We start from the raw sequence: 922,746 nt of genomic DNA, 5'->3' as shown, positions 1-922,746 counted from the left end.
CGCGAGTTGACCACGTTGGCCAACATCAGCGCGCCCACATTGGCTGCAAACACCATGGCAAAATGGTGGCTATCCAGAGCGAACACTTCCATAAACACGAAGGCCGATGCTGTGAGATAACAGAAAAATGCAAACGAGGTGAGCACACCGCTGGCAATAAAGCCCTTTACCCCGGGTCGCGACAGCACGGTTTTGTATGCCTGGATAAACCCGGGCTTTTGCTCACTCGTTTTGCCGGGCTCTGGGATTTTCAGGCCAAAAAAGACCAACACCAGCGCAGCAAAGGCGTACACAGCGAGAACATAAAACACCATCTGCCAATGGCTTATCTTCAAAATAAAACTGCCGATACTGGGCGCAATCAGCGGTGCCAGCATCATGATCAGGCTGACATAGGACATGCCCTTGGCGGTGTTGTCGCCATATAGAATTTTGACATAGCCAGGCACCACCACAGTGGCGGCAGAGCCAATCATCGCCTGGATAAACCGCAGCACGAAAAAGCTTTCAGGTGTCGTGGCATGGGCCAGCAATAGACTGCAAATACCAAAGCCACTTAGTCCCAGCAATACCAATGGGCGGCGGCCATATTTGTCCGCCAGCGGCCCAAACAGCAGCAGGCCGCAGGCGTAACCGGCAAGATAAACGCTGAGGCTTTGCTGCAGCCGGGTGATGTCGGAGTTGAGGCTGTCGGCAATGGCCGACATGGCAGGCAGGTACATATCAATCGCCAGCGGCGTGATGGCGACTATGGATGCAAGCAGCGGGATAAGCCAGGTTCTGCCGGGCTGCGGGCTTGCACTTGATTGGGTGGTTTCGGGCTGTGACTGAGCTCCCACTGTTACCTCTCGTGGATGAATGTCGAAAAATCAGGCGTATCTTGGGTGATTTGGCCGGGGTCCCCACCCACGGCCGAACTTGTCATCTTAGGGCAGGGCGACAATGCCTGCCAGTCGCCTTTCGGCGTCAATTGCAAACAATTGTTGCTGCTGCTCACACCACCGCATTGGCGTGGGAAAAAAGCTCCGCCAGGGTGGCATGGATCCGGGCAAATACCTCATCTTCCTGACCCCTTGGGATGCGCCCAAGGCTTAAGCGCACCCCATTGGCCGGGCCGCCAAAATCCGACAGACTGCGGCCAAGGATCCCCTGGCTTGCCAGGGCGCCGATAAGGTGACTGGCACGGTAGCCCTCGGGCAACATCAGCAACCCATTGAGTCCACGGCTTTTTGCCTCCAGCCCCAGGTCATTTGCCATGGCGAGAAAGCGTTGCTGCAGGCCGGTTATCCAGCTGTCGCGGTGCTGGTGCACGCCGCCGGCGCGGATAAGATCGCAGCCAAGCTCAATCAGTAGCGGTGACACCATCCAGCACTGGGCGTGAATAACTTGATTGATGCGGCCAAGCAGTCTTGGCGGTGTGAGCATAAAACCAAAACGAATGCCGCCGGCAAAGCGTTTCGACAAGCTGCTGATGTACACCACTGAGTAAGCATCTCCCGCCAATTGCCACAATGGCAGTTGCCACTCATCCGCGGTGCAGTAATTCACATCGTCTTCGATGATAGTGATCCCATGACGGCGGGCAAGGGCCAGTACCTGGTGCCTTTGGCTCTCGCTGTAGCCGATGCAGCCAGGGTTTTGGCTGTTGGGGGTGAGATACATGGCCTTGGGGCTGTGGCGCAGTATTGCTTCCTCAAGGGCTGCTAAATCGAGGCCATTATCGGTTAACGCCACCCCGGCCAGATTGAGTTTAAGCTCGGCGGCGGCCTTATTCAGACCTGGATAACACCAGGCTTCGTGCAGCACCCAGTCGCCCGGTTCACAGCAACTGGCCAGTGCGGCATAGAGCGCCTGCTGCGCCCCCTGGGTGAATACCAGTTTGCCACCAAAGTCGTCTATCCCCATGTTTTTGAGGTAATCGAAAACTGTGCTGTGCTGCGCATCCAAAGGGGCGGCGTGATAATCAAGCAGGCTGGCCAGCCGATGCGGGTCGCGGCCAAGGCGATACAGCACTTCGCCAAGCACAGTGGCCTGATCGGTAATGGCTTGTTGGCAGGTGGCCAGATCAAGTGGGCCTTGCTGCACGTGGCTGAGCTGACGCACATAGGTGCCGTCACCAACACGGGCCTCTACCCAGCCACGGTGGATAGCCAGGGTATAGGCGCGGGTGACAGTACCTAAGGTGATGCCCAGTGCATCGGCCAGTCGCCGCTGGGGAGGCAGCTTACTGCCGGGGGCCAGAATACCTTCATCGATTGCTTCGCCGATGGCACTGGCGAGCTTTTCGTATTTGCTGCCGCTGAACTTTTCCAGCGAAGGCACCCAAATTGTACGCATGACAATATTCCCATTGATCTCATTTTGTCTCGATATAGTATGGAAATAATTCAGTGATTTCCAGTGTATAATGTATCAATACAATTTTGAGGTTGTTTATGGATCCTACCCTGACCACTCTACTAGTTTCAGCGGCATTGTTCTGCGCCACCATGACCATGACTCCCGGCCCCAACAATGTGCTGTTGGCCCAGTCCGGGGCCAATTTTGGGGTGCGGCGCACCTTGCGCCATGTGGTGGGTATTCGGCTCGGCACTACCTCATTGCACGTGGCGGTATTGTTGGGGCTTGGCACTTTGTTTGAAGAGTTTCCGATGCTGCATCAAAGCCTTAAGTTGGTTGCGCTGGCGTACCTGCTGTGGCTTGCCTACAAAATTGCCACTGCGCCGACCGGGGACAAAAACGGCGGGCGCACCGAACCTATGGGAGTGATAGAAGCCGCGGTTTTTCAGTGGATTAACCCCAAAAGCTGGCTTGCGGTAATGACGCTTTGCAGTGCTTTTACCCTCGCGGGCGATGGTTACTGGTATAGCGCCCTGATGATGGTGCTGGTATTCAATCTGGTGGGATTGCCCGCTTCATTCACCTGGGTGTTCCTCGGGCAGGCGATTGGCCGTTTTCTCAATACCGCCGGACGCAGACGCGGCTTTAACCTGGCCATGGCGATATGCCTTTTGGCGACACTGCCGATGGTCGTTTTGTGATAGTGGCTCGCTAATGGTGCTAAGGTAAGCTAAGAGTTACCTCACTCATGCTCATGAGCCTGGTCCCGGAGATGGCCGCTTTTGTGGCCTCTCCAAGTGTGGCCTCCCAAGAGACAGCAACTTTGCATCCGCTTCAGCCCATTGCACCCGAAAAGCTGACACAAATCTGTCATTCATTGGACTATTTTTGCTGGCGGGGATAGACAAATTACGCTAATTCAAGGATAAGGCAGGGAATTGACAGCGTTTGCAAGGAGTGGGCATGTCGCGTGTGTTGTCCCTGATGCCGGGACTGGCATCAATCAAAGATTATCAAAAAGACTGGTTAAAGGATGACGTCAGGGCTGCCTTGTCGGTCAGTGCCGTGGCTTTGCCGGTGGCGATTGCCTATGCCCAGCTCACGGGCGTGAATGCCCTGGTGGGTCTGTATTCCTGTATCTTGCCTATGCTGGTGTACGCGCTTTTTGGCACCTCCAGGCAGCTGATTGTTGGCCCGGATGCGGCTACCTGTGCCGTGATTGCCGCCGTGGTGACCCCACTTGCTGCTGGAGACAGCATCAAGCACTGGCAGCTGGTGATGACCATGACCGCCATGACCGGTTTTTGGTGCCTACTGGCCAGCCGCTTCAAGCTTGGGATCCTGGCTGACTTTTTGTCCAAACCCATTCTGATGGGGCTGCTCAACGGGGTGGCCATTACCATTATCGTCGGTCAGGCATCCAAAATTTTGGGCTTCAGTTTTGACGAGCGTTATCTGCTTGACCGCCTTGCTGCTGCACCTGGCTATTTCAGTCAAATTCACTGGGCAACGCTTGCCATGAGTCTCAGTGCCGTGTTGGTGTTTTTGCTGGTAAAACGGATTAAACCCAACTGGCCAGCGGCCATGGTGGTGATTGTTGCCTGTACTTTGGTGGCCTGGGCCGGAGGGCTTGAGCGCTTCGATGTGGCGCTGGTGGGGGATTTAAGTAGCAATATGCCGACATTTCAGTTGCCTGCATTCGATATCGGGCTTGCCCGTGAACTGGTGATGCCAGCGCTGAACTTAGCCATGGTGAGCTTTGTGAGCATGATGCTGACGGCCCGAAGCTTTGCGGCCAAAAATGGCTATGATATTGACCCCGATAAAGAATTCCGTGCCTTGGGGCTTGCCAATATTGCGTCTGCTTTCTCTCAGGGCTTTGCGGTAAGTGGCGCCGATTCGCGCACGGCTGTGAATGATGCCAGTGGCGGCAAGAGTCAGTTGGTGTCGGTAATCGCCGCGCTGGTGATTGGAATTGTTGCCTGGTTTTTTACTGCGCCGCTGTCGTTTATCCCTCAGGCCGCCCTTGGCGTGGTGCTGGTGGTGGCGTCCTGGTCGCTGATTGATCTTAAAACCCTCTGGAAGCTTAGAAAACGGGACAACCGGGCGTTTTTGCTGGCGGCCACCACCTTTGTGGCTGTGCTCTTGATTGGAGTCATTCCCGGGATCACCCTGGCGGTGCTGCTGGGATTGTTTCAGTTTTTGCAGGTGGTAATGCGCCCAAGCGATCAGTGTTTGGGGCTGGATTCCAAAGGGACACTGCGAAGCCTGGACGGCTCAGATAAAGCAACCCCGGTACCCGGCGTGTTTATTTACCGTTTCAACTCGCCGCTGACCTACTTTAACGCCAGCTATTTCAAGCGCCGGCTGATAGAGAAAATCGCTGCCGAGCCGGAAACGCCGGATGTGGTGATTATCGATGCTGTGCCTTGTTTTACTCACCCTGACATCAGTGTGATGGCAATGCTGTCGGATCTGTTTAATTTCTTTAAACGGCGCCATATACGGCTGATATTGGCAGGGCGAAAACGTCAGCTGATAAGCTGGTGTGATGCCCAGGGGATCCCTACAGGGGATGGTGGCCTGCTTATTCGCTCGGATCTCTATCTGGCACTGAAGATGAGTCAGTCTTATAAGCAGGCGGTGGCAGACGGTCAGGCGCCGGTGCTGAAGCGGCCGCCGGACTTGGATTTGGTGCTGGAGCACAGCCAGATCTGATGGCAGAGTGAATTGGATATCAAAAAGCCCCGCATTGGCGGGGCTTCTTTTTGTGCATGTGTGCGCATCTGAATCGCGAATTTTGCGTCCCAGGTTTATTCACGTCCCAGCATATCGCAGGGGATAAGGCCTTGATAAAAATAGTATCCGGCCGGGCCCAGACTCAAACTCAACACACACCACAGCAGTTTTTGCGCGGGTGTTATTTTTGCATCGTTGCTGATGGCCTTATAGCCAAACAGGCAATGCAACACCACAAGCAAGATAAGCAGCGATAAAATCGTGATTTCCATATACAAACCTTAAGGTTTTCCCAGAAAGGCTGCGCGTCGTGCGCTCTCCCCAATGCCTCGGATAACGGTCCAAAAAGACCCTTATCATCCTTGTTGTACCCTGAACGGTAATGCGCTTGTTATGGTTAAAAGTCCGAACAGAAACTGGTACTAACGTGCAGAAGTTTAACGGTATGACGCTTTCGTTGCCACCGTAAATTGAAAAAGGACCCAAAAATAATCCACATTTGTGAGCCACTCTTTTTGTTTGACCCAAGCCGATGCGATTTGTTCACTTGGGTCTTGCTGTTTTACCCAAGTTACGGCAGGGAAAAGAATATATCCATTAAAAACAGCGCCTTGTAAAGACGTTAGAAGTCGTCCAGTGCCGAGGGAATAATTTCGCTATCGAGCCGCAGCAGCAGTCCAAGCTGAGCCATGTGTTTCTTTTCCCGCTTTAGGTCTTTGAGCAACATGTCCACCCGCGCGCTTTGCTCGGGGATTAGCGCAAGCTCGTTATTTCCAAGGGGCGAGCAGCTTAACCGCAGCGAGCGGGCAACCCGGCCAAGGTTCACCAAAATCGCCAGTCGCAGTAAACACAGCAATTTGACCAATATTTCGCGGCGGCCATCGGGCAGGGCGTTGATATTGTCGAACTGGGGCTTTTTGTGCTGATTGCCAATCAGCATCGCAAGGTCTTGCTGCAGATCTTCGGAAAAACCAGGCAAGTCACTGTTGGCAATAATGTAGTTGCCATGCTTGTGATGGGCGCGGGAGCTGATATGAATGCCGATTTCGTGCAGTGAGGCGGCGTAGGCCAATAGACGCGCATGGGGGCGGATATTCCAGGCATCGGCCACGGCATCAAACAGCGTCATGGCGGTGGTGCGTACCCGGGCGCCATGTTTGGTATCCACATGATAAAGCTGAGCAATGCTCTCTACCGTGCGGTGGCGAATGTCCTGAGACTGGTCGATTTGCGCAAGCTCATACAGCACGCCTTCACGCAGGGCGGCGGGCGTGGGTTCGAGCTTTTCAATTTCGAGGCGTTTGAAAAAGCTGATAAGGATTGCCAGGCCAGCAGGCACCAAAATAATCCGCTTGCGGTCGATATTGGCAAATTCCAGCGCATCCACATGCCCGGCCTGCACCAGCTTTAACTTAAGCTCCTTGAGCCGTGCCAGGGTCACCGTCTCTTCGCCGACGGTTTCGGCCAGCGCCTCACAGATGGCTTTCACAGAGCCGGAGCTGCCGAGTACCAGGTCCCAGCGGCCATCGAAATACTCTTTCGACAGTGAGGAAAACTGCTTGTCGGCCGCGGCCTGCGCAGCGCGAAAGGCACTTAAGCTGAGTTTGCCGTCGGCAAAGAAGCGCTCGTTGTAGCTCACACAGCCACAGCGCAAACTGGATAATTTAACTGGTTGATTTTTCTCGCCGATGACGACCTCGGTGGAGCCGCCGCCGATGTCGATGACCAGATTGTGTTTTTCCAGCACCTGACTTTGGGCAATGCCAGAATAGATAAGACGCGCCTCTTCATGGCCGGAAATCACTTCAATCGGGTAGGGCAGTACAGTCAGCGCCGCTTTGAGGAATTTATCACGGTTTCGTGCCACCCTCAGCGTGTGGGTTGCCACCAGGCGTACCCGGGTTTCACACAGATCCGAAAAGCGCAGACTGAAGTTGCGCAGACACTCGAGTCCGCGGGCGATGGCCTCATCGGACAGATAGCCCTCGGGGCTCAGGCCCTGGGCCAGTCGTACCTGTTCTTTTTCTTTGTGCAGGATCTGCAAACTGCCATCCTGCTCCCTGGCAATCATTAAATGAAAGCTGTTGGAGCCCATGTCGATGGCCACAAAATGACGCTGAAGGCTTGCTGACAAATATTTTCTCCCGATTAACTCAACCTGCGGCCGCGAGTGAAGCCGCGTCCGGGGTTTTAGACTCGGCACACGCGGCGTCAGTGTCCATTAGGTCACTGCCACCATCGCCAGCCGAAAGGCCTGTCTGCTCCTCGGCTTTGGCAGCTTCTTCCGCTCTGGCCTGTGCTTCGGCCATTTCCCTGGCAACTTCCTCGGCGATGCGCGCCCGCTCAAGTTTTTCGTACTGGCAAAGATACTGATATACCGCAATTTGGGAGCGTACTTTACGTTTATTTCCGCGATTGCGATAGGGATTGCTTTGCTCTTTGTTGATGATACGCGCCTTGGTGTTGTCGGACAGCTGCAACGCCAGTAAGTCCATCACCATCTGCTTGAGGCGCGGATCATAAATAGGAGTGGTCACTTCTATTCGGCTGTCGATATTGCGGCTCATCCAGTCGGCGGAGCACAAAAACAGCTTATTTTCGCCACCGGCATAGAACTGCATCACCCGCGAGTGTTCGAGGAAGCGGTCGACAATACTGATGACTTCGATGTTGTCGCTGATCCCATCGATGTGGGGGATAAGCGAGCACATGCCGCGAATGATCAGACGTATTTTCACTCCGGCCATGGAGGCATCATAGAGTTTGCCGATCAGCTGCTCGTCCACCAGGTTATTGAGCTTGAGGGTAATGGCGGCCTTGCCGCCCATGCGGGCGTTGAGGATTTCATCATCAATCAGCGAAATCAGTTTTTGTCTGGCGTCAAAGGGCGACACTATCAAATGGCAGAAGTTGTCTCGCCTGTATGGATGCTCAATTAAATCAAATACCTGCTCGACTTCTCGGGCAATTTCCTGATTGGCGGTAAACAGCGAAAGGTCGGTGTATACCTTGGCGGTGCCTTCGTTGAAGTTACCCGAGCCCACATGACAATAGAGGCGGGTTTCTCCCTGTTCTTCACGGCCAATCAAACAGAGTTTGGAGTGTACCTTGAGGGTGGGAATACCGTGGTGCACCTTGACGCCGGCTTCGGCGAGAATGCGGGTCCATTCGATATTGTGCTCTTCATCGAACCGGGCGCGAAGCTCAATCACCGCCGTTACCTGCTTGCCGTTTTTCACCGCATCGATAAGGGATTGCATCACCCGCGACTTTTTGGCCACCCGGTACAGGTTGATTTTGATGAATTTTACCGCCGGATCGAAGGCGGCCTGGCGTACAAGCTCGGTAAAATGTGAAAACTTGTGGTACGGGTAATTGAGCATGATATCGCCCTTGGCAATGGCATCGAAGCTGTTGCCACAGCGCTCAAATCCGGCGCTGTCGAGGGCGGGAAGTTTGTCATTTTCCAGATACTTGCGCCCCGGATTGGGGAAGGCGATAAAGTCTTTGAAACTGTGATAACGGCCGCCGGGCACCAGACACTCGGTGGAGCTTATTCCCAATTGCTCCTTAAGCATCATCAGCATATGTTCCGGCATATCCCGGTCGTACACCAGACGCACCGGCTCGGCGGTCAGGCGTTTTTTCAGGCCACGGGTCATCTTCTCCAGCTGACTTTGATCCAACTCATCGGTGATATCGAAATCGGCATCGCGGGTGAGTTTCATCGAGAAGGCATCAATGCTTTCGTACTCAAAGAAGGGCGAGAACAGGTCATCAAGGCAGTGGCGAATGATATTATCAAGCAAAATCAAATGCTTTTTAGCTTTCGATTTTTCTGCAGGCAACTCAACAAAGCGTGGCACATTTTTGGTGGGCACCTCCACCAGCGCATACTGACGCCGGTCTTTGGCGTGCAGGCATACCGCCAGATAGGTGGCGTTATCGGCAATGTGTTTTACCACAGAGCGGTGACTTGAGATGATCAGTGGCGCGATATGGCGCTTAAGGTGATCGCGAAAATGTACCTTCAGCCACTGGCTGTGAAATTCACTCAGCTGGGATTCGTTGATAAGCAGAATGTTGCGGCGAATAAGCTCGCGCATCAGCTCGCCATAAATGGTGTCGAAGCGCTCCTGCAGCGTCAGCACCCGGGTCTGAATTTTGGCCATCAAATGGCGACTGTTATTGCGGCCTTCCTGCAAGCTGGACAGTAAGATCCCACGCCTGACTGAGGCTACCCGCACCCGGAAAAATTCATCCATGTTGGAGGAGAAGATCCCCAGAAACCGAATGCGCTCTACCAGGGGGACGTCGGGATCACAGGCTTCCTGCAGCACCCGTTCATTGAAAGACAGCCAGGAAAGTTCCTTGTCGATAAACATCTTGTCTGTATTGGGAGACACTCGAAAACTCCTTTGAGCGCACGCAGCCGGCAGGCTGATATAGGCACACAATATCAGGCGCTTATGACTTTGAAAACCGGTGGTTCACCGTAAATGCAAAGCATCGCCAAGTTATTGTGAATATTGAAAAAGTATACTCTATTGACTGAGATTACTTCAAAAATGTGTCAGATTTATGAAGTGCGGCGGCTGTGGCCGCTATCAAGGCTTTTACGCCAAAGGCTTTCAAGGCGGGCGCCAATTTGATAACGTGGCCGGCTTTTTAACGCCGGCGGGGAAATTACCGTGTTTGCAGGATTTGACTATGGCAGTGCCAACTGTGCTCTGGCGCTGTGGGAGGAAGGCAGTGTAAAGATGCTGCCCATCGGCGATCAGGGCTCAGACTACCTGATGTCCGTGGTCTATGCGCTGGATGTCAGCTTCATCACCGAGGCTTTAGTGGCCAGGTTGCCAAAAGAGAAAGCCACCGAGCTTGCGGCCAATCGCAGCGCCGAACTTGCCCGCGCCCGGCGGATGCGCAGTGAGCTTGATTTACTCGCTGGCGATGACACTGTGTTCATCGGTGAGGCGGCGCTCAGCGCTTATCTAGAAACCCCGGAAGAAGGCTTTTTCGTGCGCTCACCCAAATCCTTTTTGGGTGCAACGGGCCTCAGGGCCGAGCAGGAAGCGCTGTTTGAAGACATAGTCACCCTGATGATGCTCGAGGTGAAAACCCGTGCCGATAAACTGCTGGGTGCAGCCGGGCCCTTAAGCCGCGCCGTGATTGGCAGACCGGTTAACTTTCAGGGCATTGGCGGCGATGCGGCCAATCAGCAGGCTGAGCGGATTTTACGCACAGCAGCGGGGCGCGCAGGCTTCAAAGACGTGCACTTTTTGTTTGAGCCTCTGGCGGCCGCTTTTGACTATGAAGCCAAACTCGACGGCGACAGCCGGGTGCTGGTGGTGGACGTGGGCGGCGGTACTACCGACTGCTCCTTGGTGCAAATGGGCCCAAGCCGCCGAGATATCAGCGATCGCAGTGACGATTGCCTGGGCCACAGCGGCCAGCGGATCGGTGGTAACGATTTGGATATTGCCCTGGCAATGGAATGTTTGATGCCCCACTATGGCCTCGGCAGTGAGCTGTTAACCGGTAAACCTATGCCGCGGCAAACCTTTTGGCAGGCGGTGGCCATCAATGATGTGGGCGCCCAGCGGGAGTTCTTTTCCCTGGGTTACGCCACCTTGCTCAAAGAGCTGAAAAAGGATGCCAAAGACTCAGCGCCACTGACCCGGCTTGAAAAACTTAGGCGCGATCAGCAGCATTATCAGTTGGTTAAGGCTGCAGAGCTTGGCAAAATTGCCTTAAGTGACGCGATTCAAACCCAGGTCATTCACCCAGATGGTGACCCAAGCGATATCGGCCGTGATGACTTTGATGCGGCAATTTCTCCCCTGATGGGGCGGATTGAGGCCCTGATGCTGGCGGCTGTGGGGGACCAGGGCGCGCCGGAAGTGATATATGTTACCGGTGGCAGCAGCCGTTGCCCTTCGGTGGCAAGCCGCATTGCGGCTGTGTATCCTGAGGTGCCTGTGGTATATGGTGACCACTTTGGCTCAGTAACCTCGGGCCTTGCCCGCCGCGCAGCAGTTATTTTTGCGGACTGACGTTTGCTGACTGAAATGGGGCTAACGCCGCAGCGTAAATCTGAACAAAAAAGGAGCGAGTCCATGGGAAATCCACTGAAACAACTGAGCGCGGTCGCCTTGCTGCTCACCACTGGCTTTATCGGCGGCTGCGGTGATGATGTGGGTAAGGTCAGCCTTGGGCTTTTTACCACCAAGGATGTGGTGATAGATGCGCGAAAAGATCCCAAGGTGCCCGGCGTAACCTGCCATATCAGCCGGGTTGAAGCGGATTTATCCCTTGCCGACCCGTCCGATATGTCGATAAGTTGCCGCCAGACGGGGCCAATTCTGCCATCTCAAATTGCGGCGATTGATAAAAGTAAAAGTGGTGAGGTGGTGTTTTCAAGCTCCTTAAGTGTGCTGTTCAAGACCTTGAAAGTGAGGCGGATTTACGATGCAGACTCCCAAAGCCTGCTGTATTTGTCTTACTCGACCAAGGAAACCTCCGGCAGCCATAAGCATTCGCTCTCCACGGTGCCACTGTATGGCACTGACGCCTGGCAGGCGCCCGGCGTGATTCAGGGCAAGGCGTCAGAAAAATCGTCAGGCTCGCCAGCAAAAGCGCCCGCAACTGCGGCCAACTGAAATTGGCGCGCCAGTTTCCCTTCATATAAAAAAGCCCGGCATTGCCAGGCTTTTCGCTATTGAGCCGTAAAACTGTCACTCAGCAGCGGACGATTAGCTGCTGCGCAGCCATTCACAGGCATTATTCCACTACGATACGGGCGTTAACCGGCTGTACCGGACGGGCATTGTTGGAATACACCGAGGTGAAGGCCTTCACCTCGTCAGCAGACAGGGTTTGTACCTGCTTAAGCACGACCCAGCGCACGCCTTCAGAGCAAGGTGGCGTGGTCAGCGAGCCGTTGAAACGGAAGTAATCCAGGCTCTGTGGGAAGAAGGCCTTGGGCGACAGCTCGGCGCCAAATGGCACGGCGTCAGAAGCTTTGGCGGGGTAGGCAGGCGCGAGGGCGGCAAAGCCTGGGTTTGAGGCGCCTTCTTCGAACATGATACCAATCACCGCCAGACGGCCATCGGCATCGGCGTGCACGAAGTGAGCTTCAAGCGGGTATTGCTTGCCATTGATGGTGTTTTCACTGGGGGCGTGCATGTGCACCTGCTTGAGCTCGAAGCTGTGGCCTTCGAGGGTGAGCTGGTTGCCAGTGCCAAAGTTGGCCTGCAGGGTGTGGCCATTGTTTATCACAGATGCCACCTTGCCCTGATAATCCAGTTGCAGCGGTGACAAATCGGCATCGGCCTGGGCACGAATGTCGATTGGGCTTTGGTTCACGCCTTGTTTACACAGGGCAAATTCTTTTTTCAGTGAACCCCAATGCTCAGGGGCTCCTTTGCCTTCGTATGACCAGTGGCCTTCACCGGCAACCGCAGTGCCGGCAAGCGCCAGCAGGGCGCCGGCAATCACAGATTTGTTGAATGAAATGCTCATGTCAGTTCCTTTTTATTAATGTGGTCTTTGCTGATCGCGGCTAAGCTAGTGTCCAATCATTAACTGAAACTTAACAATTCCCTTGGGTGAGTGTTTCACTTAGAAAAAAACCTCACAAAAGTGAGGTTTTTGTTATAAACGTACGCCAGCTGGATTATTTGCCCGCCATCGCCTCGTGGTAGCGCGCGAAACCGGCTTCGAGATCGGCTATCAAATCCTCGGGATCTTCAAGGCCGATATGCACCCGGATAAGCGGTTTGCTGGCATCCCAGCGGGTGGCCGAGCGAATGTTCTGGATCCCCGATACCCACAATATCAGGCTTTCATAACCACCCCAGGAAAAGCCCATTTTGAAGTGGTGCATGCCTTCCACAAAGGCGGTCATGGCCTCGGCAGTGCCTTCTTTGAGCACAAAGGAAAACAGACCATTGCTGGCGGAAAAATCGCGCTTGAAGAACTCGTGCCCCGGACAGCTGGGGAAGGCCGGATGGCGCAGGTGGTCAACTTCAGGACGGCTTTGCAGCCAGTTGGCAACCGCAAGGGCATTCTTTTCGTGCTGCGCCATACGTACGCCCAGGGTACGCAGGCCCCGGGCGGCAAGATAAGCATCGTCCGCCGAGGTGGTTTGCCCCAGCAGATAGCTGTGTTCACGGAGCTGATCCCAGTACTGTTCAGAGGCCGTCGCCGTGCCCATCATCACGTCCGAGTGGCCAACGATGTACTTGGTGGCAGCCTGAATCGAAATATCCACGCCCATCTCGAACGGACGTGAATTGATAGGTGAGGCCCAGGTATTATCCAACATCACAATCAAGCCATGCTCGTGGGCAATACGCGCCAGGGTTGGCACATCCTGCACTTCCATGGTGATGGAGCCGGGTGATTCGAGGAACAGCACCTTGGTGTTGGGGCGGATAAGTGCGGCGATATCCTTACCGATGAGCGGATCGTAATAAGTGGTTTCGATGCCGTAGCCTTTAAGCACCTTATCGCACAGATCCCGGGTAGGCTCGTAGGCGCTGTCAACCATCAGCAGGTGATCGCCACTCTTGAGAAACGCCATCAGGCTGCCGGCAATGGCGGCGGCGCCGCTTGGGTAGAGCGCCGTGCCCGCACCGCCTTCCAGCTCAGCAATGGCGGCCTGAAAACCAAAGTGGGTAGGGGTGCCGCGACGGCCGTAAAACATCTCACCATTGTGCTTGTTCCTGGCGGCAAAGCGCATCTCCTCGAGGGAGTCGAACACTATGGTGGAGGCGCGAAACACAGGCGGGTTAATTACCCCTTTGCTGTACTTTTTATCACGGCCCAAGCTGACAATCTTGGTGGCGGTTTTCAGGCTTTTCTCTCTCATAGGTATATCCTGTACCTCAAGGCGTATAATTTGGCCATCTTACCATGTAGATGGCTAAATGCGAGTGATTGAAGGCATCAAGGTAAAGCAAAGCCTGATTGCAAAGGCACGGCAGCCCCGGCTTACGCTCTGCGTTTTTGCTTGTTCTTTCCCGATGTTTTCCCTTCTTTTCTGACTGTTTCTGTCTATTTTCTATCTGTCTTCAGCATATATCCCAATGCAGCAAGTCGTCAGGCTGCACAAAAACTTACCACAGATGCAGGAATGCTGTTTCGGTAGTCCTGTTTAGCCCGCAGTTAGTGTTGCCGCAATCGCGGACAATCATCAGCAATGTCATCAGTGCTGGGGCAGCAACAAGGTGAAAATTACTCCATCACCAGCGGGCTGGTTACTGCCGCTGAGGCTGCCGCCGTGGAAATCGGCAATCAGTCTTGCGATATAAAGCCCAAGGCCCAGGTGTGGTTTGCTGTCCTGAGTCGCGGGGCGAACGGTGATCATTGAGTCGAATATCCGCTCGGCCATGTCCGCGGGTAGCAAGGGGCCTTTGTTGGCGACACTCAGGCTAATTTGCCGCTGACTATGACCAAGCGATATCTCGATGGTCGAGTCTTTTTCCATAAATTCCAGTGCATTACTAAAGAGCTTGTCGAGCAGCTGCGCCAGATATTCGGGCACGCCTTTCATCTGATAATTGCCGTCAGCTTCACTGAGCTGAATACGGATTTGAGGATAGGTGAGCTGATAGCCCTGCACACAGCCTCGGATAACCCTCGAGGCATCGAAACTGATGGCTTCGGCCTGGGACAGCGACTGCTCAAGCCGCGTGGCTTCACTCATATTGGCCAGAATAAGACTCAGGCGACTGACTCCTTCCTGGGCCCGCTCAACGTATTTTTGCTTATCTTCCCCGAGCGGCTGCATCGACAGGTGCTCGAGACTTGAGCGCACCACGGCGACCGGCGTTCTCAGTTCATGGCCGAGGCGAGAGGACATGTTTTCCAGATACTGGGTGTACTGGGATAACCGCTGCACCATGCCGGAAAGTGAGCGTGACAGATCGCCAATTTCATCCAGCGATTTGGATGGCACTATGCTGGCTTTTACCCGGCCCTGGGCATCAATGGCACTGTCGGCCTGATCGCGCAAATTCCTGATCCGGCTTGAAATATTGGATGCGAAGAAAAACAGCGCCAGGGTGCCCATGCTCATGATGGTCAAAATCACGTTGAAGAGTTTTTCCAGCGCTCTGTTACGCAGAGTGCGAATACCATGGGTTGTTTCTTCGGCCACCACGGCGCCCATTACTTTATCGTCAATCCAAATGGGGCTGGCCGCCGCGAGGACCACGGCCTTATTGTCCGGGGTAAGGCGCCAGGTGCTGGCGGGGTTACCGTTCAGCGCACGCTGAATATGGCTGCCTTCAAGCTCGGTGGAATCCTGCAGGCCATCGATAAAGTCCTTTGGCGGCTTGGTCAGCACCCGGTAGTAAAGCGGGTAAAGATACTGCTGCACAAAGTGCTCCAGCATGCCTTCGGGTTTGTCGTTTTCGATGGCGCGGGTCCAGACACTGTCGCCATTGCGGATATCACCCGAGCGTGCCAGCACCCGGCCATGGCGATCCACCACCCATATACGGGCGCTGTTATGGCTCATCCCCTTGATAATTGCTTCGATCTCCGGAGAAGGCACCAGCACTGTGCCCAAATTATCCGGGGTATCTGTGGCCGAGGTGCCGGTAATACCTTCGATATCGCGAGTTCGGGGATTGTTGACATCATGCAGCGCAAAACTGATTTTGCCGCCAAGCATTTCCAGCGGGATCCTAAGCTCGATGTTGTAGCCGGTGGCGGAAGTGTGCCATTGGCCCTGAATACGCACTTCGGGTAACGCCGGCAGGCTCAATGCCGCATCGGCAGGCAGCTCAAAGGCATTCACCCAGCCATCTTTTTGGGTTGAGACCACGTAACGGTGGAAAAATCCGGCGCCATCCAGGGTGGCAATGGCGAGATGATCGTTTCTGTCGACCCTCAGGCTATTGCGGCCGCGGTACACAGGATGCGGATCGGTGACTTCAAAAAAGGCATACAGATAATTGCCGTAGCGGCCAATCATATGGTTGAAACTGAGCTTGCTGGTAGCCTGGGGCAGCAGCTGCATATCGGCGCCATAATGCATGGTCTTGTGCCGATAGGGCTCCCAGTCATCCAGTTTGCCGTCCAGCTGAATTGGCCCCGACAGCGGGTGAGCGTAAAGGTCTTTGCGTTTTTCAACCTGGGCAAGGAAGCTGCTTTGGCTGTCAAACAGCCGTGGCCGCTCGTGCAGCGCAGTGGCAAGCGCGGCGGTGGTGCCCTCCAGGGTGCGTTCCTGACCGTGGCGCAGGTACTTTTCCATTTCCCACACATATTGGTAGCCAAGCCAGGGCAGGCACAGCAAAAACGCAGAAAGAATAATGACCTTGGAGCGCAGGCCAAGCGGCAGTCTTATCATCAGCCCTGACTATCCCAGCGGTAACCCATGCCGTACACGGTATCTATGCAATCAAAGGCGGCATCGGCGGCAATAAACTTTTTACGAATGCGCTTTACGTGGCTGGTGATGGTGCTGTCATCCACATAGATTTTGGCCTCTTGCATCAGCTCGGTGCGGCTGCGTACATGGCCGGGGTGACGCGCCAGCGCGTGAACCATCCAGAATTCGGTGACCGTCAGTTCGATCGGGCGCTCCTGCCAGTACACCTGAATACGGTTGGCATCTATGGTCAGTGGTCCGCGCACCATCAGGTTTTCCGGCTCAGAAGGGGCACTCAGCTGCTCGCAGCGGCGAAACAGCGCCGCAAGCCTTGCCAGCAAATGTGGGAAGCTCACTTCCTTGGACAGATAATCGTCGGCGCCAAGCCGCAGGCCGGTCACTGTATCAAAGTCGCTGTCTCTGGCGGTAAGAAAGATAATCGGCAAGGTGGCAGACATGGCACGTAAACTCTGGCACAGGGTAAAACCACCGTCGATTTCATCCTCAAGGCCAATGTCGATAATGGCCAGATCCGGCAAGCGGGTTTGAAAGGCAACCATGGCGTCGGGGCGGTTGGCGAAGGTCTGTACCTGATAGCCGTGTGACTGCAGCACATCCTTGTAATTTTCGCGAATGGCGGCTTCATCTTCGACAATGGCGATACGTTTCATTTTCAAGCTCATTACTGCGGCCCACCGCTGAATGCCGGGGGCCTGTTATCCAATCTATGGCCGACTATACAGCAATTTAGCGCTATTGAAAGCGAGCCCGCGCGATTGCCATTTTGTTGCCACAATTGATAGTTGAACTGCCATTTTTGCTCCCTTCGGTTGCCATTTGACCGGGTTTTAATAAGTCCATCAACAACAGGCCGCTACGGCGGTAAAGACAAGGAATGATGACTTATGAAAACCAAACTGATTGCCAGCCTCGTAGCCCTGACGCTGATGACCCCGGCTGCTTATGCCGAAGAACGTGAGCACAAGGAAGAACTGGTGGGCCTGGGTTCGGGGGCGCTGATTGGCGCAGCAGTCGGCGGCCCGGTAGGCGCCATTATTGGTGCGTTTGCCGGCGGCATTATCGGTAAGTCCGTGGGCGATGAAGAAGAGATTAAGTCGCAGCAGGCGGCAATTGCTGAGCAGGACAAGCAAATCCAGACCCTGGCGGAGCGCAGCGCCAACTATGATGCGCTGGCAAGTGATTACGCCATGACCCGGGCTCAGCTTAACTCACTCCATGCAGCCCGCGAAGCCAAGCTCACTGAGCTTACCCTCGGCCTTAACGTGCAGTTCAAAACCGGCTCATCGGAAATTGAGCCCCACTTCCAATCCCAGCTGACGGCTGTGGCCAAGGTGATGGATGCCGACCCAGGTCTGTCCATCGACCTTAAAGGCTTTGCCGACCGCCGCGGCGACAGCGACTACAACCAGGCCCTGTCTGAGCAGCGTCTTGCCAATGTGATTGCCTTCCTTGAACAGCAGGGCGTTGACTCAAGCCGCTTGCAGGGCCAGGCCTTCGGCGCAACCAATCCATTAAACAGTGATGGCAGCTTCGAAACGGACTTCTTCGACAGACGCGTCACCCTGGAGCTGGTCCCCGGCGCTGCGTCCATGGCGGCCAATCAAAGCAACTGATGAGGCAGTAAGCCAACAACCCCGCCCGTTAAACCAAGGTGTTAACGGGCGAGCCCCACAGGCAGTGCCAGCCAGCTGGCAGCCAAGCACAGGAAAGCAGGATGAATATGGTAAAACGCGGAGCGGCCGCAGGGATCCGGGCGAGCATTTGTACTCTCGCACTGGGGTTTACAACTTTTGGCAGCGCAAGTCAGTCCACCACAGCCGCACAAGCGGCTGGCGGCGAGATTATCGGCATAGGTCAGGGTTATGTTTCCCCGGCTGTGGCAACACGGCCTGTACCGGGCCAGGGCGGCGAGCTGGTGTTCGAGCAAGGGGGAAAGGAAGCGGCGCAGCTGGCGCTCTCCACCAATGTTGACCTTAAAGTCAGCGCCTTTGTCAGCCGGGTAACCCTGTCACAAACCTTTGTGAATCAAAGCGGTGAGCCCATTAATGGCAGCTACCGTTTTGCATTGCCACCCAATGCGGCGGTGAGCGGTATGCGTCTGGCGATTGGCGAGCGTATTCTGGAGGGGGATATTCAGGAGAAGCGTGCTGCCGAGCGCACCTTTAACCAGGCAAGGCAGCAGGGAAAGCGGGCGAGTCTGGTCAGTCACAGCGAAAGTAACCTGTTCACGACCCGCATCGCCAATTTTCTGCCCGGTGAAACCCTCACTGTGAGCATAGATTATCAAGAGGTGCTCAAGCCCAGGGAAGGGCGACTCGAACTGCGGATCCCCACCGCACAAACGCCCCGTTATGGCGCCTCTGTTGCCACGAACTCGCAGGATGTCACACCTAGGCGCTTACATCCTGACAGCGCCCCGGCGCGCGATACGCCAAATGGCTTTTGGCCGCAGGAGTCTGCCCAGCCCGAGCTTGCCCGGGTTGCCATGCCCAAGGTTGCGCTTAACGCCAGTATCCTCGGTTTTAATCTGGGGCAGATCGATAGTCCGAGCCATAGCCTGTGTGAACAAAGCTTTCGTGAAGGCGGCTGGCAGCTGTCGCTGTGCCCGGACGCTGACGCCGACCGGGATATGGTGCTCAGTTGGAGCGTTAATGAAGGCAGCTCGGCAGTGGCGGATTTTCTGGTGCAGCGGGGCTACAGCTACCCGGCAGAGGCTCAGGAAGATATAAGCCATGGATTGGTTGCTTTTATGCCGCCGCAGCCCGCCATGGCGGCGCGGCTGCCAAGAGAGCTGATTTTGGTGATAGACACCTCAGGCTCGATGACGGGGGACTCCATGACTCAGGCACGCAGTGCGCTGCTGCATGCGCTGGGTGGTCTGAGGCCCGAAGACAGCTTCAATATTATCGCCTTTTCTAACTCAGCCCGGCCGCTTTGGTCGGTGGCGCGCCCGGCCAGTGCGGTAAACCTTGGCATGGCACAGCAGTTTGTCCGCGGGCTTGAGGCAAATGGCGGCACTGAAATGGCCCAGGCGCTGGAGCTTGCGCTGGATGGCCGTGAGGCAGATGAAAGCGGGCGTCTACGCCAGGTGCTGTTTATCACCGACGGTGCCGTGAATGGCGAAGATGCGCTGTTTGCGCTGATTGAGCGCCGCCTGGGGCACTCGCGTCTGTTCCCTGTGGCCATTGGCTCGGCGCCAAATGGGTATTTCATGACCCGCGCTGCCATGGCGGGCCGGGGCACCTTCACCTTTATCGGCCACGGCGGTGAGGTGAGCGACAAGATGAGCGGGTTGCTTGGCCGAATCGAACACCCGGTCATCAGCAATCTGACCGTGACCTGGCAGGATGGCCGGGAAGTGAAGGGATTTCCGCAAAAGCTCAGCGACCTCTATGCCGGTGAAGCCCTGATGTTGAGCCTCAAAGCGGCCCCGGGCGAGCTGATGCCGCTGATTGTTCGTGGGAATACCGACGGTCAGCCCTGGGAGCGAACCCTGAGCCCCAAACAGGTGCCCGCCGCCAGTGGTCTGGATTTAACTTACGCCAAGGCCCGCGTCGATGCCCTTGCTGCAGATGCGATGACAAATGACGCTCGCCGCGATGCCACTGTGGCCCTGGGGCTTGAATACCATCTGGTGACCGCCCACACCAGTTTGGTGGCGGTGGATAAAACTCCTGTGACCGACGGCAATGCCCGAAACGTGCGTTTGGCAGAAGCCACGCCCCATGGCTGGCAGGGTGGCCGCTTGCCGCAAACGGCTACTTCAAGCCTTGGCTACCTGTTGGCGGGCGTCTTGTGCCTGTTGTTGGCATTGCTGGGGACCCTCGGCGGCCCCAATAAACCCGGTCGCCTGAGCATTTGGGGGAGACGCCGTGACGCAATTTAAATTCAGTGCACGCAAAAAGCGCCGCTGGCCTTACTGGCTCGCCGCGATGGGACTGTTACTGCTGGGATCCGGAGGATATATGCAAGCCAAAGCCTTTTTAGCCCAATACCTGATTGCCGATGCCTGGGAGCAAAGCCGCCGTGATGGCTTGCCCCACAAACCCTGGAGCTGGGCAGATACCCATCCCATTGCCCGGCTTGAGCTGCGGCGCCAAAGCGGTGAGCGTGAAAGCTTCTACATTCTGGCGGGCGCCAGTGGTCGTAACCTCGCGTTTGCGCCCACCTGGCTTGAAAACACTGCTGTGCCGGGTGATGGAGGCAATACGGTGATTGCCGGCCACAGGGACACCCACTTCGCGATTTTGCGAAAGGTGTCGCCGGGGGATGAGTTGTGGCTCGAAGACATGCAGGGCGAGCGGCATCAATACCGGGTGAAATACACCTCGGTGGTACATGAAAACGAGTTGTCGGTATTGGAGCAAATATCTGACCGGCTTACGCTTATCACCTGTTTTCCCTTCTTCGGGATGAGTGACAGAACCGATAAGCGCTTTGTGGTGGTGGCCGAGCCGGATGAGCTTTGGAGCCGTCCTGAAATCGCCGCCAAAGCCATGGTGCTCAGTATGGGACATGGCCGCTAGGCTGTTGCCGGGCGCTACCTCTGTCAGCCGGAAATGGGCATGACCCGGTTGCGCCCCAGCCTTTTGGCTTCGTACATCAGCTTGTCGGCAGCTTCAATCAGGGCGCGGCTGTCCATCTTTGGCTGCCACTGGGCAACACCAAAAGAGGCGCTGATATTATCGATGCGGGCGTCCCGGCGCCGGTCTTTCAGGGTGAGCTTTTCAACGCCGCGGCGAATGGCTTCAGCCAGCTGACGGGCGATCCGCAAATTGCTCCCTGGTACCAGCAGGGCGAACTCTTCGCCACCGTAACGATAACATTTCACTCCATCGCGGCAGGCATCGCACAGGCGTTTGCCGACAAGCTTCAGCACCTGATCCCCAAGCTGGTGGCCGTAGTTGTCGTTAAACGCCTTGAAGTGGTCAACGTCGCAGATGATAAGGCAGGTGCCGTCGGGGGCCTGTGATAGCAGCCCCGCCAGATCGGTATCGAAGGCGCGGCGGTTAAGGCAACCTGTGAGGGCATCGTAGAGCATGTCATGCTCGCTGGCGGCAAGCCGACTTTTAAGCGCATCGATTTCCTGCTGCGCCTTGGATAGCTGGCCAGTGAAATAGCTGGTGGAAGCGCGGATGGCGTCGGATTCCTTCACCAGGCTGCGCACCAACACCAGTACCTGCTCGAGGGTGAAACCTTCGTTTTCGATGCGGTTCAGTTTGGTGAAGTTGGCGTCGATTTTTTGCTGGAATTCAGTGGCATCGAGGTTGGTATCCTGCAACTGACTGGCCAAGTCGCTCGCCATCGCCTCAAGGTTCTGGCGCATATCGCGCACATCCAGCTCAATAGGATCGGCAATGTGCTCTCGGTATAGCAATTCTGAGGTTACCGGCGGGCAGGTTTGGTACTGACTGATGGCCTGGTTCATCGCCTGATTCAGGGCGGGCTGCTGCTCACCCACATAGGCATACCAGAGCGCATAATTGGTCGGTGTTGTGGGAATTTGATGCTTTAGCATCAAGGGCACAGCTTTCTTCAGACGGGTTGCGGCAGTTTGCATCAATACCCGGGCGCCGTCATCGGGTGTCTGTGGTTTGTCAGACATGGAGAGTTCTGCCGGAAATATAAAACAATATTTCAATCATAGCGTTATTGGATGCTGATTCAACTGCCAGCACCGTTTCTGGCAATAAAAAAGCACTCCCGGGAGTGCTTTAGATGACATATTCAGCAATTAAAACTTATAACTGACTGAAATCATTGGACCGACAAAACTGTAGTAGATGTTGTAGTCGGCGACCTTGATATTCTGGGCTGACTGGGTGATGTCCACATCAACTTTGTAGTAGTTGTAGGCCAGCGACAACTGCCAGCTGTCACCCAGATCGGCGCTGACACCGGCACGGATGTCGGTGAGTGAGCCTTTTAAATCGTCCAGTTTTATCTGGAAGTACTGGGCATGGCCGGTAAATTCCCAGCCGGGGAAAAATTCATAGCGGCCGATAATGCCGATATCCGGCAGCGGCGCAGTTACGTCATTTTCAACAATTTGCGGAATAGGGCGCTGACCACAGAGGTTTTCGTTCAGCTCAGTGGCCAGGCAGGCACCAATAGCACCTTCGAACATGGTTTTGATGAACATGGTGTGCAGGCCAATAGTGACACCCAGGGTGTAATCATTGCCTTCAAACACGTCGTAACCATAACCCAGACGCAGAATGTCGATATTCAGGGTGGTGTCGAGTTTGCCGCCGGCACGCACTTCGTAAACGGTATCGTCGATTTGGATCTGGAACGGACGGGCTACCGCGGTGGTTTCGGCGCTGCGGTGCAGGCGTTTCCAATCCAGGTACAGGTTGTGGCGGTTACCGAGGGTATATTCGAATTCAATGAAGGGCAGGAACTGATTTTCGGCCAGCTGCAGGTCGCTTTCAAAATCCAGACGAAAGTCTTCACCGACAATAGGATCGGTAACGTCGATGCTGGAGTCCGACTGAGAGTAGAAGCCACCGACCTTAATGGTCATGTCCTTGGCGAGCGAACACTGGCTGAATCCTGCCAGTGCGATACACAGTAGCGTTGCCGAAGCCCGCATGGTCGCTCCTGAAAATACAATGTTTATCGTTATAGTTTTGCTGTTACCCGGGTAGCGGATTGTTGGTTAATCATGGTGTTGGTTAACCCCGTTACCGTACCGGAGTTTAACCATAAATGTGCGATTTTGTGAAATATTTGTTTGCAATTTTTTGAATAAATTTGACCGGGAACAAAAAAGCACCCGAAAGGGTGCTTTTAGGCTTATTTTGCGTTGGGGTCTTCTTTGTTGAACATCCCCAAACGAATGCGGATAAAGTGCAGTATTTGCGAGGCAATATCCACCTGCAGGCAGGACTCCAGCCCTTCAAATCCGGGGGAGGAGTTGGCTTCACAAATTTTGTAGTGACCGTTGTCGAACAGCAGGTCAATCCCGGCCACATCCAAGTCGAGGATATTGGCGGTTTGGGTGGCAAGCCATTCGATTTCCGGCGTCACTTCAAAAGGCAGTGCAGCGCCACCGGCACTGACGTTGGCTTTGAAGCTGTCTTCGGCGGCGCGGCGCTCAAAGCAGCCCACCACCCGGCCACCAATGGTAAATACCCGCAGATCCCGGCCATGACTGTTGGCGATAAATTCCTGCAAAATGATGTTGGCGTTCTTGTTGGTTGCCTCAATCAGTTGCATCAAATCGTCAAATTCACGGGGTTTGTGGGATAAAAACACGCCGCTGCCCTGGGAGCCTGACAAGGTTTTAATCACCACGGGGAAACCCAGGTGGCTGTGCACCAGCTCAATGTCCACCGGGAATTTTACCAACATGGTTTTTGGGGTCGGCAGGTTCTTTTCTGCCAGCAGCTGCTGGGAAAACAGCTTATCTTTTACCGTTTCAATCGCCCGAGAGGAGTTAAGGCAGTACACCCCCAAACGCTCGAGGTGGCGGATAATCGCCAGCGCGAAGTAGGTGGTGCCGGAGCCCATACGGGGGATAATAAAATCGGGCAACTCCACAGGTTGCCCGTTGAGCAGGATACTCTTGTTGTCTTCCCGGGTGACGGTTAGATCAAACTCATCCGGGGCATAAACTTCCAGGTCTATGTTGTCGGCCTTGGCAGCCTGTAATAGACGTTCAATTTCATACAGTTCGGGTTTGAGCTGAGTCGCGGTTTCCTTATATAAAATCCAGCCGCGCATTCAGGTATTTGCCTCAAGCTTCATGGTGTTTCCTCGGGTTCCTCATCATCAGAAACCTCGTCATCGTCGATATCGTCGAGTTCAATTTCAGCCTCAGGCGCGTTGGCAGCGGCGTGAACCGTACCAACCACAGCATAAAAGGGTTTGCCCTGAGCCAGTTTGCAATACTTTAACCAGATCTGTTCCAGTAAGCTACTGGGAGCCTTATTAGTGCGCACAACATCAACAAACTGGGCCTCCTCCGCGGTGACCGGCGGGCGGCTGCCTTCCGCCAGCGCTTTCATGGCTTCGCCGTGGGTTTCCAATAGTTCTGCTTCTTTGTTGGTGAAATCACCGCAGCGACGAAACCCCTTGGGAAAATTGGCATCGTCAAAGAAGCGCTTTTTACTTTGAAAGCTGCTCTGGGCGCCTTGAGGGTGTCCCTGGTAGCTTTGGCTGGCAACTAACTGTTCTGACATTGTCTTTTCCTTGCAAAACACAAACGCTGATGGCGGTTATTACCCGAGCTGTGGGATAATTTGCAACTGGAGTATTGGCGAGTATCCTTGATTTAGGAATCAAAAAATTTTGGTCTTGATGGTCAAAGAAATTTTATGGACACAGATCTGCTGAAAACCTTTTTGGAAGTTTCACGTACCCGGCATTTTGGCAAGGCCGCCGAGAATCTCTATCTGACCCGCAGCGCGGTGAGTTTTCGGGTAAAACAGCTCGAAACCATCCTTGGGGTTGAGCTGTTTGAGCGTCAGCGCAATAACATCCAGCCCACTCCCGCAGGGGAGCGGATGCTGAATCATGCCGAAGCCGTGCTCACCGCCTGGGAGCGCGCCAAGCAGGATGTGTCGCTGAGCCGGTTGCAATCAACTCAGCTGACCATAGGCGCTGGCCCCAATATCTGGGATGCCTTCTTGCAGGGGAATTTACAGTCGCTGCACAAAGGCTTGCCCGGGGTGGCGCTCAGAACAGAAGTACTGCCGCAGAACGTGATGACCCGTCAGTTGATGGAACGCACCTTGGATATGGCTATCTCGTTCGACCCGCCGAAAATGGAGGATTACGAGCAGATCCGTGTTGGTGTGGTGCAGCTGCATCTGGTGACCAGCGAAGGCCCGATGACGTTAAAAGCGTGCCAGGAGCGGCATTACATCAAGGTGGATTGGGGCACGGCCTTTAATATTCTCCACGCTCAGGAGTTTGGCGAGCTGCCGCTGCCGGTGCTGCATACCAGTTCATCGCGAATAGCGCTGGATTTTGTACTCAATAACGGCGGCAGTGCCTTTTTACCGGATCATATGGTGCGGGCACTGCTGGAGAAGGGTGAACTGCACCGGGTAAGCGGCGCACGCTCGATTCAGCGTAACGTGTATGTGGTTTACTGGGCCCAAAATGACAGGCTCGCCCAAATTGAGCGAGCCGTGGGCTTTTTGGCGCAGAATGTCGACACCGAGTTCAGCGACGAGGATATGGCGCTGACTTCCTGAGGTGTTAGAATACCAAAGGCAGCAGCACCAGTGCCCAAACGATGGCGCACAGGGCAAGACTCATAAACACCGCAGCCGAGGCGATGTCCTTGGCCTGGCCGGAGAGGGGGTGGATTTCATCCCCAATTCGGTCAACCACGGCTTCCACGGCTGAATTCAACAGCTCAGTGATAAGCACAATAAAGACCGTCAGGATCATCAACAGCTTTTCTATCAGGCTAACATCAACCCACAGCGCAAATGGCACCATGATCAACGCCAGGATAAGCTCCTGACGAAAGGCGGCTTCGTGCACCCATGCCGACTTCAATCCCTTAAATGAAAAGCCTGTCGCGCGAATGATGCGCTTTACGCCATGATTATTGGCAGGTTTCATATCTCCCCCGAGTCTGGCCAGCGCCGCCCATCAAAGGCGGAAAAAACACCGGACCACAAAAAGTCGCCAGTATAAAGCAGCAGGGTTAAGAAAAACAGCGCCGCAGCAGGGCGAATTTGCGCAGCTATACTTGGCGTGGGACACAGTCACAGGGAGGTGCCATGAAACCCAGCAAACATCCTTGCCTTAGCCGTAGCCAAGGAGGCATTCAAACAAGGTTTACGCCAGCAAACGCTTTCTTCACGTTGTTACATTTTAACGGTGAATGCTTTAGGGCTGCGGCATATGCGTCCGTTATGCTCTGGGCAATGCTCACCTTCGCCGTGCTCTATTCAAACACGGCGATGGCCACAGCGGCTGAAAGTCCGCTTACTGCTGCCAGTCAGGCTCCGCTGCAACTGGCGTCGTCTTTACCCTTGCCCGCCGAGGAGGAGCTTGGGCGTTATTGGGTAAGTGAGAAACTTGATGGTATTCGTGGCCGATGGACCGGCAAGGCGCTGCTGACCCGAAATGGCAATCTGATTGCGGCGCCGGCCTGGTTTGTGGCCGACTTTCCCAGCGATCTGGTGCTCGATGGTGAGCTTTGGGGCGGCAGGGGCCGGTTTGAATGGACCAGCGGCGTAGTGCGCTCGTCGGGCCGAGAACAGGACTGGCGCGAACTGCGGTTTATGGTGTTTGATTCACCCATGGAAGGTATAAGTTTTTCCGAGCGGTTGAGCAGATTACAGCGAGTTTTGCCGAATAACAGCCCTTACATCGCGTTAATTGCGCAGCAGCGGTTTCAACGTCGGGCTGAGCTGCTCGCATTCTTCGAGACAGAAGTCGCGGCCGGAGCGGAGGGACTTATGCTTCATCGGGAAGATGCCCATTACCGTGATGGCAGAAATTCTTTGCTTATCAAACTTAAACCCCTTAACGATGCCGAGGGCGAAGTGATAGGCTATAAGCCCGGCCAGGGGGAGCTCAGTGGCCTGATGGGCTCGCTGAAACTGCGGCTCATAGACGGCAGTGAATTCTATTTGGGCAGCGGCTTTGATTTGGCTACCCGCCGTGACCCACCTGCGATAGGGAGCTGGGTCACCTTTCAATATCAGGGCCTCAGTGCCCGGGGGATCCCCAAAGGTGCACGCTTTGTGCGTGTACGGCCGCCGGAATAACAATAATCGTAAATTTCAACGAGGTATAAAGAAAACATGCAAAACAGCATAGCGTCAGTGTTGTTTGTCTGTATGGGAAATATTTGCCGTTCGCCATCGGCTGAAGCCGTGTTCAGGCAGCGGGCAGAGCGCGCAGGATTGGCGCTGGATATAGATTCGGCCGGCACCATTGCCTACCATCAGGGCGAAGCGCCGGACCCTCGTTCAGTCGCAGCGGGCGAACTGCGAGGCTATGACTTTTCAGGGATGCGGGCGCGCCAGGTGACAGATGAGGATTTCTCTCGTTTTGACCTCATCCTGGCGGCGGACAGGCAAAATCTGAAAGATTTGAAAAGCCGCTGCCCGGCAGAACACCAAGCTAAACTAAGACTGATTTTATCCTTTGGCAAAACCAGTACCCAGGAAGTGCCAGACCCTTACTACGGCGGCAAATCCGGCTTTGAGACTGTGTTGGATTTACTTGAGCAAAGCAGCGATGGGCTGATTGAAGCCATTCGCAGCGGCAAGCTCTAGCCCCAAATACGCCAAAGATGTAAGCCAGACAAGCAAGCCAAACAAGCAAAAAGGGCCATTCGGCCCTTTTTGCTCAACCAGCGGCGTAAGCGAGATTAATTATTGTGACGCTTGCCTGAACGGCGCAGTTTCTCGGCTTCTTGCTTGGCCTTTTTCTCGGCTTCCTTTTCGGCAAGAATGCGGGCAACTTCCAGCTTCTCGGCTTCTGCCATCTCCGGAGTTTCCAGCGTCAGCAGCCCCAGCTTGCCACTTCGAAACTCGTGCAGCAGCAGCTCAGATGCCTTGTGCAAATCCACGTAACCACCGCTTCTGAGCGCCCCCCGCTTGCGGCCAATGTCTTCCAGCAGCTCAACGTCGTCCTGCGACAGTTCATCGAGCTTGTAACGCTCTTTCAGCTCTTCTGGATAGGCATCACGGAAAAACGCGGCGGCAAAGAGCGCCACGTCCTCGTATTCCATGGCGGTATCTTTGATGGCGCCCGTGACCGCCAGACGGTAACTGCTGGCCTCGTTGTCTACCTTGGGCCACAGAATGCCGGGGGTGTCCGACAGCACTATGCCGTTTTTAAGGTTGATGCGCTGCTGCGCTTTGGTCACTGCAGGCTCGTTTCCGGTTTTGGCAATCACACGGCCGGCCAGGGTATTGATAATGGTGGACTTGCCCACGTTGGGGATCCCCATGATCATGGTGCGGATGTCTTTGTCGGCGCGGTCACGCTCCGGTACCAGTTTGCGAACCAGTTCTGGAATAACGGTTTTGAGGTGCCCTGGCTGCAAGGTGGTCACCGCCATGGCTTTCACCCCTTGCTCTTTTTCAAGGTGGGCTATCCAGGCTTCTGTGGTGGCCGGATCGGCAAGATCGCATTTATTCAGCAGCTTGATACAGGGCTTGTCACCGCGAAGTTTGGCAACCATGGGGTTTTCGCTGGAATAGGGAATGCGGGCGTCCAGCACCTCTATCACCAAATCGACCTGGGGCATGGCCTCGGCAATTTCTTTTTGTGCCTTGTGCATGTGTCCCGGATACCATTGAATCGCCATCGTTTAAATCCTGTTTGCCGCAACTTTGGGGCGCATATTCTAGCGCTTATGGCGCCAAGGCACAAAAAAAGCGTCCAAGGGACGCTTTTTACTTATTGGGAGACTCAGATCACGCCAAGCTCGCGCAGACGCTCCATCAGGTAGCTGTCGGCGGTATAGCGCTCAGACAGCACCACATCCGGACGCGGGTGCAGGAACAGTGGCAGCGAAATCCGCGACTTGGTTTTATCCATGCCTTCAGGGTTAATTACCCGGTGAGAGGTTGACGGGAAGTAACCGCCGGAAGCTTCCTGCAACATATCACCGATGTTGATGATAAGGTTGCCAAAATCAGAAGGTACATCAAGCCAGGTACCGTCTTTTGCCTTCACCTGCAAGCCTGGCTCGTTGGCGGCAGGCAGCACAGTGATAAGGTTGATATCTTCGTGGGCAGCGGCGCGGATAGCGCCTGGCTCTTCACTGCCGGTCATCGGCGGGTAGTGCAGCACACGAAGCAGCGTTTTATGACTGTTTTCAATCATCTTTGGCAAAGGCTCGTTAAACAGCGCTTTGACATCGTCCGGGCTGTGCTCTTCAATCCAGCCCAGCAGCTCGGCCGCCAGGGCATTGGCGTTATCGTAGTAGGCCAGGATCTTGTCGCGCAGGCTGTCAGGAATACGACCCCAGGGATAGACGTGGTAGTACTCCTTGATGTCTTTAACGCTGTGACCCTTAGCGGTTTCAGAGACTTCAGCCGGGAAGAAGCCATCCTGAGTTTCCGGTTTGAACAGGAAGGCGTCCTTGTCGCCTTCTTTGAAGAAGGCATACCACTGGGCGTAGATGTCTTCCACCAGAGACTGCTGGATAGGATGGTTAGAGAGCACACCAAAGCCGGTTTCCCGCAATGAGGCCACAAATTTTGCCGCGGCGTCGGGCGCGCGGTAATCGATAGTTTCCAATTTCATGATATGTTTTCTTTTTTGTTGTTGGTTTAACCCCGGGCGAGAGTCTAGTGAAGGAATGGTCCGGGTGCAAATTTTGTGATCTTGCTCGCACGGCGTTCTGCCGACTCAAAGGGGCAATAAACCAGCAACAGCGCATCAATGAAATAAATTGGCGGCCCGGCAGGTCTTTTGCCCGGGTTAACCACAACTGAGGAGTTGTCATGAGAACACTGACCGACTTTGAAAAATATGTCATCGAAGAGAAGGGCACAGAACGGCCTTTCAGCGGCGAGTATTATCGCCACGATGCGCCGGGAGTGTATTGCTGTAAGAAGTGTGACGCTCCGCTGTACCTGTCTGAGCATAAGTTCCCGGCACACTGCGGCTGGCCTGCGTTTGATGATGAAATCCCGGGCGCGGTAACCCGTCATATGGATGCTGACGGCAGGCGTACTGAAATTGTCTGCTCCGGCTGTGGCGGCCATTTGGGGCACGTATTTGAAGGCGAATACCTGACCGAGAAAAACCTGCGCCACTGCGTCAACTCGGTATCCATGGTGTTTAAAAGCCGCGAAGAGTCAGAGAAAGGAGACGATGCCATGAATAACACAAACTCTGCTTTTACCACCTTTGGAGCTGGCTGCTTTTGGTGTGTGGAAGCTATCTTCTCGGCCCTGAATGGCGTTATCAGTGTTAAGCCGGGCTATGCCGGTGGCAATGCCGCCGATGCCGATTATAAGAAAGTGTGCGGGGGTGGTACTGGCCATGCGGAAGTGGTGCATATTGAGTATCAGCCCGAGCTTGTGAGCTTTGAGACGCTGCTGGAAGTCTTCTTCCAAAGCCATGACCCAACCACGCTGAATCGTCAGGGCAATGATGTGGGTACCCAATACCGGTCTGTGGTATTTGCCCACAATGAAGCTCAGGCAGAGGCGGCAGCCAAGGCTATTAAGGCGCTGACGGACGCAGGCGCGTTCAGCGATCCGATTGTCACCGAAGTGGTTGCCTTCGATGAGTTTTATCCCGCTGAGGATTATCACCACGACTACTTTGCCCGTAACGGCGAGCAAAGGTACTGCGCTTTGGTGGTCAAGCCCAAGGTGGAGAAGTTTAAGAAGGCGTTCGCGTCACTGCTTAAATAGCCGCCTCGCTGCGCTGTCAGCCTTGAACAAAAACAAAAGCAAAAACAAAAAAGCGGCCTTCGGGCCGCTTTTTCATTGGGAGTAAAACCCCACTAATCGAGCTTGTCGTCGGCAACCCGGTAGTGCGGGTCTTCCATTAAATTCACTTCCACCAGATCGCCGGCCTTCGCCAGCAGCGCTTTACAGTCTTCACTGAGGTGCACCAGATGCAGGGTCTTGCCCTGGGCGTTGTAACGCTCAGCCAGGGTATCGATGGCATCCAGCGCCGAGTGGTCAGCAACCCGTGACTGGCCGAAGTCCACTATCACGTCTTTGGGGTCGTTGTTGGCATCGAAAAGCTCAAGGAAGTGCGACACAGAGCCAAAGAACAGCGGCCCGGTGAGATGGTAAACCTTACTGCCATTGGCATTGATTTCGGTGCGGGCACTGATGTGTTTGGCATGCTCCCAGGCAAATACCAGCGCTGAGACAATTACGCCCACAAACACGGCGACAGCCAGATCGGTAAACACGGTCACAGTGGTCACCAGCACAATCACAAAGGCATCGTGCTTTGGCACCTTGCGCATCACTTTAAAGCTTGCCCATTCAAAGGTGCCGAGGACCACCATAAACATCACCCCGACCAGTGCGGCCAGTGGGATGATTTCGATAAAGGCAGCGCCAAACAGAATAAAGGCCAGCAGTGCCAGCGCGGCGGTGATCCCCGACAGACGACCACGGCCGCCGGAATTGATGTTAATCATCGACTGACCAATCATGGCGCAGCCACCCATGGCGCCGAAGAAGCCGCTGGTGATGTTGCCCACGCCCTGACCGACACATTCCTTGTTGCCGCGGCCACGGGTGCCGGTCATTTCATCGAGTACAGTCAGCGTCAGCAGCGATTCAATCAAGCCAACGGCTGCCAGAATAACCGAGTAGGGCAGGATGATTTGTAAGGTTTCCCAGGTAAAGGGCACTTCTGGTATGGCAAAGGTTGGCAGCGAACCTGCGATAGTGGCGTTGTCATCGCCACTCATGGTTTTGAGGAAGTCGACCACGGTGCGGGTATTGAGCTCAAAAAACACCACCAGGCCGGTCACCGTCAGAATGGCAGCCAGAGAGGATGGAATGGCGGTGGTAATTTTGGGCAGGAAATGAATAATCGCCATGGTCAGCGCTACCAGACCCAGCATCAGATACAGGCCGTCGCCGGTTAGCCAAGTGAGCTCGCCATTGTCGCCGGGCACCTTGAATTGCCCCAGCTGCGCCAGGAAAATCACAATCGCCAGACCATTCACAAAGCCAATCATGACCGGATAAGGCACGATGCGGATAAATTTACCCAGCTTAAATATCCCGGCGGCCACCTGCAGCAAACCCGCCAGCACCACGGCGGCAAACAGATACTGCACCCCATGGGTGGCAACCAGCGCCACCATCACCACGGCCATGGCGCCTGTTGCGCCGGAAATCATGCCTGGGCGACCACCAATCACGGCAGTAACCAGGCCCATGATAAAGGCGGCATAAAGACCAACCATAGGCTCCACTCCGGCAACAAAGGCGAAGGCAACAGCCTCTGGAACCAGTGCCAGGGCTACAGTGAGTCCTGACAGGAGATCCGCCTTGTGGCTGGCGGTTTTGTGACGAATAAGCTCGAACATGGATCCTCTGTAACGAGTGTGATTTGGTTAACAAATAAAGCCGCGCAGTCTAACAAAATTCACCGGGTGATTGAACCCGAAAGCCAGGTTTTTCTCGTAGGAAATAGCGGGGCTTTATGGGCAAGTTAAGCAGAAAATGGCGGCGCCTGTGGTTTTAAAGGCAAACAAAAAGCCGCGCTATTGCGCGGCTTTTTTCTTACAGCTCAGAGCTTATGGGCGAGCCATATCTGAGCCAGCACTGTTGCTGCTTTGGACCTTGGCGCTGCTGGCTTCGGCGGCATCGTACTCACGACCCTTAGGAGTCGCTACCTGTTCGCGGGCCTCAACGGTTGGCTTGGTCATCTCAGAGTTGACCATGCTGCCGAAGCGGCTGCCGGCAGGGCGGGCCGGTGCGGCGGGCGCTTTGCTCACGGCGATGTCAGCCGCGGGCTTTTCAACCGGCTTGGCACGGGCTGGCATCACTGCAGCGGGTTTAGCCATTGGGGCTGCGGAAGTTACTTTGTCTGCAGCTTTTGGTTCAGTGGCTTTTGGCTCAGTGGTTTTGGGTTCAGTGGATGTAGCTTCAACAGCGGCTTCGACAACCTGAGCTTCCACAACTTGTGTGTCAATCGCCTTTGCTTCAACCGCTTTTTCAACCACAGTCTCTACCGGAGCAGCAACTGGCGCTTCGGCAACAGGAGCACTTTCACTAACCTCAGCCGCGGCCTCTACCGGCGCGGCGGCAACTTCGGCTTCGGCTACAGGGGCTTTGGTAACTTCAGCCTCGGCAACTGGGGCTTCTGCTTTAGGGGTATCGTTAACGATTACCACATCGGCAGTTTCTTCAGCCTTTTCGAGCACGCTTTCCTGAGTAACGGCTTCAGCTACCGCTTCTTGAGCTACTGCTTCCTGAGTAACTGACTCTTCAGTTACTGGGGCGGCCGGTGCATCGGCCTGTGGCAGATCCAGTTCGGCCTGAGTCAACTCAGTACCTTCGGCACCGGTTTGCTGCTCCTGCTCGTCACGGCGACGGCGCTGACCAGCAGCACGCAGATGGCGTGGGCTGCGGCGGCTGCGACGCTGACCGTCACGACCATCGCGGCGTGGCTTGTCTTCGCCTTCAACGTCATCAGCAGAATCGTCCTGAACTTCATCGGCAACGATTGCTTCTGCGTCAGCTGCCTTTACGTCTGCTTTGGCTGCCAGGTCGCTGGCGGCTTCTGCCGGGGCGGCATCCTGAGCTTCTACTGCGTCAGCGGCTTCGCTGGCGTCTGCGTTTTCAACCTTGTCTTCAGCCTTTGGCTTACGGCTTTGACGACGGCCACGGCTTGGTTTGTCATCGGCTTTGGCTTCGGTCTTGTCGGCAGCGGTGGATTCAACAGCCACTTCGGTCTGGGCTGCAGTCGCGGCCAGAGCTTCGTCGGCTTCAACGGTGTTAGCAGCGACTTCAGTGGCGCTACCGTCATCGAGACGAACCTTGCGGCGCATGTTGCGGCGCTGACGACGCTCACGAACCACTTCCTGTTTTGGCTCCAGCGCTTCATCGGCGGCTACAGCTTCAACGGCTTCTGGTTTTTCACGCTTGGGCGCGCGTTCACGTCTTGGCTTTTCTTCACGGGCCTTGTCACGGGCTGGCTTGTCGGCAGCTGCTTGTTCAGGCTTGTTGCGATCACGGCGATTTTTGTTGTCGCTGCGGCGCTTGTCGCCATCTTCACGGCGGCTGTCGTCACGGCGATCACCACGGCGGTTACGGCTGCGGGTATTTTGCGGACGGCCTGACTTGGCCGCTGGCTTTTTCTCGCTTTCCTGCTCTTCGCTGCCACCAAACAGAGAACCAATGGCGGCAAACAGGCGGGCAAAGAAACCTGGCTTGGCTTCTTCTTTGGCCTTTTCTTCTTTAACAGCAGGCTTGGCAACCGGTGCACTTTCAGTTGGGGCAGAGAAGCCCTTCAGCACTGGCTCAGGCGCCTGTGCGCGCTCAAGCTTACGTGGCTCGTACAGCTTGGCTTCAGGCTTTTCCACACGCTTGTAGCTGGCTTCTTCGATTTCATCGTCCTTGCGATGACGAATAACCTTGTACTCTGGGGTCATCATGTGCGGATCCGGGATCACGTACACTTCAACCTCGTGGCGCTGCTCGATGATACGAATGGCTTTACGCTTTTCGTTCAGCAGGAAGGCGGCCACATCCACAGGCACAATGGCTTCAACCTGAGAGGTGTTGTCCTTGATGGCTTCTTCTTCCATCAGACGCAGGATAGACAGTGCCAGCGACTCGGTACCACGGATGGTGCCCTGACCATGACAGCGTGGGCAGATGTGGGCGGCAGACTCTTCCAGTGAAGGGCGCAGACGCTGACGGGACATTTCCATCAGACCAAAGCGGCTGATGCGGCCCAGCTGTACGCGGGCACGGTCCTGATGCACCGCATCACGCAGACGGTTTTCCACTTCGCGCTGATGGCGAACCGGTGTCATGTCGATAAAGTCGATAACAATCAGACCACCGAGGTCACGAAGACGCAGCTGGCGGGCGATTTCATCGGCGGCTTCCAGGTTGGTGTTCAGTGCGGTTTCTTCGATATCGCCGCCCTTGGTGGCACGGGCAGAGTTGATATCGATTGAGGTCATGGCTTCAGTTGGGTCGATAACAATCGAGCCGCCGGAAGGCAGACGCACTTCACGCTGGAAGGCAGATTCAATTTGCGATTCAATCTGATAGTGGGTGAACAGTGGCACTTCGGCCTTGTACTGTTTCACGCGCTCAACAAAGTCAGGACGAACGGTAGCAATGTGCTGCTTGGCCTGTTCGTAAATTTTTGGATGGTCAATCAGGATTTCGCCAACATCGCGGCGCAGATAGTCGCGAATGGCACGTACTATGACGTTGCTTTCCTGATGGATAAGCAGCGGAGCAGGGTGCGCTTCAGAGGCTTCTTTGATGGCGTCCCAGTGACGCAGCAGCACTTTAAGGTCCCACTGCAGCTCGGCGGCATCTTTGCCCACACCGGCGGTACGCACAATCAGGCCCATGCCGTTTGGTACTTCCAGATCGGCCATGGCTTCTTTGAGTTCGGTGCGCTCATCGCCCTCGATACGGCGGGAAATACCACCGGCACGTGGGTTGTTTGGCATCAGCACCAGGTAAGAGCCCGCCAGGCTGATAAAGGTGGTCAGGGCTGCGCCCTTGTTGCCACGTTCTTCTTTATCAATCTGAACAATCACTTCCTGACCTTCGCTCACCACCTCTTTGATGTTGGGGCGGCCCTGGAAGGAATAACCTTTGGGGAAGTATTCGCGGGCGATTTCTTTAAGGGGCAGGAAGCCATGACGCTCGGCACCGTAATCTACGAAAGCGGCTTCGAGAGAGGGTTCTACGCGGGTGATTTTACCCTTGTAGATGTTGGCTTTTTTCTGTTCGTGACCTGGGCTTTCAATATCCAAATCATAGAGTTGTTGCCCATCAACTAGGGCAACGCGCAACTCTTCAGATTGAGTTGCGTTAATCAGCATACGTTTCATGGTGACGTCATTCTTCTTTAAATGGGTCACCGGGGTCTGAGTGGTGCATTCCGGGCCTGATCTTCACTACACCGTCTCACGACGGGTTATCAGGCAGGTGGGAGCGCATTGCTGTAAGACGCAATCACTGCGTGTCGCTTCCGATTTATGGCTTATTTTTCAATGATTACAAAAACAAGGAATTCGTTGTTAAACGTCAACCAACCCCATAAATTCTTTAAATTACTTCCGTGAATGCCTAAACCGACTCAATTCATCCGGTGACTGGTTTCAGTCAAAAATTCGATTCAGGGGTGTTTTCCACAGGAAACCATATGAAAATGGCGGTGTATTGGATTTAACCTGTCATGCTTGCCAAAAACGTGGCGCTTACTCAGACGATGGTTTGCAACTCAATGAATTGCGATCCTTCAACCGTTAATTTTACTCTTGTGGGAACACCGAGCGGACGCTGGTTTTGTGAACACTTTATCCACGGTTAATCCCCGTCCGCGATTGGAATATAGCAACAATCAAAATTTTCGGCAATGCAAAGCCACATTTAGCGTGACTTTGATGTACAATGCGCTGCGTTCCAGCCAGACGGTTTACCATGAATAAAGACACTTCCCCAACCCAGGTTCAGTTTATCAGCATCGACGAAGACGGTGCCGGTCAGCGTATTGATAATTTCCTGCTTGCCAGGCTCAAGGGCGTGCCCAAGAGCATGATTTACCGCATCGTCCGTAAAGGCGAGGTGCGGGTAAACAAAAAGCGGGTCAAGCCCGAGTACAAATTGGAAGCGGGTGATGAGGTGCGGGTGCCGCCGGTACGTGTGGCCGAAAAAGATTACCGCACTGCACCATCGGCCAACCTTAACCGGGTGGCGCAGCTGGAAGAACGCATTCTGTTTGAAGACAAGCACATCATAGTGCTGAACAAACCTGCCGGTATTGCCGTGCATGGTGGCAGCGGTGTGGATTACGGGGTGATTGAATCCCTGCGAGCCTTGCGACCCACCTGCAAATTTATGGAACTGGTGCACCGGCTTGACCGTGATACCAGCGGCGTGCTGCTGATTGCGAAAAAGCGCAAGGCGCTGCGTCATCTGCACGAGCAGCTCAGACAAAAGACTATGCACAAGCAATATCAGGCGCTGGTGCGTGGTCAGTGGCAGGAGCATGACCGTGTGGTCAAGGCGCCGCTGCTCAAGATCACTCTCAAATCCGGTGAGCGCATAGTCAGGGTCAACAGCGAAGGCAAGCCCAGTGAGACCCGCTTTAAGGTACTCGGCCGCTTTGAGGGTGCCACCCTGGTGGAGGCAAGCCCGGTGACCGGGCGTACCCACCAGATCCGGGTTCATTGTCAGTATCAGGGCCATCCTATTGCCTGTGATGAAAAATACAGTGAGCAGAAGTTTGATGACAGCATGCGTGCCAAGGGCCTTAGCCGCCTGTTTTTGCACGCGGCTCAGCTGACCTTCACCCATCCGGATACTGAAGTGGAAATGTCAGTGCAGGCACCGCTCGATGACGAGCTGGTTAATCTGCTCAGCAATTTGGAGACACTCAAATAATGCAGAAATTCGACCTGATTATTTTCGACTGGGATGGCACCCTGATGAATTCCATCGGAAAAATCGTCGACTGCATGCAGGCGCTGGCGAGGGAACTCGAGATTGCAGTTCCCTCAGAAAAAGCAGTGCGGGATGTGATTGGCCTGTCGATGCCGGAGGCCATGCGCGCTTTGTTCCCCAATGAGTCGGATGCTACCCGGCACAGCTGGATTGATAAGTACCGTGCCCACTATCTGATTTTCAACGCCACGCCGAGCCCACTATACGAGGGTGTGCCTGAGCTGCTTACCGAGCTTCAAGGCCGGGGCAAGCAGCTTGCTATTGCCACCGGCAAGGCCAGGGCCGGGTTAAACCGCATCCTCGAGGAAACCGGTCTTGGGCCGCGATTCCATGCCAGCCGCTGCGCCGATGAAACCCAAAGTAAGCCCCACCCACAAATGTTGCATGAACTGCTGGCTGAGCTGGATGTGGCTCCGGAGCGAGCGGTGATGATTGGCGATTCGGCGTTCGATTTGCAGATGGCGAATAACGCCGGTATGTCGTCCATTGGGGTGGATTACGGCACCCATGACAGACAAACTCTGCTGGCGGCATCTCCTCTTGCTATCGTTTCAAACCCCTTGGCACTGCTGGACCATCTTTGATGCCGGATAGCCTATTGCGCCATGGCAGCTTTTGCGGCGCAGAGCTGAATTGAGTGAAATCGAGTAAAACGAAATTGAGTTGAGCGAAATTAAGCTGAGTGAAGTTGAGGTGAGCTGAATTCAGCGGCAAAACCGGTTCAATTAAACAAGCCGACACTAAGTTGTCGGCTTTTTCTTATCTGAAATACGACAGGTTTGTAGGTTGTTACTGAGGGTGCGTGCCCCAAAAGGCGTCGCGCTCAAAGGCCGCCACTGATTTGCAGCAAGCCGTTATCCGCGAGCTTTTATTCGCTAACTGTTTTTTATTGGGTAGAACAGAGTTATTGGGTAGAACAGAGTTATTGGGTAGAACAGAGTGATTGGGTAGAACAGAATGCTATCGAGGCGCTTGGGTGTTGTTTTACCGATTAACGGGCCTGGCGATCCAGACTCGTTTTGGCGAGGTCGATTTCTTTTTCTACCCGGGCGAGTTCATCGTCAATGCTGTCCAGTGGATTCAGGCACAGACAGGCGCCGCTATAGGCTTTGAGCTGATAACTTTTGCCATCGACCCTGATGGGCTGCCCAAGGCGGCTTAAAAGCCGGTCTTCCAGATGCGACAGCTGGCTTATCAGCGCTTCCTGCTGCAGAACCTGGGCATCGTCTTCACTGCCAAAGCACACCAGCACCACAAACTCATCGCCGGCGATACGGGTCACCAGATCGTCACCGCTGACATCCCCTGCCAGCCGCTTGGCCACTATGGTTAACACTTCATCGGCTCTGGTGCGTCCAAGTTCGTGATTGATAGACGAGAAGTCGCTGATATCCAGATAAATCAGCCCAAATGGCACCTTGGCCTGTTTCATCGCTTCCATATGCTGGATGAGGGTATCGCGGTTGGCGACACCGGTCAGCGGATCGTGGGCGTCCAGATAGGCGCGCTGGGCTTCGGCTTCCCGAATGGCCGTTATATCGTGGGCCGAGATAATCACCCCGGTGATGTCACCGTTTTCATTGATGTAAGGGTTATGGTGCACGCTCACGAATACCGGCGGCTGAGGAGAGGGTGGATATATCCAGTGCTGGGTGTGCAGCACTTCTCCGGCAAGCGCCCTGTCAATCAAAGGCTTGATATGTGCATCAAAGGTTTCTTCGCCGTGAAGTTCGGCCACCAGTTTTCCTTCAAGCTCGCTGGCAGCTCTACCAAAGGTGATTTCATAGCCGCTCGACACCACCTGATAACGGTAGTCGGTATCCACAAAGGACATCATATGGCGGGTGGCTCGTATCATTTCCTTATGCAGGTTAAGCTGGCGTGACACCAGCAGACGCCGATACTCAACACCAATGCGCTGTGCCAGCAGGCGGAAAAACTCCCGCGACTTGGTGTTTTCTTCCTGGGGCAGGGGATCCATTACCAGAATATGGCCAAGGGGCTCGCCGTTATCTGCCAATATCAGCTCACCCTGATAGCTTTGGGCGCCTATTTGGTGCACCAGACCAAATTCAGGGAAACTTTTTTGCAGATCTCGGGCAAACAGAATGTGGGTGGCAGATTTCTGCCGATAGAGTTTTTCACAGGGGCTGTGGTCGATGGGAAAGCTGAAGCCGGGCAACAGCTGTTTATTGTCACAAAACCAGAGAATGTCGATGTGGGACATATCGGCGGAAGGTCGGCCAAAGGCTGCCCAGCGGCATTGGGTTACCAACGCCAGCGCCTTCAGGGCTCGCTGAAAGAAACGATCATCTGTGCAGGGTGCTGCCAGTAACGCCAACGCTTCTTCGATATCCGTCATGGTGATCCATTTCCTGCTCTGGCCTCCGTGCCGTGAAGTGATTTCCCTATGTTAATTACATGTTGCCCAAAAGATCCATTTGTGACAACTGCAGGCTAGCAAATTTTAATTGGTCGCGCGTACGCAATACGGATGTAACTGCTTGTAATTGGGTTTTCTTTAGTTGGATCCTCTGTATTAAGGCTAGCACTTTTTGGCAAGTAAGACAGGGAAGCCTGCGCTGATCAGCAGTTCATTCAGGGCAATCAGTGGCAGGCCAACCAAGGTATTGGGGTCGCGGCCTTCCAGGCGCTCAAAAAGACAAATCCCCAGGCCTTCAGATTTAAAGCTGCCTGCACACCAAAGTGGCTGCTCGGCCTTAACGTAAGCAATGATTTCATCGTCAGTAAGGTCACGAAAATGCACGGTAAATGGCTCAACCAATGCCTGGGTGCGTTTGGTGAGTCCATCATACAGCGCCAGTGCCGTATAAAAGGTGATGGCTTTACCGCGCTGTGCTTTTAACTGGGCGATGGCGTTATCTTCCGTTAGCGGTTTCCCGACGATTTGGCCATCAATCAGCGCCACCTGATCGGAGCCGATAATGAGCGCATCGGCAGGGGACTGGGCAATCAGTGCTTCGGCTTTGGCGATAGCGAGTCGTTCGGTCAATTGCAGTGCCGATTCCCCCGCCAACGGTGTTTCATCGACATCAGGCGCATGGGCAGAAAAGGGCAGGCCAAATTTTTCAAGCAGTGTTTTGCGCGATGAAGAGGAGGATGCCAGTACCAGAGGCCGCATGGGCTGGGCTGTTGCCAAAGGCGCAGATTGGGTTTGGTTTGAACACTTTTTCGGTGCAACTGACGGCTGTTGCGGTTTGGCGACAGACTCTGATTGTTTGGCAGGCATGGGCGCGATTATTCTATAGTGATATCGGGAGTGGCATTGTCGCTAACCGTGCTCGGCGGGACAAGGCTGCGGCCGATTTTTATTCACCGTTTTACCCATAGCTGCAGATGGCTTTACAAGCGCTTCTATTTTAGCCGACAGGCGCTTGTGCAGTCCGGGGGGCTTGGGTAGAATTTTGCCTCCGTCAATTTCACTGCTGGCGTCAGGGCGAAAGTGAGATCCCGATAGTGGATTTTACCCTAAAATTCCTTTGACTCCGGCGTGTTGAAGCTATAATATGCGCGCCTTATGCAAACAGTAAAGATACCGGTTTCGATCGATCCGATCCGTGCTGCGGCAAATCGCCTGAGTTATCAGGGGATTGTACCCAGCAAGGTGTTAAAACGATTGAGAGAATTGACAGCCGGCGACTGTTCCGATGTGACAGTGTCGTTGGAATGTGGTGTTGATTTACAGGGGATAGTCTACCTGAAAGGGACGGCTGTGACGGAGCTCACTCTGTTATGTCAACGTTGCATGACACTTTATACCACTGAGGTTACGGTCGACTTTTGCTTCAGTCCTTGCCGGACAGAAGCAGAAATCGATGAGCTCCCGGATGCGTATGACCCTATTGAGTGCGATGAAATTGGCGAAGTACGTCTGCAGCAACTGGTCGAAGACGAGTTGATTTTGGCCATGCCTTTGATCCCGGCGCATCAGAATGATGATTGCAACCAGGGTTCCCAGGACATAGTCGTAGGCGAGATTGAAGCCGCTCAAGAGGAGCGTCCAAATCCGTTTGCAGTGTTAGAAAAACTGAAGAGCAAGTAATCCAGGAGACAGACAAATGGCTGTACAACAGAACAAAAAATCTCGTTCAAAGCGCGGTATGCGCCGTTCACATGACGCTCTGAGCACTGCTCAGCTGTCTGTAGACGCTACCAGCGGTGAACTGCACCTGCGTCACAACGTAACCGCTGACGGTTACTATCGTGGTAAGAAGGTTATCAACAAGTAATTGTTGAACCGCTTATGACGAATCTGACGCTTGCGTTGGATGCGATGGGGGGCGATTACGGCCCCCAAGTCACGGTGCCTGCGGCTGTGCAGGCACTACGACTTCACTCCAAGCTGTCACTGATCCTCGTTGGTGACGAACAACAGCTATCTCCTCTCCTCGCTCAGGCAGACTTCCTGCCAAGTGATCGTATCTCCATTGTGCATACCACCGAAGTGGTGCGTATGGACGATAAGCCTGCTACTGCCTTAAGAAAAGCCAAAAACAGCTCCATGCGTCTTGCCATTGAATTGGTGCGCGATGGCAAAGCCGATGCCTGCGTCAGCGCCGGTAACACAGGCGCGCTGATGGCCATGGCCAAAGTCATTTTAAAGACCTTGCCCGGTGTCGATAGACCGGCGCTGGTAAGCTGCCTGCCCGCGGTGAGCGGCAAGCCGGTTTACCTGCTTGACCTTGGCGCCAACGTGCAATGCGACTATGACACCCTGTTCCAGTTTGCGGTGATGGGCACAGTATTGTGCGAAGCCGTGGAAAAAATTCCCCGTCCCAAGGTGGCGCTGCTCAACGTGGGCATTGAGGAATTTAAGGGTAATGGCGATGTTCAGCAGGCTGCACAGCTATTGCAGCATACTCCTCAAATCAACTATGCCGGCTTTGTCGAAGGCGATGAAATCTACACTGGAAAAGTGGATGTCATCGTTTGTGACGGCTTTGTGGGCAACATCACGCTAAAAACCTCAGAAGGCATTGCCAGACTGCTGGTTCATCAATTAAAACAAGGCCTGACACAAGGATTCATGGTTCGGCTGCTCGCCCGCATGCTGGCGCCCCGTATACAGAAAGTGCTCAGTCAGATGAACCCCGACCACTATAACGGAGCAAGTCTGTTAGGATTGCGCGGGATAGTGGTAAAGAGCCACGGGAACGCAGACGAACACGCCTATATACAAGCAATTAGTCTTGCCTACACCGAGGCCAAACGTCGACTGCCCGAGATGATTAAAGATCGCCTCGAGTCGATTCTTTTAGATATCAATAGCTGATTTCTCCTTAAACTATGCATACAAAAATTCTTGGAACTGGCAGCTATCTGCCGGCTCAGGTGCGTAGCAATCAGGATCTGGAAAAAATGGTGGAAACCAGTGACCAGTGGATTGTTGAACGCACAGGTATTTCGGAACGCCGCATCGCTGCCATGGACGAGACTGTATCTACCATGGGTTACCAGGCCGCATTGAAAGCCCTCGAGATGGCGGGTATTCAAGCCGAAGAACTGGACATGATTGTCTGTGGTACCACCAGCGCGGCCAATGCGTTTCCGGCTGCAGCCTGTGAAATTCAGGCGCTGCTGGGCGTACACACCATTCCAGCCTTCGACGTTGCTGCAGCTTGCTCCGGTTTCGTTTACGCGCTGTCGGTTGCCGATCAGTTTGTGAAAACCGGCGCCGCCAAAAAGGTGCTGGTCATCGGTGCCGATGTGTTGTCGCGTCTGTGTGAGCCGGAAGACCGTACCACCATTATTCTGTTCGGCGATGGCGCCGGTGCCGCCGTTGTGGGTGCCAGTGAAGAGCCGGGCATCATCAATACCCATATTTACGCCGATGGTCGTCAGGGCGATTTGCTAAAATGCGCATTCCCGCCGCGTTTGGGTGAGTCCTCAGAAGCCGTGGGCTTTATGCAGATGAAGGGCAACGATGTGTTTAAGGTTGCCGTGACTCAGCTGTCCCATGTGGTGGAAGAAACCCTGCGTCTGAACAATGTGCAGAAGTCAGAGATTGACTGGCTGGTTCCCCATCAGGCGAATTTCCGCATCATCAACGCGACCGCCAAAAAGCTCGATATGAGCCTGGATAAGGTCGTACTGACACTGGCCAAACACGGTAATACTTCTGCAGCATCTGTGCCGATTGCACTGGATGAAGCGGTGCGTGATGGCCGAATCCAGCGCGGCCAGTTGCTGCTGCTCGAAGCCTTCGGTGCCGGTTTTGCCTGGGGCAGTGCGCTGGTGCGCTTCTAAATCCGTCAGGATTTCTGCTAGGCTTTTTACGCTTTTACTCAAAAAGGTTTAATAACAATGGATAAATTTGCCTTTGTATTTCCAGGGCAGGGCTCGCAGGCCGTTGGCATGTTGGCCGATCTTGCTGCCGAATTTCCTGTGGTAACTGATACATTTGCCGAGGCGAGTGCCGCCCTTGGTTACGATCTGTGGGCGCTGGTGCAGGATGGCCCCGCCGAGCAGCTCAATCAAACCCAAAAGACCCAGCCTGCGCTGCTGACAGCCAGCGTGGCTATTTGGCGCGCTTACCAGGCCAGCGGCAAGCCGCAGCCTGCCGTGCTCGCCGGTCACAGCCTGGGCGAATACTCAGCGCTGGTGTGCGCCGGTGTTATCCAGTTTGCCGACGCGGTGAAGCTGGTTGAGCTGCGTGGTCAGCTGATGCAGGCTGCCGTGCCTGAGGGCACTGGTGCCATGTACGCCATTATTGGTCTGGATAACGATGCCATCGCTGCTGCCTGCGCCGAGTCTGCTCAGGGCGAAGTGGTGAGCCCGGTTAACTTCAACAGCCCAGGTCAGGTGGTGATTGCCGGTAATAAAGATGCCGTTGAGCGCGCTGCCGCGGCCTGTAAGGCCGCAGGCGCTAAAATGGCAGTGGCACTGCCAGTGAGCGTGCCATCCCACTGCAGCCTGATGAAAGGCGCGGCCGATAAGCTCGCCGATGCCCTGGCTGCCATCGAATTCAGCGCGCCTGCCATTCCAGTTATCAATAACGTGGATGTGCAGGCGCCAACCGACGTAGCCGCTATCCGCGATGCGCTGGTGCGCCAGCTTTACTGCCCGGTTCGCTGGACCGAAACTGTTGAAGCCATGGCTGCCGACGGTATTACCCATCTGGTGGAGTGTGGCCCAGGCAAGGTGCTGACCGGTCTGGCTAAGCGCATCAACAAATCTGTTTCTGCACAAGCGGTTAATGACGTAGCAAGCTTCGCTGCGCTGACCGAATAAAGGAGTTTTCCATGTCTGTATCTTTGGATCTGACCGGCAAGATAGCCCTGGTTACCGGCGCCAGCCGCGGTATTGGTAAAGCCATCGCCGTGACCCTGGCCGAAGCCGGCGCCACTGTTGTGGGTACTGCCACCAGTGAGAAGGGCGCCGCTGCCATTTCCGATTATCTGGGTGACAAGGGTTTTGGACTGGTACTTAACGTAACCAGCAGCGAATCCGTCGCCGAAATGTTTACCGCGATCAAAGAAAAAGCAGGGGATGTTGATATTCTGGTCAACAATGCCGGGATCACCCGTGACAACCTGCTGATGCGCATGAAAGATGACGAGTGGGAAGAAATCATCGATACCAACCTCACGTCACTGTACCGCCTGTCCAAGCCGGTGATGCGCAGCATGATGAAAAAGCGTCATGGTCGTATCATCAGCATTGGCTCAGTGGTGGGTACCATGGGTAACGCCGGTCAGGTAAACTACTCAGCCGCAAAAGCCGGTTTGATTGGATTTACAAAATCTCTCGCCAGAGAGGTTGCATCTCGTCAAATTACGGTTAATGCTATTGCTCCTGGATTTATCCAGACTGACATGACCGACGAGCTGACGCCTGAGCAGCAGCAAGGCATCATGTCACAGGTGCCGATGGAAAGATTGGGGCAGGCGCAGGAAATCGCCAATGCCGTCCTGTTCTTGGCCTCGGACGCTGCCGCTTACATCACGGGTGAAACCCTGCATGTAAACGGCGGAATGTACATGGTTTAAGGGCGAATGGCAGGGAACTGTCGCGTTTGGGTAGTGAGTGGCTGATTAGCTTTGATTTTCGTGGTTAGACCACAAAATCGGGGCTTGCAATGTCAGCCAGATCGAATAAACTACTCGCAATCTTACGCAAGTGCGTAATTTGAATAGGAAAGAAAACTAATGAGCAACATCGAAGAACGTGTAAAGAAAATCATCGTTGAGCAACTGGGCGTTAAAGAAGAAGACGTTAAACCATCTGCCTCTTTCGTAGACGATCTGGGTGCCGATTCTCTGGACACTGTTGAGTTGGTAATGGCTCTGGAAGAAGAGTTTGACACCGAGATCCCTGATGAGGAAGCCGAGAAGATCACCACTGTTCAGGCAGCGATCGACTACGTTTCCAAGAATCAGTAATACTGAATTCCAGAAAACAGGCGGCTTATAAGGCCGCCTGTTTTTGTTTGGGCGCCGGAATTTTCCGCTGGTTGTACCAGCCTCCTTTTGGATTGCCATCTGGCACAATCCGGCGCAATTTGGGCTTCTAGCCTCAAATACAGTTATAAAAGGTGACTCCTGTGACAAAACGTCGCGTAGTGATAACCGGTCTGGGACTGGTAACCCCGGTCGGTAATGATGTTGATTCCACCTGGAAGGCGCTGCTCGCCGGTCAGAGTGGTGTGGCGCCCATCACCAAGTTTGACGCCAGTGAATTTGCGACCCGTTTCAGCGCGTCGGTAAAAGACTTCGACGTCGAGCAGTATCTGTCCAAAAAAGACGCCCGCAAGATGGACCTCTTTATCCAATATGGCATGGCCGCGGGTATTCAGGCCATTCGTGACGCTGGTCTCGACATGGAAAAAGAAGACCCTACCCGCGTGGGTACCGCCATCGGTGCCGGTATGGGCGGTATGTGGCTGATTGAAGCCGGTCACTCTGCGCTGATGGCCGGTGGCCCGCGCAAGATTTCCCCCTTCTTTGTTCCCAGCACCATCATCAACATGATTGCCGGTCACCTGTCCATCATGTACGGCATGCGCGGCCCCAACTTTGCCGTGACCACTGCCTGTACCACAGGTGTACACAACATAGGTTTCGCCGCCCGCTCTATCGCCTACGGCGATGCCGACGTAATGGTAGCCGGTGGCGCCGAAGACGTGACCTGCCCGCTGGGCGTGGGTGGCTTTAACGCCGCCAAGGCACTGTCGACCCGTAATGATGACCCACAAGCAGCCAGCCGCCCATGGGATCGTGACCGCGATGGTTTTGTGATTGGTGACGGCGCTGGTGTACTTGTGATGGAAGAGTACGAGCACGCCAAGGCCCGCGGTGCCAAGATTTACGCCGAACTGGTTGGTTTTGGTATGAGCGGTGACGCATTCCACATGACCTCACCACCAGAAGACGGTGCCGGCGCCGCGCTGGCTATGACCAATGCCCTCAAAGACAGCGGCCTCGCCCTGGAGTCCATTGGTTACATCAACGCCCACGGCACCTCAACCCCAGCCGGTGACAAGGCTGAAGCAGCCGCAGTGAAGTCGGTGTTTGGCGACCACGCCTACAAGTTGATGGTCAGCTCAACCAAGTCGATGACTGGTCACTTGCTCGGTGCGGCTGGTGCAGTGGAAGCCATTTTCACCATTCTGGCGCTGAAAGACGGCGCCGTACCGCCTACCATCAACCTGGATAACCCGGATGAAGGCTGCGATCTTGACTTCGTGCCCCACGAGGCGCGTCAGACCAGCTTCGAGTATGCCCTGTGTAACTCGTTCGGTTTCGGTGGTACCAACGGCTCTTTGCTGCTGAAAAAGATGTGAACAGGTAGTTTCACTGGCTGATGAAGGCGCTGGGACATATCGTTCCGGCGCCTTTTCTTTTTGTCGGTGCATTCACGCGCTCGCGCTTTTGGCGTAAGCTTAAATCACTTTAACAAGATAGGGTTACATCATGGCCGGACAAGACAGGCACCTGACCTTACGTTTTCTCGCAGAGCCCGCCGATGTGAATTTCGGTGGCAAGGTTCACGGCGGCGCCGTGATGAAGTGGATTGACCTTGCAGCCTACGCCTGCGCGGCAGGGTGGAGCGGCAAGTATTGCATTACCGCCTATGCCGGAGGCATTCGCTTCGTCAAACCCATCCATGTGGGCAATATTGTTGAGGTGAGTGCCAAGGTGATTTACACCGGCAACAGCTCGATGCATATCGGCATTGATGTGCGGGCAGGGGATCCCAAGGTCTCCGAGCGTCAACTGACCACTCACTGCATTGTGATCATGGTGGCGGTGGATGATGCCGGTAACCCAACCCCTGTGCCTGAGTGGGTGCCGCAATCCGAAGAAGACAAGGCGCTGCGGGACTCGGCTATCCGGCTGATGGAAATGCGCAAAAAAATCGGTACCGAAATGGCCGCCCACGTTGCGCCCTGAGGCTAATTCGTTTAAAGCCTGGGTGCGGATCCCCGCGCTCAGGTCATGCTCACAAAAACAACCATAAGCCCGCAAAAGGGCACAGCGCCTATGTCTGAAACCACCTATTACCTTGCCCTCGATTACGGCACCCAAAGCACCCGTGCGCTGGTGTTTGACTGCCGCGGCAATCCCATTGCCATTGCCTCCGTTGCCAACCAGAACTGTAAAGCCGGACAAGCGGCCAAAGCTGCCGTGCAGGACGGTGACTACTGCTATGGCCAACTGGTGGCGGCCTGTCGCAAGCTCTTTGCTGAACACGGCTTAAGTCCTGCGCAAATTGTCGCCGTTACTCTGACCACCCAACGCGCCTGCACCTTGCTGATGGATAACCGCGGCAAGGCCCAATCGGATGTGTTTATGTGGTCCGACAGACGCATGGTGGAAGGGATGCTTTCGCCGATGAGCTGGTTTTATCGGCTCGGCTTTTGGGTAAGCGGTATGACGGGGCGCATCGACTATTTGCGCCGGGCCGCCAAAATCAACCTGATACGCGAGCTGTTTCCCGGCAAGGTCGATGGCAGCGATAAGATTGGCCTCTTAAGTGGCTATCTGCTGAGTCGCCTTGGGGGCAAGCTGCTGGATTCAACCGTATCACAAGTGGCCTATTTGCCCTTTGACTACCCAATTCAAACCTTTGCCGCTAAGTGGAGTTGGCGCTGGCAGGCCCTTGGCTGCAAACCGTCGCAGATGCTGCCACTCATTGATGCCGCAAGACAGATAGGCACTGTTACCGATGGCTTTGCCGAGCTTACCGGTCTTAAGCCGGGCACTGCGCTGGTCAGTGCCGGTGCCGACAAGGCCTGTGAGGCCTATGCCAATGGCGCAGGTGAGCCGGGCGTGCTGTCATTGAGTCTTGGCAGCGCCGCGACCGTGACCTTAGGAACCCATCGCTATTTTGAAGTGTTTCGCTATGCGCCGGCCTTCCCGGGGCTGGAGCCGGGCAGTTTTATGCCTGAGGTGCAGCTTGAACGTGGCTTTTGGTTGCTGTCGTGGGCGCTGGATGAGTTCGGTGCCAGCGACAGGGCCGAAGCAAGCGCCCTCGGGCTGAGTCCCGAAGCCTATGTGATGAAAGCAATCGCCGAGATCCCGCCTGGCGCCGATGGCCTGATGCTGTGCCCCTACTGGGCTCAGGGCGTTATTTACCCCGGCCCGGAAGCGAGCGGTATAGTCGCCGGTTTTCGCCCTGAGCACACCCGCGCTCACCTCTACCGGGCGCTGATTGAAGGGGTGCTGATGACCCTTGCACGCGGTGCCAGACTACTGGTAGCCAAGTCCGGTGAACCCGTCAGGCTTATTCGGGTGAGTGGCGGCGGCAGTCAATCCGACCTGGTGATGCAGCTGGCGGCCGATATCTTTAACTGCACCACTGAGCGATTAACTGTGCGCGAAGGCTCTGGCTTGGGGGCTGCCATGTGCGCCGCCGTGGCCATGGGGGATTATCCAGACCTCGCCAGCGCCAGGCAAAATATGGCAAAATCGGCCAGTCGTTTTGAGCCCGAGCCCGCCAATGTCGCGTGCTACCGGCAGTTATCACAACGGCATCAACGCCTGTACCCGGCAGTAAAATCATTATTTAAAACACGCTGATCGCGAGACACGAAAGGAATAACAATGGCAAAAGTGGCATTTCTCGGACTGGGGGTGATGGGATATCCCATGGCCGGACATTTGGTTAAGGCCGGTCACCAGGTGACTGTGTATAACCGCACCACCGCCAAGGCAGAAGCCTGGGTTAAGCAGTTTGGTGGCGCCATCGCGCTGACACCAAAGCTCGCGGCGCAAGATCAGGGCATCGTTTTTACCTGTGTCGGCAACGATAAAGACCTGCACCAGGTTGTGCTTGGCGATGAGGGGGTTATTCATGGCCTTAAGCCTGGTGCAGTGCTGGTTGACCACACCACAGCGTCGGCCGACATTGCCCGCGAGATTGGCACTGCGCTGACTGCTCAAGGTTTGGGTTTTATCGATGCACCCGTGTCCGGCGGTCAGGCCGGCGCCGAAAATGGCGTACTGACAGTGATGGCTGGCGGCGATGAAGCCGTGTTTAATCAGGTAAAAGACGTCATCATGAGCTACGCCCGCTGCGCTGAGCTTTTGGGCGAAACCGGTGCCGGTCAGCTCACCAAGATGGTGAACCAAATCTGTATCGCAGGTGTGGTGCAGGGCCTTGCCGAAGCACTGCATTTTGCCCGCAGTGCAGGTCTTGATGGTGAAAAGGTGGTGGAAGTCATCAGCAAAGGTGCGGCTCAAAGCTGGCAGATGGAAAATCGCTACAAATCCATGTGGGCCGGTGAGTACAACTTCGGATTCGCCATCGACTGGATGCGCAAAGACTTAGGTATCGCCCTGGAAGAAGCTCGTCGTAACGGTTCGCACCTGCCGCTCACGGCTTTGGTGGATCAGTTCTACTCCGAAGTGCAGGGTATGGGCGGCAACCGCTGGGATACCTCAAGCCTGCTCGCCCGCCTCGAAAAAAGCCGCAAATAATCATTGGTTAACGCCATCGTCAGTCAGTTCGGTGGCAGAGTATTTCCAGATAAAAAAGCCCGCATTATGCGGGCTTTTTACAGCATTTTTATTGGATTACACAGGGTCAACCACTATGTGCTCAAGCTCGACCGCGGCTACGGCGTGCAGTGCGTCCATGGTGGCGCCGACCAGAGAGATTTTGCCCTGAGATGACTCGAGCAGCACGGCCCGCTTGATGTCGCTGAAGTCACGGTTGTGTCGCACCAGCGCTGACAGCGCCATTTGCATCGGCAACATCGACGGGTTGAAGGCAGCGTTTTCGGCGTAACGGCCACAGAAGCTGGCGCCATCTTGGGTTTGCAGCACCACTGCAGCGTGGCACTGGCTGTATGGCGCGTAAGATAACCCAGCATGATCAAGGGCTTCAATCAGTAAGGGGTCATCGCTTTCGAGCTCAAGTTCGGTTTGTTGCTTGGTAAGCAGCGGGGTGGTTATGTTGAGATCTGTCGGCCCAAAGGCATAGGGCAGGTAGTGACTCAGCGGCGCAGTATCCTGCCCAGGCAGGTGAATGCGAATGGCCTGACCATCAACCAGTTCATTCATAAACTGGCGACAATGGCCGCAGGGGCTGGCGTTCACTATGATGTCGCTGATGTGGGTCTCACCGCTAAGCCAGGCGTGACTGATGGCACTTTGCTCGGCGTGCACCGAGTGAAATAGTGCCTCGCCCTGAAGCTCAAGATTGGCCCCCATGTAAAAGTCGCCGCCGCTGCCTACGGCAATGGCGCCCACGTAAAAGTCACTCACAGGTGGCTTGGCAAGGGCTGCTGCGATGGGTAACAGCGCCAGTCCCAACCCATGGCTGTCGAGGCCGGAGACATCACAAAGATGCTTGACCTGCTGCGCATCCAAATGCCCACAAAAGTGCTCGCCCAGCATAGGCATAAGCGCGTCGGCAAGCTCCTTGGGCAGTTCGTTTATCCGGCGGACAAATCTGTCTTGCATGGCCGTTTCCTTCATTGTTAATTTCGCTGACTGACAGTTTAGTGATTCTGTTACAGCGAAAATGGGAGAAGACTCCCATTTTCAGTGGCGTTGCCGTTAGAGCGATTGAAGATACTGACACAAAGCCCCAAGAAGCTTTTGCTTTTTTTCATCCTTGGCGGTTTCTTCAAGCAGGTTTTCCAGGCGGATAACATAATCCGGATCGCTGAGGCGACCCTGGCAAAACTCACGCCAGCGCAAGTTTTCATCATAGGACAAGGTGAGCGGATAGTTGCGGGCACGATAACGAAACAGCATTTCCGGCAGGCGGGTATCATCGAATTGCAGCTCGAGGGCGGCCAGATGCTCAGGGGCGGTGGCTCGGATGATGTCCATCTTGGCGCGATCGGCCGGACTGAAAAAACCGCCACTGTAGAGCATATAATCGGTGTCGGCACTGATATTTTGCGGCTCGTCATCGAACAGTGCAGTGAGCTTTTCACGAATTTCCGGATGTTGTTTCAAGCGTTTGTACTGCTCGCGGGCAAAGGCCTTATCAATACCAAGCCGCTCGGCATTGGCGTCATCCAAGGTCTTGGCCGTGGCAATAAAGGGGCACTTATTTAAATGAATTTGCTTAACCGGCACCGGCAGCTCGTCACTGGCGAGGTCTTCCCGTTTGGTATAAAGCCTTGCACGCAGCGCCTCTACATCCAAATCGATAAGTGGTTGAATGTCCATGGCAAGATTTACGCATATCACCGCATTTTTATTGCGCATATGGTGCGCGACAGGGGAGATAAGCGTGGCACAGCCCTGAGCTGCCGGGATTTTTGAGCTGATGTGCACCAGCGGCTGCATCGCCAGCACGTCAATTTGCTCGGCCACAGCCTGTTTGCGCCTTAAGCGGAAATAGTAATCATACAGCTTGGGCTGCTTTTCCTTGATAAGGCGGGCGAGGGCGATGGTGGCATACACGTCCGACATGGCATCGTGGGCTTTGTCGTGGCCAAGGCCATTGGCCGCGGTCAAATGCTCGAGCTTAAAGCTGGGGCTGCCATCTTCTTTTTCGGGCCAGTTAATACCATCGGGGCGCAGGGCGTAGCAGGCGCGAACCAGGTCGATGATATCCCAGCGGGAATTGCCCTGTTGCCATTCGCGGCCGTAGGGGTCGATAAAGTTACGATAAAAACCGTGGCGGGTTACTTCATCATCAAACCGCAGCGAGTTGTAACCGGCAACGCAGGTGTTAGGGCGGCTGAAGATGGCTTGAATGCGACCCATAAACTCGGTTTCAGGCAAGCCCTGACGATTGGCCAGCTGGGGCGTAATCCCGGTAATAAGAATAGCTTCGGGGGCAGGCAGATAGTCGGGCGCGATACGGCAATAAAAGGTTTCCGGCTCCTCAATGATATTCAGATCCAGATCGGTTCTGACACCGGCAAATTGCGCTGGCCTGTCCTTGGCGGGACTGGCGCCGAAAGTTTCGTAATCGTGCCAGAAGATCGTGGGCTGAATGTAATGCTCCATCGGGAAGTCTCTGTCCGTGAAAAATAAAGCCGTATCTTATCATTTGTCGCCCCATAATCATCCTTTGGGCGAATTTGAGCCGTTTTATTGGCTGAATATACGTCAAAGTTTGATTTTTCGCCGAATTTGCCGGTGAAAGAGGATGAATGCAGATCTTATCGGGAGTAAAATGCGTCGCCAGCGAAAGGATTTGTGTATGTTCAATCAGTATTATCGACTGCCTGAGTTGTTAAGTGTCAGTCAGTCATCCCGAATAATTGTCAGTTTGACCAAGGATGTCAGCGATTATGTGCTGATGCAGGCGATTCGTGCGCCACTGCTCGAGCTTGTGGTGGTCAGTACCGAAGCTGATGGGGAATTGCTGCTTAGGTTGCAGGCGGGCTTTAATAGCGCGCCCTACGATGAAACAGGTGTTGCCGCTTTTGATAGTGCCAAAACCCATGCCCTGAGCCGCGGAGTAGGCCAGGGAGTTCGCCTCTATGCCTGCGGCGCAAGAGCGCCCGCGCGGCTGATTGAGCGCCTGAGAAGAGGGCTGTTACTGTCGTTCACCCGCCTCGACGATGAGCTTGCCATTTACCTTGAAAGTGATGGCGACTTTGAGCTTGTTCGGCTCGAAGCCGATTTAAGGCTGTCAGAAGATCCGGCGGTGCTACAAAACGCCAAGTCGGTGCTCGCCAGAGAACCCGAATACGGCGCGCCCAGTGCCTCGTTGGCACTGCTTATCACCGAGCTTGAGCAGGCTCGCCGTGAACTGCACGAATATCTTGCCGGAGCCGATAAACACCCAGGGCTTGCCGCCGAAGCATTGCGACTGGAGCCTATGTTGGCCCAGCGGCGCCAGTGGCTTTTGCGCCAATACGCCTCAACCCAGGAGCGCCACCACCTCGGTGCGAGTGCCAATGACCTTGGCACTGATATCGAAAAGCTCAAGCGCCTGTTAACCTGTTATGAATTACTGTCGCCGCCGGATGTGAATGCCATGGTGCTCGCGATTGCGACAGACGAATAATCATGGAGTGTTTTTTTGCCAGCACAACAACCAGACATGCAGCTTCAACCATTGGGTGAGCTTAGCAGCGGTTTTATTTGTCCACTGTGTCAGCAGCGTCTGGCCGCCGATGCCAACTCACTTGTATGCGCTAAAGGTCATCGTTTCGATTGGGCCAAAGAAGGCTATATCAATTTGCTGCCGGTGCAAAAAAAGCGCTCAAAAGATCCCGGCGACAACAAAGAAATGATGCAGGCGAGACGCCTGTTTCTCGAGTCCGGTTTTTATCAGCCATTAAGTGACAGAGTGAACGAACTGGCGGCATCCTTACCGCAGTCTATTCATCAGCTTTTGGACCTTGGCTGTGGTGAAGGCTATTACACCGCCAGGCTGGCAGATGCATTGACTGGGGGCGGCGCAGAAAATGCGGCAAAGAATGTGGCAAAGAATGCTGGTAAGGATGTGAGCAGCAGTGCCCAGAGTCATTCGCAGCAGGTGCAAACCTATGGGCTGGATATTTCACGTGCGGCCCTCAAAGTGGCGGCAAAGCGTTATAAGTCGATTCACTTTTGCGTGGCCAGCAGCTTTGATACGCCTTTTGCTGATGGCTTTTTCGATTTGGTGCTGCGCATTTACGCGCCATCCAAGCCACAGGAGCTTGCCCGGATAGTCGCCCCGGGTGGTTATCTGCTGACGGTATCGGCAGGACCCATGCACCATTTTGCGGTAAAGCAGAAGATTTACGACACCCCAAGATTGCACGAAGATAAAGATGAGTGGCTCGAAGGGTTTGTGCCGATTCACAGCGAACGATTGCAATGGCAGCTTGAGCTCACTGAGCCTGAGCATATTCTCGCCTTTCTGGAGATGACGCCCTACGCCTGGAAATTCAGCCCGGAGGCGAAAATCACGCTTGCTGCCAAGCCATTTTCCTGTGAACTGGATTTTCGGATAAATTTGCAGCAACGAGTCGTACAAAGCGAGTAAATAGAACGGCTTGCCATAACCTTGAGTGATTGCACCAGAAAAATGACATACGGTATTCAGGCAAATTTCAGAAAATTAAGTAAAAAATGCGTGCATCAGCCTCATTGGCATGTTGACTTATACCTTGAATAGGTTATAGTCGATAAAGCTTGAAGGTTGGATTTATTTTGTGTTCCGCACGACCCGCTAGTCCTGTAAACATTAAGTAATACCGGCTTTTCCCGCTCCAACGCCATTATGGCAATTGTTTAAATATTTAATGTTACAGGATACGCATATGTCTCAAGTGACTGGTGTAGTTAAGTGGTTCAACGCCGACAAGGGTTTTGGTTTCATCGCTCAGGAAGCTGGCCCAGATGTGTTTGTTCACTTCCGCGCCATCAACACTGACGGTTTCAAGACTCTGGACGAAGGTCAGAAGGTGTCTTTCACCGTGACTCAGGGTCAGAAAGGTCCTCAGGCTGAGAACGTAACCGTTATCGGTTAATTCTCCCAAGAGATGTAATAAAGCCGTGGCAATTGCCGCGGCTTTTTTGTATCTGGCATTCACCGCGCTGCGATGTTTCAGGCTCTACCTTTTTTGCGACTTTCTGTGCAGCCTTTGTTTCTGCCGACGCTTTATCGGTCTGCGTGTTCTCTATCTGAGTTTCTTTGTCCGAGCTGCTTTTTCTTAGCGGTTTTTTCTCGGCTGCTGAGTATGAATTGCTCTGTCCCAAAAGCTCAGTTTTAGCTCTTGTTTTTTCGCTCGTCTATTTTGGGACCTTTGCATAGCCCTTGCCGTTTTCTGTCAGTTTTGTCTGTCTACCGGAGGGCCATGTTAACTGTCCCTTGGGGAAGGCGACAGGCTGTTTGAGCCAGAGAGCGTACAGCCGCTGTTGTCATCTAACATCGCGCTGGTAGGCTGCAACCCCATCGCAGCAAACCCTTTGTATCAAAACCCTTTGTATCAAAACCCTTGCATCAAAAACCTTTGCATCAAACCCTTTGCATTAAACCCTTTGCATCAAAACCTTTGCGGCGGCCGTCGCCAGACATAAAAAAGGCACCCCCAGGGTGCCTTTGGAATTGGTCAGTATTTAAGAGAACAGCTTGTCCTCAAGGCTCTTGCCGTTCAGTAGCTGACGGTATTTCACCCCTTCGTTGGCCATCAGGCCAAGCAGTGCCTGCTCCAACTGGTAAGGCGTATCGCTAACCTGATAGCCGATAATAAACTCGCGGCCATTTTGCTGCGGCTTAACATTGGCTACACCGCCCAGAGCCGCCAATTTGCTTGCAAACGCCTCATCCGCGCTGTTTTGCAGGCTAAGGGTAAGGTAGCGCTCGTCAGTGTCGGATTTAATCGACAGCGACTGGCTGAGCTTGCCTTTGTCGAGGTAGAGCACGGTATCGCAAAGCCGCTCAAGCTCCTCAAGGTTATGGGAAGAGATAAGAAAGGTGGTCTTGTCTCCTGCATGGGCGATAAGCTCTCGAATACCCCGTGCATTAGCGGGATCAAGTCCGGCAGTGGGTTCGTCCAGCAATACCAACTCAGGGCTGCCAATCAGTGCCTGGGCGATGGCAACACGTTTTCCCATACCGTGGCTCAGCGCCGTGGGTTTGTGTTTGCTGGCTTCAGCAAGTTGCACTAACTCAAGCACCCGCTCGGTTTCCATTTTCGCCGCTTTCGCGCTGAATCCCTGCAACTTGGCAAAGAAGGTCAGTTGCTCGCCAACGGTGAAGTTGGGATCAAGCAGGGCATCCTGTGGCAGGGCACAAACCCTGCCAAGCAGGCCACGATGGCCCGGCGGTAAGCCAAGAATGTGGATGCTGCCGCCGTCTGGCTGAATATAGCCGCACATCAGGCTCATCAGGGTCGTTTTACCGGCACCATTCGGGCCTACCAGTGCTACCGGAGCGCCGGCGCTAACTTCAAGGGTTACCGCGTCCAGCGCGGTCTTGCTGCCATAGTGTTTGGTCAGCTTGTCGGTCACAATCAGATTCACAGTGCGCTCCTTCTCATATACACCAGTCCCAGTCCGAGCAGCACTGCGGTTTGGATAAGTGGCAGTGGCGAGTGAAGCAGGGCGCCTGCGGGGGTATTGTCTACCAGGTTGTCAATCTGACTGCCTGGCAACAGCCAATCAATGGCAGGCAGTCCCGGTACATAGTAAGCCACCAGGGCGGCAGCGATTTTAATCACACACCAAATCAACACAGCAAACAGCGTGGCCTGTCTGGCGCTGGATGCATACAGCGACAACAGCGCCATCATGGCAATGTAGGGCAGGATCACAATCAGCAGGTTGAGCAGCACCAGCACCCCATCGGTAATGGCTACGCCCACCAGGTCGGTGTCACGAACCATGGTCAGCAGTAAGGTCGCCACGCCCGCAGTGATGATATACGCGCTTTGCAGTAAGGTTTGCCCCAACACCCTGCCAAAGAACAGCGCATCGCGTCCGGTACGCTGCACCAAAAAGCGGAAGGTTTTGCGGCTTTTATCCGAGGCGAACTGATCGGCACTGCTTAAAATGGCAAACAGCGGGAACCAGTAGAGGCTTATCACCCAAAACAGCGCAAGTTCGGCTACATCCCAATTCAGGAGGTATTTGGGACTGACAACCCCAAGCAAGTCGGTCAACATACTGCGCATATGCGGGTCGGCCAGATACTTGGCGGCGCCACGAATGGGGTAATACAGAATAAGCCCCCACACCAAACAGTAGGCAATCAGGGCAATAAGGCCCCGCAAGTTAAAAAAGCCCTTAATGACTTCCTGTCTGGCAATGAGCCACACATGGGTCAGGGCGCCCGGCTGAGCGGGGGCATTGGATGACATGGTAACGTCCTGTTTTTATGTTAGGTATTAGTTTTCGAGTGCATCAAGACGCGCCTCTAGGGCTGCGATGCGCGCTTCGAGGGCGGCAATCCGTTCATCATTGTCGCTGCTGGTTGCTGAGGATGAACTGGCTACAGAAAAGGGGGCGCTGCCAGCGCTGGCGACAATAGCTTCGCTCTCTTCCTGAATGAGCAGGGCAAACCGGCTTTCGCGTTTACCTGGCTCTCGGGCCAGCTGGCTTACCAGCGGCGTTTCGCGGCCAGCGAGGGCTGCGAGAGTGCGTTCTACTTCCTGAATGTCTTTAAATTCGTGCTGACGGCCGGCGCGGGTACGCAGCTCGCCTGGTGTTTGTGGGCCACGAAGCAGCAACAGGGCCACCACGGCGGTTTCGGCTTTACTTAGCTGCAGATCAGAAAATTCGGTGTTGCAGAACCTGTGCTTGTATTTCACAACGCGGCTGCCAAAGCCTGACTGATCGCTCACCAGACGCTTTTTCGCAAGATTATCCAAACCCGCCTGCACATCGGATTCAGACAGGTCCATAACGGGACCGCGGCTGGTTTTTTGATTGCAGGCCAGGGTAAGTGCGTTCAGTGACAGGGGGTATTGATCTGGCGTGGTGACTTCTTTTTCTAAAAGACAACCGATTATTCTGGCTTCGATAGCGCTGAGTAGCATGCAAATCTCCTTGTAAATCTTTGACCTGTTATATCAAAGACACCAGAGCTTGCCCATAGCCAACGCACTTTGTTACCAGATAAAAAAACGCGGTGAACAGTCACCGCGTTTTTTCTGACCTGGCAAACATCGACGTTAACTTAAATAGATGCCGTTATTTTCGATGCGAAGCTTGCCTTGCTTAAACAGGCCGCCAATGCTCTTTTTAAAGGCTTTTTTACTCATGCCAAGCTCGGCATAAATCACATCGGCATCGGTCTTATCGCCAAGTGGCAAAAAGCCGCCGGCGGCGGACAGCTTCTTCAGGATCTGGGCTGAATGGGCATCGAGTTCGTCCTTGGTACCTTTGTTCAGCACCAAATCGATTTTACCGTCGTGGCGGACCTGCTTGATAAAGCCTTTGATTTTATTGCCTGCGCGCAGTGGCTTGAACACATCGCTTTGATGGATGAGGCCCCAGTGGCGGTTTTCGATAATCGCCTTGTAGCCCAAATCGGTGCGTCCGGCGATGGTCAGTTTCACTTCCTGCCCGGGCTTGTAGAAAGCTGGGGTTTTATCGAGGAATTTATCCAACTTGGCCGAGGCAACAATGCGATCGTCGGCGCGATTGATGTGCAGATGCACCAGCTGATATTTGCCTTCTTCCGGTGGCCGGGTTTGCTCGGCAAAGGGCAGCAGCAAATCTTTATCCAGTCCCCAATCGAGGAAGGCGCCGACACGGCTCACAGACACAATTTTCAGGTTGGCAAACTCGCCCACCTGCGCCAATGGCTTTTGGGTGGTGGCGATGGGGGTATCCTCAGAATCCAGATACAGGAACACCTCCAGTTCCTGACCTGCTTGCAGGCCTTCGGGGGCGAACTTGTTTGGCAACAGTACCTGGCCAAGCTCTCCTGCGTTGAGATAAAAGCCGAAATTGACCTGTTTAACTACCGGCAGGCGGCAGGTTTTTCCTAACTGGATCATGAAATACCTAAATCTGACAATGAATAATCTTGCCGGCTGATTATATCGCAACCGCTGCGTTTTGGCTTGCGGGAGTTTGCAGTTGGCTCGCAATCTTTTTTGGTGTTTCTGGTATTAAAAAATATTGAACACCTGTGATATCCAATGCTGCTTTGTTTAACTCTATCTTTTTGAAATTAAGTTAAATTGTTACGTCTCAATACCCGCTTTCGCAGTGCGGATGTAGTATATTCTGCAACTCAGTTAACAAATCCGAATTCTTGCTTGCAATCTTGGTTTTTGCAGGGTTTAATTGCGCCGTTTTCGGGTATTCGCCCGAGCTTTATTGCCTGTTATCTAACAGGTCTTTTCTTCAACAAAGGTGTTTGGATGGATCTACACCGCAGCGCCCACAAGAAGGCAGTTGCGGCGGTTAGGGGGTTGGCTGATGTACTATCATTTGCTGTCTGCACATTGCCTTAAATTGGCATCCTGCCTGACCCAGGATTTGGTTAACGTTGATACCGACGTGAAACACCTTACGCTCATCCGCATCAATTCCGGCCGCGAAGAGGCCAATAGTCCCCAGTAAGCCGGTCTTTGTTGACCATTCGGCTTGTCTTTCCCGGCGTTTCTCCAGAAATGGCCGGGCGAGCGCATTCTACACTTGTCATACCGACGCAATCGGAACCCGGATACATGCAAGACAACACGCTATATTTCGAGACGCTGCACAGCAGTTATGGCCAATATTTCGAGATAGATAAGCTGCTTTATGAGCAGAAAACCAGCCAGTGGCACCTGTCGATTTTTGAAAACGCCCGCTTTGGCCGGGTGATGGCCCTCAATGGTGCCATTCAAACCACCGAGGCTGACGAATTTGTCTATCACGAAATGCTGACCCACGTGCCGGTTTTGGCCCATGGCAAGGTAAAAAGCCTGCTTATCATCGGTGGTGGCGATGGCGGTATGCTGCGCGAAGTGGTGAAACACAAAGGTATTGAGCGTATCGTGATGGTTGAGATTGATGGCGCCGTGGTTGATATGTGTAAAACCTGGCTGCCAAATCATTCGGCCGGTGCCTACGACGACCCAAGGGTTGAACTGGTTATCGCCGATGGCATGGACTATGTTGCCACCACAGATGCGCGTTTTGATGTGATTATTTCAGACTGTACCGATCCGGTTGGCCCCGGTGAGGTGCTGTTCAGCTCCGATTTTTACGCGGGCTGCAAACGCTGCTTAAATGAAGGCGGCATTTTTGTGGCGCAAAACGGCGTGCCTTTTATGCAGGTAGAATCCCTGCAGGACACTGTGCGTCGTATGAGCAGTTATACCCGGGAATGCTGGTTCTATACCGCCGCCGTTCCCACGTACATTGGTGGCACCATGGCGTTTGCGTGGGCTACCGACAATCCGGAGGCGCGCAGGCATGAGCTTGCAACCCTCGAGGCGCGTTTCAACGAGTCTGGGATCAGCACCCGTTACTACACGCCGGCTTTGCATCAGGCAAGCTTTGCTTTGCCAAAATACGTCGAACAGGCGATCCGGTCAGCCATGACCGTGACCGCATAATATCTCTCTTTTTATAGGCACAATTGAGATGAACGAATGGTCTATTGACGACGCCCGCGCCGGGTACAACGTTGCCCACTGGAGCCAGGGTTTTTACGGGATTAGCGACGAGGGTGAGGTGACTGTCTCCCCGGACCCCAAAAATCCGTCTTACAAGATTGGCTTGAATGCGCTGGCCAAAGACATGGTGAAAGCCGGTGTGAGCCTGCCTGTACTGGTGCGCTTCCCACAAATTCTGCACCACAGGGTCGATCACCTGTGCCAGATGTTCAATCAGGCCATTCAGAAATACGACTATCAGGCAGACTACCTGCTGGTGTACCCCATCAAGGTGAACCAGCAGCAGACCGTGGTGGAAGAAATCCTGGCAAGCCAGGTGAGCAAAACCGTGCCTCAGCTGGGTCTGGAAGCCGGCAGTAAGCCTGAGCTGATGGCGGTACTCGCCATGGCGCAAAAGGCCAGCTCTGTGATCGTATGTAACGGTTACAAAGACAAAGAGTACATCCGTCTGGCGCTTATCGGTGAGAAGCTGGGTCACAGCGTTTACATCGTGCTCGAGAAAATGTCCGAGCTGCAGATGGTGCTGGATGAGTCCAAGAAGCTTGGCGTTACTCCTCGTCTGGGTCTGCGTGCCCGTCTGGCGTTCCAGGGCAAGGGCAAGTGGCAGGCAAGTGGTGGCGAGAAGTCCAAGTTCGGTCTGTCTGCCTCGCAAATTCTCAAAGTAGTTGAGCGTCTGCAGGAAGAAAACATGCTCGACTCGCTGCAGCTGCTGCACTTCCACCTGGGCTCGCAAATCGCCAACATCCGCGATATCCGCCACGGTGTGGGCGAAGCGGCGCGCTTCTACTGCGAACTGCGTAAACTCGGCGCCAAGGTGAACTGCTTCGACGTGGGCGGTGGTCTTGCGGTTGACTACGACGGTACCCGCAGCCAGTCAAACAACTCGATGAACTATGCGCTGGCCGAATACGCCAACAACATCGTCTCTGTACTGACCGATGTGTGTAACGAAAACGAGCAGCCAATGCCACGGATCATCTCCGAGTCTGGCCGTTACCTGACTGCCCACCACGCCGTGCTCATCACCGACGTTATCGGCACCGAAGCCTACAGCCCGGAAGTGATCCCGGCGCCTGCCGAGGATGCATCTCAGCTGCTGCACAACATGTGGCGCAGCTGGAATGAAATCAGCTCGCGTCTGGATCAGCGTGCCCTGATTGAAATCTATCACGATACCCAATCAGACATGGCTGAAGCCCAGTCTTTGTTTGCTCTGGGTCAGCTTAGCCTGGCCGACCGCGCCTGGGCCGAGCAGTGCCACCTGGCGGTGTGTCATGAGCTGCAGGGGCTGATGAATGCCCGTAACCGTTATCAGCGCCCGATCATCGATGAGCTGAACGAAAAGCTGGCCGACAAGTTCTTCGTGAACTTCTCGCTGTTCCAGTCGCTGCCGGATGCCTGGGGTATCGATCAGGTATTCCCTGTGCTGCCGCTGTCTGGTCTGGACAAGGTGCCTGAGCGCCGCGCCGTGATGCTGGATATCACCTGTGACTCCGACGGTATTGTTGATCAGTACGTGGACGGGCAGGGCATTGAAACCACATTGCCGGTACCGGCCTGGTCAGCAGAAGACCCATACCTGATTGGTTTCTTCCTGGTGGGTGCCTATCAGGAAATTCTGGGCGACTTGCATAACCTCTTTGGCGATACCAACTCAGCTGTAGTGCGTATTGACGATGAAGGCCAGACCAACATTGAGTCTGTGCTCGCCGGTGATACCGTGGCCGACGTGCTGCGTTATGTAAACCTGGATGCGGTGTCCTTTATGCGCACCTACGAGGAGCTGGTGAACACCCATATCGTTGAAGATGAGCGCGCGATGATCCTCGATGAGCTTCAGGTTGGCCTTAAGGGCTACACCTATCTGGAAGACTTTTAACGACTAACAAGGCAAGGTGAATACAGGCCGGGAGCCAAGGGCAGTTGCCCTCCCGGCCCTCAGGTAGAGTAAAGATGTTTTTTGAAGGCTCAGAAAAAAAAATAGAAGTTATCGTCACGCCACAGTTTGGCTCCCTGCGGGCGCTGGGGCGTGAATTCTGGACAGAAATGGTGGCCTGCGCCAATGCCGAAATTCTCTCCAGTATCAGCAATGAAAAATGCGATGCATACCTGCTCAGCGAATCCAGTTTATTTGTCTGGGACGACAGATTCCTGATGCTGACCTGCGGCACCACCACCCTGGCAAATGCCGTGGTGCGCTTTATCGAACGTGTTGGCGCCGACCATATCGCCTTCGCCAGTTATCAGCGTAAAAACGAGTACCTGTCGCACCTGCAATGCAGTGCCTTCAGCGACGATTTGACCGCCATTCGTGCGCTCCTTCCCGGGGATGCTTTCCGTATCGGCCATCTGGACTCGCATCACCATTATATTTTTACCAGCAACCAGCCCTACGAGGCGGCTGCGGACGATCACACCAGCGAGCTCTTGATGTACCACATCCGTGGTGAGGCTGCCGATTACCTGCGCAGCGAACAGCAGAGCGCCGCTGAAATCCGCCGCCTGCTGCAACTCGATGCCATGCTGCCGGGTTTTGTGTTCGATGATTTCCTGTTCGAGCCATTTGGCTATTCCATTAACGGCATTCGTGGCGATCGCTATATGACCATTCATATTACGCCGCAGGAAAACAGCTCCTACGTGAGCTTTGAAACCAACTTGCCGCTGGAAGGCGACTATCGGCAGATTTTCTCGCGCCTGCTGGGTATTTTGAACCCCGGCAGTTGGGATGAGATAGGTTTTAACGCCGAGCGTCACACCGAGAACTACCCGGCACACTTGTGCCTTGGCAGCTGCAGCTTGTCCATGGTACAAGGCTACAAAGTCGAATTCAGCCACTATCAGCAGCTGTGTCATGAAGTGCTGATCCCGGAAGCCATGTGATTTTTACAAAGCTGGCCAATGGCGCCGTATCTCAGTAATTGCTTAAATAATTGCCAAGTGCGCATTTGGCGCGATAAAAAACAAAAGCCGACGTCAAAGTCGGCTTTTTTGTTGCGCGTCAAGCGGCTAGAATGCCTCAAACGATACTGTGCCCATAAGGATTTACCATGACAGATCTGAGTGACATCCGCCGTGAATACACCAAAGGGGGACTGAGGCGCAGCGAGCTGCCGACCGAGCCCATGGCACTCTTTGAACGTTGGATGGAGCAGGCCAAGGAGGCGCAGCTGTCAGATCCCACCGCCATGTGCGTGGCTACAGTGGATGAGCACGGCCAGCCGTATCAGCGGATTGTGCTGCTTAAACGTTTCGACGAGCAGGGCTTTGTGTTTTTCACCAACCTTGGCAGCCGCAAAGCCACTCAGCTTAAACAAAACGCCCACATCAGCTTGCTGTTCCCCTGGCATCCACTTGAACGTCAGGTAGCGGTGACCGGCATTGCCGAGCAACTGTCGAGCGCCGACGTGCTCAAATACTTTATGACCCGTCCGAAAGACAGCCAGATCGCAGCCTGGGTATCTGCACAGTCATCCAAGCTCAGCGCCCGCCAGATACTGGAAGCCAAGTTCATGGAAATGAAGCAAAAGTTTTCCAGCGGCGAGGTGCCTCTGCCGTCATTTTGGGGCGGTTATCTGGTTCGCCCCAGCAGCATTGAGTTCTGGCAGGGGGGCGAACACCGCCTACACGACCGCTTCCTGTACAGCAAAGAAGCCGATGGCTGGCAAATTGACCGTCTGGCGCCCTGAGGGCTGAGGGCTTACAGCGGGGTGACGTTCTCGGCCAGCAGACCCTTTTGGCCCTGAACCACCATAAAGCTGACTCTTTGTCCTTCTTTCAGGGTTCGACGACCCTGGGAGTTGATGGCGCGGTAATGGACGAACACATCGGTTTCGTCCTCGCGGCGCAAAAAGCCAAAGCCCTTTTCATCGTTAAACCATTTTACCGTGCCTGTTTCCGGAATTGCTGACATCACTCGCTCCTATGCGGGTTGGTTTCGCGGGTTAGTTTCGCGGGTTGGTTTCGGGAATTGCTGGCATCAGGCTAACGGCCTTTTATTGCAACCAATTGACAGCCAACTGGTGCATTTCGGTCTAGAGTAGTATCAGACCTGCGCATCCGGGGCTTGCAAAGCCGGGGAATAACCCCGCAAGATAGTTAAGCAATTACCTAAATACACAAGGAGATAAGTGATGTTTATCCGTACTCTTTCTGCTGCAGCCCTGATGGTGACCAGTCTTGGCGCCTTTGCTGGCTGGCAGGTAAACAGCGACGCCTCCAACGTAAGCTTCGTGTCTGTGAAAAAAGGCGACGTGGGTGAAGTTCACCGATTCAAAGCATTGCAGGGCAGCCTGAACGATACCGGCGAATTTGCGCTGACCATTCCGCTGGCTTCGGTGGATACCGGCATTGAAATTCGTGACGAGCGCATGAAAACCATGTTGTTTGAAGTAGAGCAATTTCCCTCGCTCACACTTTCTGCGAAAATAGATAAAGCTGCGGTGGACGCGTTGCCGGTGGGGCAAATTCTGCAGCTGGAATTACCTGCCGAGATTTCACTGCATGGTAAAACCGACAAGGTGAATGTGGATGCCACAGTGGCGCGTCTTGCCGATAACCGCTTGCTGGTGACCAGCCGCGGTATGGTGGTGGTTAATGCCGGTAATTTCGGTCTGACCGGTGGGGTGGAAAAACTGCGTGAAGTTGCGGGTTTGTCTGCCATCAGCAAGGCAGTACCGGTTTCTTTTGTTTTGGTGCTTGAAAAATAAACGGATTGCAGCGCTTTAAGGAAGAAGACTTGATTTTGTTCCATACTGAATGAGTCGGGACATTCCCGACAAAGACATGCAATACGGGATTTGACATGGTCACAGATAAAGACGGTTATACGCATCTCATCCAATACCTCACGGAGAATCTCGGGCTGTTCGAAACCCCAGAGGGGCAGGGGCTGTCCGATGAAACCGTAATGGAGCTGTTTGAAGAGCAGTTGTCTGCGCAAATCATCATGGTCTGTGGCCAGAATCCCGAGCTGTCCTTTGCCCAGCGCAATATGATCATCCGCGAGGTCGATGCCATTGTGTATGATCTCGAAGAGATTTTGGCGCATGTGGGTAAAAAGAAAGCCACGCCGGAGCAAACGCACTTTATTTCGGATTTCTCGGGACTTATCAAAAACCTGTTCGATCAGGAAATCGTTAAGCTCACCGCCTGATGCGTCCCCGTCGTGGCCCATTTTCCAAGGGAGGGGCCATGATAAGCATTGAAACCGGATTCGAACACGACACCCTGGCCGTTCGTGCCTCGGGTGTTATTTCCCCTGAAGACTACACCGAGGTGCTGGTGCCGGCACTGGAAGCGCGCCTGCGCGACCATGCATCGGTGCGCCTTTGGTATCAAATCGACGACAAGTGCCGCGGCATGCGGTTATCTTCCCTGTGGCAGGACTTTCTGCTGGGTGTGTTTCATCTTGATGATTTTCGCTGTGTGGCCATAGTCACTGACCGGCCGCTGTTTCGGCGCATGGGTGAAATCATGGCGATTTTTTTGCCCTGTCCGGTCAAGGTGTTTGCCCAGGATCAGCAGCAACACGCCCGTGAATGGCTGGCTCAAAAAGGCTGAATCATCCCTTCCTGATTGGTAATTGCAGCGGCTTTCCGTTATGGTGTCTTTGGTCAGGCACCATGAATACCTATTTGTAATCATAACGTTTTCAGGATGTTATCTATGTTTCGATCCGGGATTGCCCTCATTCTTTTATCTTTGTCTGCATCGGCGCTGGCCGATAAAGCTGTCGTCGGTCAAACCACAGAAATCAACCTGCCTGCCGCAGGCCTCGCCATGACTGCCCGGGTTGATACCGGCGCTTCTGTCAGCTCCATTCACGCCTTTGATATTGAAGTGGTGGGCGGCGCCGGCAAGAAAATGAAGGACGATATTGGCAAGCTGGTACGCTTTTCCACCGAAAACGCCAAAGGTGAAACCCAGCGCCTCGAAGCGCGTATCGTGAAGGTGAGCACTGTCTCCAACTCTCAGGGCACCGAGAGCCGCTATGCGGTGGATCTCGAACTCGCCCACGACAAGGATGTCCGCAGTATCCGGGTCAACCTGCGTGACCGTGGCCATATGGACTACAAACTGCTGCTGGGGCGCAACTGGCTCGAGGATACCTATGTGGTGGATGTGGCTGAAAAGAATGTGATTGGCCCACGCGCCCCCATTCATATTGTCGAAGCGGATTTGACCATAGATACCCGTATCGACACAGGTGCGGTGGAAAACAGCCTGCATGCTGTTGATTTAAAAATTGAAAATGAAAACAAAACCGATATGGAAGCCAATGTCGGTAAAAAAATCAGCTTCACCACCGCCAATGAGAAGGGGGAAAGCCGCCGGGTGCACAGCCGGATTGTGGAAACATCGCTTATCCGCAACGCCCAGGGCAGTGAAATCCGTTACATGGTGGAGCTGACGCTGGGTGAGCCCGGTAAAGAGTTCAAGGTGAAGGTGAACCTGAAAGACAGAACAGATATGACCCATAAGTTGCTGATTGGCCGCAACTGGCTGCAGGGGCATTATTTGGTCGATGTAAGCCTGTAACTACTACTCCACCAGAGGCAGACGGCAATCAATCAGGGTTGCCACTGCCAGGGTGGGCAGCTGAGAGAGACTGCCGCCAAAGTGCTGCGACAGCCACATGGACAGCTCTTCGAGTTCTGTCGCAATCGCCGCCGCGCCTACACCCTGACGTTCGAAGCGAAGAATACAGTCGCTGCCATCTTTTTGAATATCAATATTGATATCACCCGCAAAGCTTGCAGCATCGCTGCCGCCAAGGCTTATCAGAAGCCGCATCAGCCCAAGGCTCAGCAGCGCCAGTTGCCAACCTTCAAGCACGGTCACCAACCTGCGCTCGCCGCTTAAGTGAATTTCGATGTGACGACTGGCAAGCTCGGCCTTAAACAGGGTTTTCAGCGCCTCCAGAACGTCAAACGGCACAGCTGCCTGGCCCCCTTTATGCTTGCCGGCCAAGACATCGAGCAGTCGCAGACGCTCAGCCTGTTCGCTGAGATTATCTCTTAAGCTGTCGAGGCTTGCCTGGCTGCTGCAGGCGCGGGACAGGAGCGCATCCTGCTCGTGGGCTATCAGGGCCACCAGATCGCGATACCAGGCCTTCACCAGCCGCCGCTCGGTCTGCCAAGCATGGTCACGAATATCACTGCGGGCGACTTCTGTGTCCTGCTGGCCGAGGGAAAACTCAGCTTGCCTCAGCATGGTATCGAGTTTGAGCCGCTCTTTGGTGGACTCCTCCAGCGCGCTTTCCAGCTGGCTGACCCGGGTTCGCAGTTCATTTTCCAGCCGTTTACGGCTTTGAATATCAAACGCGATGGCGCCGATGCCGCGCAGGTTGTCGTCTTCATCACGGATCGCAAACTTGGTCATCTGAAACCTGAGCTCGCCGAGGCGGGTCGGCAACACTTCTTCGTATTGCAGCGGCGCATCCTGGGACACCACCCGCTGATCGCTCTCGGTGTAGCTTTGCACCAGGTCTGACGAGAAAATTTGATGATCGGTAGCGCCCACCACCCGGTTACGATCCAGGCCAATGGTTTCACAGAATTTATCGTTCACCAGCACATAGCGGCCAGAGATGTCTTTGATATAAATAAGGTTGGGTGACGATTTGAGCAGCGCGAGCAGGTGCTCCCTGTGGGCAAGTAAATCCTGCTGGGCTTCGCGTTGCACCTCGAGTTGCTGCTCGAGGGCGAGGTTTGATGCATCAAGGCTCGCCATGGCAATTTCAAGCTGGCGGGTGCGGGCCACAAAGGCGCTGGCAAGTACGCCAATCTCATCCTGACGGTCACCGGCTTCCAGTTCAAGGTAGGCGGCATCATTGGATTTAAGCGCGCCGACCATGCGGGCCAGCGGCCGGATAAACAGTCGCTGCTGGATCAGGAACATCAACGCCAGCGCTATCAACTGGGCCAGCAGCAAATAAAGCCCGGCCCGCTCGGCAAGCAGCATCGCTTCGTGCTTGAACGAGGTTTTGGGGGTAACAGTAACCACTTTCCAGAAGGTGCCCGGCATCCGGTACACCGAGATCAGGCTGGCTTCGTTCAATACCGGGTCGGATTTGATTTCCAGCGTCCCTATCAGCTCGGCGCTTTTGGGCTGGCCGCGGGCGGCATTGTTGATAATGGCTTCGAACATCTTGCGCTGCTCAGGGCCGCTGCTGGGGGCGAGGGCGGAAAATTGTTCCTGGGTGATGATAAGGTGCTCGTGGGCGCTGCCGATAAAGGCTTTATCCGCGGTATCAATCATCTCAGCCAGCGGCGCAAACTGACTGAAACGCGAGTAAAGGGTACCCAGGTTGGCGCTCGTGATGTTTTGTGGTGAATCGCCCACGGTACCAGGCAAGGGGAAAGAGAGGATTTGGTTGAACTGATCCAGCAGCATCACATAGCCACCCATTTCGTGGCTGGCAGCATTCACCAGATGGGTAAGGCTGGTGAGGCTGACATCAATGGTGGCCGCGCCCTGAAACTCATGATCCTCCCAGATGGGCACTGAGGCAGTGACCATGGATTCCTGGGTATAAGGGTCAACATAGGATGGCGACCAGAACACCCGCCCGGCGGGGAACAGACGCACAGGCTTGTACCAGTTTTCTTCCTGATAGCCGCGGCCTGAGTCGTAGCCATCGTTCTTTCTGAGTTGCCCGAGCATATCGCGAACCCAGAAAAAACTTTTTGCCTGATTATCGCTGCCAAGGGGATGGGCCGATTCGGGCCAGATCCCGCCACTGGCAATTACGTCCCTGTGCTCGGGAAGTGACAGCAGTCCGGGGATGGTTTCATCAATCACCTGCACGGATTTACGTTGGGTACCGGCAACGTCAGCGATTGCGATGACCAGAGTGTCGAGCTGGGCGGTGAGATCGTGCAGTTTGGCCAACATCAATTGGCCCTGAGAGAGGTTGAGATTCAGCTCTTGTTGCAGGCGCTCCTCTTTGAGGGTGCCCAGCATGATCCACAAGGTGGCGACCAGCAAAATAGCCGCAACCAGTGTCTGCAAAAGGCCGACCCGAAAGGGCAGGCTGTTGCGCCACTTGGGATGAATTTGCCGTGACACTGAGGCCTTGGATTGATTCATGGCAGAGCCGGTTCCTTGGGCTTACTGGGTGTCAAAAGATGTCAGTCTACTGGATAATCTGTTGTTTGCCATTAGCTTAAAGTAAAAAAGGCACCCGAAGGTGCCTTTTACTGTGTGCCTAGATTTTCAGGCCGACCAGCAATTGGTCGAGTTTCTCGGCGGTGGCATGCAGTTCATCACAACCGGAAACCGACTGATTGGCCGATTGCTCCACGTCGTGAGACTGATTGCGAATTTCCATCAGGTTACCGGCAATCTCATTGGCCACGGCAGACTGCTCTTCGGCAGAGGTGGCAATCAGCACGCTCATTTCAAACACCTTGGCGCTGTGATGGGCAATGCTGTCAAGATCTTCACCGGTTTTAATCACATGCTTTTTGCCTTCCTCGGCCTGATCGACAGTGCGTGCCATCACCTGGGTGAGGTTACGCGAGCCACTTTGCAGCGCTTCAATCATTGATTTGATTTCAACAGTAGCAGCCTGGGTACGGCCAGCGAGGGTACGCACTTCATCGGCCACCACCGCAAAGCCACGGCCTTGCTCACCGGCACGGGCAGCCTCAATGGCCGCGTTGAGCGCGAGCAGGTTGGTTTGCTCAGAAATGGCATTAATGGTGGTGACCACCTCATCGATGCGGCTGGCGTTGTCGTTAAGCACGGTTACCGCATCCGAGGCATTGGCAATCTCGTTGGACAACTCGCCAATGGCGCCTACTGTGGTGGCAATGTCGGCAGAGCCTGCGGCTACCTGTTGGTTGGCGTCCTGGGTTTCCTGGGAGGACCGCTCGGCGTTGCTGGCCACTTCCCGCACTGCGGCGGTCATCTCTTCCATGGCGGTGGCCAGGGAGTCCAGATGCGCACGCTGATTGGCAGCAAGCGATTGGCCGCTGCGGGCATTTTCACGGAACGAGCCCACCACAGAGCGGATCTGCGAGGTGGCATCGCTGATGTTTTTCACCAGACTATGCTGACGCTCAACCAGAGTATCTATGCTGATGGCAAGAATACTGAACTCATCTTTCACTTCAAAAAAGTTAAGTCGGCCGGTCAGGTCGCCATCGGCCGCCCGCTTCAGGGCCATCACAGTGGTGTACAGGGCGCCGCCAACGAAGGTGGAGATGTAATAGCTGCAAACAAAGATGATGATAAGCGCCACTGCCACAGCGCCGCCGACAAACAACAGGTTATCGTCGGTGGAGAGGGTGGCGCTCTTGGCTGAGAAATCCTGCACTGTGACATATTGTGCGCTGCCAACGGCACTTACTGCCTTGTATTGACCGCGCTTTTGTAGGCTGCCGCCGCCAGTGCGGGCGAGTTGGGCGCTTTTGCCATCAAGGCTTGCCACTGGCACTACCCGGGCGTCGGCCTGGATACTTTGCAAAAAGGCCTGCTGCTTGTCCTGGGGGATAAAATTCAGCGCCTGGCTTACCAGTTGATTGGTCTGGTTTGCCTGCGCACTGGCCCGCTCGAGATGGCTCTCCAGCAAGGTGTCACTGAAGCGCAGATTCAGCACAAAGGCCAGCGCAAGCAGCATCAGTACGGGAACGATTGCCAGAATGGCAAATTTGGTTTTGAGCGTCATGTGGATGAGATACTGATCTATCCAGCGAAACTTCACTTCTTTCATCGATTACCTCAAATAGGCATGGCTGCGTGTGACCCTATGTTTATCGGTCCCCTGATTGGGAACTTTATTGTTGCAGCCGGTTTATGCTTGTGGATGAATACTTTTTATTCAATATGTTGTCGTAGAGTATTCACAGCATAGAGCACAGCCTCAATTTTACATCTCACCAACATGGCTCGCCAGTGACCTGGTAAGTAAAAAACAGGACTCAGGTGCAAAATTACGCATGTCATATTGAAAAATGCATCGGAAAATACGGGTTTTTTTCCTGATGTAAGCCGATTTATGCCTAGTCAAATACACTTGGCTGCCGTAAAATTTCCCTCTTTTGTTATTTTTGACAAATTAAGCGGCAAAGAACGTCGACATGTCGTGAATTCCCCTGGCAAAAGGCCAATGGGGGGCAAATGCAGTGGAAGAGAAAATGCAGCAATTAACAGAGATTGTGGAACAGGCTCTGGCCGCCATTGAACAGGCGCCGGATCTGAAGGTTCTGGACGATATTCGGGTTGACTATCTGGGCAAAAAAGGCCGGATCACCGATATGATGAAACTGATGGGCACCCTGAGCGCGGAAGAGAAGCCCAAGTTTGGTCAGGCGGTTAACGACGCCAAGCAGGCAGTGCAGAAAGCCCTGTCTGAGCAAATTGATCAGTTCAAGGCCCGCGAACTGGAAACCAAGCTGGCCGCAGAGCAAATCGACGTGACTCTGCCCGGACGCACCCTGGAAAACGGTGGTCTGCACCCGGTAACCCGTACCATAGAACGTATCGAGTCGTTCTTCGGTGAACTTGGCTTTACCGTAAAGCACGGCCCTGAAATTGAAGATGACTTCCACAACTTTGATGCACTGAACATTCCTGAGCATCATCCGGCCCGTGCCGATCACGACACTTTTTACTTTAATCCCAAGGTGATGCTGCGTACCCAAACGTCGGGCGTGCAAATTCGCACCATGGAAAATGAGAAGCCACCGCTTAGGATCATCTCCCCGGGCCGTGTGTATCGTAACGACTACGATATGACCCACACCCCGATGTTCCACCAGGTGGAAGGTCTGCTGGTAGACGAGCACGTCAACTTTGCCGAGCTCAAGGGCATACTGCACGACTTCCTGCGCAACTTCTTTGAAGAAGATTTGCAGGTGCGCTTCCGTCCATCTTACTTCCCCTTCACCGAACCTTCGGCCGAAGTGGATGTGATGGGCAAAAATGGCAAATGGCTCGAAGTGCTGGGCTGCGGCATGGTACACCCCAACGTACTGCGCAGTGTGGGCATCGACCCTGAGAAATATTCCGGTTTTGCTTTTGGTATGGGCGTTGAGCGTTTGACCATGTTGCGCTACGGCGTAAACGATCTGCGCGCCTTCTTCGAAAACGACCTGCGTTTCCTCAAGCAATTCAAATAACGGAGCAAATTAGTAATGAAATTCAGTGAATCCTGGCTTCGTGAATGGGTAAACCCAGCCATCAGCCGTGACGACTTGAGCCATCAAATCACCATGGCCGGCCTGGAAGTGGACGGTGTAGACGCAGTAGCAGCCGACTTCAGCGGCGTATTCGTGGGTGAAGTGGTTGAATGTGGCCAGCACCCGGATGCCGACAAACTGCGTGTGACCAAGGTCAACGTGGGTGGCGATGCGCTGCTGGACATAGTCTGTGGCGCGCCAAACTGCCGTTTGGGTCTCAAAGTAGCTGTGGCTACTGTGGGCGCCGTGCTGCCCGGTGATTTCAAAATCGAGAAGGCCAAACTGCGTGGTCAGCCTTCTGAAGGCATGCTGTGTTCCTACAGCGAGCTGGGTATCGACATCGAAAGCGATGGCATTATTGAACTGCCGCTGGATGCGCCTATTGGCACCGATATCCGCGAATACCTCGACCTGAACGACGCTGTTATTGACGTTGATCTGACCTCCAACCGTGCCGACTGCCTCGGTATGGCCGGTCTGGCCCGTGAAGTGGGCGTACTGAATCGCGCCGAAGTCAGTGAGCCCAGCTGGGAAGCGGTTGTGCCTGCTACCGAGCAGGGTATCGACATCAGCCTGAGCGCACCTGAAGGCTGCCCACGTTATCTGGGCCGCGTTGTTCGCAACGTGAATGTAAAGGCCGAGTCGCCAGAGTGGATGAAAGAGAAGCTGCGTCGCAGCGGTATTCGCTCAATCGACCCCATCGTCGACATCACCAACTACGTGCTGATTGAATTTGGCCAGCCAATGCATGCCTTTGACCTTGCCAAAATCGACGGCAAGATTGAAGTGCGCTACGGCAACGGTGAAGAAAAACTCACGCTGCTCGATGGCAGCGAGATCACTGTGCCAAACGATACTCTGGTGATTGCCGACAACAGCAAAGCGCTGGCACTGGCCGGTGTGTTTGGCGGTGAGTATTCAGGCGTTGGTGAAGAAACCCAGGACATTCTGCTGGAATGCGCCTTCTTCGCGCCGCTGGCCATTATGGGTAAGGCCCGTAAGCTAGGTCTGCACACAGATTCATCACACCGTTTTGAGCGTGGTGTTGACCCTGAGCTGCAACACAAGGTAATGGATCGCGCCACCCGTTTGGTGCTGGACATTTGTGGTGGCGAAGCCGGCCCCGTGTGTGAAGCCAAAGCCGATGAGTACCTGCCCAAGGCCAAGCAGATTGTGCTGCGCCGCGCCAAGCTGGATAAAACCCTGGGTCATGTCATTCCTGACAGCGACGTAGTGGAAATCCTCAGCCGTCTTGGTTTTGGTGTTCAGGCCGAAGCAGGGCAGTGGCAGGTCACTACCGCTACCTATCGCTTTGATATGGCTATTGAAGAAGATCTGATTGAGGAAGTTGCCCGTATCTACGGTTACAACAACATCCCCAACAAGGCGCCGATAGCCGCGCTGCGTATGTCAGATCACAAAGAAGCCGCCATCAGCCTGAAAAAGGTGCGTGGTCTGCTGGTTGCCCGTGGTTTCCAGGAAGCTGTTACCTACAGCTTCGTTGACCCCAAATTGCAACAGCTGGTACACCCAGGCGAGCAGGCGATGATCCTGCCGAACCCTATTTCCAGTGAAATGTCGGCCATGCGCCTGTCCATGTTCACCGGTTTGCTGAACGCCGTTGGCTATAACCAGGCGCGTCAGCAGGGTCGTGTACGCCTGTTTGAGACAGGTTTGCGCTTTGTGCCTGATGCCAATGCAGAATCCGGCGTAAGGCAGCAAGCCATGCTCGGCGCGGTGATCGCGGGCCCTCAGAGCGACGAACATTGGTCGATGGAGAGCAAAACCGTTGATTTCTTCGATCTTAAGGGCGATTTGGAGGCCATTATTGGCTTGACAGTTGCTGGAACAGAATTTAGCTTTAGAAGAGCGACACATTCGGCCCTTCACCCAGGCCAATGTGCTGAAATACTGAGAAATGATCGAGTCATTGGCTACATTGGTGCCGTACATCCGACCCTTGAGAAGCCATTTGGCCTGAACGGCAAAACCATCGTATTTGAGCTGGAATTGGACGCGCTGCTAACCGCCAACTTGCCTGTAGCCCAGGCTGTGTCTAGGTTCCCGGCCAACCGTCGCGACATCGCTGTAGTAGTGGATGAAACCGTTGCCGCAGCCGATGTGATAAAAGTGATAAGAAAAGTTGGCGAAAATCAGTTGGTTGGCGTAAACTTGTTCGATGTATACCAGGGTAAAGGTGTTGAGCCCGGTAAAAAGAGCCTGGCTATCGCACTGACGTTACAAGACAACACTCGCACACTTGAAGAGAAAGAAATCGCAGAAGCAGTAGAAACTGTGGTTTCAGCCCTCAAGTCCGAGTTCAACGCATCGTTGAGGGATTAAAGTATGGCACTTACCAAAGCCGAAATGGCAGAGCATCTTTTTGAAACGCTTGGCATTAACAAGCGGGTCGCGAAAGAGATGGTAGAGGCGTTTTTCGAAGAGATCCGAACCGCCCTCGAAAGTGGTGAGCAGGTCAAGCTGTCTGGTTTTGGTAACTTTGACCTCAGGGACAAAAACCAAAGACCGGGGCGCAATCCGAAAACCGGTGAGGACATCCCGATTTCTGCCCGTCGTGTGGTGACCTTCCGCCCCGGACAGAAACTGAAGAGCCGCGTTGAAACGGCAAATTCAGAGAAGTAATATCGGAACACACCGAGGGAAAGCCACTCATCCGAGTGGCTTTCCTGTTTGTGCTGTCCATAAACCGAGGTAGAACACATACAAATGCGGTATTTCGACCGACGCTTTTATTGGGGTCTGTTGCATCCACGCCTTTGGGGCACCTGGATTGCCATCGGGATCCTGCTGTTTTTTGGCGCCATGCCTGCCGCTATTCGCGATCCTATGGCGCGGGGCCTGTCCAGGCTGGTACTGCGTATCGCCAAAAAGCCCATTCGGGTGGCAAGGGCCAATATCAAGGCCTGTTTCCCTGACAAATCCGAGCAGGAAGTAGACAGCCTCATTCGCGAGAATGTGGCGCAATTCGTGATGATCCTGATTGGTCAGGCGGAGCTGCTGTTTGGCAGTGAGGCCCATTTACGCCGCCGCGTTTCGCTGCAAGGCTTTGAGCATGTCAAAGCGGCCCGTGATGCGGGGCAGCCGATTATTTTCATCATGCCGCATGTCTGGGGCATCGACTATGCAGGGCTCAGGCTTAACCTTGAGCTGCCCATGGCAACCATGGCCAAAGCCCACCGCAATGAGCTGTTCAATTGGTTTTCCAATCGTATTCGCAGTCGCCTTGGCGGCCATGTGTACATGCGCGAGGCGGGGCTTCGGGTGCTGATCAGTGAGATGCGCCAGGGCAACAGTTTCTTCTATCTGCCCGATGAAGATTTGGGTCCTGAGCAGAGCGTCTTTGCACCGCTGTTTGCCACCACCAAGGCCACCTTGCCCGTGGTAGGTCGACTGGCGGCGGCCGGCAAAGCTCAGGTGATGCCGGTTACCATAGGTTACGATGATAAGACCCACAGCTTTACTCTGACCGTGTTGCCTGCCATCGATGAAGCCAGCATGGCTGGCAAAGAGAACGAAGCATTGGCGCTCAACCGTGCAGTAGAGCAGGTTATCGCCGCTTACCCCGAGCAGTACATGTGGTTTTTAAAGCTGCTTAAAACCCGTCCCGAGGGCGAGGCGTCAATATACGATTGACCCAAATCCCTTGCGGGCAACTATACTTATCCGAAGTTAGCCTTCCGGAGTGTACATGTTGCCCGCACCAATTCCCTTCGATGAGGCCGAAAGGCTTGAGGCGCTCCGTGGCCTGAATGTGCTCGATACCGAAGCCGAGGAGCGTTTCGATCGCCTGACCCGTTTGGCGCGGCGGCTGTTTGATGTGCCTATCTGCCTGATAAGTCTGGTCGATTCCGACAGGCAATGGTTCAAATCCTGTATCGGTTTATCCCAATCTGAAACCCGCCGTGACATTTCCTTTTGTGGCCATGCGATTATGCAGGCCGATATCTTTGTCATTGAAGACGCCCATGAAGATCCGCGATTTGCCGACAATCCGCTGGTAACAGGTGAGCCCCATATCCGTTTTTACGCCGGTTATCCGCTTACCCTGAGTAACGGCCACAGAGTTGGCACCCTGTGCATCATTGACCGGATGGCACGCCATTTTGAGCCAGAGGCATATCGCGATCTGGAAGATCTCGGCAAATTGGTGGTGTCTGAACTGGAAGCGGTGCAAACCGCCACCCTGGACCCTTTGACCGGCCTGTCGAACCTGCGTGGCTTTGAACTGCTGGCCAAACAATGCCTCGCCAAGTGCCAGCGGCAGCAGCAGGACGCGACATTGTTTTTCCTCGATTTGGATTACTTCAAAGAAATCAATGACCGCTTTGGACATCAGGAAGGAAACAGTGCCCTGGCGGCGTTTGCCAGCCTGCTGAAAGAAGCGTTTCGCGAGTACGATGTGATTGCCCGCATCGGCGGCGATGAGTTTGTGGCATTGGTGAGCCATGAACGCTCGATGTCGCCGGCTGCCGGGATCTTAAGCCGCCTTCGCCAAAACCTTGCCAGACACAATATCGATACCCCAATCGGCTATCAGCTGGAATTCAGCTGCGGTACCGCCCGTTTCGATGCCCTGGTGCCAAGCTCCCTTGAGCGGCTCTTGAAGGATGCCGATATTCATATGTACCGCGAAAAGCAAGTCCACCACCAAAAACATGACGAGCAGAACTGAAGCAGGGAGAGGTGTGTGCAGTTTCTGCCCGCGTCACTTGTAAGAAAGGACGTCTGAAAACAAAAAAACGCTGCCGTGGCAGCGTTTTTTAATAGCCACAGTGTCAGCTTCTGGCCTTATGACGCTCATAGAGGTTCGCTGTGATGTCGGCAAGCGACAGCCCCTGGTCCTCCAGCAATACCATCAGGTGAAACAGCAGATCCGAAGCTTCATCGACCAACTCTTTCTTATCGTGGGTTGCGGCGGCAAGCGCCGTTTCCAGACCCTCTTCACCTACTTTTTGCGCCATACGTTTGGTGCCGCTGGCGAACAGAGATGCGGTATAACTGCTGCCGCCTTCACCTGCGTCACAGGCTTGTTTCCTGCCCTGGATCAAGCTCTCGAGCCCGGCGATAAAACTGTGGCTGCCATCTTGCCAACATGACTCTGTGCCTGTGTGGCAGGTTGGGCCCTTGGGCAGAACCTGCACTAACAGGCTGTCGTTGTCACAGTCGGCGGCAATGCTGATAAGGCTCAGCACATGGCCGGACGACTCGCCCTTGGTCCACAGCCGCTGCTTGCTGCGGCTGAAAAAGGTGACCATGCCGGTCTGCAGCGTCTTTTCCAGCGCGGCCTTGTCCATATAGCCCTGCATCAGCACCTTGCCGCTTAAGTGGTTTTGCACAATAGCGGGAATGAGCCCGTCTTGTTTGTCCCAGTCGAGATGGTTTAAAAGGGTTTCGTCAGCCATGGGCCATTACTCCGTTAACCTGATGGCAATCCCCTGAGATGCAAGGAATTGTTTAAGCTCACCTATATTGATAATGCCTTTGTGAAACACACTGGCGGCAAGTGCGGCATCGACCCGGGCATCGCTGAACACCTCGGCAAAGTGGGCCATGGCGCCGGCACCGCCGGAGGCAATCAGCGGCACATCGCAGATGGCCCGCACCTTCAGCAGCTGCTCAATATCATAGCCCTGACGCACACCATCCTGATTCATCACATTCAGCACTATCTCGCCGCAGCCCTGACGCTGCACCTCTTCAACCCAATCCAGGGTGTGCCAACGGGTGTCTTTGGTGGCGGCTTCATCGCCGGTAAACTGCTTTACGGTGTAGTTGCCGCTGTCGCTATCGTAAAAGCTGTCGATACCCACCACCACACATTGGCGACCAAATTCATCGTGCAGCCTGCGAATAAGGCTGGGATCCGACAGAGCAGGCGAGTTGATGGAAATTTTATCGGCGCCGAAGGCCAGAATTTCCCGCGCCTGAGCTGCCGTTTTAATGCCGCCAGCCACACAAAAGGGAATGTCGATACGCTCGGCAATGCGGCTAACCCAGGATTTATCCACCACATCGCCTTTGGCACTGGCACTGATATCGTAAAACACCAGCTCATCGGCACCTTCTTCGGCGTAGCGGGCGGCGAGGGGGACTATGTCGCCCACAATTTCGTGGTTACGAAATTGCACCCCTTTAACCACTTTGCCGTCTTTCACATCCAGGCAGGGCACTATGCGTTTGGCCAGCATGCAATTGCCTCCTTTGCAGTAAATACGCCGGTCAGCAGTGCCTTACCGATAATGATGCCGCTGGCACCGGACTCCCTGACGGCTTTTACGTCTTCCAGGGTGGCAACGCCGCCGCTGGCCTGCCACTGTACATCGCTAAAACGCTCGGCCAGTTCTCGGTAAAGCGCTGTGTTGGCGCCGGTCATGGTGCCATCGCGGCTGATATCGGTTACCAGGGCGTGTTTAAGGCCCGCGGGCATAAAGGTATCCACAAGGGATTCGAGCGACTTTCCGCCGCCCTGTTGCCAGCCGTGAACTGCCACTATCTTGTTGCCCTGGGCATCGATATTGACATCGAGGGCAAGGCAAATGGCATCGCCGCCATATTTTTCAAAAAGGTCTAGTACAACCTCGGGTGATTTGACCGCCAGCGAGCCAATCACGACCCGGGCAACGCCTGCATCCAGCAGGGCATCTACATCGGCGGCGCTGCGAATGCCACCTCCTACCTGCAGTGGGGTGGACAAACCGGCGGCAATCTCTTCAATTAAGCTGGTTTGCCTTTTGTCGGGGTCTTTAGCGCCGGTCAGATCAACAAGATGCAAGAGCGCTGCGCCGTCTTGCTGATAACTCAGCAATTGTGTTTTGGGATCCAGAGAAAATTCGGTCTTTTTGGCGTAATCGCCCTGAAACAGGCGCACCACCTGACCATCAATAAGGTCGATTGCAGGAATGATCATGATTGCTCCAAGGCGTCGACATTGGTGTGCGCCGGTGAATTTTCAATAAGCCCCGCTTCGGCAGCTGCAAGCCCCAGGTCGGCCAGTGTGAGGCTCAGAAAGTTTTTCAGGATTTTGGCACCGGTGGCGGCGCTTTTCTCCGGGTGGAACTGCACTCCCATAAAATTATCTTTGGCGATGGCTGCGCTGAAGACTTCGCCATACTCGCAGCTGGCGATGGTGGCTGTTGACTCGGGGGCACAGAAGGAGTGCACAAAGTAGACCCACTCGCCAGGCTCAATGCCGGCAAATAGCGGATGACCGGACACCTTAAGCTGATTCCAGCCCATGTGGGGCAAAGGTTGGCTGCCTGCATCCAACTCGCGAATTTCACCAGAGATAATATCCAGGCAATCAATATCTTCACCCTTGGCGCCGCGCTCGTGTGAGCGGGTCATCAACAGCTGCATTCCAAGGCAGACGCCGAGCACCGGCTGGCGCAGGGTTGGGATCAGTTTATCAAGCTCTCTGGCTCTCAGGGCATCCATGGCTGCCGCTGCCGTGCCAACGCCAGGCAGTACCAGACGTGGTGCAGCGCGAAGCACTTCGCTGTCGCGGCTTACCAGCACCCTGGCGCCGAGGCGCTCAAAGGCAAACTTCACCGAGCTTAGATTGGCGCAGCCGGTGTCAATGATGACCAAATCGGCGCTCGCGGCTGCTTCAGCGGCGCCGCCGGCCGATATAATGGACTCTTTCATCAAAGCATTCCTTCTCTCATCAAAGCACTCCCTCATTCATCAAAGCATTCCTTCCCATGTCAAAGCACGCCTTTTGAGGATGGTAGGGCATCACCTTCGATGGCAATGGCCTGACGCAAGGTTCGGCCCAGTACCTTGAACAGGGCTTCTACTTTGTGGTGATCGTTGTCGCCGTCACAGCCGATGTGTAAGGTGCAGCGCAGGCCATCGGCAAAAGAGCGGAAGAAGTGCGGCACCATTTCGGTGGCCATTTCGCCCACTTTATCGCGGCTGAAGCTGGCATCAAACTTGATAAACGGCCGACCCGAGATGTCCATCAAACACTGACCCGAGGCTTCATCCATGGGCAGGGCAAAGCCAAAACGGCCGATGCCGCGCTTGTCACCCAGGGCCTGGCGCAGAGCATCCCCCAGCGCCAGGGCTGTATCTTCCACGCTGTGGTGATCGTCAATTTCAAGGTCGCCATCGACGTTAAGCTTCAGGCTGAAATTGCCGTGGGTCGCGATTTGATCGAGCATGTGGTCGAAAAAGCCGATGCCGGTAGCGATTTGATTGTTGCCGGGGGTATCCAGATCAACAGTGACCCGGATGTCGGTTTCGCGGGTAGTGCGCACCACGGTGGCGCAGCGACCTTTGGCGAGCAGCGCATCGGCAATGGCATTCCAGCCGAGGGTTTCACGCTGATACTTAAAGCTCTTGATACCCATGGCGTTGCCAAGCTCGACGTCGGTATCGCGATCGCCAATTACTGCTGAGGCGGTGAAATCCACCAGACCTTGGGTCAGGAAGGATTTAACCAAGCCGAGTTTGGGTTTGCGACAGCTGCAGTTTTCATCATTGAAGTGCGGGCAAATCAGCACCTCATCAAACTTAACGCCCTGACTTTCAAAAACCTGCATCATCAGGTTGTGGGGCGCATCAAAATCTTCCTGAGGGAAAGATGGGGTGCCGAGGCCATCCTGATTACTGACCATAATCAGTCGATAACCGGCTTTTTGCAGCCGCAGCAGCGCAGGAATGGCGTTTGGTTCAAACACCAGCTTGCTGAGACTGTCGACCTGCTTATCTGTTGCCGGCTCTTCAATCAGGGTGCCATCGCGGTCGATAAAAAGCATTTTCTGGGGCATGGGTACTCTGTCCTTATGATTATTTGCTGTCGATGCGGCCGATGGCCTCGATAATGGAATCCGTCTCTTGCTCGCTGGTGTAGCTGATGCGAATGGCATCTTTAAGCCTTGGGTGGCTGTAGCGTCTGGCAACTATGCCTGCGTTGGCAAGGGCTCTGGCGAGTGCTTCCACATCATTGCTGAAAGCGAGCACATAGTTACCGCCGCTTGGCAGGACGCGAAGGCCTGCATTGGTAAGCGCTGCTGAGAGTCTTGCGCCTTGTTTATTCAGCAGCACCACATCGGCGCACATTTGGGCGACGCCCTGCACGGAAAGTGCTTTTTCGGCAATCACGGACACAGGCACAGGCACCGGATAGGGCGCAATCACCCGCATCACCAGCTCGCACACCGAGGCGCTTGCCAGCAGGAAACCGCAGCGGGCACCGGCCAGACCAAAAGCCTTGGAGAGGGTGCGCAGCACCACCAGATTCTCAAATTCTGCCATCAAGCTTGTGGCACTTTGGGCGGGTGAGCCGTCTGGGTTGCGGGCAAATTCGATGTAGGCTTCATCAACCACCACCAGCGCATTGGGGAAGGTTTTTGCCACCCGCGTAATTTCACCAAGCGGCAGCAGGGTGCCGGTTGGGTTATTGGGGTTGCAGACAAACACCAATTTGCTGCCTGTTAAGGCCGAGATGTCGTCAGGCAGGCTGAAATCTTCTGTAAGCGGCAGGGTGTTGACCGCCACATTAAAGGTGGCCGCGCTGATGGCGTACATGCCATAGGTTGGGCTGAAAATGCCGATACTGTCTTTGCCTGGCACACAAAAGGTGCGAATAAGCAGTTCAATGGCTTCATCGGCGCCGCGGCCGCATATCAGCTCATCGGCCGCAACGCCGGCATACGCCGCGTAGGCGGCAATCAGCCCTGGTGGCTGGCACTCGGGGTAGCGGTTGGCGCCATCAATGCCGGTGCGGTTAAAGGGCGACTCATTGGCGTTCACCCAAATTTCGCCGCTGCCACCAATGCGCCGAGCGCTCTGGTAGGGCTCCAGGCTTAAAAGCTCAGGGCGGGCGAGGCGGGCTGCCAGGCTATCCGCTGGAATTGCGTTTACCTGAGATGTCATTGACCATTCTCCTCACGTGCGATGGCATCAAGCCTGACTTTTACCGCATTTTTGTGGGCATCCAGTGACTCGGCCGCAGCCAGTGTCATCACAGTTTGACCAAGTCCTTTCAGTCCGTCCGCAGTTAATTCCTGCACCGTAAAGCGGCGGCAGAAATCGGCCAGCGACAGGCTGGAGACGGTTTTGCTGTAACCATAGGTGGGCAGCACGTGGTTGGTGCCTGAGGCATAGTCGCCAACCGATTCCGGCGTAAAGGCGCCTAAAAACACCGACCCTGCCGCACGAATACGTGGCAGCAGCGCCCTTGGCTCGCGGGTTTGAATGATCAGGTGCTCGGGAGCATAGCGGTTAGACACCATTGCCGCCTCATCCAGGGTGTCAGTCATGATAATGCGGCTGCATGACAGCGCGCCTTCTGCGGTTTCTCGTCGTGGCAGCAGCGCAAGCTGGCGCTCAAGTGCCGCTTCAACGGCCTTGGCCTGGGCGCTGGAGTCGGTGACAAAAATTACCTGTGAGTCACTGCCGTGTTCAGCCTGAGATAAGAGGTCGGCAGCAATAAACTCAGGATTGGCCGTATCATCGGCAATCACCAGCACTTCGGAAGGACCGGCTGGCATATCTATGGTGACCGCGGCCTGGGTATCCCGTGCTACCTGGGCCTTGGCTTCGGTCACATACCGATTGCCGGGACCAAAAATTTTATCGACTTTCGGCACGCTTTCGCTACCGTAAGCGAGCGCCGCAATGGCCTGGGCGCCACCTATCTGGAACACATCGGTAATGCCGCACACGCTGGCTGCGTAAAGAATGGCATCATCGATGGGCGGCGGGCTTACCAGCACCCGTTTGTTGCAGCCGGCAATGGTTGCAGGCACTGCCAACATCAGCACTGTGCTGATAAGGGGGGCGCTGCCGCCAGGAATATAAAGCCCCACCTTTTCAATGGCTTCACTTTTAAGCTCACAGCGAACCCCCGGTTGGGTTTCCAGGCTGATTTCAGTGAACTGCTGGGCGCTGTGAAAGCGGGCAATATTGGCGCGCGCGGCATTGATGGCGTCTTTAAGCTCGGGGCTGACGCGCTCGCAGGCTGCCGCGATGGCCTCAGCACTCAGCGCCAGCGTATCGATTTCGGCTTTATCGAAGCGCGCCGCGTATTCAATCAGGGCCTTATCGCCACCACGCTTCACATTGTCAAGAATGTCACTGACCGATGCCGCCAGACTGTCGTCACCCACCAGAGGTGAGCGGGACAGTGCCTGGCGCTTGGCATCCTCGCTTAAGCTGTTCCAGACCAAGGTTTCCATCGCTTACCCCATCATTTTTTCGATTGGCATCACCAGGATGGAGCTGGCGCCAAGAGCGGTCAGTTCTTCCATGGTGTCCCAGAACAGGTCTTCGGTGCTGACCGCGTGGATGGCAACCCGATTGGTTTCATCATTTAGTGGCAGCACAGTGGGGTTTTCGGCGCCGGGCAGCAGGGCGACGATTTGCTCCAGCGTTTCGGTTGGGGCGTGCAGCAGGATGTACTTGCTTTCACGGGCACGGATAACCCCATTCACCCGTGAGAGGATTTTATTGATAAGTGCCTGCTTGGCATCGCTTTGTGGTGTGGTGGACTGAATAATACAAGCCATGGAGCGGAAGATGACTTCAGTTTCGTACAGGCCGTTGGCTTCGAGGGTTGCACCGGTCGACACCAGATCGCAGATACCATCGGCAAGGCCGGCACGGGGCGCCACTTCCACAGAACCTTTTAATTGGCAGTCCTGATATGATATGCCTTTATTTTGCATAAAACGGCGGAGCAGGTTGGGGTAGGAGGTGGCTATCCGCAGGCCTTCCAGTGAGCTTGCATCGCCATAAACAAATTCGGTCGGCACTGCCAGAGACAGGCGACAGGCACCGAAGTCCAGTTGTCTGAGCTTAACAACTTTCGCGGCATTGCCGAGGCACTCGCGCTCAAGTTGCTCTTCTTCCAGCACGTTTTCACCGACTATGCCCAAATCGACTACGCCGTCCATCACCAGGCCCGGGATGTCATCGTCACGCACCCGCAAGATATCCACGGGCATATTGTCGGCGTGGGCGATGAGCCGCTGTTCATTCACGCTGAATTTTACCCCGCAGCTTTTCAGCAACTGTTGGGACTCGGTGGACAGGCGTCCGGATTTTTGAATGGCGATTCTCAGTCTGGCAGTCATGGCGAAATATCCTGGTATCTAAAGTAATGTTTAAAATCAAAAGCTTTGGTGCAAAGAAAAACCCCCGGAATTCCTTCCGGGGGTTGTCCTGAAACTTTAGATCATGACCGCCAGAAGGAATGCACCTTCGGCAGTGAGCTTCCGAAGGCTACCGCTTATGATGGTGATGATGGTGCTTGGCAGTCGAAAGCTGGAACATGTGTCTTTAATCCTGTGTCTGGCGCCGTGCGCTCGTTACATTTGCTGTCTGGCCGAATTTATCGGACGCTTTTTACACTAATGACTTTCCAGATGCTTTGCAAGGGTGTTTTTCGTCAATATTAAAAAAGTTCAGCTTTGCATGAATATTCACGTTAGACATGCCTGTTTTGCTGGCTTTGCTTTGCTGCCCTTGTGACAGGCAGTGAAATCGGCATAATGCACTCAACCGAGCGCTGAATTCCCCCGACACCGGAGCCTGTTTGTCTTCCCAATCCGCTGCCAATAACCTGATAACCCGCACGCAGGCCGTCTTTGATGAAGGTGGATTGCTGTCGCGTTTTATCCGTGGCTATCGGCGCCGTGAGGTGCAGCAGCAGATGGCAGCGGAAGTGGCGTCCTGCTTAAGTCATACCCACAAATTAGTGCTGGAGGCTGGTACCGGTGTGGGCAAAACCTTTGCCTACCTGGTGCCAGCGCTATTAAGTGGCAAGCAGGTGATTGTGAGCACCGGCAGTAAAAACTTGCAGGAGCAGCTGTTTTATAAAGACTTACCTGCATTGCTGGAGATGCTTAAGCTTAAGGTGCCGGTCAGCCTGTTAAAAGGCCGCAGCAATTATTTGTGCCAGCGTTTGATGACAGCGCAGATGGACGCGGCTTTCAGTCACGATGAAAAGCTGTTGGATGATTTACTCAAGCTCAATCAATTCGCGCAAGCCACAGAAGATGGTGACCTTGGTAATCTTACCGGAGTGGCCGAAGATGCCCGCGCTATCAGTCTGGTGGCCAGTACCCAGGATAGCTGCACCGGTCAGCGCTGCGCCTTTTATGATGAGTGTTTTACCCGCAAGGCCCGCACCCGGGCGATGAATGCCCGCTTGATTGTGGTGAACCATCACCTGTTTTTTGCTGACAGGGTACTCAAAGACACAGGTTTTGCCGAACTCTTACCCGATGTGGATGCGGTGATATTTGATGAGGCGCACCTGTTGCCTGATATCGCCATCCAGTATTTTGGCTCTCAGCTTTCCACCGGCAGCCTGCGACGGCTGCTTGATGGCATAGAGCGGCTCACCGAAGGTGAGCTTGGCGATACCCAGGGGCTTAAGCTATTGCCGCAGCGTGCCCGGGTTAAGTTGGATGCCTGGCAAAATTGCCTGCTTGATGCAGGTAGCAGCGATTTCAGGCAACTGCTTAAAGATAAAACCGCGGCACTGGCCGCAGGTGAGCTGATTGGCGAGCTCTCGGCACTGGAAGCCCTGCTGCTTGCCAATGTGGGGCGCAGTGAGGCGCCTGATGATTTTGCCGTTAAGCTGCCGGAGCTTAAGCAAAAGCTTGAGCGTTTTATTGCCTGTGACGATCCGGGCTCTGCTTATGGCATCGATATCGGTGAGCGCCATTTGATGCTGCGTATTTCCCCCATCGATATTGCCAAGGCGTGCCGTGAGTTGTTCAGCGAAGACACCGCCTGGGTGTTTACCTCGGCGACCTTGCAGGTGGAGCGAAGCCTGCAGTTTTTTACCCGTGAGCTTGGGCTGACGTCTGCTGTGCATTCGTCTGTTAATCGAGCGAATGCCAGTCGCAGTCAATCCAGCGGTGCTACCAAAGCTTCAATGTGCAAAGAAGTGCTGCTCGACAGCCCCTTTGATTACCCCAGGCAATCCCTGTTATGCGTGCCGCGCCGCCTTGGCAGCGTTGCCAATCAGGATGCCATGGTGCGCCAGCTCACCGAGGTGTGCCTCAAACTGATTAAGGCCGCCAAGGGGCGCACCTTTATCCTCTTTACCAGCCACCGGATGATGGAGGCCGTCGCCCGCTCCCTGGTTGGTCGCTGCCACTATCCACTGCTGGTTCAGGGGCAGGGCGGTAAGCAGCAATTATTATCCAAATTCAGACAGTTGGGTGAAGCGGTGCTGCTTGGCACCGGCAGCTTTTGGGAAGGGGTAGACGTGCGCGGCAAGCTGTTGTCCTGCGTGATAATAGATAAGCTGCCCTTTGCTTCACCGGATGACAGTCTCTACAAAGCCCGCGCCAGTCGGGTCGAGGCCCGAGGTGGCGATCCCTTTCTGGAAATTTCGCTGCCCCAGGCGGTGATTGCCCTGAAGCAGGGCGCTGGCAGGCTTATCCGAGATGAAACTGATCGCGGCGTACTGGTGATCTGCGATAACCGTCTGGTGAATCGGCCCTATGGTCAGGCATTTTTGCAATCCTTGCCGCCGATGGCACGCACCCGTGACCTGGATGCTGCCTGCGCTTTTTTAGAGGCAATTGACTGAATTTAATCCGACTGCTGACCTTAGCCGTTTTATGGCCGGTGGTTTATCGGGTAAAATCACCGCAATAACCGATAGGGCCCTCTTTCTTTGGCCAACGATTTTGGAAACTCATACCCCATGACGCAGCCTATTGCACTGCCGGACAATCCGGTGATCCTCGCGCTCGACACCTGTACCGAAGCTTGCTCTGCCGCGCTTTATGCCAAGGGTGAAACCTATGCCGATATGGCTGATGCCCCCCGTGAGCACAGCCAGCGCCTGCTGCCCATGATTGATGGGCTGTTAAACGAGGCTGGGCTCAGCATTAGCGATGTCAACATCATTGCCTATGGCCGTGGCCCTGGCAGCTTTACCGGCATTCGTATCTGCACCAGCATGACCCAGGGCCTGGCGCTTGGCCGCGAGTTGCCGGTGATTGGTATTTCTACCCTGGCCGCCATGGCGCAGGAAGCGATGGAAAAGAGCGGTGAAACCCGGGTGCTGTGCGCCATCGACGCGCGCATGTCTGAAGTCTATGTGGGCGAGTACCGGATGCAGGATGGCGTGGCAACCTTGGTGGGCGAAGAAGCTGTATTGCCACCATCTATGGTGAAGTTATCTGATGGTGTCACGCTTGCCTGTGGCACAGGTTTTGATACCTATCCGGAGCTTTTGACTCTTGGGCATGGCCTGGAGCTCAGCGCTGAGGTGAAATTTCCTGCCGCCGAAGCTATGCTGACATTGGCAAGGGACGGTATTGGTCGTGGCCTGCACACCTCGGTGGATGACTTGGAGCCTGTGTATCTTCGTGATACGGTGGCGTGGAAGAAGTTGCCGGGACGCGAATAGCCGCGACGCGAAGCTTTGGTGGCTTACTTGGTGACTTGGCTGGAAACGTCCCTGGAAACCCCATTAGCGAGTTTGGTAAGCAGGTTTCCCACACCCAGAGTAAAGGAGTGATTGGCGGTGCATATTCAATCGGCACAGCTCGAATTCTTTTCCGCCCGGGGCATTAAGTTGCCCGGGGCTGCGGGTGTGCTGTCAAATCCTGCCGCGCAAAACGGCGAGGATGCTAAGACAACCGCTACCACGGCAACTGATAGCCGTGCTCAGCTTCCCCGAGAGTGGGGCGAGTCGGCGAAATTTTTACTGCAGGAATACCAGGATGGTCAGGGAAGCGTCGATTACGACACCCCCGGCCGCTCCCGTGAAGCCATTTCCGAATATCTTTTGAATCAACATGCTCAGCGGCGCGAGGAAATACGTGCCATGGTGGGCGTGGATCTCTATGCCTGAACCGCGCGCAGAGTTTGCTGCCATCCCCGAGACGGCCCCAGCCAACAGTCCCTTGCAGTTTATCGTGCTGCTCGCTATTGCCGGCGCCGTGACTTACGTGCCTTATCTTGGCGTACCCTTCAAATGGCTTGAAAGCTTTTTCCATGAGTTATCCCACGCACTGGCAACCTTGATTACAGGCGGTGTGGTCAGCCATATCCAGCTTTTTCCCAATGGTGCGGGCCTGTGCTTCTCAGCAGGCGGCAGCCCGGTACTGATTGGCTTTGCCGGATACGCAGGGGCCGCGCTGTGGGGGTTGCTGCTGTTTATGATGGCAAGTTGGCCAAAGGGGATCCGGCCAGCATTTACACTACTCGGCGCACTTGTGTTGGTGGTACTGCTTTTTTACGCCCGGGATGTGCTGACCATTGGCATTCTGATTGTGCTTTCGGGGCTGTTTTTTCTGCCGTTAAAACTTGCAGGCGCTGCTTGGTTGGTATCCATGTTGCGTTTTATGGCGCTGATTGTGCTGCTCAATGCCATCAAAAGCCCAACCTACCTATGGGGGCTCGATGGCCGGGGGGATGCCGAGCTGCTCGCCGGGCTTATCTGGGTGCCGGCATTTGTGTGGATTGGACTGTGGCTGCTGATTGCTGCCGGGTGTCTGTGGCTGTGTTGGCGCCGGGTGCTAGGCCCGCGTAATTGCAACAAAATATGAATCCGTCTTGGCAATTCTGCTTTGCCTTGGTAGCTTCGAGGTCTCTTCCCGCCGGGATAGGCTGATGAAATTCAAGGAGAACAGGATGAAGACGTTGTTAGCGGCCTCCGTGGTTGCGCTGATTGGATTAAGCGGTGCGGCCAGTGCCACCACCCTGGACGAAGCCCTGAAAAACGATTTGCGTCAGGCTGCGAGTATGGAGCGGGACAAGTATCGCCACCCAGGTGAAACCCTGAACTTTTTCGGTGTCGATGGCCAAAAAACCGTGATTGAACTCTGGCCGGGTGGCGGCTGGTACACTGAAATTCTTGCGCCTTTGCTGGCCAAAGATGGCCAGTACATAGCCGCCAACTTTGAAACCAACCCTGCACCGGACGCCAAGAGCCCAGCTTATCGTCTTCGTTTGGGCAAGGCCCTCGAAAGCTGGATTGAAACCAACGCTGCGAAAGTGGGTAAGGCCAAAACCGTGACCTTCGACCCGCCTCACAAGACCTCCCTTGGTGACAGCGGCAGCGCCGATGTGGTGCTGACATTCCGTAATATCCACAACTGGGCCATGGCCGGTCAGGCTGAGACCATGTTCGCCTCCGCCTTTGATGTCCTCAAAGAGGGCGGGGTGCTTGGGCTTGTTGAGCACAGAGCAAACGAGGGCATGAGCCTTAAATCGGGTTATATGCCTGAATCTGAGGTGATTAAACTTGCCGAGGCTGCAGGTTTTGCGCTGGCAGCCAAAAGTGAAATCAACGCCAACCCTAAAGACACCAAGGATTATGAGCAGGGCGTCTGGACCTTGCCGCCATCGCTGCGCCTTGGTGAGCAGGATAAGGACAAGTACCTTGCCATCGGTGAGAGCGATCGCATGACCTTAAAGTTCGTAAAACCGGCAACTAAATGAGTCTTGGCGGTTTTTGCGGGATAAATAACAGGTAATCGCCCCGCAAGCGTGGGATAATGCCGGCCTCATTGCCGGCGTTTTTCTGTCTGAGGTACCTGTTTGCCATAAGACGACAATAAGAAAACGCCCCCATCCGCAGACGTTTGGAACTGCAGGAGTTGCAAGGAGTTTTGCCATGACCATTGCCGTAAATGAGCTAACTCTCGCGTTGCCCCATATCAGGCTTGCGGCAACAGCGTACGGCGATGCCGACAAGCCTTTGCTGCTGGCGCTGCACGGCTGGCTCGATAACGCCGCCAGCTTTGCGCCGCTCGCCGAGGTGTTAACTAATTACCGGCTACTCGCCGTTGATTGGCCGGGCCACGGTGACTCTGAGCACAGGCCGGGTAGTTACCCTTTGCACTGGATTGACTATCTTTATGATTTGCACGGGGTGCTTATGCACCTTGCAGGCGAGGGATTGCGGCCAACGGCCATTATCGGCCACTCTCTGGGTGGCATAGTGGCGTCGGCATATCTTGCCAGTTACCCGGATGCGACCGATGCGCTGGTGCTGATTGAAGCCCTTGGACCCTTAACAGAGCGGCCGGGTAAAACCCGCGAACGGCTTGCCCGCAGTTTCGACAGTCACTGGCAGTGGGCTACCAGCTCTGCAAACCCCAAGGTTTATGCCAGTTTCGAGACTGTGATTGAGGCAAGGCATCGCCTGACCGGGCTTGATAAAGTGGCCTGTGAGCTGCTGCTGCGACGCAACTTTGCTGCTACTGATGCCGGTGTGGTCTCGAAAACCGACCCCCGACTTAAGTTTGATTCGCCCATGCGGCTTACGCCTGCCCACGGAGAAGCCTTTATCCGGGGCTTTGCGCTGCCGAGTTTGCTGCTGACGGGTGACAGTGGCTATGAGCAGCTGAAAGCCTTGTTTGAGCTTAGTGCTCCGCTGTATCAAAACTTAACTCAGGTGCGGCTCACGGGCGACCATCATTTGCACATGACCCATCCACAAGCGTGCGCGGCGGCCATTAACGCGTTTTTGGCATCCCAGGCGCAGGGGTAAAAAAGAGGCTGGGCTTTTTTGCTCATTTGTGTGATGATTGTCAAAAATTTAAACGCTTGTATGATTTCGAGCGTGATTCAATAATAACAAGTTAAAACAACCGTATCGGTGATCTCTCCAGCCGTATTCGAGCCTCACCGTTACCTCGGGGTTTTAGGAGATTTTTGTGGACAAGCCTTGGATTAATCATTTGCCACATGATGTGCCTGCCGACATAGATGCAGGCCGTTTTGACAGTCTGGTCGCCATGTTTGAACAGGCGGTACGTGACTATGCTGATCAGCCCGCCTTTATCAATATGGGCGCCGTGCTGACCTACCGCAAACTCGAAGAGCGCAGCCGCGCCTTTGCCGCATATTTGCAAAACGAGCTAGGCCTGAAAAAGGGCGATCGCGTCGCGCTGATGATGCCAAACCTGCTGCAATATCCCATTGCGCTCTTTGGTGTGCTGCGTGCCGGGCTTGTGGTGGTTAACGTCAATCCCCTTTACACCCCTCGGGAACTCAAGCATCAACTGATTGACTCAGGTGCCAAAACCATCGTTGTTGTGTCTAACTTTGCCCGCACACTGGAAGAAGTGGTCGACGAAACACCGGTGGAAAGTGTGATAATCACCGGCCTTGGCGACTTGCTGAGTGCGCCCAAGCGTACTCTGGTGAACTTTGTGGTGAAGTACATCAAGAAGCTGGTGCCCAAATACGATTTGCCCCACGCCATTTCTTTCAGAAAGGCGCTGCAAAAAGGCCGCCGTCTGCAATATGTCAAACCCGAGCTGACCAACAGCGACCTCGCGTTTTTGCAGTACACCGGTGGAACCACCGGGGTATCCAAGGGTGCCATGCTGACCCACGGCAATGTGACAGCCAACGTGCTGCAGGCCAATGGCGCCTATGCGCCGCTGCTGGCCGATGGCAAAGAGTTTGTGGTGACGGCGCTGCCGCTGTATCACATCTTTGCCCTGACAGTGAACTGCCTGCTGTTCCTGCACAAGGGCGCCAACAACCTGCTTATCACTAACCCCCGTGATATTCCGGCGTTCGTGGCCGATTTGAAAAAATATCCTTTTACTGCGCTCACCGGGGTGAACACCCTGTTTAACGCGCTGGTGAATAACGAAGAATTCACTCAGCTCGATTTTTCGCGCCTTAAGCTTTCCATCGGTGGCGGCATGGCGGTGCAGCGCGCGGTAGCTGATAAGTGGCAGAGCATCACCAAAACCCGTCTGCTGGAAGGTTATGGTCTTACCGAAGCATCGCCGCTGGTGACTTGCTGTCCGCACAACCTTGAAGGTTACAACGGTTCTATTGGTTTCCCAGCGCCTTCGACTGAGATGCAGGTGCGTGACGATGATGGCAAGGTGTTGGCTCAGGGCGAGACCGGTGAACTCTATGCCCGTGGTCCTCAGGTGATGAAAGGCTACTGGCAGCGCCCGGAAGAAACCGCCAAGGTGATAGATGCCAATGGCTGGCTTGCCACAGGCGACATAGGTTACATGGACGAGCAGGGCTTCTTCTACATTGTCGACCGTAAGAAAGACATGATCCTGGTATCCGGTTTTAACGTGTTCCCCAATGAGGTGGAAGATGTGATTGCCATGCATCCCAAGGTGGTGGAAGTGGCTGCCATCGGCGTGCCCAATGAAGTCAGCGGTGAAGTGGTGAAGGTGTTTGTGGTCGCCAAAGACAAATCTTTGACCGAAGGCGATATTATCAAGCACTGTAAACATCATTTAACGGGCTATAAGATCCCCAAACTGGTAGAATTCAGGGACGAGTTACCTAAAACCAACGTGGGTAAAATATTGCGCCGTGAGCTTCGAAACGAAGAGCTCAACAAGGCGTGATAGAAAAACCGGCGTAAGCCGGTTTTTTATTGGTCGATTATTTTCAGAGGGGAGAGATAGTTTGCTGGAGTTTCAATACGTAAAGGACGATGAAACCCTGGGGGCACTTGTTGAGCAGTATCGTCAAAGCCCGGTGCTGGTGCTGGATACCGAGTTTGTCCGCACCCGGACTTACTATGCCAGATTAGGGCTTATTCAGGCGTACGATGGCAAGACACTGGCCTTGATTGACCCGCTGGATATTCAGGATCTGTCTCCCTTTTGGTCACTGCTGACCGAGCCTGGCATTCTTAAATTGGTGCATTCCTGCTCTGAAGATTTGGAAGTGTTTGCCCGCTACGGCAAGGTGCAACCATCGCCGCTGTTCGACAGCCAGATTGCTGCGGCGCTTTGCGGTCTTGGCCACGGTGTGGGGTACGCCAAGCTGGTGGAAGAATGCCTTGGGCAAACCCTGGATAAAGGCGAGTCACGTACCGACTGGATAAAACGGCCGCTGACCGATGCCCAGTTGCAATATGCCGCCAACGACGTGTTCTTTTTGTACCAGCTCTATCCCATGCTGGAGCAAAAGCTCAATGAGCTGGGACGCATGGATTGGTTGCTGGAAGAGGGCGCCAGACTGACCGAAGGTCGGCTTGAGCGTCCATCGGCGGAAACAGCTTTTCTTAAGGTGAAAAACGCGTTTCAGTTAACCCCTAAGCAGCTGGCGTATCTTAAGGTGCTGGCGGCCTGGCGCCTGGAGCGGGCGCTGGACAGGGATCTTGCCCTTGGCTTTGTGATTAAAGATCACGCCCTTATCGCTTTGGCAAAAAAGCAGCCTAAATCATTAAGCGATTTGCTGAAAATCAATGACTTGTCTGAGCATGAAAAACGTATTCACGGCAAAGAGCTGCTGAAGGTGTTGCAGCGCGCCGATCTGACCCATTTGCCAGAGCCAATCGATGTGCTGGCATTGAAGCCAGGTTACAAGCAGGCGTTCAAGGCCATCAAGGCGGTGCTGACCGAGGTGTGTGAGCGTGAAGGCTTACCGGCGGAACTTTTCTGCTCCAAGCGACATATTCACGAATACCTGGAGTATCGCTGGCAGGCGCAAGCGGACGCGCAGCTGCCGTTGCTGCTGCAAGGCTGGCGCGGCGCGCTGGCAAAGGACTGTCTGGCCGCGTTAACCGACGCCGAGCTTGCGATGTAACCTGCGCCCTGGCAGCGTTATAGATGCCGTAAATAATAAAAAGCCGCCTGAGGGCGGCTTTTTTGTCGTTTTTGCATCGTGGCTTTTACATCGTGCTTGCGTCTGTGTCGCGCCATTAACCGCTTGCCGGCGCTGGAGCCCGGCAAGGAGGCATGGGCTTATCAGCGCTCCGGCAGCGTTACGTTCAGCTCGAGCACCGACAGGTTATCGTCGTTTTGCTCAAGCTGCACCGACACCTGCTCTTCGGAAATGTGCACGTATTTGCGGATCACCTCGATGATTTCCTGCTTCATTTGCGGGAAATAATCCGGCGCGTCGCGCTCACCCCGTTGATGGGCCACGATGATTTGCAAGCGTTCCTTGGCCATGGAGGCCGAATTGGCTTTCTTGCTGCTTCTGAAGTAATCGAGTAAAGACATAATCAGCTACCAAAGATCCTTTTCAACAGGCCCTTCTTCTCTTCGGTTACGAAGCGAAGGGGAAGTTCTTCACCGAGCAGACGCCCGACCGTGTCGCTGTATGCCTGACCGGCATCACTTTCCTGATCGATAATCACAGGCACACCTGAGTTGGATGCGCGCAGTACTGCCTGAGATTCAGGGATAACACCCAGCAACTTGATGGCGAGGATTTCTTCCACGTCAGCCACACTCAGCATTTCGCCATTTTTCACCCGGCTTGGGGAGTAGCGGGTCAGCAGCAGGTATTCCTTGATGGGCTCAAGATTTTGCTCGGCGCGGCGAGACTTGCTCTGCAAAATACCCAAAATCCGGTCTGAATCGCGTACCGAACTCACTTCCGGGTTGGTGGTTACAATGGCCACGTCGGCAAAGTAAAGCGCCATCAGGGCACCGGTTTCGATACCGGCAGGGGAGTCACAGACGATAAATTCAAAGTCTTTTGATAAATCGTCCAGCACCTTGCCCACACCTTCGCGGGTGAGAGCGTCCTTGTCGCGGGTTTGCGAGGCGGGCAGCACATACAGCTTTTCGCTGCGTTTGTCTTTGATAAGCGCTTGATTCAAATTGGCTTCGCCGTTAATCACGTTGACGAAGTCATACACCACGCGGCGCTCGCAGCCCATGATAAGGTCGAGGTTACGCAGACCGATATCGAAGTCGATAACTACGGTTTTATGGCCGCGCAGGGCCAGGCCGGTGGCGATGGCTGCGCTGGAGGTGGTTTTGCCTACACCACCTTTTCCTGAAGTGACAACAATAATCTGTGCCATGTTTATTTCTGTCCTTTAATTCTGCCCCATCACAATGGCAGTGATTCTACTGTTAGTGAGTCGCCTTCGAGGCGCACACAGCCGCTTTTCGCAGTCACACCGTGCTTTTGTAAATTCTCTGTCAGCCAGTATTGACCCGCGATGGAAATCAGTTCGGGTTCAAGGGATTTGGCCAGGATAACGGCATCCTTGGCGCCGTTGGCTCCAGCCATGGCTTTGCCCCTGAGTGCCCCATAAATATGTATGCTGCCATCGGCAATCACTTCTGCGCCATTTCCCACGGCGCCAATCACCACCAGATCGCCGTTTTTGACGTAGATCTGCTGACCGGAACGTACGTTTTGTCTCACGATCCGGGTGGTTTTGGGCTCTGAAGGGGCGGCAGGGGAAGTCTGACCGTTGGCGGTTTTGCCAGCCTTGACGATAGCCAGCCCCAAGGATTTGGCTTGCTCGGCAAGGGCTTTTGAAGCGGAAGTCACGCCTACTATTACCAGCTGGCGCGATACAAGAAGTTGTTTCAGCGCGGCTAAATCCATTTCACCGTCGTCAATCGCACCCAGGTTAAGCACCAGGGGCGCGCCAATGAAAAATTGCGGGGCCTGGGCGAGTTTACGGTCCAGTTCACCGGCAAGGCTGTCCAAATTTGCGCTGTTAATATGCAAAACAGAAAGCGTGAAAGAAGATCCCTTTAATTCAAGGCTTGCTTTTGGCATCGCCGTATAATACTCCAGAAATTAATCAGTCTCGCGCTGATCTACATTTTTTTCTAAAGAGCCCATGTTATAGTGTGCCCCAATGACTGGCAAGTTTGATATTTTCGGAAATTGACACACTTATGATATGTGCCGTTTATAAGAGCAGCCGAAAGGAAGAAACCTTTCTGTTTGTCCCCAAACGAGAGGATTTCAGCCAGGTGCCTGAGCCGCTGATGCAGATGTTCGGGCAACCTAAATTGGTAATGTTGTTACCGCTGGATAAAAAAGACAAACTGGGGATAGCGGACATCAGCAAGGTACGCGCCGAACTCGAACAAAAGGGTTACTACTTGCAAATTCCGCCCCCAAAAGAGAACTTATTGACCGAACACCGCCGCAGTTTAGGCATAGAGGATTGATAAAGGACTGACCGATTCGTTAGGAGGCGTTCGTTACTGTGAAGTCATTACTCTGTACTTCCCTGTCTGCTTTGGCACTGTTGTCCGGCGTGGCACTTGCCGAAGATAGTCACAGTGGCAGCTTTGCTGACTACCTCGAAGGGCTTCGTAAAGAAGCCCTTGAAAGACATGACATTCGCCCGGAAACCATTTCCGCGGTATTCCCCAAAGTGAAAGAGTTCCGTTTGGCCAAAAGCCAAAACGGCGACGATGAAGCGACACCTGAAAGTGCCGGCAGTCTCGATAAGTACCTGCCAAGTGTGCTGACTGATACCCTGGTCGATGAGGCCAAGTTTCAGTACCAGGGCCACAGCGAGACCTTGACGCGGATCGGCGACGCCTACGGCGTGCAGCCGCGGTTTATCGTGGCGCTGTGGGGGCTTGAGTCGCGCTATGGTCGTGAGTCAGGCGCATATCCTGTACTGTCGGTGACGGCGTCAAAAGCCTACCGTGGGGTACGTGAAGCCTTCTATCGTGAACAGTTTTTTGCCGCCTTGAATATCCTCGACAGCAGCAGCTGGCAGCTTGAGCAGCTTTTGGCGACCCCAGATGGCCGTATGGGGCAACCCAAGTTGCTGCCAGCAGGCTTCCTGGCCTATGCCAAAGACGGTGACGATGATGGCAAAGCGGATATCTGGACCAATCCTGCCGACGTATTCGCCTCTATCGCTTCTTTTATGAAGGAGTCCGGCTGGCGCGCCGACGAAACCTGGGGCCGCCAGGTGAAAATCCCTGCCGATTTCGATGTGACGCTCGCATCCAGTGGGGTCAAGAAAGGCTTTGCCGATTGGCAGGCGCTGGGCGTTCGGCGCTTCGATGGCACTGATTTACCGGCCCGCAGCGATATGTTGGTCACCATGGTAATGCCCGATGGCCCCAAGGGGCGGGTATACCTGGTGTACGACAACTATCTTGCAATCAAGCGTTGGCGGGACAGCGACTATTTTGCGCTTGCGCTTGTGCATCTGTCGGATCGCATCAAGTTTCAACTGGGAGAATAGGGTATACTCCCGCCCTTTGCAGTGTGATTGGTATAGGTTGTGACTGAGTTCTGGAAACAAAAACGCCTCGATGAAATGACCACCGAGGAGTGGGAATCCCTGTGTGACGGCTGCGGCAAGTGCTGCTTGAATAAGCTTATCGACGATGAAACCGATGAGCTTTATTACACCAATGCGGCCTGTAAACTGCTGGACAGAGACGCCTGCCATTGCCGCCATTATACGGAAAGGTTTACCTTTGTACCGGGCTGCGCCGCCATTACAGTGGACAATATTGCCAGCCTCAGTTGGCTGCCCGATAGCTGCGCCTATATTCGCCTGTATCAGGGCCGCGATTTACCCTCCTGGCATCCGCTTCTCACCGGCAGTAAAGAGGCCATGCACGCCGCTGGTATGTCGGTGAAGGGCAAGGTCGTATGTGAAACCAAGGTCAGGGACATGGAAGATCATATAGTGCTGTGGCCGCTGAAAGATATCGACTGAGAGAGCATTGACTGAGTGCAGCTGACGCCGCTGCGCATAACGGCTATTCGCGGTCTTACTGTGATTACAGCCCTTCTTCGAAAGTCAGAGTAAGCCTTTGCCAAGCCAACAAAAAACGCCCATCAGGGCGTTTTTTCGTTTATGCGGTCAGTGCCTGGCAATCAGCCTTGATAGCAAGCATCAGGCGGACTTCTTAAAGATAGGTACCAGAAACACCAGCAGTGCCAGCAGGTAGATACTGAAGGCCACAATCATCCACTCGCCCATGGTGACACCGGCAAACTGCCAGGGGATATCGGTGCACATGCCGGTGGGCATAAACACATCCGGTAGCCATTCGTGCAGTGGCATCCAGCTTGGAAATTCTGGCAGGAACGAGCAGGTTGAGAAGGGGTTGGGGTTATTTTGCATATCCACCAGTTCCAGGGCGAGCTTAAGGCCCCAGATACTGCTGATGCCCCAGAGCAGCCCACCCAGTAGACGCATAATACGGCTTGCCGGGGCAATAAGGCCAAGCACCCCAGCGCCGAGTAAACCAAACACTGCAAGGCGCTGGTAGATACACATAACGCAGGGATCGAGCTTCATTCCGTACTGAAAATACAGTGCCGCCAACTCCAACGACAGGGCGCTCAGGGCCAATATCGCCCAGGATAAGCGATTGTGGGCGAAAGAAATCAGGCTGGACATAGGGTCTCCGTGAAAATGGCATTCCATAAAAAAGCCCGCACACTGAGGTGCGGGCTATTTCTGACTTTACTTAAGCAAAGAAGTTCAGTCAATCGAAGGAATTAATGTCCACCCAATGCTTTACCGGCAGCCTCTGCCACGCTGTGGTGGTTAATCAGGTTCACATCGTAGAAGTACTGGGTCATCTGCTCCAAAAGCCCCATTTCGATAGTCAGAATACCGACAATCGACAGCACGATAGTGTAGGGTAGTGCCATCATCACCATGCGGCCGTAGGACAGACGAATAAGCGGCGCCAACGCAGAGGTCAACAGGAACAGGAATGCAGCCTGACCGTTAGGTGTGGCAACCGAGGGCAGGTTGGTACCGGTATTGATGGCGACAGCCAGCAAATCGAACTGATCTCGGCTGATTTGGCCATTGAGCAGCGCAGCTTTCACTTCGTTGATGTACACAGTGCCCACGAACACGTTGTCGCTGACCATTGAGAGCAGTCCGTTGGCGATATAGAAAATCACCAGCTGTACATTACCTTCAAAGCCGAGCGCCCATTGGATAACAGGACCAAAGAGTTGCTGGTCGATAATCACACCCACCACGGCAAAGAACACGGCCAGCAGCGCGGTAAAGGGCAGGGCTTCTTCGAATGCTTTACCGAGCGCGTGCTCATCTGTGATGCCGTTAAAGGCGGTGTTGAGGATGATGACCGACAGACCAATCAGACCCACAGAGGCCAGGTGGAACGCCAGGCCCACAATCAACCACACACCCACGAGGGCTTGCACCAGCAGCTTGACTTTGTCTCTTGGGCTGCGGCGCGCATCTTCATAAGCGTCGTAATCTGACAAAATGCGGTGCACTGCGTCGGGCAACTTGGCGCCGTAACCGAAGATTTTAAATTTCTCTACCAGGAAGCAGGTCAGGATCCCGGCAAAGAACACAGGCACTGTTACCGGCGACATGCGAATCGCGAACTCGGCAAACTGCCAGTTGGCCTGGGCGGCAATAATCAGGTTTTGTGGCTCGCCCACCATGGTGCACACACCGCCCAGGGCAGTACCCACACCGGCGTGCATTAACAGGTTACGCAGGAAGCCGCGAAAAGATTCGAGCTCTTCTTCATTGAGCTGCTCGGGCGCTTCGGAGGTGTGGTCGTGATCGGAGCTGAAATCTTTACCCGATGCCACCTTGTGGTAAATCGAGTAGAAGCCCACTGCCACAGTGATAATAACGGCGATTACTGTCAGTGCATCGAGGAAGGCCGACAGGAAGGCGGAGGCGATACAAAACAGCAGTGATACCACCACCTTGGAGCGCACCTTGGTCAGCATCTTGGTGAAGGCAAACAGCAGCAGCTGCTTCATAAAATAGATACCGGCCACCATAAACACCAGCAGCAACAGCACTTCGAGGTTAGCCTCGATTTCATGCAGTACCTGACTGGGGGTGGTCATACCGATGATGACCGCTTCGATAGCCAGCAAACCACCGGGCTGCAGCGGGTAGCACTTGAGTGCCATCGCCAGGGTAAAAATAAACTGAATGACCAATACCCAGCCCGCAACAAAGGGGTTTAGATAAAAGAGTACCGGGTTTATCGCGAGAAACGACAGAATCGCGAGTTTATACCATCTGGGGGAGTTTCCCAGAAAGTTGGCAAATAACGACTGCCCTAGAGTAGATGGCATGTTCCCCTCTCCCATATGCTTGATAATCAATGAGGATTATTGTTGTTTTGAGTATTACTGAATAGATGTAGTTCAGTCTAGCCTAAACCTTACCCCAAAGTAATCCAGGATAGGCAGCGTGGCATTTCAAAAAGCCGATCCGACTTGCAAAAACTGCCAATTACCGCGGTTGTTCGCTGTCTTTTTAAACAACAATGTGAATTCAAGCACTTTCCGGGGTTGCTAATGCAAGCGGGGAGGTTTCCATTTTTTGCCGCTCTGGTATGATCAGTGCCTTACAAGAGGACAAACCACCGGAAATTGGGGCTGATGATTATCAATGCCAAAGGTCCTGCGAGTTTCGCAGAGAAATACATAGTGCGTTCTATCTGGGAAAATAAATTTCCCCCCGGCTCCATTCTTCCCGCCGAGCGCGAATTGTCAGAGCTTATCGGTGTTACCCGTACCACGTTGCGTGAAGTGTTGCAGCGTCTGGCCCGTGATGGCTGGTTGACTATCCAGCACGGCAAACCAACCCGGGTGAACAATTTCTGGGAAACCTCTGGTCTGAATATCCTTGAAACCATTGCCGATTTGAATCCTGAGGGTTTTCCGGTATTGGTAGACCAGCTGCTGTCGGCCCGCACCAACGTCAGCGCTATTTATTTCCGCGGTGCTGTGCGTCACAACCCGGAAACTGCCGTTGAAGTGCTGGGGAAGATCCACGGCATGCCAGATACGCCGGAAGCCTACGCCGAGTTTGATTACGAACTGCATCACACGCTGGCGTTTTCCTCTGGAAACCCACTGTATGTGTTGATCCTGAACGGCTTTAAAGGCCTTTACAGCCGTGTTGGTCGTTATTACTTCTCCAGCGGTGAAGCCCGTAAAATGGCACTGGATTTCTACATTGAGCTTGAGCAGCTGGCCAAACGCCACGCCTACGGCGAAGTGCCTTCTTTGATGCGCACCTATGGCATTAACAGTGGCAAAATGTGGCAGAAGCTGAAAGATGCCATGCCAGCCGATATTAATCAGGATCCGCACGGCTGATTATTGTTAAGGCAGTACTGTTGTAGATATAGCGCTTTTACAGCACGTCTTTCATCGAAAGCTCTTTATAGTGCACCGAATTAAAAAACGCAGCCCCAGGCTGCGTTTTTGTTTTGAAGCGAAAGGTGTCAGATACTGCCATCGTCTGAATGCACAGCTGGGCAGCGCCCCAGTTCTTTTAAGGTGCCATCACTTTCTTCCTGCTGCAAAATCACCGTAAAGCCCCATAGGCGATGCAGGTGTTTAAGCACTTCAAAGGAGTCCTGTGCCAGCGGTATGTCGTTGAAGGGGACGTACCTTAAGGTAATGGATCTGTCGCCCATCACTTCTACGCTGTGCACCTGAATATTGGGCTCAAGGTTGGACAGATTATATTGCTGCGACAACATCTGTCTGATATCACGATAGCCCTGTTCATCGTGAATGGCGGAAATGGACAGGTAATTTTTACGCTCATCATCCACAATGCCAAACAGCTTGAACTGGCGGATCAATGTCGGTGACAGATATTGGCTGATAAAACTCTCGTCCTTAAAATTCTCCATGGCGAAATGCAAGGTATCGAGCCAATTACTGCCCGCAATTTCAGGGAACCAGGCTCTGTCTTCTTCGGTGGGGTTTTCACAAATGCGGCGGATATCGGTAAACATATTGAACCCCAGGGCGTAGGGGTTAATGCCTGAGTAGTAGCGGCTGTTGTAGGGAGGCTGCGCCACCACGCCGGTGTGACTTTGCAGGAATTCCAGCATAAAGCGGTCGGTCACCAGACCTTCGTCATAGAGGTGGTTCAAAATGGTGTAGTGCCAGAAGGTGGCCCAGCCTTCGTTCATTACCTGGGTTTGCTTTTGCGGATAAAAATACTGACCCATCTTGCGCACGATACGCACTATCTCCCGCTGCCATGGCTCCAGCAGTGGCGCGTGTTTCTCAATAAAATAAAGGATGTTTTCCTGCGGCTCTGCGGGGAAACGTTTTTTCGGCTGCTTTTCTTTTTCGGTGGCGCTGGTGGGCACGGTACGCCACAAATCATTCACCTGACTTTGCAGGTATTCTTCACGCTCTTTCTGGCGGGCTTTTTCTTCGCGAAAGGAGATCTCGGAAGGGCGCTTATATCTGTCTACGCCGTAATTTTGCAGCGCATGGCAGGAGTCGAGAATATTCTCAACCGCTTCAACGCCGTGGCGCTCCTCGCACTCGGCAATGTAATTTTTGGCGAACACCAGATAATCGATAATGGAGCTGGCATCGGTCCAGGTTTTAAATAAGTAGTTGCCCTTAAAGAAACTGTTATGGCCGTAGCAGGCGTGGGCCATCACCAGTGCCTGCATGGTGATGGTATTTTCTTCCATTAAATAGGCGATACAGGGGTTGGAGTTGATCACAATCTCGTAGGCCAGCCCCATATGACCACGCTTGTAACTTTGCTCGGTTTGAATAAAACGTTTGCCGAATGACCAGTGGGTGTATCCAATGGGCATGCCTATGCCTGCATAGGCGTCCATCATCTGCTCAGCGGTGATTACCTCAATCTGATTGGGATAATAATTGAGCCGATAGTGCGTCGCGACGCGTTCAATTTCATGCTGATAGGCCTCCAGGAGCTCAAAGGTCCAATCGGGTCCATCATTTAACGGTTTGCGTTTCCCCATAAAGCCCCCTTACACCGCCTGCTTTTTAAACAGTTCTCTGAAAACAGGGTAGATATCTTCGGCCTGGCGAATGTGCTGCACGGCCATGTTGTCGAATACTTGCATGAGGGATTCATATTCACGCCACAGGGTTTGGTGGGCGCGGTTGGTGATTTCGATATAGCTGTAGTAACGCACCATGGGCAAAATTTGTTGTTGCAGAATTTGCCTGCAGGTGGGTGAGTCATCAGCCCAGTTGTCGCCATCGGAGGCTTGAGCGGCGTAAATATTCCACTCATCTGCGGGATAGCGCTCTTTTTGGATCTCAACCATCAGCTTCAGTGCCGACGAGACTATGGTGCCGCCGGTTTCCTGGGAGTAGAAGAACTCATGTTCATCCACTTCCTTGGCCTGGGTGTGGTGTCGAATGTAGACCACTTCCAGGTTTTTGTAGGTGCGGGTCAAAAACAGGTACAGCAGAATATAGAAGCGTTTGGCCATGTCCTTGGTGGCCTGATCCATGGAGCCTGATACATCCATCAGGCAGAACATCACCGCCTGACTGGAGGGTACTTCACGCTTCGCGAAGTTGTTGTAACGTAAGTCAAAAGTGTCGATAAAGGGCACCGCATCTATTTTCTTTTTGAGTACCTCAATTTGGTCCTTCAGCGCCAAAATCCGCTCGGCATTGGCCCCCGGGGTGTTTTCAAGCTCATCGAGTTCGGCCTGAAGGGCACGTAACTCACGCTTTTTGCCCGCACTCATGGCGGTGCGGCGCGCAAGGGATGAGCGCAGAGACCTAACAATGTTGATGTTGGCAGGCACACCATCATTGGTAAAACCGGCGCGGTAGGTTTGAAACTCAACCAGCTTGTTAAGCCGGTTTTTTTGCAGGTTTGGCAGCTCCAGATCTTCAAACAGCAGCTCCAGATACTCATCTTTGGAGATCTGAAACACAAAGTCGTCCTGACCTTCGCCGGAGTCGGAAGCATCACCCTGACCACTGCCCTGACCGCCACCGCCCTGAGGAGGCCGGTCAATCTTATCGCCGCGGGTGAATTGGTCATTGCCGGGATGTACCCGCTCGCGATAGCCGCCTTTACCCTGATGAAACATGGGCTCGGTGATATCCCGGGTGGGAATGCTGATTTTTTCGCCTTTGTCGACATCGGTAACACTGCGACGGGTGACCGCGTCGCTCACGGCCTTTTTGATTTGTTTTTTATATCGGTTGATAAACCGCTGCCGGTTTACCGTGCTTTTCCCCTTGGCGTTCAATCGCCTATCAATAAAATTCGCCATACGCACCTCCCCAAATCCGGCCACCCGCCTGCAATCAGGCGGGCACCAGTCAGTATCAAGACGATTTACGTACCCGCAGATACCACTCGGACAGCAGGCGAACCTGTTTCTTGGTGTAGCCTTTTTCCATCATCCGATTGACGAAATCATCGTGCTTACGCTGATCGTCGGTGGAGGTTTTGGCGTTGAAGGAAATCACCGGCAGCAGATCTTCTGTGTTGGAGAACATCTTCTTCTCGATGACGGTTCTGAGTTTTTCGTAGCTGGTCCAGTTGGGGTTTTTGCCTTCGTTATTGGCCCGGGCCCGCAGCACGAAGTTGACTATCTCGTTACGGAAATCCTTGGGATTGGAGATCCCGGCGGGTTTCTCGATTTTTTCAAGCTCGGCGTTCAGGGCGGCGCGGTCAAACAACTGGCCGGTTTCGGGATCGCGATATTCCTGATCCTGGATCCAGAAGTCAGCATAGGTGACATAACGGTCAAAGATGTTCTGGCCGTACTCTGAATAGGACTCAAGATAGGCGGTCTGGATTTCTTTACCGATAAATTCCACGTATTTGGGGATCAGGTAACCTTTTAAAAACTCCAGATAGCGCTCGGCGGTCTCGCCGGGGAACTGCTCTGCTTCAATTTGTTTTTCAAGCACATAGAAGAGATGCACCGGATTGGCAGCAATCTCTGTGTGGTCGAAGTTGAACACCCTTGAGAGGATTTTAAATGCGAAACGGGTTGAAAGGCCGTTCATGCCTTCATCGACACCGGCGTAGTCGCGATACTCCTGATAGGACTTGGCTTTAGGGTCGGTATCTTTCAGGCTTTCGCCGTCATACACCCGCATCTTGGAGTAGATGGAGGAATTTTCAGGCACTTTCAGCCGTGACAGCACACTGAACTGCGCCAGGGTCTCGAGCGTACCGGGTGCGCAGGGCGCCTGGGTCAACTCGGAGTTCTGGATAAGCTTTTGGTAAATCTGAATTTCTTCAGTTACCCGCAGGCAGTAAGGCACCTTGACGATGTAAACCCGGTCGAGGAAGGCCTCGTTGTTTTTGTTGTTCTTGAAACTGGACCATTCTGACTCGTTGGAGTGCGCCAGAATGATGCCGCCAAAGGGCAGGGCCGACAGACCTTCGGTGCCGTTATAGTTGCCTTCCTGGGTGGCGGTCAGCAGTGGGTGCAGCACCTTGATGGGCGCTTTGAACATCTCCACAAATTCCATCAACCCCTGGTTGGCACGGCAAAGGGCGCCTGAGTAGGAGTAAGCATCGGCGTCGTTCTGGGCAAAATGCTCCAGTTGCCGAATGTCCACTTTACCCACCAAAGAGGAGATGTCCTGGTTGTTTTCATCACCGGGCTCGGTTTTGGCCACCGCAATCTGATCAAGCACTGATGGGAACACTTTTACCACTTTAAAGCGGCTGATATCACCACCAAAATCGTGCAGCCTTTTCACGGCCCAGGGCGACATAATGGTTTTTAAATAGCGGGATGGAATGTCGTACTCATCCGCCAGCAGTTTGCCATCTTCATCGGCATCGAACAGGCAGAAGGGATGGTCATTGACCGGGCTTCGCACCCCATCGGCGCTCAGCACATAGATGGGCACTTTTTGCATCAGTGCCTTGAGCTTTTCGGCGAGGGATGACTTACCGCCGCCTACAGGGCCCAGCAAATACAGGATTTGCTTGGCTTCTTCGAGGCCTTGGGCCGAGTGCTTGAGATAAGCCACTATCTGCTCGATAGCGTCTTCCATGCCAAAGAAGTCTTTAAAGGCGGGATAACGAGAAATAAGCCGGTTGGAAAAGATCCTGCTGAGTACGGGATTTTTGGAGGTGTCTATCACTTCCGGCTCGCCGATGGCCAGCAGCAGACGTTCTGCCGCGGTCGCGTAAGCGCTCTTGTCCTGCTTGCAGATTTCAAGAAACTCCTGGAGTGAGTATTCTTCTTCGAGTTTCTTTTCATAGCGCTGTTGGTAATGTTCAAAGATGCCCATGCTAACCCCCTGAAACGCCATTGATGTGATGCCGGGAGCTGGATACGGTTGTGCTCCCTACCTGTAATCTTAGACATAAATTCTTGAGCTGTGTCAAAAAAAGATGTGTAAAAACAATGACAAATAGTTGCAAAAGCAACAGTTGCATCTGCTTCTATTCGGCGGGACGCGAAAAAATGCGGGCAAAGATTCGGGAAAGAGGCATAAAAAAAGGAGCCTGAATGGCTCCTTTTTAGACCTGAAAAACGCGGGATTAGCCAGCGAAGTTCTGGTTCACGAAGTCCCAGTTTACCAGTTCCCAGAAGTGGGCCAGGTAGTCAGGACGTACGTTGCGGTAATCGATGTAGTAAGCGTGTTCCCACACATCCACAGTCAGGATTGGGGTAACAGAAGCATCGGTCAGCGGGGTGGCTGCGTTGCTGGTGTTAACGATAGCAACAGAACCGTCAGCGTTCTTCACCAACCAGGTCCAGGCGCTGCCGAAGTTGTTTACAGCGGCATCGGTAAACTTGGCTTTGAACTCTTCGAAAGAGCCGAAAGCAGCGTTGATGGCATCGGCTACTGCGCCAGTGGCAGCGCCGCCGCCATTTGGAGACAGACAGTTCCAGTAGAAGGTGTGGTTCCAAACCTGAGCGGCGTTGTTGAAGATACCGCCGGTAGAGGTCTTAACGATCTCTTCCAGGCTCTTGCCTTCGAACTCGGTACCTGGGATCAGACCGTTCAGCTTAACCACGTAGGTGTTGTGGTGCTTACCGTAGTGGTACTCGATAGTTTCCTGGGAAATATGGGGTTCCAGTGCGTTCTTCGCATAAGGCAGTGGTGGTAATTCGAAAGCCATTAGTATCTCTCCATGGACGATTATACGTTTTTCACGTTCTTGCTCACTGGCCGATATTGTACTCGGAAAATCTGTGATGTGAATCATTCTTTGGGGTTTTCGGGCGATAGTGCTTATCGAAAAATCAAATAATGACATAACCTTACAAACTGTGGGATTTTGTTCCGCCGCCCACTGGCGTACAATAAGCCCACGTGTGAGACATCAATGTCCCTCAGGGGGATGCCAAGTCAGGAATCAAAATGGAAACAGTAGAAAGAATCAAGCAGCAAATCGCTGAAAACCCAATCATTGTCTACATGAAGGGTTCTCCAAAGCTGCCAAGCTGTGGTTTCTCTGCCCGCGTTGCCGAGATGATGATTAACATTGGTGAGCAGTTTGCCTATGTGGACATCCTGCAACATCCGGATATCCGTGCCGAGCTGCCAAAGTACGCCAACTGGCCAACCTTCCCACAGCTGTGGGTAGAGGGTGAGCTGATCGGCGGTTGCGACATCCTGACCGAGATGTTCCAAAAAGGCGAACTGCAGCCGCTCATCAAAGAAGTGGCCGCCAAGTACAAGACTGAAGCAGAATAAGCCTCGGTTATTGCCTGAATAAAAAAGCCCCGCGATGCGGGGCTTTTTGTTGTCGGTATTTCCAGTTGGAACATCTAAGCCGTTTCAGAATAAAGAGTCGCTTATGGGCTTTCGGGCTTAGGGGCTTAAGGGCTTTCGGGCTCAGGTGCCGAAGGTGGCAGCAGCAGATTCATCAAAATGGCAACGATACCGCACAAGCTGATGCCGGTGAGGCTGAATGAGCCAATACCAAAAGCCATACCGCCGATACCAAATACCAGCGTTACTCCCACAATCGCAAGGTTACGCGGGCAGGCCAAATCGACCTGATTGCGAATAAGGGTGCTGAGGCCCACTGCAGCAATGGAGCCAAACAGCAAACACATAATGCCGCCCATCACTGGCACCGGAATGGTTTGCATCAGCGCCCCAAGTTTACCGATAAAGGCCAGCAGAATGGCGACAATGGCGGCCCAGGTCATGATTTTGGGGTCAAAGTTGCGGGTTAAGGTCACGGCGCCGGTCACTTCGGAGTAGGTGGTATTTGGCGGTCCGCCAAAGGCGGCAGCGGCCATGGTGGCAACCCCGTCACCGGCAAGGGTGCGGTGCAGGCCCGGGTCTTTCATAAAGTCTTTGCGGGTGACATTGGAAATCGCAAGTATATCGCCAATGTGCTCCACCGCCGGGGCGATGGCCACCGGGATCATGAACAGGATTGCCTGCCAGTGAAATTCCGGCGCGGTAAAGTGTGGCACCGCAAACCAGGGCGCGGCGATAAGGGCATCAAAGCTGACTACGCCATAGAAGAGCGCGGTGACATAACCCACCAGGATCCCGGCCAGAATCGGCATCAGCTTTAGGATCCCTTTGGCAAATATCGCCACCAATATGGTCGTGGTCAGAGATAACAGAGAAATCACCAGCGCAGTATCGCCATCAACCAACACGGCGCTGCCGTCACCGGTCTTACCCAGCGCCATATTCACCGCCACCGGCGCAAGGCCAAGACCGATTATGATGATCACAGGGCCCACCACAACCGGGGGTAACAGGCGGTGAATAAAGCCAACACCTTTCAGTTTGACCAGCAGCGACAGCATCAGATACACGCCGCCGGCGGCAATCAAGCCACCCATGGTGGCGGCAACGCCCCAGGTTTGCACCGCATACATGATGGGGGCAATAAAGGCGAAGGAGGAGGCGAGAAACACAGGTACTTGTCTGCGGGTGATAAGCTGGAACAGCAAGGTACCCAGACCTGCGGTAAAGAGGGCCACACTGGTGTCGAGCCCGGTCAGCAGCGGCATCAACACCAGCGCGCCAAACGCCACAAACAGCATTTGGGCACCCTGGAGGGGCAGCAGGAGTTTGTTCATTTTTTTATGTCATGTAAGGTTAAAATCTTCCCATTCTATCAGCTGAAACGGCTTTGGTAAGCCTGAGTACAGATTTTGTGAACTCCTTGGCGCAAAAGGACAATCTGCCTGCTTGCAGGCGAAATTTGCGGCCTTTCGTTGGACTGTGTTGCCCAAGGTCAAGTGTGTTACACTCCTGCCAATTGTTTTTTCAGGGATAGACCAATTTCCATGTTGAAGACCTTTCACAAGCTGGCCCTGGCCACCGGATTGCTGCTGGGTGCCATGGGCGCCGAGGCGGTGCAGGTAAATCGCCTTAATGAAGCCGATGTGCCCGTCAGTTCACGCAGTGGCGCCGAACTTGAGCAGGCGATTAAAGATGCCATGGCCAAGGTCATGGTAAAAAACAGCGGCAGCCAGGAAGCACTCGCCAATGCCCAGGTGCAGGCACTGATTAATCAGGCCCGTTCGGCCCTCAGTCAGTTTGGCTATGTGGAAAATAACGGCAAACTATACGTGCGTGCCAGTTTCGACAGTGCGCGAATTACCGGCACCCTCAGAGATGCCCAGCTGCCGGTGTGGGGTAAACAGCGTCCTTTGACTCTGCTGTGGCTTGCCACCGACGGTGAAACCGAAAAGGTACTGCTTGGGGACCATTCCGATCTGCCTGTACGCAGTCAGTTCAACGATGCCAGTGCCCAGACCGGTGTGCCGCTGCTGTTTCCGCTGTTGGATCTTGACGACATGATGGTCGCCAATATCAACTCGGTGCGCGGTTTCTTCCCCGAGGAAGTGGCTGGCGCCTCATCGCGTTATCAGTCTGATTTTTTTGCGATTGCTACTCTGGACACCCAGGATGGCGGTTATGAGTATCGGCTGGCGCTTTACCCGCGATCGTCAGGCATTGATCCCGGGCAGGTTATTCAGGCGGTGAATGAAGTCTCTGGCCGCAGCGAAAATCTTGAAGATGCCATTTCAGCTATGCTGTCCGGCATGAGCAGTTATTATGTGTCCCGTTACGCAGTGACAGGCACCAGCGAAACCTCGGGAACCGAGCTGGTGTTCACCGGTGTCAACAAGCTGAAAGCCGTGGTGGATATCGAAACTTACCTTGGCCAGCTGTCGATGGTGAAATCTGTACGGCTGGTGAGTATTCAGGGCGATGCGGTGCGCTTTGCACTGGCGCTCTTTGGCAGCGAAGATGAACTCAGGCGCACTCTTGCTCTGGAGCCGAGGTTGACGCCACTTGGCGATTCACCGGCCGTGCTGCCTGGTAGCACTGGCTCAACCGATCCTGCCAGCCAGGGGGATAGCAGCGCGCAACCCGATCCCTTCGCCAATGCGATTAATCCGGGCGATGTACTGGAAACGCCGGGGCTGCCCGCCAAGCCAAATCACTACGAGTGGCGCGGCCAGTAAGGTCTGCGACTCGGAATTTAACGGCGTCCGTGTTACACTGACGCCGTTTTTATTTCAGTGCCACCAGATTGATTGAGAAGTAACCGAGTGACACAACAGTCTCCATTGCAATTGTCTCTGCCAGTCCATTTACCGGACGATGAAACCTTCGCCAGTTATTACCCCGCAGCGGGTAATGATGAGCTTATTGGTGCCCTGAAATCGGCGGCGGGCGGCGAGGGCAATCATGCCATTTACCTCTGGGGGCCAATTAAATCGGGGCGAACTCATCTGATGCACGCAGCCTGTGCCCACGCCAACGAGGTGGAGCGGCGCAGCTTTTATATTCCCCTTGGTATTCACGCCAGTATTTCCACCGCATTGCTGGAAGGGCTGGAGCAGTTTGACCTTATTTGTATCGACGATGTGGATGCCGTGGCCGGTCACCCGCTGTGGGAAGAAGCCATTTTCGACCTCTATAATCGGGTGCTGGAGCAAAAGCGTGGCAGCCTGATTGTCAGTGCCAGCGCCTCGCCGATGGAAGCCGGATTTGGCTTGCCGGATCTGCTCTCCAGAATGCATTGGGGGCTGACCTATCAGCTGCAACCCATGATGGATGATGAAAAACTGGCAGCATTGCAACGCCGCTCAGCCATGCGTGGCTTGCAGTTACCCGAGGACGTAGGACGCTTTTTGCTGAATCGGATGGCGCGGGATTTACGAACCCTTTTTGATGTACTGGATAGACTGGACAAGGCGTCCATGGTGCATCAACGCAAGCTGACAATCCCGTTTGTGAAAGAGATGCTAAGGCTCTGATTTATTCAATGAACTAAGGGTTAGTGAGCACAAGTTTGGCTAATTCATTGTTTGTAAAAATATTTGCCAGTCAAAAATGTTCACAAAAAAGCGCTGCATTGGCAGCGCTTTTTACTTTCTGGCGTTACGTAAGCGGGTAGCCAGTAACGCTGAAGCTGTTATTGCGAAGGCTCATCTTTGGACTTTTTCTTCAGTCCAAGCCCCAATTCACGGCCACGGTGGCGGGCGTAGAAGGGGAAGGTGACCGACAGTAAGATCAGTAAACCCAGTTCCAGCAGCGCAAACCAGAGCCAATCACCGGCAATATAGACCAGCGTCAGGCCGTGCAACAGATACAGGCACAGCACAAAGCTTGCCCAGGCGTGGGTATAAGGGTTGCCTTTCATCAGTCCCGGCAGCGGCAGCAGCAGGGGGACCAGCCACAGGGCGTTGAATAACAGCGAATATTCCTGGCTGTTGGGGCCAAGCAAGAACCAGTAGCCAAGTACCAGCAACAGCGCCAGATAACCTGCGCGGTTTATTTTCAGCAAAAGCTGGGTATCAGACAGCACGGAAAACCTCAAAGAATATCCAGAACCTTGACCGGAGGGCGACCGATGGCAGCTTTGCCGTTGGCGAGCACCACAGGGCGTTCAATCAGTTTGGGGGTGGCGACCATGGCGGCAATAAGCTCAGCGTCGCTGAGGGCCGGATTGTCCAGTCCCTGGGCCTTGTACTCGTCTTCCTTGGTGCGCATCAGTTCGCGGGCGCCGAGGCCCAGCAGCGACAGAATATGGCGGATTTCGTCGGCATCGGGGGTGTCTTTGAGGTACTCAACCACCTCGACCTCAACGCCATTTTCATTGAGCAGCGCCAGCGTTTCGCGGCTTTTGGAGCAGCGAGGGTTATGCAGGATTACGGCTTTTGTCATTGTGTTATCCGTGTCACTTACCAAAATTGCCGCGATGATAACAAAAAAAGCGGGCGCCGTCAGGCGCCCGCAGATGGCTTAAGCTGGAATTATTTGAGCTCTTCCAACGCCCGCTCAGCTTCCTTGAACTGGCGAATACGGGCCTCGATGCGTGCCAGTTGCAGCGCATCATCTTTGGTGTAGCGGTAAGCAAAGTTGAGCTGGTCAACGGCACCCTTGTAATCGGCGGCCAGAGCCAGGTTTTCGGCGTTAGAGAAGTGCTCCAGCGCCTTATTGCCTTCCTTGCGATACGCCTCTGTCATCAGCTGATAAGGCAGCGGATTCTGACGGTCGAGGAACACCATGTCTTCCAGCAGTGGAATGGCTTTGGGGCTTTCGCCCGCTTCAATGTAGATATTGGCCAGGTTGGCATTTATCACCTGAGAGGTGGGCTTGAGCTTACGCTTGGCCTCCAGCAGGGTAATGGCGCTCTTGTAGTCTTTGCGCTGGGCTAACAGGTCGGTTTTGGTATCGAGATAAAACAGATTGTTGTCATCCCGCGCCAGAAGTTTATCAATAATCGCTTCAGACTCATCAAAACGTTTTAACCGAAACAGGGCCAGCGCCTTGCCATAAAGCGCTGCGCTTTCAAAAGCATAGGTGTGGCGGGCAAGCTGTTTGTCAAACAGAGCAAGTGCCGATTCTTCACTGTAGCTTGAAAAACGCACCTGGATCCGGGCCTTGGCGAGATGGTAGTTCAGACTGTCCGGTACATAGCGGTGCGGATACTGGGTTGCACGGTTGCGTGCCTCGCTGATCCGTGACTCGGGCAGCGGGTGAGTCAGCAGCATTTGCGGCGGCTTGGTGGTAAAGCGATAACGGCTGGCGAGCTTTCCGAAAAAGTCAGCAGCGGCATTGGGGTCAAAACCGGCTTCCACCAGAATTTGCATGCCGATGCGGTCGGCTTCTTTTTCATGCAAACGGGTGTAGTTGATTTTGGACTGGGTGGCCAGCGCCTGGGTGGTGGCCAGTGCCGCCATACCGGCCTGGGGCGCGGCGATGGTTAACAGGATTGCACCAAGGAGCCCGGCGATGGTGGCAGGGCCGGATTTTTGCTGGGCTTCCAGTGAGCGCGCCAGATGGCGCTGGGTCACGTGGGTGATTTCGTGGGCCAGCACTGAGGCGATTTCACTCTCGGTGTCGGCATTCAAAAACAGTCCTGTGTGCACCCCAACGTGGCCGCCGAAAAATGCGAAGGCGTTGATTTCATCATTACGCAGCAAAAAGAAGTAAAAGGGGGTTTTCACGCCGGTGGCATTGGCGACCAGCTTGTTTCCAAGCTCGGTGAGGTATTGGCTCAGCACCGGGTCACTCAATAGCGGCGCCGATGAGCGAATGACCCGCATATAGGCATCGCCATACACCATCTCTTTTTCCAGACTGAAGGTATTGACTGCGGCTGTGCCAAGATCCGGCAGATCGTTATTGGCGAAACTGGTGGCCGGCAGGCTCAACAAGGCAGTGAGCCCCGCAGCGGCGAGGGTGTTGGTCAGTCGAGAGAGAGTCAATATACGCAAGTGGCTACTACTTCCTGTGTCTATGCCCGTTACCGGGTATGCTGCTTGAGGTTTAGCGTGCAAGCAAGGATAATAGCCCCGGTTTGGCTGTGGCAAGTTCATTATGATTTTTATCGATTTAACCGCGTTTCGATGTCCTGTTCCTCTGGTTCAGGTTAAGCTGGCGCTGAAAAAGTTGCCCGCAGGCGAAACGCTCGAAGTTGCCTTGTTGGACAGCGCATCCCGCCGTGATGTTCCCGCTTTTCTTGAAAAACAGGGATATCGGGTAGAAAAGACCCGGGATGACCAAAGTTGCCTTACACTTCGGATCAGCCGGATGGCACCGAATTAACACAAGGATCGCGACTTCTCTCATTAAGGAGCCCCAATGCTCGACTTCGTGACTCGCTGGTACAAGGACAAGTTCAGTGATCCCCAGGCAGTGACGCTGCTGTTTATTCTCTTTTCCCTGTGGGCCTTGATTTACTTTGCTGGCGGCTTGCTGGCGCCTTTGTTGGTGGCTCTGGTGTTGGCCTTCCTGCTGGAGTGGCCGGTGGCTCAGATGACCCGGATTGGCGTTAACCGCACCACAGGTGCCTCGCTGATGTTGGTGCTGTTTGCCGGGATAGTGCTGCTGATTGTGTTCGGCCTGGTGCCCAGTATCTGGAAGCAGGGAATGGCACTGCTGACCGAGCTGCCCGCCATGCTCGATAAAGGCATGGGCTACCTTGAGGAGCTGACCCAGAAGTACCCTCAATATGTGAGTGCCGATCAGGTAATTGCCATGGAGGCCGAGCTTAAGCGTATGCTCGATACTCAGCATTTGCTGGATATCGGCAAGCAAATTCTTGGATTTTCGGCGTCGCTGCTGGTGCTGATGGTGTACACCATCCTGGTGCCGCTGCTGGTGTTCTTTTTCCTTAAGGATAAAGAAGAGCTTATCCGCGGCAGCAAGCGCTTTTTCCCCTCTAACCGCGACCTTGCCCGTAAGGTGTGGGGTGAGATGAATCAGCAGATTTTCAACTATATTCGCGGCAAAGTGATTGAAATTATTATTGTTGGCGCCGTGAGTTATGTGTTCTTTGCCTTTATGGGGCTGAGATACTCGGCGCTGCTGGGGGTGCTGACCGGTCTGTCAGTACTGATCCCTTACGTGGGTGCGACCCTGGTGACACTGCCGATTGCACTGGTGGGCTTTTTCCAGTGGGGCTTCTCGGCGGAATTTGGCTACCTGATGCTGGGCTACGGTATTATTCAGGCGCTCGATGGTAACGTGCTGGTGCCGATTTTGTTCTCGGATGCGGTGGACCTGCACCCGGTTATCATTATCGCGGCAGTGCTGGTATTCGGCGGTCTGTGGGGCTTCTGGGGCGTGTTTTTTGCCATTCCGCTGGCATCGCTGGTCAAAGCCGTTATCAACGTTTGGCCGCGCAATCATCCGCCCGAGCAGCCGCAGCTACCAGGTGGTGGCGGCACAACCACAGCAGACAAGCCCGTGAGCGAATAACACAAGCTGGCGCTGCGGTAACTGACCCAAACAAAAAAGGCCCATCCGGGCCTTTTTTTAATGGCTGTGATTTATGTCCAATCACAGCTTGCTTATATGCAAAAGATGGAGCCGGAAAAGGTGAGTGCAAAAGGGGCGAGAAGAAGGTCGCCCGGCGCCATTCCGGCAGTATCTTAAAGCTATCAGCCCAGCGCTTCGAGTACAGTTTCGTGGTGGGTCTTGGTTTTGAATTTGGTCAAATCATGGCTTATGGTGCCATCGGTGCCAACAATAAAGCTCAAGCGGTGAATGCCGTCATACACCTTGCCCATGAACTTTTTCTCGCCCCAGACACCAAAGGCATCGGCCACGGCGTGCTCTTCATCTGACAGCAAATGGAAATTGAGGCCGTGCTTTTCTTCAAACTTCTTCAGCTTGGCCACGGGATCGGGGCTGATGCCAAACACAGTCACGCCCTTGGCATCCAGCTGCGGCTTAACGTCGCGCAGGCCACAGGCCTGATCGGTACAGCCAGGGGTCAGCGCCTTGGGGTAGAAGTACACCAGCACAGGACCGTTCTTGAGGCACTCAGCCAGGGAAATCATCTCGCCGTTTTGGTTGGGCAAGGTAAACTGCGGCGCTTTATCGCCTGCTTTTAAGGTATTCATTCGTCGTCCTTCCTTAGGCCGGTTCAGCTTTGCATTCTTTTGATCTGACAGGCCAGCGACATCTCGCTTGCCAGCTCATGAATACTCTTTTCGAGCTTATCCAGTTCAACTTTTTCAGGAATATTGATGGCGAGGAACACGTGCTGGATAGAATCGCCGGCGGCTGTTTCCTCTGCGTTTGAGCGTACTGCTGCCAAATCCAGCGAGCGGTCGGCCAAAAACTGGGTGATGCGCTTCATGGTGCCGCGCTGATCTTTACCGTGGAATTCCACCTCAATCCGCGACACATAGTTTTGCGGCGTGTGACGCGAAGTGCGCTTCATCACGGTCAGCAGTTCCATTTCCACCGACAATTGGGGCAGGGCGGCTTCAATCTTGGTGATGGCCGCCCAGGAGCCGGACACCATCATGATCAAGGTGAATTCATTGCCGAAAAGCGCCATGCGGCTGTCGACGATATCACAATCACAATCGCTGGCCAGACGGGCGAGCTTGCTGACGATACCGGGACGATCGGATCCCATGGCGGTGACGACCAGGTAATTGGTCATGTAGGTTCCTCTTTTTGTGTCGTTGTCATGGCGTCTTTTTAACCACATCGGCAGTGGTTTTGACGCGCGCCAATGCTACCACAAACAAATCCTTTTGAGAGCCCTGTAAATGGCTTGTCAATCGCCATAGGGGTCAGTACCATAGCGAATCCTGCAACCTTGGGGAAGTCAGATGATAAACGGAAGCATCGTAGCCTTAATCACGCCTATGAACAGTGATGGCTCAGTGGATTTTGCAAGTCTTGAGAGTTTAGTCGAGTTTCATATCGCCAATGGCACCGATGCCATTGTGGCCGTTGGGACCACAGGCGAATCGGCCACTCTGCCAATGAAAGAACACATCAATGTGGTGGCCAAAACCGTTGAGTATGCCAAAGGCCGTATTCCGGTTATCGGCGGCAACGGCGCCAATGCCACTGCCGAGGCGATTGAGCTGACCCAAGCCCTGTCTGCAACCGGTGTTGCGGCTATGCTCGGCGTTACGCCTTACTACAACAAACCCACGCCCAAAGGCCTGGTTGCCCACTATAAAGCGGTGGCTGCGGCCACTGACATCCCACAAATTCTGTATAACGTGCCTGGCCGTACCGCGCTGGACATGAAGCCTGAGACAGTGGCTGAACTTTGCGATGTGGCCAACATCATCGGCATTAAAGAAGCCACAGGTGATGTGAGCCGCGTGGCCCGTCTGCGTGAGCTGTGTGGCCCCGACTTTTTGCTGTACAGCGGCGATGATGCCACTGCCCGCGAGTTCCTGCTGGCCGGCGGTGATGGGGTCATTTCGGTTGCCAACAACATAGTACCTGCCCAATTTAAAAAGATGTGCGCGCTGGCGCTTGCCAAAGACATCGACGGCTCGTTTGCAGCCGACGAGCCTATGCGTGGCCTGTACAGCACACTCTTTTGTGAAGCTAACCCCATTCCAGTGAAATGGGCCGCGCATCGCATGGGACTTATCAAGGATGGTTTCATTCGTTTGCCACTGACTGAACTTTCTGAGTCTTGTCATGGTCTACTGCTCGATGCCATGAAAAAAGCTGGACTGGAGGTCTAAGTCTTGAAGTTGAAACAAATCACGCCGTTCATTCTCGTCGCCCTTGCCGCGGGATGCAGTACCCCCATGGAGCGCCGTCAGGCCAATGGTAACGACGAATATGTGAACGCAGACGTGGCGGCGCCACTGAAGATCCCGGCGGGTCTGAAGTCGCCCAACTACAGCCGCGAATACGATATTCCGTCTATGGGCTCCCGTGCCAACCCCGAGCTGGTTGGCAAGGCGCTGGACATTCGCCCTCCGCTGCAGGTGCTGCCAATGGCAGAAGGCACCCGGGTGGAAGAAGGCTCTGATAACATAAAAGTTATTGTTGAATCTTTCGACAACAGCCTGGATCTGAAACAGGAAATCTTCGGCCTGCTGAAGGACTACCTGGTCGGCCGTCAGGTTGAGATTGTGAAGGAAGACTACGCCACCGGTACCCTCGAGACCGGTTGGATTGAAAACCAGGAAGTGCTGGATACCAGCCTCTGGGGTTCCGACAAGGTATTTACCCTCAAGCAGCGTTATCGCTATCAGGTGGAAGTGCGCCCCCATGGCCGCACCGGTGCTATCACCATCGACTTGGTTGACCATCAGGAAAGCTACGATGGCGATGATATCCAGACCAGCCTGTCTGCCGACGACAAGCGCCGTTACACCATCGACATGCTCAACAGCTCCATTGCTTACATGGCAGTGAAGCGTGAGCAGGCTATCAAGGCCAAGCGTGTTCGCGAAAGCCTGGGCATAGGTGTTGAGCTGGTTGACGGCGAAGCGGAAGGCGATGCCTACTATCTGGCCAAGGGCGATTACAACCAGGTGTGGAACCGTCTGCGTATCGTGCTGCCGGAAATGGGCTTTGAAATTGCCGATATGGACAGCAGTAAGGGTCTGTACTTCCTCAACTACAACGATGACTCTGGTTTCTGGAGCTCGCTGTGGGGTGATGCCAAGCTGGATCTGGAAAAGGGCACTTATAAGCTGAAGCTGACTGAGGCCTCCCCGGGCAGCAGTGAGCTGCACATCCTCGACAAGGAAGATAAGCCCCTTGCCGATGAGAAAGTGGCACAAATCTACCGCGCCATGTCTGAGCTGATGAAAGAAGACCGAAAGGTACGTTAATCACGCTCTGAATAAAGCAGGATAAGCTAGCGGAATAAAAAAGAGGCCATAGGGCCTCTTTTTTTATGTGGCGATTCTTCCCTCGTCCTTAGCCTTGTTCTTATCATTAGCTCTACCCAGGCAACGACGGCCACGGCTTTTGTTGACCGGACGGGATCCGCAAGGGGGTATTAAACAACACGCCATACAGCAGTTATCTCTGCCACTTTTCCAATCTACTGAAGCAATTCACCGCTAGCCGTGATTTAACCAGCCGACCTCGCCGGATGGGGTACAAGTGATCCATTTTTGTCATAAAAACGTATTTTGTAAGGAAAAGTAAAACGTATTGAAGCACCTGCGTGCACGGGTAAACTAGCTTCACAATAAGCTGCGGCAAGGCATTTGCCGACAATAACGATAACTTTGCCTGAAGTTCGGAAGTCACATGAAAAAAGTCCTTATACTCCTTGCCCTCGTCGGGGGGGCTGGAGCCTGGTATTTGTATACGCAATCTGAGCCAGCCGCCCAGGCTCAGCGTCCGCGTCCCATTCCCAATGTTGTGGTAACTAAGGTAGAGCTGCAAACCGTACGTGATGAGGTGGAGGCCCTGGGGACCACCCGCGCCAATGAGTCAGTCACCATCACCGCCAAGGTCACAGAAACCGTGACCCGGGTGAATTTCACCGATGGCGATGTTGTTCGTCAGGGTCAGTTGCTGGTGCAACTGCAGGATGCCGAACAGCGCGCCCGGGTCCAGGTGGCCAAGGTGAAAGTAAGCGATAATCAGCGCGAATTTGACCGTATTCGCTCACTGGTAACCAGCCAAACAGTAGCTGAGCTTGAGCGCGACCGGCTGCAAACCCAGATTGATACCAGCCGCGCCGAACTCGAGCAGGCCGAGTCCAGCCTGCGCGATCGCGCTGTGACCGCGCCCTTTGCCGGCCGCCTGGGGTTGCGTCAGGTGAGCCCCGGCGCCCTGGTTACACCAGGCACTGCCATCACTACCCTGGATGATATCTCCATTATCAAACTCGACTTTGCCGTGCCAGAGCGGTTCCTGCCGCAGTTAAACCCCGGCAAGACACTGGAAGCAGAAGCCGTGGCCTACGCCGGTGAAGTGTTTCAGGGCAAGGTGATTTCCATCGACAGCCGGGTGAACCCGTCCACCCGCGCCGTGACCATTCGTGCCGAAATTCCCAACAAAGATGGCCGTTTGCTGCCCGGCATGCTGATGAAAATTCGTCTTATTAAAACCAGCCGCGAAGCCATGATGGTGCCCGAATCTGCCATCATTCCGGTGCAAAAACGCCACTATGTGTACATTGTGGGTGCCGATAACAAGGTTGAGCGCCGCGAAGTGAGCCTTGGTCTGCGTAAGCGCGGCTGGGCCGAAATCGTCGATGGCCTTGAACTCGGCGAAACCATCATGGTGCGTGGTCTGCTCAAAGCCCGCCCCGGTGATGAAGTGAAACCCGAAATGAAAGAGCACTTCAGCGCCGCCGTGGCCGGTGATGAGGAGAACGCCGCATGATCCTGACCGATCTGTCTGTAAAGCGGCCGGTGTTTGCTTCGGTGATAAGCTTGCTGCTTATCGCCTTTGGTCTGGTGGCCTTTGATAAGCTGCCGCTGCGTGAATATCCCCACATCGACCCGCCGGTGGTCTCCATTGAAACCAATTACCGCGGTGCCAGTGCCTCTGTGGTGGAAAGCCGTATTACCCAGTTGGTGGAAGACCGCGTCAGCGGGGTTGAGGGCATTCGCCACATCAGCTCATCTTCCAGTGACGGCCGCTCGTCGGTAACCCTGGAATTCAACATTAACCGCGATATTGAAGCTGCGGCCAACGATATCCGTGACCGCATCTCCAGCATGCTCAATAACCTGCCGGAAGAGGCCGATCCGCCGGAGATCCGTAAAGCCAATGGTGGCGATGAAGTCATCATGTGGCTCAATCTGGTGTCCGACAGCATGAACACCCTTGAGCTCACCGATTACGCCAACCGTTATCTGGCAGACCGCTTTTCGGCCATGGACGGGGTTGCCATGCTGCGCCTCGGGGGCGGCAAGGTGTATGCGCTGCGGATCTGGATTGACCGTCAGGCGCTGGCGGCCCGTAACCTAACCGTTGCCGATATCGAGTCCAAGCTGCGCTCTGAGAACGTGGAGCTCCCCGCAGGTTCGGTGGAATCGAAAGAGCGCCACTTTACCGTGCGTCTTGAGCGTACTTTCCGTAACGCCGAAGACTTTGCCAATCTGGTGCTGGCACAGGGCGATGACGGCTATCTGGTAAAACTGGGTGACGTGGCCAAGATTGAGCTTGGCTCCGAAGAAGAGCGGATCATGTTCCGCGGTAACCGCGAGTCCATGATTGGTCTGGGGGTCACCAAGCAGTCCACTGCCAATACGCTGGAAGTGGCCCGCGCGGTAAACGCGCTGGTTGACCGGATTAACCCGACCCTGCCGCCCGGCATGGAAATCAAGCGCAGCTACGACAGTTCGGTATTCATCGAAGCCTCTATCAAGGAAGTGTATCAAACCCTGTTTATCGCCATGATTTTGGTGATCCTGGTGATTTACCTGTTCCTAGGCAGCGTGCATGCCATGTTGGTGCCGGCCATTACTGTGCCTGTGTCGCTGCTGGGCACCTTTATTGTGCTCTACGCTTTGGGTTACACCATTAACCTGCTGACGTTGCTTGCGATGATCCTCGCCATCGGTATGGTGGTGGACGATGCCATTGTGATGCTGGAAAACATTCACCGCCGAATCGAAGAAGGGGAAACCCCACTGGTTGCTGCCTTCCTCGGTGCCCGTGAGGTGGCTTTTGCGGTGGTGGCTACCACCCTGGTTTTGGTGGCGGTATTTATGCCAATCACCTTCCTTGAGGGCGATTTGGGTAAGCTCTTTAAAGAATTTGCCGTGACCATGAGCGCCGCGGTGATTTTCTCAAGTCTGGTGGCCTTAAGCTTAAGCCCGATGATGTGCTCCAAACTGCTTAAACCCACCAGTGAGAGCTCCTGGCTGGTAAAAAAAGTGGATGGTGCCATGGAGTGGCTGGAAGGCTTCTATCGCCGTTCACTTGAGCGCACTATTCGTCATCCATTTGCTGTGAGCCTGACGGTGATTGGCGCACTGGGTCTCAGTGTGTGGATGATGCAAAAGGTGCCTCAGGAGTTTGCGCCCCGGGAAGACCGAGGCTCCATGTTCCTGATGGTCAATGGTCCACAGGGCGCCAGCTACGAGTACATCGAAAAGTACATGAATGAAGTGGAAGAGCGCCTGATGCCGCTGGTGGAAAGCGGCGAAGTGAAGCGTCTGCTTATTCGTGCTCCACGGGGCTTTGGCCGCTCTGCCGATTTCTCCAACGGTATGGCCATTATCGTATTGGAAGACTGGGGCCAGCGTCGCAGCGCCTTTGCGATTATGAACGACATCCGTGCAAGGCTTTCGGATCTCGCCGGGGTACAGGCATTCCCGATTATGCGTCAGGGCTTTGGCCGCGGCGTGGGTAAACCTGTGCAGTTTGTGCTGGGGGGCCCAAGTTATGAGGAGCTTGCCCAGTGGCGGGATATTCTGATGGCCAAGGCCGCCGAAAATCCCAAACTGCTGGCGCTTGATCACGATTACAAGGAAACCAAGCCGCAGATGCGGGTGGTGATTGATCGCGACCGCGCCGCCGATCTCGGTGTGTCTATCTCCCATATAGGTCGTACCCTGGAGTCCATGCTCGGCTCACGTCTGGTGACCACCTTTATGCGCGATGGCGAAGAGTACGATGTGATAATCGAAGGTGACCGCGCCAAGCAAAACACGGCGCAGGATCTGACCAACATTTACGTGCGTTCCGAGCGCAGTCGCGAGCTTATTCCACTGTCTAACCTGGTACATGTGGAAGAGTTTGCCGATGCCTCCAGTCTGAACCGCTACAACCGCATGCGCTCTATCACCATTGAAGCCAACCTGGCCGACGGTTATAGCCTGGGCGAAGCGCTGGACTACCTGAACGACATAGTGCGCACCTATCTGCCCGCCGAGGCGGTGGTGAGCTACAAGGGCCAGTCGCTGGACTATCAGGAATCCGGCAGCTCCATGTACTTTGTATTTGTACTGGCGCTAGGGGTGGTATTCCTGGTGCTGGCGGCTCAGTTTGAAAGCTACGTGCATCCGGCCATCATCATGCTGACAGTACCGCTGGCGACCCTGGGTGCGCTGATTGGCCTGTGGATGACCGGGCAAACCATCAACATCTACAGCCAGATTGGCATCATCATGTTGGTGGGGCTCGCAGCCAAAAACGGCATTCTCATTGTTGAGTTTGCCAACCAGCTGCGCGACCGAGGCACAGAGTTTACCGACGCACTGCTAACGGCTTCTACCCAACGTTTGCGTCCAATTCTGATGACGGGGATCACCACAGCCGCTGGCGCCGTGCCGCTGGTAATGGCGCAGGGCGCCGGCGCCGAAACCCGCTTCGTGATTGGTGTGGTGGTGCTCTCGGGCATTCTGCTGGCCACGGTATTCACCCTGATGGTGATCCCAACCGCCTACGCGCTCTTTGCCCGTCACTCAGGCTCGCCTGACTCAGTGGCCCACGAGCTTGAAGCCGAGCTTGCCAAGCGCAAGTCCTGAAAATAAGGTAGTGGCAGTGTAAATTGCCCACTTAACTAAAAAGGCCTGAACACTTGTTCAGGCCTTTTTGTTGGCTCCGTTGCAGAACCAGTGTCTCCGACTCCGCCAAGCTTATGGCGCTGCGTTAATGTCCTGGTAAAGCTCCTGATACATGAGTTCCCGCATACGGAATTTTTGCAGTTTTCCTGTCACCGTCATCGGGTAGCTTTCAACAAACTTGATGTACCTTGGCACCTTGAAATAGGCGACTTTCTCGGTGAGAAAATGGCGGATTTCCTGCTCATCCACCAGGGCACCGGGGCGAAGTTTAATCCAGGCGCACACCTCCTCGCCGTACTTGTCGCTCTGCACCCCAAATACGGCGGCATCCTGCACCTGAGGGTGGGTAAAGAGCTTCTCTTCGATTTCCCGCGGGTAGATGTTCTCGCCGCCGCGGATAATCATGTCCTTTATCCGACCGACAATCTGCACGTAGCCGTTTTGGTCCATCACCCCCAAATCACCCGAGTGCAACCAGCCGTCGCTGTCGATGGTGTCGCGGGTTTTGGCATCATCGTTCCAGTAGCCCAGCATCACACAATAGCCGCGGCTGCAGACATCGCCTGGCTCACCAATGGGTTGGGTGTTGCCGAACACATCGACAATTTTCACCTCTGTGTGGGCGAGGGCACGGCCAACGGTGCTGACCCTCAGTTCGAGCGAGGAGTCAATTTCGGTGAGGTTATTGATGGGGCTGCACTCGGTTTGGCCGTAGCCAATCACCACTTCGGTCATGTGCATCAGGGACTGAACCCGTTTCATCACTTCTTCCGGACAGGTGGCACCGGCCATGACACCGGTTCTGAGGCTTGAGAGGTCATATTCATCGAAGTTGGCAAGCTCAAGTTCGGCAATGAACATGGTCGGCACCCCATGGAGCGCGGTGCAGCGCTCTTGCTCTACCACCGCCAACGTGGTGGCCGGATCGAACGCATCGCCGGGGAAGACTGCTGCTGCGCCGGAGGCGATACACACCAGATTGCCAAGCACCATGCCAAAGCAGTGGTACAAAGGCACCGGAATGCACAATTTGTCCTTTTCAGTAAAGCGCATGCCGCGGGCCACCATCAGGCCATTGTTCAGAATATTGTGGTGGGATAGGGTTGCGCCCTTGGGGTTGCCTGTGGTGCCCGAGGTGAACTGAATATTGATGGCATCGAAGGGCGACAGCCGGGCGCCAATACCGGTCAGATCGGCATACTCAGCTTCAGATCCTAGGTTGCAGACTTCGGGGAAGTTCAGCATGCCCGCTGTGGCTTCGCTGCCGGTGCGGATGACTAATTTGAGCTCTGGCAGGCGTTTGGCATTGAGTTTGCCCGGCTCGCACTGGTCAAGCTCAGGGGCCAGCTCCTTAAGCATGGCCAGATAATCACTGCTTTTAAATTTATCGTGGGTAATAAGCGCCTTACAGCCGACGTTGGTTAACGCATATTCCAGCTCTTCCAGGCGATAGGCCGGGTTAATACAGACCATCACGGCGCCGATGCGGGCGGTGGCGAATTGGGTAAGGCACCACTCGATATTATTGGGCGACCAGATCCCGACCCGATCGCCAGGGCCAATCCCCAGCGCAAGCAGGCCGGTGGCGAGGCGATCGATTTCAGTAAGATAACGGCGATAACTCCAGCGAATATCCTGATGGTGCATGACAATCGCATCGCGATCGGGGAAACGGTCGGCGATTTTTTGCAGGTAGCTGCCAATGGTATCTTCGGTGAGCGGCTCATTGGTGTCGCCGCGATAGAGGCTTTGGTTTAACGGAAACTGATTGGGCGCAGATAGGGACATGTTTGCCTCCATGGCATTGCTTGTAAGGTCTGTCGTTATTGTTGTAACCGACGCGTCTTGTCCTGACGCTGTTGCCGGTGAGCTTTGACTCTAGCCAAAAGCCCGGTGGCAGAACAAGCCTTGATTGCCGTTCTTATACTAAAGGCTAATACAATGATTTATGGCGTAAAAATTCCCTGCTAACGGCATGTTGGCAAAAGCCGTTAGCAAAGCCGTAACCAGTTAACGGCAGTCAAAACAGACTCAAATCTGCCCAATAAAAAAGCCAGCAGACGCTGGCTTTAGTGGTGTTTGTTCTTGTGCCGTGCAGTGCAGTGCTGTGTAGCGCTGATGTGGGTATCAGTTACCCGACTTATGCACCTTCGAGCTCGGCCAGAATGGCCTTTTCAAGGAAGGTGGTAAAGTCATGGCCGTGATTGGCCAGCATCTTGGGAAACATGGAAATCTGGGTTAGGCCGGGGAAGGTATTGATTTCATTCAGCAGGATTTGGTTGTCTCTGGTGAGGAAGAAGTCAATCCGCGACAGATGGCGCAGCTTCATGCCTTTAAATGCCCTGAGTGCATAGTCGCGGATGGCCTCAACCGTGGCTTCATCCACATCGGGCGCTTCCACATGGGTTACCGCTTGGCTCTTGGCATCGTATTTTTCTTCAAAGCTGTAGAAGGTGTTGGCCGCACAAACAATCTCGCCCGGACGGGTGGCCACCAGCTCGCCATCGTATTCGTACACCGCCACTTCCAGCTCGCGGGCGACAATGGTTTTTTCCACCACCACGAAAGGCGCGTACTCGAAGGCTTTTTTGACCAGCGCCGGAATGTCTTCACGCTTGGTGGCCGGGAAGCAGCCCACAGATGAGCCTTGGCTCGCGGCCTTGATAAAGACACCATTCCATTCATCGAATGCACGTTCTACCCGGGCGATAGCGTCATCACTGGGCTCGTCCAGGTACAGGTAAGGGGTGTTGGGGATCCCAAGGGCGCTGAACCACATCTTGGCGGTGATCTTGTTGAAACAATTGCTGGACGCTTCTGAGCCGCAGCCAAAGTAGGGCAATTGGATGAGGTTAAACCAGGACTGAATATCGCCGGTTTCGCCGGGGAAACCGTGAATACAAGGGATGATGTAATCCACCGGCCAGGCCGCCTTGGTGTCATCGGCAAAGCGAATGTCGCGGCGGTTGGTCAGCTCGACAATCTCGCCTTCCTTGGTGCGGTACTCGCCGTTGGCGCTCAGTTCCAGCCACAGGGTGTTGAAGCGGGGATGGTCACTGAGGCAGGCTTCAAAGTATTTGGCCGACAACAAGGAAATGTCATGCTCGCTGCCACCGCCGCCGCAAAGCAGCACCAGATTGTATTTTTTCATCTCGTCTCCCAAAGGCGCGTCCGGCGTAAAGGCGTATCCCAAATCGCGCGAATAATGTCAGCCAGCAGTGTAATGAGCCCACAGGGCGGGCGCAAGGCAGATGACAGAGAATTAATCCGCCTGCCAAAGCCTTGCAGCAAGCCCCGAGGCCCGCTCGGTGCGCCGGTCGATAGCACTTTCAAATAAGGTTTCATTGCCAAGGCAGATAAACTTGTCCTTGGCGCGGGTAATGGCGGTGTAGATAAGCTCCCGTCCAATCAAGGCCTGCTGTGAAGGTGATGGCGAGATGGGCAGCGACAGCGCTACGCTTGAAAATTCGCTGCCCTGACTCTTGTGTACCGTCATGGCATAGCAGGTGTCGTGGCCGGGGAGCCTTGCGGGCAGCACCTTCAGCAGGCTGCCATCGCTTTGGATAAAGTGCGCCATCAGCCGAAGATCGTCGCGCCCCCTGGGCAGCAAGATGCCAATGTCGCCGTTAAAGAGCCCAAGTCCATAGTCGTTGCTTTGCACTATGATGGGCCTGCCGGCATAAAACTCCTGCCGCGGCTGAATAAGCCCGCGCTTTGCCAGCGCCACGGTAATGGCGAGGTTGATGCCGTCCACGGCATATTCACCACTGCGGGTGGCGCAAAGCACCCTGAAGCGGTTGTAACGCTCAAGGATATCCTCAGGCGAGGCAAAGGCTGCCATGGCAGATAAGTAATCACTGTAGGCATCGCAGGCGAGCGAAATCAGCGCCTCGCGACCTTCTCCCTCACCCTGTGGCAGCCATTGCAGCTCACTAAAGCCGTGGCGCCACACTTCGCCAACCCGATTTTTGTCGCCTCGGTTAACAGCCAGCGCCAACTGGCCAATGCCGGCATCGGCCCTGAATCTGTGGCTGTGGGTGAGGGTGCAGAGATTATCGCCAAGGCCGGGAGTTGCCTTGGTGTCTGTGGTGGGCATGAGCGCAGTGCCCGTAAGCGCCTGGATAAGTTCACATTGATGCTGGCTGTATTGATAGCCGCTGCGGGCCCCTTCGCAGATATCCGCCAGCACGGCGCCGGCTTCGACCGACGCCAACTGATCCTGATCCCCAAGCAAAATCAGCCTGCCGTGGGGTGGCAACGCATCGAGCAGCCTGTCCATCATCGGCAAATCGACCATAGAAGCCTCATCCACCAGCAGTAAATCGAGATCCAGCGGATTTTGCTTGTGGTGGCGGAAACGATTGCTGCCGGGAATAAAGCCAAGCAACCTATGCAGGGTCGCGGCATCTTCCGGTAACGCATCTACATCAGCGGCGGTCATCAAACCGTCTTGCAGGCTCGCTTTAAGGCGCTGCTTACTGGCCTTGATGGATTCGCTGAGGCGCGCCGCCGCTTTACCGGTTGGTGCCACCATGCGGATACGCAGAGGCGCTTGCTTCAACAGCAGCAGTAACAGCTTGGTGACAGTAGTGGTTTTACCCGTGCCCGGACCACCTGTGATGACCGATAGCTGCTTGCCTGCGGCGAGCGCCACCGCAATCTTTTGCCAATCGGGCTCGTTGTTATCTTGCAAGCCGTGCTGCTGCGAAGGCGGGAACAGCACATCCAACAGCTCGCGGGTGTTACCGGCAACCGCCACCGTACCCTGAGCGAGGAGCCTTAGCCTCAGTGCTACCCGGGTTTCAAAACCATGATAGCGGCGCAGATACAGCCGCTGTCCATCAAGGATAAGCGGTTTATTGTCGGCACTGGGCGCATCCATTTGCTCCTGCACGGCTGAAGTGCCCAGGGTGGCAGAGGCGTTTTGCCCCGAGAGCGCGCGGCCAACGGCTTCAAGCTCAGAAATCGCCGCAATTAAGGCATCCCGGCTTAGGGTGATGCGACAACGTGCACGCAGGCTGCCAAAGGGGTTAGCCAGGGTGAGGGTACTTAAATCCAAACAGGGATGCTGCTGCCCAAGCTGCCTTGATACCAGTGCGCACACCAGCAACATCAGTGGCGATTCATCCTGATGCAGCCGCGCCATTTCCAGCGCAAAGTGGCGATCGAGGGAGGTGAGTTCGCCCTGTTCTACCAGATGTTTCAGCAGGGATTTGAATTCGCCGCTGCCAAGCTCCTTGCCTGCAAATTCAATCATATCCGCACCTCATTACCTTCAAACAGCGCATCCAGTGCATCAATCAGCAGCTTGGGCGGACGGTCGAAAAACACCCCGCTGCCTGGCGCAGAGGCCGACATGCCCCGCAGGAACAGGTAATAACAGCCACCAAAGTGGCATTCGTAGTCATAGTCCGCCAGTCGGCTTCGCAGCAGCCGGTGCAGTGCCAGGGTATAGAGCAGATACTGCAAGTCGTAGTGATGCTCGGCAATGGCTGAGTGCATTGCCTCGTAATGGTAGTGGGCCAGAGAATCCCCCAGATGATTGGACTTGTAGTCGGCAATGTAATAGCGGCCGTCGTGGCAGAAGGTGAGGTCGATAAACCCTTTGAGCATGCCGTTCAGAGTTTCAAAGCCAAAATCACTGCGGTAACGGTAAAGCGCCAGCAGATCCCCAAGGGCGCGCGCTTTAAGCTGGGTCACCGGCAGGTAAAACTCCATTTCAACCAGCATGTTAGTGTGGCTTAGTTGCTGCAGGGCGAATGTAGGCGCTGACAGTGGGTTAGCCTCATTGTTTGATAGCGGCGCCGCCATTAAATCCTGATACCAGTCAAGCAGCACCGGCTGCCAAAGCTCGTCGATACCGAACTGCGTAATGGCTTGGGGTAACACCTGTGGCAAGGTGCTGGCCACATCATCGAAGCGAATGAGCTCAAGCACCTGGTGCATAAAGCTGCCCGCATTGGCGCCGCGGGGGAAGCTGAACCGGCTCGGCAGTTCATCGGCGGGGCTGCTCAGAACGCCATTTTTGCTATCAACCAAATCAATTGAAACCTGATTCGGTTGCGGAAGGTTATTCATCGAGACATTGTTAAATGATAGTTCTTCCAGTGAAAATGATTCATCTGATGCGCCGGGGTGCTGGCTGGTTGCAGCCACTCCATCTTCAAACAAGGCGCTGTGGCTGCTGCTTGATAACAGGCCAGCAGCGGCTGTTAAAGCACCGGACTCCCTAAGTGAATCAGGATCCGAAACCAACCCCGAGCCAGTGGCGGACGCCGATGGGCTATGGGCCGGCTTACTGTGGGCCGGCTTGCTGTGGTCAGCATCGCTGTGAGCCACCAAAGCCGAGTAGCTGCCCACCCGCCAGGGAATTTCGCCGCGCCGATCCGGCACTCTTGCGGCCAAATTCAGACCCTGCTGGTTGTCGACGTTCGCAAGGGCGCGGTTATCATTTTCAATCACCTCCACCACGGCAATGGAGTCTGCCGCCAGGCGCATGGCAGCGGCACGCAGGGCATCGCCATCGCAGTCTTTGCTGTCTATACCAAGCAGGTACCCCAGTGCCGTTTTATGGACCTCACTGCTTATCCCGGCCTTTAACATCCGGCTGTGGTTGGCAAGGCCGAGTCGGCAGCCATAAATCGGCCGGGTCAGCGCCACGTACAATAGCCGCAGATCTTCACCGAGGCGCTCGGCATCATAGATTTCAACCCCTTCGTCGGTCTGCTCAATATCCCACACCAGGCCGTTTGCCTCGTGGTACAGCAGCGGTGAGGGCTTGCCACGGCTATCCCGCGCCAAACTTAAAAACGGGATGTAACAGAGGCCATATTCAAGCCCCTTGGATTTGTGGATGGTGACAATCTGCACCAGATTCTGCTCACTCTCGAGCCTCAGTTGCTGGATTTCATCGCCGCTCGGGCTTGCCAGCGCCTGCTCGTACCAACCGAGCAGGGCGCTTATTCCATCGAGACCGCTGGCGGCTTGCTCCAGCAGCTCGCACAGATGACGAAAATCGGTCAGGCGCCGCTCGGCCTCTTCTTCACTTTGCAGCCGCTGCAGCAAAGAGGTGTCGTCTGCAAACGCCATCAGCGCCGGCATGACCCCTTGCTTTTGCCAGCGCTGATGCCAAAGCTCAAAACGCTCAAGCTCTTCGGCGCGGCGGTCTTCATCCTGATTCACCCTGGCAATATCGCTGAGGGTGTAGCCCATCAGTCGGGTGGCCATGGCATTGCGAAGGCGCTTTTCATCCCGGGGATGAGCCAGAGCATACAGAAGATGCATCATCTCCTTCGCTTCCGGGGTAGCAAACACATTGTCACGGGAGAGAAATACCGCGCCTATGTTGCGCTCGCCGAGCGCTTTTTTGATAAAGGCCGCCTCGTTCCTGTCGCGCACCAGTACGGCAATATCTTTTGCCATCAGTGGCCGCGACTTATCGGACAGACTGGCCCTGCCTTCGGCGGCGAGGGTGAGCAGTCTTGCAATATCGGCGGCGGCATCATTTGCCATCAGGGTACGGGCGGTTTGCTTGTTGAGTCCTTTCACGGGATCTTCCGCAAGCAAAGCGATTTCAAGGGCAGCCCCAGGGGCATTGCCATCAATCAGCAGAGCCTTATTGCCCCTGTCGGCGGCATTCACCGGCTCAAACGGAATTTCATCGGTTAAGAACACCCGCTCACGGGCCATAAACAGCCGGTTGACCGCATCCACCATCGGCCTGGAAGAGCGGTAGTTGGTGCCAAGGCTATAGTGGGCGGATGCGGCGCGTCTTGCTCCCAGATAGGTGTGGATGTCGCCGCCGCGAAAGGCGTAAATGGCCTGCTTGGGATCGCCAATCATCAACAGGCCGCGGGCTTTGCCTTCGGGCCGATAAATCGCATTGAAAATAGCAAATTGCAGCGGATCTGTGTCCTGAAATTCATCAATCAGGGCTACAGGGTAACGGGCTGCAACTTCGGTGGCGAGCCGCTTGGCAATGGTATTGTCGTCTGCATCCTGAGCTGACTCGCCGGCAGCCGACGAATGAGGCCCATGGCCTAAGGCCGCGGCAAGTGTCAGTAGCAGATCGTCCGGCGCCATCAGGTTGCGCTGGGATTTGAGTGCGGCAAATCGGGCGCGGATATCATCCCGGGCCAATAACAGAAATGCTGGAATAAGCCCTTGGTGCGCCTCGATAAACTCACCAATTTGTACCAGCAGCGGCAATGCATGGGGTTCTGGCAGCACGCCGCCCTTATTGAGTTTGATGCTGTTGTAGGCCAGAGCCTGCATGGCTTTGATGGGCGGCTCACCCTGACCGCGTGCAGCCCATGCGTCCAGCGCCAAAGCATGGGCGTTCAGTTTGGGGAAATCATCGGCGGCCTTGCCATAACTGGTGCCATTGAGTGGCAGCTTTTTAAGGGTTTCTATTGATGCCTGGCTGTCTCTTTGCCAGGCAAGCCGCAGCCGTGACAGGCGCTGATTGTACTCGGCTGCAAGCGAATTAAAGCTGCCCGGGCGGGTTTTGGGATTTGCCATCCGCGCGCCAATCAGGGCGCGAAGCTCTGCGCCGAGTGCCTTGGGGGATGGGTATTTGGCATGCACCATGGCCGCCATCTCACTCGAAAGCGGATAGCAGTGAGCACGCCAGAAATCTGCCACGGCAAGCTCCAGATATTCACTGTCATCAAGGGTAAATTCACTCTCGAACAGCAGCGCAGATTCAAACGCCATATCCGACAATATCCGCTGACAAAAGCCGTGAATGGTGTAAATGGCGGCTTCATCCAGGGTTTTGAGCGCTAAGTCGAGCTGACGCAGAGCAATGGCGGTATCGTCAATGGCTGCAACCAGTTGCAGCAAAAATGTATCGCCGGTTGGCTGACCGAGCACTGCCTTAAAGGCTTCAAGCACCCGGCGACGGATCCGATCGCGCAGCTCACTGGTGGCGGCATTGGTAAAGGTGACCACCAGAATTTCTTCCACTGTGCAGGGGCGTGGTTCGCCTATCCCCAGCAGCAGTCGTAAATAGAGGTTGGCGATGGTATAGGTCTTTCCGGTACCTGCGCTGGCCTCAATCAGGCGTGCCCCCGACATGGGCAGGGTGAACGCATCCAATGGCTGGCTGACTATGGCTGACATATTACTCTCCAGTGCTCGGCTGCTCGCCCGGGGCGCGGGTGGGTTGGTATCGGGGCGCTACTGATGCAGGGGATGCGATAAAGTCGCCAAGCTCACCGAGTTTGCCGCTGTGACACAGCGCCAGCAGTGGCAGCCACAGGTCGGCGGCACGCTGCACAAAGTCGTCACTGATAAAGTCCTCCGGGAAGCGCAGCAGGCGTTGCTGGTGGGGCTCATTGGCTTCACCAAGGCCGTTGCCGTCTTGCCACACCTCTTTAAGGCGCGCTTCCAGACTGCTGATGTCGGTATCGCCTTCGGCAAGGGCTTCGGCGGCCGCCATGGCCATGGCTGGCACCAGCGTGGATGGTTGCTGCTGGGCGGCCTCATAGATACCGTAAAGCGCGTTTAATCTGGCCAGGGCCGCACTGGCATCCAAAGGGGCCATGGCGTGGAAGTGGCCCACATCCAGAAGGAAGCTGAAGCCGCTGCGATTTGCAGCGCAAAGACACAGATGCCGCAGGTAAAGGGCAAGAAAATCCTTTGGTTTGGCGCTGCCTGGGCGGGTGACAAGCAGCCCCTTGGGGTAAACCTGCTCCAGCGTTCCGGTGAGGGTGATACCGCTATCCAGCAGCAGATTGAGGCTCAGGGTTTCGCCAGCCACATCGCCCATCAAAAATCGGCTTCGCTCGAGGAGCGGCGCCAGATCGCGACAATAACCTCTGAACATCAGGCTATCGAAAGGCGCCATGGGCATCAGCCCCTGACCACCGAGGCGCTCGCCCAGCGCATCCAGGGTGCCGGGCTCGAGGCTGGGTTCAACCGCGAGCGCGGTTTCCAGCATCTGCAGCTGCAGCTGATAACGCTCGAGGGCATTGAGCTCAAAGGGCTCGGCATCTTCAAGGGCATCGAGTCGCAGTGATAGATCGAGTCTTAAGCGCCGCTGGCAGAAAAACTTCACCGGATCGCGGAAAAAACGAATCAAGGAGGCGATATCCAGGGTTTTATCGTCGCTGTCTTCAGTGTTTTTGTCGCCGTGCTGTTCGGCTTCGCTCAGGGGGCCGTCGATAAAGGGCCTGGGGGCGAGCACATTGGCGGGGCACCACTGGGCGGCAAAGCTGGTGGTCAGTGTCGCTGCATCAGACGTATCTTCCTGTTGAAACAGCTTAACATCAAAGGGTTGCAGTGGCTGCTGCTGAATAAGCCTTGGGGCCAGACTGGCATCCGCGGCGCCGGGAATAAAGGCGCTGAGCTCACAGCAGTCCAGCAGCTCACTGACCAGCATAGACGGCGTCCGCTCGCTGTCGTCCCGCTCGCTGCGACCGACAAAGCTGATATAAAGTTGGCTGCGTGCTGACAAAAGTGCTTCCAAAAACAGGTATCTGTCATCGAGCCTGCGGGAACGATCGCCCCGTCTGGCACCGGTTCGCGCCATCAGATCGAAGCCCACCGGGTGCTGCACCCGTGGGTAGACGCCATCGTTCATTCCCAGCAGGCACACCAGCTTGAACGGGATGGAGCGCATGGGCATCAGGGTGCAGAAATTAACTGAGCCTGCCAGGAAACGCTGGCCGACCCGGGACTCGGTGAGTTTGCTGCCAAGGTGCGCCTGAAAGACATCAAGTGGCAGGCTGTCCAACTCTCCTGCTTGCAACAGCATCTCTTTGGTTTGATTGAGGGTATCGCGGATCTGGCTGATATCATCCAGGCTGGATTCATCGGCGTCGAACAGGGTACCGAGCAGGGTAAACAGCAGCTCGAACTTGGCCTCCAGGCTCGCGGCATCGCCAAAGTCGTGGCTGAAATTATCCAGCACTTCAATAAAATCGAGCAGCTTACCGACGCATTGGGCCTGCTGACCTTCAATGCCGGAAAACGGTAAGGTTCCCTGATAAAAATCGGCCTCATCACCCAGGGCGTACCCGAGTAAAATCCGCCTGATCCCAAAGGCCCATGAGTGTTTATCAAAGGCTGGCAGCCCCAGCGCCTCGCGGCTTTTGGCATCCCGCCCCCAACGCACACCGGCTTGCTCCAGCCAGTCGGTAAGCCGTGCCAGCTCCTCTTCATCAAGACCAAAGCGGGACATCACCGCCGGCACTTCCAGCAGACTTAAGATTTCCGTCAGACCAAAGCGGCTGTCGGTGATATCCAGCAGGGTTAGAAACGCATGAATAATGGGGGATTCCTGCGCGGCGCCCCGGTCGGCAATGGCATAAGGAATGTAATGCTCGCTGCGTTTGGAGGCGAATACCGCATCGATAAAGGGTGCATAAGCTGCCACATCCGGCAGCATCACCACGATATCCCGAGGCGCGAGCGAGCCATTGGCACCGCTTAACATGGCAAGCAGATGGTCGTGCAGGGTTTCTACTTCCCGAAGTGGGCTGTGGCAGCTTCGAAGGCACAGGCTGTTGTCGCCGGGCGCAAGTGGCAGTTTGCCTTCCTGCTGCTGGTACCGCTCGAGGGTGGCGCAAAGTGGGCTACCGGCAACCTGCATATCGAGGATATCGGCCTGCAATCTGCCAAGCAGAGTATGTGGTTCAGGCGCCTGATATTCGCTGTCGTCTATTTCGAGATGCGTTTCCGGCAAACTGAACACCAAATCGAGCAGTTCACGGCCCATTTTGCCGTTTGCCGCCAACAGCGGGTTGCCGACCTCCAGGGTATCTTCCCAGTGAGCGGGCAGCATCTTGTCTTCGCTGTACTTAAGCGCAAGCCTGGCACGTTGCCGTGGGTCGAGAATATCGCCCCAATATTGGCGACAGGGGCTGAGGCTTAACATGGTTACCGGAATGCGACAGCCAAGGGCATGCAGTACCTCAAGCGTTTGCGGTGGCAGTGATGAAATACCAAACACAAACAATCTGGAAGGCAGGGCATGCAGCGAGGTGGCCGGATTTCTCAGCGCACTGACAAGCTCGGCGTGCAGGTTGGCCCTGTGCCAATGACTGTGGCCAAGCTCGTCACGATTATATTGGACCAGGGCGCGCCAGAGGATGGGTTGCCAGCGGCAGTTATCGGCTACCTCGGTTTGATTGGCAAAGGGATTGATGGTCAGTGGCGCGTCTTTGTCGTAGTTTTTGTCGTAGTTTTTGTCGTAGTTGTCCAGCGAAAACAGCGGCTGCTGCGGCGCTGCATCTATGTGTTGCTCCCACGCAAGGATCCAGTCCGGACGGTACACCAGATACTGATCGAATATATCCGCAATACGCCCGGCCAGCTGGAACAGCTTTAACGCAGAATCCTGGGTGAGATAGTCTTTCAAGGGCTCAAAATGGGGCGCATCGACCAGCCGTGGCAGCAAGGCCATCAGTTTCCAGGTCATGGCCTCCTTGGTAAAAGCGTTTTCCTTGGGAACCCCGGGAATGAGGGCGTAGCACAGCGACCAGATAAAGTTGGATGGCAGCGGAAATTCAAGTGCGCCGGCAATGCCGTTGTGGGCGGCAATCTCAAGTCTGAGCCAGGTGGCCATGCCGGGGCTTTGCACCAGAATATGCTCTGGGGAAAGCACATTGGCGCAGCTGTGGGTCAACTCTTTGGCCAGCCGCGCGGCGAGGCGTTCCATCTGGTTGGATTGAACGAGTGTGAACATGCTTTCCCTTCTATCTGGTTGCACGGCGTCTTTCCCGCGCCAATGCCAAGGCTTTCCCGCTGCAATGCTAAGACTTGACGGACATGTCGATTAGGGCGGTTTTCATTGCATTCACTGCCCGAAAAAGCTGCAAAGAGTGGCCAAAATAAGCCGACTGCCACGTCAAGGCCGCAAACGCTAGGTCTTATCGTCCGTAAGTAAAAAATGATTGTATGAGACCTACTTAGCCGGTTCAACCGCCTTGGGTTCAACCGTTGATGCTTAGAGCAGGATTTTTGCGCTGGGCAGCGTTTTAAAGCCGTGAGCGTTTTAAGCCCTGAGCGTGTTAAGGCTTTAGCGCCTAAGAGCTCTGAGTCACTGTGCCTTGCTTACGGATCGCCCGGGCGAGACGGCGGCTTTGACGTACAAACTGCTTCTCGGCGCTTTTGCCGTTATCTTTGTTGTGGCCGGTATTCTGATAGCGCAGTGCCGTAAAACGGCCTATCCAGTGATTGATGGCAGTTTGCATCCCAGGCAGCGCCATGGCAGCGCGCTGGCTGTAATCGATAGGGCCTTCGCCGGGAGCCCGTGGCAGGGCGATATAAGTTAAGGCGCGCTCAACCAGCAAAAAGCCCTTGATAGGGGCGGGGCATTTTTGCGGCAGTCGTAAAATGCCAGCCTGCCAGGCGAGCAGCAGCATAATAAGCGCTGCAACTGAAATCACAAAGGCAATCAAGCGGGAGCGGTTTACGCTGCCAAGTAATTGATTCAGCATGCCTTCACGGCGCTCGTTATCAAAGCCGAGCACCCAGACACTCCAGTAATAGTCGATGCTGGCAAGGCGCATTCTAAGCTCGTTAAGCCAGGGGATGTCTTTGACCCTGTGGGGGCTGAACTGGTTGTTGGCAAGGTAGCTTTCGTCTGAGTTAAAGGCGGCATCAAAGCCATCCAAAATTCGCGACGAGGCTATCATGGAGGTGGGGTCGAGTCGCACCCAGCCTTTGCCATCGAGCCAGACCTCGCTCCAGGCGTGGGCCATGTACTGATAGACACTCACATATCCGCCATTTGGATTGAACTCGCCGCCCTGGTAGCCGGTTACCATCCGTGCCGGAATGCCTGCCGCGCGCGCCATAAAGGTCAGGGCAGATGCATAGTGCACACAAAAACCCTGTTTATTGTCGAATAAAAAGTCATCGATTTGCGCGCTGCCAACCGGCGGGGGCGAAAGGGTATAAAAATACGCCTCCTCACTGAAGCGGCGCATTAGCTGATTTAAAAACGCGTCGGCAGAGGGATGTTGTTGCCAGATTGCCCTGGCAAGTTCGCGGGTTCGTGGGTTGCTGTTTGGCGGCAGTGTCAGATTAAGCCGTCGCACTGGCTCGGACAGGTTTGCGTCCATGGGCGTACGGTATGCTTCTGCGCGGTACTGGAAACGGCCATCGAGCTTGCGCTGGGCCAGCAGACGATAATCGGGCAGGTTAAATACGCCGCTGCTGGCGGAGAAGGCCACATCGAGGCCGAACAGCCAGCGCTGACCACTGGGCTCAGCTATCACTTCATAGCTTAAGGCCTGCGCTGCGGCGGGCTTATCACGGCTGTTGCCAAGCATATAGGCTTCACGTTCCCAAAGCTTGATGCCATCGTCCTGACGCCAGTGTTTGCCATCGTAGTCTTCCAGCACCAGGGCGCGCCAGTAAAGCTCAGGGTTTGCCGGGGGCGGGCCATCGAATTTGACCCTGAATGCCAGCGCATCGGAGCGGGTGAGTTTGCTGATGTCGCCAAAGCCCACTTCATCAGACAGCCCCGTGGTAGCGGATTTGAGGCTTGGCACCATCCACAGTGGCGGCAGACGTGGCAGCACCAAAAACAGCAGCAGGGCCAGTGGCAGGCTTTGCGCCACCAGTTTGAATGACAGGTAATCGGACTTGCTGCGGCCAAGGTATAAAGACAGCAGCGCCTGGGTATTGAGCCACACCAATGCCAGCGCCAGCGCCGCGGCACCTATTCCCTGACTGTCGATAAGATTGAGTGCTATCAAAAAGTAACCCACCAAAATCACGGTGCGCACATCGCGCTTATCGATGATTTCAATGGTTTTCAGGCTATAACCCAAAATCAGCAGGTTCATCAGCGCGTTAAGCAGGCCGATTTGGCTGCCAACCAGTGCCAGGGTAATGGCGGAGGCAATGCCTAAGGCGGTGACCAGCCAGCGCGGCGGGCGGGCAACCTTGCCAAAGAAAATCCCAAGGCGCCACACCAGACAGATAGCGCTGATCCCAAGTGACCAGGGCGTGGTTTTGTCGGCAAGGGGGATGACCAGGGCTAAGTGGGTCAGCAGCAGCCAAAACAGGGTGCTGCGGGCAATGATTTCTTCGGCACGTTTGGCCCACATCATGATGCGGCCTCTTTATTTTCGACTGCTTTGTTATCAGCCGCCCTGGTATGGGGGGGGGGTTGGGCCTGGGTGTTGCCATTTGCTGGCTTTTGCTTATCAGCTTGTTGCCCCTGCGTGAGATACTCACGCCGATAAGGCGCATCGAAGGTGGCCATGGCGGTCTGGCAGGCCAGGCGGTGGGGCTCTCCGCTGCCGGGCGGAATTTCCACCCCGGGGAGGATAAGGCCATACACTTGCTGGCGCGCGGCAAGCTCATCCACCCAAAAGGACAGCAACGACAGCTTCTCTTCAAGTGTGCCTTCTTTCAGGGAGTCCAATGCCAGCCACTCGGGTGCGCCCTGTGGACGGGCAAAATCCTTGGAGAGCATCCCCCGGCCCTGGGCAAGTTGTTTCCAGGCAACCTGCTTAAGAGACTCACCCGGGATGTAGGTTCTGAGCCCCTGATATTCATCCATGCCGGTAACCAGCAACCCGGCCTCGTTTTCACTGCCAGCTTCTGCGTGGGCAAAGGGCGGCATCTTGCCTTCTTGATGGCTGGCAAATACCGGATGTTCGATGGCGAGGTCAACCCAGGTCCAGGTGCGCATCAGGCCAAGGGGAAAGCGGGATTCGACTTTGAGTCGTCCGGGGTTTAGCAGCCCCCGTTTTTCGGTTGGCACAGGCACCAGCACTGAGGCATCTTCATCAAACACCGACAGATACACGGGCGTGACCCCGGGATAGGCCAGCGCCAGCTGATGCACATCGCGCGCGGCACTGACCGACAGCGGCATCGCCAGGGTTTCACCGGCGTAGATGGGGGGCAGCGGTCGCCGCTTGAGGGTAACCCCTTCCAGATTGCGGTAGCTGTAAATCATGCAGGTAACAAACAGACTGGTCAGCAGCAGAGAAATAGCCAATATCAGGTTGTTCTGATAATTGGTGCCGAGCAAATACAGCAGTAAGGTCAGCACCAGCCACGCCAGACCAAAGCCGCTGGGCAAAATGAAAATGCCTTTGTGACTTAAGGTTTGTTCGGTTGAGGGCGGCAACCGTTTGGCTAAAAAGGGCTCCAGGCGCCGTGCGAGAGGTTTTGCCATGGGTTAACGGATAGGGTTAACACTGGCAAGAATACGCTGCGCCAGGCTTTCGCCCTGATGCAGACTGCTGCTTCTGAGGCGATGCTGCGCCACGCACACAAACACAGCCTGAATATCTTCCGGCACCAAAAATTGCCGTCCGGCGAGGAAGGCCCAGGCCTTGGCACTGGCCAGCAGTGCCTTGGTTGCCCGGGGGGACAGACCATAGCCTTCGCCCTGAGCACGGGTTTCTTCCACCAGTGCCAGCAGGTATCCAAGCACGGCATCGGATGCACTCACCTTATCGACCTCGGCCTGCAGCTGCATCAGCCCCATTGGGCTGACACACTGTGGCAGGCTGCCGGCAGGATCTTCGCCTTTGCCTTTGAGCATAGCCAGCTCGGCTTCACGGCTGGGGTAGCCCAGGGAAATCCGCATCATAAAGCGGTCGAGCTGGGACTCCGGCAGGGGGAAAGTGCCCGATTGATCGGTGGGGTTTTGAGTGGCAATCACAAAAAAGGGTTTTGGCAGCGAATGGGTGTTGCCATCCACCGTGGTTTGACCTTCGGCCATGGCTTCCAGCAGCGCACTTTGGGTTTTGGGGCTGGCGCGGTTGATTTCATCGGCCAGTACCATTTGTTTGAACAGCGGACCTGGATGAAACACAAATTGATTGAGTGACTTATCGTAAATCGACACCCCAAGAATATCGGCGGGCAGCATATCACTGGTGAACTGGATGCGCTGATAAGACAGCCCCAGGCTTTTGGCCATGGCCTGACTGAGACTGGTTTTGCCCATGCCGGGCAAGTCTTCGATAAGCAGGTGGCCCCTTGCCAACACGCAGGCCAGTGCCAGGCGGATCTGCCGGGACTTACCAAGCAGTACCCGTTCGAGTTGCGCGATGAGGTTTTCAAGCTCGGTGGCGTTCTTGGCGGCGGTATTATCCTGCATGTGATTCCTTCAATCCTTAATAACGGGATGAGTGTGCACTCTTATATCGGGATGAGTGTGCACGCTAACCCGTTTGAGCCTTGCATTAACTATAACTATGCGCAATTTTAACTATGCGCAATTTTGGCCGGTCATTCCAGCTTGGCAGCAGCCGTGGTGGCAAATGTGCCCTGGCACTTGTTTGCCTAGGGAAGGTGCGAATAAGTCCCGTGCTTGTTCTGCGTGTGCTTAAAGTGGATAGATGCAAGGCACAGTTCGCAGCGAATGGCCCTAGTCCTTCGCAAGAGCTGTAACGCAGCAGATACCGCTGTAAGCCACGCCCTGCGGGGCTTTGATAGCAACACCATTTCGGCGTTATTCAACTTCAGCAGGCCTCAGCATGCCCTCAGTTGAATGCCTTGAACTGTCGCTGCTATCAAAGCCAGAGCTGTGCGACGACTTGTTCGCACATTCCCTAGAGCTTGGCGTGCTTGTCGCTTTGAGCTTGGCGATTTGGCGCTCGCCTGGTGCTTACCGGCTGGTTTGTTCCTGGGCGAGGTCAGCCAGAAGCCTGATCACTTTATCCGAAAGTAATTCTTTTACCACGGGTTTTATGAATTGGGCCTGAAAAAGGAAGCCTTGTGCCAGGGTAAAACCAATATCAGCTACCGCTTGTCGCTGCTGCTCGGTTTCAATGCCTTCGATAACGGTGAACTTACCTGTGCTGTGGGCGTAGCCGACCAGCGACTCGAGTAGCTTACGCTCGGGGCCAATATGCAGCCGGTTTAGCCAGTGGCGGTCGAACTTTATCCAGTCCACCCGAGACAGCAGCTCCAGCGACAGCATGGCATGGGGGGCGCCAATGTCATCCAGCGCAACCGCAACTCCCGCCGCCTGTAACGAGGATTGCAGCGATAATGCCATTAGCGCATCACTGATGCAGGTGTTCTCAATCAGCTCAACCACCAACTCGCCCCGCGCCTGCAGCATGGGCAGCAGCGCCCCCTGAAGCTCTGGAGTCAGGCTATGAGGGTCGAGATTAACAAACAGCGGCGCCCCTTTTGGCGCCAGTGAAAGTTGCAGCCGCTTGGCGGCAAATTCGGTTTCGGCCAGCGCGGCCGGGCAGGCGTGCAGGCAGTCAAACACCCGATTGGGCGCTATGGATGAGCCATCCTTGGTATAAAAACGAGCCAGGGCTTCATAGCCTCTGGGCTTGCCGGTTTGCAGACAGACAAGCGGCTGAAATTCACAGCCCAACATCAGGGCAGTTGCGGGAGAGCTCATGGAAATCAACAAAAGTTGCAGAGTTTGGAATGGTAATTATTATCATTAATGACGATGGCGCAACCCAAGACAAAAGTTTTACGGTTTGAGGCGCGTTGATTGCGCTAAAACTGAACAGGGAGCCGCCTGGCTCCCTGTCTGAGATGGAAAGTGACTTCGCGATTGCCGCTTTAATAACTGAAGTTCAGCTCCGCATCGGTAAAGAGTGGTGTGGGCTCGCCTTTTCTGTGCTCATAAATCAACCGGTAGCTGAATACCGCCTGCACATATTCACGGGTTTCCCTAAAGGGGATGGACTCGATAAAGGCCATCACGTCCAGCTTTCCCTGCGTGCGGGCAAGCCAGGCATCGACCCGCGAGGGGCCTGCATTATACGCCGCCGTGGCCAACACCCGGTTGTTGTTGTAACGCTCAAGCAGGGAAGCGTAATAGGCGCTGCCAAGGCGAATGTTGTAGGCAGGTTCATAGAGTCCCGCTTCACCCTTGTACTTAAGCCCTTGCTTTTTAGCGGTTTGCTTGGCGGTGGCGGGCATCAGTTGCATCAGGCCGCGGGCGCCCACGCCAGATACCGCCGCAGGGTTAAAGGCACTTTCGCGGCGGGCAATGGCTCTAAGCTCCTCTTTATTGAGCTTATGGGCCTTGGCTGCCTTGCTGAACCCCTCGTCTTCGGCATTGGGGAAGCGCATCGACAGATCATCCCAAAACTTGCCCTGAATAGAGGCGTCTACCGCCAGCGCGTACAAACCTTTGGATTCGGCCCAGCGGCCATACTCGGCTTTGCGCTTATCGTCACCGCGGCCCAAAAGCTGCAGCCATTCACTGCGGGCCTGTTTGGGGCGATCCAATGCCAAAAACTCCTGCATGCGGGCAAAGCCCTTATCGCTTTTCAGGCTTGGCAGATCAAAGCCGGTTGCAGCAGGGGTGTGGTTCAGACTTGGGGCGCTTTTTTGCCGGTCGGCGAGCGCAAAACCGTAAAAGCTGCGGTCCGCCAGCAGGCTTGCCTTGGCGTTGGCAATGGCGTCTGCGTCCTGCCCGAACAGGGTTTGCCAGTACTGCCAACGGTCTTTGCCAGCGGTGTCAGCGCTCAGCAGCGGCAAAAAGCGGCTGAAGGCGTCTTTGTCGTTATCACGCAGGGCCCAGCGAAGCCGCATCTCGGTTAAATCGTCGGAGGCCAGGGCGGGGAGGTGTTTATCGCAATATGCCTGCAGCGACTCCTCCTGACGGATCAGTGCCCGGCGCACGAGATACGCATGCAGCTCCTTTGCCTGGGTCTTACTGAAGCGGCCGGCCTTTTCATACTTAGCCATTAAGGCTACGGCTTCTTCAAGATCTTTACGGGCCAAAGACTTAAGCGCGAGCTCCACCATTTCGGCCATCACAGGGGCCTTGGCGCGATAGCGCTCGGTATGGCGCAAGTTACGAGGGTCTTTATAGAGTGCCAGTAACTTTTGCGCTTCCTTGGGATGATTGGTGACCTTCTGGGCAAGATAGTTCAGCAATTTGCCTTCACGGGCCTCGAAGGCAAGGAACATCCGGCTCCAAATCATTTCCTGGGTGCGATAGCCCGCCTTGGTCCACAGGTTGAAAAGGGGATCGCACTCTTCCGGACGGGAGCGGCCATCAAGCCAGAGTCTGCGGGCGCCATCGTAGCCTTCGCTGGTGGCACCTGTGACGATTTTGGCCTGATAGAAGTAGCACTGCAGCACGGTATCGCGGGGAGCATCGGGGCTCAGGGTAAGAAAATCGCCCCAACGGCCCGCGGCGCCAGCGGTTTTCAAGTAGCGATAGCGGGCGCTGCCCAGCAGCGGGGTATTTTCAAATTCGCCTAAAGCTTTAAGCGCCTGTTTTCCTGGGGCTTTTACCAGTTCATCCATGTTGGTGTTGAAGTCCAGATACACTGTCAGCGGATAGTCATCCAACTGCTTGCGAAGGCGCTTGAATGTGCTGTTATCGCCCGCGCGCAGGGCCTTTTCAGCCTCTACAAACTGGCGACGTTGCTCCTGAATGTCTGCCTTGGCGGTGGCCGAAAACAGCACCAGAGAGCTGAGACAAATGCCGTAAAACTGCTTCAGCATGGGGAATAATCCTCCGTGATCCTGATGTCTCTAATTGGGTTGCAACCGGGGCGCCGAAGCGGCGCTTTCCTGCACGGGTGACTCGGTCAGCTCGTCTTCCAAATCGTCGAGGGTCTCATCCAGCGCCTTGTCCAGCAGCTGTTTATCGAGCTGCTTGCTGCTTTGCACCCCTAGTTTGTGCATCTGGTGTGCCTGACGAATAAGGTTGCCGCGCCCGGATGCAAGTTTCCCCATGGCGGACTGATAGCTTTTTTGTGCCGTCTCGAGCGAGCGGCCCAGTTTTTCCATTTCATCCACGTAGTTGCACAGCTTGTCGTAAATGCGGCCAGCGGCATTGGCAATCTGCTGGGCGTGCTGATTTTGGTACTCGTAACGCCAGATATTGTGGATGGTGCGCAGCGCCACCAACAGGTTAGTGGGGCTGGCCAGCATGATGTTGTGCTCAAGGGCAAAACCCACGAGGGACGGGTCTTGCTCCAGCGCCAGCAAAAAGGCGGGCTCCACTGGAATAAACATCAGTACGTAGTCGAGGGTTTTCAGGCCATGGAGCTTGTGATAATCCTTTTGAGACAAAAGCTTGATATGGTTTCGTACCGATTGTACATGCTCTTTGAGTGCGCCCTGGCGTTCAAGCTCGTCAGTTGTATTGAAGTAGCGCTCATAGGCGGTGAGGGACATCTTGGCGTCTATCACCACGTCTTTGTCGCCGGGCAGGTGAACCACCACGTCGGGTTTGAACTTCTGACCGTTGTCGGATTTGAGCTCCTGCTGGGTGTGGTATTCGTGGCCTTCACGCAGGCCGCTTTCTGTCAGCACCCGTTCCAGAATCACTTCGCCCCAGTTGCCCTGTTGCTTATTGTCACCCTTAAGTGCGTTGGTGAGGTTAATGGCATCCTGACTCATGCGCAGGTTAAGCGCCGCCAGTTGTTCAAGCTGATGCTTAAGGGTGCTGCGCTCGGCCTGCTCGATTGAATAGGATTCACTGACTTGCTTTCTGAATCCGTCAATCTGCTGCTTTAATGGTCCGATAACGGTATCGAGTTGCAGTAAATTCTGGCCTTTTAACTGTTCAGCTCTTTGTTCAAAAATTTTGTTGGCAAGATTTTCAAATTGCAACTTAAGCCGCTCTTCGGCTTCTTCTAGCAGCGCCAGTTTCTCTTCAAAGCTTTTACGTTCAACCTCGAATTTGGCACTGAGACTCTGCTGCATGGCCTGGGCTTTGGCGGTTTCGAGCCGGGCTTCCATGAGCTGGCGACCACTGTCGGCCAGGTTTTGCTCAAGGGTTGGTAAGCGGCTGGCCTTGGCATTGGCTTCCCCCAAACGCTGGCTGACGTCTTCTAGGCGGCTTTGGAGAAAATTAACTCTGTCTTCTTTGTCATCGAGCTGAACCTTGGCTTCTTCAAGCTGGGTTTCCAGGGTATCGATGGCGGCTTGATGCTGGCTTTGACGCATGGCATCCAGGCTGTCCCAACGTCTGCGGGTAAGAATTTGATTTCCCAGGGCGCCAATCATCAAAAAGAGGCAGGCAATGGCGGCGATGGCAATCCACTGGGGAACGGAAAAAAGCTCAAGCGGGGTCATGGCGTTCCTAAATCGGGTCCGATGGCGCTAAGCTTGGCATGGGCGATTACCCCCTTCAAGGGTCTAAAGCATGATAATTGTCCAGACGGACAAAAAATTGACGAGCCCATGAAAGAAGTCCGACCTTTTTCTTGTCTAATCCTCTGTGGTAGGTGACTTATTTTGGAGTAGCAGCAGATGAAATCCTTCTCCCGTCGGCGAAATCCGGTGAAACCTTCATGGCAATTGAGTGAGTCAGAGGTGACTCCTGAGTCCCTGTTTCATGACCGCCGGGCACTCATAAAGGCGCTTGGCCTTGGAGCCATTGGTGCGAGTTTGCCAGGCTCGGTGCATGCCGGACTGTTTGATGTGTTTTCCAGTAAAGAAACCAGCGCATTTGTGCGTGAGCCGTTAAGTTTTGTGAAAGCACCCGGATTTGATGGCGCAGGAGAAGTACTGACGCCGGAAGATAAGGTCATCAGTCACAACAATTTTTATGAGTTTGGTACCTCCAAGTCAGACCCTGTTGCCAATGCCCAGGGGCTGAAAGTGGATCCCTGGCTGTTGTCTGTTGAAGGTTTGGTGGATACGCCGTTGCAGCTCGATTACGACGACCTTATCAAGTCGTTTGGTCTTGAAGAGCGCATCTACCGGCTGCGCTGTGTTGAAGCCTGGTCGATGGTGATCCCCTGGGTTGGTTTTCCGCTGGCGGCGCTGCTTAAAAAAGCCGGAGTGAAGGCGGGGGCGACCCATGTCGCATTCGAGACACTGTTTTCCCCTGACGAAATGCCCGGCCAAAAGAGTCGTTTGATGGGCGGTGGCATTCATTACCCTTATGTTGAGGGGCTGACGCTTGCCGAGGCGATGAACGATTTGTCGCTGCTCAGTGTGGGCCTGTATGGCAAAACCCTGCCACCACAAAATGGCGCGCCTGTCCGGCTGGTGGTGCCCTGGAAGTATGGTTTTAAGAGCATCAAATCCATCGTCAAAATCCGTGTTACCGACAAGCAGCCGCCCACCAGCTGGAATCAGTTGGCGCCCCATGAGTACGGTTTTTACGCCAATGTGAACCCTGACGTGGATCATCCGCGCTGGTCCCAGGCCAGTGAGCGGCGCATCGGCCCCGGCGGGCTTTTTTCTGCCAGCCGCATCCCCACCTTGCCCTTTAATGGTTATGGCGAACAGGTGGCGGGGCTCTATAAAGGGCTGGATTTAAAGAGGTATTATTGATGAAACTGGGCAGCCGCAGCCTGCTGGTATTAAAAACCCTGTTGCACCTGGGCTTTATGCTTCCTCTGCTGTGGCTGGTGTGGGGGGTAATGACAGAGCGCCTCGGCGGCGATCCTGTGCAGTACCTTATCCATTTTACCGGTAAAGGGGCGCTGCACGGGCTGATGCTTACCTTGCTGGTTTCGCCCCTCGCCAAGTGGCTTAAACTGGGGGCGCTGATGCAATGCCGGCGCCTGCTGGGCCTGTGGGCATTCGCCTATGCGGTAATCCATTTGGCACTGTTTTTAAGTCTGGATCTGCTGTTTGCCTGGGGATTGCTGCTGGCAGAAGTGATCAAGCGGCCTTATCTGGTTGTAGGTATGATATCACTGCTTATTTTGCTGGCGCTGTCGCTGACATCCCCCAATGGTGTGCGCCGCAGGCTTGGGCGCAGCTGGCAGACGTTACACAATCTGGTGTATGTCGCGGCCATTCTGGTGCCGGTGCATTACCTGTGGTCGGTCAAGTCGGAAGTGATTGAGCCGGGCATCTATCTGGCGCTTTGCATCGGGTTGCTGTGGCTTAGGAAAGATAAGCTGATGCGAATGCTGGCCCGCTACTTACCTCAGCGGGGGGAGCTGGACACATAACCCTTGGGCGCGCCCCGTTTGCAGGCGTACATGTTCTTGTCGGCCACTTCCAGCAGGGCTTCGATATTGGAGCCATCTTCCGGGTAGAAGGCCACGCCAATGCTCACGTCTATCAGCAGATGCACGTTTTGAAAACCGATATCCTGATGCAGCTTGTCCAGTAGTTTCTCGACCACCACATCAAGCTGCTTTGGTGATTCAATAGGTTCAAGCCACACCACAAATTCATCGCCGCCGAGGCGGGAAATCATGTCCGACTGGCGCAGGGTGTAAGCGATGCGACGGGCCACAGTGATCAGCACGTGATCGCCGATGTTATGGCCGTAATTGTCATTGATGGGTTTGAATTTATTGATATCGATAAACAGCAGGGCGCCTGTGCCGCCGTTGCGCTGCAGTCGCTTGAGGCTTTGTTCGAGAATACGGGCGAAGGCATTGCGACTGTAAACCTGGGTCAGGGGATCGTGCTCGGCTTCGTACTTGAGCTTTTCTTTTTGCAGCTGCAGCAGTTCGGTGCGCTTGTTTACCTCATCCTGAAGATCGGCGCGGCTGATGGTAGAGTCTTTAAGCTCCTGCTTCATGCGATTGAAGTGCTGACTTAAGGTGGTGAACTCGGGATTCTCGACTTCTTCCGGTACCTTGCTTGCCATATCACCGCTGGCAAGCTGGCGAATGCCGCTCTCAAGGTTATCCAGGCCACGGCGGAACAGCTTGAGGGTATTGAGGTTAAACAGGATCACCACGGTTTTGGACATAAACAGCAGCAGGGCAATCACCACCAACATCAGCTTTTTGGCTTCGTGCTGGCGCGCCACCAATTGATGTCGCAGTTCGCCCACTTCGTCCTGCATCGACAGCAAAATGGTGTTGATGCGGGCCATCAACATATTCAGATTTTCGCTGTTCAGCGCGTCCTGTGTTCGTGGATAAAGCCCCATCAGGGTTCTGAGGTTGGTGTTGGCCTTTTCTATATGGCCAAGCCTGGCATTCTGATGTTGGTTGAGTTCCAGTAGCTGAGCATCCAGGGTTAACGATAAATCAATCGCCCGTTCCAGCGCCTGAAAGTCTTCGTATTGGCGCAGCTGCCACAGCTCGCCTGAAAGCTGAGACAGGGTTATTTGCAGCTCCTGATATCGGTAGCTGTTGTTGTAGCCCTGATTATCGAGGTACATGATGTAACTCAAAATCCCCATCATCACCACCAAAAACAGTGATGAGATAATCACCGCAAGCTTTAAGCGTCCTGCCAATGTCATGGTGTGCCTCCCGGGCCGCCCATTTGTCCGTGCAGCGCATTGAGCGCTGTGTCATCGATAAAGTCGCGAAAATCCGGCGCCACTGACTGTTCAACATAGCCCGATGAGATGGCCCAGTGGGCCTGGGACAACAAATCCAGCTGCAATGTTTTATCCAGCGTCAGGTGAAAGTGATAATCGGGCCAGTAGCTATCGATTTCACTTGCGGGGATCTTGAGATAGTCACTCACTACCGCCCGGGCTTCGTCCGGCTGGTTATGAATAAGCTCAATGGCATCCTCAAGGGCCTTCAGTAGCGCCGTGTGCACACTGTGTTTGGCCTGCACATCATCGCGCTTTGCCATCAGGTTAAACGACAATCGATACAGCCCCTTGGTGGGTAGCTGGAAACCTTCGTCCTTCAATGATTGCGCAACCTGATTGGCGTAGGGCTCCCACAGCGACACCATATCCACTTCATTGTTTTGCAGCGCAGGTCCCAGCTGCTCAGGCGGCAGATACACAGGGATAATGCCGCTTGGCTCAACCCCGTGCAGCATCAGCGCCGAGTGGAAAAAATACTCGCTGGCACTTGCCTTAATCATGCCAACCCTGTGTCCGGCAACATCCTCAAGCGACTCAATGCCGGTGTGGCGGCGCGCGGTGAGTTTGACGTCATTATCAGAGGTGACAAAGGTGGCAATCAGTGAAAAGTCGTTGCGTTTAAAGGCGTTGTACATGGCCACAGATTCTGAGCTGGTGGCCAGATCCACTTCACCACTTACCAGAGCTTCGAAGCAGCGGTGGCCGCCATGGTAGAGCTTTATCTGTACTTCGAGCCCTTGCTTTTTAAACAGGCCGTACTTGTCGGCTAAGATAAAAGGACTGGATAGCGGCGTGGATGAAACCGCAATGGTTAACGGGGCTGAAAACACAGGTTTGGGATTGCCCATTACTATCAGCAGGTACAATCCAACTGCCAGTAGTGAAATCAGCCCAAAACCAATCGGTCTCATATTTCCCCGCGCCCCTGAAAACCCATACTAAAGTGTAGTGTGCTTTATCGGAACACGCATTAACATGGAGAAAATGTGTCCAGTTCCGGCGGGAAGGAGTAGTGCTTATGTTGAGTCAGATCCTGAGAAATATTCGAATATCCCGAAGAATGTTGTTGATGTTGGTGTTGTCTGTGGTTGCCACCCTGGCGATGTTTTTCTATGCCTTCAGCAGCATGAACACTGTATTGGTGCAGGAAAAGGAGGCGCGGCTGCGATCCCTGACCGATTTGGCGGTCAGCATGATTGATGGCTACCACCAGCAGGCCAGCAGCGGCGTTATCAGTGAAGAAGCGGCCAAAGCGGCAGCGCTGGCGGCCCTCGATGGTCTGCGCTACGCCGGCAACGAGTATTACTTCACCATTAATCGTCAGGGGGAGATGATCCAGCATCCCTTCGCCAAAAAGTTGGTCGGCACCAATGTGCGTGAAATGGCCGATCCCAACGGCGTGAAGCTCTTCAGTGAAATGATCCGCCTTACCGAGCGCAGCGACTCTGCGCTGGTGCATTACATGTGGAACAAACCCGATGCCAAGGCGCCAAGCCCGAAAATGAGCGTGGTCAAACGCTTTGACGACTGGGGCTGGATTGTGGGAACCGGCATATATGTGGATGACATCGCCGCCCAGGAGCAGGCCTTCGCCTGGCAATACCTACTGATATTTGTATTGGTGTGGGGCCCTGTGCTGGCGCTGCTGCTGGTGATAAGTCGCAGTGTCACCGAGCCGCTCAAACAAACGCTGACCGCATTCAAAGACATTGCCGAAGGCGAGGGCAACCTGACACTGCGCCTGAAAGAAGATGGCAAGGATGAACTGACCCAGGTGGCTGCCTACTTTAACCTCTTTATTGCACGCATTCAGGAGCTGGTAAGCTCGGTGCGCGACTCGGTGGAAGACAGCCGTACCCTGGCGATGGGGCTGTCGCAAATTGCCCATCAGGCCACAGATGTCACCCAAAGTATGCAGCAGGAAACCGAAAGCGTTGCCACGGCCATCAATGAAATGGCGATGACGGCATCGGAAGTGGCCTCAAATGCCCAGTTGGCGGCGCAGTCGGCTGTGAATGCTGACCGTCAGGCCGACAGCACAAATCTGGTGGTGAATAATGCCATGGAGCATATTCGTAAGCTGTCGAGCGAGCTGGAACTGACCACTGAGGTTGCAAGGGAGCTGCAGCTAAGCTCGGGCGAAATCGGGCAGATCTTGGATGTGATTGTGGGCATTGCCGAGCAAACCAACCTGCTGGCGCTGAACGCTGCCATTGAAGCGGCCCGTGCTGGAGAGGCCGGACGCGGCTTTGCGGTGGTGGCCGACGAAGTGAGAACCCTTGCCAGTCGCACCCAGGATTCAACCCGTGAAATCAATGGCATTATCGAAGCTATCCGCGCCGCGGTGGACAGAGTCAATGCCTCGGTCAGCCGTGCCAAGGATCAATCGCAGGAAACCGTGGGCGAAACCGCCCAGGTAGTGGATGCCCTTGGCGAAATCAAACAGGCGATTGCACAAATAAACGATATGAATACCCAAATAGCGGCAGCAACGGAGCAGCAAAGTGCGGTGATTGCCGAACTTAACCTGAATATTACCCGCATGAATGATATTTCCCGGGATAATCAGGCAAAAAGTGAAGCTGTGGGTGAAACCAGCGATCGTATTGAGCAGGACTCACGACAAATGGAAGCCATCATCGCGGTATTCAAGGTATAACGGGAATATAAAAAATCAGGCCGCATTGGCGGCCTGATGAATTATTTCTTGCGGCTATCAAGACCGGCCATAATCTCCAACACTTCGTTATACGACAGGTTTAATTCTTTGGAGAGATTAATGACTTTGGTTTTATAAGTCTGGATGCTTTCTTTTTGGGCCAGATCGGCCTTTTTATCGGCAACCCACTCGTTTACTGCCTCTTGCAGCAGCTCCATACGGCGCAGGCTGTAGTCGAGTGAATCCAGATACTTACGCATTTGCTGCTTGTTTCTGGCCTGTTCCAGATCCGTGGACAGTTTCTTTTCGTAGCCGTATTCATCCAGAGCGGCAATTGCTTGTTGTAAATCGATTTCGGTTGTCATCTTAGCTTCACTTTACCTGTACAGATTACAGTACAAACCGACCGACCCGGGTGACGGGTCAAAAAAGGAACGTCGATTATAAAGAATAGACCACAAGAGATAAAGGAGAGTCGTCTTCTTGAGCCACAATATTCAGCGCGTTACAGTGGTACGATGAGATGAAAAAGTGAAATGCGCTGTGGCAGGATAATCACAGCCTTAATCGAACAAAGGGTTTTGCCAGTAGGTAAGGCTCAATAAATCGCAATATCAGGGAGATAACCCATGCACGACCTGTTACCGGACTTGTTTGATGAATTCAGTGAACACCTGCAGTTATTGGCTGCAGATTGGCGCCAGTTTGGCGGCAAGCGCATCTTCTATGGCGAAGTTGTCACCGTCAGCTGTTTTGAAGATAACTCCCGGGTGAAGGAAATTCTGGCCACGGCCGGTCATGGCAAAGTATTGGTGGTGGATGGCGGCGGCTCGCGCCGAAAGGCTCTGCTTGGCGACTTAATTGCCAAATCAGCGGTGGACAACGGCTGGGCAGGGGTCATTATCCAGGGCGCTGTGCGTGATGCGGGCACCCTTGCCACCCTGCCACTGGGGGTACAGGCACTTTTTGCGGTACCGATTAAAACAGAACGTCGTGGTTTAGGCGATGCAGGTGTTACCATTAGCATTGCCGGCGTCACCGTTAATCCCGGTGACTGGATTTATGCCGACGACAACGGGATAGCCATCTCCCACGATGCCTTGCCCATTATTGAACAGGATTAAACAGGACACGCAGGATGAAACTGATTAAATGGATCTTGGTTGCCATTGTACTTTTAGTGGCACTGCCGGTGATTTACATCACCCTGATTTTTGACCCCAACGACTTCAAACCCATGCTGGTGGATGAAGTGAAAAAGCAAACCGGCCGCGAGCTGGAGATCACTGAGCCGCTGTCATGGCAGCTGTTCCCCTCTATTGGGATCCGTCTGGCTGGCGTAAGTCTGTCAAACCCACAGGGCTTCAGTGAAAGCCGAATGATGGCGGTGAATGAAGTGGTGGCAGAAGTGAAGTTGCTGCCGCTGCTGAGCCGCGATGTGCAAATCGATCAGCTGAAAATTGATGGTGCCAAGCTGACACTGATCACCACCAAAGATGGCCGCACCAGTTTCGATGGCCTGAGCAAGGGCGGTGATAAAGCGCCCAAAGCCGAAACCACCGAAGGCAGTGGCCCGGGCCTCAGCGCCATCGCCATTGGCGGGATCAGCATTACCGACACCGGCATCACCCTGATTGATGAAGCCGCTGGCAGCCGTCAGGAATTCACGTTGGAATCCCTCACCCTGGGTGAATTTACCCCGGGCAAGGCCACACCACTTGAGATAAGTTTCCGCGCCGATACCCCGGATGTGAAGCTTGGCGGTGAAGGCAGTGCCACCCTTACCGTGAATGACGCGCTGAATGCCCTCGATTTGGCAGGCTTTAAACTGGCGCTGGATGCCAAGGGCGCCTCTCTGCCCAAGGGGGAGGTTAAGGTGCTCTTTAACGGCGGCGTGAAGGCCGACCTTGCCGCTCAAACCGCAAGCCTTGCCGTGGATTCATTGAAGGTGATGGACGTGGAAGGCAAGGGCAGCATCGATGCCAACTATGGCCGCAAGGTGCCGCAGGTGAAAGTGAAACTGGCGCTGGGTGCCATCGATGTGGATGCGCTTTTGGGTACTGATAAGGCCGATAAAGCAGCGGACGCCAAGGCGAAAGGCAATGAAAGCGCCCAGCCCGCCCAAACTGAACCCGATTTAACCGGCATGAAGGCCGTTGACGCTGCGCTTGATTTAAGCATCGCCTCTGTCAAGGTGTCGGGGTTGTCGACCCAGGACTGGAAACTCAAGGCCAATCTCAATGGCGGCGTGCTGAAGGTCGATGAACTTTCGGCAGGGCTTTACGGCGGAAAACTGAGCGCCAGTGCCAGTCTTGACGGTCGGAAAAAAGTCGCTTCTTACAGCTTTAATAAGGTTATCAGCGGCGTACAAATTCAGCCGCTGTTGAAAGATGCTGCTGAGGTGGACTTACTGGCCGGTACCGCCAACTTCAATATTCAGGGTAAGGGCGTGGGCCTGGTGCCTGAGCGCGCCAAGCAAAACCTCGTTGCCAACGGTAAGTTTGAAGTGGCAGACGGCGCGCTTTACGGCGTGAACGTGCCGCAGATGATCCGCGGCGCCCAGGCCAAGCTCAAGGGTGACTTGAGCACAGAAGGGAATGTGGAGCAAAAGACCGACTTCTCCAGCCTGACCGGCTCGATTGCCATCGCCAACGGCAAGGCCAACAACCCGGATCTGCTGATGCTGTCGCCATTGCTGCGGATTTCCGGTAACGGCGGCGCCGATTTGCTGGCTGAGACCCTCGACTACAAGCTGTCTACCAAGGTGGTGGGATCGCTCGAAGGTCAGGGCGGTAACACGGCGCTGTCGGGCGTGGATATTCCCCTTGCCATCAGCGGCAGCTTTACCGAGCCCAAGTTTGCGCTCGACACAGAAGCGCTGATGAAAGGCCAGCTCAAGCAGGAAACTGACAAGCTGAAAGACAAGCTCAAAGATTCGCTGTTCAACAAGCTGGGCGGTAAATAATGCACCCGCGTTGGCAGACAGGTGCGCTGCTTGTGTTTTTGCAGCTTGGTGCCTTTACGGCAGTTGACGCCTGGGCGCTGGAACTAAATCCAGCCCAGGATTCAACTCGGGACGCAACTCAGGACGCAACTCAGGACGCAGAGCAGGCTGCAGCGAACAAACCGGCGGCAACGGGCGAAACCCAGGGAGTGGCTAAGATGCAGGACGCACAGGCAACAGCGCCTCTGCAAGGCAGTTTAAGCCTGATAGAAGTGAGCGCCGAATATCAGCGCTGGCAGTTGGATGTGAGCCATAGCGGCAATGGTAGCATCAGCGCCCACTTTCGCTCAGGTATGAGTGCCGACCTTAAGCTTAGCGGCGCCAATGGTGAGCTTATCTGGGCATGGTCTGATGAGATGATGTTTACCCAGGCGCTTCGTGAGGAAACCATCAGTGCCGGCGGCATTCTGCAATTTCGCTTCGATGTGCCAAGGCGCCTTTTGGATGGCTGCGGCGGTGAGTGCCGTTTAACCGCCGAGTTTGCCGGGCGCAGCGCAGATGGCCAGGAGTTGATGCTCCCCACAGTTATCAGCTTATAGCAGTGCTTATATAGGATGCATTGCCGCATCCGCCAACAAAAAAGCAGCCCTATGGCTGCTTTTTCATTTTGATGAATGTTTGAACGTGAAAGCGTTCGGATAACTACTTAACTGCCGCTCAGCATCACCGTCAGGGTTTGCCCTGGGCGAATGGCGGCGCTGGAAAGCTGGTTCCAGCTCATCAGCTCGGATACCTTTACCTTGAACTTTTTGGCAATCACCGACAAAGAGTCGCCACTTTTCACCTTATAAGTGGTGGATTTAGCGGCCTTTTTGCTGGCAGGCCACACGGTCAGCAGCTGGCCTTTTTTGATAACAGCCTTGCTGCTGAGATTATTCCAGTTGGTCAAATCATCCACGGTAATGCCATGGGCGTTGGCGATTTTCCACAGGCTGTCGCCATTTTTTACCTTATAGGTCTGGGCTTTTTGCGGCGTACCGGCAATGGCCAGATTTTCGGTCACGGCGCTGGCGGGCACCACCAGCTCCTTGCCGGCAATCAGGTTATTGGACTTCATGTGGTTCACCTGCTTAAGCACCTGAGGCGTGGTGCCAAAACGGCGGGCGATAACCGATAACGAATCACCACGCTTGATTTGGTAGCGGCGCCAGTTCACCCGGCTGTCTTCCGGGGTTTGCGCCAAAGCCACAACAAAGTTTTCTACTTTGTCCACGGGGACTATCAGGGTATGTGGGCCTTTGGGGGCGGTCGCCCACTGACGGTAGCCGGGGTTTAAGCTTTTAAGCTCATTCACCGACACGCCTGAGAGTTTGGCGGCCAGACTCAGCTCAATCTGGCTGCCTATGTCCACAACGTCGATAACTGGCTCGTTTTTGATGGCAGGCAGTTTCACCTGATAACGGTCGGCATGTTTGACCACATCTGCCAGCGCCAGCAGGTTAGGCACATAATTGCGGGTTTCTTTGGGCAGTTTCAGTGCCCAGATATCCGTTGGCTTGCCCTGACGCTGGTTGTTTTTTACGGCGCTCAGAACCCGGCCTTCGCCACTGTTGTAGGCGGCAATGGCATAGTGCCAGTTGTTACCTGTCCGATCGTAAAGGTACTCGAGGAAATCAGCAGCGGCCTTGGTGGAGGCGGCGATGTCGTTACGGCCGTCGTACCACCAATTCATTTTCAGGCCAAAGTAGCGCGCCATGGGTGGGGTGAGTTGCCAAAGCCCTGAGGCACTGGCGTGTGACAGCGCATCGGCATCGAAGGCACTTTCGATGGCAGGCAGCAGCGCCAGCTCCAGCGGCAGACCACGGCGGTCGAGCTCTTCCACAATCAAATACAGAAAGGGCTCGGCGCGGCTGAAGATCTGCTCAAGATGGCGCGGATTGGCCAGCAGTCGCTTGCGATAAGGGGCCACGTAGGCTTCGTTGGGGGCTTCCCAATGCATACCATCCTGCAGCCGCTGCCACAGATTTTTCACCTCAATGACGACTTCGTCATGGTGCAGATCCTGCGGCTTTGCAGGTTCGGTGGCCAATACCAGGTTGGTGTCGGTGTCGTCATCGGCAGCCGGACTATTGTCGGGCGTCAGTTGACAGCCGGACAGCAGCAAAAGACCGCCGGCAAACAGTAAGTTGTAGTGTCGCATCAAAAACAGGCAACCCTCATTGTTATTGGTTTTAGCCCTGCCTGGCAGGCATGTTACGCATCTTGGTCAAACAAACGACCGACAAATCATCCGTGGAGTGCGCAAAAAGGCGGATATGGTAACCCAAAGATCAGAAATTGTCTTTCCAGCGCCGCAAAAGGGCGAGGCAGGTCACTGCATCTGTGACTGCTTGCTGCCAATGTGCCGACACGGCAGCGGCTAGCTGCGGCTGCTCGGTACGCAAAAACGGATTGATGGCAAGCTCAGTGGCAAGCACTGTGGGAACGGAAGGCTTACCCAGCTGGCGCCTGGCGTTGACGTCCTGGATGTAGTCAGCAAGTGCCAGATTGTCAGGCTCGACTACGGCGGCGAACTTCAGGTTACTTTGGGTGTATTCGTGGGCACAGTACACCTGGGTATCGGCGGGTAGGGCTTTGATTTTGGCAAGAGAATCAAATAGCTGCTTGGGCGTGCCCTCAAACAGACGGCCGCAGCCTGCAGAAAACAGGGTATCGCCACAAAAGAGGGCGTTATCGATTACAAAGGCCAGATGATCCAGGGTATGACCAGGCACTGCCAACACCTGCATGCTGGGCGGCGCCGCGGCAAGCTCTGGCAACATCAGAGTATCGCCATCGTAGCAGGGCACATCGGTAAACTCCGACGTTGCTGCGCCATACACTTTAAAAGATTCTCCGCGGCTCGATGCCCATTGGCGCAGGTCGCTGATCCCGCCGCTGTGATCGCCATGGTGGTGAGTCAGCAATACGGCGGCAATTCGCAGCCCCTGTTGCTCCAGGGTAGCAATCACAGGTGAGGCGTCACCCGGGTCAACCAGCAGTACGCCATCGCCACCATCAATGGGGCCAAGCATCCAGATATAGTTGTCATTGAAGGCAGCAATAGGTGTGATGGAATACATGGGGTTGCTCGGTAATTAGTTGGACCAGGGCCGAGTGTGTCACGGCATTACGATGAAAGTACAGTGAAAATCCCTTCACTTTCCCGGGGGCTTGATTAAGCCCAATTAATGGTTTTTGCGAACCGGCCCGGGGGCTTATCAGTGCCATCGGCGCAAAATTTGCGGTATGCTGTTGCTACATTACGTCTTTTTCGACACGCCCATGACCAATGCCCCGGGCCCTTGGCAAGCACTGCCAGCCCACCCACAGCTAATGACATCGGTAAACCAGACCCTGGCGCCCTGGTGGCCCAAGGTGTTTGGCTATCATTTGCTGAAACTGGGGGCCTTATCGTCGGCGCTGGATACCTCGGGTTGTAAAATCGGCCATCAAATTACCCTCGACTGCGCCGAAGGCCTGGGGGTTCAGGCCGACTTTCATCAGTTACCCTTCCAAAACGCCTGTATCGATGCGGTGCTGATGAGTCTGCTGCTGGAATTTGAAGGCGATCCTTACCGCATTCTGCGTGAAGTCGACCGGGTGCTTATCAGTGGCGGCTATTTGTTTATTGTTGGCTGTAATCCGCTGAGCAGTCTGTTTTTGGGCAAGTTGCTGCCTTCTCTGCGGGAACAGTCGCCCTGGGATGGCCAGTTCTTCTTACCCTCGCGGGTCCGCGACTGGTTGGGGCTGTTGGGATACCAGGTGGTGAGCGACGAGCGCTTTTTCTACCATCCGCTGATTGGCTCGCCTGAACGTTTTGGCTTCTGGCAGGATGTGCTGCAGGCCTGGCTGCCCGGTGCCGGCAGCTTTTATCTGATTGTGGCGCGTAAAATCGATATTCCTCTCACACCGGTGGGGGCCAAGTGGAAACTCAGGCAGCCCAAATGGTCAACTGCTACCAGCGCAGGCCGCGCCGGACGCATGAGCAAAGCGGGCAGTCAGGGGCAGGGCCGCTGACCCATGAAGATGACCTTAAGACAGCTTGAAGTCTTTGAAGCCGTGGCCCGTCAGGGGCAAGTAAGCCGCGCGGCTGATGAACTTGGCATGACAGGCCCTGCCGCCTCAATGGCACTTGGCGAGCTTGAAAAGCAATTGTCGGTGCGGCTGTTTGAGCGGGTGGGCAACCGGCTTAAACTCAACGCCCAGGGCGCGCAGCTGTTGCCCCTTGCCACCGAGCTTTTACATCAGGCGGGTAAAATCGAGGGGCTTTTTACTGCCCGATCATCAGTGCTTGCCGGCGAGCTTAAAGTGGGCGCCAGTACCACCATAGGTAACTTCCTGCTGGCCAAGTCGGCGGTGGCCTTCGGTCAGCTGCACAGCGAAGCCCTGGTGGATGTCTCGATCCACAATACCCTTAAAGTGATTGAGCAGGTGGCGAACTTTGACGTGGAACTTGGCTTTATTGAGGGCCACTGCGTCGACAGGCGCTTAACCGTTACCCCCTGGCATAAAGACAGCCTTAAGGTGTTTTGCCACCCGGCCCACCCCTTTGCCGGTAAACGGGTGTCAGTGGAAGAGGTGCGTGGTCAACCCTGGGTATTGAGAGAAGAAGGCTCGGGTACCCGTGAAGTGTTTGTGAATGCGGCCCACGATTTGGGGCTGCACCCAGAGGCGCGATTTTGTTTCTCTACCGCCGATGCCATCAAGCTTGCGGTAAAGCAGGGCGCGGGGCTTGGGGTATTGTCGCAGCTGGCGCTGGAGCGTGAGTTCGCCCGGCGGGAGCTGGGCTTGGTGGAAGTGGAGGGCTTGTCGCTCACTCGTCAGTTCTTTCTTATTCGCCACAAGAGCCGCCAGCCAACGGCATTGGCGGAGGCCTTTGTGACGTTTTGCCAGAGTTTTTTCGATATCCGGCCTTAATCCGACTTTTTAGCGTAAGCGGCTTTGTGTTAGCGGCTTAGTGATTCAGCCATCTCAAAGGGACGCCAGGTAGCCTTCGTCAGCTGTGGTGGGTTTGGCTTCGGCCGCTTCGCGGGCCAGGGTGTCGCAGCGCTCGTTTTCTTCATGGCCTGCGTGTCCCTTCACCCAGCGCCAATCTACCTTATGTTTGGCCGCCGCGGCATCGAGGCGTTTCCACAGGTCGACATTTTTCACCGGGGTTTTACTGGCTGTAACCCAACCTTTTTTCTTCCAGCCGTGGATCCACTCGGTGATCCCCTGACGCATATATTGGCTGTCGCTGGTGAGGATAACGTCGCAGGGCTCTTTTAAGGCCTCCAGCGCCAGAATGGGGGCGAGCAGCTCCATGCGATTATTGGTGGTCAGCGCGTAGCCGCCGGCCATTTCTTTGCGGTGCTGTTTGTAAATCATCACCACCCCGTAGCCACCCGGGCCCGGGTTGCCAAGGCAGGATCCGTCGGTGTAAATGCGGATCTGTTTCCGTTCGCTCATCAAGTTGTTACCATAGTCGTGATTCCCGGCGAGTATAACCGTTTTTCGCCTGTTAAAGGCCAGAATTTCCTATGAATATCATCTCAAGTGCCGAAAGGCAGATCATTCTCGATACCGAAACCACAGGTATGAATCAGGGGGCCGGTGCCGTGTACCTTGGCCACCGGATCATTGAAATTGGCTGTGTGGAGGTGATTAACCGCCGCCCGACCGGCCGCACCTTCCACCAATACATCAACCCCGGTCAGCCGATTGATGAAGAAGCCATCGCGGTTCACGGCATTACCAACGAGCGGGTTGCCAACGAGCCACGATTCCACGAAGTGGCCGCCGATTTTATCGAATTTATCCGCGGCGCTGAATTGGTGGCACACAACGCATCGTTCGATATGAGCTTTATTAATCACGAGTTTTCTATGCTGAACCCACGCGGGCCAGTGGTGGACGACATCTGTGATGTGCTCGACTCCCTGGCGGTGGCCAAGTTTTTACACCCCGGACAGAAGAACAACCTCGATGCGCTCTGTAAGCGTTACGGCATAGATAACTCGCGCCGCACCTACCACGGCGCTTTGCTCGATGCCGAGATCCTGGCCGATGTCTACCTCATCATGACCGGCGGCCAGACCAAGTTTAATTTGAGCGCAGATGAAGGCGGTCGCTCCGATGGCGGCATCATCCGCCTCGATAGCAATCGTCCTGCCCTTAAAGTTGTCAGCGCCACGGCCGATGAACTGGATAGTCATGAAAAACGGCTTGATTTGGTAGGCAAATCGGGCAAATGCCTCTGGCGGGGATAACCACCTTGTTCAAAGCCTTGCAACTTCTGCTGCTCAGCTGTGTGTGCTGCCTGTTGGCGGCGCCTGTGTACGCCGAAACCGTGCCTGTGGAGCAGGCGAGGGAGCTTAAAAACCGCTTTCGAATCGACCATATGGTCGATAGCCTCACACTGGTGATACAGCGCGATTATGGCAGTGCCCCAGTGGTGGTGGTGCTGCCCGATGGCTCCAAGTGGTATGCCAATCGTCACCCTGATACGGTGCGCTGGACCGATGGCGTCACCGGCGACATCATCACCATTGAAAACCCTGAGCCTGGCCCCTGGCAATTGGTGGGTAAGGTTACCGAAGGCTCTAAGCTGCTGATGCTGAGCAAGTTGTCGGTGCAAATCGATCCCTTACCTCAGCCGCTGTTTCAGGGCGAGCGGGTAAAAATTACCGCGAGACTGATGGGGGATAACGAGCGTCTGCGGATGCCGGGGCTCGATTACCTGGTGGAATGGACAGCGCGCTTTATCAGCGATCACCAGCCAGGCGATGAAAACTTTGCCACCGGCACAGTTACTGTCGGCAGCTACAAAGATGATGGTGAAGGGCTGGATGGCCGCCCCGATGACGGCATTTTTACCGGCAAAATCAACTTAAATCAGCCCTGGGGCCATTACAAGTTTCTGGTGCGGGCACGCAACAACGTGTTTGAGCGGGAGCAGGAAACCGACATAGTGCTGTCGCCGCACCCGATTGAGCTCAAACTTATTGAACCGGAAGACCCGTTAACCGGCCGCTATAAGCTCGGCATTCTGGTCAATACCGAGTCGCTGTCGCTGCCGGAAACCCTGCTGGAGCTGGAATTGGTGGGACCTGCCGGTTTGCAGCTGCCGATGACCATCTCGGAAATGGCAGAAGGCAGCACCGAGTTTGTGCTGCCCGAAGTGCATGAGTTTGGCAGTTACCGCATTAAGGGTGACGCCTTTGCCACCACCCTCGATGGTCGCGAGATTGTGCTCAGTCTGCCGGAGCAGTTCTTCAACCTGATTGAACCGCCGGCGCCGCCACCAAGCCCAGAGGAAATTGCGGCCCGCGAAGCCGCCATCGCCGCCGCCGAAGAAGCCAAGGCCAAAGAAAGTGCCATGTACCTGCTGATTGGGGTGAATGTGGTGCTGCTGCTTTTGGGTGTTGGTGCGCTTATCTTCTGGCGCAAGCGTCAGGCGCTTAAAAAAGCCCTGGCTGCCGCGGCAGCAGAAGCGGCCGCCAAAGATGCACCTGAAAAGGGCATGAAAGAAACCCTGGATGATATCGACCTGACCCTGCCGGACGACTGAGTCCAGCAGAGGTAAACAGAGGCTGGCGGATTTTTAACCCCTTGGTTTAAAAAGTGTAAAAAAGCCATTGACCGAAATTCGCGCTCTGGGTAATATGCGCAGCATCAATTGGGGAGCGGTAGTTCAGTTGGTTAGAATACCGGCCTGTCACGCCGGGGGTCGCGGGTTCGAGTCCCGTCCGCTCCGCCAATGTCAAATTAGCCTTGTCTGTAAAGACAGGGCTTTTTTGTTTTTGGGCTTTAGACTTGCGCCGGCTGATCAGATATTGATGCTTTGTCCCGCACTTGCTGCGGCTGGGCTATGAGGCACATCAATAAAAAGAGCGCCCGGGGGCGCTCTTGCAATCAGGGGGCGGCAGTTAATTAAAGGTCACGCTGGAGATGTCGGAACAGTTTCCTGTGCCATCTTCGCAAATGTGATAACTGTAGATGCCATAGGGGTTATTGAGGGTGTCAACGAAGTTTCCATCATTGGCAGTGGCACTGATGACCACCCCATTTCGATAAACATTGACCTTACGGGTGCTGGCGCCGGACCAATTCAGCTCGACCTGTTCACCGCGTTTGCCGGAGTAGCTGGAGCTGGTCAATTGAATGTCCACTGTGGGAGTTGCGCTGCAGCGCTTGTCCAACAAGTATTGGTGCGCATCAGCCACTTTCACGATACCGTAGCCAAAATAATCATCCCTGCCCGAAGCGCCTGCATCATAGGCGGTCATTTTCAGTGCTTGACGAATATCCGTGCCGTTACATTCCGGATGATTTGACCACAGCAGTGCTGCCAAACCACTGACTGCGGGTGTAGCCATGGAGGTTCCGCTCATCAGGCCATAATCTGAGCCGCCGATTTCGACCGTCAACATGGCTGCGCCGTGAAGTGTGTCCCTGTCTTCAAGGGCTGCGCCAACGGCGGGGATTGTGGTAGTCGTTTCGGCTCCCAGGGTGCCATACAGCATGCCAGCCACATTGTTAACTATCACAGCAGCGATACCACCCGAGGCTTCGCAGTTTATCACCTTGTCGTTAAAGGAAATTTCACCCCGGTCAATCAAGCACACCTTGCCGTTTGCCATGGGATCTACCGTTGAACCCAGCCCCATGTAATATGCATCGCCTGTGACATTGCCCTTGGCTGCATAGCTCATACCGCTGGAGCCAATGACCTCTGCGCCAGTGCTGAGCAGTGATGCCAGCGCCATGTCGGCGGGGTAGGTGGACAGGGTGTTTACCCCGCCGGCCGTGACTTCGACACAGGTCGTGTCGAGGATTTGCTGGCTATTCTTATTGCCCTTGCCTGAATAGACAATGGTACAGGCGGGAAACTGGGAAAAGCTGGCAATCTCGTCGTTAGCGTCATTGGCACCAATCATCATTACCGATTCATAGCCCGCCGGATAGCTTCTGACGCTGTTGCCATCATTACCTGCAGCAGCAATTACCAAGCCGCCATTTTTGGTGAATTCCTTAAAGGCGTTCTCCTCGGTGCTGTTAGCGCGGCCACCGCCAAGACTCATGTTGATGATATTTGCCCCGGCAGCAGCACACTTCTCGGTGGCGACAGCCAGATCTGACGAATATCCCCAACCGTTTGAGTTAAACACCTTGATGATGTGCATTTCTACACCGGGTGCCATACCAATTACACCAATGCCATTGTCCGCTGCACCAATGGTGCCGGCCACATGGGTGCCGTGGGGGCCTCCGTTTTCATCCCAGGTTCCGGTGCCGGGGTCATTATCACCGGTGATATTTTGCCAGAGGAAGTCTTCATTTGAGCGGTCAAGACCCGAGTCGATTACGCACACTTTGACGCCAGTATTGGCCTGCAATGTCAATTGATCGGCCTGGGATTGATACACAGCATAAGGGGTAAGCTGAGTAACACGGGGATCGCCAATGTCGTCGCTGTATCCCAGAGGCTCGCGCTTGGCATCCTCTTCAATCAGTTTGATGTGAGGATTGTTCAGCAGGCCCTTCACGGAAGCGAGGTCTTTTCCGGAAAATGTGGCAGAAAAGAATGCCTTGCCTTCGGTGTTGATGTTTGCACCAAGTTTTTTGGCCAGGGCTTTTACGGCGCCTTTATGCTCGCTGTCCACCTGGATAATGTATCTGTCGTCTGCGGCATTGGCGTTGAATACCAGCCCGATACCAACGGCAAGCAGGGTTTTTGTGATTGTTTTCATATCTGTTCCAAAAATAATTTGTACTGTCTCAGTGCCTGCGGTGCCTGCCTTGGGCAGTGTTCAGGCAGTGAGCCACGTCGCGAATGATGAAGGCCACCGGCTTGAGAACTGAATGCATCAGTCTCGTACTGATGTGCCTTGTTTTGAGCCAGTTAATTCATGGGGCTGATAAATGGGGCGAGGGCAGTTGGTGCACCACGCCCAAAGCCTTATCAGTCAAGGTGCTCACAGCGGCCAAAGGTTGCACCGGACTTCACTTTGTTAATCAGTCCATTCGGGAATCCGGTTTTGACAGATTGTCCATTCTCACAGACATAAACCTCACTCATGTCCACGTGATACGACACCATGGCTCCCGCAATGCCGCCGACCATTTTGCTGCCGGAGGCACTGAGAGACAGCGGGTTATTCATGGACGTATTGAGTGCTTCCATCACGCCCTGCTTGCTGAAGAACTCATCCAGCGTCATCCATCCCAATTCCTTGATGTAAATGGCGCCGACAAAACCTGCCCAGAAGTCACCGGCACGCCCGACGATGACGTCGCCGTTATCGCTCATGTCAAAAGGCACCAAACCTGCGTATTCGCCAAACAAGCTGTGAACCCAATCACTGCCCATTTCTTCGCAGGCATTTTGGCCCCAGAGCATAAAGGGCACGTCTTCACACCACTTGAGTCCGCCCATGTCGGTAAAGGCCGCGTCTCCGCTCTTACTGTGGTCCCACATCATCACGTTGCCCTGCAGTGTGCCCAAGGCTACTTGCTTACCGTCGTAAGATGCAGCATTGGCTTCAATGGCACCGACCTGCTGGTACAGGTTGATCATTGGGCCTTCGTTTACCCAGGCTACTGCTTCCCAACCGTCGAGGGAGCCCATCACCACTTCACCATTGCCGGACACAGCGTGGGCGCGGACCCATGAACTCCAGCTCCAATCCACATTGCGGGTATCGAGTTCATGCATGCCTTTTTTGGGCGTCCAGATAAAAGGCACCAATTCGCCTTTGTCGTACTCGTAACACATGCCATTGTTATCGACATCTTTGTAGGCCAGGCCGACTACAGTGTTGCCTGCATCGTCGATATCCCACGCCGAGGCTGCCTGGGTGCCACTTTGGGAGCTGCCACCGCAGCTGTTGCCGGTAAAGTCACCCAATGGCATCACGCCCTTTGAGTCAGACCAGATTGCCGGCTCGCTGACACCATTGCGGTCATGATCTGAATTGACCAGCAGCTTGGTGCCATTGCGATTCATGCGCCCGGTATCGACAGTCACGTAATCGGGCAGCATCTCGAAGCCTTTGTTCTCATCCCAGGTAAAGCCATAACCCATGATGGTGCCCATGGATGAGCGGCCGTTTTTGGCAAGATCGGTCAGGAAGGCGTTCACAATCGGACGAAAATTGACACCATCATCGTAACCGTTGAAGGTCAAATCGGCCTGTTTGGTCTTGCCCGCTTCAGCGACAATCGGGGTAAAGTCGCACTTGTTATCTGAGACAGGATTACTGCCTTCATTCTCGTTCCAGTACTCGGCGACAGAGACTATGGGCATCTGCTGGGTTGGATAGCCGCCCACATTAATTTCTTCGGTATAAAGCACATAGCTTTGACCTGGCGTCAGGCCGTTGATTTTGAAGTAGCCATCGGGGCCGACTTTTCCCTGGGTCAGGTAGCCTGACTGGGCAGATACCGCATCCATCAAGGGGTTATTTAGGTTACGGGCGATGATATTCACGCCACTGTACTCGGTTTGGCCATCTTTAAGGCGCAGTGTGCCTTCAATGGAGCCAAAGCCGGTTTTGTAGGCTTCAGTTGGATAGAGGTTGGAAATGGCGACTTTATCATCCAGCACATTCACGGTGCTTTGAGCTACACCGCCGGCGCCATTGTGGCTGATAAAGGGAAACATGGTTTCAATGATTTCTGGATCAGCCGGATTGGTAGGGCCGTACCAGTCAGGCCAGTTATAGGCGTGTATCGGCTCTACACCGCAACCGGCAACGCCTGGGTAGAGTGGGGCAAAGGTGTTGCTGATGTAGCCCAGCTGACCATTTGTCTGCGAGTGTGACAGGTTAATCGCATGGCCAAACTCGTGAGTGAAGACACCGGCAACCTGGTTGCCTTCGGTATCGTTAACGTAGACGTTCCAGCCGTTAAGCACGGCAGTGGCTTCAATAATTACATTGTTGGCATCGGCAATTTCAGGGAAGGCAATGCCCAGTACAGCAGTCTTGGGTACGCCGAAGAAGTCTTCGAGGATGCTGCCGTCGGTATCGTACAATACCCAGAAACCGTAGCCATTTTCCTTGGTATAGATCTCGGCGGCGTTGGCGCCGGTCACGTCGGCAATGCCGGTTTGTTGCTCGATGGTTCCCGCTATTTCGGCGCGGAAGGTGGAGGTTTCGACATTGTTCCACTGATCAAAGGCAAATTGGGTAATTTCCTGGGCCCGCTCAATTGAGAGGAACACACTGCCGTCGTAATCATAGGTGAAGGCATTGCCACCATCGACATAAACGGGAATCGCACCTTTGGAAGTATCCCACAGTAATGGAGTGGGAGTGCCATCGTCTGTGGTTAATAAAGGACCTGCGGCCAATGCTGTGCCTGCGCTCAGCAAACCTATGATGGCAACACTTAATTGTTTGATTTTCATTATTTCATCTTCCCATTGCTAATCCACTGCTCAGAGACGGCTTTGCCCACCAGACTCATAAAGTCGGCAGCGCTTACGGCGCCGCTTGTCTTCAACATGGTATTTTCGGACTCTGACAAAAGCCCCTGAGTAAACTCGATTCCGTCGAAAATGCCGCGGTTGTTAAACTCGTTACTGACTTTGCCCCCCTGAATGACAAACTTGCCATTGGCCATGCCGGCAGTGGTTCGAAGCCCCGTCAGTTTTGCCGCCTGATGCATGAACACAATCACGGTTTCATTGGCGTTCCAGCGCGGAAACCCTTCAGGCGCGACCGCCAGCATTTGCTTGCCATTGGCCATGGTGCGGGGTTTGGTCAATCCAAACTGGCGGAAGGTGTAGAGCGAGTTCTTTTCATGCTTCCCTTTGGCGGCGCTATTCACCTTAATGGTGACCTGGGTGTAGGGGAGCCCCTGCTCGGTGACGCCGTCAGTTACGCTTTGCACCTGTCCGGACAAAATGCTTTCAGACTCGGAGATCAGCTGTTTTAAATTTTGCGGGTTGAGTTTTGCGGCATGTGATGCCGGCACAAGCAGTATCAGCGCAGACAGCAGCGCCATCAGATGTGGCTTGAGTTTCATAGAGTATCCTTGTTGTGACATGTTCAAGTTTTCGGTAGAGCGACTACCTGCTGTCACGCTAGCAATTCGGATTTTGCTCAGATATCAGGGAATCCCTGATTTTTCGAAACGGCAAAACAGGATCTGGGTAGTAGAGTGAAATGCTGTTTTTTGTGAATGTTTTGCTCTGGGTGATTCGGTGGGATTAGTCTTGCGTAGTGGTTAGATGTGGTGGCTCAGCGTTGGATTTGTGGGTGTAGATGCTTAAGTGTGCCGTCATATTGGTGCTTGGCCTGGTTATTGTGATTTTTATGTTGCTCCAAAAAAGCTGTTTTAATTGCGGGTCTGAGTCGCGTTTATCTCATAATGCAGACGAATAAACCTTTAAGTGTTTCAGTTATTAAGAATTAAACTCACATAATTTCAATCACATATGCTGCTCTGCATTTGTTGGCATAATGTTACACAGTGTATCGGGGAACTGATTTATACGTAGGTAAACAGCCATCGGTGAAAAGCAAAAATGGACACAGCAAATGGCCTGCGGACTCAGGTTGAAGCTTATGGAATTTCGCAGCATCTAACTCAGGGGATCAGTTTTTCCTTTAAAGCAAATCGAACCAGACCGGCAATATCAAAGATTTGCAGCCTTGCCATGATATGGGCTCTGTGTGTTTCCACCGTTTTGATACTGACACAGACAGATTCAGCAATTTGTCGAGTGGAGTAGCCTTCGGCAATGAGCCGCAGGATTTGTTTTTGCCTGCTGGTTAAGAGTTCAAGCAGGGAGGGGATAAGCTGATTCGTGGCTAATAATTTATCCAGCAAACTGATGTCGATTTCTTTGCTGATGTAGTTGCCACCCTGTAACACCTTTCTGATGGCCGGCTCCAATTCATCCACGGCGGCGTCTTTAAGCAGATATCCATCAGCGCCGTCTTTCAGGCATTTAGCCACATATTCCACATTGTTGTGCATCGAGAGGATAAGGATTTTCACCGGTATGGACTGGGCTGAAATCTGCTTAACCACCTCCATGCCACTTAAGCTTTTGATAGAGATATCCAGCACCAACAGATTTGGCTGCAATCGCTTCACCATGGAGATGGCGTCCAGGCCATCACCACACTCACCTATAACTTCGATAGCATCGATGGTGTTCAGCAAGGTTCGAATGCCTGCTCGAACCAGTTCATGGTCGTCGACCAGGACCACGCTGTTATTAGTGTTCATAGGGAAACTCAACTGAAATGAAAACGCCGCTATTGGGTGCAGCCTTAATGTGTAGATGACCTTGCATTGACTTGACCCGCTCTTCAATCCCAAGCAACCCAAGATGGCCGCCCTCTGTGATTTTGGTGTTGATATCATCGGGGTTAAAGCCAATGCCATTGTCAGAAATTTCCGCCGTCACTGTGTTGTCCCTGGTGTAAAGCCGCACAGCTATCGTTGTGGCATGTGCGTGACGAATGGCATTGGTAACAGACTCCTGGATCACCCGAAACAGGGTGGTAGTCAGTTCGGGATTGAGTTTTGGGAACTGCTCATCGGCACTAAACGCAATAGGCCTTGGCAGCGACGCTGACATATTACTCAGCTGCCGGTTGAGGCCTGCCACCAAGCCGACGTCATCCAGAAGACTTGGGCGTAAATCGAACGAGATGGCACGCACCTGTTTGATCATCGATTGGATAGTGCCAATGCAGGTGTCAATCAGTCCGCTGTCGTTGGGGTGCTGACGCCTGAAGAGCTGCAGGCTTATTTGGGTGGCTGTGAGGGATTGACCAAATTGATCATGCAGCTCGCGGGATATGGATTTTCGCTCTTCTTCCTTAGCGTGTTGTAAGCGGGTGGCCAGACTGCGCATACCTTCAAGGGCCGACTTAAGGCGCTGCTCGTTTTGCTCAAGCTGCGCGATAACAGCCAGGTTCTCTTCTTTTAATGCATTGAGACGACGGCTATACCGCTCCCACTTTGCCATACGAAACCTGTGATAGCTGATGGCAATCAATGCGATACACACCAATATCAAGCCGATATAGCTTGTATTGCGCCACCAGGGCGGGACGACAGTGAGATCCAGTCTTGCAGGCTGGCTCCAAATCTGGTTTCGACCTTTACCACGCACCTCCAGCTGGTGGACTCCGGGGGCGAGTCTATAGAAGTTGAGTTGATGCATATTGCTCAACGCTATCCACTCGCTGTCTCGGGACATACGGTATTGGTAACTGTGGTTTGATGAGCCATAGTCCAGCAGCGAAAATTCCAGGTTCAGCCAGCCGCCCCAGGGTACAGAAAGCGCAAATGGCTCTTGAATCGCTGAGGAAAGGAGTGGGTGTGTCAAACTGTCTGAAAGTATGCGGGTAAAACGGATGGGAAAGCGCGTCTGAGGCTCAGGATGAAGAGAGCCCGAAAATAGGTACAGCCCATTATTGGTGCCAAACAAATTGACGCCGTCTTTGCGTGAGCGAGCACGCTGAGAAAAGCCACCGGCACTGTTGAGGTTAGTGTCCTGTACACGATGAAAAACTTGCTCGCTCAAATCAAGGTTATACAGGCCGTCGCTGCTGGCAACCCAAACCTCATTTGATGTGCCTGACGAAATGGATTTAATTGAATCGGCAGCCAAAGCGGGCTCTGGAGTCACCTTCACCTCTATGACGTCGCCGCTTTGCTGGAACTCCGCCTTATGTAGGCCGCCGCCATCGGTGCCCACCCAAACGGTACCTTGGTTATCCTTTGCAATATCAGTAATGTAATAGTGGCTCAGGCCAGTGTTGCTGACCTGCAGACGCTGGCAAGCCATGGTGACTTTCTGGCACAAATTAAGCCCATTTGAACGGGTACCTACCCAAAGGTAGTCGCCATCTGCCAATAGTGCGGTGATGTAGTTGCCACTGATGGAATGGGGGATGGCCGGGTCGTGCTTAAATGCTTTAAAACTGGCTGTTTTTGGATGGTATTGGTAGAGGCCGTCACCGCCAACGCCTACCCAGACTTGGCCATCTTCGTCTGGATGCACGACCCTCACAAAACCCTTTCCGATAGAATCTGGCCGCTCTGAGTTATAGGAGAAATGGCCTTTGACCGTGCCATCGACAGCCAGGTGCCACAGGCCTTCGGATGTACCAACTAAAAGCTCGTCTTCTGCGATTGATGCCAGACTCGTTACGCCGTTAAGGTGTCTTGCCGCTGTATCCGGCGTAAAGGGGTGCAGGGTTTGGGTAGAAAAATCCAGCCAATGCAAGCCATGGCTGAAAGAGCCTACCCAGGCTTTTTGGCCGCCGGGAGGTACATGGACCGCCGTGACATTGGATAAGCCGTGCCAGGCGCCGCTTACCGATGAGCTGGGTACGGTAGCGTCGAGTTGGTATGCCCCCCGTCCCCAGGTCGCGTAAAACAGCTGGCCGGAGCCATCCCTGATGATGCTGGTTACAGTATCTGCTGCGCTTGCGGTTTCTTTGCGGACAAGCTGGTTGCTGTCGGTGTTATAAAACTGCAATCCATGACCGAAGGTTCCCATAGCCAACTGATTGGCATCGAGATGCAGTGCGATAATCATCCATTCCTCTTGGTCGGTACCAAGGAGTTGCACCCGGCTGACGTCCAGAGTGTCCAGACTTACTTTCAGCAACCCCTGACGAGTGCCAACCCAGAGATATTGTCCGGTTTGCTCAACAATGGCGAACACATCCTTGATCCCATCCGGGAGTGCCACGCTGACAAAACCCTGCTTGTCACCGGCCCAATATGCCAGGCCGCCGCCAATGGTGCCCAGCCAAAGCCGCTGCTTGCTGTCGACAAAAAGTCTGTAGATGTAATTTGAGGGCAGGGAACCTGTGTCGGCATCGTGTTTCATATATCGACGGATTTCGCCGCTCGTCGGTTGCAGCCGGTTCAATCCAATCTGAGTCGCAACCCAAAGGCTACCATCAGGGCCATCTATCACGTCATAAACACTGTCATTGGAGAGGGAGTGGCTATCTTCTGAATTGTGTCGGTAGTTGGTAAAGGTTCGACTATCAGCATTGAAGCGGCTCAGACCACCGCTATTGGTAGAAACCCACAGGCTGTTGTCGCGGCTGAGATAAAGATTGCGGATATCCAGTGCGGCAATGGCGCCGTTTTCGTTGACATCTGGCCTGAATTTCTCAATTTGATAGCCATCGTAAAAGTAGAGTCCATCCTGGGTCCCAAGCCACATAAACCCCTGTTTATCAAACAGCAACGCAGAAATGTTGTCTGCATCGAAGTCCAGATGTTGGGCTATTTTTTGCGGGGAGGCGAACACAAGTACCGGGTGCAGACCAAACAGTATCAGGTATACGATGATTCTTGTTACCGCTGACATATTCTATTTACCGCGCGCCCCCCGCAAAAGTCCCGGCAACGCTACCATCCAGCGCCTTGAATTACAACATGCTGATAACATCGGCAGGTGCTCGACGATTTAAGGCCTGAAGCTGACTGAGGCGGCTAGCGCAATGGGTTACAAGGTCGTGCACTTTGCCGCAGCCTTCACCGGGCAGTGTGATGCCATTTGCCGAGCTGCTCGTTTACACTTCCTGCCCAATCAGTCTGTTATGACTGATGGCACTCTGCTTAAAAACAGATAAGATGTGATTGGCACGTTTAGCTGTTAACGTGGTCTTAATTCTCAGGGATATTCCGTTCAAGGACTAATACATGGTTGAACATATCACCGGCATTCTGGCGCTCATTGGGGTGCTTTCGTTGTTTTGCCAGTGGCTGGGTTGGAAGCTGAGGCTCCCGGCTATTTTACCTTTGCTGCTCTGTGGCCTGCTGCTTGGGCCGGGGCTTGGTTTTTTGAAACCGGACGCGATTTTTGGCGATCTGCTGTTTCCGATGATCTCACTCGGGGTAGCCATCATTCTGTTTGAAGGCTCACTCACACTTAACTTTAAAGAAATCAAAGACTATGGCCGAATGGTGACCCACCTGGTGACCATAGGCATGGCCGTGACCTGGGTGGCGATTTCTCTGGCGACCCATTACTTTATGGGCTTTGATTGGGCGCTGGCATGGTTATTCGGTGCCTTGGTGGTGGTAACAGGCCCCACTGTGATTGTGCCTATGCTGCGCAGTGTGCGGCCCAAGTCACAACTTGCCAGTATTCTTCGCTGGGAAGGCATTGTGATAGACCCCATAGGCGCGGTGCTGGCGGTGCTGGTATTCGAGTACATTGCCGCTTCGCAAAATGCCACCAGCCATATTCTGATGTCATTCGGCTCCATTCTGGCGCTGGGTTTTGGCTTTGGTGCTGCTATGGGCTATCTGGTTGGCTGGGTGCTCAGGCGCGATCTCTTGCCCCATTATCTGAAAAACACCGCGGTGCTCACAGTGATGCTGGGCACCTTTGTTGGCTCGAACCTGCTGCAGGAAGAGTCGGGGCTGCTGACAGTTACCGTGATGGGCATCTGGCTTGCCAATATGCGCGGTGTTGATATTGCCGATATTCTTGAATTTAAAGAAACCCTGACGGTGCTGATGATTTCGGCGCTGTTTATTTTGCTGGCGGCCAGGCTTGATTCGTCGGCGATGATGGACCTTGGTTGGGGCGGCATTGGCGTATTGGCGATTGCCATGCTGGTTGCCAGACCGCTCAGTGTGTGGCTGTCGGGGATAGGCACCAATCTGACGGCGCCGGAAAAGTGGTTTTTAAGCTGGGTGGCGCCGCGGGGGATTGTGGCGGCGGCGGTGTCGTCACTGTTTGCCATCAAGCTTGAAGAGCAGGGCGTGGCCGGGGCCGAAAAGATAGTGCCGCTGGTGTTTCTGATCATTATCGGTACCGTGGTGGTGCAGAGCCTGTCGGCAGGCACCTGGGCGCGCATTTTGAAAGTGAAAGCCGATTCTGCCCAGGGCATTTTGTTTTTCGGCGCCTCTGCATTTTCCCGCGAGCTTGCCAAGCTATTGAAAGGCAAAAACATCAAGGTGATGTTGGCCGACACCAACTGGGACAACATTCGCCTGGCGCGGATGGACAATATTCCAGTGTACTTTGGTAACCCAGCCTCAGAGCACGCCGAAACCTATCTCGATTTAACCGGCATCGGTCGGGTGCTGGTATTGTCGCCATACCGCCAGCTTAATCCTTTGGTCAGCTTCCATTTCCAGGACTATTTTGGCGCCGAGAAGGTGTATGGCCTGAACAACATGGAAGGCTCCAGCGCCCGTCATCTGGCGTCTGAGGCCTACATGAAGCGCCTTTGCCTGTTCGGTGAAGGTGTCTCTTACGCCAAAATTGCCAGTCAAATGGCAAAGGGCGGCATTTTAAAGAGCACGCCGCTGCGGGAAAACTTTACCTTGGTGGAGTTCACCCGTCGCTATGGCGAAAGTGCTTTGCCGCTGGTGTACCTGCAGGATGAAAAGCTGCGTATAGTCACCGCCGGCAGTGAAATCCCAGCCACCGGCATCGAGCTTATCAGCCTTATTCCGGTTGAGGCGCAGCAATACGCCAAAGAGCAGCAGGAAAAAGAAGCGCTTGAAAAGGCCCAGGCCGAGAAGGAAGAAGCCGAACGTGCAGCCTTTGAAAAGCTGGCCCGTGAGCAGGAAGAGGCTGCCAGGGAAGTGGCCAGTGAGGCCAATGCGGGTTTTGAAGAAGAAACCGTGGGAAGCCCGACCCTGCGTGATGAAGGCAGCGACGGTAATCAGCCGCTGAAAGCCTGATGAAATAACGACGTTACCCGCTGAGTGGCCGAGGAAGTAAACATCCTGGCCATTCAAGCGCCACCCAGTGGGTGACTTTTTGTGAAGGCCATCGACTCAATCGACAGCTATTGCTGTCTAAACCTATCCCCTCCAATCTATTCCCAGCTTGATTTATTACTACCCTAATTTATTGCTGCCCAAGTCCTGTTCTCGACATCCTGCCTCACTGAAATCAACCGTTATCAAGATGCAAGCAAGGCTGAACGCACTTCTTCGCCAACGCCCAGTTGGTTTGAGGGCTTTGGCGCTTTTCGAGTTCAGCTTAAGGCGAGTTCAGATTAAGACACATTCAATTAAATGGCGCGTGTGACTGCAAGCGTATAGCTGATAGTTGAGGTTTCGATGAAGAGAGTATGCAGTTGAATTGGCTGCAAAAGAAAAGGCGCCTGAAGGCGCCTTTTTAACTGGGAGCAGTGCTTAAGCCGCTTGCTCCTGAGACTTGCCAGTGGTGGTTTGCGCCACCAGCTCGGCTGGGTCGAAGTCGTCTACGTTGATAGACTTCATACGGCCAATCTCGGCTTTCTCCAGCAGGGCGATTTCGGCATCAGACAGAATGCCCAGAGCCTTGCCTTCGCCGGCCACCTGATCCAGCCACATGAAGGGCAGACGCTTACCAGCGGCTTTGCACACCTTGTCGTACAGTGGCTCGGCAGCGAGGATGTCCTTGAAGGTCTGCTCCTGAACACCCACAGGATTGTTGTCACAGGCTTCCCAGAACTGGCCCTGACCGAGACGCTCACGGCTGGCACACGGGGTTTGCATGATTTTGGCCACCTTGTGGTCCAGTACATCGCTTGGACGCTTCAGTGGGCGACCAAAAGGCAGCAGCAGTACGCGCAGCACGCCGCCAAGACCCGCAGGGAAGTTGTCCAGCAGCTCATCCAAAGAGGCTTGCAGCTTGAACAGGGCATCTTCAACCGCCCACTGTACCAGCGGCAGATCTTCAGTCTGACGACCTTCATCCTGATAACGCTTCAACGTGGCAGAGGCCAGGTACAGCTGACTCAGCATGTCGCCAAGACGGGCAGAGATACGCTCTTTACGCTTGAGGTTACCGCCCAGGGTGGCCATGGCGAGATCAGACAGCAACGCCAGGTTGGCACTGAAACGGTTCATGTGCTGGTAGTAGCGCTTGGTCTTGTCGCCGTAAGGGGCGTTAGAGAAGCGGCTGCCGGTCAGACCCATCCACACACTGCGAACCAGGTTGCTGATGGTGAAGCCGATATGACCAAAGAGGGCTGCATCGAAGCGGTTCAGACCCTGACGCACGTCTTTATCGAAGGCTGAGTCCATTTCGGCCAGTACATAGGGATGGCAACGAATGGCACCCTGACCATAGATGATCATAGAGCGGGTAAGGATGTTGGCGCCTTCCACGGTAATGGCGATAGGGGCAGCCTGATAACCACGGCCCAGGTAGTTGTTGGGGCCAAGGCACACGCCTTTACCGCCGTGGATGTCCATGGCATCGATGACGCATTTCTGCATGCGATCGGTAAGGTGATACTTAACGATGGCCGAGATAACCGATGGCTTTTCACCCAGATCGATACCTGTGGTGGTCAGCGAGGTTACAGCGTCCATCAGATAGGCGTTACCGCCGATACGCGCCATTGGCTCTTCAATACCTTCCAGCTTACCGATTGGCAGCTTGAACTGACGGCGGATGCGGGCATAGGCACCGGTTGCAAGGGCTGCGGTTTTCACGCCACCGGCTGAGTTGGATGGCAGGGTAATGCCGCGGCCAACCGACAGACATTCCACCAGCATGCGCCAGCCCTGACCGGCCATTTTCGGACCGCCAATGATAAAGCTTAAGGGCACAAACACGTCTTTACCGCGGGTTGGGCCGTTTTGGAACATACAGTTGAGCGGGAAGTGACGACGACCGGTTTCCACGCCTTCCACATCGGTGGGAATAAGGGCACAGGTAATGCCGAGCTCTTCTTCGCCGCCGAGCAGACGCTCAGGGTCACGCAGTTTGAACGCCAGACCCAACACAGTGGCGATAGGGGCCAGGGTGATGTAGCGCTTGTTCCAGGTGAGTTTCATGCCAAGCACTTCTTCACCTTTCCACATGCCTTTGCAGACAACGCCGTAGTCAGGAATCGAGCCTGCGTCTGAACCGGCTTCAGGGCTGGTCAGGGCAAAACAGGGCACTTCAAGACCCTTGGCCAGACGTGGCAGGTAGTGATCCTGTTGCTCGGCAGTACCGTAGTGCTGCAGCAGCTCACCAGGGCCGAGGGAGTTGGGCACGCCCACGGTGGACGCCAGCTCGCTGGAAACACCGGCCAGCTTTTGCAGTACGCGGGATTGGGCGTAGGCGGAGAACTCGAGACCACCGTATTTCTTCTTGATGATCATCGCGAAGAAGCCGTTGTCTTTCAGGTACTGCCACACGTCAGCAGGCAGGTCAGCCAGCTGATGGGATACCTGATGCTCGTTCACCATGCGGCACACTTCGTTGACCGGGCCGTCGATAAAGGCTTGTTCTTCGGCAGATAGGCGGGCGGTCGGGTAGTTGTGCAGCTTCTTCCAGTTAGGGTTACCGGCGAACAGATCGGCTTCCCACCAGGTGGTACCGGCGTCGATGGCTTCTTTTTCAGTGGAAGACATCTCGGGCATGATGCCACGGTACACTTTCAGCAGCGGGCGGGTGATCAGGCTCTGACGAATACTGCTGATATTCAGAGGCAGGGCGATAACCAAAAAGATGATGCCGCCCCAAAGGCCAACAACATCCAAGGTCCATCCTGCGGTCAACATAATGGCGGCTGCGGCAGTGGCGGTCAGCAAGGACACCCGCAAATAAGCGCAGGCACCAAGCACCACAAGCAGCGCGATACTCCAAAGTAGGGTAGTCACTCTCGTTCTCCTTTATTTATAACCCTTCTCCAGGCGGGTCATATAAGCGATCCTGATCACAAGTATAGTGTGTGGTCAGACCTGTGTCGCATTAAAAAGTAAATCCAACTGTGATCGAACACAAGCATTTTTCAAACAAATGTTTAAATTTTTTCGAGCGCCGCGGCATTCCCATCAACAAGGGGCAAAGTTACAATAAGTTAGTTGTTGTATTTGTGACCTTCAGGTGCCTTGATTATGTGTGAATTATTGGCGATGAGCGCCAACGTGCCCACCGACATTGTGTTCAGTTTTACCGGGCTTGCTGAGCGTGGTGGGGTAACCGGCCCCCATGTGGATGGCTGGGGCATTACCTTTTATGAAGGCAAGGGCAGCCGCACCTTTAAAGATGCTTGCCCATCGAGCGAATCACACATTGCCCGCTTGATTAAGTCATACCCGATTAAAAGCGAAACAGTGATAAGCCACATCCGCCAGGCCAACCGTGGCTGTGTGTCGCTGGAAAACACCCACCCCTTTGACAGGGAACTGTGGGGCCTGAACTGGACCTACGCCCACAACGGCCAGTTGAGTGACTATAAAGACAAGTTTGCGGTGCGTCGTTTCCGCCCAGTGGGGGACACCGACAGTGAACTGGCATTTTGCTGGATTTTGGAAAAACTGGTTGGCCGTTTTGGTGATGAGCGCCCCGATGACATGTTGCCTGTATTTGCTTACGTAGCAGAACTTGCCGAAGAAATTCGCACCCTTGGGGTGTTTAATATGATCCTTTCGGAAGGCAATTACCTGATGAGCTTTTGCAGTAACAACTTAAGCCACATCACCCGCCGCGCGCCTTTTGGCAAGGCCAAGTTGATTGATACCGATGTGGTGATTGATTTTGACAAGGAAACCACCCCCAATGATGTGGTTACCGTGATAGCTACCCGGCCACTAACTGATAACGAGGCCTGGAACATCATGCAGCCCGGTCAGTGGCAGCTGTTTTGTAAAGGGGAAGTGGTTGGTGGCGGCGCCTTTGTGGCAAACACGGATACAAACGAATAACCCGGGTACTGCCGACACAGCGTAAAGACTAAAAAAGCCGGGCATTGCCGGCTTTTTTGTGGCTTGTTTACCGCTTATGGGTTGGCCGCCAGCGGTGCGGGCGCGGTATCGATAAAGCGATAACCGGTCAGCTGTACATCCAGCTGTTTGTCGCCCTTTTCAAAGTGAGTCATGCGTACCGGCAGATAGGCCAGATCCGGCGCCATCCACACTACGGTTTTGCGCTTCTTGCTGTCGCGGATCACCTCAAGGCGCAGGGTACGGTACTCGGTGCCATCGATATTCAGCACTTCCTCGCCCATACGCTTGAATGAGTAGTCATCAATCTCGTTGTCTTTCACCATGTGGTATTCAAGTGCTTCTTTGCCATCAATCAGATCCTGACGGAACTGCAACTGCACCATCATGGTGTCGTAGAGCTTGTTCTCAAACGGCAGCTCAACATGCTCGCCCTTGTAGTTGCTGCGCACGATGGACTTGTCTTTCAAAAAGGCCACCTGCTCGCTGAAATCACTGCCGGTACCTGTGCGCTGATGGATAAACACCATGGGCTCAAGCCCATGGTCGGTGCGGCGGAATTTACTCTTGATACTGCGCTCATCGCTTAAAAACAGCAGGCTCAGCTCACTGGTAAAATTGTACTGGTAGTAATTTCCTTCGGGCGCCGGCAGGCTGAAATGAGCCTTGCCCAGGCCAATATCGCCGTACAGCACCTTGTAGTCGGCCTCAAAGGGCGACAGTGAGTTTTGGGCATAGGCGCTAATACTTAAAGCGCTGGCACTCAGCAGTGGCAGGGCGAGGGATAACAGAAACTTGCGCATACAGCTCCTTGGCGTCAGTAAGGCAGACTCAATATCAGGGTGGCCATATCGGGCCGCCACTCATATTCAGACAAGTTGATTTTGCCTTGGTTCACGATAACCCCCTCAAGACGCAGGCTTTCCTGTTGTAGCCGAAAGGGCTCAGTGTCTTTAGGAAAAGAAATTTTTCCCTGGCTGTTTATCACCCTGTGCCAGGGGAGTGCCAGACTGTCCGGTGCCAGTTTCAGGGCCCGTGATACATAGCGGGCGCGGCCGGGCAAACCGGCAAGGTCGGCCACTTTGCCATAACTGAGCACCTTACCCTCAGGAATGAGGGTCACTATATGCCAGATCCGGCTTGGACTCAGGCTGGACATCCGCGCACCTTCCAAAAGCAATTCATGCACCTATACTAAATGGCCTTGTCGGCAGCGGCCAGCCTTTTAAGCCGCATCGGCAGCAACAGCTTAACTTCCAACCCACCAGCTTCACTGCGCCCGGCCGAGACATCACCGCCGAGCAGACGCACACACTCCCGCACTATAGCAAGCCCCAGGCCAAATCCGCCCTGACTGGCGTGACGGGCCTCATCAAAGCGGGTAAAGGGATGGAACAGAGTTTCGAGCTTGGTGTCATCGATACCCGGGCCATCATCTGCCACTGTGATATTGAGCCAGCTATCATCGCAGTGGCTGGTTATCTGAATATGACACTCAGATCCGGCATATTTAAGGCTGTTGCGCACCAGGTTTTCCAGCGCCCGCTGCAGCAAACTTTGGTCGGTTTCAAGCTCGATATGCTTGCAGGCGGCCAAATCCTGCCATTCGATATGTTGGCGTGGCGCAGCTTCAAAACGGCAATCCCCCAGAAGTGGCTGCGCCAGCTCGTGCAGATTAAAGGGCGCGCAGCGGGCGGTCTGATAGCCACTGGCGAGGCGACTGTAACCCAAAAGGGTGTCTATCAGGCGGCTGAGTTCGCTGTTTTCCGCGTGGATCCGCTTAAGGTAAGGTGAGGACTCTGCCAGATCGCTCTCCAGCAAATCGGCTGCCAGCTTTTGCCGCGCAAGCGGGGTGCGCAGCTCATGGGACACGTCACGAATAAGGCGCTCCTGGGTGGTGAGGGTGCGTTCAATCACATCCGCCATTTCATCAAAGTCGTGGCCGAGCTGATAAAACTCAGGTTCAGCCGCCGAAAAGTGCTCGCCGATCCGGGTGCTGAGCTTTCCGCTTGCCAGGGCTCGGGTGCCCTGTTGCAACGTCGCCAGCGGTTTGATGAGGTAATGCCCCAGCAGGCGACTGAACAGCCACAGCACAAACAATCCCACGGTTAAGCGGATCGCCCACAGGCTGTAACTGAGATCCTTGGCTGGGTGCAAATTCGCATTGAGCTGCACCGCCAAAAGCAGAGGGCCGCTGTCATCGAAAGTGGCATAAATCGGCAGGCCGATAATGGGCTTTTGTACCCGATCCCCCAGCGCCTGATCCGGCCCCAGCATAAACCCCAGTTTGAATTCAAAGTGCGGATGAACAGGGCGGCCGCTAACGCCTTCAAGGCGGCTGTTAATCACATGCAAACTGAACGACTGCGCCGCCTCCCACTCGGCCAGCGCCTGAGGAGAGCCGCGTTTCACCATGGCTTCGGCCTCCCGGGCCAACACCGACAGCTGCGCCTTGGTTTCCTTTGGCAGCACCAACAGCTGATGCAGCACCATGGCTTCAATCAGACTGGCCAATAACAAAATCACCAACAGGGAGGAGCCGAAATAGCCAAACAGGCGCCATTGCAGGCGGGCAAAGGGGTGATGGCGGGACAACTTCATGACAATTGCACAGACTTATAAATAAAAATGATTCGCATTATACACCTTGCCAATTCAGATCCCAGAGGATTGGCAAGTTTGTCAGAACTGCTATACTGTATAAATATACAGTTATTGGTGATTTGAATACCGAAACCCGGTTCAGACACAGGTGCCCCGATGAAAACCAGTCCACAAGAGCTTTCCAAACAACTTGGCCGCCAGGATATCTGGCTTGGGCAACAAACCTGCCAGCAGCCCGGTTATGCCACCGGCTTTGAGACGCTGGATGCTGCCTTGCCCGACAGCGGCTGGCCGCGCCATGGGGTGTGTGAACTGAGTTGCCCGGTGCCGGGGTCGCAGTCAATGCTGCTGTTAACGCCACTGCTCAGGTGCATACAGGGCGAAAACGACACCCCGGTAATTTTGGTTGGCGCTCCCTGGCAGTTGAATCCGCAGTACTTATTGCAACATGGACTGCGGCCGGAAGGCTTTTGCCTGGTGGATGTCAACGCGCGTAAGGACAGACTCTGGGCTATGGAGCAGAGTCTGGCCAGTGGTGGCTGCCGTTTGTTGTTGGGCTGGCTTGACCGTTTAAGCCTGACCGAAGCCCGGCGTTTGCAGCTGGCGGCGGAAAAGGGCGGCTGTCTGGCCATTATTCTGGTGACTGACGCCACTGAGGGTAATCCTTTGCCGCTGCGTTTGGGGTTAACCCCGGGCGGTAACTCAGACAGGCTGGAACTCGCTTTACTGAAACGCCGCGGCGGCAAACCGCAGGACAGTTTGCAGATTGAGGGGCTTTCCCCACTGCTTGCACGCTACTTACCGCCGCAGCCATCCATGCAGGTGGTGCAGGGCCCCTGGGGCGGCGCCTGAGCAGGAGGATGATGTATGTCATTTATCCGTGATTGCCTGCGCGTCCATCAAAGACATTTGTTTCAGCAGAGCCTGTTCGTTCAGCAGCGCTGCTGTTTGGCCCGCGGGCTTAGCCGTCATCAATCTGTTTGGGTTAAGGGTTGATGCGCTGGCTTGGTGTATGGCTACCCCATTGGGAGCTGGATTATCTGCGCCATGTGCAGGGGCTGGCGCCATCCATGCCACTTATTTTGTACGATGTGGCAAAGGCGCGGGTGCTTAAAGCCTGCCCGCAGGCGGCCAATGCCGGGGTTATGGCAGGTCAGAGCATGGGCAGCGCGGCGCAGCTGTGCCCCAATGTGCAGCCATTTCCCTTCAATCTCTCGCTGCACCGGCAAGGCTGCGACTGGCTGTGTCGCCACGGCTACAGTTTCAGTGCCCGCCTGGTGCCGCCTCCTGAGCCCGATACGTTTTTTGCCCGTTGCCACGATGTACTGCTGCTTGAAACCGGCTCTATGGCAAAACTCTTTGGCGGCGAAGCGGCGCTGGCAAAAGCATTGGCCGCCGCGCTTGAAGGACTTAACTGCCACTTTGCCATGGCGTTTGCTGCCACGCCGTTGGCAGCGGGTATGCTGGCCAAAACCCGGCCCAGTCTGGCATCAAAGACGCTGCAGCCAGTGTTTGCCAGGGCTGCAACGTCGCAATCGGCTCTCAAGGTTTTCGCTTCAAAATCAGCATCAAAAGCGATTGCTGAGCCCAAAAGCGCAGCAGAGGTTTTATCACGGCAATTATCGGCGCTGCCAATCTCAACCCTGCCTGTGCCTGAGACGCTGCTTTTTCGTTTGGAGGGCATGGGGCTTGAGCATATAGGTGCGCTGCAGGCTTTACCCGCCGCCGAGCTTGGGATCCGCTTTGGTCCTGAATTTGTGCTGCTATTGGCAAGGCTTAACGGTAAGCAGCCCCATCCCCAGAGCTTTTATTGCCCGCAGGAAGAGTATCGTCAGCGGCTTGAGCTGATGTATGAGGCCGAAAGTCTCAATGCCCTGGTGTTTGTGCTTGGGCGTATGTTTGCCGAGCTTGCGCTGTTTTTACGTCAGCGACAGTTGGCGGTTTCCATGCTGGAGCTGGTGTTGCATTACCGGGCAACCTTCACAGAAACCATAGAGACCACAGAAACCTCCGAGACCACTGGTAGAGAGGCAAGTATCGGTCAGGGAAGCGTGACAGGTGCGCTATCCAGAGCTTTGGATAAAGCTGAGTCGATTCAGCCCACAGCAGAGGCTCATGAAGCGCGCCTGTCGCTGGCATACCCCTTTGCCGAATACACCGCCGATGGCCTGTTGGCCCTGTGCCGTTTGCAACTGGAGCGCTTTACGCTGGCCGCGCCCGTGGTGGCACTGACGCTGCACCGCTGTCACTTTAGCCCCAGAAGTGCGCCGCTGGCAGGAGCCATCGAAAACAGTCACAGAGCCAGCCTGAGCTTGCTGGCCCGGCTCGAAGCCCGATTGGGGCAAGACAGGGTAAAGCGCCTTGGCGCCAGAAAGGCGCTCTTGCCGGAGCACAGCTTTTGCCTGCAACCGATGTCGGCACCTGTGGCGGTTGCCCATACGGCTTTGCCTGCATCATCTTTGTCAGCCTCATCTTTAGCTGCAAAGCCTTCACGCCAGCAGTCAAAGCCAACTCCGCCCAAACTGACCCAGCCAAAACTGACCCAGCCAAAACTGACAGAGGCTAAGCCAAAAGAGCCTAAGCCAACAGAGCTTAAGCCAACAGAGCCATTCACCTCATCCATGCCAGCGCGGCAACGCGCAGCAGCTGCCGGTATCACTCCAGCAGCAGATAAAAAAGCCGCAACAGCGACGCACTTAACAGTTACAGATTTAGCAATTACGGGCTTAGCAGCGGCCAATGAGCCTGTTACGAACAAAGCTGCAACGAGCGAAGCCGCGACTGCTGTGATGGAACTGAGCGAGACAGCGACAAAAGCCGCAGCAGCCAGTAAGCCTGCGGCCACACAGGATGCTGCCACAGAAGGGCTGTCACTTGCCTGCCGCCCGCCCTGGCTTTTGGTAACGCCCGAAGCGATTGCAGAAACCGATGTCGAGCTGCTGCGCGGCCCGGAGCGGCTGCGTGAACCCTGGTGGCATGGCAGCCAAACCGTGGCGGCTCAAAGCGTAACTGAGCTTGATACAGGCCAGGTAAGCGAGAGTTTGCCAAGCGGGAAACCCATGGGCGCGGCGCGTGACTATTATCTTGCCCGCCACCATGAAGGTGGCCTGTGCTGGGTGTTTCGCCGTGAGGGCGAGCCCGGACTTTACTTGCAGGGCTGGTTTTGATGTACGCCGAACTTCATGCCATCAGTAACTACAGCTTTTTACGGGGCGCGTCGCACCCACACGAGCTGGTGGCCGAGGCGGCGCGGCTTGGCTACAGTGCCATCGCCATTACCGATGAATGTTCGGTGGCCGGTGTGGTCAAGGCGCACATGGCCGCCGTGGAGGCTGGTATAGCGCTGATTGTGGGCAGTGAATTTCGGCTGCCGGAAGGCACCTTTGTGCTGTTGGCCACCAGCCGGGCAGGTTATGGCGCCCTGTGCCGTTTGATAAGTCGTGGTCGGCGGCGGGCCCCCAAGGGGGAATATCGCATCAATCTGGACGACCTGTTATCGCCGTTGCCTGACTGCGTGCTGCTGTGGCGACCGCCTATGCCCCAAAATCCGGGGGCGGACATTGCCGCGACCGAGCGGCAGTGGTTTGCTACACAAAAGCGGCTGGCAAAACAGCTTGCAGCCTGGCAGGGGCGGCGCTACTTACTGGCGGAGCAGTGTCTTGAGGCCGCAGGCAGCCTGTGGCAGCGCTATTTGAAGCGCCTCTCTGATTTGTGCGACATCCCCTGCGTGGCAGCAGGAGATGTGCGTATGCACAGCGCGGCGCGCCAGCCGCTTCTGGATGTACTCACCTGCATTCGCTTAGGCCTCAGGCTTGATGAAGCCGAAGGGCATTTGTGCCAGAACGCTGAGCATTACTTGCGGCCCCTTGGCAGCATCCATCGCCGTTATCCGCAGGAGTGGATTGCCAATACCCAGAAGATTGCCAGCCAGTGCCGGTTTTCGATGGCTGAACTCAGGTACGAGTACCCGGCCGAGCTGGTGCCTGCTGGCTTAAACGCCAGTGAATACCTTGCCCGGGAGGTCGCCAAAGGCGCCCGGCGCCGCTACGGCTTGGCGGTGCCAGCAGCGGTAAAACGCCAGTACCTGGCCGAGCTTAAGCTTATCCATGAGCTTGAATATGAGTATTTTTTTCTCACCATTTACGACATAGTCCGCTTCGCCAGACGCAAGCGGATTTTGCATCAGGGTCGCGGCTCGGCGGCCAATTCGGTGGTGTGTTTTTGCCTTGGGATCACCGAAGTGGATCCCACCCGGGTCAATATGCTGTTTGAGCGCTTTATTTCCAAAGAACGCCACGAGCCGCCGGATATCGATGTGGACTTTGAGCATGAGCGCCGCGAAGAAGTGATCCAATACATTTATCGCAAGTACGGCCGCCACCGGGCGGCGCTGGCCGCGAGTGTGATCACCTATCGGCTGAAAAGCGCCATGGGGGAAGTAGGCAAGGTGCTGGGGCTGGACAGAGAGCTGGTGGCAAGGCTCATTCAGGGCATCGACAGGCGCGATCCGAGTCACCCCTGGCGCGAACAATTGGCCGCACAGTTGCCTGGCGCCGACATGTTTGGCTACCTTGTGCAGTCCTTGCTCGGCTTTCCGCGTCATTTATCCCAGCATGTAGGCGGCTTTGTGATTTCCGCCGGGCCGCTGGCCGAGCTGGTGCCGGTGGAAAACGCCGCCATGGAAGACAGAACCGTGATCCAGTGGGATAAGGACGATCTGGAGGCGCTGGGGCTACTGAAAGTGGACGTGCTGGCGCTGGGGATGCTGACTGCCATTCGTAAGTGTTTCGAGCTTATCAGTCGTCATCAGCAGCCCTTTGGCATGCGGTCAATCAAAGCCGAAGATCCCAATGTCTATCATATGCTCAGCTGCGGCGACAGCATGGGAGTGTTTCAGGTGGAGTCCCGGGCGCAAACGTCCATGCTGCCAAGGCTCAGGCCTGCATGCTATTACGATCTGGTTATTCAAATTGCGATTGTGCGCCCTGGGCCAATTCAGGGTGACATGGTGCATCCGTTCCTGAGGCGCCGCAAAGGGTTGGAGGCGGTGACTTACCCCAGCGAGGCAGTCAAAGCCGTGCTTGAGCGCACCATGGGGGTGCCGATTTTTCAGGAGCAGGTGATCAAGCTTGCCATGGTGGCCGCAGGTTTCAGTGGTGGTGAGGCGGATGCGCTGCGCCGGGCCATGGCCAGTTGGAAACATACCGGCAAGCTGTGGCCCTTCGAGCAAAAGCTGCTGGATGGCATGGCTGCGCGGGGCTACAGCGAAGACTTTGCCCGACAGATCTTTCGCCAAATTCAGGGCTTTGGCGAATATGGCTTTCCTGAATCCCATTCGGCAAGCTTTGCGCTGTTAGCCTATGTCTCTGCTTATCTTAAGTTTTACTACCCGGCGGCCTTTTGCTGCGCGCTGCTGAACAGCCAGCCGATGGGGTTTTACAGCCCATCGCAGCTGTTGCAGGACGTGCGCCGTCATGGAGTGGAGGTGTTTGATGTGTGTATCAATCACAGCCAGTGGGACAGCAGCCTGGTGAAAACCGCCACCGGCTTTGGGATACGGCTCGGATTCAGGCAGGTTAAGGGCTTGAAAGAGCAGGCTATGCAAAGGCTGGTTGCCGCTCGCCCAGCGGCGGGTTTTGCGCACTTGAGTGAGGTCAGCGTCTTGCTCGACAGGCACGCTTTGGAGCTGCTTGCTGCTGCCGATGCCTTCAGGTTACTCAGTGGCCACCGATTTCAAAGCCGCTGGCAATTGTCGGCCCGCCAGACAAGCCTGCCGCTGTTTGATGACTTGCCAGAGCCGCTGCTGCCAGGGGGCGCAGAGCCAAGTCTTGATGCCCCCAATGCGGTGCAGTGCCTCAAGGCGGATTATCGCAGCAAGGGGCTAAGTCTGGGGCAACATCCGATGGCATTGTTGCGAACTGCTGGTTTACTTGGAAAAACTTTGACAGCAAAAGCGCTTGAGGACACCCGTCATGGGCAGCTGGTAACTGTTGCCGGTGTGGTGACCGGCAGGCAGCGACCCGGCACTGCATCTGGCGTTACCTTTATTACCCTGGAAGATGAGACTGGCAACACTAACCTGATAGTGTGGATGGGCACAGCAAGGGCGCAGCGAAAGCCGTATTTGACATCAACAATTTTGAAAGTAAATGGCACAGTGGAACATGCCGATGGCGTGACCCATGTGGTGGCAGGTCGGCTTGAGGATATCTCGCATTTGCTCGATAGCCTCAAAGTGGCTTCGCGGGATTTTCACTAGCACTGAGCGCCCACAGAGCAGCTGGGCGCCAACAGAGTACCTTTATCAGCTAGCACACCGGTGAACAACAGGCTGGCGAGTATAGGTGTTTGGCAAACCACTGGCATGAAGAGGAACTGCATTTGCGTCTCAGTTTTTATGCCATTTGGTACTTTAACCTTTGCTTACTGGCCCTTGGGGATCACCGTGAGGTAAATGCACAGGAAGTGACTGATGGCGCCGCCAAGCACAAACAGGTGCCAAATGGCATGGTTAAAGGGAATGCGTTTAACCGCATAAAACACCACCCCCAGGCTGTAAAACAGGCCGCCGGTGAGCAGCAGAGTAAAGCCAGTGTCGGTCATGCCGGCGATCATCTTGTCGAGCACCGCCACACACAACCAGCCCATTGCAAGGTACAGCACCAGGCTGAATGCTTTAAAGCGATGTAAAAACAAAAGCTTGAATCCAATACCGCCAAGCGCAAGTAACCAGATGGCAGCCAGTACCCAATCGACACCGACGCCTTCCAGGGTAATGAGTACAAACGGTGTGTAAGTTCCGGCAATCAAAAGATAAATGGCGCAGTGGTCAAACAGTTTGAGTTTGCGCTTAAGTGCAGGTGATTTGGCCCAGTGATAGGCGGTAGAGCAGGCAAACAGCAGCACCATACTCAGGCCATAAAGGCCAACGCCGAAGGTTTGCAGCAAACTCAAATGGCCGATGCTGTCATACAACATGGCCGCTGTGCCAAGCAGCGCCGCCAGCACGCCAATGCCGTGGCTTAAGGTGTTGGCCAGTTCTTCCCGCTCGCAATAAGCGGCTTGGCTGGCGTTGCCATAAGCATCCGAGGAGGCATTTTTCGGAGCATTAACGGGAGCAGGATCTGATACGCTGCTGGCTTGCATTGACGGCATGATGAACTCTTGGGATAGGGCTTGGCATTAGAGTCGTTAATCTAACATTCACTTTCTGCAAACACCACAAAAAAGAGTACAAGTGTACGCTTAAATATTTTTATCTGTTTTAAATCAATGTATTGAATTAGGTGCTTTTGGGCAAGGCAAAATCTTCCCCCTTTAAGATAGGCAGCAGGCTGCGCGAGATGATAACCAATCAGGAACTTTTGCAGCTTGGCTCTGTTCCAATAGCGATATGGTTAATGGCGGCTTTAAGCGGGTGAATTATCAGGCGCTGCAATTTAGTTCGCTTGGTAAGTTCAGCTAATGGTTCCAGGGCAAAAGAAACGACATTGGCACCGGACTCTGGGCACAGTTCACAGTCTCAGGTGTACTGAAGGCTGAAGCTCGAAGCTCGAGAAGGAACCTAAGCCCCCAGCACAAATAAAGCAAAACCGAGCCCAGCCAAAAGGCCAGAAAATCAGGGAAAAGCTCACGCAAGAGCCCAGGGAAAAGGAAAGGCGTTTGACCAACAGCAGTAACAGCAATGACTCCAGCCGCAATCCCCAATTGAAAACACCGGGTATGCAGGATCCGTGCATTCAATCCGGTGGCCACGAAGCATGTGCTGAAGAGGATAAATCGAACGGATCGGGCTGCTCCTTGGCACCTGCGCCGCAGCCTATCCATGCCCATCGGCACGACAGGCAGGATGATGGCTACGTGGCTTCGCTGAGCTTGTTTGCCACTCGAACCCCGAAGGATGTATCTCCGCTGCACCTGGCTGCCCCCGTTTTGCCTGCCCGAGGCGGTGACAATCTTAACCTTGGCATTGAGCGCACTGACCATAACAGCGGCTCTATAGTGGTTCCTGCTTTCACGGCTTTTACGCGACAGGATGCCGGGGCGCGGCAAGAAACTGTTGAACAAGAAGAAACCGTAAAACAAGAACAAACTGCACAGCAAGATAAAACCCAGGAGCGCGACAGAATCGACGTTAGGCAGACACTGCCGCTTAAATTGCTGCTGCCCGTTACCCTGGTGCACCTTGCCGTTTTGGGGCTGCTTGCCTGGCAGTTGGCACCGCAGCTGGGTTCATTAAGCGCGGCGCTGGATGAGCGCGCCAACCAGCCCAAGGCGTTGCAATCCTATTTGGTGTTCAGCGCGCCAAAACAGCCAATTGAACAGCCGCCAGAGGCGAATCCATCGGAGCTCGCTGCAGTCAAACCTCAATCCGAACCCGAACCCGAACCCGAACAGGTTGAGCGTGAGCAAGTGAACGAGCAAAAAACGCCTGTCGAGCCAACCTTGGCTACAGCACCAAAAGAGCCTGCCCCTATCAAAGATGAACCGCCCCCAGCACAGCCTATAGCTGAACCGGCGCAGCAGGCTCGGCGGGAATCTCTGCCGCCGATAGAGACGCCCGCACCATCTGAGCAGAGTCAGCTTGATTTCTCGACTCCCGCCAGCCGTTTTATGGCGCGCCAAAACGCTCAGGCGTTGAATGCCTTATCGCAGAGTTACGCCGACGAGCAGACCGTTCACATGAATGCGGCGGGGCGTGGCATGTCAGAGCTTCTGCCCGAGATGGAAGTGCTGCTGGTACCAAGCGCCGATGATTTCTATAAACCCAACACCCTGGATTCCGACATAGATCCCAACCGTATCGTGAAATCCGGCGATACCTGCTACCGGGTGGTGAAGGTGCCAACGCCCATTAATCCCCATGCCGAAAACCTGGGTTTTCCATTTCGCTGTGGTGAGGACAGGGTAAAAAAGGCCCTCAAGGAAGGTATCAACAAGTACCTTGCATTGATGGGCAAGCAGGATTTGCGTTGAACTATTTTCATCCTAATGACTTCAAATTGACTAATCTTGTTGAAATAAAGGTAATTAATGCCTCATTGCTTTTGTGAATAAATTTCCCATTCGTGGCTATTGTCATTGGCCTTCGCTTAAGCCTATACTGCCAGCACTTGTCGGAGTGCCTTAGGGCTGAGACCGTTTATTCGGGATCCGTTGAACCTGATCAGGTTAGAACCTGCGAAGGAAACAAGCATCAAATCCACCCCAGTTAGTGTCAGCAGCCTAAGCCGGAAGATAAACCGGAAGATAAGCGGGAAAATGAGGCGAAAGCCCACCGCAAACTGATGACCAAGTGGCCAGCAACGCAAAAACTCAGCAAAAAATGCCGAGAGTGTGCCAGGCAACCGGGGTGAATGAGACGCCAGACAGCGCTGAAAACACTGCAAAAACTGTCGTCGCCGCTGATTCAACTGCTCAATTTTCTCCCCCGACAAGCAACTCCATTTTGAAACCAAAAGTGAGATTGCTGATGTCAAACCGCCGCGAAACCCGTAAAGCCGCCCAGGACTTTATCGATAACTTAAAGCCGCTGCGCCGCCCCAATTCCGAAAAGATTTTTATTGAAGGCTCCCGGCCTGATATCCAGGTGGGCATGCGTCAAATTCATCAAACCGATACCCGCATCGTGAACACCCGCGGCGAAGAAACCTTCGAGGCCAATCCGCCCATCAAGGTATACGACTGCGCCGGACCGTATTCAGATCCCGAAGCTGAAATCAATGTGCGCCACGGCCTGCCAAAACTGCGTGAGGGCTGGATTTTAGCGCGCTGCGATACAGAAGAGCTTAACAGCGCCTCATCCAACTTTACCCAGCAGCGTCTCGCCGATGAGGGGCTGGATCACCTGCGTTTTGACGTGCTGCCAAAGCCGCGCCGCGCCAAGGCTGGCAAGCGGGTCACCCAGCTGCACTATGCCCGTCAGGGTATTATCACCCCGGAGATGGAATACATCGCCATTCGTGAGAACATGGCCCGCGATGAAGTGACCGACGAGCAGCTTAACCGCAAAAAGCCCGGCGAAGCCTTTGGTGCTTTGGTTGGTAAGTCCATCACTCCTGAGTTTGTCCGTGACGAAGTGGCCCGTGGCCGGGCGATTATTCCGGCCAACATCAACCACCCTGAAGCTGAGCCTATGATCATTGGCCGCAACTTTTTGGTGAAGGTGAACGCCAATATCGGCAACTCGGCGGTGACTTCTTCCATCGAGGAAGAAGTGGAAAAACTGGTGTGGTCCACCCGCTGGGGCGCAGATACTGTGATGGACCTGTCCACCGGCCGTTATATTCACGAGACCCGCGAATGGATTGTGCGCAACTCACCGGTGCCCATTGGCACTGTGCCCATCTATCAGGCGCTGGAGAAGGTTAACGGCATCGCCGAAGATCTTAACTGGGAAGTGTTCCGCGACACCCTGATTGAGCAGGCCGAGCAGGGGGTGGATTACTTCACCATCCACGCGGGTGTGCTCTTGCGCTACGTGCCCATGACCGCCAAGCGGGTTACCGGCATAGTGTCCCGCGGCGGCTCCATCATGGCCAAGTGGTGCTTAAGTCACCATCAGGAAAACTTCCTCTACACCCATTTCCGTGAGATCTGCGAGCTTTGCGCCGCCTATGATGTATCGCTGTCGCTGGGTGATGGCATGCGCCCGGGCTCCATTGCCGATGCCAATGACGAAGCCCAGTTTGCTGAGCTCGAAACCCTTGGCGAGCTTGTGAAAATCGCCTGGGAATACGATGTGCAAACCATTATCGAAGGCCCGGGCCATATTCCGATGCAGCTCATCAAAGAGAACATGGATAAGCAGCTTGAGCACTGCGCCGAGGCGCCGTTTTATACCCTCGGCCCCCAGACCACCGACATTGCTCCGGGCTACGATCACTTCACCTCGGGCATTGGCGCGGCGATGATTGCCTGGTACGGCTGCGCCATGCTCTGCTACGTAACGCCCAAGGAGCACTTGGGTCTGCCCAACAAGGAAGATGTAAAACAAGGCCTTATCGCTTACAAGATTGCCGCCCACGCAGCCGATGTGGCCAAGGGGCATCCCGGCGCGCAAATTCGCGACAACGCGCTTTCCAAGGCACGATTCGAGTTTCGCTGGGAAGATCAGTACAACCTCGGGCTCGATCCCGATACTGCCCGAGCCTATCACGATGAGACCCTGCCGCAGGAGTCGGCCAAGGTGGCCCATTTCTGCTCCATGTGCGGCCCCAAGTTCTGCTCAATGAAAATCACCCAGGACGTACGTGACTATGCTGCCAGTTTAGAGTCTGCAGCCAGCTTGGAGAATCCTGCCAACAAGCACCCGGACGCTGTACAAACGGTGGAAGTGGGCGCGGCTGAAAGTTATTCCAAAGCCGAAAGCTATGCCAAGGCGGGTATGGACAAGATGTCGGCCACCTTCAAAGAAACCGGTAGCGCACTTTACAGCGAGGCCCACGTCGATGCGGCGCGCAAGGCCGAGCAGGAACTGGTGTAAATGGGCGAGGGCAAGGCTATGGCTGCAAATCCCTTGAATGAAAGCGAACTGGCGGCAAGGCCAGTGGTCTGGACCATCGCTGGCTCCGACAGTGGCGGCGGCGCAGGTATTCAGGCCGACTTGCTGACGTTGCATGACCTTGGCTGCCATGGCTGCAGCGTGATAACCGCCATCACAGCGCAAAACTCGGTGGCGGTGATGGCGGTCGAGCCGGTAAGCCCGGCCATGCTTGCGGCTCAGCTTGAGGCATTGAAGGCAGATTTGTACCCGGCTGCGGTGAAAATCGGCCTTATCGCCAATCAGGCGCAGCTTGAGCTTCTGGCGCACTGGCTTGGCGATAATCTGCCGGGCGTGCCGGTTATTCTTGACCCTGTGATGGTGGCCTCCTGCGGTGACGAGTTGCAGCAGGCGGCATCGTGCTCTCAAGGAGCAGCGTCTGTCAGCGGGCTCGATTTCAGTCCCTTTGCCGGAAAAATCAGCCTTATCACCCCCAACAAGGCGGAGCTGTCGCGTCTGACCGGCAAGTTGCTGGCAGATGATGATGCCCTGGCAATTGCCGCCGACAGACTGTGGCGCCGCTTTGGCGGCAGCGTGCTTGCCAAAGGCGGTGATTGCCCCTGGCAGCAGTCGAATGCCAGGGATCTGTTGCTGCTGGGTGATATCGCTACCATTTCGCCGCTCCACAGGCGTCAAGGATTTTGGCTCAGCGGTGAGCGAGTCGCGACTGTGCACAATCACGGCAGCGGCTGCACGCTTTCAAGTGCCATTGCCGCCTTTGTCGCCAAAGGGTTGGTGCTGCCCGATGCGGTGCTGCTGGCCAAAGCCTATGTATTTGAGGGGCTCAGGCAAGCAAGTGCTGTAGGTGCAGGCCCCGGGCCACTGGCCCGAACCGGCATGCCTGAGTCACTTGCCGCTATGGCATCGATTCATCGTTTGCATGAGAGCCGCAGTCACAGGTTGCCAACCAAGGCGTTTACCCGCCTTGGGCGTGATGTGGGCGTTTATCCCGTGGTGGCCGATATCGATATGCTTGAAGCATTGCTTGAGGCCGGTGCCAACACCATTCAGCTGCGCATCAAGGGCGAGATTAGCCCGGGCAGCGCAGCAGAAGCGGACATCATCCGCGCCATTGCCCTTGGCAGGCAGCATAAGGCGCGCGTGTTTATCAATGACCATTGGCGCCTTGCCATCAGCCATGGCGCTTTTGGGGTGCATCTTGGGCAGGAAGATATAGAAACTGTGCCGCTGGATGCCATCGCTGAAGCTGGCATGGCCCTTGGGCTGTCGAGTCACGGGCTGTTTGAGGCTTTGCTGGCGCTTGAGCTTAACCCGAGCTACCTCGCCCTTGGGCATATTTTTCCCACTACCACCAAGGAAATGCCTTCCAAACCACAGGGGCTGGAGACGCTGGCACTGCTCGCGAAGATTGTCAGCACCGCTGTGCCAACCGTGGCGATTGGCGGCATAGAGGCGGGTAATTTACCCAAGGTCGCTGCTACAGGCGTGGACAGCATTGCCGTGGTGCGTGCTGTGACCGAAGCAAGCGAACCGGCGGCGGCCTTTCGCGCACTCGCTGATGCCTGGGAGAAGCGGAATGCTCGCTGATAAAGACTTTATCCGCTACTCGCGGCAAATTCTGTTGCCGGAATGCGGCGAAGCCGGGCAGCTCAGATTAAGGAACTCCCACGTGGCCATAGTGGGTGTGGGTGGCCTTGGCGGTCAGGCGGCCATGCTGCTAGCTGCGGCGGGAGTGGGGCATTTGTCACTGTTCGATGGCGATAGGGTGGAGCTTTCAAACCTGCCGCGCCAGCTGCTGTTTTGCGACGCTGATTTGGGCAAAACCAAGGCTGTGGTCGCGGCCGCGCGCTTACAGTCCCGAGAACCAGGCTTAAAGGTATCTGTGTGCGGCGAGCTTAACAGTGAGACGTTAGCTCAGCTCGACAACGCCGGACTGGTGCTTGATTGCACCGATAACTTTGCGGCGCGACATCTGATTTCCGCGTACTGCGCTAAAAAAGGCAAAACGCTTATCAGTGGCGCCATTGCCGGTTTTGACGGGCTGTTGTTTGTGCAGCGGCCCGGTGAAGGCGGCTGCTATCAGTGTCTGTTCCCGCCAGGCACCACTTCGGCGCAAAACTGCGCCTCTGTCGGGGTAATGGGGCCCGCTGTGGCCATTGTCGCCACGATGCAGGCACAACTTTGTTTGAATGAACTGCTTCAATTTCCCTGCGAGGCTGGACGCCTGCAACGTTTCGATTTCAGGCATTTTCGCTGGCATGAAGCCAGGGTGCCTGCCGATCCCCTTTGCCCGGTTTGCGGTAAGGACAAGGAGCGCAAGGCATGCTGAGTATCAGTGTTAACGGACAATCCCATCCAATAGACGACGGCCAGGATCTGGCCAGCTTGGTTAAACATCACTGCGAGCGCGATAGCCATATTGCGTTGGTGCTCAACGGTGAAGTGGTACCGCGGCATCGCTGGGAACATATTCATCTTAAACACAATGATGCGGTTGAACTTTTTGCAGCAGTGGCAGGAGGCTGAAATGCTGAACATTGCAGAAACGGAATTTGGCTCCAGGCTGTTTACCGGCACAGGCAAGTTTGCTTCGGGTAAGTTGATGCAGGAAGCCATTACCGCCAGCGGCAGTGAGCTGGTGACCCTCGCCATGAAGCGGGTGGATTTTAAAGCCGGCAGCGATGATATCCTGGCGCCGCTATTGGAGCGCGGCGTTCGGCTATTGCCCAATACCTCCGGTGCCCGCAATGCCAAAGAAGCGATATTCGCAGCTACGCTTGCCAGGGAAATGCTGGGCACAGAGTGGCTGAAGCTTGAGATCCACCCGGATCCCAAGTATCTGATGCCAGATCCCATGGAAACCTTTGCCGCCGCCAAAGAGCTGGTGAGCCAGGGCTTTAAGGTGCTGCCTTATGTGCATGCTGACCCTGTGCTGTGCCGACGCCTGGAAGAGATTGGCTGCGCGGCGGTCATGCCCCTTGGCAGCCCCATTGGCTCCAATCAGGGGTTAGTCAGCCGGGAGTTTTTGAAAATCATCATTGAGCAGGCGAGCATTCCTGTGGTGGTGGATGCGGGCATTGGTGCGCCTTCCCACGCCTGTGAGGCGATGGAGCTTGGCGCCGATGCCGTGCTGGTTAATACCGCCATTGCCTCGAGTGCCGACCCTGTGCGTATGGCAAGAGCCTTTGCGCTGGCGGTGCAAATTGGCCGAGAAGCCTATTTGGCCGGGCTTGGCAGTAAAAGCCTGCATGCCCAAGAAACCAGCCCACTGACCGGCTTTTTAAATACAGACTCATCCGCCACGGATTTGGTAAGTTCAGGCATGGCGGAAAAGCTGTCATGAGCCAGGGCTATTTCTCTGAGGCATTTGCGCGCCTGAACCCCGACAGTTTGCGGCTTAAACTCTACTCGGCCACAGCGCTGGATGTGGAGGCGGCGCTGCGGGCACCGGCGGGCAACCTGAATGCGCTGCTGGCACTCTTGTCGCCTGCGGCCGAGCCTTATCTTGAGCAGATGGCACAAAAAAGCATGCAGCTCACCCGTAAGCGCTTTGGTGCCAGTGTGGGTATGTATCTGCCGCTATATTTATCCAACCTGTGTGCAAACGAGTGTGATTACTGCGGTTTTTCAATGAGTAACCGCATTAAGCGCAAGACCCTTGATGAAACCGAACTTACCCGCGAAATGGCCGCCATCAAGGCCATGGGCTATGACTCAGTGCTGCTGGTCTCCGGCGAGCATGAAACCAAGGTCGGTATGGGCTATTTCCGTAAGGTGTTGCCCGAGGTAAAGCGCGCGTTTTCCTACGTGGCGATGGAGGTTCAGCCGCTCAGTGAACCTGAATACCGCGAGCTGGTAACTCTCGGGCTTGATGCAGTGATGATTTATCAGGAAACCTATCAGCGCGTGACCTACGCTGAGCATCACACCCGCGGCAAAAAAATGGATTTTGTCTGGCGCCTGGATACGCCCGACAGACTGGCGCTGGCTGGGGTCGACAAAATTGGCCTTGGGGTACTGCTGGGGCTCGATGACTGGCGCCTGGATGCGCTTTTGATGGGTTATCATCTTGATTATCTTGAGCGAAAATATTGGCGCACCCGCTACAGTATTTCACTGCCAAGGCTCAGGCCCTGCACCGGCGGCGTGGCGCCCAAAACCGAGATAAGTGATAAAGGCTTGGTGCAGCTTATCTGCGCCTTCAGGCTGTTTAATGAAGCGCTGGATATCAGTCTTTCCACCCGCGAACGGCCTGAATTTCGTGACAATCTGTTTGCCCTTGGGATCACCCAAACCAGCGCTGGCAGTGCCACGTCGCCGGGGGGCTATTCAGAGCCGGATACCCATTTGGATCAGTTTGAAATCAGTGATGACCGAAGCGCATCCCAAATCGCCGCCGTGCTGAAATCAAGGGGTCTGAACCCTGTGTGGAAAGATTGGGAATCTCAGTGGTAAATAGGCGCTCATTCGGCCTTGACTGGGTGCATTTTTACTGGCAATTACCGCCATTTTGGCCAATAATTAACCCGATCACCAAAACCTGTTAAGGAGGGGACCATGCAAATCCCACCTGCATCTGTATCGGGTGTTAATGGCTTCAACAGCGCGCAAAGCGGTTTAACCCAGGCAACCATTGATGTCGCCCGTAGCGAACCTGCCCAGCAGAGCGCTGAGCTTAAGGCTGATGCGCCGGACAAGACCGATGCTCTGGTGAAAGCCACTCAGTCGGTTAATCAGGCAGAAGCCTCGGCCGAGGTTATTGAAACGGCCGACGAGACTATCGGTACCATCATAGATATCACAGTGTAACCGCCATGGTTTCTTCGACGCTGTCTGTTACCCAAACGGCGTCAGCTAATCAGCTCAGGAGTTTAGGCTCCGGGCGAGAAGAGGGCGCTGCACCTAACGGGGCATCTACTGCCACGCAGGGAAAGCGCGTTCTTTCATCTCCTCCCTCTGCTATTTCATCATCGTCGATTTCATCTTCAGCTATTTCTTCTCAACCCAGTGCCGTCGTTACAACCGCCGGGCCTGTTGCTGGCAGCTTTTCAAATGCTGCAAGCATGTCAGCGGCAGCAATGACGCCAGCATCGATAGGTGGTAAAGCCTTAAGCGGCGCTTCTGCTGATGCAAAAAGCGTTCTGCCGAGTCCGCGTTTAAGCTCGGGAGCAAATTCAGGTTCAGGTCCAGTTTCAAGCCTGGGCTCAAGTCAAGTCTCAAGTTCAGGCTCAAGCCCAACTGCGGCTGGCGCTGTCAGCTTTGATAGCGACTCCCTGGCCGAAGTCCCAACGGGTGTTGGTTCAGGCACTGCGACCCTGGCATCGCCATCGTCGCCAGCTGCGCCGCCTGTTTCTTTCAATCTGCTCACTGGCCCGCAATCCATCGCAGCTATGCCAGTAATGTCATCTGAGCCACGCAACAGTTCCGGTTTAGCAGATAGTGCTGGTTCAGCCGCGCAATATGCGCCCAAAACCGCTGATATAGCGCTGACAGCATTGGCTGATAGCCCATCCTTTAGTCTGGGCACTGGCCAGGCCTTAGGTACTCTCCCAGGTACAACAACAGCTGCAGTAAATGCGGGGCTCGGTGGTTCATTCAGCACTGGCCCCGGCAGTGATCGGGCCGGTGGAATGGGAGTTTCCCCGGTAACGCCCTCATCTGCAGCCGCTGTGACGTCACCTGAGTTGGTGTTTGGTGGGGCGCAAGCGGCATCAAACGGCACTACGAGTGGTTTTAGTATGGAGCCGGGCGTGCCAGATGCGACCCCCCGTCTGTCGCCGCAAACGCCATCTACATTTAATGAGCAGCGAGCAGCCCCATCTGCGGCACCAGTGGTCGTTGGCGGGGATGGCTCCACTCAAGACGCTCAAGAGACAGCTGCGGCTGATGACGTGGGCCGAGATGCCGCCAATAGAGAAGCCGCCAATAGAGAAGCCGAGGCTGCACAGCGCGAACAGCAGGCTCAGGCAGACAAACAGCAAAAAGACGCCGCCAGGCGAGAGCAGCTCAGTAAGGTGTTTGAAGATACCGCCGCGCGCAGCAGCACCGAGCCATCCCGAACTGATACTGAAGATGACGCCAGAGCCAAGGCCAATGCCCAGCGTGAGGCGCAGGCCATGGCCCGGGAAGCAATGGAAGTAAGGCAACTCGAAGCACGTCAGGAAGAAGTACACGCCCATGAACGCGCCCATGCGGCGGTAGGGGGGCAATACGCCCGTTCACCCAATTTTGAATACGAAGTGGGCCCCGATGGCAAGCGCTACGCCACCGGCGGTGAAGTCTCTATCGATATCGCGCCGGTACACGGCAATGCCCGGGCGACTATCAATAAGATGCAGCAGGTCTATGCTGCAGCGATGGCGCCGGTTAACCCTTCCCAGGCCGATTTGATGGTGGCGGCCGAAGCACTGCGTAAAATCAACACCGCAAAAGAGTCGCTTGTGGAAGAGCGTCAGGCAGCCATGCCAGACAAAGAAGCTTTGGCACCGCTGCTTGGTGCCGATAACGCCATTGATGAACTACCGGCCTTTGAGCCTGTAACCCCTACGCTTGCTGGTGGTAGCCTGGATGAAACGGGCGCGCTGGTAAAAGACACTAAGCAGGATGCCGTGGTTGAGCAAATCAGCGAGCGGGTGAGGGCGTCTTTGGCACAAACCATTTCAATCACGGATGATGACACTGAACAAACACAGGTAGGAGAGAGTTCATCGACAGCGGCAGTTTCAGCGACCGCTGACAGTACCGCTTCCAGCACAGACAACAATCAAGATGACAGCACCGATAATCCACAGAGTGCCAAAAAGGCGGTGGATATCAGCTTGCTGGGCCCACCAAGAGCGATTCTGGCTTACCTCAATGCCGTTGAAGAAGAGTCCGCTAACGAGGACGACCGACGCTCATCCGGAGTATCACTGACGGTCTGAAATACCGTGCTGTGCCAAAATCAGCTCTTCCAGCGCCCGTCCGGCGGGTCCCTGATCGTCCCTGCTGGGAATAATCAGGTTAATCGGCACGCGCCTGCATTCGCTGCCAATTAAAAACAGCCTGACTAGCTCGCCATCCCTCAGCTCCTTTTCCACCATTTCTTTGGGCAGCCAGCAAAAGCCGCTGCCTGAGGCCAAAATGGCTTTGGCTTCGTGGAAATTGCTTACAGTCCAGCGCTGCTCGGCCTTAAGCCATCCGATATCGGTGGCAGATTTATAGGCCGTATCACGTATAACGATTTGTAAATGCTGGGCAAGTGACTTGTCGTCATGGTTTTTGGGTTCGGCCGCCAGCGGGTTGGACGGATGGCAAACCAGCACCAGATCGGCGGTGCACAGTGGCTGGGCAAGAAATCCCTTAGGCGGATTGCCGCCGCACAGGGCAATATCGACCTTCTTGTCGTGTACCAGCTCGTGCGTGCCTGCCAGCACTGAATCAATCACAGTCACCCGGGTACCGCGGCAATTGGGCAAAAAACGGTTAATGGCGGCAATCAGTTTATCCATCGGGTAAATGATCTCGCGGGCGATGGTGATTTCAGGTTCCCAGCCTTTTTCGAGGTTTGATGCGAGCTGCTCAAGCTCCATCACCGATTGTGTGATGTATCGACTGCGTCTTAGCAGCACTTCACCGCGATTGGTGAGATAAGCCTTGCGCCCCCGAATTTCCAAAAGCTCCACCCCCAGCTGATGCTGCAGCTTGGCCACCGCATGGTTTAATGAGGACTGACTCTTATTGAGTGCCGCTGCGGCCTGGGCATAACCGCCATGGTCAACCACGGCCTGCAGAATGCGCCATTGCTCGAGGGTGGATTTGGCTCTGTGCATAGTCAAAGATTCGAAAGGATTTAGTTAGATACTGCACCTTTACTTCGATTTTTTGCAATAAAAAACCGCGCCTTGGCGCGGTTTTAATGAAAGCTGAGCGGGTTTGGCGTTATTTCGCGCTTTTCTCTGTCCTGGATTTGGCGTCTTTCCCCTGAGCATTTTCCTTGGCTTTCGCCGCTTTTTCGCTTACCTGCATCGGTAAATACTTCCTGGTGGCTTTGAGCTCGGCCAACATGGGGCCAGGGGTGAGCTTTTCAGGCCAGCGCAGCAACATCATAGCCAGCATATTTCTGTGCTCACCAAGGGCCAGATCTGGATTTCCTTTGGGCGAGGGAATGATATTGTGCTTTTCATCGAAGGCGTTGACGATATGGTCGCGGGTTTTGGCCACAACAGGATGGGAAGGTTTCTGCGCCAGCAGGAAGCTGACTCCGACTTCGGCAATGATGTCATCGGTGGCGTCGGTCAGGATCCGCTCGATATTGGCTTCGAAGTAATCCAGCACCCAGGCAAATTCTTTTGCATCCACCTCGGTCTGGTAATAACCACTGGCGGCAAAGATGAAGTGGGTCATGCCGTAAAGCTTGTTTCGAAACTGCGCCTTATCAAGCTCCTTGTCCCGCGAAGCCGGATACACGGCATTGAAGGCATCCCGGTACTCTTTGAGATAATCGCCCACTCCCAGCTGCTTTGCCCAATACACATAGTTGGCCAGCTGTGCAGCCCAGGCTTCAATCATGTCGGGTGAGGTCAGGCCTTTCTTTAAATCGGTACTTTTGAGCGCGGCTATCATCTGCTGGTGGCAGGGGCCTTCCAGGCCAAATTCATCGATCCTGCTGCCAAATCGCAGTAATACGTCGGTAAAAAACAAAAACTCGGGAATGTCTTCCAGCGCCTTCTTGCGGGCTTTGGCCCTTGGCCCTTTGCCCAGAACGCTAATGGCTTCCTCCGATGCTTTTTCTATAAAACCGGGTTTCTCCAGATTGCAGGCGTAAAAGCTTTGGGCCTCGGTAACGGCAAACAAGTCGACCAGGGCTGCGTTGGCGTATTTGTCATCGCCGGTCATGCGGTACATGCGAATGCCGTAATGACCCTGAACCCGTGGCGGTAATTGATACAGGTGGGTTTCAAGGTTTTGCTGTATGGCGTTGTAGACCCGGTCGATATCGGCCTGGCTGGCGGCAAATGACAGCGGGCTTAAAAGAGCGCTTCCCAGCGCTGCACCTATAAGAGCCTTAGTGAATGTCATGGGCAATGCTCCTTATCAGTTCGTCGCGGCTTATGCTGTGCCCGAGGATTTGCGCCAGTAAGGCGTCGAGGGAAAGTTGCTCGGGGTTGACCAAAAGCCGGGTGAAGATATCGTGTTCGCTAACTTGTGCGTGTTGGTTCAGGTAATGTGAAAGCCGTAAATACCACAGCCGCCGATACAGCAAAGCCCCTTCCTGCATCAATGCCGAGCTGCTTTGATATTGGCTGTCTCTGTCTTGCCACTCACCCTGAAAATGGGTTGAGAAGGGGTCAGGTGCACTGTCTGAATTGCTGAAAAAGGCCAGCGCCAGTGCGGCGCGGTAATACTCCTGGGCGAGTCCATGGGAACTTGCGAGCACTTCCCGCTCGGATTTTGGTGGTATCGCGGTGTCCAGCTTGGCAGCCAGCGTTTGAGCCAGCCACTGACTTGCCAGTTGCCGGGTTTCCTGCGAAAGGCTATCGCGGCTTAGCAGGTAATAGCGCTGGCTGCTCGCCATCTGGCTGATGGCATCGCTAAGCGTCTGAAGCAGGCGCTCGGCCTGTTCGGCGCCTTTGAGTGCTTTGGGCATACTCAGCAGCCCCTGAGCAAACTGACGAGTGAAGACTGCGCGCCGGGTCATGTCGAGGCGCGGTTTGGCGCCGTCGGCAATCATCAGTTCGCCAAGCAGACGGCCATCGAGCCACAAACGCCAATGTCTGGAATGAATGGCTTCGGCCTGGATGCCAAAATCACCGAGCGCAGCAAGTGCCTGACTCAGGAAGCTGTCGCTGTCCAGGGTGTCAGTGTGGTTTTCTGCCTGTTTGAGAGCCAGGCCAATGTTCCAGGGAGCCAGAGCTGGCGCTGGGCGAGTGCTGGCCAAAAAGTCATTTACCCGCTCCTGGGTATCAAGAAAGCTTCTGCTTAGCTGCAGATCAGCAAAACTGGCAAACCCCGCGCGCCTTGCCTGCGCCGTACGGATTTGCTGAATAAGCGCAAGGCTTGCACTGCCGCTGCTGTTATCACGCCGCTGGAACGCTTTCCAGGCAAGCTCCCGGCAGTGTGAGTCGGGCTGATGGATAAGATAGCTGGCCATCTGGCGCTCGATGGAAACCGGCGCGGTTTGTGCTTCTTCGGCAGCTGCCGTGTCGGCGCCGCTGGTGTGGTGTCCGGCAATACTGCACTCGGGAGCGGTATTGAGTGAAAAGCCCTCCCGGCGCCGGTGAGACATAAAGCTTGCTTCACCGCTATGTAGCCTTGCTTTGTCATCCTGCGGCAGTTGGCTCAGGGCCATAAAGGCCATGGCGTTGCCAAGCGCGGCAATTTCGCTGTCTTGGGTTTCACGAAAGCTTGCAGATAAGCGTGAAAACGCAGGACTGGCGACGATAGTTGCTACCTCATCGGCTAAACGGATTTGGCAGCTCAGCAGTGAGTCCCGCACCGCAGAAGGTAGGGGCTTGGCCAGGAAGTAACTCAACTGATCGGCAAGGTTATTCAGCCCAAGCGTGAGACGGTCAAAGTCTCGGGCCTGTTCGGCGCTGCCCCTTGCGTTGTTTTCAGCGAACCTTTGGCTGAAGTCGCCCGCAAAAGAGAGCTGCTGACACTGATGTGTCAGCAGCGATAAGGGTTCGGCAACAGCAGAAGAGACGTGGGCGCTAGAAATCAGCGCCAGCGCCAAAATGGATTTTCGCATAGGCGACCCTGTCATCCACTGAAGGGGTGTGGTTGCCAAGTGACTCAACGTGTTTGAGCCGTGGCAGGAGTCCCTTGCCGTTGGCGATTTGAATGGCAAGGCCAGGGCGGGCGTTGAGCTCAAGCAGTAACGGGCCTTTTTCGCTGTCGAGCACCATGTCGGTGCCAAGATAGCCAAGCTCGCACATCTCGTAGGCGCTGGAGGCGGTTCTCAGCAGCACATCCCAATCGGGCACCTGAATATCCATCAGGCGACGCCCTGTATCGGGATGAAACTCGATTGGCTCGTTAAACTGCACCGCCCTGAGGCCTTTACCTGTGGCGATGTCGATGCCAACGCCAACGGCGCCCTGGTGCAGGTTGGCCTTGCCGTCAGAGGCAGCGGTGGACAAGCGCAGCATGCCCATCACCGGGTAGCCTTTAAAGACAATCAGGCGGATATCCGGCACCCCTTCGTAGCTAAAGCCATCGAACACAGGGTCGAACTGAATAAGGCCTTCCACAATGGCCACATCGGGCTTACCGCCGAGTGAGAACAGGCCGCTGAGGATGTTGGACACGTGGCGGTCGATTTCGCTTGGGGTCACTTCATTGCCACTTGGCTTGAAATAACGGCCATTTTCGACTTTGGTGATCACCAAAATCCCTTTGCCGCCAGAGCCTTTGGCAGGCTTGATCACAAAGCCGCTGCGATCCAGCACCATCTCCGGAATATCGGCGATTTCATGCTGCTCTTTCACCACACCAATCAGATCGGGCACGGCAATGTCGTTGGCAAGCGCAAGCTGTTTGGTGGTGAGCTTATCGTCCACCCGCTTGTAATATTTGCGCGGATTATAGCGACCTATGTAGTCGATATTGCGCTTATTCATATTGAGCACGCCGGCGCGGCGCAGCTCCCATGGCCAGGCATATCGCATATTATTCTCCTGCCAGTGGCTTGAAGCGCTTAAGCTCCAGCAGGCGATAGCCGGTGTACTGACCCATCAGCATGACCAGCGCCAGGATCACCAGGTGAATACCCAGGAAATTGAATACCCAGTGCTGTACCCAGGTGGCGCTCATGGCGAGATAGGCAAGGGTAGCAACCAGCAGGCTGCCGCCGCCCTGAAGTACCACTTCCTTGGCGCCTTCTTCTTCCCACAGGATGGACATACGCTCAATGGTCCAGGCCAGAATGATCATCGGGAAGAAGGTAATGGTCAGGCCTTCGCTTAAGCCAAACTTGTACGACAGCAGGGTGAAAATGCCGATGATGCCGATAACCACAATGATCACCGCGGATATTCGTGAAATCAGCAGCAAATTGAGGTGCGACAGATAAGAGCGGATCATCAAACCACAGGAGACAATCAGCAAAAAGCCCACCAAACCGGTAACCAGGGTGGTTTGGATAAACGCCAGCGCAATCAGTACCGGCATAAAGGTGCCTGAGGTTTTAATACCGATAATCACCCTAAGGAACACCACCATCAGCACGCCGATAGGAATAAGCAGGATGCCCTTGAACAGGCTTTGCTCTTCCAACGGTAACTGATATAGGGAGAAATCCAGCCCCTGACCCAGCTCCATCATGTCGATGGAGGTCGACAGTGCAGGGCGGGTTTCCATCAGCATGGAGAAGTTCACCTGAGAGTTGTTGCCACCAATCACGTCCAGCACCGACTTGCCCTGACGCTCCCACAGCAGCAGGTTTTCAGGGCGGCCTTCTTTGCCGTTGCTGGCATCGAACAGGTGCCACTCGCCTTTGTCGTACACTTCAACAAAGCTCACCAGTTGCTGGCGGCGACGTTGATCTTCAAGGCGCAGCGCCGATACTTCACGGGCAGGAACCCCTTTGGCAGCCAGCAGATTGATAAACAGCTTGGCAGGGCGATTGGCGGTCAGCAGCAGCGCCAGATTCTGGCTCTTGTCGCCGCCAACCAGGCGTACCAGTTGCCGTGCATAGGACAGATTGGAGCCACTCTGAGCCCAGGCTTCGTCAATGATTTCTTCAGCTGCGGCTTTCTCGGTAGCGGCCCACACAGGGGCTTCGGGCGCGGCGGGCTCATCGTCATCGACCAGGCGTGTCTGACCTGTGGGTACCAGCGTGACCTTATAGTAGAGGTCCTGCTGACCGCTGACCTGGCGTTTACTCCAGATGGCGCGCCGGCCCTGCTCATCATCGATAATCGACAAACCGTAGCCCGGCGAGGTGGTGTGCTCCATCAGCACTTCATAGGCGGGATCCTGCGGCAGTGCCAGTGACACTTCACCTGCATCACCCTGGCCAACAAAGCTGACCTTGGCGTCGATGGCCCAGGTTTCTACCTGCTGCCCGGGCAGAAAGGGGACTCTGTGCTCAATGCCACGGTAAATGCTGCTTGCCAAGCCAACGACAAACAGCAAAAAAACGAGAATGTAAAAAGGCTTACGTGAGTGCATCTGCTCTCCTTGGCGTGAATTTGCCTGTTACTTGCCGTGAATGAAACGTTGGCCTACATCGACAACGGCAATGTCTTTCATAAATTTGCGGCCAAGCAGCAGCGGATAATCCAAATGGCTGCGATCGGTCAGGTTCAAATCGGTTTCGGCACTGAATTTGCCGATTTTCAGGTGGGCGTGGATCACCGGACGGCGATCGTCTGTTTCTGTGTCCTGTTTGATGCGCACAAAGCGCACCACCTTGGCTTCGAAGGTGGAGGCGGGTTTGTCTTCGCCCTGGGTGAACACATCGAAGCGTACCCATTGGGTGCCGTCGCGCTCAAACAGCAGAATGTTACGCGCATCCAGCGAAGAGCTTTCGGCGCCGGTATCAATACGGGTTTCAAAGCTGGTTTTCAGCTCTTCAACAAAGACATTTTCCACTTCACCCAGCATGAATTTATCACCAATGGCGCTGGGAGGGCATTCCACCTGAGGTTGACTCGGCGCGGCTGTGGCCTGTTTCTGCCCCAGGGTTTTAACTTCCTGATCCAGGGCTGTGATGGCTTGATCAAGCTCAGCTATCTGAGCGCGGGAGTCATCTTTTACGGCACTGATGGCGGCCAGCAGTTCAGTTTGCTGGGCAGCCATGGCCTGCTTGAACTCGTCGGCATTCACAGGTTGCGGGCCTGTGGGCTGGGGCGTTTGCGTCATGGAACAACCCGCGGTCAGGGCGATGATGGCGATGGCCAGAGTGTGTTTTAACATGTGCTTGCTTCCCTTTCGCGTTATCAATCAAAATCCTGGCTACTGCGGTTTTTAACCGCAATAAAGGTGGCCCGTTTCGGGGCGGGGTAGCCTTCTACTGTCAGGCTGACATCCTGTGGGTCGAGGTAATCGACCAGAGACTCATTTTGCATCCAACCGGTAGCACGCTGCTCTGCCAGCGAGGTGACATCCACGTTCACGCAGCGCACGTCGGTAAAATCACATTTTTCGAGCCACAGCTTAAGCGCTTCTATGGATGGCAAAAACCATACATTATTCATCTTGCCATATCTATCGCGGGGCACCAGAACTGTGTCCTTATCGCCATCGACTACCAGGGTTTCGAGCACCAGCTCACCGCCCATGCGCAGTTGATCCCTAAGCTGCAGCAGATGATCAATTGGCGAGCGTCTGTGGTACAGCACGCCCATAGAGAACACAGTGTCGAAGGCATCCAGTGGCGGCAGCTCTTCAATCCCAAGCGGCAGTAAATGCACCGGCGAGTCAACGTCAATCAGGCGTTTGATGGCTTCGAACTGGCATAAAAACAGCGCCGAGGGGTCGATACCCACTACACGTTTGGCGCCTTCACCCAGCATACGCCACATGTGGTAGCCACTGCCGCAGCCCACATCGAGTACAGTGCGGTTAGCCAGTGGGCTGATGTGGGGCGAAACCCGATCCCACTTCCAGTCACTGCGCCACTCGGTATCGATGTGAATACCGTGCACATGGAACGGGCCTTTACGCCAGGGTGAAAGGATGCGCAGCAGGTTTTCTAGCTTTTCCTGCTGGCCTTCACTGAGCTGAGCGCCGCTGCCGATAGTGACACTGTGCAGCAAATCCAGCTCATCGGGAGCCGGAAAGTTCAGTTTGGCGAGCACCTTTTCCCACTTGGGCAGGTTGCCGTGTTTGTGGCTTCGCTGCCATTCACCGAGCACGGCGGGCAGGGTTTCGAGCCAATGCTGTAAATTGGTATCGGCGATTTGGCGGTAAAAACTGGAGAAACTGATCACTTGATGGCCACCATGGAGGCAAAGTTGAAACACTGAAACCAGAGGTCGGCCTGGGTAAAGCCAGCCTGATGCAGGCGCGCCTTGTGCTCATCCAGGGTATCCGGGATCAGTACGTTTTCGATGGCGCTGCGCTTTTGGCTGATTTCAAGCTCGCTGTAACCATTGGCACGCTTGAAATCCAGATGCTGGGCATCGAGCAGCTGCTGAATGGCATCGTTGTCGAATTTGAGTTTTTCTGACAGCACCAGTACGCCGCCGGGCACCATGCCGTGCCATATCCGGGCGATAAGCGCATCGCGATCGGCAGGGGGCAAAAACTGCAGAGTAAAGTTCAGCACCACCATGGAGGCGTTTTCGATTGCCACATCACGAATGTCGGCCAGATGAAACTCTACCTTGGTGTCGCTGACATAGGCATCGAGGTTTTCCCGGCAACGGGCCAGCATGGGCTCGCTGTTATCGATGGCATGGATACAGACGCTGCGGCCTTCCACCTGACGGCGGATGGATAGGGTGGCGGCGCCAAGAGAGCAGCCAAGGTCATAAACCTGGGTATTCGGGCTAACCAGACGACCGGCAAAATCGCCAATGGTGGCAATGATTTGGCTGTAGCCGGGCACCGAGCGGCGGATCATATCGCCAAAGACACCGGCTACCCGGTTGTCGAACTGAAAATTGCCCTGATGCTCACCGGGCAGCGCAAACAAAGTATCTTGTTGATTGGTCATGTGCTGTCGTTCTCACAATATAGCCTTGTATTTTAACGAATCGCGTTTCTGAGCAGCAAGGGCACACTGGCTATTTCGGCCAAATTTATGTCTAATACGCCGTTAGATAACATTCTTTTTACGCAACTTTGACCTTTGGGTACCGGTTTGAAGCTTATTCTGCGACTGTTGTTGTGCCTGTCACTGGGTCTGTCATTTCTTGCCTACAGCGACGATAAACCCCTGACGCTGGTGATGGGCGAAGACAGCTATCCCTTTCAATTTATAGATGAAAATGGCGATCCTCAGGGCCTGATGGTTGAGCTCTGGAAAGAGTGGTCGCGGGTAAACCGCCGCCCTGTGGTGTTTGTCAGCCGGGTGTGGCGTGACTCCCTGACCCAGCTTCAGCAAGGGCGGGCCGATGTACACCTTGGCATGGCCATCAACCCCGACCGTGAGCGCCTGTTTGACTTCGCCGACACCATTTCTGAGGTTAACACCTACGTTTACCTGCACAAACAATTGCAGGGACGAACCTCCCTTGAGCAATTGCGGCCTTTCCAGATAGGTATAGTGCAGGGTTCCACCTTTGAAAACGAACTCAATGCCAGGGTGCCCGGCCTGAGCTTCAAGCGTTTCCCAACCCGGGAGAGTCTGCTTGAGGCGGCGGATAGAGGGGAGCTGGTCGCTTTTGCCGGTATGGAAGGCTACATGCGCGATCAGCGCCTGCAGCAAAAGCTGTCAGTGGACTTTCCTATCAACACCCGGGTGCTGGTGCGTCAAACCGATATGCATCCAGCGGTGCAAAAAGGCAATGAGGCGCTGCTGCGGCAAATCAATGAAGGGTTTGCCCGGCTGTCGAGCGACTTTACCCGCAAACTCGAGCGGCGCTGGCTGGGGTATCAGCGTGAGCAGAGTGGTCTTGCCATCGCCATGCAGCTGGGTGTCGAGCCTTTTGTCGACCTCGGTGTCGATGGTTTACCCCACGGGCTGTATGTGGATTTGTGGCGTTTGTGGTCAGAAAAAACCGGCGTTCCCATCAATTTTATCCCAGGCGATATGAATGGCAGCCTTGAAGATGTGCGCACTGGCCGCGCCGATGTGCACATTGGCTACCCAGAAAGCGATGATATGAATACCGGGCTGTACCGCGCCTGGCATATGTACACGGTAAAAAGCCGACTGTTTTTACATGGCAATCAAATCACTGACGTCAAGGCGCTCAAAGGAAAACGCATTGGTATTTTCCCAACGGCGCCTTATGTGGCCAAGGTGAGGGCAGCGCTGCCCGACACCCAGGTGCGCTTCTATAACGGCATGGAAGAGATGCTCAATGCCGTACATCAGGGGGACATTGTTGGCTTTGTCGCCTCTGCAGCCTGGACCCAGCACTATCTGCTGCTCAATAAAAGTTGGGCCGAATTCACCCAGGCCAACTTTTTAGAGTACGACACCGAAATCTACGCCCTGATCCGCAATGGCGATCAGGGGCTTGCCAATCGGATTGCCTCCGGCTTCAACATGATAAGCCTGAAGGAGCTTGCTGACATTGAGCAGAAATGGATGCTCAACAGCCGTGACCACGTGTTTGTGAAGTCCCGCGAGCACATCAATCTGAGCGGCCCCGAGCGCCAATACCTGACCGGTCTTGGCAGCCTGAAAATGGGCTATTTGGAAAACTGGGCGCCGATGGAGTTTACCGACGAAAAAGGCGAGTTTGCCGGAGTGAACTCCGATGTGGCTAAGATGTTTGAGTCCATGTTGGGGATTGAGATTGAGCCTGTGGCCTTCAAAGCGTGGGGCGACCTTATCAGTGCACTTCAAAGCGGGAAAATTGACCTTGCCGGCAGCGTGGCCAAAACGCCTGAGCGGGAAGGGCAAATCACCTACAGTGAGCCTTACTGGCCATCGGCATGGGCGCTGGTAAGCCCAATTGATGTGGTGTCGGTATTCAACCTCGATCAGCTTGAGGGCCAGCGGCTGGCGGTGGTGGAAGGCTATCAGATTGTGAGTCGGCTGATGGCAGAGTACCCCGGCATTAAGCTGGTGCTGGTGCCAGACAGCCAGACCGGTTTGCAGGCGGTGTCCTCCGGCAAGGCCGATTTGTTCATTGAAAAAGTGGTCACCCTTGCCAATAAGCTCAACAGTGGCCAGTTTCAGCAGCTGAAAATGTCACTGCTGGCCGATTTTGCCGATCAGAAAAGTCATATCGGTGTTACTCCGCGCCATCAGGAATTGCTGCCGTATCTGAACAAGGTGATAGCCAAGCTCGATAAAGCCAAGGTGCAGGAAATCCACTCCCACTGGATGGATTTTAATGTGGATACCGGCGTTGCCCGCTATCAGCGTTACTTGCGCAGCGTGGTGATTGCATTGTCGGTGCTGTTGCTGCTGACCCTGGTGGTCGCTGTGATTAATCGTCGGCTGAAGCAGGAAATCAAGGCCCGTCAGCGCGCCGAGGCACGAATTGCCCATCTTGCCAGCCACGACCCATTAACCGGGCTGCCAAACCGGATTTTGCTGGATGACAGACTGCGTCAGGCGGTGCTGCTCCATGGCCGCGAGCAGGCCAAGTTTGCGCTGCTGTTTGTGGATCTCGATGGCTTTAAAGAGGTCAACGACGCCAAAGGCCACGCCATGGGCGATAAGCTGTTGGTGGAAGTGGCGCGGGTATTGGATGACGCTGTGCGTAAATCCGATACAGTGGCGCGTTTTGGCGGCGATGAATTTATTGTGCTGCTCAATAAAATCGCCGATATGGACAGTGTCTGCCAGGTGGCGGAGAACCTGATTGCCAAGTTGTCCAAGCCCTTTGATATGGATGGCACCCAAATCAGTATCTCGGCCAGTATCGGCATCGCCATCTACCCAAGCGACAGTGACAATCCCATCGGTTTGATGCAAAAAGCCGACAAGATGATGTACTTCGCCAAGCAGGCGGGCGGCCACAGCTACCGCAGTGCCTGAAAGCTGTAGAAATTTTCGGCATTCGTAGCAAATTCAGCGCCGCACCCTCTGGTCTTAAACAAAAACTTGCTGGATACTTCACCGACCAAAAGTGAAGTACTTTGGCTCAGGGCATTCTTTCACTATAATGCCCAGTCACTATTTTCAATCAGCTTTCCGCCAAAGTGCAGGAAAAAGGATAACTCTCGATGCGCAGTCATTATTGTGGAGACGTTAACAAGTCTCACGTCGGACAAGAAGTCACCCTCGTCGGCTGGGTCAACCGCAGCCGCGATTTGGGGGGTGTGATCTTTTTGGATCTTCGCGACCGCGAAGGTGTGGTTCAGGTGGTTTACGACCCCGATCTGCCAGACGTGTTTGACGTAGCCAGCAGCCTGCGTGCCGAGTTCTGTGTTCAGGTTAAAGGTGTGGTTCGCCCACGTCCTGACAGCCAGGTGAACAGCCAGATGAAGACCGGTGAAATTGAAGTGCTTGGCAAAGCGCTCACCATCATCAATGCTGCCGATCCGCTGCCACTGAGCCTGGATAACCACCAGAACAACAGCGAAGAAGCCCGTCTTAAGTACCGCTATCTGGATCTGCGCCGTCCTGAAATGGCTCAGCGTCTGATTTTCCGTGCCAAGGTAACCAGCTTTGTGCGCAACTTTATGGATGGCAACGGCTTCCTCGACATCGAAACCCCCATTCTGACCAAGGCCACTCCGGAAGGTGCCCGCGACTACCTGGTACCAAGCCGTACCTATAAAGGTCAGTTCTTCGCACTGCCACAGTCGCCACAGCTGTTCAAGCAGCTGCTGATGATGTCAGGTTTCGACCGTTACTATCAAATCGTGAAGTGTTTCCGCGACGAAGACCTGCGCGCCGACCGTCAGCCTGAATTCACCCAAATCGATATCGAAACCTCGTTCATGAGCTCTGATCAGGTGATGGAAACCACCGAGCGCATGATCCGTAACCTGTTCCTCGAACTGATGAACGTGGATCTGGGCGAATTCCCGAAAATGACCTGGGACGAAGCCATGCGCCGCTTTGGCTCCGATAAGCCGGATCTGCGTAACCCGCTGGAACTGGTTGATGTTGCCGATCTGCTTAAAGCCGTTGAGTTCGCCGTATTCTCCGGCCCAGCCAACGACGAAGAAGGCCGCGTTGCTGCACTGCGTATTCCCGGCGGCGCCGAGCTGTCACGCAAGCAAATTGACGACTACACCAAGTTTGTCGGTATCTACGGTGCCCGCGGTCTGGCCTGGATGAAGGTCAACAACCTCGCCGCTGGCCTTGAAGGCATTCAGTCGCCTGTGGCCAAGTTCCTGAATGAAGACATCATCAAGGAAATCATTGCCCGCACTGGCGCCGCTGATGGCGATATCATCTTCTTCGGTGCCGACAAGGCCAACGTGGTTGCCGAGTCCATGGGCGCGCTGCGTCTGAAAGCCGGTGAAGACTTCGATCTGCTCCAGGGCGAGTGGCGTCCACTGTGGGTGGTTGACTTCCCGATGTTCGAAAAGGCCGATGGCCGTTTCTACGCCGTTCACCATCCCTTTACCGCGCCGCGCGGCGTCACTGCTGCCGAGCTTGAAGCCAACCCTGGTAAGGCAGTGTCCGATGCCTACGACATGGTACTTAACGGCGTTGAACTGGGCGGCGGCTCTGTGCGTATCCACAATGGCGACATGCAGTCTACTGTGTTCCGCATCCTTGGCATCGACGATGAAGAAGCCAAAGAGAAGTTCGGCTTCCTGCTGGACGCATTGCGTTTCGGTACGCCACCACATGCGGGTCTGGCCTTTGGTCTGGACCGTCTGGTGATGCTGATGACCGGCGCCAGCTCCATCCGTGACGTGATGGCCTTCCCCAAGACCACCACGGCGGCCTGTCCGCTCACTAACGCGCCGGGACATGCCAACCCCGACCAACTGGTGGAACTGGGCATTGCGGTTCTGCCGAAAGAGCCGAAACAAGACTGATAGAGTCACAAACAAACCGGGGCGCATGCCTCGGTCTGTTTTTACGGCCACTGCATTTTCCCCGGACGCTGTTTTTCGTTAGTCTGGACAGTGGTCATCTATCCGCATTTCAAGGAGATTTCTATGGCAGGTCACAGCAAGTGGGCCAACATCCGACACCGTAAAGCCGCCCAGGATGCCAAGCGCGGCAAACTCTTTACCAAACTCATTCGCGAGCTGGTTGTCTCCGCCCGTGAGGGTGGTTCAGATGCCGATGCCAACCCCCGTCTGCGTGCCGCCATTGACAAAGCCCTGTCTGCCAATATGACCCGTGACACTGTGGAGCGCGCGGTAAAGCGTGGTTCCGGCGAGCTTGATGGCGACAATCTGGAAACCCTCATCTACGAAGGCTACGGCCCCGGTGGCACTGCTGTGATGGTGGAGTGCATGACGGATAACCGCAACCGTGCGGTGACCGGGGTGCGCAATGCCTTCAATAAGTCCGGTGGCAACCTGGGTACCGACGGCTCGGTGGCCTATCTCTTTACCAAGCGCGGGGTGATAAGTTTCGAGCCCGGCACCGATGAAGACGCCATTCTGGAAGCTGCACTCGAGGGCGGCGCCGACGATGTGGTCATCAATGATGATGGCAGTGCCGATGTGTACACCACGCCTGAGGACTTTGGCGCCGTGAAAGACGCCCTCGATGGCGCGGGTTTTACCTCGGTGAACGCTGAAGTGACCATGGTGCCATCCACCCGGGCTGTGCTTGATGCCGAAACCGCTCCCAAATTCCTGCGGCTTATCGATCAGCTTGAAGATCATGATGATGTGCAGGAGGTTTACCATAACGCCGACATCCCCGATGAGGTGATGGAGACGCTGGAATAATCCATGGCCATTATTTTAGGGGTCGACCCGGGCTCACGCATCACAGGTTATGGGGTTATCCAGTGTCAGGGCAGGCATCAGCTCTATCTTGGCAGCGGTTGCATTCGTACCTCATCGGATGAACTGCCCGACAGGCTTAAGCAGATTTTTGATGGCCTGCAGGAAATTATCCGTCAGTACCAGCCGAGCCAGTTTGCCATCGAGCGGGTATTTATGGCCAAAAATGCCGACTCGGCATTGAAGCTCGGCCAGGCGAGGGGCGCCGCCATTGTGGCGGCGACAGTGGCAGGCTTACCGGTGGCCGAATACAGCGCCACCCAGATTAAAAATGCCGTGGTGGGCACAGGCCGGGCTCAAAAGGCCCAGGTGCAGCACATGGTGCAGCAGATGCTGAAACTCCCCGCAGCACCCCAGGCCGACGCGGCAGATGCACTGGCGGTTGCCATGTGTCATTATCACACCCATCAAAGTCTGGTGGCCCTCGGTGGGCGCGCCAGTGTCAGAACATACGGAAGATACAGATGATAGGTCGTTTAAAGGGCATTTTGGTTGAGAAACACGCCCCAGAGGTATTGATAGATGTGGGCGGTGTTGGCTATGAGCTGCAAATGCCGCTGACCTCCTTTTACGAGCTGCCACTGCCTGGCGCCGAGGTCATTGTTTATACCCATTTTGTGGTCCGCGAAGATGCCCAGCTGCTGTATGGTTTTATCCACAAGGAAGAGCGCTCACTGTTCCGTTTGCTGATCAAGGCCAATGGTGTTGGCCCCAAGCTTGCGCTCACCATTTTGTCGGGCATGACCGCCAAGGAATTTATCGGCTGCCTGGAGCGTGATGATATCGCGACCCTGATCAAGCTGCCCGGTGTGGGTAAAAAAACCGCCGAGCGCCTGCTGGTCGAGATGCGCGACAAACTCAAGAGTCTGATGGAAGCCTCCATGGGCGCCGAGCGCGAGTTTGTGCTCAAGAGCAACTTCACCCCGGCGCCCGTGGCCGCCACGGTAGAAGAAGATGCCATTGCTGCACTCTTGTCACTGGGTTACAAACCTCAGCAGGCCAGCAAGGCCGTATCCAGTGCCTTCAAGGAGGGTATGGATCCCGAGCAGCTTATCAAGGCTGCACTCAAGTCCATGCTCTAAGGTGAAAGGGGAATACCATGATTGAGGCCGACCGGCTTATTCAGCCCCAGGATCTGGGTCAGGAAGATGTGATTGACCGCGCCATGCGGCCAAAACTGCTCGATGAATACACGGGGCAGGATGACACCCGCGCCCAGCTTAAAGTCTTTATTGAAGCGGCCAAAAAGCGCGGCGAAGCCCTGGATCATATGCTGATCTACGGCCCACCGGGCCTGGGTAAAACCACCCTGGCCAATATCGTTGCCAACGAAATGGGGGTAAACATCAAGTCCACCTCCGGGCCTGTGCTGGAAAAGGCAGGTGATTTGGCGGCGCTGCTCACCAATCTTGAAGAAGGTGACGTGCTCTTTATCGATGAAATCCACCGCTTAAGCCCTGTGGTGGAGGAAATCCTCTATCCGGCGATGGAAGACTATCAGCTGGATATCATGATAGGTGAGGGGCCTGCAGCACGCTCCATCAAGCTGGATTTGCCGCCCTTTACCCTGGTGGGCGCGACTACCCGCGCAGGCTCGCTGACCTCACCGCTGCGGGCCCGTTTCGGCATTCCGCTGCGGCTTGAGTTTTACAATGTCCGCGACCTGTCGTCCATTGTCGCCCGCTCGGCCAAGGTGATGGATGTGCCCATGGATGAGGGCGGCGCCGAAGAAATTGCCCGCCGCAGCCGCGGTACGCCCCGTATCGCCAACCGCCTGCTGCGTCGGGTACGCGACTTTGCCGAAGTGAAACACGATGGCGCCATCAGCCGCGCCGTTGCCCAGTCTGCATTGGATTTGCTCGATGTCGACAGCGAAGGTTTCGATTACATGGACCGCAAGTTGCTGCTGGCGATTATCGACAAGTTTATGGGCGGTCCTGTGGGGCTGGATAACCTTGCCGCCGCTATCGGTGAAGAGCGCGAAACCATTGAAGATGTGCTGGAACCATTTCTTATTCAGCAAGGCTTTGTGCAGCGCACTCCCCGGGGTCGTATTGCCACAGCCCGTGCCTACAGCCACTTCGATTTGATAAAGCCTGAATAAAAATTGAAACAGCGCTTTGGCTTAACAAGAGACCTTCGGGTCTCTTTTTTGTATCTGCTCTGCAGGATTTGAGTGGTTCAGGTTAACAACTTCGGTGAAAACCGTTACCAAGCCCAGCTTAATCCGGTATTAACGCGACTCGGGTCACATAAAAAGTGTGATGCATATCACATTTATGCTCTTTGCATTGTTAACGGGTCGGCGGCCGGTTTGGCTGTCACTCAAGCGACTGTGACATTATGTATCTGCATATTTGAATAAATATTCAGTTTGCAACATTGGTGACACTCCGGGTTATACAAATATGAAAACAACCTTAAACAAATTGGTTTCAATGGAAATTTTTTGTTAATTTTTTGGGGGTTTGACGATTCTTCACTGCTTGGCGAGTATCGGGGCTGCACCAAATTCAAAATCTTACAGGTGCAGTCAAAATAAGCAGGGAGATAAATCATGTTAAAAACCACGAGAATTGCGTGGGCGGTCAATTGCGTCTTATTGGCTACCGGTGCTTCTGCAGTCGTGTCATCTCAGGCGTTTGCTGAAGAAGCTCAGGCCAAAGACGTAGAACGCATTGCCGTAACAGGTTCACGTATCCAACGTCAGGATATGGAAACAGCCTCACCTGTTACCGTGATCAGTGCCGATGCTATCCGTGCCGAAGGTTACACCTCCGTGGATCAGATGCTGCAGGCGCAAACCTCCATGGCAGGTGCCGCTGTAGGTTCAACCACCAACAACGGTGCAGACGGCGTGGCTCAGGTTGATCTGCGTGGTATGGGCGCCGAGCGTACTCTGGTACTGCTCAACGGTCGCCGTATGGTGAACTCAGGCTCTGGCGCTGACAGCGCGGTTGACCTGAACTCTATCCCGGTTGCCATGATTGCCCGGGTTGAGATCCTCAAAGATGGTGCCTCCGCGGTATACGGCTCAGATGCCATTGCCGGTGTGGTTAACATCATCACCAAGAAAGATTTCGAAGGCTTCCAGTTTGACTTCAACGGCAGCGGCACCGACAAGGGTGACGGTGAAACCGGCGAACTGAGCCTGCTGTATGGTTTCAACACCGATAACGGTGGCAACTACACCTTTGGCGCCGCCTATTCTGAGCGCCGTGGTGTGATCCAGGCCGACCGCGACTGGACCGAGCCAGGTTACAGCTCCTTTATCCCAACCGGCTCTCTGGGCGGTATGGTGAAAGACGCCAATGGCAATTGGGTTAAGCGTGACACAGGTTACGACTACACCCAGGACAGCTGGTACCAGACCCCAAGCAAGCGCTACAGCCTGTTTGCCAACATGGTCCAGGAACTGGGCAGCGATGTGGTTCTGAGCGGTGACATCCTGTACACCAAGCGTAAGTCTGATCAGCAAATGGCGGCTCAGCCAGCCGATATCATGCTGGGCGTGTGTGGCGAGGAAGGTATCGATCCTGCCCGTTGTATCACCCTGGATCAGGACATGCTGAATGCCGGTATCGAAGCCGATGACACTGGCCGCGTAAACTACCGTCGCCGTACCACAGATGTGGGTCCACGTATCTACAATCAGGATACCGACACCCTGCGCGCCTCTATCGGCCTGCAAGGCTCACTGGACATCAACACCGGCATGACCTGGGATGTGTCTTACACCTACGGCAAGAACAAGGCCGAGACCTGGGTTGAGAACTCCATCAACGCCGTGAAGATGGAAAACTCCGTCTACAACAACCTGGACGCATGGCTGAGCGGTCAGCCGCTGCCACAGGACATCATCAACGATATCGGTTTTACCGAGCGTAACGATGGTGGTAACGAGCAGCACGTGGTTGCCGGTGTACTGAGTGGCGAGCTGTTTGACCTGAGCGCAGGCCCTGTGGGCTTTGCTATCGGTGCCGAATACCGTTACGACAGCGGTTACTACAACCCGGATCCCGTTATCGTAGCGGGCGAGGGCACAGCGGCCCAGCAGGACCCAACCGACGGTAACTACAACGTTTTCTCTTTCTACCAGGAAGTGAGCGTGCCATTCACCGAGAAACTGACCGGTGAATTCGCCCTGCGCTTTGACGACTACTCTACCTTCGGTAAGGCGTCTACCTGGAAGATTGGTTTGACCTATGAAGCCACCGACGACCTGATGCTGCGTACCGTAGCGGCCACCGGTTTCCGTGCGCCTAACGTAGCTGAGCTGTACGGTGGTAACACCGGCTCTTACGACTACCTGGACGACCCATGGGGTAACGAGCAGGACCCACAAATTCTGGTGAACTACACCTCAGATGCGGATCTGAAGCCAGAAGAGTCTGAGTCTTACACTGCCGGTCTGGTGTACTCGCCAAGCTATATCGATGGCATGTCACTGACCCTGGACTACTGGCGTTTCCGCGTGACCAACGCCATTACCCGTCTGGATGCACAAAAAGGTCTGAACGATTGCCACGCTGGCATTCTGAGCGCCTGTGAAACCTTCAAGATCACCGCCGATGGCGATCTGTCGAACTTCACTAACCCGCTGACCAACGTGGGTAGCCAGAACACCAGTGGTATCGACTTCAACCTGGCTTACAGCTTCGAAGCCCTGAGCCTGGACTGGAAGATCAACAACGATATGACCTATCTGCTTGAGTTCGAGCAGGACGGTGTGTCCTATGAAGGCACCAGCGATGGTAACTTCGGTGGTTACGCCAAGGTACGTAACAACTTCAGCATCCAGGCCGGCCAGGCCGACTGGAGCCTGATGTACTACAACCGCTTCATCGGCGAAACCGAGTGGCTGGGCGACCCAAGCGAGACTGTGGATTCAGTGCTGTACCACAACGTGGTTGCCAACTACTTTGTGAACGATGCTGTGACTGTGTCTTTGGGCGTGAAGAACTTCACCGATGAAGAGCCATCTTACGTGCCTAACGGCAGCGATGGCGGCACCATCCCTCAGGTGTTCGACACCATTGGTCGCCAGATCTACGGCGGCGTATCGATGAAGTTCTGATAACGGTCAGACTCTGATGTAAAAAAAGCGCCCTATGGGCGCTTTTTTATTGGCTGCAGAGCATCATAGGCGGTGAATTATCTGCAGTGATTTATGCTCAGCTCAGCTCGGCCCAGGTTCGGTTAGGTTAGCCGAGGCCGTGCATGGCGGACTTCATTTGAATAAGTTCAATTTTGTAGCCGTCAGGATCTTCCACAAAGGCGATTTCAGTGCTGCCACCGGCCACAGGTCCAGGAGCGCGGGTTACTTTACCACCGGCCTTGGCGATATCTTCACAGGCCTGATAAATATCGGCTTTGCCAATTGCAATATGGCCATAACCGGTACCCAGATCGTACTTGTCAGTATCCCAGTTCCAGGTCAGTTCAATCACTGCGGCGCCGCTGGCTTCTTCGCCATAACCCACAAAGGCGAGCGAATAACGGTACTCGGGGTTTTCGGAGGTGCGCAGCAGCTTCATGCCCAGCACTTCGGTGTAGAAGGCGATGGACTTTTCAAGATTGGCAACCCGAACCATGGTATGAAGAATTTGAGACATTTGGGGTTCCTTAGACGACATGAATAAGCCGCCAGTATAACAAAAATGCCAGGCGCAAACCGACGAAAAAGATAAATCTGAGGCAACTCACAGTTTAACGGTGGAGTGTTGGCTAAAGCGTTCGCCCCGTCGGATAATGCATTGCAGGTTCACCAAGGGAGAAGAATATGAAAACTGAACTGAAAATGGCTGCTGGTACCGTGGCCGTGATTGGGCTGTTCTTTGCTGCTTTCGCAAGCTCAATGTTCTAAAACGCTTTTTTACGAAAAACGCCGCAGCTGGTAGCAGACTGCGGCGTTTTTCATTAACGGTTTCCCTGCTTACTCGTCGGGGTAAACCTTGTCCTTGAATTCGCACAAATCTTCGATGATGCAGCTGCCGCAGCGAGGCTTCCGGGCAAGGCAGGTGTAGCGTCCGTGCAGAATAAACCAGTGGTGCACATCTACTTTAAACTCGGCCGGCACCACCTTCAGCATCCGCTCCTCCACTTCCACCACGTTTTTGCCTGGGGCAAATTTGGTGCGGTTTGCCATGCGAAAAATGTGGGTGTCCACGGCGATGGTCGGCCAGCCGAAAGCGGTATTGAGCACCACATTGGCGGTCTTGCGACCAACGCCCGGCAGGGCCTCCAGCGCGTCACGAACTTCCGGCACTTCGCCGCCGTGCTTATCCAGCAGAATTTGTGACAGCTTCACCACGTTGATGGCTTTGTTGTTGAAAAGGCCGATGGTTTTGATGTACTCCTTCAGTCCCTCAACGCCCAAATCCACTATGGCCTGCGGAGTGTTAGCCACCGGAAACAGCTTGTCGGTTGCCTTGTTTACACTCACATCGGTAGCCTGAGCAGAGAGGGTGACCGCAACCAGCAGCTCAAACGGTGTGGAAAAGTTAAGCTCGGTTTCCGGCTTGGGGTTGTTGTCCCTAAGACGCGTCAGAATTTCAACACGCTTTTGATTATTCACGGCTTATCCTTACTCTTTCACACGTTTGTCAGGTTTTTATCAATGTCTTTGCGTCATCAAGGAGCTTTGTAGCTCAGCCAACCTTGGTAATGCGGGCGCGGGTAATGGCTTCGGGCTCAGTGACCTGCGGCTTTTTGGCTTCGATGCGCGCATCAATCACGTTTTTAGCGGCGATCAGCAGCCCCATGGCGATAAAGGCGCCCGGCGGCAACATCGCCAGCAGGAAGCTGTTATCAACCTGCCAAAGCTCGATTCTGAGCGACAGCGCCCAGTCGCCGAGCAGCTGATCCGCGCCATCAAACAAAGTGCCCTGACCAAGGATTTCGCGCACAGCGCCAAGCACGGCCAGAACGGCGGTAAAGCCCACGCCCATCATCAAGCCATCAAAGGCACTGGCAGCCACGCTGTTGCGGGAGGCAAAGGCTTCGGCGCGGCCGATGATGACGCAGTTGGTCACGATAAGCGGCAGGAAGATCCCAAGCGACAGATAAAGGCCATAGGCATAGGCGTTAATCACGAGCTGCACCACGGTTACCAGCGCGGCAATGATCATCACAAACACCGGAATACGGATTTCTTTGGGCACATAGTCGCGTACCAGCGACACCAGCACGTTGGAGCCGATAAGCACGGCAACAGTGGCAAGGCCGAGGCCCAGGGCGTTGGTGAGGGTCGCGGTAACGGCAAGCAGTGGGCACAGGCCCAAAAGCTGCACCAGGCCGGGGTTATTTTTCCAAAGCCCTTGCCAGGTAATCTCTTTGAAATTACTCATTGATTTCGCCTCCTGCATCGCAGCCAAGGGGTCTTTCAAACCAGGCTTGCTGCTCTTTGCTGACCAGGGTGAGGGTGCGGCTGATGGCCTTCATATAGGCCCTTGGGGTGATAGTGGCGCCGGTAAACTGATCGAACTCGCCGCCATCCTTTTTCACCTTCCAGTTGCTGTTGTTGCCACTGTCAAATACCCGGCCGTTGAAAGCCAGTACCCAGTCTGATTTACGAAGCTCAATTTTATCGCCAAGCCCTGGTGTCTCCTGATGACTGAGGGTTCGCACCCCAAGCACCTTGCCGGCAGTATCGACGCCTATGATGAGGCGGATATTACCGTTGTAGCCATCGGGAGCGTTGGTCTCAATCGCAAGGGCTACGGGGTCGCCGCTGCGGGTGGCTAGATACACAGGCATGGCATCGCTGCTGCCAAGGGCTTCTGGCGCAGTGACCAGAATGCAGCTGGCGCCAAGGTCGTTATCGTGCAGCTCGTCCGGGACGATTTGATGCAGAATGCGGGTGAGTTCAAGCCGCTGCTGCTCGGCGATTTTATCTTTGGTTGCCTCATTCACCAGCGCTACCGCGGCAGTACAGGCGAGGGCAAACCCTGCCAACAGAAGACCGTTTTTGATGATGGATTTTTGCATCCTGGTCTCCTACAGGCTGCCACGATGGCCATAGGCCCGCGGCTTGATGTAATAATCGATAAGGGGGGCGCACAGGTTAGCCAGCAGCACCGCAAAGGCCACGCCATCGGGATAGCCGCCAAAGGTTCGGATAACATACACAAGCACCCCAATCAGCGCGCCAAACAGCAAGCGTCCACGGGGACTGGTTGCCGCAGTAACAGGATCGGTTGCGATAAAGAAGGCCGCCAGCATGGTGGCACCACTGAATAATTGCATAACTGGGCTGGCGTGGGTGTCTGGCGACACACCAAAACCAAACAGGCTGCAAACAAAGAGTGCACCGAGGAAGCCGGTACTGATATGCCAGCGGATGGTTTTGGTCGCCAGCAAGAACATGCCACCGGCGAGATAGGCAAGATTGACCCAAAACCAGCCTTCACCTGTACTGCCGCCACCAAAAAGCGGCTTTTGCAGGCTCTCAGACGCAGTCAAACCCATGGAGAGATCCGTTTTCAAGGTATCCAGTGGGGTTGCCATGGTCACGCCGTCGATACCCATGGCGTAGTCAATGGCGCCTACGCCACCGAAAATAACCTGCAGTGCATCCATTACACCGGCACTCTTATCGGCAAGGGATGCAGGCGCCGCCCACACTGTCATCAGCGCCGGGAAGGAGATAAGCAACAGCACATAGGCCGCCATGGCGGGGTTAAACAGGTTCTGCCCAAGGCCGCCGTACAACTGCTTGACGATGATGATGGCAAACAGAGTGCCAATCACCACCAGATACCAGGGGGCGAGGGGAGGAATGGCCACCCCAAGCAGGATGGCGGTCAGTACTGCACTTTGATCTTTGAGGGTGTCAGCCACCGGGCGGTTTCGCAGTTTCAGCACCAGGGCTTCGCAGGCGAGCGCTGTTACGAGGGCAAGCAGTACCTGGATAAAGCTGCCCCAGCCGAAGAAATAACACTGCACGGCAAGGCCCGGCAGTACCGCCAGGATCACCCGCTGCATTACCGCCGAGGTTTGCAGCTCTTTGCGTACGTGGGGTGATGATGCAATCTTAAACGCCATAATCAGTCTTGCTCCCGGGCAGTCTTTTTCGCTTTCGCCTTGGCAACAGCGGCGGCAATACGGGCTTTTTTCAGTTCGTCGGCCGACATGGGCTCAGATGCCTGCTCTGGTGTTGTCTGAGCTGCGGCGGTTTCTGCTTCCGGCTTTGTGTCGTTACTCTCTGGCTGTGAGGCATCACTGGGCTCAGAGTCAGTCTGAACATCAGACCCGTTATCTGCACTTTGCTTTTCAGCGGCCTTTGCCTGAGCGGCCTTTTTCGCCTTGGCTTTGGCAATAGCAGCAGCCACAGCGGCTTTTTTCGGATCTACGGCAGCTGCCTCTTGTGGCTCGACAGGTGTGGCCTCATGAGGCTCGGCAGGCACGGCTTCTGCAGTTTCAACTGCGACATCAGCAGTATCGTCAGCGCTGGTAGCGACGCTGCCCTGTACCTGGGCAGCCTTCTTGGCTTTAGCACGGGCAATGGCGGCAGCTACGGCGGCCTTTTTCGGATCTGTAGGTGTTTCCTCAGGCGCTTGAGGTGTTGCCTTTGCAGCATTAACCGCGACATCGGAAGTATCGTGGCTACCGATTGCCGCGCTGCCCTGTGCCTGCGCAGCTTTTTTAGCTTTAGCACGCGCAATGGCAGCAGCCACGGCGGCCTTTTTGGGATCGGCGGCTGTTTCAGGGTTATCAGCGGCTGCCACATCAACAACATCGTCGCTGCTGGATGCTACGTTATCCTGTGCCTGTGCCTGTGCCTGGGCCGCTTTCTTCGCTTTGGCTCTGGCAATCGCCGCGGCCACACCTGCTTTGGGATCTTTATCGCCGCTGGCTGCTGTATTGGCGCTTACCGCAGACTGGGCTGCACTCATGTCAGTCTCTTGGGTTGCAGCCGCCTTTTTGGCCTGAACCCGTGCCAACGCAGCGGCAATGGCATCTTTCTCGTTGCCAGCCATGCTGGCCTTGCGCTTGTCGGCCGCTTCTTTGGCTTTGGCTTCGCGGGCGGCTTTTTCTTCTTCCAGACGGGCCAATCGCGCCTCGAAACGGACCTTGGCCCGTTCGGCTTTTTGCTTTTCATCGGCCTGCTGGCGAATTGCCGCCTTGGCTACCCGGTAGTATTCCACCAGAGGAATGTCGCTTGGGCAGACATAACTGCAGCAACCACATTCGATACAATCTTTGAGGTTATAACTCTCGGCCTTGTCGTACTCTTCGGCCTTGGCATGCCAGAAGAGTTGCTGTGGCAACAACATGGCCGGGCAGACAACCGCGCATTCGCCGCAGCGGATACAGGGCTTTTCAGGCGGCATCTCGGTGATTTCAAGACCATTGGGCGCAAGAATACAGTTGCTGCCTTTGAGCAGCGGCACCTGGGTGCTGGGCAAGGTGTATCCCATCATAGGGCCGCCCATAATCACTTTTTGTGCTTCAGCTGCGCGAAAATCACAGTGTTCAAGCACATCCTGTACCTGGGTGCCAATCAGTGCCCAGTAGTTGCCGGGTTTGCTGACGGCATTGCCGGTGACTGTGACCACCCGCTCAATCAAAGGCTTACCGTCAATCACTGCGTCGCGAATGGCAAAAAGTGTACCCACGTTGTGGACCAGAATGCCGAGCTGTGCCGGAATGGCGCCTGATGGAACTTCCTGGCCGGTAACGATTTGAATAAGCTGCTTTTCACCGCCGGACGGATATTTGGTAGGTACGACAGTTACCCGGGCTGTGCCTGCGGGCAAATGGCTGCGGCTGATTGCGGCGCGCACTGCGTCGGCGGCTTCGGGTTTGTTATCTTCAATGGCGATGATAATGCGCTTGGGGCCAAGAATGCGGTGCACAATTTCGGCGCCGCCCAAAATCGCATCGGCATGTTCGCGTATCAGACGGTCGTCGGCGGTGATATAAGGCTCGCACTCAACGCCGTTGACGATAACCAGTTCGATATCGCTGGCGGGGCTTAATTTGATATGGCTTGGGAAGGCCGCGCCGCCCATACCGGCAATGCCGGCTTCCTGCACCTTTTTCACCATCTCCGCAGGGCTGAGCGAATCCACGGCTGCGGGATTAAGCTCACACCAGCTATCTTCGCCATCGCTTTCCAGCACCAGCGACAATACCGGTAGCCCTGAGGCGTGATTGCTGGGGTGGGCCTCGATGGCCTTAACCTGGCCAGAGGTTGGCGCATGTACCGGCAGATAACCAAAGCCCTGACCTCTGGTCAGCACCTGGCCTTTCAATACCTTGTCGCCCGGGTTTACCGCAAGCGTTGCTTGTTCACCCACCTGCGGCAGTGGGATCAAATACTCGTTAAACAGTGGCAAACGCGCAATGGGCGTGCCGCTGGAGAGGGTTTTCATTTCTGGCGGATGGATACCGCCGGGAGAGCGCCAAAGCGTACCTTTATCCAGTTGTTCCAAAAGCGTCAGCACGGTTTGTCCTCTTCGAGCTGCATAACCGGAATGGCACTGAGTTTCCAATTCCAGGTTTTAATGTCCTGAGCCACGGGGATCATGTCGATGCAATCTACGGGGCAGGGCTCAACGCAGAGATCGCAGCCGGTGCAGTCCTGGGTGATCACCGTGTGCATGAGCTTACCGGCGCCAACAATGGCATCCACAGGGCAAGCCTGAATGCACTTGGTGCAGCCAATACACTCATCTTCACGGATATAGGCGACTTTCTTTACCTGCTGCTCTTCGGAGGCAGACAGTGGCTCGGGTTCAACGCCCATCAGCTCGGCGAGCTTTTCCATGGTGGCGGTGCCACCGGGAGGGCACTTATTGATTTTATCACCGCCGGCAATGGCTTCGGCGTAAGGGCGACAGCCAGGGTAACCGCACTGACCGCATTGGGTTTGTGGCAGCAGGGCTTCGACCTGATCGACCAGCGGGTTGCCTTCAACTTTAAACTTGACGGCTGCAAAGCCCAGAATGGCGCCGAACACCAACGCCAGCACCCCAAGCACAACTATGGCTAACATAACTCCCGACATTATTTCACCAGCCCAGTAAAGCCCATAAAGGCCAGCGACATCAAACCTGCGGTGATCATGGCGATGGCGCCGCCTTTGAAAGGCACAGGCACATCGGCGGCTGCCAGGCGCTCACGCATGGCAGAAAAGAGCACCAATACCAGCGAAAAGCCCACCGCAGCGCCAAAGCCGTAAATGGCTGACTCGAGGAAATCGTGCTGCTCGTTGACATTCAGCAGTGCCACCCCGAGTACCGCACAGTTGGTGGTAATCAGCGGCAGATAAATGCCCAGCGCACGGTGCAGAGTGGCGCTGGTTTTTTGCACCAGCATCTCGGTAAATTGCACCACAACGGCAATCACCAGAATAAAGCTCATGGTGCGCAGATAGGTTAAATCGAAGGGCGCCAACAGATACTGGTTCACCAGGAAACTCAGTATTGACGCCAGGGTCAGCACAAAGGTGGTCGCCATCGACATGCCGATGGCAGACTCGAGTTTGCCTGATACCCCCATAAAGGGGCAAAGCCCAAGGAATTTTACCAAAACGAAGTTGTTGACCAGCACGGTACCGATCAACAACAGAAGATATTCACTCATCGCGAAAAAGCATTAGCGGTCGGTGCCCGGTATTATCGGCTTTTTGAGTGGCATTAACAACATATCAAAAGCAGGGTTAACCGGGCCGGGTTGATTTTTATTCAGTCGGTTACTCACCGGCTTCGCCAGGACCCATTTGTTGGGGCTGAGCGATGTAATAGCCTTGCAAACCATCCACCAGCAGTTTTTCCAGGGTCAGCTTTTCTTCCTGACGCTCAACGCCACAGGCGATAACTCTGACACCAATGCGGCGGGCGATGTCGATAATCATCCGCACAAAAAACTTGTTGTTGGCGTCCTGATCGATGGCTTCGCTGTAGGTGGCGTCGAGTTTGATGTAATCCGGGCGGATTTCACGGAAGAACTTGAACGAGGTAAAGCCCATACCAAAGCGCTCGATGGACACCCGGGTACCAACGCTGTGGACTTCACGAATAAACTTAAAGCAGCCGTGCATATTGGTTTGCAGACCACTTTCATTGATTTCCACCACCAGGCGGCTGGCGACACTGCGCTGTTTTATCAGCAAATCTTTAAGCCAGCTGACAAAGTTTTCGTTGGTGGCGGACGCTGCGCTGATGTTAACACCAAAAGAGCCGCTGAGGTTTTTGTTGTCTATCAGCATTTTGATAGCCGACAAAATTACCAGCTTATCCAAATCAATCGACATACCGTGGCGCTCAGCCATGGCAATCACAGTGGCGGTGGGCAGAAATTTGCCTTCGGGGTTATAAAAGCGGGCAAAGAGCTCGCGATACACTTCCACTTCGGCGCGGCAGGGCTGAATAGGCTGCTGGAAGAAGCGCACTGCGCGGCGTTTGATAATGTCGTTAATTGCCAGCTGCCAGCGGTTATCGCCGATTTCCATGTCATCACTGAAATCTTCCAAGGTATGGAAACTGTTCGGTCCCAGGGTTTGGGCAATGCTGAGGGCTGCATCGGACAAGCTGAGCAGGTTCACCGGGTCAACACCGCTCTTGTAAGGTACCAGCCCCGTGTAGGCCACTGAATCGGTTTTGGTGGTGCTTTGGTATTCATCGAGCAAGGTTTTCAGTGGCTCAAGGAAACGCTCAGCTTCCTTTATCACCAGATTGGGCAGGAAGATGGCAAAGTCGGAGCTGCTTATTCTGAAACATTCGGCATCGGGAAACTGGCCGCAGGCACGGCGAAGACAGTTTGCTACCTTGGCGAGGTATTCATCGCCTGCTGTGCGCCCCTGTAACTGGTTGATATTGCCAAGTTCGGTGGCCTGCACCATGGCAAGGCAGCCGAGCAAATCTTTCTGGCTTTTGGCAACTTCATCGAGCTTACGGGTGAAGCGGGCACGACTGCCAAAGCCGGTGATGGGATCTTGAAAAGCCGCCCGCGACAGCTTTTCATTTTCCTGATTCAAACTGTCGATTTTGCTTTTAAGGCCTGCGCGGCTTTCTTCCAGCGCCTGAGCCAGCGGTCTTAATTCGGCTCTGAGTCTGGATTGCTCTACCGGTGCAAAGTTAAGTGAAGGAATGGCGCGGATATAGTCGGCGGCATAACGGATATTGCGTGACAAAAACGCCTGCAGCAGCCAAAACAGCAGCAAAGCGCAGCCAAGCAGACCGCCAAGGATAATTAGCTGCTCGGTAAAGGCCGCACTGGCGGCGCTGCGGGCATGGCTGACATCGAGCTTAACCATCATCCGGCCTTCGGGCAGATTGCGGGTATCACCAAGCTCAAGGGGGAAGAGTTGCATCACCGGGGAGTCGGCCGAGGCCTGCAGTTGCCCCTTGGTGAGATTGCGGGCGCCATCGGTGGCGTCGGTGTACTGGAAAAACTGCAACGAATTATTATTGCTCAGCGCCTGATACAACGCTGCGCCGTCACCTTTCCAATCGGCAAGTTGGGTAACGCTCTGCTGGTAGGCTGATAAAATCCGGGCGCCTTCATCCTGAAGTTGACCCTGACTTTCCTTATACATCCAAGCGACGGCAGCGCCGAAGAGTAAAATAAGGACGATTGGAAACGTTCTGCTCAGACTCATGATGAATTCCGTTTACGCCATTTACTGGATTTTAGTTTAAAGAAACTGCGAACAGGGCAAAAGTTTAACCAGTTTTGGCCAAAAACAAAATCCAAATCAACGGGATTTGCGCGCACAGGCCATATTGGAGCAGGGCAGAGATAGCGAAAAAAAGAAGGTGGCTCCCCTGACTGGACTTGAACCAGTGACATACGGATTAACAGTCCGCCGTTCTACCGACTGAACTACAGGGGAATCGAGAAGTATTGCTGAATGGTGCGAAGTGGCTCCCCTGACTGGACTTGAACCAGTGACATACGGATTAACAGTCCGCCGTTCTACCGACTGAACTACAGGGGAACAGATTTTCGCTTTTGAAGTTGGCTCCCCTGACTGGACTTGAACCAGTGACATACGGATTAACAGTCCGCCGTTCTACCGACTGAACTACAGGGGAACAGATTTTCGCTTTGAAGTTGGCTCCCCTGACTGGACTTGAACCAGTGACATACGGATTAACAGTCCGCCGTTCTACCGACTGAACTACAGGGGAACAAATTTTGCGAGTAACTTCATGCCTTTGCAGGCGTGTTTCAGTGAGTGGCTCCCCTGACTGGACTTGAACCAGTGACATACGGATTAACAGTCCGCCGTTCTACCGACTGAACTACAGGGGAATCGTTGTAAAACAACTGCTCGCTGAGAACGGAGCGCATAGTAAAACGGGCAGCGGTATGAGTCAACGGCGGATTTCAAAAAAAGTGTGATTATGCTGTTAAGTGCTCATCTAATGCACATCCTGATGTGAAAATCGGCATATTGTCCATGTTTCACACAGCAAGTGGCTGTTTTAATGCAGTAAAGTGAAATGTCAGCCGTAAGTTTCCTTGTGCTCAAGTGATGGATTGCAGTATGGATCCCTGGGCCGACTTTCATCTGTAGTTAAATTACAAACAGTTGCCACAGCCAGGGCAATTTTGCACACCCCGACCAAACCCACAGCCCGTCTGGCTTTGCGAGACTTTTCCACAAATTCTGTGGATAAGCCTGTGGGCTATCGCAAAAATGGCCCTGCAAACCCGCGTGGTTGTGGGATTTGTGTTAAATTGTGCGGGATTGCTCGAAAAGAAAAATCTTCAATAAAATCAATGTCAAGACTTTTCTTTCTGTTTTGTTGTTCCCCCCGGAAGTCGTTGCAAAATTGTAAGCGCGGAACATCATCTGCTTTGTGTATGATTTTGTGTTCAGCGGTGGAACAAACGTGCCAGTTAGCGCGAATCCACTGTCTTGTGGCGCTCTGACAGCCAGTTACAAATCCAAACCTGCCATCCTCAGTAGGATATCTTGTCCGGCGGCAACGACAACACATTGCTGGGACCTTGCCGCCGACATGCGGTGGTGTCCCTAAGCGGGCTGGTTTACACTATCGGCCGGTGAATTACAGGATGGCTTTCACGTGACCGAACAAGTTTTTCAGCTTTCTTCCCACTATGCCCCCGCTGGCGATCAGCCAAAGGCCATTGCCAAGCTGCTTGATGGCCTCGAGTCGGGGCTTGCCTGTCAAACCTTGCTCGGGGTAACCGGCTCGGGCAAAACCTTTACTGTGGCCAATGTGATAGCCACCATGGGGCGGCCGACCATTATTATGGCGCCCAACAAGACCCTGGCGGCGCAGCTCTATGGTGAGATGAAGGAATTCTTCCCCAATAATGCGGTGGAGTATTTCGTTTCTTACTACGACTACTATCAGCCAGAAGCCTATGTGCCGGCATCCAACACCTTTATTGAGAAAGATGCGTCGGTAAACGCCCACATTGAACAGATGCGCCTGTCGGCCACCAAGGCCTTGCTTGAGCGGCGTGATGTCATCATCGTCGCCTCGGTGTCCGCTATTTATGGTCTGGGGGATCCCGACTCCTATATGAAGATGTTGCTGCACTTGCGCCAGGGCGATTTTATGGGCCAGCGCGACATCTTAAGACGCCTCAGCGAAATGCAATACAGTCGCAACGATATTGATCTGCAGCGTGGTACCTTCCGGGTGCGCGGCGAGGTGATTGATATTTTCCCGGCGGACTCCGAGCGCGATGCCATCCGGGTTGAACTGTTCGACGATGAAATCGAGCGCATCAGTGAATTCGACCCGTTAACGGGCCAGGTCACCAAACGCCTCGCCAGGGCGACCGTGTATCCCAAGACTCACTACGTGACCCCGCGGGAGAAAATTCTTGAAGCTATCGATCAGATTAAAGTGGAGCTTCGTGAGCGCAAACAGCAGTTTCTCGATACTCACAAACTGATTGAAGCCCAGCGGATCACCGAGCGGGTGCAATACGATTTGGAAATGATGACCGAACTGGGTTATTGCTCCGGTATCGAAAACTACTCCCGCTATCTCTCTGGCCGAGGTGAAGGAGAAGGGCCACCAACGCTGCTCGACTACCTGCCGGCGGATGGCCTGATGATCATCGATGAGTCCCACAATACGGTGCCGCAAATTGGCGCCATGTATAAGGGCGACCGCTCCCGCAAAACCACCCTGGTGGAATATGGCTTCCGCTTGCCCTCAGCGCTGGACAACAGGCCGCTGAAATTCGAAGAATTTGAATCCCTGATGCCCCAGACTATCTTTGTCTCGGCAACCCCCGGTAAATACGAGCTTGAAAAGAGCGGTGATGACATTGCTGAGCAGGTGGTGCGGCCCACCGGTTTGATTGACCCCGAGCTGGAAGTGCGCCCGGTGGCGATACAGGTGGATGATCTGCTCTCAGAAGTCGCCAAACGGGTGGCGGTGAACGAGAGGGTGCTGGTAACCACACTGACCAAGCGGATGGCGGAAGATTTGACCGAATATCTGGACGAGCACGGCGTGAAGGTGCGCTATCTGCACTCGGATATCGATACCGTTGAGCGGATGGAGATTATTCGCGATCTGCGCCTTGGGGTGTTCGATGTGCTGGTTGGCATCAACCTGCTAAGAGAAGGTCTCGACATGCCGGAAGTGTCGCTGGTGTGTATTCTCGATGCCGACAAAGAAGGCTTTTTGCGCTCCGAGCGCTCGCTTATTCAGACCATAGGCCGCGCTGCCCGTAACGTGAATGGCAAAGTTATTCTTTACGGCGATCGCATCACCGACTCCATGGCACGCGCTATGGCGGAAACTGAGCGACGCCGCGCCAAGCAGATGCAGTTTAACGAAGAGCACGGCATTATCCCTCGCGGCGTGGTGAAGAAGATCACCGATGTGATGGATGTGGGTGAGAGGTCTGCTCCAAGCCGTGGCGCCAGCAAGGTGTCAGCGCGCGCCGGTGCCGCCAAACCTGTGGTGAAGCAAGATCCGCATCAGATTGCTGTGACCATAGATGCGCTTGAAAAACAAATGCATCAACATGCGCGGGATCTGGAGTTTGAACAGGCCGCTGTGCTCAGGGATGAAATCCATGGGCTGCGCCAGCAGTTGCTTCAGGCTTGAGTGGTCTGCACGCCCGCAATGAAAAACGCGCCCTAAGGCGCGTTTTTTTGTATTCGCGTTTTTTGAATTTAAGAAAAGCAGCATTCAGCTTTAGCCAGAAGCCTTGGCCTGTTTCAATTTACTGAAGGCAAGATACGCCGTGCCCAGCGCTGTACCCAGCACGGCGCCCACCAGATGCGACTCGGTGGCGACTCTGGCACCAATCAGGCTCGCCACATCGGTGCTGGCGCCAAAAAACTGCTCGTAAGCCACTTTTAAAGCCAGGCCAATCAGTAGCAGCCAGCCAGACTTAAGCCCCCGCTTGATATCCATGATTGCACCAAAGGCAAACAGGCCGTGCAGGATCCCGCTAAGGCCGACGTAGGCGTGCATGCTTGGGTAAAAGAGATACAGACCAATACCTTCGCCCAGGCAAAGCGATATCAGCAGCAGCAATAGCCCAGCGGCGCGGTAATGAAAGTGGTGCAGACTTAAGATGACCCAGAAGCCCGCCAGGTTCATCAGCAGGTGCCAGTGGTTGGTGTGCAGCAAATTGCCACTGATAAGGCGCCAATATTCGCCTGCGCCAATCAGCTGCCTTTGCCAGTTCAGCTGCCCATCAACAGGCAAAAAAAACAGCGCCGTGCAAAGCAGTGACAGCGCAGCGCCAACCGCCAGCACAGGCTTGTCTATGGAGGGCAGCAGGCTTAAGGGCAACTTGCCCGATGATTGCTCGCTCAATTGGCGGCCGACTTGTTGGCAAGTTCGGCGTTTACCGCATCCCGATTATCGAGGTAGTCCTCAAGGCCGCGGCGGCGCAGCAAGCAGGCGGGGCAGTCGCCACAGCCGTCACCTTTTATGCCGTTATAGCAGGTCAGGGTTTGATTACGTACAAGCTCAAGCTTGCCGTAACGGTCGGCCAGTGCCCAGGTTTCAGCTTTGTTGAGCCACATCAGCGGGGTGCGAATTTCAAGCTGCTTGTCCATTCCCAGGTTCAGTGCCTTCTCCATAGCTTTGACAAAGTCATTGCGGCAATCCGGGTAGCCGGAGAAGTCGGTTTCACACACACCGGTGATCACCGTATCGGCACCAAGCTGATAAGCATAGATACCTGCCAGCGTGAGAAACAGGATATTGCGCCCAGGCACAAAGGTATTGGGCAGACCGTTTTCCATCAGCTCGTGGGAAACCGGAATGGCGTCGCGGGTGAGGGCGCTGATAGCAAGCTCGCCCAGCAAAGAAACGTCCATGATTTTATGGGACGCACAGCCAAGCTCGTTTGCAAGTGCCTTGGCCACTTCAATTTCTTCACTGTGGCGCTGGCCATAATCGAAGGTGATGGCATGCACTTCATCAAACTGCGACAGGGCCTGCACCAGACAGGTAGTGGAATCCTGACCACCACTGAAAACGACAACTGCTTTGGACATGGAAAAACCGATACTGAGTTAAACTTTTGGGGATATAGTGTATCCCAGCAGCCGGGCCGCATCAAAGTTAGCGGCATCAAAGGCGGAGTCGTGGTTGAAAAGTTCCCTTGAATCCGTGGCTGAAATCTTCTATAAAAGCCGGCCGAATTGAATGTCCGTCGTTAACCAGCCATGGCAGCGACACCAACTGAGCGAGTGCTGATGAGCGAGTATCCCATCAACGAAGTATTTGAAACCATTCAGGGTGAAGGCAGCCACACAGGTTTGCCCGCCATCTTCGTGCGCCTTCAGGGCTGTCCGGTTGCCTGCCCCTGGTGTGATACGGCCCAAACCTGGGGTCTGCTTGAGCAAAACAAGGTCGCACCTGCGGATGTCATTAAGGTGGACGGCAGCATTGGCCGCTGGGCTATGCATACGTCGGCATCGCTTATCGAGGCGTTCAATCAAAAGGGCTTCAGCGCCAAACTGGTGGTGATCACCGGCGGCGAACCCTGTATGCACGACCTAACGGATTTGACCCAAGGCTTTGAAGCGGCAGGGTTTCATTGCCAAATTGAAACCAGTGGCACTTTTGAGGTGCGCTGCTCAGACAGCACCTATGTGACAGTATCACCCAAGGTGAATATGAAAGGTGGCTATCCGGTGCTGAAACAAGCGCTTGAGCGTGCCAATGAAATCAAACACCCGGTGGCCACCGATGCACATATCGATGAGCTCGATGCACTGCTCGATGGCATAGATATCAGCAGCAAGACCATTTGTTTGCAGCCAATCAGCCAAAAGCCCCGTGCCACCGAGCTTGCGATGAAAACCTGCATTGCCCGCAACTGGCGTCTGTCCATTCAAACCCACAAGTATTTGAATATCGACTGATTTGGTAATTCACTCATTTAAGTCGTGCCAATAAAAAAGCTCCCGAGGGAGCTTTTTTAGTTAGGGCATCAGGCACTCACAGCCTGCCACTTTCACTGAAGGCAGCAAGCGCCGCGCTGGCAGCGGTGATATCGCCAATGTGCAGGCTTACCCAGTCGCTGTTGTAGTAGGTGTCGAGATAACGCTCGCCCGGATCGCAGATAAGCGTCACTATGCTGCCGGTTTCGCCGCGGGCCTTCATTTGGGAAGCCAGTTTCAGCGCGCCAAACAGATTGGTGCCGGTAGAGGGCCCGGTTTTACGGCCGATTAGCGATTCGAGCCAATACATGGTGGCGATGGAGTCCACATCCGGCACTTTCAGCATCTCATCCACCACGCCCGGAATAAAGGAAGGTTCCACCCTGGGGCGGCCAATGCCTTCAATACAGCTGCCTTTTTCACAGGTAATGGCGGCATCGCCGCTTTTGAAATAGTCGTAAAATACCGAGTGCTGCGGATCGACCACCAACAATTTGGTGGCAAGACGCTGATAGCGGATATAGCGGCCAATGGTGGCCGAAGTGCCGCCGGTGCCCGGGCTCATCACAATCCAGCTGGGGATGGGGTGTGGTTCGCGCTCCATCTGGCCAAAAATCGCATTGGCGATATTGTTGTTGCCGCGCCAGTCGGTGGCCCGTTCGGCGTAGGTGAACTGATCCATATAGTGGCCGCTTAACTCTTTGGCGAGTTTCTCTGACTCGGCGTAGATCTCGCTGGAATGCTCAACAAAGTGGCAGCGGCCGCCGTAAAACTCAATCTGTTCGATTTTGCGTTTGGCGGTGCTCTTTGGCATCACCGCAATAAAGGGCAGGCCGAGCAGACGGGCAAAATAGGCCTCAGACACCGCAGTGCTGCCGGATGAGGACTCAATAACCGCCGTGCCTTCTTTAATCCAGCCATTACAAAGGGCATACAGGAACAGTGAACGGGCCAGACGATGTTTGAGGCTACCGGTCGGGTGGGTGCTTTCGTCTTTTAAATAGATGTCGATGCCGTCCAGCATCGGTAGTTCGAGTTTAATCAGATGGGTGTCGGCGCTGCGCTGAAAGTCGGCTTCAATTTTACCGATGGCGTTGGCAACCCAGCTTGTGCAAATGGGAAGGCTCATGGGGAGTCCTGTGTTTTGCGATACGAGCTTGGATAATATGCAAAATCAGCAGGTTTTCACAGCGTCAGCATCAAAGCAGATACAGGCCGATACAAATTAATGCGTTTGGTATGACGAGATATAGAAAGTGTGTTGATTTACAACAGCAGCTGCCCGCGAGGGCAGAGAAGATGGTGGAGGGAGAAGGATTCGAACCTTCGAAGGCGGAGCCGTCAGATTTACAGTCTGATCCCTTTGGCCACTCGGGAACCCCTCCATCATGGCGTAAAGTGAAAGAAACAAGTGGTGGAGGGAGAAGGATTCGAACCTTCGAAGGCGGAGCCGTCAGATTTACAGTCTGATCCCTTTGGCCACTCGGGAACCCCTCCACGAGTTTCTTGCTTTACATTTTTTGCGTTGCTGAAGTGGTGGAGGGAGAAGGATTCGAACCTTCGAAGGCGGAGCCGTCAGATTTACAGTCTGATCCCTTTGGCCACTCGGGAACCCCTCCTCATCAGCGGCGGCCATAGTAAGCAGAATCGATTGTCATGTAAAGGCCAATTTTGCAAAAAAGGCTAAAGTTAGTCGCCGATTGGTCGATTAAATGACAACGACCTGTTTTTGTGATGTTTTTTTATGCAGATTGCTGCTGATTTAGTCAATGAAAGCCAAGTAGGTGACCGCCTTGCCCGTGCCGTTGAAGACGGCCGTCGGGGCGACTTTGGCTTGATATTGGCAATGTTGTCCCAGGATGCCCGTGATTTTGCAGAGTTTTGCCTGTCTGCCGATGAGTCGGTTGAGCAAACACTGAGCAAACGATTCGAATTACCGCCCAAACAGCCTCTGGTTGCATCCCCTGGCAGTGAAGATTGCATGGACAACAGCGGCGTGTTCAGAACCTTTGGTCATACCGCGTTTCGATTGAATCAGGCATTGCTGCCTGAACCTGTGCTTATTCGTGGTCAGCAGCCTGCCGATATGGTGATTGCGCTCAATAATTGTGAAGCCAATGTCAGACACCGCTTTTATGGCGCGGCCCCGGCACCGGCCGAGGCACTGATGCACTTTAATGATGTGCTCGAGGCGCAGCGAAGCCTTGGCAAAATGATGGCAGGAGCTTGACCCCGGGCAGGTTTTGCGCCAATAAACTGCTCTATACTTGAGGTTTCTCAAAAGTAAGGAGCATGCAGATGAAAGCCATTAAAGACAATCAGAGCCATCAGGTTAACGATACCTGCACCGACTGCGGCAGCTTTGTTGATATCGGCGCGGTAATAGGTGAAGAAGATACCGAGCTGCTGCTGACATTTGGCGGCGATGATGCCTTTGAGCAGGCCAGAGCGCTGCAGGAGAAGGCGGTGGCACGCTTTAGCGAGGTGCATTATGAGATTGCAGAAACCGTCGATGGGGTTGTGCTTAAACTCAACTTTGATGTGGCGGCCGAGAAGATGATTTTTCAGTTGGAGCAGGGGATCTGAAAAAATTTACATAAACTGTATATTGCCCCCTAAAACCAAGCTGATGTACATTCGAACTTCATAAAATATAAGAATAAAAATACCCGGTGGCTTGCCACTGCAGTTATCCCATACCCTGGGATTTAGGGACATGCGTGAAACGGCGTAAACATCAACTTTTGGTCGAACAAATTGTGCTCTCTGCTGCAAAACAGCAGGGAGACTTTGGCAAAACGGCTGAGCTGGCCACAGAACTGCTGTGCCAATCGCTCAGTTTGTCCAGTGCCTGCGTCTGGGCATTCGATGCCGAACTCTCCAGCCAATATCGGGTGGCACATTTCGGCAATGCAGCCCTCGGCGCGGCCGTGCAGCGGCCGTCACAAATCTCAGATTGTCCTTTCTACCTTGAAGAGCTTGGCAGCCGCCGCCAGATTGATGCCGCTGACACCGCGTGCGATCCCCGCCTGACTGAACTTAAAGACAGCTATTATCTGCCTGCCGGAGTGTATTCCAGCCTCGAGGTGGCTATTCGTATCAACGGCCACCTGGAAGGGGTACTGTGTCTTGAGCGCAGTGAAACCGGCAACTGGACCGACAGTGAAATTCATGTTGCCAATCAGGTGGCCGATCAGTTGGCTCTGGCCCTTGCTACCCGCAACACTTACGACAGAGAAGAAAAGCTGTCGCTGTTCAAAAGCGCTGTGGAGCAGTCTGAGCAGGTGTGCATGCTGATAAACCTGCACACCGAAACCGTGGAATACGTTAACCGTGCCCATGGGCAAATCACGGGTGTGCCACGGGAGAAAGTCATTGGCCGCTCACTGAGGCAACTGGATTTCTTCAAGCAGCACCCCAGGCTGGGTGAAGAGGTGCTTGGCAAAATTTTCCGCGGCCTCAGTGCTCAGGGAGAGATCCAACTCAAGCGCTATGATGGCAGTGATTACTGGCTTAAATACCATGCAAGTCAGTTTGTTACCGAGCGCGGTAACTACTATGTACTGGTGACCTGTGAAGACAGCACCGAGCAGCATTGTTATCAGCAGGAGCTGGAGCGCCTCGCCTGGCGCTGTAATCTGACCGGGCTTTATAACCGGCTGCATTTCAATCGGGTGCTTGAGCGTACCCAGCAGGGGCAACTGCTGCTTATCGACCTTGTTGGCTTTAAACGCTTTAACGATACCTACGGACACGAGCAGGGCGATGCGCTGCTTATCGAGATGGCCCGCCGCTTGCGGCATTTCTCCGACATCAATAAAGCCACCGAAATCGCCCGGGTGGGCAGCGACGAGTTCGCGATTTTGCTGCTTGGCGAAAAGCACAGCAGTGAAGTGGATTTCATCAGCAATAGACTCTATCAGCATCTGGCCATGTCGGTGCAAATTGGCCGCGAGCAGGTCGACCCCAAACCGGCGCTGGCCATTGTCGACATTGCGTCGGTAAGCAATCTGGTAGCGCCGCTGACCTGCGCCGATATTGCACTGCAATACGCCAAAAAGAAGCAGGGCACCGCCATCCAGGTGTTTAACAGCACCTTGCTCAGCGCTTTTAAAGATGATGCCCAAATCGAGCGCGATCTGCATTCCGCCATTCGTGGTCGCCAGTTTGAGCTTTACTATCAGCCACTTCGTGACTTACAGAATGAAAAATACACCGGCGCCGAAGCGCTGATCCGCTGGCATCATCCCAAAAAAGGCGTGCTGTATCCGGGCGCCTTTATCGACATCGCCGAGCAGTCCGGACTTATTACAGCCATTGGCAGCTGGGTGCTGGAAGCGGCCTGTCGTCAGCTCAATCTGTGGCAGCACCACAATATCGATATCTCGATGCATGTGAATGTGTCGGCCAGGCAGTTTTTCTCAGGCAATCTGTACGAGCAGGTATGGCAATTGCTGACCCGCTATCGGTTAAAGCCCAAAACGCTGATTTTGGAAATCACCGAAACCGAGCTGATGGAAGATATTCGCTATGCCACCAACCTGTGTCAGGAGCTGGCCGAGCTGGGTGTGGGGCTGGCGATTGATGACTTTGGCACCGGCTACAGTTCGATGCGCTATCTTAAGCAGTTCCCGATCAGCAAAATTAAAATCGACCGTTCATTTATTTCCGATCTCACCATCAGCCGCGAGAGCCGCGAGATTGTCAGCGCCATTATCGCCATGGCCAAGGCGCTGAACCTGTCGCTGACCGCAGAAGGGGTGGAAACGCCCGAGCAGGAAGCGTTTCTGGCGGCCAATCTGTGCCATCAGGCCCAGGGCTTCCTTTACAGCCCGGCGCTGCGAGAGGCCGAGTTTGCGCGCTTTATTGGCACTTTAAAACCGCAACTGGTTCACTGATGCATGATTCACGCTTAGTAAAAAAGCCAGGCTGAATTGCCTGGCTTTTTCTTTTGTCCGATTCACTTGCCGCAACACTGCTTGAATTTCTTGCCGCTGGCGCAAATGCAGGGATCGTTGCGGCCGGGAAGCTTCGCTCGAAACTGCTCTCCCTCGGTGTAATACCAGCGGCCACCCTGCTGTACAAATGATGACCGTTCACAAATGGCGTCGAGCACCCGTCCCTCTTTATACCAGGCACTGAAATGCACCATGCCATCAGCGCCATCCATTGAAGATTCGTGTACCTGTAATGAAGCCCAATTGGTGTGGGGGCCATTTGCCAGCAACTCTGCGGTCAGGCCATTTAAATAATCCGGGTGATGGGTATCTATCAGGTATTGCCACAGCCCCAGCACAAAAGCGCTGTAACGTGAACGCATCAGGGCTTCTGGATGAGATGGCAATGCGCCTTCATGATATGGCTTGCAGCAAGTGTCATATTGCCCGGCGCCGCAGGGGCAGGCCTGAATATCCATGGGTTTATCCTGAGAACAGAAATGTTGGCCGATTTTGGCCCCGGAACAGGGTTTAATTCAAGCCTGGTTTGCAGTGATTAAATACAAAAACGGCAATCCGATGAGGGACTGCCGCTTTAAGAGGAACCCAAAAGGCAAACGGTCAGGGCATATCCTGCTTTACCGGTTCATCAAAGCGTAAACCGTAGTAGAGCTCGCCAACGGGTTTGGCCGAGTAGTAGAACCTGGGTTCTGCGCGATTACTGGAGTCCAGTGTCAGCAACCATTTGCCATTGGTTTGCTTTTTGGCCACGGTAACAAACTTACCGGCGTATTCGCTCACAGGCTCGCCGGTATCGGCCGCCGGGTGAAAACGGATCAGGTAATAACCGACGTCTGTGACCGAATCACCGCTGCGGCTGCGGTCGATAACCCGGAAATCCACTTCAATTCTGGCGTTCTTTTTACGAATTTTGCCGAAAAACTTATCGTAAAGCGCCACTATCGAATCCCGGCCACGGACAATTTCTTTATCGTGCCGCTCCGGGATATAACAGGCGTTGTCGGCATAGATTTCGGCAATGAGTGCAACGTTCAGCTTATCAAAAGCTTCGGCAGACACCTGGTAGGTGTGATTGATTGCCAGGTCGTCACTTTGCTGCGCCGTGCTGCTTGCCAAAGCAGCAAACGATAACAAAAGGCCTGCCAATATCGGAAAAATTCTCATCTGTGTTACTTGTTTAGCGCTATTATGGGGCAAATATAATGTATGAGTGGCCGTAACCCAAGCGGCATATCTTTACAAAGTGTGTTACTTCCCAAACAGGAGGCAGCAGCGTGCAGTGTGAAGACCTGAATTTGTTCTTTGCTGAAATGGCGGATGTCAGGCCGCTGAAAACCGACGATAAGTTGCATTTCGGTGTCTCAGCTACCGATGATGAAACCGCCAGGCTAAGGCGTGCCAACGCTGATACCGATGAAAGGCTGGAGTCATTATCCATAAATCCGGCTGAGCTTGAGCCGTGCCGCGCAGACGATGTGCTCGAGTTTGCCCGTGAAGGGGTGCAGGACGCAGTATTAAAGCAGCTGCGTCTTGGGCGCTATGAGGCGAAAACCCGTGAAGACTTTCGAGGCCTAAAGCTCGCTGATGCGCGGGCAAGGCTGCTCGAGCTGATAGACGCCGCCATGTATCGCGGCGAGCGGAATCTGCTGCTGATTTCCGGTAAGGGCGGCGGCAGCGGCGCGCTGGTCGCACTGATAAAGTCTGCACTCAACACTTGGCTTAAGCAGCTCCCCGAGGTGCAGGCGTTTCACAGCGCCACGCGGGAAGAAGGCGGCAGCGGCGCCTTTTATGTGATGCTGAGAAAGTCTGAGGCGAAAAAAATTCACGACAGAGAAACTCACCGAAAAGGCGCCAGACGCTAAAACCTCAATCATGGCGTCATTTAGGTGGATTGCCGTGCCGGGTTGCTGTTAAATCCCTTGAAGGGCGAATGGGATTTATATTTACCGATACAGATGTGTTTTGGCACTCGCCGCAAAAGAGCAAGTGCTGAGATGTGTTGGTGAAAAATCACGTCAGCAACACATACAAATAAGCATACAAAAAAGCATAAAAAAGCCCGGACTCGCCGGGCTTTTGCATTTCAGTGATTTACCTTACCAGCCGCAGGTACGGCCGGCGTCGGTGTTTTCATTATCGAGCCAGGTTTTCAGCGGCGCAAAGTAATCCAGCACGGCGCTGGCATCCATGTCCTTGCTGCCGGTAACCACTGCAAGGGCTTCCGGCCATGGCTTGCTGGCACCCATTTGCAGCATCTGATCCAGCTTGGCCCCGGCGTCCTGGTTGCCGTAAATGGAGCAGCGGTGAACCGGGCCCTTGTCGCCGGCGATATCACACAGCGAACGGTGGAACTGGAACTGCAGAATATGCGCCAGGAAGTAACGGGTGTAAGGCACATTGCCCGGTACGTGGTACTTGGCACCCGGATCGAAATCAGCTTCAGTGCGTTCAACCGGCGCCATCACGCCCTGATATTTAAGACGCAGATCCCACCAGGCCTGGTTGTAGTTTTGTGGCGTGATTTCACCGTTGAATACTTTCCAGCGCCACTGGTCAATCATCAGGCCAAAGGGCAGGAAGGCCACTTTATCCAGCGCTTGTCTGAGCAGCAAACCTATGTCTTTGGAAGCATCAGGCACCTGTTCAAGCAGACCAATCTGCTGCAAATACTTGGGCGTGATAGACAGGGCTATGGTGTCGCCAATGGCTTCATGGAAACCATCGTTGGCGCTGTTCTTAAAGATAAACGGCTGATTTTTATAGGCGCGCTGATAGAAGTTATGGCCAAGTTCATGGTGAATAACGGTAAAGTCTTCAGCGGTTTTCTGGATACACATCTTGATGCGGATATCATCTTCGTTATCCAGATCCCAGGCCGAGGCGTGGCAAACTACGTCGCGGTCTTTGGGCTGCACAAACAGTGAGCGGCTCCAGAAGGTGTCGGGCAATTTGTCAAACCCAAGGGAAGTAAAGAAGCTCTCAGCCTGCTCCACCATCTTGTGCTCATCGTAGCCTTTAGCCGCAAGCAGTTCAGTCACATCGTAACCTGGGTCGGCATCTTTTGGCGCCACCAACGGGTAAACTGTGCCCCATTGCTGGGCCCACATGTTACCCAGCACGTGGGCTGGAATGGGTCCGGTTTTCGGAACCACCTCATCGCCGTACTGCTCGTTCAGCTCACCGCGAACGTAACAGTGCAGCGAGTCATACAGGGGTTTAACCTGACCCCAGAGGCGGTCAAGCTCACCGGAGAAGGCATCGGGTGCCATATCGTACTGGCTGCGCCACAGCTCAGACAGGTTGGCATAACCCAAATCCCTGGCGCCTTCGTTGGCAAGCACCACTTCACGTTCAAACAAAGGCCGCATGGGTTTGGCAATGTCGCGCCAGCCTGCCCAAATTTCTTTAAGCAGCGCCGGATCGCGGGATTCAGCCATCAGCGCCGACAGCTCAGGCTGGGTCAGGCAGCGGCCGTCCGACAGACAGTATTTGCCTTTGCCGTACAGACCATTGAGCTCAGCGACAATCCCGGCAAGCTCTGCGTTTTTGGCCGGTTCCATAGGCGAGGGCAGCACTATGGCGCTTCTGAGCATATTCAGCTTACGGGCGTTGACCGCATCAAGCTCCACGTTGGCGAATTTTGCCGCCTCGGTGGCCAGCCGCACCGACGTGGCAGTGACTTTCTCGTTCACAGCGGCCGACAGTGAGGCGGTATCTTCGGTAATAAAGTTGCTGTAAATCCACTCGGCACGGTTGGCTTCGAGTGACAGCGCGGCAAGTTCAGCCTCTGCCTCGGTAATAAAGGCAATGGCGTCAGCGGCCGTTACCTGCGCAGAAGCAGCTGGAGCGGCTACGGCAGCTTTGGTTTCAGTAGCCTTGGTTTCAGCAGCCTTGGTATGGGTGGTTTTGGCGTCTTCCTGGCAGGCGCTCAAACTGAGCGCCAAGGCAATGCCGAGCGCCAATTTGGCGGGGCGCAGCTTGGTGTGCATCATTTTCGTTGCTTCCTTGTTATTATCAATCGACAAAAGTCTAACGAGAGCGCCGGCAAATTACCATTGGCGCGGTGGAATTGGACTTTGAAAATGCAAACACCTGTTCATATTTCGTTTGACAAGCCGTTTACCTGTGATTAATTTAAACGAGTGTTTTAAATAAATCATAGGTCACGGAATGGCGAATCGATCCGACACCAAAACCCGAATTCTTGATGCCGCCGAAAAGCTGTTTGCCGAACGCGGCTTTTCAGAAACCTCTTTGAGGCTTATCACCAGCAAGGCCGAAGTAAACCTGGCCTCGGTGAACTACCATTTTGGCTCTAAAAAAGAGCTTATCCGTGCCGTGCTTGCCCGCTATCTGGATGTGTTTATGCCAGCGGCATCGGCGGAGCTGGTTAAGCTGTCGCAGCAAAGCACCCAGGCATCCCTTGAAACCATTTTCTCTGCGCTGGTCAGGCCGCTTTTGGATCTGAACAAGGTGAGAGTTGAAGGGACGCGGATTTTCCTGCAGTTGCTTGGCCGTGGTTATATCGAAAGCCAGGGCCACCTGCGCTGGTTTATCACCACCCATTACGGCGAACACCTTGACCGTTTCGTGCAGGTTGTCAGCCAAAGCGCGCCCCATATACCGCCAGCAGAAATGTTCTGGCGACTACACTTCACTTTGGGGACTGTGGTCTTCACCATGGCATCGTCCGATGCCCTGATGGAAATCGCCGAAGCTGACTTTAAAGAGCAGAACGACATCGAGTCGGTGATCCGCAAAGTCATCCCTTATATGGCTGCGGGCGTCGCCGTGCCACTTAATCAGGCATAACAGGAGTCATTGCCATGATCACATTGTTGTTATTGTTGGTGGCAGCCGTCATTGTGCTGTTTGCGGTAAAAGATTTGCGGATGAAGTTTATCACTCAGCCGGTATTTGCGTTTTTTAAACGGGTACTGCCACCGCTGTCTGATACTGAACGTGAAGCCATGGAAGCGGGCGATGTCTGGTGGGAAGGGGAGCTGTTTCGCGGCAAGCCTAACTGGGATGCGCTGCATGCCTACGGCAAATCATCCTTAACCGCAGAAGAGAAAGCTTTCCTCGACAACCAGGTGATGACCGCGCTGTCGATGATTGATGACTTCGACATTGTTCATAACCGTAAAGACCTGCCTCCAGAGCTGTGGGATTACTTCAAAAAAGAAGGCTTTTTCGCACTTATCATCCCGAAAAAGTATGGCGGTAAAGGATTCTCCGCCTATGCCAACTCTACCATTGTAGCCAAACTGGCTAGCCGCAGTGTCAGCGCAGCCGTTACCGTCATGGTGCCAAACTCTCTGGGCCCGGGTGAGCTTCTGACTCACTATGGTACCAAGGAGCAAAAGGACTTTTGGCTGCCAGCCCTAGCCAAGGGCGATGAAATCCCTTGTTTTGCACTGACAGGCCCTGAAGCCGGTTCTGATGCAGGTGCCATTCCCGATGTGGGCGTGGTGAAAAAAGGCGAATTCAACGGTGACGAAGTACTCGGCCTTGAGCTTAGCTGGAACAAGCGTTACATCACCCTGGCGCCAGTGGCGACCGTACTGGGTCTGGCGTTCCAGATGCAGGATCCCGAAGGGTTGCTTGGCGACAAGAAGCACATTGGCATTACCTGTGCGCTCATTCCGACCAATCACCCGGGTGTTGAAATCGGTAACCGCCACAACCCGCTGAATATGGCGTTTATGAACGGCACTACCCGTGGCGATAAGGTGTTTATTCCGCTGGAATGGATCATCGGTGGCCCGCAGTATGCCGGTAAAGGCTGGCGTATGCTGGTTGAATGTTTGTCGGCCGGCCGCGGGATCTCCTTGCCTGCGCTGGCAACGGCTTCCGGCCATGTCGCCACCAAAACCACCACGGCTTACAGCTTTGTGCGCAAGCAGTTTGGTATGTCCATTGGTCACTTTGAAGGTGTGCAGGAAGCGCTGGCGCGCATCATTGGTAACACCTATCAGCTGGAGGCGGCGCGCCGTCTGACCACAACAGGTATCGATTTGAAGGTGAAGCCGTCAGTGGTGACTGCCATCGCCAAATACCATATGACCGAAATGGGCCGTGACGTAATGAATGACGCCATGGATATCCAGTCCGGTAAAGGCATTCAGCTTGGCCCGAAAAACTATCTGGCCCACGGCTATATGGCGAACCCCATCTCCATTACTGTGGAAGGGGCTAACATTCTGACCCGCAGCCTGATGATTTTCGGCCAGGGCGCAACCCGCTGCCACCCTTACGTATTGGCAGAAATGGAAGCGGCCGGCATGGCGGACGTGGATGAAGCGCTGGAGCGTTTTGATGATCTGCTGATGGGCCATATGGGCTATGCCACCCGCAACGCTTTCTCGAGTTTGTTCTCGGCACTCACTGGCAGCCGTTTTGCCCAGTCGCCTGTGAGCGGTGAAACCAAACGTTACTATCAGCATATGGGTCGTATGTCTTCTGCGCTCGCCATCATGACCGATATGGCCATGCTTATCCTGGGTGGTGAGCTTAAGCGCCGTGAAATGCTGTCGGCCCGTTTGGGCGATGTGCTGTCCGAGCTGTACCTGGCGTCTGCGACCCTGAAGCTTTTTGAAGACAATGGCCGTCAGCACGATGATTTGCCAACCGTTCACTATGTGATGCAAACCCGTCTGATGAAGGCCGCCAAGGCGCTGGATGATGCCCTGCGTAACTTCCCAATGCGCCCCGTGGCCTGGCTGCTGCGTGCACTGGTGTTCCCTATTGGCAATCACTTCAAAGGACCATCGGACAAGCTGGCCACTGACGTGGTGGAAGCCATGCTCAAACCCGGTCCTGCCCGCGATCGTCTGACCTTCCTGTGTCCTTCATTTGAAGGCGACAAGGGCGGCATTGCCGAAGTGGAAGAAGCCTTTATTGCCCAGTTTGAGTGCCGCGGAATTTACAAGAAAATCCGCGCCGCCCAGAAAGAAGGCAAACTGAAAGGCAAGGGTATGTCTCCTACTATGCTTGAGCAGGCGCTGGAAGCCGGTGTTATCAACGCTGATGAACTGGCAAGCCTTAAGAAAGCCGATGAGCTGCGTCTGGCTGCCATCAACGTGGATGAGTTTGCCTCGCTGTAACTGATTGAGCAGACAATAAAAAAGGCACGCATTGCGTGCCTTTTTCTTTTAAGAGATTTGCTCTTGCTGTTGTCTGTCATGATTGCCTGCGGCTGGCGAGGCAAATCAGACGAACAAATATTAAGGCAGGATCAGTACCTTACAGGTGTTGGTGCCACCGATGGTTTCCATGGCATCGCCTTTGGTCATCAGTACCAGATCGCCAGAGGTCAGATAACCTGCGCCGCGAACGGCTTCCAGCGCCTGAGCAGCTACTTCGTCAGCGCGGAACGCAGTTGAGTCGAAGTAGACTGGCTGCACACCGCGGTACAGTGCCATTTTCGCCAGTGTGGTTTCGTGGCGTGACAGGGCAATGATAGGCAGAGAAGAACTGATACGGCTCATCAACTGGGCAGTGGCGCCAGACTCGGTCAAGGCAATAATTGCCTTCACACCGTCGAGGTGGTTGGCGGCATACATGGTCGACAGGGCAATGGTTTCTTCCACTGAGCTGAAACGCTCATCCATACGGTGCTTGGACACTTTCACGCTTGGATGCGCTTCGGCGCCCAGACACACGTTGGACATGGCACGTACGGTTTCTTCAGGGAAGTCACCGGCAGCGGTCTCGGCAGACAGCATCACAGCATCGGTACCATCCAATACGGCGTTCGCCACGTCCATCACTTCGGCGCGGGTTGGCATTGGGCTGGTGATCATCGACTCCATCATCTGGGTCGCGGTGATCACAACGCGGTTCAGCTGACGAGAGCGGCTGATAAGTTTCTTCTGCACGGCAACCAGCGCTGCATCACCGATTTCCACACCCAGGTCGCCACGGGCAACCATGACGGCGTCAGAGGCCAGGATCACGTCATCCATGGCTTCGTCAGTGGCAACGGCTTCGGCGCGTTCAACCTTGGCAACAATCATGGCATTTGAGCCAGCGGCTTTGGCCAGATCGCGTGCGTAGTTCAGGTCGGCACCGGTACGTGGGAAAGATACCGCCAGGTAGTCCACGTTAATGCGGGCAGCTGTGATGATATCGGCCTTGTCTTTTTCGGTCAGCGCCGCAGCAGACAAGCCACCGCCTTTTTTGTTGATGCCTTTGTTGTTGGACAAAGGACCGGCAACGGTTACCGAGGTGAACACCTTACGGCCTTCAACGCGTTCCACTTTCAGCTGCACACGGCCATCGTCGAGCATCAGGATGTCGCCAACAACCACGTCATCGGGCAGCTCTTTATAGTCGATACCAACCTGAGTTTCGTCACCTTCACCTTTGGCAAGCTCTGCGTCGAGGGTAAATTCCTGACCCAGTGCCAGCTGAACCTTACGGTTGTCTTTAAAGGTAGATACGCGGATTTTGGGGCCTTGCAGGTCGCCGAGGATGGCAACGTGAACACCGAGCTCTTTGGCAAGGTTACGTACGCGGGTGGCACGCTCAAGATGATCTTCGGGGGAACCGTGGGAGAAGTTGAGTCTTACTACGTTAGCACCAGCCGCGATAATGCGGCGAAGGTTATCGTCACGGTCTGTGGCAGGGCCGAGGGTAGTAACGATTTTGGTTCTGCGGAACATGAGTTACTCCGTTAAGTTTCAAGTTAATCTGAAGACTATATTAACAGACATTGGCGCATATTATGTAGGAAAGTTACAAACAAAATGATCTATCTCAAGCTTTTATTTTTGTGAGAAACCGCCAACTTTTGGCGGTGGAATGGCGATCAGAGTAGATTCTGACCGCCGGGGAAGTCATGGAATCCAGTTACAGGTCCGGATCTTTATTGATCCTGGACTCCTTCAGGGCTTCCTTCACGCGCTTCAGGCTGTCTCTGAATCTTGGACCGCGGCGCAGGGTAAATCCAGTGGCAAGCACGTCAATAATCACCAGCTGGGCCAGTCTTGACGCCATGGGCAAGTACATATCTGTATCTTCCGGCACTTCCATGGTGACTGCCAGTGTACATTCGACTGATAAAGGCGAGTTACGGGCGGTAATGGCAATCACGGCAGCGCCGTTCTCGCGTGCAAGTCTTGCTATATCAATCAATGACTTGGTACGACCAGTGTGGGAAATCAGCACCACAACATCGCCTTCGTTGCTGTTAATACAGCTCATACGCTGCATCAACACATCATCGAAACAAATCACAGGTACGTTAAAACGGAAAAATTTGTTCTGGGCATCGTGGGCCACGGCGGCGGACGCGCCCAGGCCAAAGAAAGAAATGGTCTTGGCCTGGGTCAGTATATCCACTGCTTTATTGATGGCCTGCATATCGAGGCTTTGGCGGGCAGTGTCCAAAGAAGCCATTGAAGATTCGAAGATTTTCGTGGTGTAGGACTCAGGGGAGTCATCTTCTTCAACGTGGCGGCTGACGTAGGGCGTGCCATTGGCAAGACTTTGGGCCAGATGTAATTTAAAATCAGGAAAGCCTTTAGTATCGAGACGACGACAAAAACGGTTGACGGTAGGCTCGCTCACATCGGCCATCTTGGCCAGGGTTGCGATACTGGAGTGGATCGCAGTCTGTGGAGAGGCCAGGATAACTTCTGCCACTTTGCGTTCTGACTTGCTGAATTGGTTTAGACTTTTCTGGACCTTTTCTAGGGTATTCATACGCGTACGTCCGCTATTGATGAAGGTGTTATTTTTTTATTTTCTGATCACAGCGTTTCAATTTGCTGTCTGGATCACAAAGTGGTTTGCCGCTTACAGTTTTAGCGGTGATTTCACACCAACTTACTACTGCCAACAGTAATTTAAGCACAAAAATAATAACAGATTTCGTCTTTGGCTGCCTAGCATGGCGGTATCGACGATTTTTCAAATTATGGATGCATTTAACAAAATCTGTTGTTATATTACAACAAAAGGGCTTTCAACCGTCCATCATACGGTGAAGCCGATGACAAAGGAGAGCTTGCAGCAATGGGCAACACTACAACCGGGGCGAAGGCCTGTGATTTTGTCCTCTTCGGTACCAAGGGCGATCTCGCGAGACGTAAACTGCTCCCTTCTTTATATCAGCTGGACAAAGCCAAGCTGCTTCATAACGACACCAAAATCATCGGTGTCGCCAAAGACCACTTTTCCACTGAAGAATTCAAAGAGCTGGTTAAGACCGCACTGACCACCTTCGTTAAAGAAGCACTGTGCGAAACCACCCTGGCCCGATTCATTGAGCGCTGCCATTATGTCGGCACCAATTTCACTGAGTCAGAAGGGTACGGCGCCTTCCACGAGCTGCTTGAGCCGGAAAAGCGGGTGATGGTGAACTACTTCGCGACCCCACCGGCCATTTTTGGCGACATCTGCCGCTGCCTGCACGAACAGAATCTGATTTTCCCCGATACCCGCGTTGTTCTCGAAAAGCCCATCGGCTCCGACCTCGAATCTTCCAAAGTCATCAACAATCAGGTTTCTGAGTTCTTCAACGAAAACCAGGTGTACCGTATCGACCATTACCTGGGTAAAGAAACCGTTCAAAACCTGATTGCGCTGCGTTTTGCCAACTCGCTGTTTGCCTCTAAGTGGGATAACCGCACTATTGACCATGTGCAGATCACCGTGGCCGAGGAAGTGGGTATCGAAGGCCGCTGGGGTTACTTCGATAAAGCCGGTCAGATGCGCGACATGATCCAAAACCACCTGTTACAGGTGCTGACCCTGGTTGCCATGGACCCGCCGGTAAACCTGGATGCCGACTCTATCCGTGATGAAAAGGTGAAAGTGCTCAAATCACTGCGCCCTATCAATATGGATAACGTCAACGAGAACACGGTTCGCGGCCAATATTCTGCTGGCTTCCTTAAAGGCAGCCCTGTGCCTGGTTACCTCGAAGAAGAAGGCGCCAATGTGGACTCGAACACCGAGACCTTTGTGGCGCTGCGGGTTGATATCGACAACTGGCGCTGGGCCGGTGTGCCATTTTACCTGCGAAGTGGCAAGCGCATGCCGTTCAAGAGCTCAGAAATTGTGGTGTATTTTAAAAACCCACCGCACAACCTGTATCGCTCCAACTACCGTAATCTGCCGCCCAACAAGCTGACCATTCGTCTGCAACCACACGAAGGCGTGGAAATCCAGATGATGAACAAGGTGCCGGGGCTTGAGCAGAAGACCCGTCTGCAAACCACCAAACTGGACTTGAGCTTCTCCGATACCTTCAAGAACGAGCGTATCGCCGATGCCTATGAGCGTCTGCTTTTGGAGGCCATGCTCGGTAATCAGGCGCTGTTTGTGCGCCGCGATGAAGTAGAGCAGGCCTGGACCTGGGTTGATGGCATCATCCAGGCATGGGAAAACAGTAACGAAAGACCCAAGGCCTATCCGGCCGGTACCTGGGGCCCGGTAGCCTCGGTAGCGCTCATCACCAAAGATGGCCGCTCCTGGGATGAGTAAGGAGGCGAGGGTGCTTAAAGAAACTGTATTTAAATCATTCGACAACACCGAATCTTTGGAAACTCAGCTGGCCGAGCGTATTGCACGTCAGCTGCAGGAAGCGGTGGATGCCCGTGGTAAGGCGAGCCTGGTGGTCAGTGGTGGCTCTACGCCCATTAAGCTGTTCCAGACCCTGTCGAAGAAGGCCATCGATTGGAACGAAGTGTTTGTGACCCTGGCGGATGAGCGCTGGGTGGACAACGACCACAAGGATTCCAACGAGCGACTGGTGCGTGAGAATCTGCTCCAACACCGGGCAGCCTCCGCCAAATTCCGCGGCCTTAAGAATATGTTCACCAGCGCCGAAGAAGGCGCTGCCATGACCTCAGAGCAGCTTGCCAATGTGCCACGTCCATTTGATGTGGTTGTACTTGGCATGGGTAACGATGGTCACACCTGTTCCTGGTTCCCTTGCTCAAAAGAGCTTGATAGAGCGCTCGACAGCAGCAACCTGTGTGAGGCGGTGACGCCAACCACGGCGCCGCACGAGCGTATCACAATGACCAAACAGGCCATTCTGAACAGTCGCCAGATCTATTTGCATCTGGTGGGCGAACAAAAGCTCAGCGTCTATCGTCAGGCGCTGGAAAGCGATGATGTCAAAGCGATGCCAATCCGTGTGGTTCTCGGGCAGCACAAAACGCCCCTGGACGTGTATTGGAGCGCCTAAGGAGGCAATGTATGCACCCCGTAGTTAAGTCGGTGACCGACAGGATCATCGAACGCAGTAAAGAAAGCCGCAGTGCTTATCTGGCCGCCATTGGCGAAGCCCGCAGTCAGACAGTGCACAGATCCAGCCTCAGCTGTGGCAACCTTGCCCACGGTTTTGCCGCGTGCGGTGCCGATGATAAACAGTCGCTGCGCCAACTTAACAAGGCCAATATCGGCATTGTGACCGCGTTCAACGACATGCTGTCGGCGCATCAGCCTTACGAGCATTATCCAAGTCTGCTTAAAGCAGCCTGTAATGAAGTGGGCAGTGTGGCGCAGGTAGCTGGCGGCGTGCCAGCCATGTGCGACGGGGTGACCCAGGGCCAACCCGGCATGGAGCTGTCTCTGCTGTCCCGTGAGGTGATAGCCATGGCCACCGCCGTTGGTTTGTCACACAACATGTTTGATGGTGCCTTGCTGCTGGGTGTGTGCGACAAGATTGTCCCCGGTCTGCTGATTGGTGCCCTGAGCTTTGGTCATCTGCCGATGCTGTTCGTACCGGCTGGCCCAATGCGCTCAGGCATCCCCAACAAAGAAAAAGCGCGTATTCGCCAGAAGTTTGCCGAAGGCAAGGTCGACCGCGCCGCGCTGCTGGAAGCTGAAGCCAGTTCTTATCACAGCGCCGGTACCTGTACTTTCTACGGCACAGCTAACTCCAACCAGTTGGTGCTGGAAGTGATGGGTCTGCAGCTGCCAGGTTCATCCTTCGTTAACCCTGACGATCCGCTGCGTGAAGCCTTGAGCAAGATGGCTGCCAAACAGGTATGCCGCCTGACCGAGCAAGGGCTGCAGTATTCACCCATAGGTGAAATCGTCAGCGAAAAATCCATTGTGAACGGCATTGTTGCGCTGCTGGCCACCGGCGGTTCCACCAATCTGACCATGCACATTGTGGCCGCTGCCCGCGCTGCCGGCATCATCATCAACTGGGATGATTTCTCCGAGCTGTCCGATGCGGTGCCGCTGCTTGCCCGTGTGTACCCAAATGGTCATGCCGACATCAACCACTTCCACGCCGCAGGCGGCATGGCGTTCCTGATGAAGGAACTGCTGGATGCAGGTCTGGTGCACGAAGATGTGAACACAGTTGCCGGCTTTGGTCTGCGCCGCTACACCCAGGAGCCCAAGCTGCTGGATGGCGAGCTGACCTGGGTTGACGGTCCTGCCGAAACCCTGGACGGCGAAGTACTGCGCCCTGTGGGCGAGCCGTTCCAAAGCAACGGTGGCCTTAAGCTGATGAAAGGTAACCTTGGCCGCGCGGTTATCAAGGTGTCGGCGGTGCAGGAAAAACACCGCATCGTTGAAGCACCAGCGGTGGTGATTGACGATCAGAACAAGCTCGATGCGCTGTTTAAAGCGGGCGAGCTCGATAGAGACTGTGTAGTAGTGGTAAAAGGCCAGGGCCCGAAAGCCAACGGCATGCCTGAGCTGCACAAACTCACGCCAATCCTTGGCACCCTGCAGGACAGAGGCTTTAAAGTCGCACTGATGACCGACGGTCGTATGTCCGGTGCTTCAGGTAAAGTGCCTGCCGCTATTCACCTGACGCCGGAAGCGCTGGACGGTGGCTTGATTGCCAAGGTGCAAAATGGCGACCTTATCCGAATCGATGCCATCAAAGGTGAGTTGTCGCTGCTGGTGTCTGAAACCGAACTCAACGCCCGAGTGGCTGAAACCGTGGATCTTAAAAAGTCCCGCTTCGGTATGGGCCGCGAACTGTTTGGCGCCCTGAGACAGAACCTCAGCAGCCCAGAAACCGGTGCACGTTGTACTGACGCCATTGATGAATACTATTAATCCATGAAGGAAACGACAGATGTCTGAGAATAACTGGTCTTTGCAACCACAGGATATTTTTAAGCGCAGCCCGATTGTTCCCGTCATGGTGATCAACAAGCTCGAACATGCTGTGCCCTTGGCAAAGGCATTGGTAGCCGGTGGTATCAGTGTGCTGGAAGTGACGCTGCGCACCGAATGTGCTCTCGAAGCCATTGAAAAAATTGCCAAAGAAGTTCCTGAAGCCTTGGTCGGCGCCGGTACCATTTTGAATGAAGAACAGCTCGAGCAGGCGGTGAATGCCGGTGCTCAGTTCATCATCACGCCGGGTGCCTATCCAGAGCTGCTGAAAACCGCAATTCAGGGGAAAGTACCTCTTATCCCTGGTGTGGCGAGTATCTCTGAAGTAATGGCGGGTATGGCCATTGGCTATCGTCACTTTAAGTTTTTCCCAGCCGAAGCCTCTGGCGGTGTGAATGCACTGAAAGCCTTCCAGGGCCCGCTGGCGGATATCCGCTTCTGCCCAACCGGCGGCATCACGCCTTCAAGCTACAAGGACTACCTGGCACTGAAGAACGTAGATTGCATCGGTGGCAGTTGGATTGCTCCAACGGACGCCATGGACGCCGGTGATTGGGACAGGATCACCAGCCTGTGTAAAGAAGCGCTGGCTGGTCTAAACTAAGCTGACGCCTTCAATTAACAGTTGATTCGTGAAAGCCCCGCACCTGCGGGGCTTTTTTATTGGCATCTTACGATAACGTCGCAAGCAATCGCTGCTTGCTTAAGGAATAAAGCAGGCATAACGCGGTAGCGTGCGTTGGATATGGCTCTGGCTTCGGTGCTAAGACGAGTATTGCTGTGTGGCCGGAGCACAATAAAAGCAGCGGGGTCAACAGGCGCTGAACTATCTTTGCTTATTTAGCTATCTTGTTCGCTATCTTGGCTTGGCCATCCCGGTTAAAAGCTGAATAAGGAGGCGGAATAGGGCAGCTGATACCCGCTTGGGATCCTGTATTTAGCAGCATATATAGCAGCTGCCTTCCCTGACGATGGCGCTCAAACAAGCGAGGCTACAGAGGGACCTGAGGTTTGTAGCTTCCGACTCGGTTAGGCAGAAGTGAGTCGTGAGCAGTCAGGAATAGTTGGCAACTTGCAGCGAACGCCTGAAAACCACATCAGCAGTGAGCGGAACGCAGGCAACAAAAAAGGCCCCGAGGGGCCTTTTCCTGTGTGAGAACGTCTTACTTGGCGTTCATCAGGGCAACGGCGTTGTCCAGCATACGGTTGCTGAAACCCCACTCGTTGTCGTACCAAGCCATAACCTTCACCAGACGACCACTTACGCGGGTTTGAGTAGCGTCGAAGTTGGAAGAGAAGGCATTGTGGTTGAAGTCGATAGACACCAGCGGCTCTTTATTTACTGCCAGTACCTGACTCAGAACTACATCGGCAGCCAGAGCTTTTTCGATGATTTCATTCACTTCGGCCACAGTGGTGTCGCGAGAGGCGATGAAAGACAAGTCAACCAGAGACACGTTCACAGTAGGTACGCGAACCGCCAGACCATCAAACTTGCCTTGCAGCTCAGGAACCACCAAACCTACCGCAGCAGCGGCGCCGGTCTTGGTTGGGATCATGGACATGGCAGCAGCACGGGCACGGCGCAGATCGCTGTGATACACGTCAGACAGACGCTGGTCGTTGGTGTAGGCGTGGATGGTGGTCATCAGGCCAGACTCGATACCAATGGCATCGTTCAGCGGCTTGGCGAATGGCGCCAGACAGTTAGTGGTACAGGACGCGTTGGAGATAACGGTCATGTCGCTGGTCAGCACATTCTGGTTTACGCCGTAAACCACGGTCGCATCCACGTTCTTGCCTGGGGCAGAGATGATCACTTTCTTGGCGCCGGCATTCAGGTGAGGCTGTACGGCTTCTTTAGAGGTAAAGATACCGGTACATTCAAACACCACGTCAACCTTGAGATCGGCCCAAGGCAGCTTGGCTGGGTCACGCTCAGAGAAGGTGAGGATCTTGTCGCCGTTGACGTAAATCGCTTCTGCGTCGTTTTCAACTTTGGCGTTGAAACGGCCGTGTACAGAATCGTATTTGGTCAGGTGGGCGTTGATGGAGGCGTCGCCGAGATCGTTGATAGCAACGATTTCGATAGGATATTCTTTTTCGCTTTCGTACAGAGCACGCAGTACGTTGCGACCGATACGGCCATAGCCGTTAATTGCTACGCGGATAGTCATTTCATATCCCTCAGTGATTATAAACAATATCTGGTAGTAAAATTACCAAATTGTTTGAATTCGTCAAGTTAATTCCCAGTTTTAACCCGATTATCGCCCCAAAAAACGTTATTATTTTACACCGCTCTCGCTTTTTATAATTTATTGGCCATCTGGCGCTGGAATTTCATGCTCTGGCGCAGATTTTGCCGCGGCCGGTGCAGCTTTGGCTCTGAGCGTTTTTTCAATGCTACTGCCCGCAAAGTTGCCGGACTTGATGGCATCGGCAAGTGCCTGAGCCTGTTCATCCAGCATGGCAATAAGCTGTTTATCGCCTTTCACCAGCGCATGCATTTGTGCTTCGTTCACCGCCTGACCGGTTAAAAACACATTGGCGCGTGAATAGAGATAACTCGACTCCAAATCGTGCAGGTTACGCGAGGCGGTTGCCAGCCCCAACAGCCAATCGGGATCTGAGTGAGCCGCATCGGTGTGCGCCAAAACATCAAGATACAAGGTTCTCGCCCTGGCGGCGTCAGTCTTCAGGTAGTAAATCGCGAGTTTTGACAGCAATTCCGGGTCGTCGACCTGGCCATCGGCCTCGGCCTTCAACAGCACATCAAGCGCCTTGGCGTCATTGAAGCGTGACCAGTGATAGTAGGCGAGGTGAGGGTCGGTGGCGCCCTTGGTGGACTCCTGTAATTCTTCTAGGTTTTGAACGCTTATGCCAAAGGCGCGCATCCTGTCGTTGGTGCGCGACACATTCACTTTATGCTGCACACCAGCGGCAAGCTCAATGCATTTGGAATAGACCTCCAGGAAGCGCAATTGGTCGTAAATTTGTTTGCCGCTGGGCTCAGGGGTGCTTTTTAAAATGAAGCGCTGACGAATAAGGTCGCCTTTTTCATAGCGACACCAACTGTCGCGGTGCAGATCTTCGCAAAGTTCGGGATTATTTTTACAAATAGCGTCTGTGTTACGGTCATTATCGCAGCCAAAAAGCACAAATCCGCAGGAAAAGGCAATAAATGATGTAAACATTACAAAAAAAGAACGGGTGGAGTGGCTTTTCACGGCATTTTCTCTAATAAAATTACACGCTTAGCGAAAATATCTTACTGGTAAGGCGGAGCAAGTTTCATTACAATAGCGCCGACCAAAATCGGAGCCCGACCCTATACTAAACTGATTATGGTCGTTTCTGTTTGTTACTCAAACCTTTCTGTAAATAAATATAGAAAAGTGAGATAAAGGATCTGTACATGAGTGCTGATAAACACCTGCAAAGCTGGCAAGAACGATTTGAAATGGCCGAGGCTATGCAACCTCTGCTGGGTAAACTGTATCGCAACCAAGGTGTAGAAGTTGTTGTCTATGGCAAGCCTCTGCTGAACGCCTCTACCATCGAAATCATTAAGGCTCACCGTCTGGTGCGTCGCCACGTAGGTGACAAACTGCGTCTGCGCGAAAGCTTCCCTTTTATTGAGGCCCTGAGCAAGCTGGCAGTTAAGCAGTGTAAAGTGGATATCGGCAAGCTCGCCGTAAATTACTGGCGCAACCACAGCGACGCCAGTGAAATCGAGGCCTACATGGCCCACGAACTGGCCAGCGCCATCGACCATGCCGATGAAGTAGAGCCAAGAGACGTAGTACTGTACGGTTTTGGCCGTATTGGTCGTCTGCTGGCCCGCTTGCTGATTGAACGCACCGGCCGCAGTAACAAGCTGCGTCTGCGCGCCATCGTTATCCGTGGCGGCCGTGCCGGCGATCTGGAGAAACGTGCCAGCCTGCTGCGCCGCGACTCTGTTCACGGTCCATTCAATGGCTCTGTGGAAATCGATGAAGAAAACAACGCCCTCATCGCCAACGGTACCTACATCCAGATCATCTATGCCAACGGCCCGGAAGAAGTGGATTACACCAAGTATGGCATCAACAATGCGCTGGTCGTTGATAACACCGGTGTGTGGAAAGATGAAGCGGGTCTGGGTCTGCACCTCAAGAGTCCAGGCGCTGCCAAGGTGCTGCTGACGGCACCTGCCAAAGGTAACATCAAGAACATCGTATTCGGCGTAAACGATAACGACATTCTCGATGAAGACACAATCGTTTCTGCCGCATCCTGCACCACCAACGCCATTACGCCGGTGCTGAAGGCCATCAACGACAAGTACGGTATCGAAAACGGTCACGTGGAAACCATCCACTCATACACCAATGACCAGAACCTCATCGATAACTACCACAAGGCCGATCGCCGTGGTCGCAGCGCACCGCTGAACATGGTTATCACCGAGACAGGCGCAGCCAAGGCCGTTGCCAAAGCGCTGCCAGTATTGGCAGGTCGTTTGACCGGTAACGCTATCCGCGTACCTACACCAAACGTGTCCATGGCTATTTTGAGCCTGAACCTGAATGCTGAGACCAGCAAAGACGATATCAACAATTATCTGTTGGATGTCGCGCTGCACTCACCGCTGCAAAACCAAATCGATTTCACCAACTCCACTGAAATCGTATCCAGCGACCTGGTTGGTTCACGTTACGCCGGTGTAGTTGACTCCGAAGCCACTATCGCCGATGGTAAACGCGCCATCCTGTATGTGTGGTACGACAACGAGTTTGGTTACAGCTGTCAGGTAGTGGGCGTGATGCAGAAAATGCTCGGCCTGAACCACCTGTCACTGCCTGTGTCTGAGTAATCAGCATCAGGTTGACAGCTAAAAAGCCCGGCAATGCCGGGCTTTTGTTATTGTTCGCACAATTAACCGCCAGACAGCACATTTCGGGGCAAAAAGCCGTTGACTGGTCGATCGAAAAAGGTAGAATGCAACTCGCTGACAGGGAACTCTGTTGGCAGTAAGGAAATGCGATATTAGCTCAGTCAGGCAAAGGCAGCGATACCAAGCCTAGTTTGACGAGGTTATACGCGACAAATGCGACATTAGCTCAGTTGGTAGAGCGATACCTTGCCAAGGTATAGGTCATCGGTTCGAACCCGATATGTCGCTCCAATCTTTCCTTATTCACTTTGTGGCGCGATGGCAGAATGGCTATGCTGCGGATTGCAAATCCGTCGATCTCGGTTCGACTCCGGGTCGCGCCTCCACTTCAAGTTCCAACACTCTCCCATTTCAAATCCGTTTTATACTTATCAAAGTTTTATTCAAAATTTTGACGAATATTCATCTATTAGAGATTTTCACAAAGAATCTTTAGGCATGGCTTAACGGCTGCGGCGCGCAATGCTATAACTATGCGGTTTTCGTTACCCTCACTGAATAAAGGATAGATCCCATGATATTTTCCCAGGTTGTACCCGCACCCGCCGATCCGATTTTAGGTCTGACCGACGCCTTTAAGGCCGATCCACGGACCGATAAAGTCAACCTCGGGGTAGGGATCTATAAAGATGAGGCAGGGCAGACGCCGGTACTGAAATCCGTTAAGCAGGCCGAAGCCATTCTGCTGGACGAGGAAACCACCAAGAACTATCTGGGCATCGAAGGCGTAACCCTGTACAACAAGGTGGTGCAGGGGTTGCTGTTTGGTGAAGCCCACCCAGTGCTTGATGCTGGCCGCGCCGTAACAGCTCAGGCGCCGGGCGGCACAGGGGCGCTGCGTATTGCCGCTGAGTTTGTGGTTCGTAACACCCAAAGCCGGGTGATTTGGGTGAGTAACCCCACCTGGGCCAATCACCAGAACATTTTTGAAACCGCCGGTTTGACTGTAAAAGAATACGGCTACTACGATGCGGCCAGACATGGTATCGACTTCGACGCCATGCTGAGCTCGCTGGACGCTGCTGTGGAAGGCGACCTGGTGCTGCTGCACGGCTGCTGCCACAACCCAACCGGTATCGATTTGACCCTCGAGCAGTGGCAGAAGGTCGGTGAGCTGTGTGCTGCCAAAGGTCTTATTCCACTGTTTGACTTTGCCTATCAGGGCTTTGGCCGTGGTATTGAAGAAGATGCCGAAGGTCTGCGTCTGGTGGCGTCCATGGTGCCTGAGCTGCTGATTGCCAATTCGTTTTCAAAAAACTTTGGTCTGTATAACGAGCGTATCGGTGCTGTGACCCTGGTAGGCGCCACTAATGATGAAGCCAAAGTTGCTTTCAGCCAAATCAAACGCACCATTCGTGCAAACTACTCAAACCCACCGGCTCACGGCGCCATGATTGTGAGCACCATCCTCAGCCGTCCCGAGCTTAAGGCGCAGTGGGAGCAGGAGCTCGCCGAAATGCGTGAGCGTATCGCCAAGATGCGTACCTTGTTTGTGGAAAGCCTGGCCGCCGCCGGCGTGACCCAGGACTTTTCCTTTATCAGCCACCAAATGGGAATGTTCAGCTTCTCTGGCCTGAATAAAGCTCAGGTTGAAGCGCTCAAAAACGAACATGGGGTGTACATTGTTGGCTCGGGCCGCATCAGCGTGGCCGGTATGACCCAAAGCAACATGCCCGCCATTTGTAAGGCAATAGCAGCTGTGCTCGCGTAAATCGCCAAGCATAGGTTCCAAAATAGAAAAGGCTGCGATGGCAGCCTTTTTTGTTTGTTACTGTTGATTTGCCGTTGTTAATTCGTCTTTGCTGATTCAGGCAATCAACCTGCTGCGACCCATAGGCGACATAATGGCTTTTGCCAGCGCCTGGGTATCATGCAAACCGCGGTGATGTTTGCTCTTAAGTGGTAAATAATGGCAAATGCCATCAACACGTTCTTCATCGGCGTGGCACAACACCCGCTCAATCATCGGTTTGCCAATCAGTTGATGGCACCAGTCGATGCGCTCTTTGAGCGAAAGATGGTTGGCGGCGGCCGACACTTCAGCGGTCAGGTTATCAATCAGGATAACCTTGGCTTTTGAGCGGCGAATGGCAGCGGCGATTTTGGGCAGCAATAAAGCGGGCAGGGTGGATGTTAAAAAGCTGCCCGGGCCCAGTACGATGAGTTCGGCTTCTTCAATTGCCTGGCAGGCTTCCTGAGTCGGCTCGACCATGGGCTCAAGCGACAGCGCGATGGGGTGGCTTTCAAGCCTGTCCACGTCCAACTCACCAAACACCCGATTACCACAGGCTTCCAACGCCACCAGATGGGTAGGCTGTTCGGACATGGGGATTAGCTTGCACTCGATTTTCAGCATGCCGCGAATAAGATTGACCGCATCGAGTGGTCGTACACACAACTGATCCAGTGCATAGAGAATAAGATTGCCAAGGTTGTGACCACCAAGCTCGGTCTCGCCCTCGAAGCGGTACTCAAACAGCAGTGAACCTACCGATGGCCGGTCGGCCAATTGGGATAAACAGTTACGAAGGTCGCCCCAGGCGATACAGTCATGCTGCGCTCGCAGGCGACCTGTGGAACCACCGTTATCTGTGGTGGCCACTATGCCTGTGAGTCTGGGACCGAGAAATGACAGGCTGGAAAGTACCCGTCCAAGACCGTGACCGCCGCCAATGGCGACCACTTTTCGATAATCGTTAAGCTGCAAAATATCCATCTGCGACTTCCCTGACATATAACTGAAAGCGCCGACACCCCTTGTCGGGCAATCTAAACCCCAATAGTTTAGATAAAACGGCTGGATTATACAGCCATTAATTTTGCTATGGGAGCCTTATCACATATAATGCCGGATGCGAACATACTTTCGCCTGAATAACAGGATTAAACTATTGAAAACCGGTAAGATATCTACGCTTATTTTTGCTTTCGCCCTGTGTTTTACTGCGATTTTTTTGCTACGGATAAGCCTGATACCGGAAATGGACGCCCCTCGTAACACCATGAAAACCTTGCCAACCTTGTCACAAACAACCAGGTTGCCGGATTTCGAAACCTATCAGGATGTTGGCGAAAAAAAGGCCGCTTTTTTTGATTTTCTGCGCCCAATCGTACAGGAAATTAACCAGAGCACCCTGAAAAAGCGCGAAAACGTTAACCGAATGCTCGTAAAGCTGAACAGCGGTCAAGCCCTTTCGCGCAAAGAAAGTAAAGCCCTGGCAAGGTTGGCTGCTGAATACGGTATTGAGGAAGCCACTGAGCTTGCAACCGCAGAGCGGCTCTTAAAACGTATCGACATAGTGCCAGAGTCGCTGGTGCTGGTGCAGGCAGCCAATGAAAGCGGCTGGGGCAGCTCGCGCTTTGCCAAAGAAGGGTTGAACCTGTTTGGTCAGTGGTGCTACAGCAAGGGCTGCGGTATTGTGCCCTCGGCGCGCGGCCAGGATATGAGCCATGAAGTCACCGTCTTTAACACGGTGGAAGATGCCATCGCGTCCTATATCAACAATTTAAATACCCATCCGGCTTATCAACTGTTTCGCGCCATTCGCGCCGAGCAGCGCCTGAAAGGGCAAGAGCCGGATGCCTCCAGTCTGGTTTATGGGCTGCTGAATTATTCCGAGCGCCGTGAGGCCTACGTGGATGAACTGCTGCAAATGTTGCGGCATAACCAAAAATATCTGGAAACCAATGATGAAACGGACAATCAAGCTGTGTCTGCTGTCTAGCCTGTTGCTGTCTATGCCCGGATTTGCCGGCAAGGTATCGCTGGAGTACGCAGGGTTCCATGACCGCCTGAAGGTGGTAAATCGAGGCGAATACCCAAGAGTCGAGCTGACATTTTCTGTACCACAAACTGAAGGCTGCAAGATTGTCAGCGGTGAAATTACCACAGAAACCAAGCGCTTCCCGCTGACCTTTACTGAAGATCAAAGGTTGTACATCCCTTTTGATGATGAGCTGAAAACCATGCGCGCCCTGGTGGAACTCGAAACTCAGGGCGATGCCGAAGGCTGTGGTCTGGCGCTGCAAATTCGAGAGCGAGTGCCAAAAGCTGCCTATACAGCCGCAGATCTGAGTGCTTTGAAACAGGAAATGGATGACCTGCAAGCTGCACTGCAGGGCTTCCCGATGAAGTACTTTGCCAAGCCTGCCGATGGTATTCGGTTTGTGTTCGACGAAGCAGAAACCACGGTCAGCCGCAATGGTATTGAGTCTGTGGTCAATGGTGAGTTTATTCTTGGCAGTAATGAGATTGACGCCACCGAAACCCTCAAATTCAGCAAAGCGGCAGCTGTGGTCAGCCCCTGGTTTAACCGCGCTCAATAACTCGGTGTAAGGCCGTAACAAGCCTTAGTCAGCGCAGCGAATTGATTGTGTTAGTGGGTGAGTAGCGCCCTTAAATACGGCCGTAAAAACAAAAAAGCCCGCATCATGCGGGCTTTTTTATATCAGCTATTTCTGCGCTAATTAGGGCGTGAAGGTAGACACAATATCAATGCGCTCACCCACGGGCTTGGCCGCTTTGTCCAAATCGATATGGCCGCTGTTGGAGACGTCCATAAAGTCGAAGGCGGGCAAATCAGCCTCGGCAACATCACCACGGAACTCGGCATTGGGATCTTGCTTAAGCGACACAAAATCAAACTGCTCGCGGTCAACCCCTTGAGATGGCGCCGTATTTTGCATGGCGGTGAAGATAGTTTCGATACGGCCAGGGTGCTGACGGTCCCATTGCTTAAGCATGTCTTTAATGGCGGCACGCTTTAAGTTTTCCTGTGAACCACACAGGTTACACGGAATAATGGGGAAGTTTTTAAGCTGCGCGTACTCTTCGATGTCTTTCTCGCGGCAATAGGCGAGGGGACGAATAACCACGTTGGCACCGTCGTCAGACAGCAGCTTTGGCGGCATGGCTTTCATCTTTCCACCGTAGAACATGTTCAGAAACAGGGTTTCTATGATGTCATCTCTGTGGTGACCCAGGGCTATTTTTGTGGCGCCGATCCGCTGGGCAAAACCATAAAGGGTGCCGCGACGCAGGCGAGAGCACAAAGAGCAGGTGGTTTTGCCTTCAGGGATTTTATCCTTAACGATAGAGTAAGTGTCTTTCTCAAGGATGTGATAAGGGATCCCAAGGCTGTCGAGGTAGGCTGGCAGAATGTGCTCAGGAAACCCAGGTTGCTTCTGATCCAGGTTTACCGCAACGATTTCGAACGACACAGGGGCGCGCTGTTGCAGGTTTATCAGAATATCCAGCATGGCATAGCTGTCTTTGCCGCCGGACAGGCAGCACATCACCCGGTCGCCTTCTTCGATCATGTTGTAGTCGGCAATAGCGCTGCCAACTTCGCGACGCAGCCGCTTTTGCAGCTTATTGAGGCGAGTGATCTGTTTTTTGGAAAGTTCGTCTTGCTGGATTTCAGACATTACAACGTCAGACATAAAAAAGCGCCCGGTAACCTAGGTTTCAGGGCGCGTATTATTCCAGCTTAGTGGCTTAGGGTAAAGCCTTAGCCTTCCACAAGCGGAGATTTATATCCGTCGGGCTTAATGGCCAGCAAATCACAGTTGAGACTGTCGATGACGTGCTCGGCGGTGTTGCCTATCAGCGCGGCAGAAAAGCCGGTGCGGCCAACGGTACCAAGGATCACAAGCTCAGCATCCAGCGCCACGGCAAGCTCGGGGATCACATCTTCTGGCAGGCCTTCTTTCACATGGCAATGGTCTGGATTAATGCCATAGGCGCCAGCGAGATACTGCACCCGCTGCTCGTGTTGCAGACGAATAGATTCGTTATAGCTGTGGGCGTCGAAGTTGGGCAGTTCAATGGCAAGGTTTACCGGTGTGCCCGGGTAGCCGTTCACCAGATGTACATGGGCGTTAAATTGCGCGGCAAGCGCTTTGGCATGCTCGATAATTTTGCCATTGAGCTGCTGATGCTCAGGATCTTCTGTGGCGACGTTGACGGCGCAAAGGATTTTACCGTCAACCGGCCAGTCGTGCTCTTTCACCAGCAAAACCGGTACCGGCGCCTTACGCATCAGGTGCCAATCAGTTGGGGTGAAGATAACGGCCTTTAACTTATCGTGCTCGTGGGTGCCCTTGATGATGACATCGAACTCACCTTCAATGGCAAAATTGATAATGCTTTCAAAGGGGCGGTTGTGCCACACCACCTTGGTTTCGATCTCAAGGCCTTTGTTTACATAAGGGGTAAGGATGTCACCAAGCCAGGCCACACGCTGATCGATTACCCCTTTACGCATGGCTTCGCGCTCATGGGCAGAGAGGATAGAGGTCATTTCGTAGGAGAAGTCGAAAATCGACAGAAAGACGGTGATGCTGCCCTGGTTTTTGGCGGCTAGCTCCACCGCACGTTCAAGAGCCACCTGACGATCGTTTGTGGGGTCAATCACGACCAATAACTTCTGATAATCCTTCATGGCTGCCTCCTGAAATTGGCTTGGTTTCACTTCCTATGATGAACGAGCGACTGGGCGTTGCTTTGTTTTGGATCAATCACTTGCGATTATCTTGCGATACGCGCATTGCCAGCAAGTGAATTGAGCCCGGCAAAATCGAGAATGGTAATGTATTTGCCCTTAACCTCAATCAAACCTGACTTCTGGAACCGGCCCAGCAGGCGACTGATGGTTTCCACGGTCAGGCCGAGGTAATTGCCGATATCACCACGGGTCATGGTCAGGCGGAACTCGCGCTGGGAGAAACCACGATTGCCATAGCGGGTAGCCAGATTGGCGATAAAGGCAGCCAGGCGCTCTTCGGCGTTCTTCTTGCTGAGCAGCAGGATCATTTCCTGATCGGACATGATTTCATTACTCATCAAGCGCATGATTTGCTGACGAAGTTTGGGCATGGAGCCAGAAAGATCATCGAGGGTGTTGAATGGGATTTCACACACCATAGAGGTTTCCAAAGCCTGGGCAAAACTTTGATGGGTTTGTGCATGGATACCGTCAAAGCCAATCACGTCGCCGGCAAGATGGAAGCCGGTGATCTGTTCATCGCCTTGTTCGGTAATGGTGTAGCTTTTGATGGTGCCGGAGCGGATGGCATACAGTGACTTCAATGAATCGCCGGACTTAAAAATCTGTTCGCCTTTTTGAATCGGTTTTTTGCGCTCGATAATGTTGTCGAGTTGGTCAAGCTCATTTGAGTTAAGCGTAAAAGGAATGCACAGCGTTCCCATGCTGCAATCATGACAATGAATGGTGCAACCTGTAGCAGCGGGACGGCGGAGTTTATTTTGTTCTATTGGCATTGTGTGATCCCAAACCTTTTTATTAACTACATGTTAACTCAAATGCACTTGCCGGGCTAGCCGAGCTGAGCGACACCAATATATAGAGTTTGCAGCCCAAAGGCTACGAGCAGCGCCCCACTTAACCACCTGACGGTGCGATTTTGCAACCAGTTGGCGAGGGTCTTCGCGGCTATTCCGGCACTGAGCAGCGCGGGCAGGGTTCCCAGGCCAAAACACAGCATAATCAGCGCGCCGTGCAGCGCACTGCCGCTGGCCACTGACCAGGTTAAGGTTGAATACACCAGACCACAGGGCAGCCATCCCCACACAGCGCCGGCACTGAATGACTTAAGCTGGGTATCCAGGGGCAGCATTCGTCTGCCAACGGGTTCAAGGCGTTTCCAGAGCACCCGGCCAACATTTTCAAGCGCTGTAACACCTGCCCAGATTTTGGCGATATAGAGGCCAAGGACAATCATCATCACCCCGGCAACGAAGCGCATGACCAGCAGCAGTGACTGGGCATCAAACAAAAACGCCAGACCGCCGGTAAGGCCGCCTGCCAGCGCTCCCGCCAAGGTGTAACTGCCGACGCGGCCCAAGTTATAGGCAAGCAGAAAACTGAGGCGATGGGCAAGGGGATTTTGATGGCGCTGGGGCGCCGGAATTTGACTCGAAAAGGCGCCTACCAGGCCGCCACACATACCAAAACAGTGGCCAGCCCCCATCAGACCAACCACCAGAGCACCCAGCAGGTTGTATTCCATCACTGGGATTCCGCGTTACTGTCTTTGTCAGCGGGATTGTCGCTGTGAGCTTTGACAGCTTTGTTAGGTTTATCTTCTTCAAACAGAATGGATGCGCCCTGGCGGTCCAAATCATCAAACTGCTCAGAGCGTACCGCCCAAAAGAATACCCCAACGGCAATGAGCACAAATAACATGGCGATAGGGATAAGTACGTAAATTATGCTCATGGCTTTAACCTCAGCAGCCTTAAACTGTTGCCGACCACAATCAGTGAGCTGGCAGACATGCCGATAGCGGCAATATAGGGCACCACATGGCCGGTAACGGCGAGGGGCAGAATAAACACATTGTACCCCAGAGCCCAGGCCAAATTCTGTCGAATAATGCGATTGGTGCTGCGGGCAATGGTGACGGCATCGATAAAGCGGCTCAGGTGATCGCCAAGCAAAATCAGGTCGGCGCTGTTCTTCGCCACCGCGCTGCCGCTGCCCATGGCAACCGACAAATCGGCGCCAGCGAGCACAGGGGCATCGTTGATGCCATCACCAAACATGGCCACGACTTTGCCCTCGCTGCGATGCTTTTCGATAAAGGCAAGCTTATCAGCGGGTTTCAGGCCGCCATGTACATCGTTGACCCCGAGGGTGTTGGCCACATTGCTAAGGTGCAACGAGGTATCACCACTGGCAATACTGACGCCAAGACCGGATGCACGCAGAGTATCTAAGGTGTGCCTGGCATCGTCCCTGAGTTTGTCCTGAATTTCAAAGGCGGCGATAAGACCAGTGTCATTGCCAAGGTACACCCATTGGCCTGTGAGTTTGCTTGCGACTGCAACCTCCAGATATTCACCGCTGCCTATGTAATAACGGCTGCCATCAATCAAGCCGGAGACACCAAAGCCCACCTGGGTAGCAGGTTCTGCGGCGCTGAACTTAGTAGGGAACTGACTGAACAGTTTTGCGATGGGATGGAGCGAGCCTTTTTCCAGCGCCGAGGCGATGGCAAGTGCCTGGTCTTTATCCATTTCTGAGAAGAGCTTCACCTCCCCAAGACTGAAATGGCCGCAGGTCAAAGTGCCTGTCTTATCGAACACCACTTGGTTTAGCCTGGGCAGCTTTTCAAATACGCTGCCGTTTCTTGAAATAATCCCAAGGCGGGTGAAAAGCCCTGTCGCACAGGTCACCGCGGTAGGCGTTGCCAGCGCGAGGGCGCAGGGGCAGGTGGCAACCAGCACTGATAGTGTGACCCAAAAAGCATCTTCCGGTGCAAACTGACGCCACACCACATAGGTAATGGCGGCAATGGTCAGAATAGTGGCAGAGAAATAGCGGGCTAACTTATCGGCGGTAAGGGCGATTGCGGGCTTGGCATTGGAGGCCATTTCCTGCAGGCGAATGATTTCGGCGACCAGCTGATCCTGGCCGGTGGCTGTTACTTTAACCTTAAGCGGCTGCTCGAGGTTAATGGTACCGGCATAGACCTCAGCGCCAATGCCTTTGGCGATGGGTAACTGCTCGCCGGTAAGCATGGACTCGTTAACTCCGGAGAGACCATCGACCACTGCACCATCGGCGGCAATCACGTCACCGGGACTCACCAAAATCACATCACCAACTGCCAGCTTCTTGGCCGGGATTTCTTCAACGCCTGAATCTGTTACCAGGCTTGCCGTAAGCGGCACTAACTTGTGCAGGTTACTGGAGCTGACCGAAGCCTTTTGGCGGGCATTTTGTTCGAAATAGCGTCCCAACAGCAAAAAGAAGGTGAACATGGACACCGACTCGAAGTACACCTCGCCGGTACCATTGATGGTGGCAACGCAGCTTGCGATATAGGCGCCGCAAATCGCAATCGACACAGATACATCCATATTCAGCTTGCCGCTCAATATGGCGCGGATGGCACTGAAGTAAAATGGCTGCGCTGAGTAGAACACCACCGGGGCGGCAAATATCATGCTGACCCAGCGAAAATAATCACGAAACTCGGTTTCAAGGTCGGTGAAGTAGCCCGCGTACAGGGCGAGGGCAAACATCATCACCTGCATGGTGGCAAAGCCTGCCAGCCCAAGCCGCAGCAAAAAGCGGCGGGTGTTGCGTTTGGCGACTACTTCCTGATCGTCAAGTTGAAACGGCGCCGCCGAATAGCCAATGCTGCCAATGGCAGACAGCAATTCACTCAGTTTGATTTTGCCAGGTTGCCAGCGAATAAAGGCACGCTGGGTGGTGGAGTTAACCTGAATGCGCTCCACGCCTTCGACGTGCTGCAGTTTATGCTCAATCAACCAGGCGCAGGCAGCGCAGGTAATGCCATCAATACTCAGAGTCACTTCGTCCAAGCCATCGCGGCCATGCACAAAGTCCTGCTGTACTTCCGGCAGATCGTAGGCGCTGTAATGGTTCAGGCTTTCCGGCACCAGCGCCGTTTGGCGGCTGCCTGGCTCGGTGCGATAGGTGTAATAGGAGAGCAGGCCCGCATCGACAATGGCCTGGGAAACGGCCTGACAGCCGGGGCAACACATGATTTCATCTTTGCCATCGATGCGGGTAATGAATTGATTGCCGGTCAGAACCGGCTCATTGCAGTGGAAACACGGTTGCTGTGACATATCTGACTCAGTTCAGCCAGTGCTCTTTGCCCTCAGCAAGTTCCAGACGCTTTTGCAGACGCCACTTGCCGTCGAAACTCTCGATGCGCACTTCCCAGAAACCGGAAATCTCTTTCTCCGGAGTGATGCGATACAGCCCGGATGCATCCTGAGTCAGCATCTTGTCAAAGTCACGCTCGGCAATGGTGGGGTGGTAGAAACGGGTGTCGAGCGCTGCGGCATAGGCAGGGCCGCCGTGCTGTTCTATGGTGATGCTGCCGTCTTTTACCTTCAGTAAAAACTGCATGCCAAGTTGGCGTGCATATTGGATTTTCGACAGGTCCATATTGATGGCCTTGCCTTTTTTGTAATACTCCTCGGCGACCAATGAGTCTGAGTTATCCAGGGCGATTTTCAGAGTGGTGAAACTTGCGATAACCGCGCACATAGGAAGGATAATTAAAAACCAGGGCCAGAACTGCTTATACCAGGCTTGCTGCTCGCTCATTGACTAATACCATCGAAGAATTAAGTGGCAATATTCTATCGCCAAATGTATGAGTTATCACTTAAAAAAAGGCCCCGATTTGCTATCGGGGCCTGCTTTTTTGGTGACGTTTTTACTTGTTTGACAAGCTGTAAACGTAGGCGGCGATTACGTGAACTTTTTCTTCACCCAGCACGTCTTTCCATGCTGGCATCACGCCACTGCGACCATACTTGATTGACTCGCTGATCTGGCCATCGCTGGAACCGTACAGCCAAATGTTGTCAGTCAGGTTAGGGGCGCCCATGAGCTTGTTGCCCTTGGCATCCATACCGTGACAGGCGAAACAGCCCTTCATGAAGGAACCCTGACCTTGAGCGGCCAGTGCTGCGTCATGCTCGGTGCCACCCAGCTTGTGCAGGTAAGCAACCAGACCCGGGATTTCGCTGTCATCCACTGGCAGACCACCTTTTGGAGGCATCATACCGCGACGACCGTTCATGATGCTGGTCTTGATTTCGGCCAGAGAGCCGCCATACAGCCAGTCACTGTCAGTCAGGTTAGGGAAGCCGAGGCTACCGCGGGCATCAGAGCCGTGGCACTGAGAACAGTTCTGCAGGAACAGACGACCGCCCACTTTCAGTGCTTCAGGATCTTTTGCCAATTCTTCCAGTGGGGTTTCAGCAAACTTCTTGAAGATAGGGCCGAACTTGTCGTCAGCAGCCTTAACTTCCTGATCGTACTGAACCCAGCGACCTTCTTTGGATGCGTTCTCAATCGCAGCCTTGGAATCCGCCTTGATGCCTTGCTCGGTACCAATGCTCTGGTTAGAGCTGCTCCAGCCGAGGTAACCTTTGAAGTTACCCAGACCTGGGTACAGTGCCAGGTAAATCACACCGAACACGATAGTGATGTAGAACATATAGCTCCACCACTTTGGCAGTGGGTTGTTCAGCTCTTCGATACCGTCGAAGCTGTGACCCATTGACTCGCCTTCTTTGATATCAGGCGTCGTGTTCTTGGAACAGATCTTCAGCAGCACGAAGCAGCCTACGATCACCAGAATTGTGAGTATGCTGATCCACATACTCCAGAAGTTACTCATCAACATTATTTTTGCTCTCCTGAGTCCTTCATTTCCTTGTGCTCTTCATCAGAGAACACCAGGTTAGCAGCCTCGTCGAATTGCTTTTTGCGACGGGAGCTATAAGCCCAAGCAAATATACCGACGAAGGTCAGCATTACAACGATGGTAACGAGTCCGTGTAATGTGCCGTAATCCATATAGTTGCCTCCTTATTTGAGTGCGTGTCCCAGAGACTGCAGGTACGCGATGATGGCTTCCATCTCAGTCTTGCCTTCTACGGCTTTCTGAGCGTTGGCGATGTCAGCATCGGTATAGGGAACACCAAACCCACGGAAGACTTCCATTTTCTGAGCAGTCAACTTGCCATCCAGCTTGTTTTCTGCCAGCCATGGGAAGCCAGGCATGTTTGATTGAGGAACCACAGCGCGAGGATCGATGAGGTGAACTTCGTGCCATTTGTCGCTGTAACGACCACCAACACGGGCCAGATCCGGACCGGTACGCTTGGAGCCCCACTGGAATGGGTGATCCCAAACAGACTCACCGGCAACAGAGTAGTGACCGTAACGCTCAGTCTCTGCACGCAGAGGACGGATCATCTGGCTGTGACAGTTATAACAACCTTCACGGATGTAAATGTCACGGCCTTCAAGCTCCAGGGCAGTGTAAGGACGCAGGCCCTTAACTGGCTCAGTGGTATCTTTTTGGAACAGCAGCGGCGTGATCTGTACCAGACCACCGATGCTGATCACCAGCACGGTGAAGATACCGAGCAAACCGATGTTCTTCTCTATTAATTCGTGATTGAATTTCATCGTGTCTACTCCTTATGCAGCTTTGGCTTCAGTCAGCGCAGGCAGTGAATCTTTAGGCGCTTTAACGGTGCGATACACGTTGTAGGCCATGATCAGCATACCGGTTACGAAGAAGCAGCCGCCCAGGAAGCGGACGAAGTAGAACGGATAAGAAGCTTCCAGACTTTCAACGAAGCTGTAGGTCAGGGTGCCGTCAGAGTTAACTGCACGCCACATCAGACCTTGCATCACACCAGAGATCCACATGGCAACGATGTACAGTACAGTACCTATGGTTGCCAGCCAGAAGTGTACGTTTACCAGAGAGGTAGAGTACATACGGCCGTGACCGAACAGGTTCGGGATCAGGTGATACAGAGAACCGATAGACACCATGGCAACCCAACCCAGAGCACCTGAGTGTACGTGACCAACGGTCCAGTCAGTGTAGTGAGACAGCGCGTTTACAGTCTTGATAGCCATCATCGGGCCTTCGAAGGTAGACATACCGTAGAAGGACAGAGATACCACCAGGAAGCGCAGTACTGGGTCAGTACGCAGCTTATGCCATGCACCGGACAGGGTCATGATGCCGTTGATCATACCGCCCCATGAAGGTGCGAACAGGATCAGAGACATCACCATACCCAGAGACTGAGTCCAGTCGGGCAGGGCAGTGTAGTGCAGGTGGTGAGGACCGGCCCAGATGTACAGTGCAATCAGTGCCCAGAAGTGCACGATAGACAGACGGTAAGAGTACACTGGACGACCGGCTTGCTTAGGTACGAAGTAGTACATCATACCCAGGAAGCCTGCGGTCAGCAGGAAGCCTACGGCGTTGTGACCATACCACCATTGCACCATGGCATCCACGGCGCCGGCATAGATAGAGTAAGACTTCCACAGGCTAACAGGTACAGCCATGGAGTTTACAATGTGCAGCACAGCAACGGTGATGATAAAGGCGCCGAAGAACCAGTTCGCAACATAAATGTGCGAGGTCTTACGCTTGATAATGGTGCCGAAGAATACGATAGCGTAACTCACCCAAACAACGGCGATAGCGATATCGATGGGCCATTCCAGCTCGGCGTATTCTTTACCACTGGTGATACCCAGAGGCAGAGTAATGGCCGCGGCCAGAATGATGGCTTGCCAACCCCAGAATGTAAATTGTGCCAGAGCTGGCGCAAACAAACGGGTTTGACAGGTGCGTTGAACAACATAGTAAGAGGTGGCGAAGAGCGCTGAGGTACCGAACGCGAAGATTACCGCATTGGTGTGCAATGGCCGCAAGCGGCTATAGGTCAACCAAGGAGTATCGAAGTTCAGCTGTGGCCAGATCAACTGAGCCGCAATAAGTACACCGACAGACATACCAACAATGCCCCACAAAACTGTGGTAAGGGCGAATTGGCGCACGACAGTGTAATTGTAATCAGCGCCGTTAGGCTGGGAATGGTTCATCATAGTGCTTCCACTGCTTATTACTTTTACTTGTAATGTGAGTAAAGACGAGCTTTACCGGTTTGTTATCATGACAAACGACACTTTCCCTATCGGGTGCAATGCCGACTGTCAATGTCTTTGCCTGCAGTTTTGTTACCTGTAGCAAGGCATTGCAATGATACTTGAGCTGCGTCAAAAAAGATACCGGACCTGGGGCTGCTTTGTTGATCTGGATCAAGCCGAGCAATAGAATGTTAACGTCTTGCAGCATAAGGTGAATTGTTGTGCTAGGTAACCGCTTTTTCCCCGTCGTTTGCGCAGTCTTAATCGCGTTTATCGGCTCAGGATGTGATCAGGGTCAAAAAACCGCAGAAGTGAAGGTTGACGAAACCGGACTTTGCGACTTCCACTCAGGGCCATGCACCCAAACGATTGGTGAAAATATCATCACGCTGGAACTAAACCCTGCCAATGCGCCCAGTGAAAAGCCGCTGAAATTTAACCTTAAATTCAGCTCGCCTGTGGTAATCGGCGATAGCCGCATTGAAGGCCGAGACATGTTTATGGGGCTTATCCCACTTAAATGGCAGCAACAGGCTGAAAATCACTATCAGGCCAGCGCAATATACGGCAGCTGTGCCAGTGGTTATATGGTGTGGCGATTGATGGTGAGCTTCACTGACGAACAAGGCCTGACTAAGCAGGCCTGGTTTGATTTTCTTGCTGACAACCCAAACTCGTAACATTTACACGAGCGCAGGCAGTTAACTGTTCAAGGCAGTCGCTGCGTTATCATCACCACTAATGTATACGCCAATATATAAGCTAACCCTCAGTCGCACGGTTAGCATTTCCAATAGCGGCTTTGCTACTCAGCGGTATCTTTCCAGCACTCTTTAATGGCAACAAAGGTATCTATATTGTCTATAAAGAGTTGCAGAAGCACAGGATCGAAGTGAGTGCCTGAGCAGCGCTTCATCTCTTCAAGTACCTTGTCCAGTGGCCATGCTTCTTTGTAGCAGCGAGAGTGGGACAGGGCATCGAACACATCGGCAATCGCCACAATACGGGCATACACGTGGATGGCCTCACCATTCAACCCTGCTGGATAGCCACTGCCATCAAACTTTTCATGGTGTTGCAGTGAAATGGTGGCGGCGGCGGTAAGTATTGGTCGCTCTGAGTTTGCCAGGATCTGATGGCCAATCACCGGGTGCTGACGCATGATTTGCCACTCATCATCATCAAGCTTGCCAGGTTTCAGCAGCACAGCATCGGGGATCGCGATTTTACCTATGTCGTGCATGGGCGCGGCGCGCTTAAGCAGATCAGCCTCATAATCCGAAAGCCCTGCAAGCAGGGCAAGATCATAGCAATAGGCTGCCATGCGTTTTACATGATTGGCCGCTTCCTTGGAGCGGCTTTCCACCACATCCCCAAGCCGCAAAATAAGCTCAGACTGAGTATCTTCCACTTCCTGATTCAACAGCAGGTTTTCGAACGCAACCCCCACATTGATGGCAAAGATATCAATCAGCTGCTTATCCAGGTCACCAATGCGGTCAATGCCATCCATATATAGCAGGTTGATGAGACCGCCCTTGGTTGGGAAGTAGCCTACAAAGCAGTTTTGTTCATACAGGCAACGCTTTTGCGCCAGCGCTTCTTTGAGTAATGTCAGCACATTGGGCGCCAGTGCCCGGTCGTGGTGGGCAGCAAACTGGCCAGTGCCGGCAAGGATTTCCAGCTCATGAGAATCGACATTGCCGCTGATGGCATCCATGGCATTGCAGGACAACAGCAGGGTTTCAGTATCAAGATTTAACAGGCTGGCCACCTGGGTGAGCAAACCGTCGGCGAATTTATGTAACGTGCGCAGCTCAAACAGGCCGGAGGTCGCTTCAAGCACCCGCTCAAGCCCTTTGCGATGCTTTAATTGAACCTGACGCGCCTGTTCTATCTCCATAATGTCGCGGTAGGAGCGCAGGGAAGAGTAGACGCTGGTAACCAGCTTGCGTGAGTCGAGTTCGGCCTTGGCCTTGTAGTCATTGATATCGTAATTGACGATAACATCTTCTTCCGGCGCCTGGCCGGGTTGACCGGTACGCAGCACGATGCGCATCGTGCGGTTTTTCAGCTCCTCACGGATCCATTTCACCAACTCAAGTCCGGCGTGGTCGCTCTCCATCACCACATCGATAAAGGCAACAGCCACGTCTTTTTCTGTATTGAGGATTTCCTTGGCCTGTTCGCCACTGTAGGCGTTAATAAAGGAAAGGGAGCGTCCCTCCAACTTAAAACGTGACAGGGCCAGTTTGGTAACCGTGTGAACGTCGGGCTCATCATCAACGATCAGGACTTTCCACGCTGGACCAGCATCTTCTGACTCAACCTTTTTCTTACCGGAAAACAGGGGGTTTTTCTTAGCCATATCAATGAGCATTAGATGACCTCTACCTATTGAGCGTATTCGTGCCGTTCCATTTCAGTGTAGTTCAACAAATTGGCGCCAGCGCAAATTTTGGGGCAAAAATCCTGGATCTCAATCTAGATGATAATTATTATCATCTAAGCTATGCAATTATGGGTAAAGGATGTATCACCTTGAAAAATATCAATCTGGCAATGCCGGAGGCGTTACTGGCGCGGCTTATTTATGAAGGCCATCTGTGCGCGGCAGATGTAAAATGCCTGGACAGTGTGTCCAAGCAGCGTGTGTGGCAACTGTGCCTGTGGGCCTGTAGGGAGCGCGCAGGCTGCAATAAGTCGCTGCCGCAGCAAGACCTGAATAGATTATTGAGCCAGGATTTGGGAAGCCACCCACGTGAAAGCGATAGTTTTGAGCCTGGACAAGCGCTCGCACCGGGTCCGCAAGTCACAACGACAAGTAATCCATGCGGCAATTGTGAGCAGCGCTGCTGGCAATGGCTTGAGCAGGCTGATGGAAATCAGCAAACAGAGATCAGTATAGATAGCAGTGTGGATGAATAACTCAGCCTAGGTACTTGATAATGAACGTCAGCCAAGGTTAAGCACGCGGGTATTGGTGCCAGCAAGATAAAATGAACCATTAAAGGAGGCACGATAAGGAACGAGTCGTGAAAAGCGGCAGATGTTCGCCGGCTGAACAGTCCAGCTCTGGCAAGTCGCATCGCAATCAGCGTTCAGCAGCTGTTTACCCGTAATCAGGTGTTTAATAATAATCAGCCAACCAGGCCGTAACTCGATACAGTGACTTAATAGCAAACATATTGCCAGATATGCTTAAAACCTTAATGATGGGCGGCTCAAATCCAATACCGTATGAATAAGAAGGAGTTTCGTACCAACAGCGGGATAACCGAGTCCAACACCAAAGCACGCAAACAGTCTCACATCTAAATGCGCACAATGTATATTATGTTAAATGCTATATTTGTGAGAACACACCTACTAGCCTCAGCCGCTGGCCTTCCCGCAGATAACTGCCATTTTGCCAAAAGCTGAAAGCCATTCCTTTCCAAAGCGCAAACCGCAACCATGACAAACTGCAATTGGGTCAAGGGCCAATTTGTCCGCAGTCATAGATACAACAATGTCACAGCAGCTACGACGTGTTTTCCTGGCTGTGTATGTTCTTCGTAATTCATCGCCTAAATCCATCGGGTATCGTGCTCAGTGCCCGGCAATGTTGAGTCCCACGTTCCAACATCCTGAGGCTGAGGTTATTGCTCATCTACTCACACTCATCGTCTTTTTTAACGCAGTCTGCTATCGAGGTCATTCTCACAATGCGTGTCAGTGTGTGCCAAAAACAAAAAGCACAGCTAGAAGCCGTGCTTTTGAATTTTGACACCGCTGCGCAATTTGAACTATTGCCTCAACTTAAATTGTGGTGCAGTTGGCGCGGCGGCTCACTGGCGGTACTTAGTGCTCAGTGTCGCGGCCAGTGTGCTAATCCTTTCGCTACTCAGTCTTTTGCAGCTGAGTACCTTCACTTGATGGCTTCTGCTCTGTGTCCGCTTGCACAGCAATGCGAGCCGGATCCGGGAAGCACCAGTTATCACGCCATGCACTCCAATTCATGCGCAACCAGGCCAGCAATACTATCCCCGCGCAAATCAGGATCCCCACACCTATGGCCTTTTCAAACCAATGGGCTATCAGGGCTACCGCCGCCGAGGCAATAAACGCCATACCGAGCTGTAAAAAGTTCTGCCAGCCCGCAGCCTTAGTGGCGTTGCTGGAAAATGGCGCCAACGCATCTGTCACCAGTAATGGATATACGGCGCCGTTAATTGCTGCCAGGATGGCAAAGACCCACAGAACCGACTCTATCCCGGCCCCTAACTGAGTCAGCAAAAACAGAGCTAGCGACAGTACGACAAAGCCGGTGATCAGGGTGTTTTTAATCGCCTGAGGGCTATGTTTGGTAAGCAATTTTTTGCAGGTAAACCCTCCCAACATAAATGCCAGAGTCTGAGGAATAAAGCTGAGGCCGATTTCGGCGGCGGCATAACCGTGGTGCTGCATTACCGCTGGCCACAGCGTCAGGTAACAAAAGAAGGCCGCACTGCAGGCACCAAATATGGCTACATTGTTTTGAAACGCATGGTTTTTCAGGATGCTACCAACGGAGATTGGCGTTTGCGATTCATTGGCTTTGCTGTTGCCAGCCAGAGCCGGTGTCATGGCCGCCAATAACAAACCCAAAATGGCCAGAATAATAAAAATGGCGCGCCAGCCCATCTGCTCACTGACCCAGGCTCCCATCAAAGGTGCCAACGCAGGAGACAAGGCAACCAGTGGCATGATGGATGAAAACACCCTCCTCGCCTCGGTTTCGCTGAAACGCTCCATCACCAGCGCCTGCCAGATCACGGCAGCGCTGCAGGCGCCAAATGCCTGCACCACCCTGAGGGCGAAAAACACACTGATGTCCTGGGTAAAGCCAAGCAATACGCTGCTTAGCGCAAACAATCCAAGCCCGGCCATCAGGGTATTTCGTTTACCAAAACGGTCGCATAAACTGCCATAAGCGAGCTGCCCCAGGGCCAGACCACCAAGGAAACAAGTGAGTGTCATCGCCACCAAACTGGCTGACGTGTTTAAACTAGCTTCAATCTGATTGAATGCAGGCAGGTACATGTCGGTAGCCAAAAAACCGAGCATGCTAAGCAGCGCAAGATACGGAAAGAACACTAAACTTCGGCGCTTAGTCAAAGAATTGGAAATCAAATCAGCCTCCACAAATAGGAATAATCTTAGCGCGATGGAGTCTAATGGCTTGTTTTAGCGCTGTGAAACGGTTAATTTTGCACAGTGCAAACAAAAATATTCAAGGCAAGTGCGCCCTAACGAAACAGGAATTTCACCATGCTGTCGGAACAATCTCTGGAATTGGTCGATATTGTTGCCCAGGTTGGCAGCTTTACCGCCGCCGCGGCCAAGCTGCACAAGGTGCCCTCGGCGGTCAGTTACGCCATCAAGCAAATAGAAGATGAACTGGGCGTGGTGCTGTTCCATCGCCATCACCGCAGCGTGAGTCTCACGGTCGCCGGCGAGCACTTTGTGCGGGAAGCCCGGGCCATGTTGTCGCAGATGAATGAGCTTAAGCGCGGCACCCAGCGCATCGCCAACGGCTGGCAACCCACCTTGTCCATTGCGCTGGATAATATTGTTCGCGCCGACAGAATAAGTGTGCTGATTGCCGATTTTTACAGACATTTTCAAGATGTTGAGCTGATTATTCGTATCGAGGTATTCAATGGTGTGTGGGAGGCGCTTGCCACAGGGCGAAGCCATATCGCCATTGGTGCCACCACGGCAATTCCGGTCGGCGGTGTATTCCAATACCGCGATATGGGGGTGATTGACTGGGCGTTTTTGGTGGCCAAGAATCACCCGCTGGCTGCCATCGATGAGCCACTGACCGATGATATGTTGCGGCCCTTCCCGTCTATCTGCCTTGAGGATACGTCGCGGGAAATCCCCAAACGCACCACCTGGCTTTTGGATAATCAGCGCCGCCTGGTGGTGCCGGATTGGATCCGCGCGATTAACTGTTTTACCAATGGCCTCGGCATTGGTTATATGCCGCGTCATTTGGCTGCGCCCTTTATTCAGGCTGGGCTTTTGGTTGAGAAAACCCTGGAGCGGCCAAAGGTTCCCAGCCCCTGTTGTCTCGCCTGGAATGGCGACACGCCCTCGCCTGCGCTCAGTTGGGTACTTGATTACCTGGGTGACAGCGAAAAACTGCACCGGGAATGGCTGGCGTAACGCTGGTATCCCGGGTGAATTCGGTTATGATAGACGGGATTGTCAAAGATTAAGGAGACATTGAAATGTCACAGGAAATTCTGGTTTCCAAACAGTCGACACTGGAAGTCAACAAGCTTATCAAGAACACCTATATGCTACTGTCCATGACGCTGGCGTTTTCTGCGCTGTGCGCCTGGATTGCCACGGCAATGGGCATTTCGCCGCTGATGTCTATCGGCTTTTCTATCGGCGGATTTATTCTGCTCTTTGTTACCCTGCGTAAAGCCGACTCATCTGCCGGACTCTTTTGGGTGTTTGCCTTTACCGGTATGGAAGGCGCGTCGCTCGGTTATATCCTCAACCATTATGCCGGCATGGCCAATGGCCCAGCGCTTATCATGCAGGCCTTCGGTCTGACGTCCGCCATCTTTATTGGCTTGTCCATGTATGCCCTGACCACCAAAAAAGACTTTTCCTTTATGGGCGGTTTTCTTTTCGCTGGACTGATAGTTATCATCATTGGCGGCCTGATCAATATGTTCGTGGGTAACAGCACCGCCTACATGTTGCTGTCCTGGGCGACTGCTTTGGTGTTTACCGGGTTAATCCTGTTCGATACCAGCCGCATCGTTAATGGCGGCGAAACCAACTATATTCGCGCCACTGTGTCGCTGTATCTGGATTTCCTCAATCTGTTCCTGGCCATTTTGCGAATTCTGGGCATGAACAACGACGATTGATCTTTCACACAGGAATTAAGGTAAAATGGCCCACATTCAGGGCCATTTTTTTATTATGAGTACTTTCATTCTCCAGGTCTCAGGTAAAGCCTACGGCAGCGCCGCTCCGCTGCATGCGCTGCGATTCGCCAAGGCTGCTATCGATGAAGGCCATCAAATCCTTCGGGTATTTTTCTATCAGGATGGTGTGTTTAACGCATCAAGCCTGGGCTCACCTGCATCCGATGAGTTTAATGTTTATCGCGCCTGGCATGAGCTCGCCTGCGAGCACAAGGTGGAGCTGGTGAACTGCGTCTCGGCCGCACTGCGTCGCGGCATGGTGTCCAGAGAGGAAGCCGAAACCCAGGGGCTTAGCCACTGGAATGTGGATGATGGCTTCCATAATGGAGGCCTGGGTGAACTGGTCAGTGGTATTGCCAAAGCCGATCGGCTGGTGTGTTTTTAAGGAGCTGGGGTGAAAAAACTCTGCGTAGTCTTCTCCAAGGCGCCCCATGGCACGGCCACAGGCCGTGAAGCATTGGATTTTGCCATGCTGGCCGCCAGTTACGATTTGCAAACCAGTTTGCTGTTTGCCGATGAAGGCGTGTTGCACCTGGTTTCAAATCAACAGCCTGAATCCATTGGCTGTCGTGACTATATCGCGACCTTTGGGGCGCTGGAATTTTACGACATCGAAAATCTGTATGTGTGTCAGCATAGCCTTGAGCAATTTGGCATCGAGCCAGACACCCTGCCCCTGGATGTTGAAGTGCTCAGCTCCGATGCTGTCCGCGCCCATTTCGGCGCCGTTGATGAAGTGGTGGTCTACTGATGATTTTGCATCATATTCAGCAATCATCCGCCCAGAGTGCGGGCCTTGAACTGGCAATGCGCTATGCCGGTGAGCAGGATGCGCTGCTTTTCAGTGGCGATGCATCCGGCTCACTGCTCCAGGTGCATTGGCAAAATAAGCTCGCCGGCAAATCGGTGTATTTTTTGGATGAAGATGTCCATGCCCGCGGACTGACCGACATGCTTGCAGCCCGTTATCCTCACGCGCAATTGCTGGATTATCGCGGCTGGGTAACACTCTCTTTGACGTTTGATAAGGTGATCACGTGGTAGATTCAATTGCATTTAATGACCAGCAGATTGCGGTGGATAAAAACGGTTATCTGCTGTCTGTTGACGATTGGAGCCCGGAGCTTGCGCTGCTGCTTGCCCAGTCTGAATCAATAGTGATGACAGATGCGCATTGGGAAGTGGTGAACTTCGTTCGAGATTTCTATCTTGAGTACAAAACCAGTCCGGCCATTCGTGCCCTGGTAAAGGCCATGGGGCAAAAATTCGGACCGGACAAGGGTAACTCCAAGTACCTTTATACGCTGTTCCCTGTTGGACCCGCCAAGCAAGCCACCAAGATTGCCGGCCTGCCGAAACCCGCTAAGTGTATTTAATAGGTTTAAATCAGTGCCGGGCGACTCACTTGCCAGCATCGAAAACAAAAAGCCCCGCAATCGCGGGGCTTTTTAATTCGCTGCTGAAACAGCGATTACTTTACATTTTCAAAGACGACCAAGAAGGCTTTTCCCAACGTGGCAAACATGATTGCAGCAAATACCGCTATCACAGCCATGTAAGAGAGCCAACGTAAATAGCGCTGACCGTTATCCATAATCCCCTGAAAAATAAGTTAGTTATTATTATCCCAGTTTTTCAAGACCGCCCATGTATGGACGCAGTGCTTCGGGTACTGTCACAGTGCCGTCGGCGTTTTGATAGTTTTCCAAAATGGCTACCAGAGTACGACCAACCGCCAGACCTGAACCGTTCAGGGTGTGCACCAGCGCTGGCTTGTTATCAGCCTTGCTGCGATAGCGCGCCTGCATACGGCGGGCCTGGAAATCCTTCACGTTAGAGCAGGAAGAGATCTCACGGTAAGTGTCCTGTGCCGGCAGCCACACTTCAATGTCATAGGTCTTGGCTGCGCCAAAGCCCATATCACCGGTGCACAGCACCACGGTGCGGTAAGGCAGCCCGAGCTTTTGCAGCACTTTTTCAGCGTGGCCAACCATTTGCTCCAGGGCATCCATGGAATCTTCCGGTTTAACAATCTGCACCATTTCCACTTTGTCGAACTGGTGCTGACGGATAAGACCGCGGGTATCTTTACCGTAAGAGCCGGCTTCTGAGCGGAAGCAAGGGGTGTGGGCCGTCATCTTAATCGGCAAATCTGCCTCATCGATGATGGTATCACGCACCAGGTTGGTCACTGGCACTTCGGCAGTTGGAATAAGGCTAAGGCCCTGACCTTCTTCAGTGGCTGGCTTGGTATGGAACAGATCTTCACCAAACTTTGGCAACTGCCCGGTACCCAGCAAGCTTTCAGCGTTTACCAGATAGGGAACGTAGGCCTCGGTATAACCGTGCTCTGTGGTGTGCAGATCCAACATAAATTGCGCCAGAGCGCGATGCATACGGGCAACCTGGCCCTTCATCACGATAAAGCGTGAACCGGTGATCTTCACCGCAGATTTAAAATCAAGACCGTTCAGGCCTTCACCCAGATCGACATGATCTTTCACATCGAAATCAAAGCTGCGTGGCTCACCCCAGCGGCGGATCTCCACGTTTTCGGTTTCATCCTTTCCCTCTGGTACAGACTCATCAGGCAGGTTTGGCACTGACATGGCAATGGCATTGATTTCTTCCAGCAGTGCGGCCAGCTCAACCTTTTTGGCTTCAAGCTCAGCACCGAGGTTACCTACCTGAGCCATGATGGGAGCGACATCTTCACCGCGGGCTTTGGCCTGACCGATGGATTTGGAGATGGCGTTGCGACTGGCCTGCAGCTCTTCGGTGGCTACCTGCAGCGACTTACGCTTTTCTTCCAGCGCTTTGAGATGGTCGATATCGAGCGCAAAACCGCGGGCGGCCAGACGCTCTTTGGTGAATTCCAGTTCATTACGGAGATATTTGGTATCTAACATACTTGTTGTCTTTTAAGTTAAACGCGGGAATAAATCAGCTGCTGCCCAAGATACACCACGGTCAGGCAAAGTATCAGGTTCAGAAGCACATTCAGGCTCGCCTTCACAAGTTCACCTTGCTGTATTAACAGTAAGGTTTCGTTTGAGAAGGTGGAAAACGTCGTTAAGGCGCCCAGAAGGCCAACACCAATCAGGGCTTTCCACTCAGGACCAATATGGCTGAGCTCTGCCAGGGCGTATATGCATCCCATCAAAAAGGATCCCGCCACGTTAACGATGAGTGTACCAAAAGGAAATCCGGCACCAAAGAGCTGCAACGCAAGAATCGAGATGGAATAGCGCAAAACTGCGCCTATAGCACCTCCGGCGGCCACATAAAGCACATTATTCATAACGTTTTCGCCCACTTTGCTGGTTAAGCGCCTCGAGATTTTGCAGTTTATCTTTAATTCGTTTCTCAAATCCACGCTCGGTGGGCTGATAAAAGCGGCTGTGTTTGAGCGTATCTGGGAAGTAATTCTCACCGGCGGCGAATGCGCCCTCTTCATCATGGGCGTAACGGTAGCCTTCACCCATGCCAAGCTCACTCATCAGTTTGGTTGGCGCATTGCGTATATGGTTGGGCACGGGTGCATTGCCGGTTTCCCGGGCAAGTGCCCGCGCGGCCTTAAAGGCGGTGTAAACTGCATTGCTTTTGGGCGCGCTGGCAAGATAGAGCACCGCCTGAGCAATGGCGCGCTCGCCTTCAGCCGGTCCGACGCGGTGGAAACAGTCCCAGGCATTCAGGGCGACTGTCATGGCATTGGGGTCGGCATTGCCGATATCTTCCGAGGCAATGGCCAGCAGCCTGCGGGCAACGTATAAAGGATCGCCGCCGCCCTCAAGGATGCGGCAAAACCAGTAAAGTGCGGCATCAGGCGCCGAGCCACGAATGGATTTGTGCACCGCACTGATAAGGTCGTAATACTGATCGCCGTTTTTATCGTAACCCGCCGCCTGATGACCGGCGACTTCACTGAGGAGCTCAACCGTATACTCGCCGCCGTCTGGCAGCAAGTCGGCCATCAACTCAATTAAATTCAGCGCCTTGCGGGCATCTCCGTCACAGAGTCTGGCAATGGCGGCCTTCAGTTCCGGGGTCAGCCGCAAACCGCGTTTGCCAAGTCCCCTCGCCTCGTCACTGTTGGCCTGCTCAAGAATTTGGCCAATGGCGTCATCATCAAGACGCTTGATGAGATAGACACGGCAGCGGGACAGCAGTGCATTGTTGACTTCAAAAGACGGGTTTTCGGTGGTTGCGCCGATAAAAATCACAGTGCCGTCTTCAATAAAAGGCAGGAAGGCATCCTGTTGACTTTTATTAAAGCGGTGCACTTCGTCAACAAACAACAAGGTGCGTTGACCACGGGACTGGGCCACATTTTTGGCCTGCTCGATGGCGGCGCGGATTTCCTTAACCCCTGAGGTTACCGCGGATATGCGCTCCACATGGGCATTGGCATAACGGGCAACGAGTTCGGCCAGCGTGGTTTTGCCGGTACCGGGCGGCCCCCACAGCAGCATGGAGTGCACCTTGCCCGCCAGCAGCGCCTGGCGCAAAGGTTTGCCTTCGCCAAGCAGATGCGACTGACCTATGTACTCTTCCACCCTGGCTGGCCGCATTCTTGCGGCCAGGGGATTAAAGTCGGGGCTGAAATCAAAACTCAGTGACACAGTGCAACCTTACCGCGTGCGCTGATCGTCAATGCTGACGCCTTCAGGAATATCAAAGCTGAACAATTGGCTGTCAGCCTCGCCTATCTGCGCCTGAGCGGACAGCGCGAAATGGCTGGTGCTGCCCTGGCCATCGGTCAGACGGATGTCAGACAGGGTTTGGTTGGCAAAGCACACTGATACGGTATTCACAGCGCTCTCTACGCCGGGGCGCGGGCTGATATCAAAGCAATCGCCTTTTTTATTAATCTGATATTCGCTCCAGCTTTTTTCATCGCGGTGAACCAACAGCGCCATGGGCGATGCCTTAAGGATATCTTCCATATCCAGAATGCTGACTTCTTCGGCAAAGGGGTTATAGACCCAAACCGTGTTGTCCTTGGCCACTATCAGTGACTCATCGGGCGCGGTCAGATGCCAATAGAAGGCATCCGGCTGATGCATGGCAATAACGCCTGTACCTTGCTGGATAAGCTTGCCATTCTGATCAGTGACCTTTTGGCTGAAGTTGGCCTTAATCCCCTGCATCGCATCCAGCCTGGCGGCGAGCATGGCGGCATCATCGGCCTGCACTGTCAGTGGCAGCAATGCTGTCAAACAAACCAAAATCGATTTTTTCACAGACTAACCTCTTAATAATCCGATTAATTGCGTGGAGGTGGCGGCGCCAATACTTCACGGTTGCCATTATGGCCCTGGGCGCTGACCACTCCGGCCATTTCCATTTGCTCAATAATGCGGGCGGCACGGTTATAGCCAATCTTGAACTTGCGCTGCACGCTGGAAATGGAACCGCGGCGCGACTCAGTTACAAAGGCAACGGCCTCATCGTAAAGTGGGTCGTAGTCTTCATCACCGTCTTCCGACACTTCGCCTGGCAGCAGCACCTGCTCGCCTTCGCTTGAGCCCTGCAGAATTTCTTCAATATATTGCGGCTTGCCGCGGGCGTGCCAGTCAGCAACCACGCGATGCACTTCATGGTCGTCAATAAAGGCGCCATGGACCCGCATTGGCACCCCTGTGCCCGGTGGCAAATACAGCATGTCACCCATCCCAAGCAACGTTTCGGCGCCCTGCTGATCCAAAATAGTGCGGCTGTCGATACGCGAGGATACCTGGAACGCCATCCGGGTTGGGATGTTGGCCTTAATCAAACCGGTGATCACATCCACCGATGGACGCTGGGTCGCCAGAATCAAGTGGATACCGGCGGCACGGGCCTTTTGCGCGATACGGGCAATCAGCTCTTCAACTTTCTTACCAACAATCATCATCATGTCGGCAAATTCATCCACGACCACCACGATGGAGGGCAGCTTGTCGAGATCCGGCGCTTCTTCATCAAAGCTTTCGCTGGATTTCCACAGCGGATCCTTAATGGCCTCACCGGCCTGTTTGGCTTCGGCAATCTTGGCGTTGTAGCCCTTTAGATTCCGCACGCCCAGCGCCGACATGAGTTTATAGCGACGCTCCATCTCACCCACACACCAGCGCAGTGCGTTGGAGGCTTCTTTCATGTCGGTCACCACTTCACATAACAGATGTGGAATACCTTCATAAACCGACAGCTCAAGCATCTTGGGGTCAATCATAATGAAGCGCACGTCATCAGGGCCCGACTTATACAGCAGGCTGGTGATCATCACGTTCACCCCTACCGACTTACCCGAGCCCGTGGTACCGGCTACCAGCAAGTGCGGCATTTTACCCAAATCGACCACAACCGGCTCGCCGGCGATGTCCTGACCCAGCACCATCGCAAGTGTGCTGGGGTTTTGCTTGAACTTGTCAGAGTCGAGCACATCACGCATGTACACGGTCTCGCGAAACTTATTTGGCAGCTCCAGGCCCACATAAGCCTTACCCGGGATAACCTCTACTACCCTCACCCGCTCTGCCAGCAGAGAGCGGGCCAAGTCGCTGGCAAGGTTACTGATTTTTGAGGCCTTCACCCCAGGTGCAAGCTCAAGCTCAAAACGGGTAACCACAGGGCCTGGATAAACACCCACCACATTGGCGGTAATGTTAAAGTCGGCAAGCTTCACCTCAACAAGACGTGCAACCTGATCCAGCTCTTCTTCGCTGATTGGGTTTTGCTTCCGGTTCGGCACGTTCAAAAGCTCGATGCTTGGCAGTGGTGCCATCGGCTTGGCAGGTGCCTGGTCCTGTCCCGGCAGCACCACAATACCGTCAACAATCTTGGCGCCTTCAGACTTAGGCTGCGGTTTTTTAGCCGCGGTAGCCAGAGCGCCATTGGATGCCGACTCGTCAAACGGAATGTCTTCCCAGGGCGGCGTATCCTGATTGGCGGCCAGGCTTTCTTTTGCGTTGCCATCAATAGAAATTGCCGGGGCTGCGAGCGCATCGTCATCGAGGTCAGTATCGGCCAAAGAGAGTGGCTTGCTGTGCAGTGCTTCACTGCTATGGCTATTTATACCCGTGTCTGCATGACCATTCACTGAACGTACCGACGCTGGATTGCCATTATGCTCAGCGACGGGGGCACCAAAGGCGGGTTCAACCCGGGTTTGGCCCTTGGCTTTGTTATCGAAGTGTTCAGATCCTGTGTCTATATCCAAATCGTCCTGCTCGTCATCTTCATCCTCAAAGACGTCGTCCTGATCGGGCTCTTTGTCCTTGCGACCGAAGAAAAAGAATTTACGCTTGGGCCTTTCAGTTTTTGCAGTGTTTTCGTCTGTTTCCTGCACCTCAGAAACAGTGTCAAGTTGCAATTTTGCTACAGCAGTGGATTCATCTGCATCTAAGCTATTTTCCAGTGCATCACTCTGCTTGCGTTTAAAGCCAGCAGCAATCGACATAAAGCCCTTGGTGTCTTCTGTTTCACGCGATTTGGCAAGCTTGGAGGGCAGATGATAGAGCGACACGAACAGGCCTGTGGTGCCGCGCCCTGTCATCTCGACAAGCGCAATTAAACTGATGCCGGTAAGCAGAGTAAAGCCGGTTGCGATACTGCAGAGCAGCAGCAAAGTAGTGCCTAACTGATTGAAATAAGGAAGCATTGCAGCAGCGATAACATCACCTGTCACGCCGCCTGCGGAGAACTCATAGATGTCGTTGCCATTCATACTGGCCAGGGTCGATACCCCGAACACAATCAGGATAAAGCCCAGCAGTCGCATGGATACGGAGAAATAGTCAATCTCGAGCAAGCGATGGGATTGCTTGAACAGCAACCAGCCGGTGCCTGCAACCACGAAGGGTGCCAGGAAGGCACTGTATCCAAAGAAATAATAAAGAATATCGGCAATCCAGGCACCAACGGCGCCGCCGAGATTTTGAATGTGGCCCTGATAGTTGCTCTGGCTCCAGCCGGGGTCCGAGGCGCTGAAACTGGTTAACGCCAGCAGTATATAGATAGCCAGCATGGAGCAAATGATGAGTCCGCCTTCCAGCAGCCTTTGTAGTCCGCTTAGCGAATGAACGCGATTTCCCTGAGACAAACGAAAAGATCCATAGCAACATTAAAAACAGGTGAAATTAAGATACCAGAATCCTTCGGAAAGTGGAGCACAATTGGGGGTTTTATGGGCAGTTGCACCCGATTGTGAGCAAAAATTCATTCGTGGCCTGAAAAAGCTAACAAAAAAGGGAGCCAGGCTCCCTTTTTATTTGACGGACAGTAACTTAGTTACTTGTCGCCAATATTGTTTACCGCCACTTTGTTGGTCTGCTTCACTTCTTCCATTACCACGTAGGTACGGGTATCGGAAACGGAAGGCAGCTTCAACAGGGTTTCACCCAAAAGCTTACGGTAAGCAGACATGTCGGATACGCGGGTCTTGAGCAGGTAGTCAAAATCACCGGAAACCAGGTGACATTCCTGAATATCGTCCAGCAGTTGAACGGCGCGATTAAAGCGGTCGAACACTTCCGGAGTATCCCGATTCAGGGTGATTTCAACAAAAACCAACAGTGATGCGCCCAAGTAGTGCGGGTTAACCAAGGCAGTATAGCCGTTGATATAACCCTGCTTCTCGAGTCGTTTTACCCTTTCTAAACAGGGAGTTGGACTAAGTCCCACTCGCTTTGACAGCTCGACGTTTGAGATTCGACCATCAATTTGCAGCTCATTAAGGATATTACGATCAATGCGATCCAAGTCTTTTACTGGACTCTTTTTATTATATGCCATATTTTTGACCTTGTTTTATCACTAAAACAACATTTAATTTTACGTATGTCGAAAGTTCAGCAGCATAAACTGCATCAGGAATACTATACTAGATATCCCTGAAATAATCACGTTCAGGTCGCGACAAAATAACAATTATGCCCGCAAAACACGGGTAATTATGCAATTGAGGCTCGAAGATGATAATTGGTGTTCCAAAGGAAATCAAAAACCACGAATATCGCGTTGGCATGGTACCCTCCAGCGTGCGTGAACTGACCCTGCGTGGTCATCAGGTTTTTGTTGAGACCAGTGCCGGTGGTGGTATTGGCTTTTCTGATCAGGACTATATCGATGCCGGCGCCAGCATCCTGGCTACCGCCGAAGAAGTCTTTGCAAAATCCGACATGATCGTGAAGGTGAAAGAACCTCAGGCCGTTGAGCGCGCCATGCTGCGCCACGATCAAATTCTGTTTACCTATCTGCACCTGGCTCCGGATCTGCCACAAACTGAAGAGTTGGTGGCCTCTGGCGCTGTGTGTATCGCATATGAAACCGTGACTGATGACCGCGGCGGCCTGCCATTGCTGGCCCCTATGTCAGAAGTAGCCGGTCGTATGTCTATCCAGGCCGGAGCCATGGCGCTGGAAAAATCTGCCGGTGGCCGTGGTATGCTGCTCGGTGGTGTACCAGGTGTTGAGCCTGCCAAAGTGGTTATCATCGGTGGCGGTATGGTTGGTACCAACGCTGCGCAAATGGCCGTGGGCATGGGCGCTGACGTCGTAGTTCTGGACCGCTCTATCGATGCACTGCGTCGTCTGAACGTTCAGTTCGGCTCTGCCGTTAAAGCCGTTTACTCCACTGCTGATGCCATTGAGCGTCACGTACTGGAAGCCGACCTGGTTATCGGCGGCGTACTGATCCCTGGCGCTGCTGCCCCCAAGCTGGTAACCGCTGATATGATCAAGCGCATGAAGCCTGGCGCAGCCATCGTTGACGTCGCCATCGACCAGGGCGGCTGTGTTGAAACCTCACACGCCACCACTCACCAGGACCCAACCTACATTGTTGATGACGTAGTTCACTACTGCGTAGCCAACATGCCAGGTGCCGTTGCCCGCACTTCAACCTTCGCGCTGAATAACGCTACCCTGCCCTACATCCTGAAACTGGCTGACAAGGGTTACAAGGCAGCGCTGCTGGCGGACAAGCACCTGCTGAACGGTCTGAACGTGATGCACGGTAAGATCACCTGTAAAGAAGTTGCTGAAGCCCACAACCTGGCTTACGTACCTTCTACCGAACTGTTGTAACCCAGCCAGTGTTGGAATCTAAGGGGAGCTTTATGCTCCCCTTTCTTTTTGGCTGCGGATTGTGCTGGAAACTCTAATAGACATCTTAGATTAGGATCATCTAAGCAGTCGGTAGCTGAACCCTTTACCCCTGTTCGCAAATTTCCTACAATCCCAGCAATTTGCAAAGGCACGGAGAACAAAATGAGCCAAGCCAAACACAGTCAACTGCTGATCCTCGGCTCAGGTCCAGCAGGCTACACCGCCGCAGTTTATGCGGCTCGCGCAAACCTGAATCCAGTAATGATCACAGGTTTGCAGCAAGGCGGTCAGCTGACCACCACCACGGAAGTGGAAAACTGGCCCGGCGATCCTGAAGGCCTGACCGGCCCAGGTCTGATGGCCCGTATGCAAGAGCATGCTGAAAAATTCAATACCGAAATTCTTTTCGACCACATCAACGAAGTGACTCTCACTGAGCGTCCATTCCGTTTGAAGGGCGACAACGGTGAGTACACCTGTGATGCGCTGATCATCGCCACCGGCGCTTCAGCCAAGTATCTGGGCTTACCCTCTGAGGAAGCATTCAAGGGCCGCGGCGTGTCTGCCTGTGCCACCTGTGATGGATTCTTCTATCGCAATCAAAAGGTTGCTGTAATTGGTGGTGGTAACACCGCAGTGGAAGAAGCCCTGTATCTGTCAAATATCGCTTCTGAAGTGCACCTCATTCACCGCCGCGACAGCTTCCGCTCAGAAAAAATTCTGATTGACCGTCTGATGGACAAAGTGGCTAACGGCAACATCATCCTGCATCTGGACAAGACCCTGGATGAAGTTGTGGGTGACAACATGGGCGTGACCGGCGTTAAGCTCAAGTCCACCAAAGATGACTCAGTTGAAGAGTTTGACGTGGCAGGCGTGTTCGTGGCCATTGGCCACAGCCCCAACACTGGCATCTTCGAAGGCCAGCTGGAAATGAACCACGGCTACCTCAAGGTACAGAGCGGTCTTAACGGTAACGCCACCCAAACCAGCATTGAAGGCGTATTCGCCGCCGGTGATGTGATGGATCAGCACTATCGTCAGGCCATTACCTCCGCCGGTACCGGCTGTATGGCTGCACTGGACGCTGAGCGCTACCTGGATGCCAAGCACGGCTAATCCTGAGCGTTAGACACTGAAGAAAAGCCGGCTATTGCCGGCTTTTTCATGCCTTAATGTTCGCCTGTACCAGTAGCCCAATCAACCAACAGCTGATGTGATTCATCGAATGCTACAACGTACAACACAATAAAGCACTGAAACACAGGCACAAAAAAAGGGACCCTGAGGTCCCCTTTTCACTTACTCAAAAACCAATTACTTGGTCAGAGCTTCTTTAGCCTTTTCAACCAGAGTTGAGAAAACAACTTTGTCGAATACAGCGATGTCGGCCAGGATCTTACGGTCGATCTCGATAGAAGCCTTCTTCAGACCGTTGATGAAACGGCTGTAAGACAGACCATTCTGACGAGAAGCGGCGTTGATACGCGCAATCCACAGTTGACGGAATTGACGCTTCTTCTGACGACGGTCACGGTAAGCATACTGACCGGCTTTGATCACAGCCTGTACCGCTACGCGGTAAGTACGTGAACGGGCACCGTAGTAACCTTTGGCGAGTTTCAGAACCTTTTTGTGACGGGCACGTGCGGTCACACCACGCTTAACTCTTGGCATTATTCAATCTCCTCAATTAAGCGTATGGCAGTTGACGCGCGATTGCTGGAACGTCGACCTTGGCAACAAGACATTTAGCGCGCAGATGACGCTTACGCTTGGTGCTCTTTTTGGTCAGGATGTGACGCAGGTGGGCTTGCTTGCGCTTGAAACCATTGGCGGTTTTCTTAAAACGCTTCGCAACGCCGCGGTCAGTTTTCATTTTTGGCATTACTTCTACTTCCGCATTGGGGGTTTATAAAAAACGTAAGGCGAGCGGCCGCTCATTGCTGGGCGGCCGCTACTTTCGGATTGCCCTACTATTTCTTTTTGGGTGCCAGCACCATGATGGCTTGACGACCTTCCATTTTCGGGAAGGATTCGACAACCGCATACTCTTCCAAATCAGCCTTGATACGGTTCATCAGATCCATACCCAGGTTTTGGTGTGCCATTTCGCGACCCCGGAAACGCAGCGTAACTTTCGCTTTGTCACCGTCTTCAAGAAAACGAATCAGGTTGCGTAGTTTTACCTGATAGTCGTTTTCGTCAGTTCCAGGACGGAATTTGATTTCCTTAACCTGAACCTGTTTTTGCTTTTTCTTCTGCTCTTTCTGGGCCTTAGCCTTATCGAACAGGAACTTACCGTAATCCATTATACGACATACTGGAGGCTCGGCATTGGGGCTGATCTCTACGAGATCGACTCCGGCTTCATCGGCCAACTCCTGAGCTTCACGGATACTGACAATACCGATAGCTTCACCATCGAGACCGCTTAAACGTACCTGTGGAACACCGGTGATTTCATCATTAATTCTGTTCGGGGCCGATTGACGCCCTGCTTTCTTGATCTTTATGACCTATTCCTCCAAGAGTTTTAGACTACGGTGCGAAATTTGCTCTTTTACGCTCGCAACGAAGGCATCGATGGACATCTTGCCCAAATCCTTTCCGTCACGGGTACGCACCGCGATTTCCCTGTTTTCCATCTCTTGGTCACCTACAACCAATAGATAAGGGACACGCCTTAAGGTGTGCTCGCGTATTTTAAAGCCAATTTTCTCATTCCTCAAGTCTTGAGAAGCTCGAATTCCCTGTTCTTTGAACAATTTGACTACTTCTTCAACGTAATCAGCCTGTTTGTCGGTGATGTTCATCACAACAGCCTGCACTGGAGCCAGCCAGGTTGGGAAGCGGCCAGCGTATTCTTCGATAAGAATACCGATGAAACGCTCCAAAGAGCCCAAAATGGCGCGGTGGATCATCACCGGGGTCTGGCGGGCGTTATCTTCGGCCACATAGGTGGCGCCCAGACGGCCAGGCAAGGCATAGTCGAGCTGCACAGTACCGCACTGCCAGGCACGGTCAAGGCAGTCATGGAGGGTGAATTCGATTTTCGGGCCGTAGAAGGCGCCTTCGCCCGGCAGAATTTCAAAGGCAATGCCGTTGGCGTTCAGGGCTTCAATCAGTGCTGACTCGGCGCGGTCCCACATCGCATCGTCACCGATACGCTTTTCAGGACGGGTCGACAGTTTCACCACGATGTTTTCGAAACCGAAGGTGGAGTAAGTGTCATACACCATCTTGATACAGGCACTCACCTCTTCCTGCACCTGCTCTTCGGTACAGAAAATGTGGGCATCGTCCTGAGTAAAGCCGCGCACCCGCATCAGACCGTGCAGCGAACCGGATGGCTCGTTACGGTGACAGCAACCGAACTCAGCCATACGCAGTGGCAGATCGCGGTAGGACTTGAGGCCCTGGTTGAAAATCTGTACGTGACCCGGGCAGTTCATCGGCTTGATGGCGTACTCGCGGTTTTCACTGGCGGTGGTGAACATGGCTTCTGAGTACTTGTCCCAGTGACCAGAGCGTTCCCACAGCACGCGGTCCATCATGAATGGGCCTTTTACTTCCTGATAGCCATACTGCGACAGCTTGTGGCGGATAAAGGTTTCCAGCTCACGGAAAATGCTCCAGCCGTCGTTGTGCCAGAACACCATGCCAGGCGCTTCTTCCTGCATATGGTACAGGTCAAGCTGCTTACCGATTTTACGGTGATCACGCTTGGCGGCTTCTTCCAGACGTGCCAGGTGAGTATTCAGGGCTTTTTTGTCGCCCCAGGCAGTACCGTAAATACGCTGCAACATCTTGTTGTTTGAGTCGCCGCGCCAGTATGCACCGGCCACGCTCATCAAACGGAAGTGATGGCAAAAACGCATGTTGGGCACGTGAGGACCACGGCACATGTCAACGTATTCTTCATGATGGTACAGCGCTGGCGTCGCATCTTTGCTGATGTTTTCATCCAGAATGGCCATCTTGTAGCCTTCGCCTCGGCCTTCGAAAGTGTCGCGGGCTTCTTGCCAGCTCACTACGCGCTTCACCACGTCGTAGTCTTTCTTGGCAAGCTCCAGCATACGCTTCTCGAGCGCGGCTATGTCTTCGGCGGTCAGCTTGTGATCCAAATCGACGTCATAGTAGAAGCCGTTATCAATCACAGGACCAATGGCCATTTTGGTTTCTGGCCACAGTTGCTTGATGGCGTGACCCAGCAAGTGCGCGCAGGAGTGACGCAGGATTTCCAGACCTTCTTCATCACGGGCGGTGATGATAGACAGGCTGGCATCGTCATGGATGAGATCGCAGGCATCTTTCAGCTCGCCATTCACACGACCGGCGATACAGGCCTTGGCAAGGCCCGGGCCGATGTCGGCGGCAACGTCGAGAGTAGATACGGGGTTGGCAAACGCGCGTTGGCTGCCATCAGGAAGCGTAATTACAGGCATGTAAAATCCTTATCCAGTGGTGACCCACACCAAGGGCCACATGGGTATTAAAAGAAGAAACGCTCGGTGGGTAAGACAGTACAGGAGCCTTGAGCCTCATCCGGCGCGGTCAAATAGTGTATGTCATTGACGATATTCATACAAGAAAGCTGCCCCGCTCGGCGGCAATATTCGCTTTGCGGCGCCAAAAAGCCACGTTACCCTTGGGCAAAGACATCACTTAACGCGAGCAGGCAGGCGCTCTTTCAAGGATAACCACAATGGCGTTAGCTCAGGCTGCAGACAATAAGGCCACTCAAAACAATCACCAGCATCAATCCCCAAGCGACTCACAGCCGCATCAATGGGCATTGGTCACAGGCGGCGCCAAGCGCATCGGCGCCGCTATTTGTAAAAGGTTGCACTGTGATGGTTTCAATATTCTTATTCATTGCCATCACTCAAAAGCAGAGGCCGACGCCCTGGCATTGGAGCTGAACTTATTAAGGCCAAGCTCGGCTGCTGTCTTACAGGCAGAGCTTGGCTCAGAGGCTGGGCTTAAGATGTTGGTTGACGGCGTAACCCATCGGCTTGGTGACAAAGGCGGCGTTCTTACTGCGCTGGTCAATAATGCCTCTGTGTTTGCACCTGAGGATGCAGCAGGCATTGATGGCGACTGTCAGGGCCCTGCATTTGATGCGATGACCTCAGTGCTCCAAGTCAATGCCCTCACCCCTTATCTGCTGACCAAGCGCCTTTATTCGCAATTGGCTATAAAAGGCGGCGCTGTTGTGAATCTATGTGATATCCATGGCCGGCGCCCGCTTAAGCGCCATGGGGTATACTCAATGTCAAAGGCGGCGCTGGAAATGGCAACACTTTCTTTGGCGCAGGAGCTGGCGCCAAAGGTACGGGTAAATGGAGTTGCGCCGGGGGCTATCCTCTGGCCAGAGAGCCCGGACAGCAATGCCGATGCCGTGGTAAAGCAAATCCCCCTTGGCCGCGCAGGTGAGCCGGATGATATTGCCACTACGGTAAGTTTTTTATTGAAAGCAGGCTACATCAGCGGACAAATCATTGCTGTAGATGGTGGCCGCAGTGCCACTGGCTACCTGGGGGCCGTTACCTGATACGACATCGGTAGCTAAAGCATTGCGCAGAGTAAAACGTAATCACTTAGGAACGCTTTCACACAGGAGAGCTGGCCATGCGGATAAAACAGCAAACCATTGCCTGCCCACACTGCGGGCATCATCAACGGATTGAATTGGATGCCACTGCAGGCGATCAGGAGTTTTACGACGATTGCCGTATTTGCTGTAACCCCATCCACATCCGCCTGCATGTGGATGAGGCTAATCGCAAAATCGAGCTATGGGTCGATGGCGATGACGAGCAGCTTTACTGAGCGCGCGCCGCCAAGACCCGCTCTACTGTGTCCACAATGGTTTGCGTCTGACTGTCGATTTCGATATTCAGCTCAGTACCCGGCAGTGCCTGTTTAAGGTTGGTCAGCCTTAAGGTTTCGGGGATTAGGTGCAGCATAAAGCCATCGTCAAACACCTCGCCCACCGTCAGGCTGCAGCCGTTTACCGCAACAAAGCCTTTATAAAGCACGTATTTCATCAGTTCCTTGGGCAGCCTTAACCGTAAATCACGCTGCTCACCCACATCGGCGACTTCAGTCACCTTTGCCCTGGCATGCACATGGCCAGACAGCAGATGGCCGCCAATCTCTTTGCCGAAGGTTAAAGAACGCTCAATGTTGATTTGGCTCCCGACCTCCACATTCCCCAGGTTGGTCAGGCGCAGGGTTTCTTCCATTACGTCGAAAAAGACCCTATCATCGGCGATTCGGGTTGCGGTGAGGCAAACGCCATTATTGGCAACACTCGCTCCCGGCATGAGTCCTTCCCTCAATTCTTCTGGCAGGCTCACTGCGAGTGTGTGCATTCCCTCGCGCTTTTCCAGCGCCACCAGTTCACAGGTGGCTTGTACGATACCGGTAAACATTCTTTTTCGATTCCTTTAAGGCTAAGGCGTTTTTCTATGCTCAATTCGGGCTTTCAGGCCAAACGACTCATTCAACTGGCAGCTCCGGTGCTGGTTGCCCAGATAACCCAAACCATGATGGGCTTTATCGACACCCTGATGGCAGGCCGCGTCAGTGCGGTGGATATGGCCGCGGTGGCCGTTGGTACCAGCTTGTGGCTGCCGGCGCTGCTGTTTGTGCAGGGGCTGCTGATGGCGTTCACGCCGGTGTTTTCCCAGCTGCATGGCGCCAATGACGAAGCGGCAATTCGTCCGCTCGCCTGGCAGGCAGCTTATATTGCCATAATTGGCGCCCTTGGGGTGATGCTGTTTCTCAGCCTGTCGTCACATATTCTGTCTTACATGGAGCTGGAGCCAGAGCTGAGGCGCCTGTCCGAAGGCTACCTGTTCGGCTTTATGTGGGGGGTACCCGCCTTTGTGCTGTATCAGGTATTAAGAGGCATGAGTGAAGGCATTTCCTACACCCTGCCAACCATGGTGATAGGCTTTGTTGGCCTTGCGGTGAACATTCCGGCCAACTACATCTTTATTTACGGTCATTTTGGCATGCCTGCCATGGGCGGCGCCGGCTGCGGCGTGGCAACCGCACTGGTGTTCTGGGCCATGTTTGTTGCCATGCTGATTTACATGGCCTGGCATCGCAAGTTTGCCAAGCTCTCCCCCCATAAAGGAGTGAACAAACCGAGCGCATCAACCATGTGGCGCATGACCAAATTGGGGGCACCTATCGCCATGGCGCTGTTTTTCGAGGTCAGTCTGTTTGCCATTATCGCGCTGCTGCTGGCACCGCTGGGTGCCAATGTGGTGGCCGGGCATCAAATTGCGCTCAATTTTTCATCGATTGTGTTTATGTTGCCACTGTCGATAGGGATTGCCGTCTCCATTCGAATTGGATATTACCTGGGGCGCGATCAGGCCGACGTCGCAGCACTGGTGGCCAAGGTCGGCTTGGCGCTGGCGCTCTTTATGGCGTCCATTACTGCGGTGATAACCGTGGTGTTTCGGGTCGAAATCGCAAGGCTTTACAACACCGACCCTGCGGTAGTGACGCTCGCCTCCAGTTTGATGTTTATGGCGGCGTTGTACCAATTGTCAGATTCGGTGCAGGTGGTGGCCGCCGGTGCCCTTCGTGGTTACAAGGACACCCGCAGCGCCTTTTACATCACCCTGGTGTCTTACTGGGCTATCGGCATGACCCTGGGTTATACCCTCGCCTACACAGATATTCTGGTACCTGCCATGGGCGCACACGGATTTTGGTCAGGCCTTATCGCAGGACTCACCACAGCGGCAATCCTGTTCGCCATCCGATTGAGATATATCCAGAAAAAAGCGCCAGTGTTTAAATTGGCCGACTGACGCGCCAACGGGCTCGATTTGCTGCCCAGCAGCCCCTAAGTTGCGCAGCAAATCACCATTTGAGGCGCTTTGCTGATATTTTTACTTGCATGGCGCCCTTGGCGCCCCTTAATATAGCGCTCGTTCGCTGCTGCCCTTGGGCATCACAACACAATACACCCGTAGCTCAGTTGGTTAGAGCACTACCTTGACATGGTAGGGGTCGGTGGTTCGAGTCCACTCGGGTGTACCAAAATGCGCTCTTAGCTCAGTTGGTTAGAGCACCACCTTGACATGGTGGGGGTCGGTGGTTCGAGTCCACTAGAGCGCACCATTTAAACCTGCCACGGCAGGTTTTTTTGTATCCCGACTTTCTCTCCCGCCTCTGCTTCGTACCAATTTGTGTTGATTTGCCCAGCCGAAACACTCCCCATTCCGTATTAACATCATAATTTCATGATATTTCTCAAGTGATGCGCGCCTAAGCTTCATGTAGACTGTTCACAATGCATTGGTTGCCCGCAGCGCCATTAGGATGGAGTCTTCATGAGTCAGCGCACCCTCAATACCCTGTTCAAGCCCTCCTCTATCGCCATCATAGGTGCATCCAACGGCCATAAGCGTGCCGGTAACGTGGTGATGAAAAACCTGCTCGCAGGCGGATTTGCCGGACCCATTATGCCGGTTACACCAAAATATCAGGCGGTGATGGGCGTACTGGCCTACCCGAGTATTGAGGCGCTGCCAATCAAGCCGGATCTGGCCATCATTTGCACCCGCGCAAGCCGTGTCCCCGGCATTGTTGAAACCCTGGCTCAGTTTGGCTGTAAGGTGGCGATTATCATGGCCTCCGGCATGGCGCAGGAATTCGATGGCGACGGCCGCAATCTGCTGGAGCTCACCTTAAGCAATGCCAAACGCTACGGCATGCGTATCCTTGGCCCCAACAGTTTGGGCATGATGCTGCCAAACGTTGGGCTTAACGCCAGCCTGGCACACACCTCGGCCCAGGGCGGCAAAATCGCCTTTGTCAGCCAGTCGGCGGCGGTGTGCACCACTGTGCTGGATTGGGCCAACAACAAGGGCATTGGCTTTTCATCTTTTATCTCCCTTGGTGATGCCAGCGACATCGATTTTGACGAGCTGCTGGACTTCCTTGGCCGCGATGGCCGCACCAGCGCCATCATGCTGTACATGGATTCCATCAACGAAAAACGCCACTTTCTTTCTGCTGCCCGAGCCGCTGCGCGCAACAAACCTATTCTGGTGATCAAATCCGGTCGCAGCCGTGAAGGCGCAGGCGCGGCCAAATTACACACCGGCGGTATAAGCGGCAGCGATGCGGTATACGAGGCTGCTTTCAGGCGTGCTGGTATGCTGCGGGTGAATGATTTGATTGAACTTTTTGCCGCCCTTGAGAGCCTGAATCACGGCAACGATCTTAAAGGTGAGCGCCTTGGCATTATCAGTAATGGCGGCGGCCCGGCGGTATTGGCGGTGGATGAGCTGATTGGCCGGGGTGGCAAACTGGCAGAGCTTTCCGCGCCCACTATTACCGCGCTGGATAAGGTATTGCCGCCCACCTGGTCCGGGCAGAATCCCATTGATATCATTGGTGATGCCGGCGCCAAGCGCTATGTGGATGCGCTCAATATTTTAATGGACAGCGGCGATGTTGACGCCATTTTGGTGCTGCACTCGCCATCGGCCCTTGGCGAGAGTGAAGAGATTGCCGAAGCCCTGAGTGATGCCATTAAAAAGCACCCCCACCGCAGTAAACTCAATATTCTTACCAATTGGAGCGGCGAAGACTCGGCCTACCGTGCCCGCAAACGTTTCACCAAGGCCGGGGTTTCCACTTACCGAACCCCCGAAGGCGCCGTGGGGGCTTTTATGCACATGGTGGAGTATCGCCGCAACCAGAAACTGCTGCAGGAAGTGCCTCAATCCATTACCGACAAAGTGCCCCACGATGCAGTACGAGCCCGCATGGCAATAGGCGCTGCGCTCGCCAAAGGCAAATCTGTGCTGGAAACCCACGAAGCCAGCCCGATTTTATCGGCCTACGGGCTTAACACCATAGACACCTGGTTTGCCAAAGACGATGACGAAGCGGTCGCAATTGCCAGTCGCATCGGTTATCCGGTGGCATTGAAAATTCAGTCGCCGGATATTTTGCACAAATCCGATGTACATGGGGTCATGCTGAATCTGAGCTCAGAAGAAGATATTCGCCATGCCGCCACGGCCATGATGCAGCGGGTGCATCAATCCGATCCTGACGCCAAGATAGAAGGTCTGATTGTGCAGCGAATGGCGCTGACGGCCGGCGCCCAGGAGCTGCGGGTTGCGGTGATTAACGATCCTGTATTTGGCCCGGCTATCTGTTTAGGTGAAGGTGGCTCTGAGTGGCAGCCCACCAAGGATGCCGCGGTTGCCCTGCCCCCGCTGAATATGGCACTGGCGCGCTACATGGTGATCCAGGCACTCAAGACCGGCAAAATGCGTGACCGCCATCTGCCGGCAGGACTCGATATGCAGGCCCTGTGCCTGATGCTGACGCAAATCTCGCATCTGGTTATCGACTGCCCACAAATTCAAACACTGGATCTCAATCCTGTGCTTGCCGCTGGGGAAACCATTACCCTGCTGGATATTAACCTCAGACTCGATGCCAGCAGCACCGACAACAACAGTCGGCTGGCAATTTTGCCCTATCCCAAGGAGCTTGAAGAAACCGCCACCCTGAAAAACGGTATCGAAGTCATGCTCAGGCCTATTTTGCCGGAAGATGAGCCAAAGCATCTGGCATTTGATAATTCACTGTCCGATGAAGACAGATACAAGCGCTATTTTGGTGCCCGCCAGCGGATGACCCACGAAGAAATGGCGGTACTCACCCAAATCGATTACGCCCGCGAGATGGCCTTTATCGCCACAGCCAGTGACGAGAACGGCGAAGAGTACACCCTTGGCGCGGTGCGGGCATCCATTGACCCGGACAATACCGAGGCCGAATTTGCCATGGCGGTGCGAAGCGACCATCAGGGCATGGGGCTGGGTAAACTGCTTCTGGAAAAGCTTATTCGCTACTACCTGCAAAACGAAACGGCAGTGCTGACGGGCTTTACCATGATAGAAAACCGTAATATGGCGAATCTGGCACGAAGCCTTGGCTTTACCGTGACCTTCGACATGGACGAGCACCTAATAAAAATGCACATGGATTTGAACAATTTAAGAAACCAAACCAGCGAATAGCCTGCGCGTTTGCCCATAAAAAAGCCCTCGATTGAGGGCTTTTATTTTGAAAAACACAGAACGCGTTAGTCCCGCGCCAGCTTCACCAGATTGCGGCCGCTGGTTTTGGCATGATAAAGAGCCCTGTCGGCCCGGTCGAACAGGGCTTCTCCGCTTTCACCGGCGCGAAGCTCTGCTACACCGATGGATACCGTGATCTTACCCAAATCGACCTGTTCTTTGCCCAGGGTCAACTTTTTGGTGGCGATGCGCTCTCGAAGGCTTTCGGCCACCAAACAGGCATTGCTGGCCGAAGTGTCTTTCAAGAGGATCACAAACTCTTCGCCGCCATAGCGGGCCACCATATCGTCGCCTTTTACGCCCATCTTCAGATTGTGGGCCACATACACCAGTACCTTGTCGCCGGCGTTATGGCCCCAGCTGTCGTTAAAGTGTTTGAAATGGTCGATATCAATCACCAGCAGTGAGCCTTTGGGTTCATCCTGCATCAGCTGCTGGGTGATTTCCTCTTCGTAGGCCCGGCGGTTATAAAGCCCGGTGAGTTTGTCAGTAACCGAGATCACCGACAATTCGTTGATTTCAGAGCGCAGATGATCCAGCTCATCGTTCATGCTCTTGAGGCTGGTGTTGATAGAGGCGTGGTCGGTTATCACCTTGTCCACTTCAACCAGCACCTGCTCCACCAGGTTATGCAGTACCTTGGGGTCGCTCTCGTGCTGCAACTGTTGGCCAAACTCTTCGATATTGTGCTGAAAGCTTTCAGAGCCCAGGGACAGCTGACTGATTTTGGTCAGCAGGCTGTTTATCAGCATGACGGTTTCGAGCTGGACGTTTTCCAGCACTTCGGGAGCATTGTTCAGAATGAAGTTGTTGTACAGGCCAACGCACACGTCCTGGGCAAAGGCCACCCTATTGGCTATCAGGCTGTCGATGGCGCTCACAAGGCCCAGATCCTGGCCTAAATAGTACTGATACCAAACGGCATAGTTTTCGGGGGTCACCGGGATCCCGAGTGCCGACATTTGCGGCACGGCCTGGCGCAAAATGCGCGCTGACTGTTCAAGATGTTTACTGTGGCTGGCTGTTGTCATTGTGTAGGTGTCTTCAGTGTCGGCCCGGCGCTGCTGTATTACATCATCACAAAGTGTTGGCGGCCGCGGCGTAAAAATCCAGCCTGCGGCGCCAAAAAACCATCCTTATTTTGACGTGTTTTTTAGTGAGCACGGCAACGGGCAAAAATGTCCATATCCTGTTGGTAGACGTCCGTTTTCACATTCATCCAACCAAGTAAGCTGTCGAACAGATTGTCATGGGACCAAGGCCCTTTCAAGCCCCTTAAACAATCTTCATCAATTTGATTTTCCTTGATGAATCCTGGCGAGTGCCACACAAACCAGGGAATGCTGATCTGCTCTTTGGGGGCAAACGCGTAAGGCGCGCCATGCAGATACAGGCCCTTTTCGCCGAGTGACTCACCGTGATCCGAGATATACATGAGTGCGGTGTCGGCACGGCTCTGCGCTTCAACCAAACGCTTCATCACTTCGGCGATAATGTAATCACTGTAACGAATGGTGTTGTCGTAGGTATTCACCAGAGCTTCGTTGCTGCAGTTCTGAATATCACTGCGCGGACAGTCCGGTGTGTAAGCTCTGTGTGCCTCGGGATAACGCTGGTAATAGGTTGGCCCATGGCTGCCCATAATGTGCAGCACTACCAGGGTGTCTTTTTCAACGCCTTTTTCAAGCAGGGAGTCGAGGCGGCGCAGCAACACTTCATCCAGGCAGGATTCACCGTCGCAAAGCTCAGGCGTGTCGTTAAGTGCAATCAGTTCATTGCTTACCCTGTCACATACGCCCTTACAGCCGCTGTCGTTGTCAATCCAGTTAACCTGTACCCCGGCATGGCTCAGCACATCGATGGCACTGTCCTGCGCGCGGGCACGTCTGGCATCGTACTCTTCGCGGCTCATGCGGGAAAACATGCACGGCAGCGACTGAGCGGTGGCCGTGCCGCATGAGCTCACATCATCAAAGACCACTGGGTTGTAGGGTTTGGTGTGGGCATTGGTGTCTTTTTGGTAGCCATAATATTGATAATTCATCGAGCGGGCGGTTTCACCCACCACCAGCACAGTGAGCAGTGGCTTTTGATTGCTGTCAGTGGTTTCGTTTTTGGCATCTTCCCCCAGCGGCTGATACACCAGTGGGGTTTCAAAGTAGCGCTGATTGAGATACTTACCCGCCGCGCCCATAAAATAGGTCGGCACAATCAGCTGTTTCATATCATCGTTGTTGCGCCCGAACGCCACATAATCCTGGTAATAGACGCCAAGAATGGCACCGGCACAGGCCAACATGGCGGCCATAAACCCAAGCTTGTGTAACAGCTCTTTCCACCACACCCGGTACTCAATGGGCGCTTTGAATATCAGCACCGCAGGCAATATCCCGAGTAAGGCAAAGCCGATAATGGACTCGGCGTTCACGTACATCAGGGCTTCAGCGCTGTGGGTTTCGAAGATGTTTTCCATCATGGCACGGTCAAACACTATGCCGTACTTGTACATGCCATAAACAACTGAGGCCGACAGCAAAGTCAGCCCCATGAAAAACGGCTTGGCGAGGTATTTAAAGCTGAACAGCGAGAAGATAAACGCCAGCAGACAGTTCAGCAGCACAGGCAAACTGGCCACAAACAGCCAGTCGATGTGAGAAAGCGCCTTAAGCCCTTCGGCCGCCCTGATATACAAGGGAATGTTAAGAATTAGCGCGTAATACAGGGCGACAAAAAACGTAAAACGATTTAAACCGATGGACTTCAAACTGACTCTCCCCCAAATAAAGCCCGACAAAAGTGTGCCTATTGTAAACGTGGCATTAGAAAATAAAACAAAAGTCTCAGCCTATGGGACAAATGCCCAATAAAAAACCACCGGGGCCGACAGCAGCCTCGGTGGTTTTGTTAAGGTGTGAGCCGATCCCCGGCTGTTACAACTTAAGCTGCTTCAATAAGTAGGCATATGCCAGGCTATTAAGTTCCGCAGTTTGTTTATTATCTGCCGCGCCGGCATGGCCGCCTTCCATGTTTTCGAAGTACAGCACCTCGTAACCCATGTCTTCCATTTTGGCTACCATCTTACGGGCATGGCCCGGGTGCACGCGGTCATCACGGGTAGAGGTGGTAAAGAACACTTTTGGATATTGAGTGTCTTTCTTCAGGTTGTGGTATGGCGAGAAGGTTTTGATGTAATCCCACTCGGCAGCCACATCCGGGTTGCCGTACTCACCCATCCAGCTGGCGCCGGCAAGCAGTTTGTTATAACGCTTCATATCCAGCAGTGGCACCTGACACACCACGGCATTATAAAGGTCCGGTCTGCGGGTAAAGGCGGCGCCCATCAGCAGGCCGCCATTACTGCCACCCTGAATACCCAGGTGTTTTGGCGAGGTGATTTTGCGCTTAATCAGATCTTCCGCAATGGCTTCGAAGTCTTCATAGGCCTTATGACGGTTTTCCTTCAGCGCAGCCTGGTGCCAGCCTGGACCGTATTCACCGCCGCCACGAATGTTGGCAAGCACATAAACGCCGCCCTGCTCCAGCCAGTTCTTACCTGTGGTGGCAGAGTAGAATGGACGCAGCGACACTTCAAAACCGCCATAGCCGTACAGCAGAGTTGGATTGGTGCCATCGAGCTTGATGTCTTTGGCCATCACGGCAAAGTAAGGCACCTTGGTACCATCTTTACTGGTGGCAAAATACTGTTTGGCTTCAAATTTTGATGCATCGAACTGGGCTGGCATCGCCTTGAGTGACTCACGCTTGAGACTTTCGGCATTCACACTGTAAAGCGTGGATGGTTCGAGGAAGCTGGTGTAGGTAACAAACAGATCGTCTCTGTCGCGGCTGCTGTCAAACACGCTGATGCTACCGTTGCTTGGGAAGCCCACGTTTTCACCCTGCCACTGGCCCTTGGCATCTTTACGATAGCGCACCAGCTTGCTCTTAACGTCTTCAAGCCAGTTCACCAGCACCGCATTGCGGGTAAAGGTGACCTGACTGATGGATGAATTGGCGTCGGGTTTTACAAACAGCGCAAACTCAGGCTTACCGGCCAGCAGTTTGTCAGCCTTGGTGTAAACAATGGCGCCCTGCGGGAAGCTGCTGCTACCCTGCTTGAGCTCGCTCTTAAGCTCTACAAAGATATCACCTTTAAAGAAGCCCTTGAGATCGGCATCCTTTGGCAGCGGCAGATCCACCAGCTTGCCATCGACCAGCGCCTTGTAGCTGGCTTCGTAGAAGGTTTCAGCTTCAGACACCAGCTTAAGCGGCGTTTTATCGTCCCAAATCACGTAGCCAGACGACGCAACGGAAGCCTTGTTACCGGCATAGACTTCTTTGGCGTCTTTAATGTCGGTGCCACGGGTCCATACTTTCACTTTGCGTGGGTAGCCCGAATCGGTCCAGGCGTCGCCTTCGGCAAAATCGGTACCCACAAACAGGGTGTTCTCATCAATCCAGCTGGTGCTGGACTTGGCTTCCGGCAGGAAGAAGCCCTGCTTGTCGGCGGGAACGAAACTTAAGCTAGAGAGATCAAATTCACGGATTTCAACGGCATCGGCGCCACCACGGGACAAAGACACCAGGCAACGCACGTTCTTTGGATACTGACAGTCCATGCCCTTGAATACCCAGTTCACCCCTTCGGCTTTGCCAAGGGCATCGATATCCAGCACGGTTTCCCACTTTGGCGCGTCTTTGACGTATTCGGCCATGGTGGTGCGGCGGTAGATGCCGCGAGGATTGGTTTCGTCTTTCCAGAAGTTATACAGGTGATCGCCGATACGGCCGGCATAGGGAATGCGCGCCTTATCGTTAAGAATATCCAGCGCGTTGTCTACCAGCGCGTTGTAGCCAGGCACGGCTTTGAGCTCTTCCAAAGAGCGATCGTTTTGGGTCTTTACCCAGGCCAGGGCTTTTTCACCCTCGACATCCTCGAGCCAGATAAAGGGATCGTCGCCTTCGGCGGCAACGTTGAAGGCGAGCAAAGAGGCTGCGCCAAGAAGCAATATCCGTTGTTTCATTGTTAGTCCTTATGATGTTGCGGTCGCAATAGTTGTTATAAGGACACTAAATTATCGGAATTTCCGGCAGGCGCAACCGCCTGCCACGTTCAAGTGTAAAGGTTTGTTTCAATGAGGGCTGGTCAGGCCAGCGTATCGAACTGTTCGGTGAGTTGCCCAAGCAGTCGCTGCAGCGTGGCCTTATCATCGGCGCTGAGGTTGCTGGTCAGTTTGGCCGTCATATCCAGGTGAGCGCGGTCATGCTCTTTAAAGATCTCAAGCCCCAGCGAGGTCAGCGATATCAGCAGTGAGCGCCTGTCCTGTGGATTGGTGATACGTTCCACCAGGCCATCGCTTGCCAGCTTATCGACCCGCACTGTCAGGGTGCCGGTACTGATACAGAGCTTTTCGGCCAGATCCGTCATGCGCATCGGGCCGTAGAGCCCCAGCAGCTCCAGGGTGTGCATCATCGGCAGTGGCAAGCCGCTGCCTTCAACGATATGGTGCTCCCAGGCGGAAAAGCGCTCATAAAATTCAACCAGCAGCTTATTGATGTCCATCTCTTTTGTGCTCATGGGCTTATCCTTGTATAGGGTTAATGGCCGCCGCGTGCTTCACAGTCGCAGCGATGCACTTCCACAGTCACATGGTGAAAGCCGAGCTCCGATTTAATGCGATTAACGAAATAGCTGCTGTCTTTTGGTGCATGGCTTACCACCCCAAGAATACAGGCTTTATGGTCGGCGCTGATGCGCCAGATGTGCAGATCGCTTATCCCATGATCCGGTACACTGGCCACCAACGCCTTAATGCGATCGCGCTGGGACTTGCTGCCAGTGGCGTCCAGTAGCACAGGCGCAGTATCACGCACCAAACCTATGGCCCAGCGACCGATGATCACCGCGCCCAGAATGCCAATAAGCGGATCGAGCCAGGTCAAGCCGAGGAACTTGCCCGCCAACAAGGCGCCGATGGCGAGCACCGAGGTCAGCGCATCGGCCAGAACGTGCAGATAGGCGGCACGCAGATTGTGATCATGGTGATGGCCCTGATGTTCATGCTGAGCGTGGGCATGATGCTCATGCTCATGTTCGTATGTATCCAGGTGGTGTGAGTGAGCATGGCTGTCGGCATCGCTGTGGGCATGCAGATGTTGATGCTCGTGCTTGTGCTCGTGTTCATGGACGTGGTCATGGTCATCAGCGTGATGGTGATGGTGACCATGATGGTGATGGTGATGATCTTTAAGCAAAAACGCACTCAGCAGATTCACCGACAGACCTATGGTGGCAACCAGAATGGCTTCATCGAAAGCAATTTCATGGGGTGAAATCAATCGCATCCCCGATTCAATCACCATAATCAGCGCCACCAATCCCAGAGCCACGGCACTGGCAAAGCCGCCAAGCACGCCAACCTTGCCTGTACCAAAGGCAAACGATGGATTGTCTTTGTGCTTAAGCGCATAACGATAGGCAAACAGGGTGATTAAAAATGCCGCCGCATGGGTACCCATATGCCACCCGTCGGCCAGCAGTGCCATAGAGCCATACACGGTACCGGCGAGGATTTCGGCCACCATGGTCACCAAGGTCAGGATCAGCACGATACGGGTACTGCGCTCGCCGGCATCGTTATGCTTGAAAAAATCGTGGGGGTGCTGCCAATCGGCAACGGAATGGAAAGGACGCGTGCTCATAATTTCACTGCTTGTTGTAGGTTTGACGGCAAAAGGTTAGCGTGGTTTTAGTGTGGATTAAATTAGTTTGAACATCAAACTATTTGAAACGTGAAATAACTCACAGGCTGCAACAGCCAAATAAAATAAAAATTTTTTTCGTGGGCTTTAACCCTTTTTCCGATTAGCCTCGTTTACAGGAATACAGCGGGTATGAATCCCGGCTATTTTTGGGGTCTCCCCTTATCAAGGAGTTATTATGCAAAAAGCCTTTTCTGTAAAAAATCTGATGCTGACCGGCCTTTTTTCTCTGGCAACCCTGTCTGTGGCCAACGCCACTTCCCCTGCCCATCCGGATGGAGTTAATCAGAATATGATCACTGCAGAGCACTTTAATGCCGCCGATTATCAGGCCCGGGACGCCAGCAAGATGTTTCCGGCGCCCGCAGCAGGTATGGTTCAGCACATTCTGACCCTGCCAGCCCTCGAGAACGAACAAAACTACATGGTTGAGGTTCAGGTTGGACAAACCAAACTGGTCGACTGCAACAAGCACGGCCTGCGCGGTGAACTCAAAGCCGTCAACCTGCAAGGCTGGGGTTACACCTACTACGAAGTGAACGAAATCGCCGACGGCCCAAGCACCATGATGGCCTGTTTCGATAAGGCCAAAACCGAAGCCTTTGTGCGCATCCCCGGCGACCATAAGTTTGCCTACAACAGTAAGCTGCCGATGGTGTTTTACATCCCTGAAGGCGCTGAGCTTAAGTACCGTGTATGGCGCGCCGAGACAGTATTCAACACCTCAGGAAACTGAGCATTAACTGAGCATTGAATCCTGGCACTTAAAAAGGCCATTAAACAAAAAGCCGCCCTTGGGCGGCTTTTTTTATAGCTGTAGCGTTTATAAATGACGGCAACAAGTACCATTTAAACCGTCGATAACCCCTTATTGGCCGCGGCGGCGACGGCCGAAAAGCTGGCCCAAGCCAAGCAGCAGCAAACCTGCTGCGCCAAGTGCCGGTACCCAGGAGGCCGTTTTTGGTAACGCTGCAGGCTGGGTTTCAGGCTCGACCGGCGCAACCGGGGTCACCATGGTGACCTCATCCACTTCGAATCGATCGCTCGGTACGTAGAATTCCAGCTCATAGCCACGGGGCAAGGCATCCCACCCAATCATATTGCCGCCGGCATTCACGGTGGCGTTGGGTTTGAGTGAAACTGTCTGGCGCTGTTTTGAGCCGTCAGTTTCATACACATCCAGCATGGCTTTGTGCGGCTCGCGATAACGCACGAACTCAGCCTTGAGTTTCACAAACTGTTTGCCGTCTTTTTCAATCACTTCCTGACAGGCGTTGGCCACGCTGGGATACTGAGCCAGCACATCCTGATGCCATACCACGTCACTGCAATCGGCTGCCAGAGCGGGGCCCGCAACCACAGAGGCCAACAGGCCAGCGGCAAGTGTTTTTTTCATGGTTCTTTCCTTATTGTTGGTGGGGTGAAACCTTTTTGGCCCGCACTATGTATCTCTGGGGTGCGCTGCCAACAAAGTAGAATGGATAACAGGTAATGAGGGTGAGAACATCGCTGCTGACGGGCGCCATCACCCAGGTATCCTCAGGCGTGACTATCCAGCTGTCGGTCATTTGATAACGGTGCAGCTGGCCATCGACTGACATCACGTCAATGCTCGCCCCCTTTTTGAGTTGGCCAAGCTTTCTGAAAAAGGAATCCCTGTGACCGGCAATCACCAGATTGCCCTGCTCGCCAAGCCCGGCGGTATGGCTGACCCTGGCAACTCCCTTGTTGAGATTGAGTTCTGAGTCGCCATCAAACAGCGCCGCTTCCACATCGATATCATCAATACGGATTTTGCCAATAAGCGCTGGGGGCATAGCCAACGAAGTTTCAGCGGATGGGCTTTGTTCGGCGTACCCTTTTTTGCGCGCAGCCGACCAATCGGTCATATCGGGCGCCTTTACAGGCGGCGGCGCAGACTGTGCCAATACTGAGCGAGTTTGAGAAGAGAGAGCCGGTGCAGACGGTGTCATAGCAGAGCCTGCAGCCTTAGACTGAGACTCTGGTTGGCTGGTGCGCTGGGCCCCGGCCTCTAATTGGGTCGAAGTTTCCGAGACGCTTGCCTGAGCTTCAACGTCCAGCGGTGTTTGCATTGCCGCAAGCCGGGCATTGACCTGCTCCAGCGCCGACTCCCCTGCCACCGCCTGATGCAGCTTTGCCGCACCGAACACCAGCAGACAGCCGATGCCGGCAAGATTGAGCAGCAGCGGCAGCTTGTTCGTCAGAATGTCTGATCCATTTTTTCTGGCGCTCATATAAAGGCTATTGGGCTAAGGTGCTGTGTTTGTGGGGAATAACTATAAAATTTCACATTTCCGCACAATATGCGCTAACCCGTGGGTTGGAAATCTCACCGCCCACTACCCCCGAAAGGAGTAAGTCCTGATAATGAACTGTGCCCCGACACTGAGCCCGGTTTGGATGATAGCGCCCACTGAAAATGCTCGGGCTGGCAGGCCTTTGCCGCTATACTCGGCGCCAGGCTTTATTTGTATCGGAGTAAAAGCGTTTTATGTTGTCCATCGTACTGGTTGAACCTGCCCGCGCCGCCAATGTGGGCGCCGCCGCCCGAGCCATGAAAACCATGGGATTTAATGAGTTAATTCTGGTTGGCAGTCAGGTTCATTTGGAAGAAGAAGCCCGCTGGGTTGCCCATGGCGCCACTGACATATTGGATAACGTCCGCTGCTACGACAGCTTCGATGCCCTGAGACAGGATTTCGATCTGCTGATTGCCACCACCGCCAGAGAGCGCGGCAGCCCCCGGACCTTCCTAGCGCCGGATGAGCTTGCCAGCACCTTAAGCCACAGTGGCGCCGGTTCCAGAGCCCTGGTATTTGGCCGCGAGTCGAGCGGGCTGTCGAATCAGGAACTCGATGCCTGCGACCTTTTCAGTTACGTGCCCCTTGCCGGTGAGTACCCTTCTTTAAACCTAGGTCAGGCCGTCATGGTTTACAGTTATGCACTCTCAGGCCTGTCGGGCACCATAGGGCTTCAGCAAACTGTAGCCGCCGAAGGCCAAATTCAATCGCTCAAGCAAAAAGCGCTGCAACTTGCGGATCTGTTGGCGCTGTCTGAGCAGGATAAACTCAGACCCTGGCTACAAAATGGTATCGGCCTGTTATCAGATCGTGACTGCAAGATGGCGCATCAGTTGATAAGTGATATTATGAAGAAAATAACTAGCTGATTTAAATCGGCAATCGTACGAAAAAGGAGTTTTGAAATGCGGTACTTTACAAAGCATGCGCTTACCCTCGCCCTGCTTGCCGCTGTTGGCGCCTGTTCAGGCGGTGGCGGCACCTCGGATCCAGGAAATAGCGGTAACTCAGGCAACAATGGTAATTCAGGGAGCGACATTACCTGGGTGCAAGGCAGCTTTGCCAGCGAAGATATTTACAAAAACTTCTGCGCCAATCCACGCAGCGGCACAGCCGATAAGTCCGGCAGCGCCCTGCATGAAAAAATGTGGCTGCGTTCCTGGACCAATAATACCTACCTCTGGTACAGCGAAGTCCCGGATAACGACCCCAACAGTTTCGGCACAGTTATTGATTATTTTGCCCAGCTCAAAACCCCGTTGACCACACCAAGCGGCGCCAAAAAAGACAGATTCCACAGCGCCATGTCCACCGAAGAGTGGGACGCCCTGTCCAACTCGGGTGAGGCTGTGGGTTATGGTGTTGAATTCCAGCTGCTGTCTGCCACAGAGCCAAGAAAAATTGTCGCCGCCTATACCGAGCCTGGCAGCGTTGCCACCGCCGTAGGTATTGTCCGTGGCACCGAGTTTCTTGAGGCCAATGGTGTCGTGGTCGCAGACGGCGACGATGTGGATACCCTCAACGAGGCCTTCTTCCCCAGCACCAACGGCAAAACCAGCACCTTTAAAGTGCGCGATCCCGATGGTACTGAGCGCACTATCTCCATGACCGCAGGCACTGTGGTGCAGGATCCGGTGCAAAACGTGAAAGCGGTGGCCACCGCCAGTGGCAAAGTAGGCTATCTGCAGTTCAACAGCCATATCGCCACCTCAGAAAAAGAACTGGTGGATGCCATCAGCACCCTCAAAGCAGAAGGCATTAACGATTTGGTGCTGGATGTGCGCTATAACGGCGGCGGTCTGCTGGCCATCGCCAGTCAGCTCGGTTACATGATTGCCGGTCCAGCCCGCACCAGCAACAAGATATTTGAAAACACTACCTTTAACGATAAGCACGCCAGCACCAATCCGGTGACCAACCAACCCCTGGTGCCAATGCCGTTTATCAATACCGGTATCGGCTTCTCCTACACCGAGAATGCACCCTTGCCGCATCTGGATCTGGGCCGGGTGTTTATCCTAACCACCTCGGGCACTTGCTCGGCATCCGAGGCCATTATCAATGGTCTTCGCGGTATCGACCTGGATGTGGTGCAAATTGGTAATCGTACCTGCGGTAAGCCCTACGGCTTCTATCCAACCGATAACTGCGGTACCACCTATTTCAGCATCCAGTTCCGCGGTGAAAACAACAAAGGCTTTGGTGACTACGCCGACGGCTTTGAACCTGCCAACACCCCAGTTATAGGCGGTGAGCAGGTGACCGGCTGTTATCTGAACGATGACTTCAGCCATCAGCTTGGCGATCCGAACGAAGCCCTGTTTGCAGCGGCGCTGCAATACCGGGTAACCCAAAGCTGCCCCGCCCCGGCTGCCGCCAGTTTCGCTGTGCAAAAAGCGCCTGCAAAAGGTAGCGGCGAAGCCATGAGCGACACCCGTGAAGTGAACCTGTTCAAGACCAACCGCGTATTGACCAAGGTAGAGACCCTGCAGCAGTAAGGCATGTGGTTTGGTGCCGTCTAGGTGCCATCAGCAAAAGGCAGGGTTTCCCTGCCTTTTTGTTTTTGTGACACGTTATCTTTAAGTGACAAGAACAGACAGATTTGAGGAACCTTAACCTGGTTCAGGAACCTTGAGTCTGGGGACTTTAGCAACGCATTCGGACAACGCATGATGGCCTTGGCTGGGTTAGACACCACACGCTTACGCAAACTATCCGCCTGCTGGCTGGCGTGGGTTATGTACATGCCAGTGCTGATCCTTGTTGGCTGCAGCCCGGCAAATCAGGCGAAAGCGCTGTGGCAGGACTATGAAAATCGCCTCGCCAATGTGTTGCAGGCCCATTTATCAGCGCCAACGGCTAACACAGACAATGCAAACGTAGTTGCGCCTCTAGACTACGCCCAGACCATATTCAGTCAGCCAAAACGCAGTGAATGGCACGGCGGTATCTCATCTGATGGCGACTCACCAGACAATGTTGCCAAGAGTATCAGTCCCAACAGCATTGGCCTTTTGGATCTGGCGGAGCTGAACCATTGCCGTCTGGGCGGCCTTATTGCCAATCACAACAGCAGTTTGGGCAAGGTTTCGCAGCCATCTAACCTTCTTATCTATCAGCTTGAATTTATCAAAGCCGCTCCGGACTGCATTAAAACCCTGGGTGATAGCGAGCTTAAAGCCGTCTTAAGCGCCGAACTTGCACTGAAAAAGCAGACCGCCGCCAGGCTGTTTGTGTGGTTTTTGGAAAATGAACCCGTTATCCGTAAACGGCTTTTTATCGGCAGTGCGAGCCTTGGGGCAAGCAGCGGTAAGGCTGGGCTCATTGAAGCAGAGGCTGCCTTTAACAGCTTACTTAAGATCCAGACTCTGATAGCGCAGGGTGATTTTGCAGCGTTTAATGGTGAGGCGCTAGGCCATGCGCTCAACTCGCTGAATCAAAACGAGTTCAGCGTGCGTTATATGGCGGGCATGAAGATGAATATCCAGGCGTTGCAGCAACTGAATAGCGTTCTAGCACCCCATCCACTGATGCGCTGTAAACCTGGGCATAATCCGGCAAAGCAGCAAATATTGCTCAATGTGCTGAATAAATTTTTTATCGGCAAACTGCAGCCCTATCTTGGCGTTTACAGTGAAGCTCAATTCAGACTGGAGCCGACTCTCACGGCCCTATTTAAATCCAGCGCCTGGCAACCACAGATTGATTACTACTTCGGTGAAGATGGCGCACCTTTGCAGCTCAAAACGCTTATCAGGCGCCACATTGGCATTTGGCAGACATTGCAGCAAAGCTGTGCACTCGAAATAAAACCCGGCAGCGCAGGACGCCAGCCGGGTTTGAGTCAATGAAAGTAGTCGTTATAAAAACGGCGCACTATCAATAGCTTGCTTGCAGAGTCACTCCTGAATAGGCGCTGTAACCACGCAGCATCACGTAGTAGAAGCCAGACTGGCTGACACTGATGCTGCAGCTCTCGCTGTTTCCGTTTTTGTACGGACGGCAATCATAGGAGCTGGTTGTGGGCTGGCTGCCTGCTTTCACGTACAGATCCGCATCGCCACTGCCACCGGCTATCGAAACTGTCAGGCTGCTGCCGGCAGTGGCATACAGCTTGTAGTAAGCCGACGAGCCGGAGGCACCAGAGAGGTTGGATACCGGTACACCACTTTGCAGGCAGTCAGCATCTGAGCAGCTGCCACCACCGCCGCCCCCGCTTGAGTAGCTGCCGGTCAGAGTTGCGCCGCTGTAGCTTGAATAGCCACGTACCATCACGTACCAGCGTCCGGCCTGAGGGTTACTGAAGTTACAGCTTTCATTGTTGCCATTGAGGTATGGACGGCACTGATAACTGGTGGTGGTGGGTGCCGTACCGTAGCTGACGTACAGATCCCCATCACCGCTGCCACCGGCAAGGGCAATGGCCAACGCCGACTGACCGGCAGGCACATCGATGTAGTACTGATTTTCACTGCCCTGGGCGCCACTGACACTGACTCCCTGGCCGTTGCTGAGCTCGCCACCTGTGGGTGGACAGTTGCTGCCACAGCCGCCATCATCGCCCGCCAGTGAATACAGCAGCTTGTTTGGCGAGCCGGTTTTGGCGTCGCTGACCTTGCTGTCGGAGGCGCGGCTGGTCAGACGGCTGACGACCTGAGAAGGCGACAGCGAAGGGGTTTCATCCAGATACAGGGCCACAACACCGGCCACATGGGGTGATGCCATGGAAGTACCACTGATGGTGTTGGTGGCGGTATTGGAGGTATACCAGGCCGACTTGATGCTGGAGCCTGGCGCGTAGATATCCAGACAGGAGCCGTAGTTAGAGAAGCTTGAACGGGCATCCGAAGAGGTGGTTGAACCCACAGTTACTGCGTTGGCCGCCCGGGCTGGCGAATAGTTACAGGCGTTGGCGTTATCGTTACCGGCAGCGACCACAAAGGTAATGCCCGCCGCTACGGCACTGTTCACCGCATCATCGGTTGCCTGGGAGGCGCCGCCACCCAAACTCATGTTGGCAACCGATGGACCGCTGGCGTTATTTTTCACCCAGTTAATGCCGTTAATCACCCCGGAGTTACTGCCGGAGCCACTGCAACCGAGCACCCTCACCCCAACCACATTCACGTTTTTGGCCACACCGTAGGCGCTGCCGCCAATAGTACCGGCAACGTGGGTACCGTGACCGTTACAGTCGGTGGCATCCGAGTCGTTATCGACAAAGTCCCAACCGTGGCTGGCACGGCCGCCAAACTCGTTATGGCTGGTCAGTACACCGGTATCGATTACATAAGCGGTTACGCCGCTGCCATCGTAGTCATAGTGGTAGTTGCTGTTAAGGGGCAGATCGCGCTGATCGATACGATCAAGCCCCCAGGTAGCACCGCCTTGATCCGCCTGGGCTTCAACGGTCGGTTCAACCGACATCATCTGATCCTGCTCGATGTACTTAACGCCTGGGTCTTTAAGCAACTGCTTCACCTGCCCCGGAGTCGCCTTCACCAAAACCCCGTTTAAGGCGCTGCCAAAATGGCTTTTTACCGAGATGCCATAGTTGTTCTCAAGGCCAAGGGCCTGAGTCATGGCGAAGGATTCAATTGCACCTTGCTGCTGAACATTCAGCACCGAAGGCGTGTTGAAGACCACGATATAGTTGTCCTTGATGGCTCGCTCGCTTGGTACCTGGACGAGCTGGGCCTGATAGTCATTGGCATAGGCCAACTGACCGGATGCCAGGCCTGCGACCAGTATTGCGAGTGCATGTTTCTTATACATTTGACTTTCTCCTTGTTATGTTTTTGCCTCAGGGCATCAACCAACTTAGAGCAAAAATCATCCACCTCCAGCCTGGGCGCTGTGCTGGCAAGCCAAAAAGCGCAACAAAATGTAACACTTGCGTTACAGTTAATGGTATGGCGTATTTGTTGTATGGTTATGTGAATTCAATATGCATTTCATAGACTTGATGTGCGACGTTTAAAAGTGATGAAAAATATTCCAGCGGGGCAAACAGTTACACTGCGCTCGCAATTAACGTAATATTAACATTCTATTTTGGAATAAGTACGGCGTTCAGCCATAGGTTTGAGAATACTCGGCGCGCTTGCTACCAAGGAATGGAATTAGCGGAATTTCACCGTTTTGCCATTATTGGCGCCAAGGTGTCAGATTTTCGGGTTTTGGCTACCGGCCAATGAGGTTGCCTCAACGAGCCGTGTGCCCATTTTAAGGCAGAACTTTGGAAATGGATTCAAGCGTCTCACGCTTATGGCTATTATCTTCAGCGGCAATTACCGACAATGATTACCAACAAGCATCATCACAAGGGCCTGCACTAGATGGCCTGAACACAGATTGTCAGGCGCACAAACCATAAAGAAACAAGGATGAACATGAGTATCCCAAAGTCATTGATTATTCGGATTATCAATCAGTTTGAAACCGGCACCCCGGATGGGAGCTACGATAAGCTGACCATTCAGGATGACGGCATCAATGGCACCTTTCAGATAACCTATGGCCGCAGTCAAACCACCGAGCAAGGCAACCTCAGGTACCTGCTGGAAATGTATGTGGAGGCCGAGGGCGCCTACAGTAATGACATTCTGCCCTACCTTGAGCGGGTGGGTCGTGAATCTCTGGTGACCGACGGCGAATTTCATGAACTGCTGGTGGCCGCTGGTCGGGAAGATCCCGTGATGCGCGATACCCAGGACAGATTCTTCGATACCTTTTATTGGCAGCCGGCCAATGCCTGGTGTCAGGCTCATGGGATCCAAACGGCGCTGGGGCATCTGGTGGTATACGACTCTCAGGTGCACTCAGGCGGCATACCGCTGTTTTTACGCAAGCGCTTTACCGCAAGGCCACCCAGTAAAGGTGGCGACGAAAAACGTTGGCTGTGGGCCTATGTGGAAGCACGCCATCAGTGGCTTAAATACCACAAGCGGCCCCTGCTCAGGGCCTGTGTGTATCGCACTCAGTGCTTTATGGATGAGATGAGCCGCAACAATTGGGACCTATTGCAGCGGCCGATTGTCGCCAATGGCCGCGAGATAAGCTAAGGGACTCTTGCGAAGGACTAGGGCAATTCGCTGTGAACTGTGCCTTGCATCTATCCACGTTAAGCACACGCAGAGCGAGCACGGGACTTATTCACACCTTCCCTAGCCCTTGCGCGCCAGGTATTGGTTAATAAGCTGGGTAAGTTTGGCATGGAAACGCTCCTCAAATTCGTCAATTTCGAGGGAGAACATTTCAAGGTAACGGTCGGTTTGCTCTTTGGTAAGCTGTTTACTGCCAAGAAAGTAACTCATTTCCGGCAGCGATTTATCGAATCTAGGCACCAACTGCCACTGGCACACTTCCGGCGCCAGCCCCTGAATGGCTTTTTCAGCCAGTTGACAGAATTGCTCCACATGGTCAGCGCCATCCGGGCCCAGGCAGCCGGGCTCAAGCCGGTGAAGGATCAGTAACATCACGTTTGAGTCCTGACTTGCCATTGGGATCTCTCCAACTATTTCGGGTCTTTATCCAGTATAACCGCTTTATTTGCACAAGCGCGTTTCATCCAACCGTCATACTCATTACACACAACTGTCAACTGCGGCCATTAGTTTGTCCCTTCAATCGACCAGCCGTTAACCTTTCGTTGGAGTGAACATGAGCAAGGCGACCTTTGACCCTAAATGTTATAACCAGAGCAACAATACCCCATTTGCCGAAATTCTCGTTAAGCACCTGTCCCGTCGTCACTTTGTAAAGAGTGGTCTGGGCCTGGGCGCCATGACTGCCTTTGCCGGTCTCGGCCTTGCCGGTTGTGGCAGCGACAGCAACACCACAGTGCCTGATCCTGTTACACCAGTGCCGCCCACGCCGGTTCCACCCACTCAGTCCAGCGTCAAGCTTGGCTTTGAATCCGTCTCAGGCTCTCTGACTGACTCTGTTGTGGTACCAAACGGTTACCGCGCTCAGGTGCTCGCGCCCTGGGGCACGCCGCTCAACAGCAAAGCCGCCGCCTGGAAAGATGATGGCAGCAACACCGCGGACGACCAGGCCAATTCTGTTGGCCAAAACCACGACGGTATGCACTTCTTCCCGCTCAATGAGGCTGGCGATGACGGCCTGCTGTGTATTAACCACGAATACATCGAACCCGATGCCCTGCATCCCAATGGCCCAACCTTCGATGAAACCAGCGGGCTTCGCAGTGTCGTGGATGAAGTGCGTAAAGAAATCAACGCCCATGGCGTGAGTGTGGTGCGCATTAAGCGCGTAAGTGGCATCTGGGAGTTGGTAACCGATGATGAGCACAACCGCCGCTTTACCGGCGCCACTGTGTTCGATATGGCAGGCCCGGTCGCGTACAGTGATCATCTGGTAACTGCATTCTCACCCGATGGCAGCCAAAGCCGCGGTACCCTCAACAACTGCGGTAATGGTTACACCCCTTGGGGCACTTATCTCACCTGTGAAGAAAACTGGCCCGGTTACTTCGTTAATAAAGGCGAAATGAGCGCCGCCGACAGCCGTATTGGTGTGGCAACATCCGGCACCCGTTATGGCTGGGACCACCTGGCTGGCCACGATGAAGAACGGGCCGACGAATTTGCCCGCTTCGATGTGACCCCAACCGGCACCTCTGCCCAGTACGATTACCGTAACGAAGCCAATGGCCATGGCTATATCGTTGAAATTGACCCCTTCTCACCCCGCGCCCGCGGCGTTAAGCGCACTGCACTTGGCCGCTTCCGCCATGAAGGTTGTACCTTTGGCAAACTGGAAGCCGGTAAGCCACTGGTGTTCTATTCAGGCCACGACTCGCGCTTTGAATACCTGTACAAGTATGTGTCTAACACCCCCTGGGATGCCGCTGATGCAAACAGCACCAACCGTCTGGCCACCGGCGACAAATACATGAACGACGGCACCCTGTATGTGGCCCGTTTCGATGAAGACGGCAAAGGCGCCTGGCTGGCGCTGACCCCGGACGCCATGACCACCGATGGTAAGACGCTGGCCGATCACCTTGGCAGCCAGGCCGATATCATCATCAACACCGCTGGTGCTGCCGATCTTCTTGGCGCCACCCCAATGGACCGCCCTGAGTGGTGCGCGGTTGACCCCTTCACCGGCAGCGCTTATCTGACCCTGACCAACAACAGCAAGCGTACCGAGGCCAATCCAGCCAACCCACGCCTGAAGAATAACTTCGGCCACATTATCCGTTGGGACGAAGGTGAATCTGCTGCCGAATTCAGCTGGGATATCTTTGTGTTCGGCTCGCCCGCCGATGGCGATGCTGACACCAACCTGTCTGGCCTGACTGAACTGAACCAGTTTGCCAGCCCCGACGGCCTTGCCTTCGATAAGCGCGGCATCATGTGGGTTCAGACCGACAATGGCGCCAAGGAAGTGACCTCCCACACCAACGATCAGATGTTGGCCGTGGTGCCATCCACCTTGCTGGATACCGATGGCAAGCAGCAAACTCTGGGCTCTGCCAACCAGATGGAGCTGCGCCGCTTCTTCGTTGGCCCCAATGGCTGTGAAGTAACGGGTTTTGCCATCAGCCCGGATTACACCAGCGTATTTGCCAACATCCAGCACCCGGGTAACTGGCCATACAGCAATGATGCTGCGGTGGTGACTCCCGCAGGCACCAGCATTCGCCCACGTGCGGCAACTGTGGTGATCAGCAAGCTTGATGGAACTGAAGTTGGCGTGTAACAGCCCGACTTAAACTAAAAAACCGGCCAATGGCCGGTTTTTTGTTGTCTCAGTAGACTCATATAGTGTCTATCCTGTGTTTGGTCAGGTTACTGAGCCGGGTTTCAGAACTGCTTATCTGCAGCAAAGGCGGCTATCAGGCGCTCCCTTTCAGACAAGGTGGTGTTGGGCCTGCGGTTACGGCCAAGCAGCGAGGATTCAACAAACAAATCAAACCAGGTCGACAGCCGGGCAGCATTGCCCTCCTCGCCCATGGCGCCAATGGCCATGGCGGCTACCTCGGCGGTGCCAAACTGAAATTCGCGGGTGCCTTTTCGAAGCGCATATTTGGCGATGGTGCCTGCATCAAAGGATAAAATCGGCAATCCGGCCAGATACGGGCTTTTACGAAACATCTTAATGGCTTCACGCCAGCGGCCATCGAGCATGATAAACAGCGGCCGCTTCCCCTTAAGCTCATCGGTTGTCACCTGGCCAATCACCCGCTGGCCGTCGTTGGCATATTCCCCCGGGAACACCACAAACGGCTGAAATCTGTCGTCGTTAAGCAGCGCCAGCACCTCGTCACTCACCTCGGTACGGCTCCAGAGGAAAGCCCAGGTGTCCGGCACCAAATCGGCAATCAAGCGGCCGCTGTTGGTGGGCTTAAGCACTTCGTCGTCGTACATCAGCAGCATAAAGGCTGCATTCGTCTTAAGCTGTGAACGAAATTCACAGGTACAGTACTGCTGTGCCAGAAGGCACAGATTGCAACGCACTAAATTCTTGCCTCTGGCACCAAATGGTTTGGTCGAAAGCGCTTTACGGTACTCATAGAGTTTATGGACCGCATGGGGAGGTAAAGTCGCTGTCATTTATCGCCGTTCCTGAATACCAAAGTTCCTGAATAACAAAGCCGAGTTAAATTGCCAAAAGCCAGCAGCACTCATTTACTGGAGCACACAGCAGGAGTGTCTGGGATGCCGACTTTCAAAAGCGCGCTATGATACGCCAAGGGCCGCGCCAACGCCAAGATTAGTGCAAATCAGAGCGCAAAACCCGGCAGCAGTTATGAGCAAAGGAAAGCGGCGCATAAAAAAACGCCGGCACTGGCCGGCGTTTAATTCAATCAGATCAGAGGATCCGTTTCAGGAAGATATCGGCCTTAAGGCGACGAATACGATTCATGATCTTTTTCACCGGCACCGGATAGTGATGCAGGGTATCGACCTGACTGTAGTGGTACAGCCGCAGGCTATGCTCAAGAATATGGGCCTGCTCGGCGGCAAAACCTTCTACCCAGGCACCGGTTTCATCCTGCAACAACAGGCCGTTTTCCAAATCCAGCGCCCAGGCACGTGGATTGAGGTTTGAACCTGTGATGAGATGGCGGCGGCCATCGGCACTGATCCCTTTCAAGTGGAAACTGTTGTTGTCGTGCTTCCACAAATGAATATTCAACAGCCCTTCATCAATCGCCCACTGCTGACGCTTGGCAAATTTGCGCAGCGACTGCTCATACAGGTACGGCAAGGCACCTATGGTGTTAAATTCGCGCTCGGGCGGGATGTAAAAGTCGTTGGCGGTCTTATCACCCACGACTATGTCTATCTTCACCCCCTGGCGCAGCTTTTTCACCAGCGCCCGCACCAGCACCCGTGGAGGGTTGAAGTATGGAGTGCAGATAAACAGCTCTTTGTTGGCGCTTTCGACCAAAGACACCACGGCTTTATTCAGCGCATTGTGCTTGCTGCCAAGGCCAACCAGGGGCGTGACCCGGTTACCCAGCTTTACCCCTTCAAACTGGTAATGGGCTTCGCCAAGACGCTGCTTAAAGGTACGGATATCCATTTTTTCCGGCAGCACTTCATCGCTGGCGGCCTGAGTGAGTGAGCTTACCGCAGGATCCTGCACCAAATAGTGCTCAATCATCTCGCGCATGCTGCGGGCAAGTTCGGCATTTTCAATCAGATGGTAGCGATCGAAGCGGTATCTGTCGGCTTGATGCAGATAGACATTGTTCAGGCTGGCGCCGCTGTAAATCACCGCATCGTCAATCACGAAGCCTTTGAGGTGCAGTACACCCAAAAACTCTTTCGCCTTGACCGGCACACCGAGAATATCAAAAGCGGCGGGATTATTTTCCATCACCCTGCGGTACATCAGATAGTTACCGCTGTCACCCTTGTGGCCAATCAGGCCGCGACGGGCACGGTGAAAGTCCACCAGAACCTTGATTTCCAGCTCAGGATTGGCCGTTTTGGCCGCAACCAGTGCAGCCATGACTTCCCTGCCCGCCTCATCGTCTTCAAGGTAGAGGGCGGCAAGGTAAATTGACCGGGTCGCAGAGGCAATCCGCTCCAGCAGACAGGCTTTGAATTCGCTGGGTGTCAGCAGCCATTTGAGCTGCTGAGGTTGAAGGGCTATGCCTTGCAGCTTTTCAACCAAGGTGTCCTCCTTAGAAGTGCCGGCCATCGCGGTAATATCCCCGCTTATCCAGCGCAATGAAAACAATGGCTATTCCCTGTTGGGTATAGGCCATCAGCTGTTCACGAATGCAGGCTTCCATGGCGTCCTGCGTTGCTTCATTCCGTTGAAACCAAAGCACCTCCGCCATCACTGTTGGGCGGCAGGCTTTTCCCTGTTGGAAAAACTGACTGGGGATCCACTCGGTGGTATAGGCCGATTCATCGGTCTGGGTGAGCCTGGAAAGTGCCGCTGGCAGTGTTTCACTCAGACGGGCAACCTCTGCTTGCTCAAGCCCTCGAATACGAAGATGGGGCATAAAACCGGGGTTCCTTGTTCGATTAAGGGCTAGAAATTACCGACATCGTCGTACTTGGGCAAGCTCTTTTGCACCCAAGGCACGCTAATGACGTGAATTTTGTTCCTTTTTTGTACGTTTCTGCACCAAGTGCAAACTTTGGCGCCCCGGGCAGGTGTTTGCAGCTGGCATTTGTTATAGTGGCCCAAAACGTATGCCTGACACCAACCGAGACACAGCACATGGGTTCAAACAAAGGTATTTTACTGACATTGGTTGTGGCATTACTGGCCGCAGCGGCGCTGTTCCATTTTAAAGGCAGCTTGGGGATCCTGGTGCTGCCACTCTTTATTGCGCTGGTGCTGTTTGTTACCTTAAAGCTCTATCGGCTGATGGAAAAAGACAATCCCGGCGAGCCAGATGACAGATAAGCGCGCCTTTATCCCAATTTGGGATTGTCCTCGCAGATTGCTCAGATAACGCCAAACCGAGCGAAAGGCATCTTATCTCCAATTGCCGAAACACCACCAAGGCCAGGCGACACAAATAAGGATTACCCGTGAATATGGAACTGTTCACCCCAAACGCCAGCCTGATGCGGCAATTGGCAACCTCTTTTTACAAAATCAAATTCAAGCCAAAACCGAAATTCCTGGCCGCCCTTGCCATAGGTGGTTGCTGCGCCCTTATCGTGTCAGTGCCGGTAGCACAGGCGCTAACGGCAGCGGCTGTAACAGCAGCAGGGCCTGCCGCTGCGACAGCGCCTCCCGTCAACACGCCGCCACCTGCGCCATCCACAGCTCCAAATGCAAACAAAAACGCCGAGCTTACATCCACCCAAAGCAATCAGTTCCGGCCGCTGCCTAATGAGGATGTATTGCCGGACTGGTACCTGGCGATTAAGCCAGAACACTCAACACTGGGGGTGATTGCCTGGGATCTGACCCACAACCGGCTACTGGTGAGTGACAATGCCCGCCGGGCCATGTTGCCTGCCAGTGTGCAGAAATTGCTGCTGGCCACCGCTGCCAGCCATCAGCTTGGCAATGAGTTTCAATTCAAAACCCGGCTTTATGCCAAGGGGATGTCGCCCGGGCGCCAGTCGCCAGCCCCTGATGACAAGGCAAACAACAAAGGCAAGGTGGACTCCCTGTACCTTGAGTTCAGTGGCGACCCAAGCCTGACCCAGGCGCAGCTGAATGCGTTATTGGCGCCGCTGAAAGGCCTTGGCATTTCGAGCATAGGTTCGCTGACGCTGGTTGGCGCCAAAGAAGCGAGCACCAAGGCCCGGGGCTGGGTATGGGACGACCTCGGGGTTTGCTACGCCGCGCCCGTGTCTGAGTTTGTTATCGATGAAAACTGCATCCGGGCATACCTGGTACCGGCAAAGGATGGCAAGTCCAGTCAGGTGCGCTTGCCCAAATCAGGCGCGGTCACCATAGATAACGCCCTAACCCTCGATATTGGTGCATCCCCCGACTCCTGCCGTCCAGAGCTTGAAGTCACGGGCGACAATCACTACCGGCTTTATGGCTGCTGGCATTCACCAAACAGCTTGCCGCTGTCCATTGCGGTCAGCGAGCCCAATGCCTGGGCCCGCAGTAAAGTCACAGCCGCCATAGGTAAACTCGGGATCAGCATAGGGAGTGTCAGTTTTGCCAATGAGGTGGCAAGCGGCGCCCATCTTCTCAGTGAGCACAGCTCCTTACCGCTGCCAGAGCTTGTTACAAAGATGCTGAAAGAGTCAGACAATCTGATAGCAGACGCCTTTTTCAAGACGTTGGGCAAGCTTGAAAACAGCAGCGCCGACTTTATTGGCTCCAGCCAGGCGATGGAGACTAGCCTTAGCGAACTTGGGCTTGAGCTTGACCACAGCCGGCTGCTGGACGGCTCGGGGCTGTCCCGCTACAACCTGCTGAGCGCCCAGACTCTATTTAACACCCTTGAGCTTATCCACGACAGGCCGGAGCTTAACAGCCTGATTGAAGCCCTGCCCATTGCGGCTAAAGATGGCACCCTGGCCTACCGACGCGGTTTTGGCGCGCCGCCGTTGAAAGACAAGGTGTTTGCCAAAACCGGCTCAATGCAGGGCGTTGCCAATCTGGCGGGCTTTGCCACAAGCAAGGACAGTGAGATAGCCTTTGTGGTGATTGAAAACGGTCTGGTGGAAAAAGCAGAAGGTAAAACACGGGAGCCTGGCTTCAGCGCCCTGTTTCTCAAAGCGCTACTATCACGCTGAAGTAAAACGTTTTCGCGCTGAGATAAAACGGCCCTTTCATATAAACGCTTGGCAGTTAACGCCAACAACAGCAACAACAAAAAAGCCGCCCTCGGGCGGCTTTTTTATCAGATATCAGAGCCAATCGTCATTGATGTCAATCACTGCATCATCGCCGCTTCGTGCGGACGCCAGCAGCGCCTGATACCGTGGCATAACCTTGGCAAAGTAAAAGTCGCAATAAGCGGCTTTGGGCTTGGCAAGCTCGCTGCCAACCTCAGTGGCAACCTTCGTCATCCACAGATGGTAGAAGCCATACAGTAAGTAACCGAAAGCATCGAGCATTTCAACGGCCAGGCTATTAATCAGGCTTGGTTTGGCAAGCTTGTGCTCGTTAATCCACTCGGCAACCTCGATAAACTCCGCAAAACCACGGCGAAGCGCTGCAGCCTGCTCGCTGGTGTCAGCATCAATCAGTGCCAACTGCTCGGCGATAAACTCTTTTACCGTTGCCAGATTATCACCCGCCACTTTGCGGCCGAGGAAGTCAATCGCCTGAATCCCGTTGGTGCCTTCATAAATCTGCGCAATACGGGTGTCACGCACCAGTTGCTCAATCCCGGTTTCACGAATATAGCCATGACCGCCAAACACTTGCTGCGCCATGATGGTGATATCCAGGCCGCGGTCAGTCAAAAAGGCTTTGGCAACCGGCGTCAGCAGGCCTACGTAGCGCGCGGCCTTGGCTTTCACGGCCTCATCATCGGCAAACTTGGCCAAATCGAGTTGCTTGCCTGTGTGCACGGCAAGGGCTCGGCCAGCATCGGTCAGGGTACGGGTGGTCAGCAGCATCCGGCGCACATCGCCATGAACCACAATGGGATCTGAGCTGTTGCTGCTGCCGGGCGCGTTGCCCTGCATACGCTCTTTGGCGTAGTCGGACGCCATCTGCACCGCAGCCTGCGCACTGCCAAGCCCCTGAATACCAATGGCAAGACGCTCGTAGTTCATCATGGTGAACATACAGGCAAGGCCCTTGTTTTCACGGCCAATCAGCCAGCCTCGGGCACTGTCGAAGTTCATCACACAGGTGGCAGAGCCCTTAAGGCCCATCTTGTGCTCAATACTGCCTACGGTGACACCGTTGGCTTCGCCTGCCTCACCGCTGTCAGTCACGGCATACTTGGGGACCAGAAACAGTGACAGGCTGTTTGAGCCGGCAATTTTCGCCAGCACCAGATGCACAACGTTTTCGGTAAGATCCTGATCGCCACCGGTAATAAAGATTTTACTGCCACTGATAAGGAAACTGCCATCTTCCTGAGGCTCGGCGCGGGTGCGGATATGGCGAAGGTCGGAGCCAGCCTGTGGCTCAGTCATGTCCATGGCCCCTGCCCACTCGCCGCTGTAAAGCTTTGGCAAATAGGTGGCTTTGAGCTCTTCAGTGCCGTGGGCATTGATGGCGAGCGCAGCGCCTGCGGTCAGTGAGCCATAAAGGTTAAGGGCATTACAGGCGCTGTAGCCCATTTCATCCACCAGAACGCCGAGCATCTTGGGCATGCCCATGCCGCCGTACTGCGGGTCGCCACAAAGGCCAATCCAACCACCTTCAACAAAGGCATCGTAGGCTGCTTTGTAGCCCGCCGGCGTTGTTACCTTGCCGGAATCGAAGGCCACGCCTTCCTCATCACCTGGTCGGTTAATGGGATGCACCAGTTCACGGTTCAACTTGGCGGCTTCGTCGAGGATGGCAAGGGCTGTGTCCAAATCGACCATGCCTTCCAGGCTTGGCAAAGATTGCCAGGTCGCGTCGGCATCAAACAGGTGTTCCAGCAAGAAACGCATTTCACTGAGGGGCGCTTGGTAGGGATTCATGGCTATTCTCAAACAGTGGATTTAAACAGTTGTTTCAATTTAGCGAATAAACAAAGGAAACTCAATCCATTCGCTAAGCATAGCCATAAAAAAGCCCCGGTCTGTTAACCGGGGCTCGTTTTGTGGATGCGATCACCACATCAGATCGTCAGGGATCACATAGTCAGCATAGGGGTCCTCTTCCTCCAGCACCTGTGCGGTACTGTCGCTCGCCTGCCACAGGTAGCCGCACCATTCAGGTACCAGCAGATTAACCCGCTCAGCTAGCTTGTGTGGCACCAGATAGCTGGTGTCTTCGTGGCGAACAATCCCCAGATGGCCGCCAAGCAGCTGCCCCTGGATTTTGTCGTTGATATACACGCTGTGAATTTTGCTGCCAATGGTGTAGTTGAACTTCACATCGGCGCGCTCTGGCAGGTCGATGGCAAGGCGCTTAAGCTCTGTGATCAGGCTGCGCACCTGGCCCTTGGCTTCGGCTTCTTTAAAGCGCTTTTCATTGAGTGCTTTATCCTGGGCGGCCTGGGACGCCTTTTGCTCGGCAATACTTTGCTTGAGCGCCGCTGAGCCGTCATCGACGTTGCTCTTGCGGTCGCGGCGCTTTTTGGTCTTCACATCTTTAATTTTTTGTTTGCTGGTTAGCCCAGCCTTAAGCAGCTGCTCTTGTAATGCGTTTGCCATGGGTGTTTTCCAAATTTGTCACTGTAAATTCTGTTTAACGGCCGCCCTGCTTTGCCATCAGTTGCCCAAGCTCTGTCATCGCCATGCTGGCACCGCCAAGGGACCAGCCACCATCCACCGGCAGCACCACGCCATTGATATAGCTGGCAAAGTCCGACGCCAAAAACAAAGCACAGTTGGCGATATCCGAAACCTGACCATTGCGACCAAGTGGAACGCTTTGCGCCACCCGGGCTTTAAGAGCATCCGCAGGTGCCAGACGGTCAAAGCCTTCAGTGCCCTCGATTGGGCCGGGCACTATTGAGTTGATACGAATGCCTTCGGGTGACCACTCCATCGCCAGGGTGCGGGTCAGCATGTCGACACCGGCCTTGGCGGCGCACACATGGGCCTGCATCGGCATAGGCACATAGGCCTGGGGCGCCGAAATCTGCAATACCACACCGGGACGTGACAGCAGCGGATAGCAGGCTTTTAGCACCTGAAAGCTGCCAAGCAAATCGATATCCATCACCGACTTAAAGCCATTGGCACTCATCCCGGCTGCGGGCGCCGGGAAATTTCCGGCAGCGCCACTGACGAGCACATCTATGCTGCCAAGACCCTGATGCAAACCGGCAATGCCAGCCAACACAGCTTCATTGTCGCGTACATCAAAACTGGCACCAAGCGGGGTGGCATTAGGGTTGTCTTCGCCAAGCAGTTTAAGCGCAGCGTCGATTTTATCCTGGCTGCGGCTTGCTACCGCAACCCGTGCACCGGCCCTGGCAAAGGCGCGGGCAATACCTAAGTTAATGCCGCTGGTACCGCCAACCACCAAAATGTTTTTCCCGTGAAAGTCGAACATCTTATCTCCTTGTCAGCGCTGGTGCCTGTTATCTTGCGAGTGGATTAGATCCCGCAGATAGACTGATGAATGTCAGTCAGAGCCTTAAGCGGATCAGCAGCCTTGGTGATGGGGCGACCAATCACCAGGTAGTCGGAGCCTGCCTGCAGCGCGCGGGCTGGGGTCATCACTCGGTGCTGATCGCCAACCTCACTGCCTTCAGGGCGAATACCCGGGGTGATGAGTTTAAAGTCCTGACCACAGAGGTCTTTAAGCATAGTGGCTTCCTGAGCAGAGCACACCACACCATCGAGGCCGGCGTCACGGGTGAGTTTGGCAAGACGCTTCACATGCTCGGCGGCGCCAACATCAATCCCCAGAAGCTTAAGATCATCATCGCTCATGGAAGTAAGAACCGTGACTGCAATCAGCAGCGGCGCATTGTCGCCGTATGGCAGCAAGGCTTTGCGCGCCGCTTCCATCATGGCGAAACCGCCTGAGGCGTGCACGTTTACCATCCATACGCCCAGCTCAGCTGCCGCGGCAACGGCTTTGGCAACAGTGTTGGGAATGTCGTGGAACTTAAGATCCAGGAACAGATCAAAGCCGCGGTTTTGAATGTCTTTAACCAGCTCAGGGCCAAACAGGGTGAACATTTCCTTGCCAACCTTGAGGCGGCACATGGCCGGATCGAGTTTATCTACCAACTGCAACGCCGAATGTTTGTTGTCAAAATCAAGGGCAACCAGAATGGGCTTGTCTCTCATGGGATCTCCGATGCAGTGGGATTAAAGTTATTCGCCGTCCAGTCCTTTCACTCTGGCAATGCTGCCCCAGGACTTACAGGACGGGCAATGCCAGTAAAGTGCGTGTGACGGAAAGCCACAGGACTTACAACGATAGGCGGGACGGAATTTTATTTGTTGTTCTACCAATTGTTCAAGCAAAGAAAGGCTCTCTTTTGCCTGCCCTTCTTCAGCCTGGCGCAAATGCAGCTTCATCAGCTCAGAAAAGCCCTTCATGGTGGGCTGGCGATAAAGGTTATCAAGCAGCATTTTTTCGGCCATTTTGATTTGACCGCGGCTGACCATTTCTTCAGCAAGGGCCACCACCACGGAGGCGCCGCCGCCATCGGCCAGGGCCTGAGCCAGCAATTCACGATAGCCTTCGCTATTGTCGAGCCTGGCGTAGAGTTCGCGGGCAAGCTTAATACCGTCGGCAAACAGCAGCACATCGGCTTTGGCCAGTTTGGCGATGGCATCGGCGGCATCCTGCAATTTGCCGGCATCCAAAAACAGTTTTGCCTGGGTCAGCAAGGCGCGACCACAGTTAGGGTCCTGTTTAAGCGCCTGTGTCAGCAGCTTTTGCCGCTCGTCAGCTTCACTGGTTTCATCGGCGAGCTGGCAATAGAAATGGGCAATGGTGGGCTTTAACACCTGCTGACGCTTTTTATCGAGCCGCTTGGTGATGTCGATGGCCTTCTGCCACTCTTTGATGATCTGATAGATAGCGATGAGCTGGTTTTCGGCTTCTTCGCTGTGATCTTCTTCTTTGATAAGTGCGAGGAAAATCTCTTCCGCCCTGTCATAAAAACCAGCGGCCATATAATCCTTGCCCAGTTCCATCATGGCAGCATCACGCTGCTCTGTGGTCAGGCTTGGACGGGCAATCAGGTTTTGATGAATGCGGATGGAGCGGTCAACTTCGCCGCGCTTTCGAAACAGTGCGCCGAGGGACATGTGAGTGTCGATGGTTTCATCGTCAACGTCCAACATGCTGATGAAGAGATCAACCGCCTTGTCAGATTCGTTGGAAAGCAGGTAGTTCAGTCCGGTGAAATAGTCACGACTCAACTTTTTACGTTGATGGTGCTGGTTCTGGCGTAAACTGCGACGACCCATGTACCAACCGTATCCGGCGGCAATGGGCAGCAGCAGAAACAGGATTTCCAGCATATCAGGACTTCACTTCACCCGCCTCGGCCGACACTTGGTCACTGCTGTCGGCGGTGGCCTGTAGCTTTTGCAGTTTGCGGTTGGCGCGGGACAGCGCGTACTTGAGTTTACCGATGTGATAGATAGCAAAACACCAGCACAGCAGGAATCCGGCGAAGAAAACACTGGCAAGTACCACCGGCAGGCGGAAATCACCCTGTGCGACAAAATAGTTAATGGTGACCAGTTGCTCGTTGCGTGAGCCGAGCAGCAGTGCCAGGACAAACAACAAAGCGATGACCAAGGCTATAAAAAATCCCTTCACGTCTCACTCCTTTACCCATGTCAATGGGCTGATTATCCAAGAATTTCGGCGGCCTGACCAGTGCATTGATGCGGGATAAACAAAAAAGCCCCCTTGCGGAGGCTTTTTTAATCAACGTTTATCAGGCGGCGTTGACTGCGTCAACGCGCTCGCGCAGCTCTTTGCCGGGCTTAAAGTGCGGAACGTACTTGCCTTCCAATTCAACTGAAGTACCAGTCTTTGGATTGCGGCCAACACGTGGCGCACGGTAGTGAAGTGAGAAACTGCCAAAGCCGCGGATCTCGATACGCTCACCGCTTTCCAGCGTGGTGGCCATCTGTTCCAACATTTCCTTGACCGCACTCTCTACTTCTTTCGCCGACAGTTGCGACTGCCTTGTGGCGAGTTTTTCGATCAGTTCGGATTTAGTCATCCTAGCTACCCCTATTATCAAGCCAAACACAGCCGCGATGAGGGAGCGGAGTGTCCAACTCCCTCATATTTGGCAATTACTTACGAGCGGCCTTAAACGCTTCGGCCATAGCATTACTAATAACAGCGTCGTCAGACTTGTTCAAGTTTGCCATAACTTCTTTTTCGTCAGCTTCGTCTTTCGCACGGATAGACAGGCTCACGGTGCGGTTCTTACGATCCACGCCCATGAACTTGGCTTCAACGGCATCACCAACTGCGAATACGGTAGAAGCGTCTTCTACGCGGTCACGGCTGATGTCGGATACACGGATGTAACCTTCAACGCTGTCGGCCAGTTCAACGGTAACACCTTTGGCATCAACAGCAGAAACGGTACCGTTAACGATAGCACCTTTCTTCTTGTCGGCCAGGTAAGCGTTAAATGGATCGTCTTCAGTCTGCTTCACGCCCAGGCTGATGCGCTCGCGCTCTGGGTCAACAGACAGTACAACGGCTTCGATTTCGTCGCCTTTCTTGTACTCGCTAACGGCTTCTTCGCCAGCAGCGTTCCAAGAAATGTCAGACAGGTGAACCAGACCGTCGATACCGCCGTCCAGACCGATGAAGATACCGAAGTCAGTGATAGACTTGATCTTACCGGAAACCTTGTCGCCCTTGTTGTAACGGTTAGCGAAGTCTTCCCATGGGTTGGTCTTGCACTGCTTGAGACCCAGAGAAATACGACGACGCTCTTCGTCGATGTCCAGAACCAGAACTTCAACTTCGTCACCCAGGTTAACAACCTTGGATGGGTGGATGTTCTTGTTGGTCCAGTCCATTTCAGACACGTGTACCAGACCTTCAACGCCTTCTTCGATTTCAACGAAGCAGCCGTAGTCAGTCAGGTTGGTTACGCGACCGGTCAGACGAGTGTTTTCTGGGTAGCGCTTGCTGATTTCCAGCCATGGGTCTTCACCCAGTTGCTTCAGACCCAGAGAAACGCGAGTACGCTCACGATCGTACTTCAGAACTTTCACATTGATTTCATCACCAACGTTCACGATCTCGGATGGGTGCTTAACGCGCTTCCAAGCCATGTCAGTGATGTGCAGCAGGCCGTCTACGCCGCCCAGGTCAACGAATGCACCGTAGTCAGTGAGGTTCTTAACGATACCTTTAACGGCTTGACCTTCTTGCAGGTTCTCCAGCAGAGCGTCGCGCTCAGCGCTGCTCTCAGACTCGATAACTGCACGACGAGAAACAACAACGTTGTTGCGCTTCTGGTCCAGCTTGATAACTTTGAATTCCAGCTCTTTGTTTTCCAGGTGAGCAGTGTCGCGCACAGGGCGAACGTCAACCAGAGAGCCTGGCAGGAACGCGCGGATACCGTTCAGTTCAACGGTGAAACCGCCTTTAACCTTGCCATTGATGACACCGATAACGGTCTCAGCATCTTCGTAAGCTTTTTCCAGAACGATCCAGGCTTCATGGCGCTTGGCCTTTTCGCGAGACAGTTGAGTCTCACCGAAACCGTCTTCTACAGAGTCCAGAGCTACGTCTACTTCGTCGCCAACGGCGATTTCCAGAACACCTTGGGCATTCTTGAACTGCTCAGCAGGGATTGGGCTCTCAGACTTCAGACCGGCGTCAACCAGTACCAGGCCGTTTTCGATGGCAACTACAGTACCACGAACGATAGAACCTGGACGGAATTCCAGTTGTTGAAGGGATTGTTCAAACAGATCAGCAAAAGATTCAGTCATGTTAAGTTACTTTAAGTAATAAACCAGCGACCTTCCTGGCCGTTGGAGTCAGTCGTCATATCCGCATCGTCCCTGTTGCGGATTCCTATACACCCCCGGCTCAGAAGCCAGAAGCGGATAATTTCTCGTCGATATGCGCCACGCAGCGGGCGAATACCTCTTCAATGCCAATGCCAGTGGTGTCAATCACCAGGGCATCGTCAGCCGGAACCAAAGGCGCTACAGGACGGTTCATGTCCCGGTCATCGCGTTCCTGGATCTCGGCTAAAAGGCGGTCGATTTTAACATCGAAGCCCTTGTCCTGCAACTGATTATAGCGCCTTTGCGCCCTTTCCTCTGCCGAAGCTGTCAGATACAGTTTTGCCGGTGCTGATGGGAAAACCACAGTGCCCATATCGCGGCCGTCAGCAATCAAACCCGGTGCCTTGCAAAAAGCACGCTGACGACGCAGGAGTGCTTCACGCACCCGTGGGAAAGCCGCAACCTTGGAGGCGGCATTAGAGCACTCCTGGGTACGGATGGCAGTGGTAACGTCTTCGCCTTCAAGCACGACTTTAATGGCGTCTTTGTCATTACCGGTCAGAAACTGCACGTCCAGGTGGGCCGCTAACAGGGTAATGGCTTCTTCGTTATCAAGCTCAACATTATGGTGCAGCGCCGCGAGCGCCAACACGCGATAGATGGCACCGCTGTCCAGCAGTTGCCATTCGTAGTGCTTCGCCAGCAACTGGGCAATGGTGCCCTTGCCTGCGCCGCTTGGGCCATCAATTGTGACTACAGGAGCCCTTTCAGACATAAATTCCTCCGCAATAGACATTTCATCTTCCATGAATGCTTTGGGTTCACCGAAAATGAGCGGGCGGGATTATACATCAAGGACCGCTAAAGATCCGTGTAAATTTTCGGCAAAAGAATGGGCTGTCAGGTGACAGCCCAATTTTACGGCATTCAGACTTATTCAGCTAAGTTAGCGAAGCGATTGAAATAATCTGGAAATGTTTTTGAGGTACAGCCCGGGTCATTAATGGTCACACCGCATTCGGCAAATGCCAGCAGAGAAAAACACATGGCCATGCGATGATCGTTATAGGTATCGATTTCGGCATGGACAGGCTTGGCCGGTGGCGTGATATGGATGTAATCGTGCCCCTCTTCCACAACAGCGCCAACTTTTCGAAGCTCAGTCGCCATGGCGGCCAGACGGTCGGTTTCCTTGATGCGCCAGTTGTAGATGTTGCTCATCCGGGTTGGTCCCTCGGCAAACAGCGCCGCCGTGGCTATGGTCATGGCCGCATCGGGAATGTGGTTCATGTCCATATCGATGCCGTGAAGCTTGCTGCCGCGGGCGATAATGTAATCGTCACCCCACTCGATGTCGGCGCCCATGGCGGCAAGGGCATCGGCAAACTTCACATCGCCCTGCACCGCCAAACGGCCAACCCCGGTGACTTTGACTTCACCGCCGCCAATGGCACCGGCTGCAAGAAAGTAAGAAGCTGACGACGCATCCCCTTCTACCAGCACCTTGCCCGGTGACACATAGTGCTGTCCGGCAGCAATTTCAAAGCGCTGATAGTTGTCGTTGCTGACTTTAACCCCGAATTTAGCCATCAAATCCAAGGTGATATCGATATAGGGCTTGGAAACAAGTTCGCCTTTTACCGCGATGGTCACTGAGTCCTTCGCAAGCGGCGCCACCATTAAAAGCGCTGTCAAAAACTGGCTGGAGAGGCTGCCATCGATTTCCACCACACCGCCGGCAAGCCCGGTGGCATTAATAGTGAGCGGCGGAAAACCATCATTTTTAAGGTAACGGATATCGGCGCCAAGTTGACGCAGCGCATCTACCAGATCGCCAATGGGCCGCTCTTCCATGCGCGGCTCACCGGTCAGGGTAAATTCGCCGGTGCCCAGAGTCAGCGCCGCGCACAAAGGTCGCATCGCCGTGCCGGCATTACCCAAAAACAGCTCAAAGGCTTTATCGGCATGGATGGGGCCGCCAAGGCCCTTAAGGGTGCACAGGGTCTTGTCATCTGACAGGGTGAAGCTTACGCCGAGGCTTTCAAGGGCACTCAGCATATGGCGGATATCATCAGAATCCAGCAGGTTTACCAGGGTGGTTTCACCTCTTGCCAGGGTTGCCAGCAGCAAGGCGCGGTTGGAGATACTTTTGGAGCCGGGGATGTTTACCTCCCCGTTGACCCGGGATACGGGCTCAAGACGTAATTGGTCCATTTCTCGTACTTCTCATTAAAAGCGAGTTAAGGCCAGATTGGCCGAAGTTGGCAAGGCTTTGCTACAACGCTGTAAGCCTCGCGTTACGTTTGAGGAAAAAACGATCCCTTTAGAGTCTTCGTGGTAATTAAATTACTGATCCTCAGCCGCGATTCAACCGTTTTTCAGTAAAAAATGGCGGATTGATGCTGATTTTTGTTCAATCAACACAAAATCTGCAAAAAACTGCCCCAAAAATCGCTCAGGATTGCAAGATTTGTTGCCAATCGGGCAACGGCCTTTTCAATCACGGCGGGATTTGCGCTCAGGGCTCTTTTTCCCGGCAACCCTTTCAGGCTATGCTAAGGCATTCGGGTCATGCTTGGCACAGGCATCCGGCTTGGCATCAACCAGGCTACAGCGGCCCAGTGCAAGCAGCTACACCTTATCCCTGCGGCTTTACCAACAACGATTACAAGGTAGAAGGAATTATGTTTGAGCATCTTTCGGCGTTGCCTGCCGATCCTATTCTGGGTCTTTTAACCAAATACCGTGAAGACAGCCACCCACAGAAAGTCGACCTGGGCGTGGGTGTGTATAAGGATCCCGCCGGCAACACGCCGATTCTCGACTGTGTTAAAACCGCCGAGAAGCTGCGTACCGATTCTGAAACCACCAAGGTGTATATTGGCCCGACCGGCTCAGCACCTTTTAACGAGTTGATGAACGAGCTGGCCTTCGGCGCTGATCATCCCGTGGTTCAGGCGCGCCGTATTCGCACCGTGTCTACCCCGGGCGGCACTGGTGCCCTGCGAGTAGCCGCTGAATTCATCGCCAAATGCAAACCCGGCGCCACCATTTGGGTGAGCGACCCAACCTGGGCCAACCACACAGGGCTGTTCCAGGCCGCCGGTTTAACGGTAAAAACCTATCCCTACTACGATTACGACAATAAGTGCCTGAAGTTTGATGAAATGCTTGCGGCGCTGAAACAGGTTGGCGCAGAAGATGCTGTGCTGCTGCACGCCTGCTGCCATAACCCATCCGGCCAGGATTTGAGCACAGCGCAGTGGGATGCCGTGGTCGAAGTTGCCAAAGACAAAGGCTTCCTGCCCTTTATCGACATGGCCTACCAGGGCTTTGGCGATGGCGTGGATGAAGATGCTTACGGCGTGCGCGCCATGGCGGCTGCGGTCGACAACATGGTACTCGCCTCTTCCTGCTCGAAGAACTTTGGTCTGTACCGCGAGCGCATCGGTGCCTGCTCCATTATCGGTAAAGACAGTGCCCAGGCAGACGTGTCGCTGTCGGTACTGCTTTATGTGGTGCGCTGCATCTATTCCATGCCACCGGCCCACGGCGCCGCCATTGTGGAAACCATTCTGGGCTCAAACGAACTCAAAGCACAGTGGCTGGATGAGCTAAAAGTGATGCGCGATCGCATCAATGGCAACCGCGCCATGCTGGTCGATAAACTGCACGCACTGGGTGCCAGCCGCGATTTCTCCTTTATCGCCCGTCAAAAAGGCATGTTCTCCTTCCTTGGCATCAACGAGGCCCAGGTCAACACCCTGATGAAGGACTACAGCATTTACATGGTGGGCTCGAGCCGGATCAGTATCGCCGGGATCAGCGAAGATAACGTGGATTATTTGGCCAAATCCATTATTGCCGTGCTGTAACCAACAAAGAACTCGATAACAAAAAGGACTGCCGAGGCAGTCCTTTTTTAATTCAGAGTCACCGAAAGAATCATTTCAAAATTTACTTAGCTATACCCAAGTCATTACGCATAGCTGCGATCATTTTTTCTAAAGCGTCTCCCCTAGCCGGAGTGTGTGGTGCTGTCTGTTTTAGAATTTGTATGGACTTAACAACGTTGTCAGATGCTATTAGTTGAATCCTCGCTTCCCACATTGCGAAAGTCAGTTGATGATTTCGATCGTCAGCGTTTTTAATTACATCTGTGTAAGCTACTAGCAAGCTAGCAAATGCCTGTTCAAGTCGTTCAGTCCTGACATCATCTTTTTTACTTTTCCGCTGTAAAAAATGCAGTACTGCTTGTGTAAGTAATGAACCAATACCCAAGCCTCCTGCAATTGCCAGAATCATCTCCATATTTCGCCTTTCTAGTGGTGCTTGGCAGCAAAGGCCTGCATAAAGCTCACCAGTGCATCAACGCCTTCCAGCGGCATGGCGTTGTAGATGCTGGCACGCATGCCGCCCACAATGCGGTGGCCTTTGAGCGCAACCAGCCCCAAAGCTTCGGCTTCTTTAAGAAAGTCTTTATCCAGCGACTCATCAGCCAGTTGGAAGGTCACGTTCATCTGCGAGCGGTTTGCAGGCGCCACGCCGTTTTTGTAGAAATCCAGGCTGTCGATGCAGGCGTAGAGGCGGCGTGCCTTTTCGGCGTTCACCTCGGCCATACCCTTTACGCCACCAACAGACTTGAGCCACTTGAACACTTCGGCTGCCAGGTACCAGGCAAAGGTTGGCGGTGTGTTGTACATGGAGTCGTTTTCGGCGGTCAGGCGATAGTCCATGATGGAAGACTGGGTCAGCTGTGGCAGCTCCAGCATATCTTTACGCACAATCACGATAGACAAACCCGATGGTCCAATGTTCTTTTGAGCGCCGGCATAGATAAGGGCAAAGCGGCTGACATCAATCTCGCGGGACATGATATTGGACGACATATCCGCCACAATCGGCCAGGGGCTGTCGATATCATCAAAAATTTCGATGCCATCCACTGTCTCATTGGGGCAATAGTGCAGATAACGGTACTCGCTGCCGTTGCCACTCAGCGCTGGAATGACTACCTTATTCATTCCATTTACTTTTTCAACGACATTAATGACATCAATATTGTCATCGCCAGCAAGCTTTTTCGCTTCTTCAGTGGCGGCTTTTGACCATTGACCGCTGACGAGATACAGGGCCTTGCCGTTATCGCCCAAAAAATTATTCACAACAGCAGAAAACTGACCACGACCACCGCCATGCATAAAGAGCACATGGTAGTTGTCGGGGATATTCATCAGCTCGCGCAAATCGGCTTCCGAGTCTTTGGCCAGTTGAATGAAGGGCGCACCACGGTGGCTCACCTCCATCACAGACACGCCCTGCCCGTTCCAGTCCAGTAACTCAGCTTGTGCCTTCTTCATCACGGCAGCCGGCAACATCGCCGGTCCGGCACAGAAATTATAAACCGCGCTCACTCATGATCTCCTTGCTAGCCTTTGGTGATACCCGCAGGTAGTCACACGTTTGGAAAAATAAAAAATCTGTTTGGCAAAAAAAACGAGCGCCCATTGGGCGCCCGTCTTCAATTATGCCTCGTCGTTGGCATCGTCTGTCGGCTGTGTATCAGCTTCGGCGATGATGTCGCCTTCGGCGCCTTCAACACCCTCTTCCAGATATTCGCTGCCGTCATCCTGTATTTCATCGATGCGCTGCAGACCAACAACCTGCTCGTCATCCGCGGTACGGATGATGGTCACGCCCTGGGTGTTACGGCCGATGATAGACACACCGTTGGCAGGGGTACGCACCAGGGTACCCTTGTCGCTGATGAGCATGATTTCATCGTTCTCGCCCACCTGCACGGCACCTACCACAGGGCCGTTACGCTCGGTGACCTTGATGGATACCACACCCTTGGTGGCGCGGCTCTTGGCTGGGTATTCAGCAAGCTCGGTACGCTTACCAAAGCCGTTGGCAGTCACAGTCAGAATGGCACTGTCGTCTTTCGGTACAATCAGCGACACCACACGTTGACCATCTTCCAGGGCAATACCACGAACACCTGTGGCACCACGGCCCATGGGGCGCACGCCCTTGAAGTTGATTTGCGGCTTGCCTTCTTCATCCAGCACAGGGTTGCCGTTTTCATCAACTACAGCAACTTCTTCGCCTTCTTTGAAGCGCACCACTTTACCGGCGTCAGAGAACAGCATGATTTCGCTGCTGCCGTCAGTAATATCCACGCCAATCAGCTGATCGCCGTCTTTGAGGTTCACGGCAATAATACCGTTGGAGCGTGGTCGGCTGTACTCGGTCAGGGCAGTCTTCTTCACGGTACCGTGAGAGGTGGCCATCAGGATGTACTTGCCTTCTTCGTATTCACGCACCGGCAGAATCGCGGTAATGCGCTCACCTTCCTGCAATGGCAGCAGGTTCACGATGGGGCGACCACGGGCCTGACGGCTTGCCAGCGGCAGCTGGTAGACCTTGAGCCAGTAGAGCTTACCGAAGTCGGAGAAGCACAAAATGGTATCGTGGGTGTTGGCAACCAGCAGTTTTTCAACGAAATCTTCGTCTTTCACCTTGGTCGCGGCCTTACCCTTACCACCACGGCGCTGGGCCTGGTAGTCGGTCAGCGGCTGATACTTGGCGTAGCCAAGGTGCGACAGGGTCACTACCACGTCTTCTTCGTTGATCAGATCTTCAAGGCTGATGTCCACAGCAGAAGCGTTGATTTCAGTGCGGCGGTTATCGCCAAACTGCTCAAGAATAAGCTCAAGCTCTTCTTTGATGACTTCCATCAGACGCTCTGGGCTTCTGAGGATGTGGAGCAAAGCGGCGATAATTTCCAGCAGCTCTTCGTATTCCTGCAGGATCTTCTCGTGCTCAAGACCAGTCAGCTTGTGCAGACGCAGGTCCAGAATCGCCTGGGCCTGTGGCTCGGTCATAAAGTAGAGACCATCGCGGATACCGAACTCAGGCTCCAGCCACTCTGGACGGGCGGCGTCATCACCGGCCTTCTCCAGCATGGCTTTTACTGTGCCGAGCTCCCAACCCTTGGCAATCAGGCCGGCCTTGGCGTCGGATGGACTGGCAGAGGCCTTGATAAGGGCAATGATGGGGTCGATATTGGCAAGGGCAACCGCCAGCGCTTCCAGAATGTGGGCGCGGTCGCGAGCCTTACGCAGTTCATACACGGTGCGGCGGGTAACCACTTCACGGCGGTGCAGGATAAAGGCTTCCAGCATCTCCTTGAGGTTAAACAGCTTAGGCTGACCATTGGCCAGTGCCACCATGTTGATGCCGAAGGAAGACTGCATCTGGGTTTGGGCGTAGAGGTTATTCAGAACCACTTCGCCTACTTCACCGCGCTTGATTTCCACCACGATGCGCATGCCGTCCTTGTCGGACTCGTCACGCAGACCACTGATGCCTTCAATCTTTTTGTCTTTTACCAGCTCGGCGATTTTTTCAATCAAACGGGCTTTGTTCACCTGATACGGGATCTCGGTGACAATAATGCGCTCACGGCCGTTGTCTTCGGTTTCGATTTCGGCGCGGGCACGCATGATGGCCTTGCCGCGACCTGTGCGATAGGCTTCTTCGATGCCTTTTTTGCCATTGATAATGGCGGCAGTTGGGAAGTCAGGACCCGGGATGTACTCCATCAGCTGCTCAATCGACAGCTCGGGCTCTTCAATCAGCGCCAAACAACCTTTAACCACTTCGGTCAGGTTGTGAGGCGGAATATTGGTGGCCATACCCACGGCGATACCGGATGAACCGTTCACCAGCAGGTTAGGAATCTTGGTAGGCAGAACGGCAGGAATTTGTTCGGTGCCGTCGTAGTTGGGCACGAAGTCTACCGTTTCTTTTTCCAAATCCGCGAGCAGCTCGTGAGCCAGCTTTTCCATGCGGATTTCGGTATAACGCATTGCTGCTGCGGCGTCGCCGTCGATAGAACCGAAGTTACCCTGACCGTCTACCAGGGTGTAGCGCAACGAGAACGGCTGGGCCATACGAACTATGGTGTCGTATACAGCGCTGTCGCCGTGTGGGTGATATTTACCGATAACGTCACCGACCACACGTGCCGACTTTTTATAAGGCTTGTTCCAGTCGTTTTTAAGTTCGTTCATCGCGAACAGCACACGGCGATGCACAGGCTTAAGGCCGTCACGCACATCCGGCAGTGCCCGACCCACGATCACGCTCATGGCGTAATCCAGGTACGAATTCTTGAGTTCGTCTTCGATATTAATTGGCGAAATAGATGAAGCCAAATCAGTCATAAACTGCTCGATCCCCTGAAAATTAGCTGACAAGTCGTTTTCCGTGTCATTGTCGAGCCTTCAAACGTGATTTGGCATTCTAACACAGTAATTTAATGTCGAAACCCCCTGATTCGATTCTCCCGTGGCAGGGGGAAAATGACTGTCTCAGTCATGATGAAAATCAAGTTTATGCTATTGAAAAGGCGTTATTATTTTTATCATCTCGATGCAAATGCTGCCAAAAAGCCGATAAGGCTTTTTTTAGCTCGAGTGTGGATTGGGTTTTGATTGCTGAATTTTTACCCTCTAACGCTTAAAAAAGCATCTGTGACGCCTTATTTACTGTGTTTGACGGTCGCCGCACCGCTTTGCACTTCGTTTACGCAACGGAATAGATATAATGGCGCCACATTAATAGAAAATCCGCTTGGTTACCTGCCTGTGCGCCGGAGCCTTGCCCGACCGAATTTCGGGGCCGCTATGTCAGAAGTCATGAACGTTGATACCCAGGAAATTGCCAAATTCGAAAAGATGGCCGCCAGTTGGTGGGATCCCGATGGCGAATTCAAACCCTTGCATCAGTTAAACCCATTGCGGCTTAACTATATCGATCAGACCTGTGGTGGTTTGTTCGGTAAAAAGGTGCTGGATGTGGGCTGCGGCGGCGGCATCTTGTCTGAAAGCATGGCGCGTATCGGCGCTGAGGTCACCGGCATTGACATGGGCACTGAGCCACTGGAAGTCGCCCGACTGCACGCGCTGGAAACCGGTGTCTCGCTGGATTACCTGCAAACCACCGCTGAAGGCCATCGCGAGAGCCACGTTGAGCATTATGATGTAGTCACCTGCATGGAGATGCTGGAGCATGTGCCCGATCCCCTGTCGGTTATCCAGGCCTGCTGCGACATGGTAAAGCCAGGCGGCTTTGTGTTTTTCTCCACCATCAATCGCAATCTGCGCTCCTATGTCGAAACCATTCTCGGTGCCGAGTACCTGCTGAAAATGCTGCCGGTGGGTACCCACGACCACGGCAAGTTCATCAAGCCGTCTGAGCTGATTGAGATGGTCGACCACACAGAGCTTCTGTGCAAGGACGCCATTGGCGTGACCTACAATCCGCTCACCAGCACCTTCCGCTACACATCCCGGGTGGATGTGAATTACATGATTGCCACGGAAAAGCCCCTTGATTGACCCGCTTGCGGCCGAAAGCACAATGGCGTCACTAACTGACCCGGCAGCAGTCACACAAATGGGAGTGCTGTTCGATTTAGACGGCACGCTTGTCGATACAGCGCCGGATCTGGTGGCTGCGCTCAACCTTGCCCTCAATGACGCAGGTTTCGCCAGTGTTCTGCTGGATGAGGTGCGTCACGCGGCCTCACACGGCAGTATGGCGCTGGTGCGTGCTGCCAAGCCATCGATTCCCGACCAGCAGGCCAGCTTATTGCAGCAATCGCTGCTGTCACATTACGCCGAAGTCAATGGCCGCCATTGCCAGCTGTTTGAAGGGATAGCGCCGCTGCTGGATGCCCTTGGCCGCGCACATATCCCCTACGGCATAGTGACCAACAAGGCCGCCTGCTTTGCCAGGCCGCTGATTGAGCGCATTGGCCTGGCTTCAAGCTGTAGAGCCTTAATCAGTGGCGATAGTGTCACCCGCGGGAAACCAGACGCCGCGCCCATGCTGCTGGCCGCAAGCCAGCTTAATCGCGCTGCCCGCCACATTGTTTACCTTGGTGATGCCAAACGGGATATGGAAGCCGCCCGCGCAGCGCACATGACGGCCGCGCTCGCAAGTTGGGGCTATATCAGCGCCGGCGATGATATCCACAGCTGGCCTGTGGATGTGACGCTTGCGCATCCGCTGTCGCTTCTAACACAACTTGGGTTATGAGTTTGGGCTTGCGAGGGCCAGTTAACAGGCAACACAATCAGTGCGGCCTTAAGGATAAGCACGCCTTCCCTTAAGGTGCGCAGACCACAGCCAACTAAAGTCGTCCGGCTGTGCTGAGGCTGGTTATTTTGCCAGCAGATCTTCCCGGCGCGATCGCTTGCAAGATAAGCGATCGATACCGAGATCTGACACGGTCAAAAAACTGTCATACAAGTGACATGGCACACAGAAACTGACCTTCAAAGTTAGCCTCTACTAACGTTTCGGTTTTTCCTCAAGATATCCACAGTTTCTCCAAAGATTTCCTACTTGCAAATACCCTCTCACCTCACTATCTTGTATCTTAACTTTTAATAAGCACCATATCTTGTGTATTGGTAGCAATCTCACACACCAGAGACGTTCTCCTCGAAACGGTGTTTCTTTCGGCATCCAGCGGTGTTTCAGGGATTTTGAGTGACGATTGCTTACAGGGATATGTTGGGCAATACCAATCTATAAGGCCTATCTTCGATGAATAGCAACATGACAGTCACTAAACGCAGTGGTGAGCGCGAGCAGATCGATCTCGACAAAATCCACCGCGTAGTTACCTGGGCAGCCAAAGGCTTAAAGAATGTTTCGGTTTCTGAAGTAGAGCTGCGATCGCACCTGCAGTTTTTTGATGGCATCCCGACTGAAGCCATCCACGAAACCATCATCAAGGCCGCGGCCGATTTGATTTCGCCCGAGTCTCCTGACTATCAATTCCTGGCAGCCCGTCTGGCCATCTTCCACCTGCGCAAAAAAGCGTTTGGCCAGTTTGAGCCGCCAAAACTGTATGAGCACGTGGCCAGATTGGTGGACATGGGCAAGTACGACCGCCATATCCTCGAAGACTACACCAAGGAAGAGCTGGATATCCTCGACAGCTATATCGATCACTGGCGTGATATGAACTTCTCTTACGCTGCCGTTAAGCAGCTTGAGGGTAAGTATCTGGTGCAAAACCGCGTAACCCACGAAGTGTACGAGAGCGCCCAGTTCCTCTACATTCTGGTGGCCGCCTGCCTGTTTGCCGGTTATCCAAGAGAAACCCGTCTGAAGTACGTGAAAGACTTCTATGATGCGGTATCTACCTTCAAGATTTCCCTGCCTACGCCGATTATGTCCGGCGTGCGCACCCCTACCCGTCAGTTCAGCTCCTGCGTACTGATCGAGTGTGGCGACAGCCTGGATTCCATCAACGCCACTGCGTCTTCCATCGTGAAGTACGTCAGTCAGCGTGCCGGTATCGGCGTGAACGCCGGTCGCATCCGTGCCCTGGGCAGCCCAATCCGTGGCGGCGAAGCCTTCCACACCGGCTGTCTGCCGTTCTACAAGTATTTCCAAACCGCAGTGAAGTCCTGCTCTCAGGGCGGCGTTCGCGGCGGCGCAGCCACCCTGTTCTACCCAATCTGGCACCTGGAAGTGGAATCCCTGCTGGTACTGAAGAACAACCGTGGCGTGGAAGATAACCGTATCCGTCATCTGGACTACGGCGTGCAGCTCAACAAGCTGATGTACCAGCGTCTGATCAAGGGCGAGAACATCACCCTGTTCAGCCCATCCGACGTGCCAGGCATGTACGACGCCTTCTTTGAAGATCAGGACGAGTTCGAGCGCCTGTACACCAAGTACGAGCAGGACAGCAGCATCCGCAAGAAGACCATGAAGGCGGTTGAACTCTTCTCGCTGATGATGCAGGAGCGCGCCTCAACTGGCCGTATCTACATTCAGAACGTGGATCACTGCAACACCCACAGCCCGTTCGACTCAAGCGTGGCGCCAATTCGTCAGTCCAACCTGTGTCTGGAAATTGCTCTGCCAACCAAGCCACTGGAAAGCGTGGACGACACCAATGGTGAAATCGCCCTGTGTACCCTGTCAGCGCTGAACCTGGGTGCCATCGATAACCTCGAAGAGCTCGAAGGTCTGTCCGATCTGGCCGTACGTGCCCTGGATAGCCTGCTGGACTATCAGGACTACCCTATCAAGGCCGCCAAGCTTGGCTCTATGAACCGTCGTACTCTGGGTATCGGTGTGATTAACTTCGCCAACTACCTGGCTAAAAACGGCAAGCGCTATTCCGATGGCAGCGCCAACAACCTGACTCACAAGACCTTCGAAGCCATTCAGTTCAACCTGCTGAAAGCCTCGATGAATCTGGCCAAAGAGAAAGGCGCCTGCCCTGCGTTCCACGAGACCACGTATTCTCAGGGTATTTTGCCAATCGACACTTATAAGCGCGATCTGGACAAGATTGTCTCTGAGCCGCTGCATCTGGACTGGGAAGGCCTGCGTGAAGACATCAAGCGCCACGGTCTGCGTAACTCTACCCTGTCTGCGCTGATGCCATCCGAGACCTCATCGCAGATCTCCAACGCCACCAACGGTATCGAGCCACCACGTGGTCTGATTTCGGTGAAGGCCAGTAAAGATGGTCAGCTCAAGCAGGTAGTACCTGACTTTGATGCGCTGCGTCACGAGTACGAGCTGCTGTGGCAGATGCCATCCAACGATGGTTACCTGCAGCTGGTAGGCATTATGCAGAAGTTCGTGGATCAGGCCATTTCTGCCAACACCAACTATGACCCAGCCAAGTTTGAAGGTCGTAAAGTGCCGATGCAGCTGCTGCTTAAAGATCTGCTGACCGCCTACAAACTGGGCCTCAAGACCCTTTACTACCATAACACCCGTGACGGTGCTTCCGATCAACACGAAGACATTGCCGTGGTTGAGAAAGAAGACGACGGCTGTGCCGGCGGCGCCTGTAAGATTTAAGCAGGTAAGGTTAAAAGGAACTTTAGGTGTTAACAGGGGGCCATTGCCCCCTTTTACCGGAACGAAACATCATGGCTTATTCAACTTTTTGTCAGACTCCCAACGACGCCACCCGCGAACCTATGTTTTTCGGCCAGTCCGTAAACGTTGCCCGTTATGATCAGCAACGCTACGAAGTGTTCGAAAAACTGATTGAAAAGCAGCTGTCTTTCTTCTGGAGACCGGAAGAAGTGGATGTCAGCCGTGACAAAATCGACTTCGGTAAACTGCCACCGCACGAGCAGCACATTTTTATTTCCAACCTCAAGTATCAGACCCTGCTGGACTCCATTCAGGGCCGCAGCCCCAACGTGGCCTTCCTGCCGCTGGTATCACTGCCTGAGCTGGAAACCTGGATTGAAACCTGGTCGTTCTCCGAGACCATTCACTCGCGCTCTTACACCCATATCATCCGTAACATCGTCAACGACCCATCAGTGGTATTTGACGACATAGTGGTGAACCAGGAAATCCTCAAGCGCGCTGCGGATATCTCGGCCTATTACGACAAGCTCATCAAGCTGACCCAAATTTATCACCTCCATGGTGAAGGCACCCACACTGTGGATGGCCATTTGGTTGAAGTGACAGTGCGTGAGCTGAAGAAAGTGCTGTACCTGTGCATGATGTCGGTAAACGCGCTGGAAGCCATTCGCTTCTATGTCAGCTTTGCCTGCTCGTTCGCCTTCGCTGAGCGTAAGCTCATGGAAGGTAACGCCAAAATCATCCGTCTTATTGCCCGTGATGAAGCGCTGCACCTGAACTCCACTCAGCACATCCTCAACATCATGCAGGGTGGCAAGGACGATCCGGAAATGGCGGAAATTGCCGCCGAGTGTCAGCAGGAAGCGTACGAGCTGTTCCTGCGCGCCGCCGAGCAGGAAAAAGAATGGGCCAAGTATCTGTTTAAAGATGGCTCCATGATTGGTCTGAACGAGCAAATTCTGTGTCAGTACGTTGAGTACATCACCAACCAACGGATGAAGTCAGTAAACCTGCCACTGCCATACCCAGAGTCCACCAACCCACTGCCGTGGATGAAGAACTGGCTCGAAAGTGATGCCGTGCAGGTGGCGCCTCAGGAAGTGGAAGTATCCTCCTACCTGGTGGGTCAGATTGACGCCTCTGTCGATGAAAATGAGTTCTCCGATTTTGACCTTTAAAAAGGCCCCTATCGTCAGCCTTCAGGGCCAGCCGGTGCTGCTGTTCAATGGACAGCAGCAGTCACTGCTTGAAGCGCTGGAAATTAAAAAAATCCGCATCTTCTCTGAATGTCGAAGCGGATTTTGTGGTGCCTGTAAAACCAAGGTGCTCAGTGGCAATGTGCAGTATTTCTCAGAGCCACTCGCCGCCCTTGAAGCCGACGAATGCCTGCCGTGCTGCTGCATTCCCGATTCGGACTTAAATCTGGCGCTGAGCCCCAAAGGCGCAGACACCATTGCCCGGCCACAGGCATTGAATGCCAAAGCCGAGCAAGTGCTTGTCGATTGATTTCCCCAGCTTTTTAAATCTGCTTTTTGGCAAACTTGCCGTGCAGTTCACCGATTTGCGTTAATGCCGCCGAGCCATACCAGGGCACCAGTTCCATCACCAAACTGCCAGCCTTGATGGCCGGATCGCTTTCGGTAAGCAGCTTTGCCTCATCCACCGTGCTTACATCAAAAATATAAATTCCCCGTAGCTCCCCATCGTCCAAAAATGGCCCGGCTAACACCAACTTACCTGCTTCGGCCAGGCGATTAATGTTATCAAGATGCGCCCGCTGTAATTTGGCCCTTTCATCGTCACTGCCACTGCGATTGGGGCCACGCTTTAAAAACGCCATTACATAGGTTTTCATGCCGTAATCGTCGGCGCCGGCTTGCGTCGCAAGCTGCTCATCATACTCAGCCTGCACGGGTAAGGCTGACACCAGCGCCAACATCGCCGACATTCCAAGGGCATAAACAAGCGATGCCGCCCTATTGCGCCGCGGGCGTTGGGAGTTTGGCGAGCAGCGAGCCAATGTCATTGTTCCGGTAAGGTATCTAGCCATAGCTAAGCTCCTGCATCGACTGGATTTTAAGATTCTTGTTTGAACAGCGTTTGTGTGCATTTATCCTGCCTGCTAAAGCTAGCAGCCGACACTAAAACAAGCCAATTCACGGCCGTATCGAGCGCGCAATAAAAAAGCCCGCGCAGGCGGACTTTTTAAAATAGTACGATGGAGTGGGCTTAGCTCAGCTGGCTCTATAACGGTCTTTGGTTAAGCCTTACGCTATTTATGATGATCGGCGATTAAAACGTAAGCGACCAAACCATAATACTTCCAAAGAATGCCGGAAAAGCGCCACGCCCCAATGCTCACAGGCTGCGACTCCGGGCTGCAAGCCAATTCAGGCTTACATGCGCATGGCAAGCTCAGCGCCCTGGCGAATGGCGCGCTTGGCATCGAGCTCCGCCGCCACATCCACGCCGCCAATCAAGTGCACAGGTTTGCCGGTGCCTTCCATTTCAGACAGCAGAGTACGGTTGGACTCCTGACCGGCACAGAGCACCACGGTATCCACATCCAACACCTTAGCTTCATCGTTTACCTTGATGTGCAGCCCCTGCTCATCGAAAGACTCATAGCTTACCCCTGTCATCTGCACCACGCCGTGCATCTTGGCAACCGCCCTGTGGATCCAACCTGTGGTTTTACCCAGGCCCTTACCCATTGGCGTGGTTTTGCGCTGCAACAGGTAAATGGTTCGCTCGGCAGGCTCTTTCACCGCAGCTTTGAGGCCGCCACGGTGCTCATAGGCTTCATCTATGCCCCACTGATCGCGCCAGCGCTTGGGATCCAGGGTGCTTGAGCCCTTTTCGCCAAGGAAATGGGCCATATCGAACCCAATACCACCGGCGCCTATAAGAGCGACCTTCTTACCAACCTCGACATCACCATTGAGCACCTGCTGATAGGTCACAACCCTTGGCGAATCAAAGCCAGGCAGCTCAACCGCCCGGGGCACTACGCCGGAGGCAATAACCACTTCATCAAAGTCTTCATCGTTTAAAACCGATGCATCCAGACGGGTATTGAGTCTGAGCTCAACCCCGGTTTCCTGCATCTGGTTGGTGAAATAACGGATAGTTTCGTTAAATTCTTCTTTGCCCGGAATTTTACGGGCCAGATTAAACTGACCGCCCACTTCGGATTTGGCTTCAAACAGCACAACCTTATGGCCACGGCCGGCGGCATAAATCGAAAACGCCATACCCGCGGGACCTGCGCCCATGACGGCAATTTTCTTTGGCTGCTGCGCTGGGTTAAAGGTGATTTCGGTCTCGTAGCAGGCCCTTGGATTTACCAGACAGGTGGCGCGCTGCATCTTGAAGGTGTGATCAAGACAGGCCTGATTACAGCCAATACAGGTGTTAATAAGAGCGCTTTTATCCGCAGCAGCCTTATTAACGAACTCGGGATCGGCCAAAAACGGCCGCGCCATGGAAACCATGTCGGCCTGACCGCTTGCCAGTATGGTTTCTGCAATCTCAGGCGTGTTGATCCTGTTGGTCGCAACCAAAGGCACTGACACTTCCGATTTCAAACGCTCAGTTACCCAGGCAAAGGCGGCTCTGGGCACACTGGTGGCGATGGTTGGCACCCGCGCTTCATGCCAGCCAATACCTGTGTTGATGATGGTGACGCCTGCCTGCTCCAGGGCTTTGGCCAAGGCCACTACTTCGTCCCAGTTTGAGCCATCTTCCACCAGATCCAGCATAGAGAGGCGGAAAATAATAATAAAATCAGTACCTACGGTCGCACGAATGGCACGAACGATTTCCAGCGAAAAGCGAATTCGATTCTCGAAACTGCCACCCCACTCATCGGTGCGCTTGTTGGTACGGGCACAGATAAACTGGTTGATAAGATAGCCTTCCGAGCCCATCACCTCGACGCCGTCATAACCTGCCTTGCGGGCCAGTTTCGCGCTGGCAGCATAGTCTTTGATGGTACCTTTCACCTGTCTGGATGACATGGCTGAAGGTTTAAAGGGGGTAATGGGCGCCTTGATGGCGCTGGGTGCCAGGGAAAACGGATGATAGCCATAGCGGCCGGCATGGAGGATCTGCATGCAAATCTTGCCGCCCGCCTCATGCACGGCGTCAGTGACGATACGGTGGCGGCTCACCTGCCAGGGAAAACTCAATTGCGACGCGTGAGGTGCCAGGCGGCCACGAAGATTCGGCGAGATGCCGCCGGTAACAATCAAACCCACGCCACCCTCGGCGCGTTCACGGTAGAAGGCCGCCAGCTTTTCAAATCCGCCTCGTTCTTCTTCGAGCCCTGTGTGCATAGAGCCCATTAATACGCGGTTTTTCAGCTGGGTAAAGCCCAAATCCAGTGGTTTGAGAAGATGTGGAAACAACATTCAAACATCCTTTTAAAACAGGTGATTTAAGTGAGCATATCCTGAGTGGAGTATAAGCTCAACCTCAAGCCATACGGAATGTTAAAATCCTTTACAATTGGATTTCGCTCGGCCGGAAGAATTGCGGTAGCATTAGCACAGGAATTCTCAATGGAGTGCTGAATGGCCAAGAAACCCCTGACAACGAAAAACACCCTTCTCCTTATTTGGAATACGATTAACTTTGTTCGCAAGCTAATCATTAATATCGTGTTTTTTCCTATTTTTATTCTGGTGTTGATTGTCGCCGTTGTCGCCATCAGTAGCGATAATGAGTTGAAAGTTGAACCCGGCAGCGCGTTGGTGCTGAATTTGTCCGGCAGCCTGGTCGATCAGGCCCGCCGTATCGACCCCATCACCCAAATGCTGACCCAGGGCAATGCCAATGACGAAAACGCCGAGGTGTTACTCTCGGATCTGCTTTACGTGATTGACAATGCCACCCACGACGAGCGGATCGGCGCCATTGTGCTGGATCTCTCTGGTATGAACGCCGGGATCAGTAAGCTTACCGCCGTGGGCGAAGCGCTGAAAAACTTCCGCGAAGCGGGCAAGAAAGTGATTGCCATCGGTGATTGGTACGGCCGCAGCCAGTATTATCTGGCAAGCTATGCCGATGAAATCTATCTCAATCCGCGCGGTGAAGTCTTCGTTGATGGCTATGCCGCATACAACCTTTACTTCAAGTCGGCGCTGGAAAAGCTCAAAGTCAAAACCCACGTGTTTCGTGTAGGCACCTATAAGTCAGCGGTTGAGCCCTATATCCGCGACGACATGTCCCCTGCCGCCAGGGAAGCGACCCAGCTGCTTATCGACGACCTCTGGTCATCATACGCCGCCACTGTGGCCGCCAACCGTGGTATTGAAACCTCTGAGCTGGTGTTGGACGCCGATACCTACCTTACCCGCCTGAACGAGTTTGACGGCGACAGCGCCGAGCTTGCCGTTAAGCAAGGCTGGGTGGATGGTCTCAAGAGCGATGAAGAGTTCCGCCAGGCGATGATTGAGCTTGTGGGTGAAGAGAGCGAAGAGCACAGCTTCCGCCAGGTGCACTTCCATGACTACTTCAAGCTGGTGCAGCCTCAGCCACAGTTACTGCCGGTTGACAGCGTGGGCGTGATTGTCGCCAAAGGCACCATCATGAACGGTTATCAGGCTCCCGGCGATATAGGTGGCAAGAGCACCGCCGAGCTTATCCGTGAAGCCCGCTTCGATGACAGCATCAAGGCCGTGGTACTGCGGGTAGACAGCCCAGGCGGCAGCGCCTTTGCCTCGGAAGAAATCCGTCAGGAACTGCTGGCCCTCAAGGCCGCCGGTAAACCTGTGGTGGTCAGCATGGGCAGCATGGCGGCTTCCGGTGGTTACTGGATTTCTGCCAGTGCCGATTACATTTACGCCACCCCAACCACCCTCACCGGCTCAATCGGGATCTTCGGTCTTATCACCACCTTTGAAGACTCGCTGGCCGCCATTGGCGTGCATGCTGACGGCGTGGCCACCAGTGAATGGGCAGCGCACTCACCGTTCAAGAGCCTGTCACCCAAGCTTGAAGCCGCTATTCAGCGCAATATCGAGCGCGGCTACAAGGAGTTTATCTCTTTGGTGGCCGATGAGCGTGGCATGAGCCTCGAGCAGGTAGATGCCATTGCCCAGGGTCGTGTCTGGAGTGGTAAAAAAGCGCTGGAGCTAGGTTTGGTGGACGAGCTTGGCGACATGCCAGAAGCCCTGTCCAAGGCCGCTGAGCTTGCCGGTATGGAAACCTTCGATACCCAGCTGATTGAGCAGCAAATGTCACCTGAGGAGCTGTTTATTCAGGAAATGTTTGCCTCTGCATCGGCGCTGCTGCCACAAAGTGCACGTCAAAGCAGCCTGGTGGACAAACTCATGTCTGTCTGGGGCAAGGTACTGGAGGATGTCGCCCGCTTCGACGATCCGAAAGGCGCTTACCTCTACTGTGAATATTGTCAGCTGCAGTAAGCATACTGTAAGGAAGGTGCGAACAAGTCGTCGCACAGCTCTGGCTTTGATAGCAGCGACAGTTCAAGGCATTCAACTGAGGGCATGCCGAGGCCTGCTGAAGTTGAATAACGCAGAAATGGTGTTGCAATCAAAGCCCCGCAGGGCGTGGCTTACAGCGGTATCTGCTGCGTTACAGTTCTTGTGAAGGACTAGGGCCATTCGCTGCGAACTGTGCCTTGCAACTATCCACTTTAAGCCCACGCAGAGCAAGCACGGGACTTATTCGCACCTTCCAAAAGCCCGGCTCTGCCGGGCTTTTTGTTTATTGGCCCTGTTTACGACTAAGGTAGGGTTTTAAGGTTTCGTTTCATCGTCAGTGTCCTTATAATCCATTCACCCTCAAGCAGCTGTAATATGCCATGAAGAAGCCCTCCATCTACGTCGCCTACACCGGCGGTACCATAGGTATGCAAAAAACCGCCAACGGCTTTGCCCCCGTGGCCGGATTTTTAACCCAGTGTGTCAGCTCCATGCCGGAGTTCTACCACGAAGACATGCCTGATTTCGTTATTCACGAATACTCGCCGCTCATCGATTCATCCAATATGACGCCCGCCCACTGGCAGATGATTGCCGATGATATTCGCGACAATTACGACAAGTACGATGGCTTTGTGATCCTTCACGGCACCGACACCATGGCCTATACCGCTTCGGCGCTGTCGTTTATGCTGCAAGGGCTCGGCAAACCTGTGATTGTCACCGGCTCGCAAATCCCCCTGGCGCAGCTGCGCTCCGACGGCCAGACCAATCTGTTGAATGCGCTCTATATTGCCGCCCGCTATCCGGTGGCCGAAGTATGCCTGTTTTTCAACAACAAGCTGTTTCGTGGTAATCGCACCACCAAGGCCCACGCCGACGGTTTCGATGCCTTCGCTTCACCAAACTTCCCGCTGCTGCTGGAAGCGGGGATCACCATTAATCTCAAGGCCGGTAAGATTGCCAAAGATGTCACCACCCAGCTGGAAGTGGCCCGCATATCCCCGCAGCCCGTGGGTGTGGTTACCCTTTACCCCGGGATCTCCACCGATATCTTTATCAACATGCTGCAGCAGCCGGTGAAGGCGCTTATCCTGCTCACCTTTGGTGTGGGCAATGCGCCTCAGGATCCGGCATTACTTGAAACCCTTAAGCAGGCCGATGAACGTGGCATTGTGCTGGTGAACCTGACCCAATGTTTCCAGGGCAAGGTCAATATGGGCGGCTACGCCACAGGCAATGCGCTGGCACGGGCCGGGGTAATAAGTGGCGCCGATATGACGGTGGAAGCCTGCCTTGCCAAGCTGCACTATTTGCTGTCGAAAAACCTGAGCAACGCTGAAATCAAAGCTGCGATGCAAACGGCACTGGTTGGCGAACTGTCACCTGCCTGAATCCGGGTGAACTGCCCCAAGGTTGGCAGTGCAAACGGATGAACACAAAAAAGCCGGTCGATTGACCGGCTTTTTTTCTTACACCAAAGATTGCACCAAACATTGCACCAAAGATTGCACCGCTTGGATATTACAGCTCGTCATTGCTGAAGGTGGCAATGGTCTCGCCGCCAAAATCCGAGGCCATACGCTTTTTCAGCTCGCTCTTCGACAGCTCGTTGATGGCGCCGCCGCGGCCAATGGTAAAGTGCTGATCCTGATCCAGCATCCGCGCCTGATACAGCATCACCACCTGCATGGCATTCTCGCGCTGCTCTTCCGTCAGCACAGTGCCATCATCCCACTTGCCAAGCTCCACCGCAGAGCGCATCCGCTCATACACTTCAAATGGCAGCTCATCGATGATTTGATTGAGATCTTTCATACGCTTTTCCGCTTGTGTAATACAATTTGCACCCGGGTAATGAGATAACCCACAAACCCCAGTGTCAGCAAGACAGCGCCAGAGGTCAGCCGCAGCCCTTCGGGCTCTTCGCCGCCCCAGAACATCACCACCACACCGGACACAAACAGCGTCATCGCCAGAAAGCTCTGGTTCATCAGCCGTTGTGACTTCTTGATGTTGGCAATCCGCAGCGCCGAGCCATTGTCGCCCTGGGTGCCGGTTTGGCAATGGGGACAGGCAGATGCCTTACTGGAGATCCGCTTTTGACACACGGGGCATTGCACCAAAGCCATGGCTTACCTCAGCTTGTCGACAACCGCCAGCATGGCGATAAGGGAAGCTTCACCCAGCTGCTGGCTGCGCTCAGGCGACCAACCCACGAAGGGGTCCTGCAGATTGGCGTTGTCTTTAAAGGGCATTTCCAGAGTGTTGGACAGACAACCGAAGGTTTCAGCGACCCAGTTGGATGCCACTGTGAGGTTGGCTTTACCCGGCTCGTCTTTATCGTAACCAAATTCGGTTTGGAAATCGGCGCTGGCAAGTTGCAAAGCGGCACTGAATTCGGCCTGCAGATTGGCTAAACGCGCATCCCAGCTTGGTACGCCTTCACAGCCAGCGAGGAACACGTAAGGCAGACCTTCATCGCCGTGCACATCATAAAACAGATCCACACCGGTTTCTTTCATGCGGTTCACCACATAAAACACTTCTGGGCTCTTTTCCATGGACGGGGTTTGCCATTCACGGTTCAGGTTAACGCCCTTGGCATTGGTACGCAGATGACCACGCACGCTGCCATCGGGGTTCATGTTGGGCACAATGTAGAAATTGGCTTTATCGAGCAGCGCCTTGGCGGTGGCATTTTCACGGTCGAGCAAGCGGTTCAGCAGCCCTTCCACGAGCCATTCGGCCATGGTTTCGCCTGGATGCTGGCGAGCAGTGATCCAGATGTTTTTCTTGCTTTCATCGCCATCGCCTATCTTCACCAGCGTCATGTCGCGGCCATCCAGGGTCAGACCCAGGTGCTCTAAATCTACCAGCGGGTGCATTTGTACTGCGGCCAGCAAATCCAGGTGACGCTCGTAGCTGTAAGGTGCAAAGTAAGCGATTTGAATGCTGGAGCAGTCCAGTGTCACATCCAGCGTCAGTTTGCCATCTTCATATTGGGTCGGCAGACGGAACCAGTTCTGACGGTCATAGCTGGCAACGGCCTGGTAATCTACCCAGCCCTTGGTGTAGGAAGCCGTACCGGCGTTGATGATATTCAGTCGATAATGGTTACCGACCTCACCTTCCATGCGAAAGTTAAACCACTGATAAAACTCGCCGCCTTCGTCGGGGCGAATCGCCAGTTGGATGTCGTTGTGATCGTCGAGGCTGACAACCTGAATGTTGCCGCCATCAAAATTGGCGCTGATCCGCATCTGTCCTTCCTGAGTCTGTTGCTTTGGGTACAGACCCGCCATGGGGCGGGCTTGCAAGTTGGCATAGGATAAACCAAAAGCGTGGTTTCTTGAATGCGCGGCGCCGATTTTAAGACAAGCTCTCCGGACTACTGCGACCAGCAGGCGAAGCTGTAACCCTGACCGCGCACGGTATTGATAAGACTGCGGGGCAACTTGGTGGCCGCGAGTTTGCGGCGGGTGTTGCTGATATGCATATCCAGGTTTCTGTCGAAGCGGCCAAGTTCCTTGTGCAGCACGCTGCGCTGCAGTTCCTGTTTCGTCACCACCTGCCCCTGACGCTCAAACAGATAGCGGAACAGTTTAAATTCCGTTTGGGTCAGCAGCACCTGACGCTCGCCAAACCGCACCGCATAGCGGGTCTCATCGAAGGCGACTTCATCGGCCAGCATGGGGGCGCTGTGAATGTGACTGTGGCTGTGACCCTGGTTCCCAATCCGCCGTGCCAACACCTGCATACGTACCAGCAGCTCTTTCACGCTGAACGGCTTGGTCAGAAAGTCATCGGCGCCCAGCTGATAGCCTTTAATGCGCTCTTCTTCGCAGTCCAGGGCTGAAATCACAATCACCGGAATGGTGTTCTTGCGCGCAAGCAGCAGTGAAAACCCATCCATATTGGGCATCATCAAATCAAGCAGGATAAGATCCGGCGTGTCACTGTCCATCTGCGACAAGGCCTCAAAGCCATCGGCCGCCAGGCTGACCGACATGCCTTCCCTTTGCAACGCTTCGGCGAGTAACTCGCGAAAGCCGCTGTCATCTTCAACCAACAGGATCTTGTTCATGGCCTCATTTGGTAATGCGAACGGTTGTTATTTACATTAGCATGCCAAGTGAAACACTCCAAGCGCTTTTGCAGCATTTATGGTACAGACCACAAATTTGGCGTGTCACTGTAAATAAGCCATTAATAACAGCAACAAATAGACAACAAAAAAGGCCGGAAACCGGCCTTTTTTAAGTTTGATTTCAGCTTACTTCAGCATCAGCTCGCGGACGTATTTTACCGGAGCACTGCCAAAGCTTAAGAAGCTTTCATGGAAGTTGCGCAAGTCGAAGTTGTCCTTGTCTTTGGCCTTGAGCTCTTCACGGAAATCATAGATTTCACGGTAGCCGGCATAGTAGCTGGTCAGCTGTACCTGGCTTAAGGTGGCGCGGCGCCACTTACCGGCGGCTTCCGCTTCCTGCTGGAATGCCTCTTCGGTCATCAGCTTCATGGCGGCGGCTTCATCCATGCCTTTCACCTGGATGCTGTAATCCAAAATGGTGTTGGCAATCACCCGCAGGTTCCACTTGTAGTACATCAGCCACATTTCCGGCTCGAAGTTACCATAGCCCTCTTCCAGCATCATGCGCTCGGTGTAAACCGCCCAGCCCTCTACCATAGCGCCATTGCCAAACAGGCTCTTGACCAGACTTGGGGATTCATTTGAGTACACCAACTGGGTGTAGTGGCCGGGAATGGCTTCGTGGATATTCAATACCCGCAAAATCCAGTGGTTATATTCACGCAGATATGACTCGGCCGATTCATCGGACATACCGTCCAGCGGGGTGACGTTGTAGTAAGTGTTGCCGCCTTTATCGTAAGGGCCTGGGGCACTGATGGACGCACCGGCGTAGCCACGCATGTATTCTGGGGTTTCGCGCACCACCAGAGGCTTGTTCGGATCCAGGGTGATAAGTTTCTTGTCGTTGACGAACTTCACCAGCTCAGGAATTTGCGCCCTCACCTCATCAACGAAGTTGTCGCGGGCCACATGGCGGGCCGACAGCTTGTCAATCAGCATGCGGGTAGCAAGTTTTTTATCATCCGGCATTGGCGATTCAAAATACTTGGGCCACAGCTCAGTGGTTATCCACGCCATTTCACCGTGTACCCGCTCCATGTCAGCCAGTGCCTTCTCGTACAGGGCTTTGGCGGTCATACCCGATTGAATATCCAGAGCAAACTTTTGCTCATACAGCGCTTCGCCAATTCGAAAATCACGGGCGCCGCCCTGCTTGAGCGCATCGACCTTTTGCTTGAGCCAATCGATATGGGTTTGCACCGCCGCTTTGGCAGCCTCAAAACGAGTGGTAAACAGAGCTTTCTCGGCATCGGTCAGGCCCGACTGGGCCACTTTTTCGGCCAGCTCGTCATTGAACACCGAAAACGCCCCCTGATTTTGCATCAGCGCAAGCTCGGTGTGCTCCAGCGTCGGATCCTCAATATTGGCGCGGGCCGCAACATAGTAGGCAGGCACAGCATCGAGACGCATCACCACAGAGCGCAGACGTTCATCCAGCGGCGCAAAGTCTTCATTGATGATTTGGGCAAAACCGCCGGCAACGTTGTAGCCGGAGGGATCCCATTGCCAGGACTTGAAGGTGGTGATTTCCCACTCGAAGCTGTTGAGCAGGTTTTCAATCAGCCGATAGTCAATCTGTTCGCTGGTGGACAGCGCCTTGGTATCAAAGGCCGTTAACTTAGCGCGCTGGCTGCTGACAAAATCGAGCGTTTTCTGACGATTGCTGTCATCTGGCACTTCAAGAATGCCATCGTATTTGTGATACCCGCTGTAGAGTGCCCAGGTGGGCGCCACTTGCCACAGGTTTTCAATAAACTGGCCGCTGAAGGCGGCAAAATCCTGCGCTTGGGCAGCCTGGGGGCCGGAGGCTTCAACCTGAGGCTTGGCATTGGCATTGGCATTGGCGGATGATGAATTGCTGGCATCGTTGCAGCCACCCAGAACGAGCCCGGCAAGGGACAAGGCGATGGCAAGAGTAGACTTCTTCATGGTTCTTCCTGTAACGCGTTTTGACGTCGTAAGCCGACGCTTTGTTGTTTGAATTGCCCAAGTAAACCATTAATGGCGCGGTTTTTTAAGTGGCAACACCTTTTGTTACCAATTATCAATCCGCTATGGCGATATAACCGGCCTGCCACGCTGGTCCGATTAGTTTTTAAGCAAGTCAGCAACGTTCCTTTTGTATTAGTAAAGTACAAAATGCTACGACTTTTCTCGTGCCAAACCCCATCCGCATGTGGTGTTTTAAAACGCATCTGTTAACGCAATGTTGTGCCCTTTGTAGCGCGTTAACAGCCAAACGGAATAGAACTCTTACAACAACTTTGGAGGATTTGGAATGAGACATGGTCACATGCTCAGGACAATGGTGCTGTCAGCTGCCATCGCAGGCTCCCTGGCGCTTGCCCCGCAAGCCCTGGCGCAAAAACACCTTAAACAAAATCTGCAGGACATGGTCAGCGCATCAGCCAACATCATCGCCGGCCAGGTGCTGTCGGTAACCGATGGCTTCGATAACAAAAACCGCCCTTACACCGAAATCACCATCAAGGTGGGTCAGGATGTGAAAGGCAAGTATGCCGAAGGTGCCACCTACAGCTTCCGTCAGTTCGGTCTGCTCAAGCCCAAGTCTATGGGTAACGGCAAGGTCTATCTGGGCGTATCACCTGAAGGCTTTGCCAAGTGGCAGGTGGGTGAGCAGGTTATTGCCTTTATGAACCCTTCCCTTGGCGGCGGTTTGAACTCTACCGTGGGCCTGGAGCAAGGCAAGTTTGTGGTAAGCAACGGCAAGGTACAAAACCAGCTGGGTAACCTTGGTCTGTTTGAAGACATGACCGCGCAGGGTCTGAGCCCTGAAGAAGCGAATTTGCTGACCACCAATGGCGCCGTTGACTCGGCCGCCTTTATGGGCCTTGTGGGCAAACTGGCCGGAGGACAATAACAATGAAATCGACCAAAATCGCCACCGCCGTGTCTTTGGCCATGCTGGCTGGCAGCGCCTTCGCCGGCGGCCCGCTGTACATCCATGACAAGACCATGCAGCCCTACAAGTGGGATACCACCAGGGGTGCCATTCCTGTGTATACCGATGGTGGCCCGGTTGTGCCCACCAAAGACGGTGGCACTGCCCAGGCCTTCACCATCGACTATGATGGCACAGCCTTCCTGACCATTGAGCAGGCCAATAAGGTCACAGCCGATGCGGTGGCCGAGTGGACCAACGTGGCCACTTCTACCTTCGCCATGACAGTTCAGGGCACCATTGCCGAGAAAACCGGCATTGCCGACGTAAACGAAACCAACGTCGACCAAATCTACAACGCCGAAAACGGTTACGGCTTTTGGGTGAACTACGACACCGATGGTCAAATTCTCGAGCAATACTTCGGGATCCCCCGCAATCAGGTACTGGGTATCGCCTTTCCTGAGTGGGCCAATGAAGAAACGGGGGAAATCACCGAAGCGACCGCGCTGATGAACGGCTGGTTTGTGGACGTGAGCGACACCGAAGGCAAGCAGGTGGGCGGCGTATTCACCCACGAGTTTGGCCACGCCATCAATATGTCGCACTCACAGGCTAACGGCCACCTGACCTATATGTCAGCCGCCTACCGCCCACAGTACGACGGCGTGCCAGGTTGTGCCGGTGTGAACACCTATACCAGCGCCAGCCAAATTGCCCCGGATACGATTGAAACCATGTTCCCCTTCATTAACGTGCGCGGCGCCCAGGGTGCCAACCAGCACACGGTGAACATCAAAGACGATATCGTGAATATCTCGGATCTGTACCCTACCCCTGATTACAAAGCCTCCTACGGCAGCATCAGCGGTACCCTGTACACCAAGGAAGGCATTGAGTATTCAGGCGTCAACATGGTTGCCCGTAACCTGGACAACCCACTGTACGACGTGATCACTCAGCAGTCAGGCAACCTGACCCAGGGTAAAGTTGGCCCCGACGGCAAGTTCGTGATCAACGGCCTGACTCCGGGCGGACGCTACGTGCTGTACATTGAGTCCATCAACGCCGGTGGTTACCCAACCCGTCAAACCGCCATTGTGTCTGAGCCTGAGTACTGGAACGACGGCGAAAGCGCCAATCCAGCCACCGACAACGCCTGTGCGGTAACCCCGATTGTGGTAGCCGGCGGCGAAACCAAAGAAGTCAGCATGTATTTCAATGGTTACACCGATGGTATTCAGTACACGCCACTGGTGCAGGCCTTCATCACCGATTTGTCCAAAAACGGTAAGCAAGGCATGGGACAGGCAGGTACAACCCCCTTCCTCTACGACAGCACCAAGAAAGCCGTGTTTGAGCTGCACCCGGCGGGAGCTGCGGTCCAGGTAGGCTCAGCCGCCATGAACAAAAATGCCACCAAGGCCAGCGTAATGGCTGACTTTACCGGCAACGGCATTGGCGAAGCCGCCATTTGGGATCTCAACAGCAACAAACTGACCCCGATTGGCGACCTGAACGGCAACACCTGTGGCGGCAGTGGTCAGTCTGGTACCAACTCCTCCTATCCATGGGATATGGACGATACCGGCGACACAGTTGTAGGTACCGGCTATATCGATGTCGATGGCAACGGCAGCTGCCAGTCGTCCGGCAAAGGCGAAGTGGTGCCATTCAAATGGACCAAGAAAGGCGGCATGCAACAACTGCCCTATGAACTGCCAGGCTTTGTGCAGTGGGTTCGCGCCGACCGCGTATCCGGTAACGGCGAAACCGTTACCGGTACCAACTCCGGCTACAAGCAAGTGGCATGGGTCAACGGTGAATTTGTTGACACCTACAGCCGCTACGGAGCCCGCGACAGCTCTGCAATTTCCCGTGACGGCAAGCGTATTGCGTTTGGCTCAAGCGAAGGTGTGAAGGTGTGGAACACCGCCACCGACGAGATGGAAATGCTGGGTTCACTGCGTTGGTGTGAGCAGGTACCATTCAACCACTTCTTCTATGGCGACCTTTGTGCTCAGGGTTATACCCATGAGATGCTGGTACCGCTCGTAGGCGTGCCGCCGATGGTACTGCTGGATGCCACTGATGATCTGTCGATGATCTCTGTACGTGCCGGCGGCTTCTTTACCGGCTTTATGGGTGGTCTGTACATCGACGGTATGGGCTGGATTAGCCTGGAGCAGTTCTTCGGCAAACAAGGCGTGGTAGAAGCATCACAAATCACCATGGACAATCCATTTGCCCTGAGCGCCAATGGCTCAGAAATGATGGGCGGCCTGGCCGGAGCTACCATCACCTTCGCCGTGGATCAGAACAAAGCCTTCGTGTGCGATAACGGCACCGATCGCGAACTGTCGTTCCCCAAACAAGTGGTTCAGGCCGTTCAGGCCGGTGCCGAGTTTGGCCGCTGTGCTCACATCAATGACTAAACGGTTAACACTGTCATAGATAGAGGCCCACTTGAAAGACAGACATTGCAGCTTGGGTAAACAACCCAACGCCCAAGCAGCTTGTAGAAGTGAACAGTGAAGTGAGTAAAACCAAGCAAAAAGCCCGGCTAACCCCGGGCTTTTTTATTTGAGCGCTCGAATGATTTTTGATTTTGGGCTTATTAAGGTCGACTTTTGAGGACCTGCGGATAAAGTAAAATCGCCCAAAGCAAAACGGGGTTCGCATTTGCGAACCCCGTTTCAGAATGTGGCGGTGAGGGAGGGAGTCGAACCCTCGATACGTTTCCGTATACACACTTTCCAGGCGTGCTCCTTCGGCCACTCGGACACCTCACCATATTGTCTGTCGTCAGTCAGCGCGTTGCTTTCCCCTGTCGACGGAGCGGTACTTTACGCAAATGCCCTTCCAGGGTCAAGCGAAAAGCCAATTATTTTTATCGTTTGCGCACTTGCTGAGCAAAGCGATGCTTTTGCGGGCATTTCGCTCAAAAATCCGCATCTTATGTGCTGTTTTGAGCGGCTTTAATGTGGATGGATTGGTTATTTTCTTAAGCGCTTTGTTTGACGGTAAAGACTCAAAAAAGAACGGGCTGTTGCCCGTTCTTTTTACTGCACTCTTTACTGCACTCTGGCACCCTACTCGCCTTTTGAGAGGGAGAAGCGCGAGACTTCCTGGCTCATGGCGTTGACTGCATTAAGCAAATCATCGTTAATGCGACCGAGCTCGTCGGCAACCCTGTGGGTGCTTTGGTAGATTTCACTTATTCTGAGCGCGTTGCGGTTTACTTCTTCTGCCACGGCGCTTTGTTCGTGGGTGGCTGCGGCTATCTGCTCGTTCATGCTGTCTATCACACCGACGTATTGCACAATGCGGCTGAGCTCTTCACCGGCATGGACTATCTCTTCCACGCAGGCATGGGCCTGACTTTGACCACGGGCCATGGCCTCTACCGCAACCTTGGCGCCGTCTTTCAGACGCTCGGTCATGGTCCGAATATCGGTAGTGGACGACTGAGCGCGCTGGGCAAGTGAGCGCACTTCATCGGCCACCACGGCAAAGCCGCGTCCCATCTCACCTGCCCTGGCCGCTTCAATGGCGGCATTAAGCGCAAGCAGATTGGTTTGCTCGGCGATGCCACTTATCACCTCGAGCACACTGACAATGCCCTGAATATCTTCATCGAGCTGGGAGATAGCCGCCGCGGCGGCATTGATGTCACTCGCGAGGCTTCTGATGGTATCACCGGTATTGCCCACTTCGGTGTTGCCGGTCTGCGCCTCTTTGTTGGCTTTTCCGGACGCCGAGGAGGCTTCAACCGCATTGGAGGCAATCTCGCTTACGGTAGCGCTCATCTCAGTCATGGCGGAGGCGACCTGCTCTGCCTCTGAGTGACCAAGGGCAACGTCCTGGCGCATCTGGTTGGAGTGGGTCTCCATACGCTCCACGGCGTTGGTCACCGTCTGGCTGTTGCGCTTAACCTGCACGATAACCGCTTCAAAGTCGTTCATCATGCCGTTAAAAGCGGCGCCGAGCCTGCCGAGTTCATCCTGGCTTTGCAGCTCAATTCGGGTAGAAAGATCGAACTCCTCTTTTGCGCGGCGCATCTTGCCTTCGATATGGGAGATCCCCTGGTGCAGGAAGCCCATTACCGAGAAGCCCATCAATACCACCACCGCCAGCACCAACAGCAGTGATACCAGCACCACAATAAAATGGAAGTTTGCTACGCTGAGGCGGTTGTCGGTTTGGGCATCGAGCGCCTTGGCGAGGTCCTGCTCGAATTTATACAACAAGTTTATCCGCGCGGTGGATGCCTTAAACCAATCTTCTGGTGCAGTGGCCGCTATTTTGCTGTTGTCCTGCGACAGGGCGATTTCACGGAAGCGGGTAACTTCTTTGATTTCGGCCTGCTGCTGCAACTGCTGCCAACTGATGTTTTGATCGGCCGTCGCCAGGGCGCGGAAACGTTCGCCATAGCTGTCCTGCTCGGACATAAGTTTCACGGCGCGGGTAAATACGCCTGGCTTAAAGCCATCATTGCCGAAGGTGGAAGACAGCACGGCCCGTTCTATCCCTGCGCGTTCTTTCATCTGCAGATAGGCACTGAAGGCGGCCGAGGCAATGGAGATATCTTTGTTGGAGCCAATCTTAACAATGTCATCCACGGTACGAAGCAGCGACGCATTAAGGTTGGTGTAGAAGGCCACCTGATCCGGCACGCTGATCCCCAGATTATCGATGCTGGCACGAATTTGCCCAAGGCGGCCGAGCTCAACGCGGATGCGGCCAATTTCGTCGCTGACTTTTTTCGGGAAGCTCTTGCCCAGGGTGTAATTGTCCAGCGCCCTCAGCCTTTCATCGGTGAGTCCACGCTGGGAGGGCAATTGCGCCTTGAACTTGGTGCCGCCTGAGCCGAGGAAGCCCGCACTCATGCCACGTTCCTTTTGCAGCTCGTGTACCAGCGCACTGTTGGTTACTGCAAGCTCAGTCAGCAATTGTACCTGCTCGAGGGAGTTTTGCTCTTCCACCCGCTCAGCCAGCAAGATGCCACCGTAAATGAGATAGCCAAGGAGCGGCGGCATAAATACCAGCATAAGCTTGGTTTTTAAACTGAGGCTCGCAATCCATCGCATGTTCATAGGGGTTCCCTTCAAGTTGATGAAACAGAGAGTTTGTCGGGTGATATATGGAGTTTAGAGGTATAAGTGTAGTCGTCATATACCCCTTTGGTCTGGGCTACCTGGGTAAATATAGCCCACAAAAAACCCGCCGAAGCGGGTTTTATGACATAGTTCAAACTTTTTGCGATAAGACTCAGGCGTTGCCCTTAATTTGCATATTCAAGGTCTTGGCAAAATCGAGCATGCGATCAAGTGGCAGCTTGGCGCGCTCACGCAGCGACTCATCCACAAAAATCTCATGGGTGGCGGTGTCAGTGGCAGACAATGCCGCTTCAATCGCCTTAAGGCCGTTCATCGCCATCCAGGGGCAATGGGCGCAGCTTTTACAGGTTGCGCCGTTACCGCCGGTTGGGGCTTCAATCAATGTCTTACCGGGGGCAGCCTGCTGCATCTTGTAGAAGATGCCCTTGTCGGTGGCCACGATAAAGGTATCGTTCGGCAGGGTTTGCGCAGCCTTGATAAGCTGGCTGGTCGAGCCTACGGCATCGGCCATTTCCACCACGCTGGCCGGTGACTCTGGGTGCACCAGCACAGCCGCATCCGGGTACTGGATTTTAAGCTCGCGCAGCGCCTTGGATTTGAATTCATCGTGAACGATACACTCGCCCTGCCACAGCAGCATCTCGGCGCCGGTTTGCTTGGCGATGTAGCTGCCAAGGTGTCTGTCCGGGCCCCAGATGATTTTCTTGCCTTCGCTGTCCAGGTGCTCAACGATTTCAAGGGCAATGCTGGATGTGACCACCCAATCGGCACGGGCCTTTACGGCAGCAGAGGTGTTGGCATACACCACCACAGTGTGGTCTGGGTGAGCATCACAAAAGGCACTGAAGGTTTCGATGGGGCAACCCACGTCCAGGGAACAGGTGGCTTCAAGCGTAGGCATCAGCACGGTTTTTTCCGGGCTTAAGATTTTGGCGGTTTCACCCATGAACTTCACACCGGCAACGATAAGGGTTTGCGCGGGGTGGTCACGGCCAAAGCGGGCCATTTCCAGCGAATCAGATACGCAGCCGCCGGTTTCTTCTGCCAGCGCCTGGATTTCGGGATCTGTGTAGTAGTGCGCAACCAGCACGGCATCGCGTGCTTTCAAAAGCGCCTTGATTTTTTCTTTGTATTCCAGCTTCTGCGCATCCGAAAGTGGGATGGGCTTGGGTGGAAATGGATACTGAATGGGTTCCAGAATGGGGGCTTGTTGACTCATGCTAATTCCGACAACACACGACTTCGGCGCATTATACGTAAAGCCAGGCAAAAGATTAAGGTGTTTTGGCCGATAGCCGCTCGCTTATCCACAATGCCAACCTTCGGACCACGGCTACAGATAACAAAAAAGCGCCCGCAGGCGCTTTTTAAAAGACATTAAGATGAGGATCAGCGCATGGCCAGCAGCATATCTTCCGGCTGCTCCAGATACTGCTTCCACAGGTTACAGAAGCGGGCAATGGTGCCGCCATCGATAACTCTGTGATCGCCGCTCCAGCTCACCTGCATTATCTTGCGCGCCTGCACGCTGCCGTCTTCGGCAAAGCGTGGCAGTGTCTGCAACTTACCCAGCGCCACAATGGCCACTTCAGGCTTGTTGATAATAGGGGTAGCCACAGTGCCGCCCAGGGCGCCAATGTTGGAGATGGAGATGGTGCCACCTTTAAGGTCCGCAGGTGTTACCCGGCCACTGCGGGCCGCCTCGGTCAGACGGGTGATTTCACGGGCCACATCCAGAATCGACTTGCTCTGCACATCCTTCACGTTAGGCACCAGCAGGCCCACTTTGGAGTCCACCGCCATACCTATGTTGTGGCTGGCCTTGTAGGTCAGCTCGGTGCAATCGGCATTCACCTGACTGTTAACCACCGGAAACTCACTGAGAGCCAGTGACAGCGACTTCATGAAGAATGGCATCATGGTCAGCTTCAAATCGTCACTGCTGTACTTGGCCTTCATGCGCTCGCGCAGGGCAACGAGATCGGTAAGGTCAATTTCTTCACAGTAGGTAAAGTGCGGGATGCTGGAGACTGAGTCCATCATCTGACGCGCCATCGCAGCTTTTACGCCGCGAATTGGCTCCACTCTGTCACCAACTGCAGGCTGTACAGGAGCCGCCGCAGAAGCAGCTGTCGCTTGAGCTTGAGCAACAGGGGCTTGAGCGACAGGAGCTGTGCCGCCCTTCAGGTACTGCTCAATGTCTTCTTTATACACACGGCCATGCTTACCGCTGCCGGGCACCTGCGATAAATCCACATCCAGGCTGCGGGCCATGCGGCGCACCGCTGGGCTTGCCAGCGCCTTGCCATTCCCAATAACCGCAGCGGTAGCCGGAGCAGCACGCCCAGACTGGTTACCATCGTCACTTGCGACTGGCGCTATGTTAGCCGTGGCAACCGGATGATCAGCTTCCACCTCGATGGCGTAAAGCGGCGCATGCACCTTGGCAAGTTGTCCCTTACGATAATGCAGGGTAACAATTTTACCTGCTTTCAGCGCGGGGATTTGTACCAGCGCTTTATCTGTCATCACGTCGGCAATGGGCTGATCTTCTTCAACCATATCGCCTTCGTTTACCAGCCACTCGACCAGCTCACATTCCACAATGCCTTCGCCAATATCGGGCAGCAGGAAGTCTTCGACCTGCTTACCGGCACTCGCTGCAACGGCCGTGGCGCCGGGCGCAGCAGGTGTGCCGGCAGGCGCGGCTTCAGCACTGGTTTCAACCGGAGCCGCTGGCGCATCGGTGCCCTCGCCTTCGATTTCAACGGCGTACAAGGGTGCATGCACCTTGGCGATTTCACCCTTGGCGTAATAAAGCTTGCTGACCACACCGGCAAAGGGCGCCGGGATTTGCACCAGGGCTTTGTCGGTCATCACGTCGCAAATGGGCTGATCTTCGGCAATCTGGTCGCCTTCGCTCACCAGCCATTCAACCAGCTCACACTCGACCACGCCTTCACCGATGTCCGGCAAAATAAAATCTTTAATCATACCGGGCTCCTAGAAGTTGACGCTGGCCTTGATGGCTTCAAAGGTCTTGAGCGCATCCGGCATATATTCTTTTTCGTGGATAAGCGGATACGGGGTATCCAAACCACAAACCCGGGCGATGGGCGACTCAAGATACAGGAAGCACTCTTCCTGAATGGTCGCGGCGATTTCGCCGGCAAAGCCACCGGTAAGCGGCGCTTCGTGGTTAATCAGCAAACGACCGGTCTTTTTCACCGACTCGGCAACTGTGTCCACATCCCAGGGAGCCAGGGTACGAAGGTCGATGATTTCACAGGAAATACCTTCTTTTTCCGCCATTTCGGCAGCTTTTTCGACGATTTCCATCTGCGCGCCCCAGGCGAGCAGCGTGATGTCTTTACCTTCTTTCACCACTTCGGCCTTGCCCAGTGGCAGCTCATAATCGCCTTCAGGCACTTCGCCAACGCTGGCTCGGTACAGGCGCTTTGGCTCGAAGAACACCACAGGGTTTTTGTCGCGGATAGACGCCAGCAGCAGGCCCTTGGCCTGATGGGCGTTACGGGGCACAACCACCTTCAGACCCGGGGTCTGGGTGAAATAGGCCTCAGGCGACTGAGAGTGATAATGACCACCGGCAATACCGCCGCCGTAAGGGGTGCGATACACCAGTCCGCCCACATTGAACTCATTGCCTGAGCGATAACGGAACTTGGCGCTCTCGTTCACAATCTGATCGAACGCCGGGAAGATATAGTCGGCGAACTGGATTTCGGCCACGGCAGTGGTGCCATTAGAGGCCAGACCGTTGGCAAAACCGGCAATCCCCTGCTCGGTCAGCGGGGTGTTAAAGCAGCGCCCCTTGCCAAAGGTATCCTGCAGGCCGGAAGTGGCGCGAAACACGCCGCCAAAGTGGCCCACGTCTTCACCGAACACCAACATGGTTGGGTCTTTTTCCATCGCAATGCGCAGAGCACTGTTGATGGCTTGCAACATATTCATTTCAGCCACGGCTTAGAGCCTCCCTGCAGTTTTTGGATAAGCTTGCGGATACTTTTTCACGTGCGCCTTCAGCGACTCCAGCTGCTTTTTCAGCTGCGGCGTTGGCTCATCGTAGACATCCTCAATGATCTCATCGATGCGGGGGGCCGGAATTTTCTCGGCCACTTTAACGGAGGCCAGGACTTCTTCGCGGTATTTCTCGTACATGGTTTCATCGTCGGCTTCGGCGAGCCAGCCTTTATTGATAAGCCACAGCTTGAATCGCTTAACCGGATCGTGCTCACGCCATTTGGCTTCTTCTTCCTTAGAGCGGTAACCGGAAGGGTCATCAGAAGAAGAATGGGCACCGAGTCGATAGGTCATGGCTTCAATCAGCACAGGCGCATTGTGCTCAAGGGCATAGGCACGGGCCTGCTGGGTGGCGGCAAGCACCGCCAGCATATCGTTTCCGTCTACGCGAATGGTATGCATGCCGTAGCCCACACCGCGGCTGGCAATGCCGTTACCGGCAAACTGCTCTTCGGTGGGGGTGGAAATGGCGTAGCCGTTGTTGCGGCAGAAGAAAATCACCGGCGCTTTCAGCACCGCAGCCATGTTCAGACCGGCGTGGAAATCGCCTTCTGAAGCTGCGCCTTCACCAAAGTAGCAAATGGCCACATTGCGCTCGCCTTTCATTTTCAGGCTGTAACCGACGCCGGTGGCTTGTGGGATTTGGGTGCCCAGTGGCGAGGAAATGGTTTGATAATGCAGGGCTGCCGTGCCGTAATGGATAGGCATCTGGCGGCCTTTACCGAGATCTTTTTCGTTACTGAACATCTGGTTCATAAACTGCTCAGTCGTAAAACCGCGATAGCGCAGGGCGGCGTGCTCGCGGTATTGAGCCAGGATAACGTCTTTGTCATCCAGGGCAGCGGCGCTGCCGACGATGGCGGCTTCTTCACCGGTACAGGTCATGTAAAAACTGATACGACCCTGGCGCTGTGCACCCAACATGCGCTCGTCCAGCACCCGGGTGAACACACAGGCGTCATAGATGCGCTTGGCAAGGGCTTCATCGATTTGCGGGAGAACGGCTTCCTCGTAAGGCGTACCGTCGGCCTGAAGGATCTTGAGAATGGGGATGTGCAGCGACTCCCTGTCGAGGAAGGAGACCTTATGCACAGTCTCTTGGTTTGTTGTTGCGTTGCTCATATTCTGCTCTTGTTATCATTGTGGCCGGACACAACCTGGCCTGTATGTAAAACGCGGGATGAACATTACGTTAACGTAAACTACCTGACAATCATTACACTATGACGGGGGACAAGTTTCCCCCGAATGCATGTATTAATTGCTTTACAGCCTTATTCCACGTGTGGATTTACCGCGGGTACCAGCATGATCACAGTGCGCTGGCCAATAGGCACCTTGGCATTGGGGAACACCACAGCTTCGGTTTCCTGCTCAATCAGTATGTCCTTACCGGCCTGACGGGCAATCACATGGCCACGGGGGAAGGCAGTAAAGTTTTCTACATCGGTGCTGAAGGTAAATTCAAAGTCGTCGGCTTCTTTATTAATGACCCTGCAAACCTGATAGAGGTTCACCTGAGTGGCATCAAAGGCCGGCAATTCCAGCGGCTCAGCACAGATAAGCCGTTTAAACATTTCGCGGGTGCTGTCGAACTTGCTCATGTCGTTCTGCCCCATGGGATACACCTTGCCAAGCTCTATGGTAAAGGCGTCGGCGCGGAACAGTTCCGATGAGAAATAACTGAAAGTAGTGGTAGGTTCGTGGTGGAACAGCACTGTATCAACGCCACTCGCCGCCAGGAACATGATTTGCTCACCACTGAAGGCGCGGCCTGGGCGATAGGGATAGATAGCAAACTTTTCATGCTTGGAGCCACGGATGGCGGTGTGCAAGTCGTAATGAATTCGCTGTCTGCCTGCGCCGATTGCCGCGCCTTCGCTGAAGAACCGAGTGACATAGGCCTCAAGCTTTTTGGCTCTTACCCGCTCCGGGTTTGACAGCCCGGGGCCACGGCTGTGCTCACCGCTAAAAAGGCGGTTCATGTTTTCATCTACGATGCGGGTGCCATTGTTGATGGCGGCCGGGTTTCCAATCAGGAACAAAACCCGCTCTTTTACCTGCAAACGCCCTTCCAGCAGATCCCGAATAAGGCCGTTACAAAGCTCAATGGGCGCAGTTTCGTTGCCGTGCACCCCGCTCGAGAGCACCACATCTTTTTGGCTGTTGCCGGCTGCCGGTTCAAACAGCAGTACGCCGGTATCCCAAAGGCTTACTTTGGTGTGGCCATGCAGAAGTTGGGGGGCGATGGGGTTTAAGTGTTCAGGATTGGACAGGGTGAGATGCAAAAAGTCTTTGCAGCCTTGCAGTAGGTTAAGCACTTGGGGTCTCCTTTCTCTGAGGAAGGGGCGAAGACAGCTTCACGCCTTCCCTAAGGCTTTGCTTGCTGATAACCGCCTGTTGGCCGGACATTACAGCCGAGCAGCCAGACAACTGTTAAGCAGTCAAACCGGCAGCAATCCGTGAGGCCATGCAGTTTTTTGTGCCAATACTATCACAGCTATTTAAGCCTGATCTCAATCATTTAGCCATTGCCACGCCGCAGTTGATAACAAAGCCGCCTCGCCCTATTGCATTTACGACAAAGTTTCATCACAATTTAGCCGTCCAGACATCCATAGAGGTTTCCATGTCACAATCCAGTTCATCATTTGCCACCTTCGGCGCCGGCTGTTTTTGGGGTGTAGAGTATTTTTTCCGGCAGATCCCGGGCGTGATCAGCGCCACCTGCGGTTACATGGGCGGTAACGACAAATATTCCCGCTATGAAGATGTAAAGAAAGGCATCACCGGCCATGCCGAAGTGGTGCAGGTTGAATTCGACCCAAGTCAGGTGAGCTTTGACGATTTGCTACAGGTGTTTTGGAAAAACCATAACCCAACCAGCCTCAACCAACAGGGCGGTGACATAGGTACCCAGTACCGCAGCACTATCTTTTTCCACGACAAGCTGCAAAAAGAACAGGCAGAAGCGTCCAAACTCGCCCTCGCCCGCTCTGGCCGCTGGGGTAGCCGCCACATAGTGACTGAAATCGTACCGCTGCAAACCTTCCACGTGGCCGAAGAATATCATCAGAATTATCTGGATAAGAACAACCTGCCCAGTTGCCATATCGAGTATTGAGTAGATGTAGCGCCAAGTGTGCATCCAAAGATAAAAAAACGCGCCATAGGGCGCGTTTTTTTATTGTGCAGCAAAGCGTTTAGATTTTAATGGCCTTGAGCGCCGCGCCGAGAATAGCCTGTGCATCGGCAATCAGCTCACCCAGATGAGCCTCGCTGACAAAGCTTTCAGCATACAGCTTAAACAGCGGCTCTGTGCCCGATGGCCGGGCGGCAAACCAGCCTTTGTCGGTGCACACCTTAATACCGCCAATGGCAGCATCGTTGCCCGGGGCCTTGGTCAGCACCGCGGTTATCTCATCACTGGCAACAGCGGCTGCCCCCAGGGTTTCAGCATTCAGCGCAGCAAACTTGGCCTTCATCTTGGGGTTCAGCGGGCTATCGATACGCTTATAGAAGCAGCGGCCGTGCTCGGCAACCAGCTCTTCGTAACGCTGGGCAGGCGTTTTACCTGTCACGGCAAGGATTTCGGCCGCGAGCAGCGCCAGAATGAAGCCGTCTTTATCGGTACACCAGGTAGTGCCATCCATTTTAAGGAAGGCTGCACCGGCACTTTCTTCACCGCCAAAGCAGACACTGCCATCGGCCAGACCATCGACAAACCACTTAAAGCCCACCGGCACTTCCATCAAAGGCACCTGATGGGCGCCGCAAACCTTGTCGATAAGTGAGCTCGACACCAGGGTCTTACCCACAGATAAGGTTTTGGCCCACTGGGGTCTGTGGCCCAGCAGATAGTCGATGGCAACGGCCAGATAATGGTTCGGATCCATCAGGCCAGTGCCCGGGCATACGATGCCGTGGCGGTCGTAGTCAGGATCGTTACCAACGCAGATATCAAATTTGTCTTTATGTACCAGCAGGCCGGCCATCGCATGGGGCGATGAGCAATCCATACGGATTTTGCCGTCTTTATCCAGGGTCATAAACCCGAACGTTGGGTCAACGCTGTGATTAACCAGAGTGATATCAAGCCCATACTGTTTGGCGATCGGCTGCCAGTAATGAATGCCGCTGCCACCCAGTGGGTCAACCCCAATACGCACGCCAGCTTTGGCGATAGCGGCCATATCCACCACTTGCGCAAGGTCGTTCACGTAGGGCGCTATCAAATCTTTATGCTTTAAAAACGGCAACATTTGCGCAATGCCGTAGTTAACCCGCTTCACACCGTCAAGGGCGTGCAGCAGATAGTGATTGGCACGCTTTTCAATCCAGCCGGTGATCTCGCCTTCAGCCGGGCCGCCATGGGGCGGATTGTACTTGATACCCCCGTCCTGGGGCGGATTGTGGGATGGCGTGATGATAATGCCATCGCAAAGAGCAGCGGCATTGCTCTGGCCACGATTGGCGGCAACAATGGCCTGGCTGACCACAGGCGTTGGGGTAAAGCTGTCATTGAGCTGGGCAATCACGCACACATGGTTGGCAACCAGCACTTCAATGACCGACAGGTAAGCAGCCTGCGACAACGCATGGGTATCCATTCCCAAATACAGGGCGCCACCGATCCCGGCCTGAGTACGCCAATCCACCACGGCCTGTGCGATGGCCAGAATGTGCTGCTCGTTAAAACTTTTATGGAACGCGCAGCCACGGTGGCCAGAGGTGCCGAAGCTGACTTTCTGGGCCGGATCGTTTACATCCGGTACCAGGCGGTAATAGTGGCTCATCAGTTTGGGGATATTAACCAGATCCCCTTGCTGGGCGGGCTTGCCCGCGCGGTCATGGATTGCCAAGACGTGTAATCCTTTATTCAGTCATCCAAAACGTGTGGCTCATTCAGGCCAGTGCCAATTCGCCGAGGGATTTGGCGCGCACCGGATCGCAGCCAAGCTGCAACAGCGCTTCTTCCAAAATGGTGCGCTTTTTAGCGGTATTGTTATTGGTGGTTACCCAAAAACCGCTGCAACCAATCTCTTTCGGGTTGGCCGATTTACTGGCCTTAAGCAGTGCCTCTTTGGAGGTGGCAAAGTAGAGGCGATCGCGGCCCTGGATTTGCAACACCTGCTCGAAACGGCCTGGGGCGGCGGCGTGCAGGCACTCCAATGCGTACAGGAAGCGGCCTACGGCGCCTTTTTGCGCATCGAGGCTGGTTTCGCTGAGCAAGTTGGCAAAATCGATTTCGGCGCTCTTATCTGCACTCGCATCCGCGCTTGGCTCAGCGCTGCGAACAGTAGCGATATCTGCTGATACGGCCGACACCTGAGCAGCCACTGTGGCAGCTACTTGAGGCTTGGCGGTAACCGCATCGGCCACTTTTGCCGCAGCCGGGGTTTCCATGCTGGGCTCACTGATATCGACGGGGGCAGCTTCGGTGATTTCGGCGACCGACAGTCCCAGCAGACGCCTCAGAATGTCGGAGGCACTCTCGCCAATACGTTCGGTTTTGCCGGCTATGTAGCGATAGAGCTCTTCATCCACTTCTATATATTTCATCACCAATGCTTTCCTTTTGTATTCTCTGGCGGCTTTCTTTGAAGCCGACTCGCCGAAGAAAGCCCAGTGTAAGCCACTCCAACAGATTGATAAAGCGCTCCAAATTGAAAAGCGTGTCCAAGTTCGGCTAACTTGGCGGCGCCCGGGTTTAAACGGGTAAAAAATAGCCGCGCAGGCCAGCATCAGGCCGCAAACAGGGCGAAAATTCCAGCGCGCCTTGAACCTATCCGCCCCAAAAGGCAAAATTGCCCTCCTTTAATTCAGCCGCAACAGGTAACAGGCGCAGGATATGCAAGCCACAGAGCACCAGTTACAGGCATCACAGCCGCAGACAATTAATTACAGCACCCAGGGGCAAGGGGAAGATGTCATCCTCATCCATGGGCTGTTTGGCGATCTGGACAACCTTAAGGGCCTTGGTCAGGCGCTGGAAGAGCACTACCGGGTCACCCGAATCGATGTGCCCAATCACGGCCAAAGCCCCCATTGGGATCACATGGATTACCCTTCCCTGAGCCAGGCGGTGATTACACTGATGGATGAACTTGGGATTGAGAAAGCCCATCTGGTGGGTCACTCCATGGGCGGTAAAATTGTGCTCGCCACCGCCCTTGGCCACCCAGAGCGGGTCCGGTCTGTCGTGGCCGCCGATATTGCACCGGTGGCCTATCAGCCCCGTCATCAAAAGGTGTTCGATGCCCTCACCTCGCTGCCGTTGGATGGCAGTGTCGATCGCAAAGCTGCCCTTTCCCATGTGCTTGGCAAAGGGGTGGATGAAGGCACGGCGCAGTTTCTGTTAAAAAGCCTGCGCCGCGCCGATGAGGGGTTTTATTGGCGGATGAATCTGAGCGGCCTTATCAGCGCTTACGATGCGATTATTGGCTGGCCTTTTGAAGATAAACACTTTGATGGCGCAACCCTGTTTATCCGCGGCGAAGACTCAGATTACGTCAGCGCCGACCACAGGGATGCGATACTGTCGCAATTTCCTAAGGTGCAGCTTAAATCCATTGGCGGCGCCGGGCATTGGCTGCATGCGCAAAAGCCCGCCATCTTTAACCGCCTGGTGAAAAACTTTCTGGACAGCCAAAGCCCTGAGGCGCTTGGGTAAAGGCTATAGCAGGCGCTAATATGATGTGATATATTCGCGCCTCCTTTTCAAGACCGGGTTTTTCGCCCACACCAGGACACGAACGGAGTAAGCCTCGATGTTAGCTCAGCATATGCAGCAGATTGAAACCTTGGGTCTGAATCTGTTTTTTGCTGCCATATTCTTTTTCATCGGTATGGCTATCCATGATGTGCTCAAACAGGGAAACGTGCCTAAATTCGGCCGTTATATTGTTTGGTTGGTGCTGTTTTTGGGCTGCGCCGGTTTTATCGCCAAAGGTATCATCCAGATGACATGGGAAGGTGCCGGTATAGGTTAACTCGACAATGGCAAAAGAAGCAGCAGACAGAACAACAATCGATCTCTTTGCCGATGAGAAGCGCCGTGGACGTCCAAGAAGCAATCCTCTGCCCCGTGAGGCGCAGCTGAGGATTAACAAACGGAACCAGATCCAACGGGACAAGGCAAAGGGCCTGAAACGAATAGAGTTAAAGGTGTCACAAGATTTGTATGACGCCTTGAACGAAAAGGCGCTGGCCAGTAACATCAGCCGCAGCCAATTAATCGAATGCATTCTTAAGCAGGTTTTTGACGATTGAGTCAAAAGTCGCAGATGACGCGCAATCGCAACTGATATTTAAAGGAAAGACAATGGCTACTGTAGGTCTTTTTTTCGGCAGTGACACAGGCAACACCGAAGCTGTCGCCAAGATGATCCAGAAAAAATTGGGCAAGCACATGGTAGATGTCAAAGACATCGCCAAGAGCACCAAGGAGCAGATCGCTGATTTCGATCTGCTGCTGTTCGGGATCCCAACCTGGTACTACGGTGAAGCTCAGTGTGACTGGGATGACTTCTTCCCTGAACTCGAGCAAATCGATTTCACCGACAAACTGGTAGCCATTTTCGGCTGCGGCGATCAGGAAGATTACGCCGAGTACTTCCTCGATGCCATGGGCATGGTACGCGACATCGTTGAAGCCCGTGGTGGCATCATCGTTGGTCACTGGCCAACTGCCGGTTACAACTTCGAAGCCTCCAAGGCGCTGGTAGATGACGACCACTTTGTGGGTCTGGGCATCGACGAAGACCGTCAGCCAGAGCTTACCGAAGAGCGCGTCGAAAAATGGGTTAAGCAGGTATACGAAGAGATGTGCCTGGCCGAGCTGGAAGACTAATTCCAGACTCCCACAATATCAGCGGCGCTTTGGCGCCGCTTTTTTATCGGTGATTTTCACCCCTTAAGCCCGTACGCAGCGCCTTGATGAATAACGACACTCAAGCAACCCGTCCAAGCCACTGGGACATCTTTTGCGCCGTCATCGACAACTATGGCGATATAGGTGTCACCTGGCGTTTATCCAAGCAGCTTGCCCGTGAATACGGCATTGCCGTCAATCTGTGGGTGGATGATGTAAACAGTTTTGCCCATATTCTGCCGGGGCTTGACCCAAGCATCCCAAGCCAGCTGTTCGATGGCGTTACCATCAAGCAGTGGCAGCAGCCGCTTAGCCTTCCCTTTATTGCCGGTGACGTGCTGATTGAAGCCTTTGCCTGCGAGCTGCCCGATGAGGTCAAAACCGCTGTCAGCAGCGCAGCCAAAGCGCCTGTGTGGCTCAATCTTGAGTATCTAAGCGCTGAAGATTGGGTTGATGGTTGCCACGGCCTGCCATCGTTTCAGCCAGGCGGCATTAACAAATACTTCTTTATGCCGGGGTTTACCGAGAAAAGCGGCGGCCTGATTTGCGAAAAAGACCTGTTTGCAGAGCGCGATGCCTGGCAGGCTGATTCCGCTAATAAGCTGGCACTGTTTAAAAAATTGGGCCTCACCGGCATAAACGCCGACGACAGGGTTATCAGCGTTTTTAGTTATGAAACCGACGCCCTGCCCGCCCTTTGTGAACTGCTCGCTAAAAGCGATAAGCCAGTACATATGCTTATTCCAAAGGGGCGCAGCTTCAACAGCCTTAGCACACTACTGCCTTGCCCTGTGGCCGAGCTGACTGCCGGGATGCAAATCCGTGACCGAAGCCTTTGTATTCACGTGCTGCCAATGACAGATCAGCAAGGTTACGATCGGCTGCTGTGGAGCTGTGATTTCAATATCGTTCGGGGCGAAGACTCCTTCCTGCGGGCCCAATGGGCAGCCAAACCCTTTATTTGGCACATTTATCAACAGGAAGAAGATTATCACCTGGTAAAATTAGAAGCTTTTATGCGCCTTTACTGCGATAATCTCGACTCTGAGATTGCAGATTGCTGGAAAAATCTGAACCTTGCGTTCAACCAGCAACAGGCGAGCGCAGTGCAACAGCACTGGCAAACTATCGAATCTTTCGCTTTGCCGCTGTTGGCCCATGCCAAACAATGGCCAATCGATGCACTAAAGACGACTGATCTGGCTTCGCGGCTAGTGCAATTCGTCAAAAAATAGTTAAGATACCGCCTTAAAGTAAAACGCCCAAGATATAGGAAATTTAGTAATGAAAACTGCTCATGAAATCCGTCCAGGTAACGTGATCATGTTTAACGACAACCCATGGGTTGTTCAGAAGACTGAAACCACTCGTTCAGGCCGTAACGCTGCTATCGTGAAAATGAAGCTCAAGCACGTACTGATCGACTCTTCTACCGAGACCACCTTCAAGGGTGAAGACAAGATGGACGTAATCGTTCTCGAGCGTCTGGACTGCACCTACTCTTACTTCGCCGATCCTATGTACGTATTCATGGACGCCGAGTACAACCAGTACGACGTAGAAGCCGATAACATGGGCGACGCTGCCAAGTACATCGTTGACGGCATGACCGAAGAATGCCAGGTAACCTTCTACGAAGGCAAAGCCATCTCTGTTGAACTGCCAACCACCATCGTTCGCGAAGTGGGTTACACCGAGCCAGCCGCCCGTGGCGACACCTCTGGTAAAGTGATGAAACCTGCCAAAATCGTTGGTAGCGATCTGGAAATCATGGTTGCCGAATTCGTTAAAGAAGGCGACAAGATTGAAATCGACACCCGTACCGGTGAATTCAAGAAGCGCGTAAACTAATTACCCTTCTTTGAAGCAAAAGCCAGCCCAGTGCTGGCTTTTTTGTTGCCCGAAACCAAAGCAATTCAAAGCGCCGTGCGAGCCTGCAACAGCGATTAAGCTCTCTCTTTGACCTCTGGCCTATTCGTGAAGCATCAGTATCTATAACAAGCGGCTGCGTGGCCTTTTAAGCGCGCACCTAAGTGACTATCAAGCCTCTTAAGCTCGTCCCGTCTTTGCGCCCCAGACCAATCAGTACCGCCGTATAGGCCATACCGCTATCCAGCCATTGATGTTCGCCAAATATCAGACATAAAAAAACACCCGGCAAGCCGGGTGTTTAATGTGAGTTGCGCGATACGCCTTAAGCGAGCAGGATAAAGCCCACAAAAGCGAAGGCTGCGGCAATCAGCGCATAGGGCAGCTGAGTCACTGCGTGGCTCACCAGATTACAGCCAGAGCCCTGGGCGGCCAGTACGGTCGAATCTGAGTAGAAACACGCCTGGCTGCCGAAGGAAGATGCTGACAGCAGCGCACCAATCACCAGCGCAGTATCGGCGCCCACAGCATTGGCAAGTGGCATCACGATAGGGATGGTTACCGCAAAAATCCCCCAGCTGGAGCCGGTAGCAAAGGCCAGCACTGCCATCGCCAGAAACACCACCGCAGGCAGCATCTTGGCGGTCATGTAAGGACTCAGGGTATCGATGACATACTGAGGCAGCAGCAGCTGATCGCACACATCCTTAAAGATAAAGGCGGCGATTACAGTGCCAATGGCTGGCAACATGCTCTTAAAGCCGTCAATCATCTGATCCATCATCTCAGACAGTGGCATCAGCTTTTGTACCGCGTAGTAAGGCAGAGTGACCACCAAAGTCGCCAGCAGGCCTTTCCAGACGTCGATATCGAAATACACGGTGAAGGCAACCAGCAGACCCAGCGGCACCAAAAAGTTGTGCAGCTTACCTTGCTTGTCGGCATGCTCGAACTCGTCTTCAATGGCTTTTACGGCGTACTCGTCAGAGGTTTGCACTTCTTCCCAGTCAACCTGCTCTTTGGCAGGCTCGCCCTTGGCAGCAGCAAGTTCCGCTTTTTTCATCGGGCCGATGGCAGGCACGACGCCAATCACAACCAAAAGCACCATGATGACCGCAAGCCAGGCGTACAGCATGTAAGGGATAGCCGACATGTACACGCTGATGGCCTCGCCTTCGGCGGCAACACCGTTATCTACCAAGAGGCCACCGAAAAACACGGCCCAGGTTGACAGCGGCACCAACACACACACGGGCGCAGCGGTGGAGTCCACCACATAGGCCAGCATTTCGCGGGACACTTTAAATTTGTCGGTTACGCGCTTCATGGTTTCACCCACGGTCAGCGCATTGAGGTAATCGTCGATAAAGATCACCAGACCCAACACAAAGGTCATAAACAGCGATGATTTACGGCCTTTGGCCAGCAAAATGGCTTTTCGGCCGAAGGCCAGCGCGCCGCCGGTACGCACCAGCAGTGCAATCAAGGCACCGAAGCTGCCACACACCAGAATAAGCCAGCCAATGGTTTCATCCTGCATCACCTTCAAGGAGGCATCGGCAAAGTTGCCGAGCACAGAAGAAGGATCCAGCAAGAGCAAACCGGCAATGGCGCCGATGATCAGAGCAAGAATTGGACGACGCAGCCAAATGGCCAGCGCCAGCACCACCATGGGTGGGATCAGACTTATCGCTGTCGGTTCAGACATGCAAACAGGTCCTCTATCAGGGCCCAACAGGGGCAAAAGTTTTTGGGTGCCGGCGCCCAGAGGACCTTATTCACTCCCGGGCACCGAATTCGCTGCTTTATTATGGGCATACCGCCAGTCGGTCAGGTTACTGCTGCCGCTTTTGTTCGTGCCTGGGTAAAAACATCGGGCAGAAAAATAATGTGCATCGTCCGACCAGTCAACCAGAAATTCCATTCAAGTGAACATTTTTTTAAAAACTCGAATGAAACCTATAAATATTCCTTTAATTTAAATAAGTTAGATATAAGCAAAAGAAATGAATTTCACCTTGCTTATGCGAATATCCATGCGTCCAAAGCGCCGCTTTCGCCGCGGCGGTTAAATTCAGCCGCTTGGTCGCCGCACAGTCCACTGGGAAAGCACATCACGACAAAGACCTCATACCAAAAGCCGATGAAAACCTGGCTAAGAAACCTTAAACAACGCCTGGTTTTGGTAATGCACGCTTAAAAGCACCACCAAAACAGCATATATCTCTTTTTTAACAGCTTAAATACCGAATCAATCAGGATATTTTACTGAAATATTTTCATAAATTTTGAGATTATCCTCTTTTCGCACTTTGGGAATTTGGGTATTGTGATTGACCGCGCGGCACACTTATGTCGGCGGCCACATTGACAATATCAGGCACAGCACCAGACAGGATCCAGAGGTAACGGATGCATCCCATCATCAAGTCCAACAAATTAGATACCGTTTGCTATGACATTCGCGGACCGGTACATAAAGAGGCCCGTCGTCTCGAAGACGAAGGCCACAGGATCCTGAAACTCAACATTGGTAACCCGGCCCCATTCGGCTTTGAAGCGCCGGAAGAAATTGTCCGTGATGTGATTCTGAACTTACCCAGTGCCCAGGGCTATTGTGAATCCAAAGGCCTGTTTTCGGCCCGCAAAGCCATAGTGCAGCATTATCAGTCCCAGGGCATTTTCGGGGTCGATATTGAGGATATCTACATCGGCAATGGCGTGTCCGAGCTTATCGTGATGGCGCTGCAGGGGCTGCTTAACAGCGATGATGAAGTGCTTATCCCCTCACCCGACTATCCACTGTGGACTGCGGCCGCCAATCTCGCCGGTGGCAAGGCGGTACATTATCGCTGTGATGAAGATTCCGACTGGTTTCCGGATCTTAACGACATCAAAGCCAAAATCAGCCCGCGCACCCGCGCCATCGTGCTGATAAACCCCAATAATCCCACCGGCGCCGTCTACTCCAAAGAGTTGTTGCTGGATGTGGTTGAGCTTTGTCGCCAACATTCACTCATCCTGTTTGCCGATGAGATTTACGACAAAATCCTCTACGACGATGCCAAACACATTCCGATGGCAAGTCTGTCGGACGACATTCTTACAGTGACCTTCAATGGCCTGTCCAAGGCCTACCGCGCTGCGGGCTTCAGGGTCGGCTGGATGATGCTCTCCGGCAACCTTAAAGCCGCTAAAAGCTACATTGAAGGCCTGGATATGCTGGCCTCCATGCGCCTTTGTGCCAACGTACCCAATCAGCACGCGGTGCAAACCGCCCTGGGCGGCTACCAGAGCATTAACGAGCTGATCCTGCCAAACGGCCGCTTAAGTGTGCAGCGTGATACCTGCTTTGAATATCTGAACAGCATTCCCGGCGTCAGCTGTAAAAAGCCCAAAGGCGCCCTGTATGCTTTCCCCAAGCTCGATGCCAAACGCTTTAACCTGCGTGACGATGAGCGCCTGGTGCTCGACTTATTGAAGGAAAAGAAAATTCTGCTGGTTCAGGGCAGTGCCTTTAATTGGCCGGAGCCGGATCACCTGCGGGTGGTGTTCCTGCCCCACAAGGAAGATTTGGAAAAGGCCCTGATGGCTTTTGGCGAATTTTTGGAAAACTATCGACAGTGATTTATCAATAGCTGTCGCCGGTACGCTGCCAGTCAGCCACTGCAATCATATAAATCCCAAGCACCGCACCTGCGGTGCTTTTTAATGGCTGTCATTCCCGCCAGCCAACGCTCACATCGGAATCGAAAAGTCGACTGCCCTTTTTGGCTAAGTTGCTGTAAAGTTGAACTATCCGCCCCAATAAGGCCCAAGCTCACTTATCCAGTGGCAAGGCCCCACGCATTCAGGGAATCGCAGCATCATGAGTCATCTTTTCGCCCATCTCGCTCGCCTCAAATTAATTCAACGCTGGCCGCTTATGTTCAACGTTCGCTCCGAGAATGTGCAGGAGCATTCATTGCAGGTAGCCATGGTTGCCCACGGTCTTGCTGTGATTGCCAAACGTCAGTTCGGTATCGAGGTCGATGCCTACAAAGCTGCAACTCTGGCCATTTTCCACGATGCCTCCGAAGTGCTGACTGGCGATCTGCCAACCCCGGTAAAGTACTTCAATAAAGATATCGAGTTTGAATACAAAAAAATTGAAGCCATCGCCGAAGAAAGACTGCTCGAGATGGTGCCGGAGGAGTTTAAAGAGGACTATCGCCCCTTGCTTGTTGCAGACGAAGCCGATGAAGAAATAAAGCATCTGGTGAAATCCGCCGACACCCTGTGCGCCTATCTTAAGTGCCTGGAGGAGCTTAAAGCCGGCAACCGCGAGTTCAATACCGCCCGCACCCGCCTCGAAGCCATGCTGGATGCCAATCCCCATCCGGCGGTGAAGTATTTTATCGACTGTTATGTGCCCAGCTTCAAGCTGGATTTGGATCAGATAAACCGCATGCTCTGAGGAGCCAGAATGCAAAATCCATGGCATGAACGCCGCCACGGCGAAGACAAACACAGACGTAACGACCACAGAAGCCCGTTCCAGCGCGACCGCGCCCGGGTGCTGCACAGCGCCGCCTTCAGGCGCTTGCAGGCCAAAACCCAGGTGCTTGGGGTTGGTATGAACGACTTTTATCGAACCCGCCTTACCCATTCATTGGAAGTGTCACAAATCGGCACCGGCATCGCCGCGCAGCTTAAGCGCAAACATCCGGATAAAGAGTCACTTATCGACTCCATGAGCCTGATTGAATCCCTGTGTCTGGCCCACGATATCGGCCATCCGCCGTTTGGCCACGGCGGCGAAGTCGCGCTCAATTACATGATGCGCGGCCATGGCGGCTTTGAAGGAAACGGCCAGACCTTCCGTATTCTCACCAAGCTTGAGCCCTACACGCCGGGCTTTGGCATGAACCTGTGCCGGCGTACCCTGCTTGGCATATTGAAATACCCGCAACTCGCATCTGCCCTTAAAACCACGGCTCCCGATGTGGAAGTGGCCCATTATCGCCAGCTGCGCCCCGCCGACTGGCCGCCGGTAAAAGCCGTGTTTGGCGAAGACGCCGACGTATTCGATTGGGTACTGGCGCCGCTCTCGGCAAACGATAAACACACCTTCACGGCGTTTGCCGCCGCCGAGGGCCGTCGCCACGGCAAAACCCTGTATAAGTCGCTGGATGCGACCATTATGGAGCTGGCTGACGATATCGCCTACGCGGTGCATGACCTTGAAGATGCGATAGTCATGGGCATCGTCAGCCGCGAACAATGGCTTGATGGGGTCGCGCCCTTACTCAGGGAGAGCGGCGACAGCTGGATAAAGAGCGAAATAGCCACCATAGATAAGCACCTTTTTGCCGCCGAGCATCACCTACGCAAAGATGCCATAGGTACCTTGGTGAACGGTTTTGTTACCGCCATCGCCATGGTAGAGGACGACAGGTTTGATGAGCCGCTGCTGCGCCACAATGCGGTGCTCGAGGATGAGTTTGCCCTGGCACTCAATGCGCTCAAGCGGTTTGTGTGGCGCCATGTGGTGAGAAAGCCGGAAGTTCAAATGCTTGAATACAAGGGCCAGCAAATGGTGATGCAACTGTTTGAAGCCTTTGCATCCGATCCCGAGCGGCTGCTGCCCCTCAATACCCAGGGGCGCTGGCGCGATGCTGCCGACAAAGGCGACAATGCCATGCGGGTGATTGCCGACTATATCTCCGGCATGACCGACGAATTCGCCATTCGGATGCACCATCAGCTGTTCAGCCCCCGCCTCGGCGGCCTGAACGATCTGGGTCAGGATTTTTAAGAAGGCCACTGCCAGCTACCCAAAACAAAAAGCCCCGCATTGAGTGTGGGGCTTTTTTATCAGACTGGCTGGAATTGGCTTTTGGTGATCGGGCCCAAGTTTAACCAAGCAAGTTAGGGAACAGCCCCTTAAAGCCTGCAGCCATCACCTCGATACCGATAGAGAGCATCAAGAGGCCCATCAAACGGGTGATAACGTTAATGCCCGTCTTGCCCAAAACCCGGTAAATCACCGACGCCATGCGGAACAGGCCGAAGCTCAGAGCACCAAAAATCAGTACAGTGACAAACATGCCCACCAGATCAATGAGAGTGTTGTGCTCAGCGGCAAACACGATAACCGAACTGATGGCACCAGGGCCTGCCATCAAGGGCAGCGCCAGCGGTACTACGGCAACCGATTCCATGGCGGAGGACTCTCTGTCTTCTTCCTGGTTACGTTTTACTTCGCCAAGCTTACCCTGCAGCATCGACAGGGCGATGATAGCAATCAGGGTGCCACCGGCAATTCGAAACGCCGACAGCGAGATAGAAAACATATTGAGGATGTGCTGCCCGGCCACTATGGTCACCAGCAGAATAATCACCACTGCCAGGTTGGCTATCTTACCCGTGTGGTTACGCTCGGCCTCGGTCTGATGGCTTGTGAGGCTCACAAACACAGGCAACAGACCTATGGGGTTGATGATTGCCACCAATCCCAGAAAAAATTTTATATAAACCGTTACGTCCACCTAAGGATCTCCGGGGCTTGAGAGCCCATAAACTGATGGTAAAAACCGAAGCGATGCAGGTGATTACTCTACATTAACCCCGTAAGGCCGAAAAATGAGATTTTCTGCGTTTTGTCACAAGTTCGGATAAAAATCCCTTATGAATAGTCGGTAATCGCCATTCGTGCAAATTGTCATCAAAGTGTAGCTCTTTCTGTTGTTTTATTTCAGATGCGCGCAGCTTTGTGTTACAGATCACGGTCGCAATACCTATATAGGTGTAATTTTTCAGTCACAGACAAGAGTCTTTAGCTAAATTCAATTTTGCTAAACATTCTTTTTCACGGGAACTTCATTATGACAGTCACCAACACCCAGGAACTCAACGCACTGGTTGAACGCGTCGCCAGGGCTCAGGCCCAATTTGCTTCTTACAGTCAGGAGCAAGTGGACAGCATTTTCCGCGCCGCCGCCCTCGCCGCTGCCGATGCGCGCATCCGTCTTGCCAAGATGGCCGCAGAAGAAACCCGCATGGGGGTCATTGAAGACAAGGTCATCAAAAACCATTTCGCCTCCGAGTACATTTACAACAAGTACAAAGACGAAAAGACCTGCGGCATTCTCGCCGAAGATGCCACCTTCGGCACCATTACCATCGCCGAACCCGTTGGCATCATCTGCGGCATTGTGCCCACCACCAACCCAACCTCCACCGCTATCTTTAAAGCACTGATAAGCTTAAAGACCCGTAACGGCATCATCTTCTCACCTCACCCAAGGGCCAAGGTTTCCACTACTACTGCCGCCCGCATCGTTCTGGATGCCGCCATAGCCGCAGGTGCCCCGAAAGACATTATCGGCTGGATTGACCAGCCGTCGGTGGCGCTTTCCAATCAGTTGATGACCCACGAGAAGATAAATCTAATTCTCGCCACCGGTGGCCCCGGCATGGTGAAAGCCGCCTACTCCTCCGGTAAACCAGCCATTGGCGTTGGCGCAGGCAATACCCCAATCGTGATTGACGAGACCGCCGATATCAAACGCGCCGTCAGTTCGATTTTAATGTCCAAGACCTTCGATAACGGTGTGGTGTGCGCCTCCGAGCAGGCAGTTGTGGTGGTAGATGCGGTTTACGATGCCGTGAAAGAGCGCTTTGCCAGCCACGGCGGCTATCTGCTGAGTAAAAAAGAAAACGCTGCGCTGCAAAAAGTTATCCTCAAAGACGGTGGTCTTAATGCCGACATCGTGGGTCAAAGCGCCGCCACCATTGCCGCCATGGCCAATATCAAGGTGCCTGCCCACACCAAGGTACTGATTGGTGAAGTCAGCAACATAGACGAGAAAGAGGCCTTCGCCCACGAGAAACTCTCACCGCTGCTTGGCATGTACCGCGCCGCCAACTTCGAAGAAGCCCTTGATAAAGCCGAAGCCCTGGTTGCCCTTGGCGGCATTGGCCACACCTCCGGTCTTTATACCGATCAGGATACCCAGGATGAGCGGGTGAAAACCTTCGGCTACCGAATGAAGACCGCCCGTATTCTGATTAACACTCCAGCCTCTCAGGGCGGCATCGGTGATTTGTATAACTTCAAGCTCGCGCCTTCACTAACCCTGGGCTGCGGCTCCTGGGGCGGCAACTCCATTTCCGAAAACGTAGGCCCAAGCCACCTTATCAACAAGAAAACCGTCGCCAAGAGGGCCGAGAACATGCTGTGGCATAAGCTTCCATCGTCCATCTACTTCCGCCGTGGCAGCCTGCCGATTGCCCTCGAAGAGCTGAGCGGCAAGAAGCGCGCCCTGATAGTGACCGACAAGTTCCTGTTCAATAACGGCTACTGCGACGAAACCATCCGTATTCTCAAGTCTCAGGGGCTGGAAACCGAAGTCTTTTATGAAGTGGAAGCCGACCCAACCCTGGCGGTGGTGCGTGCCGGTGCCAAAGTGGCGACCAGCTTCCAACCCGATGTGATAGTCGCTCTGGGCGGCGGCTCCCCCATGGATGCGGCCAAAATCATTTGGGTAATGTACGAGCATCCAGATGTGGACTTTGCCGACCTGGCGCTGCGCTTTATGGATATCCGTAAGCGTATCTACAAGTTCCCCAAACTCGGCGCCAAGGCGATGATGGTGGCCATTCCCACCACCTCAGGCACCGGCTCCGAAGTCACGCCCTTTGCGGTGGTGACCGACGAGCAAACCGGCGCCAAATACCCGATTGCCGACTATGAGCTGACCCCCAACATGGCCATCGTCGACCCCAATCTGGTGATGGATATGCCCAAGTCGCTCACCGCTTTTGGCGGTATCGATGCCATTACCCACGCACTGGAAGCCTATGTCAGCGTGATGGCCAACGAATACAGCGACGGCCAGGCACTGCAGGCGCTGGATTTGCTTTTCAAGTACCTGCCAGACAGCTACGCCAAGGGCGCTCAGGCTCCGCTGGCGCGGGAGAAAGTGCACAATGGCGCCACCATTGCCGGTATCGCCTTTGCCAACGCCTTCCTGGGGATTTGCCACTCCATGGCCCACAAGCTGGGCGCCGAGTTCCACCTGCCCCATGGTCTGGCCAACGCGCTGCTTATCAGCAACGTCATCCGCTTCAATGCCACTGACCTGCCTACCAAGCAGGCGGCGTTCAGCCAGTACGACAGACCCAAGGCCCTGTGCCGTTATGCCGCCATCGCAAGCCACTTAGGCCTTGCCGGCAAGAATGACGAAGCCAAGGTCGAGGCGCTTATCGCCAAGCTGGAGGAGCTTAAAGCCGCCATTGGTATTCCTGCATCTATCAAGGATGCCGGGGTAAATGAGGCCGACTTTATGGCCAAACTCGATGAACTGGCAGAAGATGCCTTTGACGATCAGTGCACAGGTGCTAACCCACGCTACCCACTGATTAGCGAGCTGAAACAGCTGCTTATCGACAGCTTCCATGGCCGTGCTTATAAAGACGAGGCCTGACAGGCCCGTGTTTGGCCGATAACAGCCTAAGCTGCAACTATAAAAAAGCCCGGCAATCGCCGGGCTTTTTGTATCAGTCAAAGCTCGTCACCCTCGCAGGCTAACGAGCAGTGCGCTGACGCCTTAGCAGATAGTCACCAAATCATCGTCGGCATAGGCCTCAGGTAAGCTTTGCATGTGTTTTAGCAGCAAAGGGTTACCCAGCACATAACTGAGCTCCTGACGGCTCAGCAGCGCAAGCAAACTGGTCTGGCACTGGCCTTCCTGTACCTTCACCCGCGCAATGGCTTCCAGCGGCTCAATTGCACTGCCAGGTACATGGGTCGGCAGTTTATCCATAATGCTCATATGCAGCGCCATCAGCTCGGGCCTTGCCAGCAGCAGCGGCATATTCCAGCTGCTTTCCAGCGCCCTTGCGTACAGTTCGCGCCGGTTTGCGGCTTCAGTAACGATTTGCGGCTCTTGCACCTCTTCCGGGGTGGCCAGGATCTTACGGGCCTTGAACCACTCGCCAATGGGGCCAGACGCCGTGGCCGCCGACAGCGGCACCGCCAGCCAAAGGCCAATCAGCGCCGGTGACATCCAGGCCAGCAGCGTCAGCGAGTCCAGCATAGCGGCATAGCCAAGCAGCAAGCCTGCCACCATATGCCAGCGATGACGGTAGATAAGGTCTTTCCAAGGCAGACTGCCATCATCACGGCGCTGGGGCGACCAGCCGCTGTCGCGGCCAAACAGAATCGACAGCACGGCGCCGCAGTGGATGAACATCATGATGGGGGCAATCAGCGCCGAGAGAATGACTTCGGTGATGGTGCTCAGTATCACCTTGAAGCGACCGCCCAGCGCCTTACAGGTTTTACTGTCGAAAAACAGCACCAAGAGGCCAAACACCTTGGGCCCAAACAAGATACCCATGGTGATATAGAAAAGTCGCAATGCCCTGTCAGAGTCCATCACAGGCCAGGTTGGGAACAGCGAAAACTGATCGGTAAAGTATTCAGGACGGATGTAGTGCGCCTGCAGCGCCAGCAACAAGCCCGATAAAATCAGCAGCAGCCAGAAAGGCGATGACAGGTACGACATAATCCCTGTCACCAGATGCATACGGCTAACCCAATGCAGCCCCTTGGCGCCGACCACGCGGCTGTGCTGCAGGTTGCCCTGACACCAGCGCCGATCGCGCACCGCCATATCGATAATTGACGGCGGACACTCTTCATAGGATCCGGCCAGATCGGCGGCAATCTTCACGCTCCAGCCAGCACGGCGAATAAGCGCCGCCTCGACAAAGTCGTGGCTCATGATATGGCCGCCAAAGGGTGGTTTCCCGGACAAATGGGGCAAACCCGCCGCCTTCATAAAGGCCTCGGTGCGAATAATCGCATTGTGGCCCCAGAAGTTACCTTCTTTTTGCACCCACCACGCAAGCCCGGTACCAATCACAGGGCCATAGAAACGCGCTGCAAACTGCTGCACCCGCGCCATCAGGGTAGTGCCGCGGATAAGCGCCGGAATGGTCTGGATAAGACCCGAGTCCGGATCGGCTTCCATGCGCCGCGCCAACGAAACCATGGTGGACGTTTCCATCACGCTGTCGGCATCCAGCACCAAAAGATGCTGATAACTGCTGCCCCAGCGGCGACAAAAATCGGCCACGTTACCGGCCTTGCGGGCGATATTTTTACGACGGCGACGATAATAAACCCGCGCCTTACCGGCGGTGGCTTCGCGCAGCAGCCAAAAGGCGTGCTCTTCGGCCAGGGCAATGTCGGGATCCGTGGTATCGCTCAGAATGAACCAGTCAAAGGCATCCCCTTCCGGACGCGCTGCGAGCGAAAGTGACATAGCCTCCACCGCGGCAAACACCCGGTCCGGCGACTCATTGTAGGTCGGCATCAAAATGGCGGTTTTTGCCTGAAGCGGCACGAATGGCGCCTCAGTGTCGCAGCCCTGCGCCTTTCGGGCATTGAAGGCCTGCTTAATCAGCGAGATAAGCCCCGCAACCCCGGCGCAAAACGCCAGCGCAATCCAGCAGAAGTTAACCGCAAACAGCACCAGCACCGCATATTCCAGCGGAGTTAAGCCGCCCACCAGGAACACGCCGCGCATCTCATAAATGGCAAAAGCCGACAATAGCAGCGCCGAGCCCACCACGCTCCAGCGTTTAACCGGATTGGATTTCAGCGCCTTGGGCTGCACCGGCGTGCGCGGAAAGCCTTCGGAAAATGCCTTCAGCGACTGGGCAGGCATGTCCCCGGGGCGCTCAGGCGGCATGGCACTGTCACCCGCGAGGGTGACAGCTTCGGTATCAAGCAAATTGCTCATGGCTGGCCTCAGAGCGTCCAGCGATAGAGCCAGGTTTCGACGCTTTTAGGCTCGTCAAACTTAAGCTCGGCGCGAAACTCGGCCATGCGGAACTCGCCCGGATCGAACTCAAACGACAAACGGTAGCCGTTTGATTTGGGGTTTTCACGGATAACCACATTGCTCACTTCGCCCTGGCTCACTTCAATCTTGGCCTTGGGCAACTTGGCGGGCTTCTCGCCTTTTACCTCATAGTCCACCACAAACAGGCGCTTGGGCGTAGGCTTGGCAATGTCGGCGCGGCCGCTGGCGGTGCGGGACACTATGACCGAGTTTTCCACCGGCGCCGGATTTGCGCCCCATGACAGGTGATAAGCAAAGCGGTATTCGCTGCCAGCGGCCAATGGCTGGCGCGGCTTCCAGAACGCCACTATGTTGTCGTGAATTTCTGACTGGGTTGGGATTTCGGTCAGTACCACTGCACCGGCGCCCCAGTTACCTACAGGTTCAACCCACAGACTTGGACGACGCTCGTAGTTGGCTTCAAGGTCCTGATAGTTAACGTAATCACGCTCACGCTGCATCAGACCGAAACCCTGGGGCGAGTTATCCATAAAGGCGCTGATCTGCAGATCCTTTGGATTCGCCAGCGGGCGCCACAGACGCTCGCCACGGCCGTTTATCATTAAAAGCCCGTCAGAGTCATGCACGGCAGGACGGAAATCATCGGTCAGATGACGGCCATTGGGCGAGTGCATATACATACTGGTGCTGGGGGCAAGACCCACCTTGGCCAGTTCAACCCGAGGGAACAGCACGGCTTCCACGTCCATACGGGTGTTTTCACCGGGGCGGATAGAGAAACGGTAGGCACCGGCCACGCTTGGGCTATCCAGCAGTGCATGCACCACAATCAGATTGGTTTCAAGATTCGGCTTTTCAATCCAGAAGGCACGAAACACCGGGAACTCTTCCCCGGCGGTATCGGCGGTCTTGATGGCAAGACCACGGGCAGACAGACCATAGGCATTGCCTTTACCGAGGGCGCGAAAATAGCTGGCCCCCTGAAAAACAAACAGCTCGTCAAAATATTCAGGATTATTAATTGGATAGTGGATACGCAGACCACTGTAACCTATGTCTTCGGTAGGCAGTTTTTCACGCAGCACATCACCGGCACTGAACAGGCTTGAATCATAGGACAGGTGGGTGGCCTTTTTGCCTTCAACCACCGCAATCTCAATCAGATCCTGGAAATAAAAGCCGCGGTGAAACAGCTGCATCTGGTAAGGCAGCCCCTCTTGTTTCCAGATGGCGGCATCGCTTTTAAAACGAATGTCACGGTACTCATCGTAGCTGATGTTGGCGAGGCTGCCGGGCAGCGGATCGCTCAAGGCAACATAGGGTTTTGCCGACAGTTGACGGGCCAGTCTCACGACAGTATCGGCATCAAAACTGCCGGTTTTGGCAAAGCGCACCTGCCCGGGTTTAACCGGTTTGGGCGGCATTTCTGCCTTCACCCGCACGGGAACCGGTTCCGGCTCGGCGGCAAAAGCAGAAATTGAAGACAGCACAGAGGCGCCAAGCAGCAAGGCACCCAGAGCCTTTGGTGATGAACTGGTGGCACGATGAGAACGAACCATAGGAGCAATGACCCGAAAAATGTTGAAAAATAGAGTGTTTTTGGCTAGTTGACCGCAAGCTTGTCTGCCGGACGGCGTGACAGGAAATTGCGATGCTCGCTTAGCGCGAAAGATATCAGAACGGTAAAAAAAAGCACAAACTATGTTGTGCTCTTTCTGGCCCGTTAGAGACTTTGTAATCATATGTTTATTTCATTTTGTTATAAGCAATCCGTAGCCGAGTATCATCCCTGCTCAGGGAAAGGGCATCATAGCCCCATAGGCGGCACAATCGCAATGAAAATGAAACAGATAACTAACAATCCCAGTCGGAAGGACAATGGCTGTTAAAGCGGGAAATTTCGGGCTCGCCCTCCCCCTTAAGCAGATAATAGTGCTTGTCGTAAATGCGCCAGCGGCATAAATCGATAGGAGTCACTTCACTGGCATTGACGGTACCGGACAGACCGGCCTCTTCAAACGCCGCGGCCACCAATTCCGAGCAGAAAAAGCGGCTGTAGTCGCGCTCGTTGTAACCCGGGCCCTTTAAGCTGTCGAAGATATCGAAGGCCGACATCAGCGCCTGGGGAATATCAAACTCCTTTCGCGCCTTGGCCTGATTGAACAGAAAGTCATAAAAACGGCTCTGATCGAAGCGGCTTTCCCGCAGCTCTGGGCACAGCGGCAGCCACCAGATGTCCCCTTCATAACTCATACGGTCGCTGAAGCGGTTGATTTGCACGCCGGTAAAGCCATTCAGCTCAGTGGACTCGATGATTTGATTGAAAAAACGGCCGCTTTGATCTTCCACCACCTTGGTTTGCAGAATAACCCCAACATGGGACACGGCGGACTGGGTCATAAATTTGGTGAGTATCGAAAAAGGCGCGCGGCCACCAAAGGCCACCACATCGCCTGGTTGCATCCGTTCGCGGGCTTCCTGATAAGTTAAGGTTTTCATTCCCATGGCAATTCTCCTGACTAAAGTCCATTTTAGGCCACCTGCTTTATAGGTTGTTTATGCAGGTGCTTTGGCTTAGGCGTATTGGCTCAGCTGTTTGCCCGAGCCAGCCAAGTGGGTCACTATACTTAAGTTTTGTTAAAAAAAAAGCCGGACAGGTGTCCGGCTTCGTGAAGCAGTTAATAGACTCGCTTATTTAGCGGTCCAGCGGTCCATCCAACCCAGTACCTTGGCATACCATTGCTGCAGGTTTTCAGGGTTGAGGATCCAGTGGTTTTCGTCTGGGAAAATCAGCAGCTCAGACGGAATGTCGTTGCGCTGCATAAAGCTGAATGCCGCCAGACCCTGATCATAAGGTACGCGGAAGTCCTTCTCACCGTGGATCACCAGCATTGGGGTTTTCCAGTTTTCAACATAGTTGACCGGGTTGAACTTCTCGTACAGATCGCGGCTCTTTTGATAAGTACCGCCGAACTCGTACTCAGGGAACCACAGCTCTTCAGTCACATGGTACATAGAGCGCATGTCGAACAGACCCGCGTGGTTTACCAGACACTTGAAGCCATCGTTCCAGTTACCCTGGATCCAGTTCATCATGTAGCCGCCATAGGAGCCGCCGAGGGCACAGGCGTTGTTCACGTCCAGCCACTTCTGCTGGCTGCCAACCGCCGCAAGACCTTTTTGCAGATCTTCCAGTGGCTTACCGCCCCAATCCTGGGAAATGGAATCGGTAAAGGCCTGGCCATAACCGGTAGAGCCGTGGAAATCCACCATCACCACACCGTAACCGGCACCGGCCCACAGCTGGGCATTCCAGCGGTGGCTGAAGCTGTTACCAAAGGAGCCCTGCGGACCACCGTGTACCAGATAGGCGACAGGATATTTTTTGCCTTCTTTATAATTGGCAGGCTTGATCCAGTAGCCGTGTACGGTTTCGTTGTTCCAGCCCTTGAAGGAGAACTGCTGGAACTCACCGAATTTGATTTTGGCGAGTTTGTCTTTGTTTACTTCGGTCAAACGGGTCAGGCGATCGCCATCTTTGCCGATGGTAAACACATCACCAGGCTCAACCAGGCTGCGGTGGGTAAACACCAGCTTGTCACCGGCAAGGCCAATCAGGCTGTTGCTGCCATCGTTGTAGATGGGACGCACATCGCCAAACTGGGTGTTCACTTCAAAAATCGATACCTGACCCACGTCCTGCGCCGTCACATACAGGGTGCGGTTATCATCGGCAAACTGGATTGACGATGGGCTTCTGTCCCACAGAGGCGCCACTTCCTTTTCCTGACCGGTTTTCAGATCCCGAAGCATTATGGCATAGCGATCGGCTTCAAAACCGGGGCGCTTCATCGCCAGATAAGCCATATAAGCGCCGTCGCTGCTAAAGGCAGGCTGGGCATCCCAGGCGGTGTTCTTGGCGGTCAGGTTCTCGGTCTTACCGCCCTTCACGCTCACTTTCCACAGATCGTAGTTGGTGGTCCAGGCCTGATCTTTGGAGGGTGCCTTGGCGCTGTACACCAGATACTGGCTGTCGCTGGTAAAGGCCACTTCTTCCATGCCGGAAAATGGCTTGGGCGGCACTTCGGTATCCAGGCCCTTGGTCACGTTAACCGGGGCGCCCATGCTGTTGCCGCTGATATCGGCCACAAACAGGTGATTGCGGGCGTGGTCATGCCAGGTATCCCAGTGGCGCACCATCAGTTGGCTGTATTCGCGGCCAGTGCTCTTGCGCTTGGCTTCGGCATCGAACTTGTCTTTTGAACATTCCAGCGTGTCACACTCAGGGAACACTCTTAAGGTCATGGCCAGCTTGCTACCGTCTGGGGACAGCTTGATACCATTGATATCAAGCGGCAAATCAGACACCTTCACCGCTTCGCCACCGTTTAATGGCAGGCGGTACAGCTGGCTGGTGCCATCGCGACCGGCCAAAAACAGAATGGATTTACCATCGGCGGTAAATACCACATCGTGCTCGGTGCCCTTGGCACTGGTCAGCTGCAGCGGCGCGGCTTTGGGATTGGTCAAATCCAGCAGGAACAGGTTGGACTCGCTGCTGCCATCATCATTGATTTCTTTGAGGCCATACACCAGTTTGCTGCCGTCGGGAGACAGTGCCTGCGAGTGCATTTTGTTGAGCTTTACCAGATGTTGAACCGTGAATGGCTCGGCGCCGGAGGCGAGAGCCGCACTTGAAACACCGGCGAATGCCAGCGACAGGGCGATAGCGCTTAATTTCTTCATGGATGTTGTCCGCAATACTGTTTGTTATTGTTAGTGGCCATGGGCCAGATATGCCATCCCGGCAAAAAAGACACCTTAATCCAAAGACAAGGGCCCGGACAAGTGTGTCTGGGCCCTTTTAATTATGGATTTTTAGTCAAGGCTATCAGGCCTTGGCGTTCTGGATATTGACTTTCCAGATGGCCGGGCCGGTCTCGTGGGCGTTCACGCCCTGAGCGTCCACCGCCACAGTCACAGGCATATCCTGCACATCAAATTCGTAGATGGCTTCCATACCCAGATCTTCAAAGGCAACCACGCGGGCATGCTTAATGGCTTTGGACACCAGGTACGCAGCGCCGCCAACGGCCATCAGGTACACGGCTTTGTGCTGCTTGATAGACTCAACGGTGGCAGGACCACGTTCGGCCTTACCAATCATGCCCATCAGGCCGGTCTTATCCAGCATCAGATCGGTAAACTTATCCATGCGGGTGGCTGTGGTTGGGCCGGCAGGACCCACTACTTCGTCGCCAACCGGATCGACCGGGCCGACGTAGTAGATAAACTTGCCGGTGAAGTCCACGCCTTCCGGCAGACCTTCGCCCGACTCAATCAGGGTTTGAATGCGCTTGTGGGCAGCGTCACGGCCGGTGAGCATCTTACCAGACAGCAGCAGGGTGTCACCGCTCTTCCAGGTTTCGATGTCGGCCTGAGTCACTGTATCCAGATTTACGCGGCGCACGCTCTCGCCCACTTCCCAGGTAATTTGTGGCCAGTCACTGAGGCTTGGCGGTGACAGATCGGCAGGACCTGTGCCATCCAGGTGGAAGTGTACGTGACGGGTCGCGGCGCAGTTGGGGATCATCACCACCGGCTTGGAGGCGGCGTGGGTTGGCGCTGATTTGATTTTCACATCCAGCACTGTGGTCAAGCCGCCCAGGCCCTGGGCACCAATACCCAAACCGTTGGCGCGCTCAAAAATATCCAGACGCAGCTTTTCTTCTGCGGTTTCAGCGCCTTTGGCCATCAGCTCGTGGATATCGATGCTCTCCATCAGGGCTTCTTTGGCCATTACAGCGGCTTTCTCGGCGGTGCCGCCGATACCAATACCCAGCATACCAGGAGGACACCAGCCGGCGCCCATGGTTGGCAGGGTCTTTTCAACCCAGGCGGCGATATCATCGGATGGGTTCAGCATCACCATCTTGGACTTGTTTTCACTGCCGCCGCCCTTGGCGGCAATGGCCATTTCCACATGGTTGCCTGGTACCATGTCGATATGCACCACAGATGGGGTATTGTCTTTGGTGTTTTTACGGGCACCGGCGGGGTCGGCAACAATGGATGCGCGCAGCGGGTTATCCGGGTTCGTGTAAGCGCGGCGAACGCCTTCATCCACCATCTGCTGCACTGTCATGTCGGTTTTGTCCCACTGCACACCCATACCCACTTTCACAAAGCAGGTGACGATGCCGGTGTCCTGACACAAAGGACGCTTGCCTTCGGCCGACATGCGGGAGTTAATGAGGATTTGAGCGATGGCGTCTTTGGCAGCCGCGCTCTGCTCGCGCTCATAGGCTTCGGCCATGGCGTCGATGAAATCTTTAGGGTGGTAGTAGGAGATGTATTGCAGTGCATCCGCAACACTTTCAATAAAATCGGCCTGCTTGATCACGACCGGCGAGTGATTCTCTGACACGTTATGCTCCGACTCTTTCAGCTTTGTTGACAGCTCTATTTATAGGGAAGACCCAGACCGACCAGGTCAGGCCTCTTGTTTTGGTTAATCCTTTTTCGGCCAATATGATACTCTGTTGCAAATATTTGGGCTACATCACAAGTTGAATAAGGTTAATCGATGTTACCTACCCTGCCCGTTCGGGCATCTTTTGCCCCACTGGCCGTAAAAACCCTGGACTGGACCGATACCACAGAGGCACTTTTTGCGCATTTTGCCGCCTCGCCCTGGGCCATGTTGCTGGACTCCGCCAACGCAAATCATCCTGACGCCCGCTTCGACATCATAGTGGCTAACCCCATTGCCAGCCTGAAAGTATATGAACACCACTGTGATTTAGCCGTAGCGCAAGCGTTGCAAGCTGCAACTACGCAGACAGCGCAGACGACGCAGACAGCGCAGCACACTCAGCAAACTGAGCGCATCGATGGCGGACAGTGCCCGTTTGCGCTGATGCAAACCCTTACCCAAGCACTGTATTCACAGCATAAATCAAGCGAGCTGCCCTTTGCCGGTGGCGCCCTTGGGGCCTTCAGTTATGACCTGGGCCGTAAGGTTGAACGTCTGCCGAACATAGCTACCGACGATATTCCACTGCCACTGGCTGCCATCGGCTTTTATGACTGGGCATTGATAAAAGACAGTCACACCAATCAGTGGCAGTTGCTGCACTATCTTGGCGATGCGGCCCTGGAAACTGTATTGGCTCAAATCGAAACTCTGCGCCAAGGTCCAGCCCCAAAAACGCCGGACTTTGCGCTCACATCGCCCTTTGGCTGTCAAATCAGCCGCGAAGACTATGATGCCAGGTTTGCCGCCGTGCAGGCCTATCTTCACAGCGGCGATTGCTATCAGATAAACCTGACCCAGAGGTTTGAGGCTCGCTATCAGGGCGAAGAATGGCAGGCGTATCTGGCGCTGCGCTCGGCCAACAAGGGGCCATTTTCTGCCTTTATCCGGCTGGAGGAAGGCGCCATTTTGTCCATCTCCCCCGAGCGCTTTTTAAAGCTTGCTGACGGTCAGGTAGAAACCAAACCCATCAAGGGCACCTTGCCGCGCTCAAGCGATGCGAAAGAAGATGCAAACAACGCTGACTGCCTGCGCCAATCGCCCAAAGACAGGGCCGAAAATCTGATGATTGTTGATTTGCTGAGGAACGATATCGGCCGGGTGGCAAGCCCGGGGTCGGTGGCGGTGCCCAAACTGTTTGAGATTGAGAGCTTTCCTGCGGTGCATCACCTGGTCAGCACTGTTACCGGCAAGCTAGCCGACGGCCTTGGCGCCTTTGATTTACTCAAAGCGGCCTTTCCCGGCGGCTCCATTACCGGTGCCCCCAAAATCCGCGCCATGGAAATCATTGAAGAACTTGAACCCTCACGGCGCAGCATCTACTGTGGCTCTATCGGCTACATCAGTCAGGACGGCAAGATGGACACCAGCATTACCATTCGCACCCTGGTGGCGGTGGATGGCAAGCTGTATTGCTGGGCCGGGGGTGGCGTGGTTGCCGATTCAGTGGCCGATGCCGAATATCAGGAAACCTTCGATAAAGTCAGCCGTATTCTGCCGCTGCTCGAGCAGAGATTCAGCGATAAAAACCGAGGATAAACATGCCCTTTCGAGGTCGCCGTTCACTGTCTGCCAATGAGCTTAAACTGCACTTTTCGCTGCAGGCATTACGCCATGACATTGTATCGGCGCCACTGAAAACCAAGGCGCGTAAGGCCGCTGTGTTAATGGCCTTTGAAGAAAGAGACGGTGAACTCTGCCTGATATTCACCACCCGCCCCACCCATCTTCGCGCCCACCCAGGGCAAATCAGCTTTCCCGGCGGCAAGATTGAAGAAACCGATATAAGTCCGCTGCATACCGCTTTTCGGGAGGCGGAAGAAGAAATTGGCCTTGGGGCTGATAATCTTGAGCTGCTCGGGCAATTTCCCTCCCACCGCACCTTTACCGGCTTTGAGATAACGCCAGTGCTGGCACTGGTAAAAGCGCCGTTTGAGATGCGAATTGATCCGGGGGAAGTGGCCGAGTGCTTTTATGTACCATTACGCTTTTTTATGAACGCCCGGCATCGCCAGGTAAAACGCTTTGTGCGCCAGGGCCACAGCTATCAGGTGGTGTTTATTCCCTGGCAAGGAAGGCTTATCTGGGGCGCCACCGCCGCCATGATTGATTTGCTGTGCCGCCACATCACCGATGACAGCAGCCTGCAAAATGACCGATGACAACAGCCAACAAAATGGCAGCTAAAGGCGAGTTAAGATAAACGGCCAATAAAGGAAGCAAGGAAAGTAAGGAAATAAGGAAGGAAGTAAGAAAGCAAGGAAGTGTTCCGGCCCACGTGTCTAACTTAGCTTTTGCAGTGCGCTAAGCGTCAATCCTCAACGAACAGTGCTCAACGAACAGCGCTCTAAGGACAGTGCTTCAAAGCAATAGTGGCAGCACTGCCCCAAGCCTGACGCTAGATAAGGAAACTCACATAAAGCCCCGCCGCCAGCGATGCCAACAGCAAAAGTGGGATATTGAACCAGTAACCCATGCGGCTGTGCTGCGCCACGTACACATTAAACAGCAAGCTCACCAAACTGATGCCGCAAACTATCCAAATCACCTGCTCAAGCCGAAGTGTCAGCTCTGGGTCCCAAAACAGCCTCACCTGGGCACCCTTGGACAGAAAGTAACCCACGGCGGTATCGGGCCTTGCACCATCAAAAATAATCAGCGCCCACACAGCCAGAGCCCAGCCCAAAATCGACAATCCGGCCAGCAAAAGCTGGAATATTCGCAGTTTACTCATGGCTCACCTCCGAAAATTGTTAGCGGTTGCCACAGGAATGTGAATATATTCCACAGCATACCTTTTTCAGCTTGAGAAAAGCCACCGGAAAGGTAATATAAACCTCCTTTTCAATTTTATATCACATGTTTCGTTGGAGATAAGCGCAGCAATGAGCATTGCATCTATCGCATCCGTTTTTAAGGGTGAATTCGCCCCCGGCACTGAAATCACAGTGCGCGGTTGGGTTCGTACCCGTCGGGATTCCAAGGCAGGGATCTCCTTCCTCGCCGTCTATGACGGCTCCTGTTTCGATGCCATTCAGGGCGTAGTGCCCAATGCTCTGTCTAATTACAATGACGAAGTGCTGAAGCTTACTGCGGGTTGCTCCGTGGAAATGACCGGTAATCTGGTGGAATCTCCAGGCTCAGGCCAGGCGTTCGAACTGCAGGCCACTGCCGTGAAAGTTACCGGCTGGGTAGACGATCCTGACACTTACCCTATGGCTGCCAAGCGCCACTCAATTGAGCACCTGCGCGAAGTGGCTCACCTGCGTCCACGTACCAACATCATTGGTGCCGTGGCCCGTGTGCGTAACTGTCTGTCTCAGGCCATTCACCGCTTCTACCACGAGAACGGTTTTATTTGGGTTTCTACCCCCATCATCACCGCCTCTGACTGTGAAGGTGCCGGTGAGATGTTCCGCGTCTCTACCCTGGATATGGAAAACCTGCCACGTACTGACGCCGGCAAGGTAGATTACGATCAGGACTTTTTTGGCAAAGAAGCCTTCCTGACCGTATCTGGTCAGCTGAACGGCGAAACCTACGCCTGTGCACTGTCTAAAATCTACACCTTCGGCCCAACCTTCCGCGCCGAAAACTCCAACACCAGCCGTCACCTGGCGGAATTCTGGATGGTTGAGCCGGAAGTGGCCTTTGCCGATCTGAACGATATTGCCGGTCTGGCCGAGTCTATGCTGAAGTACTGCTTCAACGCCGTACTTCAAGAGCGTATGGATGACATGAAGTTCTTCGCCGAGCGCGTAGATGGCAGTGTTATCGATCGCCTGCAAAACTTCGTCAGCAGCGACTTTGCCCAGGTGGATTACACCGACGCCGTTGAAATTCTGCAAAACTGCGGCAAAACCTTCGAATACCCGGTTGAATGGGGTATCGATCTGCAGTCTGAGCACGAGCGTTATCTGGCCGAAGAGCACTTCAAAGCCCCTGTGGTCGTGAAGAACTATCCGAAAGATATCAAAGCCTTCTACATGCGCCTCAACGAAGACGGCAAGACAGTAGCGGCCATGGACGTACTGGCGCCTGGCATCGGTGAAATCATCGGTGGCTCCCAGCGTGAAGAGCGTCTGGACGTACTGGATGCCCGCCTCGAAGAGATGGAGCTGTCGAAAGAAGATTACTGGTGGTATCGTGACCTGCGCCGTTACGGCACAGTGCCACACGCAGGTTTCGGCCTCGGTTTCGAGCGTCTGGTGTCTTACGTGACCGGTGTGGGTAACATCCGTGATGTAATCCCATTCCCGCGTGCACCCCGTAGCGCGAACTTCTAATCAGCGAACTGCTAATAACGTAGAAGCAATCATGCGATAACGAAAAAGCCGCCTTATGGGCGGCTTTTCTATTTGTGCTTCCAGCTCTGTTTGACGCAGCGCTTAGCGCTGCACCAAATGCACCAAACCTTCGCCGCGAAGAAAGACCTCTGCCCCCTCGCCCTTAAGCATCGCCATGGTCGACAGCATCCCAGCCGCCGAGGCGCTTGGCGCCAGCACAGTAACCGAGCGCGGCGCATTGGCAACCGGATAGCCGGTTTTGGGCGATAAAATATGACCGATGCGTTTAGCGTCCACCAGCAAAAAGCGCTTGGTATCGCCACTGGTGGCAAGGCCGCCACCGGGAAATGCAATAAGCCCGGACGCGTTTTCGCTGCTATCCAAATCCTTATTTGCAGGATTAATACCTTCAACCCCAATCTGCCAGGGGTAACGACTTGCGGCGATATCACCGCCAAGGTTTACCAGCACAGCAACATTAAGGCCGAGTGATTTAGCGCGGCGCTCCATCAACAGCAATGCCCTGTCAGCGGCGTACTCCTTGGCGATACCGCCAAAGTCGAGGCTCATGCCCGCAGGCAGTTGCAACGTATTTGCATCAAACACCAGCCGCTCAAAGCCTATGCACTCAAGGGCTGCCTGAACTTGCCTGTCGTTCGGCAAATGATGATTAGGGCCATGAGGTTTAGAGCCAAAGCCCCACAGCCGCTGCAGTGGTGCCGTGGTGATATCAAAAAGCCCATCGGAAAGGCTGAAGCAGTTGGCTGCGAATTGAAGCAGCCCATGGGTTTCAGCATCAATACGAATCTCGCTGCCAGCAAGGCCGTTGATGCGGCTAAGCTCACTCTGGGGCAAATAGCGGCTGTATTTGGCCTCGATGCGTTTCACCTCGACTATCGCAAGGTCTGCAAGAGCCTCTGCAAAAGCCCTGGCCTGCAGGTCACTGGCACCGATAAACAGCAGCTCACAGTCGCTTGCCATAGCGCCAAAGCATATCCGCCTCGTACTCCTCTTGCCGCCAGCCACGAGGCTTAATTCCACGAGATTCAATTCCACGAGACTCAATTCCACGAATAGTTAAGCTGCAGCATGGCGGCATTGAGCTCTGGGTACAAATCGAGCCCCTGAAGACCTTCAAGGCCTGATGCCTCACCACTGGGGAGCTGGCGGTAATACTCAAGCCTTAGCGCAATTTCATCGCCATCTTTAAGGCGCCAGCCGGTTTTAAGGCCTATCGTCCAGGTGTCCATATCGCCGATGCGATAATCGGCGCTGATGTGCTTCGCGATAGGCTCGCCTTGCAGCAGATACGGGGTAAAGAAGTCCACGCCCTGTTGGCGATACGCCCGCAGATGTAACTGCACGTAAGGGCCCATTTTGCCGGTAAAATAATGGCGATATCGGCCTTCCAGGGTGTGGGAATCAAGCCCCCAGTCATCAATGGTAAAGCGGTAGGAGTACTCGGCCACGCCGCGCCTAAATGCCGTTTTTCCGAGCACGAATGCGCTTTGCTTAAGGCGGCTGTCTGGCCGCGACTCATAAAGGTAGTGACTGGCGTTGCCGCCGCTATCCAAAACCGACACCAACTTATAAGGGTCATTAAGATAACCACTTGAATAACCAAGGCCGTAATTGAATTGCACCAGGGTGGATTTGGTGAGTATTTGGGTGACGCCGAGCATCAACTCGCCAATGCGTTTATCACCGACACCGCGCTCACGGCTCATATCAAACGCCTGCCAGAAGGCTTCTTCATCGGCAAAGTCTTTTCGAATGGCCATGGTGCTTAAGGGCACGGGTCTGCCCCCCACGGCATCAAACAGATCGTAGCCCAGGGCGCCTGAGAGGCTTAAGGTGGTGTTGTCTTTATAAAAGCCCCACTCGATGCCGCCATTCACGCCAAGTGACAGATAATCAAACTCTTTTGAACCATAGATACCAACGTTGACTTTGGTCGCGGTATCCAGCGTCTTTTGCCAGCCGCCAAAGAGCGACAGCCGCGTATCCTGAAAGGTGTCATCGAGCGGCGTATCAGCGGCCGCCACCTGATATTCGCCCTTGCCCGATGGCCGGGTGAAGGTTTGAGCGCTTTGCTGCGCTAGCGCACCTGAAGCCGATGCGCCGGACAGGCTGTCGAGCACAATTTTCGCATTAATAGACTCGCTGTCGGATAAGGCCTTGGTGCCCGATACCACGCCTTCGATGGCCTGCACCCGCGCATCTTCACGATACCAAAGCAGCGCAGCATCGATTTCCCAGCCGTCAATCAGACGGGTGAGCAGACCGTCATCATCGCTATCCGGCACTTGATTTAAAGCATCAGCGACGCCAACTGCCGGAGCTTCGGTTGCTGACGCATCAAAGCCTATCATGGCAAGGCTTGAGAGGCAGATGGCGGCTGCAATGCCGTGTTTGGGCGGCTTTGAAGAAATTGAAGCAGTTGATGAAGAGACATAGTCACCCGGCTTTGCTTGTGTAAAACGCGAGTTCACTTCATCGGCAATCAGATTTGTAGGATTGCCAGGCTGTGAGACAGGACACTGTGAGGCTGGCATCAGTTGCATCCGCAGCCGCCTCCGCCAAAGCTTCTGCCGCCGCTGGCACCTTCTTTACTGAAATACACATGGTCGTCCAGTGATAAATCCAGCGCTTCGGCTCCCAGCTGCATATCCTCACGGGCAAATTCGCCCTTCTCCCAGGGCTGCAAGGTGGTGCAGCCGCCAAGCAGGAACAGTGCCGCCGCGAAAAAGATTATTGCTTTGAACTTCATTGCGGCTGCTCCAGTAAGGCCACAAGCTCAGCTTCATATTCGCTTGTCTGCTCGGTAAAAAAGCCCACATGGCTTTTAACCAGCTTTCCCGACTTATCAAACACAAAGCTTGAAGGCATCCCCAGCAAATCAAAACTTCGTGCCACCTCGCCTTCGCTGTCATAGCCAATGTTAAATTGAGGCTTCAAAGCATTGAGGAAAGGTGTGGCATCGTCTTTGTCGGTATCGAGGTTAATGGCGAGCACCACCAGCCCCTTGTCCTGATAACGACTGTGCATCTCGTTCATCCAGGGGAAGGATTTACGGCACGGGCCGCACCATGAGGCCCAAAAATCCACGTACACCACCTTGCCGCGATAATCGCTGAGGTTTAACACCTTACCCTCAGCATCCACTACCTGATGCTCAAGGCTCGGCGCGGCAACAGCCTGACCGGCAATCCCCACCATAAGCAAAGCCGCCACAGCCAGGGAGGCCAGTTGCATTCGGGACTGGGGCGCAAAGAATGTAGCAAAATTCATGGTTGGCTCTCTGGCATCTGCTTTAGCGATCTCGCTAATAGGCACGGGATTGTCTTTTCATAAGCTTAAGGATTTATTAACCATCAGGGAAGTTTTTACGCCATCCCATTACCTTTCCCCAACCACAGCGTAAACACCAACAAAAGGGCGTAGAAAACACTCAAAATCTGCGACATTTTGACCCACTGCACCAACAAAAATTTGAACCACCTCATGTTACAAAGATGTCACAAGCCTGGGCCCGGCGACGTTGGGTAAAAGCTTGACGTGTATCAATATCGGGCCATGCCCCCCTTCCTACACTTTTCCTGAAATGTCGTGCATGCGAAAGGCATGTTTACAACTTAAAAACAAAAAAAGGTCGTCACCATGGATACACATGCAGCCCTCTACGAGCAAGGAAAGCAGCGGCTTGAAACCCTGCGCTCCCTGCCAAGGCGCCACGAGGAGACCCTCTTTGACAAGATGGCTCAACATGGCATTACCCGTCGTGATTTTATGAAGTGGAGCGCCTCGGTTACCGCCATGCTGGCGCTGCCTCTGCCCTTCTCTACTCTGGTGGCCGAGGCCGCCGAACTGGCCGATCGCGTGCCGCTTATCTGGCTGCACATGGCCGAATGTACCGGCTGCTCTGAATCCCTGGTGCGTGCCGATACCCCAAACCTGGATACGCTGATTTTCGACCACATCAGCCTTGAATACCACGAGACCCTGATGGCCGCCGCCGGTTGGCAGGCCGAGGAAAACCTCGAGCACGCACTGGAAACCTACAAAGGCAACTACCTGCTTGCTGTAGAAGGTGCCGTCCCCACCGCCAATAACGGCGCCTTCTTAACTGTGGGCTGTAAAGGCCACACCGGGCTTGAAATCATCAAGCATGCCGCCGAAGGCGCGGCCGCTATAGTGTCTGTGGGTACCTGCGCTTCCTTCGGTGGTGTGCAGGCAGCCTACCCCAACCCCACAGGTGCCAAGGGCATACACGAGGTAGTGAGTAAGCCAGTGATAAACCTCGGTGGCTGCCCGCCCAGCGAGAAAAACATCGTCGGTACCCTGATGTACTTCATCATGTTTGGCAAACTGCCGGCGCTGGATATGTTCAACCGGCCCAAATGGGCTTACGGTGCCCGGGTACACGACAACTGTGAACGCCGCGGCCGCTTCGATGCCGGTGAATTCGTTGAAGAATTTGGCGATCACGGCGCTAAAGAGGGCTACTGCCTCTACAAGGTGGGCTGTAAAGGGCCTTACACCTACAATAACTGCCCTACCGAGCGTTTTAACCACCATACCAGTTGGCCGGTACTCGCCGGTCACGGCTGTATGGGCTGCTCCGAGCCCAACTTCTGGGACGACATGGCCGACTTTGAGAAGCCACTTGGCCGGCAACTGCTGCATGGGCTTGATGCCACCGCCGACACCATAGGCGCCGTCATTCTCGGTGCCACCGTGGTCGGCATCGGCGCCCACGCCGTTGCCAGTGTATTTGCAGCCAAAGAGGACTAAATCATGAGCCAACGTGTTGTTATCGACCCCATCACCCGCATCGAGGGCCACTTGCGCATCGAAGTCGAGGTAGATGAGAACAATGTCATTCAGAACGCCTGGTCCTCTTCCACCCTGTGGCGCGGCATTGAGGTTATTCTCAAGGGCCGTACCCCCATGGACGTGGGGCTGATTGTGCAGCGTATTTGCGGCGTCTGTACCTATTCCCACTATCGCTGCGGTACCGAAGCGGTGGAAAACGCCCTCGGGGTGAAAATTCCACTGAACGCAAAGTACCTGCGCTCATTAATGCAAACCTCGCTCTATATGCACGACCATATAGTGCACTTCTATCACCTCCACGGCCTCGACTGGGTAGATGTGGTCTCGGCCCTAAGCGCCGACCCTGCCAAGGCGGCTCAGGTGGCGCTCAAGTATACCGATAAGCCGATTGCCGCCGGAGAAGGCGAACTGCGCGCTGTACAGGAGCGGGTAAAAGGCTTTGTGGAAAAAGGCCAGCTCGGCCCCTTCGCCAACGCCTACTGGGGTAATGGCACCTATAAGTTCACCCCAGAGCAGAACCTGATTGCCCTGTCTCACTACTTAAAAGCGCTGGAAGTGCAGCGGGTTGCAGCCGAGATGCTGGCCATCTTCGGTGGTAAGCAGCCTCACCCACAGTCTTTGGTGGTGGGCGGTGTGACCTCGGTACGTGACATGTTAAGCCCCGCCCGCTTGCAGGAGTGGAAGCAAAAACATGCTTATGTGACCGACTTTATCAAGCGTGCCTATCAGGCCGATATCGTCATGGCGGCTGAAGCCTTTGGCACCGAACCTTCGGTACTTGGCGGCGTGAATGTGAAAAACTTCCTCGCCACCGACGACTTTGTACTCTCCGGCGGCGAGTACATGTTCAATGGCGGCGTCATAATGAATGGCGATCTGGCCGGTGTCAGCGACATTAATCCAGACCTCATTGCCGAAGACGTGACCCACGCCTGGTACAGTGCCGACAAGGCGCAGCACCCCTACGATGGCACCACAGTTCCCAATTACACTGGCTTTGTGGAGCGCGACACCGTTTATGGCAAGCTGCCGACCCTGGATGGTGATGGCAAGTACTCCTGGGTGAAATCCCCTCGTTACAACGGTGAACCGGTGGAAGTCGGCCCACTTTCAAGCCTCTTGGTAAGTTACGCCCGTGGCAACAAGGTGGTTGTGGACGCAGTCAATGCTCTGCTCGCTCGCACCGGTCTGCCGGTAGCGGCGCTCTTTACCACCCTGGGGCGCACCGCTGCGCGCATGCTGCAAACCGTGATTGTGGCCGATGAAGGCCTGCGTACCTTCGATGCGCTTTTAACCAACATTCAGTCCGATGAAGCCACTTACGTGAAGCCTGAAATCGACCCAGCCAAAGAGTATGTAGGGCATGCGATGATTGAGGCGCCTCGCGGTATGCTCAGTCACTGGATCCGCATCAAGGGCGGCAAGGTTGAGAACTATCAGGCGGTGGTGCCTACCACCTGGAATGCCGGTCCCAAGGATGCCAACGGCAAGATTGGCCCCTATGAGGCCTCGCTGATTGGCCTCAAGCTTGAAGATCCTGCCAAGCCGCTGGAAGTGATCCGCATCATCCACTCCTTCGACCCCTGTATGGCCTGCTCGGTGCACGTGATGGACTTCAAGGGCGCGAGCCTGTCTGAGTTCAAGGTGTCACCCAATGGCTCTTCAGGGTATTAAAGAAACGGAGGCTGTATGAACACGCAAGTCAAGACGCCTCCCGGGGGCGGCAGCACAGCGGCACATCACACTGGCCAGCAACATGGTGATGGATATGAGCGGACCTTTATCTTCACCGCCGCTATCCGCATCTTCCACTGGCTAAGAGCGCTCGCGATCCTGGTGCTGGTGGTGACCGGCTTCTACCTCGCCTGGCCGTTTTTGGTCGCGCCCGATTCCACCGATGTACTGGTGCAGGGCTGGGTACGCTTCGGCCATCTGGTGTTCGGCTTTGTGCTGTGCGCCGTTACCCTCGCCCGCGCTTATCTGTTTTTCTTCAGTAAGCACGACATTGAGCGGCGCTCCATGCGCGATGTGCTAAGCATCAACAGCTGGATAACCCAACTTAAGTCCTACCTCTGGATGGGTAAACTCAATAAGGCGGGTGTGTACGGGCCACTGCAATTTGTGACCTACTTTGCGATTTCGGTAATTGCCGGCGCAATCTGCATCACAGGGCTGATACTTTATGCCAATGTTTACCATGAAGGCATGGGCGGCATGCTGTGGGGCACGGCAAGCACCCTCACTGCCTGGATGGGTGGCCTCGCCGAAGTGCGGCTGTGGCATCACTACTTTACCTGGGTATTCATTGTGTTTGTGGTTATCCACGTTTATATGGCTGTGTGGACAGGTATTCGCTTCAAACACAACTCGGTAGACTCCATCGTCTCCGGCTACGACTACCATAAGCATTGATGCCGCTTGCGCCATGCCTAATCCAGGGAGGATAAGCATGGCGCTGTTTCTGTACCCTACTTGTACACACCGCATTTGGTGACGCCCACTGACGGGCTACTGGAGGAGAAAGGATGAAAGTCCTGCTACTCGGCATTGGCAACATACTCTTCGCCGACGAAGGCGTGGGCGTGCATTTCGCCAATTATCTCGCTGAAAATTATCGTTTTGCTCACCCACAGCATTCCCTTGACATTCTTGATGGCGGCACCCTGGCTCAGGGCCTTACTCCCATCATCGCCAAATACGACCATCTTATTGTTTGCGACACAGTCAACGCCCCGGGTGTGATGCCGGGGGAAGTCTATTTCTTTGATTTTGATGCCGCCCCTGCCGAAATCGACTGGCAAGGCAGCGCCCATGAAGTGGAAATGCTGCAAACCCTCACCATGATGGAAATGCTTGGCGACAGGCCCAAAACCTTTGTGCTCGGCGTAACCCCCACAGTGCTCGAGCCCATGCACCTTGGGCTGACCCAGGACTTGCTCGCCGCCATTCCGGTGATGGAAAAGGCGCTGCTTGCCCACCTGAGCGACCTTGGTTTTAACAGCAAAAAGGTGGCTGACAACACCATAGAAAGCCTGTACCAGGACGCCATTTACCGGGAGGCCAGTAATCCATGTCTGCAATAGCCCCGACTCCCGCTGATACCCCCTCAGCGCCAACGCCTCTGGATGCACCCATGGGTGAAAAATCCATTAGATTTGAGTTTGATACCTCCCGGCCTGTGCCCTTTTACAGTACTACCCTCAACCGGCTCGCCTGTGAGAGTGAATATCAGGCATTGGCATCCGAGGCCGGGGTAAGCAAGCTTGAGCGCGGCTACCGCTATTGGCTGCGCGCCCGCGGCAATCAAACCGAGCTTGGCGCCCTCGCCGATATCCTGGCTCAGGCGTTTCCGCTGTCCTGTTTTCTGCTGGGCGCCCGGGTAGCGGCCATACCGGATGAGGACGTGCCAGAGGCGGTGCTATCAAACACGCAAGCGGCGCAGGAAGCAGAGGATCCGCAGCTCGCCTTTTGCGGTCACTGTTATCCACGCTTTGGCGACAACCAAAGCGCCGAGTTTGGCGACCTCGACCTTGCCTGCCCCCATTGCCACGGTGAAAAGTTCAATTTCCCCCAGGGGCATGTTGAGGCAACTCCCGTAAAAGCGATAACGCTCGGTGAGCTTAGCGCTATGGCCAGCGCGCTTATCACAGGCGATGCCAGAGAGCTGGATGGCAAGCGCTACAGCCTGAAGGGCAGCGCCCAGCGTGATACGCTGCTGGTGTGTAACCCAAACAGCCTGCCGGGCCATTTGATGGCCTCCGAAGCCGAAGTACTGGCGCTCTCCAGTATTGAAAAACCGAGACTCAGGCTTATGCCAGTCCCCGGCCACGACAGACTCACGGCGCCCAGCTATCGGGTACGTTTTGCCGCGAGCCGCGCCGAGTTGGTGCTCTGTGAGCTGCTGCGCATGAAAGGCATCGACTACCTCTTTACCCAATCCAGCTTTGATACTGACAGCACCCTGGATCTGTGCGCCATCGATGGCCGCTGGCACTGCATCAGCGAGGCGATATCGGCTGCAGGCACTGCCGCCTATGCCACACTCGAGTCCGGCACCAGGCCTGAGCACAAAATTGCCAGCAGCAATGGCGTGATGGCGCAGCTGGACGGGCAGTCAGTGTCCTTAAGAAAGTGTAACGACACTTCGCTGGCGCGGGTCAAAGGCCCTGCCGCACTGGCGCTAAAGGGCCTCACCGGCAAGAGCGGTAAGGCCCTTGCCCACCACGCCAGCCTCTACCTTGGCGGCGCCGGGCCACTGGAGATAGCCACTGTGGATGGTCAGGGCAAGGAAGAGGTGTTTTTCAGCCAGACGCCGCTGCCGGACAACGGTTATGACATTTATCGACTGCTGATGGAGAGCCCCCAGCGCACCGTGCTTGAAAAATTCAAGGCGAGCTTCCCTCAGGAGTGCCTTGCCATGCTGGATATCAGCTTTTCCCCCACTATGGAGCGCGGCAACCTGCAGGGGCTGTGGGCCATGGGCGCCTGTATTCTGGGGCTGAGTCTTGGGCGGGAAAAACCCTCAGTGGCCTTTTTGAGTGACGCCCTTATCAGTGAGGCACAGAAATTCCGTGGTCAAACCGCTCCCCGCATCGACTATCCACTGGTCAGGGGTGAGGCGCTGCGGGCCATTAACTGGTGCAAAACCCTGGGCACCCTGATGAGTTTTCGCCTCGCCGGTGATGAAGACAAGCCCAAGCTCGCCTTTGCCATGATGGACTCGCTGGCGGACTATCTTGCCAACTGGATTGAACATCTGGATCTGAATGTCGGCATTCGGAGCGTGTATGTCAGTGGCCGTGAGCTTGCCAACCCCGTTTTGGCAAAACGGCTGTGGCTGCGTCTGGGTAAGAACTTCCCCATTGAGACCAATCCCGAGCGGGATCTTGATGGCGCCCTTTTTGCCATCGGCGCCCTGTTTACCGAAACGCCGCGCCGCTTTGGCGCACTTGGACGAGAACTTGGACGTGAGCTTGGCCGTGAGCCTGCCCGAGAGATAGGCCGTGAGGCAGCGCTCAAAACAGATAACACACGATAAACAGCACAGGGAAAACGGATACGCATGGGTGTCGGCATAGCACTGCAAATCACAGGCATAGTGCAGGGGGTGGGGTTTCGTCCCCATGTGTTTCGCCTGGCCCATGAGCTCGGGCTTGGCGGCAGTATCCGCAACGACGCCGAAGGCGTGTTTATCCGCTTGAAGGGGTCTCAATACAAACTCGATGCCTTTATCGCAAGCTTAAGAGCCTCTCCGCCGCCACTGGCGCGCATCGATGCCTTCGAGATCCTCGCAGATGATGGGCTGGATCTCGATGAAAACCACTTTGTTATCGAGCAAAGTAAAGCAGGCGGTGATGCCCAGGTGCTGGTATCCCCCGATAAGAGCATGTGCGCCGAGTGCCTGAAGGACATTCAAACCCCCGCTGACAGGCACTACCTTTACCCTTTCACCAATTGCACCAACTGCGGCCCGCGCTACACCCTGATTAACGCCTTGCCCTACGATAGAAAGCACACCTCCATGGCGCACTTTGCCATGTGCCCGGAGTGCGAGGCCGAGTATAAAAGCCCGCTGGACAGGCGCTACCACGCCCAGCCAGTAAGTTGTCCTCGCTGCGGCCCGGGTTTAAGGCTCACCCGGCCCGATGGGAGCCTTATCAGCAGCGATAATCTTGAGTGTTTGACTGAGTGCGCCCGCCTTATCAAAGATGGGGCCATTTTCGCCATCAAGGGGCTTGGTGGCTTTCATCTGGTGTGTGATGCCACCAATGAGGCCGCAGTAAACCGCTTAAGGGTTCGAAAGCAGCGCCCCGCCAAGCCACTCGCGGTGATGGTCAAAGACGTAGACATGGCCAAAAGCCTCGCACTGGGCTCAGAGGAAGAATGGCAACTGCTCGAATCCCGCGAGCGGCCGATTGTGGTGCTTAAAAAATCCAAGGCGCTGATTGAGGCGAGCAGTCATAATGACAGCTCTCATAACAGCCCTCAACACTACCCTGGTAGCAAGAGGACACTGGCAGCGGACGCAGTCGCACCGGGTATTGATCGCATTGGGCTGTTTTTGCCTTACACGCCGCTGCACGCCTTGCTGCTGGATAAGATAGACAGGCCCATAGTGGCCACCAGTGCCAATCGCAGCGGCGAGCCGATAATTATCGATATCACTGATATCACAGCAAAACTTTCAACCGTGGTGGATTATATTCTCGACCATAACCGCCCTATCGTCTCGGGCTGTGATGATAGCGTGGTGCAATACTGCGCCGGGCAGCTGCAGGTGCTTCGCATGGCCCGGGGCTACGCGCCCATGGCGCTTCACGTTCAACATGCGCTGCCAAAGCAGCTGATGGCCGTGGGGCCGCAGCAAAAAAACACCTTAGGCTTCGGCTTAGGCCATAACCTGTTTTTAAGCCCGCACATTGGCGATCTCTTCAGTATCGAGGCCGAAGACTACTTCGTTCGCACCCTGCAAAGCTTTAAGCGGCTCTATGACGTCAGTCCCACCCGGGTCATTGCCGATAGTCACCCTGATTATGCCCCGAGCCGCTTTGCCAGAGACTATGTTGCCAGAGACTATGTCGACAGCGCAGACACCCTTGAGGCGCATGAGACTGCGACCGGCGTGCAGGCGCGGGAACTTATCACGGTGCAGCACCACTTCGCCCATGTGCTCTCGGTCATGGCGGTGAATAACACCACAGGCCCGGTACTTGGGTTCAGTTTTGATGGCACCGGCCTTGGGGATGATGGCAGCCTGTGGGGCGGCGAAGTCATGCTCTGCACCGCCACCGACTATAAGCGCCTCGGCGGCCTGATGCCCTTTGCGCTGCCTGGGGGCGATAAAGCAAGCCACGAGCCCTGGCGCCTGGTGATATCACTTTTGCACGATAGGGTGAGCGCCGAGACACTCTCAAGCCTTGGGTGCTTATCGCATCTATCTCCTGCGGCCCTTGGCAATCACATCAAGGTTGCAGCCCGTAGCCATGTGCTGAAAAGCTCCTCCATGGGGCGGCTTTTTGATGCGGTCGCGGCCCTGCTGGGGCTGTGTAATCACATTCAGTTTGAAGGTCAGGCCGGTATGTTGCTGGAAGCTGCCGCCGCCCGGGCCAATGCCAATTCAGTTAACCCAAACGAAGCGCATACAAACACTTTTTCAACAAGCACGGTTTCAACAAGCACGGTTTCAACAAACACGGCTTCAACAATCGCGGATTCAACAGCAAGGGCTCATGCAAACAAGGACCAAGTGACACAGCGGCTGTTTGCAGCCCTTTTGTCGTCGGAAGCAGATGCTTGCTTAGAGAATGGCTTAGAGAATGGCTTAGAGAATGGCTTAGAGAATGGCTTAGAGAGTGGCGTAGAGATTGACTTAGACACTGACTTAGAGACTGGCGTCAGCAAAAACCTAATGCACTGGAATGGCGCGGCGCTCATGAATGCCATTTTGCACGAGCTGATGGAATTGCCCCCAGGCAACACAGATGCCGCAGAATTCGCCTCGGCCCGAGACATCCTCGCCGCCGCCTTTATCGACACCATTGCCCTGGCTATCGCCGATACCGCCAAACGTTTCCCTGAGCTGCCAATCGTGCTCACCGGCGGCGTGTTTCAAAGCCGCACCCTTGCCAATGTGTCTTATGAAAAGCTTATCAACGCAGGCCATACAGTGCTGCCCTGGGGAGAGGTGCCGGTGAACGATGGCGGCATTGCCCTTGGGCAACTTTGGTACGGCGCTCACATTTTTGTCTGAAAGCTGCGCCAGTTTGACCCAGGCAACCCAAACTCTGATGCAGGTCAAACCGGCGGTTAACAGTTAGTAGCAAAATTGTCAGAAATACCAACAGGAGATCCCTACCATGTGCCAGGACTGCGGCTGCTCTTTGCCACGCTTCGGTATGCAAGCCTCCCAACATACACACGCCGCCAAGGCGCCCCATGGGGAGCTTAGCACGAGTCCCCATGAAGAACTCAGCACAAACCCGCAGCTGAGCGATGCCAAAACCTTGTCAGTTATCCATAAAATTCTTGATAAAAACGATGTGGAAGCAGGCCATAATCGGCGCCATTTTGAGCAACGCGGAGTAAGCGCCTTTAATCTGATGAGTAGTCCGGGCAGCGGCAAAACTACCTTGCTCGAGCACCTTTATGAATACACCTCCATCCCCTATGGAGTGATTGAAGGGGATCTGGAAACCTCCAAAGACGCCGACCGCCTGATTGCCAAAGGTATAGACGCGATTCAAATCCAAACCGGCAGCGCCTGCCACCTCGATGCCTTTATGGTGCACGGCGCCCTGCATCGCTTAAACCAGAAAGAAGGCAGCATCGCCTTTGTTGAAAACGTCGGTAATTTGGTTTGCCCGGCCAGTTACGATGTGGGCACCCACCGCAGCGTAGTGCTGCTGTCCATCCCCGAAGGCGATGACAAAATTGCCAAGTATCCGGTCATGTTCCGCCGCGCCGATCTGGTACTTATTACCAAGTGCGATCTGGCGCCCTATTTCGACTTCTCCATTGAGGATGCCAAAGCGGCACTGATGGCGCTTAACCCCCACTGCCCAGTGATTGAAATCTCGGTAAAAGATGGCCGCGGCATGCAGGAGTTTGCCAACTGGCTTCAGGCCGATCACCAGGCGCGGTTTGATGCCGTGGAGGCGACGCCGTTATCAGCATCTTCCACATATGCAGCAGCTTCCACTCAGACCGCGGAGGAATGCTGATGTGCCTCTCAGTACCTTCTGAAGTGGTTGCCCTTCACCCGGATGAGCAGGCCATCACGGTCGATACCTTGGGCGTTCGCCGTAAAGTGAGCCGTCATCTGCTCAGTGACGATATCCAGATTGGCGATTATGTGCTTATTCACATCGGCTTTGCGATGAATAAAATTGATAAAGAAGATGCACTGGAGAGTCTCAAGCTTTACCGGGAGATTGCCGCCAAACTGGAGGCTGAAAATCATGTCTGAGTCAGGCAGCAATTCAACCATCAATGAAACTGACTCACTGCCATTAAAAACCCTTTACGCGGGTTTCAGGGACGCTGCCACCATAAGGGCGCTGGCGACCAGCATCAATCAAGCGGCCCAAAAGCTCAGTGAGCCTTTGTACATCATGGAAGTGTGCGGCGGCCATACCCACACCATCATGAAATATGGCCTGCTGGGGCTGATGCCTGAAAATGTGCGCTTTATCCATGGCCCGGGTTGCCCGGTCTGCGTGATGCCAAAAGAGCGTATCGATCAGGCCATTGCCCTTGCCAGTTTCGATGGCGTTATTCTGCTTACCCTGGGCGACATGATACGGGTGCCGGGCTCCAAAGGCAGCCTTGCCCATGCCCGCGCCAATGGCGCCGATGTGCGCCCCCTGTACGACCCACTCGATGCCCTTGCCATCGCCCGGGATAACCCGGATAAACAGGTGGTGTTTTTTGCCATAGGTTTTGAAACCTCCACCCCGATGACTGCTGTGCTTATCAAAGAGGCCGAAGCGAGCGGCCTGGATAATTTACTCTTTCATATCAACCATGTGCTGGTGCCGCCCGCCATCGATGCGGTGATGGCCGAGCCTGCTACCAAGGTCAATGCCTTTATTGGCCCGGCCCATGTGAGCGTGATAAGCGGCGCCAAAATATATCGGCGCGCCGCCAGGGTGCATGGCACCCCTGTGGTGGTCAGTGGCTTTGAGCCGGTGGACGTGATGGATTCCATCCTGAGGCTTATTCAACTTAAACTTCGCACCGAGGCTTTTGCAGAGGCGCAAGTTGATATCCAGTACAGCCGCGCAGTCACCGAAGAAGGCAACCTCGCCGCTCAGGCGCTGGTGGATGAGTATCTTGAGGTGCGGGACAGTTTTCGCTGGCGCGGCCTTGGACCCATCCCCCGCTCGGCACTGAAACTCAAAGACCGCTTTTCCCACCGCGACGCCGAAAAAGCCTTTGCCGGACGTTTGCCGGTGCAGCAAATCGATGACCACAAAGCCTGCCAGTGCGGCGATATACTCCGTGGCCTTGCCAACCCCATGGATTGCAAAGTGTTTGGCCGGGGCTGCACTCCACAAACGCCCCTTGGCAGCTGTATGGTGAGCTCGGAAGGCGCCTGCAACGCCTATTACCGCTATCAGGGCTTAACGGAAACGGCCTGAGCAGCAGGCAAAAGAAGGAATTACCGATGTCAGTCAAGCATATACAACTCGCTCACGGTGGCGGCGGCCTTGAAATGAACAAGCTTATTCGCGAGCTGTTTTTTAATGCCTTCGATAATGCCATCCTTCGAAACGAAGAAGACGCCGCGCTGCTGAATCTGTGCGGCCCCACCGCATTTACCACCGACTCCTTTACCGTATCACCACTGTTTTTTGCCGGCGGTAACATCGGCAAGCTCGCCATCGCCGGCACTGTGAATGATTTGGCCATGATGGGCGCCGAGCCACAGTATTTAAGCCTTGGGGTCATTATCGAGGAAGGCTTTGCTTTGGATGACTTACAAACCATAGTGCACAGCATGGCCGAAGAGCTGAAAAAGAGCGGCGCCAAAATCGTCTGCGGCGATACCAAGGTGGTGCCCAAGGGCTGCGCCGATGGGCTCTTTTTAAACACCAGCGGCGTTGGCCGCATCATCCGCCCGGGCATTTCGGCAAAGGCACTTAAAAGCGGCGATGCCATTATTGTCTCCGGCGACATAGGTCGCCACGGCGCCGCAATCCTGATGGCCCGTGAAGGCCTTGAGCTTGAATCCCGCCTTGAGAGCGACTGCGCGACCTTGTGGGGCGCTGTCGAGCAATTACTGGTACACCCTTTTGATATTCATGCCATGCGCGACGCCACCCGCGGCGGCCTCAGCGCTGTGCTGAACGAGTGGGCAGCGGCCTCCGGCGTTAACTTTCAACTCGATGAAGCGGCAGTACCTGTATCCGATGAAGTGCGCGGCCTTTGTGAGCTTTATGGCTTTGAGCCGCTGGATTTGGCCAACGAAGGCACCTTTGTGCTGGCATTGCCAAAGGCCCAGGCTGAAGGCGCCCTCGAAGTGCTTAAGCGCTTTGGCCACTGCGAGCAGGCGGCCATTGTTGGTGAGGTAGTCGGTGAAGTTGTAGAAGGAGTCACAGGCCCCGCCGGCAAGGTGATCCTGAATACCCCCTGGGGCAGCAGCCGCTACCTGGACTTACCCGCCGGTGAGCTTTTACCAAGGATTTGTTGATGCACGAATTCTCCATCGTTCAGGCACTGATTGAAAGCTGTGAGAGCCACGCCCAAAGCCAGCAGGCAAGCGCCATCAGCCAGGTGAAAATCCGCATTGGCGCGCTTTCTGGCGTTGAGCCAAGCCTGCTTGCCACCGCGTTCGACACCTTTAAACTCGAAGGTATGTGCCGCGAGGCCGTGCTTGAGATGGAGATAGAGCCCTTGATGCTAAGCTGCAACGAGTGCGGCTTTGAGGGTGAGGCCAACGGCCTTAGTGTGCTCTGCCCCCACTGCCACAGCCCCTTTACCCAAGTCACCGGCGGCGAAGAGATGCTGCTGTTGCAGCTCGAGCTTGAGGGCAATACTTGAGAGTAATGCCTGTCTGACGGCCTTACTGTCTTACTGCCTTACTGTCTTAGTGTCTTAGTGTCTTACTGCCTTGAAAAAAAGGAGCAGCCTGAGTGGTTCATGCCCCAACGTCAGTTTCGCAGGCCAGGTTCTCAGTGACGACATACAGCAGCCCTGTAAGCGCTCAGCTTGTACCTTTGCATCTTTGCATCTTTGCGCCTTTGCATCTTTGGGCCTTTTCACAGGCCGTCAGCTCTTTGCAGCGTCAGTCTGACTGCGCTGCCATCCAACAGTTTATGCCATCCCCTTGCTGCAAAGTGGTTTTTATTTAGTCATTCATTCTGAAAAAGTGAAGATCTTCGGGTCAGACTTTTGTATATTGCCTGTGAGAGTTCTGTTAAGGATGTACCAAACTTGCATCGAGTCAGGCATATTCCCAAACCCGCGGCGCTGCTGTTCCACATAGTCGCCATGCTGACCCTGCTGCTTTATGGCAGCTACCGGCTCTATCTTGGCGACTGGATGCTGGTGGTCATTTACGGCCTGTCACTGCTGCCTCTGGGATTATCCTTCTCCAAAGAGCTTAAGGGCGTATCCAGCCCATTCAACCGGCGGGTCACCCTGCTGATGGTGTCTATCGGTATTGCTGCCACCAGTCTGGAAATCGGCTACGCCGGGCTGATTTTTATCTTCCCAACTGTGTTTATTTACTTCTTTTTGTTTCCCATCACCGAAGCTTTTGTGCTGTCGATGCTGTTTGGCGCGCTGGCGCTGGCCTGCGGCGCTCAAATTGAGCCGGTCGATGTGATTGTCCGCTTTGCGGTGGCCGGCGTGAATTGCGTGATTTTCGGCGCCGTGTTTGCCTATATTGTTTCCAACCAGCGTAATGCGCTGGTGACCATGGCGGTAACCGATGCCCTCACAGGACTGTTTAATCGCAAAAAGCTGACCGGCGATCTTGAAGAAATGACGCTTGGGCCCGGTGCAGCCTTAATGCTGATTGATGTTGACCACTTTAAACGTATCAACGATGAAGCAGGCCATCAGGAAGGCGATCGGGTGCTGGCCGAGATGGGGCGACTTATTCGCGCCAGTCTGCCAACCAATGCCCTTGCCTACCGCTTTGGCGGCGAAGAGTTTTTGCTGCTGTTCCCCGACCCTCTGCTTGCCCAGGCCACCTGTCAAAAGCTGCAAATTGGCCTTAAGCGGCTGGCGCTCCCAGATTGCCTTCAGTGCAAGGCGCCCCTTGTTCAACACCCGCCGAGGCAGGCTGCTAACGATGAAGTCGAAAGCGACCTTATCGTCCAAAAACAGAGTGTTACCTGCTCTATGGGGCTGGCATTCAAGGAGCCTGCCGAAGATATTGAATCCTGGCTTAAGCGGGCCGATGCGGCGCTATATCGCGCCAAAGATGAAGGCCGCAACCGATTGTGTCTGGCCGAAAGCAGTGTGACCTATAAAACCTTTGCGCCTGAGCCTTCAGAGCCTGAGCTTTCATCGCCTGCGAGTGCCTCTGGGCTGGAGCCCGCGCTTGGCGCCGACAGAGTCCAGTCCCGCTAAGGGGCTTCACTCTCTTCACTCTCCCCGCTCTCGTTATGGAAAGGGATTGGCCAGCTATGAATTGGTCACCAAAACCGCTTTCATTCAAGATAGTTAACGTACAGCACCCTGGCAGGCATACCGTTTTCATTCAGCCACTTAAGCCAATCCGTTTGATGGGGCGCCAGTCTGTCACCGGGCCCTTTAACCTCGACAAACTGAAGCTCGCCATGGTCGATAATTAACAAATCCGGCCAGCCACTGCGACGCTCTTTGGGCGAAACCAGCATATGCTCGATTAAGCTCGCGAGCCAGGCACCCTTTAACAGCGGCATCAATTGCTGCCAGAATGCCTCGGTCCACAGCGCCCAATTGACCCAGTCGTTGGCAATCCCCTGCTTTTCCATTAAATGGCGCTCAAGGATACTGAAATCACCGCCGCGAATAGCATCGAGCCGGGCTTTCAGCGCGGCTTGCCGCGGCGCACTGAAGTCACCGCGATACATATCCGCAGGTGCCGTCTGAAATGGATGATCGAACGCCGCTTTTACCGGCATGAATATGATGTCCCACAGCCCAAGTCCGAAAAGCCCACAGCTGAAGCCATTCTCAACATGCCATGCCGCAGTGCCCTGCCCTTGATAGTAGCGCACACAGCGCGCTTCCACGGTTTGCAGCGCGCCTTCAATATCATCTAAATCGCCATCTTGGCTTGGATCTGCTTTGGAACAGAAAGCATCGGCCATCCGCAAACCAAGTTGCTCTCTCGGCGGCACATAGTTTGGTGGCGCCTGCCAGGGCCTGCCCGCTTTTTTGGCAAGCCTTGGCAGCATTTTCAGGCTGACCCGGTATTCATCATCATTCAGCGGAGCATGAAAAAGCACACTCGCCGCGCTGAAGGCCGCCTCATAGTTTGCCAGCGCCTCAAGACAACGGACGGCGCGCTCCCTGGCTGGCGCCAGCATCAAACCTTGATAGAGACTCAGTGCCTTATCGGTTTGGCCTCGGCGCTCAAATTCACGCCCCAACTGGCAGCGAATGCGCACAAGCCGCCTTGCACTGTGGGACATCTCCAGCAAATTGTCGCCCCCAAGGGCTGCCAGTTGCTTGAGCGTTTTATAAAGCTGCTCCAGCGACTCGTCATCCAGCGCTTTGGCCGCATCCAGTTCACGGCCAATGTCGGCGCAGCCAAGCGCAATCTCGATTTCTACTCTGCTATCGAAACGGCGATGCTCGGCATCGAGCAAGTAGGCCTCGTAGCGCCTGTGGCCAAGCTCTGCAACCACAAATTCACTGAAGTCCTGCCAACTGTTCCCGAAATAGAGCAGCTTCAAGGTGCGAAAGTGCCGCGCTGCATCGACTTCAATCACATCCCCGGCAATCAGCTCCCAAATCACAGGCCAGAGCTCAAGCTCAGTCGCAATGGCGCAAAGCGCTGACTTTGTGAGGGATTTTGACAAGGGCTTTGACAGGGACTGTGAAAGGGGTTTGGGGATGGTTTTTAGCTTTGCTCCTGGCGCTGGCTCCCTTATATAAGTTGCTACACCGTCGAAAGCGGACGTCGCGGCAGCGCATGCATCAGCGCTAAGAAGGTCTGTCAGCACTGCATGCAGCTCCGCTTTGGTTACTAGCGAGATCACATGCGAGGTGTTCAGGGCTGACAAAGTGCCTGTATCATATTCGGTATTCAGCCCAGCGCTTGCGTCACGGGCAGCACAGGCTGAACGGGTGTCCGCGCCATAAGACTCAGTGTCAGCGGCATTCAATGAGTGCGAAGGCTCATCAGCTGTGGCTTGCCGCTCTTTTGCTGAGTCGAGTGGCTGGCTCACCAACCCCATGGCTTTCAGTTGATGGATGGCACCATCAATATCGCCGATATCCCCATAACTTAGCTTACTCACCCGAAAGCAGCTGCCGCGGCGGCTGATGAGCCGTACCAGCAGCCGTTTGGCATCGGCTGTGATGGGCGCAGCAGAGTTGATATGAGCTAAGTTTGGATTGCCATTCAGGGGAGCTGGCGACTTATCATCAGGGCCGCAGCGGGAGGCTGAAGGATTGCCACAAGCGAGCAGCACAAGCTCGCCCGGGCTTAACAGATCCCGATAACGCGCCACCGACTGACACAGAAGGTCAAAGTGGCGCAGGAAGTAATCGGGATCGTCCAGAGTCGCGGCCAAGGCGTTATTCGCGCCTCAGTTGCGATAGATGGTTTGGATAAGATGGAAGCCAAACCGGGTTTTCACCGGACCATGAACTTCGAGTACCGGCTTTTTAAAGACCACATCATCGAAGGCTTTGACCATCTGGCCTGGGCCAAACTCACCCAAATCGCCGCTGCGACGCTTGGATGGGCACAGTGAATACTGCTTGGCAAGCTTGCCAAAATCTTCACCTTTATCGATACGGGCCTTGAGTTTTTCCGCTTCTTCGCGGGTTTTCACCAAAATATGGCGGGCACAGGCACGGGCCATGGGAGTCTCCTGAATTCACTGATGGCGCTATTTTACCTCAAAGCCGCCACCCAGTTCACCTTGGCATTTGCAAAGGCTTGCAAGCCCTCTATCCCTTCCCTACACTGCCGCAACACCGACAGACAAGCGCATGAGCAGAGTCACCCAAACGCTCATGGCAGCTTTGAGGAGAGCTTATGTGGTATCAAAAAACACTGGTACTCGCGGCAAGGCCGCGGGGATTTCATCTGATAACCGATGATATTGAGCGGGCATTGCCTGAGCTTGCGACGCTTAAAACCGGCCTGCTGCATTTGCTGCTTCAGCACACCTCAGCATCGCTCACCTTGAATGAAAACGCCGATCCTACCGTGCGTCAGGACTTTGAGAGTTTCTTTAATCGCACAGTGAAAGAAAACGAGCCATGGTACCGCCATGACTATGAAGGCCCTGATGATATGCCGGCGCATCTCAAATCGAGCTTGCTTGGCACCAGCCTGATGCTGCCCATCAGCGACGGCCGCCTGGCGTTGGGTACCTGGCAAGGGATTTATTTGGGTGAACACAGAGACCATGGTGGCAAACGTAAAATCATCGCCACTATTCACGGCACTGAATCAAGGCCCTGAATCAAGGCACTGAACCAGGGCACTGGATCAAGACACTGAATACCTTCAGCCTCGTTGGGGATAGCGTTGACAGGTATGCGGTGGAAACGCAGCTTAACTCCCCCGGAAACGCAGCTTCTTGCGAAAGCTACTTTGTTCGCAACTAGCGTGAGTCCGGGATATAAGCGGCCTAGCCGCAGGCCTTGATGCCTTTTGTTTGAGCGTCGACTCCGCCATCACCCGGCCCCTGCTTTTTCAGCAGTTCCACCAGTGCCGATGGTGGCATGGGCTTATGGAAATAAAACCCCTGCACCTTCTCAACCTGCTGCGATTTAAGGAAGCTCAGCTGCGGCTCGGTTTCCACCCCTTCGGCCACCAAACACAAATCCAGTGCCTGGCTCATTTGAATAATGGCCTGCACCAGCGCCCGGCCTTTGCCGCCGTTTGTGGTGCCGGAATGCGATTCTGAATCACTGCCAAGGCTGCACAGGGTGCTTAAAAAGGATTTATCGAGCTTGATACAGTCGACCGGGAAGTTGGCCAGATACGACAGCGACGAATAACCGGTACCAAAATCATCAATGGCAATCCAGGCGCCCTGCTGACGCAGACCGGTTAAGGTTTCCACCAACTGAGCGTTTTTATCGAGCAGCAAAGACTCGGTGATTTCAAGGATTAAGCCATCGAGCGGCTTGGCGTGTGCGGGGTTTGTGTGAGTTGCATGGCCTTGGCTGGCTTCAGCATTCAGAGGTTCAGATACAGCCTCAGACAAGCCTTCCACAAAGCGCTGCTGCAATGGCGTCGACCAGAGCTCAAAACTGGAGACATTGACCGAAATTTTTATTGGTAAACCCATCTCACGCAGGCGGCGAATAAGCGCCAGCGCCTGGCTTCGAACCCAGCTGTCCAGCTCCACAATCAGCCCTGAGCTTTCTGCCAGTGGGATAAACTCCATCGGCGAAATCATTTCGCCTTCGTGCTCCCAGCGCAGTAAGGCTTCAACGGCAACGATTCTGTGCTGCTCCATCTCCACAATGGGCTGATACACCAGGGTGAGCGCCTCTTTGGCCACCGCTTCTTTGAGCGCGCCGGCAAGCCGTGCCTCACGGTTGGCATCCTGCTGCATCCGGGGAGTAAAGTCGCGCCAGGTGTTACGCCCGGCGGCCTTGGCACTGTACATCGCCTGATCGGCGCCGGACAGCAGCTGCTCAAGTTGCAGCCCGTCTTCCGGGTAGCGGGTCAGCCCAAGGCTGATGCCGCTGTAGAGCCGACACCCCTTGATATCAAAGGGCATGGCCATGGAGTCCACCAGACGCTGCGCCACGCTGTGGCCAACATCGAGCGGCGCTTGGGGCAGATACAGTGCAAATTCATCCCCGCCGAGGCGGGATAAAATCGCGCTTTCGGGCAATAAGGCCTCAAGCCTGCGTGCCACGGCTTTGAGCAGTTCATCGCCGGTGTCGTGGCCAAGGCTATCGTTCACCTGCTTGAATCTGTCCACATCCATCAGCATCAGGGTAAAGCCTTCGCTTCGCTCACAGGCCTTATTCAGGCAAGAAAACAACTGAAAGCGATTGGCAAGGCCGGTGAGCGCGTCAAAATTGGCCTGATATTCAATTACATTGGCGGCAGCTTTCCGCTCCGACACATCCGTGAGCAGCCAGCCATAGATGGCGCCTTCCCCCTGGGGATCGTCGATGGGAGTCACCTGCAGCTCAAGCTGACGGCGATCGCCCCCCAGGACCTCGGCCTCAAACTCGCCGCTGAAGCTGCAGCCCGATGCCAGCGCCTCACGCAGGGCAATCAGGCCGCCAGGCTGCGCGGCGCACAGCAGCGCTTCTGGGTCGAAATGGGAAAGATTGGCAAACCAGGCGCTAAAGCCCGGGTTTTTATACAGGATCTGGGCGCGATCGTCGGTGATAACAAAGGCCATCGGCATGCTGTTGAATACCATTTCAACCAGCTTGAGATAGCGCTGATCGCGACTGCGCTCAATCGCCAGCGCGGCGAGTTTGCCGGCCTGGGAGATAAATTGCAGCTCGTTCTCGGTAGGGCTTTTAATGCTGTCGTGATAAAGCGCGAAGGTGCCTATCACCTTGCCGGAGACAGACTTTATCGGTTCAGACCAACAGGATTTAAGCCCGGCAGCCAAGGGTAAGGCATTGTAGGGCAGCCAGTATTCGTGGGTGGAGATATCGCTCACCACCACCCGCTCACCAAGGTAAGCAGCGGTGCCGCAGGAGCCAACGCCCATGCCGATTTCAACACCGTGGACGATACGATTGAACTCGGCGGGCAAATGAGGAGCGGCGCCATTGAGCAGCCGCTTACCGTCTTCGCTTAGCAGCAAAACAGACGCGACTGTGCCCTGGGTCTGGGATTCAATCAGGGCAGTCAGTGCACGAAGTACCTCGGATAAAGGCCGGTGCTCGAGAACCATGGCCAAAATGCTGCCATACCCCAAGACTTCAAATCCGCGATCTTCCATTTCCCGGCCCATGCCCAACTCCGACGCCCGTTACTACATTCTGTATACAAACTGATTAAACGAATTTCAACCCGAATGCCGGTCTAAGTGTGCTTACTCGGCGATCCGCTCGAGTCTGGCAAGGTAAAAGCCGTCAAACCCGGAGTTGGCCGGGGTGATGTTTTCATCATCCAGCAAGCGGAAGTTGGGATTGGCGGCCAAAAACGCATCCACCTGACCGCGGTTTTCACAGGGCATGATGGAGCACGTGGCGTATACCAGCATGCCGCCCACCTTTACCATACGGCTGTAGCTGCCAAGAATGTGGGCCTGAAGCTCCATCAATACGGGCAGTCGCTCTTCGGTGTCGCGCCACTTGGCGTCGGGATTGCGCTTAAGCACCCCAAGGCCAGAGCAAGGCACGTCCAGCAGTACCCTGTCGGCAGACAGCTTAAGACGTTTGATGGTCTTGGAACCTGCGATCAGACGGGTTTCCACGTTGTGGGCAGCGGCGCGGCGGGCACGCTCTTTGAGGTTATCGAGTTTCCACTGCTCCACATCCATGGCAAGCAGCCTGCCCTTGCCAGCCATCATGGCGGCAAGGTGCAAAGTTTTACCACCGGCACCGGCGCAGGCGTCAATCACCCGCATTCCAGGTTTAACATCCAGCGCTGCGGCCACCTTTTGCGATCCGGCGTCCTGCTGCTCAAACCAGCCATCGGCAAAGGATTGAGTGCGAAACAGCGCCGAGTCCGAGGTCACTTCAAGTGCACTGTCAACTCCCGCAACAGGCTCGGTGCTCACGCCTTCGCCTGCCAGACGGCTGGCCAGGGCATCGCGATCGCACTTGAGTAAGTTGGTTCTAAGGTAGCGTTTTGGCGCCGCTTTCAATGCTGCCCGCTCGGCGGCCCAGGCATCGCCAAGCTCACGTTCGCCAAGTTTATCCAGCCAGTCGGGGCAGCCGTCCCAAAGCGCGCTTTGGGTCTTGGCATGGCTAAGGCGCTCATTAAAGCCGCTCTCATCCACCGCCAGTGAATACTGAAGCTTGGGCGTTGGCAAACCATGAAACAGGTGCCAGGCATTGATAAGCCGCGAACCTTCACGCTCAATACGTCCGGGTTCGACGTCGGCCAAATAGCAATACAGGTTCAGGCGGCGCAGCAAGTCACCGGTTACAGTGGCGATGCGCGCCTGCTCTTCGCTGGCAAGTTTTAAACCGGAGAAATGGCGTGAATAGGCCCTGTCCAGGGGCGATCCCCCATTGAGCACCAAATCGAGGATCCCGAGAACAAGCTCGGTGGAAGACGGAGATAAAGGCGATTTGAGCATAGGGGCAATTCCAGAGAAGAAAAAACCGCGAGATCATAGGAGTTATTGGCAGCGCAGGCAAGGAAGCTTAAGCATTAAACGCCGATTGCCCATGAAAAAGTTGGCCGCTTTCAGCCAGCACAGAGTTTAAGCCGCCTCTCCTTCACGAAAAAGCGCACCCGGGGTGCGCTTTTGGTTAGGCTTGATGCCAGCTTTAAAGCAAGGCTTACCCGGCTTTTACCTCTGAGCCCTTAAGGCCATAAAACAGGATATAGGCATAGCACAGCACCGGCAGCAGGAAGGACACCGACAGCCCTGCCGCATCGGCAATCAGCCCCTGCGCCAGTGGCACTATGGCGCCGCCGACAATGGCCAGACACAGGATACCGCTGCCCTGCGCCGTTGCCGGGCCAAGGTTTTTCAGCGCCAGACTGAAAATAGTCGGGAACATAATGGAGTTAAACAGCCCCACCGCCAGAATCGCCCACATGGCCACGGCGCCTTCACTCATCACGGCGACCACCACCAGCAGCGCGGCCATAAAGGCATTGAATCTCAGCACTTTACCCGCTGGCACCTTTTGCATTACCGCCGCGCCGATAAAGCGGCCTACCATGGCGCCGCCCCAGTAAAAGGCAATGTAGTGCGCCGCCTGTGCTTCTTCCATCGCCGCCACATGGGGCTGACCGAGGAAGTTCACCAGCAGACTGCCAATGGCTACTTCGCCGCCCACGTAGACAAAAATCCCGATGGCGCCCAGCAGCAGATGACGATGGCTTAACGCCGAGACAGGTTTTGTTGCGTCCCCCTCCAGGGTTTCATCTTCCTGGCCCTGAATATGGGGCAGCTTCAGCAGTGCAAACACCAGTGCCAGCACCACCAGCATGCCGCAAAGCAGCAGATATGGCAGCTTGACCGCTTCGGCTTCTGCCTGCGCAGAGGCGCCTGCGGCTACCGACAAAATCAGCACCGAGCCAAAGGCGGGTGCGATAGTGGTGCCAAGCGAGTTAAAAGCCTGGGTAAGGGTTAAGCGGCTTGATGCGGTTTCCACCGGCCCAAGGGCCGTTACATAGGGGTTTGCCGCCACCTGCAGCACGGTAATGCCGCTGGCAAGCACAAACAGCGCCCCCAGAAACACCCCATAGGTGGCCGACACCGCCGCCGGGTAGAAAAGACCGCAGCCGAGGGCGGCGGTCAGCAGCCCCACAACAATACCTTTTTGGTAACCCACCCGCTTGACCAGCGCCCCGGCAGGCACCGACACCAAAAAGTAGGCGCCAAAGAAGCAAAACTGGATAAGCATTGCCTGGGCGTAATTTAAGTTAAATACCGCCTTTAAATGCGGAATAAGAATGTCGTTCAGGCAGGTAATAAAGCCCCACATAAAGAACAGTGTGGTAAGCGAGGCCAGAGCAAAACCGAATTTGCCATGGGTCTCTTGCCCCTGGGCCCCTGAAGGCCCTGGAGGAATTGAAACGGGAGCGCCGGACGCCATAGTGTTCTCCTTAATCTTATTATCATTATGCGGTTATCAATAACGGCTTTTAGATGCCAATCATTGGGGGGCTTTAGGTCGCATCAGCCGTTACAAGCGGCTGTTTCACAAGGCCGCTGTCGCAACATAGCTATCAGCTAAACGTCAGGCCTGCTCATCGGCCTTCACCGATAAGAAGATTGCGCCATAGCCGTCAAACGCCACCTGAAGGCCTCCGGAATTGCCATCAGTCATGAGTGCAGCGCCGCCAAGGCCATGGCCCCTGAGCTCGGTGGCCGTGCTGTAAGCGCGCAATTGCTGCGTCTGCTTATCATCAGATAAATTGAAGGCACAAAGCACAATTTCGTCACCAAGGCGCCTTTCAAACGCCAATATCGGCTCTTTGGTGTCAATAAATTTAATGTCACCACCCACCAAGGCGGGCTGGGTGCTGCGCCATGCCATAAAGCGGCGGAACTGATTCAGGATGGAATCAGCCAGCTTTTCCTGGCTTGCCACACTTAAACTGCGATGATTTTCCGGCAAAGGCAACCAGGGAGAGCTTTCGCCAAACCCCATAAACTCCCCTTCACTTTGCCATGGCATGGGAGTACGGCAACCATCACGACCTTTGAAGTTTGGCCAGAAGGCGATGCCGAATGGGTCTTGCAGCGCATCGAAGGGGATCTCGGCTTCGGTCAAACCAAGCTCCTCGCCCTGATACACACACAGGCTGCCGCGAAGACTGCCGAGCAGCGCCGACACCATTTTTGCCATTTGCGGTGTACCCTTGCCCTGACCCCAGCGGCTCAATACCCGCTCCACATCGTGGTTACCAATGGCCCAGCACGGCCAGCCGTCGCCAATGGCATTTTCCAGAGCTTCCACTGTGCTGCGGATATAAGCGGCGCTGTAATCTTTGGTGAGCAGCTCAAAGCTGTAGGCCATGTGCAGGCGGTTATCGCCCTTGGTGTACTCGGCCATGGTGGCGAGGGAGTCTTCGCTTGAGACTTCGCCTAAGGTCACTGTGCCCGGATAGCGGTCAATCAGGGCGCGCAAATCTTCAATAAAGCCAAGGGTTTCGGGGCGTTCATTGTTGTACCAGTGGTACTGATAGGCGTAAGGATTGTCTTCCGAGAAGCCCCGGCCCTGACGCTTGTCAGCGGGTTTGGCGGGATTGTCGCGAAGCTCGGCGTCATGGAAGCAGAAAGTGATGGCATCGAGACGGAAACCATCCACGCCCTTTTTGAGCCAGAACTCGACGTTATCGAGCACGGCGCGGCGCACGGCTTCACAATGGAAATTAAGATCGGGCTGGCTTTTAAGGAAGTTATGCAGATAGTACTGCTGGCGTCTTGGTTCCCACTCCCAGGCGCAGCCACCGAAAATGGCCAGCCAGTTGTTGGGCGCCGTGCCGTCTTCGCGGGGATCGGCCCACACATACCAGTCGGCCTTGGGATTATCTCGGCTCTGGCGGCTCTCGGCAAACCAGGCGTGTTCATCAGAGGTATGGCTTAATACCTGGTCGATAACCACTTTCAGGCCAAGTGAGTGCGCCTTGGCAATCAGTTCATCGAAGTCGGCCATGGTGCCGAACATGGGGTCGACATCCAGGTAGTCACTGATGTCGTAGCCAAAGTCCTTCATCGGCGAGCGGAAGAAAGGCGAGATCCAGATGGCATCCACATTCAGGCTGGCGATGTAATCCAGGCGCTGGATGATCCCTTTCAGATCGCCAATGCCGTCGCCGTTGGTATCCTGCAGGCTGCGCGGATAAATCTGATAAATGGCAGCGCCGCGCCACCAGGGAGTATTGCTCATTCTCGCCCCTTTTCTTTCTTCTTATTGAAGCCCTTACGGCTTTTACCCCACTTGCCTGTTGGCCGATTGTTGCCTTTTGGTAAGCGTGGCTGACTCGGTTTCATGTTGCATGGAGGATACGTGACAAGCAAAACCCCCAGCAATACACCTGCATACGTATGCACAGTATCGATGCGTACGGCCACAGCAAACCTGACATTATTAATCTATAATTATCATCATGTTAGACATCAGGCGATTTGTTAATCGCTTGTTGAGACCAGCCCCTTGATGCAGTGGCTAACCCCGGGGGCAGTCTTTGAATACGTATGCACTCGGTTGTGAAGCCAAATAAGGCGGGAGTAGTATCTTCACCGTTGCGCAACATGTTGGTCATAAAAACAGCTCTTATGCAGTCAATTAAGTGCTTGGATGCCCAATAACACCAATAAACAAAGACTGTTGTCCCAACACTTCAGGTTCGCAGGCACCCTAGGCCCGGCGACACAAAGGGGAAAGATGAATGATGCAATTTAAACCAAGTGTGCTCACCCTGGCGCTTATTGCCGCCGGCGCAAGCATGTCAAGCTATGGCGCCGAAGAAGCTGCCAAGACACAAACTGCCAATGAAGAGCCGATTGAGGTCATCCAGGTAACAGGTATCCGCCGCTCACTGCAAGAGTCCCAGGCCACCAAAATGGCCAACTCCTCTGTGGTGGAAGCCATTTCCAGCGAAGATATCGGTAAGCTGCCGGATGTGAGTATCGCTGAATCTCTGGCCCGCCTGCCCGGCGTTGCCGCTCAGCGTCTCGATGGCCGCGCCAACGTGATTTCTATCCGCGGTCTGGGCCCGGATTTCACCACAGCGACTCTTAATGGCCGTGAACAAGCGTCGGTAAACGACAACCGTGGCGTTGAATTTGACCAATATCCTTCAGAACTGCTCGATCAGGTGGTGGTCTACAAGACCCCGGATGCAACCCTGATGGCGCAGTCCATTGGTGGTACCGTCGATATGCGTACCATCAGTCCCCTCGCCCATGGCGAACAGACATTCGTCGTCGGTGCCCGTGGTGAATATAACGATTTGGGCGCCCTTAACAGCGACAGCACCGACAAGGGCTACCGCTTCAACTTCTCTTATGTGGATCAGTTCCTGGACGACACCTTGGGTGTAGCCGTGGGTTATGCCCGCATGAGTTCACCCAACCAGGAAGAGCGCTGGCAGGCCTGGGGTTACCCAGAGCTGGACTATGATGCCAACAACCCCAAAGTACTGGGCGGCGCCAAGCCATTCGTACGCTCAAGCGAACTCGAGCGTGACGGTGTACTGGCCGTGGTTGAGTATCAACCAAACGATAAGTTCCACAGCCTGTTCGACCTCTACTATTCCAAATTTAAAGATCAGCAGCTGCTGCGCGGTATCGAAATTCCCGGTCAGTGGGGTGCAGGCTGGGGTAACACCGGCATCACCGCCACCACCTCTGCCGATGGTCTGGTAACCGAAGGCGTTATCAACGATGCCGGTGTGGTTGTACGTAACGACGTTAACACCCGCGACGCCGATGCCCTGTCTATCGGTTGGAATAACCAGTATCAAATCAACAACAACTGGGCAGTTGAAGCCGATATCGCCCTCTCCCGTGCCAGCCGTACCGACATAGGTATGGAAAGCTACAGCGGCACTGGCCGTGGTAATGGCAATGGCGCCACCGATACCCTGGGCTTCATGTACGATGGCGATGGCCGTTATCAGTTCAGCCACAATCTGGATTACGCCGATCCGGCGCTGATCAAGCTGGGCGGCGCCTTCAGCTGGGGTAACCCCATCGGCACCGACAGTCAGGACGGCTTTATCAACAAGCCAGAAATCGATGATGAACTGAAATCGATACGTCTTGCCGCCGAATACACCTTCGATGACGGCGCCGTGCGCAGCATCGAGTTTGGCGTAAACTACACCGAACGTGAAAAGAGCAAGCTGGATCAGGGCTTCTACCTCACCCTGAAACAGTACCCAGACATGCTCACTGTGCCTGAAAAGTACCTGCTGGACCCAACCTCGCTGGAATTCTTCGGCATGGGTGACATGCTGAGCTACGACTCACTGGCGTTCTACAACGATGGCAACTACATCGAAACCAACGCCGATACCGTGGACTTGAGCCGCGCCACCAACTCCTGGAAGGTGTACGAAGAAGTCACCACCGCCTTCGTGATGGCCAACATGGAAACCGAAATCGGCGGTCTGCCGCTGACCGGTAACTTCGGGGTGCAGGCAGTGCACACCGATCAGAGCTCCGACGGCACAGTGGCAACTGTTGATTCAGGCTCAGTGGTGAAAACCCCAATCAATGCCGGCGACAGCTACCTTGAGTGGCTGCCAAGCATGAACCTGACTCTGGAAGTGGCCGAAGATCAGGTGGTGCGCCTTGCGGCCGCCCGTACCCTGACCCGTGCCCGCATGGACAAGATGAATGCCAACGTCAACTTCAGCTACAACGCCAATCCAACCGATGGCGTGAACTGGAGCGGCGGCGCCGGTAACCCTATGCTGCGTCCTTGGCTGGCCCGCCAGTACGACATCAGCTACGAGAACTACTTTGCCGATCAGGGTTACTTCTCGGTGGCCATGTTCTACAAGGATCTGGAAAACTACATTTTCGATCAGCAAAGCAACTTCAACTTCGGTGAAGTCTTCCCTGACGTACCAGGCAACCCAATCGGTAACGTTACCCAGCCTCAAAACGGTAACGGCGGCTATATCCGCGGTATCGAAGCCACTGTGCAGCTGGACTTCGGCTACTTTGCCCCGGCAATGGAAGGCTTCGGTGTGTACCTGAGCGGTACCTACAACGAAAGCGAGGTGAAAGAAACCGCCGATTCAGAGCCAACCACACTGCCCGGCCTGTCTGAGAAGACCTTCAACGCCACCATGTACTATGAAAACAGTGGCTTCCAGGCACGAGTCAGCTCACGCTACCGCTCAGACTTCCTCGGTGAAGTGACCAAGATCAGTCTGCAGCGCGAAAACGTGAACATCATGGCCGAAACCGTAGTGGACGCGCAGATTGGTTACGACTTCTCTGAGAGTGGTATCGATGCACTGTACGGCCTGTCTGTGCTGCTGCAGGTAAACAACCTCACCAACGAGCCGTTCATCTCCTACTTCGGCGATGACAAGCGCTTCGTGCGTGATTACCAGAACTATGGCCGCAACTTTATGCTGGGCGTGAACTACAAGTTCTAAGCCACGCGGCTCCCTGATTGCCCTCGCCTTCGGTGAGGGCATTTTTTTATCCGCCATTGCCTGATAACGTTCAGTTAACATTGCGATGGCTGCAAGGGGGAAAGCAGATGACAGAAAAGCACAGCGCCATTACCTCGGTACTGATTGTTGGTGGAGGCAGCGCCGGCTGGATGAGCGCCGCCCTGCTGGCCAGAGTTTTTAAAGGCAGGCTTGCAATCACCCTGGTGGAGTCCAGCGAAGTCGGCACCATTGGGGTTGGCGAGGCGAGCATTCCGCCGCTGACGCTGTTTAATCAGGCCCTTGGCATCGACGAAGCCGAGTTTTTGCGCCACACCCAGGGCAGCATCAAGCTGGGGATCGAATTTCAGGGCTGGGGCGACAAACACAGCTGCTACATGCATGCCTTTGGCGCCATGGGCAAAGATCTGGGGCTTATCCCCTTTCATCAGCTGTGGCTGAAACGCTTTCTTGGCAGTGGCGATACCGGCAATAGTGCCAACCCGGCGAGCGACTTCTGGCGCTACTCACTCAACAGCCAGGCCGCCAAGGCCAATCGCTTCGCGCCAATGGCGCAGATTCATGGCACGCCGCTTTCCGGCCTCACCCACGCCTACCACTTTGATGCCGGGCTCTATGGCGCCTTCCTTAAGGACTACAGCACGGCGCGCGGCGTGACCCACATCGAGGGTCATATCGCCTCGGTGGATCTTGAGCACAGCCATCACGAGCGGCGCATCGCCTCGGTCAGCTTAACAAACGGTGAGGTGCTCAGCGCCGATTTTTACATCGATTGCTCCGGCATGAAGGCGCTGCTGATTGAAGAGGCGCTGGGTGCAGGTTTTGATGACTATAGCGCGCTGCTGCCCTGCAACCGCGCCATAGCCGTGCCTTCTGAGCGCACCGAGCCACTGACCCCTTACACCCAATCAATTGCCTTTGAAGCTGGCTGGCGCTGGCGGATCCCGCTCAATCATCGCACCGGCAATGGCGTAGTCTACTCCAGCGAGTTCATCTCAGACGATGAGGCCGAAGCCAGGCTGCTTGCAAGCCTGGATGGCAAGCCACTTGGCGAGCCAAGGCGCATCCGTTTTACCACCGGCAGGCGTAAACAGCAGTGGGCCGGTAACTGTGTCGCCATTGGCCTGTCCAGCGGCTTTCTGGAGCCGCTGGAGAGCACCAGCATCCATCTGGTGCAATCGGCGCTGCTGCAGTTGGTGCGCTTCTTCCCCGCCAGCAGTGATTTCAAGGCCAGCCGCGACGGCTTTAATCGCGCATCACAGCAAGAATTTGAAGAAATTCGGGACTTTATCCTGCTTCACTATGTGCTGAACCGGCGGGATGAGCCCTTCTGGCGCGCCCGGGCGGCGCTGACATTGCCCGAAAGCCTGGCCCGCCGGATGGCGCTTTTTGCCGAAAACGGCAGCCTGGAGCGCCACTCGGATGAACTCTTCTCTGCCCTTGCCTGGCAACAGGTGCTGTTGGGGCAAGGATTGGTACCGATAAGCCACGCCCCGATAGCTGATACAGTGCCGGGGCCTGAGCTTGCCGAATATCTTGAAAATATACATAAAATTCAGCAGCGCGCGCTCTCATCGCTACCACTTCACAGTGAGTTTTTAGCTAAACTGTCTCGCTGAAAGGATATGAATTATGGTCAACGTTAGTTTTTCCCCGGGCAGCACCTTAGCCCCCAGGTCCGCAGTCACCTTTCCAAGGCGCCTTGTTGTCAGCAGCCTGATGCTGTTGCTGTTATCCGCCTGCGAAGACGCCCCAATGCTCGACGTCTCCCCCAAGGCACTCCAGAGCAACAGCCAAATCCAGGTGTCACCGCCAAACTGGTGGGCTGGGATGCAAACGCCCACTCTTGAGCTGATGCTCCAGGGTAAAAATCTGCAAGGCGCGCAGGTCAGTATTGAAAACAGCGGCCAAGCCCTGGGCGTAAGCATAGTAAGCACACAAGCTGCCGACAGCCCCAACTACCTGTTTGTGACCCTGGATGTCTCCAAAGCGCAGCCCGGCACTTTCACCCTGAACATCGCCAAACAGGGCGATACCATCAGCCTTCCCTACCGCCTCGATGAACGTAACTTAAGCCCGGCGCATCAGGGGTATTCCAATAAGGACGTGATTTATCTCATCACGCCGGACAGGTTCGCCAACGGCGATACCGGTAACGACAATGTGGCGGGCTATGCCGATCGCGCCAGGCCCGATTTTGATGGCGGCCGCCACGGGGGCGATCTGGCCGGAATAGCGAGCAGACTCGATTATCTTAACGACCTTGGGGTCACCCAGCTTTGGATAAACCCACTGCTGGAAAATGCCCAGAACGAATACTCTTACCATGGCTATTCCATCACCAATCACTACCAAATCGATCCGCGCTTTGGCAGCAATGATGATTATGCAGCGCTTGGCCTCAATGCCAGCAAGGCTGGCATGGGACTTATCATGGATGTGGTGCTCAATCACATCGGCTCAGGCCACCCCTGGATGCAGGACTTGCCCTTTGCCGATTGGGTTAATCCCCAGTCACAGCACACCAGCCACAGGCGCACCGCAGTTCAGGACCCTTATGCTGCCCCCGCAGATGCCGCAGCCTTTGCCGATGGCTGGTTTGTGGAGTCGATGCCCGATCTGAATCAGCGCAATCCGCATCTGGCGCGATATCTTATCCAAAACACCCTCTGGTGGATTGAAACTGCCCGTCTCAGTGGCCTTCGTATCGACACCTGGTCTTACTCAGACAAAACGTTCTTGAAGGCCTTTTCCCATGCGGTACTCGCCGAATACCCCAAGTTGAACATGGTGGGTGAAGAATGGAGCAGTAACCCTGTGGTGGTCAGCTACTGGCAGGCCGGAAAGCAAAACCCGGATGGCTATGACAGCGAACTGCCGGGGCTGATGGATTTCCCCCTTTACGAAACCCTGCTGCAGGCGGTAAATGAGGACGAAAGCTGGGGCAGCGGCCTTATTCGGCTCTACGAGGCTCTGGCCAACGACAAGCTCTACCCCAGTGCCCAAAATCTGGTGCTGTTTGAAGGCAACCACGATACCAATCGTCTTTACAGCCTGCTTGGATGCGACATGCACAAGTTCAAGCTGGCGCTTGCCTATGTGCTGCTGTCCAATCGGATACCTCAGATTTTCTATGGCACCGAGTTTGCCATGCAAAGTCCGGTTGAGGGCCGCAACGATGGCGCCGTGCGCGCCGATATGCCGGGTTTCACACAGCAAGCCTTTGGGCAAAAAGAGATTAACGCCATGGCTGCGGAGGCCAAAGAAGCCTTTGCCTTCACCCGCGCCCTATTGCATTACCGCAAAACGAGCGAGGCTATCCACAAGGGCAGACTGGTACACTTTGTGCCGGAAAATGGCATTTATGTGCAGCTGCGCCTCGCTCCCCACCATCAAGGGTCTGACAGCACAACGGCTGCAAACGCTGCTGGCAAAAATCCGGCGTCCGACGCGCCCGAAATCATCAGTAAAAACCTGATGGTCATTTTCAATAAAAACAAAGAGACCACAGCGCTGGATATGCACCGCTTCGCCGATTTCCTGCCCATTGCCGGCGAGGTGACTGATGTATTGCAAGATAAGCGCTTTAGCCTGCCGGCCACACTGGATGTGTCGGCCCCTGTGACCTTACTGGAGTTTTAATGGCCATGGATTTCGTCATCTCAGCCCATGCAGCACGCCCTTTTCGGTTTAAGCGACGCATCAGGGCTATCGCAGCGCCGCTGCTTTCGCTTGCTGGCCTGCTGCCACTTCACAGCCTTGCCGCCGAGAAGCTGGAGCTGAACTCAGATATCAGCGCGGCAACCGCGCCCGACAGCCTGCAAACCCCGGCGCCGCTGATATACCAGCTGCTGCCACGGGTGTTTGGCAATCAAAATCTGACCAACAAGCCCTGGGGCAGCATCGAAGAAAACGGCAGCGGCAAGTTTGCCGATATCAACGATTCCGTGCTGGCCGATATCGCCGATTTGGGTGTGACCCACGTGTGGTACACAGGGGTGCTGCACCATGCGTCGCTCACCGACTACAGCGCCTATGGCATAGATAAAGACGATGCCGATGTGGTCAAGGGCATCGCTGGCTCACCTTACGCCATTCGCGACTACTACAACGTCAATCCGGATCTGGCGCTCGACCCTGCAAAACGCCTGGATGAATTCAAAGCCCTGATTGAGCGCACCCACGCTGCAGGCCTTAAGGTGATTATCGATATAGTGCCCAACCATGTGGCGCGCCGTTACCGCTCCATCAGCGCCCCCGAAGGCGTTGAAGACTTTGGCGCACGGGACATCACCTCGGTCGTGTTCGATAAACACAATAATTTTTACTATGTGCCCGGCAGCGACTTTCTGGTCCCCCAGGACACAAACAGGCCACCTGCCTCAAACCTTGACGCTGTAGGCGCTGCTCAGGATGGCCGCTTTGCGGAAAAACCAGCCAAATGGACCGGCAATGGCTCAAGCGCCAAGCAGCAACAGGCCAACCAGCCAGGGTTGAACGCCCCCAAGCCAGATGACTGGTATGAAACAGTGAAGCTTAACTATGGTGTGGCACAAGATGGCACCCCCCACTTCCCGGCGCTGGCTGACGCACTTGCCTTCGCCCCAATTGCGCAGCATCAGGCCTTTTGGGCGCGCCAGACCGATTTGCCCGATACCTGGCTTAAGATGCGCGATATCAGCCGTTTCTGGCTCGATTTAGGGGTCGATGGTTTTCGGTTCGATATGGCAGAAATGGTACCTGTGGCCTTTTGGAGCTTCCTTGCCAGCGACATCAAGGCCAAACGCAGCGATGCACTGCTGATTGCCGAAGTGTACAACCCCAAGCTGTATCCCTATTTCATCGGCTTTGGCAAGTTAGATCTGCTGTACGACAAGGTCGGCCTGTACGACACCTTAAAGGCCGTCAGTCAGGGTAAGGCGCCCATAGGTCTCATCCAGCAGAGGCTCAGAGAAATAAGCCGTTATGCGCCCCATATGCTGCATTTCCTGGAAAATCACGACGAGCAGCGTATTGCCAGCCCCGAGTTCCTCGGTGATGCGCAAAAAGCCTTGCCCGCACTGGCGGTTTCAACGCTTGCGACCGACGGCCCCTTTATGCTGTATTTCGGCCAAACCCTCGGGGAAGACGGCAGTGAAACCGGCGGATTTGGTAAGCCAAGCCGCACCAGTATTTTCGATTATGTGGCTGCACCGGCCATGGCAAGGTACTTAAAAACCGATCCCCGGGGCGGGTTTGGCAGCCACAGCCAGCCACAGGAACTGGCACTGCGGGCTGACTATCGCGCCCTGCTCGCGCTGGCGCCCAACATAAAGGCCACGCCGGGTGCCCAACTGACGACACATCAAGGCGCAAACATGGTTAATGGCAAGGTTAGCATCCACAATTATCTGAGCATACGCCGCGGTGACTATCTGATTTTGGCCAACTTTTCTGATTCAGAAGTCACCAACATCGCTAATCCTGCCAATCCGTTCGCCAAGATTGAACTCCTGGCCAAGGCGCATGCAAATGGCAATGATAAAAGCCCCGAGGCCGATGTTAATGGCGCCAAGGCCGAGCCGCAGCTGCTGCTAAGTCTGCCGCAGCGAAGCGAGGCCAATGGCAAAGAACTCGCGCCCTGGGGCGTGAATGTCTACAAGCTGCCTTCAAAATAATTATCACCAACATGAAAAAAGCGGATCTGATCCACCCCAGATCCGCTCTTTTTTTATCCACTTTTGTGGTATGAAGTGCCAGCGACCGCCTGGCTCTCACTCTGAATCAGGCTCTTTTTCAGGATCAGGTTCTCACTCAGAAGCTTTCTCGTCTTGCCCAAGCCCCAGATTGAGCCGATACATTTCTGCCAGCAAGGCGCTGGCCTCCCGATGTGTTGAGGCTTCAAGCCCGGCCGTCACCCCTTGTTGATCGTCGGGCTTACGTTGCTGCCCTAACTTGGCTTTGCCTTCAATTTTTTCGATTTGGATTTCAAAAACAACGATGGCGGCGCTCAACCTGGCCACGTAATCCGTTGGCATCAGCGCGCCCGATAACAGTCCAGGCTCAAAGCGGTTTACTGTTTGCATCAGGGTGTCCATGGCCTGCTCCCCCTCAAGCAGCGTCACCCGGCCTGTTACCTGCACTGCGGTGTAGTTCCAGGTAGGCACCGCCGGACCTTTGGCGTACCAGCTGGGGCTTATGTAGGCATGGGGCCCGGAAAATACCGCCAACACCGACTTGCCATCCAATTCCTGCCACTGGGGATTGGCTCTGGCCATATGGCCATAAAGTCTGGTGCCACAATCACTTAAAATCAGCGGCAAGTGGCTTGCTTCAATGCCGCCTTCGGCAGAAATCAGCAGCGCAAACGGCTCACGCTTGATGAGTTCGCAGGCTTGCGCCTGGTCGAGTTGTAACTTTGGCGGAATGTACACGAATAACTCCCTGCTGAACGCTTTGGCTAAAGGCCGCGGATAAAGGTTTTGGAGACCGGCGTTGACGAAGTACCGGGCGAACGGGCTCTGGGCAATAAAGAGTCCCTGGCATGGACTGCGCCCCAATGGCTGCGCCCTGCAATGCCAACACCAGCTTAACAGGCCTGACTGCAAGCCTGAAGCAGAAACGGCAAAATCAAATAAAATTCAGTCAGTAAGCGAGAAAGCCCGCTACCTGCCGCCTGCAAAGGCGTGTTACACCAAGGTTATTACGCCGGTATGAATACGTATGTAGAGAGTTGTCAGTCACATTGGTGCAACTTAGGATGAACACGCTGATTATGAGCCCCCTTGGGGGCTGGGTCGTTACGGAAGAATGGACCTTCCGGCTTTGGAGTACCTTCCCGGTTTCGCTTCCACGAAACAGGGACAAGGTCTTGGGCGGCGAGCGTCTGAGGGAGGCTCTCGCCGCTGATTTTTTCATCAAGCATTCATAACATAGCCCGGGCGACTAACGCCCTGTATCCCAAAGCATAACTGTACCCATCAGCATCAATGCCCAATAATAACAGACAAGGCCGTTCCCAAAGAGCGCAGCCATTGCCGGTCAACAAGCAGGACACCTATGAATTCATCCCGGACCACCGCCTTTGACAGCGCCGAGGCGAGCCTTACCCAGCCGCCCAGCGCGCATCTGAAACCCATGCTGTCATTCTGGCAAATCTTCAATATGTGTTTTGGCTTCCTTGGCATTCAATTTGGCTTCGCCCTGCAAAACGCCAACGTGAGTCGAATTTTCCAAACCCTGGGCGCCAGCATCGATGACATTCCCATTCTGTGGATTGCAGGCCCCCTCACCGGCCTTTTGGTGCAGCCCATCGTGGGGCACCTTTCCGATAACACCTGGAACCGTCTGGGCCGTCGCAGACCTTACTTTTTAATTGGCGCCGTGCTGACCACACTGGCGCTTTTTGTCATGCCCCATTCACCCTACCTGTGGGTTGCCGCCGGCATGTTGTGGGTGATGGACGCCTCTATCAATATCGCCATGGAGCCTTTTCGCGCCTTTGTCGGCGATAAACTGCCGGAAAACCAGCGTGCCAAAGGCTTTGCCATGCAAAGCTTTTTTATCGGCATAGGCGCTGTGGTGGCCTCCATGCTGCCCTATCTGTTGTCCAACTACGCCGGTGTGGCCAATACCGCGCCCGAAGGCCAGATTGCCGATACCGTGCGCTACTCCTTCTATCTTGGTGGCGTAGTGCTGTTTTTGGCGGTAGGTTGGACCATAATTACCAGCCGTGAATACAGCCCTGAGCAAATGGCCGCGTTCGAGAAAGGCGATGCCGAGGGTAACCAAGTCGATAAGGCGCACAGCCGCAGTGCTGCCCAGTATCGCAGTGGCGCCCTTATCTGGTCAGTTAGCGGTCTTATGATTACCGCTGTGACCGCCGCGCTCTCGCTTGATAAACAGCTGTATATTCTTGGCTTTGGGGTATTTGCCTTTGGCCCGCTGCAATATTACTGCGCTGGCGTGGTCAGTCGCTGCGCGACTGAAGCCAATTGTCAGGCACGCTGCAAGCAAGGCATGGTGTTCACCGTGGTGGATGACCTTTTCCATATGCCCGATGCCATGAAGCGCCTGGCCTGGGTACAGTTTTTTTCCTGGTTCGCGCTCTTTGCCATGTGGATCTACACCACTGCGGCGGTGACCTCTTTCCATTACGGCACCTCAGATGTGCTTTCCAAGGCCTACAACGATGGCGCCGATTGGGTTGGGGTGCTGTTTGCGGCCTACAACGGCTTTGCGGCGCTCGCCGCCATGGTGATCCCGCTGATGTGCATGGTGTTTGGCCTGCGCGCGGCACACATGATTAACCTTTGCTTCGGCGGTCTGTCGCTGATGAGCTTTTTCATCATCAAAGACGGCAGCTTGCTGTGGCTGCCCATGATTGGTGTTGGATTTGCCTGGGCGTCGATTTTATCGGTGCCCTATGCCCTGCTGTCCACCAGCCTGCCTGCGGGCAAGATGGGAACCTACATGGGGATTTTTAACTTCTTCATTGTGATCCCACAGCTGCTGGCTGCAACCGTGCTGGGATTCATCCTTAAAATGGTGTTCGCCAATGAGCCCATTTATGCCCTGATTGTTGGCGGACTCTCCATGGTGATTGCTGCCCTGTGTATGTTGCGCCTGCCAAGCACCGCGCCGTCCAACAACGCCTGATACCAATAAAAAACGGGAGACATTCACGTGCCATCCATGACCTCATTTTTACGCCCCAATGCCCGCCTGGGCGTGCGCAAAGCTACACCGCTGAGCGCCCTGTCCTTCGCCGTTGTGGCCGCCCTCGCTGCAGGCTGTAACGACAATGCCCCTAAGCAGCCTGAAGGCAGCAGCGCCGCCCCAGTGACTGTGAGCATTGCCCCGGGCGCGCCCGGCGCCACGCCAACCTGGGCCTTTGCCGGCAAAACCGGTATCGGCACCAGTTATGAGCCCTATATCGACGGTAAGTATCAGGGCAGCGATGCCAATCCGCTGAGCCGGGTGTGGTTCTCTGTCGCCAATGGCGTGCTGACCGAAACCATGTACGGCCTTATTCATAATGCCCAGCTGCGGGAACTGTCTTTTATTATCAAAGGGAAAGACTTCGTCGACTTTGAAGCCAAAGACACCAGCCACAGCCAGCGCTACCTGCATACCGATGCCCAGGGACGCCCTGAGTCGCTGGCCCTGGTGCTGGAAAACACCGACAAAGATGGTCAGTACCGGATTGAAAAGCAGCTGATTACCGACCCCCACCGCGACGCGCTGGTGATGAAAGTCACTATCATGGCCATGGCCGATGGCATCACCCCGTATCTGTACGCCGATCCACAAATGGATAACGGCGGCGCCGACGACATCGTCTACCTGTCGGACACAGGCTTTATTGCCGCCCAGGGCAGAATGGCCGCAAAAGCCGATACCAGTGCCATGAGCATTCGTACCAGCGTGCCCTTCGTGGCCCGTCAGGTTGGGTTTGAAGGCGCCTCAGCCGGGGTAGAAAGCATCCAAAAAGGCGCAGCCCTTAACGGCTTCAGCCAAACCTTTGAAGGCTCGGCCAACGAGGCAAACGCTGTTGGTAACATTGCCCTGACCGGTGAGCTTGCTTCGCTGAACAAGGGCGACACCCTGAGCTTTGAGGTGGTACTCGGCTTTGGCAAGGCCAGCAGTATCGATGCGGCCGCGAGCCTTGCAGATGAGACCGCTAAGAAAAGCCTTGCCGCCGGTTTCGATGCCCTTGCCGATGATTTTGCCGGGAACGACAAAACCCCGGGCTGGCGCCAATACCTTAAATCGCTGCCTGCACTCAATGCCATGGCGCAGCAAACTGCCGATGGTGGCAGCCTGCTGAATCTCTCGGCCATGGTGCTTAAAGCGCAGGAAGACAAGACCCACGCCGGCGCCCTGATAGCATCCCTGTCCAATCCCTGGGGCGACACCATTGCGGCAGTCACCCCAAGCACAGGTTACAAAGCCGTCTGGCCACGGGACTTTTACCAGTGCGCCATGGCATTTTTAGCCATGGGCGATACCCAAACTCCCAAGGTTGCGTTTGAGTACCTCCAGCAAATCCAGGCAGGGCCAAACCTCGCTGGCTATGAAGGCGTTCCTGGCTGGTTTTTGCAAAAGACCCACGTCGATGGCGAGATTGAATGGGTCGCGGTGCAGCTGGATCAAACCGCCATGCCGGTGATGCTCGGCTGGAAACTCTGGCAAGCGGGCGTGCTCAGCGATGATGAGGCCCGTCGCTGGTATCAGGATATGCTTAAACCAGCAGCGGATTTTCTGGTAAGCGGCGGCGCCGTGAGCCTGGATTGGAACAAGCGCAGCATCACGCCGCCCAAAACCCAGCAGGAGCGCTGGGAAGAGCAGGAAGGCTATTCCCCTTCCACCATGGCGGCGGTGATTACAGGCCTGAATGCTGCCGCCGCGCTGGCACGTCACGCAGGTGATGAGCCCTCTGCCACGGGTTATGCAAACGCCGCCCGCGACTACGCAGCGCAGCTATCATCACTCACGGTGACCAGCAACGGCCTGCTGGCAGAGCATCCCTACATAGTGCGTCTATCACCCAATGGCGACCCCAACAGCAGCGCCAAACTGGCCGACAACAACGGCAGGCCAGGACTGGATCAGCGTGAAGTGCTGGATGCCGGCTTCCTTGAGCTGGTGCGCTACGGCGTTGTCAGCGCCGATAACCCGCTAATCCGCGACAGCCTGGCATTGGTGGACAGTGAATCCCTCAGTGACAACCTGAGGGTGAAATACAACTTTGTGACCCGCAGCGGCAACTCCTTCCCCGGCTTCAGACGCTACGGCAACGATGGCTACGGTGAAGACACCCAAACCGGTGCCAACTACGCTGAAAAAGGTGAAAACAGCCCCAACCAGCGCGGCCGTGTCTGGCCTTTTTTCACCGGCGAGCGTGGCCACTATGAATTGGCGGCGGTAACCCAAAATGGCAAGGCCCTCAGCGATGAAGCGCGCCAGGCCCTGGTCAGTACCTATGTTGCCGGGATGGAGTCCTTTGCCAACGCCGGTGGCATGTTGCCCGAGCAGGTGTGGGACGGCATTGGCGATGCGACCCGTTTCCAATACAAACTCGGCGATGGCACCAACTCGGCCACTCCGCTGGCCTGGACCCATGCCGAGTATGTCAAACTGGTTCGCTCGGTCACCGATGGCGCTGTGTGGGATGGCTACCCGTTCAAAACAGATGCCAGCTTTGGTGTTGCCAAAGAGCCTGCCAACTAACGGTCTACTCGAGTAGACCCATTGCAATAAAAAAGGAGCCTTCAGGCTCCTTTTTTTATTGTTAACGCTGCAGTTTTTCATTACAGCGCTGTGGCTTTCAATACAGCTCTGCAGTTTTCAATACAGACCAATGGTTTACCTCATCGTTCTAGCGGATAAGCGTCAAAGGTCGATGCCGCAGGACTTTCGCACCACCAAACTGGTAGGAATGAGTTTTGGCGGTACTTTTTCGCCGCGGATCAGTTTAAGCAGTGACTCCACCAGCATTTCACCGGCAAGCTGGGTATTTTGCTTGATGGTGGTCAGCGGCGGATTGGCAAAACTCGCCACCGGAATATCATCGTACCCTACCACGGCCACATCTTCCGGCACCCTGAGCCCCGCTTCTTTAAGGGCGCGAATGGCACCGACGGCAATCAGATCGCTGGCGGCGAAAATCGCATCAAAGTGTGCACCCTTGCGGATCAGCATATTGGCGGCTTCAAAGCCGGCATTCTCGGTGCTGATGGCATCCACCTGACGGCGTTTATCCACCGCAAGACCGGCATTTTTCAGCGCCCGTACGTGCCCAAGGTAACGGTCACGGAATTCGGGGCTGTGGCTTGAGGCATCACCCAAAAAGGCAAATTCGCGCCTGCCGAGGGAAATAAGGTGCTCGGTGGCAATCAAACCGCCCTGCTGATTATCACAGGCCACCGACGCCACCGAGGATTTATTATGCTCAGCGCCCCAAATGACAAAGTGGGTGTTTTGCGATAACAGCCGCTCCAGCTTGTGCTCGTAGTCCACAAAGTCACCATAGCCCAGCAGTATGATACCGTCGGCCTTGTTGCTGTCTTCGTAGTCGGCGTGCCAGTCGCTTGAGAGCTGCTGAAACGAGATCAGCAGGTCGTAGCCCTGCTTGGCCGTGGCACGGGTAATGGAGCCCAGCATCGACAGGAAAAACGGATTGATGAGCGAGTCATCATTGGTGGGATCTTCACACAACAGCAGCGCCAGCGTGTGGCTGTTCTGGGTGCGCAGGTTACTGGCGTTTTTATCTACCTTGTAGTTGAGCTCGCGGGCGATGGCTTTGATCCGCTCTTTGGTCTCTTCACTCACAAGGGGGCTGTCGCGCAGCGCGCGGGACACCGTGGACTGGGAAACCCCGGCCCGGTAGGCGATATCGATGGAGGTCGCTTTGTTTGCCATATCCGGATTCTTGTTATTATCACAAAGGTCCAGTCACCGAGGCGTCTGGCCGCCGCGCCACGTTGGTGCGGCGACTCCATGGTAATTCAACAAAAATCCCTTGTATAGCAACAGCCTTCAGATCCCAAGCTCATCGAGCAGATCGTCAGCATCATCGGCCACTATGCCCTTGCTGGCCATTTGCGACCAGGGCGACTTGCCGTTGCCGTGCTCTTCAAGCAGTGAGTCGGGGTCAAACTCTTCGTCGAGTTCAAATTCCTGGGTTTTGACAAACTCTGTCTTATCCATGGCGAACTCAAGATAAAAGATGTGGTTGCTCTCGGTGCGAAACGATACCCGTCTGGCAATGGGCTCATCGAGGTTGGCATCAATGGAGATGGTCAGCTCTTTATTGATGGTCAGCATCTTGGGCTGGCTTTGGCTGATGGAGGTTTGCAGCTCCTTGGAAACCTTACTGATAAAGTCGCCGAGGATTTGATTCATCAGCTCACCCATCACGTTACCCACTTCATCGGAAGTGTGGGAGAACGCCAGTTCACTCTCCGGCATCCCCATGTTGAGCATGTAACGGCGGTAAATTTCCACGGCCGCTTCGGCGGAGAAGTTAATCACCACCAGCCCGGAGAAGCCGCCATCGAAAATAGAGAAACAGCCCAAATCGGGGCGAAGCCGAGTCCGGCTGATGTTTTGTACCATGGCTGCGTGGGTCACCCGGCTGCCACTGGTGTGGGACAGCACATGGGACACCGAGTGGCACAGCTTCAGCAGAATGTCATCGGAAGTTACTGTTTGGGTTGCACTCATCTTGGTTCGCCTTTTCTTGTGATTACTTAATCTTGAGCACAAATGGCCGATAAATCAAAGTCTAAACAAATGATTAGCCTGCCAATTGCTCAATTTGGCGACAATTAGCCCGTAACAGGCTGATTTCCCACGCAGGAACCAGGCTCAGCTCACATTTTTATACCGTACGAAAGCCGCCGCCCTGGATCACGGAATTCAACTTTTCGCCGATTTTTTACAAACCCATAACCGGGAAAATGCAAGCTTATACGGTAAAATCACCGCGGTCTTACCCCTGTTACGGAGATGGCAATGATTTCCTTGCTCAGAAAGTTCACCATTTTGCAGCGGCTGATCCTGATGTTGGCGCTCGCGGCGCTGGGCACTGTGTGTTTTGCCGCCTTCAATATCAAAGAGCAGTACAACAACCTTGAAACCCAGAAATGGTTGCAAAACGACGGCCAGCTGGACACAGCGCTGTCGCTGATTGATGCCCATAATGCCCAGGTGCAGCGGGGTGATATCAAGCTGGACGATGCCAAGCGTGAAGTGGCTGAGCTGTTAAGCCTCGCCCACTACGGTAATGGTGGCTACTTTCTGGTGGTCGATGCCGACGGTACTGTGCTGGCAGCCGGCGGTCAGTCGCACCTTCAGGGCCATAAGCTTGCCGACAAGGCACTGCAACAACTCATTGCCAAGGCCCGCAGCGCCGGTAAAGCCACGGCGGCGCTGGATGCCATCAATCCGGACACCCGCAAGCAGGGTGAGCAGCTTGCCGAAGCGCGGTTTTACAGCCCCTGGCAGTGGTCGGTTATCACCGGCGCCTTTGTTGCTGATATCAATGAGGCCATGGAAACCGCCATCTGGCACACCCTTATCATTATGATGCTCATTTCAACGCCGCTGTTTGCCCTATTCATGGCGCTGAATCATTCAATTACCTCGCCGTTGGAACGTGCCATCGCCGCCATGGAAGACATCGCCGATGGCGATGGCGATCTGGGCGCCCGCCTCGATACCCGCGGCAAGGACGAAGTGGCGCGTCTTGCGGCCGCTTTTAACCGCTTTGCCGAAAAAATCGGTTTCCTTATCAAGGATATCAAGCCGATGGGCGCGGAGCTGTCAGAAGATGCCAGCGCCCTCACCCATGCGGTGGCCACCGCCAATCAAAGTGGCGAGCGCATTCACCGCGAAACCGAAAGCGTGGCCGCCGCCATTCATGAAATGCTGGCCACCAGCCATGAAATGGCCCAAAACACCCAGCAGGCCGCCGACTCAGCCTCCAAGGTGCAGTTGCAGGCCGAAGACAGCCAAAGCCTGATGAGCCAAACCGTGCATCAAACCGAGGTGCTGGTTGACAAGTTAAAGGCCGCCGAGCAAACCACAGCGCGCCTCAGCGCCGCATCCGGGCAGATTGGCAGCATTCTGGATGTCATTCGCTCAATTGCCGAGCAAACCAACCTGCTGGCGCTGAACGCAGCCATTGAAGCCGCCCGCGCCGGTGCCCATGGCCGCGGCTTTGCGGTGGTAGCCGATGAAGTGCGGGCGCTGGCCAACCGCACCCAGGACTCCACCAACGAGATCCAGAAAATCATCTCAGAAATCCAAACCGGCATCGGTGAAGTCACCCAATCCAACAGCGCCAATCAGGAACTGTCGGTTACCCTGCAACGCCGTGCCCGTCAGGCTGGCGATGCCATGGATGCCATTTTGTCGCTGATAGCCCATATCAACGACATGAACACCCAGCTTGCCAGTGCCACCGAAGAGCAGTCGCTGGTGACCGAAGAGATAAACCGCAACATCAGCAATATCTCCGAGCAAATGCAGATGTCGGTACAAAGCAGTGACAGCAACAGCCGCGCCGCCTCCTCGCTGCAATCCATTAGTGGCGCGCTGGCCAAGGCGCTGAGTCAGTTTAAAGTCTGACACCCAACGCAAGCCGATGAGGGATCTTTCAGGTCCCTCTTTTTATGCGCAAATTTTGTGTTAGGCTAAGATTTCCGGCCACTCAACGGGACACAGCAGGAGATACTCAGTGCGCTTGACTCTGGCAGTTCATCCCGAGCTTTACACCATTCACAGCTTCAGCCCCGAGGCTTCGCCCCCGGCTGAGGTTTTCTCCCAGGACATGTTTTTTATCGGTAAAACCCGGGAAGAGTTGTCGGTGGTGGTGCCATCCCACATGGATCTTGACAGCCTCGAGTGCGAGCCCAACTGGATTTGTCTGGAAGTGCTGGGGCCACTTGGCTTCTCCATGACCGGCATTTTGTCGCGCATTTCGGCCACACTGGCGGATGTGCAGATCAGCATTTTCGCCATTTCTACCTTTGATACCGATTACATCCTGGTGAAAAAGGAAAAATTACCCCAGGCGCTGGCCGCCCTCAGGAAAAACGGATACCAAATCATCGAGTATCCCGAGCGCCAACCCTGAGCCAACCCCCGAGTGCCTTGCCTGCATCGCCGCCTTGGTGGACAATAGCCGCATTCTTTGCCGGACAATCAACGCCATGTACGAAAAAATCGTCACCATCACAGCCCCCCATGGGATCCATACCCGCCCTGCCGCCTTACTGGTTAAGGAAGCCAAGTCGTTTGGATGTGACGTGATAGTCGAGTGCAATGGCAAACAGGCCAGTGCCAAAAGCCTGTTCAAGCTGCAAACCCTCGGCTTATATCAGGGGGTTAGCGTGCGGGTATTCGCCCAGGGCCCCGAAGCCGAAGAAGCGGTGGAAAAGGTCTCGGCGCTGCTGGTTACCTTAAGCTAAGGGTCGGGAGGAGTTATGCAGGTTAACGGAATAGCCATCAAACCCGGTGTTACCTTTGGGGAAGCGCTGCATCTCAATCACGGCCACAAGCCGCTGGATTATCGGATGCTGCCCATCAAGCGGGTGCCGCAGCAGGTAAAGCGGCTCGATGACGGCCTGGCGCGCCTGAAAGAGCAGCTGCAAACCAGCCTCGATGCCCTCGCCCCCGACAGTGAAGCCCACGCCCTGGTCGAAGCCGACCTCTTGTATCTTGATGACCCGGATCTTCGCGATCATATTGTCGACACCATTACCCAGCTGCAATTTTCCGCCTGTGTCTCTATTGAGCGTGTATTTGCCCACCAGGCAAGCGAGCTAGAGGCCATGGACGACCCTTACCTTGCCCAGCGCGCCGACGATGTGCGCTGTTTGGGCAAGCGCCTTATTCAATCGGTATTTGGCAAAATTGGCGCCGAGCCCGGCAAACTCACTGCGCCCACCATTCTGCTCGCCGAAGATATCACCCCTGCCGAATTTGCCACCCTGCCGCTTGAGAACGTGGCCGGCATAGTGCTCAAGTCCGGCGGCCTTACCAGCCATACCGCTATTTTGGCCCGGGCCGCTGGCGTGCCGGCACTGCTGAGCACCCCCTACAGCGAGCTTGGCATTGTTAATGGCGACGCCTTGGTAATCGATGGTGACAGTGGCACCTTATTTAAAAATCCCGCCAGCGAAGTACGCTCTGAACTTGAGCGGCGCGCCGCCGAGAGCGCTGCCGCCCGGGAGAAACTAAACGCCTTTCGCGACCGTCCGGCCATGACATCTGATGGCCATGAGGTAAGCCTGCTCGCCAACGTAGGTAATCTCAATGACATAGTGCAGGTGGCAGGCCTTGGCGCCGATGGTATTGGCTTGCTGCGAACCGAATTTATGCTGATGCACAGCGATACCCTGCCAGACGAGCGCACCCAGTATCAGCTTTATTGCGATGCCCTGCATGCCCTCGAAGGCCGGGTGCTGACCATCCGCACTTTGGACGTGGGCGCCGACAAAGAGCTGCCCTGCCTGTGCCAGGCAAAAGAAGACAACCCGGCGCTGGGAATGCGCGGCATCCGCTATACCCTCGCCAATCCGGCACTGCTGAAAACTCAGCTCCGGGCAGTGCTCAGAGCCGCCAATCACGGCCATATCCGGCTGATGTTCCCCATGGTGACCCAGGTGGAGGAGCTCGATGCAGTCATGGCGCTGATAGAAGACTGCAAACGCGAGTTGGATGATGAAGAAAAGGGCTTTGGCGATATCAGCCTCGGGATCGTAGTGGAAACCCCGGCCGCGGTGCTCAACCTGCCGGCCATGTTGCCGCTGCTGGATTTTGTCAGCATTGGCACCAACGATTTAACCCAGTACGCCATGGCCGCCGACCGCGGCAATCCTTGCCTTGCCAAGGACTATCCGGCGCTGTCTCCGGCGGTACTCAGGCTTATCAGCATGACGCTGCAAAGCGCCCGCAGTCAGGATGTCAAGGTGTCGCTGTGCGGTGAAATGGGCAGCGATCCCACGCTGGTACCACTGCTGCTGGGGCTCGGATTTGATGAAATCAGCGTCAACGTCGGCGCTCTGCTTGAAATCAAAGCGGCTATTTGCGCCCAGGATTTCAAGCGTTGCACTCAGCTTGCCGGTCAGGCACTGATGGCCGACCGATTATCTGAGTTGGTGTCCTGTATAAGTGGCTATAAATAAGCTAAATGTTTCAGTATGATGTCATATCCGCTGCCGCAAAGAGCAGCCAATGAATTAAGGGGCAAGCAGTCATGGGATTTTTCAGCCGAATTCGGCGACTGATTTCCGGGGCGCCAACCATCGAAGGTGGCATTGCCATCCATGCGCCTGTGTCCGGCGAGATCTACCCCATTGAAAAGGTGCCCGATGTGGTGTTTGCCGAGAAGATTGTCGGCGATGGCATCGCTATCGATCCCGAAGGCGATACCATTCTCGCCCCCATCGACGGCACTATCGGTAAAATTTTTGAGACCAACCACGCCTTCAGCATCGAGTCGCCCCAGGGCCTTGAGCTGTTTGTGCACTTTGGCGTGGGCACGGTGGAACTGCGCGGCAATGGCTTTCGGCGCCTTGCCGAAGAAGGCCAGCAGGTCAAAGCCGGCGATCCTGTACTGGCGTTCGATCTTGAGTACCTCAAAGGCCAGGTCGACAGTCTGCTCACTCCGGTGGTGCTGGCCAACATGGAAGATATTAAGTTTCTGGAAAAATCCCAGGGCCGGGTCGAAGCCGGTAAAGACATCATTTTCACCGTCGAAATTTGAAATTCCTTCAAGGGGCCGCCGGACACTTGAGGCCTTATGGCCCAAATGCCACAATGCGGCCCTTTCCTGTTATTAAGCGGAGTTCCCACTGTGACACTCTTTGGCATTAAAAACTGCGATACCGTAAAGAAGGCCCGCAAATGGCTCGAAGCCAATGGCCATGCCGTTCCTTTCCATGATTTTCGTGTCGATGGTCTGGCTGCAGAGCAGCTGAATGACTGGGTTGCCCGCATCGGTTTCGAGCCGCTGCTCAATAAAAAATCCACCAGTTTCCGTGCCCTGACCGACGAGCAAAAGCAGGACATAGACACCGCCAAGGCCGTTGCGCTGATGCTGGAATACCCGACTCTTATTAAGCGCCCTGTGCTGGTCAAAGGCGATGCGGTGTACACCGGCTTTAACGACAAGCTGTACAGCGAGGTATTCGGCCAATGAGCCATGAGAACCACAGTGACGTGATTGAACTGACCCGCGAGCTGATTTCACGCCCGTCGGTGACACCCCTCGATGAAGGCTGTCAGGAGCTGATGGCAAAACGCCTTGCCGCCATCGGCTTTCGCATTGAGCCTATGGTGTTTGAAGACACCACCAACCTCTGGGCCCGCCGCGGCACCGAAGGCCCGCTGTTCTGCTTTGCCGGGCACACCGATGTGGTGCCGGTTGGCGATATGAACCGCTGGCACACGCCGCCTTTCGACCCTGTGGTGATTGACGGTTATATCCATGGCCGCGGCGCCGCCGATATGAAAGGCTCCCTCGCCGCCATGGTGGTGGCCGCCGAGCGCTTTGTGGCCGAGCATCCTGATCACCCGGGCTCCATCGCATTTCTTATCACCTCCGATGAAGAAGGCCCCTTTATCAATGGCACTGTGCGGGTGGTAGACACCCTCGAAGCGCGCAATGAGAAAATCACCTGGGCCTTGGTGGGCGAGCCATCAAGCACCCATCAGCTTGGCGATGTGGTGAAAAATGGCCGTCGCGGCAGTCTTACCGGCAACCTCACCGTCAAGGGCATCCAGGGGCACGTGGCCTATCCGCATCTGGCCGATAACCCGGTGCACAAGGCCGCGCCAGCGCTGGCCGAACTTGCCCGCATCGAGTGGGACAAGGGCAATGAGTTCTTCCCGCCCACCAGTTTTCAGATTGCCAATATCAATGCAGGCACCGGCGCGTCCAACGTGATCCCGGGCGAGCTTAAGGTGATGTTCAACTTCCGTTACTCCACTGAAGTGACCGCTGAAATCCTAATCTCCCGGGTGCTTGGTATTCTTGATGCCCATGGCCTTGATTACGATATCGACTGGGTTTTCAATGGTCTGCCGTTTTTGACCGGTGATGGGCCGCTGCTGGAAGCCACCCGCGAAGCCATCTTCGAAGTAACAGGCATCCACACAGATCCGCAAACCACCGGCGGCACCTCCGATGGCCGATTTATCGCCCCCACCGGCGCCCAGGTGATTGAACTTGGTCCGGTGAACGCCACCATTCACAAGGTGAACGAGTGCGTGAAAGCCAGCGATCTTGAGCTGCTGACCAGCTGTTATCAGCGCATTCTGGAAAAGCTGCTGTGCCGGTAACCGGTCTCGGCGCCAGCGCCTCGCTTTACGGCATCAGCCAGCCTGAGCTGGTCAATGCCGATGGCTTTTTGATGCGTCCGGGCACTGCCCGGGCTTATCTTGCCATGAAGGATGCCGCTGCCGCCGACGGTTTGCAGCTGGCCATCACCTCTGCTTATCGTGATTTTTCCCGCCAGCTTGACATTTGGAATGGCAAGGCTGAAGGTAAGCGGCCGCTGTTTGATGCCAATGGTCAGGCGGTCGATATCAAGGGCCTTGGCGACGATGAGATAGTCAGCACCATTTTGCTGTGGTCGGCGCTGCCGGGCTGCTCCCGTCACCATTTGGGTACCGATTTGGATCTGTACGACGCAGCCCATATCAGCCGTGATGACCTTAAGCTCGATACCGCCGAATATGCCGCAGGTGGCCCCTGCCATGCCCTAGCCTGTTGGCTTGACAGCAACGCTGCCCGCTTTGGTTTTTTCCTGCCTTATCAGCAAGGCAAAAGTGGCGTATCACCTGAGCCATGGCACCTCAGCTTTGCCCCCGAGGCCGAGCCTCTGATAGCAGGATTTGATACGGCTGAACTTGGCCGTCATCTTAACTCCCAGTCGCTGGCGCTCAAGGCCGCAGTGCTTGCGCGTCTCGATGAGCTGGTAGACCGTTATGTCCGTTTTTATGCCACACCCTCTTTTACTCTGGATGATGTTTTATGACTTCCTTTGATGCCTTCAGGCACAGTTTTCAACTTCCCGACACCCACTTAAGTTACCTGGACATGGGCCAGGGCCCGGTGCTGCTGCTTGGCCACAGCTACCTGTGGGACAGCCTGATGTGGCGCGAGCAGCTTGAGGTGCTTGCCAGGCACTATCGGGTGATTGCGGTTGACCTGCACGGCCATGGCGAGTCCGGCTCAGTGCCGCCTCGGGTGAACAGCCTGCGTGTGGTCGCCGATGACATGCTGGCGCTGATGGACAGCCTTGAAATTAGCGAGTTTTCGGTTGTTGGTCTTAGTGTCGGCGGCATGTGGGGCGCAGAGCTGGTACTCAAGGCTCCTGCCCGGGTGCAGACACTGGTAATGATGGATAGCTTTATCGGCTTCGAGCCGGAAGTTACCCGCGCCAAATATTACGGCATGCTCGATGTGATTAAAGCCGCCGGCAGCATTCCTGCGCCCATGATTGATGCGATTGTGCCGCTGTTTTTCTCAAACAGCCCCGAAGAACGTCTAACCAGTGCCTTTGCCGCCAAGCTTGCAACCCTTGCAGGCGAGCGCATCGCCGATATCGAGCGCATGGGCCGGCTGGTGTTTGGCCGCCGCGATACCATGGACGATGTAGAGCAACTTACCCTGCCGGTACTGGTGATGGTGGGTGTGGAAGATAAGGCCCGCAGCGTGCTGGAAAGCTATTTAATGCACGACGCCATCGACGGCAGCAAGCTGGTGCATATCCCGGCTGCAGGGCATATCTCCTGCCTCGAGCAAAGCGCCTTTGTTAACGACGCGTTGCTCGCCTTTTTAAGTGAGCACCTGCGCTGATTTCGCCTTAGTTCGGTTATCAGGGGCCTTAGGGCCCTTTTTTGTTGCCAAAAGGTGAATTTTGCGACTTATCAACTAGCTTTAAACTGTCTTTCCCCTCAAAAGGACTAAGAGCCATGAGAAAAAGTACAGTCGCAGCGACCATTGCCGCCTTGCTTGCCTCTCCCGGGGTGTGGGCGGAAATCCAAATCAATGGCTTCGCTTCCATAGTGGCTGGCAGCAGCCTTGATGATGATAAATCCCTTTACGGTTACGACAGCGAAATCGACTTCAATCAAAACACCAAGTTTGCCATTCAGGTAGCGGCAGATCTTGGCGGTGGGCTCAGGGCAACAGCGCAGCTGCTCTCCCGTGGCCGTAACGACTATGACGTTGATTTTGAATGGGCCTATCTGTCTTACGACATCACTGACAACCTGATGCTGATGGCCGGCAGGCAACGCTTTAACCTCTACAAATACTCTGACTACATCGATGTCGGCTATGCCTATCACTGGATAATGCCGCCTCAGGGGGTATATTCACTGCCCTTCAGCAGCGGTGAAGGTGTGGGTCTGGTGTATTCCACCCTGTGGGGCGATACCGATGTTGGCATCACCTACAAGTACATCACCTCCTCCATCGACGACTACGTACCATCCGGTACCAATGTCGCCCCGGCGCCCTACTCAGCCAAGGGCCATATTGTGAACCTTAACTTCACCACCGGTGACTTCGAATACGGCCTGAATCTTGGGTATGTGGCGGAGCTGAGCTATGAATACCCGGATCTAATTGCGCTGGCGGCGGCTGTTGACGGCACAGGGCTGTTTCCGGCCGGTACCGGCGATGAGATTTTGCCGATAGATGACTCCGCATCCATTATCGGCGTGCACGCCAAGTACGATCCGGGCAGCTGGTTTATTCTCGCCGAATACACCAGCATCGACCTTGACCCCAGTGCCTTTGCGCTGCAGGACTCGGCGTTTGTCTCGGGCGGTGTTCGCTTTGATTCCATCACCCTGCACGCCACCTATGGCTGGGATGAAAATAAACCTCAGTACGATGCCTACGACGCCATGCTGCCTGTCTACAACGCTATGCCGGCACCGGTTCAGGCACAGCTGGCACCACTGATGGCCGGCACCAGGATGGCACTCGAAACCCAGCAGCAGGACAGCTACTACTACACCCTCGGCATGCGTTGGGATTTCCACCCCTCCGCCGCCTTCAAGCTGGAATACACCGACTTCACCAATGACAAGGGCCCTGCCTCCGATGGGCAATTGCTGTTGATGGGCGTGGATCTGGTCTTTTAAGGAGCAGCCTGATGAAAAAGCTTACCTCTTTGCTGAAACAAGGCCTTATCACTCTGGGCCTGTTGGCACTGGCACCTGTGGCCATGGCAGAAGTGGCTGTGGTGGTGCATCCCAGCAATGCCGTGTCCATGGATAACGGCGATATTTCCCGCATTTACCTTGGCAAGCTCAAAACCTTTCCCGGCGGCGGCCCCGTGGTGCCGCTGGATTTGAAAGAAGGCAGCGCCACCCGCAGCGCCTTTGTCGACAAGGTACTTGGCAAGTCCGAAAGTCAGCTCAAGGCCTATTGGTCCAAGCTGGTATTTTCCGGCCAGGGCCAACCACCCAAAACGGTAGAGGATGCAGAAATGCTCAGTCTGGTGGCCGCCAACCCCAATATGATTGGCTTTGTGGATGCCGCCAACGTCAATGACTCGGTGAAAGTCATCGCCCGGTTCTAAGGCGTGCACGGTGGATGAAAAACAGGCGCCGCGATGGGCCTGTTTTTTATTGGATTATCAGTATTTTCGTCCAGATCACAGCTTTTTAAGATGGATTGACCAGCCAGAGGAATATTTCCTGATACACTAGCGCCGTATTTCGCCAAATTACGACAACAAGATGAAACTACTCAAACCCTTGTTCGACAATAACCGTCGATGGGCACAGCGCATCCTGCAGGAAAATCCAGGCTTTTTCGAAACCCTGGCCAAGCAGCAAAACCCTGAATACCTGTGGATTGGCTGCTCCGACAGCCGGGTTCCTTCCAATCAAATCATCGACTTGCTGCCGGGCGAAGTCTTTGTGCACCGCAATATTGCCAACATGGTGATCCACACCGATCTTAACTGTCTGTCGGTGCTGCAGTACGCCGTGGATGTGCTGCAGGTGAAGCACATCATGGTAGTGGGCCACTACGGCTGTGGCGGCGTACGTGCGGCCATGGGCAGCGCCCGCCTTGGGCTTATCGACAACTGGCTGGGCCACCTTCGCGACATTCATCGCCTGCATCATGAAGAGCTTGCCAATCTCGATGACCAGGCGCGCTTCGACCGCCTGTGTGAGCTCAATGTGATTGAGCAGGTGGCCAATGTCAGCGCCACCAACATAGTCCAGGAAGCCTGGTCGCGGGGTCAGGAACTGGCGATACATGGCTGGATCTATGGCATCGACAACGGCCTGCTCACCGACCTTGATGTTACCGCCGATCGTAACGCATTTGTCGCCCAGCAAAGCTGAAGCGCCTCCGCCGCTCCACACCATGTTGTAATCAGGCAGTCAAGTGACTGCCTTTTTAATTTTTTTCGCGCCCCCTTATCGCTATCAAGTTGCCAACCCAGTTATAATCTTTGGGTTTTTCATCGCGCCCTTGGCGCCATGCACAGAATTTTAGGAGAATCACTTCCATGCCCGGTTTTGAAATTTTTGGTCCTGAGGAAAAGCAGGAAGTCGCAGATGTCATGGAGAACGGCTTTACCTTCCGTTATAACTTTGACGGCATGCGCAATGGCCGCTGGAAGAGCCGCGAATTTGAAGCGCTGCTGTGTGAAAAGATTGGCGTAAAACACGCCCACCTGCTGTCCAGCGGTACCTCTGCCCTGACCACCGCCCTGATGGCTGCCGGCATTGGCGCCGGTGACGAAGTGATTGTGCCTCCCTTTACCTTTGTGGCCTCAGTTGAAGCCATCATGATGGCAGGCGCCGTACCTGTATTTGCCGAAATCGACGAGACCCTGTGTCTGTCACCCGAAGGCATCCGCGCGGCCATCACCCCCCGCACCAAGGCGGTGAACTTTGTGCACATGTGTGGCTCCATGGGTCACATGGACGAAATCAAAGCCATTTGTGACGAGCACGGAATTGTGCTGATGGAAGATGCCTGTCAGGCCATCGGCGGCAGCTACAAAGGCAAAGGCCTGGGCACTATCGGTCAGGTAGGCTGTTTCTCTTTCGACTCAGTGAAAACCATTTCCTGTGGCGAAGGCGGAGCCGTTATCACCAACGACGAAACCATCTATAACCACAGCCACATGTTCTCTGACCACGGTCACGACCACATTGGCAACGATCGCGGCGCCGAAAAGCACCCTATCATGGGTCTGAACTTCCGTATCAGCGAAATGAATGCCGCCCTGGGTCTGGCGCAGCTGCGTAAGCTCGACACCATCCTCGACATTCAGCGTAAAAACAAAAAGCTGATTAAAGATGCCATGGCAGAAATCCCGGAAGTGAGCTTCCGCGTGATCCCCGATGCTGAAGGCGACAACGCCGGCTTCCTGTCCTTTATGCTGCCTACCGAAGCGCGCACCCAGGAAATCAACAAGGCCCTGGCCGCCAACGGCGTGGATGGCTGCTTCTACTGGTACGTGAACAACTGGCACTACCTGAAGAACTGGGATCACATCCAGAAACTGACCGCACCAGCCGCGCTGCCGATCACACTGGTGGCCGACAAGCCTGACTACACTCAGGTTTCTGTGCCAAAATCCGATGCAATCATGAGCCGCACCATTTCCATGCTCATCAAGCTCAGCTGGACTGAAGAGCAGATCCAGGAGCGTATTGCCAACATCAAGAAGGCATTTGCCCAATAATAGACGGGAGTCTTTTGCATGAAATTCAGAAATTTCAAAGCTGTACCTAAGATGATCTTCGGTCGCGGCGCCTTTAACCAGCTGGACGAAGTGCTGGCTGCCGAGCGCAAGAGCGACGATGATTTCGTGGTATTTCTGGTTGACGACGTACACCAGGGCAAGCCACTGGAAGGCCGTATTCCTGCCAAGGCCCACGACAAAATCATTTGGGTTAACGTAGACGAAGAGCCTTCTACCGAACAGGTTGATGCCCTGACCGAAGAAGTTCAGGCCTTCAACAGCAAGCTGCCGGTAAGCGTGGTGGGTCTGGGTGGTGGTTCCACCATGGATCTGGCCAAGGCCGTGTCTTTGATGCTGACCAACCCAGGTGGCTCTGCCATGTACCAGGGCTGGGATCTTATCAAGGTAGCTGCAGTGCATCACATTGGTATTCCTACCATTTCCGGTACCGGCGCCGAAGCCTCACGTACTGCGGTACTCTGCGGTCCTGAGCGTAAGCTGGGTCTGAACTCTGACTTCACCGTGTTCGACCAGATCATCATGGATCCTGAGCTGATTGCCGGCGTGCCTGTTGATCAGTGGTTCTACACGGGTATGGACTGCTACATTCACTGTATCGAGTCACTGGAAGGTACCTTCCTGAACGAATACTCCAAGGCCTTTGGTGAGAAATCACTGGAACTGTGCCGCGAAGTGTATCTGGATGACCACCCAGAGAAAGACGACAAGCTGATGATGGCCTCTTACATGGGCGGCATGTCCATCGCTTACAGCCAGGTGGGTGCCTGTCACGCCCTGTCTTATGGTCTGGGCTATGTACTGGGCTACCACCACGGTATCGGTAACTGTATCGCCTTCAACGTGCTGGAAGAATTCTACCCAGCCGGTGTGGCCGAGTTCCGTACCATGATGGAAAAGCACAACATCACCCTGCCAAAGGACATCTGTAAAGATCTGCCTGACGAAACTATCGCCCGCATGGTGAAAGTGGCCAAGAGCCTCGGCCCACTGTGGCACAACGTGTATGGCGACGGCTGGGAAGAGAAAGTCACCGACGAGATGCTGACCAAGCTGTATCGCCGCATCTAGTTTTGTGTAGCCGGGCTCCTGCGGGAGCCCTGTTTCTTTGTGCTAAGGATTTATCCATGAACGTGACCCTGCTTATTCCGGCCCGTTACGGCTCCAGCCGTTTTCCCGGAAAGCCTCTGGCCCCCATCAATGGCAAACCCATGATCCAACACGTGTACGAGCGTGCCGGACTTGCCAAGGGCCTCAGCGCCATTTACGTGGCCACGGACGATGAACGCATCAAGGATGCCGTTGAAGCCTTCGGCGGCAAGGTAGTGATGACCGGCGCCGACGCCGCATCCGGTACCGACCGCATCGAAGACGCCATCACCCAACTGGGTCTGGCCGATGACGATTTGGTGATTAACCTGCAAGGGGATCAGCCCCTTATCGACCCTATCTCCATCGAGCAGATCATCGAGCTGTTTGCCCGTCACCCCGGCGAGTTCGAGATGGCGACCCTGGGTTATCAGATCAGCGATAAGGCTGAGCTTGACGATCCCAAGCATGTGAAGATGGTGTTCGACAACGATATGAACGCCCTCTACTTCTCCCGTGCCCGTATTCCCTTTGGCCGTGATGTGAGCGAGTATCCGGTGTACAAGCACCTGGGCGTATACGCTTATACCCGCCGTTTTGTGCACACTTTCAATAGCCTGCCGCTGGGGCGTCTTGAAGATCTCGAGAAGCTTGAGCAGCTGCGCGCACTGGAATATGGCCATAAAATCAAGGTTGCCATCAGTGCCTTCGACTCACCGGAAGTGGATACCCCAGAGGATATCCGCCGCTGTGAAAATCGTCTCAAGGTAGACTGATGAACGCCTCCTCTATGTCTACCCTGGAAGTGGTGCTGATTATCGCTCTGGTGATTGGGGTGATTTTCTCGAACCTGGCCGTGCTCAAGTACAGCGCCAAGTTCAAGATGCCTCAGTTTGGCGATCCCAACAAAAAGGCCGATAGTACAGCTGACCAGCAGCAAGACGCTGATAAGGCTAACGTGGCTTCGGATCCCGAACCTCGTGAAGCACAATCCGAAGCTGGCGAAAAAGATGAGTCCAAAAAATAGGCTCAAAAAATAAGCTAAAAAGCCCACTCAGGTGACAAACAGGAATAAAAAAACGCCCCTTGTGGGGCGTTTTTTTCATGAAAACTGCCAACAAACCTATCACTAATCAGAAGAGCTCTTCGAGTCCACAATCCATACATAAAAAGCATATAGGTTGGAAATAGATAGAAAACAAAATAGCGCCCAATACCAGTAGGGATCTTCATTCGCATAGAGCCCACCACTACGGCCGGGAAAATGCCCCGTATACAAGGCATAAATCAACATCACTGATAAACCCACAGCAGAGGCTCTTGCGGTCTTTGCGTTAAGCCTTTGCTCAGGTGGTGACTTTTGACGAAACTTATCATCGAATCCCTGAACATTAGCCTTTATCAGACTCTGGATCTCTTGATACTCTTCAGGATATTGATCTTCATCGATTTCCTGTCTGGCGCGCATCAAGTCTGTTAGGCTATAAGCGGAATAGTCTGTCTTCTTGTTATCCATTAGCGCGATCCTCAGTGTAAGGCCGTTAAAAAAACAAGCCCTTTCTGAGCCCAGTAATATGCACTAGTCCAATACCCAAGCAAATGCTGGAGCTCAAAAGCCAAAAACCGATCCCCAGGCTGCTAAGATAGGGATGTTCTATCATCTCAGCCCCCATCAGAGCCGCTATCCCCAATCCGTAAACCCCGCGTAATGTGTAAACCGCAGTAATAATATAAAGCGCCAGGCGGGTAAACGGCAGCTTGCGAATAACGCCCGCACCAGCAAGGGCGAACAGTCCCCACAGACTCAGCACTGCCGCAATAAACAACGTCAGATAAGTGGGATAAGGATCCCCTGCCCTTGCCATTCGCGCCATCTGCTCACCCGCGCCCATGGCCCGGTACCAGTCTTCACCGCCAGCAATGGTGGCCAGATGCAACAGCGCCGCGCCAAAACTCAAAATAGCTGCCCACACCAGGGCTGGGTTTTTATATCGTTTCCCGGCCAACGGCCGGGCGATTTCATTTGCAGCAACCACAGTCATACCTCTGCAATTTTGATAATGCTTCAAGGGCTAAATCGATTCGGCAAACGTTAGCCAGTGAACATCAGTCAGCGAGTAAAAAACCAAGCTCAGCACAGGCCCTGCTGGGTATGATTTCTGTGATCTCATAGCGGGCAAGTTTTTCCCGAAAGAATGGGTCTTCGACCAGAATACCATCCAGAAGTTCGCGGCTATCCACATTGGCCAGGATCACCCCGCCGGTGCGAGGCTCCTTGCGTCCGGACAACAGAAAATGCCCTTTTGCATAGTGCTTATCCAAAAAAGCGATGTGCTCAGGAATAAAGGTATCCACCTTGGCAAGGGGTACCAGATAGTGAAGCGATACAATAAACATCCCAATCCCTTTCAAATGACATTCAAAGCATTAAACGATACTCATAAACAGGCGACTCAAGCGACTTTGGGCAACTCAATTTGAGCCCATCAATCACTGGCCCTGCACGGCAATCACCACGCTGCCTTTTTTACGGTGGCTGTCCACCCGCCGATGGGCCGATGCGATATCAGCCAACGAATACACACTGTCGATAACGGGCACCAGCTTTCCGGATCCCAACAAGGTTTTTAGTAGTTGCAGATCGGCCTCCGATTCTGCCGCAACCCCGGCAATCAGCCTTGGGTTTATTGCCGCCCACAGGTTGCCCATAAGCCCGGTATTCAGCTGAATAAGCTTGCCTGTTGAACCAAGAAGATGTGCGCAGCTTTTTGGCGTAAGATTGCCGACGGCATCCAGAATGAAATCAACCGGATAAAGCTTTGCTGTGTGTAACAAAGGGGCGTTTCCAGAGGACGCAGTATCGTAGTTCAGCACTTCATCAGCCCCCAGCGCGCGCACCAGTTCAGTATTGGCACTGCTGCACACACCGCATACCCAGGCACCTGCGGCCTTGGCCAGCTGGATAGCAGACGTGCCTACAGCGCCCGAAGCTCCGTTAATCAGCAGCCGCTGCCCTGGGTGCAGGCTGACTTTGTGCTGCAGGAACTGGATTGCGGTAAGACCACCGAAGATGGCGGCCACCGCCTGCTGATGACTGAGGTTGGCCGGTGTCCGGCAGATAACGGCAGTTTCATCAACACACAGATACTCGGCATGGGCACCAAGCGCCATGCCCGCAGTACCAAACACCTGCTCACCAACCCGAAAGCGGCTGACACCACGGCCAATTTCAGCCACCTCGCCGGCGAACTCCATGCCGGGCGTGCGCCGCCTGGGTTTGGTTAACCCAAAGGCAAGCCGGGTTGGCAGCCCAAAACCCGGGGCCACATCCATGGCCCTGAGTCTGGCATCCCCCGCAGTAACCGTAGCGGCATGCACCTTTATCAACACTTGCCGTGCGCCCGGGCGCGGCGGCGCGATATCGCCAAGGGTAAGCACCTCGGGGCCGCCATAGCCCTGCCAACAAACCGCTTTCATATGCCCACACTCCTTGTCGTGAGACTCTTGTCAGTGTTTGGACAGCTACTCCCTGCCCGGCTCGTACCTTTCATAACGTGGCAGCCCGGCATCAAGGTCTTCCCAGCTGGCCTTGGAGGTCACAAAGTTGTGGGACATTGGCCGTTCATTGATATCGCTGTCAAGCGCCCCTAATCTCAGCCGGTAACGACCCGGTTTAGCCGTATTTTCACTGTAAATAGGCGCGCCGCAGCATTTGCAGAAATACTTGCGTTTACCCGCTGCACTCTCATAAAAGGTTAAGCTAGCCTCTGTGTCGGTTACCTCAAAATCCGCAGCGTCGATAAAGCCGTTGGTTGCATAGGCTGAACCACTTGCTTTGCGGCACAAAGAGCAGTGGCAATGAATAATGTCACTGATCCTGCCTTTCAATAAAAAGCTTACCGAGCCGCAAAGACAACTCCCTTTGTACATAACTACATCCTTTATCTTTTTGTTTTTAAGCTAGTTTGCATCCAGAAAGGCACTGGCAAGCTCAAGTGTCAGCGCCCCGGCCGCTATTTGCTTGCAGCCAGCTGCATTCTGGCCACACCACAGGGGGGAAAAATCATCTCGCCCACGGGGCTCAGCAGCAGCCCTGAGCTGCCCCATCTCAATAGAGGCAAAGGGAAATTCGGGCGCATCGTCACTCATGTACCCAAGCTCACTCATGGCGCGATTGACAATGCCACGGGCCGGTTTTCCTGAAAACAGATTGGTCAGCGCCGTGTGGGCCGCCCGCCCCGATTGAATTGCCTGACGATGCAAGGCTGAGGTCTTTGCCTCATCGCACAGCATATAGGCGGTTCCCACCTGCACCGCAGCAGCGCCAAGTTCCATCGCGGCGTTAACTGAGCGGCTATCACAAATGCCGCCTGCTGCGATCACGGGTACGCTCACCTTAGTCACTATTTGTGGCAGCAAAGCAAACAGACCCATTTGGGTACTTATATCCTTTGATAAGAACATGCCCCTGTGGCCCCCCGCCTCCAGCCCCTGAGCGATAATGGCATCGGCGCCATGTTCTTCGAGCCAAAGGGCTTCATCCACTGTGGTGGCAGACGACACGATTCTGGTGCCCCAACCCTTCACCCGCGCCAGCAAGGATTTTTCCGGCAGGCCAAAATGAAAACTGATAAAGGGCGGTGCGAAGGGCTCTATGGCATCGGCAATCTCGTGGCTGAACGGCACCCTGCTGGCCCCGCCAGCACTTGGGGTAATCTCAAGCTCACTGAAGTACGGCTTAAGTCTGCTGCGCCACTGCTGCTGGCGAGCCTCATCAAACGCCAGGCTTTGATGACAAAAGAAGTTAAGATTGTAGGGCTTGGAGGTTTGCCGTGTTATTTGCTGAATTTCTTCAACTATCTTGTCTGTGCTCAGCATGCCGCAAGGCAGCGAACCAAGGCCGCCAACCTCGCTGACTGCAATCGCAAGGGCACTGTCCTGCACGCCGGCCATCGGCGCCTGAACGATAGGCAACTGTGTGCCCAGTAAGGCTTTAAAATCCATTTGTTTGAGTATCCCTGTAAAACCCTTAGGTTTAACAACCGAAGTTTAAGACGTTACGTATTGAGATTAGTCCTGGTAATAAGTCGTGGCAATAAGCCCTGCCAATCGGCCTTGCAGCGAAGTTTGCAAGCCCACGGAGCCACAAACCCGCTAAGAAACCCTTATCTGCAAAATGGTCAATCAGCACACAGCTATCAATATCAACACCGTTATCCAGAAATCGATACAGCAACTCTAATTAGTCACTCTGAACATCAATCTGAGCGCTGTTCTGACCGGTCTGATAAGCGAACTGACCGAGCACTGAACATCAATTATTGGCTTGGCTGGCTGCTGCGAATGCAAGGAAGGCATCAGCAGTCACGTCAGGGGATTCGACCATCGGCAAATGCCCCACATTGGCGAGGATATTCACTCTTGCCTGCGGCACAACACCCTTTAGCACAGCAGCGCCCGACACATGCAGCACTCTGTCTTTATCGCCCCAGGTGATCAGCACAGGGCCAGTGTAATGCGTTAACACTGTGTCGAGTGGTGCATCGGGATGAGGTTTGCCGTCTCTCATCCTATGAATTTGTTCAAAAATTTTGCTGTTCAGTTCGACGCTCTCAACCGCCTTGGCAGACAGGTAACTGACAATAGGTGAAGGGATGAAAGGCGCTGCGACAAACAAGGCATCGAGCAAGGCTGAAAACTCGGCCTCGGTTCGGGGTAAAACAACGGGGGCTGCGCCATGTTGAGTGGCGATAAACATTTCGCTGGCTTGGGCACCCTCTACACCCAAAGGGCTGATAAGCCATAGGTTTTTAACGGCTTCAGGATACTTCGCAGCGAAGTTCCCGGCAATGTATCCGCCCATGGAACTGCCGGCGAGACTAAACGTATCTAAACCTAAGACATCGGTTATCCGCTTAAGCCGTGCCACCTGCGAGCCGACATCATAGTTAAGGCTTATGTCCTTGGTACTGTTGCCAAAACCCGGCAAGTCAATCGCAATCACATCAAAATCATCTACCAGGTAGCGCGCAATGCGGCTCCAATTGTCCTTATCGGCGCCGAAACCGTGCAGCAGCACAAGTGTGGGGCCACTGCCGCCGCGAAGATATTCAATTTCCAGTTCATCAACATTGAGCCGTTTCACCTCAAGGTGGGCGATGCTTCGCTCGGTCGCAATCAGGTATTGATACAAGGTTGAAACCGGCGTAACGGCATACAGAATCGCCATTGTTGCAATTAGCCCAAGTATTCCCAAAGCCAGATGTTTTTTCACGCACTAAATCCCGTTAATTCTTGTCAGTAACTTGGTATTGAACAGCCGAAAAGCTGTTATCAGACATCTGCTATAGCCACTTTATTGTGCAAGCGTGCCTGCTCGGCCGCATGGATGGTGCTGTAAATCGGCTCTTCAAATACAGACATCACCTTGGTGATAAAAATCCGCCCAGAGTTCTTCGTTGGCACTATTTCAGTCAGTATCCAGCCGCCGCAAAACTGGATAGGGATCGTATGGGAAGCCGAAATATCCAATAAACACCATTTAGATTGTTCGTTAAACGCAAATGCGCCGACAAATACAGATGAAAAAGCTAGTATCTCGTCAATTGATGACAAAGGGTATGCCCCTCCTTTCGAATTTTCTGTCTTTATACTTCTTTGGAAGAGCCTCGCTGGAAATTAATGAAACAGCTAAAAACAGAAAAACCAGGATGACTAACACTGTATCCATTGAAATACCTAAAGCTTCGCTTAGGGGTTGGTGCAGCGCGCCAGCCTCACAGGGATAGATTTAGTTGAGGAGTAAACTTTAGCTAGTGATTGCTTTTTAAATTCATTGAATCATCCGCTCTGATAATAATCGGATTACCTTCAAAATATACAAGAGGGCCAGCGTGATAACATCCATTTTTTAGCAAAAAGAATCCCGTTAGAATTGGAGCATTCCCCTGCATTGAAAACCCTACAGAAGACTCATCAGAGCAAATGATCGCTACTTGTTTATATATACCATTTCCTGCTTTTATGGATTTAGCTTCTTCGATGGCTTTAATAAGAATTTCTGCTTTAGTATCTTTCAATATTTGAAGTTTTAGGCCATAAAAGGAAAACAACTCTTTTTGATGGTCACCAAACTCAACCATATCAGGAATGGGTATTTCCCCCAAAATGTCTAAGCAAGAAGGATATGCATAAACATTTGAAGAAATAAATACGATCCAGAAAACTGAAATGTTAAATTTCATAGCATCGCCTAAAACATAATACCTGCATTTGCGTCTGGTTTGGAACGCAGCGAAAAAAGTCCGACAACATGCGTTTGTTAAGAGGCATTGCCACGCTCTGTCTCGTCTAAGGCCCTTATGGCAAACACCCCCCTTTCAGATACAGCCTGTGATTTATCTGAAGCAAAGCGTTCGGCAAAACATCTTGCTTTTATACCTAGATTATCCAATTCTCGTATTAGAATTTCTGCCGAAACACGTCTAACGATGGATGAACGATCTTCAGATGACTTTTTGAGTAATTCTATTAGTGGGGTATCAACTTCTAATTTACGCTCGCAAACGATAGGCTCTAGCCTGCCTTCGCAGTACCTTATATCAGTCCACACCCATCTGCGGCCTTCAATCCATGCAACCCGCCCTTCAAATAAGCTGCGGTATGCCTTAGCTCGAACCGAAGGCTGAATGGCGGACTTAGCTATTTCTTCAATTTTCCCATCTAGTATCGCAGTGCGACCAACCTGAGAAAAGAGTGATGACATTGGCCCTGAAGCAGACGTAATTAACTTAGACCGAAGGGACTTTGCTATCTCCTCTTCACAGATAATTTCCAGAAGTACCTCTTTGCCTGCTTCTTCTATCCTACCCCACGAATTCCAATTGAAAATCGTGACGCATAATGCCTCAACTACATATTCAGGATCAGTAGACCTTGCTATCTCAAAGAGTTTTTCCCTCGCGGCTTTACGAACCTGAGGCACCCAATCATTGAGTCGACGAACTGCTAGAGAAAAAATGAAAGTATTGGGAGCAGGCCCAGATAAGGTCCGAAGTGCTTTTTCACGTTTGTAGCCATCCCAGCTAATAAGATCAAGCCAAGTTACCAACTCCTTAGGCCTCGACCACACCCTACACTTAGGAGGTATAGATTCCCTTATAGCTGAAGAAAACTCCGAGCGAATAATTCGCTCCCAGTAGTCGAAACTAGAAAGAGGCAACTGAGACGTAACTTCAATTAGTTCAGACATATCAGCAACTACTTTACTACCTGAATTTATCGAAGTAGCAAAAGCTCTCACTTCTGAAATAATCTTATCTTCCATAATCTGTGATTGTTGCACCAACTATTCCTGCCTCTTAACGCCCTGTTAAGGGGTGAAGTACGCTACCACAACACTCCAATTGGACGCCATAATCACTAAACTGGACCCAAACCAAAAATGCCAAGCGTGCTGAATCACTCTTAAATTGTTTGTTATGCCAAAACTTACAGATTGGCTAGGTATTTTTCGGTGTACTCGACGTAGTCACCGATAGATTCGATGTAAACAGTAGGTTCGATTTTATGTTTATAATCATACTCTACACACAATACCTTGTGATAATAACCGTCGATTGCAATCACATCTCCAACTCTTGGTAAGAAATCCCAAGTAAATGTAGTTTCATAGTGATCTTTAAAGCCAATTTCAATTTTTGTCTGAAATTCAATTTGATAAATAGTCTCTGACATTGTTTTCTCCTTTTTACAATGAATTGTTAATTATTTCGGGGTTGGCATAACGTTTTGCTAAGGGGCTGGCGCAACGCGCCAGTCCCACGGAGCCAGCCTTGGCTGGCGGAGTAAACTTAAGCAACTGGTTATAGCTCAACTTGTGCATGTATATGAAAAAACCAATTTAGTATCTAATAGAGCCGCTGCTTGGTTTACAAATTTTGGGATATCAACAATCTGAGAGTCATAGCTGGATGTAACTGAAATAAATATGTCTCTATTAGAGTGGGAAACTTTAGTTGTCTCAATAAAATCTTGAATGACTGGGATGGTTTCAAGTAATAATTCAATGACTGCTGTAATTTCTCCAGTTTTAAAGTGCCTACCAAAATTTACGCATTTGAAAAAAGACTTCAAAGAATCTGCTTCACGCTTAGATAGCGAGAGAAAACGAAAGCTGCATTCTAATTTTGTGTGTTCTTCCATGTTTCTCCGACTTCACAAGAGCTATAACGCCGCATTAAGGTGTGAGCTGCGCTCGGCTATATTTGAGCGAAGCGAAAATGCCGAGCGTTGCGAATCACTCTTAAATGCTTTGTTAGCACCCTGAACCTAAATATCCCATATATCTCCTTTATACAATCTATCGCTAATTTCAGGAGGGTTAACTCTTACAGCAGGGTGGTTTGATAACATCAGCCTTAAAGTTCTAACTGCATCATACGCCTTGATTATAATCTTACGTTGCTCTTTGAATAACTTCTGGTCAAACGAGTCAATGTTCACTTTATGCGCGGGTTTCTGCCTCAGTTTTCTAACCTTTCGGAAGGCTGCAAGCATGTTATCGACATGCTTGGGATCTGGTGTTTGGTAAAACTTATCGATCCAAGCAGCCAGTATTTGTATAGTTCCTTTTGGCCTGATAACCACTTTACCGTCACTTCTCTCTTCTTCAGACTCAACTTCAACGTCATTTTCAAAGAATTTTTTGTTTATGTTGTCGGACATCATTTTATCTAATAGGAGCATAAACGAATTAAATTCAGAAACTGTAGGCCTCAACAAGAAGCCAAACTCTTTTGGACGATCATAAACAAAGCTATTGTGAAATAGATGCGGTTTACCCATTAGTTGGCTCATTTTATTTATTAACTCAAGCTCTTGAACAAACGCCTCAAAAATTGACATTTTGGTACCCCAAGAACCAAGTATACTGCTCGCATAGTAATCAGGGTGTAGTTTGATGTTTCCACTAATCTCCTTTGCTTTCCAAATTTGCTGGTGCTCAGGAGATAAATTAGCCAAATACCTCGCAAAAACAGCAACATATCTATTTAGTTCATCGTCATATGCAAAGCCAAATGTTTTCAGAATAATTTGGTCTTTTTCAGGTACAGATGATGACTCGAAATATTCATCTGTTATGCAGATTGAACCATGAATAAAATCGGTTTGATAAGTATACCTAGGGTCATTTCGATAAAATTCAAGAACGGAAAGATCGAAAGTCATATAATCTAATTGACCCTTACCTTTCGCTAATTCTAGTTGATATGGTGATTCAGCAAACTTAGTAATATGCTCACTTTCTGACAATTTATTGGGGTGATTATATAGACACATATTTGCAGGAAATTCTTCGGAGTCAAAACACTCGAGCATTTTTTCTTTTGGTACATCCGAAAATGCTTTTATATGAGTGTTTGCATAAATCTCTACAGTCAGAATTTCTTTTACAATACCATCTCGAATAATCGACTTCATATCATCTGCATTCACATTTAGCTCAGATATCAACTTATACACCGGGTAGCCGTTAAAATCTCCAGATGAGAAATACTGCTCTTCTACTAAAGAGCATATTTTTTCCAACATTTATGTACTCCTATATATCCAACTCTCTGGGTGCTAACATTTGGTTAAGGGGCGGGCTTTAGCCCGTCCCAGAGAGCGAAGCGAACGGTTTGAACCAGTTGTTATATGAGCATGCGCATGAGTTCATGGAGGTAAAGTAAACCTTGCTCTTTGACTTGTTTGATGATTTTAGTTATAGGTTCAATTTTATCAATTACAGAAATAAAGGTTCCTATTACGAGAAGCAAGGTGAGCCAGGACATTTTCTTCTGTATTTTTACCTGCTGTTCTTGTATTGCACGATTAGAATCATTGTTTTTTATACTTTCTTTAGTGATTGTAAAGTAATGGACTCCTTTGCCTTTGATTTTGTACAAAGGGTCTTGGTCGTTTGCGTGAGAGATTTTTTGTATTTCTTTGTCTTCTGCGCATGACTCAAGAATCCAGTCTAATGACTGTGATACTTTTTGATAAATCTGGTAATCGATTATGTAGTGCTTGCCAAATAGCGATTTAGATAATTCACTTTTTCTGAACGTGCCTGTGCGTAGGAATTTATCATCGTTCATTAAGGTTTCGTAAATTTCAAATTTACTTCTAAGTGGGGTTTGTAGTTTCCTGAAAATTATTTTCTGTCTAATTGCCTTCTGAATTTTATGTTTTAGTATTGAAATGTATGCGGCGCGGATTTTCCTTAGCAAGAATAATTTTACTAGTGTACTTATTGAGCAATCCTGATCGCGAAAATTCCAGTGGCCAAAATAATAATTGACGTCAATTCTGGAGTATCTCAGGTACTCCTTAGATAATAGGCACTCCGAAAATTCTGCGTCTTCTCTAGATTTCTTTCTACCAGCAAGAATTCCGCCCCAACGCGCTGCATTTTTATTTGGCAGAAACTCAAATTTTACTCTTAACGCCCCTCTGTTTTTCTTGGGGATTTTCTTTATTTCTTCATTTGTTGCATCAGGAATGTAGATTCTGACTTCATAGAAGTCATTCTTTTTGGCCTCGTCGGAGGTGAGCGAGAAACGATCTGGGCAGATATGTTTTGAGAAGTAACTTATTAGAAAGTACCTCAGGTGATCCCTAAATCTGTTCAGAGTCCGGCCTCCATGTATGAACTGCTCATATAACGCTTTGTTAAGAGGCTGGCGCGACGCGCCAGTCCCACGGAGCCAGCCTCGGCTGGCGGAGTAAACTTGAGCAACTTGTTATATGCCAATAGCTGTAATGCAACGACTAACAGTTTTACACACCTCATTGTCATCTTTATTCTCAGCTAATGCTTGATTAAGTTCTGATAAAACTAAACTTTTTAACTCTTCTGGAATTTGACCTTCATCTTCGTATAGTAGCTCATCATGATCATCAAATCCTTCGTGATCCCTCAAAGATAAAGTAAACCCTTTTGATTCATCTTCTGGGTCAACAAATATAAATATGGTACTCCCATCATCATAACCACCACAAAAATCGTAACCTGCAAATTTGTAACCTGACATCGAATCGTTACTCCTCGGCATATAACATTTTAATAATGAGAATGCTCATTTATTACCTCTGACCAGTGTAAAGCGAGCATGTGAATTTTCTTAATAATTATTAAGTTACGTCATTTTGTCCAGATAAATTTACGATGAAAATGAGCATTCTCGTTATCTCCCTGGATGCTGGCACATTATCTCGCGACAATTGAGATATAACCCAATGATTTACATAGCAATATTATTTTTAATGGTTGGATAACCCAACTGCTTATCGGATCAATTCTGACTTGAAATCGCCAAAATCTCGATAATACTGTATTTATATACAGCACTTGGAGATCGCCATGAGTAAGAGTCCCTTTCTTCGCGCTGTCAGTGATGATATGCGTCTACGCGGATATAGCTTACGTACTGAACATGCTTATCTGCATTGGATCAAGCGCTACATTCTCTTTAACCATAAACGCCATCCGGAAACCCTTGGCAAAGAAGAGATCGCGGCATTTTTAACTTATCTTGCGGTTGAACGCCATGTTGCAATTAATACGCAAAAAGTGGCGCTGAACGCTTTGGCGTTCTTATACCAAAAGTTTTTGCGTATCGAGCTGGGTGACCTCGGCTTTTCGCTGGCGACTAAGCAACGGCATTTGCCTGTGGTGCTGTCGGCAGTGCAAGTCGCGAAAATTATTGCACAACTTGATGGTGCAGCATCTCAGATTGTTCAAATGCTTTACAGCAGTGGCTTACGTGTTTCCGAGTGTCTGCGCTTGCGGATCCAGGATGTGGATCTGGACAGACTATGTGTCACTGTGCGCGACGGCAAAGGCAATAAAGACCGGCAAACCTTGCTCGCGGCATCCTGTATTCCATGGCTGCAGTTGCGGATATCCAGCAGTTTTGCCATTCAGCAAAAAGATAATGCGCTTGGGGTGGGTCCCTCTTTGCCACATGCACTTGGGCGCAAATATCCTGGTGCTTTTCGCAGCCCTGCTTGGATGTTTATATTTCCGAGCACGACGCGGTGTGCACATCCCGTAACAGGTGAACTGTGTCGTCACCATTTACATGAAAGCTTGGTGCGAAAGGCGCTCTCTATCGCGGGACAAAAAATTGGACTCTGTAAGAAAATCAGCTGCCATACCTTTCGCCATTCATTTATAAAATACTTCCCTGTATTTCCCCTTCGGGCCAGCGGAGCTGTTCAAATTCAGTCCCGCTGAATTTGTGCCACTCACTTACTTCAGGCCGGTTACGATATCCGTACCGTGCAGGAGTTATTGGGTCATAACGATGACGCTTTTCAATAAGAAAGTACCACGCAGATTTATACCCACGTTCTGGGTCAGCACTATGCCAGCACCGTCAGTCCGCTCGATAGACTGCCGTAAGTGCATAGATTAAAACAGTAGCTGGGTAATTGGCATGGCTACCGCAGGGGCGAGACTGTGTTTGCGTCGTCCTTTGCTTAGAAATTCCATTTTAATTACAACATCTTTGCAAATGTTTGACGCCTTAGGCAAGCGTTAATATAGGGGATGATACACGATTAAATGCAGATGCTACGTCGACAAGGGGTTTTGGTGCTGGTGCATAGGGTCCGAACACCAAGGGGCACTGGCGGCATCAGCCCGTTAATTCCTTTGTTATCCAGTCGCGTGCACTTTCGCCTGGCTCCCACCATCAGGCCGCTAATGGCAATCAAACTCAAATCAAATGCAAATAAAACAGATAAGTGAACAACAAAAAACGCCCACAGGGGGCGTTTTTTTGTTTGAGAGACTTAGCTTGCACAATGTTCAGCCAGTCTTTAATGCCTGACTCGCGCAGCAGCTCCAAAGGGCCTTAAAACTCAAGGCCGTTGATGATGTCGTCGTCTACCAGATTGGCCAGGGTCACCTTGAGCTTGGGCGTACGAGCCATTTCGCGTTTGATGGCGAAATTGGCTTCTTCGTTGCGGGCCCAGCTGCGACGGGCAATGCCGTTATTCACATCGAACAGCAGCATCGATTTTAAGCGGCGCTCCGCAGCTTCAGTGCCATCGAGCAGCATGCCGAAGCCACCGTTGATCACTTCGCCCCAACCTACCCCGCCACCGTTGTGGATGGACACCCAGGTAGCGCCGCGGAAGCTGTCGCCAATCACGTTATGAATGGCCATATCGGCGGTAAAGCGACTGCCATCGTAGATGTTGGAGGTTTCGCGGAACGGTGAGTCGGTGCCGCTCACGTCATGATGGTCACGGCCGAGCACCACAGGGCCGATTTCGCCGCGATTGATGGCATCGTTAAAGGCCTTGGCGATTTCCATCCGGCCTTCGGCGTCGGCATAGAGAATACGCGCCTGTGAACCCACCACCAGCTTGTTTTCTTTGGCGTCTTTAATCCAGGTGATGTTGTCCTGCATCTGCTGCTGAATTTCTTCCGGCGACTGGGCCATCAGCCGCTCCAGCACCTCGGCGGCAATGGCGTCGGTACGGTCGAGATCGGCACTGTTGCCCGAAGTGCACACCCAGCGGAACGGGCCAAAGCCATAGTCAAAACACATGGGGCCCAGAATATCCTGCACGTAAGATGGATACTTAAAGTCGATGCCATTGGCTGCCATCACATCGCCGCCAGCGCGGGAAGCTTCAAGCAGGAAGGCGTTGCCATAATCGAAGAAGTAAGTGCCCTTGGCGGTATGGCGGTTAATGGCCTCGGCGTGGCGCTTGAGGGTTGCCTGCACCTTGGCTTTAAATAGCTCAGGCTGTTCACGAATAAGGCGGTTGGACTCATCGAAGCTTACATCCACCGGATAGTAGCCGCCGGACCAGGGATTGTGCAGCGAGGTTTGATCTGAGCCAAGGTGAACAAAAATATCATGCTCGTCAAAGGCTTCCCATACGTTTACCACGTTGCCGATAAAGGCGATGGATACCACTTCTTCGTTGGCCTGGGCCTGTTTAACCCGCTCAACCAGTGCTGGCATATTGTCGATAAGCTCATCCACCCAGCCCTGCTCGTGGCGCTTGGTGGCGGCCTTGGGGTTCACCTCGGCGCACACTGTGATACAGCCAGCGATGTTGCCCGCCTTGGGCTGGGCACCGCTCATGCCACCAAGACCGGCGGTCAGGAAAATCTTGCCCTTGGGGCTATCGCACTTTTCCAGCACCTTACGGAAACCGTTCATTACCGTGATGGTGGTGCCGTGCACAATGCCCTGGGGGCCAATGTACATAAAGGAACCTGCGGTCATCTGGCCGTATTGGGTTACACCCAGCGCATTGAAGCGCTCCCAGTCGTCGGGCTTGGAATAGTTGGGGATCATCATGCCGTTGGTTACCACTACCCGCGGCGCATCCACCGAGGATGGGAACAGCCCCATGGGGTGACCCGAGTACAGGTGCAGGGTCTGATCCGCTTCCATCTCGCTTAAGTACTTCATGGTCAGGCGATATTGGGCCCAGTTCTGGAACACAGCGCCATTACCACCGTAGGTGATCAGCTCTTCAGGATGCTGGGCTACGGCTGGGTCGAGGTTGTTGTCAACCATCAGCATGATGGCGGCAGCCTGCTCACATTTGGCCGGATAGTCGGAAATGGCGCGGGCCTTCATGGCGTATGAAGGCTTGAAGCGGTACATGTAGATACGGCCAAAGTCATTGAGTTCTTTGGCAAACTCTACCGCCAGTTCCTGATGCCACTCGGCGGGGAAATAGCGCAGCGCGTTACGCACGGCCAGCTGTTTTTCGGCTGGGGTGAGGATGTCTTTGCGCTTGGGCGCACGGTTGGCCCCCGCCGGATAAGGCTTTGGCGCAGGCAGCTCACTTGGGATCCCCTGCTGGATTTGTGCGTGAAAAGTCATCTGAGTATCCATTCTGTGGTGCCTCCCTCAGTTCACAATAAAGGCCTGGGCTTTCACCAGGGCAATGATGGCGTCGATATCGGGCTTGAGCAATCTGTCTTCTTCAAGCTTGGCCACTTTCTCGCGAATAAGGGCATGGTTTTGCTCAATAATGTCCGAGCAGCGGTTGGGGCGGCGGAAATCAATGGCCTGGGCGGCATACATAAGCTCAATGGCGAAGATTTTCTCAAGGTTGCCCAAAATCTGATTGAGTTTACGACCTGAGATACTGCCCATGGACACATGGTCTTCCTGGCCCATGGAGGTTGGCACACTGTCGGCCGATGGCGGGAAGCACAGGGATTTGTTTTCGGTAACCAGCGCTGCGGTTACGTACTGGGGGATCATCATGCCGGAGTTAAGGCCGCCGGAGGTGGTTAAAAGGCGAGGCAGACCGTGCAAACCTTCGAGCAGCAAATAGCAGCGGCGATCGGCGATGTTACCCAGCTCAGCCGCAGCAATGGAGGTGTAATCCAGAACCATGGCCAGAGGTTGGCCGTGGAAACCGCCACCGGAAATGGCTTCTTCGCTGCTGATAACGATCGGGTTGTCGGTGACCGAGTTCATCTCGATTTCGGCCAGTTCCTTCAAATGATTGAAGGCATTGCGTGAGGCGCCGTGTACCTGGGGGATACAGCGCAGCGAGTATGGATCCTGCACCCGGTCGCAATCTTCGTGGGAAGCCATGTTCTCAGAGCCAGCAAAGAACTTGCGCATGCGGGCGGCTACTTCAATATTGCCGGCAAAGGGGCGGATTTCATGCAGTTCGGCGCGAAATGGCGACTGACTGCCCTGCATGCCTTCAATGCTCATGGCGCCGGCCATATCCGCCAAATCAAGCAGATACGCCATCTTGGTCAGCGCGGTAATGGCATGGGACAAAATAAACTGGGTGCCGTTAATCAGTGCCAGGCCTTCTTTGGCGTGCAGCTCAAGCGGTGCAAGGCCATTGGCCTTCAGGGCTTGGGCGGCAGAAACTATGCTATCGCCCTGCCAGAACTCACCTTCGCCAATCAGCGGTAAAAAGAGGTGCGACAGCGGCGCCAGATCGCCCGAGGCGCCCACAGAGCCCTGCTCCGGTACCACAGGAATAAGATCAAGGGCAATAAAGGCCAGCATGCGCTCAACCACTTCCAGGCGAATGCCGGAGAAGCCCTGGCTCAGGGCGTGTACCTTGGTGATCAGCATCAGCTTGGAGATGGACTTGGCAATGGGTTCGCCCACGCCCACCGCATGGGTGATCAGCAGGTTTTTCTGCAAAAGATGGGTTTCGGCCGGAGAGATCTGAGTGTCGCACAGAGGGCCAAAACCGGTGTTGATGCCATAAATGGCCTTGTCGGATGCGGCCATCACATCCACGTTATGGCGGCTGGCGTTGATCTTGTCGATGGCTTGCTGGCACAGCTCGGCCTGAATACTGCCGTTGGCAATGCCGTTTACGGTTTCGAGAGTGAGATGGTCAACACCATATCTAAAACGCATCTTTGGCTCCTAACAATTTGTTTTATCGTTTTTATTTGTGGGTAAAGCCCTTGGTTTACCCCTATTGCCATCATGCTAGCTTGCCGATGAAGTTTTATAAATGCACAATAACCGTAATTCATTCCGGATTTATCGAACTATTGTCTGGCAGGTTTGTTTTCAACTGAGCAGCATTCGATAGACAGCCACCACAGGAAGGCATAAGTGCAGGTTCATGACGTCGATTTAAAGCTGCTGAGGATATTCGTGGCCATTGTTGAGTGCGGCGGCCTGTCGGCGGCAGAATCCCGGCTCAATATTGGCCGCTCCACCATCAGTGCACACCTGTCGGATTTGGAAGTGCGCCTCGGCATAAAACTGTGTAAGCGCGGCCGCAGCGGCTTTGAACTGACAGAGTCTGGCCGGGTAACCTATCAGGCATCGTTGGAGCTGCTGCAGCACTGCGACGCCTTCGCATCCACTGTGGCCAGCGCCAAGCAGGAGCTGGCAGGCCGGGTCAGCATTGCGGTAATTGATACTTTGGTGAGCGACCCACGTTGTGACATTGCCGGAGTGATTGCGGCGCTCAAAGCCAAAAGCAACCATATCCAGTTTGATATCAACGTGTGTGAAGCGCGGGAGGTGGAAACCTCTGTGGTTAACGGCCGCTCTTTGGTGGGAATTGGCGTAAGCCGTCATCATTTGCGCGGGCTGGATTACCACCCACTGCACAACGAAACCAACTACTTGTATTGCGGTGTCGGTCATCCACTGTTTGACTGCAACCCAGACAAGGTGCCTGCGCTGCTCCAAAACGCCGAGGTTATTACCAGTAACTATATGCGCGACAAAGAGATGCGTAACGACGACCTCAACTATCAAAACACCGCCACCGCCTACCACGATGAAGGCATTGCCCATCTTATTCTATCGGGCAAGTTTATCGGTTACCTGCCGGAGCACTACGCCAGCCACTGGGTCAATAAGGGGCTGTTTAAAGCGATTTTGCCGGAAAAATACTGCTACCAGATTCCAGTGGTACTCATTACCTCAAAAAGCAATGCCGCTACACCACTGGCAACGGCGCTGATTGATGAGATAAAGCGCCGCCATTAATCAATGGCCTAAATAGCAAGCCGAATCAGCGCACTCAGTAGCTAAACAGCTCTGTCGCCTGGGTACAGAGTCGCCATCAGCGCTTGAACTTGGTTTCCAGAATAACCGACGAGGTGGTGCGCTCTACCCCATCAAGATTACCAATATCATCCAGCAGGTGACTGAGCTGCTCTGTGGTCTGCGCCTGCACCACGGCAATCAGGTCGTACTCGCCGCTGATAGCGTACAACTCGCTGATCCTGTGCATCTTCTTTAATTCTACATTGGTCTTGGTGGTGAATTTCTGCTTTACCTTAATTGCCACATGAGCCGATACCAGGTGGCTGGTATAAGCCTCACCCAGCTCAACGCCGTAGCCTTTTATCACACCGGTTTGCTCAAGCCGGGCAATGCGGGTCTGCACGGTCGAGCGGGATAAATCCAGCGCACGGGCCAGATCCGATACGCTGATGCGGGCATTATTTTTCAGCAGCGCCAGCAGCCGCTCGTCCTCTTTGCTTATCATTTTGATAAATCATTCCGTTATTTTGCAAATATCACCGAACATATTGTTAATAACGCTGCTGCAAATTGCAACTTCTGCTCAATATAATACAGGGATAACTAAAGAATGGGCCTTGAGCCCGACGATAAAACAATACAAAAACAGAGGCTTTGCATGCATATCAACAGAAGTTTATTCGATGAAGTGATGGTTCCCAACTACGCGCCATCCCCTATCATTCCGGTAAAGGGCCTGGGGTCACGCCTGTGGGATCAGCAAGGCCGCGAGTTTATCGATTTTGCCGGTGGCATTGCCGTTAACTGCCTGGGCCATTGCCATCCTGCACTGGTGTCTGCCCTCACTGAACAGGCACAAAAACTGTGGCACCTGTCCAACACCATGACCAACGAGCCTGCGCTGATGCTGGCCAAGCAGTTGGTGGATAACACCTTCGCCGAGAAGGTGTACTTTGCCAACTCGGGCGCCGAAGCCAACGAAGCGGCCCTCAAACTGGTGCGCCGCGTGGCACTGAACAAGTTTGGCGCTGATAAATCGCAGATTATCGCCTTCAAACAAGGCTTCCATGGCCGCACCCTGTTTACCGTATCCGTGGGTGGTCAGCCAGCCTACTCCGATGGCTTTGGCCCCAAGCCCGCCGATATCGACCATGCCGAATACAATAATCTCGACAGCGTGAAGGCACTGATTTCCGATCGCACCTGCGCCGTGGTACTGGAGCCGCTGCAGGGCGAAGGCGGCATCATCAATCCAACCCCAGAATTTATCAAGGGCGTGCGCGAGCTGTGTGACCAGCACAATGCGCTGCTGGTATTTGATGAAGTACAAACCGGCGTTGGCCGCACCGGCGAGCTCTATGCCTATATGGGCCTGGGCGTGACACCGGATGTGCTGACCACCGCCAAAGCCCTTGGCGGCGGCTTCCCCATCGGCGCCATGCTGACCACCACTGAACTTGCCAAGCATCTGGTGGTGGGCACCCATGGCAGTACCTACGGCGGCAACCCACTGGCCTGTGCCGTGGGTCTGGCGGCCTTCAACACAGTGAATACTCCGGAAGTGCTGGATGGCGTAAAAGCCCGTGAGCAGCTGTTCCGCGATGGTCTCAATGCCATCAACGACAAGTACCAGGTTTTCACCGAAGTGCGTGGCAAGGGTCTGCTCTTGGGCGCGGCGCTCAATGCCGACTACGCCGGCAAAGCCCGCGACTTTATGCTGGCCGCCGCCGAAGAAGGTGTGCTCTTGCTGATGGCCGGTCAAAACGTGGTACGTTTCGCCCCTTCTCTTATCATTCCTGAGGCAGACGTTCGGGAAGGCCTGGCGCGTTTCGACGCCGCCATCGCCAAATTGGTTGCCAGGCTTAACGCCGGTTAAGCCCCTAGGCACTTGTGCGAACAGGCGATTGGGCACTTAGCCCTTTCGCCTTCCACACAAACCAAGAGAACCGAATTATGTTACTTATCCGTCCTATACAGGGTTCGGACTTCCAGGCGCTGATGACCATGGCGCGGGAATCCGGAGCAGGTTTTACGTCCCTGCCCCTTTGCGAGCGAAAACTGACCCAGAAAATCGCCCATTCTGAAGCAAGCTTTGGCGCCGATATCGATGCGCCCGGCGAGCAGGGCTATCTGTTTGTGCTCGAAGACACAGACACCGGCGAAATCCTTGGTGCTTCAGGTATCGAGGCCTCGGTTGGCCTTGGCAGCCCGCTGTATCATTTCCACAAAAGCACCGTGGTGCATCAGTGCAAAGAGCTGGATATTTTCAATCCGGTGGAAGTGCTGACGCTGGGCAACGATTACACAGGCGTGACCGAAATCTGCACCCTGTTTTTGCGCGAGCCTTACCGGGTGGGCCTTAATGGCCGCTTCCTGTCCAAGGTGCGCTTTATGTTTATGGCCGAGCACCCCAAGCGCTTCGCCAAGCTGGTGATTGCCGAGATGCGCGGCGCCGCCGATGCCGACGGCCAGCCTCCCTTCTGGGGCTGGCTGCGGGAAACTTTCTTCAATATGGAATTTTCCAAGGCCGATTACCTGATTGGCGTGGGCAACAAGGGCTTTATTGCTGACCTGATGCCGCGCTACCCCATCTATGTGGATCTGTTGCCAAAAGCCGCCCGGGATACCATAGGCCAGGTGCACGAAAATACAGTTCCTGCTCTTAAGCTTTTGGAAAACGAAGGCTTTATGCATCGCGGCTATGTAGACCTGTTCGATGCAGGCCCCACGGTGGAAGCCCAGCTTAAGCAAATCAAGTCGGTGCGCCAGAGTCACAGGGTCAAGGTGGTGATAAGCCACAATCCGGCCGAGTTAAAAGGTGAATTCCACCTCGCGGTGTGCAACTGCGACAGTAAGGAATTTCGCGCCACCGTCAGCGATGAATGTCGCCTCGATACCGAAACCCACAGCATTGTAATGAGCCCGGCCATGGCCGATGTGCTCAATGTCACCGAGGGTGATTTGGTGCGCTACTTAAATCTCGACAAGGGGGCCAAATGAGCTCAGTAATCGACAATGCTATTCAGGCCAAGGGCCAGTTTATTGATGGTGCCTGGCAAGCAGGCCGTGGCAAAACCTTCCATTCTGTTAATCCGGCAAATGGCGAGGTTATCTGGTCAGCCAATGGCGCCAACGCCGAGCAGGTTGATGCCGCCGTTAAGGCTGCCCGCGCCGCCTTTTACAGCTGGTCTGCCCTGCCTCTGGCCGAGCGCTTGGCCATCGTTGAAGCCTTTGGCGCGCAGCTTAGCGAAAACAGCGAAGCCATGGCGCGCCTCATTGCCGAAGAAACCGGTAAGGCGCTGTGGGAAAGCCGCACCGAAGTGGCCGCCATGACAGGTAAAATCGCCATTTCCATTAAGGCACACAGCGAACGCACCGGCACAGTGGAAAACCCGATGCCGGGTGCCCGCGCCTTTATCCGCCATAAGCCCCACGGCGTGGTGGCCGTATTTGGCCCCTATAACTTCCCGGGTCATCTGCCAAACGGCCATATAGTACCGGCGCTGATTGCCGGGAACACTGTGCTGTTCAAACCCTCGGAACTGACGCCCAAAGTGGCCGAATTTACCGTAACGCTTTGGCAAAAAGCAGGATTGCCTGCGGGTGTAATCAACCTGCTGCAGGGCGAAGTGGAAACCGGCAAGGCGCTGGCGGGCCATCCGGGTATCGATGGTCTGTTCTTTACCGGCAGCTCAAACACCGGCCATTTGCTGCATCAACAATACGCAGGTCAGCCAGGTAAAATTCTGGCACTGGAAATGGGCGGCAATAACCCGCTTATCGTTAACAATGTGGCCAATATCGATGCTGCAGTGCACGACATCATCCAGTCGGCCTTTATCTCCAGCGGCCAGCGCTGCACCTGTGCAAGGCGCCTGTTTATCAAAAATGACGCCAACGGCGATGCGATTGTGGCCAAACTGCTCGAAGCCACTGCCAACATCAAGGTGGGTCAGCCCTTCGCCGACGCGCAGCCCTTCTACGGCGCCATGATAAGTGCCAGGGCCGCGGCCGCCATGGTTAAGGCTCAGGCTGATATTCAGGCACTTGGCGGAGTATCCCTGATTGAACTGACCCAGCCCGACCCGGCGCTTGGCTTTGTTACCCCAGGGATTATCGATGTCACCCAGGCTGCCGCCCTGCCGGACGAAGAACACTTTGGCCCGCTGCTTAAAATCTACCGCTACAACGACTTCGATGCTGCCATAGATGAAGCCAATAACACCGCCTTTGGCCTGTCAGCCGGGTTGCTGGCCGATGCTGAAGCCGATTATGAGCACTTCTATCGCCGCATTCGCGCCGGCATTATCAACTGGAACAAGCCCATCACAGGTGCTTCCAGTGCCGCGCCCTTTGGTGGCATAGGCGCCAGCGGTAACCACAGGGCCAGCGCCTACTATGCAGCCGATTACTGTGCTTACCCGGTGTCGTCAGTGGAAGCCAGCAGCGTCAGCCTGCCGGCAACCCTGAGCCCAGGGCTTAGCATTTGATTTAATTTAACTAAACCAGACCTACACGTACCACACGTTAGCATTAGCAGGATAAAAAACGATGCACACCCAGATTAATGAACTCTTCTCCAACCTTTGGCAGGACTATGTGTCTGTGACTCCTTCTGCACAGAAGATCCACGCTCTGCTTGGCTCTTCACAGCAGGATGACGTGCAAAACGACCATATCGCGCTGCGTACCTTCAATATCGAGAAGATTAACCTGGAAAAACTCGCTGCTCACTTTCTGGCCCTGGGCTATGTGGAGTGCGGCGAGTATCACTTCGAAACCAAAAAGCTTTATGCCAAACACTTCGAGCATCCCGACGCCACTCAGCCCAAGGTGTTTATCTCTGAGCTGCTGTTGGAAAAGTGCTCTCCTGAGCTGCAGGCCACAGTGCACAAGCTGGTTGAGCAAATCGATGTCGCCGCCGTGACTGCCGATAACTTCCTCTACTCCGGCCGTCACTGGAATATCGACCAGGCCACCTACGAAACCCTGCTCAAAGAAAGCGAGTACGCCGCCTGGGTTTCGGTGTGGGGTTTTCGCGCCAACCACTTCACCGTATCGGTAAACGCCCTGAAAAACTACGAAACTCTGGCGTCTGTGAACGATGCGCTCAAGGCCGCGGGTTTTGCGCTCAACACCTCTGGTGGTGAGATCAAAGGTAGCGAAGAGGTAAAACTCAAGCAGTCTTCAACGCTGGCCGACGAAGCCGTAGTGGAGTTCACCGACGGCAAACGTATGGTACCAAGCTGTTTCTACGAGTTTGCCCGCCGCTTCCCACAGGAAGATGGCCGCCTGTATCCAGGCTTTGTAGCGGCTTCCGCTGACAAGATTTTTGAGAGCACCAACGCCCGTTAAGTAAGACGCTTAATGACAAAAGCCCGGCCAATTGGCCGGGCTTTTTGTTGGCAACGCTGGAGTTGGCTCAGATCTCCAGTGAAGGCGCAGGTGACTGAGCGACTGGCTATTGATTTATTACTGAGCCTTTGACTTAGCCACTGACAAATGAATGTTCAACGGTATAGAACGCTTTGGAAAGACATAAAAAAACCGTGGCGAGCCACGGTTTTTTACTTACACGGAGAGATACGGTTTACCAGCCTTTGACGCCGGACATGTCAGGCAGGTGGTGAGCAATCCCCTTGTGACAGTCGATACAGGTCTTTTCGCCGTTCGCCAGTGAGGTGGAGTGCATTTGCGCTGCCCTCGGTGACTGGCGGGTAAAGTCCATATAATCAAAGTTGTGGCAGTTACGGCACTCCAGCGAATCGTTCGCCTTCAAACGGGCCCACTCGTGCTCTGCCAGCTCGCGGCGCTTGGCCTCAAACTTCTCACGGGTGTTGATGGTGCCGAACACCTTGCCCCACACTTCTTTGGATGCCTGCATCTTACGGGCAATCTTATCGGTCCAGTTATGTGGCACGTGGCAGTCAGGACAGGTAGCCCGCACACCGCTTCGGTTGGTGAAGTGGATAGTCGTCTTCAGCTCTTCATAGACGTTGTTTTCCATTTCGTGACAACCGATACAGAAAGCTTCCTGGTTGGTGGCTTCCAGAGCGGTGTTAAAGCCCCCCCAGAAGATCACGCCGGCCACAAAGCCACCGAGGGTCAGAAAACCAAGGCTGTAATGCACACTGGGTTTTCTGAGGGTTTGCCATACTTTTTTCAGCTTATCCCACATAGCGACTCCTAGTGTTTGGCCTGGGTCTGCTCAGACTTCAGCAGGTGGTCAAGGTCAATAAACTCATTGTCAACCAATGGCTTGGCATCAAGCTGCGGCACGTGACACTGAACACAGAAGTAACGGCGTGGTGACAGCTCGGCCAGGAAGTTGTTATCCCTGTCCATGTAGTGAGTCACGCTCACCATGGGCGCCTGAGACTCGCCGGTACGGGTACGGGCGTGGCACGACATACACTTGTTCACCTTCAGATCCAGCTGGTAACCATCAATCTTGTGAGGAATGACCGGTGGCTGCATCGGATAGTTACGGGCCTCTTTGATGTCTTTGTTCATCACCTTCTGCATCGCAGGCGGCGTGACTTCCACATTCAGCGGTGCCTGACGCAGGGTCGCGATTTTCTCATCAGACACTGTGCTGGCGTTGGTCATACAGGCGAAGGCAACCAAGGCAAGCGCAGAGAGTGTTTTCATTGTTTTCATGGTTTGTCTCCTCAAGCCTTCAACACTTTGACAGCACACTTCTTGAAGTCGGTCTGTTTGGACAGGGGATCTGTCGCATCCAGAGTGACTTTGTTGATGAGCTGACTGGCGTCGAACCAGGGAACAAACACCAGGCCCTTGGGCGGCTTGTTACGGCCACGGGTCTCAACGCGGGTGAGGATTTCACCGCGGCGGGACACAACCTTGACCTCATCGCCACGCCGCAGACCACGGGCCTTGGCATCGTCCGGGTGCATAAAGCACACGGCGTCAGGGAAGGCGCGGTACAGCTCGGGCACACGCTGAGTCATGGAGCCTGAGTGCCAGTGTTCCAGCACACGGCCGGTAGACAGCCACATATCGTATTCTTCATCCGGCGCTTCGGCGGCGGGTTCGAATGGCAGTGCGAAAATCACCGCCTTGCCATCTGGTTTACCGTAGAACTCAAAGCCCTTGCCGGGTTTGACATAAGGATCTGAGCCTTCACGGTAGCGCCACAGGGTTTCTTTACCGTCCACCACAGGCCAGCGCAGGCCGTGGGCTTCGTGGTACATGTCGAATGGTGCCAGGTCGTGGGCGTGGCCACGGCCAAAGGTGGCATACTCTTCAAACAGGCCCTTTTGCACGTAGAAACCAAAGTGTTCGGCTTCATCGTTGGCGTATTTGGCATCGCGGTCCGCCAGCGGGAACTTGTCGACGTTGCCGTTTTTGTAGAGCACTTCATACAGGGTCTTGCCTTTGTAGGCTGGGTTGGCATCCAGCACCTCTTTTGGCCAGACTTCATCGGTGGTAAAGCGCTTGGAGAACTCCATCAGCTGCCACAGATCTGAACGTGATTCGCCCGGTGCTCTTACCAGCTGATGCCAGAACTGGGTACGACGCTCAGCGTTACCGTAGGCGCCCTCTTTCTCAACCCACATGGCGGTAGGCAGAATAAGGTCAGCCGCCTGTGTGGTCACCGTTGGGTAAGCATCCGACACCACTATGAAGTTGGCTGGGTTACGGTAACCGGGCAGCGTTTCTTCCATCATGTTGGGCGCAGCCTGCATGTTGTTGTTTACCTGCACCCAGTAGGCGTTGATATCGCCATCTTTAAGGCGGCGGTTTTGCTCAACCGCGTGGTAACCAGGCTTGGGCGGAATAATGCCGGCGGGAATTTTCCAGATCCCTTCCGCAACCGCACGGTGCTTGGGATTGGTCACCACCATGTCTGCAGGCAGACGGTGGGAGAAGGTACCCACTTCACGGGCGGTACCACAGGCCGAAGGCTGGCCGGTCAGCGAGAATGGGCTGTTACCGGGAGTAGAGATCTTGCCTGTCAGCAGGTGGATGTTGTAAATCAGGTTGTTACACCATACGCCGCGGGTATGCTGGTTGACACCCATGGTCCAGAAAGACGTGACCTTGGTGTTGGGATCGGCATACAACTTGGCAAGTTCCTCCAGTTTGTCTTCGGCAACGCCGGACATCTGGGCCGTTTTCTCCAGTGTGTACTCAGACACAAAGGCCTTGAAGGCATCGAAATCGATGGGGGTCGAATCCCCTGCCGTGGCAACGTTTTTCGCCTTTTGCTGCAATGGGTGGGTCGGACGCAGACCGTAACCAATGTCAGTTACACCCTGACGGAAGTTCACATGCTTCTTAACGAAGTCATGGTTCACCATGTCGTTTTGGATGATGTAGTTGGCGATAAAGTTGAGAATGGCCAGATCGGTTTGTGGTGTGAAGACCACAGGCAAGTCGGCAAGTTCAAAGGAGCGGTGCTCGAAGGTAGACAGCACGGCAACTTTAACGTGGGGCGCGCTCAGGCGACGGTCGGTCACGCGGCTCCACAGGATAGGGTGCATTTCGGCCATGTTGGAGCCCCACAGCACAAAGGCGTCGGCGGCTTCCATATCGTTGTAACAGCCCATGGGCTCGTCCATGCCGAAGGTGCGCATAAAGCCCACTACCGCAGAGGCCATACAGTGACGGGCGTTGGGGTCGATGTTATTGGAGCCGAAACCGGCTTTCATCAGCTTGGAGGCTGCGTAACCTTCCCACACGGTCCACTGGCCTGAGCCGAACATACCGATGGCGGTTGGGCCCTTGGCCTTGATGGTGGCTTTCCACTTTTCAGCCATCACATCGAAGGCTTTGTCCCAGCTGACGGGGGTAAATTCGCCATTTTTGTCGTACTGACCGTTGGTCATACGCAGCATAGGGGTTTGCAGGCGGTCTTTGCCGTACATGATCTTGGAGAGGAAGTAGCCCTTGATACAGTTGAGGCCGCGGTTTACTTCACTGTTGGCATCGCCGTGGGTGGCTACAACGCGGCCATCGCGGGTGGCAACCATAACCGAGCAGCCAGTACCGCAGAAACGGCAAGGTGCCTTGTTCCAGTCAAGCTTGGTTTGCTCAGAGCTGGTAATAAGATTGCTGGCGGTCGCCGGCAAGGCCAGCCCGGCAACACCGGCCGCGGCGATTGCCGCATTGGCCTTCATAAATTCACGTCTGTTCATTTTCATTGCTCGTCCTCTTCCAGCACTTCACTCTGGTGATAAACCATGGTGGCCGACATCACACCTGGCAGACCATTGATGGCCTCAATACCAGCCAAAATGTCTTTCTGGGAGTTGCCCTCCAGCACCACCACCAACTTGACCTCGTTGTTCACGGAAAGCTCGGCTCCGGCCATGGCCATGATTTGGCCGCGCACCTCGGACATCTTTTCCGGTAACACCTGGACAATCAGGCTGGTGACATGAAGTTCATTGCTCATTGGCGTTTCCACTAAAGGTTAGAAATTTGTTCTGATTATTTTGTTTAGCCCGCGCCCGGTGGGCCGGTAAAAATCTGGCCAAGCCAAATGGCGAAGCCATAGGCCGACACCAGCCCAACGGCCAGCAGCGGCGCCAGGAAAACGGTCAGGAAGATAAAAATCTTCAGCTCCAGGCTCTTTTGATTGTCTTGGGGATCGGAACTCATGTGTCCTCCATTAGCCTCGGGCAATGCCCGCTGTGTGCCGTGTCTCTTTACTGTAGGTTCAGTGAGTTACAGCAGCATTTCTTTCGAGTCTGATCATACGCGCCCACTGTTAACAAACTGTATACCCCGAAATCGGTAAACAGAATGCCACTTGATCCAGATCATCTATTTCCCGCAATTTCAAACGAGATCATGAATTTCAAGCGCTCTTTTCGATTATTTACTGCTTCTTAAGCATATTTCAGCTATTCAGCAACTACTAAAGCTAGGCCAAAAAAGCACCGTTTGACCACAGCAAAAGGAAGGATTTTTGAAAAATATTTACAAAGAGGTAGGAAGCATAAAAAACGGGCCGTGATCCAGATCACGGCCCGCTAATCCCAAGGGGTAAGAAGAGTTACTGCGCTATATGCAGCAGTACCCGCTTTTCCGAAATCGGCACCGAGGTACCCAGCACCTGGGCAAACAGCGACACCCTGAGCTCTTCAATCAGCCAGCGAGCCTCCTGCAAATGGGCTGGTACCGGCTGACTTTTTGGCACCTTGGCAAGCTGCGCCTCCAGCGCCTGCTCCACCTTGTGAATTGACAGCAATTGCAGCTTGTCGCGTACCGGATCCACCGGCAGTTTTTCAAGCCGGTACTCAATGGCCTTCAGATAGCGAATAACATCCGCCAGGCGAGCGTGGCCACAATCGGCCACAAAGCCCTTGTATACCAGGCGGTCAAGCTGGGTCTGGATATCACTCATCGCAAACGCAATATCCAGGCTGATTTTGCCCTTGAGGCGCTTTTTGATGGCGTTATGCAAGGTCAGGATTTGCTCGACCTTGAGCGCCAAGCCTTCGGCCACTTCGTTGAGGCTGGCACGCACCTTGTCCCTGGCCTGCTCAAACCCGGTCTGATCACGCACCTTGAGATTATCGCTGTCGATAATTTGCGCCACCGCCGCATCGATGATGTCGTCAATCAGCAGCTGCACCTGACCAAAGGGATTAAAGTACATTGCCAGCTTGGCCTTGTTGGGCAATGCCTGCTGTAAGTGTTTGACTGGCGATGGAATATTAATAAGCAGTAAACGGCGCACGCCCTGAGCATGGGCCTTTTCGGCCTGGTGCTCATCATCAAAGAGCTTCACCGCCACACTGTCTTTTTCATCCACCAGCGCAGGATAGGCTTTCACCTCATAGTTGCCCCTGCGACGCTGGAATTGCTCCGGCAGCGCCTCTATGGTCCAGCCGGTCAATCCCGACTGCTCGATTCCTGACTTGGCTAACTGACGAATGGCCGTGGCAACAACGCCCTGCAAACTGGCCTTCAAGGCGTCCAAATCACGCCCCTGACCCACAAGCTTGCCTTTGTCGTCCTCAATCTTGAAATTCATCTTAAGGTGCGCTGGCAGCTCATCGGTATTGAAGTCATCGGCCGACACCCGGGTGCCGGTCATGCGAAGCAATCTGTGGCTTAACGAATCCAGCAGCGGCATCTCCTGGGACATGGCTTCCACGGCGGCGCGGGCATAATCCGGCGCCGGCACGAAGTTGCGTCTGAGCGCCTTTGGCAAGGATTTAATCAGCGCCACGCACTTCTCTTCCCGAAGTCCGGGCACCAGGAAATCAAAACCGCTGTCTTCCACCTGGTTAAGCAGCGCCACCGGAATGTGCACGCTGACACCGTCATCCTCTGCGCCCGGTTCAAAGTGATAACTCAGCGCAAAGCTTAAGTTGCCCTGATGCCACTTGTCAGGGAAGTCCAGCCTGGAGACATGGCCTGTACTGCGGGCGTAGAGCATCTCTTCATTGAAATTCAGCAGCTCAGGCTGTTTGCGTCTGGCTTCTTTCCACCAACTGAAGAGCTTGGGCGCGTTGTAAATGCCTTCCGGCAAGCGCTCGTTGTAGAAATCGAACAGCACCTGCTCGTCCACCAGAATGTCGCGGCGGCGGGACTTGTGCTCAAGTTCCTCCACCTCTTCAAGCAGCTTTTGGTTATGCAGGAAAAAGGCTTCACGGGTTTTAAGTTGCCCTTCTGCCAAGGCACTGCGGATAAAGATTTCCCGCGCCTCGATGGCATTGATGGGGCCGTACTGCACCTTGCGGCGATTCACCACAGTCAGCCCGTAAAGCACCTGATTTTCAAACGCCACCACCGCGCCCTGATTGGCTTCAAAGTGCGGCTCGTTATGCTGCTTTTTAATCAGATGCGCGGCCAGTTCCTCAAGCCATTCCGGCTCGATTTTGGCGCAGCCACGGGCGAACAAACGGCTGGTTTCGGTCAGCTCCGCCGCCACTATCCACTTGGGGCCTTTTTTCGCCAGTGGCGAGCCCGGGAACACGTAAAAACGGCGATTGCGGGCGCCCAGATACTCGTTGTTATTGTCTTTAAAGCCGATGTGGCTCAAAAGACCGGACAAGAGGGAGCGGTGCAGGCTGTCGTAATCGGCGGGCACGCTGTTTAATTTGAGTTTCAGCTCATGCACACTCTGGCGCACCTGGGTGTAAAGATCCTGCCATTCCCGCACCCGCAGATACGCAAGGTACTCCTGCTTGCACAATTTACGGAACTGACTGGCGGAGAGCGCCTTTTGCTGCTCCTTGATGTAATTCCACAGATTCAGCAAAGAAACAAAGTCAGAGTCTTTGTCGGCAAAGCGGCTGTGGGCCTCATCGGCGGCCTGCTTTTTCTCAAGCGGCCGCTCGCGGGGATCCTGAATCGACAGCGCCGAGGTAACCACCAGGGCTTCATGCAGGGCGCCTCGGCCCGCGGCCTCAATCACCATGCGGGCAAGGCGCGGGTCCAGCGGCACATGGGCGAGCTTGCGGCCAAGGGGCGTCATCTGCGGCAAGCCTTTTTTCAGCTTGATGGCCTGCAGTTCTTCCAGCAGCAAAAAGCCGTCTTTGATATGGCGCTCATCGGGGGGCTGAATAAAGGGGAAGCCCTTGATGTCACCCAGGCCGATGGAGAGCATCTGCAAAATCACCGACGCCAGGTTGGTGCGCAGAATTTCGGGGTCGGTAAACTCAGGCCGCGATAAAAAGTCCTGCTCGGCGTAAAGGCGAATACAAATGCCCGGCCCTACCCGGCCACAACGGCCCTGACGCTGGTTGGCACTGGCCTGACTGATAGGCTCGATAGGAAGGCGCTGCACCTTGGTACGGTAGCTGTAACGGCTGATGCGGGCCGTGCCCGGGTCAATCACATAGCGAATGCCGGGCACGGTAAGGGAAGTTTCGGCCACGTTGGTAGCCAGTACAATCCGCCGCCCGGTATGGGACTTAAACACCTTGGACTGCTCGCCGTAGGAGAGCCGTGCGTATAGCGGCAGCACCTCGGTATCGCGGTAGTTGCGCCTAGCGAGCTGCTCGGCGGTGTCGCGGATTTCCCGCTCGCCGTTCATAAAAATCAGAATATCGCCGGGGCCTTCTGTCACCAGCTCGTCAACGGCTTCAAAGATGCCGTCCATCAAATCCAGATCCGGCTCATCGTCTTTCACCAGCGGCCGATAACGGGTCTCCACCGGGTAAGTCCGGCCCGACACCTCAATCACAGGGGCGTTATTGAAATGTTTGGAGAAACGGTCCACATCTATGGTGGCCGAGGTGATGATAATCTTGAGGTCCGGCCGCCTTGGCAGCAGCTCTTTAAGATAACCAAGGATAAAGTCGATATTGAGGCTGCGCTCGTGGGCCTCATCGATAATTAGAGTATCGTATTGATTCAAAAAGCGATCGGACGACAGTTCCGCCAGCAAAATACCGTCGGTCATCAGCTTCACATAGCTGTTTTCATTGATGGCATCGGCAAAACGCACCTTAAAGCCCACCGCCTCACCCAGCGGGCTATGCAGCTCTTCTGCTACCCGGGTGGCTACACTGCGGGCCGCCAGACGGCGCGGCTGGGTATGACCAATCAGACCGCGGCTGCCACGGCCAAGCTCAAGGCAGATTTTCGGCAACTGAGTGGTTTTACCAGAACCGGTTTCACCGGCAACAATTACCACCTGATGGGCGGCAATGGCCGCAGCGATGTCGTCTTTTTTCTGTGACACCGGCAGATTGTCGGGATAGCGGATAGTGGGGCGGTTATTGAGCCGCTCAGTGACCTTGGCCCGTGCGGCCTCGGCACGGGCCGTCAAAGCCTCGCGCTTTTCTGTGCGGGCAGCATCATCGTCAAGCCGCTCAAGCTCTTTGAGCTCACGGCGAATGCGTACCACATCCGTTTGAAAACATTCCTGTAAATAGGCACGGGAGAGAGGGTGTCCTGCAGCGCTCAAATCCGGTTTCCCCAGCGAGAATCAAAACACAGGATCCTAACAAGAAGCGTTGGCTTTGGGTATAAAAAAGCCCCGGCGGCCGGGGCTTTTTTGCGCAATCATGCGCCTCAGGCGGGGGCGAGATAGCATTGCTGCATGTAGGTGTTCATGGCAGCCAGCACATTGGTGCGGTTAATAGTGCCTATCACCTGGCCATTTTCGACCACGGGGTAGATTTTCGGCTTGGGGCCGGTCATCTGCTCGGCGAGGCGCAGCATACTGTCTTCCGGGCTGACCCAAAGCACATCGGCACGCATACAGTCAGCCACGGTGGCGGTTAAATCACAGTGATAACTGCTCTTGAGCATCACAGCCAAACAATCCTGCTGGGACAGAAATCCCACCAGATGGCGCGCGTTATCGACTACCGGTGCACCGTTCTTTTTATGTTGAAGCAACATCTCGACCGCAGTGGCAAGCGTCATATCAGGTTTGAGCAATACGGCTTGCCTGTCCATATGCTCCCTGACTTTAATCGAATCCATGGCATTCCCCTGTCAGTAGTTTCACTTCCAAGTGTAGAAAAAAACAACAAAGGTTGCCTGTCAAGCTTATCGATTGCCTCAATCGAGTGAAAAGTGCGGGATTGGCACCGCCAAAAACTGCATCTGCCACGCTAAAAACTGCATCAGGCAGGCGCTCGCGGCCTACCTGACACACAGCTATCTCGTCGCTGCTTATTTATCGCGCCAAATCATGATAACGGGATCGTCCTTGCCAACCCGACTGGCGCGGTACATGCCTTCGGTGTTGAACGGCGTAGCCACATTGCCCTGAGCGTCAATGGCAATCACCCCACCGCTGCCACCGGCCTGTTGCAGGCGCTGGTTGATCACTTCGTCGGCGGCCTGAATTACGTTCTTTTGCTGGTACTTGATACGGGCACAGATATCGCCGGCCACATGGTAGCGGATGAAGTATTCGCCGTGGCCGGTGGCCGATACAGCGCAAACGCCGTTTTCGGCGTAGGTGCCCGCGCCAATCACTGGCGAGTCGCCAATCCGGCCGAAACGTTTGGCAGTCATACCGCCGGTTGATGTACCTGCGGCCAGGTTGCCATTTTTATCGAGTGCCACGGCGCCGACAGTGCCGAACTTGTAATCCAGATCCAGACTGGTGGCCGAGGCATGAAAATCTTTGGCAGCACTTTCGGCCGCCTTGATTTTGGCCTTGGCATCCAAAAGCTGCTGATAACGGCTATCGGTATCAAAGGTATTGGCCGGCACCAGCGCCATCCCCTGGGTCAGGGCAAACTCTTCCGCACCGCTGCCTGAAAGCATCACGTGGTCTGACTTATTCATTACCAGCAGCGCCAGGTCGATGGGGTTTTTAATATGCTTTACCCCGGCCACAGCACCGGCATTCAAGGTCTTACCGTCCATCACGGACGCATCCAGTTCGTGGGCGCCGTCAAAGGTGTAAACCGCGCCGTAGCCTGCATTAAACAGCGGACTGTCTTCAAGAATATTGATAGCGGCTTTCACGGCATCGAGGCTGTCGCCTCCCTTGGCAAGGATCTTATGACCGGCGTTGACGGCTTCTTCGAGTTTGTCCCGGTAGGCCTGCTCCTGCTCTTCGGTCAATTTGGCCTTGGAAATGGTTCCGGCGCCACCGTGAATGGCAATACCGAAAGGCGTCGGGGTGTCGGCTGATGAAGGCATAGTGGCTCCGAGGCTGAGCATCAGGGTTAAGAGGGCGAGCTGTTTGTTCATTTTTATCCTGCTTTTGTGTGACAAGCCTGTGTTCTTTTTAACGATTTTACGTTTTAAACTCAATCCCGACCTTGCTGTTAACCGCACTTGAGGCGACAATTGGAGCCAATGGAATATTGACCGCGATCCAGGACTTTTGCGCCCTTGAACTCTCGTTTTTTGACCGCTTCGACGGCGGTATTTGCCTCCCTGCTGCTCCCGGCAGCCCACGCAGCCGACCCACTGCTGCGCGTCACCGTATCCGGCGTTGATGAAGCACTGCAAAAAAACATTCTAGCTCACCTGGGCACCCTGCCCGAGACGGATGTGCAGCGCCGCGCCTTTTTATTTAACGTGGATGATGCCGTGGATGCCGCCATGCAATCTGTGGGTTACTACCACAGTGAGGTGAGCCAAGCGCTGACCCGCAGCGAAAAAGGCCCCTGGGAACTCACCCTGGCCGTCACATCCGGCGAACCAACCCGCATCGATTGGGTGGATATCCGCTTTGACGGCGATATGCTGAGCGACGAGAGTTTCTCCCGCTGGCTGGATAACGTGAGTCTGCGTCCGGGCGATGTGCTCAATCACGGCCAATATGAAAGCCTGAAGGCGGAGCTTGGCGCCATCGCCCTGTCCCGCGGTTACTTCGATGGCGAATATACCAAGGCGGAGATCCGGGTCAACCGCGACGAAAACCGCGCCACTATCAGTTTGCATTTTAACTCGGGCGATCGCTATCGCTTTGGCGATGTGAGCTTTGAAGGCCATACCCTCGAAGAAGGCTTTCTCGATAAGCTTATCCCCTTCGATAACGACACTCCCTACGCCACCCGCAGGCTGTCGACCTTTAACAGTAAGCTGCAGGAAACCGGCTATTTCCGCTCGGTAAAGGTGTTGCCGCTACTCGATAAGGCGCAGGACGGCGAAGTACCAGTGCGGGTTGAGCTTGAAAACCGCCCCGACCATTCCATAGAGCTGGGTCTTGGTGCCGACATCGGCAGCAGCACCGACAGCTCCTTTGAGCCACGGGTGCGGGTCACCTGGCGTACCCCGCAAATCAACCGTTATGGCCACTCCCAGGAAACCAGTATCGAATGGTCACCTGACCGGCCAAAATTTTTAACCACCTACACCATACCGCTCACCCATCCACTGGACGATCAGCTGAAAATCCGTTTTGGACTGCTGCGTGACAAGTATGGTGTGACCCAGGTGTACGATCCGGAAAAGCTCGACTTTACCAACACAGGGCAACTTGAATCGAGCAAGGGGCTGCTGGGGGTTGTCAGAACCCAGCGGCTTAAGAGCAGCTGGCTTTGGGGCTACTCACTTGATTACATTAAAGAAGCCTATACCCAGTCGGATACCGATTACGACCCGAGCTTTGTGCTTGGCGGCGTCAGCCTCTCCAGTACGGTGCGCGGCGATGCCTCACTCGATCCCAAATGGGGTTACCGCCATTCCTACAGTGTGGATTATGCCGATCCCAGTCTGGGCTCAGAAACCCGCCTCACCCGCATTCAGGCCAAGTTCAAGTGGATTGATACCTTCTTTGACAAACACCGCCTGGTTGCCCGCGCCGACTTTGGCCTGAACCTGGTGGCCGATTCCGATCTGGCGCTGGTGCCGCCGTCACTGCGATTCTTTGCCGGTGGCGATCAGAGCATTCGCGGCTATGCCTATCAGGAACTTGGGCCTTTTTATGAATACACCGGCTCAGATGGCACCGTTGGCCGCGAAGTGGTCGGCGGCAGATACCTGGCGGTCGGCAGCCTTGAATATCAGTACTATCTGACGCCATCCTGGCGCCTGGGCAGCTTTGTCGATGCCGGTAATGCCTTCGATAAGGACCAGTTTGAACCCGTAGTCGCCGTTGGCGGCGGGGTGCACTGGATATCGCCCATTGGCCCCATCAAGCTGGATATAGGCGTGGGCCTTAAAGAAACCGAAACCCTTGACCGCTCCTGGCGTATTCACCTGACCATGGGGAGCGAGCTATGACACAGGATGTAACAGTGCCAAGCCCGGCTGCACCCGAGACACCCATCAAAAAGCCCTGGTATCACCCCTGGCGGTTATTTAAGTTAATTGTCCGTATCGCGATTTATCTGCCACTGACGCTGCTGGTACTGCTGGCACTGGTGCTTGGCACCCCCTTTGGCGCCCATATGGCGGTAGGTCTGGCTTCCAAACTGGTGCCGGGCTTTTCGGCCCAATACCAAAGCGGCACCTTAAACCGCGACCTGTCCCTGAGCGAAGTTTCTTACGCTATGCCCGGTATCGAGGTAAAGGCTGATGCGGTGTCACTGCTTTGGCAACCCTCCTGCCTGCTGACCAAAGGCGTGTGTGTCAACGCGCTGAACCTTGACGGTGTGGATGTGGCGGTTGATACCGCCGCGCTGCCAAAGTTCGAAAGTAATGAAGCAGAAGAGGCATCCGGCCCGCTGAAGTTACCAATCACCCTGACGCTGGACAGCGCCGAGATTAACAGGGTCAATATTCGCCTGGATGCCATGACCTTTGCTGCCGCGCAGCTTGCGACCGGCGCCCGCTGGCAGGACGACGGTTTGTGGGTCGACTTTCTCAGAAGCGATGGCCTGCTGATAGCCATTCCCGCAACCTCCGCCTCTGATGAGGCCGCCAAGGCCGATGTGTCTGCTGAAACCGCCAAGGCGGAAGAGACAACCAAGTCTGACGCCACGCAGGCATCCACATGGCCGCTGGCAGCGCTGCCTGAAATCCAGCTGCCGATGGACCTTCACCTCAAGGCGGCCGAGATAAAAAACTCGACCCTGAACCTTGGTGAACGCAAGGACCATTTCAGCCTTATCACAGCTGCAGCCGACTTTGAAGGCAGCCAGCTGACCTTAACCGAACTGCTGGTGCGCCACGATGAAGCAAACCTTGAGCTTAAGGGGACGGTTGAGCTCAGCAAAAACTACCCCCTTGCCATCAAGCTTAAGCTTGATACCGACTCGCCTTCTTTGATGCCCGAGCTTGGCAAGCAGCAGCTGACTCTGGTGGCAAACGGTAATATGGACGCGCTTAAGGCCGAGATCGATGCCAAAGGCTCTGCCGAGCTGCGCCTTGCGCTGGATGCCGCCCTGTCAGATCCGAAATTGCCATTTTCCCTGACGCTCGATGCACCACGGGCTGGCTGGCCTCTGAGTCAACCCGAGTATCTGGCAACCGACCTTAAACTGAATGCCAGCGGGGATTTGGATGCGCAGCAAGCCAAGCTAAGTACAAAGGTCACTACGCCGTTCCACACGCCGCTGAGTCTGGATGCGGCGCTGTCCAACGCGGCACAAAAGCTGAATATCACGTCACTTAATATCAGCGGTGAGCCGGGCGACATACAGTTAAATGGCAGCCTTGACTATGCCAAGGCGCTGAGCTGGGATGCCAATGTCGCCTTCCAGCAGCTCACCCCCTCCGCCATCATATTGCCTGAGAAGCCCGCTGCTACAGCAAAAGCCGATACGGCAAATACTGCCAAGGCCGAAGCGCCTGAGGCTTCAGAAGCAGCTGACGCAGCAAACCCGGCCTTAGCTGTGCAGCAAGGGGCCAATGACGAGGCAACTGACCTAGCAATTGCCGCCAAAGAAAGTGGAAAAGACAAGCAAGCCGCACCACAGAGTCAGGCGGCCGCCGCCGGCACTCTGCCAAGTGGCAGTCTGGACGGCAGTTTGCGGGTTCGGGGAAGTCTGGATAACGGCTGGCAAATCGCACTCAGTGATACCGACATCCGCGGTGAGCTCGATGGCTACCCAGTCACCATGGGCGGCGATGTGAGCGTGGATCATGAGCTGCATCTTAGCGCCAAAGACTTCTCCCTCGCCGCTATGGGCGCCACAATCGAAGTCAATGGCGATGTGAAAAAGGATTGGGCACTCGATGGCATCATCCGCGCACCGGATCTGTCGCTGCTCTCCCCCGAACTTGCCGGCCAGTTCAACGCCACCTTAACCGTGAGTGGCGCCCAGCAAGACCCCTTTGTTAACCTCGAAGCCCTGGGCGTTGCCATCAAGGCCGGCGGCGCAACCCTTGAGAGCCTGAATATCAAGGGCATGTATCAGCCCAAGGCCAATCATGAGTTTGCGCTTTCCGTCAAAGGAGAGCAGCTGAATGTGGGCGAACGTAAGCTTGAGACCATAACCCTGGGCGGCAAAGGCGATATGAACAGCCAACGCCTGCGCGCCCAGACCTTTGGCGATCTCCGTCTGGACACAGTGCTGCACTCTAAGTTTGATGATAAGCGCAAGCAAGTCAGTGCCGTGTTGAGCCGATTGAATATTGGCAGCGAATTCGGTGACTGGCAGCTCTCCAAGGACATGGAATTGGGTTGGGATCTGAATAAGAACAGTGGCAGCCTCAACGATGCCTGCCTTGTACAACAAAACAGCGCCCTGTGTCTGGCCCGTCCGGCCAAACTCGGGGCAACCGGTGATGTGGCCCTGAGCTTTAGGGGAGCACCCGGTGCCATCATCGACCGGGTACTGCCACAAAACATAGACTGGCAGGGCGATGCGAGTCTGGATGCCAACGTCACCTGGTCGCCCAAACGCAAGCCCACCGGCGAGCTGCTGCTGGCCTTTACCCCGGGCAAGGTGCTGCTCAGCAGGCCCAAAGGCCAGGTTGTGGAAGTCGCCTACGAAGAGCTTCGCCTCAATGCCAGCCTCACGCCTGAGGCGCTAAGCACTAGGCTGCGCTTTTTGTCAGGCACCCTGGCAAGCCTTGAGAGCGAAGTCAGTGTGAAGGTGACGCCGGATCGCACCCTCGATGGTTTTGTGCGCCTCGACAGTATCAGGCTTGAAGCCCTTAAAGAATTTTTACCTCAGCTCGATACCCTCGAAGGCCAGCTCACCAGCAATCTGATGCTGGGTGGCAACCTGATGGAGCCTCAGGTCAGTGGTGATTTAAAGCTTATCAAAGGCGCCTTCTCCGCCAGCGCCAACCCTACCCTGATCAGCGATGTAGACATGGAAGTAAACTTTGCCGGACAGCGCGCCATGCTGCGCGGCGACTGGCAGATGGGCGACGGCCCGGGTGAGCTTAGCGGTAATATCGCCTGGCCCGGCGGCGAGTTCAGTGGTGAGTTACTGGTCAAAGGCGACAAGCTTGCGGTTATCGTACCGCCAATGGCGCTGCTGGACGTATCGCCGGATCTCAAGCTGGTGTTCGATGCCAAAACCATGGATGTCAAAGGCGCGGTAAATATCCCCACAGGTCATATCAAGATAGTGCAACTCGCCGAAGGCGGCGTAGCAGTGTCAAACGATGTGGTATTCGATGACTCCATCGCCGCCGCCGAGCAGAAGACCAGCCCTTACGGCATCATTGCCGATTTGAACATTCGCGTGGGCGATGAGGTGAAAATTGAAGGCATGGGCCTCAAGGGCAAGCTCGACGGCACCATACGCTTGCAGCAGCAGGCCTTTAAGCCGCCACTGCTGTTTGGCGATGTGAAGGTGGTAAGCGGCAGCTACAAGTTTATGGGTCAGACCCTGAAGATCCCCAAAGGTGAAGTACAGTTTGTTGGACCGCCGCAGCTGCCTAACCTCAATATTGAAGCCATTCGCGAAATTAAAGAGGAAGATCTGGTTGCCGGGGTACGCATTACCGGCACAGGCATGGCACCGGAAGTGACCCTGTTTTCCAATCCATCCAAGGAGCAGGCCGAGATCCTGTCGTACATCATCAAGGGCAAGGGTTTCGACAGCAATGGCAGCGGCGATAACAATGCGCTGATGATGAGCGCGGCGCTGTCGCTGAGCTCGTCCCTGTCAGGGGGCGCCATCAACAATATCGGCAGTACTGCCACCTCACTGGTTGAAAAGTTCGGCTTCTCCAATGTGCAGCTCGATGCCAACGATGAAGGCCGGGTGGCCATCAGCGGCTACATAGGTGAAGACCTGATGGTGAAGTACGGGGTGGGCGTATTTAACCCGGGCTACGAAATGACTGTGCGTTATTACCTGCTGTCGCAGCTGTATCTGGAAACCGTATCTGGCACCCTGGGCCAATCACTGGATATCTATTACAACTTCGACCTGTAAACTTGCCCAGGTTCATACTCAAAGGCCGATGCGAAACCATCGGCCTTTGTTTTATCCCCATACACGGCAGCCATGGGCGGTGGCTGACAAATCTATGTCTTCTTTCGATACGGCGCTGAACCATATTTCCCAGGCACATGCTTATCAGGCGCTTTGGTTATCAGGCGCCAGGACGTAGGTGAAGTGAGAAGACCCGATTAGCAGGCACACTCACCCTACCGATTGTTTCATTTCAAATGACGAACGCCAGTCGACGGTGACATTCAGCGCTTTCTGGATGAAAACGGCGTAAAGCGGGCACAAAAAAAGCGCCACTGGGGCGCTTTTTCTCGGCAAAGCCGTCGATTAGGCGTAAACGAAGTCTACGTGCTCGATCATTGGCTTGAACACGTGGCGCTGCATGGCCTGAGCGCGTACTTTCACTTCTTTGCCGTCCAGAACGATGGTCAGATCGCTGGTGTAGAAATCATCGTTGGTCTGGATGTTGATGATGTCCTTGTGCTCGAAAACGATGGAAACCGGCTCTTTACCGATACCATAGATAACAGCAGGAACTTTACCCTCACGACGCAGGCGGCGGCTCGAACCTTTCCCGATCTCAGTGCGGGTTTGTGCAGTAATAGTGTAAGACATGTTTTTATCACTCATATCAAAAAGTTAAAATGCAAATCGGTCTTCGACCAACCAATAAGCACCTGCCCGGGAAATCCCAAAGCGCGCGAAGTCTAACACAGCCCCCATAAGGCAGCAAGGAATGCGTTACTTCCCGAGCAATTTCGGCCACTTGATAACCAAAGTTTGCATTTGTAACAGCAAGGAAAATCTTGTGGTTACCAAGGGTTGATGCGTGATCTGCGTCACATTTCATGGGATAAGCCACTGCTAGTCTTCTGGCATCAGATTGACGGAGTGTTGTCATGGCCTCATCCACGGCGTGCTTGATTGAGGTAACCCGCCAATGGCAGGGAAGCTGCCTTTTGCTGGATACCCTGATGAATCGACTTGAGTACAAGTTCGATTCGCTGGCCATTTCCGTTAATGCCATCGATTTACTGCTCGCCGAAGCCATGGCCTGCGTGGCCGAACTGGATATGCTGGCCAATCGTGTCGGCGGCAAGCAGCGCCCTCGATCCCTCAGACAGTTTTATTGCACCCTTTCCACCACCCTGTCGGACTGGCAATTAAAAAGGGAGCAATCCAGCTTGCGTGCCGGATGTTGCTCCCTGTTAACTGACTATGGCCGTTTAATGCCACAGCTGTCGGGCTGGTTTCACAGCATTACCAGCTGCGCACCCGTCCCACATCCACGTGAACAAAGCCTGATTGTGGATAGTAGCCAACACCACCCAGCTTAAGCTCTTTCGCCGCGTCTCTTACCTTGTCCAGGCGGATCCCTGGAATGGCTATATCTATAGCTTTACCTTCCATATGCAGGCTCTTTTTGGCCACTCCGCCGCTTTTCTTGGCCAACATGGCGTTAGTCTTCGGCGAGCGATAACCTGAAATAATATGGATGGTATCGCGACTTTTTAGATTTTCCTGCAGGTAAAACAGCAAATCGTACAGTCGCTTATCCATGGGAGCCGCCTCATTCGCGCGGTGATCCCGTAAAAGATGATCAAACCCGGTCAATATCGGCCTTTGATATTCACCATCAATCCAGTAGGCGCCCTTGCCTTCTTCCCGGGTGTGGAGGTTTAACATACTCAGCATCCTGCTGCCTTGGGTTGAACGACTGGCAAATGCCGGCGAAGAAATCAATGAAACCATCGCCGCACTGCCCAGCCCAAGCATTAACTGCCTGCGCGCAGGAGAGAAATCTGTCACTCAGTCACCTTTGTATTATTTTTGGACAACTCAGGCAAAAAGTATAACGAAAGCCCCATATGATCAAGCTTTACGCGAGATAAAATCCTGACTGAAACAAAGTGTAAAACCCGTTAATTAGCTCACACTTTTAAGGCTGATGACTGGCAACAACTTGATTATCTTGTATTAAACCATAGATATCATCGCGAAATTGCGCCTTTCCTTCGCTATCTATCCAGCTGGTCCAATAGACAAAACGCACCGGCAGGCGCTGTTTGAGGGTAAACCACTTGGTTCGTTCGGGGGTGTTGAGGGTTGCTTGCCACTGACGCGGATCCGCCACCCGCTGCCTGGCGAGCCAATCGGCAAGCTCGCCGATTTTCTCAACCCGCACACAACCGGATGACAAGGCCCGCATGGATTTGTCGAACAGATGCTTATCCGGGGTATCGTGCAAATACACGTTATCGTCGTTGGCAAAATGCAGCTTAAAGCGGCCGAGGGCGTTGTCGGGCCCTGGGCGCTGCTCGAGCCGGTAAGGAAAACTACCGTGGGCGGCTTTTTGATAAAACGCGTCAGTTTCGTTGAGCGCTTCACCGTCAGGGGTCCAGACGATAAAGCCTTTCTTAGCCAGATAGTGGCCATCTTTTCTGACCTTGGGCAAGACATCGAATCGCATCAGCCGCTTGGGCACCCGCCAGGAAGGGTTCACCACCACCGCACTGATTTCGCTATCCATCAGCGGTGTTTTGCGACTGGGTTTGCCCACAATCACCCTTGAGTGCAGCACAGGTGTGCCCTCGTCCATCAGCGTCAGCTCAAATGCAGGGATATTCACCAGCACCATACTGGCGGGTAGCTGACGCCGCTCCGCGCTTTGCTGTAGGTAATCCCGTGCCAGCATCCGTGCCCTCGCCCGCGGCCCCTGATTGAGCCAATACAGGGTTTTCTCCCCGACGATGCCATCGTCTTTTAACCCGTGGCGGCGCTGAAACGACTTTACCGCTTCCACCACCTCGCCTTCATAGCGGCGCAGCGAACTTTCCGGCAGCGCAGCCAAGTCACCAAAGCCATATAGCTTTTCCGCCAGTGCCGGCAGTTGACTATGTTCATCCCCCGGCCGCAGCCAGCCGCCAAGAGTCAATGCTGGCCAGGGTGATTGGGCAAGCCACAACAGGTGGCGAATTTGATTGGTGACCGCCAAATACTGTGGATTGGGTTCCAGGGCTATCAGGCGCTGTGAAAGGCTGAGCTTAGATATTGAGGTGGGATCCGGGTTGTTTTCAGCGGTTAAACCGAGACTTGCCCAGGCCGCGCGAAGGGTGTTGAAGTCGCGCTCCAGTGCAGCTTCATCGGTATCGAAAGATTGCATTAACGGCATCAATGCAGGTACATCGCCCTGATTGGCGAGAATGAACAAGCTTGCCTGATCGCGCATCAGCTGGCGGCTGTACTCGGCCTCAGCTCCCTGTGCCTGGGGCACCAGCAAGAGCAGCAGCCAAAAAATCACCCGTCTTGTCATCTATGCTCCCTGGACTTTCCAACACGCCCTCTTTACATCATGGCAGCTGGTAACGCCGCTGTCATACGTCACTGGACTGACTTGTGGCGCCAGGGTCGCATAGAAAGCCAGCATTCAACTTAAATTCAGGGATTTACCCTTGAATGCCTCGCCCAAGCTGTTATAACTGGCCCCTTTTCCATTGTGTTGTTGGAGAAATCGGATGAACAAGACAGATCTTTGCCGCCGGATGGCGAAGGAAAATGGCCTAACTCAACCCCAGGCCAAACGACTACTGGATGAAATTCTGGCGCAAATATCCCGCGCGCTCGAAGAAGGCGAAACCCTCTACCTACCCCAATTTGGCACCTTTGAGCTGCGCTATTATTTGCCGCGCCGTTTCAGAAATCCACAAACCGGCGAAATGATGGAAGCTGATGGCTTTAACCAGCCAAGCTTTAAAGCGGCACCCGCATTAAAACAGCTGGTGAATAGCTGAATCGGGTCGCGGGATCTGCGCGGTTTTTTAACCCTGTTATCTGCTTTGGTGACATTCAGCCGTCATCAGCGTTTGTAAAAGCCGCGCCTGAGTACAGTACTGACAAGCAGCGGTAGCCAGATAAGCGCTATCAGGGTGGTTAGCATATCTGCCACCGTGTGGTATTGCTGATAGTGCATCAGTGCAAGGTAGCCAATAAAAGAGCCGAGCCAGAGCGGCCACAGGCTCCGTTTCAACATACAAAGCGCCAGCACCAGGCTGAACGACACCGCCGTGTGGGTGCTGTAATCAAGCCCAAAGCCAGGCCAAAGCTTCAGCCAATTGTCGAGAAACATAAGCCCATAAGATGCAACAAGCATCAGAGCCAATATCAGCGCCGATGCCCCTACCGCTCGTCTTTGCCCCGGCAGCTGACTCAGCGTCCAAACCAGAGCAAACAGATAAAGCCCCGCCAACAACGGAATGTAGGCGTCGGCTATGGTATCCAGCGTTTCATAATCCATTTATTCATTCCAAGCTGTGGCAGCAAGATGTGTTATCTGCACTTTTATACAAGTCTTTGCTGTATGCGTGAAGCTAACAAAATAACCAAAAAGATAAGTGCTCTGCCAGCGAGTGAAAACCAGCCTAGAGAAAAAACCAAGCTAATAACAAAGCGGTCAGCTTAGGGCGCAGGAAATAATAGTGAGGAGAAATAGAAGATTAACGCTTGCTTTGAATGGTACCCGAGGACGGACTTGAACCGTCACGACGTTACCGTCGAGGGATTTTAAATCCCTTGTGTCTACCGATTCCACCACTCGGGCTAAGTGTCGATGCTTCGCAGGAGAAGTTATCGAAAAGTGGAGGCGCGACCCGGAGTCGAACCGAGATCGACGGATTTGCAATCCGCAGCATAGCCATTCTGCCATCGCGCCATCTTGTACCAAGCTTCCGGGGAGGAAGTTTGGAGCGACATATCGGGTTCGAACCGATGACCTATACCTTGGCAAGGTATCGCTCTACCAACTGAGCTAATGTCGCGTTTTTTACTTTAAAAGTATTTTTTCAAACAACGTGCTTTTAAAGCGTTTGCATTCAAAGTTTCCCCTGACTGCGGATTGGCATTCTACCGATTTAACCCCGTCTGTCAAACGCTTATTTTCACTTAAAATCCTGTATGCACACTAAATAAACGACCTGTATCAGAAACATGCAGTTAGCGTGCAGTTCTTATTCAGCGGTGAGATCTTTCCAGGCTGCCATGATGTAACTCATCATCGACCAGAAGGTCAGAATGGCGGCGAAATAGAAAAGACCATAGGCCAAATCAATCAAAAACGCGTTGGGTTTCCAGATAAGACCAATAATCGCCACCATCTGGGCAGCGGTTTTGTACTTTCCAATCCAGGACACGGCAACGGCGCCGCGCTTGCCAATTTCCGCCATCCATTCACGCAGCGCTGAAATCACGATTTCGCGGCCAATCATAAACAGTGCCGGCAGGGTCATCCAGGGCGAATTGTAGTCGGCCACCAGCAGCACCAAGGCAGTTACCACCATGACCTTATCGGCAACAGGATCCAAAAAGGCACCAAAACGGGTTAATTGCCCCAATTTACGGGCGGCGTAGCCGTCGAGTGCATCGGTAATGGCCGCCAGCCAAAACACAAATGCCGCCGCAAAGGGCGCCCAGCTGTAGGGTAAATAGAAGAACACCACGAAAACCGGCAACAGGAACAGCCGGAAGAAGGTCAAGGCGATGGGTAAGTTAAACGGCATGGGAGACCCTGGAATTCAAAAGCAGCGCCAATCTTGCCTGATTTTTATCACCCCCGCAATGCGTCATGGATAGTTTGCGCCATTTCTGCGCTGATCCCGGGAACCTTGGCCAGCTCAGCCACACTGGCATTTTTAACCTGCTGTAATCCACCAAGATATTGCAGCAATGCCTTGCGTCTTTTTGGCCCTATGCCGGGGATGGATTCCAGGCTGGAGGTATTGCGGGTTTGTTGGCGCTTGGCTCTGTGTCCGGTAATGGCAAAGCGATGGGACTCATCGCGGATATGCTGGATCAAATGCAGCGCCGGATTGTCGGACTCAAGCGAGAACTCGGCCTCGCTGCCACCGAAAATCAGGGTTTCAAGCCCGGGTTTACGGCTCTCCCCTTTAGCCACGCCAACCAGCAGCGGCTTACGATCCATATCGGCAAACTTGTCATTCACTATTGCCATCGCGGCGCGCAGCTGCCCCAGGCCGCCATCGATAAACAGCACATCAGGCACCTTGCCGGTACGTTCAATCTTATCAAAACGGCGCGATAGAGCCTGTGCCATGGCGGCATAGTCGTCGCCGCCGGTGATCCCGGTAATGTTGTAGCGCCGATACTCACTCTTGTGCGGCCCTTCGCGGTTAAACACCACACAGGAGGCCACGGTACTTTCACCCATGGTATGGCTGATGTCGAAGCACTCCATCCGCTGGATAGGCGCACCAAGCCCCAGCACTTCTTCAAGAAGCTCCATCCGCTGCTCAACGGTACTCTTGTGGGCAAGCTTGGTGGCAACCGCATTGGCGGCATTGGTGCTGGCGAGGCGTAAAAACGCCGCTCGCTCCGCCCTCACCCGGGTTTTAATTTCCAGCTTATGACCAAGGGAGTCCTGCATCGCCGCTTCAAGCTCGTGCAAGTCTTCAAAGTCATCCCCCAGCACCACTTCTTTGGGAATACTGCGGTGGGCTTCGTTACCCAAATAAAACTGCAGCATAAAGGCGCGCAGCACTTCGGCAAGCTCTGTGGCATCGGGCACGGCCGGAAAATAGCTGCGGCTGCCGAAGATTTTGCCTTCGCGGATAAACAGAATATGAAAACAGGCGATACCAGAGGCGTAATGCACCCCGATAACGTCCATATCCCCTTGCTGCCCGGACACATTTTGCTGCTCGGCGACCTTACGAAGCGCCTGGATTTGGTCGCGGTAACGGGCTGCGGCCTCATATTCCATTGCCATGGCCGCCGCTTCCATTTTGGCCACCAGGGCTGCTATCACCTGCTGATCTTTACCGCGCAGGAATAAGGTGGCGAGCCGCACCTGCTCGCTGTAATCCTCATCGCTGATTTTTCCGACACAGGGCGCTGAGCAGCGGCCAATCTGATACTGCAAACAGGGCCGCGAACGGGCGCGATAGTAGGCATCTTCACATTGGCGGATGGGAAACAGCTTTTGCATCAAATTCAGGCTTTCGCGCACGGCGCCGCCATTGGGATAAGGACCGAAATATTCGCCCTTCTCGCGCTGGGCGCCTCGATGGTATGCAAGCCTGGGATGGGTGTGACGGCTTAGTAATATGTAGGGGTACGACTTGTCGTCTCTGAGCAGCACATTGTATTTGGGCATGTACTGCTTGATGTAGTCGTTTTCAAGAATCAGGGCTTCGGTTTCGCTGTGGGTCAGGGTGACATCCACATTGGCGATATTACTCACCAGCGCCTGGGTTTTTACATTGGGCAGATTGGTCCGAAAGTAAGAGGACAGGCGTTTTTTTAAATCTTTGGCTTTACCGACGTAAATCACTTCGCCGGCGGCATCGTACATACGATAGACACCGCTGGCACTGGAGACGGTTTTAAGGAAGGTTTTACTGTCGAACACGCTCAGAACTTGCCGGGGTCGATGATTTTATGACGGATAGCCAGACGGGTCAGCTCTACATCACTGCCAATGCCCAGCTTGGCAAACAGGCGGTAACGGTAGCTGTTCACGGTTTTCGGGCTCAGATTCAGCTGCTCGGCGATGTCGTTCACCTTCATGCTGTTGATGATCATCATGGCGATTTGCAGCTCACGCTCAGACAGCTGCTTAAAGGGGTTCTCATCGGTTTGGGTCAGCTGGCTTAAGGCCATTTGCTGCGCAATCTCAGGCGCCAGATAACGTTGGCCGCAGGCAACCTGGCGAATCGCCTGGATCACTTCCGGTGGTCTGGCACTTTTACTTAAAAAGCCGAAGGCGCCGGCTTGCATCACCTTGGTTGGAAACGGATCTTCGGTGTGCATCGACAACATGATGATCCGCGAATGGGGTTGGTAGCGCAGGATTTTACGGGTCGCTTCAATACCGCCAATGCCGGGCATGTTCATGTCCATCAGCACGACGTCGGCCTCATTCTGCTTGGCCCAGCTGACGGCAGTTTCTCCGTCTGGCGCCTCACCTACTACCTTGATGCCCCGTTCGTCTTCCAAAATCCTGCGGATCCCGGTGCGAACCAGTTCGTGATCGTCGACCAAATATACAGAAATCAAGTTAACACCACCCTGTTGGTTTTTGTTATTGCATTACCGGCCACGGTCCTTGGGCCCAGCTGCGTTAATTTATCCCAACTGCCGCCCGCTGGCAAAGCATTCCGCTCGCAAAATCGGTGTTAAACCACAGTAAATGACTGACGCTATAGCACTGTTATTAGGATGATTTAACAGGTCTGATGTCTGTAACATGAGTAAGCGATAGATGGCGGCCGATGGCCTGAGGAAATGATGGGCAGAAGATGCGCAACCAACATACGCAATCAACAACCCATAAAAGCGAAAAGGCGCTGCTTTGCAAGCAGCGCCTTTTCTTAATATGGCGGAGGAGCAGGGATTTGAACCCTGGGTGGGCTATAAACCCACGCCGGTTTTCAAGACCGGTGCATTAAACCACTCTGCCACCCCTCCGAACGAGACGCATAATATCCGTGAGCCGTGGCGCTGTAAACCCCAATTTTGCATTTTTGTGTCGATTGGTCATTTGCGCGCCAGACGGGCGAAAAATCGGCCTGAAATCGCTGAAAATAACGAGCTTCGGCTCTGCTTAGCCTGCTTATGCCTTTGGATCAAGCCTCAGAGCGTTCAGATGCCAATAAGAGTAGATGCCATCGAAGCATAAGCATCGCAATTGGAATTGGAATTGGAATTGGAATTGGAATTGGAGGATAAGCTTACCCGTGAGCAAGCGGACAGTCGCAGCAGCTGGTTGGAAAACGATGACCGGGCACGGTTTAAAAGACTGCGGAGAAGAAAGAGATGCAAACGAAAAAGGCGCTGCCTTGTGAGCAGCGCCTTTCCCTTGAATATGGCGGAGGAGCAGGGATTTGAACCCTGGGTGGGCTATAAACCCACGCCGGTTTTCAAGACCGGTGCATTAAACCACTCTGCCACCCCTCCGAACGAGACGCATAATAGCTTTGGCTATTCGCGCTGTAAACCTCTTTTATTAAAAAAACAATCGATTGCTTAGGCTTTGTGCAAACTGTTTTCCTTTTCGCCACCGCCATGCATATAGACGCTGATTACAAAGGCGCAGGATATGCTAAAATCCGCCCAACGATGATTTTTCAATGACTTTTATGCACCCTTCTTTTATTCCCGTCCAGCGGCTCTCCCCTTCTTTTACCTTGCCAAGTGGGTTAAATGATAATCCCGGCATTGGCCATTTGCTGCTGTGTCAGGACCGAGTGACCGACGCCTTTGCCCTCACCGGTAAAATCGCCAACCAGCAAATGTTTCTGGCAGACTTTGCCGGTGTTCACCGCCCTTCTTTGTTTAAAGCACTGGCACAGGCATTCCCAAGGCCGCTCAAAGAGCTGGTGGCACGCCGTGACGGCGACAGCACTGAGCTGCAGTGGCAGGAAATCCAAGCCGGTAGCCATGGCTGTATCGCCAAAGAACGTGGCCAGCACACCTTGCTTGGCAGTCGCCTGACCCGCGCCGATTTGATTGGGCGAATTGAAGACGATGGCAAAGGCAAGAGCCAATATCAGCCAGGTGCCCTGGCAAGTTATGCCTATGTGTTTATTGATGTGGAAGCCGTGTATCGCCGCGAAGGTTTGTGGCAACTGCTGGTAGAGATCCTTGAGCGTGGCAGCTACAAGGTGGGTAAAGATACGCTGGTGCCACTGCAATCCAGCATTATCCTGGTGGGCAGCGCCCTGCAATATGTGGAGCTTAGAAGCCACGATAGCAGCTTTGCCGAACACTTCCCGCTGCTGGGCGAAGTGGCCCATGAACTGGATCTGACCCAAAAGTCCGAGCAGGAATATGGTCTCTGGCTCAAGGCATTGGCTTTTGATGCAGGCTTTACCCTGCAAAACTGCGCCATGGCGCCACTCTTTAGCTTCTCTGCCCGAGAATGTGAGCATCAGCAGCGCTTGTCTCTGGCAAGCCAGGACATGGTACAGCTGTTCGCTCAAGCCGCGGCTTATAGCCAAAGCAATGACATCAGCGGCGCCGCCATCGACAAAGCACTGCGCCAGTTGCAGCGCCGCCACAACAGCTCCGAGCGCTTCTCGGCGCAAAGCTTCGACGACAGTTTTATCAACCTGCCCACCAGTGGCGAAATGGTTGGTCAGATTAATGGCCTGACCGTTATCGACAGTGTCGACTATGCCTACGGCGAACCGGCACGCATCACCACCACTGTGCACTATGGCGACGGTGAAGTGGCCGATATCGAACGCAAGTCCGAGCTTGGCGGTAACATTCACGCCAAGGGCATGATGATCCTCTCGGCCTGTCTGTACCGGATCTTTGGCCGTGATGCGCCGCTGCACCTCAATGCCAATATCGTTTTTGAGCAGTCCTATCAGGAAATCGATGGCGACAGCGCCTCACTGGCCGAATACTGCTGTTTGATGTCGGCCATTGCAGAGCAGCCAATAAAACAATCACTTGCAATAACAGGTGCACTGGATCAGTTCGGCAACGTGCAGGCAATTGGCGGCGTGAACGAAAAAATTGAAGGCTTCTTCAATCTGTGTGAGCGCCGGGGCCTCACTGGCGAGCAAGGGGTTATCATTCCCAAGGCCAATATGCTGCAGCTTAATCTGGCCCCCAAGGTGATAGATGCCGTCTCCAAGGGCTTATTCCATGTGTATCAGGTTGCCCATATGGATGAAGCCGTTGAGCTGTTGATGTCGCTGCCCGCGGGCGTTGCTGATGAAGAACATAACTTCCCCGAGAACACCCTTTATGGCCTGGTTCAGGCCAGGCTGGATAAGCTTGCCGGTGACGAACCCGACGAATTGCCCCAGGGCTTTTTTGCCGGACTGCTCGCAAAATGGCCATTTTCACGGGACTGAAAAGGTGGTTGGACTTGTTTGGCGTACAGCTGTTCGCTAATCTTGGCCACTCTTAATGATGGAGTGGTAACTATTACAATGACTAAAGCAAACAGCTACACCAAAGAAGAACTGATCGCCTGTGGCCACGGCGAGCTTCTTGGCAAGAATTCTCCCCGTCTGCCCGTCGACAACATGCTGATGATCGATCGCATCACCACCATCAATGACGATGGCGGTGCCTTCGGCAAAGGGGAAATCGTAGCCGAGCTGGATATCAATCCGGATCTTTGGTTCTTTGGTTGCCACTTCGTTGACGATCCTGTGATGCCAGGCTGTCTGGGCCTCGATGCCATGTGGCAGCTGGTTGGTTTCTTCCTGGCATGGGAAGGCGCTCAGGGCAAAGGCCGCGCTCTGGGTGTAGGCGAAGTGAAGTTTACCGGTCAGGTACTGCCTGGCGCCAAGAAGGTAACTTACCGCCTCAACATCAAGCGTACTATTCACCGCAAACTGGTGATGGGCATTGCCGATGCAAGCCTGGAAGTGGATGGTCGTGAAATCTACACGGCTACCGATCTGAAAGTGGGCGTGTTTACCGACACCTCAACCTTCTAAGCCACCTTGGCTTAAAATACAAAACACCGGCCAAGGCCGGTGTTTTTGTTGCTGGTGCAGTCTTAATCACTGCCTGAAGAATACTGCTATAAAAATGCCCTCTTCTCAGGGAGGGCAAGATTTGCTGTGCATTACTTGGTAAAGAGCCCGGACATTCGGCCATCTACCCCCTCACGCCAGCCTCCTAGCCATTGTGAGCGTGAATCAAGATTAGTGTAAGGGCACATCTCTTTTGAGCGTCCCCCGGCTCCGGCTTGGAACCCCTTGGAAAAAGCTCTGTCCATGCGATCTCGTTTTTGTCTTTTCATGCAAGCGTCCTCTGTTCTACATAAAACAAGAAGCAACAGCTTCATATGTAGAAATAAGGCTTTTCCGTGCCAAGATCAATCGAAAAATCTGTCGATTTTAGCGCGTAAATATTAAGCTATTGAGACAATGCGGAAAAAAATTTGGGGCCCAAATGGGCCCCAAATTTGCTTGGTCAGATCTGACCGGGATCAGTTTGCACTCTTTGCTCAGCGAACCCGGCGGCGCAGCCACACCAGTGGCAGCAGCAACAGGCCAAGCAGGGTTGCAGCACCCTGACGTTCGTATTTCTCACCGCCGGTATCACCGTCAATCACGGTACAGGCTTCAGCGCCGCTGGCTGGCTCCAGCACCACGGCACGTGGCAGGTAAGAGGTTACCGGATTGCCGTTGCCATCCAGTTCAAATACAAACTTGCCGTTTTCCACCACAGGCAGACCATTTTCATCGGTCTTGTAAACCGGCTTACGGATAAAGGCAGTACCAACAATAACACCTTCTTCGTTGATGCCGTTGGCTTCAACAATCTGGATGTCAGAGTCGTAGCTCAGGGTCTTACCGCTGCCATCTTCCACCTGCACCTTGTGGCGCTGCCAGTTGCCGTCAGCGCCCTTCTCAAAGCCTTTTGACTCACAGGTGAGCAGATTGTTGAGGTTGGAGAACTCACCGCCCTCTTTGGCGTTCATGTCGAACAGGAAGCCGGCTTTCGGACGTGGCTTTTCCTTGTCGTGGGTGGTTTCAATAAAACCAACGACCTGGCCTTTATTGTTGATGGCCTTGCCACGGCTCGACAGATCCGACTGGGTTGAGTAGAAATCGTTCGGTACAACAGGCTTGGCATCGGTCGCCTTGGTATCGAAATAGAAGAACTTATCGCGGGTATAACCCTGAATGTAGCTGTTGTAAGAGCCAACCAGAATGCCGTTGTCATTGATGTCGTAGGCAATGGAGCTGCGCACATCATCCAGGTTCACCACGGGTACCCAGTGGTACTCGTAGCTGCCATCGTCCTTACGGGTCCAGTAAGCGGCATCCATACGGAAGTAGTCATCGTTGCCGTTGCGGTTCACGTGGGAGCGACCGGCAACAGTGCCATCAAGGTTGATACCCAGGCCCTGAGCGGTATAGGTCAGGGTGGAATCAGATGCCGGAGTCAGCCCCAGAGGCAGCGCAGTGCCGGTGGCAGCGTCACCTTCCAGCTGCCAGACATAGGCACGGGTCTGGTATTGGATGTTACGGTTGCCCGAGGTATTGGGGTACTGCTCGTTCTGGATACAGATATCCAGCGGCGTGGCATTTGTGGTGCCAACGTTGTCCAAACACAGCTGGGCACGCTCACCGCCGTAGCGGGAAATATCAGTGCTCGCATAACCCGTGATGAAGTTACCGGCAATCGCGGTGGCCGCAGAAGTACCGCCCAGATACGCCTTCTTGTCGGTCTCGCCGGACTTGGTGCTGGTGTACTCCACATAAGGCGGGGTCAGCTCAATCTCAGCGGTCGGGGTTTTCACCACGCCGCGGATTTCATAGTCGCGGTAGTACCAATAATCCTGCTCGGTATCTGTGCCTGTGTACTCAAGCTTCTTCTCTGGCGCGGTCATGGCGCCAACTTTCAGGCCGTCATCATTGATCCCGTAGTAGAAGGTATCCACCGAGTTCACGGTTTCAGGCACATTGACATCAGTATCTTTGGGATCTGTGGTGCCGTTGATGCTTTCAAAGGTGGGAACCCAGGCACCGGCCGCGCCGTTGGCGCCCGCCGAGAAGGTAAAGTTATTCGCCACAATCGGCTTGAGCACAGAGTAGGTGATCTTCTCTTCGTCGGAGATCCCGTCGTCCACGTCGATGATGCCGCCTTCCACGTCATCACTGGACAATTTCTTACGGCCCTTGGCGATACCCACCAATTCATTGTTGGCGTTTACGCCCATGGCGTAGCCGGTACGGGTGCCTTCGAGGGTGCCTTTAAGGTCAAAATCTTCGAGGTTTTTAATTTCGTAAACCGGTGCGGCCTGAGCACTTCCAAGTGCACCCAGCACACCCAAAGCCACCAGGGACAATGCCTTTTCCAACTGTAACTTCATTAATAACTTCCTAATTTTAATAGGTTTACTTCATTGATTCGAGCTCTTCCCAACGCTCAAAGCAAAGCTCCAACTCTTGTTCTTTCTCGCCGAGCAAACTCAGACGGGCGTTGACCATATCCTGAGGCTGCCCATAAAACTCGGGGGTATTCACTTCCTGTTGCAACGCCTCAATCTCGGCTTCGAGCTGCTCCATCCGCTCCGGCAGCGCATCCAGCTCCCGCTGCAATTTGTAAGACAGCTTCTTCTGCGATTTCACTTCAGGCTGCTGTTTTACCACAGGTGCCTGAGCTTGGACACTCTTTTGCCCTTCGGGTTCCGCAGAGGCGGCGTAGAATTTCGCCCCCTGCGCCACCGCATCCTGATAGCCGCCCACGTATTCGGCCCAGCGACCATTGCCGGTGAACCACCAACTGCTGGTCACGGTATTATCGATAAAGGCCCGGTCGTGACTGACGATAAGCAAGGTGCCGTCGTAATCGGCCAGCATAGATTCCAGCAGCTCCAGGGTTTCGATGTCCAAATCGTTGGTGGGCTCATCGAGAATGATAAGGTTGGCTGGACGCAGCAGCAGCCGGGCAAGCAACAGACGGTTCTTTTCACCGCCCGAAAGCGCTTTTACCGGCGTACGGGCACGGGCTGGCGAAAACAAAAAGTCCTGCAGGTAGCTGAGGATATGGCGGTCATTCCCATTGACGGTCACCGTCTGTTTGCCCTCGCCCACGTTTTCCTCAACGGTTTTCTCTTCGTCGAGGTTTTCGCGATACTGGTCAAAGTAGGCAATTTCCAGCTTGGTGCCGGTTTTGAGGTTGCCGGACTGAGGTTCAAGCTGACCAATCAGCAACTTGATCAGGGTCGATTTACCGCAGCCGTTGGGGCCTATCAGCGCAATACGGTCACCGCGCATCACACTCACGGAAAAATCCCGCACCAAATCTTTGTCGGCCAGATTGAAATTCAGGCTGTCGACATCGAACACCAGCTTGCCGCTGCGCTCGCCTTCAGACACCGCCATACGGACGTTACCCTGGCGGTTGATGCGCTCTTTCCGCTCCATTCTGAGCGCCTTGAGTGCCCTCACCCGACCTTCGTTACGGGTACGACGCGCCTTAATGCCCTGACGGATCCACACTTCTTCGTCGGCAAGCTTTTTATCGAACTGAGCATTGGCCTCGGCTTCGAGACGCAGCCATTCGGCTTTGCCTTCAAGGTAAGCCTGATAGGAGCCCGGCCAGGACGTTACCACGCCGCGGTCGAGATCCAGAATGCGGGTAGCCATGCGGCTGATAAAGCCACGGTCGTGACTGATAAACACGATGGCGCCTTTAAAGCCAAGCAGAAACTGCTCCAGCCACTCGATGGTATCTATATCCAGGTGGTTGGTCGGCTCATCGAGCAGCAGCAGATCCGGCTCACTCACCAACGCCCGGGCCAGAGCCACTTTACGCTGCCAGCCGCCGGAAAGTTCGCTCAGCGGTTTATCCGGATCCAGCCCCAGACGTTTGCAATGCGCCTGAATGCGGCTATCAAGCTGCCAGCCGTTCAAATGGTCAAGCTTGCCCTGCAAACCTTCCATTTCTTTGAGCATTCGCTCCTGGGCAACGGCATCGGCAGATCCCAGGTCGTGAGACAGCTGATGGTACCTGTCGAGCACATCGCCCACTTCTTTCAGGCCCTGGGCAATATAGCGGTATATGGTGCCCGACTCCGCCTTGGGCGGGTCTTGCTGTAATCGGCTGATACGCACATCGGTGGCGATATTCAGCTCGCCATCATCCAGGTGGGATTCACCGTCGATAAGCTTGAGCAAGGTGGATTTACCGGCGCCATTGCGACCCACAATACACACGCGCTCACCGGCCTCGATACTGAGGTCGGCGTTTTTAAGCAGGGGAATGTAGCCATAGGCCAAAGAGCCATTGGTGATACGAACAAGACTCACATCAACATCCTTTACACTGGTGTTCCCGGGAACACTGTTTCTTTAAGAAACTCAAATTCTGTTAAGACACTGTTTATCGGACCGCTTCGCTTCCGTCACGCGCCGTTAAGCTGCAACTTATTTAAGATGCAACTGAATTAGGTGCAGCGTCTTTAAAAGAGGCCAGCGCTTCGCTGTTGAAGGGCCAGCCAAGCTCCGCCGAATCCAGGGTGCGCAGCACAACCGGAATGCGCACGCCGTAACGCTCAGCCAAGGCGTCATCGTCACAGATATCCACCAGGGCATAATTCAGCCCTGCGTCCAGCAGCAACGCCTCGGCCTGATGGCACAGATGGCAGCCATCGGTGTGATACAAAATAAACTCAGCCATGGGTCACTACCCAGCAGTTATGGATTTGCGGGTTACGGGCGTAATCCATCGGCAGCACTTTATCGTCGATATTGATCGCCTTGAGCCCTTCGGCGTTCAGCGCCTCCATATCCATCTTGAACTTGCGTTTGTTGTTGGAGAACAGGATTTCGCCGCCGGGATTCAGCAAGCGCTTCAGTGATACCAACAAGGCCACATGGTCGCGCTGCACATCGAAAGAATCTTCCATGCGCTTGGAGTTCGAAAAAGTCGGCGGGTCGATAAAAATCAAATCAAACGTCTGCTGACAGTCACGGATCCACTGCAGGCAGTCGGCCTGCTCGAACCTGTACTGCCGCCCAACCAAACCATTGAGCATAAAGTTATCTTTTGCCCAGTTAAGGTAGGTGTTGGACATATCCACTGTGGTCACCGACTTGGCGCCGCCCTTACCGGCATGCACCGAGGCAGAGCCTGTGTAGGCAAACAGGTTAAGCACATCCCGCCCCCTGGACTTTTCACCCACCAGTTTGCGGGTCAGTCTGTGGTCGAGGAAAAGCCCGGTATCCAGGTAATCACTTAAGTTCAGCTTGAAAAGACAACCGTATTCGGTGGTGGTCAGTTCCAGCTTTTCGGCGTCCAGCTTTTGATACTGGTTGGTGCCCTTCTGGCGCTCGCGGGTCTTAAGCACAATCTTGTCGGGATCGATACCCAGCGCCCGTGGCAAGGCCAGCAGTACGTCGGTCAGACGGCGCTTGGTCACGGCTTCAGGGATAGACGATGGCGCGGCGTATTCCTGCACCACCACGTAATCAAGGTATCTGTCCACCGCCACGTTATATTCGGGGATATCGGCATCGTACAGGCGATAGCTGTCGATTCCTTCACGCTTGGCCCACTTCTCCAGCTGTTTGACGTTTTTCTTGAGGCGATTGGCAAAGGGCGCAGCAATTTCACCACCCTGGCTTGCCTGCTCAGGGGCCACTTCACGGCGGGTACTGTTGGCATGCAGGGTGTAGAGGTTAAAGGCACATTCCAGTGCGCCGTTAAACATCTTCATCTGCTTGTCTGCTTTCAGTTTAAGCGATGACACCAACTCCATATCGCTGCACAGCAGACCGAGTTTCCAGCCACCAAAGCTTTGCTTGAATTTTTCGCCAAGCTGGAAGTAAAGCTGCAGCAAGCTGGTCACGTTGCCCAAACGCTCGCCATAGGGCGGGTTGGTCAGCAGCATACCGCCTTCAACCGGCGGTTCGATGTTCAGCACATTGGCCACTTTGAGTTCAATAAATTCGAACACACCGGCGGCATTGGCGTTGCGCTTGGCAAGGGCGACCACCCGCGAGTCGATATCCGAGCCGTAGAATTTAAGCTCACAGCGGCTTTTGCCCAAAGAGGCGCGGGCCTTGGCTTCTTCTTTTACCTGAGTCCAGACCGCGGAGTTATGGCGGTTCCAATGCTCAAAACCAAAACGCTCGCGCAGCAAACCAGGCGCCATATCGCAGGCCATCATGGCCGCTTCAATCAGCACAGTGCCGCTGCCACAGAAAGGGTCAAGCAAAGCGGTTGGGTTCTCTGACCAGCCACTGCGATACAACATGTTGGCCGCCAGGTTTTCTTTCAGCGGCGCTTCACCCGTGTTTCCGCGGTAGCCACGCTGGTGCAGTGCAGGGCCTGAGAAATTAAGGCCAATGGTGATCTTGCCTCGGCCATAGTGGGCATCGATGCGAATGTCCGGGGTACCTTTCACCACGTCCGGGCGGGCCTGGTCATCATCACGGAAGCGGTCGACCACGGCGTCTTTAATCTTGAGCGCACCAAACTGGCTGTTTTTGATAAAGCCACCGGTGCCGTGAAAATCGATGCTGAATGTGCAGCGATTCGAGAAATGGGAAGGCCAATCGATGCTGTACGCCGCGTTATAAAGCTGCTCAGGGGTTTCGCATTCGCCATTGAACAGGATAATGACAATACGGCTTGCCAGTCTGCTCCACAGGGTAATACGGTAGCCCTGCTCCAGGTTGGCACTGAAATAAACACCGGCTACGCTCTCACGCACCTCAGAGGCGCCCAGGGCTTCAAGCTCCTTGGCGAGTGCATATTCAAAGCCCTTGGGGGCAGCGGCAAAAAAGTTAAACATCGAAATTACGCCTGCAGAAAATCAAAGGGCACATTATACCCGTTTAGCCCCTTAAAAGATAAGCAATCTTGGGGCGGCGACACCTAAAACGGCGCATTATCAGGCAGGTTCCACCCCGCTGCGGCAATTTCCTACAGCTTCTGTTCAAATCCCCCTCAGCTTGCAGGATATTTGGGCAGTTACACACAAATCCGGGAATTTCCCTTGTAATTGGATTTCAGGATAGTTATAGTTCGCCCCGCTTCGACGCTGAGGGCTGAAACACAGGGCCTGAATGCGCTCTTTAACGAGAGATGAAGCGGCAAAAAATCGGACGCGGGATGGAGCAGCATGGTAGCTCGTCGGGCTCATAACCCGAAGGTCGTCGGTTCAAATCCGGCTCCCGCAACCAACTTTCTGGCTGACAGAAAGACTCAAAACAAACAGCAAATAATCGGACGCGGGATGGAGCAGCATGGTAGCTCGTCGGGCTCACTCTTAATAATAGAGTCGAAGGTCGTCGGTTCAAATCCAGCCTCGCAACCAACTTTCTGGCTGACAGAAAGACTCAAAACAAACAGCAAATAATCGGACGCGGGATGGAGCAGCATGGTAGCTCGTCGGGCTCATAACCCGAAGGTCGTCGGTTCAAATCCGGCTCCCGCAACCAATTCCTCAATTAAGAATTAAAACTGATTGCATCAACATCCGGACGCGGGATGGAGCAGCATGGTAGCTCGTCGGGCTCATAACCCGAAGGTCGTCGGTTCAAATCCGGCTCCCGCAACCACTTTTCTGAAGTAAAACCCTCTCATCACTTTTACTTATCCCTTTGCTAAAGCTCAAAGTTCGGTAGACTTGTTGTATCCAATAAGCTCGAAGGTCGTCGGCGTGTGACGCCCAGTTCAAATCCGGCTCCCGCAACCACTTTTCTAAAGTAACACCTTCTAATTTTTTCAACTTATCCCCTGACTGAAGTTATTTGCTAACGACTCGAAGATCGCCCTCTTGTGACATCCAGTTCAGCTCCGGATCTCAAAGCCAAGCCTTGTTACTCCCTCCTTCTGTATTCTTCTTTATCCGTGGTATTGGCTTATTATTTCTCTTTTTTGCACGTTCTGAGGTTCACTCATTGTGGAAGATTGCAATCCATCGAGGACTAGCCAACAAAAAAGCACTGGCCGGGGCCAGTGCTTCTGGGAGTAACAGCTAGGCTTCCGTAGTTAAAACGGATTCAGGCTATAGCCCTGCTGCTGCAACTGCGCATGGGCAGTCATTGCCGAAAGGGACATCTCAACCCCGGGGAACAGCAAATTATTATCTATGCCGTAGTAGGCGGCGGTTTGTCCGCACACCATAATGCGTACGCCATTATCCATCAGTGCCTTGAGCAGCGAGGAATGGCTGTTGCCACGGGCAAGCTTTTTGAAATGGGCATCGTCATTCAGCACATCAAATACTGCCTTGCCATGAACCACCAGTGCCAGCTTGATGTTGTCGGGATTAACGCCCACAGCAGCATGCATATTCAGAAACCGCGCCAGGCTTTCAATGCCGCGGTTGAGCTGACCGGCTTCACTTTGATTGCCAATATCAAATGCCACTTTAAAGTGTTGATCCTTTGGCACCGGATACGTTTGTTTGACCCGGCTTGCGACCTCGCCGTAGCCTTCAATCACAGGTCCGGACTTAAAATCGCCCGGTCCTGCAAGCGTCTGCCCGCTCAAACCCAGTCCCAGCGCCAGTAAAGCTGACACACCCAATCTGCCGCCTTTCCCGGCGCGCATTGACCAAGGTCCCATGGTTGCCTCCCATTTTGTTAATCTTATGTAAACTCAGTCTTGAGTTTGACATAGCTTGCCGCGAGACTCAATAAAGGAATCTGATTAACATCAATAAGATGGCAAGATTACCAAGGGATTGTATTTCCCTGATAGTCGAAAAAGCCACCGCTTTGGGCGGTGCTCAAACCTTCGATAACCCGATATAAGCCTTGCGCCGAGGTGTCTGTGTCAATCAGGGCGCCGGGGCCACCCATGTCGGTTTGTACCCAGCCGGGATGCAGTGCCACCGCTTTAACGTTAAAGGGAGCCAAATCAATTGCCAGAGATTTGGTCACCGCGTTTTGCGCCGCTTTGGCGGAGCGGTACAGGTAGGCACCGCCGCTGCCGTTGTCGGCCATACTGCCCATTTTAGAGGTCAAATTGGCAATAATGCCCTGCCCCTGACACAGGCCTTCGGTCAGGGCTTCCACCAGCTTAAGCGGACCTATGCAGTTGATAGCGAACAGCTGTTGCCACTCATCTTCCGGGGTATTGCCGAGCATCACGCCGCGGGGACCGTAATAACCGGCGTTATTGATTAATCGATGAATTGGTCGCCCATGAAGCGCCTCTCCCAGAGAGGCAATCGCATCACTCGAACTTACGTCCAGCTCAAAGAGTTCCAGCCCTTCGTGGCTGTCCATCAAGGCATGCAACGCATTTGCATCATCGGGGTTTCGGCAGCAGGCCGCAACGTCGCAGCCGGCCGCTGAATAGAGTTTGGTCAGCGCAAGACCTATGCCGCGATTGGCACCGGTGATCACCACTTGCATCATGTTTCTCCTTGTTGGTATTTCTCAAGGGCTTTGCCAAGCAGCCCAAAATATTGCTGAATGTGCCCCATAATGGCGTCGCGGTGTGAAGGTTTCGGAAACGCCCCGGTTGGCATTACGCCCCATTGGCGACTGGTAGCGCCATTGACGGCGGTTAAGTCCTGGGTGCCTGTTACCAAATAGGGATTGATAAGCCACTTCAGGCTGATTTCACCACTTTGTAAATCGACATCTTCGAACAGGGCATGGGTCTCAATGGCGGCCTCAAACGCACGCGCCATCAGCTCAGACGGATGGGAAAAATAAAGCCTGCCAAAGGATTTATCCAACTGAATAGCACGGCGCACATAGTCACTTGGCTGCTCGCCATCCGGGCTTAACAGCACGCACTGAAACAGCGCATCCAGTCTGTCATTAAGCGGATGGCACAGCAGCGGCACATCCTGAAGCCAAAGTTCACTGGCAAATCTGCTGCTGTTGCGGCGGCCGATTTCCCTGCCGACATCCATGGCAACATCGCCAATGTAGTGATCGAACGCATGCCAGAATTCATGGGCCAGCGCGCCAGCACCAGCATGTTTGGCGAGCGCCAGGGTACGCTCGGAAGGCGAATAATGAGCCATAACCCCTTGCTGACCGCCGTGGCCAAAGGCAAGGTTCAGCTTCTCCCTGAGCCCCAGTGCTTTTGGCGGCAGCCCCAAAACCAGGGCCAAATCAGCCAGCGCGTCAAACACCATGTTGGCCGCTATCAGCGACTCACTGCTGCTGACCCAGCGGCCTACCCGCACATGCCCGAGCCCAAAATACTGTTTTACGTCAAGAAAGGTCACCTGTTCACCATCACGATGATCCAGCCCCTGACGGACTCTTGCCTGCGCCCGCCCCATACGTTCAAGTTGCATTCAGCCGCTTAACCCCTCTGCGTAGCAGACAATCATGTTATTGCTGGCCCTTCATTCGATTGATTTGCCGCCCTACATCGAAACCTTCATCGGTGACTATGGTTTCCAATACCTGGATCCGCTCTTTGAGTTCACGGATTTCACCCTGCAACGCCTCAAACTCGGCCCTTTGCTCACTGCCGAGACGTTGGTGCCGCTCCCGCAGCCGCATAAATTGCAGGATAAACCCACCGGTTACCGCGATAATCGGGATAAGTAACGCCAACATGCCCACATTCATAACAGCCCCCTTCTCTTGGTCTTGGCCTATTATGGCGAGCGCGATAACACCATGCCAGTGACAAAGGTCATTTGTTTAGCTGGCATGTGCTTGAGAGTGACTGACAAAAACAGCAGAAAAGTAAAAGGACGCCAATGGCGTCCTTTAGTATATATATACTACCAAGCGTTTTTTATCCCATCGGATAAAGCTTAATCAGGCCGCAACAGTTTGGCGATTAATGCGAGGCTCGTGCAGTCGGTTATGCATTACCTTGATGGTTTCAAATTGGCCGAGACGCTTACCGTCACCCAAATCACATTCTTTACCCAGCAACATGACCAGTGCGGCCTGCAAACCATTTTCAACGACCATCACCAAATGACGTTCGCCATGACATTTAAGTTCAAATACCTTACCCATATCGGCGAAAACACAAATATCACTGGCTTCGAAAAACCAGGATTTGGGCATTTGAGGCTTGAGCATAAAATGGGCGGCCGTTGCATTGAGTGTAATTTGTACAGCGGCGGCATCGGTAATTTTCAGGCGTTTTTGCACACGGTCGAGCAGGTCTATATAGAACTTGGCGTGCTCGACGCTAAATTCCATATCACCCAATGCATCCGGAATAAGGAGCTTGGCTTTGTAAGGAGTCAGAAATTCCATTTCCGAACCTAACGAAACGCTTAAGACACCGTAAGCATCGTTATATCTCCATTGCCAATCCGTTTGTGGCATTAATAACATAACGTATACCTGCAAATTAGTTTATCAAGCGCATCATAGATGATTATTTACGCAATATCAAAAACTTTTTCCTGCGATATGACTTAGTTAACAACACGTTAGAGAGATCAATCAGATCATAAAACGATCGTTTCGGATCGGCCTGAAGAAAAAAGGATCGCTTTCGCGATCCTTTTGTTGTTATTTTGCGCTGTAACTCGCGACTATATCTTTTATTAATTTTGGCCCTTGATAAATAAAGCCCGAATATATTTGCACCAGGGTTGCACCTGCATCAAATTTAGCCAGTGCATCCTGGGCTGAATTGATCCCACCTACACCGATGATCGGGATCGCACCTTTTAATTCAGTGGCGAGTTGTTTGATCACCTTGGTTGATAATTCAGTCAAAGGTTTACCGGAAAGACCACCGGTTTCATTGGCATTGGCAAGACCACTTACCCCATCGCGACTTAAGGTTGTGTTGGTGGCAATGGCCGCATCAAATTTATTTTTGATAAGTGATGCCGCAATACTGGCGATTTCTTCTTCGGTCAGATCCGGGGCAATTTTCAGGGCGATTGGCACATATTTGCCGTGCTTTTCTGCCAGCTCTGTTTGCTTTGCTTTAAGGGATGAGAGCAGATCGTCCAGCAGATCGCCATACTGCAAGGTACGCAGACCGGGGGTATTTGGCGATGAAATATTTACCGCAATATATGCTGCATAGGCATACACCTTTTCCATGCAGATCAGGTAATCGTTTTTACCCTCCTCTACCGGGGTATCTTTATTTTTCCCAATGTTCACCCCAACCAGGATATCGGTTTTCTTGGCCTTGAGATTGGCCACCAGGTTGTCGACACCTTTGTTATTGAAACCCATGCGGTTGATGATGCCTTTGGCTGGCTTCAGGCGAAACAGGCGCGGCAGGTCATTACCAGGCTGTGGACGTGGAGTCACGGTACCCACTTCAACATGACCAAAACCCATGGCGTGGAAGGCATCAATGGCCTCGCCGTCTTTGTCCAAACCGGCGGCCAGACCGACAGGGTTTGGAAAGGTGATCCCCATGCAAGTCACAGGCTTGCTGGCGATAGACTGGGCGTAAAACGCGGTCAGGGGCGTATTGGCGGTACGTTTGAGGCTGCCTATGGCCAGATTGTGGGCTCGCTCAGGATCCATTTGGAACATGACTGACTGCGCGATTTTGTAAAACATTGGATCTCCTTGGATTTTAATGTTTGTTGGTCATGAGGCCAGGCTGCCTGCAGGGTAAGGCGCACAGTTTACAGCAGCACTGTGTTTTTAGCCAAAAAAAGCCCCGGCAACTGCCAGGGCTTGATTGGGTGCTATGAGCTTACTGGTGACCTTCGCAGTGGAGGATCAGTAGGTTGAGCTCACGCAGAGCCACCGAGAACTTGGCAAATTCATGGCTTTGCGTTGTCTTGAAGTCAGCCAGCATGTGGAACCAGCGCTCCAGCAGTACCCGGTTAACATCGATCCAGCCTTCGATGATGGCATCGGCGCTGCAGGTTTCACTGCAGGTACGCAATACCACAGAACTCAGGGCGCGCTGCTGCCAATCCAGCTCTTCGCGGAAGGCGGCACGGGCCAGAGCCTGCCAGTGGTTGGCCACAGGTTGGGCACTGATCTGCTCGAGGAACCAGTGCAGTTCAACCTTGGCACCCAGCTTGAAGTAAGTCTCGGCAACCAGGGCTACCGGCTTGTTTTCGTTCTGAGCTATCTGGGCAATGTCCAGCGCCGAGAACAGGGTGCTCATGTTGGCCACAACCTTGGCTACATCGCTGTCTACCAGCTCTTTCTCCAACGCCCTTACTTCGGCGCTGATGGCTTCCACTTCTTCAGCCACCATGTACTGGTGAACGTTGGCCTTGAGTTCGTCGAACACAGGCTTGAAGAAGGCAACTGTCTGCTCGATGCTGTTGTTGCGGTTTCTGTGACGCAGGAACCAGCGACAGGCACGGCGCACGTTACGACGCAACTGATGCAGCATTTCCAGTTGAACCACGGCAGGCACCACGCCATTCTGCGCGCTGATAGCCATGGTAAGCTGAGCCAAACCAAAGACTTCGCGAGCCATAGTGTAGCAAATGGCAACTTCGGCCACTGTGGCACCAGTCTCATCCTGCATACGCTGTACGAAGTTCAGACCCATGTCGTTCACCAGCTCGTTGGCCAGTGATGTCGCGATAATTTCACCGCGCAGTGGGTGGCTGGTCATCTTGTCGGCATAGAGTTCCTGCAGTTTCTGCGGGAAGTAGCTCACCAGCAGTTTGGACAGGAAGCTGTCTTCGGTGATTTCAGCGGTAACCAGTTGCTCTTTCAGCACCATCTTGGCGTAGGCAACCAGTACTGACAGCTCTGGGCGAGTCAGCGGTTTACCGGCAGCCAGACGCTCGGCCAGTTCATCGTCGGTCGGCAGGAATTCCAGCGCGCGATCGAGTTTGCCTTCTTTTTCCAGGTAATGGATAAAGCGAATTTGCTCTTTGAGCTGCTCGGCGCCACGAACCTGAGTCACAGAGATGGTGCGGGTCTGATCTTTACAGTCCTGCAGAACAATTTCGCTCACTTCATCGGTCATCTCCTCGAGCAGACGGTTACGCTGCTTGAGGGTCATTTCGCCTTCGGCCACCATGGCGTTCAGCAAAATCTTGATGTTCACTTCGTTGTCAGAGCAGTCCACACCACCTACGTTATCCACGAAGTCGGTGTTCATACGGCCGCCGTTCATGGCGTACTCGATACGACCCAGCTGGGTACAACCCAGGTTACCACCTTCACCGATGATCTTGGCGCGCACATCGCCGCCATTCACACGCAGACCGTCGTTGGCACGATCGCCTACTTCGGCGTTGGTTTCGCGGGAAGACTTGATGTAAGTACCGATACCGCCGTTCCAAATCAGGTCCACTTCCATCTTCAGCAGCTCTTTGATGAGCTCTGTTGGGTTCATGGCCGTCTTGTCAGTACCCAGCATCGCCTGCATTTCAGGGCTCAGGGTGATGGACTTGGCACTGCGCAAGAAGATACCACCGCCCTTGGAGATGAGTTCACGGTTGTAATCATCCCAGCTGGAGCGTGGCAAATCGAACAGACGCTGGCGCTCTTTGAAGGTCGCAGCGGCATCCGGCGTTGGGTCGATAAAGATGTGCATGTGGTTGAATGCAGCCACCAGACAGGTGTGCTCAGACAGCAGCATGCCGTTACCGAATACGTCACCGGCCATGTCACCGATACCCAGACAGGTAAAGTCGGTGGTCTGGCAGTCGATACCGATTTCACGGAAGTGACGCTTAACTGATTCCCAACCACCTTTGGCGGTGATACCCATCTTCTTGTGGTCGTAACCGTTTGAACCGCCTGATGCGAACGCATCACCCAGCCAGTGGTTGTACTCAATAGAGATGGCGTTGGCGATGTCTGAGAAGGTGGCGGTGCCTTTGTCGGCGGCCACTACCAGGTAAGCATCGTCTTCATCGTGACGCACTACATCCACCGGCGGTACGATTTCGCCGTTGATGATGTTGTCGGTCACATCCAACAGACCGCGGATAAAGATGCGGTAGCATTCCTGACCTTCGTTGAAGAAGGCTTCACGGCTGCCATCCATTGGAGGCTGCTTGCACACGAAGCCACCCTTGGCGCCCACAGGCACAATCACGGTGTTCTTCACGTTCTGGGCTTTTACCAGACCCAGAACTTCGGTACGGAAGTCTTCACGGCGGTCGGACCAACGCAGACCACCACGGGCAACCTTGCCACCACGCAGGTGCACGCCTTCAACCCGTGGGCTGTAGACGAAGATTTCAAAGGCCGGCAGCGGCTTTGGCATCTCAGGGATCATCCGTGGGATGTACTTGAAGGAGATGTAATCCTTGCCCTCGCCTGCGGCGTTGGTCTGATAGAAGTTGGTCCGCACAGTGGCGTTAATCAGATCCAGATAGCGGCGGATAATGCGGTCATCATCCAGGCTGGCTACATCTTCCAGACGCAGGTTCAGTTGCTCCTGGAATTTGGTCAGGGTACGGGTCTTCAGTTTTGGATTGAACTTGCGGATGAACATTTTCACCAGCAAATCGGCAATTTCAGGATAACGGGCAAAGGTTTGCTCGATATACGCCTGGCTGAAGGTGGCATCAATCTGACGCATGTACTTGGCGTAGGCGCGCAGGATAGACACTTCGCGGCCGGCCAGACCGGTAGACAGTACCAAACGGTTAAAGCCGTCATCTTCCAGCTTCTTGTTCCACACCTGGGCCAGTGCCGTCTGGAATCTGTCCTGACTGTCGGCTAGGTTTTCGGTGTTGCCACCGGTCACCATCATCAGGAAGTCGAGGATCCAGAAGGTGGCGCCGTCTGGCGTTTTCACTTCATATGGACGCTCGTTAATCACCCGCAGACCGAAGTTTTCCAGCATCGGCAGTACGTCCGACAGGTGGATTGGCTCGTCTTTGTGGAACAGCTTCAGGCGTACCTTGTTGCTGTTGATGGCCGCTTCCTGTGGCTGATAGAACAGCATGCCAAGCTTGTGCTCTTCATCCAGGGCCTCGAGCTGCTGAATATCCACGACAGCGGCGTTTGGCAACACGTCTTCTTTGTAAGAACGTGAGAACGCGGTCAGGTAACGCTTGGACAAGCGATTACCCTGCTCTTCGCCCATGGAATGGTTCAGCGAGGTATACAGCTTGTCTTCCCAGCTGCGGGCGGCTTCAATCAGGTTGTTTTCAATGGCGGCCACATCTACATCCATATTATTGTTATCAACTTTCACTATGTAGTGGGTTCTGGCCAGAATGGACTCAGAGAAGTAAGTGGTAAATTCCACTTCTTCCTTGCTCTGGAAGTGCTGCGCCAGAATGCGCTGCGTGTCCTGACGCAGCTTGGTGTTGTATCTGTCTTTGGAGACATATACGAGACAGGACAGGAAGCGGCCAAAACCGTCTTTGCGAACAAACAGCTTGAGCTTGTCGCGATCCTGCATTTCGAGCACGCCATGGGCCACGTGGGCCAGCTCTTGCTCGCTCGCCTGGATGATTTCGTCCCGCGGCAGGTTTTCAAGAATGTTGACCAGCGCCTTATAGTCGTGCGACTTGGGCACCAGGCCGGAGTTATCCAGCACGCGCTGCACCTTCTGCGCCAGCAGCGGGATTTCACGTGGGCTGCGGTTGTACAGGTTTGAGGCGTACAGACCGATGAATCTGTCTTCACCGACCACATTACCCTTCTTGTCGAAGCGCTTGATGCCGATGTAGTCGACATAGGCCGGACGGTGCACGCGGCTCTTGGTGCTGCTCTTGGTCAGGATCAGCAGCGAGTCGTCCAGAGCTTCTTTACGGGCGTTGTCTGACAGGGTGGAGAGCATCAGGCCTTCGACCTTGTGCTTGCCAGGGCGGTTCATCAGACCTAAGCCCGATTCGAGGTTTGGCACCAGCTCCATGTCACCTTCCACGCGCTTAAGGTCGTATTGACGATAGCCAAGCAGCGTGAAGTGGTGGTTATTCAGATAGGTCAGGAAGGCGACCGCTTCATCAAGCTCTTCCTTGGTACCCGGGAATGGACGCTTTGGCAGCTCTTCGATGGTTGAGCGCAGTTTGGCAGACATGGTTTGCCAATCGTTCACCGCAGCGCTTACATCAGACAGCACCGACTGGATTTCACCCAGCAGGGTTTTCAAATCGGCCTCAGAGCTCTGACGGTCAATTTCAATCAGGAATACGGCAACCTTGTCGGCATCATCCGGGCTGTCTTTAACAAAGCCAACGCTGTCGATGCCTTTGTCGCTGCGACCAATCGCCAGTGGCGTGTGCAGCATCATGTGAGTGGTAACACCCAGACGATTCAGCGCCATACCGAGGGAGTCGGTCAAAAATGGCATATCGGTCTGGATCACTTCAATGATGGTGTGTGACGACTGCCAACCGTGTTTGGACTGAGTCGGGTTGTACACGCGAACATGGCTTTCGCCGGTGTTGGTCTTGCCAAGGGCATTCCACAGACTCAGCACGGCACCGTAGAGGTCGCTGTCGGTGCGGGCGTGGAGGTCGTCTTTCGACATGTGGGCATAGAGACAGGAGGCAAACTGTTCGACTTGTTTTGCTTGTGAATTGGGGACTTTGGAATGGATCAAACTGACTACGTTTTCGAGCAGTACTGAAGGCATTGCATCTTTCAAGGCCATGTTGCTGTTTCCTTAAGCGTCTATGGCAGCGCTTTATTCATTTTATGGATGCTTCCGACGTATGACCCCGGGCGAAAAATTGTGACCAAGGTCATGGCGCGCAGTTTATTACTAAACCATGCGATTTTCGAGGAAAATTTTAGTGGTAGATCCTGTGGAAATCCAGTAATGGCGGGACTTTAACGGAATGTTAAGAACAAGGATTCACATCAAAAGAGTAACTATGCAGTCTGCTGTTTAAAACAATTGGGGAGCAAAGCTCCCCAAATTCACGGTTTATCGGCGCTTGGGCCAGAACAATGCCGTCAGCGCCGGCAGAATAATAATGGCCCCGAGCATATTTACCAGGAACATGAAAGTCAGCAAAATTCCCATATCCATCTGGAATTTAAGTGCCGAGAAGAACCAGGTACTCACCCCAATCGCCAGGGTCAGACCAGTGAAGATCACCGCACTGCCCCGCTCCTGCAATGCCTCCAGATAGGCCTGCTGTACTGCCATGCCATCACGCAGTTTTACCGCCATGGTAGACAGAATATAAATGCCATAGTCCACACCAATCCCCACGCCGAGGGCAATCACCGGCAAGGTACTGACCGCCAGCCCAATTTCCAGCTTGGTCATCAAGGCCTGCGCCAGGGTAGAAACCACATACAGCGGCAAAATTACCGCAATGGTGGCGCGAATGGAGCGGAAGCTGATAAGACACAGCACAAACACGGCGCCATAGACATACAGCATCATCGGCGTTTGCGCCTCGGCCACCGCTTCGTTGGTGGCCGCCATCACGCCCACCGGGCCTGAGGCCAGCTTAAACTGGATTTTATCGGTATCCAGCTCAGCCGACACCGCCTTCACCTTGGCAACAACCGCTTCGATGGTTTCGGCCTTGTGATCTTTAAGAAACAGATACACAGGCATCACAGAGCAGTCGCCGTTCAAAAGCCCCGACGTGGTTGGAATTTGCCCCACTGCCTGCACCAGGCTTGACGTGTTGCGCGGCAGCACTTCCCACTTGGGATTGCCTTCGTTAAAACCGGCGTTAACCTTGCGGGCAATGGACGCCAGGCTGGCGGTGGACTCAACCCCCGGGGTATTACCCACCTGCCATTCAAACTCACCGATGCGCTCAAGGGCATCGTGGTAAGTACAGGCTTCGGGATAGGCCTCGGTGATGATGGTCATCACGTCGGTGGTGATACTGAAATGGTCGGTGATAAAGAAGGTGTCCTGATTGTAACGGCTATCGGCATGGAGTGCCGGCGCCCCGCCCTGCAAGTCACCAATCTTCATCTCACTGGCGCCTTTAAGCCCCAGCATGTACACCCCGGCAGTGGCAAGCAGTACCACTACGGCAACACGGATATCGGCAAAGCGCGAGAATGGCTGCCAGAACGCCTTGGCTCGCTCGGCACGACCACTGTCTTCCTTGGCTTTGATATCAAAGAAGGAAATCACCACCGGCAGCAAGATCAGGTTGGTAAAGATAATCACTGCCACACCCAGCGACGCCGAAATCGCCAGCTCGCGGATGATGCCGATATCAATGGCAAGCAGAGTAATAAAACCGACAGTATCAGACAGCAGCGCCACGCCACCTGGCACCAGCAGGCTGCGAAACGCCGATGCGGCCGCGGCCTTGGTTTGCTGGCCATCGAGCACCCGTTGGCGCACCGCATTGATGATCTGCACCCCGTGGCTTACGCCGATGGCAAACACCAAAAACGGCACCAGAATCGACATGGGGTCAAGCCCGAAGCCGACAACGGTCAGCAAGCCAAGCTGCCATACCACCGCCATCAAACTGCACGCCAGCGGCAGCAAGGTGAGCACAACTGAGCGGCTGAACAGGAACACCATCACCGCGGTAATGGCGATGGCAATCAGGAAAAACAGCACCACACCTTTGGCGCCATCGGCCACATCACCGGCCATTTTGGCAAAACCTATGATATGCACCTTGATGGTATCAGTTTCAAACTTGCCCCTGAGCTCACTCTCAAGCTTGGCCGCAAGCGCTATGGTATCCAGCGGCTCGCCGGTTTGCGGGTCAAAGTCCATCAGCTGCGCCGACACCATGGCAGCACTGTAATCTTCGGCAATCAGCCGCCCGACAATACCGGCTTTTTCGATATTGTCGCGCACCACCGCAAGGCCCATCGTATCGTTCACGTAATCGGCGGGGATCACCGGGCCGCCGGCAAAGCCGTCTTCTACCACTTCGGTAAAGCGGGTTGACGGCGAAAACAGTGATTTCACCTGCGAGCGGTCGACTCCGGGGATAAAGAACAGCTGATCGTGCACATTCTTCAGGGCATCAAAAAACACCGGATTGAAGATATTGCCGCTGGTGTCTTCCACCGCCACCATGATGGAGTTGGCGCCGCCAAAATCCTTCTGGTGCTTGAGGTAGGTTTGCATGTAACTGTGGTTGAGCGGAATGTTCTTAACGAAAGCCGCATCCATTTTCAGCTGGCTTGCCTGATAGCCAAGGAAGGCCGTCAGCAGCACAAAAAGGCTTATCACCCAGCCACGGTGACGAAAAAGAAAGCTTTCAAAGCCGTTGACCAGTTTTTCCAACATCGCTTAGGTCCTGTTTTTATCGTTATAAAAGCGTAAACGGATCATTTTCCGAGGGCACTGCTGAGGGCAAACACCCCTTTGGCACCGACCAGCCAGACTTCACCCTGGTTGTCCTGGGCGGCGGCGACAATATTTTCGCCCTGGCGGCGGGCAATCAGCGTGATATCACTGCCGGATTTTTGCAGCACCACGCCGGCATTGCCAACAAAGTAGAGGGTGCCGTCGTTGCGGGCAAGTCCGCCATTGATGCTGGACTCCACCGGCAAAGATTCCTGCTGCCAGTCATCCAAAGCCAGTCCACTGCTGAACACATGCCCGCGAAGCCCCATCACATAAACGGAATCGCCGTTTTGCATCGCGGAAAACATCGAGCCTTCGTAATCGAAAGGCAAGCGGTTAAAGCTGGCGCCGCCATCGTCGGAGACTGACACCAGCCCGAGCTCGCCCACCATCAGTAACCGGCCATCTTCAAGCTTAATCAAACGGTTAAAATGCGGCAGTAATGATGCCTTTTCGATGGCATAGGCGTCAGGATCGGTTTCTTTCAGCTCATTCAAATAGGTTTTGTCTTCATCAAACAGCAGCTCTTCGTGAAACACATCCTGCCAGCTCTTGCCGCCATCGCGGGTTTGATAAAAAAGTCCGTAGGCGCCAATGGCAAAACCTTCGGACTCATTGATAAAGAGTACGTCCATAAAGGGACGCTCAAGCTCGGGAGCAGAAAATTGCAGCTCCCAGGTTTTACCGCCATCGCGGGTGTGAATAATGGTGGCATCGTGGCCCACCGCCCAACCGAGGTTATCGTTCACAAAGAACACCTTGGTCAGCTGTGCGCGGGTTGGGGTTTCCACCTGCTGCCAGCTGCCATTGCCCAGAAGCACGTGGCCGCGCTCCCCTACTGCGACCATGTGATCACCGGCGCGGCCGATGTCCAGCAGCAGGCTCTTGACGGCATTGGGCTGCAATTGATGGGAAACAGGTGACTGTGCCATAGCACCGGTCATGGCCAGAGAAAGAAGCGAAAGGGGCAACAGGGTTCGCAGCAACATAAAAACGTCCTAATGCTGAAAAATCGGGGCGCCAGAAGCGCCCCTTGTCTCGGGTAGACCGGAATTAACGCACACCCTCGCGGCGCAGCGCGTCTGGGGTAAAGTCGGAGGCAGACAACTTGGCGTCGAAGTTGTACATGCTGCCTTCGTTATCCAGACCTATGGCCAGATAGCGGCGGGATTGCAGGTCGTGGAACACTTCCAGCGTACTCCAGTGGGTTGGCACTTCGTAGTAGTTCAGACCGTGGGCAAAAGCAACGCGATACAGCTCGTCACGGTTGTCGTACATATCGGTGGCCGACACCTGCCAGGAGTCCTCATCCAGATAGAACACGCGGGTCTTGTAGATGTGACGCATGCCTTCTTTGAGGGTGGCTTTCACTTCCCACACGCGGTGCTTTTCCCAGCGAACCAGATCAGGGTTGATATGGCCAGGCGTCAAAATCTGATCGTATTTCACCTTATCTGAGTGCAACTTGTAGTCATTGTACGGAATAAGGATCTCTTTCTTGCCGACCAGTTCCCAGTTGTAGCGGCTGGGTGAGCCGTTGAACATATCGTAGTCGTCGGTGGTACGCAGACCATCGGATACGGTACCTGGAGTATCGAAGGCAACGTTAGGCGCCTTACGTACACGGCGCTGACCGGTGTTGTAGGTCCAGGCCTGACGTGGCAGAGCTTCCTGATCCACAGTTTCTTTTACCAACAGTGCAGTACCGGCCAGACGTGCAGGCTGGGTAACAACCTGTTTGAAAAGCGCAAGAGTGTTGTTTTCTTTAAGCTTTTCAGGGGTCATTTCTGGCTGCGAGTATTCGAAACGCAGCTGCTCAGACAATTCAACCAAGGTATAGCCGCCGCCCTTGGCAGGTGCAGCCTGGTTACGCTGGGTCTCGATGTCCACGCCGCGAAAACGCAGTACGTGGTTCCAGATGGCTTCCAGGCCGTTTTGCGGGATTGGGAACGGAATGCCGACGGCAGCGCCAATTACACCGTTACCGCCCTGTACCAGTTCAGCACGGCTGGCGTTGGCCTTGGTGGCATCGTAAACCCACTGCGGCGCAGAGGCGCTGCGGCGGGTCTGATACACGTTCATCTTGAAGGTGTCGGGATACAGTTCGAACATCTTGATTTGACCAGGGGTCAACAGGCTCTTGTACTGTTCCAGATTGGCCTTGGTCACTGTGTATTCGATTTTGTCACCGGCAAAGGGATCTGGATGGTGGTCGCCCTTCTTGTAACCGGCAGGCGCGGCGGTAATGCCACCATTCCAGGCAGGGATGGAACCATCGGCACTGGCAGCCATTTCACCGCCAAGTGGCGTCAGACTGGTGCCCAGTTTTGCCGCATCGGCCTCGGAGACTTTCGCCATAGCAGCGCCGCTGCCCAAGGCAAACATGACCGCTGCAGACAATATCGCAAGTTTCTTCATTGTTATTGTCCTTTAGATAGAATACTTGATATTGAACGATACATAGTCGCGATCGCTCATGGCGTTGGTGGTACCTACCCCACCGAAGAAGCTGCTGTAGGACAAATCGGCGCCCCAGCGGCTCTGGTAATCAAAGTTAATGCCAAAGGCCACCGACTTGCGTCCCTCGGTAAAGAGGAACAGTGGATCAGGAGTAATACCGTCCACGTCGTGTGACCAAATCACCCGTGGCGACACGTTGATCCCGGCAAACAGGTTGTTGTAATCGGCCTTGGCCACCAAACGGTAACCCCAGGCGAAGTCGGTTGGGAATGGGTTGGTTTCAGGGCCATTGTGCAGAATTTGAATAATGGCTTCGTAACCTTCTTTGCCACCACTGCGAGCAGTACCCGGACCGTTGAGACGCAGCTCATCGTGCTCAGGCATGTCGTGGATCCAGATGCCGCCCACTTCCGCCAGCATGGTCAGGTTATCGGTACCCAAAGTTGGGCCGAACAGGTGGGTCAGAGTGAACTGCGCCTGGGTGGTATCCACACGGATAAAGCCTTCGGCGTAATCACCTGGCTCGACGTTTTTGCCAAAGTACGAAGTGTACTGTGACAGGCCATCGAGGTAGCTGTAATCGCCACCAACAACGTCAGAGTTGGCAAGCTGCTGCGGCATGGCGGCAAACAGCAATTCCACGTCATCAATCTGCAGTGGCTCGTCCTGACGGTGGGCAATTTCACCGGCAACCGAGGTTTCGCCCACTGTGGTGTTAAAGCTAAAGCCATACAGCTGAATATCTTCCGGATACACAATCTGCGCTTTGGAGAAGCTCTCAAGGCCCAGCAGCAGGTCGCGATCGATATTACCGGTGTTCATGCCCACTGTAGCCATGTCGGTCAGCAGTGGCACCACATCAAAGTTGGCAGCAGTACCGCTGATAAGCGGACGGCGGCTGTGGTAATTCATGTAGTAAAGACCAAACTCGGTATCACCCAGCTCTGGTGAATAGTAGCTGAGCTTGACACCGTACTGACCATCGTCGCTCGCCTCGGCCTCATCTTCCACCAGAGTGACCTTGGTTGGATAAGCCAGGGCCGCGCGAACCAGGGCTGCAGTGTCGTTGGCAAACGCGCCGCCGCGGATCATCTGTGCCAGACGCTCGTACTCGGCCTGAACGAAATCGAGGTTGATATCTGGGTTGGCGTTAAAGCCAAGCTGGGCATTTTGCTGATAACCGCCGTAACCGGCAAAGTCGTTGGTGGCAAAAATGGAGCCCGGCGTCGGTACCCAAATGGGTTCCCAATCATATTGATAGAAGGCTTCGACGCTCAGGTTTTCATTAATACCGAACGATGCCCATACCATACCCTGTGGGCGGAAGGCTTCTTTCAGCTCAGCACCAGGCGCATTGAGGATGTTCAGGTCAACCGGGTTGATAACACCGATACCGTGGGCAATAAGGGTACTTTCACCCCAGGACACCACCTGATCACCCACGCGAATTGACAGTGGGTTCTGGCCATCGTTGAAATCGAAGTTGGCGTATACGAAGGCATCCAGCAGGCGGATATCCTTACATTGCACTTCTTTGGCCTGCTTGTCGGCGCAGGGATCAAACTCTTTGCCGGTGATAGGGTCGGAATAGCCAAAGCTGCCATCATTGAGTTTGCGGTCGTAGAAGTACATACCACGGGCAAACAGACCGAAGTTTTCATACTTCAGCGACAGTTCGTGCAGGCCTTTGAATATTTCGGACGTGGTATCGCCCTGAGAATAAAGCAGGTTACTTAAGTCGTTGTTGCTTGAGTACGAACCAGGCTGAGCCCAAATCTCGGCCGAGGTGTACTTGGTGTTTCCAAACGCAGAATAATTGGACCAATCGAATCTGGGGTGGTTTACCTTACCGATTTGGTCGTTCCAGTCGCGCTTATCCACACGCCAACTGGCACCCAGGGTAAAGGTAGAGTCAAACGAGCCCTTCACATCGCCCCAGTCAAATGACACCGCCTGAGCATTGGGCAGTATTCCCATACTCAGGGCTGACGCTACCCCCAAAGCAAGCGCCGTCTTGTTAAAACCCTTTTTAACAATCTTCATGTTAGCTTCTCTCCGTAACCTGCTGGATTCTTTTTTATAGGTATTGCAACCAACACTTGGTTAGCCTACAGGTAACACCATTGTTACAGCAATTACATCGCCACGGCAAGGCGAGAGCGGAGAAAATTTTCCAAAGAATTGAGCACTTAGCAGTCATTTCGACCTTGAGCGCAGGGGTGAAATTTGAATTTATTTTGCGTGTCGGCGAATTCAACGACAACTGGTAGGATTAGTCAGCTTTTTTCAATAGCTTATAAATTTGCAAAATCGGTAAATAAGCCAAATCAAATCAATCAAACGTTTAAAGTTATTACTCTAATTTATTCAGCGATACAAAATTACCGCTTTTATCCAACTCGAGCCGAAAGAGTCCGTTAACCCCTTCCCTTGTAACAAATGGCCTGAAGTGCCGACCATTGATCCAAAGCACCCTGCCCTGAAGATCCCTGACCTCGACCATGGTTGCAGCCCCTTGATAGTAGGGCAGAAAATCATCATAGCTAACGCGAAGTTTAAAGAAAAGTTCCAACGACCTGAACTCCAAAACCACAAAAAGCCGGACAGCAAAGTTACCGTCCGGCGAACGGTATTAATGTGCCAGCGCGCGGGACACTTTTTCAAACAAGTCCCGTGACAACTCAGGCATTGCCAACAATTCGTTCAAACAGGCCTTCATCTTTTGCTTACGGCCTTCATCGAACTTTCCAAACTGAATAAGCGGTGTGATGATCCGCGCGGCCACCTGAGGATTCACCCCATTGAGCTGCTTGAGGTAACGGGTCAACAGCAAATATCCCTCGCCATCTTCACGGTGAAACTGCACCGGATTGTTGGCAGCAAAACAGCCAATCAAAGAGCGCACCCGGTTGGGATTATTCAGGCTGAACGCCTTATGATTCACCAGAGCATCGATGCGGCCAAGAACGGCATCGTCCTGACGGCTGGCCTGCAGCATAAACCACTTGTCCATTACCAGTGGCGTATCTACCCAGCGCTGTTCGAAGCGTGCAAGCAAACTGTCGAGGCAATCGAGTTCCCCAGCCATAGCGGCGCCGAGGGCAGCCAGCGAGTCTGTCATGTTATTGCTGTCATTGAACTGAGACTCGACCATTTCTTCCGGACACAAACCGCCGCGGGCAAGCAGCGCAAGGCAGGCATTTTTAAGGGCGCGAGCCGGGGCTGAATCAAGCTTTTGAAGCTCGCGATAACGCACCAGCAGCTCATCTTCAAGATTGGCCGACAACTCTTCCAGCACAAAGGTACGGGCGGCAACCAGCGCATCGAAATTCACGCTGTTCACCTGCTCAATCAAGGCATTGATTGACGGGATATTGAGAATTTCTGCGGCAAGTTCGGTATCAAGCTCAGCATCGAGCAGCACAGCGCGGAAGGCATCGGCCACCCGGGTATCGAGCGCCATATCACCGCCATCAAGGAGCGCATTCACGTTGTCCCAAATAGCACGGCTGATAAGGCTTACCGAGGCTTCCCAGCGGGCAACTTCAGCGCTTGCGTAGCGCATCAGGCTGATAAGCTGCGCGGTAGTAAAGTCATACTCAAGCTTCACCGGCGCCGAGAAATTTTGCAGCAACGACGGCACAGGCCTGGCGCTTAAGCCCTCAAACACAAACTCGTTGTGGGCCGCTTTAACATCAAGCACCTTGTTGACAATCGACGTGCCGTCGTCGCCAAGCAGCTCCACATCAAAGGGAATATGCATCGGCTTGGCATCGTCTCCCGCCTGTGGCGGCAATTGCTGCAAAACCACCAGACGATATTCACCGCTCGCGGCATCAAAGCTGTCAGAGACCTTGAGTGTGGGGGTGCCGGCCTGGTTATACCACAAACGGAACTGGCTTAAATCCACACCACTGGCGTCTTCCATAGCCGCAACAAAGTCGTCGCAGGTCACCGCCTGACCATCGTGGCGCTCGAAATAGCGCTTCATCCCCGCCTGGAAACCGGCTTCACCCAGCAGGGTGTGCATCATGCGAATAACTTCGGCACCCTTGTTGTACACGGTTACCGTGTAGAAGTTATTCATCTCAATCACGCTTTGCGGACGAATTGGATGGGCCATTGGGCCTGAATCTTCTGCAAACTGCTGATTTTTGATGACCTTAATTGCCTGAATACGATTCACCGCACGGGAGCCCACGTCGGAGCTGAATTCCTGATCGCGAAACACGGTCAGCCCTTCTTTAAGGCTCAGCTGGAACCAGTCGCGACAGGTCACGCGGTTACCGGTCCAGTTGTGGAAGTATTCGTGACCCACTACAGATTCAATGCCGTGGAAATCATCGTCAGTGGCGCTTTCGGTATCGGCGAGTACGTACTTGGTGTTAAAGATGTTCAGGCCCTTGTTTTCCATGGCGCCCATATTGAAGAAGTCGACTGCAACTATCATGTAGATGTCGAGGTCGTACTCCAGCCCAAAACGGCTTTCATCCCACGCCATGGATTTTTTAAGGCTGGCCATCGCATGATGCGCCTTGTGCAGGTTACCTTTATCAACAAAGACTTCCAGCGCCACATTGCGGCCACTCTGGGTCACAAAGCTGTCCTGCAGCAAGTCAAAATCACCGGCCACCAGGGCAAACAGGTAACTTGGTTTCGGGAAGGGGTCTTCCCAGACCACATAATGGCGGTCGCCATCCAGCTCCCCGGCTTCGACCTTATTCCCGTTACTCAACAGGTAGGGAAAACCGGCCTTGGGGGCATCGATACGCACCCGATATTTGGCGAGCACGTCCGGGCGGTCGAGGAAATAGGTAATACGGCGAAAGCCTTCGGCCTCACACTGGGTACAGTAAGCGCCGTCGGACATGTACAGACCTTCAAGGCTGGTGTTGCCAACCGGATCGAGCTGGGTTTCAATTTCCAACGTAAAGCTATCGGGCACCGAATCGAGCTTAAGCTGGCCTGGCAGCACATCAAACTGTGCATCCTGGCCGTTTACTTTCACCGATACCAGCTTAAAGCCTTCGCCATCGAGCAGCAGCGGCTCCCCTTCCCGGCAACGTCTGACCTGACTGGTGGCAACGACACGGGTAGTGGAAGGCGCAAGGGAAACATTCAGCTGCAACTCGTCAATAGTGAATGCCGGAGCAAGGTAGTCTTTTAAATGCTTTGCCTGAAGTTCTGACATAAAAAATTCCTGTGTTATTTGGCCACTGCATTCCGGGCTTAGCCCAAAGCTGGGCGCTGCAAGTCGTCAATTAGCGGTTGCAATGGCCATCTCAATCCAGAGGGAAATGGCGCCAAGTCGTTGTTAAAAAAAACGCGCCGAAGCGCGTTTTTATTGGATATTTGCCGCTCAGCGCTGGTTTTTGGCCAGCTTACCGGCGTCGACCAGATCCAGCGTAATATAGGCTGTTTCGTCTAAGAAGGGATCCGGTGCATCCAGCTCTTTATCGATATCATCGAGGCTGGCGACCTTGTCCAAACCGGCACGCAGTCTGCGGTCGTTGGTGCGATCCAGTTGTTTCTTGTCGTCGGCTTCGCGCTCGGCAACCCGCTCGCTTTCAACCAAAGAAACTGACTTCTCTTTGTGATGCTGCTTGTACTCTTCGATATCCTGATAGATATACCCGAATTCCACATCTTTCTTGATGCGCTGCTGATGCCTTGCATCCAGCTCGGCCACCAGAGGCGATGAAATTTCAGCAACTGTGTTGTACTGGGCGACAGGCACCTTATCCCAAGGCAGTGCGTTATCTTCTTCCGCCTCGCCATATTCACCCGGCTCAAGCGCGCTTGGGAATGGAATATCCGGGGTCACACCTTTAAGCTGAGTACTGCCGCCATTGATGCGGTAGAACTTCTGAATGGTGTACTGCACATGGCCAACCGGCTTTTCATACAGATCGTATATGCGGGCCAGCCCCTTGTGCTGCTGCACAGTGCCTTTACCGAAAGTGGATTCACCAACAATCAGCGCTCGCTGATAATCCTGCAATGCGGCGGCGAAAATTTCAGACGCTGATGCACTGTAGCGGTCGACCATCACGGTCAGTGGACCTGAGTAGGTCACTTTGCCGTCGTTGTCTCTGTGCTGGGATACTTTGCCATTGGCATCGCGAACCTGCACCACAGGGCCCATGTCGATAAAGAGACCCGTGAGCAACACAGCTTCGGTCAGGGCGCCACCGCCATTGCCACGCAGGTCGATTATCACCCCTTCTACCTTGGCCTCTTTCAGGGTTTGCAGCTCTTTGGCCACGTCCTGGGACAGGTTCATGTAGAAACCGGGGATTTGGATCACGCCGACTTTGCGATTGGCGTACTGGCCTTCGGTTGGCTCAACAACTTTCGAGGTCGCGGCGCGGTCTTCCAGGCGGATCTTGTCACGCACCAGAGTCACTTCCATCGGCTTGGCGTTGGAGCCACCCTTCTTGGGCAGAATTTGCAGTGTGACCTTGCTGCCTTTGGGACCTTTGATAAGGTCGACTACATCATCAAGGCGCCAACCGATAACGTCCACCACGGCGCCGCCTTCCTGACCTACACCAATGATGCGATCTTCAGGAGACAGTTTTTCGCTGCTGGCAGCCGGGCCACCGGCCACCATGCTTTTGATAACGGTATAGTCATCGTCCATCTGCAGCACAGCACCAATGCCTTCGAGGCTTAGGTTCATTTCCATTTGAAAACGCTCGGCGTTGCGTGGAGACAGGTAGCTGGTGTGCGGCTCGATGCTGCGGGAAAACGCATTCATTACGCTTTGAAAGACGTCTTCACTCTGGGTTTGACCAAGGCGTTTGATGGCGTTGTTGTAGCGCTTTTGCAGTACTTCAACGATTTCGGGCCAGGTTTTGCCGGTGAGTTTCAGGTTCAGCGCATCATATTTAACCCGCTGACGCCACAGCTCATGCACTTCGGCTTCATCTTTTGCCCAGGGCGCGTCTTCGCGATCGTAGGCGTATTTATCGCCGGGTACGCTGAAGTCCATCTCTTTGTCGAGCAAAGACAAAGCGTAAGCAAAACCTTCGTAGCGACGTTTCTGCGCCAAATCGAACATGGCGTAGGCCGCCGTCAGATCGCCAGACTTCAGCATGTCATCGAACTGATGACGATATTTCTCGAAATCAGCCACATCGGCTTGGGTCAGCACATTGCGGCGATAGTCGAGTTGCTTTAAGAAGCGATCGAAAATTTGCTCAGAGAAGCCATCATCCAGACTGAATCTGTGATAGTGCGAGCGGGTAAAGAGATCCGCTACCCGCTTGGAGGCCACTTTATGTTGTGGCTCCTGCACCAAGGAAGGCAGCTCATCGATTTGAATGGCAGGGGCTAACGCCCACGCAGAGGACCCCATCAGGATCCCGGCAACGGATACCGCCAGAGAAAGTTTTCGCATCAACAAGCTACTCCTTAAACTTCAATGAATTACAGCAGTATATAATCGGCGCTGACTTTAACTGTCAAGCCGGAATCCAGCTGTACGTGAACATCTCCTTTGTTGATATCCACGATAGACCCGGCTACTGGGGATTGGCCGAGTTTTACATTTACACGTTGTGACACTTTAAGTTCTTCCAGCTTGGCTGGAACCAGGTTCACAGCAACTGGTTGCGCCTTGGGTGCACCGCGGCCTGGCTTGTCTTTCGCAGCAGGCTTGGCAGCACGACGTGGCTGAGCGTCTGGCTTGCGCTTGGGTTTGCGCGGTGCCTTGTCGGCGGTCTCACCTTCTGCCTTGCTGCGCTCGGCGCGCTTGGCTTTGGCCTTATCCTGACTTTCTTTCAGTGTAGCCTGTGCGTGGTCAATATGTTCCTGCTCAAGCTCACCACAGGGGTTGCCGTCCAAATCGACGCGAACCGCACCGGCCTTGATGCACTTCAGGTAACGCCAGCTGCTGGTGTAGCGACGCAGGGCCACTCGCAGCTGAGTCTTACTGACCTTAGAATCATCAGCCAACCTTTCAGCCAAATCTTGAAACAATCCGATCTTCAGTGGCTTGGCTTCCCCCTCGGCCACGAAGCACAAAGGAAAGGTTTCATATAAATACGCGAGAATCGCGTTGGTGTCGGTCAACTTTTCTGTTGATTCCATCTTTACTTCCACAGTTACTAGGTATGTCTGTCCTGCTTGCAAGCACTTGCAGAACATAGGTTATTCTTGATTGTCAGCCGTATCGGCCAACACACAAATTAGCATCTTCCGGGCGCATGCCAAAGCGTTAATAACCATTGTTAACAATTTTTATCATTCGCCGGGTATCTGCCGCAGGCGCACGCGCAAGCAGCCTATTATAGTGACCGCTTGGGCGATTGCGACTGGCATTTAGCGAAAACTGGCGACTTATTGACCGAACAAGGCCTTTTCGAAGGTACGAACCAGCGCTTCCAGGCCTGTTTGATCGGCTTCATCGAAGCGATTAAAGCTTGGACTGTCGATATCCAGCACGGCAATCACCTCGCCATTACGGCGCACAGGTACCACGATTTCGGAGTTGGACGCCGAGTCACAGGCAATGTGGCCGTCAAACTGATGCACATCGGCAATGCGCTGGGTGGTATCGGTGGCTGCGGCGGTGCCGCATACGCCTTTACCCCAGGGGATCCGGGTGCAGGCAACCTTGCCCTGGAACGGGCCAAGCACCAGAACCTGTTCCCGGCGCACATAAAAGCCCACCCAGTTCAGACTGTCCAGATGTTCATTTAAAAGTGCCGAGAAGTTGGCCATGGCAGCGACCATGTCGTCTTCCCCTGCCAGCAACGCCTCTGCCTGGCGGTTTAAAGTGTCGTAAAACGCGTGTTTCATGCTGTTTCCTGCAACTTGTTATTCTGCGTCTGCCTTTTTAGCAGCTTTTTTGGGTTGGACTGCTGGCTTTACCGGCGCAGCGCCCTTGAGCAGCGATGATAAATCATCTTTGTTGGTCGCAAAATAGAATGCCAGTTTTTCGGTAGTCGCTTCATCCAGACCGCAGTCCGCATTACTGATGAAAGGAATAAGGCTGTCAGCGATATCCAGCATCTTGTCGTAGGCATCAGCCTCCTTTTTCGATGTAAATGTCATCTTTTCAACCCCATCTCTGACCACCACATACTGTGTGATTACCGCCATGATAGCCCTCGCACTGTTTATTTATACAGTAATGAAGTGTCACAGTTTTTATCCGGAGATGCAAGTATTTAACGGGATCTGATACACTCGTACGCTGAACATTTCTCAATTTGATGGGAAAGCCGCGCAGAATGCGGCATCACGTCGGTAAGCCAACGGATCTGCTACACGCTTATATGCATCATGACGATATCGACAATTCGGTGATCCTCTGCCGCGCCTGCGACCTGGCGGTCCGGCGCCGTGCCCTGCCAAGCGGGGTGCGGGCCCTGTGCCCCCGTTGCCATACGGCCCTGTACGACACGCCATACTGTTCAGTGAATGGCATGCTTGCCCTGTGCCTTTCCGCCCTCGCCCTGTTTGTGCCCGCCAATTTGTTCCCTGTGCTCGAACTGCACTTTTTAGGCTCGGTCCGAACTGCCACGGTAATGGAAGGCGCGATGGCCGTGATGGATTTAGGCTATTGGGTGGTTGGTGTCGCTGTCCTGGTCGCAGCCGTGATTGGTCCCGGGTTGCTGCTGCTGTCGATTTTAGGCCAAATTTTGCTGGTGAAATCCGGCTTGCAACGCCCCTGGCAAAAACGTGCCTACGCCTGGCTTTTACGGCGCCATGGGCTTTTCAGCCAGCTGACCATGCTGGAAATCTACGTTATCAGTTTCTTAGTCTCGGCGTTTCAATTATCTGATTTTTCTGACATTTACTTTGGCGTAGGCACCTTCTGCTTTACCATGCTGTTTCTGGTCACTCTGTTTTTACAGCGGGAGTACAACATTGAGCACATGTGGAGCCATTTAAAATGAGCGTAGGCCACGAGACCACCGGCAAGCAAATCGGCCTGTGTCAGTGCCGGGTTTGCCGTGAAACCAACCCCATCCGTGCCCCCAAGTGCCGCCGCTGCGGCGCCGACAACAGCGCCAGGGACTACACCAGCGTACAAAAAAGTTGGGCGCTGCTGATCACGGCCGCCATTTTGCTTATTCCGGCCAATGTCTACCCCATCACCACCCTGGTGAACCAAGGCCGGGTAACCCACGATACGATTTTCAGTGGCATCAAGCATCTGGTGCACTCCGACATGCTGCCCATCGCCATTATCGTGTTTACCGCCAGTATTCTGGTGCCCTGGCTTAAGATTGTCGGCCTGGCAACCTATCTCACCGCCATTAGCTTTGACTTGCCGGTTTCCAAACGCAAACTGATGGCAGGGTTTCATATTATTGAGTGGATTGGACGCTGGTCCATGCTCGACCTTTTTGTGATTTCATTGACGGTGGCACTGGTGAATATGGGGCAATTGCTGGATGCCAAGCCCGCCCCCGCCGCCACCGCATTTGCCCTGGTTATCTTGCTGACCCAGCTTGCCGCCAAGGTATTGGACACTCGTTTACTCTGGGATCGACTGGAAGTTAAAAATGACAAACATTGAAGCCCCAAAGGTGGTAAAGAAGAAGCTCTTTTCGCCGGTCTGGCTCCTTCCCCTCGTGGCCATGGCCCTCGCCGCCTGGCTTGGGATTAAAAGCATTCGCGAGTCGGGGGTGGAGATCCTTATCCATTTCCCCAGCGCCTCCGGTATAGATGTGGGTAAAACCCTGGTTAAATATCAGGGCCTTACCGTGGGTAAAGTGACCGATATCGCCATGGACGAAGATCTGACCGGCGTGAATGTAACCGTGATGATGGACTACCGCTCCGGCCCATACCTGCGCGAAGATACTCAGTTTTGGCTGGTCTCCCCCAAGGCATCCATCACCGGGGTGTCGGGGCTGGATGCGCTCTTCTCCGGCAACTATATTGCGGTGCAGCCCGGCAAAGGCGACAGTGCCACCAGCTTTGAAGCCCTGCGTGAAGCGCCGCCACTGGCGCCAGGTAACGAAGGCATTCTGGTGGAGCTGAGCACAGATAAGCTGGGTTCGCTGGATGTCGGTTCAACCTTGTATTTTCGTCAAATCCCCGTAGGTAACGTGGTGAGCTACCGCCTCGAAGGCAATCAGCGCATCCTTATCGGCGCCTTTATTCAGCAGCAATATGCCCATCTGGTAAAGAAAGACAGCCGCTTCTGGAATGTCTCTGGCCTTAGCATAGATGCGTCCTTATCGGGCATTAAAGTCGAGAGCGAAAGCCTGGCCTCCCTGCTTGCCGGTGGCATCAGCTTCAGCACCTCTGACAGCGGCGAGAGCGCAGCCCACGGCGACAGTTTTGTGCTGCACAGCAGTGAAACCGATGCCCTCGGTGGCACTACCCTCACCTTGCTTGCCGATAACGCCGATGGCCTCGCAGCAGGCACAGCCGTGCTCTATCGCGGCCTGGAAATCGGTAAAGTGGTGAAAACCGAACTCACCGACGCAGGTGTGCGCATCAGCGTGTTTATCAATCATGATCAGGGCCATCTGCTTGGCAGCGACAGCCGCTTCTGGCGTGAGGGCGCTGACGTCTCCTTCAGTGGTATCAAACACGCTTCGCGACTTATTACAGGTGATGTAATTGCCATGCTGCCAGGTGAAGGTAAGCCGCAGGACAGCTATCCGCTGGAAAGCGCCGCACCCGACTTCATGTTTGCTGAAAAGGCGCGCTTTACCGTCAGAAGTGAGCGCAGCGACGCCCAGCAAGGCGCCGAAATTCGCTACCGTAACCTGCCCATTGGTCAAATCACGTCAGTGAAACTCGCCGATGACTTTGGCTCTGTGGTATACAGCGCCGAAATTCAGCCAGAGTTCAAACGCTTGCTGACCGAAGGCAGCTATCTGGTGCCCGAATCGGCCTTCAGTGTCGACGCCTCCCTGAAAGGGGTAAAACTCGCCGTTGGCGACACCTCTACCCTGCTTAAAGGCGCGCTGCGGCTGATTAAAGGCACAGGCGCAGCCCATAAAAATGGCGCCGAGCTTGCGCTGTATCCATCGACCGATGCACTGCAAGCAAGCAAAACCATCGCCGAGCGTCTTGCTGTTACCCTGAGCGCCGCCGAGGCCCATGGCCTTGAGAGTGGCAGCCCTGTTTATTACAAAAAAATGCAGATTGGTGAAGTCACCAGGGTGAACTGGCAAGCCAGCGACGATGCTTTCAACATCAGCCTCGCCATCGACAAACCCTTTGCCAGCCTGATTGGCGCCAACACCCTCTACTGGAAGCACAGCGCCGTGTCGGTGGATGCCAGCCTGAAAGGCCTTAAGCTGGACGTGGCTTCCCTGCCAGGACTCCTCAGTGGCGGCATCGGCCTGTCGCTGGTAAAAGAAGGTAAGGTCACCAGTCCCGGCCACTTGTACGCCAGTGAAGCTCTGGCCCTGGCAGAGGCTTATCCCATCGAGCTGATACTGCCAGCCAGTGCCAGAGTGAGTGCCGACGCTGCCATCCGTTATCAGGGACATCAGGTCGGTGAAGTCACCGAGGTGCGTCTTGGCGACAGTTTGGAGGTCCTCAGTGCCCATGCGTATCTGTATGGCAAGTATGCCGACAGTTTCACCCGCGCAGATTCGGTGTATGTGGTCCAGGATGCCGAAATTTCATTGCAGGGGATCAAAGCCCCTGAAGCCGTGTTAACCGGCGCATTTATTTCGGTGCATCCGGGTAAAGCCGCGAGCCGCAGCAATAAATTCACTACCAGCGAAATGCTCGACCATTACGCCGCCGTCGCTGCAGATGCGCTGAAACTGACGCTTGAGCGTCCTACGCTGGGCTCAGTAAAAGTTGGCAGCCAGATTTTCTATCGCGGCATTGCCGTTGGCGCCGTGGATGGCTACGCCTTAAGCACAGATGGCAGCAAAGTAGAACTGTACGCCCACATTGATGAGCCCTACCGTCATCTGGTGAACCGCAGCAGCGTGTTCTTTGACTTGTCCGGAGTAAACATTGAGTTTGGACTCTTCTCCGGCGCCAAGGTACAAACTGGCTCTCTGGAAACCATACTCGCCGGCGGCATTGGTCTGGCGACCGAGGTAAAGACCACGGTGCAAAACCGCCTGGCTGACGGCGCTGTATTCCCGCTTTACAGCGAAGCTGACGACAAGTGGCTGGAGTGGACTCCGCGCTGACGGCAACTAAACGGCTCTGCGTGGCCTGGGTCGGTTTTTATGCGCTATGAATTTAGTTTCAGATGCATTGGTCCAAGGGAAAATGAAACCGGCTAAGTGACTCATGCAGCAGCCGCTCCAGTGGCCAACAGCTCAGTTCGGTAGCAAAGAGTTAGATAGCAAATAGTTCATTAGCAAAGAGTTAGATAGCAAAGCGTCAACCAGCGAATCACCAGGTTAAAAAAGGTCGCCCAGGGCGACCTTTTTTAACCATAAACGGCTGCGTTTACATGTGCTTGTTATCTGTCAGGGCGCGACCGGCGCCATCGCGGGGACCACTTTGGAGCCGTGCCTGGCAACAATTTCCATAATGCCTAAGTTCAGCTCATGGGCCACCTGCTGATAGGTCGGTAAACTGGTACTGCCCACATAAGCAAATACGTTCACTTCCAAGCCATGCAGACCAAAGCCTTTGAAGGTTACCCGCAGTGGCTTTTCATTGATTTTCTCGTGGGCCTCCAGCAAGGCCTTGATATCCTCAGTGATAAGCTTTATCTGCTCGGCGCTGGTATCGTAGTCGAGGCGAATATCGGTTTTAAAACGGATTTTTTCACGCTCGGAGATATTTTCAATCTCCATTTCAGCAAGCTTGGCGTTGGGAATATGAATAACCGAGCGGTCCAGGGTTCGAATGCGGGTGCACCTTAAGCCTATTTCCTCCACGGTGCCGCGCAGTGAACCAAGCTTACACAGGTTCCCCACCTTGAGCGGCGCCGAAGAATACAGGGTCACAGTGCCGATAAAGTTCTCAATCGACTGCTTGGAAGCCAGCGCAATGGCAATGCCGCCAATCCCCATACCGGCAAGGATAGCGCCAACGTTAAAGCCAAGGTGCTGCAGCCACACCAGCAGCGCCAGCATCAACATCAGAATACGTACAAAGTTGGTCAGCGGCCGCAGCAGAGATGCCGCCTGCTTATTGCCATTAGCCACCCAGCGCGCCCGCAGCAGGCTTTGCACCAACCCAAGCAGCGCCCAAATCAGCCAAACCAGGGTGAGCATCAAAAACAGTCCTGAATCCAGCAGCTCCTTGGTCAGTACCGGCAAGGTGGTTTGCATCAGCGCCAGCTTGTTGACCAAAATTGCCAAAAAGAATCGCAGCGGTCCGGTGATGATATGGCCAACTTCTTCTTTATGCTGCCAGTTGGTGCGCAGCAGCAGCCAGCGGGCAACCCAGGTTACCGGGATCACCAGCAGCAGCGACGCGGTTAAAAAGGCAAGAACAAAAGCCCACTCCCACAGGTTAAGCATAAATAGCCGGCCTTCGGGAATGTGCGCGATAAACCACTCAATCCAGGGGCCATAACCGAGCTTTTCATACAGCACGGGGATTTGCGAAACCGTGGCGTTGGACACCTTCCACACGGCACCGATGGTAGGGTCTGGCACCCGCTGTAAATAGAGAATGGCATCGTAATCGGCCACCTTAATACGGGCGAACATGTCGCGATAAGATGGCAGATTGTCGGCGCTGTTGCCTTCGGGGGTGTCGTTGACGGTATCGAGGTCAATCCACAGGTTGCGGTCGATAATCGCCTGCAGATCCTGAGCATATCTGGGAGCCTTGGCCTCGGTCATGCCATCGGGCAGAAAGCGCATATCCAGATAACGGGCGGCCCGCTGATAGTCCTGATCCCAGGCCGATTTCAAAAAGCCCTGCAGGGCGCCGCGGGGAGTATCCCGCTCCAGCTCGTCCCGATAGGGGTAGCGCTCATCGACGTCCGCCTCGACACTGGTTTGCTCGCTGGACTTATCCAGCGCCTGCACTACGGTCAGCGTACTGTTGGCAAACACCTGGGGCGCGGCAAGCAGCAGCAAAAATAACCAAGACCACCTTGTCCTGTTCATCGGGAAATTCCAGTCTGTGAAATAAACAGACTAAATATTATCACCAACAACGGGTTTTAACATCCTTGTAAGAGCATGTTTTCAATCAGGTTAAGCTGATAAACACTCAGCAATGCCGTATAAAAGTGCCGCGATCACAGAAGTTTCTCAATGCTGTCATGGGACTGTCACTCAAGGCTGCTCAAATGCAAGGCATACCAGCGGACGTATTGTTTTATCTATTAACACAATCGTTCGCTGCTAACTTGAAATCCATAAAGCAATCCGTTAGTCTCGATGGTCCTCACAACCGTCTTTTGCAAACAATTGCTAAGGATATTTTATAGTTAGAATTGATTCGCCCCATTCAGGCGACATAAACAGATAAGGAGTGTGGCTTATGTCATACAAATTGGATGGCCATGAAATCAGCGTGGCATTCCCGGTAAACTCGATTTCACTCAACAAAACCTCTATCGCCTTCACCGATAAACACGGTAAGAACCGGCGAACCTTCTCAAAGCGCACCGAAGCGCTGAAGTTTATGAAGTGGCTGCTGAGCACCAACAAGTAAACTGCCGAAACTGGAACGTCTCAATCCTCTCATTTTTCCGTTCCATTTCACCGACAGCCTGAGCAGGAAATACAATTTCACAGGTATTTTCCGGCCCAGGCCTTATTTTTTTCAAACCACTGCGGATACTTGCGCCTGTACCTGGCCGCCATGGACACATTGCCCCTGAGCCCGCCCTGATGCAGATAAAGCCAAGGCGCACGCTGGTCAGCACACGTCGCATCGTCCTGCATCAGCGTCTTCAACACCTGCAAGCCGAATGGGTCGTACAGCAGCTCAAATTCAGTGCCCTGCGCCAACATCTGCCCCCACATTTCAAGCTCGCTGAGCTTAAGCCCGGCGTAATGATGTTTGCCGCCAGCCACCTGCGGATGCAGTGAACTATCAGCAATAAGCTCTCTGAACTGGGCACTAAGGTAAGCCTCATCGCCAACAACCGGGCAGGTATACACCCTAATTTGAGGCGCAGCTTCGATAAAATATTCACTCAAATACAGTGCGGTGGTGCCAGAGCCTGAAGGGAGAAACACCCGCAGCGCCTCTATCTGTTGCCCATGAGCCCAGACGCAAATCTCCTGGCCGAGGTGTCTCACCCCTTCCCTTGCCAAAGCGCAGCGCCCGCCCTCGGGCACATACAGGCACTGCGCACCATCCGCTGCCTTCAGGCGCACTGTTTCGATGTAGTCTCTGGCAGACATACCCTCGACAGGAACCGGTAACACCCTGGCACCAAAGCTAAGGGCACCGCCATAGTTGCTGCCGGGGCTGGCATCGATGGCCTGGGCAATGTGGCTGACATAAAACTCGAGTTGCCAGCCCCTTTCATGGGCCAGCGCCGCCAGGGAAAACAGCGAATTGGACTGGGGCGAGCCATAGCCAATCAGGGTGGTTACAGCGGGGAAATCACCAGTTCTGAGCGATGCAAACTTACGTGCTTTGTTGCCACTGAAAGGCTCAGGCAAAAGGTCATCCCGCTTAAGCCACAGCGGGCGTCCAAAAAACGAAATCCGTTCGACCGGGCTTGGGATGCTCATACACTCATTCATGACACAGGTTACTGATGGCGCAGTGTACCCTTTCTCAGGTTCTCAGGCAGCTGCAATCCATGGTGAAATTCACCACTTTAGCGTGCCATGGACGATTCTCCTAAGTCACACCCGACATATCCTATTGAATTAAATGAATATAAATTTTGGCCTTGGTTTTGCTTATAAAAAGACATAACGACGTGTAACAAGGAGACTTTATGGGCGTTTTACGACTCATCTTTAACATCGCCTGGTTTATTCTGGGTGGCTTCGTGATGGGCCTTGCCTGGTGGCTTGCCGGCATTCTGTGCTTTATCAGCATTATCGGCATTCCCTTTGGCCGCGCCTGCTTCGTGATTGGTGAACTGGCATTCTGGCCATTTGGACAGGATCATGTTTCCCGCAGAGAGCTGACCGGACTGGAAGATTTTGGTACCGGCCCTATGGGCATGGTGGGCAATATTATCTGGTTCTTACTGTTTGGCATTTGGCTGGCTATAGGTCACATCACCCATGCGCTGGCGTGCTTTGTCACCATCATAGGTATTCCATTTGGTATTCAGCACCTTAAGCTTGCGCTTTTGAGCCTGACACCCATTGGCCGTACCGTGGTTACCCGCGCATAAGCGCCCAGGCAGCGAGCGCTAATCCAGTTCTTCCGGCAGATGATCTGCCATTATCTCTGCCACATCAATCCGCTGCAGGCCTTCGTTGAAGATGGCCTGCCAGCGTCTTCCCTCCGGGGTATTCTTGAACGCGACATACAGATTCTTATTGGCCAGCAGCTGGCTGTTGAGCTGTACCTTGTCGGCAAGGGAGTCAAGCTTGGGCTGACGCAGCAAAAAACGCATCACGTACACATCAATCACAGCTGCATCTATTCTGCCCGCCGCCACCTTCTTGATGTTGTATTCATCTGAGGTCACCACCTCGGCTGGCTGCAAATCGTCGGCGATGGCCCTATCCAGCTCCTCGGTATTCACATAATCCTGCACCACCCCAAGTCGGTACGCGCGTAAATCCTTTACCGATACCCAGCTTATGGGGTATTTGCGCTGCTCTACCAGGCCAAGGGGACTCATGCCCATTGGCAGGGAAAACACAAACTCCACGGTGTCGTAGTAATACTCGGGGAAGTAACCCACGTAGGGCGTGTTGTTCTGATTGGCCAATTTGACCGCGCGGCTCCAGGGGTAAAAATCCACCTCAAGCTGATGCCCCATGGCGGCAAATGCCGCTTTGGCAACGGCGATGGACGCCCCCTCTGCAGGCAGACTCTTACCCGAATAAGGAGGCCAGTGCAGTGAAGTGAGGCGAACCGTTTCGGCATACACCCAGCCCTGGCTTGCAATGCAGCCAGCAAGGATCAGCATGGAAAAGGCTCGTCGCCGGGGGGTAAACATGGTGGATGACGCTCAGAAAGCCAGTCTTTGGGTTGAGTATAGCAAGCTTTTTTCCGCCAATTGTGACAGCCAGAGCCCCTTCCTGAACGCTTTTATCGTTTGCAAGCAAAAGGCCTAAATGACAACACCTTATTACTGCCAGCATTCGAGCCGAAATAACAGCGAGCAGATCACAGTTCAAGCATCCAAATATACGATAGAGGCAATCGTAATTTATTGTTTTTATTGAAGAGATACTTTCATTTACGCTCACCACAAATACCACAGTAAAAATATGGATATTAAGGAGTGTCACATGAAATTATCGCCCTTGTCCCTCGCGCTGCTCGCCTTACCGCTTTCCCTGTCGGTCGCGGCATCCGCCAGCAATGCCCCCGCAGAAGGCAGTTCACTTATCAGTCCGATTGACCCGCCTGTTATCAGCGCACCTGAGAAAGTCGAGCTTGGCAAAATGCTCTATTTCGAGCCCAGGTTGTCGATGTCAGGGTTTATTTCCTGCAACTCCTGCCACAACCTGTCCATGGGCGGCGTCGATGCCCTGCCCACCTCCATCGGCCACAACTGGCACCAGGGCCCCATCAATGCCCCAACTGTGCTGAATGCAGAATATGGTCTGGCGCAGTTTTGGGATGGCCGCGCCAAGGATTTGAAAGAGCAGGCAGGCGGCCCTATCGCCAACCCCGGCGAAATGGGCTTTACCCATGAGCTGGCGGTGGATACCGTCGCCTCCATGCCTGAGTACCGCGCCCGCTTCAAGCAGGCCTATGGCGATGACAAGGTTAATATTGACCGCATCACAGACGCCATTGCCGAGTTTGAAAAGACCCTGGTCACCCCCAACAGCCCATTTGATAACTACCTGCGTGGCGATAAGGACGCCATCGATGCCGATACCAAAGCAGGCTATGCGCTGTTCCAGAGCAAAGGCTGCATCAGTTGCCATCAGGGCCCGGCGGTTGGTGGCACCATGTATATGAAGATGGGGCTAATCAAGCCATTCCACACCAATAACCCGGCAGAAGGGCGCAAGGCGGTCACCGGCAAAGATACCGATAAGCACGTATTCAAGGTGCCTACGCTGCGCAACATCGAGCTCACCTACCCCTACTTCCATGACGGCAGTGTCTGGACCTTGGAGGAAGCTGTGAACACCATGGCCGATATTCAGCTTGGGCAGGCACTCAGCAAGGACGAAACCCGCCAGATGGTTGCCTTCCTGCGCGCTCTGACCGGTGAGCAGCCAAAAATCGAGATGCCCATTCTGCCGCCAAGTAACCACGCCACCCCGCGCCCGCTGCCGTTCGTTGCCGAATAAAGGTTTGCGAGTAAGCGATTGCCTGACTTGTCAGGCAATCGCCCAAAAGCGGCGAAGCCGGTCGGCTTTGCCAACATCTTTAAGCGCGATGCGTTCAGGCGTGGGCCGACTCAAGCTGCCACAGGGCATCCAAACGCGCCATCAGGGCACAGAGTACGCCCTGGCGGCGCAGATTTTCCACAACTCCGGGGCTGAATCGCTCAAGCCTCAGCATAGCGCTCAAAATCACCCGGCAGTCGTGCAAGCTCGCCGTTTCAAGGTAGGTCGGGTTGTCGACCAGATGAGTGCGCTCATACCAGTCTTTCCAGTCAAAACCCACCAGTTCAAGGGAAGAGGCCCGCAGGGCCGACAGAAAGGCGCTGGCATCGGCGCCGGACAGTTCGTGTTCTCCGGCTGCCAGCCAGGATAGAAAAGGTCGATACAGACCAAAACCATTGCTGTTGAATTCGAGTCTCATACATACCTCCGGTCAACAGTGTTATCCGCTCAATCTAAGGAAGGTGCTAACAAGTCCTCGCACAGCTCTGGCTTTGATAGCAGCGGCAGTTCAAGGCTTTCAACTGAGGGCATGGCTGGGCGCCCCGCCGTCCAGCTGAAGCTGCAAAACGCCAAAATGGTGTTGCTACCAAAGCCCCGCAGGGCGTGGCTTACAGTGGTATCTGCTGCGTTACAGTTCTTGCGAAGGACTAGGGCCATTCGCTGCGAACTGTGCCTTGCATCTATCCGCTGTAAACTCACGCAGAGCAAGCACGGGACTTATTCGCACCTTCCCTAAAGCAGGCATAATTCGTACCAGCGTCAGCATCGGCTAAAAGGACTGAACATTGGCTGAACGGAATAAAAAACCTTGCCGTTGCCCAAAGCCGCCGTAAACTGGGAGTTTAAGTAAAAAAGCGACGAGATTTTTGATGAATTATTGGCTGATGAAGTCCGAGCCCGATGAGTTCAGCATCGATGATTTGGCTGCCAGACCGAATCAAACCGAAGGCTGGAATGGCATTCGCAACTATCAGGCCCGCAACTTTCTGCGAGATGCAATGCAAATTGGCGACAGGGTATTTTTCTACCACTCCAGCTGCAAGGTGCCGGCGGTTGTCGGCATTGCCGAAGTCGCCGGTGAAACCTATCCCGATGCCAGCGCCTGGGACCCCGAGTCGCCCTATTACGACCCCAAATCCACACCCGAGTCGCCCCGCTGGCTGCAGCGGGATATTCGCTTTATCAAGCGCTTCGCCAAACCCGTTACCTTAAGCGCCATCAAGGCCCACCCTGGGCTTGCCGATATGCTGTTGGTACAAAAAGGGTCGCGGCTGAGCATACAGCCGGTGGACGAGGTTCACTGGCAGCTAATCCACCAGATGGCTGGTGAATCCCTTTAATCAGTCCCTCAATTGAGGTTCAGGAGAGTCCCGATGAAAAACAAATGGATGTTTTTGATGCTGGCGACAGCACTCAGCACAGGTGCGATGGCCAAAAATGACAAGGACCATAAAGAGCACAAGGATCATAAAGATAAGTCCTACAATGAGTACCGCTCAGATGGAAAGGACTTGCCTCCAGGGCTGCAAAAGAAGGTTGCCAAGGGCGAGCCACTGCCTCCCGGCTGGCAGAAAAAGTATAGCCGCGGCGATATTCTGGATCTGGACATCTATGACCGTGGCGTGCGGGTGGGCCCAATCGGTATCGATGGCGCTGTGACCATCCGCATCGATGATTCGCTGTTTAAGATCCACGATAAAACCCGCAAAATTATCGATATTATCAACGAGTAATATCGATAGCTTGCCTATCACGCCAACGTAAAAAGGGAGCCATCCGGCTCCCTTTTTATTTCTGCGCTCCAGCGTATCAATCACCATCCAGCATGCGGCCAAGACCGCCAAGCACCGAACCTTCACCACGGCTGGAACCACCGGCCGAGGGCGCATGGGCAATAATGCGGTCAGCCATGCGCGAAAACGGCAGGCTTTGCAGCCATACGGTGCCATGACCTTGCAGCGTGGCCAGAAACAGACCTTCACCGCCAAACACCATGGATTTAAGCGAGCCTGCGCGCTGAATGTCGTAATCGATGCCGGGGGTAAAGCCCACCAAACAACCGGTATCCACCCGCAGTGTCTCCCCCCTGAGTTCCTTCTTGATAAGGGTGCCACCGGCGTGCACAAAGGCCATGCCATCGCCTTTGAGCTTTTGCATGATAAAGCCTTCACCGCCAAAGAAACCGGTCCCCAGGCGCTTGTTAAAGGTCATGGTGATTTGGGTGCCAAGGGCGGCTGCCAGAAAGCTGTCTTTTTGCAGAATAAGCTCACCGCCAAGCTCGGCCATATCCAGCGCCAGCAAGGTACCTGGGTATGGCGCTGAAAACGCCACCCGACGCTTGCCGTGCCCCTGGTTGGTAAAGTGGGTCATAAACAGGCTCTCACCGGTGAGCATACGCTTGCCGGCGCCCATCAGGGCACCGAAAAAGCCGGACTCAGGCTGCGAGCCATCGCCCATGCGTGCCTCAAACTGAATGCCCTCTTCCATGTAGGTCATGGCGCCGGCCTCGGCAATCACGGTTTCACCGGGATCCAGCTCCACTTCCACCAGCTGCATGCTTTCGCCGCGAATTTCATAGTCCACTTCGTGACAACGTCTCATCATCCATTTCCCCATATGACGTTTGACTGATGTGGCTCACCATACGACATAATATGTCACCTGTCAGCGAGGAAATGTAAACAACTGTGTATGCAGCCGTTGCAAACTGTTAACCCAGGCCTTCGGGGATCCCCATGGGCTCTTTGGCAAATTCTTCCAAAATCAGCTCGGTAAACAGCCTGCCGGCGCGGCCCAGCGGGCGCTCGAGGGTCGACACCAACTGCGGCACGAAGGTGTAACGGCAGCCGCCAACAAAATCAATTTCAGTAAGCAGTCCCGCTTTAAGCTCATCACGCACCAAAAAGTCTGGCATCCAACCAAAACCCAGGCCTTTTAACAGCGCATTCTTTTTCATAATAAAACCAGATAGATAAAAGACTTTGTCGCCACCAAACTGCAGCTCGTCACGGTAAGTTTTCACCGGCGATGAGTCTTCGATGGTCAGCTCTACGTGTTGCTGCAGCTCGGTAAGGGTGAGCGCTTTACGGCCCGCCAGCGGGTGATGGGGCGCCGCCAGCAACACGCTGGTGATAGCTGGCAGGGGTTTGGCGTAATAATAGGGGCCGGTGCGATAGTCTTTAACCAGCATCAAGTCGGCATTGTCGCGCTCAAACCTGTGCTGCACCCCGCCAAGAAACTCCATATTAAGCTGAATTTTGGTGGGAATTTGATGCTCTGCCATGCGCTTTAATGCCGTCATAATCGGCTCCATCGGCAAGGCGCCATCAATCACCAGCTCAAGCTTGGGCTCCCAGCCTTCACTGAATCGGCTCGCAAGATGCTCGATATTGGCAAGGTGGGATAACAGCCGCTGGCCTTCGGCCAAAATCACCCGCCCCTCGGCGGTCAGCTCGGCGCGGTACTGCTCGCGGGATAACAGGCTCACGCCCAGGTGCTGCTCAAGCTTTTTAATCTGGTAACTCACCGCCGACTGGGCCTTGTGCAGCCGCTCCGCCGCCTTGGCAAAGCTGCCCTCTTCCACCAGTACTTCCAATACCTTAAAGGCATCCACATCGATGCGCATCGGCCCTCTCCCGGGTCAGACAATGAACAAAAGCGTAACGCCAGATTTACCATCTAATTTTTAGATGGTGATTACCGATTAATTATTCTTTTTTTTGCACAAGTCGGCAACTAAATTGATACCCAGATCACATATAGCGCCAATTCGGCGGGTAAATGGGCCACTGCGAGCCCAACAGAGGATAAAAACAAATGCCATTTTATGTGAAGCAAGGTCAGATCCCGCACAAGCGCCATATCGCGTTTGCCAAGGAAAATGGAGAGCTTTACCGCGAAGAGCTGTTCTCTACCCACGGGTTTTCGAACATCTATTCCAACAAGTACCACCACAATATGCCCACCAAGGCGCTGGAAGTGGCCCCAATGTCACTGACCCACGGCGACACCTGGGTCGATTCACTGGTACAGAACTATAAGCTGGACTCACGTCTGGCCGATGGCGAAGGCAATTTCTTCTCTGCCCGCAACAAGATTTTCTTTAACTCAGACGTGGCGCTCTATACCGCCAAGGTAACCGCCGATACCGACGAGTTTTACCGCAACGCCTATGCCGATGAAGTGGTGTTTGTCCATGAAGGCGACGGCGTGCTGCTGTCGGAATATGGCGAGCTTGAAGTGAAAAAGTGGGACTATCTGGTTATACCGCGCGGCACTACCTATCAGCTCAAGTTCAACGATTACAGCAATGTACGCCTGTTCGTGATTGAATCTTTCACCATGGTGGAGATCCCCAAGCATTTCCGTAACGAATACGGTCAGCTGCTGGAATCTGCCCCTTACTGCGAGCGCGATATCCGCGTGCCCGAGCTTAAGGACGCCGTGGTTGAGCGCGGAAACTTCCCGCTGGTGTGCAAGTTTGGCGATAAGTATCAGCTAACGCAGCTCGAGTGGCACCCCTTTGATTTGGTGGGCTGGGACGGTTTTGTGTATCCCTGGGCTTTCAACATCACCGAATACGCGCCCAAGGTGGGCAAAATCCACCTGCCGCCGTCGGATCACCTGCTGTTTGTGGCCAGAAACTTCGTTATCTGCAACTTTGTGCCGCGCCCCTATGATTTCCACCCGCAGGCAATTCCGGCCCCGTACTACCATAACAACATCGACAGCGACGAAGTGCTCTATTACGTCGACGGTGATTTTATGAGCCGCACCGGCATTGAGGCCGGTTACATCACCCTGCACCAGAAAGGCGTGGCCCACGGCCCGCAGCCTGGCCGCACCGAGGCGTCCATCGGTAAGAAGGACACCTACGAGTACGCTGTGATGGTAGACACCTTTGCGCCACTGCAGCTGACCGAACACGTGAAAAACTGCATGGCACCCGATTACAACCGCTCCTGGCTCGAAGACTAATCAGAACAATTCCAGGCAGCAATCCATTGAAAGAGGACAAGACAATGGCAAGCGAAACCAATCCACTGGGCCTGCTCGGCATCGAATTTACCGAGTTTGCAACGCCCGATAACGATTTCATGCACAAGGTGTTTCTGGACTTTGGTTTTTCCATGCTGAAAAAGCACAAGGAAAAGGACATCTACTATTACCAGCAAAACGACATCAACTTTTTGATGAACCGAGACCGCGCCGGTTTCTCGGCCGGTTTTGCCAAGTCTCACGGCCCGGCCATCACCTCTATGGGCTGGCGCGTGGAAGATGCCGAGTACGCCTATAAGCACGCGGTTGAGCGTGGCGCCAAGGCCGCCCCGGATGAAGTGAAAGATCTGCCCTACCCAGCCATTTACGGCATTGGTGACAGCCTGATTTACTTCATCGACCGTTTTGGCGATGACAACATTTACGCCACCGACTTTGTCGATTTGGATGAGCCTGTGATTGTTCAGGAAAAAGGCTTTATGGAAGTCGACCACCTGACCAACAACGTCTACAAGGGCACCATGGAGCAGTGGTCAAACTTCTACAAAGACGTGTTTGGTTTTACCGAAGTGCGCTACTTCGACATCAAGGGCTCGCAGACTGCACTGATTTCTTACGCACTGCGCTCACCTGACGGCAGCTTCTGTATCCCCATCAACGAAGGTAAAGGCGACGATCGTAACCAGATTGACGAATACCTGCGTGAATACAATGGTCCGGGCGTACAGCACCTGGCATTCCGCAGCCGCGATATCGTGGCGTCGCTGGATGCAATGGAAGGCTCGTCCATTGCCACGCTTGACATCATCCCTGAATACTACGACACCATCTTTGAAAAGCTGCCCCAGGTCACTGAAGACAGAGAGCGCATTAAGCACCACCAAATTCTGGTGGACGGCGATGAGTCTGGCTATTTGCTGCAGATTTTCACCAAAAACCTGTTTGGCCCTATCTTTATCGAAATCATCCAGCGTAAGAACAACTTAGGCTTCGGTGAAGGTAACTTTAAGGCCCTGTTCGAGTCTATCGAGCGCGATCAGGTCCGCCGCGGCGTGCTCTAAGCCCTGCAGGCTAATCCCTGCTGACGGCAGTCAATACTGCTGAGGTGAAAACCGTCGCATCTGCGGCGGTTTTTTATTTCTCTGCTGCCGTATTCTTTGCCACCTTTTCTGTACCGCGAATGCCTGTGCAGCCCTTGGTTGATGGCGTTTGTTCAGCCCTGCTCTGCTCAATTAAGCCCAGTGCTGTTAAGTCCTTTCAGCTCAGCCCAATTCAGTTTCGCTCTGTTCAGGGCACGGCTTTTCCTGCTTAATTCGCGGCTTTTGCAGACTAGCGGCCACGGCCTAAATTCAGATTACCCTTTTAAAATCTGAACCTTATCAAGCCTCGGGCAAATCCTTTTCGGCACAGACTATGGCGCCTGACATCACAGTGCAGCCCAATACCGACGCTGGCGCAAAGTTTTCCGCATTCCATGCGAGTGCGCATAAATAATCACCCTTTTGTGATCGCGCTCACCCTCTCATCCAGTCCGCATTGATTTAAATCAAGATGCAATTTTTTTGCAGGTTTACATTGTCAACATTGCTGCCACACAGAGTTAGCAATGTATTAGCAAGATATAAATAAAACAGTGAGTTAACAGGAATGCATTTGAGGAACTGTATATGGATTATTCGCGAAACCTGCGACGGTGCCTGTCGCTGCTCGTGCCGGCGATAGCCGCGCTAAGCCTCAGTCTGTCCCCCGCCAGTCAGGCCGAACCCAAGGCGCTGGTGCTCAAACCCTTCAAAACCCTCAGTGATGAAAGCGCCCAGTGCGCAGGATGTCACAAAGAAAAAAACCCTTCCCTTTATGCCCAGTGGGGCCGCTCCAAACACTATGGCGCCAATGTTGGCTGCTACGAGTGCCACAAGGCCGACCCTTCGGATAAAGATGCCATCAAGCACGAAGGTTTCAGCATTGCAGTTATCGTGTCGCCCAAAGACTGTAGCCAGTGCCACAATCAGGAAGTCGAAGAGTTCACCAAGAGCCACCACGCCGATGCTGGTAAAATCATGGGCTCACTGGATAACTATCTTGCCGAAGTGGTTGAAGGCGCCATGACCTTCAATGGCAAATCCCCGGCCGCCGTGAATGGTTGCTGGCAATGCCACGGCTCCGAAGTCAAGGTGCTGGAAAACGGCGATCTGGATCCCACCACCTGGCCCAACACAGGTATTGGCCGGATTAACCCCGATGGCTCCATCGGCGCCTGCAGTGCCTGCCACCAGCGTCACGAGTTCTCCATGGTGCAGGCCCGTCGCCCGGAAGCCTGCGGCAAATGCCACCTTGGCCCGGATCATCCCCAAAAAGAAGTCTATGACGAGTCCAAGCACGGCATTAACTTCTATGCCAACGTCGACCGGATGAACCTCGAATCCGCCAAGTGGATCGTGGGTGAAGACTACGACGCCGCGCCTACCTGTGCCACTTGCCATATGTCTGCCACCCGCGAGCAGCCTGTTACCCACGATGTTGGCGATAGGATCAGCTGGACCTTGCGCCCTGCAGTGTCTGAAAAGGTCGATGCCGCCGCCAAAGCCAAGGGCAAACAGGTTAAGCCATGGGAAGAGCGCCGTCAGGACATGATGGACGTGTGTCAGGCCTGCCACACCAAGTCGATGGTCGACAGCTTCTATCAGCAGTTTGACTCGCTGGTGAACCTGTATAACGACAAGTTTGCCTCTCCCGGTAAGAAGCTGATGGCGACGCTCAAGGCCGAAGGCATGCTCACAGACACAGGTTTCGATGAAGAAATCGAGTGGACCTGGTTCTACCTGTGGCACCACGAGGGTCGCCGCGCCCGTCACGGCGCCGCCATGCAGGCACCGGACTACGCCCAGTGGCACGGCATGTTTGAAGTGGCCGAACGCTTCTACGTCGAAATGGTGCCTCAGTACCTCGAAGTTGTCGAAAAGGCCGAGCACGCCGGCAACAAGGATGGCGCCGAGCGCGCCCGCAAGGTGCTGGATGAGATCCTGTCCCGCCCTGAACACGCCTGGTTTACCGGCAATGAGCCGGAAGAGCTGAAGAAAGCCCGTCTCGAGGCCCAAAAAGCCTTTAAAGCCCGTTATTTGGGCGAGAGTAAATAAGGCCTGAAGGGGCGGCAGCCCGCCCCTTCTTCACAGGGAGGATTTCCTCGTGAGTGAACAGGGAAAACCCACTCGGGTGCAGCGCCTGTGGCGCTGGCTGAGACGACCGCTGGCATTGGGGGTCCCCATCGGGGTCTTCGTGCTGGTCGCGGCGGGGGCATCATTTCAGGGAATGATGGTGCTGTCCAACCGCAACGAGTTCTGTTTCAGCTGTCACCTGAAAATGGACACCATAGTCCAGGAATACCAGGCCTCCGCCCATTACGGCGATGGCCAAACCATTCCCGCCACCTGTGCCGACTGCCATGTGCCGCACACCTTTATCGACAAAATGAAGGTGAAAATCGTCGCCACCAAGGACATCTACCACATGATGGTGGGCACAGTAACCAAGGAGAACTTTGAATCGCTGCGTCCGGCCATGGCCGAGAGTGTTTGGGAAACCTTTAAAAACAATGATTCCCAGAGCTGTCGTCATTGCCACCAGGGCGACAATTTCGATTTGGCCAAACAGCCTCAGCGTGCGCGGCTCAATCATGAGCGCATTGCCGAGCGCGGTGAAACCTGTGTCGATTGTCATCAGGGTCTGACCCACAAGCGGATTGTGTCGCAATAACAGGGCCTCTGGATGAATGCCCTTGAGATGAATGCCATTTGAGATGAATGCCCTTGAAACGAATGCCACTTGGAGGAGTGAGTATCCAACTGACGAACAAGCCAAAGCGCTCGATGCCTGTGAGAGCAACAGCTGCAGATGCATCGAAAACAGCTCATCAAGCATGGGCAAGCAGCTAAAAGGAAACCCAATAACCAATTGAAAAATTTAAACTAACCATTACTCAAACGATATAAGCTACATCTCCTGTCTCCACCCAAGGTCGCCAATTGGCGACCTTTTATTTTGGCGAGCGTCGCCCCTTGTTCTTCGCGCCGGGGATGATTTACACTGCTCAGTCCTTCGTACTTTGCTGAATATAGAATCGATAAAAAATGCCTGATTTCGCGCTGCTTGCGGTGTTTATTCCCACCTTTTTATTTGTCTCCATCACCCCGGGTATGTGTATGACCCTGGCCATGACCCTTGGTATGAGCATAGGGGTGCGTAAAAGCCTGTGGATGATGGCGGGGGAGCTGGTCGGTGTGGGGCTGGTGGCGCTGGCGGCGGTGCTCGGTGTTGCCGCCATTATGCTCAACTACCCATCGCTGTTTGCCGCGCTTAAATACGTCGGCGGCGCTTATCTGGTGTACCTTGGCATTAATCTGTGGCGCTCCCGCGGCAAGTTTGCCCTAACAAGTGAACCCGGCCCGAGCCCACATCCGATGGCGCTTATCAGTCAGGGTTTTTTAACCGCGGTTGCCAATCCAAAAGGCTGGGCCTTTATGGTGTCGCTGCTGCCACCTTTTATTAATGTTGAGCGGCCAATGGCGCCGCAGTTGCTGGCACTGCTGTCCATTATTCTTATCACCGAGTTCAGCTGTTTGTTGCTGTACGCCGGTGGCGGCAAGAGCCTCAAGGCACTGTTAAGCCGAGGCGACAACTTAACCTTGCTTAACCGGATAGCGGGCAGTTTAATGGTTTTTGTTGGCCTATGGCTCGCCTTTGGCAATTAACTGCAAAGGCATTGGCGCGGCTAAATGCATCAAAACCATTGCAAAGCCACAACGCAGCAGGCACAGTGACCACTTTATAAAATGTAAAAAATACACAACAAAAATACGTTCTGGGGGAAAGATCATGAAACCACGGCCCGGTGCCTTTACCTTAAAGGGGCTGACTCTCGCCCTTGCCATCGCCCTACCCTTTGGCGCCACTTTCACGGCCGACGCCAAGCTGCCAACCAAGCCATTGCAGGATGACAGCGCCATTTTCAGTGAAATGGCCACCGCCCAACCGATTTTCGGCAAATACGGCATGGTTTCAAGTCAGGAAGCGTTGGCCACCCGCATCGGCGTGGACATTCTCAAAAAAGGCGGCAACGCCGTGGATGCCGCCGTGGCCGTGGGCTTTGCGCTGGCGGTTACCCTGCCCCGAGCCGGTAATCTCGGCGGCGGCGGTTTTATGCTGGTGCATCTGGCCAAAGACAACAAAACCATCGCCATCGACTATCGTGAAACGGCTCCCAATGCCTCAAAGCGCGACATGTTCCTCGATGAGGCCGGTAACGCGGTAGATGAACTGAGCCGCAGCCACGGTCTTGCCGTAGGTGTACCCGGCACTGTGATGGGGATGGAGCTGGCGCTGGAAAAATACGGCACCATGACCCTGTCTGAGGTGATAGCGCCGGCGATTTTGCTTGCCGAAGATGGGGTCGAAGTCACCGCTGAGCTGGCAAGCTCACTCGCCGGGCTGCATGGCTGGATAGCCAAGTGGCCAACGTCAGCCGAGATTTTTTACCCCAACGATGGCAAAAACTTAAGCGTTGGCCAGCGTCTGGTGCAAAAAGATTTGGCCGAAAGCCTGCGCCGCGTCAGCAAAGCTGGCAGTAAGGGTTTTTATGAAGGCGAAACCGCCGAGAAGCTGGTCGCCGCGGTGCAGGAAGCCGGCGGCATCATGACCCTGGACGACCTCAAAGCCTATAAAGTGATGGAGCGTGAGCCTGTTCGCGGCAGCTATCGCGGCCTTGAAGTGGTCTCCATGCCACCGCCAAGTTCCGGCGGTATCCATATCATTCAAATGCTCAATGTGCTCGAGCACTTCCCCATGGGCGAGCTTGGCCACAACAGCGCCCAAAGCATTCACTTTATGGCCGAAACCATGAAGCGAGCCTACGCCGATCGCAGTGAGTATCTGGGCGACCCGGACTTTGTGACCGTGCCGGTTAAGGCCCTGACCAGCAAGGCCTATGGCGATGCCATTGCCAAGACCATAGCTGCCAACAAGGCCACACCATCGGACGACATCAAGCCCGGCAAGCTGACGCCCTACGAGAGCGACCAAACCACCCACTATTCGGTGGTCGATAAGTGGGGCAATGCGGTATCCAACACCTATACCCTCAACTTCAGCTACGGCTCCGGCATGGTGGCCAAGGGCACCGGCATCCTGCTCAATAACGAAATGGACGACTTTGCCGCCAAACCCGGCAGCCCCAACGGTTATGGCCTGCTTGGCGGTGATGCCAATGCGGTGGAGCCGCAAAAACGGCCGCTGTCATCCATGAGCCCCACCATAGTGATGAAAGACGGCAAGCCCTTTATCGTTACCGGCAGCCCCGGCGGCTCGCGCATCATCAATACCGTGCTGCAAATCATCATGAACGTGGTGGATTACGATTTGAACATTGCCGAGGCCAGCATTGCGCCCCGGGTTCATCACCAGTGGTATCCTGATGAAATCCGCACCGAGCGCAGCCTGAACCTGGATACCCGCCGTCTGCTGGAGTCCATGGGCCACAAGGTAAAGGTGAAACATGCCATGGGATCGACCCAGTCGATAGTGGTCACTGAGGACGGTATTTATGGCGCCTCGGATCCGCGCCAAAGCGCCAGTGAAACCCTGGGTTACTGACGGGCGTTAAAACACGCTTGCCAAAGCGCGTTAATTCGCACCTAGAGTAAAAAAAGCGCCTTAAAGGCGCTTTTTTGTTTCCTGAAACCCGGCGGGCTGTATTAGTCGCGCATCGCCAGTTCTACCAGCGCGGCTGTGTACATTTCCAGGTTCAGCTTAAGCTGCGCCCTGGTAATAAATTCATTTTCGCTGTGGCCCGTGTATTCCACGCCGGGCATGGCCGGACCAAAACTTAAGGCATTGGGGAACAACTTGGCATTGGTCGAGCCGCCAATGGCAATGGGCTTTGGGTCAGCTGTGTGGGTGTAATGGCCATACACACCAAGCAGGGTCTCAAGATGGGGCGCATCCTTAACCAACATGGGTGTGCCCCAGTAAGTCTCGATATCAGCCACCTGAGTGCCTCTGGCGTCCTGCCAGGCATGAATGGCCTCCATGGCAAGCTTATCCAGCTCTTCGGGGGTACGCCCCACGGGGCGGCGCAGATTGAGAGTCACTTCGGCGCCCGCTTTTGTTTCAGTAATAAGGGTCGGTGCCAGCGTCATAGGCCCCATAAACTCATCGCTGTAGCCAAGCTTGCCAAATTTGTCGCCATAAAGGCCGGTACCCACCAGCGAATGTAAAAAATCCACCGTGGAAGCCGCAGTCGTCATGGGCCAGTCAGGAATGCTGCCATCGGCGCTGGGCGACAAAAGCTCAGCCAGATAGGCCACTGCATTGATACCGTCCTCCGGTGTGGATGAATGCGCCGCCTTGCCTGTGGCCAGAATTGCCAGCCCCAGAGGCTCGTCGATAAAGTCCGTTTTGATAGGCAAGGTTTCGGCGCGGGCTTTGAGGGCTGCCACCAGCGCGGGATTGGAGTTTTGAATCACCGCCCTGGCCTGCTGCGGAATTTGGCTGGCAAAACTGCCACCGCTGAAATGGGTTAACACCGGTGTATCGGCGGCAACTTTCGCCATTACCCGGGGCAAGCTCAGCTTGATTTGGCTCCAGCCCTTCTCGCCCGTCACCACCGGGTATTCAGCATCCAGGGTGATGTTGATATCGGCGCTCTGGTGAGTTTTTAAAAACGCTTTCAAGGGATCCCAGTCCGACTCTTCGGCCATATAGACCAGCAGTTCGATGCGCCGCTTAAGCACTATGCCGCTGTCTTTGATGGCTTTCATGGCGTAAAGCGCGGTGACAATCGGGCCCTTGTCATCCTCGGCGCCGCGGCCAACGAGTTTGCCATCGGCGGTTTCGGTCAGTTCGTAGGGGCTTTGGGGCCACAGGCTGGGGTCGGCGGGCTGCACATCGCCATGGGTGATCACCCCCACCTTTTTGGTACTGGCAGAGGCGCCCTTTGGCGACAGGCTTATCAGCATCACATAGCCCCAGTCTTCTACATCAAGCCCCAGCATCCGGGCTTTTACCCCAAGCGCTCGCTTAAAGTCGGCAAATACAGGGTCGGTCTCCGGCGTCAGGCCCTCACGGGCGCGGGTGTCGTAGCTGACCAGGGTCTTCAGGGTATCGATTTGGGCCTGCTGGAAATGCGCCGCTGCGTACCCGGCGACTTTTTGCGCCTCGGCGGAGGGGGCTGGCGCAGCAGCCTGGGCGGCCGAGCCGGACGTGGCTATCAACAGCGGAATAAGGGCAGACAGGCAGCGCTGGCTAAAACGGGCAGATGTTATTTTTTTCATGTTCGTTATCGGCGTTTGTTGTTTTTAATTTTTGGTTTTTGATTTTTGGCTTTTTGCGTTTCTGTTTTGATTTTTTTGGATTGGCGCTTTCGAGATTTAACTCGCTTTTTTCGTAAACAGCGGCTGCCCGGGGTTAGCCCCAAACGGCGCAGTTTATCCAGTGTGCCACACCCAAGGCGCAGGAAATAACCATTTACTCATGCTTTGTTACAACAAATTCGCCAAGAGCCTTGGCGCTCTGTAGCTGACATGTTACACAAGGGGCTCATGCCGGATGGCGGCCGCCACCGGGCACTATCATTGCTGCCCGGGCGCAGAATTCAAACATACATTAAGCCGCCATCTTCCACACACTCGATACAGGAAACGAACCATGAAGGGACAAACCCTCAAACCGCTCGTCGTCGCCATGACCCTGGCGCTGGGACTGAGCGCCTGCGGCAATGAAGACAACAAGAGCGCCGATACCGCCAACGCCGCTCCCACTGCGGCGATGGAAACCTCAGCTGCTGCCACCCCGGCCCCAGAGCAAACGCCGGTTGCTGCCACAAACCCCTTCTTTGCGCCTTACAACACCTATCAGGACATTCCGGCGTTCGACAAAATCGAAGAAGCCCACTATCTGCCTGCCTATCAGGAAGGCATCAAGCGTCAGAAGGCCGAAATTCAGGCGATTATCGACAATCCTGACGCCCCTTCGTTCGCCAACACCATCGAAGCCATGGAGCAAAGCGGCAAGCTGTTAAGCCGCGTTTCATCAGTGTTCTACAACCTGACCTCAGCGGACACCACGGCGGGCCTGCAGGCGATTTCCAAGGAAGTATCGCCCATGCTCTCTTCTGCCCGTGACGATATTTTCCTGAATGACAAACTGTTTGCCAAAGTCAAAGCGGTATACGACCAGCGTGATAGCCTGGGGCTGAATACCGCCCAAAGCCGCCTTTTGGAAGACACCTACAAGGCCTTCAGCCGCGGCGGCGCCAACCTCGATGAGGCAGGCAAGGCCAAGCTGCGTGAACTGAATGAAAAAATCGGCAAGCTGAATCTGGAGTTTGGCGATAACGTGCTGGCCGAAACCAATGGTTTTGAGCTGGTTGTTGAAAACAAAGCAGATTTGTCAGGCCTGCCCCAGAGCGTTATCGATGTGGCCGCAGCCACCGCCAAGGCCCGTGGCAAGGAAGGCAAATGGGTGTTTACCACCTCGCGCCCTTCCATCACCCCATTTTTAACCTACGCCGACAACCGCGAACTGCGCCAGCAGCTGTACACCGCCTATGTTGAGCGTGGCAATCACAACGATGCCCACGACAACAAAAAGATCCTGGCCGAGATTGCCGCGCTGCGCGCCGAACGTGCCAAGCTTTTAGGCTACAAAACCCACGCCCACTATGTGCTGGAAGAAAACACCGCCAAAAATCCTGACAACGTCTATGCGCTGCTGGACAAGGTATGGCCTGCGGCCATCAATCAGGCCAAAGCTGAAGTAGCCGAGATGCAAAAGTTGATTGATGCCGAAGGCGGCAACTTCAAGCTCGCCCCCTGGGACTGGGATTACTACGCCGATAAAATCCGCGTCGCCAAGTACAGCTTTAACGAGCAGGACACCCGCCCTTACTTTTCTCTCGATGCCACCATCGAAGGCGTGTTCTACACCGCCAACCGCTTGTTTGGCCTGAGTTTTAAAGAACGCAACGATCTGCCCAAGTACCATGAAGATGTGCGTACCTGGGAAGTGTTCGATAAAGACGGCAAGCTGCTGGCCATCTTTATGGGCGACTACTACGTACGCGACTCCAAGCGTGGCGGCGCCTGGATGAACGCCTATCGCTCACAGAGCGGTCTGGGTGATGAGCGGGTAGTGCCGATTATCGTAAACGTGCTCAACTACCCGCGCCCAACCGCGACTGAGCCTTCACTGCTGACCTTCGATGAAGCCAGCACCCTGTTCCACGAATTCGGCCATGCCCTGCACGGCATGCTGTCAAACGTTGAGTACGAAGCTCAGTCCGGCACCTCAGTGCCCCGCGATTACGTGGAGTTCCCATCCCAGGTAACCGAAAACTGGATGACCCAGCCCGAAGTGCTGTCGCAGTTTGCCAAGCACTACAAAACCGGCGAAGTCATTCCCGATGAACTGGTGAAGAAAATCCAGGCCGCCAGCAAGTTCAATCAGGGCTTTGCCACGGTTGAATACCTTGCCGCCACCAAGCTTGACCTTGACTGGCACACCCTTGAGAGCAGCGAACTGCAGGACGCCGCCGCGTTTGAGGCCGCGAGCCTCAAGAAAATGGGCCTGATTGATGAGATCACGCCGCGCTACCGCTCAACCTACTTCAGCCACATCTTCTCCGGTGGCTACTCGGCCGGTTACTATGGCTACATCTGGGCCGATATCCTCGGCGCCGATGCCTTCGAGGCCTTCCGCGAAAAAGGCATTTTTAACCAGGACACCGCCAAGGCGTTTCGCGCGACTGTATTGTCTCAGGGTGGAAGTGAAGACCCCATGCTGCTGTACCGTGAATTCCGCGGTAAAGAAGCCAGCATCGAGCCACTGCTGAAAAGCCGCGGCCTGCTGTAAGCGGTTTTGCAGTAACAAACATCAAAGCGCCCAACAGGGCGCTTTTTTTATCAGGGTCTTTTTATCAAGGTCTTTCTATCAGGCGCATTTTATCTGGGGCTTGGCTACAGCTACCTGCGCCTCAACAGCGGCAAACAGGCTTGGTTACAATTTCGGCTGGCCAAATCCAGCGCAATCCCTTGCCCTGCCCTTGGCAACCTGCCTGCGGGCTTGTTAAGGTAACGCCGGGAATCAATCGCATGCCAGGCCCCATTCCGGGCGCTTTTGGCCACGATTAACGGAGTCAAAATGCATAAATCACTTATCGCCACCGCCATCGGTGCCACGCTGTTTTTGTCTGCCTGTAACGAACAAGCAAAAGAAGCCCCTGCGCAATCTCAAACAGCGGCCAAGCAGGCAAGTCAACCCCAGGCTTCTGAGCAAGCTGCTACTGACCAAGTAGCTACAGAGCAAGCAGCCTCAGCGCAGGCCACCAACGTGCTCATGAGCCCAAGCCCGCTCACCTACGGTGCGCCTGAGTTTGATAAAATCAACAACGCCGATATACTGCCCGCCTTCGAAGCAGGCCTTGCCGAGCACAATCAGCAGATTGAGGCCATTATCGCCACCCCGGATGCACCAAACTTTGATAACACCCTGGTGGCCATGGAGAAATCCGGTGCCATCCTGACCCGCACCCTGAAGGTGTTTTTTAACCTCTCTGGCCTGATGTCAAACGATGAAGTGCAGGCCATTGAAGGCGAGCTGGTACCCAAACTCACCGAGCACACCGACAACATCTATCTGAACGATAAGCTGTTTGCCCGTGTTGCCGCCGTGTATGCCGCCAAAGCGAGCCTCAGCGCTGAAGATCAGCGTCTGGTGGATTTCTATTACAACCAGTTTGTCCGCGCCGGTGCCAAGTTAAACGACGCCGACAAAGCCAAAATGCGTGAGCTTAATGGCGAGCTGGCCAAGCTCAGCACCGAGTTTAACCAGAACATTCTTAAGTCATTCAAAGACGATGTGCTGCTGGTAACTGACCGCGCCGAACTTGCCGGCTTAAGTGACAGCGAAATCGACAGCCTGGCGGCCGCCGCCAAAGAAGCGGGTAAAGAAGGCTATTTAATCAGCCTGGTGAACACCACCCGCCAACCGCTGCTTGGCAGCCTTGAAAACCGCGCCCTGCGTGAAAAGCTGTGGAACACCTCCGCCAACCGCGCCATGGGCACCAATGGTCCACTGGTCATCAAGCTTGCCAAACTGCGGGCCGACAAAGCGGCGCTGCTGGGCTTCCCGACCTGGGCTGACTATGTACTTGGCGATCAGATGGCCGCTAAGCCCGATGCCGTATTTGGCATTCTTGATGACCTCGCCCCCAAGGCCGTGGCCAAAGCCAAGGTGGAAGCGGCCGATATTCAGGCGCAAATCAAGGCCGCCGGTGCTGATTTTGAACTCAAGCCATGGGACTGGGCCTTCTACGCCGAAAAGGTACGCAAAGCCAAATACGATCTGGATGAAAGCCAAATCAAGCCTTACTTCGAGTTCAATACCGTACTGAAAGACGGGCTCTTTTATGCCATGAACAAGTTCTACGGCATCAGCCTTAAAGAGCGCAAGGACCTGCCCGTGTGGCACCCGGACGTGCTCGCCTATGAAGTATTCAACGAAGATGGCAGCTCGGTGGGGCTTTTCTATCTCGACCCTTACGCCCGTGTGGGTAAAAACGGTGGCGCCTGGATGGATGAGTTTGTCAGCCAAAGTTTCCTTAGCGGCAACAAGCCGGTGGTGTACAACGCGCTCAATATCCCCAAGCCTGCGGCCGGTCAGCCAACCCTGATGACCTTCGATGAAGTGACCACCCTGTTCCACGAATTTGGCCACGGCATTCACGGACTTTTCTCTCAGGTGAAATACCCAAGCCTTGCCGGTACCGCCACCGCCCGCGACTTTGTCGAGTTCCCGTCACAGGCCAACGAAGACTGGGCGGTAGACCCTGAGGTGTTGACCCACTACGCCAAACACTATCAAACCGGTGAAGCCATTCCGGCTGAGCTTTTGAAAAAAGTGCAGGCCGCCGCCAGCTTCAACCAGGGTTACGACACAGTGGAATATCTGGCCGCTGCGCTCCTTGACATGGAGTGGCACTCCATAGGTCAGGACGCCAAGGTTGATGACATCAAAGCCTTCGAAGCCAAGGCGCTCGCCAAGCACGGCGTGGACTTTGGCCCCGTGCTGCCACGTTACCAGTCAACTTACTTCAGCCACATCTTTGCCGGTGGTTACTCCTCAGGTTACTACGCCTACCTGTGGACCGAAGTCTTTGCCGCAGACGCCTTTGCCCACACCATGGCCCAGGGCGGCCTGACCCGCGAAAACGGCGACAAGTACCGCAAAGCGATTTTGTCTATGGGTAACAGCCAGGATCTGATGCAGGATTACATCAACTTCCGTGGTCAAAAGCCCACTGTGGATGCGCTCCTTAAACGCCGCGGCCTGCTGTAATTGCTGCAAAAATCGATGTAACGACCAAAGCGCCTTTCGGGGCGCTTTTTTATTGCGCAGCTTTTAATACGCAGCTTTTATTACACAGCTGTTATTGCACTTTTCGCTGCCACCTTTTGCCGACCGTCATTTACCAACAGGCGTTTGTCGGCAGGCGTTTACAACCAGTCATTTACAGACAGTCGTTTACAGACAAGCATGCGCATTGGTTCATAAAGCCAGCAGCCGTGAGCCGGGACACAATTTGATACGCGGTTTCTGCTCCCCGGTCACATTTTTGCAAGCTGTAGAGCTGATACTCTTGCCGCTCCCAACGCTTTAATGCGCTGGGTTGGATGATGGAGCGTGCCCACAGAGGCATGCCCGGGGTAAGGGAAAGTCCGAATAAGTCCCGTGCTCGTTCTGCGCGGCCAGTTGTCGCCGACACGCGAGGATGCATTCGTACCTTCCCACATAATTTCAAGAGATATGGATATGAACCAAAAACATTTACTGGCGGTAACTATCGCCGCTGCATTGGGCGTAAGCGCCTGTGGCTCCGACAACGACAAAGTGGAAAAAGAAGTGCTGGTGGATCTGCGAGTAATGGAAACCACAGATCTGCACACCAACATCATGGACTTCAACTACTACAGCGGTAAAGAAGATCCAACCATCGGCCTGGCACGCACCGCCAGCCTCATCAAGGCCGCCGCTAAGGAAGCCCCCAACCATGTGCTGGTGGATAACGGCGACCTGCTGCAGGGCAGCCCCATGGGCGACTATATGGCCAAAATCGGCATTGCCGATGGCGCCGTACACCCGGCCTACAAGGCCATGAACCTGCTTGGCTACAGCGTGGGTAACATAGGTAACCACGAATTCAACTATGGCCTTGAGTTCCTTGAAAAATCCCTGGCCGGAGCCGAGTTCCCTTACATCAATGCCAACGTTTACTGCGCCGACGATAACGGCTGCTGGAAAGGCATCAAAAAGGGCGAGCACCTGTTCACCCCATACGTGATTGAAGAAAAAGAAGTTATCGACCAAAACGGCGATAAGCATGTGCTGAAAATCGGCTACATCGGCTTTGTGCCGCCGCAAATCATGCTGTGGGACAAACAAAACCTCACCGGCAAGGTCGAACCCGCTGACATAGTGGAAACTGCCCAAAAATACGTGCCGGAAATGAAAGCCAAGGGCGCCGATATCATTATCGCCATTCCCCACTCCGGCATTGGCTCGGTGGAAAATCCAGGCGACCCCATGGCAGAAAACGCCACCTACGCCCTCACCCGCGTTGAAGGCATCAATGCCATCATGTTCGGCCACAGCCACTCCATCTTCCCGGATGCACGCTACAGTGACTTGCCAAATACCGACGTGGAAAAAGGCCTGCTCAATGGCGTAGCCGCCGTGATGCCCGGCCGCTGGGGTGACAACCTCGGCGTGGTCGACTTTAAGCTGGCCCGTAAGGACGGCAAGTGGAGCGTGCTGGACGTGAAGAGCGAAGCCCGCCCCATTTACGATGGCGCCAACAAAGCGCCGCTGGTGGAAGCCGACAAAGACATCCACGATGCCGTTGAACTTGAGCATCAGGGCACCCTCGCCTTTGTCGACGAGCCTATTGGCGTGGCCGCAGCCGACATGTATAGCTTCTTAACCCTGGTGCAGGACGACCCGACGGTGCAAATCGTTTCTGACGCCCAAATCGCCAACGTCAAGGCCAAGCTGCCGCCATCACTCGCACACCTGCCGGTGATATCGGCTTCCGCTCCCTTCAAGGCCGGTGGCCGCCACGGCACCACCTCGGATGCGGATCAGTACGTACAGGTAGACGCAGGCGAGCTGACCTTTAAAAACGCTGCCGACCTTTACCTCTACCCCAACACCATGGTGGCGGTAAAAGCCACGGGCGCCGAGCTTAAAGACTGGCTGGAATGCTCAGCCAATCAGTTCAACCAGATTGACCCAGCCAAGAGTGAGCCGCAGTTCCTCATCAACTGGGCTGGCCATCCAACCTATAACTTCGATGTGCTCGACGGCATGACCTACAAGATTGACGTTACGCAGCCAAGCAAGTTCGACCGTGACTGTAAGGTTGTGAATGAAAACGCCAACCGCATCGTGGATTTAGCCTTCAAAGACAGCGACGGCAAGGTGTACAGCGGCGAAGAGCTGCTGACCAAAGAGTTTATTGTCGCCTCCAACAACTACCGCGCCTTCGGTGGCAAGTTTGCCGGTACCGGCAGCGACCATGTGGTGCTGGAGCTGCCGGACACCAACCGCGAAGCGCTGGCGGCCTACATCACCGCCGAGTCGAAGTACAACGAAACCACCGGCAAGTACGATGGCATGGTTAACCCCACCGCCGACTACAACTGGGACTTTGTGACCATCAATAGCGCTGTGACACTGGATGTGCGTTTCGAAACCCAGGACAGTGCCAAGGCCGATGCCTTTATCGAGCAAAACAAACAGCGCGCCATGACCAAGGTCGGCAAAGACGAGCTGGGTTATGCTGTGTATCGCATCGATTTGAGCAAATAAGCCACCCGCTTGCTTGCCAGCCGATGACTCAAAAAGCGCCTGCGGGCGCTTTTTTATTGTGCCATTCATCAATTTGGCCGTATTTGGCGCCTTTGAGCCGTACTTAAGGCCTGTATCTGCCCCGCAGGCGGCCAAGATCCGATTTCACCTTGATATCACAAAGAGGCTGTTTTACCTTAAGCACTCCAGCAAAACACAACCAGCTTGTGTTAAGAAAAGGACGTTAAATCAGGAGCTAAGCAGTATTGCATACGCTTAATCTCTCGATGATAGTAACCAATAGCAGCAAGGAGAGCCCGGCAGTCTGGTGGCCAAAATCAGTGGCGGAAGCGTGCCTGAAGCCGCAGCGCCGCTGTCAGTCTTCCCGAGGCCGAGAGCCCCAAAACCCTTGAGACCCTGCCTCCGGAGAGCCTGAGTCCCGTCTACTTGGCAACTCAACAATCAAAAGCACGGCGTGGGATAGTGAAACGCTATCCGCCAAACGCCAACCGCTGTTATGCATTAGCCAACAATCGAATCGCACCGTTTTGCCGTAAAAAAGGCGAAACCTGACTCGACGTTTATCCTCCGTTTATTGAAGACATTTTTAACATGCACATAAAAGATAAAGTGAAAGAAGTTGCCGGAAAAATCCTGTTTGAACTCACCATAGTTTCGGCGGGTATCTTGTTGGCACTGGCGGTAAACTCCTGGTACCAGGGATACCAGCAAAGGCTGCAAGCCGACAATTTGCTTAAGAAAGTTGAATTTGAAATCAATAACAACCTTAAAAGCCTGCAGCAAGTCAGCGCCACATTTGCCAGCAGTATTGCCCAAACCAACGGATACCTCTCAACCCTGAGCGCCGGGAAAAGCACCGAATTCGACTACGAACTGCGGATTTTGGATGTGGATTTTGCCGTATGGAAATTTTCCCAGCACAGGGCAGAACTCGACCAGTTACCCGTAGAGCTATTGATTGATATTTCAGAAAGTTACCGGGCACTGGAAAAAGCGGAGTCGCTCACCAATGAACTGGCATTCTCGAAAATGGAGCAGATTGCAGCCGATATGGATGGCAAGGAAGAAGCGGTGCTGAAAAAGCTGCTGATTGAACTGAAACAAGTGCAATTTCACCTAAATGTCGCCCAGGGCAAAATGCAGAAAAGCATCCAGGTCATTAACCAGTATCACGAGGCCTAATCAGCCTGCTGCACGAAAGCAGTTAAACTGACATGACATGTATGCCGCCTTTATGAAAAACCTGATTATCGCTTTTGCACTTATCAGCTTCTCTGGCGGCGCGTTTGCAGGCGCCGCTGAGCGATTTCTTCGCGAGTATCTTGACGACTTTGCCAGTGGCAAGGACTTAAGCCACTACTTCGCAGCGCAGCCACAGTTTATTTTTGGCTCTCACTGCCATATTCCTGCATCGGCAACAGAGGCCAGTGAGTTCATTACTGAAATCCGCAGCAAACTGGTCGCTTCCGGCTATGAAAAGTCTCAAATCAGCAGCGTGAATCTGCTGGCCCACATAGACAAATATCGGCTTGTCAGTCTCACCCTAACCCGGCTTAAACAGGATGGCACTGAACTCGATAAAGTCTGCAGCAGCTACGGCCTGCGGGAGGGTGAAGACGGATTTAAAATCTTAAGCTGGCAGCCAAGTAACCCAAATGAGCAGGGACTGTGCCCATAGTCGCTACAGCGGCTGACAACAGCATGCAGACATGGACTTTGAAGGATGAACACAGGGAAGTACTGAATGATAGAACGGCTTAACAGACTGGCTATTTGGCTGTATCCCGCACGCATAATGTTGTTGCTGCTGGCGCTGTTAAGCCTTGGAGTCAGTATCTACATTCTGGTGGGCGGCGCGGGTACATTGGCGCCTTACCTAATGCCCGCCATTGCAGTTTGCGGCTGGAGTTTTTGTTTATACGGCATCGCCGAGCAGTTTAAGCAGGTACCCGAACCTGTGATAGCGGGCGATGGCTTTTGGCGACGCTGTAAAAAGCGATGTTTACGTGCCATCTGCTGGATTTGGGTGCTTTGCACCATCCTGTGCTCACTACTGCTGCTTTATTCAAGCTATAAGGTCATCGGCTTTGCTGTTTACGCTTAGCAAAATGCTACCTCGATAAATCCAGGTCTCCTCCTCTTGGAACCCCTATTGCCCTTCACTCAGGAACCACAATGCGAGACACATTGCGACAGAAAATACTAGACGTTTGCCAGAAGAAAATTGCCCAAAAAGGCGACAATGTCGGGGTGTCTTTTTACGCCTTTTTCGCTAACCGCAATGACGATCCCGAACTTCTCATGGAAGCCGCGACCTGGTGGATCCAAACCCACAAATTGGATCACTTTGAAAAGGCGCACAAAATCATCGCCATGGTCGAAAGTGGCGCCTGAAGGTTATAAGAAAGCCACCAAGTCGCAGCAAGGAGCATCAAGGTGAACGGCAGTATGAATAGCAATGAAAATAGCGATGAACATTCAAATGAAAGCTGCGTTCAAAGCGTCAATGCAGACCTCAGCATAGCGCCGGTAAGTCCGGCAGATTTGCACGCCATAACAGCGCTGGTGTTGGCCATAGCCAGGGCAGATATCTTCCCAGGCCTCAGTGAAGAAGGCCAGGCCACCTTTCTCAATCGGGTACTGCCTGATATTGAAACCTGCTTCGTCAGCAGTAACTTTTTTGCCATCAAGGCATGCCAGGCCGGCAAGCTGCTTGGCTTCGCCGCGCTCAGGGATGGCAACTACCTGACACACCTTTTTGTAGACAAAAGCGTGCAAGGCGCCGGACTTGGCAAAGCCCTGCTGCGCTCAGTACTTTGCAAAAGCGGATCAGGTGAAGTGAGTCTGCGCTCATCGGTCAACGCGGTGCCTTTTTATGAGCGGCATGGCTTTTACGCCACAGGCCCTGAAGCCCTGGTCAATGGTATCCGCTTTATGCCCATGAGCCTCAAGCGGAAATAATTGTCAGCAGCATACTTCTCCCGGAATTGCTGCCACCAACTAAGGACACACCAAGCAAAGGACGCACCAAACAAAAGATGCGCCAAACAAAAGATGCGCCAAACAAGGGCTTCTGAGTCCCAATCAGGCACCGGTTTTAGAAAAGGAGTTGATTTTATGCAACGCAGTCCCGCAGACATACTGTTAATTCAGCATTATCAGCAAAGAGGCACGGCCTTGAGGCAGGAGCTGGAATCACTCAAACCTTCTCGATTCGAATGGCTGAGCTATACATTAAGCCTGTTTGCGGTCATCTTCCTGCTGCATAGGTTCACCGGCTTCAACTTTTTCTCAGAAGACACCTACTGGTTGGTTGCATTGATTTTCATCGCTATCGGCGGCCGTAGCTATGAGTATTACCGGGTCAATAAACGCATCGACCTCCTCATCCGCTTGATTGACACTGAAAAGTCCGAAGCCCAGGCTTGCAGGGGCCAGCACTGAGCGAGAAAGTCTGGCCCAAATAAAAACGCCGCACTTAAGTTGTCACGCTCAAGTTGCGGCGTTTTTATTTTGATAAAGCGAGGTGGCTGAGCTACTGTTTGGCGGCTTTGGCAGCGTCTTTTTGGGCCAGCACATCTTTCATGGATGGCACCAGGGTAGCGGGGTCGAGGCGCATCTGATACCAGTTAAGACGCCAGTCGAGATGCGGGCCGTTGGCACGGCCGGTGGCGCCGACTTCGGCTATCTTGTCACCCTGTTTTACGCTGTCGCCAACCTTAAGGTAAAGTTTTGATAAGTGTAGAAAACTTGAACTTACACCATAGCCATGGTCGATGATTATGGTGCCGCCGGAGTAGAACATGTCCGGCACAGCCAGCGTGACCACACCATCGGCTGGAGCAATGACCACAGTGCCGGTTTTGGCGGCTACATCCACACCAAAGTGCGGATTACCGGGCACGCCGTTATACACCCGCTGGCTGCCATATACACCCGAGATACGGCCTGTTAACGGCCAGATAAAGGGCTTGGCAAAGGCGGTGATATCCGAATCTGTGGCTCGGGCGGCCTTGGTCATGGCGCTATCTTTGGCGGCGCGCTCCTGCGCCCTGGGATCAGGTTTCATGATTTTCTGAGCAATACCATTCACCTCAGAAATCCGGTACTCCCGCTTGGCAAAAGTCAGGGGCTTGATTTCCGTGAGGCCATCGGCATACACCACCTGCAGCGTTTGCTTAAGCTCGCCTTCACGCTCGACGCCAAAAGCGAATTCCCCCTCCGGGGTCACTCTCAATGGCGTGCCATTCAAACTGACATTGCTGCCTGCAGGCACCTTGCCACGGATAAGTGAGCCCTGCTCCATCTTGCCACTGAGTTCAATCTGCGCCATTACGCCGGGGCTGAGTGTCAGTAACAGGGCGGCAATCCAGGGCTTTGTCATCGGAGAATGTCCTTTCAGGTAGCGGGTTTACAACGTTTAGTCGGCGGCGATTTCGGCGGCGGCAATGGCGCCTTTGCCAATACCTTCGTAGGCAATCACTTTAAAGTGGCTGCCGGGTACCTTCTGGGCGAGGGTTTTGGCCATAAAGTCGGCCAGCAGCTCTACCGTGGTGTCGTGGGGAATGATGTCGCAAATTGCCTTGGGCATCGCGAGCTGGAAGTCCCCCTGGGGCGCCTGATAGCGAAAACCGATGTGGGACTCATCATCGATACGGCACTGCGCCGACAATTCCAGTTCCGCCACCGGCACGACATCTTCTTCAGTGCCAAGGTAAATATCTTTCCAGCGCTTGGCCCAGTAGGCGTCCCAGTCCGGAGCACTTTCACCGTTTTCAAATATCTGCACCGGGCTACGATGACCGTGGGCGATACGCTGGCAATTGCCATCGTGCTTTTTAAGCCCATGGCTGTAATGATAAAACGGCCCGTTCAGTGACTCGGTTCTGAGGGTCAGATGAATACCATCGACGTTGTCCGGCAAGGCTTCTCGCAGGGCTTTTCGCAGGAAGGCATTCACGGCCTCGAAGTCAACTCTCTCGGCAGGGATCAATGCAAAGGCCTGACTTGGGCAGGCCAGGTGGATGTTGCCCACATCGCTGTGAAAATCCATCCATACCCTGTCGCCCTGCTGCTGCCAGCGCACATTGGATGAAGCCGTGGGGATAAGCAGTCGATGGTCGGCGACTCTGTCAATGGTGTCTTTAATGGTGCGCTTTACCTTGGCAAAATCCAGCACCATATTTTGATGATCCAGGCCCCCTTCGAGGACTACATCGACTATCCAGCTCTCGCCTACCATGCCGCGCTCGGCGCAGAGGTAGGAAAAATCAAGAACCGTTAAATCTTTTACAAAAAGTTGCATAACTCTCCCGGGCAGAGAAACAGTCTGCCGTGATTAGCGGCCAAGCCGCAACACTGCCAACGGACAATCGCCGAAAAGCAGGCATTCAGAAATCAATTCTAAACAATTCACACGCCTGCGGCGAGTCTCATTGGCCGTTAGCGGGCGAAATTTACGCCGCTCGCCAACGGCTTGTTCCAAAGTGTTAGCCTGTGGGCAGCGAGCAGTACCATTGCCTGATGTGCAGCCTGTGCATTAAGCGTACAATCGCGGTTGCCCAGGCGCGCTTGCCTTGTCCGGCAGTCAAAGGAGATGACATGATTAGCTTCGCCCCCGACATCTTTGTGTTTGATGGCCCCGCCGTGTCTTTTTACGGCATGCCTTACACCACCCGCATGACCATAGTACGCCTGAAAAATGGCAAGCTGTGGGTGCACTCCCCCATTGAATTGCATGATGAGCTGATAACTCAGGTCGAAGCCCTTGGGGAAGTGGCTTACCTTATCGCCCCCAATAAGTTGCACCATTTGTTTGTAGCCTCCTGGCAGGCTCGCTGGCCTGATGCCAGTGCCTGGGCGGCGCCCGGGGTGGCAGCCAAATGCCAGCATCTGCATTTTGATGCGGATCTTACCGACAAGGTGCCCGCCGAGTGGCAGGGTGAGATTGAGCAGTGCATCTTTAAAGGCTCGCCTGTCATGGAAGAAGCCGTGTTTTTCCATAAAGGCTCACGCACCCTTATCCTCACCGATTTAATTGAAAACTTCAGCCCAGGCCACTTTAAAGCATGGCAGCGCCCCATTGCCCGCATTACAGGCATTCTTGCGCCAAACGGCAAGACGCCGCTGGACTGGCGTTTATCTTTTATGAAAGGTCGCCACAAAGCCAAAGAGGCGGTGGCCCAGTTCAGGCGCTGGCAACCTGAACATTTAATAGTCGCCCATGGTGAGTGTGTGCATCACAATGCCATGGCCTTTGTCGAGCGCTCATTCAGCTGGGTGGGATTGCCGGAAATCGAGCCCGAAGCGGTGGTATAGAATTGGAATAGAAGAGGTATAGCGGCAATAAAAAGGCTTAGAACGCGCCCGAAATGCATCTGAGCCGAATTACCAAACTTCGGCGAATAGGCTGCCAAATAGCAACTAACGTGCAGTCATCGTCAGCGAAAAGCCTGTAATCACAGTCATAGTTAGAACATGGATTTGCCATCTGCTTTGAAGAAGTTTTGTATCGGTAAAGCGGCATCAGTTAGCCGACAAAAAGGCGACCCGTAGGTCGCCTTTTTTAGTCAGTGTGCCTGCATCGGCTCACGATAAGTGGCTTACTCGCCTTTCAGACGGCGATGCAGCTGATCTTTCAGATTCGCCGGAACGCCCTTTATCAGCAGGGTGTCGGAGATAGGGTCGTAAATCACCCGCTCGCCCAGATGATGGCCATCGAAACTGATGGTGACACCGCCGCCGGTACCAGAGAATTTTTTCAGCTGGCGCAGGGTCGACTTGTCCACCGGGAACTCGTCTTCGAGCTCGTAATCGCCGGTGGTGGCAAAATCATAGAAGGAGTCCATGCCGGAGTCGGCAAGCTCATCGGCCAGATCTTTAATATCCACCTCGGCGCCGGCATCGAAACGCTCGGAGCAGTAGTCAAACACCTTGTCTCGGCAGGCCTGGCGCTCGTCTTTGGTCAGTTCACTGCCAGCAACAAAGTCTTCCACCGCAATCATCAGGCTCTTGTTTTGTGCCTTGGGGTTAATGCCCTCAACGCAGCCCATAAAATCGAGGAAGAAATCCGCCACCTTGCGCCCGGCGCGGCCACGGATAAAGGAGATGTACTTGCGGCTTTCTTTATCGGCCTGCCAGTCGGTCAAATCGATACGGGCCGCCAGCTGAATATTGCTGAGATCCAAATGATTTACCTGGGTCAGCTCCATATCGTCCAGTACAGTCATGGATGACTTGGCGCTCAGCAGCGCCACAAATAGATAGTCGCTTGCCATATGGCTATAGCAGGCCATCAGCAAAAAGCCGCCCTGGCTGAAATCGTATTTGCCAAGCTCTTCCTGCAACAGCTTACTGGCAAGACCGGTAAACTCCACAAAGCCGAGGCCGCCATCGAGGTAGTCTTTCAGACCATTGGCAAAGGCGGGATTGGCTTCGCCATCATCCCCGTGGGTGCCAAAAAAGCCAAAACCCTTACCGGATTTGCTGGTGTACGACTGATGCAGCTCTTCAAGCATCAGCTCCACTGCCTGGCTGTTCAGCAGCGGCTGTGGACGAAGACGGCAGTTTAACTGCCCCTCATGGTTTTGGGCGATTTCATGAATGATGGCCTGTTCTACTTTAATCGTCATACGCCTTGATAGTGATAGCCGTGGAAATCCGGTATTATATGCCGCTAACCCAATCCTTTGTGAATCATTTTTTGACTATGGCAATTCAATCCAAATACTCCAATACCCAAGTAGAAACCCTGCTCGCCGAAGTGCTGGCGGTGCTGGAAAAGCATCAGGCCCCCACCGATCTGAGCCTGATGGTACTGGGCAACAGTGTCAGCCACCTGCTGGAAACCAAGGTACCGGCCGCCAGCCGCGCCGCCGTGGCCGAACAATTTGCCAAAGTACTGGTGCAATCAGTCTCCAAAGCCTGATAAAACTGGCACAGGCACGGAAAAAGTGCTTAAGATACCAAGGTGTTAACCAGCCCCAAGGATAAAGAGCGAGCGGCATGGTCGAAAGGAAACAACAACTGGTGCGTGACAAGGTCTCCCGGTTGGTCAATTGGGGCCACTGGTTTGCCCTGTTTAATGGCTTTCTGGCACTGATTGTCGGCAGCCGCTATCTGGAAACCGTCGGCCTGCCCGAAACCCTGATGGGCTGGGGCTATTTGGCGCTGGCCAGCGTCGGTCAGTTCGCCTTTTTGGCGTTTCTGGTTTACCTGTTGGTGCTGTTCCCGGTCACCCTGCTGTTACCTTACTCGAAGATCCTCCGAGGTCTTGCGGCCACCGTGGCCACCCTCGGGCTGTGTGTGCTCTTGTACGACACCATTGTCTACGACGACTACGGCGTGCACCTGTCGCCCTTTGCCTTCGACGTGGCCTGGGCCGACCTGCACTCGCTGCTCAGAGGTACCTCCTATATAGTGACCCCCATTGGTATTTTGGCGCTGGAGCTCACCGCCGCCAACTTCCTGTGGAAGCGAATTGGCAAAATTGAAAAGCGCCACCTCGGCGGCAAAGTGGCAGCCGTGATTGGCGCCTGCTTTGTGGCAAGTCACCTTATCCATATTTGGGGGGATGCGGCGGATGTAAAAGACATTACCCGTTACGATGACGCCTACCCGCTGTTCTACCCCGCCACCGCCAAGAGCTTTATGGAATCCCACGGCATTGACAGCCGCGACCGCGATTTGGGGCCAGAGGATTTACAAACCTTAAGCTATCCGCTGTCAGCCCTAGAGTGCAGTGCCAGCAGCCAGCCCAACGTACTGCTGCTTGCAATCGACAGTCTGCGCGCCGACATGCTGAACCCGCAAACCATGCCGTTTTTAAGCCAATATGCGGCGGCCAATCAGCAGTTTGACAAGCATTTAAGCGGTGGCAATCAGTTCCAAAGCGGCATGTTCTCGCTGATGTACGGCCTGCAAGGCAGCTACATGGGCGCATCAGACTTCCAAAGCCGCACCCCGGAGCTTACCCAGGGCTTTTTGGCTGCCGGTTATCAGCTGGCCCGCTTTGGCCCCGCCTCAAACGAATTCAGCCCACGGCCACTGGCGACCCTCAATGACTTTGCTGCCACCCTGGTGGAAGACGGCGAGTCACGGGCTCTCGCCGACATTCAAAGCCGCGAAGCCTTTGATAATTGGCGTAAATCGCAGCACAGTCACTGGTTTGCGCTGGTGAACTTTGGCGCCGCCGAAACCTACGACACCCCCATAGGTTTTGCCGGTATCGAAACCATAAAGGCGCCCCAGGGTATGGCGCCAGCACAGCGGGTACTGTTTAACCAATACCGCCAGTCGCTGTACTTTATCGACGGTGAAATCAAAGCCCTTGTTGAGTCCCTGCCCGCAGATACCCTGGTGATTATCACCGGCGTCAGCGGCAAGGCCTTTACCAGCAATGAGTCAGAGGCGCGCCGTGATTTATCACCCCAGGCGGTGCGGGTACCTATGATTATTCACTGGCCCAAGGGTGAAACCGGCACAGTGAACTATGCCACCAGCCACCACGGCCTGGCGCCTACCCTGATGACCAGGGTGTTGGGCTGCACCAACCCCACCACCGACTACAGCGCCGGACGCCAGTTGTTGGTGCCAAGCGAACAGCCCTGGGTGTATGTGGGTGACAACCGATTCTTCGCCATTTACCAGGACGATGAAATCACGGTTATCGACCGCCACGGCAAATACGATATCTACAGCAGCGACTTCAAGACCCGCCTGCACAAGAAACTCAGCGCCCCGGATCTTATTCAGGTGATGCGCGAAGGACGGCGTCTCTATCGTCACTGAAACGCCCTGCCAGCCGGTGTTTGACGACAAAATGATTGCTTAGGACACAAACTAAGCAATCAAACCAAATAGTTGTCATCAACGCTTGCACTGCTTGGCGGCTCTTGATAAAGTTCGCCTCGTTGAGACGGCAACGGCTTTACGCCACTGCGCAGCCACTCAGCAATATCGGTATGTAGCGCAGCCTGGTAGCGCACTGTCATGGGGTGTCAGGGGTCGGAGGTTCGAATCCTCTCATACCGACCAAATTCAACGAAAAAGCTCAGCAGCAATGCTGGGCTTTTTTGTTATTAAATCGCGACTATCACTCCCCCAATCAAAGCGAACAATCGACCAGAATCCTACTGGTACAGCCGTCAAATTCAGCAGTTCCCGCTGTTGCCTGTTGTGAACGAAGCGTTAACGTTCTAAAGTAAGTATCAGAAACTTGGCTGATTTTTGGGAAATCATTCTTGCTGTCTTTTTTTACTGCATCGCCGCCGCGCACTGCAATTATTCTGGCCATTTGCGGCTTTTTACTGAACCTGTATCCGCTGCCGCTGTTTGCCAACGTGCAGCTGATTTTGGGCAATGCCGCCTATGTGATTGCCGCCATCATTCTGGGGCCACGCTATGCCGTGGCCGTGGCACTGGCCTGCGCTGCCGGGCTGTTTACCATCTGGGGTGCCAAACATGTGTTTGTGATTTTCCCGCTCGAAGCCCTGGTGCTGGCTCTGGCGAAAAGACGCGGCATTTACTCCCTTTATGCCGGGGTGGGATTCTGGCTATTGATTGGTATGCCACTGTTCTATCTTTATGGTCTGACCCTCACCCCACTGCCTGCAAGCCACCTGCCTTTTATTGCCTTTAAACAGGCGATTAATGGCCTGTTTTACATAGGGCTGGGCGCACTGTTACTGATGATGTTGCCCACCCTGATGCAAAATACCACCAGCCACAGCAAGGCGCCGGTGCGTTTCAGCGACAAACTCACCTACAGCTTTACCCTGTTTATCTCACTGGCGCTGCTGGTTGCCGCCTTGCTGTTCAATCAGTTTTTTATTGAACGCCAGCAGGAGCTGATTAAAAAGAATCTGCAGGACAATGCGGTGCATTTGTCCCAATCCACGTTTGATTACCTGCGCGAACACCAAAAGGCGATTACTCAGGGCGCCCAGTGGCTGTCGATGATGGGCGACTCCCCAGAGAAACAGCAGGACTGGCTCACCCAGTTCAACCATGGTTACCCTGCCTTTTTAACCATGCTGGTTGCCAACGAGCAAGGCAACATAGTGGCGGCAAGCCCGGCAGCGCGGATGATGGACGATGCTATCCAAAAAGGTGAATACAGCGTGGCCGACCGCCACTACTTCAAAGAAGCCTTTTATAATCAGAAACCTTTTATCTCACCTGTGTTTCTCGGCAGAGGATTTGGCAGCGATCCTATCGTGGCCATCAGCGCCCCTGTATACGGCAAGGCGAATGCCAGTCACCCGTCGGGCATTCTGGAAGGCTCGCTCGATTTGAATCGCTTTGTGCTTATTGACCGCCAAAACCGCCATCACTCCGAGCAGTTCTTGCTGCTGACCGATGACAATAACCGGGTGATCTACGCATCGGCGCCACTGGATATTCCGCCGCTGAGTGAATTCGCCTCCGCCGAGAGTGGCCTTGAGTACCGCACCAGTTTGCAGCTGATTAACCTGCACGATCTGGACAATCCAAACCCCGAGTACATTTATGCCGAAGAGGTGCTGCCAAATGGCTGGCGACTGCTGGTACTGTCACCATTCGCTCCCTTAATGCAGCTGGCTGAAACCCAGTTTTTGCGCACCTGCATACTGCTTATCATCAGCATGGTGATAAGCTTCTACCTGGCGCGACTGATAAGCCGGATGCTGACCGGCTCGCTTGAAACCATTGCCAACGAATTCAGCAGCCCCGGTGAGCAGCCAAAGCCCCTGCCTGCAGATGCTCCCGCCGAAGTGCAAACCCTGTATCAAAGCCTTAAAGCCAGCCAGCGGCAGTTAATGAGCTATCAGCTGGAGCTTGAAGAAAAGGTCGCGACCCGCACCTTCGAGCTTGAGAAGGCCAACCAGAAGCTGCAGGCCCTTGCCGAGCGAGATGCCCTCACCGGCCTCTATAACCGCCGCCATGCCGTGGCAGGTTTTGCGCCGCTACAAGCCCTGTGTGAGCGCAGCGGCGAAGCCATTGCGGTCGTTATCCTGGATCTCGATTTTTTTAAAGCCATCAACGATAACCACGGCCATTTGGCAGGCGACGAATGCCTGCGACAGGTGGCAACACTGCTGGCACAGAGCTTCAAGCGGGATTCAGATCTGGTGGCCCGCTACGGTGGCGAGGAGTTTTTGCTGATCCTGCCAATGACCAATGCACTTAAGATTGAGCACCACCTCAACCTGTTCCGCGAGCGTCTGGCGCGGCATCCGGTGAGCATCCCCGGCGCCGATGAACCCTTGCATATGTCGATTTCGGTCGGTGCTCTGGTGGCCAACGCCAGTTTTTCCGACTCGCTGGAAACCTGGCTCAAGGTAGCCGACGACAACCTGTATCAGGCAAAAGCCAGCGGCCGTAACCGGGTTATCTGCACCTTGGTAAACGATGACGAACCCGGCCCCGAGCAGGAGCCGGAGCCAAACTAAAATAAGGCAGCCGCCAAGCTAAAGTAAGGCAAACTCAACAAGCCAAACGGATAAAAAATAAGGCCACAGGGTTTACCCTGTGGCCTTTTTCATAGTGCTTTGCAGATTGCTGCTATTAAAGTGCCGCGTCTGTTACGCCCTGCTGTAACTGTGGTTGCTGTAACTGTGGCCGCTGCAACTCTGGCTGCAGCTGGGGCGCATAAAACAATTCCTTGATGGTATGTAACTGAAACGCATAAAACGGATTCCACTTCTGGCGCAGCATTTCATCGGCACTAACGGCAAAAATGCCGCGCTCACCCCGCGATGCCGCCGCCCCAATCTGGATCCTGTCTTTGTGGGGCACAAGCCCCGGCCCATAGAGGCTGTCGGACTTGGAAAACGGCAGCGCCACGTGGGACAAAGAGTACACATTCATCGGCCAGCTGCGCCCGAGCGCCGTGGCGTCACCGTCCGGCACCACAGGTTTAAACTCGACCGCAAGCGGATGGCTGCCATCCTCCAGAGTTTGGTTTTGCACCACGCCCACTGTCGCCTGCATCGCCGGAGAGCTGTAAAGCGGCTCAAGTTCAAGCTTGGGATCCCACAGCGTCAGCCGCTGATTTATCGGACTGCGATTAACGTCATACAGCACCAGCTGATGGCGAGACTCGGCCAGATTGAGATAAAGCGACTCGACCACGGCGCGGCTGGAAACGGTATCATCTGCCATCGACTGAAAGGTCAATACCGTCGGCAGTGCTGCCTTCTGACTGGGGCTCAATGACAGTAATTGCCGCTGATTCTCTTCAGCAAGCCGGTACACCACATCCCCGGCATTGACCGCAAAGGATACGTATTTGAAGGGATCGTACTCAATGCCAAGGGCATTCCAGGCAAGCTTCTCAAGCCTAAGCCACTCCCCCAGGCGCGCCTGCCAATATGCGCCGCGCGCCACAGGCGCAAGCCCAATTGCCGGGGATAAAAACACCATGGCGCGGCTGTCGGGCGCCTTGCCAGCCTCAATGCGCTTAAGCTCGTGATGCAGCGCCAACGCAGCGCCGGTGGAAAACCCCACGATATACAGCGGCTTGTCACCAAGCTCGGTCTTGAGATGGCCTATCGCCAGCGCCACGGCGGCGCTCATATCCTGCCACTCCAGACTCACAAGCCCCGAGGGCAAGGTGCCGTGACCTGGCAATCTGAGCCCAAGCACGTGGGCACTGGCTTTAAAATCGGCTGCCAGGTTCGATAAGGCGTAGGGCGAATCCGACATGCCATGGATAAAGAGCACGCCATAGTTTGCCCTGGGGTTGGGCCACTCGTAGCTCCAATTCCAGTCCTGCTGCCAGTGGCTGGGATCGGATAAGCTGCCACGCACATAACGGTTCACCGGCGAGCCCGCATCCGGCACTGCCCCGGCAAAGCCTTCGGCAATTTCGGCTTTAAGGCGTGCTTCTCGTGCCAGATAGTCGGCAAAGTTGGCATCAGGGCTGTGTTGAGTAAAGCGATTTTCCAGCACCTTGGTGTGCCAGGGCGCAAGATCAGCGCGACTGTTTAAAAACCAGATGCCAAATCCAAGAGCGGTAACCACAACCCCCAGAGTGGCATACACCATGGCTATCACCAGGTGTTTACTGGTTTTAATCAGCAGCGTTTTCATTGAGTTAACTTTCCTTGTTGGGATAAAACGGCGTTGAGGATGCGCACCCGGCTGCGCCAGCGCATCCCCATGAAAAAACGCCGGCAACTGCCGGCGCTTTGATTAATCGTAGATGGTTGGAATAGATTGACGCTTGTGCTGAGTCGCCTTGTAAATCCCCACCAGCTTGTCTTCCACAGACTTGGGCACGTCTTTGCCTTCGAGGAAGTCATCAATCTGATCGTAGCTAAGCCCCAGCGCCACTTCATCTTCAAGCCCCGGGCGGTCGCACTCAAGATCCGCCGTTGGCGCCTTGGTCACCAGCACGTCCGGCGCGCCCAAATGACGTGCCACCTGCCTTACCTGACGCTTATTGAGGCCAAAGAGTGGCGCCAAATCGCAGGCACCATCGCCCCACTTGGTATAAAAGCCGGTAATATTCTCGGCGCTGTGGTCGGTTCCCACCACCAGCCCACCGGTTAAACCGGCAATTTCGTACTGGGCAATCATGCGCATCCGCGCCTTCACATTGCCTTTAACGAAATCTACCTTGGATTGCTCCGGCAGCTCAAGGCCAGCAGCCTTGAAACCGGCCAGAGTTTCGGTGTGCACGCCATCGCTGCCTGAGCCGACATTCACAGTCACCAGCTTGGAAGGCTGAATAAACTGGCATGCCATCTGAGCTTCATGCTCGTCTTTTTGCACATGGTATGGCAGGCGCACGGCAATAAAGCGGTAGTCGCTACTGCCGGTTTCGCTGTTCAGTTCATCCACCGCCAGCTGGCACAAGCGGCCGGTAACAGACGAGTCCACCCCACCGCTTATCCCAAGTACCAGGGTCTTACTGTGGGCATCGCGCAACTTGGCTTTGATAAAGGCTACCCGTCGCTGCACTTCAAAGTCCGGTGTAATGGCTTTGAGAACCCGCATCTCACGTAAAATCTGTCCTTTCACACTTCACTCCGCTGTCGCAAATTTGCGTCCATGCCGCTGCAATATTTTTCTAGCCTGCGGCCGGAACTGCCCCGTAAACTGGGCTAAATTGTTTCACATCAGGTGGCAGATGCAACAGGAAATTCTTGAATTCAGACAAAGCCGCACCCTCAAAGGGGCGGAGCTGAGCCATGGATTTTTGCGCCAGTTCGATTTTGGCCGCCATGTCCATGAAGATGTGCACTTTGGAGTGGTGATCCACGGCGCCCAGGCGTTTCATCATCGCGGCCAAAGCTATTGTCTGAGTGCAGGCGATGTCTCAACCCTGAGCCCGGATGAATGCCACGATGGCACAGCCGCCACCGAAAACGGCTACGAAGTGCGGGTGCTGTCGCTGCCACTTGAGCATTTGCAGCAGGCGGCCGCCGAAATTGGGGTTAAAAACACGGGTTTCGTCTCTCCCCTTCGGCGCGACGAGTGCCTGTATCAGCGGTTTTTAACCCTGCATGGGCTCTTGTATCAGCAGCAAAACCCCTTAATGGAGCAAACCGCGCTGCTGGATTTTTGCGAGCAGCTGTTTTGGGTCAGCCCACCATCGACATCTGGCGTGACTCACCCTTGCCCGCATGTGCAGCTTGCCAAGGCGATGTTGGCGGATAGCCCCGAGCCGGTCACCCTGGATGAGCTTGGCGATGCCACCGGCCTTGGCCGTTTTAAGCTGCTGCGCCGCTTTCGCGCCGCCACCGGGATAAGCCCGCACCAGTGGCAGCTGCGGCTAAGGCTGGAGCGCGCCAAAAAGAGTCTGATGCTGGCCGATGAGCTGTCGCTGACCGACATCGCCCACGCCCACGGTTTTTGTGATTTAAGCCACTTTAACCGCCATTTCAGGCAAGCCTTTTTAACCTCACCCAACGCCTACCGACAGGCAACCCGGAACCAAAAATGATAGATCTTGCACTGCTTGGCAGCATCGCCCTGATACACACGCTGGCACTGGCAAGCCCGGGCCCCGACTTTGCCATCATGCTCAGAGTCTCAACCCGTCAGCCACGGTCTGTGGCGCTGATGACGGCACTTGGGATAGCTCTGGCGATTCTGGTGCATACGCTGGCAAGCCTTACCGGGCTGAGCCTGATAATCCACACCACCCCCTGGCTGTTTGTGTTGGTGCAGGCGATTGGCGCGATTTATCTTGGTTACATGGGCGTGGGCGCGCTGCTGTCGGTGAGAAAGCACTGGGCCGAGCGTCAAAGTCAGCAACTGAGCGACACCCCGGCCGTGGATGAGCCTGCCCTTGGCAATGGCCGCGGACTCAGGCTTGGCCTCTACACCAACCTGTTCAACCCCAAGGCGCTGGTGTTTTTCCTGACCCTGTTTTCCGCCATGGTTGGCCCTGAGGTCAACACTGAAACCCGGCTGAGTTTGCTGCTGCTGATGTTTGCCCTCTCCTTTGCCTGGTTTGGCTTACTGGCGCTGCTGTTGACCAAGCCCGGCGTTAAGCAGACGCTGGTACGTATCGGCCCCGTTATCGACCTTATCACCGGAGCACTGTTTATGCTGGTGAGTGTCGGCATCCTGGCCAGCCTGATAAGCGAGCTGCTGAGCTAACCCTGTGGCTGGCAAAACCAAAAGGCCGCACTCTGGTTATCAGTGTGCGGCCTTCTTGCATCTGCTAATTAATCGGCAAACGCTACACCAAACGGTGTTTTTCCAGGCGGTATAAAAACGCCTTGTAACTCATGCCAAGCCACTTGGCGGCCTTGGTGCGGTTGCCATCGAAGCGAGCCATCGCCTGGCCCAGGCAGCGGGCCTCGAAGGCTTCCCACTCGATACCTTCATCGGGCAGCTGCCATTCATCTTTGGCAATGGCGGTGCCGCTCTCCTGAGTAAGCTCGGCTTCATCACCGAGCAACACAAAGCGCTCTATCCGGTTGGAAAGCTCCCTTACGTTACCGGGCCAGTGGTAATCAAGTAAAAAACGCATCGCCTGATGGCTGATATTGGCAACATCCAGCCCATACTGCCCCGAATGCAGCCGCAAAAAATGCTCAATCAGCCGACCTATGTCTTCACGTCGCTCGCGCAGCGGCGGCATCACCACCGGCACCACATTCAGGCGATAAAACAAGTCTTCGCGAAAGCGCCCTTCGGCCACTTCGAGGCGCAGATCTCTGTGGGTGGCAGCAATGACCCGCACATCGAGTTGCTGCTCTTTTTGGGCGCCAAGACGGGTGATAACCCCTTCCTGCAAAAAGCGCAGCAACTTGGTTTGTTGTAGCAGTGGCAGCTCGCCCACTTCATCGAGAAATACAGTTCCGCCATCCGCCGCTTCCAGTTTGCCCACCTTGAGCGCAATGGCGCCGGTGAAGGCGCCCTTTTCGGCGCCAAACAGTTCGGCTTCGGCCAGATTTTCAGGAATGGCGCCGCAGTTAATGGCAATAAACGGCTTATGGGCGCGGCGGGAAAGCTGGTGCAATGCCCTGGCGGCAAGCTCTTTACCTGTGCCGCTCTCGCCGCCAATCAGCACTGTGGCATCGGTGCCACTGACCCGGCTTAAGCGGTCGAACACCTTTTGCATACAGGGCGCCTTGCCCACCAGCCCCACCAGCGACTGCTGCTGCGACAAGGCACTGCTGAGCGCCTTGTTTTCACGCTTAAGCGCCTGGGAGCGCGCCACTTTTGAGATAGCCAGCAGCAGCGCCTGGCGCTGATATGGCTTGGTCAGGTAATCGTCGGCGCCGGCCTGAATTGCATCCACCGCATTGGTGATGGTGCCGTAGGCCGTGGCCATGATAAAGCCAACTTCAGGGAACTCGCGTTTGACGAAATTGAGTAAATCCATGCCACTTAAGCTGCCAAGCTTCCAGTCGGAGAACACCAGATCAGGTGTCCGGGCCTTGATTTCGACAATGGCGGCTTCTACGCAGTCGGCTTCCCGAATGCGGTAGCCTTCACTTTTCAGCATGGAAACAATCAGTTCCCTTTGCCCCTGTTCATCTTCGACGACCAAAATTTCCAGCGTCATCTGCTCTCCCCATTGCTGAAATACACACTCACCCGGCTGCCGCCCTCGGCAAGTCGCTCGAAACTAAGCCTGCCGCCATAGTGACTGGCAAGCAGGCGGCTGGCAATGTAAAGCCCCATGCCGGTACCTTCCGGCTTGGTTGTCACGTGGGGCTGACCCAGGCGGGCGATAAGGCTATCGTCTATGCCAGGGCCCTTGTCTGTCACCGCTATCAGCAGACCGCGATTGCCATTCTCGCCCTGATAACCAATATCAATCCCAAGCCAGGGCGATTGCTGCCCCGGCTGCGCCTCAATGGCGTTTATCATCACCGCATGAAGAATGCTGCGCACCTCAGATTCCATTCCCGCAAGCCGGTACTCGGTATCAAAGCCGGTGAGCTTAAGCTCGGGTTTGATGCCCGCCACTGAAAGCTCCAGCAAAATATCCTGCACCACCGCATTTACCGGCACAGGACGACTGCGGTCCACCTCGCTGGAGGATAGCGTCAGCAGCGATTGTATGTGCTTATCCATCATGGCAATTTTCTGCTGAATAAGCCCAAGCTGACGGGCTCGCTCTTCACTGTCCTCGCTGGCGCTTTGGTTTTCAGCCAGCAGCCCCAGCGTATGCAGTGGATTGCGCAGGCTATGGGCGATACCACGGGTGATTTCGCCAAGCTCCGCCAAATGCTGCTGATTAGCCATTTGCTGCTCCCGGGCACTGAGCTCGGCAAGCTTATTGCTCATGGCATTGAAGCCTTCGAGCATCTTTTTGATTTCATCCACACCACGGGGCGCAACCTGATAACCAAGCTCACCTTCACCGAGTTTACGATGGCCAAGCGCCAACTCACTCAAGGGGCCACTGACCCGGCGGCTGAGCCAATACACAAAAATCAGCGCCAGCATCGACGACACCAAAATCAGCGCCGCCATCCATTCGCGAAAGCGGCTCAGGGCCTCTGATACATTATTCTGACGGAGTTCAAGCGGTCTGCGTTCAATCTGAGTGCCATCGCGGGTACGCACCACCATCACCCGGCCGCCATCGTCGGTCTCGCTGGTGTTAATGGTTAAGGTGTCCAGCGACTGGTGCAGCGCCTGCTGATACTCACGGGTCAGCAGCTCCTGCATCCGCGACAGTTTTTCGAGCTCCTGAGACAGAGTCTGACGGATCTGTTCATCCCGCTCGCGGTAGCTGGCTGAATTTTCACTGTGCTGCTCGCTCATCGCCTCTCGTTCAAGCTCAGCGCGAGCCTCGAGTTTGGCCTCCACTTCGGCCATGGCGCGGCCAACTTCGAGCTGCTGCAACTCGATAATCTCAGACTCGCTTGGCACCTCAACTTTAAGGGTCTCCAGCAGCACCCGGTCTTCGGGCGAAATCGCCGCTTCATCACGGTTGATGTGCACCTTTTGCACAAATTGCAGATTTTCACCCAAATCCTCAACGACTATGTCCACCAGTTGACGCGACAGGGCCAGAGAGTCTTTGCGCAAATCTTCATCCAGTTGCTGTTTGAGGGCCTCGCCAATCAGCAATTGGCTGAGCCCCAGCAGCAGGATCAAGCCGCCAAAGAGTGCAAACAGATAGTGTTTTATCGACATGAGTCATCCTGTATCGATTTGTTGTATCAAAACGTCTGTGTGCCTTGTGCCCGCACTTGCCGTGGCAGGCAAGTATCAGGGCAACAGGCACGGGTACTCAGGAGATAACAAAAAGAGTGCCAGTTAAGCCCTGCAACCAATAAATAGCAATTCTTCCTTTAAATCAGCAGCTAACACACAGACCTTGCGACAAACATCCGTAACCTTGCCGGTTCTTCTACAAAGATTTCCCCATTTCAGGAAATCCGCTTCCCGAAATCAGGCGGTCGGCTGACAACGGATTTACTTCAAATAAACGCATCCATTTGTTTTACATGAATTTTACGATTTTGGCACGCTTATCGCCTTATCTGTGACGGACCTAGGGTCAATTTTTATCGACAACAAAAGGATAATTGCTATGAAAACCAATGCGCTGCTCGCTTCCAGTCTGGTTGTTTCTGCCCTGCTTTCCCCGGCTATTCTGTCTACTGCACTGATATCCGGCGAGCTGCAGGCCGCGCCATCCAGTCTGCCCTCGGATGCAGAGGTGACCACAGGGGCGGCCAAGGCCCCCAGGGAAATAGTTGAGCGAGTCACCATGGAAGCGGATTCGCCCAAGAAGGTGTTCATCACCGTGGTCAAAGACGGCGAAAGCTCAAGCTTTACTCTGGAAGGTGACGAGCTGGCCGACGCGGCGCTGATTGATAACAAGCTGTCAGCGCTCGATAACGAAAGCCGCGCCGATATCATTAACACCCTGCAATCCATTCGCAGCGGCAAAACCCATGTGATCAGCAAGGGCGACATTGCTGAGCTTAAAGCGCTGAAACAGCAGCTGCGGGTCCGCGAAGCCGAAATGGAAAGCCGCAGCGAAGAAATTAGCGCTCGGGCCGAAGAGATGTCCCGGATTGGCGACTCTATCCGTGAAATTGTGATTTCCAGCGTACAACAGATTGATTTGGATGAAGATGGCCACAGGGTGATGGTGCTGCATCATGCCGGAGATGAGGACTTGGCCATGGAGCTGCACAGCGTCGATAGCCAGGCAATTCAGTTCAAGATGCTCAAAGAGATCCTCTCAGACAGCGACCTGACTGACGAGCAGCGCAATGAACTCAAAGCCATGCTCGGCAACTGAGCAAACAGTACGCCCCGAGGCGATAAATCATGGATATGTGATGCAGCTTAAAGACCCCCGCCACCATTACCGTTAAGCTGACATCACAATCCAGACTGTTTTGATAAGGTATTTTATGTGGTGGCGTGTGTTATTGATTGTGCTGGCCTGTTTGCTCACCGGCGCACACTTCTTAAGATACAGTAACCTCGTTGGCGCCCTGGCCTTTGCCGCGGCGCCTTTATTGTGTTTCGGCCGCGAGTATGCGCTGCGGGCGCTGCAACTGGTGCTGCTTGGCGCCCTGGTGGCTGTGTGGGGCATTGCGACCTTTGATTATGTCAGCATGCGCCTTGCCGCGGGTGCCCCCTGGGTACGCCTGGTGTGCATCATGAGCGGGGTTATGGCCTTTGTGGCCTATGCCGCCTGGTGCTGTGAAGGCATCATTCGCCTCAAACGCGCCAGAGCACAGGCCCCTGCGGCATAATATTGAAGGGATATTAACGCGTTAACAGCGTTCCCGCTGACGGCTCTCCTGCCCAAGGGCACGGCGGGCCGCAGCGTCCACCGCCACGTTCATCAGGGCCGTTACCGCCATCAGTACCAAAGCACCGGAAAAGCGAATTTCCGAGAAATTGCTGTCGATGTAAAAGCCCAGGGTCGCCACGCCGAGCATACCGAGAATGGCGGTTTCCCGCAAAATCACTTCAAACCGATAAAACAGCAGCGCCATCATGCCGGGATAGATCGCCGGCAGCACCCGATAGCCAAACCCATCCAGCCCCGCTTTATCTTCTGGCCTCGGACTTAAGCGGTTGGCACTGCGGCTGGTTAAAAACGCTATCAGGCCTGAGTTATGCAGCGCCAGCGCCAGAATGGCCGGCAGCATTGAAGGGCCAAGCAGCAACATAAACACAAACGCCAGAATGTACTCAGGTACCGAGCGAAGCAGCAGTTGCCAGCCTCGGCTGAACCAATCGCCAAGGCGGCCCACCAAAGGTCGGTAGCCAAGGGGCAACATCAGCAGCACCAGCATATGGGTCAACCCCAGCGCCGCAAAAGCCAGCAGCAGGGTCGCGCCTATGCCGGGTAATGCCTGATTTTTAAGCAGCGTCATCAACCAGTTGCTGGTGTCAGCGAGCGCCGGCAGCAGGGTGAGTTCACCGCCAAACCACTGACGAATGGCATAAGGCCAGATGTCTTCGCTGACAAAGCGCCAGATGAGCATGCCATCGATAGCAGCCACAGGCGGCAAGAACACCACCGCCGCCAGCAGATACAGCGGCAACAGAGCTTTTTTGCACCAATAGGGCAAGATGCCAATCAGGATAATAAACAGAATAAGCAGAGCCGCGCCTTCGCTGTAATGCCCCTGTTTAAAGGCACTTTCCAGATGAAAGCCCAGCGTGGGCATACCGACAAAGCCAAGCACAGCACTGCTTCGAAGCGCACATTCGAAGCGGTAGCGCACATAGGCCAGAAGCTCCGGCAGCACATGCACGACTTTGGCATACACATAGTGGCTGACCACATCCGTGCCAGCTGGCAAGGTACTGCCGGTATCTTTGGGGGCACGGCACAGAATATCGTGAAACACCCGCGCAAAGGTGGTGCCGTAAGGGAGCGCCAGCGCCAACACCCCGGTAATGGGCGACAGACCAAACAGCTGCAAAAACAGCAGTGCCCAAAAGAGTTCATGGATAGCACGGATAAAGGCGCAAAACGCTGCGACCCAGGGCCTGTGGTACACCAGTGACAGCGGGATCCCGATAACAAGCCCCAACGCAACACCGAGCAGCGCAAAGCTGACCGTTTGCCACAGGGCTTCAAACAGATGATCGGTGGCCAGAAAGTCAGGGGAAATAAAGCCCTTGGCCATGCGGCCAAGTTCATTCCAGGGTTCGAGGGCAATAACTTCAGTATCGGCAAAGAAAAAGGCGCCGAAACACACCAGCCACAGACCCAGGGTCAGCCGCTGCCAGCGGCCAAAAAAGCCTGTTTTCACCGGGGCTCTCCCGGATGTGCTGCGGGTGTAATCGCCTGGTTCAAGTCGTCGTGAACGGTATCACTGCCGTCTTCAGCGGAATAAAAACGGTCCAAATCTGCCAACTGCAAACTTGCAGCCGGTGCATCCAGCTGCAAGCCGCCATCGGCAAGCCCAAGAATACGATCGAAATGGGTCAGCGCCTGATGACGGTTGTGCAGCACCATCACCACGGTTTCGTGGCTGCGATTGATATGCTGGATGACCCTATCAGCCATGGCAGGATCCAGGGCTGAGACCGGCTCGTCCCCCAGAAAAATGGATTTTTGCTGATACAAGGCCCTGCCAATGGCCACCCGCTGCCGCTGACCGCCGGACAAGCGGCTCACCAGGGTAGAGGCTGGCATATCGAGCTCGAGGCTCTGGCAAATCTTGTGCACTTCATCCAGACGTGAGCCAAACGGCCTGACAAGATTAGCTAGGTTATACAAGGCGTTATGGCGGGCCAGCGCCCCCATATAAATATTGTGGTAAAGGCTTAAGCCCTCGACCAGCCCCTGGCTTTGGGCACACAGAGCGGCATCAGCGGCCAGACGTTTATGCAGGTGCGTCAGTAAGGTGGATTTCCCGGCCCCCGAGGCACCCAGAATAGCGACTTTTTGCCCAGCCCTAAACGAAACCGAGAGATCGCGCAGGATCTCCCGGTCAGCATAGGCAAGGGTTAACCCTTGGATATCAAGCATAATCAGTCGATAAGGCCGATGGCTTTGGCCACGTCTTCAACTGGCTGATAGTCTTCGTTATCGGCAGGCACAAACGACTGGCGTGGGAAAGAAGACAGCAGATCAGGGTCTTTCATCTCCAGCAGTACCTTGGTGACTTTAGCTTTAAAGTCGTCGCCATAGGTTTTGTTTACATCGCCGCGGATGGTCCACTGGTAGTCAGGGTAAGCCGGGCTTTCCCACACCACCTGCACCTTGCTGGCATCCACTTTACCAGCTTCCACCATGGAGTCCCATACCTTGTAGTTGACCGCGCCCACCTGATACACACCGGCCTCAACCTGGGTCACAGTGCGGCTGTGGTCACCGGAGAAACCCACGCGCTTAAACAGATCTTCAGGACGCTTACCCAGGTTGCGCTCAATAAAGAACTGCGGCATCAAACGGCCAGAGGTTGAGTCTTTGGAGCCAAAGGTGAAGGTGTAACCGCCAATGGCCGGAAAGTTAGTGCCCTGGGTCAGGCCGGTGCTGTGGTGAGCGATGATATAGCTTTTGAAGAACTGGTCTTCGTAGCCCTGGGCAATGGCTTCAGAGCCCGGCACCAGGCGACGGGCCTGCACACCGGACAAACCGCCAAACCAGGCAAGCTGTACCTGATTGTTACGAAACGCAGTGACGGCAGCGGAGTAAGACTTCACAGGTACATACTTTACTTCCACGCCAAGCTGGGTTTCCAAATAGTCTGCCACCTTCTCGAAACGGCTGCGCAGCTTGGTCTCGTCTTCATCGGGAATAGCTGTAAAGGTAAAGGTGGTGGCATAGGCCGCTGGTGCAACGCCTGCCAGCAACACCAGCATCAATTTGGCGATGTTTTTCATGGGTGTAAATTCCAGGGTCAATTTGGTGCACGGATTGTAACGCATCCAGTCAAGCTGACAAGGGCTTGGGCGCTTACCGGTCAGCGTTCATTAAGAATATTCGTCATAGAATAGTGGAAAATTTTTACTCTCAAGCCTTTAGCACGTAAACTGGCCGAAATTTGCATGGGAACCCTGTTATGAGAATTCTGGTTGTTGAAGATGATCCTTTGCTGTCACACCACCTCAAAGTTCAGCTCAGTGAGCTTGGAAATCAGGTACAGGTAGCCAACACGGCTCAGGAAGGTTTTTTTCAGGCGACCAACTATCCCATCGATGTTGCCATTGTCGATTTGGGGCTGCCGGATCAGGACGGTATTGAACTGATTACCCGTCTGCGCGACGCCGAACTCAAAGCGCCCATTCTTATTCTCACCGCCCGGGTTAACTGGCAGGACAAAGTGGAAGGCCTGAATGCCGGTGCCGACGATTACCTGGTAAAACCCTTTCAAAAAGAAGAGCTGGTTGCCCGTCTCGATGCACTGGTGCGCCGCAGTGCCGGTTTTGTGAAACCCAAAATTACCTCAGGCTCTTTGGTGCTCGACCTTGCCGCCAAGCAGGTCACCCTCGATGATGAAATCCTCGAAATCACCGCCTTTGAATATCTCATCCTCGAATATCTGATGCGTCACAGCCATGAAGTGGTCGCCAAGCAGCGACTTTTGGATGTGATTTACGGCGACAAAGAAGGCGATCCCAACACCATCGAAGTGATGGTAAGCCGCCTGCGTAAAAAGCTGACCCGGGATGGTATGGATAACCCCATAGTGACCATTCGGGGCCAGGGCTACAAATTCAACCTGCCCTGTAACTAAGCCATGCGCTTCAAGCTCAAACCCAAACGCCGCCTGCTGACAAGGATGTACCTCACATCCCTGTCGATTATTACTCTGGTGGGCTTTGGTTTGGCCTGGATGGTGAACATCCTCCATGCGCAAAACTCCTACAACGAAGAAACCGCCCAGCTGATTGCCGAAATCCCTCAGGTGGCGGCAGAGCTGCGCGAGCACGACCTTATCCCCGACACCAGCGCCTGGCTTGAAGAGAACCGCAAAACCGAGCGCTACGTAATGGCCAGCTGCGATGACAGATTCAAGCAGGTATGGACCTCTTCGATGGCGGTTGACCGGGGGCTGTTCGACACCTGTGAGCGCTTTGCCGAAATCAAAGGCGAGTCGCCGCCCTACTACCTTACCCTCTCCGATGGCCGCGGCTACTACATCTATATGCTGTCGGTGGACATCGCCAAGGTGCACTACAACCTGCTGGTAATGAAAGATGCCGAGAAACTCGAGCAGGAATACAGCAAGTTCAGTCGCCGTACCTATTTCAGGCTGGCACTGGTGTTGGTACTGGCGCTGATCCTGCTGGTCAGTGCCGCCTACTGGGGGATGCGTCCGCTGGTGCGGATGCAGGAAGAACTCAAATCCATTGCCGATGGCAAAGCCAAGTCCTTATCGGACGGCTACCCGGTGGAGCTTGAAGGCGTTACCCAGGCACTTAACCAACTGCTGCAGCAATCAGCTGCCCAGCAGGAGCGTTATCAAAACGCCATGAATGACCTCGCCCACAGCCTCAAAACCCGGCTGGCAGCGGTGCATGCCATTCTGGATGACAGGGCGCTGCATCAACAGGAAGCCGGCGAAAAGGTAATGGAACAGGTCAGCCAGATGGATCATCTGGTGAAGTATCAGCTCAAGCGCGCCATGCTCGGTCGTAAAGGCCTGAAGCAGGAGCAAACCCAGCTGCTGCCACTGGTGACTCAGCTATCGCAGATGCTGTTCAAAATCTATCGCGACAAAGACGTGCAGTTTTCTGCCCGCATTCCACCTATGTTGCTGTTCCCCGGCGATAAAGGCGACATTATGGAGCTGTGTGGCAACCTGATGGAAAATGCCTTCCGGCTGTGTATTGGCATGGTGCGGGTGAGCGCCGAAATCAACGCCCGCGGCGAATTTGAACTCAGAGTGGAAGACGATGGCCCCGGCGTGGCCGAGAGCCTGCGGCAAAAGATTATCGAGCGCGGCGTGAGGGCCGACACCCAAAGCCCGGGCCAGGGTATCGGGCTTGCGGTTTGCCACGAAATCGTGTCGAGCTACAACGGCGTGCTGACCATTGAAGAGTCCATTCTGGAAGGCGCTCTGTTCCGGATCCGCATCCCGCTGTAACTGTTCTGCCAGTGAAATTGGGTTAAAAAAAAGGCCGCATTGCGGCCTTTTTGCATAATCTCTTTTTGCATAATCTGTAGTGGGCGGCGCTAAGCGGCGCGAACTACTGCCCCAGCTTCGCGTACAGCTGCTCGGCGCGATTAAACATTACCCAGGAAGTCGCTATGTATTTATCCGAGCTTTGCGGCACATTGCCTCTGTGGGTGTGAGTAAAGCCTGCGGGCGCAATCACCATGGTGCCCTTGGTCGGCTTCAGTTTACGGCCCTGATAGAAAAACTCTGTCTCGCCGCCCTCTTCAACATCATTGAGGTAAAACATATACAGCACCACCCGGTGCAGCGCTTCGTTATGTCCATTTTGGGGAAACTGCTCTGAGTGCCAGTGTGGGTAGCCGCCCTTGCCCTTGGGATACTTTTGGATATTGATGGTCCCGCTGCGATACAGGTACTTCACCAGTGCATCGGCGCGTGGATGGCCAAGAGTGTCATAGTTTGCCGGAGTCAGGGTCACCGGCTTGCCCTGCTCGTCCGCCACCTGCACGGCGACCGCCCCCATCAGTGCCATGGAATACTTATCAAAGTAATCCACCGTGCCCTTGAGCGCATAGCCAAGCAGTTCGTTGCGGATAGGCATTAATTCGTTGAAGGCGTCCAGTGTGATGTCCCGGCTGAGCTTTTTCTCTTTGTCCACCCCATTGCCGGTTTTGCCGTCAACCACGCCAGGATGTTGTTCCAGCACACTAATTAAGCGATCACACAGCTCATCCGGTATCGCGTTCGGGTATACTTCGATAAAATCCATGTCACACTCAGGGAATTCTTATGTCTTACTATGCTGACACGTCAGTTAAGTAATTGTAAAGTATTACCATTGGGCTAAACTTAACCCTCTCGTAATTGACTGACCCCATATGAATAAATGTTGTAAGGTTAGCGTCAACCAACTGCAGGTTGGCAACTTTGTTCGCCTGCCTGTGGCCTGGAAGGACCACCCTTTTTTATTCAACAGCTTCCGCCTGAAACAAGAAGCGCAAATCCAGCTGATCAGAAGCCTGGGTATTGAGCATGTGTTTGTCGATCTCGATCGCAGCGATGTGCCGCCGCTGAAAGAAGAAGCTGCGAATAAGCCAGCGCCTGCAGAATCCCTGGAACCACTGCGGGAAACCCTCGACAAAAAGAAGCAAGAGCAAATCGACAAGCTGAAGAAGATGCGCCGCGAACTGGGCAAAACCGAGCAGGAATTTGACCGCTCGCTTGCCAAAATGCGAAGCCTTATCAGCAAGTTGCGAAGCCGCCCTCTGAATGCAATTCAGGATGCCGAAGCCCTTATCCACGACATCACCAGCCAGCTGCTCGACAGCGATAACCTGGTGCTGCATCTGATGGGCGACGCCAAAAAAGACGATGGCATCTACTATCACTCCCTTAACGTGGCCGTGCTGAGCATGCTCATCGCCAAGGAGCTGGGCTGGGAGCGAAGCGAAATTGAGGCGCTCGGCATGGGAGCACTGTTCCACGACGTGGGCAAGCTCAAGGTGCCGGCTCAAATCTTAAAAAAGCAGGCACCGCTGACCACACCGGAAGAGAACTTTATCAAGCAGCATCCGCTTTTTGGCGCTGAGCTGGTGAAGCTTGCCGAGAATTTCCCCGAAAAGGCCTTGCCGGTCATCACCAATCACCACGAATTTTTGGACGGCACCGGCTACCCCAAAGCATTAAAAGCCAAGGAGCTATGCCAGCTGTCACAGCTCGCAGCTGTGGTGAATGAGTACGACAAACTTTGCCATCCTGAAAACGTTTCCAAAGCGAAAACCCCTTATGCGGCATTGGGTTATCTCTTCAAAAATTACAAAGGTAAACTCAATGGCGACTTTATCGGTCAACTTATCCGTATGTTGGGGATTTACCCGCCAGGCTCTGTTGTCGAGCTGACCAGTGGTCAGTTCGGTATGGTCATGGCCGTTAACCTCAGTAAGCTGCTGTTCCCGAGGATCATGGTTTACGATGCGCTGGTGCCAAAAGATCAGGCTCCTATAATTGACCTTGAAGCCGAGGGACTCAGCATAGTGCGCTGTCTGCCACCCGCCGCGCTACCCGAGAAAATCTTCAATTATCTCAATCCACGAGAACGGGTAACTTACTTTTTCGGCCAGGACGGCCAGGGCTGATCCCACTAAAAAGGCGCATTATTCCAGATGCGCCTTTTTACTGTATATAACCTTCAAAGCCGCGCCGCTCTGCGCTTAGACCCAAGTTGTCTTGCCTTGGCAATCCCCTTTGTCTAGTGTGGAGGAATCACCAAAATCACCAGACGTGTTAAAGGGGGCGCTTATGACACCCTTGCCGGATTTCGATACGCTGCTGTGGATGGCCGATAACCAACCCGATGAGTTGGAGCGGCTCAGGAGCACGCTCAACCGTGAAGTGATAGAAGGATCTGAGTGCAACAAGGCACAACTGGAGTGCCTTGTGTTTAACCTTGACCGTCAACTGGAGCGCTGCAGCAACCCCTACCATCGCTGTGTGGTGGCCATGAGCATGATGCGCGGCAAACTCCACACCCTGCAAAACCTCATCAACGAGCCCAATTACCTCGAGCGCACCAGCGCCGACGTAATCCCGCTGTTTAAAGCCTGAGCTTACAACCAGCGTTTACGTTTAAAGAAGAAATAGGTCCCGGCAGCACTCGCCAGCATCATGGCGATGGCCATGGGGTAGCCATATTGCCATTCCAGTTCCGGCATAGTGGTAAAGTTCATGCCATAGCTCGACGCAATCAGGGTGGGTGGCAGAAACACAACCGCAGCAACCGAGAAGATCTTGATGATTTTGTTCTGCTGCAAACTGGTAAAACCCATGGCGGCATCGAGCAGAAAGTTCAGCTTGTCGAAGATAAACTGGCTGTGGGGCATCAAAGATTCGATATCCGACAGCATCTCCCGCAGATCCTTCATGTCCTCGTCGGTCAGCTGACCGCGGTAATAGCGTTGCATGTAGCGCAGTGAGCGCTGGGTATCGAGCAAACTGAGGCGGATTTTGCCGTTGGCGTCTTCCTGAATGGTGATGAGCTTGAAGACTTCATCCAGCTCCTGGCTCTCGAACACTTCTTCGCCCACATTCTCAAGCACCGTGTACACGTCTTCAATCAAGTCAGACAGATAGTCCACCTTCAGATTGAACAGCTCGATAAACAGCTCCTGCGGTGTGGAGGCTTCAAGTCTGCCAAGGCGCAGGTAGTTTCTGAGCAAGCGGATAAGACCCACATCCTCTTCACGGATGGTCAGCAGGAAATTGGTTCTGAGGTTAAACGAGACGTTAACGCCGCGCACATCCTGCCCCACTCGCTGCGGGAACAAGGAGTTAATGTGCAAACCGTCGCTGTTTTGATAGAAACGGGCCGAGGCTTCAATCTCGTTGATGTCTTCCTCGTCCGGCAGCTCTTCAACTGAGAACTGTGCCAGCCACTCACGCTCCTCGTCTTCCGGCTTGTACAGATCAAGCCACAAGGTTGCCGGGGGGATGGGATCCTGAATGCCAAGTTCGAGTATGGTCAATTGACGATTTTCATACACATATGCAGTGATCATGGAACCTCCCTAACCCGTTCACACGGGGAGCAATCTGAAACCGCGGCTAGTTTACCCGATAACCACAGAATGAAAAGCAGAGATCTTTGAAATAAGACGTTGATTTATTGCTGGTCAGAGCTGGAGATCATTATTCGCTCCTGGGAAGACAAGCGGATTTTAAGGCCATCGAGGGTTTCAAGCTCTGACTGTCCCAAATCGCGTTTACGCACCTTGAAGGTCTTCTGTTCGCCCTCAGCTGGGGAAACTATGGTAACAGACAACACCCGATTGCCATCGTACCAACGCCAGCCAAGCCACACGGAGCTTAGCAGCACCGCTGTAAACAGAGTGCCCATCGCCAGATAACGGGTGAGTAAGCCATTGGCACTCACTGCAGGGGTGACGGGTTTGCGCTTTTTATATGAAAAATAAGCGGCGGATATAACAACCAACGTCAGCAGTATTTTCAGCAACATAGCAATCTCCCCTGAGCAATGGCCACAGTTTAACCCATAGCGTAAATCAGTTCTGTTAAGAAACTCTTATAAAGCAGGGGCGAAATCAAAAAGCCGGTGGTAAGTACAAGGCTGAGTGCTGAAATGCAAAAAGGCCACCCGTCTGGGTGGCCTCTTCAACACTGTTTGATTTCACTTTTCAAAGTGGAAACCAGAAATAGGCGCTTGGCAATGACCTACTCTCACATGGGGAGACCCCACACTACCATCGGCGCTGCTCCGTTTCACTACTGAGTTCGGAATGGGATCAGGTGGGACCAGAGCGCTATTGTCACCAAGCATAAACTGTTCTGACTGGTTAATCTCTTGTCTGACTGCATTGTTCTTTCGCTCAAGTGCTCATGTAGCGCTGCTACACTGCGCCTTTCGCTCTGTCACGGCTTTGTCAGCCATGAGATTTCCTGCGTCAGGATTTCCAATCAGTTAATTCGGAAAGCTGATGCTCTATCGAGCTTGAGTTATCACTTCAATCAAGTCTGGTCTCTTCAAGACTATCTATTACCATCTGAAACCCATCTGGGTTGTATGGTTAAGCCGCACGAGTCATTAGTACAGGTTAGCTCAACGCCTCACAACGCTTACACACCCTGCCTATCAACGTCCTGGTCTCGGACGGCTCTTCAGTGGACTCAAGGTCCAAGGGAAGACTCATCTTGGGGCTCGCTTCCCGCTTAGATGCTTTCAGCGGTTATCGATTCCGAACGTAGCTACCGGGCAATGCCATTGGCATGACAACCCGAACACCAGCGGTTCGTTCACTCCGGTCCTCTCGTACTAGGAGCAACCCCCCTCAATCTTCCAACGCCCACGGCAGATAGGGACCGAACTGTCTCACGACGTTCTGAACCCAGCTCGCGTACCACTTTAAATGGCGAACAGCCATACCCTTGGGACCGACTTCAGCCCCAGGATGTGATGAGCCGACATCGAGGTGCCAAACACCGCCGTCGATATGAACTCTTGGGCGGTATCAGCCTGTTATCCCCGGAGTACCTTTTATCCGTTGAGCGATGGCCCTTCCATACAGAACCACCGGATCACTATGACCTACTTTCGTACCTGCTCGACGTGTCTGTCTCGCAGTTAAGCTGGCTTGTGCCATTACACTAACCACACGATGTCCGACCGTGTTTAGCCAACCTTCGTGCTCCTCCGTTACTCTTTGGGAGGAGACCGCCCCAGTCAAACTACCCACCAGGCACTGTCCCTAGTCCAGATTCATGGACCGAGGTTAGAACACCAACACTACAAGGGTGGTATTTCAAGATTGACTCCACGAGAACTGGCGTTCCCGCTTCAAAGTCTCCCACCTATCCTACACATGTAGGGTCAATGTTCAGTGCCAAGCTATAGTAAAGGTTCACGGGGTCTTTCCGTCTAGCCGCGGGTATACGGCATCTTCACCGCAATTTCAACTTCACTGAGTCTCGGCTGGAGACAGCGTGGCCATCATTACGCCATTCGTGCAGGTCGGAACTTACCCGACAAGGAATTTCGCTACCTTAGGACCGTTATAGTTACGGCCGCCGTTTACCGGGGCTTCGATCATGAGCTTCTCTTGCGATAACCCAATCAATTAACCTTCCGGCACCGGGCAGGCGTCACACCGTATACTTCCTCTTGCGAGTTTGCACAGTGCTGTGTTTTTGATAAACAGTTGCAGCCACCTGGTATCTGCGACTGCCAGCAGCTTAAGGAGCAAGTCCCATCACCGCCAGCAGCGTACCTTCTCCCGAAGTTACGGTACCATTTTGCCTAGTTCCTTCAGCCGAGTTCTCTCAAGCGCCTTGGTATTCTCTACCCGACCACCTGTGTCGGTTTGGGGTACGATTCCTGCTAACCTGAAGCTTAGAAGATTTTCCTGGAAGCATGGCATCAACCACTTCAGTGCCGTAGCACCTCGTCATCAGCTCTCGGTATATATGTGCCCGGATTTGCCTAAGCACACTACCTACCACCTTAAACACGGACAACCAACGCCGTGCTGGCCTAGCCTTCTCCGTCTCTCCATCGCAGTTAGCAGAAGTACGGGAATATTAACCCGTTTCCCATCGACTACGCCTTTCGGCCTCGCCTTAGGGGTCGACTCACCCTGCCCCGATTAACGTTGGACAGGAACCCTTGGTCTTTCGGCGAGGGGGTTTTTCACCCCCTTTATCGTTACTCATGTCAGCATTCGCACTTCTGATACCTCCAGTGTGGGTTACCCCTTCACCTTCAACGGCTTACAGAACGCTCCTCTACCGCGTACACGTTATCGTGTACACCCGTAGCTTCGGTGAATTGCTTAGCCCCGTTACATCTTCCGCGCAGGCCGACTCGACTAGTGAGCTATTACGCTTTCTTTAAATGATGGCTGCTTCTAAGCCAACATCCTAGCTGTCTAAGCCTTCCCACATCGTTTCCCACTTAGCAATTACTTTGGGACCTTAGCTGACGGTCTGGGTTGTTTCCCTTTTGACGACGGACGTTAGCACCCGCCGTCTGTCTCCCGGATAGCACTCTTTGGTATTCGGAGTTTGCAAAGGGTTGGTAAGTCGGGATGACCCCCTAGCCTTAACAGTGCTCTACCCCCAAAGGTGTTCGTCCGAGGCGCTACCTAAATAGCTTTCGAGGAGAACCAGATATCTCCCGGTTTGATTGGCCTTTCACCCCCAGCCACAAGTCATCCGCTAATTTTTCAACATTAGTCGGTTCGGTCCTCCAGTTGATGTTACTCAACCTTCAACCTGCCCATGGCTAGATCACCGGGTTTCGGGTCTACGCCTTGCAACTAAACGCGCAGTTAACACTCGGTTTCCCTACGGCTCCGCTATTCGCTTAACCTCGCTACAAAACGTAAGTCGCTGACCCATTATACAAAAGGTACGCAGTCACGGTCTCAAGAACCGCTCCCACTGCTTGTACGTATACGGTTTCAGGTTCTATTTCACTCCCCTCACAGGGGTTCTTTTCGCCTTTCCCTCACGGTACTGGTTCACTATCGGTCAGTCAGGAGTATTTAGCCTTGGAGGATGGTCCCCCCATGTTCAGACAACATATCACGTGTGCCGCCTTACTCGATTTCATCATCGGTTAGTTGTCGTGTACGGGACTGTCACCCTGTACCGTTGCGCTTTCCAACGCATTCCACTAACACCCCGAAGACTTAAGGGCTAATCCCCGTTCGCTCGCCGCTACTGAGGGAATCTCGGTTGATTTCTTTTCCTGAGGGTACTTAGATGTTTCAGTTCCCCTCGTTCGCCTCACTACACTATGTATTCATGTAGTGATGACACCTTATGGTGCCGGGTTTCCCCATTCGGACATCGCTGGCTATAACGGTTGTTACTACCTCACCAACGCTTTTCGCAAGTTACTACGTCCTTCATCGCCTCTGACTGCCAAGGCATCCACCGTATACGCTTAGTCGCTTAACCATACAACCCGGATGAGTTTCCTCACCGCGCTGTATTGCAACCAGCTGGTTTTCGATAGTTCATTTTACTGAACTCGCCTTGAAGAATTTCCAAAACACTTGATTGAAGTGTTTGAGAACTCAATTTTTGTATTCATCAATCCAACTCAGAAGAGTCGTTTTGATTTCTACTATCAGCTTTCCAAATTGTTAAAGAGCGGGCTTAAAAAAGCCAAAGATAAATTCATCACTTATCTTTGGCGTCTCTATCCTTGGGACTTATGTCCTGAGACTCACATATTGAATAGTGGTGGAGCTATGCGGGATCGAACCGCAGACCTCCTGCGTGCAAAGCAGGCGCTCTCCCAGCTGAGCTATAGCCCCGTTTCTGCAATATGCAGTCTGAAACAAATGCTGTATTAATCTTCGCTTATGCGCGGCGTAAAGTGAGGAAGTTTACTGGTGTAAACGACGAGCTTTACAACAAAGCAAAAGCGGAGATTTGGTGGGTCTGAGTAGACTCGAACTACCGACCTCTCGCTTATCAGGCGAACGCTCTAACCACCTGAGCTACAGACCCATCGCATTTGTCTCTTTATCTTCTATCAAGCAATCTGTGTGAACACTCAGCAGGATAATGTGTCGCTTAGGTAAGGAGGTGATCCAGCCCCAGGTTCCCCTAGGGCTACCTTGTTACGACTTCACCCCAGTCATGAACCACACCGTGGTAAACGCCCTCCCGAAGGTTAAGCTATCTACTTCTGGTGCAGCCCACTCCCATGGTGTGACGGGCGGTGTGTACAAGGCCCGGGAACGTATTCACCGTGGCATTCTGATCCACGATTACTAGCGATTCCGACTTCATGGAGTCGAGTTGCAGACTCCAATCCGGACTACGACCGGCTTTATGAGATTAGCTCCACCTCGCGGCTTCGCAACCCTCTGTACCGACCATTGTAGCACGTGTGTAGCCCTACTCGTAAGGGCCATGATGACTTGACGTCGTCCCCACCTTCCTCCGGTTTATCACCGGCAGTCTCCCTAAAGTTCCCGGCATTACCCGCTGGCAAGTAAGGATAAGGGTTGCGCTCGTTGCGGGACTTAACCCAACATTTCACAACACGAGCTGACGACAGCCATGCAGCACCTGTCTCAGAGTTCCCGAAGGCACCAATCCATCTCTGGAAAGTTCTCTGGATGTCAAGAGTAGGTAAGGTTCTTCGCGTTGCATCGAATTAAACCACATGCTCCACCGCTTGTGCGGGCCCCCGTCAATTCATTTGAGTTTTAACCTTGCGGCCGTACTCCCCAGGCGGTCTACTTAATGCGTTAGCTTGAGAGCCCAGTGTTCAAGACACCAAACTCCGAGTAGACATCGTTTACGGCGTGGACTACCAGGGTATCTAATCCTGTTTGCTCCCCACGCTTTCGTGCCTGAGCGTCAGTCTTTGTCCAGGGGGCCGCCTTCGCCACCGGTATTCCTCCAGATCTCTACGCATTTCACCGCTACACCTGGAATTCTACCCCCCTCTACAAGACTCTAGTCTGCCAGTTCGAAATGCAGTTCCCAGGTTGAGCCCGGGGCTTTCACATCTCGCTTAACAGACCGCCTGCGCACGCTTTACGCCCAGTAATTCCGATTAACGCTTGCACCCTCCGTATTACCGCGGCTGCTGGCACGGAGTTAGCCGGTGCTTCTTCTGTGGGTAACGTCACAGCTGTTAGGTATTAACCAACAACCTTTCCTCCCCACTGAAAGTGCTTTACAACCCGAAGGCCTTCTTCACACACGCGGCATGGCTGGATCAGGGTTTCCCCCATTGTCCAATATTCCCCACTGCTGCCTCCCGTAGGAGTCTGGACCGTGTCTCAGTTCCAGTGTGGCTGTCCATCCTCTCAGAACAGCTAGGGATCGTCGCCTAGGTGAGCCATTACCTCACCTACTAGCTAATCCCGCCTGGGTTCATCCAATCGCGGAAGGCCCGAAGGTCCCCTCCTTTCCCCCGTAGGGCGTATGCGGTATTAGCAGTCGTTTCCAACTGTTATCCCCCTCGATTGGGCAGATCCCCAGGTATTACTCACCCGTCCGCCGCTCGCCGGCAAAGATAGCAAGCTATCTTCCCGCTGCCGCTCGACTTGCATGTGTTAGGCCTGCCGCCAGCGTTCAATCTGAGCCATGATCAAACTCTTCAATTAAAGTTTTGGTCTCAATGAATTTCTGCTGTCATGCTCTGCATGAAAACTCTTTCATTGATAAAATCGTTTTGTCGACTTCATCAACCTGCGAGTATCCACACAGATTGCTTGATAAATTTTTAAAGAACCGACTGTTTCGCAGCATTGCTGTCAGTCAACGGAGGCGCATTATAGGGGCTTGGTTCGAGAGCGCAAGCCCTTTTATTGGATTAATGTGCCAAGTGGATAGATTTTAGCCGCCGACGTATTTTTTGCCAGTAAGGCGGCTTATCAATTGGAAGTGGGTTAAGACTTAAGAAACCCAGGTACATCGGCGATGCTGTCCAGCACTTTGCTGGCAAGGGCTTCACCTTCTGTGTCGACGCGCTTGCCGGTTCTCACCAAAATTTTGGTTGGGATACCCGCGGCCTCTGCAGCGCGCATATCATCGGCTTTATCACCCACCATCACGGATTTGGACAGGTCGATTTTGAGGAACTTGGCAGCAGAGACCAACATGCCAGGTTTTGGCTTACGACATTCGCAATCCTGCTTATACTCACCAATGCCTTTCTCAGGATGGTGCGGGCAGTAATAGATACCATCAAAATCCACACCCTTGTCGGCGAAGTTCCAGTCCATCCACTCAGTAAGCGTGTGGAACTCATCTTCGGAATACATGCCGCGGGCGATACCAGACTGATTGGTTACTACAACCAACTTATATCCCATGTTTTTCAAAGCAAGACAGGCCTCGAATACACCTTCAATGTATTCAAAGTCGTCCACCTTATGCACATAACCATGGTCTTTGTTGATGACGCCGTCTCTGTCGAGAAATACCGCTCGGTTCACTTCAGTCACTCCGGATTTGCAAGTGGCGCTATTATTTCACTCCTTTATCGGAAATGCACCGCCAAGATGGATGGCCGGAACAAGTTTTTCACTTGTTTTGCATATTGCATACAACTAACATGCAATCAATAAAACCTTCCCGGTTTATCCGCCCACTTTCAATGAGGATGTTATGGCCAGCCAAATGAGTTCTGCCGTTGATGCCGACCTGCACCGCGATCGTCGCCGAGCGCTGCTCGATGCCCTGCCAACAGGCAGTTTGGTGGTGATGGCAGCCTATAGCCAAAAGGTGCGCAGCAAAAATATTAAATACCACTTCCGCCAGGACAATGACTTTTTGTACCTCACCGGCTTCGCCGAGCCGGACGCCTATGCAGTGCTGTATCGTGAAGATGGTGATGACACCCTCATTCTGTTTTGCAGGCCGAGGGATAAAGACGCCGAAGTGAGCTTTGGCAAACGCTCAGGGCCACAGGGCGCTATCTGTGACTATGGCGCAGACGATGCATTTATTATCGATGAATTCGAGCCCAAACTACTTGAACTGCTCAAAGGCAAAACCCGGATTTATGTCAGTGATGAGTTAAATCGCTTGCCCAACCTCTGGCAGCTTATTAATCGCGAGCGTTTTCAAACGCCCTTTGATGTGCCCAAGGCCTACCGGCAGCTCTCGGCGCTCGCTTCCGTGCTGCACCCAATGCGGGTGATTAAGTCTCAGGCCGAAATTGGCCTTATTCGCCATGCGGTCAATGCCTCCATTGCTGGCCACAAGGCACTGATGCAGGCCGCTGCCCCGGGAGTAAACGAAGGCGTACTCGCCGCCACCTTTATGCTTGAAATTGCCAAGCACGGCTGCGTGGATGTGGGTTACCCCAATATTGTCGCAGCCGGTAACAACGCCTGCTGCCTGCATTATGAGGAAAATTGCTGCACGGTAAATGAAGGCGAACTGATACTGGTAGATGCCGGCGCCGAGTACGGCCATTACAGTGCCGATATCACCCGCACCTTTCCCGCCACAGGTCGCTTCACCCCAGCGCAGCGGCGCATTCACAATCTGGTATTGGCCGCACTCGATGCTGCTATCGCCAGGGTACGCCCGGGCACCCGCTGGAACATTCTGTATGAAACCTGCATGGAAGTGATGGCCAAGGGGCTGATTGAACTAGGCCTGCTTCAAGGCTCGCTTGATGAGGTAATGAAAAGCGAAAGCTACAAACGCTTCACTGTGCACAAAACCGGCCACTGGCTCGGGATGGATGTGCATGATGTGGGGCCTTATCAGGATGGCAGTGGCAATTGGCGCGCGCTTGAGCCCGACATGGTGTTTACCATAGAGCCCGGCATCTATATTCCGGCCGACGCGATGGATGTACCGAGCGAGTATCGTGGCATGGGCGTGCGGATTGAGGACGATATGCTGGTCACTGAAGACGGCTGTGAAAACCTCTCGGCTGCCTGCCCGCGCAGCACAGATGAGATTGAAGCCTTTATGGCTGGTCGTATCACGGCAGGATAAACTGCTGCAAACATTAAAAAGGCGACCAGTTGGTCGCCTTTAGCTTTTAACATTCCAGCTTTCTAGCTGCCTTAATCGAAGCGGCTCACACTGTAAGGGCTCATCTCGATGGCAGGGGTTTCACCTGTCATCAGTTGCCCCATCAGTTCGGCCGTCGTTGCCGCCCAGGTAAGCCCGAGATGTTGATGCCCAAACGCAAGAAACACCCCCGGGCTTTGGCTTTCACCCAGCACCGGCAGGCTGTCCGGCATTGAGGGCCTGAATCCCATCCAACGCTCACCATCCTCTAGGGTTGCTGCGGCGAACACCGCTGGCAGCAGCGCCCTGGCGTGGGGCAGCAAACAATCTGCACGCGCCGGTGACATGGGCGCCTCAAGGCCGCCAAATTCCACTGTGCCCGCCAAACGTGTGCCGCCGTCCATGGGGGTAATGATGAACTTTCTGTCGAACGATGCCACCGGCCGCTTGAGGCCACTTTGCTGCGGCATCATCAAGTGATAACCACGTTCGGTATCGAGCGGCACCTTATGACCCGCACTCAGTGCCAAAGGCCGTGACCAGGCGCCGGCACAAAGCAGCACCTTGTCTGCCGTAAGCTTTCTGCCATCGTCCAGCAATGCTGATGGCCCCTGCAACTGCTTAACACAGCCAAGCTCAATACTGCCACCCAGCCTGAGGAGTGTGTCTGCCAGCGCATCACAAATGGCCTTAGGGCTCGGGGTGTGGCCCACCTCGGTAAACCAGAGCGCTGCGGTAATGGCTTCGGTTAAGCTTGGCTCCAGTGCACGGGCCTCATCGCCAGTCAGCAGCTTTACCGCAACGCCCGCATCGCGGTAATGGCGAAACTCAGCGTCAATTACCTGCTTATCCCGGGTTTCAAATACCAGCAGCGAGCCATTTTCAACCAACAGCTCCGGCCTGCCACAAAACGCAAGCAGCTCACGTGTGGCCGCCATCGACCTCAGATTCAGCGCCTTGATGGCAACCCCGTTACGTTCGCGGTTTTTGCGACTCATATTGACCACAAAACGCATAAACCAGGGCAGCGCCTTATGGAAATACGCCGGGCGAATACGAAACGGCCCCAGAGGGTCCAGCAGCATGCCGGGTAACTTGGGCAGCAAGGCAGGATCGGCCAGGGGAAACACCTGCTCGGTGGCAAAATGGCCCGCATTGCCAAACGAGGCGCCCGCGGCCACGCCTTCCTTATCGATAACCGTGACCTTAAAAGCACGGCGGGCAAGCGCCACCGCACTGGCAAGCCCCACTACACCGGCACCAACCACAATAACCTGCAGAGCCTCATCGGAGGCTGTACCTGCCTGGAGGTGCTGAGATTTATCTTTACTCATCCCACACCTCAGCGCAGCAAGAAGCCGGTTTGAAAAATATCGTCCGGATGGAGCAAAAATCTATGCTCACCGGTAATAAACGCCCGACCCGATACTCGCGGGATAACGGCGCTTTTACCGTAAAAATCGCAGCTGTCGATTGCCTCAACCGTCATTTGTCCGCCCACAATGCTTTCAATCACCAGCGGCTGATTGAGCGATACATCGCCCTTGGCATGCAGCAGTGCTATCCGGCCCGCGACACCGGTTCCGGTGGGAGAGCGGTCAACCTCGCCATCGGCAAAGATGCACACATGGCGTGAATGAGTCTCCGGCACAGAAACCTTAGCGGATGTAAAAATAGTGCCGTAAAGAAAGCTTAAATCGGCTTCGAGCGGATGCTGGATAGCGAACTTCGTCATCACAGCCTGTTTTATTCGTCTGCCCCAATCTATCAGCTGGCTGACATTTTCCGGCGAGCAGTCCAGCCCCAAAATATCGGCATCCACATAGGCGTAGTAAGCGCCGCCAAAGCCGATATCAAAGTTGACGGCACCTATGCCAGGCACCTCCACGGTTAAATCCAGCGCCTCAGCAAAGGACGGCACATTGATAAAGCTGGCGCGGATTTTCCCCTCAGCATCACGTTCAGCGCGGGCGCGGATAAAGCCCGCCGGCGCGTCTATACCAATTTCTGCCACACCTCCCGGCATGGGAATGGCGCCGGTTTCGCAGTACACGGTGGCCAGAGCCAGCACCGCATGGCCACACATGCTGGAATAGCCTTCGTTATGTAAAAACAGCACGCCAAAGTCGGCGCCGGGCGTCACAGGCTCGGTGATCAGCGCACCATACATGTCCGCATGACCGCGGGGTTCAAACATCAACAGCTTGCGATAATCATCGAGTTGCGCCATCAAATGCTGACGTTTCTCCAGAATGCTGTTGCCCGGAAACGGCGGATAACCTGAGGTAATGATCCTCAGTGGCTCTCCTTCCGTGTGCGCATCCAGGGTGGTGATTTGTCGATAGCCCGAGCGCTGCTCGGCGCTCAGTGTTAAGGGTGCTGGGGCTTGCCGGGGTTCCATCGTATCCACATCCTCTTGTAATAATGTATGCAATATATAGTGACGCATGGCCAGGATTCAAATAATCTGTGATCAGCATTTTTCTGGATTGATTTATTGTATACAATATACTATAACTTATCGCAATGCCGAGCGCATCCTCTCCTTTCGCCACCGGGCAAGGGGAAAAATTAAGAAGACAAGACTAATTCGAGGTTTGAACATGAAAGTTAACTGGCAAGGTGTATATCCAGCAATTTCCACCCAATTCAATGAAGATGGCAGCATCAACTTTGAATCCAATACCCGCATGCTGGAGCAGCTGATTGAGGACGGCATCGACGGTATCATCGCTCTGGGTACCATTGGTGAAAACGCCTCTTTGAGTGCCGATGAAAAGCGTGCATTCCTCAAGCACACCGTGGGTGTGGTGAAAGGCCGTATCCCTGTGATAGCCGGTTGTACCGAAAATACTGCCCAGCTTGCCATGCAATACGTTCAGGATGTGGAAGCCATTGGCGTAGACGGCGTCATGCTGCTGCCAGCCGTGGTGTATCGTGGCACCAAGCGTGAAGTCATTACCCATTATCAGATGGTGGCCCGCGCAACCAGTCTGCCAATCATGATTTATAACAACCCGGTAAGCTACGGCGTGGATATCGACCTCGAAATGACCGCCATTCTGGCCGACGAGCCCAATATCGTGGCCATCAAAGAGTCCACCACGGATACCCGCCGCTTGACCGAACTGCAAACCCGTTTTGGCGACCGCTTTACCCTGTTCTGCGGTGTAGACGATATCGCGCTGGAATCACTGCTGCTCGGCGCCACAGGTTGGATTTCCGGCCTCACCAACGTGTTCCCCCGCGAGTCAGTGACCCTCTATAAGCTCGCCCGCGCCGGTCGCATCGAGGAAGCCCGTGAAATCTATCGCTGGTTTATGCCGCTGCTGCGCCTCGATACCATCCCTACCCTGGTTCAGTGCATTAAGTTCGCCGAGCAAATCGCCGGCCGTGGCAGTGAAAATGTGCGCATGCCACGTATGACGCTGATTGGTGATGAGCGCGCCTACGTCGAGAAAGTTGTAGGTGAAGCCATGGCAAAGCGCCTGGATCTGACCAAGTACAATCTGGATTGATCCCAAGATGCCGGTCCACATGGTTGATGGCAAACTCAAGCTGCCCTTCGCCATGTGGATTGGCACAAAGAGCCATAATAACTAGATAACCGGAGCTCAACGGCCATGATGAAAGGAACATTTTTCTGCGTCGATGCACACACCTGCGGTAACCCGGTGCGGCTGGTCACCAGTGGCCACCCTAACCTTGCAGGCCGCACCATGAGTGAAAAGCGTCAGGATTTCCTCGCCAATCACGACTGGATCCGCAAAGCATTGATGTTCGAGCCACGCGGCCATGACATGATGTCAGGCTCATTTCTTTACCCGCCCTGCTCTGACAATGCCGACGCCTCGATTCTGTTTATCGAGACCAGCGGCTGTTTGCCTATGTGCGGCCACGGCACCATAGGCACCATCACCGCCGCCATCGAAACCGGGCTGCTGAAACCAAGAACCCCCGGCAAACTGGTGCTGGATGTGCCCGCCGGTCAAATCGAGATTGACTATCAGCAAACCGGCGCCAAGGTCGATTGGGTACGCATTTACAACGTGCCGGCGTATCTCGCCCACAAAGACGCGATTCTCGATATTCCGGGTCTTGGTACCCTCAAGGTGGATGTGTCCTACGGCGGTAATTATTACGTGATTGTCGACCCACAGGCGAACTTCCCCGGGCTGCGTCACTGGAGTGCGGCGGATATTCTGCGCTGGAGCCCGATTGTGCGTCAGGTGGCCCACGAAACCCTGAGCTGCATTCACCCCAACGACCCAACGGTACGCGGTGTTAGCCACGTGCTGTGGACTGGCGACACCATCAGCGAAGGCTCAGACGGCGCCAATGCGGTGTTTTATGGTGATAAAGCCATTGACCGCTCACCCTGCGGCACAGGTACCAGCGCCCGATTGGCGCAGCTGTACGCCCGCGGCAAACTCAAGGTGGGCGACAGCTACACCCACGAGAGCATTATCGGCAGTCAGTTTATCGGCCGTATCGAGTCCGCCACCAAGGTGGGCGACTATGATGCGATTCGTCCCAGTATTCAGGGCTGGGCCCAGGTGTTCGGTCAAAACGCCATCACGGTGGATGACGCCGACCCCTACGCCTTTGGCTTCCAGGTGGTGTAACCCTCGGGCGCACACCTCCTGGGCTTATTTAAAAAGGATCTCCTATGACTACTGACCTTTGTGGCCTTAACTTTTTTGGCCATCAATGGCAGGGAAAGGAAGCGGGCTTTGCCCGCTTCAACCCGCAAACCAATGAGCAGCTGCCCGAACGTTTTGCCGAGGCCGATGCCAGTGACGTAAATGCCGCAGCGCTCGCAGCCGAGCAGGCATTCTGGGCCTATCAGCAAACATCAGATACACAGCGTGCAGCGCTGCTTAATGCCATCGCCAACGAACTTGAGCAGGATGCTGAACTTATCGTGCCCATGGCCATGCTCGAATCCGGCTTGCCGGAAGCACGCATTCGCGGCGAGCTTGGCCGCACCACAGGTCAGCTCAGACTGTTCGCCGCCGTGCTTACTGAGCCCTATGATACGTTTTTGATGGATGAAGCCAACCCTGGCCGCACACCGCTGCCCAAGCCGGAACTCAAGCTTGGACAATTGCCGCTCGGGGTAGTAGCAGTATTTGGTGCATCCAACTTCCCACTGGCGTTTTCCACTGCCGGCGGTGATACAGCCTCGGCCCTCGCCGCAGGTTGCGCCGTTATCGTCAAAGGCCATCCGGCCCATCCGGGCACCAGCGAGCGGGTAACCCGCGCCATCGCGCGAGCCATCGACGCCACCGGCATGCCAAAGGGGCTGTTTTCGCTGCTGCAGGGCGCAAGCCCTGCGCTTTCCACCGCACTGGTCGAGCACCCTTTGGTTAAAGCCGTCGGCTTTACCGGCTCGCTCAAGGTAGGCCGTATACTGGCGGACCGCTGCGCCCTTCGCCCTGAGCCAATTCCATTTTACGGCGAACTTGGCTCTGTGAATCCCCAGCTGCTGTTGCCGGGTAAACTGGCCGCGGATGCGACCTCACTGGCTGAGGCCCAGGTCAACTCGATGATGATGGGCCACGGCCAGTTTTGCACAAGCCCCGGGCTTATCATCACAGTTAAAGGTGCCGGGCTTGATACTTACCTTGCTGCCCTGGTGGACAACCTGACCGCCCAGAGCGCCAACGCCATGTTAAGCCAGGGAATTTGTCACGCTTACAACAGCGCGGTGGAGACCATGCTCAGCGAGGTGGATATTCTTGCCCAGGGTCAGGCGGCGCAGGCGGCGCACCAAAGTCGGCCACTGCTGGCAAAAATCAGCGCAGCCAAGCTGATGGCAAAACCCGAGCTGCTCGATGAAATCTTTGGCCCCTTCGCCCTGGTGGCGATATGTGAGTCCCACGCCGAGTTACAGGCCCTGGTTGCCGCCCTGCCGGGGCAGCTTACCGCCAGTGTTCACGGCCAGGAGGACGAAGTGGCAGCCTTTGCAGATATCATTCAGCGGCTTAGTTTTAAAGTCGGCCGGATCATCTTTAATCAGATGCCCACCGGCGTGGAAGTCGCTCGGGCAATGAACCACGGCGGCCCTTACCCGGCCAGTACCGACAGTCGCAGCACCTCAGTTGGCACCGAGGCGATGAAGCGCTTTGTACGCCCCATCTGCTATCAGAACATGCCCGATAGCCTGTTACCCGAGGCGCTGAAATCCACCTCAACGCGCCTGAAGCGATTCTGACGCGAGTAACAGTTGAGCAAAATGATAAAGGGAAACCCATGGTTTCCCTTTATTTATGCATTCTTTGGCGGTAATCTTAGGCGATCAAAATATCTCGGTATAAAGAATAAGAAATGAGTCGAAACACGCCTATCGTTCATAAAACTCGCACTCAGGTCGTGGTAGAGGTGCTTAGGGAAAAGATCCTCTCGGGGGAGATCGCCGCCGGGGAGCCGCTGCGTCAAAGCGCATTGGCCGAGGAGCTGAACGTCAGCCGTATTCCGGTTCGGGAAGCCTTGCTGCAACTCGAAGCCGAAGGGCTGGTGAAATTCGAGGCCCACAAGGGCGCTACCGCCACTGAGCTGTCTGCCGCTCAGGTGACCGAATTGTTTGAACTCAGGGCGCTTATCGAGACAGATCTGCTTGCAAAAGCCATCCCGAATCTGCAAGATGAAGACCTGATCCAAGCGGAAAAAGTGCTGGAACAGCTTGAGTCTGCGTTTAAGCAGGAAGATGCCATTGGCAGTTGGGCTGAGCTTAACACCAAGTTCCACACCACCTTGTATCAGGCTGCCGACCGTCCCCACACGCTGGAAGTGGTGCACGGCCTGAACACCAACTGTGACCGTTACATTCGTCTTCAGTTGCTGCTGACCGGCGGGATCCCGCGGGCCGAGCAAGACCACAGAGATCTGCTGAGCTATTGCAAGCAGAAAGAAACCGACAAGGCTGTTGCCCTGCTGCGCGAGCACATTCTGCACGCCGCTGGCTCTATTCGCGATCTCGTCGCGGAACAGGTGAAATAATCAGGGACGACACGCTTACGCCACAAGCTTTGTTGTCGGATATACAAGGCAGGCCACTGGCTCTGCCTTTTTTGTTTGAGAGATTTTTATGCAGTACGCCACCATTACCGGCTGGGGCAAATGTGTACCCCCTGCCGTACTGACCAACCACGATCTGGCCACCTTTATCGACACTTCCGATGAATGGATTAAGCCCAGAACCGGGATCAGTCAGCGCCATGTCAGCCATGTAAACACTTCCGAGCTTGCCAGTTTGGCCGCCAAGCGTGCCCTCGCCGCAGCCGGTATCGACGGCAGCGAGCTGGACATGATTATTCTGGCCACCGCGAGCCCGGATACTCTGATCCCCAACATTGCCTCTACCGTGCAGGCCAATGTGGGTGCCCGCTGCGCCGCCTTCGATATCAACGCCGCCTGCTCGGGCTTCCTGTATGGCCTTGGCCTTGCCAGCTCGCAAATTAAAAGCGGCCAGTGCAAGAAGGTGCTGGTTGTTGGCGCTGAGCGCCTGACCTTTTATTTGGACTGGTCTCGCCGCGAAACCGCCGTACTCTTCGGTGATGGCGCCGGCGCTGTGGTGGTTGAAGCCAGCGATGTCCCCGGCGGCGTGCTGGGCTATGAGCTCAATAACGACCCCGATGGCCGCGATATCCTCAAAGCCGGTTTCGGCACCGCCATGGACAGATTCAGCCCCGAATCACTGGATTTTTACATCCAGTTTGATGGCCAGGAAATCTTCAAGCGTGCCATTAACGGCATGGGCAAACTCAGTGCTCAGGTGCTGGAGAAATGCGGCCTGTCGAAAGACGATGTGGATTTGGTGATCCCCCATCAGGCCAACGAGCGCATTATCGACACCCTGGTGAGCAAGATGCGTATTCCAAAGGAAAAAGCCTTTGTGAATATCGCCAACTACGGCAACACCTCTGCAGCCACTATCCCTATCGCCATTTGTGACGCGCTGGAAAAAGGCCTGATTAAACCGAACGATACCATTTTGTCGTGCGCCTTTGGTGCCGGTTTGACCTCAGCCGCTCTGGCACTCAAGTGGGGCGAGCGCGTGACTCCGATAGCCGTGTCCGATGCCGAGCTGCCACCCTGCGAAGAGACCGGCGTTGAACTGGTTCGCCGCGCGGTAAACTACTTCTGCAAGTAAGCCAGGCACTGGCATAGCTGCTAATTTAAAGCCACCCCAAACGGGTGGCTTTTTTGTATCTGTTCCCCGCTACCGCCCACTGATGCAACCAACTGATGCGCCACTGACCCGCTCAAAGTCAGCACTTATTCGCTCAGATAGTCGAGTCTCGCCTCATCCCAGTAAATTGCCTTGCCGTAAAACCTCGCCACCAGAGCGTTCAGATCGCTGAAACCATGGATTTCTCTGTCCTCAGCACCGATACAGCCCCACACAAACCTATGACAGTTGTTCTCAAGCAGGTCGTACTCACGGTACTGATACAAGGCCTCGGCCGCGCGCTCGGCCGCCATTTCGTGGGCCAGACATTCATGGTTGGCATCGGCCGCAACGAAAATATGGCTGCCGGTACGGCCATGCAGAAAACGCTGGGCCGATACCGCACGAATAAGGCCGCTGCCGTGCAGTTCAGCTATCAAGCCATCACCGAGATAAATACCGGTGTGCTCTATCACCCCGTAGACATAGCAGCACATCAGCGCACCCGGGGTTGGGGTGGTTTTCCTGCCGCCACTTTGCCAGGTGCTGGGGTGCAGCACTGTGGCCTTGTCAGTGTGCTTAAGCTCGGTCAGACCACTGGCACGCCTGCGCTGCAGCGTTTTACGCGACTCTCTGGCATCCGCCACCGCCAGCGCACCAAGTGCAGCGCCGCCAATCCACAGCAGGGGTAAAGGCATGGGCTCTCTCCCATCAGGTTCAATACATTGAGATTAAAATCAATTGCGCTGAAGTGAGACTGAAAATCTGTAAAAGAGTATTAATCGCAGAGCAATAAATAGGGATCGGCGCTCTGGGTTGCAGCGCCCATACAGGCAATTTGGGCCAAAAACAGTTCGGCACAGGCCAGCGCATCGGTCAGTGCATTGTGGGCGTGATACACGGGCAAACCGTAGCGGCCGCGGCTTGCGCCAAGGCGAAGACTGCCTTCTTTTATCACTTCCTGCCCCCTAAGCAAGCGACTGCGCTCAAGTTGCAGGGTATCGATAGCAAGCAGTGGCAATTCAGCGCCATAAACGCGTCTGAGCCCCTCACGGATAAACCCCAGATCCAGCGGCGCGTGGTGAGCCAGCGCAATACGACCTTCAAGCTTATCCAAAAGCCAGGCCATGGCATCGTCAAGGGGCAAGGCGCCGGCAAGCTCGCGGTCGGTAATGCCATGAATGGCAGCGCTTTGGCCGACACTGCCATCAATCTCCACCAGAATGCTGGCGGCGCCTGTCAGATTAACCAGTCCGTTGTCGATGGGCACCACACCGATGGAGAGAATTTGGTCTTGCAAGGGACTAAGGCCGGTCATCTCCAGATCCAGTGCCAACAGTGGCAATTGCCCCAGCGGTTTTCCAAGCAGTGCTCGTTGACTGTCCAGCACCCGCTTAAGCGCCGGTACTGCTGCGCTCGACAAGCCGCGGCTTTTCCACCACAGCCTTGGCCGCACCAGGGCGCCGGATACCATTAAAAGCTCCGCATAAATTTAAGCCGAAGCCCGGACTGAGCATCGTGGACCACTTTAAAAGCGTCCCGCAGTTGATGGCGCACCAGTGAAGACAGTTGCTGCGGTTTGAGAAAGTTACTCAGCGCCTGCCCCTGCTGATGTTGTACGCCCTGATTGGCAAGACGCATATGGGCAATAAATTCATGGGCATCGGCGAGATTGAGCGCATCTTTACGGCCAATCACCCCAAGCTCCATCAGCGCACGAATGCGCTTGGCGGTGTTCACTTCTTTGATACCGGCCGACAGGGCGTACACCCGGGCGATGTCGTTGATAAGGGCGTTGCCCTTGTGCTTTAAGTCGATGCCTTTCACTTCGCTGCCGTCGCGCTCGAGCACGAATTTGCGGAAAAAGCCCAGCGGCGGCGATTCTTTCAGACTGTTGCCAGCCATGCCGGCAAGGAAGATATCATTGTCTTTGGTGCCGGCGAGCACCTTGTCCTGCAGGGCATCGAACAGGGTTTGCGGGCCAAACACCGGCCGCATATCAAAGAAAATAGACGCGTGCATCAATGCCTTGGGATCGGGAGCTTTTACCCAATTATCGAATACCTGTTGCCAACGTTGCAGCGACATTCGCCACTTGGGGTTTTGAGCCATGATATCGCCCGGGCAAAACACATAGCCACATTCATTGAGGCCCGCGCACACGGCTTTGCTCAGGGCTTCAAAGTAGCCGCTCGCCTGCTCATCGGGCTCAGCGGCCAGTAACATGCCGTTGTCCTGATCCGAGCAGGCGGCCTGATCCTGTCTGCCCTGGGAGCCAAAAGCAAGCCAGCAAAAGGCCATTGGTGCCTCACCTAAAATTTGCTGATTGAGCACAATTAGCCTGCGGGTCAGCGCATCGGTCACCGACGTCAGCACCCGGCCGATTTCTTCCGCCCTTGCATCAGCGCTGATAAGACTTTGTAAAAGTTCGGGAATTTTTTTACTGACCGCAATTAGACTGGGCAGATCCCGCTGACGCTCAATTTCGCCAATCAGCATCAGCGGCGTAGAGCCCTGACTGCGCAAAATATCAGTGCTGGAAATCACTCCGACCGGTGAATCGCCATCCAGCACCGGCAGGTGGTGGATATTGCGCTCACTCATGGCCAACATGGCCTCAAATACCAGCGCGCTGGCGCTGATGGTCACCGGGTTGCGGGTCATCGCCTGATGAACCGGCAGCGCCGCATCCAGCCCTTCGGCGAGCACCCGATTGCGCAGATCTCTGTCGGTGAGAATGCCGCACAGCTTGTGGTTGTCGGTCACCAGCAGTGACGACACCCGGGCATCACGCATCATCACCGCCGCCTGACGTATGCTGTGATTGCAATCTATGCTGAGCGGCGAGCCTGACATCAGCGAACTGATGCGACTGGTGGTGGTTAGCTCCTTGGCCTTGAAACGTGCCTGATGGCGCATGCGTTTGGCAAAGGCGCGGTTAAAAAAGCGGTCGAACTCGCGGCTTTCCTGACGCAGGCGATTAAAGCTGTCAGGGTCGAGGTGATACACCAGACCATCTTCCAGAATGGCCACCTTGTTGGAGACGGCTTCACCGGAGAGCAGTGACGGAAAGCCGAAGAAGTCGCCCTCCCCCAGCCGGTCAACCAATTCGCCTTCGGCGTCGCGCACTTCAAAGGCGCCGCTGCGAACAATATAAAGCTGCGGATGATCAGCATCCAGCGGCACATGGCCCATGGTTTTGCTGTAGTAGCCCACACTGAGCGCCCTGACACTGGCCGACAGCAACTCCTGCGGCAGCGAGTCAAAGGGCACCAATTGTTCGAGGAACTGCATCAGGGGCTGTATTTCACTGGCATCCATAAAAATCATCCGCTTAGCGCACTGTTGGCGGGGCGCGAGTCCCGTTTTCAGGTTCTTGTCCCACTATAAGGCAGAGGCCTGAAAAGTCACTATTCGACCTAAGTAAAAAGCGGCGCCCAGGGGCGCCGCTTTTGTCTTTTACTCACTGGGTTTATCAGTGATCTGAAGCTCCACCAGCGCCTTTAGGGAAACGAATGGCTTCCACCATTTCTTCCACATGGGTTGGCACCGCAGCGGTCAGCTTGGCCACTACAACAGCAGTAACGAAGTTAACAATCATACCAATCATACCGATACCTTCAGGCGAGATCCCAAACAGCCAGTTGGCAGGCACGTTGGCAGCAGGGTTTACGAACTTGAAGTAGATGATGTAGCCGGCGGTAAAGGCCAGACCCAGCACCATACCGGCAATAGCACCTTCTTTGTTCATCTTCTTGGAGAAGATCCCCATCACGATGGCCGGGAACAGTGAGGATGCCGCCAGACCGAAGGCAAATGCCACAACCGCTGCCACAAAGCCTGGTGGGTTGATACCGAAGTAACCGGCAATCACGATACCCACGGCTGCTGCGATTCGGGCATACAGCAGTTCCTGTTTATCCGAGATATTGGGTGCAAAGCCTTTCTTCATCAAATCGTGGGACACTGAGGTCGAGATAACCAGCAGCAGACCCGCAGAAGTCGACAGCGCCGCAGCCAGGCCACCGGCAGCCACCAGAGCGATTACCCAGGCAGGCAGGTTGGCGATTTCAGGAGTAGCCAGCACCATGATGTCACGGTCGATTTTCATCTCGTTGGCATCGCCCTTGGCGTAGTACATCTTGCCGTCGCCGTTCTTGTCATCCCAGGTGATAAGACCGGTCTTTTCCCAGTTCTTAATCCACTGAGGCGCAGTCTCATAGGCCACACCGGTAGACTCAGGACCGTTGATGGTCTCAATCATATTTACGCGGGAGAAAGCAGCCAGCGCAGGTACAGTGGTGTACATGATAGCGATGAACACCAGCGCCCAACCGGCACTTGAACGGGCATCTTTTACCTTGGGCACGGTGAAGAAACGCACGATTACGTGTGGCAGACCGGCAGTACCCACCATCAGCGCGGCGGTAATGGCGAACACATCAATCATGCTCTTGGAGCCTTCGGTGTACTGGGAGAAGCCAAGCTCGGCAGACAAACCATCGAGTTTATCCAGCAGATACACACCTGTACCGTTACCGGCCGCGTCAATCAGCTCAGCACCAAAGCCTACCTGTGGCAGGATGTGGCCGGTCATCATCACAGAGATAAAGATAGCTGGCACCATAAAGGCGAAGATAAGCACGCAGTACTGGGCAACCTGGGTGTAGGTAATGCCCTTCATGCCGCCAAGTACAGCGTAGAAGAACACCACGGCCATACCTATGTATACGCCGGTATCTACGTCTACCTCGAGGAAACGGGAGAACACCACGCCCACACCACGCATCTGACCTGCAATATAGGTAAAGCAGATAAAGATGGCGCAGACCACAGCCACGGTACGGGCCGCCTGGGAGTAATAACGCTCACCGATGAAGTCAGGTACGGTGAACTTACCAAACTTACGCAGATAAGGCGCCATACACAGCGCCAGCAGCACGTAACCACCGGTCCAGCCCATCAGATACACAGAGCCATCGTAGCCCACGAAGGACACGATACCGGCCAGCGAAATAAACGATGCAGCAGACATCCAGTCAGCCGCAGTCGCCATACCATTCATTACAGGGGGAACGCCGCCACCGGCAACGTAGAATTCTTTGGTCGAACCGGCTCTGGACCAGATCGCAATACCGATGTAGAGGGCGAACGAGAGCCCCACAATCAGGTATGTCAGAGTTTGAACATCCATTGCAGTGCTCCTCAGTCTTCGTGAACGTTATATTTTTTATCGAGTGCGTTCGCCTTCTTAGCGTAGATAAAGATCAGCGCCACGAACACGTACATGGAACCCTGCTGAGCAAACCAGAAACCCAGTTTGAAACCCATAAAGGTGATTTGATTGAGTACATCCACCAGCAGAATGCCGAATCCATAGGACACAACAAACCACACTGCCAGCAGGCTAACCACCAGGCGAAGATTTTCGCGCCAGTAGCCTTGAGCCTTTTCGTTGCTTTCGAATGCCATAGTAGTGACTCCCCTGTGTTTTAATAATTAAGTTAAGTCAGGGTTAATCTAGCAAGGCAGAATGTGACCTCAATCACGACCTTAGTCTAAGTGGTGATTGCGATTCGCATCGATATAGCTGTATCCAGCTGTTAAGAATAGAAAATGTTGGATATTTTTGAATTTTACAATTGCGGTTTTTCTACGCTGGCTGCGACCTAGGTCTAACAAGCTGCTAACAAATAAAAACGCCCGGACCAGCCGGGCGTTTTCATCTGCTGACAATATCAGAGTTTGGCGACGTATTTCACCAGCTCAGCCAGCTGCTCGCTGCTGAGCCCCTGCACATTCAGCATGTACTTGCCGTTTACCAGCACACTGGGCACACCGCGGATCCCGGCAAGCTCTGCCTGGGTGTTAAAGCCCATCAGGGTGAACTGTCTGTCAGATGAGCTCAGCGCCTGGTCGATGGCATCGGCCTTCAGTCCCTGGGCAATAAAAAACGCCTTCACATCGGCTTCATCACGAAATGGCGCAACCTGCTGAACCTGCTTAAAAATCGGCATATGTGTCTGCTCGGTCACTTTAAACTTCTGCGCCACATAATAGGCAAGCTGACTCATTTTCCAGTCGGGTCTGACGCCGGACACCGGGGTACGTTCGAACTGCACTTCGTTACCCAGCAGCTTGACGGTATCGGCCATCGTGTGGTCGAAACGATAGCAATGGGGGCAGTTGTACGAGAAAAACTCCCGCACCACAGGCGCGTGGGACTCAGCAAAGCCATCGACTTTGACGTAATGTTTCCCTTCTTCAAAACCGGCGGCAAAGGTAGATGCCGACAGCATAATGCCTGCCAGTAATCCAAGTGCCTTCAAATGCTTAACCATGAACCTTCTTCCTACTATTGATTATTATTAAAATGCCCCGGGCTCGGCGAGCATGGCCAGAGGATCGGGATAGCGATAGTTAACCCCAAGTTCGCGACAAATTAAACTGCCATCTATCACTTTACCGCTGCTGTCATCGGCGGCAAATTGCGGCAAGGCAAAGCCGCCACAGCGGGCAGCTTCGGTATAAAAATCTTGCTTGGAGGGATGTCCGGGCGCGCAGAGGTTATAGCAGCGCCCCAGAGTGGGCGCGGCTATCAGGGCTTCAAATGCGCTGAGACAATCCTCAAGATGCACCAGATTCACAGGTAAGGCGCCGCCACCAACACCCGTCTTGCCGGCAAAGAAACGCCCCGGATGGCGCCCCGGGCCAACGAGCCCGGCAAAACGCACCACTGTGGTATTCAGCCCGGCAAACAGCGCTTCGGCGCCAAGCAAGATGGCTGCGCCGGGCGAATGGGCGCTGGCGTCTGCTTCATCAAGCACGTCAGGTAAATCGGGATACACCCCGGTAGTGCTGACAAATATCAGCCGTTCGGGGATGGCAGTGAGGGCGTCTCTAAGCTTGGCCAGACGGTCAAGATAATCGGTTTCGCCGCGGCGGATCCCAGGCGGCAGATTGATGATAAGGCAGTCGGCCTTCAGCAGTGGCTCGGGCACAGGCGCATCTTCCTGTAAATCGAGGCGATAGCCTTCAATACCCAGGGCGCTTATGTCATCAACGCCCTCCCGGGTACGCTTACAGCCTTTCACCGACAGGCCTGCCGCAAGCAGCCTTTTGGCCAGCGGCAAACCAAACCAGCCGCAGCCAATAATAGAAACAGATTGAATATCAGACATGAACACCGAATTCCCTGACGGTACTGTGTGAGGGGTTCAGGATACGCAAGCAGCCTGAAAACTCAAGACTCGCGAGTCATGATTCAAGGGCGGCGAAGTAAAAACTGATGGGGGCTTCCGCCTGCAGGGTACGCATGGCCGCTTCGGTCAGCTCCTCAACTTTGAGCACCTTTTCGATACTCACATCTTCATTCATCAATATACGAAGACCCGCCTCGCCACCGGCTGCATTACAGGCCCAGATCTGCGGCTTTTTCACCTCGCGGGTGGTCATCATTACCTTGCCGATGCTGCCATCGGTGAGCTGCACCAGGGTGCCGGGTGGATAAATCCCCAGTACCTTCACCAAGGTGGAAATCAGCGACTCGTCGTGTTTACCACCCCGGTTTTTAAACAGGTATCCAAGCGCCACCTGGGGCGACGCCATACTCAGAGCGGTCAGCTGGAATTCAAAATCATTGGCAAGGGCAACAACCTGGGTGGTTTTGGGCAGTTTTTTAGCCTTCAGACCATCGGGGAAACCACTGCCATCGATAAACTCATGGTGATGACGCACAATATGCAGCACCTCTTCCGGGAATAGCCCACTGCGGCCAAGCATTTCATGGCCATAGTTGGGGTGCTGATTCATAAAATTGGTTTCTTGCTGAGTCAGGGCACCTCGCTTGCGGCGAATATTATCGGGCACCTTGAGCTTGCCGATATCATGCAGCAGCGCTCCGAGGGCGATGTCGCGCATCTCTTTTTTCGGCATTTCCAGGGTTTTTGCAATCATCAGCGCCAGCACCGCCACGCTGATGCCGTGCTGGGTCACCGAAGCTCCCTGCTCGCCTGCACTTACCAGCGCCAGAAAGGCATCTTCCTGTTCGAACAGGTGCTCCAGCATTTGCTCTACCAAGGTTGCGGACAAGCGGTAGGCACCTTCAGGATCGCTGCCAAGTTTACTCACCAGGCTGCGGCTTTCATTAATGCAGTCGAGGAAGCGCTTCTGGCTTTTGCGAATCGCCACCCGCGCCTCCCGTTTCAGATCGCGCTCGGGCAGTTCTTCTTCAAACTCGTCATCGTCACCGGCCACTTCTTCTTTGGGCACGGCTTCATCAAGCAGCTCAGCCCCGGCAAGCACCAGCACATGATCGACCTTAAGGCCGCGGATCATCTCGATTTGCCCGGGCTCTTTAAGTTCTATTCTGTTGATTAAAAAGGGATGTTCCGTCCACGACAAGGGCAGCTTAACCGTCAGGCCAAGCCGCAATTCAGATACAGGGATAGAAACAGGTTTGTTTTTGGCCAATCCGAGCCTCCAACGAGGACAATTGTCTCCCCTTTGGGGAAATCACACTGCTTTGTACGCCAATCTTATGAAATAAAAGCGTAATTCCTTAGCAGCGTTATGGCAAATAAATCTGTGCCAACTTCTTATACTATGGGCAAAATTTTGACATTTGCTGGCCTGTTACAGAAATTTTACCAATTTATATTGTATACATTATTCATTTGTGCGATAGTTGCACCACTGCCGCGGAGTTGCGCACCCCGAGCCCTGCGGTGGTTTGTGTTGCTGTCAATTGTCCTTGGTTTAGGGCCTTGCCCAAGACTCAGGTTACATTCCTTTTGTTGGTCAGCGGTGCCAGGGATGCCGTATTTTCCCTGACATCTACCAATTTTTGGCGCTGCTGTTGCAGCGCCTTTTTTTATGCCGAAAGCGGAGGGAAGTTATGCCCTGCCAACGACTATGCCGGGCACAGCGCCAAGCAGGCATGGACATAGGCAGAAATGGAAAAAGGCAGTAAAAGGGAAAAGGCAGAATCAGGAATAAGCTCACACAGGGATAAACTGAGATGAGGATTAACTGAGAGGGCAATACGCAGGCCTGGGCATTAGGGGCGCGATAGCCAGTGGCCACAACGCACCCAAATACAGGCGATGGCGGGCTCAAGCCTGGTATTGAAGCAGTTTACTGGGCTATTACCGGCCGCTGCCAATCCTTTAGATAGAGCCGTAAGTGCTCGGATTTCAGCAAATAAATCGCAAACCAGAAGAGCAGTAACGCATCGAAGGCCGCCGTCCAGGAAAACAGATAGCCACTGGTGGCCAGGCGCACAATAAGCACAGCGCCGTCCAGCAGCAACAGCGGCCACAGTAGCCACTTCATCCGGTCAAACAGTGGTTTGGCCCAGTTGGGTCTGGATTTACGCTCAAGCAAAATAATGCCGTACACCAGCACGGCGCCCAAGCCGGTGGCAAGTGCCAGCAAAAAGGTCTCTTTTTGTGGGTAAAACAGCCGCACCAGCCCTGCCCTGTCGCTGAATTGGGTCAGCGAAGCCACAAACACCACCCAGCCGCGGGCAAGAAAGGTCAGCAGTAAATACAGCCCCAGCGGCGGTTTGATATGGCCTTTATCATCGACCCAGCGAATATGTTCAAACTTGAGCAAAGTGTGCTCCACATCATGTCTTTCCCCTGAGTTGGGGGCTAGATAGCCAGGATTCAAGGCCTGAGACACACAAAGACCCGCATCGGCGGGCCTTTATTACAGAGAGCGTCTTGCTTGAGCACTATTGCTTGCGAGCTTTGTGTTCGGTGTGTCGCAGCAGCATCTGTTCACGCTTGCTGTCCAGCGCCGAGGCCTTTTGCGGCGCAAGCCCATTCATCCAGTCGGCAAACTCGGCCTGATAATTGGCGGCAAAGCTGCTAAGCGCCGCATCATAGCTGGCGAACTGGTTGTGTTTCAGGTGCTCAGTCATGGCCAGCACTTCGGCTTCGTGGCGCTCAAACAGGAAGCGAATGGCCAGATAGCTCCAGCGGTAAATGCGGTCGGTACTGTCGCGGTAGCTGGTTGAGAAAATAGTCGCCAGGGTCGGGCGACGATTGGCGCGGGTATTGATTGCCAGGTTAACCGCCGTGGCGTTGTCGCTGCCAAGGGAGAGATACTCTGCCAGTCCTTCCGCCCACCACACCATCTTATCCGGATAGAAATTGAAGCCGCCGTAGCTGACAAAGCGCCCTTCCAGGTAGTGGATGTACTCGTGGCGCAGGTTCCAGATTTCAAACTCAGGGCGCAGCCAATCGGCTTCATGGGCGTAGAAACTCGCCTGATTGTTCATATCCGCCGGATTGCCTTCGATATAAATGCCACCGTTGTTGGTGCCGATATTGAACAGCTCGTAGCCGTATTTGTCGTATTGGTTGTAATCGTCAAATACCACGACCCGCAGACTGTCGTTGTAATCGTCGGCCACCGGCACGCCAAAGGTTTGCATTCTCTGGTGGAAATCGCTTTCCTGCGCAGATAGCTGACTACAGGTATCAGCGATTTGTGCATCGGTCATGTCCTGTGCCCACAGATTGATGCTGGCGCTGCAATCCACACGAATAGGCAGCACCACATCGGGATCGGCAGGCTCGGTGGGGTTGGTACCAGGGCGGCCCTTGGCGTAGGAAACCGTGCTGGTGAGTGCCAGCAGCATACTGGCGGCGATAAGGGTCTTGGGTGAGTGCATGTGTCTTCTCCAGTTGTTATATTTATGTTGCAGGATATTGTATATTTTATTTCCTAATTTCAGGCAACAAAAAAACGCCAACTTTAGGTTGACGTTTTTTCAACTGGAAATGTTTTTAAATCAGATCAAAGACCTATCAGCTCTATCAGCCCTGCCTCATCCAAAACAGGAATACCCAGTTCCTGGGCCTTGGCAAGCTTTGAGCCCGCCGCTTCGCCGGCGACCACGCAGTGAGTGTTCTTGGAGACACTGCCCGCCACCTTGGCACCCAGGGCCTCAAGCTTGGCTTTGGCTTCGGTGCGGCCAAGACTGGTGAGTGTTCCTGTGAGCACCCAGGTTTGTCCCAGCAGCGGCTGGGCATCAGCCGATGGCTTTTCGATGGCAGGCCAGTTCACACCGGCATTGATCAGCGCATCTATCACTTCAAGGTTATGGGGCTGGGCAAAAAAGTGCGCCACATGCTGCGCCACCACAGTGCCCACATCCTCCACCTGCATCAGGGCATCTACATCGGCTTCCTTAATGGCATCCAGGCTCAGGAAATGTTTCGCCAGATTCGCAGCGGTGGCCTCCCCTACTTCCCGAATCCCCAGTGCATACAGGAACTTGGGCAAGGTCGTAGTTTTGGCTTCTTCAATGGCGGCAACCAGATTGGTGGCCGACTTGGTGCCCATACGCTCAAGCATGGTCAGCTTGGAGACATTGAGCTTGAAGAGATCGGCCGGGCTTGCCACCAGCTCTTTATCGATAAGCTGCTCAACCACCTTGTCACCCATGCCGTCGATATACATGGCTTTGCGGGAAGCAAAGTGCTTGATGGCTTCACGGCGCTGGGCTTCACAGAAAAGACCGCCGCTGCAGCGTGCTACCGCCTCGCCTTCGATACGCTCCACCAGGGAGCCACACACAGGGCAATTGTCGAGGAACAGAATTTCCTGCGCATTCTCAGGGCGGCGCTCCGCCACCACGGCCACGATTTGTGGAATAACATCACCTGCGCGGCGAATAATCACGGTATCGCCAATCTTCACCCCAAGACGGGCGATTTCATCACCATTGTGCAGCGTGGCATTGGATACGGTCACCCCGCCAACAAACACTGGCTTTAAGCGGGCTACCGGCGTCACGGCGCCGGTGCGGCCTACCTGAAAATCAACCCCTTCCAGCAAGGTCATTTCTTCCTGAGCCGGAAACTTAAAGGCAATGGCCCAGCGCGGTGCACGGGCTACAAACCCAAGCTGCTGCTGCGCTTCGATGTCATTGACCTTGATAACCACGCCATCGATTTCAAAGGCAAGTTCATCGCGGCGCTTGAGGATGTCGCCATAGTAGGCCATCACCTCGGCAAGGCCTTCACAGAGCTTCACTTCCTTGCTCACCGGCAGACCAAACGCTGACAAACGCTCCAACTGGCCCTTATGGGTTGGCGCCAGCGCCAGATCGGCGCCGTTATCGTCCTGCACTACGCCAAGCGCATAGGCATAAAACGCCAGTGAGCGCTCGGCGGTTATCTTGCTGTCGAGCTGACGCAGACTACCGGCGGCGGCATTACGTGGATTAACAAAGAGTTTATCCCCTTTGGCGCGCGCTCTGTCGTTGAGCGCTTCAAAGGCAGCCCTTGGCATAAAGACTTCGCCGCGCACTTCCACCAGCGCCGGAATATCATCGCCCTGCAGCCTCAAAGGCACCGACTTGATGGTGCGCACGTTGACACTGATATCTTCCCCCACAGCGCCATCACCACGGGTGGCAGCACGCTCGAGCACGCCATGACGGTAAATCAGGCTGACCGCAAGGCCATCGAGCTTGGGCTCTGCGCAGTACACCTGGGGGCCAACCTTATCGGTCAGACGCTTATCAAACGCAACAAAGTCCTCTTCATTGAAGGCGTTATCCAGGCTCAGCATGGGTTTAAGGTGGCTGACCTGCTCGAATTTATCGAGTGCGGCGCCGCCTACACGCTGGGTGGGTGAGTCAGGCTCGGCCAAATGCGGATGCTCGGCTTCCAGCGCTTTGAGCTGGTTCATCAGCCGGTCATATTCCGCATCGGGAATGCTTGGCGCATCCTGCACATAGTAGGCAATGTTGTGACGATTGATTTCAGCGGTAAGACGTTGAATTTCGGCTTTGACTTGCATGATGATACCTTGGAAATGCGCGGGGCCGCTCATGCGGCCCCACTTTATAAATCAATAACTTGTTATGCACTGGCGCGGATACGGGCGAGATACTGCGCCTTGGTGCTATCGCTCCAGAGTTGACGCTGGCCATCGAGTACCAATGCATCGAGGTCGTCCGCCAGCTGGCAGGCAGAGTTCAGCATCAGGGAAAAGTTCATTACCGCCTCACCGTGGCATGGCAGCGTCATAAACAGCACAATACCGTGGGTGGAAAACTGCTCCATGGTGTCCGGGTCGAACACACCGGGCTTGAGCATATTGGCAAGTGAAAACAGTACCTTGCCAGTTCCGGCGTTATCTTCATGGCGATGGAAAATCTCCATCTCGCCGTATTTGAAATTCAGCTCCAGCAGACAGGGCAACAGCTCGGCACCGGCCAGAACCTGACCTTCACGGGCAACCACGTGCAGCACCAGCACATCGCGTGGATCCGGCAGCGCTTCTTCCTGCTGCGGCTGTACTTGCTGGGCTGGTTGCGACTGGACTGGCTGTGACTGTTCCTGTGCTTGCTGCGCATAGACAGTTTCAGTGGCGGCAGAGCTGTGACCACGCATCAGATCGTCATCGTCTTCATCGTAGCCCTGATAATCGGCAGCCTGCTGTGGCTCCGGCAAATCATCGAGCAGGCCCAGTTGCACCTGATCGCCAGCAGCCTGCTGCTGACCAAATACCGGCTCCTGACGCTCCTTGCTGCGACGCACCTTGGGCTCATCGTTCAGGGCAAACTCAGGCGCGTTGTCCACATCGCTGCGGCTCTCTTCAGTATGAGCTGCCCCATATTGAGCGCCAGACAGTTCAGATACTGATGGTTGAGACACAGACGATTCAGCTACTGAAGGTTCAACCGCAGTCTGTTTGCGCCGCGCCTTGGTAAAGGCAGGCTGCGCAGGTTCGGCGTGTGTGTCCTGTGATGGCTTGTCATCGGCGTGCACTTTGCGCACCCGCACTTCGCCAATGCCATCGGCATCAAAGCCTTCGGCGTCCCGGCGACCGGGTGACATGGCATAAGGGTTCCTGCTGCTTTCTTTAATGGCGCGGGGTTGCTGCTTTCTGATTGACCAAAATCCGTGAACCAGAACCGCAATAATGGCGATGGCGCCAAGCACAAACAAAACCAGTTGCAAATCTTCCATTGGATACCCTGTCTTTCCTGAATTCATTCTGCGTGTGCCATGGCCACCGCTTCTTCGATATCCACCGCAACAATGCGGGATACCCCGGGCTCATGCATGGTCACACCTACCAACTGATCAGCCATCTCCATGGTGATTTTATTGTGGCTGATATAAATAAACTGCACGCTGGCCGACATTTCCTGCAATAAGCGGCAGAATCGGTCAACGTTGGCATCGTCCAGCGGCGCATCGACCTCGTCGAGCATACAAAACGGGGCTGGATTCAACCTGAAAATGGCAAACACCAATGATAAAGCGGTCAGCGCTTTTTCACCACCCGACAGCAGGTGGATTGTGGAGTTCTTTTTGCCGGGAGGCCGGGCCATGATGGTCACCCCGGTCTCCAATAAATCATCATCTGTCAGTGCCAGATAAGCACTGCCGCCGCCAAACACCTTGGGAAACAGCATGCCCAGATCGGCATTCACCTGCTCAAAGGTGGTTTTAAATCGGCTGCGGGTCTCGCGATCGATTTTACGGATAGCTTCTTCAAGGCTTTCAAGCGCCTGATTTAAATCAGCATCCTGACCATCGAGGTAATCTTTACGCTCGCGGGCTTCATCATACTCTTCTATGGCTGCAAGGTTTATCGCGCCCAGACGACTGATTTTGCCCCGCAGCTTTTCCAGTCGCTGCTGCCACTCATCAACTGAGGCATGGGCTGGCAGGGTTGGCGCCACTTCCGCCAGACGAATATCGGCCTCGGCCAATTGCCCCAGCTGCGTTTCCGCCTGTCCCTTTAAACCTTCACGCCGTAGCTTTAACGATTCGAGGGTATGAGTCAAGTGGTCTATCTTGCCAACTTCTTGTTTTTGCTTCAATAGTAAAGCATCTATCTGTTCCTGCAGCGCCGCCTGACGGCTGCGGTTTTCCGCCAGTGCCGTTTGCCGGGTTTGCTGCATGGCAAGCTGTTCCCTGAGCCTCTCCGACAGACCTGTGCGGTCGGTGTCCTGCTCCTTCACGTCCTGCTGCCCAAGCTCGGTGAGCACGGCGCCTTTTTGCTCGGTAAGCTTGCCAAGCTGAACCAGGCCCGACTGCAATCTCTGCTCCACCAGCGCAAGCTCGGTGGCAAGCTCACTTCGTTTGGCGCGAACCTGCGCCAGCTGGGATTCCAGATTGGCAAGGGACGCTTTGCGCTCCTCGGCAAGCCGCCTGGCAACAGTTTGCTTTTCAGTGAGCGCGGCTACGCGGGCACTGGCCTCATCCAGCGCTTCTTCTTGCTGCATCAGCGACTCATCCGCCACTTCAAGCTCAAGCAAGGCGTCCTGCTGCTGGGCACTGAGCCTGGCTATTTGCGCGCTGACAAACTCCCGCTGCTTTGCCGCTTGCCTGGCCCTTTCACGCCTGGCTTCCCAGCGCATGCGCTCACGCTCGGCATCTTGTTTGGCATCGCTGAGCGCAAGCTCGGCGGTCTTAAGCGCGGCAGTGCTCGCCTCCAGCGTGCGGCTGGCGTCTGCGGACTCGCTGCCAAGTGTGGCAAGCGCAGCTTCAAGGCTCGCCACCTCTTGCTCGAGTGCCTCAGCTTCACGGCGAAGCGCCACTTTGTCGGTGCCGCCGCTCTGGTTGGATAATATAAAGCCCTGCCCGACCAGAAGCCCTTCGCGGCACGCGATGAGGCCACTGCTGTCCAGCGTTTGTAATTTGGCCAAGGCCTCGCCGAGGCTCTCGGCAAAGCCGACTCCGTCAAGCCAGGGCGCGAGGTTAACATCGGCGCCAATCACGCCCCAACTTGAATGAGCTGAGCGGCGAAAACCATGGAAGGCTGAGTTGCCGGTCTCTTGCCCAGGAGTCGCGATATTGTCTGGGCGCTCTTCTACAACGGGGGCATCCAGTAAACGCCCCAGCAGCAGCTCGGCCGCAGCCTCCCAGCCGGGAGTGACGTCGAGGCATTGCCACAGTTTTTGGCCGCTGCCACTTTCGTCTGTGAGCAGGCGCGTGAGCACCGACAATCTGCCCCGCACTTCACTGAGTTCACGGGACTTGGCCGCAATGCGATTATCCACATCGGCAAGTTGGGCTTGAGCGCTTGTTAGCGCCGCAGTGGCAACATCGACCGCAGCTTGCTGCTGGTGCAAGTCGGCTTGCGGCCCATTGTCGGTTGGCAACGCTGAGCTACCCTGTTCCGCTGCAAAATCGCCCTGGAGCTTAAGCGTAGGATTGTCGGCTGCCGGCGACTCTTGCTCGCCAAGGCTTGCCAGCTGCTCACGATAGCCTGCAAGGCTATGTTCACGCTCATCAATACTGTGGCGAAGATGACCAAGCCTTTGTCCGGTAAGCTCTTTTTGCGATTTAAGATTGGCCAGCGCACGCTCGGCCTGACTCACATCACCGCGAACTGCCTCCAGCGCTTCATCGGCATCGAAGGCACTCTGGCTCCAGGCTTCCTGGGTTTCTTCCAGGGTGAGCAACTGCTCTTCCTCAGCTTCAACGGCAAGACGCAGTGACGCCTGGGTTTCGCCAAGCTCGCGGTTACTTTCATCGAGCGCAAGCATATCGCGGCTTAAACTTTCCAAACGGCTTTGCAGGCTTTTGGAGCGCTCATCGAGGTTTGACAGCTGCTGCTCGAGCCGCGCCACTTCGGTGCCGGCCTGATAATAGGCCTCCAGGCTTTGCTGCTCGTCGTCCACCAATACCGCCAGCGCCTGACGCTCGGCCTCAAGCTTGGCCTCCGTGGTGCCAAGGGCGGTTTTGGCCGCTTCCAACAAAAAATGTTGCTGCTCGATTTCACGGTCGAGCATGTCTGTCTGTTCGCAAATCTCCTGATAGCGCATCACCAACAGTTCGGCGTGGGTGGTGCGCTCAGATTGCTTATATTCGCGGTAACGTTTGGCCGCTTCCGCCTGCACCGCGAGTTTGTCGAGCTGCTTGCCCAATTCAAGACGAATGTCGCCAAGACGTTCAAGGTTTTCACGGGTGTGGCGGATACGATTTTCGGTATCGCGGCGCCGCTCTTTATAGCGGGAAATACCGGCGGCCTCTTCAATGAATACCCTAAGCTCCTGCGGGCGCGACTCAATCAGCCGGGAAATCATGCCCTGCTCGATAATGGCGTAGCTGCGCGGGCCAAGGCCGGTGCCCATAAAGAGGTCGGTAATGTCTTTGCGGCGGCACTTCTGGCCGTTCAAAAAATAGAGTGATTCCCCTTCGCGGCTCACCTGACGCTTAACCGCAATTTCTTCATAGCTGGCGTACTGGCCGCCCAAGCGACCTTCGCGGTTATCGAATACCAGCTCGACTCCGGCCACAGAAACGGGTCTGCGGGCACTGGAGCCGTTGAAGATAACGTCGGTCATGGAGTCGCCGCGCAGGTGTTTGGCGGAGCTTTCCCCCAGCACCCAGCGCACGGCATCAATCACATTGGATTTACCGCAGCCGTTGGGGCCGATAATGGCTGTGAGGGGGTTGGGAAATGGGATCTTCGTTGGGTCGACAAACGACTTGAAGCCAGCAAGTTTTATTTGTTTGAGTCTCATAATGCCAGTCAAATCGCCTCGCAAGCCCGGGGTTGGGCTCGCCTGCCAAAAGGTGATAACACTCCCCCGAAAGCCGGGGTGGATCACTCATGTTATTAGCAGCCAACTTTACCAAAGCCTTTTTGAATTTGTAACGTTTTTATCGGCCAAATTGGTGCAATCCGCTCCAATTGACGGCAGCAGGCGCTAATTTGAAGTAATTAGCGACAAATTAACCCTTGCCCCTGCCCGGCTTGCTGGCCCACAATGCCCGCAAACACAACTGCTTGGAGCCGACGTCTTATGTCACGACCCTCGCTTTCTTCTGCCCGAAACACCGCCGTACAAGCCAAGAGCGGGTTCAATTACTTTATGGACGGCTTTAGCCTTATCCGTCGTCCCGGCCTGCGAACCTTTGTGTTTGTGCCTTTGCTTATCAATATGATGCTGTTTGCCGGAGCCTTTTATTACGCCCTTGGCAAACTGGATGAACTCTTTGCCTATGTCAGCGGCCAGCTGCCCGAATACCTCTCCTGGCTGAACTTCCTGTTATGGCCCATGGCGGTACTTGCCATGTTGGTGGTGATGGCCTTTGTGTTCAGCTCGGTAATGAACTGGCTGGCGGCGCCTTTTAATGGCCTCTTGGCCGAAAAGGTAGAGCAGCTGCTCACCGGCAAGCCCATGAACACGGGCACCACCATGGATTTGATGAAGGATTTGCCGCGGATCCTCGGCCGCGAGTGGCTAAAGCTTAAATACTATCTGCCCCGCGCCATCCTGTTTTTACTGCTGTTTTGGGTGCCGCTGCTTGGCCAAACCGCCGCCCCTGTGCTGTGGTTTCTGTTCAGTAGCTGGATGATGGCGATTCAGTATTGCGACTATCCGTTCGACAACCATAAGGTGCCGTTTGATGATATGCGGTTTGCCCTCAGGCAAACCAAAGGCACCAGCATGAGCTTTGGCGCGGCGGTAACCGTGTTTTCGATGATCCCTGTGGTGAACTTTATCGTGATGCCGGTGGCCATCTGCGGCGCAACCGCCATGTGGGTCGACAAGTACCGAGAGGCCTACCGCCACCCGGCAATCGCCCCAGAATAAGGGAAGCCTTAAAACTTCAGCCCGCTGCCTGGTTAACTGCAACCAGGCTTGCCTGCCACAACGCCCGTCCTGTACGGGCGTTTTGCTTTTTGCAGAAGGTTTCAGATAAAGGCAAGGCTGGCCGCTGCGCTGACCACAATTTTCCTGGTTCCTCTTTGACAAACTTTACTTATACTTTGTAACAAATCACCCAAGCCCGCGGTTACCGGCTCGGGTACACTGGCGCCCGAAAAAGCAAAAATAAAAATAATTCAGGATCATAAGACATTGTCAACAAGGATACTCAAGGCGAGCCCGCTGCTCGCGCTCTGTACTCTGCCACTTGTTTCCATCGCCGGCACCGCGGAGCAGTTTTCACTGCGCATTCCATCTCTTACCGAGCAGGCCACCATCGACGGCGACTTGTCTGATGCGGTGTGGGCCAAGGCCGCCGAGGCAGAACTTAGCTACGAAACCCGCCCCGCAGAAAACGCCCCTGCCCCCGTTAAAACCAGGGCGAAGCTGTTCGCCACCGACACCACCCTCTATGTAGCCTTTATTGCCGATGACCCTAACCCCGGCGCCATCCGTGCCCACCTGCGGCCGCGGGATGATATCTGGGGCGAAGACATGGTGGGCATTAAGCTCGATACCTTCAATAACGCCAGGCTCGCTTACCAGTTCTTTATCAACCCACTGGGGGTACAGTTTGATTCCATCGAGAACGAGCTGAACAAGAGTGAAAGCGCCGCCTGGGATGGTATTTGGGAAAGCGCAGGCCAGGTGACGGATACCGGCTATCAGGTGGAAATTGCCATTCCGCTGTCGCAGCTCAGCTTTGAAGATACCCCAGGCCCCAAAGACTGGGGCTTCGAGCTTATCCGCTTTTATCCCCGTGATGCCGAGCACCGGCTGTCGACCCATCAGATCTCCCGCGCCAACGACTGCCAGTTGTGTCAGCTTGGGGTGATCCGCGGCTTCGATGAAGTCAATCTGGGCAATGGCCTGCAGGTTACGCCCTCTCTGGTGGCCAAGGGCAGCCGCGAGCGCAGTCAAACCCCGGGCAGCGAATGGCAACAGGACGAAGACGTTGAGGCCGGACTTGATGTGCGCTGGGCCATCACGCCATCGTCTTTGCTCAACGCCACCATCAACCCGGATTTCTCCCAGGTTGAAGCCGACGCCGGTCAGCTGAATGTGAACTCAAACTTCACCTTGTTTTTTGAGGAAAAACGCTCGTTCTTCCTTGATAACAAAGATTATTTTGATTCACAGCTGCCGCTGCTGCATACCCGCAACATTGCCGACCCTGACTATGGTTTGAAGTTCACCCACAAGTCAGAAAACCATACCTTTGCGTTTCTTGGCGCCAACGACATCGGCAGCCACTTTTTGGTGCCCGGTAACCTGAGCTCGTCAGTTGCCAGCATCGATGAAGAAAGCCATAACCTGGCTGGCCGTTACCTGTACACCAGCAGCGAATCCCTGGCGATGGGCGCCGTGGTCACCGGCAAACGCAGTGAGGATTACCATAACCTGGTGGTGTCCGGCGATTTCAAGTATCAGCCAACGCCGCAGGATACCTTTATCGGTCAGTTCGCCACTTCAGATACTGAGTACCCCACTGACTTTTACCGTGATTTTTGTGACTCCGATGACGACTGTCTGCCCGCTGCCGAGTGCAGTCTCGATAACTGTGATGTCAACGAGCGGGTACTTCGTACCCATAAGATTGGCGCATTCCAGGGCGAGATGTACCGCCTTGGCTACACCCATTCCACCCGCAACTATTATGTGCGGGCAGATTATGAGTCTGTGGGAGAAGATTTTCGGGCCGATCTTGGCTTTATCGAAAAGGTGGATCAGCGCAAGGCCGTGATTGGCGGCGGTTATATCTGGTACCCCAGCGACAGCTGGTTCAACGAAGTTGAACTCGGCGGCGACTGGGACATCACCCAAAACCAGAATGGCGAGAAAATCGAGCAGGAATGGGAAGGCTGGCTTTCCGCTGAAGGCGGCTGGCAAAGCTGGATTGGCGGTGGCTGGTTGACCCGTGAAAAGGTCGGGCGCCGCCTCGATGCCAGCTCACTGGCGATTGACGGCAACACAACCTTGTTTGATGAAAGCCGTTTTTGGCTGGAAGCCAACGCCAACCCCCTCGCCTGGGCGGGCGGCGGTGTCTCTGCCTCCTGGGGTGATGAGGTGGACCTGCTCAATAACCGTCTCGGCAGCAGTTTGCGGGCGAGCGCAGAGCTTGAGCTGAAACTAACTGACAGCCTGGTGCTGGACGTAACCCACGATTACTTCGCGCTGGATGTGGATGAAGGCAGATTGCTGACCGCCAACCTGACCGATTTGCGTCTGAACTGGCAGCTCAGTGTGGAGAGCTTTATCCGGCTGTCGAGCATTTATACTCACATCAGCCGCGACCCTGGCCTCTACCTGTACCACAGCCGCGATGCCAAATCGGAAGATCTGGGCACCGAGCTGCTGTATGGCTACAAGCTCAACCCGCTGAGCGTATTTTATCTGGGCTATGCCGATGGCATGCAGGCCGATGATGACTATCCGAGCCTGATCCGCACCGAGCAAACCCTGTTTATGAAGTTAAGCTACGCCTTTATTCTATAAAGGATTTTTATAAAACTCAGGACGCAACCCGGGTTTGGTTGCGTCCATGGGTTTTGGCTTCATAGAGCGCCATGTCTGCCCGTTTCATCAGGCTGCCAAGGCTCTCATCTACCAGTTCCGCCACACCGATACTCACGGTCAGCGCCAGACTCAAATCACCGAACTGGAATGGCGTATCTTCAAGCTTTAACCTGAAACCTTCCATCAGCGCCTGTGCCCTGCCACTGTCCAGGCCTTTCATGGCCACCACAAATTCTTCACCGCCGAAACGCGCCAGGGTAAAGTGCTGCCCAAGAGACTCACTCATCCGCTTGGCAAAGCACTTAAGCACCTCATCGCCTATGTCGTGGCCGTGGGTGTCGTTCACGTCCTTGAAGAAGTCGATATCCATCAGCGCGATGGAGAAGCTGGCTCCCTGCTGGGACAACACCGGCAGCTGCGGACTGAATTTATCGAAGAAATAGCGGCGGTTATACACACCAGTAAGGTAGTCGAGGTTCGCCTGCTCCCAAAGCTTGCGGATCATCTCCAGCGATTCCAGCGTATTGCTGACCCGGCAGTGGAACTCTTCGTGCACGAACGGCTTTTGCAAAAAGTCGTTGGCGCCGTTTTTAATAAAGCGCGCGGTGAGGGTCTCGTCGGTGTCGTTCGAAAGCCCAATAATGGCCATTTCCTCACGGGCGTATTTTTCCCGCACCCGCAAAATCAGCTCAAAGCCGTCGATGCCAGGCATGTTGTAGTCGGCAATCAGCAAACGAATGCCGGGCACCCGGTGCAGCACGTCCAGCGCCTTAGCGCCATCTTCAGCCTCCAGCACTTCAAACAGATGTAATTCCAGCAAGTTACGGACAAACTTCCGGCTAAGACCAGAGTCATCGGCAATCAGCACCTTGGTCTTGCGGTTGCGATCAAGGGTGCTTATCAGCTTGACCACGTATTCGTAGCTGAAGCGGTTTTCCTTGTAGACATAATCCACTATGCCCATCTGCAACAGCCTGCGGCGCTGTTTGGCATCCAGGCTGCCGGTCAGCACGATACAGGGGGTTTGACTGCCAAGCACCAGCTCCACACTCTCGCCATTGGGGGCGTCGGGCAGATTCAGGTCGGTGATCGCCGCAAAATACTCACGTTGCCCCAGTAAATCCCGCGCTGCGGCCAGATCCGGCGCCACATCCACGGTGCAGTCGAGCTGCTGCGCAAGCATATGCTTGAGCACCTTGGCCACCATGTTGCTGTCTTCAACCAACAAAATTCGCAAGTCTATAACTCCTTAGACCGTTTTCAGGATAAAGCTGCCAATGGAATACCCCGCGCCGAAGGAGCACAGCAGCCCCAAATCGCCCGGACTCAGCCCCTGCCGATGTTTGTGCAGGGCAATCACAGAGCCGGCCGAGGCGGTATTGGCGTAGGTATCGAGCACAATGGGCGCTGTGTCCGCGCCGGGAGTGTCGCCAAGCAGCTTTTTCACCACAAATTGATTCATATTGATATTGGCCTGATGCAGCCACAGACGCTTCATGGCAGCAGGCTCCAGTCCGGCATCAGCGAACTGGCTGTCCAAATGGCTGTAAATCATCGGCAGCAGCTCTTTGAATACCTTGCGCCCCTGCTGATGAAACAGCTTGTCGGGCGCATGGGCGGTACCCGGGCTGCACCGATTGAGAAAACCGAAGTTGCTGCGGATATTGTTGGAATAATCGGTCACGCAGCGCTGACCGAGAATTTCAAATGCCTGCTGGCTACGACTGCCAACGAGGGGCTCGACCACCATGGCAGTGGCCACGTCACCAAAAATAAAGTGGCTGTCGCGGTCACGGTAATTCACCTGGGCCGAGCAAATTTCGGGACAAATCACCAATGCCCTGCTCGCTGCGCCTGAGCCTATCAGTCCAGCAGCACTGGCAAGGCCAAAGGTGGCCGAGCTGCAGGCAACCTGCATATCAAAGCCAAAGCCTCTGCAGCCAAGGGCCTGTTGGATCTCAATCGCAACGGCGGGATAAGCGCGCTGGGTGTAAGCGCAGGCCACAATCACCAAATCGATATCCTGCGGCTGCAATGAGGCATTGGCCAGCGCTTCTTTAGCCGCAAGCAAGCCAATTTCGGCCTGCATCGACAGCGCATCCGAAGGCCGCTCGGGAATAAGCGGCATCATGATTTCAGGGTCAAGAATGCCCTCTTTGACCATCACGTATCTGTGTTTGATACCCGAGGCCTTTTCAATAAACTCGCTGGAGGAGTACTCAAGCGGCTGCACATGGCCTATGGCTATCTCACCTTCATGTTCACGGTTGTGAAGGTCGACATAGGCGTTGAAACTCTCAACCAGCGCCTCGTTGCTTATCCCCTCGGGCGGAGTAAAGAGGCCGGTTCCGGTAATGGCGATGGCGTTATTCATGGCGAGCATCTCCGCTATGCATCATGTCCTGCCCCGGCAACAGCCTGGGCTTGGTTAAATCGATGACCACTGTGGCCGAAATTTTGTCCTGAATCGCCTGACGGTTGGCGTCCCAGAATACCTGCATAAAACCCAGCAGACCTGTGGCAAAACCTGCGCCATAACCGCCGTAGCGACCAAAAGCGTCCCAAAGCCCAAGCTTGGAGCCATCGAGGGATATCACCCTGATCCCCATCAGCTTCTTGCCCAGGGTCTGGCCATCAAACCAGGCGGTAAACACGGTGAAGTAAAACGCAGCCCAGCCAAAACCCAGGCCCAGATCGTTCAAAATGCCCTTGGCCCACTCGATAAGGCTGTATTTGCTGCCGCTGTCATCCCCAGCTGCTGAAATAGGTAGGGTGACAGGCGCTGACGCAACCTTGTCCTTATCAGCAATATCATTGAGTAAATTGTTTACTGCAACGCTTTGATTATCAGAAGCCTGGCTTTCGGGCGCCCGGTTATCAGGAGCCTGGTCTTCAAGAGCTGGGTTATCCGGAGCTTGGCTAACAGGGGCTTGAATGCTGGGAGCTTGGTTGCCTGATTCTTTGGTGGCTGGCTCTTTGGTGGCTGGCGCTTGGGTTGTTGCCTGAGCCTTGGCGGGCAGCTGCTGCAATTTAGCAGTGAGCTGCGCTTTCAACGCTGCTTTATCCAAGTCAGGAATGTCCAGCTCATCCAGCGGCGCAAACAGCATCGCCTCGGCATCTTCACGGGCGATATTGGACGCCGCCAGACTGTCAGCCAGCTCACTTGCCTTGCTCTGGGCGCAGCTGGCATCGTCACACAGACTCAGGGCAATCACTTTGGGCAAAACACTGATAGCCTCGGGCACGGTAACCGGCGCCTTAGTGTCTGTGTCAGCATCTGTGGTGGTAAAGTTGTCTGAGACGGCATAAATCATCACCACCGTCATCAGGGTGTAGAGGGCAATTTTGGCCCAGCGGCCAAATCCACCGAGGCGCTTGCCAAGGTAAGAGGTGAGCAGCACCAGGGCAACAAACACCACCCCAGCATCTTCAGCCAGCACGGAAATCAGCAAACCATCGATGCAAATGGCAATACCCCGCTTCAGTGGCGATGCCAGCGGGGTATATAGCAGTCCTTCAGCCACGCTGAAGGCATGGGGAGTAATAATGGTACGTGGATCCTTGCCTGCCGCCAGGATCCCCGAATTGGCTACACTGGGTTCTGTCATGCTTGTGTCCGGCGGCTGTGAATAAAAGGAACCAGCCTTGTTATTATTGGCTTGAGGTTATCACAATCCGGAAAACAACCAATCAGGCATTATGAATAACAGGATGCGCTTTAATAGCCAAAAGGAATAACGAAGAACAAACAATCACTTCTAAATAATGCCACAGCGATTATGCTTTAATGCGATAAAGTCACAGGAGCTGCATTCCATGAGCAAAATCTTTGAAGACAATTCGTACACTATCGGCAATACCCCGCTGGTTCGCTTGAACCGTGTCAGCAACGGCAAGGTACTGGCCAAGGTTGAAGCCCGTAACCCCAGTTTCTCCGTTAAGTGCCGTATTGGTGCGAACATGATCTGGGATGCCGAAAAGCGTGGCGTGCTGACCAAGGACAAAGAACTGATTGAGCCGACTTCAGGCAACACAGGTATCGCCCTGGCTTACGTAGCTGCTGCCCGCGGTTACAAGCTGACCCTGACCATGCCAAACACCATGAGCCTGGAGCGCCGTAAGCTGCTCAAGGCCCTGGGTGCTAACCTGGTGCTCACCGAAGGCGCCAAGGGCATGAAAGGTGCCATCGAAAAGGCCGAAGAAATCAGTCAATCTGCACCGGACAAGTACATTCTGCTGCAGCAGTTTGACAACCCAGCCAACCCGGAAATCCACGAAAAGACCACAGGTCCAGAGATCTGGAATGATACCGACGGTGAAGTGGACGTACTGGTAGCCGGTGTTGGCACAGGTGGTACCATCACAGGTACCAGCCGTTACATCAAAAACGTACAGGGCAAGGCGATTGTGTCTGTAGCGGTTGAGCCATCTGACTCACCTGTGATCAGCCAGACTCTGGCCGGTCAGCCAGTGCAGCCAGGTCCGCACAAAATTCAGGGTATCGGTGCCGGTTTTATCCCGGGCAACCTGGATCTTGAGCTGATTGACCGCGTTGAAACCGTTTCCAACGACGACGCCATCGAAATGGCCCATCGCCTGATGAAAGAAGAAGGCATTCTGGTGGGTATTTCTTCCGGTGCCGCCGTGGTTGCTGCTAACCGTATCGCTGCCCTGCCTGAGTTTGAAGGCAAGAACATCGTGGTTATCCTGCCATCGGCAGCCGAGCGTTACCTGTCTTCTGTACTGTTCCAGGGCCAGTTTGGCGACCAGGAAAACGTACAGTAAGCTGATAACCTTCCTTAAAAAAGCCCGGCATTGCCGGGCTTTTTGTTGGGTGCGTTTCACATATCCTTGTGTGTTTTCTACGGGCGCTGAGTGCTTATGCGTGGATCAGTTTTTCGAGTAAATCCCGCACACTTTGTTCACACTCGGCGTCATCAAATGCCTGGCGCACGCTGTAGCGATATTCCAAAAACCGGATAAGGGCGATGATTTGCGCGGCGGGCACTTCGGGACTGGCCACATTGAGACGGGCAAAAAACTGGATCACCGGGCTTAAAATGGCTTCATCGAGCAGCACTATGGCCTCGGCCAGCGCTGGGTTACGCAGCGCCTCCTCATGGAACGCCATTTCAAGAATACGCTCATTGCGGTCAGCCACCTGCATCCGGATGTGGCCACAGATAAAACCTACCAGAGTATCCCTCAGTGCCTGCAACTTGGCGGGCTCGGCCAGACTTTCGGCGTTGTAACCACTCAAAGCGGCAAAGCTTTGCTGCTCCAGCGCCAGATTAGCCACCATGGTTTTTTCGGCATGGTAGGTCAGCGCATCGTGGATAAGCTCTTTGATATCGCCAAAGTAATAAGTGGTTGAGGCCAGCGGCACGCCGGCAAGATTGGCAACGGCCCTGTGTCTGACGCCCCTCACCCCTTGATCAACAATCAGTTTGAGTGTCGCTTCCAGGATGGCAATCCTGCGGGCCTGGCCATCGCTGCGACTGGCCTGGCGGCCGATATAGGGTAGTGGCTGTAACATCTGTCGACTTCCTTGCATTGGGTTACTGGATACTAACCCCAAGTCAGCAAAGCGGAAACCCGCGACTACCCCACCAAATCGCTGTTTGCCGATGAATTAGGCAAAGATACTGCCGTATTCATGCCGCTTGCCCCTATCTCACGCCAACAAAGGCGAGGTTTACCTCAGCTTCTGCTGAATTATGCCACCCGCTTGAGCTTGCCTTGAAAACTGCTAATATAATCCAACAGAATTACATATAACTTATAATTATATAAATCACAGCACGAGCATTGAAAACAGTATGAAACAGGCACAGCAGCTCATTTACCTGGACGCCAATGCCACTACACCGGTATTGCCCGCCGCCGCCCAGGCCGCCATGGATGCCATGGAACATCTCTACGGCAACCCTTCCAGCAGTCATATCACAGGTCTCCAGGCCAAGGCATTGATGGAGCAAACCCGCTCTGCGGCGCGCAGGCATTTGGGTACGGGTGCCGGCAAGCTGGTGTTTACCAGCGGTGCCACCGAAGGTATTCAAACCGCAATTTTGTCGGCATTGGTTGCCAGCCGCGACAAAGGCGTGGCCGACAATGCCTGCATTTTGTATGGCGCCACCGAACACAAGGCCGTGCCCGAGTCCCTCAAACACTGGAACAAGGTACTTGGCCTCAATGCCGAGGTGCTGGCAATCCCTGTCGACCAACAAGGTCGGCTCGATCTTGAATTTATCGCCCAAAAGGCCCCTTCTGCTGTGCTTATCTGCACCATGGCGGTGAACAACGAAACCGGCGTTTACCAGGATATGCCGGCGCTGGAGCAAAGCATCCGCCAGGCCAATCCACAGGTATTCTGGATGGTGGACTGTGTGCAGGCACTGGGCAAATTACAGTTAAACCTCGCCGCCACCAGCATCGACTACGCGCCTTTCAGTGGCCACAAGCTATACGCCCCCAAAGGCATTGGCATGCTTTACATCCGTGACGGCGCGCCCTTTACGCCCTTTATAGCCGGTGGTGGCCAGGAAGGTGGCCTGCGCTCAGGCACTGAAAACCTGCCCGCCATGGCCGCGCTCAAAGTGGTGCTCGATATGCTCAATGGCGAAGGTGCGCAGCAATTTGTCGATAAAGACACCCTCAAATATTACCGGGTGCGGTTATTGGATGCGCTCAGGAGCGCCTTCGGTGATGTGGTGCTCAACCACAGTTTGGACAATACGGTCCCCACCACGCTGAACTTTGCTGTTCCCGGATTTTCAAGCAAGGAAATCATGGACTTGTTTGATGCGGCAGGGATCCGTGTCAGTTCGGGATCTGCCTGTAGCTCCAAGGTAACCGGCAGTTTTGTGCTGGATGCCATGGGTCTGCCGCGCTGGCAAAGCGAGTCGGCCATCCGCATGTCCTTTGGCCCTGCCATGACTGAAGCTGAACTCAATGCCGCCTGCGAGCGCATTGTGGAGGCCGCCTCTTCGCTGCGCCATTCTTGCCTGCTGTCACTGGACTCCCGTCGCAGCGATGTGGATCGCGAGCCGCTTTCCGGCCTGGTGCAACTGAAAGACGATGGCGCCTGCTGCTGGATTTACACCGACCCACAAAGCCGTGAGACCCTGATAATTGACCCATTGCCTGCGCTGAAAGACCGGCTGCTGAACCTTATCCGCTGCCAGGAGTTGCCCGTGGTGGCGGTTATCGACACCCATGGCCATGGCGATCATCACAGCAACCGCGATGACATTGTGGCCGGGCTGTCCCTCAGCGGCGCCTGCAATCAGCTTGGCTGGCCCGAGGTCACCGCTGACTGCCAGTGGCAAGGTGAGCGCTTTGAGTGTATTTCGGTAGGCAGCAACAAACTGCTGCGCCTGCCAAGCCAAGGCCACACCGATGACAGCCAGACACTGATCCTGATTGATGACGCCGACAAGGTGCTGTTTGCCTTCGTGGGTGATACCGTGCTGCCCGGCAGTATTGGTCGCAGTAATTTCCCCTCGTCGTCATCCAGGGCCTTGTTTCATAGCCTTAAGGCGCTGTATGCGCTGCTGGGAGACGACACTCTGCTGCTGTCATCGCACGATTACCACAACGACTTTTTCACCAATTTTGCCGTGGAAATACAGCAAAGCCCGCTGTTGGCTGCAGCGCTGCAACACCGCGTGGATGAATCAAGTTTTGTGGCGCAAAAAGATGCCATGGACGCCACACTGGAAGACAAGCAGGGCGAGACCATCATGTGCGGCGCTTACGGCAGTTGCCAGGGCAGCAAGCAAATCCATGAATACAGCGCCGGTGCACTGGATGCGTTGCTGCAGGCAGATCCGAATGCCCTGGTGCTGGATATCCGTGAGCCCCATGAATATAAGCTGTCTCACCGTGAAGAGCGCTGCATCAACGTGCCTCTGACCAGGCTGGCAGGCTTTGTGGCCCGTGAACCAGACGCCCGCAGCCGCCCATTGGTGCTGATTTGCCGCAGTGGCAGCCGCTCAGCAGTGGCCGCCAAAGCACTGGAGCGCTTCGGGTTCAGTGCCATCGCCCATGTGGCTGGCGGCTATGCCCTGAGTTAGCACCGAGCTACAAGCTGAGTGCAGACTCGCAAGCCAGGTAAAAAGCGCCTTCGGGCGCTTTTTTTGTGCGCAGCTTCCAAGCTTTGGCCAAATTTTACAACTACTGCGGCGGTTATTGGCCCAGATCATAAGACGGCAATACCAAGCCTGATAAAAAGGTGCGCTTTGACTATCAGGGACGTCTCATGCACTTTTATCGCTCTCCCAAAACCATTCACGCCTTCGATGCCAAGTTCGAAGCGCAAAAAATTGCCTTCGCACCGGTCAGTTTTCAGGTCGCCCGCTGCCTGCTGGAATTCGGCATATTATCCGCCATCGACAATGCTCAAGGCGCAAGCCGCCAATCCCTGCACGCTTCCCTTACCAATACAGGCAAGCCACTCAGTGATTACGGCCTGGGGGTACTGCTGGATATGGGCATGAGCATGGGACTGATGTGGCAGGAGGGTGAGCGGTATCAGCTCGACAAGACCGGCCATTTTTTGCTGCACGATGAGATGACCCGCACCAACCTTAACTTTATGCACCACATTTGCTATCAGGGCATGTTTGCCCTCGAGCAGGCCCTGCTGTCAGGTAAACCCGAGGGGCTCACTCAATTTGGTGATTGGGATACCCTTTATCCGGCGCTCTCTTCGCTGCCAACCGACGCCAAAGACAGCTGGTTCAGTTTCGACCATTTTTATTCCGACCACGCCTTCGATGCCCTACTCCCTTTGGTGCTTGGCGACAAACCGGCTCATCTGGTGGATATCGGCGGCAATACCGGCAAATGGGCACGGGCCTGCTGCGGCTATGACAGCGACATCAGGATCACCATAATGGACTTGCCGCAGCAAATTCGTCTTGCCCATGACGCCTGCGCCGAGGCCGGATTGCTGGGGCGGATAGATTTTCTGGAAACCGACTTGCTGGCAACCGACCCTGCTTTTGTCGAGGCGGCAGACATGTACTGGATGAGCCAGTTTCTCGATTGCTTCAGCGAGGCGCAAATTCTGGCCATCCTCAAGCGCACCGCACAGGCCATGGGCGCAGGCAGCAAACTCTGTATTCTGGAAACCTTTTGGGACAAGCAGCCCAACGCGGCGTCAGCCTATTGCATCAACGCCACCAGCCTCTACTTTACCGCCATCGCCAATGGCAACAGTCGCATGTATCACTCAAAGGTGTTTATTGAACTGATAGATAAAGCGGGGCTTAGCATCGACTGGCAGCAGCACGGCATAGGGCTGGGCCACAGCCTGTTATGTTGCAGTAAACGGTAAAAAATACTTATCGAGTGAGTAAGATGATTAAGATATTATTATCAAAGGCAAGCTTTTAGAATGGGCACATCAGATTAGAGGAGTGCCCTTATGACTCATCGCCACGCCAGATTGCGCCAACCACTGCATCACCGACTGCATCAGCAAGCCGCCAAACTGCCAAGCCCCATGGGCGGACTGGCACTGGCCATTGCCAGTCTTGGCTGGACCCTGGAAAACGTGTTTCCAGCAGCGGGGGGAAAATTACAGCTTCTGGGCAGTATCATTGCCGCAGCCTTACTGCTGCCACTGACTGCCAAATTTGTGCTGCATCCAAAGCTGCTCAAAGAAGAGCTCTCGCACCCGGTACTTGGCAGCGTTATCCCCACCTATGCCATGGCATTGATGGTGGTATCCCGCTGTTTGGGCGACTATTTTGCTGCCGCAGGCGAAAGCCTGTGGTTGGTTGCTGTGAGCCTGCACCTGGGCTTTTTGGCGACATTCTGTTTCCACCGCTACCGTAATTTCTCATTGGATCACATGGTGCCCAGCTGGTTTGTGCCCCCCATTGGCATTATCGTTGCCGCGGTAGCCTTTCCTCCCCATGGCCCACGCCTGCTGGCGGAAACCCTGCTGTGGTTTGGCATGATTGCCTACCTCATTATGCTGCCACTGATGCTGTACCGGCTTATCTTTCGCACCGCAGTGCCCGAAGCCGCCCAGCCTACCCTGGCCATTTTGGCAGCGCCTGCCAGCCTGTCACTGGCCGGCTACCTGAGCCTTATCCCAACGCCCTCAGTCGTTATCGTCGCTTTGCTGCTCACGGTGGCCATTCTGATGACCAGCATCATCTACCTGGCCTTCTTCCACCTTCTGAGGCTGCCATTCAGCCCAGGGTTCGCAGCCTTTACCTTTCCCATGGTCATTGGCGCAACCGCCCTCTTTAAAACCTGCCACTGGCTGGCTCAGATGGAGGCCCCAGGCACTTTGGTAACCGCAGTGCATCATCTCGCCGTCACCGAACTTGCCGTAGCGGTTGCAGTCGTCAGCTTTGTCAGTTTCAAATACCTGGCACACTACTTCCCACAGGGCGCCAAAGCCGCACATCAATAAGGAATTATTTAACAAGTCAGCATGTTTGCGACAGCTGACTTGTTATTATTTTTAATCAAAAAGGTTACACAAGATAAAACAAAAGATTCAAATCAATGGACATCATGCCAATTTAACAGGATGACAGACCGTATAAAAGGCCGCCACGAAACATTTTGTTTCATTAATCGACAAAAAAATAAAAAAACACAACACTCAATTGTTAAATATTTGACATCCCCGCTCATATCAAGCACGCCAAAATGTTAACATCACGATGATTTTGAAACCTTAAAATAACATTAATTTTACCTTTACGGCTTCAGCAAGCAGCAAAAGGGTGAGACTAACCAACAATTACCACCAAACGTTAATTGTTACGACAAACCATGTTTCACAATCGTTAACATTGGCATTTTGCCAACCGCCTTTCCCAATGTTGCACCTGTTAATTCAATGTGATTACATCCGACGCAGGAGCGATATTTTGTCACCAAAGCGCTAACTTTGAGACAACTCTTCGCTCCATAAAATCAAATAACAGATTTTAAGTGTCAGGGAGAAAATCATGCTTGTTAATAATTCATTGGCCAAAGCTATTCGCTTTGCGCTGATTGGCGGTGCAGCATCCGCTGTAATCACCAGTGTGCCAGCACTTGCAGAGGAAGCTGTGGATGCTGCCAAAGTTGAACGTATTTCTGTTACCGGCTCTCGCATCGTTCGTGAAGGTGCGGTGGCGCCTACCCCAGTAACCATAGTTACCGGTGAAGAATTGCTTGCCACAGGTGCAACGAACATTGGTGAGGCACTGAACCAATTGCCTGCTCTGGGTAATACCTACTCACTGGCAAACTCTGGTCGTTTTATCGGTACATCAGGCCTGAACTTGCTGGACCTGCGGAAAATGGGTACTGCTCGTACTCTGGTTCTGGTTAACGGCAAACGCCATGTTTCCAGCTCAGCCGGTACATCTTCCGTTGACGTGAATACCATCCCAAGCGTTTGGGTAGATAAGGTAGAAGTTATCACCGGTGGCGCATCAGCTATCTATGGTGCCGACGCTGTAACCGGCGTAGTGAACTTTATTCTGAAAAAAGATATTCAGGGACTGGATGTATCCGCCACCCTGGGCGTTGCCAGCGACAGCGATCATCAGAAAGACCGCTTCTCTGTGTCGTACGGTACTGATTACGCCGAAGGCCGCGGTAATGTTGCTTTTGCAGTAGAATACAGTGCTCAAAGCCAATTGACTGCCTATGATCGTGATGAAACTCGCACCTCGTATTCATCCATGGCAAATAAAGATCGCCCCTTGGATGCCAATGGCAAGCCAATTGACGATAACGACCCATCCAATCCTGATAAAATCCTGACCCCTAATGCCGGTCACTACACCATCAGCAACGCGGGTACTTTCCTGCTAGACGGTTGGAAGACTTTCAATCCGGATGGTTCTTTGCGCGATGTGTATCGCGGCACCAACATCGATGGTATCCGCTGTGCAGACTGTGACATTACCAACCTGAACCAGTTTGTAGAATTGCAACCTGAATTCAAACGCTACAACGTCAACTTCAAAACAAATTATGAGTTCAACGACGATCTGAACCTGTATTTTGAAGCCAAGTATGTTAACAGCCAGTCTACCGACGAAGGTCAGCCAGCGTTTTTCTTTGGCAATCCTGTAAATACAGTATCCATTGACAACGCTTTCATGACTGACGAATTGCGCCAGTTGATGCAGGACAATGGCAAGACTTCGCTGAATATCCGTCGATTCATGACCGATCTGGGTGTACGTATCGAAGATGATACTCGCGAGACTCAGCGTTATGTTTTGGGCCTTGAAGGTTTGCTCGGCGAAGACTGGGACTACGAAGTTTTCGCGGTATATGGTCAGACCGATCTTGAGCGTATTAACAAAAACAACCTTGTATACGCCAACTATCAAAATGCACTGGACTCCATCCTGGTTGATGGCAAGGCCGTTTGCCGTGACGAAAAAGCACGTGCAGCAGGCTGTGTACCGGTAGACATATTTGGCTTCGGTAAACCTAGCCAGGAAGCGATTGATTACATCAACACAACCTCAGTTGGTAGCTCTGTCATCAAGCAGACCGTACTGGGTGGAAGCTTAACCAACAGCGCACTGTTCGATCTGCCAGCTGGCGCCGTGGGCTTCTCTACCGGTATCGAATATCGTAAAGAACAAAGTGAAATCTTTGAACCAGACAACGCTGAAGGTACCTTCTTTAACGTACTGGGCGAAGACAAGGGTGATTTCGATGTAAAAGAAGTTTTCGCCGAAATGACGCTGCCACTATTGACCGATCTGCCTCTGATCCGTCAGCTCGACCTGGATCTGGCCATCCGTTTTGCTGATTACAGCACCATCGGCAATGCCACAACCTGGAAAGCAGGTATCAGCTGGGAAGTAATGGATGATCTGCGTGTGCGCTCCACCTATGCCGAAGCCATCCGTGCACCTAACATCTCTGAGCTGTATGGCGCCGAAAGCCAAACCTTCTTCAGCGTTGATGATGTTTGTAAATCATCTGAGCTGGATCAATTGCAGGACTCCACTCTGCGTCGCCAAAACTGTGCCGCCCTGGGCATTCCAACCAGCTTTGACTCAGATTACGACTCCAAGACTCTGGAAGGCCTGAGCGGTGGTAACCGTGAGCTGAAAGCGGAAGAGTCCACCAGTTACACTGTTGGTGTGATCTACCAGCCAACCTATGTTGATGGTCTGTCTATCAGCGTAGACTACTGGGATATCAAAATTGACGATGCCATCTCTGCTGTTGGTGCTCAGGACATCATCAATCGCTGTGTCGATTCACCAACCGGTATCAATAACGAGTATTGCTCACTGATCACCCGTGATTCAGGTAGCCACGAAATTACCCTGATCAAGCAATACGCTCTGAACGTAGCTTCACTGGAAGCCAACGGTATCGACTTTGATATCGGCTACAACTTTGATGCATTCGGCGGTGATTTCCGCACCTCGGTAGTGGCAACCAAGCTGTTGAACCGTAAAGACTTCTCTTTCCAAGATGAGCCAGACACCTTCGAACAGTTTGCGGGCACAACCGGTTATTCTGACTGGCAGGCTAACCTGACCCTTAACTACAGCCTGGAAAACTGGAGCGCACTGTGGCGTACCCGTTACCTGTCTGGAGTAAGCCTCTACACTGATCAGGAGCTGGCTCTGAACGCCAACCCAAACAACGTATTGACCTATGGTGAGTACTACATCAGTGACGTTTCTGTTGCTTATGAGTTTGAATCAGGTGTGACGCTGAAGTTTGGCGTGGATAACGTACTGGATGCCGATTTGCCTTATGGCTCAACCGGTACAGGTTCCGGTTCTGCCGCTTACGACAACGTCGGACGTTTCTTCCACACTACAGTTAGCTTTAAGATGTAACTGATCCCATCCAAGTAGCAAAACGGCACCCTAGGGTGCCGTTTTTTTATCTCAAAATCGTGAGTAATAAGGGCCTAATGTAGGGTAACCCGCTTACTATCAGGCTTCATTCTGAAGCCTGTATCTACATCAGACATGTTAACAATTGCTCATTTAATCCCCAGCTAAAGATTGTTAACAAAACTCAATAAATTAATTATTCCTGAATACAGCTCACAAATTAAACCGCATTCAATTTCAAATACACTCAAAAATCATCCCAAGACTGTTTGATTTTAAGACAGGCGCACTTTTTTTTAGTCAAATATTGTTAAGCACTATGAGTAATCACCAGAAAAAGAAAACAGTAAAAAAACCATAAAGCAAATATTGCACAACATCATAAAACAATAAAAACCCACACTGCCGCCATGTTGTTTACATATCACGACACAACAAAACACACCCAGCCATAATTGTTTAAATTGTGTTTCCAAAACCTCGAGCCAAACCAAAATTGAGCAACAAAAAGCCACACGAGAGCGGCTGTTGCGCCTGTTAAATCGATGTGGTTATATCTCCGGCCAGACGATTTTTGGTTACCTTTGTTTTTATTTGTATCCGAACTTCGTTCTATATAAAAAGCAAAACACAATATTAAGTGTCAGGGAGAAATTCATGCTTGCTAATAATTCATTGGCCAAAGCTATCCGCTTTGCGCTGATCGGTGGTGCCGCTGCTGCAGCTGCTACCAGCATCCCAGCTTTCGCCGAAGAAGCCGTAGACGGTGCCAAGGTAGAGCGTATCGAAGTAACAGGTTCGCGCATCAAGCGTACCGATATGGAATCTGCAACGCCTGTTACAGTTCTTAGCTCTGAAGAAATGGCCAAGCAAGGCTTTACCACTATTCAGGATGCGCTGGAAAGCTTGACTTCAACGACCGGTGCAATGACTACTCAGTCTGTGCACGGCTTTACTCCAGCCGCGTCTTCAATCAGCCTGCGTGGCGCCGGTGCCAGTCGCACTCTGACGCTGATCAACGGTAAGCGTCTGAACCAGTATCCAAAGCCAGCCGGCGGTACTGACAACTTCGTTGACACTGCCAACCTGCCAATGGAAGCGGTAGCCCGTATCGAAGTGCTGCAATCTGGCGCATCTGCCGTTTACGGTGCTGATGCCGTTGGTGGTGTAGTTAACATCATTCTGAAAGACGATTTTGAAGGCGTTGCCCTCAAGTACCGTCATGGTGACACTACTGAAGGCGGTGGCGCTTCTGATCGTATCGCTCTGTCTCTGGGTGCCTCTTCTGACCGTGGTAACGTTTCTACCTTTATCGAATTTACCGATAATGAGCGCATGAGAGCTTCAGACCGTGAAGTGTTCGGTCTGCACACTGACAAAGTACCTTACAGTGAATTCTCTGCTTACAGCTCTTACGGTGCCCGTATCGCTGGCGGCCCTAAAGGCAACACTGTTGCTGGCAGCATTCCAATGGATCGCTGTATTGCCGAAGGCTACCTGTGGATCCCTGAAAAGAATCTGTGTGGCTTTGACCGTTCAGCATGGCGCGATCTGGCTCCAGAAAGCAGCCGCTTCATCAGCTCAACCAACTTCACCTATGAGCTGTCTGATGACCTGAGCTTTGTTGGTCGTATGGACTATGCCAAAGCACAGTCTACTACCCGCATCGAGCCAATGGCCGTGGACAACTACACCGTCAATGTAGCCGGTGACAAGATCACTCTGGGCGTAGACCTTGACCCATCTCTGACCAAGACCTTCAACAAGAGCACTGGTCTGGGTGGTGATTTCGCCAATGCCGCTGATGGTGAGTACTACTATGTTCGCCGTATGCATGAGTTTGGTAACCGTGCCGGTGAAACCAATACTCAGAACTTCTTCTTTACCGCTGGTTTGGAAGGTGTGATTGCAGACAGCTACAACTGGGATGCGTCTGTAAACTATGGCCGCACTGAACTGGATATTTACAGTTCTGGTTTCGCCAGTGTAGGCAGCATGTTCAGCTACCTGTCTCAAGGCGAGAATGGCGTTTCCATGCTCAAGCCTATGACTGCTGAAGAAGTAGCTAACGCCGCTTACTCACCATTTGAGCGCGCTCAGTCAACTCAAAAGAACGTTCAGGCCAACATTTCAGGCACTGCGTTTGAACTGCCAGCCGGTGACGCTGATTTCGCTTTCGGTGCCGAATACACCAAGCAAGATTACGAAACCAACACCGACTCAGAGTCCAAGAAAGGCAACATCCTGAGCCGCGGTGGTTCATCAGGTGCCGGTGAGCGCTCTTACTGGGCAACTTACCTGGAAATGCGTCTGCCAGTTCTGGAAGAATTGGTTGTTGATGCCGCAGTACGTTATGACCACTACTCCGACTTCGGCGGTAACCTGACTCCACAGATTGCTGTTGAATACCGTCCAATGGACGAGCTGCTGGTACGTGGTACCATCGGTAAAGTGTTCCGTGCCCCAGACATGCACCGTGTATACGGTGACGCAACCAAGGGCTTCGCCACTGTAATCGACTTCAAGAAGTGTCAGGAACTGGGTGGCGCCCCAGGCAAGACTCACCCCGATGCCACAACCAACACCGTTTGTAACGAACTGCACATCGATTCCACTACCGGCGCTAACAAAGAGCTGAAAGCGGAAGAAGGCTACACTGCCAACATCGGTGCAGTTTGGGGTGGTGAAAACCTGAACGCCTCTATCGACGTTTGGGAATGGAAACTGGATGACATGGTAAGCGATATCAGCGCCAGCAAAGCTGCCCGCGAATACGATACCTATGCCAGCATGATCACCCGTGACGACACCGGTACCATTACCCATATCAACGCCGTAGCACAGAACCTGGCTTACCAGAAAGTTCGTGGTATTGATGTGACTGCAGGTTATGGTTGGGATATCAATGAGTTCGGCGAATTGAAACTGAACTTCAACGGTTCTTACCTGCTGACCTCAGAAGGCCAGACCGATCCAACTGCTGATGTAGATGACGATCTGGAAGATGGCGGCCTGCCACAGTACCGTGCCAATCTGGTACTGAGCTGGTTCCTCGATGACTTCGAAGCTACCCTGGGCGCGTACCACACTGCACGCATGCACGGTTCTTCTTACAAGTCATTCAAGAAGTCTGCTCTGGACAGCGGCGAAGCTTTCAACGAAAGCGACTATGAAGTTGCGTCTCAGACCAAGTGGAACCTGACTACCGGTTATAACATCACCGACGGCATCAAAGTAAAAGCCGGTGTTGTTAACCTGTTCAATGTAGGTCCTAACTTCGACCCAACTGATACCTCTTGGCCACACTACCCACGCTCCGTGTACAACGCACGTGGTCGTGAGTGGTTCCTGGAAGGTGAAGTGAAGTTCTAATAGACTTCAATAAAAAAAGGCACCCTTGGGTGCCTTTTTTATTACCTGAAGAAACTCAGTTTAATCAACTGAAACCCAAATAATGGGCCCCAATCACCATGGCGCTGGCGGCTAACAGCAGCATCAACATAAAACGCCAGATAAAACGCACCCAGGCGCTGAATTCCACCCGGCACACACCCAGTGTCGCCATTAAAGACGCAGACGTCGGCACCAAAATGTTGGTAAAGCCATCACCAAGCTGAAACGCCAGTACTGCCACCTGACGGCTGACACCGACAATATCCGCAAGCGGTGCCATCAATGGCATGGTCAGGGCCGCCTGACCTGAGCCAGAGGTCACAAAGAAGTTAAACACTGACTGGAACAGCAGCATAAACCAGGCAGATAGGGCATCGGGCAAATGGCCAATAAAACCGCCGGCGGCGGCAAGCACACTGTTAAGCACCGATGGCTCTGTCGGGCCACCTTTACCGAGTAAAATCAAGATGCCCGCGGCGCTGCCAACCAGGAGGCAAGGCTCCAGCATGGTGGCAGCCCCTTCTTTAAAAGCCTTTGCCATGCCGTTCAGCGTGAGGCCATTTAGCTTAAACAGCACACCAATAACGCCTACAACCAGGCCCATGGTAAAGAACTGGCTGGCAATCTCCGGAATAAACCAGTGCTTAACCACTACGCCCCAAATCACCCAGCCCATGGTGGCGGTAATAGCCGCAAGCACCAATATATCGCCAAGATTAAAGCGGCTTTGGTGCTCTGACTCGTTGCTGTCACCATCGCGAAAGGCCGCATCTGTAGCAAAACTATAAGAAAGCGCGGGGTTTTTCTTGATTTTGCGGGCGTAGAGCATGGTAAAGGCGATACCAAGCAGAGTGAAGCCTATCCACATGGGTACCCGCACCGCAGAACCCGACAGCACTGGAATACCGGCAATGCCCTGGGCAATGGCCACACTGAAGGGGTTCATCCAACTGGCGCCAAAGCCCACCTGGGTGGCCACGTAGGTCACCATCACGGTGGTGATGCCATCGTAACCGAGGCGGATCATCAGCGGGCAGATGATAATGGCAAAGGCAATGGCCTCTTCCCCCATACCAAACACGGCGCCGCCGAGGGAAAACAGGCTAAAGAGCACAGGAATAAACAAAAACTCCCGCCCTTGGGTGTGGTGAATAAGCCGCAAGATGCCGTTATCTATGGTGCCGGTGGCCATTACCACCCCGAAGGAGCCGCCAATCACCAGCATAAACATGATAACGCCGACGGCGCTGCCCCATTTATCACCGGATACCAGTCCTTCGAACATGTAGTTGAAAAAGCCCTTGCCAGCCGGGTCGAACGCCGGCACCGGCTTAAGCAGGGGTTCACCCTGTTCATCAACGGCATAAAGGAAGGAGTCCGGGTCAACCACATCGCGGCTCTTCTCTACCCCGTCCTGCACAAAGGTCACGGTTTGAGTATCAAAAGAGCCCGCAGGCACCAGGTAAGTCAGCGCCGCCGCAAGCAGCGCCACAAAGAAGATGATCACCAGGGTATCTGGCATCGGCATGGCGGTTTTGGCTACCGGAGCAGCCTGGGTGTTGGCAGTCATATTATTGTGTTTATCCAAAGCCTTGAGCAAAACCCAGCACTATACCTCAGTTGGCTTACCCTGTCCTTAAGGCGGCTCGCTCACGCCCGTTGCAACATGGCAAATGATGCACAGGCCCTGTTGCTGATAAAAACGTGGGCCAGTTAAAGCTTTGCAACTATTCCCCTGTCGCAGTCTTTTTTATTGCCCGGCCGCTTTATAAAATTTCGTATGGGTATCAGTCACTTTTATATTCGTCAATCATGAAATACACACTCAAACAAATTGCAGTTTTCGATGCGGTGGCAAGCCTTGAGAGTGTCTCTGGGGCGGCCCGCAAACTGTCAATGACCCAGTCGGCGGTCAGCATGTCGCTGCAGCAGCTTGAAAACCTGTTGGGCAGGCCGCTTTTTATTCGTCAGGGCAACCGCTTAATTCTCAGTCATTGGGGAACCTGGCTTAAACCCCGGGCTCGCAAGCTGTTGTCCGACGCCCAGCAAATCACCATGGGGTTGCACGATCAGCATCTGTTATCCGGCAGTCTGCCGGTCGGCGCCAGTCAAACCGCGGCCAAACATCTGCTTGGGGATCTCATCAGCCGGATTGATGCCGACTTCCCGCAAATTCATATTGGGCTGATGGTAGAAAACACTGAAAACGTGATTCAGGCAGTGCTGGACTATGAGATAGAGCTTGGGATCATTGAGGGGCGCAGTGATGACAGCCGCCTGTGTGTCGAGCCCTGGCTTGACGATCATCTGGTGGTGATAGCGGCCCCGCACCACCCCTATGGCAAGTACGGCAATGTCAGCCTGTCACAGCTGGAGCAGGCCAAATGGGTATTGAGGGAACAAGGCGCGGGCACACGGCGGATTTTCGATGCGGCTATCCATGGCAATCTCGACCGGCTGAATGTGTGGCGGGAGTACGAGCAGGTGACAGTGCTGAAAACACTGGTCAAAAACGGCCCTTACCTGAGTGCACTGCCCTATTTGGATGTAGAGAAAGACGTAGCAGCCAATCAGTTGATAATCCTGCCTACGCCCAAGCTAAATATGAAGCGCCAGCTGTCGTTTATCTGGCGCTGTGACAGCGGCGAGAGCCCACTGAGGGACTGCGTGATTGCCGAGGCCCGCCGTCTGGCACGCCACCGGCAATCCAGGGTCTAATCGTATCGTCGCTATGCTGTGGCGGTGGCAGGCGATGCGCTGCAAAGCAGTTTTATCAGGGCATCGCGGCGCACCAGCCCTTTGAGCACACCGGCTTCCACCACAGGCAGTACCGCAGGGGTCGTAGCCGCTGCGGCCCGAAGCCGCTCTTCATAGGCCTGATACTGACCGCCCAGCCAATGCCCTTCTGTGCTGACCGGAAACAGCGCCTCGCGGTTCACCACCCAAAACTCCAGCAGCGGCAGCAAAGCTTCATCCGGTGACAGGGTGCTGAGCGACTTCTGCATCAGATCCCGCACACAATAACTGCTATCAGCGCCAAACTCTTCGGCCCACAGGCCACGAATGGCATCCTGGGCGCTGAGAACCCCCACCAGGCGCCCACCGTTATCGGTTACCGGGCACAGGCTTTCACCGGCCTGATCCATTTCAGACAACGCCTGCCACAGGCTCATGCCGGGCTCAAGGCTGGTTGCAGGTTCAAGAATGTCTTTTACGGTCAGTGTACTTAAGTGTGTGTTCATAAGTTTGCTCTCTTTTACGGCAAAGAAGGTTTGGGCGGCCATGGCGTGTTGATTGGCAGCATTGGCATTGGAGTCTGTTGTGGGTACCAATTGCAGCGCTCCGCTCGCGCTTGCCTCGGGTGTTATCAGCTTGATTGCAGAGTTGGTCGCGGCCGTTCCTTTACATGAGCCAAGGCGCTCAAGCCGGAACAGCCCAAGCCCCACCAGTAAGGCGCCACCAAGGATGTTGCCTAGGGTCACGGGGATAAGGTTGGCGACAATCAGATTGGCCGGAGCCAGCGCCGCCAGCGCCTGGCTATCCAGGCCATGGGCCAGCAGCTGAGGCTCAGGGATAATTGCGGCAAACACGGCGCCAAGGGGCAGCAAAAACAGGTTGGCAATGCTGTGCTCAAAGCCACTGCTGACAAAAAGGGCTACCGGCAAAACCAACAGCAGCGCCTTGGTGCCGGGCGCCCTGGTTAAGAATGTCAGCCACACCCCAAGGCACACCAACAGGTTACAAAGCACACCGAGGAAGAACGCCTGCCACCAACCATGATGCAATTTATGCAGCGCGGTATTGATGGCATGGATGCCCCAAAGGCCGCCATCGAGCTGCCAAAGACCCGCCAGACTCACCATGGCCACCAGCAGCAAAGCGCCAACTGCATTGCCTGCAAACACAGTGCCCCAGGTTTTCACAAGCCCGGCGGCGCCAATGTGCCCTTCTGTCCAGGGGATGGCGCTCAGCACTGTGCCGGTGAACAGCTCCATATTCAAAAGCACCACTAAAATCAGCCCGACACTGAAGGCGAGCGCCCCCATAAGCCGCACCAGTCCCCAGGGCGCATCCGCAGCGCCTGTGGTCACAGTGAGGTAAAACACAAACGCAAGGCCGATAAACACCCCGGCATAAAGCGCTCTGGCAAAACGTGCCAACGCGGGCTTGGCAAGCTTAGCCGCCATGGCATTGGCAACCTCATCGGCAATCGATAGCTGGCTGGGGCTGGCACCCGGCGGAGAATTAAGGCGAGTGGCGATTCCATCAGGCGGCGCGGCGCCGACATCCGGAGCCGTCTGGCCACCTTGATGACTGACATACATAGGCTGTCCCTTGTGTATTTGGGGTATGGGTTCATGGGGTGGCGGCACAGCTCAGGCTCAGGCTCAGCCTGAAACTCATCGCTAAAGCCTGGCATCAGCAATAGGGCTTAGGCATTTCAATCAATAAGTTAACGCCCATAGGCTCACCACCACAGCGCCAATGTAACAAGGTGAAACGATAGAAAATATCGAAGACTTTTGATGGTTTGTATCAAGCAGATTGATACCGGGCGCCCTGCTGGTGACAATTCCGGCACGGCGATTTACGCAGCCACATTGCGAGAATGGATAAGGCAGCCAAATAGCGCCGAAAACGGTGAAATAAGCGGCTGTCAGCCCCCAAAACGTCAATATCCGGCTTAACCAAGCGGCCATCAAGATGGCAGCAGAATGCGCTCGCTGGGGCGTCAAAGCGGCGATAACGGTGCCGCTGACGAATAAACACCCAACTTTTGCATAAAAGCCAAGCTGTTTAGATGAAAGCGGTATTTTCCCTACGCAATTATCGTGCCCCGGCGCAAGGGGGAGCAGGCGCAAAAATGCGGGTATGTGCCCTTTGTCGCAAATCGACAAACAGGGTCCTTCAGAAAGATTGATAGTTAATGTTAGCGGGTTGCAGCTGTGGTAACATTTTTAACAGGTAAATTGGTAAGACCAATTTGAGCAGATTTCAGGACCCCGGGTTTTCGAAGGTTTAAGGTTTATTCCGCGCCTCCCCAAAGCCGCTCTGACGGGCCGTTCACCCAGGTGATATGCCCCACGCCAAGGACGACCTCAAGCTGGTCACGCAGGCTCAACCCGCTGTTTTTTTGGGGATCAAACATGTCAGAAGCAGCAAAACCCACCGAGGCCACCGGCCTCAATGAGACCGAAATGGCCTCTGCCAGCGATATCGCGGACAAAAGCTACCGCGAGCTGCATCGTCCAGCCTCGGAGTTTCCATCCCGCGAAGCCTATTTGGATCATGAACTTAAGATCATGAAACCCAGACGCTGGGGCCTTAACCTGCCCGGTCGCGACTTTAATTTTGAATGGGAAGATCTGGTGCCCGCCATCGCAGGTACCATAGGTATTACCGTGATGTACTCTGCGGTAATGGCCGCCTGGGCCTCGGGTCTTACCGAGCGCTGGGATCACGTCAACCTAGGCGCCGACTTTATCATCTCGGTGGTGCGGGTCGAAATGCTTATTCCCGCCCTGCTCTTTTGTATCATCAGCTCCGGCTTTATCAATCCCCGCGCCAACCTTGGCGGTAACCACGGCCCGATGATCCCCCTGATTGGCGCCATTGCGCTGGCCGGTGCTCACCCACTGGCACTGGCAATTCTGCTGGGGGTATTCGGTCTCTTACTGTCCTTCTTTAAAGGGGGGTCGCGGCTGGTAAACCTCACCAGCAGCGGGGTCGCCGGCGGCCTTTTGGTGTTCCTCGGCTTTATGGGGGCCAAGAGCCAGATTGAGTCACTGTTCAGTTGGGCGGGCGGCCTCGAGGCCAAACACGCACTGGATTACTCCCTTGGCTATGTCGCCTTCTTTATTTTGCTTGCCAACGTGGTGATTTACGCCCTGCTTGCCAAATTAGGTAAGCGCTGGCTCGCCATTCCGCTGTGCTCGATTGCTGCGATTGTGATGGCCTTTGCCCTGGGCGCCGGGCTTGATCTTAAGTTCACCACAGCGCCCGGTTTGCCAAACCTGAACCCTGTGTACTGGTGGGGCTCTACCGAAACGGGCTGGCAGCTTGGTCTGCCCAATATGCAGCACTTTATTGCCTCACTGCCCTTTGCCATTCTGGCGGTTGCCATGTGGTCACCCGACTTCCTCGGCCACCGGATTTTCCAGGAGCTGAACTATCCCAAGGGCGCCGAGAAAGTGCTGATGGACGTGGATGACACTATGACCACCTGTTCGCTGCGTCAGATGGTGGGTACTGCCGTGGGCGGCGGTAACATCACTTCAAGCTGGGGTACATATATGATCCCAGCCGCCATCGCCAAGCGTCCCATTCCTGCCGGTGCGATTCTGCTGGGTACCCTGTGTATTATCGTGGCGATTGTGGGTTATCCGATGGATCTCACCACCTGGCGCCCTGTGATGTCGATTGCGCTCTTGGTCGGTGTGTTCCTGCCGCTGCTGGAAGCCGGTCTGCAAATGGTGAAAGACAACCAGAGCAGCCAGGCCGCCGGGATCTGTATTTTCGGTTCTTTCGTGGCCAACCCTGTGCTTGCCTGGGCGCTGACCATGCTGCTGGACAACAACGGTCTGATTGGTGACAAAGAGCGTGCCGCCAACCTGTCGTTTGTTGACCGGGTGGTGATCCCGGGGCTTGCCTTCGTGATCTGTCTTGCCGCCATGCTGGCTGTGGGCATGATTGAAGGTATTCCACCACTGCTGTAACACTCACGCATACGATAAAAAGGGGCAAATGTGCCCCTTTTTCTTATTGTGCTTTTGGCTGTTGAAGCGCTATCTAATGTGTCAGATGGGACGAAATTCAGTGATCTCTGATGCCAACTTGCCACTGCCGGTTAAAAACTGCTAAGTCGGTAGCAAATTTTGCATTAATTGACCTAATCTTCGCCGCTTTTAAGTGCGACCCACCGGACCTTATGTTAATATGCAGTTGGGCAATTGGTCTTACCAATTCAACTCTCAAACAAACTTACAGAGAGTCCTGTCCACCGAATCCGCCGGAAGGTCTTCCGGGGTCCTGGCCTCATCAGGGGATGTACCGCCGGGATGCAAAAGACTCGATGAGGGGAAACATCCCCGACCCTTTTCTCTAATAGAAGGTGAAGTACGATGACCGATAAAACTGAGCTGTTCCAAACCGCGTGGGAAGGATTCGTTCCCGGTGATTGGAAGTCCGATGTCAATGTACGTGACTTTATTCAGACCAACTACACCCCTTATGAAGGTGACGACAGCTTCCTGGCCGGCCCCACTGCAGCCACCAACGCCCTGTGGGCCAAGGTGATGGAAGGCATCAAGGAAGAGAACCGCACCCACGCGCCGCTGGACTTTGATACCGACAAGGTATCCACCATCACCTCCCACGATGCCGGTTACATCGAAAAAGAGCTGGAGACCATTGTTGGTCTGCAAACCGATGCCCCGCTCAAGCGCGCCATGCTGCCAAACGGCGGTATTCGTATGGTGGAAAGCTCCTGCGCCGCCTATGACCGCGAGCTGGATGCCGACATCAAGTATGTTTATTCTGAGCTGCGCAAGACCCATAACCAGGGTGTGTTTGACATCTACACCCCTGAAATCCTTGCTTGCCGTAAATCAGGCGTACTGACCGGTCTGCCGGATGCTTACGGCCGTGGCCGTATCATCGGTGACTATCGCCGCGTAGCCCTGTACGGTATCGACTTCCTGATGGCCGACAAGCTCAAGCAGTTCACTTCACTGCAGGCACGTTTCGAAGCCGGTGAAGATCTGCAGGCCACCATGCAGCTGCGCGAAGAAATCGCCGAGCAGCACCGCGCCCTGGCCCAGATGAAGAAAATGGCCGCCAAATACGGCTACGACATCTCTGGCCCTGCCAAAAACGCCCAGGAAGCCATTCAGTGGACCTACTTTGGCTACCTCGCCGCAGTGAAGAGCCAGAATGGCGCCGCCATGTCACTTGGCCGTACCTCCAGCTTTATCGATATCTACATCGAGCGCGATCTGAAAAACGGTACTCTGACCGAACAGCAGGCGCAGGAGATGATCGACCACTTCGTGATGAAGCTGCGTATGGTGCGCTTCCTGCGTACCCCTGAGTACGATGAGCTGTTCTCCGGCGACCCAATCTGGGCAACCGAGTCTATCGGCGGTATGGGCCTTGATGGCCGTACTCTGGTGACCAAGTCCAGCTTCCGCTTCCTGCACACCCTGTACAACATGGGTCCAAGCCCTGAGCCAAACATCACTGTGCTCTGGTCTGAAAAACTGCCACAGAACTTCAAAACCTTCTGTGCCAAGGTGTCTATCGATACCAGTTCTATCCAGTACGAAAACGATGACCTGATGCGTCCTGACTTTGAGTCTGACGACTACGCCATCGCCTGCTGCGTGAGCCCCATGGTTGTGGGCAAGCACATGCAGTTCTTCGGTGCCCGCGCTAACCTGGCCAAGACCATGCTGTATGCCATCAATGGCGGTGTGGACGAAAAGCTGAAAGTACAGGTTGGTCCTAAATCAGAGCCTATCACCAGCGAATACCTGGACTATGACGATGTGATGTCGCGTCTGGACGGCTTTATGGAGTGGCTGGCAACCCAGTATGTCACTGCGCTCAATGCCATTCACTTTATGCACGACAAGTATTCGTACGAAGCCGCGCTGATGGCCCTGCATGACCGCGACGTGCGCCGCACCATGGCCTGTGGTATCGCCGGTCTGTCGATTGCAGCCGACTCCCTGTCTGCCATCAAGTACGCCAAAGTGAAGCCGGTACGCGATGAACAAGGCATCGCCGTTGATTTTGAAATCGAAGGTGATTATCCCAAGTTCGGTAACAACGATGCCCGCGTGGACGACATCGCCTGCATGCTGGTCGAAAGCTTTATGGCCAAAATCCGCAACAAGCAGATGTACCGCAACGCCATCCCAACCCAGTCTATCCTGACCATCACCTCCAACGTGGTGTACGGCAAGAAGACAGGTAACACCCCGGATGGTCGCCGCGCCGGTGCACCTTTTGCCCCGGGTGCCAACCCAATGCACGGCCGTGATGAGAAAGGCGCCATCGCCTCGCTCACCTCGGTAGCCAAGTTGCCCTTTGCCCACGCACAGGATGGTATCTCTTACACCTTCTCCATCGTGCCCAATGCCCTGGGTAAAGATGAAAAGGCCCGTGAGCGTAACCTGGCGGCGCTGATGGACGGTTATTTCCGCCACAGCGAAAGCAATGAAGGCGGTCAGCACCTGAACGTGAACGTGATGAACCGTGAAATGCTGGAAGATGCAGTCAAGAACCCTGACAAGTATCCACAGCTCACCATCCGTGTGTCTGGTTATGCAGTGCGCTTTAACTCACTGACCCCAGAGCAGCAGCAGGATGTGATCACCCGCACCTTTACTCAAGGTTTGTAATTCAGGCGCTGGTAATTCACCAGTCGCTAAAGGACAATTGTGGCTCGCCACAATTGTCCCCTTCATCCAAACCAACCCAGGAGTTTCAATGGCAGTCACAGGCAGGGTCCATTCAGTGGAATCCTTCGGCACAGTAGATGGTCCCGGCATCAGGTTTATTACCTTTATGCAGGGCTGTTTGATGCGCTGCCAATACTGCCATAACCGCGACACCTGGGATTTGGATGGCGGAAAGGAAATGCAGGTCGATGAGCTGATGAGTCAAATCATCAGCTATCGGCCTTTTTTGGATGCCAGCGGCGGCGGTGTGACTGCCAGTGGCGGCGAGGCCATTTTACAGGCCGAATTTGTGGCCGAGCTGTTCAAGGCCTGCCGCGCCGAAGGCATTCACACTTGTCTGGACACCAATGGTTTTGTGCGTAAGTACACCCCCGCCATTGATGTGCTGCTCGACAACACAGATCTGGTGCTTCTGGATATCAAACATATTGATGATGACAGGCATCAGGACTTAACCAAGGTCAGCAATCACCGCACCCTGCAGTTTGCCGAATACCTCGCCAAGCGCGGCCAGAAAACCTGGATCCGCTATGTGGTGGTCGCCGGTTTTACCGAAGATGTGGAAAGTGCTGAAAAACTGGCTGATTTTATCGCCCCCATGGGCAATGTGGAAAAGGTGGAACTGCTGCCCTACCACGAACTGGGCAAGCACAAGTGGGAAGCCATGGGCGAAGATTATCCGCTCAAGGATGTACGGCCTCCCGGCAAAGACACCATGGAAGCCATTAAGGCCGCCTTTACGGCCCGTGGACTGAACGCGGTTTACTGAAACGTCAAACCTAAGCGCTGGTCAAAAATGGTAACTGGCGAAGCAAATGACGAACCCGAGCCGGACTTAAAGCTCGTCCCAGTAACTTGCATCGAGGCGCTCGAAGGCTATCTTCAGAAGATTCGCCATGTCGAGGTAACAGGCCTTGGCACCCAGGGGCACATAGTCGACCCCCATGGCTCCCAGACGCTCCTGCAGCTGGTTGCCAAAACTGAGCAAAGACAGTGGCAATGGATGACGGGCGCGCTGCCCAAGCCACAACAGGCCCTGCAGCGGCAGGCTTAAGAAAAACAGACCAATGGCAATGGCCTGGGGCAAAAATTCCCAGCCATGCAAATGGATTTGACTGGCAGCGGCGAGCACTGCCAGGGGCGGCATAAAACGCACCGCCAGCGACGTCGCCTTAACGATGCGATATTCGGGGAAAAAGAACCCCAAAGATTTCACCATGGGCCAGGCCTTCATATAACGGCGGCCATCGCCCAGGGTGGTGAAGAGTTGAAGCTTCAACCAAAGCTACCTTAAAACAGCTACAGACTGTCTTTACCTTAGCACAAAGGCAGTCGGCTCCCCAAGCGCCCGCGTTTGGCGAGAATGTGACAAAGATTTTCGGCGCCTCTGGTGCCACAGCGCCGGGCCTATTCCCGGTTAGCCAATTCATGACGCAAGAAGGTTTTATCATGTCCAATACACTGGTTCTGGTCCTCAACTGCGGCAGCTCCTCGTTGAAGTTTGCCATTCTGGATGCCACCAATGGCGACGAGAAGATTTCAGGTCTCGCCGAGTGCTTCGGCCTGGAAAATGCCCGTATCAAGTGGAAACTCAGCGGCGAGAAACACGAAGCCAGCCTGGGTGCCTTCAGCGCTCACCGCGAGGCGGTGGAGTTTATCGTTAACAAAATTCTGGTGAACGAGCCTGAGCTGAAGGCTCAGCTGATTGCCATCGGCCATCGCATCGTGCATGGCGGCGAGAAGTTCACCCACTCGGTTATCATCGATGATGCGGTAATTAAAGGCATTGAAGACTGTGCCTCTCTGGCCCCCCTGCATAACCCAGCGCACCTTATCGGTATTCGTGCCGCTCAGGCCTCTTTCCCTGCGCTGCCGCAGGTGGCCGTGTTTGACACCGCCTTCCACCAGAGCATGCCAGATCGCGCTTACGTTTATGCCCTGCCCTACAAGCTGTACCGCGAGCACGGCATTCGCCGCTACGGCATGCACGGCACCAGCCACCTGTTTGTAAGCCGCGAGGCTGCCAAAGCGCTTGGTAAAGACCTGAGCGACACCAACGTAATCTGTGCTCACCTGGGTAACGGCGCCTCTGTGACTGCGGTAAAAGGCGGCAAGAGCGTGGATACCTCCATGGGTCTGACCCCACTGGAAGGTCTGGTGATGGGTACCCGCTGCGGCGACCTGGACCCTTCCATCATCTACCATCTGGTTCACCAACTGGGCTATACCCTGGATGAAGTGAACAACCTGATGAACAAGCAAAGTGGTCTGCTGGGCATTTCCGAGCTGACCAACGACTGCCGCGGCATCGAAGAAGGTTACGCCGAAGGCCATAAGGGAGCGACCCTGGCACTGGAAATCTTCTGCTATCGCCTCGCCAAGTACATCGCTTCTTACACAGTGCCACTGGGCCGTCTGGACGCGATTGTGTTTACCGGCGGTATCGGTGAAAACTCAGACCTCATCCGCGAGAAGGTACTGAAGCTGCTCGAAATCTTTAACTTTGACGTCGATAGCGAGCGCAACCAGGCTGCCCGCTTCGGTAAGCAAGGGGTGATCACCAAAGACGGCAGCCCGATTGCCATGGTGATCCCCACCAACGAAGAGTGGGTCATCGCCGAAGACTCACTGCGCCTGGTCAGCAAGTAAGGCGCCAGCCGCCCCGGGACACCCCGCGGGCGGTTTTGCATTTCAAAGCATCACGATGGCCAGGCCATCACAGCAACACCACAAGAGGTACTTTATGTCCCGCAACATCATGTTGGTTCCCATAGGCACAGGCGTCGGCCTCACCTCTCTGAGCCTGGGCATGGTGCGCGCGCTGGAACGCCACGGCGTGAAAGTGCAGTTCTTTAAGCCCATCAGCCAGCAGCGCCCTGCCGATTCCGGCCCTGAGCGCTCCACCACTATTCTGTCCAAGTCGCCCACGGTCAACCCGCTGGAGCCCTTCGACATGCAGCACGCCGAATCACTGATCCGTACCGATCAGACCGATGTGCTGATGGAGCAAATCATTGCCCGCGCAGCAGAAATCGCCAGCAACACTGAAACGCTTATCATCGAAGGTCTGGTGCCAACCCGCAGCCATTCGTTCTCCGATGACGTGAACTATGCCATCGCCAAGGCGCTGGATGCGGACGTTATTTTCATCGCTACCCCGGGCAACGACACCCCAAATGCGTTGATGAACCGTCTGGAAATCGCGTACAACAGCTGGGGCGGCAGCAAGAACAAACGCCTGATTGGCGCCGTGATAAACAAAATCGGCGCCCCCGTGGATGACGAAGGCCGCACCCGCCCTGACTTGTCGGAAGTGTTCGACCACCACGACATCCAAAAAGGCGATGCCACCGCCATGTTCCAGCTGCCCGGCAAGAGCAAGCTGCGCATCCTCGGCAGCGTGCCTTACAACCTGGATTTGGTATCACCCCGCGCCTCGGATCTGGCCAAGCACCTGCACGCCCGTATCCTCAATGCCGGTGAGATGAACACCCGCCGCCTGCGCAAAGTGACCTTCTGCGCCCGCTCAATTCCCAACATGCTGAGCCACTTCCGTACCGACTCGCTGCTGGTGACCTCTGGCGACCGCTCTGATGTGATTGTGGCTGCCTGTCTTTCTGCCATGAACGGCGTGAAAATCGGTGCCCTGCTGCTTACCGGCTCATACGAGCCTGAGCCTGAAGTGCTGAAACTCTGTGAGCAAGCGTTCGAAACCGGCCTGCCGGTGTTTATGGTCGATACCAACACCTGGCAAACCTCACTGAATATTCAGCGCTTCAACCACGAAGTGCCGGTGGATGACGCCGTGCGTATCGAACTGGTGCAGGAATATGTGGCCAGCCACATCGACCAGAGCTGGATTGAAAGTGTGACTCAAAACTCGCCCCGCGAGCACCGTTTGTCACCGCCGGCATTCCGCTACAAGCTCACCGAGCTTGCCCGCGAAGCCAAGAAGACTATAGTACTGCCGGAAGGCGACGAGCCGCGTACCATCAAGGCCGCCAGCATCTGCGCCGAGCGCGGCATTGCCCGCTGTGTGCTTTTGGGTAAGAAAGACGACATTCTGCGCATTGCCGCCACTCAGGATGTGGTGCTGGGCGATGGCGTGGAAATTCTCGACCCAGAGGAAATCCGCGAGCGTTATGTTGAGCCTATGCTGAACCTGCGCCGCCATAAGGGCCTGACCGAAGTGGTTGCCCGCGAGCAGCTGGAAGACAACATGGTGCTGGCCACCATGATGCTGGCTGAAGAGGAAGTGGACGGCATTGTGTCCGGCGCCGTGAACACCACTGCCAACACCATTCGCCCTCCGCTGCAGCTTATCAAGACGGCACCGGGCTCCAGCCTGGTATCTTCCATCTTCTTTATGCTGATGCCGGATCAGGTACTGGTATACGGTGACTGTGCCATCAACCCAGACCCGAACGCTGAACAGCTGGCCGATATCGCCATTCAGTCGGCAGAATCTGCCAAGGCCTTTGGTATCGAGCCACGGGTTGCGATGATCAGCTACTCTACCGGTAACTCAGGCACAGGCTCAGACGTGGACAAGGTGCGTGAAGCTACCCGTATCGCCAAAGAGAAGCGCCCTGACCTTATCATCGACGGCCCACTGCAGTACGATGCGGCTGTGATGCCAAACGTGGCCCAGAGCAAGGCACCAGACAGCCCGGTAGCCGGTAAAGCAACCGTGTTTGTGTTCCCGGACCTCAACACAGGTAACACCACTTACAAAGCCGTACAGCGAAGCGCCGACCTTATAAGCATTGGCCCTATGCTGCAGGGTATGCGTAAGCCGGTAAATGACCTGTCACGCGGCGCTCTGGTGGACGATATCGTCTACACCATCGCCCTGACCGCCATTCAGGCGACCCAGGAGCAGTAATCACGCTGCAGACACAAAAACGCCGTCAACTGACGGCGTTTTTTATTGCCCATTCGCAGAGGTTTATCAGACATTTTGCACAGATCTGCGCGCAAAAAGCCGATCGTCACTCAGATCGAAAACTGAAATTACCGGGGAATAGGCATGGGGAAAATTCAGCCAAAAACTGCTGAACAAACAAGCGACAATTTTTTAGCCAACTGTCAAAACTTTGCTGTGCCAATCACTTAAGATAAATATCCTCACTCTTCAACACACTTGTCCACAGATTCTGTGGATAAGATGACTGGCCAATCCTCTCAGATATGACAGGTTTCGTTGCAGATCGCAATAGATCGAGCCAATCCCTTGTACTGTTTGGCGAAATTTCTGATACTTTAGCGCAAACACCCTTAAAAACGTGCGGAGCCCATGAGAGCTTTCCTGTTGGTTTTATTCTTTTTTCTGGCTGGTTGTAATGAATCGGTCGAACGTGCCACCAGCCCTAATCTGACGCCTGAGCAGGTCAGCATCGGCTTTTTCAGCGCCATATACGTGGAGCGCGATGTGGCGCTGGCAAAGAAGTTTGTCGACGCCCCCATGCAGGAAGTGCTCGGTCACTATCACATTGCGGCCTCAGTGCAGCGTCACATGCTCAATCTGTCGATGACCAATGTGGAAATGGAAGTGGATGAAATCGATATCGACTTCTTTCGCAAATTCACCAGCGATGTCACTGTAAAGGTAAAGCTTAAGGGCCTCAAGGCCGGTCAGCCCTGGATTGACGACAGAACCGTGAGACTGCACAAGCGCGGCCAGAATTGGATTATCGTTGAAATTATGGATGAGAAGCGCACGGTTAACGGATAACGGTGAACGGATAACAGCGGCCAGATAGTGCAAAGCTGATTGGCTCGCCGAATTGAAAAAGGCCACCCGAAGGTGGCCTTTTTGCTGATTATTATTTTTTTAGGTCTGCATGTCCCAGGACACGGAGGATTCTCAATCCAAAAACGCTTCTTCGTCCTTTTCCAGAGGCAGTGACTCAATCACTTCATCCTGCACCTGATAATACGCGTTTTCGTACTCATGAATTTCCATAACGGGCTCCGGCTTTGTTTTGGGTCGGGTACTGAGGTTCTGTCTATTCTTCGCAGACATGAACTCTGTGTGGCACGGCGTCTGAGGTCTGGCGCTGCCTGATACGTCCCTATTGGGTTCGGCCGATTGGGGTCGGGTATCTGCTTGGCTGTCCACGGAGCGAAGTATACCAGCCTCGAAACAGGAATTACAGTTTACTTTCAGTTTTGTGACCCATTTTGGCAAATTTTCACTGAAAAGCTGGTCAATAAATACACAAAACGTAATCCACCATGAAAGTCTTTCAGTTTGGGCGCTGTTCCCACCTGCAATTCAAACCTTAATGCCGCCTTATTCGCCATTTATATTAGCGGTTGCTTTTAGCAACTAAACAGTATAGGCAATCAATTTTCGACGGTGCTATTAGTTAGGGTGTCAACAGCAGGAGACTGTCATATGAATGCGCTGATCGATTTTCAGGCTGACCGGCTTGCCGCTCTCATAGGACGTGGGGACGTGTTGGGGATACGGATGTTCATGGAAAACATGCACATACCTTTGGATGTGCAAGACAGACTGTGCGACGACATGCACAGTTTAAGCAGCGATCCACTGCGGATTGCATCCTGGCTCGAGGACAATGGCCACTCTGCCATATCCGAGAGATTAAGTTACTAACCTTTAATGCTTTTAACCCAAATAGCCGGTTAATTTGCTTGCCTGCGTACTCAGGCTTCAAGGCAAAAAGCTTGGGGTTATGGGCACCAGCCACAAAGACATTTATCATCAAAACGTCAACAAAAAACCGCCGGGATATTCCGGCGGCCTTATCTTGTCTGTAGCCTTTATAGCAGCCTTTAAACACAGCCGCCTTTATGCATAGGCACAGTTAAGCTCGGGGACCTTAAGCATCGGGACCTTAATACATTTCCACTCTCTTGAGTTCGCCAGTCTTCCAAAATGGCCAAATCAACAGTATCAGCCGTTACTCAGCCGTTTTGCGATAGTGCAGCACCTTGAGGGATTTCTCCTCATCCACATCGGCATAGACCTCGGGGTTGGCAACGCGGCCAACAAACTCGAGTGCAGGCGCGGTATCTTTTACCTGCTGCATTAAAAAATCGCTGCCAAGCTCGGGGGCATTCAAACACAGCAGCAAATCACCACCCGGCGCCACCAGCTCTGGCAGGCGCCGTAGCAAACGCACATAGTCCTTGGTGGCGATAAAACTGCCTTTTTGGTTGCTTGGGGGATCGGCAATCACCAGATCGTACGGGCCATAGCGGGTCAGCTTGCCCCAGCTGCTGAAAATATCATGGCCGAGGAAGCGTGCGCCGCCTTCGATGCCATTGAGCTGATGGTTCTGCTTACCAATTGATAAGGCGCCTTTGGCCATGTCGATGTTGACCACTTCTTCGGCGCCGCCGGCACGCGCTGCTACCGAAAATGCACAGGTATAGCTGAATAGATTCAACACCTTTTTGCCATCGGCATGCTCACGCACAAAACGTCTGCCTTCGCGCATATCGAGAAACAAACCGTGGTTTTGGCCACGAAGCAAATGCACCAGATACTTAAGCCCCAGCTCGCTTATCACATGGGTCTCGGGCAGTTCGCCGGATAACAGCTCAGTGCGGGTGCCCAGGCCACTGCGATGCTGAAACACCAGATTAAGCGGCAATTGGGGTGAAACCCGCTGCCAGAAGCTCTCGACCGCCGAGCGAACCTCAGCAAGTTCCTGCTCGCCGAGTTCGCGAAACGATGTCAGCAGCAAGGCAGGCGGGTACCAATCGAGACAAAGGTGCTCGGCGCCAACAAAACGCCCTCCCCGGCCATGGAAAATTCGCTGGCAATCTTCCGGCAGACTCGCTTGCTGCATAAATTCAAAAAAGGCGTTCATGGCCTGTCATCCTTTCAAACTCGCACTCACAGGTACGTTCAACGTCAGCCATGGTTGCTGACGGCTTAAAAACAAAGCGGGCGGCCAGGCCACCCGCAATGACTGATTGTTGCTCGCCGCTGGCGGCGAAGGCTTAGGCCTTTTCGCTGCTGGTATTGTCGGCCGGTTTCAGCTCATCGACATCATCGCTCAGCAAAATCGCCAGCCAACGGCCACTGGCACTGCGCTCGAGCGCGATTTTTACAATCATGGTCAGCGGCACCGACAGCAGCATGCCCACAGAGCCGAGCAGCCAGCCCCAGAAAATCAAACTGAGGAACACCACCAGAGTCGACAACCCAAGGCCACGGCCCATGAACTTGGGCTCCACCACGTTGCCCATCACCATATTGGTGCCAAGGTATAGCAGCGCCGTACCGCCCGCAGCCGCAGGGCCAAGCTGAATAAAGGCCAGCAGGATAGCGGGAATGGCTGCGATAATCGAGCCGATATTGGGAATGTAGTTAAACAGGAACGCGATAACCGCCCACAGCAGCGCGTAATCCACCCCAAAAATGCTCAGACCAATGCCAACAATGGCACCGGTGGCAAGGCTCACCAGGGTCTTAATCACCATATATTGGTTGACCGAATGCAGGAATTTATCGATTTGCTGCAAGCGCATCTCGGGGTCATCCAGCGCCAGGTGCACCTTTTTCGGCAGCGACTGGGCCTCAAACAACATAAACACAATGGTAAGGATGATCAGAAACAGATTCGCCATCACGTTGCCAACACCAGACAACATATTGGTGGTCATCGACAGCGCCATGCCAGGGTCGAAGTAGGCCAGTACCTGCTCTTTGGAAATCTTTATATTTAAGGTGTGCAGCTTTTCCAATACCCAGCCAAATTGCTGGATAAGTTGATCCCGATATTGTGGCAACTGTTTGGAAAACTCATTGATGGAGCTGCCCACCAGTGATGCCAGCCACAGCCCCAACATTACGATAAAAAACATCAGCAGCATGACCGCCAGCCACTTGGGGACCCGAAAGCGCATCATCCAGCTGATCACCGGGTTACAGATCACCGCGATAAAGGCTGCCAGCACAAAGGGCACAACAATAGGGCTTGCCGCCTTGATCCCGGCCAGGATCACCACCAGAAACGCCATAATGGCAAAACCACGGAAGGCGACCGAGGTCTTTTCGAGGGGATTAACCAAAATAAAATCCTTCTATTTCAAGCGAAACTTGTTAACCTTGCCCTGAATTTCCATCAAAGACGAGCAAGTTGACACGGCTATGAAATCAGAGATCGCCACCATTCGCATCAAAAATCTGCGCCTTCGTACCCACATCGGGATCAAAGAAGATGAGATCCAGAATAAACAAGACGTTATCATCAATGTCGCCATAGCATACCATGCCGAGCAGGCCCAGCAGAGCGATAACATGGATGACGCCCTCAATTATCGCACCATCACCAAACGCATCATCGCCCTGGTGGAAGACAACCGTTTTTCCCTGCTCGAGCACCTCACCGCCCGTATCCTGGATATTGCCAGCGAGCATCCCAGCGTGACCGAAGCCAGCGTTGAAGTCGACAAGCCCCATGCCCTGCGCTTTGCCGATTCGGTGTCCATGGAGCTCAGTTTCAAACGCTAGCAGTGATCTCCAAGGCGCCAATCTCGGTATATGCTTGTAGGAAGAGACGTTTCGGGAGCCATTCATGAAAATCCTGCTGACCGGCGCCACAGGCTTTATCGGCCGCCAATTGGTGGCCTCACTGCAAGGACATCAGCTGAGCATTGTCAGCCGCGACACCGCCTCGGCGCGGGAGCTGCTTGGGGACGAGCACGACTACCTGCGTAATCTCGACAAGCTGGATAACCTAAACGGCTTCGATGCGGTGATTAACCTCGCCGGCGAGCCCATAGTGGGCAAGCGCTGGAGCGAGGCGCAAAAAAAGCTGCTCTGTCACAGCCGCTGGGATATTACCGAATTGCTGGCCGCCCTTATTTCCCAAAGCGATAACCCGCCAGCTGTGTTTATCAGTGGCTCGGCGGTTGGCTTTTATGGCGCCCAGGGCGTTGATCGCCTCAGTGAGTCATCAACGCCCCATTCTGAATTTACGCATATGCTGTGTGCCAATTGGGAGCAACTGGCGCTGGATGCCGCCAGCGAGCAAACCCGGGTGTGTGTACTGCGCACCGGTATAGTGCTGGGCAAACATGGCGGCGCGCTGGCAAAAATGCTGCCCGCCTTCAAAGCTTGCCTCGGCGGCCCCATAGGGAAAGGCACCCAGGGCATGAGTTGGATCCATATCGAAGACATGGTCGGCCTTATCCGTTTTTTACTCGCCAACGACAGCTGCCGCGGAATTTTCAACGCCACTGCGCCGAACCCCGTCAGTAATGCGGTGTTCGCCCATACTCTCGGCGAAGTCCTGCATCGCCCGGCGCTGGTACCGGCTCCGGCATTTGCAATGAAGCTGCTGCTTGGAGAAGCCGCCACCCTGCTGCTGGACGGGCAATTTGTGCTGCCCACCCATGCCAAAGAAGCAGGCTTTGGTTTTCGCTACCCGCAGCTGCGCCAGGCACTGGAGAATCTGCGCTGAGTCAGAGAAAAGTGCAGCTTTATTATCAGCAGCAACGAAAAGAAAAGGCGCCCAAGGGCGCCTTTTTTAACGGCTGTATCTGAAGTGCCTGTCCATTATTCCCGCGGGCGCATTATTTACTCCTGCGTGCGCATTATTTACTCCTGCGCGCGCAGCAGCGACAGGCAGCTGCGGGACAACAGCTCGCGGCAGCGCCAGTATCCCAGCAACGCAACCAATACCGCGCCAAGCACAGGTGCATAGAGCCACCACTGCAAATGCCAGTTTACGGTTAATTCAAACACCCAGGTTTTGAGCATAAACAGCACAGCTTCGGTGACCACCACAGCCACCACCCCGGCCACAGCGCCGAGCACAGCAAACTCCATGGTGGTGGCAAGTCGCAGCAAGCTGCCGCCTGCACCAAAGGTTCGCAGCACCGCCAGCTCACGTTGGCGCACCGACATGCCCGCCTCCGTTTGCGCCCACAGCACCAGGCTTGAGGCGGCAATCACCAGTGCCAGCACAACCCCTAGCGCCAAGGATACCTGCGCCACTATGTTCCTGAGCTGCGCCACCATGGCGCCCACGTCTATCACTGAAATGGTGGGAAAGCCCTTGATAAGCTCAACCACCAGCGGCCGTTTCGCGTCTTCCAGATGGAAGCTCAGCATTGAGGTATAGGCAAAGCGCTGCAGCGCCTGCTCGCTGAAAATCATGAAGAAATTGGGCTGCATGGTTTCCCAGCGCACGGTGCGGATACTGGTTACGTGCACATCCAGCGTCTGGTTATCAATCACAAACGACAGGCTGTCACCCAGCTTGAGACCGAGCCGCTCAGCCACCTTGGCCTCCACCGACACCCCATAGGGATCCTCGCCAAATTCACCGGACACCAGGCTATTGTTGGGCGGCAAGGTGTCGCGCCAGGTCATATTGAGTTCACGGCCAATACCCACCCGGCCCTGGGCGCCCTCTTCGGCCTGTTGTTGGCTGATAAGAGCCTCACCGTTTATCGACGCCAGACGGCCACGCACCACAGGGTAAATGTCTGTGCGCTCTATCTGATGTTGCTCGAGAAATTCGGCCAGCGGCGCCTCATCCTCAGGGGCTATGTTCACCAAAAAGAAGTTGGGCGCCCCTTGCGGCAACTGCCGCTGCCAGTCGTCCAGCAAGTCCTGACGCAGCGCCAAAATGGTCAGCAGCAGCACCAGCGCGGTGGAAAAGCCCACCAGCTGCACCGAGTTTTGTGCGGCGCGGCGCCTGAGTCCTGCCAGCGCCAGTTGCAATGGATTGGTGGTTTTAAGCCCGGCGCCATGGCCGATACGGATCATCACAAAACCGAGCACAAACAAAATGGCGCCAAGCAGCAAGGCACCTATCACCACAGCGCCGGTTAATTGCCACGAGCGCGAATAGGCATAACCCAGAATCGCCATGGCACTGAGGCTAAGCAGCGCATGCAGCCACACACCGGCACCCTGCCCGGTCAGCTCGCGCTGCAGCACCCGCAGCGGCGGAATGGCAAGCAGCCTGAGCAGTGGGTAGGCTGAAAACATCAGCGCGCTGATCCCGCCGGTCAACACTCCAAGCAGGATAGGCCGCACAAGCGGCGCACTGTAGGCTTTAAGCTCATCGGGCAGGAAAGCCGCCACCAGCGCATCGAGCCCAAGCCCGGCCAGCACCCCAACCATAACGCCAACCAGGGTCACCAGCCCCAGATGCAGGGCAAACAGGGTACGGATTTCCCTGGAAGACGCGCCAAAGGTTTTGAACATGGCGACCACGTCATAATGACGCTGACAATAGCGCTGGGCTGCAATACCGATGGCGGCGCACGCCAGCGCAATACCCAGCAGGCTTGCCAGCAGCAAAAAGCGTTCGGCCCGCTCCACTGCGCCCGCAATGGGCGAATCGCCGCTTTTCACATCTCTTAAGCGCTGTGAGCTTGAAAGCTCGGCTTTCATCAGGGTATCGAGCTCAGTCAATGCTGCGCTGTCACCGGTAAACTGATACAGATAGGTCACCCGGCTGCCGGGGCCAACGATACCGGTGGAAGCCACATCATCCATGCGCATCAGCACCACGGGCGAGGAGGCAAAGGGGTTGAAGCCCGCATCCGGCAGGCGGCGGATTTCTGCGGCCAGGGTAAAGCTTCGCTCGCCAATCTCCAGCTTATCGGCGTTGCCAATCAGTCCGGCAAGCCTTCCTTCATACCACAGAGCCCCAGGCTCGGGCAGCGCAGCGGTAGGGCCATCGGCAAGTTCAATCTGGCCTTTAAGCGGATAGCCAGGGCCAACCGCGCGCACTGTGACCAGCTGAAACTGCTCGTTGGACCAGGCCATGGAGTTAAACAGCATACTGTCGGTACGTTTAAGCGCCAGCGCATCGGTTTTGGCAAGCAGAGCTGCCGGCAGTGGCTGAGGCGAGTCAATGATGCGATCGGCCGCGGTAAATTTGGCCGCTTCGCCGTTAATGGCCACCTGCAGCCGCTCGCTGACCCGGGCAAGGCCTGTGACCGCCATAACCGCAAGGGCAATGGCCAGCAGGATCAACATCAGTTGCCCCTGGCGCAGTTCACGCCAGAAAAGCCGTAAGGCGAGCGCTCTTAACATGCAGCCTCCCGCACGTTGGCAGTCGCATCAGCAGCGCTCGACTCCTTAATAACAGTGGTTTCGGCCAGCTCGCCTTCGGTCATGGTGAACTGGCGCTCGCAGCGCAGCGCCAGCTGATTGTCGTGGGTTACCAGCACCAGAGTAGTGCCAAGCTCGGCATTGAGCTCAAACAGCATGTCGGCGACCCTGTGGGCATTGCCGCCATCGAGGTTACCGGTTGGCTCATCGGCAAACAGCACCCGCGGCTCACCGATAAAGGCCCGGGCAATGGCCACCCGCTGCTGCTCGCCGCCGGAGAGCTGCCTTGGCAGGTGGTTGATGCGGTGGGAAAGCCCTACCCGCTCAAGCATCGCCAGCGCCCGCTCTTTGGCGTCTTTCATGCCGCCAAGTTCGGCCGGCAACATCACGTTTTCCAGCGCCGTCAGGGTATCTACCAGCATAAAGGACTGAAAAATAAAGCTGACTTTCTTTTTACGCAGCGCGGCTTTCGCCTCTTCGCCGAGCCCTGACAGTGGACTGCCGTCGAGCCAAATTTCCCCTTCCGAGGGCGTGTCCAGCGCCGCCAGTAACCCAAGCAGGGTCGACTTTCCCGAGCCCGACGGCCCAATTATGGCCACCGATTGCCCCGGCTTGACTTCCATATCCACCCCTTTCAGGATAGTGAGCTCCCCTTCCTGGGTTTGGACGATTTTTTTAAGGTGGGCGACTTTGATGGCATGGCTTTGTGACATAGTTTCTGAATTCCGTAAATTTCGTGGCATGGGCTGGATGCTGACTTGCCTGTTTCTGGCATTCCCCCTGAAGGCCGAAACTATATTAATCCTCGGCGACAGCTTGAGTGCAAGTTATGGTATGGAAGAAAATCAAGGCTGGATCAATCTGATGCGCCCCAAACTGCAGGGACACACCCTGGTCAACGGTGCGGTGAGCGGCGAAACCAGCGCCGGCGGTCTACGCCGACTGCCCGGCCTGCTTGAGTCTGCCAAGCCCTCGGTGGTGTTTGTGATGCTGGGTGGCAACGATGGTCTGCGGGGATTCTCGCCGGTTGAGCTGAAAAAGAATCTTACAAAAATCATTGACCTGGCTCAGAGCAGTGGCGCAAACGTGCTGCTGAGCGAAGTGATGGTGCCCACCAATTACGGCCCCCGCTACGCCAAAGCCTTTGCCCAGGTTTACGCCGAGCTGGGTCAGCGCGACGGCGTAACCCTGATGCCGTTTTTTATGACCCAAATCGTGACCCGCCCCGAACTGATGCAGCGGGACGGAATTCATCCCAACCAAGCTGCCCAGGGCGAGATTGCCGAGATTATGCTGCCATGGTTTGCCGCCATGGTGAGCTCGCCAGCCACAGCGGCCAACCCGGGCTGAACCGGGGGTAAACTTAAGTATTATCCTTGTAAAATAGGTAGTTGACTTGTTGATACAGCCAAGAGCTTGTCGGTAAAATCCAACAAATTTGCGACAACTCTGGCAAGGAGCACCATGTTGAACGCCAAGACAAGGAAACCTCATTTCAAGGCCCTGACCCGGGCCATCACCTTCGCCGCCCTCGGCGGCATCGCCACGGCATTGTCCCCCCTGGCACTCGCCACCAGTCCTCAGGCCCCCAATCCATTTCAGATAACGGTGGATGACAGTTTCGACTGGTTGCTGCTGACCTCTAACGAGCTGCTCAAGGGCGAGCTGAAAAACCTCTACGACGACAAGCTGGAATTTGAGAGTGACAACCTCGACACCCTCTATTTCGATTGGGAAGACGTGAAGGCGCTGCGAAGCTCTGGGATAGTATCCGTGGGCATGGTGGATTTGAGCACCCAAACCGGCAAGCTGGAAATTATTGATGGCAAAGCTTATTTGGATGGCAGACCCTTTGATCGCAGCCAAATTCTGACCATTATTGCCGGTACTCAAACCGAGGCCAATTATTGGTCCGGCAAGGTGTCTTTGGGGGCCAACCTGCGTTCGGGTAACACCGACCAGATTGATTACAGCGCAACCGCCAACATCAAGCGCCGCACCACAGAGTCGCGTTTCAACAGCGATTACATTGGCAAGTATTCCAAAAACGATGGCGAAAACACGGTTAACAACCACCGTATCACCGGCAGTTTTGACTGGTTTATTTCCAAGCAGTTCTACCTGCGACCAGTGTTTATCGAATACTACAAAGACCCCTTCCTGAACATAGATACCAAGCTCACCCTGGGTGCCGGTTTGGGTTATGACATTATCGATAACTCCAAGACAGAATGGACCATAGGTGGTGGCCCGGCCTACACCTATACCCGCTTCAGCGAAGTGGAAGCCGGTGGCTCAGACACCGAAGGCACCGCCGCCTTCGTGCTGGATACGCGTTTTGAGCACGAGCTGACCGACGATATCGATCTCAATGCCCGCTACCAATTGCTTTACGGCAACGAAGACTCGGGCGGTTACTCCCACCATGCCCTGACCGGGATCTCCATCGACCTGACCGATATGTTCGATTTAGATGTGTCGCTGGTGTGGGACAGAACCAACAACCCCCGCGCCAATGCCGACGGCAGCATCCCCAAAAGTGATGATTATCAGCTGATTATTGGCATCGGCATCGATCTTTGAGGCCTGGATCACAAAGGGAGCATTCTGCTCCCTTTTTTCGGCCTTCGCCCTGCTTTCCCCATCGCTTTTTAAGCGAAAACTCATACACCCCGGCTAGAGTGAGTTAAAAATGTGTGCCGGAACAACATTTCTGTAGCAAATCCCCGGTAGGATCCGCTGCAACGCGAGCCCGTCAGTGGCTCTTTGTACCCAAGGAGTGATTATGTCTTTCAACCATCAGCAAAAGGTCTATCTGCCCACGGACGCCCGTACCAACCAGTACATTACGGCAGAAATCAAACTCACGGACGCCCTGCTGAGCCAATACCCCGATTACCTGAGCTGCTATCAGGCGCTGGCCAAACAGTTCTTTGAACTGGCCGACAAGCACGATCTGCGCAATGTTCATGTAATCGCCAATGACAAACTCCCCGTTGTCCGCTTCCACACCGAAGCCTACTGCCTGGAGACCGATCAGCAGGTCATCTTCTTCTACAACCCACGCTACCACGAAGCCCAGAATCTGTTCGCCCGTGCCGACTACCGCACCCGTAAAATCCGCTTCCTGTTCCTGGCCGTGGGAGACGAGCTGCGAGCCAACTCCGCCACCTTCCACACCCAGGTTCAGGGTCTGCTGGCTGAATTTGCGCCGACACTGGCACTGGAGCAGCCCATCAAGGTGCGTGACCACCAGCACCTGACCTACGATCTGTTCGCCCGCGCCAAGGGCAACAAAAAGACCTACGGCTTTAAGCTGCGCGGCATTGCCCAGCGCTACAAGGCCCGTAAGTGTGAGCTGCCAGAAGATGTCAGTTCCCTAAGCTACGTGACTGTGACCCTGCCCCTTGGCCGTCGCCTCAAGCAGCGTCTTGGCGGTGACAACAACGCCAACTACGGCGCCATGTACCAAAAACTGCAGGACAGCTTCCACAAGGCCGTGAACGAGCATGGTTTCAAGCGCTCAGCCATGGTGGCCAACGGCTTGCTGCCACTGGTGCGCAACTCCAAGTTTGACCGCCTGAGCACCGATAAAGGCGTGCAAATGCTGGGCTTTGACCCCAATGCCGCCGAGCCGCAATTCCTGGCCCACTGGCAAGCCGACAACTTGGTAGAAACCGCCTTTTTCGTGGTTGCCGCCGGTAAGGAAGATCATGAAGACGCCGGTTTTGGCCGCTTTATGAATGAAGTGGAAGATGCGCTGCGCCAGTTCGCCCGCGATATTGAAATCGATGGCGAGCGTCAGGATCTGGTGGTGCGTTTCCATCAGCACATCAGCTACAAGCGCTGATACTTATCTGTTTTTACATGCAAAAGGAGCCAGACGGCTCCTTTTTTGTTGCCTGATTTATCGGTTTTTGAACGCTCGCTTTTGTGACCGTCCGTTTCTGTCATCGTCAATTTTTGTCACCGCCGATTTTGTCGCCGCCGAGTGTTGTCGCCCATTGTAGTCATCAACGTTATGCAGCGCGCCTGTCCGGCTGCTTTGCCCTTCCCAGTTGCCTGCGATGTACATTTCCAAGTACGCCGCCAAGAGTGATACCAAGAGCAATACCAACGGCCTTGCCATGTAAATTGAGCAATGCTAATAATGAACATCGCGTTCAATAAATAAAACAAACAGGAGCCGACAGATGACCGCCAGCGGGATAAGTTCACACGCCGTAGAGACTTTCATGAGTTTTGAGAGAAGTTACTTTATCGAGCGTAACCCCAAGTCCCGCAGCCTGGCCGAACGGGCGCAAAAATCACTCTATGGCGGCGTGCCCATGCACTGGATGGCCGATTGGTCCACGCCCTATCCGCTGTTTGTCGACAGCGCCAGTGGCGCCCGTTTTCGCGACGTAGATGGCCACGAATATGTGGATTTTTGCCTCGGTGATACCGGCAGCATGTTCGGCCACTCCCCGGCGCCGGTTGCCTCGGCGCTGGCGCGCCAGTCCACCAGAGGGCTGACCACCATGTTGCCGGGGGAAGATGCCATTGTCTGCGCAGAGATCTTAAGCGAGCGATTTGGCCTGCCCTACTGGCAGGTGACCGCCACTGCGACCGACGCCAATCGTTATGTTGTGCGCTGGGCGCGGGCCATCACCCAAAAGCCTGTATTGCTGGTGTTTGATGGCTGCTATCACGGCACCGTGGATGATGTGATGGTGCGAAGCGAGGGCGACCGCACCGTACATAGACCCGGGCTTGTGGGCCAGGTGTACGATTTAAGCCTGTACAGCCGCGCCATTCCCTTCAATGACACAGAGGCGCTCGAAGCCGCTCTCAAACAGGGAGATGTGTGTGCATTGATGTGCGAGCCCGCCATGACCAATATCGGCATGGTGCTGCCAGACGAGGGCTTTATGCAGCGCTGCCGCGAGCTTACCCGTCAGTACGGCGCCCTGCTGGTGATTGATGAAACCCATACCATTTCCACCAATCTTGGTGGATGTACCCAGCTGTGGCAGCTTGAGCCGGACTTTTTTGTGATGGGCAAACCCGTGGCAGGCGGCGTGCCCTGCGGCGTATTCGGTTGCAGTGAAGCCATGAGTCAGACAATGCGGGAGGCCAAGGCACGCATTAACGAAGAGTCCACAGGCCACGGCCACAGCGGCATGGGCACTACCTTGTCGGCCAACGCGCTCGCCATGCACTGTATGCGCGCCAACCTTGAAGAAGTCATGACCCAGGCGGCCTACAATCATATGTTGCCACTGGCAAAGCGCCTGGCTGCAGGCTTTCGCGAGCTTATCGCCAGGCATCAACTGCCTTGGTCAGTCACCGAACTTGGGGCACGCTGCGAATTTCAGTTTTGCCAGACCCCACCCCGCACCGGCGCCGAGGCCGAAGCGGCCTTCCATGAAGAGTTGCAAATGGCACTGCATCTGTACCTGATTAACCGCGGCATTCTCATCACGCCGTTTCACAACATGACCCTGTGCTGCCCCCATACCAGCGCAGCCGACGTGGATAAATTGATTGCCACCCTCGATGAGGCCATCACCACCCTGCTCGCCATTCCAGGCGCAAGGGAGTAAAACCCCAGTAAACTTGTGGCAAGCCTGTAGTTTCACAGGCTTGCCATAAAGCCGTGTAAACCCGGGGCTGGCTCGTGCTAAACTCGCGCCATAGATGGATTTTATGGTAACGGGACTTTGGCAAAACGCGCTGTTCGCCTGATTGGGATTTTACTATTCAGTCTGATGCTGCTTATTGCCGGCACCGCCACTGTGCTCTGGTATCAGGGCAAGGACTGGCTCACATCCTTCGCCCGCAGCGAGCTCGCCAAATCCGGTGTAACCCTCAATAGCCTCGCCTGGCGATTGGAACCCCACGGCATCACCATCGAAAACCTCAATCTGGACATTGAAGACAGCCGCCTGCAACTTTCTGGCTTGAGGGTCACTTTTGATAAGCCGCTGACCGCCCTCGCCATGGATGCCGCGCGTGGTTATTGGCAAAATAACCTCTCACTGCCGTTACCCCAAAGCATTGGCCTTGAGCAAAGCTATGTGTTCCTTGGCAGTCGCTCACTGATGGCCGCAGGTACCCATCAGGCCGATGACAGGGCCGCACTGGCGCTGGATTTGGACCAGTTGCCGCACATCGCCCTGGGGCCCATCGACATAGACACCCAGCAGGGCAAGCTTCTGCGGCTCGACTATTTATCCCTTAGTGAAGACAGACGCCTTTTTAGCCGCATAGCCAACCCGGATGGCGATAAGATACTGGATTTAAACGCAACCCTGGGTGAAGAGACCTGGCAGACTGCGCTGGTTCTGTCGCTGCCGGCGGGGCATAATTTGCTTAAACGGCTGGCCGACACCGCCCTGCCCATCACCCCGGACAATCCGCTATTCGGCTTTTTGCAGCAGCTGCGACTACTCGAGTCCAATCTCGGCCCTGTCATTCAGGGCGACCTAACTCTTCAAAACAGTCTCACCCTGAAAACCGCCGCCCTGGCGAGCGAGCTTCACCTCAAAGATGCGAGCCTCAGCTTGGGCGCACTGGACTCACTCAGTATCGACTTAAGCGATATTGAGCTTAAGGCCAACGTGGATGTGGATGGCGCCAGTATGCGCCTGAGCCCTCTGGCGCTGACCAGCCAGCTGAGCCAAGCCCAACGGCGGGCACTGCTTGATTACCTGCAAGTAAATTTCGCGCTGGCACCAGAGTCCATAGCCACGCTGCAACGCATAGATGTGGCGCTCTTTGCCCCAAGCGCGCACGACTCAGGCGCCCTCGACCTTGAACTTGGTTTGCCCAGGGGCCTTGCCATGGCGAGCGGCCAGCCGATATCCACCGAGATGACACTGCAGGCACACTCAGGCCCCTGGCAGCTTGGGCTTAGCGCCAGCCCTGTCATCGAAACACGAAGAGAAAGAGTGCCTGAAACGGCGCCTCTGCAAGGAGCTCAGCAGCATTGGCTGCAGCGGATCAGCAGCCCTGTTGACCTTAGCCTCAGCCACAGCGGCGAGCTTGATGTAAGCCATTTACTCAGCGCTCTGGGCGTAAACCTTGGCGCCGCCGCTGAGCCCAGCCTCAACACACCGCAAGTCAGCCTGAGTCAGCCCCAAATCAGCCTGAGCCAAGCAAGGCTAGTGCTGTCAGCCGAACTCGGCAGCAAGGAAGCCGAAAGCGATAAAGGCGTGATGGCAAAAACCGCGACGGCCAGCCAATTCGTTTCGGGCAAACAGGCTGAAACGTCCCATTCCATCCAGGTTGCACTGAATACTCTTGAGCTTAATCTTGCGGGCGCCAGTGTGCAACAACAGGCTGCCAATACCGACACCCAATTAATGATTGGCAGCAGCAAACTTAGGCTGGCAAACGCCGATGCGGCCAGTTTCAACTTAGGTTTTGCTGCGGATACGAACGGTTCGGATGCGAACGGTTCTGATGCGAACGGTTCGGATGCGAGTAGTGCTGCCGACCTAGCACATAAACTTGAGATTGCCGCCAACAAGGCCGGGCTGGATGTCAGTATTGAGGATATTTCCCTGAGCCAGAAAGCTATTATTGGCTCTTCCGGAATAGCCTCTTCCGGCATTAGCACCCCTGCCACAGCCTCAATCGCCAAACCTGATGCGGTGAAAAGTGAGCCTGCTGAAAATAAGCAGGCTTCAGACTATAAGCTCAACAAACTGGATATCGCTTCGCTAAGCTTTAGCACCAAGGTACAAAAGCCATTTACGTTTGCACTGCCACGTAGCGTCGAAGCGGACGGCAAAGCACACACCGCCGCCGGGGGCAAAGTAGCAGATAAGCCCGCAGCCCCAGTACAAACACCGCTGCTGACCAGTCTGCTGGCCGCGAGGCCCGAGCTTGATTCGACACTGACATTAAGTCGCATCAAAGCCCAGAGTCAGGCGCCCCGTAGCGCTGGCAGTAAACGCCTTAAAACCAATCGCTTCAATGTGGATTGGTTGCAGCTTAAGCAGCAGCTCACAGGTACACCGGGTTTGCTGCAAAGCCAGGAGCAGTGGCAATTGGGCCAGTATCAACCGATAAGGCTTGTAAGTGAACACCGCCTTGGCATAAAAGCCGACAGTATTCAAACCGTTAAGGCAAACTGGCAGGGGGATAACAGCCTTGCCAATTGGCGCGAGGCGCTGGCGGGCAGCCTCAGTCTTTCAAGCGATGTTCCGCTCTCAGGCGATACCCGCGTTACCGCCGGGATTGCGCTGGATTTGATTAAGCAAACCACAGATATTCAACTGAACACTCACTTCAGCGAACTTGAAGGCAGCGTGGGCGCCTATCCATTTCGCGGCGGAAATGTCAGCGCAAGCTGCGCCCTGCATCAGGATAAACGCCAGGACAACGATTTTCGCCTCGGCTGCGACAAGCTGAGCTGGTCGCTGGCCCACTTCCAGCCAGGCATCATTCTCAGTGACGTCAGCGGTCAGGGTACGCTGGCCCTGCAAAGCGCCGACGACGGCACCCTGTCGGAATTCGATATTGACCTCACCAGCCGCGGCAAATTGCTGGAAGGGGAGTTTTTACTGCCACTGTTCAAACTCAACCTCAAGCAGCCATCCCACGCCTATCTGGTGCTGACCGGGCTTAGCCTCGAAGAGCTGCTGGCACTGCAGCCGGTGGAAGGCATTAAAGCAGATGGCCTGTTTGATGGGGTGTTGCCGGTGGATATGCGTGGCGGAAAGGTCAGTGTCAGCGGCGGTCGCCTCGCCGCCCGTGCCCCAGGCGGCCTGATTGAAGTCTCCAATAACCCGGCCGTAGATGAACTGGTTGCCTCCCAGCCCCATCTGGCGCTGGTGTTTGATGCGCTCAAGCATCTTGAATATTCAAGCCTTGCCGGCAGCTTCGATATGAGCGATAACGGCGATGCCCTTATCAATGTTGAAGTGAAAGGAAAGAGTGAAGGCATTGAACGCCCCATTCACTTGAATTACTCTCACGAAGAGAACTTACTGCAACTTATCCGCAGCCTTACCATAGGCGATAAGCTGCAAAGTCATATTGAACAGAGTGTTAACTGAGGGACAAGAGCGTGAAATTAATCGCACCCGGCCTTGGCGCCATGATGGCGCTACTGATAACAGCCTGCTCGCCCACGGTCAAAATTGAACCGCCGGACAAGCCGATTGTTATTAATCTGAACGTGAAAATAGAACACGAAATCCGCATCAAGGTGGACAAGGAGCTTGATGCCCTGCTCGCCGACGACCAGCTGTTCTAAGGAGAATGCGATGAAACGATTCATGTTGCTGGCTGCCGCCACCCTGCTGTCTTTCAACCTGTTCGCCATGGACCTGCAACAGGCAAAATCCCAGGGATTGTTGGGAGAACAGCAAAACGGCTACCTCGGACTGGTGAAAGACAACGCCGAGGCCCGCGCGGTAATGGATGAAGTCAACGCCAAACGCCGGGCCCATTACGAAAAAATTGCCGCCAAAAATAAAATTGCCACCTCAGATGTGGCCAAACTCGCCGCCGAAAAGGCCATTAAGGCCGCCGACAAGGGCCACTTTATTCAGGACCCATCTGGCAAGTGGGTTAAAAAGTAATCCGCAGCCAATATATTTTGCGCCTCAACTGAACACCCCGGTCACCTATTTCCCGGCTGGGGTGCTCACCTTCAAGCCGTTCACAAAAAACAACCACCTGCGCTAAACATCTTGTTTCCCATCAAGTCATTGGCTATCTTGGACCCTGCCATGGAAGCGCATAAAATCGTCACAGCGTAAGGATAAATCAGCCTCGCTTCGCCCTTCCTGAACTGACATACATTATTTTTGAGTGATAAAAAAGATATCAAGTCTATCGTCTGTAAGCCTGTCGCCTGCATTTCTGTACGCACTCCATTCGATATCAATGCGTGTTTGGAGCTGATGGAATCCTCTTTATTATTATGGTGTTAGTCTATAAATTTTTACATGCACAAGAATTTCGCAAGAATCACAGCATTACTGAGCTAACAAAATGAACATCAAAAAAATAGTGGTCAGCGTATTGTTTATGGCAAGCATGCTCATACCTGCGTTTTTAGCTTTATATGGCGTAACGTTCAGCTTTATTATTTTAGTGTTGGATCTTGTTCCGGACTCAACCAAGGTGTTCATCACGCTGTTGTTAGCACTGGGAGGTGGACTTGGACTGGTGGCATCCGCGCACCTTTACGGCAGGTTTCTCGACAGTAAAACGAAGAAGTTCAGCCCAATTATGCTCAATTCGTTTCTGCTTATTGGCTTTATCAGTCTAATAATCAGCATATTATTTTTCCTTAAAGTAGAAAATTCCAAACCAATGCTGGTGCTCTCTATGGTTCCATCCATCCCAATGACCCTGTATCTCATGTACGTAAACAGAGAACATCGTTAACGGGATGCTTTGGCATTACGCTGCCCCGGGCTGTGTTCAATCGCTTAAGTAAAAAAACCGGCGCTAAGCGCCGGTTTTTTTTACGTTGAATAAAGCATTTTACGCTTTTTAGAAACTCAGACTTGTACTGTCAGTGGCGCCTTCGTTGTCGGTCACGGTAAGAGTTACGCTGTCGGCACGGCCGGGGCGGCGCAGCACCCACTTGGAGGCAAACTTCACGCCGTCGCTGAACTCCCAGCGCTGCTTACGAATGCGGCCATCGGTGTCGTAGCTGGCAGATATGAACAGGTCCACAAACACCAGGTCATAGTGCTCAATCACAGCGACAGGCGCCGCGTTATCAGGGCTGGTTTGAACGGAAACCAGCTTGCTGACCACAGTGCTGCCACCCATGTCGTCGGTCACAGTCAAAGTCACCTGATAGTTACCTGGGGCCTTGTACTTGTGGGTCACAGCATCACCGCTGCCCTGAGTGCCATCGCCAAAGTCCCAGGCAAGGGATTGCACCTGACCGTCAGCATCGCTGGCACTGGCTGCAAACTTCACCTTGCGGCCACGGATGTCAAAGCCGAAGTCGGCAACCGGCAGCTCATTGGCACGCTCCAGCTGCAGTGAAATCACCACAGGATCGTGATCCGATGAACGGTAGCCATCGTTGCTGTAGAGCGACTCAATCTGCCCGGCACTCTTGAACTCAACGTTATAGTCGAGAATACGCGGCTCGTCGGTGTTGATATGCCACTCGGTCACATCCACCACCTGATCCAGCAGTTCATTGCTTGCCAGTGCATGGTCGAGCTGACCTGACTCGCCGGAGAACACGTAAGAGTAAGCACCTTCTTTACCCAGGTGGGCGAAGAGTTCAGTCAAACCGGCATCGCTCAGGGCGGTCAGCGGATCTTCCTTGGCGTAGGAGTTCAAATCACCAATCACCAGCACCTTGGACTCGGGATACTCGGCAGCCAGGAACAGGCCAACAGCCTTGGCAGCGCGGGTACGGGTCAGGTTACAGTTGCCCTGACCATCGCCCAGATCCGGGTCATTTTCGGCCACGCAGTCACTGCCCTTGGACTTAAGGTGATTTACCGCCAGTACCAGGGTTTCGTCGGTATCGAGATGGCGGAACGCCTGGGTCAGCATGGGGCGGTTTTTACCGTCGTTAAAGAGCACTGCGCCTGAGTCGTCCAGGGCAGAGTTACTGCTGTCGAGGATTTTGGCAGCGCCTTCGGGGCTGACGCGGTCGGCGCGGTAGATAATGCCCACGCTGATGGCGTCAGTGCCTATGGCGGCTACGCCGGGGTTTACGAAGCTGTAGCGACCGGCTTCGGTGGCGCCATTGAGGCCATTCACCAAATCGGCAATGGCGGACTCAGCGCCATAGCCGTCGTTTTCGATTTCCATCAGACCCAGCACATCGGCATCGATGGCCGCCATGGCGCTGATGATTTTGGCGCGCTGACGCTCAAACTCTTCAGCGGTGTTGGCACCACGGGCAGTGGGGAAGCCGCCGCCCAGACCATCGCCATTGAAGTAGTTAAGCACGTTGAAGCTGGCGACCTTGAGGTTGCCCGCATCCAGCGCTGGCGCCTCGGTACGTGGGTTGGTGGCCACAAAGTTAACGGTATCCACCGGCATCAGGCGATACACGCCGAAGCCATAGTGCAGCACGGCGCTCAAGTTGGTCACTGTGTCCCCTACCCGCACTGTGTTGCTGGCAGAAAGACCCGGCGCCGGATAGATAACAGGGTCTGGGTTCTGGCTGGTTTTGCCATCATCCAGCAGGATGCTGTCGCGCTTGTTGGCAGCAATCACCGCCAGCGCATCGGCGCCCGGCGTGGCCACTTGGGTGCCGATAAAGTGGCGGCTGCCGCCCAGCATGATCTCACCATAGCGGCCAAGGTTGTATACCTCGTTCACCACCAGATTCTGGCTGAAGTTCACCAACATGCCTTCAAAGGCTTCAAGCTCTGCCACATCATTCACCGGCAGGCTGAGCTGCGCGGCGCCAGGCAGTGGCTGCTGAGTCGCGCAAAGCGCCTTGTCGGTCATGTTAGACAGTTCAGTCAGGCCCTGATATTCAACGATTTTAGCCTTCACGCGGATACGGTCACCGGCCATATAACCGGTTGGCGCACTGCCGGTGTAGAGGAACACACCTTCAGAGGTGGCAGGGTCGTTATCAACCTCAGCATCGCTCATCTGCAGGAACAGCCCCTTGAGTCCGGCTTCCTGATTGCTGACGACTATGGCTTCAACTTCCACAATCTGGCCAACCAGCGGGCTGGCATCGCCGCTGCCCTGCAGCGCATGGATGGCGGTGGCCGCATCGCCACACACCAAACCTTCCGATGGCGGCTCTACCGGACCTGCAGAGAAGTTACCCAGGTCGCTGAAGTCATCCTGGGCAAAGCCCTGCCAGGTGGCCAGGGTCACGGCATCAAAAGGGTCGGTATCGGCAACCAGATTATTTGGGTCGCGGCGCAGGGTGTTGTTGGCGGTGGACAGATCGCCCGTGCCCCACTCGCTGCCGGGGTCAACGCCAATCTGGCCCAGGCTGTCAATCACAGAGCCCAAATGCTCAAGCACAATGGCATCGTCGCCATTGAAGAAGCTCACATTGCTTTGCTGCTGGGTACGGCTCAGGATATCGACGCTGGCGTCATTGTCGGCCACCACATGGGTGGCACCGGCGGCCAGCGAACCGGTCAGGGCAATTTGGCTGCCCGCACTGCTGTTGCCATTGAAGTAGAACTTGAGGCTGTATTCGCTCAAGTCAACAGTGGCGTTGGTAGGATTGTAGATTTCAATGGCTTTGTTGTTACTGGAGCCCTCGACATATTCAGACATGACGAGAGTATCGGCAGCAAAGGCGCCGGCAGACACACTGCCCAGCGCCAAAGCGACAAGGGACGCTTTGGTTTTCATGTGTTAACCCCTAAATTGGTGTTGTGCTTTTTATATGAATTATCCGCACGATATTTTGTATCGTATTGATTTACCCAACCTTTGTGGCGGCAATCGACGGCGATTGTACACTACAAATGTTACAGATGGGTGTCATATGTAAAACACTTGTCCAAACCCGGGGTCAACAGCAGAAAGTATTAAGGTTTTACAGCCTCCGATAATTTTCGTCCAAAAGCGCTGCCAGCAGCAGACTGCCATTCTGGCCCAGGCGAAATTCACCAAATTCCGCCTTGTCGAAGCGTTCGGCTTGCCCTTCCTGAAAAAACCAGGCGTTGCTGGCAAGCTTTATGGCATGGTTGCGCTGACGAAACTGCACCCGAAGCGCTCCCTCGGGCGCGGCTTCACCTCGGTCGATGGCAACAAAATGCGCCAGTTGATTTTTATCAAGCCTGATCCAGGCAAAGCCATCGAGTTCCTGACCACGCTCATCGTCAGTCAGTGCCTCCCGGATGGGCGTCTCAAGGGCGTATCTCAGCGCCATATAGTCCCCCTGCATCAGCGAGCGGGGATCCACAGGCGCCAAGGCCACCCGCACCACAGTGCCTTCGGCAAGCTGTTGCTCCTTTTGAAAAATATCGCTATTTACCAGCAGAAGCAGCAGCAAGGTGCCAGCCAGGGTTATCCAAAAACTGCGGGATATGTTCATGCGTCTGCCCTCCGCTTGCAGTAAAGCCCCATGGCGATAAGTACGCCCCCCAGCAGCATCAACACCAGCGATTTGGCGAGCAGTGTCATCGACATCTCATAGTAATAGGCGCTGAAATAGCCAAGCACCGCCAGCAGCGACAAGAGCACATAGTAGCGCTCAGCCAAACGCCAGCCCAGCACCCAGCACCCAAGCGCGACTGCAAGCCCAGGGAAATACCAATAAAGCAGCGTCAACGCCAGGGTAAAGGCGAGTGCCTTCAGTGTTTTGCCCAAAAGCTGATAAAGCAGCCCGCCAATAAGCGCGCTAAAGATGAACATGTCGACGATAACCAGCGCCTGCTGGCCGCGACTTGCGCCAGCGATAAACAGAGCACTGTCCCACAGCGCCAAACGGCTATCCAGCAGTAAAGGCAGTAAGAGCACGCCGGTGAAAAGCGCATGCTGACAACGTCTGGCAAAAGGATGCACCGCCAGTTGCCACGGGCGGTTATCCTGCCCGGCTGCGTGCGGAGTGCCCGTATCAGACCTTGGCAGCCACAGGCCACTCAGCCCCCCAAGCAACACCAGCAGCATGGGCAAAAACCATCCCAGCAGCTGCGCCTCTTCAAAGGCTGCGCCAATAAGGGTAAGCGCCGTAAACAGCGACAGCTGCGCATCCAGCCAATAGCGGGCAAACCAGGCGTTGATGATCAGCACGGCGGCGCCCGTAACAAACAGCGGCGCATCATCAATATCGAAGGCCTCGCCTATGCCCCATACCACGGCAATCATGGCCGCCATATTGATGGCAAAGCCAAGTTGCACCAAAAACTCAAGCTTACCTGCCTGGCTGTATATAAAGCGCGCAAGGCCGGTATAGATAAGGCCTATCACCAGCGCCTGGGAGCCTTCGAAACGGCTGATGGACTCAATCAGTGCGATGGAAAACGCCAGGAAAAACAAGGCGGCAATCCAACCGGCAAAACCGGTCAGCAAGGTAAGCCACAGTGGCTGGGTGTGATTGTCCGGCTCGTCGCCCATCAAACCGGCTGCATGTAAGTGCCGCCACAAAGGATGACTCATAGCGCCTCCCGTTTTGACAGCAGCGATTTAAGGTACACGCCAAGGGCACTGCTGCTGCCGACGATAAAGGCGCCTATCAACATCAGGCCGGCAACCGGGTCGTTGCCTTCAAACAGCAGTCTGGCAAAGAAGCAGCTCAATACCGCAATGGCGCCAAAGCCCCACAATCCAAGGGCAAGCACATTGAGCCTGAGCAGCCGATAGTAGCAATATCCCAAAGGCCCGAGCAAAGCCAGGGCCAGCACCACCGCAAGCGCAGATTGGCCAAGCCCCGAGTCCAGCACCTGATAACAGCCAAGCCACACCAGATGACCTGCGGCAAGGGTCAATGCCAGGGCGTTGGCAACAGGCTGCATAAGCCACGCCCTGGCGCTGCGGGCACCAAAATCCAGCAGCAGATGCAGCCCCAGGTTCAGCGCCCCAATCAGCAGCAGAGCGCCTTCAATGTCCCACACCCAAAACCACAGCCGTCCAAGCCCGGCAAAATGCAGCCACAGCGCCAGATTGGCCTGAACGATAAAAGCGCACCAAAGTACGCTGCTGCGATAGGCCAGTGCCGGGATCAGACTGAATGCCGCCCAAATCGCAAATAATTGCCAGGGATCAGCCCCCGTTTGATACACCTGCCCCGACAGCGCCAGCATGGCACCAACCAGCAAGTCGAGCAGCAGTAACAGGGCGCCTTTAACCAATGGAGTTGATTTTTTATCAACCAGATAGAGCCCCAACAGGCTTAACAGAATAGCCCCCTGCACCAGGGCAAACTTGGCGAGGTGATGCAGGTTTTCCCAGTTGTAGGCGAAAAAGAAAATCACCCCGGCGCCCAGCGACAAGGCACCCAAATAGAGGCCAAGGTGAGCAAGCCGCCCATACCAGTCGCTTGCAGACGATGCTCTGGCTCTACCTTGGTCTTTGTCTTCGTCGGCGCCTGAGCTTAAGTCCAAGTCTTTGGCTGCATGGGGTTCCAGCTCGCCCTGGGCCAGCGCCCAGGCTCTGGCGGGGCTGACATCCTCAATCGCCCCTTGCTCGAACCAGCTTGTCAGCAAGGCGGCCCGAGAGTCTTTATCCGGAAGGATAGCTTTCATATCAGTGTCCTGTCGTTTTCCCTCGACCTGAATGGGTCACTGGTGGATATTGGCCAAATTGCCTATTTTTAAGGGCAGTGTGCCCGAAGTAAACTTGCCAGCTGCTGAATCGACATTGCCATAAGGCCCCGTAATGAGCAAAAAAATCCGCCGTTCTTCGCTGAAATTATCGCTGCTTGGCCTTTGCTTTTTAACAGATTTCTCGGCAGCTGAGTCAATGAACACCCCGAGCACGCCCATTACCGTGGTGGTGGGCGGCTATTCGTTCCCCCCCTATGTTATCGACTCGCCCCAGGGGCATTCCGGGGTAGTACCTGAGCTGATTGATGAGCTGAACCGGCTTGGCAGCGACTTTCAGTTCAGTTTCGTGCCCACCAGCATAGAGCACAGATATCAGGCCTTTGCCCGGCGCCGCTTCGATGTGCTGCTGTTTGAAAGCCCGCACTGGGGTTGGGAGCAGATTGACAAGGCTGTGTTGCCACTTAAGGTACAGGATGGTGAAGTCTTTGTGGGGCGTCATCCGGCCGCCGCCGCGCCGGATTATTTTGCCGATTTACAACAGAAGCGACTGCTGCTGGTGCGCGGCTACCATTACCATCTGGCAGGCTTTGAAACCGATGAAGTGAAGCTGCGCCAGGACTATCTGGCCGAGTTGGTGCCAGACTCCCGCGCAGCCCTCGAAGGCCTGCTGCTGGGCCGCGCCGAGGTGGCCCCCATCAGCCAGTCATTTTTAAGCTGGTACCTTGCCGCCCACCCGGACAAGGCCAACAAACTGGTGATCTCCTCCCGCTGGGATCAGCAGTATCAGCACACCGCCCTGCTGCATCCCCAAAGCCCGCTGACGCCGGAGGCATTCAGCCAGCTGCTGAACACCTTGAGCGAGCGTGGGGTGTTGGAAGCGCTGCTGGGGAAATACCATCTGACCCTAACGGAAGCACAATAGTTGCCGCTAATTGGCCATCCCCCAAAGCAAGTCATGCAAGTAAACACACCCGCCGCCTGGCAAGACAAAAAAGCCCCGCTGTTACGCGGGGCTTAATTTTCTGTTTATGCTCAACATTGAGTGGCTGAGCGACCTTGCCCCCTAGTCGCGCTGCAGGGCCACAATAGGGTCGAGCCGTGCGGCTTTTTTCGCCGGATACAGACCGAAGCCAATGCCCACTGCCATACACACCACCAACGAGAGCAATATCGCAAACGGCGACCAGGCCACAGGCCACCCTGCTGCCGCGGAGATCACCAGCGCCAGCAGCAGCCCAACCCCTATGCCAATAAGGCCGCCGGTGGCTGAAATCACCATACTTTCAATCAGAAACTGACGCGCAATGTCCTTTTGGGTCGCCCCCAGAGCACGCAGCAAACCAATCTCGGAGGTACGCTCCAAAATGGTCGCAAGCATGATATTCATAATGCCTATGCCGCCCACCAGCAGCGAGATCCCGGCCACACAGGCCATCACTATGTTGAAGATTTGCTGGGTGCGCTGATGCTGGGCTAGCAGATCGGCGGGCACAACTATGTCGTAATCCTGCTCCTTGCCATGGCGACGTGACACCAGATGATCCAGGCTCTGGGCCGCGAGGGATGGGTCGACACCATCTTTGAGGGCAAACTTGATGGTATCGAGCTCATCTTCCAGCGGCTTGAACTGCATCTTTTTCAGCGCAGTCGCCAGCGGAATAAACACCTGATTGCGCTCACCGCCCACCTTCACGCCTTCGATTGCCGACTTGCCACTCTGGCCTTCCCTCAGCACCCCCACCACGGTAAACCACTGATGGTTAATCTTAATCCGCTGCCCCAGAGGCTCACCGCGGGGGAACAGACTGCGGGCGGCTTCAGGCCCGAGCACCGCCAACTGCCGATAGTGCTGCTCATCATTGGCATCGAGCAAACGGCCCTCGGCAAGTTTGAGCGCGCTCAGGTCGAAATAGCTTGGCGTCACCCCTTGCACCTGGGCGTCGCTGCGGCCCTGTAAGCTGAACAGGCCAAACACCTTCACCTGCTTGCTGGCGCTGTAGGCATCGAGAAACGGCAGGGTTTCCATGGCGCTGTCGATGTCCCGCAAACTCAGGCCAATGCTGTGCTCGCGCACGGTTTTCAGCGCTTCGCCTTCCGATGCTCTGGCGTTCACCACCAGGTTTTTAAGCCCCATGGACTCAATCATTTTCAGCGCTTCACGCTCGGCGCCCTCGCCCACGCTGAGCATGGCGATAACGGCGCCCACGCCGAATATCATCCCCAGCAGAGTCAGCGCGGTGCGCAGCTTGTGGTGCAACATCTCGCCAAGCGCCTGCACCACGCCGGATTGATACTGACGAAATCTATCCTGCATCATGCCTGAGTTCTCCTTGGCGGCACGGTAAGAGCAACCACATCGCCCTCCTTAAGGCCATCGATAACCACGGTGCGGTTAAGGCTGCGGCTACCGGGTTGAATGGTTTGTTCAATAAAGCCTTTATCACTCTTGAGATAAACCCAGTAGCGGCCTTCGCGCTGGAAAATGGCCTGATTGGGTACGGTGAGCACCGACTCTTCGCTGAGCGCCGCCACCCTGGCCTGCACCTGACGCCCGGGCAACATGATGTGGGTGTCTGTGCTATCCAGCACTACGGTAAATTCAAAGTAATTCACCGGGCTGTCCCTGTCCTTGGGCTTGGCGAGGGCATCCACCTGGGCAACAGTGCCGCTGAACGGCTTATCGGGATACGCATCCAGCGTCAGCGTGACTTTTTTACCCACTGCCAGCCCCACAGCTTCAGACTCCAGCACCCACAGCTTGGCCTGCATCACCGAGGTGTCCGGCAGGGTGCCCAGCGGGATCCCTGACCACACCATATCACCGGCCATGGGCAGTGCGCCGCTCCAGCCGGGCTGCATCACAAACAGGCCATCGTGGGGCGCCACGATCTCCATTTGCGATAAGTTGTTCTGGTAGGTGGCAATTTTGGCTTCAAGCCCTTTTTGCTTCAGCCGGATCAGATCAAGCTCCGCCGTGGCCTGGGCATCATGGCTGTCTTTCCCCCAATCGTAGTAACCGAGGCGGGCCTCCAGATAATCCTTGTTCCGCATCTGGTCGATGATGTCTATCTTGGTGTAAACCCGCTCATCATCCACAAAGAAGCGCTCGGCCAAATCCAGCTCTTCTTCGGTCACGTCGCGGCCGATATTGAGCTCCTTGGCGGTGGTAAGGTTTTTTTGCTTCTGGATGTCACCATCAAGTGCAAGCTTGTCAAAATCAAAGCGCTCAAGCTCAAGCTCCAGGGTTTCGCGGCGGCCATCGAGCCTGGCGACCACATCGCCGGCTTTTACCTCAGAGAAGTTGTCGAGGATCCATGCCAGCGACTGAGGCCCACGCAAACCGCCCGGCACAGACACAGGGGTAGCGCTCTTGGCTTCAAGCTCGCCCCTTGCCGGAATGGTCACCTCGAAATGGCTGCGGCCAACTTCCATGGTGAGCACACCGTTGTCGCCTTGCTCATTACAGCCCCACAGCAGCATCACTGCCGTTGCCATCATTAACTTCTTCATCGCAGCAGCACCTCATCCCCCAGCGCCAGACCCGCGCGTACTTCCACCTTGTCGCGGCCGGAATCACCCAGTTCAACAAAGGTGCGGCTATCGCCCAGCATGCCCGATTGCCACACAAAGGGGCGGCCTTCATCGTAGTGCAGTGCGTCCAGCGGCAGCAGCAGCGCCGACTTCTCGCGCACCACATCGATACTGATTTTGGCCGTCATCCCGGGACGCATCAGCTCCTTGTCAATCTCGTCGAAATCCGCCACAGCATCGAACACCACCAGCGGAATATCATCGTTTTTCACCCGAAACACTGCGCCGGTTTCGGTCAGGGTGCCGTGAAACACCCGTTCGGGGTTGGCATCGAGACGAATTTTGACCCTGAGGCCACTCCTGACCCGGTTGGCTTCCACTTCGGGAATGGTCATGGCCACCTGCATCCGCTCAAGGTCCGGCATAGAGAACACCGCATCTCCGGCAAATACCGACTGGCCTTCCTTGATTTTGTTGCCCTGAGGATCGTTGCCATACACCACCATGCCCGTGCGGGGCGCTTTTAAGCTCATGGCAGCAATGCCTTTTTTAAGCGCTGAGACTTCAGAGGCGAACTTTTGTCTGTCGCCGTCGAGCATGGCCATGCGGCCCTTGATGCTTTCTTGCTCCAGGGTAAATTTGCGCTCGATAAGCGCCACTTTTTCGGTGGCAATCACGGCATCGCGCTGATATTTCTCTTTGTCGATAGCGGCTACGGTTTCATCGGACAGCTCGAACTTGCGCCGGGCTTTTTCCTCTTCCATTTTGGCTTCGGCCAGCTCGAGCTTGAGCTCTTCAAGCTTTTTGGCATTTCTCAGGCGTGAGGTCTCAATGTCCTGCACCGTGGCTTCCAGCTCGGCACTTTTTACCTGCAGCCGCTGATTCAGCTCAGAGGTATCCAGACGCGCTACCACAGAGCCCGCTTCGACTTCTTTGCCTTCAGGGACAATGCTTTTGACCTGATACTGCCACACCCGGCGCATCGCCGGTGGCATCATGGACAGGGTATCGGCCGAGGTGAGTACACCTGTCACTTCCACCTGCTGCACCAACTGGCCTTCACTGACTTCGACCCGCACGCCATCTTCGCAGCCGCCAAGCAGCCCGGCGATAAGCGCCAGCGGCGCCAGGCGAAAAACCTTTACTGAGGATTTCATGGCTGCACCTCCACCATCACACTCATGCCGGGAGACAGCTCAATGCCATCGACTCTGGAGAGCACCACGTCCACCTTGAACCATTTACTCTGGCCCCAGGCACTCTTGGTCACGGCCTGACGGCCGATGCTGTCGACCTTGCCGGCAAACAGCTTGCCGGGGATGGCATCGAGGGACAGGCACACGTTCTGATCGGCGCGAATTTTGTCGACATCCACCTCATTGGCCCAGGCCGAGACTTCCAGCCCGTCGAGTGCCGGAATGCTGGCAATTTGGCGGCCAAACTGCACTGTATCGCCTGCCTGATATTTTTTTTCGTTCCAGTCGCGACCAATGATCACGGGACCGGCGAACTGTGCTTTAAGTTCAAGGGCATCGAGGGCCTTGAGCGCCGAGTCGAGCTCAACCTCGGCCTTGCGCTTTTCGATGGCAAGCTGCGCCAGGGTCGAGTTTTGGCGCTCGATGGCTTCCTTCAGCGCTTGTCTGGCTTTATCAAGCTCGGTGTTGGCCTGCAGCAACTTGAACTGGTTATCGGCATAGTCCTTGGCGGCAATGTAATCCGCCGGAACAGAGGCATCGAGACGCGCCTTTTCCAGCGCCAGTGTGGCGCGGCGCACTTCAAACTTGGCTGACAGCAGCGCTGACTCCAAATCGATACTCTGGCTTTGCTCCTGAGCCTTCACCCTCAAAAGCCCTGCTTCGAGCTGCTCAATCTGGTTGGCGATTTGACTCTTATCGAAAATCACAATGGTATCGCCGGGTTTGGCAAGCTTGCCCTCCGGGAACAGCCACTGGATTTGATGCCGCCAGGCATCGCCTGCCTTGGGCACAGCAAAGGGCTGGGAACGGGTCGAGCTGATGCTGCCGGTAAGCAGCAGACTGGCTTCGCCGCCGCTGCAATCCTGCGCCTGAGCACTGGTCGCGGCAGCCGTCATCACGGCAGCCCACAGCAGACGCCGCCCATTGGCTGGCATAGCAGGATTGAATTTAGCCATTGCTCACCTCCCGCTGGCGGCTGTCGTCGCGCTGCACCAAGCCATCGCGCATACGGATCACCCGCTCGGCGCAGTCGGCCACTTCCTCTTCGTGGGTCACCAGCACTATGGTCTGGCCGCTTTGATGCAATTCATCGAAAAGCTGCATAATTTCCACCGAGGTTTTGGAGTCAAGTGCCCCTGTGGGTTCATCCGCCAACAGCAAGGTCGGCCGGTTTACCAGCGCCCGGGCAATGGCCACTCGCTGGCGTTGACCGCCGGAGAGCTGATTGGGCCTGTGATCGAGCCGGGTGCCCAGCCCAACACGGGTGAGCAGTTCAATGGCATGGTCCCTGTCGCCACGGGGCGACTCAGAAAACCGCAGCGGCAACAGCACGTTTTCCAGCGCCGACAGCCTTGGCAACAGATGAAAGCTTTGAAATACAAAGCCTATTTCGCGGTTTCGTACCGCAGAGAGCGCATCATCGGATAATCCGCCTACCGCCTGGCCGTTCAGCAAATACTCGCCGGACGTTGGCCTGTCGAGACAACCTATGATGTTCATTAATGTGGATTTTCCAGAGCCGGATGGCCCCATGATGGCAACAAATTCGTTTTGTCGTATGTGGATGTCCACACCCCGCAGGGCCTGCACTTCCCCTTCCCCCATCCTGAAGGATTTTGTCAAAGCCTGTAGCGATATCATGACTCAACACTCTCGCACTCTATCCTGAGCACTTTGTTTTGGGCCGAAGCGGCTGTCCGACCTTTGTGGTAAAGAGTCTCCAGTTTTCTTATAAAACAGGTCGCTTTGCAAGAGAGATTTACTTTTCATTACAAAGAGATTGAAACATTTTCAATAAATGCCACTCGGCAGCAAATCAGCACCTTGTCAGCTGAAAAAATATTGATAACTAACCGCTTAACGCCACGCTCTAAGGCATAGGTATCATCCCGGATGCGGCCATCAGGGTAGCAAAGAGCACTAAACACAACAGCCACAGCCAACGCTCACCGAGCCGATTGGGCAGTTCCCCAAGCCAGGCAAGACCGGCAAGCCAGATCCCCATCACCCCCTGCACCAAGGCATGCAGGCAGATAAACACCATCGCCTGACTGCGGGGGATAAGCCCAAAACCTATAGGGATAAGCAGCAGACTCAAGCTGGTAAGCAGCAGCAAAAAGCTCCCTGCCATGGCACCGTTAAAGTCACAGCCATGGCTATTCAACAGCTGGCCTGGCGGCCTCATACTCCTGCTGTCTGCCTTACTGTCCAAATAACAGCGCCACAACCAAACCAGCTGAAACGCCGCGAGAAAAAACGCCACAAACACCATAATCGTACCTCCATGCCAAGATGACAGAAGCAGGGGCGCTTATCTTTCACAGCAACGCAAGATTATCGACAGTGGCAGGCAAACAGAAACCGGAAATGAATGGCCATCAGCTACCCCATGTTGGCCGCAGTTAGGAAAAACCGCGCGTTAATGGGGCTCGCGACTGACTATCTTCACTACCCGTTGATAAAGCACATGGGCCAGCAGTTCTGACTCACCGCCGGTGCTGCCGACAAACTGCACCACCACGGCATCGGGGGTACTGTGATAGCGGGCGATGCTTTGATAGCCAGGCAACCAGCCCGTGTGTTCATACTGGTAAATCGAGGCGTAAATGGCCTGCTCTTCGGCGCTTAACAATGCGTTTTTTGCTGATGCTGATGCTGATGCGCTTGCAGTTTGCGCCTGAAATTCTGAGTGTGAAGCATCCGGCGCCGTGGTGATAAGCGCCCGTAAAAACACACCTACATCGCGGGCAGTGGCCAGCATGGAACCGCCGGGGGTATTGAATATCAGTGATTTAAGGTCCTCATCCACGCCCTGATGGAAACCGCTGGCCAGCAAGTATGCGCTCTCAGAAGCTTGCTGATGTTCAAGGCCGTGCTGGTTTTCGATAGTGCGCTGATGTTCAAGCGCCGCCACATCGCCAAAGGTATCGGTCAGGCCAAGCGGCGCCAGCAATTGCTTGCGGATATACTGCTGATGCGGATAGCCCAGAGTGTTATCCAGAATGCGGCCAAGCAGCAGGTAATTGGTATTGGAGTAGGCATAATCGCTGCCGGGCGCAAAATCAGCACGCTTATCCAGCACCAGCTTCAGGTTGTCGTTCGGGTCTTGCTGTCCGCCAGCCCAGTCGAAACCTGATGCATCAACAAAATTGGGGATGCCACTTCTATGGCTAACCAGCATCGCCAGAGTAATGCTATCGGCATTGGCGATGCTTCCGGCAAGCTCGGGTAACAGCTCGGCGACAGTGCTTTGCAGTGATAACTGCCCCGCTGCCACCAGCTTCGCGGTAGCTGCAGCAATATAGAGTTTGCTGATACTGGCTATTTTAAACAGCGAATCGGCGCCCTTTGGCAGAGACTGACGCTTGTCTTTGGCGGTCGCAACATAGTGCTCGGCAGGGCGATTCGGATGGTCGATATAGAGGATGACGCTGCCAAGCCCCAGGGCGGTGGCCTCATCCAGTTGCTGCTCTACCGTATCCGGCAGCGGCGAGAGCCACAGCCACACGCCAGCCCAGGGAACAAAAACGACCGCCGAGATAAGCCCAACGAGGGGCATAATTATCCGCAGCAGTCGCAGTGTTTGAGGCTTCATCGGCAAGGCTTGGGCTTGGGCTTGGGCTTGGGTTTGGACTTAGATCTAGGTTGAGCCTGAGACTGAGAAAACCAGCTCGGGACATCAAGCCGCAGGCGCACATCAGCGCGTCGCGCCAACCCCATTACATAGTTGCCATTTGCCAGTATTCGAGGCGGCTTTCAGGGTTGGCCACCAGCACTTTGCAGCTTTCTTTGTATTTGGCCATCAGGTTACCAAGGCTGGAGGAGCCCGCCATGGAAGCAATTTGCTTATCACGGGCGGCCTGCAGTGCGGCCTCAAGATCGCCTTCGCCAAAGTACTTACCGGCCAGCGCATAGGCGTCAGTGGCAGACTGTTTGAGACGGTCGCCCACGGCCTGCATTTGCGGCGCATTCATGGCGGCGATGGCCTCAGAGCTGATTTGGTAATAAGCGGTGCAGTCCAGCAGCTCACCTGCCAGCGCCTTTTCGGCTTCGTCTGCCAGGGCAGCGCCAGCGGTAATCGTCAGGGCCAGCGCCAGCAACGCCTGTTTTTTGATGGACATAAGTGTGATTTCCCTCAAAGTTTTTTGGCAAAACTACCGGACGGACGCCCGGCAATCAAGTTCTTTCACACACTGGCGTGTCTGGTCAGGCGAAAGCGTAAATCCTGCTTCACTACGGGCCACTCGGTGTCGAGGATGGAAAACACCACGGTATCGCGAATGGTGCCGTCTTTTAAGATCTTATGGTTTCTCAGCACCCCATCCTGCCGCGCTCCCAAACGGGCGATGGCCTGACGTGATGCCTGGTTGTGCCAGTGGGTCCGAAATTCCACCGCAATGGCATCGAGCGTCTCGAAGCAATAGCCAAGTAACATGAGTTTGGCTTCGGTGTTGATGCCGGTGCGCTGTGCGCTCTTGCCATACCAGGTGTAACCAATTTCCATGCGCCGATTCTCAGGCTCGATATTGCAGATGCGGGTCGCACCGACAATCTGTCCGGTGGCGCGGGAGCGCACGGCAAAAGGAATTGCCGAGCCTTCCAGCTGCTGCATCAACGCCTTTTCTACATAGGCCTTTACCGCGTCAGGCTCGGGCACACTGGTAAACCAAAGCTCCCACAATTTGCCATCGGTGACGGCCAGCTGCAGCGCAGGCACATGGTTCAGGCTCAGGGGTTCTAAAATCACCAGCTCGCCGGACAGGTTTGGTACCGCGGCCTCAGACATGCTCACTCCTTGGACAATGCATAACGTCAATAAGTATCAGTTGTATCAAATGATTAAGACAAAAGCATGCTCTGTTGCAGCCCTGACATCCCGAGACCCGGGATAACAGCGTGACCACACGCCCATAACGTACCGTAAGTGATTGATAACAATCATTATCAATCTTTCGACGGAGTTTAACTGTCAGGCTTTTACCCTATGCTGCACCTATACCCCTAAAGGATCAGCACACCTCTGCCCCCATGCCGCGTCGCCGGTTGCAGTTCAGCTGGCTTCCTCCCGGAGCGGAGTAAGTTCCATAACAAGGAGTTACCATGAAAACCCATCGTCTTTCCCGTATGTCTTCTGCCCTGCGTCCACTGCTGGCCACCTTGCCTGCACTGGCGCTGTTGTCGGCGTGCAGTTCTACTCCCAAGGCCGAAGAAGAAGCCCAGGCGCAGGCGAGTGCCGACACCAAAGTGGCTCAGCGTTCGCTGGCGTCTTTCTCCAAACCTGCCAGTGAGCAGGCCTGTTACGACAGAGCGAAAGAACCCTACACTGCACTGGTAGATGCACACTTCCACCCACGCCCCTTCGGCGGCGCGGCCATGCCTGCACCTGAGCTGTTTGCCATGTTCGACTCCCTCGGTGTGCGCTTTGTGAACTACTTCGGTATAGGCCAGGTACTGGATCTCAAGTCCGGCTGTACCTACTACCTCGACTGTAAAGGCACTCCTGCCAGCCCCAGCGTGAAGAATGACTTCGTCAACGGCATGGATGTGGTGGCTTACCCACACGAAAACCTGCACATCACCCTGTCGATGACCTTTATGGATCTGGCGCATCCTGACGATATCGTTAAAACCATCGAGATGTACGACAAGGAATACCCAGGTATGTTCAGCTGGGCCGGTGAGCTCAACGTGATGAAGCAGGCGCTGCTTGGCAACAAGCACGAACCTGCCACCTTCGAAAGCATCGATGCCTGGGCGCCCTTTATGGCCATCCTCAAAGAGCGCAATATTCCGGTGACCCTGCACTCGGATCTGGGTAACAACGCCAACCCCACTGAATTCCTGCCTTTGATGGAATACGTGCTGGCCAAGTACCCCGATAACAAGATTGTCTGGGCTCACATGGGTCTGTCGAAAGAGCTGACCAAGATCCCGCCCAACATGCACGTATCCATCATGCAGGATCTGCTGGATAAGTACCCTAACCTGATGCTGGATATCTCCTGGGATGTGCTCTACAACGCCTATCACCAGTGGGGTCCTATCTTTATCGACTTCTTTAACGCCTACCCAACCCGTATCCTGCCTGGCTCCGACTTCGTCGCCGCCGACAGCAAGGCGCGGGATCAGTACGCCAAGGAACTGGAAGTCACCAGCCGCGCCCTCAAATATATGGACGATAACGCCTTCCGCCACATTGCGCTGGGTGAAAACTTCTTCCGTCTGATGAACCTGGATTATCACGCCCCTGAGGTGTGCAAGGCTCCAGGCAAGTAAGGAGATACCATGGCCACTCGCAATCCTCTGCTCGTGGCCTGGCTGCTTTCATCGGCCGTGGCAGTTCCTGCCACGGCCTTTGCACAGCAACAGGCCGGTGACGAGCGCGATCACGAACCCAACCAGCAAAGTGACGTGAACCCCATTGACACCCCGGATACCCACAAGGGTGACTTTCTGGGTGACAGCAGTCTGGTGCTCAAACCCAGAACCTACTATTTGGACCGCGACCGCGATACCAAGGCCGACAGTGTCGGCTGGGCCCTCGGTGGCGCGCTGGAATACAAGTCTGGCTGGTTCAACGACTGGCTCAGGGTCAATGGCACAGTCTACACCTCACAAAAGCTGTACGGCCCGGACGATAAAGACGGCACAGGCTTGTTCAAGCCCGGCCCCGAAAGCTTTACCGTGCTTGGCGAAGCCAATGTCACCATACGTTTTGCCGAAAATCATGGTATGCGCATCGGTCGTCAGCGCTTCGAGCTGCCCTACCTTGGCAGCCACGATATCCGCATGGTGCCCAACACCTTTGAAGGGGTTGCCATCGGCAACACCTCGCCCACAGGTTTTGGTTACATGGCCGGTTACGTGGACAAGATAAAGGGCAAGAGCGACGATGAGTTTATCTCTATGTCGGAAGCTGCCGGCGCCGCCGGAACAGATGAAGGCCTGGGCTTTGCCGGTGCCCGCTACATCAGCGATGCCGGTACCACAGTGGGCGCCATCTACCAGCGCACCTTCGATACCTTCGATACTGTGTTCGCCAAAGTGGAACACCCCTTTGAAATCGTCAAAGGCAGCAGTATCCGCGCCAACCTGCAATACACAGGGCAGCAAAGCAGCGGTGATGAGCTTATTGGCGCCTTTGATACCCAGATGTGGGCGGCCAAGGTTGAGCTGAAACACGGCCCCTTTGCCTGGCGTTTTGGTGCCAGTACCACCGACGATGATCACGGCATCATCAAGCCATTCGGTAACCCCGCCAACTACCTGTCCATCATAGTGGACGACTTTGACCGCGCCGGTGAAGACGCCTATATGCTGGGCTTTTCCATGGATTTCGGTCGGGTTGGCCCGGGGGACATGAGCGTGTTTACCAATATCGTCCATGGCGACACCCCTGAAAGCGGCCCTGCCGCCAGCGCCGATGAAACCGAATACGATCTCACCCTCGACTGGCGTTTGAAAGAAGGTTGGAGCGAGCGGGTTTGGGTGCGTATGCGTGCCGCCTATGTGGATCAGGACGATAATTTTGCCGGTGCAGATGACTTCCTCGATTTCCGGGTGATAGTCAACTACGACTTTAATCTGCTGTAACCGAGACAATAAACAGGGAAAGAATGATGAAACCATCACTGATCAGCCTGTTGGTTGGCGCAGCCCTGCTGAGCCCCAATCTGGCGCTTGCTGAAATCACCGATGCCCGGGCAGCGGAAATTGCCAAGGAGCTGGCGGCACTCAAGGCCATGAAAGCCGAGCTGGATGCCAAAAGCCGCGAGTTTGAAAAGCGCATTGAAAGCCTGGAATCGGAAGTTACCGACGCCTCGCCGGAAGCCGCCGCATTGGCTGCCGCCAATGCGGCTACCAGCGCAAATCAAGCTGCGGTTGAGCGCAGCGCCGCCCCGCAAAAGCGGCCGCCACCAAAACCCGGCAGCGATGCCCCCAAAGCCGGATTCTATGAGCCGGGCAAGGGTTTTGTGGTTGCCCGCGACAGCATGGGCGAGCTGGATATCAGCGCCTTCACCTACGCCCGTTATCTGAACCAACAGGGTTTTGATGACACCTATACCGACAGCTTTGGTCGCACCAGCAATCTGGATCTGCGTAACGATCTGCAGTTCCAGAAAATCACCCTGAATTTCAAGGGCTGGTTGTTCGACCCACGCTTTAAGTACCTGATGTATGCCTGGACATCCAACACCAGCCAGGGCGATCCTGCGCAGGTGGTCTTGGGTGGTAACCTCGGCTTCCAGTTCGATGAAGCCTTTAACCTGTACGCGGGGATTGGCGCTCTGCCGTCGACCCGTTCGACCAACTACACCTTCCCCAACTGGCTCAAAAACGACCACAGAACCATCGCCGATGAATTCTTCCGTGGCTCCTATACCTCAGGCCTGTGGGCCAGCGGCAAGCTGGCTCCGGGGCTGGAGTACCGAGCCATGCTGGGTAACAACTTGAGTCAGCTCGGGGTGAATGCCGCTCAGCTCGATGGCGAGCTAAATACCGTCTCCGGCGCCCTGTGGTGGATGCCAACCACAGGTGAGTACGGCCCCGGTCAAGGTCTCGGCGACTACGAGTTCCACGATGAATTTGCCACCCTGTTCGGGGTGCATTTCACCCACAGCCGTGAAGATGCTCAGGGCCAGCCCGGCACAGAAGGCTTTGAAAACAGCCAGCTGCGCCTGTCTGACGGTACCCTTATCTTCCGCACCGACCCCTTCGGTACCGGCGGCGATATCCGTAAAGCCACCTACCAGATGGCAGCCATCAACGGCGGCTTCAAGTACAAGGGCTGGTCGCTGGAAGCCGAGGTGTATCAGCGCTGGTTGGATGATTTCGTGACCACAGGCCCGATCCCGGTGGATTCGGTGGATGACTCAGGCTTCCAAATTCAGGGCAGCGCCATGGTTATCCCAGGTAGACTGCAGGCCTATGCCGGTTACTCGCAAATCTTTGGTGACTATGGCGATCCCTACGATGTCAGCCTGGGCGTGAACTACTTCCCGCTGGACAGACGCGAACTGCGCCTGAACATGCAGGCACTGTATTTGAACGACTCACCCGTGGGTTACTCCAGTGTGCCATTCCAGGTGGGTGCCAACGGCTGGGCCTTCTCGACCGATCTGATTTTGGCCTTCTAAGCGCCAAAAATGAAAAAAGGGATGCAGTTGCATCCCTTTTTTATTGTGACTGATTTACGAGTTGATAGATTTATGCGCGCATAAAGGTATTTGCAAGACCGCGGCCGTTAAAAGCCGTGTTGACTGCCCGCCACCCGGAACCAACCGGCAATGCTTGCCCGCTCCACCGTGGTTGGCATTACTTCATGGGGAAAACGCTCCGACAGAAAAATCACCAAACGGCCCATGGTCGGCGCAATCTCTTCAAGCAGGGTATCGTCTTCATCGTAAAGTTTCAGGATCCCACCGTGCTCAGGCTGCCAGTCCGGGTTCATAAAAAATACCGTGGTCAGAATACGGTTCTGGCTGCCCTTCAGTGCATCCACATGCTTTTTATAAAATGCGCCCGGGCGATAGAGGGCATAATGGCTCTCATAGTCAAACAGCCCCATAAACAACCGGCGGTTCAGCCCGTCTTTGAGGGTGTCCATCAGGCTTAAAAAGCCATTGTCGATGTCGCAGCCGGGCTCCAGCCAGCGAATACTGTCGCGGCGGATATCAGCATTACGGTGCTGTTCATTGCCACGGCCGATACTGGCCGGTTTGAAGGTGTCGTCAGCCTCGCTGAACACCTTTTGTCTGAGCTTGAGCACCAATTCGGGCGCAAAGAGACTGTCAATGCAGATATAACCGCGATCGACAAGCGCGTCTGCTACTTCATCGAGCACAGACTCACTGAACTTACAAACCATGATTGCAAGATCCGCACAAAAGCTACGCTTTCGCTGTACTCAAGGGCCCGGGAAGGAGATGGGCTATTTTTCGAGGTAGGGCGTCAATACGGCAAAGACACACGTGGGTATCTTTGCCCCGGAAAACGCGCAAATTTTATGGCAGAACCGGTCGCTTGACAATCAAAATAAATAACCGAATTTCAATCAGTTAAAAGCTTGTAAAGCAGGAGTTCTTCCGCAGGTTCACCAAACTGAATTTTGTGTGAAAATTCAAGGCCAATTTTCTCCAGCAGTCGTCTGGAAGGCAGATTGGCTTCGGTCACTATGGCAACCACCTGATTGATGTCAAAGCGGCTGCGAAGTGTCATGCAGGCGTTAGCCGCCTCCAGCGCGTACCCCTGACCATAAAACGCGGGCAGCAGTCCATAACCTATATCCACGTCGGCCAGACTGTCGCGGCGGATAAGGCCGCAGGTGCCGATAAATCGGTCATCTGCAGTCAGGGACACCCGCCACAGGCCAAAGCCGTGGGTGCCATAGCTGTTGATAGGGCCATCCTGCAAATACTGCCTGGCCCCCGCTTCATCGCGAATACCGCGGTCACCAATGTTATTGATAAAGTCCTGGGTGTTGACCAGCGCCAGGATCTCCTGCCAATCCTCAGCAGTAAACTCACGCAGCGTCAGTCTCTCGGTTGTAAAAGGTTGCACCTTGCCTCCGGTTATCGAATTTTTGCTTCACAGGCAAAATTTTAAGCTATGACTATACTTTATACCGTTGCGCATGGATATTTGCCCGTTATCGGGAGGGGATTTGGCGATGAAGACAATTTCTCAGGGAAGCAGGCCTTATTACGTCACCGCCGCCATGGTGGCCGCCGAGCTCAATCACACCCTCGCCTGCTGTAAAGAAATCAATCTCACCGCCAGTAATGCCCAGGCCGCCTCAAGCCGGATTGGCAGTGCGGCACTCGGTTTCAAGGCGCTCACCCACTACATTGATGAGCTGGCGGGCTACACCAAAAGAGCCGCCAATGAAATCAACCAACTGGCCAAGGATGCCAGTAAGCTGGCAACCCACACCGCCCGCACCGCCACCGCCCTGCACTATTTTCACGCCGCCCGCGACAAAGCCGGTAACGCCGCCTACGCCTACAGCATGGAAGGCGCCATTTATGCCACCGAAGACAACTACGCCAGGCTTGAGAGCGACTTTAATCAGGTGCTCAGCAAAATGCAGGTGCAACTGATGGACTTAAAGCAAAACCTTCGCAGCGCCAATGCGCTCGCCAGCATTTGCCGGGTCGAGGCCTGCCGGGTTGACGGCCGTTTCCAGGCCATTTTTGTGGACGTTGCCAATAAGGTCGATACCGTTGCTGCGCAAATTCGCGAACGTGTCGATACCGCCATTCGCCTGTTTGATTCTCACTGACGTTAAGGATTAACCATGAAAACCCAACTGCTGGTAGAGACGCCAACACACAAGTGGCTGTATTTCGGTCGCGATCCCGAGAAAAACGAAAAAATCATCGACACCAACCAGTATCTGGTCCAAAGCGGCAATCAATCATTACTGATGGATCCGGGCGGCATTGAACTCTTTGCTCCCATGCTGGCGAGTCTGGTGCGCCATCTGCCGCTGGAGCAACTGACTTACCTTTTTGCCTCGCATCAGGACCCCGATATCATTTCGTCTCTGGGGCTGTGGGACCAAACCCTGCCCAAGGCCAAACTGTTTGCGCCCTGGCTGTGGGAAGGCTTTATTCGTCACTTCGGCATGAACAACATCAGTTACGAGCCCATCAAGGATAAAGGTGGCAAATTGCTGGTTGGCGAGGTGGAGCTGCAGTTTATTCCTGCCCATTACCTGCACGCCTCGGGCAACTTCCATGTGTACGACCCTGTAGCTAAGGTGCTGATGTCCGGGGATGTGGGCGCCGCGCTCGAACCTGCCGAGGCCGATATTTTTGTGGACGACTTTGCCAGCCACGTCAGTAAAATGGACTACTTCCACCGCCGCTGGATGCCGTCAAACCGCGCCAAGAGCAACTGGGTCAGCCGCATGCGTGAGCTGGATATTCAGTACATGTGCCCGCAGCACGGGCGGATTTTCAAAGGCCAGCAGGTAAAGCAGTTTCTGGATTGGTTCGACGCGCTGGAAGTGGGCATTGCCCTCTAACAAGGCAGCGCCTTCCGGGCACTGCCGTCATACTAACAGCCAGACTTTGCCGTAATAGTAATCCTCAAGCTCTGCCGCCGTGGAATAAGGCAAGAAAGCGCCTCGCAAACAAGCTCACCGCGAAAGACAAAAAAGGCCCAAACGGGCCTTTTTTGTTGCTATCTGAGCAGGCTGTCAGCGCTTAGCGGCAACGCTTATCAGGAGCTTGCCAGCTATCTTAACGCAGATTCTATTATCTGCTGATTCAGTTACAGATAACGCACGTATGGGCTTGGGTCCCGCGGCGCCTTGATAGGGGCATCCACCGCTGGCGTACCCAGATACAAAAAGCCGACGATTTGGTCATCGTCACCAAGCCCCAGCGCCTGATGCACCTTGCGATCGAACGCAAAATCACCGGTACGCCAAATGGCGCCGAGTCCCAGCGCAAAGGCGGCCTGCTGCATTGCCATGGCGGCGCAGCCTGCAGCAATTTGCTGCTCGAGCACTGGCACCTTGGGATGCGCCTGAGTCTTGGCCACCACGGTGATCACCATGGGCGCCCGCTTGGGCATGCCTTCGGCCTTGGTCAAAAACGCCTCATCGCCACCGTTGGCTTTGGCTGCCTCGACGAATATTTCCCCGAGCCGCGACAGTCCCTCAGCTTCGGCAATAATAAACTCCCAGGGATTGAGGGCACCGTGATCTGGCACCCGCACCGCCGCATCCAAAATAAGCTTCAGCTGAGCCGCATCCGGCGCCGGCGCCAACAGCCGTGGACAGGACTGACGGGTAGTCAATAAGGTTAAGGCATCCAATGATTTATCCTCTTTATCATGCATGGCGCCAGCATAGCATGAAAAACGCAAAAATCCCGCCGCCACCGGCGTACGGGATTTTCGGGATGTCCATTGCAGGGGCTTGGCAAGCCCTGTTATGTCAGTCTCTGGTCAGGCCAAAACGCTTGCCCACGTACCAGTCGATACTGGTGTAGCGGCCACCGCCCAGGGCAAACAGCGCCAGCAACATGGCAAAATAAGTGATGGCAAACTCGATACCATTATTGAGCACCACAAAGTTGCCGCTGCCGGTGAGATAGTCGTAATTCCCGTATTCCTGCAGTATCTCTTTGGCACGGGACAAACGCTCGGCGGACTGCATCACCTGCTCATTGGCAAGCCAGCTGGAGGGGTCGGCAATGGCAAGCCAGCCATTTTGCCAGTGCACGGTAAAAGCGGCCACCAACATGGTTACCATCAGAGGGATCGAGATAAGTCGGGTAAACAGCCCCAGAAGCAACAGGATGGCACCAAAAAACTCAGTGCCGGCGGCAAGGCCAGCCATTAGAGACGGAAACGGCAGTCCCAATCCCCAATCGGGATTACCAAACCAGGCAGCGGTATCTTCAAAATGTGCCAGCTTGTTGTAACCGGCCTGCATCAGAACCGGTGCCAGATAGAGCCTGAGTGCCAAAGGGGCAAGGGCGTCACCAATATGACGGCCCTGGGTGTTGAGCTTTTGAATAAGTTGCAGCATGGGGTCCTCGCAGCCTGGTGTGCGTTATTTGCGTCTGTCGCAACATAAGTTGCTTTGCCTTAAAGACCCGCAGTAGCAGAAGTTTATTTCAGCGGCGCCGAATGTTTATCAAATCAGCATGTTTATCAAATCAGCGTAGAGGGTTTGAGCTTCCCCACCCAATCAGGTCATTCCCCGCTGACGGCATCCAATTCCTGGGCCGCTTCCTGTGCTAATTCACGCAAGTCTTCTGTCAGGGCGTCATATTCGCGCCACAGCTTCTTACGTTGTTTATCGGACAGATCCCGGTAGATGTCCATCACCAGACGACCAAAGTTCTCCTGATTGACACGGATAGCGTCCTGATGCGCCTGTGAGCGCAGGGTATGTGGCGCCGTCATCAATTGGCGCAAGCGGCTGGCGAGCTGCTCGGTGTCGCTGCGCTGCCTGAGTGCCTGCTCGAACTGCCTGAGCCATTCATGGCGGTATTCAAGCCACATATCCAGGGTTGCCAGCCGGGTGGTGTTGGAGTCATGGATCATCGCCTTTTGCTTGTCGCTCAGCTTGCCAAGCCACTTTTCGGCCCGCTCTTCGAGGCGCTTATCGGAGTCTTTGACCAGCTCTGCCTGACTCTTACCGGCATACTCAGCCACAGTTTCGGCTTCGTCTTCTTTGAGTTTGGCGATAAGGTGCTCCACCTGCTTGTCAGACAGGCTTTGGATAATCGGCAAAATGCCGTCAAACACGTGGTCAAACAGTCTGAACCAATGGGATTGGGCGTAGTTCACATGGTCGGCCCAAAGCGTGGGTGTGAGGGTGTTGGACTGCATCTGGGCTTTAAGGTTATCGAGCTGCGCCACATAGCGAGGCAATTCATCCTTTTGATGCCAAAGGATAAACTCATCCAATACCTTGTCGAACGCCTGCTGCTGGCTTTTATCGAAGCTGACATAGTCGTCCAGCTCCCACTCGATGGCCCAATCGAGGAAGTAGTAGCTCATTTTGGTGGAGCATGCCGCCAGGGTAAACACCAGCATCAGGGTAAAAATGACTCGAGATTTCATTGGGGATCCTTCCACATCAGTCTGGCTCAAGGTTACCAAGGGTGGCCAGAGCTGCAAATCCCTCAACTTACCGCTAATTGTAAGTATCTGTAAAACCAAGAAAGATAATTATTGTCACCACTTTGCCCTGCCATTAATAGCGCCCAGATGGCGCCAAAATACCAATGCAGGGCCACCGCATCGACAATCAGTGGTGCATCGTCCTGATCGAGCTGCGGGTGAAAATAAAGGTACCCATGAACGAGCGCCAATTGGGCATCGGCAGTCAGCCGATGGGAGGCAAGCACTGCGGCAAGATCCCACAGCGGGTGGGATGCACAGGCATACTCAAAGTCGATGCAATACAGCTTGCCACCGTGGCAGAGCAGGTTATGGGGCGTAAGGTCGCGGTGGCTGTATTGCAAAGCAAACGGCTTATGCTCGATGCGCTGCAGCGCGCTCTGGATCGCCTGCGAGCAAGATGCCAGTTGCCGCTGCGCCCGGCGCCACTCCTGGCAGTGTTGCCAGCGGGGCAAGCCTTCATCCAGCGCCCGCTGGTAATCCTGCCACTGGGCAGCAAAGCCCTTGGGATTGGCGGGGGTTGGCAGCTGTTGTAAGCCTTTTAGAAGCGCGAGCAATAAGCCCGCGTCGCTGGTTTCATCAAGACCCGGACAAACACTGTTACCGGGCGCGCTGAGCGTTGCAAAATGCCTGAAACCTGAGGCGGGAATTTCAGCGTATTTCTGTGGCCAGTCACCGTGTTCGAGCCTGGCTGATAAATAGCAGCGGCCGTCATCGCTCATCCCCAGCAGCGGCGGCGCCAACCCTGCCCTCGCCGCCAATTGCCAGTTGTCTGCCTCAAAGGCTCGCTGACAAAATACACTGCTCTCATCGCGATTAATCCGCAGCACCCAGGCGTGGCCTCCGGCCTCAATCAAGGCGTTATCGTTGCTAAGCCCTTGGGTAAGCGCACGGAAGCGCGCCTGCGTCAGCGTCTCTTCACCCAGGGTGTGCGCCACAAATGCGCGTACCCCCGGGGTTTCCCAGGGGCAGCAGTTGGTAAAATCAGCGGATTGACTCATCAGGACTCAAGCGCCAATGCAGGCTCACGCTGCTCAGCCAGCGCGGCGCGCCAGACAAAGTAACCCGCCACAGCCAGGCCCACGTAGAGCACGAACAGCAAAGAGGTCATCATCAGCCCTTTGCTGAGATAGAGATAAATCGATACCACATCTATCACCACCCAGTAGAGCCAGTTCTCGAGCACCTTTTTGGCCACCAGATAAGTGGTCATCACCGCGAAACAGGTGGTGGCCGCATCCAGATACGGGAAAGATGCCTGGGTGTAATTGGCCATCAGATAACCGCAGCCAAGGGATGCCAATGTGGTCAGCGCAATAATAAGCAGATGCCTTGAGAGCGGCCAACTGCTGACCTTTAAGGTGTCGGCATCTTCTTTCTGCCACAGCCAATAGCCGTAAACGGCCATCGCCATGTAGTACACATTGAGCGCCGACTCCATCAATAGCGCCACTTCGTAAAACAGCACTGTGTAGATGGCTGTACTGGCAAAGGCCGCCGCCCAGCAAAGTCGGTTGCGTTTCATGGCCAGCAGCAGGTAGGCCAGCGCCAACACCACGGCCACGGCTTCCCATACTGACAATGCCTGCATTTCACCGAAGGCGCTGTGCAGGGCGCCGCCAATCCAGCCCCAAAAATCCGCTTGCATGCCTTACTCCGAGTGGGACAAGTCCAGGGCTCCGCCGATGAACTTGCACACAAACACGGCCTTGCCGAACTTCTCATGGGCCGCTTGCATCTCAGTGGCGAGCATGGTCATCACCTCCTGATAGTCGCCCTGTACCTGGGTTGCCATGGCGTTGGTACGACGGGTGATGCCGGGATAGCTGTCCAGGCGCCCGATAAACCAGCGAATAGGTTCAACGTAGTTCTCATGCAGGGGATACATGCTGATTTCAGCGGTGAGTTTCATGTGCTTGTCTCCCACGGCGCCCGTAGGCGCCGGATAAAAGATAAATTGCCGTCTGGTTTAGAGTCTGACATCCACAGTCAGGCCCACGCTGCGTGGGTCGCCATAGCGGATATACTGCTTATCGGCCCAGCCATTGTCTGGCTCGTTACCGAAGTAGAAGCCACGGACACCGTATTGCTCATCAAGCAGGTTACGGCCCCACAGATACACAGACCAGGTATCGCCTTCATAACCGGCGCGGGCATTGAGCACAGAATACGCCTCTGACACTGAGTCATTGGAGTCAGAATAGTAGAACTTGCTCTTGCCATTGGCATTGAGATTGGCGAAAAAGCCGCTGTCGGCACGCCAGGTGGCACCCACAGACCAGGTCCAGTTTGGCGCGTGGGCCAGTTCACGGCCGCTGAGATCAACCACAGTGCCGTATTTGTCCTGATAGCTGTAATCACCGTACTCGGCCTTGAGGTAGCCCAGGCTGCCATAAAAATGCAGATTGTCGGTGGCGTACCAGTTGGCATCGAGCTCGGCGCCATAATTGGTTGAGCTGCCGGCATTTTCAGTAAACAGGATAAAACGCTGTGGCCGCTCAGGGTCCTGCTGCGATGCAGAAACCTGCTGATCCTGCCTATCCATGAAGAAGACTGCCAGATTGGTGCCCAGGTTGCCATCGAGGAAGCTGGATTTGAGACCTATTTCGTAGTTGTACAGGACTTCGGTATCAAACTCTTTTTTGTCGGCAAACTCGGCCGGCAGCGACATATTAAAACCACCGGCCTTGTAACCACGGGCAATGCGGCCATAGAGGTTATGGCTGTCATTAAGCTGCTTGCCAAGGGCGATATGACCACCCCACATGGTTTCGGACGGGCTGAAGGCATCTCCGGCATCATCCACGTAATCGGCATCGCGGCGCTCAACCCGGGCTCCCACCGACAGATTCAGGCCATCGCCAAAGTCAGTATCGAGCTGACCAAACACCGCCAGGTTACGGGCATCGTACTCGGAGCGCAGGGTTTCATCAGCCCAGCCGTTGTAGAAAGAAGTGAGATCGTTGTCTTCATTCAACTGCATGCCGTAAAGGCCCAGCAGCCAGTCAGTGCTGCCGCCAAAAATGCGCCCTTCTTCTTTACTCGCCAGACGAAATTCCTGGGATACCGTAGTGCGATCGCCGCGCTTATCCCAGGTGTAGTCGTACACGCAGGGCTCGGTGCCAATCACGTTCCAGTTATCGTCATAGGCTTCGCACTCGCGGCTGGCCCAATATTCTGGGTTGGCCCAGTCACCGTCGTAGGCGTGTCTGTGGTCGGTGCCGGCAAAGCTGGTGAGCGAGGTCAGTTCGGCAGAACTGAAACCGTCGTAATTGAGCTTAAGGCCAATCCCAGTGGTGCGCTGGGCATCCACGCCGGGCTGATCGGTCAGGGTATTAAAGCCGTTGTTGTCCAGCGTCCAGGCATCGTAGCCGTTGTCAAAGTCGGCATGCAGCAGGGTAAAATCCACCTGGGTGTTATCGCTTGCGTACCAACGCACCTTGGTTCTCAGGCTCAGTTCATCACGCTCGTTGGTGTCGGAGCGGTCAAGGAACAGGTTGTCGCGGAAACCATCCTGATTGTGCTGTTGCAGCGACACACGATACAGAAGCTCACCCGAGTCCATCATAGGGCCCGAGCTGAAGCCGGAGAAAGTACGCAGATTGTCTGAACCTAGACTCAGCTGAGCGCCGTGCTCAAACTGCTCAGTGGGATCGTTGCTTTTCAGGTAAATCAAGCCCGCCAGCGCATTGGCGCCATAGCGGGTGCCCTGGGGACCTCGCAGCACTTCCACCTGCTGCATATCGTACATGGACGACACCATACCAAGGCCAGAAAGATCAATATCATCAATCAGGTAGCCCACAGAGGAGTTCGGAGCACCCTTGTATTCTTCCTGCTCACCCACACCGCGAATTTGGAAATAACGCGGGCGCGAGGTGCCGCCGGACCAGTTGAAGTTGGCCACGGCACCAAGAATGTCTTCAAAGTGCTGCGCGCCTTCATCTTCAAGCTTCTGCGCATCAATTACGGTGACACTGGAGGGAATTTTTTCAACCGCCAGACCACGGAAATCGGCGGTGACCAGCATCACTTCCATGGGCGCTTCAGCGGCAGGCTCATTGGCCATAGCCACTGGCGACATCACAGATGCCACAGCCAGGGCGACCGGCGCCAGACCAAACAAGGGGAAACGGGAACTGCGGGATGGTGTAAACATGGGGACCTCAACAAAAATGTTTGAGATCCGGCAAGCTCGGAGCGGCAAGAATATACGTTGCTATCTTAGGCCCATTCCTACGCCGGTATCAGCCGGATCAGGTTCTAAGGGTTTGTCGGTAGACATCTCAGTCCGCCTGCGGCGGACACCCCTTGGCGCGGCCAATTATACGCTTATCCATCACCAAGATGATACTTTTGTTGCAACGGCTTTGATGAAATTTACCGCAGTGGCGCCATTTTTGTGACCAGCGGCCAGGTGGGATGAATTCGGCCCATAAAAAAACACCGGCCAAGCCGGTGTTTTCAGTTATTCACGCGCCAAAGATCAGTTCGAAAACGCTTTACGCACATAGACTTCGAAGCGGCTGGCGCTTTGATTGGGCGCGACGCTGCTGACCTGTTGCTGTTGCATGCCATGCAGTTTAAGGGACTGCCAGCTTTGGCCTTCCCCTTCAACCAAAATCCCCTGGGCGTCATACCAGCTGAACTTGTATTGCAGCCTGAGATCGGTCGAAACCTTGCTGGCGATGAGCGCCGTCCCTTTGAGCATATCGCCGCTGCCAAGCAGACTGAGGTTACTGACCGAGACTTCGCGGCCAAAGGTGGCGTTATCGACCCGGGTTTCGCCGCTGGAGGCCACAGAAACTCCGGCGGTGTGCTTGGCACAGCCTGCAACGCCCATAGCCAGCACGGCTGCCAGCACCAATGTCATTCCTTTTTTCATCTTGCCTCCTGATTAACGAATTCCACCAGAGTGCCACGGCCTTGCTGAATCCAGGCTTATCGACCTTGCTATCAGCGTTATCAGTCGATAAGGAAGTGAGCACGCGCGGTGGCAATCAGCTGCTTGCGGTTGGTTTGCCAGCAGTTAATGTTCACATTAGCGACCCTGCGCCCCTGGCGGGTGATGATGCACTCGGCAAAGGTGTCCTTGTGCAGCCCGGCCCGCAGATAGTCGATGGAAAAGTCCACCACCTTGGGCACTCTGGATGTTTGCATGAATACCATCAGCTGCACAATCGCCGACATTTCCATAAAACCGGCAATCACGCCGCCATGGATAGCAGGCAGCACTGGGTTGCCTATGTTGGCATCCCGCGCCGGCAAACGGCACACCAATTCATCCCCGAATCGCTCCACCGCCATGCCGATAAAGCGGGCGTAGGGCACCTGCTCCAACAGATGACCAAAGTCATTGAGCTCAGTAACCCGGCGAACGATTTCTTTGACGTCCATGGGCGCTGAGCGGGTGGCTTCGTCCTGACAGTGAGAAAGCTCGGTCACTTCCGGCCCAAGCACTATGCCATCTTCAAGCAGGGCGCCGCGGAACTGCTCACCGACCATTTCCGGGCTGATGCGCATAAAGGAGCCCACCGCATGGGCGATGGGTTCATCTATGCTGTCCTGATAGGCAATGGCGCGGGTAAAGGCGATGTTGCTGGATAAGCGATAACACTCGGCGAAGGCGTACACAGGCTTGCCGGGTTCGGCCGGACGCATGTAGTCCACCCGCAAATCCAGGGTGGGCGAAATCTCCAGGGTGTTGAATTTCTCCTGGATAGCGCACACCACAGCGGTACCGCTGGCGGTATCAATCAAGGTGGTGATCACCCCGCCATGGATAACCCCGGTGTCGGGATAACCAATCAGCGCCGGGCTGTAGGGCAGCTCAAGCAGCACGTGGTGCTCACTGCCTTCGAGCACTTCAATCCCCAGACGGCGACACTGTGCCAGCTGACTGACAAAGCGCCTGGCCAGGGTCGTCAGCGGGAAAAAATCCGGATTCACTTTCATGGCTTATCGCTTGCTCAGCATAGGGCCCAGCGGCTCGCCGCCCACCAGATGCATATGGATGTGATACACCTCCTGGCCGCCGTCACTGTTGCAGTTCATGATAAGGCGGTAGCCACTTTGGGCAATGCCTGCCTCGGCCGCAAGCTTGGCTGCCACGGTAAACATGCGCCCCAGGGCCAGCTCATCGGATGCCTTTACATCGTTGGCTGTAGGAATAAGGTGATTGGGGATAATCAAAATATGGGTTGGCGCCTTGGGTGCGATATCCCGAAAAGCGGTAACCAGTTCATCCTGATACAGGATGTCGGCGGGGATTTCGCGGCGGATAATCTTGCTGAAAATGGTTTCTTCGGCCATGGTGAACTCCATATGCTGCCAGGCTTTGCCAATGGCTTGCCCAAATTTGCCCGAACAGACAGTTTGCCCAAAAAAAATGATCCGGCTTTCTGCCTGAAATTCAATGGGCTTATGATAGCAAGGCCAGCGGCATTTGGGTAAGCGTCTTTTAGGTGAGTGTCGGACTTATGCCTTCCATTTAGGAAAGGCATTCAAGAGCCACAGTCTCACCCATCCAAGGCTTTGCCAAGACCCACATTTTTTGGCAGCATGCCAGCATTCCGGGAGCGCTCCTTACTTAGAATCACCAGGACTTAGAATCACCAGGCGGCAGAGCACTCCCCTTGATTAAAACGCTTTTATTTAGAACAAAATTTAACCACGAAAGATCAACAGCCCCTAGACATCGGGAACCATTATGATCCGTTACAGCATTCTCCCAAGCGATCCCAAAGCCCATCTGTTTGACGTCAGCATCGACATTCCCTCCCCTGCGGCAAACCAGTGTTTATCGCTGCCGGCCTGGATCCCGGGCTCGTACATGATCCGGGATTTTGCCCGCAATCTGATTTCCATCCGAGCCAGCCAAAACGGCGCCCCCGTTGCCCTCAATCAGCTCGATAAACAGCGCTGGCAGCTGGCATGCGCCCAAGGTGCACCATTGACAGTGCAGTATCAGGTGTACGCTTTCGATATGTCGGTGCGAAGCGCCCATTTGGATATGAGCCACGGATTTTTCAATGGCTCCAGCGTGTTTCTGGCAGTTGAAGGTCAAACCGAGCAACCGTTACAGGTTTCCATGCAGGCACCTGATTTGCCAGAGCTTACGCACTGGCGCCTTGCCACTGGTCTTAAAAGACGCAGCGGCAATCCCTGGCAATTCGGTGACTTTGTTGCCGACGATTACGATGCCCTGATTGACCATCCGGTAGAGATGGGGGATTTCACCCTGGCGAGTTTTGAGGCCTGCGGCGTGCCGCACCACATAGTGCTGACCGGCCGTCACCGCTGCCATATGCCGAGACTTTGCGCCGATTTAAAGGCCATCTGCGAAACCCAAATCCAGCTCTTTGGCGGCAAAGCCCCGTTCAATGAATACCTGTTTATGACCATGGTGCTGGATAACGGCTTCGGTGGCCTTGAGCACAGAAACTCCACCGCGCTGGTGTGCTCGCGCAAGGACTTACCGCTCACAATGGATGAAGCGGTCAGCAAGGATTACCGCACTTATTTATCCCTTTGCAGCCATGAGTATTTTCATAACTGGAACGTTAAGCGCATCAAGCCCGAGGTGTTCCTGCCTTACGCCCTTGAGAGTGAGAGCTACACCCGCCAGTTGTGGGCCTACGAAGGCATTACTTCGTACTATGACGACCTGCTCACCCTGCGCGCAGGACGGGTAAACGCTGAGGCATACCTGGATATGCTGAGCGAAACCATGACCCGGGTCTATCGCGGCAAAGGACGCTTTAAGCAAAGCCTGCGGGATTCAAGCTTCAATGCCTGGACCAAGTTCTACAAGCAGGACGAGAATGCCCAGAATGCCATCGTGAGCTATTACACCAAGGGCGCACTCTTTGCCCTGTACCTTGACCTCACCCTGCGCAAGGAAACCGGCGGCGAAAAGAACATAGACTCTTTGATGCAGCTCCTGTGGCAACGCTTTGGCCTTCCGGGAAAGGGCACCACAGAGACCAGCCACTTTGAGCTGGTAAGTGAACTGCTGGAACGGGATGCCAGCGACATTTTTGCCTTTCTGGACAACACCGACGATCTGCCCCTCGAGCCGCTGCTGGCTCACTTTGGGGTGCGGATGGAACTGCGGCCAGCCTCAGGCCAAAGCGATAGCGGCGGCGGCCGTCCCGACACTTTGAAAGTCGCCCTTGGCGCCAAATTCAAACCCGAAACCATTGGAGTTCGCATTCAAACGGTTGCAGAAGGTGGCAGTGCCTATCAGGCCGGGCTGTCGGTGGGCGATTTGCTGATTGCAGTCGACCATCTGCAGGCTGGCGCCGGACTTGAAAAACAGCTCGAAAGTTATGGTGTTGGCACTGAACTGGCGATTCACTTCCTGCGCCGGGACGAGCTGCATACCGCCACTTTGCAGCTTCAGGCGGCGCCGCTGGACACTGTCTCTTTGCACCTTGAGGATAAAGCCGCAGCCGCACCTTGGCTGGGAGCATAACAGCACCCTGCCGCAGCGAGACTTGTTGCAGCAGAAAGACGCCAACGGATCTTCTGTTGCAGCTGAGGCAAATGAAGCACATAAAAAAGGCACCCTCAGGGTGCCTTTTTCAATGATATCAATCGTCAGCTTTGATTGCCTTGCTGATAGATGACCGCCTCGGGATGAGCTTCCTGCCAGTACTTTTGCAGCACCGGGTTATTTACATCATCCCGCGGGTTGGCAAGTGCCCAGGAGCCTTTCCAAATGCCATCGGCGATAAGGTGTACCACAGCGCTTTCAATGGCCGCCGCAACACACAGGCTCACCGGCTCGTTGGCGGTAAAGCCGGCTTCGGCTTCCAGCAGCTTTTGGGCATCGATAAATTTAAATACCCCGGCTGACATTTCCTTGGACAACACCGACTTAGTGGTGGTGACACTGGACAGCAAGCGACCGGTACGAATATCCACCGCCCGCAGGTTTACCGTGACACTGTCAACCCGGTATTGCCCCGACGCACCTATGCCCAGATAGCGGGCACCGGCGCCACCGGTACGAATGTTGGTGTCGTAGGCCACAATGCCACCTTCCATCAGGATCTGCGCGCTGGACAGCTGCGGCAATCTACTGCCATCACCGCCAAGGGAGGCGCGGACAATTTTGCGCTCGGTCAGCAAATTCTGCAGCCCTTCACGCTCGACCGGAATGAACCACTTGGAGTCATTCAGCGCCTTGGCCAGAAACGCAGTGCCACTCTGGGGGACGGCGGTGGAGAAGTTACTGGATGGAATAGGCTTGTACTGCCCGGTCTGATCGCGAAAATCATACACAGCAGCAAACATGGGACCCGCCGGCTCAGGCAGCCCCAAAAGGTCGTAGTAGGAGGCGCCCCTGGGCATCAGGCTGCTGGCCTGGGCCGTGGGAGCCGTGTCCAGCGACGCTGCACAGCCACCCAATAGCAGCGCTGCGCTGCAAAGCATAGCTACACGTAGCATCAGCTGCCTCCTCCGAGGCCGCCAACCTCAATCACAGTGGTTTCACCGGTAGCCTTGTCGGTAATATGTACCAACAGCACGCCGTCTTCGTTTACCACCTGAATATTGAAGTCGTTGGTGCTCAGATAGCCTTCACCGCCATTGGCCGCGTCATTGAACAGCTGGCTCATCAGCCTGGCTTCCAAGGAACCGGCCAGTCGGTCCAATGCCGACGGCGGAGTGTAGCCTGAGCTCGCTTTGTGCTCGTTTTGTGCCGACGCATTGGCCAGCAGATACGAACCGTTAAGATAATTTCCGCCAAAGGCGGGGTTGACCGGGGTGTACACCAATTGTGTCGCCCCTGCGCTGGTGCATAAAAACAGCGCTGCCGTCAGCCATAGTTTCATTATGCATTCCCTGTCTAAAACTCATCGGCGGCCATATCCGGATCCGCCATTGCCTGCCAAACGGCCTGTTGCTTTTGTTGCCGAAGCATTTCGTCTACCCGTTTTGCGGCCGCCATGGCCTGGGCATCGATTTGCCGACTGGCGGGAGAAACCACGGTCACATATACCGCTTTGCGGTTGTGCAGCACACTGATTTTGCTGCCACTGCGTGCCGTGGCTTGTTCCACCACTGTCAGTCCGGCATGTTCTCCCGTTCCACCAATATCCCGCCAGGCGCCAACAAACTCACGGTAGAATCTGTGGCCCATGCGGGTCATGGCCCGATTCAGAATAAGGCCATCAATCAAGTCGGCCTCGTTCCGAGGTTTGGCATCGCTGGTTGCCTGCCCTTCGGCAGCCTGGGAAGGCAGAATAATGCCTTCATCAGATGCCAGGGCGACATTGCCAAACAGCAACGCCCCCAGCAGCCAAATTTTCACACATGAACCTCATGCAGGTGCGTCTGAGCCCAGGCAATCGCCTGACCACGACTGGACACACCTATCTTGCGAAATGCGCGATACAGGTGGGTCTTAATGGTGCTTTCACTGACAAACAACCGATTGGCAATGTCCAGGTTGGTGCTGCCTGACAGCAGCGCCTGCAACACTTCGCGCTCACGAATGGTCAGCTTGTCGCTGTCTTCTTCGTAATCGTCGCCATTGGCGTTGCGAAGCAGTTGCGCTGGCAGTTGACTGCGGCCTTTGAGGATTTCTCCCAGACCTTCACCAACTTCAGCCAAACTGGCGTCAAAGAAAAACACCCCTGCGGTTACAGAGGGGTTAATGAGAAAACGGGCATCGGTTTGACGGGGGAAGTGGATAAATACCACCTTGATAGACGAATATTCCCTTTCGATGTGTTTTTGCAGCTGATACGCCTTCTGCAAATCCACAGACGCCAGATCCACGACTACCAGTGAAATCTGGCTGAGATGCAATTTATTGCTCATCTCCTCAGGTTCAGCCTTGGTCAATTTGACCAGGAATTCCTGTGGCCAACGGCAATCCAGCAAATCACCCAATAAATGTGAACGAGATACAACCATCCAATGAATAATCTTGAACATAACGCTCAACCTCCGTGTTAAATTTGGGTTAACTCGCCCTGCTCCGCACTAATCTCCAAGCAGAACAAGCACAAGTTACACCAAATAAACGACAGTATCCACCCCTTCCAAAGCTATTTACCGTCAATTGTTCTGTCACAGCAAAAGGGTGCCGAAGCACCCTTTGTTCAGAGAATCATCAGTTGGACACTAGTGTGCCCTGATTCACAATCGCTGTGTTGTTGGAACCCATGCTGGTGACATAAGCCTGGTTGCTGCTGTCAAACTGGGTAACAGTTACAGTGTTGTAAGAACCGCCACGAACATACACGTCAGCAATGTGGTTGTCGCCAACCTGTATTACGTCCAGGTCGTTTTCCAGACCGAGCCAGGATTCAACGGCTGCGCTGTTGAACTCACCGCTCTGCACGATATCAACTGACGAATTTTCGTGCGCTGAATCGGCATAGGCCAGGTTGTCTTCACCAGCTTGCTGGATGTTCACTGTGTTACCGGCGCCGTAGGTACCGGCACCAATGTCGGAACCATAGTAGTTCTCAGCCATTGGGCTGTTGGCAACACGGTTACGGTTACCGTCCTGAGTGATGCTGATGCTGCTGCCACCACCTAACTGGGAGGCTGCACCGGCATAGTTATCAGAACCGGTTTGATTGATAGAGATAGTGTTGTCGTGGCTGTTGGCGGTCTGACGTACCACGGCTTCGTTGCCGGAACCTACCTGAGCCACTGTAGCAGAATCGTTGTCACCCAGCTGAGACACATTGGCCTTGTTTGAACCAGTACCGGCACCGGCGCTTTGAGTCACGTTGGCGAAGTTGCCGTCACCTTGTTGATCTACTTCCGCCATGTTGCCCATGTCGAATTGGTTTACTGAGGCGTTGTTGCCGACACCGTCCTGGGTCACGGTGGCAGAGTTGCCGCTGCTGCGCTGGGTCACAGACGCCAGGTTAGCTGTGCCATTCTGGTCAACAGAGGCAGTATTGGCGCCGTCGAACTGTGAAACAATCGCGTTGTTTGAAGTGCCGTTTTGGCTCACGCCGGCAGTGGCACCAACGCCATCCTGGGTAACCAGAGCTACGTTGCTGTCGCCAATCTGGCCAACAGTAGCGCCATTGCCTTCGGCGTTCTGGGTAACAGTTGCTTGGTTGCTGTTACCGTCCTGGTCAACAGCAGCGGTGTTGTGCATGGCGTTTTGGTTGATGGTACCCTGGTTGCCAACACCATTTTGAGTGAGGCTTGCAGAGGTATCGTCACTGCCGGCACTGTGCGCATAATTACCGGTAGCCTGGTTGATACGACCAATGTTGCCTTCGCCAGTCTGAGTCAGCACAGCAGTGGCAGCGTCTGAGGCATTCTGGGAAACCAAAGCATTATTACCGGCACCCACGTTCTGGGTGATGGTCGCGTCGGCATTATCAGACCAGTAGTTGTTAATTTCAGCGGTGTCGCCACTGCCGTTTTGGTCGATGGTTGACTGAGCACCATCGGCGTTGTTCTGAGTGATCGTTGCAGTGTTGTCATCACCGTTCTGGGTAACCAGAGCTGCGGCAGACTGCTGGTTATTCAGCTTTTGAGTGATGGTGGCGGTGTTATTGTTACCTTCGGTCACGATAGTGGCGGTGGCGGTAGCAGTGGCATCGCTCTGGTTAATGAAACCAGTGTTGCCATTACCCACCTGAGTGGTGGTGGCGGTGGTGCTTGAGGTACGGGCCTGAGTGGTTACAGCGTTGTTGCTGTCACCAGTCTGGCTGATCCCGGCATTGTTCTGGTTGCTTTGCTCAACCTGGGTTACCAGTGCGTTGTTGGCGCTACCGGTCTGGTTTACATTGGCAACGTTTTCAGAGCTGGTTGCCATTGCTGAGCCAGCAACCAGAGTTGCGGCAACAAGCAGAGCGATTTTGGACTTTTTCATCGGTTCATTCCTTTCCATGGTGTGGGTTAGTGACCCTGAGTCACAACTGTGTGTTGTCCCTGACCCCATTGAGTCACAGTTACTGCGTGTCCGGACCCGTACTGCTGGATCCAAATTGAATTGTCACTGCCGGTCTGATTGATGATGGCCTGATTGTTTAGGCCGTACTGATCCACATCAAGCAGATGTCCAACCCCCTGTTGGGTGGCCTCAATCCGGTTCATGCTCCCGGCTTGCAGCAGGCTGGCCTCAAGATACTGGCCCTGCTGCAACAGACTTATCTCGTTGCCCTGCCCCAGCTGCTGAATGTTGGCCTCGCTGCCAATGCCGTCTTGCAGCAGGGTCAATTGGTTGGCCTGGCCGAGTTGGCTGGCGTTCACCGTCAGGAAATCCCCCAGCTGCATCACATTGGCCTGATTGGCCCCGAGCGCCAGTTCGTCAATCTCGCTGATATCCTGCCCGGCCTGTGATTGGCCAGTGAAGGCAGCCAGTGCCCATCCGAGGGCGATTGCGATTAATCCTTTGTTCATCATCTTTGACACCGTCAATCTGTTGACGCTAATTATGCTGAGGCTTTTATCGCATAGCGTCCCCTACTGGTATTAATAACCCCCCCCCGGATCAGGCTAATTTATGGCACCGACCCCCACTTTAGGATTAGGAAGATTGCCAATCGCTTAAGACGAATGAAGCTAATTTCATTTAATAAAGCCCCCAAAGGGGCATAAAATGAGTCGGGGAATTCAAGATGGGGAAATCTAAATGACACCTGAAATCAAAACCTTGAGGGAGTATCGGGTCTGGCCGCTACCGGTACGGCTATTTCACTGGGTAAACTTGCTGTTGGTGCTGACCCTGAGCTTTCTGGGATTGGTCATGCTGTTCAAGCCAGAACTGGGGATCAGCGGCACCGATGCCAAGGTGGGGCTCAAAACCGCCCACGTGGTGGTAGGCTATCTGTTTATCGCCAATCTGGCACTGCGGCTTATTTATGGTTTAGTCAGCCGTGGCTACGGCAGCCTTGGGCATATGCTGCCGGGGCCATCAAGCATCAAAACTCTGGCTGAATATAAAGCGCGAACCAAACGCGGTGAAAAGCCTGAGTATCTGGGGCATAACCCCAAAGGCAAGCTGGCGGTTGGCGCCATGGTGCTGCTGATGCTGGTGATTGGGGTAACCGGGTTGTACCGTGCCGGTACCGATATCTACTACCCGCCTTTTGGCAGCAGTATCCAAAGCCAAATCGTCAGGGATGGCGCATCCGCCGCCAACATCAAACCCTATGACGATACCTTTGTCGACAAGGCAAAAGCCGATGCCATCAAGCCGATGAAGTCACTGGCGGGCAAGACCCATGTGTATGCGGTGTATCTGCTGTGGCTGTTTGCCGTTATCCATATTGCGGCGGTGATTTACACCGACAACCGCAAACAGCCTGGCATTATCTCGGCGATGTTTTCGGGTCGAAAGTGGCTGCAACAGCCGCCGGCAGATGTGCCTGATGGCGCTGAAAATCGCGATATCAGCCAAGAACAGGGTGGCCACTAGCACTGATAAATAGCGCTGGCCAATAGCGCTGGCCAATAGCGCTGGCAAATTGCCGTAGCGAAAGACTCTGGATCCTAGCCGTAACCGACGCTTTACCCGACCAGCCAAGCTTTGGGCTGGCCGGGTAAGCAATCACCACAGCGGCGCACTACCACTCAGCGCCCGGCAGCCTTTAACATGGCCAGCTTGGCGCTGTATTTTTTGACATCATCGCTCTGGGATGCCAGCGTCAGTGCCTGCCTGAGCGCCGCTTTTGCCGCTTCCTCGTCGCCAAGGCCGTGGTAGACCCTGGCAATATCAAACCAGGCGGGATGGAAATAATCGGTTGAGCGCAAAAACTTGTTCAGATAGCGCTTGGCATCCTGCAACTCCCCTCGCCCCAAAGCCTCCCTGCCAAGCACATAAAAGTCAAAGCCGCGGTACTCATCCACAGCATCCATTTTGACTTTGAGCGCTCTGGCAAGCTCAGTCTTGCCCTCATACAGCGCCAGCGTGCGGTAGTTGGCCATCAAATTAATATTGTCCGGCGCAAGTGCAAGCCCATAGCGATACAGCGCCTCGGCGCTGACCGCATCGCCGCTGCGTCTGTGCACTATCGCCGCCAGATTCAAAAGCGGCAGATAGCCAGAATCCCACTTGAGCCCTTCGCGGGCAAGCCAGTATGCCGAGGGTAAATCGCCTTTAATCAGCGCATCGGAGGCGAGGTTTCGGTAGAACATGGCAATGAAAGTATCATTCTCGAGCACGGCGCCGAAGAGGTTATTGTTGGAGGGAAAGTAATCCACGGCCAGGATCCGATAGCCACTGAAAAAGGGGCTGAGCCTCTCTGTGTTGGCGGGCGCATCGTACAGCAGGGTGCGCACATGGTCAGACAGCACCACCAAATCGTCCGCCGCATCCAGCAGCACCGGCGAGGCATGCACCAACTGAAACTGGGTCGGCACCTCAAGCTCTTTGGCCACCGCCAGCGTCACCAGCGCCAGACTCATACAATTCCCGCCAAGCTGCGCCAATGCCGTGGCCGCACCGAGATTGTTACCTTCATAACCAAAGTCGGCGAGCTTGCTCGACAGGAACCGCTCGACCTGCCTGTAGGGCGGTAACAGGGCAATGTCAGGCGCCTGCACATAGGCTGCAAGCTCGCGCTTCTGCGGCTCGGTGAGGCTGATAAAGCTGTCCGGCGATGGCACTGCGATGGGGCTGAACAGGGCTTCATTGATGGGCGGTGGGGGCTTCATATGAGACGTTGGCGCCTGGGCACAGGCACTGACCAATACTACAAAGACCACACCTGTTATCAACCTTGCTGCGGCTTTCAGTGTGGATTGCATCCTGCTTGCCATGAACAGCATTTCCCGCTCCCCTGCGCTCAAATGAATGTTTCACAGTAGCCCAGCAGGTTAATTTAACGCAATAAAAAACGCCGGCACTGGGCCGGCGTTTTGACAATCCTGAAGCGTTACTTTTTCAGCACTGTGTCTGAAGTGCGGCCATCGTCGTGGCAGGCGTCACAGGTAGGCTTCTGGCCTACGTTGTTGTCGTGTGGCGCGTGACAGTCGGCGCAAACCAGATTGCCATCGTGTGGCTTGTGGACATCGTCCATTTCAGCCAGGGTGCCGTGGCAGCTTTGGCACTGTTCAAATTCGTAGGCGCCATCAGCAGAAGGAGACTCGTCCTGGTGGCAAGAGTCACAGCCGCCGTTTTCTACGTGGAATTCGGCCAGAGTCTGATCACCGGCAAAAGCCGCTGGGGTCATGGCAAGGGCCGCGAATGCGGCACCGAAGATGGCGCTCAAGAGTGTTTTATTCACTATGGTATCCTCCAAAAGAGACGGCAATGTGGGAATTCTTTTTGCTCCCATCGGCCATCTGAGTCTTAGCACGACGTTCTCAATAGTAATCGTTGCGGCCATCTTGGCCCGATTTCAACTTGGGCCCAGTTTAACAATTCAGCATTTAACAAAATGTGCGCTGAATCATGTAACCGACTGCGCGAAATGGACTTTTACACTATCACAACACAGCGTTCCGCCTACTTAACATAACGGAAAAACCCGTTTCGTCAAATGAGACAAAACGCTGATAACAAAAAAGAGGCCCGCAGGCCTCTTTTTCAATCAATAACGCAATCAGTTTGCTTTCAGTGCAGCAATACGCTTTTCCAGCGGAGGGTGGCTCATCAGCAGCTCGGTCAGCGAGCGCTTGCCGCTGATCCCGAAGGCAGCCATTTGCGCAGGCATGGCACCGGTTTCAGGGCCATTACGCAGACGCTCAAGGGCAGCCACCATCTTGGCACGGCCAGCAAGCTTGGCACCGCCTTCGTCGGCGCGGTACTCACGGATCCGCGAGAAGTACATCACCACGACCGACGCCAGAATACCGAACAGGATCTCCAGCACCACCACCACGGCGATGTAGGCCAGCGTGCCCAGACCTTCACCGTCTTCATCGCTGGAGAGGAAGTTATTAATCACACCAGCCACAGCGCGGGCGGCGAAAATCACGAAGGTGTTCACCACACCCTGAATAAGGGTCAGGGTTACCATGTCGCCGTTGGCTACGTGGCTTACTTCGTGGGCCAGCACCCCTTCCACTTCGTCCTGGGTCATGCCATAAAGCAGACCCGTGCTCACGGCCACCAGCGAGTTGTTCTTGCTTGGACCGGTGGCGAAGGCGTTCATTTCCTGGGAATTGTAGATAGCCACTTCTGGCATCTTGATCCCGGCCTGCTGCGCCTGACGGGCAACAGTGTCCAGCAGCCATTTTTCAGTGGCGTCACGCGGGGTGGTGATCACTTCACAACCCATGGACTTTTTCGCCATCCACTTGGAGATGGCCAGCGAGAACAGCGAGCCACCGAAGCCCAGCAGTGCAGCAAACACCAGCAGACCGCCCATGGTTTGGGTATTCACACCCAGCAGCGACATCACTATCGACGCAACTACCACTACGGCAAGGTTGGTCAACAGAAATAGAAATACGCGTTTCATTTCAGCTCCTTTATCGGGCACGTCGCCCATTCACACTCACAAGGGACATAATATGTCCTGATTATCGTTTTTCAAGGGAGGCAAGATTAAAAAGATAATATCCCTTGTGTTTTACATCTTGGCGGCAGTCTATTTGGGCTTTCTTAAGCCAATCTTAAGATTGATGCCTGCCAGCACTGACGCCATTTTTGACCCGCTGATTAGGTGTTTATCACCATGAATCTTTGTTAACATTGCCACAAACAGCCCAAGCGGCAACAAAGATAATAACCACACCATAATAACGACCTCGCAGATCAGGACGACCCATGACCATCAATGCCCTGCTCCTCAGCGCCTCCCGCGTTGGCGACACCCCTTATCTTGAACATACCCTGCCCTTTATTGCGCCTCTGACTCAGGACGCCCGCAACTGGGTATTTATCCCCTACGCCGGGATCAGCCTGGGCTACGATGCCTACCTTGAAAAAGTGCGCGAAGGGCTTAAGCCGCTGAACATCAACATCAGTGGTATCCATGAACACGCCGATCCCCGTCAGGCCATCCGCGATGCCGATGGCATCTTTGTTGGCGGTGGCAATACATTCCACCTGCTGCACGAACTGTATCGTTACGATCTGCTGTTTGTCATCCGCGAGCAGGTTGAAGCGGGCAAGCCTTATGTGGGCTGGTCGGCTGGCTCCAACATCGCCGGTTTGTCCATCCGCACCACCAACGACATGCCCATTATCGAGCCGCCATCGTTTACCGCGCTGGGCCTGGTGCCGTTCCAGTTAAACCCACACTACAGCGATTATCAGGCGCCGGGCCACAACGGTGAAACCCGTGCCCAACGACTGCTGGAGTTCACTGTGGTTGACCCGCTGACGCCAATCGTCGGTATCCAGGAAGGCAGCGCGCTGCATCGTCAGGGCGACAAGCTGAGCCTGCTGGGTGACAAAGAAGCCTACTTCTTTAAAGGCAGCGTCCAAAAAGAGCCTATCGCCATTGGCGCTGACTTAAGCCACCTGCTCTGACAACTTTCTGCCAGCTTATTCGGTGTTTTGCAGTACTGCGTTGTGATGCGCGGATGAGCCCATCACCGCAGATTTAAGCGCGCAGCCGGCAAATAAAACACCGAGCAGCACACACTAAAAAGGTCGCCCCAAGGCGACCTTTTTGTTTTTGTTTTTGTTTTTGTCTTTGTCCTTATCTTTGGCTTTGGCTTGGGCTTTCACTGCGCCAGCGGCGTTAAATCCAAAAAGGCAGCGGCTTCCAGCGGCGATGCACTGGGAATATACGGCACCACGCCAAGACAGGGAGATGTCATCAGCTCTTTCAGTGTGTCCAGATTGTCCTGAAAGTGCGTCATGTTCGGGTCAACCCGATTGGCAACCCAGCCCGCCAGCCGCAAACCGTCGGCCAGAATCGCTTCCTGGGTCAGCAGCGCATGATTAAGGCACCCAAGTTTCATTCCCACCACTAAAATCACCGGTAAGTCCAGCGCTTCCACCAGCTCCGGCATAAACCGGCCCTCACCTAATGGCAAGCGCCAGCCGCCCGCCCCTTCTATCAGGCAAAAATCGCTGCGGGCGATACTGGTCCAGTCCAACTTGGCCATAATGGCCTCGGGGCTGATTTCCACACCCGCTTCACGGGCAGCTATGTGCGGTGCTATGGCAGGTTCAAAGGCGATGGGATTCACTCTGTCGTAGTCAAACTCACGGCTGGCGTGGGCCATCAACAGCTCTGCATCACTGTTTCTAAGCCCGTCTTCGGTCCGCCTGCAACCGGAGGCAATGGGTTTAACCCCTAGGGTTGAGTGGCAGCCCGGCAGCTTTTGCGCCGCCACCAGCATGGCCGCAGACACCAGAGTCTTGCCGCAATCAGTATCCGTGCCGGTCACAAAATGGATCATGAGTTCTCCTGTTGTCGTCTGGCCACCACATAAAGGATTTGATAACTGAGGGGTAATCCTGAGTCGGTGCGAAGTGCTTCAGCCGCCTCAAGCCGCGCCAGCCAGTCTTGCCGTCCACGAAGCTTAGCAGCCTGACCGGCGTCCTGCCGCGCATTGGCACCCACACCTTTGATGGAATAAATCAGCGAGCGCAAATCGGCAAAATGCACCGTTTCGGTAGTAATTTCAGTGTGTAGCAGCTGCCAGTGTTCGGCCTTAAATGCGGAAAGAGCGGCGAGTGCATCAATAAAGTGATTCACCGAAAACCCCAGCTGCTCAAGCTCAGGTAAGGAGCCGTCGCACACCACGGCTATTGCTGCCTCACCGCCGGGCCTCAGTACCCTGGCCGCTTCATCGATAGCCGCAGCAAAGGGCTGGCACCACTGCAGCGCAAGGTTGGAATACAGGCTGTCAAAGCTTGCGCTTAAAAATGGCAGCTGTCTGGCATCGCCGCATACGGCATCCGTTTGTGGGAAGCGGCTTTTAAGGCGCTCGCACATGCCAAAGGCCAAATCGACGCCAATCACCCGGCCGATATCTGGCGTATCAAACGCCGTGCCCGGGCCTGCGCCCAAGTCCAGCACTCTTCCACTCTGGGCCACCCAGGATTTAAGCCGCGCGGCCGTGCGCCGCTGCAGCACATCGTGGCGGCTGTATTCAGTGGCGCGGGAAAAGTGGCCTGCCACATCGCAAGCCTTGTCGGCAATCTGGCTCGCCATCATTTGCCAGCCCCTGCGCCACACTCGGCGGCGAGAATTTGTACCAGCGCCGCTATCTGCCCGGCGCTGTGGCTTGCACTTATGGTGATCCTGAGCCTTGGCGCCGGCACTGCGGGGGGCCGAATAGCGCCGACCAAGAATCCTGCATCACGCAGCCGCTGCCCAAGCGCCAGACACTCGGCATTGGAAGATACCGGCAGTAATTGGATTGGGCTTGATGATGGCAGCAGCGCCAGGCCCGCAGCCTCACTGAGGCGCTTAAACCTGGCGATATTATCAAGCAATCTGGTATGCATATCGCCGCCCGCGATAAGCGCAATGGCGGCGGTTGCCACGTGGGCCAGCGCAGGCGACAACGCAGTGGAATAAATGTAGTGGCGCGCCCTCGCCACCAGGGAGTCAATCAGCTCGGCACTGCCCAAAATGGCGGCACCCTGACACCCCATGGCCTTGCCAAAGGTGATAATTTGCAGCGCGGGCCGAACGCCCGGCAGCCGACTGGCACCCATGGCGCCCTCACCTGTCACGCCAAAGCCGTGGGCATCATCGACAATCAACAGACTCTGGTGCGCATCGCACAATTCGGATAACGCGCCAAGCGGCGCAAGGTCGCCGTCCATGCTGAAAATGCTTTCGGTAAGCAGCGCCGTGCCTGGGTTTTGCGAAAGCAATCTTTCGGCGGCGCTGACATCGCAGTGGGGATAACGGCGCAGTCTGGCACCTGATTGCAGCGCGCCATCTATCATGGACGCATGGATAAGCTTGTCGGCAATCAGGGTATCTTCTGCGGTAAAAAGCGCATTGGATAGCGCCAGATTAGCTGCAAAACCGGAGCAAAACAGCAGCGCTGCTTCATGCCCCGTGGCCTGGCACAGAGTGGCTTCGAGGGTTTGGTGGGCCTTGTGGTAACCGGCCACCAGCGGTGAAGCGCGGCTGCCTACGCCGTAAAGGCGTGCGCCTTCGCTGAGGGCATCGGCGAGACGCGGCTCCCGCGCCAGCCCAAGATAGTCGTTGGAGGCAAAGTCGCAAAGCCCTTCATCGAGCACCCGCCTTTCGCGCCACAGGCCGTCGGTTTTGGCCTGGTCGCGCGATACTTGCAAACGGGCAAGCAGCTGATTCATGGCTTGACTCAATTGGCGGCGTCGTAAAACAGTGCCGATTTAGCGGCAGCGCCCTTGGCGGCATTGTCCTGCTCTGCGCTTCGTCCCGCCCTGGCCACCATGGCAGCATCCTCTTCCAGCGTCGCAGCCTTGCCCTGTTCAGGCTTAAGCCCCAGACGGCGGAACAGGCTCATATCATCGTTTTCTTCCGGGTTGGCAGTGGTCAGCAGTTTGCAGCCGTAGAAAATCGAGTTCGCTCCGGCGAAGAAGCACATGGCCTGCAGCTCGTCGGTCATTTTCTCGCGGCCGGCGGACAAACGCACCCGTGAGAGTGGCATCAGAATACGGGCCACGGCAATGGTGCGCACAAACTCGAGCGGATCCAGGTCGTCCAGGTTATCCAGCGGCGTACCTGCCACCTTCACCAGCATATTGATGGGCACAGAGTCCGGATGCTGCTCAAGATTCGCCAGTTGCTGCAATAGCCCGGCGCGGTCGGTGGCCTGCTCGCCCATACCGACGATACCGCCGGAGCACACTTTCATCCCTGCCGCCCGCACGTTGGAGAGCGTATCGAGTCTGTCCTGATAGGTGCGGGTGGTGATGATATCGCCGTAATATTCGGGCGAGGTATCCAGATTGTGGTTGTAGTAATCAAGCCCGGCATCGGCAAGCTGGCTCGCCTGATGAGCAGACAGCATGCCCAGGGTCATACAGGTTTCCAGCCCCAGAGATTTCACTTCTTTCACCATCTCGGTGAGGTATGGCATGTCGCGCTCATGGGGATTACGCCAGGCGGCGCCCATGCAAAAACGGGTGGCACCGGCATCTCTGGCGGCGCGGGCCTCGGTGAGCACCTTTTCCATTTCCAGCAGGCGCTCTTTCTCAAGGCCGGTATCGTAACGGGCACTTTGGGGGCAATACTTACAGTCTTCCGGACAGGCACCTGTCTTGATGGACAGCAACCGGCTGACCTGCACCTCGTTGGGGTCAAACACCTCACGGTGGATGCTGTGAGCACGGAACAGCAGGTCATTCATCGGCAGAGCGAACAAGGCCTCAACTTCCTGACGGCTCCAGTCGTGGCGAACGGTAAAAGACGGCATGGTATTACCCTATAAAATGTTTTCTGTTGGCTAGGATAGCGTTGGCCCTTACACTGTCAACGCCAACCAGTTGGCAAGGTTTACTGATGGTTAAATTTTGAGCTAATAAAATGAGCATAGATTTCGAGTTCGACCGAAACCACCTTTGGCATCCTTATACTTCCATGGCAGCACCTCTGCCGGTGCTGGGGATAACCAGCGCCAGCGGCTGCCGCCTGACGCTGGAAGATGGTCGGGAGCTGGTCGATGGCACCTCGTCCTGGTGGTCGGCCATTCACGGTTATGGTCATCCCGCCTTGGTTTCCGCAGTGCAAACGCAGGCGGCAACACTCAGCCATGTGATGTTCGGCGGCCTCACCCATGAGCCCGCTACCAAGCTTGGCAAGGCGCTGCTTAGCCTAGTTCATCCCAAGCTGACCAAGGTATTTTATGCCGATTCAGGCTCAGTGGCGGTGGAAGTGGCCCTCAAAATGGCCATCCAATATTGGCAGGGAAGAAACGAGCCACAAAAACACAAGCTGCTGACCGTGCTTGGTGGTTATCACGGCGACACCTTTGCGGCCATGAGCGTCTGCGATCCCAACTCGGGCATGCACGGTATGTTCGGCCATCTGGTACCCAAACAGATTTTTGCCAAGGCGCCAGCGGCAGGTTTTAACAGGCCGTTTGTTGATGCCGACATCACTGAGCTGCGCACGTTACTGCAAGCCCATCACCATAAAATCGCCGCCCTCGTTATTGAGCCCATTATGCAGGGCGCCGGGGGATTGAGATTCCACAGCCCGGAATATTTACAGGCGATACGTGCCCTTTGTGACGAGTATCGGGTACTGCTGATCCTCGATGAAATCGCCACCGGCTTTGGCCGCACCGGCAAGGCATTTGCCTATGAACACGCGGGCATAGCACCGGATTTGTTGTGCCTTGGCAAGGCGCTCACCGGCGGCATGCTGAGCCTCGCGGCAACCCTGAGCACAGATGAAGTCGCAGCAGGCATATCCAACTCCCCTGCCGGTGTGTTTATGCACGGCCCCACCTTTATGGCTAACCCGCTCGCCTGCGCAGCCGCTATCGCCAGTCTGGCACTGTTTGCCGAAAACCGCTGGCCGTCACAGGTGGCCAATATCGAAACCCGGCTGACCGATGCCCTTGAAGCCGCCCGTGTGTTGCCGCAGGTGGTTGATGTGAGGGTACTTGGCGCTGTGGGCGTGATTGAAATGGCGCAAACCGTGGATACCGCCTTTGCGCTGAAGGCATTTGCCGAGCGAGGCGTCTGGGTTCGCCCCTTTGGCAGGCTGATTTACGTGATGCCGCCTTACTGCATCAGCGATGCAGAGCTCGCCATGCTCACCAAGGCCATGGTCGAGGTTGCCGCGCTGGAGGGCATTTGCAAGACAGCCCACAATCCGGCCCACGGCTGAAGGCAAAATCCCACAGGTAACAAGCAACAAAAAGGTCGCCGATGAGCGACCTTTTTTCTGCCGTTAAAAACGCCCGCCGGACCCAGCTACAGCCTAGCGGGCCCGAAAGCGCGTTGGAGTGGTGCCTGTATGTTTCTTAAAGGTCAGGGTGAAGGCGCGCTCCGAGCCATATCCCACCCGCTCGGCAATCTCATCGATAGTGAGCAGGGATTCTGTCAGCAGTTCCTGGGCCTTTTGCATCCGCAGCTGGGTGAGATAGTCAAACATGGGCCGCCCCACCATGGCGCTGAAGCGGCTGGCAAAGGCGGCACGCGACATGCCGATGTCATTGGCCAGCGACTGCAAGGTCCAGTTGAGTTCGGGCCGCTCGTGCAGCAATTGCAGCGCACGGGCGATGCGTTTGTCGTTCAGGGCATCCAGAAACGGGCTGCGCTCAGTGCGGCCAAAGTTAATCCGGATAAGCTCCACCAAAATTATCTCGGTGAGCTTATTCACGATAAGCTCCGAGCCTGGCCCCTGGGCCATGTACTCGGCGCTTAACTGGCCGAAGGTGCTGCGAAGCCAGGGGTAATTGGCCAAGTCCCGGTCACGCACTATGGTCACCCGCGGCAATATATCGAGCAGCGGCGTGGTGGCGCTGCGACTGAAACTGAACGAGCCACACAGCAGCAAGGTTGGTTCACTGATGTCGGCATGTTCAGCATCGGGCGCCTGACTGCTGAGCACATGGTCCTGCCCCGGCCCAAGAAAGATAAGGTCGCCCTCCTCCAGCCGCTCAACGGCATCATCCACCTTTGCCCAGCAGGCGCCGCGGCGGATCATATGAAAGCTGGCGTGCTCAAGCGCTGAGAAGGTTTTGGTCCAGGGCGCCTCCACCTGGCTGCAAAAATACACACTGCCCACCACGCGGATAGCCCGCAGTATATCGCTCATCACTTCCATGCCGTTCTCCGGTTCGCAGGACCAATCACCATAATTAGACTTTCAATGTATCAAATCAAGATTATCACGCATAGATAGTACAGGCACTAATAGCTACATTAGTCCCACACAGCAACCACACCGGAGTATCCACATGGGACAGATTGAGATTTACACCAAAAGCTATTGCCCACACTGCAAAGCTGCCAAACAGACTCTGGCCGCGAAGGGCCTTGGGTTTCGCGAATTTGATGTCACCGACGACCAGGCATTACTGACTGAAATGCTAAGTCGCAGCCAACGCAGGACGGTGCCACAAATCTTCGTCGGTGAAGTGCACATTGGCGGCAATCAGGATCTGATGGCGTCCATCAAAGCGGGCGAATTCGACAAGGTGCTGAAGGCACGGGGTATTTCCCCCAAAACCAGATCCCGCTGAGCCAGCAGCCCCACAAAGTCGCATTAACCAGACACCAGAGCCAAATCAGACACAAAGTTCAATTGTAAGGAATAACACCATGACTAAATTTACCCAAAACCACAGCGCCCTCGCCCACACAATCAACAAGGTTGCCGATCAGGGCCTTAAGTTTTCCATCGTGATAGTACTGGGCTGGATTGGCGCCATGAAGTTCACCGGCTACGAAGCCGGTGCCATCGAGGGCCTGGTTGCTTCCAGTCCACTGACCAGCTGGCTCTACAGCGTGTTCAGCCTGCAGGCGGCCTCTAATTTAATTGGCACCGTGGAAGTCGCCACCGCGCTGGCATTGCTGCTTGCCCCCCTGCACCGGGCCATTGCCGTGGCAGGCGCAGCAAGTGCCGTGCTGACCTTCGCGGTCACCAGCAGCTTTTTGTTAAGCGCCCCCATCACTGAGCCAAGCCTGAGTGGCTTCCCCGCCATCTCGGTGGTGCCTGGGCAGTTTTTGCTCAAAGATCTGGTATTGCTTGCCGCCGCTGTCAGTTTGCTTGGCAAAGCGCTAACCAAGGAAGAGTGATGTAAAAAAGCCCGGTGGCTCGATTAAGAGCACCGGGCTTTTAGCTAACCAGGATAATAGTTTTCGCCTTTATCGCGTATTTCGCCTTTATCGGCAAGCAAGCCAAATACACTTGCTCGCCAACTTAACCGGTTGGCGCAGCAAGGGAACAAGTTCAGGGTTCGAAGGCTCTTGCCATTCGTCTGATGGCTGCAAGCGGCACGCCGTGACTGTTACGTTCGGCACAAAGGGCCTGATGGCGCCTGTCGGCCGGATTGCCAATCAGTACCTTCTCCACCTCGTACCCCAGCGCCCTCGCCGCCGTTTCGTAGGCCAAAAACTCCCAGTGGGCCAGATTGGTGTTGTCGCAAATCACCAGTGGCTCGCCACGTCCAAGGGCCGCAATAAACCCCGCCAGATTGCGCTGATGATATTCAGACAATTTGGCCACATCAAAATGATACTCGCCGTCACGCATAAAAAAGCTGTCGGTGGAAAACAGCCCATGGGCGCGAACCTGCCCGGCCATTTCCGGTGGCAATGCCGACAAAAACTGATTCACCCAAAAGGATTTTCCACTTCCGGGGAGCCCACGCATTATGATGGCCTTTTTGATGGCGCTCATATCGGCTTCACCCCTGTCGTCTCAATGTCATCAGCTTCATCTTGCGTACGTGAAACCTCAGGCGCTTTCGGTCAGCACATCGGCCAGGCTGCAAAGGCTCTTGCCTACCAACAGGGCCTCAGTCAGCCGCGGCATGATATGACCTGCGCTGCCGGTAAGATGCCATTGAAACTGACTGTGGCGGTCGGCAGGCATCAGGTTTACCTCAACGGTTTGCGCGCCATGGTGATTGGCGGTATCCACAAAACCGGCGGCCGGATAGACGGTGCCCGAGGTGCCGATGGCGATAAAGAGATCGCAGCGCTCCAGTGCATCATGGATGCGGTCCATGCCAAAAGGCATTTCGCCGAACCAGACAATATGGGGCCGCAGGCGCTGAGCCGGAATACAGCAGGTACAAAGATTGTCCGGGCCGAAGGGTTCACGCAGCAGAAAGGTTTGCCGTGAACGCGGACAGCGGCCCTTCACCAACTCACCGTGCATATGAATAAGCTTGCGACTGCCGCCACGCTCGTGCAGATCATCCACATTCTGGGTGATCAGCAAAAACTCGCCATCAAATTCGGCTTCAAGTTTCGCCAGCGCCTCGTGGGCGGCATTGGGGGCCACCTCGTCAGACTTCAGCTGCGCCCAGCGCTGGTTGTAAAACCGTTCAACCAGCTCAGGATCACGCTCATAGCCTTCGGGCGTGGCCACATCTTCAATATGGTGCTCTTCCCAGAGACCATGTTGGTCCCTGAAGGTACGGATCCCGGACTCGGCGGAGATCCCGGCGCCGGTGAGTACAACTATGTGCCGGTACATGCTGATGCCTTCCTTATTGTTTTGTTTCCAGCCTGCCATTTCCCGCAGGTCGATGACAATTGGGCCTTGGTATAACCATACTTAAATCAGGGCTTAAAGGCCAATTCACAACGGATTGTCTGATATGGCGCCAAATATTGCCACATGGCACCAATTAGCCGCCATCAAAGGTTTAAGTTTTGAATTTAGACACATATAATGACTTCCATTGTCCACAGAAGAGCCCAATGGTTCTGCAATCAAGAGATTAACCATGACAGATGGAAATCAGGCGCTGAAAAAAGCGGGATTGAAAGTCACCCTGCCACGAGTAAAAATCCTGGAGCTGATGCAAGAACCGGAAAACCAGCACATCAGTGCGGAAGATCTGTACAAGAAGCTGCTCGACATCGGTGAAGAAATCGGTCTGGCCACCGTTTACCGGGTGCTGAACCAGTTTGATGACGCCGGTATTGTGTCACGCCATCACTTCGAAAGCGGCAAGGCAGTATTCGAGCTCTCTACCCAGCACCACCACGACCATCTGGTATGCTTAAGCTGTGGCAAGGTTATCGAATTCTCTGATGACACCATCGAACGTCGTCAGAATGAAATTGCCATGCGTCACAACATCAAGCTCACCAACCACAGTCTGTATCTGTACGGTGTGTGCACCAACGATAAGTGCGACCACGGCGACGAATAAGCCCTAAAAGGTTGTTCTATCAAAAAAACCAGCGCAAGGCGCTGGTTTTTTTATGGCGAAAATAATAACTGCTGGCGGCTAACGAACCTGATTTAACAAGCAAAGTTAACTGGCATATGTAACTGTGCAGTCCCGCCGCAATTCAGCCAGATTAAGCCAAATTCAGCCGCGATCAGCGATGAAAATCGCCACTTCGCTCCGGCTGATAAATGACCTCTTCAATCCGGACCCGGGTGCTGTTACCACCGGGACAGGGCCAATCCATCTCATCACCCTGCGCCAAACCAAGCAGCGCGCTGCCCACCGGCGCCAGAATGGACAGGGTATCACCCTTGCCCTGAGCATCTTTTGGGTACACCAGCCTGAGGCGAAACTCCTCGGCCGAGGAAGACACGGTAAAACGCACCTCGGAGTTCATGGTCACCACATTGGCCGGCATGTCGGCAGATGGCCGTACCTCCGCCCGGCTCAGTTCGGCTTCCAGCGCCAGTCTGCCTGCATCCTGTGCCGGCAAGCTTTCCAGTAATCGTTCAAGACGCTCCATATCGATTTCGGAGATCACAATCTTGGGTTGTTCAGTCACAGCAGTCCTCTACTTTTCATAAACAAGGCCGCCCGTCGGCGGCGCCCAACCATCGCATAATCCCTTCCCCCACGGAGGGTTTAGTGCGCCAAATAGTCCAAACCCGCACCTGAAAGATGCGGGTCAGAAACAATCCAATAGAAATGTCAGGATCAGGCGAAAGAGCGGTGAGCCTGAAGGCTCATGGTGAGGTTACCCGAAGAAAAGTCTAACCCTTGCTTTAGAGTCTGACCAAGGTCACCAAGGGAGACTCTACTCCGCCTTATCGCCAAATGCCAGCGATGAAGGCAGAATTTGTGGCCAGCGGGGGGCTCAAAGCCACTTATGGAACACTGTCACATCATGCTCCATAAATTTATCGCGCTGCAGCGGCTCCATACCAATCTGGCGGGCGACGCCCATTGAACCCAGATTGCCGTCAAGAATAAGCGCAATGGCTTCATCGATGCCAAGCCGTGGTTTGAACTCGGCAATGGCGGCGCGGGCAGCTTCGCCGCCAATACCCTGGCCCCAGTATTCAGGCAGATAGCGGTAACCCAGCTCCACCTTGTCGTACTCGGGAATAAACTTGGGGCCGCAAAAGCCTATGACCTTGCCACTGGCCTTGTGCTCTACTGCCCAGCGACCGAAACCGCGGCTGCGATAGTCTTCAAAAATCACTTCATGCAGCAGCTTTTCAGCCTGTGCTACATCAGTGAGTGGCGCCATAGGAATGTAAGTCAGCACTTCTGGGATACTATTCATCAGAAACAGTGCCTCAACATCCCCTTCGTTGAAGTGCCTTAAAATCAGTCTGTCTGTTGTTGTAATTATCATAAAATGCGCTCCTGCACTGCCCTTCTCAAAGCTCCCCCAAAAGAGTCCTCAACCGAAAAAGAGTCTTCAACCCCAAAAGAGGCCTCACGTTAACACAGTTAACCAGAAGATCACAGTCAGGATACAAAGCATGGATGACAGCACCACAGCGCCGGCGATGATGTCGCTGTCACGCTTAAGCTGGGACGCAATCAGGTAGGCATTCACCCCAAGAGGCGATGCGCCAAGCAGCACTGTAACCGCAAGCTCAAGAGAGGTAAGCCCAAGCAGTTTTCCTGCAATCAGGATAAGCAGTGGCAGCAGCAGGAGCTTAATCGCACTTAATACCGCCGTCAGGGCAAAGGCACTGGAGAGGCGATATTGATTCAAATTGGCACCCAGCACAAAGAGCGCACAGGCAATGGCAGGTTTGGCGAGCATCTCAAGACTGCTGCCAAGGGCTGTGGGCAGGCTCAGCCCGGCGACATTACCGATAAGCCCAAGGGCGATACTCGCCACCACGGGGTTAAACAGCAGCCCCTTGATAAGCTGTGCCCTCCTGCTGCCCCCTTCGCCAGCCGAGTTGCCCGACAGCGCAAATGTCAGCCCAAACAGCACTGCGCTGTGAAAGGGAATAATTAAAAACACGCTTGCCATCTGCTCTGGGCCGAAGGCGGCCATGATCACCGGCAAACCCACCAGCAAGGTGTTGGAATAGCTGCCACCGAGAGCCAGTACAGCGCAGTCGCGGTATGAACGCTTAAGGGCCTGGCGCGAAAGCAGCAAGGTTAATGCAAAACTCAGTATCACAGGCACATAAAAGGCCGCCAGCACCGGCAGGCGGATGCTGTCCTTCAGCGGAACCTTGAGCATGGCGGAAAACAGCAGCGCAGGGATGCACACATAAAAGGCAAACTTGCTGATGCCTGCGATGTGTTCACGGCTAAACCAACCACTGCGGCTGGCACCATAGCCAAGAGCAGCGATAAACAGCAGCGGGAAGACGATTTCGATTACGGACATGCCACGCCTTTCAATGGGTTAATACACATCTATACATACTTCTATACATACATCTATATACACAAAAAAGGGCGCCCGAAGGCGCCCTTTTTCTACCGGGGGGGATTACCAACCAGTCTTTTCACGTAGCGCCTTGCCGATATCGGCCAGAGAGCGAACGGTGGTTACACCGGCAGCTTCCAGGGCAGCGAATTTGTCTTCGGCAGTACCTTTACCACCGGCGATGATAGCACCGGCGTGGCCCATGCGCTTACCGGCAGGTGCAGTAACACCGGCGATGTAAGACACAACTGGCTTGGTCACGTTAGCCTTGATGTAAGCAGCAGCTTCTTCCTCGGCAGTACCACCGATTTCACCGATCATCACGATGGCTTCGGTCTGAGGATCGTTCTGGAACATTTCCAGTACGTCGATGAAGTTGGTACCTGGGATTGGGTCACCACCAATACCTACGCAAGTAGACTGGCCGAAACCTTCGTCAGTGGTCTGCTTAACGGCTTCGTAAGTCAGAGTGCCTGAACGGGAAACGATACCCACTTTGCCTGGCTTGTGGATGTGACCTGGCATGATACCAATCTTACATTCGCCTGGAGTGATAACGCCTGGGCAGTTAGGACCAATCATGCGAACGCCAGTTTCTTCCAGCTTCACTTTCACCTGCAGCATATCCAGAGTTGGGATACCTTCGGTGATACATACGATCAGCTCGATGCCACCGTCGATGGCTTCCAGGATGGCGTCTTTACAGAAAGGCGCAGGTACGTAGATAACAGAAGCAGTGGCGCCAGTGGCAGCAACGGCATCTTTCACAGTGTTGAACACTGGCAGACCCAGGTGAGTAGTACCGCCTTTACCAGGAGACACACCACCAACCATCTGAGTACCGTAAGCGATAGCCTGCTCAGAGTGGAAAGTGCCCTGACCACCGGTAAAACCTTGGCAGATTACCTTGGTATCTTTGTTGATCAATACAGACATTACTTGCCCTCCGCAGCTTTAACAACTTGCTGAGCAGCGTCGGTCAGGCTCTTGGCAGCAATGATGTCCAGACCAGATTCAGCCAGCACCTTGGCACCCAGTTCAGCGTTGGTACCTTCCAGACGCACAACTACAGGCACCTTCACGCCTACTTCTTTCACCGCACCGATGATACCTTCGGCGATCATGTCACAACGCACGATACCACCGAAGATGTTAACCAGAACGGCTTTCACATTGCTGTCAGACAGAATGATCTTGAAAGCTTCGGAAACGCGCTCTTTGGTCGCGCCGCCACCTACGTCGAGGAAGTTGGCTGGCTTACCGCCGTGCAGGTTTACGATGTCCATGGTACCCATGGCCAGACCAGCACCGTTCACCATGCAGCCTACGTTACCGTCCAGAGCTACGTAGTTCAGTTCGAACTTGGCAGCGTGGGCTTCACGGGCGTCATCCTGAGAAGGATCGTGCATGTCTTTGATTTTTGGCTGACGGAACAGAGCGTTACCATCTACACCAATCTTGCCGTCCAGGCAGTGCAGGTTACCCTCGGTAGTGATTACCAGTGGGTTGATTTCCAGCAGCGCGAAGTCGTGATCCAGGAACATCTGGGCCAGGCCCATGAAGATCTTGGTGAACTGCTTCATTTGAGTTGGGTTCAGACCCAGCTTGAAGCCAAGGTCACGAGCCTGGAAAGGCTGTGGACCGGCGATAGGATCGATGATGGCTTTGTGAATGAGCTCTGGAGTCTCTTCAGCCACTTTCTCGATTTCCACACCACCTTCGGTAGAAGCCATGAACACTACGCGACGGGTAGCGCGGTCAACTACGGCACCCAGGTACAGTTCGTTGGCGATGTCGGTGCAGCTTTCAACCAGGATCTTGGCAACTGGCTGACCGTTTTCGTCAGTCTGGTAAGTCACCAGGTTCTTGCCCAGCCACTTTTCAGCGAAGGCGCGGATTTCTTCTTTGTCGCCAGTCACTTTAACGCCACCAGCCTTACCGCGGCCGCCAGCGTGTACCTGACACTTGACTACCCACATATTTCCGCCAATACGACCGGCCGCTTCTACCGCTTCTTGAGGGGTATCGCAGGCATAGCCTTCTGACACTGGTAAACCATATTCGGCAAAGAGGGCTTTTGCCTGATACTCATGCAAGTTCATGATGATCTATCCGTATACTACGTTTTAAATCCAACTGGCCCCGAGGGGCCAGTCACGAGGTTTTTTGTCTGTGCTGATTAGATGTCCAGCAGCAGACGGGTTGGGTCTTCCAGGAATTCCTTGATGGTTACCAGGAAGCCAACAGACTCACGGCCATCGATGATACGGTGGTCGTAAGAAAGAGCCAGGTACATCATGGGCAGGATTTCAACCTGACCATTGACTGCCATTGGGCGGTCCTTGATGGCGTGCATGCCGAGGATAGCGCTCTGTGGCAGGTTCAGAATTGGGGTAGACATCAGTGAGCCGAATACACCACCGTTGGTCACGGTGAAGTTACCGCCGGTCATGTCTTCCACGGTCAGCTTGCCGTCACGGCCCTTGATGGCCAGATCGCGTACTGCTTTCTCGATATCAGCCAGGCTCATGGTGTCGGTGTCACGCAGCACTGGGGTAACCAGACCACGGGGAGTAGACACAGCAATGCTCACGTCGAAGTAGTTGTGGTAAACGATGTCATCGCCATCGATAGCCGCATTCACTTCTGGGAAGCGCTTCAGGGCTTCGGTTACGGCTTTCACGTAGAAAGACATAAAGCCAAGACGGATACCGTGCTTCTTCTCGAAGATATCCTGATACTGCTTACGGATATCCATGATGGGCTTCATGTTGACCTCGTTGAAGGTGGTCAGCATGGCGGTAGAGTTTTTGGCTTCCAGCAGACGGCTGGCAATGGTCTTGCGCAGACGGGTCATAGGCACGCGCTTGTCTGAGCGGTCGCCAGACAGAGTCACAGGTGCTGGAGCGGCTGCGGCAGCAGGAGCGGCCTTGGCAGCGCCACCTTTTACGAAGGCTTCTACGTCTTCTTTGGTGATGCGACCACCTACACCGGTGCCTTTGATTTTGCTGGCATCCAGGTTGTGCTCGGCAATCAGACGGCGCACTGATGGGCTCAGGGCGTCGTTGCTGTCGTCGCTGGCAGCGGCTGGGGCAGCAGCCTCAGCTTCGGCCTTGGTCACTTCCTGACCGGCTACGGCGCCAGCCACGAACTTGGCGATGACCTGCTCAGCCAGAACGGTGTCACCTTCCTGGGCCAGGAATTCAGCGATGTGGCCATCTTCAGGGGCAACCACTTCCAATACAACTTTGTCGGTCTCGATATCAACCAGGTTCTGGTCGCGAGATACAGCCTCACCAGGCTTAACGTGCCAGGTGGCGATAGTGGCATCAGCCACGGATTCTGGCAGAACGGGTACCTTAATTTCGATACTCATTGAAAGCTATCCTTTTTATAAATGTCTGTTACTTCAAGTTCAAAGCGTCTACCACCAGAGATTCCTGCTGGTGAGCGTGCAATTCCGGATAACCACAGGCCGGTGCAGCAGCAGCTTCACGGCCAGCGTAGGTCAGAGTGGCACCCTTGGGAATTGCGGCCCAGAAGTGGTGCTGACTGCAGTACCAGGCACCCTGGTTCTGCGGTTCTTCCTGACACCAAACGAAGTCGTTCACATGCTGATAATCCGCCAGAATCGCAGCCATTTCTTCGGCTGGGAACGGATACAGCTGCTCGACACGAATGATAGCAACGTTGGTCAGATTTTCCTTACGGCGGCGTTCCAGCAGCTCGAAGTATACCTTGCCGCTACAGAAGACCACACGATTAACACCTTTTGGATCCAGGCTATCGATTTCACCGATAACGTTCTGGAAGGTGCCATTTGCCAGTTCTTCCAAAGAAGACACGGCCAGAGGGTGACGCAGCAGCGACTTGGGCGACATCACCACCAGCGGACGACGCAGTGGGCGAACCACCTGACGACGCAGCATGTGGTAAACCTGCGCAGGCGTTGAAGGCACACACACTTGCATGTTGTGGTTGGCGCACAGTTGCAGGAAACGCTCCAGACGCGCTGAAGAGTGCTCTGGGCCCTGACCTTCGTAGCCATGTGGCAGCAGCATAGTCAGACCGCACAGACGGCCCCACTTTTGCTCACCGGAAGACAGGAACTGGTCGATTACCACCTGGGCACAGTTGGCGAAGTCACCAAACTGGGCTTCCCAAATGGTCAGGCCGCCTGGCTCAGCAGTGGCATAACCGTATTCGAACGCCAGTACAGAGGCTTCTGACAGCACAGAGTCAGTGATATCAACCGGGCCCTGCTCCTCGGCGAGGTTACGCAGCGGCATATAGGTGGTGGCATCGTTCTGGTTGTGCAGCACAGCGTGGCGGTGGAAGAAGGTACCACGGCCAGAGTCCTGACCTGTGATGCGCACGCGGTTGTTGTCTTCGAGGATAGTGGCGTAGGCCAGTGTCTCGGCAAAACCCCAGTCCAGCAGTTTCTCGCCTTTGGCCATGGCGCCGCGGTCGGCGTAAATCTTGGCAACGCGAGACTGCAGCGGATGGGTTTCTGGCACGTAAGCCAGCTTCTCAGCCAGTTTCTGCAGACGGGCAACGGCCACTGTTGGCTCGTAGGCCGCATCCCAGTCCTGACCGATAAACGGAGACCAGTCTACGGTACGCAGTGACATGGGGCGCCATTCTTTCACTACGCAATCACCCTGATCCAGGGCATCACGGTAGCCATTGATCATGGCAGTCACTTCGTCGGCACTGATGGCATTTTCGGCAATCAGACGGTCGGCGTAGATCTTACGTGGCGTTGGGTGTTTCTTGATTTTCTGGTACATCAGTGGCTGAGTGGCACTTGGCTCGTCAGCTTCGTTGTGACCATGGCGACGGTAACACACCAGATCGATCACCACGTCGCGCTTGAAGGCGTTACGGTAATCAACGGCAACCTGAGCCACAAAGGCCACGGCTTCCGGATCGTCGGCGTTCACGTGGAAAATCGGCGCCTGTACCATCTTGGCGATGTCGGTACAGTACTCGGTAGAACGCACGTCGTGGTGGTTAGAGGTGGTAAAGCCCACCTGGTTGTTCACCACGATGCGGATGGAACCGCCAACGCGGAAACCACGGGTCTGAGACATGTTGAATGTCTCCTGCACAATGCCCTGCCCTGCAATTGCCGAGTCACCGTGAATGGTGATAGGCATAACAGACAGGCCATCTTTGCAGCCACGGCGGTCTTGACGGGCACGTACAGAGCCCATAACCACGGGGTTGACGATTTCCAGGTGCGATGGGTTGAACGCCAGCGCCAGGTGCACGTTGCCACCGGGGGTTTCGAAATCAGAGGAGAAGCCCTGGTGGTATTTTACGTCGCCTGAGCCCGAGCTTTCACCGTGCTTACCGGCGAATTCGTCAAACAACTCGGCAGGACGCTTACCCAGCACGTTAACCAGTACGTTCAGACGGCCACGGTGGGCCATACCAACGACGATTTCTTTAGTGCCGGCTTCGCCTGCGCGGTAGATGATTTCACGCATCATAGGCACCAGCGCATCACCACCTTCCAATGAGAAGCGCTTGGCACCGGGGAACTTGGCACCGAGGTACTTTTCCATACCTTCGGCGGCGTTCAGGCCTTCGAGAATACGGCTTTTTACGCCTTTATCGAACGCAGCGCGACCCATGGTGGGCTCGAGGCGCTGCTGGATCCAGCGTTTTTCGTCGGTGTCGGTAATGTGCATGTATTCAGCACCGATAGAACCACAGTAAGTGGCCTTCAGTGCTTTTGCCAGCTCACCCAGTTTCAGGGTTTCGCCGCCATAGGCGAACGAGCCGGTGTTGAATTCACGCTGCATGTCGTCGGCGGTCAGGCCGTGGAATGCCGGGTCGAGTTCAACTACTGCGTCACGCTTCCACAGTTCCAGCGGATCCAGATTAGCGTTCTGGTGGCCACGGAAACGGTAAGCGTTGATAAGCTGCAGAACCTTAACCTGTTTGGCGTCTACTTCGGGGTCGGTTACACGACCAGCGCCTTTACGATGGCCTTCCTGGGCCAGAGAGCGGAAGTAATCACGGATCTTGGAATGAGCAGCTTCAGGTACGTCAGCAGAGGCACCGTTCACGGGAGGGAGATTGTCAAACACCGCACGCCAGTCTTCAGACACTGAAGTGGGGTCTTCTTGATAGGCTTCGTACATCTCCTCCACGTAGGTCGCGTTCGATCCGTACAGGTGAGATGACTCCAGCCAGGCTTTCATGCTGCCTTGGTGCATTTCTTATCCTTTCAAACTTTATACACGTGCTTAGCCATGGTTTGGCATACAAGGTATGCCGACAGCCGCCCCGAGGGTTCCAACATTACGGCTTCAAGTAGTTCCTTTACACACAAAAGAGCCACCATCCCCCAGAAGGGACAGTGACTCTCGCTGAGCTATATCATTATTATCGTTAGCTCGTTTTCTTGCATCACACAGCCCGCTTCAGCAGCATGGACTTGATGTGTCCAATCGCCTTGGTCGGGTTCAGTCCTTTTGGACATACGTCTACGCAGTTCATGATGCCGTGGCAACGGAACACACTGTAGGCGTCGTCAAGCTCAGCCAGACGCTCTTCAGTCGCGGTATCGCGGCTGTCGATAAGGAAGCGATACGCGTGCAGCAGACCACTTGGACCCACGAACTTGTCGGGGTTCCACCAGAATGATGGACAGGCGGTCGAGCAGCAGGCGCACATGATGCACTCGTACAGACCATCGAGGTGCGCGCGCTCCTCTGGGCTCTGCAGGTGTTCACGGGCAGGCTTCTTCTCGTCGTTGATGAGGTATGGCTTGATCTTCTCGTACTGCTTGTAGAACTGAGACAAGTCTACCACCAGGTCACGTACCACAGGCATGCCGGGCAGTGGGCGGATTTCAATCTTCTTGCCTTTGAAGGTAGAGATAGGCGTGATACAAGCCAGGCCGTTCTTACCGTTCATGTTCATACCGTCCGAACCACACACACCTTCACGGCATGAACGGCGGAACGACAGCGTCGGATCGATTTCTTTCAGCTTCAACAGCGCGTCAAGCACCATCATGTCTGAGCCATCAGGCACTTCGAAGCTGTAATCCTGCATACGTGGCTTGGTATCTACGTCAGGATTGTAACGATAAACTGAAAACTCCAACTTCATCTTCGCAACTCCTTAGTAGGTACGCTTCTTCGGTGGGAAGGCTTCACGGTGCTTGGGTGACATGTTCACTTCGCGCTTGGACATAGCCTCAGTCACGGGGTCGAACAGGCTGTGGCACAGCCAGTTGTCATCATCACGCTCGGTGAAGTCTTCACGGCTGTGAGCACCACGGCTCTCAGTACGGAAGTTAGCGGCGTAAGCAGTGGCGATGGCGGTGGCCATCAGGTTATCCAGCTCCAGGCACTCGATACGCTGAGTGTTGAACTCTTTGGAGTTGTCAGACAGCTTGGCATTTTCCAGACGCTTGCGGATAGCTTGCAGCTGCTCCAGGCCTTCGGCCATGGCTTCACCGGTACGGAACACAGAGAAGTTAAGCTGCATACACATTTGCAGGTCTTTACGGATTTGCGCAGGATCTTCGCCGTCTTTGTTGCTTTCCCAACGGTTCAGACGAGCCAGTGACGCGTCGATGTCCGCATCGGTCGCATCTTTCGGATCGGCAGTCTCGTCCAGCGCCTTACCCAGGTGCTGACCAGCCGCACGGCCGAATACCACCAGGTCGAGCAGCGAGTTACCGCCCAGACGGTTGGCACCGTGAACAGATACGCAGGCGATTTCGCCCACAGCGAACAGACCGACTACATCGGTTTCGCTGCCGTCATCGTTCTTACGGATAACCTGACCGGATACCTTGGTAGGCAGACCACCCATCATATAGTGACAGGTTGGGATCACAGGGATTGGGCCATCGGCCGGATCGATGTGAGCAAAGGTACGTGACAATTCACACACGCCTGGCAGACGGGCTTCCAGGGTTTCTTTACCCAGGTGATCAAGCTTGAGCTTGATGTGTGGACCCATAGGACCATCACAGCCACGGCCTTCACGGATTTCGGTCATCATGGAACGGGCCACTACGTCGCGGGACGCGAGGTCCTTGGCGTTTGGCGCGTAACGCTCCATAAAGCGCTCACCGTCTTTGTTGAGCAGGTATCCACCTTCACCGCGGCAACCTTCGGTTACCAGTACGCCGGCACCGGCAATACCGGTTGGGTGGAACTGCCACATTTCCATGTCCTGCAACTGCACGCCGGCACGGTAGGCCATACCCACACCGTCACCGGTGTTGATGTGCGCGTTGGTAGTAGAAGCATAGATACGGCCTGCACCGCCGGTGGCAAGTACAGTGGCCTTGGCTTTGAAGTAAACGATTTCACCGGATTCGATGTCGATGGCAGTACAGCCAACCACAGCGCCGTCTTCGTTCTTCACCAGATCCAGGGCGTACCACTCAGAGAAAACCTGAGTCTTGTTCTTCACGTTCTGCTGATACAGACAGTGCAGCAGGGCGTGACCGGTACGGTCGGCAGCCGCAGCGGTACGAGCAGCCTGCTCACCACCGAAGTTCTTGGACTGACCGCCGAAAGGACGCTGGTAAATCTTGCCGTTTTCGAAACGGGAGAATGGCAGACCCATGTGCTCCAGCTCGATAATGGCTTCAGGACCGGTTTGACACATATATTCGATAGCGTCCTGGTCACCGATGAAGTCGGAGCCCTTAACGGTATCGTACATGTGATATTCCCAGTTATCCTCGTGGGCATTGCCCAGCGCTACTGTGATACCGCCCTGGGCAGATACAGTGTGCGAACGGGTTGGGAATACTTTTGACAGGAGCGCACAGCTCTTGCCTTCTTTGGAAATCTGCAGCGCAGCGCGCATACCGGCACCGCCGGCACCAATCACGACTGCATCAAATTCGCGAACTGGAATACTCACTTAAACCCCCCACACAATCACAATGCCGGCAGCCAGATATGCAAAGGCAGTCACGACAAAAGTAAACTGTAATACGCCACGCAGCGCTGTGTGCTTGACATAGTCAGTCAGCACTTGCCAGATACCGATCCAGGCGTGGATCAGCAAGGCAATCAGGGCCAGCAGCGTGAAGACTTTCATCGGCAGGGTTGCGAACAGCCCGTGCCAGATTTCATAAGTCAGAGGAGCACTCAGTGCAATAAAGCTCACCAAGAAGATGGTGTAGCACGCCAGAATGACGGCACTGGCACGAAGAAGGATAAAGTCATGGACACCACTGCGTCCGAAACTTGCTGCATTGGTTACCATACCCAGATCCCCGCAATGATTGAAAAGGCAATCGCCAGCACGAATACAGCCTTGGCCGACGCGTTACCAGAGCCCAATTCTTCCCAACGGCCGGTATCCATTACCAGGTGACGGATGCCGCCCAGCAAGTGGTAACCCAGTGCTGTCAGAATGCCCCAGATAACGAACTTCACCAGGAAGTTGTCAAACAGAGCCTGAACGCCTTGGAAGCTCTCGGCAGAGGCCAGTGACGCATGGAGCAACCAAATAAGGATACCCATGGCGAACAGCATGATCACACCGGAGACGCGATGAAGAATGGACACTTTCGCTGTTGCAGGAAAGTGGATGGTTTGCAGATCTAAATGGACAGGTCTTTGCTTTTTCACGTTCTGCTCACTCAGCTCCATTGAGCATTTTATTGTTATGCGAACCGCTTCTGGTCAAACTTTGAACCATGATTTGGGCCATGGCGCGAGTCGTCACAAAAGAAAAAAGTATAGTCGACAGAGCGCTTTGTCAGCAGCCGTTTTTTCATGCAGAGAAAAGGTGCCTAAAGCCTTCTGTAATCAGCCCTTTCGAGCCGCAGCAAGTATACTCGCCGCAAAAGTCAAATACAAACGTCACATTATGCAAATTTAGTTTTTTTGGCCTTTTTCTTGAGTAAGTACTAGTCTTGACAGGGAAATTGGTCAGACCTATACCATGGTCTAAGGAATTTAAACGCTTATTTAAATTGAAATGTGATCCAGATTGCCTGTAAAGTAGTGGCCGTTTGACATGCCGCACTCACCACAAGAATGAAGTAAGGAGAACGGGGTATGGCTGATTTGAAAGCCAAATTGGAATTACCAGGGAACGACTCGATTGAACTGCCTGTTAAACAGGGAAGCGAAGGTTTTGATGTTATCGACATCAGCAAGCTGGGCAGTAAAGGCTATTTCACCTTTGATCCGGGGTTTCTGGCAACAGCTTCCTGTGAATCAGCAATTACCTATATCGACGGCGACAAAGGTATCCTGCTGCACCGCGGATATCCTATCGAGCAACTGGCGGTAGAGTCCAACTATCTGGAACTCTGCTACGCCCTGCTGTACGGCGAACTGCCGAGCAAAGCTAAATACGAAGAATTTGCCCACACAGTGAAGAGCCACACCATGGTTCACGAGCAGCTGGCCTTCTTCTTCCGCGGTTTCCGCCGCGATGCACACCCAATGGCCATGCTGTGTGGCGTGACCGGCGCGCTGTCTGCCTTCTACCAGGACTCCCTGGATGTAAACGACGCCCGCCACCGCGAAATCGCCGCCTATCGTCTGGTATCCAAGATGCCGACACTGGCAGCCATGTGCTACAAGTATTCTATCGGCCAGCCATTCGTGTACCCACGCAATGACTTAAGCTATGCCGGTAACTTCCTGTCGATGATGTTTGCCGTACCTTGCGAAGAGTACAAGGTAAACCCAATCATCGAGCGCGCTATGGATCGTATCTTCATCCTGCACGCTGACCACGAACAGAATGCCTCTACTTCTACTGTGCGTCTGGCCGGCTCCTCCGGTGCCAACCCATTCGCCTGTATCGCAGCCGGTATTGCGTCTCTGTGGGGTCCTGCCCACGGCGGTGCCAACGAAGCCTGTCTGCGCATGCTGGAAGAAATCGGTACTGTTGACCGCATTCCTGAGTTCATTGAACGCGCCAAAGACAAGAATGATCCATTCCGTCTGATGGGCTTCGGTCACCGCGTGTACAAGAACTTCGACCCACGTGCCAAGGTAATGCGTGAAACCTGCCACGAGGTACTGAGCGAGCTTAAAGTGAACGATCCTTTGCTGGACGTTGCCATGGAGCTTGAGCGTATCGCCCTGAATGATGAGTACTTTATCTCCAAGAAGCTCTACCCGAACGTAGACTTCTACTCAGGTATCATCATGAAGGCCATCGGTATCCCAACCAGCATGTTCACCGTGATCTTTGCTCTGGCCCGTACCGTTGGCTGGATCTCTCACTGGAAAGAAATGCTGGATCAGCCTGGTCACAAGATCAGCCGTCCACGTCAGCTGTACACCGGCGAACACAGCCGCGATTATGTCAGCCTGGACAAGCGCTGATAACAAACAGCAACCGTTCTGAAAAAGGCGCCCATGGGCGCCTTTTTTATTTGCCTTACCCCTTGGCGCCAGCGCCAACCCATCATCTTTTGTTGCAATTCCTTCCTTGAACTTACCTTGTTAACAAGCTTTAGTATTTCTCACCACTTGATAAACATTCTCGCCACCTTTGTAGCAAAGCTTAACGGTAACTTAAAACCCTAAATTTTAGCTACTTTATTGTTTTAAATAAGATTTTCACCGTTGGCACGGAAACTGCTTTATACGCTCATCACAGTTAACACTACAGGTAGAACAATGGAAGCCCGTAAAACATTCAAACTCGCCCTGCCCCTGCTCTTTATCGGTATGCTCGCCGCCTGCGGCCAGGAAGAAGTCAAAAAGGAAGAAGAAAAGTACGCAATACCTGTCGAAACCCAGTTGGTGATGCAGGGGAATGTTTCCTCATTTTATTCCACCACCGCCACCCTTGAAGCTCCGGTTGAAGCCCACGTGGTGACCCGCATCGCCGGACTGATTGAAGCCATTCATGTGGAAGAAGGCGACCGGGTGAAGAAGGGCCAACTGCTGGCGGTGATTGACGCCAAGCGTCAGCAATACGATCTCGACCGTTCCGAAGCCGAAGTGCTCATCATTGAGCAAGAGCTGCAGCGGGTGAAGAAAATGAAAAACAAGGAGTTCGTCAGCGCCGACTCCATCGCCAAACTTGAATACAACCTGCAGGCCGCCATCGCCCGTCGCGATCTGGCCCAGCTGCAGGTGAAGGAAAGCCGCATAGTGTCGCCGGTTGACGGCATTGTTGCCAAGCGTAACGTTAAGGCTGGCAATATGGCCAAGGAATTCGAAGAGCTGTTTTACGTGGTGAATCAGGACGAGCTGCACGGCATAGTGCACCTGCCTGAGCAGCAGCTCACCAGTTTGCGCCTCGGTCAACACGCCGATGTTTACGCCAGTGGTCAGAAAAACCAGGCCGTGAATGCCGAAGTGCTGCGCATCAGCCCGGTGGTGGATGCCCAGAGCGGTACCTTTAAAGTCACCCTCAAGGTGCCCAACCAGCATGGCAGCCTCAAAGCCGGTATGTTTACCCGGGTTGAGCTTAAGTACGACACCCACGAAGACGTGATTGCCGTACCCTACAACGCCATTATCAATCAGGATAACAAGCAAACCCTCTATGTGATTAACGACACCACGGCCGAACGCCGTGAAGTACAACTGGGCTACCGCGAAGGCAGCATGGTGGAAGTAACTGCGGGTCTCAAGCCCGGCGAGCAATTGGTGATCCGGGGCCAGCAGAACCTCAAGGACCAATCGCTGGTTGAAGTTATCACCCCACTGGATGTGGCTTCGGCCAAAAAATAAGGAGCCCATCCCATGTCTGTGATCACGACTTCCGTAAAACGGCCGGTCACCGTGTGGATGTTTATGCTGGCGGTGATCCTCTTCGGAATGGTTGGCTTTTCCCGTCTGGCAGTGATGCTGCTGCCGGACTTAAGCTACCCCACCGTCACAATCCGCACCCTCTACGACGGCGCCGCGCCGGTTGAAGTAGAGCAGCTGGTGTCCAAACCCATCGAAGAGTCTGTGGGTGTGGTAAAAGGCCTGCGTAAAATCAGCTCAGTGTCCCGCTCCGGCATGTCCGATGTCATCCTCGAATTTGAATGGGGAACCGATATGGACATGGCAAGCCTGGAGGTGCGCGAAAAGCTCGATATCATAGCGCTGCCATTGGACGTGCAAAAGCCACTGCTGCTGCGCTTTAATCCCAACCTCGACCCCATCATGCGCGTTGCCCTGTCGCTGGAGAATGCCAGTGGCGATGATCTGAAACAGCTGCGTACCTACGCCGATGAAGAGCTCAAGCGTCAGCTCGAAGGTCTGCCCGGCGTTGCTGCCGTACGCCTGTCCGGCGGTCTGGAGCAGGAAGTGCAAATCCTGCTCAATCAGGAACGTCTGGCCCAGCTTGATCTGAGCGCCGAGCAAATTCGCAGCCGGATCGCCGCCGAAAACCTGAACGTGTCGGCCGGTAAAGTGGTTCAGGGCGATAAAGAGTATCTGGTTCGCACCCTTAACCAGTTCAACTCCCTCGAGGAGCTGGGACAGGTGGTAGTGTACAAAAATGGTCAAAGCCTGGTGCGGCTGTTTGAAGTGGCTACCATTATCGACGGCCACAAAGAGCGCAGCGACATCACCCGCATTGGCGATCGCGAGTCTATCGAGCTTGCCATCTACAAAGAAGGCGATGCCAACACTGTGACCGTGGCGAAAAAGCTGAAGCAGGACATAGCGCGCATCAACGGCAAGGAGCCGCTGGCGAAGATGGAAATCATCTATGACCAGTCTGAGTTTATCGAAAGCGCCGTGAGTGAAGTCACCTCCGCCGCGCTGATAGGCTCTGTGCTGGCAATGCTGGTGATTTACCTGTTCCTGCGCGACATCATACCTACCCTGATTATCTCTATATCCATTCCGTTTTCGGTGATAGCCACCTTTAACATGATGTATTTTGCGGATATCAGCCTCAACATCATGTCGCTGGGCGGTATTGCGCTGGCGGTGGGCCTGTTGGTGGATAACGCCATCGTGGTGCTTGAAAACATCGACCGTTATCGCAAGCAGGGCCTGAACCGGATGGATGCGGCCATTAAGGGTACCAAGGAAGTCAGTGGCGCCATTTTTGCCTCTACCCTTACCACGCTGGCGGTGTTTGTGCCGCTGGTGTTTGTAGACGGCATTGCCGGCGCCCTCTTCTCAGATCAGGCACTGACAGTAACCTTTGCCCTGCTGGCGTCACTGCTGGTTGCTCTGACCTCCATTCCCATGCTGGCATCCCGCGAAGGCTTTAAAGCCCTGCCACCGTTTTTGGATAAAACGCCCAAAGCCAAGCCCGAAGGCAAAATGGGTAAGCTCAAGCATTACAGTGCCACTGTGTTCAGTTTCCCGTTTGTTCTGCTGTTCAAGTGGGTACCGGCCATGCTGCTGACCCTGGCGCTGATGCTGACCCGTTTGCTGTCCTGGCTTGCTGGCCTGGTGATGCGGCCACTGTCGTCACTGTTTAACCTGGGTTACCGCGCGCTGGAGGCCATTTATCACCCGCTGTTGGCTGGCGCCCTTAAGGCACGGGTGCTGACCTTGGTGGTGGCCCTTGGCGTGACCGCCAGTGCCGGTTTGCTGCTGCCACGCCTTGGCATGGAGCTTATCCCCAACATGGATCAGGGCGAGTTTTACGTGGAAGTGCTGCTGCCTCCCGGCACCGAAGTGAGCGAGACTGACCGGGTGCTGCAGTATCTGGCCCACGCCATCAAGGACATGCCGGAAGTCAAACACGCCTACAGCCAGGCTGGCAGTGGCGGCCTGATGACGTCGGATGTAAGCCGCGGCGGTGAGAACTGGGGCCGTTTGCAGGTGGTGCTTAAGGATCATGGCGCCTTTGAGGTGGTCAGCGACAGACTGCGCAGTCAAATTCAGCGCATTCCAGAGCTGGAAGCCAAGCTTAAGTTCCCTGAACTCTTCAGCTTCCGCACCCCACTTGAAATCGAACTGCGCGGCTACGAACTTGGCCTGCTCAAGCAAAGCGCCGATACCCTGGTGCGTGCGCTGAGCGAGTCTGATCGCTTTACCGATATCAACACCAGCCTGCGTGACGGCCAGCCGGAGCTTGCCATTCACTTCGACACCAACCGTCTGGCTGCCCTCGGTCTGGATGCGCCCACAGTAGCCAACCGTATCGCCCAGCGCATCGGCGGCACTGTGGCGAGCAAGTACAGCCTGCGCGACCGTAAAATCGATATTCTGGTGCGTGCCGAAGAAGAGGAGCGCGATCAGGTCAGTGATATCGCCAATATGATTATCAACCCCGATGCGACCACGCCTATCCCGCTGTCAGCGGTGGCGGAAGTGACCCTGGAGCTTGGCCCCTCGGCCATTAACCGCATCAGCCAGCAACGGGTGGCGATTGTGTCTGCCAACCTCGCCTACGGCGATTTGGCTGAAGCTGTCACCGAAGCCCGCAGCATTCTTGCCAGCCAGCAACTGCCCGCCTCGGTGCAGGCGGAATTTGGCGGTCAGAATGAAGAGATGGAGCATTCGTTCCAGTCGCTGAAGATTGCACTCATCCTCGCGGTATTCCTGGTGTATCTGGTGATGGCCAGTCAGTTTGAGTCCTTCCTGCATCCGCTGCTTATCCTGTTCGCCGTGCCCATGGCAGTCAGCGGCAGCGTGTTTGGCCTGTATCTCACCGGCACCCATGTGTCTGTGGTGGTGTTTATCGGCCTTATCATGTTGGCGGGGATTGTGGTGAACAACGCCATCGTGCTGATTGACCGCATTAATCAGCTGCGGGAAGAAGGCATGGACAAGCTGGATGCCATTACCGAGGCGGCCAAATCACGTTTGCGCCCCATTATGATGACTACCCTGACCACAGTGCTTGGCCTGTTGCCAATGGCCATGGGCCTTGGCGATGGCAGTGAAGTACGTGCGCCCATGGCTATCACGGTGATTTTCGGTCTGGCGCTGTCGACCCTGCTGACACTGGTGCTTATTCCTGTGCTCTATGCGCTGTTTGACAGAAAAGCCTTTGTGCCCAAAGCGCCACTGGATGGAGATATGGCCTGATGACAATCACTAAACTGGCGGTGCGCCGCCCTGTCACCACGGTCATGGCGTTTGTGGCCATACTGCTGTTCGGTATGGCCTCCAGCCGCCTGCTGCCGCTGGAGCTGTTCCCCGGCATCGACATTCCCCAAATCATGGTGCAGGTGCCCTACAAGGGCTCCACTCCTGCCGAAGTGGAAAGAGACATCACCCGGGTACTGGAAGAGTCACTCGCCACCATGAGTGGCATCGAGGAGATGACCTCTGAATCGAGCCAGGATGGCGCCTTTATCAGCCTGGATATGAAGTGGGGCGAGAACGTCGCCACCAAGAGTCTGGAAGCCCGTGAAAAGGTGGACGCGGTGCGCCACCTGCTGCCCAAGGATGTGGAGCGGGTGTTTATTCAGCAGTTCTCCACCTCTGACATGCCGATTTTCAACCTGCGTATTTCCAGCGACCGCGAGCTTTCCGGTGCTTACGATCTGCTGGAAAAGCAGCTGCGTCAGCCGCTTGAGCGGGTTGATGGCGTATCTCAGGTAACCCTGTACGGGGTTGAGCAAAAGCAGATAAGTATCCGTGTCGATGCCGACAGGCTGTCCGCCTCGGGCATTTCTGCCGCCGAGCTCAATCGCCGTCTGCAGGCCGAAAACTTCGTGCTTACCGGTGGAGTGCTGCGTCAGCAAGGCTCTGTATATCAGGTGTCACCCAAGGGCGAATTCCGCTCGCTGGAAGAAATTGAGGCCATAGTGCTCAAGCGCGGCCTGCGTCTGGGTGATATTGCCACAGTGCAGTACGAACTGCCCGAGCGTATCGAGGGGCGCCATCTGGATCAGCGCTATGCAGTGGGTCTGGACGTCTTTAAAGAATCCGGTGCCAACCTGGTGGAGGTCTCCAGCCGGGTGATGCGGGTGATTGAAGAGGTGAAAGCCGACAAGCAGTTTAGCGGCATTAAGCTTTTTATCATGGAAGATCAGGCCGAAGGCGTTAAGTCCTCGCTGTGGGATCTGATGATGGCTGGTCTGATTGGTGCCCTGCTCTCCTTTGCGGTGCTCTACCTGTTCCTGCGCAACATCGGCATGACGCTGATTGTGGTCTCGTCTGTGCCCATCTCCATTTGCATGACGCTGGCAGCCATGTACTTCCTCGGTTACAGCCTCAACATTCTGTCGATGATGGGGCTGCTGCTGGCCGTGGGTATGCTGATTGACAACGCCGTGGTGGTGACCGAGAGCGTATTGCAGGAGAAGCAAAAAGAGCAGCATGAAACCAAAGACAAGGCCGTACTGGCCGGGGTCGACAAAGTCGCGCTGGCGGTGCTGGCCGGAACCCTGACCACCGCCATTGTGTTCTTCCCCAATATTTTTGGTGCCAAGGTACAGCTCACCATCTTCCTTGAGCACGTGGCCATTGCCATCTGTATCTCGCTGGGTGCATCGCTGCTGGTTGCCAAAACCCTGATCCCACTGATGCTGACCCATGTGCATATTCATCACGAGGACAAACTCAACAAGTCTGCGGTGCAACGCTTTTATGAGAAGTCTCTTGGCTGGGTGCTGCATCATCCCAAGTGGAGCACCGCCATTGCGCTGCTGATGCTGGCCTCTACCGCCCTGCCCATCAGCATGGTGAAGCAGGATCAGGAAGACGGCTCCAACAAGCAGCGGGTGTTTATCAACTACCAGATTGAAGGCCGTCACTCCCTGGGGGTAACCGAAGCTGTGGTGTCCGAAATGGAAGCCTACCTGTACGCCCATCAGGAAGAGTTCTTTATCGATTCGGTTTACAGCTACTACAACCCCGAACGGGCAAGCTCCACAGTGCTGTTCAAAAAAGGCGCCGAGTTCGATTTGGAAGCGCTGAAAAAGACCATGCGCGAAGGCTTCCCCAAGTTCTCAATCGCCAAGCCACAATTTGGCTGGAGCAACGACCGTCAGGGCATTCGCATTACCCTCACCGGCCGTTCAACCACTGAGCTGATCCGCCTGAGCGAAGAAGTGATCCCCATGATCTCCGCCATCGAAGGGCTGGAAGATGTGAACTCTGAGGTCAACGGCGCCCAGCAGGAAGTGCTGGTCAAGGTGAACCGTGAAATGGCAGCGCGTCTGGGCACCCAGGCCGGTGACATCGCCCGCAGCATTGCCACCGCCCTGCGCGGTCAGATGCTCAGAAGTTTTCGTCACGATCCCAGTGGTGAAATCCGCATCGAGCTTGCCTACGACAAATCCTGGCAGCAGTCGCTTGAGCGCCTGAAACAGCTGCCGGTGCTGCGAATTGGCGAGCAGGTCTACAGCCTCTCAAGCCTGGCCGAAGTGGAAATCGTGCCGCGCTTCGATACCATCCGCCACTATAACCGCAAGACCTCGCTGTCGATTGGCGCCAATCTCGAAGGCATCACCACCGAAGAGGCACAGGAGAAGATCAATCAGGCCATGAGCCATATGAACTTCCCCCACGGTTATGCCTATTCGCTGCGCGGTGGTTTCGAGCGTCAGGACGAAGATCAGCAATTGATGGTAGTGAACATGCTGCTGGCGGTCGCGATGATTTATATCGTGATGGCGGCGCTGTTCGAGTCGCTGTTGCTGCCTTCCGCCATCATTACCTCCATCCTGTTCTCCATCACAGGGGTGTTCTGGGCCCTGTGGCTTACCGGCACACCCAACGGCATTATGGCCATGATTGGCATATTGATTTTGATGGGGATTGTGGTGAACAACGGCATTGTGTTGGTTGACCAAATCAACCAGATGACGCCTGAGTTGGATGAACTGTCAGCGACCATACACGCGGTGTGTGTCACCCGTCTGCGGCCGGTGCTGATGACGGTGGGTACCACTGTGCTGGGGTTGGTTCCGCTGGCCATGGGCGACACCCAGATTGGCGGCGGTGGCCCACCTTACTACCCCATGGCCATTGCCATCATAGGTGGTTTGAGCTTCTCCACCCTGACCAGTCTGTATCTGGTGCCCCTGTGTTATCAGGCGCTGTATCGGTTAAGACACAGATCGGCCCAGGGCCTGTGGATGGCAGACAAGCGCGCAAATCGCTTCTTGCCCTGGCTGGCAAAATAACCAAATATAGTGCAAAGACAGAAACAAAGACCGCCGTAACGCGGTCTTTGGCTTATGAGGTAAAAACAAAAACTACACGGCTCCCCGTAAGGAAAAGGATAACAAGATGAACAAGTCCCCTCGCCTGCACACACTCTGGCTGCCATCGCTGTTGGCGCTGTCGTTTCTGTCCCAGGCCGCCGACGATGACAGGTTTGCCAAGGTCGACATCAAGAGCACCCATCTCAATGCCAGTGCCTGGTTATTTGAAGGCGCCGGCGGCAATATCGGCGTCAGCAGTGGCGATGATGGCATTTTGATTATCGACGATCAGTTTGCGCCGCTGGCCGGTAAAATCACCGCCGCACTTGCGGCCACCCCGGGGGCCAAAACCTCCGCAATGCCCAGATATATCATCAACACCCATTACCATGGTGACCATACCGGTGGAAACGGCCACTTCGGCTTGCAGGGCACCATTATGGCCCATGACAATGTGCTGAAAAGGCTGCAAAGTGACGACAAGACCGCCGCTGCGGCGCTGCCGGTCATCACCTATGAGCAGGGCATCAATATTCATTTCAACGGCGACACCCTCAAGGTGGTGCACCTTGGCCCAGGTCATACCGATGGCGACAGTGTGGTGTTCTGGCAAAATGCCAATGTGGTCCACATGGGTGACCTGTTTTTTAAAGACCGCTTTCCCTACATCGACCTCGATGCCGGTGGCTCTGTGATTGGTTATCGCGACAATGTGGCGGCGGTGCTGGCAATGATTGATGATAAGACCCAGGTCATTCCCGGCCACGGCGAGCTTGCGTCCAAAACCGATTTGCTGCGCTTCAAACACATGCTGGATGCCAGTATCAACTGGGCCAATGCCGCAAAAGAGCAAGGCAAAACCCTGGAACAAATGACCGGCGAAGGCATTCCCGATTATGACAGCTGGAGCTGGCAGTTTATCGACGAAAAGAAGTGGATTGCGACCCTGCATAAGGGGCTTGGCGGCTAAGCGCGCCAAGGTTCAACTCAACCGCAAGGAGGCACAGACATGAAGATAACCGTGGAAACCCATATCCAGGCGCCGCTCACCCGGGTATGGCAAGCCTGGATAACCCCAGCCGACATAGTGCAGTGGAACTTCGCCCACGAGAGCTGGTGTTGCCCTGCAGCCCGGCTGGATTTGCACCCCGAAGGCCAATTCAGCTATCGCATGGAAGCAAGGGACGGCTCGGGCGGTTTCGACTTCAATGGCCGCTTCACCGAAGTGATGCCCTGTGAGTCACTGCGTTTTGTTATAGAAGATGGCCGAGAAGTGAGCGTCTGCTTTAAGGAAACCGACAGCGGTGTGCTGGTAAGCGAAACCTTTGAAACCGAAGATGAGCACAGCGCAGAAATGCAACGGCAAGGCTGGCAGGCGATACTGGATAACTTCAAACGTCATGTCGAGGCAAACGGCATGTCAAGTCAGGAGCCTGAATGGAAACCCTGAGAGGCGGCTGTCACTGCGGCCATATTCGATATGAAATCAGTGGCATGCCTTTCGATGCCGATTACTGCCACTGCCGTGATTGCCATAAAATCACCGGCGCGCCTGTGAGTGCCTGGGTGGATGTCAAAACAGCGCAGCTAAGCTGGCCTGGCGCCAAACCCAAAGAGTATGCCTCGTCCGCGACTATCCGTCGCGGTTTTTGCCCCGAGTGTGGCAGCACCTTGAGTTATCGAAGTACCGCCCACCCTGACTATTTCACCCTGGCGATTGGCTCACTGGACGACCCGGCGCTGATGGCGCCCAAATATCATATCTACACCAAGGACGCACCGTCCTGGCTGGTGATAGATGACCACAGCCCACGTTACCCCGGCCCACGCAGCGAAACATCAAACTAGCAAACCCTGAGCGCGAGTGGCGCTGGCGCTGGCGTTTACGACTTGGAAATACCGGCAGTGAGGTTAAAGCGCATCGCCTCTTCAAAACTCCAGTTAACCGGCACCAAATCTTCCCGGCGCACCAGGGTGGTGACCCCCGCCATTTGATAGGACAGCTGAAACAGCACAGGCACCCAATCGCCATCACCCAGGGCGTCGGTAATGGGCTCCGGTGCCTTGTCGGTCATGATAAAGCCCACCACATAGCCGCCGTTGGCCTGCTTCACCAGCACCACCTGCTGATCCTTGGGCTTGCCATCACGGTTCATCAGCGACGCTATATCGCGAATACTGCCATAGACAGATTTAAACAGCGGAAAGCGCATCAAGGCACGCTCGACCTTGCCCCACAGCCATACGATGGGGCTGACGGAAAACAACAGCCCTGCAGCAAACACCAGCGCTATCACCAGCATAAAGCCTTCGCCGATAAACAGCCGTGGCAATCCCACCAGCTCCAGCAGCAATCGACCCAGTTCATCCAGGGAGACAAACAGCGACCAAAACAGCCACAGGCTCAGCGCCATCGGCAGTACATTCATCAGACCCCGGGTCAGTGTGGTTTTCATGTGTTCCTCGAAAAAGTCTCTGCAAAAAATGGCCGCAAAAAAGCCCGGCTGACGGGCTGATGAGCCGTTATGGTAGCACAGTGGATCGCGCTTTTATCAGCACTCTGTTATAAGAACTCATCTATCACAAATTGCCGGTAACAGCCCTGCTATCCTGTTGTTACTGCAAGCGCTTTTTAGGGGGAAGAATGCGAGTCACCATGTTGGATCATCTGGTCTTGACGGTTGCCGATATAGACACCAGCTGCGCCTTTTACAGCAAGGTGCTGGGCATGCGGCATCAGGTGTTTACCGCCACCGACGGCAGTGCGCGTCATGCGCTGTACTTTGGCGATCAGAAAATCAACCTGCATCAATTGGGGCAGGAATTTAAGCCCAACGCCAAGGCTGCCGCCACTGGCACCGCGGATTTGTGCTTTTTGGTGTCAGAGCCGATTGACGGCGTCATAGCGCATTTAACCGGGCTGGGTCTTGCCATCGAAGCCGGACCTGTTGCCCGCAGCGGCGCCACCGGCGCCCTAGATTCAGTGTATATTCGCGACCCGGATGGCAATTTGATTGAGCTCTCCCGCTACCGGGTGAGCTAAGGAAGGTGCGAATAAGTCCCGTGCTTGCGTAAAGAGCTAACCTGTGTGCAGCGGGCGATGCGTCGCCATAAAAAAGGGGCCACTAAGGCCCCTTTTTCACTAACATAAACTCAGCGATTGATGTCTTTTTCCATGTCCTCGTAGGAGGTATGGCGCACATCTTTACCTTTCACGTAGTAGATGATGTATTCACAAATGTTCTTGCAGCGATCCCCGACCCGCTCAACGGCGCGGGCGGCCCAGAGCACATCGAGCACGCCGGGGATGGAGCGCGGATCTTCCATCATGTAGGTCATCAGCTGACGGATAATGCCCTCGTATTCCTTGTCCAGACGCGCATCTTCTCGGTGCAGTTCAAGGGCCGATTCCACATCCATCCGTGCCAGTGCATCCAGGGTCGCGTGCAGCATGCGGGTTGCATGACGGCCCATGGATTCGATGCTCACCAGCAGCGGTTGCTGGTTGTTGTTGCGCTTCTCAAGGGCGGCTTTGGCGATACGCACACAGGCATCACCAATGCGCTCGAGGTCAGCGATGGTCTTGGAGATGGCAATAATCAGACGCAAATCGCTCGCCGCCGGCTGACGCTTGGCGATGATGCGGGTGCACTCTTCATCGATGGCCACTTCCATGCCATTGACCTTGTGGTCGCCGTCAATCACCTTTTGAGCAAGCTCGGCATCCAGGCCACCCAGGGCGTCCAGCGCCTGCTCCAGCTGGCGTTCAACCAGGCCACCCATGGCCAGAACGCGGTTACGGATATCGTCCAGCTCGGCATTGAACTGGCCGGAAATGTGCTTATTGGTACTCAGTTTATCCATGAGAATTCAGCTGCCTCTTGCTGTTAACCGTAACGGCCGGTGATGTAGTCTTCCGTCTTGCGCTGGGACGGCGTGGTAAAGATGGTGTTGGTGTCGGCGTATTCCACCAGTTCGCCCATGTACATAAAGGCGGTCTGATCCGACACCCGCGCGGCCTGCTGCATGTTGTGGGTTACGATAACCACTGTGTACTTGGTCTTAAGCTCGGTGATGAGCTCTTCGATGGTCAGGGTGGAGATAGGGTCCAGCGCCGAGGTTGGTTCGTCCAGCAGCAAAACTTCCGGCTCAATGGCAATGGCACGGGCAATTACCAGACGCTGCTGCTGACCACCGGACAGGCCGAAGGCGTTGTCGTGCAGACGGTCTTTCACTTCATCCCAAATCGCTGCGCCGCGCAAGGAGCGCTCACAGGCCTCATCCAGCTCACGGCGGTTATTGATACCCTGCAGGCGCAGGCCATAGACCACGTTTTCGTAGATGGACTTGGGGAACGGATTGGGGCGCTGGAACACCATGCCGACGTTACGACGCAGCGCTGCCACATCCACGGCTTTGTCGTAGATGTTCTGGCCATGCAGGCGGATTTCGCCGCTGATGTTGCAGTTGTCCACCAGATCGTTCATGCGATTGATGCAACGCAGCAGGGTCGACTTACCACAGCCGCTGGGGCCGATAAAGGCGGTGACCCGCTTCTTGGGGATCTTCATCGACACATCAAACAGCGCCTGCTTGGTGCCATAGTGCAAATTCAGGTTGTGGATCTCCAGAGCCGTTTCCGACGCGGGCAGATTTTCCAGATCCAGGGCTTCGGTTTTCATTACTGAGCTGTCTATCGAAATCATATTCTGTACCAATTTTCAGGATAATCGCCGGATTATCAATGCTCAAGGGAGCGGTATTTCTCACGCAGGTGATTACGTACACTGATGGCGGTCAAATTGAGCGCCACAATCACGGAAACCAGCAGGAAGGAGGTGGCATACACCAGCGGGCGCGCCGCCTCCACGTTGGGGCTCTGGAAGCCCACGTCGTAAATATGGAAACCCAGGTGCATGAACTTACGGTCCAGGTGCACAAAGGGGAAATTCATGTCAACTGGCAAGGTTGGCGCAAGCTTCACCACACCCACCAGCATCAGCGGCGCCACTTCACCGGCGGCGCGGGCCACTGCCAAAATCAGACCTGTCATAATCGCCGGACTTGCCATAGGGATAACAATCCGCCACAGGGTTTCGGCCTTGGTGGCACCGAGGGCCAGACTGCCCTGACGCACGGCGCTGGGGATGCGTGACAGGCCTTCTTCGGTAGACACAATCACCACCGGCAGAGTCAGGATGGCAAGCGTCAGTGCCGACCAAATCACCCCGGGTGAGCCAAAGGTAGGCGATGGCAGCGCTTCGGGGTAGAACAGCTGGTCGATGGAGCCACCGAGCATGTACACAAAGAAGCCCAGACCGAACACACCGTACACAATGGATGGCACACCGGCTAAGTTAATCACCGCAATGCGGATCATCTTGGTCAGCGGGCCTTTCTTGGCATATTCATGCATGTAAATGGCAGCAATCACGCCGAATGGGGTCACAATCACCGCCATCAGCAGCACCATAAATACGGTACCGAAAATCGCCGGGAATACACCGCCCTCGGTGTTGGCTTCGCGGGGATCGGCGCTGATAAAGTTAGCCACACCGCTGAACCAGTGCCCTACCTTGCCCATAAAACCGAGACGGTTGGCGTAGGTAACGTCCAGCACGCTGTCGAGCTTGAGCACCACTTCTTCGCCGCGCATATCGCGCACAATCACGCTGTCACGGCCTGCTTCATCGCGCAGGGCAAACAGTTCTTTTTCCAGCACCAGGTAGTCGGCTTCAAGCTTCTTACGGGCCGAGGCAAATTCCTGCTTCTTACTGTCGGTCAGCTCACCGTCGAGTTCGGCGCGGCGCTCTTTAAGACGCAGACGCTCAAGCTCGTAGTTAATGGCGCCAATATCGCGCTTTTGCAGCGCGGTGGCACGGTCACTGATTTCAACGGCGCGCTCAATGTGCTCTTCCAGCGAATGCTGCACATCGGTGAGCTCCAGACGCTTACCGTCTTCAATCACAGCAACAGGATAACCGTAGAAGTTACCGTTTTTGCTGCGTTCAAGCCTCGCCAGCCCTTCTGGGGTATCGCGGGAAACAATGTCAGTTGCCAGCACCCAGCGGAAATCCAGCCCTACAAACTCACGGTTACCGGTCTTCACCAGATAGCGGGTCACAAACTCGCCGGGATGCTCGGCAAACTCTACACCGGCGGTGATCAGGCGCTCTGTTGGCACCTGTTCACTGTCGTAGATTTCACCAATCAGGGTAGACTCAACGCCCTTGGCATCACGCAGCTGCCACTGATAGATATCGGCAGGCCAGAAGTAGGACAGACCACGCCAGGCGATGAGCAGCAGCAGACCCAGTACCGCTATAAGACTGAGGCTCACCGCGCCGCCTGTCATCCAAATCCAGGGGGAACCCGATTTAAACCACTTACCCATAGTGCTGTCCCCAACTCAAATCAAAGCATTCCATCTTGAATTCATTCCTGCTTACAGCGAGCTGTAACGCTCACGCAGACGCTGACGTACAACCTCAGCTACTGTGTTGAAAATAAAGGTAAAGACAAAGAGTACAAAGGCCGCGAGGAACAACACACGGTAGTGGCTGCTGCCAATGGCCGACTCAGGCATTTCCACCGCAATGTTGGCCGCCAGGGTACGCATACCTTCAAACACGCTCCATTCCATAATGGCGGTGTTACCGGTTGCCATCAGTACAATCATGGTTTCACCCACGGCGCGGCCAAGACCCATCATGATGGCCGAGAAGATGCCGGGGCTGGCGGTCAGCAGCACTACCCGGGTCAGGGTTTGCCACTGGGTTGCGCCCAGGGCCAGACTGCCGTTGGACAGATGACGCGGCACCGAGAAAATAGCGTCTTCGGCGATGGAGAAAATGGTTGGGATAACCGCAAAGCCCATGGCAATGCCCACCACCAGCGCGTTACGTTGGTCGAAGGTGATCCCAAGCTCGTTGGTAATAAACTGGCGGGTATCGCCGTGGAAGAACAGCACTTCCAGGGTCGGGCTGATGGCAAATGACAGATAACCCACAAGACACAGCACAGGCACCAGCATCAGTTCCTGATATGCCTCAGGCAGACGCTGTTTCCAGCGACCTGGCAGCTTGCTCCAGCCAAAGGCGCTCAGCAGAATCGAGGCCGGCAGTAAAATCAGCATCACCAGAATGCCCGGCAGGTGCTCTTCAATCAGCGGCGCCAGCCACAGACCGGCAAGGAAACCCAGAATAACGGTCGGCAGGGCTTCCATAATTTCGATGGTGGGTTTCACAATGCCGCGCACCTTGGGCGACATAAAGTAAGCGGTGTAAATGGCACCGGCAATGGCCAGCGGTACCGCAAACAACATGGCATAAAGCGCCGCTTTCATGGTGCCGAATGCCAGTGGCATCAGGCTGAGTTTGGCCTCAAAGTCATCGGAACCCGAGGTGGACTGCCACACAAATTGCGGCTCTGGGTAGCCTTCGTACCACACCTTATTCCACAGGGCGCTCCAGCTCACCTCTGGGTGGGCGTTGTCCACTGCAAACAGATGCAGCTTGTTACCGGCATCCACAACCAGCGCATTGGAGCGGGGGCTGAAACCCAGCGCCTGGGGCTTGGCAATATCGAACTTCTCGCTTAACAGTTCGCGCTGACTGGTGGTGTACAGCAGTGTCAGGCGGCCATCATCGGTGACGGTGGCAAAGCTTTTTCGGTAGAACTCGGTGCCCACGGACTCAATGTGGCCCAGGCCTTTGAAGTCGCGAATTTCACGGTACAGGCGGCCCTTGTCACTGCTGACCTGGAAGTACTGCACCATTTCACCGTTGTCGTAGGCCAGCAGCAGCGAACTTGCACCTGAGAGCAGCGATACGCCGGTAAGACGGCTCTTGGCACGGCCGGCATCAATTACCTGCATCAGCGAAGGCTCTTCGGCATCGCGGATGTCATACACAAAAATCTTGTTGCCGGAGCGCAGCATCAACTGACGCTGATCCGGCGTCATCAACTGCTGCTCGACCTGAGATGGCGCATCCGGCAGCGAGGCGCTGCTGTTGGTCCATTCAATCTCTTCGGTCAGCAGGTTCTCTTCCCCTTCAAGGCGAGTCAGTTGCCATTCACCCTCGCCATTAAAGGCCACGGTTAATTGCTCATTGGTACGGCCAAAAGCAAACTGACTGATGGGGGCGCCGGACTGGCTAATCACCAGCTCGCCATCCTGACTCAGGCGGCGAAGGCGTGGAGTTATCATGCGGCGGTTGTCCGGATAGGTTACTCCGAACTCCACCCGGTAGAGTTGCAGCTCACCATTTGACAGCCCCAGCGCAAAGCTTTGCTCATGGGGAACTAAAGCGGCAGAACTGACAACGGTCACCCCCGCTGGCAGCTCAGGCTGAACAGTCTCAGCCAGTTCACCGCTGGCGCGGTAAAACTGCACCTGACCATCAGTGCCAACCCTAAACAGCAATTCATTTTGCTCATCGCTGCCGACCATCAGGGCCGGGGCACTGTTTTCGGCATAAGGAATGGCGGTGCGCTCACTGACCGAGGCACCATCAAAAATCGGTTTCACCACATAAAGCAGGTAAAAGAAGATAAGCAAAAGGGCCACGAACACCATCACGCCGCCAACACTGACGCCGATTGCCGTTGCCTTGTCCTTGAGGGCGCGTCGCCCCGTGCCCCTGCCTGCCAGTATGCTGGCAGCCATTTCAGGCTTAGTGACCTGAATTTCCATTCATAACCTCTGATTGATTGGCCTGAGCTCTTTTCGCTGGGCATGCCCGTTAGCCTGTGCTAACTATACTTATCCGGGTCACACCCAACTTGGGATGGGCGCATTATATGACGCCAATATGACAGTTGTGTTACGCCAGCGCCAATTCACTGGCAAAAATACGCAGCCATCAAAGACGCCATTTTCTAGCAAACACAAGGAGTAAGCGAGCGATGCTGAGATACCTCATCACCCTGCAGGCCCCGGACAGAACCGGGTTGGTGGAACAAATTGCCCACGCGGTGAGCCGCCATGGTGGCAATTGGCTGGATTCTGAGCTGCGCCATATCGACGGCATCTTCGCCGCCATCATAGTGCTGGAGATCCCGGCGGATAACTGGGACGGCCTGATTGAGAACCTGGAATGCATCGAGGGCCTGACCCTCACCCATGCCAGTACCCGTGCGGCCAAGCGCCCCACCCACAAGCGCAGCTATACCCTTGTGGCCTACGACAGACCGGGACTGGTGCTTGAGATCTCAAATAAAATCAATGCACTGGGCATCAATATTGAGCACTTTTCGACCCAGCTTGAAAGCGCAAGTCACACAGGCGTGCCACTGTTCAGAGCAACCTTCGTGCTTGGATTGGAAGAGCTTGGCAAACAGGAACTGCTGGCGGAGTCCCTGTATTTGATTGGCGATGATGTGTTGCTGGATCAGCTTGTCAGCGAATAAGCCCGATAGTCGAGATTAAAGCCCAATAGACGAGATAAAAGCCAATCCGGCAATCGGATGCATTCAAAGCGGCAGTTTATGCCGCTTTTTGATGGCGGGATTTAACCAGATACCTTAGCGGCACCTGACTTATCAGCATCCCGACTAACATCAAGCCACAGCCAAACAGCGCCCGGCCAGACAGGCTTTCATCGAGAAACAGCATACCGCCGATGGCGGCAAACACGGTCTCCAAACTCAGGATGATGGCCGCATGGGCCGGATGGGCATGCTTTTGCGCCAGTACCTGCAGGGTGTAGGCCACCCCAACCGACACCAAGCCCGCATAGGCCAGCGCCGCCCAGGCCGCCTGAATGCCGTCCACCGTGGTGGTTTCAAGCACCAAAGACACCCCAAAGCTTGCCAGAGCACACACCAAAAACTGACCACAGTGTAGCGCGCCGCAAGAAGTGAGCAGGAAAGTCTAGTATAACGAGCACTGCGTTTTGTGCTCATTATACTAGTCAAATTGATGTTACTGCTGAGTTGCAATGCGGAGCTGGCTTCCTAGATCTAATTGTGGGGATGTTCCAGCTGGGATTTTTGACACAAGTTTGATAAATGTACCTGCGGCGACATTCGTGGATATTACAGCGCTGGCGACCAGCAGCGTTGGCGAAATCATTACCGCGGGTATAGTTGCGAATACATCAGCGCCGACCAACAGTTCTAAATAACTATTCTCCGTAAAAGTACCAGTAATTTCCAGATAGAGCTCGACGTCAAGAGTGGTTTCAATAGTTGAGGTATAAACTCCGGTTACAAGATCCTGGTTAGTCCTTTTATCTTTAATAGCACTATTAAATACAAGCGTAGTTCCTAAAGGAATGCTCTGTGGTGTGCCACCTCTGCTAACTAACGTATACTCACTCGCTGCATCATTGCTGGCCCATGTACCATCTGCAGTCCAATTACCCAATACACGAAGCATCTCTGGGTTCAAACCCAGTAGTTGCGCGTCTACTCCTGGCATATTGTTATTTAAAATTGCGTTTTGCCCAACCTCCCCGTCGTTGTATATCGGACAATCAATTTTTCCGTTTTGGTATACAACAGATTTTGAATTAACAAACCAAATCGGTGAGGAAGTACCACCATTGCCATATGCGTGACATGAGTCAAACGTGTGCCCGTTCACAACATCAATGCACTTAATGTTATACTCAGAGTTGTGGTTGATATTCATGCTGCTACATATTCCATGAGCATGATTAAATCCACCAACCACTGTTACACCACGAACATTGTCAACACAGTTACCACCAACCAGTGATGTGTTACCCGCACCAATAACGACCCCGTCCTGGCAGCCAGACGTGTTGAAACCTATAATTTGATTGAATTCGGCGGTAGTATCTGGCTGAACCTCTAATCCAACCATGCATTCATAACCAGCACAGCTTACAAGCTGCCCTTGATCACCTCTAGGAGCTGAAGCAGTTGAACCAGCTTCAATTTTTACGCTGTGAGACCTGCAGTTTCTTCCAACAAAACTTTCAACTCGATAGTTTTGGCCACCTTTCACTAAAAGGCCAATTTCACCGCCAATGTCCTCACTCGTAACCAATGAACCTTTGTAATTCAATGCCCCCAAAATGGCCCAACGCTTTATGTCATCAGCAAGGATGAAAGTCACAAAATTCTCACCGTCTGACGAAACAAGGGGATTGTCAGCGTTGATGACGGAACCTTCTTTCAAAGATATCGTGGAAGATCGGTGGATGAAATCTGTTCTGTTAGGAATGTAAACGCAGTTAAATTGGTCGATTGCTTTCTGTGCACTGATCGCAATATCATCAGTGATGGGTCCAAAAGTGGTAACATTTCTGCTCTTGTTAATCCATCCTGTACCAGAAGCATCATAAAACTTGGCTTCGTTTCCTGTATTCGGGGTGCCACTAGTGCCATCTTTAATGTAGGTGGTCCCCCCAAGCCCATCAGTAGAATGCTGAATTGTCTTAACCTCTAAAAATGAAGAAAGGTCAAGCTCAGAGCTAATTACATCTGCAAAATAATCAAATGTAAAAACCTTATAATTTATCTTTTTAAGGGCATCTGCCAAGTGATTGTCATCACCAGGCACAAATGGAATACCTAGCGCCGCCAATGCATTCTGAAACTCGGCGATCACATGGTTAAACCAATCCGCACCAGGATAACTGGGAATGTTGTTGTCGCCTGATTCGGTAAACCAGCCTGGACTTCCGGTTAGTGGTTTGGCTGCTGGTCTTTCTGTAGCTTGCGAACCGTTGCGTAATGGGTGCATGGTAAATCTCCAATTAAAACTGGTTTAAACGCTGTCTAAAGCGGTGTTATCGCCAATGAAAATGCCTAAACGGCGTAATAAAATTCGTAATACAAACCGCCGAGCTTGTAACGGTTCAGAGTGCACTCCAGCACACCTGCATCGGCTGTCAGCAGCGGCGTCAACACATCATCCAGGCAGGTCATATAGGCACCTGGAATGCCGTACACTGTCACCCGCATGATGTAACGGTACTGCGGACCCCATAATGGGTAGGTGCACCCCCGCAAACAGTGGTGGGGGAATGCCTCATCCACTTCCACGGTAAAGCCCAAATCAGTGGCCAGCTTCTGCACATTCCAGGCTTGCAGGCCGCCTTTGCGGTGGTATTTCTCGACGACAGCATAGCGGCGGTATTCGATGTTGTTGCCAAGGTCTGATTTGCACTCAGGCAGCCCCAGATATTCTTCCCACTCGTCAAGCAGCTTGGTGGTGGTCTCTGGGCGCATTTCATAAAGCAGTTCATCAGCACTCGCTTCTGCCCGCTCCAGGCGTGGGGCATAGCCGGCGGCGTATTTGTTTAAATCGAGCGTAACTTCTCTTGGCCACAGAATGCCTCGCGGCATCTGAGCCATCAGTGAGGCTGTCCACTGCGTTACGGAGTGCCCCATGTAACCACTCCCAGTGCATGCAATTCGTTGGAAAGAGACGTAACGTCCGCGGCCAAATCAAGCAGGTAATCTGTCACACCCACAGTTGAGCCAATGGCAGTACGCACACCACTCAGCAGCAGGGTTTCACCAGGGCTAAGGGTGTTGAAATAGCTTTGCACACTGGTAAGCACGCTTTGGCGCAGCTCGGCCGTGTCAGGCGTCAGGGCGATATCCAAATCGGTGGTTTTCAGTACCAGCGGAATGTACACAGCCTCGATGCCACCAGGGCGGCCCACGTCAGCGCCTGTGGCCGGGTCTGGGTGGCGATAGATATACTCCGCCATGGCCACCTGGTCGGCGTAGGTTGGCAGGATGTCAGGCCGGTCATCAAAAACAAATGCGTAACCCACGGTAGCCGGTCCCTGGTAGTTGTCCACGGCCCAGGCGCGGTTTACCCCGGGCACTTCGCGGCACCAGGCAACATAGTCATGTACAGCGCCGCCCATCGGCGGGTTGCGTTTACGAAACAGCAAACGCTCCAGCACCTGGGCAACGGCCTCCAGATCTGCGCCGCCGGTAATGTCGCCAGCAATGCCGTTTGGTTGAATACCAGGCACGGTAGAAACCAGGGTTAATACTGTGCCTGCAAGCAGGTTACCGGCAGCGCCAGTTTGCTCGGCCTCAACCTGTACCACCACAGAGCCACCGGATGGCGCATTCGATAGCACCACCCGGTACAGGCGGCCATCTGAATGCGTCATCACGGTGTCAACAGGAATAGGCACGTTACCGGTAAAGGTCACAGGGCCTGCGGCACTGGTTGCCAGTTTCTGGATCACACCCTCATAGCGGGCGGTATCAATAATGGTTTGGTCTTCTGACTCAGTTGAGGGGATTATCTGGCGCACGATCCAGCTTTGATAATCGTACAGGTCACGCACGCTGCCACTCACGGCAGCATTCAATGCCTGCTCAATACCAAATTTTGGCAGCACAGTATCGAGCGACGCTTCAATATCAATTAAGCCGCTCTCGATAAGACTACGCAGCGTAGGAACGTTAAACGGCACCTTGTGTCTCCCATCGTTTGGAGGCGGTAAACGAGATCACCTCACCGTCAGGTTTGGTTATTACAAATTTCAAGGCCAGGGTCTGAAAGCGCGGAATAGAACCGGTCACCACAACAGACTTAGCCAAGGCGCCGTTGCCATCATCCTGAAGCATCCACGCCAGCGCATCCTGCGCGTACTTCACCGCCTTATTACGCACATCGGTTGTCAGCTTCTCGCGGTACAGCAGCCAAAGCTTCGAGCCCCATGGCGCATCGTAGAAGCTGTCACCTGGCCAGCCTCGGCGGTCTGCCGAGCCATCCGGCAAGGTATCTGAATCCTCGGCGCGGGCATCGGTAAACACTGAGATCAAAACGAGGGAGGAAATGTCGCCATCGATATTCCCCCCCTCGCTGTCAATCAGCACTCCGGCATTTTTGGCCATGTCCAGCATGATGCTAACGCTCATAACAACCCTATTGTGGTGCTTATTGCGGTGCTGAGGTCGGCCTGCTTTCTGCGTCTAAATGGGTGTGCCCAAGATACGAAATATTGTTGGCCGACAGGTCAGAGCCAGTTACCACGCTGCCTGAGGTAATAGCGCCAGTGGCATAAATGCCAAGGTCTGTTGATATTCCACCGGTCACATGTAACGGGCCTTGAATTAATGTTTCAGGGGAAATAATAGTGAAGGAGTTGGCGGCTTCGAAAATAACGTCGGTTGCTGTAACGATTATCTGGCCAGCCTGGGTTAAGCGGATTTTATGACCATCAAGATGGTATAGAAAAACATCACCGCTTTCACCCTGTGGCCGATATTTTTTATCTTCAACGGCAATCGCAACCAGGCCGGACAAGCTGCCGCCAAGGGCTGCCACAATGGCCTCGGCTCCGGCCGGTGGATAAGAGCTGATGCCATAGTTCTGGAAGCGCTCGATATTGTCACCGGACTCATCAGCATGCATCTTCAGCTGCAGGTTCTGGCGTTGCAGGTCTTCAACAATACCGGTGACCACAGCGCGGGTCAGCATGCCGGTTATACGGCGGCGTATAGGAGCCAGCAGCTTGTCAATGTAGCGTTCGGTTACCACTGGCCACCTCCAAGCTTGGTGTTGCTCACCACTTGGGCCGGAATGTCCATGGCATCAGGCCTTACCACGCTGATAACGGTCAGGCGACCATCGTCACCTTCGCTGAACATCAATGAAGCAATCAGCATGTCTTCTTCGATACCCATGATCTCATCACTCACGGGTACCAGGGTATTGATGTCCCACAGGTTACCGGTTTGCGGTATGCGCCAGCCGGTTACCGTGTATTCCACCGTGTTGGATTTACCAATGCTGCGCTGGCGTTCCCACTGGCCCCGCTTGGCCGCACCTTCTGCAGTGGTGATCTCTTCATTAACGATAATCAGCGGCCGGTAGCGGCCTATCTCGGTATCCGTCACATCAGCTTTAATACCGCCTACGGTTGATAACGCGGCGCTGTCCCAGGCGCCATGCCCAGCTCCAGCAGCTTTCACAGTGAACTTGCTATAGCGCTGGCGCCAACTGAAACGCCCACGGCCCGCTTTGATGTTCTCGCCCAGCTTCAAGGCCACCCCAGCCCGGGTTTTGCTGGCACGGGTAATCACCAGGTTGCCAAAGGTGTCGCTGGTCAGCAGCACACCGCGCTGTCTGGCGAGGCGCGACAGCAGCTCGTGCGGGGTCTCCCCCTGTTCAACCTGAATTCGCTGAAACGCCTCGCCCACATCGGTATTTACCACCACCTCGATGCCAAATGGTTTGCAAACCAGGTTAGCGATTTGGCTTAAGGTTTGGTTATTAAGCTGGCCACTTTGGATATCTACCGAGCAATCCACCAGGTCGGCAGTTTTATCACGGCCAGAGACAGAAATGGTCACAGTGGTATCGTCATAACTGGGGATCCAGTCATCCACATAGCCGGTAATCACCCGCTCGCTGCCAATATCCACGGTGCATTGCTGGCCCTGCTTGATGGGCTCCATAAACTTTTCGTATTGGCCTGCTTGCCCTTGCCATTTCCAGGTTAATTCCAAATCAAAAGTGCCCGACATTGCCTCAAGCGAGCGAGTCACGCTGATTTTGGTCCAGCCCTGATAAATATTGCCGCCGGCTTTTAAAATAATATTGTCAGCCATCTACATCAGCTCTCCGAAATAATCTCAACGTCGGCGGTGGGTAAAATAAAGGCCGGATTGGCAAAGCCATTACGCTTCACAATACTGTCGCGCCGTTCGGTATTACCGGTTTGCTGCCACGCCACCAGGGCCACAGGTACAGTGGTAACTGGGCGATATATGCTTACCTGCGGCAGCAGCTCGGCGCGGGCGCGGGTATCGGCCAGCACTGCCTGGCGTAAACGGCGCATTTGGCGCCATACGGCGCTGCTGCCGTTCTCTACCGCTGTGGCGGCATACTCCGCCAACTGGTCGGCAATGCCATATCCCAATGACTTAAGCTGCTGGCCGGTCAGAATGGCGTTACGCTCGGCGCCAGAGAGGCTTTCAACCATTTGCTCCTGGTCATCGAGCTTCTGCACTATGTCGGCCTCTGCCAATGCCGCGCACTGCGCCACAGCAGCACTGTCAAGCACCAGAGTTTTAAAGGCCGCAGCATTGGCCTGAATGGCATCAAGCTTGGTGGGGTTGGATATTTTTGGCACCGACGCCGCCATGCCGCCTTCGCTGCTGATATCCCTGGCAAGGCCACCACTCACCGCCAGCTCAGCGCGGGTACCCTGCCAGCGATTTTGCACATTGCGGTACACCTCAAGCGAGCGTATTGGGTCTTTTACCACCCCTTTGATGTCTTCCAGCAGGCCCATGGTTTCGCGGGCCAGCTCACCGGGATAGGCCAGCAATGCGCCTATCGAGTCCTTGGTGCGCATCAGTCTGTCGGTCCACTGGCGCAGCTCATCCGGCAGCGAAGGCAAGCCCCGCGCCAGTTCGTCCATATCGTCCAGGAACAAGTCCACCATGTCGCCCACGCCGTCCAGAGCATCGACGTCAAACTCATTGGCAAAGGTCTGTTCAATCGAAACCTGGGTGTTGGCGGCCTCGGTACCGACTTCAGTCGCGGTATCGCTGCTGGCATTGGGGAACAGGTTTTCACCAACCTCAAACACCTCAAAACTGAAGGTTGCTGTGCCATCAATGCGGTTTACCAGCTTGTGGCTGACCCGGCCAATCTGCACCTTGCGAATGCCAAACCAGGGATGCACCAGCTCACCCGGTCCAGGCTTATTCAATGCGGTCAGTATCGCTTCAAGCTGCTGCAGATAGTCATCACCCAGCACTCGCCCGGTAATGTTCTCCCGGGTTAATACCTTGCCGTTGTCCTCGGTGTAGCCCACTTCCTTTTTGGGGTATGAATGCGGCACGGCGCGGCGGCCGCTTTCGCCGTCAGCCTCTTCCAGTAAAAATGCAACACCCCGGAAGGATGCTGATAAACGATCTTCAAATGCCATTCATAGCTCCTGTATAGCTCCTGTATAACGCCTTTATCAGTTGATGCCGGTATCGGGATCCACGCTGATACCAGGTGGGGCTTTCACTACAGTCAACTTGGGGCGGTTGTCAGACAGATCCAACTTGAGATTCAACTGGCCATTAATGCCATTGACCATGTTGGCAATGTCGTTGTTGGCTGGTTTGCTGACATCGGTCAGGCCGGCGCCAAAGATCCCGGGAAAGACATCCTTCAAAGTGGTGGCCTTGGCCCATTTGCCAAAATCGGTATCGCCAATCACCGCATCAGCAATCGAGTCAACAATTGGGTACATGATGAGTGCTGCTGCGCCGGTCTTAGCAGCGCTGCCAACGCGCCCCCATTTGCTTTGACTCTTGCCATTGCCACCCGCGGCATCAGGCATACCGCCAAAGCCGCCCATGCCCCCCTGACCCATATTGACCACGTACACCGGCATCACGCCCATATCAGTAACACCACCACCGCCAGCGCCACCCGCGCCTTTACTACCAAATATGTTTTTCAGGTCACTGGCTACTTCCAAACCTTTCTTGGCGGCAATTAAACCGCCCACCACCCATAGCGCGGTTTCACCCCACTTAAGCCAGTTATCAATCGTTTTCTGGTCAACACCATTAATGGCATCGGCTAAATCTTTAATCGGTTGGGAAAGGCGACTTTCAGCAAAGTTATTAAATGAGGTATTAAGCGCCTTCATGGCGTTATTAAATTCGGCGGCATTTTTAGCGGCTGCTTTTTGTGTCTCGCCATATTCGCCTGTTGAGGTCACCATCTTTTCAAGCAGGTCTTTATTTTCCTGCGAATATAACGCCGCCAAACCTTGCAATGATGTTTGGTCAAATACATCACCCAATTTAAGCGGGTCATTTTTTGCCTTATCCAATATCTCCAGCAGCAACTCAACTGGCTGGCGCAGCTCCTTAGTGCCTTTTTTAAATACCTCGATACCTTGCCGATTTAAAAATTGAACTTTTTGTTTATCCGAGAATGTGGCAAACACAGCTTGAATTGAGGTTAACGATTCATTGGCATTACCCTTGGCCTTGGCAAACAGCTGCACCAGGGCGCCCATTTGGGTAATCGCTTGTGGCCCCTGGCTTTGATAAGTGGCAAAAAGCTGCTCCGAAATAGATGCCAAATCCTTCACGTTGACACTACCAATGGCGAACTGGCTGTAGAGATCATCAATGGTGTTCATTACTGCCTTTGAATCACGAATGCCTTTCTCGCGGAACTGTGCAAACAGAGCGCCGCTCGATTTGGCATCCGCGCCAAAAGCCTGCATAAACAGGCCCATGTTTTCCAGGTTATTCAGCACAAACTCAAAGTCACCGGTTTTGCCCAGCAGCTCATCAACCGCGGTGGCAAATTGAGTGGTATCGATGCGGATATCAGCTTGATTGGCCAGTGACAGAATATTGCCTTTGAGCTGCGACACCTGCTCATCGGTGAGTTTGGCATTGGTACCGATGCGGGTCATCTGCTCGGAGAAGTTACCGATATTGCGCACAGTGGCACCGGTAACCAACCCAGCCGCCAAACCAACATAGCGATTGCCAAGGGTATCGATACCCCGGCCAGCGGCTTCGGTAGTGCTGCGCAGCAGCGTCATGGCTTTTTCATTGCGCTTGGCAAACTCACTCATGGAGTTGCCATATTGGCGGGCCTTGGTGGCAAGATTGCCGGCAAGGTTGAGGATGATGTCGGTTTTAAGTTGCTGGGCCATGGATCAAGTCTCTCAGCTTTTGGTAGGTACGCCACAGCCGCCTGAGCGTCATGGCGTTGGAGACGCTAAGCGGCACCCGGGAAGACACTGCCAGCTGCAGGTCTTCACAGACTGCCGCCAGCGCCTTAAGGTCGCCCCCTGGCAGCCAACTCCTCAGCCAGCAGTTGATCCAATTCAGAGGCTTTTTGCTGCAGCAAGGTGAAGTCGTCCTGGTGCAGTTTGCGCAGCTCCTTAATGCCGATAGGGCCCTGCACACTGCCGATGTATTCCACCTGGCGCACCAGCAGCTCCAGCCCGTAAAGCACATCGCTGGTATAGGCGATGGCCTTGCCGTCCTGCACCACTACCTTTTCGGCCGCCAGCTGCGCATCGATGTAGTCGCCGGAACTCAGCTCCTTAAGGCCAACCTCAAGGTGGGCAACCTCACCCACCTTGAGGCCGTGCTCCAGGTCAAAGGTCATGACCGCCATCAGATGCGCTCCACCTTGTTGCCCTGGAAGGTGCCGGTAATGTCGCCGCTGTCACTGATGGTAAAAGGTGCCTGCGGGGCACAGTCGGTCATCATATAGTCGACGCCGTTGTCACCTTCCCAGGTGAGGGTGGCATTGGTGATGGCGTTGATTTCCAGCACATCCACATCTTCATCGGCGGCGATCACCACCGCAATGGTGGGTACCGTGTACTCGTTCGATTGGCCCCACACCCGCCCTGGTCCAACATGCGGCGTACGGGTATAACCGCCCGGGCTGAGGGTGGAACCCTTTTTCGTTTTCAGCTGCTTGCTGTTGGCACGAATAACCACTTCACCAAGGATTTGACCCATGATTAAGGCTCCTTTACTTAGAGTTCAAATTGCATCAGCGCTGCAAAGATACGCATCTGGTTGACAATGTCAGGGTGGAATACGCAGTTGAGGCGGTTGTTGTCGCTCTCATCGCGGTACACCTCCAGGCTGTCCTTGAACGCATCAAAGTCTTCCATCAGCGCCTTGGGTACCCAATCGTTATTGGCCAGTTCCAGAATCGCCTGGCGCATAATCTTGGGGGTCACCACTGGCTGCCCTGGGTCAAGCCGTGCCAGCACATCATCGTTGGCCAGCTTATGGCGCGGGAAGCGGTTGGTTACCATGGTGCGCAGTGAATAGCGCAGGTAGCCAAGCGTTGCCGGGGTGGTGATGTCCAGATAACTTGGGTCCGGATCCCCAAAGGCGTTTTCGCGGTACATGCTGACTTCGCGCTCGATGGCCACTTCGCCACCCGGCGTCACCATGTAGGTGGCAATGCCATCACCCAGCAACAGGTTGCGCTCGGTGCTGTCCCACTGGATTTCCTTGGCGGGTGGCAGCAGGCCTGTCATCACCAGGGTTTGCAGCGGGCGGGCCGGATCTATCCCCAGCGAGTACGACGCCTGACCGGCATAGGCGGCGGCAAACTCATAGGGCGAGTGTGGCGCCTGGTTGGTGCCCATACAGGTAAACAGATAGTCGTTACGGGCGGTACCGAAAGCGCCGGTTTCAGCAAAGGTGCCCCGGAACGCGGTATAGGCAATGCCTTCAATCATCTTCAGCGGCCCCCAGCGCGTCACCAGCTCATCGCGTAGCTTGTTCAGGCTTTGGGTGTCGTTGAATGGCATCACGATATGGTTGTACCACTCGTTGGGAATGGCGGCGATCACTGCATCCATATCGGGCGTGCCGGCGCCGCCAGTCATATCTACCACGGTGAGAGTCACACCGCTTGGCAGCACTTCACCGTCGTAGTAGTTGTAGCGGATGTCGATATCGTCGCCTGTGCTGCCGGTCCACTTACAGGTAAGCTCCACGGTTTCCGTGGTGGCGGCTTTCAGCGCGGCCGTTACCGGCAAATGGGTATTGGCATTCACCTTGGCAATGATGGCCGTAGCAATGGTTGCGGCGCTATCAGCCTCCGTTACCGCAACCTGCACCGACTCGCCGGCAATCAGCAGCGCAATCACACCGGCTTTGGCGCTGGCGGCGGCCACGGTGATTTCACCTTTGGCGGCAGTGGCACCGGAAAGCTCTACGCCCATGGCATACACATCGGTATAGGCGTTGGACTTGCGGAACATTTTCAGCATCCGCGATAGCATGGAACCATAACCATACAGCGCATCCATCTGGCTTTCGCTGCTGGTGATGCGGTTAAGCGTCAATGCAGCGGCGCTGCCCGTGGCCAGCTGCTGACCAATCACCAGCACCTTTTGCGCCAGTGCCGGGGTACCGGAAAGTGCCTGACTGTTATCGATATCGATGTAGACCAGCGGCACCTTGATATCGTTGGGGATATTACCTAACGCCATGGTTATTCTCCTGCCTTGGTTTTGGCCGCAGTGGTTTTGGCGGCTTTCACTTCAATGACATCGCCATCATTCAGGCGACGTACCCAAAATGCTGAGCGTTCTACCTTTTCGCCATCGGCCTTGAGGTAGTCGCCACCAGGCTTGCGCACCGGCACCGCAGACTTTGCGGGTTTAATGAAAATCAACATGTCTCGTTTCCTGTTTTGATACCGCTGCTGCGGCTGGTCTGTTGCGGTAGTTCCATTGCGAAAGTTCTGTTACGAAAGTGCTATTGCGGTAAATCCACCACGCCTTCAATGACTGGCGCACCATCAGCTAACTCACCTGTCAGGCCAAAGCGCAGGAAGTCATCCAGCGAGGCACCATCGATGGGCTCATCCAGATACCACTGCTGCGACCAGCTTACGGCCCAGCAGGCCATGCCGGTTTCATCAATGGCGGTGCTGTAGAGGTTGTCAGCGCGAAAGTTTTCCGCCCTGCCATATGCCTCTGGCGGAGCATTGCGCTCCATCATGGCGGCAACCAGCTTGCCGGCAATCACTTCTGCCAGCGTGTCTTTGTCGTAACCAAAGCGAGGGGCCGTGAACACATAAGCCGCCATATTCACCCGGCCAACAATGCGGCCGCCAATGCGCTCATAGGCTGTCACATTCAGTGCCGCAATCCGAATGCCGCCATCACGTTTGGATAACCAGCGTTTGACCTGCTCGGCGGTATCGAAGCGGCCGATGTGGCGCTCAACGGTTTCCACCTTGTCGATGTCACGCTCGCCGCCTTCCAACAGTGGTTTGAGGTATTCCACCACCTTGTTGCAGGCGTAAACGGTTGAGCCAACCACGTTAAAATCGGGTCTAATCACTGCACGCCCTCCAGCATCAGTTCCTGCCAGAAGTTGCCGACCACGGCATACACTTCGGTTTGGTTATCGCGGCTCAGCCCCAGGAACTCGCGCTTAGGGATATTCATCATGCGGCTGAACGCCGCCACCGATTGATGCACCGGAAACGCCAGCGCCTTGCCAAAGGCCTGAGTGATAAGGCGCGTATGCGCATCCACCTGCACAGCACCACTGAAACCATCCTGGTGTACTGCTGCATAAGGCAGCGGTGAGCCGACTCGTACCTGGTCTTTTTCCACCAGGTATTGGATGGAATCCAGCAGATCGCCATTGCCTCGCAGCAGCGACTGATTTCCATGACGAGTCTTGGCATACGCCGCAGACCAATCAGGCCAAGACTCACCATCAGGAGATGTTTTCTCATCGGCGATACGTCTCCGGGTTTGGCTTTCTACCACGGCGCCAAGGGTGTCGAGCAGCGCCGCTTTATGCTTGGGGCTAGCCAGCGTCTCCAGCAGCTGCTGATAGCGCTGCAGCTGCTCGGTACCGCTAACCTGTACGCTGATGGCCATCAGAGCACGCCCCCGAGGCTTTTACGGGTAAACAGGCGCTCGTTGTCCTGCACCAGCTCCACTTTGCCAACACTGCTCTCAGCCGGGGCCTCAAGGGTTGGCAGCCCAAGTTCACGCTTGCCGGTGGCAATTTCGCGCAGGGTGTCGAGCTGCATTTTGTAGCGGTCTTCCAGCAGGTTGGTGGCCTGATTGTCGCGGTCAGCCAACCAGTAAAAGGCGATGGTGATGGCAATCTTATTCAGGATCCCCGGCACGGTTGGCAGGGGCAGCTGGTAGCGGCGGCCCAGGAATGAATCAATTTCCTCATCGGCCTGCGCCAACGCCTGGTCGATATAGGTATCGTTCAGCTCGCCCGTGGTTCTGTCGATGGCGAAGTTCCACAACATGGATTCATCGCGATCAATCAGGTCCTGCTTGGTTGCATAAGTTGCCATCGTTGCCCCCTTACTGCGGCTTATTGCTGACCTGGTATCAGGTCATCAAGTTCGACGTCGGTAACCACCAGGTTGGGCTCACGGTATACCCGCTCTGCCTTTTGCTTAGTGAGCAATACCACCTGCTGTGACTCATCATCCGGCGCATGAACGCCTGCAGCCGCATGGTCTTCCTGCTCCACCACCAACACCAGGGTTGGCTTGAGCCGATGAAACTGCACGCCACTTCGCCAAAAGCCTGCATCAGCTTTTGCATGCACTTCGAAAGCGCCAAGAAGGGTGCAGCTATCAATGCCAGACAGCAGATCAGCCCCAGTACCAGTTTTTGATATACCCATGCTTTCATTGTCTTGCTCCAGTTGGTTGGCTTTAGCCTCAGCTTCCGCTTTGGCCTTGGCTTCTTCATCGGCTTTGGCCTTTGCCTCGGTTTCCGCTTTGGCCTTGGCTTCTTCATCGGCCTTGGCTTTAGCCTCGGCTTCCGCTTTGGCCTTGGCTTCTTCATCTGCCTTGGCCTTTGCCTCGGCTTCAGCTTTTGCCTTGGCTTCAATCTCGGCTAGTGCCGCGTCCGATTTGGCTTGCGCTGCTTTGACGGCAGCACCCTGTGCCACTGTCTGTCCATCAGTAGCGGCAACTGCGACCTTCCGTTGGCGACCAGCGCCTTTTGGGGTTTTAGCTTCACTCACGTTCAACTCCTTGGGTTAGGTTGGATCAGGTTGGAATGATGCCGAACAGGCTGACAATGACCCCAGCCGATGATGGCAACAAACCCGTGGCACCAAACGACACAATGGAAACCGTCTTCGATGCATCGGTGGTGTAGTGCATAAAGCGGAACTTCTGCTCCTTCTTCAGCTCTACCGCCAGCGAGTAATCGATGACCCGCTTTTCATTCGAGGTTTGGGTGCTCATGGTGATGGGCCTCAGTGACCCTTCATATGGCACCCATATCTCGTTGACCGGGTCGTACGCCTGTACAAACACACCCCATTCAATATTTCCGCTGCCGGTCAACTCCCGCAGGATCCCCACACTGATGGAAGCAACCCCACTGAAGTCGCTGTGAAAGGTCACCTCGCCAGTGGCCAGATTGATATCCACCTCGGGATCGCTGACCGCCAAACGGTTGTAGGTCACCACTTCAGGTACGCCGTTGGCTGCAAGCGTCTGCTTGAGGTCGTTGGCATCCTGGGTAACAAAGCTTGCCCTGGCAAGCAGCGCATAGACTTCTTCGCCGGGGAAATACAGCTCGTGTGACGGCCCCATGATTACCCCTCAGATACCAGCAAATAGCCTGAGCCTTCAGTGGCTCTGGCATAGATATCTGCACCCAATGACGCCTTTTCCCAGGTGAAATACTTGGCGATGTTGAGGTTATGGCCCCAGGTTTCGCTGTTGCTTGGTACCACGCCTACAGCCTCAATACGCACTTTTACCGCGCGGCCAGTTTCATTTTCGATAAGGCCACGGGTCTTGCCGGTAGAAAGCAAGGTCCAGCCGGTATCATCAATTTGAATACGTTGGGTCATGTCGTTCTCCGGCAATTAACTGATTAGGGGTGGCGCGTCCCTGCGCCAAATCTCTTCCGTGTACCGTCTGCTGAGGATTAGGCGGTAATCAGTGGTGACACCACAATTTCAACGTCGTTGTAGTAGATGTTGGTATCGCCGCCTTCAATCAGCATGCGGGCAATCAGCTTCTTGGCCGCCGCTTCATTGTCAGGGCCAACAACCAGCTTGGTTGCACGGGTACCAATTGGGGTGCCGTCCACCTTCTTCATCTTCTGCAGCAGCTTTTTGGCCGCTTCATAGTTGGCTTCGGTGAGCGCAGCTTTGGAGCCAATCGCCAACTGCGGGAACGAGAAGCCCACGTTACAGCGGCCATCCACGCCGGCGGCGTACTTGTTGTTGAACCAGGTGTACTCTTCGTTCGGGTTCATGTTCTTGAACACGAACGGGCGACGGTTCTGATACACCACAGGCTTGAGCACCTTGGTATCGTCAATCAGGAACCAGGGTTCACCGGTGTCAGTCAGAGGATCACCAATCACGTTAGAGAAGGTACTGGCCGGGGTGGTTTCCAGCGGGTGGTCAGTATCGAAATAGTTCTGACCGTCATAGCACAGGGTGGTAAAACCGGCTGCCAGCAGTGGATACGCCAGGGTGTCCGGGAAGTAGGCCACCTGATCGCCGTAGTTCTGTGCAATCACGCTGTAGTGACCAATCTGGTCATCATCCACGTTGTCGCGGGATACCGAAATGGAACTCTCGAACGTCTTGTTTTCGATGGAGTAACCATGCTTGCCCATGTCGGCCAACTGACGGTCGCCGGTCCATTCAACAATTCCGGGCAGGTCTTTCAGCCAGCCGTAAAAGTTGGCTGCACCGGAGCTGGGCACTTCGGTAGCAATCATGTTCCATTGCGGCTTGGCTGCCGACAGGCCCTTGGTGTAGGCCGCCGACATAGTGGCCTGCAGGGCTTCCAATACTTGTGCTTCAGTCGCCATTATTCAGCTCCTACGTTCATTTGTTTTTTGGCAGCCAGGAAGTCTTCCTTGCTTACCCCCATCTTGCGACACATGGCCAGCTCATGTTCTTTAAGCTCTGGCTGGTCGGTAGTCTTTGGCGCCTTGGTTTTGGCGTTGGTGGCAATCACCGGAGCCGTGCCCACAAAGGCCTTGAACTGCTCCACACCGCCTTCGGTGCGGCACAGGCCCAGGTACATGTCCTTGTTGGCAGGTGCAACCTTGCCGGCATCGATAGCCGACTGCACCAGGGCGTCGATTTCCTGTTCCTGGATTTCGGCCAGTTTGGCTTCGGCGCTTTCGGCGCGGTTGAGCGCAATCTGATGCGTGTCTTTGGGCACGTACAGCGTCAGGTCAGGCTGGGCGGCACGGTTCAATGCAATGTCTTTCTCACTTTTCAGCGAGTTGATTGCAGTCACCGCGTCCTGTTCGGTTGCTGTTTCGGCAAGGCCGAGTGCAGCCGCAATAAGCTGGGACAGCTTCATGGGGTGGTCCTCTTGTCGGTTAAGGGCGGGAACATCTAAATTCGGGCTGTTGGTGAGACCGGCGCTTTCAATGCTGACAATCACACCGGTGTCAGCGTTATGGGCAAACGCCGGGGAATAGAAGGCGTACTTCTTTTCCTCAATCATTTCGCGACCTTCGGCGTTCCATTCCACATAGCCCCACACCTCGCCGCCACGGTTTTCAACCTTGGTAATCCAACCGTAGGCCGGGGCTTCTTCACCTTTGGGGGCTTTAATGTGGGTGGCATGCTCAACGTCAAACGGCCGCTTTTTGGTAAAGGCGGCGACGATGGCATCAGGGTTAGGGTTCGTCCATGAACGGCCATCGATTCCCTGAAAACTGCCGGCGGGGATCAGCGGCAACCAAATGCCGGGGGCATTGGCCTCCATCGCCATCATGGTGAAGCAAAGCGCGGTAAGGGCTTTTACTTGCATTGGTGAGAACTCCGATAAGGATTACATAACAACCTCCCGTTGGGTCAGTGAGGTGATATGCGAAAAACATGTCGGGTTTCAGAATGCAAAAAAAAAGCAACTGACGATAAATAACGTCAATTGCTCAGTGTTGGGTGGCTGAAAACAGGATTTGGTGTCCTTGGCCAGCGGTTAAAGGTTACCCGAAAAAATCAGCGGATCAAGCTGGCAGATACAAACCCATTTCAAAAGCATTGCGCAACCATGTTTAAACCCTGTTTAAATCGCCTCAGATTGGTTTAAACTTTTTTTCGAGTAACTTTGTACCCCATATGTCGTTAGCGTCAATCTGAGAGCGTTTGACGCATTCGCGCCTCTTTCTCGGCAAGGTCAGTGTCCAGCGCCTGTTCACGCCGCTGCCCCGGGTTATAGTTCCAACCGGGTTCAATGCCCTCTGGCAGGGTTTCAACTTCACCTGTTCGCTTGTTAACCCAACGCCTGGTTTTCCCTGCAGGTGATTCAGTGGTAACAGTGCCTGCCGCCATCAGCTTATCGGCTTCATACTGCGATACCTGGCGTATCCAGCACTGACAGCCCCAGGCATTGGGTGGCATATGCACTTGCCACCATGGATGGTCAACTGGCAATAGGGTGTTATTCCATTTCACGTGTTCAAGCCGGTGCTCCTGCGATGGCCCCAACTGATACAGCAAATACGGCATGGCACGTCTGGTGCGTTCTATGCGTTCCCATTGCCCAGCGGCACGGGCAGTGCGCATGTTGGTGCGGTAAATGGTTTTTATCCGGCCTTCACTGCCCAGTTGCACCGGCTTTGTTTCACCGGTTAACGGGTCATCCATCAGTTGCACGCCCCACCAACCCGACTTTACCAGCAGCGGTTTTAGCACGTCGCGGAACTGCTCGAAGGTCTGGCCATCGGCAATGGCCTGCTCAACCAGCTGCTTCACGTCGACCAGCAGATCGGCATTGAGCATCTTGGCCACGGTGAAGGCATTATTGTGTTCCTGCTTCCACACGTCGCGGTAATCAAAGCCTGGCTCAATGCCCTTGCGCTTGAACCAGGCCAGGGCCTCTTTGGGTACTATCTCTTGTGATGAACGGTTATCAGGCATCGGTGGCGTCCCCCAGGCCGCGAGCCTGGAACATGTACTGCGCCATCTGCTCCACAAACTGCTCGGCGCCGAGCTGCTGCTGCAGCTTGGGCAGCTCAGCCAGAAACGCCTCATAACTGTCTGAGCCTTTGGCCAGTGCCAGAATGGGGTTCATGAACTCCTCCGCCATCACCACCCAGTCGCCCATGGCTTCCTCGGTGAGGTTGTCGATTTCGGTATCGGCAGTATTGCGCACCCGGTTAAACGCCAGCTGCTGGCCACTGGGGCCATAGTTTCCCATACCTTGAATGCCCATGCTGTTCATGGCAACCGGCGGCACGTTGCCCATGCCAATCAGGTTCACTGGCGCCAATATCTCTTCGGCTTCTTCCGGTTCCACCAGGCTGAACTTGTCGCGCAGTGCCGCCGCCGACACCCGCAGCCCCCTGTCAATTAACGGGGTGATACTGTCAACCAGCATCTTGAGGTCTTCCGGCTCAGGCACATTAATCCGCACTTTGGGGTAATGTTCCTGCACACCCCAGTTGAGGATGATGAATGGCTTAACCAGGTACTCGTTAATGCAGGCGGCCAACTGGCGCGCATCCCACTTGGCAATATCGATACGCACATCGTTATGCACATTGGCCTGTGACTGGGAGCTGCCGTCATCGGCCGTCATGGTTTGCCCCAGCACGGCTTTGGAGATCTGCTCGTCACACCAGCGGGCCATGTTCTCAAAAAGGGTGTTTCCGCCATTGCCCTTGGCGGTTTCAATCAGGTCAATCTTCATCGACTCTGGGATCACCGCGCCGGCGTCAGAGGCGATACGGCCAATGGCATTTACCAGGGTTTGAATATCATCGGCACTGGCATTGGCGCCGTATTTACCCACCCGCACCGGAATGCCAAACACTTCGGCAAAGGCCCACCAATCGCGCACAGTGAAGCTTTTAAGCATGTACATCACCGCCACCAAGCGGGCCAAACCGTTACGCCACACGCTGCCACTCTTCGACCTTGGGGTGTGGATGATGAACTTGTAGGGCTCCAGCGCTGCTCCCTGGGGGGCATCGTCTGAGATAAGCAGAATTTGCTCCAGCGTTTGCTGATCCTGGCGCAGATAACGGGGGTCAACCCATTTGTAATCCTGCGGCTTCCAGGGCATGGCGCGGGTGTTCCACAAAATCTGCACCACCGACAGGCCCTTGCCGAGGCCATCGAGCAGGTCGAAGAACAGTTCTGGGATCATGTCATCGGTCATCAATTCGCGCACCCGCTCGGCCATCAGCAAATCCTGCGGCTCTTCGCTGTAAGCTTCCACCGAAGGCTCAATGGCTGCCACCGCCAGCTTGCGGGTACGCAGCTGCGCGGCGTAATGCAGATCGCGCTCTTCCATTTCCTCGGCCAGCGTCATATAGGCTTCTGGGTCGTTGCCATCAATCACACTGCGCAGCACCGCCGCCAGTCGCTGCGGGGTAATGGTAGAGGCCACACTCACAGGCCGAGGATTGCGCACGCCCGTGGTATAGGCACGGGCGATATCGTCACTGAGGATGGCCTTATCGGCCTTGATAGGGTTGCCCCGTGCGTCCAGAATTTGGCTCATAGTCTTATCCCTCTGCCGCGCAGATCCTGCTGCGGCATATCATCGAATCGGTTGTTGTCCTCGGCTGTACCGAAAAAGCGCCGCACTGTTTCATCGCCCTGGGGCTTGATGCTGTGCAGCTCGTAACGGGTGATGTCTTCTTTGGAGGCAAGGAAGCCCAGGAAGATGGCGATCGCACTGTCGCCGTGGCGCTTGTTGCCATCGCTGCCCGTGGTGCGGCTGTCGTCGATGCCGGGCACGCCACGGTACAGCTGAATTTGCCCAAGGTCGGTTATCACATCTTCATGCTTTGGCAGCGTGATTTCGTTATCTTCAAAAGCGGCTTTAAAGCGCGGCATGTTCTCGCGGTAGTAGGACTGCGTCAGCATCACTTCCTCAACTTCCGCGCCATATTTGTAGCGGGCCTGCTCGGCCAGATACTGACCATTGCCGCGCGCATCGAGCTTGATGCCGTCGCGGCGAGGCAGTCGATCGCAGATGAAATACAGGGTCTGCTCCTGCTGCTTGAAGGGCACGTTCTTCAGCTCAACCAGGAAGGGGACTTCGCGTTTGGTGTTGTCGTTGACCGTGACCGGCGCCATGACTGTCAAATCGCCAGTGCGGGCAAAGTCTTCGCCGAAAGCATGGCGCAGATGTTTTGGCAAAAGCAACAGCTGTGGTGCCACTTCCTTGTCCAGCCATTCCTGCATTTCGTTGATCCGCTCTGACTCGCCTGCCTGGTTGAATGCCGCACTGCCGGTAAAGCGCAGCACCGGCCCGACCAACCTGGCTGCGCGTTCGCGCAAACTGCGTGGGATATAGGCGCCGCCGCCGTTCTTGGGCACGCAGTAGTATTCTTCAAGCGCATCCTCTTCGGCGGCCGTAGCCTTAAGTAATCCGGCTTTCCAGTCATCTTCTGCCGCCTGGCTCCACTCCATGCCACGTATCTGACAGATGCGTTTGTACAGGCCATCGCGGCAGGCATCATCCAGAGTGATGCGGTGCACAGAGTAATCTTTCTTGCCGGCGCGGGAGTCGTTAATCAGCGAGTTAAACAGGTTTTCAACCCCGTTATGGGTTGAAATAAGCCTCACCTTGGCGCCCCACATGGTGAGCGCCAGCGCCGCTTTGAGCACCTCCGCCAGCCGCTCATGAAAGGCCGCTTCGTCTATGGTCACGTTACCCTGCATACCGCGCAGGTTGGATGGGTTGGAGCTGAGCGCCTGAATTTTGAAACCCGAGGCAAAGTAAATGGCGAAGGTCAGGATCTCTTTGCCATCAACGCCATCATCAATAAACACCTCTTCGTGGATTTCGCCGCCGGCTTTATCAAACACCTTGGCCCACATGGCCGCAGCATCAATAAACTCCCTGGCCATTTCCTTGTTGGAACCCACGTAAAAGTGATTGGTACCACCCGCGCCACGGCCAGCGGCAGCCGTCAGTACCGCATCAGCGGCTTCCGCCCAGGTTAAACCGGTACGGCGCGATTTTTCGGCAATCTTAAGCGGCGATGTATCCGCCACCCAGCGGCGCTGATACCCCAGCATTACCTCACCGGGATCAAATCGCTGCAGGTCTTCGTGATTGGGTACGGCGTCAACAGCAGACATCAGCGGTTACTCCACCAATTGGCGACAGCGGCTTTCAGTTCACCGCCACGCTCACGCCACCAGGACGGCTTTAAAAAAGCAAATGACACAACATCCAAGCCAACGCACCACAGCTTGGTAAATCCGGCACGCTGCACGCTCACAGGAACCATGCAAACAATGGTCTCAATTTGAATGCCATCGGCCCGCCACTCATCGAGATACTTTGGGTCAACATAGGTATGAAAACCCCAGGTCTTTTCATGCCCTTTGATAGTGATATTGCACAGCACTTTTTTAGCCATACGGCCTCCGCTTGTGGTTTGGCCCGTCAGGCGATGCCAAGGATTTCATTCTTAAGCGCCGCCACACCTTCAGCGGTCAGTCCCTGCCGTGTTGCCACCTTCTCCGCTGCCGCTGCGGCCTCCTGTGCAAATGCACTGCGGATCTCTTTCTCTACCTTGATACTCGACATCGAGGCCTGCTCGATGCGCTGCACCACCAGGGCCAACTGGCCCAGGGCCTTGGGTGATATCACTTCGCCTTCTTCCCCTTCGGCGGCCTCCATCATCTTCATCGAGGTTTCAAAGGCCATGGTGCGCACAAACTCCTGCAGCAGCTTGCCCACGTCTGAGGTGGGCGCCTGACCGAGTTTGCTTATCCACACTTCGGCCACTTCCCGCGACTGACGCAGGCGCTGCCCCATGTCTTCCATGCGCTTGGCGTAGCGGTTAAAGCTGGAGCGGCTTATCTTGGCGTCATCCGGCAGGCCTGCTTCCTCAATCATCTGATTGACGGCCTCGCGAATATCTTCCTGGGTCATGTCGCCACTGCGAATAAGCACATTCAGTGACGAACGTATCTCTTCCGGCAGCAGCTGGATTTTGCTTTTGCGGTTAACGGCAACCTGCATACTGCCCCCTTATGCCCGAGGCCGTTTAACGCCCGGTACAATCGCCTGACCTGTGGCCACGTCTTCGCCGCGGCTGGTCAGTCTGGCAATTTGACATTCCTGAATGTTGCGCACTGTGACCAGCCCCTGTTCATCCAGCCAGCTCAAATGGCTGCGCACCTGGTCGCGGCTGACCTTGTGGCCATAGGCATCCAGACACGAATCGATAATCGACTCGTTGGCCTCATAGCCATGCATTTCCATCAACGAGCGCAGGATCACCAGACGCTGGTCTTCAATCAGCAGTGTTTTAAATGACATAGGATCCTCTAATTATCGTCCTTTAAACGTTGTTCCAACAGCAGTTGCGCCAGGTGTTCAACCGGCTTTATCTGGGCGCGAAGCTCTTTCATTTCCCCCCGGGTTTCCGCCATTTCCACCATCAGCGCGGTAATTTGCTGCTGGGTTGGCAGCGCATCCACATGGGCCTGCAGTTCATCCACCTTCTTGTCCACCTTGGCAATGTCTTGCCTGACTTCTGTCAGCTCATCACGCTTGGCATACGTCTTGGACATCAGCCCCAATACCAGCATCCCCAGGGTACTCAGCACCGCCCACAGCATGGGCCAGTAGGTTTTAATCCACACTTCCATCAGCGGCGCTCCTTTGCACTCTGGCATTCAACGCAGCGCACGGCATCAGGGCACGCTGCCAGCCGTAACTGGACAACCAACTCACCACACCCAAGGCAGTAACGGTTGCCCTCATCATCTTCATCCGGCGCTTCTGTTTCCCGCTGGCGCTGCCTGGCAATCGCCTGCTCACGAAACTTCTGTTCGGCTTCCTGTGCCTGTTCAAACAGCTCTGTCATTAACGCCCCTTGAATAGATTCAATAAGGTACCGGTAACCTTGGCGCCACTGCCCTTGGGATAGGGGGCAAAGCCATCCAGTGTACGCAGGCCAAGGAACGCCCATGCCGGGCTCGACAATAACGCCGCCACCGCAACGTCCACGCCACTGCCGTAACCTGTTGCCCGCAAGGCCTCCATACCAAGGCAATACAACATGGTGGCCCACATAGACTGGCGTGCCATCAAGGGGCGGGTGGTGCGAATGTACGGGTCTTCGGCTTTATCGCCGGCGCGGATGGTTTCCTGGGTTTCCCGGTGCTGCGACTGGGCATCCTCATATGCCAGTTGCTGGCGGCGGGTGACTTCGCGATCCATTTCAATTTTCAGCCGCTCCAGTTCCACCAGGCTTTCGGCGGGCAGCTTTTGCAGCTCCCGCGCCAAGGCGGCTTCTTTTTGGCTTCCGGTCATACCGAGGACGCCATCAACCTGCTCCACCATCTCGGCCACTTTGTCGGCAGTGTCACTGCCGCCAAACAGCGATGAAATACCCCGGATGGCCGCTGGGCCAACCTCCATGGCGAGCTTGGCTGCGCCTAAAATTACAGCGAGTGACATTGTCTGATACTCCTGAGTTTGGAAAGTGTGTCTGTGCCCTGGGGCACGATGGATTGGTCAATGTGAATGCGAATGTCGCAGGCGCTCACGCCATGCCATCCAGCGTTAAAAAACGATTGCATGGTGCCATCGTGGCTGAAGAAGGGGGCGTGGGTTGGCACGGCGCTGCCGCTGCGGTGGGCCTGCAGTTCTGCCTCAAGCCGTTTGGCGCGGCCCTGTGCTTTTGAGTAGTCCCAGTTGCGGCCCATTAGTGCAGCTCCCAGGCCGCATCGGTCAGGTGCACCAGGCGGTTATGCCAGCCCTCAATAAAGCGCACCTGGGAAACATCATTGCGGATAATCCGCGCATACAGCCTGGCGCGGCGCAGACCATATCGGGCGCACAGGTATTCAACATCCATGCCCTGTACGGCGTTGCGAGTCAGCGGCCCCACCTTGCCATCGGGCTTGCTGCCAATAATCTCCTGCAGCAGTCTGATGGCGGTAACCGCCCCGTGCTGCACGGCCGCATCCAGCATGTACAGCGCAAGCGGCGCGGACCACTCCTGACAATGGGCGGCATTCCAGTAACTGCGGTGATAAATCCGCACCGCATCATCAATGCTCAAGGCGGCGATATCGAGTGCCGGAAACGCCCGCTTGCTGATGCCGAACTTGGTTTCACCGCCCGGATCCTTGGGGTCGTTTACATACCCCCCATTAGCGAGCAGGCCGCCTTCCATCTTCAAAATGAAGTAGACGGCAAGGCAAAATTCCGGCGTATAGCCTCGGGTGGAAAAGGGGAAGTCTGAAAACATCAAAGCACAACCAGATAAAGGAGCCTTATCGGATTGTGCTTTTTATATTGGGGCGGGTTTAATTAACGCTGATTGTTGCTATTGCTTGGCTACTTCACAACTGAACTTGTTTGAAAGCCTTAACATCCTGAGCTTCCAGCCGTTAAGCACGGCTTCTTTTGCTTCACCATCTTTTAAATGTTCACTGAATACACTTCTGATAATTTTTTGGTCAGCTGTTTCAGGGTCATTCCAGGTGTCTGCTTTGTTGTAATCAATAAATGCGGTGAGTTTATAACACGGCATTATCGAAATAATATCGAATTTCTGCGTTGGCGCGAGCACCACTGTCATTGAGCCTTTGGTATCGGTCAGGTTTATTTTGATATCACGATATTGATTACTGGATTCAGCAATATGGCTATCGCCCTTTTTATACCAGTCTGCCGCATAGATATTTGCCATTTCAAAAGAGTTAATTACATCTTCAACTTTTGATGCAAATGCATTCATTGAAATAATTGCGGACAATAACAGTAACTTCTTCATAGTCATCCCTTCAAAACAAATCCGGTTGTCTGTGCTTCACTTCGCGCTTGCGCATCTTAGCAACAACCCGGTAGATATGCTGCATCGATTTGTCGTATTTGCGCGACAGCTCCTCGACGTTATCGCCCTTGAACTCATGCCAGATAGACAGGTTCATAATCTCCGCTTCCAGCTGCCTGCCACGGGGCAGGTACAGCTGCACCCCGCCGAACTCGCGGCAGATGCGGTTTAACATGGCAATGGCGATTTTGGTGTCGGCCCCATGGCGCTCCAGTTCGTGCTTGAACATGGCATAGATTTGCCGCATCGCCTCCGGCCAGCGCTGCGATTCTTCATCCTCGGCCAAGCGTTCAACGTCTTCGAGGCTAACATTATCGAAGCCGAAAAAGTCGCCGTTCTCTTCATTCGCTGCATGCTTTGCTGGGGTTGAGTTCGCCATGGCCGTCACCGTTAAGATTATAAAAACTAAAACACTGGATAGAAAAACACCCCGCAACTGCGAGGTGTTTTCAGTATAAGGCATGGGCGATCCCACGGTCATGGGATTGACTCGTTGCAATAATGCTTCAGGTAAAAAGCGCTTAGCTTGTCATAGCCAACGGAACCAGGCGAACCGCCATTGGCAACAATCGCATCGGCCATCAGGCGATAATGCCACTTCTTCAACGCCTCCAGCACCTGCGCCGCCTGCTCCGAGGTGAGCCACTCCACCCGGTCAACGCCTTGACCGTTTCCGGTCTTGGTCATCCGCTTGGCGTAGCTGTTAAGCGCCACCTCGGTATTGCTGCGCACAAAGCCCTGGGCAAACATGGTTAGCCAGATGGCGCGGATCTTGGCCACCTCCGGCGCTCTGGCTCGGGAAGGCAGGGTGCGGCGCGGCTTAAAGCCCTGGGCTTTCATTTCGCTGACAACTGCATTCAGCTGGGCCTCACTCAGCCCCTTGGCACTGCGCACCCCGGTCACCTTCTGCAGCAGGTTGCGGTACATGTCATCGTCCAGGTGCAGCTCCCGCTTACCCACCTGCACCAGTTTGAGTAGGTTTGACATAAGCATCACGCCGTTTTCTGTTCGGTTGCTGGGTGGTAAACCGGCTTGGTTTCAACCCGGTCATGGTAGACAATTTTGTAGTAGAACTCGTCGCAGTACGGGCAGAACGTCAGCGAATCCCATACCCCGTCAGTCGTCTCAGGACAGATGGCTTTCATGCTGTTGCCACAGCAGGGTGCCTTGAACTCAATCACGTTAAAGCCGGCATCGGTAACCGCAGTTAACCAGGCTTGGTACGCCGCTAATCTGTTGTTTGACATGTCTTTCTCCTATGCCGCATTGCGGCTATTACTGTTATTCGAGCTGCGCTCGTTGCGATGCTCTGCCTGGCAGGCCTTGCAGCGGCACTGCAGGCCATCGGCCTCCCGGGCTGATGGCGACCAAAACAGGGTGTCCTGGGGCCAATACTCCTGGCAGCGCGGGCACAGCTTCTGCAACCCCACCTCGTCATCGATGATGGCCTTGCCATTGGCGAGGCGCCGCTGCAGCAGTATTGGATTCATCATGGGTGTGTATTCACCAAACATAATTCCCCCTGGTCTTCGTGCTTTTGCTAGTGTTTATTGGCTTTTCTGATAATGCGTTTCACCAGAGCAATTCTGGTTTTTTGCCCCTCTGCACCCTCCAGTCTGTTCAGCATGATTTCAGCCACTTGTTTTGCTTCATACGGGTTATTCTCAAGCATGCTCGACATGGTGATCTCAGCATCCTGCACGCTGGTACTAATCAAGCTGTTCGCTTTTTCATCTAACGTTTTCATCGATTTTTACCTCTGGTTTTTAGCTGGTTAAGAAGCAATTCGGCGCAGCTGTTCCCCGTTTACGCCATGGTTCAATGTCACGTCTTTTGCTGAGCGAAAGCCTTGATACTTGGCTTCATTAGCCAGCCGTCCGGCCCCTTTTGCCTCTCTGGCATTGCCATTGCTCAGGTTGATTTTTCCTTTGTAGCTCAGCAGCTCATCACGCTCTTTTTCTGAAAGTGCAAACCGTTGGATTTTGCTGTGAACGCCCATGCACCAACCTTCGCAAAACTGATCTGCTCTTTTGGTTTTATTTGGCTTTTTCATTCTCGAACTGAGGGTATCCAGATACTCTTTTCTGGCTTTGGTTAACTGCCGTTCCAAAACACTGAAAACATAACCGGCAATTTCAGGGCGTTCGTTATGGCCGTAAAACACAATTCGCATGTTCTTTAACGTGGGTTGAAAGTAGTATTCACAGCCGAATGCCTTACCGATTGAATGAGCGAGTATTAACAGGTATTGGGTTGGGGTTTTCGCCTTGAATAAGGCCTCTATCGTTGCATCGGTAACGCCAGCCAATTCAGGATCATCACTGCCTATGCCATGCTCCTGCATCAGCTTTTGTGCCCGTGATAGGGCCAACGCGGCTTCGTGCTGATTGCTGGATTTAGCCAGCCTCAATAACTTTTTAATCTTTTCCAAAACCTTATGACTCATCGTCCCATTCCTTCTCGTTAATCTTCACGTATCGCACCTTGGCCTTGGGAGCCTTGGCACTCCGCCAGTTCGGCAGGTTTTTATCAGCCCAGGTTTCAGCACACTGCTGGTCGCAGCGGTTGTGCTGCATGATGTAGCCAATCAGCTCCCTATGCCGTTTGAGCTTCAGCCCTGATATGGTCTTCATGTCGTTCATCCATCACCTGGTCAAACTCTTCGCGCACATTGGAATCCTGCTTGCCAAGCACATAGTTGAGGGCGGCGATATAGCCATCTTCAAAGGTGCAGTCGGGGAAGGCAGTGCCTTCCAGTTCAATCAGGCGTTCTGCCATGCTGATTTCAGCGTCTATTTCCGAGCGGCTGCGGCTCGAAATAAATACCCGCTTAAATTGGTTTGATGTTGCTTCAGGCATCGTATTGCTCCCTGGGTTGCTTGTTGTACACAGTCACGACATTGCGGTTTTGGATAAGAAAGTAGGCATGCTCACATTCCAATATCCGTTTTGGCCGCCAGCCAGAGCGCTTCTTAATCCGTCGCAGTTGCTGCTTGGTGGGGCGGCTGTCCGTGGCCAGCGCCTCAACCAATTGCGGCAGGGTGCGTCCGGTGCGCTGCCGCCATCTGTCTACTGCGTGGCGAGTCACCTTCACTTCGCCGCATCGGGTAAACAGCAGTAGCATGGGCAGCCCCTGCTACAGCTTGGCGATATCGAGTGATACCTGTTTGTAGCCGCCGTCTTCCTGGCGTTCGTACACCCGCAGGTAAGGCGTGGTACCTGTGACCTTGATGGAATCGCCAATGGCGTCCATGGCTTGGCGCCAGTCAGGATCCGCAATATTCAGTTGGCGCAGGCTCAGCACCTGGTTTACGTCGATGTTGCCTTGCTTATCGACCCGGAATGCCGAGTTAACCAGGGCTTTGATGTGGTCGTTCGACCCCACCGACCAGCGCTTGATGCATTCATCAATCTTGGCTTTGGCGGCCTGTATCCGTTCATCAAAAATGCGGTGTTCACCAATGGAGCGTTGCACCTTGTATTTGCCATCAAACGAAATCAGGGTGACGTTGCCTTTGGCGCCGCCGTACTTCACATCGTGCTCGGCGGCTGATATGTCCACAAAGTCGGCCACCTGCGCCATGGAGGTGCCTTTGTACAGGCTCATCTTGGCTTGCAGCTCCTGGGCAAACATCACGATGGACATCACCACCTCATCGCGCAGCTTGTCTATTTCTTTGATTTGGCTTTCAGGTACCAGATGCCCCTGGGCGTTTTTGCGAAAACCGGCGGGGATGGTGTTAGTGGTTGTGGTCATGGTTTTACTCCTTTCTTAATGCTGTTTTTGATTCTTTCTAACGAAGTCAATCAATGTGTTACTAACGTGTACCGGTAAGTTTTCACCCACATGGTGGGCGGCCTTATTCAGAAAACCAGAACCGCCTTCGTTTACTTCGCAGGCGATTTCGACCAACCCGTTTTCCAGTTGTCGCAGAGTGAGGGTCACGGACGATTCATGCTGTTTTGACATGCTTATCTCCATTAAAAGTTGCGTGGCCACACGCTGATTAACTCGGGTGAATAGGGGTTAAGGGTTTGGCAAATTTCGGCGGTGGCGGGCAGGCCATCGTCTTTCCAGCGCACCAGGCAGCCATTGAAGCGAGCCACACACACCTTGTCTTCAATGCCGTGATGCACCTGGGTGATGTGCGCCGCCTTCTGCCGCAGTTTGCGGGTGGGGTTTTCAATATCGATAACCGGCAGCGGCTGGTCGTTGTTTATCTCAAGCACAATGCAACCGGCCATGGATAACCGGCCTACGGCGGTGAGCGATATCGCTTGCTTTTCCAGTTTGGTTTTCATGTCACACCTCACTCATCAGTTGGTAAATCAGCCCTGGGGCCAGTGCCACTTCATCAGCGGCAAGGTTGTCCAAACACAGGTCCTGATAGCGGCGCATTACCGGGCGCTTGAATTGGTAGTGCTGCCCATGGCGGTTTTGAATAACCCGCTGTGCCTGATGGCGGCTGCCATCGCACAGCGTTACTGCTACGGTTTCTTGCTGATAAATTGCATTGCCTTCCATTGCCTTAGTCCTTTTTGTCGAAGTACCACACCCGGCTGTCGCCGCTGGGTTTGATGACGATCACCTTCCAGCCAACCAGCCATTTGTTGACGATGAAGCGGCTGGCAAAGCGGCCCAGATACAGGCTGACCGAGAAGGCCAGCAGGTACAGGTAAATAGCCATAAACGTTTCCATACCCACCTCACTCATTGGTTTCCAGCTCAGCAAACGCGGTGCGCAGCATGGCTTTGGTAATGGCGCCGCCCTTGGCAAACATGGCCGCCAGCTTGAGGGTTTTACTCAGCAGCCTAAGGCCACCTGGGCGCTCGCTGATTTGGATCATCAGCCCAACTTCATCCTGCCCAGTGATACGCCAGGCACCGGCAATGGCCTTTACGTCGGCCAGCTTGGTTTTGTGGATACCGCGCTTTTTGGCGATGCGGCTGAACAGGCGGGCAAAGTCTTCGTTGCGGCGGCCACCGGTCAGTTGGGTGTACACCTTGTTGTTGCCAACAAGCGCCATGCCAATGCCGGTTTCTTCCTGCAAAATGCGCAGCTCTTCCAGCGTGGGGTAATCCAGGTGGTCGGCTTCATCCACAATCACCAGCCCTTCACTGCCTTTCAGGCGCTGGCGGATAACGCGCGACAGTGGGCCCTTGGTGCGCGGTGCCTGGTCCATGCCCAGTTCCATGGCAATTTCGTACAGGCATTCGGTAAGGGTTGAACGGCTTGGGCTGGCGGTAACCTTCCACACGTTGTTATTGCAGCGCTGGTATTCGTCCAGGGTTTTGCTTTTGCCCACACCTGAGGCGCCATACAGCACCACAATCGACTCAGTGATTTGCGCGTAGCTGAGGTCGTCCATAATCTGCTTGGCGGTTTGAGTCATCACAAAGCCGGGGTCAATGCTTGGGTTGGCGTCGCGCTGGTCGCGCAGCCTCAGCCAGTTGCCCAGTTTCTCGACTATCTTGGCCGGGTTGGCCTTGTACTGGCCGTTTAAAATCTGGCTCAGGGTGGAAGGCGATACGCTGATTTCCTGGGCGATTTGTGCCGCGCTCACCCGCTTGGATTCAATCAGGCTGCTCACGCGCATCAGTACATCGGTTTGGCTGGCTTCTGCCTTTTGCAGAGTCACTACGTTTTCCATCGTCAATCCTCGTTATCAGTGGTTTAAATTGGGGTTAAAGGCGGTTTTTTTGTTTCAGTTCGCGCAGGTACGCCACGCTTTCACTGAAGTTGGTTTCGCATTTGGCCTTGTGGTCGATGTCGCTTTCTTCTTCAAAGGCCACCGCTGCAGCGGTGTTGCCAATGGCAGCGGGGCGCATCATGGTGACTACCTTGGTTTCGGGAATAACCTCTTCGGCAACCGGCGCCATCATGGCGGCCAGCTCCAGTGAATCCACGCTCACCTGCGCTTCGGCGGCCTGCTTGTTGGCCTTGGTAACCTGAGTGCGCTTGCGCTTGTGTTCGCGGGCAGCCTGGGTATCGCCAAAGGCCACTTTTTCAAGGCACTCAGCGGTGCAAATGTGCACCCCGTTGAGGGCATACACTTCTACCGATGTGTAGGGACTAGTTAAATGAACAATTTGTAGAGACCTGGAAGTAGCTGGGATTTCTTGGGAGTAGCTGGGATTTTTTGAGGGCTGTGATTGGCTGTAGGGTGCGCTGGTAGCGGGTTTGATAGGTTTGCCGAGATGTTGGGATTGATTGGCATTTCTCGATAACAGTGGCGTACATTAGATTTTATTAAAATGAGCAATGAATCGCAAAAAGGCTCAAAAACGGATGATTTGGACTACTAAATTGAGCAATAAAATAATTAAACACTGTAAATTTAAAAATGTTTAAATGCTTGATATTTGTGGATTTATAAATTTAACATTTTTTCATGCAAGTGAGTTTAGATCTTTTGCCCCCTCCAGGAAAAGGACGAATCGTACTTTTCTAATGAAGACAGATCCTTTGCTTTTAAGTGGTTGATAGTGAATGAAATAATTGAGAACGCAAGGCGATAGGGAAAAGATCGCAACGGACGCATTGGATGTGTGCGGACGTAATTGGTCGGCGCATTTCCTAAGACGACAGAGAATGAGGAAGCTCGCTTTTTGAAAATCATCAATTTACTAAACTACATTTTATTTAATATCAATCTCTTATTTGTTTTTCGGCTTTTATTTTTGCGACTGTTCGAAAAATACCTTCAAACTTGGATTTTCTTAAAACTTTCTCTCTCAAACTTGAAAACGTCATTAAACATCCAACCTCAAAATGATTAATATGTTAGCAATTGATTTATTGGATTATTTTTCTATTTTTTGAAAGGGATGACATGGCGAGCTTGAACTTTGCCAAACTTTGTGTATCATCATAAGTGCGCTAGCAAAATCTAGCGTCAGGATTGAGACCCTGTTATATCACAAGGCTGACAATACACGCCTTTAGCGTGTTTTTTTGTCTTTGCAGTTCTACGTTATGGTGGACTGGATGAGGCCAACTTCGGTTGGGCCGTTGCCTTGTAGCGGTAGTCTCAACCTTGTCCAGTTCACCACCAGAGAGATTGAGACCTCCTGTTGGTGAGTAAACGCCATACAAGGAGGGCGTCTCATGCCTAGTTCACGTCAAGATCATACCTCTAGATCACCACTCACTCTGTCCATCAATAATGAAGTTATCCAGGTTCTACACCCTTGCAATAGCGACGCATCAGCTGTAGAAGATTACATACCCAGCATTGACTTTCGAAGTGACATACACAAATCAATTGAGACCGTAGCCGGTAACTTAAATGGCTTCTTCAAACTGTATAATCATTGGGTTAAAGGCGACACCAAGTGCGACTATTCTGTTGTAATGGAAATGACGATTAAGGCAAGCCTGATATCATCACAGTTTGAGCGAATCTCAAAGCAATGCAAAAAAGACAGAGGCGTTACCGGAAATAGTCCGCTCACGTTAAAAGAACAAATTGACTTTCTGACATTATCAGAATCTTTGAACGTAACTCCATCTGAGTTGATATCGATGATAAAGAACTCTGTTCTTGAGAGGGTGTCAAAATGAATGATGAACGATTGACATCAGCAGAGAGCCACGAGTTGGCTAGCCTTGTTCATACTATTGGTGCAAGAAACGTTCTTACTATATTGCGGAATGCATCTGCACCAAAAAAGAACAAGCGAATTTATAACTTTCAGAAATTGCCATCTGATATAAAGGCTAAAGTTGCTGTAATGGTTTCTTCTGGTAAGTACTCACAGAAAGATATGCTTGATTATATTAATCTTGAAATAGAGAAAAGAAAGCTTGATGTTAAAGTTAAGGTTTCAAGAACATCATTAAATCGATTCCTGAATAATGTGGTTTATGGTAGATTGCCAAGTTAAGCAAAGCATCCTCAATTAGACGAAATTTAAGCCCCCTATGTGGGGCTTTTTGTTGTCTTTTATTAATCCGCATTACTATATAAATCACGTCATGTAAATTAACATTGTTTGTAAATTTACATGACGTTGGTGGATCATACCGTAATGAGTGACAATCTATTGCTGATTGGATTTCTGGTTGATGAGTTTTTTGGCTTGTCTCCAAGAGATAAAGAAAGCGAAGAGATTTTTAAGGCAATCATTTCTGACGTGGAAGCGATGGCTACGCTTGTAAACGGTAAAGTGTTCCATCAGGTTTACTTTAAGAAGTTCAGAGAGCTTTGCAGCCTCATAGGTGAAGGTGTCATAGTTAATTGCATCAAGAGAGGTGATGCCGTAAGTGATGTGGCCTTCAGGTTTGGGGTCAGCTCAATTCATGTTTACAGGATATGTAAAAGAAACAAGTTAAAGGTTCCCAAAGTAGGTAAAGAAAAGGAAGGGATTTGTGAGATTATAAACGAGATCGAAAGCAACATTCTATCAATCATGCTTGCCGATGGTTTTAGTTTAAATCAAGCAAAAAGAGAAATGGACATTCTTAATAAGTCAATATGTCGCATATAAAGGGTGTTTAGAATGTCTGTAAACTGGAATGATATAGCTAAAGACAATAAGGCTATAGAAATAGGTTTGAACATCATAAAACAGAATAGAGGAAACAGTCTGTTTTTTGATGAGCTCATGACCAGAGCTAAGTCTCTTGGTTTTGATGAGAAAGAGTCTTTCAAATTCATTAGTCTGTTAATTTCAGTTGTTGGCGGCTCTCAGATTTATCTTCCCAAAGAGGAAAGCTTTAAGAAGTTAATCGTTTTTAGGTTGGTTTATGCTGATTTCACAGGTGACAATGTGTCAGAGCTTTCTAAAAAGTATGATTTGTCAGCACAAGCTATATTCAGAATAGTAAAAGCGTGCAGAGCAGCCGATAAGGAATCGAGAAAGGCAATGGAAGGGGTTAAGTAGATGTTCGAATATGACCTTATAGATGGCGTTGTAGTTGATGGCGTAAGAGTCAAAAATTTTTCAATAAAAAATCTTAGTCCTTCAGAGTCAAAAAATATTCAGAATATTGCAAGCGCGCAATATAAGACAATTAGTAGTAGCAAAAATTTTAAAGTGGTAAATGATAAACATGCTTTATCTATAGAGGGGTTGATATATCTTAACGAGCACACAGCTGCATCTATCGCTAAGCTCGGTGAGGAAGTAGTAAGCCTTTCATTTTCTGATTTATGCGGTTTGGGAGTGACTGCTCAAGATTGGCAAGTGATCCTGAGCGCAAGCATGGCTGTAGAAGAGTACTTTAATTGTGCGTCAGGCGAATTGCTCGCCTAATCGATTCTAATGGATTTTCTTTGTATTGGCGTGTGATGTGTCGGAAAAAAAAGTTTAAATCAATATGGTTCGATTTAAACATGGTTTAAACATGGTTTCGAGGGTTGGTTAATGGGTGTTGTCGCTCTTTGTAATGAAATCGGCGAAATAGCGCCGGAATGGGTTCAGGTTCTTCCTGGTGGGCCAGACATAAAAGGCTTGGATGGACGAAGCTGGATAATGCGTGATCCCAAAGCTGTGATCCATGCATTTAATGAGATGAAGGTTCCGATGGTCATTGACTATGAACACGGGCAAGAGATCAAAGCTCCGAAAGGTGAAGAAGCGCCAGCTGCTGGTTGGGTTGAACAACTTGAAATAAGAAACGGTGAAATATGGGCCAAGGTTGATTGGACAAAGAAAGCGTCCAACTCAATAAGTTCTCGTGAATACCGCTTCTTATCTCCGGCTTTTCATTACAACTCAGACAATGAGATTATCGCTTTATCAAGTGTTGGATTGACTAATAAGCCTAACCTTGTAATGCAGGCTTTGAATTCAAGAAAAGATGAAAAGTGGTCAAAATATTCAAAGGCATTGGGTAAAGAAGTTTCAAGCGATGAGGAATTGCTTTCCGCTCTCAATGCACGTGACTTGGATGTTAAGCAAAAAGAAGCAGAGCAGATCGTTGACGGTTTTATTAGTGATGCTGTGTTTGCTCCATCTCAACGAGACTTTCTCATTGCTTGCTGCCGTAGCCAGGGCGTAGAAAGTTTTACTGAGTTTGCCTCGAATACATCTGGACTTTCATATTTGAACAAGGAAGTTTCTATTAATCGAAGTAAAGATAAAGCTCAGGATGGATTGAACGACGTTCAAGTTGCTGTTTGTCGGAATGTTGGTGTTTCACCAGAACGGTTTTTAAACATTAAGAAGAAAGAGGTTTAACTATGCCTGCTCCAATTGATATTAACGCTGTTGTTATTGAGTCAGCAACTGCTTTTGCGGCCCGCTTTGATGGTGGTATGTCATCAGCAAAGCCAGATTACCCGCAAGTGGCTACAGTATTGCCATCATCCGCCGGTGCAACTGGTTATGGTTGGCTTGGCGACTTCCCTCGCTTAAAAGAGTGGATTGGTGCCAGACAGTTCAAAGAACTTAAGAAACATGGATACAATATCGTCAACAAGCTGTTTGAATCATCCGTAAAGATCCCTCGGGTTGACTATGAAGATAATGACTATGGCCGCTATGGAATTGTATTCGAAGAAATGGGGTATGATTCGAAAATCTATCCTGACGAATATATCTTCGGATTGTTAAAGGATGGGTTCACTGAGTTGTGCTATGACGGCCAACCTTTCTTCGATGCCGATCATCCATCAGAAGATGGAGTAAACACGTTCTCCAACGTTATCGGTGACCCTGATACAGACGCAGGACCCGGCTGGTATCTTTTGGACACCAGCAGACCATTAAAGCCTTTGGTTTGGCAGGAACGTTTAGCTCCTGAGTTCCAGTCTGTAACTGAATCGAGCGATTTCAATGTATTCACTACCGATGATTACTACTTTGGAACTCGTGCAAGGGGTAACGCAGGCTTCACCTTCTGGCAAATGGCCTTTGCGTCTAAGGCTCCATTAACAGAAGCCAACTTTGAGCTCATGATTACCAAGATGATGGAGCAAAAGAACAGTGAAGGTAAGTCGCTCAAGGTAAAGCCAACGCTCTTGGTTGTTCCTGTCTCTCTCAGGGCTGCTGCCGAAAAAATAGTGTTACGGAAAACGCTTGAAAATGGCGAAGACAACACTAATTTCAAGGCGGTTGACATCCTGGTATCCCAAGACCTTTAAACACCAACGACAAGGCTAGCTCTTGCTAGCCTTATCGTTTGAGGTGGCTATGAGTAAGAAATTAGAAACAGAGATTGTCGTCAATTTAGCTGGTAACCTCGCTGCTAAGGCTCGTCAATATGGCAACTCTATGAGTGATTTTGCCAAGCGCAATGAAAAAGCCATGACGCTGCTGCGCAGCACCACAGAAGCGGCTGGACGTGGCATCGATACCCTGGGAAATCGCTATGTTGGCTTGGCTGCTGGACTGGTCAGCGGCGCTACAATTCGTGGTATCGCTAATTTTGAAGCGCAAATGACTCGTATTGGGACGAATGCAAAAATTGCCGATGATGATATCGCGGCATTATCGCAATCAATTCGTAATCTTTCAGTTCAGAGTGATGTTCGACTGGATGCCTCGCAGCTGGCCACTGGTGTTGACGTACTATTAGAAAAAACTGGTGACTTTAAGTTTGTACAAGAAAACTTGGAAAACATGGGTTTTTTCATGCAAGCGTTTGGCGCTGATGCTGCTTCAACTGCGCGTTTATTTGCACAATTCAGAGCTAAAGGCGTCACTGATGCAGAAGCGGTGATGAAAAGCATTGATGACCTATATAGTCAATTTGCTGTTGGCAGTGTCAACGTAAAAGATTTGGCCTCTATTTCAGAACAGTTGTTTACTATTTATGGTGGTAAAGGCCCTGACGCTATTAGGCAAATGGGAGCCTTAGTTCAAATGTTTGCAAAAACGCGAGGTAGCGCCAGTGAGGCATTAACCTCAATTGAAGGTGTTTTTGCTGTATTCGACGATCCAGAGAAAGTTAAGTTTTTAGAGCAGCAGGGAATACAAGTGTTTAAAGCTGGTACGCAAGAATTGCGGGCTCCGGTTGAGTTGTTACTTGATATTGTAAAGGCTGCTGGTGATAGCTCATCTAAATTAAAACAGGTTTTTTCAGATCAGGTTTCAGTCCAAGGTTTAAAGTCATTATTTGGTGAAGAATATAAAAATCTTGCTAAAGAAATGACAAAGCAAACTGACGACTTTGGAGCAACTCAAGAAGCTGCTGCTAAAAATGCCGCCACCTTTAACGGTGCAATTACTTCACTTAATAACCAATTCAATAAGTTTGCAGAAAGTAGACTTGCCCAACCCATTCAAGATATTGCTGATGCCATTAATGGAGTAGACCAGAAAACGATTGATAACTGGCTCAAGTGGGGTGAAACCGCGCTATGGGTGGTTGGCGGTTTAATTGCCGCCAAGAAAGGTTTGGAAGTAGCCAGTGACCTGAAAATCTTATTTGGTGGTAGAGGCGCGGTCGGCGCGGGCGGTGGTGGCGTTGCTGATATGGGCGTGATGCCTGTGTACGTGGTCAACATGGGTCAGGGTGGCATGGGTAACGGTTTTCCTGATGTGGGTGGTGATCGTAAAACCCCAAAGGGTGGTGGGCAACCATCCAAGCTGTTCGGCTTTATGGCCAACTTGGGAACAGTAGGATACGCCGCAAATATGGTTTATCAGAATCCTGATGATTGGCTGCCTTTCGATCTTCGCCGTAAGTCGACTGTTGATCCGGCTGCCATGCATGGGCTACCCGTTGCCCCAGGGCTATTGGATGTGTTTGATGACATCAAGCGCTGGTTCTCTCCAACCGACGTTACCCGCCCAGCCGGTAACAGTGACATTGCCAGCATGGTGAATGGCATTCAGAGCCGCCTTGCGTTGGATATTGCAGTATCTGATGACCGAATAAAGGTCACAACAAAAAATGTGCCTCCCGGCATAACTGTAGATCCTGATACCGGCTTAAATTAGAAAGGAAACTTAGTTCCCTTTCTCGCACCAACAAAGGGAACTAAGTTTCCTTTGTTGGTAATTCAGTTCCTTTTCTTGCATTATGTTGTCAAATATGAATTTTTAATTAATTGTCACCGTCTTTCCCACATCGCAAAAAGAAACGCTTTTCGTAATTTAATGAACCGGAAAGCCCTGAAAATACGAGAGTTCAAGACCTTTTTTCTCTGCTCATTTTTATAGACTTTTTTGCTCAATTTCGGCGGCGCTCTACAACCGACTCATGCAGCGCCTGTGGGTCGAAACGGGCAACCAGCTTTTGGCCTACGTAGTTCATCAGCTGCTCGTTGAAATAACGGTTTTTGCGCCCTTGCAAACTGCCACCCGATTCCAGTACCAGGGTGCCGTGCTTCGATACCTGCACCGCTTCGGCCTGCAGCATCATCAGCTGCAGCTGGGCGGGGGTAGCTTTGCGAATAGCGGCGTTCTGGTAGCTGGCGTCAAAGGCTTGGTTGAACGACATAAAGCCCTTGCAGATTTCGGTGTTGCGGTTGGCCTTGGCATTGAACATTTCAACGCCCTTGGCGATGGCATTTAAGAAATCGGCGGCATCAATGGCTTTGCTGCCATAGTTGTCTGGCTTGGCCATGGGGTTGGGGCCGGTGTAAGCGCCGGCGCACAGCGGGTGCTTATCGATGTACTCTTCAAGCCCGCCCACGCCAAAGGCGCGTTCAATCGGCTTGGCCTGACCATGTCCCTTGCCGAGGATCACGCTCGACCAATGCAGCTTGATGTTCATCATGGGGATGATGCCCAGCGGGTCGTCTTCTTTTACTTTGAAGCGATAGCGGTTTGGCACCCCGCCAGTCATCCATTTGTTGGCGGCGGCGCGGGTGTTATCGATGGTGATTTCTTTCGGAATGCCGTACTTGGCACACACATCCATCAGTGACAAGCGAATGCTGTCGGTGTTTTCGCTGATATCGCAGCGCCAGCCCACAATTTTTCGGCTGTAAATGTCCTGCCAGAACCAGGTCTTGGGGCGCAGGATCTCGCCATTAAACCAACGCACAAACACGTTATGTTGAAAGCCGTCGCCGTTAATCCACTCCAGCGCATGCAGGCCTTCAACCGTGCGTTCCTGCGGTGGATACAACTGGTGCAGGGCATGCTCGCCTTCGCGCAGCATAATCCGCTGCTGCTTGGGCACTTCGTGCTCCAGTCGGCGGCTCAGGCTTTTAAGGCTCGGTATATCCCAACCGTTGTGTTTGGCGGCATCTTTCAGGCGCTCATAACAGGCCGTCATGTTGGGCTGTTCCAGCCGTAAATAATCGGCCTTGAAGAACTCCCACGCGGCTGGGGTGATAGGGGCGAATTGGTTCTTCTTCTTGGCGTCGGCTACTTCAAAATGGCGCGGCAACAAAGCCGGAGCCCAATCGGTTTCATTGATGCCTTTAACCTTGGCGCACTGGCGCCGCAGGGTGCTGACGGCAATGCCGTATTCCTCGCCCACTGACTCATAGGCATCCATCAGCGCGATGCCATTTTGGCGCAGGGCAAACACGGCTTTAACCGCCATCAGTGCCTGCTGGGCTTTGCCCTGGGCAGCATTCCCAGCTTTGTTCCAACGCGCCCACAACGCCTCAGGGCAATAGCCTTGCTGCTGTGGCTTTTGCTTTGGCAGTGCCAACACCTGTTCGCCAACCTTGATTTTGCCTTCGCGTTTGTAAAGGGCGGTTTGGGTTGCGGGTGGCAGCAGGCTGATGTGGTATTCAGTCCCTTTCGTCCCTTGTCTCTTTCTGGCTAACTCAGGCTTTGAATCAGCCAGCCGCTTTAATTGCTCCCGCACATTTCTGTCGGAGCCTGGCAATCCCACAACGCCTGCGAGTTCGCTTGCTAATAGCCACATAGTGAAACTCCTTAGCTTGCAGCTCGCAGCGAACGGTAGCGGCTTGGCCAAATGTCGGCGGGTTCCAGCCCCAATGCCTCTGCAATGATCCGTTCGCCCTTCGGCCAGGGAGAACGCAGTGCATTTGCCAGGGTGTTTTCGCCGAGTCCTGCGTCCCTTGATAACTGACGAACGGACAATCCGCGCTTCTTTAAGCCGGCAACGATGTCCGCTCGGTGCCAATCACTTCCCATTTGGTCACCTTTTTGAGAGACTGATTCGTTATTCACCTTGGTTACTCCTGTTTGTTGCGTAACTTAGTAAGCGAATAATTGATCAAACGGAATTAACGGTCAATAGCAACGGATGATTAATTTTCCATTGCGTCCGTTTGTTTGTTTTTAAAGGATGATTTAAATAATGAAAAAACCATTGAGTAACAACGACATAAAAGAAACGGATGCAGGTCGCGTCGAAACGGACGATAGATCCGTTGCCTCCACTGGGAAACGGATGCAGTGGTTCATTGCATCCGAAGTGGCTGGACATGGAAGCTTTCCAACATCCGATAGGTGGACGAGAGACCAATTAAAAGAATTGGCGGCAGGTAAGGAGCATCTGGCACGAAAGCGTAAAGGCACCAAGGCGATGGAATATCACGTCAGTTTGTTTCCTGCTGATACGCAAAGAAGCTTGCTGGGTGATGATCTGGACGCCGTTGGGGAAGCGCCAGCAGCGTATAAGGCGTTGCCATTGGTACCGGATTTCATGGATGAGTTTGCATTGATACCCGGCTATCGGATCCAGGTGTCGGCTGGGAATGGCTCGTTGAACCCCGACCAGCTGGAGCCGGTGCGGCATCTGGCGTTCAGGCGCAAATGGTTGACCTACCGTGGTTTCAACGAAAAAGACTTGGCGGTGGTCTGGGCCAAAGGCGACAGCATGGAGCCCACCATCAACAACAACGACACCCTGGTAGTGCACCTTGGCCGCAACAAACCGGCCGACGGCCACATCTATATTTTTAGGAACGGTGACGAGCTATTTGTGAAGCGGTACCAAAGCATGCTCGGTACCTGGCGCCTGATAAGCGACAATGCGTTTTACAGCCCGCTCGATATTGCCAAGCAGGATCAGCATCAGTTTGAGGTCGTCGGCCAGGTGGTACACATCGCCAAAGACATCGGCGACTGATTTAAAGGTTTAAAGAGTTTTTAAAGCGGCTTTCATTGGCTTTGCCCAGTGCTCACTTTACTAGACCAAATCAGCAACATCAGAGAGGATTGCTCATTTTAAAGAAAATTGCCAAGCGGCCAAAATGACGAAGGGGCCCGAGTTATCAAAACCTCGAAGCCCCTCGCCACACCTGACTTTCAACCGGATCCAGATCCCATTTGATCCAGCGACCTCCCGCCTGATCCCGGATCCACGTTCATTGTTCATTTAACTAGACCCTATACACACAGGCCAGCACGACCGGGGCCACCCGGGCGGCAAAATGATCCACCGCCAGAATGTGCATCGCCCAGAAGAGCGCGCCAATCAGCTGCAAACCATCGCCATACGAGATACTGAAATCATCGCCGACGCTCAAAAAATACAGTCCCACCACGGCCACGGCGCAGCCAAGCCAGGTGTTAATACCGGTACTGTGTTTCAGCGCCAGCCCCAGCACGGGCACCAGCACTATGTAGAGCCCGGTGATAAATCCGGCGTTGGCCGCAGTGGTGTGCAAAAGCCCCACCTGCTGGAACGAAGCAGCAATAAACAAAATGCCGCCACAGCCCAGGGAACCGGCAAAAGCTCTGCGTAAAAAATCTTTGTCAGACAAGCCTTTCAGACGACCCTGACGTTTCATAATCCAGATCAGTGGCAGCAAACTCAGGGCGCCAATCACAAAGCGCAGGCCGTTGAAGGCAAAAGGCTCGAGATGGTCCATCCCAAGCCGCTGCGCCACAAAACCAAAACCCCAAATGGCCGCAGCCAGCAGTAACATCAAATTGGCCACACTTCCCCCAAAATTTCAAAGCCTACAGCGAGCGGCTATTCTGCCGAGCCGGCAAGCGATTTACAACGTCATGTGCAGAATAAAAAACGGCGCCCATTTCGACCAGTCAGGCCGGGGCGCCAAAAAGGACAAGCACTAAAAGCGCCTCATCCCTGAGGCAAGGCAGACACAAAAGCGTTCAGGGCTCCCTCATGAAAGCGAGCCGAAATGAAACCTCCTTACACGAGAGTCTATTACCAGGCAGCGCGGCAACCAAAAGCGCCTGAGCGGCAGCCCGGATTACCTGGCAGCCACCAGCGCCGGCAGCGCGGCCTTTTCACCGGGCGCCCACAACCAGGCCGCGCCCCGCACGCCGGACGAGGCGCCGTGGCGGTTTTTCACCACAACCGTGGCGCACTCGCCGCCAAGCACATATTTGGGCAGCAGCGCTGGCAAACATTCGTAAATCAAATCAATGTTGGACACACCGCCACCCAGCACAATCACGTCTGGGTCGAGGATGTTAATCACGTGGGCCAGCGCCCGGGCCAAGCGGTCGATAAAGCGGCCAAATGCCGCCTCGGCCAAAGGATCGCCCTTGGTCATCAGCGCCACAATTTCAATGCCGCTCGCCGCCTCACCGCCGTGGGCTCGAAAGTCACGCACAAAACCGGTGCCGGAGACAAAGGTCTCGATACAATCGGCATTGCCGCAAAAACAGCGGGTGGAGTTGAACTCCTCCGTCGTCATCCAGGGCAAGGGATTATGGCCCCACTCACCGCCAATACCGTTGCCCCCGGCATGCACCTTATGATGAATGGCAATGCCCGCGCCGCAGCCGGTGCCGAGAATGGCGCCGAACACCACGCCCTTACCGGCGCCGCCGCCGTCCACCGCCTCTGACACCGCAAAGCAGTTGGCGTCATTGGCAATGCGCACCTCGCGGCACAGCATGGCGCCCAGATCTTTGTCCATCGGCTGGCCGTTGAGCCAGACCGCGTTGGAGTTCTTCACCCGGCCGGTTACCGACGACACCACGCCGGGGATCCCTATGCCAATGCTGGACACCCGGCCGGTCTCGCTCTCGGAGTCACGCACCAGTGATGCCACCGCCTCCAGTGTGGCGCGGTAATCTTTAGGCGTAGGCACCCGCTTTCGAAACACCTCTTCGCCACTGTCGTTTAATGTCACCAACTCAATCTTGGTGCCGCCCAAATCTATCCCACTGCGATACATACTGCTCTCCAAAGAAGGTTGGTGGTTAACGTGGCATGGCTTCAGCTTCAGCTTGAGTCTGACCACATTCAGCCAACAGGATATTCGCCGCCGACGCCGCACCGGCTTCTTCGATGGCCACATTGGCCAGGGTGAGCGCATCACCGGCGCCAAGGGTTAGCGTCATCGGGCTGAATACCCGACCAAGTTCATTTACGCCGAGGCCAAAGCAGCCAAGGGGCACCTGATAACGGCGCCATTTGGCATCGGCCACCAGGGATCCGGCAAGATTCAGGGTCTGACCACAATTCCCTTCGCATTGCATCGACAGCTCTGCCTGGGTTGGCACCGACTCCAGCGCGGCATCGAAGCCAAGCACCGCCGTTTTACGGTAAAAGCGGCGCAAGTCCATTGGAAAATCATCCCGAAAACTCAGGCTGCCAGCGGCTGCAAAGCTGAAACGGCGCGCATCTTCCTGCACCTCACGGTTGATGCTTCTGACCGACCAGGCGCCCTGCTGCCACACACCGGCGCCCACTCTGTGCATGCCGGAGTCATCGCCCACGGCCAAATGCCAGGGAGCCTTGATAGCCTTATCAAAAATAGCCAACCTCGATGGCGCAGTCTCAGCGCCGCTGGACTCATCCAGTGTGGCAAGTGTTGCATTGCTTTGATAATCAAAGCCTTGCCACAGTTCAAACAGTGACGCTTGCGGTTTATCCTCATGATGCCAGCCATCGGCATCCGGGGTTGCAGGCCAGGGGAATGGCAGTCGTCCAATAAAGTCCGCTCTGGGTTTAGCGTGCTTATCGCCAATCAGTACATCGGCAACACCTGCGCCTTCACTGCCGGGCAGCCAGGCAGCCACAAAGGCATCGGACGCATTCAGCTCGGGATTGACCCACAAAGGTCTGCCGGATAAAAACACCGACACCAGCGGTAAACCTGCGGCCCTGATCCGCTTCAGCATGGCCAGATCGCGCTTGTCACCGCGCTGATATTCAAGGTTATCCAGGTCGCCATTGCCCTCGGCATAGGGTGACTCACCAAATACGGCGAGCACCAGATCCGGAGTAAAGTCAGCAGGAATGCTGCCATCCACGCTAAGACGCGCCTCGCCGCCCCCCGCTTTCAGTGCATCGTCGATACCGGCAAAAATGCTGGTGGCACCGGGGAAATCGGCATTGGTCACTTCCGTCCCCTGCCAGGTCATGCTCCAGCCACCGGCCTGCTGGGGAATATTGTCAGCCCCCTCGCCTATCACCAGCACCCGGGCGGATGACTTTATTGGCAGCAGTGGCGCCCCTTCCACCGGATTGTTTTTCAGCAGCACCAGCGACTCGGCCACCGCCTGACGGGCAAGCGCCCTGTGCTCGGGATGTCCAATCAGGCTGGCATCACCGGCAAAGGGGCGCTTCGATGGCGACAAACCATCAAACAGCCCGGCGCGCAGCTTAACCCGAAGAATGCGTTTTACCGCATCATCGAGACGCGACGCCGGCACAGCCCCGGATTTCACATCGGCAATGGTGTTGGGATACAGCGCCTTCCAACTGTCGCCGGGCGCCATCAGAATATCGACCCCGGCGTTAATGGCGGCCGCGCAGCGCTCGTAACTGCAGCCGGGCACAAAGCCATGCCCGAGCCAGTCACCCACTACCACACCATCGAAGCCAAGCCGGTTTTTAAGCACCTCGGTAAGTAAATAGTGACTGCCGTGCAACTTTTCGCCGTTCCAGCTGTTGAACGACGCCATTACGGTTTGCACCCCTTGCGCCAGCGCGCCCACATAGCCCTGACCGTGACGGCCAGCCAGGGTGGCCTCATCCACCCGGGTGTCGCCCCGGTCATCACCATTCTCGGTGCCGCCATCGCCAATAAAGTGCTTGGCGGTGGCGAGGGTGTGAGCGCCATCGAGCCAGCTATCACCCTCGCCCTGCATCCCGGCCACAAAGGCGCGGGCGTAGCGCTCAATCAGCTGTGGATCGCGGGCGTAGCCTTCGTAACTGCGGCCCCATCGCAGGTTATCAACCAGAGCGACCGTGGGTGCAAACACCCAGTCGATGCCGGTGGCACGCACTTCCCTGGCGGTGGTCGCCGCGATCGCTTTAATCAGCCCCGGATTTTGGGTTGCACCCAAACCAATATTGTGGGGAAACAGGGTCGCGCCAAACACGTTGCCGTGGCCATGCACCGCGTCTGTGCCCCAAAAGGGCGGAATGGCAGCGCCATCGAGACTTGCATCCATCGCCGCTTCGTACATAGCATCGGCAAGGGTCACCCAATCCGATGCCCGGGCCTGACTGTTATTACCGGGAAAGGAGCCGCCGCCATTCAAAAAGGAGCCGAATCCCACCCGGCGCATATCTTCTACGCTGAAGTCACGGATTTCCGGCTGGATGATTTGCGCGACTTTTTGCTCAAGGCTCATCTGCGCCAGCAGCGTACCCACTCTGGCTTCCAGCGCCGCATCCACAGGTACGCGGTACACTCCTTGTGGCCAAAGGTCGAGGCTGGTTTTGCTATGCAGCGATTCAGTGCCGGTGGCAACTGTACTTGTTGCGCTTATTGCCGTTGTCGAGGCTGCAGCGACTGTGAGTCCAAGCACACTGCCAATCACGGCTGCCGTTCGGGAAAGCCTGAGTCTCATGCTTGCTCCCCCGTCGGCGTTGAACCCTTAAGGCCATAAAACAGGATATAGGCATAGCACAGCACCGGCAGCAGGAAAGACACCGACAGCCCCGCCGCATCGGCAATCAGCCCTTGCGCCAGTGGCACTATGGCGCCGCCGACGATGGCCAGACACAGGATACCGCTGCCCTGAGCCGTTGCCGGGCCAAGGTTTTTCAGCGCCAGACTGAAAATAGTCGGGAACATAATGGAGTTAAACAGCCCCACCGCCAGAATCGCCCACATGGCCACGGCGCCTTCACTCATCACGGCGACCACCACCAGCAGCGCGGCCATAAAGGCATTGAATCCCAGCACTTTACCCGCTGGCACCTTTTGCATTACCGCCGCGCCGATAAAGCGGCCTACCATGGCGCCGCCCCAGTAAAAGGCAATGTAGTGCGCCGCCTGTGCTTCTTCCATCGCCGCCACATGGGGCTGACCGAGGAAGTTCACCAGCAGACTGCCAATGGCCACTTCGCCGCCCACGTAGACAAAAATCCCGATGGCGCCCAGCAGCAGATGACGATGGCTTAACGCCGAGACCGGTTTTGTTGCGTCACCCTCCAGGGTTTCATCCTCCTGGCCCTGAATATGGGGCAGCTTCAGCAGTGCAAACACCAGCGCCAGTACCACCAGCATGCCGCACAGCAGCAGATATGGCAGCTTGACCGCTTCGGCTTCTGCCTGAGCGGAGGCGCCTGCGGCTACCGACAAAATCAGCACTGAGCCAAAGGCGGGTGCGATAGTGGTGCCAAGCGAGTTAAAGGCCTGGGTCAGGGTTAAGCGGCTTGATGCGGTTCCCACCGGCCCAAGGGCGGTGACATAGGGGTTTGCCGCCACCTGCAGCACGGTAATGCCGCTGGCAAGCACAAACAGCGCCCCCAGAAACACGCCATAGGTGGCCGACACCGCCGCCGGGTAGAAAAGACCGCAGCCAAGGGCGGCGGTCAGCAGCCCCACAACAATGCCTTTTTGGTAACCCACCCGCTTGACCAGCGCCCCGGCAGGCACCGACACCAAAAAGTAGGCGCCAAAGAAGCAAAACTGGATAAGCATCGCCTGGGCGTAATTTAAGTTAAATACCGCCTTTAAATGCGGAATAAGAATGTCGTTCAGGCAGGTAATAAAGCCCCACATAAAGAACAGTGTGGTAAGCGAGGCCAGCGCGAAACGGAAGTTACCCGCTCCATCGCTGACCTGGGTAGCTGCAACGCTTGGACTGGGTGCAGTTGCCATCTTCTCTCCCCTTAAAATTCTTGCGTTTGGCAGTGCTGACCGCATTGGTGATTGACCTTTGACAGTTCTGCCACTAGATTAATGTAAGCGCTTTCATTTTTAACACTGCGTTAACCCTTGTCAACCTATTTTGCCCACGGAATGATGAGCGCCATGGGCATAAATACAGGCAATAGCGCCGGGGCTGGGGTCGGTTTCAGGAACAGGATAACAATGACACAAATACTGCCTTTCACCCTGCCGGGTGATTCCGCCATGATGCAGCAAGACTTTTTATTTGGGGTGGCTACCGCGTCTTTCCAGATTGAGGGCGATATTCGCCATCGGCTGCCTTGCATTTGGGATACCTTTTGCGCCACCCCCGGCAAGATTGCCGATGGCTCCGATGGCAAGGTAGCCTGCGATCACGTAAACCGCTGGCGGGAAGATGTGGGGCTGATTGACTCACTCGGTGTGGATGCCTATCGATTGTCCATCTCCTGGGGGCGGGTGCTGCACAAAGACGGCAGCGTCAACCGTGAAGGCATGGATTTTTACAAAGCCCTGCTCGATGAGCTTACCCTTCGCAATATCAAGGTGTTTGTAACCCTGTATCACTGGGACTTGCCGCAGCATCTTGAAGATAAAGGCGGCTGGCTGAACCGTGACACCGCCCTCGCCTTTGCCCAGTACACCCGTGCGGTGGTGCAGGCTCTGGGAGAGCGGGTTTACGCCTACTCGACCCTGAATGAGCCTTTTTGCAGCGCCTTTCTGGGTTACGAGGCGGGCGTGCATGCCCCCGGCCAACAAAGCCGCAAAGCGGGCCGGGCCGCGGCGCACCATCTGCTGCTGGCCCACGGTCTGGCCATGGCCGAAATCCGCCGCTTTGCCCCCCACGCCAAAGCGGGCATAGTGCTGAACTTCAGTCCCGCCTATGCCTTTGGCGACAACGAAGCTGACCGGAAGGCGGCCCGTCTTGCCCATGAATATCACAATCTGTGGTATCTGATGCCGCTGATGGAAGGTCGCTATCCTGACATCATTGATGCACTCGAACCCGAGAAAAAGCCGCCGGTGCTGCCCGGAGACATGGACATCATTCAAACCGCCATGGACTACCTTGGCATTAACTACTATACCCGCAACGTCTATCAGGCAGGCGGCGATCTGGGTTTTGAAGATGTGCGGGTATGCAATGTGCCCCGCACCGCCATGGACTGGGAAATTTGCCCAGGCGCCTTTACCGACTTGCTGAAAGATCTGTCGCGCTCGTTCAAACTGCCCCCCATTTACATCACCGAAAATGGCGCCGCCGAAGACGATGTGCCGCTTAACGGCGAAGTACACGACCCGATGCGGCTCGATTATTTGCAATCACACCTGTTGGCCGTGCACAGGGCAATAGAAGATGGGGTTGATGTAAAAGGCTATTTTGCCTGGAGTTTGATGGATAACTTCGAGTGGGCAGAAGGCTACCGCAAACGATTCGGCCTGGTGTATGTGGATTACGACACCCAGGAGCGCACCCTCAAATCCAGCGCCAAAGCCTATCAGGGAATGCTTGCACACAGGCGCGCGCTGAGCCAAAAATAATAAAGGAGGTCGCCATGTTGAGCGTCAGAGAAAAAATTGCCTACGGGCTTGGCGATACTGCCAGCAACATAGTGTTCCAAACCGTCATGCTGTTTCTGACGTTTTTCTATACCGACATCTTTGGGATCTCCGCCGCCTTTGTCGGCACCATGTTTTTGGCGGTGCGCATTATGGATGCGGTGACCGACCCGCTGATGGGCTACCTTGCCGATCGCACCAACAGCCGTTGGGGTCGCTACCGCCCCTACCTGCTGTGGTTTGCCTTTCCCTTTGGTGCCATCAGTGTGCTGGCGTTTACCACCCCGGATTTGACCGAAAGCGGCAAGGAAATCTACGCACTCATCACCTATGCCCTGCTGATGCTGGCGTATACCGCCATCAATATCCCTTATTGTGCGCTCGGCGCCGCGCTGACCACCAATCCGGCCGAGCGGGTTTCAGTACAGTCGTATCGTTTTGTGTTTGCCATGCTTGGCGGTCTGATGGTGAGCGCGCTCACCTTGCCTTTGGTGGATTTTTTCGGTCAGGGCGATAAAGCCAAGGGCTATCAGCTCACCATTCTTGCCATGAGTATCTTAGGCACAGTAATGTTTTTACTGTGTTTTATTGGCACCAAAGAGCGGGATTTCAGCACCGATGACAGCAGCGGCAATATCAAGGCAGCAGTCAAGGCGCTGTGGGCAAACGATCAATGGCGGGTGCTGTCGGCGGCGGCCATCTTTTTGCTGACCGGGCTTGTGCTTAAATCCACCCTCGCCATCTATTACGTCAAGTACGTGCTTGGCCGTGAGGACATGATAAGCCTGTTCGTCACCAGCGGCGTGATAGGCAATATTTTTGGGGTTGGGCTTGCCAAGAAACTGGCCGACAAAGTCTGTAAGGTGAAGGCCTATATCCGCCTGCAACTGATAGCGGCCGCGCTGTGCCTGCTGGCCTGGTTTGTGCCCGGCGAGCAATATCTGCTGGCACTTGTGCTCTATATCGCCTGGAACTTCACCATCAACATGGGCACCCCGCTGCTGTGGGCCAAGATGGCGGATACTGTGGATTACGGCCAGTACAAAACCGGCGTGCGCACCACGGGCCTGGTGTACTCGTCGGTGATTTTCTTTATCAAGCTTGGCCTTGCCATTGGCGGCGCCCTCGCCGGTTGGCTGCTGGCCGCCTACGGCTATCAGGCCGATGCCAGTCAGAGTCAGCAAACCCTTGATGGCATGGTGCTGTGTTTTACCCTGTATCCGGCGCTCGCTTCAATCGCGGTTGCCTTTGTCATGCGACACTATACACTGGACAGTCAACGCGTTGCGCAAATCAGTGTGGCGCTGGAACAAAAGCATTCAGGCACATAGCAGTTCAAGGAAAGCCAGCTCTTATGGCCACAATTTATGACGTTTCCTTCCTGGCAGGCGTGTCGCTGGCGACCGTCTCCCGGGTAGTCAACAACACCGGCAAAGTCAGCGAAAAGACCCGCCAAAAAGTCCACGATGCCATGGCGCAGCTGGACTACCGCCCCAACACCATCGCCCAGTCTCTGGCATCCAATCGCTCCAACAGCGTTGGGGTGTTGGTGTCCCAGCTCGATGGTCCGTTTTACGGCCCCATGATGCGGGAAGTGGAGTCGGCGCTGCGCGCGGCCAATAAGCACGTGATCATTGCCGCCGGCCACAGCGACGCCGCCCAGGAAAAAGAGGCGGTGGAGTTTCTGCTCTCCCGTGGCTGTGATGCCCTGATTGTGGATGCCGAAATCCTCTCCAATGAATATTTGCAGGAGCTGTGCAGCGGCAAAACCCCGGTGGTGCTGATTAACCGTCATGTGGACGGCATTGAAGAGCGCTGTGTCCATCTGAACAACCTGCAGGGAGGCTTGCTGGCCAGCCGTCACGTGCTCGCCCACGGCCACAGCCGCATTGCTTACATTTCCGGACCGCTGTTTAAACTCGATGCCAGAGAGCGCCTCGAAGGCCATAAACAAGCGCTGGCAGAAAAGGGGCTTGAGTTCGATGACGCCCTGTTCTTCGAAGGGGATTTCCGTGAAGAAGGCGGCTTTGAAGGTATGGCGGCGCTGCTCGAGCGCGGCGTCCCCTTCAGCGCCGTGGTCTGTGCCAACGATCAGATGGCCTCCGGTGCCATCGCGCTGTGCCTCGAGCGAGGCCTGCGGGTGCCTGAGGATATCTCCTTTGTTGGCTTCGATAACATACCCTTCCCCCGCTATATCTCGCCCAAGCTCACCACTGTATGTAACCCCATCCAGGACATGGGCCGCATGGCCGCCAATTGGGTATTAAAAGAGGTGTACGATAACCGCGAGGTCAGCTTTCACCATCGCTTTGAACCCGAGCTGGTTGTGCGTGAATCGGTGCAGCCCCCGAGCGCCAATTAGACAACGAATGAAAGCGCTTTCAATTTTTCAGGCGAGCCAAGGTGCTCGCCTGATGTATTAAAAAAACAAAATAATTACAAACACCTGCGCCATGTTCCCCTGAATCATCTCACCGCGGTAAATAAACATTTTTTCAACAATTCAACTGAGAGTGGTTGACATAAAAATATCGGCATCATAATTTATGTAAGCGCTTACATTTACACTTGCAGGCGAAGTGGTATGCAAACCTGTAAGCTTTACAACAATAGCGTCCCGGGCTGCACTGCGGCCACGGGTCTCTGGGAGAGGAACCTGATGCGACAATTAGAATTCAAAAAATCAAAGCTGGCGACCGGGGTATCCCTGGTGCTGGGCTTGCTGTCTGCCCTACCCGCCATTGCCGAAGAAGCCCCTGCGGCTGAAGGCGATATCGAAGTTATCCAGGTCACCGGGGTGCGCGGTTCACAGGCCAAGGCCATGGAACTCAAGCGCCAATCCGCCGGTGTGGTTGATGCCATTTCCGCCGAAGACATAGGTAAGTTCCCCGACACTAACCTGGCAGAGTCGCTGCAGCGGATCACCGGCGTGTCCATCGACCGTGTCAACGGCGAAGGCAGCAAGGTAACAGTGCGTGGCTTTGGCCCCGACTTTAACCTGGTGCTGCTCAACAACCGCACCATGCCCACCGCCCAGGTGGCCGGCGAGTCAACCCGCTCATTCGAATTTGCCAATCTGGCATCCGACGCCGTCAGCGGCGTGGAAATCTACAAAACCGGCAAGGCTGATATCAGCTCAGGTGGCATTGGCTCTACCATCAATATCCGCACCGCCCGCCCCTTCGATACCCGCGATCTGGTGGCCAGCATTGGCGTGAAAGCCCATCACGATACCAGCGTGGAAGATGGCAGCTCCATCACCCCGGAAATTTCCGGTATTTTCAGCAACACCTTCCTGGATGACTCTCTGGGCCTGGGGCTATCGGCCTCGTATCAGAAACGTGACAGCAACACCAAAAAGGCCACCATAGATGGTTGGCGCCAGAACATCGATGGTGAGCTGAACCCCAATGCCGAAGTCATCAACGAGAACAAAAATCCCTACGGCAACACCTTCTATGCCCGTAACATCGGCTTTGCCAGTCAGGATACCGAGCGTGAGCGTACCAACGCCCAGCTGGTGTTCCAGTACGCGCCATCCGATGCGGTGGAAATGACCCTGGATTACACCTATTCCAAGCTGTCTGACGTGTCCAACACAGATACCTGGGGCCTGTGGTTCTCGGGTCCAGGTAACGCCACCTATGCCCATATCAATGAAAACGGCACCTTCGATTATGTGACCGAAGTGGGCGGCGACTATTCAAGCACCATGCACCAGAACGCCTCGGACAACATCAATAAGTCGCTGGGTTTCAACATCGAATGGCAAGCCACAGACAATCTGCAGCTGAGCTTCGATGCCCATGACTCCAACGCCAGCGCCGAAGGCACCCTGGGCAACAGCGCCGACAATATCTTTTTCATCCTTGGCGCCCTGAATGTGGCTGACAAGACCTATGACGCCACCGGCACCGAGATCCCGCTGCTTGGCGCCAACTATGCCAGCCTTAACCCCAACGGTGAGCCGCACCTGCTGCCCGAGCACTATGCGTCACTGTTTGCCGGGGTGCGCGCCGGCCGCAACGAAACTGACGTCAATCAGTATCAGTTCGATGGCCATTGGGTGAATGAAAACAACGATGCGCTGTCATCCATCGATTTCGGCGTGTCTTTCACCTCCATGGAAACCCATGCCCAGGGCTCTTACACAGGCCCGATCAGCGCCGGTTGGTACGGCAACATGGGGCTGTGGAAGGATGATGTAAGCTATGTCGGCCTGGGCTCAGACTTCCTGTCTGATTTCAGTGGCGGCGGCAGCGATATGCTGATCCCCTACTACTACAGCTACGATCAGCAGGCCGCCATGGACAAGGCCGAAGCCCTGTATGATGTGGAATACGTGTCAGCCCCCTGGCAGGATGACCACCTGATCAAAGAAGACACCACTGCCGCCTATGTTCAGGTGAACATTGACAGCGAATTCAATAACATGCCTTTGAATATCGTTGCCGGTCTACGCTACGAGCAAACCGATGTCACCGCCAGTTCCATGCAAAAAGAAGCGCAGCAGCTGGTATGGCTCAACCCCACCGAGTGGCAAACCGTCTATGCCGATGACTTCTCCTACAGCCATGAAACCCATGACTATAAAGAGTTTTTGCCAAACCTCGACATCAACCTGGAAATGGTCGACAACCTGATTGCGCGCTTCAGTTACAGCCGCACCATCACCCGTCCGACCCTGGGTTCAATGCGCGCCACCACCGCACTGACCCCCATTCCAAAAGTCGGCTCCCGTACCGGTTTCGCCGGTAACCCATCGCTGAAGCCGTTCAGCTCCAACAACATCGATCTGTCGCTGGAATACTACTACGACGACGCCAGCTACGTGTCTGTGGGTTACTTCAACAAGGAAGTGGAAAACTTCTTGATGAACACCATCGAAACCGTGAAATACGATCACCTGCGTGACCCTTATGTTGGCCCTGCGGCCGAGCAGGCCCGCGCCGAGCTGATTGCCAACAACGAAACCCCAAGTGATGAAGCCGTGTTCCAATGGTTGATTGACAACGGTTATGGCAATGCCGACGGCCGCGTGCCTCAGTCAGGCGCCGATCCGGTGGCCGACTGGAAAATCAGCAAGCCCAACAACGTTGAAGATCTGAACATCAACGGCTTTGAGCTGGCCTGGCAGCACTGGTTTTGGGACACAGGCTTTGGTTTCGCCGCCAACTACACCCTGGTAGACGGTGACACCGAGTATGACGTGGAGCGCGTGGACGAGCAGTTCGCCCTGCCCGGCCTGTCTGACTCGGCCAACCTGTCGGTGTTCTATGAAAAAGAAGGTTTGCAGGCGCGTCTGGCATACAACTGGCGTGACACCTTCCTGTCTGGCATGGGTCAGGCAGAAGCCGGTGGTCCTGCGCCTCAGTTCACCGAAGCCTATGGCCAGCTGGACGTCAGCGTGAGCTACCAGCTCACCGACAACCTGTCCATCTTCGCCGAAGGCATCAACGTGCTTGAGCAGGAAAAACGCGTCTACGGCCGTTACGAAGAGCAAATGCTGCTGGCGCAGCAGAACGCCGCCCGTTACTCCATTGGCGCACGTTACAGCTTCTAACTTTGTGTACTGAAGTGGGAAAACCCCGGGCCAACACCGCAAGGTAGCGGCCCACGGGTGAGGTCTTTGCCGCGGCATCTGCCGCGGCTTTTTTTATCTTCGCCGCCAAGGCTGGTACACTCTGGGCAAAATCAGAAAGAGCCAACGCCACCGCGGACGGCTCCATTGCAATTGAGAGTGTCATGCAAGGAACATTGAGAAAAATGCGCACCGGGCTCGATGAGCAGGGCCTGGCCAGTTACCGCTTGCCGGTAGGCGATGCAGAAATCGCCCTTAACCCATTGATTGGTAAACCGCTTAAGCTTATCTATTCCGGCAATATCTACTGCTGCAACTGCGGTAAAAAGACCAAAAAGAGCTACTCGGAAGGCCACTGCTATGTGTGCATGCAAAAGCTTGCCAGCTGCGATATGTGCATCTTAAAGCCCGAGACCTGCCACTACGATCAGGGCACCTGCCGCGAGCCTGAATGGGGCGACAGCCACTGCTTTGTGCCCCATTTTGTGTATCTGTCCAACACCTCGGGGCTAAAGGTGGGTATCACCCGCCACACCCAAATTCCCACCCGCTGGATAGATCAGGGTGCCACCCAGGGTCTGCCAATCCTGAAAGTGGCCAGCCGTAAGATTTCCGGCCTGATTGAAGTGGAAATCGCCAAACACGTAGCCGACAAAACCCACTGGCAGGCGATGCTGAAGGGCAACAATGCGCCAATGGATTTGGCTGCCGAGGCGTCGCGCTTACTCGCTGAAGTGGCGCCGGTTATCGAGGCTATCCGCGCCGAGTATGGTCAGGATGCGGTGCAGCTGCTGGGCACTGAAGCACAAGCCATTGATTTCCCAATTAATGAGTTTCCGACCAAGGTTAAATCCTTCAACCTCGACAAAGAGCCACTGATTGATGCGGTACTGACCGGCATCAAGGGCCAATACCTGATTTTTGATAGCGGCGTTATCAATATCCGCAAATACACAGGTTACGAAGTCAGCCTCGAGTGCTGAGCTGAAACCTCGAGTGCTGAGCTGAAATCTTGAGTCAGCAATAAAAAAACGCCGGGCAATGCCCGGCGTTTTTTTATTGCCAATCGGCTTTTGGGTCAGAACCGCACCCTCGCCCCCAGGGCGTATCGACTGCCATACTGACGGGCAAACAGGAACTGCTCTTCAAAGCGGCCGTAGCCCTGCTCGGTTTCGTTGTTGAGGTTAATGCCCTCAAAGAACACCGTCAGGTAGTCGTTCACATCGTAGTTGATGCTGGCGTCCAGTTGGCCAAAGGCCTTGGCATACTGCGGCGGCGCATCGGCCGAGCCCTGGGACTGCCCCACCCCAATCAGGTAGCTGTCGCGCCAGGCGTAAGTGAGCTTCACCGACAGACCGTCTTTTTCATAGAAGGCCTGGAAGTTGGCGGAATCGCCGAGGCCTTCCAGCGGTTGCTGCTGCGCCAGACTGTAAGGGTCAAATTCCACATCGCCATCGACGAAGGTGCCGTTAACGCCGACCCCAAAGCCTGATTCACCAAACACTTGCTGCAGCGCAAGCTCAATCCCCTGTACCGACTTACTGTCGCTGTTGATGGGGCTGGTGATGTCCCACACGATTAGCGGATCGCTCGCCAGCGGCACTATCTGACCATCGGCATTGCCATGGCCGTTGGCAATCATCTGGGCGAATATGCTGTTTTCGCTCACAGGCGTGCCTTCGGCCTCAAGCTGGCTGATGGCCTCCTGATAACGTGGGCTGTTGTAGACATCATGCAGCCCCTCGATGGTGAGCTGAGTGGTGGAGCGGGAAACAAAGTTGTCCACGTCTTTGTGGAACAAACCTATGGCCGCGTAGCTGGCATCGCCATAGTAATATTCAAGCGACAGATCCAGGTTCACCGACTCCAGCGGTAACAGCCCTGGGTTCCCCAAACCGCCACGGCGGGCACCGATTTTTGGGCTGCCACTTAAGCTTCTGCCGGCAACCATGTCGCCAAGCAGCGGCCTGGCGATGGTCTTACCGGCGGAGAAGCGCACCACCACATCCTCCAGCGGCTCGGCGCTGATATCCAGCATCGGCAGCCATACATCGTAGTCGCCGCCCTGGGTGAAGTAGTTATCATCGCCGCCGGGGGCGTATTGCATAATCCACTCGGTGGGGCTGGCCCACACCACCTGACTCTCCACCCGCTGCTTGACGGTACTGGAGGCATCTGTCTGCTCATACCTGAGGCCAACATTCACATTCACTGGCACATTGCCAATATCGAAGCCCCACTGGGTGGTGAGATACAGCGCCAGGGTCTTTTCTTCCACCAGACTGGCACTGTCGATGCCATCAAAGTATGGGTCGATAGAGTAATAATTATCGCCGGCCACCTCGGGGGTGATAAACGCAAGTTGCCTCGCCACCGCTTCATCGAAATTGAAGCTGTAGTAATAATTTGGCGCAAGCTCACTGCCGCCACCGCCAAGGGCATCCAACAGCCCGGTGGCATCCTCAAGCACAAACATGGCATCGGGGAAGATTTCGGCGTAGGACGGATTAAAACCAGGACCACCACGCAAACCGCTCCAGGCAGAGGTGCCCGACATGGTCTGCTTGGTGTAGGCCGCGCCAAAATCCACCTTCACCAGATGCTCGCTGAACTCGGGATACCAGTTGCTGTTGAACTGCAGCTGCTCAATTTCGCTCTTGCCAGGGGAGTGAATAAACTGGCTGAAGTTGGAGTCGATATCGCCCGCATCCAGTTGATTGCTGCCATTGTTCCAGTTGATAAGGAAACGGGGCACCTCGCCTGAGCGATAGTCATAGACTTTGGAGATGAGCTTATCTGAGCCCAGGATCACCTGACCTGCACTGCCCAGGCCGGTATCGGCACCGTTATCGATTTCATTTGAGGAGTTGTGATAGTCCAGCGTGAAGCGCCAGGCTTCGTTGGGGCTCCAATCGATATTCAGGCCAACGGACTCGGCATTGACCTCGGTGGTACTGCGGTTTGCAGTAAAGGAGCCATCGCCGCCGCGGATATCGGAATACAGCGCGGTGCCGTTGGCATCCAGCTCATAGCCAATCACGGGGGCGCCGTCGGTGGAAGAGTTCCAGATCCCCCAGCCAAAGCCATCGGAGGCAGTCAGCGCTCTGGTAGCCACATAATCAGCGGTCAAAATCAGGTTATCCGCCGCCACAAACTGCAGCGTGACCATGCCGTTGGTGCGCTCACGCTCCACGTCGTTGAGGCTGAAGTTCATATCCCGCGGGAAGAAAAACGGCGCCACCTCGTTGCCCTCGGCATCGCGAAAGCGGGCGATTGGGTTGCCATCGGCATCGGTTTCACGGCCGTCTATGCCCTTGTCAGCCGCCAGTACCGGCAGGCGGCTGTTGTCGGTCTGGGCAATCCAGCCCTGACTGTTGGCGGTTTGCTGGCGAAAATCCCGCTCCTGATGGGACACAGACACCATAAAGCCGAAACGATCGTCCATAAAGGTATTGCTGTAAATGGCCGCAAGCTCCGGCGTTACATCATCGCCAAGCTCGTTGGACTCGTCATAAATGCCTTTGCCTGAGAAGCTGAAGGATTGCCCCGGGTTATCCAGCGGCTTGTGGGTGATGATATTGACCGTGGCACCAAGGCCACCGGTTGGGGTATCGGCCCGGGCGGTCTTGACCACTTCCAGGGTTTTCACGCCTTCGGATGACAGATTCTCAAGATTGTAAGAACGGGTATAACCCGTGCCCGGCATCTGGCGGCCATTCAAGGTGATAAGGTTGTATTCGGGCCCAAAGCCGCGCACCGTGATCTGGCTGCCCTCACCGTTGGCACGGCTGACTGTTACCCCGGTGATCCTTTGCAGCGACTCGGCCAGGTTGGTGTCGGGGAATTTCCCCAGCTCCTCGGCAGAAATGGCATCCACAACGCCATTGGCGCCACGTTTTAAATCCATAGAGCGATACAGACTGCCCTTAATACCACGGATTTCAATCACTTCGATAACAGCTTCGCCGGCGTTATCGTCGCCAGCCTGCAGCTCATTGGCCTCGTCTGCGGCCAGGGCTAGTGGCATGGCGCCCACGCCGAGAACGGCTGCCAGCACGGCGGACAACCGGTTACGCTTGAATTTCGTCTCTAACATAATTGCCTCGTATTCTTTTCGCTGTGGCCTTGCCGGGCGCAACCGCAGCCCGACTGGCTTAACCCATTGATGGACGGAGGAGATAGCTCTCCTTAAGGAGTGCCTATCAGCGCATTGTCGAGCCGAAATACAGCGCCGTTACCTGTGCCCCAGGCCGGGAACACCATCACCACATCGATGGCACTGGCATCCAGCCCCGCATCCGCCAGGGTTTGCAGCGGGAAGGTGTAGGTCTGCCACTGGCCCACCACAGGCGCCACGCCTTCCTGACTGTCGCTGAGATTAAGCTCCACCGCCGTGGCGGCATCACCGGACTCAATCTTGAATTTCCACACCGACGTTGGGTCGCTCGGCGCCGACACCAGCTTCATCTCAAAGCGCACCACGCCAGTTGCCACAGCTGCCGCCGCATCGTAATAAACACCATCATCGGCAAAGAAGCCCACCACGGTTGGCTGCGAGCCAATCACGTACTCGGCCACGGCGCCATGGGCAGCATCGTCGGCTTCCACTGTAGGAGTTGAGCCGCCGCAGCAATCCCAGATGGACCAGGCATCGGCCACATCATCGGCAAACAGGGTCAGCGCATTCATGGCACCGGCCGAACCCGGCTGATGGATTTTCACGTTATCGATGCGATACACAGCCCCTTCACCCTGTCCCCAGGCAGGAAACACCATCAGCACGTCAATGGCACTCAAATCCAGCCCGGCATCGGCAAGCGCCGATAAACGAAAACTGAAGGTTTGCCATTCGGCACCCGGCGCAACCCCTTCAATGCTGCTGGTCAATGGCAGTTCCACTGCGCTGGCGGCATTGTCAGACTCGACTTTGAACAGCCAGGGCGCATCGGCCACATTGGGGGCGCTCACCACTTTCAAATCAAACTGCACCACGCCGTTTTCATACAGAGACGATGCATCGAAGGGATTGCCGCCTCCGCCAAGCTCAGTGCGATTAATAAAGCCCATCACTGTAGGGCTGGCGCCAATGCTGAACTCGGACACAATGCCGTGCTCGGCGTCGTCGGACACCACCTGAGGGGTAGAACCGCCGCAGCAGTCCCACAGCGGCCAGTCGGGGTTTTCGTTATCGGTAAACACAGTAAGTGATGGCAGGCTGACGTCGGTGCGGGCAATTTTGACCTCATCGAGCAGGTATTCGGCGCCATTACCGCTGCCCCATGCCGGGAACACCATCACCACGTCGATGGCTGACAAATCAAGGCCTTTTGCCGCAAGTTCAGACAGCGGGAAGCTAAAGGTTTGCCACTGGCCCACGGCAGGCGCAACGCCTTCACTGCTTGCCGTCAGTGGCAGTTCAACTGCAGTCGCGCCCTCGTTGCTTTCAACCTTCATCATCCAGGTCGAGTTGGTGTCTGCCGGTGCGCTCACCACCTTCATGGCAAAGCTGAACACCCCTGTGGCCTCAATGGGCGCCGCATCGAAGGGGCTTGGCACACCTGCAGCGTCGGTAATAAAGGCCGAGCGGCTGATAAAGCCGTTAACCGTGGGGCTTTCACCAACCACAAAACGATATACGGCGCCCTTGTCGGCATCGTCTACCAGGCTTGGGGTCGAGCCGCCACAGCAATCCCAGGCCGGCCAGTTGGGGTTGGGGGTGCTGTCAAAAATCAGCAAATCTTTTGGCGTGCCATCAGAAGGAGGCACAGGTGCTGGCGCCTTACCTTCCACCAGCGCATCGTCTGGATTGTCGTAGCCCGGGCGCACGGTTTCGCAGCCCTTGCCGGTATCCGGGTTGGAGGCGCATTGGTAAACCCGCACAAAATCAATCTGGTACTTATTGGTTTCGCTAAAGGCGCTGTCATCAATTCCGGTTTCGTTCACCGACACAGGCCAGTTGCCGCCCACGGCAAAATTCACAATAAGGTGGAATTTTTCATCGAAGGGCGCATCAGACCAGCTCAGTGCCAGCTCACCGCTGGACTGATCGTAATACTCGGTAAACCAGCCCTTGTAGGCCAGACCCACGGCTTCGCCCTTGGCGTTGTATCTGAGCTCCGAGCGGCGCTGGGTCGCGTAGAGGTAATCGTCCACATACCAGCGGATTTCCCCCTGCTGCCACTCGATGGCATAGGTGTGAAAATCATCAGCCGGATTAACCCCATCAGGCAGCTGATAAGACTTGCCGGACTGCTCGTTTTTGGGCCATTCGCGGCCATAATGCAGGGTGCCGTGCACATGGGCTTCACTGTTGCCATCGGCGTCGGTGGCCTTGAGATTCACCGCCTCAACGATGTCGATTTCACCGCTTCTGGGCCAGATGCCATAGACATTGTCGCTGGGCAGCATCCAAAACGCCGGCCAGCTACCCTGCCCCGATGGCAGCTTGGCGCGCATTTCGATGCGGCCAAAGGTAAAGTCTGCCTTGCCCTTGGTGCTGAGTCTTGCCGAGGTATAGGGCTTTTCGGCGCCTTCCGGCGCTTTGAGCGCCACGATATTCAAGATGCCGTCGGCAACGTAAGAGTTTGCCGCATCGGCGGTATAGCACTGCGACTCCTGGTTGCCGCCGCCGGCGCAGTCCACTTCATGCGCCCACTTGGCCTCATCTATGCTGCTGCCGTCAAACTCGTCGCTCCACACCAGCTCCCAACCGGTCGCGGGGCCTTCGAGGTTGACCGCATCCAGCTTGGTATCTGTGTTGGTGTCCCCTCCGCACCCCTGCAGCGCCGCCACCAGGAGTCCGAAGGAAAGGTATTTGGTCGTTCCAGAATTCTTCTTCATTATCGGAGCCCAACCCACTGTGTTTTATGGATAAAGTTAGCTTTGTGAGCGCTACCTACTGCCGATGTTTCCTTCTGAAACCAAATGTAAGCGCTTACATTTGTATAAATTAAGTAAAGAAACTGTAAAGATCAACCGGAATTTTTAGCGGACGTCATTCGCTCTGCCACCAGGCCGCTGTCGCAGCACAGGTAAGCTCAGAGGAAATCGGCCGCACTGAATCGCGAATGGCACCGCAAATGGCGGACTGTACTGATGAAAACGCACTTATGACAATGCACTTATGACAATGCACTTATGAATAGATGTGCGGAAGAGAGCTATGCGGAGGACAACAATGCGAAAGAAAGCGATGCGGAGAAAAAACGCTCAAAAGGCAATTAAAGCGACGTTTTCAAATGCCATAAAACAACTGCCCGCCCCTGAAAAGGGCGGGCTGTTTGGCTGAGCCGGGCTACAGCAAAAGCGCTTTGGGAACGCTATCTGGGCTTACTCGGATTTATCTTTGTCGTCGTTCTTACCCATGATGTCCACATGGGCCTTTTTCGACATGCCAAGCAGCGCCATTTCCTGGCTGCCCATAGAGTCGTAATTCAGCTCGATTTTCTTGAGTGTGGCATCGCCTTTTGGCACACCAATCACCCGGCTGGCGAGGCCTTTGCTGAGCACACCCAGGTTATCCACCACTTTCACCGAACCGTCGGACATGTGCAGGCTAATCTTATGCAGATTCACCGTGCCCTGGGTACACACCAGCTTGATATGGGTAACGTTCTTCTCGCCAAACTGGGGGGTAACCTCGTCGGTTTCCGATTTGTAGTTCACCACCTTGTCGGCAATCTTGAACCATTCGGCGGCCATGGCCGGCATGGTCACCAGCGAAATGGACAGGGTCAGGGCTGCGGCGAAAATAGATGATGTTTTGCGTTTCAAAGACATAATTCCTCCTGAATGCGGGTATATCCCTTTAAATTCACCAAACCGGGAGTCAATTTCCCGTATCCGATCCTGTGAGAGTAATCCCCAACAGCGCAGATTACCAGTGGCCAAAGGTCGGTTTTCGCGCTGGCTCACACTTGCTTTAAGCCGCTGTAACTGCGGCACAATTTTTTAACCTTTGTAAATAATGTGAATGTATTATTGATAGTGATTATCATTCCCAGGATTTTTATAACGAAGGAATGAGAGATGAAGTACTCCCCTGTTGCCCTGGCCTTGTCATCACTGGCGGGCCTCGCGACGCTCCCTGCCGCTGCCGAAACCCAAGCTCAAGCCGCTGACAACGCCCAGCCTGTCGAGCGCATGATAGTCACCGGCAGCCGGGTGCCCGAACGCCTCGATGAAGTGCCCTCCTCGGTGACCCTGGTGGACAGCGCAACTATCGCCACCGAAATGAGCATCAGCTCGGAGCTGCAAAATCTGCTGGCGGTGCGGGTACCCGGTATGTCGCCTGCCACCGGCACCTCAAGCAACGCAGGGCAAACTCTGCGCGGCCGTAAGGCATTGATTCTGATTGATGGTGTGCCGCAGTCCACCCCACTCAGAAATGGCTCGCTGGATATCCGCTCCATTGACATGAACGCCATCGAGCGTATCGAAGTCATCAAGGGCGCCACCTCGATTTACGGCAATGGCGCGGCGGGCGGTATCATCAACTACATCACCAAAAAGCCCGGTGCCGGTGGTGGCATCAATGGCACCCTGGGCGTGTCCAGCCGCTTCAGTGCCGTCAAATTTGAAGACAGCGCCGGCAGTCGCATCGAAGGTGCCCTCGACGGCGCCAGCGGCGATTTTGGTTATCTCGTCAGCGCCAGCCGCGAAGAATACGGCCTGCAGCGCGACGCAGAAGGCGATGTGCCCGGCTTGGTTTATGGGTTATCAGAAACCACTTCACAAAACCTGTTTACTAAGTTCCGCTTTGATTTTGATGATGAAAAATCACTGCAGCTTACCTACAACTATTTCGAGTCGCAGCAGGATGCCGATTTGGTGGATGTGACCGGCAGCGTCAACAGCGGTCAGAAAACTTATGCCATCAAGGCCGAAAATCCCTCGGCCCGCAAAGGTGTTCCCCAGGGGCCCGACGGTAACCACAACCTGATGCTGAAGTACGAAGATCTGGCGCTGTTTGACAACACCCGTCTGGCCATCGATGCCTACGGCCAGAAGATCAACAACGTGTTCTTCTACAGCGCCAGCCTCGCCAACCCCGAGCAGGGATTTGATGGTGGTCAGTCGATTATTCGCTCGGAAAAGCGCGGCCTGCGCGCCAACTTCAACTCAAGCTTTGAGCTCGCCAGCAGCGAACTTGACCTGATCTACGGCGTGGATTACCTGCAGGATGTCTCCAGCCAACCACTGGTCGACGGCCGCATGTGGGTGCCGGAAATGGACATGCAAAATCTGGCCTTCTATCTGCAAACCAAGTGGTTAATCAGCGACGACTGGGTGCTTAAAGCCGGTGTGCGCCGGGATCAGATGACGATTGCGGTCGAAGACTATCAGACCCTGCGTGTCTGTCGCAGCCAGACCCAGTGCTCCACGCCGGTGGATGTGCGCGGCGGCGATGTCGATTTTGATGCCACCACCTATAACATTGGCCTGAGATACAATGGCAGTGAGCTGCTCAGCCCCTTTATCAGCTTCTCTCAGGGCGCCGATGTGTCGGATCTGGGACTGCTGCTGCGCACTGCTACCGTGGATGATTTAGCCAAAATCCAGTCCCAGGCGGCCTTGATTGATAACTACGAAGTGGGCTTCTCTGGCGATTGGCAGGAGCTCAGTTACTCGGCGGCGGCCTTTATCAGCAAATCTGAGCTTGGCACCCGTACCGTGCTCAACCCGGCCACCGGCATTTACGAGCCGGTACGCGCACCCCAGGAAATCAAGGGTTTTGAGCTGGCAGCAAGCTATGCCCTCAGCGACGCGCTGACGCTCGGCGCCAACTACGCCTGGATGGAAGGCAAGGATACCGATCAGGATATTTACCTCGACGGCCAGGCCATCACGCCGCCGAAATTCGCCGCCTTCCTCGACTGGGACGCTTTCGATAACGCCCGCCTGTCGTTAAGCTGGCTGTATGTGGGCGACCGTAAACGCTTTGAGCCGGTCAACGGCCAGTACACTGGCAGTCAGGGACCGGTAGACAGTTACTCGCTGCTGAATCTTGCCACCAGCTATCGTATGGATCAGTTGCTGTTTAGCCTCGGGGTCGAGAACCTGTTGAATGAAGACTATTATTCTGCGCGATCTCAAGCCTTTACCTTCCCCGGTTACAACACCAAGGGACTGGGTACCACGGTCAATTTGGGCATGAAGTGGTCTTTCTGAGCCTGAGCAATATGTGAAAAAGCAGCCCCTGGGCTGCTTTTTTATTTGCGTGTTGGCAGCGAGGTTTCTACCATGTGCGTCCAACCGGCAAAACCGAGCCCCAGAGACCAGCCAAGATGTCCGAACAGCAGGAAATTCAGGCCATCACCGATGAGACCCGCGCCTGGGTCACCAAGGTGATCATGAAATACAATATCTGCCCCTTCGCCCGCCGCGAAGTGGAGCGTAACAGCATCCGCTATCTGGTGTGTGAAGAGACCCGCATGGAGCACGTCTTGCAAGCCCTGCTGGATGAATGCCAGTTCCTCGATGCCCATCCGGAAGTGGAAACCAGTCTCTTTATTCTGCCGCGGGGATTCGAGGGTTTTTACCTCTATCTGGATCTGCTTGGCATTGCCGAAGACCTGTTGGTTGAAGAAGGCTTTGAAGGCACTTATCAGCTGGCGAGCTTCCATCCCGATTATTGCTTCGACGGCGAGCCGCAGGACGATCCGGCCAACTTCACCAACCGCGCCCCCTATCCCACCTTGCATATTATCCGCGAGGAAGGCATGGCGGCAGCCCTGGCAAGTTACAACGAGCCGGAAAGCATCCCGGAGCGCAATATCGCTTTTGCCCGCCGCAAGGGCAGTGAGTTTTTTGTGCGCCTGCTGCAAGAGTGCAAAAAGCCGGACTGAGTCCGGCTTTTTCATTCTGCGCTCAACCCGCTGGCGGGCTTTGATGGTGGTGCAGCTCTTCATCCTGGGTGGCCAGCACCTTTTCATAGCCCTTGGGCGGTGGCGTCCAGCCACTCAAACTGCGGCTGTGACCATCCATCCGGTCTTTGCCCATATCTTCCACCAGTGCCGCTTCAAGCTTCATAAACAGGTTCAGATAGCGCTCGCGCCGGTCAAGGTTGTCCCGCATCTCAAACCAGGCTTCGTACAGCTCACCCGCATGGGCCTTCTCACGCTCCACCATGGCGGTTTTACGCTGCTCGGCAACAAAGGGATGCAACCCAAGGCGCGTCAGCGCCTCACCGCCCATATTCAGCGCCGAGTGGAAGGTTTCGCTCACCACCCAATCGGCCCCGGCTTCGGTCAGGGCGTAGGTGTGGCCCCGGTCGAAGGCGCGCGCCAGAATAACCACCTGCGGATAATGATGCCGCACATGGCGCACAAGCTCGGTGGCGCCCTCCACATCATCAATGGCCACCACCAGCATTTTGGCCGACTCAATGCCTGCGGTGTGTAACAGCTCAGGGTTACTGACATCGCCGAAGAAACTCTTCATCTGAATGTCCCTGAGCCGCTCCACCTGAGCATATTCACGGTCCAGCACCACGGTTTTCACGCCATTGGCCCTGAGCAGACGATTGACTATCTGGCCGAAACGGCCGATACCGGCGATGATCACCGGCCCCTGCTCATCGATGGTGTCAGCCTGACGCTCATTGGCACTGCGGGTGACCCTTGGCAAAATCACCTTCTCAAACAGAATGAACAGCCCGGGGGTTAAAAACATGCTCAGTGCCACCACCATCGACAGCAACGCCCCAAGCTCGCTGCCAAAAATCCCCTGTTGCTGGCTGTAGCCAAGCAGCACAAAACCAAACTCACCCGCCTGGGCCAGCGACAGCGCAAACAGCCATTTATCCGAGCCTGACAGATGAAAGATTTTAGCCAGCACCAACAGCACCAACGCCTTAATCAGCATCACCCCAAAGGCTAATCCCAGCACCAGCGCAAACTGTGACAGCAGCATCTCAAAATCGATGCCCGCGCCCACCGTGATAAAAAACAGACCCAGCAACAAGCCCTTGAACGGCTCTATGGTGGACTCAAGTTCATGACGAAACTCACTGCTGGCAAGCACCACGCCGGCAAGGAAGGTGCCAAGGGCCGGTGACAGGCCCACCAGACTCATCAGCGCTGCAATGCCAATCACCAACATAAGTGCCGCGGCGGTAAACACTTCCCGCAGGCCTGAGCGTGCCACATAACCAAAAAGCGGCCGGGTCAGGAAGCGGCCGCCAAAGACCACAGCGGCAATGGCGCCAAGCACCACCAGGGCATTGGCCCAGCCCGGCAATCCTGCCACCAGCGACATATCCTCATGACCGCTTTCGGCGACTGGGGCACTTATTGTCAGCAGTGGCAAAATTGCGAGGATTGGGATCACGGCTATGTCCTGAAACAGCAGCACCGAGAAATCGCTGCGGCCACCTTCGGTTTTGGCAAGTCCCTTTTCATTCAGCGATTGCAGCACTATGGCGGTGGACGACATGGCGAGGATCATGCCAAGCGCCAGCGCTATCTGCCATGGCTGACCGAGCGCCAGCGCAAGCCCCGCCACCGCTCCGGTGGTAAGCAGCACCTGCAGCCCGCCAAGGCCCAAGAGCCGTTGACGCATCTGCCACAGCTGCTTGGCATCAAGCTCCATGCCCACCAAAAACAGCATCAACACCACACCAAATTCAGCAAAATGCTGAATACTTTGTGTTTCTTGCCCAACCAGCCCCAGCAGCGGCCCAATGGCTACCCCGGCGACCAGATAGCCAAGCACAGAGCCAAGCCCCAATCGCTTGGCCAGGGGCACCGCCAGCACGGCGGCGAGCAGGTAAACAAATGCCTGCAAAAAAATGCCTGTCATGACAAAGCCTCCCAGCCATTGAGCAGCCCCGCGGCTGCGGCTTGCTCATCCGGCAGCGCCCCTGCCACCAGTTTTTCAAGCAACCGGCGCCAGCGCTCCAGGTGGGGCTCGAGCCGGCCTTCCTCCAGCGCCGAACGGGCGCCAAATATCGCAAACGGCGGCAGATAAGCCATGCCGGTGAGCGAGGCGGTTTGCTCAAGGGGTGACAGCAAGGTTCTGAGACCAAAATGGTTATAACCATCCGGACTGTAGGATGCTTCGCTGCCACCGGCACTGATGGCACAAAAAAATGGTTTGCCGTGCAGTTTGTCGCCCCTGGCGCCATAGGCAAAATTGTATTCCAGCACCAGATCCTGCCACTCCTTGAGCAGCGATGGGGTGGAATACCAAAACAGCGGAAACAGAAAAATCAGTACCTTATGCTTAAGCAGCCGCTGCTGCTCGGCCTGAATATCGATATTGAAGGTGGGATACTCAGCGTATAAATCCACGCAGGTGACACCTGGGGTATCGCAGGCAACGCGGTACATCGGCAGGCAGACTTCCGAGCCTGTCTGGCCCGGATGGGCAAACAGCACCAGCACCGGATGGGTGGCTTCTTGATCCATTGACTGTGGCTCCCGGGCATCTTGCGTGCCCTCGACGGATTGGAGATGGGCTGACAATACGCTTGGTCAGCCCGAAAGCGGAATTACTTGAGCGAGTGCATGCCTATCATGTTGCCCTCGGTATCGATGGCAAGGGAGATAAAGCCATATTCGCCGATGGACATCTTGGCGCGCTGCACCTGGCCGCCAGCCCCCACTACCCGCGACTCCTCCACGGCGCAGTCGTCACAGGCAAAATACACCAGGGTACTGTTGCCGCCCGCGTCGAATCCCGGCATGTGCACCAGTGCACCACTGGCGCCGTACTGGCTCATTTCAGACGGAAAGAACCACATTTCAAAACCATTTTCATCGGGAATGGGGATTTGCTCGAGGCTGACGCCAAACACGGCCTCGTAGAATGCGCGGGCCCTGCCAATGTCATTCACATAGATTTCAAACCAGGAAACGGGATTTTTCGCCATGGGATTCTCCTTCAGGGCTGGATGAGGTTTGGCGCCTTTGGCTGCCTTGCCAGTGGTTTTATCCAAAACTCATTCCAGTTAAAGGGATTTTTGCTGACAACACAACCCCGGAGTCGCCGCTGGCGCCGATGTGGCTGTTTTCATCTTTGCCGTTAAGGACGATTTGGCCATAAAAAAAGCCGACACTAGGTCGGCCTTTTTCGGCAGCGGCAGTTTAGTTTTCGATACCTTTGCTGCGCAGGAACTCATCGTAGGTGCCTTTGAAATCGGTCACGCCATTTGGGGTGATCTCGATAATACGGTTGGCCAGCGAGCTTACGAAGGCGCGGTCGTGCGATACGAAGAACAGGGTGCCTTCGTACATTTCCAGCGCGTTGTTCAGCGATTCAATGGATTCCATGTCCAGGTGGTTGGTGGGTTCGTCCATCACCAGGATGTTGGGCTTTTGCATGATCATTTTGCCAAACAACATACGACCCTGCTCACCACCGGACAGCACCTTGACTGATTTCTTGATGTCGTCGGCGCCAAACAGCATACGACCCAGAATACCGCGAACGGCCTGCTCGTCGTCGCCTTCTTTCTTCCATTGGCTCATCCAGTCAAATACGTTCAAATCGTTTTCAAAGTCACTGGCGTGATCCTGGGCGTAGTAACCGATAGAGGCATTTTCAGACCAGTGGATAGTGCCTTCATCCTGTGGCAGTTCATGGATGAGGGTACGTACCATGGTGGTTTTACCGGCACCGTTCTCACCCAGGATAGCAATGCGCTCACCCACTTCGGCAATCAGGTTGAAGTTTTTAAACAGCGGCTCGCCATCGAAACCCTTGGTCAGGTTCTCAACCACCAGCGCGTTACGGAACAGTTTCTTTTCCTGCTCGAAACGGATGTAGGGGTTAACGCGGCTTGAGGCTTTCACTTCGTCCAGCTTGATTTTCTCAATCTGCTTGGCGCGGGAAGTGGCCTGCTTGGCTTTGGAGGCGTTGGCCGAGAAGCGCGACACGAAGGTCTGCAGCTCAGCAATTTGGGCCTTCTTCTTGGCGTTGTCGGCCAGCAGACGCTCACGGGCCTGAGACGCAGCCGTCATATATTCATCGTAGTTGCCCGGATACACCCGCAGCTCACCGTAGTCCAGATCCGCCATGTGAGTACACACAGAGTTCAGGAAGTAACGGTCGTGCGAGATGATGATCATGGTGCTGTTACGCTGGTTCAGCATGTCCTGCAACCAACGGATGGTGTCGATGTCCAGGTTGTTGGTTGGTTCGTCGAGCAGCAGCACGTCCGGATCGGAAAACAGTGCCTGCGCCAGCAGCACACGCAGTTTCCAGCCGGGCGCGACTTCGCTCATGGGACCGAAGTGTTGCTCAAGTGGAATACCCACGCCCAACAGCAGTTCACCGGCGCGGCTTTCGGCGGTGTAACCGTCCATTTCCGCGAACTCCATCTCAAGCTCGGCCACCTTGATGCCGTCTTCTTCACTCATTTCAGGCAAAGAATAGATACGGTCACGTTCCTGCTTCACGGCCCACAGTTCTTTGTGGCCCATGATAACGGTATCGATTACGCTGAACTCTTCGTAGGCGAACTGATCCTGATTCAGCTTACCCAGACGCTCGTTGGGATCCAGATGAACGTTACCGCCGGACGGCTCAAGCTCACCGGCGAGGATCTTCATAAAGGTGGATTTACCGCAACCATTGGCACCGATAAGGCCGTAGCGGTTGCCGTCACCGAACTTGACGGAGATGTTTTCAAACAGTGGCTTGGCGCCGAACTGCATGGTGATATTGGCGGTTGTGATCACGGGCTGGTTTCCGTTTGTCTGTAGGCCGAGGCAGGCGCCTGCGGCGAAAATCCCAAGGGCTAAGCATAAGCCTACCCTCTGATAAAGCGCGGTACTATAACACCCCTGCGTGAATTATCAACCGACTTGCGACCGCACGCCAAATGCCGCCAATATAGTCGGGTAAAAAATAAAAATCGGCGCCCATATAAGGAGAAGCGAATGATCCGGCTGGAAAAGATGACTGCATCCACTCGCCCCCTCGCCGAAGCGCTGGAAGTGGCCCCGGAGCAATTGCGCTTTGTGGGCACCATGGAGGAAATCCTCGCCATCGCCGGTGGCGCCATAGTGCCTGTGCTGGTGTGGCATCAAACTGACACTGCCACGACGGACACATCCGAGGCCACAAACGGCGAGCACCTGGTGGGCTTTTTTCTGCTGGATAAGGAATACAGCCTGGAGCATGCCTTTGCCGAGGCCAGCGATTTAGGTTTCAGGGCATTTCTGATTGATGTGCGCCACCAGGGTAAAGGCCTTGCCAGAGCGGTGATGCAGGCTCTGCCGCAGTTTATTCAGACGCGCTATCCGCAGTTCCACCGCCTGGTATTAACCGTCAATCTTAAAAATATCCCGGCGCGGGATCTTTATCTTAAAAATGGCTTTATCGACAGCGAAAGCCATTATCTGGGCGGCAGCGCCGGGCCACAGCACATTCTTTATTTGCCGCTGGGTTAACCAAGGCGAGCACAAGGCATTTAGCACAAGCCACTTAGCACAAGGACTGTTTATGACAACAACGTCGGCCACCGAGCCGCAAACCGCGGTAACACAGGGCCATGGCCCCAGCCCCGATAACCCGTTTCCGATGGAAGGCTTTCCGCAGGTGTGCTTTATCAAAAACACCATCAGCAATCCCAATATTCAGGTGGGCGAATACAGCTATTATGACGACCCCGAGGACAGTGCCAACTTTGAGCGCAACGTGCTGTATCACTTCCCCTTTATTGGCGACAAACTGATTATTGGTAAATTCTGCGCCATCGCCCGTGGGGTCAAGTTCATTATGAATGGCGCCAATCACCCCATGGCTGGCGTGAGTACCTACCCGTTTTTCATTTTCGGCAACGGCTGGGAGCAAGCAGCGCCTGAGCCGGGGGAGTTGCCCTTTAAAGGCGATACCGACATAGGCAACGATGTGTGGATTGGTTATGACGCCCTGATTATGCCCGGAGTAAAAGTGGGCAATGGCGCCATTATCGCAAGCCGCGCTGTGGTCACATCAGATGTGCCCGCCTACGCCATTGTCGGCGGCAATCCCGCCAAAATCGTAAAGATGCGCTTTGATGAACAGGCCATTGCCCGGCTTGAAGCCATCGCCTGGTGGCACTGGCCGGTTGAGAAAATCAGCGCCCATCTGCTGGATATTAAAAACGGTGACATCACTGCACTCGAGAAAGCTGCTCTCGAGAAAGCCGCCGGGCAATAAGGCTTCACCTTACATCCCAAATAATGCATAAAAAAGCCGCCCAAGGGCGGCTTTGTATTTAACTCGCAGCGTCCTTAATCCTTTAGCGGCTTTCTTTTAAGCCGGTTGGCATTGGTCACCACAGTCAGCGATGAGGCCGCCATCGCCGCCCCGGCCAGAACCGGGCTTAACAGCACCCCAAACGCCGGATAAAGCACGCCCGCCGCCACCGGAATGCCCAGCACATTGTAAATAAAGGCACCAAAGAGGTTCTGGCGAATATTGCCAAGGGTAGCGCGCGACAGGGCAAAGGCATCGGCAAGGGCCTCGAGCCTGGGTGACAGCAAGGTCAGAGACGCGCTCTCAATGGCGACATCGGTTCCCGTGCCCATGGCAATCCCCACATCGGCTTCGGCCAGCGCCGGGGCATCATTAATGCCATCCCCCACCATGGCCACCACTTCGCCAGCCGCCTTAAGACGGGCAACATGCTGATGCTTTTCATCTGGCATCACCCCGGCAATCACTTCATCGATACCCACCTCGCGGCCAACCGCCTCGGCAGTGTGCCGGTTATCCCCTGACAGCAACACCAAGCGCTTGCCCTGGGCTTTAAGGCGCGCCATTGCGGTTTTGGCATCGGCTCTGAGTGGGTCGCCCACACCGAGTATGGCCACAAGCTTGTGATTTTTAGCCACCAGCACAGGGGTGAGCGCCTCTTTGGCCAGGGAATCAAGTTCCGGCTCAAGCGTTTCAAGTTCTGATGCCAGGCCAAGGCGCGCCATCAGACGTGGATTACCGATATGCCACCCATGGCTGCCATCTGTGGCGGTGACCTTACCCATAAGGCCTTCGCCGGGCAGGTTTTGAAATTCGCTCACCGCAAGCGAAGGCACATCCGACAGGGCCGCAAGCGCCTCCGACAGCGGATGGCTGCTCTGGCGCTCAAGGCTTGCTATTGCATGCCGGGTATCCTCTTCATCACCTTGAAGCCAGAGCATCTTTCGCACCGCAGGTTTACCCAGCGTCAGGGTGCCTGTTTTATCCAGCACCACTGTGGTGACCTTGCTGGCCCGCTCAAGTGCTTCACCGTTTTTAACCAAAATCCCCATGGAGGCGGCGCGCCCTACCCCGACCATAATCGACATGGGCGTGGCAAGCCCAAGGGCACAGGGGCAGGCAATAATCAGCACAGTGGTGAGCACCACCATGGCATGTGACAATGCGGGCGCGGGGCCAACAAAGTACCAGATCAGCGCGGCAACAATAGCAATGGCCACCACCACAGGCACAAATACCGCCGAAATAGCATCAGTAAGCCGGCCTATGGGCAGTTTCGAGGTTTGCGCCTCTTCCACCAGCGCGATGATTTTCGACAATCGACTGTCATCGGCCTCGGCGGTCACTTCAATAACCAGACTGCCGTTGCCATTTACCGTCCCGGCAAACACACTTTCCCCTGCGGTTTTGGCCACCGGCAGCGGCTCACCGGATAGCATGGACTCATCAATCAGCGACTCACCTTCGATAACCTTGCCATCGAGGGCAATCCTGTCGCCCGGCCGTACCCGAATCAGGTCGTTGCGGGCAATCTCTTCCACCCTGACCCAGCGCTCAGTGCCGTTTTCAAGCCGCAGCGCCTCATCAGTTTTAAGCCCAAGCAGTTTATCCAGCGCCTCGCTGGTTTTGCCCCTCGCCCGCGCCTCCAGCGCATGGCCAAGGTTTATTAAACCCAAAATCATCACGCTCGCTTCGAAATACACATGGCGACTGCCTTCGGGAAACGCCTGTGGCAGCAGCACCAGGGCCATGGAATAGAGCCAGGCTGTGCCAGTCCCCAAAGCTATGAGGGTGTCCATGGTGGCACTTTTGGCCTTTAATGAGCGCCAAAGTCCTTGGTAGAAGTGAGCACCGGTCAGCAGCATAGCAACACCTGTTATCAGCCCCACCAGTCCCCAGCCAAGGCGGGTAGCATCGTTCACCATCATCTCGCCGCCAAAAAGTCCCCATAGCATTAAGGGCACCCCGAGCCCCAGCCCCACGGCCGCCTGCCACAGTCTGGTTCGAAAATGCTGTCCATCGTCGCTGGCGGGCTTCGGCTGTGCGGTGAGGAGCTCGCCGGGATAACCAACACCGCTCAGCGCCGCCAGCGCTGCATCGGCGGATAAGCCTTTTACCCGCACCACTTTACGGGACAAATCGACCCGGCCCTCACCGCCGGCTGAGCGCAGCGCCGCTTCAATCTTGGCCACACAACTGGCGCAGCTCATGGAAGGCACGCTGAAGCGCAGTGCCGTGTGAGTGATTGCAGCCGCAGCCGAAGGCTCCCCGGCTGCCACCTTATCGGCATCAAAGGCCATTTGACCGGCATCGGGTGCCAACTCCGGCGGCGCTGCTGCCAAAGGTTCATCCATCAGCGTTGCGGGATAGCCACCGGCTTCGAGCCGCGCCAGCACATCATCCACATCAATGGCCGACGCTGCACTGATATCGAGCCGCTTACCGGCGGGATCTGTGTGTATTTGCCAGCCTTCTGTGGCCAGCAGCGAGGTGATTTTTTTGCCGCAGCCGCCACATTTCATACCGGGCACGGTGAGATGTACGCTGTTCATATAGGCTCCTTAGGCGAACTTGCAACCGAAACTGAGTTTGCAGGTGAATTCGAGTTGGCTTCAGGTTAAAGTCTCCAGTAACTGGAGAGTCAAGCACAAAAATGCAGCAGACATTTTATGGGTTGCCGAAGAGGGAAAACAGATGAAAATTGGCGACGTGGCCCGCGTCACAGGGCTAAGCGTAAAAAGCATTCGCTATTACCACGATATCGGGCTGGTAACGGCCAACCGTGGTGACAACGGCTATCGGGTGTATGACAAGGCCACGCTGGAGAGCCTGCGCTTTGTGCATCAGTGCCGTGAAATGGGGTTCTCCATTGATGAATGTCGCAGCCTGCTGGCACTGCAGCAAAATCCGGCACGGGCCGCCGGCGAAGTGAAAGCGCTGGCGGAAGTACACCTGAGCACGCTGGCGGACAAAATCCGCCGTATGCAGGCGCTTCATAAACAGCTTGGTGAACTGGTTTCGCAGTGCCAGGGCGGCGAGCAAAGCAACTGCCCTATTCTGGCCTCACTTGCCACCGACACCTGAGCCGTTTCTTGATATCTCAGCTGCTTGATTGCTCGGTAGCGTAAATGAACAGCCTCTTTCATGCACAGCGGCTTAAGGGCTGACGGGCACAGGTTCTGGGTTTTGCAGATTGAGTGCCGGTAAGGTGTCGGCCGGGCTGAAACCAAATACCTGGCCATAGAAGCTGAGCTCGTACTCCAATGCCTTGATAAGGTTACCATCTTTCCAATGATTGTGGTTTTCATCGGCAAAGGTCAAAAGCGCCACCGGCACCCGGTTTTTCACCAGCGCCTTGTGAATGTCCAGGGTCTGATTGGGCGGCACCACAGTATCCTGCAGCCCCTGCAACAGCAGCAATGGCTTGTTCAGATGATCGAGCTGATGAATAGGCGAGCGGTGACGGTACACATCTCTGTGGGTCGCAATTGGCCCAATCAGTTGATCAAGGTAGTTTTTCTCAAACTTGTGGGTTTCTCCGGCAAGCAGCTCCAAATCGCTTATGCCCGCGCGGCTCACCCCGGCCTTGAAGGTGCCGTCGTAGGCGAGTGCCGAAAGCACGGTCAGGCCGCCGGCGCTGGAGCCGGTAATTGCCATCCGGCTGCCATCGACCCAGCCTTTATTCACCAAAAAGCGGGCGGCATTGATGGCATCGTCCACATCGGCCTTGCCCCAGTTTCCATACAAGGATTGGCGGTAAGCGCGGCCAAAGCCACTGCTGCCGCGGTAATTCAAATCCAGCACCGCAAAGCCGCGGCTGGTCCAGTATTGAATATCGCTGCGATAAGCAAGGCTCGCCTTGGCAGTGGGGCCGCCGTGCAGCTTCACCAACAGCGGCGGACGTGAGTCTACCAGCCCTTTAAATGATGGATTACGTGGCCAGTAAAAGTAGCCCCAGGCACGCATATTGTCGCCGGTGGCAAAGCTGATGCTTTGCGCCCGTGAAATGTACCTTGGATCGAGGGCGGCCAGCTCCGGTGTAAATACCAGCTCCACGCCGCGGCCACTGACCCGGTAGATGCCCTTCTCAGTGGTGACCTTGTTGCCAATGAAATACACGCCGTCACGGCCACCGGTCAGCTGTTTGATTTCACCGAAGTCCACCGCAATGTCTTCGGCGGCGCCGGTATCCAGGTGCAAGCGGATAAGCCCCGCCTCACCATTGTGGATGTAGCTTGCAATGATGTTATTGTCGACTTCAAAGGCGTAATTGCGCTCACCGAGACGCCAGGCAGGTCCGGCAAAGTCCGCCGCCTTTTTCAGCAGCAGCTCAGGCTTGCCATCCTCTCCCAAGCGGTAAAGGTTCCACCAGTCGTCATAGTCGGCAATAAAATACAAACGGCCATCGGGGCCGAACATCGGCTGGGTAATGGCTACGTTGCCCTCAGTTCCAGCGACAATTTTGGGGCTGTGCAGCCGCCCTTTGCGGTCAAGCTCACCAAGCCACAGGCGGGTGTTGTCCCATGGCATGGCCGGGTTTTCCCAGGTAAGCCAGGCCAACTGACTGTTATCGCTGTTGATGGCTGGCGAGCTGATAAAATCATGGCCCTCAACGAAGGTGTCGCCTTCTCCGGCAAAGTTCAGGTTAATGGTGACCAAACTCGCCACCGGGGTGCCGGGCTTGCGGTGATCTTCGCGCACACAAATAATGCGCGACCCCTTGGGGTAGGAAATACAGTCGCCATGGCGGGTGCCATTGGGGGTAAGTGCCAGGGGTGGCTGATTGGGGGCGAAGCGGTAAAAGAGTTGATCGCCCTTGGCAGACGCAAACAGGCTCTGGCCAATGCCAAGAAAATCGCCGCCACCGTATTCGTGTACCCGACTGCCCACATCAAAGCCATCGGGCACTACCGCGGTGACCTTACCATCGTTTTCCAGCCGCCGAATGGTGGTGGTGCCGCTGTTGCCGTCAAACAGGGAGAAATAAATGAGGTCACCAACGGCTCTGAGTTCCAGCAGCTCATCGGAGCTGGCATAGACGTCAGCAGCCAACAACGGCGATGCCCAGGTACCATATTGAGCCGCAACCGGCTCGAATTCAGCACTGACAGGCGCAGCCGGCTCTTGCTTCGGCTCGCAGCCCAAAATCAGCCATGTCAGCAGAAACGCCATCAGGCGCTGCCCGGTACTGAGCCTCATGTCTGTGCTTCCCCCCAAGTCTTCGCTTAGCGAAGTATAAACACCGGGCCGGTCAGCGTTTGAATTTAGTTAGAAACCAGCCCACTACATCTTTTTGCTGTTTGTCGCTCAGGCCAAAATACACGCACACCCAGGGCGACAATAAAAAATACCAGGGGATCACCCGGGTATCTCTGCCGCTGAGCAGCAGATAAAGAAAACCGCCGTAAATCACGACAACACCAGCATAACCTACCCAGAGCATCATCTTTCTGGTGTAGTTTTCCAACCTCGACATCTGCTTTAAGCCCTAGAACAATGACCCAGTGCAAGCGCTTTCGCCTTGCTTTTCAAGACGATTCTACGTCGAATTTCACCCGGCATTGTTCAATTTGGCCAAGCTGATGTCAACGTTATCGCTGAAAATAAAGTATGACAAAAAATAACGGCACCTGCGTCCGGGGACATCAGGTGCCGAAGGCTTTCATCAGGTGAGCAGCCTCATTGCGAAGGCCTCACCCCGGCTTGGCGCTTAAAAACGCAGGCCGCCATCGATTTCGAATACCCGGCCGTTCACATAATCGTTTTCGATGATGAAACGTACGGTGGAGGCGATTTCTTCTGCCTGCCCCAAACGACCAACCGGCACCAGCTTCTCAAGACGCTCCAGCGCCTCGGGTTTCATGGCGGCGGTCATCTCGGTGGCAATCACGCCCGGTGCCACTGCCGCAGCGCGGATATTGTGGCGGGCAAGCTCTTTGGCCCAGCCTACGGCCATGGTGGCCACACCGGCTTTGGAGGCGGCGTAGTTGGTCTGACCCATGTTGCCGGAACGCGCCAGGCTGGAGATATTGACAATCACCCCGCCCTCACCGGTTTCAATCATGGCGCAGGCCGCTTCACGGCCGCACAGGAAGGTGCCGGTGAGGTTAACGTTAATCACCGACTGGAACTGCTCCAGCGACATGCGATCGCTAATTACGCCGTCTTTGGCTTTCACCAACATGCCGTCACGCAGAATACCGGCGTTGTTGATCAGCACATGCACGGCGCCAAAGTCTTCAAGAATGTACTTAAAGCCTGCGGTCACATCTTCTTCGTCGGTGATATCCAGCGCATAGCCCTGCACCTCAGTGGCATCGCCAATATCGGCGCAGGCGCGCTCGAGGCGCTCCTGATCCACATCAATCAGTGCCAGCTTGGCACCGTGAGCGGCCAAGTCTTTGGCCATGGCCAGGCCCAATCCACCGGCACCGCCGGTGATGACCACTACCTTATCCTTCAATTCCATCTTGTATCCTTAGGCTCACTCGCCTTTGGCAAAGTGTTCAAAAATGCTTGAGAAGTCCCGTTTGCCGTTGCCGGCGCGGGCATGGGAAACGTACAGGCTGCGTGCCAGTGCGCCCATGGGGGTGCTTGACTGGCTGCTGAGCGCCGCTTCCTGGGACAGCCCCAAATCCTTCACCATCAGGTCGACCATAAAGCCGCCCTGATAGCCCTTGGATGATGGCACTGTGTCCATCACACCCGGGCAAGGGTTGTATTTTTCCAGCGTCCAGTTGCCGCCGCTGGACACTTTCATGATGTCAGACAGCACCCTGGGGTCGAGCCCATGGTCAATCCCCAGCGACAGAGCCTCGCTGGTACCCACCATCAATACCGACAGCAGCATGTTATTACAAATCTTGGCCACCTGACCGGCGCCAGGGCCACCAGCGTGGAAAATATTGGCGCCCATGTTGCCCAGCACGACTTTGGCTGCCTCAAATGCGGTATCGGTGCCACCGCAGATAAAGGTCAGAGTGCCCGCCGCCGCGCCTGCTGTGCCGCCGGAAACAGGCGCATCGATAAACTCGAGCTCCTTGGCAGCAGCAGCCTCAGCCACAATCCGGGCACTGTCGGCATCTATGGTGGAGCAGTCTATCAAGAGACAACCTGCTTTCACCACCTCAATCAACCCTTTAGCTGCATCTGTACCCAGGTAGAGGCCGCGTACATGCTTACCGGCAGGCAACATGCTCACCACCACATCGGCGTCACTGGCGATATCCTGTGCAGAATCACCGCTGCCCGCACCCTGAGCCTTCAAAGCCTCAACGGCGGCGGGATTTAAATCGAATACCTTCACCTGATGGCCGGCTTTCAGCAAATTGGCCGCCATAGGGCCACCCATATTACCAAGGCCGATAAACGCTACGTTTGCCATACACTCACTCCTTGAAATCATCACCCCGGTGCGTCATACGCCCCTTGGGAAAACATCCGCCGCTTAGTTTAGCCTGCGGGTTTAAATCGATATTACAGATTGTCCAGTGGATGGGCGCCGCCCTGCCAGGGAGAGGTCAGCAGCCGCTCCAGCACATCCTCGGGCACCGAGGCCACATCGGCAAACTGCCACTTGGGATTGCGGTCTTTGTCTATCAGCAGCGCACGCACCCCTTCGACAAAATCGCCATGGGCGCAGCAATTAACGCTGACACCCAGCTCCCAATGGAAGCAATCATCCAGCGGCAACTCATCACCGATAATCGCCTGATGCCAGATGATATGAGCACTTAAGGGGCTGCCAGCCAGGAAGGTGTCACGGGCACGCATAAAGTGCGGCGCACCCTCTTCATCGAGCGCCTTGAAGCGCTGGACAATGTCAGTCAGCTCCCCTTCACACAGGGCCGCAATGGTCTCGTGGTGGGTCTGTAGGAAACTCTCCTGCGCCGGCACCTCACGGGCACACAGCACTGCTGACAAACGGCCGTGGTTGGCACTGGCATCCTCATCCCACATGACTTCAGCAAGGGCGTCGAGCAGTGGCTCTTTATCGTCGCTGCCAAGCAGATAATTGGCAGTACCGGCAAACAGCGCATCGGCGCCATTCATTTGAAATGCCGTCAGCCCCAGGAACAGGCCGATTTTCTCTGGCATATGGGCCAAAAAGAAGGTGCCGCCCACATCGGGGTAAAGGCCGATGGTAATTTCCGGCATCGCGATGCGGGAGCGTTCGGTGGCAATACGGTGGCTGGCACCGGCCATGAGACCAAGGCCGCCGCCCATCACTATGCCATCACCCCACACCATAAAGGGCTTGCCGAATTCATGGATAAGATAGTCGAGGCGGTATTCCTCTTCAAAAAACACCTTGGCCAGGGTATCGACGCTTCCGGGGGCCTCTTTGCTGGCCTGATACAGCGCCCGCACATCGCCACCGGCGCAAAAGGCTTTCTCACCGGCGCCGTCGAGCAGCACCATGGCAATGTCATCATCAGTTTGCCAGGCCTTCAGCTGAGCATTCAGGGCCCGCACCATATCTAAATCCAGCGCATTGAGAGCGGCCTCCACATTGAGGGTGGCCACACCAATTTGCTTGCCTGAGACGGTGCCCAGAGTCTGAAAAACAACTTTCTGTGTCATGCTGTCTCCTTGCGTGTCAGCGTCCAAGGCATGGCCTCAGCGGTTTTTCCATACGGCGGCACGCTTCTCGAGGAAGGCATTCACCCCTTCGGCCTGATCTTCGGTATCAAAAAGTCCGATAAAAAGTTCACGCTCGATTGGCAGCGCCTGGGTGCGCGGCATACTGCGACCGCTTTGAATAAGCTTTTTGCACACGGCCACGGCAGAGGGACTTTGTTTGGCAACCTTGGCGGCCAGGGCGATGGCGGCATCGAGCGCTTCGCCGGTCTCCACCACTTCTTCCACCAGTCCAAGATTCAGTGCCTTGGTAGCATCGATACGCTCGCCGCAGAGGATCATTCGCTTCGCCCAGCCCTCGCCCACCAGCGCAGTCAGGTTTTGGGTACCACCGGCGCAGGGCAACAGGCCCACTGTGGCTTCCGGCAACGCCATCACCGCCTGAATTTCGGCGATGCGGATATCACAGGCCAGCGCCACTTCCAGGCCGCCGCCCATGGCATAGCCATTGATGGCAGCGATGGATACACCACGAAACGCACTCAAGGTCTCGAACGCTTCACCAAAGGCCTTGGCCATGGTGGCGGCGTTGCCTTTGTCGCCATCGGCAAAGAGTTTTAAGTCGGCGCCAGCGGAAAAGAACTTCTGCCCTTCGCCGGTCAGCACCAGCGCATAAATCTCGTTGTTGTCATTGAGCTCGAGTACCTTTTCCTTCAACTCATTCAGGCTCTCGCGGGTCCAGGTGTTGGCCGGCGGGTTGCTGATGGTGAGAATGGCGGTGTTGCCTTCGATACGTTCAATCAAAAAAGCCATGGCAATAATTCCTTATTCTTTCGACGTCTCTATTCAGTCGACATTACTATTCAGTCAAAGTCACTGGCAAATCAGAGAATGTCGTGGGCGTTTTCGTCCAGCAGGCGACGGGAGATGATAAGGCGCATGATCTCGTTGGTGCCTTCCAGAATTTGATGCACCCGCACATCGCGGAAATGACGCTCCAGCGGATACTCACGGATATAACCATAGCCGCCATGAATTTGCAGTGCGGCGTCGCACACCGCAAAGCCGATGTCGGTGGCAAAACGCTTGGCCATGGCGCAGTATGCGGTGGCCTCAGGGTCCTGACTGTCGAGTTTAAAGGCGGCCAGACGCACCATTTGACGGGCAGCCACCAGTTCGGTGGCCATGTCGGCGAGCTTGAACTGCAGCGCCTGGAAGGCAGCCAGCGGCTTACCGAACTGTTTGCGCTCGTTCATATAGGCAATTGAGCGCTCAAGGGCGGCCTGGGCCGTGCCCACAGAGCAGGTAGCGATATTGATACGGCCACCATCCAGGCCCTTCATGGCAAAGGTAAAGCCCTGGCCTTCATCGCCCAGCAGGTTTTGCACCGGCACCCGTACATTTTCAAAGGTAATAAGGCGGGTCGGCTGGGCATTCCAGCCCATCTTGTCTTCGGCCTTGCCGTAAATCACCCCTTCGGCATCTGCGGGAATGGCGATGGCAGAAATGCCCTTGGGACCGGCTTCGCCGGTGCGGCACATCACCACCAGAAGCTCGGTGGCACCGGCGCCCGAGATAAACATCTTGCTGCCGTTAATCACATATTCGTCGCCCTCACGCACCGCCTTGGTGGTAAGCGAAGCGGCATCACTGCCGGCACCGGGTTCGGTGAGGCAGTAGGACGCGAGCTTGGCACCTGTGGTCAAAGCCTCGGACCAGTCGGCGCGAAACGCTTCAGTGCCCCAGGTCGTCACCATCCAGGTGGCCATATTGTGAATGGTCAGCATGGCGGTGGTGGCGGTACAACCTTTTGAAAGCTCTTCAAAAATGATGGAAGAGTCGAGCCGTGACAGGCCCATGCCACCTTCGGACTCGGGGGAATAGAGTGAGCAAAAACCCAGCTCACCGGCCTTTTGAATAACGTCTTTCGGGAAATGATGTTCTTCGTCCCACTTACCGGCGAAGGGAGTGAGCTCATCTGCGGCGAACTGGCGGGCAAGTTCGGCGAACTGGCGTTGATCTTCGTTTAAATTGAAATCCATCTTGACTGCTCCCGTGACTCTGGGGTCACTTCATGTGATGGCCGGCGATAACGCCGGCCTGCCTGTTTTAAGTTGCTGTCTTGTTGTCTGATAGGTCTGCACCAACCCCGGCGCTTAGCGCAGGGCGATGGTCATATTGGGGCCATGGGGAATATCGTCTTCAAACCAGCGACAGGTGATGGTTTTGGTCTCGGTAAAGAAACGCACCGCCTGCTTGCCATAGGCGTGCTGATCGCCGTAGAAGCTGCCCTTCCAACCTGTGAAGGAGAAAAACGGCAGCGGCACAGGGATAGGCACGTTAATCCCCACCTGACCCACTTCGATTTCGTGCTGGTATTTACGGGCGGCGGCGCCGCTGGCGGTGAAGATGGAGGTGCCGTTGCCGTAGGGCGACTTGTTCACCAGCTCAATGGCCTCTTCCAGCTCGTCCACTTCCATACAGCAGAGCACAGGGCCGAAGATTTCTTCTTTGTAGATGCTCATGTCGGTGGTGACCTTGTCGAACATGGTCGGGCCAACCCAGTTGCCGGACTCATAGCCTGCAACGGTGAAATCGGAGCCATCCAGCAGACACTCGGCGCCCTCGGCCTTGCCCTGAGCGATAAGTTTCAGCACCCGCTCTTTGGCGGCAGGGCTGATAAGCGGGCCGTAACCTGCGTCTTTATCGTCCCAAAGGCCCGGACGCACCTTGGCGAGCGCCTCTTTGAGCTCAGGGATCCATTCTTTAGCGGCGCCCACAAATACGGCCACCGAAATCGCCATACAGCGCTGACCGGCTGCGCCCACAGAGGCGCCCACCAGGTTATTGATCACCTGCTGCTTGTTGGCATCCGGCATGATCACGCAGTGATTCTTGGCACCGGCAAACGCCTGCACCCGCTTTAAGTTATCGGTACCCGTCTTGTACACGTACTGGCCCACACCCACTGAACCCACAAAGGAGATGGCCTTGATGTCAGGATGGGTCAGCAGAATGTCCACCGCGCTCTTGTCGCCATGAACCAGTTGCAGCACGCCCTTGGGGGCTCCTGCCTGTTCAAACAGCTCGGCCAGACGCTGCGGGGTCATGGGGTCTTGCTCGGAAGGTTTGAGCACAAAGGTGTTACCGCAGGCGATGGCGAGCGGGAACATCCACAGCGGGATCATCGCCGGGAAGTTAAATGGGGTAATACCGGCGCATACGCCCAGCGGCTGGGTGTAGGAGTAGGTGTCAATTTTACGGGCCACGTTTTCCACGGTTTCGCCCATCAGCAAGGAGGCAATATTGCAGGCATGTTCGGCCACTTCAATGCCGCGCCACACATCGCCTTTGGCATCTTCGAAGGTCTTGCCGGTTTCCTTGGCAAGAATGGTGGCCAGTTCGTCGTGGTGCTCTTTGAGCAGCGCCTGATAGCGCAGCATCACCCGGGCACGCTCAGACACAGGCACTTCCTTCCAACTTTGGAACGCCGCCTTGGCACTGGCGATGGCGCCATGCACTTCGTCATCGCTGGCACAGCGCACCTGGGCAATCGGCTGATTGTTGGCCGGGTTGGTGACTGTGATTACCCGCTCACCTTGTCCCAGGGTGAACTCGCCATCGATGTAATGCTTAACTTGTGTGGTCATATCGCTTCCTTTTGAGGGTCAGAGGTCGCGGCGCGCCTTATAGGAATTATGAATGGCTGCGCCCGCTCGCTCCTGGTGTCTTGTTGATTGCTGCTTGCAAGAGTCCTGAATAGTTACACTTCGATGGCCATGGCAGTGGCTTCGCCGCCGCCGATGCACAAAGAGGCCACGCCGCGCTTGAGGCCTCGGGCCTTGAGGGCGTAAATGAGCGTCACCAGTACCCGGGCGCCGGAACAGCCAATAGGATGACCAAGGGCACAGGCGCCACCATTGACGTTTACCTTGGCGGCATCGAGCTTAAGTTCGCTGATGGCCAGCATGGTCACCATGGCGAAGGCTTCGTTGATTTCAAACAAATCAACCTCATCTTTGCTCCAGCCCACATTTGAGAGCAGCTTGTTCATGGCGCCAACCGGCGCTGTGGTGAACATGGCGGGCTCCTGGGCATGGGTGCTGTGGCCCTTGATGGTGGCGAGTACCGTCAGCCCCAGAGCATCGGCCTGGTCACGGCTCATCAGCATCAGTGCGGCGGCGCCGTCGGAGATGGAGGATGAGTTGGCGGCGGTGATGGTGCCGTCTTTGGCAAAGGCTGGGCGCAGTGTAGGAATTTTTTCGGGACGGGCGTTGCCTGGCTGCTCGTCAACTTTCACTTCCACATCGCCTTTACGGCTGGACACAGTCACGGGCACGATTTCGGCTTCAAAGGCACCTGAGTTGATGGCGGCATTGGCTTTTTCCAGTGAGCTTAACGCAAAGGCGTCCATCGACTCGCGGGTCAGACCGTAGTCATCGGCGGTTTTCTGGGCGAACGTGCCCATGGCGCCGCCGGTGTAGGCGTCTTCAAGGCCATCGAGGAACATGTGATCCAGCACCTTGCCATGGCCCATGCGCATACCGCCACGGGCCTTGTCGAGCAGGTATGGCGCCTGACTCATGCTTTCCATACCACCGGCAATCACCACATTGGCGCTGCCTGCTTTGATAAGGTCATGGGCCAGCATCACGGTTTTCATGCCAGAGCCACACACCTTGTTAACTGTGGTGGCGCCCACTGACAGCGGCAGACCTGCGCCCAGTGCGGCCTGACGCGCTGGCGCCTGACCCAAACCTGCGGGCAGTACGCAGCCCATCAGGAGCTCGTCGACTTTGGCGCCGTCAAGGCCAGTGTCATCCAGCAGGGCTTTCACTGCGGTGGCGGCGAGTTTGGGTGATGCCACCTCTGACAGACTGCCCTGAAAACCGCCCATGGCAGTACGCTTTGCCGCGACAATGACGATATCCGATACGCTCATTTTCTGACTCCAATTGCTTGTCGTGCCCTATTCAAAAACAACGGGCAAATGTGATTGCTGTCGCAGTTTGCGACCCGATGCATTGAATGTGACGTTTACGCGAACGTAAAGCAAGTGGAAATTGGTCTAAGATGGCGCTTTTTCTGGCAGCGGCTTTGTCACTCTGGATTTACACCCGGGGTTGCTGTGTCGCAGCTAAGGAGAGCAGATAAACAAAAAGGCCGGTGAATACCGGCCTTTTTGTTTATCTATCAGGACCTTTCGCCCTCTTCCCAAGGGGTAATGGCGCTCATGTCCGATAAATCATAGGGCGTCAACTGGTACACATAGTAGTTGAGCCAGTTGCTTACCAGCAGGCTGCCATGGCCATGCCAGCGGGCCACCGGCGTCTGGGTCGGGTCGTCGTTGCGAAAGTAATTTCTGGGGACTTCCGGGTCGATACCGGCAGCCAAATCCCGATGATATTCATCACTTAAAGTGGATTTTTGGTATTCGGGGTGACCAATCACAAACAGATTGCGATTATCACGGCTCAGCACCAGATAGGCACCGGCCTCTTCAGATTCGGCCAGCACCTGCAACTCAGGGTGGGCATGCAGCTCGGCTACCGGAATTTCGGCATAGCGGGAATGGGGCGCGAAAAACTCTTCATCGAAACCGCGCAGCAGCGGATGATGCTCACAGCTTCGGGTGTGAACATAGACACCGGAGCGTTTGGTTTCAAGCAATTGCCGCTTAACGCCATACAGATGATACAGCCCGGCATGGGCAGCCCAGCACAGGAACAGCACTGAGGTCACGTGGCTTTGGGACCAGTCGATGATTTCACGAATATGGTCCCAGTAAGTCACATCTTCGAAATCGAGCTGCCCCAGGGGCGCACCTGTGATGATAAGACCGTCGTAATTCTTGTGACGAACATCCTCAAAGTCGCGATAGAAGGTGTTCATATGGTCGATGGATGTGTGGCGGGACTCTTTGTCGTGAATACGCAGCAAGTCCACATCCACCTGCAAAGGCGTGTTGCCAAGCAGACGCAGCAGCTGGGTCTCAGTCTCAATCTTGTTGGGCATCAGATTGAGAATAAGCACCTTCATCGGACGTATGTCCTGATTGGCCGCCCGAGTCTCGGACATCACAAAGATATTTTCAGCTGACAGAATTTCTGCCGCTGGCAGGTTATCTGGGATCTTAACCGGCATACCGCGCCTCTCGATTGATTAAATCCGCGGGCGCCGCTGCCGGTTACCCCGACTCAGCGCCCTACTTTCTCCAGCATCACCGACATACCGGTGGGCTGATTGAGATCCACTGTGTAGCTTTGTGTGTTGATAAACAAAAGCTTATCGTCTTTGGTTATCCGTGCACCTATGGCGTAGGTGTGCCCAGGCTTAAACTGATCGCGCTTGAACACGAACAGAAAATCCTTTGGCACCGCCTGCACAGTTACCGCCATCTCACCCAGCACTTCGGCAGCCACATCCATACGGGATACATCCTGCACCTGTACCGTGAGCACAGACTCCGGCGGCAGCGCGATACGCTCGCGAAACCACACACTGCCACTGATCTCCACATTGTTTTCAGTGGAGGCGCAACCCGTCAGCCCTGCTGCCCCTATCATGGCAGCCATTGGCAAGGCGGCACTCAGTAACCATTTCTTCATCATTGGATCCTCCCAGATCATACATCAAGACTTCCGGATGTCTATACATCCATTATTGAATCTTGTTCACCTGTGGCTTTAGCCCTATCATGTTAGCCTCAGTTCACGGCAAAAATACTTTATGACTCAAGCAACTGCGATAATTGTGGGCGCCAGCTCACAACTTGGACGCGAATTGGTGATCCAGCTCACACAGGAAGGCACCCGCCTGGGTCTGTTGGTGCCGGACCCCGACGCCATGAACGACTTTATCGGTTCACTCGCAGAACAAAACCAAGCCAATATCACTGTGGCTGCGTTGCCTATCACTGAACCAGAGGCCGCTGCCCACGCCATTGAATCCCTGTGGCAACAGCTTGGCGGCGCCCATTTGGTGCTGGTCAATACCGGCCTCAACAGCTACCACCCGGATCTGCCCTGGCAAATGGAAGCCGATATCATCAAGGTAAACGTGCAGGGCTTTGCGCTGATTTGCAATACGGCCTTTCGATTACTTCGCGAACAAGGTTACGGCCAGTTGGGGGCGATTAACTCCATCGCCGGTCAGCGTGGCGGCCCGGCAGTGGCTTACCATGCCTCCAAGGCCTTTGCGCAAAATTACCTTGAGGGCCTATCGATGCATGCCCAGCGGCTGAAGCTGCCGATTACCATCACAGATCTGCAAATGGGCTTGCTGGATAAAGCGGCGATGCAACAAAGCCAGTTTTGGCTGCCGCCACTCCCCAAGGTGGCAGCGCAAATCATCCGGGCACTTAAAAAAGGCAAGCGCCGGGCCTATATCACCCGCCGCTGGGCGCTGGTGGCCTGGCTTACCCGGCTGCTGCCCGAGTATATCTACAACACCCGCCACTGGAAGAAAAAGGGTAAGCACTAAGGAAGGCGCGAATAAGTCCCGTGCTTGCTCTGCGTGTGCTTAAAGTAGATAGATACATGGCAGGGTTCGCAGCGAATGGCCCTGGTCCTTTTCCTTCGGAAAAACAAACACAAAAAAGGCGCCATCGGCGCCTTTTTTCTCCAAGGTTTGCAGGGAAGGGAAAACCTTAGAACTTGTAACCTACGCTCACCATGTAAACCCATGGGTTGATGTCAGTCTTCACAGACTGTGCTTCGCCACCCATGTTGAATTTCACGTCGGTGCTGATGTCGGCATACCATACAGAAGCGTTCAGCATCCAGTTCTTATTGAAGCTGTAGTCAAAACCGGCTTGAGCAGCCCAACCGATAGAGGTGGACAGGCTCAGATCAGTCAGGGCGCCATCCAGATCGTTGGTGAATTCATTATCGAAGAAGTTGGTGTAGTTCACACCCACACCCACGTATGGGCGGAAGGCGGAGTTGGCATTGCCGAAGTAGTACTGAGCAACCAGAGTTGGTGGCAGGTGCTTGGTTTCAGCGATTTTGCCCAGCGCGCCCAGAGACACATCGTGGCTGAATGGGGTAGCGGCCAGCAGCTCGATAGCCCAGTTGTCGGTCAGCATGTAGCCGAAGTTCAGACCCAGCTGAGTGTTGTTGCTTACGCCAAACTCGGCTACACCGGCAACCACAGGGCTTGATTCTTCAGGGGCAACAGTCACAGCACCGGCACGAACGATGATATCACCAGCCTGATGCGCCATGGCAGAAACAGAAACAACAGACAGCAGGGAGGCGGCAATCAGACCAGACAGATAAGATTTCTTCATCATTTACTCCATTAACCACGTGGGCTTTGTTATTTTCAGTTACATCCGTAACAATTGGGGCCTAGCCTGCCAGACGATGACGTTAACTTTCTTGATCCAAATCAACGCCCAAGCCTGATACCCCATTCTGGGTATCATCCGCGCGATCCAGCTCACACAATCAAGCCAAAATGTCTGACTGATTTTGCTGCCTGATGACCTGAAAAGCCCTTATACAACATGATGTTTCATATAATTTGTTCGATTGCCTGTTCGATAGCCCTGTCGATAACCCATGCGCGGCAACATGGCGTTTGGGTTGTCAGAGCAATGCAGCAGCGGATAAATGCAGGGCAGTGAAAAGCACGGGTGGGAGGCGCAGGAGACCTGTGCAAGCAACTTATACAAAAGGCTTATGCAAAAGGCTTATGCAAACGACTTATACAAACAAACTGTGCAAACGAAATGTGCAAGCGCGGCGCGCCGGAGTCATTCACTCAGCAGTAAGGGGATATTTATTTAGCCCGCAGCAACATCGACCGTGAGTCTGGGGAAGCGCCTTACCCAGTCCTTCTGTGCCAGGCGCTGATGGAATACGGCCAGAGGCCGCCCGGGCGCAGGTGTCAGCTTGAGGGCAAACAAGGACTCAAGTCCCCAGGCAGATTGAAACTCAAGCTCACCATCCGGGTTTAGCCTCACCCCCACCGCGGTTTCCTGCTCAGGCCAGGCGGCCATGGCAGCCATCAGCGACCCATAGGGTGCATCGCCGTGCTTCAGGTGCATGCGGCGCTGATTTTTAACTTCCCAGGGAATGGCGGCAGTTCGGTTATCAGGGACTTTCGCTGCTGACGCCCGGCTCCGGGTCAGAGCTGCGCTTTTGAGTGCCAACAGCAGCCGCTGCTCCTGATGCTTTGCGGTTTGGCTATTGCCATCGCTTGGACTCTCGGCGTTAAGCGCGCCGTCTTCAGACTGCGGCGAGCCCATAAAAATCAGGTCGACGTCATTGAGGGGCGAGTGGGCAGCGCCATGCAAGTGGTCCCACACGGCATTTCGCACAAAGCCTGCCGCCAGCAGATAGTCGTTTATCCCCTCGGCAAGGCAGGCCTCCCGCGCAATCTCGAGACAGGCAAGACGCCTGGGATCGGCCCGTAAAATAGCGCCAAGCCTGGCCTCAAGGGCGTGGGTCATACTCAGTTATTCACCTGCTTCATCACCACTTCGGTGGTGAACTTATTGTTGTGGATCACCGGGAAGCGGTCATAGGTTTGGAAAATCACCTGATTGTTGTGCTTAATCAGTGCCACCACCCCGTAGTTAACCTTGGGATCTATGGTTTCCGGCGGCAGGATAAACTTAAAAGGCACTGGCGCGCGCACCACGTTAAAGGTCTTCTGGGCGAAGATAACCCCGGGGGTGTCCAAATCGATAACAGCGATGGTAATGGCGCTGTTTGGTGGCAACGCCACCCGCTCCAGATAGCCCGCGGCTCCGTTAATGATAACCGGCTTGGGCTCTTCCACTGTCACACAGCCACTGAGGCTGCCAAGGGTCAGCAGCATGGCAAATACAGAGACCAGCCTGGCTGCTGGCCTGAACATAGACTTCAACATCACTTTGTTTCCTGTTTCATCCGCATCAGCCCTTCCTGGGTCGCCGATGCCACCAGTTCACCCTGGCGATTGAAAAAATGTCCCTTCACAAAACCCCGGCCGCCACTGGCGTTGGGGCTGTCGATACTGTACAGCAGCCAATCGTTCATATCCAAGGGCCGATGAAACCACATGGCATGATCGATAGTCGCCATGCGCATCCCGGGCGTGAGGAAAGACACGCCGTGGGGCTGGGCCGCAGTAACCAGAAAATTAAAGTCGGACGCATAAGCCAGCAGCGCATCGTGCACATGGCTGCCGCCCTCAACCTTGCCATTGGCACGCAGCCACACATGACGCACCGGCTCACGGGAGCGCGGCGCAACCGGGCTGCAGGGGTCGACAATGCGCATCTCAATCGGCGCATCGGCCATGAATTTTTCCAGCATTTTCGCCGGGATCTTGTCTCTTAAGGTCACCGCCAGTTCCTGCTGGTTTAACAGCCCTTCAGGCCCAGGTACCTCCGGCATGCTTATCTGATGGGAAAAGCCCTCTTCTTCCGCCTGGAACGAACAGGTCATATAAAAAATCGGCCTGCCCTTTTGAATCGCCTTCACCCGACGGGCGCTGAACGAGCCGCCATCGCGCATAATTTCCACGTCGTAAACAATGGGTAAAGACTCATCTCCCGCCCGCAGAAAGTAGCTGTGCAGCGAATGCACTTTTCGAGTGGGGTCAACGGTTTCGCGGGCGGCGCTCAGGGCCTGACCCATTACCTGGCCACCAAACACATGACCAAAGCCCAGATCCTGGCTCTGGCCACGATAAAGGCCAATTTCGAGGGGTTCCAGCGTCAGCAAAGACAGGAGGTCGTTTAACACCTGGCTCATGTTATCTCTCTGATTTAAGGTCAATTGCCATCAGAGTAACAAAAACCGCCCGCCGCTGGCGAGTCTCATTCCAGCTTTATGCCCTGCTCATGGGCGGTGCGCCTCGCCCAGGCGAGGATTTGATCTTCTCCGCTGGCGTGTTTGTGGATGGGCCAAGCCGAAGCAATCTCCCCCCAGTGGGCGGCGATGGCTTCGGGGGTGCGGGAGTCGGAATCAAAGTACCTGTGGCTATGCTCACCAATGCAAAGCTCGCTGACACTGCCACCGGCGGCAAGCAGATGTCGGCCACAGGGCGCTTTGGGACCGAGTAGAAACAATAAAGCGGCGGTAATGATTTCTTTGGAGAACAGCGGTTTAACCTGCGGCGCCAGGTGGGCCTCGGTCATCTGGGTATGGGCCAGAGGGCACAGGCTATTGACCATCACATTGCGCGGCAGCCCTTCAGCAGCAAGACCGTTGACCAGCCCCACCAGCGCCATCTTGGCACAGGCGAAGGCACTTTGATGCAAGTCGCCATAGAGGGCACTGACTCCTGTGGTCATCACAATCCGGCCGTAGCCCCTGTCCATCATGCCGCGCCACAAGCCGTGGGTCAGCGCAAAACTGCCACAGAGATCCACCTGCAGCTGACGGTGAAATTCGATTGGAGTCAGGTGCTCGAACGCGCCATGGGTATGAATACCGGCGTTGTTGACCAAAAGGTCGATACCACCGGTCAAGCGCTCGATATCAGCAAACAGGGTGCACAGCCCGCCCTCATCACTGACGTCCACGCAAAGATAAGTGGCACTGGCGCCCGCCGATGTTAACGCCCGCAGCAACCCATGCACCTCCGGCGCCTCCCTTTGCAGGGTATCCACCAGAAACAGCCGCGCCCCTCTTTCGGCCAGCGCCAATGCATAGGCCCGCCCAAGCCCGGACGCCGCGCCCGAGATCAGGGCCGACTGGTTGTCGAATCGCATCTTTGCTTTCCCCCAACATCTGAAATCCTTGTAAACGCTCGTTCAAATAAAGCACAGCGTACGTTGGAAAACTTTGACAATGCTGGCAAATTCTCACTTTGGCCCAGCGACTGCTGTGCGCCTTCTCCCAGTCTGGTAAATGCGTGATTTCGATTGTGCTAACTTTCGTGGCATTTCTTGGTATCCTTAGCCAGTTTTGTGTTTTATCAGCCTAAGGACGTCATGAATCCCTGGTTACTTGCTATCAGACCCCGTACTTTACCGGCCGCCGTCGGCCCCTTGTTGGTGGGCAACACCCTGGCGCTGACGCTGGACAGTTTCAGTGTGCTTATTGCCGTGGCTTCAATGATTTGCGCGCTGCTGCTGCAAATTGCCGTGAACCTGGCCAATGATTATTTCGATTTCAAAAGCGGCGTGGATACCGAAGAGCGCCTCGGCCCGGTGCGGGTTACCCAAAGTGGCTTGATTGCTCCGGCCAGGGTCAAGGCCGCCATGATTGCCTCGCTTTTGGCAGCGCTGGCGGTAGGTTCTGTGCTGATTTGGCACGGCGGCTGGCCCATTGCCATTTTGGCGGCAGCATCGATTCTGGGCGCCCTGTGTTACAGCGGCGGCCCCTACCCCCTCGCCTCACATGGTCTTGGTGAAGTCGCCGCCTTTGTGTTTTTCGGCCTGGTGGCCGTGGTCGGCAGCTATTATCTGCAGGCTGGTACCACCTCGGTAGACGCCTGGATTTTGGGGGCGGCCATTGGTCTTTTTAACGCCGCCATCATGCTGGTCAATAACACCCGTGATATCAGCACCGACACCAAGGCAGGTAAGCGCACGCTGGCCGTTCGCATCGGCGAAGCCCAGTCACGGGTGCTGTATCAGGCGCTGGTGTATCTGCCATTTGGACTTATTATCGGCAGCTTTTTGATGGGCATTCTGCCGGGCTGGCCGGTGCTGCTGGCCGGACTGTCGATTGTGATTGCCAGACGCCTGTCGCGGGAATTCAGCGAAATCAGCGGCGGCGCCTTAAACCCACTGCTTGGCCGCACTGCTCGCCTGACTCTGGTGTTCAGCGTGCTCTTTTCCGTTGGCTTACTTATTCCCGTTCAGGCGTGATAGCTGGCCAGTGCGAATTAAAAAAGGCTTCCCGAGGGAAGCCTTTTTATTTATCTGACGTTTAGCTTAGAGCTTAATCAGGTCGCGTTCGGCGCTGCTCCAGTTGAGGTGGTATTTCTCCCCGGCCGGGGTATCAATACGCTCGAAGCTGTGGGCACCGAAATAGTCACGCTGACCCTGCAACAGATTGGCAGGCAGGGTTTCGCGGCGGTAACCATCATAGTACGCCAGCGCCGAGGTAATGCAGGGCGAAGGCACACCGGCCAGTACCGCCTTGGACACCAGACGGCGCCACGACTGCTGCGCCTCACCCAGTGCCCCGGCAAAGCTTTCTGCCATCATCAGGTTGGCAAGTTTTGGCTCGGCCTCATAGGCTTCGGTGATGGACTGCAGGAAGGTGGCGCGGATAATACAACCGGCACGCCAAATACGGGCAATGGCGGCAAAATCCAGCTCCCAGCCCTGCTCGGCGGCATTCATGGCCATCAGCTGGAAGCCCTGGGCATAACAGCAAATTTTGGCGCAGTAGAGCGCCTGTTCCAGCTCATCAATAAAGCTTTTTGCATCAACGCCTTCAAGCGGCTCAGCGCCGCCAAGACGGCTGGCAAGCTCGCTGCGAAGTGCCTTTTGGTTAGACAGAGCGCGGGCGTAAACGGCTTCGGCAATTGTCGGCGCCGGGGTGCCGATTTGCAGGCTGCTGACCGCAGTCCACAAACCTGTGCCCTTCTGGCCGGCTTTATCCAAAATCATTTCCACCAGCGGCTTGCCGGTCACAGGGTCGGGCTGGCGCAATACTTCGGCGCTGATGCCCATCAGGTAGCTGTTGAGCTTGCCCTGATTCCAACGCTCGAAAATAGCAGCGATTTCCTGGGCAGACAGGGACAGCACGTCCGAGAGCAAATGGTAGGCTTCGCAAATCAGCTGCATGTCGGCGTATTCTATGCCGTTATGCACCATCTTTACGTAGTGACCGCTGCCTGCAGGGCCTATGTAGGCGGTACAGGGCTCGCCTTCCAGCACAGGGTTACCCGGCTCGAAGCGCTCAATGGGCAGACCTGTGGCGTTGTCGACCTTGGCGGCGATGGCGCGCCAGATAGGTGCGACCCTGTCCCAGGCCTCTTTTTTACCGGACGGCATCAAAGAGGGGCCAAAACGGGCGCCCACTTCACCGCCGGATACGGCTGAAGAGAAAAACACAAAGCGGCCAGCGTAGTCCTGTTCACGCTTAACGGTATCGGTCCACAGGCTGTTGCCGGTGTCGATAACTATGTCTTCCGGCTTGATGCCGGCATCCATCAGCGCTGAGCATACGCCATCGACCGGCGCGCCGGCAGGAACCGACAGCAGCAGTAAACGCGGAGAGCTTAAGCAGGCCAGCATCGACTTGAGGCTATCGACACCGGTGATCTCAGTAGCGTTGCTGTGGGCCGGTTTGGCGGCGACTTCGGCGGCAGACTGACTCACAGCTGCGCGCACCTTGGCGCCGTCCAAATCAAAGGCAGCCACGCGATAGCCGTTGTCTGCGATATTGAGGGCAAGATTTTTGCCCATGACACCCAGGCCAATGACCCCGATGTCGTGCAATTGGGTGTGGTTTTGCATTTATATATTCCACGGGTACAGAAAGAGGCAGAATTCGCCGCGGATTATAGCTACTTTGGTAAATGAATTACAGCTGTGGCCGGAAAATGCATAGGAATGCACTGTAAAACTGTTGCTAAATGACGACCTTAGCAATAAAAAAGCCCCTGAAGATATCAGAGGCTTTTCCATCAAATGGGTCGTCAGACCCTGGCGTCACCATAGCCCATGCGGGTCAGGGTGTTGCGCACCAGCTCCAGCGTGGCCGGATCTTCAATGGTGGCGGGCACCGCATATTCCTGATTATCAGCAATCTTGCGCATGGTCGCCCGCAGAATTTTACCTGAGCGGGTCTTGGGTAATTTGGGAATGGCGCTCACCAGTTTAAAGGCAGCCACCGGGCCGATTTCGCTTCTCACCAGCGCCACCAGCTCTTTGTTAAGCTGCTCTTCGCTGATATCCACCCCGTTTTTAAGTACCACCAGTCCAAGTGGCAACTGGCCCTTGAGCTTGTCTTCCACCCCAATCACAGCCGCTTCGGCCACGGCGGGATGCTGACACAGCACTTCTTCAAAGCGTCCGGTAGACAAACGGTGACCGGCCACATTTATCACGTCATCGATACGGCTCATGATGTAAAGATAACCGTCTTCATCCATGTAACCGGCATCCCCGGTGAGGTAACAGCCAGGGTACATGGACAGATAACTGTCGATATAGCGCTGGTCGTTCTGCCACAGGGTTGGCAAGGTGCCCGGCGGCAGCGGCAAGCGGATCACCACATTGCCGTACTCGCCCGCGCCGACGCTGTTGCCGGCTTCATCCACCACATCCACCAGATACCCGGGCACTGGCCGCGCCGGAGAGCCCGGTTTAATGGGCGTTTGGGCAATCCCCATCAGGTTGGCAGCCACAGGCCAGCCGGTTTCGGTTTGCCACCAGTGGTCAATCACCGGCTTGCCGAGAATTTGCTGCGCCCACACCAGGGTGTCGGGATCGCAGCGCTCGCCGGCCAGGAACATCTGTTTAAGGCAGCTCAGATCCACCGAGGTGCATTGCAGGCCGTCTGGATCTTCCCGCTTGATAGCGCGAATGGCGGTAGGCGCAGTAAAGAAGCTCTTAACGCCGTACTTTTTAATGGTGCGCCAGAAGGCACCGGCATCCGGCGTGCCCACTGGCTTGCCTTCATACAAAATGGAGGTGGCGCCCGCTATCAGCGGCCCATAGACAATATACGAGTGACCCACGACCCAGCCCACGTCTGACGCCGCCCAGAAGGTATCGCCGGGCTCTATGTCGTAGATGTAACGCATAGACCAGGCGAGCGCCACCGCATGGCCTCCGTTATCCCGCACCACGCCCTTGGGCTGCCCTGTGGTGCCGGACGTATACAGCACGTAGAGGGGATCGGTGGATTTCACCGGCACCCAATCGGCATCCGGCGCACTGGCCACCGACTGCTGCCAATCGAGATCGCGTCCCTGCTGCAGCGCCGCTTCATACTGAGGGCGCTGCAAAATCAGGCACTTGCTGACTTTATGACTCGCCTGATCCAGAGCGGCATCCAAGAGTGGCTTATAGGCTACTACCCCGGAAGGCTCTACACCGCAAGAGGCCGACAACACCATCACCGGCTTGGCATCGTTAATCCGGCTCGCCAGTTCATTGGCGGCAAAACCGCCGAATACCACCGAGTGAATGGCGCCAATGCGCGCGCAAGCCAGCATGGCATAGGCAGTTTCGGGCACCATGGGCATGTAGATCACCACCCGATCGCCCGCCTTGACGCCCTGGGAAACCAGCAGCCCCGCCAGGCGCTTTACCTGCGCCAGGCACTCATCGTAGCTGATGGAGTATTCGGTTTCGGTCACAGGGCTGACGTAATGAAACGCAGTCTGCGCGCCGCGACCGGCAGCGACCTGACGGTCAAGCGCGTTATAACAGGTGTTGATTTCACCGTCTGTGTACCAGCGGTACAGCGGCGCCTGACTGTCGTCGAGAATGGTGCCGGGCGTTTTGTGCCAGTCGACCAGGGCTGCCGCCTGGCGCCAATAGTCGGTTGGATTGTCTCTCGCCGCCAGACGCAGTGCCTCAGCGGGATCGTCAATAGGCTTGCCGGTGCTCGTGCTTGTTATCGTTGTCATTGTTTTATTCTCCAAATTGGAGTGGCGCTGAGGCCGTAAGGTCCCTTCCTTATTGACTGCATTATTGCGCGCCGATAGCCGCTTCCCCATTAGACAAAAGCCTAGGGCACCACAAAACTGTGAAACTATTGCCTGACAAGCTGTGACGAAAGCAGGATCCCTGACGGACAAACGTTGAAGAGATCCTGCGCCAAGGTTAGGATTTTGCTGACACTTTGTTCACGGAAGACACCTCAAGATGATCAGAAGACACTCAGCCAAGCTGCTGCCAGCCGTGCTTGCTTTACTGCTTGCCAACACAGCCGCATTGCCGACAGCGTATGCACTGGAGCAGGCACAAACCGCCTCCGCCACTGCCGCAGAAAACGTTCGACAAAATACCCAGCAAGCCGGCACGCCAACCGAAGCGCCATCAGCCATGCCACTCAGCGGCAGCGCGCTGAAGCTGTCGCAGCTGCTCGAACCCATCAGCCTGGGCGAGTCAGATACCCTGGGCGCCGCAGTGCTCGGCAGCCCCGAACTGCTGGTACGCTTTTATCAGAATCGTCAGTTCGCACCGCTGTGGACCGACCCTGACTACAGCCGCGAAGCCATTGGCATTCTGGATGGCGCAGCCGATGATGGCCTGCTGCCTGCCGATTACCATGCAGAACTGCTAAAGACGCTGCAAAACGATGACAGCAAGGCGCTGGAATATGAGTTGCTGCTCACCGACGGCATCATCACCCTGGGCACCCATTTGATGAACGGCAAGGTAAACCCGCAAACCCTGGGTCGCACCTGGAACTATGAAGAAGTCACGGTTAATTTTGGTTATCTGGCCAAGGAGCTAGACCGCCATGTGCGGGAAAAGTCGCTGGCACAGGCGCTGGATACCCTGCGGCCCCAGTATCAGCCTTACCGTGATATGAAGGCGCACTTAAAACGCATGCAAACGTTGGCGGCGAACCAGCCCTTTGCGGTTATTCCCCTTGACGCCACCATACGTCCGGGCAAACCATCACCCAGCCTTGCTGCCATTGCCGAGCGTTTAACGCTGCTTGGCTATCTGACCAAAGATGCGGATGCGCAAACCAATACTGCTGCAAATAGCACCACTGCCAGCACCTCCTCAGCCTTAACCCTCAGTAGCGAACTGCTGCAAGCGGTGAAAGAGTTCCAGGCAAGCCATTCACTCAAACCCGACGGCGTTATTGGCAAGGGCACCATGGCGGCCTTAAACGTGCCTTTTGCCGAGCGGGCCAAACAAATTCAGGTCAATCTTGAGCGGGCCCGCTGGTTGTCGGCTGACTTGTCGTCTGACTTTTTGATTGTGAATCTGGCCGGTTACCAGCTGAAGCTGTTTCGTGAAAATCGCCTCGATTGGGAAACCGACATCATTATCGGCAAGGTGAGTTCAAAAACGCCGCTGTTCAAGTCGCGCCTCAAATACATGGTGGTCAACCCCACCTGGACTGTGCCGCGCTCCATCAGCCGCGAAATCATCTGGCACCTGAAAAAAGACCCTGAATATCTGCAAAAGAAAAACTTCGTGCTGCGCACCGCCTCGGGCGCCCCGGCCGACAGCAGTGGTATCGATTGGCAAACGGTTAACCCAAGAAGCTTCCCCTACTGGTTCGTACAACAGCCGTCGGAGAATAACGCCTTGGGGCAAATCAAGTTTATCTTCCCCAACGCTCACTCGATTTACCTGCACGATACCCCGGCCAAAAGCCTGTTCAGTCAGGAAGACCGCGCCTTCAGCCACGGCTGTATTCGGGTAAAAGACCCACTGGTGCTGGCAGAACGATTAATGTCGCCAGCCCCCAACTGGTCACCGGACAGCCTTAATCAGTCGCTGGCATCCGGGCAAACCAAGCAAATCTTCCTCGCTGAGCCGCTGGATATCCTGATCATGTACTGGACCGCCGAGACTCGTGACGGCAAGCTTCAGTTCTATAAAGATATTTACAAGCGCGATCAGGCTGTGGCCGACGCGCTGCTGGGTCAGCGTCACTCCAGAATTGCCGCCGCAGGCGATCCAAACCTGCTGTAACCTAAAACCTCAACAACTTTCAGGGCGCCAAAAGGCGCCCTGATTATTTCAAATCCTGCGCCACCGCGATTGGCGGCTAAGGTTTCGCTCAGTTTAAGGGGCCGTCAGTCACGGCAAGCCCATGTAAGCCCACGCTGACAGTGGCGGGATGAAAAAGCCAAACACCACCATGACACCAGCTTTACCTTTACGTAAACTTCATATATCTTGCTTGCAATTGAAACAAGTAATATCCGGTGTCGAAATGAGTTCAAACAATAACGCACAAACCAGCTATTCCATCAGTGACTTGTCGAAGGAATTCGACATCACCACCCGCTCTATCCGCTTCTATGAGGATCAGGGCCTGCTGAAGCCAAAACGCCGCGGCCAAACCCGTATTTACAGCCTCAAAGACCGGGTGCGCCTTAAGCTGATTTTGCGCGGCAAGCGCCTGGGCTTTTCGCTGGCCGAAACTCGCCGTTTGTTTGAGCTTTACGATGCCGACAAGACCAGTGTCACCCAGCTGAACACCATGCTGGCACTGATTGAAGAGAAAAAAGCCGCCCTGCAGCAACAGATGGACGACATCAAGGTAGTGCTGATGGAGCTCACCAGCGCCGAGGCCCAGTGCCGCACCGCGCTGGATGGGCAGCAAAAGGCATAAAGGCCGATCCGAGCCGCCCGGCGTTACCTAAACTCATTAAACACAATAACAAAGATAACAAGACAACAAGCAGATTTAAGGACACAAGCACATGAGCCACCTGTACTCTACTCTCAACTTTGGACTCGGTGAAGACGTGGATATGCTGCGGGACGCAGTATACGAATTTGCCAAGGGTGAAATTGCACCGCTGGCCGAAAAGGTCGACCGCGACAATGCATTCCCCAACGAGCTGTGGGCAAAATTCGGTGACATGGGCCTGCTCGGCGTCACCGTGGCCGAAGAATACGGCGGCGTCAACATGGGTTACCTCGCCCACGTGGTGGCCATGGAAGAAATCAGCCGCGCCTCGGCCTCGATTGGCCTGTCTTACGGCGCCCACTCCAACCTGTGCGTCAACCAAATTCACCGCAACGGCAACGAAGCCCAGCGCGCCAAGTACCTGCCAAAACTCATCAGCGGTGAGCACATAGGCGCCCTGGCCATGAGTGAGCCAAACGCCGGCTCCGACGTGGTATCCATGAAGCTGCACGCCCGCAAACAAGGCGATCGTTACATCCTCAACGGCAACAAGATGTGGATCACCAACGGCCCAGATGCCCACACCTATGTGATTTACGCCAAGACCGACCTCGACAAGGGCCCCCACGGCATCACCGCCTTTATCGTTGAGCGCGGCTTCAAGGGCTTCTCCCAGGCGCAAAAGCTCGACAAGCTGGGTATGCGCGGCTCCAACACCTGTGAGCTGGTATTTGAAGACTGCGAAGTACCGGAAGAAAACATCCTCGGCGGCCTCAACAACGGCGTCAAAGTGCTGATGAGTGGCCTGGATTACGAGCGCGTGGTGCTCTCCGGTGGCCCGCTGGGCATTATGACCGCCTGTATGGATATCGTGGTGCCTTACGTACACGAGCGGGTGCAGTTCGGTAAATCCATTGGTGAGTTCCAGTTGGTACAGGGCAAGCTTGCCGACATGTACACCGGCATGAACGCGGCCAAATCCTACGTGTACAACGTGGCCCGCGCCTGTGACCGCGGCGAAACCACCCGTAAAGATGCCGCCGGTGTGATTCTCTACGCCGCCGAATTGGCCACCAAGATGGCGCTGGATGCGATTCAGCTGCTCGGCGGTAACGGCTACGTCAATGAGTACGCCACCGGCCGCCTGCTGCGGGATGCCAAGCTGTATGAAATCGGCGCCGGCACCTCGGAAATCCGCCGCATGCTGATTGGCCGTGAGCTGTTTAACGAGACTAAATAACTCTGTCTTATAAATCAGCCCGCTAAACCAAGCTGAAAGCCAATAAGCCAACTCTTCACATCCACTCCCCGGCAAAGCGCCGGGGTTTAAGGACACTGCGGCAGGCAACAGGCCTGCCCCTTGGAGGACACAAGACGTGACTCAACTTACCTCCCGCGTGAATCCGCGCAGCGACGAATTCAAACAAAAACACGATGCCATGGCGGCCCTGGTGGCTGACCTCAAAGACAAGCTTGCCCATATCGAGCAGGGCGGCGGCCCGGTGGCCATGGAGCGCCACTTGTCCCGTGGTAAGCTCGCCCCCCGTGCCCGGGTGGAAAAACTCTTGGACCCCGGCTCGCCCTTCCTGGAACTGAGCCAGTTTGCAGCCTATGAGGTGTACGATGAAGACGTACCGGCGGCGGGCATCATCGCCGGTATCGGCCGGGTCAGCGGCGTCGAGTGCATGATTATTGCCAACGATGCCACCGTAAAGGGCGGCACCTACTACCCCATCACGGTGAAAAAACACCTGCGTGCTCAGGCCATTGCCGAGCGCTGCCACCTGCCCTGCATCTATCTGGTTGACTCGGGCGGTGCCAACCTGCCCCGTCAGGACGAAGTCTTCCCCGACCGTGACCACTTTGGCCGTATCTTCTTCAATCAGGCCCGCATGTCCGCCAAGGGTATTCCACAAATCGCGGTGGTGATGGGCCTGTGTACCGCGGGCGGCGCCTACGTGCCAGCCATGGCCGATGAATCCATTATCGTGCGTGAGCAGGGCACCATCTTTTTAGCAGGCCCGCCGCTGGTGAAAGCTGCCACCGGCGAAGAAGTGAGCGCCGAGGAACTTGGCGGCGGCGACGTGCACACCAAAATCAGCGGCGTGGCCGACCATCTGGCGCAAAACGATGAGCATGCGCTGGAGCTCGCCCGCAAGGCGGTATCGCGCCTCAACCATCAAAAGCAGGTTGAGCTGCAACTCGCAAAAGTGAAACCGCCCAAGTACGACATCAACGAGCTTTACGGCATCGTTGGTACCGACCTTAAAAAGCCCTTCGATGTGAAAGAAGTGATTGCACGCATCGTGGATGACTCCGACTTTGACGAGTTCAAGGCCAACTACGGCGCCACCCTGGTGTGCGGCTTTGCCCGCATCCACGGTTATCCGGTGGGTATAGTGGCCAACAACGGCATCCTGTTCTCTGAGTCGGCCCAGAAAGGCGCGCACTTTATTGAGCTGTGCTGCCAGCGCAAAATTCCACTGGTGTTTTTGCAAAACATCACCGGCTTTATGGTGGGTAAAAAATACGAGCACGAGGGCATTGCCAAGCACGGCGCCAAGATGGTGACCGCGGTTTCATGCGCCACTGTGCCCAAGTTCACCGTGCTGATTGGCGGCAGCTACGGCGCCGGTAACTATGGCATGTGCGGCCGCGCCTTTGAGCCTACCCTGATGTGGATGTGGCCCAATGCCCGCATTTCAGTGATGGGCGGCGAGCAGGCCGCAGGCGTGCTGGCCACTGTGCGTAAAGATGGCCTCGCCCGCAAAGGCGAAACCATGAGCGCGGAAGAGGAAGCCAAATTCAAGGCGCCCATCATCGCCCAGTACGATAAAGAGGGTCACCCCTACCATGCCAGCGCCCGCCTGTGGGACGACGGCATTATCGACCCTGCGCAAACCCGTGATGTACTGGGGCTGGCCATTTCCGCCGCCCTCAACGCCCCCATCGAAGAGACCCGCTTCGGCGTGTTCCGCATGTAAGGAGAAGCAGATGACAACCATGACTTCCATTGCCGAGCTGTCTGCCTCCTTCAGTGCCGTGCGCTGCGAGCTTAAGGGCAAGGTGGGTTATCTCATCTTGAATCGCCCTGAAGTGCACAATGCCTTCGATGAGGTGATGATAAGCGAAATGACTCAGGCCATTAATGCCTTCGCCCACGAGAGCGACTGCGCTGTGATGGTGCTTAAAAGTGACGGCAAGCATTTCTCCGCCGGCGCCGATTTGAACTGGATGCGCAAGCAAGCCGCCATGGACTTTGATGCCAACCTCAAAGACGCCCGCGAGCTTGCCAACCTGATGGATACCCTCGACCGCTTCCCCAAGCCGTCCATCGCCCTTGTTAACGGCGCAGCCTACGGCGGCGCCCTGGGGCTGATTTGCTGCTGCGATATTGCCATCTCCAGCCATAAAGCCAGTTTCTGCCTGTCAGAGGTCAAACTGGGGCTTATTCCTGCGGTCATCAGCCCGTACGTGGTGCGCGCCATGGGGCCGCGCCAGAGCCGCCGCTATATGCTCACGGCTGAGCGCTTCGATGCCAGCATGGCGCTGGCCTTAGGCGTAGTGCATGAAATCGCTGACGATTTAGATGCCGCTGCTGCCCCCATTATCCAAAACCTGCTCAGCGGCAGCCCCCAGGCCCTCGGTTGGTGCAAGTCACTTATCGCCCGGCTGCAAAGTGGCGTGATTGATGAGCACACCCGCGACTACACCAGCGAGCGCATCGCCCGTATTCGGGTGTCTGGCGAAGGACAGGAAGGCCTTAACGCCTTTTTCGATAAGCGCAGCCCAGCCTGGGTCAATGATACCGGCAGCAAGGACTAAGGGATTTTCCATGTTTAACAAACTCTTAATTGCTAACCGCGGTGAAATCGCCTGCCGCGTTATCCGCACCGCCCGTGATATGGGCATCAAAACCGTGGCCGTGTATTCCGACGCCGACCGCGACGCCCGCCATGTGGCGCTGGCGGATGAATCCTTTTATCTGGGGGAAAGCGCCCCGGCAAGCTCGTACCTGCGTGGTGAGCTGATTATCGACATCGCCAAAAAGTGCGGCGCCGAGGCCATTCACCCCGGCTACGGCTTTTTGTCAGAAAACGCCGAATTTGCCCGCGCCTGTGAAGCAAACGGCATCGCCTTTGTCGGCCCGGGCTCCGATGCCATCGATGCCATGGGCAGCAAAAGCGCCGCCAAGCTCATCATGGAAAAAGCAGGCGTGCCCCTGGTGCCCGGCTACCACGGCGACGATCAAACTGATGCTACCCTGCTTACCGAGGCCAAAAAGATTGGTTATCCGCTCCTTATCAAGGCCGCCTACGGTGGCGGCGGTAAAGGCATGCGTATTGTCGAGGGCGAGAGCGAGCTTAAAGCCGCCATCGACTCGGCCCGCCGCGAGGCTGCTTCCAGCTTCGGTAACGACAAGCTCTTGATGGAGCGCTATCTGCGCCAGCCGCGCCATGTGGAAGTGCAGGTATTTGCCGACTCTCACGGCAACTGCGTGTATCTGTCTGACCGCGACTGCTCAATTCAGCGCCGCCACCAAAAGGTGGTGGAAGAAGCCCCAGCCCCCGGTCTGCCCGACAGCCTGCGCAGGCAAATGGGCGAGGCCGCCGTGGCTGCGGCCAAGGCCATCGATTACCGCGGCGCCGGTACTGTGGAGTTCCTGCTCGATGCCCCTCAGCCCGGTAAAGAGCGCAGCTTCTTCTTTATGGAGATGAACACCCGATTGCAGGTAGAACATCCGGTAACCGAAATGGTCACAGGCCAGGATCTGGTGAAATGGCAGCTGTTGGTGGCATCGGGTTCAGTGCTGCCCCTTGAGCAGCACGAAATCCAAATCCACGGTCACTCCTTTGAGGTGCGGATTTACGCCGAAGACCCCAATAACGAGTTTCTGCCCGCCAGCGGCAAACTCACCTTTTTGCGTGAGCCAGAGCCAAGCCGCCATGTGCGTATCGACTCAGGCGTGCGTGAAAACGATGTGATTTCAAACTACTACGACCCCATGATTGCCAAGCTGATTGTGTGGGACGAGTCGCGCCCCCGTGCACTGGCACGCCTCAGCCGTGCCCTTGGCGATTACCGTGTCGGCGGCCTTAAGCACAATATCGAGTTTCTCTCCAACATCGCCGAGCATCCGGCGTTTAGTGATGCCAACTTCTCCACCGACTTTATTGGCCGCTATGGCGATGCCCTGATTGGCGACAGTCGCGATGAGGCCGACACCGCCTTTGCGCTGGCGGTGCTGACCCAGCTTAAGCTGCGGGAAGCGGATGCCCAGGACGCTCCCGGCCACGATCCTTTCAGCCCTTGGTCGAGCCTTAAAGGCTTTCGCTTAAGCAGCCCAAGGCGCCACAGCGTGACCCTGCTGGATGATGCTCACCAAAGCCGCAGCGCCGAACTCACCGAGTCAAGTGGCCGCTATCAGTTGCGCCTCAACGACAAACTGATTGAGCTCGGTGGCAGCATTGAAGACTGCGAGCTTAAGTGCGAAATCAACGGCCACAGGATGAAGGTGACAGTATCGCTGGAAGAAGGCGGCCTGACCGTGTTCCTCTCAAGCGGCAGCTACCACTTCCGCGAAGTGCTGGGCCAGGTGTTGGAAGAAACCGCAAGCTCAGAAGATAAACTCAAGGCACCGATGAACGGCACCGTAGTGACGCATTTAGTCGCCGTTGGCGACAAGGTAGCCGCCGGTCAGGGTTTGCTGGTTATGGAAGCCATGAAGATGGAATACACCATAGAAGCGCCCTTCGATGGGGTGGTGAGCGAGTTCTTCTTCGCCCCCGGAGAGCTGGTGTCCGACGGCACCCTGCTGCTGGCGCTGGAGCCAGCCGACAGTAAAGAAGTGGAGGCCTGAGATGGCACTGCCTTCCCATATCAGCCTGTTTGAAGTCGGCCCCCGTGACGGCCTGCAAAATGAAAAACAGGTCAGCACTGCCGATAAAATTTTGTTGGTCGAAAACCTTGCCGCCGCAGGGGTTAAGCGCATCGAGGCGGCAAGTTTTGTTTCCCCCAAGTGGGTGCCGCAAATGGCCGACTCAGGCGAGGTTCTCAAGGGGATTTCCCGTGTGGCAGGCGTGCGTTACAGCGCCCTTACCCCTAATTTAAAGGGGCTGGAACTTGCCCTTGACGCCAATGCCTCAGAGGTAGCTGTATTTGCCGCTGCCTCCGAGGGCTTTAGTCAGAAGAACATCAACTGCTCGATTGAAGAGTCGATTGAGCGGTTTATCCCATTGATAGAAAAAGCAAAAGAGCACAATTTGCCGGTGCGCGGTTATGTCTCCTGCGTGCTCGGCTGCCCCTACGATGGCGAGATAGCCGTAAGCGAAGTGGCGCGAGTGTCTGAAATTCTGTACAAACTCGGCTGCTATGAAATTTCTTTGGGTGACACCATAGGCGTTGGCACGCCCGTAAAGGCCCGTAAAATGGTTGAAGCCGTGGCAGCAAAAGTGCCCGCCGATAAGCTCGCGCTGCACTTTCACGACACCTACGGCCAGGCGCTCGCCAATATCCTGGCCTGCCTTGAGAGCGGGATCCGCACCTTGGATACCTCGGTGGCAGGCCTCGGCGGCTGCCCCTATGCCAAGGGTGCGTCGGGCAATCTTGCCAGCGAAGATCTGGTGTATATGCTCCATGGCATGGGCATAGACACAGGCATCGACCTTGGCAAACTGATTGAGGCCGGTAACCGTATCAGCGCCGCCCTTGGCAGACAAAACGGCTCCAAAGTGGCTCGAGCACTGAGCTAGCCACTGCAAGAAAGTGGCACGGGCACTGAGCTAGCCACTGCAAGATAACAATAACTATCTCCTGCCCTGTCGCGGGCAGGCGAACAAAGCACAGCACACGACCTGACGTCGCAGCAGGTTAAGAACAAAAGGAAGACAAGATGGCTGGACTCTACAAGGTCGTCGACAGTTACGACCAGGCCCTGGCGGGCCTTAACGACAATATGACCATCATGGTGGGCGGTTTTGGCCTGTGCGGTATCCCGGAAGGCCTGATTAATCAGATGGTAAAGCTTGGCACCAAGGGCCTCACCGCCATTTCCAACAACGCAGGCGTTGATGACTTTGGTCTGGGGCTTTTGCTGCAAAACAAGCAGATCAGCACCATGATTGCCTCCTACGTGGGTGAAAACGCCACCTTCGAGCGCCAGATGCTGAGCGGCGAGCTGAACGTTATCCTCACCCCACAGGGCACCCTGGCCGAAAAAATCCGTGCCGGCGGCGCCGGTATTCCTGCGTTCTTTACCGCCACAGGCTACGGAACCCCGGTAGCCGAGGGCAAAGAAACCCGCGAAATCAAGGGCCGCCACTATGTGCTGGAAGAGTCCCTGACCGCCGATTTCGCCCTTATCCGCGCCTGGAAGGCAGACACCATGGGTAACCTGGTGTTCCGTAAAACCGCCGCCAACTTCAACCCCATGATGGCCACCGCCGGTAAAATCACCGTGGTGGAAGTGGAAGAAATTGTTGAGCCGGGCGAGCTTGACCCGGACCACATCCATACCCCTGGGATTTATGTGGATCGCATCATTAAAGGATGCTTTGAGAAGCGCATTGAACAGCGCACCGTGAAGCAGGCATAAGGAGACACGCCATGGCACTTTCAAGAGAACAACTGGCCCAGCGCGTCGCTAAAGAGCTTAAAGACGGCTACTACGTAAACCTTGGCATCGGCATTCCAACGCTTGTTGCCAACTACATCCCCGAAGGCGTGCAGGTGATGCTGCAGTCGGAAAATGGCCTGCTCGGCATGGGCGAATTCCCCACCGAAGAGACCATCGACCCGGATTTGATTAACGCCGGTAAGCAAACCGTAACCGCAGTAAAAGGCGCGTCGTTTTTCTCCAGCGCCGAGAGCTTTGCCATGATCCGCGGCGGCCACGTGGACCTGACCGTACTGGGCGCCTTCGAGGTGGACGTTGAAGGCTCTATCGCCTCCTGGATGATCCCCGGCAAGCTGGTAAAAGGCATGGGCGGCGCCATGGATTTGGTGGCCGGTGCCGACAATATTATCGTAACCATGATGCACGCCGATAAATACGGCAACTCCAAGCTGCTGCCCAAGTGCGAACTGCCACTGACCGGCTTTGGTTGCATCAAGCGCGTTCTTACCGATCTGGCCTTTATCGAAATCAAAGACGGTGTCTTCCACCTGCTGGAGCGCGCTCCCGGCGTGAGCGTTGAAGAAATCGTTGAAAAAACTGCAGGTAAACTGGTAGTGCCTGCCGAAGTGCCTGAGATGCAGTTTTAAAAGGCCATTCACTTTTTTGTGGTTAATAAAAACACCCGCAGCAGCGGGTGTTTTTATTTGCGCCAGGTCATTCAGTTACCCCATTGTTTACCGTACCGATCACTGACTTGTTAACAGCTTGTAGATTAGGTATCTTCGACCATAACAACATCTGTATTACCGGTAAGCAATTGCCTGATACAAGCGACATCTAACCAATGAGCGATTGTTAGCAGCGCTCACCAACACCACAGCAGCAGGGAAGCGCACAAATAAAAAGAGGCAGGGAAATCCCTACACTTCGCCCTCCCCCTCTTTTACTTAAGCTGCTGAACCACAGTAATAGATGCTATTGAGCTTCAATAGCGTCGTGCGGTAGCTATGGCTTTTCCAGCGACATCGATATCAAGCAGACCACTTATGTCAGTCTATCCAGTGGGCTTACAGTTCCGGCATAGTGTTGACCCAGTACATGGGTATAAATTTGCGTCGTTTTCACATCGTTGTGACCAAGCAACTCCTGCACGGTGCGGATATCGTAACCGGCCTGCAAAAGATGAGTGGCAAAACTGTGGCGAAAGGTATGGCAGTTAACCTTTTTCCGCACTTCGGCAGCCCGCACTGCGGGCTTTAGTGCTTTACGAATGACACTGTCGTGGAGATGATGGCGACAAACTTCAGCTGTAATCGGATGGGGGCATAAACGGTACTTGGAAAGATATACATCCAACTGGGATCGCGGAATGCGTTTGGATACTTTATTGAAAGTGCGGCAGGCATAGATGGGCCGATATTGCTCTCGTTGTCTTTTTGCTGGATGTGCAAACAACGTTCAATTTGCTCAGGTAACCAATTTAGGCAACTTCGACTGAGTAGGGTTTGGCGGTCTTTATTCCCTTTCCCATCATGCACAGTCACAGACAACCGCTGGAGATCGACATCCTGAATCCTAAGCCTTAGGCATTCAGTCACTCTCAGCCCACTGCCGTAAAGCATTTGAATCACACGTAACGGCCCGCCACTGAGCTTCGAGAGGATCTGTGCAACTTCAGTGATTGACAGTACGGTAGGTATATAACGCTGTTTAGAGGCAAGCGTAAAAGGCAGGTCGCCGAGATCAGTCTGTAGGAACTTATGATAGAGATAGACCAAGGCGTTCAAGGCAACTTTTTGTGTGTTTACAGCCACATGCCGCTCAACCGCCAAGTAGGTTAAAAACGTTGTGATTTCTTGAGCGCCCATAGTTTCAGGGTGACGCTTTTGGTGAAACAGTATGTAAAACTTAATCCAATGCAGATACGTTCTTTCGGTGCGTAAACTGTAACCTCTCAAACGCATGCTATTACGAACTGCCTGTAGGAACGGACTGTTACCCATACAACACCTCATTACAAACTGTATATAAATACAGTATTATTGGTATTCGAAAAAACGCAAGCACGGTTTTATGATGTTGATGGCACGGTTTTATCTGTTCAATAATTAAATTATCCTTTAAATTAGTTTGTTAGATGGTGACGGGTTTCAGATAACAGGCCATTAGAAAGCGCAAAGCGTGCCGGCACGCTTTGCTTGTAAATTGATATGGACAAAATCGGCTAACCCAAAGAATAATAAACAAAATCCCCAGCACGCTTTTCACTGGTCTGAGGTGATAAATGAGCCGGCTCGTTATACAAATGTTAAACGAAAATGAACATCAAGCACCTACTACTAGCAATAACGATTACTTGGAGCCTTATTAGCATGGCCGATGAGGCAATGATATATGCCGAAACAGAGTTCACTGTTGGAGTAGAAACTGTTCTTGAAAGTGGATCGCCCAAGAATAGCTATATGGTAGTGTTCGAGGATGACGGAGACACTGGATATTTATACGGACTAGATAGGAGCCGAGATGGTAACCCCATTCTCGACGCCCTCCATATTTATAATGTTGCCAATGTCACTGACAAACATCTTTCCTCGGAAGCACAAATAGTATGGTCAGGAGACGGAAACAAGGCTCTATTACTAATAAACGGCTATCCTCATGCGGCTTTCGACTTTGTTGCTAAAAGAGGCTATTGCCGAACCAGCTTCCCACCTCCGGACACCAAGTGGACAAAATACAGTCATGAGTGGAGCGATGATGTTCTTACACTATTCTGAGTCCGCGTTTAACAAGGCCAGCCAGAGGGACCAAAAAACCGCCGCTTCGCTCTGGTTTTTCGGCCCCTGCTGGCGGCGTTATAGCTCAGGAGATAAAATTGGAACAAGAGTTGGCATTTAAAGCATCAGATTTGATGCCTATTGTGACTGCAGTAGCTGCATTGTTAGGTGTTTACATTACAAATCTTGCTCAGGAGAGGCGAGCAAAGGCTGATTTTCGAAATAAAGTAATGCTTCAAGAACGAGTACTTAAGAGAGAAAAGCTTGAGGAAATGCACACTCTTTTTCAGAAATGGGAGCTTGATGTTTCGGGGCTGTATTTAATTTATATACCTGTGTATCAGGGTAAATATTCAGCTGAAGAGGCGATGGAACTTTCGCAGAAAAATCGTCTTCAAGAAAAGGGTGACCAACAACGATTTCAAACTCTCATGCAGCTATACTTTCCTGATCTTGAAATAGAATACAACTTTGTTTTTGAAGAGCGCGGCAAGGCACTCGCGTATTGCAAACCTGATGGTGAATTCAAGCGTGCAGATTTAAAGAAATTCTATACAGCTCAAGAAAACTTTGAAGCACAAACAAAATTATTTAGAGAGCTCATGGCACAAAAAATAGCAGAGCTATAACAAACAATTTAAGAGTGATTCACCACGCTTGGCATTTTTGGTTTGGGTTTAGTCCGGTGTTTACGGTGATCAAGTTGAATTATGTGTCAGCGTGGTTCACACCTTAATTGGGCGTTAGGCCTAGGTGAGAAATGATGAATTTACCAAAATGGGCTGAAAATACTCGTGAAGAAAGATTTTTTACGGCAGTTTTATTTCATGCTCTTAAGATTAATGCATCTCCATTTTGGACTAAGCTGAGAGACAGACTTATTATACCAAGCCATGTTACCGTCGAAGATATTGGCTATGAAGTATGTATGCTTCGCGACCTGGCTCATGCAAATCTTATAGAAAGAGTAAAGCAGCTTGAAAAGCAGACCTTCGATCTTGTTCTGACGTTATCAAACGATTCTATTGTTATCATTGAAGCCAAGGCTCATCAAGGCTATTCAACCAAGCAATTCAATCTCATGAAAGAGACATCAGAAATCCTGCTGAAAAATAAAAATCTCGGGATAAAGCAGGTATATATCGCAGGACTGCACTCATCAAAATATACACCGGTATCATTTAAAGATCTTTCATTTATTACATGGTTTGAGCTGGCAGAGTTGTATCCTCAAATGAGCGATCAATTCATTCGTGCTAATGACATTTACAATAACTAAAAGTAGCCTAACAAGCGCAGGCAATCAGACTGGCCAAAGCCTGTCACCAAAATTGCTTACGCAATTTGTGGTGCCAGTTTTGGCCAGCCGTTGCTGCGGGCGTTATGTGTCAATCAGAGTAAGTGCATGGAAATAGACTACGAAAAAATTGGAAGTAAAGAGGAGCTGATCGCTCTTATTGGTAGACTTTGCTCTGAGGATACTTCCAAGTGGGAAAATGTATCTACATTATCTTTTCTAGAGGCTATGGCTGCGTGGCTAGAAAGTTCAGGTAATCTATACAAAAATCTCAAACTAGACACAGATTCAGAGCTTCCTAGCTGGCAGATCTTCGCAGATGCAATCCAGGCCGCAACTATCTATGAGTAATCATCAACACATAACAAGCAAAGGCAGCATTGCCCTGCGGGCTGGACGCGCTAACGCGCGCCGCTGCTTTGGGCGTTAAGCACCAACACACATGAAGATATATAAAATTAACTCTGACGATATAAGCACTTGGGATTCATTCCATGATTTCTTTAGTGCAACATTTAATTTTCCCGGGTATTACGGGAGAAATATGGATGCGTGGAATGATTGCATGAGTGACAGCAACGAAGTCATTAGCATCCATATTGAAAATGCTAAAAAGCTCAAAGAAAAGAGTCCTGAAATATTCAATGCACTTGTAGAATGCACTGCATTTATCAACTACCGACTTACAGAACAGGGGGCGCAGCCATTAATTGCGCTATCTTATTATGTTTAAGTGCTTAACAAGCAAAACCACCTCGACGCAGCTGTGCTGCGCCGGTGTTTAGGGCGTTATGTGGATAAACCATGACAACTCTACTCCGCCAATTAGTTGAGCATCCAAGTATCGATATAGTCAGCCCTTTTCAACTGTCTCTATCTCACGGTTTTGAAACGTTTACATGTTTGATTCGCGGTTACGGAGCCGTCCAAGGTATGTTGATTGACAGTGATGGTCATAAATTTGCTACTTACGGCACCGAAATTGTCAGCCTTGGTTATGGTTATTCGTGTTTCAACATTGAAGCGGAAGATAGTGTTCAGGAATTTATCGAAGAAGTTTTGAACGGTGATTGGGGCAAAGTTGGTGCTAATCATTAGCCCACATAACCAGTTGCTCAAGTTTACTTCGCCAGCAAAGGCTGGCTCCGTGGGACTGGCGCGTGGCGCCAGCCCCTTAGCAAAGCGTTAAGTGCCAGCAGTAGATTGGCAATTGAGTAAAGGTAATTGTATGGAATTTAGAGTTAAGTTGAATGTTGAAGAACCAACATTGTATGAGTTGAGCTTTTTCTCCTTAGACTTGCTTAGGTTAAGTGTTGTGTCGACACTTATTGAAGAATCTCAAGATGAATCAAGTGAATCAAAATTAAAATCGGCGAAGGATATTGATAAGTCTTACTTAAATCGAGCGACGCTAGGAAAATATTACGAAAAGCACAACAAAGATATACAAGTCAAAGAGTTCAAAGAAGGAAGTATCGAGCTTGTTATAGCTGGTACTACTTTAGTTGCTACGGTAGTCGTTCCGGCAATCCTCCACTACCTAAATAAACGAGATGCAGAAGGTAATCAGATGGTCAACTTCACAGTCGACTCTAATGACCAACAAATCAATGACTTTTTAGCTGAAGTTGAAAATAGAAACTTTGGTAGCTTCGATGATTGCTATGAATTTATACGCTCGACTTTGATCCGAAGAGGTTACAACTTTGAAGCAATTTCAGATAACACTTATAAAGCGCTAAAAGCAAACTCTAGCCGCTTAGAAGATATCGTCTTGACTACAAGAAGAATCCACCGAAACTAGCACTTAACAAGCAATTTAAGAGGGATTCACAACGCTCGGCATTTTTGCTTCTACTTCAAATTTAGTGTTTATGGCACAATGCTTTAGGCTTGGGTGAGGCGTTGTTCACCCCTTAATTGGGCGTTATACGTCGAGATGTTATGAAGCATAGCCTTGTGATTAGTATCATAATCGGATCAAATCTCGGCTTGCTCGTTGCAGCCCTGAGTATTGACGAATGGCCGCTTGGTCTGGGGCTCGCCGTTTTGGTTTGCTTGGTGGCTGGCTTTCTAACAGTGCTCACGATCAAATCCAGGCCAAATGTTTACGCGCTGGTTGCTTCGATAAGCTCATATCCTTTTTTGGCGTTGGCTTATGGTGGTTTTGACGGCACCATTTATCTCGCTGGCGTGAGCTTTGTCTACGGCATTATGGCAGTGCAATTTTTTCAGGCTATTGGCGTTGCAGCCGATAACATAAAGTTTATTTGCGAGTGGTTCAGAAAACGTGGGTAAGTTTACGTATAACAAGGCTCAGCAAACGCTCCCTTTGGTCGCTGGGACGTCCAAAACGTGGGCGCCCCTGTGCGCGGCGTTATAAGGCTTAGGGAATGAGATCTACAGCCAGAACTTGGCTTATCGAAGAAAAAATAGGTTTAATTTCGGAGCAAGAGCTAGTCGGGTTAGCTGATAGATACATAGCTGACCACAATGACTTTCCCGATTGGATGATTGATATATCAACTGGTTCTTCTCTTGAATTTCAAGATCAGCTAGATCTGATTGCTTATCCAATAAACGTGAATGATTGCAAAATAATTGCTCAGCGAATGTTGGAACTTATTGCCTCAAATGAAATCTCATTGAGAGATTTAGGCAAGGCTTGCGAGAATATGTATCAATCTGTTGAATGGGGTTCAGAACCGTTCAATCATTTTATTTGGGTTAGCGATGAGATCAGCCTTAATGAACAAGGCTACAAGTCAACGGCTAATATTGGTCAAGCCGTTAAGGAGGCTTTGTGCAAAGTCATAGCCTTATAACAAGTCAATCAGCTACGCGCATTCTGCGCCGGAAGCAGCGAAGCTGCTCCGGTTATTGAGGCGTTATGGCTCAAGAGAGTAAGATGCTCAAAGTTATAATCGTAATTGTTGTTGTAATTGGATCTTTTATACTTGGCAGCTCATATGGATACCGCATGGCTGACGATAAAATCGGTAAGTTCATTCAATCCACCGCAATTGATAATGCTTTATTCCATTACGAAAAGGCATCAGAAATAATTCTAGCGGTTGAGCAAGGCAACAGTGCCCTGGCAATCCATAAGCTAGAGTCACTAAAAGAGGCTGAGGCAGTGCTTTTTCAAAATTGTATAAGTGACAGTTGCCCCGAAGAGTTAAGGCAAAAAATTGAAACAGTGTATAAGCCATAACAAACCGCTCAAATTCGTTACTGCCACAAAGAACGTGGCCTCCACCGGACTCGCTATCGCTCGCCGTTTAGCGAGGCGTTAAACGAAAATGAACATCAAGCACCTACTACTAGCAATAACGATTACTTGGAGCCTTATTAGCATGGCCGATGAGGCAATGATATATGCCGAAACAGAGTTCACTGTTGGAGTAGAAACTGTTCTTGAAAGTGGATCGCCCAAGAATAGCTATATGGTAGTGTTCGAGGATGACGGAGACACTGGATATTTATACGGACTAGATACAGGGCGGGATCGTACTTTTCTAGCCAGTGTTGAGTGAGCAGATCAGCTGTGATCTAATAGCGGTTCATTTAATCAGTCGCTGCTCCAATGAACTTGCTCGAACACCTGACCGTTGTAGAAGAAACCCGCTCTGAAGTTAATCAAAGGCATGACCTTGTGGATGTCATGTTCCTCGTACTAAGCGCCATCATGTCAGGTGCCGAGGGCTGGCAGGATATTCAAACTTACGGTGACCATAAACTGCCATGGCTGCGAAAATTTCGCCCGTTTGAGCATGGTATTCCCCGAAGACACACTATTGCGCGGATCCTTCGTACCGTGGTCGCGGAGTCATTGCTCGAAGCGCTGCTGAATTGGGTGAATGAACAGCGAGCCAGCATCGGTAAACCCGTAATAGCTTTTGACGGCAAGGTGCTCAGAGGCTCTTACCGCAATGACTCCAAAACGGCGTTGCAGTTGGTTACAGCCTACGACACCGAAAACGGATTGGTCCTTAGCCAAAAGCCAACCCAAACCAAGAACGGTGAAATCAGCGTGGTTCGGCAGATGCTTGATGTTCTTAACCTGAAAGGCGCGGTGATCACACTTGATGCCTTGCACTGCCAGCGCGAAACGCTGGAGAAAATCAGCGAAAAGAAGGCTCACGTTGTTGTTCAGGTCAAAAATAACCAGCCTGCTCTTTGGGAGGCTGTTCAGTCGCAGTTTCAGACTGTTTTCGATGCGAAGAAAGAGAAAGTTGTCACCGAAATCAAACAAGAAGCCCATGGCCGAAAAGAAGAGCGCTACGTTTTCCAACTGAAGGCAAAGCTGCCTGAAAAGCTTGCAGAAAGATGGCCAACAATCCGAAGCATCGTCGCTGTGGAACGACATCGCTCGCAGAATGGTAAGACAACGACAGATACCAGCTACTACGTGAGCTCGCTATCACCACGGCATAAATTGCTTGGTCATTACATCCGTCAGCACTGGCGGATTGAAAACAGTCAGCATTACGTGCTGGATGTAGTTTTCAAAGAAGACGACTCACGGATAGCACTTGAAGGGGCTGTCGAAAACGTAGCCCTGTTCCGCCGCTTCGTCATGAATATGCTACGGCAATGTGACTGTGGCGCCCCGAGCCAGAGAAACAAGCTAAAACAGGCTGGCTGGTGCGACGATTATCGGGAAAGAGTGTTCTTTGGTTAGAAACTGCTCAAAGTATGCTCCGGCCCTGGGACTAGATAGGAGCCGAGATGGTAACCCCATTCTCGACGCCCTCCATATTTATAATGTTGCCAATGTCACTGACAAACATCTTTCCTCGGAAGCACAAATAGTATGGTCAGGAGACGGAAACAAGGCTCTATTACTAATAAACGGCTATCCTCATGCGGCTTTCGACTTTGTTGCTAAAAGAGGCTATTGCCGAACCAGCTTCCCACCTCCGGACACCAAGTGGACAAAATACAGTCATGAGTGGAGCGATGATGTTCTTACACTATTCTGAGTCCGCGTTTAACAAGGCCAGCCAGAGGGACCAAAAAACCGCCGCTTCGCTCTGGTTTTTCGGCCCCTGCTGGCGGCGTTAAAAGTACAGGAAGTCACATGAAAGTTATTGAAGTTGTATCAGTTGCCATACGAATTTTCGGATTATTGTTATTCGTCGTAACTCTTCGAGACGCACCTCAGCTACTTGCCGCGATTGCTGATTTAGGACTTGAAGCAAACACACCTTCTGTTTATATACAATGGGGTATGGTCGCATCCTGTATATTGGCCTCTGCTTTCATGATGAAATTTCCCGGTGTTATCTCTCGGCTGTTAGTTACTCCATCTAATTCATCATCACCATTGCTCGAAGAAAATGGTCAAGCTATCCAAATTGCAGGTATAACCATTGTTGGCGTCTACATTCTCACATGGGCCATTCCCGATTTTCTATATAATGGCCTCATTTTGTGGGTCGTTAGTGGTTACGAAACTCCTCCTAAGGAGTACATAAGCGAAACTAAATTACGTGAATTTGTCACAGTCATTGAAATAGCTATCGGCCTGTATCTTGCGCTTGGCGCAAAGGGCCTGACAACTGTTTTGAATAAACTCCGTGCGTAATTCACTTTTAAAAAAAGGCAATCGGACGCAGCAAGCTACGCTCGTTGTTTTTAGGGTTAGGGATCCAAATGAGAATTGAGTTATTAAAAAGTGATTGGATAGGAATTGGAATAGGTGCAGTGATTGGCCTGTATCAGGGAATAGTTGTCTTTGATAGCGAAATCGGAGCAGGGTTGGAAAATGCTGATATTATGACCGTTGTACTTTTCGGCTTATTTGGCCCACCTTTCCTAGCACTCTTAAATAAATTTCTACCTTTGAAAACACCAAGCTTCTACAAAGCAGTTGGAAAATACATTAATATAATTTTTTTAATGATTTCATTTTTCGTATTCACCGGAATATCTGGCTTTACTTACTACTGGCTAGTCGGCGGCCCTAATAGTGCACTATATTTGTTGTCATTCTTTAGTTCGGCGGGAGTTGGTTTTTTCTTTGCACACCTTATTTACCCTGAGCTAGCATTTAGGCCAGAGTCAAATGTCTAATAAAGCCATTAAAATCGCGCACTCTGCGCGCTGGAGCAGCAACAAATTGTGCGTCTTTTATGGCGACACTAGGTGTTAAAGAGTAATCAAATGAATTTTTCAATTCTCCTATCTTCAATCATGATTCTCGTATTTTCAGTGCTGTCTTACGGTTCTGGAAAACGAGCAAAAATCATCAAGTCTTACTACTTATTTGTATCGGATGGACAACTATAAGTGTTTTAAGTTTTGTTGGGGCAGTTTTGATGCTCTCAGTTGAAAACGCTATTCGACCAACATTTTTGTTCATTTTGTCGCTGGTTACCGCTTATGTCGCAAATCAGTTTAAAAATAGGAATAACACCTAACCAGTTGCTCATGTTTACTCCGCCAGCCAAGGCTGGCTCTGTGGAACTGGCGCGTGGCGCCATCACCTTAGTAAAACGTTAGTTTTCAATAGGAACATCTAGTGATTTTGAAAACAGTAGAAGAGCACCGAGAGGCTTTGCTCTCAATAATCAAAGAAAGTGGGCAATTTGATGAAGATGGTTTGGCTCATGTCAAAACCACCCTTGATGCACATCTGAAAAGCCCTGAGGAAGCAATCTGGTTCACCGCAATAGACGAAAATCCTGTCGGGGTCGCTTACTGTGCGCCGGAGCCAGTCACTTCGGGCACATGGAATTTGCTTATGTTGTGGATAAAAAATGGCCATGAGGGGCGTGGTTTCGGCAAAGAGCTAGTTTCGCATGTAGAAAAGGAAATTAAAAACCGTCAAGCACGGTTATTAATTGTTGAAACATCTCAACTACCAGATTTTTCGAGCGCACGAGTATTCTATGAAAAATGTGGTTTCAAGCTTGAGGCTGAAGTTAAAGATTTCTTTGCAGCTGGTGATAACAAGCTCATTTACACTAAGTCAATCCGGTAAAACCGACAAGTGACTATGGCATTCCGTCAATATTTATTAGGCCACGATATGTGATTTTTCGCCCCAGCGAGGCCCATTTTTCATAATGACTCTCTATGAAAAGGGATGGGTTGAATAACAGCTTCCGCATACAGGCAATCAATGCCATTTTGGGCAGCTTCCCCAGCACTTTTAAGTGTTCTTAGTAGCGTTTGAGAACTGGGTTGTACTGGATGGATGACATCATGGCCATAAACATCAGGGTGCGCACTCTGGCTCGGCCGCCGCGAATACGTCGTTTACCTGTATAACTGCCGCTCTCGCGGCTCATGGGGGCAACGCCTGCCAGTGGGGCGCTTTCTTTTTATTACTGAGCCAAGGGCCGCCGATCCTGACAGTAATGATTCAATAAACCTTGATTTATACGCCTGAAAACTCTGCGCTGTAAAACAGAAAAACACCGCACAGGGCGGTGTTTTTTTATTGGTTTAGCGATGGCTGTGAAAGTGCCACAGCACCCAGTAGAGCGGCTTTAGGTCCTTGCCGCCTATGTTGCGAAAGGGCCTTAACAGCGGCCGCAGCCACTGCCAGCGGCGCATGCGTTTTTGGGTATCGAGCCAGGTTTGTTCACCGCCTGCCGCGCGATAGTTGCCGATGGCAGCATCGATTTGCCCATGGTCGGCCCCCATATAACGGTAAAGACTGTGCAGATACACCAGCAGGTCCCGCTGCTGTTGATAGCTTTGCGAGCGCCCCTGCTGGCTGGCTTCAAAGTCGATAAACTTTACTTCGCCCTCTTGCCAACCTATATCACGCAGCGCCGGACGACCATGGGCCAACTCCATGCGGTGCAGCTCGGCCAATGCCGAGGCGCTGTCGTTAAGAATGTCGCCAAAGGGCACCATCTCATCCTGCCTGGCTGCGTGCAGCCAATCACTGACGGTCTTCCCGGCATCCTCCACCACAAAGAAGTCATTGCCACTGAGCACCACCCTGGGTACTGGCGCATCTTTGCCTGCTAGCCGGGTCAGAGCATCAATTTCAGTTTGCAGCGCCCGTTTGGGGTCGTCTTTTAGAAGCTTCATCGCGCCTTCAAGGCGCTCAGGCTGCTTAAGCCAGTACTTGTGACCGGCGAATTCAAACGACTGGATACGGCTGTCTGGATGCGCCTGACGCAATTGGTCTACCTTTGCCTCGAACGCTGTCATATCCAGATTAGGGGATGGGCTTGGCTGTTTCATCATCATTCCATGTGGGTGTGCGCGGGCATTATCCCCATCCGCCGTTGTAATTTCAATGAAACCTGAATGTGATAGCGCCACTGTTCAGTTTAGCGCAAGCATGGTTGCCGGTAAGCAAAATAAAAGACCTCCCGATGGGAGGCCTTTTAATTCATCAACGCTTGCTTATCAAGCGTTTGCTACCGTTTAGTGCTTACTCTGCACTGTGCTCCTGCCAGGGTGTGGCGCGGTTTTCCAGCAGTACCGGGATCCCTTCGGTGATGGGGTACGCCAGACGATCGGCCTTACAGATCAGCAGCTGCGCCGCTTTGTCGTATTCCAGTTTGCCCTTGCATACCGGGCAGGCAACGATATCCAGAAGTTTTTTATCAAAGGCCATGGGATGTTCCTTGCTTGGCATTGGCTGCCCGAGAGAGCTTCTCCAGCAGCTGTGTTGAAAATTGTGGCGGTAGGTTCGCATCAACTGCAACATACCACCAGTGTTGTTTGGCAAATTCGCGACATTTAACCGCATCTTTTTCGGTCATCAGCAACGGCAAGCCATTGTCGATGGTGGCAATGTCACTGGCCTGATACGCCATGTGGTCGGCAAATTCATGCGCTGTATTCAGCTTATAGCCCTGAGCGTTCAGCGCCGAGAAGAAGCGCTGTGGATTGCCTATGCCCGCCATGGCATTGATTTCATCACCAACTGAGGGCGGTGTTGCGTCAGCGCCTGGCCAGACCGGCAGCAGCCCGCTGGGCTGCAATGTCATGGCAAACTCCCCTGCTTCGGCGTTTTGGCCGTTACAAAGGCTAAAGTCCACACTGTTTTTGCGCCACAGGCCTTCACGCAATGGTCCTGCCGGTATAAGCCAGCCGTTACCAAAACGGCGCTCGCCGTCGATGACCAGAATCTCGATATCACGCCCAAGCTGATAGTGCTGTAGGCCATCGTCACAAAGAATGACGTTGACGTCGTGGTTGGCCAATAGCGTCTGCGCCGCCTTGACTCTGCTTGCACCCACCACCATAGGCACACCGGTGCGCAGCGCTATCATGGCGGGCTCATCGCCAACCTCGCCGGGGGTCATACCGGCGCAAACTTCACGCTCGCCTTCGATACTGGCGCCATAGCCGCGGCTGACCACACCAGGGCGCCAGCCATGTTGGCGCAACAGCGCTATCAAATAAAGCACTGTGGGGGTTTTGCCGCTGCCACCGGCTGTGATGTTACCCACCACTATTACAGGTACCGGCAGCTGGGTTTGGCGCTTAAGGCCGAGCCTGAAGCCAAGCCTTCTTATGCTGCTTATCAGCCAGAACAGCGCCGATAGCGGCAACAGCAACCACTTTGCCGGATGGCCCTGATACCAAATCTTGTGAACCAGCTGCTGCATCAGGCGGAAAACTGCATCTGATAGAGCTTGGCGTACATACCATCCTGCGCCAGCAGCGACTTATGGTTGCCACGCTCAACAATCTGGCCCTGCTCTATCACCAGAATTTCATCGGCACTTTCAATGGTCGACAGCCTGTGGGCAATCACGATGGAAGTGCGGTTCTGACGCAGGTTTTCAAGGCCTTCCTGAATGGCTTTTTCAGACTCAGTATCGAGCGCTGAAGTTGCTTCATCGAGAATAAGCACGGGCGCATTACGCAGCATGGCGCGGGCAATGGCGATACGCTGACGCTGACCGCCGGAAAGCAGCACGCCGTTTTCACCAACCTGAGTATCCAGGCCATCAGGAAGCTTATTGATAAACTCCATCGCGTGGGCCAGAGTCGCGGCTTCCACAATCTGCTCGCGGGTCAATTCCCAGGGGCAGGCGTAGGCGATGTTATTGGCAATGGTGTCGTTGAACAGGGTCACCTGCTGGCTGACCAACGCTACCTGACTACGGAGGTTCTTCAGGCGGTAATCTTCAACATTCACGCCATCGAGCTCAATGGCTCCCTGCTCCAGGCCGTTGTAGAAACGGTTAATCAGGCTGGCAATGGTGGATTTACCGGAACCGGAGCGGCCCACCAGCGCCAGGGTCTTGCCCGGCGGCACATCAAAGTTGATGCCATCCAGCGCCCGGGTTTCCTGGCCTTCATAACGGAAGCAAACATTATCGAAGCGCACATGGCCTTCGGCGCGGGCGGTTTCAAAGGTGCCGTTGTCCGCCTCGGGCTTGGTGTCCAAAAGCTCAAATACCGTGGTACAGGCCGCAATACCGCGCTGGAACTCGGCGTTTACCCGGGTCAGGCTCTTGATAGGCTGCAGCATTGCCAGCATGGCCGCCAGCACAGTGGCAAAGGTACCGGCGGTAAGCTCACTCTTGAGCGAATCGAAACTTGCAGCATAGAGTACAAAGGCCAGTGCGAATGAGCCAATGATCATGATGGTGGGCTGGCTGATAGCCTGGGCCACGGCCAGCTTCATGTTCTGATGACGGTTTTGGTCGTTCACCCGGGCAAAGCGTTCGGCCTCGGTCTCCTGACCGCCAAAGGCCAGCACGTTTTTGTGGCCCTTGATCATCTGCTCGGTTACGGCCGTCACGCCGCCCATAGCGCTTTGAATTTGGCGGGAAATCTTACGGAAACGGCGACTGACCACAGTGATCACAAGCCCGATAATCGGCCCGACAATCAGAATACACAGCGACAACTTCCACGAGCTGTAAAACATCAATCCCAGCATGAACAGCACAGTCACCCCGTCGCGCACAATGGAGATCAGCGCAGTGCCAGATGCTCTGGCGACTTGCTCGGTGTCGAAGGTGACGCGGGAGATAAGGTTGCCGGAGTTTTCACGGTCGATATAACTCACAGGCAGGGTGAGGTAATGCTCAAATACCTGCTGGCGCATGTCCATAATGAGCTTGGCACTCATGTAGGAAATACCGTAAGTGGACACAAAGTTGGCCAGACCGCGCAGGGTGAACAGGCCAACCACCACAAAGGGGGCCCAGAACATCACCTGATTATTGGAATCAAATCCGGAAGAGGTGCCCATATCCACGGAGCCAGAAAGGCCGCCGGACGAAAAGCCCTTGTCGATAAAGGGTTGAATAAATGCGATAAAGGCTGCATCCACCGCACCATAAAGCAGAAGCGCCAGCACTGAAAGGATGGCAATGCCCTTCATGGGCTTAAGGTAGCCAAGCAGACGTTTAAAAACCGCCGAGACTTCCTGATTGTGAACTGTAGTCATTGATTAATCTGACAGTATGACAAAGGCGCCATTCTACTCTGTAATCGGCCAGTCACCAACTCCAAACACCCTGTTGTACCAAAAAGGCGCCAGATCGCGGCGATAAGTTTTCACCACCGGCGGCCCACCAAAGTAGAAGCTTATCTGCCCTTCCGTTGCCGAACTCAGGGTGTTTATCCCGCGGCTTTGGTAGCGCGCGACTATCTCCTTTTTGGGAAAACCGTAACGATTCCCGACACCGGCAGCAAACAGCGCCCAGGATGGCGACACAGCGTCGATAAAGGCGCTGCTGGATGACGTCAGGCTGCCATGGTGCGGCGCCACCAGCACATCAGCGCGCAGCTTAGAAGGATTTGCCAGCATACGCGCCTCGCGCGCCGCCTCAATATCACCGGGCAGCAGCACTGACATGCCGCCATGACCTAGCTGCACCACACAGGAGCCATCGTTGCCAATACGCCCGCCGGGCAACACCTCGGGGGACAACAAGCTGACATTAACTGCCGCAAGGTTAAAAGATACCGGCCGACAGTCCTCATGCCGCGCCGCCTCAATTGCCCTGGCAGCCTGGGTGTCGCTGATAATCAGGTCAATGGCAAAGTGTCTGGCAAGCCCCTCGGCACCGCCGGCATGGTCTTTGTCTTCGTGGCTGATAATCAGCACATCAATACGGTTTCGGCCCCTGGAGCGCAAAAACGGGGTAAGGGTTCGCTCACCGTGTGAAAAGCTGCCATAGGCGCTGCCGGTGTCGTACACCAGGGTTTTATCTCCGGCAAAGACCACGGCCGCAAGCCCCTGGCCGACATCCACCAGATGCAGCTCGGTTTGAGGACCTGGCTTAAGGCTTAGCTGCAACAGCAGTGGCAGCAGTAAGCATGCACTCACCGCCCGAAGCCCCTTTGATATTGGCAACCAAAACAAATAGATGGCAGCGATGGCAAACAACGCAGGTGCAATCAGGCTATCGGCCACACTGACCCAGGCAAGGGGTAAGCGGTCACTCAGCTCAAGCAGCGCGCCAAAAGGCGCAAGTGCCCAAATTGCCGGGCTGAACAAGGCGCCACTGGCAAGCCCCAGCGGCAGCAACAGTAAAAACAGCAATAAACCCATAAGCGCAAGCGGGATCACCAGCAGCGAAAACCAGGGCACCATCAGCAGATTTATCCAAAGGCTGTGCAAACTCACGCCGCCAAACAGCACCAATTGCACAAACCCAAGCCCAAGCGACAGCGCCAACTGTATTTTGATGAGCGAAGCAAGATAGTCAGCGGCCGTCATTTTAAGTCGGCCAGAAGCCCCGGCTTGGCTTGTACCTGCCATGGTAGCCCTTTGGCGCTCAGCACCCGTGACCACCATCAGGATGATGCCAATGGCACCAAAGGAGAGCCAAAACCCCGCCGACAGTGGCGATAAAGGGTCAAGCAGCAATACTGCACTGAGGGCATACAAAAGCCGCTCCCAGGGAGAGGCAAAGCGGCGAGAGAGACTCAGCAGCATCAGCATCGCCAACATAATAAAAGCGCGCCGGGTGGGTATGCCCATCCCCGCCAGCAGCCCGTAAAGCAGGCAACCCAGAGCGGCGACCGCCATGGCAATCAGCAGGTTTTGCCGGTCGGGCCTTGGCCGGATGTGCAGCAGCAGAAACCTGACTGCGCCGTAAAGCCACAGCGCCAGTACCGACATATGCAGCCCTGAAATCGCCATCAAATGGCCGGTGCCGGTTTGACGCAGTTGTTGCCACTGCGTCGGTGTAATTTGCCCTTGCTCACCGCCAAGCAGCGCCAGCAGCAGGGCTGGCTCAGCTGTCTTGTCGCCACTACCTTCAAGCGCATTTTTGAGTCTTTCGATCAGTACGGCGCGCATCGCCGGCGCCGTCGATACCGCTCGTGCTGCTATCACCCTGCCCTTCAAACCAATGTGTTTTGACAGCAGATAACGCTGGCCATTGAAGCAGCCCTGATTGAGATTGCTGTTAATGGCGCGCCGCTCGATACGAAAATCCCACACTTGTCCTGGGCGTATTTGTTCATTCGTTCGCCAGTTGAGCCGCATTTGCGCAGCAAAAGGTGAGATTAATTTTGGTTTAACAAGGCGTATATCTATACTCTGCCAGTCGCTGCCACTTGAGACTGATGCTATTATCTCGGCGCGTATCCAGGTTTGCTCGCTGTCACCAAGCGCCCGATAGTCAAATATCAGCGTGGCATAAAGACAAACCCAGGCCGTGCCCGCTAGCCCCCCGGCAAGCAGTGGCAAGCGTTTGAACAGCGCCACCGCCCCGAGCAGCAACAGCAGGCTCATAGGCCAGGGTAAGAGTACCGGCCACAGCAGCGACGAGATGTTCAGGGCGCAAAAGCCCAGCAGAAATGGGTTCTTCACAGCAGTAAGTTAAGACAGCATTATCCGCCTATGCCAAAAAAGCTCATCAAAAGGTTTATGCCGCATCCCGACACCCTCAAGGATCACAAGCACCTGAGGATGTTCGGCACCTTGCTGCACAAGCCAAACCTCTGGCACCTGAATCGCCGCTCGGCGCCGGGTGCGTTTGCCGTTGGGCTGTTTATGGCCTGGATGCCGATGCCGTTTCAAATGGTGGCGGCGGCTGCGCTGGCGATATTTTTCAATGTGAATCTGCCGGTGTCGGTTGCCCTGGTGTGGATCACCAACCCGATCACCATGCCGTTTCTGTTCTATATCGCCTATATGGTGGGTGCCAAGATTCTTGGCCATGTGCCCCAACCCTTCGCCTTTGAAGCCAGCTGGCAGTGGCTCGAATCGTCACTCGCCACCATAGGCCCGCCGTTCCTGCTGGGTTGTCTGGTGCTTGGGCTGATAAGCGCCGGTGTGGGTTACTTTGTGATTAGCAATCTGTGGAAATACTCGGTGCTGTTTAAATGGAAGAACCGGGCAAGCAGATAAAAAAACGCGCTTAAGGCGCGTTTTTTTATGCAGGATGCAGATGAATGCTGTGAAAGAATCAGGCCGAAGAGGTTTGGTTTAAGCGATGCGGCCGGGGCAGTGCTCCCGGCCTTTTGATTGGCTTATCAGCGTCCGGCCAATGCCGGTGCCGGCTCGGTGAGGCTCGCCTTATACGCCGGATAAAGCGTCGCTATCAGGCTCATCACAAAGGCCATGATGCTCACCAGCACCACATCCTGCAGATGCAACTCTGATGGCAGAAAATCAATAAAGTACACATCCGCTGACAGAAAGCGGATGCCCAGCGCCTGCTCAATGGCAGACGCCATGGCAGAAAGATTCAGCGCCACCAGCACGCCGGTCAGGGTGCCAATAAGGGTGCCGAGAAAACCACTGATGGCGCCGTGCACCATAAACACCTGCACTATGGCGCTGCGCTTTAGTCCCATGGTCATCAAAATGGCGATTTCCGAGCTTTTATCCCGCACCGCCATCACCAGCGTCGACACAATGTTGAAGCAGGCCACCGCAATCACCAGCGCCAGCACCAGATACATCAAAGTACGTACCAGCTGAATGTCCTGATACAGGTGCCCCTGGGTGCGGGTCCAGTCGCTCATATAAAGATACTGGGTTTGGGTGTAACCCAGCTCACGAATGAGCCGCGGCGCCGCAAACACATCATCCACGGCAATCCGCACGCCGCTGACTTCATCGCCCATCTGCAACAGCTGAGCAAGGTGACTCATGGAAGCATAGGCGGTGCTCAGCTCAAGCTCGCCGCCAAGGCGATATGCACCGCGCACCACAAAACGGTGACTGCGGGTGGCCCCAAGCTTGCCTGCTGCGCGGCCTGATAAATCAGGCACATAGAGTAACAGCGCATCGCCCTCTTTCAGCCCGAGTTTATCGAGCAGGGCCTGACCAAGCACAATGGCATTCTCATCACCGCCGAGCTGCTGCCAGGCGCTTGGGGGCATGTACTGACGAATACCCGAAACGCTATCTTCCAGTTTGGGGTCAATGCCCACCAGGCTTACGCCCTGAAAACCGCCCTGACGCTGCACCAGCCCCTGCAAGCGGATAAAGGGCGCGGCGGCATGAATGCCCGGAATTTTATGGGCATCGGCAACCATGCCCTGCCAATCCATCACAGGGTTGTTCACCCCCACCAGCTCGGCGTGGGGCACCACATCCAAAAACCTTTGTCTGAGCTCGCGCTCAAAGCCGTTCATCGCCGACAGCACTATGATAAGCACGGCCACTCCAAGCGCGATGCCCGCAGTAGAAGCGAAGGAGATAAAGCTGATAAAGCTGTTGGACTGACGGGCTCGGTAAAAACGAAACCCCAGCCACAGCGGCAGCAGGCGCGCCTTACTCATCAGTAGTCGGCTCCCGCAGACAATTTGCCGCTTTTCATCGACAGCTGGCGGTCCATCCGCGCCGCAAGGCCGCTGTCGTGGGTGACCACCACAAAGGCGGTGCCCAGCGAGGCCGCAAGCTCACGGATAAGGCCGTAAACCGCATCGCCGCTCTTGGCATCAAGGTTTCCCGTAGGTTCATCTGCCAGCACCAGTTTGGGCTCGTTAATCAGCGCCCGGGCAATGGCGACGCGCTGGCGCTCACCGCCGGACAGCTCAGCAGGGGCATGGCCAAGACGATGACTCAGCCCTACCCTGTCCAGCAGCGCCTCGGCGCGGCCAAAGGCCGTCTGCCGGTCGACACCGGCAATACGGGCGGGCATGGCGACGTTTTCTATCGCACTGAATTCCGGCAACAAATGGTGGAACTGATAGATAAAACCCAGGTTGGCATTACGCACTTCGGCCTGACGGGAAGCCGACATGGCATACAGGTCTTCGCCATCCAAAAACACCTTGCCTTCACTGGGTTTGTCCAGGGTGCCAAGGATATGCAGCAAGGTGCTTTTTCCCGAACCGGAACTGCCAACAATCGCCAGCTGCTCGCCGCGGCTGACCGTAAGATCCACGCCGCTGAGTACCTGGGTCTCGAGCTTGGCTTCACGGTAGGTCTTGCTGACATTTTCTGCCCTGAGCAGGATTTCTTGCATGGGTTCTTCTCTCTTTGCCCTGTGGGCAATCATCTGCGTGAGTGGAACACTCGTCTTATGCGTAGCGGCTTATTCGTATCGGCTTATTCGTATCTGAGCGCGGTGGCAGGCTCTACCCGAGAAGCCTTGAGCGCCGGATACAGGGTCGCCAGCAGGGTAATGACTATGGTGCCTGCGACAATCAGACCAAGCTGCTCGAAAGATATGATTACCGGCAGCTGCTGCCCTGCGCCAAGCACCGACACCCCAAGGCCATTGAGTACCGGGTTCAGATTCAGTGTCAGCAGCGTGCCCACACTTAAGCCCAGCACCAAGCCCAGCAAGGCATTCATCGAGCCCTGCACCACAAAAATTCCCATCACTTCAGTGCGTTTCAAGCCCTGAGTCATCAGCACCGCCACATCGGTGGTTTTATCCACCACCATCATCACCAGCGCCGACACTATGTTAAACGCCGCCACAGCTACAATCAGGCTCAGCATCAGCGACATCATGTTTTTCTCCATTTTGACCGCACCAAACAGGTGGCCAAAGGTGTCGCGCCAGTCGTGTACCAGCAGCGATTCGGGCGCGTCAGTCGCCAACAGCGCCGGCAGTTTGGGGCCAATCTGCTCGGCTTTGAACGGATCGTCCAGGTAGAGACGCAGCATATCGACCTTCTCAGGCGCTTTACGCATCAGCCTGCGGGCATCATCGTAATGAATAAAAGCAAGCTGCCCGTCCACCTGGGAGCCCATTTGAAACAGGCCCGACACCACGAATTTGCGCTGACTTGGCACAGGCCCGAGGGGTGAGTAGACCACACCTTCGCCGCTTAGTACGCGAATCGTATCGCCAACCGCCACATCCAACTCAGATGCGACCTGGGTGCCCAAAATAATATGGTATTCACCCGCTTCCAATGTCTCAAAGGCCGGAGACCAGACGGTGGTGGTGAGTTTGGACAGCCGCGCTTCTTCTTTGGGGAAAATGCCCTGCAGCTGCACCGCAGCGATATTGGAACTTGATTGCAGCATCGCCTGGGTCCCGGCGGATGGGCTTATCCCCAGCACCGACGGGATAGCGGACTCTATGCTGGCAGCGCTTGCCTGCCAGTCGTCAAATCCGGCGGGGTTTTCAATCACAAGTTGCGGCACGGCGCCGAGAATGCGGCTTTTCAGCTGGCCTTCGAGGCCATTCATCACCGAGCTGACCACAATCAGCGCGGCTACGCCCAGGAAAATGCCGCTGACGGCGAACAGGGTAATAAAGGAGGCGAAGGCGTTTGCCTTGCGTGCCCGCCAGTAGCGAAATCCAATAAGAAAAGCGGAGGATGAAAACATGTGCGCGCTGTTGGCCCTGGCTGTGTTGGGAAGGGGCGCTGCTGTCCTTACAGAACAAGCACCTGGCCCGGTCGAACCTTCCCTTGCGTATTTGTTTGAGTGGGCACGATAATAGGGGTATCTCACCCATAAATAAAGAGGCACGTCCTTGTTAGCCGATCCCAACGCCTATTTCAGTGTGGTGCATGATTTCAATGCCTATTTGCAGCCCTTTGACGGCCCACTGCCTGACGATGAACAGCTGGCAATGATGCGCAGCGTGGGTTTGCAGCTGCTCAGTGATGTCAAAGCACTGGAGGCCGGTTGCCTGCTGCAACTGCGGCAACTGGACAACGAAGCCAAGGCGGTGGTGGACTTTTTGAAGCTGCAGTCGCGCAAGGTCGATATGGTGCTGCACTATGTGCTTGAAAACGAAAGCCGTGACGGCAGCCGCTATTCAGGTAAACGCTTTGGTGGCAGCGGTTTTGTGGTGGCCAGCCAAGCGCCGCTCAGTGTGGGCAGCCTGTTCAAAGCCACCCTCTATATCCGCGATGAACTGATTGCACTTGTGTGTATCGCCAAGGTGGAAGAAGTGATGCAGCAGGACGGCGTCTATCTTGCCGAACTCGGCTTTGAGTGCATTCTCGAGCCGGATGTGGAGCAGCTGGTCAAAGCCAGTCTCAGTGTGCAGCAAAAGCAGCTCAAGGCGCGCAAGCAGCAAAACGCCCAGCGCGGATAATGCATTTTCTTACTCCAGCCCCTGTCGAGTGCCGGGGAAGGGCTTAGTTGCCACTGCCGCGCAGTTGCCACTACAATGGGCGACTGATTTTTCGTGAAAAACCGGCAATCCAACCGAATGACCTCTTTTACGGTAGACCGTCTCCCCAAGACACCCGCCAAGGGCCGGGTGTCATCGGTCAAGCTGCCCGGCGGTGTCGCCCGGGCAATGACGCTGGCCCAAATGACCCGCGACTATGCGGGCACCACCCTGATAGTCACCAGCGATACCCCAACGGCGCTGACCCTCGAGACCGAGCTTAGCTATTTGCTTGGCCAGGAAGGCATTGATATTTGCCTGTTTCCCGACCGGGAAACCCTGCCCTACGACAGTTTTTCGCCCCACCAGGATCTGATTTCCAGCCGCTTGGAGACCCTCTCCAATCTGGAGCGTGGCAAAGGCCGGCTGGTGATAGTACCGCTCACCACCCTGATGGTGCGCCTGCCGCCCAAGGCATTCCTTGCGGCCAATGTGCTGATCCTCAAGAAAGGCGACCGTTATCAGTTGCAGCAGATGCGTCAACTGCTTACCGACACAGGTTATCATCTGGTGGAGCAGGTATATGAGCATGGCGAATTTGCCATCCGCGGCTCGATTCTGGATATCTTCCCCAGCGGAGCCACTGAGCCGCTGCGCATCGAGCTATTTGATGATGAAGTGGAGTCTATCCGTCACTTTGACCCTGAAACCCAGCGCTCCAGCGCCGAGGTAGACAGCATCCGCATGCTGCCGGCACGGGAATTCCCCACCGACAGCCAGGCCATCGAAGGCTTCCGCCAACGCTATCGCCGCGCCTTTGAAACCATTACCAATGCGCCCGAGTCTGTGTATCAGCTGGTAAGCCGCAACCTGATGCCGGCAGGCATCGAAAACTACTTGCCGCTGTTTTTCGATGATACCGCCACCCTGTTTGATTATTTGCCCCAAGAGCTGCAAATCATCACCACAGGTGAGCTGCATCAGGCAGCCGAGCATCATCTGGGCGAAATTCACGCCCGCTATGAAGACCGCCGGGTTGACCCCATGCGGCCATTGCTGCCGCCCAAGGTGCTTTATCAAACCACCGAGGAACTGTTTGGCACGTTCAAGCAGTATCCCCGTATTCAGCTCAGCGCCGCCGAGGGCGACAAGGAGCTGGACTGCACGCCGCTGCCGGATATTCGCGCCAACCACAAACTGAAGCAACCGCTGGAGGCCTTAAGTCTGTGGGCGGCGGATACTCAGCGCATTCTGTTTGTGGCCGAATCCGAAGGCCGCCGCGAGGCGCTGCTGGAGCTGTTGTTCAAGGCCGGCATCAAGCCCAAACTCTACGGTCATTTGCAGGAGTTTATCGACTCCGGCAGCCCCCACGGACTCATTGTGGCCCCGCTGGCACAGGGCATCGATATTCGGATTGGCAAAAAGCAGCTGGCGATTGTCTGTGAAACTGAACTCTTTGGTGAGCGGGTATCCCAGCAGCGCCGCCGCGACAAGCAGCGCCAGCTAAGTCAGGATGTACTGATTAAAAACCTGGCTGAGCTCAAAGTGGGCCAGCCTGTGGTACACCTTGAGCACGGTGTCGGCCTGTATCAGGGCCTCGAAACCCTGGACACCGGCGGGTTGGTGGCCGAATACCTGAAGCTTGAATACGCCGGTGGCGATAAGCTTTATGTGCCGGTCTCGTCGCTGCACCTTATCAGCCGCTATGCGGTGGGCAGCGACGATGATGCTGCGCTGAACCGCCTCGGCAACGAAAGCTGGAGCAAAGCCAAGCGCAAAGCGATTGAGAAAATCCGCGACGTGGCCGCTGAGCTTTTGGATGTGTACGCCCGCCGCGAAGCCCGCCCCGGCGAGCCCTGCAAGCTGGATGAAGAGGAATACGCCCTCTTTGTGCAGGGGTTCCCGTTTGAGGAAACCGTGGATCAGGAAGTGGCCATCGAAGCCGTTATCAACGACATGTGTCAGCCAAAGGCCATGGACAGATTGGTGTGCGGCGATGTGGGCTTTGGTAAAACCGAAGTGGCCATGCGTGCCGCGTTCCTGGCGGTATCCAGTGGCAAGCAGGTGGTGGTGCTGGTGCCCACCACACTGCTGGCACAGCAGCATTTTGAGAATTTCAAAGACAGGTTTGCCGACTGGCCGGTGCGTATCGAGGTGATGTCCCGCTTTCGCACTGCCAAAGAGCAGCAAGCTGTGCTTTCCGCCATGGGCGAAGGCAAGGTGGATATCGTTATCGGCACCCACAAACTATTGAATACCGAGCTTAATTTCGATGCGCTTGGGCTGCTTATCATAGATGAGGAGCACAGATTTGGCGTGCGCCAGAAAGAACGCATCAAGGCGATACGGGCCAATGTGGACATCCTGACCCTGACCGCAACCCCTATCCCCCGCACCTTGAACATGGCCATGTCGGGCATGCGCGATTTATCGATTATCGCCACCCCACCGGCCAAGCGTCTGGCGGTAAAAACCTTTGTGCGTGAGTACGATAAAGCCACGGTGCGCGAAGCGATTTTGCGTGAAATCCTTCGTGGCGGTCAGGTGTACTACCTGCACAATCAGGTGGAGACCATCGAAAAGACAGCTCAGGACATTCGCGAACTGCTGCCTGAGGCGCGGGTGGTCACCGCCCATGGCCAGATGCGCGAGCGCGAACTTGAGCGGGTGATGTCGGACTTCTACCATCAGCGCTTTAATGTGCTGGTGTGTACCACCATCATAGAAACCGGTATCGATGTGCCCAGTGCCAATACCATACTGATTGACCGCGCCGACCATTTCGGTCTGGCTCAGTTGCATCAGCTCCGGGGCCGGGTGGGCCGCTCCCATCACCAGGCCTATGCCTATTTGATGACGCCGCACCCCAAGCTGATGACGGTGGATGCCAGAAAACGCCTCGAGGCCATTGATGCACTGGAAGATCTGGGTGCCGGCTTTATGCTCGCGACTCAGGATCTGGAAATCCGCGGTGCCGGTGAGCTGCTTGGCGATGAGCAAAGCGGTCATATCAGCAAAATCGGCTTCAGCCTCTATATGGAGATGCTGGAAGGCGCGGTAAAAGCGCTTAAACAGGGCAAAGAGCCGTCGCTGAAGCAGATGCTCGGCAGTCAGTGTGAAATCGACCTGCGTATTCCGGCGCTGCTGCCTGAAGACTATGTCGGCGATGTGAATATGCGTCTGTCGCTGTATAAGCGCATCGCCGGCTGCGATACCGAGCAGGCAGTGGATGAAATGAAGGTTGAGCTTATCGACCGTTTTGGTTTGCTGCCGGATGCCACCCGCAACCTGATGACCATGACTGTTCACAAACACAGGGCCACCCGCCTTGGCGCCATCAAAATCGAGATGCATGCCAGGGGCGGCAGCATCGAGTTTGGTGAGGACCATAAAATCGACCCGGGCTTTATCATCGGCTTGCTTTCATCGCAGCCACAAGTCTATCGTATGGACGGCCCGAACAAACTTAAGTTCACCATGCCATGTGAATCCGCCAAAGAGCGATTGGAACTGGTGGACCTGCTGCTGTCGCAGCTCGAACAACACAGCGTCGGAGAAGAATAATAATGTTCCGCAAAACCGCACTATTGGCAGCTTTCTGTCTGTTGCCACTGAGTCAGGCCTCGGCTGAGTCCTGGTTTGAGGTGGAAGTTTTTCTGTTTGAACGAAATCAGCCCAGCGCCGAAGTGTGGCCTGAAACGCCTAAACAACCGAATCTTGCCAAAGGTCGGGATTTGATTACCCCAGCATTGATAAGTGCGCCGGACAGCAGCATGACGCCTTGCAGCGCCGATGAGCGCGCAGTCGACCAACTGCGCTGCGACGCACTGGATTTGCAAATCGGCGCCTACGTGCCTGAGTATCCAAAGCCATTCCCCGTCACAGTTGCCGCCGCCAATCCGGCCAGCGCCACGCCGGGCGCATCTGCGGTATTACTTGGCAAAAACCAGCTGCAATTTACCGATGCGGTGCGTCAGCTCAGCCGTGAAGCCGGGGTAAAGCCGCTGCTGCACATGAGCTGGCAACAGGCAATGCAGCCGCGCCATGCCTCAGTGCCGGTACGTCTGTTTGCCGGTGAAGATTTTTCAGACCGCTTTGTGGCCGCCGGCACCCGGGTGCAGCCATCCCAGCCCTATCCTGAAGCGCTTGAAAGCACGCCCCTTGGTGAAGCCAGTGCCACTGCAGCCAGTGCAGCCAGTGCAGCAGCTAGCGCCGAACAACCCCAAGACAGCAACCTTGCGGCGCTGCTTGGCGGCGAACAGGCGCCTGTTGCGCTTCGCCGTGAACGGCCCGATCCGGTATGGCAGCTCGATGGTCTGCTGAACATCTATCTGAGTCACTATCTGTATATCGAAACCGATTTGATGCTCAGAAGCCCCGGCAGCCGTAAAGTGGAAGTGTTGGAAGAGACTGCGGCGCTGCAAGACTCAGCTGCTGGTGATCTTGCCAGCGGCGATATCGCGGCGTTGCCTGGCAGTACATCAGCGCTACCAGCCACCAATGAACGGACGATTGAGGCGATGAGTACCGAAGTCGTGATGGAAGAGCAGCCGTTTCTCTACTCCATTCCACTGACGCAAAACCGCCGGGTTCGCAGCGGTCAAATCCACTACTTCGATCACCCCAAGCTTGGGTTGGTTATTCAGATTCGTAAAATGGCCCAGCCCGCTGGCGCTGTGGATGCTGAAGAACCTGCCACAGAGCCCGAAGGCGATGACACGCCCGAAAATGACGTGATTAATCAGCAAGGCACAGCTCCACAAAGCGCAGACGAGCAAGGCACTCGGCCAACACCTCAGGACTGAGTAATGGAAAAGTCGAGGTAGATTTCGTCTGCCTCGTCTTCATTCACCTCAACGGCGGTCACACTGGCCGCCGGCGATCCCTCCCAGCACCAATCAATCAGCTTTTCCACCATGGGGATACTCCCCTGCACCAACAGCTGCACCGAGCCATCATCCATGTTGGTGACATAACCTGTGACCCCAAGCTCACGGGCCTTTTCCAGCGCGAAGCGGCGATAACACACGCCCTGCACCTTGCCTTTCACCCGCACCAATACTCGTCTCATAGTGAGCCTCCGCTCAAGCTGATGATTTATTGAGCATACGTCATCCTACGGTGTCAGGGAAACCGCATACATTGGCTGGAGAGGTAAATTTCGGGCAAAAAAAACAGCTAACAAAACTGCTGTTAGCTGCATCGGGCGACATACGCAATCGGTAGGTCCCTTGGGACCAATACGGCATTCTGGATACGTTTTGTTACAAACGTGTTCCGGAAAGGCCGCAACTGTACACGCTGAACCAAATAATTCAATCGCGTGGCCGCTGGTCAGGCCAAATATTTTAATTTTTGTGAACGCGATCTCAATTTATTTACCCTTTTATCGAGATTGCGTACTGTATTTTGCGTGATTTATATGGTACGGCTGTTCTAATTAAAAAACCCGGCGCAGTGGCCGGGTTTCGAGTTTCAGTTGGGCGGTAGCTGCCCCTGCAAAAATGCGCGTATGACCGGCAGGTAGGTGCCAAGTGACGGAAACTTATGTGACTGCTCCTCATCCCACAGCACCGGATAGAAAGGCGCCAGGATGGATTCGGTCCGGTTGTTATCCTGCACCTCGTCGAAGCGGGATAAGATACACAAACTCTTTCCGCTGTTCTTTTGCCGGAATTGACTGACACACTTGGCGGCAATATCGGCGTACTCTTCAGGCCGGTCTATGCGCCCCGCCATATTTTCTTCCGGATGCAGATTGGGGTTAATCAGCACACTGCGAATACCGCTCAAAAAACCGATACGCTCGGCCCAAAATCCCCCCAAACCGACGCCAACGGCGATAACCTCATCTTTGTTGGCGCCGTCCAGTTCACGGGCAACATCGTGCAGCATTTGCTGCATATCGTAACGCGGATGCGCGGTTGAATAGCTCACCAGCCGTACGTCGGGATCGACAAATTTGAGCTGGCGCATCTTCTCGTGATTGCCGGGGCTGGTTGAATCAAAACCATGGAAATAAAGGATCATAAGGTCATCCCTACACTCATTGATGACACAACCCTAACAGGGGATGCGGCCGGAAAAGTTGCGCCGCATCAAGAAAATCACAAACTTCGTGATCCAATCCCACTTTCGACTCAGGGCCGATAACCTATGGTAAGCGCGAGTTCCCTCGCCTTTTCCCAGCGGGTGGAATTCTCAAGTGCCCTGATGGTTTTGGCACTGTCGGGCCTTAGGCTGGCGGCGCTGTTGGCAGTTGCCGGCACCGGCAGTTCGGCGCCAAGGACCTCCAGCACGCCCTCGCGGTTATTACACACCAAAATCATGTCGCAGCCGGCGTCGAGGGCCGCTTTGGCTCTGGCGGCATAACCGCCGGCAAAGGCTGCGCCTTCCATGCCCAGATCGTCCGAGAAAATGCGGCCATCAAAGCCAAGCTCACCCCGCAGCTTTTGCTGCAGCCAAAAGCGCGAGAACCCGGCCGGATTGGGATCCAGCTGGTTATACACCACGTGGGCAGGCATCACGCCATCGAGCAGCTTGTCACCAATCAGGCTGACAAAGGGCTTCATATCGAAATTGAGGATTTCCTCAGCACTGCGACTATCCACCGGCATCGCGATGTGGGAATCGGCCTGAACACTGCCATGACCCGGGAAATGCTTACCAACAGCCCGCATACCGGCATCGTTCATGCCGCGGATAAAGGCGCCAGCAAGCTCGGCCACTTCATCGGGATTACCCGAAAAGGCCCTTTTGCCAATCACTTCGCTGATGCCATTCACATCCAGCACCGGGGCGAAGCTTAAGTCAATGTCGCAGCCAAGAAGCTCAATCGCCATCAGGAAACCCAGCTCTGTTGCCCAGCGTTTGGCAAGTGTAAGGTCGTTGCCTGCCGCAGGCAGGATATCGCCCATGGCCGGAATTTGGGTGAAGCCCTCACGAAAACGCTGCACCCTGCCCCCTTCGTGGTCGACGGCAATCAGCAGATCCGGCCGGACCCGACGAATGTCGGCCACCAGGGAGACGAGCTGCTCACGGCTGGTAAAATTACGGCTGAACAGGATAAGGCCACCGGTTTGCGGTGCCTGCAGCAGCGCCTCTTCGGCGGCGTCCAGCCGCGTGCCTTCAAGATCCAGCATCAGAAAGCCCATAAATTCTCCCTACAAAAATTCATCTCAAGTTTGGTGGATGGAACGGGGCACACGCCGGGCAATGCCGGTACCAAGCCAGATAGCGGCTCCGTGCCCCTTATTCCATTTGATGCCGTTTCAACCTTAGCCAGACTAATCCGAACAAGGTGACATAAGAATTACTAATGAAACTATCGAAAAAGTTTGTGGGATACTTGAACGTTGCGACTTAAGGCATTGATCCCTTTTCTTCGACACTGGTCGACATCCGGGATCAGAGATTACCGTAAAGCGCACCGGTGGGCGAGCAAGCACCGGACTTACGACTAAAATAACAACGAAACGCAAACAGGGCCCGAGCTTATGATCAGTGTATTTGACATCTTTAAAATTGGAATAGGTCCTTCCAGTTCCCATACCGTTGGCCCCATGAAGGCCGGCAAAGAATTTATTGCCCGTGTCGACAACATGGGGCTGCTTGAGCGCGTGGACGAGCTGCGTGCCGAGCTGTTTGGTTCGCTGGGGCAAACCGGCAAAGGCCACGGTACCGGTAAGGCGGTGATCCTGGGGCTGATGGGTGAAGATCCTGAAACCGTGGATACCGACGCCATCGACGGCATTCTTGCCGATGTCAGCAACCAGGAAGTACTGAAACTGGCCTGTGGCAAAGCGGTGAAATTTACCCGCGAAGACGGCATCATCTACCACAGACGCAAGTCCCTGCCTGCCCACGCCAACGCCATGACCCTCTACGCGTTCAGTGAAGGTGAGTGCCTGTATCAGCGCACCTACTATTCTGTTGGCGGCGGCTTTGTGCTCGATGAAGATGAAATCGACCAAAAGAATCCGTCTCCGGCCACGCCAATCAAGGCGGCGCCCTATGATTTCAACAGCGCCCAGCAGCTGCTGGAAATGTGCACCACCAATGGTTTGTCCATTTCATCGCTGATGATGCAAAACGAGCTTATCCTCGCCAGCGAGGACGAAGTCAAAGAGAAGCTGTGGCACATCTGGCAGACCATGAAGACCTGCATCGAGAAGGGCTACAAAAAAGAAGGCATGTTGCCCGGCGGCCTTAAACTGCGTCGCCGCGCACCTGCCCTGTATCGTCGCCTGAAAGCCGAAGGCCGTAACAACGTCGACCCGCTGACCGCCATGGACTGGGTTGATCTGTTCGCTCTGTCGGTAAATGAGCAAAATGCGGCCGGCGATCGCGTGGTGACCGCCCCCACCAACGGTGCGGCGGGCATTATCCCTGCAGTGCTGTGCTACTTTGATACCTTTGTACAGCAAGTGGATGTAGACATTTGCGCCCGCTATCTGCTCACTGCCGCCGCCATCGGTATTCTGTACAAGAAGAATGCCTCCATTTCCGGCGCAGAAGTGGGTTGTCAGGGGGAAGTGGGTGTTGCCTGCTCCATGGCAGCAGCGGCTCTGACCGAAATCATGGGCGGCACTGTTGAGCACGTTGAAAACGCGGCTGAAATCGGCATGGAACACAACCTCGGCCTGACCTGTGATCCGGTTGGCGGCCTGGTGCAGGTGCCCTGTATCGAGCGTAATGCCATGGGCGCGGTGAAGGCGATTAACGCCTCACGTCTCGCACTGCGTGGCGATGGTAACCACAAGGTATCACTTGATAAGGTTATCAAAACCATGATGGACACAGGCCGCGATATGCGCAGTAAGTACAAAGAAACCGCCAAAGGTGGCCTGGCTGTTAACATCGTTGAGTGTTAATGCCTCCAATCTGCTGATTGCAAACATAAAAAATCCCGCCGAGGCGGGATTTTTTATTATCTGTGCTTTTTGTATTCTGCGAGCTAACCACTGCAGGTTTGCTGCAATTACCCTATAAGTCGACTCAGCGAACCGGCAGTTCCCGGTCGGCAAACATCTCTTCAATCAGCACAGGGTCACGCAGCGCCACCGCCTTTTCAACCACGTCACGGGTCAGGTGCGGTGCGAACAGCTCAATAAAGTCATACATGTAGCTTCGAAGGAAGCTGCCCTTTCTGAAACCGATTTTGGTGGTCGAGTGGGCAAACAGATGGCTGGCGTCAATGGCCACCAGATCGCGGTCAATGTTCGGATCGATTGCCATGGATGCGATAACCCCCACCCCAAGACCAAGGCGCACATAGGTTTTCAGCACATCGGCACTGGTGGCGGAAAACACCAGACGTGGCTCGAGGCCTGCGCGATTGAAGGCGCGCTCAATTTCCGATGCCCGGTCAAAACCAAACACATAAGTTACAAGCGGGAAACGGGCCAACTCTTCAATGCTCACCTGGCTGCGACTGGCAAGTGGATGGTCGCGGGTCACCACGATGGAGCGGTTCCAGTGGTAGCAGGGCAACATAATCAGATCGGAATATAGATGCATCGCCTCGGTGGCAATGGCAAAGTCGGCATCACCGCGGGCGGCCAGCTCGCTTATCTGGGTTGGCGTACCCTGGTGCATGTGCAGATTCACCTTGGGATAACGCTTGATAAAGCCCTTGATAATGTGCGGCAGCGCATACCTTGCCTGGGTGTCGGTGGTGGCAATGTTCAGCTCACCCTGATCCGGCTTGGTGTATTCCTCGGCCACTTTTTTAATGCTTTCCACCTTGCCAAGAATATCGTTGGCGATGGCAATCACCTGTTCACCGGCGGGGGTTACGTGGGTCAAATGCTTACCGCTGCGACCGAAGATTTGGATCCCCAGTTCGTCTTCCAGCATGCGCACCTGTTTACTGATCCCCGGCTGAGAGGTATAGAGGTTTTCAGCCGTGGCAGAGACGTTCAGATTGTGATTCACCACTTCGGCAATATATCTGAGTTGTTGCAGTTTCATCTCTTTTCCTTCGCCAATTCCCGGGGCCGGGAGGCCAATGTTGACCCTGACATCTATAATGATGGGTTATAGTACAATGAATTAATTAAATCAAACAGGAATAACAAAGCCCTTCCTTGGAATTTGGGCGACACTTACAGCAAGCTGAGCTAAGATAACTATGCTAGTTTATTGATTTATTGTAGCATTGGCTGACTTGTAACAAGAACGGACGACCTATGTTATTAATGATCCTGCTCGCCTGTGGGGCCTTATTGCTGCTCATTATTGGTGTGAATGTCGTTCAGCAGCAAAAAGAGCGCGAAGAAGCCGAAAGGCGCACCGAAGTCGCACGGCAACGGGCAATTATCGATGAGACCGAAGGAGTACTGTCCAATACGGGTATGTTTCCCTGCTCATCGCATCTGGTGATGGTGTTGTATCGCCGCATCCAGGAAGCCCTGGCAGTTGCCGTGGACATGAGCGTCGGTCAGCCCAAAAACGACTATCAACGCCGACTGCTGGATGTTCAGGCACAGATTGAAGGCCAAAAGGACGTGACCAACGTGCCGCCGGTCGAAAGCTTTCGCCTGCCCGATAACGACAAGCAAATCCTGGCGATAGTGCAAACCCTGAAAAAGCTCAAAGCCATTTTGCGTGCCGAACACAACAAGGGCAAAGTTGACCCTACCGTGTTTGCTCAGGAAGAAAACCGTATCGACAGCCTGCAACTGAGGATCAATGTGGAATCGATGATTTCCCGTGCCCGTGCAGCCTGTTATATGAAGCAGTACGGCTCTGCCAAGCAGATGGTGACCAAGGCGCTGTCTACCCTGCACGCCATCAAGGCGCAAACCCCCAACGACCCTTTCATTGGCCGCAAGGTAGATGAAGCCAAGCAGCTGCTTGACGAAATCATGGGCGCGCAGAAGCAGTCGGAGCCCAATGCCCCCAAGCAAAAGAAAGAGGGCGACGATTTGGACATGTTGTTCCAGCCCAAGAAAAAGTGGTAAGCCTGCCGTTTATGAAAGCCCCGCCTCTGCGGGGCTTTTTTATGTGAGCCGTTTCGTGTGAACCCTTTTCTGTGAACTTTGCTTTGTGAATCACGTGGGCGCAATTTATGTTGCTGACGTCAAATGCAAACAAGGTGGCATCTGCCTGAGCTTGGGCCTGCTCATCACCGCGCTTTGTCTTTAAGCGTTAGCGTTGGAGGCTGTAGTGGCACCGTGACGGTGGCTGTGCAGCCTCCTCCAATCCCCGGGCAATAAAAAACGGCGCTCAAAGCGCCGTTTTAATGCTATCAGTGTCAGTTAAGCCTGTTATTTACCTTTGGACTCAACCCACTTACCGCCGCTGAAATGGGCACTCCAGCCGGTGGCTTTACCGTTAACCTCGGTGGCAACGTATTGCTCCTTGGTCTTACGGCTGAACTTCACCAGTGCCTTGTTACCATCGGCATCAGCAACCGGCGCATCGGCAAGATACTGATACTTGGGCCACAACTGCTCGCGGTACTTTCTCAGCTCTTCCACCAGCGGCGCACGGGTTTCGCGCGAGCGTGGGAAAGTACTGGCGGCAAGGAAGATACCGGCGGCGCCGTCACGCAGCACAAAGTACGCATCTGACTTACTGCATTTAAGCTCAGGCAGATGAATGGGGTCTTCCTTCGGCGGCGCTGCCTCACCATTTTTAAGCAGCTTACGGGTGTTCTTGCACTCGCTGTTGGTACAGCCGAAGTACTTGCCGAAGCGGCCGTTTTTCAGCTCCATATCATTGCCACAGCGGTCACACTCGATAATGGGGCCTTCGTAGCCCTTGAGCTTGAACTGGCCCTTCTCGACTTCATAGCCGTCACACTCTGGATTATTACCACACACATGCAGCTTGCGGGTTTCATCCAGGAGGTAGGAGTCCATTGCGGTGCCGCACTTGTTGCAGCGATGCATGGCTCTGAGCGCATCGGTCTCGGCATCTTCACTGTTGTCAGCGATGGCTTCTTCGCCGGGCGTCAGGTTAAGGGTGGTCTTGCAGCGCTCTTTGGGTGGCAGCGCGTAACCGGAACAACCGAGGAACACCCCGGTGGTGCCGGTACGAATACCCATCTGACGACCGCAGGTAGGACAAGGAATATCGGTCAGCACCATCTGATTGGGGCGCATGCCGCCAGAATCTGGCTCGGCCTCAGCCTGCTCCAGCTTGGCGGTAAAGCCGCTGTAGAAGCCGTCGAGCACCTTCTTCCAGTTTTTGTCGCCCTTGGCCACATCGTCGAGGGTCTGTTCCATGCCCGCGGTAAAGTCGTAGTTCATCAGCTCGCTGAAGCTTTCAACCAAACGCTCAGTGACGATTTCGCCCATTTTCTCGGCGTAGAAGCGGCGGTTTTCAACTTTAACGTAACCGCGATCCTGAATGGTGGAAATAATGGCGGCATAGGTAGAAGGACGGCCGATGCCGCGCTTCTCCAGCTCTTTCACCAAAGATGCCTCGCTGTAACGCGCGGGCGGCTTGGTAAAGTGCTGCTTGGGATCGAGCGATTCGAGTTTCAGCACATCGCCTACGTTCACGTCAGGCAAGGTGCTGTCTTCTTCGTTTTTCTTCTTCAGAGCAGGCTGAACACGGGTCCAACCGTCAAACTTCAGAATACGGCCTGTGGCCTTAAGCTCGTAATCGCCTGCCTTAACGGTTAAACGGGTAGCATCGTACTGCGCCGGTGTCATCTGACAGGCCACAAACTGGCGCCAAATCAGCTCGTACAGACGCTGAGCATCACGCTCCATGTCGGTCAGGCTGACCGCCTCGACCTGCACATTGGATGGACGTATGGCTTCGTGCGCTTCCTGAGCGCCCTCTTTGCTGCCATAACGCACCGGAGCCGCTGGCAGGTACTTGGCACCATATTCCGACTCGATATGCGCTCTGACGTTGTCCAGCGCCTCTTGGCTGAGGTTGGTGGAGTCGGTACGCATGTAGGTGATGTGGCCCGCTTCGTAGAGGCGCTGTGCCAGCATCATGGTTTTCTTCACCCCGAAGCCAAGACGGGTGCTTGCCGCCTGCTGCAGCGTTGAGGTGATAAATGGTGCAGATGGCTTGCTGGAAGTCGCTTTGTCTTCGCGATCAAGTACGGTGAAACTGGCTTTTTCGAGCTCAGCGACAGCAGCCATTGCCTGCGCCTGATTGATAGGCTCGAAGGCGGCATCACGGTAGCGACTGACTTCCATCAGCAACTTGTCAGCGTTTGGCGTTTTCAGATCGGCATGAATGTCCCAGAACTCTTCCGGCACAAAGGCTTTGATCTCAGCTTCGCGCTCAACCACCAGACGCACAGCAACCGACTGCACCCGCCCGGCCGACAGACCGCGGGCGACCTTTTTCCACAGCAATGGCGACACCATAAAGCCCACGACCCGGTCGAGGAAACGACGGGCCTGCTGAGCATTCACCATGTTGGTGTTCAAATCGGTGGGGTGGCTGAAGGCATCCTGGATAGCGGTTTTGGTGATTTCGTTAAACACCACCCGCTTGTAGCGTTCTTTGTCGCCACCAATGATTTCCTGCAGGTGCCAGGCAATCGCTTCCCCTTCCCTATCCAAATCCGTTGCGAGGTAGATTTGGTCGGCGCTGCTGGCCAGGGTCTGAAGCTCTTTAACCACCTTCTCTTTACCAGGCAACACCTGATAGTTGGCGCGCCAGCCGTGCTCGGGATCAACCCCCATGCGAGCGACCAACGCCTGCTTATCCTTTTGCTTCTTATATTGTGCCTTTTCTTCGGCACTCATTTTGCGAACTTCAGTGGCAGATTTGCTGCTGGTTTTGCCTTCGGCCGCGGAGGACGTGGGCAGATCACGGATGTGGCCCACGCTCGATTTCACAATAAATTCTTTACCAAGATACTTGTTGATGGTCTTGGCTTTCGCCGGCGATTCGACAATAACGAGCGATTTACCCATAGCTTAATTTGCGCCAAACAGTCTCGAGAAGGTAGAAATTGGCACCATATATAGAGGGTTGAATCCCCAGTTTCAAGGAATTCCCTCAGATATGTGGCCCAGCGAGTCACTTTTTAGTCAATATTGAAAAAAATGTTTAAAAATAACTTTGCGTAATTAAAAACTAATATTTCATTATCCGCCAGCAAGCAAGCAATAGTTATGCAAATCCGGCGAAAGTCACGACTTTACGCCCCGGAGCCTGGCTTGTGAAGCTGATTTGCCCCGGTATACTGAGGCCTCGATCACATAAATTCTGAACAATAATTAAGAACCGAGACCCCAGTAAGGACAAGCAATGAAGCATTTCGAAGCAAACTTTGATGGTCTGGTTGGCCCTACACATAACTATGCCGGACTGTCATTCGGCAACGTGGCCTCCCAGAGCAATGCCGCTCAGGTATCCAATCCTCGTGATGCCGCCAAGCAGGGGCTGAAGAAAGCCAAGGCGCTCGCCGATATGGGTCTGGTTCAGGGCATGTTGGCGCCGCAGGAGCGCCCGGATCTGCATACCTTGCGCCGCATCGGTTTCAGCGGCTCAGATGCAGATGTGTTGAATCAGGCCGCCAAACAGTCACCAGTGCTGCTGCAGGCCTGTGCCAGCGCTTCCAGCATGTGGACGGCTAACGCCGCTACCGTTTCCCCCAGCGCCGACAGCGCCGACGGCAAGTTGCACTTCACACCGGCCAATCTGGTGGACAAGCTGCACCGCAGCATTGAACCTGTTACCACCGGCAATATCCTGAAAGCAATTTTTGCTGATACCAAACATTTTGCCCACCATGAGCACCTGCCTGAGCACCCCACTTTCGGTGATGAAGGCGCGGCCAACCACACCCGTCTGTGCCATAACTATGGCGACGCCGGTGTAGAAGTATTCGTTTACGGTCGCAGCGTCGCCGATGCCGCGCGCCCTGCCCCCAGGAAATACCCCGCCAGGCAAACTCTGGAAGCCTCACAGGCGGTGGCAAGACTGCATCAGCTGCGAGACAGCCACACTGTATACTTGCAACAGAATCCTGATGTGATTGACCAGGGCGTGTTCCATAACGATGTAATCGCTGTTGGGAACCAAAACGTGCTCTTCTACCATGAGCAGGCGTTTTTGGAAACTCAGGCCAAGCTTACTGAAATCGAACGTAAAATGAATGGCAACATGCACTTCATTGAAGTGCCGACGGCCAAAGTCAGTGTTCTGGATGCCGTTAAAAGCTACCTGTTCAACACCCAAATTATCACCCTGAGTGATGGCAACATGGCCATTATTGCGCCGACGGACTGCCAGGAGAATCCAGCCGTTTATGCTTACCTGAATGAACTGGTTACCCTGAATACCCCCATCAAGGCAGTGCATTACTTTGATGTGAAGCAGAGCATGCAAAATGGCGGTGGCCCCGCTTGCCTGCGCCTGCGGGTAGCCATGAATGATGCCGAGCTTAAGGCTGTGAACCCAAATGTGATGATGAACGATGCGTTATTTGCCCGCCTGAACCAATGGGTAGACAAGCACTACCGTGACCGCCTGAGCGCCGCCGATCTGGCTGACCCTCAGCTCATCATTGAATCACGTACCGCACTGGATGAACTCACACAAATCATGCAGCTCGGCAGCGTGTATCAGTTCCAGCGCTAAAACTTATTGAAAGGCGGATACATTCCAAGAATGGTGCTTAGTACTTAACTTACTTAGTGGAAATGCATCCAACACCCGAAAAGAAAAAGGCCACTCAACTGAGCGGCCTTCTTACTACTTAATGTACTTTTACATCCATACTAAGTACTTGCGTAACAAGTCCACCAGGTGAAGTGACTGTTACCGAAAAAACACCTTCTTCTGCTTGCTCGCTCCCCTTAATCGCCACTGTAAACTCTCGGGCGCCATTATAGTTGGAGCTAGGCCAAGTCAGACTTGCTGTACTAGCAATAGACCCAACAGAGGTTTTGAAGTCTACTTTGGTACCTGCCGGCATCTGTTGGTTATGAAGATCTGAAATATCAAATGTCACTTTCGCAATAGACTTACCAAGAATATCTATCTGGCCATCGTTGTTGGTGCCTTTGACGTTTGATTTGTAAATAGCCTTACTATCTGCATCAAAGCCATCGAAATCTTTTTCGATCCCAACTTTTGCCGCTGGAGTGGAGAATGCCTCACTACCAGACATAACAATGACTAAACTTGAACGAACATTGAGGGACTGGGATTCACTAATCCCATCGGCGCAACCAGCATGAGCAGGAATAGAACACAAGACGCCGTTGTATTTCTTGTCAGCCAAATCGAAAATACCATCACTGTTGAAATCGATCAGTCGGTCATTAGCACCACTGTCCGGATCGCCACCAGCCTGTTGAGGATTAAAAATACCGTCTTCGTTATAGTCGACAAAGGCTTCATCCAAATCATATGGACGTCCACCGGCATCTTTACCTGTCAGAAATGCGGTCATTTCAGCTTCATCAAAGCGACCATTACCATTGTTATCGGGGAAAGACTCTTCACCCACAGCGGTAGCGGTAATTGTCGCGCGGCCACCGTAGCTTTGTCCGTAGTAGTTCCCACCATTTTTTAATTGTGACTGAGGCCCCTCTGCTTCCAAGGTTTTTCCGTCAGGTCGGGCATTCTGGCTTCTCCACGTTACAAAGCAAGCTCCGTTTGAGGTCGTGCAAGATGAATCAATCGCGCCACCTTCAGTCGTGAAGTAAACTGCAGTACCGTCAGGAACTGGGTTGTTGAATGCATCTGCCAATCGGGCTACTACTTTTACTTCAGTTCCATCGACACTCCACCCCTCTGTGTTAAACACGTCAGCAGAAAGCGAGAAGCTGTCTTGATCCGGTTTACCGGTCGAAATAACCAGCACATTTGACTGACTCGAAATCAGTGGTGAAGAACCGACGATTGAGGCTGTAACCCTTACAGAGGTTGCAACGGTGCCTGAAGTCACTACAGTTTGGGCTACACCCTGGCTGTTTGTAGTTGCTGTCGTAGGATTCAAGCTTAATTCACCGACCGAGGTGTTCAAAGAAAATGAGACTTGCTTGTTTGCTACAGGGTTACCATTGGTATCGAGCACTTTAAACTTAACGGTGGAAGACTCATCGCCTCCAGTACCTTTAATGCTGATGTTTTCAGGCACCGCACTAACGAAAACAATGCTGCCTGCATCAGCAGCAATAACATTCAGAGTTCCTGTCGCTGACAGGTTTTTACCACCTACGTTCGCAGTTACGCTGATATTGTCATCACCTACACAGCCCTTCGCGAGATAAGTGCTGGTTGCAACACCACCGATTGCAGTAACAGGCGTACTGAGTTCAGCTTCAGGATTGGATTTGGATGCACAGGTCGATGTGAAGTGAACTTCAACAGGTTCAGTAAAGGCAATGCCCTGTTCGTCCTGAAGTTTAACCGATACGGTAGCAGTGCCACCGGCAGAAATACTGGTTGCACTGACACTGGCCTGCCCAGACACAAAGCTACCTTCAGAGCTCCCCATAAGCACGTTGGTTGCACCTATGACAAACACCTTCTGACCTTTTTCCCCGGAAGTTAGGGAGGCTGTTGCTTCGGCGGCACCAGGCTGGCTACCAGCGTACACGTCCACACTGGCCTTACCATTTGCGTCAGTAACGGCCGTTTTGATTGGTAAGTCACCGAGGGTAGAGCTGAAAGTCACGATTACCGCTTTGGAGATACCGGTCACAGTAGCAACCAGTTTTCCAGGCTTAGTTGACGAGATGGTATCAATTGCAGTGCCATTGGAATCGGTAAGAACTAAGCTCACCTGCGCTTCTCCGCCGGTTGAACTGCCGCCATCACCTTTCATCACAAAGCCAACTGGCTCACTTGCCTCGCCTGAGTCAACACTCGCCTTTACCGTGCCAGCACCATTAATGTCAGCCGTACTCAGCATGATAGAGGCATTGCCATTCGCATCTGTCAGCGCTGTTGCGGTCGATGGCGTAAAGGTTCCCATTTTGTCATCGTTAAGAGAAAAGGTAACCAATTTGCCTGACTTAGCACCGGAAACAGACCCTTTTACATTAGCTGTCACGGTTGCTGGTGTGTCTACGCCAATAGTGCTATCTGACGAGCTAAAAGCGATTGATGCTGTAACCGTAATTGTGTCGGTTGGAGGCGTAGTACCACCATCGCCGCCCGTGTCTGTGATCGAGCCGCCCCCTCCACAGGCAACCAATAAAAAAGAGAGGAAGGTGGCTAACCATAACTTTAACGCTGACTTCATTGTCAGACTCCCTGTTACTCTAGTTAAAATACTTAAGCTATCCGCTTATTACTTATAGGCTAACAATACACAATTTTCATGTAACTTTTCTATTACCCTGTTCTTTTATTTCGTGGTTTTACCAGAAAACTTTAGCTGATTGCCCGTTTCCTCCGCATCGCTTTCTTGTTAGGCTTTAGTGCGCCAAAAAACAATGCATAAAAAATATACAGGAAGGATTATGGTTGCAGCACAACCCAGCAAAATTGGCCTCACTGGCAAAATCCTTATCGGCATGGGAGCCGGTATTCTTATTGGTCTGATCCTTCGTAATCTGCTCGGCGAGAGCCAGTGGGTTCAGGACTACATTACCGACGGTCTATTCCACGTTATCGGCACTATTTTCATCAACAGCTTAAAAATGTTGGTGGTTCCTCTGGTGTTTATTTCCCTGGTCTGCGGGACCTGTTCATTGAGCGAGCCCTCTAAACTCGGCCGCCTTGGTGGCAAAACCCTCGCGTTTTACTTATTTACTACTGCGGTTGCGCTGGTGGTGGCCATTTCTGCTGCCGTCTTGGTACAGCCGGGTAATGCGTCTCTCGCTACTGAAAGCATGCAGTATTCAGCCAAGGAAGCGCCCAGCCTTGCCGATGTGCTTATCAACATAGTGCCCTCTAACCCGATGAAGGCGCTCAGCGAAGGCAACATGCTGCAAATCATTATTTTTGCAGTGATCTTCGGCTTTGCGATTTCCCATATCGGTGAGCGCGGCCGCCGCGTGGCAGCCTTTTTTGATGATCTCAACGAAGTCATCATGCGAGTCGTAACCCTTATCATGCAACTGGCCCCTTATGGCGTATTCGCGCTGATGGGGAAACTGGCGCTCACCCTGGGGCTGGAAACTCTGGAAAGCGTTATCAAGTACTTCCTGCTGGTGCTCGTGGTGCTGT

At 54.3% G+C, this 922,746-nt stretch carries 787 protein-coding genes, 25 tRNA genes, 3 rRNA genes, 6 pseudogenes and 2 riboswitches (2 of these 823 running past the window's edge); of the genes and pseudogenes, 353 read left to right on the top strand and 468 right to left on the bottom strand.

What is annotated here, in order from left to right; all coding sequences use genetic code 11:
- Both STH12_RS08510 and STH12_RS08505 read right to left on the bottom strand, forming a co-directional pair.
- On the bottom strand, positions 1 to 839 hold the 5' portion of the coding sequence (locus STH12_RS08510) for a multidrug effflux MFS transporter (protein ID WP_126167151.1). The gene continues 376 nt to the left of window position 1, outside the view; the window shows 839 of its 1,215 coding nt (coding positions 1–839); the start codon lies at positions 837 to 839; its stop codon lies off the left edge, out of view.
- 154 nt (positions 840 to 993) lie between these two features.
- Positions 994 to 2,337 carry an aminotransferase-like domain-containing protein gene (locus STH12_RS08505; protein ID WP_126167150.1) on the bottom strand — a complete coding sequence of 448 codons (1,344 nt, stop codon included), beginning with the start codon at positions 2,335 to 2,337 and terminating at the stop codon, positions 994 to 996.
- 98 nt (positions 2,338 to 2,435) lie between these two features.
- Between STH12_RS08505 and STH12_RS08500 the strand changes: the two genes are divergently transcribed.
- The gene (locus STH12_RS08500) at positions 2,436 to 3,041 is read left to right on the top strand and encodes a LysE family translocator (protein ID WP_126167149.1); all 606 of its coding nucleotides are present in this window, start codon (positions 2,436 to 2,438) and stop codon (positions 3,039 to 3,041) included.
- A gap of 256 nt (positions 3,042 to 3,297) precedes the next feature.
- A complete protein-coding gene (locus STH12_RS08495) occupies positions 3,298 to 5,058 on the top strand; it encodes a SulP family inorganic anion transporter (RefSeq protein ID WP_418856612.1) in 1,761 nt (586 codons plus the stop codon).
- A gap of 95 nt (positions 5,059 to 5,153) precedes the next feature.
- Here the strand turns inward: STH12_RS08495 and STH12_RS08490 are convergent, their stop codons facing one another.
- From STH12_RS08490 to ppk1, 3 genes and pseudogenes are all read right to left on the bottom strand, one after another.
- Complete coding sequence (locus tag STH12_RS08490; RefSeq protein WP_126167148.1) at positions 5,154 to 5,351, bottom strand: hypothetical protein; 198 nt, start codon at positions 5,349 to 5,351, stop codon at positions 5,154 to 5,156.
- Between the two features lie 350 nt (positions 5,352 to 5,701).
- A complete protein-coding gene (locus STH12_RS08485) occupies positions 5,702 to 7,174 on the bottom strand; it encodes a Ppx/GppA phosphatase family protein (RefSeq protein WP_164551290.1) in 1,473 nt (490 codons plus the stop codon).
- Between the two features lie 172 nt (positions 7,175 to 7,346).
- Positions 7,347 to 9,485, bottom strand: a pseudogene (gene ppk1 / locus STH12_RS08480) (polyphosphate kinase 1); the annotation flags it as partial.
- A 285-nt stretch (positions 9,486 to 9,770) separates the two neighbouring features.
- On the opposite strand from ppk1, the gene yegD reads away from it, so the two are divergent.
- On the top strand, positions 9,771 to 11,132 hold the full coding sequence (gene yegD / locus STH12_RS08475; protein WP_126167146.1) for a molecular chaperone: 1,362 nt from the start codon (positions 9,771 to 9,773) through the stop codon (positions 11,130 to 11,132).
- 63 nt (positions 11,133 to 11,195) lie between these two features.
- Positions 11,196 to 11,738 (top strand): CreA family protein, encoded by a 543-nt coding sequence (locus STH12_RS08470; RefSeq protein ID WP_237158798.1) that lies wholly within the window; start codon positions 11,196 to 11,198, stop codon positions 11,736 to 11,738.
- A 121-nt stretch (positions 11,739 to 11,859) separates the two neighbouring features.
- Here STH12_RS08470 and STH12_RS08465 read toward each other — a convergent pair whose 3' ends face one another.
- From STH12_RS08465 to pdsR, 4 genes are all read right to left on the bottom strand, one after another.
- Complete coding sequence (locus STH12_RS08465) at positions 11,860 to 12,600, bottom strand: carbonic anhydrase (RefSeq protein ID WP_126167145.1); 741 nt, start codon at positions 12,598 to 12,600, stop codon at positions 11,860 to 11,862.
- Between the two features lie 154 nt (positions 12,601 to 12,754).
- Positions 12,755 to 13,951 carry a cystathionine beta-lyase gene (locus tag STH12_RS08460; RefSeq protein ID WP_126167144.1) on the bottom strand — a complete coding sequence of 399 codons (1,197 nt, stop codon included), beginning with the start codon at positions 13,949 to 13,951 and terminating at the stop codon, positions 12,755 to 12,757.
- Positions 13,952 to 14,287: 336 nt separating this feature from the next.
- Positions 14,288 to 16,438 (bottom strand): proteobacterial dedicated sortase system histidine kinase, encoded by a 2,151-nt coding sequence (gene pdsS / locus STH12_RS08455; RefSeq protein ID WP_126167143.1) that lies wholly within the window; start codon positions 16,436 to 16,438, stop codon positions 14,288 to 14,290.
- On the bottom strand, positions 16,438 to 17,130 hold the full coding sequence (gene pdsR, locus STH12_RS08450) for a proteobacterial dedicated sortase system response regulator (RefSeq protein WP_126167142.1): 693 nt from the start codon (positions 17,128 to 17,130) through the stop codon (positions 16,438 to 16,440). The genes pdsS and pdsR overlap by 1 nt, the downstream gene beginning before the upstream one ends.
- A 234-nt stretch (positions 17,131 to 17,364) precedes the next feature.
- Between pdsR and pdsO the strand changes: the two genes are divergently transcribed.
- The 3 genes from pdsO to STH12_RS08435 all read left to right on the top strand — a co-directional run bounded on the left by pdsO (position 17,365) and on the right by STH12_RS08435 (position 21,006).
- On the top strand, positions 17,365 to 18,093 hold the full coding sequence (gene pdsO, locus STH12_RS08445; RefSeq protein WP_126167141.1) for a sortase-associated OmpA-like protein PdsO: 729 nt from the start codon (positions 17,365 to 17,367) through the stop codon (positions 18,091 to 18,093).
- A gap of 101 nt (positions 18,094 to 18,194) precedes the next feature.
- A complete protein-coding gene (locus STH12_RS08440) occupies positions 18,195 to 20,366 on the top strand; it encodes a marine proteobacterial sortase target protein (protein ID WP_126167140.1) in 2,172 nt (723 codons plus the stop codon).
- Positions 20,353 to 21,006 carry a class GN sortase gene (locus tag STH12_RS08435; protein ID WP_237158795.1) on the top strand — a complete coding sequence of 218 codons (654 nt, stop codon included), beginning with the start codon at positions 20,353 to 20,355 and terminating at the stop codon, positions 21,004 to 21,006. Before STH12_RS08440 ends, STH12_RS08435 begins: the two co-directional genes overlap by 14 nt.
- Before the next feature lie 23 nt (positions 21,007 to 21,029).
- Here STH12_RS08435 and STH12_RS08430 read toward each other — a convergent pair whose 3' ends face one another.
- The 4 genes from STH12_RS08430 to STH12_RS08415 form a co-directional block, all read right to left on the bottom strand.
- Positions 21,030 to 22,085 (bottom strand): GGDEF domain-containing protein, encoded by a 1,056-nt coding sequence (locus STH12_RS08430; RefSeq protein WP_126167139.1) that lies wholly within the window; start codon positions 22,083 to 22,085, stop codon positions 21,030 to 21,032.
- Between the two features lie 129 nt (positions 22,086 to 22,214).
- Entirely contained in the window at positions 22,215 to 23,075 is an 861-nt protein-coding gene (locus tag STH12_RS08425) for a hypothetical protein (protein WP_126167138.1), read from the bottom strand.
- A gap of 203 nt (positions 23,076 to 23,278) precedes the next feature.
- Positions 23,279 to 24,208, bottom strand: coding sequence for an ATP-grasp domain-containing protein (locus STH12_RS08420; protein ID WP_126167137.1), 930 nt, complete (start codon positions 24,206 to 24,208; stop codon positions 23,279 to 23,281).
- A 20-nt stretch (positions 24,209 to 24,228) separates the two neighbouring features.
- Entirely contained in the window at positions 24,229 to 24,666 is a 438-nt protein-coding gene (locus STH12_RS08415) for a MaoP family protein (protein WP_126167136.1), read from the bottom strand.
- Positions 24,667 to 24,801: 135 nt separating this feature from the next.
- On the opposite strand from STH12_RS08415, the gene hdfR reads away from it, so the two are divergent.
- Entirely contained in the window at positions 24,802 to 25,686 is an 885-nt protein-coding gene (hdfR, locus tag STH12_RS08410; RefSeq protein WP_126167135.1) for an HTH-type transcriptional regulator HdfR, read from the top strand.
- 4 nt (positions 25,687 to 25,690) lie between these two features.
- Here hdfR and STH12_RS08405 read toward each other — a convergent pair whose 3' ends face one another.
- Positions 25,691 to 26,062 carry a diacylglycerol kinase gene (locus STH12_RS08405; RefSeq protein WP_126167134.1) on the bottom strand — a complete coding sequence of 124 codons (372 nt, stop codon included), beginning with the start codon at positions 26,060 to 26,062 and terminating at the stop codon, positions 25,691 to 25,693.
- Between the two features lie 296 nt (positions 26,063 to 26,358).
- On the opposite strand from STH12_RS08405, the gene STH12_RS08400 reads away from it, so the two are divergent.
- On the top strand, positions 26,359 to 27,219 hold the full coding sequence (locus STH12_RS08400) for a DNA ligase (protein ID WP_164551168.1): 861 nt from the start codon (positions 26,359 to 26,361) through the stop codon (positions 27,217 to 27,219).
- A 36-nt stretch (positions 27,220 to 27,255) separates the two neighbouring features.
- On the top strand, positions 27,256 to 27,732 hold the full coding sequence (locus STH12_RS08395; RefSeq protein ID WP_126167132.1) for a low molecular weight protein-tyrosine-phosphatase: 477 nt from the start codon (positions 27,256 to 27,258) through the stop codon (positions 27,730 to 27,732).
- Positions 27,733 to 27,827: 95 nt separating this feature from the next.
- Here STH12_RS08395 and ylqF read toward each other — a convergent pair whose 3' ends face one another.
- Together ylqF and STH12_RS08385 are read right to left on the bottom strand one after the other, a co-directional pair.
- Entirely contained in the window at positions 27,828 to 28,772 is a 945-nt protein-coding gene (gene ylqF, locus STH12_RS08390) for a ribosome biogenesis GTPase YlqF (protein WP_126167131.1), read from the bottom strand.
- Positions 28,773 to 28,876: 104 nt separating this feature from the next.
- Positions 28,877 to 29,716, bottom strand: a complete 840-nt coding sequence (locus STH12_RS08385) for an isopenicillin N synthase family dioxygenase (RefSeq protein WP_126167130.1) — start codon at positions 29,714 to 29,716, stop codon at positions 28,877 to 28,879.
- Between the two features lie 200 nt (positions 29,717 to 29,916).
- Between STH12_RS08385 and STH12_RS08380 the strand changes: the two genes are divergently transcribed.
- Positions 29,917 to 30,837 (top strand): bifunctional methionine sulfoxide reductase B/A protein, encoded by a 921-nt coding sequence (locus tag STH12_RS08380; RefSeq protein ID WP_126167129.1) that lies wholly within the window; start codon positions 29,917 to 29,919, stop codon positions 30,835 to 30,837.
- 92 nt (positions 30,838 to 30,929) lie between these two features.
- On the opposite strand, the gene STH12_RS08375 is transcribed toward STH12_RS08380, so the two are convergent.
- Together STH12_RS08375 and rne are read right to left on the bottom strand one after the other, a co-directional pair.
- Complete coding sequence (locus tag STH12_RS08375) at positions 30,930 to 32,486, bottom strand: SulP family inorganic anion transporter (protein ID WP_126167128.1); 1,557 nt, start codon at positions 32,484 to 32,486, stop codon at positions 30,930 to 30,932.
- 210 nt (positions 32,487 to 32,696) lie between these two features.
- Positions 32,697 to 35,987, bottom strand: a complete 3,291-nt coding sequence (gene rne / locus STH12_RS08370) for a ribonuclease E (RefSeq protein WP_126167127.1) — start codon at positions 35,985 to 35,987, stop codon at positions 32,697 to 32,699.
- A 592-nt stretch (positions 35,988 to 36,579) separates the two neighbouring features.
- Here rne and rluC point away from each other — a divergent pair.
- Both rluC and STH12_RS08360 read left to right on the top strand, forming a co-directional pair.
- The gene (gene rluC / locus STH12_RS08365) at positions 36,580 to 37,542 is read left to right on the top strand and encodes a 23S rRNA pseudouridine(955/2504/2580) synthase RluC (RefSeq protein ID WP_126167126.1); all 963 of its coding nucleotides are present in this window, start codon (positions 36,580 to 36,582) and stop codon (positions 37,540 to 37,542) included.
- Entirely contained in the window at positions 37,542 to 38,186 is a 645-nt protein-coding gene (locus STH12_RS08360; RefSeq protein ID WP_126167125.1) for an HAD-IIIA family hydrolase, read from the top strand. Before rluC ends, STH12_RS08360 begins: the two co-directional genes overlap by 1 nt.
- Before the next feature lie 407 nt (positions 38,187 to 38,593).
- Here STH12_RS08360 and STH12_RS08355 read toward each other — a convergent pair whose 3' ends face one another.
- Together STH12_RS08355 and STH12_RS08350 are read right to left on the bottom strand one after the other, a co-directional pair.
- Positions 38,594 to 39,964: a GGDEF domain-containing protein gene (locus STH12_RS08355; RefSeq protein ID WP_126167124.1), complete on the bottom strand. Its 1,371-nt coding sequence runs from the start codon at positions 39,962 to 39,964 to the stop codon at positions 38,594 to 38,596.
- A gap of 183 nt (positions 39,965 to 40,147) precedes the next feature.
- Entirely contained in the window at positions 40,148 to 40,744 is a 597-nt protein-coding gene (locus tag STH12_RS08350) for a Maf family protein (RefSeq protein WP_126167123.1), read from the bottom strand.
- A 396-nt stretch (positions 40,745 to 41,140) separates the two neighbouring features.
- On the opposite strand from STH12_RS08350, the gene yceD reads away from it, so the two are divergent.
- The 11 genes from yceD to STH12_RS08295 all read left to right on the top strand — a co-directional run bounded on the left by yceD (position 41,141) and on the right by STH12_RS08295 (position 50,543).
- Positions 41,141 to 41,665 carry a 23S rRNA accumulation protein YceD gene (yceD, locus tag STH12_RS08345; protein WP_126167122.1) on the top strand — a complete coding sequence of 175 codons (525 nt, stop codon included), beginning with the start codon at positions 41,141 to 41,143 and terminating at the stop codon, positions 41,663 to 41,665.
- 16 nt (positions 41,666 to 41,681) lie between these two features.
- Positions 41,682 to 41,852 carry a 50S ribosomal protein L32 gene (gene rpmF, locus STH12_RS08340; RefSeq protein ID WP_011760097.1) on the top strand — a complete coding sequence of 57 codons (171 nt, stop codon included), beginning with the start codon at positions 41,682 to 41,684 and terminating at the stop codon, positions 41,850 to 41,852.
- Positions 41,853 to 41,866: 14 nt separating this feature from the next.
- The gene (gene plsX, locus STH12_RS08335) at positions 41,867 to 42,895 is read left to right on the top strand and encodes a phosphate acyltransferase PlsX (RefSeq protein ID WP_126167121.1); all 1,029 of its coding nucleotides are present in this window, start codon (positions 41,867 to 41,869) and stop codon (positions 42,893 to 42,895) included.
- A 14-nt stretch (positions 42,896 to 42,909) separates the two neighbouring features.
- Positions 42,910 to 43,869 (top strand): beta-ketoacyl-ACP synthase III, encoded by a 960-nt coding sequence (locus tag STH12_RS08330; protein WP_126167120.1) that lies wholly within the window; start codon positions 42,910 to 42,912, stop codon positions 43,867 to 43,869.
- 57 nt (positions 43,870 to 43,926) lie between these two features.
- Positions 43,927 to 44,853, top strand: a complete 927-nt coding sequence (gene fabD / locus STH12_RS08325; protein WP_126167119.1) for an ACP S-malonyltransferase — start codon at positions 43,927 to 43,929, stop codon at positions 44,851 to 44,853.
- An 11-nt stretch (positions 44,854 to 44,864) separates the two neighbouring features.
- Complete coding sequence (gene fabG / locus STH12_RS08320) at positions 44,865 to 45,611, top strand: 3-oxoacyl-ACP reductase FabG (RefSeq protein WP_126167118.1); 747 nt, start codon at positions 44,865 to 44,867, stop codon at positions 45,609 to 45,611.
- Positions 45,612 to 45,770: 159 nt separating this feature from the next.
- Positions 45,771 to 46,004, top strand: a complete 234-nt coding sequence (gene acpP / locus STH12_RS08315; RefSeq protein ID WP_011760092.1) for an acyl carrier protein — start codon at positions 45,771 to 45,773, stop codon at positions 46,002 to 46,004.
- Between the two features lie 161 nt (positions 46,005 to 46,165).
- Positions 46,166 to 47,404 carry a beta-ketoacyl-ACP synthase II gene (gene fabF / locus STH12_RS08310; protein ID WP_126167117.1) on the top strand — a complete coding sequence of 413 codons (1,239 nt, stop codon included), beginning with the start codon at positions 46,166 to 46,168 and terminating at the stop codon, positions 47,402 to 47,404.
- A 130-nt stretch (positions 47,405 to 47,534) separates the two neighbouring features.
- Positions 47,535 to 48,014 carry an acyl-CoA thioesterase gene (locus tag STH12_RS08305; RefSeq protein ID WP_126167116.1) on the top strand — a complete coding sequence of 160 codons (480 nt, stop codon included), beginning with the start codon at positions 47,535 to 47,537 and terminating at the stop codon, positions 48,012 to 48,014.
- Between the two features lie 90 nt (positions 48,015 to 48,104).
- On the top strand, positions 48,105 to 49,643 hold the full coding sequence (locus STH12_RS08300; RefSeq protein ID WP_126167115.1) for an FGGY-family carbohydrate kinase: 1,539 nt from the start codon (positions 48,105 to 48,107) through the stop codon (positions 49,641 to 49,643).
- Between the two features lie 24 nt (positions 49,644 to 49,667).
- On the top strand, positions 49,668 to 50,543 hold the full coding sequence (locus STH12_RS08295; protein WP_126167114.1) for an NAD(P)-dependent oxidoreductase: 876 nt from the start codon (positions 49,668 to 49,670) through the stop codon (positions 50,541 to 50,543).
- A gap of 96 nt (positions 50,544 to 50,639) precedes the next feature.
- Here STH12_RS08295 and cdd read toward each other — a convergent pair whose 3' ends face one another.
- Positions 50,640 to 51,530: a cytidine deaminase gene (gene cdd / locus STH12_RS08290; RefSeq protein WP_126167113.1), complete on the bottom strand. Its 891-nt coding sequence runs from the start codon at positions 51,528 to 51,530 to the stop codon at positions 50,640 to 50,642.
- Positions 51,531 to 51,626: 96 nt separating this feature from the next.
- On the bottom strand, positions 51,627 to 53,039 hold the full coding sequence (sbcB, locus tag STH12_RS08285; RefSeq protein ID WP_126167112.1) for an exodeoxyribonuclease I: 1,413 nt from the start codon (positions 53,037 to 53,039) through the stop codon (positions 51,627 to 51,629).
- A 196-nt stretch (positions 53,040 to 53,235) separates the two neighbouring features.
- Between sbcB and STH12_RS08280 the strand changes: the two genes are divergently transcribed.
- The 3 genes from STH12_RS08280 to STH12_RS08270 all read left to right on the top strand — a co-directional run bounded on the left by STH12_RS08280 (position 53,236) and on the right by STH12_RS08270 (position 55,501).
- Positions 53,236 to 54,048, top strand: coding sequence for a hypothetical protein (locus STH12_RS08280; RefSeq protein WP_126167111.1), 813 nt, complete (start codon positions 53,236 to 53,238; stop codon positions 54,046 to 54,048).
- Positions 54,049 to 54,084: 36 nt separating this feature from the next.
- A complete protein-coding gene (locus tag STH12_RS08275) occupies positions 54,085 to 55,014 on the top strand; it encodes a 23S rRNA (guanine(745)-N(1))-methyltransferase (RefSeq protein WP_126169466.1) in 930 nt (309 codons plus the stop codon).
- A 277-nt stretch (positions 55,015 to 55,291) separates the two neighbouring features.
- Positions 55,292 to 55,501 (top strand): cold-shock protein, encoded by a 210-nt coding sequence (locus STH12_RS08270; protein ID WP_011760083.1) that lies wholly within the window; start codon positions 55,292 to 55,294, stop codon positions 55,499 to 55,501.
- Positions 55,502 to 56,090: 589 nt separating this feature from the next.
- On the opposite strand, the gene STH12_RS08265 is transcribed toward STH12_RS08270, so the two are convergent.
- The 4 genes from STH12_RS08265 to STH12_RS08250 form a co-directional block, all read right to left on the bottom strand.
- Positions 56,091 to 56,996 (bottom strand): ABC transporter ATP-binding protein, encoded by a 906-nt coding sequence (locus STH12_RS08265; protein ID WP_126167110.1) that lies wholly within the window; start codon positions 56,994 to 56,996, stop codon positions 56,091 to 56,093.
- Positions 56,993 to 57,832 (bottom strand): ABC transporter permease subunit, encoded by an 840-nt coding sequence (locus tag STH12_RS08260; RefSeq protein ID WP_126167109.1) that lies wholly within the window; start codon positions 57,830 to 57,832, stop codon positions 56,993 to 56,995. The genes STH12_RS08265 and STH12_RS08260 overlap by 4 nt, the downstream gene beginning before the upstream one ends.
- 27 nt (positions 57,833 to 57,859) lie before the next feature.
- Positions 57,860 to 58,510, bottom strand: a complete 651-nt coding sequence (locus STH12_RS08255) for a YceH family protein (protein ID WP_126167108.1) — start codon at positions 58,508 to 58,510, stop codon at positions 57,860 to 57,862.
- A 135-nt stretch (positions 58,511 to 58,645) separates the two neighbouring features.
- A complete protein-coding gene (locus tag STH12_RS08250) occupies positions 58,646 to 59,476 on the bottom strand; it encodes a CvfB family protein (protein WP_126167107.1) in 831 nt (276 codons plus the stop codon).
- A gap of 427 nt (positions 59,477 to 59,903) precedes the next feature.
- Here STH12_RS08250 and STH12_RS21430 point away from each other — a divergent pair, with 427 nt between their 5' ends.
- The 5 genes from STH12_RS21430 to pdxH all read left to right on the top strand — a co-directional run bounded on the left by STH12_RS21430 (position 59,904) and on the right by pdxH (position 64,779).
- Entirely contained in the window at positions 59,904 to 60,047 is a 144-nt protein-coding gene (locus tag STH12_RS21430; RefSeq protein ID WP_164551167.1) for a hypothetical protein, read from the top strand.
- A 107-nt stretch (positions 60,048 to 60,154) separates the two neighbouring features.
- Positions 60,155 to 61,030, top strand: coding sequence for a polyamine aminopropyltransferase (gene speE / locus STH12_RS08245; RefSeq protein ID WP_126167106.1), 876 nt, complete (start codon positions 60,155 to 60,157; stop codon positions 61,028 to 61,030).
- A 28-nt stretch (positions 61,031 to 61,058) separates the two neighbouring features.
- The gene (gene speA, locus STH12_RS08240; protein WP_126167105.1) at positions 61,059 to 62,969 is read left to right on the top strand and encodes a biosynthetic arginine decarboxylase; all 1,911 of its coding nucleotides are present in this window, start codon (positions 61,059 to 61,061) and stop codon (positions 62,967 to 62,969) included.
- A 74-nt stretch (positions 62,970 to 63,043) separates the two neighbouring features.
- Positions 63,044 to 63,973, top strand: coding sequence for an adenosylmethionine decarboxylase (locus tag STH12_RS08235; protein ID WP_126167104.1), 930 nt, complete (start codon positions 63,044 to 63,046; stop codon positions 63,971 to 63,973).
- Between the two features lie 167 nt (positions 63,974 to 64,140).
- Positions 64,141 to 64,779, top strand: a complete 639-nt coding sequence (pdxH, locus tag STH12_RS08230; RefSeq protein ID WP_126167103.1) for a pyridoxamine 5'-phosphate oxidase — start codon at positions 64,141 to 64,143, stop codon at positions 64,777 to 64,779.
- Positions 64,780 to 64,790: 11 nt separating this feature from the next.
- Here the strand turns inward: pdxH and STH12_RS08225 are convergent, their stop codons facing one another.
- On the bottom strand, positions 64,791 to 65,003 hold the full coding sequence (locus STH12_RS08225; protein ID WP_126167102.1) for a cold-shock protein: 213 nt from the start codon (positions 65,001 to 65,003) through the stop codon (positions 64,791 to 64,793).
- Positions 65,004 to 65,223: 220 nt separating this feature from the next.
- Here STH12_RS08225 and STH12_RS08220 point away from each other — a divergent pair, with 220 nt between their 5' ends.
- The 4 genes from STH12_RS08220 to STH12_RS08205 all read left to right on the top strand — a co-directional run bounded on the left by STH12_RS08220 (position 65,224) and on the right by STH12_RS08205 (position 67,630).
- The gene (locus STH12_RS08220; protein WP_126167101.1) at positions 65,224 to 65,799 is read left to right on the top strand and encodes a YceI family protein; all 576 of its coding nucleotides are present in this window, start codon (positions 65,224 to 65,226) and stop codon (positions 65,797 to 65,799) included.
- A 95-nt stretch (positions 65,800 to 65,894) separates the two neighbouring features.
- Positions 65,895 to 66,245, top strand: a complete 351-nt coding sequence (locus STH12_RS08215; RefSeq protein WP_126167100.1) for a DUF3802 family protein — start codon at positions 65,895 to 65,897, stop codon at positions 66,243 to 66,245.
- Positions 66,246 to 66,283: 38 nt separating this feature from the next.
- Entirely contained in the window at positions 66,284 to 66,652 is a 369-nt protein-coding gene (locus STH12_RS08210; RefSeq protein WP_126167099.1) for a SpoIIAA family protein, read from the top strand.
- 105 nt (positions 66,653 to 66,757) lie between these two features.
- Positions 66,758 to 67,630 carry a putative ATP-dependent zinc protease gene (locus tag STH12_RS08205; protein WP_126167098.1) on the top strand — a complete coding sequence of 291 codons (873 nt, stop codon included), beginning with the start codon at positions 66,758 to 66,760 and terminating at the stop codon, positions 67,628 to 67,630.
- A gap of 3 nt (positions 67,631 to 67,633) precedes the next feature.
- Here STH12_RS08205 and STH12_RS08200 read toward each other — a convergent pair whose 3' ends face one another.
- Complete coding sequence (locus STH12_RS08200) at positions 67,634 to 70,183, bottom strand: PAS domain-containing protein (protein WP_126167097.1); 2,550 nt, start codon at positions 70,181 to 70,183, stop codon at positions 67,634 to 67,636.
- A gap of 118 nt (positions 70,184 to 70,301) precedes the next feature.
- Positions 70,302 to 71,810, bottom strand: a complete 1,509-nt coding sequence (locus tag STH12_RS08195; protein WP_126167096.1) for a methyl-accepting chemotaxis protein — start codon at positions 71,808 to 71,810, stop codon at positions 70,302 to 70,304.
- Between the two features lie 424 nt (positions 71,811 to 72,234).
- On the opposite strand from STH12_RS08195, the gene pheS reads away from it, so the two are divergent.
- The 5 genes from pheS to STH12_RS08170 all read left to right on the top strand — a co-directional run bounded on the left by pheS (position 72,235) and on the right by STH12_RS08170 (position 77,971).
- On the top strand, positions 72,235 to 73,218 hold the full coding sequence (gene pheS, locus STH12_RS08190) for a phenylalanine--tRNA ligase subunit alpha (RefSeq protein ID WP_126167095.1): 984 nt from the start codon (positions 72,235 to 72,237) through the stop codon (positions 73,216 to 73,218).
- A gap of 15 nt (positions 73,219 to 73,233) precedes the next feature.
- Positions 73,234 to 75,621: a phenylalanine--tRNA ligase subunit beta gene (pheT, locus tag STH12_RS08185; RefSeq protein WP_126167094.1), complete on the top strand. Its 2,388-nt coding sequence runs from the start codon at positions 73,234 to 73,236 to the stop codon at positions 75,619 to 75,621.
- 3 nt (positions 75,622 to 75,624) lie between these two features.
- Positions 75,625 to 75,921: an integration host factor subunit alpha gene (gene ihfA, locus STH12_RS08180; protein ID WP_126167093.1), complete on the top strand. Its 297-nt coding sequence runs from the start codon at positions 75,625 to 75,627 to the stop codon at positions 75,919 to 75,921.
- 84 nt (positions 75,922 to 76,005) lie between these two features.
- The gene (gene lpxM / locus STH12_RS08175; RefSeq protein ID WP_126167092.1) at positions 76,006 to 76,932 is read left to right on the top strand and encodes a lauroyl-Kdo(2)-lipid IV(A) myristoyltransferase; all 927 of its coding nucleotides are present in this window, start codon (positions 76,006 to 76,008) and stop codon (positions 76,930 to 76,932) included.
- Between the two features lie 55 nt (positions 76,933 to 76,987).
- A complete protein-coding gene (locus tag STH12_RS08170; protein WP_126167091.1) occupies positions 76,988 to 77,971 on the top strand; it encodes a GGDEF domain-containing protein in 984 nt (327 codons plus the stop codon).
- A gap of 103 nt (positions 77,972 to 78,074) precedes the next feature.
- On the opposite strand, the gene hisIE is transcribed toward STH12_RS08170, so the two are convergent.
- Genes hisIE through hisG form a run of 8 tightly spaced genes read right to left on the bottom strand, consistent with a single transcriptional unit; the run spans position 78,075 to position 85,379 of the window.
- Positions 78,075 to 78,701, bottom strand: a complete 627-nt coding sequence (gene hisIE / locus STH12_RS08165) for a bifunctional phosphoribosyl-AMP cyclohydrolase/phosphoribosyl-ATP diphosphatase HisIE (protein WP_126167090.1) — start codon at positions 78,699 to 78,701, stop codon at positions 78,075 to 78,077.
- 6 nt (positions 78,702 to 78,707) lie between these two features.
- Positions 78,708 to 79,487: an imidazole glycerol phosphate synthase subunit HisF gene (hisF, locus tag STH12_RS08160; protein ID WP_126167089.1), complete on the bottom strand. Its 780-nt coding sequence runs from the start codon at positions 79,485 to 79,487 to the stop codon at positions 78,708 to 78,710.
- Positions 79,469 to 80,206: a 1-(5-phosphoribosyl)-5-[(5-phosphoribosylamino)methylideneamino]imidazole-4-carboxamide isomerase gene (gene hisA / locus STH12_RS08155; RefSeq protein WP_126167088.1), complete on the bottom strand. Its 738-nt coding sequence runs from the start codon at positions 80,204 to 80,206 to the stop codon at positions 79,469 to 79,471. Before hisA ends, hisF begins: the two co-directional genes overlap by 19 nt.
- The gene (gene hisH / locus STH12_RS08150; protein WP_237158793.1) at positions 80,203 to 80,943 is read right to left on the bottom strand and encodes an imidazole glycerol phosphate synthase subunit HisH; all 741 of its coding nucleotides are present in this window, start codon (positions 80,941 to 80,943) and stop codon (positions 80,203 to 80,205) included. Before hisH ends, hisA begins: the two co-directional genes overlap by 4 nt.
- A 59-nt stretch (positions 80,944 to 81,002) precedes the next feature.
- Positions 81,003 to 82,070 (bottom strand): bifunctional histidinol-phosphatase/imidazoleglycerol-phosphate dehydratase HisB, encoded by a 1,068-nt coding sequence (gene hisB, locus STH12_RS08145; protein ID WP_126167087.1) that lies wholly within the window; start codon positions 82,068 to 82,070, stop codon positions 81,003 to 81,005.
- Positions 82,071 to 82,089: 19 nt separating this feature from the next.
- Positions 82,090 to 83,178 carry a histidinol-phosphate transaminase gene (gene hisC / locus STH12_RS08140; protein ID WP_126167086.1) on the bottom strand — a complete coding sequence of 363 codons (1,089 nt, stop codon included), beginning with the start codon at positions 83,176 to 83,178 and terminating at the stop codon, positions 82,090 to 82,092.
- Positions 83,175 to 84,482, bottom strand: coding sequence for a histidinol dehydrogenase (gene hisD / locus STH12_RS08135; protein WP_126167085.1), 1,308 nt, complete (start codon positions 84,480 to 84,482; stop codon positions 83,175 to 83,177). The genes hisC and hisD overlap by 4 nt, the downstream gene beginning before the upstream one ends.
- 3 nt (positions 84,483 to 84,485) lie before the next feature.
- Positions 84,486 to 85,379, bottom strand: coding sequence for an ATP phosphoribosyltransferase (gene hisG, locus STH12_RS08130; protein WP_126167084.1), 894 nt, complete (start codon positions 85,377 to 85,379; stop codon positions 84,486 to 84,488).
- A 461-nt stretch (positions 85,380 to 85,840) separates the two neighbouring features.
- On the opposite strand from hisG, the gene STH12_RS08125 reads away from it, so the two are divergent.
- From STH12_RS08125 to rnd, 8 genes are all read left to right on the top strand, one after another.
- A complete protein-coding gene (locus STH12_RS08125; protein WP_126167083.1) occupies positions 85,841 to 87,853 on the top strand; it encodes an ATP-dependent DNA helicase in 2,013 nt (670 codons plus the stop codon).
- A 117-nt stretch (positions 87,854 to 87,970) separates the two neighbouring features.
- Positions 87,971 to 88,681 (top strand): tRNA (adenosine(37)-N6)-threonylcarbamoyltransferase complex dimerization subunit type 1 TsaB, encoded by a 711-nt coding sequence (gene tsaB, locus STH12_RS08120; RefSeq protein ID WP_126167082.1) that lies wholly within the window; start codon positions 87,971 to 87,973, stop codon positions 88,679 to 88,681.
- 117 nt (positions 88,682 to 88,798) lie between these two features.
- A complete protein-coding gene (locus STH12_RS08115; RefSeq protein ID WP_126167081.1) occupies positions 88,799 to 89,128 on the top strand; it encodes a hypothetical protein in 330 nt (109 codons plus the stop codon).
- Positions 89,121 to 89,825, top strand: a complete 705-nt coding sequence (locus tag STH12_RS08110; protein ID WP_126167080.1) for a M50 family metallopeptidase — start codon at positions 89,121 to 89,123, stop codon at positions 89,823 to 89,825. Before STH12_RS08115 ends, STH12_RS08110 begins: the two co-directional genes overlap by 8 nt.
- Before the next feature lie 85 nt (positions 89,826 to 89,910).
- A complete protein-coding gene (locus STH12_RS08105; protein WP_126167079.1) occupies positions 89,911 to 90,720 on the top strand; it encodes a class I SAM-dependent methyltransferase in 810 nt (269 codons plus the stop codon).
- 175 nt (positions 90,721 to 90,895) lie between these two features.
- Positions 90,896 to 91,774 (top strand): alpha/beta fold hydrolase, encoded by an 879-nt coding sequence (locus tag STH12_RS08100; protein ID WP_126167078.1) that lies wholly within the window; start codon positions 90,896 to 90,898, stop codon positions 91,772 to 91,774.
- A 166-nt stretch (positions 91,775 to 91,940) separates the two neighbouring features.
- On the top strand, positions 91,941 to 93,617 hold the full coding sequence (gene fadD / locus STH12_RS08095) for a long-chain-fatty-acid--CoA ligase FadD (protein WP_126167077.1): 1,677 nt from the start codon (positions 91,941 to 91,943) through the stop codon (positions 93,615 to 93,617).
- 61 nt (positions 93,618 to 93,678) lie between these two features.
- Positions 93,679 to 94,806, top strand: a complete 1,128-nt coding sequence (gene rnd / locus STH12_RS08090) for a ribonuclease D (protein WP_126167076.1) — start codon at positions 93,679 to 93,681, stop codon at positions 94,804 to 94,806.
- 161 nt (positions 94,807 to 94,967) lie between these two features.
- On the opposite strand, the gene minE is transcribed toward rnd, so the two are convergent.
- The 3 genes from minE to minC are packed head-to-tail and all read right to left on the bottom strand — an operon-like array spanning position 94,968 to position 96,750.
- The gene (minE, locus tag STH12_RS08085; RefSeq protein ID WP_126167075.1) at positions 94,968 to 95,225 is read right to left on the bottom strand and encodes a cell division topological specificity factor MinE; all 258 of its coding nucleotides are present in this window, start codon (positions 95,223 to 95,225) and stop codon (positions 94,968 to 94,970) included.
- A 2-nt stretch (positions 95,226 to 95,227) separates the two neighbouring features.
- Positions 95,228 to 96,037: a septum site-determining protein MinD gene (gene minD, locus STH12_RS08080; RefSeq protein ID WP_126167074.1), complete on the bottom strand. Its 810-nt coding sequence runs from the start codon at positions 96,035 to 96,037 to the stop codon at positions 95,228 to 95,230.
- Positions 96,038 to 96,066: 29 nt separating this feature from the next.
- Positions 96,067 to 96,750 carry a septum site-determining protein MinC gene (gene minC / locus STH12_RS08075; RefSeq protein WP_126167073.1) on the bottom strand — a complete coding sequence of 228 codons (684 nt, stop codon included), beginning with the start codon at positions 96,748 to 96,750 and terminating at the stop codon, positions 96,067 to 96,069.
- Positions 96,751 to 96,872: 122 nt separating this feature from the next.
- Here minC and STH12_RS08070 point away from each other — a divergent pair, with 122 nt between their 5' ends.
- From STH12_RS08070 to STH12_RS08060, 3 genes are all read left to right on the top strand, one after another.
- Positions 96,873 to 97,151, top strand: coding sequence for a YcgL domain-containing protein (locus tag STH12_RS08070; RefSeq protein ID WP_126169465.1), 279 nt, complete (start codon positions 96,873 to 96,875; stop codon positions 97,149 to 97,151).
- A gap of 38 nt (positions 97,152 to 97,189) precedes the next feature.
- Entirely contained in the window at positions 97,190 to 98,191 is a 1,002-nt protein-coding gene (locus STH12_RS08065; RefSeq protein WP_126167072.1) for a lytic murein transglycosylase, read from the top strand.
- 75 nt (positions 98,192 to 98,266) lie between these two features.
- Entirely contained in the window at positions 98,267 to 98,674 is a 408-nt protein-coding gene (locus STH12_RS08060; RefSeq protein WP_126169464.1) for a YcgN family cysteine cluster protein, read from the top strand.
- Positions 98,675 to 98,854: 180 nt separating this feature from the next.
- Here the strand turns inward: STH12_RS08060 and dsbB are convergent, their stop codons facing one another.
- Positions 98,855 to 99,364, bottom strand: a complete 510-nt coding sequence (gene dsbB, locus STH12_RS08055; protein WP_126167071.1) for a disulfide bond formation protein DsbB — start codon at positions 99,362 to 99,364, stop codon at positions 98,855 to 98,857.
- Between the two features lie 101 nt (positions 99,365 to 99,465).
- Positions 99,466 to 101,052 (bottom strand): sodium/proton antiporter NhaB, encoded by a 1,587-nt coding sequence (gene nhaB / locus STH12_RS08050; protein WP_126167070.1) that lies wholly within the window; start codon positions 101,050 to 101,052, stop codon positions 99,466 to 99,468.
- A gap of 309 nt (positions 101,053 to 101,361) precedes the next feature.
- Here nhaB and fadR point away from each other — a divergent pair, with 309 nt between their 5' ends.
- Positions 101,362 to 102,084 carry a fatty acid metabolism transcriptional regulator FadR gene (gene fadR, locus STH12_RS08045; RefSeq protein WP_126167069.1) on the top strand — a complete coding sequence of 241 codons (723 nt, stop codon included), beginning with the start codon at positions 101,362 to 101,364 and terminating at the stop codon, positions 102,082 to 102,084.
- 128 nt (positions 102,085 to 102,212) lie between these two features.
- On the opposite strand, the gene STH12_RS08040 is transcribed toward fadR, so the two are convergent.
- From STH12_RS08040 to sodB, 4 genes are all read right to left on the bottom strand, one after another.
- Complete coding sequence (locus tag STH12_RS08040; protein ID WP_126167068.1) at positions 102,213 to 103,733, bottom strand: SpoVR family protein; 1,521 nt, start codon at positions 103,731 to 103,733, stop codon at positions 102,213 to 102,215.
- 9 nt (positions 103,734 to 103,742) lie between these two features.
- Positions 103,743 to 105,014, bottom strand: a complete 1,272-nt coding sequence (locus STH12_RS08035) for a YeaH/YhbH family protein (protein ID WP_126167067.1) — start codon at positions 105,012 to 105,014, stop codon at positions 103,743 to 103,745.
- A gap of 55 nt (positions 105,015 to 105,069) precedes the next feature.
- Positions 105,070 to 107,004 (bottom strand): PrkA family serine protein kinase, encoded by a 1,935-nt coding sequence (locus STH12_RS08030; RefSeq protein WP_126167066.1) that lies wholly within the window; start codon positions 107,002 to 107,004, stop codon positions 105,070 to 105,072.
- Positions 107,005 to 107,257: 253 nt separating this feature from the next.
- Entirely contained in the window at positions 107,258 to 107,842 is a 585-nt protein-coding gene (gene sodB / locus STH12_RS08025) for a superoxide dismutase [Fe] (RefSeq protein ID WP_126167065.1), read from the bottom strand.
- A gap of 242 nt (positions 107,843 to 108,084) precedes the next feature.
- Here sodB and grxD point away from each other — a divergent pair, with 242 nt between their 5' ends.
- Positions 108,085 to 108,420, top strand: a complete 336-nt coding sequence (gene grxD / locus STH12_RS08020) for a Grx4 family monothiol glutaredoxin (RefSeq protein WP_126167064.1) — start codon at positions 108,085 to 108,087, stop codon at positions 108,418 to 108,420.
- 125 nt (positions 108,421 to 108,545) lie between these two features.
- On the opposite strand, the gene STH12_RS08015 is transcribed toward grxD, so the two are convergent.
- Positions 108,546 to 109,775 carry a uracil-xanthine permease family protein gene (locus STH12_RS08015; RefSeq protein WP_126167063.1) on the bottom strand — a complete coding sequence of 410 codons (1,230 nt, stop codon included), beginning with the start codon at positions 109,773 to 109,775 and terminating at the stop codon, positions 108,546 to 108,548.
- Positions 109,776 to 109,985: 210 nt separating this feature from the next.
- On the opposite strand from STH12_RS08015, the gene STH12_RS08010 reads away from it, so the two are divergent.
- Complete coding sequence (locus tag STH12_RS08010) at positions 109,986 to 111,173, top strand: DUF2066 domain-containing protein (protein ID WP_126167062.1); 1,188 nt, start codon at positions 109,986 to 109,988, stop codon at positions 111,171 to 111,173.
- An 87-nt stretch (positions 111,174 to 111,260) separates the two neighbouring features.
- Positions 111,261 to 111,971, top strand: a complete 711-nt coding sequence (gene hda, locus STH12_RS08005) for a DnaA inactivator Hda (RefSeq protein WP_126167061.1) — start codon at positions 111,261 to 111,263, stop codon at positions 111,969 to 111,971.
- Between the two features lie 158 nt (positions 111,972 to 112,129).
- On the opposite strand, the gene STH12_RS08000 is transcribed toward hda, so the two are convergent.
- The 3 genes from STH12_RS08000 to bepA form a co-directional block, all read right to left on the bottom strand.
- Positions 112,130 to 112,534, bottom strand: a complete 405-nt coding sequence (locus STH12_RS08000; RefSeq protein ID WP_237158792.1) for a DUF2069 domain-containing protein — start codon at positions 112,532 to 112,534, stop codon at positions 112,130 to 112,132.
- Positions 112,531 to 112,881, bottom strand: a complete 351-nt coding sequence (gene arsC, locus STH12_RS07995) for an arsenate reductase (glutaredoxin) (RefSeq protein ID WP_126167060.1) — start codon at positions 112,879 to 112,881, stop codon at positions 112,531 to 112,533. The genes STH12_RS08000 and arsC overlap by 4 nt, the downstream gene beginning before the upstream one ends.
- Before the next feature lie 89 nt (positions 112,882 to 112,970).
- Positions 112,971 to 114,437 carry a beta-barrel assembly-enhancing protease gene (gene bepA / locus STH12_RS07990; RefSeq protein WP_126167059.1) on the bottom strand — a complete coding sequence of 489 codons (1,467 nt, stop codon included), beginning with the start codon at positions 114,435 to 114,437 and terminating at the stop codon, positions 112,971 to 112,973.
- Positions 114,438 to 114,540: 103 nt separating this feature from the next.
- On the opposite strand from bepA, the gene STH12_RS07985 reads away from it, so the two are divergent.
- Both STH12_RS07985 and STH12_RS07980 read left to right on the top strand, forming a co-directional pair.
- Entirely contained in the window at positions 114,541 to 114,768 is a 228-nt protein-coding gene (locus tag STH12_RS07985) for a sulfurtransferase TusA family protein (protein WP_126167058.1), read from the top strand.
- A 36-nt stretch (positions 114,769 to 114,804) separates the two neighbouring features.
- Positions 114,805 to 115,923 carry an AI-2E family transporter gene (locus STH12_RS07980; RefSeq protein ID WP_126167057.1) on the top strand — a complete coding sequence of 373 codons (1,119 nt, stop codon included), beginning with the start codon at positions 114,805 to 114,807 and terminating at the stop codon, positions 115,921 to 115,923.
- A 182-nt stretch (positions 115,924 to 116,105) separates the two neighbouring features.
- Here STH12_RS07980 and bcp read toward each other — a convergent pair whose 3' ends face one another.
- Positions 116,106 to 116,570: a thioredoxin-dependent thiol peroxidase gene (bcp, locus tag STH12_RS07975; protein ID WP_126167056.1), complete on the bottom strand. Its 465-nt coding sequence runs from the start codon at positions 116,568 to 116,570 to the stop codon at positions 116,106 to 116,108.
- Between the two features lie 23 nt (positions 116,571 to 116,593).
- Positions 116,594 to 117,121, bottom strand: a complete 528-nt coding sequence (locus STH12_RS07970; RefSeq protein WP_126167055.1) for a glycine cleavage system transcriptional repressor — start codon at positions 117,119 to 117,121, stop codon at positions 116,594 to 116,596.
- A 172-nt stretch (positions 117,122 to 117,293) separates the two neighbouring features.
- On the opposite strand from STH12_RS07970, the gene dapA (STH12_RS07965) reads away from it, so the two are divergent.
- The 4 genes from dapA (STH12_RS07965) to STH12_RS07950 all read left to right on the top strand — a co-directional run bounded on the left by dapA (STH12_RS07965) (position 117,294) and on the right by STH12_RS07950 (position 123,890).
- The gene (dapA, locus tag STH12_RS07965) at positions 117,294 to 118,175 is read left to right on the top strand and encodes a 4-hydroxy-tetrahydrodipicolinate synthase (protein WP_126167054.1); all 882 of its coding nucleotides are present in this window, start codon (positions 117,294 to 117,296) and stop codon (positions 118,173 to 118,175) included.
- 66 nt (positions 118,176 to 118,241) lie between these two features.
- Positions 118,242 to 119,279, top strand: coding sequence for an outer membrane protein assembly factor BamC (bamC, locus tag STH12_RS07960; protein WP_126169462.1), 1,038 nt, complete (start codon positions 118,242 to 118,244; stop codon positions 119,277 to 119,279).
- A gap of 427 nt (positions 119,280 to 119,706) precedes the next feature.
- Positions 119,707 to 120,792, top strand: coding sequence for an efflux RND transporter periplasmic adaptor subunit (locus STH12_RS07955; protein WP_126167053.1), 1,086 nt, complete (start codon positions 119,707 to 119,709; stop codon positions 120,790 to 120,792).
- A complete protein-coding gene (locus tag STH12_RS07950) occupies positions 120,789 to 123,890 on the top strand; it encodes an efflux RND transporter permease subunit (RefSeq protein WP_126167052.1) in 3,102 nt (1,033 codons plus the stop codon). Before STH12_RS07955 ends, STH12_RS07950 begins: the two co-directional genes overlap by 4 nt.
- Positions 123,891 to 124,001: 111 nt before the next feature.
- Here STH12_RS07950 and STH12_RS07945 read toward each other — a convergent pair whose 3' ends face one another.
- The 11 genes from STH12_RS07945 to rmuC all read right to left on the bottom strand — a co-directional run bounded on the left by STH12_RS07945 (position 124,002) and on the right by rmuC (position 145,928).
- Positions 124,002 to 125,717 carry an AMP-binding protein gene (locus STH12_RS07945; RefSeq protein ID WP_164551166.1) on the bottom strand — a complete coding sequence of 572 codons (1,716 nt, stop codon included), beginning with the start codon at positions 125,715 to 125,717 and terminating at the stop codon, positions 124,002 to 124,004.
- Between the two features lie 352 nt (positions 125,718 to 126,069).
- Positions 126,070 to 127,080, bottom strand: a complete 1,011-nt coding sequence (locus tag STH12_RS07940) for a D-alanine--D-alanine ligase (protein ID WP_126167050.1) — start codon at positions 127,078 to 127,080, stop codon at positions 126,070 to 126,072.
- Between the two features lie 111 nt (positions 127,081 to 127,191).
- Positions 127,192 to 129,186, bottom strand: a complete 1,995-nt coding sequence (gene recD, locus STH12_RS07935) for an exodeoxyribonuclease V subunit alpha (RefSeq protein ID WP_126167049.1) — start codon at positions 129,184 to 129,186, stop codon at positions 127,192 to 127,194.
- Positions 129,183 to 133,052 (bottom strand): exodeoxyribonuclease V subunit beta, encoded by a 3,870-nt coding sequence (recB, locus tag STH12_RS07925; RefSeq protein WP_237158791.1) that lies wholly within the window; start codon positions 133,050 to 133,052, stop codon positions 129,183 to 129,185. The genes recD and recB overlap by 4 nt, the downstream gene beginning before the upstream one ends.
- Position 133,053: 1 nt before the next feature.
- Positions 133,054 to 136,620: an exodeoxyribonuclease V subunit gamma gene (recC, locus tag STH12_RS07920; RefSeq protein ID WP_126167048.1), complete on the bottom strand. Its 3,567-nt coding sequence runs from the start codon at positions 136,618 to 136,620 to the stop codon at positions 133,054 to 133,056.
- A gap of 340 nt (positions 136,621 to 136,960) precedes the next feature.
- On the bottom strand, positions 136,961 to 138,997 hold the full coding sequence (locus tag STH12_RS07915; RefSeq protein WP_237158790.1) for a transglutaminase TgpA family protein: 2,037 nt from the start codon (positions 138,995 to 138,997) through the stop codon (positions 136,961 to 136,963).
- Positions 138,994 to 140,076: a DUF58 domain-containing protein gene (locus STH12_RS07910; protein WP_126167047.1), complete on the bottom strand. Its 1,083-nt coding sequence runs from the start codon at positions 140,074 to 140,076 to the stop codon at positions 138,994 to 138,996. The genes STH12_RS07915 and STH12_RS07910 overlap by 4 nt, the downstream gene beginning before the upstream one ends.
- Before the next feature lie 3 nt (positions 140,077 to 140,079).
- Positions 140,080 to 141,009, bottom strand: coding sequence for an AAA family ATPase (locus tag STH12_RS07905; protein WP_126167046.1), 930 nt, complete (start codon positions 141,007 to 141,009; stop codon positions 140,080 to 140,082).
- A gap of 510 nt (positions 141,010 to 141,519) precedes the next feature.
- The gene (locus STH12_RS07900) at positions 141,520 to 142,272 is read right to left on the bottom strand and encodes an EAL domain-containing protein (RefSeq protein WP_126167045.1); all 753 of its coding nucleotides are present in this window, start codon (positions 142,270 to 142,272) and stop codon (positions 141,520 to 141,522) included.
- 170 nt (positions 142,273 to 142,442) lie between these two features.
- A complete protein-coding gene (locus tag STH12_RS07895; RefSeq protein ID WP_126167044.1) occupies positions 142,443 to 144,347 on the bottom strand; it encodes a transglycosylase SLT domain-containing protein in 1,905 nt (634 codons plus the stop codon).
- A 30-nt stretch (positions 144,348 to 144,377) separates the two neighbouring features.
- Positions 144,378 to 145,928 carry a DNA recombination protein RmuC gene (gene rmuC, locus STH12_RS07890; protein WP_126167043.1) on the bottom strand — a complete coding sequence of 517 codons (1,551 nt, stop codon included), beginning with the start codon at positions 145,926 to 145,928 and terminating at the stop codon, positions 144,378 to 144,380.
- Between the two features lie 177 nt (positions 145,929 to 146,105).
- On the opposite strand from rmuC, the gene msrP reads away from it, so the two are divergent.
- Positions 146,106 to 147,137 (top strand): protein-methionine-sulfoxide reductase catalytic subunit MsrP, encoded by a 1,032-nt coding sequence (gene msrP / locus STH12_RS07885; RefSeq protein ID WP_126167042.1) that lies wholly within the window; start codon positions 146,106 to 146,108, stop codon positions 147,135 to 147,137.
- Entirely contained in the window at positions 147,137 to 147,766 is a 630-nt protein-coding gene (msrQ, locus tag STH12_RS07880) for a protein-methionine-sulfoxide reductase heme-binding subunit MsrQ (protein WP_126167041.1), read from the top strand. Before msrP ends, msrQ begins: the two co-directional genes overlap by 1 nt.
- On the opposite strand, the gene STH12_RS07875 is transcribed toward msrQ, so the two are convergent.
- Positions 147,742 to 149,022 carry a diguanylate cyclase domain-containing protein gene (locus tag STH12_RS07875; RefSeq protein WP_126167040.1) on the bottom strand — a complete coding sequence of 427 codons (1,281 nt, stop codon included), beginning with the start codon at positions 149,020 to 149,022 and terminating at the stop codon, positions 147,742 to 147,744. The two genes, msrQ and STH12_RS07875, sit on opposite strands and share 25 nt — an antisense overlap.
- Positions 149,019 to 150,017, bottom strand: coding sequence for an ABC transporter substrate-binding protein (locus tag STH12_RS07870; RefSeq protein WP_126167039.1), 999 nt, complete (start codon positions 150,015 to 150,017; stop codon positions 149,019 to 149,021). The genes STH12_RS07875 and STH12_RS07870 overlap by 4 nt, the downstream gene beginning before the upstream one ends.
- Positions 150,018 to 150,124: 107 nt before the next feature.
- Here STH12_RS07870 and STH12_RS07865 point away from each other — a divergent pair, with 107 nt between their 5' ends.
- Positions 150,125 to 151,765, top strand: a complete 1,641-nt coding sequence (locus STH12_RS07865; protein ID WP_126167038.1) for a methyl-accepting chemotaxis protein — start codon at positions 150,125 to 150,127, stop codon at positions 151,763 to 151,765.
- Between the two features lie 41 nt (positions 151,766 to 151,806).
- Here STH12_RS07865 and STH12_RS07860 read toward each other — a convergent pair whose 3' ends face one another.
- Positions 151,807 to 152,130 (bottom strand): hypothetical protein, encoded by a 324-nt coding sequence (locus STH12_RS07860; protein ID WP_126167037.1) that lies wholly within the window; start codon positions 152,128 to 152,130, stop codon positions 151,807 to 151,809.
- 264 nt (positions 152,131 to 152,394) lie between these two features.
- On the opposite strand from STH12_RS07860, the gene STH12_RS07855 reads away from it, so the two are divergent.
- From STH12_RS07855 to STH12_RS07845, 3 genes are read left to right on the top strand one after another with little or no spacing between them, the layout of a single operon-like run.
- Complete coding sequence (locus STH12_RS07855; RefSeq protein ID WP_126167036.1) at positions 152,395 to 152,889, top strand: putative 4-hydroxy-4-methyl-2-oxoglutarate aldolase; 495 nt, start codon at positions 152,395 to 152,397, stop codon at positions 152,887 to 152,889.
- Between the two features lie 14 nt (positions 152,890 to 152,903).
- Positions 152,904 to 154,730, top strand: coding sequence for an AsmA family protein (locus STH12_RS07850; RefSeq protein ID WP_126167035.1), 1,827 nt, complete (start codon positions 152,904 to 152,906; stop codon positions 154,728 to 154,730).
- Positions 154,730 to 155,308 carry a BsuPI-related putative proteinase inhibitor gene (locus STH12_RS07845; RefSeq protein WP_126167034.1) on the top strand — a complete coding sequence of 193 codons (579 nt, stop codon included), beginning with the start codon at positions 154,730 to 154,732 and terminating at the stop codon, positions 155,306 to 155,308. Before STH12_RS07850 ends, STH12_RS07845 begins: the two co-directional genes overlap by 1 nt.
- A gap of 107 nt (positions 155,309 to 155,415) precedes the next feature.
- Here STH12_RS07845 and STH12_RS07840 read toward each other — a convergent pair whose 3' ends face one another.
- Together STH12_RS07840 and gloB are read right to left on the bottom strand one after the other, a co-directional pair.
- The gene (locus STH12_RS07840; RefSeq protein WP_126167033.1) at positions 155,416 to 156,909 is read right to left on the bottom strand and encodes a lytic transglycosylase; all 1,494 of its coding nucleotides are present in this window, start codon (positions 156,907 to 156,909) and stop codon (positions 155,416 to 155,418) included.
- 130 nt (positions 156,910 to 157,039) lie between these two features.
- Positions 157,040 to 157,831 (bottom strand): hydroxyacylglutathione hydrolase, encoded by a 792-nt coding sequence (gene gloB / locus STH12_RS07835; RefSeq protein ID WP_126167032.1) that lies wholly within the window; start codon positions 157,829 to 157,831, stop codon positions 157,040 to 157,042.
- A gap of 166 nt (positions 157,832 to 157,997) precedes the next feature.
- Between gloB and STH12_RS07830 the strand changes: the two genes are divergently transcribed.
- Positions 157,998 to 158,768 carry a class I SAM-dependent methyltransferase gene (locus STH12_RS07830; RefSeq protein WP_418856598.1) on the top strand — a complete coding sequence of 257 codons (771 nt, stop codon included), beginning with the start codon at positions 157,998 to 158,000 and terminating at the stop codon, positions 158,766 to 158,768.
- Between the two features lie 3 nt (positions 158,769 to 158,771).
- Complete coding sequence (locus STH12_RS07825; RefSeq protein WP_126167031.1) at positions 158,772 to 159,668, top strand: LysR substrate-binding domain-containing protein; 897 nt, start codon at positions 158,772 to 158,774, stop codon at positions 159,666 to 159,668.
- Between the two features lie 54 nt (positions 159,669 to 159,722).
- Here the strand turns inward: STH12_RS07825 and rnhA are convergent, their stop codons facing one another.
- On the bottom strand, positions 159,723 to 160,199 hold the full coding sequence (gene rnhA / locus STH12_RS07820) for a ribonuclease HI (protein ID WP_126167030.1): 477 nt from the start codon (positions 160,197 to 160,199) through the stop codon (positions 159,723 to 159,725).
- 71 nt (positions 160,200 to 160,270) lie between these two features.
- On the opposite strand from rnhA, the gene dnaQ reads away from it, so the two are divergent.
- The 3 genes from dnaQ (at position 160,271) to STH12_RS07805 (ending at position 162,489) form a co-directional block, all read left to right on the top strand.
- The gene (dnaQ, locus tag STH12_RS07815; protein ID WP_126167029.1) at positions 160,271 to 160,999 is read left to right on the top strand and encodes a DNA polymerase III subunit epsilon; all 729 of its coding nucleotides are present in this window, start codon (positions 160,271 to 160,273) and stop codon (positions 160,997 to 160,999) included.
- Positions 160,981 to 162,300, top strand: coding sequence for a TIGR03503 family protein (locus STH12_RS07810; protein WP_126167028.1), 1,320 nt, complete (start codon positions 160,981 to 160,983; stop codon positions 162,298 to 162,300). Before dnaQ ends, STH12_RS07810 begins: the two co-directional genes overlap by 19 nt.
- Before the next feature lie 112 nt (positions 162,301 to 162,412).
- Positions 162,413 to 162,489, top strand: a tRNA-Asp gene (locus STH12_RS07805).
- A gap of 169 nt (positions 162,490 to 162,658) precedes the next feature.
- Here STH12_RS07805 and STH12_RS07800 read toward each other — a convergent pair.
- The 5 genes from STH12_RS07800 to STH12_RS07780 form a co-directional block, all read right to left on the bottom strand.
- A complete protein-coding gene (locus tag STH12_RS07800) occupies positions 162,659 to 164,482 on the bottom strand; it encodes a S8 family serine peptidase (RefSeq protein ID WP_126167027.1) in 1,824 nt (607 codons plus the stop codon).
- 212 nt (positions 164,483 to 164,694) lie between these two features.
- Positions 164,695 to 167,142, bottom strand: a complete 2,448-nt coding sequence (locus tag STH12_RS07795; protein ID WP_126167026.1) for a zinc metalloprotease — start codon at positions 167,140 to 167,142, stop codon at positions 164,695 to 164,697.
- Positions 167,142 to 167,762: a hypothetical protein gene (locus STH12_RS07790; protein WP_126167025.1), complete on the bottom strand. Its 621-nt coding sequence runs from the start codon at positions 167,760 to 167,762 to the stop codon at positions 167,142 to 167,144. The genes STH12_RS07795 and STH12_RS07790 overlap by 1 nt, the downstream gene beginning before the upstream one ends.
- Positions 167,763 to 168,326: 564 nt before the next feature.
- On the bottom strand, positions 168,327 to 168,974 hold the full coding sequence (locus STH12_RS07785) for a response regulator (RefSeq protein ID WP_126167024.1): 648 nt from the start codon (positions 168,972 to 168,974) through the stop codon (positions 168,327 to 168,329).
- Positions 168,964 to 172,092 (bottom strand): ligand-binding sensor domain-containing protein, encoded by a 3,129-nt coding sequence (locus tag STH12_RS07780; RefSeq protein WP_126167023.1) that lies wholly within the window; start codon positions 172,090 to 172,092, stop codon positions 168,964 to 168,966. The genes STH12_RS07785 and STH12_RS07780 overlap by 11 nt, the downstream gene beginning before the upstream one ends.
- A gap of 335 nt (positions 172,093 to 172,427) precedes the next feature.
- Between STH12_RS07780 and STH12_RS07775 the strand changes: the two genes are divergently transcribed.
- Positions 172,428 to 174,428 carry a cation:proton antiporter gene (locus tag STH12_RS07775; RefSeq protein ID WP_126167022.1) on the top strand — a complete coding sequence of 667 codons (2,001 nt, stop codon included), beginning with the start codon at positions 172,428 to 172,430 and terminating at the stop codon, positions 174,426 to 174,428.
- A gap of 459 nt (positions 174,429 to 174,887) precedes the next feature.
- Here STH12_RS07775 and fadE read toward each other — a convergent pair whose 3' ends face one another.
- Positions 174,888 to 177,335, bottom strand: coding sequence for an acyl-CoA dehydrogenase FadE (gene fadE, locus STH12_RS07770; RefSeq protein ID WP_126167021.1), 2,448 nt, complete (start codon positions 177,333 to 177,335; stop codon positions 174,888 to 174,890).
- Positions 177,336 to 177,572: 237 nt separating this feature from the next.
- Here fadE and STH12_RS07765 point away from each other — a divergent pair, with 237 nt between their 5' ends.
- Positions 177,573 to 178,382, top strand: coding sequence for a class II glutamine amidotransferase (locus STH12_RS07765; protein ID WP_126167020.1), 810 nt, complete (start codon positions 177,573 to 177,575; stop codon positions 178,380 to 178,382).
- 74 nt (positions 178,383 to 178,456) lie between these two features.
- Here STH12_RS07765 and STH12_RS07760 read toward each other — a convergent pair whose 3' ends face one another.
- From STH12_RS07760 to STH12_RS07750, 3 genes are read right to left on the bottom strand one after another with little or no spacing between them, the layout of a single operon-like run.
- The gene (locus tag STH12_RS07760; RefSeq protein ID WP_126167019.1) at positions 178,457 to 179,203 is read right to left on the bottom strand and encodes a DUF3108 domain-containing protein; all 747 of its coding nucleotides are present in this window, start codon (positions 179,201 to 179,203) and stop codon (positions 178,457 to 178,459) included.
- A 14-nt stretch (positions 179,204 to 179,217) separates the two neighbouring features.
- Entirely contained in the window at positions 179,218 to 179,559 is a 342-nt protein-coding gene (locus STH12_RS07755; RefSeq protein WP_126167018.1) for an MGMT family protein, read from the bottom strand.
- Between the two features lie 35 nt (positions 179,560 to 179,594).
- The gene (locus STH12_RS07750) at positions 179,595 to 181,001 is read right to left on the bottom strand and encodes a HAMP domain-containing sensor histidine kinase (RefSeq protein ID WP_126167017.1); all 1,407 of its coding nucleotides are present in this window, start codon (positions 180,999 to 181,001) and stop codon (positions 179,595 to 179,597) included.
- 159 nt (positions 181,002 to 181,160) lie between these two features.
- Here STH12_RS07750 and imuA point away from each other — a divergent pair, with 159 nt between their 5' ends.
- The 3 genes from imuA (at position 181,161) to STH12_RS07735 (ending at position 187,263) form a co-directional block, all read left to right on the top strand.
- Positions 181,161 to 181,856, top strand: a complete 696-nt coding sequence (imuA, locus tag STH12_RS07745; RefSeq protein ID WP_126167016.1) for a translesion DNA synthesis-associated protein ImuA — start codon at positions 181,161 to 181,163, stop codon at positions 181,854 to 181,856.
- 143 nt (positions 181,857 to 181,999) lie between these two features.
- Positions 182,000 to 184,171, top strand: coding sequence for a Y-family DNA polymerase (locus STH12_RS07740; RefSeq protein WP_126167015.1), 2,172 nt, complete (start codon positions 182,000 to 182,002; stop codon positions 184,169 to 184,171).
- Positions 184,171 to 187,263 carry an error-prone DNA polymerase gene (locus STH12_RS07735; protein ID WP_126167014.1) on the top strand — a complete coding sequence of 1,031 codons (3,093 nt, stop codon included), beginning with the start codon at positions 184,171 to 184,173 and terminating at the stop codon, positions 187,261 to 187,263. Before STH12_RS07740 ends, STH12_RS07735 begins: the two co-directional genes overlap by 1 nt.
- A gap of 164 nt (positions 187,264 to 187,427) precedes the next feature.
- Here STH12_RS07735 and trhA read toward each other — a convergent pair whose 3' ends face one another.
- The gene (gene trhA, locus STH12_RS07730; RefSeq protein ID WP_126167013.1) at positions 187,428 to 188,159 is read right to left on the bottom strand and encodes a PAQR family membrane homeostasis protein TrhA; all 732 of its coding nucleotides are present in this window, start codon (positions 188,157 to 188,159) and stop codon (positions 187,428 to 187,430) included.
- Between the two features lie 507 nt (positions 188,160 to 188,666).
- Here trhA and STH12_RS07725 point away from each other — a divergent pair.
- From STH12_RS07725 to STH12_RS07685, 9 genes are all read left to right on the top strand, one after another.
- Entirely contained in the window at positions 188,667 to 189,980 is a 1,314-nt protein-coding gene (locus tag STH12_RS07725; protein ID WP_126167012.1) for a hypothetical protein, read from the top strand.
- Positions 189,981 to 190,111: 131 nt separating this feature from the next.
- Positions 190,112 to 190,210: riboswitch (TPP riboswitch) on the top strand.
- 266 nt (positions 190,211 to 190,476) lie between these two features.
- Entirely contained in the window at positions 190,477 to 192,489 is a 2,013-nt protein-coding gene (gene thiC, locus STH12_RS07720; RefSeq protein ID WP_126167011.1) for a phosphomethylpyrimidine synthase ThiC, read from the top strand.
- A gap of 18 nt (positions 192,490 to 192,507) precedes the next feature.
- Positions 192,508 to 194,094 (top strand): thiamine phosphate synthase, encoded by a 1,587-nt coding sequence (gene thiE, locus STH12_RS07715; RefSeq protein WP_126167010.1) that lies wholly within the window; start codon positions 192,508 to 192,510, stop codon positions 194,092 to 194,094.
- Positions 194,084 to 194,836 (top strand): HesA/MoeB/ThiF family protein, encoded by a 753-nt coding sequence (locus STH12_RS07710; protein ID WP_164551165.1) that lies wholly within the window; start codon positions 194,084 to 194,086, stop codon positions 194,834 to 194,836. Before thiE ends, STH12_RS07710 begins: the two co-directional genes overlap by 11 nt.
- Positions 194,830 to 195,033, top strand: coding sequence for a sulfur carrier protein ThiS (gene thiS / locus STH12_RS07705; RefSeq protein WP_126167008.1), 204 nt, complete (start codon positions 194,830 to 194,832; stop codon positions 195,031 to 195,033). Before STH12_RS07710 ends, thiS begins: the two co-directional genes overlap by 7 nt.
- A 1-nt stretch (position 195,034) precedes the next feature.
- Positions 195,035 to 195,850: a thiazole synthase gene (locus tag STH12_RS07700; RefSeq protein WP_126167007.1), complete on the top strand. Its 816-nt coding sequence runs from the start codon at positions 195,035 to 195,037 to the stop codon at positions 195,848 to 195,850.
- Complete coding sequence (gene thiH, locus STH12_RS07695; RefSeq protein WP_126167006.1) at positions 195,847 to 196,962, top strand: 2-iminoacetate synthase ThiH; 1,116 nt, start codon at positions 195,847 to 195,849, stop codon at positions 196,960 to 196,962. Before STH12_RS07700 ends, thiH begins: the two co-directional genes overlap by 4 nt.
- A 102-nt stretch (positions 196,963 to 197,064) precedes the next feature.
- Positions 197,065 to 197,316, top strand: coding sequence for a chemotaxis protein (locus tag STH12_RS07690; protein WP_126167005.1), 252 nt, complete (start codon positions 197,065 to 197,067; stop codon positions 197,314 to 197,316).
- Positions 197,317 to 198,257: 941 nt separating this feature from the next.
- Positions 198,258 to 199,430 carry a putative metalloprotease CJM1_0395 family protein gene (locus STH12_RS07685; RefSeq protein ID WP_164551164.1) on the top strand — a complete coding sequence of 391 codons (1,173 nt, stop codon included), beginning with the start codon at positions 198,258 to 198,260 and terminating at the stop codon, positions 199,428 to 199,430.
- Here the strand turns inward: STH12_RS07685 and STH12_RS07680 are convergent.
- From STH12_RS07680 to cmoA, 8 genes are all read right to left on the bottom strand, one after another.
- On the bottom strand, positions 199,416 to 200,318 hold the full coding sequence (locus tag STH12_RS07680; RefSeq protein WP_126167003.1) for a LysR family transcriptional regulator: 903 nt from the start codon (positions 200,316 to 200,318) through the stop codon (positions 199,416 to 199,418). The genes STH12_RS07685 and STH12_RS07680 overlap by 15 nt on opposite strands.
- Before the next feature lie 109 nt (positions 200,319 to 200,427).
- Positions 200,428 to 201,567 carry a DUF3541 domain-containing protein gene (locus STH12_RS07675; RefSeq protein WP_126167002.1) on the bottom strand — a complete coding sequence of 380 codons (1,140 nt, stop codon included), beginning with the start codon at positions 201,565 to 201,567 and terminating at the stop codon, positions 200,428 to 200,430.
- Positions 201,554 to 203,236, bottom strand: coding sequence for a M3 family metallopeptidase (locus STH12_RS07670; RefSeq protein ID WP_164551163.1), 1,683 nt, complete (start codon positions 203,234 to 203,236; stop codon positions 201,554 to 201,556). Before STH12_RS07670 ends, STH12_RS07675 begins: the two co-directional genes overlap by 14 nt.
- Positions 203,199 to 204,155 carry an alpha-L-glutamate ligase-like protein gene (locus STH12_RS07665; RefSeq protein WP_126167000.1) on the bottom strand — a complete coding sequence of 319 codons (957 nt, stop codon included), beginning with the start codon at positions 204,153 to 204,155 and terminating at the stop codon, positions 203,199 to 203,201. The genes STH12_RS07670 and STH12_RS07665 overlap by 38 nt, the downstream gene beginning before the upstream one ends.
- Position 204,156: 1 nt before the next feature.
- On the bottom strand, positions 204,157 to 205,659 hold the full coding sequence (locus STH12_RS07660; protein ID WP_126166999.1) for a UUP1 family membrane protein: 1,503 nt from the start codon (positions 205,657 to 205,659) through the stop codon (positions 204,157 to 204,159).
- A gap of 27 nt (positions 205,660 to 205,686) precedes the next feature.
- Positions 205,687 to 206,406 carry an ATP-dependent zinc protease family protein gene (locus STH12_RS07655; RefSeq protein ID WP_126166998.1) on the bottom strand — a complete coding sequence of 240 codons (720 nt, stop codon included), beginning with the start codon at positions 206,404 to 206,406 and terminating at the stop codon, positions 205,687 to 205,689.
- A gap of 23 nt (positions 206,407 to 206,429) precedes the next feature.
- Positions 206,430 to 207,422 (bottom strand): tRNA 5-methoxyuridine(34)/uridine 5-oxyacetic acid(34) synthase CmoB, encoded by a 993-nt coding sequence (gene cmoB / locus STH12_RS07650; protein WP_126166997.1) that lies wholly within the window; start codon positions 207,420 to 207,422, stop codon positions 206,430 to 206,432.
- The gene (cmoA, locus tag STH12_RS07645; protein WP_126166996.1) at positions 207,419 to 208,150 is read right to left on the bottom strand and encodes a carboxy-S-adenosyl-L-methionine synthase CmoA; all 732 of its coding nucleotides are present in this window, start codon (positions 208,148 to 208,150) and stop codon (positions 207,419 to 207,421) included. The genes cmoB and cmoA overlap by 4 nt, the downstream gene beginning before the upstream one ends.
- 147 nt (positions 208,151 to 208,297) lie before the next feature.
- Between cmoA and STH12_RS07640 the strand changes: the two genes are divergently transcribed.
- From STH12_RS07640 to STH12_RS07610, 7 genes are all read left to right on the top strand, one after another.
- The gene (locus tag STH12_RS07640; RefSeq protein ID WP_126166995.1) at positions 208,298 to 211,096 is read left to right on the top strand and encodes a transporter substrate-binding domain-containing protein; all 2,799 of its coding nucleotides are present in this window, start codon (positions 208,298 to 208,300) and stop codon (positions 211,094 to 211,096) included.
- A 188-nt stretch (positions 211,097 to 211,284) separates the two neighbouring features.
- The gene (gene aspS, locus STH12_RS07635; protein ID WP_126166994.1) at positions 211,285 to 213,060 is read left to right on the top strand and encodes an aspartate--tRNA ligase; all 1,776 of its coding nucleotides are present in this window, start codon (positions 211,285 to 211,287) and stop codon (positions 213,058 to 213,060) included.
- Positions 213,061 to 213,183: 123 nt separating this feature from the next.
- Complete coding sequence (locus STH12_RS07630) at positions 213,184 to 213,930, top strand: YebC/PmpR family DNA-binding transcriptional regulator (RefSeq protein WP_126166993.1); 747 nt, start codon at positions 213,184 to 213,186, stop codon at positions 213,928 to 213,930.
- 3 nt (positions 213,931 to 213,933) lie between these two features.
- Entirely contained in the window at positions 213,934 to 214,455 is a 522-nt protein-coding gene (ruvC, locus tag STH12_RS07625; RefSeq protein ID WP_011759954.1) for a crossover junction endodeoxyribonuclease RuvC, read from the top strand.
- On the top strand, positions 214,452 to 215,069 hold the full coding sequence (ruvA, locus tag STH12_RS07620) for a Holliday junction branch migration protein RuvA (protein ID WP_126166992.1): 618 nt from the start codon (positions 214,452 to 214,454) through the stop codon (positions 215,067 to 215,069). Before ruvC ends, ruvA begins: the two co-directional genes overlap by 4 nt.
- 17 nt (positions 215,070 to 215,086) lie before the next feature.
- Positions 215,087 to 216,091, top strand: coding sequence for a Holliday junction branch migration DNA helicase RuvB (gene ruvB / locus STH12_RS07615; RefSeq protein ID WP_126166991.1), 1,005 nt, complete (start codon positions 215,087 to 215,089; stop codon positions 216,089 to 216,091).
- 453 nt (positions 216,092 to 216,544) lie between these two features.
- Positions 216,545 to 219,064: a TonB-dependent receptor plug domain-containing protein gene (locus STH12_RS07610; RefSeq protein WP_126166990.1), complete on the top strand. Its 2,520-nt coding sequence runs from the start codon at positions 216,545 to 216,547 to the stop codon at positions 219,062 to 219,064.
- A gap of 127 nt (positions 219,065 to 219,191) precedes the next feature.
- On the opposite strand, the gene gloA is transcribed toward STH12_RS07610, so the two are convergent.
- From gloA to STH12_RS07540, 14 genes are all read right to left on the bottom strand, one after another.
- Positions 219,192 to 219,602: a lactoylglutathione lyase gene (gene gloA / locus STH12_RS07605; protein ID WP_126166989.1), complete on the bottom strand. Its 411-nt coding sequence runs from the start codon at positions 219,600 to 219,602 to the stop codon at positions 219,192 to 219,194.
- A gap of 320 nt (positions 219,603 to 219,922) precedes the next feature.
- On the bottom strand, positions 219,923 to 220,564 hold the full coding sequence (gene nth, locus STH12_RS07600; protein ID WP_126166988.1) for an endonuclease III: 642 nt from the start codon (positions 220,562 to 220,564) through the stop codon (positions 219,923 to 219,925).
- Positions 220,565 to 220,637: 73 nt separating this feature from the next.
- Positions 220,638 to 221,336, bottom strand: coding sequence for an electron transport complex subunit E (locus tag STH12_RS07595; protein ID WP_126166987.1), 699 nt, complete (start codon positions 221,334 to 221,336; stop codon positions 220,638 to 220,640).
- A complete protein-coding gene (rsxG, locus tag STH12_RS07590) occupies positions 221,329 to 221,976 on the bottom strand; it encodes an electron transport complex subunit RsxG (protein WP_126166986.1) in 648 nt (215 codons plus the stop codon). Before rsxG ends, STH12_RS07595 begins: the two co-directional genes overlap by 8 nt.
- Before the next feature lie 9 nt (positions 221,977 to 221,985).
- Entirely contained in the window at positions 221,986 to 223,032 is a 1,047-nt protein-coding gene (gene rsxD, locus STH12_RS07585) for an electron transport complex subunit RsxD (protein WP_126166985.1), read from the bottom strand.
- A gap of 2 nt (positions 223,033 to 223,034) precedes the next feature.
- A complete protein-coding gene (gene rsxC, locus STH12_RS07580; protein ID WP_126166984.1) occupies positions 223,035 to 225,437 on the bottom strand; it encodes an electron transport complex subunit RsxC in 2,403 nt (800 codons plus the stop codon).
- Positions 225,431 to 226,000 carry an electron transport complex subunit RsxB gene (gene rsxB, locus STH12_RS07575; RefSeq protein ID WP_126166983.1) on the bottom strand — a complete coding sequence of 190 codons (570 nt, stop codon included), beginning with the start codon at positions 225,998 to 226,000 and terminating at the stop codon, positions 225,431 to 225,433. Before rsxB ends, rsxC begins: the two co-directional genes overlap by 7 nt.
- Positions 226,000 to 226,578, bottom strand: a complete 579-nt coding sequence (gene rsxA, locus STH12_RS07570) for an electron transport complex subunit RsxA (protein ID WP_126166982.1) — start codon at positions 226,576 to 226,578, stop codon at positions 226,000 to 226,002. Before rsxA ends, rsxB begins: the two co-directional genes overlap by 1 nt.
- A 109-nt stretch (positions 226,579 to 226,687) precedes the next feature.
- Entirely contained in the window at positions 226,688 to 228,595 is a 1,908-nt protein-coding gene (locus STH12_RS07565) for an EAL domain-containing protein (protein ID WP_126166981.1), read from the bottom strand.
- 158 nt (positions 228,596 to 228,753) lie between these two features.
- A tRNA-Asn gene (locus STH12_RS07560) sits at positions 228,754 to 228,829 on the bottom strand.
- 29 nt (positions 228,830 to 228,858) lie between these two features.
- Positions 228,859 to 228,934, bottom strand: a tRNA-Asn gene (locus STH12_RS07555).
- A 21-nt stretch (positions 228,935 to 228,955) separates the two neighbouring features.
- A tRNA-Asn gene (locus STH12_RS07550) sits at positions 228,956 to 229,031 on the bottom strand.
- 20 nt (positions 229,032 to 229,051) lie between these two features.
- Positions 229,052 to 229,127, bottom strand: a tRNA-Asn gene (locus STH12_RS07545).
- Between the two features lie 48 nt (positions 229,128 to 229,175).
- Positions 229,176 to 229,251 (bottom strand) — tRNA-Asn (locus STH12_RS07540).
- 779 nt (positions 229,252 to 230,030) lie between these two features.
- Here STH12_RS07540 and uvrB point away from each other — a divergent pair.
- Positions 230,031 to 232,046, top strand: coding sequence for an excinuclease ABC subunit UvrB (uvrB, locus tag STH12_RS07535; RefSeq protein ID WP_126166980.1), 2,016 nt, complete (start codon positions 230,031 to 230,033; stop codon positions 232,044 to 232,046).
- Between the two features lie 90 nt (positions 232,047 to 232,136).
- On the opposite strand, the gene rrtA is transcribed toward uvrB, so the two are convergent.
- Both rrtA and queC read right to left on the bottom strand, forming a co-directional pair.
- A complete protein-coding gene (gene rrtA, locus STH12_RS07530; protein WP_418856609.1) occupies positions 232,137 to 232,730 on the bottom strand; it encodes a rhombosortase in 594 nt (197 codons plus the stop codon).
- 32 nt (positions 232,731 to 232,762) lie between these two features.
- Positions 232,763 to 233,455, bottom strand: a complete 693-nt coding sequence (queC, locus tag STH12_RS07525) for a 7-cyano-7-deazaguanine synthase QueC (protein WP_126166979.1) — start codon at positions 233,453 to 233,455, stop codon at positions 232,763 to 232,765.
- A gap of 201 nt (positions 233,456 to 233,656) precedes the next feature.
- On the opposite strand from queC, the gene queE reads away from it, so the two are divergent.
- Positions 233,657 to 234,328, top strand: coding sequence for a 7-carboxy-7-deazaguanine synthase QueE (gene queE / locus STH12_RS07520; RefSeq protein ID WP_126166978.1), 672 nt, complete (start codon positions 233,657 to 233,659; stop codon positions 234,326 to 234,328).
- Between the two features lie 76 nt (positions 234,329 to 234,404).
- Here queE and STH12_RS07515 read toward each other — a convergent pair whose 3' ends face one another.
- The 4 genes from STH12_RS07515 to STH12_RS07500 all read right to left on the bottom strand — a co-directional run bounded on the left by STH12_RS07515 (position 234,405) and on the right by STH12_RS07500 (position 235,965).
- Positions 234,405 to 235,475, bottom strand: a complete 1,071-nt coding sequence (locus tag STH12_RS07515) for a PLP-dependent cysteine synthase family protein (protein WP_237158788.1) — start codon at positions 235,473 to 235,475, stop codon at positions 234,405 to 234,407.
- Between the two features lie 171 nt (positions 235,476 to 235,646).
- A tRNA-Tyr gene (locus STH12_RS07510) sits at positions 235,647 to 235,731 on the bottom strand.
- 27 nt (positions 235,732 to 235,758) lie between these two features.
- Positions 235,759 to 235,843 (bottom strand) — tRNA-Tyr (locus STH12_RS07505).
- A gap of 37 nt (positions 235,844 to 235,880) precedes the next feature.
- Positions 235,881 to 235,965: transfer RNA gene (locus tag STH12_RS07500), tRNA-Tyr, on the bottom strand.
- A gap of 125 nt (positions 235,966 to 236,090) precedes the next feature.
- Here STH12_RS07500 and STH12_RS07495 point away from each other — a divergent pair.
- The 3 genes from STH12_RS07495 to STH12_RS07485 all read left to right on the top strand — a co-directional run bounded on the left by STH12_RS07495 (position 236,091) and on the right by STH12_RS07485 (position 239,244).
- The gene (locus STH12_RS07495) at positions 236,091 to 236,576 is read left to right on the top strand and encodes a VC2046/SO_2500 family protein (RefSeq protein ID WP_126166977.1); all 486 of its coding nucleotides are present in this window, start codon (positions 236,091 to 236,093) and stop codon (positions 236,574 to 236,576) included.
- A gap of 68 nt (positions 236,577 to 236,644) precedes the next feature.
- Positions 236,645 to 236,932 (top strand): DUF406 family protein, encoded by a 288-nt coding sequence (locus STH12_RS07490; protein WP_126166976.1) that lies wholly within the window; start codon positions 236,645 to 236,647, stop codon positions 236,930 to 236,932.
- A gap of 134 nt (positions 236,933 to 237,066) precedes the next feature.
- On the top strand, positions 237,067 to 239,244 hold the full coding sequence (locus STH12_RS07485) for a putative bifunctional diguanylate cyclase/phosphodiesterase (RefSeq protein WP_126166975.1): 2,178 nt from the start codon (positions 237,067 to 237,069) through the stop codon (positions 239,242 to 239,244).
- 62 nt (positions 239,245 to 239,306) lie between these two features.
- Here the strand turns inward: STH12_RS07485 and STH12_RS07480 are convergent, their stop codons facing one another.
- Complete coding sequence (locus tag STH12_RS07480) at positions 239,307 to 239,762, bottom strand: YchJ family protein (RefSeq protein WP_126166974.1); 456 nt, start codon at positions 239,760 to 239,762, stop codon at positions 239,307 to 239,309.
- A 142-nt stretch (positions 239,763 to 239,904) separates the two neighbouring features.
- Positions 239,905 to 240,468, bottom strand: coding sequence for a YybH family protein (locus tag STH12_RS07475; protein ID WP_126166973.1), 564 nt, complete (start codon positions 240,466 to 240,468; stop codon positions 239,905 to 239,907).
- A 110-nt stretch (positions 240,469 to 240,578) separates the two neighbouring features.
- Here STH12_RS07475 and STH12_RS07470 point away from each other — a divergent pair, with 110 nt between their 5' ends.
- A complete protein-coding gene (locus STH12_RS07470; protein WP_126166972.1) occupies positions 240,579 to 241,166 on the top strand; it encodes a Smr/MutS family protein in 588 nt (195 codons plus the stop codon).
- A 234-nt stretch (positions 241,167 to 241,400) separates the two neighbouring features.
- On the opposite strand, the gene STH12_RS07465 is transcribed toward STH12_RS07470, so the two are convergent.
- The gene (locus STH12_RS07465) at positions 241,401 to 243,296 is read right to left on the bottom strand and encodes a M2 family metallopeptidase (protein ID WP_126166971.1); all 1,896 of its coding nucleotides are present in this window, start codon (positions 243,294 to 243,296) and stop codon (positions 241,401 to 241,403) included.
- A 178-nt stretch (positions 243,297 to 243,474) separates the two neighbouring features.
- Here STH12_RS07465 and psrA point away from each other — a divergent pair, with 178 nt between their 5' ends.
- Entirely contained in the window at positions 243,475 to 244,116 is a 642-nt protein-coding gene (gene psrA / locus STH12_RS07460) for a TetR family transcriptional repressor PsrA (protein WP_126166970.1), read from the top strand.
- A gap of 14 nt (positions 244,117 to 244,130) precedes the next feature.
- Positions 244,131 to 246,410 carry an acyl-CoA dehydrogenase gene (locus STH12_RS07455; protein WP_126166969.1) on the top strand — a complete coding sequence of 760 codons (2,280 nt, stop codon included), beginning with the start codon at positions 244,131 to 244,133 and terminating at the stop codon, positions 246,408 to 246,410.
- 120 nt (positions 246,411 to 246,530) lie between these two features.
- Here STH12_RS07455 and pyk read toward each other — a convergent pair whose 3' ends face one another.
- Both pyk and STH12_RS07445 read right to left on the bottom strand, forming a co-directional pair.
- Positions 246,531 to 247,970, bottom strand: a complete 1,440-nt coding sequence (gene pyk / locus STH12_RS07450) for a pyruvate kinase (protein WP_126166968.1) — start codon at positions 247,968 to 247,970, stop codon at positions 246,531 to 246,533.
- Positions 247,971 to 248,157: 187 nt separating this feature from the next.
- The gene (locus STH12_RS07445) at positions 248,158 to 249,012 is read right to left on the bottom strand and encodes a MurR/RpiR family transcriptional regulator (protein WP_126166967.1); all 855 of its coding nucleotides are present in this window, start codon (positions 249,010 to 249,012) and stop codon (positions 248,158 to 248,160) included.
- Between the two features lie 312 nt (positions 249,013 to 249,324).
- On the opposite strand from STH12_RS07445, the gene zwf reads away from it, so the two are divergent.
- From zwf to STH12_RS07425, 4 genes are read left to right on the top strand one after another with little or no spacing between them, the layout of a single operon-like run.
- Entirely contained in the window at positions 249,325 to 250,797 is a 1,473-nt protein-coding gene (zwf, locus tag STH12_RS07440) for a glucose-6-phosphate dehydrogenase (protein ID WP_126166966.1), read from the top strand.
- A 10-nt stretch (positions 250,798 to 250,807) separates the two neighbouring features.
- Positions 250,808 to 251,506: a 6-phosphogluconolactonase gene (gene pgl / locus STH12_RS07435; RefSeq protein ID WP_126166965.1), complete on the top strand. Its 699-nt coding sequence runs from the start codon at positions 250,808 to 250,810 to the stop codon at positions 251,504 to 251,506.
- 11 nt (positions 251,507 to 251,517) lie between these two features.
- Positions 251,518 to 253,344, top strand: a complete 1,827-nt coding sequence (gene edd / locus STH12_RS07430; RefSeq protein ID WP_126166964.1) for a phosphogluconate dehydratase — start codon at positions 251,518 to 251,520, stop codon at positions 253,342 to 253,344.
- A gap of 19 nt (positions 253,345 to 253,363) precedes the next feature.
- Positions 253,364 to 254,008, top strand: a complete 645-nt coding sequence (locus tag STH12_RS07425) for a bifunctional 4-hydroxy-2-oxoglutarate aldolase/2-dehydro-3-deoxy-phosphogluconate aldolase (RefSeq protein WP_126166963.1) — start codon at positions 253,364 to 253,366, stop codon at positions 254,006 to 254,008.
- 559 nt (positions 254,009 to 254,567) lie between these two features.
- On the opposite strand, the gene gap is transcribed toward STH12_RS07425, so the two are convergent.
- Positions 254,568 to 255,581 (bottom strand): type I glyceraldehyde-3-phosphate dehydrogenase, encoded by a 1,014-nt coding sequence (gap, locus tag STH12_RS07420; protein WP_126166962.1) that lies wholly within the window; start codon positions 255,579 to 255,581, stop codon positions 254,568 to 254,570.
- Positions 255,582 to 255,722: 141 nt separating this feature from the next.
- Complete coding sequence (locus STH12_RS07415; RefSeq protein ID WP_126166961.1) at positions 255,723 to 256,601, bottom strand: DUF2989 domain-containing protein; 879 nt, start codon at positions 256,599 to 256,601, stop codon at positions 255,723 to 255,725.
- 221 nt (positions 256,602 to 256,822) lie between these two features.
- On the opposite strand from STH12_RS07415, the gene STH12_RS07410 reads away from it, so the two are divergent.
- From STH12_RS07410 to STH12_RS07395, 4 genes are all read left to right on the top strand, one after another.
- Positions 256,823 to 258,262 (top strand): glyceraldehyde-3-phosphate dehydrogenase, encoded by a 1,440-nt coding sequence (locus tag STH12_RS07410; RefSeq protein ID WP_126166960.1) that lies wholly within the window; start codon positions 256,823 to 256,825, stop codon positions 258,260 to 258,262.
- Positions 258,263 to 258,498: 236 nt separating this feature from the next.
- A tRNA-Gly gene (locus STH12_RS07405) sits at positions 258,499 to 258,574 on the top strand.
- Positions 258,575 to 258,595: 21 nt separating this feature from the next.
- Positions 258,596 to 258,669 (top strand) — tRNA-Cys (locus STH12_RS07400).
- Positions 258,670 to 258,857: 188 nt separating this feature from the next.
- A complete protein-coding gene (locus tag STH12_RS07395; protein WP_126166959.1) occupies positions 258,858 to 260,054 on the top strand; it encodes an amino acid aminotransferase in 1,197 nt (398 codons plus the stop codon).
- 96 nt (positions 260,055 to 260,150) lie between these two features.
- On the opposite strand, the gene yvcK is transcribed toward STH12_RS07395, so the two are convergent.
- On the bottom strand, positions 260,151 to 261,059 hold the full coding sequence (gene yvcK / locus STH12_RS07390; RefSeq protein ID WP_126166958.1) for a uridine diphosphate-N-acetylglucosamine-binding protein YvcK: 909 nt from the start codon (positions 261,057 to 261,059) through the stop codon (positions 260,151 to 260,153).
- A 265-nt stretch (positions 261,060 to 261,324) separates the two neighbouring features.
- On the opposite strand from yvcK, the gene STH12_RS07385 reads away from it, so the two are divergent.
- Together STH12_RS07385 and STH12_RS07380 are read left to right on the top strand one after the other, a co-directional pair.
- Positions 261,325 to 262,068 (top strand): glucosaminidase domain-containing protein, encoded by a 744-nt coding sequence (locus STH12_RS07385; RefSeq protein WP_237158787.1) that lies wholly within the window; start codon positions 261,325 to 261,327, stop codon positions 262,066 to 262,068.
- A complete protein-coding gene (locus STH12_RS07380; RefSeq protein ID WP_164551161.1) occupies positions 262,031 to 262,669 on the top strand; it encodes a DUF2987 domain-containing protein in 639 nt (212 codons plus the stop codon). The genes STH12_RS07385 and STH12_RS07380 overlap by 38 nt, the downstream gene beginning before the upstream one ends.
- A 141-nt stretch (positions 262,670 to 262,810) precedes the next feature.
- On the opposite strand, the gene ttcA is transcribed toward STH12_RS07380, so the two are convergent.
- The 11 genes from ttcA to ccoN all read right to left on the bottom strand — a co-directional run bounded on the left by ttcA (position 262,811) and on the right by ccoN (position 272,784).
- Complete coding sequence (ttcA, locus tag STH12_RS07375; protein WP_126169456.1) at positions 262,811 to 263,770, bottom strand: tRNA 2-thiocytidine(32) synthetase TtcA; 960 nt, start codon at positions 263,768 to 263,770, stop codon at positions 262,811 to 262,813.
- 83 nt (positions 263,771 to 263,853) lie between these two features.
- Positions 263,854 to 264,786 (bottom strand): universal stress protein UspE, encoded by a 933-nt coding sequence (uspE, locus tag STH12_RS07370; protein WP_126166955.1) that lies wholly within the window; start codon positions 264,784 to 264,786, stop codon positions 263,854 to 263,856.
- An 86-nt stretch (positions 264,787 to 264,872) separates the two neighbouring features.
- Positions 264,873 to 265,625, bottom strand: a complete 753-nt coding sequence (gene etrA, locus STH12_RS07365; RefSeq protein ID WP_126166954.1) for an electron transport transcriptional regulator EtrA — start codon at positions 265,623 to 265,625, stop codon at positions 264,873 to 264,875.
- Between the two features lie 56 nt (positions 265,626 to 265,681).
- Positions 265,682 to 266,377, bottom strand: a complete 696-nt coding sequence (locus STH12_RS07360; RefSeq protein ID WP_164551160.1) for a sulfite exporter TauE/SafE family protein — start codon at positions 266,375 to 266,377, stop codon at positions 265,682 to 265,684.
- Positions 266,374 to 266,583 (bottom strand): cbb3-type cytochrome oxidase assembly protein CcoS, encoded by a 210-nt coding sequence (ccoS, locus tag STH12_RS07355; RefSeq protein ID WP_126166952.1) that lies wholly within the window; start codon positions 266,581 to 266,583, stop codon positions 266,374 to 266,376. The genes STH12_RS07360 and ccoS overlap by 4 nt, the downstream gene beginning before the upstream one ends.
- Positions 266,580 to 268,967, bottom strand: a complete 2,388-nt coding sequence (locus STH12_RS07350; protein ID WP_126166951.1) for a heavy metal translocating P-type ATPase — start codon at positions 268,965 to 268,967, stop codon at positions 266,580 to 266,582. Before STH12_RS07350 ends, ccoS begins: the two co-directional genes overlap by 4 nt.
- A gap of 7 nt (positions 268,968 to 268,974) precedes the next feature.
- Positions 268,975 to 269,454, bottom strand: a complete 480-nt coding sequence (locus STH12_RS07345) for a FixH family protein (RefSeq protein WP_126166950.1) — start codon at positions 269,452 to 269,454, stop codon at positions 268,975 to 268,977.
- A 112-nt stretch (positions 269,455 to 269,566) separates the two neighbouring features.
- On the bottom strand, positions 269,567 to 270,538 hold the full coding sequence (ccoP, locus tag STH12_RS07340; protein ID WP_126169455.1) for a cytochrome-c oxidase, cbb3-type subunit III: 972 nt from the start codon (positions 270,536 to 270,538) through the stop codon (positions 269,567 to 269,569).
- A gap of 5 nt (positions 270,539 to 270,543) precedes the next feature.
- The gene (locus tag STH12_RS07335; RefSeq protein WP_126166949.1) at positions 270,544 to 270,717 is read right to left on the bottom strand and encodes a cbb3-type cytochrome oxidase subunit 3; all 174 of its coding nucleotides are present in this window, start codon (positions 270,715 to 270,717) and stop codon (positions 270,544 to 270,546) included.
- A gap of 12 nt (positions 270,718 to 270,729) precedes the next feature.
- On the bottom strand, positions 270,730 to 271,335 hold the full coding sequence (ccoO, locus tag STH12_RS07330; protein WP_126166948.1) for a cytochrome-c oxidase, cbb3-type subunit II: 606 nt from the start codon (positions 271,333 to 271,335) through the stop codon (positions 270,730 to 270,732).
- A gap of 12 nt (positions 271,336 to 271,347) precedes the next feature.
- Positions 271,348 to 272,784 carry a cytochrome-c oxidase, cbb3-type subunit I gene (ccoN, locus tag STH12_RS07325; protein ID WP_126166947.1) on the bottom strand — a complete coding sequence of 479 codons (1,437 nt, stop codon included), beginning with the start codon at positions 272,782 to 272,784 and terminating at the stop codon, positions 271,348 to 271,350.
- 353 nt (positions 272,785 to 273,137) lie between these two features.
- Between ccoN and STH12_RS07320 the strand changes: the two genes are divergently transcribed.
- Positions 273,138 to 273,506 carry a hypothetical protein gene (locus STH12_RS07320; RefSeq protein WP_126166946.1) on the top strand — a complete coding sequence of 123 codons (369 nt, stop codon included), beginning with the start codon at positions 273,138 to 273,140 and terminating at the stop codon, positions 273,504 to 273,506.
- A gap of 125 nt (positions 273,507 to 273,631) precedes the next feature.
- Here the strand turns inward: STH12_RS07320 and STH12_RS07315 are convergent, their stop codons facing one another.
- Positions 273,632 to 275,206 carry a DUF3369 domain-containing protein gene (locus STH12_RS07315; RefSeq protein WP_126166945.1) on the bottom strand — a complete coding sequence of 525 codons (1,575 nt, stop codon included), beginning with the start codon at positions 275,204 to 275,206 and terminating at the stop codon, positions 273,632 to 273,634.
- Positions 275,207 to 275,223: 17 nt separating this feature from the next.
- On the opposite strand from STH12_RS07315, the gene STH12_RS21520 reads away from it, so the two are divergent.
- A complete protein-coding gene (locus STH12_RS21520) occupies positions 275,224 to 275,754 on the top strand; it encodes a hypothetical protein (RefSeq protein WP_177616553.1) in 531 nt (176 codons plus the stop codon).
- A 954-nt stretch (positions 275,755 to 276,708) separates the two neighbouring features.
- Here the strand turns inward: STH12_RS21520 and punC are convergent.
- Entirely contained in the window at positions 276,709 to 277,914 is a 1,206-nt protein-coding gene (punC, locus tag STH12_RS07305) for a purine nucleoside transporter PunC (protein WP_237158786.1), read from the bottom strand.
- 204 nt (positions 277,915 to 278,118) lie between these two features.
- On the opposite strand from punC, the gene punR reads away from it, so the two are divergent.
- The 6 genes from punR to STH12_RS07275 all read left to right on the top strand — a co-directional run bounded on the left by punR (position 278,119) and on the right by STH12_RS07275 (position 281,179).
- Positions 278,119 to 279,021 (top strand): DNA-binding transcriptional activator PunR, encoded by a 903-nt coding sequence (gene punR / locus STH12_RS07300; RefSeq protein WP_126166943.1) that lies wholly within the window; start codon positions 278,119 to 278,121, stop codon positions 279,019 to 279,021.
- 65 nt (positions 279,022 to 279,086) lie between these two features.
- On the top strand, positions 279,087 to 279,743 hold the full coding sequence (locus STH12_RS07295) for a Bax inhibitor-1/YccA family protein (RefSeq protein ID WP_126166942.1): 657 nt from the start codon (positions 279,087 to 279,089) through the stop codon (positions 279,741 to 279,743).
- Between the two features lie 55 nt (positions 279,744 to 279,798).
- Complete coding sequence (gene tusD / locus STH12_RS07290; RefSeq protein ID WP_164551159.1) at positions 279,799 to 280,188, top strand: sulfurtransferase complex subunit TusD; 390 nt, start codon at positions 279,799 to 279,801, stop codon at positions 280,186 to 280,188.
- Positions 280,189 to 280,197: 9 nt separating this feature from the next.
- Entirely contained in the window at positions 280,198 to 280,554 is a 357-nt protein-coding gene (gene tusC, locus STH12_RS07285) for a sulfurtransferase complex subunit TusC (RefSeq protein WP_126166940.1), read from the top strand.
- A complete protein-coding gene (gene tusB / locus STH12_RS07280; protein WP_126166939.1) occupies positions 280,554 to 280,847 on the top strand; it encodes a sulfurtransferase complex subunit TusB in 294 nt (97 codons plus the stop codon). The genes tusC and tusB overlap by 1 nt, the downstream gene beginning before the upstream one ends.
- A complete protein-coding gene (locus tag STH12_RS07275; protein ID WP_126166938.1) occupies positions 280,841 to 281,179 on the top strand; it encodes a TusE/DsrC/DsvC family sulfur relay protein in 339 nt (112 codons plus the stop codon). Before tusB ends, STH12_RS07275 begins: the two co-directional genes overlap by 7 nt.
- Positions 281,180 to 281,425: 246 nt before the next feature.
- Here the strand turns inward: STH12_RS07275 and serS are convergent, their stop codons facing one another.
- From serS to lrp, 6 genes are all read right to left on the bottom strand, one after another.
- On the bottom strand, positions 281,426 to 282,712 hold the full coding sequence (serS, locus tag STH12_RS07265) for a serine--tRNA ligase (RefSeq protein WP_126166936.1): 1,287 nt from the start codon (positions 282,710 to 282,712) through the stop codon (positions 281,426 to 281,428).
- A gap of 17 nt (positions 282,713 to 282,729) precedes the next feature.
- Positions 282,730 to 283,104: a fluoride efflux transporter CrcB gene (gene crcB / locus STH12_RS07260; protein WP_126166935.1), complete on the bottom strand. Its 375-nt coding sequence runs from the start codon at positions 283,102 to 283,104 to the stop codon at positions 282,730 to 282,732.
- A complete protein-coding gene (locus tag STH12_RS07255; RefSeq protein ID WP_126169454.1) occupies positions 283,097 to 284,374 on the bottom strand; it encodes a replication-associated recombination protein A in 1,278 nt (425 codons plus the stop codon). Before STH12_RS07255 ends, crcB begins: the two co-directional genes overlap by 8 nt.
- A gap of 60 nt (positions 284,375 to 284,434) precedes the next feature.
- A complete protein-coding gene (lolA, locus tag STH12_RS07250) occupies positions 284,435 to 285,046 on the bottom strand; it encodes an outer membrane lipoprotein periplasmic chaperone LolA (protein WP_126166934.1) in 612 nt (203 codons plus the stop codon).
- Between the two features lie 23 nt (positions 285,047 to 285,069).
- Positions 285,070 to 287,886 (bottom strand): DNA translocase FtsK, encoded by a 2,817-nt coding sequence (locus STH12_RS07245; RefSeq protein WP_126166933.1) that lies wholly within the window; start codon positions 287,884 to 287,886, stop codon positions 285,070 to 285,072.
- A 188-nt stretch (positions 287,887 to 288,074) separates the two neighbouring features.
- Positions 288,075 to 288,578 carry a leucine-responsive transcriptional regulator Lrp gene (gene lrp, locus STH12_RS07240; protein WP_126166932.1) on the bottom strand — a complete coding sequence of 168 codons (504 nt, stop codon included), beginning with the start codon at positions 288,576 to 288,578 and terminating at the stop codon, positions 288,075 to 288,077.
- 179 nt (positions 288,579 to 288,757) lie between these two features.
- Between lrp and ald the strand changes: the two genes are divergently transcribed.
- Entirely contained in the window at positions 288,758 to 289,870 is a 1,113-nt protein-coding gene (ald, locus tag STH12_RS07235; RefSeq protein WP_126166931.1) for an alanine dehydrogenase, read from the top strand.
- A gap of 183 nt (positions 289,871 to 290,053) precedes the next feature.
- Positions 290,054 to 291,010, top strand: a complete 957-nt coding sequence (gene trxB / locus STH12_RS07230) for a thioredoxin-disulfide reductase (RefSeq protein WP_126166930.1) — start codon at positions 290,054 to 290,056, stop codon at positions 291,008 to 291,010.
- A 198-nt stretch (positions 291,011 to 291,208) separates the two neighbouring features.
- Here the strand turns inward: trxB and rplT are convergent, their stop codons facing one another.
- The 4 genes from rplT to thrS all read right to left on the bottom strand — a co-directional run bounded on the left by rplT (position 291,209) and on the right by thrS (position 294,339).
- Entirely contained in the window at positions 291,209 to 291,568 is a 360-nt protein-coding gene (gene rplT, locus STH12_RS07225; protein WP_126166929.1) for a 50S ribosomal protein L20, read from the bottom strand.
- 16 nt (positions 291,569 to 291,584) lie between these two features.
- Positions 291,585 to 291,779, bottom strand: coding sequence for a 50S ribosomal protein L35 (gene rpmI / locus STH12_RS07220; RefSeq protein ID WP_011759880.1), 195 nt, complete (start codon positions 291,777 to 291,779; stop codon positions 291,585 to 291,587).
- Positions 291,780 to 291,867: 88 nt separating this feature from the next.
- On the bottom strand, positions 291,868 to 292,407 hold the full coding sequence (infC, locus tag STH12_RS07215; RefSeq protein ID WP_126166928.1) for a translation initiation factor IF-3: 540 nt from the start codon (positions 292,405 to 292,407) through the stop codon (positions 291,868 to 291,870).
- A gap of 3 nt (positions 292,408 to 292,410) precedes the next feature.
- Complete coding sequence (gene thrS, locus STH12_RS07210) at positions 292,411 to 294,339, bottom strand: threonine--tRNA ligase (RefSeq protein WP_126166927.1); 1,929 nt, start codon at positions 294,337 to 294,339, stop codon at positions 292,411 to 292,413.
- Between the two features lie 260 nt (positions 294,340 to 294,599).
- Here thrS and STH12_RS07205 point away from each other — a divergent pair, with 260 nt between their 5' ends.
- Positions 294,600 to 295,448, top strand: coding sequence for an SDR family oxidoreductase (locus STH12_RS07205; RefSeq protein WP_126166926.1), 849 nt, complete (start codon positions 294,600 to 294,602; stop codon positions 295,446 to 295,448).
- 77 nt (positions 295,449 to 295,525) lie between these two features.
- On the top strand, positions 295,526 to 295,726 hold the full coding sequence (locus STH12_RS07200) for a CPXCG motif-containing cysteine-rich protein (RefSeq protein ID WP_126166925.1): 201 nt from the start codon (positions 295,526 to 295,528) through the stop codon (positions 295,724 to 295,726).
- Here STH12_RS07200 and STH12_RS07195 read toward each other — a convergent pair.
- Complete coding sequence (locus tag STH12_RS07195; RefSeq protein ID WP_126166924.1) at positions 295,720 to 296,331, bottom strand: riboflavin synthase subunit alpha; 612 nt, start codon at positions 296,329 to 296,331, stop codon at positions 295,720 to 295,722. The two genes, STH12_RS07200 and STH12_RS07195, sit on opposite strands and share 7 nt — an antisense overlap.
- Before the next feature lie 36 nt (positions 296,332 to 296,367).
- Here STH12_RS07195 and STH12_RS07190 point away from each other — a divergent pair, with 36 nt between their 5' ends.
- The 4 genes from STH12_RS07190 to STH12_RS07175 all read left to right on the top strand — a co-directional run bounded on the left by STH12_RS07190 (position 296,368) and on the right by STH12_RS07175 (position 300,969).
- A complete protein-coding gene (locus STH12_RS07190; protein ID WP_126166923.1) occupies positions 296,368 to 297,729 on the top strand; it encodes an MATE family efflux transporter in 1,362 nt (453 codons plus the stop codon).
- Between the two features lie 155 nt (positions 297,730 to 297,884).
- Positions 297,885 to 297,961: transfer RNA gene (locus STH12_RS07185), tRNA-Val, on the top strand.
- Between the two features lie 4 nt (positions 297,962 to 297,965).
- Positions 297,966 to 298,042, top strand: a tRNA-Val gene (locus STH12_RS07180).
- A 212-nt stretch (positions 298,043 to 298,254) separates the two neighbouring features.
- Entirely contained in the window at positions 298,255 to 300,969 is a 2,715-nt protein-coding gene (locus tag STH12_RS07175) for a bifunctional acetate--CoA ligase family protein/GNAT family N-acetyltransferase (protein ID WP_126166922.1), read from the top strand.
- 65 nt (positions 300,970 to 301,034) lie between these two features.
- On the opposite strand, the gene STH12_RS07170 is transcribed toward STH12_RS07175, so the two are convergent.
- The 5 genes from STH12_RS07170 to STH12_RS07150 form a co-directional block, all read right to left on the bottom strand.
- On the bottom strand, positions 301,035 to 302,060 hold the full coding sequence (locus STH12_RS07170; RefSeq protein ID WP_126166921.1) for a GGDEF domain-containing protein: 1,026 nt from the start codon (positions 302,058 to 302,060) through the stop codon (positions 301,035 to 301,037).
- 122 nt (positions 302,061 to 302,182) lie between these two features.
- On the bottom strand, positions 302,183 to 303,793 hold the full coding sequence (locus tag STH12_RS07165) for a phosphoethanolamine transferase (RefSeq protein WP_126166920.1): 1,611 nt from the start codon (positions 303,791 to 303,793) through the stop codon (positions 302,183 to 302,185).
- A gap of 166 nt (positions 303,794 to 303,959) precedes the next feature.
- Entirely contained in the window at positions 303,960 to 306,053 is a 2,094-nt protein-coding gene (locus tag STH12_RS07160) for a prolyl oligopeptidase family serine peptidase (protein WP_126166919.1), read from the bottom strand.
- A gap of 122 nt (positions 306,054 to 306,175) precedes the next feature.
- Positions 306,176 to 306,607, bottom strand: coding sequence for a MarR family winged helix-turn-helix transcriptional regulator (locus tag STH12_RS07155; protein ID WP_237158784.1), 432 nt, complete (start codon positions 306,605 to 306,607; stop codon positions 306,176 to 306,178).
- A 20-nt stretch (positions 306,608 to 306,627) separates the two neighbouring features.
- Entirely contained in the window at positions 306,628 to 307,731 is a 1,104-nt protein-coding gene (locus STH12_RS07150; protein ID WP_126166918.1) for a cation diffusion facilitator family transporter, read from the bottom strand.
- A gap of 238 nt (positions 307,732 to 307,969) precedes the next feature.
- Here STH12_RS07150 and eco point away from each other — a divergent pair, with 238 nt between their 5' ends.
- Positions 307,970 to 308,527: a serine protease inhibitor ecotin gene (gene eco / locus STH12_RS07145; protein ID WP_126166917.1), complete on the top strand. Its 558-nt coding sequence runs from the start codon at positions 307,970 to 307,972 to the stop codon at positions 308,525 to 308,527.
- 132 nt (positions 308,528 to 308,659) lie between these two features.
- Here the strand turns inward: eco and STH12_RS07140 are convergent, their stop codons facing one another.
- Together STH12_RS07140 and STH12_RS07135 are read right to left on the bottom strand one after the other, a co-directional pair.
- On the bottom strand, positions 308,660 to 309,187 hold the full coding sequence (locus tag STH12_RS07140; RefSeq protein ID WP_126166916.1) for an LPXTG cell wall anchor domain-containing protein: 528 nt from the start codon (positions 309,185 to 309,187) through the stop codon (positions 308,660 to 308,662).
- A 10-nt stretch (positions 309,188 to 309,197) separates the two neighbouring features.
- The gene (locus STH12_RS07135; protein ID WP_126166915.1) at positions 309,198 to 310,046 is read right to left on the bottom strand and encodes a class D sortase; all 849 of its coding nucleotides are present in this window, start codon (positions 310,044 to 310,046) and stop codon (positions 309,198 to 309,200) included.
- A gap of 257 nt (positions 310,047 to 310,303) precedes the next feature.
- Between STH12_RS07135 and STH12_RS07130 the strand changes: the two genes are divergently transcribed.
- The 3 genes from STH12_RS07130 (at position 310,304) to STH12_RS07120 (ending at position 313,963) form a co-directional block, all read left to right on the top strand.
- Positions 310,304 to 310,981, top strand: coding sequence for a tRNA/rRNA methyltransferase (locus STH12_RS07130; RefSeq protein WP_126166914.1), 678 nt, complete (start codon positions 310,304 to 310,306; stop codon positions 310,979 to 310,981).
- Between the two features lie 36 nt (positions 310,982 to 311,017).
- Positions 311,018 to 312,610: a S41 family peptidase gene (locus STH12_RS07125; RefSeq protein ID WP_126166913.1), complete on the top strand. Its 1,593-nt coding sequence runs from the start codon at positions 311,018 to 311,020 to the stop codon at positions 312,608 to 312,610.
- A 246-nt stretch (positions 312,611 to 312,856) separates the two neighbouring features.
- The gene (locus STH12_RS07120) at positions 312,857 to 313,963 is read left to right on the top strand and encodes a DUF3080 family protein (protein WP_164551158.1); all 1,107 of its coding nucleotides are present in this window, start codon (positions 312,857 to 312,859) and stop codon (positions 313,961 to 313,963) included.
- A 28-nt stretch (positions 313,964 to 313,991) separates the two neighbouring features.
- Here the strand turns inward: STH12_RS07120 and STH12_RS07115 are convergent, their stop codons facing one another.
- Positions 313,992 to 315,887 carry a S8 family peptidase gene (locus STH12_RS07115; protein ID WP_126166911.1) on the bottom strand — a complete coding sequence of 632 codons (1,896 nt, stop codon included), beginning with the start codon at positions 315,885 to 315,887 and terminating at the stop codon, positions 313,992 to 313,994.
- A gap of 617 nt (positions 315,888 to 316,504) precedes the next feature.
- Here STH12_RS07115 and STH12_RS07110 point away from each other — a divergent pair.
- Entirely contained in the window at positions 316,505 to 317,176 is a 672-nt protein-coding gene (locus STH12_RS07110; RefSeq protein WP_164551157.1) for a chitosanase, read from the top strand.
- A 102-nt stretch (positions 317,177 to 317,278) separates the two neighbouring features.
- Here STH12_RS07110 and STH12_RS07105 read toward each other — a convergent pair whose 3' ends face one another.
- Positions 317,279 to 317,590, bottom strand: coding sequence for a hypothetical protein (locus STH12_RS07105; protein ID WP_237158852.1), 312 nt, complete (start codon positions 317,588 to 317,590; stop codon positions 317,279 to 317,281).
- A gap of 184 nt (positions 317,591 to 317,774) precedes the next feature.
- Between STH12_RS07105 and STH12_RS07100 the strand changes: the two genes are divergently transcribed.
- Positions 317,775 to 319,841, top strand: a complete 2,067-nt coding sequence (locus STH12_RS07100) for a PhoX family protein (protein WP_126166908.1) — start codon at positions 317,775 to 317,777, stop codon at positions 319,839 to 319,841.
- Positions 319,842 to 319,945: 104 nt separating this feature from the next.
- Here the strand turns inward: STH12_RS07100 and STH12_RS07095 are convergent, their stop codons facing one another.
- The 3 genes from STH12_RS07095 to STH12_RS07085 form a co-directional block, all read right to left on the bottom strand.
- Entirely contained in the window at positions 319,946 to 320,695 is a 750-nt protein-coding gene (locus tag STH12_RS07095) for a tRNA-uridine aminocarboxypropyltransferase (RefSeq protein ID WP_126166907.1), read from the bottom strand.
- A gap of 259 nt (positions 320,696 to 320,954) precedes the next feature.
- Positions 320,955 to 322,268, bottom strand: a complete 1,314-nt coding sequence (gene pssA, locus STH12_RS07090; RefSeq protein WP_237158782.1) for a CDP-diacylglycerol--serine O-phosphatidyltransferase — start codon at positions 322,266 to 322,268, stop codon at positions 320,955 to 320,957.
- Positions 322,269 to 322,278: 10 nt separating this feature from the next.
- Complete coding sequence (locus tag STH12_RS07085) at positions 322,279 to 322,605, bottom strand: DUF1904 domain-containing protein (protein ID WP_126166905.1); 327 nt, start codon at positions 322,603 to 322,605, stop codon at positions 322,279 to 322,281.
- 221 nt (positions 322,606 to 322,826) lie between these two features.
- On the opposite strand from STH12_RS07085, the gene STH12_RS07080 reads away from it, so the two are divergent.
- The gene (locus tag STH12_RS07080) at positions 322,827 to 323,015 is read left to right on the top strand and encodes a hypothetical protein (RefSeq protein WP_126166904.1); all 189 of its coding nucleotides are present in this window, start codon (positions 322,827 to 322,829) and stop codon (positions 323,013 to 323,015) included.
- A gap of 134 nt (positions 323,016 to 323,149) precedes the next feature.
- Positions 323,150 to 324,823, top strand: a complete 1,674-nt coding sequence (gene dacB, locus STH12_RS07075) for a D-alanyl-D-alanine carboxypeptidase/D-alanyl-D-alanine endopeptidase (RefSeq protein WP_237158850.1) — start codon at positions 323,150 to 323,152, stop codon at positions 324,821 to 324,823.
- Between the two features lie 114 nt (positions 324,824 to 324,937).
- On the opposite strand, the gene STH12_RS07070 is transcribed toward dacB, so the two are convergent.
- The 10 genes from STH12_RS07070 to aroA all read right to left on the bottom strand — a co-directional run bounded on the left by STH12_RS07070 (position 324,938) and on the right by aroA (position 334,831).
- On the bottom strand, positions 324,938 to 326,677 hold the full coding sequence (locus STH12_RS07070) for an acyl-CoA dehydrogenase (protein ID WP_126166902.1): 1,740 nt from the start codon (positions 326,675 to 326,677) through the stop codon (positions 324,938 to 324,940).
- A gap of 132 nt (positions 326,678 to 326,809) precedes the next feature.
- Positions 326,810 to 327,355 carry a DUF2058 domain-containing protein gene (locus tag STH12_RS07065; RefSeq protein WP_126166901.1) on the bottom strand — a complete coding sequence of 182 codons (546 nt, stop codon included), beginning with the start codon at positions 327,353 to 327,355 and terminating at the stop codon, positions 326,810 to 326,812.
- A 34-nt stretch (positions 327,356 to 327,389) separates the two neighbouring features.
- Positions 327,390 to 328,202 (bottom strand): SDR family oxidoreductase, encoded by an 813-nt coding sequence (locus STH12_RS07060; protein WP_126166900.1) that lies wholly within the window; start codon positions 328,200 to 328,202, stop codon positions 327,390 to 327,392.
- A 44-nt stretch (positions 328,203 to 328,246) separates the two neighbouring features.
- Positions 328,247 to 328,948 (bottom strand): orotidine-5'-phosphate decarboxylase, encoded by a 702-nt coding sequence (gene pyrF, locus STH12_RS07055; RefSeq protein WP_126166899.1) that lies wholly within the window; start codon positions 328,946 to 328,948, stop codon positions 328,247 to 328,249.
- 27 nt (positions 328,949 to 328,975) lie between these two features.
- Positions 328,976 to 330,136 carry a lipopolysaccharide assembly protein LapB gene (lapB, locus tag STH12_RS07050; RefSeq protein ID WP_126166898.1) on the bottom strand — a complete coding sequence of 387 codons (1,161 nt, stop codon included), beginning with the start codon at positions 330,134 to 330,136 and terminating at the stop codon, positions 328,976 to 328,978.
- 1 nt (position 330,137) lies between these two features.
- The gene (locus tag STH12_RS07045; protein WP_126166897.1) at positions 330,138 to 330,440 is read right to left on the bottom strand and encodes a LapA family protein; all 303 of its coding nucleotides are present in this window, start codon (positions 330,438 to 330,440) and stop codon (positions 330,138 to 330,140) included.
- Positions 330,441 to 330,561: 121 nt separating this feature from the next.
- Positions 330,562 to 330,852, bottom strand: coding sequence for an integration host factor subunit beta (gene ihfB / locus STH12_RS07040; protein WP_126166896.1), 291 nt, complete (start codon positions 330,850 to 330,852; stop codon positions 330,562 to 330,564).
- Between the two features lie 76 nt (positions 330,853 to 330,928).
- The gene (rpsA, locus tag STH12_RS07035) at positions 330,929 to 332,596 is read right to left on the bottom strand and encodes a 30S ribosomal protein S1 (protein WP_126166895.1); all 1,668 of its coding nucleotides are present in this window, start codon (positions 332,594 to 332,596) and stop codon (positions 330,929 to 330,931) included.
- A gap of 100 nt (positions 332,597 to 332,696) precedes the next feature.
- The gene (gene cmk, locus STH12_RS07030; protein ID WP_126166894.1) at positions 332,697 to 333,392 is read right to left on the bottom strand and encodes a (d)CMP kinase; all 696 of its coding nucleotides are present in this window, start codon (positions 333,390 to 333,392) and stop codon (positions 332,697 to 332,699) included.
- A 158-nt stretch (positions 333,393 to 333,550) separates the two neighbouring features.
- Positions 333,551 to 334,831, bottom strand: a complete 1,281-nt coding sequence (aroA, locus tag STH12_RS07025; RefSeq protein WP_126166893.1) for a 3-phosphoshikimate 1-carboxyvinyltransferase — start codon at positions 334,829 to 334,831, stop codon at positions 333,551 to 333,553.
- Between the two features lie 470 nt (positions 334,832 to 335,301).
- Here aroA and STH12_RS07020 point away from each other — a divergent pair, with 470 nt between their 5' ends.
- Positions 335,302 to 336,492, top strand: a complete 1,191-nt coding sequence (locus STH12_RS07020) for an amino acid aminotransferase (protein ID WP_126166892.1) — start codon at positions 335,302 to 335,304, stop codon at positions 336,490 to 336,492.
- A gap of 82 nt (positions 336,493 to 336,574) precedes the next feature.
- Here the strand turns inward: STH12_RS07020 and STH12_RS07015 are convergent, their stop codons facing one another.
- From STH12_RS07015 to gyrA, 3 genes are all read right to left on the bottom strand, one after another.
- A complete protein-coding gene (locus STH12_RS07015; protein ID WP_126166891.1) occupies positions 336,575 to 336,928 on the bottom strand; it encodes a hypothetical protein in 354 nt (117 codons plus the stop codon).
- An 11-nt stretch (positions 336,929 to 336,939) separates the two neighbouring features.
- Positions 336,940 to 338,031 carry a 3-phosphoserine/phosphohydroxythreonine transaminase gene (gene serC, locus STH12_RS07010; protein WP_126166890.1) on the bottom strand — a complete coding sequence of 364 codons (1,092 nt, stop codon included), beginning with the start codon at positions 338,029 to 338,031 and terminating at the stop codon, positions 336,940 to 336,942.
- A 111-nt stretch (positions 338,032 to 338,142) separates the two neighbouring features.
- Positions 338,143 to 340,848 carry a DNA topoisomerase (ATP-hydrolyzing) subunit A gene (gyrA, locus tag STH12_RS07005; RefSeq protein ID WP_126169452.1) on the bottom strand — a complete coding sequence of 902 codons (2,706 nt, stop codon included), beginning with the start codon at positions 340,846 to 340,848 and terminating at the stop codon, positions 338,143 to 338,145.
- Positions 340,849 to 341,310: 462 nt separating this feature from the next.
- Here gyrA and ubiG point away from each other — a divergent pair, with 462 nt between their 5' ends.
- The 5 genes from ubiG (at position 341,311) to yfaE (ending at position 347,059) form a co-directional block, all read left to right on the top strand.
- Positions 341,311 to 342,024, top strand: a complete 714-nt coding sequence (gene ubiG / locus STH12_RS07000; protein WP_126166889.1) for a bifunctional 2-polyprenyl-6-hydroxyphenol methylase/3-demethylubiquinol 3-O-methyltransferase UbiG — start codon at positions 341,311 to 341,313, stop codon at positions 342,022 to 342,024.
- 22 nt (positions 342,025 to 342,046) lie between these two features.
- On the top strand, positions 342,047 to 342,727 hold the full coding sequence (locus STH12_RS06995; RefSeq protein WP_164551156.1) for an HAD family hydrolase: 681 nt from the start codon (positions 342,047 to 342,049) through the stop codon (positions 342,725 to 342,727).
- A 513-nt stretch (positions 342,728 to 343,240) separates the two neighbouring features.
- Complete coding sequence (nrdA, locus tag STH12_RS06990) at positions 343,241 to 345,529, top strand: class 1a ribonucleoside-diphosphate reductase subunit alpha (protein ID WP_126166888.1); 2,289 nt, start codon at positions 343,241 to 343,243, stop codon at positions 345,527 to 345,529.
- A 71-nt stretch (positions 345,530 to 345,600) separates the two neighbouring features.
- Entirely contained in the window at positions 345,601 to 346,731 is a 1,131-nt protein-coding gene (gene nrdB, locus STH12_RS06985; RefSeq protein WP_126166887.1) for a class Ia ribonucleoside-diphosphate reductase subunit beta, read from the top strand.
- Positions 346,706 to 347,059 carry a class I ribonucleotide reductase maintenance protein YfaE gene (gene yfaE, locus STH12_RS06980; protein WP_126169450.1) on the top strand — a complete coding sequence of 118 codons (354 nt, stop codon included), beginning with the start codon at positions 346,706 to 346,708 and terminating at the stop codon, positions 347,057 to 347,059. The genes nrdB and yfaE overlap by 26 nt, the downstream gene beginning before the upstream one ends.
- Before the next feature lie 13 nt (positions 347,060 to 347,072).
- Here yfaE and STH12_RS06975 read toward each other — a convergent pair whose 3' ends face one another.
- A complete protein-coding gene (locus STH12_RS06975) occupies positions 347,073 to 347,492 on the bottom strand; it encodes a YciI family protein (protein WP_237158780.1) in 420 nt (139 codons plus the stop codon).
- 457 nt (positions 347,493 to 347,949) lie between these two features.
- Positions 347,950 to 349,965, bottom strand: coding sequence for an NADPH-dependent 2,4-dienoyl-CoA reductase (locus STH12_RS06970; RefSeq protein ID WP_126166885.1), 2,016 nt, complete (start codon positions 349,963 to 349,965; stop codon positions 347,950 to 347,952).
- Positions 349,966 to 350,127: 162 nt separating this feature from the next.
- On the opposite strand from STH12_RS06970, the gene sppA reads away from it, so the two are divergent.
- Complete coding sequence (sppA, locus tag STH12_RS06965; protein WP_126166884.1) at positions 350,128 to 351,981, top strand: signal peptide peptidase SppA; 1,854 nt, start codon at positions 350,128 to 350,130, stop codon at positions 351,979 to 351,981.
- 401 nt (positions 351,982 to 352,382) lie between these two features.
- Positions 352,383 to 353,396: an asparaginase gene (ansA, locus tag STH12_RS06960; RefSeq protein ID WP_126166883.1), complete on the top strand. Its 1,014-nt coding sequence runs from the start codon at positions 352,383 to 352,385 to the stop codon at positions 353,394 to 353,396.
- 130 nt (positions 353,397 to 353,526) lie between these two features.
- Here the strand turns inward: ansA and STH12_RS06955 are convergent, their stop codons facing one another.
- The 5 genes from STH12_RS06955 to STH12_RS06935 form a co-directional block, all read right to left on the bottom strand.
- The gene (locus tag STH12_RS06955; protein WP_126166882.1) at positions 353,527 to 353,820 is read right to left on the bottom strand and encodes a YeaC family protein; all 294 of its coding nucleotides are present in this window, start codon (positions 353,818 to 353,820) and stop codon (positions 353,527 to 353,529) included.
- Positions 353,817 to 354,134, bottom strand: a complete 318-nt coding sequence (locus tag STH12_RS06950) for a zinc ribbon domain-containing protein (protein ID WP_126166881.1) — start codon at positions 354,132 to 354,134, stop codon at positions 353,817 to 353,819. Before STH12_RS06950 ends, STH12_RS06955 begins: the two co-directional genes overlap by 4 nt.
- 3 nt (positions 354,135 to 354,137) lie before the next feature.
- Positions 354,138 to 355,265: a M14 family metallopeptidase gene (locus STH12_RS06945; protein ID WP_126166880.1), complete on the bottom strand. Its 1,128-nt coding sequence runs from the start codon at positions 355,263 to 355,265 to the stop codon at positions 354,138 to 354,140.
- A gap of 128 nt (positions 355,266 to 355,393) precedes the next feature.
- The gene (locus tag STH12_RS06940; protein ID WP_126166879.1) at positions 355,394 to 356,089 is read right to left on the bottom strand and encodes a response regulator transcription factor; all 696 of its coding nucleotides are present in this window, start codon (positions 356,087 to 356,089) and stop codon (positions 355,394 to 355,396) included.
- Positions 356,090 to 356,278: 189 nt separating this feature from the next.
- Positions 356,279 to 358,084, bottom strand: coding sequence for a DUF885 domain-containing protein (locus STH12_RS06935; RefSeq protein WP_126166878.1), 1,806 nt, complete (start codon positions 358,082 to 358,084; stop codon positions 356,279 to 356,281).
- A gap of 349 nt (positions 358,085 to 358,433) precedes the next feature.
- Here STH12_RS06935 and STH12_RS06930 point away from each other — a divergent pair, with 349 nt between their 5' ends.
- Entirely contained in the window at positions 358,434 to 359,036 is a 603-nt protein-coding gene (locus STH12_RS06930; RefSeq protein WP_126166877.1) for a hypothetical protein, read from the top strand.
- Between the two features lie 2 nt (positions 359,037 to 359,038).
- Positions 359,039 to 361,492 carry a zinc metalloprotease gene (locus STH12_RS06925; protein ID WP_126166876.1) on the top strand — a complete coding sequence of 818 codons (2,454 nt, stop codon included), beginning with the start codon at positions 359,039 to 359,041 and terminating at the stop codon, positions 361,490 to 361,492.
- A 269-nt stretch (positions 361,493 to 361,761) separates the two neighbouring features.
- On the opposite strand, the gene STH12_RS06920 is transcribed toward STH12_RS06925, so the two are convergent.
- The 7 genes from STH12_RS06920 to astE form a co-directional block, all read right to left on the bottom strand.
- Positions 361,762 to 361,849, bottom strand: a tRNA-Ser gene (locus tag STH12_RS06920).
- 300 nt (positions 361,850 to 362,149) lie between these two features.
- Positions 362,150 to 364,153, bottom strand: coding sequence for a methyl-accepting chemotaxis protein (locus STH12_RS06915; protein ID WP_126166875.1), 2,004 nt, complete (start codon positions 364,151 to 364,153; stop codon positions 362,150 to 362,152).
- 175 nt (positions 364,154 to 364,328) lie between these two features.
- Positions 364,329 to 365,396, bottom strand: a complete 1,068-nt coding sequence (nadA, locus tag STH12_RS06910; protein WP_126166874.1) for a quinolinate synthase NadA — start codon at positions 365,394 to 365,396, stop codon at positions 364,329 to 364,331.
- A gap of 170 nt (positions 365,397 to 365,566) precedes the next feature.
- Complete coding sequence (locus STH12_RS06905; protein WP_126166873.1) at positions 365,567 to 367,171, bottom strand: dihydrolipoyllysine-residue acetyltransferase; 1,605 nt, start codon at positions 367,169 to 367,171, stop codon at positions 365,567 to 365,569.
- A 9-nt stretch (positions 367,172 to 367,180) separates the two neighbouring features.
- Positions 367,181 to 368,158: an alpha-ketoacid dehydrogenase subunit beta gene (locus STH12_RS06900; RefSeq protein ID WP_126166872.1), complete on the bottom strand. Its 978-nt coding sequence runs from the start codon at positions 368,156 to 368,158 to the stop codon at positions 367,181 to 367,183.
- A gap of 3 nt (positions 368,159 to 368,161) precedes the next feature.
- Positions 368,162 to 369,340 carry a thiamine pyrophosphate-dependent dehydrogenase E1 component subunit alpha gene (locus STH12_RS06895; protein WP_126166871.1) on the bottom strand — a complete coding sequence of 393 codons (1,179 nt, stop codon included), beginning with the start codon at positions 369,338 to 369,340 and terminating at the stop codon, positions 368,162 to 368,164.
- A 152-nt stretch (positions 369,341 to 369,492) separates the two neighbouring features.
- Entirely contained in the window at positions 369,493 to 370,539 is a 1,047-nt protein-coding gene (astE, locus tag STH12_RS06890; RefSeq protein WP_126166870.1) for a succinylglutamate desuccinylase, read from the bottom strand.
- 308 nt (positions 370,540 to 370,847) lie between these two features.
- Here astE and msrA point away from each other — a divergent pair, with 308 nt between their 5' ends.
- Positions 370,848 to 371,342, top strand: a complete 495-nt coding sequence (gene msrA / locus STH12_RS06885; RefSeq protein ID WP_126166869.1) for a peptide-methionine (S)-S-oxide reductase MsrA — start codon at positions 370,848 to 370,850, stop codon at positions 371,340 to 371,342.
- A 79-nt stretch (positions 371,343 to 371,421) separates the two neighbouring features.
- Here the strand turns inward: msrA and pgm are convergent, their stop codons facing one another.
- Together pgm and seqA are read right to left on the bottom strand one after the other, a co-directional pair.
- Positions 371,422 to 373,080 carry a phosphoglucomutase (alpha-D-glucose-1,6-bisphosphate-dependent) gene (gene pgm / locus STH12_RS06880; RefSeq protein WP_126166868.1) on the bottom strand — a complete coding sequence of 553 codons (1,659 nt, stop codon included), beginning with the start codon at positions 373,078 to 373,080 and terminating at the stop codon, positions 371,422 to 371,424.
- Positions 373,081 to 373,123: 43 nt separating this feature from the next.
- Positions 373,124 to 373,780: a replication initiation negative regulator SeqA gene (gene seqA / locus STH12_RS06875; protein ID WP_126169449.1), complete on the bottom strand. Its 657-nt coding sequence runs from the start codon at positions 373,778 to 373,780 to the stop codon at positions 373,124 to 373,126.
- Between the two features lie 334 nt (positions 373,781 to 374,114).
- Here seqA and STH12_RS06870 point away from each other — a divergent pair, with 334 nt between their 5' ends.
- From STH12_RS06870 to efp, 6 genes are all read left to right on the top strand, one after another.
- On the top strand, positions 374,115 to 374,891 hold the full coding sequence (locus STH12_RS06870) for an alpha/beta fold hydrolase (protein ID WP_164551286.1): 777 nt from the start codon (positions 374,115 to 374,117) through the stop codon (positions 374,889 to 374,891).
- Between the two features lie 97 nt (positions 374,892 to 374,988).
- Complete coding sequence (locus STH12_RS06865) at positions 374,989 to 375,210, top strand: DUF2788 domain-containing protein (protein ID WP_126166866.1); 222 nt, start codon at positions 374,989 to 374,991, stop codon at positions 375,208 to 375,210.
- 7 nt (positions 375,211 to 375,217) lie between these two features.
- Entirely contained in the window at positions 375,218 to 375,490 is a 273-nt protein-coding gene (gene ybfE, locus STH12_RS06860; protein ID WP_126166865.1) for a LexA regulated protein, read from the top strand.
- Positions 375,491 to 375,542: 52 nt separating this feature from the next.
- Complete coding sequence (gene fldA, locus STH12_RS06855; RefSeq protein WP_126166864.1) at positions 375,543 to 376,070, top strand: flavodoxin FldA; 528 nt, start codon at positions 375,543 to 375,545, stop codon at positions 376,068 to 376,070.
- Positions 376,071 to 376,156: 86 nt separating this feature from the next.
- Entirely contained in the window at positions 376,157 to 377,326 is a 1,170-nt protein-coding gene (gene earP, locus STH12_RS06850) for an elongation factor P maturation arginine rhamnosyltransferase EarP (RefSeq protein WP_126166863.1), read from the top strand.
- A gap of 49 nt (positions 377,327 to 377,375) precedes the next feature.
- Positions 377,376 to 377,942: an elongation factor P gene (gene efp / locus STH12_RS06845; RefSeq protein WP_126166862.1), complete on the top strand. Its 567-nt coding sequence runs from the start codon at positions 377,376 to 377,378 to the stop codon at positions 377,940 to 377,942.
- Between the two features lie 343 nt (positions 377,943 to 378,285).
- Here efp and STH12_RS06840 read toward each other — a convergent pair whose 3' ends face one another.
- A complete protein-coding gene (locus STH12_RS06840; RefSeq protein WP_126166861.1) occupies positions 378,286 to 379,668 on the bottom strand; it encodes a Na+/H+ antiporter NhaC family protein in 1,383 nt (460 codons plus the stop codon).
- 704 nt (positions 379,669 to 380,372) lie between these two features.
- Between STH12_RS06840 and STH12_RS06835 the strand changes: the two genes are divergently transcribed.
- From STH12_RS06835 to STH12_RS06825, 3 genes are all read left to right on the top strand, one after another.
- A complete protein-coding gene (locus tag STH12_RS06835; protein ID WP_126166860.1) occupies positions 380,373 to 381,587 on the top strand; it encodes a pyridoxal phosphate-dependent aminotransferase in 1,215 nt (404 codons plus the stop codon).
- Between the two features lie 241 nt (positions 381,588 to 381,828).
- On the top strand, positions 381,829 to 382,416 hold the full coding sequence (gene yfbR / locus STH12_RS06830; protein WP_126166859.1) for a 5'-deoxynucleotidase: 588 nt from the start codon (positions 381,829 to 381,831) through the stop codon (positions 382,414 to 382,416).
- 9 nt (positions 382,417 to 382,425) lie between these two features.
- Positions 382,426 to 383,757, top strand: coding sequence for an anti-phage deoxyguanosine triphosphatase (locus STH12_RS06825; protein WP_126166858.1), 1,332 nt, complete (start codon positions 382,426 to 382,428; stop codon positions 383,755 to 383,757).
- A 100-nt stretch (positions 383,758 to 383,857) separates the two neighbouring features.
- On the opposite strand, the gene STH12_RS06820 is transcribed toward STH12_RS06825, so the two are convergent.
- A complete protein-coding gene (locus STH12_RS06820; protein ID WP_126166857.1) occupies positions 383,858 to 384,490 on the bottom strand; it encodes a YchE family NAAT transporter in 633 nt (210 codons plus the stop codon).
- Positions 384,491 to 384,826: 336 nt separating this feature from the next.
- On the opposite strand from STH12_RS06820, the gene adhE reads away from it, so the two are divergent.
- Positions 384,827 to 387,430 carry a bifunctional acetaldehyde-CoA/alcohol dehydrogenase gene (gene adhE / locus STH12_RS06815; RefSeq protein ID WP_126166856.1) on the top strand — a complete coding sequence of 868 codons (2,604 nt, stop codon included), beginning with the start codon at positions 384,827 to 384,829 and terminating at the stop codon, positions 387,428 to 387,430.
- Positions 387,431 to 387,553: 123 nt separating this feature from the next.
- Here adhE and mdoH read toward each other — a convergent pair whose 3' ends face one another.
- The 5 genes from mdoH to STH12_RS06790 all read right to left on the bottom strand — a co-directional run bounded on the left by mdoH (position 387,554) and on the right by STH12_RS06790 (position 396,245).
- A complete protein-coding gene (mdoH, locus tag STH12_RS06810) occupies positions 387,554 to 389,755 on the bottom strand; it encodes a glucans biosynthesis glucosyltransferase MdoH (RefSeq protein WP_126166855.1) in 2,202 nt (733 codons plus the stop codon).
- An 8-nt stretch (positions 389,756 to 389,763) separates the two neighbouring features.
- Positions 389,764 to 391,377, bottom strand: a complete 1,614-nt coding sequence (locus STH12_RS06805; protein ID WP_126166854.1) for a glucan biosynthesis protein G — start codon at positions 391,375 to 391,377, stop codon at positions 389,764 to 389,766.
- Positions 391,378 to 391,672: 295 nt separating this feature from the next.
- Positions 391,673 to 392,317, bottom strand: a complete 645-nt coding sequence (locus tag STH12_RS06800) for a hypothetical protein (protein ID WP_218567778.1) — start codon at positions 392,315 to 392,317, stop codon at positions 391,673 to 391,675.
- 192 nt (positions 392,318 to 392,509) lie between these two features.
- Positions 392,510 to 394,564, bottom strand: coding sequence for a dipeptidyl-peptidase 5 (locus tag STH12_RS06795; RefSeq protein WP_126166852.1), 2,055 nt, complete (start codon positions 394,562 to 394,564; stop codon positions 392,510 to 392,512).
- A gap of 145 nt (positions 394,565 to 394,709) precedes the next feature.
- On the bottom strand, positions 394,710 to 396,245 hold the full coding sequence (locus STH12_RS06790) for a fumarate hydratase (RefSeq protein ID WP_126166851.1): 1,536 nt from the start codon (positions 396,243 to 396,245) through the stop codon (positions 394,710 to 394,712).
- A 171-nt stretch (positions 396,246 to 396,416) separates the two neighbouring features.
- Here STH12_RS06790 and pabB point away from each other — a divergent pair, with 171 nt between their 5' ends.
- Positions 396,417 to 397,892, top strand: a complete 1,476-nt coding sequence (gene pabB, locus STH12_RS06785) for an aminodeoxychorismate synthase component I (protein WP_164551285.1) — start codon at positions 396,417 to 396,419, stop codon at positions 397,890 to 397,892.
- A gap of 2 nt (positions 397,893 to 397,894) precedes the next feature.
- Positions 397,895 to 398,515, top strand: coding sequence for an NUDIX hydrolase (locus STH12_RS06780; RefSeq protein WP_126166849.1), 621 nt, complete (start codon positions 397,895 to 397,897; stop codon positions 398,513 to 398,515).
- A gap of 236 nt (positions 398,516 to 398,751) precedes the next feature.
- Here the strand turns inward: STH12_RS06780 and STH12_RS06775 are convergent, their stop codons facing one another.
- On the bottom strand, positions 398,752 to 399,087 hold the full coding sequence (locus STH12_RS06775) for a hypothetical protein (RefSeq protein ID WP_126166848.1): 336 nt from the start codon (positions 399,085 to 399,087) through the stop codon (positions 398,752 to 398,754).
- A 151-nt stretch (positions 399,088 to 399,238) separates the two neighbouring features.
- Here STH12_RS06775 and asnS point away from each other — a divergent pair, with 151 nt between their 5' ends.
- On the top strand, positions 399,239 to 400,639 hold the full coding sequence (gene asnS, locus STH12_RS06770) for an asparagine--tRNA ligase (RefSeq protein WP_126166847.1): 1,401 nt from the start codon (positions 399,239 to 399,241) through the stop codon (positions 400,637 to 400,639).
- A 102-nt stretch (positions 400,640 to 400,741) separates the two neighbouring features.
- Here asnS and STH12_RS06765 read toward each other — a convergent pair whose 3' ends face one another.
- From STH12_RS06765 to STH12_RS06750, 4 genes are all read right to left on the bottom strand, one after another.
- Positions 400,742 to 401,620, bottom strand: coding sequence for an FAD:protein FMN transferase (locus tag STH12_RS06765; protein ID WP_126166846.1), 879 nt, complete (start codon positions 401,618 to 401,620; stop codon positions 400,742 to 400,744).
- Between the two features lie 80 nt (positions 401,621 to 401,700).
- Positions 401,701 to 403,011, bottom strand: coding sequence for a DUF3570 domain-containing protein (locus STH12_RS06760; RefSeq protein ID WP_418856608.1), 1,311 nt, complete (start codon positions 403,009 to 403,011; stop codon positions 401,701 to 401,703).
- Between the two features lie 182 nt (positions 403,012 to 403,193).
- A complete protein-coding gene (locus STH12_RS06755) occupies positions 403,194 to 403,409 on the bottom strand; it encodes a DUF4266 domain-containing protein (RefSeq protein WP_126166844.1) in 216 nt (71 codons plus the stop codon).
- Positions 403,406 to 403,894, bottom strand: a complete 489-nt coding sequence (locus STH12_RS06750; protein WP_418856607.1) for a TlpA family protein disulfide reductase — start codon at positions 403,892 to 403,894, stop codon at positions 403,406 to 403,408. The genes STH12_RS06755 and STH12_RS06750 overlap by 4 nt, the downstream gene beginning before the upstream one ends.
- 405 nt (positions 403,895 to 404,299) lie before the next feature.
- On the opposite strand from STH12_RS06750, the gene hyaA reads away from it, so the two are divergent.
- The 12 genes from hyaA (at position 404,300) to STH12_RS06690 (ending at position 418,555) form a co-directional block, all read left to right on the top strand.
- The gene (hyaA, locus tag STH12_RS06745) at positions 404,300 to 405,433 is read left to right on the top strand and encodes a nickel-dependent hydrogenase small subunit (protein WP_126166843.1); all 1,134 of its coding nucleotides are present in this window, start codon (positions 404,300 to 404,302) and stop codon (positions 405,431 to 405,433) included.
- Positions 405,434 to 405,436: 3 nt separating this feature from the next.
- The gene (gene hyaB / locus STH12_RS06740) at positions 405,437 to 407,149 is read left to right on the top strand and encodes a nickel-dependent hydrogenase large subunit (RefSeq protein WP_126166842.1); all 1,713 of its coding nucleotides are present in this window, start codon (positions 405,437 to 405,439) and stop codon (positions 407,147 to 407,149) included.
- 15 nt (positions 407,150 to 407,164) lie between these two features.
- Positions 407,165 to 407,887, top strand: coding sequence for a Ni/Fe-hydrogenase, b-type cytochrome subunit (cybH, locus tag STH12_RS06735; RefSeq protein ID WP_237158778.1), 723 nt, complete (start codon positions 407,165 to 407,167; stop codon positions 407,885 to 407,887).
- A 113-nt stretch (positions 407,888 to 408,000) separates the two neighbouring features.
- Positions 408,001 to 408,558 carry a HyaD/HybD family hydrogenase maturation endopeptidase gene (locus STH12_RS06730; RefSeq protein ID WP_126166841.1) on the top strand — a complete coding sequence of 186 codons (558 nt, stop codon included), beginning with the start codon at positions 408,001 to 408,003 and terminating at the stop codon, positions 408,556 to 408,558.
- Entirely contained in the window at positions 408,546 to 410,513 is a 1,968-nt protein-coding gene (locus tag STH12_RS06725) for a hypothetical protein (RefSeq protein WP_126166840.1), read from the top strand. Before STH12_RS06730 ends, STH12_RS06725 begins: the two co-directional genes overlap by 13 nt.
- A 24-nt stretch (positions 410,514 to 410,537) precedes the next feature.
- Positions 410,538 to 413,225 carry a carbamoyltransferase HypF gene (locus STH12_RS06720; protein WP_126166839.1) on the top strand — a complete coding sequence of 896 codons (2,688 nt, stop codon included), beginning with the start codon at positions 410,538 to 410,540 and terminating at the stop codon, positions 413,223 to 413,225.
- A 106-nt stretch (positions 413,226 to 413,331) separates the two neighbouring features.
- A complete protein-coding gene (gene hypB / locus STH12_RS06715) occupies positions 413,332 to 414,195 on the top strand; it encodes a hydrogenase nickel incorporation protein HypB (protein ID WP_126166838.1) in 864 nt (287 codons plus the stop codon).
- A complete protein-coding gene (locus STH12_RS06710) occupies positions 414,195 to 414,440 on the top strand; it encodes a HypC/HybG/HupF family hydrogenase formation chaperone (protein ID WP_126166837.1) in 246 nt (81 codons plus the stop codon). Before hypB ends, STH12_RS06710 begins: the two co-directional genes overlap by 1 nt.
- On the top strand, positions 414,433 to 415,614 hold the full coding sequence (hypD, locus tag STH12_RS06705) for a hydrogenase formation protein HypD (RefSeq protein WP_126166836.1): 1,182 nt from the start codon (positions 414,433 to 414,435) through the stop codon (positions 415,612 to 415,614). Before STH12_RS06710 ends, hypD begins: the two co-directional genes overlap by 8 nt.
- 26 nt (positions 415,615 to 415,640) lie before the next feature.
- Positions 415,641 to 416,666, top strand: a complete 1,026-nt coding sequence (gene hypE, locus STH12_RS06700) for a hydrogenase expression/formation protein HypE (RefSeq protein WP_126166835.1) — start codon at positions 415,641 to 415,643, stop codon at positions 416,664 to 416,666.
- Complete coding sequence (hypA, locus tag STH12_RS06695) at positions 416,666 to 417,016, top strand: hydrogenase/urease nickel incorporation protein HypA (protein ID WP_126166834.1); 351 nt, start codon at positions 416,666 to 416,668, stop codon at positions 417,014 to 417,016. The genes hypE and hypA overlap by 1 nt, the downstream gene beginning before the upstream one ends.
- A gap of 393 nt (positions 417,017 to 417,409) precedes the next feature.
- Positions 417,410 to 418,555 (top strand): GGDEF domain-containing protein, encoded by a 1,146-nt coding sequence (locus STH12_RS06690; RefSeq protein WP_126166833.1) that lies wholly within the window; start codon positions 417,410 to 417,412, stop codon positions 418,553 to 418,555.
- An 80-nt stretch (positions 418,556 to 418,635) separates the two neighbouring features.
- On the opposite strand, the gene STH12_RS06685 is transcribed toward STH12_RS06690, so the two are convergent.
- Both STH12_RS06685 and STH12_RS06680 read right to left on the bottom strand, forming a co-directional pair.
- Complete coding sequence (locus STH12_RS06685) at positions 418,636 to 420,711, bottom strand: VRR-NUC domain-containing protein (protein WP_126166832.1); 2,076 nt, start codon at positions 420,709 to 420,711, stop codon at positions 418,636 to 418,638.
- 15 nt (positions 420,712 to 420,726) lie between these two features.
- Positions 420,727 to 421,005: a peptidylprolyl isomerase gene (locus STH12_RS06680; protein ID WP_126166831.1), complete on the bottom strand. Its 279-nt coding sequence runs from the start codon at positions 421,003 to 421,005 to the stop codon at positions 420,727 to 420,729.
- A gap of 176 nt (positions 421,006 to 421,181) precedes the next feature.
- Here STH12_RS06680 and STH12_RS06675 point away from each other — a divergent pair, with 176 nt between their 5' ends.
- Positions 421,182 to 421,613, top strand: a complete 432-nt coding sequence (locus tag STH12_RS06675; RefSeq protein ID WP_126166830.1) for a secondary thiamine-phosphate synthase enzyme YjbQ — start codon at positions 421,182 to 421,184, stop codon at positions 421,611 to 421,613.
- Positions 421,614 to 421,782: 169 nt separating this feature from the next.
- Here STH12_RS06675 and STH12_RS06670 read toward each other — a convergent pair whose 3' ends face one another.
- From STH12_RS06670 to STH12_RS06655, 4 genes are all read right to left on the bottom strand, one after another.
- Positions 421,783 to 424,092, bottom strand: coding sequence for a bifunctional diguanylate cyclase/phosphodiesterase (locus STH12_RS06670; RefSeq protein WP_126166829.1), 2,310 nt, complete (start codon positions 424,090 to 424,092; stop codon positions 421,783 to 421,785).
- Positions 424,093 to 424,173: 81 nt separating this feature from the next.
- Positions 424,174 to 425,388: an RsmB/NOP family class I SAM-dependent RNA methyltransferase gene (locus STH12_RS06665; protein ID WP_126166828.1), complete on the bottom strand. Its 1,215-nt coding sequence runs from the start codon at positions 425,386 to 425,388 to the stop codon at positions 424,174 to 424,176.
- A gap of 205 nt (positions 425,389 to 425,593) precedes the next feature.
- A complete protein-coding gene (locus STH12_RS06660; RefSeq protein WP_126166827.1) occupies positions 425,594 to 426,862 on the bottom strand; it encodes a sugar MFS transporter in 1,269 nt (422 codons plus the stop codon).
- A gap of 144 nt (positions 426,863 to 427,006) precedes the next feature.
- The gene (locus tag STH12_RS06655; RefSeq protein WP_126166826.1) at positions 427,007 to 428,662 is read right to left on the bottom strand and encodes an alpha-glucosidase family protein; all 1,656 of its coding nucleotides are present in this window, start codon (positions 428,660 to 428,662) and stop codon (positions 427,007 to 427,009) included.
- 502 nt (positions 428,663 to 429,164) lie between these two features.
- Here STH12_RS06655 and STH12_RS06650 point away from each other — a divergent pair.
- The 4 genes from STH12_RS06650 to STH12_RS06635 all read left to right on the top strand — a co-directional run bounded on the left by STH12_RS06650 (position 429,165) and on the right by STH12_RS06635 (position 437,566).
- The gene (locus STH12_RS06650) at positions 429,165 to 431,891 is read left to right on the top strand and encodes a TonB-dependent receptor (protein WP_126166825.1); all 2,727 of its coding nucleotides are present in this window, start codon (positions 429,165 to 429,167) and stop codon (positions 431,889 to 431,891) included.
- A gap of 107 nt (positions 431,892 to 431,998) precedes the next feature.
- Positions 431,999 to 433,528, top strand: coding sequence for a tryptophan halogenase family protein (locus STH12_RS06645; protein WP_126166824.1), 1,530 nt, complete (start codon positions 431,999 to 432,001; stop codon positions 433,526 to 433,528).
- A 100-nt stretch (positions 433,529 to 433,628) separates the two neighbouring features.
- The gene (locus STH12_RS06640; protein WP_237158776.1) at positions 433,629 to 435,551 is read left to right on the top strand and encodes a glycoside hydrolase family 13 protein; all 1,923 of its coding nucleotides are present in this window, start codon (positions 433,629 to 433,631) and stop codon (positions 435,549 to 435,551) included.
- A 5-nt stretch (positions 435,552 to 435,556) separates the two neighbouring features.
- A complete protein-coding gene (locus STH12_RS06635) occupies positions 435,557 to 437,566 on the top strand; it encodes an alpha-amylase family protein (RefSeq protein ID WP_126166822.1) in 2,010 nt (669 codons plus the stop codon).
- A gap of 132 nt (positions 437,567 to 437,698) precedes the next feature.
- On the opposite strand, the gene STH12_RS06630 is transcribed toward STH12_RS06635, so the two are convergent.
- Complete coding sequence (locus STH12_RS06630) at positions 437,699 to 438,322, bottom strand: FMN-binding negative transcriptional regulator (RefSeq protein WP_164551154.1); 624 nt, start codon at positions 438,320 to 438,322, stop codon at positions 437,699 to 437,701.
- A gap of 625 nt (positions 438,323 to 438,947) precedes the next feature.
- Between STH12_RS06630 and STH12_RS06625 the strand changes: the two genes are divergently transcribed.
- Positions 438,948 to 440,546, top strand: a complete 1,599-nt coding sequence (locus STH12_RS06625) for an MFS transporter (protein WP_126166820.1) — start codon at positions 438,948 to 438,950, stop codon at positions 440,544 to 440,546.
- Positions 440,547 to 440,582: 36 nt separating this feature from the next.
- Positions 440,583 to 443,120: a glycoside hydrolase family 15 protein gene (locus tag STH12_RS06620; RefSeq protein ID WP_126169446.1), complete on the top strand. Its 2,538-nt coding sequence runs from the start codon at positions 440,583 to 440,585 to the stop codon at positions 443,118 to 443,120.
- A 162-nt stretch (positions 443,121 to 443,282) separates the two neighbouring features.
- Here the strand turns inward: STH12_RS06620 and STH12_RS06615 are convergent, their stop codons facing one another.
- Positions 443,283 to 444,311 carry a LacI family DNA-binding transcriptional regulator gene (locus STH12_RS06615; RefSeq protein WP_126166819.1) on the bottom strand — a complete coding sequence of 343 codons (1,029 nt, stop codon included), beginning with the start codon at positions 444,309 to 444,311 and terminating at the stop codon, positions 443,283 to 443,285.
- Positions 444,312 to 444,428: 117 nt separating this feature from the next.
- Positions 444,429 to 445,115 carry a DUF3334 family protein gene (locus STH12_RS06610; RefSeq protein ID WP_126166818.1) on the bottom strand — a complete coding sequence of 229 codons (687 nt, stop codon included), beginning with the start codon at positions 445,113 to 445,115 and terminating at the stop codon, positions 444,429 to 444,431.
- Between the two features lie 291 nt (positions 445,116 to 445,406).
- Between STH12_RS06610 and STH12_RS06605 the strand changes: the two genes are divergently transcribed.
- The 16 genes from STH12_RS06605 (at position 445,407) to STH12_RS06530 (ending at position 459,269) form a co-directional block, all read left to right on the top strand.
- Entirely contained in the window at positions 445,407 to 447,023 is a 1,617-nt protein-coding gene (locus STH12_RS06605) for a methyl-accepting chemotaxis protein (RefSeq protein ID WP_126166817.1), read from the top strand.
- Between the two features lie 109 nt (positions 447,024 to 447,132).
- The gene (locus tag STH12_RS06600) at positions 447,133 to 447,531 is read left to right on the top strand and encodes an ACT domain-containing protein (protein ID WP_126166816.1); all 399 of its coding nucleotides are present in this window, start codon (positions 447,133 to 447,135) and stop codon (positions 447,529 to 447,531) included.
- 76 nt (positions 447,532 to 447,607) lie between these two features.
- The gene (locus STH12_RS06595; protein WP_126166815.1) at positions 447,608 to 447,865 is read left to right on the top strand and encodes an HPr family phosphocarrier protein; all 258 of its coding nucleotides are present in this window, start codon (positions 447,608 to 447,610) and stop codon (positions 447,863 to 447,865) included.
- Positions 447,866 to 447,880: 15 nt separating this feature from the next.
- Positions 447,881 to 449,584 (top strand): phosphoenolpyruvate--protein phosphotransferase, encoded by a 1,704-nt coding sequence (gene ptsP / locus STH12_RS06590; protein ID WP_126166814.1) that lies wholly within the window; start codon positions 447,881 to 447,883, stop codon positions 449,582 to 449,584.
- Positions 449,585 to 449,655: 71 nt separating this feature from the next.
- Positions 449,656 to 450,165 (top strand): PTS glucose transporter subunit IIA, encoded by a 510-nt coding sequence (gene crr, locus STH12_RS06585; protein WP_126166813.1) that lies wholly within the window; start codon positions 449,656 to 449,658, stop codon positions 450,163 to 450,165.
- 90 nt (positions 450,166 to 450,255) lie between these two features.
- The gene (locus tag STH12_RS06580; protein WP_126166812.1) at positions 450,256 to 450,600 is read left to right on the top strand and encodes an ArsC family reductase; all 345 of its coding nucleotides are present in this window, start codon (positions 450,256 to 450,258) and stop codon (positions 450,598 to 450,600) included.
- Positions 450,597 to 451,742 (top strand): succinyl-diaminopimelate desuccinylase, encoded by a 1,146-nt coding sequence (gene dapE, locus STH12_RS06575; RefSeq protein ID WP_126166811.1) that lies wholly within the window; start codon positions 450,597 to 450,599, stop codon positions 451,740 to 451,742. The genes STH12_RS06580 and dapE overlap by 4 nt, the downstream gene beginning before the upstream one ends.
- A gap of 71 nt (positions 451,743 to 451,813) precedes the next feature.
- Positions 451,814 to 452,440, top strand: coding sequence for a M15 family metallopeptidase (locus STH12_RS06570; protein WP_126169445.1), 627 nt, complete (start codon positions 451,814 to 451,816; stop codon positions 452,438 to 452,440).
- A complete protein-coding gene (locus STH12_RS06565; protein WP_126166810.1) occupies positions 452,437 to 453,264 on the top strand; it encodes an alpha/beta fold hydrolase in 828 nt (275 codons plus the stop codon). Before STH12_RS06570 ends, STH12_RS06565 begins: the two co-directional genes overlap by 4 nt.
- A gap of 116 nt (positions 453,265 to 453,380) precedes the next feature.
- A complete protein-coding gene (locus STH12_RS06560) occupies positions 453,381 to 454,562 on the top strand; it encodes a porin family protein (protein ID WP_126166809.1) in 1,182 nt (393 codons plus the stop codon).
- An 11-nt stretch (positions 454,563 to 454,573) separates the two neighbouring features.
- Positions 454,574 to 455,002: a type 2 periplasmic-binding domain-containing protein gene (locus tag STH12_RS06555; protein ID WP_126166808.1), complete on the top strand. Its 429-nt coding sequence runs from the start codon at positions 454,574 to 454,576 to the stop codon at positions 455,000 to 455,002.
- A gap of 160 nt (positions 455,003 to 455,162) precedes the next feature.
- Complete coding sequence (gene can, locus STH12_RS06550; RefSeq protein ID WP_126166807.1) at positions 455,163 to 455,780, top strand: carbonate dehydratase; 618 nt, start codon at positions 455,163 to 455,165, stop codon at positions 455,778 to 455,780.
- Positions 455,781 to 455,947: 167 nt separating this feature from the next.
- Positions 455,948 to 457,135: an 8-amino-3,8-dideoxy-alpha-D-manno-octulosonate transaminase KdnA gene (gene kdnA, locus STH12_RS06545; RefSeq protein WP_126166806.1), complete on the top strand. Its 1,188-nt coding sequence runs from the start codon at positions 455,948 to 455,950 to the stop codon at positions 457,133 to 457,135.
- Between the two features lie 18 nt (positions 457,136 to 457,153).
- Positions 457,154 to 458,224 carry a 3-deoxy-alpha-D-manno-octulosonate 8-oxidase KdnB gene (gene kdnB, locus STH12_RS06540; RefSeq protein ID WP_126166805.1) on the top strand — a complete coding sequence of 357 codons (1,071 nt, stop codon included), beginning with the start codon at positions 457,154 to 457,156 and terminating at the stop codon, positions 458,222 to 458,224.
- Positions 458,225 to 458,280: 56 nt separating this feature from the next.
- Positions 458,281 to 459,018: an 8-amino-3,8-dideoxy-manno-octulosonate cytidylyltransferase KdsB gene (kdsB, locus tag STH12_RS06535; RefSeq protein ID WP_126166804.1), complete on the top strand. Its 738-nt coding sequence runs from the start codon at positions 458,281 to 458,283 to the stop codon at positions 459,016 to 459,018.
- Between the two features lie 14 nt (positions 459,019 to 459,032).
- Positions 459,033 to 459,269, top strand: coding sequence for a DUF2897 family protein (locus tag STH12_RS06530; RefSeq protein ID WP_126169444.1), 237 nt, complete (start codon positions 459,033 to 459,035; stop codon positions 459,267 to 459,269).
- A gap of 102 nt (positions 459,270 to 459,371) precedes the next feature.
- Here STH12_RS06530 and STH12_RS06525 read toward each other — a convergent pair whose 3' ends face one another.
- The 15 genes from STH12_RS06525 to STH12_RS06450 all read right to left on the bottom strand — a co-directional run bounded on the left by STH12_RS06525 (position 459,372) and on the right by STH12_RS06450 (position 470,319).
- Entirely contained in the window at positions 459,372 to 459,758 is a 387-nt protein-coding gene (locus tag STH12_RS06525) for a hypothetical protein (protein WP_126166803.1), read from the bottom strand.
- A 25-nt stretch (positions 459,759 to 459,783) separates the two neighbouring features.
- Entirely contained in the window at positions 459,784 to 460,311 is a 528-nt protein-coding gene (locus STH12_RS06520) for a hypothetical protein (protein WP_237158772.1), read from the bottom strand.
- 37 nt (positions 460,312 to 460,348) lie between these two features.
- On the bottom strand, positions 460,349 to 460,639 hold the full coding sequence (locus tag STH12_RS06515; protein WP_126166802.1) for a YciI family protein: 291 nt from the start codon (positions 460,637 to 460,639) through the stop codon (positions 460,349 to 460,351).
- Positions 460,640 to 460,732: 93 nt separating this feature from the next.
- Positions 460,733 to 461,719, bottom strand: a complete 987-nt coding sequence (locus STH12_RS06510) for an NAD(P)-dependent alcohol dehydrogenase (protein WP_126166801.1) — start codon at positions 461,717 to 461,719, stop codon at positions 460,733 to 460,735.
- Between the two features lie 45 nt (positions 461,720 to 461,764).
- Complete coding sequence (locus STH12_RS06505) at positions 461,765 to 462,172, bottom strand: GFA family protein (RefSeq protein ID WP_126166800.1); 408 nt, start codon at positions 462,170 to 462,172, stop codon at positions 461,765 to 461,767.
- Between the two features lie 30 nt (positions 462,173 to 462,202).
- Positions 462,203 to 463,246 (bottom strand): NAD(P)H-dependent flavin oxidoreductase, encoded by a 1,044-nt coding sequence (locus tag STH12_RS06500; protein WP_126166799.1) that lies wholly within the window; start codon positions 463,244 to 463,246, stop codon positions 462,203 to 462,205.
- A gap of 310 nt (positions 463,247 to 463,556) precedes the next feature.
- Positions 463,557 to 464,516, bottom strand: coding sequence for an alpha/beta fold hydrolase (locus STH12_RS06495; RefSeq protein WP_237158770.1), 960 nt, complete (start codon positions 464,514 to 464,516; stop codon positions 463,557 to 463,559).
- Positions 464,517 to 464,575: 59 nt separating this feature from the next.
- Positions 464,576 to 464,857 (bottom strand): hypothetical protein, encoded by a 282-nt coding sequence (locus STH12_RS06490; RefSeq protein ID WP_126166798.1) that lies wholly within the window; start codon positions 464,855 to 464,857, stop codon positions 464,576 to 464,578.
- Between the two features lie 197 nt (positions 464,858 to 465,054).
- Positions 465,055 to 465,486 (bottom strand): hypothetical protein, encoded by a 432-nt coding sequence (locus tag STH12_RS06485; protein WP_126166797.1) that lies wholly within the window; start codon positions 465,484 to 465,486, stop codon positions 465,055 to 465,057.
- A gap of 77 nt (positions 465,487 to 465,563) precedes the next feature.
- Positions 465,564 to 466,586: a hypothetical protein gene (locus STH12_RS06480; RefSeq protein WP_126166796.1), complete on the bottom strand. Its 1,023-nt coding sequence runs from the start codon at positions 466,584 to 466,586 to the stop codon at positions 465,564 to 465,566.
- A gap of 146 nt (positions 466,587 to 466,732) precedes the next feature.
- Positions 466,733 to 466,978 (bottom strand): hypothetical protein, encoded by a 246-nt coding sequence (locus STH12_RS06470; RefSeq protein ID WP_126166795.1) that lies wholly within the window; start codon positions 466,976 to 466,978, stop codon positions 466,733 to 466,735.
- A 135-nt stretch (positions 466,979 to 467,113) separates the two neighbouring features.
- On the bottom strand, positions 467,114 to 467,446 hold the full coding sequence (locus STH12_RS06465; protein ID WP_126166794.1) for a hypothetical protein: 333 nt from the start codon (positions 467,444 to 467,446) through the stop codon (positions 467,114 to 467,116).
- 126 nt (positions 467,447 to 467,572) lie between these two features.
- Positions 467,573 to 468,835, bottom strand: coding sequence for an AAA family ATPase (locus STH12_RS06460; protein WP_126166793.1), 1,263 nt, complete (start codon positions 468,833 to 468,835; stop codon positions 467,573 to 467,575).
- Positions 468,836 to 468,936: 101 nt separating this feature from the next.
- Positions 468,937 to 469,383, bottom strand: a complete 447-nt coding sequence (locus STH12_RS06455) for a hypothetical protein (RefSeq protein WP_126166792.1) — start codon at positions 469,381 to 469,383, stop codon at positions 468,937 to 468,939.
- A 645-nt stretch (positions 469,384 to 470,028) separates the two neighbouring features.
- Positions 470,029 to 470,319, bottom strand: a complete 291-nt coding sequence (locus STH12_RS06450; protein WP_126166791.1) for a hypothetical protein — start codon at positions 470,317 to 470,319, stop codon at positions 470,029 to 470,031.
- Between the two features lie 329 nt (positions 470,320 to 470,648).
- On the opposite strand from STH12_RS06450, the pseudogene STH12_RS06445 reads away from it, so the two are divergent.
- Positions 470,649 to 471,692: pseudogene (locus STH12_RS06445) on the top strand (integron integrase).
- 454 nt (positions 471,693 to 472,146) lie between these two features.
- Here the strand turns inward: STH12_RS06445 and STH12_RS06440 are convergent.
- Together STH12_RS06440 and hutH are read right to left on the bottom strand one after the other, a co-directional pair.
- Positions 472,147 to 474,147, bottom strand: a complete 2,001-nt coding sequence (locus STH12_RS06440) for a urocanate hydratase (protein WP_237158768.1) — start codon at positions 474,145 to 474,147, stop codon at positions 472,147 to 472,149.
- Between the two features lie 27 nt (positions 474,148 to 474,174).
- On the bottom strand, positions 474,175 to 475,668 hold the full coding sequence (gene hutH / locus STH12_RS06435) for a histidine ammonia-lyase (protein WP_126166789.1): 1,494 nt from the start codon (positions 475,666 to 475,668) through the stop codon (positions 474,175 to 474,177).
- Positions 475,669 to 475,872: 204 nt separating this feature from the next.
- On the opposite strand from hutH, the gene STH12_RS06430 reads away from it, so the two are divergent.
- Complete coding sequence (locus STH12_RS06430; RefSeq protein WP_126166788.1) at positions 475,873 to 476,763, top strand: LysR family transcriptional regulator; 891 nt, start codon at positions 475,873 to 475,875, stop codon at positions 476,761 to 476,763.
- 76 nt (positions 476,764 to 476,839) lie between these two features.
- On the opposite strand, the gene STH12_RS06425 is transcribed toward STH12_RS06430, so the two are convergent.
- A complete protein-coding gene (locus STH12_RS06425; protein WP_126166787.1) occupies positions 476,840 to 477,268 on the bottom strand; it encodes an Lrp/AsnC family transcriptional regulator in 429 nt (142 codons plus the stop codon).
- Between the two features lie 153 nt (positions 477,269 to 477,421).
- Here STH12_RS06425 and STH12_RS06420 point away from each other — a divergent pair, with 153 nt between their 5' ends.
- The 4 genes from STH12_RS06420 (at position 477,422) to STH12_RS06405 (ending at position 482,118) form a co-directional block, all read left to right on the top strand.
- Positions 477,422 to 478,639 (top strand): aspartate aminotransferase family protein, encoded by a 1,218-nt coding sequence (locus STH12_RS06420; RefSeq protein WP_126166786.1) that lies wholly within the window; start codon positions 477,422 to 477,424, stop codon positions 478,637 to 478,639.
- 77 nt (positions 478,640 to 478,716) lie between these two features.
- A complete protein-coding gene (astA, locus tag STH12_RS06415) occupies positions 478,717 to 479,763 on the top strand; it encodes an arginine N-succinyltransferase (protein WP_126166785.1) in 1,047 nt (348 codons plus the stop codon).
- Positions 479,760 to 481,253, top strand: a complete 1,494-nt coding sequence (astD, locus tag STH12_RS06410) for a succinylglutamate-semialdehyde dehydrogenase (RefSeq protein ID WP_126166784.1) — start codon at positions 479,760 to 479,762, stop codon at positions 481,251 to 481,253. The genes astA and astD overlap by 4 nt, the downstream gene beginning before the upstream one ends.
- A 61-nt stretch (positions 481,254 to 481,314) precedes the next feature.
- A complete protein-coding gene (locus tag STH12_RS06405; RefSeq protein ID WP_126166783.1) occupies positions 481,315 to 482,118 on the top strand; it encodes a DUF1338 domain-containing protein in 804 nt (267 codons plus the stop codon).
- A gap of 235 nt (positions 482,119 to 482,353) precedes the next feature.
- Here the strand turns inward: STH12_RS06405 and STH12_RS06400 are convergent, their stop codons facing one another.
- From STH12_RS06400 to STH12_RS06365, 8 genes are all read right to left on the bottom strand, one after another.
- Positions 482,354 to 482,941 (bottom strand): cytochrome c3 family protein, encoded by a 588-nt coding sequence (locus STH12_RS06400; RefSeq protein ID WP_126166782.1) that lies wholly within the window; start codon positions 482,939 to 482,941, stop codon positions 482,354 to 482,356.
- A gap of 8 nt (positions 482,942 to 482,949) precedes the next feature.
- On the bottom strand, positions 482,950 to 483,423 hold the full coding sequence (locus STH12_RS06395; protein WP_126166781.1) for a nitrate reductase cytochrome c-type subunit: 474 nt from the start codon (positions 483,421 to 483,423) through the stop codon (positions 482,950 to 482,952).
- An 11-nt stretch (positions 483,424 to 483,434) separates the two neighbouring features.
- Complete coding sequence (gene napA / locus STH12_RS06390; protein ID WP_126169440.1) at positions 483,435 to 485,924, bottom strand: nitrate reductase catalytic subunit NapA; 2,490 nt, start codon at positions 485,922 to 485,924, stop codon at positions 483,435 to 483,437.
- 2 nt (positions 485,925 to 485,926) lie between these two features.
- Entirely contained in the window at positions 485,927 to 486,184 is a 258-nt protein-coding gene (locus STH12_RS06385) for a chaperone NapD (protein WP_126166780.1), read from the bottom strand.
- Between the two features lie 44 nt (positions 486,185 to 486,228).
- The gene (locus STH12_RS06380; RefSeq protein ID WP_126166779.1) at positions 486,229 to 486,390 is read right to left on the bottom strand and encodes a periplasmic nitrate reductase, NapE protein; all 162 of its coding nucleotides are present in this window, start codon (positions 486,388 to 486,390) and stop codon (positions 486,229 to 486,231) included.
- A gap of 397 nt (positions 486,391 to 486,787) precedes the next feature.
- Positions 486,788 to 490,657, bottom strand: coding sequence for an ATP-dependent RNA helicase HrpA (gene hrpA / locus STH12_RS06375; RefSeq protein WP_126166778.1), 3,870 nt, complete (start codon positions 490,655 to 490,657; stop codon positions 486,788 to 486,790).
- Positions 490,658 to 490,764: 107 nt separating this feature from the next.
- Positions 490,765 to 491,181, bottom strand: coding sequence for a CBS domain-containing protein (locus STH12_RS06370; RefSeq protein WP_126166777.1), 417 nt, complete (start codon positions 491,179 to 491,181; stop codon positions 490,765 to 490,767).
- Positions 491,182 to 491,373: 192 nt separating this feature from the next.
- The gene (locus STH12_RS06365; RefSeq protein ID WP_126166776.1) at positions 491,374 to 492,408 is read right to left on the bottom strand and encodes an isoaspartyl peptidase/L-asparaginase family protein; all 1,035 of its coding nucleotides are present in this window, start codon (positions 492,406 to 492,408) and stop codon (positions 491,374 to 491,376) included.
- Between the two features lie 144 nt (positions 492,409 to 492,552).
- Here STH12_RS06365 and STH12_RS06360 point away from each other — a divergent pair, with 144 nt between their 5' ends.
- On the top strand, positions 492,553 to 494,391 hold the full coding sequence (locus STH12_RS06360) for an autotransporter assembly complex protein TamA (RefSeq protein ID WP_126166775.1): 1,839 nt from the start codon (positions 492,553 to 492,555) through the stop codon (positions 494,389 to 494,391).
- The gene (locus tag STH12_RS06355) at positions 494,388 to 498,449 is read left to right on the top strand and encodes a translocation/assembly module TamB domain-containing protein (RefSeq protein WP_126166774.1); all 4,062 of its coding nucleotides are present in this window, start codon (positions 494,388 to 494,390) and stop codon (positions 498,447 to 498,449) included. The genes STH12_RS06360 and STH12_RS06355 overlap by 4 nt, the downstream gene beginning before the upstream one ends.
- 345 nt (positions 498,450 to 498,794) lie before the next feature.
- Here the strand turns inward: STH12_RS06355 and rplY are convergent, their stop codons facing one another.
- Complete coding sequence (gene rplY, locus STH12_RS06350; protein ID WP_126166773.1) at positions 498,795 to 499,082, bottom strand: 50S ribosomal protein L25; 288 nt, start codon at positions 499,080 to 499,082, stop codon at positions 498,795 to 498,797.
- 284 nt (positions 499,083 to 499,366) lie between these two features.
- Here rplY and STH12_RS06345 point away from each other — a divergent pair, with 284 nt between their 5' ends.
- On the top strand, positions 499,367 to 499,804 hold the full coding sequence (locus STH12_RS06345; RefSeq protein WP_126166772.1) for a hypothetical protein: 438 nt from the start codon (positions 499,367 to 499,369) through the stop codon (positions 499,802 to 499,804).
- On the opposite strand, the gene mepK is transcribed toward STH12_RS06345, so the two are convergent.
- Both mepK and STH12_RS06335 read right to left on the bottom strand, forming a co-directional pair.
- A complete protein-coding gene (gene mepK / locus STH12_RS06340) occupies positions 499,728 to 500,276 on the bottom strand; it encodes a peptidoglycan L,D-endopeptidase MepK (protein WP_164551152.1) in 549 nt (182 codons plus the stop codon). The two genes, STH12_RS06345 and mepK, sit on opposite strands and share 77 nt — an antisense overlap.
- Positions 500,277 to 500,406: 130 nt before the next feature.
- Positions 500,407 to 501,780, bottom strand: a complete 1,374-nt coding sequence (locus tag STH12_RS06335; protein ID WP_126166771.1) for a L,D-transpeptidase family protein — start codon at positions 501,778 to 501,780, stop codon at positions 500,407 to 500,409.
- Between the two features lie 202 nt (positions 501,781 to 501,982).
- On the opposite strand from STH12_RS06335, the gene STH12_RS06330 reads away from it, so the two are divergent.
- Positions 501,983 to 502,258, top strand: a complete 276-nt coding sequence (locus STH12_RS06330; protein ID WP_126166770.1) for an HU family DNA-binding protein — start codon at positions 501,983 to 501,985, stop codon at positions 502,256 to 502,258.
- 65 nt (positions 502,259 to 502,323) lie between these two features.
- Here the strand turns inward: STH12_RS06330 and STH12_RS06325 are convergent, their stop codons facing one another.
- From STH12_RS06325 to STH12_RS06285, 9 genes are all read right to left on the bottom strand, one after another.
- Positions 502,324 to 502,761 (bottom strand): hypothetical protein, encoded by a 438-nt coding sequence (locus STH12_RS06325; RefSeq protein ID WP_126166769.1) that lies wholly within the window; start codon positions 502,759 to 502,761, stop codon positions 502,324 to 502,326.
- Positions 502,762 to 502,977: 216 nt separating this feature from the next.
- A tRNA-Leu gene (locus STH12_RS06320) sits at positions 502,978 to 503,064 on the bottom strand.
- 37 nt (positions 503,065 to 503,101) lie between these two features.
- A tRNA-Cys gene (locus tag STH12_RS06315) sits at positions 503,102 to 503,175 on the bottom strand.
- Between the two features lie 30 nt (positions 503,176 to 503,205).
- Positions 503,206 to 503,281: transfer RNA gene (locus STH12_RS06310), tRNA-Gly, on the bottom strand.
- Between the two features lie 189 nt (positions 503,282 to 503,470).
- Complete coding sequence (gene pgsA / locus STH12_RS06305; RefSeq protein WP_126166768.1) at positions 503,471 to 504,019, bottom strand: CDP-diacylglycerol--glycerol-3-phosphate 3-phosphatidyltransferase; 549 nt, start codon at positions 504,017 to 504,019, stop codon at positions 503,471 to 503,473.
- 47 nt (positions 504,020 to 504,066) lie between these two features.
- The gene (gene uvrC / locus STH12_RS06300) at positions 504,067 to 505,830 is read right to left on the bottom strand and encodes an excinuclease ABC subunit UvrC (protein WP_237158847.1); all 1,764 of its coding nucleotides are present in this window, start codon (positions 505,828 to 505,830) and stop codon (positions 504,067 to 504,069) included.
- 59 nt (positions 505,831 to 505,889) lie between these two features.
- Entirely contained in the window at positions 505,890 to 506,534 is a 645-nt protein-coding gene (gene uvrY / locus STH12_RS06295; protein ID WP_126166766.1) for a UvrY/SirA/GacA family response regulator transcription factor, read from the bottom strand.
- Positions 506,535 to 506,854: 320 nt separating this feature from the next.
- Positions 506,855 to 506,945: transfer RNA gene (locus STH12_RS06290), tRNA-Ser, on the bottom strand.
- 398 nt (positions 506,946 to 507,343) lie between these two features.
- Positions 507,344 to 507,434, bottom strand: a tRNA-Ser gene (locus tag STH12_RS06285).
- Between the two features lie 182 nt (positions 507,435 to 507,616).
- On the opposite strand from STH12_RS06285, the gene STH12_RS06280 reads away from it, so the two are divergent.
- Both STH12_RS06280 and fabA read left to right on the top strand, forming a co-directional pair.
- Positions 507,617 to 509,347, top strand: coding sequence for a S16 family serine protease (locus tag STH12_RS06280; RefSeq protein WP_126169438.1), 1,731 nt, complete (start codon positions 507,617 to 507,619; stop codon positions 509,345 to 509,347).
- A gap of 78 nt (positions 509,348 to 509,425) precedes the next feature.
- Positions 509,426 to 509,941 (top strand): bifunctional 3-hydroxydecanoyl-ACP dehydratase/trans-2-decenoyl-ACP isomerase, encoded by a 516-nt coding sequence (fabA, locus tag STH12_RS06275; RefSeq protein WP_126166765.1) that lies wholly within the window; start codon positions 509,426 to 509,428, stop codon positions 509,939 to 509,941.
- 131 nt (positions 509,942 to 510,072) lie between these two features.
- On the opposite strand, the gene rmf is transcribed toward fabA, so the two are convergent.
- From rmf to rlmKL, 5 genes are all read right to left on the bottom strand, one after another.
- Positions 510,073 to 510,249 (bottom strand): ribosome modulation factor, encoded by a 177-nt coding sequence (rmf, locus tag STH12_RS06270; protein ID WP_126166764.1) that lies wholly within the window; start codon positions 510,247 to 510,249, stop codon positions 510,073 to 510,075.
- Between the two features lie 207 nt (positions 510,250 to 510,456).
- A complete protein-coding gene (locus tag STH12_RS06265; RefSeq protein WP_126166763.1) occupies positions 510,457 to 512,331 on the bottom strand; it encodes a DUF3466 family protein in 1,875 nt (624 codons plus the stop codon).
- Positions 512,332 to 512,356: 25 nt separating this feature from the next.
- The gene (locus STH12_RS06260) at positions 512,357 to 514,273 is read right to left on the bottom strand and encodes an ABC transporter ATP-binding protein (RefSeq protein WP_126166762.1); all 1,917 of its coding nucleotides are present in this window, start codon (positions 514,271 to 514,273) and stop codon (positions 512,357 to 512,359) included.
- 121 nt (positions 514,274 to 514,394) lie between these two features.
- Positions 514,395 to 514,643, bottom strand: a complete 249-nt coding sequence (locus tag STH12_RS06255; protein WP_126166761.1) for a glutaredoxin family protein — start codon at positions 514,641 to 514,643, stop codon at positions 514,395 to 514,397.
- Entirely contained in the window at positions 514,636 to 516,762 is a 2,127-nt protein-coding gene (rlmKL, locus tag STH12_RS06250; protein ID WP_126166760.1) for a bifunctional 23S rRNA (guanine(2069)-N(7))-methyltransferase RlmK/23S rRNA (guanine(2445)-N(2))-methyltransferase RlmL, read from the bottom strand. The genes STH12_RS06255 and rlmKL overlap by 8 nt, the downstream gene beginning before the upstream one ends.
- Before the next feature lie 314 nt (positions 516,763 to 517,076).
- Here rlmKL and STH12_RS06245 point away from each other — a divergent pair.
- From STH12_RS06245 to STH12_RS06235, 3 genes are all read left to right on the top strand, one after another.
- Positions 517,077 to 517,153 (top strand) — tRNA-Met (locus STH12_RS06245).
- A 181-nt stretch (positions 517,154 to 517,334) separates the two neighbouring features.
- Positions 517,335 to 517,411: transfer RNA gene (locus tag STH12_RS06240), tRNA-Met, on the top strand.
- A gap of 43 nt (positions 517,412 to 517,454) precedes the next feature.
- Positions 517,455 to 517,531, top strand: a tRNA-Met gene (locus STH12_RS06235).
- A gap of 433 nt (positions 517,532 to 517,964) precedes the next feature.
- Here the strand turns inward: STH12_RS06235 and STH12_RS06230 are convergent.
- The 17 genes from STH12_RS06230 to STH12_RS06150 all read right to left on the bottom strand — a co-directional run bounded on the left by STH12_RS06230 (position 517,965) and on the right by STH12_RS06150 (position 541,640).
- Positions 517,965 to 518,543 (bottom strand): DsrE family protein, encoded by a 579-nt coding sequence (locus STH12_RS06230; protein WP_237158766.1) that lies wholly within the window; start codon positions 518,541 to 518,543, stop codon positions 517,965 to 517,967.
- Between the two features lie 107 nt (positions 518,544 to 518,650).
- A complete protein-coding gene (locus tag STH12_RS06225; protein WP_126166759.1) occupies positions 518,651 to 519,340 on the bottom strand; it encodes an SDR family oxidoreductase in 690 nt (229 codons plus the stop codon).
- Positions 519,337 to 520,224 carry a CLCA_X family protein gene (locus STH12_RS06220; RefSeq protein ID WP_418856605.1) on the bottom strand — a complete coding sequence of 296 codons (888 nt, stop codon included), beginning with the start codon at positions 520,222 to 520,224 and terminating at the stop codon, positions 519,337 to 519,339. Before STH12_RS06220 ends, STH12_RS06225 begins: the two co-directional genes overlap by 4 nt.
- A gap of 52 nt (positions 520,225 to 520,276) precedes the next feature.
- A complete protein-coding gene (locus STH12_RS06215) occupies positions 520,277 to 520,519 on the bottom strand; it encodes a hypothetical protein (protein ID WP_126166757.1) in 243 nt (80 codons plus the stop codon).
- A 195-nt stretch (positions 520,520 to 520,714) separates the two neighbouring features.
- A complete protein-coding gene (locus STH12_RS06210) occupies positions 520,715 to 521,248 on the bottom strand; it encodes a cell division protein ZapC (protein ID WP_126166756.1) in 534 nt (177 codons plus the stop codon).
- A gap of 180 nt (positions 521,249 to 521,428) precedes the next feature.
- Positions 521,429 to 522,448: a quinone-dependent dihydroorotate dehydrogenase gene (gene pyrD / locus STH12_RS06205; RefSeq protein ID WP_126166755.1), complete on the bottom strand. Its 1,020-nt coding sequence runs from the start codon at positions 522,446 to 522,448 to the stop codon at positions 521,429 to 521,431.
- A 139-nt stretch (positions 522,449 to 522,587) separates the two neighbouring features.
- A complete protein-coding gene (locus tag STH12_RS06200) occupies positions 522,588 to 527,429 on the bottom strand; it encodes an NAD-glutamate dehydrogenase (RefSeq protein WP_126166754.1) in 4,842 nt (1,613 codons plus the stop codon).
- Between the two features lie 276 nt (positions 527,430 to 527,705).
- Entirely contained in the window at positions 527,706 to 530,012 is a 2,307-nt protein-coding gene (locus STH12_RS06195; protein ID WP_126166753.1) for an efflux RND transporter permease subunit, read from the bottom strand.
- A gap of 41 nt (positions 530,013 to 530,053) precedes the next feature.
- Complete coding sequence (locus STH12_RS06190; protein ID WP_126166752.1) at positions 530,054 to 531,061, bottom strand: WD40/YVTN/BNR-like repeat-containing protein; 1,008 nt, start codon at positions 531,059 to 531,061, stop codon at positions 530,054 to 530,056.
- A gap of 64 nt (positions 531,062 to 531,125) precedes the next feature.
- Complete coding sequence (locus STH12_RS06185) at positions 531,126 to 532,490, bottom strand: DUF1329 domain-containing protein (protein ID WP_126166751.1); 1,365 nt, start codon at positions 532,488 to 532,490, stop codon at positions 531,126 to 531,128.
- 12 nt (positions 532,491 to 532,502) lie between these two features.
- Entirely contained in the window at positions 532,503 to 534,575 is a 2,073-nt protein-coding gene (locus tag STH12_RS06180) for a DUF1302 domain-containing protein (protein WP_126166750.1), read from the bottom strand.
- Positions 534,576 to 534,885: 310 nt separating this feature from the next.
- Complete coding sequence (locus STH12_RS06175) at positions 534,886 to 535,104, bottom strand: DUF2835 domain-containing protein (protein WP_126166749.1); 219 nt, start codon at positions 535,102 to 535,104, stop codon at positions 534,886 to 534,888.
- Between the two features lie 60 nt (positions 535,105 to 535,164).
- The gene (gene pepN / locus STH12_RS06170) at positions 535,165 to 537,723 is read right to left on the bottom strand and encodes an aminopeptidase N (protein ID WP_126166748.1); all 2,559 of its coding nucleotides are present in this window, start codon (positions 537,721 to 537,723) and stop codon (positions 535,165 to 535,167) included.
- A 168-nt stretch (positions 537,724 to 537,891) separates the two neighbouring features.
- A complete protein-coding gene (gene prc, locus STH12_RS06165) occupies positions 537,892 to 539,934 on the bottom strand; it encodes a carboxy terminal-processing peptidase (RefSeq protein WP_164551151.1) in 2,043 nt (680 codons plus the stop codon).
- Positions 539,935 to 539,963: 29 nt separating this feature from the next.
- Positions 539,964 to 540,626: an RNA chaperone ProQ gene (gene proQ / locus STH12_RS06160; protein WP_126166746.1), complete on the bottom strand. Its 663-nt coding sequence runs from the start codon at positions 540,624 to 540,626 to the stop codon at positions 539,964 to 539,966.
- A gap of 249 nt (positions 540,627 to 540,875) precedes the next feature.
- Positions 540,876 to 541,337, bottom strand: coding sequence for a GAF domain-containing protein (locus STH12_RS06155; RefSeq protein ID WP_126166745.1), 462 nt, complete (start codon positions 541,335 to 541,337; stop codon positions 540,876 to 540,878).
- A gap of 18 nt (positions 541,338 to 541,355) precedes the next feature.
- Positions 541,356 to 541,640 (bottom strand): YebG family protein, encoded by a 285-nt coding sequence (locus STH12_RS06150; RefSeq protein ID WP_126166744.1) that lies wholly within the window; start codon positions 541,638 to 541,640, stop codon positions 541,356 to 541,358.
- Between the two features lie 176 nt (positions 541,641 to 541,816).
- Between STH12_RS06150 and STH12_RS06145 the strand changes: the two genes are divergently transcribed.
- From STH12_RS06145 to STH12_RS06135, 3 genes are read left to right on the top strand one after another with little or no spacing between them, the layout of a single operon-like run.
- Positions 541,817 to 542,440, top strand: a complete 624-nt coding sequence (locus STH12_RS06145; protein WP_126169436.1) for a paraquat-inducible protein A — start codon at positions 541,817 to 541,819, stop codon at positions 542,438 to 542,440.
- Positions 542,437 to 543,066, top strand: coding sequence for a paraquat-inducible protein A (locus STH12_RS06140; RefSeq protein ID WP_126166743.1), 630 nt, complete (start codon positions 542,437 to 542,439; stop codon positions 543,064 to 543,066). The genes STH12_RS06145 and STH12_RS06140 overlap by 4 nt, the downstream gene beginning before the upstream one ends.
- Positions 543,053 to 545,665 carry an MlaD family protein gene (locus STH12_RS06135; RefSeq protein ID WP_126166742.1) on the top strand — a complete coding sequence of 871 codons (2,613 nt, stop codon included), beginning with the start codon at positions 543,053 to 543,055 and terminating at the stop codon, positions 545,663 to 545,665. Before STH12_RS06140 ends, STH12_RS06135 begins: the two co-directional genes overlap by 14 nt.
- A gap of 285 nt (positions 545,666 to 545,950) precedes the next feature.
- Here the strand turns inward: STH12_RS06135 and STH12_RS06130 are convergent, their stop codons facing one another.
- Complete coding sequence (locus tag STH12_RS06130) at positions 545,951 to 547,552, bottom strand: mechanosensitive ion channel family protein (protein WP_126166741.1); 1,602 nt, start codon at positions 547,550 to 547,552, stop codon at positions 545,951 to 545,953.
- 379 nt (positions 547,553 to 547,931) lie between these two features.
- Between STH12_RS06130 and STH12_RS06125 the strand changes: the two genes are divergently transcribed.
- Positions 547,932 to 548,105 (top strand): hypothetical protein, encoded by a 174-nt coding sequence (locus tag STH12_RS06125; RefSeq protein ID WP_126166740.1) that lies wholly within the window; start codon positions 547,932 to 547,934, stop codon positions 548,103 to 548,105.
- Positions 548,106 to 548,182: 77 nt separating this feature from the next.
- Here STH12_RS06125 and STH12_RS06120 read toward each other — a convergent pair whose 3' ends face one another.
- The gene (locus tag STH12_RS06120; RefSeq protein WP_126166739.1) at positions 548,183 to 549,139 is read right to left on the bottom strand and encodes a pyridoxal-phosphate dependent enzyme; all 957 of its coding nucleotides are present in this window, start codon (positions 549,137 to 549,139) and stop codon (positions 548,183 to 548,185) included.
- A gap of 212 nt (positions 549,140 to 549,351) precedes the next feature.
- Here STH12_RS06120 and STH12_RS06115 point away from each other — a divergent pair, with 212 nt between their 5' ends.
- Positions 549,352 to 549,759: a YccF domain-containing protein gene (locus tag STH12_RS06115; RefSeq protein WP_126166738.1), complete on the top strand. Its 408-nt coding sequence runs from the start codon at positions 549,352 to 549,354 to the stop codon at positions 549,757 to 549,759.
- A gap of 18 nt (positions 549,760 to 549,777) precedes the next feature.
- Here the strand turns inward: STH12_RS06115 and STH12_RS06110 are convergent, their stop codons facing one another.
- The gene (locus tag STH12_RS06110; protein ID WP_126166737.1) at positions 549,778 to 550,506 is read right to left on the bottom strand and encodes a substrate-binding periplasmic protein; all 729 of its coding nucleotides are present in this window, start codon (positions 550,504 to 550,506) and stop codon (positions 549,778 to 549,780) included.
- A 325-nt stretch (positions 550,507 to 550,831) separates the two neighbouring features.
- Between STH12_RS06110 and STH12_RS06105 the strand changes: the two genes are divergently transcribed.
- Positions 550,832 to 551,851 carry a cytochrome-c peroxidase gene (locus tag STH12_RS06105; protein WP_126166736.1) on the top strand — a complete coding sequence of 340 codons (1,020 nt, stop codon included), beginning with the start codon at positions 550,832 to 550,834 and terminating at the stop codon, positions 551,849 to 551,851.
- 94 nt (positions 551,852 to 551,945) lie between these two features.
- Here STH12_RS06105 and STH12_RS06100 read toward each other — a convergent pair whose 3' ends face one another.
- Complete coding sequence (locus STH12_RS06100) at positions 551,946 to 552,308, bottom strand: DUF6508 domain-containing protein (RefSeq protein WP_126166735.1); 363 nt, start codon at positions 552,306 to 552,308, stop codon at positions 551,946 to 551,948.
- Between the two features lie 451 nt (positions 552,309 to 552,759).
- On the opposite strand from STH12_RS06100, the gene STH12_RS06095 reads away from it, so the two are divergent.
- A complete protein-coding gene (locus tag STH12_RS06095) occupies positions 552,760 to 553,230 on the top strand; it encodes an EVE domain-containing protein (RefSeq protein ID WP_126166734.1) in 471 nt (156 codons plus the stop codon).
- 33 nt (positions 553,231 to 553,263) lie between these two features.
- Positions 553,264 to 553,623, top strand: a complete 360-nt coding sequence (locus STH12_RS06090) for a hypothetical protein (RefSeq protein WP_126166733.1) — start codon at positions 553,264 to 553,266, stop codon at positions 553,621 to 553,623.
- Positions 553,624 to 553,699: 76 nt separating this feature from the next.
- On the opposite strand, the gene STH12_RS06085 is transcribed toward STH12_RS06090, so the two are convergent.
- Together STH12_RS06085 and STH12_RS06080 are read right to left on the bottom strand one after the other, a co-directional pair.
- Complete coding sequence (locus STH12_RS06085) at positions 553,700 to 554,494, bottom strand: TIGR00266 family protein (protein WP_126166732.1); 795 nt, start codon at positions 554,492 to 554,494, stop codon at positions 553,700 to 553,702.
- A gap of 106 nt (positions 554,495 to 554,600) precedes the next feature.
- Positions 554,601 to 555,515: a LysR family transcriptional regulator gene (locus STH12_RS06080; RefSeq protein ID WP_126166731.1), complete on the bottom strand. Its 915-nt coding sequence runs from the start codon at positions 555,513 to 555,515 to the stop codon at positions 554,601 to 554,603.
- Positions 555,516 to 555,706: 191 nt separating this feature from the next.
- Here STH12_RS06080 and STH12_RS06075 point away from each other — a divergent pair, with 191 nt between their 5' ends.
- The 6 genes from STH12_RS06075 (at position 555,707) to ggt (ending at position 563,530) form a co-directional block, all read left to right on the top strand.
- Positions 555,707 to 556,867 carry a homogentisate 1,2-dioxygenase gene (locus STH12_RS06075; protein WP_126166730.1) on the top strand — a complete coding sequence of 387 codons (1,161 nt, stop codon included), beginning with the start codon at positions 555,707 to 555,709 and terminating at the stop codon, positions 556,865 to 556,867.
- Between the two features lie 44 nt (positions 556,868 to 556,911).
- Complete coding sequence (hppD, locus tag STH12_RS06070) at positions 556,912 to 557,949, top strand: 4-hydroxyphenylpyruvate dioxygenase (RefSeq protein WP_126166729.1); 1,038 nt, start codon at positions 556,912 to 556,914, stop codon at positions 557,947 to 557,949.
- Between the two features lie 606 nt (positions 557,950 to 558,555).
- Positions 558,556 to 560,022: a multiheme c-type cytochrome gene (locus STH12_RS06065; RefSeq protein WP_126166728.1), complete on the top strand. Its 1,467-nt coding sequence runs from the start codon at positions 558,556 to 558,558 to the stop codon at positions 560,020 to 560,022.
- A gap of 49 nt (positions 560,023 to 560,071) precedes the next feature.
- Positions 560,072 to 560,638, top strand: a complete 567-nt coding sequence (locus tag STH12_RS06060; protein ID WP_126166727.1) for a NapC/NirT family cytochrome c — start codon at positions 560,072 to 560,074, stop codon at positions 560,636 to 560,638.
- Between the two features lie 374 nt (positions 560,639 to 561,012).
- Positions 561,013 to 561,633: a LysE family translocator gene (locus STH12_RS06055; protein ID WP_126166726.1), complete on the top strand. Its 621-nt coding sequence runs from the start codon at positions 561,013 to 561,015 to the stop codon at positions 561,631 to 561,633.
- 124 nt (positions 561,634 to 561,757) lie between these two features.
- Positions 561,758 to 563,530, top strand: coding sequence for a gamma-glutamyltransferase (ggt, locus tag STH12_RS06050; protein ID WP_126166725.1), 1,773 nt, complete (start codon positions 561,758 to 561,760; stop codon positions 563,528 to 563,530).
- A gap of 101 nt (positions 563,531 to 563,631) precedes the next feature.
- Here the strand turns inward: ggt and STH12_RS06045 are convergent, their stop codons facing one another.
- A complete protein-coding gene (locus tag STH12_RS06045) occupies positions 563,632 to 565,209 on the bottom strand; it encodes a dipeptidase (protein WP_126166724.1) in 1,578 nt (525 codons plus the stop codon).
- Positions 565,210 to 565,582: 373 nt separating this feature from the next.
- Here STH12_RS06045 and STH12_RS06040 point away from each other — a divergent pair, with 373 nt between their 5' ends.
- From STH12_RS06040 to STH12_RS06000, 9 genes are all read left to right on the top strand, one after another.
- Complete coding sequence (locus STH12_RS06040) at positions 565,583 to 567,787, top strand: M3 family metallopeptidase (protein WP_126166723.1); 2,205 nt, start codon at positions 565,583 to 565,585, stop codon at positions 567,785 to 567,787.
- Positions 567,788 to 568,075: 288 nt separating this feature from the next.
- Positions 568,076 to 570,271, top strand: coding sequence for a M3 family metallopeptidase (locus STH12_RS06035; RefSeq protein ID WP_126166722.1), 2,196 nt, complete (start codon positions 568,076 to 568,078; stop codon positions 570,269 to 570,271).
- A gap of 474 nt (positions 570,272 to 570,745) precedes the next feature.
- On the top strand, positions 570,746 to 572,800 hold the full coding sequence (locus tag STH12_RS06030) for a bifunctional 2',3'-cyclic-nucleotide 2'-phosphodiesterase/3'-nucleotidase (RefSeq protein WP_126166721.1): 2,055 nt from the start codon (positions 570,746 to 570,748) through the stop codon (positions 572,798 to 572,800).
- A gap of 591 nt (positions 572,801 to 573,391) precedes the next feature.
- Positions 573,392 to 573,982: a hypothetical protein gene (locus STH12_RS06025; RefSeq protein ID WP_126166720.1), complete on the top strand. Its 591-nt coding sequence runs from the start codon at positions 573,392 to 573,394 to the stop codon at positions 573,980 to 573,982.
- A gap of 52 nt (positions 573,983 to 574,034) precedes the next feature.
- Complete coding sequence (locus tag STH12_RS06020; protein WP_126166719.1) at positions 574,035 to 574,478, top strand: hypothetical protein; 444 nt, start codon at positions 574,035 to 574,037, stop codon at positions 574,476 to 574,478.
- Positions 574,479 to 574,544: 66 nt separating this feature from the next.
- Positions 574,545 to 574,904, top strand: a complete 360-nt coding sequence (locus STH12_RS06015) for a hypothetical protein (RefSeq protein WP_126166718.1) — start codon at positions 574,545 to 574,547, stop codon at positions 574,902 to 574,904.
- Positions 574,905 to 574,975: 71 nt separating this feature from the next.
- A complete protein-coding gene (locus STH12_RS06010; RefSeq protein WP_126166717.1) occupies positions 574,976 to 575,194 on the top strand; it encodes a DUF6500 family protein in 219 nt (72 codons plus the stop codon).
- Between the two features lie 54 nt (positions 575,195 to 575,248).
- A complete protein-coding gene (locus tag STH12_RS06005) occupies positions 575,249 to 575,761 on the top strand; it encodes a GNAT family N-acetyltransferase (protein WP_126166716.1) in 513 nt (170 codons plus the stop codon).
- 156 nt (positions 575,762 to 575,917) lie between these two features.
- The gene (locus STH12_RS06000) at positions 575,918 to 576,244 is read left to right on the top strand and encodes a hypothetical protein (protein ID WP_126166715.1); all 327 of its coding nucleotides are present in this window, start codon (positions 575,918 to 575,920) and stop codon (positions 576,242 to 576,244) included.
- 91 nt (positions 576,245 to 576,335) lie between these two features.
- On the opposite strand, the gene STH12_RS05995 is transcribed toward STH12_RS06000, so the two are convergent.
- Entirely contained in the window at positions 576,336 to 577,133 is a 798-nt protein-coding gene (locus STH12_RS05995) for a M23 family metallopeptidase (protein WP_418856604.1), read from the bottom strand.
- 87 nt (positions 577,134 to 577,220) lie between these two features.
- Positions 577,221 to 578,105 (bottom strand): 6-pyruvoyl trahydropterin synthase family protein, encoded by an 885-nt coding sequence (locus STH12_RS05990; RefSeq protein WP_126166713.1) that lies wholly within the window; start codon positions 578,103 to 578,105, stop codon positions 577,221 to 577,223.
- 296 nt (positions 578,106 to 578,401) lie between these two features.
- On the opposite strand from STH12_RS05990, the gene STH12_RS05985 reads away from it, so the two are divergent.
- Positions 578,402 to 579,118 (top strand): DUF4336 domain-containing protein, encoded by a 717-nt coding sequence (locus STH12_RS05985; RefSeq protein ID WP_126166712.1) that lies wholly within the window; start codon positions 578,402 to 578,404, stop codon positions 579,116 to 579,118.
- A gap of 284 nt (positions 579,119 to 579,402) precedes the next feature.
- On the opposite strand, the gene yejK is transcribed toward STH12_RS05985, so the two are convergent.
- Positions 579,403 to 580,431 (bottom strand): nucleoid-associated protein YejK, encoded by a 1,029-nt coding sequence (yejK, locus tag STH12_RS05980; RefSeq protein ID WP_126166711.1) that lies wholly within the window; start codon positions 580,429 to 580,431, stop codon positions 579,403 to 579,405.
- A gap of 77 nt (positions 580,432 to 580,508) precedes the next feature.
- Between yejK and STH12_RS05975 the strand changes: the two genes are divergently transcribed.
- The 4 genes from STH12_RS05975 to STH12_RS05960 all read left to right on the top strand — a co-directional run bounded on the left by STH12_RS05975 (position 580,509) and on the right by STH12_RS05960 (position 585,231).
- Positions 580,509 to 580,727 carry a YejL family protein gene (locus tag STH12_RS05975; RefSeq protein WP_126166710.1) on the top strand — a complete coding sequence of 73 codons (219 nt, stop codon included), beginning with the start codon at positions 580,509 to 580,511 and terminating at the stop codon, positions 580,725 to 580,727.
- 77 nt (positions 580,728 to 580,804) lie between these two features.
- Positions 580,805 to 582,589 carry a DUF3413 domain-containing protein gene (locus STH12_RS05970; RefSeq protein ID WP_126166709.1) on the top strand — a complete coding sequence of 595 codons (1,785 nt, stop codon included), beginning with the start codon at positions 580,805 to 580,807 and terminating at the stop codon, positions 582,587 to 582,589.
- Positions 582,590 to 582,758: 169 nt separating this feature from the next.
- Positions 582,759 to 582,835: transfer RNA gene (locus STH12_RS05965), tRNA-Pro, on the top strand.
- 206 nt (positions 582,836 to 583,041) lie between these two features.
- The gene (locus STH12_RS05960; RefSeq protein ID WP_126166708.1) at positions 583,042 to 585,231 is read left to right on the top strand and encodes a sensor domain-containing diguanylate cyclase; all 2,190 of its coding nucleotides are present in this window, start codon (positions 583,042 to 583,044) and stop codon (positions 585,229 to 585,231) included.
- A gap of 115 nt (positions 585,232 to 585,346) precedes the next feature.
- Here the strand turns inward: STH12_RS05960 and STH12_RS05955 are convergent, their stop codons facing one another.
- Together STH12_RS05955 and nadE are read right to left on the bottom strand one after the other, a co-directional pair.
- A complete protein-coding gene (locus STH12_RS05955; RefSeq protein WP_126166707.1) occupies positions 585,347 to 586,873 on the bottom strand; it encodes an alpha/beta hydrolase in 1,527 nt (508 codons plus the stop codon).
- A 102-nt stretch (positions 586,874 to 586,975) separates the two neighbouring features.
- Positions 586,976 to 587,806 (bottom strand): ammonia-dependent NAD(+) synthetase, encoded by an 831-nt coding sequence (nadE, locus tag STH12_RS05950; RefSeq protein WP_126166706.1) that lies wholly within the window; start codon positions 587,804 to 587,806, stop codon positions 586,976 to 586,978.
- Positions 587,807 to 587,915: 109 nt separating this feature from the next.
- Between nadE and STH12_RS05945 the strand changes: the two genes are divergently transcribed.
- Entirely contained in the window at positions 587,916 to 588,731 is an 816-nt protein-coding gene (locus STH12_RS05945; protein WP_164551149.1) for an AraC family transcriptional regulator, read from the top strand.
- Positions 588,728 to 589,393, top strand: coding sequence for a LysE family transporter (locus tag STH12_RS05940; RefSeq protein ID WP_237158764.1), 666 nt, complete (start codon positions 588,728 to 588,730; stop codon positions 589,391 to 589,393). Before STH12_RS05945 ends, STH12_RS05940 begins: the two co-directional genes overlap by 4 nt.
- A gap of 82 nt (positions 589,394 to 589,475) precedes the next feature.
- Here the strand turns inward: STH12_RS05940 and STH12_RS05935 are convergent, their stop codons facing one another.
- A complete protein-coding gene (locus STH12_RS05935; RefSeq protein WP_126166704.1) occupies positions 589,476 to 590,810 on the bottom strand; it encodes a sigma-54-dependent transcriptional regulator in 1,335 nt (444 codons plus the stop codon).
- The gene (locus STH12_RS05930; RefSeq protein ID WP_126166703.1) at positions 590,807 to 592,396 is read right to left on the bottom strand and encodes a sensor histidine kinase; all 1,590 of its coding nucleotides are present in this window, start codon (positions 592,394 to 592,396) and stop codon (positions 590,807 to 590,809) included. Before STH12_RS05930 ends, STH12_RS05935 begins: the two co-directional genes overlap by 4 nt.
- 400 nt (positions 592,397 to 592,796) lie before the next feature.
- Here STH12_RS05930 and STH12_RS05925 point away from each other — a divergent pair, with 400 nt between their 5' ends.
- Complete coding sequence (locus tag STH12_RS05925; protein ID WP_126166702.1) at positions 592,797 to 593,516, top strand: hypothetical protein; 720 nt, start codon at positions 592,797 to 592,799, stop codon at positions 593,514 to 593,516.
- Positions 593,517 to 593,631: 115 nt separating this feature from the next.
- On the top strand, positions 593,632 to 593,979 hold the full coding sequence (locus STH12_RS05920) for a hypothetical protein (protein WP_126166701.1): 348 nt from the start codon (positions 593,632 to 593,634) through the stop codon (positions 593,977 to 593,979).
- A 21-nt stretch (positions 593,980 to 594,000) separates the two neighbouring features.
- On the opposite strand, the gene STH12_RS05915 is transcribed toward STH12_RS05920, so the two are convergent.
- The 3 genes from STH12_RS05915 to STH12_RS05905 are packed head-to-tail and all read right to left on the bottom strand — an operon-like array spanning position 594,001 to position 597,076.
- Entirely contained in the window at positions 594,001 to 595,497 is a 1,497-nt protein-coding gene (locus STH12_RS05915) for a PhnE/PtxC family ABC transporter permease (RefSeq protein ID WP_126166700.1), read from the bottom strand.
- Positions 595,494 to 596,219, bottom strand: a complete 726-nt coding sequence (locus tag STH12_RS05910; protein WP_126166699.1) for an ATP-binding cassette domain-containing protein — start codon at positions 596,217 to 596,219, stop codon at positions 595,494 to 595,496. Before STH12_RS05910 ends, STH12_RS05915 begins: the two co-directional genes overlap by 4 nt.
- Before the next feature lie 2 nt (positions 596,220 to 596,221).
- A complete protein-coding gene (locus tag STH12_RS05905; protein WP_126166698.1) occupies positions 596,222 to 597,076 on the bottom strand; it encodes a putative selenate ABC transporter substrate-binding protein in 855 nt (284 codons plus the stop codon).
- Positions 597,077 to 597,255: 179 nt separating this feature from the next.
- On the opposite strand from STH12_RS05905, the gene STH12_RS05900 reads away from it, so the two are divergent.
- Together STH12_RS05900 and STH12_RS05895 are read left to right on the top strand one after the other, a co-directional pair.
- The gene (locus STH12_RS05900) at positions 597,256 to 597,930 is read left to right on the top strand and encodes a response regulator (RefSeq protein ID WP_126166697.1); all 675 of its coding nucleotides are present in this window, start codon (positions 597,256 to 597,258) and stop codon (positions 597,928 to 597,930) included.
- A gap of 3 nt (positions 597,931 to 597,933) precedes the next feature.
- Complete coding sequence (locus STH12_RS05895) at positions 597,934 to 599,283, top strand: ATP-binding protein (RefSeq protein WP_126166696.1); 1,350 nt, start codon at positions 597,934 to 597,936, stop codon at positions 599,281 to 599,283.
- Positions 599,284 to 599,386: 103 nt separating this feature from the next.
- Here STH12_RS05895 and STH12_RS05890 read toward each other — a convergent pair whose 3' ends face one another.
- Positions 599,387 to 600,085, bottom strand: coding sequence for a 2OG-Fe(II) oxygenase (locus STH12_RS05890; protein WP_126166695.1), 699 nt, complete (start codon positions 600,083 to 600,085; stop codon positions 599,387 to 599,389).
- 109 nt (positions 600,086 to 600,194) lie between these two features.
- Here STH12_RS05890 and STH12_RS05885 point away from each other — a divergent pair, with 109 nt between their 5' ends.
- Positions 600,195 to 601,451, top strand: coding sequence for an HD-GYP domain-containing protein (locus STH12_RS05885; RefSeq protein WP_126166694.1), 1,257 nt, complete (start codon positions 600,195 to 600,197; stop codon positions 601,449 to 601,451).
- Positions 601,452 to 601,614: 163 nt separating this feature from the next.
- Positions 601,615 to 601,920: a DUF3135 domain-containing protein gene (locus tag STH12_RS05880; protein WP_126166693.1), complete on the top strand. Its 306-nt coding sequence runs from the start codon at positions 601,615 to 601,617 to the stop codon at positions 601,918 to 601,920.
- A gap of 2 nt (positions 601,921 to 601,922) precedes the next feature.
- On the opposite strand, the gene corA is transcribed toward STH12_RS05880, so the two are convergent.
- From corA to gmhB, 8 genes are all read right to left on the bottom strand, one after another.
- The gene (gene corA, locus STH12_RS05875) at positions 601,923 to 602,870 is read right to left on the bottom strand and encodes a magnesium/cobalt transporter CorA (RefSeq protein WP_126166692.1); all 948 of its coding nucleotides are present in this window, start codon (positions 602,868 to 602,870) and stop codon (positions 601,923 to 601,925) included.
- Between the two features lie 104 nt (positions 602,871 to 602,974).
- Positions 602,975 to 603,328 (bottom strand): hypothetical protein, encoded by a 354-nt coding sequence (locus STH12_RS05870; RefSeq protein WP_126166691.1) that lies wholly within the window; start codon positions 603,326 to 603,328, stop codon positions 602,975 to 602,977.
- A gap of 202 nt (positions 603,329 to 603,530) precedes the next feature.
- Positions 603,531 to 603,646, bottom strand: a 5S ribosomal RNA gene (gene rrf, locus STH12_RS05865).
- Positions 603,647 to 603,892: 246 nt separating this feature from the next.
- Positions 603,893 to 606,786: ribosomal RNA gene (locus STH12_RS05860) — 23S ribosomal RNA — on the bottom strand.
- Between the two features lie 286 nt (positions 606,787 to 607,072).
- Positions 607,073 to 607,148, bottom strand: a tRNA-Ala gene (locus STH12_RS05855).
- 119 nt (positions 607,149 to 607,267) lie between these two features.
- Positions 607,268 to 607,344 (bottom strand) — tRNA-Ile (locus tag STH12_RS05850).
- A gap of 71 nt (positions 607,345 to 607,415) precedes the next feature.
- Positions 607,416 to 608,960: ribosomal RNA gene (locus tag STH12_RS05845) — 16S ribosomal RNA — on the bottom strand.
- The 16S, 23S and 5S rRNA genes sit together here with 2 tRNA genes alongside, the layout of an rRNA operon.
- 285 nt (positions 608,961 to 609,245) lie before the next feature.
- A complete protein-coding gene (gmhB, locus tag STH12_RS05840) occupies positions 609,246 to 609,803 on the bottom strand; it encodes a D-glycero-beta-D-manno-heptose 1,7-bisphosphate 7-phosphatase (protein WP_126166690.1) in 558 nt (185 codons plus the stop codon).
- Between the two features lie 163 nt (positions 609,804 to 609,966).
- Between gmhB and STH12_RS05835 the strand changes: the two genes are divergently transcribed.
- The gene (locus STH12_RS05835; RefSeq protein WP_237158762.1) at positions 609,967 to 611,313 is read left to right on the top strand and encodes an aminopeptidase P N-terminal domain-containing protein; all 1,347 of its coding nucleotides are present in this window, start codon (positions 609,967 to 609,969) and stop codon (positions 611,311 to 611,313) included.
- A gap of 71 nt (positions 611,314 to 611,384) precedes the next feature.
- Here STH12_RS05835 and STH12_RS05830 read toward each other — a convergent pair whose 3' ends face one another.
- Positions 611,385 to 612,665 (bottom strand): NAD(P)/FAD-dependent oxidoreductase, encoded by a 1,281-nt coding sequence (locus STH12_RS05830; protein ID WP_126166689.1) that lies wholly within the window; start codon positions 612,663 to 612,665, stop codon positions 611,385 to 611,387.
- Positions 612,666 to 612,673: 8 nt separating this feature from the next.
- Positions 612,674 to 613,732, bottom strand: a complete 1,059-nt coding sequence (locus tag STH12_RS05825) for a proline racemase family protein (RefSeq protein ID WP_126166688.1) — start codon at positions 613,730 to 613,732, stop codon at positions 612,674 to 612,676.
- Between the two features lie 202 nt (positions 613,733 to 613,934).
- Here STH12_RS05825 and dapA (STH12_RS05820) point away from each other — a divergent pair, with 202 nt between their 5' ends.
- The 5 genes from dapA (STH12_RS05820) (at position 613,935) to STH12_RS05800 (ending at position 619,486) form a co-directional block, all read left to right on the top strand.
- On the top strand, positions 613,935 to 614,849 hold the full coding sequence (gene dapA / locus STH12_RS05820) for a 4-hydroxy-tetrahydrodipicolinate synthase (RefSeq protein WP_126166687.1): 915 nt from the start codon (positions 613,935 to 613,937) through the stop codon (positions 614,847 to 614,849).
- A gap of 105 nt (positions 614,850 to 614,954) precedes the next feature.
- Entirely contained in the window at positions 614,955 to 615,956 is a 1,002-nt protein-coding gene (locus STH12_RS05815; RefSeq protein ID WP_126166686.1) for a 4-hydroxyproline epimerase, read from the top strand.
- A 44-nt stretch (positions 615,957 to 616,000) separates the two neighbouring features.
- Positions 616,001 to 617,548 (top strand): aldehyde dehydrogenase (NADP(+)), encoded by a 1,548-nt coding sequence (locus tag STH12_RS05810; RefSeq protein ID WP_126166685.1) that lies wholly within the window; start codon positions 616,001 to 616,003, stop codon positions 617,546 to 617,548.
- A 113-nt stretch (positions 617,549 to 617,661) separates the two neighbouring features.
- Positions 617,662 to 618,333 (top strand): GntR family transcriptional regulator, encoded by a 672-nt coding sequence (locus STH12_RS05805; protein ID WP_126166684.1) that lies wholly within the window; start codon positions 617,662 to 617,664, stop codon positions 618,331 to 618,333.
- 88 nt (positions 618,334 to 618,421) lie between these two features.
- Entirely contained in the window at positions 618,422 to 619,486 is a 1,065-nt protein-coding gene (locus STH12_RS05800; protein ID WP_126166683.1) for a ketoacyl-ACP synthase III, read from the top strand.
- A 125-nt stretch (positions 619,487 to 619,611) separates the two neighbouring features.
- Here STH12_RS05800 and STH12_RS05795 read toward each other — a convergent pair whose 3' ends face one another.
- The 13 genes from STH12_RS05795 to smc form a co-directional block, all read right to left on the bottom strand.
- On the bottom strand, positions 619,612 to 620,202 hold the full coding sequence (locus STH12_RS05795) for a hypothetical protein (protein ID WP_126166682.1): 591 nt from the start codon (positions 620,200 to 620,202) through the stop codon (positions 619,612 to 619,614).
- An 80-nt stretch (positions 620,203 to 620,282) separates the two neighbouring features.
- A complete protein-coding gene (locus STH12_RS05790) occupies positions 620,283 to 620,978 on the bottom strand; it encodes an exonuclease domain-containing protein (protein WP_126166681.1) in 696 nt (231 codons plus the stop codon).
- On the bottom strand, positions 620,978 to 622,825 hold the full coding sequence (locus STH12_RS05785) for a DUF294 nucleotidyltransferase-like domain-containing protein (protein WP_126166680.1): 1,848 nt from the start codon (positions 622,823 to 622,825) through the stop codon (positions 620,978 to 620,980). The genes STH12_RS05790 and STH12_RS05785 overlap by 1 nt, the downstream gene beginning before the upstream one ends.
- A 154-nt stretch (positions 622,826 to 622,979) precedes the next feature.
- Entirely contained in the window at positions 622,980 to 624,698 is a 1,719-nt protein-coding gene (locus tag STH12_RS05780; protein WP_126166679.1) for a sodium:solute symporter family protein, read from the bottom strand.
- 11 nt (positions 624,699 to 624,709) lie between these two features.
- Positions 624,710 to 624,976 (bottom strand): DUF4212 domain-containing protein, encoded by a 267-nt coding sequence (locus tag STH12_RS05775; RefSeq protein WP_126166678.1) that lies wholly within the window; start codon positions 624,974 to 624,976, stop codon positions 624,710 to 624,712.
- A 266-nt stretch (positions 624,977 to 625,242) separates the two neighbouring features.
- A complete protein-coding gene (locus STH12_RS05770) occupies positions 625,243 to 625,845 on the bottom strand; it encodes a thiol:disulfide interchange protein DsbA/DsbL (RefSeq protein ID WP_126166677.1) in 603 nt (200 codons plus the stop codon).
- A 27-nt stretch (positions 625,846 to 625,872) separates the two neighbouring features.
- Positions 625,873 to 626,685 carry an SDR family oxidoreductase gene (locus STH12_RS05765; RefSeq protein ID WP_126166676.1) on the bottom strand — a complete coding sequence of 271 codons (813 nt, stop codon included), beginning with the start codon at positions 626,683 to 626,685 and terminating at the stop codon, positions 625,873 to 625,875.
- Positions 626,686 to 626,761: 76 nt separating this feature from the next.
- Complete coding sequence (locus tag STH12_RS05760; RefSeq protein ID WP_126166675.1) at positions 626,762 to 627,976, bottom strand: HD-GYP domain-containing protein; 1,215 nt, start codon at positions 627,974 to 627,976, stop codon at positions 626,762 to 626,764.
- A 663-nt stretch (positions 627,977 to 628,639) separates the two neighbouring features.
- On the bottom strand, positions 628,640 to 629,119 hold the full coding sequence (locus STH12_RS05755) for a DUF2919 domain-containing protein (RefSeq protein ID WP_237158760.1): 480 nt from the start codon (positions 629,117 to 629,119) through the stop codon (positions 628,640 to 628,642).
- Positions 629,120 to 629,240: 121 nt separating this feature from the next.
- Positions 629,241 to 630,185, bottom strand: a complete 945-nt coding sequence (locus tag STH12_RS05750) for a collagenase (RefSeq protein WP_126166673.1) — start codon at positions 630,183 to 630,185, stop codon at positions 629,241 to 629,243.
- A gap of 125 nt (positions 630,186 to 630,310) precedes the next feature.
- Positions 630,311 to 632,323, bottom strand: coding sequence for an NAD-dependent DNA ligase LigA (ligA, locus tag STH12_RS05745; protein ID WP_237158758.1), 2,013 nt, complete (start codon positions 632,321 to 632,323; stop codon positions 630,311 to 630,313).
- Positions 632,324 to 632,385: 62 nt separating this feature from the next.
- Positions 632,386 to 633,498, bottom strand: a complete 1,113-nt coding sequence (gene zipA / locus STH12_RS05740; protein ID WP_126166671.1) for a cell division protein ZipA — start codon at positions 633,496 to 633,498, stop codon at positions 632,386 to 632,388.
- 23 nt (positions 633,499 to 633,521) lie between these two features.
- A complete protein-coding gene (gene smc, locus STH12_RS05735) occupies positions 633,522 to 637,013 on the bottom strand; it encodes a chromosome segregation protein SMC (protein WP_126166670.1) in 3,492 nt (1,163 codons plus the stop codon).
- Positions 637,014 to 637,295: 282 nt separating this feature from the next.
- On the opposite strand from smc, the gene cysZ reads away from it, so the two are divergent.
- Both cysZ and STH12_RS05725 read left to right on the top strand, forming a co-directional pair.
- Entirely contained in the window at positions 637,296 to 638,090 is a 795-nt protein-coding gene (gene cysZ / locus STH12_RS05730) for a sulfate transporter CysZ (RefSeq protein WP_126166669.1), read from the top strand.
- A 267-nt stretch (positions 638,091 to 638,357) separates the two neighbouring features.
- Positions 638,358 to 640,700: a carbohydrate binding family 9 domain-containing protein gene (locus tag STH12_RS05725; protein WP_237158757.1), complete on the top strand. Its 2,343-nt coding sequence runs from the start codon at positions 638,358 to 638,360 to the stop codon at positions 640,698 to 640,700.
- A 16-nt stretch (positions 640,701 to 640,716) separates the two neighbouring features.
- On the opposite strand, the gene STH12_RS05720 is transcribed toward STH12_RS05725, so the two are convergent.
- From STH12_RS05720 to STH12_RS05710, 3 genes are read right to left on the bottom strand one after another with little or no spacing between them, the layout of a single operon-like run.
- Positions 640,717 to 641,958, bottom strand: coding sequence for a diguanylate cyclase (locus STH12_RS05720; RefSeq protein ID WP_126166667.1), 1,242 nt, complete (start codon positions 641,956 to 641,958; stop codon positions 640,717 to 640,719).
- Between the two features lie 12 nt (positions 641,959 to 641,970).
- The gene (locus STH12_RS05715; RefSeq protein WP_126166666.1) at positions 641,971 to 643,095 is read right to left on the bottom strand and encodes a beta-ketoacyl-ACP synthase III; all 1,125 of its coding nucleotides are present in this window, start codon (positions 643,093 to 643,095) and stop codon (positions 641,971 to 641,973) included.
- Entirely contained in the window at positions 643,088 to 644,329 is a 1,242-nt protein-coding gene (locus STH12_RS05710) for an RDD family protein (RefSeq protein WP_126166665.1), read from the bottom strand. The genes STH12_RS05715 and STH12_RS05710 overlap by 8 nt, the downstream gene beginning before the upstream one ends.
- Positions 644,330 to 644,537: 208 nt before the next feature.
- Between STH12_RS05710 and cysK the strand changes: the two genes are divergently transcribed.
- Positions 644,538 to 645,506: a cysteine synthase A gene (gene cysK / locus STH12_RS05705; RefSeq protein ID WP_126166664.1), complete on the top strand. Its 969-nt coding sequence runs from the start codon at positions 644,538 to 644,540 to the stop codon at positions 645,504 to 645,506.
- 94 nt (positions 645,507 to 645,600) lie between these two features.
- On the opposite strand, the gene STH12_RS05700 is transcribed toward cysK, so the two are convergent.
- Positions 645,601 to 646,257 (bottom strand): TetR/AcrR family transcriptional regulator, encoded by a 657-nt coding sequence (locus STH12_RS05700; RefSeq protein WP_126166663.1) that lies wholly within the window; start codon positions 646,255 to 646,257, stop codon positions 645,601 to 645,603.
- A 283-nt stretch (positions 646,258 to 646,540) separates the two neighbouring features.
- On the opposite strand from STH12_RS05700, the gene STH12_RS05695 reads away from it, so the two are divergent.
- The 5 genes from STH12_RS05695 (at position 646,541) to STH12_RS05675 (ending at position 657,937) form a co-directional block, all read left to right on the top strand.
- Positions 646,541 to 648,796 (top strand): aminotransferase class V-fold PLP-dependent enzyme, encoded by a 2,256-nt coding sequence (locus tag STH12_RS05695; protein WP_126166662.1) that lies wholly within the window; start codon positions 646,541 to 646,543, stop codon positions 648,794 to 648,796.
- A 185-nt stretch (positions 648,797 to 648,981) separates the two neighbouring features.
- Positions 648,982 to 650,061: a methyltransferase gene (locus STH12_RS05690; protein ID WP_126166661.1), complete on the top strand. Its 1,080-nt coding sequence runs from the start codon at positions 648,982 to 648,984 to the stop codon at positions 650,059 to 650,061.
- Positions 650,062 to 650,151: 90 nt separating this feature from the next.
- Positions 650,152 to 651,153, top strand: coding sequence for a TDT family transporter (locus tag STH12_RS05685; RefSeq protein ID WP_126166660.1), 1,002 nt, complete (start codon positions 650,152 to 650,154; stop codon positions 651,151 to 651,153).
- A 547-nt stretch (positions 651,154 to 651,700) separates the two neighbouring features.
- Positions 651,701 to 654,565: a TonB-dependent receptor domain-containing protein gene (locus STH12_RS05680; RefSeq protein ID WP_126166659.1), complete on the top strand. Its 2,865-nt coding sequence runs from the start codon at positions 651,701 to 651,703 to the stop codon at positions 654,563 to 654,565.
- Positions 654,566 to 655,222: 657 nt separating this feature from the next.
- On the top strand, positions 655,223 to 657,937 hold the full coding sequence (locus STH12_RS05675; RefSeq protein ID WP_126166658.1) for a TonB-dependent receptor: 2,715 nt from the start codon (positions 655,223 to 655,225) through the stop codon (positions 657,935 to 657,937).
- 64 nt (positions 657,938 to 658,001) lie between these two features.
- Here the strand turns inward: STH12_RS05675 and yfcC are convergent, their stop codons facing one another.
- Complete coding sequence (yfcC, locus tag STH12_RS05670) at positions 658,002 to 659,528, bottom strand: putative basic amino acid antiporter YfcC (protein ID WP_126166657.1); 1,527 nt, start codon at positions 659,526 to 659,528, stop codon at positions 658,002 to 658,004.
- A gap of 242 nt (positions 659,529 to 659,770) precedes the next feature.
- Here yfcC and STH12_RS05665 point away from each other — a divergent pair, with 242 nt between their 5' ends.
- The gene (locus STH12_RS05665) at positions 659,771 to 660,676 is read left to right on the top strand and encodes a LysR substrate-binding domain-containing protein (RefSeq protein WP_126166656.1); all 906 of its coding nucleotides are present in this window, start codon (positions 659,771 to 659,773) and stop codon (positions 660,674 to 660,676) included.
- Between the two features lie 11 nt (positions 660,677 to 660,687).
- Here STH12_RS05665 and focA read toward each other — a convergent pair whose 3' ends face one another.
- Together focA and STH12_RS05655 are read right to left on the bottom strand one after the other, a co-directional pair.
- Complete coding sequence (gene focA, locus STH12_RS05660; protein ID WP_126166655.1) at positions 660,688 to 662,283, bottom strand: formate transporter FocA; 1,596 nt, start codon at positions 662,281 to 662,283, stop codon at positions 660,688 to 660,690.
- A 120-nt stretch (positions 662,284 to 662,403) separates the two neighbouring features.
- Entirely contained in the window at positions 662,404 to 662,856 is a 453-nt protein-coding gene (locus STH12_RS05655) for a hypothetical protein (protein WP_126166654.1), read from the bottom strand.
- A 300-nt stretch (positions 662,857 to 663,156) separates the two neighbouring features.
- Between STH12_RS05655 and STH12_RS05650 the strand changes: the two genes are divergently transcribed.
- From STH12_RS05650 to pflA, 3 genes are all read left to right on the top strand, one after another.
- Positions 663,157 to 664,674, top strand: coding sequence for a DUF3360 family protein (locus STH12_RS05650; RefSeq protein WP_126169433.1), 1,518 nt, complete (start codon positions 663,157 to 663,159; stop codon positions 664,672 to 664,674).
- 405 nt (positions 664,675 to 665,079) lie between these two features.
- Positions 665,080 to 667,362 carry a formate C-acetyltransferase gene (gene pflB, locus STH12_RS05645; RefSeq protein WP_126166653.1) on the top strand — a complete coding sequence of 761 codons (2,283 nt, stop codon included), beginning with the start codon at positions 665,080 to 665,082 and terminating at the stop codon, positions 667,360 to 667,362.
- A gap of 88 nt (positions 667,363 to 667,450) precedes the next feature.
- Complete coding sequence (gene pflA, locus STH12_RS05640) at positions 667,451 to 668,191, top strand: pyruvate formate lyase 1-activating protein (RefSeq protein WP_126166652.1); 741 nt, start codon at positions 667,451 to 667,453, stop codon at positions 668,189 to 668,191.
- A gap of 66 nt (positions 668,192 to 668,257) precedes the next feature.
- Here pflA and yfbV read toward each other — a convergent pair whose 3' ends face one another.
- Positions 668,258 to 668,701 carry a terminus macrodomain insulation protein YfbV gene (gene yfbV, locus STH12_RS05635; RefSeq protein ID WP_126166651.1) on the bottom strand — a complete coding sequence of 148 codons (444 nt, stop codon included), beginning with the start codon at positions 668,699 to 668,701 and terminating at the stop codon, positions 668,258 to 668,260.
- Between the two features lie 170 nt (positions 668,702 to 668,871).
- Between yfbV and ackA the strand changes: the two genes are divergently transcribed.
- From ackA to STH12_RS05615, 4 genes are all read left to right on the top strand, one after another.
- Complete coding sequence (gene ackA, locus STH12_RS05630) at positions 668,872 to 670,071, top strand: acetate kinase (protein WP_126166650.1); 1,200 nt, start codon at positions 668,872 to 668,874, stop codon at positions 670,069 to 670,071.
- A 94-nt stretch (positions 670,072 to 670,165) separates the two neighbouring features.
- A complete protein-coding gene (gene pta, locus STH12_RS05625) occupies positions 670,166 to 672,307 on the top strand; it encodes a phosphate acetyltransferase (RefSeq protein WP_126166649.1) in 2,142 nt (713 codons plus the stop codon).
- A gap of 411 nt (positions 672,308 to 672,718) precedes the next feature.
- The gene (locus STH12_RS05620) at positions 672,719 to 673,156 is read left to right on the top strand and encodes a hypothetical protein (protein WP_126166648.1); all 438 of its coding nucleotides are present in this window, start codon (positions 672,719 to 672,721) and stop codon (positions 673,154 to 673,156) included.
- A 666-nt stretch (positions 673,157 to 673,822) separates the two neighbouring features.
- The gene (locus STH12_RS05615; protein WP_126166647.1) at positions 673,823 to 674,044 is read left to right on the top strand and encodes a hypothetical protein; all 222 of its coding nucleotides are present in this window, start codon (positions 673,823 to 673,825) and stop codon (positions 674,042 to 674,044) included.
- 307 nt (positions 674,045 to 674,351) lie between these two features.
- Here the strand turns inward: STH12_RS05615 and STH12_RS05610 are convergent, their stop codons facing one another.
- Together STH12_RS05610 and STH12_RS05605 are read right to left on the bottom strand one after the other, a co-directional pair.
- The gene (locus tag STH12_RS05610; protein WP_126166646.1) at positions 674,352 to 675,266 is read right to left on the bottom strand and encodes a class I SAM-dependent methyltransferase; all 915 of its coding nucleotides are present in this window, start codon (positions 675,264 to 675,266) and stop codon (positions 674,352 to 674,354) included.
- A 133-nt stretch (positions 675,267 to 675,399) separates the two neighbouring features.
- Complete coding sequence (locus STH12_RS05605; protein ID WP_126169432.1) at positions 675,400 to 676,422, bottom strand: AI-2E family transporter; 1,023 nt, start codon at positions 676,420 to 676,422, stop codon at positions 675,400 to 675,402.
- A gap of 130 nt (positions 676,423 to 676,552) precedes the next feature.
- On the opposite strand from STH12_RS05605, the gene folX reads away from it, so the two are divergent.
- Positions 676,553 to 676,915, top strand: a complete 363-nt coding sequence (gene folX / locus STH12_RS05600) for a dihydroneopterin triphosphate 2'-epimerase (RefSeq protein WP_126166645.1) — start codon at positions 676,553 to 676,555, stop codon at positions 676,913 to 676,915.
- A 64-nt stretch (positions 676,916 to 676,979) separates the two neighbouring features.
- Positions 676,980 to 677,867 (top strand): TIGR01777 family oxidoreductase, encoded by an 888-nt coding sequence (locus tag STH12_RS05595; RefSeq protein WP_126166644.1) that lies wholly within the window; start codon positions 676,980 to 676,982, stop codon positions 677,865 to 677,867.
- 137 nt (positions 677,868 to 678,004) lie between these two features.
- Here the strand turns inward: STH12_RS05595 and STH12_RS05590 are convergent, their stop codons facing one another.
- Both STH12_RS05590 and STH12_RS05585 read right to left on the bottom strand, forming a co-directional pair.
- Positions 678,005 to 680,461: an ABC transporter permease gene (locus STH12_RS05590; protein ID WP_126166643.1), complete on the bottom strand. Its 2,457-nt coding sequence runs from the start codon at positions 680,459 to 680,461 to the stop codon at positions 678,005 to 678,007.
- Positions 680,455 to 681,192, bottom strand: coding sequence for an ABC transporter ATP-binding protein (locus STH12_RS05585; RefSeq protein WP_126166642.1), 738 nt, complete (start codon positions 681,190 to 681,192; stop codon positions 680,455 to 680,457). The genes STH12_RS05590 and STH12_RS05585 overlap by 7 nt, the downstream gene beginning before the upstream one ends.
- On the opposite strand from STH12_RS05585, the gene STH12_RS05580 reads away from it, so the two are divergent.
- The 8 genes from STH12_RS05580 to STH12_RS05545 all read left to right on the top strand — a co-directional run bounded on the left by STH12_RS05580 (position 681,173) and on the right by STH12_RS05545 (position 690,868).
- Positions 681,173 to 681,829, top strand: coding sequence for an arylesterase (locus tag STH12_RS05580; protein ID WP_418856597.1), 657 nt, complete (start codon positions 681,173 to 681,175; stop codon positions 681,827 to 681,829). The two genes, STH12_RS05585 and STH12_RS05580, sit on opposite strands and share 20 nt — an antisense overlap.
- A gap of 114 nt (positions 681,830 to 681,943) precedes the next feature.
- The gene (locus STH12_RS05575) at positions 681,944 to 683,062 is read left to right on the top strand and encodes a DUF481 domain-containing protein (protein WP_126166641.1); all 1,119 of its coding nucleotides are present in this window, start codon (positions 681,944 to 681,946) and stop codon (positions 683,060 to 683,062) included.
- A 202-nt stretch (positions 683,063 to 683,264) separates the two neighbouring features.
- Complete coding sequence (locus STH12_RS05570; RefSeq protein ID WP_126166640.1) at positions 683,265 to 684,329, top strand: DUF3083 family protein; 1,065 nt, start codon at positions 683,265 to 683,267, stop codon at positions 684,327 to 684,329.
- Between the two features lie 385 nt (positions 684,330 to 684,714).
- A complete protein-coding gene (locus STH12_RS05565) occupies positions 684,715 to 686,064 on the top strand; it encodes an aspartate aminotransferase family protein (RefSeq protein WP_237158756.1) in 1,350 nt (449 codons plus the stop codon).
- 117 nt (positions 686,065 to 686,181) lie between these two features.
- Entirely contained in the window at positions 686,182 to 689,526 is a 3,345-nt protein-coding gene (locus tag STH12_RS05560; RefSeq protein ID WP_126166638.1) for an intermembrane phospholipid transport YdbH family protein, read from the top strand.
- Positions 689,527 to 689,567: 41 nt separating this feature from the next.
- Positions 689,568 to 689,726, top strand: a complete 159-nt coding sequence (locus STH12_RS05555) for a YnbE family lipoprotein (protein ID WP_083766438.1) — start codon at positions 689,568 to 689,570, stop codon at positions 689,724 to 689,726.
- Between the two features lie 10 nt (positions 689,727 to 689,736).
- Positions 689,737 to 690,054 carry a YdbL family probable chaperone protein gene (locus STH12_RS05550; RefSeq protein WP_126166637.1) on the top strand — a complete coding sequence of 106 codons (318 nt, stop codon included), beginning with the start codon at positions 689,737 to 689,739 and terminating at the stop codon, positions 690,052 to 690,054.
- A 415-nt stretch (positions 690,055 to 690,469) separates the two neighbouring features.
- Complete coding sequence (locus STH12_RS05545; RefSeq protein ID WP_126166636.1) at positions 690,470 to 690,868, top strand: hypothetical protein; 399 nt, start codon at positions 690,470 to 690,472, stop codon at positions 690,866 to 690,868.
- A 108-nt stretch (positions 690,869 to 690,976) separates the two neighbouring features.
- On the opposite strand, the gene STH12_RS05540 is transcribed toward STH12_RS05545, so the two are convergent.
- The 4 genes from STH12_RS05540 to STH12_RS05525 form a co-directional block, all read right to left on the bottom strand.
- Complete coding sequence (locus tag STH12_RS05540) at positions 690,977 to 693,793, bottom strand: ExeM/NucH family extracellular endonuclease (protein ID WP_126166635.1); 2,817 nt, start codon at positions 693,791 to 693,793, stop codon at positions 690,977 to 690,979.
- Positions 693,794 to 693,980: 187 nt separating this feature from the next.
- Positions 693,981 to 694,481, bottom strand: a complete 501-nt coding sequence (locus STH12_RS05535) for a GDYXXLXY domain-containing protein (protein ID WP_126166634.1) — start codon at positions 694,479 to 694,481, stop codon at positions 693,981 to 693,983.
- Positions 694,478 to 695,545 carry a DUF4401 domain-containing protein gene (locus STH12_RS05530; RefSeq protein ID WP_126166633.1) on the bottom strand — a complete coding sequence of 356 codons (1,068 nt, stop codon included), beginning with the start codon at positions 695,543 to 695,545 and terminating at the stop codon, positions 694,478 to 694,480. The genes STH12_RS05535 and STH12_RS05530 overlap by 4 nt, the downstream gene beginning before the upstream one ends.
- Positions 695,542 to 696,630: a DUF2157 domain-containing protein gene (locus STH12_RS05525; RefSeq protein ID WP_126166632.1), complete on the bottom strand. Its 1,089-nt coding sequence runs from the start codon at positions 696,628 to 696,630 to the stop codon at positions 695,542 to 695,544. Before STH12_RS05525 ends, STH12_RS05530 begins: the two co-directional genes overlap by 4 nt.
- A gap of 133 nt (positions 696,631 to 696,763) precedes the next feature.
- Here STH12_RS05525 and STH12_RS05520 point away from each other — a divergent pair, with 133 nt between their 5' ends.
- Entirely contained in the window at positions 696,764 to 697,573 is an 810-nt protein-coding gene (locus STH12_RS05520; RefSeq protein ID WP_126166631.1) for a substrate-binding periplasmic protein, read from the top strand.
- A 141-nt stretch (positions 697,574 to 697,714) separates the two neighbouring features.
- On the opposite strand, the gene STH12_RS05515 is transcribed toward STH12_RS05520, so the two are convergent.
- From STH12_RS05515 to STH12_RS05475, 9 genes are all read right to left on the bottom strand, one after another.
- A complete protein-coding gene (locus tag STH12_RS05515; RefSeq protein ID WP_126166630.1) occupies positions 697,715 to 698,968 on the bottom strand; it encodes an ABC transporter permease in 1,254 nt (417 codons plus the stop codon).
- Positions 698,965 to 700,161: an efflux RND transporter periplasmic adaptor subunit gene (locus STH12_RS05510; RefSeq protein WP_126166629.1), complete on the bottom strand. Its 1,197-nt coding sequence runs from the start codon at positions 700,159 to 700,161 to the stop codon at positions 698,965 to 698,967. The genes STH12_RS05515 and STH12_RS05510 overlap by 4 nt, the downstream gene beginning before the upstream one ends.
- Positions 700,158 to 701,339, bottom strand: coding sequence for an efflux RND transporter periplasmic adaptor subunit (locus STH12_RS05505; protein ID WP_126166628.1), 1,182 nt, complete (start codon positions 701,337 to 701,339; stop codon positions 700,158 to 700,160). Before STH12_RS05505 ends, STH12_RS05510 begins: the two co-directional genes overlap by 4 nt.
- Complete coding sequence (locus tag STH12_RS05500; RefSeq protein WP_237158755.1) at positions 701,336 to 702,334, bottom strand: HlyD family secretion protein; 999 nt, start codon at positions 702,332 to 702,334, stop codon at positions 701,336 to 701,338. The genes STH12_RS05505 and STH12_RS05500 overlap by 4 nt, the downstream gene beginning before the upstream one ends.
- Complete coding sequence (locus STH12_RS05495) at positions 702,327 to 703,019, bottom strand: ABC transporter ATP-binding protein (RefSeq protein ID WP_126166627.1); 693 nt, start codon at positions 703,017 to 703,019, stop codon at positions 702,327 to 702,329. The genes STH12_RS05500 and STH12_RS05495 overlap by 8 nt, the downstream gene beginning before the upstream one ends.
- Positions 703,020 to 703,248: 229 nt before the next feature.
- Positions 703,249 to 703,563, bottom strand: coding sequence for a hypothetical protein (locus tag STH12_RS05490; protein ID WP_126166626.1), 315 nt, complete (start codon positions 703,561 to 703,563; stop codon positions 703,249 to 703,251).
- Between the two features lie 234 nt (positions 703,564 to 703,797).
- Positions 703,798 to 704,937, bottom strand: coding sequence for a serine hydrolase domain-containing protein (locus STH12_RS05485; RefSeq protein ID WP_218567777.1), 1,140 nt, complete (start codon positions 704,935 to 704,937; stop codon positions 703,798 to 703,800).
- 160 nt (positions 704,938 to 705,097) lie between these two features.
- Positions 705,098 to 705,499, bottom strand: coding sequence for a hypothetical protein (locus STH12_RS05480; RefSeq protein WP_126166624.1), 402 nt, complete (start codon positions 705,497 to 705,499; stop codon positions 705,098 to 705,100).
- Positions 705,500 to 705,564: 65 nt separating this feature from the next.
- Entirely contained in the window at positions 705,565 to 706,164 is a 600-nt protein-coding gene (locus STH12_RS05475) for a GNAT family N-acetyltransferase (RefSeq protein WP_126166623.1), read from the bottom strand.
- A 314-nt stretch (positions 706,165 to 706,478) separates the two neighbouring features.
- Between STH12_RS05475 and STH12_RS05470 the strand changes: the two genes are divergently transcribed.
- The 3 genes from STH12_RS05470 to STH12_RS05460 are packed head-to-tail and all read left to right on the top strand — an operon-like array spanning position 706,479 to position 710,515.
- Complete coding sequence (locus STH12_RS05470) at positions 706,479 to 707,654, top strand: amidohydrolase family protein (protein ID WP_126166622.1); 1,176 nt, start codon at positions 706,479 to 706,481, stop codon at positions 707,652 to 707,654.
- 9 nt (positions 707,655 to 707,663) lie between these two features.
- Positions 707,664 to 708,971 (top strand): OprD family outer membrane porin, encoded by a 1,308-nt coding sequence (locus STH12_RS05465; RefSeq protein WP_126166621.1) that lies wholly within the window; start codon positions 707,664 to 707,666, stop codon positions 708,969 to 708,971.
- A 26-nt stretch (positions 708,972 to 708,997) separates the two neighbouring features.
- Positions 708,998 to 710,515 carry a hypothetical protein gene (locus STH12_RS05460; RefSeq protein WP_126166620.1) on the top strand — a complete coding sequence of 506 codons (1,518 nt, stop codon included), beginning with the start codon at positions 708,998 to 709,000 and terminating at the stop codon, positions 710,513 to 710,515.
- Positions 710,516 to 710,622: 107 nt separating this feature from the next.
- Here STH12_RS05460 and STH12_RS05455 read toward each other — a convergent pair whose 3' ends face one another.
- A complete protein-coding gene (locus tag STH12_RS05455) occupies positions 710,623 to 711,246 on the bottom strand; it encodes a 2OG-Fe(II) oxygenase (RefSeq protein ID WP_126166619.1) in 624 nt (207 codons plus the stop codon).
- 182 nt (positions 711,247 to 711,428) lie between these two features.
- Positions 711,429 to 711,938 (bottom strand): GNAT family N-acetyltransferase, encoded by a 510-nt coding sequence (locus STH12_RS05450; protein WP_164551148.1) that lies wholly within the window; start codon positions 711,936 to 711,938, stop codon positions 711,429 to 711,431.
- A 109-nt stretch (positions 711,939 to 712,047) separates the two neighbouring features.
- Here STH12_RS05450 and STH12_RS05445 point away from each other — a divergent pair, with 109 nt between their 5' ends.
- Entirely contained in the window at positions 712,048 to 712,659 is a 612-nt protein-coding gene (locus STH12_RS05445) for a chemotaxis protein (RefSeq protein WP_126166617.1), read from the top strand.
- A 15-nt stretch (positions 712,660 to 712,674) separates the two neighbouring features.
- The gene (locus STH12_RS05440) at positions 712,675 to 713,406 is read left to right on the top strand and encodes an oxygen-binding di-iron domain-containing protein (RefSeq protein ID WP_126166616.1); all 732 of its coding nucleotides are present in this window, start codon (positions 712,675 to 712,677) and stop codon (positions 713,404 to 713,406) included.
- Positions 713,407 to 713,654: 248 nt separating this feature from the next.
- On the opposite strand, the gene STH12_RS05435 is transcribed toward STH12_RS05440, so the two are convergent.
- From STH12_RS05435 to hinT, 10 genes are all read right to left on the bottom strand, one after another.
- Entirely contained in the window at positions 713,655 to 714,203 is a 549-nt protein-coding gene (locus STH12_RS05435; RefSeq protein WP_126169429.1) for an NAD(P)H nitroreductase, read from the bottom strand.
- Between the two features lie 121 nt (positions 714,204 to 714,324).
- Positions 714,325 to 714,921, bottom strand: a complete 597-nt coding sequence (locus tag STH12_RS05430) for an HvfX family Cu-binding RiPP maturation protein (protein WP_126166615.1) — start codon at positions 714,919 to 714,921, stop codon at positions 714,325 to 714,327.
- A 167-nt stretch (positions 714,922 to 715,088) separates the two neighbouring features.
- Positions 715,089 to 715,964 carry a DUF6279 family lipoprotein gene (locus STH12_RS05425; protein ID WP_126166614.1) on the bottom strand — a complete coding sequence of 292 codons (876 nt, stop codon included), beginning with the start codon at positions 715,962 to 715,964 and terminating at the stop codon, positions 715,089 to 715,091.
- A gap of 62 nt (positions 715,965 to 716,026) precedes the next feature.
- Positions 716,027 to 717,025, bottom strand: a complete 999-nt coding sequence (locus STH12_RS05420; protein ID WP_126166613.1) for a phosphotransferase — start codon at positions 717,023 to 717,025, stop codon at positions 716,027 to 716,029.
- On the bottom strand, positions 717,025 to 717,672 hold the full coding sequence (gene pnuC, locus STH12_RS05415; RefSeq protein ID WP_126166612.1) for a nicotinamide riboside transporter PnuC: 648 nt from the start codon (positions 717,670 to 717,672) through the stop codon (positions 717,025 to 717,027). Before pnuC ends, STH12_RS05420 begins: the two co-directional genes overlap by 1 nt.
- A 3-nt stretch (positions 717,673 to 717,675) precedes the next feature.
- On the bottom strand, positions 717,676 to 717,936 hold the full coding sequence (locus STH12_RS05410) for a hypothetical protein (protein WP_126166611.1): 261 nt from the start codon (positions 717,934 to 717,936) through the stop codon (positions 717,676 to 717,678).
- Positions 717,937 to 717,993: 57 nt separating this feature from the next.
- A complete protein-coding gene (locus tag STH12_RS05405) occupies positions 717,994 to 720,183 on the bottom strand; it encodes a TonB-dependent receptor (RefSeq protein ID WP_126166610.1) in 2,190 nt (729 codons plus the stop codon).
- Positions 720,184 to 720,240: 57 nt separating this feature from the next.
- Positions 720,241 to 720,346, bottom strand: a riboswitch (TPP riboswitch).
- 164 nt (positions 720,347 to 720,510) lie between these two features.
- Positions 720,511 to 720,909, bottom strand: a complete 399-nt coding sequence (locus STH12_RS05400) for a YcfL family putative periplasmic lipoprotein (protein ID WP_126166609.1) — start codon at positions 720,907 to 720,909, stop codon at positions 720,511 to 720,513.
- Positions 720,910 to 720,989: 80 nt separating this feature from the next.
- Complete coding sequence (locus tag STH12_RS21775; RefSeq protein ID WP_126166608.1) at positions 720,990 to 721,979, bottom strand: PaaI family thioesterase; 990 nt, start codon at positions 721,977 to 721,979, stop codon at positions 720,990 to 720,992.
- Positions 721,980 to 721,982: 3 nt separating this feature from the next.
- A complete protein-coding gene (gene hinT, locus STH12_RS05390; protein ID WP_126166607.1) occupies positions 721,983 to 722,336 on the bottom strand; it encodes a purine nucleoside phosphoramidase in 354 nt (117 codons plus the stop codon).
- 397 nt (positions 722,337 to 722,733) lie between these two features.
- Here hinT and STH12_RS05385 point away from each other — a divergent pair, with 397 nt between their 5' ends.
- Entirely contained in the window at positions 722,734 to 724,500 is a 1,767-nt protein-coding gene (locus STH12_RS05385; protein ID WP_126166606.1) for a M61 family metallopeptidase, read from the top strand.
- Positions 724,501 to 724,625: 125 nt separating this feature from the next.
- Here the strand turns inward: STH12_RS05385 and STH12_RS05380 are convergent, their stop codons facing one another.
- From STH12_RS05380 to STH12_RS05355, 6 genes are all read right to left on the bottom strand, one after another.
- Positions 724,626 to 725,477, bottom strand: coding sequence for a CsgG/HfaB family protein (locus STH12_RS05380; protein ID WP_218567776.1), 852 nt, complete (start codon positions 725,475 to 725,477; stop codon positions 724,626 to 724,628).
- Positions 725,477 to 725,863 carry a curli assembly protein CsgF gene (locus STH12_RS05375; RefSeq protein ID WP_126166605.1) on the bottom strand — a complete coding sequence of 129 codons (387 nt, stop codon included), beginning with the start codon at positions 725,861 to 725,863 and terminating at the stop codon, positions 725,477 to 725,479. The genes STH12_RS05380 and STH12_RS05375 overlap by 1 nt, the downstream gene beginning before the upstream one ends.
- 14 nt (positions 725,864 to 725,877) lie before the next feature.
- Positions 725,878 to 726,342 carry a curli production assembly/transport protein CsgE gene (locus STH12_RS05370; RefSeq protein WP_237158754.1) on the bottom strand — a complete coding sequence of 155 codons (465 nt, stop codon included), beginning with the start codon at positions 726,340 to 726,342 and terminating at the stop codon, positions 725,878 to 725,880.
- Positions 726,339 to 726,971: a LuxR C-terminal-related transcriptional regulator gene (locus tag STH12_RS05365; RefSeq protein WP_126166604.1), complete on the bottom strand. Its 633-nt coding sequence runs from the start codon at positions 726,969 to 726,971 to the stop codon at positions 726,339 to 726,341. Before STH12_RS05365 ends, STH12_RS05370 begins: the two co-directional genes overlap by 4 nt.
- Before the next feature lie 178 nt (positions 726,972 to 727,149).
- The gene (locus STH12_RS05360) at positions 727,150 to 728,883 is read right to left on the bottom strand and encodes a curlin (RefSeq protein WP_126166603.1); all 1,734 of its coding nucleotides are present in this window, start codon (positions 728,881 to 728,883) and stop codon (positions 727,150 to 727,152) included.
- 26 nt (positions 728,884 to 728,909) lie between these two features.
- On the bottom strand, positions 728,910 to 729,416 hold the full coding sequence (locus STH12_RS05355; RefSeq protein WP_126166602.1) for a curlin: 507 nt from the start codon (positions 729,414 to 729,416) through the stop codon (positions 728,910 to 728,912).
- A gap of 229 nt (positions 729,417 to 729,645) precedes the next feature.
- Between STH12_RS05355 and STH12_RS05350 the strand changes: the two genes are divergently transcribed.
- Positions 729,646 to 730,431, top strand: a complete 786-nt coding sequence (locus STH12_RS05350) for a cytochrome b/b6 domain-containing protein (protein WP_126166601.1) — start codon at positions 729,646 to 729,648, stop codon at positions 730,429 to 730,431.
- A 155-nt stretch (positions 730,432 to 730,586) separates the two neighbouring features.
- Here STH12_RS05350 and STH12_RS05345 read toward each other — a convergent pair whose 3' ends face one another.
- The 3 genes from STH12_RS05345 to htpX all read right to left on the bottom strand — a co-directional run bounded on the left by STH12_RS05345 (position 730,587) and on the right by htpX (position 733,420).
- Positions 730,587 to 731,762, bottom strand: a complete 1,176-nt coding sequence (locus tag STH12_RS05345) for a tetratricopeptide repeat protein (protein WP_164551147.1) — start codon at positions 731,760 to 731,762, stop codon at positions 730,587 to 730,589.
- A gap of 128 nt (positions 731,763 to 731,890) precedes the next feature.
- The gene (cctA, locus tag STH12_RS05340) at positions 731,891 to 732,241 is read right to left on the bottom strand and encodes a tetraheme c-type cytochrome CctA (RefSeq protein WP_126166599.1); all 351 of its coding nucleotides are present in this window, start codon (positions 732,239 to 732,241) and stop codon (positions 731,891 to 731,893) included.
- Between the two features lie 318 nt (positions 732,242 to 732,559).
- Entirely contained in the window at positions 732,560 to 733,420 is an 861-nt protein-coding gene (gene htpX, locus STH12_RS05335) for a protease HtpX (RefSeq protein WP_126166598.1), read from the bottom strand.
- A gap of 308 nt (positions 733,421 to 733,728) precedes the next feature.
- On the opposite strand from htpX, the gene pepE reads away from it, so the two are divergent.
- Positions 733,729 to 734,436, top strand: coding sequence for a dipeptidase PepE (pepE, locus tag STH12_RS05330; protein WP_126166597.1), 708 nt, complete (start codon positions 733,729 to 733,731; stop codon positions 734,434 to 734,436).
- 197 nt (positions 734,437 to 734,633) lie between these two features.
- Here pepE and bioD read toward each other — a convergent pair whose 3' ends face one another.
- The 4 genes from bioD to bioB are packed head-to-tail and all read right to left on the bottom strand — an operon-like array spanning position 734,634 to position 738,281.
- Complete coding sequence (gene bioD, locus STH12_RS05325; protein ID WP_126169426.1) at positions 734,634 to 735,314, bottom strand: dethiobiotin synthase; 681 nt, start codon at positions 735,312 to 735,314, stop codon at positions 734,634 to 734,636.
- On the bottom strand, positions 735,314 to 736,078 hold the full coding sequence (locus STH12_RS05320) for a methyltransferase domain-containing protein (RefSeq protein ID WP_126166596.1): 765 nt from the start codon (positions 736,076 to 736,078) through the stop codon (positions 735,314 to 735,316). Before STH12_RS05320 ends, bioD begins: the two co-directional genes overlap by 1 nt.
- The gene (locus tag STH12_RS05315) at positions 736,075 to 737,196 is read right to left on the bottom strand and encodes an aminotransferase class I/II-fold pyridoxal phosphate-dependent enzyme (protein WP_126166595.1); all 1,122 of its coding nucleotides are present in this window, start codon (positions 737,194 to 737,196) and stop codon (positions 736,075 to 736,077) included. The genes STH12_RS05320 and STH12_RS05315 overlap by 4 nt, the downstream gene beginning before the upstream one ends.
- An 8-nt stretch (positions 737,197 to 737,204) precedes the next feature.
- Positions 737,205 to 738,281, bottom strand: coding sequence for a biotin synthase BioB (gene bioB, locus STH12_RS05310; protein WP_126166594.1), 1,077 nt, complete (start codon positions 738,279 to 738,281; stop codon positions 737,205 to 737,207).
- A 110-nt stretch (positions 738,282 to 738,391) separates the two neighbouring features.
- Between bioB and bioA the strand changes: the two genes are divergently transcribed.
- Entirely contained in the window at positions 738,392 to 739,702 is a 1,311-nt protein-coding gene (bioA, locus tag STH12_RS05305) for an adenosylmethionine--8-amino-7-oxononanoate transaminase (RefSeq protein WP_126166593.1), read from the top strand.
- Positions 739,703 to 739,795: 93 nt separating this feature from the next.
- On the opposite strand, the gene STH12_RS05300 is transcribed toward bioA, so the two are convergent.
- A complete protein-coding gene (locus STH12_RS05300; RefSeq protein WP_126166592.1) occupies positions 739,796 to 740,644 on the bottom strand; it encodes an AraC family transcriptional regulator in 849 nt (282 codons plus the stop codon).
- 133 nt (positions 740,645 to 740,777) lie between these two features.
- Here STH12_RS05300 and grxC point away from each other — a divergent pair, with 133 nt between their 5' ends.
- Complete coding sequence (gene grxC / locus STH12_RS05295; RefSeq protein WP_126166591.1) at positions 740,778 to 741,062, top strand: glutaredoxin 3; 285 nt, start codon at positions 740,778 to 740,780, stop codon at positions 741,060 to 741,062.
- A 79-nt stretch (positions 741,063 to 741,141) separates the two neighbouring features.
- Positions 741,142 to 741,618, top strand: a complete 477-nt coding sequence (locus tag STH12_RS05290; protein ID WP_126166590.1) for a DUF417 family protein — start codon at positions 741,142 to 741,144, stop codon at positions 741,616 to 741,618.
- A gap of 154 nt (positions 741,619 to 741,772) precedes the next feature.
- Here STH12_RS05290 and STH12_RS05285 read toward each other — a convergent pair whose 3' ends face one another.
- Together STH12_RS05285 and cobB are read right to left on the bottom strand one after the other, a co-directional pair.
- Positions 741,773 to 742,222 carry an ATP-binding protein gene (locus tag STH12_RS05285; RefSeq protein ID WP_126166589.1) on the bottom strand — a complete coding sequence of 150 codons (450 nt, stop codon included), beginning with the start codon at positions 742,220 to 742,222 and terminating at the stop codon, positions 741,773 to 741,775.
- A gap of 57 nt (positions 742,223 to 742,279) precedes the next feature.
- Complete coding sequence (cobB, locus tag STH12_RS05280) at positions 742,280 to 743,026, bottom strand: Sir2 family NAD+-dependent deacetylase (RefSeq protein WP_126166588.1); 747 nt, start codon at positions 743,024 to 743,026, stop codon at positions 742,280 to 742,282.
- A gap of 253 nt (positions 743,027 to 743,279) precedes the next feature.
- Between cobB and fur the strand changes: the two genes are divergently transcribed.
- Positions 743,280 to 743,711, top strand: coding sequence for a ferric iron uptake transcriptional regulator (fur, locus tag STH12_RS05275; RefSeq protein WP_126166587.1), 432 nt, complete (start codon positions 743,280 to 743,282; stop codon positions 743,709 to 743,711).
- 172 nt (positions 743,712 to 743,883) lie between these two features.
- Here the strand turns inward: fur and rnk are convergent, their stop codons facing one another.
- From rnk to sdhC, 11 genes are all read right to left on the bottom strand, one after another.
- A complete protein-coding gene (gene rnk / locus STH12_RS05270) occupies positions 743,884 to 744,255 on the bottom strand; it encodes a nucleoside diphosphate kinase regulator (RefSeq protein WP_237158846.1) in 372 nt (123 codons plus the stop codon).
- A 351-nt stretch (positions 744,256 to 744,606) separates the two neighbouring features.
- Positions 744,607 to 745,110: a GNAT family N-acetyltransferase gene (locus tag STH12_RS05265; protein ID WP_126166585.1), complete on the bottom strand. Its 504-nt coding sequence runs from the start codon at positions 745,108 to 745,110 to the stop codon at positions 744,607 to 744,609.
- 84 nt (positions 745,111 to 745,194) lie between these two features.
- A complete protein-coding gene (locus STH12_RS05260) occupies positions 745,195 to 746,112 on the bottom strand; it encodes an AEC family transporter (protein ID WP_126166584.1) in 918 nt (305 codons plus the stop codon).
- A gap of 105 nt (positions 746,113 to 746,217) precedes the next feature.
- The gene (gene sucD / locus STH12_RS05255) at positions 746,218 to 747,090 is read right to left on the bottom strand and encodes a succinate--CoA ligase subunit alpha (RefSeq protein WP_011759545.1); all 873 of its coding nucleotides are present in this window, start codon (positions 747,088 to 747,090) and stop codon (positions 746,218 to 746,220) included.
- Positions 747,090 to 748,256, bottom strand: coding sequence for an ADP-forming succinate--CoA ligase subunit beta (sucC, locus tag STH12_RS05250; RefSeq protein WP_011759544.1), 1,167 nt, complete (start codon positions 748,254 to 748,256; stop codon positions 747,090 to 747,092). The genes sucD and sucC overlap by 1 nt, the downstream gene beginning before the upstream one ends.
- Positions 748,257 to 748,333: 77 nt before the next feature.
- The gene (odhB, locus tag STH12_RS05245; RefSeq protein ID WP_126166583.1) at positions 748,334 to 749,530 is read right to left on the bottom strand and encodes a 2-oxoglutarate dehydrogenase complex dihydrolipoyllysine-residue succinyltransferase; all 1,197 of its coding nucleotides are present in this window, start codon (positions 749,528 to 749,530) and stop codon (positions 748,334 to 748,336) included.
- Between the two features lie 28 nt (positions 749,531 to 749,558).
- Positions 749,559 to 752,381 (bottom strand): 2-oxoglutarate dehydrogenase E1 component, encoded by a 2,823-nt coding sequence (gene sucA / locus STH12_RS05240; RefSeq protein ID WP_126166582.1) that lies wholly within the window; start codon positions 752,379 to 752,381, stop codon positions 749,559 to 749,561.
- 193 nt (positions 752,382 to 752,574) lie between these two features.
- Positions 752,575 to 753,282: a succinate dehydrogenase iron-sulfur subunit gene (locus STH12_RS05235; RefSeq protein ID WP_126166581.1), complete on the bottom strand. Its 708-nt coding sequence runs from the start codon at positions 753,280 to 753,282 to the stop codon at positions 752,575 to 752,577.
- 12 nt (positions 753,283 to 753,294) lie between these two features.
- Positions 753,295 to 755,061 (bottom strand): succinate dehydrogenase flavoprotein subunit, encoded by a 1,767-nt coding sequence (sdhA, locus tag STH12_RS05230; protein WP_126166580.1) that lies wholly within the window; start codon positions 755,059 to 755,061, stop codon positions 753,295 to 753,297.
- Positions 755,062 to 755,409: a succinate dehydrogenase, hydrophobic membrane anchor protein gene (sdhD, locus tag STH12_RS05225; RefSeq protein ID WP_126166579.1), complete on the bottom strand. Its 348-nt coding sequence runs from the start codon at positions 755,407 to 755,409 to the stop codon at positions 755,062 to 755,064.
- Positions 755,403 to 755,798, bottom strand: coding sequence for a succinate dehydrogenase, cytochrome b556 subunit (gene sdhC / locus STH12_RS05220; RefSeq protein ID WP_126166578.1), 396 nt, complete (start codon positions 755,796 to 755,798; stop codon positions 755,403 to 755,405). Before sdhC ends, sdhD begins: the two co-directional genes overlap by 7 nt.
- A 411-nt stretch (positions 755,799 to 756,209) precedes the next feature.
- Between sdhC and STH12_RS05215 the strand changes: the two genes are divergently transcribed.
- From STH12_RS05215 to STH12_RS05185, 7 genes are all read left to right on the top strand, one after another.
- Entirely contained in the window at positions 756,210 to 757,496 is a 1,287-nt protein-coding gene (locus tag STH12_RS05215) for a citrate synthase (RefSeq protein WP_126166577.1), read from the top strand.
- A gap of 297 nt (positions 757,497 to 757,793) precedes the next feature.
- Positions 757,794 to 758,858: an efflux RND transporter periplasmic adaptor subunit gene (locus STH12_RS05210; protein WP_126166576.1), complete on the top strand. Its 1,065-nt coding sequence runs from the start codon at positions 757,794 to 757,796 to the stop codon at positions 758,856 to 758,858.
- 12 nt (positions 758,859 to 758,870) lie between these two features.
- Entirely contained in the window at positions 758,871 to 762,113 is a 3,243-nt protein-coding gene (locus tag STH12_RS05205; RefSeq protein WP_126166575.1) for an efflux RND transporter permease subunit, read from the top strand.
- The gene (locus STH12_RS05200; protein WP_126166574.1) at positions 762,113 to 765,163 is read left to right on the top strand and encodes an efflux RND transporter permease subunit; all 3,051 of its coding nucleotides are present in this window, start codon (positions 762,113 to 762,115) and stop codon (positions 765,161 to 765,163) included. The genes STH12_RS05205 and STH12_RS05200 overlap by 1 nt, the downstream gene beginning before the upstream one ends.
- 106 nt (positions 765,164 to 765,269) lie before the next feature.
- Complete coding sequence (locus tag STH12_RS05195) at positions 765,270 to 766,154, top strand: MBL fold metallo-hydrolase (protein WP_126166573.1); 885 nt, start codon at positions 765,270 to 765,272, stop codon at positions 766,152 to 766,154.
- A 39-nt stretch (positions 766,155 to 766,193) separates the two neighbouring features.
- Complete coding sequence (locus STH12_RS05190) at positions 766,194 to 766,634, top strand: SRPBCC family protein (RefSeq protein WP_126166572.1); 441 nt, start codon at positions 766,194 to 766,196, stop codon at positions 766,632 to 766,634.
- Positions 766,622 to 767,032, top strand: coding sequence for a GFA family protein (locus STH12_RS05185; RefSeq protein WP_126166571.1), 411 nt, complete (start codon positions 766,622 to 766,624; stop codon positions 767,030 to 767,032). Before STH12_RS05190 ends, STH12_RS05185 begins: the two co-directional genes overlap by 13 nt.
- A gap of 35 nt (positions 767,033 to 767,067) precedes the next feature.
- On the opposite strand, the gene STH12_RS05180 is transcribed toward STH12_RS05185, so the two are convergent.
- A complete protein-coding gene (locus STH12_RS05180; RefSeq protein WP_126166570.1) occupies positions 767,068 to 767,640 on the bottom strand; it encodes a DUF502 domain-containing protein in 573 nt (190 codons plus the stop codon).
- 188 nt (positions 767,641 to 767,828) lie between these two features.
- Between STH12_RS05180 and STH12_RS05175 the strand changes: the two genes are divergently transcribed.
- A complete protein-coding gene (locus STH12_RS05175; protein WP_126166569.1) occupies positions 767,829 to 768,227 on the top strand; it encodes a VOC family protein in 399 nt (132 codons plus the stop codon).
- Between the two features lie 110 nt (positions 768,228 to 768,337).
- Here STH12_RS05175 and phoU read toward each other — a convergent pair whose 3' ends face one another.
- The 4 genes from phoU to STH12_RS05155 are packed head-to-tail and all read right to left on the bottom strand — an operon-like array spanning position 768,338 to position 773,879.
- The gene (gene phoU / locus STH12_RS05170) at positions 768,338 to 769,048 is read right to left on the bottom strand and encodes a phosphate signaling complex protein PhoU (RefSeq protein ID WP_126166568.1); all 711 of its coding nucleotides are present in this window, start codon (positions 769,046 to 769,048) and stop codon (positions 768,338 to 768,340) included.
- A gap of 23 nt (positions 769,049 to 769,071) precedes the next feature.
- On the bottom strand, positions 769,072 to 769,890 hold the full coding sequence (gene pstB, locus STH12_RS05165) for a phosphate ABC transporter ATP-binding protein PstB (RefSeq protein ID WP_126166567.1): 819 nt from the start codon (positions 769,888 to 769,890) through the stop codon (positions 769,072 to 769,074).
- A gap of 35 nt (positions 769,891 to 769,925) precedes the next feature.
- The gene (gene pstA / locus STH12_RS05160) at positions 769,926 to 771,578 is read right to left on the bottom strand and encodes a phosphate ABC transporter permease PstA (RefSeq protein WP_126166566.1); all 1,653 of its coding nucleotides are present in this window, start codon (positions 771,576 to 771,578) and stop codon (positions 769,926 to 769,928) included.
- Between the two features lie 51 nt (positions 771,579 to 771,629).
- The gene (locus STH12_RS05155; protein ID WP_126166565.1) at positions 771,630 to 773,879 is read right to left on the bottom strand and encodes an ABC transporter permease subunit; all 2,250 of its coding nucleotides are present in this window, start codon (positions 773,877 to 773,879) and stop codon (positions 771,630 to 771,632) included.
- A gap of 212 nt (positions 773,880 to 774,091) precedes the next feature.
- Between STH12_RS05155 and STH12_RS05150 the strand changes: the two genes are divergently transcribed.
- Positions 774,092 to 774,595, top strand: coding sequence for a glycine cleavage system transcriptional repressor (locus tag STH12_RS05150; RefSeq protein ID WP_126166564.1), 504 nt, complete (start codon positions 774,092 to 774,094; stop codon positions 774,593 to 774,595).
- 76 nt (positions 774,596 to 774,671) lie between these two features.
- Here the strand turns inward: STH12_RS05150 and STH12_RS05145 are convergent.
- The 49 genes and pseudogenes from STH12_RS05145 to STH12_RS04910 form a co-directional block, all read right to left on the bottom strand.
- Positions 774,672 to 775,019: pseudogene (locus STH12_RS05145) on the bottom strand (EamA family transporter); the annotation flags it as partial.
- Positions 775,020 to 775,109: 90 nt separating this feature from the next.
- On the bottom strand, positions 775,110 to 776,900 hold the full coding sequence (locus STH12_RS21515) for a hypothetical protein (protein WP_177616550.1): 1,791 nt from the start codon (positions 776,898 to 776,900) through the stop codon (positions 775,110 to 775,112).
- Between the two features lie 65 nt (positions 776,901 to 776,965).
- Positions 776,966 to 777,550, bottom strand: a complete 585-nt coding sequence (locus tag STH12_RS05135) for a YmfQ family protein (protein WP_126166563.1) — start codon at positions 777,548 to 777,550, stop codon at positions 776,966 to 776,968.
- Positions 777,535 to 778,602: a baseplate J/gp47 family protein gene (locus STH12_RS05130; RefSeq protein WP_126166562.1), complete on the bottom strand. Its 1,068-nt coding sequence runs from the start codon at positions 778,600 to 778,602 to the stop codon at positions 777,535 to 777,537. The genes STH12_RS05135 and STH12_RS05130 overlap by 16 nt, the downstream gene beginning before the upstream one ends.
- A complete protein-coding gene (locus tag STH12_RS05125) occupies positions 778,592 to 779,050 on the bottom strand; it encodes a phage GP46 family protein (protein WP_126166561.1) in 459 nt (152 codons plus the stop codon). Before STH12_RS05125 ends, STH12_RS05130 begins: the two co-directional genes overlap by 11 nt.
- Positions 779,051 to 779,069: 19 nt before the next feature.
- Positions 779,070 to 779,672: a phage baseplate assembly protein V gene (locus STH12_RS05120; RefSeq protein WP_126166560.1), complete on the bottom strand. Its 603-nt coding sequence runs from the start codon at positions 779,670 to 779,672 to the stop codon at positions 779,070 to 779,072.
- Positions 779,666 to 780,745, bottom strand: a complete 1,080-nt coding sequence (locus STH12_RS05115; protein ID WP_126166559.1) for a phage baseplate assembly protein — start codon at positions 780,743 to 780,745, stop codon at positions 779,666 to 779,668. The genes STH12_RS05120 and STH12_RS05115 overlap by 7 nt, the downstream gene beginning before the upstream one ends.
- Positions 780,746 to 780,750: 5 nt before the next feature.
- The gene (locus STH12_RS05110; RefSeq protein ID WP_126166558.1) at positions 780,751 to 782,073 is read right to left on the bottom strand and encodes a DNA circularization protein; all 1,323 of its coding nucleotides are present in this window, start codon (positions 782,071 to 782,073) and stop codon (positions 780,751 to 780,753) included.
- A 36-nt stretch (positions 782,074 to 782,109) separates the two neighbouring features.
- A complete protein-coding gene (locus tag STH12_RS05105; RefSeq protein WP_126166557.1) occupies positions 782,110 to 783,822 on the bottom strand; it encodes a phage tail tape measure protein in 1,713 nt (570 codons plus the stop codon).
- A 125-nt stretch (positions 783,823 to 783,947) separates the two neighbouring features.
- Positions 783,948 to 784,292: a phage tail assembly protein gene (locus STH12_RS05100; protein ID WP_126166556.1), complete on the bottom strand. Its 345-nt coding sequence runs from the start codon at positions 784,290 to 784,292 to the stop codon at positions 783,948 to 783,950.
- A complete protein-coding gene (locus STH12_RS05095) occupies positions 784,292 to 784,645 on the bottom strand; it encodes a phage tail tube protein (protein WP_126166555.1) in 354 nt (117 codons plus the stop codon). The genes STH12_RS05100 and STH12_RS05095 overlap by 1 nt, the downstream gene beginning before the upstream one ends.
- Positions 784,646 to 784,662: 17 nt before the next feature.
- The gene (locus STH12_RS05090; protein WP_126166554.1) at positions 784,663 to 786,141 is read right to left on the bottom strand and encodes a phage tail sheath subtilisin-like domain-containing protein; all 1,479 of its coding nucleotides are present in this window, start codon (positions 786,139 to 786,141) and stop codon (positions 784,663 to 784,665) included.
- Positions 786,142 to 786,143: 2 nt separating this feature from the next.
- On the bottom strand, positions 786,144 to 786,329 hold the full coding sequence (locus STH12_RS05085) for a DUF2635 domain-containing protein (protein WP_126166553.1): 186 nt from the start codon (positions 786,327 to 786,329) through the stop codon (positions 786,144 to 786,146).
- A gap of 80 nt (positions 786,330 to 786,409) precedes the next feature.
- A complete protein-coding gene (locus STH12_RS05080; protein WP_126166552.1) occupies positions 786,410 to 787,000 on the bottom strand; it encodes a hypothetical protein in 591 nt (196 codons plus the stop codon).
- A complete protein-coding gene (locus STH12_RS05075; RefSeq protein WP_126166551.1) occupies positions 786,997 to 787,551 on the bottom strand; it encodes a phage virion morphogenesis protein in 555 nt (184 codons plus the stop codon). Before STH12_RS05075 ends, STH12_RS05080 begins: the two co-directional genes overlap by 4 nt.
- Entirely contained in the window at positions 787,551 to 787,985 is a 435-nt protein-coding gene (locus tag STH12_RS05070) for a gp436 family protein (RefSeq protein WP_126166550.1), read from the bottom strand. The genes STH12_RS05075 and STH12_RS05070 overlap by 1 nt, the downstream gene beginning before the upstream one ends.
- A gap of 20 nt (positions 787,986 to 788,005) precedes the next feature.
- Complete coding sequence (locus STH12_RS21510) at positions 788,006 to 788,668, bottom strand: hypothetical protein (protein ID WP_177616548.1); 663 nt, start codon at positions 788,666 to 788,668, stop codon at positions 788,006 to 788,008.
- Between the two features lie 25 nt (positions 788,669 to 788,693).
- Positions 788,694 to 789,248, bottom strand: a complete 555-nt coding sequence (locus STH12_RS05060) for a hypothetical protein (protein ID WP_126166549.1) — start codon at positions 789,246 to 789,248, stop codon at positions 788,694 to 788,696.
- A gap of 2 nt (positions 789,249 to 789,250) precedes the next feature.
- Positions 789,251 to 789,511: a hypothetical protein gene (locus STH12_RS05055; protein ID WP_126166548.1), complete on the bottom strand. Its 261-nt coding sequence runs from the start codon at positions 789,509 to 789,511 to the stop codon at positions 789,251 to 789,253.
- A gap of 77 nt (positions 789,512 to 789,588) precedes the next feature.
- On the bottom strand, positions 789,589 to 790,488 hold the full coding sequence (locus STH12_RS05050) for a Mu-like prophage major head subunit gpT family protein (protein WP_126166547.1): 900 nt from the start codon (positions 790,486 to 790,488) through the stop codon (positions 789,589 to 789,591).
- Entirely contained in the window at positions 790,488 to 791,447 is a 960-nt protein-coding gene (locus tag STH12_RS05045) for a phage protease (RefSeq protein WP_126166546.1), read from the bottom strand. The genes STH12_RS05050 and STH12_RS05045 overlap by 1 nt, the downstream gene beginning before the upstream one ends.
- A gap of 323 nt (positions 791,448 to 791,770) precedes the next feature.
- Positions 791,771 to 792,559, bottom strand: a complete 789-nt coding sequence (locus STH12_RS05040; protein WP_126166545.1) for a phage head morphogenesis protein — start codon at positions 792,557 to 792,559, stop codon at positions 791,771 to 791,773.
- Positions 792,552 to 794,147, bottom strand: coding sequence for a DUF935 domain-containing protein (locus STH12_RS05035; RefSeq protein ID WP_126166544.1), 1,596 nt, complete (start codon positions 794,145 to 794,147; stop codon positions 792,552 to 792,554). Before STH12_RS05035 ends, STH12_RS05040 begins: the two co-directional genes overlap by 8 nt.
- Entirely contained in the window at positions 794,144 to 795,739 is a 1,596-nt protein-coding gene (locus STH12_RS05030; RefSeq protein WP_126166543.1) for a terminase large subunit domain-containing protein, read from the bottom strand. The genes STH12_RS05035 and STH12_RS05030 overlap by 4 nt, the downstream gene beginning before the upstream one ends.
- Positions 795,739 to 796,023 (bottom strand): hypothetical protein, encoded by a 285-nt coding sequence (locus STH12_RS05025; RefSeq protein WP_126166542.1) that lies wholly within the window; start codon positions 796,021 to 796,023, stop codon positions 795,739 to 795,741. Before STH12_RS05025 ends, STH12_RS05030 begins: the two co-directional genes overlap by 1 nt.
- Positions 796,024 to 796,049: 26 nt before the next feature.
- Positions 796,050 to 796,631, bottom strand: a complete 582-nt coding sequence (locus STH12_RS05020; protein ID WP_126166541.1) for a DUF3486 family protein — start codon at positions 796,629 to 796,631, stop codon at positions 796,050 to 796,052.
- A 9-nt stretch (positions 796,632 to 796,640) separates the two neighbouring features.
- Complete coding sequence (locus tag STH12_RS05015) at positions 796,641 to 796,931, bottom strand: VpaChn25_0724 family phage protein (protein ID WP_126166540.1); 291 nt, start codon at positions 796,929 to 796,931, stop codon at positions 796,641 to 796,643.
- 8 nt (positions 796,932 to 796,939) lie between these two features.
- Complete coding sequence (locus STH12_RS05010) at positions 796,940 to 797,263, bottom strand: DUF2730 family protein (protein ID WP_126166539.1); 324 nt, start codon at positions 797,261 to 797,263, stop codon at positions 796,940 to 796,942.
- Positions 797,263 to 797,481: a TraR/DksA C4-type zinc finger protein gene (locus tag STH12_RS05005; protein ID WP_126166538.1), complete on the bottom strand. Its 219-nt coding sequence runs from the start codon at positions 797,479 to 797,481 to the stop codon at positions 797,263 to 797,265. The genes STH12_RS05010 and STH12_RS05005 overlap by 1 nt, the downstream gene beginning before the upstream one ends.
- Positions 797,481 to 798,077 (bottom strand): hypothetical protein, encoded by a 597-nt coding sequence (locus STH12_RS05000; RefSeq protein WP_126166537.1) that lies wholly within the window; start codon positions 798,075 to 798,077, stop codon positions 797,481 to 797,483. The genes STH12_RS05005 and STH12_RS05000 overlap by 1 nt, the downstream gene beginning before the upstream one ends.
- The gene (locus STH12_RS04995) at positions 798,062 to 798,325 is read right to left on the bottom strand and encodes a hypothetical protein (protein ID WP_126166536.1); all 264 of its coding nucleotides are present in this window, start codon (positions 798,323 to 798,325) and stop codon (positions 798,062 to 798,064) included. The genes STH12_RS05000 and STH12_RS04995 overlap by 16 nt, the downstream gene beginning before the upstream one ends.
- Positions 798,325 to 798,873, bottom strand: coding sequence for a glycoside hydrolase family 108 protein (locus STH12_RS04990; protein WP_126166535.1), 549 nt, complete (start codon positions 798,871 to 798,873; stop codon positions 798,325 to 798,327). The genes STH12_RS04995 and STH12_RS04990 overlap by 1 nt, the downstream gene beginning before the upstream one ends.
- A gap of 78 nt (positions 798,874 to 798,951) precedes the next feature.
- Positions 798,952 to 799,401 carry a hypothetical protein gene (locus tag STH12_RS04985; protein ID WP_126166534.1) on the bottom strand — a complete coding sequence of 150 codons (450 nt, stop codon included), beginning with the start codon at positions 799,399 to 799,401 and terminating at the stop codon, positions 798,952 to 798,954.
- A gap of 10 nt (positions 799,402 to 799,411) precedes the next feature.
- Positions 799,412 to 799,840 carry a Mor transcription activator family protein gene (locus STH12_RS04980; protein ID WP_126166533.1) on the bottom strand — a complete coding sequence of 143 codons (429 nt, stop codon included), beginning with the start codon at positions 799,838 to 799,840 and terminating at the stop codon, positions 799,412 to 799,414.
- 98 nt (positions 799,841 to 799,938) lie between these two features.
- Positions 799,939 to 800,448 (bottom strand): gp16 family protein, encoded by a 510-nt coding sequence (locus STH12_RS04975; protein WP_126166532.1) that lies wholly within the window; start codon positions 800,446 to 800,448, stop codon positions 799,939 to 799,941.
- Positions 800,449 to 800,453: 5 nt separating this feature from the next.
- The gene (locus STH12_RS04970; protein WP_126166531.1) at positions 800,454 to 800,708 is read right to left on the bottom strand and encodes a hypothetical protein; all 255 of its coding nucleotides are present in this window, start codon (positions 800,706 to 800,708) and stop codon (positions 800,454 to 800,456) included.
- 9 nt (positions 800,709 to 800,717) lie between these two features.
- Positions 800,718 to 800,975 carry a hypothetical protein gene (locus STH12_RS04965; protein ID WP_126166530.1) on the bottom strand — a complete coding sequence of 86 codons (258 nt, stop codon included), beginning with the start codon at positions 800,973 to 800,975 and terminating at the stop codon, positions 800,718 to 800,720.
- Between the two features lie 26 nt (positions 800,976 to 801,001).
- A complete protein-coding gene (locus STH12_RS04960) occupies positions 801,002 to 801,208 on the bottom strand; it encodes a hypothetical protein (protein WP_126166529.1) in 207 nt (68 codons plus the stop codon).
- Between the two features lie 27 nt (positions 801,209 to 801,235).
- Positions 801,236 to 801,907: a DUF2786 domain-containing protein gene (locus tag STH12_RS04955; RefSeq protein WP_126166528.1), complete on the bottom strand. Its 672-nt coding sequence runs from the start codon at positions 801,905 to 801,907 to the stop codon at positions 801,236 to 801,238.
- Positions 801,897 to 802,094, bottom strand: coding sequence for a hypothetical protein (locus STH12_RS04950; RefSeq protein WP_126166527.1), 198 nt, complete (start codon positions 802,092 to 802,094; stop codon positions 801,897 to 801,899). The genes STH12_RS04955 and STH12_RS04950 overlap by 11 nt, the downstream gene beginning before the upstream one ends.
- Positions 802,057 to 802,320: a hypothetical protein gene (locus tag STH12_RS04945; protein WP_126166526.1), complete on the bottom strand. Its 264-nt coding sequence runs from the start codon at positions 802,318 to 802,320 to the stop codon at positions 802,057 to 802,059. The genes STH12_RS04950 and STH12_RS04945 overlap by 38 nt, the downstream gene beginning before the upstream one ends.
- Positions 802,313 to 802,585, bottom strand: coding sequence for a hypothetical protein (locus STH12_RS04940; protein WP_126166525.1), 273 nt, complete (start codon positions 802,583 to 802,585; stop codon positions 802,313 to 802,315). The genes STH12_RS04945 and STH12_RS04940 overlap by 8 nt, the downstream gene beginning before the upstream one ends.
- A 12-nt stretch (positions 802,586 to 802,597) precedes the next feature.
- Entirely contained in the window at positions 802,598 to 803,218 is a 621-nt protein-coding gene (locus STH12_RS04935) for a DUF3164 family protein (RefSeq protein WP_126166524.1), read from the bottom strand.
- A 15-nt stretch (positions 803,219 to 803,233) separates the two neighbouring features.
- Positions 803,234 to 803,431, bottom strand: a complete 198-nt coding sequence (locus STH12_RS04930) for a hypothetical protein (RefSeq protein ID WP_126166523.1) — start codon at positions 803,429 to 803,431, stop codon at positions 803,234 to 803,236.
- Between the two features lie 11 nt (positions 803,432 to 803,442).
- Positions 803,443 to 803,763, bottom strand: a complete 321-nt coding sequence (locus tag STH12_RS04925) for a hypothetical protein (RefSeq protein WP_126166522.1) — start codon at positions 803,761 to 803,763, stop codon at positions 803,443 to 803,445.
- Position 803,764: 1 nt separating this feature from the next.
- Positions 803,765 to 803,986 (bottom strand): hypothetical protein, encoded by a 222-nt coding sequence (locus STH12_RS04920; RefSeq protein WP_126166521.1) that lies wholly within the window; start codon positions 803,984 to 803,986, stop codon positions 803,765 to 803,767.
- 4 nt (positions 803,987 to 803,990) lie between these two features.
- On the bottom strand, positions 803,991 to 804,149 hold the full coding sequence (locus STH12_RS21425; RefSeq protein ID WP_164551146.1) for a hypothetical protein: 159 nt from the start codon (positions 804,147 to 804,149) through the stop codon (positions 803,991 to 803,993).
- A 19-nt stretch (positions 804,150 to 804,168) separates the two neighbouring features.
- Positions 804,169 to 805,113 carry an AAA family ATPase gene (locus STH12_RS04915; protein ID WP_126166520.1) on the bottom strand — a complete coding sequence of 315 codons (945 nt, stop codon included), beginning with the start codon at positions 805,111 to 805,113 and terminating at the stop codon, positions 804,169 to 804,171.
- 34 nt (positions 805,114 to 805,147) lie between these two features.
- Positions 805,148 to 805,516, bottom strand: a complete 369-nt coding sequence (locus STH12_RS04910; RefSeq protein ID WP_218567775.1) for a hypothetical protein — start codon at positions 805,514 to 805,516, stop codon at positions 805,148 to 805,150.
- Positions 805,517 to 807,022: 1,506 nt separating this feature from the next.
- Between STH12_RS04910 and STH12_RS04905 the strand changes: the two genes are divergently transcribed.
- The 7 genes from STH12_RS04905 (at position 807,023) to STH12_RS04875 (ending at position 812,353) form a co-directional block, all read left to right on the top strand.
- On the top strand, positions 807,023 to 807,349 hold the full coding sequence (locus tag STH12_RS04905) for a hypothetical protein (protein WP_126166519.1): 327 nt from the start codon (positions 807,023 to 807,025) through the stop codon (positions 807,347 to 807,349).
- Positions 807,350 to 807,493: 144 nt separating this feature from the next.
- Positions 807,494 to 807,952, top strand: coding sequence for a hypothetical protein (locus STH12_RS04900; RefSeq protein ID WP_126166518.1), 459 nt, complete (start codon positions 807,494 to 807,496; stop codon positions 807,950 to 807,952).
- 12 nt (positions 807,953 to 807,964) lie between these two features.
- A complete protein-coding gene (locus tag STH12_RS04895) occupies positions 807,965 to 808,348 on the top strand; it encodes a Mor transcription activator family protein (protein ID WP_126166517.1) in 384 nt (127 codons plus the stop codon).
- Complete coding sequence (locus tag STH12_RS04890) at positions 808,349 to 808,720, top strand: hypothetical protein (RefSeq protein WP_126166516.1); 372 nt, start codon at positions 808,349 to 808,351, stop codon at positions 808,718 to 808,720.
- Between the two features lie 111 nt (positions 808,721 to 808,831).
- On the top strand, positions 808,832 to 809,647 hold the full coding sequence (locus tag STH12_RS04885) for a phage protease (RefSeq protein ID WP_126166515.1): 816 nt from the start codon (positions 808,832 to 808,834) through the stop codon (positions 809,645 to 809,647).
- Positions 809,648 to 809,649: 2 nt separating this feature from the next.
- Complete coding sequence (locus STH12_RS04880) at positions 809,650 to 810,552, top strand: Mu-like prophage major head subunit gpT family protein (protein ID WP_126166514.1); 903 nt, start codon at positions 809,650 to 809,652, stop codon at positions 810,550 to 810,552.
- A 49-nt stretch (positions 810,553 to 810,601) separates the two neighbouring features.
- Positions 810,602 to 812,353, top strand: coding sequence for a phage tail tape measure protein (locus STH12_RS04875; RefSeq protein ID WP_126166513.1), 1,752 nt, complete (start codon positions 810,602 to 810,604; stop codon positions 812,351 to 812,353).
- A 232-nt stretch (positions 812,354 to 812,585) separates the two neighbouring features.
- Here STH12_RS04875 and STH12_RS04870 read toward each other — a convergent pair whose 3' ends face one another.
- Together STH12_RS04870 and STH12_RS04865 are read right to left on the bottom strand one after the other, a co-directional pair.
- A complete protein-coding gene (locus STH12_RS04870) occupies positions 812,586 to 814,241 on the bottom strand; it encodes a transposase domain-containing protein (RefSeq protein WP_218567774.1) in 1,656 nt (551 codons plus the stop codon).
- An 11-nt stretch (positions 814,242 to 814,252) separates the two neighbouring features.
- Positions 814,253 to 814,510 carry a helix-turn-helix domain-containing protein gene (locus STH12_RS04865; protein WP_218567773.1) on the bottom strand — a complete coding sequence of 86 codons (258 nt, stop codon included), beginning with the start codon at positions 814,508 to 814,510 and terminating at the stop codon, positions 814,253 to 814,255.
- A gap of 130 nt (positions 814,511 to 814,640) precedes the next feature.
- Between STH12_RS04865 and STH12_RS21540 the strand changes: the two genes are divergently transcribed.
- Positions 814,641 to 815,414, top strand: a complete 774-nt coding sequence (locus STH12_RS21540; RefSeq protein WP_237158753.1) for a S24 family peptidase — start codon at positions 814,641 to 814,643, stop codon at positions 815,412 to 815,414.
- 271 nt (positions 815,415 to 815,685) lie between these two features.
- Here STH12_RS21540 and STH12_RS04855 read toward each other — a convergent pair.
- The 4 genes and pseudogenes from STH12_RS04855 to STH12_RS04840 form a co-directional block, all read right to left on the bottom strand.
- A pseudogene (locus STH12_RS04855) lies at positions 815,686 to 816,216 on the bottom strand (DMT family transporter); the annotation flags it as partial.
- Positions 816,217 to 816,507: 291 nt separating this feature from the next.
- Complete coding sequence (gene mak / locus STH12_RS04850; RefSeq protein ID WP_126166512.1) at positions 816,508 to 817,443, bottom strand: fructokinase; 936 nt, start codon at positions 817,441 to 817,443, stop codon at positions 816,508 to 816,510.
- Positions 817,444 to 817,468: 25 nt separating this feature from the next.
- On the bottom strand, positions 817,469 to 820,072 hold the full coding sequence (locus STH12_RS04845; protein WP_126166511.1) for a glycoside hydrolase family 3 protein: 2,604 nt from the start codon (positions 820,070 to 820,072) through the stop codon (positions 817,469 to 817,471).
- On the bottom strand, positions 820,069 to 821,331 hold the full coding sequence (locus STH12_RS04840; protein ID WP_126166510.1) for a sugar MFS transporter: 1,263 nt from the start codon (positions 821,329 to 821,331) through the stop codon (positions 820,069 to 820,071). Before STH12_RS04840 ends, STH12_RS04845 begins: the two co-directional genes overlap by 4 nt.
- Before the next feature lie 213 nt (positions 821,332 to 821,544).
- Between STH12_RS04840 and STH12_RS04835 the strand changes: the two genes are divergently transcribed.
- The 5 genes from STH12_RS04835 to STH12_RS04815 all read left to right on the top strand — a co-directional run bounded on the left by STH12_RS04835 (position 821,545) and on the right by STH12_RS04815 (position 829,485).
- Positions 821,545 to 822,903, top strand: coding sequence for a GH1 family beta-glucosidase (locus STH12_RS04835; RefSeq protein ID WP_126166509.1), 1,359 nt, complete (start codon positions 821,545 to 821,547; stop codon positions 822,901 to 822,903).
- 14 nt (positions 822,904 to 822,917) lie between these two features.
- Entirely contained in the window at positions 822,918 to 824,252 is a 1,335-nt protein-coding gene (locus tag STH12_RS04830; RefSeq protein ID WP_126166508.1) for a glycoside-pentoside-hexuronide (GPH):cation symporter, read from the top strand.
- A gap of 23 nt (positions 824,253 to 824,275) precedes the next feature.
- On the top strand, positions 824,276 to 825,283 hold the full coding sequence (locus STH12_RS04825; RefSeq protein ID WP_126166507.1) for a LacI family DNA-binding transcriptional regulator: 1,008 nt from the start codon (positions 824,276 to 824,278) through the stop codon (positions 825,281 to 825,283).
- Positions 825,284 to 825,580: 297 nt separating this feature from the next.
- Positions 825,581 to 828,484 carry a TonB-dependent receptor gene (locus STH12_RS04820; RefSeq protein WP_237158751.1) on the top strand — a complete coding sequence of 968 codons (2,904 nt, stop codon included), beginning with the start codon at positions 825,581 to 825,583 and terminating at the stop codon, positions 828,482 to 828,484.
- 182 nt (positions 828,485 to 828,666) lie between these two features.
- Complete coding sequence (locus STH12_RS04815; protein WP_126166506.1) at positions 828,667 to 829,485, top strand: DUF2797 domain-containing protein; 819 nt, start codon at positions 828,667 to 828,669, stop codon at positions 829,483 to 829,485.
- A 95-nt stretch (positions 829,486 to 829,580) separates the two neighbouring features.
- Here STH12_RS04815 and STH12_RS04810 read toward each other — a convergent pair whose 3' ends face one another.
- The 3 genes from STH12_RS04810 to STH12_RS04800 form a co-directional block, all read right to left on the bottom strand.
- The gene (locus STH12_RS04810; RefSeq protein ID WP_126166505.1) at positions 829,581 to 832,598 is read right to left on the bottom strand and encodes a TonB-dependent receptor; all 3,018 of its coding nucleotides are present in this window, start codon (positions 832,596 to 832,598) and stop codon (positions 829,581 to 829,583) included.
- A 92-nt stretch (positions 832,599 to 832,690) separates the two neighbouring features.
- Positions 832,691 to 835,342: a glycoside hydrolase family 16 protein gene (locus STH12_RS04805; protein ID WP_126166504.1), complete on the bottom strand. Its 2,652-nt coding sequence runs from the start codon at positions 835,340 to 835,342 to the stop codon at positions 832,691 to 832,693.
- Between the two features lie 489 nt (positions 835,343 to 835,831).
- The gene (locus STH12_RS04800) at positions 835,832 to 836,281 is read right to left on the bottom strand and encodes a hypothetical protein (protein WP_237158749.1); all 450 of its coding nucleotides are present in this window, start codon (positions 836,279 to 836,281) and stop codon (positions 835,832 to 835,834) included.
- Between the two features lie 249 nt (positions 836,282 to 836,530).
- On the opposite strand from STH12_RS04800, the gene STH12_RS04795 reads away from it, so the two are divergent.
- Both STH12_RS04795 and STH12_RS04790 read left to right on the top strand, forming a co-directional pair.
- The gene (locus STH12_RS04795; RefSeq protein WP_126166503.1) at positions 836,531 to 838,672 is read left to right on the top strand and encodes a TonB-dependent receptor; all 2,142 of its coding nucleotides are present in this window, start codon (positions 836,531 to 836,533) and stop codon (positions 838,670 to 838,672) included.
- Between the two features lie 116 nt (positions 838,673 to 838,788).
- Complete coding sequence (locus STH12_RS04790) at positions 838,789 to 839,349, top strand: DUF1415 domain-containing protein (protein ID WP_126166502.1); 561 nt, start codon at positions 838,789 to 838,791, stop codon at positions 839,347 to 839,349.
- Positions 839,350 to 839,371: 22 nt separating this feature from the next.
- Here STH12_RS04790 and STH12_RS04785 read toward each other — a convergent pair whose 3' ends face one another.
- From STH12_RS04785 to STH12_RS04770, 4 genes are all read right to left on the bottom strand, one after another.
- Positions 839,372 to 841,303: a monovalent cation:proton antiporter-2 (CPA2) family protein gene (locus STH12_RS04785; protein ID WP_126166501.1), complete on the bottom strand. Its 1,932-nt coding sequence runs from the start codon at positions 841,301 to 841,303 to the stop codon at positions 839,372 to 839,374.
- Positions 841,300 to 841,911: an NAD(P)H-dependent oxidoreductase gene (locus STH12_RS04780; protein WP_126166500.1), complete on the bottom strand. Its 612-nt coding sequence runs from the start codon at positions 841,909 to 841,911 to the stop codon at positions 841,300 to 841,302. Before STH12_RS04780 ends, STH12_RS04785 begins: the two co-directional genes overlap by 4 nt.
- 83 nt (positions 841,912 to 841,994) lie before the next feature.
- Positions 841,995 to 842,375, bottom strand: a complete 381-nt coding sequence (locus STH12_RS04775) for a VOC family protein (protein ID WP_126166499.1) — start codon at positions 842,373 to 842,375, stop codon at positions 841,995 to 841,997.
- A gap of 214 nt (positions 842,376 to 842,589) precedes the next feature.
- Positions 842,590 to 844,185: an ABC-F family ATPase gene (locus tag STH12_RS04770; RefSeq protein WP_126166498.1), complete on the bottom strand. Its 1,596-nt coding sequence runs from the start codon at positions 844,183 to 844,185 to the stop codon at positions 842,590 to 842,592.
- A 201-nt stretch (positions 844,186 to 844,386) separates the two neighbouring features.
- Between STH12_RS04770 and STH12_RS04765 the strand changes: the two genes are divergently transcribed.
- Both STH12_RS04765 and STH12_RS04760 read left to right on the top strand, forming a co-directional pair.
- On the top strand, positions 844,387 to 844,899 hold the full coding sequence (locus STH12_RS04765; protein WP_126166497.1) for a GNAT family N-acetyltransferase: 513 nt from the start codon (positions 844,387 to 844,389) through the stop codon (positions 844,897 to 844,899).
- A gap of 52 nt (positions 844,900 to 844,951) precedes the next feature.
- Positions 844,952 to 845,650, top strand: a complete 699-nt coding sequence (locus STH12_RS04760; RefSeq protein ID WP_126166496.1) for a Vat family streptogramin A O-acetyltransferase — start codon at positions 844,952 to 844,954, stop codon at positions 845,648 to 845,650.
- 74 nt (positions 845,651 to 845,724) lie between these two features.
- On the opposite strand, the gene STH12_RS04755 is transcribed toward STH12_RS04760, so the two are convergent.
- On the bottom strand, positions 845,725 to 847,989 hold the full coding sequence (locus tag STH12_RS04755; RefSeq protein WP_174234576.1) for a heavy metal translocating P-type ATPase: 2,265 nt from the start codon (positions 847,987 to 847,989) through the stop codon (positions 845,725 to 845,727).
- Between the two features lie 394 nt (positions 847,990 to 848,383).
- Here STH12_RS04755 and STH12_RS04750 point away from each other — a divergent pair, with 394 nt between their 5' ends.
- A complete protein-coding gene (locus tag STH12_RS04750; protein WP_126166495.1) occupies positions 848,384 to 848,773 on the top strand; it encodes a MerR family DNA-binding protein in 390 nt (129 codons plus the stop codon).
- Between the two features lie 72 nt (positions 848,774 to 848,845).
- On the opposite strand, the gene STH12_RS04745 is transcribed toward STH12_RS04750, so the two are convergent.
- The 11 genes from STH12_RS04745 to STH12_RS04695 form a co-directional block, all read right to left on the bottom strand.
- Positions 848,846 to 850,888, bottom strand: a complete 2,043-nt coding sequence (locus STH12_RS04745) for a S9 family peptidase (RefSeq protein ID WP_126166494.1) — start codon at positions 850,886 to 850,888, stop codon at positions 848,846 to 848,848.
- A gap of 52 nt (positions 850,889 to 850,940) precedes the next feature.
- The gene (locus STH12_RS04740) at positions 850,941 to 851,165 is read right to left on the bottom strand and encodes a hypothetical protein (RefSeq protein WP_126166493.1); all 225 of its coding nucleotides are present in this window, start codon (positions 851,163 to 851,165) and stop codon (positions 850,941 to 850,943) included.
- 234 nt (positions 851,166 to 851,399) lie between these two features.
- Positions 851,400 to 852,158, bottom strand: a complete 759-nt coding sequence (locus STH12_RS04735) for an SDR family oxidoreductase (RefSeq protein WP_126166492.1) — start codon at positions 852,156 to 852,158, stop codon at positions 851,400 to 851,402.
- Positions 852,159 to 852,173: 15 nt separating this feature from the next.
- Positions 852,174 to 853,073: a 3-hydroxyisobutyrate dehydrogenase gene (mmsB, locus tag STH12_RS04730; RefSeq protein ID WP_126166491.1), complete on the bottom strand. Its 900-nt coding sequence runs from the start codon at positions 853,071 to 853,073 to the stop codon at positions 852,174 to 852,176.
- A gap of 92 nt (positions 853,074 to 853,165) precedes the next feature.
- Positions 853,166 to 854,272 carry an enoyl-CoA hydratase/isomerase family protein gene (locus STH12_RS04725; RefSeq protein WP_126166490.1) on the bottom strand — a complete coding sequence of 369 codons (1,107 nt, stop codon included), beginning with the start codon at positions 854,270 to 854,272 and terminating at the stop codon, positions 853,166 to 853,168.
- Positions 854,273 to 854,308: 36 nt separating this feature from the next.
- Positions 854,309 to 855,082, bottom strand: a complete 774-nt coding sequence (locus STH12_RS04720) for an enoyl-CoA hydratase (protein ID WP_126166489.1) — start codon at positions 855,080 to 855,082, stop codon at positions 854,309 to 854,311.
- 71 nt (positions 855,083 to 855,153) lie between these two features.
- Positions 855,154 to 856,311 carry an acyl-CoA dehydrogenase family protein gene (locus tag STH12_RS04715; protein ID WP_126166488.1) on the bottom strand — a complete coding sequence of 386 codons (1,158 nt, stop codon included), beginning with the start codon at positions 856,309 to 856,311 and terminating at the stop codon, positions 855,154 to 855,156.
- A 114-nt stretch (positions 856,312 to 856,425) separates the two neighbouring features.
- The gene (locus tag STH12_RS04710; protein ID WP_126166487.1) at positions 856,426 to 857,919 is read right to left on the bottom strand and encodes a CoA-acylating methylmalonate-semialdehyde dehydrogenase; all 1,494 of its coding nucleotides are present in this window, start codon (positions 857,917 to 857,919) and stop codon (positions 856,426 to 856,428) included.
- Positions 857,920 to 858,032: 113 nt separating this feature from the next.
- On the bottom strand, positions 858,033 to 859,211 hold the full coding sequence (locus STH12_RS04705) for a thiolase family protein (RefSeq protein WP_126166486.1): 1,179 nt from the start codon (positions 859,209 to 859,211) through the stop codon (positions 858,033 to 858,035).
- Positions 859,212 to 859,462: 251 nt separating this feature from the next.
- On the bottom strand, positions 859,463 to 860,413 hold the full coding sequence (gene metA / locus STH12_RS04700) for a homoserine O-acetyltransferase MetA (RefSeq protein ID WP_126166485.1): 951 nt from the start codon (positions 860,411 to 860,413) through the stop codon (positions 859,463 to 859,465).
- Between the two features lie 53 nt (positions 860,414 to 860,466).
- Positions 860,467 to 860,877, bottom strand: a complete 411-nt coding sequence (locus STH12_RS04695) for a YbaY family lipoprotein (RefSeq protein WP_126169420.1) — start codon at positions 860,875 to 860,877, stop codon at positions 860,467 to 860,469.
- 121 nt (positions 860,878 to 860,998) lie between these two features.
- Here STH12_RS04695 and STH12_RS04690 point away from each other — a divergent pair, with 121 nt between their 5' ends.
- Positions 860,999 to 861,751 carry an SDR family NAD(P)-dependent oxidoreductase gene (locus STH12_RS04690; protein ID WP_126166484.1) on the top strand — a complete coding sequence of 251 codons (753 nt, stop codon included), beginning with the start codon at positions 860,999 to 861,001 and terminating at the stop codon, positions 861,749 to 861,751.
- 166 nt (positions 861,752 to 861,917) lie between these two features.
- Here the strand turns inward: STH12_RS04690 and ompW are convergent, their stop codons facing one another.
- The 5 genes from ompW to STH12_RS04665 form a co-directional block, all read right to left on the bottom strand.
- Positions 861,918 to 862,562 carry an outer membrane protein OmpW gene (gene ompW / locus STH12_RS04685; RefSeq protein WP_164551145.1) on the bottom strand — a complete coding sequence of 215 codons (645 nt, stop codon included), beginning with the start codon at positions 862,560 to 862,562 and terminating at the stop codon, positions 861,918 to 861,920.
- A gap of 495 nt (positions 862,563 to 863,057) precedes the next feature.
- Positions 863,058 to 863,726, bottom strand: a complete 669-nt coding sequence (locus tag STH12_RS04680; RefSeq protein WP_126166482.1) for a nucleotidyltransferase family protein — start codon at positions 863,724 to 863,726, stop codon at positions 863,058 to 863,060.
- A gap of 2 nt (positions 863,727 to 863,728) precedes the next feature.
- Complete coding sequence (locus STH12_RS04675; RefSeq protein ID WP_418856603.1) at positions 863,729 to 864,097, bottom strand: YbaY family lipoprotein; 369 nt, start codon at positions 864,095 to 864,097, stop codon at positions 863,729 to 863,731.
- Between the two features lie 50 nt (positions 864,098 to 864,147).
- Entirely contained in the window at positions 864,148 to 865,017 is an 870-nt protein-coding gene (gene tesB, locus STH12_RS04670) for an acyl-CoA thioesterase II (protein ID WP_126166481.1), read from the bottom strand.
- Between the two features lie 65 nt (positions 865,018 to 865,082).
- Positions 865,083 to 865,979, bottom strand: coding sequence for an SDR family NAD(P)-dependent oxidoreductase (locus STH12_RS04665; RefSeq protein WP_126166480.1), 897 nt, complete (start codon positions 865,977 to 865,979; stop codon positions 865,083 to 865,085).
- A 222-nt stretch (positions 865,980 to 866,201) separates the two neighbouring features.
- Here STH12_RS04665 and STH12_RS04660 point away from each other — a divergent pair, with 222 nt between their 5' ends.
- Positions 866,202 to 867,083 (top strand): 1,4-dihydroxy-2-naphthoate polyprenyltransferase, encoded by an 882-nt coding sequence (locus tag STH12_RS04660; protein WP_126166479.1) that lies wholly within the window; start codon positions 866,202 to 866,204, stop codon positions 867,081 to 867,083.
- Positions 867,084 to 867,149: 66 nt separating this feature from the next.
- On the opposite strand, the gene gndA is transcribed toward STH12_RS04660, so the two are convergent.
- Positions 867,150 to 868,685, bottom strand: a complete 1,536-nt coding sequence (gndA, locus tag STH12_RS04655) for an NADP-dependent phosphogluconate dehydrogenase (RefSeq protein ID WP_126166478.1) — start codon at positions 868,683 to 868,685, stop codon at positions 867,150 to 867,152.
- Positions 868,686 to 868,867: 182 nt separating this feature from the next.
- Positions 868,868 to 870,808, bottom strand: coding sequence for a propionyl-CoA synthetase (locus STH12_RS04650; RefSeq protein WP_237158747.1), 1,941 nt, complete (start codon positions 870,806 to 870,808; stop codon positions 868,868 to 868,870).
- Between the two features lie 238 nt (positions 870,809 to 871,046).
- Here STH12_RS04650 and STH12_RS04645 point away from each other — a divergent pair, with 238 nt between their 5' ends.
- From STH12_RS04645 to STH12_RS04605, 9 genes are all read left to right on the top strand, one after another.
- Positions 871,047 to 872,843, top strand: coding sequence for a L,D-transpeptidase family protein (locus tag STH12_RS04645; RefSeq protein ID WP_126166477.1), 1,797 nt, complete (start codon positions 871,047 to 871,049; stop codon positions 872,841 to 872,843).
- Positions 872,844 to 873,087: 244 nt separating this feature from the next.
- The gene (locus STH12_RS04640; protein WP_126166476.1) at positions 873,088 to 873,489 is read left to right on the top strand and encodes a MerR family transcriptional regulator; all 402 of its coding nucleotides are present in this window, start codon (positions 873,088 to 873,090) and stop codon (positions 873,487 to 873,489) included.
- Between the two features lie 91 nt (positions 873,490 to 873,580).
- Entirely contained in the window at positions 873,581 to 874,750 is a 1,170-nt protein-coding gene (locus tag STH12_RS04635) for an isovaleryl-CoA dehydrogenase (RefSeq protein WP_126166475.1), read from the top strand.
- A 136-nt stretch (positions 874,751 to 874,886) separates the two neighbouring features.
- Complete coding sequence (locus STH12_RS04630; RefSeq protein ID WP_126166474.1) at positions 874,887 to 876,494, top strand: carboxyl transferase domain-containing protein; 1,608 nt, start codon at positions 874,887 to 874,889, stop codon at positions 876,492 to 876,494.
- A 10-nt stretch (positions 876,495 to 876,504) separates the two neighbouring features.
- Entirely contained in the window at positions 876,505 to 877,335 is an 831-nt protein-coding gene (locus tag STH12_RS04625; protein WP_126166473.1) for an enoyl-CoA hydratase-related protein, read from the top strand.
- A gap of 10 nt (positions 877,336 to 877,345) precedes the next feature.
- A complete protein-coding gene (locus STH12_RS04620) occupies positions 877,346 to 879,370 on the top strand; it encodes an acetyl/propionyl/methylcrotonyl-CoA carboxylase subunit alpha (protein ID WP_126166472.1) in 2,025 nt (674 codons plus the stop codon).
- Position 879,371: 1 nt separating this feature from the next.
- Positions 879,372 to 880,262, top strand: a complete 891-nt coding sequence (locus tag STH12_RS04615; RefSeq protein ID WP_126166471.1) for a hydroxymethylglutaryl-CoA lyase — start codon at positions 879,372 to 879,374, stop codon at positions 880,260 to 880,262.
- Positions 880,263 to 880,402: 140 nt separating this feature from the next.
- The gene (locus tag STH12_RS04610; RefSeq protein WP_126166470.1) at positions 880,403 to 881,104 is read left to right on the top strand and encodes a CoA transferase subunit A; all 702 of its coding nucleotides are present in this window, start codon (positions 880,403 to 880,405) and stop codon (positions 881,102 to 881,104) included.
- 11 nt (positions 881,105 to 881,115) lie between these two features.
- Complete coding sequence (locus tag STH12_RS04605) at positions 881,116 to 881,772, top strand: CoA transferase subunit B (protein ID WP_126166469.1); 657 nt, start codon at positions 881,116 to 881,118, stop codon at positions 881,770 to 881,772.
- Positions 881,773 to 882,169: 397 nt separating this feature from the next.
- On the opposite strand, the pseudogene STH12_RS04600 reads toward STH12_RS04605, so the two are convergent.
- A pseudogene (locus STH12_RS04600) lies at positions 882,170 to 883,128 on the bottom strand (integron integrase).
- 315 nt (positions 883,129 to 883,443) lie between these two features.
- Between STH12_RS04600 and STH12_RS04595 the strand changes: the two are divergent.
- The 16 genes from STH12_RS04595 to STH12_RS04520 all read left to right on the top strand — a co-directional run bounded on the left by STH12_RS04595 (position 883,444) and on the right by STH12_RS04520 (position 892,187).
- The gene (locus STH12_RS04595) at positions 883,444 to 883,902 is read left to right on the top strand and encodes a DUF2251 domain-containing protein (RefSeq protein ID WP_237158745.1); all 459 of its coding nucleotides are present in this window, start codon (positions 883,444 to 883,446) and stop codon (positions 883,900 to 883,902) included.
- 98 nt (positions 883,903 to 884,000) lie between these two features.
- Entirely contained in the window at positions 884,001 to 884,531 is a 531-nt protein-coding gene (locus tag STH12_RS04590) for a hypothetical protein (RefSeq protein WP_126166468.1), read from the top strand.
- A 131-nt stretch (positions 884,532 to 884,662) separates the two neighbouring features.
- Positions 884,663 to 885,181, top strand: coding sequence for a hypothetical protein (locus tag STH12_RS04585; protein ID WP_126166467.1), 519 nt, complete (start codon positions 884,663 to 884,665; stop codon positions 885,179 to 885,181).
- Positions 885,182 to 885,307: 126 nt separating this feature from the next.
- The gene (locus STH12_RS04580) at positions 885,308 to 885,550 is read left to right on the top strand and encodes a DUF7660 family protein (protein ID WP_126166466.1); all 243 of its coding nucleotides are present in this window, start codon (positions 885,308 to 885,310) and stop codon (positions 885,548 to 885,550) included.
- Positions 885,551 to 885,641: 91 nt separating this feature from the next.
- Complete coding sequence (locus STH12_RS04575; RefSeq protein WP_126166465.1) at positions 885,642 to 885,932, top strand: barstar family protein; 291 nt, start codon at positions 885,642 to 885,644, stop codon at positions 885,930 to 885,932.
- A gap of 71 nt (positions 885,933 to 886,003) precedes the next feature.
- Positions 886,004 to 886,297 (top strand): hypothetical protein, encoded by a 294-nt coding sequence (locus tag STH12_RS04570; protein ID WP_126166464.1) that lies wholly within the window; start codon positions 886,004 to 886,006, stop codon positions 886,295 to 886,297.
- Positions 886,298 to 886,427: 130 nt separating this feature from the next.
- Entirely contained in the window at positions 886,428 to 887,003 is a 576-nt protein-coding gene (locus tag STH12_RS04565; RefSeq protein ID WP_081384157.1) for a hypothetical protein, read from the top strand.
- Between the two features lie 140 nt (positions 887,004 to 887,143).
- On the top strand, positions 887,144 to 887,497 hold the full coding sequence (locus STH12_RS04560) for a hypothetical protein (RefSeq protein WP_126166463.1): 354 nt from the start codon (positions 887,144 to 887,146) through the stop codon (positions 887,495 to 887,497).
- 95 nt (positions 887,498 to 887,592) lie between these two features.
- Positions 887,593 to 888,024, top strand: a complete 432-nt coding sequence (locus STH12_RS04555) for a hypothetical protein (protein WP_126166462.1) — start codon at positions 887,593 to 887,595, stop codon at positions 888,022 to 888,024.
- A gap of 155 nt (positions 888,025 to 888,179) precedes the next feature.
- The gene (locus STH12_RS04550) at positions 888,180 to 888,413 is read left to right on the top strand and encodes a hypothetical protein (protein WP_126166461.1); all 234 of its coding nucleotides are present in this window, start codon (positions 888,180 to 888,182) and stop codon (positions 888,411 to 888,413) included.
- Positions 888,414 to 888,501: 88 nt separating this feature from the next.
- Positions 888,502 to 888,735, top strand: coding sequence for a DUF2251 domain-containing protein (locus STH12_RS21770; RefSeq protein WP_218567772.1), 234 nt, complete (start codon positions 888,502 to 888,504; stop codon positions 888,733 to 888,735).
- A 50-nt stretch (positions 888,736 to 888,785) separates the two neighbouring features.
- A complete protein-coding gene (locus tag STH12_RS04540) occupies positions 888,786 to 889,883 on the top strand; it encodes an ISAs1 family transposase (RefSeq protein ID WP_126166131.1) in 1,098 nt (365 codons plus the stop codon).
- A complete protein-coding gene (locus tag STH12_RS04535; RefSeq protein ID WP_237158743.1) occupies positions 889,876 to 890,184 on the top strand; it encodes a DUF2251 domain-containing protein in 309 nt (102 codons plus the stop codon). Before STH12_RS04540 ends, STH12_RS04535 begins: the two co-directional genes overlap by 8 nt.
- Before the next feature lie 98 nt (positions 890,185 to 890,282).
- Complete coding sequence (locus STH12_RS04530) at positions 890,283 to 890,789, top strand: hypothetical protein (protein ID WP_126166460.1); 507 nt, start codon at positions 890,283 to 890,285, stop codon at positions 890,787 to 890,789.
- Positions 890,790 to 890,857: 68 nt separating this feature from the next.
- Positions 890,858 to 891,277 carry a hypothetical protein gene (locus STH12_RS04525; protein ID WP_126166459.1) on the top strand — a complete coding sequence of 140 codons (420 nt, stop codon included), beginning with the start codon at positions 890,858 to 890,860 and terminating at the stop codon, positions 891,275 to 891,277.
- 448 nt (positions 891,278 to 891,725) lie between these two features.
- Positions 891,726 to 892,187 (top strand): GNAT family N-acetyltransferase, encoded by a 462-nt coding sequence (locus STH12_RS04520; protein ID WP_126166458.1) that lies wholly within the window; start codon positions 891,726 to 891,728, stop codon positions 892,185 to 892,187.
- Between the two features lie 13 nt (positions 892,188 to 892,200).
- Here STH12_RS04520 and STH12_RS21610 read toward each other — a convergent pair.
- The 6 genes and pseudogenes from STH12_RS21610 to STH12_RS04490 all read right to left on the bottom strand — a co-directional run.
- Positions 892,201 to 892,530: pseudogene (locus tag STH12_RS21610) on the bottom strand (transposase); the annotation flags it as partial.
- A gap of 124 nt (positions 892,531 to 892,654) precedes the next feature.
- Positions 892,655 to 893,407: a BUD32 family EKC/KEOPS complex subunit gene (locus tag STH12_RS04510; protein ID WP_237158742.1), complete on the bottom strand. Its 753-nt coding sequence runs from the start codon at positions 893,405 to 893,407 to the stop codon at positions 892,655 to 892,657.
- Positions 893,408 to 893,600: 193 nt separating this feature from the next.
- Positions 893,601 to 893,786 (bottom strand): Trm112 family protein, encoded by a 186-nt coding sequence (locus STH12_RS04505; RefSeq protein ID WP_126166457.1) that lies wholly within the window; start codon positions 893,784 to 893,786, stop codon positions 893,601 to 893,603.
- Entirely contained in the window at positions 893,776 to 894,786 is a 1,011-nt protein-coding gene (gene lpxK, locus STH12_RS04500) for a tetraacyldisaccharide 4'-kinase (RefSeq protein WP_126166456.1), read from the bottom strand. Before lpxK ends, STH12_RS04505 begins: the two co-directional genes overlap by 11 nt.
- The gene (msbA, locus tag STH12_RS04495) at positions 894,786 to 896,585 is read right to left on the bottom strand and encodes a lipid A export permease/ATP-binding protein MsbA (protein ID WP_126166455.1); all 1,800 of its coding nucleotides are present in this window, start codon (positions 896,583 to 896,585) and stop codon (positions 894,786 to 894,788) included. Before msbA ends, lpxK begins: the two co-directional genes overlap by 1 nt.
- A 33-nt stretch (positions 896,586 to 896,618) precedes the next feature.
- Positions 896,619 to 898,964: a DNA internalization-related competence protein ComEC/Rec2 gene (locus STH12_RS04490; RefSeq protein ID WP_126166454.1), complete on the bottom strand. Its 2,346-nt coding sequence runs from the start codon at positions 898,962 to 898,964 to the stop codon at positions 896,619 to 896,621.
- 30 nt (positions 898,965 to 898,994) lie between these two features.
- On the opposite strand from STH12_RS04490, the gene STH12_RS04485 reads away from it, so the two are divergent.
- Positions 898,995 to 899,504, top strand: a complete 510-nt coding sequence (locus STH12_RS04485) for a DUF2062 domain-containing protein (protein WP_126166453.1) — start codon at positions 898,995 to 898,997, stop codon at positions 899,502 to 899,504.
- 125 nt (positions 899,505 to 899,629) lie between these two features.
- On the opposite strand, the gene lolE is transcribed toward STH12_RS04485, so the two are convergent.
- From lolE to STH12_RS04470, 3 genes are all read right to left on the bottom strand, one after another.
- On the bottom strand, positions 899,630 to 900,886 hold the full coding sequence (lolE, locus tag STH12_RS04480) for a lipoprotein-releasing ABC transporter permease subunit LolE (RefSeq protein WP_126166452.1): 1,257 nt from the start codon (positions 900,884 to 900,886) through the stop codon (positions 899,630 to 899,632).
- Positions 900,886 to 901,575 carry a lipoprotein-releasing ABC transporter ATP-binding protein LolD gene (gene lolD, locus STH12_RS04475; RefSeq protein ID WP_126166451.1) on the bottom strand — a complete coding sequence of 230 codons (690 nt, stop codon included), beginning with the start codon at positions 901,573 to 901,575 and terminating at the stop codon, positions 900,886 to 900,888. Before lolD ends, lolE begins: the two co-directional genes overlap by 1 nt.
- An 83-nt stretch (positions 901,576 to 901,658) precedes the next feature.
- Positions 901,659 to 902,897 carry a lipoprotein-releasing ABC transporter permease subunit gene (locus STH12_RS04470; RefSeq protein ID WP_126166450.1) on the bottom strand — a complete coding sequence of 413 codons (1,239 nt, stop codon included), beginning with the start codon at positions 902,895 to 902,897 and terminating at the stop codon, positions 901,659 to 901,661.
- Between the two features lie 148 nt (positions 902,898 to 903,045).
- Here STH12_RS04470 and STH12_RS04465 point away from each other — a divergent pair, with 148 nt between their 5' ends.
- From STH12_RS04465 to STH12_RS04455, 3 genes are all read left to right on the top strand, one after another.
- Positions 903,046 to 903,615 carry a hypothetical protein gene (locus STH12_RS04465; protein ID WP_126166449.1) on the top strand — a complete coding sequence of 190 codons (570 nt, stop codon included), beginning with the start codon at positions 903,046 to 903,048 and terminating at the stop codon, positions 903,613 to 903,615.
- A 117-nt stretch (positions 903,616 to 903,732) separates the two neighbouring features.
- Positions 903,733 to 907,197, top strand: a complete 3,465-nt coding sequence (mfd, locus tag STH12_RS04460; RefSeq protein ID WP_126166448.1) for a transcription-repair coupling factor — start codon at positions 903,733 to 903,735, stop codon at positions 907,195 to 907,197.
- A gap of 2 nt (positions 907,198 to 907,199) precedes the next feature.
- Positions 907,200 to 908,438 carry a peptidoglycan binding protein CsiV gene (locus STH12_RS04455; protein WP_126166447.1) on the top strand — a complete coding sequence of 413 codons (1,239 nt, stop codon included), beginning with the start codon at positions 907,200 to 907,202 and terminating at the stop codon, positions 908,436 to 908,438.
- On the opposite strand, the gene STH12_RS04450 is transcribed toward STH12_RS04455, so the two are convergent.
- From STH12_RS04450 to nagZ, 3 genes are all read right to left on the bottom strand, one after another.
- On the bottom strand, positions 908,429 to 908,704 hold the full coding sequence (locus STH12_RS04450; RefSeq protein WP_126166446.1) for an acylphosphatase: 276 nt from the start codon (positions 908,702 to 908,704) through the stop codon (positions 908,429 to 908,431). The two genes, STH12_RS04455 and STH12_RS04450, sit on opposite strands and share 10 nt — an antisense overlap.
- A 404-nt stretch (positions 908,705 to 909,108) precedes the next feature.
- Positions 909,109 to 909,663: an alpha/beta hydrolase YcfP gene (gene ycfP, locus STH12_RS04445; RefSeq protein ID WP_126166445.1), complete on the bottom strand. Its 555-nt coding sequence runs from the start codon at positions 909,661 to 909,663 to the stop codon at positions 909,109 to 909,111.
- A gap of 110 nt (positions 909,664 to 909,773) precedes the next feature.
- Positions 909,774 to 910,787 carry a beta-N-acetylhexosaminidase gene (gene nagZ / locus STH12_RS04440; RefSeq protein WP_126166444.1) on the bottom strand — a complete coding sequence of 338 codons (1,014 nt, stop codon included), beginning with the start codon at positions 910,785 to 910,787 and terminating at the stop codon, positions 909,774 to 909,776.
- A 342-nt stretch (positions 910,788 to 911,129) separates the two neighbouring features.
- Here nagZ and STH12_RS04435 point away from each other — a divergent pair, with 342 nt between their 5' ends.
- Complete coding sequence (locus tag STH12_RS04435) at positions 911,130 to 912,506, top strand: L-serine ammonia-lyase (protein ID WP_126166443.1); 1,377 nt, start codon at positions 911,130 to 911,132, stop codon at positions 912,504 to 912,506.
- Between the two features lie 124 nt (positions 912,507 to 912,630).
- Here STH12_RS04435 and cysB read toward each other — a convergent pair whose 3' ends face one another.
- A complete protein-coding gene (gene cysB / locus STH12_RS04430) occupies positions 912,631 to 913,605 on the bottom strand; it encodes an HTH-type transcriptional regulator CysB (RefSeq protein WP_126166442.1) in 975 nt (324 codons plus the stop codon).
- Between the two features lie 218 nt (positions 913,606 to 913,823).
- Between cysB and STH12_RS04425 the strand changes: the two genes are divergently transcribed.
- Positions 913,824 to 914,597 carry a hypothetical protein gene (locus tag STH12_RS04425; protein WP_126166441.1) on the top strand — a complete coding sequence of 258 codons (774 nt, stop codon included), beginning with the start codon at positions 913,824 to 913,826 and terminating at the stop codon, positions 914,595 to 914,597.
- Positions 914,598 to 914,903: 306 nt separating this feature from the next.
- On the opposite strand, the gene topA is transcribed toward STH12_RS04425, so the two are convergent.
- Positions 914,904 to 917,528, bottom strand: a complete 2,625-nt coding sequence (gene topA, locus STH12_RS04420; protein WP_126166440.1) for a type I DNA topoisomerase — start codon at positions 917,526 to 917,528, stop codon at positions 914,904 to 914,906.
- Positions 917,529 to 917,865: 337 nt separating this feature from the next.
- Between topA and astB the strand changes: the two genes are divergently transcribed.
- Positions 917,866 to 919,200 (top strand): N-succinylarginine dihydrolase, encoded by a 1,335-nt coding sequence (gene astB / locus STH12_RS04415; RefSeq protein ID WP_126166439.1) that lies wholly within the window; start codon positions 917,866 to 917,868, stop codon positions 919,198 to 919,200.
- A 118-nt stretch (positions 919,201 to 919,318) separates the two neighbouring features.
- On the opposite strand, the gene STH12_RS04410 is transcribed toward astB, so the two are convergent.
- Positions 919,319 to 921,817: an Ig-like domain-containing protein gene (locus STH12_RS04410; RefSeq protein ID WP_126166438.1), complete on the bottom strand. Its 2,499-nt coding sequence runs from the start codon at positions 921,815 to 921,817 to the stop codon at positions 919,319 to 919,321.
- A 220-nt stretch (positions 921,818 to 922,037) separates the two neighbouring features.
- On the opposite strand from STH12_RS04410, the gene STH12_RS04405 reads away from it, so the two are divergent.
- Positions 922,038 to 922,746, top strand: partial view of a dicarboxylate/amino acid:cation symporter gene (locus STH12_RS04405; RefSeq protein WP_126166437.1) — the 5' portion only. Its footprint extends 605 nt past the window's final position; only the first 709 of its 1,314 coding nucleotides appear in the window; the start codon lies at positions 922,038 to 922,040; its stop codon lies off the right edge, out of view.

The sequence above is a fragment of the Shewanella khirikhana genome, assembly GCF_003957745.1.
Taxonomy (GTDB): Bacteria; Pseudomonadota; Gammaproteobacteria; order Enterobacterales; family Shewanellaceae; genus Shewanella; species Shewanella khirikhana.
The sequence above is the reverse complement of the archived record's forward strand: the minus strand, read 5'-3'. Positions and strand labels throughout refer to the sequence as shown.

What these genes read in the sequence shown, in the direction of transcription:
- zwf (WP_126166966.1), top strand. Translation starts at nt 249,325, where the DNA reads ATGGGCAACACTACAACCGGGGCGAAGGCCTGTGATTTTGTCCTCTTC.
- STH12_RS05095 (WP_126166555.1), bottom strand. Translation starts at nt 784,645, where the DNA reads ATGGGTCAAATCCTTGGTGAAGTGGTTATTCGTGCCAACAGCAAGCAG.
- STH12_RS04540 (WP_126166131.1), top strand. Translation starts at nt 888,786, where the DNA reads ATGAACTTGCTCGAACACCTGACCGTTGTAGAAGAAACCCGCTCTGAA.
- seqA (WP_126169449.1), bottom strand. Translation starts at nt 373,780, where the DNA reads ATGAAATATATAGAAGTGGATGAAGAGCTCTATCGCTACATAGCCGGC.
- STH12_RS08395 (WP_126167132.1), top strand. Translation starts at nt 27,256, where the DNA reads ATGCAAAACAGCATAGCGTCAGTGTTGTTTGTCTGTATGGGAAATATT.
- STH12_RS04735 (WP_126166492.1), bottom strand. Translation starts at nt 852,158, where the DNA reads ATGGAATTGAAGGATAAGGTAGTGGTCATCACCGGCGGTGCCGGTGGA.
- STH12_RS08070 (WP_126169465.1), top strand. Translation starts at nt 96,873, where the DNA reads ATGATATGTGCCGTTTATAAGAGCAGCCGAAAGGAAGAAACCTTTCTG.
- STH12_RS06765 (WP_126166846.1), bottom strand. Translation starts at nt 401,620, where the DNA reads ATGGCAAGCGACTGTGAGCTGCTGTTTATCGGTGCCAGTGACCTGCAG.
- STH12_RS04840 (WP_126166510.1), bottom strand. Translation starts at nt 821,331, where the DNA reads ATGGCAACTGCACCCAGTCCAAGCGTTGCAGCTACCCAGGTCAGCGAT.
- STH12_RS05620 (WP_126166648.1), top strand. Translation starts at nt 672,719, where the DNA reads ATGAGAGCTTTCCTGTTGGTTTTATTCTTTTTTCTGGCTGGTTGTAAT.
- STH12_RS07295 (WP_126166942.1), top strand. Translation starts at nt 279,087, where the DNA reads ATGTCACAGGAAATTCTGGTTTCCAAACAGTCGACACTGGAAGTCAAC.
- STH12_RS04580 (WP_126166466.1), top strand. Translation starts at nt 885,308, where the DNA reads ATGGAAATAGACTACGAAAAAATTGGAAGTAAAGAGGAGCTGATCGCT.
- cobB (WP_126166588.1), bottom strand. Translation starts at nt 743,026, where the DNA reads ATGTACCGGCACATAGTTGTACTCACCGGCGCCGGGATCTCCGCCGAG.
- STH12_RS04510 (WP_237158742.1), bottom strand. Translation starts at nt 893,407, where the DNA reads ATGAAACAGCCAAGCCCATCCCCTAATCTGGATATGACAGCGTTCGAG.
- STH12_RS04870 (WP_218567774.1), bottom strand. Translation starts at nt 814,241, where the DNA reads ATGTGGCTATTAGCAAGCGAACTCGCAGGCGTTGTGGGATTGCCAGGC.
- STH12_RS07840 (WP_126167033.1), bottom strand. Translation starts at nt 156,909, where the DNA reads ATGCGACACTACAACTTACTGTTTGCCGGCGGTCTTTTGCTGCTGTCC.
- STH12_RS05800 (WP_126166683.1), top strand. Translation starts at nt 618,422, where the DNA reads ATGCAGTACGCCACCATTACCGGCTGGGGCAAATGTGTACCCCCTGCC.
- STH12_RS07850 (WP_126167035.1), top strand. Translation starts at nt 152,904, where the DNA reads ATGAAACTGATTAAATGGATCTTGGTTGCCATTGTACTTTTAGTGGCA.
- pyrD (WP_126166755.1), bottom strand. Translation starts at nt 522,448, where the DNA reads ATGTTTTACAAAATCGCGCAGTCAGTCATGTTCCAAATGGATCCTGAG.
- STH12_RS07110 (WP_164551157.1), top strand. Translation starts at nt 316,505, where the DNA reads ATGAGTATCCCAAAGTCATTGATTATTCGGATTATCAATCAGTTTGAA.
- STH12_RS21425 (WP_164551146.1), bottom strand. Translation starts at nt 804,149, where the DNA reads ATGGCTATTTACCTGTACCTGCTGGCCTTCTCGGTCAGCCTGTATCTG.
- STH12_RS06255 (WP_126166761.1), bottom strand. Translation starts at nt 514,643, where the DNA reads ATGGCTGAGTTTATTTTGTATCACACCGATGGCTGCCATCTGTGCCAT.
- STH12_RS05025 (WP_126166542.1), bottom strand. Translation starts at nt 796,023, where the DNA reads ATGGCTAAAAAAGTGCTGTGCAATATCACTATCAAAGGGCATGAAAAG.
- trhA (WP_126167013.1), bottom strand. Translation starts at nt 188,159, where the DNA reads ATGCCGTCAATGCAAGCCAGCAGCGTATCAGATCCTGCTCCCGTTAAT.
- STH12_RS05110 (WP_126166558.1), bottom strand. Translation starts at nt 782,073, where the DNA reads ATGGCATTTGAAGATCGTTTATCAGCATCCTTCCGGGGTGTTGCATTT.
- STH12_RS08280 (WP_126167111.1), top strand. Translation starts at nt 53,236, where the DNA reads ATGTTCAATCAGTATTATCGACTGCCTGAGTTGTTAAGTGTCAGTCAG.
- msrA (WP_126166869.1), top strand. Translation starts at nt 370,848, where the DNA reads ATGTCACAATCCAGTTCATCATTTGCCACCTTCGGCGCCGGCTGTTTT.
- rpmF (WP_011760097.1), top strand. Translation starts at nt 41,682, where the DNA reads ATGGCTGTACAACAGAACAAAAAATCTCGTTCAAAGCGCGGTATGCGC.
- pdsO (WP_126167141.1), top strand. Translation starts at nt 17,365, where the DNA reads ATGAAAACCAAACTGATTGCCAGCCTCGTAGCCCTGACGCTGATGACC.
- cmk (WP_126166894.1), bottom strand. Translation starts at nt 333,392, where the DNA reads ATGTCTGAAAGGGCTCCTGTAGTCACAATTGATGGCCCAAGCGGCGCA.
- ackA (WP_126166650.1), top strand. Translation starts at nt 668,872, where the DNA reads ATGTCCAATACACTGGTTCTGGTCCTCAACTGCGGCAGCTCCTCGTTG.
- STH12_RS07205 (WP_126166926.1), top strand. Translation starts at nt 294,600, where the DNA reads ATGGCGTTAGCTCAGGCTGCAGACAATAAGGCCACTCAAAACAATCAC.
- pdsS (WP_126167143.1), bottom strand. Translation starts at nt 16,438, where the DNA reads ATGATAAGACTGCCGCTTGGCCTGCGCTCCAAGGTCATTATTCTTTCT.
- recB (WP_237158791.1), bottom strand. Translation starts at nt 133,052, where the DNA reads ATGTCAGCCATAGTCAGCCAGCCATTGGATGCGTTCACCCTGCCCATG.
- astB (WP_126166439.1), top strand. Translation starts at nt 917,866, where the DNA reads ATGAAGCATTTCGAAGCAAACTTTGATGGTCTGGTTGGCCCTACACAT.
- STH12_RS06895 (WP_126166871.1), bottom strand. Translation starts at nt 369,340, where the DNA reads ATGAGCAACGCAACAACAAACCAAGAGACTGTGCATAAGGTCTCCTTC.
- STH12_RS04635 (WP_126166475.1), top strand. Translation starts at nt 873,581, where the DNA reads ATGAGCCACCTGTACTCTACTCTCAACTTTGGACTCGGTGAAGACGTG.
- STH12_RS05825 (WP_126166688.1), bottom strand. Translation starts at nt 613,732, where the DNA reads ATGGAACCCCGGCAAGCCCCAGCACCCTTAACACTGAGCGCCGAGCAG.
- punR (WP_126166943.1), top strand. Translation starts at nt 278,119, where the DNA reads ATGCTGTCGGAACAATCTCTGGAATTGGTCGATATTGTTGCCCAGGTT.
- pdxH (WP_126167103.1), top strand. Translation starts at nt 64,141, where the DNA reads ATGACAGATCTGAGTGACATCCGCCGTGAATACACCAAAGGGGGACTG.
- STH12_RS04935 (WP_126166524.1), bottom strand. Translation starts at nt 803,218, where the DNA reads ATGACCACAACCACTAACACCATCCCCGCCGGTTTTCGCAAAAACGCC.
- STH12_RS05685 (WP_126166660.1), top strand. Translation starts at nt 650,152, where the DNA reads ATGACTCATCGCCACGCCAGATTGCGCCAACCACTGCATCACCGACTG.
- hypB (WP_126166838.1), top strand. Translation starts at nt 413,332, where the DNA reads ATGTGCCAGGACTGCGGCTGCTCTTTGCCACGCTTCGGTATGCAAGCC.
- STH12_RS04820 (WP_237158751.1), top strand. Translation starts at nt 825,581, where the DNA reads ATGCGACAATTAGAATTCAAAAAATCAAAGCTGGCGACCGGGGTATCC.
- STH12_RS05085 (WP_126166553.1), bottom strand. Translation starts at nt 786,329, where the DNA reads ATGTTGATTTTCATTAAACCCGCAAAGTCTGCGGTGCCGGTGCGCAAG.
- STH12_RS05480 (WP_126166624.1), bottom strand. Translation starts at nt 705,499, where the DNA reads ATGTCCATCAAAAAACAGGCGTTGCTGGCGCTGGCCCTGACGATTACC.
- STH12_RS05410 (WP_126166611.1), bottom strand. Translation starts at nt 717,936, where the DNA reads ATGAAACTCACCGCTGAAATCAGCATGTATCCCCTGCATGAGAACTAC.
- STH12_RS08360 (WP_126167125.1), top strand. Translation starts at nt 37,542, where the DNA reads ATGCAGAAATTCGACCTGATTATTTTCGACTGGGATGGCACCCTGATG.
- STH12_RS07345 (WP_126166950.1), bottom strand. Translation starts at nt 269,454, where the DNA reads ATGAGCGAGCAGCAAGCCTGGTATAAGCAGTTCTGGCCCTGGTTTTTA.
- STH12_RS08420 (WP_126167137.1), bottom strand. Translation starts at nt 24,208, where the DNA reads ATGCGCGGCTGGATTTTATATAAGGAAACCGCGACTCAGCTCAAACCC.
- STH12_RS04785 (WP_126166501.1), bottom strand. Translation starts at nt 841,303, where the DNA reads ATGACAGGCATTTTTTTGCAGGCATTTGTTTACCTGCTCGCCGCCGTG.
- STH12_RS07790 (WP_126167025.1), bottom strand. Translation starts at nt 167,762, where the DNA reads ATGAAACTCAAGCCACATCTGATGGCGCTGCTGTCTGCGCTGATACTG.
- mmsB (WP_126166491.1), bottom strand. Translation starts at nt 853,073, where the DNA reads ATGGCAAACGTAGCGTTTATCGGCCTTGGTAATATGGGTGGCCCTATG.
- STH12_RS04560 (WP_126166463.1), top strand. Translation starts at nt 887,144, where the DNA reads ATGAAGCATAGCCTTGTGATTAGTATCATAATCGGATCAAATCTCGGC.
- STH12_RS07900 (WP_126167045.1), bottom strand. Translation starts at nt 142,272, where the DNA reads ATGAGCTCTCCCGCAACTGCCCTGATGTTGGGCTGTGAATTTCAGCCG.
- yceD (WP_126167122.1), top strand. Translation starts at nt 41,141, where the DNA reads ATGCAAACAGTAAAGATACCGGTTTCGATCGATCCGATCCGTGCTGCG.
- STH12_RS06670 (WP_126166829.1), bottom strand. Translation starts at nt 424,092, where the DNA reads ATGGGCCGGGAAATGGAAGATCGCGGATTTGAAGTCTTGGGGTATGGC.
- STH12_RS08330 (WP_126167120.1), top strand. Translation starts at nt 42,910, where the DNA reads ATGCATACAAAAATTCTTGGAACTGGCAGCTATCTGCCGGCTCAGGTG.
- STH12_RS05215 (WP_126166577.1), top strand. Translation starts at nt 756,210, where the DNA reads ATGGCTGATTTGAAAGCCAAATTGGAATTACCAGGGAACGACTCGATT.
- STH12_RS08440 (WP_126167140.1), top strand. Translation starts at nt 18,195, where the DNA reads ATGAATATGGTAAAACGCGGAGCGGCCGCAGGGATCCGGGCGAGCATT.
- hisC (WP_126167086.1), bottom strand. Translation starts at nt 83,178, where the DNA reads ATGACATCTCAGGTAAACGCAATTCCAGCGGATAGCCTGGCAGCCCGC.
- rsxB (WP_126166983.1), bottom strand. Translation starts at nt 226,000, where the DNA reads ATGTCGGGAGTTATGTTAGCCATAGTTGTGCTTGGGGTGCTGGCGTTG.
- STH12_RS05190 (WP_126166572.1), top strand. Translation starts at nt 766,194, where the DNA reads ATGAAGATAACCGTGGAAACCCATATCCAGGCGCCGCTCACCCGGGTA.
- mak (WP_126166512.1), bottom strand. Translation starts at nt 817,443, where the DNA reads ATGTATCGCAGTGGGATAGATTTGGGCGGCACCAAGATTGAGTTGGTG.
- STH12_RS08195 (WP_126167096.1), bottom strand. Translation starts at nt 71,810, where the DNA reads ATGAAAGAAGTGAAGTTTCGCTGGATAGATCAGTATCTCATCCACATG.
- ompW (WP_164551145.1), bottom strand. Translation starts at nt 862,562, where the DNA reads ATGATGAAGAAATCTTATCTGTCTGGTCTGATTGCCGCCTCCCTGCTG.
- STH12_RS06935 (WP_126166878.1), bottom strand. Translation starts at nt 358,084, where the DNA reads ATGAAGAAGTCTACTCTTGCCATCGCCTTGTCCCTTGCCGGGCTCGTT.
- STH12_RS05050 (WP_126166547.1), bottom strand. Translation starts at nt 790,488, where the DNA reads ATGGCGACTGAAGCACAAGTATTGGAAGCCCTGCAGGCCACTATGTCG.
- lpxM (WP_126167092.1), top strand. Translation starts at nt 76,006, where the DNA reads ATGCGGTATTTCGACCGACGCTTTTATTGGGGTCTGTTGCATCCACGC.
- STH12_RS04455 (WP_126166447.1), top strand. Translation starts at nt 907,200, where the DNA reads ATGTTCCGCAAAACCGCACTATTGGCAGCTTTCTGTCTGTTGCCACTG.
- pta (WP_126166649.1), top strand. Translation starts at nt 670,166, where the DNA reads ATGTCCCGCAACATCATGTTGGTTCCCATAGGCACAGGCGTCGGCCTC.
- pheT (WP_126167094.1), top strand. Translation starts at nt 73,234, where the DNA reads ATGAAATTCAGTGAATCCTGGCTTCGTGAATGGGTAAACCCAGCCATC.
- acpP (WP_011760092.1), top strand. Translation starts at nt 45,771, where the DNA reads ATGAGCAACATCGAAGAACGTGTAAAGAAAATCATCGTTGAGCAACTG.
- STH12_RS06110 (WP_126166737.1), bottom strand. Translation starts at nt 550,506, where the DNA reads ATGCTGATCCTTGCTGGCTGCATTGCAAGCCAGGGCTGGGTGTATGCC.
- STH12_RS04650 (WP_237158747.1), bottom strand. Translation starts at nt 870,808, where the DNA reads ATGACAACGATAACAAGCACGAGCACCGGCAAGCCTATTGACGATCCC.
- aspS (WP_126166994.1), top strand. Translation starts at nt 211,285, where the DNA reads ATGCGCAGTCATTATTGTGGAGACGTTAACAAGTCTCACGTCGGACAA.
- bamC (WP_126169462.1), top strand. Translation starts at nt 118,242, where the DNA reads ATGGAGCGCCGTCAGGCCAATGGTAACGACGAATATGTGAACGCAGAC.
- STH12_RS08235 (WP_126167104.1), top strand. Translation starts at nt 63,044, where the DNA reads ATGTTTTTTGAAGGCTCAGAAAAAAAAATAGAAGTTATCGTCACGCCA.
- STH12_RS06930 (WP_126166877.1), top strand. Translation starts at nt 358,434, where the DNA reads ATGAGACATGGTCACATGCTCAGGACAATGGTGCTGTCAGCTGCCATC.
- STH12_RS08380 (WP_126167129.1), top strand. Translation starts at nt 29,917, where the DNA reads ATGAGAACACTGACCGACTTTGAAAAATATGTCATCGAAGAGAAGGGC.
- STH12_RS06345 (WP_126166772.1), top strand. Translation starts at nt 499,367, where the DNA reads ATGGCCTCATCCACGGCGTGCTTGATTGAGGTAACCCGCCAATGGCAG.
- STH12_RS08200 (WP_126167097.1), bottom strand. Translation starts at nt 70,183, where the DNA reads ATGAATCAATCCAAGGCCTCAGTGTCACGGCAAATTCATCCCAAGTGG.
- STH12_RS05565 (WP_237158756.1), top strand. Translation starts at nt 684,715, where the DNA reads ATGAGTTTTGAGAGAAGTTACTTTATCGAGCGTAACCCCAAGTCCCGC.
- dapE (WP_126166811.1), top strand. Translation starts at nt 450,597, where the DNA reads ATGAGCCATGAGAACCACAGTGACGTGATTGAACTGACCCGCGAGCTG.
- STH12_RS07750 (WP_126167017.1), bottom strand. Translation starts at nt 181,001, where the DNA reads ATGAAGTTGTCCCGCCATCACCCCTTTGCCCGCCTGCAATGGCGCCTG.
- focA (WP_126166655.1), bottom strand. Translation starts at nt 662,283, where the DNA reads ATGTATGTCAGTCATCAAGGTGGCCAGACGGCTCCGGATGTCGGCGCC.
- hisB (WP_126167087.1), bottom strand. Translation starts at nt 82,070, where the DNA reads ATGCCCCAGAAAATGCTTTTTATCGACCGCGATGGCACCCTGATTGAA.
- STH12_RS06565 (WP_126166810.1), top strand. Translation starts at nt 452,437, where the DNA reads ATGACTTCCTTTGATGCCTTCAGGCACAGTTTTCAACTTCCCGACACC.
- STH12_RS06505 (WP_126166800.1), bottom strand. Translation starts at nt 462,172, where the DNA reads ATGTACAAAGGGAGTTGTCTTTGCGGCTCGGTAAGCTTTTTATTGAAA.
- STH12_RS06115 (WP_126166738.1), top strand. Translation starts at nt 549,352, where the DNA reads ATGGGCGTTTTACGACTCATCTTTAACATCGCCTGGTTTATTCTGGGT.
- STH12_RS07810 (WP_126167028.1), top strand. Translation starts at nt 160,981, where the DNA reads ATGCCTCTGGCGGGGATAACCACCTTGTTCAAAGCCTTGCAACTTCTG.
- minC (WP_126167073.1), bottom strand. Translation starts at nt 96,750, where the DNA reads ATGCCAAAAGCAAGCCTTGAATTAAAGGGATCTTCTTTCACGCTTTCT.
- uspE (WP_126166955.1), bottom strand. Translation starts at nt 264,786, where the DNA reads ATGAAGGATTATCAGAAGTTATTGGTCGTGATTGACCCCACAAACGAT.
- lapB (WP_126166898.1), bottom strand. Translation starts at nt 330,136, where the DNA reads ATGCTGGAAATCCTGTTTCTGCTGCTGCCCATTGCCGCCGGATACGGT.
- STH12_RS04795 (WP_126166503.1), top strand. Translation starts at nt 836,531, where the DNA reads ATGAAGTACTCCCCTGTTGCCCTGGCCTTGTCATCACTGGCGGGCCTC.
- STH12_RS05985 (WP_126166712.1), top strand. Translation starts at nt 578,402, where the DNA reads ATGATTAGCTTCGCCCCCGACATCTTTGTGTTTGATGGCCCCGCCGTG.
- STH12_RS05885 (WP_126166694.1), top strand. Translation starts at nt 600,195, where the DNA reads ATGAATAAATGTTGTAAGGTTAGCGTCAACCAACTGCAGGTTGGCAAC.
- hyaB (WP_126166842.1), top strand. Translation starts at nt 405,437, where the DNA reads ATGAGCCAACGTGTTGTTATCGACCCCATCACCCGCATCGAGGGCCAC.
- pflA (WP_126166652.1), top strand. Translation starts at nt 667,451, where the DNA reads ATGGCAGTCACAGGCAGGGTCCATTCAGTGGAATCCTTCGGCACAGTA.
- STH12_RS06210 (WP_126166756.1), bottom strand. Translation starts at nt 521,248, where the DNA reads ATGTTATTAATGCCACAAACGGATTGGCAATGGAGATATAACGATGCT.
- phoU (WP_126166568.1), bottom strand. Translation starts at nt 769,048, where the DNA reads ATGGATAAACTGAGTACCAATAAGCACATTTCCGGCCAGTTCAATGCC.
- crr (WP_126166813.1), top strand. Translation starts at nt 449,656, where the DNA reads ATGGGATTTTTCAGCCGAATTCGGCGACTGATTTCCGGGGCGCCAACC.
- STH12_RS06460 (WP_126166793.1), bottom strand. Translation starts at nt 468,835, where the DNA reads ATGTTGGAAAAAATATGCTCTTTAGTAGAAGAGCAGTATTTCTCATCT.
- STH12_RS04905 (WP_126166519.1), top strand. Translation starts at nt 807,023, where the DNA reads ATGAATGATGAACGATTGACATCAGCAGAGAGCCACGAGTTGGCTAGC.
- STH12_RS06120 (WP_126166739.1), bottom strand. Translation starts at nt 549,139, where the DNA reads ATGAGCATCCCAAGCCCGGTCGAACGGATTTCGTTTTTTGGACGCCCG.
- STH12_RS05590 (WP_126166643.1), bottom strand. Translation starts at nt 680,461, where the DNA reads ATGTTAAGAGCGCTCGCCTTACGGCTTTTCTGGCGTGAACTGCGCCAG.
- ycfP (WP_126166445.1), bottom strand. Translation starts at nt 909,663, where the DNA reads ATGATCCTTTATTTCCATGGTTTTGATTCAACCAGCCCCGGCAATCAC.
- STH12_RS05485 (WP_218567777.1), bottom strand. Translation starts at nt 704,937, where the DNA reads ATGCCCCTCGTTGGGCTTATCTCGGCGGTCGTTTTTGTTCCCTGGGCT.
- STH12_RS07740 (WP_126167015.1), top strand. Translation starts at nt 182,000, where the DNA reads ATGCGCTGGCTTGGTGTATGGCTACCCCATTGGGAGCTGGATTATCTG.
- STH12_RS06625 (WP_126166820.1), top strand. Translation starts at nt 438,948, where the DNA reads ATGAATTCATCCCGGACCACCGCCTTTGACAGCGCCGAGGCGAGCCTT.
- STH12_RS05715 (WP_126166666.1), bottom strand. Translation starts at nt 643,095, where the DNA reads ATGAATAACGCCATCGCCATTACCGGAACCGGCCTCTTTACTCCGCCC.
- STH12_RS06760 (WP_418856608.1), bottom strand. Translation starts at nt 403,011, where the DNA reads ATGATAGGCTTTGATGCGTCAGCAACCGAAGCTCCGGCAGTTGGCGTC.
- STH12_RS05535 (WP_126166634.1), bottom strand. Translation starts at nt 694,481, where the DNA reads ATGAACATATCCCGCAGTTTTTGGATAACCCTGGCTGGCACCTTGCTG.
- STH12_RS21430 (WP_164551167.1), top strand. Translation starts at nt 59,904, where the DNA reads ATGTACTATCATTTGCTGTCTGCACATTGCCTTAAATTGGCATCCTGC.
- STH12_RS07595 (WP_126166987.1), bottom strand. Translation starts at nt 221,336, where the DNA reads ATGAGTAATTTCAAAGAGATTACCTGGCAAGGGCTTTGGAAAAATAAC.
- dacB (WP_237158850.1), top strand. Translation starts at nt 323,150, where the DNA reads ATGGAACTGTTCACCCCAAACGCCAGCCTGATGCGGCAATTGGCAACC.
- gap (WP_126166962.1), bottom strand. Translation starts at nt 255,581, where the DNA reads ATGACTATCCGCGTAGCAATTAACGGCTATGGCCGTATCGGTCGCAAC.
- odhB (WP_126166583.1), bottom strand. Translation starts at nt 749,530, where the DNA reads ATGAGTATCGAAATTAAGGTACCCGTTCTGCCAGAATCCGTGGCTGAT.
- STH12_RS05610 (WP_126166646.1), bottom strand. Translation starts at nt 675,266, where the DNA reads ATGAACGCCTTTTTTGAATTTATGCAGCAAGCGAGTCTGCCGGAAGAT.
- rpsA (WP_126166895.1), bottom strand. Translation starts at nt 332,596, where the DNA reads ATGACTGAATCTTTTGCTGATCTGTTTGAACAATCCCTTCAACAACTG.
- STH12_RS05700 (WP_126166663.1), bottom strand. Translation starts at nt 646,257, where the DNA reads ATGTTACAGCCACTACCCTATATCGGCCGCCAGGCCAGTCGCAGCGAT.
- STH12_RS07465 (WP_126166971.1), bottom strand. Translation starts at nt 243,296, where the DNA reads ATGATGCACACCAAGCTGCGCCCCGCCAAATTGGCGCTCGGCATTGCC.
- STH12_RS07860 (WP_126167037.1), bottom strand. Translation starts at nt 152,130, where the DNA reads ATGACAACCGAAATCGATTTACAACAAGCAATTGCCGCTCTGGATGAA.
- sbcB (WP_126167112.1), bottom strand. Translation starts at nt 53,039, where the DNA reads ATGGAGCATTACATTCAGCCCACGATCTTCTGGCACGATTACGAAACT.
- thiE (WP_126167010.1), top strand. Translation starts at nt 192,508, where the DNA reads ATGGCTGCAAATCCCTTGAATGAAAGCGAACTGGCGGCAAGGCCAGTG.
- STH12_RS05040 (WP_126166545.1), bottom strand. Translation starts at nt 792,559, where the DNA reads ATGCCTGATAACCGTTCATCACAAGAGATAGTACCCAAAGAGGCCCTG.
- STH12_RS04845 (WP_126166511.1), bottom strand. Translation starts at nt 820,072, where the DNA reads ATGAGACTCAGGCTTTCCCGAACGGCAGCCGTGATTGGCAGTGTGCTT.
- STH12_RS04705 (WP_126166486.1), bottom strand. Translation starts at nt 859,211, where the DNA reads ATGAGCGTATCGGATATCGTCATTGTCGCGGCAAAGCGTACTGCCATG.
- STH12_RS06555 (WP_126166808.1), top strand. Translation starts at nt 454,574, where the DNA reads ATGAAAAAGCTTACCTCTTTGCTGAAACAAGGCCTTATCACTCTGGGC.
- STH12_RS05320 (WP_126166596.1), bottom strand. Translation starts at nt 736,078, where the DNA reads ATGATGGCGAGCCAGATTGCCGACAAGGCTTGCGATGTGGCAGGCCAC.
- can (WP_126166807.1), top strand. Translation starts at nt 455,163, where the DNA reads ATGAAACTACTCAAACCCTTGTTCGACAATAACCGTCGATGGGCACAG.
- asnS (WP_126166847.1), top strand. Translation starts at nt 399,239, where the DNA reads ATGAGCATTGCATCTATCGCATCCGTTTTTAAGGGTGAATTCGCCCCC.
- STH12_RS05665 (WP_126166656.1), top strand. Translation starts at nt 659,771, where the DNA reads ATGAAATACACACTCAAACAAATTGCAGTTTTCGATGCGGTGGCAAGC.
- STH12_RS05355 (WP_126166602.1), bottom strand. Translation starts at nt 729,416, where the DNA reads ATGATGAACAAAGGATTAATCGCAATCGCCCTCGGATGGGCACTGGCT.
- kdsB (WP_126166804.1), top strand. Translation starts at nt 458,281, where the DNA reads ATGAACGTGACCCTGCTTATTCCGGCCCGTTACGGCTCCAGCCGTTTT.
- STH12_RS07170 (WP_126166921.1), bottom strand. Translation starts at nt 302,060, where the DNA reads ATGACAACAGCCAGCCACAGTAAACATCTTGAACAGTCAGCGCGCATT.
- STH12_RS07610 (WP_126166990.1), top strand. Translation starts at nt 216,545, where the DNA reads ATGTTAAAAACCACGAGAATTGCGTGGGCGGTCAATTGCGTCTTATTG.
- STH12_RS05525 (WP_126166632.1), bottom strand. Translation starts at nt 696,630, where the DNA reads ATGAAAGCTATCCTTCCGGATAAAGACTCTCGGGCCGCCTTGCTGACA.
- ubiG (WP_126166889.1), top strand. Translation starts at nt 341,311, where the DNA reads ATGTCAGAAGTCATGAACGTTGATACCCAGGAAATTGCCAAATTCGAA.
- STH12_RS04675 (WP_418856603.1), bottom strand. Translation starts at nt 864,097, where the DNA reads ATGCTGCTGACCCTTGGCAGCCTCAGTGGCTGTGTGACAGTGGAAGAG.
- bcp (WP_126167056.1), bottom strand. Translation starts at nt 116,570, where the DNA reads ATGAATACCTTAAAAGCAGGCGATAAAGCGCCGCAGTTTACCTTGCCC.
- STH12_RS07115 (WP_126166911.1), bottom strand. Translation starts at nt 315,887, where the DNA reads ATGTATAAGAAACATGCACTCGCAATACTGGTCGCAGGCCTGGCATCC.
- STH12_RS05490 (WP_126166626.1), bottom strand. Translation starts at nt 703,563, where the DNA reads ATGAGGCCGCCAGGCCAGCTGTTGAATAGCCATGGCTGTGACTTTAAC.
- STH12_RS07455 (WP_126166969.1), top strand. Translation starts at nt 244,131, where the DNA reads ATGATCACATTGTTGTTATTGTTGGTGGCAGCCGTCATTGTGCTGTTT.
- hisF (WP_126167089.1), bottom strand. Translation starts at nt 79,487, where the DNA reads ATGCTGGCCAAACGCATAGTGCCCTGCCTGGATGTGAAAGACGGCAAA.
- bioA (WP_126166593.1), top strand. Translation starts at nt 738,392, where the DNA reads ATGAGCATAGATTTCGAGTTCGACCGAAACCACCTTTGGCATCCTTAT.
- STH12_RS07120 (WP_164551158.1), top strand. Translation starts at nt 312,857, where the DNA reads ATGCCAGTGCTGATCCTTGTTGGCTGCAGCCCGGCAAATCAGGCGAAA.
- gloB (WP_126167032.1), bottom strand. Translation starts at nt 157,831, where the DNA reads ATGTATTCCATCACACCTATTGCTGCCTTCAATGACAACTATATCTGG.
- STH12_RS04435 (WP_126166443.1), top strand. Translation starts at nt 911,130, where the DNA reads ATGATCAGTGTATTTGACATCTTTAAAATTGGAATAGGTCCTTCCAGT.
- STH12_RS05075 (WP_126166551.1), bottom strand. Translation starts at nt 787,551, where the DNA reads ATGGCCATCAGCGTACAGGTTAGCGGTACCGAGCAGCTGCAGCGCTAT.
- STH12_RS06455 (WP_126166792.1), bottom strand. Translation starts at nt 469,383, where the DNA reads ATGAACGATGATAAATTCCTACGCACAGGCACGTTCAGAAAAAGTGAA.
- STH12_RS06750 (WP_418856607.1), bottom strand. Translation starts at nt 403,894, where the DNA reads ATGCAACTGGCCTCCCTGGCTGTGGCGGCTTTGCTTATGGTGGGGATT.
- STH12_RS08400 (WP_164551168.1), top strand. Translation starts at nt 26,359, where the DNA reads ATGCTCTGGGCAATGCTCACCTTCGCCGTGCTCTATTCAAACACGGCG.
- ald (WP_126166931.1), top strand. Translation starts at nt 288,758, where the DNA reads ATGATAATTGGTGTTCCAAAGGAAATCAAAAACCACGAATATCGCGTT.
- rsxA (WP_126166982.1), bottom strand. Translation starts at nt 226,578, where the DNA reads ATGAGTGAATATCTTCTGTTGTTGATCGGTACCGTGCTGGTCAACAAC.
- imuA (WP_126167016.1), top strand. Translation starts at nt 181,161, where the DNA reads ATGAAAACCAGTCCACAAGAGCTTTCCAAACAACTTGGCCGCCAGGAT.
- STH12_RS07675 (WP_126167002.1), bottom strand. Translation starts at nt 201,567, where the DNA reads ATGACATTCACTAAGGCTCTTATAGGTGCAGCGCTGGGAAGCGCTCTT.
- sucD (WP_011759545.1), bottom strand. Translation starts at nt 747,090, where the DNA reads ATGTCTGTATTGATCAACAAAGATACCAAGGTAATCTGCCAAGGTTTT.
- cybH (WP_237158778.1), top strand. Translation starts at nt 407,165, where the DNA reads ATGAACACGCAAGTCAAGACGCCTCCCGGGGGCGGCAGCACAGCGGCA.
- STH12_RS07915 (WP_237158790.1), bottom strand. Translation starts at nt 138,997, where the DNA reads ATGATGTGGGCCAAACGTGCCGAAGAAATCATTGCCCGCAGCACCCTG.
- STH12_RS04665 (WP_126166480.1), bottom strand. Translation starts at nt 865,979, where the DNA reads ATGCGATTCGACAACCAGTCGGCCCTGATCTCGGGCGCGGCGTCCGGG.
- STH12_RS21770 (WP_218567772.1), top strand. Translation starts at nt 888,502, where the DNA reads ATGAACATCAAGCACCTACTACTAGCAATAACGATTACTTGGAGCCTT.
- fabG (WP_126167118.1), top strand. Translation starts at nt 44,865, where the DNA reads ATGTCTGTATCTTTGGATCTGACCGGCAAGATAGCCCTGGTTACCGGC.
- STH12_RS04890 (WP_126166516.1), top strand. Translation starts at nt 808,349, where the DNA reads ATGTTCGAATATGACCTTATAGATGGCGTTGTAGTTGATGGCGTAAGA.
- STH12_RS05290 (WP_126166590.1), top strand. Translation starts at nt 741,142, where the DNA reads ATGACTAAATTTACCCAAAACCACAGCGCCCTCGCCCACACAATCAAC.
- kdnB (WP_126166805.1), top strand. Translation starts at nt 457,154, where the DNA reads ATGAAATTCAGAAATTTCAAAGCTGTACCTAAGATGATCTTCGGTCGC.
- STH12_RS07690 (WP_126167005.1), top strand. Translation starts at nt 197,065, where the DNA reads ATGCAAATCCCACCTGCATCTGTATCGGGTGTTAATGGCTTCAACAGC.
- tsaB (WP_126167082.1), top strand. Translation starts at nt 87,971, where the DNA reads ATGACGCAGCCTATTGCACTGCCGGACAATCCGGTGATCCTCGCGCTC.
- STH12_RS06710 (WP_126166837.1), top strand. Translation starts at nt 414,195, where the DNA reads ATGTGCCTCTCAGTACCTTCTGAAGTGGTTGCCCTTCACCCGGATGAG.
- STH12_RS04800 (WP_237158749.1), bottom strand. Translation starts at nt 836,281, where the DNA reads ATGTCTTTGAAACGCAAAACATCATCTATTTTCGCCGCAGCCCTGACC.
- STH12_RS08170 (WP_126167091.1), top strand. Translation starts at nt 76,988, where the DNA reads ATGTTGCCCGCACCAATTCCCTTCGATGAGGCCGAAAGGCTTGAGGCG.
- rplY (WP_126166773.1), bottom strand. Translation starts at nt 499,082, where the DNA reads ATGTCTTACACTATTACTGCACAAACCCGCACTGAGATCGGGAAAGGT.
- STH12_RS07315 (WP_126166945.1), bottom strand. Translation starts at nt 275,206, where the DNA reads ATGCTCATTGATATGGCTAAGAAAAACCCCCTGTTTTCCGGTAAGAAA.
- STH12_RS06605 (WP_126166817.1), top strand. Translation starts at nt 445,407, where the DNA reads ATGATTTCCTTGCTCAGAAAGTTCACCATTTTGCAGCGGCTGATCCTG.
- STH12_RS06440 (WP_237158768.1), bottom strand. Translation starts at nt 474,147, where the DNA reads ATGACTTTTCACGCACAAATCCAGCAGGGGATCCCAAGTGAGCTGCCT.
- STH12_RS05970 (WP_126166709.1), top strand. Translation starts at nt 580,805, where the DNA reads ATGGTCGAAAGGAAACAACAACTGGTGCGTGACAAGGTCTCCCGGTTG.
- STH12_RS06995 (WP_164551156.1), top strand. Translation starts at nt 342,047, where the DNA reads ATGGCGTCACTAACTGACCCGGCAGCAGTCACACAAATGGGAGTGCTG.
- STH12_RS05135 (WP_126166563.1), bottom strand. Translation starts at nt 777,550, where the DNA reads ATGGGGCACTCCGTAACGCAGTGGACAGCCTCACTGATGGCTCAGATG.
- STH12_RS04780 (WP_126166500.1), bottom strand. Translation starts at nt 841,911, where the DNA reads ATGGATCAAGAAGCCACCCATCCGGTGCTGGTGCTGTTTGCCCATCCG.
- STH12_RS05350 (WP_126166601.1), top strand. Translation starts at nt 729,646, where the DNA reads ATGACACCTGAAATCAAAACCTTGAGGGAGTATCGGGTCTGGCCGCTA.
- recC (WP_126167048.1), bottom strand. Translation starts at nt 136,620, where the DNA reads ATGTTCACACTCGTTCAATCCAACCAGATGGAACGCCTCGCCGCGCGG.
- STH12_RS06380 (WP_126166779.1), bottom strand. Translation starts at nt 486,390, where the DNA reads ATGAGTTCCGATCCCCAAGACAATCAAAAGAGCCTGGAGCTGAAGATT.
- STH12_RS05475 (WP_126166623.1), bottom strand. Translation starts at nt 706,164, where the DNA reads ATGTCTGAGGCCGCGGTACCAAACCTGTCCGGCGAGCTGGTGATTTTA.
- STH12_RS08300 (WP_126167115.1), top strand. Translation starts at nt 48,105, where the DNA reads ATGTCTGAAACCACCTATTACCTTGCCCTCGATTACGGCACCCAAAGC.
- hyaA (WP_126166843.1), top strand. Translation starts at nt 404,300, where the DNA reads ATGGATACACATGCAGCCCTCTACGAGCAAGGAAAGCAGCGGCTTGAA.
- STH12_RS07445 (WP_126166967.1), bottom strand. Translation starts at nt 249,012, where the DNA reads ATGAATACCCTAGAAAAGGTCCAGAAAAGTCTAAACCAATTCAGCAAG.
- dapA (WP_126167054.1), top strand. Translation starts at nt 117,294, where the DNA reads ATGATAAACGGAAGCATCGTAGCCTTAATCACGCCTATGAACAGTGAT.
- STH12_RS06425 (WP_126166787.1), bottom strand. Translation starts at nt 477,268, where the DNA reads ATGATAAGCAAAGAGGACGAGCGGCTGCTGGCGCTGCTGAAAAATAAT.
- STH12_RS08210 (WP_126167099.1), top strand. Translation starts at nt 66,284, where the DNA reads ATGATAAGCATTGAAACCGGATTCGAACACGACACCCTGGCCGTTCGT.
- STH12_RS04970 (WP_126166531.1), bottom strand. Translation starts at nt 800,708, where the DNA reads ATGTCAAACAACAGATTAGCGGCGTACCAAGCCTGGTTAACTGCGGTT.
- STH12_RS06040 (WP_126166723.1), top strand. Translation starts at nt 565,583, where the DNA reads ATGAAGGGACAAACCCTCAAACCGCTCGTCGTCGCCATGACCCTGGCG.
- proQ (WP_126166746.1), bottom strand. Translation starts at nt 540,626, where the DNA reads ATGGAATCAACAGAAAAGTTGACCGACACCAACGCGATTCTCGCGTAT.
- STH12_RS06620 (WP_126169446.1), top strand. Translation starts at nt 440,583, where the DNA reads ATGACCTCATTTTTACGCCCCAATGCCCGCCTGGGCGTGCGCAAAGCT.
- STH12_RS08220 (WP_126167101.1), top strand. Translation starts at nt 65,224, where the DNA reads ATGTTTATCCGTACTCTTTCTGCTGCAGCCCTGATGGTGACCAGTCTT.
- sucA (WP_126166582.1), bottom strand. Translation starts at nt 752,381, where the DNA reads ATGCACCAAGGCAGCATGAAAGCCTGGCTGGAGTCATCTCACCTGTAC.
- STH12_RS05615 (WP_126166647.1), top strand. Translation starts at nt 673,823, where the DNA reads ATGAATGCGCTGATCGATTTTCAGGCTGACCGGCTTGCCGCTCTCATA.
- STH12_RS05150 (WP_126166564.1), top strand. Translation starts at nt 774,092, where the DNA reads ATGCTGAGATACCTCATCACCCTGCAGGCCCCGGACAGAACCGGGTTG.
- STH12_RS05710 (WP_126166665.1), bottom strand. Translation starts at nt 644,329, where the DNA reads ATGACAGAACCCAGTGTAGCCAATTCGGGGATCCTGGCGGCAGGCAAG.
- STH12_RS05385 (WP_126166606.1), top strand. Translation starts at nt 722,734, where the DNA reads ATGATCCGTTACAGCATTCTCCCAAGCGATCCCAAAGCCCATCTGTTT.
- STH12_RS06145 (WP_126169436.1), top strand. Translation starts at nt 541,817, where the DNA reads ATGCATCATGACGATATCGACAATTCGGTGATCCTCTGCCGCGCCTGC.
- STH12_RS06755 (WP_126166844.1), bottom strand. Translation starts at nt 403,409, where the DNA reads ATGAAGTTCAAAGCAATAATCTTTTTCGCGGCGGCACTGTTCCTGCTT.
- STH12_RS08490 (WP_126167148.1), bottom strand. Translation starts at nt 5,351, where the DNA reads ATGGAAATCACGATTTTATCGCTGCTTATCTTGCTTGTGGTGTTGCAT.
- STH12_RS04610 (WP_126166470.1), top strand. Translation starts at nt 880,403, where the DNA reads ATGGCTGGACTCTACAAGGTCGTCGACAGTTACGACCAGGCCCTGGCG.
- efp (WP_126166862.1), top strand. Translation starts at nt 377,376, where the DNA reads ATGAAAACTGCTCATGAAATCCGTCCAGGTAACGTGATCATGTTTAAC.
- STH12_RS05125 (WP_126166561.1), bottom strand. Translation starts at nt 779,050, where the DNA reads ATGAGCGTTAGCATCATGCTGGACATGGCCAAAAATGCCGGAGTGCTG.
- STH12_RS04640 (WP_126166476.1), top strand. Translation starts at nt 873,088, where the DNA reads ATGAGTTCAAACAATAACGCACAAACCAGCTATTCCATCAGTGACTTG.
- STH12_RS05650 (WP_126169433.1), top strand. Translation starts at nt 663,157, where the DNA reads ATGGCCTCTGCCAGCGATATCGCGGACAAAAGCTACCGCGAGCTGCAT.
- rlmKL (WP_126166760.1), bottom strand. Translation starts at nt 516,762, where the DNA reads ATGTTTAACTTTTTTGCCGCTGCCCCCAAGGGCTTTGAATATGCACTC.
- STH12_RS06660 (WP_126166827.1), bottom strand. Translation starts at nt 426,862, where the DNA reads ATGGCGTCCGGCGCTCCCGTTTCAATTCCTCCAGGGCCTTCAGGGGCC.
- STH12_RS05770 (WP_126166677.1), bottom strand. Translation starts at nt 625,845, where the DNA reads ATGGTTAAGCATTTGAAGGCACTTGGATTACTGGCAGGCATTATGCTG.
- STH12_RS07865 (WP_126167038.1), top strand. Translation starts at nt 150,125, where the DNA reads ATGTTGAGTCAGATCCTGAGAAATATTCGAATATCCCGAAGAATGTTG.
- STH12_RS07125 (WP_126166913.1), top strand. Translation starts at nt 311,018, where the DNA reads ATGCGGTACTTTACAAAGCATGCGCTTACCCTCGCCCTGCTTGCCGCT.
- thiS (WP_126167008.1), top strand. Translation starts at nt 194,830, where the DNA reads ATGCTGAGTATCAGTGTTAACGGACAATCCCATCCAATAGACGACGGC.
- STH12_RS08270 (WP_011760083.1), top strand. Translation starts at nt 55,292, where the DNA reads ATGTCTCAAGTGACTGGTGTAGTTAAGTGGTTCAACGCCGACAAGGGT.
- ttcA (WP_126169456.1), bottom strand. Translation starts at nt 263,770, where the DNA reads ATGTCTGAAATCCAGCAAGACGAACTTTCCAAAAAACAGATCACTCGC.
- STH12_RS05360 (WP_126166603.1), bottom strand. Translation starts at nt 728,883, where the DNA reads ATGAAAAAGTCCAAAATCGCTCTGCTTGTTGCCGCAACTCTGGTTGCT.
- STH12_RS05210 (WP_126166576.1), top strand. Translation starts at nt 757,794, where the DNA reads ATGGAAGCCCGTAAAACATTCAAACTCGCCCTGCCCCTGCTCTTTATC.
- STH12_RS05465 (WP_126166621.1), top strand. Translation starts at nt 707,664, where the DNA reads ATGGCCACTCGCAATCCTCTGCTCGTGGCCTGGCTGCTTTCATCGGCC.
- STH12_RS04965 (WP_126166530.1), bottom strand. Translation starts at nt 800,975, where the DNA reads ATGTTTGGTGAATACACACCCATGATGAATCCAATACTGCTGCAGCGG.
- STH12_RS07015 (WP_126166891.1), bottom strand. Translation starts at nt 336,928, where the DNA reads ATGGAGATGATTCTGGCAATTGCAGGAGGCTTGGGTATTGGTTCATTA.
- rmuC (WP_126167043.1), bottom strand. Translation starts at nt 145,928, where the DNA reads ATGACCCCGCTTGAGCTTTTTTCCGTTCCCCAGTGGATTGCCATCGCC.
- STH12_RS05090 (WP_126166554.1), bottom strand. Translation starts at nt 786,141, where the DNA reads ATGGCGTTAGGTAATATCCCCAACGATATCAAGGTGCCGCTGGTCTAC.
- pstA (WP_126166566.1), bottom strand. Translation starts at nt 771,578, where the DNA reads ATGGGTAAGTGGTTTAAATCGGGTTCCCCCTGGATTTGGATGACAGGC.
- serS (WP_126166936.1), bottom strand. Translation starts at nt 282,712, where the DNA reads ATGTTAGATACCAAATATCTCCGTAATGAACTGGAATTCACCAAAGAG.
- STH12_RS06220 (WP_418856605.1), bottom strand. Translation starts at nt 520,224, where the DNA reads ATGGGGCGGGCGCAGGCAAGAGTCCGTCAGGGGCTGGATCATCGTGAT.
- STH12_RS06775 (WP_126166848.1), bottom strand. Translation starts at nt 399,087, where the DNA reads ATGAGTAAACTGCGAATATTCCAGCTTTTGCTGGCCGGATTGTCGATT.
- STH12_RS08350 (WP_126167123.1), bottom strand. Translation starts at nt 40,744, where the DNA reads ATGCGGCCTCTGGTACTGGCATCCTCCTCTTCATCGCGCAAAACACTG.
- STH12_RS08470 (WP_237158798.1), top strand. Translation starts at nt 11,196, where the DNA reads ATGGGAAATCCACTGAAACAACTGAGCGCGGTCGCCTTGCTGCTCACC.
- STH12_RS05990 (WP_126166713.1), bottom strand. Translation starts at nt 578,105, where the DNA reads ATGCAACTTTTTGTAAAAGATTTAACGGTTCTTGATTTTTCCTACCTC.
- STH12_RS06400 (WP_126166782.1), bottom strand. Translation starts at nt 482,941, where the DNA reads ATGTGGGATAAGCTGAAAAAAGTATGGCAAACCCTCAGAAAACCCAGT.
- ruvA (WP_126166992.1), top strand. Translation starts at nt 214,452, where the DNA reads ATGATAGGTCGTTTAAAGGGCATTTTGGTTGAGAAACACGCCCCAGAG.
- STH12_RS06915 (WP_126166875.1), bottom strand. Translation starts at nt 364,153, where the DNA reads ATGAACATGCGATGGATTGCGAGCCTCAGTTTAAAAACCAAGCTTATG.
- STH12_RS04410 (WP_126166438.1), bottom strand. Translation starts at nt 921,817, where the DNA reads ATGAAGTCAGCGTTAAAGTTATGGTTAGCCACCTTCCTCTCTTTTTTA.
- STH12_RS06025 (WP_126166720.1), top strand. Translation starts at nt 573,392, where the DNA reads ATGCACATAAAAGATAAAGTGAAAGAAGTTGCCGGAAAAATCCTGTTT.
- STH12_RS07665 (WP_126167000.1), bottom strand. Translation starts at nt 204,155, where the DNA reads ATGCGATATGCCTGGCCATGGGAGCTGCGCCGCGCCGGCGTGCTCAAT.
- thiC (WP_126167011.1), top strand. Translation starts at nt 190,477, where the DNA reads ATGTCAAACCGCCGCGAAACCCGTAAAGCCGCCCAGGACTTTATCGAT.
- STH12_RS05605 (WP_126169432.1), bottom strand. Translation starts at nt 676,422, where the DNA reads ATGGCGTTTCTGGTGGTGATCCTGGCCGGGATCAAGGCGGCAAGCCCT.
- hisG (WP_126167084.1), bottom strand. Translation starts at nt 85,379, where the DNA reads ATGACTGCCAGACTGAGAATCGCCATTCAAAAATCCGGACGCCTGTCC.
- nagZ (WP_126166444.1), bottom strand. Translation starts at nt 910,787, where the DNA reads ATGGGCTTTCTGATGCTGGATCTTGAAGGCACGCGGCTGGACGCCGCC.
- STH12_RS04940 (WP_126166525.1), bottom strand. Translation starts at nt 802,585, where the DNA reads ATGCTACTGCTGTTTACCCGATGCGGCGAAGTGAAGGTGACTCGCCAC.
- STH12_RS07780 (WP_126167023.1), bottom strand. Translation starts at nt 172,092, where the DNA reads ATGTCAGCGGTAACAAGAATCATCGTATACCTGATACTGTTTGGTCTG.
- STH12_RS07100 (WP_126166908.1), top strand. Translation starts at nt 317,775, where the DNA reads ATGAGCAAGGCGACCTTTGACCCTAAATGTTATAACCAGAGCAACAAT.
- STH12_RS08015 (WP_126167063.1), bottom strand. Translation starts at nt 109,775, where the DNA reads ATGAACAAACTCCTGCTGCCCCTCCAGGGTGCCCAAATGCTGTTTGTG.
- sodB (WP_126167065.1), bottom strand. Translation starts at nt 107,842, where the DNA reads ATGGCTTTCGAATTACCACCACTGCCTTATGCGAAGAACGCACTGGAA.
- napA (WP_126169440.1), bottom strand. Translation starts at nt 485,924, where the DNA reads ATGAACAGACGTGAATTTATGAAGGCCAATGCGGCAATCGCCGCGGCC.
- grxD (WP_126167064.1), top strand. Translation starts at nt 108,085, where the DNA reads ATGGAAACAGTAGAAAGAATCAAGCAGCAAATCGCTGAAAACCCAATC.
- STH12_RS05910 (WP_126166699.1), bottom strand. Translation starts at nt 596,219, where the DNA reads ATGCTTGATATCCAAGGGTTAACCCTTGCCTATGCTGACCGGGAGATC.
- STH12_RS05815 (WP_126166686.1), top strand. Translation starts at nt 614,955, where the DNA reads ATGATGAAAGGAACATTTTTCTGCGTCGATGCACACACCTGCGGTAAC.
- STH12_RS06465 (WP_126166794.1), bottom strand. Translation starts at nt 467,446, where the DNA reads ATGGAAGAACACACAAAATTAGAATGCAGCTTTCGTTTTCTCTCGCTA.
- grxC (WP_126166591.1), top strand. Translation starts at nt 740,778, where the DNA reads ATGGGACAGATTGAGATTTACACCAAAAGCTATTGCCCACACTGCAAA.
- STH12_RS08295 (WP_126167114.1), top strand. Translation starts at nt 49,668, where the DNA reads ATGGCAAAAGTGGCATTTCTCGGACTGGGGGTGATGGGATATCCCATG.
- lolE (WP_126166452.1), bottom strand. Translation starts at nt 900,886, where the DNA reads ATGAGTAAGGCGCGCCTGCTGCCGCTGTGGCTGGGGTTTCGTTTTTAC.
- STH12_RS05510 (WP_126166629.1), bottom strand. Translation starts at nt 700,161, where the DNA reads ATGAAGAAGTTAATGATGGCAACGGCAGTGATGCTGCTGTGGGGCTGT.
- STH12_RS04830 (WP_126166508.1), top strand. Translation starts at nt 822,918, where the DNA reads ATGTTGAGCGTCAGAGAAAAAATTGCCTACGGGCTTGGCGATACTGCC.
- pflB (WP_126166653.1), top strand. Translation starts at nt 665,080, where the DNA reads ATGACCGATAAAACTGAGCTGTTCCAAACCGCGTGGGAAGGATTCGTT.
- fur (WP_126166587.1), top strand. Translation starts at nt 743,280, where the DNA reads ATGACAGATGGAAATCAGGCGCTGAAAAAAGCGGGATTGAAAGTCACC.
- STH12_RS06045 (WP_126166724.1), bottom strand. Translation starts at nt 565,209, where the DNA reads ATGAAAAAAATAACATCTGCCCGTTTTAGCCAGCGCTGCCTGTCTGCC.
- STH12_RS07475 (WP_126166973.1), bottom strand. Translation starts at nt 240,468, where the DNA reads ATGAGAATTTTTCCGATATTGGCAGGCCTTTTGTTATCGTTTGCTGCT.
- dsbB (WP_126167071.1), bottom strand. Translation starts at nt 99,364, where the DNA reads ATGTCCAGCCTGATTTCTTTCGCCCACAATCGCTTATCCTGGGCGATA.
- STH12_RS05920 (WP_126166701.1), top strand. Translation starts at nt 593,632, where the DNA reads ATGTGGTGGCGTGTGTTATTGATTGTGCTGGCCTGTTTGCTCACCGGC.
- queC (WP_126166979.1), bottom strand. Translation starts at nt 233,455, where the DNA reads ATGTCCAAAGCAGTTGTCGTTTTCAGTGGTGGTCAGGATTCCACTACC.
- STH12_RS07565 (WP_126166981.1), bottom strand. Translation starts at nt 228,595, where the DNA reads ATGAGTCTGAGCAGAACGTTTCCAATCGTCCTTATTTTACTCTTCGGC.
- STH12_RS07480 (WP_126166974.1), bottom strand. Translation starts at nt 239,762, where the DNA reads ATGGATATTCAGGCCTGCCCCTGCGGCGCCGGGCAATATGACACTTGC.
- STH12_RS05930 (WP_126166703.1), bottom strand. Translation starts at nt 592,396, where the DNA reads ATGTCGATAAAACACTATCTGTTTGCACTCTTTGGCGGCTTGATCCTG.
- STH12_RS06370 (WP_126166777.1), bottom strand. Translation starts at nt 491,181, where the DNA reads ATGGATTCGATTAAAGTCAGGGAGCATATGGACAGGCAAGCCGTATTG.
- topA (WP_126166440.1), bottom strand. Translation starts at nt 917,528, where the DNA reads ATGGGTAAATCGCTCGTTATTGTCGAATCGCCGGCGAAAGCCAAGACC.
- yfaE (WP_126169450.1), top strand. Translation starts at nt 346,706, where the DNA reads ATGAGTTCTCCGATTTTGACCTTTAAAAAGGCCCCTATCGTCAGCCTT.
- STH12_RS05315 (WP_126166595.1), bottom strand. Translation starts at nt 737,196, where the DNA reads ATGAATCAGCTGCTTGCCCGTTTGCAAGTATCGCGCGACCAGGCCAAA.
- STH12_RS06865 (WP_126166866.1), top strand. Translation starts at nt 374,989, where the DNA reads ATGTTAGCTCAGCATATGCAGCAGATTGAAACCTTGGGTCTGAATCTG.
- fabA (WP_126166765.1), top strand. Translation starts at nt 509,426, where the DNA reads ATGACTAAAGCAAACAGCTACACCAAAGAAGAACTGATCGCCTGTGGC.
- STH12_RS04750 (WP_126166495.1), top strand. Translation starts at nt 848,384, where the DNA reads ATGAAAATTGGCGACGTGGCCCGCGTCACAGGGCTAAGCGTAAAAAGC.
- ylqF (WP_126167131.1), bottom strand. Translation starts at nt 28,772, where the DNA reads ATGGCGATTCAATGGTATCCGGGACACATGCACAAGGCACAAAAAGAA.
- STH12_RS04985 (WP_126166534.1), bottom strand. Translation starts at nt 799,401, where the DNA reads ATGAAGAAGTTACTGTTATTGTCCGCAATTATTTCAATGAATGCATTT.
- STH12_RS05515 (WP_126166630.1), bottom strand. Translation starts at nt 698,968, where the DNA reads ATGATGCAGGATAGATTTCGTCAGTATCAATCCGGCGTGGTGCAGGCG.
- STH12_RS07195 (WP_126166924.1), bottom strand. Translation starts at nt 296,331, where the DNA reads ATGTTTACCGGTATCGTACAAGCCACCTGTGAACTGGTGGCGCTGGAA.
- STH12_RS05030 (WP_126166543.1), bottom strand. Translation starts at nt 795,739, where the DNA reads ATGTCTGCTGTTGACGCCGTACCCAATCACGAAGACCTGCAGCGATTT.
- STH12_RS05265 (WP_126166585.1), bottom strand. Translation starts at nt 745,110, where the DNA reads ATGATAATTACAACAACAGACAGACTGATTTTAAGGCACTTCAACGAA.
- STH12_RS04615 (WP_126166471.1), top strand. Translation starts at nt 879,372, where the DNA reads ATGGCACTGCCTTCCCATATCAGCCTGTTTGAAGTCGGCCCCCGTGAC.
- pnuC (WP_126166612.1), bottom strand. Translation starts at nt 717,672, where the DNA reads ATGCAAGCGGATTTTTGGGGCTGGATTGGCGGCGCCCTGCACAGCGCC.
- ptsP (WP_126166814.1), top strand. Translation starts at nt 447,881, where the DNA reads ATGCAGGTTAACGGAATAGCCATCAAACCCGGTGTTACCTTTGGGGAA.
- STH12_RS07655 (WP_126166998.1), bottom strand. Translation starts at nt 206,406, where the DNA reads ATGTTAAAACACACTCTGGCCATCGCCATCATCGCCCTGACCGCGGGT.
- STH12_RS06730 (WP_126166841.1), top strand. Translation starts at nt 408,001, where the DNA reads ATGAAAGTCCTGCTACTCGGCATTGGCAACATACTCTTCGCCGACGAA.
- msrP (WP_126167042.1), top strand. Translation starts at nt 146,106, where the DNA reads ATGAAATCCTTCTCCCGTCGGCGAAATCCGGTGAAACCTTCATGGCAA.
- STH12_RS08460 (WP_126167144.1), bottom strand. Translation starts at nt 13,951, where the DNA reads ATGAGAGAGAAAAGCCTGAAAACCGCCACCAAGATTGTCAGCTTGGGC.
- STH12_RS05055 (WP_126166548.1), bottom strand. Translation starts at nt 789,511, where the DNA reads ATGACCCAACGTATTCAAATTGATGATACCGGCTGGACCTTGCTTTCT.
- STH12_RS06450 (WP_126166791.1), bottom strand. Translation starts at nt 470,319, where the DNA reads ATGTCAGGTTACAAATTTGCAGGTTACGATTTTTGTGGTGGTTATGAT.
- STH12_RS05795 (WP_126166682.1), bottom strand. Translation starts at nt 620,202, where the DNA reads ATGCCTTTACCCCTGCTGTGGATTGGCGGCGCTGCACTTGGTGCGCTG.
- STH12_RS04925 (WP_126166522.1), bottom strand. Translation starts at nt 803,763, where the DNA reads ATGAAAACCAAACTGGAAAAGCAAGCGATATCGCTCACCGCCGTAGGC.
- STH12_RS08060 (WP_126169464.1), top strand. Translation starts at nt 98,267, where the DNA reads ATGACCACCGAGGAGTGGGAATCCCTGTGTGACGGCTGCGGCAAGTGC.
- STH12_RS06215 (WP_126166757.1), bottom strand. Translation starts at nt 520,519, where the DNA reads ATGAATGTGGGCATGTTGGCGTTACTTATCCCGATTATCGCGGTAACC.
- STH12_RS07255 (WP_126169454.1), bottom strand. Translation starts at nt 284,374, where the DNA reads ATGCGGCCAGCCAGGGTGGAAGAGTACATAGGTCAGTCGCATCTGCTT.
- STH12_RS08505 (WP_126167150.1), bottom strand. Translation starts at nt 2,337, where the DNA reads ATGCGTACAATTTGGGTGCCTTCGCTGGAAAAGTTCAGCGGCAGCAAA.
- pstB (WP_126166567.1), bottom strand. Translation starts at nt 769,890, where the DNA reads ATGATTTCGATAGACAGCTCAGTAATGAAAACCGAAGCCCTGGATCTG.
- pheS (WP_126167095.1), top strand. Translation starts at nt 72,235, where the DNA reads ATGCAGCAATTAACAGAGATTGTGGAACAGGCTCTGGCCGCCATTGAA.
- lrp (WP_126166932.1), bottom strand. Translation starts at nt 288,578, where the DNA reads ATGGCATATAATAAAAAGAGTCCAGTAAAAGACTTGGATCGCATTGAT.
- nadA (WP_126166874.1), bottom strand. Translation starts at nt 365,396, where the DNA reads ATGAGTCAACAAGCCCCCATTCTGGAACCCATTCAGTATCCATTTCCA.
- STH12_RS04585 (WP_126166467.1), top strand. Translation starts at nt 884,663, where the DNA reads ATGATGAATTTACCAAAATGGGCTGAAAATACTCGTGAAGAAAGATTT.
- rnhA (WP_126167030.1), bottom strand. Translation starts at nt 160,199, where the DNA reads ATGAGCGAACGGAAACAGATCCGCATTTACACCGACGGATCCTGCCTT.
- STH12_RS07945 (WP_164551166.1), bottom strand. Translation starts at nt 125,717, where the DNA reads ATGTCCCTATCTGCGCCCAATCAGTTTCCGTTAAACCAAAGCCTCTAT.
- STH12_RS05805 (WP_126166684.1), top strand. Translation starts at nt 617,662, where the DNA reads ATGAGTCGAAACACGCCTATCGTTCATAAAACTCGCACTCAGGTCGTG.
- hisD (WP_126167085.1), bottom strand. Translation starts at nt 84,482, where the DNA reads ATGGAAACCTTGGTCTGGAACAGCTTAAGCGAGGATGCCAAGCGCCAG.
- STH12_RS06330 (WP_126166770.1), top strand. Translation starts at nt 501,983, where the DNA reads ATGAACAAGACAGATCTTTGCCGCCGGATGGCGAAGGAAAATGGCCTA.
- hinT (WP_126166607.1), bottom strand. Translation starts at nt 722,336, where the DNA reads ATGGCCGAAGAAACCATTTTCAGCAAGATTATCCGCCGCGAAATCCCC.
- STH12_RS07495 (WP_126166977.1), top strand. Translation starts at nt 236,091, where the DNA reads ATGCAGATTGCTGCTGATTTAGTCAATGAAAGCCAAGTAGGTGACCGC.
- STH12_RS04920 (WP_126166521.1), bottom strand. Translation starts at nt 803,986, where the DNA reads ATGGAAGGCAATGCAATTTATCAGCAAGAAACCGTAGCAGTAACGCTG.
- pdsR (WP_126167142.1), bottom strand. Translation starts at nt 17,130, where the DNA reads ATGAAACGTATCGCCATTGTCGAAGATGAAGCCGCCATTCGCGAAAAT.
- STH12_RS06130 (WP_126166741.1), bottom strand. Translation starts at nt 547,552, where the DNA reads ATGAACAGGACAAGGTGGTCTTGGTTATTTTTGCTGCTGCTTGCCGCG.
- STH12_RS05540 (WP_126166635.1), bottom strand. Translation starts at nt 693,793, where the DNA reads ATGAAAACCAAAGCGTCCCTTGTCGCTTTGGCGCTGGGCAGTGTGTCT.
- STH12_RS04950 (WP_126166527.1), bottom strand. Translation starts at nt 802,094, where the DNA reads ATGAAGACCATATCAGGGCTGAAGCTCAAACGGCATAGGGAGCTGATT.
- lolD (WP_126166451.1), bottom strand. Translation starts at nt 901,575, where the DNA reads ATGCAAGAAATCCTGCTCAGGGCAGAAAATGTCAGCAAGACCTACCGT.
- STH12_RS05550 (WP_126166637.1), top strand. Translation starts at nt 689,737, where the DNA reads ATGAAACGATTCATGTTGCTGGCTGCCGCCACCCTGCTGTCTTTCAAC.
- STH12_RS06975 (WP_237158780.1), bottom strand. Translation starts at nt 347,492, where the DNA reads ATGTTGGCGCTGGTGTCAGCCTTACCCGTGCAGGCTGAGTATGATGAG.
- STH12_RS07680 (WP_126167003.1), bottom strand. Translation starts at nt 200,318, where the DNA reads ATGCACAGAGCCAAATCCACCCTCGAGCAATGGCGCATTCTGCAGGCC.
- STH12_RS05575 (WP_126166641.1), top strand. Translation starts at nt 681,944, where the DNA reads ATGTTGAACGCCAAGACAAGGAAACCTCATTTCAAGGCCCTGACCCGG.
- STH12_RS07105 (WP_237158852.1), bottom strand. Translation starts at nt 317,590, where the DNA reads ATGTTACTGATCCTTCACCGGCTTGAGCCCGGCTGCCTGGGCCCGGAT.
- prc (WP_164551151.1), bottom strand. Translation starts at nt 539,934, where the DNA reads ATGCGAAAACTTTCTCTGGCGGTATCCGTTGCCGGGATCCTGATGGGG.
- STH12_RS05555 (WP_083766438.1), top strand. Translation starts at nt 689,568, where the DNA reads ATGATGGCGCTACTGATAACAGCCTGCTCGCCCACGGTCAAAATTGAA.
- STH12_RS06720 (WP_126166839.1), top strand. Translation starts at nt 410,538, where the DNA reads ATGGGTGTCGGCATAGCACTGCAAATCACAGGCATAGTGCAGGGGGTG.
- STH12_RS05000 (WP_126166537.1), bottom strand. Translation starts at nt 798,077, where the DNA reads ATGTCACTCGCTGTAATTTTAGGCGCAGCCAAGCTCGCCATGGAGGTT.
- recD (WP_126167049.1), bottom strand. Translation starts at nt 129,186, where the DNA reads ATGATTGAATTTGCAGGCAAGGAGCTTGGCAGCGGCGAATTCAAATCC.
- STH12_RS07190 (WP_126166923.1), top strand. Translation starts at nt 296,368, where the DNA reads ATGCTCAATTCGGGCTTTCAGGCCAAACGACTCATTCAACTGGCAGCT.
- msrQ (WP_126167041.1), top strand. Translation starts at nt 147,137, where the DNA reads ATGAAACTGGGCAGCCGCAGCCTGCTGGTATTAAAAACCCTGTTGCAC.
- pepE (WP_126166597.1), top strand. Translation starts at nt 733,729, where the DNA reads ATGACCATCAATGCCCTGCTCCTCAGCGCCTCCCGCGTTGGCGACACC.
- STH12_RS05440 (WP_126166616.1), top strand. Translation starts at nt 712,675, where the DNA reads ATGAAAACCCAACTGCTGGTAGAGACGCCAACACACAAGTGGCTGTAT.
- STH12_RS08425 (WP_126167138.1), bottom strand. Translation starts at nt 23,075, where the DNA reads ATGCGGGCTTCGGCAACGCTACTGTGTATCGCACTGGCAGGATTCAGC.
- STH12_RS04760 (WP_126166496.1), top strand. Translation starts at nt 844,952, where the DNA reads ATGACAACAACGTCGGCCACCGAGCCGCAAACCGCGGTAACACAGGGC.
- STH12_RS06140 (WP_126166743.1), top strand. Translation starts at nt 542,437, where the DNA reads ATGAGCGTAGGCCACGAGACCACCGGCAAGCAAATCGGCCTGTGTCAG.
- STH12_RS07135 (WP_126166915.1), bottom strand. Translation starts at nt 310,046, where the DNA reads ATGAGCGCCAGAAAAAATGGATCAGACATTCTGACGAACAAGCTGCCG.
- sdhC (WP_126166578.1), bottom strand. Translation starts at nt 755,798, where the DNA reads ATGGAGCTGAGTGAGCAGAACGTGAAAAAGCAAAGACCTGTCCATTTA.
- ligA (WP_237158758.1), bottom strand. Translation starts at nt 632,323, where the DNA reads ATGCAAGTCAAAGCCGAAATTCAACGTCTTACCGCTGAAATCAATCGT.
- trxB (WP_126166930.1), top strand. Translation starts at nt 290,054, where the DNA reads ATGAGCCAAGCCAAACACAGTCAACTGCTGATCCTCGGCTCAGGTCCA.
- STH12_RS05345 (WP_164551147.1), bottom strand. Translation starts at nt 731,762, where the DNA reads ATGCAATCCACACTGAAAGCCGCAGCAAGGTTGATAACAGGTGTGGTC.
- STH12_RS06835 (WP_126166860.1), top strand. Translation starts at nt 380,373, where the DNA reads ATGCATCCCATCATCAAGTCCAACAAATTAGATACCGTTTGCTATGAC.
- cmoA (WP_126166996.1), bottom strand. Translation starts at nt 208,150, where the DNA reads ATGACCAATCAACAAGATACTTTGTTTGCGCTGCCCGGTGAGCATCAG.
- STH12_RS05830 (WP_126166689.1), bottom strand. Translation starts at nt 612,665, where the DNA reads ATGAGTAAAGATAAATCTCAGCACCTCCAGGCAGGTACAGCCTCCGAT.
- STH12_RS08010 (WP_126167062.1), top strand. Translation starts at nt 109,986, where the DNA reads ATGTTGAAGACCTTTCACAAGCTGGCCCTGGCCACCGGATTGCTGCTG.
- STH12_RS05455 (WP_126166619.1), bottom strand. Translation starts at nt 711,246, where the DNA reads ATGGTTTGTAAGTTCAGTGAGTCTGTGCTCGATGAAGTAGCAGACGCG.
- STH12_RS21540 (WP_237158753.1), top strand. Translation starts at nt 814,641, where the DNA reads ATGAAAAAACCATTGAGTAACAACGACATAAAAGAAACGGATGCAGGT.
- STH12_RS07985 (WP_126167058.1), top strand. Translation starts at nt 114,541, where the DNA reads ATGATTTTTATCGATTTAACCGCGTTTCGATGTCCTGTTCCTCTGGTT.
- STH12_RS04575 (WP_126166465.1), top strand. Translation starts at nt 885,642, where the DNA reads ATGAAGATATATAAAATTAACTCTGACGATATAAGCACTTGGGATTCA.
- STH12_RS06005 (WP_126166716.1), top strand. Translation starts at nt 575,249, where the DNA reads ATGAATAGCAATGAAAATAGCGATGAACATTCAAATGAAAGCTGCGTT.
- fadR (WP_126167069.1), top strand. Translation starts at nt 101,362, where the DNA reads ATGATTATCAATGCCAAAGGTCCTGCGAGTTTCGCAGAGAAATACATA.
- STH12_RS07490 (WP_126166976.1), top strand. Translation starts at nt 236,645, where the DNA reads ATGAAAGCCATTAAAGACAATCAGAGCCATCAGGTTAACGATACCTGC.
- rne (WP_126167127.1), bottom strand. Translation starts at nt 35,987, where the DNA reads ATGAAACGTATGCTGATTAACGCAACTCAATCTGAAGAGTTGCGCGTT.
- thiH (WP_126167006.1), top strand. Translation starts at nt 195,847, where the DNA reads ATGAGCCAGGGCTATTTCTCTGAGGCATTTGCGCGCCTGAACCCCGAC.
- crcB (WP_126166935.1), bottom strand. Translation starts at nt 283,104, where the DNA reads ATGAATAATGTGCTTTATGTGGCCGCCGGAGGTGCTATAGGCGCAGTT.
- STH12_RS04875 (WP_126166513.1), top strand. Translation starts at nt 810,602, where the DNA reads ATGAGTAAGAAATTAGAAACAGAGATTGTCGTCAATTTAGCTGGTAAC.
- STH12_RS05180 (WP_126166570.1), bottom strand. Translation starts at nt 767,640, where the DNA reads ATGAAAACCACACTGACCCGGGGTCTGATGAATGTACTGCCGATGGCG.
- STH12_RS07515 (WP_237158788.1), bottom strand. Translation starts at nt 235,475, where the DNA reads ATGAGCCTTCCCATTTGCACAAGCTGGGTTGCCAACGCCATCGGTAAA.
- STH12_RS07350 (WP_126166951.1), bottom strand. Translation starts at nt 268,967, where the DNA reads ATGTCACAGCAACCGTGTTTCCACTGCAATGAGCCGGTTCTGACCGGC.
- STH12_RS04690 (WP_126166484.1), top strand. Translation starts at nt 860,999, where the DNA reads ATGACTCAAGCAACTGCGATAATTGTGGGCGCCAGCTCACAACTTGGA.
- STH12_RS07910 (WP_126167047.1), bottom strand. Translation starts at nt 140,076, where the DNA reads ATGGCAAAACCTCTCGCACGGCGCCTGGAGCCCTTTTTAGCCAAACGG.
- hdfR (WP_126167135.1), top strand. Translation starts at nt 24,802, where the DNA reads ATGGACACAGATCTGCTGAAAACCTTTTTGGAAGTTTCACGTACCCGG.
- STH12_RS05375 (WP_126166605.1), bottom strand. Translation starts at nt 725,863, where the DNA reads ATGAAACTATGGCTGACGGCAGCGCTGTTTTTATGCACCAGCGCAGGG.
- STH12_RS04930 (WP_126166523.1), bottom strand. Translation starts at nt 803,431, where the DNA reads ATGTCAAAACAGCATGAATCGTCCGTGACCCTCACTCTGCGACAACTG.
- STH12_RS06615 (WP_126166819.1), bottom strand. Translation starts at nt 444,311, where the DNA reads ATGGCAAACAAAGCGACCTCCATCGATATCGCCTACCGGGCCGGGGTT.
- STH12_RS04975 (WP_126166532.1), bottom strand. Translation starts at nt 800,448, where the DNA reads ATGTCAAACCTACTCAAACTGGTGCAGGTGGGTAAGCGGGAGCTGCAC.
- STH12_RS05925 (WP_126166702.1), top strand. Translation starts at nt 592,797, where the DNA reads ATGAAAACCAATGCGCTGCTCGCTTCCAGTCTGGTTGTTTCTGCCCTG.
- STH12_RS06500 (WP_126166799.1), bottom strand. Translation starts at nt 463,246, where the DNA reads ATGGATTTTAAAGCCTTACTGGGCACACAGTTGCCTATCGTTCAGGCG.
- STH12_RS06940 (WP_126166879.1), bottom strand. Translation starts at nt 356,089, where the DNA reads ATGAACAAGATCCTGTTGGTTGAAGATGACAGCGGCTTTCGCGAGTTA.
- STH12_RS05680 (WP_126166659.1), top strand. Translation starts at nt 651,701, where the DNA reads ATGCTTGTTAATAATTCATTGGCCAAAGCTATTCGCTTTGCGCTGATT.
- pepN (WP_126166748.1), bottom strand. Translation starts at nt 537,723, where the DNA reads ATGTCAGAACTTCAGGCAAAGCATTTAAAAGACTACCTTGCTCCGGCA.
- STH12_RS04995 (WP_126166536.1), bottom strand. Translation starts at nt 798,325, where the DNA reads ATGGGCCGCAACTGGGACTACTCAAAAGCACAGGGCCGCGCCAAACGG.
- STH12_RS08465 (WP_126167145.1), bottom strand. Translation starts at nt 12,600, where the DNA reads ATGAGCATTTCATTCAACAAATCTGTGATTGCCGGCGCCCTGCTGGCG.
- tusD (WP_164551159.1), top strand. Translation starts at nt 279,799, where the DNA reads ATGAGTACTTTCATTCTCCAGGTCTCAGGTAAAGCCTACGGCAGCGCC.
- ruvB (WP_126166991.1), top strand. Translation starts at nt 215,087, where the DNA reads ATGATTGAGGCCGACCGGCTTATTCAGCCCCAGGATCTGGGTCAGGAA.
- STH12_RS06640 (WP_237158776.1), top strand. Translation starts at nt 433,629, where the DNA reads ATGCTGTTGCTGTTATCCGCCTGCGAAGACGCCCCAATGCTCGACGTC.
- STH12_RS07085 (WP_126166905.1), bottom strand. Translation starts at nt 322,605, where the DNA reads ATGCCCCATCTTCGTATTCGAGGGCTTGAGCAAGCAGAGGTTGCCCGT.
- gndA (WP_126166478.1), bottom strand. Translation starts at nt 868,685, where the DNA reads ATGCAAAACCACACCCAATTGCACGACATCGGGGTCATTGGCCTGGGT.
- STH12_RS05500 (WP_237158755.1), bottom strand. Translation starts at nt 702,334, where the DNA reads ATGGCTAAATTCAATCCTGCTATGCCAGCCAATGGGCGGCGTCTGCTG.
- STH12_RS08100 (WP_126167078.1), top strand. Translation starts at nt 90,896, where the DNA reads ATGACCATTGCCGTAAATGAGCTAACTCTCGCGTTGCCCCATATCAGG.
- STH12_RS06325 (WP_126166769.1), bottom strand. Translation starts at nt 502,761, where the DNA reads ATGGATTATGAAACGCTGGATACCATAGCCGACGCCTACATTCCGTTG.
- STH12_RS04990 (WP_126166535.1), bottom strand. Translation starts at nt 798,873, where the DNA reads ATGTTTTCAGACTTCCCCTTTTCCACCCGAGGCTATACGCCGGAATTT.
- STH12_RS04660 (WP_126166479.1), top strand. Translation starts at nt 866,202, where the DNA reads ATGAATCCCTGGTTACTTGCTATCAGACCCCGTACTTTACCGGCCGCC.
- STH12_RS04725 (WP_126166490.1), bottom strand. Translation starts at nt 854,272, where the DNA reads ATGACACAGAAAGTTGTTTTTCAGACTCTGGGCACCGTCTCAGGCAAG.
- STH12_RS04775 (WP_126166499.1), bottom strand. Translation starts at nt 842,375, where the DNA reads ATGGCGAAAAATCCCGTTTCCTGGTTTGAAATCTATGTGAATGACATT.
- STH12_RS06010 (WP_126166717.1), top strand. Translation starts at nt 574,976, where the DNA reads ATGCGAGACACATTGCGACAGAAAATACTAGACGTTTGCCAGAAGAAA.
- STH12_RS07795 (WP_126167026.1), bottom strand. Translation starts at nt 167,142, where the DNA reads ATGAAAATCAAACAATTAAGTGTTGCCATCATAGGTTTGCTGAGCGCA.
- STH12_RS06970 (WP_126166885.1), bottom strand. Translation starts at nt 349,965, where the DNA reads ATGTTGTTTCCACATCTTCTCAAACCACTGGATTTGGGCTTTACCCAG.
- STH12_RS04960 (WP_126166529.1), bottom strand. Translation starts at nt 801,208, where the DNA reads ATGAAAACGTTAGATGAAAAAGCGAACAGCTTGATTAGTACCAGCGTG.
- STH12_RS05185 (WP_126166571.1), top strand. Translation starts at nt 766,622, where the DNA reads ATGGAAACCCTGAGAGGCGGCTGTCACTGCGGCCATATTCGATATGAA.
- STH12_RS06195 (WP_126166753.1), bottom strand. Translation starts at nt 530,012, where the DNA reads ATGTTGGAAAAACTGGTCAACGGCTTTGAAAGCTTTCTTTTTCGTCAC.
- STH12_RS05945 (WP_164551149.1), top strand. Translation starts at nt 587,916, where the DNA reads ATGCAACAGGAAATTCTTGAATTCAGACAAAGCCGCACCCTCAAAGGG.
- STH12_RS06950 (WP_126166881.1), bottom strand. Translation starts at nt 354,134, where the DNA reads ATGGCTTTGGTGCAATGCCCCGTGTGTCAAAAGCGGATCTCCAGTAAG.
- STH12_RS05405 (WP_126166610.1), bottom strand. Translation starts at nt 720,183, where the DNA reads ATGTTTACACCATCCCGCAGTTCCCGTTTCCCCTTGTTTGGTCTGGCG.
- STH12_RS08105 (WP_126167079.1), top strand. Translation starts at nt 89,911, where the DNA reads ATGAAGACGTTGTTAGCGGCCTCCGTGGTTGCGCTGATTGGATTAAGC.
- STH12_RS08415 (WP_126167136.1), bottom strand. Translation starts at nt 24,666, where the DNA reads ATGTCAGAACAGTTAGTTGCCAGCCAAAGCTACCAGGGACACCCTCAA.
- ihfB (WP_126166896.1), bottom strand. Translation starts at nt 330,852, where the DNA reads ATGACTAAATCCGAACTGATCGAAAAACTCGCCACAAGGCAGTCGCAA.
- STH12_RS06020 (WP_126166719.1), top strand. Translation starts at nt 574,035, where the DNA reads ATGAAAAACCTGATTATCGCTTTTGCACTTATCAGCTTCTCTGGCGGC.
- STH12_RS04485 (WP_126166453.1), top strand. Translation starts at nt 898,995, where the DNA reads ATGCCAAAAAAGCTCATCAAAAGGTTTATGCCGCATCCCGACACCCTC.
- etrA (WP_126166954.1), bottom strand. Translation starts at nt 265,625, where the DNA reads ATGCCAATAGAACAAAATAAACTCCGCCGTCCCGCTGCTACAGGTTGC.
- speA (WP_126167105.1), top strand. Translation starts at nt 61,059, where the DNA reads ATGAACGAATGGTCTATTGACGACGCCCGCGCCGGGTACAACGTTGCC.
- STH12_RS06065 (WP_126166728.1), top strand. Translation starts at nt 558,556, where the DNA reads ATGGATTATTCGCGAAACCTGCGACGGTGCCTGTCGCTGCTCGTGCCG.
- STH12_RS06090 (WP_126166733.1), top strand. Translation starts at nt 553,264, where the DNA reads ATGAAAAACAAATGGATGTTTTTGATGCTGGCGACAGCACTCAGCACA.
- queE (WP_126166978.1), top strand. Translation starts at nt 233,657, where the DNA reads ATGAGCGAGTATCCCATCAACGAAGTATTTGAAACCATTCAGGGTGAA.
- STH12_RS07765 (WP_126167020.1), top strand. Translation starts at nt 177,573, where the DNA reads ATGTGTGAATTATTGGCGATGAGCGCCAACGTGCCCACCGACATTGTG.
- STH12_RS05195 (WP_126166573.1), top strand. Translation starts at nt 765,270, where the DNA reads ATGAACAAGTCCCCTCGCCTGCACACACTCTGGCTGCCATCGCTGTTG.
- cdd (WP_126167113.1), bottom strand. Translation starts at nt 51,530, where the DNA reads ATGCAAGACAGATTTGTCCGCCGGATAAACGAACTGCCCAAGGAGCTT.
- speE (WP_126167106.1), top strand. Translation starts at nt 60,155, where the DNA reads ATGCAAGACAACACGCTATATTTCGAGACGCTGCACAGCAGTTATGGC.
- STH12_RS07065 (WP_126166901.1), bottom strand. Translation starts at nt 327,355, where the DNA reads ATGGCAAACGCATTACAAGAGCAGCTGCTTAAGGCTGGGCTAACCAGC.
- STH12_RS06725 (WP_126166840.1), top strand. Translation starts at nt 408,546, where the DNA reads ATGTCTGCAATAGCCCCGACTCCCGCTGATACCCCCTCAGCGCCAACG.
- STH12_RS05530 (WP_126166633.1), bottom strand. Translation starts at nt 695,545, where the DNA reads ATGAGTCATCCTTTGTGGCGGCACTTACATGCAGCCGGTTTGATGGGC.
- dapA (WP_126166687.1), top strand. Translation starts at nt 613,935, where the DNA reads ATGAAAGTTAACTGGCAAGGTGTATATCCAGCAATTTCCACCCAATTC.
- STH12_RS05895 (WP_126166696.1), top strand. Translation starts at nt 597,934, where the DNA reads ATGCGCTTCAAGCTCAAACCCAAACGCCGCCTGCTGACAAGGATGTAC.
- STH12_RS05900 (WP_126166697.1), top strand. Translation starts at nt 597,256, where the DNA reads ATGAGAATTCTGGTTGTTGAAGATGATCCTTTGCTGTCACACCACCTC.
- STH12_RS06085 (WP_126166732.1), bottom strand. Translation starts at nt 554,494, where the DNA reads ATGATGAGACGTTGTCACGAAGTGGACTATGAAATTCGCGGCGAAAGC.
- STH12_RS06230 (WP_237158766.1), bottom strand. Translation starts at nt 518,543, where the DNA reads ATGGGACCTTGGTCAATGCGCGCCGGGAAAGGCGGCAGATTGGGTGTG.
- STH12_RS06100 (WP_126166735.1), bottom strand. Translation starts at nt 552,308, where the DNA reads ATGAGACTCGAATTCAACAGCAATGGTTTTGGTCTGTATCGACCTTTT.
- lpxK (WP_126166456.1), bottom strand. Translation starts at nt 894,786, where the DNA reads ATGCAGCAGCTGGTTCACAAGATTTGGTATCAGGGCCATCCGGCAAAG.
- STH12_RS07950 (WP_126167052.1), top strand. Translation starts at nt 120,789, where the DNA reads ATGATCCTGACCGATCTGTCTGTAAAGCGGCCGGTGTTTGCTTCGGTG.
- STH12_RS06075 (WP_126166730.1), top strand. Translation starts at nt 555,707, where the DNA reads ATGCCATTTTATGTGAAGCAAGGTCAGATCCCGCACAAGCGCCATATC.
- STH12_RS06155 (WP_126166745.1), bottom strand. Translation starts at nt 541,337, where the DNA reads ATGAAACACGCGTTTTACGACACTTTAAACCGCCAGGCAGAGGCGTTG.
- STH12_RS04895 (WP_126166517.1), top strand. Translation starts at nt 807,965, where the DNA reads ATGTCTGTAAACTGGAATGATATAGCTAAAGACAATAAGGCTATAGAA.
- STH12_RS08205 (WP_126167098.1), top strand. Translation starts at nt 66,758, where the DNA reads ATGTTTCGATCCGGGATTGCCCTCATTCTTTTATCTTTGTCTGCATCG.
- STH12_RS05300 (WP_126166592.1), bottom strand. Translation starts at nt 740,644, where the DNA reads ATGGAAGTGATGAGCGATATACTGCGGGCTATCCGCGTGGTGGGCAGT.
- STH12_RS05870 (WP_126166691.1), bottom strand. Translation starts at nt 603,328, where the DNA reads ATGTTGCTGAAAATACTGCTGACGTTGGTTGTTATATCCGCCGCTTAT.
- STH12_RS04900 (WP_126166518.1), top strand. Translation starts at nt 807,494, where the DNA reads ATGAGTGACAATCTATTGCTGATTGGATTTCTGGTTGATGAGTTTTTT.
- nrdB (WP_126166887.1), top strand. Translation starts at nt 345,601, where the DNA reads ATGGCTTATTCAACTTTTTGTCAGACTCCCAACGACGCCACCCGCGAA.
- ggt (WP_126166725.1), top strand. Translation starts at nt 561,758, where the DNA reads ATGAAACCACGGCCCGGTGCCTTTACCTTAAAGGGGCTGACTCTCGCC.
- STH12_RS05810 (WP_126166685.1), top strand. Translation starts at nt 616,001, where the DNA reads ATGACTACTGACCTTTGTGGCCTTAACTTTTTTGGCCATCAATGGCAG.
- STH12_RS05100 (WP_126166556.1), bottom strand. Translation starts at nt 784,292, where the DNA reads ATGGCGGTCATGACCTTTGACCTGGAGCACGGCCTCAAGGTGGGTGAG.
- dnaQ (WP_126167029.1), top strand. Translation starts at nt 160,271, where the DNA reads ATGAATATCATCTCAAGTGCCGAAAGGCAGATCATTCTCGATACCGAA.
- STH12_RS06610 (WP_126166818.1), bottom strand. Translation starts at nt 445,115, where the DNA reads ATGAGTGCAACCCAAACAGTAACTTCCGATGACATTCTGCTGAAGCTG.
- STH12_RS08225 (WP_126167102.1), bottom strand. Translation starts at nt 65,003, where the DNA reads ATGTCAGCAATTCCGGAAACAGGCACGGTAAAATGGTTTAACGATGAA.
- plsX (WP_126167121.1), top strand. Translation starts at nt 41,867, where the DNA reads ATGACGAATCTGACGCTTGCGTTGGATGCGATGGGGGGCGATTACGGC.
- STH12_RS06525 (WP_126166803.1), bottom strand. Translation starts at nt 459,758, where the DNA reads ATGGATAACAAGAAGACAGACTATTCCGCTTATAGCCTAACAGACTTG.
- rsxG (WP_126166986.1), bottom strand. Translation starts at nt 221,976, where the DNA reads ATGCAAAAATCCATCATCAAAAACGGTCTTCTGTTGGCAGGGTTTGCC.
- STH12_RS04645 (WP_126166477.1), top strand. Translation starts at nt 871,047, where the DNA reads ATGATCAGAAGACACTCAGCCAAGCTGCTGCCAGCCGTGCTTGCTTTA.
- tusB (WP_126166939.1), top strand. Translation starts at nt 280,554, where the DNA reads ATGATTTTGCATCATATTCAGCAATCATCCGCCCAGAGTGCGGGCCTT.
- hisA (WP_126167088.1), bottom strand. Translation starts at nt 80,206, where the DNA reads ATGATCATTCCTGCAATCGACCTTATTGATGGTCAGGTGGTGCGCCTG.
- STH12_RS07020 (WP_126166892.1), top strand. Translation starts at nt 335,302, where the DNA reads ATGTTTGAGCATCTTTCGGCGTTGCCTGCCGATCCTATTCTGGGTCTT.
- hisH (WP_237158793.1), bottom strand. Translation starts at nt 80,943, where the DNA reads ATGAAAGAGTCCATTATATCGGCCGGCGGCGCCGCTGAAGCAGCCGCG.
- STH12_RS08040 (WP_126167068.1), bottom strand. Translation starts at nt 103,733, where the DNA reads ATGGGGAAACGCAAACCGTTAAATGATGGACCCGATTGGACCTTTGAG.
- folX (WP_126166645.1), top strand. Translation starts at nt 676,553, where the DNA reads ATGAAATCAGAGATCGCCACCATTCGCATCAAAAATCTGCGCCTTCGT.
- STH12_RS07385 (WP_237158787.1), top strand. Translation starts at nt 261,325, where the DNA reads ATGGACGCCCCTCGTAACACCATGAAAACCTTGCCAACCTTGTCACAA.
- STH12_RS07200 (WP_126166925.1), top strand. Translation starts at nt 295,526, where the DNA reads ATGCGGATAAAACAGCAAACCATTGCCTGCCCACACTGCGGGCATCAT.
- STH12_RS07380 (WP_164551161.1), top strand. Translation starts at nt 262,031, where the DNA reads ATGATGAAACGGACAATCAAGCTGTGTCTGCTGTCTAGCCTGTTGCTG.
- STH12_RS05505 (WP_126166628.1), bottom strand. Translation starts at nt 701,339, where the DNA reads ATGAAATCCTCAGTAAAGGTTTTTCGCCTGGCGCCGCTGGCGCTTATC.
- rsxD (WP_126166985.1), bottom strand. Translation starts at nt 223,032, where the DNA reads ATGGCGTTTAAGATTGCATCATCACCCCACGTACGCAAAGAGCTGCAA.
- STH12_RS05675 (WP_126166658.1), top strand. Translation starts at nt 655,223, where the DNA reads ATGCTTGCTAATAATTCATTGGCCAAAGCTATCCGCTTTGCGCTGATC.
- STH12_RS05780 (WP_126166679.1), bottom strand. Translation starts at nt 624,698, where the DNA reads ATGGATGTTCAAACTCTGACATACCTGATTGTGGGGCTCTCGTTCGCC.
- STH12_RS06365 (WP_126166776.1), bottom strand. Translation starts at nt 492,408, where the DNA reads ATGAACAAACAGCTCGCCCTCTTAACCCTGATGCTCAGCCTCGGAGCC.
- STH12_RS04555 (WP_126166462.1), top strand. Translation starts at nt 887,593, where the DNA reads ATGAGATCTACAGCCAGAACTTGGCTTATCGAAGAAAAAATAGGTTTA.
- STH12_RS07905 (WP_126167046.1), bottom strand. Translation starts at nt 141,009, where the DNA reads ATGCAGGATAATACCGCCGCCAAGAACGCCACCGAGCTTGAAAACCTC.
- msbA (WP_126166455.1), bottom strand. Translation starts at nt 896,585, where the DNA reads ATGACTACAGTTCACAATCAGGAAGTCTCGGCGGTTTTTAAACGTCTG.
- STH12_RS07830 (WP_418856598.1), top strand. Translation starts at nt 157,998, where the DNA reads ATGCTGTTGCTACATTACGTCTTTTTCGACACGCCCATGACCAATGCC.
- STH12_RS07160 (WP_126166919.1), bottom strand. Translation starts at nt 306,053, where the DNA reads ATGAAACAACGGATATTGCTTCTTGGCGCAGCCTCTTTGCTCGCCTTC.
- STH12_RS07735 (WP_126167014.1), top strand. Translation starts at nt 184,171, where the DNA reads ATGTACGCCGAACTTCATGCCATCAGTAACTACAGCTTTTTACGGGGC.
- STH12_RS08215 (WP_126167100.1), top strand. Translation starts at nt 65,895, where the DNA reads ATGGTCACAGATAAAGACGGTTATACGCATCTCATCCAATACCTCACG.
- STH12_RS21515 (WP_177616550.1), bottom strand. Translation starts at nt 776,900, where the DNA reads ATGCACCCATTACGCAACGGTTCGCAAGCTACAGAAAGACCAGCAGCC.
- STH12_RS07410 (WP_126166960.1), top strand. Translation starts at nt 256,823, where the DNA reads ATGAGTGCTGATAAACACCTGCAAAGCTGGCAAGAACGATTTGAAATG.
- STH12_RS07855 (WP_126167036.1), top strand. Translation starts at nt 152,395, where the DNA reads ATGCACGACCTGTTACCGGACTTGTTTGATGAATTCAGTGAACACCTG.
- fabD (WP_126167119.1), top strand. Translation starts at nt 43,927, where the DNA reads ATGGATAAATTTGCCTTTGTATTTCCAGGGCAGGGCTCGCAGGCCGTT.
- STH12_RS05175 (WP_126166569.1), top strand. Translation starts at nt 767,829, where the DNA reads ATGCGAGTCACCATGTTGGATCATCTGGTCTTGACGGTTGCCGATATA.
- ccoO (WP_126166948.1), bottom strand. Translation starts at nt 271,335, where the DNA reads ATGAAATTCAATCACGAATTAATAGAGAAGAACATCGGTTTGCTCGGT.
- edd (WP_126166964.1), top strand. Translation starts at nt 251,518, where the DNA reads ATGCACCCCGTAGTTAAGTCGGTGACCGACAGGATCATCGAACGCAGT.
- rmf (WP_126166764.1), bottom strand. Translation starts at nt 510,249, where the DNA reads ATGAAAAGACAAAAACGAGATCGCATGGACAGAGCTTTTTCCAAGGGG.
- STH12_RS05765 (WP_126166676.1), bottom strand. Translation starts at nt 626,685, where the DNA reads ATGTCTGATATTCAATCTGTTTCTATTATTGGCTGCGGCTGGTTTGGT.
- STH12_RS05955 (WP_126166707.1), bottom strand. Translation starts at nt 586,873, where the DNA reads ATGAAAACGCTGCTGATTAAAACCAGTAAACACCTGGTGATAGCCATG.
- STH12_RS05060 (WP_126166549.1), bottom strand. Translation starts at nt 789,248, where the DNA reads ATGGGGCCGTCACACGAGCTGTATTTCCCCGGCGAAGAAGTCTATGCG.
- STH12_RS08035 (WP_126167067.1), bottom strand. Translation starts at nt 105,014, where the DNA reads ATGGCGAATTTTATTGATAGGCGATTGAACGCCAAGGGGAAAAGCACG.
- STH12_RS07395 (WP_126166959.1), top strand. Translation starts at nt 258,858, where the DNA reads ATGATATTTTCCCAGGTTGTACCCGCACCCGCCGATCCGATTTTAGGT.
- STH12_RS04980 (WP_126166533.1), bottom strand. Translation starts at nt 799,840, where the DNA reads ATGGCGAACTCAACCCCAGCAAAGCATGCAGCGAATGAAGAGAACGGC.
- STH12_RS04625 (WP_126166473.1), top strand. Translation starts at nt 876,505, where the DNA reads ATGACAACCATGACTTCCATTGCCGAGCTGTCTGCCTCCTTCAGTGCC.
- astA (WP_126166785.1), top strand. Translation starts at nt 478,717, where the DNA reads ATGTTACTTATCCGTCCTATACAGGGTTCGGACTTCCAGGCGCTGATG.
- STH12_RS06420 (WP_126166786.1), top strand. Translation starts at nt 477,422, where the DNA reads ATGCATATCAACAGAAGTTTATTCGATGAAGTGATGGTTCCCAACTAC.
- STH12_RS04805 (WP_126166504.1), bottom strand. Translation starts at nt 835,342, where the DNA reads ATGAAGAAGAATTCTGGAACGACCAAATACCTTTCCTTCGGACTCCTG.
- STH12_RS04565 (WP_081384157.1), top strand. Translation starts at nt 886,428, where the DNA reads ATGGAATTTAGAGTTAAGTTGAATGTTGAAGAACCAACATTGTATGAG.
- STH12_RS05400 (WP_126166609.1), bottom strand. Translation starts at nt 720,909, where the DNA reads ATGAAAAAAGGAATGACATTGGTGCTGGCAGCCGTGCTGGCTATGGGC.
- STH12_RS07415 (WP_126166961.1), bottom strand. Translation starts at nt 256,601, where the DNA reads ATGTTTACATCATTTATTGCCTTTTCCTGCGGATTTGTGCTTTTTGGC.
- gloA (WP_126166989.1), bottom strand. Translation starts at nt 219,602, where the DNA reads ATGTCTCAAATTCTTCATACCATGGTTCGGGTTGCCAATCTTGAAAAG.
- STH12_RS05420 (WP_126166613.1), bottom strand. Translation starts at nt 717,025, where the DNA reads ATGAGTCAATCCGCTGATTTTACCAACTGCTGCCCCTGGGAAACCCCG.
- STH12_RS04885 (WP_126166515.1), top strand. Translation starts at nt 808,832, where the DNA reads ATGGGTGTTGTCGCTCTTTGTAATGAAATCGGCGAAATAGCGCCGGAA.
- STH12_RS07335 (WP_126166949.1), bottom strand. Translation starts at nt 270,717, where the DNA reads ATGGATTACGGCACATTACACGGACTCGTTACCATCGTTGTAATGCTG.
- STH12_RS04810 (WP_126166505.1), bottom strand. Translation starts at nt 832,598, where the DNA reads ATGTTAGAGACGAAATTCAAGCGTAACCGGTTGTCCGCCGTGCTGGCA.
- yejK (WP_126166711.1), bottom strand. Translation starts at nt 580,431, where the DNA reads ATGACGATTAAAGTAGAACAGGCCATCATTCATGAAATCGCCCAAAAC.
- STH12_RS06015 (WP_126166718.1), top strand. Translation starts at nt 574,545, where the DNA reads ATGATAGAACGGCTTAACAGACTGGCTATTTGGCTGTATCCCGCACGC.
- STH12_RS08355 (WP_126167124.1), bottom strand. Translation starts at nt 39,964, where the DNA reads ATGACGGATATCGAAGAAGCGTTGGCGTTACTGGCAGCACCCTGCACA.
- STH12_RS04595 (WP_237158745.1), top strand. Translation starts at nt 883,444, where the DNA reads ATGAACATCAAGCACCTACTACTAGCAATAACGATTACTTGGAGCCTT.
- nhaB (WP_126167070.1), bottom strand. Translation starts at nt 101,052, where the DNA reads ATGCCATCTACTCTAGGGCAGTCGTTATTTGCCAACTTTCTGGGAAAC.
- STH12_RS04695 (WP_126169420.1), bottom strand. Translation starts at nt 860,877, where the DNA reads ATGAAGAAATGGTTACTGAGTGCCGCCTTGCCAATGGCTGCCATGATA.
- ihfA (WP_126167093.1), top strand. Translation starts at nt 75,625, where the DNA reads ATGGCACTTACCAAAGCCGAAATGGCAGAGCATCTTTTTGAAACGCTT.
- STH12_RS04815 (WP_126166506.1), top strand. Translation starts at nt 828,667, where the DNA reads ATGCAAGGAACATTGAGAAAAATGCGCACCGGGCTCGATGAGCAGGGC.
- ccoS (WP_126166952.1), bottom strand. Translation starts at nt 266,583, where the DNA reads ATGAGCATAATTTACGTACTTATCCCTATCGCCATGTTATTTGTGCTC.
- STH12_RS06780 (WP_126166849.1), top strand. Translation starts at nt 397,895, where the DNA reads ATGCCCTTTCGAGGTCGCCGTTCACTGTCTGCCAATGAGCTTAAACTG.
- STH12_RS08305 (WP_126167116.1), top strand. Translation starts at nt 47,535, where the DNA reads ATGGCCGGACAAGACAGGCACCTGACCTTACGTTTTCTCGCAGAGCCC.
- STH12_RS05890 (WP_126166695.1), bottom strand. Translation starts at nt 600,085, where the DNA reads ATGGATTTTATCGAAGTATACCCGAACGCGATACCGGATGAGCTGTGT.
- STH12_RS06095 (WP_126166734.1), top strand. Translation starts at nt 552,760, where the DNA reads ATGAATTATTGGCTGATGAAGTCCGAGCCCGATGAGTTCAGCATCGAT.
- STH12_RS05015 (WP_126166540.1), bottom strand. Translation starts at nt 796,931, where the DNA reads ATGTCATTTAAAACACTGCTGATTGAAGACCAGCGTCTGGTGATCCTG.
- STH12_RS07825 (WP_126167031.1), top strand. Translation starts at nt 158,772, where the DNA reads ATGAAGATGACCTTAAGACAGCTTGAAGTCTTTGAAGCCGTGGCCCGT.
- STH12_RS05495 (WP_126166627.1), bottom strand. Translation starts at nt 703,019, where the DNA reads ATGATATCGCTACAGGCTTTGACAAAATCCTTCAGGATGGGGGAAGGG.
- STH12_RS06395 (WP_126166781.1), bottom strand. Translation starts at nt 483,423, where the DNA reads ATGAAAACAATGAAAACACTCTCTGCGCTTGCCTTGGTTGCCTTCGCC.
- STH12_RS05520 (WP_126166631.1), top strand. Translation starts at nt 696,764, where the DNA reads ATGAGCAAAAAAATCCGCCGTTCTTCGCTGAAATTATCGCTGCTTGGC.
- yfcC (WP_126166657.1), bottom strand. Translation starts at nt 659,528, where the DNA reads ATGACTGCCAACACCCAGGCTGCTCCGGTAGCCAAAACCGCCATGCCG.
- STH12_RS04450 (WP_126166446.1), bottom strand. Translation starts at nt 908,704, where the DNA reads ATGAGACGAGTATTGGTGCGGGTGAAAGGCAAGGTGCAGGGCGTGTGT.
- smc (WP_126166670.1), bottom strand. Translation starts at nt 637,013, where the DNA reads ATGAGACTCAAACAAATAAAACTTGCTGGCTTCAAGTCGTTTGTCGAC.
- STH12_RS04530 (WP_126166460.1), top strand. Translation starts at nt 890,283, where the DNA reads ATGAAAGTTATTGAAGTTGTATCAGTTGCCATACGAATTTTCGGATTA.
- STH12_RS05580 (WP_418856597.1), top strand. Translation starts at nt 681,173, where the DNA reads ATGGCATGGCTTTGTGACATAGTTTCTGAATTCCGTAAATTTCGTGGC.
- STH12_RS05775 (WP_126166678.1), bottom strand. Translation starts at nt 624,976, where the DNA reads ATGGCATTCGAAAGCAACGAAAAGGCTCAAGGCTACTGGCGCGAAAAT.
- STH12_RS07870 (WP_126167039.1), bottom strand. Translation starts at nt 150,017, where the DNA reads ATGAGACCGATTGGTTTTGGGCTGATTTCACTACTGGCAGTTGGATTG.
- STH12_RS05115 (WP_126166559.1), bottom strand. Translation starts at nt 780,745, where the DNA reads ATGGCTGACAATATTATTTTAAAAGCCGGCGGCAATATTTATCAGGGC.
- STH12_RS08430 (WP_126167139.1), bottom strand. Translation starts at nt 22,085, where the DNA reads ATGTCTGACAAACCACAGACACCCGATGACGGCGCCCGGGTATTGATG.
- STH12_RS07150 (WP_126166918.1), bottom strand. Translation starts at nt 307,731, where the DNA reads ATGAGCACGCGTCCTTTCCATTCCGTTGCCGATTGGCAGCACCCCCAC.
- STH12_RS06200 (WP_126166754.1), bottom strand. Translation starts at nt 527,429, where the DNA reads ATGGCCTTGAAAGATGCAATGCCTTCAGTACTGCTCGAAAACGTAGTC.
- STH12_RS07845 (WP_126167034.1), top strand. Translation starts at nt 154,730, where the DNA reads ATGCACCCGCGTTGGCAGACAGGTGCGCTGCTTGTGTTTTTGCAGCTT.
- STH12_RS05155 (WP_126166565.1), bottom strand. Translation starts at nt 773,879, where the DNA reads ATGGAAATTCAGGTCACTAAGCCTGAAATGGCTGCCAGCATACTGGCA.
- STH12_RS06355 (WP_126166774.1), top strand. Translation starts at nt 494,388, where the DNA reads ATGACACAGGATGTAACAGTGCCAAGCCCGGCTGCACCCGAGACACCC.
- STH12_RS06680 (WP_126166831.1), bottom strand. Translation starts at nt 421,005, where the DNA reads ATGGCCCGTGCCTGTGCCCGCCATATTTTGGTGAAAACCCGCGAAGAA.
- STH12_RS04745 (WP_126166494.1), bottom strand. Translation starts at nt 850,888, where the DNA reads ATGAGGCTCAGTACCGGGCAGCGCCTGATGGCGTTTCTGCTGACATGG.
- STH12_RS06035 (WP_126166722.1), top strand. Translation starts at nt 568,076, where the DNA reads ATGCATAAATCACTTATCGCCACCGCCATCGGTGCCACGCTGTTTTTG.
- STH12_RS07080 (WP_126166904.1), top strand. Translation starts at nt 322,827, where the DNA reads ATGGGTTCAAACAAAGGTATTTTACTGACATTGGTTGTGGCATTACTG.
- htpX (WP_126166598.1), bottom strand. Translation starts at nt 733,420, where the DNA reads ATGAAACGCGTATTTCTATTTCTGTTGACCAACCTTGCCGTAGTGGTA.
- STH12_RS06225 (WP_126166759.1), bottom strand. Translation starts at nt 519,340, where the DNA reads ATGATGCAAGTGGTGATCACCGGTGCCAATCGCGGCATAGGTCTTGCG.
- STH12_RS05995 (WP_418856604.1), bottom strand. Translation starts at nt 577,133, where the DNA reads ATGGCGCAGATTGAACTCAGTGGCAAGATGGAGCAGGGCTCACTTATC.
- STH12_RS06265 (WP_126166763.1), bottom strand. Translation starts at nt 512,331, where the DNA reads ATGAAGTTACAGTTGGAAAAGGCATTGTCCCTGGTGGCTTTGGGTGTG.
- STH12_RS06955 (WP_126166882.1), bottom strand. Translation starts at nt 353,820, where the DNA reads ATGAAAGATCTCAATCAAATCATCGATGAGCTGCCATTTGAAGTGTAT.
- STH12_RS05380 (WP_218567776.1), bottom strand. Translation starts at nt 725,477, where the DNA reads ATGCTACGTGTAGCTATGCTTTGCAGCGCAGCGCTGCTATTGGGTGGC.
- STH12_RS04835 (WP_126166509.1), top strand. Translation starts at nt 821,545, where the DNA reads ATGACACAAATACTGCCTTTCACCCTGCCGGGTGATTCCGCCATGATG.
- minE (WP_126167075.1), bottom strand. Translation starts at nt 95,225, where the DNA reads ATGTCTTTACTCGATTACTTCAGAAGCAGCAAGAAAGCCAATTCGGCC.
- STH12_RS05905 (WP_126166698.1), bottom strand. Translation starts at nt 597,076, where the DNA reads ATGAAAAACATCGCCAAATTGATGCTGGTGTTGCTGGCAGGCGTTGCA.
- STH12_RS07060 (WP_126166900.1), bottom strand. Translation starts at nt 328,202, where the DNA reads ATGTTCGACTTTCACGGGAAAAACATTTTGGTGGTTGGCGGTACCAGC.
- STH12_RS05430 (WP_126166615.1), bottom strand. Translation starts at nt 714,921, where the DNA reads ATGCTGCAACTTATTCAAAAGCTCAACACCCAGGGCCGTCATATTGGT.
- STH12_RS07700 (WP_126167007.1), top strand. Translation starts at nt 195,035, where the DNA reads ATGCTGAACATTGCAGAAACGGAATTTGGCTCCAGGCTGTTTACCGGC.
- STH12_RS05005 (WP_126166538.1), bottom strand. Translation starts at nt 797,481, where the DNA reads ATGACAGAGCTGTTTGAACAGGCACAGGAAGCCGAACAGAAGTTTCGT.
- STH12_RS06000 (WP_126166715.1), top strand. Translation starts at nt 575,918, where the DNA reads ATGCAACGCAGTCCCGCAGACATACTGTTAATTCAGCATTATCAGCAA.
- hypD (WP_126166836.1), top strand. Translation starts at nt 414,433, where the DNA reads ATGTCTGAGTCAGGCAGCAATTCAACCATCAATGAAACTGACTCACTG.
- STH12_RS05545 (WP_126166636.1), top strand. Translation starts at nt 690,470, where the DNA reads ATGAACATCAAAAAAATAGTGGTCAGCGTATTGTTTATGGCAAGCATG.
- sdhD (WP_126166579.1), bottom strand. Translation starts at nt 755,409, where the DNA reads ATGGTAACCAATGCAGCAAGTTTCGGACGCAGTGGTGTCCATGACTTT.
- STH12_RS04720 (WP_126166489.1), bottom strand. Translation starts at nt 855,082, where the DNA reads ATGGCTTTTTTGATTGAACGTATCGAAGGCAACACCGCCATTCTCACC.
- STH12_RS06530 (WP_126169444.1), top strand. Translation starts at nt 459,033, where the DNA reads ATGTCTACCCTGGAAGTGGTGCTGATTATCGCTCTGGTGATTGGGGTG.
- STH12_RS04945 (WP_126166526.1), bottom strand. Translation starts at nt 802,320, where the DNA reads ATGCCTGAAGCAACATCAAACCAATTTAAGCGGGTATTTATTTCGAGC.
- STH12_RS07095 (WP_126166907.1), bottom strand. Translation starts at nt 320,695, where the DNA reads ATGACAGCGACTTTACCTCCCCATGCGGTCCATAAACTCTATGAGTAC.
- STH12_RS06510 (WP_126166801.1), bottom strand. Translation starts at nt 461,719, where the DNA reads ATGAAAGCGGTTTGTTGGCAGGGCTATGGCGGCCCCGAGGTGCTTACC.
- STH12_RS04825 (WP_126166507.1), top strand. Translation starts at nt 824,276, where the DNA reads ATGGCCACAATTTATGACGTTTCCTTCCTGGCAGGCGTGTCGCTGGCG.
- cysK (WP_126166664.1), top strand. Translation starts at nt 644,538, where the DNA reads ATGAGCAAAATCTTTGAAGACAATTCGTACACTATCGGCAATACCCCG.
- STH12_RS04740 (WP_126166493.1), bottom strand. Translation starts at nt 851,165, where the DNA reads ATGTCGAGGTTGGAAAACTACACCAGAAAGATGATGCTCTGGGTAGGT.
- STH12_RS07800 (WP_126167027.1), bottom strand. Translation starts at nt 164,482, where the DNA reads ATGAAAACAATCACAAAAACCCTGCTTGCCGTTGGTATCGGGCTGGTA.
- hypE (WP_126166835.1), top strand. Translation starts at nt 415,641, where the DNA reads ATGTCAGTCAAGCATATACAACTCGCTCACGGTGGCGGCGGCCTTGAA.
- STH12_RS04915 (WP_126166520.1), bottom strand. Translation starts at nt 805,113, where the DNA reads ATGGAAAACGTAGTGACTCTGCAAAAGGCAGAAGCCAGCCAAACCGAT.
- STH12_RS06665 (WP_126166828.1), bottom strand. Translation starts at nt 425,388, where the DNA reads ATGCTCAAATCGCCTTTATCTCCGTCTTCCACCGAGCTTGTTCTCGGG.
- STH12_RS06105 (WP_126166736.1), top strand. Translation starts at nt 550,832, where the DNA reads ATGAAATTATCGCCCTTGTCCCTCGCGCTGCTCGCCTTACCGCTTTCC.
- STH12_RS07710 (WP_164551165.1), top strand. Translation starts at nt 194,084, where the DNA reads ATGCTCGCTGATAAAGACTTTATCCGCTACTCGCGGCAAATTCTGTTG.
- STH12_RS05940 (WP_237158764.1), top strand. Translation starts at nt 588,728, where the DNA reads ATGATAGATCTTGCACTGCTTGGCAGCATCGCCCTGATACACACGCTG.
- aroA (WP_126166893.1), bottom strand. Translation starts at nt 334,831, where the DNA reads ATGGACCAATTACGTCTTGAGCCCGTATCCCGGGTCAACGGGGAGGTA.
- ansA (WP_126166883.1), top strand. Translation starts at nt 352,383, where the DNA reads ATGAAGAAGCCCTCCATCTACGTCGCCTACACCGGCGGTACCATAGGT.
- STH12_RS05790 (WP_126166681.1), bottom strand. Translation starts at nt 620,978, where the DNA reads ATGGTATCCGGCGCCCTGGTGCGGCCAAGGCTGTGGTGGAAAAGCCGC.
- STH12_RS06485 (WP_126166797.1), bottom strand. Translation starts at nt 465,486, where the DNA reads ATGAAATTTAACATTTCAGTTTTCTGGATCGTATTTATTTCTTCAAAT.
- STH12_RS05690 (WP_126166661.1), top strand. Translation starts at nt 648,982, where the DNA reads ATGCACTTTTATCGCTCTCCCAAAACCATTCACGCCTTCGATGCCAAG.
- STH12_RS06515 (WP_126166802.1), bottom strand. Translation starts at nt 460,639, where the DNA reads ATGTTTATTGTATCGCTTCACTATCTGGTACCCCTTGCCAAGGTGGAT.
- STH12_RS06150 (WP_126166744.1), bottom strand. Translation starts at nt 541,640, where the DNA reads ATGGCGGTAATCACACAGTATGTGGTGGTCAGAGATGGGGTTGAAAAG.
- STH12_RS08405 (WP_126167134.1), bottom strand. Translation starts at nt 26,062, where the DNA reads ATGAAACCTGCCAATAATCATGGCGTAAAGCGCATCATTCGCGCGACA.
- STH12_RS06650 (WP_126166825.1), top strand. Translation starts at nt 429,165, where the DNA reads ATGATGCAATTTAAACCAAGTGTGCTCACCCTGGCGCTTATTGCCGCC.
- STH12_RS05010 (WP_126166539.1), bottom strand. Translation starts at nt 797,263, where the DNA reads ATGGAAGTGTGGATTAAAACCTACTGGCCCATGCTGTGGGCGGTGCTG.
- STH12_RS05105 (WP_126166557.1), bottom strand. Translation starts at nt 783,822, where the DNA reads ATGGCCCAGCAACTTAAAACCGACATCATCCTCAACCTTGCCGGCAAT.
- STH12_RS06945 (WP_126166880.1), bottom strand. Translation starts at nt 355,265, where the DNA reads ATGCGGATCAGCGCCAATTTTGATGGCGGCAACATTCAGGTTGTCAGC.
- STH12_RS06800 (WP_218567778.1), bottom strand. Translation starts at nt 392,317, where the DNA reads ATGAAAACCTTAACTTATCAGGAAGCCCGCGAACGGATGCAACCAGGC.
- STH12_RS06795 (WP_126166852.1), bottom strand. Translation starts at nt 394,564, where the DNA reads ATGAAGAAATTAAGCGCTATCGCCCTGTCGCTGGCATTCGCCGGTGTT.
- STH12_RS05260 (WP_126166584.1), bottom strand. Translation starts at nt 746,112, where the DNA reads ATGTCCGTAATCGAAATCGTCTTCCCGCTGCTGTTTATCGCTGCTCTT.
- STH12_RS06135 (WP_126166742.1), top strand. Translation starts at nt 543,053, where the DNA reads ATGACAAACATTGAAGCCCCAAAGGTGGTAAAGAAGAAGCTCTTTTCG.
- STH12_RS06335 (WP_126166771.1), bottom strand. Translation starts at nt 501,780, where the DNA reads ATGACAAGACGGGTGATTTTTTGGCTGCTGCTCTTGCTGGTGCCCCAG.
- STH12_RS05020 (WP_126166541.1), bottom strand. Translation starts at nt 796,631, where the DNA reads ATGCAGGTTGCCGTTAACCGCAAAAGCAAAATCCAGCTGCTGCCGGAA.
- STH12_RS04425 (WP_126166441.1), top strand. Translation starts at nt 913,824, where the DNA reads ATGTTATTAATGATCCTGCTCGCCTGTGGGGCCTTATTGCTGCTCATT.
- STH12_RS07755 (WP_126167018.1), bottom strand. Translation starts at nt 179,559, where the DNA reads ATGTCCAGCCTGAGTCCAAGCCGGATCTGGCATATAGTGACCCTCATT.
- thrS (WP_126166927.1), bottom strand. Translation starts at nt 294,339, where the DNA reads ATGCCTGTAATTACGCTTCCTGATGGCAGCCAACGCGCGTTTGCCAAC.
- STH12_RS07875 (WP_126167040.1), bottom strand. Translation starts at nt 149,022, where the DNA reads ATGACATTGGCAGGACGCTTAAAGCTTGCGGTGATTATCTCATCACTG.
- STH12_RS05750 (WP_126166673.1), bottom strand. Translation starts at nt 630,185, where the DNA reads ATGCACTCACCCAAGACCCTTATCGCCGCCAGTATGCTGCTGGCACTC.
- STH12_RS06055 (WP_126166726.1), top strand. Translation starts at nt 561,013, where the DNA reads ATGCCTGATTTCGCGCTGCTTGCGGTGTTTATTCCCACCTTTTTATTT.
- STH12_RS06180 (WP_126166750.1), bottom strand. Translation starts at nt 534,575, where the DNA reads ATGAAGATTGTTAAAAAGGGTTTTAACAAGACGGCGCTTGCTTTGGGG.
- STH12_RS06405 (WP_126166783.1), top strand. Translation starts at nt 481,315, where the DNA reads ATGCACACCCAGATTAATGAACTCTTCTCCAACCTTTGGCAGGACTAT.
- STH12_RS08275 (WP_126169466.1), top strand. Translation starts at nt 54,085, where the DNA reads ATGCAGCTTCAACCATTGGGTGAGCTTAGCAGCGGTTTTATTTGTCCA.
- STH12_RS06645 (WP_126166824.1), top strand. Translation starts at nt 431,999, where the DNA reads ATGACAGAAAAGCACAGCGCCATTACCTCGGTACTGATTGTTGGTGGA.
- hisIE (WP_126167090.1), bottom strand. Translation starts at nt 78,701, where the DNA reads ATGGCTGACGAAACCCTTTTAAACCATCTCGACTGGGACAAACAAGAC.
- STH12_RS04505 (WP_126166457.1), bottom strand. Translation starts at nt 893,786, where the DNA reads ATGGCCTTTGATAAAAAACTTCTGGATATCGTTGCCTGCCCGGTATGC.
- STH12_RS08110 (WP_126167080.1), top strand. Translation starts at nt 89,121, where the DNA reads ATGCCTGAACCGCGCGCAGAGTTTGCTGCCATCCCCGAGACGGCCCCA.
- STH12_RS05045 (WP_126166546.1), bottom strand. Translation starts at nt 791,447, where the DNA reads ATGCAAGTAAAAGCCCTTACCGCGCTTTGCTTCACCATGATGGCGATG.
- mdoH (WP_126166855.1), bottom strand. Translation starts at nt 389,755, where the DNA reads ATGAGCAATTTGCTTGATACCGAAGCTGTCACCCTCGCGGGTGACAGT.
- STH12_RS05975 (WP_126166710.1), top strand. Translation starts at nt 580,509, where the DNA reads ATGGCAATTCAATCCAAATACTCCAATACCCAAGTAGAAACCCTGCTC.
- yvcK (WP_126166958.1), bottom strand. Translation starts at nt 261,059, where the DNA reads ATGGATATTTTGCAGCTTAACGATTATCGAAAAGTGGTCGCCATTGGC.
- STH12_RS07140 (WP_126166916.1), bottom strand. Translation starts at nt 309,187, where the DNA reads ATGAAAAAAACACTTGCCGCTGGCCTGTTGGCCTCTGTGGTTGCGGGC.
- yfbR (WP_126166859.1), top strand. Translation starts at nt 381,829, where the DNA reads ATGAGTCATCTTTTCGCCCATCTCGCTCGCCTCAAATTAATTCAACGC.
- STH12_RS08260 (WP_126167109.1), bottom strand. Translation starts at nt 57,832, where the DNA reads ATGTCATCCAATGCCCCCGCTCAGCCGGGCGCCCTGACCCATGTGTGG.
- STH12_RS05595 (WP_126166644.1), top strand. Translation starts at nt 676,980, where the DNA reads ATGAAAATCCTGCTGACCGGCGCCACAGGCTTTATCGGCCGCCAATTG.
- nrdA (WP_126166888.1), top strand. Translation starts at nt 343,241, where the DNA reads ATGAATAGCAACATGACAGTCACTAAACGCAGTGGTGAGCGCGAGCAG.
- STH12_RS04715 (WP_126166488.1), bottom strand. Translation starts at nt 856,311, where the DNA reads ATGGATTTCAATTTAAACGAAGATCAACGCCAGTTCGCCGAACTTGCC.
- STH12_RS07970 (WP_126167055.1), bottom strand. Translation starts at nt 117,121, where the DNA reads ATGACCAATTACCTGGTCGTCACCGCCATGGGATCCGATCGTCCCGGT.
- bioB (WP_126166594.1), bottom strand. Translation starts at nt 738,281, where the DNA reads ATGCCGTCTTTTACCGTTCGCCACGACTGGAGCCGTCAGGAAGTTGAG.
- ruvC (WP_011759954.1), top strand. Translation starts at nt 213,934, where the DNA reads ATGGCCATTATTTTAGGGGTCGACCCGGGCTCACGCATCACAGGTTAT.
- uvrC (WP_237158847.1), bottom strand. Translation starts at nt 505,830, where the DNA reads ATGTACGATGCCGCCGGCGAAGTGATTTACGTCGGTAAAGCCAAAGAT.
- STH12_RS07760 (WP_126167019.1), bottom strand. Translation starts at nt 179,203, where the DNA reads ATGCGCAAGTTTCTGTTATCCCTCGCCCTGCCACTGCTGAGTGCCAGC.
- STH12_RS06280 (WP_126169438.1), top strand. Translation starts at nt 507,617, where the DNA reads ATGCACCCTTCTTTTATTCCCGTCCAGCGGCTCTCCCCTTCTTTTACC.
- STH12_RS08500 (WP_126167149.1), top strand. Translation starts at nt 2,436, where the DNA reads ATGGATCCTACCCTGACCACTCTACTAGTTTCAGCGGCATTGTTCTGC.
- STH12_RS05570 (WP_126166640.1), top strand. Translation starts at nt 683,265, where the DNA reads ATGTCTTTCAACCATCAGCAAAAGGTCTATCTGCCCACGGACGCCCGT.
- STH12_RS07775 (WP_126167022.1), top strand. Translation starts at nt 172,428, where the DNA reads ATGGTTGAACATATCACCGGCATTCTGGCGCTCATTGGGGTGCTTTCG.
- tesB (WP_126166481.1), bottom strand. Translation starts at nt 865,017, where the DNA reads ATGAGCCAGGTGTTAAACGACCTCCTGTCTTTGCTGACGCTGGAACCC.
- STH12_RS05200 (WP_126166574.1), top strand. Translation starts at nt 762,113, where the DNA reads ATGACAATCACTAAACTGGCGGTGCGCCGCCCTGTCACCACGGTCATG.
- STH12_RS06125 (WP_126166740.1), top strand. Translation starts at nt 547,932, where the DNA reads ATGTCATACAAATTGGATGGCCATGAAATCAGCGTGGCATTCCCGGTA.
- hutH (WP_126166789.1), bottom strand. Translation starts at nt 475,668, where the DNA reads ATGCGTTTTAGATATGGTGTTGACCATCTCACTCTCGAAACCGTAAAC.
- STH12_RS06470 (WP_126166795.1), bottom strand. Translation starts at nt 466,978, where the DNA reads ATGTCAGAGACTATTTATCAAATTGAATTTCAGACAAAAATTGAAATT.
- STH12_RS06805 (WP_126166854.1), bottom strand. Translation starts at nt 391,377, where the DNA reads ATGGTTCGTTCTCATCGTGCCACCAGTTCATCACCAAAGGCTCTGGGT.
- STH12_RS05035 (WP_126166544.1), bottom strand. Translation starts at nt 794,147, where the DNA reads ATGAGCCAAATTCTGGACGCACGGGGCAACCCTATCAAGGCCGATAAG.
- STH12_RS06030 (WP_126166721.1), top strand. Translation starts at nt 570,746, where the DNA reads ATGAACCAAAAACATTTACTGGCGGTAACTATCGCCGCTGCATTGGGC.
- STH12_RS04765 (WP_126166497.1), top strand. Translation starts at nt 844,387, where the DNA reads ATGATCCGGCTGGAAAAGATGACTGCATCCACTCGCCCCCTCGCCGAA.
- metA (WP_126166485.1), bottom strand. Translation starts at nt 860,413, where the DNA reads ATGCCGGTTAAGATCCCAGATAACCTGCCAGCGGCAGAAATTCTGTCA.
- STH12_RS06570 (WP_126169445.1), top strand. Translation starts at nt 451,814, where the DNA reads ATGCGTCCGGGCACTGCCCGGGCTTATCTTGCCATGAAGGATGCCGCT.
- STH12_RS07155 (WP_237158784.1), bottom strand. Translation starts at nt 306,607, where the DNA reads ATGAGCACAAAAGAGATGGACATCAATAAGCTGCTGGTTGAATTTTAT.
- STH12_RS06925 (WP_126166876.1), top strand. Translation starts at nt 359,039, where the DNA reads ATGAAATCGACCAAAATCGCCACCGCCGTGTCTTTGGCCATGCTGGCT.
- STH12_RS04470 (WP_126166450.1), bottom strand. Translation starts at nt 902,897, where the DNA reads ATGTTTTCATCCTCCGCTTTTCTTATTGGATTTCGCTACTGGCGGGCA.
- STH12_RS05445 (WP_126166617.1), top strand. Translation starts at nt 712,048, where the DNA reads ATGAAGACAATTTCTCAGGGAAGCAGGCCTTATTACGTCACCGCCGCC.
- STH12_RS08255 (WP_126167108.1), bottom strand. Translation starts at nt 58,510, where the DNA reads ATGCTACTCAGCGCTATCGAAGCCAGAATAATCGGTTGTCTTTTAGAA.
- STH12_RS05695 (WP_126166662.1), top strand. Translation starts at nt 646,541, where the DNA reads ATGAAACAGGCACAGCAGCTCATTTACCTGGACGCCAATGCCACTACA.
- sppA (WP_126166884.1), top strand. Translation starts at nt 350,128, where the DNA reads ATGGCCAAGAAACCCCTGACAACGAAAAACACCCTTCTCCTTATTTGG.
- STH12_RS05460 (WP_126166620.1), top strand. Translation starts at nt 708,998, where the DNA reads ATGAAACCATCACTGATCAGCCTGTTGGTTGGCGCAGCCCTGCTGAGC.
- cysZ (WP_126166669.1), top strand. Translation starts at nt 637,296, where the DNA reads ATGTCACGACCCTCGCTTTCTTCTGCCCGAAACACCGCCGTACAAGCC.
- punC (WP_237158786.1), bottom strand. Translation starts at nt 277,914, where the DNA reads ATGCTCGGTTTTTTGGCTACCGACATGTACCTGCCTGCATTCAATCAG.
- earP (WP_126166863.1), top strand. Translation starts at nt 376,157, where the DNA reads ATGAATAACGACACTCAAGCAACCCGTCCAAGCCACTGGGACATCTTT.
- STH12_RS08485 (WP_164551290.1), bottom strand. Translation starts at nt 7,174, where the DNA reads ATGGGCTCCAACAGCTTTCATTTAATGATTGCCAGGGAGCAGGATGGC.
- STH12_RS05365 (WP_126166604.1), bottom strand. Translation starts at nt 726,971, where the DNA reads ATGTTCAAGATTATTCATTGGATGGTTGTATCTCGTTCACATTTATTG.
- rnk (WP_237158846.1), bottom strand. Translation starts at nt 744,255, where the DNA reads ATGGAGCGTCTTGAACGATTACTGGAAAGCTTGCCGGCACAGGATGCA.
- minD (WP_126167074.1), bottom strand. Translation starts at nt 96,037, where the DNA reads ATGGCACAGATTATTGTTGTCACTTCAGGAAAAGGTGGTGTAGGCAAA.
- STH12_RS05285 (WP_126166589.1), bottom strand. Translation starts at nt 742,222, where the DNA reads ATGAGCGCCATCAAAAAGGCCATCATAATGCGTGGGCTCCCCGGAAGT.
- STH12_RS07980 (WP_126167057.1), top strand. Translation starts at nt 114,805, where the DNA reads ATGCTCGACTTCGTGACTCGCTGGTACAAGGACAAGTTCAGTGATCCC.
- STH12_RS06840 (WP_126166861.1), bottom strand. Translation starts at nt 379,668, where the DNA reads ATGTCTGAACCGACAGCGATAAGTCTGATCCCACCCATGGTGGTGCTG.
- STH12_RS04880 (WP_126166514.1), top strand. Translation starts at nt 809,650, where the DNA reads ATGCCTGCTCCAATTGATATTAACGCTGTTGTTATTGAGTCAGCAACT.
- zipA (WP_126166671.1), bottom strand. Translation starts at nt 633,498, where the DNA reads ATGGAAGATTTGCAACTGGTTTTGTTTGTGCTTGGCGCCATCGCCATT.
- pyrF (WP_126166899.1), bottom strand. Translation starts at nt 328,948, where the DNA reads ATGAGAGACAAGCCCATTCTGGTTGCCCTTGATTTTGACAACAAACAT.
- STH12_RS07955 (WP_126167053.1), top strand. Translation starts at nt 119,707, where the DNA reads ATGAAAAAAGTCCTTATACTCCTTGCCCTCGTCGGGGGGGCTGGAGCC.
- STH12_RS06675 (WP_126166830.1), top strand. Translation starts at nt 421,182, where the DNA reads ATGTGGTATCAAAAAACACTGGTACTCGCGGCAAGGCCGCGGGGATTT.
- eco (WP_126166917.1), top strand. Translation starts at nt 307,970, where the DNA reads ATGCAAAAAGCCTTTTCTGTAAAAAATCTGATGCTGACCGGCCTTTTT.
- STH12_RS05235 (WP_126166581.1), bottom strand. Translation starts at nt 753,282, where the DNA reads ATGAAGTTGGAGTTTTCAGTTTATCGTTACAATCCTGACGTAGATACC.
- STH12_RS05585 (WP_126166642.1), bottom strand. Translation starts at nt 681,192, where the DNA reads ATGTCACAAAGCCATGCCATCAAAGTCGCCCACCTTAAAAAAATCGTC.
- pyk (WP_126166968.1), bottom strand. Translation starts at nt 247,970, where the DNA reads ATGTTCCGCAGAACCAAAATCGTTACTACCCTCGGCCCTGCCACAGAC.
- STH12_RS06825 (WP_126166858.1), top strand. Translation starts at nt 382,426, where the DNA reads ATGCAAAATCCATGGCATGAACGCCGCCACGGCGAAGACAAACACAGA.
- STH12_RS06560 (WP_126166809.1), top strand. Translation starts at nt 453,381, where the DNA reads ATGAGAAAAAGTACAGTCGCAGCGACCATTGCCGCCTTGCTTGCCTCT.
- rluC (WP_126167126.1), top strand. Translation starts at nt 36,580, where the DNA reads ATGAATAAAGACACTTCCCCAACCCAGGTTCAGTTTATCAGCATCGAC.
- hypA (WP_126166834.1), top strand. Translation starts at nt 416,666, where the DNA reads ATGCACGAATTCTCCATCGTTCAGGCACTGATTGAAAGCTGTGAGAGC.
- STH12_RS05880 (WP_126166693.1), top strand. Translation starts at nt 601,615, where the DNA reads ATGACACCCTTGCCGGATTTCGATACGCTGCTGTGGATGGCCGATAAC.
- hppD (WP_126166729.1), top strand. Translation starts at nt 556,912, where the DNA reads ATGGCAAGCGAAACCAATCCACTGGGCCTGCTCGGCATCGAATTTACC.
- STH12_RS04955 (WP_126166528.1), bottom strand. Translation starts at nt 801,907, where the DNA reads ATGAGTCATAAGGTTTTGGAAAAGATTAAAAAGTTATTGAGGCTGGCT.
- STH12_RS07660 (WP_126166999.1), bottom strand. Translation starts at nt 205,659, where the DNA reads ATGCACTCACGTAAGCCTTTTTACATTCTCGTTTTTTTGCTGTTTGTC.
- STH12_RS04605 (WP_126166469.1), top strand. Translation starts at nt 881,116, where the DNA reads ATGGCACTTTCAAGAGAACAACTGGCCCAGCGCGTCGCTAAAGAGCTT.
- STH12_RS04550 (WP_126166461.1), top strand. Translation starts at nt 888,180, where the DNA reads ATGGCTGACGATAAAATCGGTAAGTTCATTCAATCCACCGCAATTGAT.
- STH12_RS07630 (WP_126166993.1), top strand. Translation starts at nt 213,184, where the DNA reads ATGGCAGGTCACAGCAAGTGGGCCAACATCCGACACCGTAAAGCCGCC.
- STH12_RS07425 (WP_126166963.1), top strand. Translation starts at nt 253,364, where the DNA reads ATGTCTGAGAATAACTGGTCTTTGCAACCACAGGATATTTTTAAGCGC.
- adhE (WP_126166856.1), top strand. Translation starts at nt 384,827, where the DNA reads ATGACAGTCACCAACACCCAGGAACTCAACGCACTGGTTGAACGCGTC.
- STH12_RS08385 (WP_126167130.1), bottom strand. Translation starts at nt 29,716, where the DNA reads ATGAAATTGGAAACTATCGATTACCGCGCGCCCGACGCCGCGGCAAAA.
- ccoP (WP_126169455.1), bottom strand. Translation starts at nt 270,538, where the DNA reads ATGAGTAACTTCTGGAGTATGTGGATCAGCATACTCACAATTCTGGTG.
- STH12_RS06185 (WP_126166751.1), bottom strand. Translation starts at nt 532,490, where the DNA reads ATGAAGAAACTTGCGATATTGTCTGCAGCGGTCATGTTTGCCTTGGGC.
- STH12_RS07895 (WP_126167044.1), bottom strand. Translation starts at nt 144,347, where the DNA reads ATGCTGAAGCAGTTTTACGGCATTTGTCTCAGCTCTCTGGTGCTGTTT.
- STH12_RS06385 (WP_126166780.1), bottom strand. Translation starts at nt 486,184, where the DNA reads ATGAGCAATGAACTTCATGTCACCAGCCTGATTGTCCAGGTGTTACCG.
- fldA (WP_126166864.1), top strand. Translation starts at nt 375,543, where the DNA reads ATGGCTACTGTAGGTCTTTTTTTCGGCAGTGACACAGGCAACACCGAA.
- astD (WP_126166784.1), top strand. Translation starts at nt 479,760, where the DNA reads ATGAGCTCAGTAATCGACAATGCTATTCAGGCCAAGGGCCAGTTTATT.
- STH12_RS05205 (WP_126166575.1), top strand. Translation starts at nt 758,871, where the DNA reads ATGTCTGTGATCACGACTTCCGTAAAACGGCCGGTCACCGTGTGGATG.
- STH12_RS07785 (WP_126167024.1), bottom strand. Translation starts at nt 168,974, where the DNA reads ATGAACACTAATAACAGCGTGGTCCTGGTCGACGACCATGAACTGGTT.
- STH12_RS06635 (WP_126166822.1), top strand. Translation starts at nt 435,557, where the DNA reads ATGGATTTCGTCATCTCAGCCCATGCAGCACGCCCTTTTCGGTTTAAG.
- STH12_RS05070 (WP_126166550.1), bottom strand. Translation starts at nt 787,985, where the DNA reads ATGGCAACTTATGCAACCAAGCAGGACCTGATTGATCGCGATGAATCC.
- STH12_RS05835 (WP_237158762.1), top strand. Translation starts at nt 609,967, where the DNA reads ATGGCCAGCCAAATGAGTTCTGCCGTTGATGCCGACCTGCACCGCGAT.
- STH12_RS04525 (WP_126166459.1), top strand. Translation starts at nt 890,858, where the DNA reads ATGAGAATTGAGTTATTAAAAAGTGATTGGATAGGAATTGGAATAGGT.
- STH12_RS07175 (WP_126166922.1), top strand. Translation starts at nt 298,255, where the DNA reads ATGAGTCAGCGCACCCTCAATACCCTGTTCAAGCCCTCCTCTATCGCC.
- STH12_RS08375 (WP_126167128.1), bottom strand. Translation starts at nt 32,486, where the DNA reads ATGTTCGAGCTTATTCGTCACAAAACCGCCAGCCACAAGGCGGATCTC.
- rplT (WP_126166929.1), bottom strand. Translation starts at nt 291,568, where the DNA reads ATGCCAAGAGTTAAGCGTGGTGTGACCGCACGTGCCCGTCACAAAAAG.
- rpmI (WP_011759880.1), bottom strand. Translation starts at nt 291,779, where the DNA reads ATGCCAAAAATGAAAACTGACCGCGGCGTTGCGAAGCGTTTTAAGAAA.
- STH12_RS04790 (WP_126166502.1), top strand. Translation starts at nt 838,789, where the DNA reads ATGTCCGAACAGCAGGAAATTCAGGCCATCACCGATGAGACCCGCGCC.
- STH12_RS05935 (WP_126166704.1), bottom strand. Translation starts at nt 590,810, where the DNA reads ATGACGCTGGAAATTTTGGTCGTCGAAGATGAACAGGGGCAAAGGGAA.
- cysB (WP_126166442.1), bottom strand. Translation starts at nt 913,605, where the DNA reads ATGAAACTGCAACAACTCAGATATATTGCCGAAGTGGTGAATCACAAT.
- gyrA (WP_126169452.1), bottom strand. Translation starts at nt 340,848, where the DNA reads ATGACTGATTTGGCTTCATCTATTTCGCCAATTAATATCGAAGACGAA.
- STH12_RS06655 (WP_126166826.1), bottom strand. Translation starts at nt 428,662, where the DNA reads ATGAGCAATACTCCCTGGTGGCGCGGCGCTGCCATTTATCAGATTTAT.
- STH12_RS04755 (WP_174234576.1), bottom strand. Translation starts at nt 847,989, where the DNA reads ATGGCCTTTGATGCCGATAAGGTGGCAGCCGGGGAGCCTTCGGCTGCG.
- corA (WP_126166692.1), bottom strand. Translation starts at nt 602,870, where the DNA reads ATGATCACTGCATATGTGTATGAAAATCGTCAATTGACCATACTCGAA.
- STH12_RS08250 (WP_126167107.1), bottom strand. Translation starts at nt 59,476, where the DNA reads ATGATCCAGTTAGGAAAAACCTGCCGCCTGCCGGTAGTTAAACAGGTC.
- STH12_RS06190 (WP_126166752.1), bottom strand. Translation starts at nt 531,061, where the DNA reads ATGTTGCTGCGAACCCTGTTGCCCCTTTCGCTTCTTTCTCTGGCCATG.
- STH12_RS07940 (WP_126167050.1), bottom strand. Translation starts at nt 127,080, where the DNA reads ATGAAAAAATACAATCTGGTGCTGCTTTGCGGCGGCGGTGGCAGCGAG.
- STH12_RS08030 (WP_126167066.1), bottom strand. Translation starts at nt 107,004, where the DNA reads ATGGGCATCTTTGAACATTACCAACAGCGCTATGAAAAGAAACTCGAA.
- STH12_RS04570 (WP_126166464.1), top strand. Translation starts at nt 886,004, where the DNA reads ATGACAACTCTACTCCGCCAATTAGTTGAGCATCCAAGTATCGATATA.
- ccoN (WP_126166947.1), bottom strand. Translation starts at nt 272,784, where the DNA reads ATGATGAACCATTCCCAGCCTAACGGCGCTGATTACAATTACACTGTC.
- mfd (WP_126166448.1), top strand. Translation starts at nt 903,733, where the DNA reads ATGACCTCTTTTACGGTAGACCGTCTCCCCAAGACACCCGCCAAGGGC.
- STH12_RS06595 (WP_126166815.1), top strand. Translation starts at nt 447,608, where the DNA reads ATGTACGAAAAAATCGTCACCATCACAGCCCCCCATGGGATCCATACC.
- pgsA (WP_126166768.1), bottom strand. Translation starts at nt 504,019, where the DNA reads ATGCCGTTTAACTTACCCATCGCCTTGACCTTCTTCCGGCTGTTCCTG.
- STH12_RS04620 (WP_126166472.1), top strand. Translation starts at nt 877,346, where the DNA reads ATGTTTAACAAACTCTTAATTGCTAACCGCGGTGAAATCGCCTGCCGC.
- STH12_RS05470 (WP_126166622.1), top strand. Translation starts at nt 706,479, where the DNA reads ATGAAAACCCATCGTCTTTCCCGTATGTCTTCTGCCCTGCGTCCACTG.
- STH12_RS04710 (WP_126166487.1), bottom strand. Translation starts at nt 857,919, where the DNA reads ATGACCACACAAGTTAAGCATTACATCGATGGCGAGTTCACCCTGGGA.
- kdnA (WP_126166806.1), top strand. Translation starts at nt 455,948, where the DNA reads ATGCCCGGTTTTGAAATTTTTGGTCCTGAGGAAAAGCAGGAAGTCGCA.
- STH12_RS06080 (WP_126166731.1), bottom strand. Translation starts at nt 555,515, where the DNA reads ATGCGCATCGATGTGGATGCCTTTAAGGTATTGGAAGTACTGGTGGAA.
- STH12_RS07130 (WP_126166914.1), top strand. Translation starts at nt 310,304, where the DNA reads ATGTTGTCCATCGTACTGGTTGAACCTGCCCGCGCCGCCAATGTGGGC.
- sucC (WP_011759544.1), bottom strand. Translation starts at nt 748,256, where the DNA reads ATGAACTTGCATGAGTATCAGGCAAAAGCCCTCTTTGCCGAATATGGT.
- STH12_RS06905 (WP_126166873.1), bottom strand. Translation starts at nt 367,171, where the DNA reads ATGATTAAAGATTTTATTTTGCCGGACATCGGTGAAGGCGTGGTCGAG.
- ybfE (WP_126166865.1), top strand. Translation starts at nt 375,218, where the DNA reads ATGGCAAAAGAAGCAGCAGACAGAACAACAATCGATCTCTTTGCCGAT.
- STH12_RS04680 (WP_126166482.1), bottom strand. Translation starts at nt 863,726, where the DNA reads ATGACCCACGCCCTTGAGGCCAGGCTTGGCGCTATTTTACGGGCCGAT.
- STH12_RS05425 (WP_126166614.1), bottom strand. Translation starts at nt 715,964, where the DNA reads ATGAAATCTCGAGTCATTTTTACCCTGATGCTGGTGTTTACCCTGGCG.
- arsC (WP_126167060.1), bottom strand. Translation starts at nt 112,881, where the DNA reads ATGACAAAAGCCGTAATCCTGCATAACCCTCGCTGCTCCAAAAGCCGC.
- psrA (WP_126166970.1), top strand. Translation starts at nt 243,475, where the DNA reads ATGGCGAATCGATCCGACACCAAAACCCGAATTCTTGATGCCGCCGAA.
- STH12_RS21775 (WP_126166608.1), bottom strand. Translation starts at nt 721,979, where the DNA reads ATGAAAGTGAATCCGGATTTTTTCCCGCTGACGACCCTGGCCAGGCGC.
- STH12_RS07070 (WP_126166902.1), bottom strand. Translation starts at nt 326,677, where the DNA reads ATGAATCCCTACCAAGCGCCCCTCAGTGAAATGCGTTTCTTGCTGGAA.
- STH12_RS07670 (WP_164551163.1), bottom strand. Translation starts at nt 203,236, where the DNA reads ATGCGAAAATCCATTTTGGCGCTGGCGCTGATTTCTAGCGCCCACGTC.
- STH12_RS05785 (WP_126166680.1), bottom strand. Translation starts at nt 622,825, where the DNA reads ATGGATGCCAGTGAAATACAGCCCCTGATGCAGTTCCTCGAACAATTG.